At 58.3% G+C, this 792667-nt stretch carries 757 protein-coding genes, 14 tRNA genes, 2 pseudogenes and 1 riboswitch (1 of these 774 running past the window's edge); of the genes and pseudogenes, 365 read left to right on the forward strand and 408 right to left on the reverse strand.

Going from position 1 to position 792667, the window contains the following annotated elements; translation table 11 throughout:
• The 5 genes from JJQ76_RS00505 to JJQ76_RS00525 form a co-directional block, all read left to right on the forward strand.
• Positions 1-775, forward strand: partial view of a hypothetical protein gene (locus tag JJQ76_RS00505; protein WP_210394628.1) — the 3' portion only. 62 nt of this gene lie to the left of the window's left edge; 775 of the gene's 837 nt are visible here — the last part of the coding sequence; its start codon lies off the left edge, out of view; it ends in the stop codon at positions 773-775.
• 5 nt (positions 776-780) lie between these two features.
• Positions 781-1596, forward strand: coding sequence for a mechanosensitive ion channel family protein (locus tag JJQ76_RS00510; protein WP_210394629.1), 816 nt, complete (start codon positions 781-783; stop codon positions 1594-1596).
• Positions 1593-2054: a phosphate-starvation-inducible PsiE family protein gene (locus JJQ76_RS00515; RefSeq protein WP_210394630.1), complete on the forward strand. Its 462-nt coding sequence runs from the start codon at positions 1593-1595 to the stop codon at positions 2052-2054. The genes JJQ76_RS00510 and JJQ76_RS00515 overlap by 4 nt, the downstream gene beginning before the upstream one ends.
• Entirely contained in the window at positions 2054-2665 is a 612-nt protein-coding gene (locus JJQ76_RS00520; RefSeq protein WP_210395472.1) for a MarC family protein, read from the forward strand. Before JJQ76_RS00515 ends, JJQ76_RS00520 begins: the two co-directional genes overlap by 1 nt.
• 362 nt (positions 2666-3027) lie before the next feature.
• A complete protein-coding gene (locus tag JJQ76_RS00525) occupies positions 3028-4695 on the forward strand; it encodes a methyl-accepting chemotaxis protein (protein WP_210394631.1) in 1668 nt (555 codons plus the stop codon).
• Positions 4696-5526: 831 nt separating this feature from the next.
• Here JJQ76_RS00525 and folM read toward each other — a convergent pair.
• The 4 genes from folM to JJQ76_RS00545 form a co-directional block, all read right to left on the reverse strand.
• Entirely contained in the window at positions 5527-6243 is a 717-nt protein-coding gene (folM, locus tag JJQ76_RS00530) for a dihydromonapterin reductase (RefSeq protein WP_210394632.1), read from the reverse strand.
• Positions 6240-6893, reverse strand: a complete 654-nt coding sequence (gene folE, locus JJQ76_RS00535) for a GTP cyclohydrolase I FolE (RefSeq protein ID WP_210394633.1) — start codon at positions 6891-6893, stop codon at positions 6240-6242. The genes folM and folE (JJQ76_RS00535) overlap by 4 nt, the downstream gene beginning before the upstream one ends.
• A gap of 35 nt (positions 6894-6928) precedes the next feature.
• On the reverse strand, positions 6929-7294 hold the full coding sequence (gene folX, locus JJQ76_RS00540) for a dihydroneopterin triphosphate 2'-epimerase (RefSeq protein ID WP_210394634.1): 366 nt from the start codon (positions 7292-7294) through the stop codon (positions 6929-6931).
• 61 nt (positions 7295-7355) lie between these two features.
• Positions 7356-8153, reverse strand: coding sequence for a DUF2189 domain-containing protein (locus JJQ76_RS00545; RefSeq protein WP_210394635.1), 798 nt, complete (start codon positions 8151-8153; stop codon positions 7356-7358).
• Positions 8154-8334: 181 nt separating this feature from the next.
• Here JJQ76_RS00545 and JJQ76_RS00550 point away from each other — a divergent pair, with 181 nt between their 5' ends.
• Positions 8335-8601 carry a DUF6482 family protein gene (locus JJQ76_RS00550; protein WP_210394636.1) on the forward strand — a complete coding sequence of 89 codons (267 nt, stop codon included), beginning with the start codon at positions 8335-8337 and terminating at the stop codon, positions 8599-8601.
• Positions 8602-8650: 49 nt separating this feature from the next.
• On the opposite strand, the gene JJQ76_RS00555 is transcribed toward JJQ76_RS00550, so the two are convergent.
• Complete coding sequence (locus JJQ76_RS00555) at positions 8651-9571, reverse strand: manganese-dependent inorganic pyrophosphatase (RefSeq protein WP_210394637.1); 921 nt, start codon at positions 9569-9571, stop codon at positions 8651-8653.
• 165 nt (positions 9572-9736) lie between these two features.
• On the opposite strand from JJQ76_RS00555, the gene JJQ76_RS00560 reads away from it, so the two are divergent.
• The 5 genes from JJQ76_RS00560 to JJQ76_RS00580 all read left to right on the forward strand — a co-directional run bounded on the left by JJQ76_RS00560 (position 9737) and on the right by JJQ76_RS00580 (position 18467).
• Positions 9737-10876 (forward strand): exonuclease SbcCD subunit D, encoded by a 1140-nt coding sequence (locus JJQ76_RS00560; protein ID WP_210394638.1) that lies wholly within the window; start codon positions 9737-9739, stop codon positions 10874-10876.
• A complete protein-coding gene (locus JJQ76_RS00565; RefSeq protein ID WP_210394639.1) occupies positions 10876-13944 on the forward strand; it encodes an AAA family ATPase in 3069 nt (1022 codons plus the stop codon). Before JJQ76_RS00560 ends, JJQ76_RS00565 begins: the two co-directional genes overlap by 1 nt.
• A gap of 133 nt (positions 13945-14077) precedes the next feature.
• Complete coding sequence (locus tag JJQ76_RS00570; protein WP_210394640.1) at positions 14078-15448, forward strand: response regulator; 1371 nt, start codon at positions 14078-14080, stop codon at positions 15446-15448.
• Positions 15449-15546: 98 nt separating this feature from the next.
• Entirely contained in the window at positions 15547-16389 is an 843-nt protein-coding gene (locus tag JJQ76_RS00575; RefSeq protein WP_343232459.1) for a putative RNA methyltransferase, read from the forward strand.
• A gap of 71 nt (positions 16390-16460) precedes the next feature.
• Positions 16461-18467: an alkaline phosphatase D family protein gene (locus JJQ76_RS00580; protein ID WP_210394642.1), complete on the forward strand. Its 2007-nt coding sequence runs from the start codon at positions 16461-16463 to the stop codon at positions 18465-18467.
• A gap of 206 nt (positions 18468-18673) precedes the next feature.
• Here JJQ76_RS00580 and JJQ76_RS00585 read toward each other — a convergent pair whose 3' ends face one another.
• Entirely contained in the window at positions 18674-19171 is a 498-nt protein-coding gene (locus tag JJQ76_RS00585; protein ID WP_210394643.1) for a BLUF domain-containing protein, read from the reverse strand.
• Positions 19172-19345: 174 nt separating this feature from the next.
• Entirely contained in the window at positions 19346-19705 is a 360-nt protein-coding gene (locus JJQ76_RS00590; RefSeq protein ID WP_210394644.1) for a group I truncated hemoglobin, read from the reverse strand.
• 227 nt (positions 19706-19932) lie between these two features.
• Here JJQ76_RS00590 and JJQ76_RS00595 point away from each other — a divergent pair, with 227 nt between their 5' ends.
• On the forward strand, positions 19933-20202 hold the full coding sequence (locus JJQ76_RS00595; RefSeq protein WP_210394645.1) for a hypothetical protein: 270 nt from the start codon (positions 19933-19935) through the stop codon (positions 20200-20202).
• A gap of 44 nt (positions 20203-20246) precedes the next feature.
• On the opposite strand, the gene JJQ76_RS00600 is transcribed toward JJQ76_RS00595, so the two are convergent.
• Complete coding sequence (locus tag JJQ76_RS00600) at positions 20247-21434, reverse strand: hypothetical protein (RefSeq protein ID WP_210394646.1); 1188 nt, start codon at positions 21432-21434, stop codon at positions 20247-20249.
• 651 nt (positions 21435-22085) lie between these two features.
• Here JJQ76_RS00600 and JJQ76_RS00605 point away from each other — a divergent pair.
• The 3 genes from JJQ76_RS00605 to JJQ76_RS00615 all read left to right on the forward strand — a co-directional run bounded on the left by JJQ76_RS00605 (position 22086) and on the right by JJQ76_RS00615 (position 24558).
• On the forward strand, positions 22086-22766 hold the full coding sequence (locus tag JJQ76_RS00605) for a HEPN domain-containing protein (protein ID WP_210394647.1): 681 nt from the start codon (positions 22086-22088) through the stop codon (positions 22764-22766).
• 357 nt (positions 22767-23123) lie between these two features.
• On the forward strand, positions 23124-23432 hold the full coding sequence (locus tag JJQ76_RS00610; RefSeq protein WP_210394648.1) for a DUF1272 domain-containing protein: 309 nt from the start codon (positions 23124-23126) through the stop codon (positions 23430-23432).
• A gap of 295 nt (positions 23433-23727) precedes the next feature.
• Positions 23728-24558 (forward strand): OmpA/MotB family protein, encoded by an 831-nt coding sequence (locus tag JJQ76_RS00615; protein ID WP_210394649.1) that lies wholly within the window; start codon positions 23728-23730, stop codon positions 24556-24558.
• Positions 24559-24692: 134 nt separating this feature from the next.
• On the opposite strand, the gene JJQ76_RS00620 is transcribed toward JJQ76_RS00615, so the two are convergent.
• The 4 genes from JJQ76_RS00620 to JJQ76_RS00635 form a co-directional block, all read right to left on the reverse strand.
• A complete protein-coding gene (locus JJQ76_RS00620; RefSeq protein WP_210394650.1) occupies positions 24693-25001 on the reverse strand; it encodes a hypothetical protein in 309 nt (102 codons plus the stop codon).
• Positions 25002-25308: 307 nt separating this feature from the next.
• Positions 25309-25782, reverse strand: a complete 474-nt coding sequence (locus JJQ76_RS00625; RefSeq protein WP_210394651.1) for a LabA-like NYN domain-containing protein — start codon at positions 25780-25782, stop codon at positions 25309-25311.
• A 94-nt stretch (positions 25783-25876) separates the two neighbouring features.
• Positions 25877-26542 carry a 2-hydroxychromene-2-carboxylate isomerase gene (locus tag JJQ76_RS00630; RefSeq protein ID WP_210394652.1) on the reverse strand — a complete coding sequence of 222 codons (666 nt, stop codon included), beginning with the start codon at positions 26540-26542 and terminating at the stop codon, positions 25877-25879.
• An 834-nt stretch (positions 26543-27376) separates the two neighbouring features.
• On the reverse strand, positions 27377-28969 hold the full coding sequence (locus JJQ76_RS00635) for an ABC-F family ATPase (RefSeq protein ID WP_210394653.1): 1593 nt from the start codon (positions 28967-28969) through the stop codon (positions 27377-27379).
• Positions 28970-29159: 190 nt separating this feature from the next.
• On the opposite strand from JJQ76_RS00635, the gene JJQ76_RS00640 reads away from it, so the two are divergent.
• The 7 genes from JJQ76_RS00640 (at position 29160) to recD (ending at position 41242) form a co-directional block, all read left to right on the forward strand.
• Positions 29160-30062 (forward strand): dienelactone hydrolase family protein, encoded by a 903-nt coding sequence (locus tag JJQ76_RS00640; RefSeq protein WP_210394654.1) that lies wholly within the window; start codon positions 29160-29162, stop codon positions 30060-30062.
• Positions 30063-30163: 101 nt separating this feature from the next.
• Positions 30164-30493 (forward strand): hypothetical protein, encoded by a 330-nt coding sequence (locus tag JJQ76_RS00645; protein ID WP_210394655.1) that lies wholly within the window; start codon positions 30164-30166, stop codon positions 30491-30493.
• A 112-nt stretch (positions 30494-30605) separates the two neighbouring features.
• The gene (locus JJQ76_RS00650; RefSeq protein ID WP_210394656.1) at positions 30606-31361 is read left to right on the forward strand and encodes a TSUP family transporter; all 756 of its coding nucleotides are present in this window, start codon (positions 30606-30608) and stop codon (positions 31359-31361) included.
• A 127-nt stretch (positions 31362-31488) separates the two neighbouring features.
• Positions 31489-31761, forward strand: a complete 273-nt coding sequence (locus JJQ76_RS00655; protein ID WP_210394657.1) for an acyl-CoA-binding protein — start codon at positions 31489-31491, stop codon at positions 31759-31761.
• Between the two features lie 528 nt (positions 31762-32289).
• Positions 32290-35763 (forward strand): exodeoxyribonuclease V subunit gamma, encoded by a 3474-nt coding sequence (recC, locus tag JJQ76_RS00660; RefSeq protein ID WP_210394658.1) that lies wholly within the window; start codon positions 32290-32292, stop codon positions 35761-35763.
• Positions 35760-39335 (forward strand): exodeoxyribonuclease V subunit beta, encoded by a 3576-nt coding sequence (gene recB, locus JJQ76_RS00665; RefSeq protein WP_210394659.1) that lies wholly within the window; start codon positions 35760-35762, stop codon positions 39333-39335. The genes recC and recB overlap by 4 nt, the downstream gene beginning before the upstream one ends.
• Positions 39335-41242, forward strand: coding sequence for an exodeoxyribonuclease V subunit alpha (recD, locus tag JJQ76_RS00670; protein ID WP_210394660.1), 1908 nt, complete (start codon positions 39335-39337; stop codon positions 41240-41242). Before recB ends, recD begins: the two co-directional genes overlap by 1 nt.
• A gap of 223 nt (positions 41243-41465) precedes the next feature.
• Here recD and JJQ76_RS18055 read toward each other — a convergent pair whose 3' ends face one another.
• The 4 genes from JJQ76_RS18055 to JJQ76_RS00685 all read right to left on the reverse strand — a co-directional run bounded on the left by JJQ76_RS18055 (position 41466) and on the right by JJQ76_RS00685 (position 43782).
• Positions 41466-41591: a hypothetical protein gene (locus JJQ76_RS18055; protein WP_281411925.1), complete on the reverse strand. Its 126-nt coding sequence runs from the start codon at positions 41589-41591 to the stop codon at positions 41466-41468.
• A 347-nt stretch (positions 41592-41938) separates the two neighbouring features.
• Positions 41939-42130, reverse strand: a complete 192-nt coding sequence (locus tag JJQ76_RS00675) for a DUF3185 family protein (RefSeq protein ID WP_210394661.1) — start codon at positions 42128-42130, stop codon at positions 41939-41941.
• A gap of 208 nt (positions 42131-42338) precedes the next feature.
• The gene (locus JJQ76_RS00680) at positions 42339-43343 is read right to left on the reverse strand and encodes a YeiH family protein (RefSeq protein ID WP_210394662.1); all 1005 of its coding nucleotides are present in this window, start codon (positions 43341-43343) and stop codon (positions 42339-42341) included.
• 73 nt (positions 43344-43416) lie between these two features.
• A complete protein-coding gene (locus JJQ76_RS00685) occupies positions 43417-43782 on the reverse strand; it encodes a hypothetical protein (RefSeq protein WP_210394663.1) in 366 nt (121 codons plus the stop codon).
• Between the two features lie 141 nt (positions 43783-43923).
• Here JJQ76_RS00685 and JJQ76_RS00690 point away from each other — a divergent pair, with 141 nt between their 5' ends.
• From JJQ76_RS00690 to JJQ76_RS00725, 8 genes are all read left to right on the forward strand, one after another.
• Complete coding sequence (locus tag JJQ76_RS00690; protein WP_210394664.1) at positions 43924-44406, forward strand: transcription elongation factor GreAB; 483 nt, start codon at positions 43924-43926, stop codon at positions 44404-44406.
• Between the two features lie 94 nt (positions 44407-44500).
• Positions 44501-45079, forward strand: a complete 579-nt coding sequence (locus JJQ76_RS00695; protein WP_210394665.1) for a nitroreductase family protein — start codon at positions 44501-44503, stop codon at positions 45077-45079.
• A 262-nt stretch (positions 45080-45341) separates the two neighbouring features.
• Positions 45342-46943 carry a PAS domain-containing sensor histidine kinase gene (locus JJQ76_RS00700; RefSeq protein ID WP_210394666.1) on the forward strand — a complete coding sequence of 534 codons (1602 nt, stop codon included), beginning with the start codon at positions 45342-45344 and terminating at the stop codon, positions 46941-46943.
• On the forward strand, positions 46940-47314 hold the full coding sequence (locus tag JJQ76_RS00705) for a response regulator (RefSeq protein WP_210394667.1): 375 nt from the start codon (positions 46940-46942) through the stop codon (positions 47312-47314). The genes JJQ76_RS00700 and JJQ76_RS00705 overlap by 4 nt, the downstream gene beginning before the upstream one ends.
• Positions 47307-48521: a PP2C family protein-serine/threonine phosphatase gene (locus tag JJQ76_RS00710; RefSeq protein ID WP_210394668.1), complete on the forward strand. Its 1215-nt coding sequence runs from the start codon at positions 47307-47309 to the stop codon at positions 48519-48521. The genes JJQ76_RS00705 and JJQ76_RS00710 overlap by 8 nt, the downstream gene beginning before the upstream one ends.
• The gene (locus JJQ76_RS00715) at positions 48518-49015 is read left to right on the forward strand and encodes an STAS domain-containing protein (RefSeq protein ID WP_210394669.1); all 498 of its coding nucleotides are present in this window, start codon (positions 48518-48520) and stop codon (positions 49013-49015) included. Before JJQ76_RS00710 ends, JJQ76_RS00715 begins: the two co-directional genes overlap by 4 nt.
• Before the next feature lie 53 nt (positions 49016-49068).
• Positions 49069-49983: a pirin family protein gene (locus JJQ76_RS00720; protein WP_210394670.1), complete on the forward strand. Its 915-nt coding sequence runs from the start codon at positions 49069-49071 to the stop codon at positions 49981-49983.
• 141 nt (positions 49984-50124) lie between these two features.
• On the forward strand, positions 50125-50538 hold the full coding sequence (locus JJQ76_RS00725; protein WP_210394671.1) for a hypothetical protein: 414 nt from the start codon (positions 50125-50127) through the stop codon (positions 50536-50538).
• Positions 50539-50608: 70 nt separating this feature from the next.
• On the opposite strand, the gene JJQ76_RS00730 is transcribed toward JJQ76_RS00725, so the two are convergent.
• Positions 50609-53803, reverse strand: a complete 3195-nt coding sequence (locus JJQ76_RS00730; protein WP_210394672.1) for an efflux RND transporter permease subunit — start codon at positions 53801-53803, stop codon at positions 50609-50611.
• Positions 53804-53826: 23 nt separating this feature from the next.
• The gene (locus tag JJQ76_RS00735; RefSeq protein WP_210394673.1) at positions 53827-54831 is read right to left on the reverse strand and encodes an efflux RND transporter periplasmic adaptor subunit; all 1005 of its coding nucleotides are present in this window, start codon (positions 54829-54831) and stop codon (positions 53827-53829) included.
• Positions 54832-54941: 110 nt separating this feature from the next.
• On the opposite strand from JJQ76_RS00735, the gene JJQ76_RS00740 reads away from it, so the two are divergent.
• Complete coding sequence (locus tag JJQ76_RS00740; RefSeq protein ID WP_210394674.1) at positions 54942-55553, forward strand: TetR/AcrR family transcriptional regulator; 612 nt, start codon at positions 54942-54944, stop codon at positions 55551-55553.
• Positions 55554-55565: 12 nt separating this feature from the next.
• On the opposite strand, the gene JJQ76_RS00745 is transcribed toward JJQ76_RS00740, so the two are convergent.
• Positions 55566-56690, reverse strand: coding sequence for a hypothetical protein (locus tag JJQ76_RS00745; RefSeq protein WP_210394675.1), 1125 nt, complete (start codon positions 56688-56690; stop codon positions 55566-55568).
• Positions 56691-56852: 162 nt separating this feature from the next.
• On the opposite strand from JJQ76_RS00745, the gene JJQ76_RS00750 reads away from it, so the two are divergent.
• Positions 56853-57818, forward strand: coding sequence for a zinc transporter ZntB (locus JJQ76_RS00750; protein ID WP_210394676.1), 966 nt, complete (start codon positions 56853-56855; stop codon positions 57816-57818).
• 45 nt (positions 57819-57863) lie between these two features.
• Here JJQ76_RS00750 and JJQ76_RS00755 read toward each other — a convergent pair whose 3' ends face one another.
• The 3 genes from JJQ76_RS00755 to JJQ76_RS00765 form a co-directional block, all read right to left on the reverse strand.
• Positions 57864-59750, reverse strand: coding sequence for a methyl-accepting chemotaxis protein (locus JJQ76_RS00755; protein WP_210394677.1), 1887 nt, complete (start codon positions 59748-59750; stop codon positions 57864-57866).
• Positions 59751-60012: 262 nt separating this feature from the next.
• Positions 60013-60969, reverse strand: a complete 957-nt coding sequence (locus JJQ76_RS00760) for a porin (protein ID WP_210394678.1) — start codon at positions 60967-60969, stop codon at positions 60013-60015.
• Between the two features lie 156 nt (positions 60970-61125).
• Entirely contained in the window at positions 61126-61923 is a 798-nt protein-coding gene (locus JJQ76_RS00765; protein ID WP_210394679.1) for a YccT family protein, read from the reverse strand.
• Positions 61924-62122: 199 nt separating this feature from the next.
• On the opposite strand from JJQ76_RS00765, the gene JJQ76_RS00770 reads away from it, so the two are divergent.
• The 3 genes from JJQ76_RS00770 to JJQ76_RS00780 all read left to right on the forward strand — a co-directional run bounded on the left by JJQ76_RS00770 (position 62123) and on the right by JJQ76_RS00780 (position 63617).
• Entirely contained in the window at positions 62123-62482 is a 360-nt protein-coding gene (locus JJQ76_RS00770) for a putative quinol monooxygenase (RefSeq protein WP_210394680.1), read from the forward strand.
• A complete protein-coding gene (locus tag JJQ76_RS00775; protein WP_343232460.1) occupies positions 62479-63138 on the forward strand; it encodes an alpha/beta family hydrolase in 660 nt (219 codons plus the stop codon). Before JJQ76_RS00770 ends, JJQ76_RS00775 begins: the two co-directional genes overlap by 4 nt.
• A 62-nt stretch (positions 63139-63200) precedes the next feature.
• Positions 63201-63617 (forward strand): VOC family protein, encoded by a 417-nt coding sequence (locus JJQ76_RS00780; RefSeq protein ID WP_210394681.1) that lies wholly within the window; start codon positions 63201-63203, stop codon positions 63615-63617.
• Here the strand turns inward: JJQ76_RS00780 and JJQ76_RS00785 are convergent.
• The 5 genes from JJQ76_RS00785 to JJQ76_RS00805 all read right to left on the reverse strand — a co-directional run bounded on the left by JJQ76_RS00785 (position 63608) and on the right by JJQ76_RS00805 (position 67868).
• Positions 63608-63745, reverse strand: coding sequence for a TIGR02808 family protein (locus JJQ76_RS00785; protein WP_210394682.1), 138 nt, complete (start codon positions 63743-63745; stop codon positions 63608-63610). The genes JJQ76_RS00780 and JJQ76_RS00785 overlap by 10 nt on opposite strands.
• A 127-nt stretch (positions 63746-63872) precedes the next feature.
• On the reverse strand, positions 63873-65399 hold the full coding sequence (locus JJQ76_RS00790) for a choice-of-anchor I family protein (protein ID WP_210394683.1): 1527 nt from the start codon (positions 65397-65399) through the stop codon (positions 63873-63875).
• A gap of 131 nt (positions 65400-65530) precedes the next feature.
• Complete coding sequence (locus JJQ76_RS00795) at positions 65531-66397, reverse strand: methylated-DNA--[protein]-cysteine S-methyltransferase (RefSeq protein ID WP_210394684.1); 867 nt, start codon at positions 66395-66397, stop codon at positions 65531-65533.
• A complete protein-coding gene (locus JJQ76_RS00800; RefSeq protein WP_210394685.1) occupies positions 66390-67283 on the reverse strand; it encodes a DMT family transporter in 894 nt (297 codons plus the stop codon). Before JJQ76_RS00800 ends, JJQ76_RS00795 begins: the two co-directional genes overlap by 8 nt.
• Before the next feature lie 126 nt (positions 67284-67409).
• Positions 67410-67868, reverse strand: a complete 459-nt coding sequence (locus JJQ76_RS00805; protein WP_210394686.1) for a DUF805 domain-containing protein — start codon at positions 67866-67868, stop codon at positions 67410-67412.
• Between the two features lie 133 nt (positions 67869-68001).
• On the opposite strand from JJQ76_RS00805, the gene JJQ76_RS00810 reads away from it, so the two are divergent.
• Positions 68002-68463, forward strand: coding sequence for a methyltransferase family protein (locus JJQ76_RS00810; RefSeq protein ID WP_210394687.1), 462 nt, complete (start codon positions 68002-68004; stop codon positions 68461-68463).
• 16 nt (positions 68464-68479) lie between these two features.
• Here the strand turns inward: JJQ76_RS00810 and JJQ76_RS00815 are convergent, their stop codons facing one another.
• Together JJQ76_RS00815 and JJQ76_RS00820 are read right to left on the reverse strand one after the other, a co-directional pair.
• A complete protein-coding gene (locus tag JJQ76_RS00815; protein ID WP_210394688.1) occupies positions 68480-69184 on the reverse strand; it encodes an NAD-dependent epimerase/dehydratase family protein in 705 nt (234 codons plus the stop codon).
• Positions 69184-70095, reverse strand: coding sequence for a MerR family transcriptional regulator (locus JJQ76_RS00820; protein ID WP_210394689.1), 912 nt, complete (start codon positions 70093-70095; stop codon positions 69184-69186). The genes JJQ76_RS00815 and JJQ76_RS00820 overlap by 1 nt, the downstream gene beginning before the upstream one ends.
• 124 nt (positions 70096-70219) lie before the next feature.
• Between JJQ76_RS00820 and JJQ76_RS00825 the strand changes: the two genes are divergently transcribed.
• Both JJQ76_RS00825 and JJQ76_RS00830 read left to right on the forward strand, forming a co-directional pair.
• On the forward strand, positions 70220-71056 hold the full coding sequence (locus JJQ76_RS00825; RefSeq protein WP_210394690.1) for a hypothetical protein: 837 nt from the start codon (positions 70220-70222) through the stop codon (positions 71054-71056).
• Between the two features lie 101 nt (positions 71057-71157).
• The gene (locus JJQ76_RS00830; RefSeq protein ID WP_210394691.1) at positions 71158-71526 is read left to right on the forward strand and encodes a VanZ family protein; all 369 of its coding nucleotides are present in this window, start codon (positions 71158-71160) and stop codon (positions 71524-71526) included.
• 23 nt (positions 71527-71549) lie between these two features.
• On the opposite strand, the gene JJQ76_RS00835 is transcribed toward JJQ76_RS00830, so the two are convergent.
• The 17 genes from JJQ76_RS00835 to nifH form a co-directional block, all read right to left on the reverse strand.
• On the reverse strand, positions 71550-74510 hold the full coding sequence (locus JJQ76_RS00835) for a chemotaxis protein CheB (protein ID WP_210394692.1): 2961 nt from the start codon (positions 74508-74510) through the stop codon (positions 71550-71552).
• A gap of 36 nt (positions 74511-74546) precedes the next feature.
• The gene (locus JJQ76_RS00840) at positions 74547-75935 is read right to left on the reverse strand and encodes a sensor histidine kinase (protein ID WP_210394693.1); all 1389 of its coding nucleotides are present in this window, start codon (positions 75933-75935) and stop codon (positions 74547-74549) included.
• A 201-nt stretch (positions 75936-76136) separates the two neighbouring features.
• A complete protein-coding gene (fdxB, locus tag JJQ76_RS00845) occupies positions 76137-76439 on the reverse strand; it encodes a ferredoxin III, nif-specific (protein WP_210394694.1) in 303 nt (100 codons plus the stop codon).
• Positions 76440-76466: 27 nt separating this feature from the next.
• On the reverse strand, positions 76467-76937 hold the full coding sequence (locus tag JJQ76_RS00850) for a NifX-associated nitrogen fixation protein (RefSeq protein ID WP_210394695.1): 471 nt from the start codon (positions 76935-76937) through the stop codon (positions 76467-76469).
• A 31-nt stretch (positions 76938-76968) separates the two neighbouring features.
• Positions 76969-77436 carry a NifB/NifX family molybdenum-iron cluster-binding protein gene (locus JJQ76_RS00855; protein WP_210394696.1) on the reverse strand — a complete coding sequence of 156 codons (468 nt, stop codon included), beginning with the start codon at positions 77434-77436 and terminating at the stop codon, positions 76969-76971.
• Positions 77433-78815 (reverse strand): nitrogenase iron-molybdenum cofactor biosynthesis protein NifN, encoded by a 1383-nt coding sequence (gene nifN / locus JJQ76_RS00860; protein WP_210394697.1) that lies wholly within the window; start codon positions 78813-78815, stop codon positions 77433-77435. The genes JJQ76_RS00855 and nifN overlap by 4 nt, the downstream gene beginning before the upstream one ends.
• 10 nt (positions 78816-78825) lie before the next feature.
• Positions 78826-78996, reverse strand: a complete 171-nt coding sequence (locus tag JJQ76_RS00865; protein WP_210394698.1) for a hypothetical protein — start codon at positions 78994-78996, stop codon at positions 78826-78828.
• On the reverse strand, positions 78993-80393 hold the full coding sequence (nifE, locus tag JJQ76_RS00870; protein ID WP_210394699.1) for a nitrogenase iron-molybdenum cofactor biosynthesis protein NifE: 1401 nt from the start codon (positions 80391-80393) through the stop codon (positions 78993-78995). Before nifE ends, JJQ76_RS00865 begins: the two co-directional genes overlap by 4 nt.
• Positions 80394-80551: 158 nt before the next feature.
• Positions 80552-81535: a TIGR00341 family protein gene (locus JJQ76_RS00875; RefSeq protein WP_210394700.1), complete on the reverse strand. Its 984-nt coding sequence runs from the start codon at positions 81533-81535 to the stop codon at positions 80552-80554.
• 203 nt (positions 81536-81738) lie between these two features.
• Positions 81739-82557 (reverse strand): PEP-CTERM sorting domain-containing protein, encoded by an 819-nt coding sequence (locus tag JJQ76_RS00880; protein WP_210394701.1) that lies wholly within the window; start codon positions 82555-82557, stop codon positions 81739-81741.
• Positions 82558-82908: 351 nt separating this feature from the next.
• Positions 82909-84261 (reverse strand): nitrogenase component 1, encoded by a 1353-nt coding sequence (locus JJQ76_RS00885; protein ID WP_210394702.1) that lies wholly within the window; start codon positions 84259-84261, stop codon positions 82909-82911.
• A gap of 2 nt (positions 84262-84263) precedes the next feature.
• Positions 84264-84677: a NifB/NifX family molybdenum-iron cluster-binding protein gene (locus JJQ76_RS00890; protein WP_210394703.1), complete on the reverse strand. Its 414-nt coding sequence runs from the start codon at positions 84675-84677 to the stop codon at positions 84264-84266.
• A 111-nt stretch (positions 84678-84788) separates the two neighbouring features.
• A complete protein-coding gene (locus JJQ76_RS00895) occupies positions 84789-84983 on the reverse strand; it encodes a 4Fe-4S binding protein (RefSeq protein ID WP_210394704.1) in 195 nt (64 codons plus the stop codon).
• 53 nt (positions 84984-85036) lie between these two features.
• Positions 85037-85246, reverse strand: coding sequence for a putative nitrogen fixation protein NifT (gene nifT, locus JJQ76_RS00900; protein ID WP_210394705.1), 210 nt, complete (start codon positions 85244-85246; stop codon positions 85037-85039).
• 82 nt (positions 85247-85328) lie between these two features.
• On the reverse strand, positions 85329-86900 hold the full coding sequence (gene nifK / locus JJQ76_RS00905) for a nitrogenase molybdenum-iron protein subunit beta (RefSeq protein WP_210394706.1): 1572 nt from the start codon (positions 86898-86900) through the stop codon (positions 85329-85331).
• Between the two features lie 119 nt (positions 86901-87019).
• Positions 87020-88459: a nitrogenase molybdenum-iron protein alpha chain gene (gene nifD / locus JJQ76_RS00910; RefSeq protein WP_210394707.1), complete on the reverse strand. Its 1440-nt coding sequence runs from the start codon at positions 88457-88459 to the stop codon at positions 87020-87022.
• Between the two features lie 98 nt (positions 88460-88557).
• Positions 88558-89448, reverse strand: coding sequence for a nitrogenase iron protein (gene nifH / locus JJQ76_RS00915; protein ID WP_210394708.1), 891 nt, complete (start codon positions 89446-89448; stop codon positions 88558-88560).
• Between the two features lie 269 nt (positions 89449-89717).
• Here nifH and JJQ76_RS00920 point away from each other — a divergent pair, with 269 nt between their 5' ends.
• From JJQ76_RS00920 to JJQ76_RS00950, 7 genes are all read left to right on the forward strand, one after another.
• Positions 89718-90560 (forward strand): NAD(+)--dinitrogen-reductase ADP-D-ribosyltransferase, encoded by an 843-nt coding sequence (locus JJQ76_RS00920; protein ID WP_210394709.1) that lies wholly within the window; start codon positions 89718-89720, stop codon positions 90558-90560.
• Positions 90561-90573: 13 nt separating this feature from the next.
• Positions 90574-90987, forward strand: coding sequence for a hypothetical protein (locus JJQ76_RS00925; protein ID WP_210394711.1), 414 nt, complete (start codon positions 90574-90576; stop codon positions 90985-90987).
• Between the two features lie 77 nt (positions 90988-91064).
• Positions 91065-91688 carry a cation efflux transmembrane domain-containing protein gene (locus JJQ76_RS00930; protein WP_210394713.1) on the forward strand — a complete coding sequence of 208 codons (624 nt, stop codon included), beginning with the start codon at positions 91065-91067 and terminating at the stop codon, positions 91686-91688.
• Between the two features lie 120 nt (positions 91689-91808).
• Positions 91809-92927: an ABC transporter substrate-binding protein gene (locus JJQ76_RS00935; protein WP_210394715.1), complete on the forward strand. Its 1119-nt coding sequence runs from the start codon at positions 91809-91811 to the stop codon at positions 92925-92927.
• A gap of 2 nt (positions 92928-92929) precedes the next feature.
• Positions 92930-95938 (forward strand): ATP-binding protein, encoded by a 3009-nt coding sequence (locus JJQ76_RS00940; protein ID WP_210394717.1) that lies wholly within the window; start codon positions 92930-92932, stop codon positions 95936-95938.
• Positions 95916-96287 carry a response regulator gene (locus tag JJQ76_RS00945; protein WP_210394719.1) on the forward strand — a complete coding sequence of 124 codons (372 nt, stop codon included), beginning with the start codon at positions 95916-95918 and terminating at the stop codon, positions 96285-96287. Before JJQ76_RS00940 ends, JJQ76_RS00945 begins: the two co-directional genes overlap by 23 nt.
• Positions 96284-98899: an EAL domain-containing protein gene (locus JJQ76_RS00950; RefSeq protein WP_210394721.1), complete on the forward strand. Its 2616-nt coding sequence runs from the start codon at positions 96284-96286 to the stop codon at positions 98897-98899. Before JJQ76_RS00945 ends, JJQ76_RS00950 begins: the two co-directional genes overlap by 4 nt.
• Here the strand turns inward: JJQ76_RS00950 and JJQ76_RS00955 are convergent.
• From JJQ76_RS00955 to JJQ76_RS00985, 7 genes are all read right to left on the reverse strand, one after another.
• Positions 98896-102192, reverse strand: coding sequence for a PAS domain S-box protein (locus JJQ76_RS00955; RefSeq protein ID WP_210394723.1), 3297 nt, complete (start codon positions 102190-102192; stop codon positions 98896-98898). The genes JJQ76_RS00950 and JJQ76_RS00955 overlap by 4 nt on opposite strands.
• Before the next feature lie 2 nt (positions 102193-102194).
• Positions 102195-103289, reverse strand: coding sequence for an HD-GYP domain-containing protein (locus tag JJQ76_RS00960; RefSeq protein WP_210394725.1), 1095 nt, complete (start codon positions 103287-103289; stop codon positions 102195-102197).
• 11 nt (positions 103290-103300) lie between these two features.
• A complete protein-coding gene (locus tag JJQ76_RS00965; RefSeq protein WP_210394727.1) occupies positions 103301-105160 on the reverse strand; it encodes a methyl-accepting chemotaxis protein in 1860 nt (619 codons plus the stop codon).
• Positions 105150-105593 (reverse strand): hypothetical protein, encoded by a 444-nt coding sequence (locus JJQ76_RS00970; protein ID WP_210394729.1) that lies wholly within the window; start codon positions 105591-105593, stop codon positions 105150-105152. Before JJQ76_RS00970 ends, JJQ76_RS00965 begins: the two co-directional genes overlap by 11 nt.
• Before the next feature lie 157 nt (positions 105594-105750).
• Positions 105751-106395: a response regulator gene (locus JJQ76_RS00975; RefSeq protein ID WP_210394731.1), complete on the reverse strand. Its 645-nt coding sequence runs from the start codon at positions 106393-106395 to the stop codon at positions 105751-105753.
• A complete protein-coding gene (locus tag JJQ76_RS00980; RefSeq protein WP_210394732.1) occupies positions 106392-107486 on the reverse strand; it encodes an ATP-binding response regulator in 1095 nt (364 codons plus the stop codon). Before JJQ76_RS00980 ends, JJQ76_RS00975 begins: the two co-directional genes overlap by 4 nt.
• 20 nt (positions 107487-107506) lie before the next feature.
• Positions 107507-107938, reverse strand: a complete 432-nt coding sequence (locus JJQ76_RS00985; protein ID WP_210394734.1) for a hypothetical protein — start codon at positions 107936-107938, stop codon at positions 107507-107509.
• 267 nt (positions 107939-108205) lie between these two features.
• Here JJQ76_RS00985 and modA point away from each other — a divergent pair, with 267 nt between their 5' ends.
• Positions 108206-108973 carry a molybdate ABC transporter substrate-binding protein gene (gene modA, locus JJQ76_RS00990; protein ID WP_210394736.1) on the forward strand — a complete coding sequence of 256 codons (768 nt, stop codon included), beginning with the start codon at positions 108206-108208 and terminating at the stop codon, positions 108971-108973.
• 54 nt (positions 108974-109027) lie between these two features.
• Here modA and JJQ76_RS00995 read toward each other — a convergent pair whose 3' ends face one another.
• From JJQ76_RS00995 to JJQ76_RS01020, 6 genes are read right to left on the reverse strand one after another with little or no spacing between them, the layout of a single operon-like run.
• Positions 109028-109762 (reverse strand): hypothetical protein, encoded by a 735-nt coding sequence (locus tag JJQ76_RS00995; protein WP_210394738.1) that lies wholly within the window; start codon positions 109760-109762, stop codon positions 109028-109030.
• A complete protein-coding gene (locus tag JJQ76_RS01000; RefSeq protein WP_210394740.1) occupies positions 109755-110315 on the reverse strand; it encodes a sigma-70 family RNA polymerase sigma factor in 561 nt (186 codons plus the stop codon). Before JJQ76_RS01000 ends, JJQ76_RS00995 begins: the two co-directional genes overlap by 8 nt.
• Positions 110316-110324: 9 nt before the next feature.
• Complete coding sequence (locus JJQ76_RS01005) at positions 110325-112007, reverse strand: GspE/PulE family protein (RefSeq protein WP_210394742.1); 1683 nt, start codon at positions 112005-112007, stop codon at positions 110325-110327.
• Positions 112004-112450 (reverse strand): hypothetical protein, encoded by a 447-nt coding sequence (locus JJQ76_RS01010; RefSeq protein ID WP_210394744.1) that lies wholly within the window; start codon positions 112448-112450, stop codon positions 112004-112006. The genes JJQ76_RS01005 and JJQ76_RS01010 overlap by 4 nt, the downstream gene beginning before the upstream one ends.
• 20 nt (positions 112451-112470) lie before the next feature.
• Complete coding sequence (locus JJQ76_RS18060) at positions 112471-113352, reverse strand: type IV pilin protein (protein WP_210394745.1); 882 nt, start codon at positions 113350-113352, stop codon at positions 112471-112473.
• 59 nt (positions 113353-113411) lie between these two features.
• The gene (locus tag JJQ76_RS01020) at positions 113412-115196 is read right to left on the reverse strand and encodes a vWA domain-containing protein (protein ID WP_210394747.1); all 1785 of its coding nucleotides are present in this window, start codon (positions 115194-115196) and stop codon (positions 113412-113414) included.
• Positions 115197-115331: 135 nt separating this feature from the next.
• Between JJQ76_RS01020 and JJQ76_RS01025 the strand changes: the two genes are divergently transcribed.
• From JJQ76_RS01025 to JJQ76_RS01055, 7 genes are all read left to right on the forward strand, one after another.
• Positions 115332-115532 (forward strand): CCE_0567 family metalloprotein, encoded by a 201-nt coding sequence (locus JJQ76_RS01025; protein WP_210394749.1) that lies wholly within the window; start codon positions 115332-115334, stop codon positions 115530-115532.
• A complete protein-coding gene (locus tag JJQ76_RS01030) occupies positions 115532-115948 on the forward strand; it encodes an ArsC/Spx/MgsR family protein (RefSeq protein ID WP_210394751.1) in 417 nt (138 codons plus the stop codon). The genes JJQ76_RS01025 and JJQ76_RS01030 overlap by 1 nt, the downstream gene beginning before the upstream one ends.
• 310 nt (positions 115949-116258) lie before the next feature.
• The gene (locus tag JJQ76_RS01035; protein WP_210394752.1) at positions 116259-116654 is read left to right on the forward strand and encodes a NifB/NifX family molybdenum-iron cluster-binding protein; all 396 of its coding nucleotides are present in this window, start codon (positions 116259-116261) and stop codon (positions 116652-116654) included.
• Positions 116647-116979 (forward strand): hypothetical protein, encoded by a 333-nt coding sequence (locus JJQ76_RS01040; RefSeq protein WP_210394754.1) that lies wholly within the window; start codon positions 116647-116649, stop codon positions 116977-116979. The genes JJQ76_RS01035 and JJQ76_RS01040 overlap by 8 nt, the downstream gene beginning before the upstream one ends.
• A 251-nt stretch (positions 116980-117230) precedes the next feature.
• The gene (locus JJQ76_RS01045; protein ID WP_210395474.1) at positions 117231-118838 is read left to right on the forward strand and encodes a BCCT family transporter; all 1608 of its coding nucleotides are present in this window, start codon (positions 117231-117233) and stop codon (positions 118836-118838) included.
• 116 nt (positions 118839-118954) lie between these two features.
• The gene (locus tag JJQ76_RS01050; protein ID WP_210394756.1) at positions 118955-120817 is read left to right on the forward strand and encodes a DUF294 nucleotidyltransferase-like domain-containing protein; all 1863 of its coding nucleotides are present in this window, start codon (positions 118955-118957) and stop codon (positions 120815-120817) included.
• A 3-nt stretch (positions 120818-120820) separates the two neighbouring features.
• Positions 120821-121558: a 3'-5' exonuclease gene (locus JJQ76_RS01055; RefSeq protein WP_210394758.1), complete on the forward strand. Its 738-nt coding sequence runs from the start codon at positions 120821-120823 to the stop codon at positions 121556-121558.
• Positions 121559-121581: 23 nt separating this feature from the next.
• Here the strand turns inward: JJQ76_RS01055 and JJQ76_RS01060 are convergent, their stop codons facing one another.
• A complete protein-coding gene (locus JJQ76_RS01060; protein ID WP_210394759.1) occupies positions 121582-122025 on the reverse strand; it encodes a DUF3429 domain-containing protein in 444 nt (147 codons plus the stop codon).
• A 171-nt stretch (positions 122026-122196) separates the two neighbouring features.
• Here JJQ76_RS01060 and JJQ76_RS01065 point away from each other — a divergent pair, with 171 nt between their 5' ends.
• Positions 122197-122598 carry a hypothetical protein gene (locus tag JJQ76_RS01065; RefSeq protein WP_210394761.1) on the forward strand — a complete coding sequence of 134 codons (402 nt, stop codon included), beginning with the start codon at positions 122197-122199 and terminating at the stop codon, positions 122596-122598.
• Between the two features lie 135 nt (positions 122599-122733).
• Here JJQ76_RS01065 and JJQ76_RS01070 read toward each other — a convergent pair whose 3' ends face one another.
• From JJQ76_RS01070 to JJQ76_RS01080, 3 genes are all read right to left on the reverse strand, one after another.
• Positions 122734-123117 (reverse strand): thiol-disulfide oxidoreductase DCC family protein, encoded by a 384-nt coding sequence (locus JJQ76_RS01070; RefSeq protein WP_210394763.1) that lies wholly within the window; start codon positions 123115-123117, stop codon positions 122734-122736.
• On the reverse strand, positions 123110-123595 hold the full coding sequence (locus JJQ76_RS01075; protein ID WP_210394765.1) for a pyrimidine dimer DNA glycosylase/endonuclease V: 486 nt from the start codon (positions 123593-123595) through the stop codon (positions 123110-123112). The genes JJQ76_RS01070 and JJQ76_RS01075 overlap by 8 nt, the downstream gene beginning before the upstream one ends.
• Before the next feature lie 146 nt (positions 123596-123741).
• Positions 123742-124098 carry a 2Fe-2S iron-sulfur cluster-binding protein gene (locus JJQ76_RS01080; RefSeq protein ID WP_210394766.1) on the reverse strand — a complete coding sequence of 119 codons (357 nt, stop codon included), beginning with the start codon at positions 124096-124098 and terminating at the stop codon, positions 123742-123744.
• A gap of 227 nt (positions 124099-124325) precedes the next feature.
• Between JJQ76_RS01080 and JJQ76_RS01085 the strand changes: the two genes are divergently transcribed.
• The 14 genes from JJQ76_RS01085 to JJQ76_RS01150 all read left to right on the forward strand — a co-directional run bounded on the left by JJQ76_RS01085 (position 124326) and on the right by JJQ76_RS01150 (position 140377).
• Positions 124326-125192: an SIR2 family protein gene (locus JJQ76_RS01085; RefSeq protein WP_210394768.1), complete on the forward strand. Its 867-nt coding sequence runs from the start codon at positions 124326-124328 to the stop codon at positions 125190-125192.
• 191 nt (positions 125193-125383) lie between these two features.
• Positions 125384-125725, forward strand: coding sequence for a HesB/IscA family protein (locus JJQ76_RS01090; RefSeq protein ID WP_210394771.1), 342 nt, complete (start codon positions 125384-125386; stop codon positions 125723-125725).
• A 48-nt stretch (positions 125726-125773) separates the two neighbouring features.
• A complete protein-coding gene (nifU, locus tag JJQ76_RS01095; protein WP_210394773.1) occupies positions 125774-126673 on the forward strand; it encodes a Fe-S cluster assembly protein NifU in 900 nt (299 codons plus the stop codon).
• Between the two features lie 12 nt (positions 126674-126685).
• On the forward strand, positions 126686-127915 hold the full coding sequence (gene nifS / locus JJQ76_RS01100; protein ID WP_210394775.1) for a cysteine desulfurase NifS: 1230 nt from the start codon (positions 126686-126688) through the stop codon (positions 127913-127915).
• A gap of 30 nt (positions 127916-127945) precedes the next feature.
• Positions 127946-129085, forward strand: a complete 1140-nt coding sequence (gene nifV, locus JJQ76_RS01105) for a homocitrate synthase (protein ID WP_210394777.1) — start codon at positions 127946-127948, stop codon at positions 129083-129085.
• Positions 129086-129095: 10 nt separating this feature from the next.
• Complete coding sequence (nifW, locus tag JJQ76_RS01110) at positions 129096-129410, forward strand: nitrogenase-stabilizing/protective protein NifW (RefSeq protein WP_210394779.1); 315 nt, start codon at positions 129096-129098, stop codon at positions 129408-129410.
• Positions 129411-129447: 37 nt separating this feature from the next.
• Positions 129448-129888, forward strand: coding sequence for a nitrogen fixation protein NifZ (locus JJQ76_RS01115; protein ID WP_210394781.1), 441 nt, complete (start codon positions 129448-129450; stop codon positions 129886-129888).
• Positions 129885-130718: a nitrogen fixation protein NifM gene (gene nifM, locus JJQ76_RS01120; RefSeq protein WP_210394783.1), complete on the forward strand. Its 834-nt coding sequence runs from the start codon at positions 129885-129887 to the stop codon at positions 130716-130718. Before JJQ76_RS01115 ends, nifM begins: the two co-directional genes overlap by 4 nt.
• On the forward strand, positions 130715-130975 hold the full coding sequence (locus JJQ76_RS01125) for a DUF6129 family protein (protein ID WP_210394785.1): 261 nt from the start codon (positions 130715-130717) through the stop codon (positions 130973-130975). Before nifM ends, JJQ76_RS01125 begins: the two co-directional genes overlap by 4 nt.
• A gap of 184 nt (positions 130976-131159) precedes the next feature.
• Positions 131160-132611, forward strand: coding sequence for a circularly permuted type 2 ATP-grasp protein (locus JJQ76_RS01130; RefSeq protein WP_210394786.1), 1452 nt, complete (start codon positions 131160-131162; stop codon positions 132609-132611).
• A 2-nt stretch (positions 132612-132613) separates the two neighbouring features.
• On the forward strand, positions 132614-133558 hold the full coding sequence (locus tag JJQ76_RS01135) for an alpha-E domain-containing protein (RefSeq protein WP_210394788.1): 945 nt from the start codon (positions 132614-132616) through the stop codon (positions 133556-133558).
• Entirely contained in the window at positions 133555-136881 is a 3327-nt protein-coding gene (locus JJQ76_RS01140; protein ID WP_210394790.1) for a transglutaminase family protein, read from the forward strand. The genes JJQ76_RS01135 and JJQ76_RS01140 overlap by 4 nt, the downstream gene beginning before the upstream one ends.
• 74 nt (positions 136882-136955) lie before the next feature.
• Positions 136956-139490 (forward strand): circularly permuted type 2 ATP-grasp protein, encoded by a 2535-nt coding sequence (locus tag JJQ76_RS01145; RefSeq protein ID WP_246480010.1) that lies wholly within the window; start codon positions 136956-136958, stop codon positions 139488-139490.
• Entirely contained in the window at positions 139487-140377 is an 891-nt protein-coding gene (locus tag JJQ76_RS01150; RefSeq protein WP_210394795.1) for a transglutaminase family protein, read from the forward strand. The genes JJQ76_RS01145 and JJQ76_RS01150 overlap by 4 nt, the downstream gene beginning before the upstream one ends.
• An 11-nt stretch (positions 140378-140388) precedes the next feature.
• On the opposite strand, the gene JJQ76_RS01155 is transcribed toward JJQ76_RS01150, so the two are convergent.
• Complete coding sequence (locus JJQ76_RS01155) at positions 140389-140820, reverse strand: chemotaxis protein CheW (protein WP_210394796.1); 432 nt, start codon at positions 140818-140820, stop codon at positions 140389-140391.
• Positions 140821-141043: 223 nt separating this feature from the next.
• Between JJQ76_RS01155 and ectA the strand changes: the two genes are divergently transcribed.
• The 6 genes from ectA (at position 141044) to JJQ76_RS01185 (ending at position 146338) form a co-directional block, all read left to right on the forward strand.
• Positions 141044-141532, forward strand: coding sequence for a diaminobutyrate acetyltransferase (ectA, locus tag JJQ76_RS01160; protein ID WP_210394797.1), 489 nt, complete (start codon positions 141044-141046; stop codon positions 141530-141532).
• A 56-nt stretch (positions 141533-141588) separates the two neighbouring features.
• Positions 141589-142893, forward strand: coding sequence for a diaminobutyrate--2-oxoglutarate transaminase (gene ectB, locus JJQ76_RS01165; RefSeq protein WP_210394798.1), 1305 nt, complete (start codon positions 141589-141591; stop codon positions 142891-142893).
• 106 nt (positions 142894-142999) lie between these two features.
• On the forward strand, positions 143000-143404 hold the full coding sequence (locus JJQ76_RS01170; protein ID WP_210394799.1) for an ectoine synthase: 405 nt from the start codon (positions 143000-143002) through the stop codon (positions 143402-143404).
• Positions 143405-143416: 12 nt separating this feature from the next.
• Positions 143417-143755 (forward strand): TraR/DksA family transcriptional regulator, encoded by a 339-nt coding sequence (locus JJQ76_RS18180; RefSeq protein WP_210394800.1) that lies wholly within the window; start codon positions 143417-143419, stop codon positions 143753-143755.
• 14 nt (positions 143756-143769) lie between these two features.
• Complete coding sequence (locus JJQ76_RS01180; RefSeq protein WP_343232461.1) at positions 143770-145257, forward strand: aspartate kinase; 1488 nt, start codon at positions 143770-143772, stop codon at positions 145255-145257.
• A 109-nt stretch (positions 145258-145366) separates the two neighbouring features.
• On the forward strand, positions 145367-146338 hold the full coding sequence (locus JJQ76_RS01185) for a GGDEF domain-containing protein (RefSeq protein ID WP_210394801.1): 972 nt from the start codon (positions 145367-145369) through the stop codon (positions 146336-146338).
• Between the two features lie 64 nt (positions 146339-146402).
• On the opposite strand, the gene JJQ76_RS01190 is transcribed toward JJQ76_RS01185, so the two are convergent.
• The 9 genes from JJQ76_RS01190 to JJQ76_RS01230 form a co-directional block, all read right to left on the reverse strand.
• A complete protein-coding gene (locus JJQ76_RS01190; protein WP_210394802.1) occupies positions 146403-146975 on the reverse strand; it encodes a Spy/CpxP family protein refolding chaperone in 573 nt (190 codons plus the stop codon).
• A gap of 33 nt (positions 146976-147008) precedes the next feature.
• Positions 147009-147770 (reverse strand): ABC transporter permease, encoded by a 762-nt coding sequence (locus JJQ76_RS01195; protein ID WP_210394803.1) that lies wholly within the window; start codon positions 147768-147770, stop codon positions 147009-147011.
• Positions 147767-148690 carry an ABC transporter ATP-binding protein gene (locus tag JJQ76_RS01200; RefSeq protein ID WP_210394804.1) on the reverse strand — a complete coding sequence of 308 codons (924 nt, stop codon included), beginning with the start codon at positions 148688-148690 and terminating at the stop codon, positions 147767-147769. The genes JJQ76_RS01195 and JJQ76_RS01200 overlap by 4 nt, the downstream gene beginning before the upstream one ends.
• Before the next feature lie 222 nt (positions 148691-148912).
• Entirely contained in the window at positions 148913-150229 is a 1317-nt protein-coding gene (locus JJQ76_RS01205) for a sensor histidine kinase (protein WP_210394805.1), read from the reverse strand.
• Positions 150226-150894 (reverse strand): response regulator transcription factor, encoded by a 669-nt coding sequence (locus JJQ76_RS01210; protein ID WP_210394806.1) that lies wholly within the window; start codon positions 150892-150894, stop codon positions 150226-150228. Before JJQ76_RS01210 ends, JJQ76_RS01205 begins: the two co-directional genes overlap by 4 nt.
• A gap of 31 nt (positions 150895-150925) precedes the next feature.
• Entirely contained in the window at positions 150926-151243 is a 318-nt protein-coding gene (locus tag JJQ76_RS01215) for a PepSY domain-containing protein (protein WP_210394807.1), read from the reverse strand.
• A complete protein-coding gene (locus tag JJQ76_RS01220; RefSeq protein ID WP_210394808.1) occupies positions 151197-151781 on the reverse strand; it encodes a diheme cytochrome c in 585 nt (194 codons plus the stop codon). The genes JJQ76_RS01215 and JJQ76_RS01220 overlap by 47 nt, the downstream gene beginning before the upstream one ends.
• A 29-nt stretch (positions 151782-151810) precedes the next feature.
• Positions 151811-152203, reverse strand: a complete 393-nt coding sequence (locus JJQ76_RS01225) for a DUF1924 domain-containing protein (protein ID WP_210394809.1) — start codon at positions 152201-152203, stop codon at positions 151811-151813.
• Positions 152200-152796, reverse strand: a complete 597-nt coding sequence (locus JJQ76_RS01230) for a cytochrome b/b6 domain-containing protein (RefSeq protein ID WP_210394810.1) — start codon at positions 152794-152796, stop codon at positions 152200-152202. The genes JJQ76_RS01225 and JJQ76_RS01230 overlap by 4 nt, the downstream gene beginning before the upstream one ends.
• Before the next feature lie 103 nt (positions 152797-152899).
• On the opposite strand from JJQ76_RS01230, the gene JJQ76_RS01235 reads away from it, so the two are divergent.
• Positions 152900-153373, forward strand: a complete 474-nt coding sequence (locus JJQ76_RS01235; protein WP_210394811.1) for a GNAT family N-acetyltransferase — start codon at positions 152900-152902, stop codon at positions 153371-153373.
• Positions 153374-153383: 10 nt separating this feature from the next.
• Here JJQ76_RS01235 and JJQ76_RS01240 read toward each other — a convergent pair whose 3' ends face one another.
• From JJQ76_RS01240 to nifB, 5 genes are all read right to left on the reverse strand, one after another.
• Positions 153384-153635, reverse strand: coding sequence for a GrxA family glutaredoxin (locus tag JJQ76_RS01240; RefSeq protein ID WP_210394812.1), 252 nt, complete (start codon positions 153633-153635; stop codon positions 153384-153386).
• Positions 153636-153727: 92 nt separating this feature from the next.
• On the reverse strand, positions 153728-154660 hold the full coding sequence (draG, locus tag JJQ76_RS01245) for an ADP-ribosyl-[dinitrogen reductase] hydrolase (RefSeq protein ID WP_210394813.1): 933 nt from the start codon (positions 154658-154660) through the stop codon (positions 153728-153730).
• The gene (locus JJQ76_RS01250; RefSeq protein WP_210394814.1) at positions 154638-155210 is read right to left on the reverse strand and encodes a nitrogen fixation protein NifQ; all 573 of its coding nucleotides are present in this window, start codon (positions 155208-155210) and stop codon (positions 154638-154640) included. Before JJQ76_RS01250 ends, draG begins: the two co-directional genes overlap by 23 nt.
• Positions 155207-155497, reverse strand: a complete 291-nt coding sequence (locus JJQ76_RS01255) for a 4Fe-4S binding protein (protein WP_210394815.1) — start codon at positions 155495-155497, stop codon at positions 155207-155209. Before JJQ76_RS01255 ends, JJQ76_RS01250 begins: the two co-directional genes overlap by 4 nt.
• A 16-nt stretch (positions 155498-155513) precedes the next feature.
• Positions 155514-156998, reverse strand: a complete 1485-nt coding sequence (gene nifB, locus JJQ76_RS01260) for a nitrogenase cofactor biosynthesis protein NifB (RefSeq protein ID WP_210394816.1) — start codon at positions 156996-156998, stop codon at positions 155514-155516.
• A 274-nt stretch (positions 156999-157272) separates the two neighbouring features.
• Between nifB and JJQ76_RS01265 the strand changes: the two genes are divergently transcribed.
• Both JJQ76_RS01265 and JJQ76_RS01270 read left to right on the forward strand, forming a co-directional pair.
• Positions 157273-157749, forward strand: coding sequence for a cupredoxin domain-containing protein (locus JJQ76_RS01265; protein ID WP_210394817.1), 477 nt, complete (start codon positions 157273-157275; stop codon positions 157747-157749).
• 107 nt (positions 157750-157856) lie between these two features.
• Positions 157857-158768, forward strand: coding sequence for an HDOD domain-containing protein (locus JJQ76_RS01270; RefSeq protein WP_210394818.1), 912 nt, complete (start codon positions 157857-157859; stop codon positions 158766-158768).
• Between the two features lie 315 nt (positions 158769-159083).
• On the opposite strand, the gene groL is transcribed toward JJQ76_RS01270, so the two are convergent.
• Both groL and groES read right to left on the reverse strand, forming a co-directional pair.
• The gene (gene groL, locus JJQ76_RS01275) at positions 159084-160712 is read right to left on the reverse strand and encodes a chaperonin GroEL (protein ID WP_210394819.1); all 1629 of its coding nucleotides are present in this window, start codon (positions 160710-160712) and stop codon (positions 159084-159086) included.
• Positions 160709-161023: a co-chaperone GroES gene (gene groES / locus JJQ76_RS01280; RefSeq protein WP_210394820.1), complete on the reverse strand. Its 315-nt coding sequence runs from the start codon at positions 161021-161023 to the stop codon at positions 160709-160711. The genes groL and groES overlap by 4 nt, the downstream gene beginning before the upstream one ends.
• A gap of 209 nt (positions 161024-161232) precedes the next feature.
• On the opposite strand from groES, the gene JJQ76_RS01285 reads away from it, so the two are divergent.
• The gene (locus JJQ76_RS01285; RefSeq protein WP_210394821.1) at positions 161233-161820 is read left to right on the forward strand and encodes a hypothetical protein; all 588 of its coding nucleotides are present in this window, start codon (positions 161233-161235) and stop codon (positions 161818-161820) included.
• Positions 161821-162219: 399 nt separating this feature from the next.
• Here JJQ76_RS01285 and nifA read toward each other — a convergent pair whose 3' ends face one another.
• Both nifA and nifL read right to left on the reverse strand, forming a co-directional pair.
• The gene (gene nifA / locus JJQ76_RS01290) at positions 162220-163785 is read right to left on the reverse strand and encodes a nif-specific transcriptional activator NifA (RefSeq protein WP_210394822.1); all 1566 of its coding nucleotides are present in this window, start codon (positions 163783-163785) and stop codon (positions 162220-162222) included.
• Between the two features lie 10 nt (positions 163786-163795).
• Positions 163796-165307 (reverse strand): nitrogen fixation negative regulator NifL, encoded by a 1512-nt coding sequence (nifL, locus tag JJQ76_RS01295; protein ID WP_210394823.1) that lies wholly within the window; start codon positions 165305-165307, stop codon positions 163796-163798.
• A gap of 327 nt (positions 165308-165634) precedes the next feature.
• Here nifL and rsxA point away from each other — a divergent pair, with 327 nt between their 5' ends.
• From rsxA to JJQ76_RS01330, 7 genes are read left to right on the forward strand one after another with little or no spacing between them, the layout of a single operon-like run.
• Positions 165635-166216 (forward strand): electron transport complex subunit RsxA, encoded by a 582-nt coding sequence (gene rsxA / locus JJQ76_RS01300; RefSeq protein WP_210394824.1) that lies wholly within the window; start codon positions 165635-165637, stop codon positions 166214-166216.
• A gap of 12 nt (positions 166217-166228) precedes the next feature.
• Positions 166229-166816 (forward strand): RnfABCDGE type electron transport complex subunit B, encoded by a 588-nt coding sequence (locus JJQ76_RS01305; protein ID WP_210394825.1) that lies wholly within the window; start codon positions 166229-166231, stop codon positions 166814-166816.
• Positions 166816-168300, forward strand: coding sequence for an electron transport complex subunit RsxC (rsxC, locus tag JJQ76_RS01310; RefSeq protein WP_210394826.1), 1485 nt, complete (start codon positions 166816-166818; stop codon positions 168298-168300). Before JJQ76_RS01305 ends, rsxC begins: the two co-directional genes overlap by 1 nt.
• A 9-nt stretch (positions 168301-168309) precedes the next feature.
• Entirely contained in the window at positions 168310-169410 is a 1101-nt protein-coding gene (locus tag JJQ76_RS01315) for an RnfABCDGE type electron transport complex subunit D (RefSeq protein ID WP_210394827.1), read from the forward strand.
• Positions 169407-170078: an electron transport complex subunit RsxG gene (rsxG, locus tag JJQ76_RS01320; protein ID WP_210394828.1), complete on the forward strand. Its 672-nt coding sequence runs from the start codon at positions 169407-169409 to the stop codon at positions 170076-170078. The genes JJQ76_RS01315 and rsxG overlap by 4 nt, the downstream gene beginning before the upstream one ends.
• Positions 170075-170767 (forward strand): electron transport complex subunit E, encoded by a 693-nt coding sequence (locus tag JJQ76_RS01325; RefSeq protein WP_210394829.1) that lies wholly within the window; start codon positions 170075-170077, stop codon positions 170765-170767. The genes rsxG and JJQ76_RS01325 overlap by 4 nt, the downstream gene beginning before the upstream one ends.
• 15 nt (positions 170768-170782) lie before the next feature.
• A complete protein-coding gene (locus tag JJQ76_RS01330) occupies positions 170783-171061 on the forward strand; it encodes an RnfH family protein (RefSeq protein WP_210394830.1) in 279 nt (92 codons plus the stop codon).
• A gap of 30 nt (positions 171062-171091) precedes the next feature.
• Here JJQ76_RS01330 and JJQ76_RS01335 read toward each other — a convergent pair whose 3' ends face one another.
• Both JJQ76_RS01335 and JJQ76_RS01340 read right to left on the reverse strand, forming a co-directional pair.
• Entirely contained in the window at positions 171092-171781 is a 690-nt protein-coding gene (locus JJQ76_RS01335) for a response regulator (RefSeq protein ID WP_210394831.1), read from the reverse strand.
• Complete coding sequence (locus JJQ76_RS01340; protein ID WP_210394832.1) at positions 171778-173424, reverse strand: ATP-binding protein; 1647 nt, start codon at positions 173422-173424, stop codon at positions 171778-171780. Before JJQ76_RS01340 ends, JJQ76_RS01335 begins: the two co-directional genes overlap by 4 nt.
• Before the next feature lie 199 nt (positions 173425-173623).
• On the opposite strand from JJQ76_RS01340, the gene JJQ76_RS01345 reads away from it, so the two are divergent.
• From JJQ76_RS01345 to JJQ76_RS01355, 3 genes are all read left to right on the forward strand, one after another.
• Entirely contained in the window at positions 173624-174607 is a 984-nt protein-coding gene (locus tag JJQ76_RS01345) for a tripartite tricarboxylate transporter substrate binding protein (RefSeq protein ID WP_210394833.1), read from the forward strand.
• Between the two features lie 90 nt (positions 174608-174697).
• A complete protein-coding gene (locus tag JJQ76_RS01350) occupies positions 174698-175171 on the forward strand; it encodes a tripartite tricarboxylate transporter TctB family protein (protein WP_210394834.1) in 474 nt (157 codons plus the stop codon).
• Positions 175172-175175: 4 nt separating this feature from the next.
• Positions 175176-176714: a tripartite tricarboxylate transporter permease gene (locus JJQ76_RS01355; RefSeq protein ID WP_210394835.1), complete on the forward strand. Its 1539-nt coding sequence runs from the start codon at positions 175176-175178 to the stop codon at positions 176712-176714.
• 227 nt (positions 176715-176941) lie between these two features.
• Here JJQ76_RS01355 and JJQ76_RS01360 read toward each other — a convergent pair whose 3' ends face one another.
• On the reverse strand, positions 176942-177865 hold the full coding sequence (locus JJQ76_RS01360) for a CHAD domain-containing protein (RefSeq protein WP_210394836.1): 924 nt from the start codon (positions 177863-177865) through the stop codon (positions 176942-176944).
• Between the two features lie 351 nt (positions 177866-178216).
• On the opposite strand from JJQ76_RS01360, the gene JJQ76_RS01365 reads away from it, so the two are divergent.
• Complete coding sequence (locus JJQ76_RS01365; protein WP_210394837.1) at positions 178217-178480, forward strand: DUF1127 domain-containing protein; 264 nt, start codon at positions 178217-178219, stop codon at positions 178478-178480.
• Between the two features lie 156 nt (positions 178481-178636).
• Here the strand turns inward: JJQ76_RS01365 and JJQ76_RS01370 are convergent, their stop codons facing one another.
• A complete protein-coding gene (locus JJQ76_RS01370) occupies positions 178637-179059 on the reverse strand; it encodes a hypothetical protein (RefSeq protein WP_210394838.1) in 423 nt (140 codons plus the stop codon).
• A gap of 432 nt (positions 179060-179491) precedes the next feature.
• Between JJQ76_RS01370 and JJQ76_RS18185 the strand changes: the two genes are divergently transcribed.
• Entirely contained in the window at positions 179492-180160 is a 669-nt protein-coding gene (locus JJQ76_RS18185; RefSeq protein ID WP_210394839.1) for a glutathione S-transferase family protein, read from the forward strand.
• An 83-nt stretch (positions 180161-180243) separates the two neighbouring features.
• On the opposite strand, the gene JJQ76_RS01380 is transcribed toward JJQ76_RS18185, so the two are convergent.
• Entirely contained in the window at positions 180244-181983 is a 1740-nt protein-coding gene (locus tag JJQ76_RS01380) for an NADP-dependent isocitrate dehydrogenase (RefSeq protein WP_210394840.1), read from the reverse strand.
• A gap of 311 nt (positions 181984-182294) precedes the next feature.
• Here JJQ76_RS01380 and JJQ76_RS01385 point away from each other — a divergent pair, with 311 nt between their 5' ends.
• On the forward strand, positions 182295-182843 hold the full coding sequence (locus tag JJQ76_RS01385; RefSeq protein WP_210394841.1) for a tetratricopeptide repeat protein: 549 nt from the start codon (positions 182295-182297) through the stop codon (positions 182841-182843).
• 19 nt (positions 182844-182862) lie between these two features.
• Here JJQ76_RS01385 and JJQ76_RS01390 read toward each other — a convergent pair whose 3' ends face one another.
• The 7 genes from JJQ76_RS01390 to JJQ76_RS01420 form a co-directional block, all read right to left on the reverse strand.
• A complete protein-coding gene (locus tag JJQ76_RS01390; RefSeq protein ID WP_210394842.1) occupies positions 182863-183381 on the reverse strand; it encodes a copper chaperone PCu(A)C in 519 nt (172 codons plus the stop codon).
• Positions 183382-183480: 99 nt separating this feature from the next.
• Positions 183481-183873 (reverse strand): hypothetical protein, encoded by a 393-nt coding sequence (locus JJQ76_RS01395; protein WP_210394843.1) that lies wholly within the window; start codon positions 183871-183873, stop codon positions 183481-183483.
• Between the two features lie 71 nt (positions 183874-183944).
• On the reverse strand, positions 183945-184292 hold the full coding sequence (locus tag JJQ76_RS01400) for a hypothetical protein (protein ID WP_210394844.1): 348 nt from the start codon (positions 184290-184292) through the stop codon (positions 183945-183947).
• A gap of 71 nt (positions 184293-184363) precedes the next feature.
• The gene (locus JJQ76_RS01405) at positions 184364-185185 is read right to left on the reverse strand and encodes an ATP-grasp domain-containing protein (RefSeq protein WP_210394845.1); all 822 of its coding nucleotides are present in this window, start codon (positions 185183-185185) and stop codon (positions 184364-184366) included.
• A gap of 123 nt (positions 185186-185308) precedes the next feature.
• Positions 185309-186124, reverse strand: a complete 816-nt coding sequence (locus JJQ76_RS01410) for an SDR family NAD(P)-dependent oxidoreductase (RefSeq protein ID WP_343232462.1) — start codon at positions 186122-186124, stop codon at positions 185309-185311.
• Positions 186125-186205: 81 nt separating this feature from the next.
• On the reverse strand, positions 186206-187579 hold the full coding sequence (locus JJQ76_RS01415; protein ID WP_246480018.1) for a pyridoxal phosphate-dependent decarboxylase family protein: 1374 nt from the start codon (positions 187577-187579) through the stop codon (positions 186206-186208).
• Positions 187576-188508 (reverse strand): DMT family transporter, encoded by a 933-nt coding sequence (locus JJQ76_RS01420; RefSeq protein WP_210394846.1) that lies wholly within the window; start codon positions 188506-188508, stop codon positions 187576-187578. Before JJQ76_RS01420 ends, JJQ76_RS01415 begins: the two co-directional genes overlap by 4 nt.
• A gap of 157 nt (positions 188509-188665) precedes the next feature.
• On the opposite strand from JJQ76_RS01420, the gene JJQ76_RS01425 reads away from it, so the two are divergent.
• Positions 188666-190075 (forward strand): aminotransferase-like domain-containing protein, encoded by a 1410-nt coding sequence (locus tag JJQ76_RS01425; RefSeq protein WP_210394847.1) that lies wholly within the window; start codon positions 188666-188668, stop codon positions 190073-190075.
• Positions 190076-190097: 22 nt separating this feature from the next.
• Here the strand turns inward: JJQ76_RS01425 and JJQ76_RS01430 are convergent, their stop codons facing one another.
• Positions 190098-190403, reverse strand: a complete 306-nt coding sequence (locus JJQ76_RS01430) for a hypothetical protein (RefSeq protein WP_210394848.1) — start codon at positions 190401-190403, stop codon at positions 190098-190100.
• A gap of 125 nt (positions 190404-190528) precedes the next feature.
• On the opposite strand from JJQ76_RS01430, the gene JJQ76_RS01435 reads away from it, so the two are divergent.
• Positions 190529-191134, forward strand: a complete 606-nt coding sequence (locus JJQ76_RS01435; protein ID WP_210394849.1) for a DUF502 domain-containing protein — start codon at positions 190529-190531, stop codon at positions 191132-191134.
• Here JJQ76_RS01435 and JJQ76_RS01440 read toward each other — a convergent pair.
• Positions 191119-191697, reverse strand: coding sequence for a hypothetical protein (locus JJQ76_RS01440; RefSeq protein ID WP_210394850.1), 579 nt, complete (start codon positions 191695-191697; stop codon positions 191119-191121). The two genes, JJQ76_RS01435 and JJQ76_RS01440, sit on opposite strands and share 16 nt — an antisense overlap.
• A 147-nt stretch (positions 191698-191844) precedes the next feature.
• Between JJQ76_RS01440 and modB the strand changes: the two genes are divergently transcribed.
• Positions 191845-192513, forward strand: a complete 669-nt coding sequence (modB, locus tag JJQ76_RS01445) for a molybdate ABC transporter permease subunit (RefSeq protein ID WP_246480019.1) — start codon at positions 191845-191847, stop codon at positions 192511-192513.
• Positions 192510-193580, forward strand: coding sequence for a molybdenum ABC transporter ATP-binding protein (gene modC / locus JJQ76_RS01450; protein ID WP_210394851.1), 1071 nt, complete (start codon positions 192510-192512; stop codon positions 193578-193580). Before modB ends, modC begins: the two co-directional genes overlap by 4 nt.
• Here modC and JJQ76_RS01455 read toward each other — a convergent pair whose 3' ends face one another.
• The 4 genes from JJQ76_RS01455 to imuA form a co-directional block, all read right to left on the reverse strand.
• Complete coding sequence (locus JJQ76_RS01455; protein WP_210394852.1) at positions 193581-194603, reverse strand: diguanylate cyclase; 1023 nt, start codon at positions 194601-194603, stop codon at positions 193581-193583.
• A gap of 152 nt (positions 194604-194755) precedes the next feature.
• Positions 194756-197845: an error-prone DNA polymerase gene (locus tag JJQ76_RS01460; RefSeq protein WP_210394853.1), complete on the reverse strand. Its 3090-nt coding sequence runs from the start codon at positions 197843-197845 to the stop codon at positions 194756-194758.
• Positions 197845-199251 carry a Y-family DNA polymerase gene (locus JJQ76_RS01465; protein WP_210394854.1) on the reverse strand — a complete coding sequence of 469 codons (1407 nt, stop codon included), beginning with the start codon at positions 199249-199251 and terminating at the stop codon, positions 197845-197847. Before JJQ76_RS01465 ends, JJQ76_RS01460 begins: the two co-directional genes overlap by 1 nt.
• A gap of 10 nt (positions 199252-199261) precedes the next feature.
• The gene (gene imuA, locus JJQ76_RS01470) at positions 199262-199927 is read right to left on the reverse strand and encodes a translesion DNA synthesis-associated protein ImuA (RefSeq protein WP_210394855.1); all 666 of its coding nucleotides are present in this window, start codon (positions 199925-199927) and stop codon (positions 199262-199264) included.
• 90 nt (positions 199928-200017) lie between these two features.
• Between imuA and JJQ76_RS01475 the strand changes: the two genes are divergently transcribed.
• The 3 genes from JJQ76_RS01475 (at position 200018) to JJQ76_RS01485 (ending at position 204086) form a co-directional block, all read left to right on the forward strand.
• Positions 200018-201067 carry a PA0069 family radical SAM protein gene (locus tag JJQ76_RS01475; protein ID WP_210394856.1) on the forward strand — a complete coding sequence of 350 codons (1050 nt, stop codon included), beginning with the start codon at positions 200018-200020 and terminating at the stop codon, positions 201065-201067.
• 232 nt (positions 201068-201299) lie between these two features.
• Entirely contained in the window at positions 201300-202850 is a 1551-nt protein-coding gene (locus tag JJQ76_RS01480) for a methyl-accepting chemotaxis protein (RefSeq protein ID WP_210394857.1), read from the forward strand.
• Between the two features lie 294 nt (positions 202851-203144).
• The gene (locus tag JJQ76_RS01485; protein ID WP_210394858.1) at positions 203145-204086 is read left to right on the forward strand and encodes a formylglycine-generating enzyme family protein; all 942 of its coding nucleotides are present in this window, start codon (positions 203145-203147) and stop codon (positions 204084-204086) included.
• A gap of 30 nt (positions 204087-204116) precedes the next feature.
• Here the strand turns inward: JJQ76_RS01485 and nhaD are convergent, their stop codons facing one another.
• The gene (gene nhaD, locus JJQ76_RS01490; RefSeq protein WP_210394859.1) at positions 204117-205472 is read right to left on the reverse strand and encodes a sodium:proton antiporter NhaD; all 1356 of its coding nucleotides are present in this window, start codon (positions 205470-205472) and stop codon (positions 204117-204119) included.
• 50 nt (positions 205473-205522) lie between these two features.
• Positions 205523-205831, reverse strand: coding sequence for a hypothetical protein (locus tag JJQ76_RS01495; protein WP_210394860.1), 309 nt, complete (start codon positions 205829-205831; stop codon positions 205523-205525).
• 142 nt (positions 205832-205973) lie between these two features.
• Here JJQ76_RS01495 and JJQ76_RS01500 point away from each other — a divergent pair, with 142 nt between their 5' ends.
• Positions 205974-206333, forward strand: coding sequence for a hypothetical protein (locus JJQ76_RS01500; RefSeq protein ID WP_210394861.1), 360 nt, complete (start codon positions 205974-205976; stop codon positions 206331-206333).
• Between the two features lie 131 nt (positions 206334-206464).
• Positions 206465-207355 carry a cytochrome c gene (locus tag JJQ76_RS01505; protein WP_210394862.1) on the forward strand — a complete coding sequence of 297 codons (891 nt, stop codon included), beginning with the start codon at positions 206465-206467 and terminating at the stop codon, positions 207353-207355.
• Between the two features lie 6 nt (positions 207356-207361).
• Here the strand turns inward: JJQ76_RS01505 and JJQ76_RS01510 are convergent, their stop codons facing one another.
• Entirely contained in the window at positions 207362-209314 is a 1953-nt protein-coding gene (locus JJQ76_RS01510) for a transglycosylase SLT domain-containing protein (RefSeq protein ID WP_210394863.1), read from the reverse strand.
• A 240-nt stretch (positions 209315-209554) separates the two neighbouring features.
• Between JJQ76_RS01510 and JJQ76_RS01515 the strand changes: the two genes are divergently transcribed.
• Entirely contained in the window at positions 209555-211462 is a 1908-nt protein-coding gene (locus tag JJQ76_RS01515; RefSeq protein WP_210394864.1) for an ATP-binding cassette domain-containing protein, read from the forward strand.
• A gap of 7 nt (positions 211463-211469) precedes the next feature.
• On the opposite strand, the gene JJQ76_RS01520 is transcribed toward JJQ76_RS01515, so the two are convergent.
• Positions 211470-211916 (reverse strand): universal stress protein, encoded by a 447-nt coding sequence (locus tag JJQ76_RS01520; RefSeq protein WP_210394865.1) that lies wholly within the window; start codon positions 211914-211916, stop codon positions 211470-211472.
• A gap of 89 nt (positions 211917-212005) precedes the next feature.
• Here JJQ76_RS01520 and JJQ76_RS01525 point away from each other — a divergent pair, with 89 nt between their 5' ends.
• Both JJQ76_RS01525 and JJQ76_RS01530 read left to right on the forward strand, forming a co-directional pair.
• Positions 212006-212506, forward strand: coding sequence for a hypothetical protein (locus JJQ76_RS01525; protein ID WP_210394866.1), 501 nt, complete (start codon positions 212006-212008; stop codon positions 212504-212506).
• Between the two features lie 3 nt (positions 212507-212509).
• Positions 212510-212731: a DUF1653 domain-containing protein gene (locus JJQ76_RS01530; protein WP_210394867.1), complete on the forward strand. Its 222-nt coding sequence runs from the start codon at positions 212510-212512 to the stop codon at positions 212729-212731.
• Here the strand turns inward: JJQ76_RS01530 and JJQ76_RS01535 are convergent.
• Positions 212728-213354 (reverse strand): hypothetical protein, encoded by a 627-nt coding sequence (locus JJQ76_RS01535; RefSeq protein ID WP_210394868.1) that lies wholly within the window; start codon positions 213352-213354, stop codon positions 212728-212730. The genes JJQ76_RS01530 and JJQ76_RS01535 overlap by 4 nt on opposite strands.
• Positions 213355-213615: 261 nt before the next feature.
• Between JJQ76_RS01535 and topA the strand changes: the two genes are divergently transcribed.
• Positions 213616-216267, forward strand: a complete 2652-nt coding sequence (gene topA / locus JJQ76_RS01540) for a type I DNA topoisomerase (protein ID WP_210394869.1) — start codon at positions 213616-213618, stop codon at positions 216265-216267.
• Positions 216268-216296: 29 nt separating this feature from the next.
• A complete protein-coding gene (locus JJQ76_RS01545; protein ID WP_210394870.1) occupies positions 216297-216818 on the forward strand; it encodes a DUF6586 family protein in 522 nt (173 codons plus the stop codon).
• Positions 216819-217041: 223 nt separating this feature from the next.
• On the opposite strand, the gene JJQ76_RS01550 is transcribed toward JJQ76_RS01545, so the two are convergent.
• The 3 genes from JJQ76_RS01550 to JJQ76_RS01560 form a co-directional block, all read right to left on the reverse strand.
• The gene (locus tag JJQ76_RS01550) at positions 217042-217908 is read right to left on the reverse strand and encodes an HDOD domain-containing protein (protein WP_210394871.1); all 867 of its coding nucleotides are present in this window, start codon (positions 217906-217908) and stop codon (positions 217042-217044) included.
• 105 nt (positions 217909-218013) lie between these two features.
• Positions 218014-218751: a UDP-2,3-diacylglucosamine diphosphatase gene (locus JJQ76_RS01555; RefSeq protein ID WP_210394872.1), complete on the reverse strand. Its 738-nt coding sequence runs from the start codon at positions 218749-218751 to the stop codon at positions 218014-218016.
• Positions 218752-218754: 3 nt separating this feature from the next.
• On the reverse strand, positions 218755-219249 hold the full coding sequence (locus JJQ76_RS01560; protein ID WP_210394873.1) for a peptidylprolyl isomerase: 495 nt from the start codon (positions 219247-219249) through the stop codon (positions 218755-218757).
• A gap of 311 nt (positions 219250-219560) precedes the next feature.
• Here JJQ76_RS01560 and JJQ76_RS01565 point away from each other — a divergent pair, with 311 nt between their 5' ends.
• Complete coding sequence (locus JJQ76_RS01565) at positions 219561-221243, forward strand: glutamine--tRNA ligase/YqeY domain fusion protein (protein WP_210394874.1); 1683 nt, start codon at positions 219561-219563, stop codon at positions 221241-221243.
• A gap of 79 nt (positions 221244-221322) precedes the next feature.
• Entirely contained in the window at positions 221323-222714 is a 1392-nt protein-coding gene (cysS, locus tag JJQ76_RS01570; protein ID WP_210395479.1) for a cysteine--tRNA ligase, read from the forward strand.
• A gap of 83 nt (positions 222715-222797) precedes the next feature.
• On the opposite strand, the gene folD is transcribed toward cysS, so the two are convergent.
• Entirely contained in the window at positions 222798-223652 is an 855-nt protein-coding gene (gene folD, locus JJQ76_RS01575) for a bifunctional methylenetetrahydrofolate dehydrogenase/methenyltetrahydrofolate cyclohydrolase FolD (protein WP_210394875.1), read from the reverse strand.
• A gap of 215 nt (positions 223653-223867) precedes the next feature.
• Between folD and JJQ76_RS01580 the strand changes: the two genes are divergently transcribed.
• The 26 genes from JJQ76_RS01580 (at position 223868) to nadA (ending at position 242741) form a co-directional block, all read left to right on the forward strand.
• Positions 223868-223944: transfer RNA gene (locus JJQ76_RS01580), tRNA-Pro, on the forward strand.
• A 32-nt stretch (positions 223945-223976) separates the two neighbouring features.
• A tRNA-Arg gene (locus JJQ76_RS01585) sits at positions 223977-224053 on the forward strand.
• Positions 224054-224084: 31 nt separating this feature from the next.
• Positions 224085-224160, forward strand: a tRNA-His gene (locus JJQ76_RS01590).
• Between the two features lie 14 nt (positions 224161-224174).
• A tRNA-Leu gene (locus tag JJQ76_RS01595) sits at positions 224175-224259 on the forward strand.
• A 22-nt stretch (positions 224260-224281) separates the two neighbouring features.
• Positions 224282-224357: transfer RNA gene (locus JJQ76_RS01600), tRNA-His, on the forward strand.
• Between the two features lie 249 nt (positions 224358-224606).
• Positions 224607-225947, forward strand: coding sequence for a trigger factor (gene tig / locus JJQ76_RS01605; protein WP_210394876.1), 1341 nt, complete (start codon positions 224607-224609; stop codon positions 225945-225947).
• A gap of 122 nt (positions 225948-226069) precedes the next feature.
• A complete protein-coding gene (gene clpP / locus JJQ76_RS01610; protein ID WP_281411926.1) occupies positions 226070-226702 on the forward strand; it encodes an ATP-dependent Clp endopeptidase proteolytic subunit ClpP in 633 nt (210 codons plus the stop codon).
• A 100-nt stretch (positions 226703-226802) separates the two neighbouring features.
• Positions 226803-228083: an ATP-dependent Clp protease ATP-binding subunit ClpX gene (gene clpX / locus JJQ76_RS01615; protein ID WP_210394877.1), complete on the forward strand. Its 1281-nt coding sequence runs from the start codon at positions 226803-226805 to the stop codon at positions 228081-228083.
• Positions 228084-228275: 192 nt separating this feature from the next.
• Positions 228276-230702 (forward strand): endopeptidase La, encoded by a 2427-nt coding sequence (lon, locus tag JJQ76_RS01620; protein ID WP_210394878.1) that lies wholly within the window; start codon positions 228276-228278, stop codon positions 230700-230702.
• Between the two features lie 137 nt (positions 230703-230839).
• Positions 230840-231112 (forward strand): HU family DNA-binding protein, encoded by a 273-nt coding sequence (locus tag JJQ76_RS01625; protein WP_210394879.1) that lies wholly within the window; start codon positions 230840-230842, stop codon positions 231110-231112.
• A gap of 44 nt (positions 231113-231156) precedes the next feature.
• A tRNA-Asp gene (locus tag JJQ76_RS01630) sits at positions 231157-231233 on the forward strand.
• 66 nt (positions 231234-231299) lie between these two features.
• Entirely contained in the window at positions 231300-233171 is a 1872-nt protein-coding gene (locus JJQ76_RS01635) for a SurA N-terminal domain-containing protein (protein ID WP_210394880.1), read from the forward strand.
• Positions 233172-233231: 60 nt separating this feature from the next.
• Positions 233232-233750: a crossover junction endodeoxyribonuclease RuvC gene (gene ruvC / locus JJQ76_RS01640; protein WP_210394881.1), complete on the forward strand. Its 519-nt coding sequence runs from the start codon at positions 233232-233234 to the stop codon at positions 233748-233750.
• Between the two features lie 23 nt (positions 233751-233773).
• Positions 233774-234391 (forward strand): Holliday junction branch migration protein RuvA, encoded by a 618-nt coding sequence (gene ruvA / locus JJQ76_RS01645; RefSeq protein WP_210394882.1) that lies wholly within the window; start codon positions 233774-233776, stop codon positions 234389-234391.
• Positions 234392-234443: 52 nt separating this feature from the next.
• Positions 234444-235460: a Holliday junction branch migration DNA helicase RuvB gene (gene ruvB / locus JJQ76_RS01650; protein WP_210394883.1), complete on the forward strand. Its 1017-nt coding sequence runs from the start codon at positions 234444-234446 to the stop codon at positions 235458-235460.
• A complete protein-coding gene (gene ybgC / locus JJQ76_RS01655) occupies positions 235457-235900 on the forward strand; it encodes a tol-pal system-associated acyl-CoA thioesterase (RefSeq protein WP_210394884.1) in 444 nt (147 codons plus the stop codon). Before ruvB ends, ybgC begins: the two co-directional genes overlap by 4 nt.
• Positions 235890-236573: a protein TolQ gene (tolQ, locus tag JJQ76_RS01660; protein ID WP_246480020.1), complete on the forward strand. Its 684-nt coding sequence runs from the start codon at positions 235890-235892 to the stop codon at positions 236571-236573. Before ybgC ends, tolQ begins: the two co-directional genes overlap by 11 nt.
• An 8-nt stretch (positions 236574-236581) precedes the next feature.
• Positions 236582-236998: a protein TolR gene (gene tolR, locus JJQ76_RS01665; protein ID WP_210394885.1), complete on the forward strand. Its 417-nt coding sequence runs from the start codon at positions 236582-236584 to the stop codon at positions 236996-236998.
• A 1-nt stretch (position 236999) separates the two neighbouring features.
• Positions 237000-237911 carry a cell envelope integrity protein TolA gene (gene tolA / locus JJQ76_RS01670; protein ID WP_210394886.1) on the forward strand — a complete coding sequence of 304 codons (912 nt, stop codon included), beginning with the start codon at positions 237000-237002 and terminating at the stop codon, positions 237909-237911.
• Complete coding sequence (gene tolB, locus JJQ76_RS01675; protein WP_425515216.1) at positions 237908-239203, forward strand: Tol-Pal system beta propeller repeat protein TolB; 1296 nt, start codon at positions 237908-237910, stop codon at positions 239201-239203. The genes tolA and tolB overlap by 4 nt, the downstream gene beginning before the upstream one ends.
• Before the next feature lie 65 nt (positions 239204-239268).
• Positions 239269-239826, forward strand: coding sequence for a peptidoglycan-associated lipoprotein Pal (pal, locus tag JJQ76_RS01680; protein WP_210394887.1), 558 nt, complete (start codon positions 239269-239271; stop codon positions 239824-239826).
• 3 nt (positions 239827-239829) lie between these two features.
• The gene (gene ybgF / locus JJQ76_RS01685) at positions 239830-240663 is read left to right on the forward strand and encodes a tol-pal system protein YbgF (protein WP_210394888.1); all 834 of its coding nucleotides are present in this window, start codon (positions 239830-239832) and stop codon (positions 240661-240663) included.
• Between the two features lie 35 nt (positions 240664-240698).
• Positions 240699-241379, forward strand: coding sequence for a 7-cyano-7-deazaguanine synthase QueC (gene queC, locus JJQ76_RS01690; RefSeq protein WP_210394889.1), 681 nt, complete (start codon positions 240699-240701; stop codon positions 241377-241379).
• Positions 241380-241423: 44 nt separating this feature from the next.
• Positions 241424-241499, forward strand: a tRNA-Lys gene (locus JJQ76_RS01695).
• Between the two features lie 16 nt (positions 241500-241515).
• Positions 241516-241591, forward strand: a tRNA-Lys gene (locus JJQ76_RS01700).
• 79 nt (positions 241592-241670) lie between these two features.
• A complete protein-coding gene (gene nadA, locus JJQ76_RS01705) occupies positions 241671-242741 on the forward strand; it encodes a quinolinate synthase NadA (RefSeq protein WP_210394890.1) in 1071 nt (356 codons plus the stop codon).
• Between the two features lie 28 nt (positions 242742-242769).
• Here the strand turns inward: nadA and JJQ76_RS01710 are convergent, their stop codons facing one another.
• Positions 242770-244197: a M48 family metalloprotease gene (locus JJQ76_RS01710; protein ID WP_210394891.1), complete on the reverse strand. Its 1428-nt coding sequence runs from the start codon at positions 244195-244197 to the stop codon at positions 242770-242772.
• Positions 244198-244341: 144 nt separating this feature from the next.
• Here JJQ76_RS01710 and JJQ76_RS01715 point away from each other — a divergent pair, with 144 nt between their 5' ends.
• Together JJQ76_RS01715 and JJQ76_RS01720 are read left to right on the forward strand one after the other, a co-directional pair.
• Complete coding sequence (locus JJQ76_RS01715; protein WP_210394892.1) at positions 244342-244572, forward strand: sulfurtransferase TusA family protein; 231 nt, start codon at positions 244342-244344, stop codon at positions 244570-244572.
• Between the two features lie 35 nt (positions 244573-244607).
• Complete coding sequence (locus JJQ76_RS01720) at positions 244608-245681, forward strand: AI-2E family transporter (RefSeq protein WP_210394893.1); 1074 nt, start codon at positions 244608-244610, stop codon at positions 245679-245681.
• A 15-nt stretch (positions 245682-245696) separates the two neighbouring features.
• Here JJQ76_RS01720 and bcp read toward each other — a convergent pair whose 3' ends face one another.
• Positions 245697-246146 (reverse strand): thioredoxin-dependent thiol peroxidase, encoded by a 450-nt coding sequence (bcp, locus tag JJQ76_RS01725; protein WP_210394894.1) that lies wholly within the window; start codon positions 246144-246146, stop codon positions 245697-245699.
• A 203-nt stretch (positions 246147-246349) separates the two neighbouring features.
• Between bcp and dapA the strand changes: the two genes are divergently transcribed.
• The 3 genes from dapA (at position 246350) to JJQ76_RS01740 (ending at position 249553) form a co-directional block, all read left to right on the forward strand.
• Positions 246350-247225, forward strand: coding sequence for a 4-hydroxy-tetrahydrodipicolinate synthase (gene dapA / locus JJQ76_RS01730; RefSeq protein ID WP_210394895.1), 876 nt, complete (start codon positions 246350-246352; stop codon positions 247223-247225).
• Between the two features lie 84 nt (positions 247226-247309).
• Positions 247310-248539 carry an outer membrane protein assembly factor BamC gene (gene bamC / locus JJQ76_RS01735; protein WP_210394896.1) on the forward strand — a complete coding sequence of 410 codons (1230 nt, stop codon included), beginning with the start codon at positions 247310-247312 and terminating at the stop codon, positions 248537-248539.
• Positions 248540-248602: 63 nt separating this feature from the next.
• Positions 248603-249553, forward strand: coding sequence for a 2-hydroxyacid dehydrogenase (locus tag JJQ76_RS01740; RefSeq protein ID WP_210394897.1), 951 nt, complete (start codon positions 248603-248605; stop codon positions 249551-249553).
• A gap of 28 nt (positions 249554-249581) precedes the next feature.
• On the opposite strand, the gene JJQ76_RS01745 is transcribed toward JJQ76_RS01740, so the two are convergent.
• Positions 249582-250202, reverse strand: a complete 621-nt coding sequence (locus JJQ76_RS01745; protein WP_210394898.1) for an RluA family pseudouridine synthase — start codon at positions 250200-250202, stop codon at positions 249582-249584.
• Positions 250203-250346: 144 nt separating this feature from the next.
• Here JJQ76_RS01745 and JJQ76_RS01750 point away from each other — a divergent pair, with 144 nt between their 5' ends.
• On the forward strand, positions 250347-251990 hold the full coding sequence (locus JJQ76_RS01750; protein ID WP_210394899.1) for a SulP family inorganic anion transporter: 1644 nt from the start codon (positions 250347-250349) through the stop codon (positions 251988-251990).
• On the opposite strand, the gene JJQ76_RS01755 is transcribed toward JJQ76_RS01750, so the two are convergent.
• The 5 genes from JJQ76_RS01755 to rdgC all read right to left on the reverse strand — a co-directional run bounded on the left by JJQ76_RS01755 (position 251987) and on the right by rdgC (position 256589).
• The gene (locus JJQ76_RS01755; RefSeq protein WP_246480021.1) at positions 251987-253138 is read right to left on the reverse strand and encodes a cation diffusion facilitator family transporter; all 1152 of its coding nucleotides are present in this window, start codon (positions 253136-253138) and stop codon (positions 251987-251989) included. The genes JJQ76_RS01750 and JJQ76_RS01755 overlap by 4 nt on opposite strands.
• A 232-nt stretch (positions 253139-253370) precedes the next feature.
• The gene (gene queD / locus JJQ76_RS01760) at positions 253371-253727 is read right to left on the reverse strand and encodes a 6-carboxytetrahydropterin synthase QueD (protein ID WP_210394900.1); all 357 of its coding nucleotides are present in this window, start codon (positions 253725-253727) and stop codon (positions 253371-253373) included.
• Between the two features lie 62 nt (positions 253728-253789).
• Positions 253790-254893: a phosphoribosylaminoimidazolesuccinocarboxamide synthase gene (locus tag JJQ76_RS01765; protein WP_210394901.1), complete on the reverse strand. Its 1104-nt coding sequence runs from the start codon at positions 254891-254893 to the stop codon at positions 253790-253792.
• Positions 254894-254998: 105 nt separating this feature from the next.
• Positions 254999-255628 carry a 7-carboxy-7-deazaguanine synthase gene (gene queE, locus JJQ76_RS01770; protein ID WP_210394902.1) on the reverse strand — a complete coding sequence of 210 codons (630 nt, stop codon included), beginning with the start codon at positions 255626-255628 and terminating at the stop codon, positions 254999-255001.
• A gap of 28 nt (positions 255629-255656) precedes the next feature.
• Positions 255657-256589, reverse strand: a complete 933-nt coding sequence (gene rdgC, locus JJQ76_RS01775) for a recombination-associated protein RdgC (protein ID WP_210394903.1) — start codon at positions 256587-256589, stop codon at positions 255657-255659.
• Positions 256590-256782: 193 nt separating this feature from the next.
• Here rdgC and JJQ76_RS01780 point away from each other — a divergent pair, with 193 nt between their 5' ends.
• A complete protein-coding gene (locus tag JJQ76_RS01780) occupies positions 256783-257184 on the forward strand; it encodes a bacteriohemerythrin (protein WP_210394904.1) in 402 nt (133 codons plus the stop codon).
• Between the two features lie 72 nt (positions 257185-257256).
• On the opposite strand, the gene JJQ76_RS01785 is transcribed toward JJQ76_RS01780, so the two are convergent.
• From JJQ76_RS01785 to hemN, 3 genes are all read right to left on the reverse strand, one after another.
• Positions 257257-257790, reverse strand: coding sequence for an adenine phosphoribosyltransferase (locus tag JJQ76_RS01785; protein ID WP_210394905.1), 534 nt, complete (start codon positions 257788-257790; stop codon positions 257257-257259).
• Positions 257791-257820: 30 nt separating this feature from the next.
• Complete coding sequence (gene fnr, locus JJQ76_RS01790; protein WP_210394906.1) at positions 257821-258600, reverse strand: fumarate/nitrate reduction transcriptional regulator Fnr; 780 nt, start codon at positions 258598-258600, stop codon at positions 257821-257823.
• Between the two features lie 90 nt (positions 258601-258690).
• The gene (hemN, locus tag JJQ76_RS01795; protein WP_210394907.1) at positions 258691-260082 is read right to left on the reverse strand and encodes an oxygen-independent coproporphyrinogen III oxidase; all 1392 of its coding nucleotides are present in this window, start codon (positions 260080-260082) and stop codon (positions 258691-258693) included.
• A gap of 574 nt (positions 260083-260656) precedes the next feature.
• Here hemN and ccoN point away from each other — a divergent pair.
• The 9 genes from ccoN to ccoS all read left to right on the forward strand — a co-directional run bounded on the left by ccoN (position 260657) and on the right by ccoS (position 268977).
• Positions 260657-262090: a cytochrome-c oxidase, cbb3-type subunit I gene (gene ccoN, locus JJQ76_RS01800; protein ID WP_210394908.1), complete on the forward strand. Its 1434-nt coding sequence runs from the start codon at positions 260657-260659 to the stop codon at positions 262088-262090.
• A 14-nt stretch (positions 262091-262104) separates the two neighbouring features.
• Entirely contained in the window at positions 262105-262821 is a 717-nt protein-coding gene (gene ccoO, locus JJQ76_RS01805) for a cytochrome-c oxidase, cbb3-type subunit II (protein WP_210394909.1), read from the forward strand.
• On the forward strand, positions 262814-263026 hold the full coding sequence (locus JJQ76_RS01810; protein ID WP_210394910.1) for a cbb3-type cytochrome c oxidase subunit 3: 213 nt from the start codon (positions 262814-262816) through the stop codon (positions 263024-263026). Before ccoO ends, JJQ76_RS01810 begins: the two co-directional genes overlap by 8 nt.
• Positions 263016-263876: a cytochrome-c oxidase, cbb3-type subunit III gene (gene ccoP / locus JJQ76_RS01815; protein ID WP_210394911.1), complete on the forward strand. Its 861-nt coding sequence runs from the start codon at positions 263016-263018 to the stop codon at positions 263874-263876. The genes JJQ76_RS01810 and ccoP overlap by 11 nt, the downstream gene beginning before the upstream one ends.
• 60 nt (positions 263877-263936) lie before the next feature.
• Positions 263937-264059 (forward strand): hypothetical protein, encoded by a 123-nt coding sequence (locus JJQ76_RS18075; protein ID WP_281411928.1) that lies wholly within the window; start codon positions 263937-263939, stop codon positions 264057-264059.
• 218 nt (positions 264060-264277) lie between these two features.
• Positions 264278-265708: a cytochrome c oxidase accessory protein CcoG gene (gene ccoG / locus JJQ76_RS01820; RefSeq protein ID WP_210394912.1), complete on the forward strand. Its 1431-nt coding sequence runs from the start codon at positions 264278-264280 to the stop codon at positions 265706-265708.
• Between the two features lie 30 nt (positions 265709-265738).
• Positions 265739-266230, forward strand: coding sequence for a FixH family protein (locus tag JJQ76_RS01825; RefSeq protein WP_210394913.1), 492 nt, complete (start codon positions 265739-265741; stop codon positions 266228-266230).
• 5 nt (positions 266231-266235) lie between these two features.
• On the forward strand, positions 266236-268752 hold the full coding sequence (locus JJQ76_RS01830) for a heavy metal translocating P-type ATPase (protein WP_210394914.1): 2517 nt from the start codon (positions 266236-266238) through the stop codon (positions 268750-268752).
• A 9-nt stretch (positions 268753-268761) separates the two neighbouring features.
• The gene (gene ccoS / locus JJQ76_RS01835; protein ID WP_210394915.1) at positions 268762-268977 is read left to right on the forward strand and encodes a cbb3-type cytochrome oxidase assembly protein CcoS; all 216 of its coding nucleotides are present in this window, start codon (positions 268762-268764) and stop codon (positions 268975-268977) included.
• 4 nt (positions 268978-268981) lie between these two features.
• Here ccoS and JJQ76_RS01840 read toward each other — a convergent pair whose 3' ends face one another.
• Positions 268982-269650 (reverse strand): hypothetical protein, encoded by a 669-nt coding sequence (locus tag JJQ76_RS01840; protein ID WP_210394916.1) that lies wholly within the window; start codon positions 269648-269650, stop codon positions 268982-268984.
• A gap of 147 nt (positions 269651-269797) precedes the next feature.
• Here JJQ76_RS01840 and JJQ76_RS01845 point away from each other — a divergent pair, with 147 nt between their 5' ends.
• On the forward strand, positions 269798-270358 hold the full coding sequence (locus tag JJQ76_RS01845) for a hypothetical protein (protein ID WP_210394917.1): 561 nt from the start codon (positions 269798-269800) through the stop codon (positions 270356-270358).
• On the opposite strand, the gene JJQ76_RS01850 is transcribed toward JJQ76_RS01845, so the two are convergent.
• Together JJQ76_RS01850 and JJQ76_RS01855 are read right to left on the reverse strand one after the other, a co-directional pair.
• Positions 270305-270988, reverse strand: a complete 684-nt coding sequence (locus tag JJQ76_RS01850) for a sulfite exporter TauE/SafE family protein (RefSeq protein WP_210394918.1) — start codon at positions 270986-270988, stop codon at positions 270305-270307. The two genes, JJQ76_RS01845 and JJQ76_RS01850, sit on opposite strands and share 54 nt — an antisense overlap.
• A 45-nt stretch (positions 270989-271033) precedes the next feature.
• Positions 271034-271789 (reverse strand): cyclic nucleotide-binding domain-containing protein, encoded by a 756-nt coding sequence (locus JJQ76_RS01855; RefSeq protein ID WP_210394919.1) that lies wholly within the window; start codon positions 271787-271789, stop codon positions 271034-271036.
• A gap of 422 nt (positions 271790-272211) precedes the next feature.
• Here JJQ76_RS01855 and rlmM point away from each other — a divergent pair, with 422 nt between their 5' ends.
• On the forward strand, positions 272212-273276 hold the full coding sequence (gene rlmM, locus JJQ76_RS01860) for a 23S rRNA (cytidine(2498)-2'-O)-methyltransferase RlmM (protein WP_210394920.1): 1065 nt from the start codon (positions 272212-272214) through the stop codon (positions 273274-273276).
• Positions 273277-273280: 4 nt separating this feature from the next.
• Here rlmM and JJQ76_RS01865 read toward each other — a convergent pair whose 3' ends face one another.
• Positions 273281-273565 carry an antibiotic biosynthesis monooxygenase family protein gene (locus JJQ76_RS01865; protein WP_210394921.1) on the reverse strand — a complete coding sequence of 95 codons (285 nt, stop codon included), beginning with the start codon at positions 273563-273565 and terminating at the stop codon, positions 273281-273283.
• A gap of 144 nt (positions 273566-273709) precedes the next feature.
• On the opposite strand from JJQ76_RS01865, the gene tusA reads away from it, so the two are divergent.
• Genes tusA through JJQ76_RS01880 form a run of 3 tightly spaced genes read left to right on the forward strand, consistent with a single transcriptional unit; the run spans position 273710 to position 275000 of the window.
• Positions 273710-273946, forward strand: coding sequence for a sulfurtransferase TusA (tusA, locus tag JJQ76_RS01870; RefSeq protein WP_210394922.1), 237 nt, complete (start codon positions 273710-273712; stop codon positions 273944-273946).
• 42 nt (positions 273947-273988) lie between these two features.
• Positions 273989-274417, forward strand: a complete 429-nt coding sequence (locus JJQ76_RS01875) for a ProQ/FINO family protein (protein WP_210394923.1) — start codon at positions 273989-273991, stop codon at positions 274415-274417.
• 1 nt (position 274418) lies between these two features.
• A complete protein-coding gene (locus tag JJQ76_RS01880; protein WP_210394924.1) occupies positions 274419-275000 on the forward strand; it encodes an LOG family protein in 582 nt (193 codons plus the stop codon).
• Positions 275001-275038: 38 nt separating this feature from the next.
• Here JJQ76_RS01880 and JJQ76_RS01885 read toward each other — a convergent pair whose 3' ends face one another.
• From JJQ76_RS01885 to JJQ76_RS01905, 5 genes are all read right to left on the reverse strand, one after another.
• Positions 275039-276034, reverse strand: a complete 996-nt coding sequence (locus tag JJQ76_RS01885) for a glutathione S-transferase family protein (protein ID WP_210394925.1) — start codon at positions 276032-276034, stop codon at positions 275039-275041.
• 35 nt (positions 276035-276069) lie between these two features.
• Entirely contained in the window at positions 276070-277143 is a 1074-nt protein-coding gene (locus JJQ76_RS01890) for a DUF3080 family protein (protein ID WP_210394926.1), read from the reverse strand.
• Between the two features lie 39 nt (positions 277144-277182).
• Complete coding sequence (locus tag JJQ76_RS01895) at positions 277183-278562, reverse strand: MATE family efflux transporter (RefSeq protein WP_210394927.1); 1380 nt, start codon at positions 278560-278562, stop codon at positions 277183-277185.
• Positions 278563-278565: 3 nt separating this feature from the next.
• A complete protein-coding gene (locus JJQ76_RS01900) occupies positions 278566-279333 on the reverse strand; it encodes an ATP-binding protein (RefSeq protein WP_210394928.1) in 768 nt (255 codons plus the stop codon).
• Between the two features lie 124 nt (positions 279334-279457).
• The gene (locus JJQ76_RS01905; RefSeq protein WP_210394929.1) at positions 279458-281182 is read right to left on the reverse strand and encodes a PHA/PHB synthase family protein; all 1725 of its coding nucleotides are present in this window, start codon (positions 281180-281182) and stop codon (positions 279458-279460) included.
• Positions 281183-281345: 163 nt separating this feature from the next.
• Here JJQ76_RS01905 and JJQ76_RS01910 point away from each other — a divergent pair, with 163 nt between their 5' ends.
• Positions 281346-281600: a glutaredoxin family protein gene (locus tag JJQ76_RS01910; RefSeq protein WP_210394930.1), complete on the forward strand. Its 255-nt coding sequence runs from the start codon at positions 281346-281348 to the stop codon at positions 281598-281600.
• Here JJQ76_RS01910 and JJQ76_RS01915 read toward each other — a convergent pair.
• Positions 281584-282390, reverse strand: a complete 807-nt coding sequence (locus tag JJQ76_RS01915) for a TatD family hydrolase (protein WP_210394931.1) — start codon at positions 282388-282390, stop codon at positions 281584-281586. The genes JJQ76_RS01910 and JJQ76_RS01915 overlap by 17 nt on opposite strands.
• A gap of 129 nt (positions 282391-282519) precedes the next feature.
• Between JJQ76_RS01915 and JJQ76_RS01920 the strand changes: the two genes are divergently transcribed.
• A complete protein-coding gene (locus tag JJQ76_RS01920) occupies positions 282520-283458 on the forward strand; it encodes a chemotaxis protein CheV (RefSeq protein WP_210394932.1) in 939 nt (312 codons plus the stop codon).
• Positions 283459-283549: 91 nt separating this feature from the next.
• Here the strand turns inward: JJQ76_RS01920 and JJQ76_RS01925 are convergent, their stop codons facing one another.
• A complete protein-coding gene (locus tag JJQ76_RS01925) occupies positions 283550-283714 on the reverse strand; it encodes a hypothetical protein (protein ID WP_210394933.1) in 165 nt (54 codons plus the stop codon).
• A 662-nt stretch (positions 283715-284376) separates the two neighbouring features.
• The gene (locus JJQ76_RS01930) at positions 284377-284919 is read right to left on the reverse strand and encodes a DUF2058 domain-containing protein (RefSeq protein WP_210394934.1); all 543 of its coding nucleotides are present in this window, start codon (positions 284917-284919) and stop codon (positions 284377-284379) included.
• Between the two features lie 296 nt (positions 284920-285215).
• Here JJQ76_RS01930 and JJQ76_RS01935 point away from each other — a divergent pair, with 296 nt between their 5' ends.
• The 22 genes from JJQ76_RS01935 (at position 285216) to JJQ76_RS02040 (ending at position 307770) form a co-directional block, all read left to right on the forward strand.
• Complete coding sequence (locus JJQ76_RS01935; protein ID WP_210394935.1) at positions 285216-285584, forward strand: hypothetical protein; 369 nt, start codon at positions 285216-285218, stop codon at positions 285582-285584.
• 557 nt (positions 285585-286141) lie between these two features.
• Positions 286142-287272, forward strand: coding sequence for a hydrogenase small subunit (locus JJQ76_RS01940; protein WP_210394936.1), 1131 nt, complete (start codon positions 286142-286144; stop codon positions 287270-287272).
• Positions 287273-287285: 13 nt separating this feature from the next.
• Positions 287286-288263: a hydrogenase 2 operon protein HybA gene (gene hybA, locus JJQ76_RS01945; RefSeq protein WP_210394937.1), complete on the forward strand. Its 978-nt coding sequence runs from the start codon at positions 287286-287288 to the stop codon at positions 288261-288263.
• Entirely contained in the window at positions 288260-289411 is a 1152-nt protein-coding gene (gene hybB, locus JJQ76_RS01950) for a Ni/Fe-hydrogenase cytochrome b subunit (RefSeq protein ID WP_210394938.1), read from the forward strand. The genes hybA and hybB overlap by 4 nt, the downstream gene beginning before the upstream one ends.
• An 84-nt stretch (positions 289412-289495) precedes the next feature.
• A complete protein-coding gene (locus JJQ76_RS01955) occupies positions 289496-291211 on the forward strand; it encodes a nickel-dependent hydrogenase large subunit (protein WP_210394939.1) in 1716 nt (571 codons plus the stop codon).
• Between the two features lie 107 nt (positions 291212-291318).
• Positions 291319-291810: a HyaD/HybD family hydrogenase maturation endopeptidase gene (locus JJQ76_RS01960; protein ID WP_210394940.1), complete on the forward strand. Its 492-nt coding sequence runs from the start codon at positions 291319-291321 to the stop codon at positions 291808-291810.
• On the forward strand, positions 291810-292058 hold the full coding sequence (locus JJQ76_RS01965) for a HypC/HybG/HupF family hydrogenase formation chaperone (RefSeq protein ID WP_210394941.1): 249 nt from the start codon (positions 291810-291812) through the stop codon (positions 292056-292058). The genes JJQ76_RS01960 and JJQ76_RS01965 overlap by 1 nt, the downstream gene beginning before the upstream one ends.
• Before the next feature lie 55 nt (positions 292059-292113).
• On the forward strand, positions 292114-292617 hold the full coding sequence (hybE, locus tag JJQ76_RS01970) for a [NiFe]-hydrogenase assembly chaperone HybE (protein ID WP_210394942.1): 504 nt from the start codon (positions 292114-292116) through the stop codon (positions 292615-292617).
• Positions 292618-292664: 47 nt separating this feature from the next.
• Complete coding sequence (locus JJQ76_RS01975) at positions 292665-293756, forward strand: nickel-dependent hydrogenase large subunit (RefSeq protein ID WP_210394943.1); 1092 nt, start codon at positions 292665-292667, stop codon at positions 293754-293756.
• Positions 293749-294090: a hydrogenase maturation nickel metallochaperone HypA gene (gene hypA / locus JJQ76_RS01980; RefSeq protein ID WP_210394944.1), complete on the forward strand. Its 342-nt coding sequence runs from the start codon at positions 293749-293751 to the stop codon at positions 294088-294090. The genes JJQ76_RS01975 and hypA overlap by 8 nt, the downstream gene beginning before the upstream one ends.
• Positions 294091-294125: 35 nt before the next feature.
• Entirely contained in the window at positions 294126-295082 is a 957-nt protein-coding gene (gene hypB / locus JJQ76_RS01985; protein ID WP_210394945.1) for a hydrogenase nickel incorporation protein HypB, read from the forward strand.
• A 13-nt stretch (positions 295083-295095) separates the two neighbouring features.
• A complete protein-coding gene (locus tag JJQ76_RS01990; protein WP_246480022.1) occupies positions 295096-296565 on the forward strand; it encodes a sigma-54-dependent transcriptional regulator in 1470 nt (489 codons plus the stop codon).
• Positions 296565-298940, forward strand: a complete 2376-nt coding sequence (gene hypF / locus JJQ76_RS01995; RefSeq protein ID WP_210394946.1) for a carbamoyltransferase HypF — start codon at positions 296565-296567, stop codon at positions 298938-298940. Before JJQ76_RS01990 ends, hypF begins: the two co-directional genes overlap by 1 nt.
• 4 nt (positions 298941-298944) lie before the next feature.
• Entirely contained in the window at positions 298945-299193 is a 249-nt protein-coding gene (locus JJQ76_RS02000) for a HypC/HybG/HupF family hydrogenase formation chaperone (protein WP_210394947.1), read from the forward strand.
• Positions 299190-300359: a hydrogenase formation protein HypD gene (gene hypD / locus JJQ76_RS02005; RefSeq protein ID WP_210394948.1), complete on the forward strand. Its 1170-nt coding sequence runs from the start codon at positions 299190-299192 to the stop codon at positions 300357-300359. The genes JJQ76_RS02000 and hypD overlap by 4 nt, the downstream gene beginning before the upstream one ends.
• Positions 300360-300377: 18 nt before the next feature.
• Positions 300378-301433, forward strand: coding sequence for a hydrogenase expression/formation protein HypE (hypE, locus tag JJQ76_RS02010; RefSeq protein ID WP_210394949.1), 1056 nt, complete (start codon positions 300378-300380; stop codon positions 301431-301433).
• A 160-nt stretch (positions 301434-301593) separates the two neighbouring features.
• A complete protein-coding gene (locus JJQ76_RS02015) occupies positions 301594-303321 on the forward strand; it encodes a hydrogenase maturation protein (RefSeq protein WP_210394950.1) in 1728 nt (575 codons plus the stop codon).
• A 58-nt stretch (positions 303322-303379) separates the two neighbouring features.
• Positions 303380-305122 carry an oxygen-binding di-iron domain-containing protein gene (locus JJQ76_RS18080; RefSeq protein ID WP_210394951.1) on the forward strand — a complete coding sequence of 581 codons (1743 nt, stop codon included), beginning with the start codon at positions 303380-303382 and terminating at the stop codon, positions 305120-305122.
• Between the two features lie 77 nt (positions 305123-305199).
• A complete protein-coding gene (locus JJQ76_RS02025; protein WP_210394952.1) occupies positions 305200-305964 on the forward strand; it encodes a hypothetical protein in 765 nt (254 codons plus the stop codon).
• Between the two features lie 197 nt (positions 305965-306161).
• Positions 306162-306644, forward strand: a complete 483-nt coding sequence (locus JJQ76_RS02030) for an NlpC/P60 family protein (protein ID WP_210394953.1) — start codon at positions 306162-306164, stop codon at positions 306642-306644.
• Positions 306641-307081, forward strand: a complete 441-nt coding sequence (locus JJQ76_RS02035) for a PliI family lysozyme inhibitor of I-type lysozyme (RefSeq protein WP_210394954.1) — start codon at positions 306641-306643, stop codon at positions 307079-307081. The genes JJQ76_RS02030 and JJQ76_RS02035 overlap by 4 nt, the downstream gene beginning before the upstream one ends.
• 35 nt (positions 307082-307116) lie before the next feature.
• Positions 307117-307770, forward strand: a complete 654-nt coding sequence (locus JJQ76_RS02040) for a thiopurine S-methyltransferase (RefSeq protein ID WP_210394955.1) — start codon at positions 307117-307119, stop codon at positions 307768-307770.
• Here the strand turns inward: JJQ76_RS02040 and ppk1 are convergent.
• Positions 307767-309872, reverse strand: a complete 2106-nt coding sequence (gene ppk1, locus JJQ76_RS02045) for a polyphosphate kinase 1 (protein WP_210394956.1) — start codon at positions 309870-309872, stop codon at positions 307767-307769. The genes JJQ76_RS02040 and ppk1 overlap by 4 nt on opposite strands.
• A gap of 93 nt (positions 309873-309965) precedes the next feature.
• Between ppk1 and JJQ76_RS02050 the strand changes: the two genes are divergently transcribed.
• From JJQ76_RS02050 to JJQ76_RS02065, 4 genes are all read left to right on the forward strand, one after another.
• Complete coding sequence (locus tag JJQ76_RS02050; RefSeq protein WP_210394957.1) at positions 309966-311429, forward strand: hypothetical protein; 1464 nt, start codon at positions 309966-309968, stop codon at positions 311427-311429.
• A gap of 77 nt (positions 311430-311506) precedes the next feature.
• A complete protein-coding gene (locus JJQ76_RS02055; protein WP_210394958.1) occupies positions 311507-312274 on the forward strand; it encodes an NAD kinase in 768 nt (255 codons plus the stop codon).
• Positions 312275-312326: 52 nt separating this feature from the next.
• Positions 312327-312776 carry a paraquat-inducible protein A gene (locus JJQ76_RS02060; protein ID WP_210394959.1) on the forward strand — a complete coding sequence of 150 codons (450 nt, stop codon included), beginning with the start codon at positions 312327-312329 and terminating at the stop codon, positions 312774-312776.
• Positions 312773-313426: a hypothetical protein gene (locus JJQ76_RS02065; RefSeq protein WP_210394960.1), complete on the forward strand. Its 654-nt coding sequence runs from the start codon at positions 312773-312775 to the stop codon at positions 313424-313426. Before JJQ76_RS02060 ends, JJQ76_RS02065 begins: the two co-directional genes overlap by 4 nt.
• Here the strand turns inward: JJQ76_RS02065 and JJQ76_RS02070 are convergent.
• Positions 313412-314644 (reverse strand): Bcr/CflA family multidrug efflux MFS transporter, encoded by a 1233-nt coding sequence (locus tag JJQ76_RS02070; protein ID WP_210394961.1) that lies wholly within the window; start codon positions 314642-314644, stop codon positions 313412-313414. The two genes, JJQ76_RS02065 and JJQ76_RS02070, sit on opposite strands and share 15 nt — an antisense overlap.
• Before the next feature lie 149 nt (positions 314645-314793).
• Here JJQ76_RS02070 and JJQ76_RS02075 point away from each other — a divergent pair, with 149 nt between their 5' ends.
• The 3 genes from JJQ76_RS02075 (at position 314794) to JJQ76_RS02085 (ending at position 318099) form a co-directional block, all read left to right on the forward strand.
• On the forward strand, positions 314794-316179 hold the full coding sequence (locus tag JJQ76_RS02075) for an SLC5/6 family protein (protein WP_210394962.1): 1386 nt from the start codon (positions 314794-314796) through the stop codon (positions 316177-316179).
• The gene (locus tag JJQ76_RS02080; protein ID WP_343232464.1) at positions 316176-317021 is read left to right on the forward strand and encodes a metallophosphoesterase family protein; all 846 of its coding nucleotides are present in this window, start codon (positions 316176-316178) and stop codon (positions 317019-317021) included. Before JJQ76_RS02075 ends, JJQ76_RS02080 begins: the two co-directional genes overlap by 4 nt.
• An 88-nt stretch (positions 317022-317109) precedes the next feature.
• Positions 317110-318099, forward strand: coding sequence for a glycosyl transferase family protein (locus JJQ76_RS02085; RefSeq protein WP_210394963.1), 990 nt, complete (start codon positions 317110-317112; stop codon positions 318097-318099).
• On the opposite strand, the gene JJQ76_RS02090 is transcribed toward JJQ76_RS02085, so the two are convergent.
• Entirely contained in the window at positions 318093-318803 is a 711-nt protein-coding gene (locus JJQ76_RS02090) for a substrate-binding periplasmic protein (protein WP_210394964.1), read from the reverse strand. The genes JJQ76_RS02085 and JJQ76_RS02090 overlap by 7 nt on opposite strands.
• A gap of 186 nt (positions 318804-318989) precedes the next feature.
• Between JJQ76_RS02090 and smrA the strand changes: the two genes are divergently transcribed.
• The 4 genes from smrA to JJQ76_RS02110 all read left to right on the forward strand — a co-directional run bounded on the left by smrA (position 318990) and on the right by JJQ76_RS02110 (position 321604).
• Positions 318990-319562 (forward strand): DNA endonuclease SmrA, encoded by a 573-nt coding sequence (gene smrA / locus JJQ76_RS02095; RefSeq protein ID WP_210394965.1) that lies wholly within the window; start codon positions 318990-318992, stop codon positions 319560-319562.
• Entirely contained in the window at positions 319562-319834 is a 273-nt protein-coding gene (locus JJQ76_RS02100) for a hypothetical protein (RefSeq protein ID WP_210394966.1), read from the forward strand. The genes smrA and JJQ76_RS02100 overlap by 1 nt, the downstream gene beginning before the upstream one ends.
• Positions 319835-319961: 127 nt before the next feature.
• Positions 319962-320894, forward strand: a complete 933-nt coding sequence (locus JJQ76_RS02105) for a nucleoside recognition domain-containing protein (protein WP_210394967.1) — start codon at positions 319962-319964, stop codon at positions 320892-320894.
• A 5-nt stretch (positions 320895-320899) separates the two neighbouring features.
• A complete protein-coding gene (locus JJQ76_RS02110; protein ID WP_246480023.1) occupies positions 320900-321604 on the forward strand; it encodes a TIGR01621 family pseudouridine synthase in 705 nt (234 codons plus the stop codon).
• Here the strand turns inward: JJQ76_RS02110 and JJQ76_RS02115 are convergent.
• From JJQ76_RS02115 to JJQ76_RS02140, 6 genes are all read right to left on the reverse strand, one after another.
• The gene (locus JJQ76_RS02115) at positions 321579-321827 is read right to left on the reverse strand and encodes a hypothetical protein (protein WP_210394968.1); all 249 of its coding nucleotides are present in this window, start codon (positions 321825-321827) and stop codon (positions 321579-321581) included. The two genes, JJQ76_RS02110 and JJQ76_RS02115, sit on opposite strands and share 26 nt — an antisense overlap.
• A gap of 57 nt (positions 321828-321884) precedes the next feature.
• On the reverse strand, positions 321885-323288 hold the full coding sequence (locus JJQ76_RS02120) for a TIGR03013 family XrtA/PEP-CTERM system glycosyltransferase (RefSeq protein WP_210394969.1): 1404 nt from the start codon (positions 323286-323288) through the stop codon (positions 321885-321887).
• Between the two features lie 159 nt (positions 323289-323447).
• Entirely contained in the window at positions 323448-324674 is a 1227-nt protein-coding gene (locus tag JJQ76_RS02125) for a pyridoxal-dependent decarboxylase, exosortase A system-associated (protein WP_210394970.1), read from the reverse strand.
• 23 nt (positions 324675-324697) lie between these two features.
• A complete protein-coding gene (locus JJQ76_RS02130) occupies positions 324698-326275 on the reverse strand; it encodes an acyl-CoA ligase (AMP-forming), exosortase A system-associated (RefSeq protein ID WP_210394971.1) in 1578 nt (525 codons plus the stop codon).
• Positions 326276-326292: 17 nt separating this feature from the next.
• On the reverse strand, positions 326293-327792 hold the full coding sequence (xrtA, locus tag JJQ76_RS02135) for an exosortase A (RefSeq protein ID WP_210394972.1): 1500 nt from the start codon (positions 327790-327792) through the stop codon (positions 326293-326295).
• A 9-nt stretch (positions 327793-327801) separates the two neighbouring features.
• A complete protein-coding gene (locus JJQ76_RS02140) occupies positions 327802-328824 on the reverse strand; it encodes a FemAB family XrtA/PEP-CTERM system-associated protein (protein WP_210394973.1) in 1023 nt (340 codons plus the stop codon).
• Between the two features lie 214 nt (positions 328825-329038).
• Between JJQ76_RS02140 and JJQ76_RS02145 the strand changes: the two genes are divergently transcribed.
• From JJQ76_RS02145 to JJQ76_RS02160, 4 genes are read left to right on the forward strand one after another with little or no spacing between them, the layout of a single operon-like run.
• The gene (locus JJQ76_RS02145) at positions 329039-330769 is read left to right on the forward strand and encodes an asparagine synthetase B family protein (RefSeq protein WP_210394974.1); all 1731 of its coding nucleotides are present in this window, start codon (positions 329039-329041) and stop codon (positions 330767-330769) included.
• A 15-nt stretch (positions 330770-330784) separates the two neighbouring features.
• On the forward strand, positions 330785-331033 hold the full coding sequence (locus tag JJQ76_RS02150) for an acyl carrier protein (protein ID WP_210394975.1): 249 nt from the start codon (positions 330785-330787) through the stop codon (positions 331031-331033).
• On the forward strand, positions 331033-331845 hold the full coding sequence (locus tag JJQ76_RS02155) for a serine aminopeptidase domain-containing protein (RefSeq protein ID WP_210394976.1): 813 nt from the start codon (positions 331033-331035) through the stop codon (positions 331843-331845). The genes JJQ76_RS02150 and JJQ76_RS02155 overlap by 1 nt, the downstream gene beginning before the upstream one ends.
• Positions 331838-332671: a hydrolase 1, exosortase A system-associated gene (locus JJQ76_RS02160; RefSeq protein ID WP_210394977.1), complete on the forward strand. Its 834-nt coding sequence runs from the start codon at positions 331838-331840 to the stop codon at positions 332669-332671. The genes JJQ76_RS02155 and JJQ76_RS02160 overlap by 8 nt, the downstream gene beginning before the upstream one ends.
• Positions 332672-332693: 22 nt before the next feature.
• Here JJQ76_RS02160 and JJQ76_RS02165 read toward each other — a convergent pair whose 3' ends face one another.
• Entirely contained in the window at positions 332694-333890 is a 1197-nt protein-coding gene (locus JJQ76_RS02165; RefSeq protein ID WP_210394978.1) for a DegT/DnrJ/EryC1/StrS family aminotransferase, read from the reverse strand.
• A complete protein-coding gene (locus tag JJQ76_RS02170) occupies positions 333880-334827 on the reverse strand; it encodes a polysaccharide deacetylase family protein (protein ID WP_210394979.1) in 948 nt (315 codons plus the stop codon). The genes JJQ76_RS02165 and JJQ76_RS02170 overlap by 11 nt, the downstream gene beginning before the upstream one ends.
• 213 nt (positions 334828-335040) lie before the next feature.
• Between JJQ76_RS02170 and JJQ76_RS02175 the strand changes: the two genes are divergently transcribed.
• The 5 genes from JJQ76_RS02175 (at position 335041) to JJQ76_RS02195 (ending at position 340520) form a co-directional block, all read left to right on the forward strand.
• A complete protein-coding gene (locus JJQ76_RS02175) occupies positions 335041-336273 on the forward strand; it encodes a glycosyltransferase (RefSeq protein ID WP_246480074.1) in 1233 nt (410 codons plus the stop codon).
• Positions 336270-337310 carry a GNAT family N-acetyltransferase gene (locus tag JJQ76_RS02180; RefSeq protein WP_210394981.1) on the forward strand — a complete coding sequence of 347 codons (1041 nt, stop codon included), beginning with the start codon at positions 336270-336272 and terminating at the stop codon, positions 337308-337310. The genes JJQ76_RS02175 and JJQ76_RS02180 overlap by 4 nt, the downstream gene beginning before the upstream one ends.
• A gap of 38 nt (positions 337311-337348) precedes the next feature.
• Positions 337349-337951 carry a glycosyltransferase family 2 protein gene (locus JJQ76_RS02185; protein ID WP_210394982.1) on the forward strand — a complete coding sequence of 201 codons (603 nt, stop codon included), beginning with the start codon at positions 337349-337351 and terminating at the stop codon, positions 337949-337951.
• A gap of 307 nt (positions 337952-338258) precedes the next feature.
• Positions 338259-338891: a tetratricopeptide repeat protein gene (locus JJQ76_RS02190; protein ID WP_210394983.1), complete on the forward strand. Its 633-nt coding sequence runs from the start codon at positions 338259-338261 to the stop codon at positions 338889-338891.
• A gap of 126 nt (positions 338892-339017) precedes the next feature.
• Positions 339018-340520 carry a lipopolysaccharide biosynthesis protein gene (locus JJQ76_RS02195; RefSeq protein WP_210394984.1) on the forward strand — a complete coding sequence of 501 codons (1503 nt, stop codon included), beginning with the start codon at positions 339018-339020 and terminating at the stop codon, positions 340518-340520.
• A 17-nt stretch (positions 340521-340537) separates the two neighbouring features.
• Here the strand turns inward: JJQ76_RS02195 and JJQ76_RS18315 are convergent, their stop codons facing one another.
• From JJQ76_RS18315 to JJQ76_RS02265, 14 genes are read right to left on the reverse strand one after another with little or no spacing between them, the layout of a single operon-like run.
• On the reverse strand, positions 340538-341431 hold the full coding sequence (locus JJQ76_RS18315) for a glycosyltransferase family A protein (protein WP_210394985.1): 894 nt from the start codon (positions 341429-341431) through the stop codon (positions 340538-340540).
• A 47-nt stretch (positions 341432-341478) separates the two neighbouring features.
• The gene (locus JJQ76_RS02205) at positions 341479-342975 is read right to left on the reverse strand and encodes a polysaccharide lyase (RefSeq protein ID WP_210394986.1); all 1497 of its coding nucleotides are present in this window, start codon (positions 342973-342975) and stop codon (positions 341479-341481) included.
• On the reverse strand, positions 342956-344320 hold the full coding sequence (locus JJQ76_RS02210; protein ID WP_210394987.1) for a phenylacetate--CoA ligase family protein: 1365 nt from the start codon (positions 344318-344320) through the stop codon (positions 342956-342958). The genes JJQ76_RS02205 and JJQ76_RS02210 overlap by 20 nt, the downstream gene beginning before the upstream one ends.
• A gap of 3 nt (positions 344321-344323) precedes the next feature.
• A complete protein-coding gene (locus JJQ76_RS02215) occupies positions 344324-345634 on the reverse strand; it encodes a putative O-glycosylation ligase, exosortase A system-associated (RefSeq protein WP_210394988.1) in 1311 nt (436 codons plus the stop codon).
• Entirely contained in the window at positions 345627-346706 is a 1080-nt protein-coding gene (locus tag JJQ76_RS02220) for a glycosyltransferase family 4 protein (RefSeq protein ID WP_210394989.1), read from the reverse strand. Before JJQ76_RS02220 ends, JJQ76_RS02215 begins: the two co-directional genes overlap by 8 nt.
• Positions 346703-347902, reverse strand: coding sequence for a TIGR04063 family PEP-CTERM/XrtA system glycosyltransferase (locus JJQ76_RS02225; protein WP_210394990.1), 1200 nt, complete (start codon positions 347900-347902; stop codon positions 346703-346705). The genes JJQ76_RS02220 and JJQ76_RS02225 overlap by 4 nt, the downstream gene beginning before the upstream one ends.
• A gap of 2 nt (positions 347903-347904) precedes the next feature.
• On the reverse strand, positions 347905-348894 hold the full coding sequence (locus JJQ76_RS02230; RefSeq protein WP_210394991.1) for a transglutaminase-like domain-containing protein: 990 nt from the start codon (positions 348892-348894) through the stop codon (positions 347905-347907).
• A gap of 10 nt (positions 348895-348904) precedes the next feature.
• Positions 348905-350233 (reverse strand): nucleotide sugar dehydrogenase, encoded by a 1329-nt coding sequence (locus JJQ76_RS02235; protein WP_210394992.1) that lies wholly within the window; start codon positions 350231-350233, stop codon positions 348905-348907.
• On the reverse strand, positions 350230-351453 hold the full coding sequence (locus JJQ76_RS02240; RefSeq protein WP_210394993.1) for a TIGR03087 family PEP-CTERM/XrtA system glycosyltransferase: 1224 nt from the start codon (positions 351451-351453) through the stop codon (positions 350230-350232). The genes JJQ76_RS02235 and JJQ76_RS02240 overlap by 4 nt, the downstream gene beginning before the upstream one ends.
• Positions 351453-353375 (reverse strand): asparagine synthase (glutamine-hydrolyzing), encoded by a 1923-nt coding sequence (asnB, locus tag JJQ76_RS02245; RefSeq protein ID WP_210394994.1) that lies wholly within the window; start codon positions 353373-353375, stop codon positions 351453-351455. Before asnB ends, JJQ76_RS02240 begins: the two co-directional genes overlap by 1 nt.
• Position 353376: 1 nt before the next feature.
• Positions 353377-355329: an XrtA/PEP-CTERM system amidotransferase gene (locus tag JJQ76_RS02250; protein ID WP_246480024.1), complete on the reverse strand. Its 1953-nt coding sequence runs from the start codon at positions 355327-355329 to the stop codon at positions 353377-353379.
• The gene (locus tag JJQ76_RS02255) at positions 355280-356467 is read right to left on the reverse strand and encodes a TIGR03088 family PEP-CTERM/XrtA system glycosyltransferase (RefSeq protein ID WP_210394995.1); all 1188 of its coding nucleotides are present in this window, start codon (positions 356465-356467) and stop codon (positions 355280-355282) included. Before JJQ76_RS02255 ends, JJQ76_RS02250 begins: the two co-directional genes overlap by 50 nt.
• 23 nt (positions 356468-356490) lie before the next feature.
• Positions 356491-357420: an XrtA system polysaccharide deacetylase gene (locus JJQ76_RS02260; RefSeq protein ID WP_210394996.1), complete on the reverse strand. Its 930-nt coding sequence runs from the start codon at positions 357418-357420 to the stop codon at positions 356491-356493.
• Positions 357421-357475: 55 nt separating this feature from the next.
• Positions 357476-358267 carry a GAF domain-containing protein gene (locus JJQ76_RS02265; RefSeq protein WP_210394997.1) on the reverse strand — a complete coding sequence of 264 codons (792 nt, stop codon included), beginning with the start codon at positions 358265-358267 and terminating at the stop codon, positions 357476-357478.
• 122 nt (positions 358268-358389) lie between these two features.
• Between JJQ76_RS02265 and JJQ76_RS02270 the strand changes: the two genes are divergently transcribed.
• Together JJQ76_RS02270 and JJQ76_RS02275 are read left to right on the forward strand one after the other, a co-directional pair.
• On the forward strand, positions 358390-359133 hold the full coding sequence (locus JJQ76_RS02270; RefSeq protein ID WP_210394998.1) for a PEP-CTERM/exosortase system-associated acyltransferase: 744 nt from the start codon (positions 358390-358392) through the stop codon (positions 359131-359133).
• 70 nt (positions 359134-359203) lie between these two features.
• Positions 359204-361171 (forward strand): ThiF family adenylyltransferase, encoded by a 1968-nt coding sequence (locus JJQ76_RS02275; RefSeq protein WP_210394999.1) that lies wholly within the window; start codon positions 359204-359206, stop codon positions 361169-361171.
• A 284-nt stretch (positions 361172-361455) separates the two neighbouring features.
• Here the strand turns inward: JJQ76_RS02275 and JJQ76_RS02280 are convergent, their stop codons facing one another.
• A complete protein-coding gene (locus JJQ76_RS02280) occupies positions 361456-362298 on the reverse strand; it encodes a PEP-CTERM sorting domain-containing protein (protein WP_210395000.1) in 843 nt (280 codons plus the stop codon).
• A gap of 397 nt (positions 362299-362695) precedes the next feature.
• Here JJQ76_RS02280 and prsT point away from each other — a divergent pair, with 397 nt between their 5' ends.
• The 8 genes from prsT (at position 362696) to JJQ76_RS02320 (ending at position 373013) form a co-directional block, all read left to right on the forward strand.
• The gene (prsT, locus tag JJQ76_RS02285) at positions 362696-365515 is read left to right on the forward strand and encodes an XrtA/PEP-CTERM system TPR-repeat protein PrsT (RefSeq protein ID WP_210395001.1); all 2820 of its coding nucleotides are present in this window, start codon (positions 362696-362698) and stop codon (positions 365513-365515) included.
• Positions 365516-365599: 84 nt separating this feature from the next.
• Complete coding sequence (locus JJQ76_RS02290; protein ID WP_246480025.1) at positions 365600-366334, forward strand: S1 family peptidase; 735 nt, start codon at positions 365600-365602, stop codon at positions 366332-366334.
• A 29-nt stretch (positions 366335-366363) separates the two neighbouring features.
• Positions 366364-368439, forward strand: coding sequence for an XrtA/PEP-CTERM system histidine kinase PrsK (prsK, locus tag JJQ76_RS02295; protein WP_210395002.1), 2076 nt, complete (start codon positions 366364-366366; stop codon positions 368437-368439).
• Positions 368426-369793: a PEP-CTERM-box response regulator transcription factor gene (gene prsR / locus JJQ76_RS02300; protein ID WP_343232465.1), complete on the forward strand. Its 1368-nt coding sequence runs from the start codon at positions 368426-368428 to the stop codon at positions 369791-369793. The genes prsK and prsR overlap by 14 nt, the downstream gene beginning before the upstream one ends.
• Before the next feature lie 154 nt (positions 369794-369947).
• Complete coding sequence (locus JJQ76_RS02305) at positions 369948-370703, forward strand: twin-arginine translocation signal domain-containing protein (protein ID WP_210395004.1); 756 nt, start codon at positions 369948-369950, stop codon at positions 370701-370703.
• Between the two features lie 9 nt (positions 370704-370712).
• Complete coding sequence (locus JJQ76_RS02310) at positions 370713-371006, forward strand: hypothetical protein (protein WP_210395005.1); 294 nt, start codon at positions 370713-370715, stop codon at positions 371004-371006.
• The gene (locus JJQ76_RS02315) at positions 370996-371913 is read left to right on the forward strand and encodes an HprK-related kinase A (protein WP_210395006.1); all 918 of its coding nucleotides are present in this window, start codon (positions 370996-370998) and stop codon (positions 371911-371913) included. The genes JJQ76_RS02310 and JJQ76_RS02315 overlap by 11 nt, the downstream gene beginning before the upstream one ends.
• Positions 371910-373013, forward strand: coding sequence for a nucleotidyltransferase domain-containing protein (locus tag JJQ76_RS02320; protein WP_210395007.1), 1104 nt, complete (start codon positions 371910-371912; stop codon positions 373011-373013). Before JJQ76_RS02315 ends, JJQ76_RS02320 begins: the two co-directional genes overlap by 4 nt.
• A gap of 7 nt (positions 373014-373020) precedes the next feature.
• On the opposite strand, the gene JJQ76_RS02325 is transcribed toward JJQ76_RS02320, so the two are convergent.
• Genes JJQ76_RS02325 through JJQ76_RS02345 form a run of 5 tightly spaced genes read right to left on the reverse strand, consistent with a single transcriptional unit; the run spans position 373021 to position 378839 of the window.
• Positions 373021-374070 (reverse strand): XrtA/PEP-CTERM system-associated ATPase, encoded by a 1050-nt coding sequence (locus tag JJQ76_RS02325; RefSeq protein WP_210395008.1) that lies wholly within the window; start codon positions 374068-374070, stop codon positions 373021-373023.
• Positions 374071-374084: 14 nt separating this feature from the next.
• Complete coding sequence (locus JJQ76_RS02330; RefSeq protein WP_210395009.1) at positions 374085-375584, reverse strand: TIGR03016 family PEP-CTERM system-associated outer membrane protein; 1500 nt, start codon at positions 375582-375584, stop codon at positions 374085-374087.
• Positions 375559-376491, reverse strand: a complete 933-nt coding sequence (locus JJQ76_RS02335) for an XrtA-associated tyrosine autokinase (protein WP_210395010.1) — start codon at positions 376489-376491, stop codon at positions 375559-375561. Before JJQ76_RS02335 ends, JJQ76_RS02330 begins: the two co-directional genes overlap by 26 nt.
• Positions 376492-376497: 6 nt before the next feature.
• Positions 376498-378159: an XrtA system polysaccharide chain length determinant gene (locus JJQ76_RS02340; RefSeq protein ID WP_210395011.1), complete on the reverse strand. Its 1662-nt coding sequence runs from the start codon at positions 378157-378159 to the stop codon at positions 376498-376500.
• Positions 378160-378185: 26 nt separating this feature from the next.
• Positions 378186-378839, reverse strand: coding sequence for an XrtA/PEP-CTERM system exopolysaccharide export protein (locus tag JJQ76_RS02345; protein WP_210395012.1), 654 nt, complete (start codon positions 378837-378839; stop codon positions 378186-378188).
• A gap of 294 nt (positions 378840-379133) precedes the next feature.
• On the opposite strand from JJQ76_RS02345, the gene JJQ76_RS02350 reads away from it, so the two are divergent.
• Positions 379134-379451, forward strand: a complete 318-nt coding sequence (locus JJQ76_RS02350; RefSeq protein ID WP_210395013.1) for a hypothetical protein — start codon at positions 379134-379136, stop codon at positions 379449-379451.
• On the opposite strand, the gene JJQ76_RS02355 is transcribed toward JJQ76_RS02350, so the two are convergent.
• From JJQ76_RS02355 to metG, 3 genes are all read right to left on the reverse strand, one after another.
• Positions 379413-380195: a CbtA family protein gene (locus tag JJQ76_RS02355; RefSeq protein ID WP_210395014.1), complete on the reverse strand. Its 783-nt coding sequence runs from the start codon at positions 380193-380195 to the stop codon at positions 379413-379415. The two genes, JJQ76_RS02350 and JJQ76_RS02355, sit on opposite strands and share 39 nt — an antisense overlap.
• A complete protein-coding gene (locus JJQ76_RS02360) occupies positions 380186-380365 on the reverse strand; it encodes a CbtB domain-containing protein (protein WP_210395015.1) in 180 nt (59 codons plus the stop codon). The genes JJQ76_RS02355 and JJQ76_RS02360 overlap by 10 nt, the downstream gene beginning before the upstream one ends.
• 80 nt (positions 380366-380445) lie before the next feature.
• On the reverse strand, positions 380446-382476 hold the full coding sequence (gene metG, locus JJQ76_RS02365; RefSeq protein WP_210395016.1) for a methionine--tRNA ligase: 2031 nt from the start codon (positions 382474-382476) through the stop codon (positions 380446-380448).
• Between the two features lie 170 nt (positions 382477-382646).
• Between metG and trmA the strand changes: the two genes are divergently transcribed.
• The 4 genes from trmA (at position 382647) to JJQ76_RS02385 (ending at position 386232) form a co-directional block, all read left to right on the forward strand.
• On the forward strand, positions 382647-383735 hold the full coding sequence (gene trmA / locus JJQ76_RS02370) for a tRNA (uridine(54)-C5)-methyltransferase TrmA (RefSeq protein WP_210395017.1): 1089 nt from the start codon (positions 382647-382649) through the stop codon (positions 383733-383735).
• Between the two features lie 78 nt (positions 383736-383813).
• Positions 383814-384908, forward strand: a complete 1095-nt coding sequence (gene apbC, locus JJQ76_RS02375; protein WP_210395018.1) for an iron-sulfur cluster carrier protein ApbC — start codon at positions 383814-383816, stop codon at positions 384906-384908.
• Positions 384909-385024: 116 nt separating this feature from the next.
• The gene (gene dcd / locus JJQ76_RS02380) at positions 385025-385591 is read left to right on the forward strand and encodes a dCTP deaminase (protein ID WP_210395019.1); all 567 of its coding nucleotides are present in this window, start codon (positions 385025-385027) and stop codon (positions 385589-385591) included.
• Between the two features lie 8 nt (positions 385592-385599).
• Positions 385600-386232 (forward strand): hypothetical protein, encoded by a 633-nt coding sequence (locus tag JJQ76_RS02385; protein WP_210395020.1) that lies wholly within the window; start codon positions 385600-385602, stop codon positions 386230-386232.
• 246 nt (positions 386233-386478) lie between these two features.
• Here JJQ76_RS02385 and JJQ76_RS02390 read toward each other — a convergent pair whose 3' ends face one another.
• From JJQ76_RS02390 to JJQ76_RS02405, 4 genes are all read right to left on the reverse strand, one after another.
• Positions 386479-389550: an efflux RND transporter permease subunit gene (locus tag JJQ76_RS02390; protein ID WP_210395021.1), complete on the reverse strand. Its 3072-nt coding sequence runs from the start codon at positions 389548-389550 to the stop codon at positions 386479-386481.
• Positions 389547-390599 (reverse strand): efflux RND transporter periplasmic adaptor subunit, encoded by a 1053-nt coding sequence (locus JJQ76_RS02395; protein ID WP_210395022.1) that lies wholly within the window; start codon positions 390597-390599, stop codon positions 389547-389549. Before JJQ76_RS02395 ends, JJQ76_RS02390 begins: the two co-directional genes overlap by 4 nt.
• 13 nt (positions 390600-390612) lie before the next feature.
• Positions 390613-391233, reverse strand: coding sequence for a TetR/AcrR family transcriptional regulator (locus JJQ76_RS02400; protein ID WP_210395023.1), 621 nt, complete (start codon positions 391231-391233; stop codon positions 390613-390615).
• Positions 391234-391369: 136 nt separating this feature from the next.
• Positions 391370-392557 carry a pyridoxal phosphate-dependent aminotransferase gene (locus JJQ76_RS02405; protein ID WP_210395024.1) on the reverse strand — a complete coding sequence of 396 codons (1188 nt, stop codon included), beginning with the start codon at positions 392555-392557 and terminating at the stop codon, positions 391370-391372.
• A gap of 121 nt (positions 392558-392678) precedes the next feature.
• Between JJQ76_RS02405 and uvrB the strand changes: the two genes are divergently transcribed.
• The 6 genes from uvrB to JJQ76_RS02435 all read left to right on the forward strand — a co-directional run bounded on the left by uvrB (position 392679) and on the right by JJQ76_RS02435 (position 400340).
• A complete protein-coding gene (uvrB, locus tag JJQ76_RS02410) occupies positions 392679-394697 on the forward strand; it encodes an excinuclease ABC subunit UvrB (RefSeq protein WP_210395025.1) in 2019 nt (672 codons plus the stop codon).
• A 542-nt stretch (positions 394698-395239) separates the two neighbouring features.
• Complete coding sequence (locus JJQ76_RS02415; protein ID WP_210395026.1) at positions 395240-396319, forward strand: TRAP transporter substrate-binding protein; 1080 nt, start codon at positions 395240-395242, stop codon at positions 396317-396319.
• A gap of 69 nt (positions 396320-396388) precedes the next feature.
• Positions 396389-396925, forward strand: coding sequence for a TRAP transporter small permease subunit (locus JJQ76_RS02420; protein ID WP_210395027.1), 537 nt, complete (start codon positions 396389-396391; stop codon positions 396923-396925).
• A 2-nt stretch (positions 396926-396927) separates the two neighbouring features.
• Entirely contained in the window at positions 396928-398217 is a 1290-nt protein-coding gene (locus tag JJQ76_RS02425) for a TRAP transporter large permease (protein ID WP_210395029.1), read from the forward strand.
• Positions 398218-398310: 93 nt separating this feature from the next.
• Positions 398311-399669, forward strand: coding sequence for a cache domain-containing protein (locus JJQ76_RS02430; RefSeq protein WP_343232466.1), 1359 nt, complete (start codon positions 398311-398313; stop codon positions 399667-399669).
• Positions 399666-400340 (forward strand): response regulator, encoded by a 675-nt coding sequence (locus JJQ76_RS02435; protein WP_210395031.1) that lies wholly within the window; start codon positions 399666-399668, stop codon positions 400338-400340. The genes JJQ76_RS02430 and JJQ76_RS02435 overlap by 4 nt, the downstream gene beginning before the upstream one ends.
• 11 nt (positions 400341-400351) lie before the next feature.
• Here the strand turns inward: JJQ76_RS02435 and fghA are convergent, their stop codons facing one another.
• Together fghA and JJQ76_RS02445 are read right to left on the reverse strand one after the other, a co-directional pair.
• Positions 400352-401218, reverse strand: a complete 867-nt coding sequence (gene fghA, locus JJQ76_RS02440) for an S-formylglutathione hydrolase (RefSeq protein ID WP_281411930.1) — start codon at positions 401216-401218, stop codon at positions 400352-400354.
• The gene (locus tag JJQ76_RS02445) at positions 401218-402327 is read right to left on the reverse strand and encodes an S-(hydroxymethyl)glutathione dehydrogenase/class III alcohol dehydrogenase (protein WP_210395033.1); all 1110 of its coding nucleotides are present in this window, start codon (positions 402325-402327) and stop codon (positions 401218-401220) included. Before JJQ76_RS02445 ends, fghA begins: the two co-directional genes overlap by 1 nt.
• 309 nt (positions 402328-402636) lie before the next feature.
• Here JJQ76_RS02445 and JJQ76_RS02450 point away from each other — a divergent pair, with 309 nt between their 5' ends.
• Complete coding sequence (locus JJQ76_RS02450; protein ID WP_210395035.1) at positions 402637-402846, forward strand: hypothetical protein; 210 nt, start codon at positions 402637-402639, stop codon at positions 402844-402846.
• Between the two features lie 73 nt (positions 402847-402919).
• On the opposite strand, the gene JJQ76_RS02455 is transcribed toward JJQ76_RS02450, so the two are convergent.
• From JJQ76_RS02455 to JJQ76_RS02490, 8 genes are all read right to left on the reverse strand, one after another.
• Positions 402920-403732: a class I SAM-dependent methyltransferase gene (locus JJQ76_RS02455; RefSeq protein WP_210395037.1), complete on the reverse strand. Its 813-nt coding sequence runs from the start codon at positions 403730-403732 to the stop codon at positions 402920-402922.
• Positions 403733-403800: 68 nt separating this feature from the next.
• Positions 403801-405486 (reverse strand): AMP-binding protein, encoded by a 1686-nt coding sequence (locus JJQ76_RS02460; protein ID WP_210395039.1) that lies wholly within the window; start codon positions 405484-405486, stop codon positions 403801-403803.
• 46 nt (positions 405487-405532) lie between these two features.
• The gene (locus tag JJQ76_RS02465) at positions 405533-406111 is read right to left on the reverse strand and encodes a peroxidase-related enzyme (RefSeq protein ID WP_210395040.1); all 579 of its coding nucleotides are present in this window, start codon (positions 406109-406111) and stop codon (positions 405533-405535) included.
• 12 nt (positions 406112-406123) lie between these two features.
• Positions 406124-407044, reverse strand: coding sequence for a branched-chain amino acid ABC transporter permease (locus JJQ76_RS02470; protein WP_210395041.1), 921 nt, complete (start codon positions 407042-407044; stop codon positions 406124-406126).
• Positions 407045-407081: 37 nt separating this feature from the next.
• On the reverse strand, positions 407082-407969 hold the full coding sequence (locus JJQ76_RS02475; RefSeq protein WP_210395042.1) for a branched-chain amino acid ABC transporter permease: 888 nt from the start codon (positions 407967-407969) through the stop codon (positions 407082-407084).
• A gap of 94 nt (positions 407970-408063) precedes the next feature.
• On the reverse strand, positions 408064-409290 hold the full coding sequence (locus JJQ76_RS02480) for an ABC transporter substrate-binding protein (RefSeq protein WP_210395043.1): 1227 nt from the start codon (positions 409288-409290) through the stop codon (positions 408064-408066).
• 73 nt (positions 409291-409363) lie between these two features.
• Positions 409364-410101, reverse strand: coding sequence for an ABC transporter ATP-binding protein (locus JJQ76_RS02485; protein WP_425515220.1), 738 nt, complete (start codon positions 410099-410101; stop codon positions 409364-409366).
• 8 nt (positions 410102-410109) lie between these two features.
• Positions 410110-410904 (reverse strand): ABC transporter ATP-binding protein, encoded by a 795-nt coding sequence (locus JJQ76_RS02490; RefSeq protein WP_210395045.1) that lies wholly within the window; start codon positions 410902-410904, stop codon positions 410110-410112.
• A gap of 268 nt (positions 410905-411172) precedes the next feature.
• Between JJQ76_RS02490 and JJQ76_RS02495 the strand changes: the two genes are divergently transcribed.
• The 3 genes from JJQ76_RS02495 to JJQ76_RS02505 all read left to right on the forward strand — a co-directional run bounded on the left by JJQ76_RS02495 (position 411173) and on the right by JJQ76_RS02505 (position 414853).
• Entirely contained in the window at positions 411173-413983 is a 2811-nt protein-coding gene (locus tag JJQ76_RS02495) for a cache domain-containing protein (RefSeq protein ID WP_210395047.1), read from the forward strand.
• On the forward strand, positions 413980-414702 hold the full coding sequence (locus JJQ76_RS02500; protein ID WP_343232467.1) for a response regulator transcription factor: 723 nt from the start codon (positions 413980-413982) through the stop codon (positions 414700-414702). Before JJQ76_RS02495 ends, JJQ76_RS02500 begins: the two co-directional genes overlap by 4 nt.
• Positions 414703-414776: 74 nt before the next feature.
• Positions 414777-414853 (forward strand) — tRNA-Val (locus tag JJQ76_RS02505).
• A gap of 337 nt (positions 414854-415190) precedes the next feature.
• On the opposite strand, the gene JJQ76_RS02510 is transcribed toward JJQ76_RS02505, so the two are convergent.
• The 6 genes from JJQ76_RS02510 to JJQ76_RS02535 all read right to left on the reverse strand — a co-directional run bounded on the left by JJQ76_RS02510 (position 415191) and on the right by JJQ76_RS02535 (position 421463).
• A complete protein-coding gene (locus JJQ76_RS02510; RefSeq protein WP_210395049.1) occupies positions 415191-415772 on the reverse strand; it encodes a PqiC family protein in 582 nt (193 codons plus the stop codon).
• A complete protein-coding gene (gene pqiB, locus JJQ76_RS02515; RefSeq protein ID WP_210395051.1) occupies positions 415769-417442 on the reverse strand; it encodes an intermembrane transport protein PqiB in 1674 nt (557 codons plus the stop codon). Before pqiB ends, JJQ76_RS02510 begins: the two co-directional genes overlap by 4 nt.
• Positions 417435-418718, reverse strand: a complete 1284-nt coding sequence (locus tag JJQ76_RS02520; RefSeq protein ID WP_343232468.1) for a PqiA/YebS family transporter subunit — start codon at positions 418716-418718, stop codon at positions 417435-417437. Before JJQ76_RS02520 ends, pqiB begins: the two co-directional genes overlap by 8 nt.
• A gap of 134 nt (positions 418719-418852) precedes the next feature.
• On the reverse strand, positions 418853-419866 hold the full coding sequence (locus JJQ76_RS02525) for a DUF2860 family protein (RefSeq protein ID WP_210395054.1): 1014 nt from the start codon (positions 419864-419866) through the stop codon (positions 418853-418855).
• 153 nt (positions 419867-420019) lie between these two features.
• On the reverse strand, positions 420020-420346 hold the full coding sequence (locus JJQ76_RS02530) for an MBL fold metallo-hydrolase (protein WP_343232479.1): 327 nt from the start codon (positions 420344-420346) through the stop codon (positions 420020-420022).
• Between the two features lie 871 nt (positions 420347-421217).
• Complete coding sequence (locus JJQ76_RS02535; RefSeq protein ID WP_210395058.1) at positions 421218-421463, reverse strand: hypothetical protein; 246 nt, start codon at positions 421461-421463, stop codon at positions 421218-421220.
• A gap of 202 nt (positions 421464-421665) precedes the next feature.
• Here JJQ76_RS02535 and JJQ76_RS02540 point away from each other — a divergent pair, with 202 nt between their 5' ends.
• Positions 421666-421869, forward strand: coding sequence for a hypothetical protein (locus JJQ76_RS02540; protein ID WP_210395060.1), 204 nt, complete (start codon positions 421666-421668; stop codon positions 421867-421869).
• Positions 421870-421927: 58 nt separating this feature from the next.
• Positions 421928-422623, forward strand: coding sequence for a glutathione S-transferase family protein (locus JJQ76_RS02545; protein ID WP_210395061.1), 696 nt, complete (start codon positions 421928-421930; stop codon positions 422621-422623).
• Here the strand turns inward: JJQ76_RS02545 and JJQ76_RS02550 are convergent.
• The 5 genes from JJQ76_RS02550 to JJQ76_RS02570 all read right to left on the reverse strand — a co-directional run bounded on the left by JJQ76_RS02550 (position 422519) and on the right by JJQ76_RS02570 (position 427609).
• The gene (locus JJQ76_RS02550; protein WP_210395062.1) at positions 422519-422890 is read right to left on the reverse strand and encodes a hypothetical protein; all 372 of its coding nucleotides are present in this window, start codon (positions 422888-422890) and stop codon (positions 422519-422521) included. The genes JJQ76_RS02545 and JJQ76_RS02550 overlap by 105 nt on opposite strands.
• Before the next feature lie 249 nt (positions 422891-423139).
• The gene (locus JJQ76_RS02555; RefSeq protein ID WP_210395063.1) at positions 423140-424762 is read right to left on the reverse strand and encodes an NAD(P)-binding protein; all 1623 of its coding nucleotides are present in this window, start codon (positions 424760-424762) and stop codon (positions 423140-423142) included.
• Positions 424759-425760, reverse strand: a complete 1002-nt coding sequence (locus tag JJQ76_RS02560) for a thiamine pyrophosphate-dependent enzyme (RefSeq protein WP_210395064.1) — start codon at positions 425758-425760, stop codon at positions 424759-424761. Before JJQ76_RS02560 ends, JJQ76_RS02555 begins: the two co-directional genes overlap by 4 nt.
• 13 nt (positions 425761-425773) lie before the next feature.
• Positions 425774-427027 carry a transketolase C-terminal domain-containing protein gene (locus JJQ76_RS02565; RefSeq protein ID WP_210395065.1) on the reverse strand — a complete coding sequence of 418 codons (1254 nt, stop codon included), beginning with the start codon at positions 427025-427027 and terminating at the stop codon, positions 425774-425776.
• A 12-nt stretch (positions 427028-427039) separates the two neighbouring features.
• Complete coding sequence (locus JJQ76_RS02570) at positions 427040-427609, reverse strand: 2-oxoacid:acceptor oxidoreductase family protein (RefSeq protein WP_210395066.1); 570 nt, start codon at positions 427607-427609, stop codon at positions 427040-427042.
• A gap of 503 nt (positions 427610-428112) precedes the next feature.
• On the opposite strand from JJQ76_RS02570, the gene JJQ76_RS02575 reads away from it, so the two are divergent.
• Positions 428113-428676 carry a DUF1285 domain-containing protein gene (locus JJQ76_RS02575; protein WP_210395068.1) on the forward strand — a complete coding sequence of 188 codons (564 nt, stop codon included), beginning with the start codon at positions 428113-428115 and terminating at the stop codon, positions 428674-428676.
• Positions 428666-429073: a secondary thiamine-phosphate synthase enzyme YjbQ gene (locus JJQ76_RS02580; protein ID WP_210395070.1), complete on the forward strand. Its 408-nt coding sequence runs from the start codon at positions 428666-428668 to the stop codon at positions 429071-429073. The genes JJQ76_RS02575 and JJQ76_RS02580 overlap by 11 nt, the downstream gene beginning before the upstream one ends.
• A gap of 3 nt (positions 429074-429076) precedes the next feature.
• Here the strand turns inward: JJQ76_RS02580 and JJQ76_RS02585 are convergent, their stop codons facing one another.
• From JJQ76_RS02585 to JJQ76_RS02620, 9 genes are all read right to left on the reverse strand, one after another.
• Positions 429077-429556: a chemotaxis protein CheW gene (locus JJQ76_RS02585; RefSeq protein WP_210395072.1), complete on the reverse strand. Its 480-nt coding sequence runs from the start codon at positions 429554-429556 to the stop codon at positions 429077-429079.
• Positions 429553-430347, reverse strand: coding sequence for a hydroxypyruvate isomerase (gene hyi / locus JJQ76_RS02590; RefSeq protein WP_246480114.1), 795 nt, complete (start codon positions 430345-430347; stop codon positions 429553-429555). The genes JJQ76_RS02585 and hyi overlap by 4 nt, the downstream gene beginning before the upstream one ends.
• A gap of 4 nt (positions 430348-430351) precedes the next feature.
• Positions 430352-430681 (reverse strand): NAD-binding protein, encoded by a 330-nt coding sequence (locus JJQ76_RS17835; RefSeq protein WP_343232469.1) that lies wholly within the window; start codon positions 430679-430681, stop codon positions 430352-430354.
• Positions 430564-431250 (reverse strand): NAD(P)-dependent oxidoreductase, encoded by a 687-nt coding sequence (locus JJQ76_RS18190; RefSeq protein ID WP_343232470.1) that lies wholly within the window; start codon positions 431248-431250, stop codon positions 430564-430566. The genes JJQ76_RS17835 and JJQ76_RS18190 overlap by 118 nt, the downstream gene beginning before the upstream one ends.
• A gap of 6 nt (positions 431251-431256) precedes the next feature.
• The gene (locus JJQ76_RS02600; protein WP_210395076.1) at positions 431257-431592 is read right to left on the reverse strand and encodes a TusE/DsrC/DsvC family sulfur relay protein; all 336 of its coding nucleotides are present in this window, start codon (positions 431590-431592) and stop codon (positions 431257-431259) included.
• Positions 431592-431888 (reverse strand): sulfurtransferase complex subunit TusB, encoded by a 297-nt coding sequence (tusB, locus tag JJQ76_RS02605; protein ID WP_210395077.1) that lies wholly within the window; start codon positions 431886-431888, stop codon positions 431592-431594. The genes JJQ76_RS02600 and tusB overlap by 1 nt, the downstream gene beginning before the upstream one ends.
• Position 431889: 1 nt before the next feature.
• Positions 431890-432258 carry a sulfurtransferase complex subunit TusC gene (tusC, locus tag JJQ76_RS02610; protein ID WP_210395078.1) on the reverse strand — a complete coding sequence of 123 codons (369 nt, stop codon included), beginning with the start codon at positions 432256-432258 and terminating at the stop codon, positions 431890-431892.
• 3 nt (positions 432259-432261) lie between these two features.
• Positions 432262-432654 (reverse strand): sulfurtransferase complex subunit TusD, encoded by a 393-nt coding sequence (gene tusD / locus JJQ76_RS02615; RefSeq protein WP_210395080.1) that lies wholly within the window; start codon positions 432652-432654, stop codon positions 432262-432264.
• Between the two features lie 74 nt (positions 432655-432728).
• Entirely contained in the window at positions 432729-433409 is a 681-nt protein-coding gene (locus tag JJQ76_RS02620; protein WP_210395082.1) for a Bax inhibitor-1/YccA family protein, read from the reverse strand.
• A gap of 231 nt (positions 433410-433640) precedes the next feature.
• On the opposite strand from JJQ76_RS02620, the gene JJQ76_RS02625 reads away from it, so the two are divergent.
• Genes JJQ76_RS02625 through JJQ76_RS02640 form a run of 4 tightly spaced genes read left to right on the forward strand, consistent with a single transcriptional unit; the run spans position 433641 to position 437290 of the window.
• The gene (locus JJQ76_RS02625; protein ID WP_210395084.1) at positions 433641-434411 is read left to right on the forward strand and encodes a pseudouridine synthase; all 771 of its coding nucleotides are present in this window, start codon (positions 433641-433643) and stop codon (positions 434409-434411) included.
• Positions 434398-435168, forward strand: coding sequence for a 5'-methylthioadenosine/S-adenosylhomocysteine nucleosidase (mtnN, locus tag JJQ76_RS02630; protein ID WP_210395085.1), 771 nt, complete (start codon positions 434398-434400; stop codon positions 435166-435168). Before JJQ76_RS02625 ends, mtnN begins: the two co-directional genes overlap by 14 nt.
• A 53-nt stretch (positions 435169-435221) precedes the next feature.
• Positions 435222-436397: a pyridoxal-phosphate-dependent aminotransferase family protein gene (locus JJQ76_RS02635; protein ID WP_246480027.1), complete on the forward strand. Its 1176-nt coding sequence runs from the start codon at positions 435222-435224 to the stop codon at positions 436395-436397.
• Positions 436398-436417: 20 nt separating this feature from the next.
• Positions 436418-437290, forward strand: a complete 873-nt coding sequence (locus JJQ76_RS02640; protein ID WP_210395086.1) for an NAD(P)-dependent oxidoreductase — start codon at positions 436418-436420, stop codon at positions 437288-437290.
• A 4-nt stretch (positions 437291-437294) separates the two neighbouring features.
• Here JJQ76_RS02640 and JJQ76_RS02645 read toward each other — a convergent pair whose 3' ends face one another.
• Positions 437295-438164 (reverse strand): DUF1853 family protein, encoded by an 870-nt coding sequence (locus JJQ76_RS02645; protein WP_210395087.1) that lies wholly within the window; start codon positions 438162-438164, stop codon positions 437295-437297.
• A 3-nt stretch (positions 438165-438167) separates the two neighbouring features.
• On the reverse strand, positions 438168-438965 hold the full coding sequence (locus JJQ76_RS02650; RefSeq protein ID WP_210395088.1) for a response regulator: 798 nt from the start codon (positions 438963-438965) through the stop codon (positions 438168-438170).
• 108 nt (positions 438966-439073) lie between these two features.
• On the opposite strand from JJQ76_RS02650, the gene JJQ76_RS02655 reads away from it, so the two are divergent.
• The 10 genes from JJQ76_RS02655 to JJQ76_RS02700 all read left to right on the forward strand — a co-directional run bounded on the left by JJQ76_RS02655 (position 439074) and on the right by JJQ76_RS02700 (position 443687).
• Complete coding sequence (locus tag JJQ76_RS02655; protein WP_210395089.1) at positions 439074-439376, forward strand: excinuclease ABC subunit C; 303 nt, start codon at positions 439074-439076, stop codon at positions 439374-439376.
• Between the two features lie 9 nt (positions 439377-439385).
• Positions 439386-441221: an excinuclease ABC subunit UvrC gene (uvrC, locus tag JJQ76_RS02660; protein ID WP_210395090.1), complete on the forward strand. Its 1836-nt coding sequence runs from the start codon at positions 439386-439388 to the stop codon at positions 441219-441221.
• Positions 441222-441254: 33 nt separating this feature from the next.
• Positions 441255-441806, forward strand: coding sequence for a CDP-diacylglycerol--glycerol-3-phosphate 3-phosphatidyltransferase (pgsA, locus tag JJQ76_RS02665; RefSeq protein WP_210395092.1), 552 nt, complete (start codon positions 441255-441257; stop codon positions 441804-441806).
• 87 nt (positions 441807-441893) lie between these two features.
• A tRNA-Gly gene (locus JJQ76_RS02670) sits at positions 441894-441969 on the forward strand.
• A 33-nt stretch (positions 441970-442002) separates the two neighbouring features.
• Positions 442003-442076: transfer RNA gene (locus JJQ76_RS02675), tRNA-Cys, on the forward strand.
• An 11-nt stretch (positions 442077-442087) separates the two neighbouring features.
• Positions 442088-442173, forward strand: a tRNA-Leu gene (locus tag JJQ76_RS02680).
• 79 nt (positions 442174-442252) lie between these two features.
• Positions 442253-442328, forward strand: a tRNA-Gly gene (locus tag JJQ76_RS02685).
• A 31-nt stretch (positions 442329-442359) separates the two neighbouring features.
• Positions 442360-442433 (forward strand) — tRNA-Cys (locus JJQ76_RS02690).
• 110 nt (positions 442434-442543) lie between these two features.
• On the forward strand, positions 442544-443155 hold the full coding sequence (locus JJQ76_RS02695) for a DNA-binding protein (protein WP_210395094.1): 612 nt from the start codon (positions 442544-442546) through the stop codon (positions 443153-443155).
• 88 nt (positions 443156-443243) lie between these two features.
• Positions 443244-443687: a hypothetical protein gene (locus tag JJQ76_RS02700; protein WP_210395095.1), complete on the forward strand. Its 444-nt coding sequence runs from the start codon at positions 443244-443246 to the stop codon at positions 443685-443687.
• A 3-nt stretch (positions 443688-443690) separates the two neighbouring features.
• Here the strand turns inward: JJQ76_RS02700 and JJQ76_RS02705 are convergent, their stop codons facing one another.
• Positions 443691-444458 (reverse strand): hypothetical protein, encoded by a 768-nt coding sequence (locus tag JJQ76_RS02705; protein ID WP_210395097.1) that lies wholly within the window; start codon positions 444456-444458, stop codon positions 443691-443693.
• Between the two features lie 212 nt (positions 444459-444670).
• Here JJQ76_RS02705 and JJQ76_RS02710 point away from each other — a divergent pair, with 212 nt between their 5' ends.
• Positions 444671-445303 carry a response regulator gene (locus JJQ76_RS02710; RefSeq protein WP_210395098.1) on the forward strand — a complete coding sequence of 211 codons (633 nt, stop codon included), beginning with the start codon at positions 444671-444673 and terminating at the stop codon, positions 445301-445303.
• Between the two features lie 21 nt (positions 445304-445324).
• On the opposite strand, the gene JJQ76_RS02715 is transcribed toward JJQ76_RS02710, so the two are convergent.
• From JJQ76_RS02715 to JJQ76_RS02735, 5 genes are all read right to left on the reverse strand, one after another.
• A complete protein-coding gene (locus tag JJQ76_RS02715; RefSeq protein ID WP_343232472.1) occupies positions 445325-446977 on the reverse strand; it encodes a SulP family inorganic anion transporter in 1653 nt (550 codons plus the stop codon).
• Positions 446978-447930: 953 nt separating this feature from the next.
• Entirely contained in the window at positions 447931-448425 is a 495-nt protein-coding gene (locus JJQ76_RS02720; RefSeq protein WP_210395102.1) for a P-loop nucleotide/nucleoside kinase family protein, read from the reverse strand.
• An 8-nt stretch (positions 448426-448433) separates the two neighbouring features.
• A complete protein-coding gene (locus JJQ76_RS02725) occupies positions 448434-449309 on the reverse strand; it encodes an alpha/beta hydrolase (RefSeq protein ID WP_343232473.1) in 876 nt (291 codons plus the stop codon).
• Entirely contained in the window at positions 449290-449772 is a 483-nt protein-coding gene (locus JJQ76_RS02730) for an anthrone oxygenase family protein (protein ID WP_210395105.1), read from the reverse strand. Before JJQ76_RS02730 ends, JJQ76_RS02725 begins: the two co-directional genes overlap by 20 nt.
• Complete coding sequence (locus tag JJQ76_RS02735; RefSeq protein WP_210395107.1) at positions 449769-450623, reverse strand: NmrA family NAD(P)-binding protein; 855 nt, start codon at positions 450621-450623, stop codon at positions 449769-449771. Before JJQ76_RS02735 ends, JJQ76_RS02730 begins: the two co-directional genes overlap by 4 nt.
• A gap of 84 nt (positions 450624-450707) precedes the next feature.
• Between JJQ76_RS02735 and JJQ76_RS02740 the strand changes: the two genes are divergently transcribed.
• Positions 450708-451298, forward strand: a complete 591-nt coding sequence (locus tag JJQ76_RS02740; protein ID WP_210395109.1) for a TetR/AcrR family transcriptional regulator — start codon at positions 450708-450710, stop codon at positions 451296-451298.
• A gap of 38 nt (positions 451299-451336) precedes the next feature.
• On the opposite strand, the gene JJQ76_RS02745 is transcribed toward JJQ76_RS02740, so the two are convergent.
• Both JJQ76_RS02745 and JJQ76_RS02750 read right to left on the reverse strand, forming a co-directional pair.
• A complete protein-coding gene (locus JJQ76_RS02745; RefSeq protein WP_210395111.1) occupies positions 451337-452917 on the reverse strand; it encodes a 2Fe-2S iron-sulfur cluster-binding protein in 1581 nt (526 codons plus the stop codon).
• A gap of 59 nt (positions 452918-452976) precedes the next feature.
• Positions 452977-453522: a carboxymuconolactone decarboxylase family protein gene (locus JJQ76_RS02750; RefSeq protein WP_210395113.1), complete on the reverse strand. Its 546-nt coding sequence runs from the start codon at positions 453520-453522 to the stop codon at positions 452977-452979.
• 260 nt (positions 453523-453782) lie between these two features.
• Here JJQ76_RS02750 and JJQ76_RS02755 point away from each other — a divergent pair, with 260 nt between their 5' ends.
• A complete protein-coding gene (locus JJQ76_RS02755; protein ID WP_210395115.1) occupies positions 453783-454577 on the forward strand; it encodes an SDR family oxidoreductase in 795 nt (264 codons plus the stop codon).
• On the opposite strand, the gene JJQ76_RS02760 is transcribed toward JJQ76_RS02755, so the two are convergent.
• The gene (locus JJQ76_RS02760; protein ID WP_210395117.1) at positions 454574-455455 is read right to left on the reverse strand and encodes a PhzF family phenazine biosynthesis protein; all 882 of its coding nucleotides are present in this window, start codon (positions 455453-455455) and stop codon (positions 454574-454576) included. The genes JJQ76_RS02755 and JJQ76_RS02760 overlap by 4 nt on opposite strands.
• Before the next feature lie 29 nt (positions 455456-455484).
• Positions 455485-455631 (reverse strand): DUF1127 domain-containing protein, encoded by a 147-nt coding sequence (locus JJQ76_RS17845; RefSeq protein ID WP_343232474.1) that lies wholly within the window; start codon positions 455629-455631, stop codon positions 455485-455487.
• Positions 455632-455823: 192 nt separating this feature from the next.
• Here JJQ76_RS17845 and JJQ76_RS02770 point away from each other — a divergent pair, with 192 nt between their 5' ends.
• Entirely contained in the window at positions 455824-456744 is a 921-nt protein-coding gene (locus JJQ76_RS02770) for a LysR substrate-binding domain-containing protein (RefSeq protein WP_210395119.1), read from the forward strand.
• Here the strand turns inward: JJQ76_RS02770 and JJQ76_RS02775 are convergent.
• Positions 456741-457697: a LysR family transcriptional regulator gene (locus tag JJQ76_RS02775; RefSeq protein WP_343232475.1), complete on the reverse strand. Its 957-nt coding sequence runs from the start codon at positions 457695-457697 to the stop codon at positions 456741-456743. The genes JJQ76_RS02770 and JJQ76_RS02775 overlap by 4 nt on opposite strands.
• A gap of 72 nt (positions 457698-457769) precedes the next feature.
• Between JJQ76_RS02775 and JJQ76_RS02780 the strand changes: the two genes are divergently transcribed.
• On the forward strand, positions 457770-458408 hold the full coding sequence (locus JJQ76_RS02780; protein WP_210395122.1) for a class I SAM-dependent methyltransferase: 639 nt from the start codon (positions 457770-457772) through the stop codon (positions 458406-458408).
• A gap of 23 nt (positions 458409-458431) precedes the next feature.
• Here the strand turns inward: JJQ76_RS02780 and JJQ76_RS02785 are convergent, their stop codons facing one another.
• Positions 458432-459334, reverse strand: a complete 903-nt coding sequence (locus JJQ76_RS02785; protein WP_210395124.1) for a LysR family transcriptional regulator — start codon at positions 459332-459334, stop codon at positions 458432-458434.
• Between the two features lie 113 nt (positions 459335-459447).
• Here JJQ76_RS02785 and JJQ76_RS02790 point away from each other — a divergent pair, with 113 nt between their 5' ends.
• The 4 genes from JJQ76_RS02790 (at position 459448) to JJQ76_RS02805 (ending at position 462867) form a co-directional block, all read left to right on the forward strand.
• The gene (locus JJQ76_RS02790) at positions 459448-460431 is read left to right on the forward strand and encodes a cyclase family protein (RefSeq protein ID WP_210395126.1); all 984 of its coding nucleotides are present in this window, start codon (positions 459448-459450) and stop codon (positions 460429-460431) included.
• A 62-nt stretch (positions 460432-460493) separates the two neighbouring features.
• On the forward strand, positions 460494-461117 hold the full coding sequence (locus JJQ76_RS02795) for an O-methyltransferase (RefSeq protein WP_210395128.1): 624 nt from the start codon (positions 460494-460496) through the stop codon (positions 461115-461117).
• 141 nt (positions 461118-461258) lie between these two features.
• Positions 461259-461894 carry a nitroreductase family protein gene (locus tag JJQ76_RS02800; RefSeq protein ID WP_210395129.1) on the forward strand — a complete coding sequence of 212 codons (636 nt, stop codon included), beginning with the start codon at positions 461259-461261 and terminating at the stop codon, positions 461892-461894.
• 34 nt (positions 461895-461928) lie between these two features.
• The gene (locus JJQ76_RS02805) at positions 461929-462867 is read left to right on the forward strand and encodes a DMT family transporter (RefSeq protein WP_210395131.1); all 939 of its coding nucleotides are present in this window, start codon (positions 461929-461931) and stop codon (positions 462865-462867) included.
• A 54-nt stretch (positions 462868-462921) separates the two neighbouring features.
• Here the strand turns inward: JJQ76_RS02805 and JJQ76_RS02810 are convergent, their stop codons facing one another.
• A complete protein-coding gene (locus tag JJQ76_RS02810; protein WP_210395133.1) occupies positions 462922-463821 on the reverse strand; it encodes a LysR family transcriptional regulator in 900 nt (299 codons plus the stop codon).
• A 167-nt stretch (positions 463822-463988) separates the two neighbouring features.
• Between JJQ76_RS02810 and yghU the strand changes: the two genes are divergently transcribed.
• Together yghU and JJQ76_RS02820 are read left to right on the forward strand one after the other, a co-directional pair.
• Positions 463989-464855, forward strand: a complete 867-nt coding sequence (gene yghU, locus JJQ76_RS02815) for a glutathione-dependent disulfide-bond oxidoreductase (protein ID WP_210395135.1) — start codon at positions 463989-463991, stop codon at positions 464853-464855.
• Between the two features lie 47 nt (positions 464856-464902).
• Positions 464903-465598: a glutathione S-transferase family protein gene (locus JJQ76_RS02820; RefSeq protein ID WP_210395136.1), complete on the forward strand. Its 696-nt coding sequence runs from the start codon at positions 464903-464905 to the stop codon at positions 465596-465598.
• Positions 465599-465730: 132 nt separating this feature from the next.
• Here the strand turns inward: JJQ76_RS02820 and JJQ76_RS18085 are convergent, their stop codons facing one another.
• Positions 465731-466177 (reverse strand): Lrp/AsnC family transcriptional regulator, encoded by a 447-nt coding sequence (locus JJQ76_RS18085; protein WP_210395137.1) that lies wholly within the window; start codon positions 466175-466177, stop codon positions 465731-465733.
• A 103-nt stretch (positions 466178-466280) separates the two neighbouring features.
• Between JJQ76_RS18085 and JJQ76_RS02830 the strand changes: the two genes are divergently transcribed.
• Complete coding sequence (locus JJQ76_RS02830) at positions 466281-466874, forward strand: LysE family translocator (RefSeq protein WP_210395138.1); 594 nt, start codon at positions 466281-466283, stop codon at positions 466872-466874.
• A 50-nt stretch (positions 466875-466924) separates the two neighbouring features.
• Here the strand turns inward: JJQ76_RS02830 and JJQ76_RS02835 are convergent, their stop codons facing one another.
• The 4 genes from JJQ76_RS02835 to JJQ76_RS02850 all read right to left on the reverse strand — a co-directional run bounded on the left by JJQ76_RS02835 (position 466925) and on the right by JJQ76_RS02850 (position 470559).
• Positions 466925-467506 carry a hypothetical protein gene (locus JJQ76_RS02835; protein ID WP_210395139.1) on the reverse strand — a complete coding sequence of 194 codons (582 nt, stop codon included), beginning with the start codon at positions 467504-467506 and terminating at the stop codon, positions 466925-466927.
• A gap of 510 nt (positions 467507-468016) precedes the next feature.
• The gene (locus JJQ76_RS02840; RefSeq protein WP_210395140.1) at positions 468017-468664 is read right to left on the reverse strand and encodes a hypothetical protein; all 648 of its coding nucleotides are present in this window, start codon (positions 468662-468664) and stop codon (positions 468017-468019) included.
• Positions 468665-468903: 239 nt separating this feature from the next.
• Entirely contained in the window at positions 468904-469668 is a 765-nt protein-coding gene (locus JJQ76_RS02845; protein ID WP_210395142.1) for an HvfC/BufC family peptide modification chaperone, read from the reverse strand.
• A gap of 12 nt (positions 469669-469680) precedes the next feature.
• A complete protein-coding gene (locus JJQ76_RS02850; protein ID WP_210395144.1) occupies positions 469681-470559 on the reverse strand; it encodes an MbnB/TglH/ChrH family RiPP precursor modification enzyme in 879 nt (292 codons plus the stop codon).
• 141 nt (positions 470560-470700) lie between these two features.
• Between JJQ76_RS02850 and JJQ76_RS02855 the strand changes: the two genes are divergently transcribed.
• The gene (locus JJQ76_RS02855) at positions 470701-471591 is read left to right on the forward strand and encodes an AraC family transcriptional regulator (RefSeq protein ID WP_210395145.1); all 891 of its coding nucleotides are present in this window, start codon (positions 470701-470703) and stop codon (positions 471589-471591) included.
• 91 nt (positions 471592-471682) lie between these two features.
• Here the strand turns inward: JJQ76_RS02855 and JJQ76_RS02860 are convergent, their stop codons facing one another.
• Positions 471683-472231: an HPP family protein gene (locus tag JJQ76_RS02860; protein WP_210395146.1), complete on the reverse strand. Its 549-nt coding sequence runs from the start codon at positions 472229-472231 to the stop codon at positions 471683-471685.
• 121 nt (positions 472232-472352) lie between these two features.
• On the opposite strand from JJQ76_RS02860, the gene JJQ76_RS02865 reads away from it, so the two are divergent.
• Together JJQ76_RS02865 and JJQ76_RS02870 are read left to right on the forward strand one after the other, a co-directional pair.
• Positions 472353-472928: a TetR/AcrR family transcriptional regulator gene (locus JJQ76_RS02865; RefSeq protein ID WP_210395147.1), complete on the forward strand. Its 576-nt coding sequence runs from the start codon at positions 472353-472355 to the stop codon at positions 472926-472928.
• A 58-nt stretch (positions 472929-472986) separates the two neighbouring features.
• Positions 472987-473256: a DUF2798 domain-containing protein gene (locus JJQ76_RS02870; RefSeq protein ID WP_210395148.1), complete on the forward strand. Its 270-nt coding sequence runs from the start codon at positions 472987-472989 to the stop codon at positions 473254-473256.
• 192 nt (positions 473257-473448) lie between these two features.
• On the opposite strand, the gene ccoG (JJQ76_RS02875) is transcribed toward JJQ76_RS02870, so the two are convergent.
• Genes ccoG (JJQ76_RS02875) through JJQ76_RS02890 form a run of 4 tightly spaced genes read right to left on the reverse strand, consistent with a single transcriptional unit; the run spans position 473449 to position 477189 of the window.
• Positions 473449-474882: a cytochrome c oxidase accessory protein CcoG gene (gene ccoG / locus JJQ76_RS02875; RefSeq protein WP_210395149.1), complete on the reverse strand. Its 1434-nt coding sequence runs from the start codon at positions 474880-474882 to the stop codon at positions 473449-473451.
• A complete protein-coding gene (locus JJQ76_RS02880) occupies positions 474869-475024 on the reverse strand; it encodes a hypothetical protein (RefSeq protein ID WP_210395150.1) in 156 nt (51 codons plus the stop codon). The genes ccoG (JJQ76_RS02875) and JJQ76_RS02880 overlap by 14 nt, the downstream gene beginning before the upstream one ends.
• Complete coding sequence (locus JJQ76_RS02885; RefSeq protein WP_210395151.1) at positions 475017-475538, reverse strand: DUF934 domain-containing protein; 522 nt, start codon at positions 475536-475538, stop codon at positions 475017-475019. The genes JJQ76_RS02880 and JJQ76_RS02885 overlap by 8 nt, the downstream gene beginning before the upstream one ends.
• Complete coding sequence (locus tag JJQ76_RS02890; protein ID WP_210395152.1) at positions 475522-477189, reverse strand: nitrite/sulfite reductase; 1668 nt, start codon at positions 477187-477189, stop codon at positions 475522-475524. Before JJQ76_RS02890 ends, JJQ76_RS02885 begins: the two co-directional genes overlap by 17 nt.
• 158 nt (positions 477190-477347) lie before the next feature.
• Here JJQ76_RS02890 and JJQ76_RS02895 point away from each other — a divergent pair, with 158 nt between their 5' ends.
• Complete coding sequence (locus JJQ76_RS02895) at positions 477348-478766, forward strand: aminotransferase-like domain-containing protein (protein ID WP_210395153.1); 1419 nt, start codon at positions 477348-477350, stop codon at positions 478764-478766.
• 69 nt (positions 478767-478835) lie between these two features.
• Here the strand turns inward: JJQ76_RS02895 and JJQ76_RS02900 are convergent, their stop codons facing one another.
• The 5 genes from JJQ76_RS02900 to JJQ76_RS02920 all read right to left on the reverse strand — a co-directional run bounded on the left by JJQ76_RS02900 (position 478836) and on the right by JJQ76_RS02920 (position 481800).
• Positions 478836-479327 carry a DoxX family protein gene (locus tag JJQ76_RS02900; RefSeq protein ID WP_210395154.1) on the reverse strand — a complete coding sequence of 164 codons (492 nt, stop codon included), beginning with the start codon at positions 479325-479327 and terminating at the stop codon, positions 478836-478838.
• A 146-nt stretch (positions 479328-479473) separates the two neighbouring features.
• Positions 479474-479752 carry a BufA1 family periplasmic bufferin-type metallophore gene (locus JJQ76_RS02905; protein ID WP_210395155.1) on the reverse strand — a complete coding sequence of 93 codons (279 nt, stop codon included), beginning with the start codon at positions 479750-479752 and terminating at the stop codon, positions 479474-479476.
• A complete protein-coding gene (trxA, locus tag JJQ76_RS02910; protein ID WP_210395156.1) occupies positions 479745-480074 on the reverse strand; it encodes a thioredoxin in 330 nt (109 codons plus the stop codon). Before trxA ends, JJQ76_RS02905 begins: the two co-directional genes overlap by 8 nt.
• Before the next feature lie 18 nt (positions 480075-480092).
• Positions 480093-480572, reverse strand: a complete 480-nt coding sequence (locus JJQ76_RS02915) for a YHS domain-containing (seleno)protein (RefSeq protein WP_210395157.1) — start codon at positions 480570-480572, stop codon at positions 480093-480095.
• A 319-nt stretch (positions 480573-480891) separates the two neighbouring features.
• Positions 480892-481800, reverse strand: coding sequence for a LysR substrate-binding domain-containing protein (locus JJQ76_RS02920; protein ID WP_210395158.1), 909 nt, complete (start codon positions 481798-481800; stop codon positions 480892-480894).
• A gap of 105 nt (positions 481801-481905) precedes the next feature.
• On the opposite strand from JJQ76_RS02920, the gene JJQ76_RS02925 reads away from it, so the two are divergent.
• Together JJQ76_RS02925 and JJQ76_RS02930 are read left to right on the forward strand one after the other, a co-directional pair.
• Complete coding sequence (locus tag JJQ76_RS02925) at positions 481906-482778, forward strand: pirin family protein (RefSeq protein ID WP_210395159.1); 873 nt, start codon at positions 481906-481908, stop codon at positions 482776-482778.
• Positions 482779-482837: 59 nt separating this feature from the next.
• Positions 482838-483440: an NADPH-dependent FMN reductase gene (locus tag JJQ76_RS02930; RefSeq protein ID WP_210395160.1), complete on the forward strand. Its 603-nt coding sequence runs from the start codon at positions 482838-482840 to the stop codon at positions 483438-483440.
• Positions 483441-483576: 136 nt separating this feature from the next.
• Here JJQ76_RS02930 and JJQ76_RS02935 read toward each other — a convergent pair whose 3' ends face one another.
• A complete protein-coding gene (locus JJQ76_RS02935; protein WP_210395161.1) occupies positions 483577-485220 on the reverse strand; it encodes a fatty acid--CoA ligase in 1644 nt (547 codons plus the stop codon).
• A gap of 251 nt (positions 485221-485471) precedes the next feature.
• Positions 485472-487361, reverse strand: a complete 1890-nt coding sequence (locus JJQ76_RS02940) for a propionyl-CoA synthetase (RefSeq protein ID WP_210395162.1) — start codon at positions 487359-487361, stop codon at positions 485472-485474.
• A 347-nt stretch (positions 487362-487708) separates the two neighbouring features.
• Here JJQ76_RS02940 and JJQ76_RS02945 point away from each other — a divergent pair, with 347 nt between their 5' ends.
• Positions 487709-488326, forward strand: coding sequence for a pseudouridine synthase (locus tag JJQ76_RS02945; RefSeq protein ID WP_210395163.1), 618 nt, complete (start codon positions 487709-487711; stop codon positions 488324-488326).
• 96 nt (positions 488327-488422) lie between these two features.
• The gene (locus JJQ76_RS02950; RefSeq protein WP_210395164.1) at positions 488423-489328 is read left to right on the forward strand and encodes a hypothetical protein; all 906 of its coding nucleotides are present in this window, start codon (positions 488423-488425) and stop codon (positions 489326-489328) included.
• Here JJQ76_RS02950 and JJQ76_RS02955 read toward each other — a convergent pair.
• Entirely contained in the window at positions 489309-489512 is a 204-nt protein-coding gene (locus tag JJQ76_RS02955; protein ID WP_210395165.1) for a hypothetical protein, read from the reverse strand. The two genes, JJQ76_RS02950 and JJQ76_RS02955, sit on opposite strands and share 20 nt — an antisense overlap.
• A gap of 377 nt (positions 489513-489889) precedes the next feature.
• Here JJQ76_RS02955 and JJQ76_RS02960 point away from each other — a divergent pair, with 377 nt between their 5' ends.
• The 4 genes from JJQ76_RS02960 (at position 489890) to JJQ76_RS02975 (ending at position 494163) form a co-directional block, all read left to right on the forward strand.
• Positions 489890-491356: an FAD-linked oxidase C-terminal domain-containing protein gene (locus tag JJQ76_RS02960; RefSeq protein WP_210395166.1), complete on the forward strand. Its 1467-nt coding sequence runs from the start codon at positions 489890-489892 to the stop codon at positions 491354-491356.
• Positions 491353-492435 (forward strand): glycolate oxidase subunit GlcE, encoded by a 1083-nt coding sequence (glcE, locus tag JJQ76_RS02965; RefSeq protein ID WP_210395167.1) that lies wholly within the window; start codon positions 491353-491355, stop codon positions 492433-492435. The genes JJQ76_RS02960 and glcE overlap by 4 nt, the downstream gene beginning before the upstream one ends.
• A complete protein-coding gene (glcF, locus tag JJQ76_RS02970; protein ID WP_210395168.1) occupies positions 492425-493675 on the forward strand; it encodes a glycolate oxidase subunit GlcF in 1251 nt (416 codons plus the stop codon). Before glcE ends, glcF begins: the two co-directional genes overlap by 11 nt.
• Before the next feature lie 65 nt (positions 493676-493740).
• Entirely contained in the window at positions 493741-494163 is a 423-nt protein-coding gene (locus JJQ76_RS02975) for a hypothetical protein (RefSeq protein ID WP_210395169.1), read from the forward strand.
• 30 nt (positions 494164-494193) lie between these two features.
• On the opposite strand, the gene JJQ76_RS02980 is transcribed toward JJQ76_RS02975, so the two are convergent.
• The 3 genes from JJQ76_RS02980 to JJQ76_RS02990 all read right to left on the reverse strand — a co-directional run bounded on the left by JJQ76_RS02980 (position 494194) and on the right by JJQ76_RS02990 (position 496269).
• Positions 494194-494754: a hypothetical protein gene (locus JJQ76_RS02980; protein WP_210395170.1), complete on the reverse strand. Its 561-nt coding sequence runs from the start codon at positions 494752-494754 to the stop codon at positions 494194-494196.
• Between the two features lie 120 nt (positions 494755-494874).
• Complete coding sequence (locus tag JJQ76_RS02985) at positions 494875-495501, reverse strand: LysE family translocator (protein WP_210395171.1); 627 nt, start codon at positions 495499-495501, stop codon at positions 494875-494877.
• Between the two features lie 102 nt (positions 495502-495603).
• Positions 495604-496269, reverse strand: coding sequence for a hypothetical protein (locus JJQ76_RS02990; RefSeq protein WP_210395172.1), 666 nt, complete (start codon positions 496267-496269; stop codon positions 495604-495606).
• 343 nt (positions 496270-496612) lie between these two features.
• Here JJQ76_RS02990 and JJQ76_RS02995 point away from each other — a divergent pair, with 343 nt between their 5' ends.
• Positions 496613-496822 carry a cold-shock protein gene (locus tag JJQ76_RS02995; RefSeq protein WP_210395173.1) on the forward strand — a complete coding sequence of 70 codons (210 nt, stop codon included), beginning with the start codon at positions 496613-496615 and terminating at the stop codon, positions 496820-496822.
• Positions 496823-496891: 69 nt separating this feature from the next.
• Here JJQ76_RS02995 and JJQ76_RS03000 read toward each other — a convergent pair whose 3' ends face one another.
• The 7 genes from JJQ76_RS03000 to moaE form a co-directional block, all read right to left on the reverse strand.
• Positions 496892-497182, reverse strand: a complete 291-nt coding sequence (locus JJQ76_RS03000) for an antibiotic biosynthesis monooxygenase family protein (RefSeq protein WP_210395174.1) — start codon at positions 497180-497182, stop codon at positions 496892-496894.
• Positions 497183-497184: 2 nt separating this feature from the next.
• Entirely contained in the window at positions 497185-497637 is a 453-nt protein-coding gene (locus JJQ76_RS03005) for a YaiI/YqxD family protein (RefSeq protein WP_210395175.1), read from the reverse strand.
• Between the two features lie 92 nt (positions 497638-497729).
• Complete coding sequence (locus JJQ76_RS03010; RefSeq protein WP_210395176.1) at positions 497730-499085, reverse strand: sensor domain-containing diguanylate cyclase; 1356 nt, start codon at positions 499083-499085, stop codon at positions 497730-497732.
• Positions 498997-500496, reverse strand: a complete 1500-nt coding sequence (locus JJQ76_RS03015; RefSeq protein WP_210395177.1) for a CHASE domain-containing protein — start codon at positions 500494-500496, stop codon at positions 498997-498999. The genes JJQ76_RS03010 and JJQ76_RS03015 overlap by 89 nt, the downstream gene beginning before the upstream one ends.
• A gap of 33 nt (positions 500497-500529) precedes the next feature.
• Positions 500530-501582, reverse strand: coding sequence for an AbrB family transcriptional regulator (locus JJQ76_RS03020; protein WP_210395178.1), 1053 nt, complete (start codon positions 501580-501582; stop codon positions 500530-500532).
• Positions 501583-501607: 25 nt separating this feature from the next.
• Complete coding sequence (rapA, locus tag JJQ76_RS03025) at positions 501608-504451, reverse strand: RNA polymerase-associated protein RapA (RefSeq protein ID WP_210395179.1); 2844 nt, start codon at positions 504449-504451, stop codon at positions 501608-501610.
• Between the two features lie 100 nt (positions 504452-504551).
• Positions 504552-505013: a molybdopterin synthase catalytic subunit MoaE gene (gene moaE / locus JJQ76_RS03030; RefSeq protein WP_210395180.1), complete on the reverse strand. Its 462-nt coding sequence runs from the start codon at positions 505011-505013 to the stop codon at positions 504552-504554.
• A 118-nt stretch (positions 505014-505131) separates the two neighbouring features.
• Here moaE and JJQ76_RS03035 point away from each other — a divergent pair, with 118 nt between their 5' ends.
• Entirely contained in the window at positions 505132-505587 is a 456-nt protein-coding gene (locus tag JJQ76_RS03035) for an NUDIX hydrolase (protein WP_210395181.1), read from the forward strand.
• A gap of 39 nt (positions 505588-505626) precedes the next feature.
• Positions 505627-506730 carry a tRNA 2-thiouridine(34) synthase MnmA gene (gene mnmA, locus JJQ76_RS03040; RefSeq protein ID WP_210395182.1) on the forward strand — a complete coding sequence of 368 codons (1104 nt, stop codon included), beginning with the start codon at positions 505627-505629 and terminating at the stop codon, positions 506728-506730.
• 79 nt (positions 506731-506809) lie between these two features.
• Here mnmA and JJQ76_RS03045 read toward each other — a convergent pair whose 3' ends face one another.
• Both JJQ76_RS03045 and JJQ76_RS18195 read right to left on the reverse strand, forming a co-directional pair.
• A complete protein-coding gene (locus JJQ76_RS03045; RefSeq protein ID WP_210395183.1) occupies positions 506810-506974 on the reverse strand; it encodes a hypothetical protein in 165 nt (54 codons plus the stop codon).
• Positions 506975-507081: 107 nt separating this feature from the next.
• On the reverse strand, positions 507082-507999 hold the full coding sequence (locus JJQ76_RS18195) for a universal stress protein (protein ID WP_210395184.1): 918 nt from the start codon (positions 507997-507999) through the stop codon (positions 507082-507084).
• 199 nt (positions 508000-508198) lie between these two features.
• On the opposite strand from JJQ76_RS18195, the gene JJQ76_RS03055 reads away from it, so the two are divergent.
• Complete coding sequence (locus JJQ76_RS03055) at positions 508199-508483, forward strand: ArsR/SmtB family transcription factor (RefSeq protein ID WP_210395494.1); 285 nt, start codon at positions 508199-508201, stop codon at positions 508481-508483.
• A gap of 20 nt (positions 508484-508503) precedes the next feature.
• On the opposite strand, the gene JJQ76_RS03060 is transcribed toward JJQ76_RS03055, so the two are convergent.
• From JJQ76_RS03060 to JJQ76_RS03070, 3 genes are all read right to left on the reverse strand, one after another.
• Complete coding sequence (locus tag JJQ76_RS03060; protein WP_210395185.1) at positions 508504-511248, reverse strand: bifunctional acetate--CoA ligase family protein/GNAT family N-acetyltransferase; 2745 nt, start codon at positions 511246-511248, stop codon at positions 508504-508506.
• A 181-nt stretch (positions 511249-511429) separates the two neighbouring features.
• On the reverse strand, positions 511430-513331 hold the full coding sequence (gene htpG / locus JJQ76_RS03065) for a molecular chaperone HtpG (RefSeq protein WP_210395186.1): 1902 nt from the start codon (positions 513329-513331) through the stop codon (positions 511430-511432).
• Positions 513332-513423: 92 nt separating this feature from the next.
• Positions 513424-514164, reverse strand: a complete 741-nt coding sequence (locus JJQ76_RS03070; RefSeq protein ID WP_210395187.1) for a DUF599 domain-containing protein — start codon at positions 514162-514164, stop codon at positions 513424-513426.
• A 106-nt stretch (positions 514165-514270) separates the two neighbouring features.
• On the opposite strand from JJQ76_RS03070, the gene JJQ76_RS03075 reads away from it, so the two are divergent.
• Complete coding sequence (locus tag JJQ76_RS03075) at positions 514271-515191, forward strand: hypothetical protein (RefSeq protein ID WP_210395188.1); 921 nt, start codon at positions 514271-514273, stop codon at positions 515189-515191.
• Positions 515192-515196: 5 nt separating this feature from the next.
• Here the strand turns inward: JJQ76_RS03075 and JJQ76_RS03080 are convergent, their stop codons facing one another.
• The 11 genes from JJQ76_RS03080 to sdhC form a co-directional block, all read right to left on the reverse strand.
• Positions 515197-516159, reverse strand: a complete 963-nt coding sequence (locus JJQ76_RS03080; RefSeq protein WP_210395189.1) for a GGDEF domain-containing protein — start codon at positions 516157-516159, stop codon at positions 515197-515199.
• Between the two features lie 2 nt (positions 516160-516161).
• Positions 516162-517157, reverse strand: a complete 996-nt coding sequence (locus tag JJQ76_RS03085; RefSeq protein ID WP_210395190.1) for a response regulator — start codon at positions 517155-517157, stop codon at positions 516162-516164.
• Between the two features lie 146 nt (positions 517158-517303).
• A complete protein-coding gene (gene sucD / locus JJQ76_RS03090) occupies positions 517304-518176 on the reverse strand; it encodes a succinate--CoA ligase subunit alpha (RefSeq protein WP_210395191.1) in 873 nt (290 codons plus the stop codon).
• Positions 518177-518179: 3 nt separating this feature from the next.
• A complete protein-coding gene (sucC, locus tag JJQ76_RS03095; protein WP_210395192.1) occupies positions 518180-519346 on the reverse strand; it encodes an ADP-forming succinate--CoA ligase subunit beta in 1167 nt (388 codons plus the stop codon).
• A gap of 114 nt (positions 519347-519460) precedes the next feature.
• On the reverse strand, positions 519461-520897 hold the full coding sequence (gene lpdA / locus JJQ76_RS03100; protein ID WP_210395193.1) for a dihydrolipoyl dehydrogenase: 1437 nt from the start codon (positions 520895-520897) through the stop codon (positions 519461-519463).
• A gap of 38 nt (positions 520898-520935) precedes the next feature.
• Complete coding sequence (gene odhB, locus JJQ76_RS03105; RefSeq protein ID WP_210395194.1) at positions 520936-522144, reverse strand: 2-oxoglutarate dehydrogenase complex dihydrolipoyllysine-residue succinyltransferase; 1209 nt, start codon at positions 522142-522144, stop codon at positions 520936-520938.
• Between the two features lie 48 nt (positions 522145-522192).
• On the reverse strand, positions 522193-525024 hold the full coding sequence (locus JJQ76_RS03110) for a 2-oxoglutarate dehydrogenase E1 component (RefSeq protein ID WP_210395195.1): 2832 nt from the start codon (positions 525022-525024) through the stop codon (positions 522193-522195).
• Positions 525025-525336: 312 nt separating this feature from the next.
• Entirely contained in the window at positions 525337-526041 is a 705-nt protein-coding gene (locus JJQ76_RS03115; RefSeq protein WP_210395196.1) for a succinate dehydrogenase iron-sulfur subunit, read from the reverse strand.
• Between the two features lie 12 nt (positions 526042-526053).
• Positions 526054-527826 (reverse strand): succinate dehydrogenase flavoprotein subunit, encoded by a 1773-nt coding sequence (gene sdhA / locus JJQ76_RS03120; protein WP_210395197.1) that lies wholly within the window; start codon positions 527824-527826, stop codon positions 526054-526056.
• A gap of 3 nt (positions 527827-527829) precedes the next feature.
• The gene (sdhD, locus tag JJQ76_RS03125) at positions 527830-528177 is read right to left on the reverse strand and encodes a succinate dehydrogenase, hydrophobic membrane anchor protein (RefSeq protein WP_210395198.1); all 348 of its coding nucleotides are present in this window, start codon (positions 528175-528177) and stop codon (positions 527830-527832) included.
• Entirely contained in the window at positions 528171-528548 is a 378-nt protein-coding gene (gene sdhC, locus JJQ76_RS03130; RefSeq protein WP_210395199.1) for a succinate dehydrogenase, cytochrome b556 subunit, read from the reverse strand. The genes sdhD and sdhC overlap by 7 nt, the downstream gene beginning before the upstream one ends.
• A 426-nt stretch (positions 528549-528974) precedes the next feature.
• Between sdhC and gltA the strand changes: the two genes are divergently transcribed.
• Positions 528975-530252, forward strand: coding sequence for a citrate synthase (gene gltA / locus JJQ76_RS03135; protein ID WP_210395200.1), 1278 nt, complete (start codon positions 528975-528977; stop codon positions 530250-530252).
• Between the two features lie 61 nt (positions 530253-530313).
• Here the strand turns inward: gltA and JJQ76_RS03140 are convergent, their stop codons facing one another.
• The gene (locus JJQ76_RS03140; RefSeq protein ID WP_210395201.1) at positions 530314-530505 is read right to left on the reverse strand and encodes a hypothetical protein; all 192 of its coding nucleotides are present in this window, start codon (positions 530503-530505) and stop codon (positions 530314-530316) included.
• Positions 530506-530534: 29 nt separating this feature from the next.
• The gene (gene rlmKL, locus JJQ76_RS03145) at positions 530535-532703 is read right to left on the reverse strand and encodes a bifunctional 23S rRNA (guanine(2069)-N(7))-methyltransferase RlmK/23S rRNA (guanine(2445)-N(2))-methyltransferase RlmL (RefSeq protein WP_210395202.1); all 2169 of its coding nucleotides are present in this window, start codon (positions 532701-532703) and stop codon (positions 530535-530537) included.
• 379 nt (positions 532704-533082) lie between these two features.
• Here rlmKL and rmf point away from each other — a divergent pair, with 379 nt between their 5' ends.
• Positions 533083-533289: a ribosome modulation factor gene (gene rmf, locus JJQ76_RS03150; protein WP_210395203.1), complete on the forward strand. Its 207-nt coding sequence runs from the start codon at positions 533083-533085 to the stop codon at positions 533287-533289.
• A gap of 61 nt (positions 533290-533350) precedes the next feature.
• On the opposite strand, the gene JJQ76_RS03155 is transcribed toward rmf, so the two are convergent.
• The 3 genes from JJQ76_RS03155 to JJQ76_RS03165 form a co-directional block, all read right to left on the reverse strand.
• Positions 533351-534370, reverse strand: coding sequence for a quinone-dependent dihydroorotate dehydrogenase (locus JJQ76_RS03155; protein WP_210395204.1), 1020 nt, complete (start codon positions 534368-534370; stop codon positions 533351-533353).
• A 62-nt stretch (positions 534371-534432) separates the two neighbouring features.
• Positions 534433-534654, reverse strand: a complete 222-nt coding sequence (locus JJQ76_RS18095) for a DUF2835 domain-containing protein (RefSeq protein ID WP_210395205.1) — start codon at positions 534652-534654, stop codon at positions 534433-534435.
• A gap of 31 nt (positions 534655-534685) precedes the next feature.
• Positions 534686-539512 (reverse strand): NAD-glutamate dehydrogenase, encoded by a 4827-nt coding sequence (locus JJQ76_RS03165; RefSeq protein WP_210395206.1) that lies wholly within the window; start codon positions 539510-539512, stop codon positions 534686-534688.
• Between the two features lie 140 nt (positions 539513-539652).
• Here JJQ76_RS03165 and JJQ76_RS03170 point away from each other — a divergent pair, with 140 nt between their 5' ends.
• Positions 539653-541005, forward strand: a complete 1353-nt coding sequence (locus JJQ76_RS03170) for a sensor domain-containing diguanylate cyclase (protein ID WP_210395207.1) — start codon at positions 539653-539655, stop codon at positions 541003-541005.
• Positions 541006-541056: 51 nt separating this feature from the next.
• Here the strand turns inward: JJQ76_RS03170 and JJQ76_RS03175 are convergent, their stop codons facing one another.
• Both JJQ76_RS03175 and ylqF read right to left on the reverse strand, forming a co-directional pair.
• On the reverse strand, positions 541057-541377 hold the full coding sequence (locus tag JJQ76_RS03175) for a hypothetical protein (RefSeq protein ID WP_210395208.1): 321 nt from the start codon (positions 541375-541377) through the stop codon (positions 541057-541059).
• Positions 541367-542311, reverse strand: a complete 945-nt coding sequence (ylqF, locus tag JJQ76_RS03180; protein ID WP_210395209.1) for a ribosome biogenesis GTPase YlqF — start codon at positions 542309-542311, stop codon at positions 541367-541369. Before ylqF ends, JJQ76_RS03175 begins: the two co-directional genes overlap by 11 nt.
• 181 nt (positions 542312-542492) lie before the next feature.
• On the opposite strand from ylqF, the gene JJQ76_RS03185 reads away from it, so the two are divergent.
• Together JJQ76_RS03185 and JJQ76_RS03190 are read left to right on the forward strand one after the other, a co-directional pair.
• Entirely contained in the window at positions 542493-543686 is a 1194-nt protein-coding gene (locus JJQ76_RS03185) for an EAL and HDOD domain-containing protein (protein WP_246480030.1), read from the forward strand.
• 71 nt (positions 543687-543757) lie between these two features.
• Entirely contained in the window at positions 543758-545404 is a 1647-nt protein-coding gene (locus JJQ76_RS03190) for a SufS family cysteine desulfurase (protein ID WP_210395211.1), read from the forward strand.
• Positions 545405-545412: 8 nt separating this feature from the next.
• Here JJQ76_RS03190 and tcdA read toward each other — a convergent pair whose 3' ends face one another.
• On the reverse strand, positions 545413-546207 hold the full coding sequence (tcdA, locus tag JJQ76_RS03195) for a tRNA cyclic N6-threonylcarbamoyladenosine(37) synthase TcdA (RefSeq protein WP_210395212.1): 795 nt from the start codon (positions 546205-546207) through the stop codon (positions 545413-545415).
• A gap of 160 nt (positions 546208-546367) precedes the next feature.
• Between tcdA and JJQ76_RS03200 the strand changes: the two genes are divergently transcribed.
• Complete coding sequence (locus tag JJQ76_RS03200) at positions 546368-546940, forward strand: DUF2889 domain-containing protein (RefSeq protein WP_210395213.1); 573 nt, start codon at positions 546368-546370, stop codon at positions 546938-546940.
• Here JJQ76_RS03200 and mnmH read toward each other — a convergent pair.
• Entirely contained in the window at positions 546907-548025 is a 1119-nt protein-coding gene (mnmH, locus tag JJQ76_RS03205; protein ID WP_210395214.1) for a tRNA 2-selenouridine(34) synthase MnmH, read from the reverse strand. The two genes, JJQ76_RS03200 and mnmH, sit on opposite strands and share 34 nt — an antisense overlap.
• Positions 548025-549071 (reverse strand): selenide, water dikinase SelD, encoded by a 1047-nt coding sequence (gene selD, locus JJQ76_RS03210; protein WP_210395215.1) that lies wholly within the window; start codon positions 549069-549071, stop codon positions 548025-548027. Before selD ends, mnmH begins: the two co-directional genes overlap by 1 nt.
• A 125-nt stretch (positions 549072-549196) precedes the next feature.
• Between selD and JJQ76_RS03215 the strand changes: the two genes are divergently transcribed.
• The 3 genes from JJQ76_RS03215 (at position 549197) to JJQ76_RS03225 (ending at position 552625) form a co-directional block, all read left to right on the forward strand.
• The gene (locus JJQ76_RS03215; RefSeq protein ID WP_246480031.1) at positions 549197-550579 is read left to right on the forward strand and encodes a sigma-54 interaction domain-containing protein; all 1383 of its coding nucleotides are present in this window, start codon (positions 549197-549199) and stop codon (positions 550577-550579) included.
• A gap of 197 nt (positions 550580-550776) precedes the next feature.
• Entirely contained in the window at positions 550777-550956 is a 180-nt protein-coding gene (locus JJQ76_RS03220; RefSeq protein WP_210395217.1) for a hypothetical protein, read from the forward strand.
• Between the two features lie 55 nt (positions 550957-551011).
• Positions 551012-552625: an acyl CoA:acetate/3-ketoacid CoA transferase gene (locus JJQ76_RS03225; protein ID WP_210395218.1), complete on the forward strand. Its 1614-nt coding sequence runs from the start codon at positions 551012-551014 to the stop codon at positions 552623-552625.
• A 131-nt stretch (positions 552626-552756) separates the two neighbouring features.
• On the opposite strand, the gene JJQ76_RS03230 is transcribed toward JJQ76_RS03225, so the two are convergent.
• Entirely contained in the window at positions 552757-553389 is a 633-nt protein-coding gene (locus tag JJQ76_RS03230; protein ID WP_210395219.1) for a hypothetical protein, read from the reverse strand.
• A 147-nt stretch (positions 553390-553536) separates the two neighbouring features.
• Between JJQ76_RS03230 and JJQ76_RS03235 the strand changes: the two genes are divergently transcribed.
• Positions 553537-554043, forward strand: coding sequence for a sigma-70 family RNA polymerase sigma factor (locus JJQ76_RS03235; protein ID WP_210395220.1), 507 nt, complete (start codon positions 553537-553539; stop codon positions 554041-554043).
• On the forward strand, positions 554043-554798 hold the full coding sequence (locus tag JJQ76_RS03240; protein ID WP_210395221.1) for an anti-sigma factor family protein: 756 nt from the start codon (positions 554043-554045) through the stop codon (positions 554796-554798). Before JJQ76_RS03235 ends, JJQ76_RS03240 begins: the two co-directional genes overlap by 1 nt.
• 35 nt (positions 554799-554833) lie before the next feature.
• Here the strand turns inward: JJQ76_RS03240 and rraA are convergent, their stop codons facing one another.
• Complete coding sequence (gene rraA / locus JJQ76_RS03245) at positions 554834-555322, reverse strand: ribonuclease E activity regulator RraA (protein WP_210395222.1); 489 nt, start codon at positions 555320-555322, stop codon at positions 554834-554836.
• A gap of 229 nt (positions 555323-555551) precedes the next feature.
• Between rraA and JJQ76_RS03250 the strand changes: the two genes are divergently transcribed.
• The 4 genes from JJQ76_RS03250 (at position 555552) to JJQ76_RS03265 (ending at position 559673) form a co-directional block, all read left to right on the forward strand.
• Positions 555552-556994, forward strand: coding sequence for an aspartate kinase (locus JJQ76_RS03250; RefSeq protein ID WP_210395223.1), 1443 nt, complete (start codon positions 555552-555554; stop codon positions 556992-556994).
• Positions 556995-557263: 269 nt separating this feature from the next.
• Positions 557264-557941, forward strand: coding sequence for a DUF2589 domain-containing protein (locus JJQ76_RS03255; RefSeq protein ID WP_210395224.1), 678 nt, complete (start codon positions 557264-557266; stop codon positions 557939-557941).
• Between the two features lie 26 nt (positions 557942-557967).
• On the forward strand, positions 557968-558522 hold the full coding sequence (locus JJQ76_RS03260) for a hypothetical protein (RefSeq protein ID WP_210395225.1): 555 nt from the start codon (positions 557968-557970) through the stop codon (positions 558520-558522).
• 275 nt (positions 558523-558797) lie between these two features.
• A complete protein-coding gene (locus JJQ76_RS03265; protein ID WP_210395226.1) occupies positions 558798-559673 on the forward strand; it encodes a TraB/GumN family protein in 876 nt (291 codons plus the stop codon).
• Here the strand turns inward: JJQ76_RS03265 and JJQ76_RS03270 are convergent.
• The 12 genes from JJQ76_RS03270 to JJQ76_RS03325 all read right to left on the reverse strand — a co-directional run bounded on the left by JJQ76_RS03270 (position 559660) and on the right by JJQ76_RS03325 (position 571535).
• On the reverse strand, positions 559660-560286 hold the full coding sequence (locus JJQ76_RS03270; protein ID WP_210395227.1) for an HAD family hydrolase: 627 nt from the start codon (positions 560284-560286) through the stop codon (positions 559660-559662). The genes JJQ76_RS03265 and JJQ76_RS03270 overlap by 14 nt on opposite strands.
• The gene (locus tag JJQ76_RS03275; RefSeq protein WP_210395228.1) at positions 560286-560681 is read right to left on the reverse strand and encodes a phnA protein; all 396 of its coding nucleotides are present in this window, start codon (positions 560679-560681) and stop codon (positions 560286-560288) included. The genes JJQ76_RS03270 and JJQ76_RS03275 overlap by 1 nt, the downstream gene beginning before the upstream one ends.
• Positions 560682-560711: 30 nt before the next feature.
• Entirely contained in the window at positions 560712-561446 is a 735-nt protein-coding gene (locus JJQ76_RS03280; protein ID WP_210395229.1) for an ABC transporter permease, read from the reverse strand.
• A 3-nt stretch (positions 561447-561449) separates the two neighbouring features.
• Positions 561450-561806, reverse strand: coding sequence for a GFA family protein (locus JJQ76_RS03285; RefSeq protein WP_210395230.1), 357 nt, complete (start codon positions 561804-561806; stop codon positions 561450-561452).
• A 144-nt stretch (positions 561807-561950) separates the two neighbouring features.
• Positions 561951-562523: a hypothetical protein gene (locus JJQ76_RS03290; RefSeq protein WP_210395231.1), complete on the reverse strand. Its 573-nt coding sequence runs from the start codon at positions 562521-562523 to the stop codon at positions 561951-561953.
• An 85-nt stretch (positions 562524-562608) separates the two neighbouring features.
• Entirely contained in the window at positions 562609-563238 is a 630-nt protein-coding gene (can, locus tag JJQ76_RS03295; protein WP_210395232.1) for a carbonate dehydratase, read from the reverse strand.
• 454 nt (positions 563239-563692) lie between these two features.
• Positions 563693-564871: a 2-methylaconitate cis-trans isomerase PrpF gene (gene prpF, locus JJQ76_RS03300; protein ID WP_210395233.1), complete on the reverse strand. Its 1179-nt coding sequence runs from the start codon at positions 564869-564871 to the stop codon at positions 563693-563695.
• Between the two features lie 168 nt (positions 564872-565039).
• Positions 565040-567649, reverse strand: coding sequence for a Fe/S-dependent 2-methylisocitrate dehydratase AcnD (gene acnD, locus JJQ76_RS03305; protein ID WP_210395234.1), 2610 nt, complete (start codon positions 567647-567649; stop codon positions 565040-565042).
• Between the two features lie 59 nt (positions 567650-567708).
• The gene (prpC, locus tag JJQ76_RS03310) at positions 567709-568839 is read right to left on the reverse strand and encodes a bifunctional 2-methylcitrate synthase/citrate synthase (RefSeq protein WP_210395235.1); all 1131 of its coding nucleotides are present in this window, start codon (positions 568837-568839) and stop codon (positions 567709-567711) included.
• Positions 568840-568925: 86 nt separating this feature from the next.
• Entirely contained in the window at positions 568926-569813 is an 888-nt protein-coding gene (prpB, locus tag JJQ76_RS03315) for a methylisocitrate lyase (RefSeq protein WP_210395236.1), read from the reverse strand.
• Between the two features lie 11 nt (positions 569814-569824).
• Positions 569825-570520 carry a GntR family transcriptional regulator gene (locus JJQ76_RS03320; RefSeq protein WP_210395237.1) on the reverse strand — a complete coding sequence of 232 codons (696 nt, stop codon included), beginning with the start codon at positions 570518-570520 and terminating at the stop codon, positions 569825-569827.
• Between the two features lie 154 nt (positions 570521-570674).
• Positions 570675-571535 (reverse strand): alpha/beta fold hydrolase, encoded by an 861-nt coding sequence (locus tag JJQ76_RS03325; protein ID WP_210395238.1) that lies wholly within the window; start codon positions 571533-571535, stop codon positions 570675-570677.
• A 113-nt stretch (positions 571536-571648) separates the two neighbouring features.
• On the opposite strand from JJQ76_RS03325, the gene pabB reads away from it, so the two are divergent.
• Positions 571649-573013 (forward strand): aminodeoxychorismate synthase component I, encoded by a 1365-nt coding sequence (pabB, locus tag JJQ76_RS03330; RefSeq protein ID WP_210395239.1) that lies wholly within the window; start codon positions 571649-571651, stop codon positions 573011-573013.
• 65 nt (positions 573014-573078) lie between these two features.
• On the opposite strand, the gene thrH is transcribed toward pabB, so the two are convergent.
• From thrH to rluC, 4 genes are all read right to left on the reverse strand, one after another.
• Positions 573079-573696 (reverse strand): bifunctional phosphoserine phosphatase/homoserine phosphotransferase ThrH, encoded by a 618-nt coding sequence (thrH, locus tag JJQ76_RS03335; protein ID WP_210395240.1) that lies wholly within the window; start codon positions 573694-573696, stop codon positions 573079-573081.
• 101 nt (positions 573697-573797) lie between these two features.
• On the reverse strand, positions 573798-574772 hold the full coding sequence (gene cysB, locus JJQ76_RS03340; RefSeq protein WP_210395241.1) for an HTH-type transcriptional regulator CysB: 975 nt from the start codon (positions 574770-574772) through the stop codon (positions 573798-573800).
• Positions 574773-574985: 213 nt separating this feature from the next.
• Positions 574986-576086: a DNA-binding protein gene (locus tag JJQ76_RS03345; protein WP_210395242.1), complete on the reverse strand. Its 1101-nt coding sequence runs from the start codon at positions 576084-576086 to the stop codon at positions 574986-574988.
• A 20-nt stretch (positions 576087-576106) separates the two neighbouring features.
• Positions 576107-577093 (reverse strand): 23S rRNA pseudouridine(955/2504/2580) synthase RluC, encoded by a 987-nt coding sequence (rluC, locus tag JJQ76_RS03350; protein WP_210395243.1) that lies wholly within the window; start codon positions 577091-577093, stop codon positions 576107-576109.
• 548 nt (positions 577094-577641) lie between these two features.
• Between rluC and rne the strand changes: the two genes are divergently transcribed.
• The 4 genes from rne (at position 577642) to JJQ76_RS03370 (ending at position 587195) form a co-directional block, all read left to right on the forward strand.
• Positions 577642-580566, forward strand: coding sequence for a ribonuclease E (gene rne / locus JJQ76_RS03355; RefSeq protein WP_210395244.1), 2925 nt, complete (start codon positions 577642-577644; stop codon positions 580564-580566).
• Positions 580567-580707: 141 nt separating this feature from the next.
• Positions 580708-583176, forward strand: a complete 2469-nt coding sequence (locus JJQ76_RS03360) for an acyl-CoA dehydrogenase (protein ID WP_246480032.1) — start codon at positions 580708-580710, stop codon at positions 583174-583176.
• Positions 583177-583226: 50 nt separating this feature from the next.
• Complete coding sequence (locus JJQ76_RS03365) at positions 583227-583832, forward strand: CBS domain-containing protein (protein ID WP_210395245.1); 606 nt, start codon at positions 583227-583229, stop codon at positions 583830-583832.
• 63 nt (positions 583833-583895) lie between these two features.
• Entirely contained in the window at positions 583896-587195 is a 3300-nt protein-coding gene (locus JJQ76_RS03370) for a mechanosensitive ion channel domain-containing protein (RefSeq protein WP_210395246.1), read from the forward strand.
• Here JJQ76_RS03370 and JJQ76_RS03375 read toward each other — a convergent pair.
• The 7 genes from JJQ76_RS03375 to JJQ76_RS03405 form a co-directional block, all read right to left on the reverse strand.
• A complete protein-coding gene (locus JJQ76_RS03375) occupies positions 587192-588871 on the reverse strand; it encodes an ATP-binding protein (RefSeq protein WP_210395247.1) in 1680 nt (559 codons plus the stop codon). The genes JJQ76_RS03370 and JJQ76_RS03375 overlap by 4 nt on opposite strands.
• Positions 588872-588895: 24 nt before the next feature.
• Positions 588896-590137: a GGDEF domain-containing protein gene (locus JJQ76_RS03380; protein WP_210395248.1), complete on the reverse strand. Its 1242-nt coding sequence runs from the start codon at positions 590135-590137 to the stop codon at positions 588896-588898.
• Positions 590138-590259: 122 nt separating this feature from the next.
• Entirely contained in the window at positions 590260-590436 is a 177-nt protein-coding gene (locus tag JJQ76_RS03385; protein ID WP_210395249.1) for a hypothetical protein, read from the reverse strand.
• A gap of 68 nt (positions 590437-590504) precedes the next feature.
• Positions 590505-590966 (reverse strand): LEA/WHy family protein, encoded by a 462-nt coding sequence (locus tag JJQ76_RS18100; RefSeq protein WP_210395250.1) that lies wholly within the window; start codon positions 590964-590966, stop codon positions 590505-590507.
• Entirely contained in the window at positions 590963-591553 is a 591-nt protein-coding gene (locus JJQ76_RS03395) for a PqiC family protein (RefSeq protein ID WP_210395251.1), read from the reverse strand. Before JJQ76_RS03395 ends, JJQ76_RS18100 begins: the two co-directional genes overlap by 4 nt.
• Positions 591553-593184 (reverse strand): PqiB family protein, encoded by a 1632-nt coding sequence (locus tag JJQ76_RS03400; RefSeq protein WP_210395252.1) that lies wholly within the window; start codon positions 593182-593184, stop codon positions 591553-591555. The genes JJQ76_RS03395 and JJQ76_RS03400 overlap by 1 nt, the downstream gene beginning before the upstream one ends.
• Positions 593165-594421, reverse strand: a complete 1257-nt coding sequence (locus JJQ76_RS03405; RefSeq protein WP_210395253.1) for a paraquat-inducible protein A — start codon at positions 594419-594421, stop codon at positions 593165-593167. The genes JJQ76_RS03400 and JJQ76_RS03405 overlap by 20 nt, the downstream gene beginning before the upstream one ends.
• Positions 594422-594560: 139 nt before the next feature.
• Between JJQ76_RS03405 and JJQ76_RS03410 the strand changes: the two genes are divergently transcribed.
• Genes JJQ76_RS03410 through JJQ76_RS03420 form a run of 3 tightly spaced genes read left to right on the forward strand, consistent with a single transcriptional unit; the run spans position 594561 to position 601250 of the window.
• Positions 594561-595739, forward strand: coding sequence for a patatin-like phospholipase family protein (locus JJQ76_RS03410; RefSeq protein ID WP_210395254.1), 1179 nt, complete (start codon positions 594561-594563; stop codon positions 595737-595739).
• Between the two features lie 46 nt (positions 595740-595785).
• A complete protein-coding gene (locus JJQ76_RS03415) occupies positions 595786-597492 on the forward strand; it encodes an autotransporter assembly complex protein TamA (RefSeq protein WP_210395255.1) in 1707 nt (568 codons plus the stop codon).
• Positions 597489-601250: a translocation/assembly module TamB domain-containing protein gene (locus tag JJQ76_RS03420; protein ID WP_210395256.1), complete on the forward strand. Its 3762-nt coding sequence runs from the start codon at positions 597489-597491 to the stop codon at positions 601248-601250. The genes JJQ76_RS03415 and JJQ76_RS03420 overlap by 4 nt, the downstream gene beginning before the upstream one ends.
• Before the next feature lie 61 nt (positions 601251-601311).
• On the opposite strand, the gene JJQ76_RS03425 is transcribed toward JJQ76_RS03420, so the two are convergent.
• Positions 601312-601890: a hypothetical protein gene (locus tag JJQ76_RS03425; RefSeq protein WP_210395257.1), complete on the reverse strand. Its 579-nt coding sequence runs from the start codon at positions 601888-601890 to the stop codon at positions 601312-601314.
• Positions 601891-602092: 202 nt separating this feature from the next.
• On the opposite strand from JJQ76_RS03425, the gene JJQ76_RS03430 reads away from it, so the two are divergent.
• Complete coding sequence (locus JJQ76_RS03430) at positions 602093-602572, forward strand: c-type cytochrome (RefSeq protein WP_210395258.1); 480 nt, start codon at positions 602093-602095, stop codon at positions 602570-602572.
• A gap of 45 nt (positions 602573-602617) precedes the next feature.
• Here JJQ76_RS03430 and JJQ76_RS03435 read toward each other — a convergent pair whose 3' ends face one another.
• A complete protein-coding gene (locus tag JJQ76_RS03435) occupies positions 602618-602800 on the reverse strand; it encodes a hypothetical protein (protein WP_210395259.1) in 183 nt (60 codons plus the stop codon).
• Between the two features lie 307 nt (positions 602801-603107).
• Between JJQ76_RS03435 and argS the strand changes: the two genes are divergently transcribed.
• The gene (gene argS / locus JJQ76_RS03440) at positions 603108-604847 is read left to right on the forward strand and encodes an arginine--tRNA ligase (RefSeq protein WP_210395260.1); all 1740 of its coding nucleotides are present in this window, start codon (positions 603108-603110) and stop codon (positions 604845-604847) included.
• A gap of 29 nt (positions 604848-604876) precedes the next feature.
• Here argS and JJQ76_RS03445 read toward each other — a convergent pair whose 3' ends face one another.
• On the reverse strand, positions 604877-605914 hold the full coding sequence (locus JJQ76_RS03445; RefSeq protein WP_210395261.1) for an ABC transporter substrate-binding protein: 1038 nt from the start codon (positions 605912-605914) through the stop codon (positions 604877-604879).
• 52 nt (positions 605915-605966) lie between these two features.
• Between JJQ76_RS03445 and JJQ76_RS03450 the strand changes: the two genes are divergently transcribed.
• Complete coding sequence (locus tag JJQ76_RS03450) at positions 605967-606983, forward strand: metal-dependent hydrolase (protein ID WP_210395262.1); 1017 nt, start codon at positions 605967-605969, stop codon at positions 606981-606983.
• Between the two features lie 4 nt (positions 606984-606987).
• On the opposite strand, the gene JJQ76_RS03455 is transcribed toward JJQ76_RS03450, so the two are convergent.
• The 3 genes from JJQ76_RS03455 to JJQ76_RS03465 all read right to left on the reverse strand — a co-directional run bounded on the left by JJQ76_RS03455 (position 606988) and on the right by JJQ76_RS03465 (position 609730).
• Complete coding sequence (locus JJQ76_RS03455) at positions 606988-607461, reverse strand: nucleoside 2-deoxyribosyltransferase (protein WP_210395263.1); 474 nt, start codon at positions 607459-607461, stop codon at positions 606988-606990.
• A gap of 45 nt (positions 607462-607506) precedes the next feature.
• Positions 607507-608262: a spermidine synthase gene (locus JJQ76_RS03460; RefSeq protein ID WP_210395264.1), complete on the reverse strand. Its 756-nt coding sequence runs from the start codon at positions 608260-608262 to the stop codon at positions 607507-607509.
• A 73-nt stretch (positions 608263-608335) separates the two neighbouring features.
• Positions 608336-609730 carry a class II fumarate hydratase gene (locus JJQ76_RS03465; RefSeq protein WP_210395265.1) on the reverse strand — a complete coding sequence of 465 codons (1395 nt, stop codon included), beginning with the start codon at positions 609728-609730 and terminating at the stop codon, positions 608336-608338.
• 145 nt (positions 609731-609875) lie between these two features.
• On the opposite strand from JJQ76_RS03465, the gene JJQ76_RS03470 reads away from it, so the two are divergent.
• Positions 609876-610610, forward strand: a complete 735-nt coding sequence (locus tag JJQ76_RS03470; RefSeq protein ID WP_210395266.1) for a glutathione binding-like protein — start codon at positions 609876-609878, stop codon at positions 610608-610610.
• A 6-nt stretch (positions 610611-610616) separates the two neighbouring features.
• Positions 610617-611264 (forward strand): hypothetical protein, encoded by a 648-nt coding sequence (locus JJQ76_RS03475; protein WP_210395267.1) that lies wholly within the window; start codon positions 610617-610619, stop codon positions 611262-611264.
• 18 nt (positions 611265-611282) lie between these two features.
• Here JJQ76_RS03475 and JJQ76_RS03480 read toward each other — a convergent pair whose 3' ends face one another.
• From JJQ76_RS03480 to JJQ76_RS03540, 13 genes are all read right to left on the reverse strand, one after another.
• On the reverse strand, positions 611283-612059 hold the full coding sequence (locus JJQ76_RS03480; RefSeq protein ID WP_210395268.1) for a TatD family hydrolase: 777 nt from the start codon (positions 612057-612059) through the stop codon (positions 611283-611285).
• 5 nt (positions 612060-612064) lie between these two features.
• A complete protein-coding gene (locus JJQ76_RS03485) occupies positions 612065-612415 on the reverse strand; it encodes a PilZ domain-containing protein (RefSeq protein WP_210395269.1) in 351 nt (116 codons plus the stop codon).
• A gap of 4 nt (positions 612416-612419) precedes the next feature.
• Positions 612420-613457 carry a DNA polymerase III subunit delta' gene (locus JJQ76_RS03490; protein ID WP_210395270.1) on the reverse strand — a complete coding sequence of 346 codons (1038 nt, stop codon included), beginning with the start codon at positions 613455-613457 and terminating at the stop codon, positions 612420-612422.
• The gene (gene tmk / locus JJQ76_RS03495; RefSeq protein ID WP_210395271.1) at positions 613450-614079 is read right to left on the reverse strand and encodes a dTMP kinase; all 630 of its coding nucleotides are present in this window, start codon (positions 614077-614079) and stop codon (positions 613450-613452) included. The genes JJQ76_RS03490 and tmk overlap by 8 nt, the downstream gene beginning before the upstream one ends.
• Positions 614076-615128: an endolytic transglycosylase MltG gene (mltG, locus tag JJQ76_RS03500; protein ID WP_210395272.1), complete on the reverse strand. Its 1053-nt coding sequence runs from the start codon at positions 615126-615128 to the stop codon at positions 614076-614078. Before mltG ends, tmk begins: the two co-directional genes overlap by 4 nt.
• The gene (gene pabC, locus JJQ76_RS03505) at positions 615128-615964 is read right to left on the reverse strand and encodes an aminodeoxychorismate lyase (protein ID WP_210395273.1); all 837 of its coding nucleotides are present in this window, start codon (positions 615962-615964) and stop codon (positions 615128-615130) included. Before pabC ends, mltG begins: the two co-directional genes overlap by 1 nt.
• 38 nt (positions 615965-616002) lie before the next feature.
• The gene (fabF, locus tag JJQ76_RS03510; RefSeq protein WP_210395274.1) at positions 616003-617244 is read right to left on the reverse strand and encodes a beta-ketoacyl-ACP synthase II; all 1242 of its coding nucleotides are present in this window, start codon (positions 617242-617244) and stop codon (positions 616003-616005) included.
• Between the two features lie 88 nt (positions 617245-617332).
• A complete protein-coding gene (acpP, locus tag JJQ76_RS03515; RefSeq protein WP_210395275.1) occupies positions 617333-617566 on the reverse strand; it encodes an acyl carrier protein in 234 nt (77 codons plus the stop codon).
• A 162-nt stretch (positions 617567-617728) separates the two neighbouring features.
• Positions 617729-618472 carry a 3-oxoacyl-ACP reductase FabG gene (gene fabG / locus JJQ76_RS03520; RefSeq protein ID WP_210395276.1) on the reverse strand — a complete coding sequence of 248 codons (744 nt, stop codon included), beginning with the start codon at positions 618470-618472 and terminating at the stop codon, positions 617729-617731.
• A gap of 26 nt (positions 618473-618498) precedes the next feature.
• Entirely contained in the window at positions 618499-619431 is a 933-nt protein-coding gene (fabD, locus tag JJQ76_RS03525; protein WP_210395277.1) for an ACP S-malonyltransferase, read from the reverse strand.
• A 95-nt stretch (positions 619432-619526) separates the two neighbouring features.
• Positions 619527-620531 (reverse strand): phosphate acyltransferase PlsX, encoded by a 1005-nt coding sequence (gene plsX, locus JJQ76_RS03530; protein ID WP_281411933.1) that lies wholly within the window; start codon positions 620529-620531, stop codon positions 619527-619529.
• 5 nt (positions 620532-620536) lie between these two features.
• Positions 620537-620713, reverse strand: a complete 177-nt coding sequence (rpmF, locus tag JJQ76_RS03535; RefSeq protein WP_210395279.1) for a 50S ribosomal protein L32 — start codon at positions 620711-620713, stop codon at positions 620537-620539.
• A gap of 21 nt (positions 620714-620734) precedes the next feature.
• Positions 620735-621256, reverse strand: a complete 522-nt coding sequence (locus JJQ76_RS03540) for a YceD family protein (protein WP_210395280.1) — start codon at positions 621254-621256, stop codon at positions 620735-620737.
• A gap of 110 nt (positions 621257-621366) precedes the next feature.
• Here JJQ76_RS03540 and JJQ76_RS03545 point away from each other — a divergent pair, with 110 nt between their 5' ends.
• Entirely contained in the window at positions 621367-621945 is a 579-nt protein-coding gene (locus tag JJQ76_RS03545) for a Maf family protein (RefSeq protein WP_210395281.1), read from the forward strand.
• Positions 621946-621948: 3 nt separating this feature from the next.
• Here JJQ76_RS03545 and JJQ76_RS03550 read toward each other — a convergent pair whose 3' ends face one another.
• Together JJQ76_RS03550 and JJQ76_RS03555 are read right to left on the reverse strand one after the other, a co-directional pair.
• Positions 621949-622962, reverse strand: coding sequence for a S49 family peptidase (locus tag JJQ76_RS03550; RefSeq protein ID WP_210395282.1), 1014 nt, complete (start codon positions 622960-622962; stop codon positions 621949-621951).
• Entirely contained in the window at positions 622959-623642 is a 684-nt protein-coding gene (locus JJQ76_RS03555) for an HAD-IA family hydrolase (protein WP_246480034.1), read from the reverse strand. Before JJQ76_RS03555 ends, JJQ76_RS03550 begins: the two co-directional genes overlap by 4 nt.
• 171 nt (positions 623643-623813) lie before the next feature.
• Here JJQ76_RS03555 and JJQ76_RS03560 point away from each other — a divergent pair, with 171 nt between their 5' ends.
• Both JJQ76_RS03560 and JJQ76_RS03565 read left to right on the forward strand, forming a co-directional pair.
• A complete protein-coding gene (locus JJQ76_RS03560) occupies positions 623814-624242 on the forward strand; it encodes a MaoC family dehydratase (protein ID WP_210395284.1) in 429 nt (142 codons plus the stop codon).
• 13 nt (positions 624243-624255) lie between these two features.
• Positions 624256-624801: a hydrolase gene (locus tag JJQ76_RS03565; RefSeq protein WP_210395285.1), complete on the forward strand. Its 546-nt coding sequence runs from the start codon at positions 624256-624258 to the stop codon at positions 624799-624801.
• A gap of 33 nt (positions 624802-624834) precedes the next feature.
• Here JJQ76_RS03565 and dsbD read toward each other — a convergent pair whose 3' ends face one another.
• Both dsbD and JJQ76_RS03575 read right to left on the reverse strand, forming a co-directional pair.
• On the reverse strand, positions 624835-626658 hold the full coding sequence (gene dsbD / locus JJQ76_RS03570; RefSeq protein WP_210395286.1) for a protein-disulfide reductase DsbD: 1824 nt from the start codon (positions 626656-626658) through the stop codon (positions 624835-624837).
• A 64-nt stretch (positions 626659-626722) separates the two neighbouring features.
• A complete protein-coding gene (locus JJQ76_RS03575) occupies positions 626723-627298 on the reverse strand; it encodes a TIGR04211 family SH3 domain-containing protein (RefSeq protein ID WP_210395287.1) in 576 nt (191 codons plus the stop codon).
• 283 nt (positions 627299-627581) lie between these two features.
• On the opposite strand from JJQ76_RS03575, the gene JJQ76_RS03580 reads away from it, so the two are divergent.
• Positions 627582-628655 carry a 3-deoxy-7-phosphoheptulonate synthase gene (locus JJQ76_RS03580; protein WP_210395288.1) on the forward strand — a complete coding sequence of 358 codons (1074 nt, stop codon included), beginning with the start codon at positions 627582-627584 and terminating at the stop codon, positions 628653-628655.
• A gap of 50 nt (positions 628656-628705) precedes the next feature.
• Here JJQ76_RS03580 and nfuA read toward each other — a convergent pair whose 3' ends face one another.
• Positions 628706-629308 carry a Fe-S biogenesis protein NfuA gene (gene nfuA, locus JJQ76_RS03585; protein WP_210395289.1) on the reverse strand — a complete coding sequence of 201 codons (603 nt, stop codon included), beginning with the start codon at positions 629306-629308 and terminating at the stop codon, positions 628706-628708.
• Between the two features lie 163 nt (positions 629309-629471).
• Between nfuA and JJQ76_RS03590 the strand changes: the two genes are divergently transcribed.
• Both JJQ76_RS03590 and JJQ76_RS03595 read left to right on the forward strand, forming a co-directional pair.
• The gene (locus tag JJQ76_RS03590) at positions 629472-630806 is read left to right on the forward strand and encodes an MATE family efflux transporter (protein ID WP_246480035.1); all 1335 of its coding nucleotides are present in this window, start codon (positions 629472-629474) and stop codon (positions 630804-630806) included.
• Between the two features lie 92 nt (positions 630807-630898).
• Positions 630899-632065, forward strand: a complete 1167-nt coding sequence (locus JJQ76_RS03595) for a cation:proton antiporter domain-containing protein (RefSeq protein WP_210395290.1) — start codon at positions 630899-630901, stop codon at positions 632063-632065.
• Here JJQ76_RS03595 and JJQ76_RS03600 read toward each other — a convergent pair.
• The 11 genes and pseudogenes from JJQ76_RS03600 to JJQ76_RS18325 all read right to left on the reverse strand — a co-directional run.
• Positions 632062-632478, reverse strand: coding sequence for a PilZ domain-containing protein (locus tag JJQ76_RS03600; protein WP_210395291.1), 417 nt, complete (start codon positions 632476-632478; stop codon positions 632062-632064). The genes JJQ76_RS03595 and JJQ76_RS03600 overlap by 4 nt on opposite strands.
• 67 nt (positions 632479-632545) lie before the next feature.
• Entirely contained in the window at positions 632546-633409 is an 864-nt protein-coding gene (locus tag JJQ76_RS03605; protein WP_210395292.1) for an ATP adenylyltransferase family protein, read from the reverse strand.
• Positions 633369-634049 carry a cache domain-containing protein gene (locus JJQ76_RS03610; protein ID WP_210395293.1) on the reverse strand — a complete coding sequence of 227 codons (681 nt, stop codon included), beginning with the start codon at positions 634047-634049 and terminating at the stop codon, positions 633369-633371. The genes JJQ76_RS03605 and JJQ76_RS03610 overlap by 41 nt, the downstream gene beginning before the upstream one ends.
• A 28-nt stretch (positions 634050-634077) precedes the next feature.
• Entirely contained in the window at positions 634078-634830 is a 753-nt protein-coding gene (locus JJQ76_RS03615; RefSeq protein WP_210395294.1) for a DUF4350 domain-containing protein, read from the reverse strand.
• A gap of 146 nt (positions 634831-634976) precedes the next feature.
• The gene (locus JJQ76_RS03620) at positions 634977-635804 is read right to left on the reverse strand and encodes a tetratricopeptide repeat protein (RefSeq protein ID WP_210395295.1); all 828 of its coding nucleotides are present in this window, start codon (positions 635802-635804) and stop codon (positions 634977-634979) included.
• 147 nt (positions 635805-635951) lie between these two features.
• Positions 635952-637229: a serine--tRNA ligase gene (gene serS / locus JJQ76_RS03625; protein WP_210395296.1), complete on the reverse strand. Its 1278-nt coding sequence runs from the start codon at positions 637227-637229 to the stop codon at positions 635952-635954.
• 32 nt (positions 637230-637261) lie between these two features.
• The gene (gene crcB, locus JJQ76_RS03630; RefSeq protein WP_210395297.1) at positions 637262-637639 is read right to left on the reverse strand and encodes a fluoride efflux transporter CrcB; all 378 of its coding nucleotides are present in this window, start codon (positions 637637-637639) and stop codon (positions 637262-637264) included.
• A gap of 1 nt (position 637640) precedes the next feature.
• Positions 637641-638993 (reverse strand): replication-associated recombination protein A, encoded by a 1353-nt coding sequence (locus tag JJQ76_RS03635; protein ID WP_281411934.1) that lies wholly within the window; start codon positions 638991-638993, stop codon positions 637641-637643.
• Entirely contained in the window at positions 638990-639610 is a 621-nt protein-coding gene (gene lolA / locus JJQ76_RS03640; protein ID WP_210395298.1) for an outer membrane lipoprotein periplasmic chaperone LolA, read from the reverse strand. The genes JJQ76_RS03635 and lolA overlap by 4 nt, the downstream gene beginning before the upstream one ends.
• A gap of 14 nt (positions 639611-639624) precedes the next feature.
• Positions 639625-641118: pseudogene (locus JJQ76_RS18320) on the reverse strand (DNA translocase FtsK); the annotation flags it as partial.
• Positions 641119-641595: 477 nt separating this feature from the next.
• Positions 641596-642144 (reverse strand): annotated as a pseudogene (locus tag JJQ76_RS18325) (DNA translocase FtsK 4TM domain-containing protein); the annotation flags it as partial.
• Between the two features lie 211 nt (positions 642145-642355).
• Between JJQ76_RS18325 and trxB the strand changes: the two are divergent.
• The 4 genes from trxB to infA all read left to right on the forward strand — a co-directional run bounded on the left by trxB (position 642356) and on the right by infA (position 645073).
• Positions 642356-643312 carry a thioredoxin-disulfide reductase gene (gene trxB / locus JJQ76_RS03650; RefSeq protein WP_210395300.1) on the forward strand — a complete coding sequence of 319 codons (957 nt, stop codon included), beginning with the start codon at positions 642356-642358 and terminating at the stop codon, positions 643310-643312.
• Between the two features lie 9 nt (positions 643313-643321).
• On the forward strand, positions 643322-644017 hold the full coding sequence (gene aat, locus JJQ76_RS03655) for a leucyl/phenylalanyl-tRNA--protein transferase (RefSeq protein ID WP_210395301.1): 696 nt from the start codon (positions 643322-643324) through the stop codon (positions 644015-644017).
• Between the two features lie 12 nt (positions 644018-644029).
• Complete coding sequence (locus tag JJQ76_RS03660) at positions 644030-644767, forward strand: arginyltransferase (RefSeq protein ID WP_210395302.1); 738 nt, start codon at positions 644030-644032, stop codon at positions 644765-644767.
• A gap of 87 nt (positions 644768-644854) precedes the next feature.
• On the forward strand, positions 644855-645073 hold the full coding sequence (gene infA, locus JJQ76_RS03665; RefSeq protein ID WP_210395304.1) for a translation initiation factor IF-1: 219 nt from the start codon (positions 644855-644857) through the stop codon (positions 645071-645073).
• Between the two features lie 17 nt (positions 645074-645090).
• Here the strand turns inward: infA and clpA are convergent, their stop codons facing one another.
• Together clpA and clpS are read right to left on the reverse strand one after the other, a co-directional pair.
• Positions 645091-647346 (reverse strand): ATP-dependent Clp protease ATP-binding subunit ClpA, encoded by a 2256-nt coding sequence (gene clpA / locus JJQ76_RS03670; RefSeq protein WP_210395306.1) that lies wholly within the window; start codon positions 647344-647346, stop codon positions 645091-645093.
• Between the two features lie 21 nt (positions 647347-647367).
• On the reverse strand, positions 647368-647712 hold the full coding sequence (gene clpS, locus JJQ76_RS03675; protein WP_210395308.1) for an ATP-dependent Clp protease adapter ClpS: 345 nt from the start codon (positions 647710-647712) through the stop codon (positions 647368-647370).
• A gap of 266 nt (positions 647713-647978) precedes the next feature.
• Here clpS and cspD point away from each other — a divergent pair, with 266 nt between their 5' ends.
• Complete coding sequence (gene cspD / locus JJQ76_RS03680) at positions 647979-648227, forward strand: cold shock domain-containing protein CspD (protein WP_210395310.1); 249 nt, start codon at positions 647979-647981, stop codon at positions 648225-648227.
• Positions 648228-648296: 69 nt separating this feature from the next.
• On the opposite strand, the gene icd is transcribed toward cspD, so the two are convergent.
• From icd to upp, 4 genes are all read right to left on the reverse strand, one after another.
• The gene (gene icd, locus JJQ76_RS03685; RefSeq protein ID WP_210395312.1) at positions 648297-649553 is read right to left on the reverse strand and encodes an NADP-dependent isocitrate dehydrogenase; all 1257 of its coding nucleotides are present in this window, start codon (positions 649551-649553) and stop codon (positions 648297-648299) included.
• A 156-nt stretch (positions 649554-649709) separates the two neighbouring features.
• Positions 649710-651947 (reverse strand): NADP-dependent isocitrate dehydrogenase, encoded by a 2238-nt coding sequence (locus tag JJQ76_RS03690; protein ID WP_210395314.1) that lies wholly within the window; start codon positions 651945-651947, stop codon positions 649710-649712.
• A 476-nt stretch (positions 651948-652423) separates the two neighbouring features.
• A complete protein-coding gene (locus JJQ76_RS03695) occupies positions 652424-653683 on the reverse strand; it encodes a uracil-xanthine permease family protein (protein ID WP_210395316.1) in 1260 nt (419 codons plus the stop codon).
• A gap of 37 nt (positions 653684-653720) precedes the next feature.
• Positions 653721-654350 (reverse strand): uracil phosphoribosyltransferase, encoded by a 630-nt coding sequence (gene upp, locus JJQ76_RS03700; RefSeq protein ID WP_210395317.1) that lies wholly within the window; start codon positions 654348-654350, stop codon positions 653721-653723.
• A 118-nt stretch (positions 654351-654468) separates the two neighbouring features.
• On the opposite strand from upp, the gene JJQ76_RS03705 reads away from it, so the two are divergent.
• Both JJQ76_RS03705 and JJQ76_RS03710 read left to right on the forward strand, forming a co-directional pair.
• Positions 654469-655020: a hypoxanthine-guanine phosphoribosyltransferase gene (locus tag JJQ76_RS03705; RefSeq protein ID WP_210395319.1), complete on the forward strand. Its 552-nt coding sequence runs from the start codon at positions 654469-654471 to the stop codon at positions 655018-655020.
• Positions 655017-655247, forward strand: a complete 231-nt coding sequence (locus JJQ76_RS03710) for a hypothetical protein (RefSeq protein ID WP_210395321.1) — start codon at positions 655017-655019, stop codon at positions 655245-655247. Before JJQ76_RS03705 ends, JJQ76_RS03710 begins: the two co-directional genes overlap by 4 nt.
• Before the next feature lie 4 nt (positions 655248-655251).
• Here JJQ76_RS03710 and panP read toward each other — a convergent pair whose 3' ends face one another.
• Positions 655252-656892, reverse strand: a complete 1641-nt coding sequence (gene panP / locus JJQ76_RS03715; RefSeq protein ID WP_210395323.1) for a pyridoxal-dependent aspartate 1-decarboxylase PanP — start codon at positions 656890-656892, stop codon at positions 655252-655254.
• Positions 656893-657189: 297 nt separating this feature from the next.
• Here panP and metH point away from each other — a divergent pair, with 297 nt between their 5' ends.
• On the forward strand, positions 657190-660900 hold the full coding sequence (gene metH / locus JJQ76_RS03720) for a methionine synthase (protein ID WP_425515221.1): 3711 nt from the start codon (positions 657190-657192) through the stop codon (positions 660898-660900).
• Positions 660901-661332: 432 nt separating this feature from the next.
• On the opposite strand, the gene nhaA is transcribed toward metH, so the two are convergent.
• The 5 genes from nhaA to JJQ76_RS03745 form a co-directional block, all read right to left on the reverse strand.
• On the reverse strand, positions 661333-662667 hold the full coding sequence (gene nhaA / locus JJQ76_RS03725) for a Na+/H+ antiporter NhaA (RefSeq protein ID WP_246480036.1): 1335 nt from the start codon (positions 662665-662667) through the stop codon (positions 661333-661335).
• A gap of 207 nt (positions 662668-662874) precedes the next feature.
• Positions 662875-665622 carry an aconitate hydratase AcnA gene (gene acnA / locus JJQ76_RS03730; protein WP_210395327.1) on the reverse strand — a complete coding sequence of 916 codons (2748 nt, stop codon included), beginning with the start codon at positions 665620-665622 and terminating at the stop codon, positions 662875-662877.
• Positions 665623-665717: 95 nt separating this feature from the next.
• On the reverse strand, positions 665718-666698 hold the full coding sequence (gene hflC, locus JJQ76_RS03735; protein ID WP_210395329.1) for a protease modulator HflC: 981 nt from the start codon (positions 666696-666698) through the stop codon (positions 665718-665720).
• Positions 666695-667603 (reverse strand): FtsH protease activity modulator HflK, encoded by a 909-nt coding sequence (hflK, locus tag JJQ76_RS03740; protein ID WP_210395331.1) that lies wholly within the window; start codon positions 667601-667603, stop codon positions 666695-666697. Before hflK ends, hflC begins: the two co-directional genes overlap by 4 nt.
• 953 nt (positions 667604-668556) lie before the next feature.
• The gene (locus JJQ76_RS03745; RefSeq protein WP_210395333.1) at positions 668557-669072 is read right to left on the reverse strand and encodes a PAS domain S-box protein; all 516 of its coding nucleotides are present in this window, start codon (positions 669070-669072) and stop codon (positions 668557-668559) included.
• Between the two features lie 339 nt (positions 669073-669411).
• On the opposite strand from JJQ76_RS03745, the gene JJQ76_RS03750 reads away from it, so the two are divergent.
• A complete protein-coding gene (locus JJQ76_RS03750) occupies positions 669412-672114 on the forward strand; it encodes a chemotaxis protein CheB (RefSeq protein WP_210395335.1) in 2703 nt (900 codons plus the stop codon).
• A gap of 119 nt (positions 672115-672233) precedes the next feature.
• Here the strand turns inward: JJQ76_RS03750 and JJQ76_RS03755 are convergent, their stop codons facing one another.
• Both JJQ76_RS03755 and trhA read right to left on the reverse strand, forming a co-directional pair.
• The gene (locus JJQ76_RS03755) at positions 672234-673682 is read right to left on the reverse strand and encodes an OmpA family protein (protein ID WP_210395337.1); all 1449 of its coding nucleotides are present in this window, start codon (positions 673680-673682) and stop codon (positions 672234-672236) included.
• A gap of 801 nt (positions 673683-674483) precedes the next feature.
• Complete coding sequence (gene trhA, locus JJQ76_RS03760) at positions 674484-675110, reverse strand: PAQR family membrane homeostasis protein TrhA (RefSeq protein WP_210395339.1); 627 nt, start codon at positions 675108-675110, stop codon at positions 674484-674486.
• A 237-nt stretch (positions 675111-675347) separates the two neighbouring features.
• Here trhA and JJQ76_RS03765 point away from each other — a divergent pair, with 237 nt between their 5' ends.
• The 4 genes from JJQ76_RS03765 to JJQ76_RS03780 all read left to right on the forward strand — a co-directional run bounded on the left by JJQ76_RS03765 (position 675348) and on the right by JJQ76_RS03780 (position 678071).
• Positions 675348-675524, forward strand: coding sequence for a DUF1328 domain-containing protein (locus tag JJQ76_RS03765; protein ID WP_210395341.1), 177 nt, complete (start codon positions 675348-675350; stop codon positions 675522-675524).
• 1 nt (position 675525) lies between these two features.
• Complete coding sequence (locus JJQ76_RS03770) at positions 675526-676314, forward strand: transglutaminase domain-containing protein (RefSeq protein ID WP_210395343.1); 789 nt, start codon at positions 675526-675528, stop codon at positions 676312-676314.
• 51 nt (positions 676315-676365) lie between these two features.
• A complete protein-coding gene (locus tag JJQ76_RS03775; protein WP_210395345.1) occupies positions 676366-677211 on the forward strand; it encodes a transglutaminase family protein in 846 nt (281 codons plus the stop codon).
• A 125-nt stretch (positions 677212-677336) separates the two neighbouring features.
• The gene (locus tag JJQ76_RS03780) at positions 677337-678071 is read left to right on the forward strand and encodes a Crp/Fnr family transcriptional regulator (RefSeq protein ID WP_210395346.1); all 735 of its coding nucleotides are present in this window, start codon (positions 677337-677339) and stop codon (positions 678069-678071) included.
• Between the two features lie 262 nt (positions 678072-678333).
• Here the strand turns inward: JJQ76_RS03780 and JJQ76_RS03785 are convergent, their stop codons facing one another.
• Positions 678334-678810: a hypothetical protein gene (locus JJQ76_RS03785; protein WP_210395348.1), complete on the reverse strand. Its 477-nt coding sequence runs from the start codon at positions 678808-678810 to the stop codon at positions 678334-678336.
• A 206-nt stretch (positions 678811-679016) separates the two neighbouring features.
• Positions 679017-681959 (reverse strand): insulinase family protein, encoded by a 2943-nt coding sequence (locus tag JJQ76_RS03790; RefSeq protein ID WP_210395350.1) that lies wholly within the window; start codon positions 681957-681959, stop codon positions 679017-679019.
• A 257-nt stretch (positions 681960-682216) separates the two neighbouring features.
• Between JJQ76_RS03790 and JJQ76_RS03795 the strand changes: the two genes are divergently transcribed.
• The gene (locus tag JJQ76_RS03795) at positions 682217-682960 is read left to right on the forward strand and encodes a phasin family protein (protein WP_210395352.1); all 744 of its coding nucleotides are present in this window, start codon (positions 682217-682219) and stop codon (positions 682958-682960) included.
• 75 nt (positions 682961-683035) lie between these two features.
• Here the strand turns inward: JJQ76_RS03795 and JJQ76_RS03800 are convergent, their stop codons facing one another.
• From JJQ76_RS03800 to JJQ76_RS03810, 3 genes are read right to left on the reverse strand one after another with little or no spacing between them, the layout of a single operon-like run.
• Positions 683036-684250: a UbiH/UbiF/VisC/COQ6 family ubiquinone biosynthesis hydroxylase gene (locus tag JJQ76_RS03800; RefSeq protein ID WP_210395355.1), complete on the reverse strand. Its 1215-nt coding sequence runs from the start codon at positions 684248-684250 to the stop codon at positions 683036-683038.
• 59 nt (positions 684251-684309) lie between these two features.
• Positions 684310-684993 (reverse strand): deoxyribonuclease V, encoded by a 684-nt coding sequence (nfi, locus tag JJQ76_RS03805; RefSeq protein WP_210395499.1) that lies wholly within the window; start codon positions 684991-684993, stop codon positions 684310-684312.
• Positions 684957-685274: a hypothetical protein gene (locus JJQ76_RS03810; protein ID WP_210395356.1), complete on the reverse strand. Its 318-nt coding sequence runs from the start codon at positions 685272-685274 to the stop codon at positions 684957-684959. The genes nfi and JJQ76_RS03810 overlap by 37 nt, the downstream gene beginning before the upstream one ends.
• Positions 685275-685399: 125 nt before the next feature.
• On the opposite strand from JJQ76_RS03810, the gene JJQ76_RS03815 reads away from it, so the two are divergent.
• The 4 genes from JJQ76_RS03815 (at position 685400) to JJQ76_RS03830 (ending at position 688103) form a co-directional block, all read left to right on the forward strand.
• Entirely contained in the window at positions 685400-685888 is a 489-nt protein-coding gene (locus JJQ76_RS03815) for an aminoacyl-tRNA deacylase (protein WP_210395357.1), read from the forward strand.
• Between the two features lie 243 nt (positions 685889-686131).
• Positions 686132-686563 (forward strand): hemerythrin domain-containing protein, encoded by a 432-nt coding sequence (locus JJQ76_RS03820; protein ID WP_210395358.1) that lies wholly within the window; start codon positions 686132-686134, stop codon positions 686561-686563.
• 3 nt (positions 686564-686566) lie between these two features.
• Complete coding sequence (locus tag JJQ76_RS03825) at positions 686567-686839, forward strand: DUF2249 domain-containing protein (protein WP_210395359.1); 273 nt, start codon at positions 686567-686569, stop codon at positions 686837-686839.
• Positions 686829-688103, forward strand: a complete 1275-nt coding sequence (locus JJQ76_RS03830; protein WP_210395360.1) for a hypothetical protein — start codon at positions 686829-686831, stop codon at positions 688101-688103. Before JJQ76_RS03825 ends, JJQ76_RS03830 begins: the two co-directional genes overlap by 11 nt.
• Here JJQ76_RS03830 and JJQ76_RS03835 read toward each other — a convergent pair whose 3' ends face one another.
• On the reverse strand, positions 688104-689735 hold the full coding sequence (locus JJQ76_RS03835; RefSeq protein WP_210395361.1) for a methyl-accepting chemotaxis protein: 1632 nt from the start codon (positions 689733-689735) through the stop codon (positions 688104-688106).
• A 375-nt stretch (positions 689736-690110) separates the two neighbouring features.
• Between JJQ76_RS03835 and JJQ76_RS03840 the strand changes: the two genes are divergently transcribed.
• Both JJQ76_RS03840 and JJQ76_RS03845 read left to right on the forward strand, forming a co-directional pair.
• Positions 690111-692270: an FAD-dependent oxidoreductase gene (locus tag JJQ76_RS03840; RefSeq protein WP_210395362.1), complete on the forward strand. Its 2160-nt coding sequence runs from the start codon at positions 690111-690113 to the stop codon at positions 692268-692270.
• A gap of 66 nt (positions 692271-692336) precedes the next feature.
• A complete protein-coding gene (locus JJQ76_RS03845; RefSeq protein WP_210395363.1) occupies positions 692337-693569 on the forward strand; it encodes an EAL and HDOD domain-containing protein in 1233 nt (410 codons plus the stop codon).
• On the opposite strand, the gene JJQ76_RS03850 is transcribed toward JJQ76_RS03845, so the two are convergent.
• The 6 genes from JJQ76_RS03850 to JJQ76_RS03875 all read right to left on the reverse strand — a co-directional run bounded on the left by JJQ76_RS03850 (position 693553) and on the right by JJQ76_RS03875 (position 698205).
• On the reverse strand, positions 693553-694263 hold the full coding sequence (locus JJQ76_RS03850; protein WP_210395364.1) for a hypothetical protein: 711 nt from the start codon (positions 694261-694263) through the stop codon (positions 693553-693555). The two genes, JJQ76_RS03845 and JJQ76_RS03850, sit on opposite strands and share 17 nt — an antisense overlap.
• A 2-nt stretch (positions 694264-694265) precedes the next feature.
• On the reverse strand, positions 694266-695117 hold the full coding sequence (locus JJQ76_RS03855) for an MTAP family purine nucleoside phosphorylase (RefSeq protein WP_210395365.1): 852 nt from the start codon (positions 695115-695117) through the stop codon (positions 694266-694268).
• A 58-nt stretch (positions 695118-695175) separates the two neighbouring features.
• On the reverse strand, positions 695176-696093 hold the full coding sequence (locus tag JJQ76_RS03860; RefSeq protein ID WP_210395366.1) for a radical SAM protein: 918 nt from the start codon (positions 696091-696093) through the stop codon (positions 695176-695178).
• A gap of 9 nt (positions 696094-696102) precedes the next feature.
• Positions 696103-696810, reverse strand: a complete 708-nt coding sequence (locus JJQ76_RS03865) for a TIGR04282 family arsenosugar biosynthesis glycosyltransferase (protein WP_210395367.1) — start codon at positions 696808-696810, stop codon at positions 696103-696105.
• A gap of 196 nt (positions 696811-697006) precedes the next feature.
• Positions 697007-697645 carry a ChrR family anti-sigma-E factor gene (locus JJQ76_RS03870; protein ID WP_210395368.1) on the reverse strand — a complete coding sequence of 213 codons (639 nt, stop codon included), beginning with the start codon at positions 697643-697645 and terminating at the stop codon, positions 697007-697009.
• Positions 697642-698205, reverse strand: coding sequence for a sigma-70 family RNA polymerase sigma factor (locus JJQ76_RS03875; protein WP_210395369.1), 564 nt, complete (start codon positions 698203-698205; stop codon positions 697642-697644). The genes JJQ76_RS03870 and JJQ76_RS03875 overlap by 4 nt, the downstream gene beginning before the upstream one ends.
• Positions 698206-698402: 197 nt before the next feature.
• Here JJQ76_RS03875 and JJQ76_RS03880 point away from each other — a divergent pair, with 197 nt between their 5' ends.
• The 14 genes from JJQ76_RS03880 (at position 698403) to JJQ76_RS03945 (ending at position 711233) form a co-directional block, all read left to right on the forward strand.
• Entirely contained in the window at positions 698403-699755 is a 1353-nt protein-coding gene (locus JJQ76_RS03880) for an NAD(P)/FAD-dependent oxidoreductase (RefSeq protein ID WP_210395370.1), read from the forward strand.
• A complete protein-coding gene (locus JJQ76_RS03885) occupies positions 699755-700525 on the forward strand; it encodes a DUF1365 domain-containing protein (RefSeq protein ID WP_210395371.1) in 771 nt (256 codons plus the stop codon). Before JJQ76_RS03880 ends, JJQ76_RS03885 begins: the two co-directional genes overlap by 1 nt.
• Positions 700522-701748: an SAM-dependent methyltransferase gene (locus tag JJQ76_RS03890; RefSeq protein ID WP_210395372.1), complete on the forward strand. Its 1227-nt coding sequence runs from the start codon at positions 700522-700524 to the stop codon at positions 701746-701748. Before JJQ76_RS03885 ends, JJQ76_RS03890 begins: the two co-directional genes overlap by 4 nt.
• Entirely contained in the window at positions 701714-702997 is a 1284-nt protein-coding gene (locus JJQ76_RS03895) for an MFS transporter (protein ID WP_210395373.1), read from the forward strand. Before JJQ76_RS03890 ends, JJQ76_RS03895 begins: the two co-directional genes overlap by 35 nt.
• Positions 702994-703542 carry a DUF3833 domain-containing protein gene (locus tag JJQ76_RS03900; protein WP_246480037.1) on the forward strand — a complete coding sequence of 183 codons (549 nt, stop codon included), beginning with the start codon at positions 702994-702996 and terminating at the stop codon, positions 703540-703542. The genes JJQ76_RS03895 and JJQ76_RS03900 overlap by 4 nt, the downstream gene beginning before the upstream one ends.
• Complete coding sequence (locus tag JJQ76_RS03905; protein WP_210395374.1) at positions 703532-704191, forward strand: DUF6134 family protein; 660 nt, start codon at positions 703532-703534, stop codon at positions 704189-704191. Before JJQ76_RS03900 ends, JJQ76_RS03905 begins: the two co-directional genes overlap by 11 nt.
• Positions 704184-704945 (forward strand): SDR family NAD(P)-dependent oxidoreductase, encoded by a 762-nt coding sequence (locus JJQ76_RS03910; RefSeq protein ID WP_210395375.1) that lies wholly within the window; start codon positions 704184-704186, stop codon positions 704943-704945. The genes JJQ76_RS03905 and JJQ76_RS03910 overlap by 8 nt, the downstream gene beginning before the upstream one ends.
• Positions 704942-705391 carry a nuclear transport factor 2 family protein gene (locus JJQ76_RS03915; RefSeq protein WP_210395376.1) on the forward strand — a complete coding sequence of 150 codons (450 nt, stop codon included), beginning with the start codon at positions 704942-704944 and terminating at the stop codon, positions 705389-705391. Before JJQ76_RS03910 ends, JJQ76_RS03915 begins: the two co-directional genes overlap by 4 nt.
• A gap of 161 nt (positions 705392-705552) precedes the next feature.
• Complete coding sequence (locus JJQ76_RS03920) at positions 705553-706494, forward strand: methylenetetrahydrofolate reductase (RefSeq protein ID WP_210395377.1); 942 nt, start codon at positions 705553-705555, stop codon at positions 706492-706494.
• A 129-nt stretch (positions 706495-706623) separates the two neighbouring features.
• Complete coding sequence (locus tag JJQ76_RS03925; RefSeq protein ID WP_246480038.1) at positions 706624-707334, forward strand: vWA domain-containing protein; 711 nt, start codon at positions 706624-706626, stop codon at positions 707332-707334.
• Positions 707331-708071, forward strand: a complete 741-nt coding sequence (locus JJQ76_RS03930) for a J domain-containing protein (RefSeq protein ID WP_210395379.1) — start codon at positions 707331-707333, stop codon at positions 708069-708071. Before JJQ76_RS03925 ends, JJQ76_RS03930 begins: the two co-directional genes overlap by 4 nt.
• A 13-nt stretch (positions 708072-708084) precedes the next feature.
• Complete coding sequence (locus JJQ76_RS03935) at positions 708085-708390, forward strand: MTH1187 family thiamine-binding protein (protein WP_210395380.1); 306 nt, start codon at positions 708085-708087, stop codon at positions 708388-708390.
• 149 nt (positions 708391-708539) lie between these two features.
• Positions 708540-710684 (forward strand): phosphate acetyltransferase, encoded by a 2145-nt coding sequence (gene pta, locus JJQ76_RS03940; RefSeq protein ID WP_343232477.1) that lies wholly within the window; start codon positions 708540-708542, stop codon positions 710682-710684.
• Between the two features lie 6 nt (positions 710685-710690).
• Complete coding sequence (locus JJQ76_RS03945) at positions 710691-711233, forward strand: bacteriohemerythrin (RefSeq protein WP_210395381.1); 543 nt, start codon at positions 710691-710693, stop codon at positions 711231-711233.
• 8 nt (positions 711234-711241) lie between these two features.
• Here JJQ76_RS03945 and JJQ76_RS03950 read toward each other — a convergent pair whose 3' ends face one another.
• The gene (locus JJQ76_RS03950) at positions 711242-711442 is read right to left on the reverse strand and encodes a zinc ribbon domain-containing protein (protein WP_210395382.1); all 201 of its coding nucleotides are present in this window, start codon (positions 711440-711442) and stop codon (positions 711242-711244) included.
• Between the two features lie 54 nt (positions 711443-711496).
• Here JJQ76_RS03950 and JJQ76_RS03955 point away from each other — a divergent pair, with 54 nt between their 5' ends.
• The 6 genes from JJQ76_RS03955 (at position 711497) to JJQ76_RS03980 (ending at position 716249) form a co-directional block, all read left to right on the forward strand.
• Positions 711497-712024, forward strand: a complete 528-nt coding sequence (locus tag JJQ76_RS03955; RefSeq protein ID WP_210395383.1) for a retropepsin-like aspartic protease family protein — start codon at positions 711497-711499, stop codon at positions 712022-712024.
• A 108-nt stretch (positions 712025-712132) separates the two neighbouring features.
• Positions 712133-712336, forward strand: a complete 204-nt coding sequence (locus JJQ76_RS03960) for a hypothetical protein (RefSeq protein WP_210395384.1) — start codon at positions 712133-712135, stop codon at positions 712334-712336.
• 159 nt (positions 712337-712495) lie between these two features.
• Complete coding sequence (locus JJQ76_RS03965; RefSeq protein ID WP_210395385.1) at positions 712496-712774, forward strand: hypothetical protein; 279 nt, start codon at positions 712496-712498, stop codon at positions 712772-712774.
• A 540-nt stretch (positions 712775-713314) separates the two neighbouring features.
• On the forward strand, positions 713315-713539 hold the full coding sequence (locus JJQ76_RS03970) for an acetyltransferase (RefSeq protein ID WP_210395386.1): 225 nt from the start codon (positions 713315-713317) through the stop codon (positions 713537-713539).
• 109 nt (positions 713540-713648) lie between these two features.
• Positions 713649-714401 carry a fructosamine kinase family protein gene (locus JJQ76_RS03975; RefSeq protein WP_210395387.1) on the forward strand — a complete coding sequence of 251 codons (753 nt, stop codon included), beginning with the start codon at positions 713649-713651 and terminating at the stop codon, positions 714399-714401.
• Positions 714402-714530: 129 nt separating this feature from the next.
• A complete protein-coding gene (locus JJQ76_RS03980) occupies positions 714531-716249 on the forward strand; it encodes a diguanylate cyclase (RefSeq protein WP_210395388.1) in 1719 nt (572 codons plus the stop codon).
• A gap of 9 nt (positions 716250-716258) precedes the next feature.
• Here the strand turns inward: JJQ76_RS03980 and gorA are convergent, their stop codons facing one another.
• A complete protein-coding gene (gene gorA, locus JJQ76_RS03985; RefSeq protein ID WP_425515217.1) occupies positions 716259-717644 on the reverse strand; it encodes a glutathione-disulfide reductase in 1386 nt (461 codons plus the stop codon).
• Positions 717645-717815: 171 nt separating this feature from the next.
• On the opposite strand from gorA, the gene xthA reads away from it, so the two are divergent.
• Positions 717816-718631 carry an exodeoxyribonuclease III gene (gene xthA, locus JJQ76_RS03990; protein WP_210395390.1) on the forward strand — a complete coding sequence of 272 codons (816 nt, stop codon included), beginning with the start codon at positions 717816-717818 and terminating at the stop codon, positions 718629-718631.
• Positions 718632-718670: 39 nt separating this feature from the next.
• Here the strand turns inward: xthA and JJQ76_RS03995 are convergent, their stop codons facing one another.
• The 6 genes from JJQ76_RS03995 to JJQ76_RS04020 form a co-directional block, all read right to left on the reverse strand.
• Entirely contained in the window at positions 718671-719453 is a 783-nt protein-coding gene (locus JJQ76_RS03995) for an energy transducer TonB (RefSeq protein WP_210395391.1), read from the reverse strand.
• 8 nt (positions 719454-719461) lie between these two features.
• On the reverse strand, positions 719462-721231 hold the full coding sequence (locus JJQ76_RS04000; protein ID WP_210395392.1) for a TonB-dependent receptor domain-containing protein: 1770 nt from the start codon (positions 721229-721231) through the stop codon (positions 719462-719464).
• A 264-nt stretch (positions 721232-721495) separates the two neighbouring features.
• Positions 721496-721712: riboswitch (cobalamin riboswitch) on the reverse strand.
• A gap of 91 nt (positions 721713-721803) precedes the next feature.
• Positions 721804-722571: an ABC transporter ATP-binding protein gene (locus tag JJQ76_RS04005; RefSeq protein ID WP_210395393.1), complete on the reverse strand. Its 768-nt coding sequence runs from the start codon at positions 722569-722571 to the stop codon at positions 721804-721806.
• Entirely contained in the window at positions 722568-723551 is a 984-nt protein-coding gene (locus JJQ76_RS04010) for a FecCD family ABC transporter permease (RefSeq protein WP_210395394.1), read from the reverse strand. The genes JJQ76_RS04005 and JJQ76_RS04010 overlap by 4 nt, the downstream gene beginning before the upstream one ends.
• Positions 723548-724426, reverse strand: coding sequence for a cobalamin-binding protein (locus JJQ76_RS04015; protein WP_210395395.1), 879 nt, complete (start codon positions 724424-724426; stop codon positions 723548-723550). The genes JJQ76_RS04010 and JJQ76_RS04015 overlap by 4 nt, the downstream gene beginning before the upstream one ends.
• Before the next feature lie 169 nt (positions 724427-724595).
• Complete coding sequence (locus JJQ76_RS04020) at positions 724596-726248, reverse strand: methyl-accepting chemotaxis protein (RefSeq protein ID WP_210395396.1); 1653 nt, start codon at positions 726246-726248, stop codon at positions 724596-724598.
• A 187-nt stretch (positions 726249-726435) separates the two neighbouring features.
• On the opposite strand from JJQ76_RS04020, the gene hflD reads away from it, so the two are divergent.
• The 6 genes from hflD (at position 726436) to JJQ76_RS04050 (ending at position 732903) form a co-directional block, all read left to right on the forward strand.
• Positions 726436-727122: a high frequency lysogenization protein HflD gene (gene hflD, locus JJQ76_RS04025; protein ID WP_210395397.1), complete on the forward strand. Its 687-nt coding sequence runs from the start codon at positions 726436-726438 to the stop codon at positions 727120-727122.
• A 114-nt stretch (positions 727123-727236) separates the two neighbouring features.
• The gene (purB, locus tag JJQ76_RS04030; RefSeq protein WP_210395398.1) at positions 727237-728604 is read left to right on the forward strand and encodes an adenylosuccinate lyase; all 1368 of its coding nucleotides are present in this window, start codon (positions 727237-727239) and stop codon (positions 728602-728604) included.
• Positions 728605-728671: 67 nt separating this feature from the next.
• On the forward strand, positions 728672-729526 hold the full coding sequence (locus tag JJQ76_RS04035) for an alpha/beta fold hydrolase (protein WP_210395399.1): 855 nt from the start codon (positions 728672-728674) through the stop codon (positions 729524-729526).
• Positions 729527-729529: 3 nt separating this feature from the next.
• The gene (trmJ, locus tag JJQ76_RS04040; protein ID WP_210395400.1) at positions 729530-730267 is read left to right on the forward strand and encodes a tRNA (cytosine(32)/uridine(32)-2'-O)-methyltransferase TrmJ; all 738 of its coding nucleotides are present in this window, start codon (positions 729530-729532) and stop codon (positions 730265-730267) included.
• A 112-nt stretch (positions 730268-730379) separates the two neighbouring features.
• On the forward strand, positions 730380-732059 hold the full coding sequence (locus JJQ76_RS04045) for a BatD family protein (RefSeq protein WP_210395401.1): 1680 nt from the start codon (positions 730380-730382) through the stop codon (positions 732057-732059).
• Positions 732046-732903, forward strand: a complete 858-nt coding sequence (locus tag JJQ76_RS04050; RefSeq protein WP_210395402.1) for a potassium channel family protein — start codon at positions 732046-732048, stop codon at positions 732901-732903. The genes JJQ76_RS04045 and JJQ76_RS04050 overlap by 14 nt, the downstream gene beginning before the upstream one ends.
• On the opposite strand, the gene JJQ76_RS04055 is transcribed toward JJQ76_RS04050, so the two are convergent.
• Complete coding sequence (locus JJQ76_RS04055) at positions 732900-733811, reverse strand: TIGR01777 family oxidoreductase (protein WP_210395403.1); 912 nt, start codon at positions 733809-733811, stop codon at positions 732900-732902. The two genes, JJQ76_RS04050 and JJQ76_RS04055, sit on opposite strands and share 4 nt — an antisense overlap.
• Positions 733812-733879: 68 nt before the next feature.
• Here JJQ76_RS04055 and JJQ76_RS04060 point away from each other — a divergent pair, with 68 nt between their 5' ends.
• The gene (locus JJQ76_RS04060) at positions 733880-734488 is read left to right on the forward strand and encodes a riboflavin synthase subunit alpha (RefSeq protein WP_210395404.1); all 609 of its coding nucleotides are present in this window, start codon (positions 733880-733882) and stop codon (positions 734486-734488) included.
• A 74-nt stretch (positions 734489-734562) separates the two neighbouring features.
• Positions 734563-735696: a sensor domain-containing diguanylate cyclase gene (locus tag JJQ76_RS04065; protein WP_210395405.1), complete on the forward strand. Its 1134-nt coding sequence runs from the start codon at positions 734563-734565 to the stop codon at positions 735694-735696.
• On the opposite strand, the gene JJQ76_RS04070 is transcribed toward JJQ76_RS04065, so the two are convergent.
• The 5 genes from JJQ76_RS04070 to JJQ76_RS04090 form a co-directional block, all read right to left on the reverse strand.
• Positions 735693-736112, reverse strand: coding sequence for a PilZ domain-containing protein (locus tag JJQ76_RS04070; RefSeq protein ID WP_210395406.1), 420 nt, complete (start codon positions 736110-736112; stop codon positions 735693-735695). The genes JJQ76_RS04065 and JJQ76_RS04070 overlap by 4 nt on opposite strands.
• On the reverse strand, positions 736112-736660 hold the full coding sequence (locus JJQ76_RS04075) for a hemerythrin domain-containing protein (RefSeq protein WP_210395407.1): 549 nt from the start codon (positions 736658-736660) through the stop codon (positions 736112-736114). The genes JJQ76_RS04070 and JJQ76_RS04075 overlap by 1 nt, the downstream gene beginning before the upstream one ends.
• Before the next feature lie 115 nt (positions 736661-736775).
• Complete coding sequence (locus JJQ76_RS04080; RefSeq protein WP_210395408.1) at positions 736776-737009, reverse strand: zf-HC2 domain-containing protein; 234 nt, start codon at positions 737007-737009, stop codon at positions 736776-736778.
• Complete coding sequence (locus JJQ76_RS04085; protein ID WP_210395409.1) at positions 737003-737620, reverse strand: RNA polymerase sigma factor; 618 nt, start codon at positions 737618-737620, stop codon at positions 737003-737005. Before JJQ76_RS04085 ends, JJQ76_RS04080 begins: the two co-directional genes overlap by 7 nt.
• A 90-nt stretch (positions 737621-737710) precedes the next feature.
• The gene (locus JJQ76_RS04090; protein WP_210395410.1) at positions 737711-738448 is read right to left on the reverse strand and encodes a DUF547 domain-containing protein; all 738 of its coding nucleotides are present in this window, start codon (positions 738446-738448) and stop codon (positions 737711-737713) included.
• A gap of 130 nt (positions 738449-738578) precedes the next feature.
• Between JJQ76_RS04090 and JJQ76_RS04095 the strand changes: the two genes are divergently transcribed.
• Positions 738579-739076 carry a pentapeptide repeat-containing protein gene (locus JJQ76_RS04095; protein ID WP_210395411.1) on the forward strand — a complete coding sequence of 166 codons (498 nt, stop codon included), beginning with the start codon at positions 738579-738581 and terminating at the stop codon, positions 739074-739076.
• Here JJQ76_RS04095 and JJQ76_RS04100 read toward each other — a convergent pair.
• The 19 genes from JJQ76_RS04100 to leuC all read right to left on the reverse strand — a co-directional run bounded on the left by JJQ76_RS04100 (position 739012) and on the right by leuC (position 759276).
• Complete coding sequence (locus JJQ76_RS04100; RefSeq protein WP_210395412.1) at positions 739012-739647, reverse strand: carboxymuconolactone decarboxylase family protein; 636 nt, start codon at positions 739645-739647, stop codon at positions 739012-739014. The genes JJQ76_RS04095 and JJQ76_RS04100 overlap by 65 nt on opposite strands.
• Before the next feature lie 120 nt (positions 739648-739767).
• On the reverse strand, positions 739768-741396 hold the full coding sequence (locus JJQ76_RS04105; RefSeq protein ID WP_210395413.1) for a methyl-accepting chemotaxis protein: 1629 nt from the start codon (positions 741394-741396) through the stop codon (positions 739768-739770).
• A 122-nt stretch (positions 741397-741518) separates the two neighbouring features.
• Complete coding sequence (locus tag JJQ76_RS04110; RefSeq protein WP_210395414.1) at positions 741519-741932, reverse strand: hypothetical protein; 414 nt, start codon at positions 741930-741932, stop codon at positions 741519-741521.
• 58 nt (positions 741933-741990) lie between these two features.
• Complete coding sequence (locus tag JJQ76_RS04115; RefSeq protein ID WP_210395415.1) at positions 741991-743208, reverse strand: O-succinylhomoserine sulfhydrylase; 1218 nt, start codon at positions 743206-743208, stop codon at positions 741991-741993.
• Between the two features lie 8 nt (positions 743209-743216).
• Positions 743217-744722 carry an amidophosphoribosyltransferase gene (gene purF / locus JJQ76_RS04120; RefSeq protein ID WP_210395416.1) on the reverse strand — a complete coding sequence of 502 codons (1506 nt, stop codon included), beginning with the start codon at positions 744720-744722 and terminating at the stop codon, positions 743217-743219.
• A gap of 84 nt (positions 744723-744806) precedes the next feature.
• Complete coding sequence (locus tag JJQ76_RS04125) at positions 744807-745301, reverse strand: CvpA family protein (RefSeq protein WP_210395417.1); 495 nt, start codon at positions 745299-745301, stop codon at positions 744807-744809.
• 72 nt (positions 745302-745373) lie between these two features.
• Positions 745374-746006 (reverse strand): SPOR domain-containing protein, encoded by a 633-nt coding sequence (locus tag JJQ76_RS04130; RefSeq protein WP_210395418.1) that lies wholly within the window; start codon positions 746004-746006, stop codon positions 745374-745376.
• Between the two features lie 4 nt (positions 746007-746010).
• A complete protein-coding gene (folC, locus tag JJQ76_RS04135; protein ID WP_210395419.1) occupies positions 746011-747267 on the reverse strand; it encodes a bifunctional tetrahydrofolate synthase/dihydrofolate synthase in 1257 nt (418 codons plus the stop codon).
• Positions 747248-748150 carry an acetyl-CoA carboxylase, carboxyltransferase subunit beta gene (gene accD / locus JJQ76_RS04140; protein WP_210395420.1) on the reverse strand — a complete coding sequence of 301 codons (903 nt, stop codon included), beginning with the start codon at positions 748148-748150 and terminating at the stop codon, positions 747248-747250. The genes folC and accD overlap by 20 nt, the downstream gene beginning before the upstream one ends.
• A gap of 37 nt (positions 748151-748187) precedes the next feature.
• The gene (gene trpA, locus JJQ76_RS04145; protein ID WP_210395421.1) at positions 748188-748994 is read right to left on the reverse strand and encodes a tryptophan synthase subunit alpha; all 807 of its coding nucleotides are present in this window, start codon (positions 748992-748994) and stop codon (positions 748188-748190) included.
• 32 nt (positions 748995-749026) lie between these two features.
• Positions 749027-750217: a tryptophan synthase subunit beta gene (trpB, locus tag JJQ76_RS04150; protein ID WP_246480040.1), complete on the reverse strand. Its 1191-nt coding sequence runs from the start codon at positions 750215-750217 to the stop codon at positions 749027-749029.
• Between the two features lie 4 nt (positions 750218-750221).
• Complete coding sequence (locus JJQ76_RS04155) at positions 750222-750845, reverse strand: phosphoribosylanthranilate isomerase (RefSeq protein WP_425515218.1); 624 nt, start codon at positions 750843-750845, stop codon at positions 750222-750224.
• Positions 750846-750910: 65 nt separating this feature from the next.
• Positions 750911-751747, reverse strand: coding sequence for a tRNA pseudouridine(38-40) synthase TruA (truA, locus tag JJQ76_RS04160; protein WP_210395424.1), 837 nt, complete (start codon positions 751745-751747; stop codon positions 750911-750913).
• Complete coding sequence (locus JJQ76_RS04165; RefSeq protein WP_210395425.1) at positions 751747-754251, reverse strand: FimV/HubP family polar landmark protein; 2505 nt, start codon at positions 754249-754251, stop codon at positions 751747-751749. The genes truA and JJQ76_RS04165 overlap by 1 nt, the downstream gene beginning before the upstream one ends.
• Positions 754200-754637, reverse strand: a complete 438-nt coding sequence (locus JJQ76_RS04170) for a type IV pilus assembly protein FimV (protein ID WP_210395426.1) — start codon at positions 754635-754637, stop codon at positions 754200-754202. The genes JJQ76_RS04165 and JJQ76_RS04170 overlap by 52 nt, the downstream gene beginning before the upstream one ends.
• Positions 754638-754906: 269 nt before the next feature.
• The gene (asd, locus tag JJQ76_RS04175) at positions 754907-756016 is read right to left on the reverse strand and encodes an aspartate-semialdehyde dehydrogenase (RefSeq protein ID WP_210395427.1); all 1110 of its coding nucleotides are present in this window, start codon (positions 756014-756016) and stop codon (positions 754907-754909) included.
• Between the two features lie 75 nt (positions 756017-756091).
• A complete protein-coding gene (leuB, locus tag JJQ76_RS04180) occupies positions 756092-757171 on the reverse strand; it encodes a 3-isopropylmalate dehydrogenase (RefSeq protein WP_210395428.1) in 1080 nt (359 codons plus the stop codon).
• Positions 757172-757189: 18 nt separating this feature from the next.
• Positions 757190-757837: a 3-isopropylmalate dehydratase small subunit gene (leuD, locus tag JJQ76_RS04185; protein WP_210395429.1), complete on the reverse strand. Its 648-nt coding sequence runs from the start codon at positions 757835-757837 to the stop codon at positions 757190-757192.
• An 11-nt stretch (positions 757838-757848) separates the two neighbouring features.
• On the reverse strand, positions 757849-759276 hold the full coding sequence (gene leuC, locus JJQ76_RS04190; RefSeq protein ID WP_210395430.1) for a 3-isopropylmalate dehydratase large subunit: 1428 nt from the start codon (positions 759274-759276) through the stop codon (positions 757849-757851).
• 127 nt (positions 759277-759403) lie between these two features.
• On the opposite strand from leuC, the gene JJQ76_RS04195 reads away from it, so the two are divergent.
• The 3 genes from JJQ76_RS04195 to phaC all read left to right on the forward strand — a co-directional run bounded on the left by JJQ76_RS04195 (position 759404) and on the right by phaC (position 762370).
• Positions 759404-760279 carry a LysR family transcriptional regulator gene (locus tag JJQ76_RS04195; protein WP_210395431.1) on the forward strand — a complete coding sequence of 292 codons (876 nt, stop codon included), beginning with the start codon at positions 759404-759406 and terminating at the stop codon, positions 760277-760279.
• A gap of 79 nt (positions 760280-760358) precedes the next feature.
• A complete protein-coding gene (locus JJQ76_RS04200) occupies positions 760359-761315 on the forward strand; it encodes a poly(R)-hydroxyalkanoic acid synthase subunit PhaE (protein WP_210395432.1) in 957 nt (318 codons plus the stop codon).
• Complete coding sequence (phaC, locus tag JJQ76_RS04205) at positions 761312-762370, forward strand: class III poly(R)-hydroxyalkanoic acid synthase subunit PhaC (protein WP_210395433.1); 1059 nt, start codon at positions 761312-761314, stop codon at positions 762368-762370. Before JJQ76_RS04200 ends, phaC begins: the two co-directional genes overlap by 4 nt.
• Here phaC and phaR read toward each other — a convergent pair.
• From phaR to prmB, 4 genes are all read right to left on the reverse strand, one after another.
• The gene (gene phaR / locus JJQ76_RS04210) at positions 762367-762846 is read right to left on the reverse strand and encodes a polyhydroxyalkanoate synthesis repressor PhaR (RefSeq protein ID WP_210395434.1); all 480 of its coding nucleotides are present in this window, start codon (positions 762844-762846) and stop codon (positions 762367-762369) included. The two genes, phaC and phaR, sit on opposite strands and share 4 nt — an antisense overlap.
• Before the next feature lie 173 nt (positions 762847-763019).
• Positions 763020-764165: an MFS transporter gene (locus JJQ76_RS04215; protein WP_210395435.1), complete on the reverse strand. Its 1146-nt coding sequence runs from the start codon at positions 764163-764165 to the stop codon at positions 763020-763022.
• 4 nt (positions 764166-764169) lie between these two features.
• Complete coding sequence (aroC, locus tag JJQ76_RS04220; RefSeq protein WP_210395436.1) at positions 764170-765264, reverse strand: chorismate synthase; 1095 nt, start codon at positions 765262-765264, stop codon at positions 764170-764172.
• 31 nt (positions 765265-765295) lie between these two features.
• Positions 765296-766210 (reverse strand): 50S ribosomal protein L3 N(5)-glutamine methyltransferase, encoded by a 915-nt coding sequence (prmB, locus tag JJQ76_RS04225; protein WP_210395437.1) that lies wholly within the window; start codon positions 766208-766210, stop codon positions 765296-765298.
• 82 nt (positions 766211-766292) lie between these two features.
• On the opposite strand from prmB, the gene JJQ76_RS04230 reads away from it, so the two are divergent.
• Both JJQ76_RS04230 and folE (JJQ76_RS04235) read left to right on the forward strand, forming a co-directional pair.
• Positions 766293-766847, forward strand: coding sequence for a Smr/MutS family protein (locus JJQ76_RS04230; protein WP_210395438.1), 555 nt, complete (start codon positions 766293-766295; stop codon positions 766845-766847).
• A 69-nt stretch (positions 766848-766916) separates the two neighbouring features.
• Positions 766917-767456, forward strand: a complete 540-nt coding sequence (folE, locus tag JJQ76_RS04235) for a GTP cyclohydrolase I FolE (RefSeq protein WP_210395439.1) — start codon at positions 766917-766919, stop codon at positions 767454-767456.
• Between the two features lie 52 nt (positions 767457-767508).
• On the opposite strand, the gene JJQ76_RS04240 is transcribed toward folE (JJQ76_RS04235), so the two are convergent.
• A complete protein-coding gene (locus JJQ76_RS04240; protein ID WP_210395440.1) occupies positions 767509-768171 on the reverse strand; it encodes a cupin domain-containing protein in 663 nt (220 codons plus the stop codon).
• A gap of 592 nt (positions 768172-768763) precedes the next feature.
• On the opposite strand from JJQ76_RS04240, the gene JJQ76_RS04245 reads away from it, so the two are divergent.
• Both JJQ76_RS04245 and JJQ76_RS04250 read left to right on the forward strand, forming a co-directional pair.
• Positions 768764-771109: a fatty acid cis/trans isomerase gene (locus JJQ76_RS04245; RefSeq protein ID WP_210395441.1), complete on the forward strand. Its 2346-nt coding sequence runs from the start codon at positions 768764-768766 to the stop codon at positions 771107-771109.
• On the forward strand, positions 771106-772170 hold the full coding sequence (locus JJQ76_RS04250) for a hypothetical protein (RefSeq protein WP_210395442.1): 1065 nt from the start codon (positions 771106-771108) through the stop codon (positions 772168-772170). Before JJQ76_RS04245 ends, JJQ76_RS04250 begins: the two co-directional genes overlap by 4 nt.
• Here JJQ76_RS04250 and JJQ76_RS04255 read toward each other — a convergent pair.
• On the reverse strand, positions 772153-773118 hold the full coding sequence (locus JJQ76_RS04255) for a patatin-like phospholipase family protein (protein ID WP_210395443.1): 966 nt from the start codon (positions 773116-773118) through the stop codon (positions 772153-772155). The two genes, JJQ76_RS04250 and JJQ76_RS04255, sit on opposite strands and share 18 nt — an antisense overlap.
• On the reverse strand, positions 773115-774032 hold the full coding sequence (locus JJQ76_RS04260; RefSeq protein ID WP_210395444.1) for a DUF4892 domain-containing protein: 918 nt from the start codon (positions 774030-774032) through the stop codon (positions 773115-773117). The genes JJQ76_RS04255 and JJQ76_RS04260 overlap by 4 nt, the downstream gene beginning before the upstream one ends.
• Positions 774033-774108: 76 nt before the next feature.
• Here JJQ76_RS04260 and JJQ76_RS04265 point away from each other — a divergent pair, with 76 nt between their 5' ends.
• Complete coding sequence (locus JJQ76_RS04265; RefSeq protein WP_210395445.1) at positions 774109-775911, forward strand: PglL family O-oligosaccharyltransferase; 1803 nt, start codon at positions 774109-774111, stop codon at positions 775909-775911.
• 2 nt (positions 775912-775913) lie between these two features.
• On the opposite strand, the gene JJQ76_RS04270 is transcribed toward JJQ76_RS04265, so the two are convergent.
• The 5 genes from JJQ76_RS04270 to JJQ76_RS04290 all read right to left on the reverse strand — a co-directional run bounded on the left by JJQ76_RS04270 (position 775914) and on the right by JJQ76_RS04290 (position 781273).
• Positions 775914-776372 (reverse strand): SixA phosphatase family protein, encoded by a 459-nt coding sequence (locus tag JJQ76_RS04270; protein ID WP_210395446.1) that lies wholly within the window; start codon positions 776370-776372, stop codon positions 775914-775916.
• 3 nt (positions 776373-776375) lie between these two features.
• The gene (locus JJQ76_RS04275; RefSeq protein WP_210395447.1) at positions 776376-777410 is read right to left on the reverse strand and encodes an NAD(P)H-dependent glycerol-3-phosphate dehydrogenase; all 1035 of its coding nucleotides are present in this window, start codon (positions 777408-777410) and stop codon (positions 776376-776378) included.
• 7 nt (positions 777411-777417) lie between these two features.
• Positions 777418-778680, reverse strand: coding sequence for an ATP-dependent RNA helicase RhlB (gene rhlB, locus JJQ76_RS04280; RefSeq protein ID WP_210395448.1), 1263 nt, complete (start codon positions 778678-778680; stop codon positions 777418-777420).
• Between the two features lie 150 nt (positions 778681-778830).
• Positions 778831-780945: an ATP-dependent DNA helicase DinG gene (gene dinG, locus JJQ76_RS04285; protein WP_210395449.1), complete on the reverse strand. Its 2115-nt coding sequence runs from the start codon at positions 780943-780945 to the stop codon at positions 778831-778833.
• Complete coding sequence (locus tag JJQ76_RS04290; protein WP_210395450.1) at positions 780935-781273, reverse strand: glutaredoxin family protein; 339 nt, start codon at positions 781271-781273, stop codon at positions 780935-780937. The genes dinG and JJQ76_RS04290 overlap by 11 nt, the downstream gene beginning before the upstream one ends.
• 74 nt (positions 781274-781347) lie before the next feature.
• Here JJQ76_RS04290 and lexA point away from each other — a divergent pair, with 74 nt between their 5' ends.
• Both lexA and JJQ76_RS04300 read left to right on the forward strand, forming a co-directional pair.
• Complete coding sequence (lexA, locus tag JJQ76_RS04295; RefSeq protein ID WP_210395451.1) at positions 781348-781956, forward strand: transcriptional repressor LexA; 609 nt, start codon at positions 781348-781350, stop codon at positions 781954-781956.
• 2 nt (positions 781957-781958) lie between these two features.
• Positions 781959-782399 (forward strand): cell division inhibitor SulA, encoded by a 441-nt coding sequence (locus JJQ76_RS04300; RefSeq protein ID WP_210395452.1) that lies wholly within the window; start codon positions 781959-781961, stop codon positions 782397-782399.
• 142 nt (positions 782400-782541) lie between these two features.
• Here JJQ76_RS04300 and JJQ76_RS04305 read toward each other — a convergent pair whose 3' ends face one another.
• From JJQ76_RS04305 to JJQ76_RS18200, 5 genes are all read right to left on the reverse strand, one after another.
• Positions 782542-783282: a YebC/PmpR family DNA-binding transcriptional regulator gene (locus JJQ76_RS04305; protein ID WP_210395453.1), complete on the reverse strand. Its 741-nt coding sequence runs from the start codon at positions 783280-783282 to the stop codon at positions 782542-782544.
• A gap of 98 nt (positions 783283-783380) precedes the next feature.
• The gene (aspS, locus tag JJQ76_RS04310; protein WP_210395454.1) at positions 783381-785153 is read right to left on the reverse strand and encodes an aspartate--tRNA ligase; all 1773 of its coding nucleotides are present in this window, start codon (positions 785151-785153) and stop codon (positions 783381-783383) included.
• A gap of 61 nt (positions 785154-785214) precedes the next feature.
• The gene (locus JJQ76_RS04315) at positions 785215-785454 is read right to left on the reverse strand and encodes an FmdB family zinc ribbon protein (protein ID WP_210395455.1); all 240 of its coding nucleotides are present in this window, start codon (positions 785452-785454) and stop codon (positions 785215-785217) included.
• 438 nt (positions 785455-785892) lie between these two features.
• A complete protein-coding gene (locus JJQ76_RS04320; RefSeq protein WP_210395456.1) occupies positions 785893-786372 on the reverse strand; it encodes an HIT domain-containing protein in 480 nt (159 codons plus the stop codon).
• A gap of 57 nt (positions 786373-786429) precedes the next feature.
• Positions 786430-787839 (reverse strand): cryptochrome/photolyase family protein, encoded by a 1410-nt coding sequence (locus JJQ76_RS18200; RefSeq protein ID WP_210395457.1) that lies wholly within the window; start codon positions 787837-787839, stop codon positions 786430-786432.
• A gap of 107 nt (positions 787840-787946) precedes the next feature.
• On the opposite strand from JJQ76_RS18200, the gene JJQ76_RS04330 reads away from it, so the two are divergent.
• Positions 787947-789089, forward strand: a complete 1143-nt coding sequence (locus JJQ76_RS04330; RefSeq protein WP_210395458.1) for a GNAT family N-acetyltransferase — start codon at positions 787947-787949, stop codon at positions 789087-789089.
• 78 nt (positions 789090-789167) lie between these two features.
• Here the strand turns inward: JJQ76_RS04330 and JJQ76_RS04335 are convergent, their stop codons facing one another.
• The 3 genes from JJQ76_RS04335 to JJQ76_RS04345 all read right to left on the reverse strand — a co-directional run.
• A complete protein-coding gene (locus JJQ76_RS04335; protein WP_210395459.1) occupies positions 789168-791354 on the reverse strand; it encodes a putative bifunctional diguanylate cyclase/phosphodiesterase in 2187 nt (728 codons plus the stop codon).
• An 8-nt stretch (positions 791355-791362) separates the two neighbouring features.
• Positions 791363-792220: an ethylbenzene dehydrogenase-related protein gene (locus JJQ76_RS04340; RefSeq protein ID WP_210395460.1), complete on the reverse strand. Its 858-nt coding sequence runs from the start codon at positions 792218-792220 to the stop codon at positions 791363-791365.
• Positions 792221-792463: 243 nt separating this feature from the next.
• The coding region (locus JJQ76_RS04345; RefSeq protein ID WP_210395461.1) for a hypothetical protein at positions 792464-792667 on the reverse strand (204 nt) is incomplete at its 5' end.

Genomic DNA, 792667 nt, shown 5'->3' on the forward strand with positions numbered 1-792667 from the left:
GACGCCACGGCTACTGGACGACGGTGCCGCGTGCCGCTGGCAGGTGGGGCCGATGGTGCTGCTGGTCAGTCGCCACGAGCGGGAGTATCGACTCTACAGCCATAGTGACGCTCTCAGCGATGACGAGACCGCCACCGTCAGCGAGATCGCTGACCCGGCGGCGCTGGAGGGGATTGCCGGCTTCGAGCTAGTGCGTCACCTCACCGATCCGTCGGCTACCCACATCGACGTGCGCCCAGCGCTGGCCGACCGTGCAGTGGTCAGCAAGCCGGTAGCGCGCTTCATGCTGCATCCCCGTCAGCAGATCAAAGTGTTTGTGGGCTCGCCACTGTGGCTGCAGGCGCGCCTGCAGGGGGCCTCGGACCTGATGCTCGATCTGCCGATTATCCGCCCTTCCGATACTTGGTTTGGTGCCAATACCCGTGAGGGCGAGCTCTGTTATGCCTCGCGGACCAACGCGCGGCTGACTCTGGACGAAGTGTCGGTTTCTGCGATTCGTGCAGTGACCCCGGTGCTGCTTCGTAACCAGTCATCCAAGCCGCTGGTGGTTGACAAGATCTGCCTGCCGGTCAGTTTTCTGTCGCTGTTCAGCGATAGCGACGGGCGCCTTTGGACCGAGCCGGTGACCATCTCCTGCGAGCAGCAGAACGAGCCTTCGGCATTGACCATCGAGCGTCAGCCAGTCGGCGCCGCGGCGCAGTTGGAGCCGGTAAGTGCGCCGCGGCAGACCGTCCGTTCGGGGCTGGTGCACTCCCTTAACGTATTGTTTGGTTGAGTCTTATGGCAGAGAGTGATTATCTTCAGTTAGGTTGGACCATTGCCCGGGCGGCTTTTTTCGTGCTTGCGGGATATACCGTCGCCCGGTTGGCAGCCTCTGCGGTACAGCGGTTGCTGGAAAAGCGTTTCAGCAGCCACCGCACCATGGTGTTTCGGCGCATTGTCTATTACCTGGTGCTGGCGATTTTTCTGGTATCCGCGCTAAATCAGCTCGGACTGGAACTCAGTGTGGTGCTTGGGGCTGCCGGTATCCTGTCGGTCGCGGTCGGTTTCGCCTCGCAGACGTCGATGTCGAACCTGATCAGTGGTCTGTTTCTGATTTGGGAAAACCCTTTCTCCATGGGTGATACGGTCAAGGTCGAAGACGTTACCGGCGAAGTGGTGGGGATAGACCTGCTGTCGGTCAAGTTGCGAACCCCCGATAACCTGTATGTGCGAATTCCGAACGAGAAACTGATCCGCTCCAACGTCACTACGTTGACCCGATTTCCCATACGCCGGGCGGATCTGAAAATTGGGATTGCCTATAAAGAGGATATCGAACGGGTCAGGGGAGTGCTCAATCGGGTAGCTGAGGTTAACCCGATATGTCTGATCGATCCGGCGCCGGTATTTATTGTACTGGGTTTTGGCGAATCTTCCGTTGATCTGCAATTTTCTGTGTGGGGTAAGCGCGAAAGTTTTCTGGAACTGAAAAACAGCATGCATCAACAGATTAAGCGGGCCTTTGATGAGGAGAATATCGAAATTCCGTTTCCTCATCGCAAACTGGTGACCGCCATTACGAGTCTGTCGACTGAGGGGAGTTTGCCTTTATGAGCCACTTTCTCAAGCCGTTGCAGCGCTGGTTTGATCGTTTTGTTGATGCCGTTTTTGGGCTCATCCTGCTGTTTATCACATTGGGCATCGCGATCGGTGCCTTCATGCTGTTGCGGGATCTGTGGGACCTGATGAGCCTGAAAGGAATCACCGGACACTATATCGATCTGATTTCTGACGTGCTGACGCTGTATGTGTTGGTAGAGCTGTCTCGGTCACTGGTTGAGTACTTCCATACTCGAAAGTTGCGTCTGACTTTCATTATCGATGCTGCGCTTGTGTTTGTGGTGCGCGAGGTGCTGATTGGATTATTCAAACATGACCTCAAGCCAGAGATGATCTTAGCCTTGTCGGCACTGATCCTGGTGCTGGGTGTTGTGCGGATCGGCTCGGCGTTGGTGTATCAGAAAGGTGAGCCCAAGGCCGCACATCGGTTTAGCAGGAAAGAGGTCGAGTGATGGTGGCTGAAATCGTCCAAATTTTTGTACTGCTTTGGGCGGTTATCGATCCGATTGGAACGGTGCCGGTGTTTTTGGCGGTTACCCGTCGCCATGAGAACAAGGATCTTGCGCGCATTGCGGTTCAGGCGGTGGCCATCGCTGCAGGTGTGCTGCTGTTCTTCATTATTGCCGGCCAATTCTTGCTGGAAGCGATGAGCGTGCCCTTAGCCGCGTTTCAGGTATCGGGTGGATTGGTGCTATTCGCTTTCGCATTCAACATGGTCTTTGGCGAGAGTAAGCCAGAAGAGGAACTACGAATTCTGCAAAGCGCTAACGACACGGCGATTTTTCCGCTAGCTGTACCGGCTATTGCTGGCCCTGGAGCGATGATGGCGGTCGTGCTTCTGACCGATAAACACCGGTTTGAAATCGAGCATCAACTGCTAACTACCAGCGTGCTGCTGGCGGTACTGGCCTGCCAGTTGGTGCTGTTACTGCTGGCGCCGCGGCTGGGTAAGGTGATCGGGGCATCCGGGGCCAGCGTGGTAAGCCGGGTTATGGGTCTGATCTTGGCCGCGGTGGCGATGAACAGCGTGTTGGTTGGTATTAAGGTGTTTTTTAATCTGTAGTGCTATCTCGGCGTTAGGCCATGCTCCGGATGTGGTCACAGCCGCGGGGATCATGGCTGATTAAGACCAATTATTACTGCCCCGAATCGATCCGTTTGTCCGACAAAGGATCAATTTTTGATGTTCGTCACGCTTCGATGATATTCCGCTAAAATTACCTTCGCGAGCAGTTAAAGATCCGTTAGAGTGCCGCGACGTGATGTTGCCCGCGTTACGGTCTTGGCTCAGGTCAGGAGGCAATGGATAAGTAATGACCACGGAAGGCGCTAAGGGTAAAGAAAAAGCGCGTGGTCGTGCGCGTCCTTGTCAAACAATGCTGTAAAGAGGCCGTCAGGAGCCTTACGCAGATACAGGGTAAACCTATGAATATTTCCATCCGAGCCAGACTGACGGTGCTGGCTGTGGTTCCCGTCACGTTACTGGCGATCATGCTTCTGATCGTCACCCAGTTTGAAACCGAATCTCTCTCCCGACAGCAATCGATGCAGGCCCGTGAAAGCCTGGTTGCGGTGAAACGCACCGAGGCCAAAGCCTACATGGAGATGGCCTACAGTGCGGTCAAGGATATCTATGAAAGCGGTGGCGAGCTGGAACAGGCGTTGCCGATTCTGCGTAACCTCAAGTACGGCGACAGCGGCTACATCTTTGGCTACACCAGCAAGGGCACCCGGGTATTTCTGGGCCAAAGTGACAAAGGCCTGGGAGATAACTTCTGGGATCTGACCGACACTCAGGGCAATAAGCTGGTTCAGCAGTTGATCGCCGCCGGTCGCCAGGGCGGGGGTTACGTGACCTACTACTTTCCCAAGCCCGGTGCCACCGAGGCCGAGCCCAAACTCTCCTATGCCCTGTATCTGGATCGCTGGGATCTGATGATCGGAACCGGCTTTTACATGGACGACGTCAATGCGGTGGTGGAATCGATCGAAACCAGCGCCAGCAAGACGCAAGGTGACATGGCCGCTTACCTGATCGGTATCAGCGTTGTGTTGCTGCTCGGTGCAATCGTGTTCGGGGTGCTGATCAGCCGCAGCATCATGAAGCCGCTGCGTAGCATCACCGAGTCGATGGAAACCCTGGCTACCGGGGACGGCGATCTGACCGCCCGCCTTGACGAAGAGGGGCCGCAGGAGTTGGGGCGTCTGGCACGCGGCTTCAACGCTTTTGTCGGCAGCTTGCAGCAGATGATCGGCCAGGTGCGTGACGTGGCCCACGAGGTGACGGAACGGACGTCGGTCATGGCAGCCCAGATCGACGAGATCAATGGTCTGCTGCGGAGCCAGCACGATGAAACCGACCAGGTGGCCACGGCCATGAGCGAGATGTCGGCGTCGGCGCACGAAGTCTCCCAAAGTGCCTCGCATACTGCTAGCTCGGCCGGTGAGGCGGACCAGAACTCCCGCCATGCGGCGGCGACAGTACAGAGCTCGCGTCAGGTGGTGCACAGCCTGGCCGGATATATCGACTCCTCTAACGAGGCGATCAAGGCACTGGAGGGTAACGTTCATGAGATCGCCTCTATCGTCGACGTGATTCAGGGGATCGCCGAGCAGACCAACCTGCTGGCTCTCAACGCCGCCATTGAGGCTGCCCGTGCCGGTGAGCAGGGGCGTGGTTTTGCCGTGGTTGCCGACGAAGTGCGCTCGCTTGCCACCAAGACCCACGAAAGCACTGATGAAATTCACAAGATGATCGAGAAGCTGAAGGCGGGTTCGACTGCCGCGGTGCAGGCGATGGAGTCGAGCCATGTCAGCAGTCAGGAAGCGGTGGAACGCTCCCGTGCGGCGTCGGAAGAGCTGGATGCCATCACCGCTCATATCCACTCGGTGCAGGAGCAGAGTGCCGTGATTGCAACGGCGGCAGAAGAGCAGAATCAGGTCAGCGACGAGATCGCCCAGCGGATTGTGCATATCTCCGATCAGTCGCAGCAGTCATCCGAGATCGCCGAGCAGAACCGAGCCTCCGGTGCCGAACTGGCCCGACAGGCCAACACCCTGCGGGAGTTGGTGGGGCGCTTTAAGATCTCATGATCCGGAGTTGATCAACGAAAAGGGCTGTCACTGACAGCCCTTTTTTGTGCTGCATGGGTTGGTGCGGGACTGCTGGTTTCGGCGCGGAGCGGACATACTTAGCTGCGGCAAGTCGGTGCTTCAAAGCTCGTTTTCATAGTGGTTTGATATTCCCTGTTTCGCCTCCCGGCGACCTACTTCTTTATCAGTCGTGATAAAGAAGTAGGCAAGAAAGCACTCGCCCGCAAAAGCCGCCCTGCGGGACCTGCGCGCTGAACACCCTTGAGGGGCACAACAGAATGGCCGTCCCTGGCCATACTGTTGCGGCGGCGGCCATCCGGGCCTTGCCCCTGACGGGCTGAAACCCTCAAGGGCATCCAGTGCTCGTCGGCTTTCGGAGGGGCGGGGGTACCAGTCGCATTCAGGGTGCCGCTATCTGCTTTTCTGGCTTGAGTAGGAATGCGGTAACCCGGCTGCGACTTAACCCCTTTGGAGCCGACGAGCACGGCGACGGGGATTCGATCAGGCCCGCGCAAAGCGCGGGGCGAGGCATGGACGCCGAGCCGGATTGCGGCACAGGCATGTGCCGTCCGATCCGCCAGAATCACCGTTGCCGCGCGCAGTGGACCCGTAGGGCGGCGGAACCAGGGGAACATAAGGCACAAGTAGTTCTTTCTTCCCCTGTTCTTTGGAACGTTTGCCAAAGAATAGGGCCGCCCGGGTGGGCGGAAGAGAGGCTTTCAATCAGCGCAGATAAATAGCTTAAAATCCATACTGGCCGGCCCTGAACTAAAGACCGCTTCGCGCCGAACACCGCCATCTCCGCTCCCACTGAAGCCGATCCGGCACAGACTAGACTCCGCGCAGATGGCGACCGCCATCGAGTGGTAGCACTCTGCCGGTGATGTAATCGCTAGCCATCAGATACTCCACCGCCGCCAGCAACTCGTCGAATCCACCCTCGCGGGGAATCAGCGCTTTGCTTAGTGCGCGATGGCGGTAGGCATCGCTGTCGCGGTCATTAAATCTCAACAGCGCCGGGGCGATGGCGTTGACCTTGATCGCCGGTGCCAGCGCGGCGGCGAATGACTGGGTCAGATTGGTCAGTGCCGCTTTGCTCGCTGCGTAGGCCATATGCTTGCGGCTGCCGGTTGCGGCAACGTAGTCGGTAATATGAATGATGTCCGCCCGTTCCGGCGCCATCGCCTGCAACAGCGGCGTTAGCGCTTTGTTAAGGCGCAGTGGCGTTTCAACGTGGATCGCCATCATCCGGCTCAATACTTCGGCGAGTCCGCTGTCATGATTATCGGGTAGCCAGTCGGAGGCGTTGTGCACTATTGCCCGCAGGCGCGAACAGCGCTGGAGCAGGGCGTCTATCAGCGCGTCGGTCTGTTGCGGCTGGTAGAAGTCTACCGGGTACAACACCGCGCCGAGATCACGCAGGCGCGATAGCTCCGGGTAGTCGCTGCGATAAGTGCCGATTACCGCCACGTCGTTGTGCAACAGCCGTTCCGCCAATGCGTAGCCGGCCCGCTTACCCACGCCGGTAATCAGTACCGGAGCACTCATCGGGCCTGTGCTCCGCTGAGGAACTCGGCGCGGGTATGGATGTTGGTCTTGAAGTTGCCACCCAGGGCGGTAGTGGAGGTGGTCGAGTTAACGTCCATTACTCCGCGTGACTTGACGCAGTAGTGGGTAGCGTCGATGGAAACGGCAACGTTATCGGTCTCCAGCAGCGTTTGCAGCGCCACCAGTATCTGTTGGGTCAGACGTTCCTGCACCTGCGGTCGCTGGGCAAAGAAACGCACAATACGGTTGATCTTCGACAGCCCGATGATCTTCTCCCGGGGAATGTAGGCCACGGTGGCGGAGCCGTCGATAGTGACGAAGTGGTGCTCGCAGGTACTGGTCAGGGAGATGTCGCGCACCTTGACCATCTCGTCCACCCGCATCTTGTTGTCAATGACCGCAATCGACGGAAAGTTGCTGTAGTCGAGCCCGGCAAACACCTCGTCGACGTACATTTTGGCGATGCGGTGTGGAGTCTCGCGCAAGCTGTCATCTTCCAGATCCAAACCCAGTGCTGCCACCACCTCGGTCATCAGACCGCGAATGCGCTGGTATTTCTCCTCGGCGTTCATGGGGGATGGCACCAGCGGTGTTTCCAAACCCTGCTCTATCAGGGAATCGCGTACCAGACGTGCGTGTTCAGTTAGCATTATGGAGTTCCTCCAGGGGCGGTGTGACCACAGCGTTACTGCGGCCGGTATTCCAGCGTCAGCGATACGGAATCGGCGAAGCGCAGCGCGTGCGGCTTGTCGATCCGTACACGGGCGTAGTTGATCCAGGGGTGATCCGAGCAGATCCCCAGGCAGTCGGCCACCAGTCGCTCCAGCAGCAGAAAGCGCCCCTCTTCCACGTGTTGAATCACCTTCTTGGTGATGTGGCGGTAGTTGAGAGCGTCATCGACGTTGTCGTTTAGACAGAGTTGCGATGCGGGGTAGTGAATTTCGGCGTTGATCACCACGTCTTGCTGTTTCGTCTGTTCCTCCGGATTGAAGCCGATGTAGGTTCTGAGACGCAGATTGGTGATGTTAATGATGGCGTTGCTATCAGGCATGGCGCTGGATTCCCGGTTGAGCGGCAGGGGAGGTGGCCACGGAGGCCACCCGGTTATGGGTTTACTCGTAATGGCGTTCGCGCCGGGTAGCGATCACGGCGATGTAGGCGTGCCAACTGGCGAAGCTCAACAGTGGCATCACCACGATGAAACCGATGGCTGAGGTGGCAAAGCCAAACATCACACACGCCAGAATCAGACCGGCCCAGACCGTCATCGCCGCCAGATTCTCCCGCACCGCGTGAATCGAGCTGGTCACAGCTGTCATCAGGTCTACGCGGCGCTCCAGGCAGATCTGCGGGGTGAAGGCGGAGAGAGCGAACACGGTGATCATCAGCACGCCGCCGACCACTGATCCAAGCAGCAGAAACGGCATCATTTGTGCCAGCGAGGGCTCACCGATGGAGGGATAGAGGGCGTGGATCAGCGCGGCGAGTCGCATCCAGGCGATCATCAGGATCGTGAGTAGCAGTGCAAAGCCCCACTCTCCGACCGGATTGCGGATCACCGAACGCAGACTGTGACCGAGGGAGGGGCGCTCTCCTTTTTCAAGCTGCCAGGCAACATCATAGAGTCCGACGGCGAAGATCGGCCCGATGAGGGAGAATGCTACCACCGCTGGCAGCAGCGTCAGGTGGGTCTGGTTGGCAATCGCTACATACATAATTGCCGCGGGAATCAGACTGAATGCCAAGCCGTACAGCAGGCTAAGTAGCGGGGTTTTGCGCAGATCCTTGACCGCCAGCGCCAGCCAGTGAAACGGCGCGGTTGCGTCGACCTTGTGGCAGGGCAGGCGGCGGGCGAAAGGGGTAGTGTCGGACGCTTGGGTACTGTCCGGAGTTGCATGGTGGGTGTTCATCGTTAGGCCTCCCGGGGTTTAACGCTGGTTTAACCGGTATACGCCGGGCCGGAGAGGGTGGATCACTCGCAAGGTGAAAAATGCGATAACGCAATTTGTGCGGAACAAACGGGATTTGCCGGCGGTCGTATGCATCACCCCTGGAGGGTCATCAATCCGTAAAGCACTTAGGAGGCTTTCGATGGACGTTAAAACCTTTGGTCAGGAAGTTCAGAACGGACGGGTAGAGGCGGTTAACATTCTTTCCAATGAAGGCGATATCTACACCGCCAGTGCCTTGATTCGTGGTAAGGAGCATACGCTGGAAAATGACGACTCACGCCAGCCGCTGGTGTTCCACAGTTACATCGAAGCCAAGCGCCGTTTCGAGGATTACCGGGTGCCGCTGACACTCAAGCAGAGTGAGGTTTACGACGAAATGGTAAGCGGGGTGACTCGCCAGCACTGACGAGGCCCGCAATCAACCCGGCGCCACTGCAGGCGCCGGGTAACAGGGATCAGGCGAACGCCTTTTCCAGCGGTGGTACGACCTGCTTCTTGCGGCTGAGCACGCCTTCGAGCCAGGCTTTGTTGTCGCTCAATTTGCTCGCGAACGCCGCCTCGATGAGGGCCGGATCGTCGCTGGCCACCAACAGCTCAGAGCCTTCCTTCATGATGTCGGTCAGCAGCAGGCAGACGCTGTGGCGATTGCCTTCGGCTTTCAGCTTGGCGATGTCCGCCTCCAGCTCGGCCTTGATACTGTCGAATACCGACAGGTCGACGGTTTCCAGCTGGCCGATGCCAACCAGCTTGCCGCTCATGTCGAAGTCCTTGAAGTCGCGCATTACCAGTTCGCGCGCCGGCGTGCCTTCGACTTGTGACTTGACCTTGAACATCTCGACGCCGAACGCCTTGTAGTCATCGATGCCGGCGATCTTGGCCAGGGCTTCTACCGCCTTGATGTCGATCTCGGTGCAGGTGGGTGACTTGAAGATTACGGTGTCGCTCAGAATAGCGCACATCATGATGCCGGCGATGTGAGCCGGAATCTCGACGTTGTAGTAGTCGTACATCTCTTTGATGATGGTGTTGGAGCAGCCCACCGGACGGATCCAGCACTCCAGCGGTGCGCTGGTGGTCATGTCGCCCAGCTTGTGGTGATCGACGATGCCGAGGATCGTGGCTTGGCGCAGATCGTCCGGGCCCTGGGCCAGGTCGGAATAGTCGACGATGTAGACCTCTTCGCCGGCGAAGGCGGTTTTCAGTTCCGGCGCTTCGATACCGAACTTATCCAGGATGAAAGCGCTTTCTGGATTCAGCTCGCCCTGGCGAACCGGAACTGCCTGTTCGCCAATGGCGTTTTTCAGATACGCCAGAGAGATCGCCCCGCAGATCGAGTCGCTGTCGGGAATTTTGTGGCCAAGTACGTAAGCAGTCATGTCTACCCCCATAAAATTTAGCGCGTCACTATAGCAAAAAAACGCGCCGAAACCTGCCCATACCTTGGTCGATCTGTGCCATTGTCCGCTACTGCCGCGGGGGAGTTAATCGCTGCCCACTCGTGGCATAATCCGCGTTCATTTCCAATTCGTTAGCGGGTTAACATGCGCTTTATTCACACCTCCGACTGGCACATAGGCCGCCAGTTTCATGGTCAGTCTCTGCTGGAAGACCAACGCCACGTGCTTGAACAACTGGTAGCGATGGTGGCGGAGCAGGGGGTGGACGCGGTGGTGATCGCCGGCGATATCTATGACCGCTCGGTGCCACCGGCCGCCGCAGTTGCGTTGCTGGATCAGGTGCTGGAGCGCATCTGCGTCGAGCTGGCGGTGCCGGTGGTGCTGATCCCCGGGAACCACGACAGCGCCGAACGGTTGCGATTTGGTGCCTCCCAACTGAAACAGGCCGGGCTGCATATTCTCGGCGACCTCAACCAGATCGCCGAGCCGGTGGAGATCAAGGGAGTGCGCTTTTACGGTATCCCCTATAACGACCCGGAGCTGGTGCGGGCGACTTTTGATTGCGGGGTGAAAACCCACGACGAGGCGCACCGCTGGTTGTTGGCACAGATCGATGATGCCGGCGATAGCCTCCCCCGGGTACTGGTAAGCCACTGCTTTATCGATGGTGCCGAGGAGTCTGAATCGGAGCGCCCGCTCTCCATCGGTGGGGCTGACCGGGTCAGTTATCAGCCGTTTGAACGCTTTGACTATGTCGCTCTCGGCCACTTGCACAGCCCGCAGTACCGGGGCGCCGAGCATATCCGCTACAGCGGTTCGCTACTCAAATACAGCTTTTCCGAGCAGCACCAGCGCAAGGGCGTGACGCTGGTGGAGATCACGGCCTCCGGCAACGGCGCTGAGGTGGTGACCAGCCCGCTGGCGCTGACCCCGTTGCGCGATATGCGGGTACTGGAGGGCGAACTGGCCATGCTGCTGGAGCAGGGCCGTACCGATCCCAACGCCGAGGACTACCTGCTGGTGCGACTGACCGACCGCCACGCGTTGCTCGACCCCATGGGCAAGCTACGCGAGGTTTACCCCAACGTGCTGCATCTGGAAAAACCGGGGCTGATGGCGGCGGGCGAGGGAGACAGCGCCCGACGGGATCAGCTCAAACGAGGCGAACTGGCGCTGTTCCATGACTTTTTCGAGCAGGTTGCCGGTCAGCCCCTCAGCGATGCCCAGGAGGCGGCGTTCAAGCAGACGCTGGCCCGATTGCAGCGCAGTGACGAGGGGCATTGATGAAACCGTTGACCCTTACCCTCAGCGCCTTCGGTCCGTTTGCCGGCGACGAATCGATCGATTTTGGCGTGCTCGGCCATAATCCCCTGTTTCTGATTAAAGGGCCCACCGGCGCCGGCAAGAGTTCATTGCTGGACGCCATCTGTTTTGCCCTCTACGGTGCCACCACGGGTGCCGAGCGCGAAGCGGCGCAGATGCGCTGTGACCATGCGGTTCCCGAGCGGCTGACCGAAATAGCCCTGCGATTCAGCCTGGACGGCAAGGTTTACCGGGTGCGCCGGTTGCCGACCCAGGAGCGCCCCAAGGCCCGTGGCGATGGTGTTACCACCCAGCAGGCAGAGGCTCAGCTGTGGCGCGAGCATGAGGCTGCGGCCAGCGCTGAGGGGGAGTTGCTGGCGCGCGGGGTAAAGGAGGTCAACGAACAGATCCGCGAACTGATCGGGCTGGATGTCGAGCAGTTCCGGCAAGTGATGGTGCTTCCACAGGGCAAGTTTCGCGAGCTGCTGATGGCCGATTCCAAGGAGCGGGAACGGATCTTTGGGCAGCTGTTCCAGACCCGTATCTATCGCCGGATAGAGGAGTCACTAAAGGAGCAGGCCGCCGGTATCCGCAAGGCGGTGGACCAGCATCACGAGCGAATTCGTGGGCTGCTGGCCGGCGCCGATCTGGCCAGCGAGGAGGCGATTGCTCTGGAGCAGGCCGAACTGACGCCGCAGTTGGCCGAGGCCGAGCAGCAACGCCGGCAGCGTGAAGGCGAGCGGCAGGCGGCGGCCAAGGCGCGCGAACAGGGCGCGGCGCTGACGGAGCGCTTCCAGCAACTGGCCCGCAGTCGCGAGCAGCAACAGCAGCTGGCGGCGCGCTCCAGCGAGGCGGAGGGTTGGCAGCAACGGTTGCAACAGGGTGAACGGGCGACCCGTTTGCTGCCGGCCTACCAGCGCTGCCAGCAGTTACAGCAGGCGCTGGCCCAGCATCAGCAGCAGCGTCAGCAGGCAGCGGCCGAGTTGCACGGCGCCCGAATCGCCTTCGCCGATGCCGAGCAGGCACTTCAGCAGGCCCAGCAGGCCTATGCCGGGCTGGATGCGCTGAAGCAGCAACACCACCAGCTGAGCGGTTACCGGCAGTTGCAACAGCAGCTGCAACCGTTGTTGCAGGCGGTCGATGCCGCTCAACGTCGGGCCGTCGTCAGTCAGCAGGCACTGGATCAGCAGCAGGAGAAGATCGCCGCGCAGGCGCACGAACAGCGGCAGCTGGAGCTGCAACTGGCCGAACTGGAGCAGGCCTTGGAGCCGTTGGCAGAGCAGCAATTGCAGCTGCATACCCTCGGCCAGCAATGCGAGCAACGCCGCCAGCTGGAGAGCCTGCGCCAGAGCTACAAAACCCAGCATCAGGGACTGAAACAGGCGCAGGCGCAACGCGATGCCGCGCAACGTGCCGTGGCCGATGCCGAGCGCCAACGCCGCGAGCTTGAATTGGCCTGGCACCGCGGGCAGGCGGCGCTGCTGGCGCGCGAACTGCAACCCGAGCAGCCCTGTCCGGTGTGCGGCAGTGCCGAGCACCCGCATCCGGCGCAGCCACTACCGGGGCAGGGGTTGGTCAATGTCGAACAGGTGGACGTGGCCCGCGCCAGCGAACAGCAGGCGCGCCAGCAATTGCAGCAGGCCGAGACCGAGCTGGAGCGGGCGCAGCGCGCGCTTGATGATAACCGCCAGCAGGGACGAACCCTGGTTGATGCTATCGGCGCGCTGGCCGAGCAAAGCCTGGCCGAGGTCGAAGGCGAGCTCAAGGCGTTGCAGGCCTGCTTGGCAGTGCAGCAGCAGCGCCAGCAGCAGCGCCAGCACCAGAGCACGCGGCTGCAACAGCTCCGCGACCAGCTGCAGCAACTGAACGACGCTGTACCGGCGCTGCAGGCAGCGGCGCGCGATGATCAGGAAGCCCGCATCGCCGCTGAGGCGGACCAGCGCCAGCTCGAACAACAGTTACCGGAGGCTTACCGCCGCCCAGAAGCGCTGGAGCCTGCGCTGGCGGGGCTTGCAAACCAGATTTCCGCTCTGGAGCAGCAACTGGCGCATTCCCAAGCGGCGCTTGGCACTGCGCGCTCGGCTCTCGACAAGGCTGAGGCCAACGCCGAGGCCCTCGATCGTCAGCGGGCGCAACTGGAGGCTGATAGCCGAAACGCAGAGGGAGCGTGGCAGCAGCAGCTCGACGGCAGCCGTTTTGCCGACCGGGCCGCTTTTGAGGCGGCGCGGCTCGAACCCGCCGAGCAACAGCAGCTGGAGCAGCAGCTTACGCGTTTTCGCAGCGAGCTGGATCGTGTCAGCGGCGTGGTCGATGCCTTGGAGCGGGAACTGGCCTCTGCCGATGTGCCGGATCTGGTCGCGCTAGATGCCGCGTTGGCGACTGCAGAGCAGGGCTACCGGCAGGCAGATGACAGCTGGCGGCGACTGCAACAACGCGGTCAGCAGTTGCAGGATGTCAGCGCCAAACTGCAGCTGGCCCATGAGCAGCACCGCCAGCTGGAAGCCGAGTATGCCATCTACGGTACCTTGAGCGAGGTGGCCAACGGCCAGACCGGCGACAAGGTCAGTCTGCAACGCTTCGTGTTGAGCGTGTTGCTGGATGATGTGCTGATTCAGGCCTCGCAGCGGCTCTACCGAATGAGCAAGGGGCGTTACCAGCTGGTGCGCAAGGTCGAACGTGCCAAGGGCAATAAGGCCTCGGGTCTGGAGCTGGAGGTGGAGGACAGCTACACCGGTAAGAGCCGACCGGTGGCGACTCTGTCCGGCGGCGAATCGTTCATGGCGGCGCTGTCGCTGGCACTGGGGCTGTCGGATGTGGTGCAGGCCTACGCCGGGGGCATCAAGCTCGATACTCTGTTTATCGATGAGGGCTTTGGTAGCCTCGATCCGGAGTCGTTGGAGCTGGCCATCGATACCCTGATCGATCTGCAGGCCAGCGGAAGGATGATCGGTATCATCTCCCATGTGGCCGAGCTGAAAGAGATGGGTTGGAACCGTATCGATGTGGAGAGCCGCCGCGGCGTCAGCCGGTTGCGACTGCACGCGCTCTGATTACTGCGGTCATTCCATTAGCGAGTACGCATCTAGCGGAATTTTCACTACAGTATGGGTAGGGGCGATCGCTATCCTGTGAGCTGTCGATGAGGGATCGAGTCGCGCCGGAAAAATTGCAAAAGGATGTGCTGTGAAACACCCCCGTGTTTTGATCGTTGACGACAGTACCGCGGCGCTGCTGCTCTATCGGGAGCTGTTGCACGACATCGGCGCCGTGGTGACCGAGGCCCATGACGGCGCCGAGGGTTTGGCTCTGGCCCGTGCTGATGCGTTCGATCTGGTCATTACCGATGTTGATATGCCGCGGATGGATGGCATAGCGCTCTGTCGGGCGCTCCGTGCCGACTCCCGAACGGCGGATCTGCCGGTGGTGATTGCCAGTACCTTTGATACCGACCGGGATATCATCAAGGGCTTCGAGTCCGGCGCCACGGCTTATCTCAGCAAACTGGAACTGCGCGAATTTCTCGGTCGCACCGTGCGTGATGTGCTTTGGCGCCACCACCAACTGCGCCGTCGCACGGTGCTGGTGGTGGACGATTCCGCCACCATCGCCTTGTTGATCAAGCAAACGCTGGAACAGAACGGCTTTCGGGTGGTGACCGCCTGCGATGGTATCGCTGCGCTGGATCTGCTGACCCGCGTGCGCCCAGACCTGATTTTATGCGACATTCTGATGCCGGGGATGGATGGGTTTGAGCTTTGCCGGGTGCTTAAAGCGGACCCCGAGTACGCCACCATCCCTCTGGTAGTGATGAGCAGCAGTGCCGAGAAGGCGCATATGCATCGCATGCTGCAGTATGGGGCGGCAGCCTACCTGACCAAACCGTTCAATCTTGACCAGCTAGAGGTCACCATCGAGAAGATTCTCTCTGACCACTTCACCCAGTTGTTGCGGGAACGCGAGCGGCTGGAGCAGGAGCGTAGCGGTTTGTTCAGCGCAATAGAAAGTCTGGTCAAAGCTTTGGAAGCGCGCGATGAATATACCCGGGGGCACTCCGAAGCGGTGGCACGGATGCTGGCCGACATGGTTTCCATGACCGGCGCCAGCGATGACGAGGTGGCGTTGGCCCGGCAGGCTGGCCGCCTGCACGATATCGGCAAGATCGGCATTGCCGACGCGATTCTGTTCAAGCCGGGTGGCCTGACCGACGACGAGTACGGTGAGATCAAAAAGCATCCGGAGCTGGGGCAGCGTATTGTTGAATCGGTGCCGAGTCTTGAGGCAGTGATGCCGGTGATCGTTTCCCACCACGAACGTTGGGATGGTGGTGGTTACCCGGAGGGATTACGGGGTGAGCAGATTCACCCTTGGGCGCGCCTGACCGCAGTGGCGGATACCTTTCATGCGCTGGCGAGTGACCGCCCCTACCGGCAGGGTGCCTCCTATGACAAAGCGTTCGAGATTATCAAGGCGGTCAGGGGTAGCCAGCTCTGTCCCGACAGTGTGGAGCTGTTTTTCCGCTGGGTTGACTCCAAAGGTGACCAGCCGCTGTTCTGACGTCTGTGGGGGAGGCCCGGGGTTGACCCCGACGCATGGGCTGGTATGGTCAGCCAGCGGCATCAGGCCGCTGTACTCTTCCCCTCGCGAGATCTGCCGTGTCCGTACTTGATCATCTGCTTTGCCCGCTCGACCAGCATCCCCTCAGTTGGGTCGGAAACAGTCTGCTTTGTCCTCAGGGTCATAGCTTTGATCGGGCCCGGAGCGGCTATGTCAACCTGCTGCCGGTGCAGCACAAGCATTCCCGCGACCCCGGTGACAGCAAAGAGATGGTGGCGGCGCGGCGTGAGTTTCTTAACGGCGGCAGTTACCGCCCCATTGCTGACGCGCTGTGGACCGGAGTGCACGCGCATTTCAGTAGTTCTCAGCCAATGACCGTTTTCGATGCCGGCTGCGGCGAGGGCTACTACCTTGATCATCTGGTCAGTGGGCTCCGGGAGGCGGGCTATACGGTTGCTGCACAGGGGCTGGATATCTCCAAGTGGGCGGTCACCGCAGCCAGTAAACGCAATAGTGAGATCGGTTGGATCGTGGGCAGCAATGCGGCGCTGCCAACCCCCGCAGCGCGTTTCGATCTGCTTCTCTGTCTGTTCGGTTATCCGGTCTTCAGCGAATTTGCGCGGGTGCTCAAGCCCGATGGACTGTTGCTGATGGCAGACGCAGGCCCGGACCACCTCATTGAACTGCGCAGAGTGCTCTACCCTGAAATTCATCCCTACCGCGATCATCACGCCGGTGTCATCGACGGTTTTGAACCGCTGGAGGAGCAGGTGGTCCGTTTTGAATTCGAGCTGACATCTGGCGCCGCAATCGGTCAGTTACTGGCGATGACCCCCCATTTACATAAAGCGCCGTTCGCAGGGCGTGAAGCGGCGCAGGCCCTGGAACGGATCCGGCTGACCGCGGATGTCAGGCTGCGCAGTTACCGTTTATGCGGTTGAACCGGAGGCGGTAGGGATAAATTGCCGCCCGGTGTGGTCAGGAGTAAGAGCTTTTGCTGTAAGGAGATTCCATGGCCGGCGGCCCGCAACAGACTCTTTCCCAATCCGTTGAACAGGCGGGCGTCCCGCTGCCGGATCTGTTGGCCGGCCCGATGCTGCGGCGGGTGTCGAGCGACCGGGTTGCGCTCTGGCTGGCGGTGCGGGCCGAAGCCGAGGTGCGAGTGGAGCTGACCGCGGCTGATGGTGCGCGCCAATGCTATCAGTTGCAGCCGGGCGATCCGGGGCTGACCTGTCTCGTCGCCGGTGACCATCTCTGCTATCTGCTGATCGATCTCTGTCTGTCGCAGCCGTTGCCGCCGGGCTGGACCGATTACCGCGTGCAGCTGCGTTTCGCCTCTGACGACGGCGATAACGACTGGCGCGAACTGACAGACTGTGCCGAAGCGCTCTGTTTTGAGGGGCGTAAGCTGCCGGGGTTCATGTTGAACACACGGGTCGGCAGTCTGTTGCATGGTTCCTGCCGCAAACCCCATCATCCCGGCGGTGACGGCCTGGCTGAAGCCGAACGGGTGCTGGCGAAGCAGCTGGCAGCAGGAGGCGCGACAGCACCGGATCAACAGGAGTGGCCGACGCTGCTGGTCCTTTCCGGTGACCAGATCTATGCCGACGACGTGGCGGGCCCCTTACTACGTGCGATCCATCTGCTTAAGTCGCGTCTGGGGCTCTACAGCGAGAATCTGGAGGGGCTGGAGGTGGTGGGAGTGGCTGACAGCGACCAGCTGGCGAGCGACCCCAACAGCTACTACCGGCGGGTCAACCTGCTGCCCCATAACCTCCGCACCGAAGGGCTGATTGAGCGCCTGTTCGGGGGCGTGCGGAAGCCCGTGTTTACCTCCGATAATGCCGACAACCATCTGGTGTCGTTAGCCGAATATCTGTTGATGTACCTGCTGGTGTGGTCGCCGGCCCCCTGGCGGCTGTTTGATCTTGACGAACCACCGGGGTTGAGCCCTGACGAAGTGCGCCTTTACCGCGACGAACGGCGGGTTATTGATGAGTTCGTTGCGCAGTTGCCGGCGGTCCGGCGGGTACTGGCGCACCTGCCCACCGCGATGGTCTTTGACGATCACGATATCTCCGATGACTGGAACCTCAACCGTGAATGGGAAGAGGTGGTGTACCAGCATCCGTTTTCCTGCCGTATGATCGGCAATGGCCTGATCGCCTATCTGATTAATCAGGGCTGGGGTAACGCCCCGGAGCAGTTTGCCCCGCCGTTGTTGGCATCCCTGGGCTCAGCCCTGCGCTCCCCGGGCGGGCCTGGCTACGATGAACTGGTCGAGACAATGCTGGGTCTGCATAGCTGGGATTTTCAATGGCGTACAGAACCGCCACTGGTGGTGCTGGATACCCGCACGCGGCGCTGGCGTTCGGAGTCGTCGGCGCGCAAACCGTCGGGCTTGCTGGACTGGGAGGCGCTTACCGATCTGCAACATCACCTGCGTGGTCAGCAAGCGGTCATTTTGGTCTCTGCCGCACCCATATTCGGGGTCAAGCTGATTGAGGTGGTACAGCGTCTGTTCACGCTGGCCGGCTATCCGTTGGTGGTAGATGCAGAGAACTGGATGGCTCACCCCGGCACCGCCAACGGCATCCTCAACGTGTTTCGCCACCGCAATACGCCGCAGCATTTCGTGGTGTTGTCGGGCGATGTACATTACTCCTTCGTCTATGACGTGGAGTTGCGCGGGCGTCATCGCGGGCCAGACATCTGGCAGATCTGTTCCAGCGGAATTCGCAACGCCTTTCCCGAGCGGTTGCTGGATCTCCTTGATCGCCTTAATCGGGTGCTCTACTCACCGCGCTCGCCGTTGAACTGGTTTACCCGGCGGCGGCGGATGCGCGTGGTGCCGCGCAAGCCCACCGGGGTGCCTCACGGACGACGATTATTGAATCAGCCCGGCATCGGCCGGGTGGTGCTTGATCCGGAGGGCTGTCCGCTGCGGATCGAACAGTTGACCGCCAACGGTGACGTGGTGAATTTCGAACGGCGGGAGCAGGAATCACGCTGGGACTAGCGCCGAAGTTGGTGGCCGCGCTGAGCTGGCGCGCAGGGGGTGTTGGGCGGCGAAGCACCCGCGCAGAATGCGTTCTTCTCTGTTCATGGTAATACCGCCGGAAACGGCTGTATCCCGCCTTCAGCAGTCTAAATTTACCTTCTCTATTTTGCGAGAAACAAAAAAAAGCGCCGGTAGGCGGCGCAAAGTGGGGGTTGGTGAGCGCTTCAGTGGTGCTGCGCCTGTTCGGTACAGTCGTTGGTCGCCCGCAGGGCGTTGACGTCGGGCACCACGCTGCTGCAATTGCTGAATGAAAGCAACATCCGGTAGGCCAGGCTTGGTCGTGCCGACATCTTTTCCGCCAAGGTGGAGTTGGGTTGCAACAGGTCCGCGAAGCCGGCCTGATGGCTGAGCTCCTCCAGATCCAGCAAGCGAAAGCCCATGCTCCAGTCAGGAAACTGTCTTTTGCTCACTTCTGCCTCGTGTAGTACGAATATCTGGCTGTGGCGGCTGTCGCGGCAGATATGTTCATACAGGGCGCGGACCCTGTACTCATCTCCTTCAAGAATCTGCAGGAACGACCCATCGGCGTAGAGCAGCATGCCGGTGATATCGAGGTCGCGGTTATTGCGGCGGGCTTTGGTCAGCAGCATATCCAGTTCGGCGATACCCATGCTGTACCGCGCGCTGCTGATATAGCACAGCTGAAACAGCTTGCGGGCCATACTGATATCCTCTCCTGTTCACGGGTTGTCTTTCCCCGTTTACGGATCTGTGACCGGATTGGATCAGTGCCACCCTGTTTTTTTTGCCACTCTGTGTGGCTGATAAGCGCAATTTTATTCTGTGTAATCTGGACCAGGGCGATCGGTTGCAGTGGGTGTCCCGGGAGTAATGGCCTAAATCCGCAGCACCTCTTCTTTCATGCCATAGAGGATAAACAGCACCTCACGGATTTCAGGCAGGGCGATCTGGTTGCGTTTCAGCGCTGCCACCACGTTGTCCAAAACTGCCAATAGTTCATCGGCTTCGATATTCATGCGGGCATGCACGGTGTGCATGTCGGCGCCGGTGTAGATATCAGGCCCGCCGCTGCCGCTGCTCAGAAAGGCCGCCACCGAACGCTTAAGCGCGTCCGCATCGGCGTTAACAAAGCGTTTGCCGATCAGCGGATTGGCGACGTGCAGATCAACGATGTCGCAGGCGATCTGGTTGATGGCGTCCATGCCACCCAGACGGTCGTAGAGGGATGAAGACATGGCGGGCTCCCGATACTGTGAATACTTGGGTAAACCCCTGCACCAGAGGCACTCCCAAGCCTAGTTCACAGCCGGCGGTTCGCCAATTAGCAGCGTTGTTGATCTATGGCGGCAGCGGCAAGGATTCGGAGGGCAATGGTTGTTTAAAAATCAGGCAGATCTCTTACATATTTAGTCTCAAATAGGTCGTATATTATTTTGCCGGAGAAAATAGTGGGGTGATATCGATGAATGCTACTGCAGCCCGTGATCAAGGTGCCGAGCCGTCACCACGTTTTAATCTGGTTTTTGGCTTATTAAGTCGTTGCCCCTGTGTCGAACAGGCCGACTGCGTTTTGGCGCACCAGCGCAAGCTGCCGCTGCGGATGCGCTATGAGTGGGCTCGCTCCCTGAGCGAGGAGCAGCTGGAACGCATCTACCAGCATCATCACCGCTGCCTGGCGCGCCAGCGAGCGGTGCAACGCCGTCCGGTGCAGTTGATCAGGCCACTCGGGTAGATGCCGGGACAGATCGTCCCGGCAACCCTTATCGCCCCCCGCCATCAAACAGCCAGATCGACCTGCTGCAGCGTACCGACATCGCCGTTCTCAGTCAGATAGATCCCGCTCTGGCGCACTTGCCCCAGCGTTTGGTTGTTGTTGTCTTTGAGCGTAAAAGGGGTTTCGGTAGCCCCCAGATAGATGGCGCCGATATTGCGCTCACTCAGGGACTCAAGCTGATCCTCCCCCGCCTCTTTGCGCCACAAAAGCAGTTGCTCGAAGATCGGATCGGCTTCGTCGATAAAGCCGTTGCCGTCATCGTCGTAGGCAGCCAGATCTGCGAATCCGTTGCCGCTGAGGGCGCCAAACAGTTCGCTACCGTCGTTGATCTGGCCGTCACCGTTCTGATCAAGCGCCAGCAGTGCGCTGTGGCTGCCGGCAAAATTGATCCATTCGGCGGTGCCGTCGGCATCAAGGTCGAAGGCGTACTTATCGTCGCTCAATTCGGCCGCATGACCGTCAAAGTTCACCATCAGCGGATCGGTAAACACCACAGTCTCGCGCACGCGGGTCTCGGTGATCGCTTCGTAGGAGCGTGACATCTCCAGACTGAGCGAGAAATCCAGCGTTTCACCATCACGGGTGGTGACCGAACCGCCGGCGCAGAAACGGGTGCACTCCTCTTCGCGGATGTAGTCGCGCAGGTTTACCTCGACCTCAATCAGGCGCTGGCGGCCGCTGCGGGGCAGTTGCCAGCCCTGGTTGCCGTCGTTGAGTTCGGCGGTTTGGGCGGTTTCCGCGGCGCTTGCGGCCGACACCGTCTGGGTACCGGCATCGGCTATGGCCGGCCAGCGCGATGCCATCTCTCCGGTTCTGCGGGTGATGGCGTCAAGCAGGGCCTGAAACAGGCGGTCGCGCCCGCTTTCGGTGGCGTTATTATCCGTCAAGCTAACGCCACCGGGCTGCCATGGTGAACCGATCAGGTGACTGTTGCCGGGGCTAAAGCCGTCCAACCCGATTAGCCGACTGAGCCCCGGCGGCAGTCTGTTATCGGTCTGATCTGAGCGGGCATCGGCCCGTGCGTGCATGGGGCCGTCTGCCCGAAGCTGCACCCGAGCCTGAGCATCGGTGAGGCGCAGTCGTGCTGCATCCAGCTGCAGCAGAAACCCCTGCTGGTGACGGCTCTGCTGGTGGATCTCCAACTTGTGGTGTTCAGCACTCAGCTGAATCTGGCTGCTATCGATAATCATGTGGTTACCTCGCAGAATCAAGGGATGAAACGGTGGATCACCAAGCGCACTGTTCGCCTTGTGCTCCGGCCGCTTACTTTGTGAAAACACGCAACAACCCCTGCCGGGCTGATCTCAGAATCAGCGGCAAAGTCGTGCCTGTAATTGCCGTTTGTTATTCGCGTCCCGTTGCCGCTGGCGGCCGCTGTTTGGGCCGGCCAAAGCTATCCCCGGCCTGAACCGCAACGGAGCAGTTCACCGTGGACGACTATCGACTCATCAAGCGCCAATGGTGCGCTACCTCTGGTGTGAGGATCGATCAGTCAGCTAGGGGAGGGGCGATATTCGTGCCGAAGGGCGTGATGGGGTCAGGTCATGGGGTGTACCTCCATTTGTGAATCTGGGTCGGCGAGCTGTTGCCGCTGGCGCGGTTTAAACAAGGCTCCCGGGGAAATAGGAGCAAATCCCGGGCCTTCTTCGCACCTGGCTGGCGTTCCGACTCAGAACTGCAGCGACAAAGGGGGGAGATGCCTGCTTAAGCCGTTTGCCGGAGTCAGGGGGGCGGGGCTGCCGGGCGCTGCAAAAGCGGTTACACTGGATCGCACATAACAGTGCCGGTGCAACTCATCCACGCAGGCACTGCTAGCAGAGCCGACGACGAAAGGATTCGTTATGCAATTCAGTACGCTCAAACAGCGTCATCGAGAGGAGCGCCAACGCTACCATCCCAATCTCAGTTTGCGGGTTCACCGTGCTCTGAGCTGGCTCGGCAAAGCGGAGCGTGATGTGGAGCAGGGCGATTACGACAGCGCCTTTGTGTTCTACTGGATCGCTTTCAACGCTGCCTACGCCTCCGATCTCAGCAGCGTACAGGCTAGTGCGGATAAACTGTGCGAAGCGGAGCGGTTTGGTGATTTTGTTCGCAAGCTTTGCGGGCTCGATCGGGACAATCGTCTCTACGAATGGGTCTGGCACGAGTTTTCCGACAACATCCGCCTGCTGCTGAATAACCCCTATGTGTTCCAGCCCTTCTGGGATGTGCACTCCGGACGCTCGCCAGCGCGGGACTGGCAGCAGGAGTTTCAAGCTGCAAACCGCGCGGCCAGTCGCGCTCTGGGGCAGAAGGATACGCCGGCGGTGGTAAGCATCACCCTCAGCCGAATCTATACCTTGCGCAACCAGATGATCCACGGTGGAGCTACCTATGCCAGCGGTGTGAACCGCGAACAGGTGCGAACAGCCAAGCGCTTCTTGCAGGGCTTTGTGCCGATCATCATCACCCTGATGATGGACAACCCCGATACCCTTTGGGGCGATGCCTGCTATCCGGTAGTTGAGGTGGGCGACCGCTGAGTGCCGTCGCCGGCGAGAGCCACTTGCGCTTCGCTATACTCGCTGGGTGCGCACAGCGAGGTACGCACAGCGAGGTACGCACAGCGAGGTACGCATAGCGGTGATGGATGAAGTTCGATGAGCGGTTTTGCCTTGCGATAACGTTGACCTGCTGAAGCTAGCCGCGATCAATCTGCCAGCGGCCTGTTGAGATTGGGCTATCGGGTACGGTTAGAAACCCGCAACGGTGCCCATCCCGGCTTCCGGTTGCCGGCCATAGGGTTACCCAGTGTTTCGGGGAGTCCTGACTAGCGGCGATCGCCGGGATTGGAACGCTTGCGGTCATCCGCTTTCAGATGAACAGGGGAGAGATGCCCGATGCTTGAACTGCGTCCCAATTGCGAATGCTGCGACAGGGATCTGCCGCCTGATTCGACCGAGGCGATGATCTGCAGCTACGAATGTACCTTCTGCGTCGATTGTGTCGAGCAGGTGCTGCATAACGTCTGTCCAAACTGTGGGGGTGGGCTGGTAGCGCGTCCGATCCGCCCGCAACGGTGTTACCGCGAGGAGGTTGGTTTGGTTCACCACCCGGCATCCGGGCTGCGGGTGCATACCCCCTACAGCCGGGAACAGATCGCCGCGTTTGTCGCCGCAATCAGTCCGTTGAACCCGTCAGAACGCTAGTTGTCGGTGCATGGCGACAGCTGTTTTTTATTTCTATAGTTTTGTTTTTATAATACTTTTTTGTGTATTCGGGGTGATTGTTGGCGATGAAGTCATGTGATTGTCGCCCGTTACCGACAGCTTTAAGTCCGGAACGATAAATGTAGTCCCACCTATTCCGGATCATTAATCCTAACTCTTTGTTTATATTTGTTAATGTGTTTTGTGGCACGCGCCTTGTAATAACTCTCCTGTTACCCGCCAACGGCCCCTTCTCCCGCGGCGGTGTCCGATTCACTGGTTCAACGAGGTAGTTATGACTAGCAAGGCGACAACGGCGGCTCGCATTCGACGCATCAACAAAGTGCGCTCCGCACTGGGTCAAGGTTCCATCAGCGCGCAGCAGGGGTATTTTACCGAGCGACCGGTGATGGTGATCGGTCTGGTTTGCGTGACCCTGCTGATGCTCAGCGGCTGCGTGTCATCGGCCAAGTACGAGCAGATGGTTTCCGAGCGCGATGCACTGCTTGAGCAGCAGGCGCAGTTGAATTCGCAAGTGGCGCAAACCGAAGAGGAGAAGGCAGCTGCGGCCAAGCGCGCCAAAGAGGCGTTTGCCGAGGCTGAGCGGCAGAAGCAGCTGGCGGCAGAAAAAGAAGCCCAGATCCAAGCCGAGCTGGTGCGTCAGCAAGAGGTGTACGACAACCTGCAGAGCACGTTCGCCAAAGAGCAGGAGGCCAATCAGGTCAAGATCGAGATGATCAAGTCTGGTATCAAGGTGAATCTGGCTAACGAGATTCTGTTTGCATCCGGCTCTGCCCAGCTTAACGAGCAGGGCGTCGAAGTGCTGACCCGCGCTGCGGCGGAGTTGAAGAAGAGTCCCTATCAGACGGTGGTGGCCGGCTTTACCGACAACGTGGCTATCAGCGGCGGTCTGGCTTCCAAATACCCCACTAACTGGGAACTGGCCGCGGCTCGGGCGTCCAGCGTGGTACGCCTGTTGGAACAGGAAGGGGTGAGTCCGGATCAGCTGCTGGCGATCTCCTTTGGCGAGCACAACCCGGTGGCCGACAACGATAGTGATGAGGGGCGTGCCAAGAACCGCCGCATCGAAATTATTCAACGCCCGGTACCGGTATCTACCAACTAGTAGGGTCGGCTACCCGGTATCCACCTGAACCCTTCACCCTCCGCGCTCCCGCGGCCATGGACTGGCACCGGGAGCGCACCTTTTTCCGTGCGGCTGCATCCGTAGATACCTGCGACAACTTAACCGCTGCAGTATCAGGCGCTACGGCACAGGCAGCCGGGGTGCTGCAGATTGGTGACATGGTCGGCCAGGCTTTTCACCGCTTCATCGGCCAACGACTGGACCTTGGCCACGTCCAGCATATCGCTGCGGTTGTGATAATGACCCCGATCCAGCAGCCAGTCCTGCTGCATCCTCAGGAACTGGGTCATGCACAGTATCACGCGGTTGACGTCTTCGATGCTGTCCAGCGCGCGTTCTAACTCGGCGCGCGCTGGTGTCGCATCGGTTGCCTGGACTGAAACGGTAGCGTAGTCACTAGCCGTGGAAAAATCGTGTTGCATCGCCGATCTCCAGATGAGTGTTGGGCGGCCCGATTGCCGCGTTCCTCCGGCAAGGGCAGCCACGAGAGCCCATTGAGCGATCCCGGCTCAGGAAAAGTGACGTTTGGTGTTGGTATCCCGCGGCAGCGACTGGCTAACGGCCAATCCGGTCACAAAGACCGCAGGTTTCGATGGGCATTTAACCTTCGGTTTGTGACAGTCGTTAGTGCGTTTGCTGACGGTTTTGTGTCGCTAGGTTTAGCACCGGATAGCCGTGGGTCGCGGTGACGGAGATCGCGGTTAACTATGCCAGCGGGGCGCGCTGCGGTTACAGCAGCAGGGCGTTGTCGATGGGATTAAAGCGCCCGGCGGCGCGCATCAGTGAATCAGCCGTCAACTTGGGCACACCGTACACCTCGGTGGCGATGCCGTAGCGCTCGCTGATTCGCTGCAGCAACAGGTCGAAGTCGCCGTCCCCAGACAGCAGCACAATGCGGTCAACCTTGGCGGCGGCCTCCATCACGTCCAGGGTGATGCCTACATCCCAGTCGCCCTTGGCGGAGCCGTCGGCCCGCTGGATATAGGGTTTCAGTTTGACCTCGAAGCCGATCTGCCGGAGCGCATTCTGGAACTTGTGCTGGCCGTCGTTACCGCTGTCGATGGCGTAGGCGTTGGCGGTGACGATCTCGCCCAGTGCGCTGACCCGGTTCCACAAGGCGCGGTAGTTGAACTGGCGCCCGTAAGCCTGCCGCGTGGTGTAGTAGATATTCTGGACATCGGCAAACAGGGCGGTGGTGGACATAACAGCAGGCTCTAAAGGGAGGGGGGGGGGGGGGCTCCGGGCGCAAGGCAGGGTAAAGGCTGGGCCGTTGAAGGTAAAGCGGTTCGCGGCGCGTTTAACCGCTGATCGCCTTACGGTCGATACCACGCGGCCGGGCCAGCATTTCGTCGATGGCGGCGCGGTCGAGGGGGTCGTCTCCGCGCAGGCAGAGTTCGATGTGATCCAACTGGTCGTTACCCCAGAACAGTTCGTCGTCAAGCACAAAAGCGGGAACACCGAATACCCCTCTGGCAATCGCTTGCTCGGTTTCACGCCGCAGCGCTGCCTTGGCGTTGTCGCTACAGGCGGCACCGAGCAGGGCGCTGCCGTCGAGCCCGGCGTGGTCGAGAATGGCCTTGAGAGAGTCGCTACAGCTGAGGTCCGCCCCCTGTGACCAACCGGCTTCAAACAGGCTATCGATCACCGCAAACTGCTGCGTGCCGCTGACTTCGGCCAACGCCAGGCGCAGAGTTGGCAGCGGGTTGAAGGGATGGCAGCTGGGGGGGTTGAAGGCGAACCCCTGGCGCGCGGCGTAGCGGTAACAGTAGCGGTAGAGCAGGGCTTTCTTGGGCGGCACTTCAGCGGGGCCGCGCTGGCCCCAGTGGTCCAGTAGCTTGCCAAACACCACCGGATGAGCGCGCAGCTCGGCACCATAGCGGTCGCACAGAGGCTGCAGCCGCCGCCAGCTGAAGTAGGCGTAGGGTGACAGGAAATCGAAATAGAAATGGAGGCAGGCGGACATGAACACTCTCCCGGTTGATGCTCCGGAGTGTGCCATGGTCGCGGCATGAGTGTCTATACGGGTGCGTATTGTTGCGCGTGGGGGGCGACAGTCGGCGCGGAGCGGTCTTTAGTTCAGGGCCGGTCAGTATGGATTTTAAGCTATTTATCTGCGCTGATTGAAATCCTCTCTTCCGCCCACCCGGGCGGCCCTATTCTTTGGCAAACGTTCCAAAGAACAGGGGAAGAAAGAACTACTTGTGCCTTATGTTCCCCTGGTTCCGCCGCCCTACGGGTCCACTGCGCGCGGCAACGGTGATTCTGGCGGATCGGACGGCACCTGCCTGTGCCGCAATCCGGCTCGGCATCCATGCCTCGCCCCGCGCTTTGCGCGGGCCTGATCGAATCCCCGTCGCCGTGCTCGTCGGCTCCAAAGGGGTTAAGTCGCAGCCGGGTTACCGCATTCTTACTCAAGCCAGAAAAGCAGATAACGGCACCCTGAGAGCGGCTGGCACCCCCGGCCCCTCGAAAGACGACGAGCACTGAATGCCCTTGAGGGTTTCAGCCCGCAGGGGCAAGGCCCGGATGGCCGCCGCCGCAACAGCATGGCCAGGGACGGCCATTCTGTTGTGCCCCTCAAGGGCGTTCAGCGCGCAGGTCCCGTAGGGCGGCTTTGTGGGCGAGTGTTTTTTGGTTACTTTTTGTCACGACGGACAAAAAGTGACCCGCCCGGGTGGGCGGAACAAAGACCATCTGATTGCAGTGGAAGGAGATTGAAACACCGTTTATAGAAGCAATCTCAGATATCCGCTCCGCGCCGCTTTCGGACATATGCTAAAGAGTGGAAGGGTCTAAATTACCCCTCCACTCCCTGGCTCTTCAGGTAGTCGTCGTAGCTGCCGTGGAAATCGTTGATTCCGGTCGGGGTCAGCTCAATGATGCGGGTCGCCAGCGAGGACACGAACTCGCGGTCGTGACTGACGAATATCAGCGTGCCCGGGTAGTTTTCCAGCGCCAGGTTGAGCGACTCGATCGACTCCATGTCCAGGTGGTTGGTGGGTTCGTCCAGCAATAGTACGTTGGGGCGCTGCAGCATCATTTTGCCGAACAGCATCCGTCCCTGCTCCCCCCCGGAGATCACCTTTACTGACTTATCGATCTCTTTTTGTGAGAACAGCAGCCGTCCGAGGGTGCCGCGGATGACCTGCTCGTCGTCACCCTCTTTACCCCACTGGCCCATCCACTCCAGCAGCGTTTTGTCCATCTCAAAGTCAGCGGCGTGATCCTGGGCGTAGTAGCCCATGGTGACGTTTTCGGACCACTTGATGCTGCCGGCGCTGGGTTCCAGATCGCCCACCAGGCAGCGCAGCAGGGTGGATTTGCCGATACCGTTGGGACCGATAACGGCGATCTTTTCGCCCACTTCGACCATCAGGTTGAGGCCGCTGAACAGTGCCTCGTCGTAGGACTTGCCCAGCCCTTCCACTTCCAGTGCCAGCCGGTGCAGTTTTTTCTCCTGCTCGAAGCGGATAAAGGGGTTCTGGCGGCTGGAGGGTTTGACCTCCTCCAACTGAATCTTGTCGATCTGCTTGGCGCGCGAGGTGGCCTGCTTGGACTTGGAGGCGTTGGCGGAGAAGCGGCTGACGAAGGTTCGCAGCTCGGCGATCTGGGCTTTTTTCTTGGCGTTATCCGCCAGCAGTCGTTCGCGCGCCTGAGTGGCAGCGGTCATGTATTCGTCGTAGGAACCGGTAAACACCCGCAGTTCGCCGTAGTCCAGATCCGCCATATGGGTGCACACGGCGTTCAGGAAGTGGCGGTCGTGGGAGATGATGATCATGGTGCAGTTACGCGCGTTGAGCACCCCCTCCAGCCAGTGGATGGTATGGATATCCAGGTTGTTGGTGGGCTCGTCCAGTAGCATGATATCGGGCTCGGAAAACAGCACCTGTGCCAGCAGCACCCGTAGCTTCCAGCCGGGGGCTACTTCGCTCATGGGCCCAAAATGCTGCTCCAGCGGGATGCCCACCCCCAGCAGCAGTTCACCGGCACGGGACTCGGCGGTGTAGCCGTCCATCTCGGCAAATTCGGCTTCCAGCTCGCCAGCGCGGATACCGTCGGCCTCGGTCATCTCCGCTTTGGCATAGATGGCATCACGCTCGGCCTTGACCGCCCACAACTCGTCGTGGCCCATGATCACGGTATCGACCACGCTGTACTGCTCGTAGGCGAACTGGTCCTGCTTCAGCTTGCCGATCCGTTCGTTCGGCCCCTTGGAGACATTGCCCGCGCTGGGTTCCAGGTCGCCTCCGAGAATTTTCATCAGGGTCGACTTGCCGCAGCCGTTGGCGCCGATCAGGCCGTAGCGGTTGCCATCGCCGAACTTGACGGAGACATTTTCGAACAGGGGTTTGGCGCCAAACTGGATGGCGAGATTAGCGGTTGTGAGCACAGTACATATCCGGAATGGGAGGGTTAACGCGGTACGCCCGGCGGGGCGATAGATCAAGAAGGCGAGCAGTATACACTTTATTGCTCGCTGGCTCATGGGATTCCGCCAGTGCGACAACGAAAGGCTGAGTGATTTGGTTGGTGTTAACTAGACTTTACCCATCACAACCAACAACCGTGACGAGGTGGTTATGCAGCCCCAACCTGTTCAGCCCGACAGTGTTATCCCGCAGGAGGCCTTTGACTGGTACGACGAATACGCCCATGGAGTGATCACCCGGCGCGAGTTCATGACCCGACTAACGGCGCTTACCGCGCTGGGATACAGCCTCGCCACGCTAACCGCTGCGCTGTTGCCCAACTATGCGCTGGCCGAGCAGGTGTCGTTCAACGATCCCGCTATCAAGGCCAGCTACGCCACCTTTGCCTCGCCGGAGGGGCACGGTGAGGGGCGCGGCTACTTGGTCGAGCCGGCGGGTTTGAGCGGCCCGGTGGGGGTGGTACTGGTGGTTCACGAGAACCGCGGCCTCAACCCCTATATCAAGGACGTGGCGCGGCGAGTGGCCAAGGCGGGGTTTATCGCCTTTGCCCCCGATGCGCTGCATACCCTCGGTGGTTATCCCGGTAACGACGATGAGGGTAGGGCACTGCAGAAATCGATGGACCGGGCCAAAATCGAAGCGGACTTTATCGCCGCGGCGCATTTTATTCATCAACACCGGCAGAGTAATGGCCGGCTGGGAGTCGTGGGCTTCTGCTTTGGCGGCTACATCACCAACATGCTGGTGGCTCGCGCTGCTGATCTGGTGGATGCCGGCGTACCCTTTTACGGCACTCCGGCGGCGAGGCCTTTGCGGCAGCAGATCAAGGCGCCGCTGCTGATCCATCTGGCCGAACTGGATCAGCGGGTGAACGCCACCTGGCCGGAGTATGAACAGGATCTCAAGGCGGGTAACAAAAACTACCAGATGCATATGTACCCCGGTGTCAATCACGGCTTTCATAACGACTCTACCGGACGCTATAACGAGGCAGCGGCGGAGCTGGCGTGGCAGCGTACGATGGCGTTTTTCAGTCAGCACCTGCAAGGCTGACAGCGGATCGTAAATGGTTGCCAGCGGGCGCGTCTCTTGACGCGCTCAGCGAACCGGCAGAGGATGCCTGCTCTGTTGGTAACGCTTAAGGATGAACCCGAATGGATCAGCCGCTTGAAACCCTCGCCGAGTATGCCAGTGAGGCCCATGCCCGTATCCAGCGTGATTTCGCCGCTTGCGACCCGGTTGTCGGCGTCAGCCGGCAGATGCGCGCACAGGGGTTTCCAGCCGATGTGATCACCCTCGATTGCATCAAAAGTGGCAAACGGATCATCCTGATTCTGCACGATCAGCAGCCTGATATCGTCAGCTATCAGTTCGCCCGTCGCGATGCCGAGGCCGGCGATGGATTTGATACCCTGCCGTTTGCACAGCTGGACGCTGACACTCTCTATCGCTGGATGCGTGATTATCTGGCCGGAGCGGGTTGAACAGGGTGCTGCGCGCCGCTGGCCTGGTGCCCGCCGGTGGCTGTCCTGCTGATGCCCCGGTTGGTCCTCAATCCTTTGACGACGCCCTCTTCACCAGCGTGATGGAAAACGGATGTTTGCCGAACTGACCCCTGAGCTGCTGCTGATGCTGTTTCTGGCCGGGTTGCTGGCCGGCAGCATCGACGCCATCGCCGGCGGTGGCGGCATGATAGCGCTGCCGGCGCTGCTGTTCGCCGGGCTGTCGCCGGCTGAAGCGCTGGCGACCAACAAGTTGCAGGGCAGTTTCGGCACCTTTTCGGCCAGCCTCTATTTTATTCGCCGTGGCTGGGTGGATCTGCGCCGTGTGCGCTGGATGATCGGCTCCACCTTTGTCGGTGCCGCGCTGGGCACCCTGCTGGTACAGCAGCTCGATCCCGGCATTCTGACGTCGGTGATCCCGCTGCTGTTGATCCTGATCGCACTCTACTTTCTGTTCTCACCGCAGGTGGGTGAAGAGGATGTACAGCGACGCATCGGCGAACTGGCTTTTGCCCTCACGGTCGGTTTCGGCGTGGGCTTTTATGACGGTTTTTTTGGTCCCGGCACCGGTTCCTTTTTTGCCATCGCCTTTGTCAGCCTACTAGGGTTCGGCCTCACCAAGGCCACGGCGCACACCAAAGTGCTGAACCTCACCAGTAATCTCGCCTCGCTGCTGTTCTTTATCGCTGGCGGGCAGGTGGTCTGGAGTCTGGGGCTGGTGATGGCGTTGGGGCAACTGCTTGGCGGACGGCTGGGGGCCTCGTTGGTGGTGCTGAAAGGTTCGCGGCTGATTCGCCCGCTGGTTGTCACTATCTGTGTGTTGATGAGCCTGAAACTGCTGCTGGGTTAGGCTGGTTGCATTGCTATCGGCGCAAGCAGTTTGGCCAGCGTTTGGTGGCGCTATTGTCACTGTGCCGGGTCTCGGCTCGCGCTAGCATCCGCTGATCCTGTTAACCCAACCATCCGGAGCCAACGCGATGACCGACCTGCAACAACGATTTCACGACTGTCTTGAATACGTCCGCACCGCTGATACCTCGGTGCCGCTAACCACGACGATGAAGCTGGAGATGTACGCGCTGTTCAAGCAGGCCACGGAGGGCGATATCAGTGGCAACAAACCGGGCATGACCGATCTGGTTAACCGCGCCAAGTACAACGCCTGGGAAGCCTGCAAGGGGCTTACCAGCAACGAGGCAATGAATCGTTACATTGAGCGGGTCGAGGGGATAAGGTTGGTTGTCGGCTGAGCCATGTGCGGTCGCGCCGCTGCGTTGTCTCAAGTGACGCCTGCTGGATGAGTGGGACGGCGTAAAAGTGACAAAACCATTCGCGTGACATAAGTCAATGTTATTGCTGTGGGCATCGCTAGAATGGCTCCATCGTTGTTTGAGCAGTTTTTAAACAGCAGGGACACACTAGCTTGAGGGTCATAGACAATGACAAAGCAACGACTGATGGTAATGACGTTTGTGGTTGGGTTTTTGCCAGCGCTGGTAACCGCGGGTATCGCGGTAGCGACAGGAACTGTCGGCTAGCGGCATCGCATCGCTTTTTCTCGATTCTGTTTATGGCGCGCCCTGGTGGCGCGCTTTTTTTTTGCCCGTTTTCTCCCCGCGTCGGTATGATCCGGCCGCAACCGGCGCCATTCTCCATCGGCACGGTCCCCAAGCTGTCCTTAAGCCCTTATACTGGCCAGTCATTTGTTCGTTGAGGCGATCGTCTTTCAAGACCATTGCCCATTAACACTATTGCCCTGTAAGACAAGGAAGTGCGGCATGCCCTCAGCCTCTGGCCAGATCACCCTTTATCCCGCCAACCGGTTGGAGGATCTGGCGCTGCTGCTGGAGCATGTACTGAGTCTCAACCCGGGCTCGGTGCTGGCGCCGAGCACGGTGATCGTCGAAAGTCAGGGGATGCAGCACTGGGTCAGCATGGCGCTGGCGGAATCCCGTGGCCTGTGCATGAATCTCGACTTTCCCATGCCCGGGGTGTTTCTGTGGCAGCTGGTGCGGCGGCTGCTGGGGCCGGAGCGGGTACCGCTGGAATCTCCCTACCAGCGTGAGGCGCTGGCATGGCGGATCGACCGGCTGCTGGCCAGTGAGCTCTGCATCGACGATGCCCGTTTTGACGAGGTTACCCGCTACTGGCGCAGCGAGACTGACGCTGATGTCCGTTGTGATGACCTCCTCAAGCGCTTCCAACTGGCCTCCAAGCAGGCCGACCTGTACGAGCAGTACCTGATGTTTCGTCCCGACTGGATCGAGGCCTGGGAGCAGGGGCAGAGCCCTGCCGGGTTGGACGACAACTGGCAGGCGGCGCTGTGGCGGTTGTTGGTGACCGAGAATCCTGATCATCCGGTGCGGCTGCAGCGCGAGGCGATCAGCGCGTTGGCCGCCCATGCCGACAAACTGCCGGCACAGATCTGCCTGTTTGCCATCAACACCCTGCCACCGGGTACGCTGCAGTTTTTCGATCAGTTAGCGCGCTATACCCAGGTGCACCTGTTTCATCTCAACCCCTGTGTTGCTTATTGGGGCGATCTGCAGGCCGAGAAACAGCAGGCCGCACAGCGGGCAGAGCAGGTGCGGCGTTGGCTGGCCTGTGTTGATCCGGAGTGCACCGATTCAGAACTGAGCGCTCAGCCGGAGCCGGCGGCCCTGCCCGGAGAACCCGGTAATCCGCTACTGGCCAATCTGGGCGGGCAGGGCAAAGAGTTCTTTGCCGCGCTGCAAGGGCTCGACAGCTGCGAGATCAGCGCCTTCGATCTGCCACCCAGCGAGCCGCAGCCCGATACCGGCGGCGAGCCGCCGAGCGTGCTGCAGCAGATCCAGCGCGACATTCTCACCCTCCATGATGCCCGTCCAGCGGACCCGACCGCCGTGGTGGAGCGGCAGGTGGACGACAGCATTACCCTCAGTGCCAGCCATAGTGCGCTGCGCGAACTGCAGGCGCTGCACGACTGGCTGCTGCACCGCTTCAACCAGGATCAGACCCTGACCCCGCGCGATGTGCTGGTGATGTGTCCGCAGGTGGAGCATTACGCCCCCTATATCAGCGCCGTATTCGACAGCGGCTTTTTCGCCAGCCGTGTAGAGGGCAGCGACCAGCCGCCCAAACTGCCGGTATCGATCACCGACCGCGCCCCGCGGGATGCTGAACCGCTGATCAGCAGCTTTCTCGAGCTGCTGACTCTGCCTGACAGCCGTTTTCAGGTGTCGCGCATTCTTGACCTGCTACGACTGCCTTCGTTGCAGGCACGCTTCGGTTTTAGCGCCGATGAACTCTCCACGCTGCAATGGTGGCTGAGTGAAGCGGGTATCCACTGGGGGCTGGATGCCGGGCATAAGGCGAACATGAGCGGAGCGGCCGAAAGCTCGGCCCTGTTCAGTTGGGACTGGGGGCTGCGCCGGCTATTGCTGGGCTTTGCCCGCAGCGACGAGGCCGAGCTGGTGGATCACCAATGGCTGCTGCCGCTGGTAGAGGGGGCCGATGCCATACTGCTGGGGCGGCTGATGCAGCTGTTGGAGCGACTGCAGCGCCACGCCCGCACCCTGGTCCAGCCGCGCACGCCGCAGGAGTGGGGACACTACCTGCGCGAGCTGCGTGATGCCTTCTTCAGCCCGGCTGATCCCGGCGGCGATGAGCGCGACGCCAGCGACGAGCTGGACAAGGCGATCAACCAACTGGTGAGCTGGACCGCGCTGGTGGCGTATGACCAGCCGCTGACGCTGGATGTAGTGCGCCACTACCTGAATCACCATCTTGGTATGCCCGATGGCAGCAATCGCTTTATGACCGGCCAGATCACTTTCTGCTCGCTGGAACCGATGCGTAGCGCACCCTTCCGGGTGATCGCCATCCTCGGCCTCAACGACGGCGAATACCCGCGCCAGCAGGTACCGTTCGGCTTTGACCTGATGGCGCAGACGCCCCGTCGTGCCGGTGATCGCTCGCGTCGCGGCGACGATCGTTACCTGTTCCTCGAAGCGCTGATCTGCACCCGCGAGAAGCTCTATCTCAGCTATCAAGGGGCCGACATCAAGAACAATAGCGAGCGCCAGCCCAGTCTGATACTGACCGAGCTGATGGATTACCTGCAGCGCGGATACGGCTGGCGCTTTGAGCCGGGAGCCGAACTGCAGCGTCAGCCTCTGCACCCCTTCAGTGCCGACAACTTCAGTGGCGATGAGCCCGGTTTCGATCATCGCTGGCAGCAGCTGAGCCAGCCGCGCGCCGCCCGTGACAACCGCATCCGGCTCGATCCGCCCGAGCAGCTGCTGGACGACGACGGGCTGCAGCCGCTGGAGCTGGAAGCACTGGTGCGCTTTTTCGACAACCCCTCGCGCGCCTTTGCCGAACAGCGACTGGGGCTGCGTCTGCAAAGCGACAATCCACGACTGGACGATGCCGAACCCTTTGACGCCGACGGTTTGACCGCTTTTCAGGCGCGTGAGCTGTTGCTCGGCGCGGCGCTCGGCGACGAACCGGAGCCGGCCAGCGCCGCGGTGCGCGAGATGCTCGCGGTATCGGGGCGTCTGCCCGACAGTCTGCGCGCGGCGCAGTTTGTTGACAGCTGGCAACAGCAGGCATCGACGTTGGCGGCGGAGCTGGAGTGTGCGGGGGTGGAAACTTTGCAGGTTCGGACGGCCGAACTGGTGCTTGACGGCGTGCGCTTGCGCGGGCAGCTACCGCTGGTCAGCGACGGGCCGGAGGAGCGGCAGCTGCTGCTGTGGCGGCCGGCGCGGACCAAAGCCAAGGATCAATGGCGGTTGTGGCTTTATCACCTGATGGCTCAGGCCGCGGGCCTGACCAGTTGCAGTCGCGGTATTTTCCTCGGCCCGGTGGATAAAAAAACCGGTGACGCGCAAGTGGAGACGCTGGCTCTCGGGCCGGTGGCCGACGCCCGGCTGTTACTGGAACAGTTGCTGGTGGTGTGGCGTGAAGGTCAGTGCGCGCCGCTGCTGCTGAACGCCAAACTGGGGCTGACGGTCTGCGCCAAACAGTACAAGACCAGCAACGGGGTGAGCAGGCCGCTGCCGGGGGATGAGCAGGCAACGGCGCGGCTCAAAGCCTGGAACGGCGAGTGGGCGGTGGGCTACTACGCCAGTCCCTACCAGGTGGGCAGTGATCCCTACGTGAGCTGGTTCTGGCCCGAGGGCGACAGCCTTGATAATTGGTGGGAGCAGCTTAAACCGGTCTATGACCCGGCCGTGGCCGCACTACTGGACGTTGCGGAGGGCGAGGTATGAACGGCGAGATTCAGGCCCGACTTGAGCCCGCAGAACTCACCCTGACAGGCCGTCAGCTGATTGAGGCCAGTGCCGGTACCGGCAAAACCTATAACATCACCCGGCTCTACATCCGCCTGCTGCTGGAGCGGCGATTGACGGTTCAGCAGCTGTTGGTGATGACCTTTACCAAGGCCGCCACCGAAGAGCTGCGTGGGCGGATCGACCGCGAGCTGCGTAACGCCGCTGCCCACTGGGGCCGGCTGGGAGAGAGTGACCCCTTCTTTGCGGCGATGGAACAGCGCCTGAGTGCGGCACAGGCGGTGCCGTTGCTGCAGAGTGCGCTGCTGCATCTGGATGAGGCGGCGATCTTCACCATCCACAGTTTCAGTGCCCGGGTGCTCAAGCAACATGCCCTGGCCAGTGCCATGCCGATGGAGCTGGAGATGGAGGCCGACACCAGCGCGCAGTTGTTGGAAGCGGTGCGCGACTGGCTGCGCGGCATCGCTCACGGTGGGCTGTATCAGCAGCTCAGCGAACGGGGCTGGCACACCCCGGAGGCCTTTATCCGCCTGTTTGGCAATGCCATCCGCTCCAGCGCCGAACTGCTGGCGGCGGAACCGGCGCAGCTTGTTCAGGCAGCGCTCACCATCAAACGGGATTATCGGACACAGCTGCTTGACCACGAGAGCGAGCTCTTCGCCGCCCTGATAGAGGGTCGCAATGATGCTGATGAGCGACAAGCAGAGTGGGTGGAGACTCTGGAATGGCTGGCTAACGATGATCTGAATAGCATTGCATCGGCTGCGAAGCGCTTCCTCCATGGCGGCCGATTCAATAGCCAGAAAGCACAACACCTAAAGCCGCTGCTTGAGCCCTTTAAAGAGTTGAAGAAAACGCTGCCTAAGCTCGCCGAGGCTGCCGAGCAGGCGACGATTTACCCCTATCTGCGCGAGGGTATCGCGGCGATTCGCAGCCGCTTTGCTGCCAGCAAGACCCAGCTGGGGCTGATGGATTTTGATGACCTGATCACCCTGTTGTCGCAGCGGGTGGTAAGCGACGCGGGGGCGCCACTGGTGGCGGCCATGCGCCAACAGTACCCGGTGGCGCTGGTGGACGAGTTTCAGGACACTGACCCGCACCAGTACGCCATTCTGGAGCGGGTCTACCGACCGCGCAGTGAAACGGTTGGCGACCACGCCAGCGCGGAAATCCAAAACAGCGCCACCGCCCTGTTTATGATCGGTGATCCCAAACAGGCGATCTACTCCTTCCGCGGCGGCGATATCTTTACCTACCTCAGCGCCCGCAACGGTGCCGACGACCAGTGGCAGATGGACACCAACTGGCGTTCGGTCCCGGCGATGGTGGCTGGGTATAACCGCCTGTTTCGTGGAGCGCCGGACGCGCAGCCGGCTGCACCGGTATTTGGATTCGGCATCGATTACCAACCGGTCAAGGCGGCCAGAGCCGCGCAGTCGTCGTTTGCGCACCTGATCGACCCGCTGCCGCCGGGAGAGCCGCCGCGTGCCGCACTCAACTATGTCTGGCTGACGCCGGCAGAGGGCGCCGATGGTGACAGCGTTACCGGGGAGTTTCGTCACTCGATCGCATCCTGGTGCTGCAGCGAAATCGACCGCTTGCTCAATAGTCCGGCGCGGCTGGGGACAGCGCCAACCGACTCCCGCGTGCTGCAGGAAAGCGACATCGCCATTCTGGTGCGCACCGGCACCGAGGCCGATGTCATGCAGCAGGCGTTGTTGCAGGCGGGTTATTCGTCAGTCTATCTGAGCGCGCGGGATAACATCTTTGACAGCCCCGAGGCGAGTGAGCTGGCGCTGGTGCTGCAGGGTATCCTGGCGCCGGAGCAAAGCGGCGCGCTGCTGGCCGCCTGTGCCACCAGCCTGCTGGGCGGTGATGCTAAGCGTCTGGCTTGCCTCAACGGCGACGCCGACGCGCTGGTGGCGATGCGCTATCGACTGATCGCTCTGCGCGAGCAGTGGCAGCGTGAAGGCTTTATCGCCATGATGATGGCGCTGATCCATGACCACCTCAACCCGCCGCCGACGCGCCACGAACGCTGCCTCACTAACCATATCCATCTGGCCGAACTGCTGCAGCAGGCGTCCGGCAACCTGCGTCACCCGCAGCAGCTGCTGGAGTGGTTGCACGACCAGGTTCAGGCCGCTGTCAGCGACACCCAGGCGGAGCTGCGGCTGGAGAGCGATGCCAACCTGATCCGCATCGTCACCCAGCATGGCTCCAAGGGGTTGGAATACCCGGTAGTGTTTGTCCCCTTTGCCAACTATCCCAAGGAACCGCTCAAGTTCGGCAACCGCAAACAGGAGTTTTTGAGTTATCACCACCCGGATAGCGGCGCTGCTCTGCAGATGATCGGGCGTACTCCCGAGGCCGAACAGCGCGCCACCGACGAAGCCTACGCGGAAGCGATCCGGCTGTTGTACGTCGCCGTTACCCGGGCTGAGCAGCGCTGCTATCTCTGTTGCGCGCCCTTCAACAACAGTGCCGCATCGCCGCTGGCGCGCGCGCTGGGGTGTGGCAGTCGCGTTGCGGGCGAGCCGAACTGGCCGCAGCTGCTGGCCGAACAGCTGGCTGGTGATTCCGAAGCCTGCGCTCTGATCAGCCTCCGCGCGGAGGGGTGGCCATCACCTCAAGGGCCGCAACGCGGCGATGGCTCACCACCGACCAACGTGGCACAGTTCAGCCGGCATATTGACCGCGACTGGCGCCTGAGTTCGTTCTCGGCCCTGACCCGTAACCTCGGTCACGCCCGCCGCGACCGCAAGGACCATGACGATGATCAGACCGGCGCGGCTGTGGTGGAGGTGGAGCTGCCACTGCGATTCCGGCTGCCCAAGGGCGCCCACGCCGGCAACCTGCTCCATGACGTGCTGGAGCACACCGACTTCAGCGCCCCGCGCTGGGCCGAGGTGTTGCGCGATCCGCTGCTCCGTTTTGGGCAGCTGGCCGAGACCGAACAGCCGTTGCTGCAACAGTGGCTGCAGGCCTGTGTCGAAACCGAACTGCCCGCCATCGGTGCGGGGACAGCGCTGAGGCTGGCGGAGCTGAACTGGCCGGCGACCCTGCGCGAAGCCGAGTTTTACTTTCCCCTCGGGGGGCTGAATCTGGATCAGCTGGCGCTGCTGCTGGCACGCCATCGCGGCACCGAATCAGCGCTGCAACTGCCGGGCAGCGCGCGCCTGCGCGGCATGATGCACGGTTTTATCGATCTGATCTTCGAACACCGGGGGCGCTATTACCTGGCGGATTACAAATCCACTCACTTGGGCAACAGCCTGACCGATTACGGTTATGCCGCCCTCAAAGCCAATAATGAAGCGCATTTCTACGACCTGCAGTACCTGATCTACGCGGTAGCACTGCATCGCTACCTGCGCGACCGGGTTGCCGATTACGACCCCGGCTGTCACTTTGGCGGGGTCTATTACCTCTACTTGCGGGGGATGCAGCCCGGTAGCGACAGCGGGGTGTTTCACTGCGCACTGGAACCGCCGTTGCTGAACGATCTGGATGCGCTCTTTGCCACCGGTTCATGGGAGGGGAACGGCTGATGTCGTCACTGGAAAATCTCGCCAGCCTCGATAGTGATCAATGTCTGGCCCGCTACGCGGAGCTGGAAGCGATCGACTTTTTTCTCGCCCGTGAACTGCAGACGCAATTGGGCGGTGAGCGCCCCGAGCGTTTTATGCTCTGGCTGGCGTTGCACTGGGCGTTGCGTCAGGGCCATAGCTGCCTCGACCTGGCCGCCGTAGCCGGCCAGACCCTGTGGGCGGGGGAGGGGCGCGACAGCGTGCCCAGACCCGGGTACCGCTTTGCCGAGCTGACCGCCCTGCAGGCTCAGCTGTCTGACCTTGAGCTGGGGCCTGAAGCTAACCAGCTGGTGGTACGTCAGCAGAACCGACTCTACCTGCGCCGTTACTGGTTGTTCGAGCAGGAGCTGGCACAGGCGCTCAACCAGCGCCTGGCACCGCTGGCGCTGAGCGCCGACCAGCAAGCGGCGGCCGCGCAGACGATCCGCCAGCTGTTCCCCCACTGTCCGGCGGCGAGCGGGCAGGCGGTGAGCCAGCCTCAGGCCTCTGCAGCGATAGACTGGCAGGCGGTGGCGGTGGCGAACGCGGTGGAGCGCCGTTTCTGCGTGCTTTCCGGCGGCCCCGGTACCGGTAAGACCTATACCGTTGCTCGCATGCTGGCGACGCTGCAGGCGGTGGCCGCTGGTGGACTGCGGATCATGATGGCGGCACCCACCGGTAAGGCCAAACAGCGGTTGCAGGAATCGATCGCTGCGGCCAAGGCGCAACTGGCGCACACCGGTATCGACGCCGCCCTGCTGGCCGCGATTCCCGAACAGGCGCACACCCTGCATGGCCTGCTGGGGGTGCGGCCCAACAGCACCGCGCTACGCCACGATGCCGCCAACCCGCTGGCGGTGGATCTGTTGCTGATCGACGAAGCCTCGATGGTGGATCTGCCGATGATGACCCGGCTGTTGCGCGCGCTGCCGGGCGAAGCACGGCTGGTGCTGGTGGGTGATGCCAACCAACTGCCCTCCATCGCCGTCGGCTCGGTATTGTCCGATCTGGCGCCGCTGCCGCACCAGGGCTACAGCGCCACAGCGGCGGAGGCGATTGCCCGCTACTGTGGTTACCGGGTGCCGCCGGCTGCGGCAACACCGCCGCAGGACCACGTCTGTCTGCTGCGCCACAGCCACCGCTTCGACGGCAGCGGCGGTATCGGCCAACTGGCAGAGGCGACCATCGCCCTCGACGCAGACAGCAGTTGGCCTCTGCTGCAGAGTGCAGTCAGCAGTGCCCCCGCCACTGACAGCGGCCAGCTCGGCTATCTGCCCCCAGCGTCGCTGGAGCGCTGGCTGGACGCAGCGGTGGAGCACTACTACCGCCCCATCGCCAGCGCGCCCGATCTGGCCAACGCCTTCCGGCGATTGGCGGCTTTTCGGGTGTTGGTGCCCACCCGGGTGGGCGACTGGGGGGTGGAAGCACTGAATTTGCGGATTGAAGCGCAGCTGGCGCACAGCGGGGCAGCGATCCGCTCCGGCCATCACTACCATGGCCGGCCGATCATGATCACCCGCAATCATCCGGGGCTGGGGGTGTTCAATGGTGACGTGGGGTTGGTGTGGCGCAACGACCGGGGCGAGCTGGACGCTTGTTTCGAGCAGGCCGACGGCATCCGGCGCCTGAATCTGGGGCTGCTGCCGGAGGTGGAGCCGGTGTACGCCATGACTATCCACAAAACCCAGGGTTCCGAGTTTGGCCATGTGGCCCTGCTGCTGTCGGATCATGCGGCGCGGCTGCTGAGCCCTGAGCTGATCTACACCGGCATCACCCGCGCCAAAACCCGCTGCGTGGTGGCCACCAGCGAACGCCTCTGGCGCGATGCTTTGGCCCAACGGGCGGAGCGCTGGTCGGGCCTGGCTGAGGCGCTCAGGGAACCGCGCTAGACTGTCCTGGTTTCTGTCTTCGACCAGGCGGGGCGGCTAGCCGCCCGTTATGCCGGTTGCAGTAACAGCAGCGCCAACACGAACAGCGCGTAACCTGAGGCCACGCAGATGATGGTTCGGGTTGATAGTGCATAGGGATGATGGTCATGCATGGGTTTGATCATCCTTCTCCATTGCTACAGCCTGATGACAGCAGCAGGCCGCTGGCCGCGCGCTGGTCGTCTCAGACCGTTGTTGCCAGCATCCAGCCAATGTCAGAGCTGAACATGCCGGCCGCGGTGATGACCAAGGCAATGACGGAAATAACGGTGTCGCGCAGCTGAACAGGCGTGTCGTTGATCGGTTTCATCGCACTCTCTCCTCATTAACTTCAGGTGGCTCGGGCTGATCTCATTCAGGCCCGATAAGGCTCAGTCTGCGCTGACGAAGCTGAAATCAACCTTAAACGAGGCGACCGCACGCTATTGGAGGCTGGAATAGATCTTGGTGAGGCAGGAGAGGGCCGATTCCGGAACGCTGTACAGCGACAGCAACCCGGCGAACGACATCTCTTTGTCACTGCATTGGTCGGACGCGGTTATGCGACAGGCTCGCGAACCTTCAGAGGGGAGGCTTATCGCCTATGAAACGCATAAAGCACCGGAGGTTACGTCGCCCGGTGCACTGACGTGGTCTGTGCTGATTTTTACCTAAAGCTCATTTGATCTTTAATATGCCTAAAACGATGCATATACCCCCACCAATCATGCCAAGCCAAGCTTCGATTGGGGTATCCCCACTGAGCGCTCTGGTAACGTGAGAGCTTGCAGAGTCATAAACGTCATAACCCCAAACGGCCAAAGCAACACCTATCACGCTAAGAATGATCCCAATAGTTCTATTTTTCATCGCAGTAAGTCCCTTATAAACGTATGCACTCTGGATTATTTCATACCATCTCGATCACGGGCCGAGTGCTGCCGTGTCTGACAAACTGGTCTGTTTTTAAGATAGGTGCAGATAAGCTGAACTTGTAACCCGCTGAGCAGTGGTGTGCAGGCCGATGGCTCTGTGTGAGTGGCTCCCGGGGCCCAGCAGCAGCCCTCAATCAATAGCTTTACAACAACTTAATCAACAGCAGCACAAACAGAAACAAAAACAGCGTTTCACTCACCATCAATGCCAGCGGGCGCAGTCCCACTGCGGCCAGCTCCTTGAGTTGGGTTTTCAGCCCCAGCGCGGCGATGGCGGTGACCAGGCACCAGTTGGAGAGTTCGATCAGCAGGCCGCGCAGGGCCGGGGTAAGCAGGCCGAGGCTGTTGAGCGCCACCATGGCGGTAAAGCCGAGGATAAACCAGGGAATATTGCTGCCGGCTTGCTCGGCGGTATCATCGCTGCGGCCAACCCAAACCGCCAGCAGGAGCATCACCGGCACCAGCATCGCCACCCGCAGCAGTTTGATCACTGAGGAGAGGTCGCCGACCTCGTCGGAGATCAGATAACCTGCGCCAATCACCTGGGCCACATCGTGGATGGTGCCGCCGAGCAGCACCGAGGTTTCGCGGGTGTCCAGCGCCAGCCAGTTGGCCAGGATTGGGTAGACAATCATGGCGAGAGTGCTGAGGGCGGTGACGCTCACCACAGTAAAGATGGTGTCGCGGTCGCTGACCTTGCCCTTTTTCAGTACCGCGCTGATCGCCAGCGCCGCCGAGGCACCGCAGATCGCCACCGCACCGCCGGTGAGAATGCCGAACCCACGGCTCTGGCCGAACCAGCGGCTTACCAGCCAGCCGAACAGCAGGGTGGCGGCCACGCCGCTGACCACAATCAACACCGGGGTGGGGCCGAACGCCTGGATCTGCTCCAGCGTCAGCCGCGCGCCGAGCAGGGCCACGCCAAACCGGAGTATGGCGCGGCCGCTGTACTCGATCCCCTCATGGCAGCGGCTTTCCAGATAGAGGAAGTGCAGCGCCATGCCGATCAGCAGCGCAAACAGCATCACCGGACCGCCGTAGTGCTCCGACAGGAACCGTGCTGCCATCGCCACCACCAGACAGGCGGCGATGCCGGGGCCGATCTGGCGCGACTGCTGCCGGTAGCGATGGAGGGTGCGGCTGAGCATTACCAAACCTCGGCGGGCGGACGTTGAGGGCGAAACACGATGTGGCTCGTTGGCGGGCCTGTGTCAGTAGGGATTACTGTGCGGGCTTGACGCTCGCCTGCTCCACCAAGGTGGGGTAGAAGTAGCCCATGCCGAAATCGGTATCCAGCTTGACGGTGCCGGTGGCGGTCACGGTGTCGCCTACCTCGGTACTGTCCTGGGAGGTAAAGATCACCCGGTCGTAGGTGGCGTTGGCGCTGTCGTCCTGCACGTGAACAAAGTTGCGGCGCATCACGCCGTTGTTCACTTTGATCACCTTGCCGGTAACGCTGATCTGCTGGCCCGCCAGTTCGGTGCGTTTGGCGTGCAGTTCGGCCACGGTGACCGATTCGGCGGCCAGGGCAAGGGTGCTGAGAGAGCTAATGGCCAAAGTGGCGAGGGTGGTTTTAACGAGGTTCATAACGGCTTCCTTGTGAGTGATGCGTTGTTCTACCACATCAGGCCCGATAAGGCATGTGCGGCGGCATAATTGCGCCCTTGATCGCTTGTCAGCCGGCGGCTGTTTGAATTAGCCTGCCGCTTTCAAACCGGCGGTTACCTCATGGATAAACCTTTTTTGATCGACGGCCTGCGCCGCCACCTGCAGGCGGAGCTGACCACGCTGCTGCAGGCCAGCGATCAGGCCCACCAATCCGCTACCCATAGCGAAAGCAAGGCAGAGAACAAGTACGACACCCGTGGTCTGGAAGCAGCCTATCTGGCTCACGGCCTGTCGGTACGGGTGGCGCAGCTGCACGAGGCGGTGGCCGCGGTGGCCCAGTGGACGCCGCCGGCATTCGGCGATGGTGACAGGGTGGCGTTGGGCGCGCTGGTGACGCTGGAAGATGAGCAGGGGAACACCCGCCGCATCCTGCTGGCCGAACACGGTGGCGGCGCGCGGCTGGAGAGTCCGGCCGGTATGGTGGCGGTGGTAACGCTCGCTGCCCCCCTGGGGCGGGCGCTGAAAGGGCGGGAGCTGGACGACGAGATTCAGCTGGAGATCGCGGGCAAGCCGGTTCGCTATACCCTGGTCGCGCTGGCCTGATTGGCTGGCAGCGGCGTGGTTGCCTATGCTGGAACAGGTTGCCGGGTGCTCGCTGCAAACGGCAGCGCTCGTCTGACTACTTGAGGGACTGCCCGTGACCTTGCCCAATCCTTACGATTATCGCGATCCTTTTGCCGGGGTCAGCCCGTTGTTTGTGGAGCGCTGGTCACCGCGCGCGTTTGACTCTACGCCGATCGATCCGGACACCCTGCAGCGGGTGATGGACGCGGCGCGCTGGTCTCCCTCCTGCTTCAATGAACAGCCCTGGCGTTTTCATACCGCCACGGATGCAACCTTTGATCAGTTTGTGGAGCTGTTGCAGGAGGGCAATCGTGGCTGGGCGCAGCATGCCGGGGTGATTGGCTTTCTCAGTGTACTTACCCGCTTTCGCCATAACGGCAAAGCCAACGCCAGCGCAGAGCTGGATTGCGGCGCGGCGTGGATGGCAATGAGTCTGCAGGCGCGCATGGAGGGGCTTTATACCCACGCCATGGCCGGTATCGATCATGCTGCCGCCGATCGTTACTTTGGCCTCGATGGCGAGCAGCAGCGGGTGCTGATTGGCTTTGTGATCGGCTACCCGGCCGATCGCGGCCAGCTGCCCGACAATCTGCGCCAGCGGGAACAGCCCTCAGCGCGCAAGCCGCTGGCAGAGATCTGGCAACGTTACTGAGCCTGCCGTCGTGCGGGCTCGTTCGCATCACGTCACATCAGGTTTCCGGGGCGGTTTTGTCCGCTCTCTCATGATGCGGTGCACATCATTTTTTATCCGCTTATCTGGCTGATAGTAAATCATTTATTTGCCTGTTCCTGGCGGTCTTCTCGCACAAATCATTGACCATGGTTAAAATAACCTAGTCAAACACTCGGATTTGTATTTTAATGGTTTCACTGCCGCAGCGAGCGGCTTTGCCGTTATAGGAGGTAGGTCCAGCTTGAAGGATTTCTCCAGCCCCGCAGCACGTGTTCGTTTCTGGAACGACGATCCGCGCGTCAAAGCCATTGTTGGTAGCGCTGCCGACGGCATTATCGGCATCGATACCCGCGGCATGATCGAGATGTTCAATCCCGCGGCCGAGAAACTATTTGGCTATAACGCCGACGATGTCATCGGCCGCAACGTCAAATATCTGGCCGCTCCGGAATACCAGCGCGACCACGACCAGTATCTGCGTAACTATCTTGAAAGTGCCACGGCCAAGGTGATCGGCATCGGCCGCGAGGTCAAGGGTCAGCGAAAAGACGGGTCTCTGTTCCCCATGTACCTCTCAGTGGGGGAGATCAAGATCGACGGTTTTCATGGTTTCGTGGGCATTGCGCACGACCTCAGTGCCCTGCATGCTGCTCGGCAGCAGCTGGCGGTCACTGGAGAGCTGCTGCAAAACATTATCGATTCCATGCCCTCCATCATCATCGGCGTCGACGCTGAAGGACATATCACCCACTGGAATCAACTGGCAGCAGCCGAGCCTCGCCTGGCGCAACCGCTAGAGGTGGGGCAGCGTATCGACCAGTGCTATCCCCACCTGACCAACCAGCTGTCTCGTATCGAGACCGCCATTCTGGAGCAGCGAACCCTGGTCAGCCAGCGGATTTCGGTACCGCGTGATGGCGAAGTAGGCTACGTGGATGTGATGGTGTATCCGCTGGCTCAAGGGGCGAGCGCCGGTGCGGTGATCCGTATTGACGACATCACCGAGCGGGTGCGGATTGAAGAGATGATGATCCAGACCGAAAAGATGATGTCCGTAGGTGGGCTGGCGGCGGGTATGGCCCATGAGATCAACAACCCGCTCGGTATTATTGCTCAGGGCTGCCAGAACCTGACCCGGCGTTTGTCGGCCGAGTTACCGCAGAACCGCCAGTTGGCCGATGAGCTGGGGCTCGACCTGGCTCTGGTTGAACGCTACATGGAGCAACGCGGTATTCATCGCTTTATCGACGGTATCAGCGAGGGGGTGGCTCGGGCGTCGCAGATCATCGCCGACATGCTCACCTACAGCCGCCGCAGCGCTTCTTCGTTCGAACCTACCAGTCTGGTGGGGTTGGTGGAAACCACCCTGCGCCTGGCCAGCCACGACTACGACCTCAAACGCAACTATGACTTCCGTAAAATCCGGGTTCTGCGAGAGGTGGCGCTGAGTGACGACGAGATCTGGTGTGACCGCACTGCCATTGAACAGGTGCTACTCAATCTGATTCGCAACGCAGCGCAGGCGATGAGCCGCGGCGAGCAGCAGCGCACGCCGCAGCTGACGATCCGGCTGTCCGACGATGGCCCCTATATCCGGGTGGAACTGGCTGACAATGGCCCTGGCATGGATGGAGAGACCCGCAAGCGGATTTTTGAACCCTTTTTCACCACCAAACCGGTGGGCGAGGGCACTGGGCTGGGACTGTCGGTCGCCTATTTTATCGTTCATGAACAGCATCGCGGTTCGCTGCGGGTGGAGAGCGCACCGGGTCGCGGCAGCTGCTTTGTGATGCGGCTGCCGCGCGCGCCCCATACCAGTAGCTCCCAGGAGGCATCTTCGTGAGCCCTCGGGTGCTGATCATCGATGATGAGCCGGCCCTCTGCGCCGGACTCAGCAGCTTTTTGGAGGACGAAGGCATCGGCGTGCAGATTGCCGCCAGTGGTGCCGAGGCTTTAGCGCTGGCGGAGCAGAACAACGGCTTACAGCTGTGCATTTTGGACATGCGCTTGCCCGATATCGACGGTAATCAATTGGCGCTGCGTCTGCATCAACTGGATCCCTCGCTACGATTTCTGATCCATACCGGGTCCGCAGCCTACAGCCCGCCAGATTCCCTGCAGCGGCTCGGTATCAGTGAGCGGGATGTCTTCAGTAAACCGCTGCTGGATATGGGGCTGCTGGTTGACGCCATTAAAAGGTTGCTCCATGACTGAGCACTGCAGCGGTGCGCGCATCATGGTGATTGAGGATGAAGCCGCGGTTCGCTTTAATCTGGTCAGCTACCTGGAAGACTGCGGTTTCCGGGTCGCCGAGTATGACGATGGCGATACCGCACTAGCGGCGGTGGCCGTATCGCCCCCTGATCTGGTGCTGACCGATCTGTGGATGCCGGGCCTTAATGGTCAGGCGGTGGTCTCTGCGTTACAGCAGCGCTTTCCCGACCTGCCGGTGATCGTGGTGTCGGGCACCGGCGTGCTGAGTGATGCAGTGGAGGCGTTGCGCCGTGGGGCGTGGGATTTCGTCGCTAAGCCGATTGTTGATATGGCAGTGCTGGAACATGCCATCACCGCCGCGCTGGAGAAAGCCGGCCTGCGGCGCCAGAATCGGCGTTACCAGGCGCAGCTGGAGCAGGCTAATGCTGAACTGAGCGACTACCTGCAGCAGCTGGAACTGGATGCTGACGCTGGTCGGCAGATGCAGCAACAGCTGATGCCTGCGCCCCGCAGCCAACTGGGCGCATACAGTTTTGAACGCTGCCTGCTGCCGTCACTGCATTTGAGCGGAGATTTTGTTGATTATTTCGTAATTGATCCGCGTTACTGCGGCTTCTATCTGGCTGACGTTTCCGGCCACGGCGTGTCCTCGGCGCTGGTCACCGTGTTACTGCACAGTTATCTTCACCGCCTGCGAGACGCCTATCGGCTGGAGCGCGATGACACCCTGTTGGAACCAACTCGGGTGTTGGGTTCTCTTAATCACTATCTGCGTCAACAGGGTCTGGATAAGTACCTCACCATTTTTTACGGCGTTATCGATGGTGACAGCGGCGAGTTGCGCGGCTGCAACGGTGGCCAGTTGCCGGAACCGGTGTTCGCTGATGTCGAGGGAGACGCGGCGTTTCTGGCGGGAAGCAATCTGCCGGTGGGGTTGATGGATGAGGTCAGTTACGAGCCGGTGTCGCTCTGCTTTAATCGCGGTTCGTTGCTGCTCTGCTCTGATGGCGTGCTGGAACTGCTGCCGGAGGCGACCCTGTCTGCCAAACGACAGCGGTTGCTGGCGGTGGCGGCGTCGGCACCGCAAAGCGTGGAACAGGTACTGCAGCAGCTGGAGATCGAACCCGGCGAGCGTTACCCGGATGACGTGACCCTGCTGCTGATTCGCAACGAGGGTGGCCCCACGGCGACCAGGAGTCCGACATGAGCGATGGAAGAATCGAGGTGGCCGAGCGCGATGGCGTGCATGTGGTGCGTTTGGTGGGGGATATCCGCTTTACGATCAGTCATGCCCTCAACCAGTGGCTCGATCAGGTGCTGGCCGACCCTGATACCGGGCAGATTCTGATCGATATGACGCCTACCACGGCGATCGACAGTACCAATCTGGGTGTGTTGGCGCGCATCGCCCGCCATGCCCGCGAACAGGGCCAGCCGGCGCCGGTGATCGTGGTGCCCGACCCAAGTCTGATCGAACTGCTACGCTGTATCTGTTTTGATCAACTGTTCACCCTGCTGGATTCGGCCGACTACAGCGCCGGCCGTCTGACCGAACTGCTCCCCGTTGAAGCTGACGAAGCGTCCACCCTGGCGCTGGTGCTGGAGGCTCACCAGCGTCTGAGCGCTATCGATCAGCGTAACCGGGACAGCTTTGAAGAGCTGATCTCGCTGTTGACGCAGCAGGCGCAGAACACCGATTAGGTCGCCGTTGTCGTTGCATCTGTTGCGAGGCGTCGTTGCCGAGGAGGCCGGCCATGAGTAATTTGATTGAGGATTCCACCCCCGATTGCTGTACCGAGCAACCCTGCGCCGCCGTCGAACGCATCATCAAACCACGGACCAAGGATCTGGATGGCTTCTCGGTACGGCGGGTGTTACCGACCCAGCAGCAACGGATGGTGGGTCCCTGGGTGTTTTTTGATCATCTGGGGCCGGTCGAGTTCAAGGCTGGCAGCGGCATCGATGTACGTCCCCATCCGCATATCAATCTGGCCACGGTGACTTATCTGTTTGAGGGTGAAATTCTGCATCGTGACAGCCTCGGCTCTGAGGTGGCGATTCGACCTGGTGATATCAACCTGATGGTAGCGGGGCGCGGAATTACCCATTCGGAGCGCGAATCGATTAGCGTCCGTAACCACCGTCATCGCCTGCACGCGCTGCAGCTCTGGCTCGCACTGCCGGAAGCGGACGAAGAGTGCGAGCCCGCGTTTCACCATTACCCCAAAGCGGATATCCCGGTGCTGGATCAGGGCGGGGTGCCGGTGCGGGTGATGATGGGGAGTGCGTACGGGGTGACCTCGCCGGTGCGCACCTTTGCCGACACCCTGTATCTGGAAGCGCGCCTTACCGCGGGGCAGGGGCTGCAGCTGCCCCCGGCCGAAGCGCGGGCGTTGTATCTGGTCAGCGGTTCGGTGAGGGTGGATGGCCAACGGATCGATCGCCACGACATGGCGGTGCTGGCCGTCGGTGCGGAGGTCCGGTTACAAGCAGAAGCAGATAGCCGGGTGGTGTTGATCGGCGGGGACCAGCTGCCACCACGGCAGATGTTCTGGAATTTTGTCTCCAGCCGGGCCGAGCGAATTGAAGCGGCCAAGGCCGACTGGCAAGAGGGCCGCTTTGCCGCAGTGGTGGGGGATGAGCAGGAGTATATCCCGCTGCCGGAATAACCGCCGGCGACGGCTGTTGGTATCACGATGCGCGTTACCCAATTCATACGGGTGTAAGAAACCTGTGACATAACGAACCGAGAGCTCCTGCGTTGCACACTGCGGTGCATGCTGGGGCAGAGTTTAAGTAAGGAGCGAATTATGTCGATCGATATCTGTGTCTTTACACGTCCGGACCGCGTACCCGCCCGCAATGACTGGCAGCGCTGCATTGATGAAGCCGGCTTTCCCCAGCAGCTTGATGCGGAGTTCGACGTTGCCCGGCACGAGGGCTACGTGCCCTGTCGGGTCGAGGAGAGCGAGATCGGCTTTGAGTATGAGGTGCAGCCGCTGGATGAAACCCTGTTCCCCGCCGATTTACGTCAGTTGTTTGAGCCGGAAACCGTCTGTGTACGGCTGTCGGTGCCGGTGGGCAGCCCCAAAGAGCGGGTCGCCTCGGCGATGATGGCGGCCTCGGCGCTGGCTCGCAGCAGCGGCGGACGGATGTGGCGCGACAGCGGCTTTATCGATGTGCCTGACCCAGTGGAGTGGGTGCGCGGCTGGATCAGCTCCTAGCAGCCTGTCGGACTTAACACTGATCTACTGCGGGAAAGCCGATTCTGGCCATTTTTTGTTCTCTTCTTCGTTAAATAGAACCACTATTCGCCTCAGAAGAGTCCAAAAACTGCCTCAGAACGCTCTTTCCCTCGCTACGATCGGTCAAGCCCGACAGCCTGCTAGCGCCAGCGCTAGACCCACAACACAGTTCCGGCTGTTCAGCCCCGCTCGGTTCGAGTGACTGGTCGGCATCGTCGCGGCTGGTTGCAGGTGTAAGCAACCGGTACAACACCGGAATCAAGAACAGGCTCACCAGAGTCGACAGTAACAAGCCGGCGATGATCACGATCCCCATCGGTGTCCACAGGGTCGAACCGCTCAGGGTCAGGGGCAGCAGCCCGGCCATGGTGGTGACGCTGGTGAGCAGAATCGGTGTCATTCGCGCCGTCGCGCTGGTGCGGATAGCTGTGTCCAGGCTGGCACCGCCAAATCGCTGGTGGTTGGCGCTGTCGACCAGGATGATGGCATTGTTGACCACGATCCCCACCAGCGAGGTGAGGCCGATAAAGGCGGTGAACGAAAAGGTGTAGCCGCTGAGGTAGAGGCCGAAGAACGCGCCGGTGGCGGCGAAGGGGATGCTCATCAGCACGATCAGTGGCTGGCGGAAAGAGCGGAACTGCACCACCAGCACCGTAAAGATGCCCAGCAGCGCCACGATCAGCGACTGGGCCATGCCGCCGAACGACTCTTTGCGACTTTCCTGCTCACCGCCTAAGGCAAAGCGAACCCCGGCCGGGAGCGGCATCTCGGCCAGTTGGGTAGCGATTCGGTTGGTCAGTTGTTCGGTGTTGAAGCCGGAGCGAACGTCGGCGGTTACCCGCGCCATCCGTTCCATGTTGTGGTGCTGCAGCCGGGGCAGGTTGCTTTCCAGAGTGACCTGCGCGATCTGATTGAAGGGAACCATGGCGCCGGCGGCACTTTTCAGCTTCAGGCTTTGCAGATGCTCCAGGGTTGGCTGTTGACCATAGGCCGACCGCAGGGTGATGGCGTAGTCATCTCCCTGGGCGTCGCGATAGCGGCCCAGCGGCAATCCCACCAGGACAGCCCTTGCGTTGCGATCGATCTTGTCCAGGGGGATGCCCAGTAGCGCTGCCTTGTCGCGGTTGATAGCCACCCGCAGGTCGATCTGGTCCTTGCCGATCGGATTGTTGATGTTGACCGTGCCCGTCGTCTCGGCCACCAGACGCTCTACCTGCAGCGACGCCGCGCGCAGGGTTTCCCAGTTCTCGCCCAGTAGACGCACCGAGATCGGGGCCTCTGTCGGTGGCCCCTGTTGCAGTTCCTTGATGCGGATCTCGACGCCGGGGTAGTGGTTGAGCTGTTCGCGCAGCTGCTCTACCAGCGGCTCTACTCGTGCCAGATCAGCGTCGGTGAGGGTGACGAACAGCTGGGCAAAATTGGCCTTCTGTCTGCCGGGGCGGACGTTGTAGTAGATGCGCGGATTGCCACGGCCAACGTTCACCGCCACGTGGCTCACCAGCGGTTGCTGTTGTAGTTCGGCTGCCACCTCATCGGCGATCTTCTGCGTACGGTAGAAGCTGGCGCCGTCGGCGAGCTCAAGATTGACCAGCAGCATCGGCTTTTCCGCCTTGGGAAACAGGCTGACCCCGATCTTGGGAAACAGCGACACGGCAGCGACGAACAACAGCAGTGCGGCAACGATCACCAGCCAGGGGTGGCGTAGACTCCAACCCAAGCTGCGCAGGTAGGGACCGTCAGCAAAGTGGTTCAAACCACGCTGGATAGCGGTTGGCGAATGAGATCGGCGGGCCATTCGGCGGGCCATCAGCGGGGTCAGGGTCAGCGCCACCAATAACGAAGCCAGCAGGGTGAGGATCACCGATACCGGCATTGAACGGATAAAGGTGCCGGAGCCGTTCTGCATCATCAGCATCGGGATGAACGCCAGCACCGTGGTCAGGGTGCCACTGACGATGGCGGTGGCGACCTGGCGGCTGCCGCGCCGCGCTGCTTGTTCGGCATCGAGGCCGCCGTTGCGCAGCCGGAGGATGTTTTCTGTCACCACAATAGCGTTATCTACCAGCAATCCCAGCGCGATCACCAGGCCGACGATGGACATCTGCTGCAGCCCGAAACCGCTGAGGTCAAGCCAGCCGATGGCGATGAAGATCGATACCGGGATGGCCGCGATCACCACCACGCTGGGGCGTCGCCCCAGCACCAGCAGCGAGGTGAGTGCCACCAGTAGCAGACCCTGCAGCAGGTTGGTGAAGAAACCGTTGACCCGTTCGGCCACGCTGTCGCGCTGTTCCGTGATCCGGTGAAGGGTGATTTCCGGCGGCAGGCGATAATCGGCCAGCACCCGGTCGATGGCGTCGGTGAGCTCGAAAATGTTGCTGCCGGCGCGTTGGATCACGTTGAGAAAGACGGCGTCCTGACCAGCGAAGCGGGCGCGATAACCGGGCAGACCCTCGCCGTAGGTAACGGTGGCCAAGTCGCGCAGGAACAGCGGGTGGCCGTTGCGTGTGCCGATGACGCTGTCTTCGATCTGGCTGAGATTGGCGAAGTCGCCGCTGGTCCGCACCGTAAGGCGCTGGTCGCCCACGGTGGTGTGGCCACCGGGAATATTATGCCCGGCGCTTTGGATCACCGACAGCACCTCGTCCAACTCCAGCTCCAGCGCAAACAGCTTGGCCGGATCAAGGGTGATCTGAACCTCCAGCTCGGGCATCGCTTCCAGGTCGACGCGTTTGACGCCGGCCACCCTCTCCAGCCGTTGTTCCAGTTGTTCGGCCACCGGGCGCAGCTGGCGATAGTCGCCGTAACGGTGGCTGAGTGCCAGCTGCAGGATGCCGACATCACTGGGGGAGACGTTACGCACTTCAAGCTTGCTGATGTTGGCGGGCAAGCGGTCACGAATGCGATTGATGGCACTGGCGACGTCGTCCTCCTTGTCGTCAGGGTCGCTGCCGTAGAGAAACTCGACCTCCATCAGCATCATGCCGTCTTCAATGTCGGTCTTGATGGTCTTGAGATCGTCGAGTTCGTTGAGCTCTGCTTCGATCGGGTCAACTACCAGGTCTTCCAGGTCGGCCGGATTGGTGCCGGGGCTGACCAGCGTGACCATGACGTTGGGAAAGTCGAACATCGGGTCTTCCGACCGCGGCATGGTCAGAAACGCGACCAGTCCCAGCAATACCAGAATCAAGCTGAGCAGCAGGGTCAGGTGGTGGTGGCGAAGGGCGTAGCCGGGTAGTCGCATGACAGTCTCCGAGGATTGGCGTGTCAGGGCAGGGTGCGCACCTCGGCGCCCTGGAACAGCAGTGAGCCACCGCGTGTCACCACGCGACTGCTGGCTTCAGGACCCGGATAGATCAAGACGTCGTTACCGGCAATCCAGGCGATCCGCACATCAGCCTTGCGGGCGCGGTCATGCTGGTCCAACAGAAAAATTTCGGCGTCCTGGCCGCGGGCGCGTACCAGAGCAGTCAGCGGCAGTTGCGCCAGCCGAGTGGTGGCGCGGGGGCGCAACGTGGCGTGGGCGATCAGGCCGCTGTGGAGCCGGGGCGGTTGCACCAGCTCAACCTCGACTTCGAAGGTGAGAGAGGCTGGATCCGCTTTTCCTGCGATGGTGCGCACCCGCCCGTCGAACAGCTGGTCGGGGTAAGCGTCCATACGAATCGTGGCCGGGTCGCCAACACTGAGACGAACCACGTCAACATCGGCCACCCGCAGCTTGACGACCCAACCCTGGTTCGCATCGGCGAAGCGCACCACCGGCTGCCCGGCGGGTACCACTTGTTGCGCCTCAGCCAGCCGCTCCAGTATGCGACCGTTGGCCGGCGCCCTCAGCTCCGCGTGCCGGCGATTGAAACTTGCCACCCGCAGGTCCGCGCGAGCGACGTCGAACGCTGTCTGTGCCAGTTGCAGTTGTTCGTCGGAGGCCAGTTGCTTGTGACGCAGTTGCTGTATTCGCTGCACCTGACGACGCGCGTCGGCTTCCAGAGTTCGGGCGCGGGCGAGCATGGCGTCCAGCCGTTCCAGATCGAGACGCGCGATCAGTTGCCCCTTGGCAACTACCTCTCCAGCCTCAACCGCCACCCGGTCGATCAGTCCGGCGGAGTTGAATGCCAGCGGCAGCTCCGCCACCGGCTCGACACGACCACTGCTGCGTACCTCTTTGGAAAGGGCCTCATAGCGGATCTCGGTGACCTCTACCGGGGTGGGCCCGGCGGCGAAGGCCTGCATGGTTGATAGCAGTAAGCCGATGCCTGACAGGATGCGGGTCATGGGGTGCTCCTATGTTTGCACTGTAAACATGCTAGGCTTCCATGTTAGCATTGTCAACATATGTTTCAGCCTTGCTAGGAGGCTTGACCAAGTTGTGTGAAAATCACCCCATGAGCGACGACAAGAACAGTTACCACCACGGCGACCTGCGTAACGCGCTGCTGCAGGCAGCCGCGCAACAGATTCGTGAGCAGGGGGTTGATAAGCTCAGCCTGCGAGCGGTGGCTCGCGCGGCTGGCGTTTCCGCCACGGCGCCTTACCGCCACTTTGAGGACAAGAATCGGTTGCTGGTGGCGTTGGCGGTGGAGGGATATCAGCAGTTGCGCGAGGAAACCGCGGCGGCGGTGGATCCGACCCAAAGCGCGGCGGAGGGGTTGATCGCGGTAGGGCTGGCTTATATCGAGTTTGCCCTGCGACGGCCGGAACGTTACAAGCTGATTTTCGGGCCGGTGATTCATGAGCGCCAGGCCTACCCGGAGCTACAGGAGAGCGGCTTTGCCGCGTTGCAAGTGGTGGTCGCGCTGGCGGAACGGGGAATCGCCAGCGATGAATTTGTCGATACCGATCCGTTCCTGATTGCTAACAGCTGTTGGGCCAAGGTGCATGGTATTGCGTCGCTGGCGATTGACGGCTTTTACGACTGCGCGCCGATCCCGTCGCAGCAGCAGTTCTTTCGCGAGTTGTTGCTGCTGCAACTCACCGGCGTGGTGCGGAGCAAATAGGGCGACGGCGGATCAGGTCACCAGATCGATCTGCTGCAGGGTGCCGCCGCTGCCATCTTCATTCAGGTATACCCCGGTGCTACGGATGACGCCCTCCAGCTGATTCTGCTCATCGGTGAGGGAGAAGGGACTGTCGGTGTAGCCCAGATAGAGCGCGCCGATGCCCTGGTCGGCGAGGGCCAGCAGACGGTTTTCGCCATCGCTGCGCAGCCACAGACGCAGGTCGCTGAACACCGCGTCGCCCTCATCGATAAAGCCATTGCCGTCATCATCATAAGTCGCCAGATCGGCGAATCCGTTACCACTCAGGGCACCAAACAACTCGCTGCCGTCGTTAATGACCCCGTCGCCATTGCGGTCCAGCGCCAGCAAGGCGCTGTCAGGTGCCACAAAGGCGATACTGTCCTGCTTGCCATCGGCATCGAGATCAAAATCGATGCGCTCATCACTGAGTCGTGTTCCGCCGCCGCCCAGATTGACCACCAGTGGGTCCTTCAGCTTGGCTCCGGCTTCGATCAGTACGCGACTTTCGCTGGCAAACTGGCGCGACATGCTCAGATTGAGGTTGAGGTTAATGGTACGACCGTCTTCGGTGGTTACCTGTACGCCGGCCTGTACCGCCAACGATTCTGATTCCTGGACGCGTTCAACCCGTTCGTATCGCATTCCGAACGCCTCTCCCTGCGCAGCTGACGGACTCGTAGCCGGCTGTTCGACCGCGACGTCGGGTGCGCTCGCCGAGGCCTCCATTGAGCGCGCGTCGATAAGCTCCATACGGCGCCCGAGAAACTGCTCGACGATCGATTTGATCAACAAGGTTTTGCTGTCGGCGGAAAATTGCGCCAGCGGATTGCCTGCGTCGACCGGTGGCTCGATCTTTTTGGCCAGACCCGGCGGCAGGCCGCCGCGGGCCGGGTTGTCAAAGCGCTGGTTGAGAGCGGGGTCCTGCTGTTGCACCTGACGTGACAACGCAAGCGCCTGACTCGACAGGCTGACACCGCTGTGTTGCTCGATGCTTAGTCGCTGTTGGCCACCATCGGCGGACGCCCTGACCAGGTCCAGCCGCTCGGACTCTGTGCGCGTGTACTGGTGCTGATGTTCTGCCGCCAGGGTGACGTCTGATTGGGTGATCTTCATAACCGCTACCTCTTCGCGGTTAAGTTATCGGCTGTGTTGGTTAAAAAGTAAGCGCTTTGGCGCTGAAAATAATTCACGCCCTGGCGGGACAGGTCGATGGCGGCGGCCTATAGTCGAGCTAAACAGATTCAGCCACTAAGCGCTGCTTGGGGTGGGGAGAACATGAACGGATTGATACATGCGTTGCAGTTGGATGGCCAGGGTGGCGCGTCTGAATTGAGCTGGGACCAGGCGATGGCCGCCGATTCCGCCAACGGAGTAGTGTGGATTCATCTGGACTATACGGTATCGGGGGCTGCCGAGTGGATTGCCAACCACGCGGGGGTTGGAACCCATGTTGCTCAGGCCCTGCTTGACAGCAATACACGCCCGCGTGCGCATGAGTATCCGGGCGGGTTGCTGGTGGCCCTGCGGGGCGTCAATCTCAATCCGGGGCAGGACCCGGAGGATATGGTGGCGATCCGGCTGTGGATTGAGCCGGGGCGGATTATCAGTACCCGCCAGCGTCCGCTGCTGTCGATTCGTGAAATCGCGACAGCGTTGCTGGAAGGCAAGGGGCCGAAAAGCGCCGGTGGCGTGGTGGTGCAACTGACCCGACGCCTGATCGCACGGATGAGTGGCGTGATCGATATGATTGAAGAGGAGACCACCGACCTTGAAGAACAGATGCTGGCAACCACAACCCTGCAGGCGCGGGACCAGTTGTCGCAGCTAAGACGGCAGATTATCGGGCTCAAGCGTTACCTGTCACCGCAGCGCGAGGCGATGGAGGTGCTGCAGCAACTGGATTCAGATCTGTTGAGCGATGAGCACCGGATGGGATTGCGGGAGAGCAACGAGCGCCTGATCCGCTACATTGAAGACCTGAACGAATCGCGCGAACGTGCGGCGGTGCTGCACGAGGAGACTATCAACCGGGCCACCGACCTGATGAACCAGCGCATGTACGTACTGTCTTTGGTGGCGGCGATCTTTCTGCCGCTGGGTTTTCTGACCGGTTTGTTTGGCATCAATGTGGGGGGGATGCCGGGGGTGGATAGTCCCTGGGCCTTTGGGCTGTTCAGCGTTGCGCTGGTGGTCACCACCGGTTTGATGCTGTGGTACTTCAAAACCAAACACTGGTTATAAAGATTGAGCCCCGTGCCCCGCTCGGTGGGGCATGGGGCTGCGGGGTCAAATGCGGAAACGGTGTGCCATTTCATGGAGGTGGTTGGATACCTCCGTCAGTCGCTCGCCGGTGAGCGCGGTCTCTTCTGCTGACGCAGAGGTTTGCTGGGTGGCGTCGGCGATGTTGGTGATGGAGCGGCTGATGTCGGCCGTCACTGCGGTTTGCTCTTCGGTGGCACTGGCGATCTGGATGTTCATGTCGCAGATAACCGCTACCGCCTGCGCGATCTGCTCCAGCGATACGGCTGCTTCGTTACTGTGCTCCACTGTCTGAATACTGAGATTCTTGCTGCTTTCCATTACCTCTACGGCACTGTGTGAGCCAGCCTGCAACTTGCTGATCATCTCCTGAATCTCTTGGGTCGAGGCCTGTGTCTTGCTTGCCAGGCTGCGCACTTCGTCGGCTACAACGGCGAATCCGCGCCCCTGCTCACCGGCTCGGGCGGCTTCAATAGCCGCATTGAGGGCGAGCAAATTGGTTTGATCGGCAATACCGCGGATCACGTCAAGAATGGCGACGATGTTGGTCACTTCGCCTTCGAGTGAGTTGATGACGCCTGCGGCGTTATCGATTTCATGCGCCAGATGGTCCATGGAACTGATGGCTTTGGTTACCACCGTCTGCGCTTTGGATCCCTCTGCTTTGGCTTCATTGGCGGCATCCGCCGCACTTTGGGCGTTGCCGGCGATCTCCTGCGCCGAGCCCGACATCTCCTGCACTGCCGTGGCCACCATGTCGGTTTCGGCAATCTGGCCAGAGACTGCGGAACTGGTTCGGCTGGAGAGCATCTTGGTGCTCTCGGCCACGGCATTGAGGTCGCGGGTTGCGGTTACGATGTCCGCCACCAGCGACTGTATCTTGCTCACGAACTGGTTGAACGCTTCGGCGGTGACGCCAATCTCATCCCGGGTTTCGGCGGTCAACCGTTTGGTCAGATCACCTTCGCCGGAGGCGATATCCTGTAGCGCGTCACGCAGTCGTTCCAGCGGACGGGTGATATATCCCAGCACCAGTTTTAGCAGCAGGATGATCGCCGCGGTGGCGATGAGTAGAAACAGGATAGAGGCATTGCGTTGGGCGTTGATTGGCGCATAAGACAGCTGTTTGTCGATCACCACGCCGATACGCCAGTCCACATTCGGGATCCCCTCGATGGATGCAAACTTGATCAGGCGGGGACTCCCTTCACTGCTAGCCAGGCGCAGCTCGCTGGTTAACGCCGGGGTTTCGCCATCCAGCAGTTCACCGACCTGCTTGTCGTTAAAGCGGCTGTTCGGGTGGGCCAGAATCTTGCCGTCGGCACTGACCAGATAGGCGTAGCCCAGTCCCAGAAAGTCGATACCGTTAATGATGGCGGCGATGGATTGCAGCCCGATATCGCCACCAGCGACGCCCCGGTCACCTCCCGTTACCGGAGCCACCACCGAAATCAGCAGATCGCCGGAAGTGGCGTCCCGGTAGGGTTCAGTGAAGGCTCCGCTCTGGGTTTTTTTCGCCAACTGGTACCACGGCCGCTTTCGTGGATCAAAGCCGTCGGGGAGATTAACGTCGGGATCGTCCTGGATAAAACGACCGTCATCAAAGCCGATATAGGCCGCTACCAAGTCGCCGGCGTTTTTTGCCTGCAGGGAAAGTTCTGCCACCCGCTGATCCGAGGCTCCCCGGCTGGCCGCTGTTGCCATGGCCTGGGTTATGAGCAGCTTGTTGTTCAACCAGTTGGCAATGTTGTCGGCGGTGGCGTGGGAAATCTCTTCCAGCCCCTGCTCCAGTTGCGCCAACATCTGTTGCTCGGCCTGAAAGCGGTTATAGGTAGCGAATGAGCCAAAAGCTATCACCAGTACCGCCGAGGCGACCAGTATGATTTTGTTGGAAAAAGAGAGCTGGGTGAGCATGGGTTTGAACCTCCGCAGAGAGATGATCGCCCTGTGAGCTGCTGATGAGGCGTCGGTTGATGCCGGACTAGAAAGTTTATTCTAGTAGCGGTGGCTAATGTTTGCTGCGTTGGGTATGAGAGTTGCGCCGTCAAGGCGTGCAGGGGTTGCGGCTAGGCTTAGGTGAGAACCATAAAAAAGGCCGGCATTGTGCCGGCCTTTAGATCCCTGCAAACCGGGCAACCCCTGAAGGGACGGGCACCCGGTGGTTGGGATTCTGTCCTTAGAACTTGATGCGCATACCGGCGAGAACGTCCAGTTCGTAATCAGTGTTGGCATCATCATCGCGGTTGGTGATTTCAGCGAACATCGATACGTTTTTCTGCTCCGGAAATTTGTAGGTCAGGTTGGCGTAGATGGCCTCTTCACTGTTTGCCGCGGCATCGTCATAGTCATGCTCGACATAACCGACCGCGATCTTGATCTGCTTGGTGGCTTTGAAGGTGGCAACGATGTCCAGCATCGCCACATCGCTGGTACCGGCCTGATCGGAAACACCGTAGTCGGCGCCAAAGGTGGCAAAACCCGCATCAAAGACGGCGCTGACACCCCAGATGTCGGTTGATTTGGCGGTCGGAGTGGATTTGAATGTCTGGTAGGCCGCACCCAGCGTCAGGGCGTCGAAGCCAGCTTCGACGTAGATGTCGCTGGACTCGTTACCTTCGCTGTCTTCGCCTTCGGCTTCCAGTTCGTGGGAGGCTGCCACGCGAACGGCGCCAAAGCTGGCGTCGGCGCGAATGACGTCATCACCGCTGCCGGTTCCGAACTCGTCAAAAATGTCTTCACCCAGCGGGCTTTCGTAAGCCTGCTCGACGCCAAAGTCATCGGCGGCCTTGTCCATCTTACCGACCTGCACGGAAGCGCTGCCGAAATCCAGGCCCAGGTAGGCTTCTTCAAGAGAGTCGCCATCTTGCTTGCTTTCTGCGGCATCCTTAAAGCCAAAATCCAGTTGACCAAAGGCAGTCAGACCGTTGCCCAGATCGTACTGGACGCGGTTCTTCAGTTCGAGATCGTCAAACTCGACCTCAAGGTCTTTGGTCTTGCTGGCGTTATCACGCAGCTGAACCTGCCAGTCACCCTTGATGTCGTACTTCAGGCCTTTGCCTTCGTAAACGGTCGCGGCCTGGGCGGTACCGGCAGTGATGCCGGCGATAGCGGCAGCCAAGATCAGTTTTTTCATGGTTTGCATTCTCCGATAATTGGATGATTTGAGTTTATTTAGGCAAAGCTTCCCCGACATCGCCTTTAAATAAAGGGATGCTTGTTTTTATTGTTCGATAATATTTCTACAGCACGTTTGTTTAATTAATGCTGCGATGCAAAAATAATTAAGATGCTATTTTTCATGCGTCCATTCTATAAATTTCTGCCGCGTGTTCTGATCGGCCACTTGATACCAGTACTGCAGCATCTGCAGGGGCAGGGGAGTTGCTGCATCAGGCGGGCGCTGGCCGCCGATGGTCAGCGCCGAGTTGGCTGGCGGGTAGGCCTGCGCCGGGCCTGCCAGGATTGCCAGTGCCGCCGGGTTGTGGCCTTGATTGAACAGCGCCAACTCATGGGTGTAGTTGCGACTGAGTTGGAAGCCCTCTTTTCGCAGCGGAGCAACCGCCAGCGGCCAGGATAGGCCGCTGGATGCTCGCAGTTGCCACTCCGGTGACTGATTAAAGGCCTCCATTGCTGCGGGCGTTTTAATCTTTGGTGTACTGAGACTTAACTGCTGATTCGTGGCTTCAAACAGCACTACAAAGGTGTCACTGTGGGCGAATTCGGTATCGTTGCCACGGGTCTCAACTTCCACACCAAGACGGAGCAGGAGCTGGTGGCGGCCGTCGGCAAGGCGGAGACTGCGGTTGACATAGGCACGCGGTTTTTCCGTTTCCTGACCATCGATGGCGAGTACGTCAATGGCGGGATCGACGCGGATAGTAATATCGGCCAGCGCTTCAGAACTCAGGGTGCCGGCACATATCAGCGGAATAAATAGCGATGTCAGATACTTCAATGATAACCACTCGCTGGTTGGTGTATTACGTTCAAATAACAATGACGAGCAAGTTCCTAAAGACGCAGGAATACTAACCCTGTTTTGTGACTTATTTGTTGCACCGCGATTAAACTTTGTTTTCTTTTTCATGGGCTGACTTATAAATCGTATGGCGTTGTTTGGACAGTTCCGGGGAGATTAACAAAAAATATCGATAATGCAAACAAGAATTATTCGCATTGCGATTGGACGGGTGTCGTGGCTGGGTAGGGAGCGATGCTGCGTGACCTTAGCTGGGGGCTGTGGCATGGTCCGCAGTTATTCAACCACCGGATTAACCGAGGCTCATATGTCAAAGAAAGTCTATTGTCTGGCGCAGTTTATGCCCAAGGCCGGGTGCGATGAGGCGCTATTTCGGGTGCTGCAGGCGCTGGAACCCGACACCTTGCGAGAAGATGGCTGTATTCAGTATGTGGTGACGCGTCATATTCCCAGTCCGTTCGCTGAAGGTGACAGTTACCCGATCGTGTTCAACGAGATCTGGAGCGATCTTGCAGCGTTCGAGTCTCACTGCCAGCGGAGCGCTATTCAGCAGTTCTTTGAAACCCAGTGCGTCGCCGATAGCGGCCTGGTCGACAAGTGGAATGTGTGTATCTACAGCGATGAGCCGCATCAGTACGATGCTCCCAGGCTGGCAGAGTTGGTGTGAACGCACCGGAACGGATCTGCAATCTGCCGGTACTTATCGACGGCGCCGCGGACGCTGCAGTGACGCTGCTGCTGGCCCATGGTGCCGGTGCCGGCATGGAGCATGAGTTCATCACTGCGGTGACGACGGGACTCGCCCGGCAGGGCGTGAGGGTGGTGCGGTTCGAGTTTCCTTACATGGCGGCGCGGCGCGAGGATGGTAAGCGGCGTCCTCCGGACCGGATGCCCAAACTGCTGGCGGCTTACCAGAGCCTGTACCACCATTATGCCGACCAGGGGCCGCTGGTTATGGCGGGCAAATCCATGGGCGGCCGGGTGGCCACGTTATTGGCGCAGGAGCTGGAGTCAGGTGCCGCGCCACTCGGAGTGATCTGTCTTGGTTTTCCGTTTCACCCCCCGGGCAAACCGGAGCGTTATCGTGGTGAGCATCTGGCGACGACCACAGTGCCCACCTTGATCCTGCAGGGCGAGCGTGATCCTTTTGGCACCCGCGAGGAGCTGCGGAGCTTCGCTCTGTCTGCTCAGGTGGAGTGCTGCTTCCTGACTGATGGCGAGCACAGCTTTAAACCGCGCAAGTCCAGCGGTACCACGCTGGAAGAGAACCTCAACCGGGCGGTCAGCCATATGGTGGATTTTATTGGACGTCAGCTGACCTGATCGTTGCCTGGGGCCTGCATCTTCTATGCTTGAAGCAGTAAGCGGATCGAGGAGCGCGAAGCATGGACCCGCGAATCAGCATGATTACTCTGGGTGTAGATGACCTTGAACGGTCGGTGGCGTTTTATCAGCGCCTGGGCTGGCCGCGGATGGATTCACCCCCGAACGTCGCCTTCTTTACCCTCAATGGCAGCTGGTTGGGGTTGTATGGTCGGCAGGCGTTGGCCGAGGATGCCGGTGTATCCTCGGCGGGCGAGGGTTTTGCCGGCTTCGCGCTGGCACATAATGTCGGCTCCGAGCAGGAGGTGGACGCGGTGATGGCGGTGGCCGTTGCTGCCGGTGCGCGTCAGGTCAAAGTGCCGCAGCCGGTTTTTTGGGGAGGCTACAGCGGCTACTTTGCTGATCCGGATGGATATCTCTGGGAGGTGGCCTACAACCCCTTTTGCTGGATTGGTCCGGCAACGGGGGATCAGTCGTAGTCCGCCATCGGTTCGATGCCCGCCAGATCCAGCACCATACAGGCGAACAGCGCGGTTGCCGCAAATCCGGCCACGAAAATCATCGGCATCGCCAGATAGCCCAGCAGGTTCCAGATTAGCTGCTCCATGTTGTCACCCTCTGATCGATTAGTGATGTCACTACTGTAGTTAGGGCGACCGGCAAAAGCGAGCAGCGGATTGGCCTGAATTGATCCCGGACAAGAGGCGCCGCCGCGGGACGGCGCCTGATCTGGATTACTCCGCCTTCAATTCGTACAGGGATACGGTGTTGCTGACTTCGTTGGTGGTCACCAGCCAGCCACTGTTGTTATCGCGCGGGATGAACAGCAGCCCTTCGGGGCTGATATCTCCCTGCGGGCGCAGGTCGAAGTAATCGACCACGGCGGGCGTCTGCGGATCGCTGATATTGTAGGCGAACAGGCCGCTGCTGCGTTCCAGACCGATCAGTGCGTAGCGCTCGCCGCCCAGTTCGGCCACCGCGATCGATTCCGGCTCGGGGCCTTTGTCGTCGCTGCGGCCATCATTCCAGACATCGAAGCCATTGTTGGCATGGCCGGCGAGCTGAAATTCGAACTCGTTGCCGGAGTCGTAGACCAGCTCGACCTTGGCGTTCCAGATCGAGAAGGAGCGCGCGCCATAGCTGTAGATCTGGTCGATATCTCCGTCCCCATCGCTATCGCCGCGGCTGGTGGTGGTTTTCAGGCGGCCGAGCTGGTCGTCCTGCTGCAGCGTGGCGGCGTCGGGATAGGCGCTGCTGTCGAGGTTAAGGTCCTTGACCCGGGCCTCTTCGCTGTAACCGTCATAATCGCGCGCGTCGCCCTCGTTGGCCGACAGGATGTAGCTCTTGCCGTCATGTTCGAAACTGGCGATGGCGTCGGGCTGGTACATACCCAGAACCGGCCAGCTTTGCAGGTTGATGGCATTATCCCGGTCGCTGGCGTCGAAGCTGTTGCGCGCCAGGCTGTGATCCTTGAAGCCCAGGCTGACCACCGCGTCTACCTCGGCTTTGGCGATGTCGATAATCGCCATGGCGTTGTTCTCTTGCAGCGAAACCCAGGCGGTAGTCGAGTCGGTGGAGACGGCAATGTACTCCGGTTCGAAGTCCTGGGCAGGCGTGGCATTGGGGCCGAACACGCGTACGTCGCCATCCAGTTTCCCGGACCCTTTGCCTTTACCGCGATGGTTAAAGCGGCTGAAATCAACGGTGCGAGGGGACCAGCCATACTGGCTGTCGATAATAGTCACCGAGCCCTTGGGATCGTGACTATAGGCATCACTGGGTTCGCCCTCGTTGGCGACCAGCAGGTAGCGGCCGTCGGGGGTGAAGGTAACCATGTCCGGTAGCGCGCCGGCCTTGATCGTTGTGACTTGGCTTCCATCCAGATCAAAAATCACCACCTGACCGCGCTGCTGCTTGTTGTCGGCCTCTACCGCCACCGCGACGTATTCGCCGGAAACGGCCACGCTGTTGGGGCCTCCGCCATATGGGCTGAGGTCGATAGCACTGGGTATGCCGTCAGCTTCGCCCAATGCACCGGTGGCGGGGTCAATCGCCAGAATGCGAAGTTGATTTTCGGCACCGTTGGTGACGTACAGGCGCTGTTTGGTTGGGGCGTAAGCGGAAATTTCCGCACAGCTCTCTTCGCCGCCGCACTGTTCCTGATATTGACCTTTCAGGGTCAGGCTAAGGCCTGCGTGGGCCAAGCTGGTACAGGCTGTCAGCGCTATGGTCAGCGCGATTCGGGGTGTTTGCAAAGGCATCGTCAGTCTCTCCTTGGGACGGGGTCGCAGCAGCGATTGTGGCGACGGGAGATGACGGTACGTGGATGTTTATGTGACAAATCGCAGTTCTATTAACCGGGAGGCCAATGTTGCTGCATTTCTACGTTAGCCTATCGACCGGCTGGATAATGGTCTGCCTGCTGTGCGGCCTCCCAAGCCTGCAGTGCACGTTTACGGGTATTGCCCCAGCGGTACTGGCCGATATCGCCGCTTTCACGGATCACCCGGTGGCAGGGGATCAAAAAGCCGACATGGTTGCGCGCCAGCGCACTGCCCACTGCCCGTTGCGCTTTGGGGGAACCTGCCAAGGCGGCAAGTTGGCTGTAGGACACCAGTTCGCCCGCCGGGATTGCCAGCAGTGCTTCCCAAACCTTGAGCTGGAAGTTGGTGCCCCGCAGTACCAGATGCAGCCTGCCCGGTTGGGGCGAGCGGCAGAAAATACGGGTTGCCAGTGTGACGGCCCCGGTCGAATCTTGCTGCAGAGTGGCGTTGGGCCACAGTTGTTGCAGCTCCTGCTGACGCTGGGGCAGGTCGTCATCGATAAACGCCAGATAACACAGTCCGCGTGTGGTCCAGGCCAGCAAGGCGTCGCCGAAGCAGCTCGGCGCGATGCCATAGCCAATGATTAATCCGGTACCGCCGGTACGGATCTCGCCTGGCGTCATCGCCTCGCAGCTGATCATCAGGTCATGCAACCGGCCGGTGCTGCTGAGACCGGTGGAGAGCGCGGTGGTGACGACGTCCTCGGAGCGTTGGAGCGCCTGTTTGGCGTGCTCTTTGTTCAGAAACTGCAGAAAGCGCTTGGGGCTGATACCGGCCCACTGGCTGAATAGCCGCTGCAGATGGTGTTCGCTCAGGTGCACCGCTTCCGCGACCTGGCTGAGACTGGGTTGCTGGCGGGCGTTAGTGGCCAGATAGTCGATCGCCGCTGCGACCTGATGATAGTGGCGTTGCTGCTCCAACAGGGGGTCAGGCATGGCGGGCGCTCCTTACAGGCCACAGAGTGCGAGGGTTGAATCCGGTGACCAGGGCGGTACCGGTCAGTATCGTCAGGGTTCCGGCCAGGGTATGCCAGCCAGGTTGCTCGTCAAGCAGGCTCCAGCCCCAGAGCACGCCAAAAAGGGGGATCAGAAAGGTGACGGTGAGCGCCGAGGTGGGTCCCACCTCGGCGACCAGCCGAAAATAGAGCAGATAGGCCATGCCGGTGCAAAGAATGCCGAGCAGCAGCACGGCGATGGCTACCGGGGGGGCGGGCATGGCTGGCAGGGGCAGCCACAGCGTCGCTGGCAGCAACCACAGCGTCGCCGCCCACATGCTGCCGTGGGCGTTATTGAAGGGTTCCACCGCGCTGGCGTGGCGGGCGTAATTGCTGGCGATGCCGTAACAGAGCGCTGCTCCCAGAGCAGCGGCGACGGCAACAGCGGCCCCCGGTTCGCTGGTGATTCGGTCAAGACCCACCAGCAGGGCCACTCCCATCGCGCCCAATAACAGGCCGAGCAGCGCCCTTCGAGGCGGCATTTCACGTTGCCAGAGTGCCCCCACCAATGCCCCCCAGAGGGGTGAGGTGGCGTTGACGATGGATAGCAGCGACACGGTCAGGGTTTGCGCGGCGAAGGCGAGCAACAGAAACGGCAGCGCTGAGTTAAGACCGCCGAGCAGCAGGTAGTGGCGCCAGTGCTGGCGCAGTGCCAACCGCCGGCGCAGCAGAAGCGCGACCGCAAGCAGAAACAGTGCCGCCAGGCTAACCCGGCTTTCGATCAGCCACAGCGGCCCCAGCACCGGGGCCCCCATGCGCAGAAACAGAAAGGACCCGCCCCAGATGGCGGATAGAAGCAGCAGGTTAAACGCGCTGGTGAGCGGCATGGATCAGCGGGCCCCCGGGGCAATGTGGTCACAACAAGCGAGGCCGGGTTTGGCCATGCTGTTCTGGCGCAGTGTCGCCGATTCGTGGAGTGAGGGCTACCCGATTCTTGCGCGATCAGAGTGCTGTTAAAAGTGGCGGTCGCCGTAGCCAGCGTAGCGGCGTCGCAGAACCAGATTGCTTGGTGCGACTAACAGCGCCAGCAGCGCCAGCCCATGCACGGCGAGGCCCGCGTTGGCGGATGCCGCAAATGACAACATCAGCTCCAGAGCATAGAGAATCGCAACGCTGATCCAGCCGGGCAAGCCGATATCGCGGGCCCGCTTGGCCATCAGGTTGAGGCCGGCAAAGGTCGCCGCCGCGCCGGTCAGGGTGATAACCAACAGCGCTGGCAAGCCGAACAGGTCTGCTAGGCGTTGCTGGGTCGTGACGATGTCACCGCCAACTAGTTGCTCCACCGCGCCTAGCACCAGCCCCAGCAGTAGCGTCAGTAGCAAGATGATGATCAACAGCAGCAGGCTGTAGCCCAGATAGCGCAAGCGAGTGAGGCGGCCGGTCTTAATCTCGCCGAAATACAGGGTTAACATGTACGCTGCCCCTCCGGGCGAAATCAGGTGACTGTTGGGCACCGGAGAGCGTATGAAGGTTCCACAGTGGTGTTGCGCAAGCATGCGCTTCCAGGCCCCTAATAACAAGCTAAGCGGTTATCAGTAAAAGAAAATGGATAGAACTCTGGAGTTAAAAGTGCCGCCGCTGATGGTGACGGCACTGTTGGCTGGCAGTGTCTGGTGGTTTACCCCAGAGGCGGATCTGGGCTCGCCCTCGCCGGTTTGGGCGGTGATGGCAATCGCGCTGACGGTGACCGGCCTGATTAGCGTATTGTTGGGGGTGCTGGCGGTTAAACTTTCCGGCACGACGGTTGATCCCACCCGCCCGCAACGGGCGTCGGTACTGGTCACCACCGGCATCTACCGGTTTAGCCGCAATCCAATGTACCTGGGTTTTCTGCTCTGGCTGTTGGGCTGGTCGGCGTGGCTGCAGCAACCCTTAGGGGTAGTAGTGGGCGGCGTGCTGTTGGCCTATCTCAACCGGTTTCAGATCGCTCCGGAGGAGCGGGCGCTGAGGGTGCGATTCGGTCAGGCGTTCAGTGACTACTGCGCGCGGACTCGCCGCTGGCTCTGAATGACAGCCCCCGGTATTACCATGGTAGCCGGGTCCCGTCCCAGTTGAGAAACTGTCCCGATTGCGCCGGTGATAGCGAGGTTATCAGGTCCAGCAGACGGTTGGCCGTCGTTTCCGGGGTATACAGCTTGGCCGCTTCGATATGGCGCTGAAACGGACGAGAGAGTGGTGTATCGGTGGTTCCCGGATGCTGGGCTACGATGCAGGCGGCGGGGTGACTGCGCTGCCACTCGATAGCGGTGGTTTTAACCAGCATGTTCAGCGCAGCCTTGCTCATGCGATAGCTGTACCACCCCCCCAATCGGTTATCGCTGATGGACCCTACCCGCGCAGACAGAAGAGCAACGGTGAGTGGATCGCGGCGCCCGTAGCAGGCTGTGAGGGTCTGCAGCAGGTGCACGCTGTCGATGCAGTTACGCTCCAGGTTGTGATGCAGAAAACCCGGCTCAAGGTCGGCCAGCCGTTTCTCCGGCCGTTGCTCGGCTTGATGAAGCATCCCGCCGCAATGGATCACCAGGCGAGGTTTGCGCGGCAGGGGGTGCAGCAGGTCGGTGAGCCGCCAGGGGTAGTCACTGGCGGGACATGCTGTCAGCGAGTCCGTTGCCCCCGGCACCGGGGCCTCGCTGCGGGTGACGGCAAGTACCGGAATGCCTTGCCGCCGCGCTTGTTCGACCAACGCACGTCCGATGCCGCCGCTGGCACCGGTCACCATCAATTCCATCAGTGACGTACTCGGTCATGAAGCGCTGCGACCACCGGGGCAATAGCGTCGAGCTGGCGAACCACGGTTACCCGGCCCGGCAGCATACGCAGTCGGCTGACCCCCTCGCCGCCAACCAGGATCTGCACCGAAGCAGGAAGCTTGCTACTGATCTCGCGCAGGGCCGCCATCAGCAACGAACGCTTCTGTAGCGCACTGAACGACAGCGCGACAACCTCGGGCTGAAGTGATTTACAGGCCAGAATGAGTTCATCCACCGGCATCTCAACTCCGAGATTAACGGTTCGGGCGCCACCTTCGCGCAGCATCAGTTCGACCATCAGCAGTCCCATACCATGGCGTTCGCCCGGCATGGTCGTCAGCAGAACCCGCGGGCCATCCTCCGGGGGCTGAATCTGGTGGCAGGCGTCATGTAGTACGCGGCTGAGATGGTCGGTAACCAGATGCTCGACAAAGATTGACAGTTGGCCCGCCGCCCAGGCTCTCCCGGTCATATCGAGCAGCGGTGCCGCCACTTCGGTGACAAAGCGCTGTGGACCCAGCTCTCGATAGAGGCTGCGCAGTTGCGGCTCCACCTGCGCGTTTTCCCCCGCTTGGGCGGAGAGCAACAGTTGACCTACCCGGGGGTGGTCGAAGTTAACTTGCCCGAGCTGTTGCTGCAACGCTAGCTCCTGCAGCTGCTCATCGGACAGGCTGACCACCTTGCCGGGGCGGTAGCCGCGATCGAGCAGACGGCTGATGATTCGCAGCCGCTTCACTTGATCGCGCGAGTATACGCGTTCTCCCTGGGGACCGCGCCCCGGAACGGGGAAGCCGTAACGGCGCTCCCACACCCGCAACGTGTCTTTGCCGATGCCGATGTCGCGGGAAACTTCGTCGATGGTGTATTGGGTGACCGGTGGCATGTTCATTGTCTCAGCCCTGAAAGTTGCGGTGATTATACCAGTTTGTCCTAGACAAATGTAATTATCCGAGTATATTTATCAGGTATAAGTTCAATCCAATCGACTTCCACTCAGTGACGGGGTGCGTAATATGAAAGCGGCAACAGTTATCAAGTCCACGGGGATCTGTCTGCTATTGGCGGGTGCCGGCATTCTGCATGCCAATATGGTGCAACCCGACCAGGCGGCAGTCGCTAAACAGGTTCAGGTGATGGAACACGCGATCACTGCCAGTTCGGTCAGTGACCGTTACGCACCTGAAGAGCGACAGCAGAAGTTGAGCCTGGTCGCCGGTGCGCGTGAGAGTCTGCGTGAGGGGCACGTGAAGACGGCCGCTGATCAGCTGGAGCAGGCGGCTCGGATGCTGTATCCCATGAAGGAGTACAACGGAATTCCGCTCGCCGGAGACAAGCAGCAGCGCTGGGTATTCCAGATGGAGCGAGTGATTGATGCGCTGCTGCCGGTTGCGCGCGATATAGCGGCCGAGAAAAGCGCCACCATCGATATGCTTGCGGTGACCGACACCCTCTATGAGCAGGGGCGGCTGGCGGCAGCCGGTGGCGACCTCAATCAGGCCGAGCGGTTGTTGACCAATGCCTACCTCGAGCTGCAGCGGGCGCTGGTGGAGCTTCGTTCAGGCGACCTGCTGGTTATCGAACAGCCGGATGCCGGTACTCAGGCAGCCTGGAAGGAAGCGGTGCGCCGTTACGAGGATTGGCGTTTTTTCGCCGATTGGATGGAGCGATCTTCTGAAGAACTGGGTATCGACCCCGGCATCATCGCTCAGGGCAGCAAGGAAGCTGACCGTATCTTTCAGCAAGCGCGAGATGAGGCGCAGCAGGGGGATTGGAGAGTTGCCACGGACCGTATCGATCAGGCCTACCTGACACTGGAAGACTACTGGCGTGAGGCCGGTGTCGATATCTGATGAGGAGGAGGGCAGTGCAGGAAAGAGCCTGCGCTGCCTGTTTGCTACCCCGAGGATCTTGTGTCAGGGTGCGATCGGTTTGAGCGTATCGGAGAGGCAGGGTGAACAGGGGATTGGTGTTGCTTGGCAGGCACTGGATGCTGCTCTCAGCAGGATTGTTGACGGCGATCAGTCTGCTCTCCTTATGGCCGCTGACGCAGCTACCAGAGGTACCCGGTAGTGATAAAACCCACCACCTTGTTGCTTATGCTGCGCTGATGTTACCGGCCGCCTATGCTCGCCCTCGTGGCTGGTTGTGGCTGGGACTTTTTTTTCTCGGCTGGAGTGGTGCTATCGAGTTGTTGCAACCACTGGTCAACCGCTACGGCGAATGGCTCGACTTGGCCGCCAACGCTGCAGGGTTGGTGACAGGCATTACTCTGGCAGCTCTGCTGCGACTGCTTCGGCCAACGCCGGCCGGCAGTTGCTGAACGTGCGGCCGCGCTGGCAGACCTCAGGTGTCTATTGGACCCGGTTTTGTAGCCGTCTGGCGGAGAATGGCGGTAAACAGCCGGTGCTCCTGAAATACGCCTTCGGTCACCTCCAACCAGATGTCACGCAGGCTGCCATCTTTGTGCTGGGCGGACAGCCGGCGCCCCTGACCGATGATTCTCGCCTCTCCGCTTTCGCGGTAGTGCTGCAGGTAACCATCGTGGCGGTCGCGGTCCGGTTGGGGCATCAGGTCACGCACGTTTCGGCCGACTAGCTCTTCGGGGCAGTAACCCAATAAGGTTTCAGTGGCCTGATTGGCGAACTGGATGGTGCCGATCTCGTCGGCGGTAATTGCGGCGTCCTTGAGACTGTTAAGAATACTTTTGTGAAAGTTCTGGACGTCGTCCAGTTGTTGCGCGGTATTCAGCTGTTTCTGCTGCAGCTCTTTCAGTTCGGTAATGTCGGTAAACGACAGTACCACCCCGGATACGGCGCCTCGGGAGAGGTGATAAGGGTAGACGCGCACAAGAAAAATCCGGCCGTCGTAACGGGCCTCCGTGTAGCGATCCTGATTATTTGATACCACCTCGTCGATCAGTCTGTTGAGGTCGATATCGAGGTTGTGGGTCAGATCTCTGAACGGGCGACCGATATCTTTTGTCTGCAAGGCGACCAGATCTGCCGCGTCGGTGGTGAAGCGCCGGATATCCAGATTCTCGTCGAGAAATATGGTGCTGATTCTGGAGATCCTCAGCAGGTTATCCATATCATTGTGGGCTTCGGTCAGCTCGGTGATTTTGCTTTCGTACTCGGCGTTGACGGTAAACAGCTCCTCGTTGACCGATTGCAGCTCTTCGTTGGTGCTTTGCAGCTCTTCGTTGCTGGCCAGCAGCTCTTCGTTACTGGCCTGAAGCTCTTCGTTACTGGTTTCCAGCTCCTCGACCGTTGCCTGCAGGTTTTCGCGGGTCAGCTGCAGCTCCTGTTCAAGGTCGTTGATCCGTTCCTTGGCCTCGTGATCGGCATCGTACTCCAGGGCTTCGGTGGCGCCGAGGCGCTCCTCCTGAACAGGGTCGATCAGGATGGCAACCAGCGGCTCCTGTCCGCGTTTCTGAGCCAACGGCACGAACAGGATGTTTATCTGCCGGTGCTTGCCGCTGGCAACCTCAAAGCGGATGTTGCTGAAGCGGACCTCTTTGCCGGATTTGAAGCATTTTTGCAGCCCGGTGTTGAAGGGAATCGACAAAGAGGGGTCTGCCAGCTTGGTCAACTGATTGGTCAGGCGTCCCTGCGGCAACTTGATATAGTCGGACGATTCGCCCACCAGGTGGATCAGTTCCTTCTCTTCGTTGACCACCATCAGCAGGTGAATCCGGCCGGGCGCCAGTGACTCCAGTAACCGCTGTAACATCCGTTCGTCGTCCCGGACCACCGAGCGGTTGCTGTAATTGAGCGGCGCTGAGCTGGGCTGGCTGCTGGACCCGGCTACGAACATCTGCGAATGGCGGGACAGACGACCGGGTTGCACCGCTCGGCCCTTGCTGCGGAACACTTTCCACTTGGCTGAGATCGCTTCAAACAGCGATGCGGCATCGCCCAGGCTTTCGCTGGGGCCGAGAAACAGTACGCCGCGCTCCTGCAGTGCGTAATTAAACAGTTCGATGATGGTTCGCTGCAGTACCGGCTCAAGGTAGATCAGCAGATTTCGGCAGCTGATCAGATCAACGTTGGTAAACGGCGGATCCTTGAAGATGTTGTGGCGGGCGAACACCACCGCCTCGCGGACATAACGGCTGATCTGGTAGCCGCCCTCGATCTGCATAAAATACTTTTCCAGCAGATGCAGTGGCACGTCGGCCGCGATGCTCTCGGAAAATCGGCCCTGGCCGGCCTGGTGAATCGCTTCCTGATCGATGTCGGTAGCGAATATCTTCAGGCGCAACCGGTGTTGTTGCTGCTCCATGATGTCAAAGCAGAGAATCGCCAGCGAGTATGCTTCCTCGCCGGAGGAGCAGCCGGCGGACCAGAGCCTTAATTCGCTGCCAGGTGACTTTTCCAGAATCAGCTCCTGCAGGTGCGAGGTCAGCTCTTCATAACCCATCGGATCGCGAAAGAAACTGGTGACGCCGATCAGCAGCTCACGATAGAGCTTGCCGATCTCCTGGCGGTTGGTTTCCAGCAAGTGAATGTATTCGCTCAGCCGGTGCAACTGGTTAAAGGCCATCCGCCGTTCGAGCCGCCGGACCACTGTTGAGGATTTGTAGTGGGAAAAATCGACCTTACTGTAATCGCGCAACAGCGAGAAAATCCGCTCCAGGCCGCTGCCTTGCTTAAGCTTGGCGTCAAGCGCCACCGAGCGGGCTCCGTAGGGGTGCTGCGAGTAGGAGAGCAGCTGTTCCGGCATCTCGTCCGGTGCCAGGTCGTAATCCGCCAGGCCTGTGGCTAAGGCGTTGCGCGGCATACCGTCAAAGGCTGCGGTTTCCGGAGATTGTACGATCACCATACCGAGGGCTTCCTTGATCGACCGTATACCCCGACAGCCGTCGCTACCGGTTCCAGAGAGGATGATTCCGATCGCTTTATCGCTCTGGTCAGTGGCCAATGAACTCATGAAAAGGTCAATCGGCAGATTAAGGTCCCCGCGGCTGCGGTCCTGTTCGGTAACGATCAGCTGGCCATGGTAGATCTGCAGGTTCTTTTTGGGCGGAATCAGGTAAACGTGGTTGGCTTCGACTTTATCGCCATCCTCGGCGACATGAACGGGCATGCTGGTGAACTTGCCCAGCAGCTCCTTCATGAGGCTTTTGTGGTCCGGCGACAGGTGCTGAATCACGATGAAGGCGAGGCCGCTATCACCGATCATGTTGCGAAAGAACGACTGGATGGCGTCAAGACCGCCGGCCGAAGCACCGATCGCAACATAGTGGGTGGGAGTGGTGAGGCCCTGCTCCGGCTTGGCCGGCGTGTTAGCTGATGATTCAGACATCCAGTGTTCCTGTTGCGCCGGCTTTAAAGGCCGAGCCTAGCTGTATGGGTCGCCCATTATAAAGAGCTTGCCGCTTCTCTGGAGTGGAACAGTCAGAGTGAAGCGAGTCATCAGCCCCGGGCTGCTGTCCAGTCGAACGCTACCGCCCAGCTTCTGTTCGGTGATCGTCTTGACGATGTAAAGGCCTAATCCCGAGTGGCTCTGGTCGGGATTGCCGGAATAGTAGCGCTCGAACGCACGCTGCTGCTGCTCGGCGGAAAAGCCGCAACCGTCATCTTCGTAAATCAGTTGCAGCCTTTGATTATCGAGCGCCGCGGTCAGACGGATGGTACCGCCGCTACCGTTAAAGCCGTGGGTGAGGCTGTTGCCGATCAGATTAAACAGCAGCTGGTCGAGGTAGCCCGGCGAGCCTTCGAGCGGGAGTTCCTGGTCGCAGGTGATAGATAACTGCACCTGTTGTTGGGCCAGTTGGGTTTTAAATGTGCGGCAGACATCCTCCAGCAGCTGTTGCAGGGTGAATCTGCGTGGGCGCTCGCTGGTCTGGTCGATAGAGGTGCGCTTGAAGCTGTAAGCCATGTCCGACACTTTGCGCTGGGCGTTCAGCGTCGCTGCTATATCCTCGCGGATCAGTGCCAGTTTTTGGTCGATAGCAGGCGATTGCCTATCCTCGCGCGCCAGCAGGTCCTGTAGCGATATCAGCTCTTGCTGCAGTGTGCCCAGAGAGAGAATGCCACCGCTCATAACCGAACAGACATCGTGGGTGAACTGATCGACCAACTGGCCGATGGTGGCCATCTTTTTGTTTTCGAACATGGCGGTTTCGGCGCGCCGGGCAATCTCGTTTTCGAGTTGGCGCTGCTTGCTCATATCCACGATTGAGAGCAATAGCTGCTGTTCGTGGTCGAGTTTCGGATAACCTGATGAGCTACTGAAGCGGCAGGCGTTCATTCGAACCGGGATTGGGCTGCCGTCTGCTGATTGCAAAGCGATATCCAGATGTTTGCCTTCCGGTTGCTTGAAAAGAGCACGAAATCTGGCCCGAAAAACATCGCGCTCGTCAGGGTGCAGCAGCTCGACAAAAAACTGAACCGCGGGGTGTCCGCCGGTCCATTGCAACAGTCGGCGCAGGGTGTCGTTGACTTCGTTGACCTCGCCGCGCTGATTGATCAATGCATAGCCGATGGGGGTTTGGTTGAATAGCTGAACGTAATGGTTGCGCGACGCCATCAGCTCTTGCTGAGCTCGCTGCAACTCGTCGTTCTGCATCATGAGCTCAATCTGATGTACCTGCAGTTCATGCAGCAGATCGGTCTGTTCATGCGGAGGCGAAAACTCCAGATGCCACTCTTCAATCCGGTTCTCCGCCTTGCGTCGAAGCAGACTCAAGTCGACAGGTTTTTTATTGTTATTGTCGGATTCAGGCATTCTCTTACTTCTGATGAATTGTTGCCTATAACAGCTGCTTATAGCCTTCTGCTGCTGTTCGTCTCGGTGCTATCTTGGTTTGGGTTGGTGACGATTGTCAATAGTTGAGCAGCTCAGCTCTTTGCGTCATGCTCATTGCGTTCACTGAATGGCGACAACAGGCCCGCGACGGGAGGCTGGCGCGGGCCTGCTTGGGGCACGTCAGGCTGCTTTGGGGCTGTGGCCAATGCAGTTTTTGGAGCAGACCTTGGCGCAGGCCTCGCAGCCGATGCAGTCGCCGGCGTTGGCGACTTCCATCACCATGCGCTGCTCATCATCGTCGAAATCATCGTAGTCGTCATCGTAGTCGTCATCATTGGCTTCGTACTCGGTCAGATTGAGCACGTCGCGCGAGCACACCTTGTAGCAGCGGCCGCAGCCGATGCATTTTGCCTGGTCGATTTCGGTAATGAACTGGGGTTCCCAGGCACTGCCGTCCTGGGTTTGTCCTGCATAGTTAGCCACGGTGTTACTCCTCTGAGATCATCATGATTAAATGGCGGCGACTGCGGGATAAGTGCTAACCATGGCTTGTGCCTGGGCCAGTATCCGGTCGCTTTCGGTTTTCAGTTTTTCGAGACTTTTGAAGCCGAACAGGTGCGCGTCCCGCAGCACTTTGTCCATCACCACCAGCTTGCCAACGGTGATCAGTACCCGGCCGAAACCCTCGTGACTGATGCTGATCAGCGTGGTGGCCATATGGCCGCATTCACGTTCTATCAATACCGCCAGAGCGTTGTAATAAGCGCGAATGTTGGAGAGGGTGATATCGTCCGGGTCGGCGGTCAGCGGCATCTCGCGCTTGCGTTCTTTGGTCATGATCAACGGGTCAAGTACGCGGGCGTCGTGCCAACCCTCGTAACTACCGTAGGTGTCCAGGGCGCGCAGTTGGCGCAGGATTTCGATCACGAACTCGCTCTGCAGCAGTGGGTCGTTTTCGTCGATGATCAGTTGGTCATACATGGGTAGATCCTCGTCTAAGGGGCCGGGGGCATTACTCTGCCCAGCCTTCCTCTTCCATGGCGTCAAAGCGATCTGCCTTCGCCTCGGGTTTGATATGTTTTTGCAGCCAGGTGGGTGGGTTGTTTTCCCACATCTCCTGCAGCAGGCCGATCTCGCGGCTGATGGGAGTACCGGGAATCGAACGCAAGGGTTGAATCCCCAGAGTCAGCAGCTGCTTCACCGCGGCGGCACCGATGGCGTTGCTGAACACCGCTTGACAGCCTTCCAGCAGCTCCAGCTTGGTCAGTAGCTTGCTGTGGTTCTTGTCCTGCTCGGTCTCGGTAAACTCGGCCACTTCGATCAGTTCGTAGGTCAGCGGGGTAACGCTGTAGATCATGAAGTTGCAGGCAGAACCGAAGTGTTGGTCCACGCTCTTGCGATCCCGCGTGGCGAACGCCACCCGGATACGGTTGCGTTGCTTGTCGTCCTGAGACAGTTTCAGGTGTCGTTCCAGTTTCATGCCCGCACCTCCCTCGCTGCTTGCTCCTCGTGGTCATGTTTCTGCGACAGATAGGAGTGGTAGACCGGGATATGATGCTGGTCTGCGTGCAGCCGCAGATTGGCGATATCGAACAGGGTCTGGGCGCTGCCGCCATAACCGATCCAGCAGCGCCGATGGGCACCGAAATGGTCGAACTGGGGGAAGCCGGCGCGCAGCAGGGGCACCTCAAGGCGCTCTGCTGCGGCGACCAGGTGGGTGTTGCCGATCAGCAGTTCAGCGCCCCGCTCCGCGGCCAGATTTTCAAGATCAGCCAGATCGCCGACCTTGATCTGGTCACAGGGAAGCTCGGCCAGTCTGCGGGTGGCGACCGGGGTGACGCCTGCCACTACGCGCGCCCCCATCTGACTGAGCCATTCGCATAATCCACCGAGTAGTTCCGGATCCGCAGCCACCGCAACCGGCGCCAATCCCAGCTGGAAATGGGTATCGACCATGGCGTCCTGCAGTTGTGCGCGCTGGCGCTCAATGGTGGCCGGTACCGGTCGGCCGCTGAGTTCGGCCAGGGTGTTCACCAGGCGGTCACAGGCGTTCATGCCCATCAGATGGTCAAAACGATGACTGGGAACGCCGGTACGATCCTGCAGCGCCTTGCCGGCTTTCGCCAGCGAGCGCCCGATCACCAGTGTGGCTGCGCTTTGGCCCAACTGGTCAAAGGCGGAAACCGGCGTGCCGCCCAGCGTCAGCGGGCTGAAGTCGAGATCCACCAGATGCCCGAGCGAGTCGCTGATATCGGGCAGCACGATCGGTGTCAGGCCGAACGACTCCACCCAGGTTTTCAGAAGTTCGATGTCGGCGGGGGTGTGACTGGCGCTGACCAGCAGGTTGAGTTGTTCCGGCTTGCTGCCGGCGCTGTCGCTGCTCTCTACCAGGGTATCGATCATCGCCTCGACCGCCAGTGCGAAGCCGCTTTCAAGGCAGCCTTTGAAGTCCGGCGCGTTGAGCGGCACGATACGGGTCGCAGCGTACTCCGGGTGATCACTCTGGAACTGCTTGATGACTCGGCGAACATCCGTTCCCTGGGTCTCGGTCAGACCGGTGGTGGTGACCAGAATCAGCGCCGGGCTGCTTTTCCCGCATAGGGTTTCCAGCGCTTCGGTCAGGTTTTCGTCGCCGCCCATCACCGTGCTGACCTGATCCATGGCGGTGGTCTGGAGAGGGATCGGTTCACGGAAGTGCTGCACCAGAAAAACCTTGGCGAAGGCGGAACAGCCCTGTGAGCCATGCAGCAGGGGGATCGCTTGACGGATGCCGAGGCAGGCCAGTGTAGCCCCCAGTGGTTGGCTGGCTTTGAGCGGGTTGATCGCCAAAGGCGCGTTACGGGGTGTTATCTCTGTCATGACGGCCTCCTCAGCGTGTCGCGGTTGTATGGTGCGATGCCGATTGTGCATCGCGCTGTTGCAACGCAGCGGCATAGTGGGGTGGCAAACATTGCGCCAGACTCAGTTGGCGCAGACGTTTGCGTTCACTGCCACGACGGAGGAAGCGGCTGACAGCGTTGAGGTAGTGATGCGAGTTCATAGCGCACCTCCGGCGGTCGACGCAGTGGCGCGCGCCCAGGGGGCGGGCGTACGCACCTGCTGCCAGACCGGGTTGGTGAGGCTGAGGGTAAGTTGGCGCGCAAGCTCCTTCATACCGCTATAGCCGGCGTAGCCGAACTCGCGTTCCTGGTTGATATCGAGAAAGGGTAGCCGGGCCTTGAGGGCGGTATAGAGGTTGCGACCGCCGGCGATCAGCATATCGGCTTTAAGTTCGGCGACTTTGTCCAGCAGCTGACGGGCGTTGCCGCCGTCGAGCATGACGGCGTCCTCACCCATCAGCTCTTTGATCCGAGCTTTGTCCTCTTCGGTAGACTTCTTGGTGCCGGATGCGACTACGTCCATGCCTAGATCCTGCAGCGCCGAGACCACTGACCAGGATTTCACCCCGCCGGTATAGAGCAGCACGCGTTTGCCGCGCAGTTGCTCGCGCCAGGGTTCCAGTTCTACATCCAGACGTGCCTCTTCGCGGGCGATAACCACTTCGGTACGCTGGATCAGGTCCGGGTCGCCGATATGACGGGCAAAGTCACGCAGCGCCTGGGACACGTCACGAACGCCGTAAAAGCTGCCTTCAAACCAGGGCGTGCCAAACTCGGTTTTCAGTTTGCGAGCGACGTTTACCATCGCTTTGGAGCAGACCATCATGTTGACGTCTGCCTGGTGCATGCTCTGCACCTCGTGGAAACGGGCATCACCGGATAGGGTGCAGAGCACGCGCAGGCCCAGTTCGTCCAGCAGCGGCATCACGTTCCACAGCTCGCCGGCGATGTTGTATTCGCCGATCAGGTTGATGTCGTACACCGGAATACCCGCGGGGTGCACCGGCTTGGGGGCCTTGTCCGCAGTGCCGATCACGTACTTCAGCATCGACTCGCCGGCGATCCGGTTACCCAGATTCTTGGAACCATAGAAACCGGCGCCATCTACCGGCACCACCGGTGTTCCCCAGCGCTCGCTGGCAGCGTTGCAGACCGCTTCGATATCGTCGCCGATCATCGCCGGTACGCAGGTGTTGTAGACGAATACTGCGGCCGGATTGTAACTGTCGATCGCTTGCTTGATGGAGTGGAACAGGCGCTTCTCGCCGCGCCCCATGATCACATCCTGTTCGGTCAGATCGGTGGTCATGCCCAGGCGATAGAGAGTCGGGCCGCTGGAGCGAGTGCCGCGGTTATCCCAGGAGTTGCCGGCACAGGCGATGGGGCCGTGGACAATATGAGCGACATCGGCAATCGGCAGCAACGCGATCTGCGCGCCGTCAAAGGCGCAGCCGCCGGCTGAGGCGCCGGGTTTGGGCCGGGCACAGCCTGACTTGGACTTGTCGTTGTGGTCGCAGCCCGGCTCGTCGAGCAGCTCCGCTATCTGTTTCTGTTTCATGATTGCTCCTGTCGCTAGTCACCTGAAAGGTGCAGCAGCAAGAGCTGTGCCATTAAGCAACTAATTGATTTGTATAGGTCTGCTCAGTGGTTTGTGGCAAAGGCAACAGAGCAAATGCAACGATGGATCCGATTGTTACAAGCGGACGCGCCATTGGTTTACGCGGGAATCTGTTGGTAGCCGTAGCTTGCCGCGACCAGTATGGCCAGGGTCACGCACCAGGCGACGATGTAGACCAGCATGCTGCGTTCAGCTGCCCGCTTGTCTTCACCGGCCCGGGGATGGACGCCTTTGAGCAGGAATACCAGCTTACAGGCGAGATTGATACAGACCACGTCGATGGTGAGGAGCAGGAACGCGCCTAATGCCTGTGGCCACTCCTGCTGTCCCAGCATGATGCCCAGGGCGGTAGCCGGCGGCAGCAGCGCCACTGCGACCATCACGCCAACCAGCGCGCTGGATAAGCCGCTAGTCAGCGACAGCGCTGCCGCTGCGCCTGATGCCAGCGCCAAAATGGCGGCAATCAAGCCGGCGTTGGTGCGTGCTTGCAGGGCCGAACTTTGCAGCGGCTCCGGCCAAACAATGGCAATCAGCAGGCCGATCACCACGGAAAACAGTAGTCCCACGGTCAATGCCAGTGCTGACTGTCGGATTAAGGTGCTGCTCCCAAGCGCGGTGCCCAGGCTCAGGGCGAGGTTGGGGCCCAGTAGCGGGGCGATCACCATGCCGCCGATGATGACCGCAACGTTGTCTTCAATCATGCCGATGGCAGCGACCAGGGTTGAGAGAGTGACCAGTACCAGGAAATTGGGGTTGAGATGGGTGTTGCGTTGGACCTGGTCAAACAGCGCTTCGCGGGCGGTGGAGGCGGCATCTTCGCGGGCCCGATCCTGTTCCGGCGCTTCCGGTAACGCCAGTTCCACCGGTAGCACCGTGATCCGTGCGGCCTGTTGCGCGCCGAGAACGTATTGAAGTTCATCCACCAGTTTTTGCAGCCGGTGTTCCGGAATCAAAAACCGCAGCGTACGCATGCCGTCATCATGCTCGACCCCCAGGCGGGTATCGACTGAGTTGGCGCGATCGCCAATCTTCAGCAGCGTAGCGGTGCTGGCGCTGCGGGCGACAACTTCGACATATTTCATCCTGACCTCGGTAACTGACAGCAATAGCCGCGTGTTTACCCACGATAGTATGGCTTAGGTGGGCAATAGTGGTTGGGTGTCGATTGTGGGCGCGTAGCGCGGGGGGATTACGAGATAGGGGGGTAGTGCAAAAAAGAGGGCATTGCGAGAAAGATGGAACGGAGGGAGAAAAACGCGGGCCGACAGACGGCCCGCGCAGCTATTCAGTGCTTGCGAAAGCGGCTCGCAGCCAGCAGGGCCAGTCCGACGAGTGCCAGAGAGGCGGGTTCGGGTACCGGTGCCGGCAGGTTAAGCGAGAATGCGTCGACCGCCAGGCCACCTTCAACGGATATATCGGTGAACCAGCCATAGCGGTTGCCGCCGACGTCCCCGGGAATCGTGTCTGCTGCGCTGGTGCGGGTTTCGGTAAAGAGTAGATCACCCACGGAGGAGTATAGGTTCAGATCGACCGCCAGCAGGCCGCCATCGTTGCGGAACAGGTGCTCGAACAGGTACCAGCCGCTGTTTTCAACCACAAAATGGTTACCTGCTTCCAGATTCTCGATTGGCGCAAAGTTACTGTTGTTGTTTCCGCCTACCAGTAGTTGGCCACTGGAGCTGTCCTGGGTGACGTGGAAAATAAAGTCGCGCTGGTGATTACCATCCGTTCCATTCGATGCCACGGAGTAGTCGAAGCCGCTACCCGCTGCCCAACTGGTGTCCAGGAAAATGGCCACGCTGGCGCTGTAATCACCGGGGAAGCTATCACGATAGCCGTCAAAGCGCGTGTAGGCATACTGGTAGTCGTTGTTGTCATCGTAGCCACCTGTCGCCACGGCGTGAAAACCACCTTCGAAGGAGGTTAACCCGTCGGTGCCGGAGGCGGTTCGGTTGAAATTACCGATCATGCCGGCAGTATCTGTTTCAAACCCCTGGTCAAAGACAGCGACCGCATGCGATGGCGCTGCGGTGATCATGAGTGGGAGCGCGGTGGTACATGCAATCAACGATGCACAGCGCTTTAGTCTGGCTAGGGTATTCATGAATGGTTCCTCTTTTCATGCAAGGGCTAGGGTCCGCTGTTGCGGCATTTTCCTGAAAAAGCAAAAAATAAGCCATTAAATACAAGTTTTTATATTTAAACGAACAATCGTTTAAAATGACATAGCGCAATCTCAAGCCGGGTGTTAAGTGTAAAAAAAACTGACATCTATCCGGTTGCGTACGGTTCGCTGGCGTCACTGCAAACGTGTTTGGTCGGCCGGAAAACAGCGGGATCGGGGAGGTGCGCCAAGGCCGGTAAAACCCGAAAAAAGAGGGCCACTCCCTGGCCCAAAGGTCACGTGCGCAAACAGGTTGGAGAGCACACTGTCGGGGAAGCTGAACGCCGCATTTCAGGGGCTGCGAACGGTCCGCAGAATGGCGTTGAGGATATGGCGGGCACCGGCGTAACCCAGGGTTGCAGGGTGCTCACCCGGCTCCGGTGCCTGTTCGAGCGCTACCCGCCGAAGGGTGGCAGGGAGCCCTTCGGGCGCAAGATCGGCGGCGCTGAGGGCAGGGGGCGCCAGCAGCAGGTCGGCAGGGGTTTCATGTAGCAGCCGGGCAAGGTGTTCGCACAGACTGCCAACCTTAACCACCACGTCGCCTTGATAGCCGCAATCGTTGAGCAGGCCGAGCATCGCCTCGCGCCAGCGCTGGTTGCCGTTCTGACACAGGATCAGCGCGGGACCGGCACCCAGCTCGATCAGATAGCGGCTGATACCCATGACAAAATCCGGTTCGCCAACCACCGCAAAGCGTTGCCGGCAGATCAGCGGCAGTGCGTCATGAATCGCTTCGCACAGACGAAAACGTTCCAGTTGGGTGAGCGCGGGAACCTCCTGTCCGCTCATCCGCGACAGATGGGTAAGCCAGGCATCGGTCCAGGCCAACCCCATCGGTACCGGCAGCGGCGTGACGGCATGGCCCCAGCGTTGGCGTATCAGGTCGCGTGAGCGGGGCAGCTGCCAGGGGCGAACCAGCAGAGTGTCGTCTGCGCCGGCCGCGGCCTGCAGTTGAGCCATGGATGTAGCTCGCTGATTAGCGTACTGCTCCGGTTCCAGTCGGGCGCGAGGGTCCGAGAGCAGTTGCACCCGAATACCGAAAGGGGACAGCAGCTGCTGCATAATGCGGTAGTTGGCAGCGAAATGTTCAAAGCCCAGCACCAGATTCAGGCTTTCTCCGCTGGCGATGGGTTGGTCACCGGAGCGCACCTGCTGAACCAGGGTGGCGAACATCGCGTCCCAACCCTGGCTCTGGTTACCGACAAAGCTCGGGGCTTCAGCCACGATGAGGTTATCCTGGCTTGACCCTTGGTGTTCTCGTTCCAGGCAGGTGTCGATCATGACCCGGACTCCGGCGACCGGGGCCGCGGCCTCAGCTGCCGGACTGGCGGGCTTAAGCAGGTAGCCTTGTTGCTCCAGATAACGATTGAAATGGCGGACGCAGGCGTCACCGCCCACTACCTGGGCAGCACAGTCGGCGAAACCGCTGGCACAGTGCCAGGCTCCCAACGGCTGGCAGGTGCTGGACTGAATCGGACTCAGTTGCCGCGCCCGAGCGGTGCAGCGGGCGGCTTCGCTGGCCAGCTGCGCGAGCGCCAGAGCACGGCTGTCAGCCTGACTCAGCACACAGCGGCTGATGGCCTCGCTGGTGAGCAGTTTGGGGGCATAGCCAGCGGGCGATGCAGGCAGCTCGCAGCCGGGCATGATCAGTCGTTGGCCGCTTCGAGTTTGGTCGCCAGCGGGTTAGCTGCGCCCATCATTTTCGCCATCCAGGGCGGCGGCGTACCTTTGAGTACCTGCTGTAACTTGATCAGGGCTTCGCTGATGGCCGTGCTGTTGGGATCTCGCAGCGGGTGAACCCCGGTTTTAATCACTTTAGCGGCGGCAGGGCCACCGATCGATGCCACGTAGAGCAGGTGGCAGTCGGCCAGTTGCGCGGCGCGATAGTCGTTTTTGTCGATGCCGCCCTCGGTACTGGCCGGGCGCTGTTCCAGCGGCACTACCGTATCAGCGTCGAATTCGTAGATCAGAAACTGCTCGCAACTGCCGAAGTGGCCGTCGATGGTTTTACCGTCGTTACTGGCGATGGCGATGCGAAAACGAAAATCAGAGTCACTCATGGGACCTCCTGACAGCGTCAAAGCTGATGCTGGGTAATGAGAGGGCGGTCGGCCCTGATCGGGAGCCGGCCGCCGCCCGGAACGGGGGAATCGTCCGGGAAAATGCGCCGGTCAGGCCGGCACGATGCAGTTGTCGATCGGGCAGATGGTGACGCACTTGGGCTCGTCAGCTTCGCCTTCACATTCGGTGCAGGTGTCCGCTTTGATCTTGAACGCCACCAGCGACTCAGTAATGGAATCGGTAGGGCACTCCGGAACACAGTCACCGCAAGAGATGCATTCGTCTTCGACAATAGTCAGGGCCATGGGCTTTCTCCTGTTAGTACGAAAAATCGAGAGTAGTGCGAAAGATCCTGAGGTCAGGCGCGCCGAACGCGGACGGTCTTTGGCAGCTTGGGTTTGGTATCCATGGGATCCAGATACCAGGCGCTGCCGTCATCCAGCTCAATCTTGCCGCCCCAGCGGTCTGCCTGGTCGTGTTCCAGGGAAACCACGTTCGCCTCCAGGTCTTTCTTGGCGATGTAGAGCGTTAGCTGACCTTCATTCTCTCTGAGCATCACGCTGGGCATAATCGTTCTCCGTTGCGTAGATTCGCCCGTTAAGGGCGGAAAATCCCCGGCCGGCAGAGCCGGCCGGGGTCGGGAACGCGCCTTAGCGCACCAGGTCGAAGTTGTAGTCGGTGACTGCAATCTCCATGGTTTCGTCATCCAGCTTGGCCAGTACTTCGTTGACCAGCGTGGTGAGGATCTGCATGGCGCCTTCGTACCCGAGGGTGGTCTGACGGTGCATGTGGTGACGATCGAAGATCGGGAATCCAAGACGGATCAACGGTACTTCGAACTCTTTGCCCTTGGCCAGAGTGTCACGCTGCAGGAACTTGCCGTAGCTGTTACCGATAACAAAGTCAGGCTTGTTGGTGAACAGCAGTGAGCGCAAGTGCCACAGGTCCTTACCGATGTGGATTTCGCAATCCTTACCGAACGGAGAGGCATCCAGAACTTTCTGCATCGCTTTGCCCCAGCGCTTGTTGGCGTTGTTGCACAGGATGATGGAGGGCTCCGCGCCCAGTTCCAGCAGGAAGCTGGCCAGACCCATAACAAAGTCCGGATCGCCGTAGAGAGCAAACTTCTTGCCGTGCAGCCAGGTGTGGCTGTCCTGCATCATGTCGACCAGACGACCACGCTCCAGTGCCAGCGAGTCCGGGATATCCTTGCCGGTCAGCTCGCTGACCTTCATCAGGAAATCATCGGTGGCAGCTAGACCCATGGGCATGGCGATCTCGGTGCAGGGCTGATTCCAGGTGCCCTTGACGAACTTCTTGGTCTTGGGCAAGCCCCAGGGCTGAAGCAGCAGGGTATCGATGGCGTTAGGCGCATCTTTGATCTCGTCCTGCGTGGTGCCGCCTTCGTACATGCGGTACTCACCGTCGGCGGGAGTGTCCAGCACTTCGCTGGGATCAGACAGCAGGGTAGCGTCTACACCCATCTCGGCCATCATCCGCTTCATCACGCGGTAGTTGCCCAGATAGGTTTCGAAACCGGGGACCAGGTTGATCTTACCGTTACTGCCTACTTCCTTGTCGTCCATGGAATTGAGGGTAAAGCAGCGTGCAAAGCCCTCAAACATGCCGTCCCAGCCGTTAACGTGGCTACCCACGAAGCTCGGTGTATGGGCATAAGGCGCGGGCATATCCTGAGGGATTGCGCCGTCCTTCTTGGAGTTGCCGATAAAGGCGTTCAGATCGTCACCGATAACCTCGGCCATACAGGTGGTAGAAACCGCAACGATTTCAGGCTTGTACAGCGCGACAGCGTTTTCCAGACCATCTTTCATGTTCTGCTGACCGCCGAATACGGCTGCGTCTTCAGTCATGGAGTCGGAAACCGTCATGATCGGCTCTTTGAAGTGACGATTGAAGTAGGTACGGAAGTACGCAACACAACCTTGAGAACCGTGCACGTAGGGCAGGGTCTTCTCAAAACCCAGGGCGCAGAGAACGGCACCCAGCGGCTGACAGGCTTTGGCCGGATCTACGGTCAGTGCCTTACGGTTGAAGTTAAGCTCTTTGTACTCTTCGGTAGTGGTCCATTCGAAGATCTCGGCCACCTTGGCGGCATCAGTCGGATCTTCTTTTGTGGCCTTTTTGTCGGCCAGCAATTCCTTGTACTCCGGCTGACCGAACAGCGGGTAACAAGGTTTGACGTTATCTGCAGTCTGACTCATTTTAACCTCCCAACCGCGCCACTCTAATGTGAACTAACGGCGGTAAGTGAATCTTTTGACAGGCGAACCTGCCCACAACTTCTGATCTTGGTTAAGCGGCTTTCAGCTCTGGTGAGCGGTTAGGCGCTTTTCTTCCAGGGAGCAGTCATCTCTTTCCAGCACGGATTATTCAGGGTCATATCCATGTCACGGGCGAAGATGGCGAAGCCGTCGTAGCCGTGGTAAGGACCGGAGTAATCCCAGGAGTGCATCTGACGGAAGGGGATACCCATCTTCTGGAAGATGTACTTCTCTTTGATGCCGCCGCCGATCAGATCAGGCTTCATCGCTTTAACAAACTCTTCGAACTCGTAGCCGGTTACGTCATCGTAAAGCAGGGTGGAGTTCTGCAGGTCTTCCATGGTGCGCTCGTAGTCATCGTTGTGACCGAACTCGTAACCGGTACCGATGACTTCCATGCCCAGATCTTGATAGGCACCGATGGTGTGACGGGGGCGCAGGCCGCCGACATACAGCATCACGCGCTTACCTTCCAAGCGGGGACGGTACTTCTCGATGATCGCGTCGGTCTGTGCCTTGTACTTGGCGATAACCTTCTCGGCATTGGCCTGGATGGTTTCGTCAAAGAAAGAGGCGATCTTGCGCAGGCTTTCTTCAGTCTTGGTCGGGCCGAAGAAGTTGAACTCTACCCACGGAATGTCGTACTTCTCTTCCATGTGACGCGCCAGGTAGTTCATGGAGCGGTAGCAGTGCAGCAGGTTCAGCTTAACGTTAACGTTGTTCTTGACTTCGTTCAGGGTGCCGTCACCGGACCACTGAGTGACAACGTTCAGGCCCATCTCTTCCAGCAGGATGCGTGAAGACCAGGCGTCACCACCGATGTTGTAGTCGGCGATCAGAGCGACGTCGTAGGGGCCAACCTCTTTCTTGTTGTCTTCAGACAACACCCAGTCACGGACCGCGTCGTTGGCGATGTGGTGACCCAGAGATTGGGATACGCCGCGGAAACCTTCACAGCGAACCGGAACAACCGGCTTGCCGATTTCTGCTGCCTTGGCCTTGGAAACCGCTTCGATGTCGTCACCGATAAGACCGATGGGACATTCTGACTGAACGGAGATGCCCTTGTTCAGCGGAAACAGGGTTTCGATCTCGTCGATCAGGGTTTCCAGCTTCTTGTCACCGCCGAAAACGATATCTTTTTCCTGGAAATCGGAGGTGAAGTTCATGGTGCCGTAGCTGTCTACACCGGTGGTGCCCACGTAGTAGTTACGACGACCGGCGCGGGAGTACTGGCCACAGCCAACCGGACCGTGAGAGATGTGGATCATGTCCTTGATCGGACCCCAGACCACACCCTTGGAACCTGCATACGCGCAACCACGGTTGGTCAGCACGCCCGGCAGGGCTTTACGGTTGGAGGTGATGCAGCCCTTGGTTTCCTGACCTGGCTCAGCCACGGTCAGGTGCTTGGCACGGTCTGCCTTCGCCTTCTCCGGATAGACCTCAAGCACCTCTTCGATGAGGGCTTTGGTCTCTTCAACATTCAAACTCGTCATGATTGAGTACCTTTATCTAAACCGTTGATCGGTATGCTTGCGCTGCCTGCGAGGGCCGGCGGCTAACCGCCGGCAATCTCGTTGCAGTGCGGGTCTGCTTACGCAGTCGCTTCAGCGGCCAGCTCTTCGGCGGTCTTGCCGACGATGGTCTCGTCTTCAACTTCCATGATGCCGAACTCCATCAGCAGCTCTTCGAGCTCGTCCATGGAGCAGGGCTCAGGAATAACGAACATCTTGTTGTCGATAACCTTCTGAGCCAGGGCGCGGTACTCGTCCGCTTGCTTGGCCTTGGGGTCAAATTCGATCACGGTCATACGACGGATTTCAGCGTGCTGAACCACGTTGTCACGCGGTACGAAGTGAACCATCTGAGTACCGATCTTGGCAGCCAGCGCTTCGATCAGCTCATCTTCACGGTCAGTGTTACGTGAGTTACAGATCAGACCAGCCAGACGAACAGAACCGGAAGAGGCGTACTTCACGATCCCCTTGGCGATGTTGTTGGCGGCGTACATCGCCATCATCTCACCGGAACATACGATGTAGATTTCTTGAGCCTTGTTCTCACGGATCGGCATGGCGAAACCACCACACACAACGTCACCCAGTACGTCGTAGAATACGAAGTCGAGATCTTCGTCGTAGGCGCCTTCCTCTTCGAGGAAGTTGATGGCAGTGATTACACCGCGACCGGCGCAACCAACACCCGGCTCAGGACCACCGGACTCGACGCACTTAACGTCGCCGTAACCGACGGACATTACATCTTCCAGCTCGAGATCTTCGACCGTACCGGCTTCCGCAGCCAGGTGCATGACTGTGGTTTGAGCTTTGGAGTGAAGGATCAGACGGGTGGAGTCCGCTTTGGGGTCACAACCAACGATCATTACTTTTTTACCGGCTTCGGCCAGAGCCGCTACCAGGTTCTGAGTGGTGGTGGATTTACCGATACCACCCTTGCCGTAGATTGCACATTGACGCAATGCCATGGTTACTCTCCTTAAATGCAACGAGGTTTTCAAAACGTTCGTGAGTCATAGGGCAATGCTTGTGCCAAAAACGTAAAATGATTAATAAGAATTTGAAAAATAAGTATTTATCGTGTCTTTATTGGGTGCTTTCTTAGTCCGGATTAGCTGACAGCTATACGACAAAGCGGCGAATACTGTAGGGTTAATGACGACAATTTGTAGGCGGTTGCGACAACCCCAACTTCGCGTCATCCTTACTCCAAACCAGCCCGGACAAGCGTTCACGGATGATGGCATCGACACCTGTAACCCAGCCCCTGCGGCAGCTGCCCAAGGGCACCTACCTACCGATAAACCGCTGCAACCTTCCGGCAACTATTCTTGGGGGGCTGACCTTTCAGCAGCAACCGGTGCCGTTGCAGATCGATGGCGTTGCCCACCTGCACGCCGATCTGTTTCGGCGTCTGGATGAGTTGGACAGCGCTGACGCGCGAGTCCGTCAGTTCGAAGACTATCTGGATGTGCACTTCCGCCTCGACGATCCTTCAGCCGCCGGCTTTAAGCCGGGTGGGCGTGGACGTCCCAAGGCCACCTGGCGACGAACCCTTCGTGGTTGGTTCTTCGACACCGACAGTCGCGAGGCTGCGGTGCTGAAATCCTGGGTTGAGTCACGCTTCGGTCTGTTGCCCCGCTTTCATCAGGCGCCGATTCGCGATTTTAGTGGCGAGGCTTATCTGGCGTACCTAGAAGCCCGGGCCCGTGGCTTGTACAACACCAACTCGCTTGAGGCGCAGCTCGATCTGGTTTACAGCTTTTGTCAGTATCAATTGTCGCAGCAGCAACAATCCCATCTGTTGCTGTACCGGGGGGTTAATCGTCCGGAGCAACTGGAACAGCTGCCCGGGTGCTCACCAGCGGGTGATGCCCTGCCGGCGCTGTTGCTCAACAACCTCAATTCATTTTCGTGCAGCGTCGAACGGGCGTCGGAATTCGGGGATAGGGTGCTGGCAATCAGGGTGCCGTGCGAAAAAGTGTTCTGTTATGACGCGTTGTTTCCCGGGCAGTTGAACGGCGAAGGGGAATATGTCGTTATTGGCGGGCTTTACCAGCCCGAGTGCTGGGTTTACTGAGAGGACCGCCCGGGTGTCAACAGCCAGCTATCAGGGGCTGACCCTGAAACGCTTCGCTCTCGGTTGGTTGCTGCTGTTGCTGGCCGCGTTCAGCAGTGGCACCTTGCGTGAGCTGGGCTACGCCCGTTGGCTCGGCGAGCAACAGGCACAGCAGCTATCGACCCTGCTCACAGCACTACTGTTTGGCGTGCTCATCGCGCAGTTGGGGCGCCGTTGGCGAATCAGCTCAACCACCGAGGCCTGGTTCGCCGGCGGCGGCTGGTTACTGCTCACCCTGCTGTTTGAAACCCTGTTTTTTCATTATGTCACCGGTCACAGCTGGTCAACTCTGGGTGCCAACTACGACCTCTTCGCCGGGCGGCTGTGGCCGCTGCTGCTCGTGTGGGTGCTGGTTGCTCCCCGCTGGTTTTGGCGCCGTTGTCATTGAGGCGTAGATGCGACACCCGTTCCGGACCAAGCTGTGTCATTATGTAAGCAGGTTCTTATGTTTTTGGTCGGTGGGCCATGAGTGCTTGTGAATGTCATAACGACGCGGAGGAGCTGTCGCAACAGCGTGGCCTGTTGTTGACGTTGCTTGGCCTCAATTTCACCATGTTTTTGTTTGAATCCGGCAGCGGTTGGTGGGTTGATTCGGCCGGCTTGCTGGCTGACGGGCTGGATATGCTGGCTGATGCCGCTGTCTACGCGCTGGCGCTGTATGCGGTGGGTCGCGGGGCACGCAGTAAAGCGGGAGCCGCGTTGGCCAGCGGGTTTGCCCAGCTGTGCCTGGCGCTGCTACTGATCTGGCACATCTACCAGCGCTGGCGCTATGGCACTGAGCCGCTCGGGGAATGGATGATCGCTATAGCAGCGTTGGCGTTGGCCGTTAACCTGGTATGCCTTTGGTTGCTGCGCCGCCATCGTCGAGGTGAAGTGCATATGCGCGCCAGTTGGTTGTTTTCGGCCAACGATGTTCTGGTCAATCTTGGCGTCATGGTCGCCGGCGGTATGGTTTCCTGGTCTGCATCGCCCTGGCCTGACCTGCTTATCGGCAGCGTGATTGTGCTGCTGGTGATGCGAACCGGTGCGCGCATTGTTGTCGATGCGCAGCGAGAGTTGCGGGGAGAGACCAAGCGGGGTCTGGCTTGAGCGGGTTCCGGTGCTCGGGCGGGGCGGGTGCGGCTAAAGCTATGAATTATTAACACAGTTTTAATGGGGTTTCTGCTACTCTTCTGGGGTACTAAATAGTCCGTTTAGGGAAATGACTGAATGCGTGTTGTGACCTTGTATCTCCGCCGGTTGCTGGCGTTATTGGCCGCGGTTGCGGTGGTAGGATGCAGCGAAGCCGAGCCCTATAAGCTCGGCTACATTGCCGGGTTGTCGGGCCGGGTGGCCGATCTTGGTATCGCCGGGCGCAATGGTGCCATGCTGGCCATTGAACAGCGTAATGCGGCCGGTGGTGTTGACGGGCGCAAGGTGGTGTTGGAAGTTCGCGATGATGCTCAGCGAGCCGAGACCGCGGTTCAGGGCGCTACCGAGCTGGTGGAAGCGGGGGTTGAAGCAATTATCGGCCCCATGACCAGTGTTATGGCAATGGAACTGGTGCCGGTCATTAACCAGCACGGGGTGGTGATGGTGAGCCCAACGGTAACCACCTCACAGTTGACCGGTATCGATGATAATTTTTTGCGGGTGATCCGGGATACCGACGAGTACGGTCGCCGCAACGCCGAGTATCGCTTCCAGCAATTGGGACATCGGCGCATTGCAGTGGTTTACGATGTGCGCAATGCCTCTTATACCGAGAGCTGGTTGGCCAGCTTTCGCAAGTACTTCGAGCGGCAGGGCGGTGAAGTGATAAAAGAGGTGACTTTCCGCTCCGGTGAAGAGGTGCACTTTTCCGAACTGGCACAACAACTGGTCGACGCCCAGCCGGATTCGGTACAGATTGTCAGCGCGGCCATGGATGCCGCGCTGCTGATTCATCAACTGCGCAAATTAGCCCCCGCGATGCCGATCGCGACCTCCGAGTGGGCGGCGACCGAAAAGTTGCTTGAGCTGGGGGGGACTGCCGTTGAGGGGGTGGTCATGGCGCAGTTTTTTGATCGCAGCAGCTCCACACCGTCCTACCTGCAGTTCAGGCAGGCTTACGAAGAGCGGTTCTCGCAGCCACCGGGGTTTGCAGAAATCGCCGGTTACGACGCGGCGCAGGTCATCATGACGGCGCTGGCAGAAAAACGTGATGGTGAAAGCCTGAAGGAGGCTATTGTCCGCATTGGCGCATTCAAGGGAGCGCAAGGAACGGTGGTGATAGATCGCTACGGTGATGCCCAGCGCGATACCTATATCACTGAAGTCAAGAATGGCCAATTCCGGTTAGTCGAATAAGCATGACATCCAGGCGCTCGCTGGCACAGTCAATATTTATCAAGCAACTGCTGTTGGTGCTCTTGCCTATGGCTGCGGTGGCTGTGTTGATCTATGCGGTTCTCAGTGCGGATCTGGAGCAGCGTGCGCGGCAGAGTAATGCGGTACTGGCCAAAGCGATCGCCGATCAAGTGGGCGAGTTTTTGCAAAAGCCTTTACTGCTGCTCACCAGTCTTGACCTGCAACAGACTTCCTTTGACCACAGCCAGCTCGACGAGAAGCGTCGCTTGATGGACGAGCTGATCGATAGAACCGGGGTCTTTGACGTCATCTACCTGCTCTCGGCGGAGCGGCTGGTGGAAGCTGTGGGTTTGCCGGCATCGCGGCGGGCTTACCGCGAAGATCTGGAAAACATCTCCGCAGGCGGGCGTCAGTTTATACGCGTGGCGCAGGCTACCGACGAAGTGCAGTGGTCGGATACCTTTCTGTCGTTAATCTCCAGCACCACTTCATTGGGGCTGGCCTACCCGATGGCCGGCAACGAACTGCTGGTGGGGCATCTGAACATTGCCAACCTGTCGCGCTATGTGGCTAACCTGGCTGACAGCCGCGATACCCTGGCGCTGATTCTGGACAAACGCGGTCACATTATCGCCCATCCGGATCTGGAGGTCGCCAATCAGCAACTCAATATCAGTAACCAGGCGCTGGTACGCCTGGCCATCTCCGGGCGAGACCAGACCGGTGCGTTACGCCTCAACGGGGTCAGTTATCTGGCCAGTACCCGCACCATTGCTGATGTCGGCTGGGTGGTGGTAACCGCTCAGCCTGTGGCGCTTATTCGCCATGATATTGCCAACACCTTATGGGTGCTGGCATTCGGTACCCTGTTGGCGGCGCTGCTGGCGCTGGTGCTCAGTCGCTGGATGGCGGTGTTGCTGGCCCGTCCCATCGTGCAGTTCAGCGAGGCGACCAGCAAACTCAAGCGGGGCGAGTTTCACCTGCAGTTTCCAGACAGCGATATCAAGGAGGTTGAGCTGCTGGCGGATAACTTTGAACAGATGGCCGCGGAGCTGCGCCAGCAGCAGCATTCGTTGCGAACCAGTGAACGCAAATATCGCGATCTGGTCGATCAGGTTCCCTGTGTGATCTGCCGCCAGCTGCCGGGGCAGCATGGGCAGGTATCGTTTATCGGTAATCCGATTGAGAAGATCAGCGGCTACGCGGCGTCACAGTTTCTCAATCCGGGTGGTCTGGTCGTGGCGCAGCTGGTGCACCCGGAAGATAGAGACCGCCGGGAAGCTTTGATAGGTGAGCGACTCAAACAGCGCCAAGGTTGGGGGGTAGACTACCGGCTGCTCCATCGTGACGGCTCCGTGCGCTGGGTCTATGAAGAGGGGCGCGGTAGCTTTGATGACCAGGGTGAACTGCGCCACTGTGATCTGATGTTGATTGACAATACCCAGCGCAAGTTGGCGGAACGCAACCTGCAAGAGCAGGCTGAGCTCTTGCTGACGCTGCTGGATACCATCCCCAGCCCAATCTACTACCAGAACTGTGCTGGTGAGCTGCAAGGCTGCAACAGTGCCTTTGAGCGCTTCTTTACCCTGGATCAGGGACGTCTTCTAGGCCGACCGATGAGTCATTTGGTGACCGAGTTTCCCGAGCTGACGCCGCTGACCGAAGGAACACAGCGGCTGTTTGTCAGTGCTGCCGCGGATACCGCGGAGATGACCCTGAGTATCGCCGGGGAGCCGCGTCATATTACGCTCAAACGAGCGTCCTTCGTGAATGCCGAAGAACAGGTCTCAGGACTGGTGGGAGTCATCTACGACCTTACCGACCGATTTAAGGCGGAGGCCCAGAACAAGCAGCTCCGGCGTTACTACGGCAACGTAATCGATGCCATGCCGTCAGCATTGATCGGCCTGTCAGCCGCGCGCCAGATTGTTCAGCTCAATCGTGAGGCACGCAACCGGCTGCGCCGCGCAGGAATATCCGACAGCGCCGGCTACGCCATCGTGCTGCAACAGTTCGGTTTGGAGCAGGACTGGATTGAGCATGCGATCAAGGTACAGCAGGTGGATGTCATTCGGCGGCAACCACGTCTGGGCGGGCGTTATCTGGATGACATTACCATCTATCCCCTCGACCAGTCGGTCGGTGGTGGGGCGGTGATTCGGATCGACGACGTGACCGAGCAGAGTCGGATGGAAGAGGTGGTTGTGCAGTCCGAGAAAATGCTCAGTGTCGGCGGATTGGCGGCTGGCATGGCCCACGAGATCAACAATCCATTGGCCGGTATTCTGCAGAATGTGCAGGTGCTTCATAACCGGATCAAACCGGACCTGCCCGCCAATCAGCGGGCTGCCGCTGATTGTGAGGTGTCGCTGGAAGCCGTGCGCTGTTATCTGGATGAACGCCGTATTCCCGAAATGCTGGCCGCGATTGAGGATTCCGGCCACCGCGCCGCGCGTATCGTAGAGAATATGCTGAGCTTTGCGCGTAAAAGTGATTCTGACTTCATCGCAACTGACCTTACCGAGTTGTTGGAGCAGACGGTTGAGCTGACTCTTAACGACTACGACCTCAAAAAGAACTACGATTTCCGTGATGTAAGCATCACGCGGGAATATCAGCCGATACCTCGGGTGCGTTGCGCCCCTAGCAAGCTACAGCAGGTGTTTTTTAACCTGTTGAAAAACAGCGCTCAGGCGATGGCGAGTAACGGTCATCGCGGTCAACCGGCGCAGATTACGTTGCGGGTTCAGTACCGTGCGCCCATGGTGCGGGTTGAGATCGAAGACAATGGCCCCGGCATCGAGCATGATCAGGCCAAGCGCGTGTTTGAGCCCTTCTATACCACCAAGGAGGTGGGGGTTGGGACCGGTTTGGGATTGTCCGTGTCTTACTTTATCGTTACCGAGAATCACCGCGGTAATATGTGGGTAGAACCGCGCAGCAGCGGCGCCTGTTTCGTTGTTGAGTTACCGGCAGAGGAGGGCAGTCATGGCACGGATACTGATCGTTGATGATGATGCGACGGTAAACGCCAGTCTGGCGGCCTATCTGGAGGACTTTGACCACCTTCCGGTGGTTGCGGAAAATGGCGAAGACGCACTGGAGATGTTAACTGACTCGGCGGTTGAACTGGCGTTGATCGATTTGCGCCTGCCGGGCATGAATGGAGAACAGTTGATTGTGCAACTTTACGAGCGCTGCGGGGTGAGGCATTTTCTGATCCACACCGGCGCTGTGCACTACTCGCTGCCGGACTCGTTACTTGCGCTGGGGATTACTCCGGCTCAGGTGCTGTACAAACCGTTGGCGGATTTAAGCCTGTTGCTGGATGCCATCAACCGGGAGCTGAGTCGCCAATGATGCAGGATGACAGCCCACTGATCATTACCATTGATGATGAGGAGTCGATTCGCCGCAGCTTCTGCAATTATCTGGAAGATTACGATTACCGGGTGATCAGCGCGGCTGAGGGCCACAGTGGCATCGAGATGATCGCGCAGCAACGCCCGGATCTGGTGTTGGTCGACCTGCGAATGCCCCGCTGTGACGGACTTGAGGTGTTGGCATGGATTCGTCAACACCGGCCGGAGATGCCGGTCATTGTGGTATCCGGCACTGGCGTCGTCGGTGATGTGATTGAGGCACTCAAGCTGGGAGCCTGGGATTACCTGCTCAAACCAGTCAAAGATCTGGAGATGTTACGGCTGTCGGTGGAGCGGGCGCTGGAGAAAGCCGTGCTGCAACGGCAGGCGCGTGATCATCAGGCCGAACTTGAGCGCGAAGTTGCGCGCCGGACCGAGGCCTTACGGCGGGCCAATCAACAGCTCGATATCGCCTCCAAAGCGTTTGAAACCCATGATGCGATTCTTATCACCGACCCCAACGGGCGCATTATGCGCGCCAATCCGGCGATGGAACAGCTAACCGGTTATTCGCAGGCGGAGATGCAGGGGCAGACCCCGCGGCTGTGGCATTCAGGGCTGCAGTCGGAGGCCTTTTATCAACGCATGTGGCAGCGTCTCCACGCCACCGGAGCCTGGCAAGGCGAACTGTGGAACCGGTCGCGTGATAATCGTCTGGTGCCGGTCTGGCAAAGCATTTCGGCAGTGACTGATGATGACGGCAAGGTGCGTTACTACGTTGGTATCGCCACGGACCTGTCGGAGCTCAAGGCCAAGGAGCGGATGTTGCAGCGGCGCGCACGTGAAGAGCAGGTGCTGGGGGGCTTGGCGCGGATGTCGCTGGAACAGCTGCACACCGACTCGTTCTTGCGTTCGGCGTCGGCGTTGATGCGCGAGCAGCTCGACGAACTTAGCCTGCTTGATGAGATGCTGGTCTGTCAGCCGGAGGGCAGCGAGCCGATTTGTCAGGAACTCAGCGGTACTGAATGCCCGCATCCGCTGCCTGATAACCGCTTGATTCAGACGGTACTGGAGGAGGGGGACGCACGTCAGGTGACGTTGGACGAGGGGGATGCCAAGGCGCAGTTGCTGATCCCGTTGAGCTCACCACGCCATCGACTGGGGGTGCTGGTGCTGTATGCGGCCTCTTCGTTGGATTGGCCCAGCGCGCACGGCTTTTTCAACCGCTTGGGTGAAGTGCTGACGCTGGCTATTTTGCAGCAGGAAGCGGAGCGTGAATTGCAGCATCAGGCCACCCATGACAGCCTGACGGAACTGCCCAACCGGCAGCTACTGATCCAGCTGCTGGAGCAACAGCTGAAATCCGCCATTCGACGCGATGAGCGCGGGGCGCTGCTGTTCTTTGATCTGGATAACTTCAAAACTCTGAATGACTCTCTTGGCCACAGCAAGGGGGATGAGCTGCTGCACAACCTCGGCGGGCGCATCCGTTCGATCCTGCGTGATGAAGATATTCTGGCTCGGTTGGGCGGTGATGAGTTCGTTATCGTGTTGCCGCCGGGTGAGATGAGCGCCGAGGCGGCAGCAAACATGGCCAAGCGCGTAGCCGAAAAGGTCCAGGAGGTGATCAGCCAGCCGTTTCAGCTGGGTGATAATGAGTACCTGATCGGCGCGTCCATTGGTGCGGCGATCTACCCCGACGGTGGCCGCAGCAGTGATGATCTGTTGAAGCGGGCCGACAGTGCCATGTATTTGGCCAAGTCTCAAGGGCGCAACAGCCTGCGTTTCTATGCTCCGGAGCTACAGCAGGCGGCGGATCGCCGACTCTATATCGAGCACAAGCTGCGCCGAGCCATTGAACGAGACGAGTTGGCGCCATTTTTCCAGCCACAGCTTGACGGTGATGCCCAGGTGGTCAGCGCTGAGGTGTTGATGCGCTGGTACAACGATGAGGACGGCTGGATTTCGCCCGCGGAGTTTATCCCGGTCGCGGAAGATACCGGGCTGATTATTCCCATCAGTAACTGGTTGCTCGAGCGGGTGTGTCAGCGGTTGCAGGCCTGGACCGACGCGGGACTGAACGGCACTTTGCGGGGGCTGTCGATCAATGTCAGCCCCAACCAGTTTTATCAGCCGGGGTTTGCCGCCAACATGTTGGCGATGTTGGCGCGCTATCAGGTGCCGGCTGAGCGGATCATTCTGGAAATTACCGAAGGCGTGGTGTTGCGCAATCTTGAAGAGGCGATCGCCATTATGTCTGAGCTGCAAAACGCTGGCCTGGCGTTCTCGCTGGATGACTTTGGAACCGGCTATTCGTCACTGGCCTATCTGAAGAAACTGCCGGTGGACGAGCTTAAGATTGACCAGTCCTTTATCTTCGAGGTGGATAAAGACCCTGACGATGCCAAAATCGTTGATGCGATTTTATCGCTGGCCGGCCATTTCGGACTTAACGTGGTGGCCGAAGGTGTAGAGACGGTTGATGCCTTCAAACTGCTGCGAAGTCGTGACTGCGACATCTACCAGGGTTTCTTCTTCAGCCGACCGCTGCCGGAGGCGGAGTTTCTCGAGTTTCTTAAGGCCGACCGCAGCGGTTTTGCACCCGACTAATCCGCGCTCGTGGTTTCCAGCAGTTGCATGACCCGAGCCAGTGTTGGAACGTCGAACGGCTTGCTGACCACCTCCAGTACCCGTAGCTCGTCCCATTCCCGTTTTGCGGACTCGGAACTGAATCCGGTCATTACCAGGGCGGGTAGGTCCGGCCGCCGTATCCGCAGCTGACGAATCAGTTCGGTACCGCTCATGTCGGGCATGGTCTGGTCGGTGAGAACCGCATCATACTGTGACGGCGTTTCCAGAAAGGCGGCCAGCGCACTCTGTGCCGAGGTGAAACCGACACAGCCGTAGCCCAACTTATGCAGCATCCGGCTGGTGACGTCGACGTTGTGTTGTTCGTCATCGACCACCAGAATCCGCAGCTCGGCATGGGGCAGCGCATCACTATCTTGCTGCGAGGTCGATACCGGAGTTTCGTTTGATCCCATGACCGGCAGCAGCAGGGTGAAACAGGTGCCGCGACCCGGTTCGCTGTAGACGTCGATGGTGCCGCCGTGGGTGCGTATGATTCCCAGCGTGGTCGACAGACCAAGGCCGGTGCCCTCGCCCGGTTGCTTGGTGGTGAAAAAGGGATCGAATATCCGACTGATGGTCTGGCTGTCGATGCCACTGCCATCATCCATGACGTTGATTTTGACGTAGGAGCCGGGGGTCAGGGTCGGGTTGTGACGGGTGTAGTCGTCGGTCACCTCAAACGGTTCCGCCCGCAGGGTGATTTCACCGCAGCTGCCGATGGCGTGGTAGGCATTGGTGATCAGGTTCATCAGGGCCTGATCAAGCTGGGTGCGGTTGGCCTGCAAGAGCGGAAGTTGGGGCGCACACTCGGCCGTCAGGGTGATCGAGTTGGGAATAGAACCCCGGGCAAAGCGTATGGTGTCGTCGATGAGTTTTCGAGGATCGACCACGCCCATTTCGGTATCGACCTGGCGGCTGAAAGCCATCATCTGCTTGATCAGGCTTTTGGCCCTGTCCGCGCCCTGTTTGATCTGCAGCAGGTCTTCGTGGGCATCGCAACCGACGGGGAAATCTTCAAGCAACAGCTCGGCGTAGCCGCTGATAGGCTGCAGCACATTGTTGAAGTCATGGGCGATGCCGCCGGCAAGTACGCCGAGCGTCTCCATCCTTTGGCTGTGCTGTAGCTGCTTCTCCAGCTTCATCTGTTTTCGGCGTTCCTGGATCCGTTCCAGCTCGGCGCCTGCGCGGGAGGCGAACACCCGCATGATAGACTCCACCAGACGTGCATCTTCCAGCGGCCTGTCGTGCATCAGCACCACCACTCCGATCACCTGTTGCTCCTGATTACGCAGGGCCACGCCCACGTAGCTCTCGGCGCCCAAGTCATGAAGCATTCGATCGGAGGGGTAGCGTTGCTGAACGCCGCGCTCAAAAATACAGATTCCTGTCTCGGTGACATCCTGGCAGGGGGTGCCCGCCAGGCTGTACTGCATCTCGGGCTGGCTGCCGTCACGCTGATAGCTGGCGACCGAGCGCATGGTGGGGTTTTCTTCAGCTTGCAGTTCGGCAATGAATCCCATCTTGACCTGCAGGGTCTGACACATGACCCGCACCAGACTTTGCAGAAAGCCGGGACCAAGGGCGTGGGTCGTGCCTTCGAATATCGCGTTGAAGGCGCGTTCGAACACTACCCGATCGGTTATATCGAGGCCGAAACTGACCACCGATTCGAGCTGGCCGTCAATCTTCTGGATCGGTATTTCGTACCAGTCAACGATAATGCGCTGACCATCCTTGCGAATATTGTCCTGCACACAGTGCAACCGCGGCCGGTTGCTGCGGAGGTCGTTCATCAACTGTTCTAACCGGTCGCGCTCCGTTACCGGGATCAGGTTGGCGATGGTACGACCCGAGAGCTCGTCGCGGCGGTAGCCAAACATCTGCTCGGCAGCGGGGTTAACGTCGATGAAGTTGCCGTGCGTGTCCCAATAGATGATTGCCATCGGGGAGTGGTTGAACTGCAGCTGCAACTGCTCGCTCGAACGGCGTAACTCCTCCATCGCCTGGCGCAGCTGTTCGCGCTGTTCAACCTGCTCGGAAATGTCGCGAATACTGGTGCGCACTCCCAGGCTCTCGCCCTCTTCATCGAAGATCGGCTGCCATGACATGCTCACCCACAGGGCGGTGCCGTCTTTGCGAATCAGCTCAAACTCCAGGCCATTGCCGCTGTTGCCGGCGAGAGCGGCGCTCATCGCCTGGCGAACTGTTGACTGGTGCTTGCTGCTGAGCAGTGCCAGCGGGTTAGGCATCGCATAGATCTCGCTCAGGCTGTAACCGCTGAGCCGCTCTGCTGCCGGGTTGGTCCAGATCAGATTGCCATCGGGGCCGATCCAGCTCTCCCAGTCATAGGTGTAGTCGGCAATGGCGCGAAACCGCTTTTCATTCTCATTGAGGGCAATTTTATTGCGCCGGCTGGTACTGAAAGCTGCCGCCGCCGAGAGCAGTCCGGCAGCGTTATGAATGAAGGTTATATCATTGCTTTCCCACCTGCGCGACTGGCCTTGCTGCTCGATACAGAGCACCCCGCTGAGGGTGCTGCCGTTGTATATGCCTACGTCGAGCATGGCGTGGATATCCAGCGGGGTCAGGTAGGAATCGCGGAACTCCTGCGTACGGGGGTCGTTCCGGGCATCACAGGCATCGATGACTAACTCCTCCTCCAGCGCTTCAAAGTAGCGTGGGTACTGGTTGCGTTGCAGTACCATACCCTCCAGTTGCTCATCGCCTCGGCTGGAGTAGAGGGTCAGGCAACGCATCTGGCCGGGATTGCGCTGGTATTGCCACAAACTGACGCGGCTGACATCAAGGGCTTCGGCCAGAAATTTCAGTATCTCCCAGCGATGCTGGCCGTTGTCCAGGTCGCTGCCGTTGAGCAGGTGGGCGAACTCACGGGTTTTCAGGTGGCTGTGCTGGGCCTGCCCCTGGTGCTGCTCTGTTTGCTCGCGGATTGAATCGAACTGGCGTCTGGCGGCCGCAATCTCGTGGCCGGTGAGGTAGAGTGCCCAGGCTATCAGGGCGAGCCCAGCGGTAATTGTGGCCGACTCCAGTATCTCCACCCACAGCAGCAGCGGACCGGAACGCCGCCCCAGCAACTCATCCAGCGGCGCGAGCAAAAAGCTGATCAGTATCAGCAGCCAGCCCAGAAACAGCAGCCTAACCGCTTTATTGCCAATACTGTTGCGCACGGCTCCTGCCTGGTTGAACATCACCACCCCCAGCGCCAGCGCCATCAGCAGTGGGGGGAATTCGCTCAGTAGATCAACCGTTGCCATGCTCAGATTTCCTTATCAGGCAGTTCTCTGTAAAGGTTTTCAAAATCCCGATGATGATTCCTGAACAGCGCCAGCAGCTCGGGTTCAAAGTGGCTTGGCGCAGTGCGACCATCGCCCTCGGTGATGATAGACACCGCGCGCTCGTGGCTGAAAGCCTCTTTGTAGCGGCGCTTGCTACGCAGTGCATCATACACGTCGATGATACTGACTATGCGCGCAGCAAGGGGGATGGCTTCACCTTCGAGTCCTAGAGTATAGCCACTGCCATCCCAGCGCTCATGATGATAACGGGCTATATCGGCTGCCAGTTGAATCACCGGGTTGGCGCTGCCGGACAGCATCCGGTAGCCGATCTCGGTGTGGGTTTCCATCACCTGAAATTCAGTCTCGCTCAGACGACCCTCTTTGAACAGAATTGCATCGGGGATGCCGATTTTGCCAATGTCGTGCAGAATTGCGCCCAGTTCGAGCTGATGTTGGAACGCCGTGTCATAGCCTGCCAGATGCGCCAGATGGGCGGCTCCGCGACCGACGCGAATGCAGTGCTCAGCGGTTTCGACATCGCGGTATTGGGCCACGGTGGCCAGCCGGCTGACCAGCTGCTCGTCGCTGTCGTCCAGTTGCGACGCTTGCTGTAAACGGGTCATTTCGCTGCTGCGCAGGCGCTCTATTTCCCGGTCGCGCTGCTGCAGGCGCTGATGGGCGCTGCTGACCGCGCAGGTCAGTTCCTGACGGGTCACCGGTTTGTCCAGAAACTCCCGTGCGCCCAGTCGCATCGCCTGGATGGCATCGTGCTTGTCGCCATCGCCGGTCAGCACAATAAACTCGAACTGGCGCTGAAAGCGTTCGGTAGCATTGGCGATAAACTCGATGCCGCCACAAACCGGCATCCGGAGGTCGGTAAGGATGATCCGCAGTGACGGTTCGGTCTGCAGTACGTCCAGAGCTTCGGTGCCGTTGGCCGCCTCAATGACCTGATAGCCCTGGCGGGTCAGGATGCGGCTCAACAGGGTGCGGATAGCCGATTCGTCATCGACGACCAGCAGTCGGGTTTCCATCGACAGATCTTCATTGTTTTTGATGTTAAGCATCTGCATGGTCGGGGGCCTCAAGCTACGAACAGGCGCACGCTGTCGTGCAGGCGATGGGCCTGCTCTGCGACCTGGCAACCGGCGGTGGCGCTCTGCTGCGCAGCGGCGGTTGATTCATCGGTAACGGTTTTAATATTAACCACGTTCTGGTTGATGTCGTTGGCGACCGTGGCTTGCTCTTCCGTTGCCGCCGCAATCTGGGTGCTCATAGACAGGATTTGAGAGATCGCCGCGGTAATTTCAGTCAGTGACTGGGATGCATCGCGGGCATGGGCCACGCTTTCATCGGCAATGCTGCTGCTTTCCTGAATCACGCTGACGACCCGTTGGGTGCCCTGGTGGAGAGATTCGATCATCTCTTCGATCTCTACTGCGGAATCCTGAGTGCGCTTGGCCAGCACCCGGACTTCGTCGGCAACAACCGCGAATCCGCGGCCCTGTTCACCGGCGCGTGCAGCCTCAATGGCAGCGTTCAGGGCCAGCAGATTGGTCTGTTCGGCAATGGTTTTGATCACCCCCAGTACGCTGCTGATGTTCTCACTTTTCTCTTCCAGTTCGTTGACCACGGAGGTAGCGCGCTTGGCGTGCTCCGCCATGCTATAGACGCGCTGAATGCTTTTGTCGACCACCTCGATACCATGATTGGCGCGGCGGTCCGCTTCTTGAGCGGAGTTGGCGGCCAGCTCGGTGTTGCTGGCGACCTCTTCCAGGGTGGCGCCCATCTGCATCAGGGCCGCTGCAACCTGCTCGATATCCTGACGCTGCTGTTCAACACCAGTACTGGTCTGCAGGGTAATGGCGGAGAGCTCTTCAGCGGCCGCGCTCATCTGATCAGACGCTGAGAGCACCTCTTTCACGGTGCTCTGGAACGAGCCCAGCATGGCATTGAAATGGCCTGCCATATCAGCCAGCTCGTCTTTGCCGCTGTCGTCGGCACGGATGCTGAGGTCGCGGCTATCGGTGATCTGTTGCATCCGCTGCCCCAACGCTTGAACCGGCTGGAGAATGCCGCGACCGAGCCAGACAGTCAGCGCCAGCAGCAAGGAAGCAGTGGCGGCAACCAGACTCCAGATGATCGCTTCGAGGCGCTGGCCGCGCTCATGCAGAGTAGTGATGAGTTGTTGCTCGGTTGATTCCACCAGCGCTTCCGCGTTGGCGATGGCGTTGCCCATCTCGCCGCGCAGGCCTTCGGTCGGCGCCAGGCCAATGCGCTGCTCGGCAGCCACCAGTGCGCGGAAATCCTCGGCATAGAGGTTCAGAGTTTCGCTGACTCGGCTGCGGACAAAGTTGGACAGGCGTGACATCTCCATGCCGGCAAGGGTGGTGGAGAGGCTGGCTTCGAACTTGTCCAGATACTTGCCGTCCCGGCGCAGCATGAAGTCTTTTTCAGCACGACGGAGCATCAGGATTCCGGCCAGCAGGGTGCTGTCCCGCTGCTCACGAACCACCTCTTCGGCGTCGTGCACGGCGCTGCGAAGGGTGCCGTAAAGGCCCTCTTTGGAATTGAGACCGATCTCCGTCTGCAACGCGGTCAGTGCGGTAAAGGTGGTGTTCATGCTGTCAAAGGCGGCGTGTAACGGCTGGATGTCGATCTCCAACCCCAGGTCTTGGGTCAGTTGACTGATTTCCGCCAGGTCTTGCTGGGTTTCCGCCACCTGCTGGGTGAATTGTTGCTGTAGTGCGATATCTTTGCTTACAAAGAAAGTCTGTTCCAGGCGGCGCAGTGCCAGCAGGTCGGTTTCCACCTCCATTGCCAGCGCCTCTGCATCACGTAGTTTGGTAATGGTGTTGCTCTTGAACTGCATCAAAGCCAGCAGCGCCAGCAGTGAAACGAGGGTGATGGCGGTCAGGCCGATCAATTTCTGTTTAATGGTCATGGTTATTGCCTTTCGTGGGTGCGGTGACAAAGTAGGTGGCATTGGTGGATGCCCTGCTGGCCAGTTGCAGCAGGCTGGCACCAATTTTGACTCCCCGGTACTCCACATCGCCGGTGTTGAAGCGCAGTGAATCCCCTTGCTCCAATTTGCCCAGCAGAAAGTACTGACAGTTCATCAGGGTTTGAACGAACTCCGCGTTCAGGTGGCGACGATCTTGCCGGGCGCTATCGACTGCACGTTCCATCATCTCGACGAAACGGCAAGCCTCCAGTTGACCCTCTTCGTAGAAGCGGGTTGCCAGCTCCCGTAACGTCGACATCATGGTGTAGAGCGAACTATGCGGCTGGATGGTTAACAGCTCCTGTTCAAACTGCTGCAGCAACTCCTGGTTACTGAGTTGATGAATGGCGGAGGGGTGATCAAACAGCGGCATGTGGTTAACTCTTTCTACGTCGTTTTGCGAGAGGCGTGTAGCGCCTTTTCCATGACGCTCATAGTGACGTCAGCGGGCAAGTAGAACTATCGGAAGGTACGGATTGTTGCGGTAGGAAAGGGCTGAAAGCGGCTGTAGGAAATATCCTACAACCGGTTCAAAGCATGGCGTTGCGGTTGGCGTAGAGGGTTAGCTCAGCATTGGTACGCAGCCCCATCTTCTGCAGAATGCGGCTGCGATAGGAGGCGATGGTCTTGACGCTGAGATTCATCTGCTGACCGATCTCGGTGGGCCCGAGGCCGCGGGCAAGCTGAAGGAAAACCTGAAACTCGCGGTCGGTCAGTTGGGTATGACGGTTGCTGTCGTCGTCGGCGTCGGCCTGGCGTTGATTGAGAGAATCGGCCAGCAGTTCGGCTACTTCCGGGCTGATGTAGCGCTTACCCTGAACCACCATACGTACCGCGGTGGCCAACTGATCCGGGGCGCTTTCCTTGGTGAGGTAACCGGCAGCACCGGCGCGGATCAGCCGCAGAGCGTACTGTTCCTCAGCATACATGCTGAGCACCAGTACCGGAGTGTGGTCGTCCTGAGCGCGCAGTTGTTTGAGGACATCGATACCACTCTTGCCGGGCATGGATATATCCAGCAGCAGGGCGTCGAAGCGCTGTTCGCGCACCGCCTGCAGTGCCTGGTGGCCATCGCTGGCTTCGGTGATCTCTGCATCCACGCCGGCGTCACGAAGAATCTGAATCATGCCTTTGCGGACCACGGCGTGGTCGTCGGCGATCAGCAGATGGGTCATGCGCGTTGCTCCTCGGGTTGCAGGGCCAGTGACACGGTTATCCCGGTGCCGGCCCCTGGTGATGATTCGATCTCAAACTCGCCTCGGCGCTGGCGTACCCGCTCCCGGATGCCACGCAATCCGTGGGAGGTCAGGGCGACATTGTTCGGATCGAAGCCGCAGCCGTTATCGTGAATTGACAAAATGGCGCGTTCCGGCTGCAGTAGCAGCACCGCGCGGATCTCGTCGGCATCGGCGTGCTTGGCGGTGTTGGTCAGCGCTTCCTGAAAAATTCGAAACAGGGTGATGCGGCTGTCCTCGCTGAGTGCCTCGTCATCGCCGTCACTGCGAACCTGGCAGTCGATAGCATAGCGGTCGCTGAAACTCTTGGCTTGCCACTCCAGCGCCGCGATCAGCCCCAGGTTGTCAAGGACACTGGGGCGCAGGTCGCTGATGATGCGGCGGGATGTTTGCACCGCCTCGGCCAGCAGTGCTTTCATGTCGGCCACTTTATGCATCAAGCTATCGTTGTTTGCGGGCAGGTTTTGTTGCAGCCAACTGACGTCCATGCTGAGTGCGGTGAGTGTCACTCCTAGCTCGTCATGCACCTCTTTGGCAATGTGCCGTTTTTCCTCTTCACGAACCCGTTCCAGATGCTGCGAGAGCGCGTGAAGCTCCGCGGTGCGCTCCGCCACATCGGCTTCAAGCTGCTGTTGATAGTGGCGGCTTTGCTGGGTCAGGGTACGCCAGTTGAGCGCTCGTTCGATGGTATGGCGAAGAATATTGAGGTCGTCGAGAGGTTTAAGTAGAAAATCGTAAGCGCCACTGCGCAGGGCTTCAAGGGCGTCTTTGATTTCGGCGTTGCCGGAGATCACTATCACCGGCAGCTCCCGCAACAGCGGATCCAGTCGCTGTAGCACCTCAAAACCATCAGTATGGGGCATGCGCAAGTCGAGCAGCAGCAGGTCCGGATCTTCTGCGCGCACCAGCCCCAGCGCCTGGTCGCCGTTTTCCGCTTCCAGCACGCGATAGCCCCAGCGCTGCAGCGCGCGGCCGAACATGCGGCGGATGGACGCTTCGTCGTCGGCAATCAGAATCAGCGGTGTGCGCATCGGTGGCAAGCCTGTATCGGTTAGCGGGTGTTGGGTAACGATGATGAGCCGATCATCTGGCACACCCGATTGTAATCGATTCCGACTCTGGTCAGCTCGTCGCGCACGGTGGTCAGGCTTGAGGTGATCAGGGCGGGAGTCTTGGCGTAGATCTCCATGTGCGACTGATACATTCGGCCGATGCCGTAGTTCAGTGTGTTGTCGACCAGAATGATACGGCAGCGGTGAGGTTCGATATCTACCGCGTTTTGTGCCAGCGCGTCGATACCATCGACATCCAGGTCCAGGGGGCGAATGCCGCGATAATCGCTGAACAGGGAGCAGTCGGGGGTGAAGTCCGTATCCCCGCGAATGGCGTCAAACAGCGCGAGTAACTCGGCAACAGTGACCGTACCGGTCGCGCTGATGCACACCAGCCGCTGGTGGGTATCAATCTGATACGCTACGGGCATCGGTCGTCCTTGTCGCTGAGTTTGAGAGCAGGGGGATTATGATTGTCTTAGTGTAGTGAATCATGCTGTCGCTATCTTCGCAGTCCGCGGTAATTAATCAAGATCAATGTGCGTTACCCCACAATGGCTGCATCATGTTGCCAACCGGACAGCGCGGACCTGCATCGGAGCCCCGTGGTAGCGCTGCTGGCGCTGTTGGTAGACGCTGGCACAGCGATTGCTGCGTGGCAGGTAGACCCGGTCAAGGATTCAGAGAGGTAGCTTGCCATGTTGAAAAGAGGAGTACGCGGGCGGTTGTGGCTGCTGCTCAGCCTGTGCTGTCTGAGTTTGAGTACCTCGGCGGCTAACTTGAACGTAGCCGTAGCGGCTAATTTTATTGCGCCGATGAAGGCGTTGGTCGAGCGCTTCCAGCAGCAAGGTGGCCAGCCTGTGCGGGTGGCCTATGGCTCGTCGGGCAAACTGTATGCCCAGATCGTTAATGGAGCTCCGTTTGATCTGCTGCTGTCGGCGGATCAGGACAAGCCGGTGCGCTTGGAGGCGGCGGGAGTTGCGGTTGCCGGCAGCCGTTTCACCTATGCCGAGGGGCAACTGGTGTTGTGGTCGCTGCGTTTTAATCTGCCTGAGGAACCGCAATCCCTGCTGGCAGGCGACAGCTACCGTTATCTGGCGCTGGCCAACCCGCGCCTGGCACCCTATGGCATGGCCGCTGAACAGGTGCTGCAACGGCTGCAACTCGATCAGCTGACGCTCTCTCGCCGGGTGCAGGGTGAGAACATTGCCCAGACCTACCAGTTCGTTGCCAGCGGCAATGCCGAGTACGGTTTTGTCGCCTTGTCACAAGTGCTGGAGCAGGGGGAGATCCGGCGGGGAAGCGGCTGGATAGTTCCGCTTTCGTTGTATGACCCGATCCGCCAGGATGCCGTGCTGCTGAATCGTGGCGCCGACAATCCGCAGGCGCGGGAGTTTCTCCGCTTTCTGCGTTCCGATGAGGCTCGCGCCATTATCCGCGCGCACGGCTACCGGCTGGACCCGTGACCGGGTGGACCCATACCTCCCTGGCTGGTTGTTCATCGCCCGTTTCGGCTGACCTCAGCGCGACTCTTCGGACCCCAGACTGTCGGTGATTGCCGCCGGCAGCGGATAGCCCGGGTACTGCCGATGAAAGGCCGCCAGGGCGGTGCTGGCCGCTTGCCGCTGACCCGATAGCAGCAGCTCGGTGATCTGTTGCAGCCAAACCTGCGGTGGCATTGGATCGCCAGCGCTAGCGGGGTTGGGGGCAGCGTCGACCAGGGATTGAACCGTTGCCGACTCCGTGGGGGTATTGAGGCGCCGCGGCAGCTGTGCCTCCGAGGTCGGCAGACCGGACGCTGAATCTTGCTCGGCGACTGCGCTTTTTGCGGCCGTGGGTGATGCTGATTTCAGGGAGCCGGGGACGGCCGCTTTTTCTGCCATGACCGAGCGGGACTTGGCTTCCCTTGCTGCGTCTTTTGCCTCGAACCGGGCCGCATCCGCGGCAGGCTGAGATGAACGCGGCAGGCGCAGTGCATCGTCCCGGGGAGGCAGTTCGGCAGGCGAATATAACGCCGAATCCGGTTGCAGCAGGTACAGGCTGGTGGCCAGCACCATGGAGGCGGCAGCCGATACCGGCAGCCACCAGCGCCGCGCCTGAGGCCGCGGAGACTGAACAGGTGCGGTCTCGCGCGCCGCTCGCAGCAGTCGGGCTTCGGTCAGTGCCGAAGGGCGGGCGTCGGTCCGGCTTTGGTTATACAGGCTGGACAGCTCCGAGTCGCCGGCCAGATAACGATCCAGGTCGTCGTCACTCACGGGTGAACTCCTCCATGCCTTGGCGCAGTTTGCCAACGGCGTAGCGCAGACGGCTTTTTACGGTTTCGCGGCTGCTGTCGGTCAGTTGGGCGATCTCTTCCAGCCCCATTCCGGTTTCCTCTCGCAATAGAAACGCCTCGCGCTGGGCGGTGGGCAGTTCGCTGATCAGTTGCAGCAGTCGATTCACCTGTTGGCCGCAGCAAGCTTCACGGTCGGGTTGTACCCGCTCGTCGGCAGCCACCTGCTCGGGATGAAAATCGCCGTAGGAGGCTGGCAGGCTGCGATGCTGGCGACGATAATGGTCGATCAGCAGGTTGCGCGCCAGGCGCCAGAAGTAAAGGCGGAAGGGAGTGTCATGAGGAAAGCTGTCGCGCGTCCTTATCAGGCGCATAAAGGCTTCCTGCAGTAATTCTTCAGCAGTTTCCGCAGATCCGGTCTGGCGGCGGTAGAACCTCAGTAGCGGCGCTCGGTAACGGTCATAGAGCCTGTCGAACGCGTCCGTCTGCCCGCGGGCGAAAGCGTGCATCAATGCGTTATCGTCGGTTATGCTCACCAGAGGTTGCTAGCGGGTCGGCAGGTGCGACCAGAACGCTTCGCCCATCACCCGGTGCACCTCTTCAGCACTGGTGCGGCCGGCCTGGATCGCGTCAGCGGCGATGACTGCCATCGGCCGATTTCCTTGTTGGTCCGCGATCGCTCGTAATGTAACGGTATCGTCGCCACGACGGATGGCATCTGCTATTTCCGCACTGACCTCAACCACTTCAAGCAGCGGGAAGCGGCCGATATAGCCGGTTTTTTGGCATGCGTCGCAGCCTCTGGCTACGCGCAGTGGTGCGTCGGGCGCGTAGGCCTTGAAACGGAGGCTTTGCGTATCACGATTTGTCGGGGTGTCGCTGGCGCAGTGCGGGCAGAGCGAGCGCACCAGTCGCTGCGACGCCAAGCCGCGGATCGAGTCAGCCAGAATTGCTGGGTGGATCTGCAGGTCCAGCAGCCGGGGTACGGTGGCGATAGCATCGTTGGTATGCAGGGTGGACATTACCAAGTGTCCGGTCAGGGCTGCCTGAAAGGCAATTTCAGCTGTTTCATGGTCGCGGGTTTCGCCAACCAGCACCACATCCGGGTCTTGCCGCAAAATCGCGCGCAGGGCGGTGGCGAAAGTGACGTTTTGTGGCCGATTGACCGCGATTTGGGCGATGCCGTCGATCTGGTACTCGACCGGATCTTCAACGGTGACCAAGCAGCGCTCAAAGGTATTGAGTTCCTTGAGAATGCTGTAGAGCGTGGTGGTTTTTCCTGACCCGGTGGGCCCGGTGATCAGCAGTATGCCGTTGGGGTGACTGACGATGCGGCGCAATGCCGCTTCCTCGGTGGTCGGCAAACCGATGGCGTCGATCGTACCGGATGCACTTTTGCTAAGTAAGCGGATCACCGCTTTTTCGCCGCCGCTGACCGGGATCGTTGAAACCCTGAGATCAACGTCTGCTCCGTTGAGGTTAACGGAAGCGCCGCCGTCCTGAGGAACCAGCCGGGTAGCGACATTCATGCCACAGGTGGCCTTCACGCGCTGCAGCATATGCACGAACACCGGCGCAGGTAGTGTAGTGACTTTGCGCAGCATCCCGTCAATACGATAGCGAATTGCACCGCCGTCGAGAAAGGGCTCCAGGTGGATGTCGCTGGCCCCCTGGGAGTGCGCTTCCAGCAACATGTCTGACACCATCGCAACGATGGCTGAATCAGCCTCGGCGTTATAGCCGCTATTGCCCGCCGCCAGAGGGTCCGGTCTGTTTTTTAAGCTGACGCTGCTGGCATGCTCGACGGTATCGTAGCGTTGATCGATCCAGAGCCGAATCTGTTCCGGCGGCGCAATTGCGATGTCGTAGCTGGCAGCGGTGAGAAATCCGATGACCGAACGCGCCTCATCGTTGAAGGGATCGGCGCAGGCAACGGTTAAATGATGGTTAGTCTCGCTCAAGGGAAACAGCAACAACCGTTCTGCAATGGCTCGAGGAACCAGCCGAAAAAGCTCAGAGCGACTGTTCTCCGGAAGTTCGGCGGTGGCGAAACCGTAGTCGGTCGCGATCATTGCCGCTAGTTGCTCAGGGGTGCAGGCTAGATGCTGGGCGGCTTGCGCCCAGGCATCCTCGATCGTACCGCTGAGCGTCAATTCTGTTGTTGCTGGCTGGTGCTTGTTACAGAGCTGCGAGAGCCAGCGGTATTGCGGCGTGGAGGGTTTTGTCATCTTACCGTATCCAGCCCAAACTGGCGCAGCCGACCATCGAACTCGACCGCACCGCTACCGTCGTTGTAGGTGAGAACGTAGTGGCCGTCGTCCCGTTTCTCATAGCTGACATTCAGTGCCAGACCCAGCCCTCCGGGGATCGTATCCGGCAGCTGCCCGGTGAGGTCTCGTTGCCGCTCAATGTCTTCAGCCACCATCAACATCGCTACCCGCGCGCCGGTATAGTAATCGTGGTCGTCGGCGACCGGGTGGGTTGTTTCACCGGCAACCAGAAAATGGGACACCTGCATCCCCAGAATCAGGAAGACGGCGTAGTTTGCCCAGTTAGGCAGTGTTATCGACAGCCTGCGACTGTTGTTGGCGACGGCGGGGCGGTCGATCTGCTGCATGGCGCGGTCGATATTGTCGTTCCAGCTAGCGCTGTGTTTCTTCTCGGATGACATGATGATCTCGCGATAGGTGGTCAGTTGTTGTGGCCGTGGTTTTGATTTTGATGTTGCCAGGGGTGCTTGACCCATCCCGGCGGCCAGTTCAGGTTGGCCTGAGGCTGGCTGGTGCCACTACCGGCGCTGTTGCCGGTACCCGTGCCCGTGCCCGTGCCAGTAACCGTGCCAGTAACCGTGCCAGTAACCGTGCCAGTAACCGTGCCAGTACCCGTGCCCGTGCCCGTGCCAGTACCCGTGCCCGTGCCCGTGCCCGTGCCCGTGCCAGTAACCGTGCCAGTACCCGTACCCGTACCCGTGCCCGTGCCAGTAATCGTGCCAGTACCCGTACCAGTGCCAGTACCAACGGATGTAGTGGGAACTACCGGTTGCTTATGCTGTGACAGGCTGGCCAGCACCGGCGAGCGGTTGGGTTCTGCCAAGGCTACGAGCATGATCTCTGGGGTGACAAAGGTGTGCTTACTTTCCAGCACATGATCCAGCGCATGCAGCAGGGCAAAGGCTTGGGGGTTGGGTGCCTTGACGTAGAGCACCGGAATAAGAGCGTCGTCGGCAAACTGGAAAAAGCCGGTGTGGTTGGCGAACTGAGAGCCTAGCTGCATCCCTTCGATATTCTGATACAGCGGCTGCAGATCTCCAAAGTGGGCGGGAGCCTGACCAAGCTTGCTGCTTGCAAACAGCGGGTCCTTGGCGGCGCGGTCCGGATACTCGTAGCGGGCGTCGTGGTACGCCAGAGCGATGCGGTGAATATCCACCAGCAGTTGGGCTGCCTTCGCTTCGTTAACGTAGCGTTGATAGCTGGGCATCGCCAGCATGCCAAGGATACCGATGATGGCGACCACCATCATCAGCTCTATCAGCGTGAACCCGGTGACCCTGCGAGGGCTGTATCCTGCTTTCATGGACCGCTCCTTGGTGATGTTGAGAAGAATATAGATCATTGATCCGGTCTGTTACAGGCTTAATTAGTGCTCTCGAATTCGTGCTGGAGTGCAAAGCTTGGTGGCAGCGCCGCCGCGGTTCGCATCAGATGTATGAACTGCCGACGGTAGCCCTCGCTATCGTTGCCAGCGGCACCGGTGGCGAGGCGGATGCTGTCGTCGTAACTCCAGTCATCGCGGGTGAACAGTCCGCGAGCCAATTGAGCCGCACCTGCCACCGCAGCAGCCCAGCGCAGGTTGGCACTGGCGTGCTCCAGACCTTCATGGTGCAACTCCCGAGTGACTGGCTGGCTGATCAGTTGGCTCTGGTTGCCTCCCGGTTGTTTGTAGCGCAGTTTCAGAAAGGCAATTTCGTGCTCGGTAGTTGCTGCTGGTTGGGTCGGTTGCGGTTGATAGCGTAGTTCAGGCAGGCGCAGTGCGGGCGAATCTGTCAGGGTCAGTTCGTACAGGGCGGTGACGCTGTGCCCGGCGCCGATTTCTCCGGCGTCTTTGCGGTCGTTGTCAAAATCCTGATCGGCCAGGTGGCGGGTCTCGTAGCCAAGCAGCCGGTAACTGGCCACAGCAGCGGGGTTGAACTCGAGCTGGACTTTCACGTCCTTGGCGATGGTCATCATTGAGCCGCTCATTCGATCCACCAGGTACCGGCGTGCTTCGTGCGCGTTGTCGATAAAGGCCGCGTTGCCGTTGCCGGTTTCCGCCAGTGCGTTCATCAGTTCGTCTCGGATGTTGCCGCGCCCGAAGGTCAATACCGACAGTGACACCCCGGACTGGCGCTCTTTGGCCACCAGTCGCTTCAGTGCCGCCGTGTCGGTGGTGCCGACGTTGAAGTCACCGTCGGAGAGCAGGATTACCCGCGAGATACCGTCGGGGCGATGATGTTGGCGCGCGGTGGCATAGGCCAGCTGAATACCGGCGCCGCCGGCGGTGGAACCGCCCGCATGCAGGTGTTCCAATGCATTGAGGATAGTCTGCCGCTGATCACCGGGGGTTGATGGCAGCACCTGACCCGCGGCACCGGCATAGACCACGATAGCCACCCGGTCCTCGGGACGCAGCTGGGCGGTAAGCAGTTTCAGCGCCTGTTTGGCCAGAGGCAGCTTATTGGCCGCGCTCATGGAGCCTGAGACGTCGATCAGAAAGGTCAGGTTCAAGGGTGGCAGCTCGGTATTGGGTACTTCGTAACCCTGGAGTCCTATCAATAGCAGCTGTTTGTCGCTGTCCCAGGGCGCCGGCGCCAGTTCGGTGGTGACGCTGAACGGCATCGTCCGGTCGCTGGGGCGGGGATAGTCGTAGCGGAAAAAGTTGACCCACTCTTCAGTGCGCACGCTTTCTGGCGCGGGCAGCTGTCCGCGGCCGAGGGATTGCCGCGCCAGCGTGTAGGAGGCGGTATCCACGTCGATGGCAAAGGTGCTGAGCGGATCGTCGCTGACCCGGTAGCTGGGATTGTCGTTAAAACCGGCGTAGCGCTCGCGCGTTAGTTCGTGAGGCACCATCGGCTGCCAAGGGGAGGGAGGAGCGTAGCTTTGTCCCGCGAATTCATGCCCCCTGTCGGCGCGCTCCTGATAACGCTTGGCCGTCGGTTGCGGGGGGCGTACTTGCGACCGGTGCGTTTTAGCTTCGCCGCTGTCACCTTCTACCACTGGTTCTGCGTCAACCGCAGAGAGCCGCGTCGTATCATGATCCGGGGCCTTGCCCAGTTGTCTTGAGTCGATCCGGTCGCCGCTGCAGGCGCTTAGTAGCGCGCTGCTGATGAGCAGGATGGTGAGCAGCCGTGTGCTGGGGTGAGCATGAAAGGGCAGGTTCATCGGTGTTTCCTCGCTGTTTTTCCCTACAGACGTCGATCCGGCAAGAACGGGGTTAAGCCGCGACAAAAAAAATCCGGGCACAAGCTTTGCAGCGAAAACTGTGTAGATTGAACGAGCTGAAGCGAGGACGAACCGATGACTGAACTACTGCAGTTGGAAAAAGAGGTGAAGAAGCGTAAGCGGATGGCCAGCGAATGGGCGATGCAGTTGCACGACCTGGCGGAAGAGCGTTTGCCGGCAGGTTTTGAGGAGCTGCCGCAGCTGGCTGAAGCCACCTACAAGGCCTGCCAGGAGTGGCAGCGCGCGGTCAAGGCGCTGAAAGCGGCGCAGCGCTGATGTCCAGAATCCTGTTTTACGCTAAGCCTGGCTGCATCGGTAACCGGCGTCAGCGACGGGAGTTGGAGCGCGCAGGACACCAGGTCGATGAGATCGATCTGCTCGCCTATCCCTGGAGCCGTGATCGGCTGACCCCATTTCTGCGCGACCTTACTGTCGCGGACTGGTTTAACCGCAGCGCGCCGGCGATCAAAAATGGCGTCCTCAACCCGGACCAGCTCGATGCCGAGGTCGCGCTGGGGCTGCTGCTGCAAGAGCCCCTGTTGATTCGGCGGCCCCTGATGCAGATCGGGGAGCACTATCTGGCCGGCTTCGATCCGCAGTTGTTGCAGGCTTTGCTGGGGACGCCGCTGGCTGGACAGGAGGCTTGCCCGCGTCCTGTGGTTGAGGATGAGAGGGGCGACTGTGCTAAGTGATTGGCCCTGCGGATGCTCCCATAGCCCAGGCGGCCAACGTTGCCGCACCCCCGTGTCAATCTATAAACCCGCGGGTTAATAATCCAACAAAAGTGTGCGGCTTGTGGCGGTTTTGTACTGAACCTCACAGCAACCCGGGTGGCTAAGCCCCGTTTAACAGCTTCTCCGGCTGGCCCGTCCTTTGCAAAGGCTATATCGATGGATCGGCCCTGCGCTCCATGTCGCCTAAACCTGTTGCAGGGCCGGTCTGTCACCTTGTTCTGCGTTTGCTGCGCGCCTCACCAGTTCGCGTGGCTGAAAGGAGCTGCTTATGATTGCCATTCCCGTCGATTTGTCTTATTTATCGCAGGCCCGTGTGTCGCAGTTTTTTGGCGATGTTGCCTACTTTGCCCTCTACGATGATCGCGGCGAGTGGCATTGCACGCTGCCCAACACAGCACGTGGCAGCGGCAAGGGACTGAGCCGTTTTCTGGCCGATGCGGGGGTTGATACGGTGGTATTTCGTCATCTCGGTGATAAGCTCTATGGGTGGCTGCGTCATCAGGGTATCAGCGCCTTTGCACTGGGCGACCCGGATACAGCCATTGGCGACGCGGTTCGCGCAGTACGCGAGCGCCGCCTGGAGCGGGCAGACGATGCTACTATCGGTCGCTTGCTGCACCCGGCGGGACCGGGCAACGGCTATCACTGTGAGTTGCATGACTAAAAGACCCCTGGCACTTGATGACGCCACGCTGCCTTTCTGGCACTACTGTTCCGGTCACCAGCAGGTGATTGAGTTTGACAGCACCGGATGTGACTGCCCGGTGCCGATGATCAACGCCATGGCGGGGCTGCAGCGCATTGCGCAAACCGGCGAAACGCTGGTTATGATCAACGGCTTCGAGCCGCTGGGGCTCTATGACCGGGTGCGCGGCTGCTTTGACTGGAAGGTACAACCCCTCGACGACAAACGGGTGATGGTGGTCTTTACGCCCAAACCGGGCTGCGACACCGTCGACTTCTCCGATCGCTACTGCAAAGGTGGCTGATCGCTCCACCGTATTCTGAATGCCGTCCATCCATACCTGTCTGATGTTGCTTCCGGCTTGAGCAGCGATGCGCCATCGTGCCGAAGCAACCCGATTTTAGTTTGACAACCAATGGTTATGCGAGTGAAAAGCCGACCGTCTGGTTAGTTTTTCCACAGCGAATTGTTCCCTCATGGCTTACAATAGATGGGTTGAACATTACAGGTCTAACCGAATTAAGGAGTCATCTAGTGACGGACACCAAAGATCCAATGGTCCCGGACGGCGAAGTGAACCCGATCGACACCGACTATCAGGTGGGGCAGGATAACGTGGTGGTGAATGTCGGCCCGTTCGGGCTCGATATCCATAACCGCGTATTCGCCATCTCGGCCCTCGGCATCATCGCCTTCGTGGTGTTGACCCTGGCATTCCACAATCAGGTCGAACCCATGTTTCAGGGGTTACGCGGCTGGTTAACCTCCAATCTTGACTGGTTCTTTCTGGGGGCCGGTAACATCTTCGTGCTGGTCTGTCTCGGGGTTGCATTTTCGCCGCTGGGACGGGTTCGTCTCGGAGGCACCGAAGCTACCCCGGATTACTCCTATCTGGGCTGGTTCTCAATGCTGTTCGCTGCCGGGATGGGAATCGGGTTGATGTTTTTCGGCGTGTCCGAGCCGCTGTCGCACTTCAGCAGCTCACTGGGAGGTACCAGCGTTGAAAACGGCGTGCGTACCGACTGGGCGCCGCTGGCAGCGGCCGCGGGTGATACCCAAGCCGCCGCGAGTCTGGGGATGGCGGCCACCATCTTCCACTGGGGGCTGCACCCTTGGGCAATCTACGCGGTGCTGGCGCTGGGGTTAGCGCTTTTTTCCTTTAACAAGGGGTTGCCCCTGACCATGCGCTCGGTGTTTTACCCGCTGCTGGGTGAGCGTGTGTGGGGCTGGCCCGGCCACGTGATCGATATTCTGGCGGTGCTGGCGACCCTGTTCGGGCTAGCCACCTCCCTCGGTTTTGGTGCCTCGCAGGCTTCGGCAGGGCTGAATTACCTGTTTGGCATACCGGAAGGAAACACCACCCAAATCGTGCTGGTGGTGCTGATTACCGCCATCGCGCTGTTGTCGGTGTTGGCGGGTCTCGACGCCGGGGTCAAGCGGCTGTCCGAAATCAATATGGTGTTGGCGGCGTTGCTGCTGGTGTTTGTGGTGGTCGTGGGGCCGACGTTGGCGATCATGACCGGTTTCTTCAGTAATCTGGGTAGCTACCTCACCCATCTGCCGGCGTTGTCAAATCCGTTCGGCCGTGAAGACGTTAACTTCTCCCAGGGGTGGACCGCGTTCTACTGGGCCTGGTGGATCTCCTGGTCACCCTTTGTCGGGATGTTTATCGCCCGGGTATCCCGGGGACGTTCAGTACGCGAGTTTATCGTGTCGGTGCTGCTGGTGCCCTCGCTGGCCTGTGTGCTGTGGATGAGCGTATTTGGTGGCACCGCCATCAGTCAGGTAGTCAATGAGGGCTATACCGCAGTGACCGAAGCCGCACTGCCGTTGCAGCTGTTCACCATGCTGGATGTGTTACCGCTGGCGCAGATCACTTCGTTTATCGCCATTATCCTGGTAGTGGTGTTCTTTATTACCTCGTCGGACTCGGGTTCGCTGGTGATCGACGTAATCGCCGCCGGTGGTAAAGTGGATGCACCCACGCCGCAGCGCGTGTTCTGGTGCACCTTTGAAGGATTGGTAGCGATCGCGCTGATTCTTGGTGGTGGACTGGTGGCGCTGCAGGCGATGGCCGTATCCACCGGTTTCCCCTTCACCCTGGTGCTGTTGATGTCCTGTGTGGCGCTGATCAAGGGGTTGGCGTCGGAACCGCGCAGCTGAGCGCCGGGCCGGTGGCGGCTTCTGTTGCCGCCACCGGCTGAGTTACCATAAACAGGGTAGCCTGACGCCCGGCAATGCGCCGGGCGTTATTGACTCTGCTTCGAGATCGGATCCTTATGCAGCCAGAGCATCACGAGTTTCTCGACTTCTTGCGCCGTCACCCGCCGTTTGACCAACTGCCGGATGACAGTCTTGAGCAGGCGGTGTCGACCCTCGACGTGGCCTATTTCAAAGCGGGTACCCCGATTCTCGACTTTGGCGCCCCGGTTGATGCGCTGTACATCATTCGCAGTGGTGCGGTGGAGGTGTTGCGCCGTAGCGGCGAACTCTATAACCGCCTGAGTGAGGGGGGGATCTTTGGTGAATTTGGTCTGCTGCGTGCGGGCAAGGTGCGCTTTCCCGTGCGTGCGCTGGAAGACACCCTGGTTTACCTGTTACCGGCGGCGGAGTTTCTGCGCCTGTTCGAACAGCACGATTACTTCGCGGATTTTGTTGAGGTCGAGGACCGTACCCGACTGCGCCAGGCGGTAGCCCGGCGTGAAGACGCCAACGACCTGCTCAGCGCGCCGGTGCAGTCGCTGCTACACCGGGCGCCGCTGCTGGTGGCTCCTGATACGGCCGCTCAGGCCGTAGCACTGCAGATGTCGGCGGAGGTGGTATCGGCGGCACTGGTGGTGGATGGCGCTAGCGGGCGGATGCAGGGGATTGTTACCGATCGTGATATTCGTGACCGCCTGGTGTGTGAGGGGCTGGCGTACGACTCACCGGTGACCGCCATCATGACCCCGGATCCGATCTGTGCCGACAGCGATCAGCTGGTGTTTGAAGCGATGCTGACTATGCTCAAGGCCAATGTCCATCATCTGCCAGTGATGCGTAAGAACCAGCCGCAAGGGGTCGTGGAGCTGGCCGATATCATCCGCCACGAATCGCAGAACAGTCTGTTTCTGGTTAACAGTATTCATCGCCAGCAGAGTGCCGAGGAGCTTGCGGCGTTACTGCCTGATGTACAGGCCTGCTTTCAACGGATGGTTAATGAGGATGCCAATTCCCACATGATCGGTACCGCGTTGGCGGTGATCGGCAGGAGTTTCAAGCAGCGCCTGCTGGAACTGGCCGAAGAGCGTCTGGGGCCGCCTCCGGTACCTTACTGCTTTGTCGCTCTGGGCTCCATGGCAAGGGATGATCAGACGCTGGTCACGGACCAGGATAATGCCATGATTCTTGACGATAGCTTTGAGCCGGCGCTGCACGATGGCTACTTCAGTCGTCTGGCGGCCTTTGTCAGCGACGGCCTGAACCAGTGTGGCTACCCCTACTGCAGCGGCGGCATCATGGCGACCAATCCAGAGTGGCGCAAGAGGCTCAGTGACTGGCGCCTTACTTTTACCCAGTGGATCGAGCAGCCGACGCCCCAGTTTCTGCTCAACAGTTCGGTCTTCTTTGACCTGAACGGGGTCTGGGGAGAACTGCGTTGGGCTGAAGACCTCTACGACATGATCGTCAGCAAAGCGGGCCAGCACCCGCGTTTTCTGGCCTGTATGGCACGTAATGCGGTGCTGCGGACGCCTCCGCTGGGCTTTTTCAAGGACTTCGTGATGGAGACCGACGGCCGCCACAGCAACTCCATCAATATCAAACGGCGCGGCACCGCACCGCTGAATGACCTGATCCGGGTCCATGCGCTGGCGGTCGGCTCCACGTCGCTGAACGCGTTTTCGCGTCTCCATGATGTGATTGACGCGGGCATTCTGCCCCCCGGGCGCGGCCAGGATCTGCGCGACGCGCTGGAGTTTATCGCCATGGTGCGCATTCGCCACCAGGCGCTGGATCTTGATACCGGACAGGAACCGGATAATAACGTCGAACCCGAAAACCTGTCGGAGTTCGAGCGTAAACATCTCAAGGATGCCTTCCAGATTCTGAGTAACGCGCAAAAGTTTCTGACCTACCGCTACACACCGAACCGCGCGGGCTGACCGATGTTGTTCCTGCCGCCCGAGCCTCAACCTAACTCCCGTGAGCCTGAGCGGGTCGACTGGCCCGCTCGCTTCCGGGATCTGGCCGTGCAGGCAAGGGATCCACGTCTGCGTGCGTTCTATGGCGCCGGCGTGGTGGCGCTGGATACGCCGATCGCCGAGGTACCGCTCGTGGCGCTGGATTTTGAGACGACCGGGCTTGATCCCGCGCGGGACGGCATCGTCAGTATCGGCCTGGTGCCCTTCAGCCTCGAACGTATTTGCAGTTCGGCGGCCCGGCACTGGGTGGTCAAACCGCGCAGCGTGCTGCGCGAGGAGTCAGTGGTGGTGCATGGCATCACCCACGCTGATCTGGCACGGGCTCCTGACCTCAACGCGCTGTTACAGCCGCTGCTGGAAGCGCTGGCAGGGCGTGTGGTGGTGGTACACCACCGGGAGATTGAACGTCGCTTCCTCGACGCGGCCCTGCGGGTAAGGCTGGGCGAGGGGATCGAACTGCCGGTGATTGACACCATGGAGCTGGAATCACGCTGGCACCGGCGCAACACCAGCCTGCTGAATCGCCTGCTGGGCCGGCGGCCGCCGTCGATTCGCCTGGCCGACAGCCGCCAGCGTTACCGGTTGCCGCACTATCACCAGCACTGTGCGTTAACCGATGCCCAGGCCACCGCCGAGCTGTTGCTGGCACAGCTTGGGCATCACTTCAGTCCGGACACGCCGCTGGTGGAGTTGTGCTGTTGAGTATGCGGAACCCTGATGGTGTCTCAGTTTGACAGCCAGATGGCCGCCAACAGATGGCAGACCAGCACCATTCCGGTGAGTCCGATACGCATGGTCCAGTACCAACTGGGGTAGAGCAACATCCACAGTTGCACCGACTCCGAGATCAACAACAGTGCGAATCCGGCCGCAAGAACCAGCAAGGACCAGGGCTCGGGCAGCAGTGAGCCCATGAACGCCAGCAGCGATAGCAGAATGGCGGTGGCCAGGCCCTGCCTGGAGTGCCTCTGCTGGCCCAGCACTGAGGGCAGCCAGAGCGCACCGGCCATGAACGCCAGAATAACGCTGCCGTAGCGAGTAAAACCCTCCACGACGGCCGGTTGCTGAGCTACCGGCCACAGCGGCAGCAGGGCTCCCAGCAGTACGAAGGGGAGCACCCCAAGCCCGCCATAGAAGCGAGCACGCAGCTCTACCGTGCGCTTTTCCATAAAGTTTCTCCGCTTAGAAGCCGATGTTGATTACTACGGGCTGCGCGGTTGGTTGGATCAGTTGACCCGGAACCGGCTCGGCACACTGAAGTCTCTGTTTTAAGTGTTGGTAAAACTCGTCAAGTGGACGCAGGTGTTGGGCGCTGAAGATTGCAGAACAGGGATTGGATGATGTCGAAGCAGCAGATATTGCGCGGCTGGTTAGCGGTACTGGTGCTGCTGTTGGCCGGTTGTTCCGCATCGCCCAGAATGCCGAAGGGTGAGCTGGTGGGGCCTTTTATCCTCAGTGCCGCCGAGGTCGAGCAGGTGATCGTGGCGGCGGTTCGACAGGGCTGGCCGGAGGCGGAACTGAAGCGTGTTAACGGCGAGCCTCTCAGCTATCAATTTACCGTTTGGCGCCTCGCGGATGCCGATACCCTGCGGGTAGAAGCCGCGCCGGATCAGCAGGGGCGCTACGCCATTCGCGTGGCCAACCTACGCTATAGCTCTGAATTAAGCGACCCCACCCGCGAAAAACTGGTGGGCCTGATCGTAAAAGAAGCACGCCGGAGGAGCGATCAACCCGGCGGGTAAGGGATTGCAAAGGTTTAGCAAACATTGGTTTTCAGGCCAATGCGAGAGCCGAAATAACAGTCATATCCCAGAGTTGTGCCAACGCTGAGGGGATTAAGGACAGGTATGGATAGCGCTCTTTCCGCCCCGTCGCCGTTATTGTTCGGCAATGCTGCAGCTCCCGTCACACTGGCCATAAAGGCGTCGGTAGCGGCGCCGGGCCCAGTAGCCATAGCAACGCGTCGCCACGGGGTATACGCCGGGCCATAGCAGTGGCCGCCATAACCAGCCCCAGCGGGTATGTTGCCAGGCGGCGACATTGGCAGCGAGTCCCACCAGCCACTGGCCGTTACTGCGTCGCAGATGCAGGTTACGCAGCAGTTGGTCTCGTTGCAGCCCTGGGGCGGGGTCGTCGCTGCTGACTAGCTGATGGATGTCCACCAGTTGCAGCTGCGGATCGCAAAGGCGAGCCAACTGGCTGATTTCCCGGCGGCACAAGGGGCAACGGCCATCGTAGTAAAGATGCTCAAGCTCAGTCACAGGTCAGCTCCGCAGCATGCCACCACGCGGGAGCCGGTGAGTGGTTCCAGATGGCGAACCGGGCCTTGTCGGCCAGGTAAAAACGACGGTATGCGGCAACGGCGTCACCTGCAACGCGATACTGTTCCGGCATCGCCTGGGCAAAGGGGGTCAGCCCCCGCTCTGGCAAACTGCAGCGCTCGATCTGGCGCAGCGGCGCCATTGAAGCGTGATCTCGCGGGCGTGCGTAGCGGCGGCAGAATTCCCGGTTAAGCGCCGTGGCCAGTTCCGCCAGCCAGAGATAGTTCGACAACGACTCTCCGGCCCAGCGGACACAGGGGTGATGGACATGAGTCGGCTTGTAGGGGGCGGACTCGCCGTTGAGATAGCGAACGGTGGACAGGATCTGCACGCTTTCGAGGATCATCTTGCTGACGTGCTGATCGCAGTGGTCGGCGGCGCAGCGTTCGATATCCGCGTCGAGTACAAAAATGTTCATCGCTCCAACCCCGGTTTCGTGATCTTCCCAGCCATATGGTCTGGCTACATCTTCATATACGGAACGCAGTCGGATTTGGAGCAGTGCGGGGCGATTGTGGGCGGGCAGCGAAAAGTTCGCCCGTGCAGGCACGGGCGATGCGCGGCTTAGTACTCGATGGTGACGTCTTCGTCGCGCAGGATCAGCTGGCACGCCAGCCGATGGGGTGGAGGCAGGTCATCTGTGTAGGTCTTTTCTATCTCGGCACGCTTGAGCTTACCGATCTCCACCAGCGTCTGGCGTTCCTTGTCTGTCAGGTGGCCCCCTTTGGGGGCTTTGTCACCCTGAACGGTTACATCGACACAGCAGGTGCCGCAGTTACCGTCTTCACAGTCAAAGGCGATCGGCACATCGTTCTTTTGTGCCAGTTTCAGTACGGTCTCCGTGTGGCTTCCTGCGACCGCGTAGGTCACTTTCTGTTCACCCTTCTTACCGCTTTTTGCGCGAAAAGTTACGACAGGCATAACGTTCTCCTTGGTTGCTCTAACCACGACGGCAAAGTGCCGCCGGAGCTTCTGATTGCAAGGGTTGCGCCACGTATAAGTCGTTGTTTTTATTAAATGGTTACAGGTTGTCTTTGTCGTGCTAATGCCAATCACCACAACCTTTGTCGGTATTACGACCTGGTTTACCCCCGAGTTGGATAAGTTTTTGCAGTGCAATACCCAGTGCCAATCGAGGAGAGCAGCTAATGGTTAGATTCGATCAATTGAAAGAGGGACTTGTCAGTGGTGAGCTGGTGCCGGTACTTGGCGCCGGTGCCCTGCAGGGGGCCGTTGACCCGTCCACTCAGGAACCAATGCCTGCCGACAGCCGCAGCTTGATCTTGGCGATGAACGGCGGTCGTGAAATGATGCCGCGGTTGATGTATGAGTTTTCCCGTGCCGCCCAGCATCTGGAGCAGCGGCGAGGGCAGGCGGCGGTTACCCGATTCCTGACCCAGCTGTACGGGCGCCGCTGGACGCGCAGCCCTTTACATCAGGCGCTGGCCGACCTGGCGCCGCACTGGGTGGTCGACCTCAACCGTGACAGCCAACTGCTGGAGAGCTATGCCGGTCAGCCCCATCTTTTGATCAAGGGGGTGTCGCGGATTATGGAGAAAGCTAAACGATTTCAGCTGTTTAAATATGACGGCCAGACCTACGCTGCGATCGATGAGGCGGCGGCGGATGCCTCGCTGCCTATCCTGTTCAAGCCCCTGGGTTGCTGCCAGCCGGAGCCCGGTTTTATCGCTTCCGACGCCGACTTCGTCGATTACCTGACCGAACTGATGGGGGGATTTGCCATTCCCTCGTTTCTCAAGCAGTACCGCCCCGGTCGGCAATATCTGCTGCTGGGGGTTCCTTTGAGTCGCGATACCGAACGCATGCTAGTGACCGAAATCAGCTACGGCGCATCGGAGCCGCGCGGCTGGGTATTCCTGCCGGAAGCGACCGCCAAGGAGCAGCGTTTCTGCGCGCGCATGGGGCTGCAGATCATTGATCGGCCGCTGGCGGAGTTTACCGCTTACCTGCTGGGTGGTGGTGAGAACGGTTCTCAGTCCATGTCGGCAATGTAACAAAGCGCGGTCCGGGGGACAGCGGTTGATTGTCGCCAATGGTACAAAAAACACCTGTGCAGCTGTGCTGCTGCGGTAACAAGCCTTTTATTAACAACGTGTTGTGTAGATTGATCCGCGTGGCATAGCCCTTGCTCCTGTACTGGAAACAGAAAGGTTATCCGTTAACGAACAGGTACAGCGAGGGCGACATGCTGCAATTTTCCGAACAGGCGCTGGCAACGATCAACCATGCCATGCAGAGCAAACAGCCGACTCCCCGGGGATTGCGCTTGGGCGTCGTCGGCAGTCCATGCTCTGGTCTCAAGTACATTATCCGGCTCGAAGAGGGCCCGACCAGTGACGACCAGGTGATCGAGTGCCAGGGGTTGTCGCTGTTTGTCGATCTGGACAGTGTCACCAAGCTGCAAGGCGTTCGCGTTGACTACGTGGAACAGGAGGGGCGTCGGGGGTTTACCTTTGACAATCCGCAGATGGCTTCAGGGTGCTCGGGCTGTAACAAGGCCGCGCCGGCGCAGCCGCACTCAAATTAGACGATACAAACGCTTGGCCGAAGAGCCGAACAGCAGAGGGTTGGGTTTATGTGGGAATACTCGGAAAAGGTTCAGGAACTGTTTTTTGATCCCAAGAATGCCAAGGCAGTTGAAGATGCCAATGCCGTGGGCGATGTCGGCTCCATCAGTTGTGGCGATGCGTTGCGCCTTACGCTGAAGGTGAATCCGCAAACGGAAGTGATTGAAGATGCCGGTTTTCAGACCTTTGGTTGTGGCTCTGCTATCGCGTCATCGTCGGCGCTGACCGAGATCATCAAAGGCAAAACGCTGGATGAGGCACTGAAGGTTACCAACCAGGATATCGCCGACTACCTCGATGGCTTGCCGCCTGAAAAAATGCACTGTTCGGTGATGGGGCAGGAGGCGTTGCAGGCGGCGGTGGCCAACTACCGTGGTGAAGAGTGGAAAGACGACCACGAGGAGGGCGCGCTGGTATGCAAGTGCTTCGCCGTTGATGCGGTGCTGATTGAGAACACGGTACGCGCCAATAACCTGACCAGTGTGGAGCAGGTTACCCACTACACCAAGGCCGGTGGCAGTTGCGCTGCTTGTCATGAGGGGATCGAGGACATTATCGCCAAGGTCCAGGCCGAGGCACCGACCGCGGCAGATGCGCCCGAGGTGACTCCGGCGGCTCCGGTTGCTGCGGCTGCACCACGGGGTATGACCCTGGTCCAGCGAGTGCAGACCATCCTCACCGTGTTCGACGAGGTACGGCCCCAGCTCAAGAATGACGGCGGCGACATCGAGCTGATCGAGGTTCAGGACGAGAAGATTTTCGTCAAGCTGGATGGTGCCTGCGGAGGCTGCCAAATGGCAGGCGCTACCCTGGGCTGGATTCAGCAGCGACTGGTAGAAAAACTGGGCGAGTTCGTGCGCCTGATTCCGGTCAATAGCCCGGAACAAGCCGTCAGCCGGCGCGTGTAGGAGGGTATGAGCATGAGCGTAGCGACCATCAAACCACAGTCGATCTATCTTGATAACAACGCCACCACCCGGGTTGACCCCGAGGTGCTGAATACCATGTTGCCTTACTTTACCGAGCTGTTTGGCAATCCCTCCTCGATGCACAGCTTTGCCAGTGGTGTTGGGCGGGCCGTCGCACAGGCGCGTGAACAGTTGCGGCTGTTGCTGGGTGCTGCCTACGACACGGAGGTGATTTTTACTTCCTGCGGCACCGAGTCGGACAGCACCGCGATCCTGTCGGCGATAAAGGCCAACCCCGATCGTAACGAGATTATCACCACGGTGGTGGAGCATCCGGCGGTACTGGCGCTGTGCGACCAACTGGAAAAGGATGGCTACACCGTTCACAAGCTGGGTGTAGACAGCAAGGGCCGACTCGATCTGGAGCAGTATGCGTCCCTGCTCAGCCCCCGTGTGGCGGTGGTGTCGGTGATGTGGGCCAACAACGAAACCGGCACCCTGTTCCCGGTCGAGACGATGGCCAAGATGGCGCGCGACGCTGGTGTGCTGTTTCACACCGACGCGGTGCAGGCGGTGGGCAAGGTGCCGATCGATCTGAAACACTCCTGCATCGATATGTTGTCGCTATCGGGGCATAAGCTGCACGCACCCAAGGGCATCGGGGTGCTCTACCTGCGTCGAGGTACCCGCTTCCGTCCGCTGCTGCGCGGTGGGCATCAGGAACGCGGTCGTCGCGCCGGCACCGAAAACTGCGCTGCCATCGTCGGGCTGGGCAAAGCTGCCGAGCTGGCCATGGCGCACCTGACTGAGGAGAACACCCGGGTCAAGGCGCTGCGGGACCACCTTGAAGCCGGTCTGCTGGCGGCGATCCCCCACGCCTTTGTTACCGGCGACCCGGACAACCGCCTGCCCAATACCGCCAACATCGCGTTTGAGTACGTTGAAGGTGAGGCGATTCTGATGCTGCTCAACCGTGCCGGCATCGCCGCCTCCAGTGGGTCTGCCTGTACCTCCGGCTCACTGGAGCCCTCCCATGTGATGCGAGCAATGGATATTCCCTATACCGCCGCCCACGGCAGCATCCGTTTCTCGCTGTCGCGGGACAATACCAAAGCGGATATCGAACGGGTGATTGAGGTGATGCCGGGCATCATCGCCAAGTTGCGCGAGATGTCGCCCTATTGGAAAGACGGGGCGCCGGTAGAAGATCCTGAACAGGCGTTTGCACCGGTTTACGCCTGAGGCGACCGGTGATCGACGGGAGGTAAGGTGATGAGTAGTCAGGTAAAGCAAGCACAGAGTGTGATCATCGACGACACCACATTGCGTGACGGCGAGCAGTCAGCCGGGGTTGCGTTCACGCTGGAAGAGAAGCTGGAGATCGCCTGCCGTCTCGACGCCCTGGGCGTTCATGAGCTGGAGGTGGGTATTCCGGCCATGGGCGACAAGGAACGCGATGCGATTCGGGCCCTCAGCGCGTTGCGTCTGGACGCCAGTCTGGTGGTATGGAGCCGCATGCGAGAGGACGATATCGATCTGTGTGCCAACCTGGGCGTCGATATGGTGGACCTGTCGATTCCGGTGTCGGACCAACAGATTGCCAGCAAGCTCAAAACCGATCGTAACGCGGTACTGGCGATGATTCCGCGCCATGTGGCCAAGGCGCGTTCGCTGGGGCTGGATGTCTGTATCGGCGCCGAGGACGCTTCGCGCGCCGATCCCGGATTTTTGATGGCGGTGGCCGAAATGGCCCAGCGCGCCGGTGCGCGCCGGTTTCGGTTCGCCGACACCCTCGGCATCATGGAGCCGTTCGCCGTGCACACGGTGTTCAAGAACCTCAGCAGCCGCTTCGACCTCGATCTGGAGATGCATGCTCACGATGATCTGGGTCTGGCCACGGCCAACTCGCTGGCGGCTGCCAAAGGCGGGGCCACCCATATCAACACCACCGTCAACGGCCTTGGCGAGCGCGCCGGCAACGCACCACTTGAAGAGGTGGTGATGGGACTGGAAAAGCTGCATGGCTATGACCTCGGGATCAACCTCAAGGGATTTCAGTCACTGAGCGACCTGGTGGTGCTGGCGTCAGGCCGGCCGCTGTCGTGGCAGAAAAGCGTGGTCGGCGAAGGGGTTTTCACCCATGAGGCGGGCATCCATGTCGATGGTCTGCTCAAGGATCCGCGCAATTACCAGGCGATCGATCCGGCGGAGGTGGGGCGACAGCACCAGTTGGTGCTGGGCAAGCACTCTGGTGTGAGCGGGCTGATGCTGGCCTACAACGAGCTGGGTCTGGCGCTCAAGCGCGAACAGGCGGAACGTATTCTGCCCTGGGTGCGCCGTTTCAGTGAGCGCCGCAAGCGGGCGCCGGGGCGGCCGGAGCTGCTGAGCTATTACCGTCAACTGAGTGCCTGAGGAGATTGTCATGAGCATGACCGAAACCGAACTGCGGGATGATCTGGAAGAGCTGCCAGGCGCCGAGGAGTTCCTCGAACACTTCGGTATCAGCTATGACAAGCGGGTGGTGCAGGTTAACCGGCTGCATATTCTGCAGCGGTTTCATGACTACCTTGCCGGCAATCCGCTGACAGATGGCAGTGATGCCTTTGCCCACTATGGCGGCTGGCTGGAGCAGGCCTACCTCGATTTTGTGGGCTCCAGCGCGCAGGAGCAGAAAGCATTACGGGTGTTCAAGCAGCCGCAACCGGCGTTCGTCAGTATCGACGAACTGGATTTATGAACCCTGTGTATCAGTTGCGAGCGGCCAGGAGAACACCATGATTCATAAGTACGACTACGGTGAGCAGGTGCGGGTGATTCGCACGGTCCGAGACGACGGCACCTACCCCGGCAAGCAGCGGGGCGAGCGCCTGGTAACCCGGGGCAGTGTCGGCTACGTGGTTGATGTGGGCACCTTTCTGCAAGACCAGATTATCTATCGCGTTCACTTTCTGGATGAGGGTATGCAAGTCGGCTGTCGTGAAGAGGAGCTGATCCCGGTGGATGCGCCTTGGGTAGAAAGCCGGTTCGAGTTTCGTCAGTGGGTACAGGCGGCCCGGGATCTGGCGATCAAGGGCCAGGTGCTGGTTCGCTCGGGTGATCAGGGTCAGGTGCTGCGGGTGTTGCGTGATCTGGGTGATGAGGTGATCTATCAAGTGCGCTTTCCCGGCCGCACCCTGCAGGTGCGTGAGGGTGCGCTGGAGGATTGGAGCGAATGAGTGATCAGGGTATGAATGCGTATTACGCCCTGCGGGCGTCGCAACATTACTTTAATAAGCCGCCGGAGCAACTGGATAGCACCCAGCGCCAGTGGCTGAGCGACACAGTCAGACGCCAACAGCAGATGGAAGCGAGCGTACTGGCAACTGCTGAGGCGGCGCAAGTGGTGGTGCCGGACGACCAGCTTCGCCGCGCCATGGATGAGTTGCAGTCGCAGTACGAAGATACCGATTCGTTCCTTGATGATCTCGGCAGTTATGACCTCTCGGTATCCCAGTTGAGCGATCTGCTGGAGCGGCAATTACGGGTAGAATTGGTACTGGAGCGCCAGTCCGCAGCGGTTACGCCGGCGGGGCTGCCGGAAGCCCGCAGCTACTACGATGCTCACCCGGACAAGTTCCTCAAGCCAGAGCGTCGTCGTACTTGGCACCTGATGATTACGGTCAACGATGACTATGCAGAGAATGCCCGTGAAGACGTGGTACAGCGGTTGGAGAAGATCCGTACCGATAGCATCGGTGATCTGGCACTGTTCAAACAACATGCACGGAGATACTCGGAATGCCCTTCTGCACTGAGTGAGGGTGAGCTGGGGTGGATCCCGCGTGGTCATCTGTTCCCTGCGATTGACGACGCGCTGTTCAGACTGGAGGAGGGCGAGATCAGCCCGATAGTGGAAACAGAGGTAGGGCTGCATCTGGTGTTCTGTGAGGAGATTGAAACGGAGCAGACCGTCGCCTTTGAGACGGTGGCGGAAACCATCACCACCAAGCTGACCGAGGCCCGCCAGCAGCAGGCGCAGCGGGCTTGGCTGAGGAGTTTGCCATGATTGACACCGTTCTTCTGGATCAACTGGCCCGGCGGGCAACAGAGCTGGGTTTTACCGACGCAGCCCAGCGAAGTCTGCGCGATGCCTTTCCCCAGCTGCGGCTGACGTTCTGCCTCGAGGACGAACTGGGTTGTGTCGAGCCTTACCGTGAATATGCCGGATTCAGTTTGTATCTGGTGGGTGGTGGCGATCACTGCCTGTCTCTGACCGACGACCCGCAGCGGGCCGCCGGTGTGTTGCTGGCTGAAGTCGACTAGCGCCGGTTCCGGTTTTACCACTCCGCAGTATATTTTTTCATCTGTCTCGTGCTGGTCTGGATCTTGCCTAGACTCAGTAGGTGCGCGCTTTTCGCGCTGTACGTGCACCCTGACAAGGCCTTGTCCCCTCGGACGCACTGTTCCGGGGCAGGGCCGGACACTTTCGTAGAGACAGGCGGCATCTATGTCCATAGATTGGAAACAGTACGACCCCAATGGTTTTTTCGACGAGTTGATCGCGTCGCCGGGCGAGGCCCGGCATCCCGCGGGGCCGTTGATCGACTATCTGTCTGAACTGGACGCCAAGGAGTTGGAGGCGCGCCGGCAGATGGCGGAGGCCACCATTCAGGAGATGGGGGTCAGTTTCACCGTGTACACCGAGGGCGGCAATATCGACCGAGCCTGGCCGTTCGATATCGTTCCTCGGGTGATCGGCGCCAAACAGTGGAAGCGGGCGGAACAGGGGCTGCGTCAACGGCTGAAAGCGCTGAACATGTTTATCGATGATCTATATAACGATCAGCAGATCATCAAGGATGGCGTTGTTCCCGCCCATATCATCGAAAAATCCAAGAATTTCCGTCGTGAGTGTATCGGCATGAAGCCGGCTTACGGCGTCTGGGCCCATATCTGTGGCACCGACCTGGTACGCGACGGTGACGGCGAATTCTACGTGCTGGAAGACAACCTGCGGGTGCCGTCCGGGGTTTCCTACATGTTGGAGAACCGGGCCATCACCAAGCGGGTACTGCCGGAGTTGTTTGAACGCAAGGATATCAAGCCGGTTCACAACTACCCGGCGCGGCTGTTTGATACGCTGGTGGCGATCTCGCCACGGCGGGTCAAACGACCGGAGATCGTGGTGCTCACCCCCGGCATCTATAACTCTGCCTACTTCGAGCATGCGTTTCTGGCGCAGCAGATGGGGGTCGAGCTGGTGGAGGGCAGTGATCTGGTGGTCGGCGATGACGATTGCGTTTACATGCGTACCATCGCCGGCCGCGAGCGGGTCGACGTGATCTACCGCCGCATCGACGATATGTTTCTCGACCCGGACGTTTTCCACAAAGACTCGGTACTCGGTGTGCCGGGCCTGATGCGTGCCTGGCGGGCGGGTAATGTGGCGCTGGCCAACGCTCCCGGCGCCGGGGTTGCTGACGATAAAGTGGTATACGCCTACGTGCCGGAGATTATCCGTTACTACCTTAATGAAAAGCCGCGTATTGCCAACGTCAAAACCTATCTCTGTGATGATCCGGAGCAGCAGGCCTACGTGCTCGATCATCTGGATGAACTGGTGGTCAAGCCGGCCAACGAGTCCGGCGGCTACGGCATGCTGATCGGGCCCCATTCGACTAAGAAAGAGCAGGCCCAGTTTGCCAGATTGATCAAGGAGAACCCGCGCAACTATATAGCCCAGCCGACTTTGAGCCTCTCGACCGCGCCGACACTGGTCAGCAAGGGCAAGGTGGAACCGCGCCACCTGGATCTGCGGCCTTTTATCCTGCAGGCCAAGGATACTTACGTCACCAACGGTGGCCTGACGCGGGTGGCGCTGCGCAAGGGGTCTCTGGTGGTCAACTCGTCCCAGGGCGGGGGCAGTAAAGACACCTGGATCGTCAACGGAGAGGAGTGAGCATGCTATCCAAAGTCGCTGAACGACTGTACTGGACCTCACGTTATCTGGAGCGGGTAGAAAATACCGCCCGGCTGGTGAGCGTCTACGATAACCTGCTGTTCGACCTGCCGCGCGAGATCGATATCAGCTGGTACAACCTGGTGGAACTCAACGGTGCACAGGCGTTGTTTGAAGAGCGTTACCGGGTGCGTGACGAACGCAACGTGGTCAAGTTCACCCTGGCCGATGATACCAACCCCTCGTCGATGCTGAGCTCGTTGATGTTAGCGCGTGAGAACGTGCGCACGACCCGTGATGTGCTGCCGCCGGACAGCTGGGAACTGATCAACGAACTACGTATCTTTGCCGCTGCCAACATCCATAACGGCATCAATCGCAGTGCCCGTTACGAGTTTCTCGACCATGTGATCAAGTCGTGTCAGCAGATCAACGGGCTGATGAACGGCACCATGAGCCGCGACGCGTCCTGGCAGTTTCTGCGCATTGGTCGCAATCTGGAACGGGTCGATATGGTGACCCGGTTACTGGATGCCGGCGCCGTGGCCCAGATTCAGGGTGAGGCGGAAACCAATATGGCCATCAGTCAGGTAATCTGGGGCAACGTGCTGCGCTCCAGCAGTGCCGATCTGAGCTACCGGCGCACCATGCGCAGTGCGATTACCGCCAGCGATGTGGCGGATTTTCTGTTGCGTGACCCGGAGTTTCCCCGCAGCGTCCGCTTTGGCCTGGGCGATATGCGTCACGCCGTTACCCGCCTGCCCCATGGCAAGGCGGTCACCGGGCAGATAGATCGACTGCTCAAGGCGGTGGAGAATGCCGATGTAAGCGACCTGGCTGCGGTAGGTTTCCGCGACCTGCTGAACGAGGTCCAGCTGGATCTGATCGATCTGCACCAGAGTTTCGGTGAAACCTGGTTTTCCTATGACGAGCCGGAGGTCGCATGACCATTCGCACCGCGATCCACCATGTAACCGAGTACCGTTTCGACCGCCGGGTCTCGTTGTCTCCCCATACCATCCGCTTGCGTCCGGCGCCGCATAGTCGTACGCCGATCAAGGGCTACAGTCTCAAGGTCAGCCCCAGCGATCATTTTATCAACTGGCAGCAGGACCCCTTTGGCAACTTCCTGGCGCGGTTGGTATTCCCCGAGAAAACCGACCATCTCAAGGTCGAGGTCGAGGTGATTACCGATATGACGGTGATCAATCCGTTCGACTTCTTTCTTGAGGAGAGCGCCGAAAAAGCGCCGTTCAGTTATGACGAGGCGGTGCGCAAAGAGCTGCAACCTTACCTGGAGATCCGCGACGACGGCCCGCTGTTGCGCGAGTGGGTCAAGTCGGTACCGCGTAAAAAGATCCCCACCAATGATTTTCTGGTGATGCTCAATCAGCGTCTGGAGCAGGAGATCGCTTATAACATCCGCATGGAACCGGGGGTACAGAGTTGCGAAGAAACCCTGACCATCAAGCGCGGATCCTGTCGCGACACGGCCTGGCTGCTGGTCCAGATTCTGCGTCACCTCGGACTGGCTGCCCGCTTTGCGTCCGGTTACTTGGTGCAGTTGACGGCGGATCAGAAATCGCTTGATGGACCGTCGGGCCCGGAAGCCGATTTCACCGATCTGCACGCCTGGTGCGAAGTTTACCTGCCCGGTGCCGGCTGGGTCGGACTTGATCCCACCTCTGGGCTGTTTGCCGGTGAGGGACATATTCCGCTCGCCTGCACCCCGTCGCCTTCGTCAGCGGCCCCGATTGAGGGCTTTACCGACGAATGTGAAGTGACCTTTGCGCACAGTAATGAGGTGATTCGGATTCATGAAGACCCCCGGGTAACCAAGCCCTATAGCGACGACCAATGGCAGTGCATCAACGCTCTTGGGGCGGCGGTGGACGCCCGGCTTGAGCAGCAGGATGTGCGGCTCACCCAGGGTGGCGAGCCCACCTTCGTATCCATTGACGACATGGACTCAGCCCAATGGAATACGGAGGCGCTGGGCGCCGACAAGCTTAAACTGGCCAAAGCGCTGCTGCTGCGTCTGCGCGATCGTTTTGCCCCGCAAGGCCTGCTCCACTACGGCCAGGGGAAGTGGTATCCGGGTGAAGAGGTGCCACGTTGGGCGCTGGGTTGTTTCTGGCGCACGGATGGCGAACCGCTGTGGCGTGACAACCGCTGGGTGGCGCGGGTGGATCGTGACTATGGTGCTGGCGTGGAACAGGCTGAAACCTTCGCCCGTGCGCTGGCAACCAGCGCAGGTCTCAGCGAGCAATTTCTGATTCCGGCCTACGAAGATGCCCTCTACTACATCTGGAAGGAACAGACCCTGCCGCAGGATATCGACCCGCTCAAAGCGGATCTGAAGGATTCGCTGGAACGGCGCAAACTGGCGCAATTGCTGGATCATGGTCTTCACCGGCCGGTGGGGTTTTGTCTGCCGCTGGGTTGGAACCACCGAAGCCAGCACTGGTGCAGCAGCCCCTGGCCATTGCGACGGGATACCCTGACGCTGATACCCGGTGACTCACCCCTTGGGCTGCGATTGCCGCTTGATTCTCTGCCGGCAGAAACCGAGGGCTTGAAAGACACGCCACAGCCACGGGACCCCCTGGCTCCAGTGGAACCGTTACCACAAGCTGGCGACAGTGCCGCCGCGGCCGCGGCAGCAGCGGGGGAAACCGCGTCGCGGGTCAGCGTGGTGCGTACCGCGCTCTGTATCGAACCACGCGATGGGCGCCTGTATCTGTTCCTGCCGCCGATGGAGCAGCTGGAACACTATGTGGCGCTGATCGAGTTGATCGAAAATGTTGCGGTAAAACTGCAGCTGCCGGTGGTGATCGAGGGCTACGAGCCGCCCAAAGATGAACGCCTGCGCTGCTTCAAGGTAACCCCCGATCCGGGTGTTATCGAGGTAAATATTCACCCCTCAACTAACTGGCAGGATCTGGTTGCGACCACGGAGATCCTCTACGAGGAAGCGCGCCAGGCACGCCTGGGTACCGAGAAATTTATGCTTGATGGTCGCCACACCGGTACTGGTGGTGGCAACCATATCACGCTGGGGGCGTCCACCCCGGCCGACAGTCCTTTTCTGCGTCGTCCGGACCTGCTGCGCAGTTTGGTCACCTACTGGCAACACCATCCGGGATTGTCCTATCTGTTTTCCGGTATGTTTATCGGCCCTACCAGCCAGGCGCCGCGCGTTGACGAAGGGCGCGACGAGATGCTCTACGAGCTGGAAGTGGCGTTTGCCGAGATGCCGGACGGACTGGTTGACAAGCCCTGGCTGGTGGACCGACTGATGCGCAACCTGCTGGTGGATATCACCGGTAATACCCACCGATCGGAGTTTTGCATCGATAAGCTCTACTCACCGGGCAGCGCCGCCGGGCGTCAGGGACTGCTGGAGTTTCGCGGCTTCGAGATGCCTCCCCATTCGCGCATGGCGTTGGTTCAAGCACTGTTGATACGAAGCCTGATCGCCCTGTTCTGGACCCAGCCTTATCATAAGCCGCTGGTGCGCTGGGGCACTGAGCTGCACGACCGCTTCATGTTGCCCCATTTCGTCTGGAACGATCTGCGTGAAGTCGTCGCGGATCTGCAGCGGGCCGGACTGCCGTTCCAACTGGAGTGGTTGGCTCCCTTTGAAGAGTTCCGCTTTCCCCATTACGGCACTACCCAGATCGACGACATGCGGATCGAGTTGCGTTGGGCAATCGAACCCTGGCATGTGCTGGGTGAAGAGGTAAGCAGCTTTGGTACCGCCCGTTACGTGGACTCCTCAGTGGAGCGGCTGCAGGTCAAATTGGAAGGGCTCACCGCTGACCGCTATATCCTCGCCTGCAACGGCCGTCGGGTGCCGCTGAAGCCGACCGGGCGTCACGGTGAATACGTTGCCGGAATCCGTTATCGAGCCTGGCATCCGCCCTCGGCACTGCACCCTACCATCGGGGTGCATACGCCGCTGGTGTTCGATCTGGTCGATAGCTGGAACGGTACCTCCGTGGGCGGCTGCACCTATCACGTGAGCCATCCGGGCGGACGTAGTTACGACACCCAGCCGGTGAATGCGTTTGAAGCTGAATCGCGCCGTATCAACCGCTTCTGGGACTTCAACCACACCCCCGAGGTCACCACCGTCACGCCGGGGTTCGACGCGTTGCGGGAGTTTTTCCCTAACCAGCATCCGCCAACACCTATGGCACCGCCGCCGGAGCAGCCCACCATGGAGTTTCCGCATACTCTCGACCTGCGGAGAAAAATGGAATGCTGAGAGGGGCGTGTCATACTAACGCCTGATCTCTGCTGGAATGGGTAAACGCAGAAATGGAAAACGTGGCACCGCAGATGGCTGACCCGCTTGAGTACTCCCCCGGTAGCGGTGGCTACGACGAGGTCTATGGTGACCAGCAGAACCCGCGCGAGCACTGGCGTTACCTGCTTGAAGGCTTTCGCTCGCTAGGTCCCCAGGGGATCCGCGAACGGCAGATGAAAGCCGAGCGGATTTTGCGTGATGATGGCGCGAGCTATAACAGTGGTGCCCTGGGTATCAGCAGTACCTGGCCTCTCGATCCCGTGCCGCTGGTACTGGAAAGCGAGGAGTGGGGCGCGATCGAGGCGGGATTGCTGGAGCGGGCCGAGCTGCTCGACCTGCTGCTCAAGGATCTCTACGGTGAGCGCACCCTGATTCGTCACGGGGTGATCCCGCCAGAGCTGCTGTTCAGTCACGGCGGTTTCTTGCGTGCCTGTCAGGGGATCAGTGTACCCGGTGAGCACCAGTTGCTGCTTTATGCCGCGGATATGATTCGTGGTCTGGATGGCCGCATGCGGGTGGTGGGTGATCGCACCCAGGCTCCCAGTGGTGCCGGCTATGCTCTGGAAAACCGCACCGTCATGTCGCGGGTGCTGCCCTCGCTGTTCCGCGACAGTCATGTCCATCGGCTGTCACTGTTCTTTCAGTCGCTGCGGGTCCAGCTCAACCAAGTGGCCGGACATATCACCAGCGACATGCCCCGGATCGTGATCCTGACCCCGGGATCGCTCAACGAAACCTACTTTGAACACGGCTATCTGGCCAATTATCTGGGTTTTCCGCTAGTGCAGGGCAGTGATCTGCTGGTCAGCAACGGCTACCTGTGGATGAAGTCGCTCGGCGGGCTGGAGCGGGTCGATGTGGTGCTGCGGCGGGTGGATGATTATTACTGCGATCCGGTGGAGCTAAAAGCGGACTCCCACCTCGGGGTGCCCGGGTTGCTGGAAGTGGTGCGTTCCGGTCGGGTGGTGGTGGCCAATCCCCTTGGCTCGGGGGTGCTGGAGAATCCGGCACTGATGCGTTTTATGCCCCAGATCGCCCAGCACCTGCTGGGGCGCGAACTGCGCCTTGACTCGGTGGAAACCTACTGGTGTGGCATTCCACAGGATATGGCCTACGTGGTTGAGAATATCGACCGACTGGTGATCAAGCCAACCTTTCGCAAGAAGGGGGTGCAGAGCCTGTTCGGCCATCGCCTGAGCGCCGCGCAACGGGCCCAGGTGCTTGACCAGATTCGCCGTTACCCGATGCATGTGGTAGCGCAGGAGTATATGCAGCCATCGGTCACTCCCAGCTGGCGGCAGGGGGAACTCTGCGCGCGGCCGACGCTGCTGCGGAGTTTTGCCGTCGCCAGCCAGGGCTCCTACAGCGTGATGCCGGGCGGACTGACCCGGGTTGGCGAAGCGGCCGATGCGCTGAATCTCAGCAATAGCGATGGCGCGATCAGCAAAGACACCTGGATTTTGGCCTCGGAACCGGAGAAAAAAATCTCCCTGCGCGACGTGGACCAGCAGCCTCGCCCGCAAGGCGGCGGGCGCAGTGCGGTATTCCCCTGTCGCGTGGTCGAAAACCTGTTCTGGATGGGGCGTTACGCCGAGCGTACCGAGGCCGCCTCTCGCCTCCTGCGCACTGTCTTTGTGCAGCTCAACAGCACCTACGAAATGCCGGAAGATAGCCGCAATCTGCTGCTGCGTTCGGTCACCGAGCTGACCACCACCTATCCCGGCTTCACCCTGGTTGACGCCGAGCTGCTGGCCGAGCCGGAAAGCGAGTTGATGGCGGTGGTGCTGGATGCCGAACGCAACGGCAGTGTGACCGCCAACCTTAATGCGTTTGTGCGCTGTGCCGATCAGGTACGGGAGATGTTGTCGGCCGATACCCAGCGGTTGATCAATGATCTGCGCGATGAGGTCGGTGATCTCAAGGAACTGTTGCAGCATGGTCTCGCTTCGGCACCGGAGGAAGCACTTGATCCGCTGGTTACCTCGCTGCTGGCACTGTCGGGTCTGTGGCATGAGAGCATGGTGCGCGGACTGGGCTGGCGCTTTATGGATATGGGGCGCCGGGTCGAGAAGGCGTTGCAGACCGTGCGCCTGTTGCGCGCGGCGCTGGTGCAGGAGCTGCCGGAGCAGGAACAGGGGCGGGTATTGGAAGCGGTGCTGGTCAGTCTGGAAACCCTGATGACTTATCGCCGCCGTTCACGCAGCGGCAACGATATGGTGCGAGGACTGGAACTGCTGCTGTGCGATGCCGGCAACCCCCGTTCGGTTTTCTATCAGCTGCGTCAGTTACAGCAGCATCTGGCAGAACTGCCGGCGGCGGCCCACGGGGTCGGACTGGCGGCTGAGGACCGCTATGTGCTGGAAGCGGCCACCGCGATCCAGCTGGTTGATCTGGAACAGCTGACGACGGCCGATGAAGAGAGTGGCCAGCGCGTGGCACTGGACCAGCTGCTGGCGCGCTTGCAGCATCTGCTGGAGGAAACCTCAGGCCAGGTCAGTGGCAAGTACTTCGACCAAATCAAGGTTCACCAGCAGCTGGTGAATACCGCCTGGGACGACGAGTTATGATCTACCGTATTCGCCATCTGACTCGTTATGAGTACGAGAAGCCGGTCAGCCTCTGCTACAACATGGCTTACCTGCTGCCACGGGACACCCATTACCAGAGTTGTCGTTCCAGTCAGGTGAGGATCTCACCGGTGCAGACGACGGGGCAGCGGCGGACCGATTACTTCGGTAATACCGTGTACTACTTTTCGCTGGAGCAGCCCCATCACCACCTGGAGGTGGACGTAACCAGCGAGATACAGATTCTGGATAGCAAGTACGCTCGCAATATGGAGCTGGACCTGGACTTCGGCGCTACCTGCGGCCAGGCCTTGGTACAGCTGCAGGACAGTCGTGAACTGAGCCTGCTGGAAGCGCGTGAATTTGTGCTCGACTCGCCGATGGTGAGAGCGTCGCAAGCGCTCAGGGATTACGCCAAGCCCTCTTTCAACCGCAACCGACCGTTACTGTCGGCGGTTCGGGAGCTGACCCACCGTATCTATACCGATTTTACCTACGACCCGGATTCTACCCACGTGGCTACGCCGCTGAGCGAGGTACTGAAAAAACGCGCCGGGGTGTGTCAGGACTTTGCCCATCTGGCTGTCGGTTGTTTGCGTTCACTGGGGTTTCCGGCCCGCTATGTCAGTGGTTATCTGGAAACCCTGCCGCCGCCCGGGCAGGAGAAACTGGTCGGCAGTGATGCGTCTCATGCCTGGTTTGCGGTGTTCTCTCCCGGTGAAGGTTGGCTGGAGTTTGACCCTACCAATGACAACATGCCGGCGGAGAATCATATCACCACCTCCTGGGGGCGCGACTACGGTGACGTGTCGCCACTGAAAGGAGTCTTTTTCGACGGCGGTGACAAGCAGAAACTGACGGTATCGGTTGATGTTGCCCGGATCTGAATCCCGCCGCTTCAATTAACGGCAGCCGCCCCTTTGAGCAGGTCAACCAGAATCAGCAGTCCATCAGCGTGGCGGGCCGTTCCCACCATCAGGGTGTGATCCTGACTGTGTTCGACCGGCTCGATCACCTCGGCCGGTAGGCTGACAATCTCCTCCACGCTGTCCACCACCACGCCGAAGCGCTCATCGTCGCCATCGACTATCACAATTCGCTGATCCGCTTTGTCGGCGGGGGCGGGTGTGTCTAGCAGGCGATGGCCATCGACCACGGTTATAACCTCCCCGCGGACATTGAGCACCCCTTCAACACTGCTTGGCGCGCCGGGTACCGGCGCAGGCGGGTGGTACTCGATCACCTCTTTCACCGACGCGATGGGTTGAGCGTAGAGCTCCTGGTGCAAGCGAAAACTGATCCATTGATGTGTGGTCGCCGATCTATCCATAAGTGTCGTCTAGGGTTCCGGTCAGAGGTCTGGGTGGACAAAAAGAAAGATTAGTGTACAATTCATTCGACCTCTAAGTAAACGGACTCTGATGTCCGTTTTTTTATAGCGTGTTGGTGTCTTCGAGCGATATGGCGGTTACGGCTGTCATTATTGGTTCATCCGGCACCGGTAGGCTAGAGGTGTAACAATTAGATCAGCAACTAAACAAAAGAGGTTTGTGTTGAGTCTTCCTGACATAGAATTGCGCGTCCCGACCGCTGAGGATGGGCGCGCTGTTCACCGGTTGGTGGCCGAATGTGCGCCGCTTGACCCCAATTCCCTTTACTGCAATCTGCTGCAGGCCAGCCACTTTTCCTCCACCTCTGTCGCCGCCGTTGCCGGCGAGCAGCTGGTGGGGTTTATCTCCGGTTACCTGATTCCCGAGCGCCCCGACACCCTGTTTATCTGGCAGGTGGCGGTTTCCGACGCGGCGCGGGGTCAGAGGCTGGCAACGCGGATGCTGCGCCACATTCTTGAGCGGAACAGCTGCGCACAGGTGGCTTTTCTGGAAACCACCATCACTCCCGACAACCAGGCCTCCTGGGCGCTGTTTCGCGGCCTTGCGGAGCGCCTCGGGGCCGAACTTTCCGAGTCGGTGATGTTTGATCGCCAGCGCCACTTTGGCGCTGAACACGACAGCGAGATGCTGGCCCGAATCGGCCCGTTCTGAGCCTTTTTATTACCTGTTTATTTTTATCCCCCGCACCCGGGGCAGGAGAGTTACAAATGAAGATTTTTGACGAGATTGAATCGGAAGTGCAGAGTTATGCGCGTTCCTTCCCGCGTATCTTTAACAAGGCGCAGGGCGAGATGCTGTACGACGAGGAAGGGACCCAGTATCTGGATTTCCTGGCCGGTGCAGGCACCCTGAACTACGGTCACAACAACCCGATTTTCAAAGAAAAACTGCTGGAGTACATCCACAGTGATGGTATTACCCACGGCCTCGATCTGCATACCAAGGCCAAAGGCGAGTTCCTCGAGGCGTTCAACGACAAGATCCTCAAGCCGCGCGGTCTCGATTACGTGATGCAGTTCACCGGTCCTACCGGCACCAACGCGGTGGAGGCTGCGATGAAGCTGGCCCGTAACATCAAGGGACGTGAAAACATCATCTCCTTCACCAACGGTTTCCACGGTGTCAGCTTGGGCTCCCTGGCTGCAACGGGTAACTCCCACCACCGCGGCGCCGCCGGTGTGGCTTTGGGGGGGACCAGTCGTGTGCCGTACGACGGCTATTTGGGTGACGATATCGACACCACCGCCTACCTCGACAAGCTGCTGTCCGACTCCAGCAGTGGCGTCGACAAACCCGCGGCTGTGATCGTAGAAACGGTTCAGGGCGAGGGTGGTATCAACGCGGCCAGCTTTGACTGGTTGCGTAATCTTGATGCGGTGTGTAAGAAGCACGATGTGCTGCTGATCGTTGATGATATTCAGGCCGGCTGTGGCCGTACCGGTACCTACTTCAGCTTTGAGGAAGCCGGTATCTACCCGGATATCGTCACTCTGTCCAAGTCCCTGGGTGGCTATGGCCTGCCATTCGCCGTCGTGCTGTTCCGCCCCGAACTGGACAACTGGAAGCCGGGCGAGCATAACGGTACCTTCCGGGGTAATAACTTTGCCTTTGTTACCGCCAAGGCGGCGATCGACCACTACTGGAGCGATGACCGTTTTTCCAACGAGATCAAGCGTAAGGGTGCTTACGTTTCCGAACGCCTGAATGCCATCGTCGAGCAGTACGGAGAAGGTAATTTCACCACCCGTGGTCGCGGCATGTTTCAGGGCATCAACTGCGTCAACGGCGACCTAGCCGGCAAAATCACCCGCAAGTGCTTCCAGCACAACCTGATTATCGAGACCAGTGGTGCCGATGATCAGGTGGTGAAGTTTCTCTGCCCGCTGATCATCAGCGATGAGAATCTCAAAAAAGGTCTTGATATCGTCGAGCAGGCGATTAAAGAGGTCTGCGCGCGGGAGGACTCCATCCCCGAAGAACACGATTATTTCGACCAGCAGATCGCCGTTTAACGGTCAGCCGTCGCGTTTTGGTCATCCCGCCAACCCATTCTGTCGCCCCGGGGCGGCGGGATGACCAGCCTAACCCTGTACCCGGAACTTTAACCAAGGTAACTACATGATCGTCCGCAACCTGAACGAAGCCGAGCAAAGCAACCGCCGTATTGTGGATCCCAATAACAACTGGGAAAGCACCCGGATGCTGCTGAAAGACGACAATATGGGCTTCTCGTTCCATATCACCACCATCTACGCCGGTGCTGATTTCCGTATGCACTACCAGAATCATCTGGAGTCGGTGTACTGCATCTCCGGTGAGGGTGAAGTGGAATCGCTGGAAGATGGCAAGGTCCACCCCATCAAGGCCGGTACTCTATACATCCTTGACCAACATGATCGTCATATTCTGCGTGCCTTCAAAGAGATGAAGATGGCGTGCGTGTTTAACCCGCCGCTGAACGGTACCGAAGTGCATAACGCCGACGGGGCGTATGAACTCGATGCCGACGCCGTGAGCGCATAAGGGTGGCACAGGGTGATTGATTCGCGCGACCTGGAGCGATTGAAAGTACGGGTCCGCAACCGGATTGAGCAGCTAAGCGCCAAGAGCGCAGAGAGCCCGGCTGATGAGGATGAGCAACCGCGTGATGACGATGATGCCACGTTGGACATCACCATCAACGCCATCGTCGGCGAGCAGGTTCGTGAAGGGGCCCAGCAGGAGCTGCGGGCCCTCAGCAAACAGCTGCAGTGGCTTGACGGTGACGACGCCGGTTTTTGCGACGACTGTGGTGATGCCATACCGCTGGCCCGGCTTGAGGCGGTACCGGTAACCCGACACTGTATTCGCTGCGCCGAGAAGCGCAGCCGCTAAAAAGGAGAATTAACGTGAGCGTAACGGAGGTCGCAACGACCCAAACCGTAACCCCGCAACAGACTCAACCCAGTATTGAAAAGATCGGCGGCACCTCAATGAGCGACTATGCCGCCGTGCGCGACAATATCGTGCTTAAACCGGCCCGCAACGGTGAACTCTACCAGCGTGTCTTTGTTGTATCCGCCTACGGCGGCGTGACCGACAAACTGCTGGAGCACAAGAAAAGTGGTCAGCCCGGTATTTATGCGCTGTTCGCCGGCAGTGTTGAAGATCAAAGCTGGCGCCTGGCGTTGGAAAACCTGCGTGATGAGCTGTTTATCATCAACGCCGGACTGTTCCCGGAGCCGGCGCTGCTGGCCGAAGCCAACAACTTTATTGCCGAACGTCTGGACAGCGCCAGCAAGTGCCTGGATGACCTGCAAAGCCTGTGTCTGCACGGCCACTTTGCCCTGGAGGGGCACCTGGCGACCGTTCGCGAGATGCTGGCCAGCATCGGTGAAGCCCACAGTGCCTGGAACACCGCCCGGCTGCTGCAGCGGGATGGCGTCAACGCCCGCTTTGTCGACCTGACCGGCTGGCAGTGTGAAGAGCATGTATCCCTGGACGAACGTATTCAACGGGCGTTCGAAGGGCTCGATCTCAGCCGTGAACTGCCGATCGTCACCGGCTATGCCCACAGCGAGCAGGGCCTGATGACCACCTTCGACCGCGGTTACAGCGAGATGACCTTCAGTCGGGTGGCGGTGCTGACCGAAGCGCGCGAAGCGGTTATTCACAAAGAGTTTCACCTTTCCAGCGCCGACCCGCGCCTGGTGGGCGAGGACAACGCCGTGCCGATCGGACGCACCAACTATGATGTGGCCGACCAGTTGGCCAATCTGGGGATGGAAGCGATCCATCCGCGTGCCGCCAAAGGGCTGCGTCAGCAGAATATTGCCCTGCGGGTGAAGAACACCTTTGAGCCGGAGCATGCGGGCACCCTGATTACCGGCGATTATGTCAGTCAGTCGCCCTGCGTCGAGATCATCGCCGGTTGCAAGGGTGTTTATGCCATTGAGGTGTTTGATCAGGATATGGCAGGGGCAATTGGTCGTTACGATAGCGAGATTTTGGCCATCATTCGCCGCTTTCGCGGCCACGTGGTCTCCAAGGATATCAACGCCAACACCATCACCCACTATGTCGCCACCAACCTGAAAACAGTCAAGCGGATCCGGCGGGAACTGGAGCAACAGTTTGCCGATGCTGAAATCGATCAGCAGAAAGTAGCCGTGGTATCGGCTATCGGCAGCGATATGAAGGTCGCCGGAATGTTGGCACGGACCGTGGCTGCGCTGGCTGAGCAAGAGGTCAGTGTGCTGGCGATGCACCAGTCGATGCGTCAGGTCGATATGCAGTTCGTGATTCGCGAAGAGGATTACGACCGTGCGGTGCAGGCGCTGCACGGCTGTTTGGTGGAGGTGCACGACCACGGTGAGGCAATCTGTCTCGCGTCCTAGGGCCAAAAACCCACACAGGTCAAAAAAGAAGCGTATCAGCGGGCGGTGAAGGTTCCCATAGCCGCCCGCTGTGGCTAGACTTGGCGCATCCACTGTTGTTGCCAGTACTATGAGCCAAAGACCTGAATCAAGCGGCCGCCCGCGCCTGTCGGTGGAACCCACCACGCCGGAGCTGCAGCATCTAATCCATGAAGCGATTCAACATACGCCGGACGGGATCGGTATCTTTGATCCCGACGATCGCCTGGTGTACAGCAACGAAGCACACTCAGGGCTGTTTGGCCTGCGGGTTGAAGATGCGCTGGGGTTAAGCTTCGAACAACTGGTCCGCCATGCCTATGCTCAGGGCAATGGCATCCACATCGAAACCGATAACATCGACGACTGGCTTGAGTACGCCTCAAGCAAGCGGCGAACCCAGGACTACCGCTCGTTTCAGACCGATACCCTGGACGGGCGCTGGGTACACCTGACCGAGCAGCTGCTGGAAAGCGATCACCTGTTTGTATTTTTTACCGATATCACCCAGCAGAAACGGGTCGAGAGCAAGCTCCACCAACTGACCTGCAAGCTCAAGATTCACGCGGAAACCGATGACCTGACCGGGACTCACAACCGCCGCCACTTCTTTGAACTGGCTGACAAGGAGCTGCGCCGCTGTCGCCGCAACCAGCAGCCGGCAGCGCTGCTGTTGATGGATGTGGATCACTTCAAAAAGGTCAACGACACCTACGGCCATCAGCAGGGCGACCGGGTGCTTTGCCTGATCTGCCGCACCCTGACCCGTGACCTGCGCGACTACGACGTGCTCGGCCGTATTGGTGGTGAAGAGTTTGCGCTGTTGGTGCCCCAGGCTGACAAGCAGCGTGCGCTCAACGTGGCGGAACGGCTGCGGCAGGAGGTTGAAGCGATTCGGTTTGCACCGCCGATGGAAGCGTTGCGTACCTCGTTGTCCATCGGCATTGCCGTCACCTGTGACAACAGCGAGGAGGTTAACGGTTTGATCAGCCGTGCCGACAAGGCGCTCTATGCTGCCAAGCATCAGGGCCGCAACCGGTCGGTGCTGGCTGACGACGCCTGAGCCTCATGGCGGTGCCTTTGTCGAGCTGCTTTCAGGCATCATGTGCAGTGCTGGTCCAAAACCACTAATGGCGGTGGTGTTCGGCTGCATGCCGGTTACCTTGATGGTGCGGGGAGCTGTCAATGGCGGCGGTGTAGCCGCGCAGTTCGTCATACCGCGCTATCTGCTGTTCGCTCAGCAGCGGTTTTAACGCCAGATGGGCTTTAAGGTGGGTGCCACGCAGCTGCGCGCTCAGCCGCCCGATTCCTGTGAGTAGCTGGTCGACCTGTTGGTCGCTGGCTTCTCCGTTGGCAAACAGCTGGTCCAGCGCGGCTTCCGCCTCAATCAGCTTTGTTCCCTGTTCAATCGCTTCGGCTTTCATCTGCTGATAAATCGCACGGATCTGCCGGCTCTGCAGTTCGCTTAACTGCAGCGCCTGGGCAAGTTCCAACACGTGCCGCGGCCCGGGGTAGTGATTGAGTTCGGCCGCTAGTGCCAGCCCCAGCCCCGCGCCGTTCTGCAGGCCCTCTATCTCGCTGTTGCTGAGTGCCTTGATGGTGCGCTGTTGCTGGCCGCGGTACGGTGCTGAGGGTTCAGGCAGCGCAAAGCTCGGAATCAGCAGCAAGGGTATCAGCAGTATCGCGATGATGGGTCGCATGAACAGTGCCTCCGGCATAGTGTTGAACTGATATCAGGATCGAATCCGGTAACCGCGTTTGAATATCCAGCTCACCGTGGCCAGGCAGGCGATCAGAAAAAACGCCGTCATGCCGAGACTGAGGGCCAGATTGACATCGGCGAATCCGTAGAAAGCCCAGCGTAGGCCGCTGATCAGGTAGACCACGGGATTAAACAGGGTCAGGGTCTGCCAGGGTTCCGGCAGCATACTGATGGAATAGAAAGCGCCACCGAGAAAGGTCAGCGGAGTGACGACCATCAGCGGGATCAGCTGCAGCTGTTGGAAGTCTTCGGCCCAGATGCCGATGATAAAGCCGAACAGGCTGAAGGTGACCGCAGTCAGCAGCAGAAACAGCAACGTCCACAGTGGGTGCACAATGCTGTAATCGACGAAGATGCGCGCAGTGGCGAGGATCAACAGCCCGAGAAGAACCGATTTGGTGGCAGCCGCGCCGACGTAACCGGCAACAATCTCAAACGGTGACACCGGCGCGGACAGCACTTCATAGATGGTGCCGGAGAACTTGGGAAAGAAGATGCCGAACGAGGCGTTGGAGATGCTTTCGCTCAACAGCGACAGCATTAACAGGCCGGGGATAATAAAGGCGCCGTAACTGATGCCGTCGATCGACCCCATGCGACTGCCGATGGCGGTGCCGAAAACGATGAAATAGAGCGAGGTGGACAGCACCGGCGAGGCGATACTCTGCATCAGAGTGCGCCAGGTACGGGCCATCTCGAAACGGTAGATAGCGGTTATACCATGCCAGTTCATCGAGGCTTCCTCACCAGATTGACGAAGATCTCCTCCAGCGAGCTCTCCCGGGTGTGCAGATCGCGAATCTCGATATCGTGCCGGGCCATCTGCTTCAGTAGCTCAGCAATGGCGCTCTGTTGCTGCGCATCGAAGTGGTATACCAGCACCTGATTGTCCTCTTCCTGCTGCAGCCGGTAGGGGTGCAGGGGCTCGGGGATGGAAGCCAGCGGCTGCTGCAGGTGCAGGCGCAGTTCCTTGCGGCCGAGTTTGGTCATCAGCGCGGCTTTGTCGTCCACCAGTATCAGTTCGCCGTGATTGATAACCCCGATACGGTCGGCCATCTCTTCGGCTTCCTCGATATAGTGCGTGGTCAGAATGATGGTGACCCCGCGTTCGCGCAGCTCTCGCACCATCGCCCACATATCCTGGCGTAGCTCCACATCCACGCCGGCGGTGGGTTCGTCAAGAAACAGAATCTCCGGCTCGTGGGACAGGGCTTTGGCGATCATCACCCGCCGCTTCATGCCGCCGGAAAGCGCCATGATGCGCGCGTCACGCTTGTCCCACAGCGACAGCTGCTGCAGCAGCCGTTGCAGGTAGGCGGGGTCGGGGGGCTTGCCAAACAGGCCGCGGCTGAAGGCCACCGTAGCCCAGACACTTTCGAAGGAGTCGGTCGCCAGTTCCTGCGGCACCAGGCCGATCTTGCTGCGCGCGGCGCGGTAGTCCCGGTTTATATCGAAACCGTCGACACGGATCTGCCCCCCGGAGGGGTTCACAATGCCGCAAACAATACTGATCAGGGTTGTTTTGCCGGCGCCGTTGGGTCCGAGCAGGGCCAGAATCTCGCCGCGGCGAATGCTCAGCGAGATCCCCTTGAGTGCTCGAAAGTCATTGGCGTAGGTTTTGGACAGCTGTTGGATCTCGATGATGGTACCCAAGTAACCTCCGGCATTGGCACAGGTGGGATGTGGGCCAGATAGAGTAATAGACCCTAAGTGGCCGGGCGGCAATCAGAACCCGTTACTAAACCGACGGCTTAAGCCTGCTTCCGGAGTGCGCCCCGGTTTGCGGCGATGCCCGCGTCAGGGGGCACGCGTCCCACCAATGGGTGAAGCATAGCCGGCGACGCCGTGGCCTGAAGGCCCGTGTGGATCCGCGGGTTAATCCTGAACCGGCAGGCTCACTTCAACGCGGAGACCGGATGCCGTGGTGGCTGGCAGTAGTCTCAGTTCACCTGCGTAGCTTGTCACGATCATCTGGCAGATCGACAGGCCAAGGCCGTGCCCCTCGACGTGTTCATCGATGCGGCTGCCGCGCAGGCAGAGCTCGTCGCAGCGCTCAGGGGGGATGCCGGGGCCGTTGTCGGACACCGTCAACACCCACTGCTGCGGTTGTCGGAGGAGGCTGACGCCCACCTGGTCGGCGCCAAACTTGGCGGCGTTGTCGAGCAGGTTGCCGGTCAGCTCCAGCAAGTCATCGCGGTCGAACGGAAGTTCGCCGGCAGGTGGTGGCGATAACTGAAAACGAACTGCTGGATGGATCCGCTCCAACACCCGAATCAGGTCAGGCAGATCTGTTTCTGGGCGCAAGCGGCGTCCCGGATGGGGACTGCCGGCGATGCGGGCTCGCTGTAACTCCCGCTCGACCAGCCGCTGGATGTCGGCCAGTGCCAGGCGCACCTCGCTGCGCTGTTCCACGGGCAGTTGCTCCGCGCTACTTTGCAAACGCTGTAGCGAGCGCTTGAGTTCGTGCGCCAGATTGCCCATCGCGGAGCGTGAGCGGGCGATCCGCTGCTCGAGCCGGCCCACCAGATGGTTGATCTCTTCAGTCAGGGGGCGGATTTCGGTCGGTACCGCCTGGGAGAGTTGCTCTATTTCGCCCTGCTGCAACTGGCGCACGGCGTTGCGCACCGCGTTGATCTCGCTGAAACTGCGGCGCAGCAGGTGGCGTTGCAGCAACCACAGCCCCAGCAGGGTGGTCCCCATCACCAGCCATAACCAACGGCTGAAGCGGTGCCACTGCTGTTCGACCGGCAATAGGTCCTCTGCCAGCCACAGCGTCACCGCGGTATTGTCATAGTCGATGCCCTGCTGCCACACCAGCCAATGCTCTTGCGGAGTGCGGACCACATCAAGCTGGCTGGCGCCGGCGGCCAGCGACGTCATAGGTGGGGTGTTGTCCCACAGGGAGCGCGAGCGCAGGCGAGTCTGTTGCGCCGGTATCGCCAACTGGTAGTAATGGCCGGATCTAACCCGCCGGTACACGGTGGGCAGCTGGTCAGCGTTGAGGGACAGCGAACCATCGGGTAGCGTTTGCAGGGCGTTGATCAGGGTGTCAGCGTCGTGCTGGAGCCGGGTGGCGACAAAGCTGTGGCTGAGGCGTTTGACCCCATATTCCGCCAGAGTGGCCAGCAGGATGAATGCGGCGGCCAGGGTAATGATCAGGCTGCTGCTGACCCGCCGTTCGATGGAACTCATGACTCGGGGCGACCCAGGCGGTACCCCTGGCCTCGCTGGGTTTGAATGATCCCCTTGCCGAAGCGGCTGCGCAGGCGGTTGACGTAAACCTCGATCACGTTGCTGTCACGCAACGACTCCTCTTCGTAGATATGCTCGCTGATGCTGTTCTTGGACAGCAGCTTGTCAGGATTCATCAGCAGCAGTCGCAGCAGCCGGTACTCGATCCCGGTCAGTGATTCCGGTGGCCGGCCGGGGAGAGTGAACTGCTGAGTGTCGGTATCCAGCTGCATCCCTTGATATTCGAGCAGGTTGTGCGCATGACCATGATGGCGACGAACTACTGCTTCGAGGCGTGCCAGCAACTCTTCAGTGTGGAAGGGCTTACCCAGGTAGTCGTCGGCACCGGCCTTGAGCCCGTCAACCCGTTCGTGCCACTGGTCACGCGCGGTCAGGATCAGCACCGGCGTGCTGTTGCCCTGTTCGCGCCAGTGGCGGAGCACCTCAAGGCCGTTACGTAGCGGTAAACCGAGGTCGAGGATAATCGCATCGAACGGCTCCTCGTCGCCGAGAAACTGGGCATCGACGCCGTCGTGGCTGAGTTCGGTGGCGTAGCCGGCGGCTACCAGCGCCGCCTTGACATCGCTGGCCAGCGCGCGATCATCTTCCACCAGTAGTACTCTCATCGTCCCTGTTCTCCCGCTCGCCAGTGAGGTTTCAGTCGTCCTCGCCCAGCCAGTCGCCGCTTTTGGCGTCGACCAGGTACTCGCGCACCCGTCCGCGTTCGTCGACCACCTTCAGTTCGTACACCAGCCGCCCATGTTCAACTTCGAGTTCCAGATCGATCAGGCGGCCGGCGAGACGTGCGCGGTGGCGTTCAAGTAGTTGCTCCAGCGGCTGCACTTCGCCGGCATCGAGCAGCCGCAGCACCTGCTCCTGGTCGAGCCGGTCAGCCTGGGCCGGCGGCAGCCACAGCAGCGCCAGCAGGCTAATCGTCCCAGCGGCCGTGACCCGGTATAACCACCCCGTGCTCATCGAAGTCTCCCTTGGCGGCATTCTGGTGGCAGGCGTCGCAACGGCTGAAGGAACCGATCTCCGGGTTGTCGACCACCCAGTTGGTGGGGATCTCATCATGCTTGCGCAGGAAGAACGATTGCTGGCTGATGCGTAGTTGATCCAGGTTGTTCGAAGCGTAACGGCGGTTGTTGTAGCGACCGTTGTCGGCGGCGTTGCCAACCAGGTAGGCGGACAGGGCCTCGGTTGTGGCTGCGTCCAGCTCGGCGTTTTCACCAAAATGGTCCTCCAGACCGTTCATCATCTGCTGCCACTGCTCGCCGCCCAGCAGGTGGGGCGGGTAGGCCAGGTGACAGCTGCCACACTCCTCCTGATACTGGGCGTTGGCGGGTGCCCGCCCGCGGCGGTTGCCACCGCTGCTGTCATCGTCACCCCGAGTATAGCTGCCGCGATCGGCCATCACGTCGCTACTGCCCAGCCCCCACAGGCCGGTGGCCAGCGCGCTGCTCAGTAACAGGCTGCCCAGTGCCCAGCGCCAGGCGGAAAGTTTCTCTTTCATGGTCGTTATCCTCGTCGTTGCTGATCGCATCATTGCTGACGCAGCCAGGTTAGAAAGTCGCCTTTTTCCTGGGCGCTGCATTCGCGCCCCAGGGTCCATTTACAGTTGCGCAGTAGCCATTTCTTGATCTGCTTGGCGTCGGTCAGCCGCTGCGGATTGGCTGAGGGTGCCAGCGGTTCGATCGGCTTGCCGGTCTTTTGGTGTTCACCGTTGTTACGCGGATCCGGGGTATGGCAGCTGCCGCAGAAACGGTCGCCGTTGCGGCTGCTCCACAACGCCTCACCGCGACCGGCATCAAAGGGTTGGGAGGCCTCGCTGGCGTACTGCTGTAGCAGTTGCTCGAGGTCGCTGCTCTGCGCCCAAAGTGCAGGGCTCAGACTCAGCAAGGCGCAAACCGCGCCGGTGGCTAGGGGGTGATTCATGATTGCGGTTCCTTTGGTTGGCGCTTGCGGCCATCGATCATGGCTCGAATCAGGTTTTCGTGGTGCAGTAGACTGCTGACCACCACGCCGGCGACATGGACCACCACCATCAGCAGCATCAGGTTAGCCAGGGCCTCGTGGATCTCCTCAAGCCAGTCCTCCGACCAGCCGGCTACAAAGGTGCCTGCCAGTGGCCCCAGGCCTTCGGTCGCCAGCGTTGCCATGCCACTGAAGCTCACGGCCAGCAGCAACAGCATCATCAACAGGATCATGGCGCCGCCGGCGGGGTTGTGGCCGATATGGTGCTCGGGGTGACGGCTGAACAGTGACTTGAGATAGCGCTTCACACCGGTGGGCCCGGCGACAAAGCTGCTGAAGCGGGCATAGCGGGTACCGATCAGGCCCCAGCAGATGCGAAACAGCAGCAGGCCGACGATGGTGTATCCGGCGAAGCTGTGCAGATAGAGCCAGTCATCTTCGGTGGCGAAGGCGATGACGAAACAGATCACCAGTGACCAGTGAAAGATCCGCACCAGCGGATCCCAGACGGTCAGGGTACGGTTGTTTGCGGGTTGGGCAGAGTGGGTGTTCATGGTAGACCTCCAGTGCTTATGGGGCCTACTTTAACCATCGCAACTTAAACCAAACTTAAAATGCGTGTGAACGTGAACCGCGGCTGAAAAAGAGTGATTCGGAATGAGGCGTGAACTGACTCTACGTCACCTGCAAGCGGCTGACGCCGCTGCGTTATGGCAACTGCTCTACCTGAGCGTGCACCGGGTAGGGCGAAAACGTTATCGCCAGCGTCAATGTGAGGCCTGGGCGCCCTCGACCGCCATGCCCGACGGCTGGCCAGAACGACTGGCGGCAACCACTACCTGGGTGGCTGAAGCCGCCGGCGAACCCCTGGGCTTTGCATCGCTGGAGCGGGGTGGGGTTGTCGATCTGTTTTACATCCACCCCGGATGGCAGCGCCGAGGCGTTGGGAGTGCCTTGATGAGACAGCTTGAAGCCGAGGCTCGCCAACGGGACATTGGCAGTCTGCAACTGCAGGCCAGTCTGAGCGGGTTGGCGTTCTTTGAGCGGGTGGGGTTTATGCGCCGGGGGATGCAGCTGCGCCGGTTGCGCGGGCGCAGCTTTATTCAGTTCCTGCTCTACAAGGGATTGTAGAGAGCGGGGCTCAGGCGTCGATCACCCCTTGCTCGTTCAAAAAGGTCATCAGCTCGGTGTAACCGCCGATGTGGGCTTTACCACAAAAAATCTGCGGCACCGTCTCCACCGGCTTGCCGACGGTTTTTTCCAGGTCCGCTTTGCTGATCCCCTCCTTGTGGATATCGAAATAGCGGAAGTCGAGCTGATAGCGCTCGCAGACCTCTTTGGCGCGACTACAGAAGCCGCAGCCTTCGCGACCAAAAATAGTGATTCGTTCCATCATGGACTCCGTCATACAGTACAGTGATTGAGCCCACTTTATCGCCGCGACGCCGCGAACTCAAACATCAGTGATCGCTTATGTGGTCGTGGTCACCTCAGTGCTACCGGTGCCATCGCTACCAACGACTCCGCTTGCTGCACTACCTCTCGGCGGATCTCGCCATCGAGCGCTTTCAGCCAGCGCGCCGGAATTGCCCGTTCTCCGTAGCAAGCACCGGCCAGCATGCCGGCGATGGCGCCGGTGGTGTCGGCATCGCCGCCGCGGTTGACCACCTCGACCAGGCAGTCTTCGAAGCTGCCGGTGTCGAACAGTCCCTCGAACACCACGCGCAGGGTATCGCCGATGAAGCCGCTGGGGTTGCGGCAGGCGCGGCGACGAAAGTTAAAAACATGGTGTGATGTCGCCAACGGCTGAGCAAAGCGGTGTAGTTGCTGGCCCAGGGGGTGGCCACCGAGCAGCGCTTGCAGCATCAGAATCACGGTCTCGGTACCCGCATCCGACAGTGGGTTGTTATGGGTGATGTGGGCCTGACAGCGTGAGGCCGCGCGCACCTCTGCTTCGCTGCAGCCAAAAGTGGCCAGCGCGATGGGCAGGCAGCGCATGCAGGCGCCGTTACCCGCGCTCATCTCATCGTCCGGCATTACCGTGGTGCCCTGCAGGCGGAACTGGCGAATGCCGGCGCGCACCGTGTGGCCGATATCCACCGGTTTGGCGCGCATCCAGGCATCGAAACTGTGGGCGATGGCAGAGGCTTCAATAGCATGGCGATCGATAATCGCCCGCCCCAACGCCAGCGCCATGGTGGTGTCGTCGGTAACCTGCCCCGGTTTGAGCTTCAGCCAGCCAGCGCCGATGATGTCACGGTGGACCCCGTATTGATGGGCGATTTCGGTGGGCGTCATGAACTCCACCGTGGCACCCAGCGCATCGCCTATGGCCAGACCGAGATAGCTGCCCCTCACCCGTTCCAGCAAGGTTGCGTCACGCTCCGGCGGCGGGTTATTCAGGACCAAAGCACTCATCAAAGTCGGCGCATTCGTCACAGGTGGGAGCGCGGCAGATGTACAGGCCTTCGGTTTCGCACAGTTGCTTGAACAGAAACTTCTTCCATTTCATATCACGGCTGTTGCGCGCGGCCAGCTCGGGGAAGTTGTGATCGAGCAACTGGCTGAGGGAGGCGCGGTTCCAGACGCCCAGATCTTCCCACAGATGGTTGCTGCCCTGGCAGGCGGTGGCGATCAGTTCCGCCACCCAACGCACTTCATCGCTGTGGTCGCGGGCGTTGATCAGCAGTAGCTTGAGCAGATCCTGACGCAGATCGTCGAGGCGGTGATCCAGATTGCGCGACCAGGGGCAGGCACGAATGCTGGTTTCGCCGCCAAAGTAGAACTGATGCAGTTGATCGAACTGCTCCTCGCCAAGGCCCAGCCATTCGGGTAGCACGCCGATGCCGCACTGCCAGCTTGATATGATCTCCGCCAGCAGTTCGCTGTTGGGGTGGCTGATGGCATGGGCGCGCAGGCGGTCCCGCTGCAACTCGCGGCTCCGCTCCATGGATAGCGCGCAGTTCATGGGGTTGCCCGCCACTCGTCAGCGGAACCCCCGTCCTGCAGCCGCAGGGTAGGCGGGATCCCGGTCAGCGAGCCCGGTGGATGGATGACATGGCCCAAGCCGTCCAGCAGCGCTTCTTCCACCGGACAGATACTGGCGCACTGCGGATCGGCGAAGTGGCCGGCGCATTCAGTACATTTCAGCGCGTCGATCTCGAACTGGCTTGCCCCTTGGGTAATAGCATCGCTGGGGCAGACGTCCATGCAGGCGTAGCAGTTCACGCAGCGATCGGTAATGGATAGCGCCATGGTGATCTCCTCTGCTTCAGGCGCTGGCTTCAGTAGCCAGTTCGCCGGTGGGTTGCAACTTTCCCTGCGCCAGCAGGTCGTTGTAAAACAGCCTCAGGCCGGTCTCGATAGCCTCGTAGGCGTATTCGCCTGAGGGCGCAATGCCAGCCTGCTCCAGCTGCTGCCAGGGACCGATACCGATCTTGGCCGACAGCACCGCCTGGCAGTCGGACAACGCGTTGAGGTGGCCCTGCAGACGGTTTTCCTCTTCGGGGCAGTCACCGGGACCGCCGCAATAGAGCTCCACCTTGCGCTGGCCCACATGCTCGACCTTGGTGTCGTCAACGCGATAGATCAGAAACTCGGTGGCATGGCCAAAGTGCTGGTTGATCACTCCCTGGCCTGAGCTGGAGACTGCCATCAAAATGGCCGGGCCTCTGGCCGCCGTGGTGGTGTCGCTGTTCGCCGCTGCCTGATGCTCGGCATCCAGTTGCTCCAGAATGGCGTCGTGAACCTGTTTACGCTTGACCATGGCGGCGGCGTAGTCGATCTCTTTGCCCTCGATCTGGTCCAGAGTGAACTCCTGACCCCGGTCCTCGCCCAGCATACCCACCGCGTCGGCGCGGCACTGGCGGCAGTGGCGCATCATGCTCATGGAGTCGGCGCAGCTGTCCTGCAGCTCGCGCAGCTCGGCACCGGAGGGACTGCGCTGGCCGGTGAGGCCGTAAAAGGTGCCATGTTCGGCTTCGGCAATCAGCGGCATCACGTTGTGCAAAAAGGCGCCTTTCTCCTTCACCAGCTTGCTCACCTCCTTGAGGTGCTGATCGTTAACGCCGGGAATCATCACCGAGTTAACCTTCACCAGAATGCCGCGTTCCACCAGCATCTCCAGCCCCTTGAGCTGATTCCGGATCAGGATCTTGGCTGCCTTGACGCCGCGGATGCGGCGGTTGTTCCAGTAGATCCAGGGATAGATTTTGGCACCGATCTCCGGGTCCAGGCAGTTCATGGTGATGGTGACATGTTCGATGTTGTACTTGGCCATCTCGTCGGCAAATTCCGGCAGACGCAGGCCGTTGGTGGACACGCACAGCTTGATGTCCGGCGCTTCTTCAGCCAGCCGGCGGAAGGTGGCGAAGGTGCGGTCGGGGTTGGCCAGCGGATCGCCGGGGCCGGCAATACCCAGTACTGTCATCTGCGGAATGGCGGCTGCCACGGTTTTGACCTTGTGCACCGCTTCATCCGGAGAGAGTACTTCCGATACCACCCCGGGGCGGGATTCGTTACTGCAGTCGTACTTGCGGTTGCAGTAGTTGCACTGAATATTGCACGCCGGGGCGACCGCCACGTGCATGCGGGCAAAATGGTGGTGCGCCTTCTCGGAAAAGCAGGGGTGATTCTGCACCCGTTTGCGTAACGCTTCCGGCAGGTGGGCCAGGCTGTCGTCGCTGCTGCCGCAGCCTTTGGCGCTACAGCCGCTGGCCTTGGGCTCGTTGGCGGCGCTGGTGGCGATCAGTTCCATCAGTTGACTCCTTGCTGGGTAACTCCCCAGAACGTTGTTACCGGGAGTAACGCAAGGAGCGTGCCGCTGCCGTTGTCTATATCTAAGCTATTGTTTTTATGTGATGCCGAGGTTCATTGCAGGGTGTGTGTGTTGCAAATGTGACAGCCATCAGCCGAGCCAGTGTCGTGAAGGGCACCAGTCAATGGGAGGTGCGATTTGTTGATCTGCCTCCTTGCGTCGATAGCGCGGATGACGATAATCGAGCGCAAACAAACTCAGGAAGAGTATGGCCATGCGTTTACATCGCCTTATCTGTGTGCTGTTGACCGCCCTGGGTGTCGCACCTGTGCTGGCCGACAGCAGTCGCAACAACCCGACCATGGACTGGTTACCGCCGGCGGTTGACTGGCAGGACGCACAAACCCTGATCCTCACCCTTGACGACTACTGGTATCAACCTAACGATATCGAGCTGACGGGCGACCAGCCGTACCGGGTAGTACTCAACAACGTCAGTGATGTCAGCACCCATGATCTGGTGGACCTGGCGTTTTTTCATGCCGTGGTGTTGTACAAGGTTAACGTCGACGGGATCGAACTGGTGACCCCGCATATCCATAACATCAGCCTGCGCCCCAACAGCAAGGCGACGCTCTACCTGGTGCCCAAGGTAGCGGGGGAGTATGAGGTGTTCTGCAGTGTGCCGGGACACCGGGAAGAGGGGATGGATGGATTGGTGACCATTATCGAGCCCGGTAGTCCGCGTTAATGGGCGCTTTGTTGCGCTGGTTTAGCCGGTTATGGTGGCAGCGTGCGCCGCAGCCAAAGCCAAAGCGATCGTCGGCGATTACGGCCTTGGTGGCTGCTCCGGCTTCAGTGGCCACTCAGACCGATGCTGAAGGCTTATCGCTGCGCTTTGTGACCTCTTTGCTGGTCGAGAACGAGGTTAGGCTAGACCCTAATCAATTCGAGCAAGCGCTGGGAAGCCGTTTACAGCGGGCGCTGGAGACGTTCAGCGATGACAACCTGCCCAAAATAGCCCAGGCATCAGCCAGTATCCTGCATGAGATCAGCCAGCCTGATTATGATCGTGCCAAGGTGTTGTCTATTTTTCGCCAGGATCCGGCGCTGGCCGGCAAAGTGGTGAAAACGGCCAACTCCGCCGCCTATGCTAAAAGCCGGGTGCCGTTGTCCAGTCTTGATCACGCGCTCAGCATGTTGGGCGCTGACGGGCTGCGGCGATTGTTGCTGACCACGTTGGTGGCGGAAAACTTCGATATCAAACCGATCTATTTCAAACTGTTTGGCGCTGCGCTGTGGAACCACTCCTATCAAGTGGCGGTGGCGACCGAGTATCTGTTACGTGGCGACAAGGAGCAGCAGTTCGTCGGTTACGTGTGTGGTCTTATTCATGATATCGGCAAGCTGGTGGTGTTTCGGCAGATGCTGACCCTGTTCGCCGAACTACCACCTGATCATACGCCGGCACCGGAAGGACTAGCTCGGTTGGTGGATCAATACGGGTTCCGGCTGACGCTGCGGGCGTGTGAGTACTGGGAATTGCCCGCTAGCTGGATTGCGCCCATGGTGGAGCTGCGGCAGCATCGCCAAGGTCAACCCTTGTCTGCGCTGGCTCAGGCGTTGTCGGAGGCCAATCATGCGGCGGAGATCTTCCGTCTGGAACAGTTGCAGCTGCTCGATGCGGCCGAACTCGACAGTTACCTGGCCGCATGCGGGTTAACGCCCAGCCGCTATCAGGAGCTCAAGCAGTGCTTCGAAACCCGTTGAGCTAACCGGTACGGGTTACCCCTCTGATACCGGGCTATCCAAGGTGCGGACCCGGTAAGTCGGCTGCCCGAGGGGGCGGCAGCCATGCCCAACATTGGATGGAGCCTCATCTCGGAAAGGATCAATAGCAGCTGTTTCAGCTAGTGATGGCTCAGCCGCTCGCCTAGAACCTTTCAGCAGCGGCACAAAGCATCCTCTTCGGTTCACAGCGGCCCCAGTGCAGATATCCGTGACAGGCGTGTGACAGCGGGCGACCGCGTGCTGCGCAGCGATCGCCCGTTGACCGGGTGTCACACCCGGTTGAGATTGGGGTGATTAGCCCCAGTTATCCGCCCCTGTGGGGGCTGTGGTCTTGGGATCGTCGGGCAGTTCAGCGACCATCGCCTCGGTGGTCAGCATCAGGCCGGCGATCGAAGCGGCATTCTGCAACGCCGAACGAGTCACCTTGGCCGGATCGATAATGCCCATCTCAAGCATGTCGCCGTACTCATCGGTCTGAGCGTTGTAGCCGTAGTTGCCCTCGCCGGAACGCACCTGATTGAGCACGACACTGGCTTCTTCGCCGGCGTTGCTGACGATCTGGCGCAGAGGCTCTTCCATCGCCCGTAACGCTATCCTTACGCCGACCTCCTGGTCGCTATTGGCTGTCGTTACTTTATCGGCCGCCAGCTTGGCAGCGGTACGCACCAGCGCCACGCCACCACCGGCTACGATGCCCTCTTCAACCGCCGCACGGGTCGCATGCAGGGCGTCGTCCACCAGGTCCTTCTTCTCTTTCATCTCCACTTCAGTGGCGGCACCGACCTTGATCACGGCCACCCCCCCGGCGAGCTTGGCGACCCGCTCCTGGAGTTTTTCGCGATCGTAATCGGAGCTGGTGTTCTCGATCTGCTGGCGAATCTGCTCGACCCGGCCCTCGATCGCCGCCTTGGCGCCCGCTCCATCTACGATGGTGGTGTTGTCCTTGCTGATCACCACTCGCTGGGCCGAGCCAAGCTGTTCCAGCTCGACCTTCTCCAGCGACAGTCCGACTTCTTCGGAGATTACCGTGGCACCGGTCAGAATGGCGATATCTTCCAGCATCGCTTTGCGACGATCACCAAAGCCCGGTGCCTTGACGGCAGCGGCCTTGAGGATACCGCGCAGATTATTGACCACCAGCGTTGCCAGAGCTTCGCCTTCGATATCTTCGGCGATGATCAGCAGTGGTTTGCCCGCCTTCGCTACCGCCTCAAGCGTCGGTAGCAGATCGCGAATATTGCTGATTTTCTTGTCAAACAGCAGCAGGTAGGGGGTTTCCAGCTCGACCTGCATCTTCTCCTGATTGGTCACGAAGTAGGGGGATAGATAGCCGCGGTCGAACTGCATCCCCTCAACGACCTCCAGTTCGTTCTCCAGCGACTTACCTTCCTCGACGGTGATTACCCCGTCGCGACCAACCTTATCCATTGCCTTGGCCAGAAGATCGCCGATATCCGCATTCCAGTTGGCTGACACGGTTGCCACCTGGCCGATCGACTTGCTGTCGGCGCAGGGCGTAGCCAGCGCTTTCAGCTCTTCGACTGCCGCTTTGAAGGTGGCGTCGATACCGCGCTTGAGATCCATCGGGTTCATCCCCGACGCAATCGCCTTGTGACCTTCGCGAATCATTGCCTGGGCCAGCACGGTCGCTGTGGTTGTGCCGTCACCGGCCAGGTCTGCGGTTTTGGACGCTACCTCTTTAACCATCTGCGCGCCCATGTTTTCAAACTTATCCTTGAGGGTGATCTCTTTGGCGACAGAAACGCCATCTTTGGTTACCCGCGGCGCGCCGAAGCTTTTCTCAAGAATCACGTTGCGTCCTTTGGGCCCCAGCGTCACCTTGACGGCATCTGCCAGAGTGTTTACTCCAACCAGCATCTTCTCGCGGGCACTGGTGGAGAACGTTACGGATTTGGCACTCATGCGGCTTTCTCCTCTGCTTCGGTAGCTTCAACAACGGCGAGAATGTCGGATTCACGCATCACCAACAGTGTTTCACCGTTCAGTTTTACTTCGGTGCCGCCGTATTTGCTGAACAGCACACGATCACCCACCTTGAGATCGAGCGGGCGACGCTCACCTGACTCCAAAAGGGCCCCATCCCCCACAGCGATCACTTCGCCCTGGCTGGGTTTCTCCGCTGAGTTATCTGGTATCACAATGCCCCCTTTGGTCGTGGTCTCCGCTTCAAGACGGCGAACCACCAGACGATCATGTAGAGGTCGAATGTTCATACCAACAATTCCTCCTTCTTAACCTACTGATAAACAGGCAACAAAAAAGAAATAACAAGCACACTGCGGCGCTCGGCTTGATCAAATATGAGCGGCCGTGCCTGCTTTCAAGAGGCCAAGGGAAAAATTTTTCATCCCCCCGACGCATCGCCGGGTGAGCGGCCCATTTGCTATTTTGTAGAGGTGTTTAGCCACTGGAGAGTTCGTCGATGTCCCATCTGCACGACCTCGGCCGGAAGGATCTGGCTGAGTACTTTCGGCACCAGCTTGAGCATGAACTGAATGGGGAGCAGCAACAGGAGACCCGCTGGTATCTTGGTGACCTGCTGGCGCGGTTCAGTCGTAGCGATCAGCTATTCAGCCACTGTCACGGGGATTTCAGCCTCCGCCCTCTGGCGATGCTCTATGACGATGCCCAACAATGCAGCCATGAACGCGAACGTTGCCTGGTGCTGCGTCAACTGGGTGATCAGGCCCTCTTTATGGGGGCGCTGTTTCCCGAGCACTACGCCGGCAAAGGCATACAACGCGATTATTTTATCGGTATGGGTGGCGGTGCCTATGAGTACCTGTCTCACCATGCGCATACGCTAAAACAGGTATTCGCTGAGCTGGCGGAGCGGTTTGCCCACCTGCTGGAGCTACTCGCCCACATCTGTCAACGTCACAGACGATACAGTGCTAGTGAGGTAATGGCGCTCTATCAACGCTGGCATCACAGTCGCAACCCCGTGCTGGCAGAGCAGTTGCGTTCCATCGGGATCAATCTGGATGAGGGCCCGCAACGCCCGCATTAGATGCACTCAGCAGGATCCTTGGCAGTAACAGCGCGACCGGGGCCGTCACCTGGGCTGGTTAGCGGTATCCGCAACAGCCAACTGCAATTGGAGTAGAGTCTATGCAGCAATGGGTTGGGATCATGGGTTATTGCTCGGTCGCCTCTATGGTAGGGGTGATCGGCTGCCGGTCTGTCGGCGGAGGTAATCCCCCGGAGTCTTGGGGAGTCAAGCCTGATGGTTTGATGCTGCCCGCATAGCGACCGCTCTGGTGGTACGGCGGCGTCCTTGGATGCCACCTCTTGAAAAATATGGAAACAGCCCCGCAGGGGGGGCTTCGGAGGTATCGGCAGAGCCCCGCGTTAGCAGGACGATCTGCTGCCAGACCGCCCTGCATTGCGTTAGCCCGGCCTGCACTGGTCAGATCTTGCGGACCGGAATATCCAGCGTCTGGATTCGATAGGCAACTTGTCTGGGGGTCATTCCCAGTAGCCGCGCCGCTTTGGCCTGCACCCAGCCGGCTTGCTCCAGTGCGGCGATGACCCGTTCCCGTTCGTCCAGTTCCGGGTCATCCAGATCCACCGCCTGCGGTGCCGGGGCAGCGACCGCGCCGGTGCCGCCATTGACCACGCCGGTCATGCGGATGGCGTCCTGATCGATGCGTCCTTCCTGACTCATGATCGCAGCGCGTTCGAGGCAGTTCTCCAGCTCCCGCACGTTGCCGGGCCAGTGGTGCTGCATCAGCAATCGAATGGCGCTGTCCTTGATCTCAAGGGTGCGTCCCTGACGTTTGGATAGCTTGGTTACCAGGGCCTTGGCCAGCGCCGGGATGTCCTCGATCCGTCCCGCCAGCGGTGCCACCTGGATCGGCATGACATTGAGGCGGTAGTAGAGATCCTCACGGAAGTCGCCTTCGGCCACTTCGGCTTCCAGGTCCCGATTGGTGGCGGCGATGATCCGCACATCCACTTTGAGGGTCTTGGTGCCGCCTACGCGCTGCAGTTCCCCCTCCTGTAATACCCGCAGCAGTTTGGCCTGGAAGGTGGGGCTGATCTCGCCGATCTCATCCAGAAACAGGGTGCCGCCGTCAGCCTGTTCAAAGCGCCCTTTGTGTTGGTGAGTGGCGCCGGTGAAAGCGCCTTTTTCATGCCCGAACAGCTCCGATTCCAGCAGGTTGTCGGGCAGGGCCGCGCAGTTGAGTTTGACGAAGGTGGCGTTGGCGCGTGGCGAGTTGTAGTGAATGGCGCTGGCGATCAACTCTTTACCGGTACCCGACTGGCCGCGAATCAGCACGGTGGTATCCCATTTGGCCACCTGGCGCACCTGATCGAACACCTGCCGCATCGGTGCCGAGGCACCGACTATGTTGTCAAAACCATGCTCCGCCTTGATCGCCCGGCGCAGGCTGTCGCGTTCGTTGGTCAGGGATTTGCGTTCGCGCTCGACCTCCCACGCCAGCCGCACGCTGTTGCCCATCAGGTTGGCGATCATCTCCATCAGCTGCAAGCGGTCGTCGAGCAGCGGGCGCGGTTCTTTCGGCGGTTGGGCCGACAGCACCCCAACCGGTTCGTCGCTACCGGCAAAGATCGGCACGCAGATAAAGGGCAGCAGGTTGTCGTACAGGCCGAGGCGGTCGAGAAACTCCGGCTCGTCGATCAGGCGTTCGACCATTTTGGGCACGCCGCTGCTGAGCACCTGTCCGGTGATGCCCTCACCGGCGCGATAGCTGACGCTGGGCAAGTTGGGTTGATCAGGTGCGTGCAGGGCGCTCAGCAGCAGGTTGCCACTTTGCGGGTCCAGCAAGGTCACCATGCCGTGACTCATTTTGGCGCGCGCGTGCAGGATTTTGAGTACTTCACGCAGGGTGGACTCAAGATCGAGGGAGCGGTTCAGTACCTCGCTGACCCGATAGAGAGTATTGAGCTGGGTGCGCAGCAGTTCTCCGCGGTGGCGTTCACTGCTGACCGAAATCAGTACGTCATCCACGTCAGGCTCCTTATCGCTCGGCCAGAGCGGGGAAAGTCAGATTGAAACGACAGCCCGGCTGGCTGTGCGGCGCGATCTCGACAGTGGCTCCATGATCGTTAGCGACATCCTGTACCAGCGCCAGACCCATGCCGCCACGCTTGGCGTGCCGGCGTTGTACGCTGAAGAAGGGCTGGAATACCTTGTGCCGAATCTCTTCGGCGATTCCGGGACCATTATCAGCAATCACCACCCGCACGCCGTCATCAAGGCGTTCGGTGGCGATATACAGTTCGCGCTCGCGGACACCGCCGTCAGCCATGGCGTTGAGAGCGTTGTCGAGCAGCTGTTTGAACAGGTTGCAGAGCGATACGTCCTCGCCCAGAACGCTGGGCAAGGTGTTGCAGGGCTTCCAGTCAACGATCACCCCGTCGGCCAGCAGGCGTTCGGTGTACAGCGACAGCACTTCGCGTAGCAGTTCGTTCATGTTGAGCGGCATCTTGCGTTTGCGCGGTTCTTCCGGCAACGCTTGCTTGAGGGTGTCGATCGCCAGGTTGCAGGAATCGCTGACTTCGGTCAGGGCCTTGTGCAGCGGGTCATCGTCGCCACTGCGTTTGTGCTGAATCGCTGCGGCGGCGCCGATGATATTGAGCGGGCGCTGCAGCTGATACATGGCGCCGAACAGCGCTTCGCGCATGCTGTAGACCAGTTCGTTCTCCGCCAGACGAGCCATCAGGGCGTTGATGCGCACCTCCTCCTGTTGAATCTTGAGGTCGGTGATGTCGTTGACGGTCAGCAGCAGGCAGTCGTGTGCCAGCTCCTGATTGAAGCTGTCATCGCTCTGCCACAGCTTGAGTGCACTGCCGGAACAGCTCAGCCAGCGCGGGGTGCCGATGCCAGGAATATCGTACCGCAGCTCCAGATCGGCAAAATCCCGGCAACTGCTGAAATCGAGCCTCAGACGCTTGGCCAGCACGTTGAGCAGTTGGTCGAGATCGCAGCTCAGGGCCAGACATAGGCGCTCGGCAGCCGGGTTCTGGAAGCGCAGCTTGCCCCGGCTATCGATCAGCAGCGTGGCGACGGGGCTGGTTTTGACGATGGAGTCGGTCAGGGTGCGTTGGTTGTCGAGGTCCTGGTTGAGCTTTTGGATCCGGGTGATATCGCGGTGCATCGCCAGATAGTGCGTGGTGTTGCTCTGGTCATCGATCACCGGAGTGATGGTTAACTCGGCCAGGTAAAGCGCTTTGTCTTTACGCTGGTTGACCAGCCGGCCGCTCCAGACCTCCTGCTTCAGCAGCGTGTCCCACAACTCGCCATAGATGCACGCGGGGGTTCTGCCGGCGGACAGCATGCGCGTCGGTTGTCCCTGGATCTCGTCAAGGGTATAGCCGGTCACCTGGGTGAAGGTCCGGTTGGCATAGAGGATCACGCCCTTGGGGTCGGTGATGCTGATCGCAATGGGGGCCTGATCAACGGTCTCGAAGTAGATCTCGTAGGGCAGGGCGTACTGCCCCGATGTCTTCAGCAACTGCTGTTTCGCCATGGTTGCACCTGTTTGTCATAGTCGCTCCAGTAATTGACATTGATGCAATACGTGAGCCAGAACCCAGTTTTTGCCCTGCAGCCCACGGGGCACCTGCTATCAGGCTGTTGTTGGTTTTGCGACAAATGGGTCTGCGGTGGGTTTGGGTCTGTGGCATACAGCACAGAAACGGACTGGGGGCAGGCACCGGCGGATAGAAAAGAAACCCCGTAGATACAGCGGTTAAGACGATTTTTGCGCTGCGGCGAAAGCTGGCATGAGCCCTGCAACGGTGATTTCCAGTAAACGAGCACGCCGCACCAAGGCGGTGCGTCGAGGGAGGTAAACGTGAGCGAATACCTGTTGCTGATCATTGGTACCGCGCTGGTCAATAACGTAGTGCTGGTGAAGTTTTTGGGCCTGTGCCCCTTTATGGGCGTATCGGGCAAGCTCGACACCGCGCTGGGGATGGGCATGGCGACCACCTTTGTGCTGACGTTGGCGGCCGCCGCCAGTTGGGCCATTGAGGAGCTGATACTGGCGCCTCTGGGGATCAGCTTTTTGCGAATTCTGTCGTTCATTCTGGTGATCGCGGCGGTGGTGCAGTTCACCGAAATGCTGGTCAAGAAAACCAGCCCGGTACTGTACCAGTTGCTCGGTATCTTTCTGCCGCTGATTACCACCAACTGTGCGGTGCTGGGGGTGGCGCTGCTCAACGTGCAGGAGGGCAACGGCTTTGTCGACAGCTTGCTGTACGGCATGGGCTCAGCGCTGGGATTCAGTCTGGTGATGGTTATCTTTGCCGGATTGCGGGAACGGCTGGAGTATGCCGAGGTGCCTGAAACCTTCGCCGGAACGCCGGTTGCGTTCATCGTTGCCGGCTTGTTGTCCATGGCCTTCATGGGCTTTGCCGGCTTACCGAGCCATTAAGGAGGATCGCCTATGTTAGCCGCCATCGTTGCGTTAGCACTGCTGGGCCTGGGGCTCGGTTATCTCCTGGGGGTCGCGGCGATTCACCTGCGGGTGGAGGAGCCTGAGATCGTGCAGGAGATCGAGGCATTGCTGCCCGGCACCAACTGCGGCCAGTGTGGCTTTCCCGGCTGTCCGGCGGGCGCCAAAGCGTTGGCCGAAGGTAGTGCGCCGGTAACCCTGTGCCCGCCGGGGGGCAAGCCACTGGCTGAAGCGCTGGCGGCAAAGCTGGGGGTGGAACTGGATCTGGCTGCCATGGGCGATGACAGCCCCAAGGTGGCTCAGGTGATAGAGGAACAGTGCATCGGATGCACCCGTTGCTTCAAGGTCTGTCCGACCGACGCCATCGTGGGCGCGCCCAAGCAACTGCATAACGTTATCAGCGATGCCTGTACCGGGTGTAATAAATGTACCGATATCTGCCCCACCATGGGGATCAAACTCTGTCGCCCCAAGGCCACGCTGGCCAACTGGCAGTGGCCCAAGCCGGCGATAACACCGGCGCAAGCGTTAAACGACATCAAGTCCGTGGATGACGATGATCGACAGGAGGCCGTGTAATGAAGTTGTTCAGCTTCCGGGGTGGCATTCATCCGCTGGAGCGCAAAGAGCGCACCCGCGATCTGCCGATAGAAGTGATGCCGATGCCCAAACGGCTGTATGTGCCGTTGCAGCAGCATATTGGCGAACCGGCAGTAGCGATTGTCAGTGCCGGTGAGAAAGTCCGCCGCGGCCAGCTGTTGGGCGGCAGTGCGGGTAAGGTGTCGGCGCCGGTTCACTCGCCCGCCGATGGCGTGGTGGTAGAGGTGACGGAGTTTGCTTCACCCCATCCGGCGGCGCTGCCTGTTACCACCGCGGTGATTGACGTCGATGATGAACAGACTCCCTGGCAGGCACCCGGTGAGGATCCCTTTACCCTGTCCGGTGAGGAGTTGGCGCGGCGGATCCGCGAGGCGGGTATTGTCGGCATGGGGGGCGCGACTTTCCCCAGCGCGGTCAAACTCGATCAGGCTCGCCGTCACAACGTCGATACGCTGATTATCAACGGCGGCGAGTGTGAACCTTACCTCACCTGCGATGATCGCCTGATGCAGGAGCGCGGCCAGCAGATGCTGATCGGCATCGAGCTGATGCTGCGCTGCCTGGAAGCCAGTCGCGCGGTAATCGTGGTCGAAGACAACAAAGAGGCGGCGCTGGCCAACCTGCGCCGTCTCTGCACCAATCCCGAGCGGATTCGCACCGTGAGTGTACCCACCCGCTACCCGCAAGGATCGCAGAAACAGATGATGCAGTCGGTGCTGGGGCGTGAGGTACCGGCGGGCGCTCACGGTGTCGAACTCGGGGCGATCATGCACAACGTGGCGACCGCGTTTGCCGTGTATGAAGCCCTGGTGCTGGGTAAGCCGCTGGTGTCGCGGATCGTGACCGTTGGTGGCGGCGCAGTGGCGCGCCCGGCCAATCTCGAAGTCCCCTTCGGCACGCTGGTAAGCGAACTGCTGGCGCACTGTGATGCCGCCGCCGACGGTGACGGCTTTGGGTACGAACGGCTGCTGATGGGCGGGCCGATGATGGGGCAGTGGTTGCCGCATCCGGAGGTGCCAATTATCAAGGGCAGCAGCGGTATCATCGCGCTGTCTGAAGAGGAAACCCGGGTCACGCTGCCCCAGCCCTGCATCCGCTGTACCCGCTGCGTCAGCGTCTGTCCCTCCGGCCTGCTGCCGCTGGAGCTGGCCAAGCGGATACGCAAGGACGACTTTGAAGCTGCCGCTGAGCTCGGCCTGTCCGACTGTATCGCCTGCGGTTCTTGCGCCTATGTATGCCCCTCCAAGATCCCGCTGGTGCAGTTTTTCCACTACGGCAAAGGCCAGCTTCAGGCCCGCAGGGTGCAGAGCCGCAAGCTGGAGCGCACCGCCGAACTGGCTTCGGCCAAAGAAACCCGGATGGAAGCGATCGAACGTGAGAAAGCGGAGGCTGCGGCCAAACGCAAAGCCGAGCAGGCTGCCAAGAAGGCGGCTGAAGCGGCAGCCGCAGCGACTGAGGAGTAGGAGAGAGCGATGAGTCAGACCCTGATAAGCGGCCCTCACACCCTGGCCAGCAGTACCGTCAGCCGCACCATGCTGTGGGTGATGGTAGCGCTGCTGCCGGCAACGCTGTGGGGCCTGTACCTGTTCGGTTGGCCAGCGATCAACCTGTTTGCCATCACCCTCGCCTCGGCGCTGCTGTTTGAAGCTGCTTGCCTCTATCTGGCCGGACGGCCGGTGCAACTGACCCTGTTCGATGGTTCCGCGTTGCTGACCGCATGGCTGCTGGCCATGAGCCTGCCTCCCTGGGCACCTTGGTGGGTGGGGGTGCTCGGCAGTTTTATTGCCATCGTGATCGGCAAGCAGGTGTTTGGTGGCCTGGGCCACAACCTGTTTAACCCGGCCATGGTGGCGCGGGTGGCTCTACTGGTATCGTTCCCGCTGCAGCTGACCAGCTGGACCGCGCCTGCACCGCTATTTGCCGATGGCTCCCCCGGCTTTATCGACGGTCTGGCGATCACCTTCGGCGGGCTGCAAATTGACGGTTTCAGCGGCGCGTCGCTGCTGGGAGAGGTTAAAACCGAATTCACCACCGGCAAGGTGCTGTCCGAGATTATGCCCGGCGGGATGGAGTACAGCGGTCCGCTATGGGGCCACACCTATGGCAGTCTGGGGGAAACCTCGGCGTTGCTGATTCTTGCCGGCGGTCTGCTGCTGGTCACCATCGGTCTGATCAACTGGACGATCCCGGCGTCGATGCTGGGCAGTGTTGCGCTGCTAGCAACGCTGATGAACCTGGTTGATCCCGAGCACTACCCGGACGCCGGTTTTCACCTGTTTTCCGGGGCGTTGATGCTGGGCGCCTTTTTCATCGCTACCGATATGGTGACTTCGCCCAATACCTGGAGCGGCCAACTGCTGTTCGGCGCCGGCTGCGGCGCGCTGGTATACGTCATCCGTACCTGGGGCGGCTACCCCGAAGGGGTGGCGTTCGCGGTATTGCTGATGAACGCGCTGACCCCGTTGATCGACTACTACATCAAACCGCGCATCTACGGACGGGACCGCCGTGGTAATCCGCTGACGCTGGATAAGGTTGAGGGCGACCACCGCGCCAAGGAGGGGCAGGCATGATCGGGCAGGGCGTACTTAAACCCAGTTATACCCAGCGCCCCGGCTTCTTTGCCGGCATTCTGGGGATGATGGCAGCGCTGGCGGGTACCTTGCTGGTGATGGGCTTTGTGGCGACCAAGGAGGATATCGAACTACGGGCGCGGGAAGATCTGCAGCGTTCGCTGGCGGAGGTGCTCCCTGCCGGTGGCTACGACAACGATCCCAGTGCCGACTTTGTCGATCTTCCCCGTGGCGATCAGCCGCCACTGCGGATCTATCAGGCGCGGCTGGGTGAGCAACCGGTTGCGCTGGCGTTCGAGCAGGCGGAGCCGGGTTATTCCGGTGACATACGGCTGGTGATGGGGGTGTCCATGAGCGGCGATATTATCGGCGTGCGGGTACTCTCACACACCGAAACGCCGGGGCTTGGCGACAAGATCGAGCTGGCCAAGGATGATTGGGTATTGGGCTTCAACGGACTCTCCCTGACCAAACTGGCCGAAGCGCGCTGGGCGGTGAAGAAAGACGGTGGCGAGTTCGACCAGTTCAGCGGTGCCACCATCACTCCGCGGGCGGTGGTGAAGGGGGTCAAACGCGGCCTGCTGCTGCAGCGTGAGGCCCTGGGCGCGGCACAGCTTGAAGCGCTGCAGATTCAATCATCGACCGAGCGGATGGAGGACAAGCCATGAGTTGTGCTGACAACAAACCCCGTTACCGTGAACTCTGGGGCGAAGGGCTGTGGAATAACAACGTGGTGTTCTCGCAGATGCTGGCGCTCTGCCCGCTGCTGGCGGTTACCGGCACCGCCACCAACGGCCTGGGTATGGGCTTGGTGTCACTGGCGGTGTTCGTGATCGCCAATCTGCTGGTATCGATGCTGCGCGGGGTCATTCCCAGCGAAGTGCGTATTCCCGCGTTCGTGTTGCTGATCGCCACCGTGGTGACCCTGGTCGACCTGATGATGAACGCTTGGCTGCACGAGCTGCACAAAGTGCTGGGGCTGTTTATTCCGCTGATCGTGACCAACTGCGCCATCCTTGGCCGCGCCGAGGCTTATGCCTACAAGAATCCGGTGCTGCCATCGGTGGTGGACGGGCTGGCCATGGGGCTGGGTTTTACCCTGGCGTTGGTGGTGCTGGGCGCGAGCCGGGAGATTGTCGGCAGCGGCACGCTGTTTGCCAACGCGCACCTGCTGCTGGGCAGCTCGTTCGCCTTTCTGGAGACCACGCTGATTCCCAACTACGGGGGCTTTCTGCTGATGATCCTGCCGCCTGGCGCGTTCATCATGCTGGGCTTTATTGTTGCCGGCAAGCGGGTGCTGGACCGGCGGCTGAAAGCGGATCACAGTACTCAAACGCCTCAGCCGATGAGCTGTTGAAAGGAGAGCTGAATCATGATGCAGGTATCCGTGGTCTACGCCGAAACCGATCGTCAGCACTGGCTGCCGGTGCAGGTGCATGAGGGGTGCTCGGTGGCGGAGGCGATCCGCCGCTCGGGGATTCTGGAGCGCTATCCGCAGATCGATCTGGAAACCCAGAAGGTCGGCGTGTTCGGCAAGTTCACCAAGCTGGATGCGGCGCTGAACAACGGTGACCGGGTGGAGATCTACCGACCGATTGTGGCCGATCCCAAGACCGTCAAACGGCGTCCGCCGGCAGCCGCAGACGAATAGTGATCGGCGCTACGGTCGGGGCAGGCGTGCTCAGGCCCGTTGATAGCGGCGTTCCGGCCGGCCCACACTGCCGTAGCTGACCTCTGCGGTCAGCTCCCGGGTGCTCACCAGATATTCCAGATAGCGGCGGGCGGTGGTGCGGCTGGCGCCGATCTGCTGACCCACCTCTTCCGCGTTGCAGGGGGTTTGCCACTCGCGAAATACGGTGCGGACTTTATCCAGCGTCAATCCGTCGATCCCCTTAGGCAGGCGGTCCGGTTGCCCCGCAGGTGCCGTCGGGGTGCCCCGGGGGAGCAGGTGGTCAACGTCGTGCTGGGCCAGTGATTCCATGCTGCGCAGCTTGGCCAGATGGGTGGCGTAATGTTGCAGCGCTTCCTGCAGGCGTTCAAATACCAGCGGTTTGAGGATGTAATCAAACACCCCGCCGCGCAGCGCAGCGCGCAGGGTCTCCACTTCGCGGGCGGCGGTGATCAGAATGACATCGGTGGCGCTGTTGGCGGCGCGCAGATCGCGCAGCAGGTCCAGCCCGGTCCCGGTGGGAAACTGGATATCCAACAGCAGCAGTTCCGGGGTTAACACCTCCACCAGATCCCGGGCTTCCGCCAGACCGTGGGCGATACCAACCAGTTCGAAACCCTCAATGCGTTCCAGAAATCGCTGCTGTATCTGGGCGATCTGCACATCATCTTCGGCGATCACGACCCGGATCGGGCTACTCATGAGGTTTCTCCCTGTGTGGCGGGGAAGTCCGAGCGCTCCCCTTTGGGCAGATAGATGGTAAAACGGCTGCCGTTACCATCAGCCGGTTCAATGGTAACGGTGCCTTCAAGGCGGTTGAGCAGGGTGCGCACCAGATGCAGGCCGATACCGTGGCCCTGGCCCGCTTTGCTGCTGACCCCCTTGTCAAAGATCCGCTGCTGCTCGGCGTCGTCGATGCCGGCGCCCTGATCCTCGATTTCGAAGATCAGATCGTCACCGAGGTCGGTCATGGTCAGGCGGATCTCGCCACCGGCGCCGCGGTGGTTGAGGGTGGCCTCGAAGGCGTTGTCGAGCAAATTGCCGACAATGGTCACCAGAGCATCCCGCGGCAGCCGTTCGGGCAGTTCGATCATGCGGCTGTCCGGGTCGATCAGCAGGTGCAGGCCCAGTTCGCGCGCGCGGTTGTATTTGCCCAGCAGGCAGCCGGCCAACAGCGGGTCCGGTACCGCATCAACCAGTAGATGGATCAGTGCCTGGTGGTCGCGGGTTTCCTGGCCGATCAGCGCCAGCGCTTCGTCATTGGCGCCGATCTGGATCAGCCCGGCGATGGTGTGCAGCTTGTTGGAGTACTCATGGGACTGACTGCGCAGACTGTCGGCGTACTGCTGAATCCGGGTCAGCTTGCGGCTGACCAGATCGAGCTCGTCCTTGCGCCGGAAACTGGAGACCACCCCGGTGATGTTGTCCCCTTGGCGCAGTGGCAGGCGGTTGACGATCAGGTTCATATCCCCCAGCCAGACCTCCTGGTCATATTGCGGTTCGCCGCTGGCCAGCACTTCCGGCATGCGGCTGTCGGGCAGCACCTGCTGGATCGGCCGGCCCACCAGTGACTGCTCGGCCGGCAGTGCCAAGGTGGTGATCGCGGCCTGGTTGATGGTGGTGATCAGACCGTCGGCGTTGATGGCGATGATCCCTTCGCGCACCGACTCCAGGGTGGCGTTACGCTCGCCAAACAGGCGCCCGATCTGCTCCGGTTCGAGACCGAAGATCGCCTTTTTGAAGTGGTTGGCAAACCACACCGCGGTGAGGGCGCTGAATGCCAGCGCGGCGGCGATAACCGCCAGCATCGTCAGGCGATAGCGGGCGATCAGGTTTTCGATTCGGTCGAGCAGATAGCCGACCGATACCACTCCGACCACCTGTTCGCCGGCACGGTCATAAATCGGCGCTCGGGCCCGCATCGACGGGCCGAGGCTGCCCTGCGCGCGGGTTACCTGCGCACGCCCCTGCGAGAGCGTGGGGGAGATGTCATCGTCGTCGTCACTGCTCATGTCGCCGCCCAGCATGGCCGGATTGGGGTGCGCCAGACGGCTTCCGCTGCGATCGCCGATCACCACGAACAGGGCCTGGGTTGTGCTGGCCAGATGTTTGGCGATGGGCTGTAACTTGTCGCTGTCTTTGTGCTCCACCGCAGCAACGATTTCCGGCATGGCGGCGATGGTTTTGGCCACATGCAGGGCCCGTTCGCCCATCTGCTCATCCAGTGACAGATTGAGGTAATGCAGCGCGAACAAGCCCAGCAGGCCGGTTTGCAGCAGCGCCATCAGGCCAAGGATCAGTACCATCCGGGTTTTAAGTTGTAATCGCCTAATCGATAGCGCCATGGTGGAGAAGCGTCTTGTTGGGGCTTTGAGCGGTGGATAAAGCTTACGCCATTTATCCGTGAACAGTATGAACAAAATGTACTTTATGCACTAAAAACTCTTTAGTTTCATAAGCTTTCTGTTGTCTACAGGGCGGCATAGGCTATCGGCATAGCAAACCTGCAATAACCACTCTTATAACAACGATGAGGATAACGCTATGCTCTCCAAACTATTAGCTCGCCGCCGTTCCACCCTGATGGCGACGGCCCTGGTTTCCTGCCTCGGCGCCGGTATGGCGCAGGCGGCGGTTGACAGCGTCCACTTTCTGATTCCCGGTGGCGCCGGTGGTGGCTGGGACGGCACCGCCCGGGGTACCGGCGAGGCACTGAGCAAATCCGGTCTGGTATCGACCATCTCGTATGAGAATATGTCCGGGGGTGGGGGCGGCAAGGCGATTGCTCACCTGATCGAAGTAGCCGAGCAGGCGCAGGACACCCTGATGGTGAACTCGACGCCGATCGTGATTCGTTCGCTCTCCAAAGTGTTTCCGCAGTCGTTCCGCGATCTGACCCCTGTTGCTGCCACTATCGGCGATTTTGGAGCATTCGTGGTGGCTAAAGACTCCAAATACACCAGCTTTAAGCAGATGGCCGACGACTATCTGGCCAACCCGCGCTCGGTGACCGTCGCCGGTGGCTCTGCTCGCGGCAGCATGGACCATCTGGTGGCTGCAATGGCGTTCAAGGCGGCTGGTGGTGATCCTCGCCGGGTGAAGTACCTGGCCTATGATGCCGGCGGCAAGGCGATGGCCGGGCTGCTCTCCGGCGAAGCCCATGTGCTGTCGACCGGCTTCAGTGAGGCGCTGGCGCTGGCAGAAGCCGGTGAAGTACGGATTCTGGCGATGACTGGCGAGGAGCGTTCTGCGGCGGCACCTGAGGTACCCACCCTGCAGGAACTGGGCTACGACGCCAGCTTTGTGAACTGGCGCGGTTTCTTCGGCGCCCCGGGGCTGCCGCAGGCGAAGGTCGATCAGTATGTCAGCATGCTGGACCAGATGTACCAGACCCAGGAGTGGGCAACGGTACGTGATCGTAACGGCTGGGCAGAAGCCTTCAAGCCGGGTCCGCAGTTTGTCGCCTTTCTGGAGCAACAGGAAAAGGTGATCGGCGATCTGATGCGTGAGCTGGGCTTCCTGCAGTAATCGCTCAAGGCGCACGCTGTTACGGCGTGCGTCCCTCCTTTGGGCACTGTTCCTCAGTCCCCCCCTGTGTTGAAAAATCTGGAGCGCGTCATGACTCTGACCAAGGACCATATCGGTGGCCTGGTGTTTCTGTGCCTGTCGGTAGCCTACGGCTACTATGCCGGCCAGATCCCGTTGCTGCCGGGAGACGAATTCGAACCCTTCCATGCCCGCACGGTGCCCAACACCCTGGCACTGCTCGGGGGGGCGCTCTCGCTGGCGCTGTTAGTCACTGCCAGCCGCGCGCGTGAAGACCGGCTGAGCCTGCGCGGTTATGACTTCGGACTGGTGGGCTGGTTGCTGGCGCTAACGGTGCTGTTTGCGCTGGCGCTGACCTGGCTCGGCTTTCTGCTGTCGACCATTCTGTTTCTGCTTGGCGGTTACTGGTTGCTCGGTGTACGGCGGGTCAAAACCCTGCTGTTGGCGTCGGTGCCTTTTGCCGTTGGGCTGTGGCTGATCCTGTCGCAACTGCTTGAAATCTACCTGGCGCCGGGCCGGCTGTTCAGCGCCTGGTGGGGAGGATAAGACCATGTGGGATGGAATCTTTACCGGGCTTTCCACCGCGGTAATGCCCTTTAACCTGATGATGGTGGTGGTGGGCTGCTTTGCCGGTACCTTCATCGGCATGTTGCCGGGGCTTGGCCCGATCTCTGCGGTGGCGCTGATGATCCCCATCACCTACGGGCTGGATCCGGCTTCTGGCATCATTCTGATGGCCGGAGTGTACTACGGAGCCGTGTTTGGTGGCTCTACCTCGTCGATTCTGGTCAATGCGCCCGGTTGTGCCAGTACCGTGGTGACCGCGTTTGACGGTTATCCGCTGGCGCAGCAGAAGCAGGCCGGCAAAGCGCTGGCACTGGCCGCCTACTCCTCTTTTACCGGCGGCACGGTGGGGGCGATTATTCTGCTGTTTGCGGCACCGGCGCTGGCGTCGGTATCGCTGAGCTTCCAGTCCAGCGATTATTTCGCCCTGATGATTCTGGGGCTGACCGCGGTGGCGGCGTTTTCCGGCAAGGGACAGGTGCTCAAGGCGCTGTTGATGACCGTGTTCGGACTGATGATCGCCACGGTTGGTACCGATCTGACCTCGGGCACCACCCGGTTCACTTTCGGTAGCGTCGACCTGATCGATGGGGTGAGCTTTCTGCTGCTGGCGATGGCCACCTTTGCCCTGACCGAAGTGGTGATGACGGTACTCAAGGGGCAGCATCGTGAAGAGGAACCGGATATGGATATGGCCTCGCTGGGCAGCATGAAGTTGTCCCGTGAAGAGGTTGAAGAGGTGGCGCCAACCATCGCCCGTTCATCGGTGTTCGGTTTTATCATCGGCGTGCTGCCGGGGGCGGGTGCGACCATCGCCTCGTTTCTGGCCTATGGCCTGGAGCGCAATCTGGCTTCCGCCAAAGAGAAGCTGAAGTTTGGCAAAGGCGCGCTGCGCGGTTTGGCGGCACCGGAATCGGCCAATAACGCAGCGTCTACCGGCTCCTTTGTGCCGCTGCTGACGCTGGGCATTCCGGGTTCCGGTACCACCGCCATTATGCTGGGAGCACTGATCGCGTACGGTATTCAGCCGGGCCCGCGGTTGTTTATGGATAATCCCGATGTGTTCTGGTCGGTGATCATCTCCATGTACTTTGGCAATCTGGTGCTGCTGATCCTCAACCTGCCGTTGATCCCCTATATTTCGCGTTTGCTGGTTATACCGCGGCCGATACTGATTCCGCTGATCCTGTTCTTCTCCATCACTGGTGTTTACCTGGTCAGTTTTAACAGCTTCGATATTCACATGATGGTGCTGATCACCGTGGTGGCGATCTTTCTCAAGCTGCTGGAGTTTCCGATGGCGCCGATGCTGCTGGGGTTCATTCTTGGCGGCATTATGGAGAAAAACCTCAGTCGTGCGTTGACCATGACCGATGGTAGTTTCTCCTTCCTGTGGGATCGGCCGCTGACCCTGTGCATCACCTTGATCGCGGTGTTGGTGTTGCTGTTGCCGCTGGCGAGTGCCTGGTATCGGCGTTCCCTCACACCCGGTGCCGAGGCCGCCGTTAAAGAGGGTGAGGGGTAACGCCTTGGCCCGCTGAACTCTCTGACACCTTCCTCGGTCGTGAATTCACGATGCTTGGCCGCCCGCGGTACTCCGCCGGCGGTCTTTTTTGTGTTCATCGGGTTAAGGGGCGCAACGCGAGGTTTGGCAGAGCACAATAAGGAGAGTGAAACACCCGGTCACAGCCGGCCAAACATGACCGTTAAGCCGTTACTGCTCGTACCGCGACAAACCCCGGAGCACGCTGTTCATAGACGGGGCTCATCAGCGGTGTTCAGCCACGCCACGATACGACGATGGAATTTGGGCTGCAGAAACCGGGACACCGGTTTGCCGAGCTGCTGTCGACAACGCTGGCCTGCCTCGTAACTCAGCTGGCAGCAGGCGCCGGCCAGGGCTACTGTTGCGGGGTCTTCGCGATCGATTCGCGCGATCAGGCCGATCAGTAACTGCTGCTGGACGCAGTGATCGTTGTAGTCACCCAGCAGGCTCTGCAGGGCCCGGCAGAGTTTTTCCAACCGGCGCAGGGGTTTAGCCGGATCCAACTCGGTACTGAACTCCGTCAGATAACGCAGCTTCTTGATCGCGATGCGCAGGTCATGCAGGGTGTTATCGTCCGGCTTATCCGGCAGTTTTCGCAGTTTGCGGCGTACGTGCCGGTACTGCGCTGCAACGGTCGGCTTCAGCCGCGTCACGTCGATTATGTTGGCATCCCGCTTCAGTTCATCGTCGATAGCTCCTTGCAGCTGCTCGATCAGTTGCTCGTAGTCGTCGCTCTGCAACCACTGGCAGACTGCTTTGAAACGCTTCCGGCGTTGCGCGTGGAGCTGCCGTATCAGCTGCGGGCAATGGGGCGATAACGCTGCGGGTAGTGACCGGCGCTGTGAGTGGAGCCAGAGCAGCAACAGATCCCAATCACGCAGATTCAGGGTGGCGTTCATCAGTCGCTTGAGCGAGCGCCGCTGGATACCTCTGGGTGCGGCTGTCTCTGCACTGCCAAGGGGGAGCAGGCGAGCCAAGGCTCGGCCACGGCGGAGCGCCACCCGGTATTGGTGGAGTGGCTCTATGTCGAGGTCTTTGACCAGGTCCGCCACCTGCTGTTGTGCAAGCAGCAACTGATCGCGAATCGCGGCGGCGGCAGTACGCGAGCGCAGAGTAAAATCGGAAGACATCTCTAGGGCCCCTGAGGACAGCCTTTGTAGTTTAGGCGATGGTGGTGCTCTGTTCGGGGTTGACCGGCCGCGGCGAAGGCCCTTTAATGAGGCCTCGCTTCAGGGCGAACTCAATATCCACTGACAGGCGTTTGATGGTGATCTTGCTCACGACCGTTACCCGTGTCCGCACAACCAAACCCGCAGCCAACATTCGTTGGGTGCGCGCTCGCGCCTGTCCGTGTGCTGATTGAGTAAACCTACCGGCCGCGGAATCTATCGCGGCCTCTGGCAAACCGTTCAGATCTCCCGCTAGCTTCCCGGTCTTTCAATAGATCCGGGGCCGTCAGGCCCCGCACAAAGGAGATCATCATGATCATTCTGGTACTGGGTAAGCGCCTGTGGGCTGCTATTGAACAGCGTGCCACGCGCGATCTTTGCGCGCGGCAACTGCGTCATCTGGATGACCATCTTTTGCGTGATGTCGGTTTGCGCCGCGAAGGTTCACGCATTGTCGAACTTAATCCGACTCAGAGCGTTGAGCTGTGGACACCGCTGGTGACCGATGTGTGTCGGGAGCAGGCGACTGCCACCGTGCTACCTCCCGGGTTTGCCGTGAAGGGCGGTGGCGGTTAGCTGGGCCGCCGCCTCGGGATGGGGCGGCGGCACGTCAGCGGGCCGGGGCCGGGATTGGCCCCGCTAAGGGATGACTTTCGGTCCGGTCATTAAGCAAAAACGCGCTTCGAGCGCGTTTTTTTGTGGGGTAATTTAATCCTGACCTTGTGCCGGCGGCTACTTGCGATACATGTAGAGCGTTGACCCCCGGCCATCGGCGAAACTGATGGTGGCGCGATCATGGCGCAGCATCTTGATCTCAACGGGTGTGGCGGCGTTGCCTTCAACCCAGAGCCGGATATGATTGCCGTCCAGTTCGTAACGCACCCGGTCGATGCGGATCGGCGTATGCACTACGTCGTTGCTGATCTGGTAGTAATCGCCTCCGAACTCGATCTGGCCAGTATACGCGCCGTTGCTATTATCCTCTGCCAAGGTGCGGGTGCTCCAGCGCCCCAGCAGGGTGTCGGCTGATTGCGGCCGGTAGCCAGCATCAACTCCGGTCTGGTAGCGCACCGTCATCAGGAAGGCGGCAATCAGGATCATCAGGGTGCCAAACCCCAATACGGCCAGTAACGCGGTGTTGGTTTTATTTTGCATGCGTCTCTACTCGAAGCGGTTGAGTACGGCGGGCCAGGGGCCCATCTCGAAGGGTAGTCAGCTTAGCGTGAGTTGGGTAACCGGTTCATTGATGCGTAACAAAAAATGATCGCGGGAAACATCAACACGGCGACCAGCAAAGGTGTTGGACTCACGCATGGGTTGTTACTTGTTACTTGTTACGTGTTGCCTGTTACCGGTCAGCGCTTGCGGGCGTTAGCCTGACGCTGCGCTTTGGGGCTATTCGGCGTGCTAGCAAGGTTTGAGTCGGGTTTTCATTCGCAGTCGCTTCTACATCCTGGGCTAGCTGGTGAGAGCAGCGGACCATCGTGGTGGCAATAACGCGCGTGTCAGTCTCAGGTCGGCGGATATCGTCATTGAGACAGGTCGCCGGCCAGTCTAGGGTGGCGGTTCAAGCAGGGGGGGATAGCAGTGATTGTTCTACACCATCTTAACAACTCCCGGTCACAACGGATTTTGTGGCTTTTGGAAGAGCTGGGTATTGAGTACGCGTTAGAAAAACATCTCAGGGATCCCCGCGGCGGGTTGGCCCCCGCGTCATTAAAAGCCGCGCATGGTCTGGGGCGGGCCCCTGTGATTACCGATGGCGAGTTCAGCCTGGCAGAATCCGGTGCAATTATTACCTATCTGATTGAGCAGTACTCAGACGGTACCTTGGTTCCCTCTCCCGGAGCGGATGCTTACTGGCACTATCACTACTGGCTCCATTTTGCGGAGGGGTCCCTGATGCCTCCTGTGTTGCTGCGTGCCATCTTCGACAAGATGGTCGATAACGCGCCTGCGGTTCTGATCAGGCCGATCCTGAAGCGGGCCACGGCCAGGGTGATGACAAGCTATCTGGCCCCCGGTCTGGAGCGTAACCTGACGTATATCGAAAGCCATCTGCGCAATAACCTATGGTTCGCGGGAGAGCAGCTAAGCGGTGCCGATTTCCAGATGATCTTTCCACTCGAAACCATCGTTTGGCGCGGGATCGATCGTGCAGCGTACCCGGGGATAGTGGACTTCGTGGCGCGAGTGCACGCCAGGCCTGCCTATCAACGGGCCCTGACAAAGGGTGGAGAGTACGCGTACCTTTAACTCTTGATGGCTGCTGTCGGTATCACCCCGAAGACACAACAGCCGCGACTGGTCGCGGCTGTTGTGTTTAACGACCTATCCGCTCAGCGATCCAGGTTGGCCTCGATGGCATCGAGGAAACCGGCCATGTCGACGATGGTTTCGTTGTCGGGATTGGTGGTTTTGCCCTTGAGGTCACCGGTGACGATGCCCTGATCGACGGTGTCGATCAGCGCCTGTTTGAGCTTATCGGCGTAGGCAACCAGCGGAGCGTTGTTCTCTCTCTCCCCCAGGGTTTCCAGTGCGTTGGCCACCGCGTAGAGCAGGGCCGAAGAGTTGAACAGCGCCTCTTTGCCGTCGGTCTCCAGGTAGCGCAGGTATAGATCGTGAGCGGTTCCGTGGGGCGCTTCGAACAGCATAGTGCCGTCTTTGCTTTCGATAATGGAGCTGGCAGTGGCCAGGCTGCCGCCGAGCGCGGCGGAGATGTCAGAGAAGATATCGCCATCCAGATTCAGTGCCGGGTAGAGGGCGCTGCGGGCCGGGTCGCAGATCATCTTCTTCAGCTGGCTGGAAGGGCGCATGATCATGAATGACGGCGGGGCGGTGTGGCTGGCGGCCAGTTCTTTGCGCACCTGGGCGATAACAGTGCTGAACACGTCATCGTATTCCATGTATTCACGCTTGAGGCCAAAATAGACCTCTTTGTTGTTGCGTGAGGCATCGCGGAATACCTGCGCTACCCAGTCCTTGATTGCGGCGCGGTCATTGGACATTAACAGGATCGGATCGCCGGCTTTGACTTCGCGGGCGTGCTTTTCATCACCGTCAACGATCACCTTGATGATGCCGTCTTCCGGGACCGGCATGTTGAAACTGCCGTACTGGTCACCACCGCCGGCGCTCATGCGCGAGATGGAGGTGTTGGATTCGCGACTGGGAATGCCGTACTTTTTCAGCTCTTTAACCAGCTTGTAGAGCTTGCGCCCGGTGGTGTTGTCCGGCACGCCCCAGAGTGCTCGTTCGGGCGGGTTGGCAATGATGCGCGCGGCCTGGGCGTCAATCAGCTCGTAGTGGTAGTTGATGCCGGCGTCGGCGAACTGGCTTTGATACTGGTTAAAGAAGATCTCTTCAATTGCCTGGCGCATAACGCCGTCGTAACCGGGGATGACGGTGTCCTTGAGGCCCAGATAAGCGTCGCGCTTTTCGGCCAGTGCGCGCTGGAAGAAACGATGCGCCCAGGCACGTACGTCATCGAGGTCGTTGGTGGCCAGCAGCCAGGGGTCGCCTTTGTTGATCTTACGGCGATGCAGTTCGACCGGGTCGCCGCTCTTGCCCACGAACATCAGCTTGACGATGCCGGTGGACTTGGACAGGGCGTTGGCGCTGTGCTTGTTGCCGCCACGCTCCATGGTGTCGACGTCGATATCACGGCCGATCCAGTTGGGCGGGTTTTTCTTCAGGTTGCGGAACTGGATATCTTCGCGGGTAATGTTGCCGCCAATGCCCTTGCGAATGGCACCGTTGGGGGATTTGGTGGCCAGCTTGTCGAGGCTGTTTTCGTTGAGGTCAGGATGCTTGGCCAAAAGCTCATCGAGCTGGGCGCGATTGACGGTCATGCCGGCATTTTTGATCCCAACACCGTGGATTTTCAGCGCGTCGATGGCGTCGCGCACCGCCTGTCCGTTGGTGACCAAGCGGTTTTCGGCGGTCAGGTCGACTTCGACCAGTTTGATATCCAGCCGCTTTTTGACGAACTGGTCGAGGATACGCTCGAAAGCCACTTGGGCCATTTCATCCCCGTGCAGAATTACCAGCGGTTTTTCCACCGCGATCTTGGTTGTCATAGCTCACCCCTATTTGTGTCCGACGTGGTGGGAAAATCCTGCCAGTAGCGCTGTTGACGAACGGCGGTTCTCCTCGTTCTCGTTGTGCGGCGCAAGTGTGCGTCAAGTGGGGTGAAAAACCCATGCGACCATAGTAAATGTTGGGTTATTTCGTAGTTCAGGAGAGAAGGATAATGCTGCGATGGGTCAAAAAACGAACAGAAAACGGGAAGAAAGTCAGCGAAATTGACAAATCTAAATAACAACCATTCTCGTTTAGCGTATAGTGCGCCCAATCTTAATGTTGAAGCGCATCACTCGGGGATGAGCCCATGTCGATCAAACGTACCTTGACTGCCTTTACGCTGGTTGCCGCCGCGGCGTCTGCCACCTTTGTTGCTGAAGCGACTACCGGACAACCCGCCGTGCCGTCGGCTCCACAACCTGAAAAAGTCCGTCTGCCGGCGTCTCCTTCACAGCTGCCGCCGGTACTGCCATTTTGCGATGCGCTCTGTCGTGACCAGGGCCGGCAACTTGCTGAAACCTCGTGCTACAGCGCCCGCCATGGCTTGGCAGGTGACGGGGTGAACTATCCTCAGGCGCTGGAAAGTTGTGCCGCCGCCGCTGCCGCGGGGGATAGTCACGCGCAGACACTGATGGGCGAACTGAATTTTCTTGGTCTTGGGGCTGCGCAGAACTTTGCCGCCGCCGCTGATTGGTACAGCCGGGCCGCTGCGCAGGGGCACCCCCATGCGCAGCTGATGATGTATGAGATGACCCGCCTTCAGCTGGCGCCGGGAGTCACGCAAGCCTCAGAATGGCTGTCCAAAGCCGTGGCGGCGGGGCACCCGCAGGCCGTCGCGCTGCAAACCCGGATCTGACGCTAGCTTGGCTGACGGCTCAGTGGTGGTGGCCCGCTGAGCTATCCGATTGATGACCTGTGCCGTGCGGTGGTTGATGCCCATGATCGTGCTGATGATCCGGGTGGTGTTGCCGGGTCGGCGCGCCACGTACCACCGGTAACTCCAGCTGCTGCGTGCTGCCGTCATTAAAGCCCAGAGTTACCGCTACCCTCTGCCCTTCGGTCAACTGACCTTTCAGGCCCATCAACATCAGGTGATAGCCACCGGGTTGCAGTTCCACGTGCGCGCCGGCGGGTAGCTGGACATGCGCCACCTGGCGCATCCGCATGACGCCATTATCCTCTACGTGATTATGCAGTTCAGTTACTTGGGCTGCTTCGGTCGCTGCGCTAGTTAGCGCAACCTCTTTATCGCCCCGGTTGTATAGCACCATAAAGCCGGCGCTGTTGGGCGCCCCCGGTGCGCTGGCGCGCAGATAACCATGATGTACGACGACATCGGCATGAGTGATTGTGGTGAGCGCCAAAAGCAGCGTGGCGAGCATAGACTTTTTCATGGTGTGATCCTTGGGTAGATTGCGAGCGTAGCCCTGTGTCGTAGCACGGAGATGGCCAGACGTGGACCCGGCGGTGTCGAGTTGATGGGGTCGGGAGTGCTACACGGGCGGGGCGCGAATCGGATGGGCTGCACCGGGAGTCGCGGTCTTCAGGGCAGTGAGGGGGGAGTGCCCCGGGGTCGCAGTCGCGGCAGTTTGCAGCTCGTAGATGTTTGTTGATAGTAACGGGGCGGAGAGCAGCTGGGCCAGTTGGGTCAGCGCACAATCGACCATAGCCTGGCTAGTGGGGGACTGTTCGACCGGCTGTCCCCGGTCATCGATCAGCAGCGACTGCAGACCTTGCAGGGTGCAGATCCAGATTCGTTGTTCCCCGGCCTGCAGCGAGCTGCTGGCGCCGGCCAGTAGCGGCGAGGCCAGTTGCACACAGAGCAACATCAGCGCGGGAGCTTTGAGGTAGCGCCGTGTTTGCTGGAGGAGGGCGAATGGCTGCATATATTAGGTGTGTCTAATCGCTTGGCTTTAGCTTATACCGCGCGCTCGTGACTGGCAACGAGGTAGCCTGATCATGGGGTTGGCGGCGTGTCGTCATGCGCACGTGCGGGAGTCAGTTCCTCGTTGATGTAGCGCTGCAGGTAGAGTTGCCCCTTGCGGGTCGCGTTGATGATCCAGAGCACCAGCAGCGCCCCCAGCGCGATAAACACCACCCGTGCCTCGGGGATCAGCAGCATCAGGATCAGGGTCAGCGGGATGGTGACGCAGACGCCGATGATGCCGCGCTTGCGAATCTTGTCCAGTTGCGCTGCGGCCTGTCGTGGGTCGCTCAAGCCTGCTTGCTGCAGGGCGTGTCGCAGGGATTGGTAATCACGTTCTTGCCGGGCATCCATGCGCCCAAACGGGTCGTTGATATTCATGTGGAACAACACTACCGAACTACGGGGCCACGAGTTTGCCCGAGCTCGGCGCAGATTTCCACTTTACCGCATCAGGCAGCCGTTGGCGGGCGGCGGCCACCTTCAGGATGCAAGGGTTGATCCTCTTCGCCCCAATGACGGTGAAGGTAGTCGATAATGCGTTGCTCCAGATCGACGTTGCTGATGGCAAGCCCCTGATTGCCGAACAAGCGGTTGAACTCCAGCACGTATGGGTGCGATCCGACCATGGCGATATCGAACCCTCCGTGGTTAATGCCAAGGCTGGTGGCTAGATGCTCCACCAACTGGCGTGCTTCCAACGGGATTAGCCCCTGCTCTATCTGGCCACCGCGGGCAACGTTGTTGTAAAAGCCCTGCGGGGATTGGGTGCGCCAATAGCCGCCCACGATGGCATCGCCCACCCAGACAATGCGCAGGTCGCGGTCAATCGGCAGATACTCCTGCACATAGATCACTGGCGAACGATCGAGATAATGCCCCCAGTCGGCCCTGCTTTCGATCAGAAACACCCCTTCGCCCATACTGCTGCGGGGTATTTTGGCCACAAAGGGCAGGCCCATGCTGTCCCACGCCCGTTCGGCGTGCGAGGGGGTGTGGGACAGGATCAGGGTATAGGGTGTGTGCTGGGGTGCAATGGCCTGAAAACAACGGGTCATTTCGACTTTGTCGTGACCGATGCGGTAACTCGCTTCGCTGGGGAAAACCGGTTTTCTTAGTGCGTAAAGCAGGCTGTTCAGTTGCCAGTAGGCGGGGAAAATCACGCCGCGAGCTGCGCGGATGCTATCCAGATGAGCGTACATCGTCTCCGGCTTGAGATAGCGGACGCCGCCCATGTGGCAGCTGCGAAGCGCATCAAAGGTGATCAGATCCATAAGGCCGGGTGGTGGCTGCAGTCGTGCGCATTGTAGATGGGGCGACGGTGATCACCAATCGAACTATCTGATCGATAGGACAAGCAAAACTGGACGCAGCGCCGGGCTGCGTCCAGTAACCCATCAGGGGCTGGGGTGCCAGCCGGCGTCGGCCCAGAGTGAGCCGCTGATGGCGGAGTTGGATACCATAAAGCAGATGGCGTCGGCGATCTCTTCAGGACGGATCAGGCGCCCTAACTGGGTGTCGGGCAGTACATACTTGTTGATGTACTCTTCACCGAGCGCGCGCACCATCGGAGTGTCGGTGAAGCCCGGGTGTATCACCCCGCACCGCACGCCGTAGAAAATCGCCTCTTTCATCATCGTGGCTGCCGCACCTTCAAGGCCTGATTTCGTGGCGGCATACGACAGCTGCCCCTTGTTGCCCTGTGACGATACCGAGCCGATAAAGATCACCGCACCTTGCACGCCTTCGCTGGCATTCCACTTTTTGAGGCCCTTGCTGAAGCGCTGTTCGGCGATGCGAGCGACCATCTCCAGTGCCCAATAGATCGGTGCAATCAGATTGACGTTGACCACCAGCTGGAATTTCTCCGGCTCGTAAATATGCGCCTGGCCGGTTTCCTTATCCATCCGCACTGACAGCGCATCGCGGGTGATGCCAGCCGCCGGAATGCAGATCGATACGGGACCGAAACAGGACTCCGCCTGATCGAACACCGAGCGGCGAAAGTCGTTGTCGGTAACATCGCCCTGATAGCCGTAGGCTACTTCCCGGCCAATCTGGCCGTTGACCTGATCCGCATTGACGTGCACCTGTTCCGACATATCAACCATGATTACGGCCTTTACACCCCGGTTGGCCAGTTCGATGGCTACAGCATTACCGATGCCGCTACCGGCACCGGTAATTAACGCGACTTTGTCTTTGATCTCCACGGGCAGGACTCCTCAGCAGTTTCTGACAGTCTCATCAGTGTAGATCAAAAATTGTGCAGCGCAGAAAGATGGCGTGAGCAGCTACTGATCGCGCGCAAGTGCCGCCAGCTCCTGCAGCAGAATGTCGACATCGGCGTTGCGGGTGCGCCAGTTGCTGAAGGCCGCTCGAACAGCGGGTTTGCCTTTCCATACGCCGGGGGTAAGGAATACCCGCCCGCGCAGGTTTAGCTTGTGCAGAAAGGCGCTGCTTTCCCCTGTTGCAGGCGCAAAAACCACCACGTTAAGCCGGCAGGGGGCAAGCAGGTGATAAGCGGCTGACTGGTCGATCCAACTGGCCAGTTTGGCGGCTTGGGCGCAGTTCCTGGCTACCAGGTCAGCGAAACCCTCGCGACCGTAGGCGAGTAGGCTCATCCATACCGGCAGCGCACGGAAACGACGGGAGTTTTCGATTCCCCTGTCCATGGGTGCCGGGTTCGAGTCGCCGGTATCCAGGTAGGGGGCCGCCACAGCACAGGTCTGTTGCAGCAGCTGAGGATGACGGGTCAGAAACAGGCCGCAGTCGTAGGGTACATTGAGCCATTTATGGCAGTCGGTGGTGATAGAGTCGACCCGTTCGATACCCTGGGTCCACGCGCGCTTATGCTCGAGCAAACGGGCAAACAGACCGAAGGCGCCGTCGGCGTGCAGCCAGGCTCCGTGCCGTTGGCAAAGATCGGCGATGGTCTCAAGGTCGTCGAAATAGGTGCCGGTCACCGTACCCACGCTGGCGATAACAATCTTGGCGCAGTCCGGTGCCGCCTCCAGTTGACGTGCCAGATCCGCAGTATCCATCGCTTCGCTGTTGGGCAGAGTAGCGACAGCGGCCACGTTGTTGCGGCCGAATCCGGCCAGCGCGGCACTTTTCAGAGTGCTGGCATGGGGCGTGGCGGCGTACAGGCGGATGCGGCTGTTACCAAAGCCGTTGGCGGCAATATCGATACCCTGGGCGAGACCCGCGAACTGGCGCCCGCAAAGCAATCCCAGCAAGTTGGCGCTGGTGGCGCCGGTGGTCAATATGCCTTCGAAGTTGTCCGGCAGTAGCAAGAGTTCACGCAGCCAGGCGATCGTCTGCTGTTCCAACAGCGGAGCGATGGAATCGCCACATGTGGAGACATTCTGGTCAATACAGCCTACCAATCGGTCGGCTAACAGCGCCGCCGGAGTAACCCCGCCGGTGACAAAACCGAAGTAGCGCGGGCCCGCGGACGCGCTCAGCCCCGGCGCTATCGACGCCATGAACTGCTGCAGTGCCACGCCACTGCCATCTCCGCGGGCGGGTAGGGCCAGCGCCTTCAGATCCGGCCGCCCCTGCCAGGCTACGGTGCGTTGTGGCAGCGCTTGCAGAAACTCCAGACACCACCGATCCAGTTGTGGGCCAAGTTGGTCGAGTTGGGACAGATCCTGATGCATGGTCATAGCGTTGTCTCTCCCGTTACCCCGCGCGCGCGCACTGAGCGCGACAGCAGCTGCCGGAATCGCGTCGGCGGCGTGAGCATCAACAGATTGCCCAGCAGCACCATGCCCAGCCCCGTGAGGCTAAGGGGTGTCCACTGATAGCTCTCGAACCAGGCCGACAGCTGTAGCGCCACCACCGGAAACAGCAGGCCGGCATAGGCCGCGCGGTCGGCGCCGATGCGGCCGATCAGGGTCAGGTAACAACCGAAGGCAACGATGGAGCCGAACAGCGACAGGTACAGCAATGAGAGCAGATAGGTGAGTTCGACGCTGAAGGTTAATGGTGTGCCGCCGGCCACGGCCATCAGCAGCATCAAGCCGCCACCGTAGGCCATGCCATAGGCATTGGTTTGCATCACTGGCAAGCCGCATTGTTGATTACGGGCGGACAGTATGTTGCCGAGCGAAGCCAGATAGGTTGCCAGCAGGCCCAGCAGCAGCGCGCCCAGCGTGGTCGCACTGTCAGCCTGAGCGAGCTCCGGCCAGAAAACCAGAACGATTCCGGTCAGACCTATGGTGGCGGCGATCACCACATGCGGTTGAATCGAGCGGCCCAGCCACAAGCGGCCGTTAACCATATTCATAAACACTACGGTAGAAAAAATCACTGCTACCAGTCCGGAAGTGAGTGCGGCCGTGGTGAGGTAGAACAGCCAGTAATTGAGCCCGAACAGCAGCCCCCCCTGCAGCGCCATGAACAGGTGTTCGCGCCGGGTGAAGCGAAGCTTCTTGCCTGCCACATGGCTATATCCCAGCAATAGCAACGCGGCGAGCAGAAAGCGGTAACCCACTGACAGCAGCGGATCGACCGGGCCGAGCTGGAAGGTGATGGCGATCCAGGTAGAGCCCCAGATCAGGACGGTCGTGATATAGAGGGTCAGGTTGTTCATGGCGCATCTCCGCTGCGGTCGTGATGCGGGGCTGCATCCGGGCCGGCTTTATGTCACTATGCCGTCAGCTGTTCTGACAATACATGTACAGTTGGCGATAAAGATAACGCACTGTACTGGTCGAACGACCTAGCCAATTCATCGGGCAGGAGGCGTCATGGCTCTGGTAGAGATTAATCACCGCGATTCGCTGCCGCTGATCGAGCAGATCGTGCAGGGGGTAAAGCAGCAGGTGGATAACCGCGCGCTGCGCATCGGCTCACGGGTGCCCTCCATTCGCAGCTTTGCCAGCGATCACGGGGTCAGCCGGTTTACCGTGGTACAGGCCTATGATCGCCTGGTGGCAGCGGGCTACCTGGCGTCACGACAGGGATCCGGGTTCTATGTCAGTAAGCCCACGCCGGAAGCGGTTATCGACGCCGACCCCGCCTGCGATCTGGACCGGGCGGTGGATGTGCTGTGGTTGCTCCGCCGGGCGATGCAGGATGACAGTCACCGCTACCAGCCGGGGTGTGGTTGGCTGCCGGCCTCGTGGAAGGATGCCGGCAGTTTGCAGCGAGGCCTGCGCCAGCTGTCTCGTGGCAGCACCGGGCAACTGGTGGGCTATGGCCGTGCCGCCGGCTATGCGCCCCTGCGTCAAGACCTGCAGCGGCGGTTGGGGGAGGCGGGGATTCAGGCGGATACCCGGCAGATCGTCACTACCCACGGAATCTCCCACGCGCTGGATCTGATCTGTCGCTATCTGGTGCGGCGGGACGACGTAGTGCTGGTGGATGATCCCAGTTACTTCAACCTGTTTGGCATGTTGCGATTGCTGGGCGCGCGGGTGATCGGAGTGCCGCGTCTGGCCGATGGCCCCGATACCGAGGCGCTGGCGACGCTGATGGCGGCTGATCGGCCGCGACTGATGATCACCAGCAGTATTCTGCATAATCCCACCGGCAGTTCGATCTCGCCGGCAACCGCGTACCGCATGCTGCAATTGGCGGACCAGCACGACATGCTGATTATCGACGATGACATTTATGGTGATTTCCACCCCAACCCCCCGGCCCGGCTGGCGGCACTGGATCAGCTCAAGCGGGTGATCTACGTCAGCAGCTTTTCCAAGACGATCTCGGCCAGTTTGCGGGTTGGCTACATTGCTTGTGATCCGGACCTGGCGCAAGAGCTGCTTGACCTCAAGCTGCTGACTCACCTCACCAGCTGTGAAGTGAGCGAACGGCTGGTACACCAGGTGTTGGTCGAAGGCGCTTACCGCAAGCATATGAGTCGCGTGCAGGTGCGTTTGGATCGGGCGCGTGAGCAGGCGCTATCGGAGTTGGAACGGAGCGGTTTTCGCCCGTTTCTGGAGCCGGAACAGGGGATGTTTGTCTGGGCCGAAATGCCGGCGGGGGATATGAATGCAGCTGAACTGGCGCACGCGGCACTGCAGTACGACATGGTGCTGGCGCCGGGTAACATCTTTCGCCCGCAGCCGGCGGCATCGCGCTGGTTGCGGTTTAACGTGGCCTATTGTGATGCGCCGGAGCAGTTTGCATTGATCCGGCGTTTACTGGGGCGTTGAACCCGGAGACCGTGCGGGCGTCTTAGCCCTGGCCGGCAAAACTACTGGCGCGCCGGTGGGCTTCAGCCAGCATGAACCCCTGGTCGCGGTCCGGGTTAAACTTTGGCCAGCTGTGGTGCACGGTGTGGCGAATGCCGCAGCGTTCGCAGGTGACCGTGTGCCGGCTCTGATAGAAGCCGGCGTTGGCGTCCTTGAACTGGATCAGGGCCCAGCGCTCGCTGTCACGGTGAAATAGCCGGTGCCAGGCAGCGCGGGGATCTTTCCATTGCAGCAGCTGCTTGAACAGCTGGTTAATGCGGGACTCGGAGCGGGGCAAAGCGGTGTACATGATCAAACCTCGGGCCCGGTGGGCGGTAAAGCGTAACAGCAAGGGTAAGGTCGGCGGTGGCGGGCAAAACTTTAACCCATCGCTGATTCTATTGTAGTGATACTGGGCTGGAGAGCCGGAATAAAATGCGAACTGTAACCAAATATTTTTTTCAGGGCTTGTTGGTGCTGCTGCCCCTGTTGTTGACCTTCTACCTGGTCAATTGGGTCTTTCAGGGCGTTAACGAAACCCTGTTTCTGGCTGTCGGTGACGCCCTGCAAAGCTGGCTGCCCCGGCAAACCGAACATTGGAGCGCCAACCTGCTGGGGCTGGGGGTAACCCTGGGGTTGATCGTCATGGTCGGCTGGCTGGCGTCACACTGGCTGGGGCAGCGGCTGCTGCGTATTCTGGAACGGCTGCTGGAGCGGATTCCGGTAGTCAAAATGCTGCACGGCGCGTTGCGGGATCTGATTACCGCCTTTATCGGTGAACGTAAAAGTTTTGATCGCCCGGTTTATGTGGAGCTGCCGCAGACCGGCGGCAAGCTGCTGGGGTTTATCACCAGTGACGCACCGGGGTTTGAGGAGTTACCCGGGCACGTGGCTGTTTATCTGCCTCAATCCTACAACATTGCCGGTAATCTGGTGCTATTCCCACGCGACCGGGTGCATTGCCTCGATATCACCAGCAGCGAGTTGACCGCATTCCTGCTCTCGGGCGGGGTGTCGCGCCGGACTCAGGATTCCGGTTGAGAGGGGGCGCGCTCCAGTCGCGGTGCTTCGGTCAGCATGCGGGCTTTGCCTTCGACCAGCAGGCGGGTTAGCAGAGAGCGCTTCAGCTCCTCTTGCCGGGCGGCGGTCAGATAGGTGCGCACTTCATCTCGAATCTGCTCCAGCGGCGGAGAGGAGAGCGACTGGTTTTCGGCATAGAACGCGGCGATCTCCTCTTCGCTGGGGGCTGCGCCGGGCATCAGCTGGTTCTGGATGCTCATCCGATCCCGGTTCTGTGCCGCCATTTGCTGCTGAATATAGGCTTCGACGACTGCCTCCTCAATCAGCAACATCTGTTGCTCAAAGGAGAGCTTGCGAATCTGGTACAGCGGGCGACGATACTCGATCGGCAGATCGTGATAGCTGTACTGGCGCTCGCCGACCTGGAACAAGGGCGGCTCGGCAGGCGACGGGCTGGCCGCAGGTGCCGGCTCGGCAGGGGGCTGCGTCGGTGCCAGCAGCTGGGCGCCAGCGAAGGCGGCGACACAGGCCACCAGCAGGTGACTGAACAGCAGGGCCAGGGGGGAGCTCGAACGCGCTTTCATAACAACAGGTACCTTATTTGATCAACAACGGGCGCTGCCGCATTATAGCGGCGTCGTTCGGTTTTTGTCGCACCTTCAACGGCATGCGCTTGATTGGTGCGATATTTGCTGCCTTTTCGACAGGTATGATGCTCTGAGGAGTCGATTTTGGATTGGACCACGGTCTGGATCACTATCCGTCTGGCAGCGGTGACCACGCTGGTACTGCTGCTGGTGGGAACACCGTTGGCGTGGTGGCTGGCGCGCTCTCGCCGCTGGTGGAAGGAGCTGGTCGGTACCGTCGTAGCGCTACCGCTGGTGCTGCCGCCAACGGTGCTGGGATTCTATCTGCTGGTGCTGATGAGCCCTGAAGGCTGGATCGGCATTATGACCCAGTGGGCCGGCGCCGGTACGCTGGCGTTTACCTTCAGTGGTCTGGTGCTGGGTTCGGTACTCTACAGCCTGCCGTTCATGGTGCAGCCGCTGCGGGGCGCGTTTGAACAGCTGGGCGACCGGCCGCTGGAGGTGGCCGCCACGCTGGGTGCCTCGCCTGCGGATACTTTTTTCAGCGTGGTGGTTCCGCTGTGCCGCAGTGGCTTTCTCAGCGGTGCGGTGCTGAGCTTCGCCCATACCGTGGGGGAGTTCGGTGTGGTGCTGATGATCGGCGGCAACATTCCCGGAGAAACCAAGGTGCTGAGCGTGGCGATCTACGACCACGTGGAAGCGCTGGACTGGGCGCAGGCCCACTGGATGGCCGGCGGAATGGTGGCGTTTGCCTTTGTGGTACTGGCTGCGATGTATCTGCTCGAAGGGCGTAGCCGGCGGGAGGCGCTATGAGTGGTATTTCGGTCCAGCTGGCGCACCGTCTGGGTGCGTTTTCGCTCGATCTGGGATTTGAGGCACCGGGAGTAGGGGTTACTGCGCTGTTCGGGCCTTCGGGTTCGGGTAAAACCTCGGTGCTGCGTGCCGTGGCGGGTCTGGAGCGTTGCCATGACGCGCGCGTGGTCGTCAATGGTGAGGTCTGGCAGCAGCCGGGCCTGTTTGTGCCTGTGCACCGGCGCCGTCTGGGATATGTGTTTCAGGAGGCAAGTCTGTTTCCGCACCTTAGCGTGGCCGACAACCTGACTTTTGGCTGGCGGCGCCTGCCGCAGGCAGAGCGGCTGTTGCAGCCGGCTCGCGCCGCCGAGTTGCTGGGGCTGGAGGCGTTGCTGCAACGCCGGCCCAACCGGCTCTCCGGCGGTGAGCGTCAGCGGGTGGCGATTGCCCGGGCACTGCTGAATTCACCGCGCTTGCTGCTGCTGGACGAGCCGCTCTCGGCCCTCGACCAGCAGGCCAAGCGCAGTATTCTCGGTTATCTGCAGCGCCTGCAGGATGAGTTGGCGATTCCGATGCTGTTTGTCAGTCATGATCCGGGTGAAGTGGCGCAGTTGGCTGATTATCTGGTGTTGCTCAAGGGCGGTGGGGTAACGGCGGCAGGTAGTGCTGCCGACCTGATGACCCGTTTGGATCTTAGTCTGGCCCGTGGCGCGGATGCCGAGTCGGTGCTGGATGGCTTTGTATCATCCCATGACGACACCTTTGACCTGACCTGGATCGGTATGTCTGGCGGCCGTATCGCCTTACCAAGAGAGGCGATACCTGTCGGACGTCATGCGCGGGTGCATGTTAAGGCACGGGATGTGAGTCTGACCCTGCGGGCTCACCATGATTCCAGCATTACCAATGTGCTGCCGGCGCGAGTGGTTGAAGCGCAGGATATCTCCGCCTCGCAAACCATGCTGCGGCTGACTCTGGATGATGGCCAGATCCTGCTGGCGCTACTGACCCGCCGCTCCGCGTTGGCGCTGGGGCTGGCGCCGAGGATGCGGGTGTTTGCGCAGATCAAAGGGGTAGCTCTGGGTTGATCAGGAGCCGATAGCTGCGTCCTTGCCTGCGTTTTTAGCCCGGTAGAGCGCTTTGTCGGCGCGTTCGATCAGGCCCTCGGCGGTGTCGTCCGCCGCGCACATGGCAATGCCGATGGAGGCGGTGATCTTGCCCAGCAGTTCGCCGGTGGAGCGGCGCTTGAGCTGGCTCTTGCGCAGCGCATTGAGAATGTTACTGGCGACTTTGAAAGCCCCGTCCTTGGTGGTCTGTGGCAGTAGCACGGCAAACTCGTCGCCGCCGTAACGGCCCACAGCATCGGCACCACGCACCGAGTTGGTCAGGACCTTGGCGATATAGCAGAGCACCTGATCACCGACCACGTGGCCGTACTGATCGTTAAGAGGTTTGAAATTGTCGAGATCGATCATCAGCAGGGCACTGGATTGCGGTTCGTCACCGCTGCGTAGCATCTGGCTGATGCGTGAATCCAGCCCCCGGCGATTGAGCACACCGGTTAGCGGATCGGCAAAAATCTCCTGACGAATCTGGTTGTACTGCTCTTTCAGTTCGGTGATTTCGGTGGTGGCGCAGTTAAGGTCTGACTCCAGATGTTCCACTTTGCCGTGCATGCTCTGGGTTTCGCTGATTAATTCGTCCACCACGCTCTTCACCAGCTCCAGGTCGTCAGCCTGACGCCCCAGAGTCTCGCTGGATTTCAACAGGTGTTCGGCGTACTGACCGAGGTCGCCGCGAGCGGTGCCCGTTGCCGACAGTGCTTTGACCATGATCTCGTTGAGTGCTTCACGGAACGCCGCCAGGCGTTCGTTATCATGCTGGCCAAAGTGCTCCTGGTAGAGTGACTGGAGCTGCTCTTCCAGAGTGTCAGGTACCTGCTCCAACCGTTCTACCTGATGACTGATATGGGGGTTGGCACCACTGATATGCTCGTAACCAACGGTGTAGTTCACCGGTGTCGCGGCAATCTGGTTACGGCGAATCCAGCTCAGGGTCTCTTCCGCCTGGGCATGGGTACGGGCGCACTCGCTGAGGTCTTTGTCGGTCATTGGAGTGCGCATCCTGCTGGGTGAAATCGTGGCAATGGTCGAGCTCCGCTTTTCAAGTATCACTAACTATATAGCCCTGTATGCGGATTGCGAGTGACAAAATCGCTCAAAGGGATGCTTTATTGGCATATGTCAAAACATTCCCTTTGCGTTCACTGAAAATCGCGGGAACGCACCGCCAGTTCCGACCAGAGCGGGCTGATATCGGTGAGCCGGCCGGCCAGGATATGGATCAGTTGTCCCTCTTTCTCCAGAGTGCCGTCAACTTTCAATAGATGGCTGTTTAGCAATGGCTGACGCTGTGCCTGCGCTGTGGCTTTCCAGACCACCAGATTGATCTGTCCGGTTTCGTCCTCCAGGGTGACAAAAGTGACGTCGGCAGCGCTGCTCGGGCGCTGGCGATTGGTGACCAGTCCGGCGACCTGAACTAACTGGCCGCGGCGTTGGCGGGGCAAACCGGCGGCGGTGATGGCACCGGGCAGCAGTCCTCTCTCTCGCAGTAGCGCCAGCGGGTGTCGACCCAAACTAAGGCCCAAGTGGCGATAGTCCTCGCTCAGGCACTGGTACTCGCTGGGGGGCGGCAGCCGGGTTTGGCTCGGCACTGGTGGTGCGCTGACATCCAGCGCCATGGGTGTGTCGCTTGTCAGCAGCTCCCAGCGTGCCTGAAAGCGGTGTTGGCCCAGGATGTCCAGCGCACCGCCAGCGGCCAGAGCGTCCCAGTGATTGGCGGCCAGAGAGAGGGCTCGCCTGGCCGTGGCAATGGTGGCAAAGCCCCCGGGTGGGCGTTGCTGGCACAGCTGTTCGGCTGCCTGGCGCGAGAATCCGCGGATCAGCCGTAACCCCAGGCGCAGTATCGGCTGCGAAGGGTGGTCGGTTTCCAGCGTGCAGTCCCAGTGACTGTGGTTGATGCAGACCGGGCGCACGTTGACCCCGTGGCGTTGCGCATCCTGAACCAGCTGGGATGGGCTATAAAACCCCATCGGCTGGCTGTTGAGCAAACCACAACAGAACGCCGCCGGATGGTGGCGTTTCAGCCAGGCAGACAGGTAAACCAGCAGGGCAAAACTGGCGGCATGGGACTCAGGAAAGCCGTACTCGCCGAAGCCTTCAATCTGGCGGCAGAGGCGTTGGGCGAATGGTAACGGGTAACCTCGTTGCAGCATCCCGTCGGTCAATTGCTGCTGGTAGCGGGCGATACTGCCGCTGCGGCGCCAGGCTGCCATGGCACGGCGTAGCTGGTCCGCCTCACCGCCGCTGAAACCGGCCGCGACCATCGCCAGCCGGATCACCTGCTCCTGAAAGATCGGCACACCGAGGGTGCGCTCCAGCACGGCGCGTACTTCGGTCGTGGGGTAGTCGATCGCTTCGAGCCCCTGGCGCCGCTTGAGGTAGGGGTGAACCATGTCGCCCTGGATCGGCCCCGGACGGACGATAGCGACCTGTATAACCAGATCGTAGTAGTTGCGCGGTTGCAGGCGTGGCAGCATGTTCATCTGCGCCCGGGATTCCACCTGGAAAACCCCCATGCTGTCGGCCTGGCAGAGCATCTCATAGGTGGCGGGGTCTTCTCGGGGAATTGACTGTATGCTGAGTGCTTGACCATTCTGCTCCGACAGCAGTGCCAGACTCTTGCGGATGGCGGTGAGCATTCCCAGGGCCAGTATATCTACCTTCAGCAGACCCAGCGCTTCCAGGTCGTCCTTGTTCCACTGGATCAGGGTGCGCTCCGGCATCGCCGCGTTCTCGATCGGCACCAGCTCGCTAAGGGCGGTGGCCGCGATGACAAAACCACCCACATGCTGGGACAGGTGGCGGGGAAATCCGAGGATATCGCTGACGCCCCGGCACAGCCAGCCAAAACGTGGATCCGGCGAACTCCCGCCGAGCTTTGCCAGCTGTTGCTGCCAGGGGTGATCGGAATCGCGCCGGTCGAGCTGGGCAATTAGCCAGGCCAGGTAGCTCTGGTCGTACCCAAGCGCCTTGCCAACATCGCGAATGGCACTTTTGGCGCGATAACTGATTACCGTGGCTGCCAGTCCTGCCCGTTCACGGCCGTAGCGGCGATAGATGTATTGGATCACCTCCTCACGCCGTTCATGCTCGAAGTCCACGTCGATGTCCGGAGGCTCGTTGCGCTCGCGGGAGATAAAGCGTTCCACCAGCAGACTGACCTCGCGGGGGTCCACTTCAGTGATGTGCAGGCAGTAACAGACGATGGAGTTAGCCGCCGAGCCGCGCCCCTGGCAGAGAATGCCGCGGCCGCGGGCATAACGGACGATATCTTCAATAGTGAGGAAATAGTGCTCGTAACGGAGCTCGCTGATCAGCGCCAGCTCATGTTCGATCTGGTTGCGCAGGCGGGCGGAAACACCATCGGCAAAGCGCAGGCGGGCCCCCTGTTCAACCCGCTGGCGCAGATGGTCGGCGGCGCTGCTGCCCGCAGGGACCAGTTCGGCCGGATACTCATACCGCAACTCGCTCAGGTCGAACTGGCAACGCGCGGCGATAGCGATACTCTCGGTCAGCTCATCCGCGGTGAACAGACGTCGTAGTTTGGCTGCCGAGCGCAGGTGGCGTTCGCCGTTGGCGGCCAGCTCAAAGCCGGCCTGTTGCACGCTGGTACCGAGACGGATAGCGGTCAGTATATCCTGCAACGGCTGGCGCCCGGGGTGGTGCATGTGGACATTGCCGGCGGCTACCGTTGGTATCCGCAGACGAATGGCCAACCGCTGCCGGCGGGCATAGTGGCGGGCGTCGTCGGGATGGGCCAGATCGCGTTCGAGCAGCAGCCACAGCCGGCCGTCATGATGGTCGCGCAACCGGCGCAGGTGTGGTTCAAGCAGGTCGGGATCCGTCGCCGGACCGATCAGCCACAGGCAGTGGTCGAGCAGCTGTGGCTGGTGCAGGTCGTGCCAATCGATCTGGTAGTGGCCCTTGTCGGCACGCCGGCGGCAGCGGCTGATCAGGGTGCAGAGCTGGGCATAGCCGCGCCGATCCGGCGCCAGCAGCACTACGCACTGGTCCTGTAACCGGAACTCGCTGCCGACAATCAGCTTGATGCTGTGTGTGCGGGCTTCTTCCCAGGCTCGAACAACACCGGCCACAGAGCATTCGTCGGTGAGCGCGATAGCACGATAGCCCAGCTCGGCGGCGCGCCGGACCAGTTCGTGTGGGTGAGAGGCGCCGCGCAAAAAGGTGAAGTTGCTGATGGCGTGAAGCTCAGCGTAGGCAACGGCCTTCATCAGCCAAACCAGCCGTGCAGGTACCAGCGCTGGTGATCATCCCGAAACAGCCAGCCGAGGCGGCCATCGGGCCAGCGTCCCAGAAAATAGTCGCGCCGGACCCATTGTTGCCACCAGCCGCTGCTGATCCGTTCCGGTCCGCTCAGGAGCTCGATTGCCAGCTTGGATGGCGGCTCTGCCAGGGGGGGCGGCTGTGCCAGTAACCAGCTTGGTCGGCGCTTGGCGAGCGGCTGCTGCGCGGGGCGGTTGAGCTTGGGTGGTCTCTGGCAGCAGGCATATTCGGGGCGGTGGTCTTCAGTCAGTGCCAGGCCCTGTACTGCCGCGTGACCGAGGCGGGTCTGCAAGCGGCTGATCAGCAGTTGCGGATCTTCCTGCCGAGGGCTGACAAACAGGTCAGCAGTGCCGGTTTGGTCGGTGCTGAGGCGGGTTGCCTCCAGCGTCAGCTCGATAACCGGCTGGGTTAGCGTTTCCCGTTCCAATCGCAGTCGCCACAACTCCAGCCACACACCAGCGGACTGTTCGCCGCAGCGGTGGGCCAACAGCAAGCGGCGGTGGTGTTGATCGCGGTGATGCAGGGTCAGTCCAAGCTCGGCGGCCCGCAGTTGGGTCTGGCGCAGATAGCCTTCCAGCTCTGCCAGCAGGCGGCGCAGGGGGAACAGCAGTGCCTGTATCTGCGTAACTTCGTGATTGAGAATCTGGTGGCGGCGAAAGCGGGCCGGGGGCTGCAGATACGTCGGTGGATCGGGCTGGTGGCCGCACAGGCGATCGAGGTAACCGGTTAGCCCGGGGCCAAAGCGTTGTGCCAGCTCGTTCCGCGGAAGGTCGAGCAGTTGACCGACCCGCCGCAGCCCCATCCCGGCCAATTGTTGTAGCTGCCGTTGCGGCAGCGGCAGTTGGTGCAGCGCCAACGCCTCAAGACGTTGGCGCAGTTGTCGCGGATCGAGACACAGTCCCTGATCGGTAATGGCCAGCAGGCGGGCACCTTCGGGAGTGGGGCCGGTCGCGCTGTTGACGCTGAACTGCAGTGGTTGCAGCGCCGTCATCAGGCGCTGGTAAAGTTGCTCCAGTGAGCCGAAGTAGCGAGCCATGGAGGCGATCTCAAGCAGCAGGCCGCAGGGGGGAACAAGCGCTACGCGAGCACTGAAATGGCCGGCCCAGAGCCCCAGTGCCCGCCATTGGCTATCAGCGGCAGACGGGCAGGGGGTGCATAACTGCAGTTCGGGGCAGCGTGCCAGCGCGCTGGCGACCGACTGGTGAGGCTCGACCCCCTGAGCGCGGGCGAGCTGATTGCACAGTTGTATCCGGGGGGGATTAGGTTCGCACAGGGCCGCCGGCCCCGGTGTGTCACTGGAGTAGCAGACCTCCAGGGGGAGTAGCGGAAACTGCAGCGCCAGATAAAGCGACATCCTGGCACACCTAGGGAAGAGGCCGCAGGCAGGCGTCGGCACCGGTTAGCAGGCGGTGCTGTCCCAGATCAAAGCGTCGTTCCGGCAGGGGCCAGTTGTGGCGTCGTTTAGCCAGCGCCAGAACGCTGCCGTGGCGGGCGGGTTGGAGTTGCAGTCGGTAGGCGGCGGCGCTGGTGTGGGGTGAGGGCTGCTGGTGCAGCAACACCCCCAGTGTTTGCTGCTGCGAGGCTGCCAGTTGCAGTCGGCGAACATGGCGGCCATCACTCGGCTCCAGCCAACCCAGCACCGCGCTGCAACTGCCGCATTGCAGTGCTTGTTCCATGACCCAGAGCGGATCCTGCCGGTTGCGGGTGCGCACCAGCAGGATCCGGCTGAGATCGATTCCGGCAGCGGCCAGTGCCGGTGCATAGGGGGTATGGGGTGGATCGACCCACAGAATCCAGCGCGGCTGCTGCGACAAGCGAGCCAGCAGTGGCAGCAACAGGCGTAGTTCGCCACAGCCTTCCCCCGGGTACTGCAGCGCGATCAGGTTGCCGGCCTGCCAGCCGCCACCGAGTTCATGATCAAGATCCGCATAGCCACTGACCAGCAGTTCCCGGGTTGGCAGGGGATGAGGCTGGTTGCCACGCCAGATCTGGCCTTGGCGTAATAGCTGTTCGAGAGAAGGAGAAGGCATAGTGATCCGCTCTTGCCAATACTGTATGTTTGTACAGTATAATAATTCTGCTGGATCACCCACAACTCTTTTTGCGCCCAGGAGGTCCTGATGACAGCGCCCCGTTTTATTACCGGCCGCGGAGTGGCGAGCAACCCGGCAAACCGCTACGCGTCTGCTCACAGCGAGTTTGAGCCTGATCATCCGCCATCGGTTGTCACCGAAGTGCGCGCCGAACAGGCCAAGAGCATCATCGCCCGTAACCGTTCCCCCGACCTGCCCTTTGCCCAGTCGATCAATCCCTATCAGGGGTGTGAACACGGTTGTGTCTACTGTTTTGCCCGGCCAACTCACGCTTACTGGGATCTGTCACCAGGGCTCGATTTTGAAACCCGGTTGAGCTACAAGGCAAACGCAGCCGCACTGCTGGAGCGCGAACTCAGTCGTCCCGGATATCGTTGTCGTCCGATTGCTCTGGGGAGCAACACTGACCCTTACCAGCCGCTGGAGCGGGAGCAGCAGATTACCCGGCAGTTGCTGGAGGTTCTGCAACGATTCCGACATCCCTTTACCCTGACGACCAAAAGCCAGTTGGTATTGCGTGATCTTGATATTCTGGCACCGATGGCCGCGCAGCGACTGTGCCGGGTTCATATCAGCGTTACCACGCTGGACAACACGCTCAAGCGGCGACTGGAACCACGTACCGCATCACCTAAGGCGCGTTTGCAAACGATTCGTGATCTCAATGCGGCGGGAGTCCCGGTAGGCGTGTTGGCGGCCCCGGTCATTCCCTCGATCAATGACGCCGAGCTGGAAGCGATTCTCGCTGCCAGTCACGATGCCGGAGCCTGTTCCGCGGCGTATATTCTGATTCGCCTGCCGCATGAGGTGAAAGGCCTGTTCCGCGACTGGCTGCAGGCGCATTACCCGGGCCGTGCGCGCCATGTTATCAGCCTGATCGAACAGTGCCGGGGCGGGCAGCTCTATGATCCGCGGTTTGGTCAGCGTATGACGGGCTCCGGCGTGGTGGCGACACTGCTGGCCAAGCGCTTTGAGGTGGCGTGCCGGCGGTTGGGGCTAACCGTCGGTGAAGGTGGGGGGCTGGATTGTAACTTGTTTGGTGACGAGCAAAGGTGTCAGCAGCTATCCTTTTTTTGATTTATGTCATATAAATGCTTTTTGTGACTATTGTGACATTTGTTTTCTAGGTATCATGGCTTTGGTTGAAATTTATGCTTAGTCAAAGACTGCCAAAAATCAGATATCAAACAGCTTAGGTAAATGCTTAAATCATTGGCGGTTTTGCACCGTCAAAACCAGACCTTATCGACCCGTATACAGAGTAGAGCCGATGAAAATAAATATGCCAGTCACTCAGCGGGAAGTGGTGATGGGACCTAAGCAGTCCATCATCTCCATGACCGATCTGAAAGGGCAGATCACCTATGTCAACAAGGACTTTCTTGACATTAGCGGCTTCACGGAAGATGAACTGATCGGCCAGAGCCACAATATTGTTCGTCACCCCGACATGCCTCCGGCAGCGTATAAAGATTTGTGGGGCACGGTAAAAGCGGGTAAGCCCTGGCGGGGGATGGTGAAGAACCGTTGCAAGAATGGTGACCACTACTGGGTGGATGCATTCGTAACCCCGGTAGTTAAACAAGGTACGGTAGTGGGTTACCAATCGGTACGCTCCAAACCCAGCCAGAACCAGATCCGTCAGGCTGAAGCCCTGTACAAGCGCGTTAAGCAGAGCAAGCTGGACGACCTGCCCAAAAAGCGGGATCTGCGCCTGCGCACCAGCGTTGAATTCAAGCTGCTTCAGGCTGTCTGGCTGGGATTGCTGGCGGCTGCTTTGGCAACCGGTAACTTCAGCGACGGTATGTTGTACGGGATGATTGCCGCTGGATTGGTTCTGATGGGCGGTTGCTTCTGGTGGATTGACCAACGATTGATTAAACCGCTACACCAGCTGGTCGCGCATACCAAGGCGATCGCCAACGGTGATCTCAGCCAGGTTATCGAGCTGGACCGGATTGGTGCCATGGGCGAGATACAGACCGGCATGAAAATGATCCAGGGGCGGCTGAAAGCGGTGATCGGGCGGATTCAGGAATCCTCTTTAGCGCTATCCTCTTCCGCTGATCAACTGGCCGCGATGAGCGTGCAGGCAGACCGCAGCATGCAAACCCAGATGTCGGAGACCGAGCAGATCGCCACTGCGATGCAGGAGATGACCGCCACGGTGCAGGAGGTGGCCAACAACTGCAGCATGGCCGCTGATTCAGCCGCCGAGGCGGACCGGTGCGTCAGCACCGGAGATCAGGTGGTGCAGCAGACCCAGAACAGCATTCGTACTCTGGCTACCGAGGTGGAACAGGCTGAAGAGGTGATTCAGAGCCTGCACGCTGATGCCAACAATATCGGTTCTATTCTTGATGTGATTCGCGGGGTGGCCGAGCAAACCAATCTGTTGGCACTGAACGCAGCGATCGAAGCGGCCCGCGCCGGTGAGCAGGGGCGCGGCTTTGCCGTTGTTGCCGACGAGGTTCGTTCCCTGGCCCAGCGCACCCAAAGCTCGACTGAAGAGATTCAGCAGATGATTGAGGGATTGCAGCGTAAAGCCGATTCGGCGGTAAAAGTGATGCAGCAGGGTCGCAGCTCCGCCGATCACTCGGTGGCTGAAGCGCAGCAGGCGGCGCAATCGTTGATCCAGATTCGGGAGGCAGTGGCGCGCATCAGCGATATGAGCACTCAGATCGCCACTGCAGCCGAAGAGCAATCGGCCGTATCGGAGGAGATGAACCGCAATATCGTCAAGATTCGCTCCCTGTCAGACGAGACCTCTACCGCGACGGCCGAGGGGGCCCGCTCAGCGGCGGCTCTGAGCGAAACTACCCATCGCCTCAATACGGTTACCGGCGACTACGAGGTTTAGCCTTACCCTTTGCGGCACTGCGATTGAGTTGTGAAACGCCCCTGACGGGGCGTTTTTTTTTGGTGTTGTGTGTTTATTGTGGAGCGGCTGAGAACGGTGCCGAGCGGACCCTGTTGGCTGCAGTAAGTCGGTGCTACAAAGCTCGTTTTCATAGTGGTTTGATAACCCCGGTTTTGCTTCCCGGCGACCGACTTCTTTATCACCCACTGGCCAACTCATTTTTCGGCCCGTATCCCTGAAAGAACTTTCTGCTACCCCCAGCTATGCTGGTTATGAGCGCTAGCGGAGGTGTTTATGAGTTTGCGAGCCCTGTTGTTGGTGACTGTACTGTCGGCGTCCCCGGCATGGGCGCAGCTGCAACCGGTGGCGGTTGATGAAAAGCTGCGCCCCGAAACCGCTCCCGCCCAGTTTCGTGATCATCTGTTAAGCGGTAGCCCTTGCGGTTATTGCCCGGAGTTGGTGCGCTTGCCGTCTGGCCGCTTTTTGATGGGGGCCTTCCCATGGGAGGGCCACAGTGACGAACATGGCCCCGGCGATAGCCCGTTTTCGGTAGCCTTGACCGCTCCCCTCGCCATGTCTACCCATGAGATTTCACGGCGCGAGTATCAGGCTTTTTTGACCGCAGTTCCCGACTACCAGCCGCATCAGGGATGCGCCGGGATGGTTGACGGGCATTTTGAGACTGATGCGGGACAAGGGTGGCAGAGCCCCGGCTTTAGCCAGGCCGATGACGAGCCGGTAGTGTGTGTCAGCTGGCACGATGCGACGGCATACGCTGATTGGCTCAGTAAGCAAACTGGAGCTCAGTACCGCTTGCCGAGTGAGGCTGAATGGGAATATGCCGCCCGTGCCGGTACCCTGACGCGCTATTGGTGGGGCGACCGAATTGATCAGGGTCGCGCCAATTGCCGTGACCGCCGCTGCGACCAAACTTACCCCTATACCGCGCCGCCGCTGGCGATGCCGCCCAATCGTTTCGGCTTGTATCATATGCTCGGTAACGTATGGGAGTGGGTGGCCGACTGTTACGACGCTGACGCCTATCGCCGCCAGTCATCGAGTTATCCTGAGCCCTTAAGGGGTAGCCACGACTGCAAACGGGTGATTCGGGGCGGATCCTGGGCGGAGGGAGTGTGGAGTTTGCGTGCCACCAACCGCGAGGGCTGGGTGGCGCGAAAGCCGCTGAATGATATCGGCTTTCGCGTGGTGCGAGAGGGGCAGGATACCGCGCTGTAACGCGCCAGTAGCCTGCCTGTTTTGTCGTGGTCAGGCGAACTGGTAGAACAGCGCTCCGGCAATGTAGCCCATCAGCGCCAGCGGGGTCATCACCTTCATGTACCAGAAGAAGTTGATCCGCTCCATGCCCATGGCTGCAACACCAGCGGCAGAGCCGATGATCAGGCAGCTGCCCCCGGTGCCCGCGGCGTAAGCCAGGAACTCCCACATGGCATGGTCGGTCGGGTAGACCGACATCTCATACATACCCATGGCTGCGGCTACCAGCGGTACGTTGTCCACGATCGCCGACAGCAGGCCGATCAGGAAGATGATCAGATCGATATTGCCCACCGCTGCGTCAAGACCCGCAGCCAGCGATGCCAGCAGTCCAGTGGCCTGTAGCGCTGCAACGGCGAGCAGAATGCCGAGAAAGAACAGCACGCTGGCGGAGTCGATCTTCTTCAGCACGGTAACGATGTGCAGACCGGCATCGATTACTTCATCGCGCTGGTGCTTGTGCATCAGTTCACTGATGACCCACAGCACTGAAAGGCTGAGCAGCATGCCCATAAAGGGTGGCAGGTGGGTCAGGGTCTTGAAGATGGGGACGAACAGCAATCCACCCATGCCGACGCAGAAAATCAGGTTGCGTTGCGCTGTGGAGACCACGAAGCTGTTCTCGGCTTCTTCCGCTTCCGGTGTGGTGACATGCTTGCCGCGCAGGGTGAACGACAAGAACGCCAACGGTACCAGCAGGCAGATCAGGCTGGGAATGATCAGGCTGTGCATGATGTTGAGCGTGGTGATCTGGCCACCGATCCAGAGCATGGTAGTGGTAACGTCGCCGATGGGGGACCAGGCGCCGCCAGCATTGGCCGCGATCACGATAATGCCGGCGAAAAACAGCCGGTCTTTCTGCTCGGCAATCAGTTTGCGGATCAGCGAGATCATCACGATGGTGGTGGTCAGGTTGTCCAGCGCGGCCGACATGAAAAAGGCGATCAGGCCGATAGTCCACAGCAGCTTGACGGTGTTGGTACTGTTGATCCGGTCGGTGATAATGGCAAAACCGCCGTAGGCGTCCACCAGCTCCACGATAGTCATGGCACCGAGCAGGAAGAACAGAATGCTGGAAATTTCGCCCAGAAACTCCAGCAGCTGATGATGCCCAACCCAGGTGATGGCTATTTCGCTAGCTTCTTTGCCCAGGTGTTGTTGGGTGAACCAGGCTGGCAGGGTTGACAGGTCAACCAGTGAGCCGGAGGCCAGAATATAGATAGTCCAGCAGAGAACGCCGGTCATGATCGCCGAGGCGGTCTTGTCTACGTGGATGTTGTGTTCGGTGACGATGGCGAGATAGCCGACAACGAACACCAGTGTGATCGCGATAAGTGCAAAGGACACGGATTATTCCTCAATATAACGACTGACAAAGCGGGTGAACCCGCACGGTGTTACAGCCGCAGGTGAGGGGGCGCGCGAATAAATAGGCAGGTGTCGGAGCAGTCCGAATAGGGTTCAGGTTGCGCTGCCGCTGACCGGTTTGTCGATCGTGCCACCGGAAGGAGGGGCGACGCAGCCAATAGTGGGGATTTTTCCTCGCCGTCGGCATCATTGCCGGCCGGTTTGGCGTCGCCGTCCAGCTGCTGCTGGTAGAGGTTGGCATCGATGCCGGCTACCGCACCGCTGACCGGCAGCATCAGACTCAGCAACAGTACCAGCAGCGTGGTCAGCAAAGAGCGGGTGAGTCGCGGTGTGGTCATCGTCGTACCTCGGCGGGTGCATACCGGCGGCAAGTATGCCAAGTGCCGGCAGTTGGCCGCTATACTATGCTTCCCTTTGGTAAATTGCAGCAGTTCTTTGGTCTGAAACGGGTTACCAAAAACATCGCCTATGAGCTTATCCTTGAGGTTAATCGCGACCCTGGTTGCCGTGCTGTGGGCCAGCTCACTGTCAGCCACGCCGCCGCCGGGCCACCCCTCCGTCGACCAGGCGGCCAAAGTGCTGCGACTGCCGCAATCGGGCGATCCCCATGCTGTTGGTGTTGTCCGTGAGGCGCACGACAGCAACAGTTATACCTATCTTGCGGTGGAGCTTCCTGGCGGGGAGATAGCCTGGTTGGCTGCCCCGCGGACTGAGGTGCCTGTCGGTAGCCGCATCGCTTTTGGTGACGGCGCCTACCTCACCAATTTCTATAGTAAAAAACTGAAACGAACCTTCGCCGGAATCCTGTTTGTGCCGGGCATCAAGGTAGTGCCCGAATAAGCGGCAGCAGAAGAGCGCGGCGGCGTGCGAGACCGCAAGTCGGAATGGCAGTCGGTGCGTCCTGATAGCAAATAAGAGTCAGATGTGCTTTTCTTTCAATTAGATATGCATAGATAGAGTAAGGGCTCCCCATGATCCAATTGTTCACTCGCCGATGCTGGCTGATTTCTGTTTCTATGCTGTTCGGGCTGCTGCCCCTCTCGGTTGAAGCTAAAACGGCGGTAGAGCGTGGGCGTTATATCTTCGATCTGGCTGGCTGTCAGGGCTGTCACACCCGTGAAGAGGGTGAGCTGCTGGCCGGAGGGCGCGAGCTGGATACTCCCTTTGGGCGTTTTTATACCCCGAACATCACTCCGGACACGCAGACCGGTATTGGTAGCTGGAGCCGCACGCAGTTTGAGCAGGCGGTACGCAAGGGGCTGTCTCCCGAGGGCGAGCACTACTATCCGGTGTTTCCGTACACCTCCTATACCGCTATCAATGACCGTGATATTGACGATCTCTGGGCCTACCTGCAAACCGTGCCTGCAGTCAGTCGGGCCAATCAGGAGCATGAGCTACCCTGGCCGTTCCGTTGGCGTTTTCTGATGCTGTTCTGGAAGTGGTTGTTTTTCGATGAAGGTCCGCGGCCGGTCGAGAGCGGCAAAAGTGAAGAATATCAGCGCGGGGCCTATATCGCCCGTGCCCTGGGGCATTGCGGTGAATGCCATACGCCGCGTGATTTTCTTGGGGCGATGCAGCTGGAGCTGGAGTTTGCCGGCACCTCCAGTGGTCCGGAGGGCGGCGTGATTCCCAATATCACCCCGGACCAGGAGACCGGTATTGGAAGGTGGTCTGAAGGTGATGTGGACTCTTTGCTGGTGATGGGGATGTTGCCCGATGCCGATTTTGTCGGTGCCGGTATGGGGGAGGTGGTCGACAACAGCACCGCCGCGCTGACCGACAGCGACCGCCAGGCCTTGATCCGGTTCCTGCGCGAAATACCGCCGGTGCGCCGCCGGGTGGGCGGCGAGCCCGACTGACGCGGTCTAGGTATCGCTTCCCGGTTGCAATGGCCGGGTCTCGTGGGGAAACATAAAGGTTTTCGGCAGCCCCAGCAGATCGCTGTAGATCAATGCGTAGCTGAGCACGTTCTGTACGTAATGGCGCGTTTCATCGAAGGGGATGGTTTCGATCCAGGCGTCAACGGACAGGTGCCCGCGATGCTCCAGCCACTGTTTCACCCGGTAGGGCCCTGCATTGTAAGCGGCTGATGCCAGGGCTCGTTGTTGGTCGAAGCGGCGGTGCATGGCCGCCAGATACGCACTACCGAGAGCCATGTTGAACTCGGGGTCGTGCAACTGGCTGCTGTTGCGATAGCGAAGTTTTTGTTGGCGAGCGGTCTGTTTGGCGGTAGCTGGCATCAGCTGCATCAGCCCCATGGCACCCGCGGGTGAGCGGGCGTCGGCCATGAATGCGCTCTCCTGGCGGATAATGGCCAGAATCCAGGGTGTATCGATGCGGTGTTTCTTGGCCTGTTGCGCGGCTTGCTGGTTGTGCGCCAACGGGAAACGGAGCACCAGATCGTTCCAGCGCTTGGCTTCGATGGCCGCGCGAATACCCTGCGCGTACCAGCCCCAGGAACGTGCCAGCTGCGCCAGCTGGTAGTGTTGCTCCTCATTCAGGTTACGGGTGGCATGAAACCACTCCCGCCGGGCCTCGATCAGCTGCTGGTGGTGGAACAGCTCTCGCGCGCGCTGGATACCGGGAAGGGCGGCTAGCTGACTGAGCTGCTCTGCGCTGGCGGGTTCGCTGTCGTTGTTGAGGCTGTAACTGGCTCCCACCCGATCGGCGGCCAGAAAGCCGTAAAAGCTCCGACTGCGAGACAACTCTGTGAAAATCTGCTGCGCGCGTGTGCGCTGCTCTGGACTACCTTGGTCGAGCTGCCTGGCTTGCCAGTAGCGCCAGCGGTCGTTAAAGCGTGACGATGCCGGCAGGGCTTCGAGCAACGTGCCAACCTGCCCCCAGTCCTGTCGGAACAGGGCTTCGCGGATACGCCATTCCAGTAGTTCCAGCGAACGGTATTCCGGGTCGATTGCCGATGCCCAGTGGTGGGAACGGTCGTTATAGCTGCGCAGTAAACGCATGACTGCGCGCTCCTGAGTGCGTTTATAAGCGGGCTCATCCTGCAGCTGATGCTTTTCCAGCAGGCCCAGGTAAGCATCAGGGTCAACCCGGCTGAGTCGCTCCAGGGCGATCTTGCGTGTACGTGAAGGCAGCGACTGCAGGGTAGCCTTGTTCATGCGCAACAGTTTTTCCGGGCGGTGCTGAAGATCAAGCGCCTGTTCCATCATCTGCTTGCGTGCCGCGTCGGTGACGAAACGCTGGGTGTAGCGGGCCAGGGTGCGGTTGTTGTTGGCCAGCGCTAACCAGAACCGTTGCCAAGCAAAGTTGCTGTTGAACTGCTCAGACTTGAGCCAGGGTTCGAACACGGCGTCACAGGCGCTATGCTGGGAGCGCCCGACCACCCAGAGTTCTTCCAGCCCGTGATAGGCGGCGTTTTTGTCGCCGATGTTATAAAGCGCACGGCGATAAAGGCACTCCAGAGCCAGGTTGGCGATGTCGGCGTCGTAGCCGTCAACCAGTGTCTGCCACTGTTTGCGCTTGCCCAGATAAGCGAGCCAGTGGCGTTGAAGCAGGCGTGGGAGGGGGGTATCGGCGTAGCGTTGTTGGAAGTCAGTCAGCGCCGGGCTGTCAAGTTGTGACAGCTCTCTCCGCCACTGGTTGTAGTCGAGATAAGGGTAGAGGACGTAATCAGTCAGCTGCGCTTTAAGCGCCTCATAGCGCTCTGTATCCCGTTGTTCGAACGCCTCCCGGGCCTGCTGATAAAGTTGGCGCTGGGCATCGATTGACGGCGCGGGCCCGGCATGGAGGCTAAGCGGGAGCCAAGCGCTGGCGACAATTACACCGGCGAGGGCGCGGGTCAGTAAAAAATGACGCATGAAATCGACAACTGTTCCTGGGCTAAATCTGTCCCGACGAGGGTTTGTGATTCAACCCTCGGACGGTTTGCGGGTAAAATGGTTCCTTGCCTTGCGAAGGATGGTGACAGGTTTGAGGCTTTATTTCGATTGCCAATCACAAGTTTTTGTCCCTGTGTAGAGTAGGGCCTATCGCCGAGCGATGTGGCCAGCCCCTGAGCATCTTCTTGGAAATATTCTTTTTTTACGGTTGATCTTTTAATGGCGTTATTGCGACTGGAACAGGCGGCGTTGGCATTTGGCGAACATCCGCTACTCGATCATGTGGACTGGGTGGTGCAGCCGGGCGAGCGGATCGCTCTGATTGGCCGTAATGGCGCCGGCAAGTCGTCACTGATGCGTGTGGTGTCGGGTGAAATCCATCTTGATGGCGGCACTTTGTGGCGTAAAGAGGGTTTGCGCGTTGGTGTGCTGGAGCAGGAGCTGCCCGCTGCCGATGATCGCCGGGTGGAAGAGGTGGTGGCGAGTGGACTAGCCGATGTCCAGCAACTGCTGCAGCGTTACCATGAACTGGCTGCCAATGCGCACCAGCCGCAGGAGCTCAAGCGGTTGGAGCAGCTGCAGCACGAGATCGAAGCTGTAGACGGCTGGCATCTGGGCCAGCGGGTTGAGCGGGTTTTGAGCCGCCTGGGTCTGCGCGGAGAGGTGGCGATGAGCACCCTCTCCGGCGGTTGGCGCCGACGGGTGGCTCTGGCTCGCGCGCTGGTTTCCGATCCGGATATCCTGCTGTTGGACGAACCGACCAACCACCTCGATATTCCCACGATTCAATGGCTGGAACAGCAACTGCTGGAGTTCGCCGGTACGCTGCTGTTTGTGACTCACGACCGCTCGTTTCTGCAGCGTTTGGCCAACCGGATTCTGGAACTTGAGCGGGGCAAACTGTACAGCTGGAAGGGTGATTACCGCAGCTTTCTCGCCTACCGTGAACAGCGGATAGCAGACGAAGAGAAGCACAACGCGCTGTTCGACAAGCGACTGGCCGAGGAAGAGGTCTGGATCCGTCAGGGGATCAAAGCGCGTCGTACGCGTAATGAAGGCCGGGTGCGGGCATTGAAGGCTATGCGGGCTGAGCGTGCGGCCCGGCGGGAACAGCAGGGCAAGGCGAGCTTCGGTCTGGAGCAGGCCGGCCTGTCGGGCAAGTTGGTGACGGAAGTGGAGAACGCCAGCTACAGCTACGACGGCAAACCCCTGATCCGAGATTTCAGTACCCGGATTATCCGCGGCGACCGGATCGCGTTGCTCGGTCCCAACGGCGCTGGCAAGAGTACGCTGTTGAAACTGCTGCTGGGTCAACTTGAGCCTGCTCGCGGGAGCGTCAAAGTCGGCACCAATCTGGAGATCGCTTACTTTGACCAGCTGCGCGAACAGCTTGACCCCGGCAAAACTGTCATCGATATGGTGTCCGAAGGGCGGGAGTACATCGATCTCAACGGCCGCAAGCGACACGTTATCAGCTATCTGGGCGACTTTCTGTTCCCGCCGGAGCGTACCCGGGTGAAGGTCGGTGTGCTTTCCGGAGGTGAACGGAACCGGCTGATGTTGGCGCGCCTGTTCAGCAAGCCGGCCAACCTGCTGGTGCTGGACGAACCGACCAACGATCTGGACCTGGAAACCCTGGAACTGCTGGAAGAGATTCTATCCGAGTTCGACGGAACCTTGCTGCTGGTGAGCCATGACCGGGAGTTTGTCGACAATGTGGTGACCGCAACCTACGTGTTTGAAGGCGATGGCTGCGTCAGTGAGTTTGTCGGTGGTTTTGAGGACTGGGTGCGCCAGGGGGGCGGATTCGAGGCGCTTAAACCGGCGGCTCAGAAGAGCGAAGTCAGCAAGCCGGTTAGTGCCGTGTCGACACCGGGTACAGCCGCTGTGTCCAAAAAGGCCAAACTCAGTTACAAGCTGCAGCGTGAGCTGGACCTGTTACCGCAAACCATAGAGTCGCTGGAGGCTGAACTCGAGGCCTTGCATGAGGAAACCGGCGATTCCGGCTTTTATCAGCGCCCCCATGAGCAGGTAGCTGAGCGGCTGGCGGCACTGCAGCGCTTGGAAGGCGAGCTCGAACAGGCGATGGAACGCTGGGTCGAGCTCGAGGGGATGCAGGAGGGCTAAGGCCGGGTTAGTCTTCAGACTCCGGTTTATGCACTCTGACCGCCAGCACATCGCAGCTGGCGCCATGCAGCACGCCGTTGGCGGTGGAACCGAGTAACAGGCTGAGGCCGTGGCGGCCGTGACTACCGACCACAATCAGGTCAATGCCATCTTGCTTGGCGATACGATGGATCTCGGTTTCGGTGTGTCCCGAGACCACGTAGAGTTTTTCAACGCTGGCGTCGAGTTTGTCGGCGAAGCTGTTGAGGCGGTTCTGGGCGTGCTCGTCAAGCTGGTCTTGGATTGCCGACAGGTCCATCGGCACGTCACCACCATAGGCAAAACTGAGCGGTTCGATCACGTGGACCAGGGTCAGCTGCGCACCGTTACTGCGTGCCAGCTCCACCGCGCGGGTGGCAACCTGATCCGATTCTTCGGTCAGATCTACCGCAAGCAGAATATGACTGTAGCTCATCGCTTTTTCCTCGTAAGATGCGTCTCTCCCCTTAACATAGCCGCTCTAACGCTAGGGTCAACTGAATTCTCGGAGGCACCGATCAGACCATGAATTGGGCAATTATTGCATTGGTTATCCTGGCTATTGTCGGTTCGATGATGTGGATGATGCCATCGCCACGGCAGCGGGCGCAGGCGATCTTCCGCCAGCAGGCGATGCGCGCCGGATTACAAGTGCAGATGACCAAACTGCTGTTTCCCCGTGCAATAGGCGAGCACGCGCCGGAGGAGTTTCACTGTATCGCCTACCGGCAGGGGCGTAACGGACACCAGGTTGATAAGCACTACCGCCCCTGGCATATCTTCCGTCTTAACGCCCATGCCAATCGCGGCCTGCCGGAGGGCTGGTGCTGGGGCAAGGGCGAAGAGGTATTAACCGAAACGCAGCTGGCACGCATTGCGTCACTTATCGACCGTTTGCCTGCGGATGTTTATTCGATCGAGTCAACACCGGTGGCGGTGTCGGTGTACTGGAACGAAAACGGCACCCCGGATACGGTAGCGCTGATTATCCGCGAACTGCAGGCTCTGGCAGAGGAGCGAATCTGAGCGATGACTATCCAGCCAGGGCTGTATCGCCACTACAAGGGCAATGATTATGAAGTGCTTGGCGTTGCCCGCCACTCTGAAACCGAAGAGCCGCTGGTCGTTTACCGTGCGCTTTATGGTGAACGCGGATTATGGGTACGGCCGCTGGCGATGTTTGCCGAGACGTTGATCCTGGATGGTAAATTGGTCCGGCGATTTGCACCCGCGGACGCCGGCAGTGATTAACTGCCGTCTTCGGTAGCGATCGGCGGGGGCGGCTTGAACGGATTGGCGTCGTCGAGTAACTGATTAATCTCCACCAGTTTGGGCTGGCGCCGCTGTTCTTTGGAGGATACCTTGGAGATCAGCGTTTTAGCGTGTTTGAAGTGGCTGATGGCCAGCGCGCGCTTGTCGTTTTCCAGCAACCGTCGTCCTTCATTTATATAGATATTCGCTTCCGATGCGCTGTGCAGCCAGGCGAGCTCCTTGGAGTGTTCCGCCAGTTGTAAGGGCGTTAGCCGGCCGTGCTGCTGTTGCCGGCGCATAATGGTCAGCGCCACGCGGATAGCACTCTGGACCAGCTTGACCGAATGTAATCCCACCGCAGGGGGTTGCTGGGTGGCTGGTGCATTGTTCTGGCTGCGCAGTTGGTCGATCACTCCGGAGGCGGGGTTGAGCTTGGCCAGTTGGCCGATCAACTGAGCGCTGTGATCACTGAGCAGGGACAGTATCTCGGCAGGGGTCTCGACCGTGCGTAGCGCGGTTAACGCATCCACGGTCTGCTGAATCTCTTTTTTTAGTTGTCGTGAGCGCTGTTGGCGCAGGCGCTCCTGTTGTTCACGCTGGTGGTAGTAATAATTAATGCTCACCGCGCCGATCAGGATGGCGAGGAGTATGGCTAATAATATCAGAGGGTTAGTCGATGTCATTGAGGCTGCCGGCGGGCCTGCTAAGGTCTACTTCGGCTATGTTAACCAAATCCTCGTTTAGCGGCTATGGTTACCGCCTAAAGAGGCGCTATTGACTTGCGGGCGCGAGCAACGCGGCTTGACCCTCACCGGTTGAGGCCTTATATATGACGCTCTCGCGGCCTGTCGCCACTCAATTTTCCGCTTGGACCTTATTTTTCTATGGGTAAATCATTAGTTATCGTCGAATCACCAGCCAAAGCGAAGACCATCAACAAATATCTGGGCAACAGTTTTGTGGTTAAGTCCAGCGTTGGTCATATCCGCGATCTGCCTACGGCAGGCGGTGCGCGCAAGCCGGTGGACGCCAAGGCCCGCGCTAAGGCCGCCGCGGAGACGCGTAAACTGACCCCCGAGCAGAAAGCGGAGCAGAAAAAGCGCAAGGCGCGACAGCAGCTGGTCGAACGGATGGGAGTCGACCCCGACAATGACTGGGCGGCCCGTTATGAAATCCTGCCCGGTAAGGAGAAGGTGGTCGACGAGCTGCGCCGACTTGCCCGTGATGCTGACCAGATCTATCTCGCGACCGATTTGGACCGCGAGGGGGAGGCGATCGCCTGGCACCTGCGTGAAGCGATTGGCGGCTCCGATGAGCGCTACAAGCGGGTGGTGTTCAACGAGATTACCAAGCGGGCGATCACGGAAGCCTTTGAACAGCCGGGAGAGCTTGACCTCAACCGGGTCAACGCCCAGCAGGGGCGCCGCTTCCTCGATCGCGTGGTTGGTTACATGGTCTCGCCGCTGCTGTGGGCCAAGATCGCGCGGGGCCTGTCTGCCGGTCGGGTGCAGTCGGTCGCCGTGCGGCTGATCGTCGAGCGTGAGCGTGAAATTCGGGCTTTTGTACCGGAAGAGTACTGGGAAATCGAAGCGGATCTGTTGAGCGCCAAGGGTGACCAGGTTAGCTTCCAGGTGACGCGGCAGGGCGACAAGGCGTTCCGTCCCGGCAGTGAAACTGAAACCGCCGCCGCGGTCGAGCGTTTGCTACAGGGTAGCTACCGCGTCACCCAGCGCGAGGATAAACCCACCAAGAGTCAGCCCAGCGCGCCCTATATCACCTCAACCCTGCAGCAGGCAGCGAGTACGCGCCTCGGCTTTGGGGTCAAGAAAACCATGATGCTGGCGCAGCGGCTGTATGAAGCGGGCCACATCACCTACATGCGAACCGACTCCACCAATCTGAGTGCGGAAGCGGTAGAAGCCTGTCGTGACTATATTCAGCGCCATTTCGGCGACAACTATCTGCCGGATACCCCGCGCAGCTACAGCAGTAAAGAGGGTGCTCAGGAAGCTCACGAAGCGATTCGCCCCTCCAGCGTCGCGGTGCAGTCAACCTCGCTGACCGAAATGGAGCGCGATGCGCAACGGCTGTATGAGCTGATCTGGCGGCAGTTTGTGGCTTGCCAGATGCCCGCCGCGGAGTTCACCAGTACCCGTATTCAGGTTACCAGTGGCGACTTCGAGCTGCGCACCCGGGGCCGAATCCTGCGTTTCGACGGTTTCCTCAAGGTGCAGCCGAGCAGCGGTAAGAAGGACGAGGATGTTATTCTGCCAGACCTGCAGACTGGTGACGCACTGGAGCTGAAAGAGCTGCACCCCTCCCAGCACTTTACCAAACCGGCACCGCGTTACAGTGAGGCCGCGTTGGTCAAAGAGTTGGAGAAACGTGGTATCGGCCGTCCATCGACCTATGCCTCGATCATCTCGACCATTCAGGACCGCGGTTATGTGAAGCTGGAGAACCGTCGCTTCTACGCTGAAAAGATGGGCGATATTGTGACCGATCGCCTGAGCAGCAGTTTCAGTGATCTGATGGACTACGGCTTCACCGCAAAGATGGAAGACGCGCTGGACCAGGTGGCCAACGGCAAGCGCGGCTGGAAAGAACTGCTGAACGAGTTTTACCGCGACTTCAGCAGCAAGCTGGAAAAAGCGGAGGACCCCGACGACGGGATGGAGCCCAACCGGCCCACTGAAACCGATATCCCCTGCCCGCAGTGCGGTCGACCGATGATGATCCGGACCGCAAGTACCGGCGTGTTCCTGGGTTGCTCCGGCTACAGCTTGCCGCCGAAGGAGCGCTGCAAGGCAACGCTGAATCTGGTTCACGGCGATGAAGTGGTTTCGGCCGACGCCGATGACGAAGCGGAATCGCGTTTGTTGCGCAAGAAGCACCGCTGCGCTAAGTGCGGCACGGCGATGGACAGCTATCTGCTCGATGAAACCCGCAAACTGCATATCTGCGGAAACAACCCCGCCTGTTCCGGCTTTGAAGTGGAGCAGGGGCAGTACAAGATCAAGGGTTATGAAGGTCCGGTGATCGAGTGCGACAAATGTGGCGCCGATATGCAACTTAAGACCGGTCGCTTCGGCAAGTACTTTGGCTGTACCAGCGAGAGCTGCAAGAACACCCGCAAGTTGCTGCGCAGTGGCGAGGCGGCGCCGCCGAAAATGGACCCGGTACCGATGCCGGAGCTTAGCTGTGAAAAAGTGGACGACACTTACATACTGCGTGATGGCGCCAGCGGCCTGTTTTTGGCGGCCAGTCAGTTTCCGAAAAACCGCGAGACCCGAGCGCCACTGGTGAGCGAACTGTTGCTCCATCGCAATGAAATCGATGCCAAGTATCACTTTTTACTTGATGCGCCGGTCAAAGACGGCGATGGTAACCCCACGGTTATCCGCTACAGCCGCAAGACCAAAGAGCAGTATGTGATGACCGAAGTGAAAGGCAAGGCGACCGGCTGGCGGGCCTTCTTCCGTGATGGTAAGTGGGCGATTGAAGAGAAGAAAAAGCCCGCAGCGGCCAAGAAATAACGTCACGGGTGACAGGGAGACGACCCCGAATGAGTGTGTACATTACACGAACGAATCAGAAGCTTTATTTTGCCCGATTGCACCTTGACCAGCTGAAGGCTGCCGAGAGCGGATCGGGCTGGAGTAAGCATGCGCTGATCGAGTCCTTTAACGAGTCGGTGCTGTTTCATCTGACCTCGGCCTACCAGAGCTTTCTTTGCGAGATCGCCGAGGTGTACCGCGTGGCGCCGGAGAAGGTAGACGGTCTAGCCTCGCTGGGAGAGCTGCTTGACGCACAGGGGCTCGAAGCTCCGGAAGTTAAGGAGCTGCAGCAGCTCCGAGAGAGCGACAGCTGGCTGGCTAAATTGTTGGCGGCTTATAAGGCCTGCTGGATCGCTGAAGACCGCACGCATGCCGAGCAGGGGGGGCACCGTAGTCTTTCAGAGATCCATGTGGTTCAGGTGAATCCGGATCATGCTGAGGACAAAGAGGTTATCGCTCAGCTGGAAGAGTGGCTGGATTCGTTTCGCGGTCTTATCGATCGCCAGCGGGAGTCAATGAAAGAGTGGTGAGCAGATTCCGCGCTCTTTGGAAACGCCAGGCTAGTCCTGGCGTTTTTTGTGGTTAGGTCGGCAAGCGGCGGCTTAATCGGCCTGAATGATGTGGTGGTCGACCTCAGCTTGCAACCGAAGCCGGGCCGGTTTCATGGCGGCGGGCAGATGTCTGTTGTTGATGGGCCTCTGGAGCACTAGCCCGCTGCTTCTTTCGAACAAGTGCGGGCCATCCCTATCCGGGCTAGTACACCGAGGTTGCAGCCGGGTTGATGATGCTTAAGACCTCCAGCGCTTCCATGTTGGCATCAATGGCGATCATGTTGAGGTCGTCGCGGCTGAGTTCGAAGTCGTCCATCGCCACTGAATCGAGCTGCTCAATTTTATCGCGTGGTGATCCGGCTTTGAGTTCAGGCTCGATGCAGTTGGTGACCCGCATCGCCAGATTCAGGGTATGGGTTTCATTGACGAACTCGTCACATGCTTCCGGGTGATACTGATGGCGGACCGGTTGCCACAGGTTTTCCGGCAGGCGCCAGTGATTGAGCAGTTGGGCACCGAGCTCGGCGCTGCTGAAGCCTAGCCACTCCTCCTCAAGATCTGCCATGGCGGTTCCCTGCTCGCAGGATACGCGCATCAGTTGCTCGTACTCCGCCGGAGCACGGATGATCAGAATCAGCTTGCCAAGATCGTGCAGCAGACCGGTCAGAAACTGTGACTCGCCGCGTGTCCGGCGGGTAGCCGAGGCGATTTTTTTGCCTACCAGGCCGCAATATACGCTGCGATGCCAGAAACTGTTCATGTCGATCAGGTCGCTGGAAACATCACGGAACACGGCCGTGGCGGAGGATGCCAGTACAATGGAGCGAACCTCGTTGGTGCCGATCAGGGTAATGGCGCGGGAGATGGTGTCCACCTGCGATGGAAAGCCGTAGAAGGCGCTGTTAACCAGCTTGAGCAGACGCGCCGAGAGCGCGGGGTCGTGGCCGATGACGTCACCGATGTCGGTGATGGTCGCATGCTCGGATTCGAGCAGCTCGTTTACCCGAAGCACAACGTCCGGTAACGAGAACAGTTGATCGATATCCTGAATGATCTCTTCTGGGGTCATTGCCTTGCTCCCTGGTTCGGCCTATCAAGCGGTTATAGCACAGAGGTAAGCATAGCGTGAACGTGGCGGTGAGCTTCGTTTGATGCGGGGCAAGAAAAAGTGGATTCAGGGCGACCCTTCGATATCGAACGGAGCCAGCTCGCGGGAGCCATCGGCATGCCAGCGCAGACACCAGCCGCGGGTGTCCCAGTCGCCGAGCACGATCCGTTCTCCCTGGCCCATGCGGGTGCCGATAGGATCGACTCCCGGGCGATGGGTGTGTCCGTGAATCAGCACAGTAGCCTGTGACCGCTCCATCGCCTCGCGGGCGGCATCGCGGTTGATGTCCTGCAGGGCGCGAGACTTATACTGGTTGGTCTCAGCGCTCTTGCCGCGAATCAAGCGGCCGATTTTCTGCCGGCTGGTCAGCGAGACGTAATCCTGTAACCAGCGGATAAAGCTGCTGCGAATAAACCGTCGGTAGCGCTGGTAGCCCTTGTCGTCGGTGCAGAGGCTGTCGCCATGCATCAGCAGTGCGCGTTGACCGTACAGGTCGATGGTGCTGGGGTCTGGTAGCAAGGTGAGTCCGGCGCGTTGGCAGTAATCGTCGCCAATCATAAAGTCACGGTTGCCGTGGATCAGATATACCGGGGTGCCGTGCTTTACCAGCGCGGCAATCTCTGCGGCAACTTCGTTCTGCAGTGGCGTTCGCTCGTCGTCACCTATCCAGACGTCGAACAGGTCGCCCAGAATGTAAAGGGCGTCGGCGTCGCGGGCTTGATGGTGGAGCAGATTGAAAAACGCCCGCGTGATATGCGGGCGTTGCGACTGCAGATGCAGATCCGATATGAACAGGGTGGTCATTAATTACTCTTCGATCACCGCTGATTCGATGATTACGTCTTCGACGGGAACATCTTGGTGACCGGCGCGGCTGGTCGTGGAAACGCTCTTGATCTTGTCGACCACGTCCATGCCTTCAACCACCTTACCGAAAACCGCATAGCCCCAGCCTTCAGTGGTTTTGGCGCTGTGGTTCAGGAACGTATTGTCGCCGACGTTGATGAAGAACTGGGCGCTGGCGCTGTGCGGATCCATGGTGCGCGCCATGGCGACAGTGCCGACACTATTGCTCAGGCCGTTGTCCGCTTCGTTCTCGATTGGTGCCTCAGTTTCTTTCTGGACCATGCCGGGCTCGAAACCGCCGCCCTGAATCATGAATCCGTTGATGACACGATGGAAGATAACGCCATCGTAAAAGCCGTTCCGGACGTAGTTCTCAAAGTTGGCGGCGGTCTTGGGTGCTTTCTCTGCGTCCAGCTCCAGCTTGATGTCGCCCATGTTGGTGTGCAGTGTAATCATCGGGTTTCTTCCTGTCTGATCGGCAAAGCTTGCAGATGTCGTCAAAAAAAGCGTGGTCGCGAGTGCGAAAAGAAAGCTTCTCATACTGTGACGGATTCCGTATGCCGGTTAATTGAAAGCAGCCGCGCGGGCCGTGGCGACCGATTATAGCAGCAGGGTCCGGCGTAAAAACAGCGCTTCTCCCGTTGCCGGCATTAGATCCGCTTCAGCCATTTATCCCGACTCTTTATCGGCGCTATAATGCGTGGTTTTCGCGGGGCTTGTGTATGCCGCAGCCCTCTGCATGATTGATTCAGCATAAAAGAGACGTTATGAGCTCCAAAGAGACCGCTCCCGCCCGAGTATCCAATTTTATCCGCGACATTATCGAAGCCGATCTCCAGAGTAATGCCTGCGCGGCTGTGGTTACCCGCTTTCCGCCGGAACCCAACGGTTATCTGCATGTAGGACATGCCAAATCGATCTGTCTTAATTTTGGTCTGGCAGAGCAGTTTGGGGGGCAATGCAATCTGCGTTTCGACGATACCAACCCCTCCAAAGAGGAACAGGAGTACGTCGACGCCATCAAGGCCGATGTGGAGTGGCTCGGGTTTGACTGGGCGGGCGAGGTCAAATATGCCTCCGACTACTTCGACCAGTTTTACGCCTGGGCGCAGCACCTGATTCGCGAAGGCAAAGCGTACGTCTGTGACCTTAGTGCCGAAGAGGCCAGCGAATACCGGGGCTGGGCGACCACGCCAGGCAAGAACAGCCCGTACCGCGAGCGCGCGCCGGAGGAGAGTCTCGATCTGCTGGAGCGGATGAAGAACGGTGAGTTTGCTGAGGGCGCTCGGGTGTTGCGTGCCAAGATCGATATGAGCTCGCCAAACATGAACCTGCGTGACCCGATCCTTTACCGGATCCGCAAGCAGAGCCACCACCAGACCGGCGATAAATGGTGTATCTATCCCAGTTACGATTTTGCCCACGGTCAGGAAGATGCCATCGAGGGCGTCACTCACTCGATCTGTACGCTGGAGTTTGCCGATCATCGTCCGCTGTATGAGTGGTTTCTGGATAACCTGCCAGTGCCGTCCAAGCCGCGCCAGTATGAATTTGGCCGTCTGAATCTGAACTTTACCGTCACCAGCAAGCGCAAGCTGAAGCAGCTGGTGGATGATAGCGTGGTGTCCGGTTGGGACGACCCGCGGATGCCGACCATCTCCGGTATGCGTCGCCGCGGCTTCAGTGCCCGTGCGATACGTAGCTTCTGCAATGGTCTGCCGGTTTCAAAGTCCGACGGTGTGGTCGACATCGCCCAATTGGAATCAGCTATTCGGGATGATCTGGACAAGCATTCTACGCGCGCCATGTGCGTGCTGGATCCGGTTAAACTGGTGATCAGTAATCTGGACGAGGCTGTGGTTGAAACCATGACCGCGCCGGCCCACCCTAAGTTGGAGCTGGGGCTGCGCGAGCTGCCGTTTACCCGTGAGCTGTATATTGATCGGGCCGATTTCAGCGAAGACACCACCCTGTCACGCAAGAAGTTCAAGCGTTTGGTGTTGGGCGAATATGTGCGTCTGCGCAGCGCCTATGTGATCAAGGCGGACGAAGTAGTCAAAGGTGACGACGGCCAGATCGTCGAGATCCATGCGTCGCTGGTTCCCGGCACTGTGGGTGAAAACCCACCGGAGGGGATCAAGCCGCGCGGGGTGATCCACTGGGTTTCTGCGACTGAAGGTAAGCGCGCTACGGTGCGCGTCTATGACCGCTTGTTTAACCACCCGGCACCTGACCGCGGCGAGGCGGACTTTATGCAGCACCTGAACCCTGAATCTTATCGGGTGCTGGAAAACTGCTGGGTTGAACCGGGGCTGCTCGATGCTGCGCCGGAGACTGTGTTCCAATTTGAGCGTGAAGGCTATTTTGTTGCTGACCGCTACGATTTCAGCGCCGAAACGCCGGTGTTTAACAAGACCATTGGTTTGGTGGATAACTGGGCGGGCAGGTAACCAGACTGCCAGCCTAACCGGTCATAACCCTGTTGAATGAATAAGGAGTGTGGGTCGCGTTTTGGCCCGCCTAGATAGCATGACTTTACAGATCTACAACACGCTGACGCGTAAGAAAGAACCGTTCGCGCCGATTGAGCCGGGCAAGGTGCGGATGTACGTGTGTGGCATGACCGTTTATGACTACTGTCATCTCGGCCACGCGCGGGTGTTGGTAGCGTTCGACGTGATCACCCGTTATCTGCGTGCCTGCGGTTACGATGTTCACTATGTGCGTAACATCACCGACGTGGACGACAAGATTATCAAACGGGCGGCTGAGAACGGCGAAAACTGTGATGCGCTGACCGAGCGCTTTATCGCCGCCATGCATGAAGATGAGGCGCGTCTGGGTGTGATCTCGCCAACCGAGGAGCCGCGTGCGACTGCGCATATGGCCAACATTATTGCCATGGTCGAAACCCTGATCGCCAAGGGTTATGCCTATGCGGCGGATAATGGTGATGTGTACTATCGGGTGGCCAAGTTCGATGGCTATGGCAAGCTGACCAACCGTTCGCTGGATGAGATGCAGGCCGGTGCCCGGATTGAGGTTAATGATGCCAAAGAAAATCCGTTTGACTTTGTGCTCTGGAAGGCCGCTAAGCCCGGCGAGGTGAGCTGGCCCTCGCCCTGGGGTGAGGGGCGTCCCGGCTGGCATATCGAGTGCTCAGCCATGTCCAAGTGTTGTCTGGGGGATACCTTTGATATTCACGGTGGCGGGCCGGATCTGCCGTTTCCTCACCATGAAAACGAAATCGCCCAGTCGGAAGCCGCCAACGGTGCCACCTTCGTCAATACCTGGATGCATGCTGGTGCGGTGCGGGTGAATAAAGAGAAGATGTCCAAATCGCTGGGTAACTTCTTCACCATCCGCGAGATTCTCGATAAGTATGACCCCGAGGTGGTGCGTTACTTCCTGACCATGGGGCATTACCGTAGCCAGATCGACTATTCCGAAGAGAGTCTGCGTGAGGCGCGTGGTGCTTTGGATCGTTTCTATCACGCGTTGCGTGGTATCGAGCCGGTCGATGAGGTTGGGCTCGATAACGATGCGGAACAGCGTTTCCATGCGGCTATGGATGATGACTTCAACACCGCAGGTGCGGTGGCGGTGTTGTTTGATCTGGCGCGTGAAATTAACCGGGTTAAAGATCAGGATCTTCTGCAGGCGGGACGTCTGGCATCGCGACTAAAGCGGCTGGCCGGGGTGTTGGGGCTGTTGGAGCAGGATCCTGAGGTTTATCTGCAGGGTGGTGAATCGGCGGAAGGGCCGGCGGCCGAAGAGATCGAAACGCTAATCGCCGAGCGTGCCGCCGCCAAGAAAAATCGCGATTTCGCCCGGGCTGACGGTATTCGTGATCAGCTCAAGGCCCAGGGCGTTATCCTTGATGATACCCGAGAAGGGACCACCTGGCGCCGCGAGGCCTGAATGATGGGAGTGGTGCTGGATATCAGTGCTGAATAAAAAAGGCTGCCGGTGGCAGCCTTTTTTTTGTTCGCCGAGGGTCGTGGTTAGTCGTGCAGCTCGTCGGCGGCGTAGAGGGTGTTTTCCATCAGCGTGGCGACGGTCATCGGGCCCACGCCGCCGGGTACGGGGGTGATCCAGCTGGCGCGCTTGGCAGCTTCTTCGTATTCAACGTCGCCGACCAGTTTGCCGTTGTCGAGGCGGTTGATCCCCACGTCGATGACGATGGCCCCCTCTTTAATCCATTCACCTTTGACCAGCCCCGGCTTGCCCACACCGACAACCACCAGGTCCGCGCGGCGTACTTTGTCTTCAAGATTGCGGGTGAATCGGTGTGTGGTGGTGGTGGTGCAGCCTGCCAGCAACAGCTCCAGACTCATGGGGCGGCCGACAATGTTAGAGGCGCCAACCACGGTGGCGTCAAGGCCGCGAATAGGTACCCCCGTAGATTCCAGCAGGGTGATGACGCCCTTGGGGGTGCAGGGACGCAGTACCGGCATCCGCTGTGCCAGGCGGCCGAGATTGAAAGGGTGAAAGCCGTCCACGTCTTTGTCGGGGCGGATGCGCTCAAGGATCAGGTTGGCGTCCAGGTGGGCGGGCAGGGGGAGCTGCACCAGAATGCCGTCAATCTCAGGTGCATGGTTGAGTTGGTCGATCAGTGTCAGTAGTTGTTCCTGGGTGGTGTCGGCGGGCAGGTCGTGGGCGACAGATTCGATTCCGACCTCTTTGCAGGCGCGTCGTTTGTGGTTGACGTAGACCTCTGACGCCGGGTCGCTGCCGATCAGTACCACCGCGAGCCCGGGGGCTCGCTTGCCTGCGGCGAGGCGACGGGCTATGCCTTCGCGGACTCTGTCTTTAACTTGTTGGGAAACCGCTTTGCCATCAATAATCCGCGCGCTCATGGGGTGACTGCCGAAGCCTCTTGGTTGGTCATGGTTCTGTAAGGGGTGCAATTTTCGCACGGATGCCGGCTGACGCAAAGTGGACGGCGACAATGCGGGGGATTCTAGGCTAACTTATTTATCTATTGGAGGTTTTCAAAAAGGTATTGACCTCCATTTTGGGCGGCTGTAATATGCGCACCTCTTTCGATGACGTGCCGTCACGAGAGGGTGTTCGGGGTATAGCGCAGTCTGGTAGCGCGCCTGCTTTGGGAGCAGGATGTCGGGAGTTCGAATCTCTCTACCCCGACCAAGTTCCGGTTTGGATCGTACAGGATCGTCTGAGCGCCCTTAGCTCAGCTGGATAGAGCAACGGCCTTCTAAGCCGTAGGTCACAGGTTCGAATCCTGTAGGGCGTGCCATAGCGGCGGGTCGGAGCAGATTTAGGTAGTGGTGGGCGTAGCTCAGTTGGTAGAGCCCCGGATTGTGATTCCGGTGGTCGTGGGTTCGAGCCCCATCGCCCACCCCATTGCCTGATGTGTCGCGGACGTGGTGAAATTGGTAGACACGCCAGATTTAGGTTCTGGTGCCGCAAGGTGTGAGAGTTCGAGTCTCTCCGTCCGCACCATTTCCGCTTGTTCGTTATAGTGGTGGGCGTAGCTCAGTTGGTAGAGCCCCGGATTGTGATTCCGGTGGTCGTGGGTTCGAGCCCCATCGCCCACCCCACTTCTTCCTTATATATCCTCCTGTTCTGTTTTGGTGTCGGCGCACTGCTGGAGCGGCTTTTCTTTGCTGTTTTGCGGGTACTTGCTTGACTCGCTTCCGGCGATACCGGAAAATTCCGGCTTTTGTAATCGCGCCCGCTGGGGCGGTTATCAGTGATGCGACTGGATAGGGTGCGCGCTAGCGGCCTGCAGTGCCGTTAGGCTTAGCCTGTTTGCATATCGTAACTTTATAATTTTGTGAGGAATTTTCATGCAAGTTTCTGTTGAGGCGACTTCTTCTATTGAGCGCCAGATGACTGTCACCGTTCCTGCGGCTCGCATCGAGGATGATGTCAACAGTCGGTTGAAGCAGACTGCACGTTCCGCTCGCATCGATGGTTTCCGCCCCGGTAAGGTACCATTGAATGTCATTAAGCGTCGTTACGGTAAAGGGATTCGCCAGGAGGTCCTGGGCGATGTGATCCAGCACACGTTTTACGAGGCGGTTACTCAGGAAAAACTGAAGCCGGCGGGTGGTCCCAGCATCGAGCCCAAGAGTGACGCGGAAGGCCAGGATTTCGAATATGTGGCGACCTTCGAAGTTTATCCCGAGATCGCTTTGGCTGATTTCTCCGCTGTTGAAGTAGAAAAGCAGGTTTCTGCGATTGCCGATACTGACGTCGACAAGATGGTCGAGTCGCTGCAGAAGCAGCATGCTGACTGGACTGAGGTTGAACGCGCCGCTGAAGATGGCGATCGCGTTAATATCGACTTCGAAGGCTTTAAAGATGGAGAGGCCTTCCAGGGTGGTAAATCCGAAGGGCATGATCTGGTGCTGGGTTCCGGTACTATGATCCCCGGTTTTGAAGATGGCTTGGTGGGTATGAAAGCCGGCGACGAAAAAGAGCTGGAGCTGACCTTCCCGGAAGCTTATCACGCCGAGGAGTTGGCAGGTGCTGCCGTTGTTTTCAAAACCAAGGTCAACAGTGTTTCCGCACCGGAGTTGCCTGAGCTGAACGCTGAGTTCTTCAGCAAGTTCGGCATTGAAGAGACCGAGTTGGACGGGTTCAAGGCTGAGATCCGCAAGAATATGGAGCGCGAGCTCAAGCAGGCGTTGAATGCCAAGATCAAGAATCGTGTGCTGAATAAGTTGGTAGAAGCCAACTCTGTTGAAGTGCCCAAGGCGCTGGTAGACGGCGAAATCGATCGCTTGCGGCAGCAAGCGGTGCAGCAGTTCGGTGGGGGCGCCAATCTGGATCCGAGCGCGCTGCCGGCAGAGCTGTTTGAAGGTCAGGCGCGCCAGCGTGTGTCCATCGGTTTGCTGGTGGGTGAGGTTATTCAGTCCAATGAACTGAAGGCCGATGAGGCGCGGGTCAAGGAAACTGTTGAAGAGATCGCGGAAACCTATCAGCAGCCTGAAGAGGTTCGTGACTACTACCTGAACAACAAAGAGCAGCTGGCTCAGGTAGAGGCGCTGGTGCTGGAAGATCAGGTGGTTGATCTGCTGCTGTCTCAAGCCAAGGTGACTGAGGTTGAAGTCAGCTATGAAGAGGCTTTGAAGCAGGACCAGGCACCGGCAATGGAAGACGAGAGCGAGGCGGACGCCGAGTAAGGGGTTCATTTTTCGCGTTTCCAAGGCTACACTCGGTAGCAATGGGTCAGGGCGGCAGTCGGCGTGAAAGCGCCGCCTGCCGTTTTTTGTCCTAACAAGCAGCGAAAGATTAAGGAATAGTTATGCTCAAAGAACAGTTGGGTGGCCAGGGTATTATCGACACCAGTGCAGCGCTGGTTCCGATGGTGGTGGAGCAGACTTCGCGGGGTGAGCGCTCCTACGATATCTACTCGCGCTTGCTCAAGGAGCGAGTGATCTTCCTGGTGGGGCAGGTCGAAGACCATATGGCTAATCTGGTCGTGGCGCAGCTGCTTTTCCTCGAATCCGAGAATCCGGACAAGGATATTCATCTGTACATTAACTCGCCTGGTGGTTCGGTAACGGCTGGTTTGTCAATTTATGACACCATGCAGTTCATCAAGCCCAATGTCAGCACCATGTGCTTGGGGCAAGCGGCCAGTATGGGTGCGCTGCTTTTGGCGGGTGGCGCGGAAGGCAAGCGTTTCTGTCTGCCTCATTCGCGCATGATGATCCATCAGCCGCTGGGGGGGTATCAGGGTCAGGCGACGGATATTGAAATCCATACCCGCGAGATTCTTACCATTCGTGAAAAACTGAATCGCATTTTGTCAAAACATACGGGGCAGGAGCTGGAAAAAATCGCGGCTGACACCGAGCGTGACAACTTTATGGATGCGGCTACAGCGGTTGAGTACGGCCTGGTCGATCAGGTAATTGAACGACGAGAAGGCTGAGTCGAAAGGGTCTAAAATGACCCATGACACTTGAAAAGCAGGGTGGGTATCTGCATTAATCGTGTTATGTGCCCCTGCAAAGCAGTGAAGAGGTAGTCGAATGACCGACGAAACATCAGGAAAGGGTGGTGACGGCAAGCTGCTGTACTGTTCGTTCTGTGGCAAGAGCCAGGACGAAGTACGCAAGCTGATTGCGGGCCCTTCGGTCTTTATTTGCGATGAGTGCGTTGATCTTTGTAACGACATCATCAGCGAAGAGGTTCAGGAATCCAGTGTCGAAGAGAGCAGTGATCGTCTGCCTGCGCCGGAAGAGATAAAAAACACTCTCGACGAGTACGTGATTGGCCAGGAGCGGGCTAAAAAGGTGCTGTCGGTGGCGGTTTACAATCATTATAAGCGGCTGCGCTATCAGGCCAAGCAGGACGATGTCGAGCTGGGCAAAAGCAACATTCTGCTGATTGGTCCCACCGGTAGTGGTAAGACGCTGCTGGCGCAAACGCTGGCCCGTCTGCTCAATGTGCCCTTCACCATCGCTGATGCGACCACGCTAACCGAAGCAGGTTATGTGGGTGAGGATGTTGAGAATATCATCCAGAAATTGCTGCAAAAGTGTGATTACGACGTCGAAAAGGCGCAGATGGGGATCGTGTATATCGACGAGATCGACAAGATTTCGCGTAAGTCGGATAACCCGTCTATTACGCGTGATGTGTCGGGCGAGGGTGTGCAGCAGGCCTTGCTGAAGCTGATTGAGGGTACCGTTGCGTCTGTTCCTCCCCAGGGTGGGCGCAAGCATCCGCAGCAGGAGTTTCTGCAGGTTGATACCTCCAATATTCTGTTTGTCTGTGGCGGTGCGTTCGCGGGTCTTGAAAAGATCATTCAAGATCGTTCCGAGCGCAGCAGTATCGGTTTTTCTGCCAAGGTGGCGTCCAAGGAAAACGCGCGTAGTGTTGGCGAGACTCTGCTTGATATCGAAGCGGAAGACCTGGTCAAGTACGGGCTGATCCCCGAATTTGTCGGCCGGCTGCCGATGGTCGCGACGCTGGCGGAGCTGGATAAGGATGCGTTGGTGCGTATTTTGACCGAGCCCAAGAACTCCCTTACGCGGCAATACGAGAAGCTGTTCGAGATGGAGTCGGTAGATGTCGACTTCCGCGAGGATGCGCTTGAAGCGGTTGCTGAGCGTGCCATGGAGCGGAAAACCGGTGCGCGAGGGCTGCGCTCCATACTTGAAGCGGCGCTGCTGGATATCATGTTCCGTCTGCCGTCGATGGAGAATGTCAGCAAAGTGGTGGTTGATGCCGGCGTGATTCGCGAAGAATCAGAGCCGCTGATGATCTACCACAACACGGAGTCTCAGAAGGCAGCGCCGGATCAATAGCGCTAACTGTTCAAACGCTGAACAAAAGGGGGCTTGGCCCCCTTTTTTCTTGCTAAAAATTGATGTTTGCACCTTGTTTTAAGGGTGACGGGCCCCAATCATTTGCCGTAAGCTGGATGCTAATCCAGAGCAGTATTTTCGGACGCCAGTCATCCGCGTTCATCAGTGCCACCCGTTGCAGAGACCTTTCTGATGCCTGATTCTTCGACCCAGCACGCCCACCTGACCCAGGAACTTCCACTGTTGCCTCTTCGCGACGTGGTTGTGTATCCGCACATGGTTATCCCGCTATTTGTTGGTCGTGAAAACTCGATCAAGGCGCTGGAGTCTGCCATGGAGCGCAACAAGGAGATTCTGCTGGTAGCGCAAAAGAATGCATCGGTGGATGAGCCTGGTGCCGAGGATGTTTTCGATGTGGGGACCTTGGCAAACATTTTACAGCTGCTGAAGCTCCCTGACGGCACTGTCAAGGTGCTGGTTGAAGGCAGCAGCCGTGCCCGTATCCATGCCATTGAAGATACCGACGAAGGCTGGATCGCGCGCTGTGAAGAACTCAGTGTTACCGATCTGGGTAGTGAGGCTGGTGTATTTACTCGTACAGTGATGACCCAGTTTGAGCAGTATGTGCAGCTCAACAAGAAGATCCCCTCTGAGGTGCTGACGTCGCTGTCCTCTATCGAGGACCCCTTGCGGCTTGGTGATACGATTGCTGCCCATATCACGATTAAGCTGGAAGACAAGCAGCGCATTCTCGAGATGGTCGATACGCAGGAGCGGCTTGAGTTTATTCTGGCGCTGATGGAATCCGAAATCGATCTGGTTAATGTCGAAAAGCGAATCCGCGGCCGGGTCAAAAAGCAGATGGAAAAGAGCCAGCGTGAGTACTATCTGAATGAGCAGATGAAGGCTATTCAGAAAGAGCTTGGTGATCTGGATGATGCCAACCCCAACGAAATGGAGCAGCTCAAAGAGAAAATTGAGCAGGTGGGGATGAGCAAAGAAGCGCGTGAAAAAGCGCTTAACGAATACAACAAGCTCAAAATGATGTCGCCCATGTCGGCTGAGGCGACCGTTGTGCGCAGCTATATCGACTGGATGGTCAACCTGCCCTGGAATAAGCGCAGCAAGGTTCGCCATGACCTCAAGCGGGCTGAGTTGGTGCTGGAAGAGGATCACTACGGGCTTGAAGAGGTGAAGGAGCGGATCCTCGAATATCTTGCGGTACAACAGCGGGTGCGTAAGCTGAAGGGGCCTGTGTTGTGTCTGGTGGGGCCTCCCGGCGTTGGTAAGACCTCGTTAGGGCAATCCATTGCCCGCGCGACCAACCGCAAGTATGTGCGGATGGCGTTGGGTGGTGTACGTGATGAGGCTGAGATCCGCGGCCATCGCCGCACCTATATCGGTTCCATGCCCGGCAAGCTGTTACAGAAGATCTCCAAGGTGGGGGTGAAAAATCCACTGTTCCTGCTCGATGAGATCGACAAGATGGGTATGGATCATCGCGGTGACCCGGCGTCTGCGCTGCTGGAAGTTCTCGATCCGGAGCAGAACCATACCTTTAATGACCACTATCTGGAGGTCGACTACGACCTTTCCGATGTGATGTTCGTATGTACTTCCAACTCTATGAATATACCGGGGCCGCTGCTCGACCGAATGGAGATCATTCGCATTCCCGGTTACACCGAAGACGAGAAGGTAAAGATCGCAGAGCGCTACCTGATTCCCAAGCAGCTTAAAACTAACGGTCTCAAGGCGGATGAGGCGGGTGTTAGTGAGGCGGCGGTGCGTGACCTGATTCGTTACTACACCCGTGAAGCGGGCGTGCGGGGGCTGGAGCGTGAAATCGCCAAGGTGCTACGCAAGGTCGTTAAGGAGCAGGCGCTGAGCAAGAAAGGTGGCAAGGCTATTCAGATTGCTGCCGAGGATCTGGAAAAGTACAGCGGCGTGCGCAAGTTCAACTTTGGCATGGCTGAAGAGAACGATGTGGTTGGTCAGGTCACGGGCCTGGCGTGGACGCAGGTCGGTGGCGATATTCTTACCATTGAGTCGGCAGTGGTGCCGGGTAAGGGGCGTCAGATTCAGACCGGGTCATTGGGTGATGTAATGAAAGAGTCGATTCAGGCCGCGCTGACCGTGGTGCGCAGTCGCGCTGACGCGCTGGGAATTCGACCTGATTTTCATGAAAAGCAGGACCTGCACATCCATGTTCCGGAAGGGGCGACTCCCAAGGATGGTCCTAGTGCCGGTATCGGTATGTGCACCGCACTGGTCTCGGCACTGACCGAAATACCGGTCCGGGCTGATGTCGCGATGACCGGTGAAATTACCCTTCGTGGGCAGGTTTTGCCGATTGGTGGGCTGAAGGAAAAGTTGTTGGCGGCCCATCGGGGAGGGATAAAAACCGTCGTGATTCCTGATGAGAATAAGCGGGATTTAAAAGAGATTCCCGACAATATCAAAGCGGAACTCGACATTAAGCCGGTAAAATGGATCGATGAGGTGCTTGAAATAGCACTGCAATATTTGCCGAAACCTCTGCCTGAAGAGGGTGAAAAAACACCGGCTGAAAAGAAAAAAGGCCGTAAGTCTGTCCGAAGTCAAATCAGTACTCATTAGGCCTGAAGCCCCCGTATTTTGTTGGTTTGAGCGCTTGACAGTGGTTTTCGCTAGTTGGTATAAAGTGCCTCGAGCTGGTTCTACCGGGTACGGGTTTTTAGAAGAAAAACAGTATTTTTCGAAGAAGGGGAAAGTAAGTGAACAAATCTGAACTGATTGATGCGATTGCAGCCTCCGCCGACCTATCTAAGGCGTCTGCGGGTCGTGCATTGGACGCCGCGCTGGAAGCGATCACCGGTGCTCTGAAAGAAGGCGATAGCGTAGCGCTGGTTGGCTTCGGTACCTTTGGTGTTAAGGCGCGTGCGGCTCGCACTGGCCGTAACCCTCAAACCGGCAAGCCGATCGAAATCTCTGCAGCCAATGTGCCCAGCTTCAAGGCGGGTAAAGCGCTGAAGGATGCGGTCAACTAAGACCGATGGAGTTTGTGTCTGTCTAGCCTTCCGGCGACAGACGAGGAGCGGTAGTTCAGCTGGTTAGAATACCGGCCTGTCACGCCGGGGGTCGCGGGTTCGAGTCCCGTCCGTTCCGCCAATTTCAAAGGCGCATTCGTCAGGGATGCGCTTTTTTTTTAATTATAGTTTCCACACCGGGGGCACAATGCTGCAAAACCTACGGGAAAACTCACAAGGGATCATCGCGAAGGTCATTGTGGGCTTTATTATCATCACCTTTGCCCTGTGGGGCGTTGACTCATTGGTGGGTCTGGCGACAGATAGTGGTGCGCCGGTGACGGTAAACGGCGTGGAAGTTTCCGAACAGCAGATTCAGCAAGGGATTGAATTGCAGCGCCGCCAGATCTTGGCGCAAATGGGTGAAAACGCCGATCCCTCGCTGCTGGATGACAAGCTTCTCCGGGAGGCGGTGGTTGAGCGCCTGGTGGAGGAAACTCTGTTAATCGAGTCCGCCCGTGATCAGGGCATGACGGTCGGTACCGAGTACCTCGACAAAATTATTCTGGCGACACGCGAATTCCAGGTAGATGGGCAGTTTGACCGCAACCAATTCGATGCGATGCTGCGTAATGCCGGCCTGTCACCAATGATGTACCGTGACCTGCTGCGTCGCGAGATGCTGATCAATCAGCGTCAAAGTGGAGTGGTTGCCACTGCGTTCGCGGTACCCAGTGAGCTGCAGGCGCTTCGAGCACTGGATCGTCAGGTTCGCAGTATGGCTTACACCGAACTCTCGGTTGATAACGTGCTGGCTACGATAGCCGTTGACGACGCCGAAGTGGAAGATTACTACCGCCAGCAGCAGAGCCGCTTTGTCACCGACGAGGAGGTGGTGGTTGACTACCTTTCTCTAGATCTGGACTCTCTGGCGGCGCAAGTGGAGGTGACTGACACTGAGCTGAAGGCCGCTTTCGATCAGTTGATTCAAGACTTCCAGGGGGATGAGGCGCGTGATGCCTCTCACATCCTGATCGCAGTTGGTACGGAGCGTGATGCCGAAGCGGCGAAAGCATTGGCCGAGGAGGTCAAAGCGAAGCTGGATGCGGGTGAGTCATTTGCTGCGCTGGCCGAGACATACTCGGACGATACCGGCTCTGCTGAAACTGGCGGTGAGCTGGGATTGGTTGAGAAGGAGGTGATGGTGCCCGAGTTTGAGCAGGCGCTGTTTGAGCTGGCAGAAGGCGAGGTGTCGTCGCCGGTAGAAACCGATTTTGGTTTCCACCTGATCAAGTTAAATAGCATTGTGCGGTCAGAAGCGCCCACCTTTGAGCAGGCGCGCAGCGGCTTGGAAGCGGAGCTGCGCAACCGCAAGGCGGATGATCTTTTCGTCGCCAAAATTGAGGAGCTGGCGGATGTGAGCTTCTCTGCCGCGGATCTTCAGGAACCTGCTGAAGCGCTTGGGCTGCCGGTGCAGACGGCGGAACCCATCGGGCGTGACGGTGGGAGCTCGTTGCTAGCGTCACATCCGCGTGTTATCGATGCGGCGTTTTCTGATGACGTGCTCAAGCACGGCCATAATAGTCCGGTGATCGAGCTCAGCCCGCAGCGCAGCGTGGTGATTCGGCTTAATGAGTATCGTCCCAGCCGTCAGCGACCATTGGACGAGGTGCGTGATCAGGTCGTGGCCGAGCTGAAGCAGCAGAAAGCCTCTGCGGAGGTTCGCGAGCGAGCCGAAGCTATCGCCAAGCAGGTGAGCGACGGCAATGAAAGCGGTCTGGCGTGGACCACCCAGGAGCGTGTTCAGCGCGGTGATCAGACACTGCCTGCGGGTGTGGTCCGTGAGCTGTTCCGAATGCCGAAGCCTGAAGGTGATGAACCCTCGGTCACCATCGTGGAGTTGGCTGATGGCAGTGCTGCTGTGATCAAGCTGACAGCCGTGAGTGATGGCGACCTGGCATCGCTGTCCGAGCAGGAAGCTCGGATGCTGGGTGGCTTCCTTGCCAACCGGCACGGCCAGTACGACTACCGTGGCGTGGTGAGGCATCTTCGTGATAGTGCCGAGGTGGAGCGCCTCTGAGGCGGCATCTCAAGCGAAAAAGGGGGCGTTGTCCCCCTTTTTTTGTAGTCGAGGTTTGTTATGACTCTCATTCTTGGTATTGATCCGGGTTCGCGAATCACCGGCTATGGCGTGATCAATCAGGTGGGTAGCAAGAGTGAGTACGTTGCCAGCGGCTGTATCCGCATCAAAGGCGACCATCTGCCTGATCGTTTGTTACAGGTGTTCGAAGGTGTTCAGGAACTGATTCGGCTGTACGTGCCGCAGCAGATGGCTATCGAGCAGGTATTTATGGCGCGCAATGCGGATTCCGCGCTCAAACTTGGTCAGGCCCGCGGGGCTGCCATTGTGGCGGGCGTCAGTCAGGGGTTGCCGGTGGCTGAATATGCGGCAAGGGCGGTCAAGCAAGCGCTGGTGGGCAAGGGGTCTGCGGACAAGGTTCAGGTGCAGCACATGGTGCGCTCTATCCTAGGATTGCCAGGCACGCCACAGGCGGACGCGGCGGATGCGCTGGCCATTGCGTTGTGTCATGCCCATACCCAGCAGGGACTTATTGGAATGGCGGGTGTCACTGCGATGCGTGGTGGTCGCCTGCGTTAACCTCACCGTTGTAGAGCGAATCGATGATCGGTCGGATTAAAGGTGTTTTAGAAGAGAAGCAACCGCCGCAACTGTTGGTGGATGTGCAGGGGGTCGGTTACGAGGTTGAGGCGCCGATGAGTACGTTCTATCGGTTGCCGCCGTTGGGCCAGGTAGTCAGTCTGCACACGCATTTTGTGGTTCGCGAGGACGCGCAGTTGTTGTACGGCTTTGCTACCCGCGAAGAGCGAACCCTCTTTCGCAGCTTGATAAAGGTAAACGGCGTGGGTCCGAAGCTGGCGTTGACGATTCTTTCCGGGATTGAGGCCAACGACTTTGCCCGCTGTGTGGCGCAGGACGATAGTGCCGCGCTGGTTCGATTGCCCGGTGTCGGCAAAAAAACCGCGGATCGCTTGATCGTTGAGATGCGGGACAAGATGAAGGACTGGTTGCCTTCCGATGCGCCGTTCGAACTGAGTGGTGAGGCAGGCACGACACAGGCTCGAAGCGGCGATGCGCAGCAGGAAGCTGAAAGTGCACTGATCGCGTTGGGCTACAAGCCTGCCCAGGCGGCCAGAGCAATAGCGCAGGCCGCCAAGCAGTCGTCGGACGCGTGTTCGGCTGAAGCACTGATCCGGCACGCGCTCAAGAGTATGGTCTGATGAGTGAATCCATTATCATGTTCAACTGCTGTGCTGACCGAGTGTGCCATCGATGATAGAAGCCGACCGTTTTATCTCGCCCGCCCCCCAGTCACGTCAAGAGGAGGCGATCGACCGCGCGATTCGCCCCAAGAAACTGCAGGACTATGTTGGTCAGCCGGCGGTGCGCGAGCAGATGGAGATCTTTATCGAAGCCGCGCGCAAACGTTCCGAGGCACTCGACCATACGTTGATATTTGGCCCCCCCGGACTTGGCAAGACCACTCTGGCTCATATCATCGCCAACGAGATGGAGGTGTCGTTAAAGACCACCTCGGGGCCGGTGCTGGAAAAGGCCGGTGATCTGGCGGCGATGTTGACCAACCTTGAGCCGGGCGACGTTCTGTTTATCGATGAGATTCATCGCCTCAGTCCCGCCGTTGAGGAGGTGCTCTATCCCGCAATGGAGGATTATCAGCTCGATATCATGATCGGCGAGGGACCCGCAGCGCGTTCTATTAAACTCGACCTGCCGCCTTTCACTCTGGTTGGTGCCACAACCCGGGCTGGTTTGCTGACATCGCCGTTAAGGGATCGCTTCGGCATCGTACAGCGACTGGAGTTCTACAATGTCGCGGATCTGACCCATATTGTGCAGCGTTCGGCGCAGATGCTCGAGGTTGGCATCGAGCCTGAGGGCGCGCGCGAAGTTGCGCGGCGTTCGCGCGGTACGCCGCGCATTGCCAATCGACTGCTGCGGCGCGCACGTGACTTTGCCGAAGTCAAAGGCGACGGCTCCATCACGGGTGTTATCGCTGACGGCGCGCTCAATATGCTGAATGTGGACAGTGAAGGGTTTGATCATATGGACCGGCGCCTGCTGCTGGCCATGATTGAAAAATTCGACGGTGGTCCCGTTGGTGTTGACAGCCTGGCAGCCGCGATCAGCGAAGAGCGCGACACCATTGAAGACGTGCTGGAACCTTATCTGATTCAGCAGGGATACATCATGCGCACCCCGCGAGGTCGCGTGGTCACTCAGGCCGCTTATCATCACTTTGGGCTGGATCTGCCGGGATCGGCACCATGATCCATCAGCATCCGCTCAGGGTCTATATCGAAGATACCGACGTTGGCGGTATCGTGTATTACGTCAACTACCTCAAGTTTATGGAGCGTGCCCGCACCGAGCTGTTACGGGTACTGGGCTATCAGCAGCAGCGCTTGAAAGAGGAGGGGCTGTTGTTTGTCGTTCACAGCCTGCAGAGCCGTTATCGCCAACCCGCGCGATTGGATGATGAACTTACCGTGGAAACCACCATCCAAGCTCTGGCGTCCGCCAGCCTGGTGTTTGTCCAGCGCGTTATCCGGATCTGTGATCAAACTGTGCTTTGCACTGCCGAGGTGCGGGTAGCCGCGGTTGACAGCGAAAAGATGCGGCCGACGCCGTTGCCGAAGGCGATGGTGGCGGCGCTTAAAGCCTATGAACAAAAGCCTGAAAGTTTAATGAGGAACGGGAATGGTGGCTGAGAAGATGTCGCTCTGGAGCCTGGTGATGAACGCCAGCTTCGTGGTGCAGTTGGTGATGTTGATGCTGGTTGCTGCATCGGTGGTGTCCTGGGTCATGATTCTGCAACGGCGTGCCGTATTGCGCCAGGCTCATCGCAGCCTCAAAGCGTTCGAAGAGAAATTTTGGTCCGGCGTAGATCTGGGTGAGCTTTTCCGACAGGTCAACTCCGAGCCTAATCCCAACAGTGCGCTGGAGAATATATTTCGCGCCGGTATCAAGGAGTTTACCCGCCTGCGCCAGCAAACCGGGGTCGACCCGGACGCGGTGATGGACGGTGTGCAGCGCTCCATGCGGGTGGCGTTGGCGCGGGAAGAGGAGAAGCTGGAAACCCATCTGCCGTTTCTGGCCACGGTTGGCTCGACCAGCCCCTATGTGGGGCTGTTTGGAACCGTCTGGGGGATTATGAACTCTTTTCGGGGGCTGGCAAACGTCCATCAGGCCACCCTGGCGAGCGTGGCACCCGGTATCTCTGAGGCCCTGATCGCTACGGCTATCGGTCTGTTTGCCGCCATTCCCGCGGTTATTGCCTACAACCGCTATTCGTCGCGAGTTGAATCGCTGATGTCCAGTTACGAAACCTTTGCCGAAGAGTTCTCCAGTATTCTTCACCGCCGTATTCACGCCAGCTTTTAGGGGGCGTCATGATCCGGATTCAGAAGAAACGGCGCAAGCTGAATGCTGAAATCAACGTAGTGCCTTATATCGACGTGATGATGGTGCTGCTGGTTATTTTTATGATCACCGCGCCGATGCTTACCCAGGGGGTTGACGTGGAACTGCCCAAGGTAGGCGCAGAGCCGGTGGATGATAAGGATCAGGAGCCACTCATTGTCAGCGTCAACAGTGACGGACTCTACTTTGTGGATGTCGGCGGCGACCCCATGACGCCGACCGAGCTGTCGGTGGTTGCTGACAGAGTAGGAAAAATCGTGGCGTCGAACCCGGGCAAAATGGTGCTTGTGCGAGGTGATCGCCGGGTGGCTTATCAGAAAGTCGTCGAGCTGATGGCGGCTCTGCAAGGCGTCGGTGTGCCCAATGTTGGCCTGGTAACCGAGTAGCGTGAGTAAGCTAGATCGAAGCTACCTGTTGCCGTCGATCTTGGCGGTCGGGTTCCACTTGGTGCTCGGGGTGCTGGTCGCTGGTACTTGGTTCGAAGCCGGCGCTCAGCATCGCGTGCAGCCGTTTCGGCATGTCAAGGCGGAGCTCGTTGATCTGAAGAGTCAAACCCGGGCCGCGGAAGAGGCGGACAGAGCGCGCCAGCAGGAGCAAGCGCGTCAAGCCGCGGAGAAAAAGCGCGCCGAGGCGGAGCGCAAAAAGCAGGCTGACGCGCGGCGTAAGAAAGAGGCGGCGGAAAAAAAGCAGCGTGCCGAGGCGGAGCGCAAAAAGAAGGCTGAAGCCGATCAACGGCAAAAGAAGGCTGCCGCGGAGAAAAAGCGCAAAGCGGAACTTGAGCGCAAACAGCAAGCCGAAGCAAAGGCAAAAGCAGAACGAGAAGCGAAGCTGAAAGCGGCTAGGGCGCAAGCAGAAGCTGAAGCAGAGGCCGAGCGTGCGCGCGAGGCTGCAGAACGCCGGCAGGCCGAAGCTGCGCGGATGGAGCGTGAAGCGGAGGCTGAGTTACAGCGCATCGAAGCGGCGCGTCAGCAAGAAGCGGTACGTCGGGCGGCGGAGGCGCAGGTCGTGGCCTCGGCGGTTGCCGTGATTCGTGATGGTATTCAGCGCAACTGGCGTCGGCCGCCGTCTGCGCGCAACGGTATGCTGGTCGGTGTCAAGATTCACCTGTTACCTACGGGGGAGGTCGACGACGCCTACGTTGTGCGCAGCAGTGGCGACCAGGCCTTTGATCGCAGCGCGGTAAGCGCGGTGAAGAAAGCGGAACGTTTTCCCGAGCTGCAGGGGGTTGATCCGGTGCTGTTTGATCGTAATCTGCGTCGAATAAACTTGGAATTTAGACCGGAGGATTTACGTCTGTGATCTATCGAGTAGTTGTTGCGTTATTGGTGATGTTTCTGGCCAGCGCCACCGCGCGGGCGGAGTTGACCATCGAAATTACGCAGGGGGTAGATCAACCGGTGCCACTGGCTGTGGTTCCGTTCGGCTGGAGCGGCACCAGTGCGTTGCCGGAAAATGTCAGCGAGGTGGTCGCCGCCGACCTGTACCGTAGTGGATTGTTTGCGCTTATGTCGCGCCAGAATATGCTGAGCTTTCCTACCAGCGCGCAGCAGGTCTATTTCCGTGACTGGCGGCTGTCGGGTATGGAGTATCTGCTGGTCGGCAAGGTGCTGCCCCAGCCGGGCGGGAACTATCGCGTGGAGTACGAGCTGTTTGATGTTATCAATGAGCAGCGCCTTTTAGGCGCTCATATCAATGGCTCGGGTGCCCAGTTACGCCGCATGGCTCATCGTATCGCGGATGCCGTTTACGAGAAGCTAACCGGGATTCCCGGGGCTTTCGATACCCAGATTGTCTACGTTACCGCTCAACGCTTCTCGGCAGACGACTATAAATATCAGCTGCAACTGTCCGATGCCGATGGTGCGCGCCCGCGGGTGATCCTGGAATCGCGTGAACCGATTCTCTCTCCCACCTGGTCGCAGGATGGCAAACGTTTGGCGTATGTGTCGTTCGAAAGTCGGCGTCCGGCGATCTACATCCAGGATGTCTCCACCGGGAAGCGCGAGCGTATGGCGTCATTCCGCGGCTTGAACGGCGCGCCTGCGTTTTCGCCGGATGGGCGCAAACTGGCGCTGACGCTTTCCAAAGACGGCAATCCTGAAATCTACGTTATGGATATCGCGACCAAAGCGTTAACCCGTGTTACCAAGCACTATGGTATCGATACGGAACCAAACTGGACCGCTGATGGTCGGTCTATCATCTTTACCTCAAACAGGGGAGGGATGCCGCAGATCTATTCGGTTGAACTGGAAAATGGCTGGGTGGAGCGGCTAACGTTCGAGGGCGACTATAATGCTAGGGGGCGCCTGACGCAGGATGGTCGGCACCTGGTGCTGGTTCACCGAAATAACGGCGTGTTTCATATTGCGGTGCAGGATCTTAAGACGGGGCGGTTCGATATCTTGACCGAAACCTACCTGGATGAGTCACCAAGTATCGCACCCAACGGCAGTATGGTGATCTACGCGACCCAGGAGGGTACCCGCGAAGTACTGGCGGCGGTTTCAATTGATGGGCGGGTAAAGTTTAAATTACCTGCCCGATCGGGTAATGTGCGCGAGCCGGCATGGTCGCCCTATTTGCAATAAGTCAAACTTGGCAGTACTTTATGTCACAAATCACAATAATTCGGATGATTAGTTAGGAGCATATAATGCGTCTTGGAAATTTCAGCAAGGTCGTCGCGGTTGCCGCCACAGTTATCTGGGCCACCGGTTGTAGCACTACCAGTACTACCAGTGACAGCAGCGATGCAATGGATCAAACCGCTCAGGATACGCAGGACAGCGCATCTTCCATGGGCGCAGGCTCTGACAGCTCCATGTCCGGTGGTGATATGGCTGGTCAGTCTCAGGGGATGAGTGAGGCGGATGTTGCCCAGCTCTCAACAGTTTTCTACTTCGACTTCGACAAGGCGGTTATTCAGTCTTCAGATCTGGACGATCTGAATGCGCATGCCAAGTACCTGAGTGAAAATGGTATGGCGCGCGTGGTTCTGGAAGGTCATGCCGATGAGCGTGGTACCCGTGAGTACAACATGGCTCTGGGTGAGCGCCGTGCCAAGGCGGTAGCCCGTTACCTGGGCGTTCAGGGTGTCGCGGCTGGCCAGATTGAAACCGTCAGCTACGGCGAAGAGCGCCCGGCGATGGTCGGTCACGACGAAAGCTCCTGGAGCAAGAATCGTCGCGTGGAACTGCGTTACGAACGCTAATCGATGAAGAAAAGCGTTGTAATGCTTTCATTGGCCGCCTTAACCGGCGGCCAATTTGTTCTCGCCGCTGGTGTCCCGGTGGTTGAGCGTACTGCGTCCAGCTCCGCAAGTACCGTCGGCGCACCGCCTTCAACCCAGGTTGTCGAGCAAAGGCGTGCCCCGGTTGCAGCGGTCCCTGCGAGCCGTAACCCGGCGGCAGAACTGCTGCTGATGGTTGATCAGCTGCAGGAAGAGTTGCGTTTTTTACGCGGCCGCGTTGAAGAGCAGGACAACCTGATCAGGCGAATGCGCGAGGATCAACGTGATCGCTACAGGGATCTGGATCGCCGTCTCAGTTTGTTGACCGAGCAGGCGCGGAGTGGCACGCCAGGGCTTGATGTCAGCAAACTATCACCGCCATCGGGGGGCGCGTCCGCGGCCACACCAATGGTGGTCACTCCGATTTCCAGTGCTCCCTCGGTCAGTGATACCGATGCCTATAAAGCGGCTTTTTCGCTGGTTCGCCAGCGCGATTTTGCTCAAGCGCTACAGGCTTTCGAACAGTTTTTACAGACCTACCCCGACAGCCCGCTAACCCCTAACGTACTCTACTGGAGTGGTGAGGTGCATCGGGCCAAGCCGCAGCCGGATATGGCGGCAGCTGAGACTGCTTATGCGACCTTGGTGCAGCGCTATCCGCAGCATGCAAAAACCGCCGATGCCTATTACAAGCTGGGCCTGACCTATGCTGCGCTGGGCGATAAGGCGAAAGCCAAGCAGATGATGGAAACCGTGGTTGGGCGCTACCCGGATCAATCATCAGCACAGCTTGCGCGTGACTATTTGGCGCGTAATTAATACCCATCGACCCAACTTTTTACCAAGACAAAATCATGCCTGAAACCACTAAAAAAGCGGTCGTTCTGCTGTCCGGCGGCCTCGACTCTTCCACCGTGTTGGCCATGGCTCGCGCGCAGGGGTATGCCTGCTATGCGCTGAGTTTCGACTACGGCCAGCGTTCCGATACCGAGCTGCAAGCGGCGGCAACGGTTGCCCGCGAGCTTGATGTTATAGATCACAAAGTAGTGAGGCTGGGGTTGGAGTCGATCGGCGGATCGGCTCTCACTGACGCCAGCATCGATGTTCCCGAGTCTCTGCAGGAAGGCATTCCGGTTACCTACGTTCCGGCGCGCAATACGGTGTTTCTGTCGTTGGCGTTGGGGTGGGCTGAAGTGCTCGGCGCCGACGCTATTTTTATCGGTGTTAACGCGGTCGACTATTCCGGCTACCCGGATTGCCGTCCCGAATTTATTGCTGCCTTCCAGCAGTTGGCGCGGGTGGCTACCAAGGCTGGTAGCGATGGGCGAGACATTCGCATTGAGACGCCGCTGCTGCGCCTGACCAAGGCGGAGATTATTCAGCAAGGATTAAAGCTGGGGCTTGATTACAGCTTGACTGTCTCTTGTTACCAGGCAGATGAACAGGGGCGTGCCTGTGGCGTCTGTGACAGTTGCCGTTTGCGAGCTCAGGGGTTTGTTGATGCGGGAAGCGAAGACGTAACCCGTTACCGATAAGGTTGCAATTCAGCGCTAACTCAGTAGAATGCGCAACCCGTTGTGGGTCGTTAGCTCAGCTGGTAGAGCAGTTGGCTTTTAACCAATTGGTCACAGGTTCGAATCCTGTACGACCCACCACTTTTCCTATCTGCATGGGTCGTTAGCTCAGCTGGTAGAGCAGTTGGCTTTTAACCAATTGGTCACAGGTTCGAATCCTGTACGACCCACCACGCTCCTCGGGAGACGGCATTATCGGCTGTGATATAATCCCGCCTCGCCAAGTAGTGAATTCCGATTAGCGGTTGTTTTATGCTCACAGAAAAACAGATTGCCGAGCGTGTGCTGGTGCAGGAGCACCTGGCGCACAGTTTTCGTCATGCCGACCTCAACGCGGATCAGGTTATTGCTTACAAGCAGCGTATTAAGGCGCTGCTGAAAGAGCAGGACGCTTGTCTGGTCGCGCACTATTACACCGACTCGCTGCTGCAGGAACTGGCTGAAGAAACCGGTGGCTGCGTATCTGATTCGCTGGAGATGGCACGCTTCGGGCGCGACCATCCCGCCTCTACCTTGGTGGTGGCAGGGGTTCGCTTCATGGGCGAGACGGCGAAGATTCTGAGCCCCGAAAAGCGGGTGTTGATGCCGACGCTGGAAGCAACCTGCTCGCTGGATATTGGTTGCCCTGAGGCTGAATTCACGGCGTTTTGTGATGCCCATCCTGATCATCAGGTGGTGGTGTATGCCAATACCTCTGCCGCCGTCAAAGCGCGAGCGGACTGGGTGGTTACCTCCAGCTGCGCGTTGGAGATTGTCGAGCATCTGGTGGATCAGGGGCAGAAAATCATCTGGGCGCCTGATAAACACTTGGGCAGCTATATCGAGCGTGAAACCGGCGCCGAGATGCTGATGTGGGATGGCTCCTGTATCGTGCACGAGGAGTTTCGCGCTCAGGGTCTGCGTGATCTGAAGCAGGTATATCCCAACGCGGCGTTACTGGTGCATCCCGAATCACCGGCTTCAATGGTGGCGCTGGCGGATCACGTCGGTTCCACCAGCCAGCTGATCAAGGCGGCGACGAGCTTACCCAACAAAGAGATTATCGTTGCCACCGATCGTGGCATCTTCTACAAGATGCAGCAGGCGGCGCCGGATAAGGTACTGATCGAAGCTCCCACCGGCGGTAACGGCGCGACCTGCCGCAGCTGTGCACACTGCCCCTGGATGGCGATGAACGGGCTGGACAACCTGACTGAAGTACTTGAGAACGGTGGCAACGAGATCCAGGTTGATGCCGGCCTGCGTGAGCGGGCGTTGCGGCCATTGGATCGCATGCTTGATTTTACCGCGGCCAACCGTCTGGCAGTTAAAGGTAACGCCTGATGGCCCTGTTCTGATTCGGAGTCCCGGATCAGAACTCCATATCCTTCCTGATCTGTTGGGCTTCAGCTAACCGACGCTCGATGCGGGCGCGGTCGCCGGGGTTCAGGTCCTCGATTTTCAATGCCTGGTTGAGTTGAAGCTCCGCTTGTGGCACCGCACCGCGCAGCAAAAAGTACTCGGCGCGTGCCTGATGTAAGCCCAGTCGGTTGCCTGCTAAACCGTACGCTTCTGCCAATTCATACCAGAGCTGGAGATCATCGGGATAGGAGCGGGTGTGCTCACGCATAACGCGCGTGGCTTCGTCGTATTGTTGTGCTTTTACCAGGGCTTGCGCCAGCAGGCGTACCGCCGAATGGTTGTCGGGATAGAGCGCCAGGATGTCGCGTAGCAGCGCGCTTGCGTGCTGGGCATCCCCGCTGGACAGACTGATCTCAGCTGCAAGCAGCTGATAGCTGAGCCGATTGGGGTCCTCCTGCTGCAGCTTATCCAGTGCGTTTTGGGCATCATCGTAGTGGCCGCTTTTGAGGGCGCTGAATGCAAGGCCGTAATAGTTGCTGGGTGATGGTGAGTTGAGGACTGCGTCGCGGAACTGCTTAAACGCCTCGTTGGCGTTGCGTGCCATCTGTACCTTAACGCGGGTCTGGATAAGCTGATACTCCATACTGTTGCGCAGACCGTCGGTCGGTAGTTGGGCTGAGCGGTTGAGCGCGTCGGCGATACGGGACTCGGTGACCGGGTGGGTGAGCAGGAACTCCGGTGCCCGTTGACCCAGATAAGCGGTTGAGCGCTGCATTTGGGCAAACATCTCCGGCATCGCACGGGGATCGTAGCCAGCGTCGACCAATACCTGCATGCCGATGCGATCCGCTTCCTGTTCGTTGGCGCGGCTGAAGGCCAGTCCTTTCTGTGCGAATGCGGCCTGGCTCGACATCATCGCGGCGGCGCCTGCCTGACCATCGGCGGCAGCCATCACCAGAATGCTGGCCAGCATGCTGGCTAATTGCCAGGGCGCGTTGCGCTGCTGCTCCTGCAAACCCATGGCGTAGTGGCGTTGGCTCAAGTGCGACAGTTCGTGGGCCACCACTGAGGCGAATTCGGCTTCGCTGGCAGCATAAAGAAACAGACCTGCATTGATGCCGACCACGCCGCCGGGGGCGGCGAAGGCATTCAGCGAACTGTTATCCATCAGTACCAGGCTGAGGCGTCTATCGGGAAGTTGGCTGTGGCCGGCAAGGCGATAGAGCAATGCTTCGATATAGCTGTAGATCTGGGGGTCGTCGAGTAGCGGGGCCTGGGCGCGCAATATGCGCACCCAGGCCCGGCCGATGCGGTACTCTTCATCGAGAGAGACAACGCTGGAGGCGCTGTCTCCCAGTATCGGCAGCGAGGTATCTGTCTGCGCCGGTGTGGCGGAACCGATCAGCATAGCCACGACTAAGGGCTTGAATTTAGTCAAAATGAACTCTATCTGAGTAGATTGGGTGTTACGTTTAGGAGCCTTCGGCGATTTGTTATATAGTCGCTGCAGTGCGTGATAAGTTTCATCAATGCCGAGAGTACTATAGACACTCTCCCGGCTCCAAAGTCATTGTGGGCGGATATGCAGCAAGAAGACCTGTTAATCGATGCCAGTGGACTCTGTTGTCCGCTACCGTTATTGAAGGCCAAGCAGGGGCTGAACCGTCTCTCCAGTGGTCAGGTGGTTAAAGTGATCGCCACCGATGCCGGTTCAGTACGCGACTTCAAGGCCTTTACCGACCAGTCTGGCGATCAGTTGTTGCAGTCGCTGGAGCAGGACGGTCAGTACATCTACCTGATTCAAAAATCCTGACGCGCGTCATTCACCGGTAAGGGCAGAGTTCCGCAATGTTTAAGGTCTTCAATAGCTGGATAGAGCGATACTTTTCGGACGAAGAAGCGCTGCTGCTGTTCGTCTTTCTTATCGCTGCGCTGGTGATCGTGCTGACGTTGGGGGCGATGTTGGCACCGGTGTTTGCCGGCATAGTGATCGCTTTTCTGATGCAGGGGTTGGTAACTAAGTGCAAACGCTGGGGGCTGGGACACAATCTGGCGGTTACGCTGGTCTTCCTGGCCTTCGTCGGGGTGCTGGCAGCCTTGATGTTGTTTGTAATACCTCAAATCTGGCGTCAGGCGGCCAATCTGTTGAACGAACTGCCGGGCATGTTTCATCAGGGGCAGGAGCTGTTGTTGCTGTTACCGCAGCAGTATCCGGACTTGATCAGCGAAGGCCAGGTCCGGTCATGGATAGGGCAAGCGACCAATGAAGCGGGCAAGTTGGGTCAGACAGTGCTGTCCTATTCGCTCAGTTCGATCACCAACCTGATCGCTGTGCTCATCTATCTGATCCTGGTGCCGATTCTGGTGTTCTTTTTTTTGAAGGATGGTGGGCTTATCGTTCGCTGGTGGACCTCCTTTCTGCCTGAGCGCCGCCGGATGTTGTCGCAGGTGGGCAGCGAAATGGATACCCAGATCGCCAACTACGTGCGTGGCAAGGTGGTTGAAATTCTGGTGGTCGGGGTGGCCACCTATATCTGCTTTTTGCTGCTGGGACTCAACTATGCGGCGTTGCTGGCGCTGCTGGTGGGGCTGTCGGTGGTGATTCCCTATATCGGTGCGGCTGTGGTGACCATCCCTGTGGCGATGATCGCGTTCTTTCAATGGGGATGGACCAACGAGTTCTTTATTCTGATGCTGGCCTACGGGATTATCCAGGCGCTCGACGGTAATGTTCTGGTGCCGCTGCTGTTCTCCGAAGCGGTGAACTTGCACCCCATAGCCATCATCGTCGCGGTGCTGGTTTTTGGCGGTGTCTGGGGGTTCTGGGGGGTGTTTTTCGCCATCCCTCTGGCGACGCTGATCAAGGCGGTGATGAACGCCTGGCCGCGCAAGGATCGTGGCGGGGAAGAGGTGGCGCAATAACGCCACCTGTAACGGCTAGCCGAGTATCTGTGCGCTGTGGTCTTTGGTTTTGACCTTGCTGATGATGTCGGTCAGCACGCCGTTCTCGTCGATCAGAAAGGTGGTGCGAACGGTTCCCATATACTCCTTGCCCATGAACTTCTTAAGTTGCCAGGTCCCGTAGCTGTCGTGGACCTGGCGGTCTTCATCAGCGATGAGGCGAAAAGGCAGGTCGTTTTTGGCAATAAAGTTCTGGTGGCGTTTTTGGCTGTCGGTGCTGACACCGACCACTTCATAACCGGCATCGCGAAGGGTGTCGTAATTGTCACGCAGGTTGCATGCCTGTGCCGTGCAGCCAGGGGTTGAGTCCTTGGGGTAGAAGTAAAGTGCCAGTTTTCGGCCGGCAAAGTCGGCCAGGGCGATGGGAGAACCGTTCTGATCAAGGGCATTAAAATCCGGCGCTTTTTGGCCAATCTTCAGTTCCATGTAAAACCTCTCTTCGAGTGTCGGGTTCAGGCAGCGGGCGGGGTTGACTAAATAGCCGTGGTCGCTACGCTTGTCGCTTCGCATTGGTTAAAATAGCAAGCTTAAACTGAGCGGCAGCGGATTTCATCGGTACGAAATCAAGGGGTATGTCGCTTCATTAGTATGTGCGTCGCAGCGCGCGGTCGCAGAGATGGAGAAAGTTGATGATTACAGGCAGTCTGGTAGCTCTGGTTACGCCCATGTTCGAATCTGGCGAGTTAGACTGGAGCAGCCTGGATAAACTGGTGGACTTCCATGTGGCGGAAGGTACCAGTTCCATCGTTGCCGTGGGGACCACGGGTGAATCCGCGACCTTGGATTGCGACGAGCACTGTAAAGTCATCAAACGGGTGGTTGATCGTGTGGCCGGGCGGATACCGGTCATTGCCGGCACCGGTGCAAACTCCACCACGGAGGCGATTGAGCTGACTCAGGCTGCCCGGGATATGGGCGCTGACGCCTGTTTATTGGTCACGCCGTATTACAACAAGCCGACTCAGGAAGGCCTTTATCAGCACTATAAGAAGGTGGCTGAGCTGGTTGATATCCCACAGATTCTTTACAACGTACCGGGACGTACCGCGTGTGATATGTTGCCTGAAACCGCTCTGCGCCTGGCTGCTGTCGATAATATCGTTGGCATCAAAGAAGCCACCGGCGATCTTGACCGGGCGCGCGAGCTGATTGCCAAGGCCCCCGCAGACTTCGCAATCTACTCCGGTGATGACGCCACCGCGATCGAGCTGATACTGCTCGGTGGTCATGGCAATATCTCTGTCACCGCCAACGTGGCGCCGGGGGTGATGGCTAAAGCCTGTGCGGCAGCGCTGGCCAAACGTGTCGAGGAGGCACGAGCCCTTAATGGGACGGTTGAGCATCTGCATGCAGGGCTGTTTGTTGAAGCGAATCCGATTCCGGTTAAGTGGGCGATGCACCAGATGGGCATGATGGACGTGGGTATCCGGTTACCCCTGACGCCGTTGTCAGAGCCCCTGCGTGAACCCCTGCGGCTGCAGTTGCAACAGGCGGGGTTGCTGTAAATGCGGCGCCTTGTTTGCTTTATAGCGATAGCAGCTTTGGTGTCGGGCTGCGGCGTCATCCGCGACCGCTCCCAGGATTACGAGGTGTCGCAGACGGTTGAGCGCCTAGAGGTACCCGCGGATCTGAACAGTGACCCCATGCGTGAGATGCTGGTGGTGCCGGATATCGGTACCGCTGCCATTCGCACGGACCGCGAGTTCGAGGTGCCTCGGCCCGACTTCTTCTACGCCGAAGCCGGGAATGACGTGGTCAATCTCAATCGCACTGATAGCGGCAAGCTGATCGTGGTGGATGAGCCGGTCGAGCAGGTCTGGAAAGAGGTTGAGGCGTTCTGGGCCTACAACGGTATCGGAGTCGAGGTCAGTGATACCCATCGCGGCTATATCGAAACGGAATGGATTACCGACGAAAACACCCGTCCGGGATTTTTCTCGCGGATGCTCAGTTCGATCACCTTCAGCGAGGTAGCAGGCCCTTACCGCGATAAGCTGCGGGCGGTGGTTCGCCCGGTTGAAGAGGGCTCCCCCGGCCAGACCTCGATAACTCTGCAGCATCTGCGCGCGCCGGAATCCCGGGCAGATGCTGACTGGCAGGCCGATGGTGAAGACGTCAGTTATAAGTCTGAGATGATGTACGACCTGCTGCACTACTTGAGCAAGAGTACGGAAAAAAGTACCGCCAAGGCGTTACAAGCGCGTAACCGAGGCAGTTCGCGCGCCTTTCTGGGGCGTGACTCGGCAGGGCATCCGGTGCTAAAGCTGACCTCCGATATTGACCGTTCCTGGGAGATGCTCAGCCAGGCTCTGACCGCGGCCGAGGTTGATGTCGGTTCCGCCGACCGGGAACTGGGTAAGTACTACATCACCTACGAAACCACGGTGCCGGTGGAGGCGCCGAAGGACGGGACCATCAGCGATTTCTTTGCCTGGCTGCATGGTGATAGGGAAGAGCTCACCTTCGATACCTCCGGCATTGCGGCGGCTATGGGAATTGAGAGCGAGGACGAGAACGCAATAAAGTATTCGTCCAAGAAGGTACAACCCAAAACCGAGCAGGAAGTGCTGCAGGAGGCTGATGGATATAAGATCTGGTTGGCCGGTCGAGTGATCTATGTGTTTGGCGACGTTAATCCTGCCGTCAAGCAGACGGAACAGGATGGTATCATCACTTACGCTGGGCGTTTTCAGATACAGTTGACGCGGCGTAGCAGCGGGGTTTACGTGTCGGTGTTAGATGAGTTGGCACAGCATGCGCCGGCGCCTCTGGCCGAAGACCTGCTGTGGAGCATAAAAGAGAACCTGCCAGCAGGGTAGGCAGGTAGCTAAGATACAGAACAGGGGGCTCAAGCCCCCTGTTCTGTATCTGAAGGAGGCGTTATGCGCGCGGTGTTTCTGGATCTGAACAGCCTGGATTTTGGTGATCTCGACCTCAGTCCTCTGAAGGCAGTGGCGGCCGTTGAGGGGCATGCCAAAACATCGCCGGAGCAGGTGGTGGCTCGTCTCGATGGCGCTGCGGTGGCTATCGTCAATAAAGTCGTACTGACGCGTGACACTCTGGCGCGACTGCCTGAACTGCGCCATATCTGTATCGCGGCGACCGGCACCAATAACGTTGATCTGGCGGCCGCTACGGAGTTGGGCATCAGTGTGTCCAATTGTCAGGGTTACGGAACCGCATCGGTGGCTCAGCACGTGATGGGGTTGATGCTGGCATTGGCCACCCGGCTGGTCGATTATCATGCCGCCATCGGACGTGGCGAGTGGCAGCGGAGCGATCAGTTCTGCCTGTTGAACTACCCGATTCTTGAGTTGCGCGGTAAAACCCTGGGGGTGATTGGCTACGGTGAGCTTGGGCGCGAGGTAGGGCGTCTTGCGGAGGCTTTTGGAATGCAGCTGGTGATAGCGGCACGCCCGGGTACTGCGCCGCGTAACGGACGGGAGTCCCTGGATCGGCTGTTACCGCACGTGGATGTGTTGACGCTTCATTGTCCGCTTACTGCTGCTACCCGCAACCTGATCGGAGCCGAGCAACTGGCGGCGATGAAGCCGGGAGCGCTACTGGTTAACGCTGCTCGCGGCGGCATTGTTGATGAGTTTGCGCTGGCAGATGCGTTACGCAGTGGTCATCTGGGAGGGGCGGCAACCGATGTGTTGAGTGTTGAACCACCCCGGGAGGGTAATCCGCTACTGGATGAGTCTCTGCCCAACCTGATCGTAACTCCCCATTGTGCGTGGGGGAGCCGTGAGGCGCGTCAGGCGATTGTGGCGCAATTGGCGGAGAACATTACCAGCTTCGCACAGGGGCGCCCCTGCCGGGTGGTTGGCTGACTAATAGCTGTGGCGCGATGTTGAGGGGCTAAAACGGGCAGGGCGCTGCTACTCTGAGGCGCCTGCCGGTCTGTGGGTGGGTGATCTCCAGTGATTCGGCATGCAGATGGAGTCGCGAGGATTTGGCCAAAGCGCTCCCGCGGGCGTAGAAACGGTCGCCCAGAATGGGGTGTCCCAGTGCCAGCATATGTACTCTTAGCTGGTGTGATCGGCCGGTATGCGGAATGAGTTCGACGCGCGCGTGGTCGCTATGTTGTTCCAGCACTTGCCAGTGCGTCAGCGCGGTTTTTCCCTGCTTCCAGCACACCATTTGTCGCGGGCGGTTAGGCCAGTCGCAGCGCAGAGGGTGAGTGCATTCACCCTGGCTGGCTGGCGGGTGACCATCGATGTCAGCCAGATAGCGTTTGCAGGTTTCGCGATCATGAAACTGACGGCTGAGCTCGCGATGGCTGTCGGCATCCTGCGCCAACACCATTACACCGGAGGTGGCACAATCCAGTCGGTGCACAATACGTGCGGTCGGGAACTGTTGTCGGGTGCGGCTTAGTACGCAGTCGGCGTTGTCCGGCCCTTTGCCTGGCACGGATAGCAAGTCGTGGGGCTTGTTGACGAACACCAGGTGGTCGTCGTGGTAGAGAATGGTGATCATAGCGGCTCCTTGGGAGCGCTAGCATACCGGCTTTGAGAGCTGCCGCAAGCCGGGTTATAGACCAAGGTCGGTTTCATTCTTGATCCGCTCCCGGTGTATAAGGAATAACCAAATAATAACAAACCCTTAATAGGGCGACGAGCAATGCTTCTGATACACGGATTGCATTTTAACAATCTGCGCGGTGATCTATTCGGTGGGCTGACGGCGGCAATCGTCGCGCTGCCCTTGGCGCTGGCGTTTGGTGTGTCCTCAGGTATCGGCCCCGTAGCTGGCCTCTTTGGGGCGATCTGCGTGGGCCTCTTTGCGGCGCTATTCGGCGGCACGCCAGCGCAGGTGTCGGGCCCCACCGGACCCATGACCGTGGTGATGGCGGCGGTCTTTACCGATTTTGTTAGCCGAGACCCTCAGGCTGGTCCGCTGCTGGCCTTCACCGTGGTGTTGCTGGCTGGCGGCTTCCAGATTCTGTTTGGCCTGATGAAGCTGGGTAAGTATGTGACCCTGGTGCCGTTCCCGGTTATTTCGGGTTTTATGACCGGGATCGGAGTGATCATTATTCTGCTGCAGTTGGGGCCGCTGCTCGGGCAGCCTGCCATTGGCGGCGTGGTGGCCTCGATTGAGGCGATTCCGGCTGAGGTATCGCACCTGAATCCCATAGCTCTGCTGCTGGGGGCGTTGACCCTTGCTACTGTTGTTTTCTGGCCCAAGCGACTATCGTCCTTTGTGCCGCCGTCGCTGGCGGCGCTGGTGATCGCTACCCTGATGGCGCTGGTGATTCCCGGTCATGAGTCCCTACCCGTCATCGGTACCATACCTTCCGGTTTGCCGCAGCTGCATCTGCCGTTGGTGGATACCGAACTGCTGCAGGAGATGCTCACCGCGGCGCTGATGCTGGCGGCGCTGGGGGCGATCGACTCGTTGCTCACTTCGCTGGTAGCGGACAACCTCAGCAAAACCCAACACGACTCCGATCGTGAACTGATCGGGCAAGGTGTCGGTAATGTGGTGGCGGGCTTGGCTGGTGGTCTGCCCGGTGCCGGCGCGACCATGCGCACGGTGGTTAACATTCGGGCTGGCGGGAAAACTCCGCTATCCGGTGCCGTTCACGCGTTGGTGCTGTTGCTGATAGTGTTGGGCGCAGGGACGCTGGCCGAGTCGATTCCCCACTGTGTGCTGGCGGGGATCCTGATTAAGGTGGGCCTGGATATCATCGATTGGGGGTTTCTGCGACGCGTTCATCGCGCTCCACCTTTTGTCGCCCTGCTGATGTTTCTGGTATTGGGACTCACGGTTTTCGTCGATCTGATTACTGCGGTAGGGGTCGGGGTCTTTCTGGCCAATATGTACACGGTTAAACGCCTGTCTGACGTTCAGGTCGATGCGGTCGAGGCGCTCGCTGACGACGACCAGACCTTGAGTGAGGCTGAGCGGGAGCAACTGGCTGCCGCAGGTGGGCGGGTGGTGTTGTATCACTTCAATGGGCCGGTAAGTTTCGGCGCGGCCAAGGGCATTCAAAAGAAGCTGGCATCAGCCCGCAGCCACGACAAGCTGTTGCTCGATTTCAGCGCGGTACCCTATGTTGACGTCTCGACTGCGTTGGCGCTGGAGGAGCTCATAATTGACTCCAGGCGCTCCGGAGCTGACGTTTACCTTGTCGGCTTGCAGGCAACGGTCGAAGGAGTGTTGCGACGAATGCGAGTACTAAGGCGTCTGCCGGAGCATCATATTCTGGCTGACCGCCCGACAGCGATCGCTCATGCTTGCCGGGCGATCGTTCAGGTGGCCTAGGCGCGCTGGTAGAGGGTCAGGCTGCTGAACCAGGTTTGCTGTTGCAGATGGGGCAGCATTGCCTGATAGACGGCACTCAGGGCGCTATGGTCAACGGTGCCGCCGTCAGCGGATTTCACCCGTAACTCCAGCTCAATCCGTCCCTTGAGGTAGTGCAGAGTCAGACGCTCTCGCCTGATCAATTGGGTGTGTTCTTCCAGTTGCTGGTCGATCAGCGCGGTGATCTCCGAGCGCATGGGCAGCAACAGGCAAACCCGTTGCTCGTCATCGTCCTCAGAGTCGATGTGAAAAATGATGTGACCAATGTCGGTAAACTCCTTCAACAGCCGCATCACCACGGTATCACCGATGTAATGACCCTCGGAGACACTCAGATAGGGATGCACCTGCAGGTGCATCTCAAGCAAGATCTTGGGGCCCATCTGGCGAGACTTGAAGCTGTGAACATCTTGAACTCCCTCTACATCCATGGCCACCTGCTTGATCCGATCAAGCTCTTCCTGAGGAATGGCGGTATCTACCAGTTCACGCAAGCTCTTCCAGCTCAGATCCCAGCCAATCTTAGCCACGAACAGTGCCACCGCCAAGGCGGCCAGACTATCGAGCCAGGGGAAGCCGGCCATAGCGCCTCCGATGCCTATAAAAACGACGATGGATGAATAGGCATCGGTGCGGCTATGCCAGGCGTTTGCGATCAGCAGATCCGATTTCAGCCGCTTACCCACGGCCATGGTGTAGCGGAAGATCCACTCTTTAGACAGGATCGATATCCCCGCGATCACCAGCGCGGGCCAGCCCGGTAGCGACACCTGGTCTGCATTAATCAGATTCAGGGTGCTTTCATACGCCATGGCGCCGGCAACAGCGACAAGCAGGAAGCCCAGCACGACCGTGCCCAGAGTTTCAAAGCGTTCGTGGCCGTAGGGATGCTCTTCATCGGGTTCTTCATGGGATACGCCGACGATAAAGACCACCATGAAGTCGGTGACCAGGTCGGAGAGGGAGTGGATGCCGTCGGCGACCAGCGCGTGGGAGTTGTAGATTAAACCGGCGATGATCTTGGCAACCCCGAGAAGCGTATCTACGATGGCGCCGATCCAGGTGACGCGCACGGCCTCCTTGCGCTTGTCGTCTACGTGCATGTGCATGGAGAAAATCACCATAGCGTCAAAAATTTGGTGACATGGTAAGACGTTACGACAGTGAGGGCCAGTATTCCCGGGGTGTTTTCAGGCAAACGGTAGCAGCGGGCACTGATTGATATTAGGACGCTCTCGGCGGGTGAAGCGGCTGCGACAGCAACCGCTGCAGCAGAAAATTGGCCCCAGAGCTTTATAATACTGCAGTGGTTTAGCCAATAAAGCATTGCGAAACAGCCGGTTATTTGCCCTTGTAAACGCATCCGCTAGTGCAGGTTTCCTGGATCACGATCTTGCTCAGTGCCGGGAGTTGTGGCTTCAGCTCACGCCAGATCCAGCGGCTCAGATTTTCACTAGTGGGGTTTTCCAGCCCGGCTATGTCATTCAGGTAGTAATGGTCCAGCCGGTCATAAATGGGGCGAAAAGCGCTTTTGATGTCGGCAAAGTCCATGATCCAGCCACTGTGGGGATCTACCTCTCCGGCCACGTGGATCTGTACCCGGAACGAATGCCCATGCAGGCGCCCGCATTTGTGCCCCTTCGGCACATTGGGCAGCAGATGAGCGGCCTCAAAAGTGAACTCTTTGTAAATTTCCATGAACAGATCCGGACAGTTAGCAGCGAAAACAGGGGCGCGGCCACAGCGGCCGCGCAAGTTGCTTAGTCAACCAGACCGTACTGGTCCCGCAGAATGGCGATAATCTCCGCTTTGGGATTATCGGAGAGGGTCAGGGTCTCGCCGGTGATCTTTTCGGCGATACCTACGTAGGTTTTGGATACTTCCATCAGCACCGATTCCGGCAGCGCGTTGTCGCGGGCCAGGGCCTGTCGCTCTGGCATGCGGTCTTTGTTGAGCAGGATGTCCGGATCCGGAAAGTGCCCCAGCAGCAGTTGGCGGAACCCCTCTTTGGAGTTCTCAATCACCTTGCCTTCGCGGTATGCGGGTCCATCCCAGATGCGAGAGGAGTCCGGCGTGCCGACCTCGTCCATGTAGATCAGCTTTTCGTTGCCGGCTGCGTCGGTGACGTAGCCAAACTCAAACTTGGTATCGACGAATACCTGATCCAGCTCAGCTAGCGCGTTGCTGATTACGTCGAACCCTTCACGCAACAGCTTTTCATACAGGTCGATGTCATCGATGCTGCGGAAATTAAAGGCTTCAAAGTTGTTACGGATGTCATCGCGGGTGATGTTGACGTCGTCGGCCTCCGGAACACCGGGAATACCTTTGAGAATTCCTTTGGTGGACGGAGTCATTAGTAGCTCGGGCAGCTTCTGGTCTTTCTGCAGCCCTTCCGGTAGTTGAATGCCGCAAAAGTCGCGCTCACCCTTGCTGTAAGCACGCCACATGGACCCGGTAATGTATTGCCGGCAGATCGCTTCGATCATTACCGGTTTGGCTTTTTGCACGATCCACACGAAGGGGTGGGGGATGTCCAGTATGTGGCTGTCTGCCAGCCCCTGCTCCCGAAACAACTTGAACCAGTGGTTGGAGATGGCGTTAAGGGCCGCACCTTTGCCGGGGACACCGTTCATGCCGCCTTCGCCATGCCAAATGCAATCGAATGCAGAGATGCGATCACTGATGACCATGATCGCCAGCGGCGCGTCGGCGGCCACGTCGTAGCCCTTTTCGGCGATAAGTCGACGGCTGTCCGCTTCCGTCAGCCAGTATACGGAGCGTACTTTTCCGCTGTGAACGGCACTCTCTGTACGGATCGGCAGGTCGTCATTGACGGCCAGAACTTTATCGGCAAGGCTCATTGCAAAATCCTGTTGTTCGCTTGGTTGTTGATCGCTACCCGCTGGGCCAGCGCAGCAAAGGCGGGATATTACCAGAACTGTCGGCGGCTGCCACTTGAACTCTATTCAGTCGATGCCGAGTAGTTTGTGAGTTTGCAGGCTGAGGCGCCAGCGGGGGTGTTGCAGGCAGTAATCGATACACTGCTGGCGATAGTCCTGGCCGCTTTCCTCCTTCGGTTGCAGATAAAAATGGCGAAATGCCAGCGACTCGAAGTCGCACGGTTGGTTGGCTGCTTGCGGGTACACCAGTTTGAGCTCGTCGCCCTGGCGCAGCACCAGCTTGTCAAGGCTCTCCTTCGGGCTGACGCAGACCCAGTCGATGCCCTGGGGCGCGGGAAGGGTGCCATTGGTTTCAATGGCAATCTCAAACCCCGCGTCGTGGCAGGCGATGATGAGCGCTTCGTCGAGCTGCAGCAGCGGCTCGCCGCCGGTAAACACCACATAGCGACCAGATTGGTTGTCTGGCCAAAAGGCGGAGAGGTGAGAGGCTAGTTTGTCCGCATCGGAGAACTTGCCGCCCCCTGCACCGTCAGTGCCGACGAAGTCGGTATCGCAAAAACGGCAAGCCGCACGGGCACGGTCTTGTTCCCGCCCGGACCAGAGATTACAACCGGTAAACCGGCAGAAAATCGATGGTCTGCCGGTATGGGCCCCTTCGCCCTGCAGGCTGTAGAAGGTTTCTTTGACGCTATACATGGAGTTGGCGTTTAAGGTTGGTAGTCACTCAGACCGTCACGGCATTGTATGATTCGCTGTTTTCTCCGCCGAGGGCATCAAACAGTTCGGGGATCAGGCTGCAAACCTCTTGCGACATCAGGTAGAAATCAGCGTCGAATGCGGCCGCTGCATCGGCCTGGCCCATATCTGACGCCTGATCGAGCAGCGTGTCTGAAAACTTAACCCGGCGCATTATCAGGTCTTCGCCTAGCAGAAAGCCGAGTTTGTCTCGCCAGTGCAGAGCCAGCTTGGCAACCTGTTTACCGGCGTCCAAGTGGGCGCGAATCTCATCGCTGAATAGCGCTTGGTTCTTGCAGCGAATGATACTGCCATCATCGGTGGGTTCCTTTAGTTCCGCTTCGTCACCTGCGATAAAGCCGTCGGGCAGCGCTGCTTCACTCTCAAGCCAGCCGGTCATGACGCTGTTGGGGGCCTGCTTCAGCGCTGGAATGGTGACCGGTAGCGATCCCAGTGTTTTACGCAGGTGACTGCAGAGATCTTCCGCCCGCTTGGCACTGCTGGCATCAACGACCAGTACGCCGCTACGAGGGTCGATAAATGCCAGCGTATGCTGGAAGCGGCTAAAGGCTTTGGGCAGCAGGTCGATCAGGATCTCCTCTTTGAGGCTGTCGCGCTCTTTCTTGCGTACCTTGCGATCCTGCTCCTGCTCGATCGCCTCAACCTTTTCGGTCAGATGATCGCTGACCACGGAGGCGGGAATGATTTTTTCTTCCTTGCGCAGGTTGATTAGCAGGTAGCCGTTGCTGGCGTAGACCAACTGCTCACCCAGTTTCCCCATTGGCGAGCTCCAGCCCTGACGGGTTATCTCTTGTGCACGGCAGGGGTGGAAGGCAGCTTCCGCCAGCTTGGCTTGCAGCGATTCGGCTGATAACTCAAAGGGGCGGGTAAAGCGGTAGACAACCAGATTCTTAAACCACATGGGGGTACCTGTAACGATGGACGCAGTGAAGAGGCGGCAAGTGTACTGGTACCTTTGGCAGGGTTCCAGTGTTGCACCGGGGAGTGGGGGCTGATTTATTGATGTTGGTCATTCTCTCGACGGGGTGGGATAGAGGACGCTCAGGAGCTATGGCATTATGAGCCCGCTTCCGGGTAAGACAGGTAATCAGAGAATGGAACGATTTCAGTGGTGTGAGGCGTTCAAAGTCGGAGATGGCACGGTTGATGATCAACATAAGCGGATCTTCGCTTTGCTGGCAGATCTGCATCAGGATATTCACGGCAAGCATGCGCAGTTGGCAGTACGAGAGACGCTCAAGCAGTTGCTGGCCTACACGCAACGCCACTTTGCCGATGAGGAAGCGTTGATGCGTTCGGTTGAGTACCCGCAGTTTGAAGAGCACAAAGCGCTTCATGATGAGCTGATGGATAAGGTCTGGGGTATGTATTCACGTTGCCAGAAGGGGGATGAGGACCTGAGCATCGAGCTGCTGGTGTTCCTTAACGACTGGCTGACAGAACATATTCTGGAAAAGGACCGCGCTATCGGGCGTTACATCCGTGAGCTGGGGTGATCGATAGCTTCAGCTGAAACAAAAAAGCGGGCCTGATAGCCCGCTTTTTTGTTTCCATCCGGATGGTGCCGATCAGTACGCGATTAGCGTATGTACCGGGATGTCCGCATCCTGCAGTCGTGCTGAGCCCTGCAGGTCAGGCAGATCGATAATGGCTGCAGCTTCGGCGACTTGGGCGCCGAGCTGGCGAACCAAGGTAGCTGCTGCCAGAATGCTGCCGCCGGTGGCAATCAGGTCGTCAACTATCAGCACGCGATCATCCGCTTTGCAGGCGTCTTGCTGAATTTCCACGGTAGCGCTGCCGTACTCCAGCTGGTATTCCTGGCGCACTGTAGGTCCGGGCAGTTTGTCTTTTTTGCGCACCAGAATCAGCGGCAGGTTCAGTTTGTATGCCAAGGCACCACCCAGAAGAAAACCGCGGGCGTCGAGGGCGGCGATGTGGGTAATATCGCTGTCGATATAACGTTGGCACAGCGCATCGATCACAATATGGAGCGCTTTAGGGTCCTGGAACAGCGGGGCGATATCGCGAAAGGTGACACCGGGGGAGGGCCAGTCGGCCACATCGCGGATAACGGACTGGATGTAACAGTCGTCGTAACTCATTGGTAACCCTTAATTAAAATCGAATATTAATCAGGAGGTGGCGCGAGCGCTGTTCTGATCCAGGCTCGGCATCCGCAGCTCGCCGGAAACGGCATGCAGGTCTTCCAGGCTGAGAACTTCGATCTCTTTGCCTTCAACGTTGATCAGTTGCTGCTTCTGGAAGCGGCTGAAGATCCGACTGACGGTTTCCACGGCCAGGCCGAGGTAGTTGCCGATCTCGTTGCGGGACATTGAAAGACGAAAGATGGAGGCAGAGTAGCCGCGCTTGCGATAGCGTTCGGACAACTTGAGCAGGAAAGTGGCGACGCGCTCTTCGGCGGTCTTTTTGCTCAGCAGCAGCATCATCTGCTGCTCTTCACGGATTTCGCGCCCCATGGTTCGAATCAATTGGCGACGCAGCTCCGGCATCTGGCCGGCGAGATCGTCCAGCTTTTCGTAGGGGATTTCACATACCGTGGTTGTTTCCAGAATCTTTGCCGAAATAGGATAGGCTTCGGTATCGATGGCGTTTAGACCGATCAGCTCTCCGGGGAAGTAAAAGCCGGTGATCTGTTCTTCACCGTCCTTGGTGACGGTGTAGGTCTTGATGGTGCCGGCACGCACCGCAAAAATAGAGGTGAATGGGTCTCCCTGATGGAACAGGTGACTACCTTTTTTCAGCGGCGGGCTTTTCTCGATGATGCCATCCAGCCTCTCCATGTCAGTGAGGCTAAGGGATAACGGCAAGCAGAGAGACGCTAAGCCACAGTTATTGCAATGAAAGTCATTCAATGATCGGAGCTTCTCAACCTGATTTGGCTTTTCAGCCATAACGACATCCCTGCTGTTTATTTTGGTCCAAGTTCAAAAACCACATTCAATCCATTATGGCCCATTTATCGGCAGGGTTGAAGGATTCCTTTAGATGATTCGCGAGAAGGTTCGACCAGCCTGGTGCTGCGGTATATAGGCATCAAACGCCATGCAAATACGGCGGATGAGCAGGCGCCCGGCCGGGGTTACCTCGATCGAGTCATCGCTTCGGGTTACCAGCCCATCGTTGGCGAACTGGTCAATGACGGCGAGAGCATCGGCAAAGTAGCTGTTGAAGTCGATGCCAAACTCGGCCTCTATGAGGTTGGGGCGCAGGTCAAAGTGGCAGATCAGCTGGGTGATGACGCGGCGGCGAATACGGTCGTCCTCGGTGAGCATGACGCCGCGCTTGATCGCTTCGCTGCGCTCGGCCACAGCGTTCTGGTAGAGCTTCAGGTCGTGTTCGTTCTGGTAGTAGACGTCCCCGATCTGGCTGATAGAGGAGACACCCATGGCTACGAGGTCGCAGTCGCTGTGGGTGGTGTAGCCCTGAAAGTTGCGGTGCAGCTGGCCGTTCTTCTGCGCCAGTGCCAGTTCGTCGTCGGGTTTGGCGAAGTGGTCCATGCCGATATAGACGTAGCCGGCGGCCATCAGTTGATTGATGGTGTTTTCCAGAATGGTTAACTTGGCCTCGGGTGCTGGCAGGTCGTCGCCGATGATATGGCTTTGTGAGCGGAAGCGGTCAGGCATATGGGCGTAGTTGAACACCGACAGTCTGTCTGGACTCAGTTTGATAATGGTGTCGACGGTGTCGGCGAAAGAATCGATGGTCTGGTGGGGGAGGCCATAAATGAGATCGACGTTGACCGAGCGAAAGCCGAGTTCTCGTGCGCTGGTAATTATCTCTTCGGACAGCTCGGTCGGCTGTACCCGGTTAACCGCTTCCTGCACCTTGGGGTTGATATCCTGCACGCCTAGGCTGACGCGGTTGAAGCCAAGCTCGCGAATTACTTTCATTCGTGATGCGTCCGCTTCGCGCGGATCGATCTCGATGGAATAGTCGCCCTGGTCGTCGTCGCGTAGCTTGAAATTGGCATGCAGTTGCTCGAACAGTTGATACATCTGTTCGTCGCTGATGAAGGTCGGTGTGCCGCCCCCCCAGTGGAGTTGGTTGACGATGCGGTCGTTGGAGTACCAGCCGGAGAGAGTCTTCATCTCCTTATAGAGCTCATCCAGATAGGGCTGGGCGCGCTTCTTGTTGCGAGTAATAACCTTGTTGCAGGCGCAGTAGTAGCAAACATGGGTGCAAAACGGAATGTGCAAGTACAGCGACAGTGGTGCGTTAATGTCGGCGGTTTGTTGTCCGCGCTTGACCAGGTCGGCAGCACTCAGGTTGGGGTCGAACTGAATCGCGGTCGGATAGGAGGTGTAACGCGGTCCGGACAGGTCGTAACGCTTGATCAGATCCAGATCCCATTTGATTTCGCTGAGGTTGCTCACAGTTGTTAGGTACCGTTTTGTTGCGTGGTGTCAATATGGCCGCTTGCCGGGTCGGGCGCTATTAAAGCATACCTCGTAATGAGGTGCAGTAACGCGGTGCTGCTTTGCTGCTTTGCCAAAGGTTCGGACCAAGATCCGCTTGATTCCGACTAAAGTCGGACGTAGTATTTTAACCAACACAGCAGGGATGGTTAAGGTCATAGGTTCAATGACTGATCAGCGTCGCCAAGGATTTGGGCGTGTCTACCCGGCATATCTTCAGTTCTTGTCTTCGTTATCTGTCCGTTCCCTATTGCGGCAGGTGTGTGTTCGCACCTTGTCCATCCATTTTCTGTGTGTTTGATGTGGATCAATAAATTAATTTTAATCAATTGTTAGATTGCCATTGTGCATAGCCGCATTTCTGTCTCTCTGGAAAAACAGGGGGTTTGGGATCGGGGTGTTGGATCCGGTTTGGTCCGGTTTGACATTTGTCACAGAAAGGGGTTTCATATCGCGCGCTCAAAACCGGATGTTTTTGATGGTTTTGAGACGGGAGAATGTGTAACTGTCTGACCCATAGAAGGGGGGGTTCATGGACGCCAGAGCTGAACAGAAGTACAACTTGTCGGTTGTGCGCTGGTTCGCCGTGATGGCCATTGTCTACCTTGTGGTAGGCGCATCCGTGGGGGTATATATCGCCTCGGAGCTGGCCTGGCCGGTACTTAACTTTGATATTCCGCAGTTGACGTTCGGGCGTTTGCGTCCGTTACACACCAACGCGGTCATTTTTGCCTTTGGCGGTTGTACGCTGATGGCAACGGCTTTTTATTCTGTACAGCGCACTTGCGGCGTTCGTCTTTGGAGCGACAAGCTGGCCTGGTTTGTTTTCTGGGGTTGGAACGCGATCATTGTTTCTGCGGTTATCACGCTGCCTCTGGGCCTGACTCAGGGTAAGGAATACGCTGAGCTAGAGTGGCCGATCGACATCGCTATTGCGGTGGTTTGGCTGGCTTACACCTTCAACTTCATCATGACGATCTTTAACCGTAAGAGTTCGCACATCTATGTGTCGAACTGGTTCTTCCTCTCCATGATGGTCATGATTACCTACCTCCACGTCGTCAACAGCTTGTCGATTCCGGTCGGTTTGTTTAAGTCCTACTCTATTTTTTCCGGGGTTCAGGACGCGATGATTCAGTGGTGGTGGGGGCACAACGCGGTTGGTTTTTATCTGACGGCTGGCTTCCTCGGCATCATGTACTATTTCGTGCCCAAGCAGGCTAATCGTCCTGTTTACTCCTACCGCTTGTCGGTTATTCACTTCTGGGCGCTGACCTTCGGTTATGTGTGGCTGGGTGCGCACCACCTGCAGTATACCGCGCTGCCAGACTGGACCGGCTCTCTGGGGGCCGCCGTATCACTGGCGATGATCATTCCCTCCTGGGGTGGTGCCATTAACGGCATGATGACCCTTTCCGGGGCCTGGGATAAGCTTCGCACCGACTACACTCTGCGCTTTTTGATCATGTCGCTTGCCTTCTACGCCATGTCCACGTTCGAAGGTCCGGTCATGTCGATCAAGACAGTTAACGCATTGTCGCACTACACCGATTGGACCATCGGTCACGTTCACTCCGGCGCGTTGGGCTGGGTGGCGATGGTTGGTGCGGGTGCGCTGTATCACTTGATTACTCGCTGCTTCCATACCGAAATGTACTCCACCAAGCTGGTTAACGTGCACTTCTGGTTCTTTACCATCGGTACCGTGATCTACATCGTCGCCATGTGGGTGTCCGGCATCATGCAGGGCTTGATGTGGCGTGCATACGACGAGTACGGCACCTTGGTTTACACCTTTGCCGAATCTGTTGAGGCCATGCATCCCTACTACGCCATGCGTGCCGTGGGCGGGGCTGTGTTCCTGACCGGTGCAGTGATCATGCTCTACAACGTGCTGATGACTGTTAAAAAGTCCGCTGCCGAAGGTAGTGTGCGCCAAGCACAGACTGCCGCCGTTGGCGCATAAGGAGGGATACGGAAATGGCTACAAACAGCAAACCGAAGAACCTCCAGGAGTGGATGGAGGTCAATATATGGGCTCTGGTGCTTGGTATCGCCATTGCAGTGTCGGTGGGCGGTATCGTTGAGATCGTCCCCTTGTTCACCATTGACAAAACGATGGAGCACAAGAGCACTGCGCCGGAGATTCTCTGGCAGCGTCAGGCTGGCCAAACGCTTGAGGATTGGAAGTCCGGTGACGGCATCCGTCCTTATACGGCTCTTGAGCTGGCTGGACGAGATATCTATATCCGTGAAGGCTGCTACCTCTGTCATTCGCAGATGATTCGCCCGTTCCGTGATGAGAAAGAGCGCTACGGTCACTACTCACTGGCATCGGAATCGATGTATGACCATCCGTTCCAGTGGGGTTCCAAGCGTACCGGTCCTGACCTGGCCCGAGTCGGTGGCAAGTATTCTGATGATTGGCAGCGCAAGCACCTGCGTGCACCGCGTTCGCTGGTACCAGAGTCTGTCATGCCGAACTACCCCTGGTTGCAACACGCTAAGGTGGACGGGGCCAAGATTCAGAAGCATATGAAAGGTATGCAAACTCTGGGGGTTCCCTATACCGATGCAGACATCGAGGCCGGTGCCGCAGCGGTAGAGGGCAAGACCGAAGAGGACGCCATGGTTGCGTACCTTCAGGTCCTGGGAACCATGGCCGTACTGGACGATAACAAGGTTTACCGTGAGTAGTCTGAAGGAATACTTCAGTACTGACTGGGCGGCGATGACCGCCACGGACTGGGTCGGCACGATCCTGACGGTGGTCATCTTCATCCTGATGGTAATTGCATACGTCTACGCTTATCGCCCCGGCAACAAGGCAAAGCTTGAAGAGCGCAAGTACTTGGTTGACGACGATGAGCGGCTGGATAGCGGAGATAAAAATGGCGGATGATAAAAATCCATTCCCGGGGGAAAACAATACCGGGCACGTCTGGGACGACAATATCCGGGAATTGAACAATCCGATTCCTCGTTGGTGGATGATTGGCTTCTGGGCATCAATTATTTGGTGGGTTGCGTACGGCCTGCTTTACCCGATGATTCCTCTGGCCAATGACTGGACCAAAGGGATGCTCGGCTGGACCATGACGGGCGAGTATCAGGAAGCGGTGGAAGAGATCACCGCGGTACGGGCGCAATTCGAGGATCAAATCAGCGCCCTGAGTGCCAAAGAGATCCTGGCTGACGAAGGGTTGACCAGCTACACCATCGCCTCGGCGCGGGTGTTGTTTGGCGATAACTGTGCTGCGTGCCACGGCTCTGCCGGTCAGGGCAACCCGGGTTTCCCGGTCCTGGCAGATGATGATTGGCTGTATGGCGGTTCGATTGAAGCGATCGAACAGACCCTGATTAACGGCCGTCGAGGCATGATGATCGCCCATGGCAAGATGCTGTCCGATCAGGAGATCAGCACGCTGGCGAACTTCGTTGTTGGCTGGTCTCAAGGTCAGGAAGATCCTGCCGGCGCCCAGCTCTACAAAGACAAGGGGTGCTTCGGTTGTCACGGCCAGGATGGCAAGGGGTTGCAGATGCTCGGTTCGGCCAACCTGACCGATGCTATCTGGCGCTTCAACGAGGCGGACAAGGTGGCCGGTGCAGCCTATACCATTCGTCACGGTGTCAACGATCCATCAGATCCGCAAACGCGTGAAGCAGTTATGCCTGCGTTCAAGGACCGTCTGAGCGAGAACGACATCAAGAAACTGGCTGTTTATGTCTACAGCCTGGGCGGAGGGCAGTAAGCTTTTCTCACTAGATCCACGCTGCCGCTCGCGGCAGCGTTAACCCACAGGAGGGGGGCTATGAATGCTGATGCAGTCGTAATCGGATCGGTACTTTGTGTGGTCGGTGCTGTGGTTATCTTGGCGTATATCGGTGTAAAAGTCGGGCGCGAGATCAACAAGAAAAGCCACGCCGATCAGTGATAAAGTGGTGGTAAAGGCAGGGGGCTGATGGCCCCCTTTTTTCTGAATAACGTTTACGCTGATGCGCGGCGGCGGCGCTCGTTATATTGATATTAGATAATTCTAATGTTGTGTGCCCGCGGTGTGTGAGTTAAGTTACAGAGATCAGGGATCGATAGTGGCAAACTGGTTGTTCATTGAGCAGAATTGCCATGCAGTTGATGATTAAGGAGAGGGTTTTGAACGCATCCGAAAAGCAGATTCCCACCACCACGGTCGATGATCTGTATGCCGAAGCGGGCCATTGGCACGTTAATACTGGCGAAGAAAAAATCCATGCCAAACGGATGGGCGGACGCTGGCGTACCCTCAAGTGGTGGAGCAATGCGTTCTGGCTGGTATTCTTTCTAGGCCCTTATCTGCGCTGGGATGATCGCCAAGCCGTTTTGTTCGATATTCCCAATCGTCAGTTTCATATCTTCGGTGCGACAGTGCTGCCGCAAGACTTCTGGATGTTGTCGCTGTTGTTGCTGTTTTTCGCCATCCTGTTGGCGGTTGCGACCGCTGTCGCCGGTCGCGTTTGGTGTGGGTTCTTTTGTTTTCAAACCGTATGGACCGATGTCTACACCTGGATTGAAGACAAGCTCGAAGGTGCGCCGCAGAAGCGGCGCAAGCTGGACGAGGCGCCGATGGATGCCCGCAAGTTGCGGATCAAAGTCACCAAGCACGCCTTGTGGCTGGTTATAGCGTTCTTCACCGGGATCAGTTTCGTTGCCTGGTTCAACGACGCTTACCAGCTTTGGGCCGACCTGTTCGCGTTCGAAATCGGCACGGTGGCCTTGGTTTTCATGCTGATGTTCATTGCCGGTACCTATGTGTTGGCTGGCTTTATGCGCGAGCAGGCCTGCTTTTGGCTGTGTCCCTACGCCCGCATTCAGGGTGTGATGATCGATCGAACGACAGTACTGCCCACCTATGATTTTCAGCGGGGCGAGCCTCGTGGGCGGGTCAAGAAAGGGCAAAGTGAGGAAGATCGTACCACCGGCGACTGTATCGACTGTAATCAGTGTGTCGCCGTCTGTCCCACCGGGGTGGATATCCGCAATGGCCAGCAGGAGGGGTGCATCACCTGTGCGCTCTGCATTGATGCCTGTGACGCGGTTATGGAGAAGGTGGGGCGTCCAAAGGGGCTGATTCGGTATGAATCTCTGGATGTGCTTGAAGGTGGCGTGTCCACACCCATGCTGAAGCGCCCGCGGGTGTGGATTTACGCTGCAATCTTGACCGCCGCCCTGTCCGGAATTATCTATGGGCTGAGTTCGCTGGATGCAATTGATTTGAAGGTGATTCATGCTCGTCAACCGCTCTTTGTGCAGCAGAGCGATGGCTCGATTCAAAACAAGTACACTCTCAAGGTGCTCAATAAAATGAGTGCCGATGCGGATGTCGACATTACCGTGTCAGGGCCGCAGGGGTTGGTGCTGGTCGGCGCTGACGAACCGATAAGTGCCCGTCATGGTCAGGTTTCATCGCGAACGGTGTTTGTGCGCGTGCCGCCAGAGCAGTTGGTGTCAGAATCCACACCGCTCAGTTTTTCGGTGACGACCGTATACAAGGGCGAGCGCTTTACCAGCCAGCGCGATAGCGTCTTTATCGGCCCCAAGCCGTAAGATCGTGTTGTAACTATTCGAGAGGTCCACATGTCCAAGTCTACCGCCTTACTTAAGAACCCGACCCTGTTGGTGTGGGGGGGGCTGTTAGCTGCATTCTTTGTCGCCAATGGTGTGTTTATCTACCTTGCGCAACAGAGCAATCCGGGGTTGGTGGTGGATAACTACTACGAGCGCGGTCAGGACTACGAGAAGAATATGCTCAAGCGCATGGCCAGTCAGCCCGATTGGCAGCTAAGCATTGATCGGCCTGAGAAGTTGCAACGTGGGGTTGAGGCGATGTTCGAGCTGACCGCGTTGTCGGGCAGTGGTGAGGTTCTCAATCCGGACCTGGTTACGGTATTTGGCTATCGGCCCACCGATGCCAAGTTTGATTTTTCGACGCCGATGGTCGAGCTGCAAAGCGGCATTTTCCGTGGTGCTGTGGTGTTTCCCATGGCAGGGAACTGGGATCTTCTGGTAACCGTCGAGAAGGATGGGGTTGAACACAGTGTGGCTGAACGCGTTCGGGTTGCTGACTGACCCCAATGAGCGTTCAGCCCATCTCTGCTGCATCTGTTGCAACGCAAGACTCGTCCCTGCACTGCTACCATTGCCAGCTGCCTATTGATGGCCAGCCCATCCGGCAGGCGGTGGGTGGTGAAGGTCGTGATTTTTGCTGTAGTGGCTGTCAGGCGGTTTGCGAAGCTATCTATGATGCTGGCCTTGAAAGTTTCTATCAGCGCATTCTTGAGGGGGATGCGCTGGCACCTCCTCCCGAGCTGCCCACCGAACTGGGGTTGTACGACATGGACGCTGTGCAGGAGGAGTTTGTTCCAGCATTAGCGCGTGAACGTGAAATCCAGCTGCTGGTCGAGGGCGTTCATTGCGCTGCCTGCGTGTGGCTGATTGAGAATAGTCTGCGCGCGGTTAGTGGTGTTGTTGAAGCGCGTGTAAACCTCAGCGGGCGTAAGCTCAAGTTGCGCTGGAACAACGACCGCGTCGCACTTTCCTCTCTGCTCCATAAAATGGCCCAGTTGGGGTACAAGGCGGTTCCCTTTGACCCGGACACAGCCGAAGACAGTCTGAAGAAGCAGAATCGTCACTTGCTGTACCGCATGGGGTTTGCGGCGTTCGGCATGATGAACCTCATGTGGATCTCCATCGCCCTGTATAGCGGCGCCGATGAGGGTGAGTTCCGTGGGATGTTCCACTGGATCGGGATGGCTCTGGCTACTCCAGTGTTACTTTATTCCGGTTGGCCCTTTTACCAGGGGGCTCTGAACGGGCTGCGGAATCTGCGACCCAGCATGGATCTGCCGATCGCCATCGGTGTGTCTATTACCTACGCGTACTCCAGTTACATCACCATCAGCGGATCCAGTGCGGGCGAGGTGTACTTCGATACCGTGGTGAACTTTCTATTTGTAATCCTGGTCGGGCGCTATCTGGAGGCGATGTCGAAACGACAGGCCATGGAGGCGACCCAGCGGTTGCTGGATTTGCAGCCCAAAGTGGCGATGCGGAGGAACCTAGACGGCAGCGACGAGCGCGTGCCGGTGCGTTCACTGGCAATTGGTGATCTTGTGGCGGTGCGCCCCGGTGAGCGGCTACCGGTAGATGGCTGGGTTCGCACCGGTGAGAGCCGGATCGATGAGGCGATGCTGACCGGAGAGTCGGAACCTGCCCTGAAACGCCCGGGTGACCGCGCTTGTGCCGGCACCATTAACGGTACCGGCCATCTGCTCGTCGAAGTCACGGCGCTGCTGCAGGACACGGCTCTGGGGCGGATAATCCAGTTGGTTGAAGATGCTCAGGCCAGCCGTGCACCGATCCAGCGCTTTGCCGATCGCATCGTTCCCTGGTTCGTTACGCTGACACTGTCACTGGCGTCGTTGACCTTCCTCTACTGGATGAATCATGACGTCGAGTTTGCGCTGATGGCGGCGACCGCTGTTTTGATTATTACCTGTCCCTGTGCGCTGGGGATGGCGACACCCATGTCGATTGCGGTGGCTTCAGGTGTTGGGGCCCGCTATGGGGTGCTGGTCAAGAATGGCGAGGTGCTGGAAACCCTGTCGGGGATCACCGATTTTGTATTCGACAAAACCGGTACGCTGACGGAAGGGCAGATGAGTGTTACCCGGATTCATACGGAAGTAGAGCGTTGGAGTGCGGGAACGCCGCTAACTGCGGAGCTTGAGCAGTTGCTGCAACCCTTGGTCGCCGTAGAGCGGTGCTCCGAGCATGCCACGGCGCGCGCTATCGTGGCCTTGCTGCCGGATGGTCCGTTGGAGGCGGTCGGGTGTTTTCAGGCGGAGCCGGGGCTGGGTGTCCGTGGTGTTTATCACGAGGCCGAAGTGGTGATCGGCAGCCGCACCTGGATGAACGCCAGCGCTGTTGAAACCTCACAGACTCTAAGCCAGCAACTGGCTGAACTGGATCAGCGGGGGCAGGGTTATGTGTGCGCTGCGATCAGTGGCCGATTAGTCGCGATAATTGAGCTCTCAGATCGGTTGCGAGATGAGGCGGCTGCACTGGTTGCAGCGCTGAGGGCTGAGGGAATGGGGCTGACGCTATTGAGCGGTGACCGCCGTGCAACCGCAGAAGCGGTTGCCGCGGAGCTCGGAGGGATGGATGTGATTGCGGAAGTGCTGCCGCAAGACAAGGATCGGGTGATCGCCGAACTGCAGGCCGCGGGCCGGCGGGTGGCCATGGTGGGCGATGGCGTTAATGATGCGCCGGCGTTGGTGCGTGCTGATGTGGGGATCGCGCTCGGATCCGGTACTGATGTGTCGATCGCCAGCGCGGATATCGTCTTGCTTAGCAGTGAACTGGATAAAGTCCATCTCGCTTCCGGCCTGTCTCGTCTGACACTGCGGACCATTCGACAGAATATCGGGATCTCGGTGGCGTACAATATGATCATGGTGCCGTTGGCAATGATGGGCGAAGTTACGCCGCTGGTGGCGGCTGTCACCATGCCGGTCAGCTCGCTGTTAGTCATTGGCAACGCCGGCCGTATCCGCCACCGAATAGCGGCGATGCAGTGCCGTTTTGGGTAGGGAGTAGTAATGGACGTAATCTATGGGTTGATACCCGGTATGATCCTTATGGGTCTTATCGCCGTGGCGGTGTTTTTTTGGGCCGCGCGCAGCGGACAGTTTGACGACCTTGAAGGTGAAGCGCACCGTATCCTGATGGATGAAGACCTTGACGAGCGGGTGAGCGATCAGTCAGAGCCTGAGGGTTCCACAGACGTTGAGGATGAAGGCCCGCGCGTCAGCTAGACAACTAGTGCTGGGTATCGGGTTGCAGTGGTGCCAGCAGGCGCTCGAACTGGCCTGGTGGAAGATATTGGAACACCTCCTTGCCATCCGGGTTCACGGCGATATCAAGGCCTTTTTGCGGATAAAGCCAGTGAGTAATGCCGTTGCTTTCAGAGATCTGGCGGGTGGGTTCGCCGAAATGGCGCTTGATCAGGTCGGGCTCTAGATCGGTACCTGGGATATAGGTGATGTGGTCAATCGGAGTACTGCCAAGCTCTGCCAGATCGCTTTGACTCAGTTCCACCTTCTGTACCCCGCTTCCCAGTTTGCTGAGACGCAGCCCGCGGTCGAACATTCTGGCTGCAGCCTCTTGCGACAGGGTCATGGTGAGTACGAAGTCAGCGCGTAAGCCGCTAAGTGCTGCGCGCTGAAAATAGGCCTCGGCAGAGTAGATCCCTTCGGGTGAAAGAAATAGCGTCGCCTTGGCTTGTTGCTGCAGCAGTTGTTGCGCATCGGAAAGCGTACTGGCCCCCAGGGTTAACCCGAATACCTGGGTACGCCCCTGCTCGTCCAGTTGGATTTGCCAGGGGAGTTTCGGTTGGCTGTCTGCCTGGCGTCCTCCGGGCATCAGAATGGCAACGGCGAGAACGAGCAGAATGACGGCCAGTAGTGACAGGATTATCTTGCGATCCATCGGTTTACCTGAACTCCATGAGGCACTAAAGTGCGCGTGAATCGGGTGAGCGTCGCAACGAGGCGGCTGTGGCCATTCTATCCAAGCAGCGTGACTCATGAAACGTCGCAGGGACGAAAGTATCTTTAATTCGGAAAGGAAAAAGGCATGCAGTTTGATATTCCGGCTGATCAGATTCATCGGGCGAAGTTTCCTCATGAACTGTTTCTGACCAACTTGATCGGGAATCACATTTTGTGGTTTGTTGCAGCGTTGGGTATGGCGGGCTCGTTCTGGCAGCCGTTGCTGGTTGTGCCGGTGGTATCTGTGTCCTGCTTGCTCTACACCCTGTGGCGCGCACGTCGTGCGCGGTTGCGCTACCAGTGGTTCGAAATGTGTCACTGGCAGTTGGCTGCACGGCGCAGCCGAGTGTTTATTCTGGTTCTAAGCACCTGTGGCTTCGTCGCCGGGGCTGGCTGGGTCGGTTACACCTTTTGGGGGTGGGAGCGAGTGCCGGTGATGGCCTTCTCTGGCGGTGTGGGACTGTTGCCAACGATGGTGACCGTGTTGGTGTTGATCGTGATGGAGTCGGATGCGCTCCATCAGGCGAGTCACGGAAAAATGTCGCCTTCACTGTACGCGCGATTTCCCAATCCGGAAGCGGTGCGTCTCGACTCAGAGGTTGAAAGCGCGCCACAGGGCGTGGAAGCCGAAACCGACCACCAGTAAACCGGCAGCTGACTTGATCCAGCGTGTTTGCAGTAGGCGTGCAGCTGCACCGGCCAGCATGCCCAGGAGCAGCAGGTTGGGGAGGGTTCCCAGTGCGAAAGCCAACATCAGCGATGCGCCCTCTAGCGCGCCCCCACTGCTGACAGCCTGGATCAGCATGCTATAGACAAGGCCGCATGGTAGCCATCCCCACGCGGCGCCGAGAATATATGCCTGAGCAAGATTGCGAGGCGGCAGCAGCCCCCGTACGTGAGGCTCGATCCGGCGCCATAAAACTCCGCCTGCTTGTTCTACCCGTCGCAATACGGTCCACCAGCCGCTAAGGTAAAGGCCCAGCAGGAGCATGGTGATGCCGGCGGTAATCAGCAACACCTGCTGTGCAGTGCGGACTGGCAGCCAGCCTACCAGCAGTACGCCAAGCCCGCCCATCAACGCCCCGGCAGCGGTATAGCTGCTAATTCGGCCGAGATTGTAAGCCAGTTGGTAGCGAAACAGGCGGCCGGGTCTGTGGGAGCCCGGCAGGCGAAAACTCAGCGCGCCGATGATTCCGCCACACATACCGAGGCAGTGAACACCGCCGACCAGGCCAACGGTGAACGCCGTAAGATAAGGTAACCAGTACTCAGGCATCGACGGGCACAAGCCAGGCGCTGACGGGGTCAGCGCCGGTGCCGATCAAGCGATGTGACGGGGCAAGCCCGAGGCGTCGCGAAGTGTCTCCATATCGAGCATGCGAATGTGCTTGCCACGTACCGCAATAGCGCCGGTCTGATGAAGTTTGGTAAACAGGCGACTGAGGGTTTCCTTGCGCAAGCCGAGGAAGTTCGCGATATCGTCCCTGGACATTGGGAGTGAAAACTCCTCGCCGGAGTAGCCGCGTTCGTCGAGGCGCATGGAAAGGTTCAGCAGAAAAGCCGACAGTCGTTGCTCGGCATTTTTGCGCGCCATCAGCATGGCAAACTGGCGGTGCAGATCGAAGTTCTCTTTCTGCATCATGGATTGGAAGTTTTGCGAAAGCGCCGGCACCTGGCTGGAGGTTTCTTTCAGGCTGCCGTAGGGCAGCTCGCAGACGTGGCTGTCTTCGAGTGCGATGGCGCTGCAGGGGTAACGCTGTGGATAGATACCGGTTTGCCCCAGCGTCTCACCGGCAAGGACAAATCCTACGACCAGTTCCTGGCCGTCTTCGGTGAGGTTGATCAGTTTCAGTGCCCCCGAGGTGACGGCGTATAGCGCGCTGAAGGGTTCGCCTTCGCGAAATAAGTGCTCTCCGGCGGCAAGGGGTTGGCGACGCTCTACGAACTCATCCGCCATGCTGAACTCGCGCCCGCCGAGGTCAATGGGGTTGCACAACGGAAACAGACCGCAATCGTCGCAGGCTACGTGTTGGGTACCACGGCGCTTTTTGCGATCAGTAGAGATTGAATTATCCATCGAGAGTCCTGTTTCTATATTCGTGAAATTCTGGCTATCAGAGGCTGTGGGTAAACCGTGACTGCCCCAGCCGGAAAATTGACTAATGGTAACATTCGCCGCCGAATAGACAAATTGCTTTATATCAAAGATATTGCAGGAGGGTGGAAATGTTTTCCTATGTTGGCGGTGAAAAATTAATCCTGCTCGATTGCGCACAGAAAACCTTCTTTGGGTCGCTCCTGCATCCTGGCGAGTCACTCCGGATAATCGCTCAACGAAACCGCAGGGTTGCTTTCGGTAATGCTGCATCTCGGCAGGCTCCGCTGTCGGAAAGCGAAAGAGTGGTGGCAGCGATTCAATGCGCTATGTGAGCTGAATTAGTCACAAAAACGGGAGGCATCGCGGGTATAATCGGCAGTTTTTGTGGACGGAAGAATGGTATGGATCATCTGATTCTCAGCTGCAGACCCGGTTTTGAAAGTGAATGCGCAGCGGAGATGACCGAGCGGGCAGGGGCGCTGGGTATATACGGATATGCCAAAACCGCCGCGGGCAGTGGTTGGGTGCTATTTGTCACCCAGCACTCTCAAGGGGCGTCCACCCTGATCGAACAGCTGCCTTTTCGCGAACTTGTCTTTACCCGGCAATGGTTGGCGTCTGCCGGTCGGGTCGACGACCTGCCGGCACATGACCGCGTGGGTCCCTTGCTTCACGCCGCACGCGAACTGCCGGAATGCGGCGAACTGCATGTGGATTGCCCCGATAGCGCAGCGACGGAGTCGCTGGCCGTGCTGTGTCGCAAATTGACCTCGCCCGCCGCGCAAGCACTGCGCAAGGCGGGGGTTCTCAGTGCAAAAAGGACCCGCCGTCTGCCGCGTTTGCACTGTTACTTCGTCAGTGGGGATGCGGCATACGTGGGGATCAGCCACCCGCGCAACAGCTCTCGTCACGAGGGCGGGATCCCGCGGCTGCGGTTCCCTGCAAAGGCCCCTAGCCGTTCGACCTTAAAGCTGGAGGAGGCGTTACTGTTTTTTCTCTCGGTGAAAGAGAGGGAGCATCGCCTGCAGCCGGGCATGAGCGCGGTAGACCTGGGAGCTGCACCGGGTGGCTGGACATGGCAGTTGGTTCAGCGTCATCTGCGGGTTACCGCGGTCGACAACGGCCCGATGCAGCCGGCGTTGATGGAAAGCGGGCTGGTAGTTCACGAGCGGGAAGACGGCTTCCGTTACGTGCCAACGCGTCCGGTGGACTGGATGGTTTGTGATATGGCAGCAATACCGATGCAGGTGGCGGAACGGATGGCGCTGTGGTTTGCAGAAGGGTGGTGCAAGCAGGCGATTTTCAACCTTAAGTTACCCATGAAAAAACGTTATCAGGCTGTTTGCGATTGTCGCGAACGGATTGAAACCCGGCTGAATGCAGCGGGCGTGCCCTTTGTCCTCGACTTTAAGCAGCTTTATCACGATCGCGAAGAGGTGACGGCGTACCTGCGCCAGCCCGACTAGCCCGTTACAGGTGTTCCAGGATGGTGATCCTTTCGTCTTCTTGCAGCATCGGGCGTAGTTCGTCCAGCTGAGCGCGTCGTTCCGGACTGTTGTACCAGCGCTGCCAGTCCAGCAACGAACGGTAGGTAGCGAAGACGTAACGATGGTGAGGGTCGCGGGCATCCTTGAGTGATTCCCCCGAGATAAAACCATCACTCTGCATCGCCAGCTGCAAGGCTTTTCCGGCAGCCTTGCGATAGGGTTCGGCGAGATCGGCGGCGATGCGGCGTTCGATCATTACTTTGATCATGATGCTCCTCCAGTGTTTTCGCCAGTATAGGGTAGCTTTCTGTTGCCACAAAAGCCTCGGAGTTGATTCAAAAGGCCGAAATCCGGCTTTTTTCACGGGGCCGCATCTGCGAGAATAAGCGCGGTTTAAGGGGAACAGGATCCCATGAGTAACTACGAAATCGACCACCAGTTGGATGCCACCGGACTGTATTGCCCCGAACCGGTGATGATGTTGCACAACAAGGTGCGTGATATCGCCGTGGGCGAAGTGCTTGAGGTAGTTGCCAGTGATCCCTCTACTCAGCGGGACATCCCCAAATTCTGTAATTTCCTCGGCCATGAACTGATTGCCCAACGTCAGGAAGCCGAGTGTTATTACTACGTCATACGCAAGGGGTAAGCTCGGGCTTACCTTTTTCACACCAACGTTAATTGACCCATTATGACCGAAGACGTGAAGGCTCCTGCGCCTAAAAGCAAAAACCGTTCAGCCAACCAGGCCGCCATCGCACTGATCGCGGAAACCTATCCCCAGGCGTTCAGCCGCGACAACGTGCGACCATTGAAGATCGGCATTCAGGAAGATCTTGTAGCCGACGGCAAATTACCTGCTGGCAAGATCAAGCGTGCCTTGGCCTCTTACGTCCGTGCGCCGCAGTACTATAAAAGCATGCAAGCGGGTGCGGAGCGCGTCGATCTGGGGGGCAATGCAGCAGGTCTGGTGTCCGAACAGGAAGCAGCGCACGCCAAAGAGATGCTGAAGAAGATTCGCCAGCAGCGCCGTGAGCGCGAGCAACAGCAGCGAGTCAAGGAGCGCGAAGAACGCATCAGCGATAAGTTGGCTCAACTGGTCAACAAGCCCTTCAACTGATATGCGCGCCGTCTGTGTCTACTGCGGCTCAAACGACGGCACCAATCCTGGCTACCGTGCGGCGGCCAGGGCATTGGGCGCCGAGATCGCGAATCGAGGGCTGCGGTTGGTTTACGGCGGCGCCCGCAATGGTTTGATGGGGGCGGTGGCCGACGGTGCCCTGGCCGCCGGTGGTCAGGTTACTGGTATCATTCCCCATGCCTTGGTGGCCTGGGAGCAGGCGCATCCTGATCTCAGCGAGCAGCTGGTGGTCGACAGTATGCGTGCGCGTAAGCAGGCTATGGCAGATCGTGCCGATGGTTTTATTGCGCTGCCTGGCGGTATTGGTACTCTGGAGGAGATCTTCGAGATGATCTCTTGGGCCCAGCTGGGCGTTCACCATAAGCCTTGTGCGTTTCTCGACGTGGAGGGCTACTGGGATCCACTGATACGCTTTCTTGACTACAGCGTGGAGGTTGGCCTGACTCGCTCGGGAACCCGGAAGATGCTTCTCACGGATAGCGACCACAAGCGCTTGCTGACGCGGATGGACAATTACCGTTCGCCGGTGACCCACCGCTGGCTGGATGCAGCCCAAACCTGATCTTTCCCAGACCTGACCTTTCGTTACTCTGCTCTTTTTTACAGCGCTTCCCTGCCGTGCGGTTCGTCCAGCTCCAGCAGCGGCCCGGCGGGCACAATGCCGGTTGGATTGATGGAACGATGGCTGGCGTAATAATGTGCCTTGATATGTGCAAAGTTAACCGTCGCAGTGATCCCCGGCTGTTGATAGAGATCACGCAGGTACCCCTGTAACGCCTGATAGTCGCGAATAGGGCGCAGGTTGCACTTGAAGTGTCCGTGATAAACCGCGTCGAAGCGGATCAGCGTGGTGAAGAGCCGCCAGTCGGCCTCGGTGATCTGCCGACCGGTGAGAAAGCGCTGTTCGGTCAGACGTGACTCGAGCCAGTCCAGCGCGCGAAACAGGCGCCGATAGGCTTTTTCATAGGCCTTTTGACGGGTGGCAAAACCGCAGCGGTAGACGCCGTTGTTGATCCACGGATAGATAAAGGCGTTGAGACGGTCGATCGCCGGCAACAGCTGCGCCGGGATCATGTTGACGCGGTTGCCGGTCAGATGATCGAACGCATGGTTAAACATGCGGATGATGTCGGCAGATTCGTTGCTAACGATAGTCTGTTGGTGCCGGTCCCAGAGCACGGGCACCGTGACCCGGCCACTGTAGTCCGGGGCGGCGCGAGTATAGAGTTGATGGAGAAAGTCACTCTGGTAGAGCGGATCGCCTAGTGTGATCTGCGGATCACTGAAGCGTTCATCCGGGCTGAACTCCCATCCCTGGTTCAGCATATGCGGATGCACGGTGGATGCGCTGACCAAAGCTGTCAGACCTTTCAGTTGGCGAAAGATGAGGGTGCGATGGGCCCAGGGGCAGGCGAGCGATACGAACAGGTGGTAACGTTCGGGACTTGCCTCAAAACCGTCTTTTCCTGTGGGGCCGGCACTGCCGTCGGGGGTGATCCAGTTGCGGAAGCGGGCTTGCTCGCGTTCGAACTCGCCGTCGGAGGCGTCGGTATCATACCACTGGTCGTGCCAGGTTCCATTCCGCAGTAGTCCCATCAGCTGTTTCCCCGGTATTCAGTAGGCCTATTACATCAGTCAGGGCCCGTCGGCATCAACCCGCATTGGCGTAATACCGTCTGCCAGCGGTCAGTGTGTCGCTTGATTGCCCGTTGATAGCGCTGCCAGAGGCTGTCGGGGTGGGTTGGCGAGAGCATCTGCCGGCGATACTCTTCCAGCGGCGACGGACTCCAGGGCGGGTGCCCGACCGCCAGCTGATCCATGTGAGTGAGCCACGGCAACCCCTGGCGCTGGATGAGTGCCATGTAGGGCTGTACTTCCGCGGCATAGAATTGATCAAGCACGTTGCGGAGGTGGTTCGCCTTGGGGATCGGGCGACCGCTCAGGCAGAGTCGCCGCGGCGAAATCGCCGTATCGAGCAGCGCAGATACCCGGTTCAGGTGGTTGATCAACAGTCGCAGGGAGCTGTTTAACTGGCCGCCGTATTCGCTTCCGTACAGGGCGAAATAGTGGCGTTCCAGATCGGTTTCGTGGGGTGTTGAGAATGGTTGGCCAGCGGCTGCGCTAGCGGCCGTTTGACGGTACTGGAGCAAGGTTTGCAGTGCTCTGAGGCTATCCCCGTAACCGGGATTGCCAGCCAGCGCAATGGGGGGCTTTGACAACGACAGGTTGTGCTCAAGTTCGCTGCTGGTGAAGACCGCATTCCACCAGGTTGGATACAGATTGCGTTGCTTGCCGAGATAAACCTCCTCGAGAAAACGGGAAAATTCGGCATCGTGGAGTGGGTGTTGGCGATCGCGCAGATAGCAGCGCTCGAGCACAGCGTAAAAGCGGAACTCATAGTCCAGAAGGACGGAGGGTTGCTTGACCTTGCCGAGGATGCTGTTGCGCTCTGATATCAACGGCAGCAAACCACAGTCGGCAAGATCGAGCGCATCAAGCAGTCCCGCGCGCAGCTCGACCAGCGGCAGGCGGCGAGTGCGTCGAGTGGGCAAAACGGTGAGATCAGCCTCGGCGGCATCAGGATATGGCTGCTCCAGTACGCTGGCGACCCGGTCAACATAATTGGCTAACACCGCTTCGGGTGTGTCACGGCTGCATCCGCCCAGCAGGACAACCAGCATGGTTAACGCGGCTTTGTACGCCAAGTTTATGCTCCCTGTTCTGTGCTTCTTTGCAGTGTAGCGTTAGCCGGCCCGGGCGGCGCGCCGGCTGATTAGATGGAGACGTACCAGCAGCGAGGATGCAGCGATACTGAGCCCGCAGGTGATGCCGATCCAGAAACCTTTGGCACCAAGTGCTGCGCCCCATAGGTCCGTGAGCGACAGGGAATAACCGAGCGGCAGGCCTACCAGCCAGTAGGCGACAAATGCGGCCCCCAGAGCGAAGCGGGTGTCCTTGTAACCTCTGAGAGCGCCTGCACCGCAAACTTGAATGACGTCGGGTAATTGAAATAACGCGGCGAATCCCAGCAGCAGTGAGGCTAAGGCGATAACGTCAGGCTCAACACTGTAGAGCGATGCAATCGGTGTTGCCAGCAACCAGATGGTGCTGCTGGTGGCCAGTGCGATCAGCCCGCCCATGGCGATACCGGTGGTCGCTACGCGGCGTGCTCCACGAGGATCGCCGCGACCGAGCGTGAAACCGACGCGGATAGAGAGCGCCATGGAGAGGCTGAGGGGGATCATAAAGGTGACGCTGATAACGGAGAAGGCGATCTGGTGACCTGAGACCACCGTGCTGCCGAGCGGCGCCAGTAGCAGCGCGATAATCAGGAACATACTGGCTTCAAAGAAGATGGTGACGCCGATGGGAACGCCGATACGCAGCAGTTCCTGCTGTTTGCGAAGCTGTGGTTGCCGCCAGTTGAGCCACAAGCGTACTGGTTCAAAATGACGGCTGCGCAGGGTAAACCAGACTGCCAGCAGGAACTGGACCCATAGGGCCGCCACTGTGGCCCAGCCGCACCCCACACCCCCCAGCTCTGGAAAACCGGCGTAGCCGTATATGAGTACGGCATTGAGGGGGATGTTTACCAGTAGACCGGCGAGGCTGATCAGCATGATGGTGCGGGTCTGGTGCAGGGCTTCCTGGCCGCAGCGTAGCAGGGTAAACAGCATCGCCGCCGGAGCACCCCAGGCCAGAGCTTCAACGTAGCCACCGCCGACGCTGCGCATAGTGCCAGACACCTCCATGAGGGAATATAGCGGTGCGGCGAGATGGAGTAGCAGGGCTGCTACTCCGCCGAGCAGCAGCGCCAGCCAGCAGCCCTGTTGCAGGGTATGGCGGATGGAGTCGTAGTCTCGTGCCCCGAACGCCTGTGCCACCAACGGAATGGTCGCCATCAGTATGCCGGTGAACAGCAGTAGCATCGGGATCCATACGCTGGTACCGATCGCGACCCCAGCGAGATCATCGGCGCTGTAGCGACCCGCCATCAGGGTATCCGTCAGCCCCATGGCTGCCTGTGCCATCTGGGTGGCAACGATGGGGAGCCCCAGACGAACCAGCGCGCCGGCTTCAGCCAGCGTTCGCTGGCGCCGTTGTCGTGTAGTAGGTGAGGGCATAAGTCAGCCGGAATGCGAGCCCCGGTGGTTAAAGAACTGCCGGGCCGTACGCCCGCTGCGTGCGCCTTTGCCGGTGGCGAAACGAATGGCTTCGAGGTGAAGTGCGGCGCGGTATTCGCAGTCGGGGAACAGGGCGTCTACCATCATCAGGTAGTCGCTTTGGCTGACGGCGTAGAAGGATAGCCACAGGCCGAAGCGATCGGACAGGGAAATCTTTTCCTCCACTGCGTCGGCATAGTGCAGCTCCGTGCTGGTGACCCGGCTGTCGAGATTGTCCTGCATCGACTCCGGCAACAGGTGGCGGCGATTGGAGGTGGCGTAGATCAGGACGTTCTCGGGTGGCAGCTCCAGTGAGCCGTCCAGCACGGTTTTGAGCGCTCGGTAGCTGTTGTCACCCTGTTCGAATGACAGGTCATCGGTGTAAACGATAAAGCGATAGGGCTGCTCGCGTAATTCATCGACAATCTCAGGTAGTTCAATCAGCTGATCACGGTCGATCTGGACAACTCGCAGTCCTTGATCTCCGTAGTGGTTGATCAGCGCTTTGATTAGCGATGACTTGCCGGTACCGCGCGCGCCCCAGAGCAGAGCGTTGTTGGCGGGTAGTCGCTGCAGAAACCGTTCGGTGTTGGCGCAAAGAGCGTGCTTCTGTCGCTCGATTCCCAGTAGTTGCTCAAGCCTCGTGGGGTCCAGTTGGCTGACGGCGCGCAGTTGGCCGGTGCGAGGGCGCCAGAGAGCAGCGAAGGTGGTTTGCCAGTTGATGGTGCTCATGGATGGTGCTCTGGTTACCGTTAAGCTGCCATTTTAGGATAGCGGCGTGGCGCTGCCTAGCGAAGAACGGGCGCAATAAAAAGGGCGGCCTGAAGGCCGCCCTTTCTGGCTGCTGGAGCAATGATTAGTCCAGACGCTTGGCAACGTAGCGGCCGGGTGCCGGCTCGATCACAGGATGGGTTTCGTTGCCCAGCGCGCTGGGTGCCTCAACCTGCTTGCCGCCGCGCTTCTTCAACCAGCCGGACCAGTGAGGCCACCAGCTGCCTTCCTGGCGTTCTGCGGTTTCCAGCCAATGATCAGCCCCTTTTCCGGAGTCTCCGCCAGTCCAGTAGTTGCGACGGTTTTTGGAGGCCGGATTGATCACACCGGCGATATGTCCGCTGGCGCCAAGCACAAATTCGCAGTTGCTGAAGTTTTCGCTACCGGTGAAGGTGCTTTTCCAGGGCGCGATGTGATCTTCGATGCACGACAGGAAGTAGCAAGGCACCTTGATCTTGGTGAGGTCAACAGATTCGCCGCAGACCGTCAGCTTGCCGGGTTGCGCCAATGCGTTATCCAGGTACATGTTGCGAATATAAAAGTCGTACATGGACGCGGGCAGGTTAGTTGGGTCGCTGTTCCAGTAGAGGATGTCGAAAGGTGCCGGAGCTTGGCCTTTAAGGTAGTTATTCACCACGTAAGACCAGATCAGATCATTGGAGCGCAACATATTGAACGTGGTAGATAGGTTGCGACCGTTGAGCACGCCCTCAGAATGCACTTTCTTCAGCAGTTGCTCGATCTGCTCTTTGTCGATGAACACTCCCAGATCACCTGGCTCGGCAAAATCGGTAAGTGTGGTCAGGAAAGTCGCAGACGCCACACTGGTGTCTTTGCGCGCAGACAGAACCGCCAGCGCGCTAGCCAGAATCGTACCGCCGACACACCAGGCAACCGTGTTGACCTTGTTGGAGCCGGAAATGGACTTGACCGCCTCCAGCGCTTCAAGAACGCCGTTACCTACATAATCGTCCCAAGAGAGGTTGCTCTGTTCGGGGCTGGCATTAACCCAGGAGACGAGGAATACGGTCTGACCCTGTTCCACTGCATACTTGACGAACGAATTGCCCGGTTGCAGGTCAAGAATGTAGAACTTGTTGATACAGGGCGGCACGATCAGTGTCGGCCGCTCGTTTACTTTTTCTGTCAGCGGCTTGTACTGGATCAACTGCAGCAGTTCGTTCTCGAACACGACCGCACCTTCGGTGGTGGCGATGTTTTCACCCAGCACGAACGCCTCTTCGTCGGTCATGCTGATGCGGCCTTTTTCCATATCGCCGAGCAGGTTTTGCAGGCCGTCGATCAGACTCTGGCCCTTGGTTTCAACCGCTTGCTGGATAACTTCCGGGTTGGTGGCAGCGAAATTGGTTGGCGACATCGCATCGATATACTGCTGGGTGTAGAACTCCAGCTTCTGCTGCGACTTTTCGTCCAGATTAACGCTGGAAACCATCTTGTTCAGCATGTTGGATGCGATCAGATAGGATTCCTTGATGTAATTGAAAACCGGACTTTCGCTCCATTCTTCAGCGGCAAAACGGCGGTCGCCGGGCTGCGGCGCGGCTTCGACCGCCTTGCCTCCCGTCAGGATACCGGCCCAAAACTGCATCTGGCTACGCTGGTATTCAGTCACCGCATCGAGCCAACCCTGCGGGTCGGTAGGGCGGCTGAGAAGCTGTCCCCAAGCGCTGTTGAGGTTGTCGAGGTACTCCTCACCGACCTTGCCGGCAAATAGTTCCATCACCTTGTGGGCTTCCGCATTCATCGCAGTGAAAAACTCCTGCGCGGTATTGGTATCCTTGCTATCCATAAACTCAAGCTCTCATTTCGGCTGGGCCAGTGGTCTTTGTACCGCAGATGCGAAAAAGACGCAAAACGTTGGCAATTATACCCCAAGTTGGCGGGCTATCCCTGATTCTTTGGTATCCGCACGCTCTTTGTTAGTATTCGGACTTTTGGCTCAGGAGACGCCCATGACTCAGTTGCGGCTTTACGGCACTTCGGGCTGCCACCTCTGTGAGGTGGCCGAGCAGCTATTGGCACACTGCATTGATTTTGAACGCGTCCAAGTCGAACTGATCGACATCGCCGATGATGACCGGATGGTGGAGCGCCTGGGTGTGCGGATACCGGTGCTGGAAGACAGTGTTTCCGGTGAAACGCTGGACTGGCCGTTTGATGCTGAGCAGGTTGCGAGGTTTTTGACTGCTGTCAGCGCAAGAGGTTGAAAAAACGCTCTGCGTTACGGCTTGTCCGGGCGGCTAGCTCTTCACTGGTTATGCCCAAAATGGCGGCGACTTCAGCGCAGATGTGACTAAGATAAGCGGGCTCGTTACGGCGTGACTTGGGTTTCGGCTTGAGAGTGCGCGGCAGCAGGTAGGGGGAGTCTGTTTCCAGTAGCAGTCGATCAGCGGGTATCTCCTTAATCAGCTCCCGCAGGTGCAGTCCGCGACGTTCGTCACAAATCCAGCCGGTGATTCCAATGTACAGGTCCAGCTCGCGGTAACGCGTCAGCTCCTCTTTGCTGCCGGTAAAGCAGTGCAGCAGGGCGGCGGGAAGCTCGCGACGGTAGCGTGCTAGTAGGGTGACAAAGTCCTCATGGGCGTCACGTTCGTGCAATAGTATGGGATAGCCGCTGTCTGCAGCCAGTTGCAGTTGTTGCTCAAATACCTCGCGCTGCCTGGGCCGCGGTGAAAAGTCCCGGTTGTAATCCAGGCCCGTCTCGCCGACAGCGTGGACGGCAGGGTGAGACAGAAGTTTGCGCAGTCGTTGCTGGTCGTCGGGCTGCCAGTCCTTGGCGTGATGAGGGTGAACACCGGCAGTGCAAGCGAGTTGCTGTGGGTAGAGCTGGCACAGTTCGAGTGCCTGGAGGCATTCGTTGATATTACTGGCAGTGACAACTATTTTTTCGATTCCTGAGGCGCGAGCGCGCAGGAGCACCTCGTCGAGGTCATCTTGAAAAGCCGAATCGGTCAAATTGACCGCAATATCGATGAGATATGCTGTTTTTGCGCCCATTGTTGATCTATGTCCTGTGCTGGCTCTCAAGCAGTGGCTGATTTTACGTTATTCTTCCTTCTTATGTGCTGCCGGGGCAGGTTGGCAGCAGACAACAAGTACTAGCACGAGCAGGCAGGCCTTCTTTATATGTCAGGAATACTCGATTCCGTTGACCAGCGAACGCAGCTGGTAGGGCAGAACCGTTTCGAATTGTTGTTGTTCCGCCTTGGGCGTAATCAGCTGTTCGCGATCAATGTGTTTAAGGTGAAGGAGGTGTTGAAGCTCCCGCATCTTAACGCCTTGCCCAATTCTCACTCGGTGATTCGTGGTGTCACTAATATGCGTGGTCACACGCTGCCGGTTATCGACCTCAGTGCTGCAATTGGTATGGCTCCGATTCCCGATACCGCGGATGCCCATCTGATCGTGGCTGAGTACAACGGTACCGTGCAGGGTTTTCTGGTCAGCGATGTCGATAGAATTCTTAACCTGGATTGGTCTGATGTCATGCCGCCGCCCAAGACCGCCGGACGCGCGCATTATCTGACCGCAATAACGCGGCTGGAGGACAACCGGCTGGTCGAGATTGTCGATGTGGAGAAAGTGTTGGCTGAAATCGTACCCGCCACAACCGATATCTCTCCGGAGCTGGTGGATCAGCGAGCCCGCGAACTGGCGGAAGGGCGGGAGATCATGATAGTCGATGATTCGCACACGGCGCGGGATCAGGTTCGCCACACTTTGGCTCACCTCGGTGTCAGGCTGGTAGAGGCGGTTAACGGCGCCGACGCACTGGAGCAGTTACGCGCATTCGCATCGCAAGGCGAGGATGTGGGGCAGCGTTTTCTGATGCTGATTACTGACGCCGAGATGCCGGAGATGGACGGTTATCGGTTGACAACGGAAATTCGGCGTGACGATCAGTTACGCAGTCTTTACATCATGCTGCATACCTCCATGTCGGGCTCATTCAATAAGGCAATGGTGGAGAAGGTTGGCTGCAATGACTTCTTGCCCAAGTTTCAGTCGGATCAGTTGGCAGTCAAAGTGCTTGAGCGGATAAAGCAGTTGCATGATCTTGCTTGATACTTGGTAACTTGCTCGGACTCTATAAAAAAGCCAGCGCAACGCGCTGGCTTTTTTTGTCTGACCGACGGGCTGTGGTCGTCGAGCAGGGTTAGTGTTCGCGATTCAGGCGAAAGTGTTGACGGCCATACCAGCGAGGCTCTTCGTTGTCATTCTCGATCAAGTAAGAGTTTTCGCCCATCTCTTTGACCTGATATGCGCTATCGGTGGTCAGTTGATCTTCAAAGCCATCGTTACGGATACACTCAATAATCATAGCTTGTACCTTCGCTGGTGGTGTGGCTGTGGCCGCACTTTGTTGTTGTTTGGTTGCCCTTGGAGGGTTGGTTTACGTGCGCGTCAACAAAGCTTAACGTGCGCGTCACAGAAAATTAATCGATTTATGTTGCGTCTGCAAAGTGTTTTTGTCTTTGACTTTAGTATTGCATCGTTATTTCTGTAGTTATCTATATGTATACAAAGAAAGTTTTTGGCGTTTTGGTGGCTGCTTCTAGCTAACGCGCTTGCGTTAGTTGCGGTGCGAAAAGTCACTTTTCACTATTGCTGCTGTCGTTAGGAAGTCGCTATTGCGAGAGTCGATGGCCGAGCGGCTTGTTGCTGAGCTGTGTGCGGCGGGTGGATGCGACAATGTTGCTCCTTGGTGATGGTGATGCCGTGTCTTTCGTCGTCGGTCATCGTAAGGAGCGGGGTGGCTGATGTCTTGGATGATCAGCATCGTTGCAGCAGCAAGGGGGGGGGGTGCCATTATGCGAGCGGCCCCGTCGCGATGGCGTCAAGTCAATGGTCCGGTGTTGCCTCGTGCAATCCGGTTAGCGCTTAATGCGATGTGTCTGGAGGATCTTTAGGCGCCTAGTAGAGAAAGCCGAGGAAGGTGGGCGCGTCTGTTTGTTTTCGCTGTTGAGATCGCGCCCCGGATACTTACCACATCAGGTCGTCAGGGATGGGGTAATCCTTGTACGGATCGTCGTCACTGAGCTCCTCTTGTTCGATGCGAATTACCCGGTCGGCATCGCGCTGTTCGATGCGCGCGGCGATGGCGTCGGGCACCAGAAAGTAACGCCCTTCTTCAAGAAAGGCTATAGCAAGCCAGCCTTTGAGTAGCTGATTCTGGAGCTGCTCGTTGATATAAAGCTTTTTTATCTTGCGCTGGTGGGCAAACTGGTATGGCAGTTCCGCATCCTTGGGTATGGTTTGCGCGTGTTGCTCAATCAACTGGCGGATCTGCGCTTCGATGGCGCGGCGCTGCTTCTCTGCTTCGCGCTGTCGGTTAAGTTCGCGGTCGCGTGCAACCTTGTCCTCTCTGGCCTGGTCAATCTGGCTCTTCAGGTTGTCGTTCTGATGGTCAGGCAGGTTGGTTTTGCTCTTTTTCTGTTGCTTCTTTTTGGCCGTCCGTGCTTGTTGTACTTTTTGTTTGTTGGTCAGGCCCAGATTGAGTAATTGATCAGAAAGGGAGTTTTTCATTGTGCTGGTGTGCTGTGTAAAAATGTTGCGCCACTATAACATACCGCCGGCCCAGGGTAGTGGGGGGGCAATGCCCTAAATGGTCTTCATCTTGTTGTCATGGGGCGTAGCATCCCGGTGTGGTTCGGCTACACTTATAAGGAAACCGCCCCGGTGTCTGTTCCGGGGTATGGCTGGTTTCGGGTAGAGTTCGTTCGGTTGCCCTGGCTGAAGGGTTCGTGTATATCCGATCGTAATCCATCTGTGTGTGCTAATATAACAGGGCGATTTTCATCAACCAACTGAGGTGGCGTGTGATGACTCAGAGCATAAAGCCGTTAGCGGACATCTGGCTCGAGTTGCAGATCGTGACCATGGATGCGGAGCTCTCTACCAAGGACCGGGAACGACTTGAGCTGTTGCTCGATTCGCTTAAAGAGCATGTAAGTACCAATCAGGAGCGCGAACGTCGCGTGTTGCTGAAATGGTTCAGTGCCCGCTTGGGGCCGCGTTTGTTTAGTAATCATTATCGTCAGTTGGTGCTGGAGTTCGGCAACCTGATGTCCACCCTGTGGACGGGCAAGCCGGCGTTCCATACTTCCGATGAGGTGCTGGCCTGGATGAATGATGAGCTCTCGGGTATGGGTGAAGATGACGGAGTGATCTCCATGCAGGAGCGTGCATAGCACGGGCTGCTGCTGGGTGGTAATTTTGTTTCCGCTTGTGCGTCAGAATGACCAGTTTGCCACCTACGGGTTGTTTGTTTAAATACTATTTTTTTTGTAACCGAATGAAAAGAGTGCGAAATATTTTCTTGGCATAGGCTGTGCTTTGTTTTGGGTGTGCTAAAGAGCTTCGCGTAGTTGTTTAGCCGATTTCACGACTGACAACCTCATGCCTCACCCTGTAATGAGGTTTTTTCAGCGCTCCCGCGTCCGCGGGGGCGCTTTTTTTTTGCTCGAAATAGCAAGATTGGTGCGGCTCCTGGTGGATACTTTGTTTTCACTTGGTGAAAGCAAGTGGGCTTCATGTGTCGCTTCTGTGGCTTGTTAGACCTTCGTATAACGCCTGTAACTCATTGTTAAGTAATTGTAAATCTTCTTGCTGGTGCGATATGTCAAGTGGCATGTTTCTTGTCTCTGTTGCTGGTCAGGCTGGGGCCAGCCATGGGGCTGCGAAGTCTTGCGCCGTGTAGCCGGCGGATGAATAAAACAGACAGGGCATTAGGTAGGAAGGACGAACGATGAATAATAACGAGCTACAGCAAGTAGCAGAGCGGTTGGGTGTCAGTCGCCGAACCTTCATGAAATTTTGTACCGGTGTGGCGGCGACACTTGGCTTGTCTGCCGGCGCCGGGGTGCAGATGGCGCACGCGATCGCCAATCCGCGCCGCCCCGCGGTGATCTGGTTGTCAGCCCAGGAGTGTACCGGTTGTACCGAGTCGTTGCTGCGGGCCAATCATCCGTCTCTTGAGCATCTTATTCTTGATCTGGTTTCGCTCGACTACCACGAGACCTTGTCTGTGCCTGCAGGGCATGCGGCGGAAGAAGCCAAACAGCACTCCATGAAAGAGAACTGGGGAAAGTACGTGCTGGTAGTTGATGGCTCCATCCCGATGAAGGATGGCGGCATCTACTGTAAGGTGGCGGGCAAGCCCATCGTTGATCATGTCCGCGAGGCGGCAGAGGGTGCTGCCGCGATCATTTCCATCGGATCATGTGCGGCTTGGGGAGGGGTGCCTTCGGCGGGTCCCAACCCCACCGAAGCAACGCCAGTTGATAAGGTGCTTACCGACAAGACGGTCGTTAATATCCCCGGTTGCCCGCCGAATCCCTATAACTTCCTTTCCACGGTTCTGCATCTGGTGACCTTTGGTACGCTGCCGGAGCTGGACCATCTGAACCGCCCCAAGTTTGCTTACGGCCGCCTGATTCACGAGAACTGCGAGCGCCGTCCGCACTTCGACGCGGGACGGTTTGCGCTGGAGTTCGGTGACGAGGGGCATAAACAGGGGTTCTGTCTTTACAAGCTTGGCTGCAAAGGGCCGGAAACCTATGCCAATTGCCCGGCGGTGGAGTTTGGAGATGTGGGCGGTGGCGCCTGGCCGGTCGGCGTCGGTCATCCCTGTTTCGGTTGTACCGAGCAGGGGGTTGGTTTTGAAAAAGGGATTCACCAGCTGGCTGACGTGATTACCGTCACGCCGCCTACGACTTTCCCCGGCATTGCCGAACCGGTCGGACAGGGTGTGACGCCGGGTGCCGCAGCGCTGCTGGGTGCGGTTGGTGGCGCCGTTCTTGGGGCCACGGCGGTGGCAGTCAAGCAGCTGGGTAAGGCCGAAGCGTCCGAACAGTCTGATAACGACTCTCAATCCTGAACCGGAGGCGATCATGAATCGACGTGATTTTCTCAAGGTGGCAGGAAGCGGAGCGCTGATAGCCACCACCAGCGGCGCGGCAGAGGCGCGGGGAAACCTGCCCGTGCCGGACAATGCCGTTGGTATGTTGTACGACTCAACCCTCTGTATCGGTTGCCGGGCATGCGTATACAAGTGCAAGGAAGTGAACGATATGCCCAACGTCGTCCGCGACGGCGAGGTGCAGTGGGATCAGGCGGAGGAGCTCTCCGGCGATACTCTGAATATTATCAAGGCTTACAAGCAGGGCACTGGCGAAACCAAGAACAGCGCCGTTGACGGGTTCGCCTTTATCAAGCGCAACTGCATGCACTGCGTGGATGCGGGCTGTGTTTCCGTGTGCCCGGTCAGTGCGATGCAGAAAGATCCGGAAACCGGGATTGTCAGTCACAATCCTGACGCTTGTATCGGATGCCGCTATTGCGTTGCCGCATGCCCCTACAACGTACCCAAGTACGAGTACGACGAGGCGTTCGGCCAGATCCAGAAATGCCAGCTGTGTAACCAGAAGGGCGTAGAGAGGATCAATAAAGGTCTGAATCCGGGCTGCGTCGAAGTCTGCCCGACCGGTGCCAATATCTTCGGTACCCGCGAGGAGCTGTTGCAGGAAGCCAAGCGTCGTCTGGCGCTGAAGCCGGGTGAGGATTACACCTACCCGCTGGAGCGGGTTGGCTCGACCTACGGACACGTTAAAGCGGCGCCGGACTATACCCAGCATATCTTCGGTGAGCATGAAGGTGGTGGTACACAGGTGATGGTGATTGCCGGTATGGAACACACCAAGCTGGGACTGCCCGACCTGCCGGAACGCTCCTATGCGTCGGTGTCGGAAACGGTTCAACACACCATTTATGGTGGCATGCTGGCCCCTGCCGGTCTGCTGGCGGGGCTGCTCTACTTCGCCCGGCGCAGCTGCAAGGAAACCGATAAAGAAGGGGAGGACGAGGTATGAGTCATCACCACGAACACGCTCCCATCGGTGGGCGCCTGATTACCCTGCCGTTTCTGTTTCTCAGTGCATTGGCGCTGATTGCGGTGGTACTGCTGGTCGAGCGCTTTATGTACGGCCTTGGTGCGGTTACCAATCTGAATGACGGCTTCCCCTGGGGAATCTGGGTGGTCTACGACATCGTCGTCGGTACCGGATTCGCCTGTGGGGGGTATGTGCTGGCGTTGACGGTCTATATCGCCAACAAAGGCAAGTATCACCCGCTGGTTCGCCCGGCACTGCTGGCCAGCCTGTTTGGCTACAGCCTGGGTGGTCTTGGCGCCATTGTCGATATGGGGCGTTACTGGAACTTCTATCAGATGTTCAATCCGGCCCAGCAGAACTTCAACTCGGTGATGCTGGAAGTGGGGCTCTGTGTGGCCGCCTACAGTATCGTGCTGTTTATCGAGTTCCTGCCGGTTATTTTCGAGAAGTTCCGCGCTGACGAGTGGAAGAAAAAGCTCGAGAAAATTCTGTTTATCTTTATTGCCATCGGCGTGCTGCTGCCAACCATGCACCAGTCCTCGCTGGGGTCATTGCTGATTGCGATGGGCGGCAAGGTTCACCCGTTGTGGCAGTCTGCGTACCTGATGCCGGTGCTGGCGATTACCACCGCGATGATGCTGGGCTTCTCCATCGTCATCTTCGAGGGATCGATGGCCACCGTTGGGCTGCGTCAGCCCTCGGAAACCCATCTGCATCGAGGCCTGATCAAGGTGATCCGCGCGTTGCTGGTGCTGTTCTTTATCGTGCGCCTGGGTGATCTGCTGTATCGCGGCGTGCTGGGAGCAGCGTTCAGCGGCACCCTGCAGGGCAACATGTTCCTGCTGGAGATGGTGCTGTTCCTGATCCCGCTGGTGGTGCTCAGTAGTGCCAACCTGGTGCGACAGGGGCGCTTTTTGCTGATCGCCGCCGTCAGCCTGCTGCTGGCCGGCGCGTTGTACCGTTTCAACGCCTTTCTGATTGGGTTTGATCCCGGCGCCGGGTACATCTACTTCCCCTCGGTGAAGGAGTTGTTGGTGTCGATCGGTATCGTCGCTATCGAAATTTTGGGCTACCTGTTCTTCGTCAAGATGTTCCCGGTACTGCCCAAGGCTCACGCACACGCATAACAGCTCGCCGGCGACAGCCGGCGACATAAGAACACCATCGCGCGAGCCCGAGGCTCTGCCGGATGAAAAGTTAGGAGAATTACAGTGGCACAACGTATTGTCGTCGACCCCGTAACACGCATTGAAGGTCACCTCCGTATCGACGTTGAGGTGGAAAATGGCAAGGTGTCCAAGGCCTGGTCCTCCGGGCAGATGTGGCGCGGCATCGAGCAGATTCTGCAGGGCCGTGATCCGCTGGATGCCTGGGTGTTTACCCAACGCATCTGTGGTGTCTGCACCACCGTCCACGCTTTGGCGTCGGTACGTTCGGTTGAAAACGCGTTGAATCTGGAAGTACCCGTCAACGCCCAGCTGATCCGTAACCTGATCATCACCGCCCACGGCGTGCATGATCACATTGTTCATTTCTATCACCTGTCGGCGCTGGACTGGGTAGATATCGTTTCCGCGCTGGATGCCGACCCGGCCAAGGCGGCGGCACTGGCTGAGAGCCTCTCCAGCTGGGAGATGAACAGCGTTCACGAGATGCGCAAAGTGCAGGAGAAGCTTAAGGGCTTCGTCAACTCCGGCCAGCTGGGTGTATTCGCCAACGGCTACTGGGGTCACAGCGCAATGAAACTGCCGCCGGAGGTCAACCTGATCGCCGCCGCGCACTACCTGCAGGCGCTGGAGATCCAGCGTGAAGCCAACAAGATCGTTACCATCTTGGGTGGTAAGACCCCGCATATCCAGAACCTGGCCGTGGGTGGAGTCACCAACTCCATCAACATGAACAGCCAGTCGGTGCTGAATATGGAGCGTCTGGTCTACATCAAGAGCCTGATCGACAAGCTGGAAAGCTTCGTAAAGAATGCCTATCTGGTGGATCTGGCTGCCGTCGGCGCGTTCTACACCGACTGGGCAGGTTACGGCAAGGGTGTTACCGACTATCTTTGTGTGCCGGATCTGCCGACCGACGCCAAGGGCACGAAGTTCGCCATGCCCGGTGGTTACATCCGTAATGGTGATCTGTCCACCTTCAAGCCGATTACCAGCTTCCAGGACGAGTTCTTCAAGCAGGGCGTGGCCGAGAGTTCCAAGCACTCTTGGTACACCGGCGAAACCCCGCTGCACCCCTGGGATGGTGAAACCATTCCTAATTACGATGACTTCAACGACGAAGGCCAGTATTCCTGGATCAAGTCGCCCACCTTCCAGGGACGCCCGGCACAGGTCGGTCCGCTGGCCAACGTCCTGTGTATGGCCGCTGCCGGTCACGAATCCACCAAGACCCACCTGAACTTCCTGGTTGATACCCTGAATACGGTCAACAAGATGGTGGGTGGCAAGGGTGGTGTGGGTATCGAACACCTGCATTCGACCTTGGGTCGTCACGCCGCGCGGGCGGTGCGTTGCGCAGTGATGCTGGATGAGCTGAACGCGCAGTGGCAGATGCTGGTGAACAATATCGCCTCCGGCGATACCGATACCTACAACCGTCCGTCGTTCCCGAAGGGCGAAATTCGTGGCGTTGGTTTCCACGAAGCGCCGCGCGGGGTACTGTCACACTGGTGCGTAATCGAAGACGGCAAGATCAAGAACTACCAGGCGGTGGTGCCGAGTACCTGGAATGCCGGGCCGCGTAATGCCAAGGATGAGCCCGGCCCTTACGAGGCATCGCTGCTGGGTAATCCGGTTTCCAACCCGGAAAGCCCGCTGGAAGTGCTGCGTACGGTACACTCCTTCGACCCCTGTATCGCCTGTGCGATCCACATGGTCGATACCGAGAACAACGAAATCGTCAAAGTTCGCGCGCTGTAAGCCGAGCCCATGCCAGCAAGGAAGCCGGTGAGGGAGGCCGCAATGCCTCCCGGACAAACCGGCTTTTGCGTTTCTGGTTGCTGGCGAAAGCGAACGAGGAGAGAGTAATGAGTATTCTGGTTTTGGGCGTGGGCAACATCCTGCTCACGGACGAAGGTATCGGTGTGCGTGTGGTTGAAGCACTGGAGCAGCGCTACCAGATTCCGGAAGGTGTTGAGGTGATGGATGGTGGCACTGCCGGGATGGAGTTGTTGTCCTCCATCGCCAGTCGCGAGCATCTGATTCTGATCGATGCGGTCAATACCGGCGCTGCCCCTGGCACACTGGTGAAGCTGCAGGACGATGAAGTGCCCGCACTGTTCAAGAATAAGATTTCACCGCACCAGTTGGGTATCTCCGACCTGTTGGGGGTGCTGACTGTAACCGGTGAGATGCCCAAGAAAATGACCCTGTTCGGAGTCGTGCCATTTTCCCTGGACACTAGCACCGAGCTCAGCGAGTCGATGCGGCAGCTGCTTGACGCGTTGCTTGAGGCAACCGTAACCGAGCTGGCCGCGCAGGGCGTTGTACTCGAAGCCCGCGTGGCGGAGGCCAGCTGATGTGCATCGGCGTACCGTCGCAGGTGATTGCACTGGACGGCATGACCGCCACGGTCGAAAGCTTGGGCCAGCAGCGGGTGGTGAGCCTGCTGCTGATGGCCGAAGAGGTGGCGCTGGGCGATTATCTACTGATTCAGGTGGGTGATTTCGCGGTAGAAAAGATCGAGCCTCAGCGTGCATTGGATGCACTGGAATACCTGAAAGAGGTTAGTGGACTACTGCCGGAGAATGCTGCAGCCGCACCCTGAAGAGGACACAATTGTGAGTCGTGATGTTTCAATTCAAGCTGTGAATGAGAGCCGCATGCTCGCCGGTTTTGTCGACAACCCGGCGTCCCGGCTAGAGCAGGTGTTCAACGATATCTATCGGCAGCGGATGCAGGATGTGCCGGTGGTCAACCCCGCAATTCGGGTAGAAGCGGTGGGGTTCGACGAGTGGGAGGGCCACTGGTTGGGTGTGCTGATCACTCCCTGGTTCATGAACCTGCTGGTGGTACCCAAACAGGGGGCGCCCTGGCCCGAGTTTGATACCGCGAAACGCAAAGGTGAGGAGATTGCCCTGAGTTTTCCTCAAGGCGCCTACAACTTCTCTGCCCGGGAAGAAGAGGGCATAGGCAGTTATCTGAGCTGTTCGTTGGCATCGCCGGTGCATGAATGGAACAACCACCTTGAACTGCGCAAAACCGCCCAGGACGTGCTGCGGCTGCTGCGCACGCTGCCGGTGGTGCAGGTGGACGAAGAGCCAGCCAAAGGCTGCAACCTGTCGCGCCGCAACTTTCTTCGTGGTGGCGATGCGGTTAGCGCCTGAGCCGATGTGGGCGAGCGGCGGCACGCCAGCCTGCTGAGACATTTCGCATGAGTATTGCCGGAAAGATCTCCGTTGTGTTGCAGCACAACGCCGAGGTTGAGATCCGCTCCTCCCGACCTTTACAGTTGACCGCATCGCTGCGGGGATTCGCTGCCGCTGAAATTATCCAGCGGGTGCCTGCGCTGTATGCGCTCTGTGGGCGCGCACAGGCCCTGGCGGCCCACAGGGCACTGCAGGCCGCGGGTGCATTGGCGCCCTCCGATCGACAGAGCGGCGAACGCGCTGCCGCCGTAGAAGCTGTTCTGGAGGGAATATGGCGGTTCGCTATCGATCTGCCGCAGTGGGCCGGGGTTTCGTTGTCAATGGCTCCCTTTGCCCGGCTGCGCCATGCCCTGTTGCAGGATGAGAGCGAGGCTTCCGGAGAGCTGCTGAATCAGTATCTGACCACCCAGTTGCTGGGTGAGGCGCCGGCGCAGTGGGCAAGCGCTGATGGCGAAGCGATGCTGCACTGGCTTTATCACAGCGATGCGCCCGCTGCCGGTTTGTTGCGTGAAGTCGAAGCGGTATTGCTCGGAGTCGGTGGTGCTGCCGCCGCGGTAACAACGCCCTTACTGGCCTGCCCGAGCGATGAGCAGTTGTGCGAGATCGCCCATGCCATGAAAACAGACAGTTATCTGGCAGCGCCGCAATGGCGCGGGGCTTGTGTAGAAACCGGTGCCCGCGCGTATCAGCAGGATCACTCCTGGTTTGCCAACGACTCCGTGATGGCGCTGCCGCAAGCGTTGCAACGTCTATTGGCGCGCCTGCTGGAGCTGGTTTCACTGGTGCGCCATTTAACCGGCAACGGGGTGGCGTTGCCGGTATCGGGGGGGCTGCCACTGTCGGATGGTGATGGTGTCGGTTGGGTTCGAACGGCACGTGGTGTGTTGCTGCATTATGCCGCCGCTGAGCGCGATCGGGTCAGCGACTACCGTATACTGGCGCCTACGGAATGGAACTTTCACCCCAAGGGCGTTCTCGCGCGCGCGGTGTCGCCCTGGAACACAGTACCCCCATCGATGCGTCAGCGCTGGCTGGCGTTGCAGGTGATGTCGCTGGACCCCTGTGTGGCCTATGAACTGGAGGTGTATGATGCATGAGATGTCCCTGGCCGAGGGGGTTATTCAGGTGCTGGAGCAAAGTGCGGCCAGCGAGGGGTTTACGCGGGTCAAAACCGTTTGGCTGGAGATCGGTCAACTGTCCCATGTGGAACCTGAAGCGATGCGTTTCTGCTTCGACGCGGTGTGCCGCAATACCTTGGCCGAAGGCGCCCTGCTCGAGATAATCGAGCTGCCGGGTACCGGTTGGTGCCATGAATGCAGCAAAGAGTTTGCCTACCAGGCACGTTACGAGCCTTGTCCCCACTGCGGTGGTTATCAGGTCCAGATGACCGGCGGGGACGAGATGCGGATCAAAGAACTGGAAGTGGAATAGCCGCGCTATTCCCCCGGAAGTAAGAGGATATCAGCATGTGTACAACCTGCGGCTGCGCCAGCGGTAACGCCCGCGTTGAAGGGGATGCGTTGCATTCCGGTCACGATCACCACGAACACGAACACCACCACGATCATGGTCACCACCATCACTCGCATACCCTGGATAACCACCACCATGATCACCATCACAGCCACCAGCATGGAGACCATGGTGACCTGCACTACGGTAAGGGAGCCGCCGGGGCCCATGCGCCCGGTTTGAGTCAGGCACGGATGGTGCAGATTGAGCAGGATATCCTGGGCAAAAATGATCGCTACGCGGCGGAAAACCGTGCCCGGTTTGCCGCCGCTAACATGCTGGCGCTCAATCTCGTCTCCAGCCCCGGTTCCGGCAAGACCACCCTGCTGACACGCACGCTGGAGGAGAACAGCGGGCGTTATCAGGCTGGTGTGATCGAGGGCGACCAGCAGACCGCCAATGACGCTGACCGTATCCGGGCTACCGGGGTGAAGGCGGTGCAGATCAATACCGGCAAAGGCTGTCATCTGGATGCTCATATGGTAGGGCATGCACTGGAGCAGTTTGAGCTGGGTGAGCGTGGAGTGCTGTTTATCGAAAACGTCGGCAACCTGGTATGTCCGGCGGCGTTCGATCTGGGCGAGGCGCACAAGGTGGCGATCCTGTCGGTCACCGAGGGGGAGGACAAACCGCTCAAGTATCCGGACATGTTCCATGCCGCCGATCTGATGATCCTTAACAAGACCGATCTATTGCCCTACTTGGATTTCGATGTCGATCAATGTATCGAGTACGCTCGCCGGGTTAACCCCGATATCGAAGTGATCCAGTTGTCGGCGCGTAGCGGTGAGGGTATGAATTTGTGGTACCAGTGGATTGAAGATCGTCACGACGCTCTGCTGCAGCAAAAGCTGGATCAGCTGGAAGCCCAGGCTGCCGCGCTGCGCGCCTCTCTGGAAAAACAACCCTAAGGACCGCTGACCGATGATGACTTTCGCCGAACGCCCCCCGGTGCTGTTGGTAGACGACGAAGTCCGCTCGCTGGAAACCCTGAGCCGCACCCTCGATGATGAGTTCGAGGTTTTCACTGCCCAGTCGGTGATTGAGGCGGAGCGTATTCTGGAGGAACAGCGGATCCAGGTGATCCTCTGTGATCAGCGCATGCCGGACTGCACCGGGGTGGAGTTTCTGGCGGGTGTACGCGACCGTTGGCCACGGATCTGGCGCATTATTATCTCCGGTTATACCGACGCGGAGGATATTATCCGCGGCATCAACGAGGGCGGTATCTACCAGTATCTGACCAAGCCTTGGCACCCTGACAACCTGTTGATGACCGTGCGTAATGCCGCCAAGCTGTTTCGGCTGCAGAACGAAGGAGACCTGCTCAGCACCGAGATGAAGCTGACCGCGCCCGGGGTTCGCAAACAGATCAAGCGTCAGCGCGACAGTCTCAAGCAGAGTTTTCAGCTGGAGCGGATCAAACGCCAGCCCGACAGCCCGATCAACGCGGCGTGCGAGCAACTGGCGCAGATTGCCCGTTACGACATCTCGTTGCTGATCGCCGGCGAATCCGGTACCGGCAAGGAGCTGTTCGCACGCGCGCTGCACTACAGCAGTGAACGTGCCGACAAACCCTTTGTATCGGAAAACTGCGGTGCCATGCACGATGAACTGCTCTCGAGCGAGTTGTTCGGCCACAAAAAGGGCGCCTTTACCGGTGCCATCAGTGATCACGTGGGGCTGTTCGAACAAGCCCATGGCGGCACCATCTTTCTGGATGAGATCGGCGAAATCTCGCCCGCGTTTCAGGTCAAGCTGCTGCGTGTTCTGCAGGAGGGTGAAGTGCGCCCGCTGGGGGCCGATCAACCACGGCGTGTGGACGTGCGCATCGTGGCTGCCACCAATCGGGATCTGCAGGAGGAGGTCAGAGCTGGTCGTTTCCGCCAGGATCTCTACTACCGTCTGGCCCAGGTGACTCTGGAACTGCCGCCATTGCGGGAGCGATCGATGGACGTGCCGCTACTGGCAGAAACCATGCTGGAACAAGCGGCGGAAACCTTCGGTAAGCAGGTGGTGGGATTCAGCACCGAAGCGCTGGAGGTGCTTAAGGGCTACGAATGGCCGGGCAACGTGCGTGAGCTGCAGAACGAGGTCCAGCGGATGCTGGTGTTCTGTCGGGAGGACCATCTGGGCGCCGAGCTGGTGTCGCCCCATATCATTCGGGCCGGGACCCATCACGATGTGGCAGGCCCCGCTTCAGAGCTGGAAGGGATCGCGGCGCTCAAGGGAACGCTGAAAGAGCGGGTAGAACTGCTGGAAGCCTCCATTCTGCGGGAAACCCTGATCCGATGCCGGTGGAACAAAAGCCACGCTGCGGACGAGCTGGGGCTGTCTCGGGTCGGTTTGCGCAATAAACTCGAGCGCTACGGACTGGAGAAGAATACGCACTGATGAGGCCGGCAACGCAACACAGCGGCAGGGTTGCCGGGGAGTCTTTACAGGGGTGTCTGCTAAGGCTGGGCGGCCAGGTCCAGGGGGTCGGTTTTCGGCCTTTCGTGCACAACCTGGCCGAGCGCCTTGGCGTGATCGGCCAGGTCAGCAACGATGCCGCCGGCGTGCTGATCGAAGCCTGGGCAGATGGTCGTACTCTGGATCATTTTGCGGCCGCGCTGATCAAGGAAGCGCCGCCAATGGCGTTGGTCGATGCCCTGTCCCGAGAGCCCCTTGATCGAAATCAGCCGGCTCAGCCGACTTTTACCATTGCTGCCAGTGGCGGCGGTGAGGTCAGCGTGGGGGTAACGCCCGATGCCAACGTCTGCCCCGAATGTCTGCAGGAGCTTTTTGACCCTACTGATCGCCGCTATCGCTATCCCTTTATCAACTGTACCCATTGCGGCCCGCGCTATAGCCTGATTCGCGCCCTCCCTTACGATCGTCCCAATACCACCATGAGCGCCTTTGCGTTGTGTGGCCGCTGTGACAGCGAGTACCGGGATCCGACCGATCGCCGTTTTCACGCCCAGCCGACCTGCTGCGCGGACTGTGGACCGCAACTTGAACTCCGTGACGCTCGCGGGCGGATAACGGACGCCAAAGACCCGATCGCCGCTACTGTCCGGCGGCTGCTGGATGGCGAGATCGTGGCGATCAAGGGGCTGGGCGGGTATCACCTGGTGTGCGATGCGCGTAATCCCGCTGCGGTCGCGCGTCTGCGCGAGCGCAAGCAGCGGGAGGAAAAGCCCTTTGCAGTGATGGGTGCCAACCTGGCGTCGCTCCGTCAGGTGGCCCGGGTGAACGCTGCCAACAGCGCCAGTTTATGCAGCAGTGTGGCGCCTATCGTGCTCTGTCCGCGTCAGCCCAACGATACGCTGATCGGGATTGCCCCGGGATTGAGCTGGCTGGGTCTGATGCTGCCGCATACACCGTTGCATTATCTGCTATTCCACCAGGCTGCCGGTCAGCCGGCCGGCATGGAATGGTTGCAACAACCGCAGAAGCTGTTGCTGGTGATGACCAGCGGTAACCGCAGTGGCGAGCCGCTGGTGACCGATAACCCGCAGGCGCTGGACAAGCTGGCCGGCATCGCTGATGCCTGGCTGCTGCATGATCGTGATATTCACACCCGTTGCGATGATTCGGTGCTGCATGGTGGCAGCGAACCACCGACGGTGATCCGTCGTGGACGAGGGCTGGCTCCGCGGGTAGTGGCGCTCAATGTCGACGGCCCTCCGGTGTTGGCGCTGGGGCCGTATTTTAAGAACACCCTTTGCGTCACCAAGAGTAACCGTGCTTACGTGTCGCAATACGTAGGAGACCTGGATAACGCTGACAACTGCCGCACGCTGGAACAGACGGCCTCCCAGTTAGCGCAACTGATGGCGGTGGAGCCGGCGCTTATCGCCATTGACCGCCACCCTGATTTTTACAGCAGTCGTCTGGGTCAGCAGTTGGCCAGAGAGCGCGGTTTGCCGCTGGTCAGGGTTCAGCATCATCATGCCCATATTGCGGCGGTGATGGCGGAGCATCAGCTGGATGGCGCGGTGCTGGGGCTGGCGCTGGATGGCACCGGACTGGGCGACGACAACCAGCTCTGGGGCGGCGAGTTGTTGCAGGTGGAGGGCGCTTCATATCAGCGTTTGAGCGGATTGGCGCCGCTGCCCTTGGTGGGCGGTGACCGGGCGGCAAAGGAGCCCTGGCGGCTGGGGGCAGCGGTGCTGCACCAGCTGGGGCTTGGTGATCAGATTGAACGTCGGTTCGCCAGCCAGCCGGGCGCGGATCTGATACGTCAGATGCTGGAGCGGGGCAGTCACTGTCCGTACACCAGCAGTATGGGGCGCTGGTTTGACGCGGCCGCGGGGCTGCTTGGGATCAAGCCGGTCGTGTGCTACGAAGCGCAGGCGGCGATGATGCTCGAAGGGCTGGCTGAAAGTTACGGTCCGGCCACAGAGGAATCGCTCAGGGCTTGCGTTAACGCCAACGGTGAACTCGACCTGCTACCACTGATGGCACGGCTCCTCGATGTGGCGGATCCGGCGGAAGGCGCGGCACTGTTCCAACAACAGCTGGTAGGCGGTTTGAGTCGCTGGACATTATCCCGGGCACAACAGGCTGGCCTGAACCGGGTGGTGCTGGCGGGCGGCTGCTTTCTCAATCAGGCCCTGCGGCGCCAGCTCAGCGAGGCGTTACGTCAGCAGGGGTTACAGGTGTTTACCGCCGAGCGGCTGCCCTGTAATGATGGCGGCATCAGTCTTGGGCAGGCCTGGGTGGCGCTGCAGCAATGGCAGCAGCCACCCAAAACAACCAACCCGGAGCGGGTAACGGAGTAGACGTATGTGTTTGGCAATTCCAGTTCGGGTCGAATCCCTGATCGATGAAGAGACCGCGCTGGCCGATATCGGTGGGGTCAAAAAAGAGATCAACGTCGCGCTGATCGAAGATCTGGCAGTGGGGGATTACGTGATTCTGCACGTCGGCTTTGCACTCAACAAAATCGACCCTGAGGAAGCTGCCAAAACCCTGGCACTGTTTGCCGAACTGGACGAAGCAGCCCAACGCGAGGCGATTGAGGCCAGCCTATGAAATACGTTGACGAGTTCCGCGACGGTCAGTTGGCGCGAGATATTGCGGCCAAAATCAGTATCGAGGCTGATCCGGAGCGCCAGTATAACCTGATGGAATTTTGTGGCGGCCACACCCACGCCATCTTTCGCTACGGTATTCCCGACCTGCTGCCGGACAATGTGCGCATGATCCACGGACCGGGCTGTCCGGTGTGCGTTTTGCCGATCAATCGTCTGGACACGGCCATTGAACTGGCGGTCACCCATGGGGTGATTCTCTGCTCCTATGGCGACATGATGCGGGTGCCGGGCTCACGCAAGCGCAGCCTGCTCAAGGCCCGCGCTGAAGGCGCAGACGTGCGTATGGTGTACTCCTGCGCCGATGCGCTGAAGATCGCTCAGCAGAATCCGGAGCGCGAGGTGGTGTTCTTCGCTATCGGATTCGAAACCACCACTCCACCCACGGCGCTGGTGTTGCATCAGGCCGAGAAGCTGGGTCTGACCAATTTCAGCGTGTTCTGTAACCATGTGCTGACCCCGGCGGCGATCAGCAACATTTTGGAATCTCCGGAAGTGCGTGAGCTGGGCATTCTGCCGCTGGACGGTTTTATCGGACCCGCCCATGTCAGTACTGTAATCGGCAGTCAGCCCTACGACTATTTCGCCGAGGAGTACCAGAAGCCGGTGGTGATCGCCGGCTTTGAACCGCTCGATGTGCTGCAGGCTATCCGGATGCTGGTGCGCCAGCTGAACGAGGGCCGGGCAGAGGTGGAGAACGAGTTTTCCCGCGCAGTGACGCCGGCCGGAAACGAGCGGGCAAAATCGCTGGTGGCCGATACCTTTGAGCTGCGTCGGGTGTTTGAGTGGCGGGGCTTGGGGCTGGTGCCCTACAGCGCGCTGAAGATCAAGCAGCGTTTTGCCGCGTTTGATGCCGAACGCCGTTTTACCCTTGATTACAAGAGCGCGCAGGAGAACAAAGCCTGCGAATGTGGTGCCATCTTGCGCGGAGTGAAAAACCCGCGTGACTGCAAACTGTTCGGCAACCAATGCACACCGGAGAACCCGCTTGGCTCCTGCATGGTGTCGTCGGAGGGGGCCTGCGCCGCCTATTACAGCTATGGCCGCTACCAAGAGCGTGAGCGGACTATCGCCACCGACTCGCCGCAGAGCCCACAATCCAACTGATTTTCAACGAGCATTAGCATGAGCAGAGAACAATCCCATCGCCGGTTTAATCACGATCTGGATCTCGATAACGGCCGGGTGGAGATGATTCACGGCAGCGGTGGCAAGGCGATGGCCCAACTGATCGATCAGCTGTTTATCCGCGCCTTCAGCAACGAGTGGCTGGATGCCCAGAACGACCAGGCCTGTTTCGAACTGCCGCCGGGGCGGGTGGTAATGGCGACCGACAGTCACGTTATCTCGCCACTGTTTTTTCCCGGCGGTGATATCGGTTGCCTGTCGGTACATGGCACCATCAACGACGTCGCCATGTCGGGCGCCACGCCTTGTTATCTGGCGGCTGGTTTCATTCTCGAAGAGGGGTTTCCGCTCGCGGATTTGGCCCGGATCGTCGAGTCGATGGCCGCCGCGGCGAAAAGCGCCGGGGTGCCTATTGTTACCGGTGACACCAAGGTGGTCGAGAAGGGCAAGGGTGATGGCTGCTTTATTACCACCACCGGAGTTGGGGTGGTCGCGCCGGAACTTGAACTCGGTGGTGACCGGGTTAAGCCGGGCGACAAAGTGCTGGTGTCGGGCACCCTTGGCGACCACGGCGTGGCGATCATGTCGCTGCGCGAAAACCTGACCTTTGCAACCACCATCGAATCCGACAGCCAGGCCCTGCACGGTCTGGTGGCGGAGATGGTCGAGGCGGTGCCTGAACTGCACTGCCTGCGGGACCCGACCCGGGGTGGCCTGGCCACCACTCTGAACGAGATTGCCCAGCAGTCCGCGGTCGGGGTCCAGATCTACGAAGCCGCTATCCCGCTGAAGCCGCAAGTCAGTGCGGCCTGCGAGTTTCTGGGGCTGGACCCCCTTTATGTGGCCAACGAAGGCAAACTGGTAGCGTTTTGTCCCGCCGAGCGGGCCGAGCAGTTGTTGGCGGTGATGCGTGCTCACCCACAGGGAGCGGATGCTGCCATTATCGGTGAGGTGGTGGCGGATGATCACTGCTTTGTGCAGATGGAAACCGCCTTTGGCGGTAATCGGATGGTCGACTATATCAACGGCGAGCAGCTCCCCCGCATCTGTTGAGAACGGTCTTTTTATTCCATGCCGGTGTTAGCCGGTCGGACGAAAATGCTCACGTACCTATGTACGCTCCGCTTCTTCGTCCTCGCGGCTGCCTTGGCCTGAAATAAAGATCCCGCTCTCAATGGGTCTTGAGCGTTGTAGAAAAAAGAAACTGGAAACGATGCGGATACTATTTTTGACCCACAGCTTTAACTCCCTCAGCCAGCGCCTGTTCGTGGAGCTGACCGCGCGCGGCCACGAGGTGTCGATCGAGTTTGACATCAACGATGCGGTGGCTGAGGAGGCGGTGGCGCTGTTCCAGCCAGCGTTGATCGTTGCGCCGTTTCTAAAGCGCGCTATCCCCGAATCGATCTGGCGTAACCATCTGTGTCTGATTGTGCACCCCGGTATCAAGGGCGATCGAGGACCGTCGTCGCTGGACTGGGCGATTCTGCGCGGAGAGACGCGCTGGGGCGTGACCTGTCTGCAGGCCGACGCCGAGATGGATGCCGGTGATATCTGGTCAGCGGTCGAGTTTGAAATGCGTGACGCCAGCAAGGGCAGTCTTTACCGTAATGAGGTCGCCGATGCGGCGGTCACCGCGGTTTTGGAGGCGATTGAAAAACTACAGCAGGGTAACTGTCAGCCCGAGCCTTTGGACTACAGCCGCGACGATGTGCGTGGTCAGTGGCACTGCCTGATGAGCCAGGCTGAGCGCTGCATCGACTGGCGCCGGGATGATACCGCAACCGTGCTGCGTAAGGTGCGGTCGGCTGACGGGGTGCCAGGGGTGCGGGACCGGATCGGCGAGCGCGATTACTTTCTCTATAACGCCCATCCTGAAGGTGACCTGAGCGGCGTGCCCGGCGCATTGCTGGCCCGGCGAGACGGAGCGATCTGCCGCGCAACTATCGATGGCGCGGTATGGATCACCCACCTGCGGCCGGCGGTACCCGAGTCTGGTGAATTCGGATTCAAGCTGCCAGCGGTGCAGGTGCTGGGGGAGTTGGCGGCAGAGTTACCGCTGTCAGAACTGGCGATCGATGCGCTGCCGCAACACCCCACCTGGCAGGAGATTCGCTACCGCGAGGCCAACGGTGTCGGCTATCTGCACTTTGACTGCTACAACGGGGCCATGGACAGCAGCCAGTGTATGCGTCTGCGCGACGCGGTGCTGTACGCCGCTCAGCGGCCGGTAAAGGTGCTGGTGTTGATGGGCGGTTGTGATTTCTGGAGCAATGGTATCCATCTGAATCAGATTGAAGCGGCGGACAGTGCGTCTGATGAGTCATGGCGTAATATCAATGCGATGGATGATCTTTGTCAGGCGTTGGTTGAGAATTGTCAGCAGCTGGTGATCGCGGCTATGCAGGGCAATGCCGGGGCTGGCGGGGTGTTTTTGGCGCTGGCGGCGGATGAGGTCTGGGCACGCAACGGGGTGGTACTGAATCCTCACTACAAGGGCATGGGTAATCTGTACGGCTCCGAATACTGGACCTACCTGTTGCCCAAGCGCGTCGGAGAGCAACAGGCGGCGGCGTTGACCCACAACCGTTTGCCGCTATCGGCCCGGCAGGCCGCTGACGCGGGACTGTTGGATCTGGTGATTGAGGGTGATTCGTTCTCTTTTGTCGCAGCGGTACAGGCCCGCGCCGAGGCGCTGAGCCTGAGTGAGCAGATTGACGAACGGCTGGATAGAAAACGCACCACCCGGCTGCATGACGAACAGCAAAAACCCTTGTCGGCCTACCGTGCCGAGGAGCTGGAAAAGATGAAACTCAACTTCTTTGGCTTCGATCCCAGTTACCATGTGGCGCGCTATCACTTTGTCGAAAAACTTCCCAAAGCGAGGACACCGGCATATCTTGCCAGACACCGGCGCGTGGTCGGCGCCAAGCAGCGCCCCTGAGTTGCGAATTGTCACATAACCACGTAAAACAGATGGACCTGTTCAAGGAAGGTTTGCCATGGAAGATTTTTCTGGCCCCGTTCAGATCGCCGATCGTGTCTGGTGGGTAGGGCAGAAGCAGAAAGATGATGTATTCCAGAGTCATGTGTACCTGCTGGAGCAAGGGGACCAGTCGGTTCTGTTTGATCCCGGCTCGCTGCTGACCTTTGACGATACCCTCGCCAAGATCGAGCAGGTGATACCCTTTGATCAGATACGCTACTTCGTCTGCCACCATCAGGACCCCGATATCACCGCCGCGCTACCGCGGATCGATGGCATGATCACCCGTGATGACGCGGTGGTGGTGTCGCACTGGCGCGCCAAGGCGTTGATCCAGCACTACGATCTCAAACGTCTGCCGTTCTGGCTGATCGAAGAACATGATTGGGAGCTGCAACTTCCCGATCGCAAGTTGTTGTTCCGCTTTACCCCTTATGCCCATTTCCCCGGCGCCTTTGTCAGCTTTGATGATGCCAGCGGAGTGCTTTTTTCCAGTGATCTGTTCGGCGGCTTTACCCATAGTTTCTCGTTGTACGCCAAAGACGAGTCTTATTTCGAAGAGATTCGCTATTTTCACGAGCACTATATGCCGTCACGCGATGTGCTTGAGTTTGCACTGTCCCAGTTCGAGTCACTGCCGCTGAAACTTGTCGCCCCGCAGCACGGATCCATCATTCCGGAGCATCTGATCGGGTTTATCTTTGATCAGGTGCGTACCCTTGACTGCGGCATCTATCTGCTGGCCAAGAAAGACACTGATCTACGTCGGCTGATGGCGCTCAACCAGACCTTGCGTGATCTGACTCGGTCGATGGTGATGCACCGGGATTTTCGCGAAATCGCCACCAGTTTGACTGAAATCCTGCGACGCCACTTGCCGGTCAAGGCGGTGGAGTTTTACTCCCGCCTGGACAGTGGCGTGATCATTCACCTCACGCCGGAGCGGATGTATCACGGTGTATTGGCCGACCCTCCGGTGAGCGTGCGTGAGCGTCTGGGGGTGGTTAAGCCAGAGGCTCCCTTGCCACTGCAACTCAAGCGCAGTGAAGACGGTGAGGGGACCCCGGACTGGTGCTGGATGCTGCCGCTCTATCCCGGCCAACGGCGCGAAGCCAGTGCAGTGGCGCTGCTCCGCTTTGCGGATAACTTTGAGCAAACCGAGGGGATAGAACGGATTATTGCCACGGCGATCAGCTATCTGGAGGTGGCGGTAGAGCGCGAAAACATCTACTGGGAGCTGGATCTGGAGCGCAAACGGCTGTTCGAACGTTCTATTCGTGATCCGCTGACCGGGCTCTACAACCGGCTACACATGCTTAATGCGCTGCAGCCGCTACTCAATATTCATGACCGGGATCCCAACTCCGGTCTCAGCGTGGCGATTATCGACATCGATCACTTCAAGCAGATAAACGACACCTACGGCCACGCCCAGGGTGACGAGGTGTTGCGCCGGCTCGCGCGTCTGTTGCTGGACGACACCCGTGAAGCCGACTTGGCGGTGCGTCTGGGCGGTGAGGAGTTCGCGGTGTTTTTCGTTGGTAATACCGCTAATGGCGTTGCCACCTATGCCGAACGGATACGCGAACATATCGGTGAGATGCGCTTCCAACGCCTGACGCAACAGGTAACGGTCAGTATCGGTACCGCCATCCGGCGCCAGCAGGAGCCGTTGGAAAGTTTGCTCTATCGGGCCGACATGGCGTTGTACAAAGCCAAACGCGAGGGGCGTGACCGGGTCGAGCAGTCCCAGGTGTGAGATTGGAGTCCGGCGCGGATGAAAAGCCGTTCTGAGGTGTTAGCAGCAGTAACCCCGACGCAAATTGAGGAGCCGTAATGACGGTCGATACTGCTGCGATGACGCGCCGCCTGTTCTGGGGGCTGCTGGCTGCCGAAGTGCTGCTGGTGCTGCTGGATGCGGTGATTACCTACGGCCAGTTGGTGGAGGATCGTTATATCCGCCGGCTGTTTAATATTACCCGCGAAGACAGTATTCCCAACTGGTTCTCCAGCATGCAGTTTTTGTTGATTTCGCTGGCCGCCTGGTGGGCCTTTTTTGTCCATCGTTGCCGTTTCTCCCCGCGCTGGCAGTTGTTGGGCTGGTGGCTGGTGGCGGCGGGTTTTTTGTTTCTGTCGCTGGATGACGGTTCTCGCCTGCACGAGCGCGTCGGCGCCTGGGTGGCGGAATCCTATAGCCAGACCGATACCGTTGCTGGCAGTCTGGTTGATGCCAACCCGAGTTATACCTGGCATCTGGTAATGGGCCCGTTTTTCGCTTTGGGCGGGCTGTTTGTGCTGGGATTTGTCATGACACAACTGAATTCGGTCCGCCAGAGGCTGCTGTTTGTGGCGGGAGTAGGATGCTTTATCGTCTCCCAAGGAATGGATTTTCTCGAGGGTATCGATGCCGTGGTGGAGCAGGTGCGTGCCGCCCTTGATGTGGATACCTACGATGTGACGCACTTTGCCAAATCGGCAGAGGAGTTTATTGAGATGTTGGGGCAAAGCCTGATACTGGTGGTCTTTGTCCGCCATCTGGGATGTATCGGCGCGGAGATGTTTCTGCGTCAGTCCGCTGATGAGCGACCCGTTACGCCCTGAGAGCAGTAAGCGTCGGTTTTGGCAGGATGAGTGTCGGGCGCTCTGGTTATTTTGCCATTTCATCCCCCGGACACCGCGCGCCCAGCTGCTGTGGCAAGGCTGAATCCGCTACACTATGGTTCACGCCAGGTGACGCACCTTTGGCTGCAGCGCCGCCTTGAGTGCGGCCAGTCAGGTCAATGGAGATCAAGCCACAGATGAGAGTCGGAATCATTTTCATCGGTGTAGCGCTGGCAGCTCTGCTGACCGCAGGCTGCAGCACCCAGCCGCGGGCGACTGCAACCACACCTCCGGTGGTATCCGGCAACCATGCACGCGTCGCGGCCCTTTATCGCCAGCATCAGCTCTGGCAGGGGACCCCCTATCTTTTAGGGGGGAGTTCGCGCGATGGTATTGATTGCTCCGCCTTTGTACAGCGCACCTATAGCACCCTGTTCGATTACTCCGTGCCACGCACCACTGAAGCGCAGCAGCGCCTCGGGACCGCGGTGCCACGCCGGCAACTGCTACCGGGCGATCTGGTGTTTTTCCGTACGGGTGACAAGGTCCGTCATGTGGGGATCTACGTTGAGCGGGGGCGTTTTCTGCATGCCTCTACCAGCCGCGGCGTGATGCTCTCCGAACTGAACAATCCCTACTGGCAGCGTCACTACATTCAGGCCCGGCGGGTGCTGAAGTGAAAGCGCTGGTGCTGGGTATGCTGCTGGGGGCCGCCCAGAGCGTTGCCGGCGACGAGTTGACGTTGCAGTATCCCGCTGCGGAACCTCTGTTAGTGGTTGCTGCCGAAGGGAAGGGAGAGTCGCAGAGTATCGGCAGCTACGTGCTCCGGCTTTACCGGGTGGATAACCCGGACTTTCCGCGCGACCACTATCTTCACGGTATTGTCAGACCTCGCGACGGCGTTCTTGAGCGTCTCGAGTTTATTGGCGTCGATCCGCACGGGGCGTTGGGGCTGATGGTGGTTATGCGTAGCGTGGGAACGGGCAGTTACCTGCGTGCTGAGGCTTTTGAGGTTGTTTCGGGTCGCTTGAGCTGGCGTGCCTCCACCGATTCGCTGCCGGCTGAGGCTGACCCAGCGGGCTTGCTGCGCCAGCAACTGGGCTGGTCGGGCCGTTAAGCCGTTGGACCGTTGTCGACAGGATTGGGTTGTTTATGGATCAGGATTTTTGGCACACACGCTGGAAGAACAACGAAATTGGCTTTCACTGCAGTGATGTTAACCCCCATCTGCGTCGTTTTTGGGGGGAGCTGGGGCTGACAGCGGGGCAGCGGGTGCTGGTGCCGCTGTGCGGTAAAAGTGAAGATCTGCTGTGGTTGCGAGCGCAGGGCTATGGGGTGGTCGGAGCCGAACTCAGCCCGTTGGCGGTAGAGCAGTTTTTTCTCTCGTCGGAGTTGGCGGTTAACGTTCGTCAGCAGGGCGTATTGCAGCACTGGATCAGTGACGGAATCGAGATCTTCTGTGGTGATTTCTTCGCTCTGGAGCCGCACCTGCTCGGGGAGATTCACGGTCTCTACGATCGTGCGGCGCTGGTGGCACTGCCGCCAGCCATGCGGCGTGACTATGTGGGCAAGTTGACGCGCATGGCGCCTTGCGCAGAAGGACTGCTGATCACGCTTGAATATCCGCAGGAGCGGGCCAACGGCCCGCCGTTCAGCGTCGAGGGCGATGAAGTGACAACCCTGTACCGGCCCCACTTTGCGGTTACCGAACGCCATCATCAGCTCAGTGATGATGTGCCGCCAAAATTTCGTGACGCGGGAATCGATTCGCTAACGGAGCGGGTTTACCGGCTGCGCAGCGACTAAGGCTTCTCTGCGGCCCTGAGGTAATCGTAGATCGCCATCTGTGAGCGCAGCTTCTTGCGGTTGCCTCGGGGTACATAGCGGTTTTGCTGCTGGGCATCGATGATTCGGGCCTTGGTGCGGTCCTTGAACTGTAACTCCAGTATGTCAATCACCTGCTGTTTCAGGCGTTCGTCGATGATTGGGGTGTGCACCTCCACCCGGTGATCCAGATTACGCTTCATCAGGTCGCCAGAGCCGATAAAAACCTGATCTTTGCCATTGTCATGGAACCACAGTACCCGCGGGTGTTCGAGGAAGCGGTCAACGATGCTGATCGCCTGGATGTTGTCGCTGACCCCCTTGATGCCCGGCACCAGTGAACACATACCACGCACGATCATGCGGACCTTCACCCCGGCTTGGCTGGCGTCGTAGAGCTTTTGAATCACCTCAACGTCGTCAATATTGTTCACCTTGATTACGATCTCGGCACGACGCTTCTTGGCCGCATGCTGGATCTCCCGATCGATCATTTCGAGCAGGCGTTGACGGGCGTTAACCGGGGATACCAGCAGTTTGTTGAAGGCGAACTGGCGATAGCTGTGCTGTATAAACTCGAACACATGCTCTACTTCGGCGGTCAACTTGGGGTTGCTGGTCAGCAGTACAAAGTCGGTGTAGACCCGCGCGGTGCCTTCGTGGAAGTTGCCGGTGCCGATATGGGCATAGCGATTCAGTCCGCTGGCTTCGCGGCGGGTGATCAGACACAGCTTGGAATGTACCTTGAGCGAGGGTATGCCGACGATCACGCGAATGCCCGCCTCGGTCATGGTGCGGGCCCACTCCATGTTGGCCTCTTCATCAAAGCGGGCGCGCAGCTCCACCATCACGCTGACTTTTTTGCCATTGCGGACCGCATCAAGCAGATAGCCGATAATGCGGGAGTTTTTGGCGACCCGGTAGATATTAAGTTGAATCCGCTCCACCTTGGGATCGAAGGCCGCCTGGCGCAACAGCTCGGTAAAATTGTTGAAACGGTGATAGGGGTAGTACAGCAGCACATCGCCCTGGCGAATCGCCTCAAAAGCGTTGCCGCTGACGCTCAGCCCCTTGCTAACCAGCGCATTTATCGGGCGGTTTTCCAGATAGGCCCGGCCAACGTTGGGAAAGTTGATGAAGTCACGGAAGTTGCGGTAGCGGCTGCCCGGCAGCAGTGATTTGTAGGAGGTCAGCTTAAGTTGCTTCTTCAGAAACTTGAGCATGGTTTCCGGCATCTCCTGATCGTAGACGATCCGCACCGGCTCGGCGTGAAAGCGCTGTTTCATTACCTCTGACATCTTTTCGATCAGGCTTTGATCGATCTCGTCGTTAAGATCGTACTCTGCGTCGCGGGTCAGCTTGATCGAGTAAGCGCTGAGCTGCTGATATTCGAAGAACGGCCCCATCAGCAGGTCAAGGCAGTAGCGGATCAGGTCGTCGAGCAGAATCAGGGTTTTGCGTTTTTTGCTTTTTTCCGGCAACTGGATAAAGCGCGGGGTGTCGGTGGTAGGGATCTCCACTACGGCGTAAATCGAACCGTCCGTGGACTCAATGTTGAGCACCAGGTAGGTGGCATAGTCTTGCAGGACCGCTTCCAGATCCACCTCGTCGGTAACGATGATCGGGGTGATGTGGGGCAGCACCTTGTGACGGAAGTAGGTGTGCGCCCAATCATGCTGGTGCGGGGCGATTCCGGTTTCGTCAATCAGGTGAATATTATGCCGCCGCAGGCCCTTGAGAATCGACTTGTGGGTCTGATCGAACATGTCGTTGAGGGCAACGACTTTGTTTTCGATCTCTGCCAGCAGGGCGTTGGCGCCGGGATCGCCGCCATGGCGGCGGTGAAACAGCACCCGCCGTTTGACGTCCGCGACCCGTACACGGAAGTACTCGTCCAGGTTATTGGAGTAGATGCCGAGAAAGCGCATCCGTTCGACCAGCGGCACTTCCGGATCAGCGGCTTCCTGCAGCACCCGTTCGTTGAAGGAGAGCCAGCTCAGCTCTTTGTCGATGTAGTAATCACAACGAATCTGTTTGTCATCCTGTACGAACTCTGCACTGCGTATACTGCTGGCTGCGACCATTGCACGCCCGCTCCTTATGGGTCCCGGTTAACATCCTTATCTGACTACACTTTCATTGCATTAACGTGACAGTCTATCGCTAGGTTCTTATGGATGAATAGTTTAGACCTCCGCCTGGATTATGTGCCGACCATGGCATTGCTGCTCCTGCTGGCCGGTTGCAGTTCGTCACCTTCGCCGAGGTGGATAGTGGGTGAGGGTCAGGAGCAGCGGTGCCAGACTTTGTTGACAGAGATGGAGCGCCGCGTTGACCGGGCCGGGGTGCGAGATCCTTTTGGCCACTATTTATACCGTTATCCATATCTGCGCAGCAGTCGCTGGTTGCACCACTGGGGCAGCGAGGTGATCAGTAGTGAGCAGGGGCGAACGCAGTGGCTGCAGGCGATGCGTGTCATGGCCGACCAGGCCCGGGGCATAGAACTCGACAACCTGCCGCCGGAGCTGCGCTTTCAGCCTGCCGAGCGTCAGCAGCTGGAGGACTGCGTCGACAGTCTGGCGTTACCGGCGCTGGCGACAACGCAACATCAGGCTGCGATGCTGGAGCAGGCAGCGATCGATGATAGTTACAGCTCCTTGTCGCGCACTCTGGGGCTTTTTGCGCTCACCAGACAGGTGGTACTGCATCAGATCAGCATCTGGCAGGCTGAGTGGGGAGCGCGGTTTAATGACCCGTCGCTGCTGAAGGGCGGGTCGCGGGTTTATCCGCCGGCCTCATCGACCTTGCCGGCAGTTGGTGGCTATCAATCAGCGGTGCAGCATCTGCCGGGCGCGCCCGCGTTGACGGATCAACAGTGGCAGGATCTGGTCGCCAGACACGCGCCGGTGTGGCAGCTGTTTTACCACAGTGGTGATGACCGGTTGGGGCGTCCCTACTGGCAGGGCGGGCAGGTCAGGGTCGAGACCAGTGACCCGGTCAGCTACGTACTGCCTTCGTTGACCCGTTTTGAGGGGGAAAACTTGCTGCAGCTGAACTACTGGATCTGGCTACCAGCACGGACGCCGGTACGTGTCGGCGACATCTATGCGGGCCGATTGGATGGCCTGATCTGGCGCGTCACTTTGAATAGTGATGGCAAGGTTTTGTTATATGACAGTATTCATGCTTGTGGTTGTTATCATCTGATGTTTCCCGTTGATCCCGAACTGCGCCAGCGGCCGCAGGATAGTCAAACTGAAGTGCCGCTGATCCTGCCGTTCAGGGCTCCGGAGCGAGCACTGGGGAGGCCCCTGCTGCAGCTGCTTCCCGGCTCTCACTACCTGATGGGGGTGCGTCTGTGGTCTCCGTCAGCGGGCCTCGGCTCGCCCTATCGATTCGACCACTATCATCGTCTGCGGAGGCTTCCCTCATCCACTGGGCGGCGCAATCTCTTTTCTGCCAACGGGCTGGTGGAGGGAACCGAACGGCCGGAACGCTGGCTGCTGTGGCCCATGGGCGTGGCCTCAGCCGGTGCTATGCGTAGCTGGGGCCATCACGCCATCAGTTTTGCCAACCGGCGCCATTTTGACGATCCAACCCTGTTGGAGGCGCTGTTTACCCGCAAGGGCGCGCCCGAGTAACTTGGAGCTACGCGCGGAGTTGGTTAAAGTAGCCAACCATAAACCGCAGTTCCGCGGTGATCACCATGAGACAGCCGATGCCTGAAATGAAAATCGCGTTCGTCGCCGGTCGCTCCCCCAAGGCTCAGGGCGCGCTGGAGATTCTCAGTCACATCTACCCGCATGTTTCTCCGGAAGAAGCAGACGTGCTGGTGGCCCTCGGAGGTGACGGTTTCATGCTCCGGGCCTTGCACCGCTATCTCAAATTGAAAAAGCCGGTTTACGGCATGAATCGTGGCTCTGTCGGTTTTCTCATGAACGAATTCCGGCCGGACAACCTGCTTGAACGTATTCGCAACGCCGCTTCGATCAATCTCCATCCGTTGAGACTGGAGGCCTTCTGCGTCAACGGCGAACGCCATCACGCGCTGGCGTTTAACGAGGTTTCGCTGTTCCGCGAAACCGGGCAGGCCGCTCATGTTCGGGTCAGTATCGACAGCGTGGTGCGGTTGGAGGAGATGGTCTGCGACGGAGTACTGGTAGCGACCACGGCCGGCAGCACCGCGTATAACATGTCGGCCTACGGCCCCATTCTGCCATTGGGTACCGGTGTGTTGGCGTTGACCGCCATCAGCGCCTATCGCCCTCGCCGCTGGCGCGGCGCTATCCTGCCTCATCAGGCATCGGTGGAGATCGAAGTTCTCAATCCGCAGAAACGCCCGGTTGGCGCCACTGCCGACTCTACCGAAATCCGTAACGTGCTGCGCGTTAAAGTGCATGAGGATCGCAGCCTTTGGAGCACGCTGCTCTACGATCCTGAACACAACCTTGAAGAGCGCATTCTGCGTGAGCAGTTTGCCCACTGAACCGCAGACGGGTGACCCTTTGCTGCAACTATCCCGAGGCCAAAGGCGGCTGATGCTGGCACTGGTATGGCTGGCGCTGGGGTTGCTGCTGGCCGGTATCAGCCTGCCATTGATGACAGTGGAGCAGCTGTGGCTGTTCGAAAACCGTTTTTCACTCTGGTCCGGCTTGATCCAGATGATCGGCGAAGGCCGCTGGCTGTTGGCGCTGCTGGTGGGGTGCTTCAGTGTTGCGCTGCCGCTGCTTAAACTGTCGATGCTGCTCCGGGCGCTTGGCGGCAGCGGCTCGCGGGTGCGGCGTTGGTTGGAGTGGATGCATCATTACGGCAAGTGGTCGATGCTCGATGTGTTTGTTGTGGCTGTGTTGCTGGTATCGGTGAAGCTGGGCGCTTTGGCCAAGGTGCATATCCACCTGGGGCTCTATGCCTTTGCCGCTTCGGTGCTGCTGACCATGATGGTCACCGGATGGCTGATGCGGCAGAGCAGTGGAGCGCCGCACACTTGAAACGGCTGCTGCGGTGGTTCTTCTGGCTGCCCCTGGTACTGATGGTGCCCCCGCTGCTGTTGGTGTCGGCGGGATTTTATGGTTACCAGCGCCTGACGGCTGAGTCGGCGCTGGCCGAACTTCAGTTCAGCCCGGCAGGGCCACGACGATATCTGGCGGCGGTGACCTGGGCAGATGGCTGTAGAACGGATGAGTACCTGCTGTTGGGGGATCAGTGGCGGGTCGATGCTCGTTTTATCAAATGGAAGTACTGGGTATCGTTGCTGGGGCTTGATCCGGTTTACCGTTTGGAACGGCTGGAAGGGCGCTACGCTTCGGTCAGCGACCAGAACAGCCAACCGTTGCTGGCCCATGATCTCGGTGAACGCGCGGCCGTGGATCTGCTGGCATCGCTGTCCGACTGGAGCTCGTTCAACCCCCTGCTGGACGCCAGTTACGGCAGCTCGGCCTATGTCGACATCGATCCGCAGCGGCGTTATCGCCTCTACCGCACCCAGACCGGTTTGTTGATTCGTAGCCAGTCAGCGGAGATGGTGGCTACCGGGCAGGGCGGGCTCACCATCACCATCGCCCACCCCTGCGGAGACCTCAACGAGGGTTGGCAGGCATTGGCCACCGGTTTCAACCGCTGGTGGTTAGGCGTTCGCTGATGGAGCGCGCGCCAGGATAGCGTAACACCCGGCAGCGGCCAGTGCGCAGCCACCCATGACCGTCACCATCGGCATCGCGGTGCCATCGTCCAATAGGGCGACCAGCATGGCGGCCAGCGCACCACAAAAGAAGCGCGCACTGCCCATCAGTGCAGAGGCCGCGCCGGCATGATGCTCAAAGGGCGCGACTACGGCAGCGCTGGTGTTGGGGGCCAGCAAACCGATGGCACCGATAAAGAGCGCGCAGCAGAGCACCGTCAGAGTCAATGTCAGCAGCCCGGATAGCGCAGCCAACATCAGCACCAGCCCGCAGCCGCTCTGGATCGCCAAACCGGCGACGATCATCGGATGCAGGCCGGTTTTCATGACGTAGCGGCTGTTGAACCCATTAGCAGCCATCAACAACAATACGTTGCAGCCGAACAGTACTCCGTAGAGCTGCTCAGACACCTGGAACAGCCCGATATACACGAAGGGTGAACCGGTTATAAATGCGAACATGGCCGCGAAAGCCAGCGCTGAGCAGAGCAGGTGGCCCATCGCCTGGCGATGCCTGAGCACCGACAGGTAGCCGGCAAACAGTTGTCTCCAGGGTTGTTGGCGCCGTCGGGCAGGCGGCAGGGTTTCCGGCAGATAGCAGGCCACCCACAGGGTGAGAGTCAGCCCCTGCAGGGTCAGCAGCAGAAAGATGGCGCGCCAGCCGGAGACCTGCAGCAACAGACTGCCGATGCTGGGGGCCAGCAGCGGTGCCAGGGTCATGGTCATGATAACCAGTGAAAATACCCGCGCAGCGGCCGGGCCCTGATAGCGATCGCGCACCACGGCGTTGATCACCACCGCCGAGGCACCGCCGCCAAGGGCTTGCAGCAGGCGAGTCAGTAGCAGCTGTTCTGCACTGTTCACCAGGGTGCAGGCGGCGCTGGCCGCCGTAAACAGCAGCAATCCAAACAACAATACGGGGCGCCGGCCAATGCGGTCAGACAGGGGGCCATAGACCAGTTGGCAGAGGGCGAAGCCGAACAGAAACACCGCGACACTCTGTTGCAACCGGGCGCTACTGGCAGCAAGGTCGCTGGCGATAAGCGGCAGCGCCGGCAGATACATGTCGATCGACAACGGCGCCACTGCAGCGATGGCACCAAGCAGCAGCATCAACGGCAGTGCGGGTGAAGGGGGCGTAGACAACAGCGGCAAATTCTCGAGTGGGTGGACAGCCATCCTAAAGGCTGCTTGAGGCCAGGTACAGTTAGCGGCGGTGACTGCGGAATTAACTGAGGATCATGGGCGTAACAATCGGTTCGCAGTTGCGTCAGAGAGCACAGGGTGTTGCTGAGCACTTCTGTATCGGATTAAAAGGAGCACTATCCATGGCTTACGCGTTACCACTGCTGGTTGTCGCGGTTTCAATTATCTCTATCGCCCTCAGTGTTCGCGGCAACGCCGAGGCAGGCTTTTTTCGTGGCCAGTCGCCTGAAGGCAGGGCCCCGGGACTGATCACCCTGACGCTATCTCAGGTCACCACCTGGGTGTTTGCGCGTTCACTGCTGAATGCCGCCATTCTGGGTTACTACTACGGTATTTGGGGGACGTTGGCGTACGCTGGGTACTATCTGTCGTTTCTGACCGGTGGTCGAATCATCGATCATCTGCGCTTTGAGCAGGGGTTTGACAGTGTGCAGGCCTTTCTGCGCGCCCGCTTCGGAGCCTGGGGTACCGGCTGTTACAACCTGGTTATCGGCTTGCGGTTGGTCAGTGAAGTGTTCGCCAATCTGCTGGTGATCGGTATTCTGTTTGGCACCGCGGGTTCTGGTGCCTATACCCTGGCCATCGTTGCCTTCGCCGGTGTGACTCTGTTCTATTCAATGTTGGGTGGGTTGCATGCGTCGTTGCGCACTGACCTGTTCCAGATGGCGCTGTTTTCGGTGGTGCTGGTGCTGCTGCTGGTGCTGACCCTGAGCAGTGGCCATTTCTCGTTACAGGATCTGGCATTCAAACCCTTTGTCATCAGTGACCCGGGACCGGTGCTGCTGGCGGTAGCGCTGTTGCAGGTGTGGAGCTACCCAATGCATGATCCGGTAATGATGGACCGGGGCTTCCTCGCTGACCGGGACACCACTCGACGCAGTTTTCTGCATGCGGCCTGGTTGAGCAGCGGGTCGATTATCGGGTTTGGCGTTCTCGGCGTGCTGGCCGGTGCACATGCTCTGGCGGGTGAGTCCATGAACGCCGCGTTGATGCGACTGTTGGGTGATGGTCCGATGTTGGTGTTCAACGCTGCGCTGGTGATCTCCGCGATGTCGACGCTGGATAGTACGCTGTCCAGCTCCGCCAAACTGGTAGCCGTGGATATGGGTTGGGTCAAAGGCTCGTTGCGGAACGGTCGCGCGGTGATGGCGGTGTTTATGTTATTGGGGCTGGGTCTGGTCTTTCTTGACAACAAGGACCTGTTCAGCGCTGTAGCGGTCAGTGGTACCGCCTCCATGTACCTGGCACCAGTCATCTTTTTCTCGCTTTGGGGTGGAGTACGCCACATTCCGCTCTGGAGTTATCTGACTGCCTTTGCATTGGCGATGGCCGCAGCGGTTCTCTACTTCCTGGAGTCTTCCGGCCACACCTCGCTGCTGGGTGAGCTGCACAAGTACACCAAACTACTCTATCTGTCGGGGGCGGTGATGACGGGCGGTTGCTTGGCTTTCTGGCTGGGTGCCCGTCTTAACCGGCCGTTGCCGGTCAACCCCGAGCTGGCGTTGTGAGTTTGCCGCAGGCAAGAGGGCTGGGGGTGATCGACGGTCCGCTGCTGTTTTTCGGCGGTCCCTACAGCAACCTGCAGGCGACCCTGGCGATCAAGGCGGTCGCGGAGCGGTTGGCGATTCCACCACAACAGGTGATCTGTACCGGCGATGTAGTCGCCTATTGCGCCGATCCAGAGGCGACCGTGGCGCTGATCCGGGAGTGGGGGATCGAGGTAGTGATGGGTAACTGCGAACAGTCACTGGCCAGCGATGCTGACGATTGCGGTTGCGGCTTTGAGCAGGGCAGCACCTGCGACCTGCTGTCAGGGCAGTGGTACCCCTTTGCCCGGCGTCGGCTGAGCGCAGATGCCCGCGCTTGGATGGCAGGGCTCCCCGCCGCCTTAACTCTGGAGTTTGCCGGTCGCTCGCTGCGGGTGGTTCATGGCGGCGTCGAGCAGATCAATCGCTTTCTGTTTCAATCAACGGCGATTGATGTGCTGGCGGCTGAATGGGATCGCAGCGGAGCGGATTGGGTCGTCTCCGGTCATGCCGGTATACCCTTCGGACGTGCGATAGCGACCGGCGGCTGGCTCAATGCGGGGGTGATCGGTATGCCGGCCAACGACGGCAGCTCAGATGGTTGGTATATGCTGTTGCAACACGGTGCGACGGGGCCACAAGCAAGTTGGCACCGGATGCGCTACGACGCCACCGCTGCCGCCGAGCGAATGGCGGCCTGCTCGTTGGCGCCGGCCTACGCCTCTGCGCTGGTCAGCGGTTGTTGGCCTAGTCAGGATGTGTTGCCGGCAGAGGAAGCGGCCCTGTGCGGGAAACCGCTGTCGGTGCCGGTTATGTCGCTCTGATGGGGGCTGTCGTGATCTGTGGCTCGGTAGGCAACCTGCGAGCTACGGCGTATGATCGGGAGCTTGGATAACCAGTTTGAGACTCCGGATGAATACCCAAGAACACCCCTTTGCGCCTTTTGTCCGTGTGCTGGGCAAGGGCAAGAAAGGTTCCCGCTCCCTGACCCAGCCGGAAGCGCGGGAGGCTATGGGCATGATCCTCGATGATCAGGTGCGCCCGGAGCAACTGGGCGCTTTTCTGATGCTGTTGCGGGTCAAGGAGGAGAGCCCTGACGAGCTGGCCGGGTTTGTGCAGGCTGTACGCGAGAGGATGGGACGGCCGCTGGATTTGCGAGCCGATGTTGACTGGTCCACTTACGCGGGTAAAAAAAACCACCTGCCGTGGTTTCTGCTCAGTGCGCTGACGCTGTCCGCTAGTGGTCGGCGCGTGGTGATGCATGGTGCTCCCGGTCATACCGCCGGGCGCATCTACGTTGAAGACCTTCTCGGGTTGTTCGGACTACACGCGGTTAGTGACTGGGCTCAGACTGGAACAGAACTGGATCAGCGCCGGTTTGCCTATGTACCCCTGCGAGTCCTGAGTCCCAAGCTGGATGAGTTGATTCAGCTGCGCCCCATCCTGGGGCTGCGCTCCCCGGTTCATACCCTCTGCCGGGTGTTGAATCCGCTGGATGCCGAGTACCGTATTGATGGAGTTTTTCATCCCGCTTACGGGCCGATGCACCAGCGTACGGCGATGTTGTTGCATCATCCCTGCGCGGTGACGGTACGCGGTGATGGCGGCGAAGCCGAGATCAAACCGGACAGCGATTGCAGCTTGCAGTGGGTTGCCGGGGGGGAGTATCGCGAATCCACCTGGCCACGGTTATTGTCCAGGCGGTTGACCAAAGATGAGCGGTTGGAGCCAGAGCAGTTGCTGGCTGTATGGCGAGGAGAGGCTGAGCACCCCTACGGCGAGGCAGCGGTGCAGGAAACTCTGGCGGTGATGATGGTGTTGATGGGCGAAGCTCGTGCTGTTGACCTTGCCCGCGTTCGCGCTCGGGAGCTATGGCAGGGGCGTGATCGAAGCGCTTACTGAGGTTGCTCGAGCAAGCGAGCCAGAATGCGATCGAGCTCGGCGACGACCTCGTCGCCGCGGTTGACCCGATTGGACAGCACCAGATAGATCGGCCAGTAGGCCAGTACTTCACCGTCGAGGTGGTAGTAGCCCTTGCTGTTGAGGTAAGTTTGGGTCGGCCCCTGATAGTTCAGCAGGTAGTCCCCTTGACGTTGACTAAGCAGTTCGACCGCATCCTCGTGGGTATCGGCAAATACCAGAACCACGCCTGACTCCGGGCGGAGCAGGGTATCGATATGGCCGTTGTAGCCGTAGCCCCGGCGCACGATAACGCGGGAGCCTTTTGGAATCAGTTCCAGCGACTGCACCGCCAGTGTGTCGGGTTGATGGAACAGCTTGAGTACCAGTTGGCCGACTGCCGTTTCACCATAGAAGGCGCGCCCCTCCAACATGGGGTGGCGGATGATCATAGCGGCGTCGTTGCTGCCGTTGGTCAGGTTGGCGAGCATTCGGTTGGCGGGGTAAAACTCCGATGACCATTGGCAATCCAGCTCATCAAGTGCTTTACCCAGCAGCTCTACCAGTTCGCCTCTGGCCTTCCCATCCGGCCCGGGGTAGTAAAACGGTGGAAAATCATGCAAGCCGACGCGCATGTCGGGCAGCGGGCAGGCCGCAACGGGGAGGGCAAACAGGGCCCAAAGGGTGGCAGTGGCGAATATACGCATCGGGGTATAAAACCTCGCTTCTTTGGATCAACAGAGTTTGCTTGCATTCAAACGCCTGTTTTGTGATGAGTCTAACAAATGGTCTAAGGGAATGTCCTATGATTTGTCACTTGTTGTGACCGGTGTCATAGGATTGTGGTTAGGGTAGGCTAGATCACAACTGACGAGGGCGGCAGGATCATACAGATGACATCTGACCAACAGCTGTTTCAACAGGCGATGGCCGGCGTTCAGCCGATCCGGCGCTCCGCGCGGGAGGCCGTCGATAAGCCGGTAGCCAAACCGACCTTGGCGCAGCTGGCGCGGCGTAAGGCGGCGTTGCATGGCGCGGGTGAGCTTTGTCTTGAACTTTCCGACTATTACCCTGCACATGATCCGCTGGATTGGGCGCGTGACGGCGTGCAGCAGGGCGTGTTGAAGAAGTTACGCCTTGGCCAATACAGCATCGATGCACGGCTGGAGATTGTTGGCCTGCATGAAGCCGCGGCGCTGGACGAGTTGCTCCGGTTTGTTGAGGAGAGTCGTCGGCTGGAGGTTCGAACCGCGCTGATCAATCATGGGCGTGGCCCGAGTGATCGTTCGGCCGGCAATCGTTTGCGCAGTTTTCTGGCGCTATGGTTGCCACAGTTGAAAGGGGTGCAGGCGTTTCACTCTGCCCAGCCTCAACATGGGGGGCTGGCAGCGACCTATCTACTACTCGCCAAGAGTGAGCGGGCGCGTGAAAGTAACCGTGAGCGGCAGCAGCGGAGGCGCGGCTGATGTTGGCTGCGGTGGGGCTGGCCGCCGCGTTGTCGTTGCCATTATCTTGCAAGCTGCAAGATAGCGACGACCGTTTTATTCTTTACCCCGAGCAACTTGTTGCACAGACAGCAACCCATGCGGTGTATTCGTTGATGGGAGGGCTGACGCTGGCCGTGGTGCAACGGCAAACCTTGCGATTTAACCGGATAACCAGCCTTAATCTCCAGCCCCGTCCGGACAGGATGCAGCTGTTCAGCGGTCAATGCCAGCCTTTGAAGCCGGCGGGCTAATGATGCAGCGGATTGATCGCCCGTCCATCCGGTCAGTCACGCTCTGCTGCCAACGTCGCTTCTGATAAACTGGCGATCATTTTACTGTTCCCGTGTTAATCACTCCTCTGTACAGGGCCGTACCCTTATGGGCGAATTTGCCGAACTGATCATAGCCGCAGGCCGCTCGGCCATTGAACTCTCGCTGTTTGTGCTGCTGCCGGTAATGATCGTGATGTTGACGCTGATGCGGTTGCTGGAGAGCTGGGGCGTCCTCAATCTGTTGGTGCGGGGAGTGTCACCGGTACTGCGGCCGTTCGGCATACCGGGGCTGGGCGTGTTCGCGATGTTGCAGATATTGCTGGTCAGCTTTGCGGCTCCTGTGGCTACCTTGGCGATGATGGACAGAAGCGGCGTTTCCAGCCGCCACATAGCGGCTACTCTGGCGATGGTGCTGGTGCTGGCACAGGCCAACGTGGTGTTCCCGATGGCTGCGGTGGGCCTGAACGCCGCGGTGTGCCTGGTTGTGTCGCTGGCGGCCGGGATCCTGGCGGCGGCCCTGTGTTACCACGTTTTTGGGCGCCAGCTACCCAATGCGGAGCCTGCCCGCAGTGGTGAGCTGGAAGAGGAACAGGCACCGACTGGTCTGCTGGGGGTAATCTCCCGTGCGGGCAAAGACGCACTCGATATCGCCCTTGGCGCCTTGCCGATGCTGGTGCTGGCGCTGGTGGTTGTCTACTTGCTGCGGGAGTTGGCGCTGGTGGAGCTGCTGGAGGTGATGCTTGAGCCGCTGTTTGCCGCTTTGGCACTACCGGGTACCGCGGTAACACCGATATTAACTAAGTTTATCGCCGGTGGTACCGCGATGATGGGGGTTACGGTTGATGCGATTCAGACCGGCGCCCTGAGCACCGTGGAACTTAACCGGCTGGCAGGATTGTTGATTCATCCGCTGGATCTTGCCGGCGTGGCGGTGCTGATCTCCTCCGGACGACGGGTCGCGAGTGTGCTCAGGCCGGCGCTGTTGGCCGCACTGGTGGCGTTGCTGCTGCGCGCCGCGTTTCATCTGCTGCTGTTTTGACTATCATGCTGACAAGTGAGCCGTTCCGGCTTATCGAAATGACGCCCGGCTGGCTGGTGGTGGACAAGTCCGCTGGAGTTGGATTCCATCGCGAGGGCGCGACTCCCGGACTTCTCGAATACGTAGCCGCCGCAACGGGTGACACGCAACTATACCCGGTGCATCGAATTGACCGGATGACCTCCGGCCTGTTGTTGATTGCCCGCAACCCCGTCGCTGCCGCACATTTAAGTCGCCTGTTCGCTGAACGCCGAGTCGACAAGTTTTATCTGGCCCTCGGTGCGCGCAAGCCGCGTAAGAAGCAGGGCCGAATCGTCGGCGATATGACCAAGGGGCGAGGGGGAAGTTGGCGGCTTTTGCGGAGTCGCGAGAACCCCAGTATCACCGATTTTGAATCTCAGTCGGTTGGTCCGGGTGAACGGTTGTACCTGCTGGCACCCCGAACCGGGCGAACTCATCAGCTGCGGGTCGCGATGAAAAGTCTTGGCGCTGCGATTATCGGGGATCCGCGCTACGGCAGCGATGCCAACTCGGAGCAACGTGGTTACCTGCACGCTTACGCCCTTTGTTTTGAACTGGACGGAGAAATTTATCGTTATCTCTGCCCACCAACCCAAGGCGAACGCTTCACCACCGCAGCCATTGCCGCCCAGCTTGCCAATTGGGGGGAGCCTTGGTCGCGTTTTAAAGAGTCTCGTCGAGAATGGTAAATGACAGAAAGGTGGTAAACAGCCCCAGAGTAACCACGAACTGGGTGATAGGGAAAGCCAGCATCATCAGGCCGGAGGCAAACCATAGTCCTCGTACGACGCGCTTCTTGCGGTCGTAGCGCCGAGCATGAACGCCTGCGTGAGGGGCGGTTTCGTTATCCACCGGGCGTTTGATAATCACCAATAACGCCCAGTTAAGTAGTAGGTGTATGCCCGTTAGCACAGCGGCCTCCTCAGTTGACTCTGCGAGTAACTATAGCCTAGACCCTGCTGCGAGGATTCAGCGCGCTCCTTTGCCGAACAGCACCACCTCGGCGGTCTGAATTAAAATCACGGTATCGAGCAAAATGCTGAGATGCTTGATGTAGTACAGATCGTACTGCAGCTTCTCCAGCGCGTCGTTTTCACTGGCACCGTAGGCGTAACAGATCTGGGCCCAGCCGGTCAGGCCGGGCTTCACCTGATGCCGATCACCGTAGTAGGGGATCGTTTCGGTCAGTTCATCAACGAACTGTGGCCGCTCCGGGCGGGGGCCGACAAAGCTCATGTCGCCCTTGAGTACATTGAGTATCTGCGGCAGTTCGTCGATGCGGTACTTGCGGATAAAGGCGCCCACTGCGGTGATACGCTGGTCATTGGTCATGGCCCAGACTGCGCCGTTCTTTTCGGCATCGACGCGCATGCTGCGAAACTTGTAGATCCAGAACGGTACCCCCCCGCGTCCCACTCGCTCCTGGGAGTAGAATATCGGTGCCCGAGGGCCGCTTTCCAGCATGATGAGCAGCGCGGTAATCAGCATTACCGGCCATATGATCGCCAACAGGGTCAGGCTGATTGCCAGGTCAAACGTACGCTTGGCGATACGCAGCATCAGGTTGCTGCCATGATAACCGTCGCTATAGATCATCCAGCTCGGATTGAGCATCTTCAGCGGGACTTTGGTGCTCTCCCTCTCTACAAAAGTGGTGATATCGGTGACGCGTACACCGTTCAGCCGACAGCGGTAGAGGTGCTGCATCGGCAAGGTTCCGCGGCGCTGATCGGGAGCGATCACCAGCTCTTCGACCTGATTCCGGTACACGTAGGCTTCGAGCGCTTCGCCCTCCAGAGGCAGTTGCACGTCTGCTGCGACTCCCTCGCTGTCGCCGGTGACCGGCACGTAGCCCAGTATCTGAAAGCCCATGCGGTCGCTTTGGCGGCGCATTCGTTGCTCGATGTAGTTAGCTTTTTCGCCGCTCCCCAACACCACGATGCGGCGCTTCATCAGGTCGCTGGCGTGCAGTTTCTGGAAACCGAAACGGATCAGACAAACGATGACAAAGGACGAACCGAGTGCCAGAGCAACAGCTTTGGGCTCAATGTCGAAATAGGGTATGAAAAAGATCACCGCCGCCTGTGCCACCGAAGCGAGGGCGAAACTGAGAAAGATACGGGCGATAAGCTCGCTGGATTCACCCCGCAGGCGGGCGTGATAGAGCCCCATTGCGGCCATTGCCAGCGACACGACCAGGACGAATGCGATGCACTCGGCGCAGACCAGATGGTTGAACCAGGCTCCGCTGATATGACCGCCCGTGTAACTCATGCTGACCAGCAGGCAGGTGAGCATCCCCAAGGATTCCAGACAGGCGAGCAGCAGGTAAGAGCTGCGGACAGATGGTCTGTTGATTCGATTAGACGCCATGCTTCCCTTGTCCAATGCGCATTGAGGCGGTGTCCTGGTCACCAGCGACGGGCGTGGTGCGGTTTCCTGTTGTTGCTGAAGTGTAGCCTCCGTTTCGGCTTCTTTCCGAAGGCTGGCAGGTTGCTGGGACATAGACTCCATCCTTTGATCTAAACCCGGTTAAAGCAGAAGCTCGCACGGGTGCGGGTGGCCAAGAAAATCACGTGGACTGGCGGTGAATCCGTAGGCACCGGACTGGCGCACGACCACCAGGTCGCCCACGCAGGCTTTGGGGAGCGTCACCTTATCGGCCACAATATCCAGCGGGGTGCACAATGGCCCAACCACCGTCACCTGCGTCGGTTGTTGCGGGCTGCCGCCAACCAGCTCCACCGGGTAGTTTTTGCGGATGACTTGGCCAAAGTTGCCGGAGTTAGCCAGATGCTGATGCAGGCCGCCGTCGACCACCAGATAGGTGGTGCCGCGCGATTGTTTGATTTCACGCACACGGCACAGGTATAGCCCGGCCTCACCCACGAGATAGCGCCCCATTTCCAGCACCAGACTGGCGTCACAGCGAGCGGCTACCTGCTGCTGAAGCCTGTCCAGATTGACACCAATGGGGGCCAGTTGTAACGGTTGCTCGCCGGGGAAGTAGGGGATGCCCAAGCCGCCGCCGATGTTGATGAACTGCAGTTGTAACTGCTCGGCATCAATCAGCTCGAGTGCTAGCGCGGTCACGGCGCTGTGAGCTTCGCAGATTGCCTCTGGATTGAGGTTTTGCGAACCGGTAAACAGATGCAGACCGCAAGGCTCAACTCCGCGTTGGCGGCAATGATCGATCACCTGCGGCAACTGTTCACTGTCAATACCGAACGGCTTGGCACCACCGGTCATTTTCATGCCCGACGCCTTGAGCTCAAACGCTGGATTGACCCGCAGTGCGATCCGTGGTGCGATCCCCAGACATTCGGCGGCGTCGATCGCTGCGTCGACTTGTGCCAGAGACTCAGCCATCAGCGTGATTCCGGCGGCGACCGCCGCGGTGATGTCAGCATCACTTTTGCCGGGGCCGGCAAAGCTGATGTCGCCGGGTGCGACGCCGGTCGCCAGCGCGATCTGGAGCTCCCGCTGGGAGGCGACGTCTAAGCCATCCACCAAGGTTGCCAGATGCTGAACCACCGCAGCCATGGGGTTGGCTTTGATCGCGTAGTGAAGCTCCAGTGCGGGAGGCAGGGCGGCGCGCAGTTGTTCTACTCGCGCACTGATGGCAGCGCGATCGTATACGTAGCAGGGTGTACCGCCAGCGATAGCGCACACCTGTTCCGGGCTGTAACCGCCTATGCGCAGCTTTCCCTGTTCCCGTGCGTGCCAGTCGCTGTGGTGAATGGCTGCTGTTTTTTCCATGCTGTCGATGCTCCCGGCAGGTCTCAGTTGAAATAGCCGGCGTACCGGTCGGCCAGTTCTTTGCGGTCAAACTTGCCGTTGGGGTTGCGCGGTAGCGGTTGTGAGCTGACCTCGCAGGCCAGGGGTACCATGAAACCGGGCAACGCCTGACGGCAGGCAGCCAGAAGCTGCTTGCCGAGGTCCTCGCCATCCCCACCGTCGGCAACCAGCAGCAGAACCGCCTGCCCCAGGGTTGGGTGGCTGATACCGAGCGCCACCGCTTCGCCCACTAGGCCGCTCTGGTAGGCGACCTCTTCAATCTCGGCCGGGCTGACCCGATAGCCTGATGTTTTGATCATCTCATCCTGGCGGCCGACAAAATAGAGGAATCCGTCCTGATCTTTGCGCACGCTGTCACCGGACCAGACCGCCAGCTCCTGCTGCACCAATCCCGGCAGCGCCTTGGGAATCGGGCGAAAGCGGGCGGCGGTGCGCGCCGGGTCATTCCAGTAGCCCTGGCTGACCAGTGGCCCGCGATGAACCAGTTCGCCTACCTCGTTGGGTTCGCACTCGGAGCCATCCTCCCGTAGCACCAGAATCTCGGCATTGGGGATCGCCTTGCCGATGGAGTCGGGGCGCGTGGCTGCTTCCTCCGGATCCAGATAGGTTGAGCGAAATGCTTCAGTCAGGCCATACATCAGGTAGGGGCGCGCAGCGGGGAAAGATTGTCGCAGCCTTGCCAGCAGTGGCGCGGGCATGTGTCCGCCGGTGTTGGCGAAATAACGCAATGACTGGCCGGCGTCACCCCAGTCAAGCGCTGCTATCTGATGCCAGAGCGGAGGGACCGCCGTCAACCCGGTGATCTGTTGGTCGCGGACCAGTTTCAGCACGTCTCCTGGCAGCAGGTAGTCGTGCAGATAGCAGCACGCCCCCGAGGCCATGGCAGTGGTTACCTGGCTTAGACCGGCGTCAAAACTGAGCGGCAGCGCTGCCATAATACGGTCATCAGCGTGGTTGCCGATGTAGCTGGCAACGCTGTCGGCTCCGCAAAGCAGATTTCGGTGGGACAGCATCACCCCTTTGGGTTTGCCGGTACTACCGGAGGTGTAAAGGATGGCCGCCAGATCGTTGTCGGTGGCGATCTCGGCCGGTAAGGCCGAGTCCGCTGCCAACAGCGTGTCCCAATGGAGTACTTGAAGCCCTGCCGGGGCATCCTTCAGCGTGGTCGCATCGGTCAGCACCAGCACGCGGAGATCGGCACAGCGGCTCAGCAACGGCAGCAGCTGAGTGGCGCGGGCGGCGTTGGTGATCAATAGATGGACGTTGCAGTCCTGAGCGATATGTTCAACCTGGGCGGCTTTGAGGACCGGATTGATCGGCACGAAGATGCCGCCGGCCCTGGAGGTCGCAAACAGACTCACCACGGTTTCCGGCTGTTTAGGCAGGTAGACAGCAACGCGTTGGTGCCGGCAAAGACCGATTTTGGTTAGCCCGGCAGCGGCGGCGCGGACGTCAGCCGCGACCTGCGCGTAACTCAAGCGCCGCTGTTTGTGGACCAAGGCAGTCCGATCGGGTTGGCGTGAGGCGGTGTCGGTAAGCAGGTGGTGAAACAGATAGCGCATGCCGTAATGTTGTCCGTTTAACGTAAAGTAGCCAGAGCCGGCCAGGCGGCATCAATCAACTGCTGCAGCCGCTGCGATGCTTGCTGGTCATTGACTTCGTCGACCTTGGTGGATACTGCGACGACGCGGCTGAAGGGCGAGCGGCCTCCTATTCGGGCCAGTGCCTGATACAGCTTTACCAGGGTACCCCGGCGCGCCGTGCGGTCGTCAACTTGATACCAATACCACACTAAACGGCGCTCTCCTCCACTATGGCGGATGTCTAGCTGATTGACCTGCGTTGGCGGTGAGTCATTGCCAAGATCGATAACCCTGTGCTGTGCCAGAGTCCAGTCGTCATCATAAAAACGGTTGAGCTGATTGATCAGCTCCTTGTCTTGGGTCTCCTGGTGGTAATCGGCGATATAAATCGATACCGCAGCTGGCCCGCTGTAGTGGCGCAGCAGGCTAAAGTCGGGATTGGCGAACTGGGGGCTCCAGTCTCCCTCAACCTGAACCCTGGTCCATCCGGGCAACTCAAGCTCATAGGTACCACCCGCCGGTGCCGCGGCTTCCAGCGTGCGGCTGTCCAGCGCCATCGTGGTGATGAGCAACAGAATAGTGAGTAATACGGCGGGCGACGCCGGCAGGCCAGCTGCCTCCGGGGCCGGACTATTAGGCGCGGTCTGAGCGTTGGTGGAATCGGCCCAGAAACTGCCAATCCAGAACAGTGCCAGCATGACCAGTCCGAAGAACAGCCATCCATAGATCAGGTGATCAACCCCGGTGGCGTACTTCATTGAGCTTAAATGGGCGATGATGATAATCAGATAGGCGCGGATGCCGTTCGCGATAATGGGAGTGACGAACGCGGCGAAAACAAATAACAGACGTTTGCCGAGGCTCTGGTAGGTGAGATAGGCGTAGAGCGTGCCTACGGCCAGAGAAGCGATCAGATAGCGAATGCCGCTACAGGCCTCAGCCACCTCGAAGCGACCGCTGGGGATCTCGATAAACAGGCCGTTGACATACACCGGAATGCCCGTCAGTTGTAGCGCTCGAACGGAGATGTCTGCGGTGACTTGTTGCAGCCAGGGCGTTAGCTCTTCGCCAAGGGGAACGGCAAAAAACAGGTAAAAAAGCGGGAACATCACGACACAGAAAAACCGCCATCCTCCGAGTAGCAGAACCAGAGAGATCGCCATCGCCACGCTGGCCAGCTGTTCCGCCGCCTGGACGTCGGCCGCTCTGGCGATCATCCATAGTAGTAGCGCGCCACCAAGGGGCAGCAGTCCCCACCAGCAGGTGTGAACGGGGGTATTCGCCAGTCGGCCGCGTTGGCGATAGATCAGCCAGCCACTGATCAACGGAACCAGCATGCCGTGGGCATAGGTGTCAGAGCGCCACCAGATTGCGGCCATGCCAGTCAGGCTTTCCAGATTGAGCCACAGGTACAAGCCAGCAACAACGGCGAGCAACAGCAGTGAGAACGAACGGGACTCCAGTGAGGGGGCGAGTTGGCGAATGGCATGCTCCACGATGATGGTTTATCCCAAGTGCTGCGACAGGTAGGGGCCCAAGCGTTGGGATACCGCCAGGGGCAGCTTTTTCCATGCATTTATAAAATAGCGGTACTTGGGATTGTTCGGGCTCAGGTTGGGCACGCTGTCTGCCTTGACCAAATAGTACTCATAACACAGAGGTTGCGGCTCAAACCCCCAATGGCGCTTGTAGTGGTAGGGACCACTGTCGTTCTTGCTGCGGCCAAAATCGTACAGGCGGTGGCCGTTTGCAACGGCGCGACACATCTGTTCCCAATACATGAAGTCCATCGATTTGAGTCCTCGTGATTCCGGTAGACCGCCGCCGTAATAGGGCAGCACTTCGTCGCGGAAATAGAAACTCATCAATGAGCTGACTGGCGTATCCTCGTGGGTAATTGTGACAATCTCGCTGCTGTCACCAAATTCGCTATGTAGAGCGGCAAAAAACTTACGTGAAAACACCGGGGTGCCGAGGTTGCGCACGCTGGTGGAGTAAATACGGTAGAAATCGTCTAACTGCTCATCAAAGCGCGCGTGATGGCCGTTTTTTATCGCTTGTCGCACGACGGCACGCTGTTTTCGCTTCATCGCCAGCATATTGGCGTCGTCGTCGGCATCGAGTGCTCGTCGAAAGGTGGAGTGTACGCTCTTGCTGGGCCAGTCCGCCGTTTGGGGCTGCCGGTGGCGGAGCTCTAGATAACTGACCTGAAGCGACTCGGCCAGCGTGCAGGCCTCTTGCAGCAACGCCTGTTTAGCCTCTTCGTCATCAGCAACCACGCCTCCATAGACGCAAAAAGGAGTCGAGATCAACGCCGAGCCAAAAAGCAGGCTGCGGGTGTGAACCAGCGGTAGAATACCGCAGATCTGGCCACCCCGTTCCGCTATCAGCGAATGATTACGATGGGGGGTGGAGGTCTCGATGGCGCGAAGCCAACCGGATAGATGAAAAAAAGTCGCGTCAGGCGCGTGCTTCACGTACGCATCCCAGCGGGGATGGTCTTCAACTTTTAACGAAGTAACGATCATAGCCCGGAAAATCCCTTTGCCGACTGGCGGCGAGTGACCGTGAGGTTCTCTTTTGCACACGTTAGCAGAGTGGTGATCAATCTCAACCTGTGAGACAAGTTATTTTTCGCTTTTGAGTCATGCATAATAAGTCTAACTGCGCTAGCCTTGGGGCAAAACTGCACGCCGTATCGGCCCCACCATCAAGGAATGCTGTCATGAGGAATGGATATCCGTGTTGAGCGCCGCATTTGACCAGATCAATCAGCCATCATCTCCTGTATGTCTATGCCCCCCCACCGTTATGATGCCCTCGCTGGGGCAGCATGGGGTGCTACACGCGGCAGTGTGGGGGCAGATCACCGATGCAGAAGGCAAGACTGTAACTGCGGATCAGCTTTGTAAGCGCGCCGAGACCGAGGGAGACAAGCTGCTGGCGCAACTGCGCGGCCACTACGCGCTACTGTTGTGGGACGCACATAACCGTTGGAGCTGGCTCTGCGCGGATCGTTTTGCAACCCGTCGCCTCTACTACTGTGTCGTCGATGGGCGCCTGTGGGTTGCCGATAATTTGCAAACCTTGCGTCGCGCACTACCAACCCCCGTGAGTATTCGGCCTCAGGCACTGGTGGACTACCTGTTCTTCCATATGATTCCCAGCCCTGAAACCCTCTATGAGGGGGTGTTTACGTTGGCGCCGGCTGAATATCTGGTATGCACGTCCAATGGTCAGGAGCGCCGCCGCCATTGGCATCCGCGTTTAGGTCAGGTTAGCAACGCCGGCGAACGTGAGTTGGGCCAACAGTTATTCAGCACGCTTGATACTGCGGTGGGGAATCTCGGAGCTGGTGAAAACGTGGGATGTTTTCTCAGTGGCGGGTTGGATAGCTCCAGTATTGCCGGATTGTTAGCACGTCATCGGCAAAAGACACCCGCTTTCTCCATCGGCTTTCCGCTGGAGCAGTACAACGAGCTGGACTACGCGCGCTGCGCGGTCGATCGTTTTAGTCTTGATGGCCATGAATACATCATGCAGCCGCAAGACGTAGTCGATGCGTTGCCTACCATCGTGGCCAGTATGGGCCAACCCTTTGGCAACAGCTCCGTACTACCCACCTATTTCTGCGCGCGATTGGCTAAAGATCAGGGTATTGAAAAACTGGTGGCGGGCGACGGTGGTGACGAGTTGTTCGCGGGCAATGAACGTTATGCGCATCAGTTAAAACTGGAACGCTGGCGTCAGCGGCTTGGGCCCCTGGTAGGGCTGCTCGACGTGGCGTTGCTTAAAATGCCCTGGCCTGACCGACCGTCGCTGCTGGCGAAAGGTAAAAGTTTCGCCCGGCAATTGAAGATGACCATTCCTGAGAACCTGGAATACTACAACTTCTTCAATCTTATTGACCGTCAGTCGCTGTTTTCCGCCGAAATAGCAGCCCAGGCCGATCTCAAGGGGCCTGATCGTCGTTGCCAGGCGTTGTTTGACCAACTGGATGGTGGCGATGCGCTGGATCGAATGCTGTTTATGGATTGGAAGCATACGCTCGCGGACAATGACCTGGTGAAAGTGACCTCTATGTGCCAACTGGCTGGAGTCGATGTCGTTTATCCAATGCTTGATGACAGACTGGTTGATTTTTCGCTTCAGGTTCCCGCGTCGTTGAAACTGACACCCACCAATCTGCGGCATTTATATAAACAGGCGATGACCGGGTTTCTTCCTGATAAGATCATTCACAAAAGCAAACACGGTTTCGGCTTGCCTTTCGGCCTGTGGACCCAGGAGCACCCGGGGCTGCGCAGTTTGGCGTATGACGCCCTTGATACCTTGCCGCGCTTTGGTTTTTTCAACCGCGCTTTTATCGATGAGGTGAAACGGTTGCACCAACAGGAGCATGCCAAACATTATGGCGAGCTGGTGTGGGTGCTGATGGTGTTGGCTATTTGGCTTAATGAATATGCGGACTAGGAGTAAACGTAGTTAATGGATAGCGAAATCATTGTCAGGAATCTGTTGCAGGCAGCTACTGCCCGTGACGATATTGCTGAAATGCCTCTTTCCGCCCCGTTGCTGGGGCATGTGGCTGAACTTGACTCGATGGCGATTGTGACTTTTTTTACCGTGCTCGAAGAGGATTACGGCGTTGCTATTGACGATGATGAGGTCAGCGCCGAGCTGTTCGAATCGCTGCAGACCCTGACCGATTTTGTGGCCGCCAAAGTCGGGTGCTGATGGCTTATCAAGGGCGCTTCTTGGCCGCAACCAGCGGTAACCTCTATCTTGGCTGCTACGGCACGTTAAGTGGGCGTCATGCGTGGCTTTTCCTTCCCCCCTTTGCTGAGGAGATGAACCTGAGTCGAGCGGTGGTATCGCGCCAGGCGCGCGCGCTTGCAGAGCGCGGTGAGCCGGTGGTAACCCTTGACTACTTCGGAACCGGCGACAGTGAAGGAGAGTTTGAGCAAGCTGGTTTGGCGCTCTGGCAGCAAGACGTTAACGATGCACTGGCGTGGCTGCATGCCGAGGGCGTAGCATCCATCAGTTTATGGGGAGTGCGGTTCGGCGGGCTGCTGGCGTTAAGTATGTTGGCGCGTGCGCCATCGCCGGTCGCGCGGCTGCTGTTATGGAAGCCGGTACTGGATGGCAAGTTGATGATGAATCAGTTTGTTCGCCTCAAGCAGATCAATGAATCCCTGCGCGGTGGCGAGAAAGTCAACTGGCTGCAGCGCATCCAAGCGGGCGAAACCCATGAAATTGCCGGCTACCCGCTAACCAGCGATTTCTTGAATGAGTTACAAAGCCTGCGATTGGAGCAGGCAATGATGATCAATGTGCCTGATACTCTGTGGCTTGAAACCGGCCCCGCACTGCCTCCGGTTGCTGCTAACCACGCTACGCTATGGCCGGATGCACGCTTGTCGCAGTTGGCGGTGAAGGATACGCCATTCTGGCAGAATCCTGATAGTTATGACGCTCCGGCATTGATTGAAGCAACACTGGCGCATACCTGGACCCAACCCAGCAACAACGAAGCCGCTCATGTTTAATGAATCAGCACTGACTTTTGAGTGCGACCAGCGCCGCCTGGCCGCCATTCTTCATGCGGGCGATTCCGAGGCGTCGGTCGGTGTGGTGGTGGTAGTCGGAGGGCCGCAGTATCGAGTCGGCAGCCATCGCCAGTTTGTTCATCTCGCGCGTCATCTGGCTGATAAGGGTATCCCCACGCTGCGTTTCGATGTCACCGGCATGGGTGATAGCGCGGGAGAAAAGAGACCCTTTGATCAACTGGATGCGGACCTTCGTGCCGCCGTGGACGCGTTGCTTCAACAACAGCCCCAACTACAAGGGGTGGTGTTGTGGGGGCTTTGCGATGGCGCTTCTGCCGCCTTGCTTTACGCGCCCCGGGATCGCCGGATAAAAGGTCTGGTGTTGGTCAATCCCTGGTTGGAAGACGCGCAGGCCCAAGCGCAGGCTCGGCTATGGGATTATTACCTCAAACGCCTTTTATCAGTCGACTTCTGGCGCAAGTTTCTGCGTGGAAAGGTGGCAGTGGGAGGAGCGCTGGGTGAGCTTGGGCATACCGTTGCCCAGTCTCAGCAGCACACCAAGGCGGAACAGTGCGTGAGTTACCAGCAGCGGATGCTGAGCGCTTTTTCTGCGATTCAGATACCGGTGCAATTGCTGCTGTGTGGCGAAGACCTTACGGCGAGAGAGTTCGAATACCAATTCAATCACCGGGCAGACTGGCGACGCCCACGAAAAGATAAGCAGATCAATGTTGTATCGTTACCCGATGCGGACCATACCTGCTCGACGCGTCAGTGGAAGCAGCAGCTGGCTGAGCACACGCTCGGGTTTGTTAGCGCGCTATAACCACCCCGAATTTTAGCGACCTTCAGCCCACCGCTTTAAGCAACCGGTCGATCACCCAGTCTAGTTGTTGCCGGCTCATGGACTGATGGCAGGGCAGTTGTATCAACGACAGCCTCATCTGTTTGCTGATGTCACAGTCCGACAGCATCAGCTCTTCCCATCGCCACATCGGTACCCCCTGCAGTTTGAGTGTAGGAAACGTACGTTCAGAATCCGGCAGGAATAGTGGAAAAACGTAGGGCACCACCGCGTCTGGTAGCCTGTCGAACAGCAGTCGAAGGTCGGGCTGTTTGCTCAGACGGTCGAGGTAATAGTGGAAGTTATCCCGGCGCCTGCCCGCATTGGCCGTACAATCGCTGTGTTGGATCAAGGCGCGGGCAAACCATGTCGGCGCAGCGTAGAGCTGGTTCGGGTCAAACCAGTGGAACTCGTCCCGGTTCAGGGGGCGCAGCGGGTAATGAATAGGTCCCGGCAAAGTAACCGCTTTGATATCCCGGTCGCTTGGCAGCGGCTGGTTGTAGTTTCTGGCCATCTGCAACGTATGCAGCACGCTTTTAAGCTGTGCGCTCAGCGGTGCGGCGTTCAATGACGGTGGGCAGAACTGCTCCGCCGTGCGATTAATCACCAGCGCTCCGCCCTCTATTCCCGGGAAAAACTTCACCGTACTGGCGATAGCAACATCGCCAAAGCTGCCCAGCATCTGACCGTCGAGTGAACCAAAGAAAGCGTGCGCGCAATCTTCTATCAAGGCCAGTTGGTGTTGTCTGCAAAATGCCTGCAGCGAGGGCATCGGCTGAGGAAAGCCAAAAAAGTGAGGCGCTAACAGGGCTTTGGTGCGGGAGTTAACATGGGGTATCAGGTGCTGATCGAGAATCTGCAGCTTTTCAGTAAGCTGAAACAGCCGAATCTTGCCGCCCAGGAATATGATCGGCTCGAGCATCGAGCCGCAGTGATAGGCAGGGACCAACACTTCGTCGCCCGGGCCAATATTCAACGCCTTAAGGGCGTGAAACAGGGCAGTGCGGCCACTGCGAAAAAACTGCGTGTCCGCCGCCAGAAAGCGGCTGTGGTGGCCGTTTGCTCGGGAGGTACGCAGTAACCGGGGCTGAAGTTGCGGCAACATCGGGACCTTGGGTAAGGGGTAGCTCGCTGCGCAACTGGGCAGGTCATAGATGAGCGGGTGGGCTGCAGTGCTGTTCTCTTGCTGTTCAGGTGACATAGGGCATCTCGAAGAACCGGTTGCGTGCCAGCAGGCCCATAAATCCCAGCCGACTGTGGCGCCAAGGCGTGAAACGACGCAACTGAAACGGATCGGTGCTGGCCGTGTTGACTCCCCAGGCGGTACTGACAGCCTGACAATAGCCGGCGCCCTTGACTGCATCGATGACGTCACGAGTGTAGTCCTGCTCGGGCTTACCGTTGGGGTAGGCAAAGGAGCGGATCGGCATGCCGATAATCGTTTCCAGCAGTTGTTTGTTGGTGGTGATCTCGCGGCGACAGCTCTCTGTTTCAAGCGCTGCCAGAATCGGATGGCTATGGCTGTGTCCACCGATCTCCATCCCGGCCGCATGAATGCGTGCTATCTGCTCGGCTCCCATCATCAAGGTCGGAACCGGGGCTGTTTGGCAGAGCCGTTCGACTGTTTGCTGGCGCTTATCTGCTGGCTGGTGTTTGACCTGTTGCAATAAGCGTTCGACTGCCTGTGATAGCGGTTGATCGAGAATTGTCGTGGGCTCCAGGTCGACAGCGCGCAGCGCGGCGTCGTTGATAGCACCTATGCGTAGCGCCTCAATCAGACGGTCGTTCCACATGGCGCCACCATCTACGAAAGCGCTGGTCAGAAAGAAGGTGGCGGGGATGTTGTAACGCTGTAACAGGGGTAGGGCAACATCGTGGTTATTGGCGTAGCCATCATCAAAAGTAATCACCAGCGCCCGGGGCGGAAGCGTGCCTGCTTGCAGGTGGAGCATGGCGTCGTTCAGGGTAAATACGGCGAAATAGCGTTTGATGGTCCGCAAATGCTGCTCAAAAATAGCCGCCGTCGGTTCCGTGGGGCGCAGAGGGTCGAACTCGGCGACCACTTGATGGTAATTCAGGATGGTCAACAGATTACGACCGAGAAATTGGCCGAGCGTGAAACCAAGGGGCGAGATCATAACGACGGGGTCCGTTCTATCGCGTGTTGCTCTATGGTAGATCAACCGCGGAGCCGCGCAAACCTTTGCTGTTGCACCGCGGCTCACTGGGTAATACTGTATGAAGCTTCTATACTGTTTTCTCGTGCGTTGTATCTATGGTCGGCGCACTCACAGAGTGCTGGTCGAAAATAAGGAGATTTCTTGGCCTCGGACAACACCCGGTCGGCACTGATGGTGGCTTACCATTTTCCGCCGGCAGCCTTCAGTAGCGGTGTCCATCGCTTGGTTGCTTTAGCCAACGCACTGTCAGCACAGTGCTGGGATGTGTCGGTGCTAACGGTGCGCGAACAGCTCTATGAACGCACCGATGCGGCTGCTTTGGAGGCGGTTGATCCCCGTGTTCGTATTCTCCGCAGCCGAGCATACGATACCCGCAAGCACTTGAGTATCAAAGGTCGTTATCTACAGACGATGGCGCTGCCGGATACGCTGCAATCGTGGGTGCTTTTCGGATTGATAGCCGGATTGCGTCAGATTCGGCGTCAACGTCCAGCGGTTATCTTGTCATCCTATCCCATCGCCTCGTCTCACCTTCTCGCGTACTGCCTCCATCGTTTGACGGGCATACCCTGGATTGCGGATTTTCGCGATCCCATGGCGCAGGATGGCTATCCGAGCAATCGCGCGCAGTGGAAAAGCTTTAAATGGATTGAAGAGCGAGCGGCGAAACACGCACGTTTACTGGTGTTCGCGACCGATGGTGCGATGAACGAATACAGGCGGCGTTACCCTCAGGTTAGCGAAGAACGATGGGCAGTGATGAGTAACGGCTTTGATGGCGAACGGTACGCAGATATTGTTGCCGCTCCCAGAGCGGCCGATCGTCCAACTACTTTGCTCCATTCCGGCTTGATCTACCCGATGGAACGCAACCCTGAGGCACTGTTCAAAGCCCTGGGCCGACTGCAGCAGGAGGGATTCTTTAATAGCCATCCGTTACGGCTGACTCTCCGCGCTACCGGCCATGATACGGCCTACGCGCCGATGATTGCGGCGGCCGGTATCGACCAGATTGTCAGCCTGGAACCGCCGGTGCCGTACACGCAGGCACTGCAAGAGATGTTTGATGCTGATGCTCTGCTGTTATTGCAAGGTGCGGATTGTAATCAGCAGATACCGGCCAAAGCCTACGAGTACCTGCGGGCTCGCAAGCCGGTACTGGCGTTGACTGACCCTGAGGGCGATACGGCCCGTCTGCTTGCAGACAATGGAGTAGCGGCGATCGCGTCGCTTTACGACGAAGATGCAATCGCCGATGCGCTGAAGAACTTCTGCCTTAAGCTGCAGCAAGAACGCTTTGTACTGCCGGACCTTGAAGCCATTAACCGCTATGACCGGCGCACCATATCGGCTGAGTTTGTTGGTCATCTGGAATCGGTGTTAGCAAAGGAGTCTGCAGCATGAGGACCCCGTTGGCGGCTCAAGTAGCGTCGAATACCTGCTGGCGCTGCGTATCGGCTGCCTCGTTTGGGCAGTGGCACGCCGTCTGGGATGACCTCAATCAACGCTGTGCCAACAGCCCGGTATTGACAGCTGCCATGGTGGCTACCTCGCTCGAGGTTTTCGGCTCCGGAGATGAGGTGCTGATGATTGCCGGGCCAGAACAGCAACCGGTGGCCATGGGGGTGTTTGAGCGCAGTCGTTTCGGCGTTTGGAACAGTTTTCAGCCATCGCAAGCGCCCCTGGGGTTATGGCTGAACGACGGATCGGAATCACTACCTCAGTTGCTCACACTACTGATGAAAGCCTTGCCGGGGTTTACACTGCGGTTGGGGCTGACCCAGCTTGATCCCATGCATTATCCACGGCCAGAGGATGACGCTGGTTTGCATAGCTTCGATTATATCGATACTGCCCGAATCGATATGAGCGAGGGCGACTTTGACAGCTATTGGGCTGCTCGCGGCAAGAACCTGCGCCAGAACATGTCAAAGCAAAGCAATCGCTTGCAGCGAGAAGGCGTGGCGGAACAGCTGCAGTGTGTCACCGCGGTTGATGATATCGCCGCGGCGGTAGCTGACTACGGCATGCTGGAATCACGTAGTTGGAAAGCTGACAAAGGAACGGCTGTAGCCCCTGACAACGCACAGGGTCGTTTTTACACCCGTCTTCTGCAAACCTACGCGGCTACTGGCCAGGCCCGAATCTATCGCTACTGGTACGACCAGTCTCTGGTGGCGTGCGATCTCTGCATTGAGCAAGGTGGGGTGTTGGTAATTTTGAAAACCACCTTCGACGAGCAGCACAAGAAAACATCGCCTGCTTTTTTGATGCGCCGGGCTTACTTCCCCTCGCTGTTCGCTGATCCTCGAATTCGCTCTGTCGAGTTTTATGGTCGGGTTATGGAGTGGCATACTAAGTGGAGTGAGGATGTCAGAGGTATTTATCATCTGAATAAAGACAGTTCAGTATTACGAATTATTAAGCTGATGCGGAATTGAAATTAGTGCTAAATATTAACTAGGGTGATGGGGTCGTTATGATTACAGTGGTTATACCCTACTACCAGAAAGAGGGCGGCGTTTTAAAGCGAGCTTTACTGTCCGTTTATAATCAAAATCGCTTCGATTTGGTTAAAGAAATAATTGTGGTAGACGATGGTTCACCTGCTCCTGCGGCCAATGAGTTAGCTACCTTGCCTGTGGAGCTCGAGCGCAAAATTAGACTGATAGAACAGACGAATGGTGGTGTATCGGCAGCCAGAAACTCGGCATTAGATAATGTCGACGAAAGCTGCGAATATGTTGCTTTCCTCGACTCTGATGATGAGTGGAATCAATATCATTTAGAGTCATTCTATATTGCTTATAAAAATGGTTCCGATTTTTATTTATCCAATCATACGCAGTTAGGTGTGTCCATAGGTGCGTTCGAAAGAGCTTCAGCCATAAAATATGATGATCACATAGAAATTGATAATAATGTTTATATTTATCAAGGGAACATGATGGAGCAGGTTGTGGCAGCCAATGTGGTAGGAACATCAACTGCTATTTACTCTTTTCGTAAGTATTCTTCTCTAAGGTTTAGAGAAAAATATAAACGAGCGGGGGAGGATTATCTTTTTTGGCTAGATATTTAAAAGTCTATGCCCGTTATATGCTTTTGCTCTAAAGTAAATGTTAAATGTGGTAGTGGAGTTAATATATATGCGGGTGCTCGGTGGGGTAGTATTGCTTTGCAGGAACGGTTGCATGGCGAAATATTGTATAGAAGAGAAATTATTAATAAATATGATTTACCCCTTCGTGTTGAAGATATCGTAAAGTCAAAAATATTCAATGACAATAAATCTTTGCTAATTAATACCTTAGCCTGTTTAAGGCGAGGTTGTTTTCGAAGTGTTGGCGTTTTTTTTAAGGCTATTATTTATTAATTAAGAGGCTGGTATGAGAAGTGGGTTATTGTTTTTTACTATTTTTATATCTTCTCTGTCATTTGGGAGGCCCGATCCAAGTGTTTGTGAAATTATTATAGGAGAGCCTCTGTCCAACGCCTATGGGCCTTACGACTATACAAATATGGCACAACGAGATAAATTGCCGATAGTTTTAGGTGCTCATTTCACTTCAGAAGTTGAAAGGCTTGTAGCAGGTAATACCAGTACGGATCCATATGGAGATTTAAATTATACTTTGCGAGCCATACCAAACTATCATCGCGCGCTTTATGCTATTTCAAGATATGATTTACGTTATCCAGATAGAAATAAACAGTTGCAAAGAATGGGCGCAGAGTGCTTTTTCGAGAGAGCAGTCTATTTTAGTCCCCAAGATTATGTCGCCTATATGCTTTATGGGCTTCACCTTCATCGACTAAAACGATATCGAGAGGCTCTTGAATTTTATAAAACTGCACTAAGTTTAAATGACGTGTCTGCAGAGCTACATAATAATATCGGATTACTGTACTTCAATATGGGTGATATTGATAACGCGGATGTTCACGCACGCAGGTCGAAAGAACTAGGTTATCCATTAAACGGACTATCTGAAAAAATAAAAGCTAGCAGGGAGAAGTGATTATATCTGACTTTTATCTGCAGCTAAGTGCTCTGCTATGATCAGTCGTTCCCGCTTCTTGTCCTCTTAGATCTTGTTTAGTGTCGTATAAACTGATTTCACTCACACCATGAAGAGACCCCAGCATTGAGCATTAACCGGATGATGGCGCGTGGCGCCGCTTGGATGATTGCGTTAAGGCTTTTCCACCGCGGCATTGGCTTTATCAGCACATTGATCCTTGCTCGCTTGCTGCTCCCCGAGGATTTTGGCCTGGTGGCGATGGCTACGGTGTTCATGCACCTCCTTATGGCTGTTAGTGACTTCAGTGTTCATGTGCGGCTGATCCAGAAAACCGATATTGATACCGAGGATATGAACAGCGCTTGGTCGTTGCAACTGCTGGTAGGCGTTTGTCAAGGAACCATCCTGTTAATACTTTCTCAACCTATAGCGACTTTTTATAACGAGCCACGTTTGATCCCGGTCTTGCTAATACTTGCGTTGATTGCATGTATTAAAGGGTTAAAGAACATCGGAGTGGTGATGTTTCAAAGAGAGATGACGTTCAATAAAGACTTCACCCTTATGGCCATTCAGCGCGTGGCGATGTTTATAATTACCGTAGCTACTGCTGTTATCTGGCGTTCATACTGGGCTTTACTGGCGGGCATGCTGACCGGCGTGTTGACGGAATGCGGGTTGAGTTATCTGATGCATGCTCATAGACCTCGTTGGTGTCGCAGTCGTTGGGGAGAGATATTTCATTTTTCAAAATGGCTGATGTTAAATAATTTATTGGCCTTTCTTTCTAACAGAGCTCCTGATCTAGTTGTAGGTAGGCTTATTGGTCCGAAGGCAGTTGGTCTTTTCTCTGTGGGTTACGAGCTTTCAATGCTCCCGTCAACAGAGTTGGTAGCTCCCATTAATCGTGCGCTGTTGCCTGGTTTTTCTCGCAAGCGGGAAGAATCGGGAGGAGTGGAAAAAGTCTATCTAGATGTTTTAGGGCTGGTTGCACTGTTGGTATTACCTGCAGGAATAGGCATAGCTGCGACAGCGAGCGTAGTTATTCCTTTTTTATTGGGAAATAAATGGATTGAAGTGGTCCCTATAGTGCAGTATTTGGCAGTTTCTGGCGCGATAACAGCATCCTTCGCTAATAATTGGTCTGTTTATCTTGCGATAGGTAAACCTCATCTTACTACTATTATTTTATTAAGTACCGCCTTTCTTTTAGTTGCTTCTACAATATATGGATCGATAAGTGGTAGCGTAATAACGATAGCGCAGCTTTACCTTTTTTCTAACGTTTTTATGGCAATTGTTGGTGTGGTAATAATATTAAATACTATAAATGTTTCTTTTCGTGATTATGTTAAAGTTACTTGGCGCCCTATTGTTTCTTGTCTGATTATGTACTTTGTTGTTGAGGCATTTTTGGATTTGTTTTTTGATTATGAGTCGTTGGCTTTTGCATCCATCTGTTCAATTTCTGTTGGCTTCTTCTCCTATGTTCTAGCTATCTTGCTCATTTGGTATTTTTCAAGACGGCCTGACGGGGCAGAAGTGTGCGCAATAAATTTTTGTCTTGATTTTATTCGTAAGAAGAGCCCGGATATTGCGAATATATTGTCTCGTGCGATTAAATAATTTGTTTTCTTGGTGAGTTATACAATAGATTTAATAATGTGGCGCGTATAAGAAAGATATCTCAATCCATGAATGCTGTTAAGGCTTTTTATATGATGATGCCATGATTTCATATAGTCTCTCGTCTCTTTTTGTAGATATCTATTTGATAGGTGATGATGAATGTCTGATAATCGGTTAACTAGTTTTTTTCTATGCTTCATTGGCAGAGGTAGCTTAATTATCTTTTTTACAGCATCTATGGATCCTGAGAAATATGATTCACTAGTAGATAGCGACCCCGTTGATCCTATTATTCGATATGTAGGCTGATCGATAAAGTAGATAGAGCACTTCAGAGCTATTTTGAAAGCGAGATAAGTCCACTCATAGTGCTTAGCGTAATCGTCGAAGTAGGACTGATCTATTGAACTAGTGCGATATAATCCGCTACAGCTCGCTAGCCAGTTTCCGCTTTCCCTTGTTAAGTATGCTAGAGGGTCTTGTGATACTAGATTAAAGTCAGAAAAAACTTTACTTTCATCACCATTTGTTGTCATTCGATAACCATTTCCTACAACAACGTCTGTTGTGTTACTAGCTAGCATACAATCGAGCCGTTCTTTTACTGAATTATTTAATAGTTCGTCGTCGTCATCCAGAAAACAAAAAAATGGCGTCTTGACTTTACTCCGGCCTATTCTCAGTGCTTCTGGGAAGCTAGCAACTTCCGAGTAATAGTAATCAATAGCGGAGTCAGATTTTATCTTTTCAATTAAATCTTCGTCATATCTTGTTCCGTTTACTACAACACATATGTCACAAGAGATATCTCGCTGATTTCTTATGCTGTTTAATGCTCTTTCGAGAGAAAACCGCCTACTCCTCTCGGCCATGGTTGCTATGATAACTGTCACTTTATGATTCGACATAAGGCTATTTGAATCTCTTAAAAATTTCGGGATGAACAGATTTTAGATTAATTATGAGTTTTTTTTGTTGGGCCAATGTATTCGCTCGATATGACAAGGTTATCGATGTAGATGCTTTGCGCTGTGGCCGGCTTGGCTGTTCCACCGTGATAAAAATCGACCCAGATCGATTCAATCTTCAGCGCATCGGTGGAGCGGAAGCTTAGCCCCTGATAGTCCGCTACCAAACGGCCATCGATCCACGCTTTCAGTTCACCATCTGCGCTGCCCAGCGTATTTAGGCGTAAATACTGCTCAATGGCATACCAGCGGTTATTTGTTAACGCGCTCTCGGTGCTACCCCAGGAACGTTGATCGCCGTATGCCGAACCGCTATCAAGATGGTACAGGTAGCTGCCGATGGGGGTCAGCAAGCTGCCGAAAAGCTGGGTGCTATCCATAAAGGCGCCCCGCGCCGACCAGCCGTTATGGCCGTCAACTTCACGCCCGCCCCAGCCTGCGCGGCCGTATGTCCCCCCAAAACCGGGGAGCTTGCCGCCGCCCCGGTTAGAGTTCCAGTTGTCACCCAAGCGTAGATAGTATCGGAAGTAGAGCTCGGTCGGTTCGTAGCCAAGCAGTTGCTTTAGATAGATCTGTGCGGAGACTGCTGTATTTTGTGCGGGAGTGAAGTTGATTTTGAGCGCTCTACCAGACAGTGGGCTAAAGCGATTTTCTGCGTCTGACTCTACCGTTGGTACGCCATTCGGCGCGCGTAAGTTTCGCCAAGCTTTTTGCCAACCCGCGTTTTCGAATTTCTCAGCGTAGATGACTGCGGGGTGTTTCTCTATACCCAGGTCATACGGATAGCTTTTGGCAATGCCCTCTTCGACCTGGCTATGCGGTTGAGTTGCTATCCGGTAGATGCCTAGTTCGCTGCTGCCGAACTGCCGTTCGGTGGTGTTGAGTGTCAGGATGGCGTTTTCCACATGCTCGGGTTTGATGTCCGGCAGTGGGAAATGTAGAAGCGCATGATTGCCGCCACCCGCTTTGATGTAGGCCCGCGTGCCCAGCGATTTTCGCGTGCTGCTGGTTATGTAGGTATCTGCACTTGGTTCAGCGTAAAACACCTTACCCTCAGTTGTTGTCAGGCTTAACACCGGCAGGAGGCTGACGGAGCCCTCGCGAGAGATAAAATCTACGACTCCCGGCGAGCCTGGAGTACCTTTGAGCAGTATTCCCTGGTTGGAATCAGGCTCTGACAGCCACTGCCGAGCCAGATCGGTGATATCTGCTTCGAGAAACTGGCGGCGATCTTTATCCGGTACTTTGATTAACCCATACGGGACTTTTCCTTGGGCCTGGTCCAGGCGGTCGAACCAATCCCCCATGTGGTGCTGCCAACGGATCAGTCGGGCTAAATCGGAATAGGTGTGGTTTGTTCCACCCTCGGTTGCGTCGTTCCAGATCAAATGTTGGCCCGTTGCGTGACAGGTTGACGCGAACCACAGGCTGACAAGCGCCGTAACAAGCTTACCAGCGACAGGACTAGAGCGAGCTTTCGACATAGCGAAACTTTCCATTGGCAGTCGTCGGGAAGCCACATACTTCTTCGATGACAATGATCATGTCGGCTCCGAGGCGCGCTTTCATCCCTGACTCAATCCGGTCTACGCTAAGCGGGTCAAACACTGAGTTGACTTTCAGTTGCACGGTGACCTGATTCGGTTGAAACTGGGATATCTTGAACTGGTCGACCCCCTCGATCTCGCGTATCACATAGATTAACGCGAGGGCATGCACTTTGGCGCCATCGGTGGCGGTGATGAAATCTGTGGTACGCCCCTGTACCTCCTGCAGCAGAGGCAATCCGCGACCGCAGGCACAGACTTGATCAGATAGTCTTCCTGTATCTCCGGTGCGGTAGCGGACGAAAGGAAAGGCGGAGGTGGCAGTGTGGGTAATCACGATCTCGCCGGCGGTGCCCGGAGGGCAGAGGGTGCCATCGGCATCGACAATCTCAACCACGATATCCTCTGCGCTGATATGCAGTCCGCCTGCCGGGCACTGATGAGCAATAAAGCCTGCGTCCCGGGCGCCATAGCCGTTGGCCACAGGAGCGTCGAAGGCCGTTTCTATGGCTTCACGCTGGTGCGGGTAGAGCATCTCTGAAGTCGTAAAGACGACCAAGGTTCCCAGATTTCGCAGATTGACGTTCTGATCGGCGGCGGCGAGGGTGAGCTGATGAATCACCGAGGGATAGCCAAACACCATCCGCGGGCGCAGCCGCTGCAGCTCGCTTAGATAGTGGCGAATGGAGTCCGGCCTTAAGTCGAACGCAGGGATCAGGTGCGAGCGAAACAGGCGGTCACGCAACGCCTTTAATTGATCCTGTTTGCCTAGTTCCACCGGTGATCCCCAAATCACTGCCTCGACATCACCAATATCGACATTCCACCAGCGGGTCGCCCGCCATTTTGCTGCGACATCATGACTGATCCGGTCCATGCCCATATAGAAAATGAGCGGTTCACCACTGGAGCCACCGGTATTGTATTGCTGCAGTCGTCCGCTATTTTGGCTGATCATTTCTGCTTGCGCTTTTCTGATTTCGTCTTTGCTAAGCAGTGGCAGGCGTGCAAGGTCATCGACAGATTCGATAGCGTCCGGATCGACATTCAGGTTGGCGAATAGATCGCGATAGTACGGATTCGTGGTTGCAATTGTCCGTAGAAAAGCGCGCAGGTTGGCCAGTTGAAGTGAGGTTATCTCAGCCGGCGACAGCCATTGGGAGCGTTCAAGGGCGTGCAGCCGTGATCGGCTGTCGTGTCGTTTTAAGCGCTCGTGCAGGGGGAACAGAAGGTTGGAGACTAGCCGAGTATAGAACGGCGATGTGGCTTCTTTGCTAATCATCGGTCAGCTCTTTTCTTCGCTGGGTATGTCAGAGGGATGGGAGTGCGCGAATGGTTGGCCGGGCCGGGTGGCCCGAACACGATCACGCACCAGGTTCTCGACTGCGACCAGGGTAATAATGATGTGATAGGGCAGGTCAAAATACGCCAACCCCAGAAACGCGCCGCCGGTTCCAAAGGCCACTAAACTGCACTGTAACATGCGGGCCAGCGTACCTGCCCATTCATACTCGGGATCGTTCTTAACTAGCCGAATAGTGTTATTAGCGCTACGCCAGGTTAACCAACCGAGGATCAAGAATATCGTCAGACCGATAAAACCATGCTGCCCCATCATCTGAAAATAGATGCTATGGGAGTCGTGAACGTCGGTTGGATCGGGGGCGTACAATGCGAAGTTTTCATGGCTGGTCGCGGCGAATCCCCCGCCAAAGAGCTTGTCTTTGGCCAAATTGAACGCCATTTCCCACGCATTAAAGCGGCCTTGAACGGAACTGTCGTAATCTTCGCGGTCATCGGCGACGATGGTTGACATCCGTTCATGCCAGCTCTCCGGCATAGAAACAAATGCCACCGGTAACGCTAGGACAAAAATTAACGTGAACAGCATTTTACGCGGGCTTTTCAACCACAAGAATAATGCTACAGAAATCCCTGCTACCAAGGCGCCGCGGGAGTGAGTGCCCAGAATGGAGAAAACGCTGGTTAGGATGACGGCGAGCAGTCCCAACTTAATCCAGCGGTTTTTACTCTGCAGAATCAGATAAGTGAGTATGGGAATATTCATCAACAAGGTGAGCCCCAGCTCATTATTCCCCTCAAAGAATCCGCCGGGAGGCCCCCATACACGGGATTCACCACCGCGGGATATAGTGAATAACCCGCCTTTAAAACCATAGAAACCTATACTGGCCGCAATCACCCAAAGAGTCTGTTCAATTCGTGCGCGGCTCGTTAACAAAATGTAAATCACGAACGTGATCAGTTGTATTTTAAGTACCTTGATAAACTGGTCCACCTTGAACGCATCCGGTGGCGCCACGAGTGTGGTGATGGACATCCACACCAGCAACACGATTATCATCGTGATGGGGGGACGTAGCGGTGCTGTTTTTGGTTCTTTGCTAAGGGCGAACGCCGCCAGGAAACAGAGGGCAATCACCATAGCAACCGGCAATTGATTGACAAAGCCCCAGCCCAGCCGATGGGGCACCATGTAACTGATCCAGCACCACATCAACGCGCCGATAAAGGGGCGGCGGAAAATAAACGGGATTGAGCCAAAGATAATAAGCGCAACAAGGAGGTCACGCATGGGCGTTTCCTCCGCTTACCTGATGGTAAAGTTGCTCCCACTGCGGTACAACCGTGTCGGCGGTAAAACGCTGTACTTCGGCATATCCTGCCTGGCTAAGACGGTGGCTGAGTTCAGGGTCGTCCAGCAGGCGTTGCACGGCGGTGGCCATGGCATCCACATCCTCCACCGCAACCATTAAAGCGGTGCGCCCGTCCTCCACCAGATGAGGAATACCGCCGGCATCGGTGGTGACAACGGGCACGCCGCAAGCCATTGCTTCGAGGAGCGAGTTCGGCATGTTGTCGGCGGTGGTCGGGTTTAGCAGGATGTCAGCACTGGCATAGAGCTCTGCCATCTGTTCGCGATCCAGGCGTCCGCAAAAATGTACCCGCTCGCTTATGCCAAGGTCTGAGGCGAGGACTTCGAGCTCTGCTCGTTGCGGGCCGTCGCCGGCCAGACTGAGTCGGGCATCCGCATGACGCTCAAGCAGTCTTGCCAGCACATGGAGGGCGTGGTGGTTGCCGTATAGCGGTTCCAGATTGCGCGCCACTATGATGTGCGGTCCCGGAGCTTGCAGCGGGCGTGGCCGAAACTGAAAGCGTTGCACGTCGATAATATTGGGAACGACCTTGCTGCTGATCTGATAGCGGGCAAACACCTGTTGCAGGAAAGTGCTGGGCACGACCAGCGCTGCGCAGTACTGCAGGTTGCGTTTGAAACGCCCGACTGCTTTACGCAAGAACTGGTCTGCCAATCCGCCTCGATAGTTAACCACTGCCGGTACACCGCAGCGCGCCGCGATCCGCAGCGCCGGGGCGGCAAACAGGTGCCAGGCCCAGCCCGAGTTGGCCATAATGTGGACCACGTCATGACCGGCAAGTGCTTTACTCAGATGCTGGCGATAGGGGATGAGCCTGAATAGCGCGCGAAGCACAGGTAGATGGCCGATCCAGGTTGGCCAGTAGGGTGGGTTGACGGCGATCAGGGTGACTTGGTGCCCTCGTTGTTCCAGCAGATCCCGCAGCTGCAGCGTCTGCATCGCCATGCCCCCATTGGGCGGCGGTATCGGGCCGACCAACGCGATTTTCATCGTGTCATCAGCCTTTCGTAGACCTGTTGAATCGGTGCCACACAGCGGCTCCAGCAGCGCTCGGACTCGACATAGCGGCGACCATTATTGCGTAGTTCTTGCCAGCGCTGAGGTTGTAGTAACAGTTCTATGGCGGCTTCAGCCAAGGCGGATGGATCGTTAGGGCGGAACAGCAGTCCGGTTTGCCCCGGTTCTATCATTTCCCGGTGGCCGCCGATATCTGATGCGATCACGAGACCGCCGTTGGCCATCGCCTCCAGCGGCTTCAGCGGGGTGACGATTTCGGTTAGCAGGATCGACTCGCGGGGGTACACAAACAGATCGACCAGGTTGTAAAAATCATTGATCTGGCGGTGTGGGACACGGCCGGTGAAGGTGACACGGTCGGCTAGCCCAAGGTCAATGACCTGTTGTTTGAGCGTAGCTTCCTCTTGGCCGCCTCCCACCAGCAGCAGGTGAACAGCCGGCAAGCGGGCGGCGATGGCGGGCAATGCGTCGATCAGCAGGTGAAGACCTTCGTAGCGATAGAACGAACCGAGAAAGCCCAGTACGGTTTTGTCTTGTAGCCTGTACTCCTGCTTCAGAGGCTCGGCTGCCTGACGTTGATTACTGAAGGCAGAAAGGTCTACTCCGTTGGGCACCACGGTGATGCGGCTGTCATCGACACCCCACTGTTTCACTCGACCAGCGAGGCCATTGCAGATGGTGACCACATGGTCTGCGCGGGCTAGGGCGCGCTTTTCCAAGGCTTGGCTGAGACGGTAGCGCAGACTCCCCTGGCGACAAGTGCCATGACTGACTGCGGCGTCCTCCCATGAGGCACGCATCTCATAGACCAAGGGCAAACCGAGGCGTCGCGCCACCGTCGCTGCGGCCAGCGCATTAAGCGAGGGCGAGTGGGCATGGAGTATATCCGGGCGAATCTCTTCTACCAGTGTCTGCAGCCGGTGCTTCAGTCCACGGATGACATCATACTGGTTGAGAATAGGCATGCGAGCCATCGTGCCGGGACGGGTTCGATAGAACTGCCAGCCATCGATCTCTTCAACCGACTCATCGCTATCATAGTGTTTGCTACTGGTGACCTGCCAGGTATCAATACCCAGGCGGCGTTGTTCGCGCAAAATCGCCAGGCTGCGAAAAGAGTAGCCGCTGTGCAGTGGAATCGAGTGGTCAAAGATGTGCAGTACGCGCATGGCTATCCTTGTTGTCTACTCAGCTGTCGGTGGCGCACCAGCAGGGCGATGAGTAACAGCCCCAGTATCACCTCTGCCGCCAGTGCAGCCAGCAGGCCGTTTTTCAGCGTGTTCATCGTCTGTCGTTGAGCAGTATTGCTGGCAGTTTCAATGGGGCGAATAGTGGGGTGCAGGCCCAGTGTGATCGCGGCCAGTTGTTCCAATGAACGCGAAATGGGCACCACAAGCTTGATCAGCGGGTGGGCGTCGTAGCTCAAGCTGTCGTTACCCCACCACAGGTAGAATTCGTTCTTGCCCCTGCGGTAATAGGCGAGTGCATCGGCGTTGCTGGGGAACAGAAAACGCCCCTGCTGCAGACGATGAACGGTGATATCGAGATTGTTGTCCAGAGCATCGTGGAATTGGGCGACCGACAATGGCTGGTCGTTACGACTGACGTAGAAACCATGGAAAATATCGATGAACACCCACTGTTGCCACTCTGGCACATAAAACTCACTGAAGGCATGTCCCCAGCCGCCGTAACCGTCGAACGACAGCCCCCACTCCCGGCTGTCGATCCCAGCAGCATACGTCAGCGCGTTGAATACCTGAGTGTAGTCGGAGCAGTAGCCCTGGCCGGTAGACTGTATCTGCTGCAGAGTCGTGACGGTGTCTTTTTGGATTGGCCTGCCACGAGGTCCTTGTTGACGCAATGCGTTGGCGAGTGCGAGCCCGCGTTCCCAGGTGTTGTCAATTGTTTGCATGGGGGCGACAAAGCGCTGAACAGCCTGTGGCACGAGACCTTGATCAACCGAAAAGGAGGCCGGACGTTCCGCCGGCGTCCAGGAGAAATCTTGGGGGTGGCTAGGCTCGATCAGCAACGCGTTACGCAGACGGGCTACCTCTTCGGTGGTGCCGAGCTGCCCCGGCATCGCCTGTACGATGACCCAACCCGCGGGGATCATCATCGCCAGTAGCACGGCGGCAGTGAGGAGTCTGACTCGGACCATCAACTATCGGTTACCACGCCAGACCGTGATAGTTGCAATTTAGCTGACCGCGATCAGGCATGTTGACCAGGTCCAGCAGGATCTGGTCAGGTCGAATCTGTTGACGCACGATATCCAGCAACTCCTTGTCTCCCAAGCCAACAATAACAATATCGGCGTTTGCCAACATGGCGCCCAGATCGTTGCGCATCAGGCGGCCGATATGGGGGATCGACTCTTCGATAAAGCGTTTGTTGGCACCAATAAGGTTGGAGAGGTTGACCTCAGGATCGAAAATCTCCAGCTCCATGCCTTTACCGATCAGCTGTTCGGCCAGCTCGACCAGGGGGCTTTCGCGCAGGTCGTCGGTACCGGATTTAAAGCTCAGGCCCACTTGGGCCACTCTGCGCAGGCCGTGGTCGTTGCGCCAGTCGCGAATCTTGTCAAGGGCTCGGTTGAGGTGCACCTCATTGGAATGCAGGACATGGGACAGCATCGGTATGATGACATCACGCTGCTTGGCTTGAAACTGCATCGCGCGCAGGTCCTTGGGCAGGCAGGAGCCACCGAACGCATAGCCGGGTTTCATGTATGCGGGTGAGATGTTGAGCTGTCGGTCTTGGCACAGCAACGCCATGACCTGGTGGGGATCCACACTGAGCGCTTCACAGAGTCGTGCCACTTCGTTGGCGAAGGTGATTTTTACTGCGTGGAAGATGTTGCAGAAGTACTTGAGGGTTTCCGCGGTGGCTATGTCGGTGCGGTGAAACTCGCAGGGGAGGTGGTCAAACAGCGCCTGAAGCTGGCTGAAAGCGCGCTCGCTGGAGCCGCCGATAATGGTAAACGGCGGTTGGTCATAGTCCTTGATCGAGCTGCCCTCGCGCAGGAATTCCGGTTGAAAACAAACGTCAAAATGCTCGCCCTGGGTGCTGTCTGTGATCTGCTCCAACATCGGTATCAGGGTTTTTTCGACTGTACCGGGGATCAGGGTTGAGCGAAACACAATGGTGTGGGGTGTGCCTTTTGAGGCGATGGCTTTGCCCAATTGCTCGGTCAGCCGTAACACCGCGCGCTGGTCCTGGTCACCATTGGTTTGTGATGGGGTGCCAACGCAGACAAAGCTGATGTCGGTCTGGTTGATGGCCTCGGCGACGTCGTCGGTGACAATTATCCTTCCGGATGCCACTACGTTAGCCATCAACTCTGGCATACCCGCTTCAATGATGGGGGAGCGGCCGCTGCGGATCAGCTCCAGCTTGGTCGGATCGATGTCGACACCGATCACCTCATGACCGTCACGGCCCAGACACGCCAGAGAGACTGCGCCGACGTAACCCAGTCCGAAAATACTGATCCTCATAACCCGGCTTCCTTTGCTGTGGTTTCCATGGGGGGGTAGCTCACACACTTGGCGATGATAGCATCCAGACGTCGCATCGAGGCAGCCCAATTGTGATGCTCAAGCACTCGTTCACGGCCCGCCTCTGCTAGACGCTGGCGTTCGCATGCATTTTGCATTAGCTGCAGCAGCGCTGCGGCCGTAGCTTGCGGACTGTCAGCCTGCAGAAAGTGATCGCCGGGCACGGCGTCGATGCCGCCGGCTGCGGCGGTGCTGGTGACCACCGGCACTCCCATCGCCATCGCTTCCAGAATTTTGTTTTGAGTACCGCGTGCAATGGTCAGTGGCGCGACCATTGCCGCGGTGCGGCGGACGTAAGGACGCACGTCGTCAACCGATCCGGTAACGGTGACCCCGGGAAGCTCGCCCAAGGCCTGTATCTCTTTGCTGGGATCGGCGCCAACGATAAACAGTTTGGCCTCGGGGTCCTGTTGCTGAATCAGTGGCAGGGTGTCGCGGCAAAAGCTCAGCATGCATTGCTGATTGGGGTAGTAGTCCATGCGGCCGATAAACGAAATGGCATGGGGGTCGTAGTCACCCCCATCGGGGGCGAAAAAGCTGCTGTCGACGCCGTTGGGGAACCAGTCAGTGTCTACGCCGGTGGCATAGTCTTTAAGGGTTTGCCACTCAGCGCGGGTGGTACAGGTGCAAAGGTCGAACTGCCGGGCCAGGCGTTTTTCCTCCGCCTCGAGCTTGGTGCCTTCGAGCCAGTAGCCCAGATTCAGAGGAAACGGTTTATGGCTGACGTAGCTGAGCCATTTTTGTGAATCCATGTCACCAAAATCCAGAATTTTGGGAATGCCCGTCACATCGGTGACGTACTGGGCTACTGACGAGCAGTGAACAAAGATCAGGTCGAACGCCTCCTGTTTGAGCAAGGTGTTGATATGACGCTGAAGCTTGGCTGAGTAAAAGTAACCCATCGATGATGGTGTAGTGAGGGGCAAGCGCGCGACCATACGGGCGGTTTGCACTTTGTTGTCCACCGCGGCCATAAACGCTGCTTCGCAAAACTGTTCGATACCAACGGTTTCTTCTGCTTCCTGTTCGTTGCGAACCAACGAACAGACCCATACCCGGTGACCCTGCTCAGTGAGGTGGCGGATCATGTTGAACGGGCGGATCTTGCCGCCTCGCTTGGGGGGGTAGGGGAACCGGTGGCAGACATAAAGGATATTCACTAAATCGCCTCCTTGAGCTCGGCGCTGATATCTTCGCTGCTGCTGCCATCGAGGTACAGGCGGCACCAGATTTCCAGATTCATCAACGCCAGCAGATGGTCGGTATGGTCAGCGCGGTTACTGTCGTGCTGCTGCATGGTGCGTTCAACCGCACTCCAGTTGAACAGTCCACGGCTCTCGATCCGTTGCCGATTGAGCAGACAGGCACGCAAGCCGGCAAGTTCTGATTTCAACCACGCCCCCATGGGGGCGCCGAAGCCCCGCTTGGCGCGGAACAGAATATCGTCCGGCAACACGCCTTTGAATGCCTGCTTGAGGACACTCTTGAGCTCGCCGCCCTGCAACAGCACGGATTCCGGGATGCCGGTGGCCAGTTCTACCAGCTCTCTGTCCAGCAACGGCACGCGGCATTCAAGCGACGTCGCCATCGACATCTTATCGGTAAGCATGAGCAGATCGTCGGGTAGCTGGGTTTGGCGATCCAGATCAAACATCCGCCACAGCGGATCAACATCGCTGTTATCCCGCATCAGGGTGGCGCACCGGTTGGGGTAGTGGGCGGGTTCAGCCAACAGCTGTTCTTGAACCTCTGGACTGAACACCTCCAGATAACTCTGGTAACGGGTGGCAAAATCACATTCGGCGCTGGCAACGAAAGAACGTGCCAGGCGCATATAGTTGAGCCACTTGGAGTGACGGTCAGAGGGTAGGTTTCGTGCCAGCGGAGCGATTACGCCACGGCGTATCCAGCGCGGCAAACGCTGGTAACGTTGTGCGTACCGTTCGCCGAGATAGCGTCGGTAGCCGGCGAACAGTTCGTCGCCGCCGACACCGGAAAGAATCACGGTGACATCTTTGCGGGCAAACTGCGACACCAGATAGGTGGTGATGTAGGCGCTGTCAGCGATAGGCTCATCCATATGCCATAGCAGGCGTGGCATAAGGGTAACGATATCGGGGCGCACCATGATCTCTTGATGAGCCGTGCCGAAAAGCTCAGCTACGCGACGTGCATAGGGCAGTTCGTTGTAAAAGCGTCCAGCTTTGCCGGTATCAAAGCCGATGGCGTAGGTACGTACCGGCTGCTCGCTGTATCGGCTCATCATCGCCACTACCGCGCTGGAATCTATGCCGCCTGACAGGAATGCGCCGATCGGAACGTCACTGATCATCTGCCGCTTCACTGCCCGTTCGGCGGTGTCCCGCACCCGCTCGGCCCACTCCGCGGGGCTGCCGGCTTGCGGTCGGTAATCCGGCCGCCAATAGCAGCGTGTGTGCATGCGGCCGTTTTCAATGACCAACTGGTGCGCGACCTCAAGCTTGTGCACTCCCTCGAACAGGCTGTACGGGGCTGGCACGTAGCCAAGCTGCAGGTAAGGAGAGAGAGCCTTTAAATCAATGGCGGCGGTGAAGGGTTCCAGCGCCATGATCGCTTTGATTTCGGTGGAGAAGGCAAGCCAATCGCCCTGCTGGGCGTAATAAAGCGGTTTGATACCGAGCTGATCACGCGCAATCAGTACCCGTTGCCGCTGCCGATCGTGCAGGGCGAACGCGAACATGCCGTTAAGGTGATTAACGCAATCATCACCGTACTCCTCGTAGAGGTGAACAATCACCTCGACATCGGAACCGGTAGCGAACTGATGGCCGCGTTCGGCAAGCTGGGTACGGAGTTCGCGAAAATTATAGATCTCACCGTTGCATACCAACGCCAAGGTGCCGTCTTCATTGAAAATCGGTTGATGGCCGCCGGCAAGGTCAATGATCGATAAGCGCCGCATGCCGATGCCGACCGCTCCATCACAACTGGCGCCGCTGTCGTCCGGCCCCCGGTGTTGGGTGACATCTCCCATCCGCTGAAGCCAGCTGGGGTCAACAGATTGCTGACCGCTAACGCTAATGACGCCGTGGATACCGCACATTTCAGCCGGCCTCGCGCTGCAGGAAACGCTGGAACATCAGCAGCGTCCACAATGATGCGCTGTTGTCTCGTTGGCCGGACAGGTGGCTATCGACCAGCCAGCGTAAGGTGGTGGGATCAAAGAGCCCGCAGTCGAGCATAGTGGTGCCGAGCAGGTCTCGATGAAGTCGATCCTTTAAAGGCCCTCTGAACCATTGAGCCAATGGAATCGCAAAACCCATTTTCTGACGGTACAACACATCGTCCGAGAGACGCCCCGTGAGTGCTTTTTTGAAGACGGCTTTACCTTCGGTTCCCTGTAAACGGGACTCCGGAGCGATCCCGGCTGCCCACTCGACAAACTTGTGGTCAAGAATTGGCACCCGGACTTCAAGACCATGGGCCATGGAGGCGCGGTCGACCTTGGTCAGGATGTCGCCTACCAGATAGGTTTTCATGTCCAGGTACTGAACCTGCGACAGCGGGTGATCCGTGGGGCAGTTGTTGGCATGATGGCGGAACACCTCTTTGCTGGTATATCCCGCAAGCTCGCGCCGGAATGCGCTGCTGTAGAGCCGTTGGCGTTCGTCCTGACGCAGGATGGACATGCTGTTGAGGTAACCCTCTACCCAGTCATAGGACATCGATTGAAAGGTGGTTTTGCCGCGCAGCACCCGTGGCGCCCAATCCAGTTTTGGGTAGGCTCTGCCCAGCGCACCGAACAGCGGCCGTCGTAACGATAACGGCAGCATCTGCCGGATCCGTTCCTCTTTCAGGTGCCAGCGGTAGCGCCGGTATCCGGCCATCAGTTCGTCGCCGCCATCGCCCGATAGCGCCACTGTTACCCGTTCGCGCGCTAATTGGCAGACACGATAGGTGGGCATCGCCGAGCTGTCGGCGTAGGGCTCATCGTAAAGATCAGCGAGCTTGTCGATCAGATCAAAGTCGTCGGCGCTAACGGTTTTGACATGGTGGTTGGTGTGGTAGCGATCGGCGACTTCCTGGGCATAACGGGTTTCATCAAAGCTGGCGATATCGAAGCCGATGGAGCAGGTGTTGACCGGTTCTTGCTGCAGCTCGGCCATCAGCGCTACCACGCCGGAGGAATCAACGCCGCCCGACAAAAATGCGCCCAGAGGCACTTCAGAGATCAATCGGATTTTAATCGCTTCGCGCAGGCGTTCGATCAACTGTGACTCGAGTTCTTCACCGCTGACAAGCTGCTGGTCCATGGGGACGTCCCAATACTGCTGCGGCAGGAGCGGTGCTTGCCCCTCCTCGATCAGCAGGGTGTGCCCGGGTTCCAGCTTATGTACACCCCGATAGATGGTTTTGGGCTCGGGGATGTAGCCCAGGGTAAAGTAGTCTTCAACGGCGTAGGGGTCGAATTCGCGCGGGCACTCAGGATGTTGCACCAGTACCTTGAGTTCTGAGCCGAAGATCAACTGGCCCGAGGGAAGCAGGCTGTAGAAAAGCGGTTTGATACCCAGACGGTCGCGGGCCAGAAACAGCTGGCGGTGGTCTTTATCCCAGATGGCAAAGGCGAACATGCCACGAAAGCGCTTGACGCAGTCTGCGCCCCACTGTTCCCAAGCATGCACGATGGTTTCGGTATCGCTACGCGTTTTGAACTGGTGCCCCAGTGCGGTTAACTCTTCTGCCAGCTCGGCATAGTTGTAGATCTCTCCGTTAAATACCACACAAACCGATCCGGTTTCGTTATAGATCGGCTGGTGCCCGCCAGAGAGATCGATAATCGACAGTCGGCGGTGGGCGAGGCCGATACCCGCGTCGAAGTGATAGCCGTCATCATCGGGACCGCGGTGGGCTTGCACGGTGTTCATTCGTGCCAGTAGTGACTGATCAATCGGTGACTGACTGGCTCGGTTGAATATTCCGGCGATACCGCACATGGTGTCGTTATCCTTAACGGTTGGACCGTAACAGTTGCTGATAAAGGGTGTGGTAACGTGCAACCATACCCTCGATGCTAAATTCCCTGAGAGCCCGTTGACGAGCCTGGCTGCCATGCTGCGCTATTTGTGCCGGTGCGTCCAGATAGCAGCACAGCGCAGTGACAAGTTCATCGATGTTGTCGTTGGCTATGATCTGCCCACACAGGTTGTGCTCAACCAGCTCTCGAGCACCGCCAACATCAGTGGTGACTACCGCCAACCCGCAGGCTAAGGCTTCCAGGATGGTGTTGGAAATGCCCTCGGCGAGTGATGGCTGAACATACAAATCGAAGCGCTGCATCTGTCGCGGAATATCATCACAGGCTCCTAGCATGTCACAGTATTGCGACAGTTCGTGTTGCGCGATTAATGCTTGCAGTTGGGCTTTGAGGGGGCCGTCGCCAACGATGACCAGGCGCATGCGATTCTGCCAGTCTGGGCGGCAGGCACGCAGTTTGGCAAAAGCGCGGATCAGTAATGCGTGATTCTTGACGCTGGCCAGGCGCCCTACAGTACCGATCAACAGAGGGCGCTGCGGCGAAAAAACGTTCAAATCCTGCTCTGCGGGCAGAAAACGTTGGGTATCAACACCATTGCAGATGCGCTCAATACGGTCAGACCGGATACCTATTTTTTGTTGAAGATAATCCACCCCCTCATTGGACAGGGCTATGTAGCGATGAATCAGGGGGCTGAAAACCTTTCTGAGCAGTGCTGGCTTGAAACGCTGGCTGTCTGTTAGGGAGTCCCAACCATGCTCGCCATGAATACGAGCCGCAACACCGGCCCAGCGCGCAGCCAGTTGGCATTCCAGCGTGGCCAGGTTGCGGCTATGCACTATGTGCGGCTGAAGCGCGTCCAGTAGCCGCTTTAATCGATAGAGGTAACCAAGCCCCTTGCCCGGCGGTTTATGCAACGCGTGAATCCGGGTGTTCGGATGGTGCACACGAGTGAAAAAATCGGGGTTGAAGTCGTCCAGACAGATAATGTGGTGACGATAACGGTGATGTGGCAGGTTGTTGATAATGTTAACTATACCGTTCTCCAACCCCCCAACATCGAAGCGATAGACCAGATGGGCCACCGTTGCCACGGGGCCCTCTGTCTCCTGATCAGGGAGGGCGGTAGAAAAGTCCTGCTGGTTTGAAATCCGTGTCAAGATGTCTGTCCGTCTTCTCTTCGCTAAACAACTGTATCAGATTGACGTTGAACGTGGGCGGTGTCTTGTCGGGCCGCAAACCGGGGAATGCCGGGATTGGCCTTGGGGTCAGCTAAATGGTTTTGTATGACGGGCAGGGCATTCATGGGCGCCCAGTTAAAGTCGTGGAGAAGGCGCTGCAGGCGGGCTTCTGTTTTAGCAAGATTCAAATAGTGGCGGAACCGTGATTTGGCCGAGGCGCCTATAATTCTGGGCTGTCCCGGGTCCAGCTCCCATGGGTGAAGATAGAAAATAGCCGGCGAGTTCAGTTCGGTGGCGCCTTTCTGCATTAAGTGACGAAATAATCGATACGGAAACAGGCGAAAGTAACCGCCGCCAGCACAGGGGATGCGCTTGCCGGCGATAGAGCAGGTGGTTACCGGGACCTCTAGCAGGCCGTTATCCCACACGAAGGGCGTCCGGGGAGCATCAGGGTAGCCGTAGAGGTCGTGGTTGACTGGGTTGATGCTCGAGCTGTAACGATAGCCGGCTTCGCGCAACGCATCTTGCGCCCATGGGGTGTGTTGGCTGAGAGAGAAGCTGGGCGCTCGGTAACCTTCTACGGCAGCGCCGGAAAGGTCTTGCAGTAGCTTGCGTGACTGGGATACATCCTGATGATACTGCTGGCGCTCTAGCGCATTGATTCGCTGGTGCCCGAAGCCGTGGCTGGCCACTTCATGCCCTTCGCTGGCAATTAACTTGATTAGCTCCGGGTAGCGCTCCGCGACCCAGCCCAGAACAAAAAAAGTAGCGTTGATATCGCGCTCAGACAGCAGTGCCAAGAGGCGGTTGACGTTATGCTCTACTCGAACCTCGTGCCTGTGCCAGCTGTCCGCCGGGCACTGGCGTTCAAACGCCGCGACCTGAAAATAATCCTCCACGTCGATGGATAACGCGTAGGGTGAAGACTTCATGGTTGATATGGGGCTGCTTTCCGTGCGGTTTGACCCGGGGTACATCCAGTTATCCTTAGGAATTGCGGCGTTTGTTAGACAGGTCCGAATTCAGTAATCCTATCACCTCAGTAGCGGCGGTGATGATATGGTCGTCGCCAAATCCCGCTTGCTGCATTTCATTAAAAAAGCTCTTTGCCAGCACTTTGGCCATCTTGTGGCCGTTGGTGGCAATCTGGTTAACCGCATGTTGAGGCGAGGTGTTGCTTTCACGCGCCAGCGCCAGCTGGATGAAGTTAGACCGTAACAGGTGCTGCAGCTGAAAGACCTGAATCGATTTGCTGACCAGGAGGGCGATCATGTTAACCATGGTGAGATCTTCCTGACCCAGAATACGCCCATCTGAGGGCGTGCTCACGTTCATTACGCCGATTACCTGATCGGCGATGATTAGCGGGCAGGAGATAAACCCGTTGTCCTGGTCTTTGACCGGGCGCCGCGCTGCAATGGCAAAAGGTGATTGCCGTATTTCAGTAATGAGCAGGGGTTCACCGGTGCTGGCTACCGTGCCGGCAATTCCTTCTCCCGCTGGCACCGCGGTGTCATACGCTTCGTTAGGCAGGAAGCCATGATGCGCCAAGACCCGAAGGTTGGCAGGCTGGTCGGCCTGAGGCTGCTTCAACAGCATGATCGAACAGTTTTGTATCTTCAGCAGATGAGCGACCATGCCGGCTACTTCTCGTAGGCTGGCATCCAGGCTGTCTTGGGTTTCGACAAAGCTGGACAGGTCGATAAGCTCTGCGATGAAGTTGTCTTCGTTTGCGGAGGAGCAGGAGGGTTGGGCAAGAGAGCTGAGCACGTCCGACATCGGTTAACCGCATCTCAAGTTGATATATAACAAACATAGCTCAGAATGCGTTTAAGCGTAAGTACTTGCTGGCAACGCTGCTATAATTTGCGAACACGTGCTCAGTAAAGGACTTCGATCACATGTCCAGCCCTCGCCAGAGCTCCATTTGCGATACTTTTAACCAGTATTTTTCCGTATCTGTCGCAACCGGGGAGCAGGTAAAAGAAGCTTATCGAATTCGTTATGAAGTGTATGCCAGAGAGTTGGGGTGGGAGCCCCCTAATTCGGAAGGTTTAGAGCAGGATGAGTACGATGATCACGCGATTCATTGCCTGTTGCAGCATAAGCGGACCGAAGCGTACGCCGGCTGTGTTCGCCTGATCAGCACCTCGCTGGCTGATCGGGTACCTTTCGAGGATCATTGTCTCGAGAGTGTTGACACCACCATCATTGATCCACCCAAGCTGCAGCGGGGGACGTTTGGCGAAATTTCCCGACTGGCGGTTCCCGAAAGTTTTCGTCGGCGGCGAGATGAGCGTCAGCAGCCGTTTGTGATCAACTCTTCAGAGGGACAAGGGAGCGAACCCTACTCTGAAGAGGAGCGGCGTAACTTTCCCAATATCGCGATGGGCCTTTACCTCGCTTCCATCGCTTGCGTGGACGTGCTGGGGTTGGATTATGTGTTTGTGATGATGGAGCCGCGCTTGCGCCGCCATCTGGTGCGGTTCGGATTGCCTTTCAAGCAGGCGGGAGTCACCATGGATTATCACGGTATTCGTGCACTTTTTTATCTCCCCAAGGGTGAGTTGTCCTCGCACTTTTCTGAAGAGATGGAGCAGCTCTACGCATCGATTAAAGCCCAGGTCAGGCCGGGCTTGGTCTAGTTTTGATCAATCTCGTCGTTGATCTCTTGCTGTTTCTGTATTCCTCCCCACCGATCTAGAGACCCTGTGAATGGCCATTGAATTCGACTATACCCGTGCTTTCTCCCGCAATATTGGTTGGTTTACCGAGGTTGAGCAGCGTGTCTTACGTACCAAGCGCGTAGCGATTGCCGGCATGGGTGGGGTCGGAGGCAGTCATACCCTGACGCTGACACGATTGGGTATAGGCGCCTTTAATCTGTCTGACTTTGATAGCTTTGAAGTGGAGAACTTCAACCGCCAGGCCGGTGCCCGCATGTCCACGGTGGGTGAAAGCAAGCTGGCCTCAATCGCCGCAATGGCGACCGATATCAATCCAGAGCTGGATTTGAAACTGTTCGAACAGGGCGTCGATGCAGACAATATCGACGCCTTCTTGGACGGGGTTGACCTCTACGTTGACGGCCTGGACTTCTTTGCATTGCCTATCCGGCGACGCATGTTTGCGGCTTGTCGCGCCAAGGGGATACCTGCGGTTACCGTCGCCCCGCTGGGAATGGGGGCTGCGTTACTGAATTTCACCCCCGACGGGATGTCATTTGACGATTATTTTCAGTTCAACGGCGCATCCGAGGATGAGCAGTATTTGCGTTTTTTTCTCGGTCTTGCACCGGCAGGTCTGCATGCGCAGTACCTGGTTGATCCAACGAAGATAGACCTGGAAGCGCGCAAAGGCCCCTCTACCGCCATTGGCTGTGAGCTTTGTGCGGGGGTTGCCGGCGCGCAGGCGGTAAAGCTGTTGCTAAAGCGGGGTAAGGTCGTTGCCGCACCGCGAGGGCTACACTTCGACGCGTATCGTAATCGTCTGGCTCACTCCTGGTTACCCTGGGGTAATGCCGGGCCTTTGCGGCGGCTGATCATTCGTTTGGCGGCAAAGAAGATGCTTGGGCGTAGGCGAAGTGATATCGAGGCCTCTGCAACGCCCTATGAGCCGGCGACCTTGGCTGAACGGGTGATTGATCTGGCGCGTTGGGCGCCGAGTGGTGACAACACCCAGCCCTGGCGTTTTCAGCTCCAGAATCCAACCGAATTTACCCTGCTGTGTTCGGATACTCGCGATTGGGTTGTGTATGACCTTGATGGTCGTGCAAGCCAGTTGGCCGTTGGAGCGCTGGTGGAATCGATCCATCTGGCGGCGAGTGCCTACGGGGCTGTTGCCACAGTCACGTTCAGGAGTGATCAGCCTGAAGAATCCCCGGTGGCTGATGTTGTGCTGGTGCCAACCGATGATGTGGTGAAAGATCCGCTGGCGGACTTTTTGCCCGTGCGGACGGTCCAGCGCCGTGCGATGAGGCGCAGGCCGTTAACGGCGGATGAGAAACATGCCTTGCAGGGTGTTCTGCTACCCGGTTACCGGTTGCGCTTTTTCACCGGCGATGAGCGTACATCCGCCGCTAAGTTGATGTATATGAATGCCAAAGTGCGTTTGACGATGCCGGAAGCCTATCAGGTCCACAAGCATATTATCGAGTGGGGAACCCAGTTCAGTGACGACCGCATCCCGGAGCAGGCTGTAGGCGTTGATCCGGTGACGGCTAAACTGATGAAGTGGGCCATGTCCAGTTGGGAGCGGGTGCGTTTCTTTAATCGCTATATGCTCGGAACCATCCCGCCGCGGGTGCAACTGGATCTAATTCCGGGACTGATGTGTGCAGCCCACTACGCTATTGTCGCAGACAACGAGCCCGAAACCCTCGAAGACTATCTGAATGCGGGTCGTGTTACCCAGCGTGTATGGCTTAAAGCGACGCAGCTGGGACTATCGGTCCAGCCTGAAATGACTCCCCTGATCTTTGCCCGCTATCTGCGCCAAGGGGTTGAGTTCACCGCTGACTCCCAGGTCGCGAGCCTGGCTCGCAGCTGTTCCCAGCGTTATCAGGCACTGCTGGGCGCCGATGCTGCCCGCGCGGTATTCATGGGGCGTATTGGTGATGGTCCTGCACCTTATTCGCGTTCGTTGCGAAAGCGTGAGGCGCTATTTGTAGAAGAGACTGAGTAAGGCTTCATCGCTCAGTTCAGTGATCGATATCGCGGGTCATACAGGGCGGGCTGCAATATTTGCGGCTAGGCTTGGCGGCCGTAACACTTCGGCAACGTCTGTCATTGCAGCAATTCGGTTATCAACTCAGTATTCAGCCACTAACCATGTGGCTGATAGGCGACCAGCAGCGAGTCTGAGGCGCTGGCTACTTCTGATATCTGCGTTGGCGGCATTGTTGTTGGATAAAAGAAAGCCCACCAGAAGGTGGGCTTTTTAAATATTTCGGAACTCTGTCGCCTTAGTTAGGCTTTCTTACGGCGTGCCGCTCCCGCTACACCGAGGAGTGCAATACCGATAAGGGCCAGACTACCAGGCTCAGGAACATTGATGCGAGCGGTGCCGTCATGGGAGACGCCAGTAACCTGTGAGGTGCCCGGACCGCCCGGATAGATGAACTCGAAGCCAGGATCCAGTTCGTCAACGTTGATGTCGAAGTTACCCTGAACTGAGACGTTGGGCGGCAGCAAGTCAAGGCTGGTGCCGTTGTATGACATCAGTCCGGTAGTCAGCAGTGTGAATTCGAAGTTGATATCACAGCCGCCGGTTTCATCGCCGGTAGCGACCGTTACGGTTACCGAGCAGAGACCGGACCCGAGGGTCATTTCGCCGATCTTGGTAGCGCCACCTTGCAAACCAGTGGTCAGGTCGGTGTCGTAATAGACGTCAATGGCGCTGGTGTTGTTGAAGGTTGCTGTCAGCAGCAGGAAGTCAGGAATGGTGTCCGCGTCAACATCAACAGCGGTAGCATCGGCGTCACCTGCGAGATTGACATCAAAAAGGATCTCGTACTCCGTTACCAAGCCTGTGGTGGCATCAGTCAGCGGTGCGCCATTCAGATTAAACCGGATGGCTGAGGTCAAGCCCAGTTCGATGAAGGTATCGCCGTCAAGGGTACCATCACCGTCGGTGTCAGTTTGGGTAATTGTCGATGTGCCGCCAACGTCACTAATTGACATCTCATCGAACTCGAAAATATTGTCTCCGCCCAGACTTGTGTCGTCGAAGGTAAGCAGAGAGGCGTTAGCCGTGGATGCTCCTCCTGCCAGAATAGCAGCGGCGATGAGGCTTTTGCTGAGTGCTTTCATGTTAATGTTCCTTCCGTTTATGCGCTTGGTAAGAACCGAGAGTTCCGAAATGTTCAGGGTCCTCGTCACGCCTAAACAAATACAACTATCAGGCCAAGTTTTTAAAATTCATTAAAAACATATAGATAGTTGCTAGTGGTGGTTTGGGGTCGTGCTTTGTTGTAAAAAAAACCGACACTTATCTGGTGCGTCTCGAGTAGCGGTTTTGTTGTTGATTGAGGCGGGAGGCTAGCTGTGTCTGAAACACGCCGCTTATGCGCTCGATGGAGGACCGACCTACGGCCGCAGCGGGGCCAACGGAAATCTGGCAAGATTATTAAGAGCCCGGTGGTAATGCCGGCTAGACTATGCCTACGATGACTTTGTGCCGGCAACTTGTAATCAAAGGGAATTTTACATGCAAGCCTATACGTTCCATCCAACCCCATGTGTATTTGGCCTTCGAATGAATAAAAGCAGTTTGTCGGTTTTGGTGTTGCTTCTCGTGTCTGTTCTCTTGAGCGGCTGCGGCGCAGAGAAGAGTGCTGAGGATCATCTGCGCAGCGCGACTGAACGCTTAGCGCAGGGCGATAAAGAGGGCTACGTCATAGAGATCAAAAATGCTTTGCAGAAAGATGCGCAAAACGGTGGAGCGCGATTGATGCTAGGGCGTTTTTACCTCGAAAGTGGCGAATGGGTGGCGGCAGAAAAAGAGCTGCGTAAAGCGGTCGATTTGATAGGTGACACGCTTGATCCTCATTTGTATCTTTCCCGGTCGTTGATTCAGCAAAAGAAATACCCCGAGCTAATTGAACTCGTCACAGCGTTTGATGATTCTGCTTTGGAGCTTCCCGCCGAGATGCGTTACTACCGGGGCGTTGCATTGTTGTTTGAAAAACGAGTTGATGAATCACGTCAGCAATTCATGCGCACGGCGGCTTCAGGCGAGGGCGGATATCATGAGCTCGCTGCCGCTTATCTGGCATTGCTGGACAGGCAGGCCGATAACGCACTTGCACAGGTGCAGTCTGTTTTGGCCGCGACGCCGGATGATTTCGAGGCGCTGCTGTTAAAAAGCCGCATTTTGACCATTCAGAGCGACTATGAACCTGCGGTTGCAGCCATAGACGCTGCCAGTGCTTTGCAGCCACGCCGGCTCGATATTGCGTTAGATAAGGCCCAACTGCAGATCTTGAACGCTGACTACGCAGCAGCAGAAAAAGGCGTAGACGAGCTACTGCGGGTGCTCCCTAAGCACCCAGCAGTCAATATGCTGAAAGCCAGGATCAGCTTGCATGGTGGTGATTGGGAATCAGCTCGTGCCCATTCAGCCGCTGTTCTGGCCGTCACTGAAGCGTATACCGAAGCCAAGCTGGTCAACGGTATTGCCAGTTTTTATCTTGAGCAATGGGAGCAGGCATATCGTAACTTCGAAGGCATAAAGAACGAGTTGGAAGAGGATCATCCTGCCCTTAAAATGCTTGAGTTCACGCGGGTTAAGTTAGGAGCGGCGAACAGCACTGAGCTTATTCTGAAAAATATCAGTGGTGAGACTGAGTTCGATCAAGATGTAATCTCGGGAGTCGGGGCTGAATACGTTAAGCAGGGCAAGTTTAGCGACGCGGTCAAGGTCTTTGAACAGGAGTCCGCCCTGTTCTCTGATGATGAGTCGGCGTTGGTGAAGCTTGGCATACTCAAACTCAACAAGTTGAACGATGGCTCCGGGGTGGCAGACCTGCAGGCGGCCCTTGAGAGTAATCCATCGTCGGTTTGGGCCAGAGCGGCGCTTGCTCGAGAATACCTGGACCAGAAGCAAACAGCGCTTGCCATAACAACTATCTCTGAGTTGCTGCAATTGGCGCCTGACCAGCTGGATTCCTACCTGCTGACCGCTGATATACAGCTGCGCGCAGGCCACTTCGATGCCGCGGCTTCAACTTTGCAGCAGGCGGAGCAGAGATTTCCTGCCAACGTTGACCCAGTGTTAATGCAGGCAACGGTTCATCTGCGTGCCGGGAACGACGGTCAAGCGCAGGAAGCACTGCAGCGGTCGTTGGTTTTGGACCCGCTGAATCTGCAGGCGAATATCGCGCTCTACAGGTTGTATCGCCAACAGGGGGCTGTAGATAAAGCCGACAAATTGATAGCCGATGCAAAAAAAGCCAACGACGATGCCTCTCCGTACATCTATTTGCAGGCTACGGAAGAGTTAAAGCTTGGGCGTAACCGGGCCGCGCTGGAACTGCTTGCTCAGATTGGCAGTGGTGATCGACTCTATCCCCGGAACAAGCGACTGGCCGGCTTTGTGTATCTGGCGCACAGACAGCTGGAAAAAGCGTTGGTTGAGTACCGTGAGTGGTTGTATCGCTCTCCGGACGATGTTGAGGCTTATCTCGCCGTAGCGAAAGTGCTGGATGAAACCGGCAAGCGTAACGAGGCTCAGGAGGTGTTGAAGTCAGGTATTGCTAACCGCGTGGAGGTGCGCAAGCTCTCGCTGGCGCTGATCAAGTTGCTTTATGGAAATAATCAGACGGAAGAGGCTCAGCGTCAGGTCGGCGCATATACCCAGAAATATGGAGCTGATGCGGCGATCGAACGACTGCAGGGGCAGTATCTGATTCAGTTGGGTAAACCGCGAGAGGGGATTGCCCATATTCGACGGAGCTTTGAACTGTCGCCTAGCCAGAATACGCTGATGCGACTGGTGCGGTTAGAAGAGAAGTATGGTGAGCGAGAAGCCGTCGTTCAACTACTTCAAGACTGGCTTGAAAAACACCCTGATGATCACAGCGTGCGGGTTTATCTCGAGAGTATTGTGGTAGCCGACAAAGGTAGTGCGGATGTTGGGTTTGTAATCTCGCAGTACAAAGAGTTGATTAAAGAACGGCCCGATAACTTTATCGCCCTGAACAATCTCGCCTGGACGCTCAATGATCAAGGGAAATCATCTGAAGCACTAACCTACGCTCAACGGGCTTATGAACTGAGGCCGAATACCCCGGAAATAGCCGATACCTACGGCCAGATTCTGTTGGCTGTTGATAGGTTTGAAGAGGCGCTGCAAGTGCTCAAGCCGGCATTTGAGGCGCAGTCGGAAAACCCGGTAATCGGTTATCACTACGCGCAGGCATTGCTGCGCACGAATGCCCGCGACGAGGCGAAGAGGGTGCTACAGCGGATTGGCGATAAGCCGTTTCCTCAGCGAGATGCCGCATTAAAACTGTTGGAGTCGCTGTAACAAGTGGTTGCAACAGCATTGAGTATGGCTAGGGGAGTGGCTTTGACGCTGCGGACAATACGGATTGTCGCGCCGGGACGGCTGTTGTCGCTGCTGTTGCTGTTAACCTCGAATGCGGTGGGCGCCGCTCTGCCTGACACGCTACTTGCCATCAAGCCCTCTATTGTCGCTGTTGCAACCTATCAAGCCACTCGGCGCCCCCCGGTCAAACTTCTCGGTACCGGATTTGTGGTTAGTACCGGACGCCTGGCCGCAACAAATGCCCACGTCATTCCCAAGGCCGTTAATTTGGAGGATCGCGAGCGTCTGGTTGTGGTGGCAAAGGTCGATGGGGTCGATAAAATGATTGCGTCAAAAGTTGTTGCCGTGGATGGGGAGCACGACTTGGCGCTGGTTGCTTTTGATCACCAATTACCAGCGGTCAAGTTGGACCAGCGCGAGTATGTTCGGGAAGGGGAGCTGTTTGCGTTCACTGGCTTCCCTATAGGCGGGGTGCTTGGGCTTTATCCGGTGACTCATCGCGGACTGCTTTCAAGTATCACGCCGATGGCGATTCCGGTGGATCAGGCCAAGCAGCTTAGTCCTAAAAAAATCAAACGGCTGCAAGACCCGGTCAGGGTGTATCAGCTCGATGCCACGGCATATCCGGGTAACAGCGGCAGTCCTTTGTATCGAATTGAAACCGGTGAAGTAGTCGGTGTGCTTAATCAGGTCTATGTCAAAGCGACCAAAGAGGATGTTTTGAGTCAACCCAGCGGCATCAGTTTCGCGATTCCGGTTAGACATCTCAAGGAACTGCTGGAGTCGCTGGAGCGCTAGCCCAGCCATTCCGGTTTAGGAGTCATATTGTGCAGATCGGTTATCTGGCTACGCTGTTTTGTTTCGGTTTGGTGACGCTGCTCACCCTGTTCTTGTGGCGAGGGCGATTACAGGGCGCCTGGCTAATAGCTGCACTGCTGTTAACGGCCGCTTGGGGCGGCTACCTTGGGTTTGTAGGCGGCAGTAGTCACTTCAACCCGACGAATCAGACCTTTCTGGATGTGCTGCGAGGTGCCAGCTGGTCGTTGCTACTTGGTCGTTTGATCGTGGTTGCGGGGCCCGAATCCAGTAACGCTTCTTTCTGGAGAAACCATTGGTTATGGGGCTTTGCTGGCTGGGTGGTTTTGCTGTTGTTAGCAAATACGCTTTCCAGCCTTGGCGTACTGACGCCGACGGCGGCGGCGATGACGGCCTTCGGCGCGCCCTTTAGTTTGTCGCTGATTACGCTTGTTCTGCTGGAGCAATGGTACCGTCGGCTTGGGGTCGAACATCGTTGGGGGGTCAAATTCCTCTGCGTGGCGATTGCGGTGATGTTTGTCAGCGATTTTTTGCTTTACTCCGAGGCGCTGCTGTTCAAGGGACTTGATGCCGATCTATGGGAAGCCCGCGGCTGGATATATGCGGCGATGGCGCCCCTGGTTGCGATTAGTGTTGCCCGCTGCCGTGATTGGAGTCGAGAAAATCGTCTGTCTCACCGGGCGGTTTTTTTCACCAGTAGCTTGTTGCTCGCCGGGGTTTACCTGGTGGTTATGGCCCTGGTCGGCTATTACCTGCGCTGGTTTGGGAGCGGGCTTGGCAATGCCGTTCAAGTGGTCTTTGTCGTGTTGTCGTTGTCGCTGCTGACCATAGTGTTGATGTCCGGGCGGTACCGCTCGCTGCTCGCAGTCTGGATCAGCAAGCATTTCCTGTCTTACAAGTACGACTACAGAGAGCAGTGGATGCGTGCAAATGCGCGCTTTGCCGCGCTCAAAATTGACGATGACAGCTATGTCCAGTTGGTACTGGGTATTGCTGAGCCCATAGACAGTACCGGAGGGGCTATCTGGATTGAGGATGAGGGCGCGCTGATGCCGAAAGCTCACTGGAGTCTGGCGTTGGATATGCCTTTGCTGGACGATGGCGATGGTGGCCTGTTGCAGTATTGCCTCGAGCAGGAGTGGGTTATTAATGTGCCGGAATACCGCCGGCATCCCGAGCGTTACGAAGGGCTAGAGCTGCCAAAGGAATTGCTGGATGAGCCACGTTTATGGCTGCTGGTGCCCCTCATTCATCAGCAACACCTCTACGGGATGGTGGCGTTGGCGGAGCCGCGAACAGAGCGTTCAGTGACCTGGGAAGATCACGATCTGCTTAAGGCCTTGGCAGGCCAGGTGGCGTCTTTGTTGGCCCAGCGAAAATTGACGGAATCGCTAGCCAATGCCCGGCAGTTTGAAGCGTACAATCAGTTGTCCACCTTCGTGGTACATGACATCAAGAATGTGGTGGCCCAACTGTCGCTGGTGGTGCGCAATGCCGAGCGGCACCGGCGCAATCCGGAATTTGTAGATGATGCCTTGGATACGCTGTCCAACGCGGTCGGGCGGATGAATCGAATGCTGTCTCAGTTGAAGCAGGGGGCTGAGCCCGGCCCCGAGGTTCAGGTTGATGCCGGTGAGATCGCTCGTGAGGTTCTGGCAGCACAGGCAGGGGGGGCTCCGGTGCCCCAGTTGGACGCTGTTGCTGAGAGCTGCTTTGTTGAGGTGGACCGGGATCGTTTGTTGGCCGCGCTTTGCCATCTGGTGCAGAACGCTCAAGATGCCACGCCGAGTGACGGCAGTGTGGTACTCTCGGTGGTGTGTGAGGGATCCATGGTTGGTTTTGTGGTTGCTGATAGCGGGGCGGGTATGAGCGCTGAGTTCATGCGCAGTGGCTTGTTTAAACCGTTTGTGTCCACTAAAGGGCGTGCGGGAATGGGGATTGGGGTATTCGAAGCTCGCCAGTTCGCCCGTCTTTACCAGGGAGAACTGCAGGTTGAGAGTAAGCTAGGAAAAGGGTCTACATTTACCTTACTGTTGCCCAATGCGAGGTTGCAGTCTGAGCTAGGAGTTGTCGGTGGCCAAGGATAAGGAACGCAAAACACTGTTAATTGTTGAAGACGATCTCGGCCTGCAAAAGCAGATGAAATGGTGCTTGGAGGGTTATGAGCTGGTTTTTGCTGATAACCGTGAAGATGCCATCAAAGAGGTTCGCCGGCATGAACCGGATGTTATTACGCTTGACTTGGGGTTGCCTCCTGATCTGGCCAATGCGACAGAAGGCCTGGCAGCCTTAGAGCAGATTCTGGCCCTCCACCCGAATGCCAAAGTGATCGTCATCACTGGTAATGACGATCACAGTAATGCGGTAACGGCCATTGGGATGGGCGCTTACGATTTCTACCACAAACCCATTGAGCCCGAAACGCTCGGTTTTATTGTTCAACGTGCGTTCCGGTTGCGACAGCTGGAAGAAGATAACCGGCGTTTGGCGCAGGCCGGAGGCTCGGTTTTACAAGGGGTTATAGGTACATCGGATGCCATGGCGCAGGTGTGCAAAATGGTAGAGCGGATCGCTCCAACCAATATTGGTGCCATGCTGCTCGGTGAAAGTGGGACCGGGAAGGAGGTTTTGGCACGGGCTCTTCACCAAATGAGTGATCGTAGCGAAGGTCGATTCGTAGCTATTAATTGCGCCTCCATCCCCGAAAATTTGCTGGAGAGCGAGCTGTTCGGGTACGAAAAAGGTGCCTTTACCGGCGCGGTCAAGCAGACCTTGGGCAAGATCGAGCTGGCTCATAACGGTACCCTGTTTCTTGACGAGATCGGTGATATGCCGATCGGTCTGCAGGCCAAACTGTTACGCTTTCTTCAAGAAAAGACCATTGAGCGTATTGGCGGGCGGGAAGAGATAGAGGTGGATGTGCGGATTATCAGTGCCACCCATCAGAACCTTGAAGAACACATCGCTCAAGGTAGTTTTCGCGAGGACCTGTTCTACCGATTAAGTGAGTTTGTGATCAATATCCCGCCGTTGCGGCAGCGTGACGGGGACGCGGTACTGATCGCACGGGCGTTTCTTAGCCGCATTGCTGGAGATCTTGGTGGTGCCGCCAAAGGTTTTACTGACGGGGCATGCCGCGCGATAAGCAGCTACGCCTGGCCTGGCAATATTCGCGAGTTGGAAAATAAGGTCAAGCGCGCTGCTATCATGTGCGATACCGGCCTTATATCAGAGCAGGACATGGGCTTGGTTGATGGTGGCGATGATAACGGTTTGCCGCTCAACCTGAAACAAGCCCGTGAAGAGGTTGAACGGCGCTTGGTGCTGAAGGCTCTTAGCCTGAGTAGTTCTAATGTTTCCAAGACGGCAGAGCTGCTCGGTATTACCCGCCCAACGTTGTATGGTTTGATGGAAAAACATGGTCTCACTACGGAGGCTTAGTCTGAAAATAGTGTCAGATATTTTTACACCACACAGCCGTTGCATTTGTTAGGTGGCTGTTTGAAAATAGTTTTTTAGTTGGGCTTGGTTTTTGCATTAAGTGCTAGTAGCGTGAGCTGAACTGCAGTTTGCAAGCGCGAAGCAACATAAACAGATGGTGGATGGTGTCAATATGACGGCCGAAAACAAGGATCAGATTTCTGGTGGCAAGAAGCAACAGCCTGAATCCTCGTCCCGGCGGAGGCTGATCAAGGGTGCGGCAGCCGCGCCGATAGTCTTGGGAGTGGCAAGTCGACCGGTGCTGGGTAACGGAATGCAATGTACGGCCTCTGGATTGGGTTCTGCGACGCACCTGTCCCACCACCCTGATCTCTTCCAAACCTGCATTTTTGGATGCTCTCCCGGGTTTTGGGGGGCTAATCTAGCCAATCGTGGCGGAGATGCCTGGCCCACGGATACCTACACGCCTAACACTTTGTTCAAGTCCGTTTTTTACGCTGGAATAGGTCCAGAGTGGGTTGATGATTCACTATCTGGATTGACCCTTGGGCAGGTCGCCCAGGGGCAGTGGATTCCTGGCCAGTGGGATGGCATCTACGAGGATGCCAAGCAGCAACTGGCGTGGCATGCGGTCTCGGCACTGCTGAATTCCCACGTTGCCCTGTGGGGCTATCGCACCCGCAGTGGCGTGGTGACTGAAGGCTTTGGTGTGACCTCCTTGCAGGTGATAGAAGCCTTCCGCACGGCGTATAACGGTGGTACACCGCCGGGCGGTAATAGCCGTTCTGCCCGTAGGGCTTACAAAAGCGCAATGAATGCAGTCAAAAACGAGTTTGATATCTACGGTATGGAAGGGGTTGTTTGCCCCCTCGACAACAGCCAAGCGCCCGGAACCCAGTGGCCGTATTAACTCTGACCTATGCAGGAGTCTGACTGTCGCTGGCAAGCTGTTGGCTCTGTCGCTGAATACAGCCATGCGGTGCTTGACGATGAGGTGCTGCTTTACCACCGTTTGTCTCGTGACACGTGGCTGATCGATCTCACCGCTTTTTCCCTGATTACACATCTTTGGCAACAGGCCTCTAGCTTGGCCGACTGTCTCTCCGCGCTAAATCAGCATCGGGGCGAGGAACGTCTGGAGTCGCAGCAACTTATCGCTTATCTTGAGCACTTGCAGAAATCAGGATTGGTTAGCCGCTACGTTGCAGATTAAAGAACTCTCTAACGCGCAAGTAGAAAGAGCGCTTCGACACCAGGGACTTGCTTTTGAAGTCGGCAACTTCAGTTTTTCGGTGCGTAGTCCGCTTGCTCGCGTTGCGGTAGCCCTCGCAGACCTCTATCGGGATTACCCGCTAATAACGCGGCCGCACTGTGCCGACTTCCCTGTTTATCTAGGCCCACGAGGCTTGTTTCGTCGTTGGATCCGGCCGATCAGTTGGTTCAGTTTTGACGGTGACTACCCGCTAAAGCCGTTGCCGCAAGCGCAGGCGGTTGCGTTGCTGGAGTGGGGGATGAACTACTGTTTTTCCACCTCTGCTCATCATTTATTGGTCATCCATGGTGCGGCTTTGGAGCGCGATGGGGTTGGCCTGGTGATGCCGGCAACATCGGGTAGCGGAAAAAGTACCCTGTGCGCGGGTCTTGTGTTGAGAGGCTGGCGGCTGCTCTCAGATGAGATGATTGTTATTGACCCGAAAGACGGCAGTATGCGCCCGTTGCCTCGCCCGATCAGTTTGAAGAATGAGTCAATTGCCATTATCCGTTCCCGCTGTGCGTCAGACCAGTTGTCTGCGCCGATCCCTAACACGATTAAAGGGACGGTAGCCCAGCTGCGACCGCCCTCAGTATCCATTCAGCAGATGAAAAACCGGGCCGTATTGAGACGCGTGATTCTCCCTCGCTATGTCCCGGCGGTGAAGACCGAACTGACCTCGATAACGCAAGGTCAGGCAGCATTGGCGCTGATTAAAAACGCCTTCAACTACGGTGTGCTGGCAGAGCAGGGGTTTGACACGGTGGGGTCTGTGGTCAGCCAAGCTCGTTGTTTTGGGCTCGAGTTTTCAGATTTGGATACTGCTCTGGCACTGATAGAAGAGTCTGCCGCCGAGGGCGCGGTGTGAACAAGCCATTATTGATCCGATTTCTTGCCCATCCTGATGTGGTCGCTGATTTCAGTGCTGAACAATGGAGCCTGTTTGTGCGCCAAGCGGATGGCTCCGCATTATGGCCCTACGCAATAGCGGTGCTAAAGCAGTACCAATTGATTGATCAGGTTCCTGAACATCTCCGGTGGCGGGTAGAGGCGGCGGCTAACGTAGCCGCAAGCCATCATCTTTCAATGGAGTGGGAGATTGGCTGCCTGAGTGCGGCGTTGCGGGAAGTGCACGCTTCGTTGGTGTTGTTAAAAGGTGCGGCCTACCTCGCTGCACGGTTGCCGTATAGCGACGCTCGCCTCTATGGCGATGTCGATATACTGGTGCCGGAAGACAAACTAGCGGTGATAACTGCTGCGCTGCAGCGCCACGGTTGGCTATTCGAACAGAAGGATGAATACGATCAGCGTTTCTATCGTGAGTGGTCGCATGAGCTCCCGCCCATGAGGAACGCTTATCGATTTACCAATCTCGATATGCATTTCACCATCTTCCCGCGTAAGGGGCGCTATCAGCCTAACCCTGAACTGTTGTTGCGGGAAAAGCGTGCTTCCGGGCTCGCCTCCGAGGTGTATACCCTATGCTCGGAGGATATGGTGCTCCATTGTGCCACCCACCAATTCGGTGATGGCGAGTTTGATCGCGGGTTGCGGAATCTGGTTGATCTACGCGGGTTGTTGCAGACGTATGCGGGCAAACAGGATTTCTGGGAGCGGTTGCTTGAGAGAGCCCAGCTGCTGGGTTTACAGGAGCCGCTTTATCTTGCTTTGAGTGCGCTGCAAAGCATCTTAAACCATGAGCTGCCGGAAGTTATCCAAGATCACGTCCGACGCTGGTTGCAGCAAAGCTGGCGGCATCAGGTCGTCGCTAAATGTTTTAAGCTGGCAACTACGCCTCAGCACCCCTCCTGTTTGGGAGTAACAACACGCCTTGCGCGTTTTGTTCTTTATCTGCGCGGGCATCATTTACGGTTGCCTTTACACCTGCTGGTGCCTCATCTTGTCCGCAAAAGCTATTTGCAGTGGACTAACGGCAAGCAACGCGAAGAGCAAGAGTTTCAGGGCTAGAGAGCGGTCAGTCGTTACGATTTACGACCAGATTGATTCGTTGTTTCAGTTTTTTGTCGAGCAACTTCAGTAGCTCGATCCGTTCCTCCAGGCTCTCATTAAGGTACGCGTTAACGTAAACAAGCTTCTTGCGTACTGCTTCTACCTCGTCCAGTGTCGGTCCATTGTCTCCTCCGCTTTGCAGGGCGGAATTAGCCGGCTTTACTGCGCTAGCCGCGTCGCTTTTTTCGATGATTGGGTCCGCGGAGAGCTCTTCCGCCAGCTCTTCCGCCACGGTGCGGATGGTGTCGGGGGTTATTTGCAGAATGTCCTCAAGAAAACACAGCAGTAGCAAACGATCGCAGAAGACGTTGATTCTGCGCGGTACCCCGCCCGTGTGACTGTAGATCGCCGCGAAGCATGATTCAGTGAAGCGTGGGTTCTGCGCCCAGCCCGCCACCGTAAGGCGCCACACAATGTAATCTTTCACCTCTTCAGGCTTGAGTGGTTGCAGGTGGCAAGAGGCGATGACCCGTTGCCGAAACTGCTCCATGCTCGGGTCCTGGATAATGTTGCGTAGCTCTGGCTGACCCAGCAGGAAGCTTTGCAGCAACGGAGCGTCAGTAAGCTGAAAGTTGGATAGCATGCGCAACTCTTCCAGCGCACTGGCGGGCAGGTTCTGAGCTTCGTCAACAATCAGCAGTACCCGCTTGCCGGTGTCGTGGACCTGGCGCAGGAAGGTTTCAAACTGCTGCAACAACACAGCTTTGGGCTTGTTCTCGGCCGGCAGGTTGAAGGCACTGCAGATCATGCGCAGCAGATCATCCGCTTCGAGTTTGGTGGTAACCAACTGAGCGGCGATGATGTTGTCGTGGGTGATGCTTTCAAGCAGGCTGCGCATCAGCGTGGTTTTACCGGTGCCGATGTCTCCGGTAACGACGATAAAGCCTTCTCCCTGAGTCAGCCCGTACTGTAGATAGGAGAGTGCGCGTTTATGGCCACTGCTGGAAAAAAAGAAATCGGGATCAGGCCGCAACTGAAAGGGTTTGGTCAGCAGACCAAAATGAGATTCGTACATCGTCAATTACCTGATCAAAAGGTCTTTCTGAAGCTTACTACAGCCGTCCAGTCTTCAAACTCTCGGGTGGCGTCCCCAGAATGGCGTTCACTATATCGTACTGAGCCGGTGAGTGACGACTTCGGGGTTAGTCTACGATCATAGGAAACGCTTATGCGGCTAAAATAATCGTTTGGCACACCGTCTGACTCAAGCTTTGACCAGTTCCAGTTGGCAGACGCTGTTCCTCGGCGGCTTAGCCGTAACGACCAGCCCATATCGATACCTTGTTCCTGCTCTGTTTCAGCAGTGGCCTGGAATTCGCGTTCGCTGTAGAAAATACCTGTGGTAATGCGGCTTTTCCCTTTCCCTGCAACAATGTTGGCGCGGGTCGTCTGTTGAATAAAGCGGTCGTTAACCAAAGACGCCACCGGTACATTGACATCAAAGACTTGATCACCGGGCTGAGGTACGACGGTAGTCTGACTGTCTACAAAGGTACACTGGTCGAAATCAACGCTTCCCGGCGGGCAGATCAGGGAGCCGATGCTGACACCATCAAGGAGTTGTTGTCGAATACTACTGATGCTTTCTTGATAAACCAACGACCAGGTACTGTGCTTGCGTCGGTGTTGATAAGTTAGGCCGTAGCTGTTGTTGGTTTGCAGGCGGCTATTGTAGGAAAGGTCAACGGTATTTCGTGGATTAGGTCTCCACTGCAGACCTGCACCCCAGAATGAGCCTGAATCGGCCCGGTCATCGGTTGTCGACTCGAGATGATTGTCCACCCAGCCAGCAGTAATGTTGGGAACAAACTGGGGGCTGAAGCGATAACGAAGCGTCAGCCTGGCACTGTCCTCTTTAATGCTGTCAGATTGGTCCGGATTGGAATTCGACTGGCCGGCCGATAGAGCCCATACCAGTTTACTGGGGCTGTTTTCGGTATCAACGAAAAAGCTGTAGGACGTGCCCTCGCTATCGTCGTTGGCATCCTGGAACAGCACAGCGTCGTAACTGGCCTCGACGCCAATTTCAGTGTACTTGCCGATGCGCTGCCGCCAGCTCGGAGTGATTACTATAGTGGCGGTATCTGAGAAGCTATCAGAGGCGTTAATGTTGTCGCCATTCGATGCATCGCGGCGGTCAATCAGTTGTTGAGAGTAGCTGGCTCGGGCATCGAGAAACAGGTGCTCTTCAACCAGTTCGGTGCTCAGTGCTGTATTGAGCCGGTGGTCAATGCGGTCGTCTCCTTCACTGGCGCTATATCCAATGATATGGGCGCTGTAGTCAAAACTTACCGTTGCTCGCGCGCCTTGGCGATTGAACGAAATCCCGGGAGTGATATCGAGCACCATGCTGTCAATTTCGTTGTCCGCGGTAAGTTCGAGATTGGATGTATAGCTTGTTGTGATGCCTAGCGAGGGGGATATGTTCCAGTCCTTGGCGGCTAGTGCAGGAGCGCTACTAATAAGCAACAAACTGCCAAAGAGCGCGGCAGCGCCGGCCGGCTTAGTTGTTGGCGTAGTAGTAGCCATAGTATTCGCTTCTCCCTGCGTTGGACTTGTTCAGGATAAGATTGGTGGCGATCTCCGGATTTAACAGGCGGAGTGCTTGTTCCAATTGTTGGTGGGTCGTGCGCCCCTGTTCGACGACAACCACTGCTTGTCCTGCGTTCTGTGACAGTACGTTGGTTTCACTGGCACCCAGCAAGGGCGAGGTGTCAAAAATCACCACCCGATCACTGTAGCGGGTAGACAGCTCCGTCATCAGTCGCTTCATCTTTTCACTGGCCAGCATCTCGCTGGCATGATGGTGCCGGGTGCCTGCGGTCACTAGTTTTAGTTTGGGAATGCTGGTGTCGTAAATGATGTCGGTAACTTCCAGGTTACCACGCAGAAAATCGAGCAATCCCGGTCTTTCCTCGATCCCGAGACGCTCGCATACATGGGGGTGAACAACGTCGGCGTCGATTAGCAGGACGTTCCGGTCCTGCTCCAGCGCCATGCTGATCGCGAGATTGACTGCGGTGAAGGTTTTGCCCTCGCCGGAGAAACTGCTCGACACCATGATGAGGTTGGGGTTTCGCAATGTGGAGGCCGTTGCTCCGAATGCATTGTTGAGCAGAGGGCGTTTTATGTATCGGTATTCCTCTTTGATTTTACTGAAACGCTCCGTAGGGGTAACAAACCCCAGTTCGTCCAATCGCTCGACGTCAATCTCAATGACCGGTTTGTCTAACCCACTAGACGGTTGTTCGTTCGCCTCTGTTTTAATCGGCTCGGCAGGATGCGGAGCGACCTCGACAGTTGGTGGTGAAGGCGGAGCGGGGGGCTCCAAAGGGTGCATTTGCGTGCTAGCTCGGGCGGCGGCATCCGCTTCCTTCTGGCGCAGTTTTTCAGCAAGTTGACGCTGTTTTTCCAAGGCTTTCTCAATTGTGCTCATGCGGACCTATCCCTGGATTACGCTAGTGAGTTTATGGGCAACAGCTTTCAGTTTTGGCAGCAGTTGATCGATCATCTGAGGAATATCAGGCAGTCTCTCTATCAAACTATTGTTCAGCGCAGGGAACAGTTGCAGCACCATCAAAGCGGCATAGATCATCAACAACAACAGGGTCAGGGCGAAATACCAGTGGGTGCGTTTGCGCACATTTCTGTCGCGCAGTTCCTGAACCACGCTGACAGCTCCGAGTACGGGGAATCCGGTGACGCTACTGAGCTGGCGCGAGCTGAAAAACACCGGTCTTACCTGAGAGGCGACAAATGCAAGCGCGACCCCTGCGCCGAGCCCAAGCACCAGTACCGCTGTCAAAAACAGAGGGCGCTTCGGGCCGACCGGCGTTGTTGGTACGCGCGGCGGGTCGATCACCCGGAACTGAAAGCTATCGGCGCTGACCTCTGCCTGCTGGGATAAGTGCGCAGATTCGCGTCGGGAAAGCAGCTCATTATATTTTTGCTGGGTGACGTTGTAGCCACGCTGCAGTGCTTGGTATTCCGCTTCTATTTCGGGAATGGTATTAACCTTGAGTTGCAGGGACTCAAAACGCTGTTGCTGGTCGTCTAGCCTGACGCGCAACGACTGCACCGTGCTCTCTTCGCGGCTCAGGGACAGCTTAAGTTCCTGGTATACGGGATTTTCATCGACGCTGCGGCGGCGCGCTTCAACCGTTTCCATCGCTTTGCGTCGGTCGCGTATCTCTTGCTGCTGCTTGTTTTGCAGGTCCGCTAAAACGCGTTGAGTTTCCTTGATATCTGGATGGATGTCGGTATAGCGAAGGCGAAGCTCATCTAGTTTGTTCTCCAGCGTGGCGATGCGATTATCGTAGCTAGTTCCTATGTCGAACTGTTGCCCTGAGTAGCTTTCTTCAACGAGTCCAAAGGTGGGAACCTCGCCTTCTAGTTGCCGTTGCAGGGAGTCGCGTCGGGCTTCTGCCTCTTTGAGCTCAAGGGTTATGCCCCGGATACTACCCTTGAGTTGTTCCAGACGACTGTAAAAATCACCGCTGCTGCCCATGACATCGTAGTTGCGCTGTTTGAACTCTTTAAGGGCGTTGTCTGTTTCGTTAAGGCGCTGCTCATACTCGGCGATCTGACGATCAATAAAGCTGGACGCGATATTGGTATCTTCACGCTTGTCTCCCAAGGTGTTTTCTACCAGAGAGGTGAGTGTTGCCTGGACGACATCACGTGCTTTCTCCGCAGACTTGTGGCTGTACTGAATCGCATAGATGTTGCTGCGCCCTGCGGTGCTGAGTTTGAGGTCAGATTTCAGGCTATCTATGACCGCGTTGAACTCATCGGGCGTCTTTGCCTGGAGGTCGAGGTCTGCCAGGCGGGCAATCTTTTCAAGATTGGGGCGCGTAAACAGAGTTTTGACCATCAGTTGTACTTGCTGCTGCGGATTGGTCTGAATGGTGAGACCGCGCAGCAGTGGTGCGAGTAGTGAGTCTGTATCGACGTACACCTTGGCTTCAGACTGGTACTGATCCGGCATTTTAAGCACAAAAGGCCAGCCTGCCAGGCAGACCAGCCATGCCATAACCACCAGTATCCAGCGCTTAACCCAAATACCCTTGAGATAATTGACGACTAGATCAATTGCTTCCTGCATGCTCTATACGACCCCTGTACTACGACTTAAAACCAGGCTTCAGGAATGATCAGGATGTCTCCCGGGAGGATGTCGGCGTTAGCGGAGATGTCGCCATCGGTGATCAAATCGTCCAGGCGAACAGAATACGGCTGCTGGACGCCATCAACGATGCGAATCAGTGTGGCGTTGTTGCCGTCAGCAAACTCGGTCAAGCCGCCTACGGCGATCAGCACGTCAAGCAGGCTCATATCCTCTTGGTAGGGCAGCGCTTGGGGTTCGCTGGCTTCGCCAATGATCCTCACCTGCTCCGAGTAGGGGCCGCTAAAACCATCGGTAATCACGGTGACGATCGGCTCTTTGATGTAAACGCTAAGCTTCTCTTCGATCTTTCTCGCTACCTGGGTGGGTGTCAGGCCACTGACGGTGACGTCTTCAACCAGTGGGGTAGTGACCTTGCCATCTGGGCGCACGGTAACTGTTTCTGATACCTCTGGATTGCCCCAGACAAAAATATTCAGCTCATCACCGGGGCCTACCAAGTAGTTATATTTGGCCGGGTCGGTGGTAACCGGCTCTTTTAATGTCGAGGAAGGAAGAGGGGGGTGATTATTTGATCCAAGGCCCGAACAGCCAATCAATCCGGCACTGGTGCCGATGATGATGCCCTTTACGAGCCACTCCTTGATCGTTCCTTTCATTTTGACCTTCTCCCAATGGCGCCTGTAGGCTCTGTTGATGCGATCATGGTTTAGCATAGCAACAAAATTATTGCGCGGGTTCAAGCGCTTTGGCTTAGTTTGGCTAATTATTAAGTACAATTGCGATCTGGGGTCGCGGTAATGGAGCGAGCGGATAAACGCACGGGAGGGGTAATGGTCTCTGACAGTCAGATTCGCGAGGGCTCGAGCGCAGTTCGCGTTGCGCTGGTCCTTCTTCTTGTCGGTTCGGTTGGGCTGTTTTTTGTGCTTCAGGGAGTGATACAGCAGATCATTGTGGAAATTAACACCGTGGCTGACCGTTATCCTGACGTGGCTATTCGGATGGGCAATCGGCTGCTTCTGTGGCTGGTGGTGCTAAGCGGTGCCGTTTCTGCGGTGATTGGCAGCTATTTATATCTGGTTTCCTTACGGATAGCGCACGAGCGTCAGAGTCCTCCTGCAGCACTGCCCGTGGCGTTCAGGACCCGGATGGTCGCTGGTGAGGCAGCGCTGCGAGTTGCTCGCAACTATCGCTGGGTTGCGCTGCTGCTCTGGTTGCAGCCGGTGGCGGGGCTAGGGTTCTGGTTCTGGCTCAGTGGTGGGGTGATCTGAAACGGCGCGCCCGGTGGTATAAGCGGATAGAACGCCCAGCGCCAGCCAAAACAGCAGGTTGCTGAGGTGGGCCGAGTAGCGATAGTGCTGTTCGGTTACCTCGATCAGGCGGGTGACACGGTGCTGGTCCAGCATGGTGTGCAAAGGGTCGCTGTTGAAAGAAACCAGAACGGGCAGCGCCAACAGCAGCAGGCCCCCCGTCAGCTTTTTCGTTTTATCCCCGTAGGCAATTAGTGCCAGCCCCACTCCGGTGGATAGGGCTGCGCACAGCCAGGTCAGTTGATGTTTCCAAACCGATATATCGTGATGGCTGGTGAGCAGGTCGGTAGCCGGTGTGCGTGGCGGGTAAATCAGGGCGGGGGCGAGATAGAACGTCAGATAGCCGGCCAGACCCCAGATAATGCCCATGGGCGCGCTCGCGGTGGGATGGTGCGTATGATGGTTATGGAGGAAGATAGCCGCGCACAAAATCATGGCAAAGCCGATGCCGATAACTGCGTCACTCACAAACCGGAACAGGGTTCTGAGCATCAGATCTGCGGGTGGGTGCGCGGCCGAATCATGCAGGTGCCCGCGAGGACTCAATGTCGCTCCCGAGTGGTTGTGGGCGTAGAGGTCGAAGTGTTCCGCGCTCATCAGCAAGGGTAACGAGTCAATACTCTGCACGCCACTAAAAAAGAGGCCAGCGGCGCTGCCGGCAGCAGTGGCGGCCAGGGCCAGCCGCAAGGGCAGGCTCAGTGACACGGGAAGCCTGTCAGGTGGCGAACGTCATGGGCAATGCTGTGGATGCTATCTGCCGGTAGAAAGCCAACCATGAACACGATAACGGAGCCGAAAACGATCAGCGCAGCCGCGGTCATCAGCGCTGATCTATCCGGGTTCTGCGGGTTCTGGCGGGGTGTCGTGAACTGCATATCACTCGTCCTTGGGTGAATGCGCGATTATCGCAAATTAAAGGGGGAGTGCCTATCCCCCTTGTTACTGTGTGGCTTTGTCACATGACGCGCATGCCGGGCTGGGCGCCAGCGTGGGGTTCCAGTATCCAAAGCTCATCGCCCCCGGGGCCGGCAGCGAGAACCATCCCCTCCGAGAGCCCGAACTTCATCTTGCGCGGTGCCAGGTTAGCGACCATTACGGTCAGCTTACCTTCCAGTTGTTCCGGCGCGTAGGCGCTTTTGATGCCGGCGAACACAGTGCGGGGTTGCCCGGTGCCGATATCCAGGGTGAGTTGCAACAACTTGTCCGCCCCTTTGACGTGGTCGGCTTTGACGATGCGCGCGATGCGCAGGTCAACCTTGGCGAACTCGTCATAGTTGATGGTGTCAGCGATGGGATCGGCTGGAGCCGGCTCGGCCGGTTTCGTCGATTCGGCCGCCAGGACCTCTTTTGAGGCTTCGATCATTGCCGTCACCTTGTCTTGCTCAACCCGGGTCAGTAGTGGCTTGAACTTGGCAATCTGGTTACCGCAGCGGTAGTTCGCCAGTGAGGCCCAATCGAGCGTTTCCTGAAGAAAGGCTTCGGCACGCTCGGTCATGGCCGGCAGAACCGGCTTCAGATAGATCATCAAAATACGGAACAGGTTGATACCGGTGGAGCAGATCGCTTGAACCTCGCGCTCTTTGCCTTCTTGCTTGGCCAGCACCCAGGGCTCTTTTGCGTGAATGTACTCATTAGCCTCGTCGGCGAGGCGCATCACCAGCTTGATGGCGCGGCCAAATTCGCGCTGCTCGAAGCAGGCGGCAATTTCCGTTGAGGCTGTCGTGAAGCGCCCGATCAGCTCGGGCTCGCTGATTTCAGCGGCCAGCACTCCATCAAACTTTTTGGTGATAAAACCGGCGCTGCGACTGGCGATATTGACCACCTTGCCGACCAGATCCGCGTTTACCCGCTGGACAAAGTCGTCAAGATTTAGGTCGAGGTCTTCGACGCGGCTGTTGAGTTTGGCAGCAAAGTAATAGCGCAGGTAGTCGGGGTCGAGATGCTCGAGATAAGTGCTTGCCTTGATAAAAGTGCCGCGGGACTTGGACATCTTGGTGCCGTTGACGGTCAGGAAACCGTGGGCGTGAACCGCAGTGGGTGTGCGAAAACCTGCGCAGCTCAGCATGGCTGGCCAGAACAGGGCATGGAAATTGATAATGTCCTTGCCGATAAAGTGATACAGCTCAGCATCGGAGCCCTGTTGCCAGTATTGGTCGAAGTCGAGCTCCGCGTTGCGGGCACAGAGGTTTTTAAAACTGGCCATGTAGCCTATGGGAGCGTCGAGCCAGACGTAAAAATATTTGCCGGGTTCGCCGGGGATCTCAAATCCGAAATAGGGCGCATCACGACTGATATCCCATTCGTGAAGGCCACCGTCGAGCCATTCGGACAGTTTGTTGGCGATCTCGTCCTGCAGGGTGCCGCTGCGGGTCCACTCTTTCAGCATCGCGGTGAAATCTGGCAGCTTAAAGAAAAAGTGGGTGGAGTCCCGGTTGACCGGTGTAGCGCCGGAGATGGCCGAGCGCGGATTGATCAGATCGGCAGGCGAATAGGTGGCGCCGCAGGCTTCGCAGTTGTCGCCGTACTGGTCGTCGGCTTTGCACTTGGGGCAGGTTCCCTTGATAAAACGGTCGGCCAGAAACAGCTCTTTTTCAGGGTCGTAGGCCTGAGTGATGGTCCGTTGGGCGATGTGGCCGGCTTCTTTGCAGCGGGTGTAGATCAGCTCCGCCAGCTCGCGGTTTTCCGGTGAATGAGTGGAGTAGTAGTTGTCAAAGCCGATGCTGAAACGACCGAAATCGGTTTGATGCTCCTCGCTCACCGCGGCAATCAATGCTTCCGGTGTGATTTCCTGCTGTTCTGCCTTGAGCATGATTGCGGTGCCGTGGGCGTCGTCCGCGCAGACATAGGTGCACTGGTGTCCGCGCAGCTTCTGGAAACGCACCCAGATGTCGGTCTGGATATATTCCAGCATGTGACCCAGATGAATAGAGCCGTTGGCGTAAGGGAGTGCGCTGGTAACGAGAATCTTGCGAGGCGTTGACGACATGTTCAGGTATTCCGCTTTAGCGTGGCTTGATGCATGAACGCACCGGGCAGGTGCGCGTAACCGGGCGCTGATTGTAGCGTTTTTGCTGCGGCGAACAAAGCCGGTGGGCGTCGCGCCCTGCTCCCGGCGCTGTTAAACTGGCCGCTTTTTTCAGGGGTGGCGGTTCAGGTATGAGTTTAGGTCAGGTCTTTCCCGAGCAGTATCAACAGCAGCTGGATGCCAAGGCGGCAGAGTTGCGAACCCTTATGGCACCCTTTAATGCCCCAGAGCCCGAAGTTTTTGCCTCGCCAGCCGAGCACTATCGGATGCGCGCAGAGTTCCGCATCTGGCATGAAGGCGATGATCTGTTTTATGCCATGTTTGAGCCGGGCGACAAGCGGGCGCCGGTCCGTATCGACCAGTGCCGGATGGTCTCGTCAACGATTGAAGATTGCATGTTTCCTTTGCTCGATGCGATTCGTGCCGATGAGCTGTTGCGGCGGCGACTGTTCCAGATCGATTTCCTCAGTACTACCACTGGAGAGCTTCTGGTCACCTTGATCTACCATCGCCCACTCGATGCGGCGTGGGAGCAGGCCGCCCGGGATCTGCAGCGTTCGCTGGGCCTGGAAATCATCGGTCGCAGCCGCAAGAGCAAGATTGTGCTGGCGCGGGACTGGGTCGAGGAGCGGCTGCCGATTGCCGGACGGGAGCTGCGCTACCAGCAAGTGGAAAACAGCTTCACCCAGCCCAATGCCAGTATCAGCATGGCGATGCTGTCGTGGGCGCGCGCGGCGGTGGCGGGAGTCGGCCGTGATCTGTTGGAGCTTTATTGTGGCAACGGCAACTTCACCGTTGCCCTCAGTGACCTGTTTGACCGTGTCCTGGCGACCGAAATCAGCAAAAGTTCGGTTAACTCGGCGCTGTTTAATCTTGAACTCAATCAAGTGACCAATGTGGCCATCGCGCGGCTGTCGAGCGAGGAGTTTACTCAGGCGATGAACCGCGAGCGTGAGTTTCGCCGGCTACGCCATATCGATCTGGACGACTATGACTTTGGGACCGTGCTGGTGGATCCGCCGCGTGCCGGGCTTGATCCCGGAACCGAGGCGCTGGTGCAGCGATTTGAGCGCATTCTGTACATCTCATGCAATCCTGAGACTCTGGCCGGCAATCTGGGCACTTTGTGCCAAACCCACCGGGTTGAGCGTCTGGCGCTGTTCGACCAGTTTCCCTATACCGCGCATAAAGAGTGCGGCGTATGGTTGGTGCGCAAATAAACCCAGCGAAAGGGTTGGTTTTTGCGTGGCAAGCACTTATAACAGCAGCTATCACTCGTTGAATACAGGAACCGATCAATGACAGATACACAACGCGTTGCCGTCGAAGCCCTGCTGGGCGACACCCCTTTACCCTATATCGATCAGACTCTGGTTGAGGCCAAGGCGGTAAAGGGTATCGAGATGCAGGGGGGGACGCTGGTGTTGACGGTTCAGCTGGCGCTGCCGTCACTCACGCTGGGGGCGTGGCTGCGCGAAAATCTGGAGCCCAAACTGCTGGAGCTGGACGGCGTCAGCGCGGTGCAGTGGCAGCTCAGCAGCAAGATTATTGCCCACAAAACCCAGAACAACATGAAAAGCATGGAGAACGTGCGCAACATTGTGGCTGTGGCCTCGGGCAAGGGTGGGGTGGGTAAATCTACCACCACCGTTAATCTGGCGTTGGCGTTGGCGGCGGAAGGTGCCCGTGTGGGGGTGCTGGATGCGGATATCTATGGGCCCAGCCAGGGTTTGATGCTGGGTATTGGCCAGGGCCAGCGCCCGGTTACCGAAGGCAGCATGATGCGGCCGATCAGTGCCTACGGCGTGCAGGCGATGTCGATGAGCTTTCTTATCGACGACAACCAGCCGATGGTGTGGCGTGGGCCGATGGTCAGTGGCGCGCTGCAGCAATTGCTAACCCAGACCGGCTGGGATGATCTGGACTATCTGTTTGTCGACATGCCTCCGGGAACCGGCGATATTCAACTGACCTTGTCGCAGAAAGTGCCGGTGACCGGGGCGGTAATCGTCACCACGCCACAGGACATTGCGTTGCTCGATGCGCGCAAGGGTATCGAGATGTTCCGCAAGGTCGAGATCCCTGTGTTGGGTGTCGTGGAAAACATGAGCCTGCATGTTTGTAGTCAGTGTGGCCACGCCGAGCCCATCTTTGGCGAGGGTGGCGGTCAGAAAATCGCCGAGGCTTACGACGCCGAGCTGTTGGGGCAGTTGCCGCTGGCGCTGGCCATCCGTCAGCAGTCGGATTCAGGCGCCCCCATCGTAGCCGCGGACCCTGCCAGCGAGGCGGCCTGTCACTATCGCGATATCGCACTGCGAATCGCCGCGTTGTTAGCGGCGCGGGGTAAAAACTACGCCAATGTGTTCCCGGAAATTGTGGTGCAGAACGACTAACTGCCCCGTTTGTGCCGGGCGTGCTGCGGCTGCGCAAAAAGGCAGATTTCTGGCCGCAAAACCGGTATGATGGCGCAATTTTGATTTGACCAGACAGGGGTCGTTTAGAGCGGACTATGGGCATTAAATCGGATACTTGGATCCGCCGTATGGCGGAGCAGCATGGGATGATATCTCCCTTCGAACCGGGTCAGGTGCGGCGTAAAGGTGACGAGAAGATCGTCTCCTATGGCACCTCGAGCTACGGTTACGACGTGTGTTGCGCTAACGAATTCAAGATTTTCACCAACATCAACTCGTCGATGGTCGATCCCAAGGATTTCGACCATCAGAGTTTTGTCGATGTGCAATCTGATGTCTGTATTATCCCGCCCAACTCCTTCGCCCTGGCGCGCACGGTGGAGTACTTCAAGATCCCGCGTGATGTGCTGGTGATCTGTCTGGGCAAGAGCACGTATGCCCGCTGCGGCATCATCGTCAACGTGACCCCGCTGGAGCCGGAGTGGGAAGGCCACGTGACACTGGAATTCTCCAATACGACGCCGCTGCCCGCCAAGATTTATGCCAATGAAGGCGTGGCGCAGATGCTGTTTATCGGCGCCGACGAGGTGTGCGAAACCTCCTACGCCGACCGGGCCGGCAAGTACATGGGGCAGACCGGAGTCGTGGTACCGCGCACCTGATGGGTTTCATGATTCCGAATTTCGAAAAGATCACGCTGTTCTGGTGCGAGGTTGTCGACACCATCGATACCTTGATGGAAGAAACCGACGAGGGTCAGGCGCGGATGCTGTTGCAGCATTACGAGGAGAGCCTCAAGGTGATCGACCAGAACCTGACCTTTCACTTTGAGCGCGACGAGCATTCACAGCGGATAGAGATGATTTTTGGCTGTGATGGTTACGCCCAGTCCATCGCGTCGGTGTTGAGCCTGGTTGACGCGGCGCCAATGATTGATGGGGTGCAGGTCGTCGCGTTCAACGGTCGCCAGGATCCGCTGCCGGAAAGCGTGCGCCTGGGTGACGACGAATATGGCCTTGATGATTTCTGGTTCAGTTATCGGATTACTCAGGGTGAATTCCACCTCAATATTTACGTCGAGCGGGTTGTCGACGTGGAAGAGGATCCTGCGGTTGAGGCCGTCATGATTTTGCTGGATGCCTTGCTGGGGGAGTTTGATCTGATGACCCGCGTGTCTACCCTCAGTTGGTACGACAAGCCCGCTGATCCGGTTGATTTTGGCCTGATGCCGCTAAGGCAGCTGCGGGCAACCTTCGACAACGAGCGTGGCAAGGTGCGTCTTATTGGTGTGACGCTGCATTGATCGACCGCTGAATACCAAGGCACAAAAAAGGCGCTCCAGGCGCCTTTTTTATTAGTTGTTGGAGAGCACGTAAATGGTGTCCTCGTCAGTCTCTTCCTGATTGTAACCCTGCATAAAGCCCCCTTGATGCACGTCGTTATCATTGTCATAAGATTAAGCGACCGCAGCGCCTAATACTTTAGTTATAGTTTGCATCGGGCTAACTGCCAAGGGCGCCCACCGGGTGAGGCCCTCGAGGGCGGTGATTTATAAAACAGCCGTTTGCGGCTGGCGGTCTTCATCGACCGGCTCTGGCGCGACTTTGGCACCCAGCAGGCTATAGACCACTGGGACTACCAACAGCGTTAGCAGGGTGCCGAACGTCATCCCGCCGACGATGACCCAGCCTATCTGTTGACGGCTTTCAGCGCCGGCACCGCTGGCGATGGCGAGTGGTAACACTCCCAGCACGGTGGCACCGGTAGTCATCAAAATCGGGCGCAGGCGCAGCGTCGCGGCTTCAACCAGAGCGTCTAGGCGGTTCTTGCCCCGTTGTTGCAGCTGATTGGCGAATTCGACGATCAGAATGCCGTGTTTGCTGATCAGCCCCATCAATGTGATCAGGCCGATCTGGCTATAGACGCTGAGAGATGCCCCGGTCAGATGCAGCGCCGCCAGCGCTCCCAGCAGCGCCGGCGGTACCGACAGCAAGATGATGATAGGGGCCCGAAAGCTTTCGAACTGGGCTGCCAGCACCAGATAGATAAAGGCGAGCGCCATCAGGAAGGTGGTCTCAAGGCTACTGCTGGATTCTTTGAACTCCCTCGACTCACCGGCATAGTCTATCTGCAGTGAGGCGTCGGCTTCCGCCACCGCTTGCTCAAGGAACGCCAATGCCTGGTCCAGACTGTAGCCGGGCGCAAGAGAGGCTTGAATGGTGACCGATTTCAATTTGTTAAAGTGATTTAGCTCGCGCGGTGCGACGCTCTCTTCGATCTGAATCAGGTTATCGAGCTGGATGGCGCTGCCATCGCTGCCACGTATATAAAGATTACTGAGGTCGCTCGGCGTGCTGCGATCGGTGGGTTCAACCTGCACAATCACATCGTACTGCTCACCCTCGCGCTTGAAACGGGTGACTTCGCGACCGGCCATCAGCGTTTCGAAGGTGCGACCGATGGTGTCGACCGAGCTGCCTACATCGGCGATTTTGTCACGACTCATCGTTATCCGCAGCTCGGGTTTATTGAGCTTGAGATCGTTGTCGGGTTGCACAAAACCCGGATTTTGATAGATCTTGCCCATCACCTGCTGGGTCACACCTTCCAGATCAGCATGGGTGCCGCTGGTCTGGATAACGAACTGCACCTGGCGTGAGGCGATACTCTGGCCGAGGGAGGGCGGGTTGAGGGGGAAGCTCATAGTGCCGATGATGCCGCCAAACATCTGTGGCATCAGACTTTGGGTGATCTGCTGCTGGGTCCGCTCGCGTTGCTCCCAGGGTTTAAGGCCAAGAAACCCGATCGACTGGGTGGCCGTCGGGAAGCCGACGATCATGAAATAACGGTCGCCCTCGGGGACCTTGGCGAGAATCCTTTCAACCTGGCGGGCATAACGATCCAGATAACCCACCGAGGCGCCGTCAGGAGCCATCGAGAACGCGATGATGGTGCCTCGGTCCTCGGTTGGTGCCAGCTCTCGCGGCAGGGTTTGGTAGAGTTGCCAGCTGCCGTAAAAGGTGAGGGCGGCCATCACCCCCACCAGCCAACGGCCGCGTAATGCGAGTTTGAGCAGCGCTTGGTAGCCGCGAGTAATGGCGTTGAGGCCATTCTCAAACAGGTTGTAGATCCGGCTGTGGCGGGTTTCGTGATGGAGTAGCCGGGAGCACATCATCGGCGACAGCGATAGTGCAATGAAGCCGGACACGACGACCGCGGCTGCCAACGTCAGTGCGAACTCGGTAAACAGCTTGCCGGTTCGTCCCGGGGTAAAGGCAACCGGAGCGAACACCGCAACCAGGGTCAGGGTCGAGGCGATGACGGCAAACGCGATCTCTTTACTCCCGCGGAAAGCGGCCTGGATCGGCTTGACGCCGTTTTCGACGTGGCGAAAGATGTTTTCCAGCATCACGATCGCGTCGTCCACTACCAGGCCTATAGCCAGCACCATCGCCAGCAGGGTCAGTGTATTGATACTGAAGCCCCAGAGCTCCATCAGCGCAAACGCGCCGATCAGCGACACCGGAATGGTCACCAGGGGGATCAGGGTGGCGCGCAAGTTGCGCAGAAAAAGAAAGATAACCAGCACCACCAGCGCGGTTGCCTCGATCAGGGTCTTGTAGACGGCGTTGATCGACTCCTGAATGAAGATTGAGGAATCGTAGGCGACCTGCACCTCCATGCCCTCTGGCAGCAGTTCCTGAATGCGGGGTAGCTCGGCACGGATGCCCGCGGAGACGTCCAGCGGATTGGCGGTGGACTGCTTGACTACCCCCAGTGCCACGGCGTTACGTCCCTTGAAACGGGAGATGCGGCGGGTGTCTTCCGGTCCGAGCTCAATCCGGGCGACGTCGCCAAGGCGGATCGAGTAGTTGTTTTCGTTCCGCAGGATGATGTCGGCGAACTGCTCCGGTGTGCGCAGGTCGGTTTCCGACAGAATGCCGAACTCGCGTTCCACGCTTTCAATACGGCCGGCGGGCACTTCAAGGTTTTGCGCCCGCAGAGCCGCTTCCACCTCCTGTACGGTGATGTCGTGCGCTGCCATTTTTATCCGGTCCAGCCATACCCGCATGGAGTAGCGGCGCTCACCAAATATCCGCACATTGGCCACCCCGGGGATCACCTGCAGCGGATCTTTTACCCGCCGATCGGCGATGTCGGTCACCTCCAGTGCGTCGTGGCGGTCGCTGGAAAACGCCAACCAGATAATCGGCTGGGCATCGGCCTCGACTTTGGCGACCACTGGTTCGTCTGTGTCGTCAGGTAGCTGCCCGCGAACCCTTCCAACGCGGTCGCGCACGTCGCTGGCGGCGGCGTCCGCGTCCCGCTCAAGCTTAAAAGTCACAGTGATCTGACTGAGTTCCGAGCGACTTGAGGAGGTCATGAAATCGACACCTTCAATCCCCGCCAGGGACTCTTCAAGGATGTCGGTTACCTGGGTTTCGATAATGGTTGCATTGGCACCGGGATAGCGGGTTTCCACCGTCACCACCGGTACGTCAATATTGGGGTATTCGCGGATGGTCAGGCGGTCGTACGCCACCACGCCTACCAGCACCACCAGTAGGTTGATGACGGTGGCGAACACCGGTCGCTTGATGCTGATATCAGACAGGATCATTCGGCTTTCTCCGCGCCGTCTTCAGCCGGGAACACCGGCGTTACCGGACCGCCGGGCTGAAGTTTCATCTGCCCAGCGGTAATGATGACGTCGCCTGGATTGATTCCCTCGACCACCTCGACCAATCCCTGTCGTCGCACCCCGAGTGAAACCTTCAGGTTCTCAACCTTGTTGTCCGTCACACGATAAACGAAGAAATCGCGACCACGCGGAATGATCGCTTGTTCCGGAATCATCAGGGTTGCATCCCGTGTTTCGAGCAACAGGTTGACCCGGGCAAACAGGCCCGGTAGCAAGCGTTTGTTACCGTTATCGATCAGTGCGCGCAGGGATACGCTGCGGCTTCTGGGGTCGATCTGAGGCGCGATGGCGTAGATTTTACCTTCAAACTGCTCCTCCGGCAGGGCTTCGGTGGTCAGTGATACACGCATGCCGGGGCTGAGCAGCGGCAGATGTTTTTCCGGTAGCTGAAAATCCAGCTTGAGCTGTTCGATATCCACCAGGTCCACCAGCGGCTGACCATCGCTGACGTAATCGCCGACGCTAACCCGACGAAGGCCGGCGTAGCCGTCGAAGGGGGCGTAAAGGGTCATCTTTTCCAGTGCGGTACGCGCTAGATTGACCCGGGCTTCGTCGATATTGAGTTGGGCCAGTGCTTTGTCGCGTTCGTGCCGGGAACCGAGTTTGCGCTGCAAAAGCTGTTCGGCTTGGTTGTATTCCACCTGGCTGAGGTCTCGGCCGGCTTCGACCTGACGCAGCGCTGCCACTTCGGTGGAGGATTCCAGCGTAAACAGTTTCTGACCGCGCTTGATCGGCCGACCTTCGGAAAAATGGATTCCGAGCACCCGTCCGGTACGTTCCGGACGCAGGGTGACGGCTTCGTTAGCCAGCAAGGTGCCGACCGCATCCAGCGAGATGTCTAACCTCTGTGGCTCAACCCGGACCACTTCAGCGGGTAATCCGCTGGGTTTATCCGTCTCCGCGGCGATGATCGCAGCGCTAAACAGGAGGGTGAAAAGTGCTGCGACGGTGTGTTTGGCTAGCTGCATGAAGAGTTCCGTTTTAGTGAGCCTGAGATGGGAGGGGGCGATAAAGGTGGTCCAGCAGCAGTGCGCCGACCTCTTGCAGCGGAGCTGTACTGCGGGTGATCTTCATCCGCAGGGTGGCTCCTTGCCAGCTGCACCAGAACAGCTGAGCCAGGGTCGAGGCGGCGATGTCGTCACGCACCTGGCCCTGCCGTTGCGCGTGGCTTAGATCCTGCTCAATCTGGTCGCAGATGCCGGCAATGGCATTCTGTACCGCCCCCCGAAGAAAGGGGCTGGCAAATGCAAGCTCGCCGCTGAGGCTGGCCAGCAGGCAACCGAGTTGCTCGTTGGGGCGTTCGTTGTAGTCGGTAACGATACTTTGCAGGCCTCGTTTGAGCTGCGCCAGACAATCCGGGCCGTTGAGATCAACCATCGCCCTCCAGCGCTCTAGCAGCAGGTTTTGATAATGCTGGATCAGCTCAATTGCCAGCTGCTCCTTGGAGTCGAAGTAGTGATAAAAGGAGCCTTTGGGGACCTGAGCATCGGCAAGAATCTGGCTGAGCCCGGTGGCGTGATAGCCCTGCTTATTGAGCAGGCGCAGACTAGCCTGCATGATCCGGGTGCGCGTATCGCAACTGGGTTGGTTGCCTTGAGCCATGGCGACCTCCGCGAACAAAAGCGCAGATTAGACCGGTCGTCTAGTCTCCGTCAAGGGTAATGTTGACCAAACGGGTGGGAAAAATAGAGCGCCCAAAAAAAAGCCCGCCGAAGCGGGCTTTTAGCGGTATCGTTGATCAGCCTTCGATGGCGCGCTTGATGCGCCCAATCGCGTCTTCCAGTACCTTGAGGCTGGTCGCGAACGAGAGCCGCATCTGGCCGGGAGCGCCAAAAGCGGAACCTGGAACCAGTGCAACACCGGCTTCGTTGAGGAGGAACTCGGCCAGGGCGATGTCGTCTTCAAACGCATCGTTGGCGTCGATCACTTTCTGAAAGCTGGGGAAGGCGTAGAAGGTGCCATCTGCGGGAATGCATTCAACCCCTTCGATATCGTTCAGGGCGTTGATGACGAAGTCGTGGCGCTGTTTGAACGCTTCCAGCATCTCCGCAACGCAGTCCTGCGACCCTTCCAGCGCCACCTGTGCCGCCACCTGGGAGATAGAGGTGGGGTTGGAGGTGCTCTGGGACTGGACCTTCTTCATTGCGCCGATCAGTTTTTGCGGGCCTGCCGCGTAGCCGATGCGCCAGCCGGTCATGGAATAGGCCTTGGATACGCCGTTCAGAACCACGGTGCGGTCGTACAGGTCCGGGCAGGCCATAACGATGTTAACGAACGGCTCCTCGCTCCACAGGATGTGCTCGTACATGTCATCGGTGGCGATCAGGATGTTGGGGTGCTTTTTCAGCACCTCGCCCAGGGCTTCCAGCTCGGCTCGGGTGTAAGCCACGCCGGAGGGGTTTGACGGGCTGTTCAGCACCACCAGTTTGGTCTTGGGCGTGATCGCCATCTCCAGTTGTTCCGGTGTGATCTTGAAACGCTGCTCCTGGGTGGTGCGGATGATGACCGGAACGCCGTCGGCTACCAGCACCATGTCCGGGTAGGATACCCAGTAGGGTGCGGGAATGATGACCTCGTCACCAGCATTGATCAGCGCCAATGACATGTTGAAGAAGCTCTGCTTGCCGCCGCAGGAAACCAGAATCTGGTTGGGCGCGTAGCTGAGGCCGTTATCGCGTTCCAGTTTGTTGATGATGGCGTGCTTGAGCGCCGGCGTGCCGTCCACTGCCGTGTACTTGGTGAAGCCTTCATTCAAAGCTTGAATGGCGGCCGCTTTGATGTGCTCAGGGGTGTCGAAGTCCGGCTCGCCGGCGCCGAGTCCAATAATGTCTTTTCCTGCCGCGCGCAGCTCGGCGGCACGGTTGGTGACGGCGAGAGTGGGTGAGGGTTTGATGTTATTTACGCGGTCTGAAAGTTGAACGTCCAACCTGTTGTCCTCTTAGTCGATAGGTGGTCTGATCTGTCGCCCCCTGGCGGGGTATCCTATGTACCCAGCGGCCAGATAAACTCTATAATCATACCGGATTCTGGTAGTTGCAGGAATGTCGATGCCCAACAATTTTAAGGTGAATTCGCGCTTTGAGCCCGCCGGCGACCAGCCTGAAGCGATACGGCAGTTAAGCGCGGGCATTGACGCCGGCCTTGCCGCCCAGACCTTGCTCGGGGTGACCGGTTCCGGCAAAACCTTCACCATTGCCAACGTGGTTGAGCGGCTACAACGCCCGACCATCGTGTTGGCACCGAACAAAACCCTGGCCGCGCAGCTGTACGGTGAGTTCAAGGATTTTTTCCCGGACAACAGCGTCGAGTATTTTGTCTCCTACTACGACTATTACCAGCCAGAGGCTTACGTACCGTCCTCGGATACCTATATCGAGAAAGACGCCTCCATCAACGACCATATTGAACAGATGCGACTGTCAGCGACCAAAGCACTGTTGGAGCGGAAGGACGCCATCATCGTCGCTACCGTCTCCTCCATTTACGGCCTTGGGGACCCGCGTGCCTATCTGCGCATGGTGATGCATCTGGATCGCGGTGACCGCATTGATCAACGCCAGATACTGCGCCGGTTGGCGGAGTTGCAGTACACCCGAAATGACGTCGAGTTGCATCGGGGGACCTACCGGGCACGGGGTGACGTGATCGACATTTATCCGGCTGAATCAGATAAGGACGCGATCCGGGTTGAGCTTTTTGACGACGAAATCGAGGAGATCAGCTGGTTTGACCCGCTTACTGGCGAAACCTTGCGCAAAGTGCCACGAGTGACGGTATACCCCAAGTCCCACTACGTCACCCCGCGGGAAACCCTGCTTGAGGCGGTGGACCATATCCGTGAGGAGTTGCGCGAACGGCTGGCGTATCTGCGTGAGCATGATCGGCTGCTGGAGGCGCAGCGGTTGGAGCAGCGCACCAATTTTGACATGGAGATGATTCTGGAGCTGGGTTACTGCACCGGCATCGAGAACTACTCCCGCTATCTCTCCGGTCGCAACCCGGGCGAAGCGCCGCCGACCCTGTTCGACTACCTGCCTGCTAATGCGTTGATGGTGATTGATGAATCCCATGTCACCATCCCGCAGCTGGGCGCGATGTACAAGGGCGATCGTTCACGCAAAGAAACTCTGGTGGAGTATGGTTTTCGGCTGCCGTCGGCGCTGGATAATCGCCCGTTGCGGTTTGAAGAGTGGGAGCGGCTGGCTCCTCAGGCTATTTTTGTCTCGGCCACACCCGGCCCTTACGAGGGCGAGCACGCGGGGCAGGTGGTTGAGCAGGTTGTGCGTCCGACGGGGCTGGTCGATCCGGCGATCGAAGTGCGGCCAGCCACCACCCAGGTGGATGATCTGTTATCCGAAATCACCCAGCGGGTGGCGCTGAAAGAGCGGGTGCTGGTGACAACGCTGACCAAGCGGATGGCCGAGGACCTGACCGAGTACCTGCACGAGCACGGTATTCGGGTACGCTATCTGCACTCGGATATCGACACCGTGGAGCGGGTCGAGATTATCCGGGATCTGCGTATCGGAGAGTTTGACGTACTGGTGGGCATCAACCTGCTGCGCGAAGGGCTCGATATGCCCGAGGTGTCGCTGGTGGCGATTCTGGACGCCGATAAGGAGGGCTTTTTGCGCTCCGAACGCTCACTGATCCAGACCATTGGGCGGGCGGCACGCAACCTGAACGGCAAGGCGATACTTTACGGTGACCGGGTCACCGGGTCGATGCAACGGGCGATCGATGAAACCGACCGGCGCCGGGATAAGCAATTGGCATTTAACCAGGCCAACGGGATTACCCCCAAAGGGGTGACAAAATCGGTCGCTGACATCATGGAGGGTGCACGGGTGCCGGGTAAAAAGGCTGGCCGGGGTGCACGCAAGGTGGCCGAATCCAGCCCCGTGTATCAAACCGACCCAGCTGCACTGTCGGCAAAAGAACTGAGTCGGGAGATCAATCGCCTGGAGGATCAGATGTATCAGGCGGCCAAGAATCTCGAGTTCGAGAAAGCCGCTCAGTATCGCGATCAACTGCAGGCATTGAAAACCAGTGCGTTGGTCAGTTAAGGGTTCCAGAGCGGCGACCAACGCTTTTTTATCGTCCTAATCAAGGCCAAGGTCGCCCGGTTCGTCGCGATTAACACGCGCCGCTACTTCCGCTTCCCCCAAACTACCTCCTGCCGTCTTGTCGGTTGTGGCAGGCAATGGCTTCATCCAGCGACTTGCCCCCGTAGCCCATGCAAGGCTCGGTAGCGATACCGACTAGGTGCGGAGCGTGGGGTTCGGCAGCTTGCATCAAGTCGGCCGTACGCCGGGGCCGATTCCTCGTCGCTCCCTTTGTCGCTCCCGAGTTGGACGCCGTTTGAGCAACCGGGGCGATCACAACTCGCAAGTGCAGAGCGGCCGCTGCATGAGAGCAGTCGTCAATGCTGGCTCAAATATCCGTAAAACTACGTAGCGGGCTACGTAGTCCTGCGTAGCGGGCAGGCGCGGAGTGCGCAGTTGTACGAATTACCTCCGTTGTGTCCGGGTGGGATGATAAAAAGCGTTGGCGCTGTGCCCAGCGTACGGTGTCACCAATAAGAACAACGATGAGGATGATTCCGACAATGCTTAAGCTAAAACTGCCCAAGAAGCTGATGGCCGCGGCGACCTGCCTGGCTGTGCTTGCTTCACCCGCGATGGCGGCCGAAAAGGTCTACCGTCTGAAGCTGGCCGAAACCTGGGGACCCAACTTCCCCATCTTTGGTGACGCTACCAAAAATATGGCTGCCATGGCCGAAAAGATGTCCAATGGTCGTTTGCAGATCACCATCGACTCCTCCAACAAGCACAAGTCTCCTTTTGGCGTGTTTGACATGGTGCGCGCGGGTCAATACGACCTGGGCCACTCCGCGTCGTACTACTGGAAAGGCAAGGTTCCCAACACCCTCTACTTCACCACCATGCCTTTTGGCATGATCGCACCGGAGCAGTACGCTTGGTTCTACCACGGCGGTGGTATGGAGCTGATGCAGAAAGTGTATGAGCCCTTTGGTCTGATGTCTTTCCCCGGGGGCAATACCGGCAATCAGATGGGTGGCTGGTTCCAGAAAGAGATCAACTCGCTGGATGATCTGCAGGGTCTGAAAATGCGGATTCCTGGCTTTGCCGGCGAAGTGCTGGCCAAACTGGGTGCTAGTCCGACCAATATTCCACCGGCGGAGTTGTACACCGCACTGGAGCGTCGCACCATCGATGCGCTGGAGTGGGTCGGCCCGTCACTGGATCTGCGGATGGGGTTCCACAAGATCGCACCGTACTACTACACCGGCTGGCATGAGCCGGCGACCGAGCTGCAGTTCCTGGTGAACAAGAAGAAGTTTGAGCGTCTGCCGGAAGATCTGCAGGAGATCCTCAAGGTTGCGATGAAGACCGCGGCTTACGATATGTACGTGCACTCCACCCATGCCAGCGCCGAAAACTGGGCCTCCATGACCGCGGAGTTCCCCAATATCGAAGTTAAAACCTTCCCGCCGGAAGTGATGAACGCCATGCGCAAGGCCAACGACGAGTTGCTGGCAGAGCATGCGGCCAATGACGCACAAGCCAAGGAGATCCTCGACTCCCAGCGTGCTTACTTGGAGAAAGCGCGCAAGTGGATCAATATCTCCGACAAAGCCTATCTGGATAGCCTCTCGGCCTATTAAGGCGGGTGGTTGATCGCTCTGATTCCCGGTGCCCTCGGGCGCCGGGTGTTTTACTCTGGAGAGGCTGTTATGGACTTTCTTATATCGCTTGAAAATGGCGTCAACAAGGTCTCCGACTGGCTCGGTAAGTTGACCGCTTTCTTGTTTGTTCTCATGTTGTTGAACGTCTTTTATGACGTTGTTTCACGCTATCTTTTTAATCAGGTTTCCATCGGCATGCAGGAGCTGGAATGGCACCTGCACGCGACGATATTTCTGCTCGGCGTGCCCTATGCATTGCGCGTGGGCGGTCATGTGCGGGTGGACCTGATCTATGAGCGCCTGAGTTCCAAGAAGAAAGCCTGGGTCGATCTGATCGGTACGCTGGTCCTGCTGCTGCCGTTTTGTCTGCTGGTGGTGTGGTACGGCTACGATTTTGCCCACGAAGCCTACACTCTGGGCGAAACCAGCGGCGACCCCGGCGGGTTGCCCTACCGCTGGATTATCAAGTCGATGATTCCGGTTTCGTTCGGCTTTATGGCACTCAGCGGCATCGGTCTGTTGCTGACCTCGGTTAATACGCTGCGCGGAGCTCACGAGCAGCCTTATCAGCATACGGAGTTGTAACCATGGTCGGTATCGTAATGTTTGTGGTGGCTCTGGGCATGTTGCTGTTCGGCTTTCCGGTAGCCTTTACCTTCGGCGGTGTGGCGTTGGCGTTTGGCGTCTGGGCCGAAGGCGCCGAAATCTTCGCGTTCATGCCGTTTCGTATCCAGAGCATCATGGAAAACACCGTGTTGATGGCGGTGCCACTGTTCGTGTTTATGGGTATCGTGCTACAGAAAACCCAGTTGGCCGAGCAGTTGCTCGAAGCGATGGGGCGCCTGTTCGGTGGCGTGCGCGGTGGCTTGGCTATCTCCACCATTCTGGTGGGCGCGTTACTGGCGGCGTCCACCGGTGTGGTGGGTGCGAGCGTGGTCGCCATGGGGTTGATCTCGTTACCGGTGATGCTTAAGTACAAATACGACAAAGCTCTGGCATGTGGCACTATTTGCGCCTCGGGTACCCTGGGGCAGATTATCCCGCCCTCAATCATCCTGATTATTCTCGGCGATGTGCTGGGGATCCCGGTGGGTGATCTGTTCAAAGCCGCGGTCGGCCCCGGCCTGATGTTGATCGGCGCCTATATAGTGTTTGTGCTGGCGATCGCCTTCCTCAAGCCTGAAAAAGCCCCTTCCATTCCGCTCGATGAGGATGCGGGCGGCAAGGTGCAACAGGTGTTCACCGCTCTGAAAGCTATCGTGCCGCCGCTGGCGTTGATTGTGGTGGTTTTGGGGTCGATCTTTACCGGGATTGCTACGCCGACGGAATCCTCCGCACTGGGGGGAGTCGGGGCGTTGCTGTTGGCCGCGATCTACGGCCAGTTGAACTGGAAAGTGGTGATGGACAGCGCGGAGGAAACGGTCAAAGTGACCGCGATGGTGTTCGCCATCCTGCTCGGTGCCACCGCGTTTTCGATGGCCTTTACCTACACCGGTGGTGATTATCTGGTTGAAGAGTGGCTGCTGGACCTGCCGGGTGAAAAGTGGGGCTTCCTGATTCTGTCGATGCTGGTGATCATGATTCTCGGCTTTTTCATCGACTTCGTCGAAATCAGCTTCATCATTGTGCCGATCCTCGCTCCCGTTGCGGAGGCTCTGGGTATCAGCATGCTGTGGTTTGCCATTCTGATCGCCATGAATCTGCAGAGTTCGTTCCTGACGCCGCCCTTCGGATTCAGCCTGTTTTACCTCAAGGGGGTATCGCCGCCGGAAGTTCGCACCATGGATATCTACCGCGGCGTGGTTCCCTATATCGTGATTCAGGCCGTTGTGCTGATCTCAGTGCTGCTGCTACCGGCGTTTTACGGACTGGCCTGATTTAGCCACCACTGAGCCCCCGGTTTGCGGGGGCTTTTTTTTGTGCCGTTGCCCCCCTAAGATGAAGTGCTGCTGAGTCATGGAATCGTTGGTGTGATACCGCTCTCCCTTAAAACAAAAATGATCCTGCTGGCGATCATTCCACTGCTGCTGGTAGTTGCATTGATCACCCTGATCAGCCTGAATCAGGCACGGGATCTGGGTGAACATGAGATTGCCACCTTTGAGCGCAACCTCATTTCGTCCAAGCAGCAGGAGCTTCGTCACTATGTTGAGTTGGCGCTGACCGCCATTGATCATGTTTACAGCGCACCGGGGTTACCCAGCGACGCGGCGAAAGCGCAGGTAAAAGCGATCCTGCAGAACCTTACCTACGGCGATGACGGCTATTTCTTTGTCTACGATGCTGAGGGCGTCAATCTGGTGCACCCTATTCAGCCGGAACTGGTGGGGCGCAACCTGATCGACTTGGCCGACCCTAACGGCGACCTGATCATCCAGAATTTGCTCCGCCTGGCGTCTGATGGTGGCGGTTATCACCGTTACCAGTGGAATAAACCGTCGCTGGGAGAGCTCGAAGACAAGCTCAGTTACGTGGTACAGCTTCCCAAGTGGGGGTGGATGCTGGGTACCGGCCTTTATCTTGATGACATCGGCCGGGAGGTCGCCAAGATCCGTGACCAGGTCAGTGACAACATCCGCAATACTTTCCTTACCGTATTGGCGATCACCTCGATCACTGTGGTGGTGATCGTTGTTATCGCTATCGCCTTTAACCTGCATGAACACCGGCTGGCTGATACCCGGCTGCGGGAGCTGGCAAGCCGCTCGCTGCAGTTTCAGCTGTCGGAGCGGAGGCGTTTTTCCCGCGAACTGCATGACGGTATTAACCAGTTAATGGTCTCGATCAAGTTTCGTCTGGAACTGGCCCAGCAACGGCTGCATGACCACCCGGACAAAGCGGCTGAAGATCTGAGCAAGGGGCAGAAGGTGCTTAACGAAACGATTCAGGAGGTGCGCCGTATCTCCCACGATATGCGCCCGACGGTGCTGGATGACCTCGGTTTTGAAGCCGGCCTTAACAGCCTGCTGGAGGAGTTTTCGTTGCGCACCGGTATTCAGGTGGATCTGGATGTGGAGCTGCAAGGACGGCCGCTTAGCGAAGAGGTTGATATTACCCTTTACCGCGTGGTGCAGGAGGCGCTGACCAATATCGAACGTCACGCGGACGCCAGCCGTCTCAGTCTGCGAGCATACTGGCGTAAAGCTTACTTTCACCTCGAACTGACTGACAACGGTTGCGGTTTCGATGACCCCCGTGCGACCGATGGTATCGGCATCAGCAACATGCGTGAACGGGTTGAGCTGCTGGGAGGGCGTTTCGTGATCGATAGCCAGCGGGGCAACGGCACCTACATACAGGCAGAGTTGCCTATGGAGCTATACGGATGACAGAACGCAGCGCCCAGCAGGGCCACGAGCCAATCGCAGTGTTACTGGTCGATGACCATCCGTTGGTACTGGACGGCATCGAAGCCCGGCTGGAAGGGGTATCGTCGATCCGTGTGGTGGGGCAGGCCCACAATGGCGAGCAGGCGCTGGATCTGGCGACGCAGGTTGCACCTGACGTGGTGTTGATGGATGTCAGCATGCCGGTAATGAACGGACTTGAGGCGGCGCGCCATTTCCACAGCCGCTTTCCCGATATCAAAGTGCTGATCCTGAGCATGCACGATAACCGTGAATATATCCTCAAGGTGATGCAGTCGGGCGCACGTGGTTACATTCTCAAAGATGTCTCATCCGATGAGCTGGTTACCGCGATCGAAACCGTGGCCATCGGCAATACCTATTTCTGCCAAAGCGCTTCCAACAGCCTGTTCAGCAGCCCCATTGGCCAGGCGCCGGCGGGTGAACCGGTGCAGCCGCTGACCAAACGCGAAGTGATGGTGTTAACGCTGTTGGCTGAGGGTAAAAGCAACAAGATCATTGCCCGTAGCCTTGATATCAGCGTGCGCACGGTAGAAACCCACCGCCAGAACATCAAGAATAAGCTGGATATTCATACCGCAGCAGGATTAGCCCGGTACGCCATCGAACAGGGGCTGGTGGACACACCCTGAGGCGACTCGCCTCAGACTGTCTGGACCAGACCGAGATGGATGGCGTGGAAGCGCAGATGATCGCTGATGAACGAGGCGATGAAGTAGTAGCTGTGATCATAGCCGGCCTGATAGCGCAAGGTAAGCGGGTAGCCGCTGGCCCTGCACGCAGCTTCCAGCTGTTGTGGCTGCAACTGCTCGGTCAGAAACGGGTCGGCTTCGCCCTGGTCCACCAGCAGCGGCAGCACCGGCGCGCTGAACTGGCGAAGCAGCTCGCAGGCATCCCAAGCCCGCCATTGTTCCCTATCAGGGCCCAGATAATGACCAAAGGCTTTCTGCCCCCAGGGGCAGTTTGACGGATTGCTGATCGGCGCAAACGCCGATAGCGAACTGTAGCGCTCAGGGTTACGCAGTCCGCACACCAGCGCGCCGTGTCCCCCCATGCTATGACCGGCCAACGAACGCCGGGGTGAGAGCGGTAGTTGGTGCTCCAGCAGTTCCGGCAGTTCATCGACTACGTAGTCATACATCCGGTAGTGCCGACTCCACGGTGGTTGGGTGGCGTTGAGGTAGAATCCGGCGCCGCTGCCGAAGTCCCAGTCATCCTCTTCACCGGGCAGATTGCAGCCGCGAGGGCTGGTGTCGGGGCAGATGAGCGCCAGTCCGAGCTCTGCTGCCACGCCAAATGCCCCCGCTTTCTGGCAAAAGTTCTGGTCGGTGCAGGTCAGCCCCGACAGCCAGTACAGTGCCGGCACCGGCCTTTGGTGAGCCTGAGGCGGCAGAAATACCGCCAGTTCCATGTCGCCGTTGACCGCGTGCGAGTGGTGCCGGTAGCGGGTTAGCTGGCCGGCAAATACTTTGACCTGTTCGATCACCTCCAGCGGGGCGGACGCTACCATCAGAACAGCACCACCGAGCGGATACTCTTGCCGGCATGCATCAACTCGAACGCATCGTTGATCTGGTCCAGGGTCAAGGTGTGGGTCACGAAAGGATCGATCTTGATCACGCCAGCCATGTAACGCTCAACGTAATCAGGCAGTTGCGAGCGGCCCTTGACACCACCAAAGGCGGTGCCACGCCAGACCCTGCCGGTTACCAGTTGAAAGGGGCGGGTACTGATCTCCTGGCCGGCGCCGGCCACGCCGATGATCACTGACTCGCCCCAGCCCTTGTGACAGCACTCCAACGCCTGACGCATGACATTGACGTTGCCGATACACTCAAAGGAGTAGTCCACGCCCCCATCGGTAAGATCGACGATCAGTTCCTGAATCGGCACGCTGTGCTGACTGGGATTGACGCAGTCAGTTGCCCCCAGCTGCCGCGCCATCTCAAATTTGTCCTCGTTGATATCAATCACTACGATGCGTGACGCCTTGGCCATCACCGCGCCCTGAACCACGCTCAAGCCGATGCCGCCGAGGCCGAACACGGCGACTGTGGACCCCGGCTCCACCTTGGCGGTGTTGAGCACCGCGCCGATCCCCGTCGTGATGCCGCAGCCTAGCAGGCAGACTTTGTCCAGCGGCGCTGCGGGATTGATTCTGGCTACCGCAATTTCCGGCATCACACTGTATTCGGAGAACGTTGACGTGCCCATGTAGTGGTGCAGTTTGGTGCCATTGCAACTGAAGCGGGAACTGCCGTCGGGCATCAGCCCTTTGCCCTGGGTCTCCCGAATCGCCTGGCAGAGATTGGTTTTGCCGCTTTTGCAGAATTTGCAGTGGCCACATTCAGGGGTGTAGAGCGGAATAACGTGATCACCGGGCTTGACGCTGGTAACCCCGTGGCCGATCTCTTCAATGATGGCGCCGCCTTCGTGCCCCAGGATGACCGGGAACAGACCCTCCGGATCATCGCCGGACAGGGTGTAGGCATCGGTGTGGCACACTCCGGTGGCGACCATTCTCACCAGTACTTCGCCGGCGCGAGGGCCCTCGACATCAACCTCCTCGATGACCAGAGGTTTACCTGCCTCCCAGGCCACCGCTGCACGTGATTTCATCGCAATTCTCCCGATCAAGTGGATACCCGGCGTGCCCGGGTGCTGACGTAAGGATAGCCGTTCAATTGCTGCTTGCAGCCCGGGACCTGTGCTGCTGTGGCGGGCTTGGGGCGGGCGCATCACCCTGTTCCCGTTCGGTCTCCAGAGGGCGCGGGAACCTCTCCGGTCAGCGCCGTGTTTAGGTGATATGGGGGCAGGCGATCAGGCGGGCCCCTCATCAGCGGTTAAAGCATGCTAGGGTGAGAGAGCGTATGGCATTCGCCCGAGTGGGGTTCGCCGCGGCGAATTGTGCGCCAGAGGAGGTACACCATGTCCAGAACTATCACGGTTTCGAACGACGTCTATGCAGCGATTGTGGCCCGGCGAAAACATGCGAATGAATCGGAAAACGAGATTCTGCAGCATATTCTCGCCGCTGCCGGGGACGCCGAGGCAGTGCACGCCCGCGCTCATACCGATGCAGATGATGCCCACCTGATTCTCGATAGCGAGATTGATCACGTGGTTGAAACCGAATGACCCGCGCGGTTACCCGGACTCAGGATGTCGCTCGGCCGGCGGTGCCGCTGTTTTAGAGCGGGCCGGTTCAGGTTCAGTCCCGGACTGGTGCAAGCTCGGCATGAATTACCCGTACCCGCGAGTCGCGCAAGCTGCGCTGCAGATTGGTTGCCAGTGTGGTGAAACGATCCCCGTAGACCAGTTGCGGCGATAGTCCGCTCACCCCGTCAGCTTCGCGGCGGGCGTGGCGGCTCCGCCATGCCAGCGCGTCCGCTGACAGATCGCGCCAGACTTTAACCTCCAGCCCCGCATCGCTGATCAATCCCCGGAACTGCTGTTCATCAAGCAAGTGGCTTTGGTCGGCCCGGCTCGCCCAAGGCGTGGGGAAGTAGGGCTCGCCGCCGGGGCCGGCCAATAGTTCATGCAGCACGATTGCCCCTTGGGGATGGAGAACGCGCCGCAGTTCGGCCAGTGCGCGGGGCAGGTCCGGCAGGTTCATCAAACAGTGCTGGCTTACGGCTAGTCCGAAACTGGCGTTGACAAAGGGAAGATTGAGCGCGTCCCCCTGCACAAAATTTACCGGCAGCAGATTGGCCAGGCGCTCGCCCAGACGCGCGGCCAACTGGCAGAACTGCGCGGTAAGATCGATGCCAACGACGGGGCAGCTGCACTGCTGTGCCAACAGGCGGGCGGTACCGCCAAGGCCGCTGCCGAGATCAAGCACTGGCAGGTCAAGCTGCAGGCTGAGACCCTCAAGCAGGGCCAGGCTGGCGCGGCGGCCGCCCAGATGAAGTTGGTCTACAGGTGCCAGTTGTTCGGGTCTAAGGGCGCTCCCCAGTTGCCGGTCAACCGCGGCCAGCAGTCTGTCAGGGTCAAGCTGGTGTTGGTAGTGGCTGGCGACATCCATGCCAGGCTCCTTGTTTCAGCGGACAAAAAAAGGGCCGCACGAGGCGGCCCAAGGCATCCATCGGACGGCTACTTCAGCCCTTTCAGGCCAAACTCTTCGATCGTGATTTCGCGCATCTTAAACTTCTGGATCTTGCCCGTCACTGTCATTGGAAAGCTTTCAGTGAACTTGATGTAGCGGGGCACCTTGAAGTGGGTGATCTTGCCTTTACAGTACTCCTTGAGTTGCTCTTCGCTCAGATCCTCACCCTCTTTCAGGATGACCCAGGCGACCAGCTCTTCGCCGTATTTTTCGTCGGGTACCCCGGTCACCTGTACGTCGGAGATCGCCGGATGAGTGTAGAGAAACTCCTCGATTTCGCGCGGGTAGATGTTCTCGCCGCCGCGAATCACCATATCCTTGCTGCGACCAACGATGGAGATGTAGCCGTCATCGTCCATGGTGGCCAGATCGCCGGTATGCATCCAGCCCTGCTTGATGCTGCCGCGGGTGGCCTCGTCGTTGTTCCAGTAACCGAGCATCACGCTGTAGCCGCGGGTACAGAGCTCGCCGATGGTGCCCCGGGGGACGATGCGCCCCTCTGAGTCGATGATCTTTGACTCAATGTGCGGCTGGGTGCGCCCTACGGTTGATACCCGTTTCTCCAGTGGTGAATCGGCCCCGGTCTGGGTGCTGACCGGACTGGTTTCGGTCATGCCGTAAGCGATCTGCACTTCGGACATGTGCATCTTCTCAATCACCTGTTTCATAACTTCAACCGGACAGGTAGCGCCGGCCATTACCCCGGTGCGCAGTGAGCTGAGATCGAATTCGGCAAAGTTGGGTTGCGACAGCACCGCGATAAACATGGTCGGCACCCCGTAGAGAGCGGTGGCGCGCTCTTCGGCGACCGCCTTCAGTACCGCATCCGGTTCGAACGCTTCGCTGGGGTAGATCATGGTGGCACCGTGGGTAACGCAACCAAGATTACCCATCACCATGCCGAAGCAGTGGTAGAGCGGCACCGGAATCACCAGCCGATCCCGGTCGGTAAAGCCCTGGCTCTCGGTAACAAAGAAGCCGTTGTTGAGGATATTGTGGTGACTCAGGGTGGCCCCTTTGGGAAAACCGGTGGTACCACTGGTGTACTGGATATTGATCGGGTCGTCGAACTGCAGCTGGCTCTGGCGTTCGGCCAGAGATTCGCTGCTCACTTCATCAGCGCGTTGCAACAGCTGATCCCAGCTCATCATGCCGGCCGCAGGAGAGTCCGTCAGGCTGATTACACCTTGTAGATGAGGCAGGGCGACAGACTTGATCTGGTTGGCGGCGCAACTGGCGATCTCCGGCGCCAGCTCATTGAGCATGGCGGTGTAATCGGAACTCTTGAAGGTGTCGGCGGCGATCAGGAACTTGCACTCGGACTGGTTGAGTGCGTATTCCAGCTCGTGCAGCCGGTACGCGGGATTGATGTTGACCAGAATGGCACCGATCTTGGCGGTGGCGAACTGGGCCACGCACCACTGAGCATTGTTGGGTGACCAGACTCCTACCCGGTCGCCACGCTCGACGCCGATGGCCATCAGTGCACGAGCGCAGTTATTGACCTGTTGCTGGAGCTGCGTATAGGTCCAACGGATACCCTGGTGGCATACCACCAGCGCTTCGTTATCAGGGTGGCGGGCGGCAATCTGGTCGAACAGGTCGCCGATGGTGTCGCCCAGCAGCGGGGTCGTGCTGGTGGCGCTGGTGTAGCTTTTCTGTAGGCTGCTCATTGTCGGTCTCTCTTGTTATCTCTACGTCCTGGGCCAGTGGCGGCGACTAGCGGCACTGGCTGTGATACTCGGGGTTGGGTTGCATCTCGGTGGCAGCGGCAACCCGGTTGGTCATGTTGTAGAAACCGGTGACGTTGGCGATATCCCAGATGTCGCGATCGCTGAAACCGGCATCGCGCAGCGCCTGACGGTCTGCCTCGTCGATACGGTCCGGGGCTTCGGTCAGCAGGGCGGCAAAATCGAGCATGGCACGCTGGCGTTGATCGAGCGGCGCAGCGCGGAAATTCATGACCAGCATCTCGCCCAATTGCGGGTTTTCACTGTACTGGCGCACGGCGGCGCCGTGGGCGGTCAGGCAGTAGAAACAGTGGTTGATCGAGGACACCACCACCGCAATCATCTCCCGTTCCAGCGACGACAGCCCCGATTCGCCGAACATCAGCTCGTTGTAATACCGGGAAAACGCGTCCAGCTGGGCAGGACGATGGCTGTATGCCTGCAGTACGTTGGGGACCATTCCCAGTTTTTCGTCGCACTTGGCGAAGTAGCGCTGGGTCTCGTCCGGCAGCGCATCGCGTGCCGGAATGCCGAGGTCGAGGGCGGTCACATCCGTTGACTGGGTCATCAATCGATCCTCTTAGAAATTCTTCTTAACCAGTTTCTGTAGTTCGCCGACGATTCCGTTCCGGAACGCCAGCACGCAGATCACAAAAACCACGCCCATCACCACGTGGATGTAGTTGGCCAGCGGGCCAGAGGCGAGCATGTTCTGCATGCCAACGACGGTAGTGGCGCCGATAACAGGGCCCCAGATGGTGCCCATGCCGCCGAGCAGGGTCATCAGGACCACCTCACCGGACATGAACCAGTGCACGTCGGTCAGCGATGCCAGCTGGAACACCAGCGCCTTGGTGGAGCCGGCGAGACCGGCCAGCGACGCGGACAAAACAAAGGCCAGCAACTTGTACTGTTCAACCTTGTAACCTAGAGAGATAGCGCGCGGCTCGTTTTCACGGATCGCCTTCAGAATCTGGCCGAAGGGCGAGTGGACGCAGCGGTGAATCAGCCAGAATCCGGCGCTGAAGATGGCCAGTACGAAGTAGTACATGGTCATGTTGTCTTCCAGATCGATAACGCCGAACAGGTTGCCGCGCGGAACGCCCTGCAGACCATCCTCACCGCCGGTGAAGGGAGCTTGCAGGTAGAAGAAAAACGCCAGCTGGGCCAGCGCCAGGGTGATCATGGCAAAGTAGATCCCCTCGCGGCGCACCGCCAGTTTGCCGTAGACAAAGCCGATCAGACCGGCACAGATCACCCCGGCGATGATGCCGATCTCGGGAGTGACGCTGTAGTTCAACATCAGATGGCCGGTAATGTAACCGCCGGTACCCAGAAACACGGCGTGGCCGAAGGAGAGCAGGCCGGCAAAACCGAGCAGCAGGTTAAAAGCGCAGGCAAACAGCGCAAAGCAGAGGATCTTCATCAGGAAGACCGGGTAGATAGCCAGGGGCGCTACCAGCGCCACACCCAGCAAAGCGATCGTCAGTTTCTTGTTCATTATGTTCACCCTATAAATCTGTTGGTGTAGGCGGTTATCAGGCTGGTTTGCCGAACAGGCCAGCGGGGCGGGTCAGAATGACCAGAACCATTACCAGGAAGATCACGGTGTTGGAGGCTTCGGGGTAGAAGTACTTGGTCAGGCCCTCGACCACGCCCATGGCCAGGCCGGTGAGAATGGCGCCGCCAATGGAACCCATGCCGCCAATAACCACGATGGCGAACACCACGATCAGGATGTTGGAGCCCATCTCCGGCGAAACGGAGTAGACCGGTGCAGCCAGCACGCCAGCAACGCCAGCCAGGCCAACGCCAAAGCCGTAGGTAAGAGTGACAATCAGGGGAACGTTGATACCGAACGCCTGCATCAGCTGCGGGTTTTCGGTGCCGGCGCGCAGATAGGCGCCCAGCTTGGTTTTTTCAATCAGATACCAGGTGCCGGCACAGACCACCAGCGAGAATACGATGATCCAGGCGCGGTAGTTGGGCAGGTACATGAACGGCAATTTGGTGCCGCCCTTGAGCTCTTCCGGAATCGCGTAGGGCAGGCCGGAGGAACCGAACCAGTGGGTAAACAGCCCCTGCAGAATCAGCGCGATGCCAAAGGTCAGCAGCAGGCTGTAGAGGTGATCCTCGTTGGCGATCGGCCGGATCAGGGTACGCTCCATCAGAATGCCGATGGCGGCGATAGCGAGCGGAACCAGCAGCAGCGCCCACCAGTAGCTTAGACCCAGATGGTTGAGTCCGAGGTAAGCACCGAAGGCTCCCAGCATGTAGAGGGCGCCTTGAGAGAAATTGATGATTTTCAGCAGCCCGAAGATGATCGCCAGACCCAGCGCCAGCAGCGCGTAAAAAGAGCCGTTGATCAGACCGATCAGTAACTGACCGGACAGGGCAAAGAGGTTGATTCCGAGAAAGGTCGCCATAATCGCACCCTGAGGATTCTCAATAATTGTTGTTGTTATGGGGCCACCCCCGGAGGGGTGGCCGGTACTGCGGATTGGCTACTAAGTGAAGAACTTAGTTTTTAGCCATGGCGAACTCACAGCCACCCTTGCTCAGCGGCAAGAAGGCATCGTCGCCCTTGATCACCTGCTCAATCGCGAAGATGTCGTCGCCATTGGCACGCTCGTCGGCCTTCTTGATCCGGACCTGGAGCATATCGTGAACCATGCGGCCGTCGGCGCGCAGGTAACCGTTACGGGAGAAGAAGTCTTCAACCGGGGTTTCCTTCATCTTCGCCATGACTGCATCGGAGTCGTCGGTACCTGCTGCCTGAACGGCTTTCAGGTAGTGCATGGTGGAGGAGTAGGCACCTGCGTGCGGCATCGCCGGGATTTTGTTATCCATGCGGGCCATGTAACGCTTGGACCAGGCGCGGGTTTCGTCATCCATATCCCAGTAGAAACCGGTGGTCAGTTTCATGCCGCCGGCCACGTTGGGATCCAGCGCCTGCGCGTTAGGGGTAAATACCAGCAGACCGGCAACGTCGGCGGTTTCGGTAACCCCGAACTCGGCCGCGGTCTTGAGGCTGTTAACCATGTCGGTACCGGCGTTGGCCAGTGCGATGACGTCAGCGCCTGATGCTTGTGCCTGCAGCATGTAGGAGGAGAAGTCAGTGGTGCCAAGCGGAGCTTTTACGCCGCCAACCACTTCACCGCCGTTCTCCTTGATTACGCCGGTTGCGACGCTTTCCAGAGCATGGCCGAAGGCGTAGTCAGCAGTGACGAAGAACCACTTCTTCTTGCCACTCTGAACGATCGGCTTCACCGTGCCGTTGGCAAGGGAGACCACATCATATGTCCAGTGCGCGTTGTAGGGTGTACAGGCCTTGGTGGTAAACGCGTGGCTGGCAGATGCCGCGATCAGGGTGATCTTCTTGGCATCGGATGCAACCTTGGTGACGGCCCCGGTTACGGAGCTCGCAACCGCACCGTTGATGACGTCAACCTGTTCCTGCTCGATCCACTGGCGAGCGATGGCGGAGCCGATGTCGGGCTTGAGCTGGGTGTCGGCGCTGACCACTTCGATCGGCTTGCCCAGTACGCTGCCGCCGAAGTCTTCAACCGCCATCTTGACCGCTTCAACGCAGCCCTGACCACAGATGTCGGCATATACACCGCCCATATCAACCAGTACGCCAATCTTGACCTTGTCGTCAGACAAACCCGCAGCATTGGCGCTGCCGGTAATGGCCATAGTGGCTGCCATTGCAGTGGCTAACAGGGTTTTTTGCATCACTTTCATGGGATTCTCCCGTTTTTTGTTTTTATAGCTATGCGTTATGCATGGATTGATGGTGCCAGTAACCATCCGGTCGTCAGACGCCCAGATAGGTATTCAGTAGTTCGGTTTTCTCTTCCAGCTCTTCGCGCGGAATCTCTTCGACGATATGGCCGTGCTCCATCACGTAGTGACGGTCAGCAATCGGAGCGGCGAAGCGGAAGTTCTGTTCCACCAGTACGATGGTGAGACCGCGCTGCTTGAGCTTGGTCAGCACTTCACCAAGCTTCTGCACGATCACCGGAGCCAGACCCTCGGTGATCTCGTCCAGCAGCAGGATGTTGGCGCCGGTACGCAGAATACGGGCCATGGCGAGCATCTGCTGTTCCCCCCCGGAGAGACGGGTGCCCTGGCTTTTGCGGCGTTCAGCCAGATTGGGAAACATCTCGTAGATCTCTTCCACCGACATGCCGTCGGAGCGGACGGCCGGTGGCAGCATCAGGTTCTCTTCCACGTTGAGGCTGGAGAAGATGCCACGCTCTTCCGGGCAGTAGCCGAGGCCGAGGTGAGCAATACGGTGGCTCGGCATGTTGATGGTTTCGTTGCCGTTAATGAAGATCGAGCCGGTACGCTTGCCCACCATGTTCATGATCGCGCGCAGGGTAGTGGAGCGGCCTGATCCATTGCGTCCCAGCAGGGTCACCAGCTCGCCCTGGTTCACGCTGAGATCGATGCCGTGGAGAATGTGTGACTCGCCGTAAAAGGCATGCAGATCGCTGATACGGATTTTTTCGCGGTGGCTCTTGGTGGTCATAGGCTCTTTGGCCGCGGTCATCGGTGCGTTCATGCGGCGTTCTCCTCGTCATTGCTGGCGCTGGGGTCGCCGTCGGCAGCGACGCCCATGTAGGCTTCGCGGACACGCGGGTCATCGGAAACGGTGGCGTAGTCGCCTTCGGTCAATACCGCGCCACGCTGTAGTACGGTAATGCGGTCGGACAGGTCGGCCACCACGTGGAGGTTGTGCTCCACCATCAGGATGGTGCGATCCTGGCCCACTTTTTTGATCAGTTCCGCGACCACGCTGACGTCTTCGTGCCCCATGCCCTGGGTCGGTTCGTCCAGTAGCAGCAACTCCGGATCAAGGGCGAGGGTGGTGGCGATCTCCAGCGAACGCTTGCGACCGTAGGGCAGGTCGACGGCACGGGCGTTGGCGAAGGGTTCCAGGCCAACCGACTCCAGCAGTTCCATGGCGCGGTCGTTCAGGCTGTCGAGGGTTTTTTCCGAACGCCAGAAGTAGAGGCTGTCACCGCGGGTGCGCTGTAGCGCTACGCGCACGTTTTCCAGTACGCTCAGGTGTGGAAATACCGCCGAAATCTGGAACGACCGGACGATGCCCAGACGCGCTATGGAGTCCGGCGTCTGCCGGGTGATGTCTTTGCCGTTGAAAAGTATCTCACCGCGCGTAGGGGTCAGGAACTTGGTCAGCAGGTTGAAAACGGTGGTTTTGCCGGCGCCGTTAGGGCCGATCAGGGCGTGGATGGTGCCGCGTTCAACGTTAAGATTGACGTCATCGACGGCGGTAAAGCCCTTGAATTCTTTGACCAGATTGCGCGTCTGTAGGATGAAATCCTGGCTCATAGTCGACTTCCCTTGGCGTTACCCGGTGGGTATGCCTTGTTATTTTTGTAAGGGCGCGGCGCCTGGAAACAGGTTGTTGCCGCTAACAGAAGTCGATTAAACGCCCAGAGTGTTGCTGGATTTCGTCTCAAATCTAACCAAATGTAACAAGCTTGTGCACACTGTTACCGGCTGGTTAGATGGGTTCTGCGTCTAAAGGCGGGGTATCCGCGGATACGGGAGATCCCGTATACTGGGCGCTGGCTCAATTCAGAGAAGAACGATAACAATGCTTCTGGGCTCACAACTGGTTCGCCGTTTTTTCTTTACTCTGGTTACGATCATCGTGCTGTTCGCGTTGGCGATCTATTTCTATTCGGTGCCGTTGATCAAGAACACCGTGTACGACATCGAACGCAACGCCAGCCGCATTGCACTGAACAACGTGTTCGAGCTGGCCAACAAGATTCAGTTCAACCTCGAAGGCTACCGCCAGCAGGCGGTGGAATCCCATAAAAAGCAGCTGCGTACGGTCGTTGGTTTTGCCGAGTCCTACGCCAAGGATTACTTTGAGCGCGCGGCGCGCGGCGAGATGGCTGAGGCCGAGGCTCGCCGGCGAGTATTCGAAGGGCTGCGAAAATTCACATATGGCAACAACGATTACATCTGGATTGCCGGCTATGACACTGTACTGGTATCACACCCCGATACCCGCTTTCACGGTGCCGATACCACCGAAGTTCTGAGCCACGATGGCGAGCAGATCATTGCCAATATCGTTGATTTCGCCCGCTCCAACGGTGACGGCTATTACCAGTACCCCTGGCAGCGCCTGGACCAGACCGAAGTCGTCGACAAAATGTCCTATGTGAAGGACTTTCCCCAGTGGGGTTTTGTTATCGGTTCCGGCGTCTATCTGGATGATATCGACGCGGAAGTGCGCCAGCGCAAGCAGCAGGCGATGACCGAGCTTCGCCAGGCGCTGGAAGAGATCCGCATTGCCAAAACCGGCTACATGTATATCTTCGATGCCGGTGGCAACATGCTGATTCACCCCAACGCCAACCTCGACGGCATCAATTTTCTCGATCAGCTGAATCCGGTTACCGGCAAGTCTATCGCGCGTGAATTGATCGCCGTAGCCGACACTGGGCGCGAACACTTCTACAAGTGGGATAAACCCTCCGATCCGGGTAACTACGTCTACGAGAAGTTGTCGCTGGTGCGCTACCTCGACGGTTTTAACTGGTATATCGGATCTTCGGTGTACGTTGACGAGCTGCAGCGCAGTTCCGAGGTGTTGAGCGAGCGCATCATGACCATTACTGCCGTGGTGCTGGTGATGGCCATATTCATGGCATTGGTGTTCGTGTCGCGGATTGCCGCGCCTATTCGCAAGCTGGCGGACACCGCCGAACGGGTTAGCGGCGGCGACCTCAGTGCCCAAAGCGGCATTCGTGGCGACGACGAGATCGGCGTACTGGCCCATACCTTTGACGAAATGGTGCGGCGCCTCAGCACCAGCATCCAGACCCTGGACCACAAGGTGCAGGTCCGCACCCGGGAACTGGCCACCATTGAAGAGCAGCAGCGGATGATCCTTGATGCGCTGCCGGCCCAGATCGCCTATGTGGGACGGGATTTCCGCTATCGCTTCGTCAACCAGCGCTACGCCGAGATGTTTGGATTCAGCAAGGATGAAGTGGTGGGTAAAACGCTGGAAGAGGTGATGGGCCGAGAGATGCTGGATCATATCTCTCCCCAGATTGACCAGACCCTCTGTGGTGAGGAAACCACCTTTGAATACAGTTTCAGACGTGGCGACCGCGAGCTGATCACCAAGCGCAATCTGATTCCGCAAGTCTCATCCGACGGTTTTGTTACCGGCATCCTTAACCTGTCGCTGGATATCACCACAGAAAAGGAAACCGAGCGCAAACTGACCGAAGCACAGAGAATGGGCGCGGTGGGTCAGTTGGCAGGTGGTCTGGCACACGATTTCAATAACTTGCTGACCGTTATTATCGGAAACCTGATCTCTTTGTGCGAGCGTCATCAGGGTAACGCCGAGCTGGAACGCTATCTGGAACCGGCGATTCGCGCCAGCCGCCGCGGCGCCGACATCACCAGTCGTTTGCTCGCATTCTCCCGGAAGCAACCGTTGCAGCCGACCGCCGTTGATGTGGTGGCGCTGGTTCAAGAGGGGATCGAACTGCTCAAGGGCGGCCTGCCCAGCAATATCGATATCGAATTTGACCCGGATGATGTGGAGTGCCGCGCGTATGTCGACGCCAGTCAGCTGGAAAACGTGCTGTTCAACCTGTCACTGAACGCGAGAGACGCCATGCCCAAAGGCGGAACGCTGCAGGTCACCTTACGCGAGCGTTGGGTGCAGGTGCCGCTGGATTATGATGAAGCAGTGGTGCCCGGCGATTACCTGGAGATCCGGGTCAAGGATACCGGCGTTGGTTTCAGCGAAGAGGGGCTGTCACGGGCCTTCGAGCCCTTCTTTACCACCAAGGGTGGTGCCGGCAGCGGGCTGGGGCTCAGTATGGTGTACGGTTTCGTCAAGCAGTCGCAGGGTTATATTCGCCTGGACAGTGCACCGGGCAAGGGTGCCGAGGTACGTATGCTGTTACCAGCGGTGCCTGCCAACTACGTTGCTGACGATGGCATGAACGGCACAATGCTGGGTAGCGGGTCCGGCGACGGCCGGTTGGTACTGCTGGTTGAAGACGATGCAGACGTGCGCAATATTATTCGCGAGCAGCTTTCGGATATGGGGTACGCGGTGGTTGAGGCCTGCGACGGCGATGAAGCAAGCACCCTTTTGGAGAGCTTGCCGGGGCTGTACGCCGTTGTTTCCGATGTGATCATGCCGGGCCAAACAGATGGTTTTGAACTGGCCGCGCAAGTGAATCGCGAACATCCCGAGGTTCACGTGGTATTGATTACCGGCTACTCCTTCGAGCAGCAAAGCCGTGGCAGTAGCGGCGCACGTTATGAACTACTGCGCAAACCCTTTGCTCCGGAAGCGTTGAAATCCGCACTGGATCAATCTGGAAAACGTAAGAAAGAACAAGGAAATCCATCAGCGTGACCACCACCAATAAGAAGCTGATTTACGTCATCGAAGACGAACCCGATATCGCCAGCATGGTTTGCAACGAGCTGGAGAACTTCGGCTTTGCTACCGCATCGTTCCGTACCGGGGCGTTGGCGTCACAAGCGATTCGTCGCCGCCAGCCGGATCTGTGCATCGTCGATCTGGGACTGCCCGATATGGACGGGCTGGGGTTGGTGCGTGAACTCTGTGACAGCCATCGCATCGGCGTGGTGATACTGACGGGGCGCGGCAGCCTGCCGGACCGGGTGTTAGGGCTGGAGATCGGCGCGGACGATTACATCACCAAACCGTTCGATCCACGTGAGCTGGTTGCCCGTATCAACAGCCTCATCCGCCGGCTGGAACAGATCGACAGCACTGCGCAGGCACCATCCAGAGCCGCACGGTTCGGCGACTGGCGCTTCGATCCTGCCACCCTGACCCTGACCAATGACGATGGACGCGCAGAAACTCTTAGCTCGGCCGAGTCCGACCTGTTGCTGGTGTTGCTGCGTGCACCCAAGCAGGTGTTGAGCCGCGACCGTCTGATGGGTGACCTGATGGGCCGCGAATCGATGCCGTTTGATCGCAGCATTGATGTACGTATGTCGCGCATTCGCAAGAAGCTGGAGGAAGACCCCAAAAACCCGCGCCTGATCAAGACTGTTTATGGCGTTGGCTATCTTTTGAGCGTTTCGGTGGAGTGGTTGTAACCGCGTGAAAAAAATTGTGGGAGGGGGTTGTCAAAGCGGCACAGCCACCTATAATACGCCCCACATTGCACGACAGGACTATAGCTCAGTTGGTTAGAGCGCTACCTTGACATGGTAGAGGTCGGCAGTTCGAATCTGCCTAGTCCTACCAAATTCAGACTGTTAAATCAGTCGCTTAAAACCCGAGGCGAAAGTCTCGGGTTTTTTGTTTTTAGGTCGTGTCACCTATATATCACCAAGTGGTTGGTGCTGTTCTTGTCCTCTAGAGCATTAGTAACCGTCGCTTAGGAAGCGTTGCTCTCTGCTCCTGCGTTGTCCTTAAAAAAACTAGGTTCCCTTTTTCCGGTCGGACCGAAATCCGTAAAGCTAAGCCCTCCTTGTCGGTGATTTCAGAGAATAGGGGAACAAGAGCTGATAGAGAAACGTGCTCTTGTCGGCCTTGGGCACATAGCTGACGCATCCAAGCTTAGATTCTATCGGATTGGCTATTATTGGAGATCGGCTGCTATCGCTGTCGTCAATTGGTCAACAGCCAGGGATAGCGCCTCAACCAGGGCAGGGTAGCCGTCCTCCGTCAGCGCTACCTTGATGTCAAAACCGGAGCTGTGTGTGGCGCTGCTCCCTGACGCGGTTATTGCCCATTCACCGCGTAGCTCGGCATGTCCGGTATGGACCCCGTTAAGCTTCGTGAGCCTGAGGTGGAGGGTGGCCGCTGCGATGTTTCCTGTGCGTTCGCTTGTTGGCTCTATCCGATACAGGTCTTGCTTGTGCCTCAGGTCCGTCAACAGCCGTTGTGACAGTTGTCCAGCGATTGGGCTCGCCCATTGATGCAGGCGGGCGTTGACGACCTCGGTTGTCGAGGTGGCATAGACGATACCGGGCTGGCGCAGATGATCGGCAAGTTCGATCCGCGCGACCAGTAGCAAGGGGGCACTGTCAGGGAGGGCTTTATCCACAAGTGCCTGTTCCGGCAGTGGCAACAGATAGTAGACCGGCAACGTTGCGTTATTCCCGGTTCCGGCACAGCCGTTCAGAAGAATAATAAATAGAACAATCGTCCATGTTCTCATTGCGGCTGCCCTTTGGTCGGAATTGGATCGGGTCGGCTGTTGCCAAAGATCAACGCATTGGGCTTCTCATGTAATTGGCGGGCGATAGGGCGCAACTGTTGGATCAGCGCGGTAACTTCGGCCAGCGCGTCGGTCAGTTGCTGGTAGGACGCTGATTCCGGATCAAAGCCGCTCAGAGTCGTGGTTAGCTGCTGCAGACTTTGCCTGAGTTCGGCGGGCAGTGCGGTGATATCCTGCTGCTGCAGCAGGATCCGAGCCTCCTGCGCCAGCTGCTCGGCCGCTGTCACCGCGCGTTCGGATGAGGCTAGCGTTCGGTTAAGTGAACTGATGGTCTGTTCCAGCGGCAGACTGTTGAGCTTTCGGGCCAGATCCATGATCTGTTTTTGCACTTCGGCAAAGCTGCCCTGTTTGGTGGGAAACACCGGATAGCCGGCGAAGGTCTGTGGGGTATGAGCGGCCTCGTCCGGGTGAAAATCGGTATCGATGAAGAGCGCCCCGGTTACCAGGTTTCCTATCTTCAGTGTGCCTCTGAGGCCGCGACCAAACTCTTGATCTATGAGGGCTTCAAACGCGGTCAAATCATCAGAGTCTGACTGATTATAGAGCCGCTCCACCTCGATACTGACCAAAACCGGGATTTTTTTGGAGTCCAAGCCGCCATTGGAGGTATCGATGTCCGGCAGGTCACGCGACATGCGGCTGCGCAGGGGCAGCTGCTTTACGGTGCCAATACGTAAACCGCGATACTCGACCGGCGCCAGCGGCTGCAAGCCCCTGACCGACTCGTCGAACAGCATGACGTACTCAAGGTAGTGATCAAACAGTCCTTCGCGGACCTGGTCGAGGTCGTCGTACAGGCGGAACCGGGTCAGTTGCTGGGTGATGGGTTCGCCTTGCTCGGTCGGGTCCATGTCACCGAAAGTGACGCCGCCCCTGAGCAAGCTCTCCAGCGATGCCAGTTTGACTTCAAACCCCTCGGCGTTGAACCGCAGGTCGACTCCGGAACTTAACCAGAAGCGCGACCCAGTGTTAACCAGGCGGTCGTAGGGGGCAAATATAAACAGTTGGTAGATGGCTTGCTTCTCATTCACGTCGTAGTGGCTTTCCTCCACCCTGCCCACAGTAAAGCCCTCATAGATGACCGGAGCGCCAACGCCCAACTTTTCCGCTTCTCTGTGGGTCAACGACAGCCGCAGCCCCTTGGTGTCCGGCGCCGCCACCGGGGGCAGATCAAGAACGGTGAAGCTATCTTCGGCGACGCTGGATACTCCCGGTTGTAACTGGATATAAGCGCCGGAGAGCAGTGTTTCCAATCCAGATACGCCCTCGCGCCCAATGCGGGGCTTGACGGTCCAAAACAGGCTGTCTTTGCGCAGCATGCGACTGGCGTCCTTATTCATCTGGGCGGTGGCCAGGATGTAGTCGTAGTTCTCGCTCAGGGTAACAGCGGTGATCACACCGACTTTGACGTTCAGCGCTTTTATCGGTGTCTTGCCTGCCTCGATGCCGTCGGCGGACCTCAATTTAAGTGTCACTTCTGGCCCGCTGCTGTTGATGTACTGGTAGAGCATCCATGCGCCCATGGCCAACGCGAGCAGAGGAATGATCCACACCGCAGAAAGCTGGTTGCGCTCGGTTACCTGTGCTGTCAGGTGGTTATCATCAGCCATGAATTGGATGCTCTGCAGGATAGGGGATGGGTGCGGTTGGCCAGAGAGTCCGGGAATCGAATACTTTGGCTGACAGCATCGTCAGGATCACGACCGCGGCGAAATAGAGCGCAGCGGGACCGGGATATATCGCCATCAGGTTCTGGAGCTGCACCAAGGCGACCAGAATCGCGACGACAAAAATGTCGATCATGGACCAGCGGCCAATGAACTCGGTTATGCGGTAGATCCGCAAGCGCCAGAGAGTCTGTTGAGGAGGGAGCCGCCTGGCGCTTTGCGCTTGCAGATAAAGCCAGCCAAGCGCCAGCATCTTAGCGATGGGGATAAACACGCTGGCAATGAATATCACCAGCGCAATGGGGTAGGAGCCCAGCTCCCAAAGCAGAATAACGCCCTCCATGATGGTGGAACCCTCCTGCTGGCCAAGGCTGACGGTAAACATCATCGGATAGAAATTGGCTGGGAGGTAAAAGATGATCGCTGCGATAAGAAGCGCCCAGGCGTGCTGCAGATTGATCGTCGGATTAAACGGGTGCAGAGCACTGCCACAACGCCGACACTTAGCGGGGGCATTGCCAGCAAGCGGGTTGACATGATGACAGAGCTGACAACTTGCATGATTGCCAGTGTCGTGGGTATCTCCCACCTTGATTCCGTGGGGGACAGTGGACGGTACAAAATGCTGCCAGAGCCAGTGACGATCCGCCAGTGCTACGCACTTCACCACCAGTACAGTAAATAGGCAGAAGGCCCAGAACGCATGCCCCATGCCGACATCTGCCAGCGAGGCGATTTTGATCAGGCTCACCAGCACACCGATAAGAAACACATCCACCATCAGCCAGGGCTCAATTCGGAAAACCAACCGGCACAGTGCTATGGCCAAACGGCTCTCAGCTGTGCCGAGTTTGCGTTTTCTGGACTGTAATGCTTTGAGGTGGAGATAAAAAATCATGCCGATATAGAGTGTCGGCAGCACAATAACCGTGCTGAAAAGCAGCAGGCCCAGCAAAATGTTCTCGTATTCGCTCATCATCTCAGCAGCTTGCAGCAAGGTTATCTGCTGGGATAAACCTTGTACGCTGAACGACATGAAAGGTAACGACAGGCTGAACACCAGGGCAATCAGCGCCCCGGTAGATACCGCCAAGGCCGTTTGGTAAGGGGCGGACGCGATCTTGGTCAGCGTGTGACTGCAGCGCGGGCACTGGGCTTTACCGCCATCCCCCAGTGGGGGTAGCCGGACTACGAGGCCGCATTCCACACATGCAATCACGGTTCTTGCCCCGCTGGTTCAGCAGCTTGGTGGCGGGTATGAATATGCCATCCGGACGCGGGGGTGGCTACGTTCGTGACGCGCCACCGCCCGCGAATGGTCTTGATTGCTTCGCAGTGCACCGGTAATGCCGGTTAATTGAAACGCCAGATAACCCCGACGCTGGCTGTGTTGGCATCTTGATCGTAGAAATCGATATCTGAATCAGAATCAAAATAGGCCACGGAAGCATAGCCCGTCAGCGATTCGATGTCGGCCAGTCTGTGCAGGAAGAACGTGGCCGAAATCCCCAGTTCATCGGAATCTCCCTTTTGACCGCCAAAGACGGGGTTGCCCGCATCATAATCATACTGTCCCACCAACAGGTTGGTGAGGAATGAATAGTTCTGCGTCCTGTAGGCATAGGTGAGTTGCAGCAGGGTTCCATCGCGCGAAACGGAGTCGCCATCGAGGTCATAGCTACGGTGAATGATGGCCGGGGTCAGTAGTTGCCCCTTGGCGATTACCCAGTTATAGGAAAGTTCGATCGTTGTCAGGTCGCCGTTGCGATCCAGACTGCGTCGTTCTGCGGCGGTCAGGCCGCCCACGGACTGGCCGCTTAGTTCGCTATCAAGGTCCTGATCCCGTGCGCTAATGCTGGCAGCGAAGCCAGAACCCATGATGTCTTCCCAGCTTAGCCTGACTCCCGACGAATCAAGTTCGCTTTTCTGGCGTGGCGAGCCGGTCAGAAAGGGGTCGGCATAGACCTCTGCGGGGAAAGTCGAGAACAGATAGCTAGCGGCAACGATTCCTTTATCGCCGAACTCCCGCCGGACACCCAGCTGGGTTGAAAAGTCGAATCGGAGCGCGTCCTGAATCAACGTCCCCAGAAAGAACTGGGTGCGATGCTCAGCAAGGGTATAGCGGAGGTCGAAGTTGAACGACACGCCACCGGTATCTTTGCTATCCGGAGCGTCCAGTGATGTGATGACGTCGCGGCTCAGTTTGTCCGACTTGTTGCCGGCGACGGTGTTCGACGCAAGCTCGGCATATTTTACGCCGGCGGACAAAAAGCCGGAAAAGCCGCTTTGGTCTGGGATTTTGATCACTTCCGCCTGTGCAGGCAGGGTAAGTGTGGCAAGGATAATGCCGACCGTTAATATCCGCATAAACAATAGCTCCTAGGAATGGTGAGCGTGCAAAAACTGAATCTAGTTTAGATCATGTCCATTGATCTTTTTTCGGCAGCCGGACTTTTGAGACGGCACATGTAACACCATGGCACCGCATCATTAGTTGGCACTATTACCTAGTGCTGATGCTCAACTCAGGATCAGGGAGAGGTCGTCTGTCGCAGCGATGACATTAGCGGGCAAAGAGTTTGGATTTGCTTGCATCCATGCATCCATCCGGTGACTGATATGGGTTAATAACGTCGTCGAGGGTCTTAGAGCGTCAACCAACTTTATCGCGCGGGTTAGATCATTATGGTTGGTTGGTGAGCCGCCCGGAGGATGCGTGCAATCAACAATAAGAAAATCGATAGTTACGCGCCCAAGCGCGGCGGCAGTCTGCTCTGGCAAGCCAAAGGTGTCGGTCAGATAAGCCACCCTGTTGTTGCCGGTGCTTATCTTCCATGCCCACCAGATCGGTCACCGCCAATCGGATCGTTTCAGCCTGAGCAACCATTGCACCTAACCCGAAGAACGTACCCGCCACTGCAGAAGATAACCACCGCCTCATGTCTATCACCTTGAGAAAAGCCTGAGATTGAGGTTCAAGACTTTAACGGAACCCCGTTGCACCAGCTTTTTAACAATGCGTCGAATGTGTGAAGCTATTATAGAAAAACCGAGTCATCGTGAAACCCTGCGAGATCCACCCGGGGGAAGGTCGTACGGGTGCCGGCGTCGTGAAGCTTGCGAATGATTCTACGGTGAAGGCTGGTAATGGAACTTAGGCGCGGTCTGCGTCTGGGCGACGGCAATCTACTCTTCAGTATAATGGGATCGCTTCATGGCATGATCTCCAGTTCAAGCCTCTATCATGTCGAACGTTCCAGATTCAAATGAGCCTGAGTTCTGGAGTAGGGTGATGAGTAAGGGCTGCAATCGACGGATGCGAACGCTATCGCCCGTTAGGTGGGGGGATGGGAGTCGAACTAAGGGGGAGCCCGTATGACGGCGCTGAACGAACCCTCTACAAGGCACTGCCGCAGTGGCGGCACTTTGATGCTTCAGGGTCCACATGGGCTCTGCAGGCTGGGCATTGGGGTCGGTTGTTGCCGAAGATCAGCAGGAGAATAGCGGCAACAACCGGAGAAAGTAGTAGCGCAATCAGACACCAGACGATAACGGACCGATTCCAACGAGACGCCCAGTAGCCGATCAGGAACAAAAACAGAATATAAGGGATGAGTGCAAATTCCACAGGGACTCCTAGTCAGGTAATCGCCATCACTATAGCTCAGACAATATGGGGAGGAGGCTGGCCAGACCGTTGCTGGCGATCTGCTGCAGGTTAAGAGGGTAGCCGTGCCTGCTCTTCGGCATCGTAGCCGATGTTGAGATAGGTTCCCACGCCCAGTTCGATGGCCAGCACGCACAACAGGCCGGTCGCAAAGATCAGGTTGAAGCTGGCAGGCTGGCCATTGATCAGGGTGTTGAACAACATCACCGCGGCAGTTACGAAGGCCACCAGCGTGGTGGCGCCCATGGTAGCGATAACCACGGTGAACGGGGTCAGATCCCTGTCGTAAACTCTCATGACGCGCTCGCCTTATTGATCCTAACTGCTACTTTAGATGATGCTTATTAAATGTCCATTGTAATGCAGTAAACGCAGCTTTTACCGCTATTGCTGGCGGTTTGGTCAACAACGGTTGGTTTTTCAGAAATAGCCCTAGATACAAAACCGCCCTATAGCCCTACCATTTCAGTGTGACATAGCATGCAGCAAGGGAGGGCTTATGGTTTTCGGACTGATCGAGGTATGGGCTATTTCGCTGCTTGTCTGTGCGTTTTTGGGGGCTTGGCACGACCTTCCTGCAAGAGGCTTTGCCTGGGGGATGCTTGGCCCTGTGGGGCTGGTCGGTTTGTGGTTGTCGATGCGCAAGAAACGGCGTGCAGTGACGGTGACCCGAGCGACCAGCGAGCAGCGGGATGGCGGCTGAAACTGGGTTCAAATTGGCGCATCATTGACGCCAATATTGGTCGCACCGGAAGCTGTCTATGCCTCGCCCTGTTGTTACCCTGATCGGTACCCCCATCAGTCATTTCGTCCAGACAGTGATCTTGACCTGCGAAGAGAAGGGGATCGGCTACCAGTTGCGGGTTGAGGGGCATGATACCCCGGCAGCGCTGCAATCCCTGACCCATCGCAAGATCCACCCCTTTGGAAAAATCCCCGCGCTCGAGTGCGACGGGGGAGTGCTGTTTGAAACCTCAGCGATCTGTCGCTATCTGGATCGGCTGCAGCCGGATCCGGTCTTGGTTCCGCAAACCCCCTTCAGTGCTGCGCGTATGGAGCAGTGGATCAGCATCGTCGGCAGCTATCTGCATCGTACCTGTATCTCCAATCTGGTGAGCCACTATGTCTTTCCGCGCGGCCCGGACGGTGGCGTTAACCGGGCTGCGGTGACGGCTTCAACACCGGAGGTCGAGGTTTCGCTGGTGCATCTGTCCGCACTGTTAGAGCAGCAACCTCACGACTGGCTGACCGGTGAGCACTTGTCACTGGCGGAACTGTTTCTGGCCCCGCTGATTTGGCAACTGCGGCAAACGCCCGAGGGGGCCGCGCTGTTGCAGCCGCATCACTCCCTTTTATCTGTCTGTGAGCGTGTCACTGCGCGCAGAAGCTTTGCTACGGTCGCTGCCCTGCATTGCCGTTATCTTCCCTCTGGCCATTGTCTTGTTCTGGAGTGTTAGGCTGTTAGCGGTGGCCTGATCCACGATCGCTTTGTACAGCGCGCTTACCTTGGCGTAGAACCCCTGATATTCGGGGTGTTTGTCGGCCAGTGGATGAATGGAACGTGCGTCTTTAATCATTCGATCGAGGGTGGCCAGGTCTTCATCGCTCAACCGCTCGCCGCTATCAACTCGCTCTTTGATTGCCAGCAGACGCGGCAGGCGCCAGGTGTTAAAGCGGTCCAGCAGGGTGGTGATTGTGCCGAGGTCGTCGATAGGCAGGGTCATCTTGTGCGCTCCATCTAGGGCTGAGGCTGGCGCTGGCTAGCACCGTTTGAGGCTAAGTGTAGTCAGTGGATCAGCGACCGCCGCAATCGCCCCCTGGACGGCGATCATGAAATAAAAGGTGGGCGTAGTTTTCTGCCGGCAGAGCGAGTCCGTAGACGCTGTCGCGCATTCTCGCGATCGCGGCATCCGGCACGTAAAAAAACGCCCTCCGGAGAGGGCGTTTAATGCGTTGCTCGCTGTCGCGATCGATCAGATATCTTCCGGTATCATCTCGATGGAACCACAGGGGCATTCGGATACGCAGATGCCGCAGCCCTTGCAGTAGTCGTACTTGAACTCAAACCCTTTGCCCGGACCGAGTTTGGTGATGGCATTGTCGGGGCAGACACCGTAGCAGTTGTCGCACTCGAAACAGTTACCACAGCTCATGCAACGACGGGCTTCATACTGGGCCGTTTGTTCATCCAGGTTGCCAACCACTTCGGCAAAGCCGGACTGCCGACGGGCCACGTCCAGTACCGGGCGGACCGAGCGCGGTGCGTCGGAGTAGTACCAGGTATTGAGGTTGCCATAGGACGCATCGTCATGCTTCTCAGGAGCCACGAAGATCTGGCCGTTGAGGAACGCGTCGATATTCTTGGCGGCCTTCTTGCCGTGGCCAATGGCGACGGTGACGGTGCGCTCGGAGGGCACCATGTCGCCGCCGGCGAACACCCCCTTGGCGCCGGTCTGCATATCCTTGCCGACCAGTACCACGCCGCCCTTGACGTCGATGTCGTCGAGCCCGTCCAGCGGATTCAGGTCGACGGACTGACCGACAGCCTGTACCAACACACTGGCCGGTATGGTTTCGGTCTGGCCGGTAGCCACGGGACGGTTGTCTTCGCCGGTGACCATCACTTCAAGCTCCAACTCGCCGTTGGCGATGCTGGTGATGGTGCGCAGGCAAGCGATCTGTACGCCTTCTTCCAGCGCTTCATGAATTTCCAGCTCGTGAGCCGGCATCATGTTGCGGTCACGGCGGTAAACCACGGTGACGCTGAGCGCGCCCATGCGGGTGGCAGAACGGGCAACGTCCATAGCAGTGTTACCACCACCGTAAACCACTACGTGACCGTTCAGCGCCGGCTGCTGCTCGTTTTCCAGATCCTTGAGCACGGTGGCGGCGTCGAACATCGGCACGCTGCCGTCGGTGGGCAGGTCCACGGAGCCGCCAACGTGGGCGCCGAAGCTCAGAAAGCAGGCATCGAAACCGCCGTCTTTCATGGTTTCGGCTACGTTGGCGACCGGGGTGTTGGTCTTGATCTCAACGCCCAGGTCCTCGATCCGCTTGATCTCACCGGCCAGCTTTTCGCGGGGCAGGCGGTACTTGGGAATGCCGTAACGCAGCATACCGCCGGCCTTGGGCGCGGCTTCGAACACGGTGACGCTGTGGCCCAGGCGACGCAGGTGGTAGGCCGCGGACAGACCGCTAGGGCCAGCACCGATCACCATAACCTTTTTGCCGCTATCGGGGGCGCATTCCACGGTCCAGCCGTGACGCAGCGCTTCGTCGCCAATAAATCGCTCGACGGCGTTGATGCCAACGGACTCATCGACGTCCTTGCGGTTACAGGCACTCTCACAGGTGTGGTAACAAACCCTGCCCATGATGGTGGGGAAAGGATTGTCCTGCATGATGGTTTTGAACGCCTGTTCGTAGTTGCCTTCCTCAGCGTGGAACAGCCACTGCTGGATGTTCTCTCCGGCCGGACAGGTTTTGTTGCACGGCGGAATGCGATTGACATACTGGGGGCGCTCGGTACGCCAGCTGCCGGTGTGGTTGACCAGACTGGTGCCGACGTCGAGAGTTATTGCAAATGGCTTGTTCATTCTTCGTCTCCCTTCTCTTCCAGCAGCTCGAATTTGGCGATGTTCTTGTCGGCCAGGGCCTGCATGCCTTCCAGCTGGGCTTCGTTGCCGGGCTTGAACATGTGGGCAAAGCGGCGCTGCAGCTTCAGGTATCCGTTAACCGGGGCAGGCTTGCGCAGCTTGGTTGAGGCGGTGATCTCACCATCCTCCGCTTCAAACAGCGGCCACAGGCCACATTCGGCGGCCATGCGGGCCAGCTTGATGGAGTCGCAGGGCTTGGAACCCCAGCCCAGCGGGCAGGGGACAAAGATCTGGATGTAGCGGGCACCGCGCATGCTCATCGCCTTGGTGACCTTACGTTCCAGATCGTGCAGATCGTGCACGGAAGCCGTCGCTACGTAGGGAATGCCATGGGCCATGGCGACCAGCGGTACGTTCTTGCCCTGGCCGAATTCGTTACCCGGGTTGGGGCCGACCGGCATGGTGGTGGCGGTGCGGGCCGCCGGCGGGGTAGCGGAAGAACGCTGTACACCGGTGTTCATGTAAGCCTGGTTGTCGTAACAGATGTAAAGCACATCGTCGTTACGGTCGAACATGCCGGACAGACAGCCAAAGCCGATATCGGTGGTGCCGCCGTCGCCGCCCTGGGCGATGACGCGGACTTCTTTCTTGCCTTTGACCCGTTGTGCGGCGGCGACACCGGTGGCCACGGCTGCGGCGTTGCCGAACAGCGAGTGGATCCAGGGCATCTGCCAGGCGGTTTCGGGGTAGGGGGTGGTGAACACCTCCAGGCAGCCAGTGGCGTTACAGGCGATCAACTGGTTGTCGGTGGCGCGCATGGCGGCATCGATGGCGAAACGGGCGCCCAGTGCCTCGCCGCAGCCCTGACAGGCGCGGTGACCGGAGTCCAGAGCGTTGGAGCGGTCCAGGCTGGACTGCACGGTACGCTGATCCTGGTCCAGCAGACGGTTGCCGACGGTATAGGTGCCGGTCTGGTAGAACTTAACTTGTTGAGTCATGTGTAATCCCTCCTCACACCTTGCTGGCGGCGACAGCGCCGATATCGCGCAGGATGTTTTCAGCCACGGAGCCGGAACATTCGTCCAGGCGCTCGCGCTCCAGTTCACGCTCGACAATCTCCTTATTGAGATCGAGGAAGTGCAGGCCTTCCAGGGTGTCGGCGGCGGCTTCGTTGAAGAGGTTATGCAGGGACTTCTGGGTGATCGGGCGACCACCGAGGCCGGCGATGACGTTGTAAACCGGCACCGGCTGGGTGGACAGCGCCATACGCACATTGGAGGCGACCATACCGCCCATGCCCACGGCAAAGCATTTCTCCAGCACCACGATACGTTTGGCGTTAGCGCAGGCTTTGCGGATCTCGGCGATCGGGAACGGACGGAAGGAGCGAATGGCCACACAGCCGATCTTCTCGCCCTCCTCACGACGCTGGTCGATCACGTCTTTGATGGTACCGATTACGGAGCCGAGCGAGATTACCAGGGTTTCGGCGTCGTCGGCCTTGTAGGTGCTGATCAGGCCGCCGGAGTCACGACCGACAATCTCGGCGTACTCCTTGGCTACCTGCGGAATCAGCTCCAGCGCGTCCATCTGACGACGGTGGGCCAGGTAGCGTACTTCGGTGAACGCCTCTGGGCCAACCATGGCGCCCATGGAGACCGGGTTGGCCGGGTCCAGCACCTGACGGGGAGTGAACGGAGGCAGGAACTGATCGATCTGCGCCTGTTCGGGCATGTCGATACGCTCGTAGGCGTGGGTCAGGATAAAGCCGTCCATACAGACCATGACCGGCACCGACAGCTTTTCAGCGATCTTGAACGCCTGGATATGGACATCCACCGCTTCCTGGTTGGTTTCGCAGAATAGCTGAATCCAGCCAGCGTCACGCATGGACATGGAGTCGCTCTGGTCGTTCCAGATGTTGATCGGTGCACCGATGGCGCGGTTGCCGACGGTCATTACAATCGGCAGGCCGAGACCGGAGGCGTTGTAGACCGCTTCAGCCATGAACAGGATCCCCTGGCTGGCGGTGGCGGTGTAGGTGCGGGCACCGGCGGCAGATGAGCCAATGCCGACGGACAGCGCCGCAAACTCGGACTCAACGTTGATGTATTCGCAGTTCTCCAACTGGCCCGATTTAACCATCTCCCCCAGACCTTCCACGATGTGGGTTTGCGGGGTGATGGGATAGGCGCAGATCACTTCTGGGCGCGCCAGGGCGACGGCTTCGGCAACCGCCATGGAACCTTCCATCTGTTTCAACATGGTCGATTCTCCTTATTTGAATGCTTTGGCGTTGTCGAAAGCAGCCTGAGCCGCAACCACGTTGGCTTCACCCACCGTGCCAGGAAACTTCTTACGAATGGCAGAGGTGACTGATTCCAGTTTGATAGCCCCGCTGGCGCGGGCCAGAGCAGCGATCATGCAGGCGTTGGGCGAGGGACGGCCAACGTGCTGGACCGCCAGCTCGGTGGCCGCTACTGTCCAGACATGCCCTTCAGGCAGTTGGCGAGCCGCATCACCGATGCCCAGGTCATCAAGCGACTTGGCGGTGTTGATGATGAGGTAACCGTCAGCCTTGAGACCGGCAAAAACATCGACGGAGTTGAACAATGAGGGATCTTGAACGAGTAGTGCGTCGGGCTCCAGAACCGGCTCGCGCAGACGAATCTCTTTGTTGTCTACCCGGCAGAACGCCACAACGGGAGCACCCATGCGTTCCGAACCAAAACTCGGGAATGCCTGAGCGTGTTTATCTTCCAGAAAAGCTGCGACCGAAAGCATTTCTGCTCCCGATACGGCACCCTGTCCGCCGCGACCATGAATTCGTACCTGAAACATGGGCATCTGTCCTCCTGTGTAGGAACCTGCGTTTTTATTGGTTTGCGAGGCAGGAACATTCCGGGCCTCGCGCCCCCGGTTGTTATCTGTGCCGGGTGGCATGCGCAGTCACGATAAGCATTCCTCGGTCATCTGTGGCTGCGATTCGGTCTTTACCGACCGATGGTGGCTTAATCCTTAAATTAAGTAGGGCGAAGTGTACGTATTTTGAACAGGGTTATGTAGTAAAACTACATTAAAGTTATTAATGGTTACGATAATCTACGACTTAAGGCTTGATAATCTTGGTTTTTTAGCGCTATCGAACGCGAAGTATGAAGTTTTACTACATGGTGTTTGACGGCCTCAATGGTGAGATAATTTAATCATTCAGGTTACTTTAATTCGTCATGTCGCGTTCTTGGTGCGTGAATCGTTGAATAAAGTGTGTCGATTAGCCCCTGTGAACGGGCTGCAGAGAGTTGCTATAGTGGCTGATTATCGTTTTATGTTGATGGGGTGTTGTCGTTGTGACTACAGACAGTCCGCTTGACCGATTTCTCAGCCAGCTGCCGGCGCAGAAAAGCCATCCGGTAGCTCGTTGGCAGCCGTCGCGTTCGGGCGTTATTGATATCCGGATAGCGGCCAACGGCGACTGGTTTCATGAAGGTGAGCTTATAAGGCGTGAAGCGCTGGTGACTCTGTTTGCGTCGATCCTGCGCCGAGATCCTGATGGCTACTATCTGGTAACTCCGGCGGAGAAGCAGCGGATCACGGTGGAGGATGCGCCGTTGCTGGTCAGTCAACTGCAGCACGAAGGTGAGGGCAGAACGCAGCGTCTGTTGTTTCTCACCCGCACCGGCGATGCGGTCGAGGCTGGTCCGGCGCACCGGCTGTGGGTAGAGGATAGCGATGGCGAGCCGCGTCCTTACCTGATGATCCGCGATGGTTTGCACGCGCGTATCGGCCGCAACGTGTTTTATCAGTTGGTGGAGCTGGCGCAACCCGCCACCGTTGCCGGCGTTGAGCGCCTTGGTGTGTGGAGCAACGGTCTGTTTCTGCCGCTGGACGGAGAGGATGTTAATGGTAGATGAGCTGGAAGTGGTGACCCGGGGTCAGGGGTTATACGAGTTCACCGATGCGCTGCAGGCCATGGTGCGCAGAAGTGGTGTTACTGATGGGCTTTGCAGTCTGCTGATTCAGCATACCAGCGCCAGTCTGACCATTCAGGAAAACGCTGACCCTAGTGCACGGCAGGATCTGGAGCGCTGGTTGTGCCGGTTGGTACCGGAGCGGGACGCGCTCTATACCCATACTCTGGAGGGCGACGACGATATGCCGGCGCATATCAAGTCGGCGCTGACCAGCAGCTGTCTGTCGATTCCGGTGCAAGGCGGGGCGCTGATGCTTGGCACTTGGCAAGGGGTGTATTGCTGGGAGCACCGGCACGGCAATCATCGTCGCCGTATCGCGGTGCATCTGGGCAGCTAACGGTCAGAAGTCGCTATTGCCGTCGTCGATCATACGGTTGAGGTCGAGCAGGATAATCAGTTCGTCGTTGTGGTAGCTGACACCCTGAATAAACTTGGTGCTCTCTTCGGTGCCGACATTGGGTGCGCGCTCTATTTCAGACTGCCGCAGGTAGATTACTTCCGCCACGGCATCGACCAGCATGCCAATGACCTGGTCTTCCAGCTCAATGACGATAATGCGACTGTCGTCGCTGTTGTCCCTGCGCTCCAGGCCAAACAGGGTGCGGGTATCGACAACGGTGATGACGTTGCCGCGCAGATTGATGATGCCAAGGATATAGGGCGCGGCACCGGGGACCGGGGCTATCTCGGTCAGGCGTAACACCTCTTTCACCTGCATCACATTGATGCCGTAAAATTCGTCGGCTAATTTGAAGGTCGCCCACTGCATCTGCTGGTCGTTGGCGTCGTGCTGTTGTTCCGCGGTTGCTTTATCGGTCATCGCCTGTTCCTAAGCTGTTCCGGTAAGGTTTCCATCCAGCCAAAGCTGGCTGCGCTTGCTTGCAAGGGTAGATACTCCAAGCCGATCCAGCCAGTATACCCCAAGCGATCCAAATGGTTGAGCAGATTGGGGAAGTTGATCTCGCCGGTGCCCGGCTGGTGACGGCCGGGGGCATCTGCCAGCTGAATATGGCCAATAATCGGCAGTAGCTCGGCCAGTCGGTTGCTGAGATTACCCTCCATGATCTGCATATGGTAGATGTCGTACTGAAGGCGCAGATTGGCTCTGCCGACCCGTTCCAGCAGCGCCGCGGTCTGGTCGGAGCGGTTGAGTAGAAAGCCCGGAATATCGCGACTGTTGATCGGCTCGACGCACAGCTGCAGGCCGTCAGCGGCCAGATTGTCGGCAGCATAGGCAAGGTTGGCGATCAATGTCTGTTCGGCGTCGGCGGTGGTAACAGCCGCCGGCGGAATACCGGCCAGGCAGTTGATCCGTAAACAGCCGGTAGCTCGGGCGTAGCGCCGTGCAAGCTCGACCCCGCGTTTGAACTCATCGACTCGGTCCGGGTGGCAGGCGATACCGCGTTCGCCACTATCCCAGTCTCCCGCAGGCAGATTAAACAGCACCAGTTGCTGGCTGTTCTGATTCAGCAGCTCGGCGAGGGCATCCGGTTGCAGCGGATAGGGAAACTGGATCTCAACGCCTTCAAAACCACAGTCGGCCGCGGCGGCGAAGCGCTTTGCCAAGGGTAGTTCTGTAAACAACAAACTCAGGTTGGCGCAGAATCGCATCACTTCAGGCCCTCGCCCCGGCGCAGCGACTGCAGCTGCAGGAAAGTGCACTGTGATCGAGGTCGGCCATGCCGTTGTCAACCATCGCCCGGTAGAGCTGCTGAGTCTGGCGAGAAAGGGGTAGTTCAACCCCCAGTGCCTCGGCGTTGGCGACGATGGTGTCCATATCCTTGAGTTGCACTGTCGCCCGGGCCCCGGGAGTGAAATCGCGCTCAATCATGCGCTCACCATGCAGTTCCAGAATGCGGCTGCCAGCAACCCCGCCGCTGAGCGCTTTGCGTACTGCTTTAGGATCGGCGCCTCCGGCTTCAGCCAGTAGCAGCGCTTCAGACACCGCACCGATTGTGATGCCGACAATGGCCTGGTTGGCAAGCTTGGCCAGTTGGCCAGTTGGCCGCTGCCACTGGGGCCGATGTAGTGCGGTGTGCCCATGGCGTCGAACAGCGGCTGTGCTTGCGTGAACGCCTCGCGACTGCCGCCAGCCATGATGGAGAGCGTAGCCTCGGCGGCTCCCACGGTGCCGCCCGAGACGGGGGCATCCAGGTGGTGGCAGCCATGTTTATTGAGAAGCTGGCTGTGCCGTTGTGCCATGGCAGGCGGTATGGAACTCATGTCGATGAACAGCGTGCCGGCGCGTGCATGGGTGTAGGCCTCGCTCTGGTACAGCAGCGCATCGACAACGGGCCCGCTTTCCAACATGGTGATCACCACGTCGGCCTCGGTCAGTGCTTGGGATAACTCTGCTACTACCCGGGCGTTATTGCTGGCGAGCGCGGCGGCCTTGGCTAAGGTTCGGTTCCACAGGCAAACGGAGAAGCCATGTTTGATCAGGTTGGTGGCCATCGGCTGGCCCATCAGGCCGATGCCTACGAAGGTGATAACCGGAGCGGATGGGGCGGTCATGACAGCTCACAAACAGTTGCTGGGTTTGGGTAGTCCGGCCAGCTTGCTGGCCAGCTTGGCCGGGCTGCCGGGAAACAGGCGCAGCAGGTGCATGCTGTTGCCTTTCTCTTTGCCGTAGCGGATCCCAGTCTGCTTGACCAGAATTCGCATCGCTGGCGAGAGCTGATATTCGGCGTAAAAATCACGCAGTAACTCAATGATTTCCCAGTGCTCATCCTGTAGCTCTATCCCTTCTGCATGAGCCAGTTGGCGGGCGACCTCGGGGCTCCAGTCCGCCAGATTCTGCAGGTAACCTTCAGGGTCGAGCGCGATCTGCTGGCCGTTGATATGCAGTGGTTCCATCAGTACCAGGCCACCATCTTGTCGCAGTCGAGACTCAGCTGCACAAAGGCTGCGTCATCGATGACCTGAAAACGCCCATCGACGAGAGCATCGATGCCCCGGGCTTGCAGGTCGGCGGCCAGCACATAGCAGTGGACTGTGCCGTCCAGTCGATGGAACAGGCGGGTAAACGCCGGGGTGGCGCCGTAGACACCATCTTCGATCAGCAGCAGGGCAGCCGGGCCACTCAGTGCCTGAATACACTGTTGCAAGGCGGCGTGCGAGCCCGGAGCCCGATTTACGGTATGCAAAATCATGTTAGAAACTCAGAATCTGTCCATAGCTGTGTAGTAGCGCCGCGGTGGCATTGTCGTCCAGCAGCTGCACCGGAAGCAGCAAATTATCAGGGTCGAGGCCCCTCGCTTCCAGTGCGCTGCGCGGGGCGTACAGCTGTTCAACATCGTACAGCGGCAGGGCCTGCAGGTTTGCCGCCAGGCTCTTGGCGTCGATGGCGTCGGCTTGTTGTTGCGGTAATAGTTGGTACACGGCGTCATCGCGAAACAGGATCCCCACGCCGATCTCGAACGCCGCGGAGGTCAGCACCAGGTCCAGCGCGTCGCGCGCACGAGTGGCGTTATGGGGTCCTGCGCCGACCACCACCAGTAGTTGCTTGTCAGGGGTGCTCATGACTCAGCCTCCGAAGGTGATCAGTCGATCGCTGTTAAGCGCAGCATCTGCCAACTGCCCCAATCCTGAAAGTTCGAACCCTGCGGCCAGATTGGCAGCGGATTTACCATGGCGCTGGGCTTCCTGTTGGTTAAGTACGCCGCGGCGCAGGGCGGCGGCAATGCAGACGATCATCTCAATCTCATGCTCCTGTGCCAGCTGCTGCCAGCGTTGGCCCCAGTTGACCTCATCCTGCGGCGGCGCAGCCAGGGCAGAGGCGCCATGTACCCCTTCGCCGTAAAAGAACACACGGGTGATCTGATGGCCAAGCCCAATGGCTGCGCGTGCATAGCGATACGCGGTGGCGGCAGCTGAGCTGGCGGTCGGTGAGCCGTACACCAAAACGGCAATCTTCATATTGTTGGCATCCGCATAAAAAAAGCCCCCGCTATCTTACGACAGCGGGGGCCGGCTTTTACAGTCAGCTGTGGTTAATCGTCGTTCATTACACCGACCAGATGCAGCAGGTGGACCAGCAGGTTGTAGATATTGAGGTACAAGCTGACGGTCGCCATGACGTAATTGGTGTAAGTGCCATTCACGATATTGCTGGTGTCATACAGGATAAAACCGGAGAACAGCAGTACCGCCGCCGCAGAGATCGCCAGCTGCAGGCCGGAGATATGGACGCCAAACATGCTCAGCACCAGATTGGCGAGAACGGCCACCACAACCACGATCAGACCCGCGGTCAGGAATCCACCCATGAAGCTGAAATCCTTACGGCTGGTCAGCACATAAGCGCTAAGGCCGAGGAAGGTCAGGGCGGTCATGCTCATGGCGGTCATGATCACTTCACCACCGTTAGGCATCGCCAGGTAGTGGTTGAGCAACGGCCCCAGGCCAAAGCCCATCAGGCCGGTAAACAAAAAGGTCAGCGGCAGAGCCCAGATGGAGTTCTGCATCCGGTTAATCACGAAAATCATCACGAAACTGGCGATTACGCTGCCGAAGTACACCAGCGGACCCGGCTGGAGCGCCATGGAAACGCCCGCCGTGACGGCGCTGAATACCAGCGTCATCGCCAGCAACAGGTAGGTGTTTCGAATGACTTTGTTGGTGCTGTACGCCGCACTCTGTGTGCGGGATACGGCCACTTCGGGTGTGTTCATCGTCGTTCCTCATCTTGGTTGAGTCAGATACCGCATGGCAACATGCTAGGCCTATAGACTATGTTCGGCGGTATAAGTTGCCAACTTATAACAACTATTGATCGCCAGAACCAGAGTGGTGGCGGTGTTGCAGCGAGTGTCGTCGTGGTTGACTTGTCCGTTGGCGCCCCTAAGATAGCCCAGATGTTTGCTCCCGTGCCGGGAATTCAGCCGCCTTTTATCGAGCCCTCGATGCGTCTACTTCGGGTCCTTTACCAGGACGACCACTATATCGCTATCAACAAGCCCGCGGGATTGCTGGTTCATCGCAGCGAGATTGATCGCTCGGAGCGCCGTTTTGCGTTGCAGCTGCTGCGCAACCAGATTGGCCAGCATGTGTATCCTATTCACCGTTTGGACAAGCCCACGGCAGGTGTGTTGCTGTTTGGCCTCAGTTCTGAGGCGGCGAGTCGTGCGCAGCTGGCGTTTCGCCAGCGGCAGGTGCAAAAGGAGTACCTGGCGGTGTGTCGCGGCTACCTGCCGGACTCCGGCGTGATCGACCACCCGTTGTCGGACAACCGCGAGAAAATGGAACGGGGCGAACAGGAACGCCCGCCGCAAGCGGCGCGCACCCGCTACGAGTGTCTGGGCACGACCGAGATGCCTTACCCGGTAGGTCGTTATCCGGGCGCCCGTTATTCGCTGCTCAAACTGATCCCGGAAACCGGCCGCAAGCATCAGCTGCGCCGTCACCTGAAGCACCTTTCGCACCCGATAGTTGGCGACACCCGTTATGGCGACGGCAAGCACAACCGGTTGTTCCGGGACCAGTTCAATAGTCGTCGGCTGCTGCTGTTTGCCGTTCGGCTGCAGCTAGTGCACCCCTTCACCGGCGAGCCGCTGTGTATAGAATCGCCATTACCCAAGGCGATGCGCCCGCTATTTGGTACCCTGAATCTGCCCCAGCAACTTCCGCCGGCGGCCCCCCTGATAAACAATGGAGAACCCGATGACCTCGACTGATTCCGCCCATGCTTTTCGTTCTCGCCTTAACGACCCGCGCTCACTGGTTATCGGTGTTATTGGCGCCATGGAGGAGGAGGTGCAGTACCTTCGCGAACAGCTGCAACAGCGCGAGGATCTGACTCTGGCGGGTTACGAGTTCCACAGCGGTGAGTTGAATGGTCAGCGAGTGGTGCTGCTGAAGTCGGGGATTGGCAAAGTGAATGCCGCTATCGGTACCACCATCATGCTGGAGCGGTTTGCGCCCGACTGCATTATCAATACCGGATCGGCCGGCGGTTTTGCCGCCGAGCTGGAGATCGGCGATGTGGTGATCTCGTCCGAAGTGCGTCAGCACGACTTTGATCTGACTGTGTTTGGCTACGAACACGGCCAGGTGCCGCAGATGCCCCCGGCGTTTACTCCGGACCCGGTGCTGGTCGACATTGCTGAAACCAGCATCCGCACGGTCCATGACGTTAAGACCGTCAAGGGGTTGATCGCCACCGGCGACGCTTTCATGAACTGCCCTGACAAGGTTGCAGAAACCCGGGCCAAGTTTCCCCAGATGCTGGCCGTGGAGATGGAGGCGGGAGCGATCGCGCAAACCTGCTTCCGCTTTGATGTGCCCTTTATTATTTTCCGCGCGCTGTCAGATATTGCCGGTAAAGAATCCTCCATCTCGTTCAAGGAGTTCCTCGAGCAGGCCGGCATTCACTCGGCCAACATGGTGATCGAGATGGTCCGGGAACTTGGCGAGCGTCACGCTGCGGCCTGAACGGCAGTACAGAATAAAACTATAACGAACAGAACGTTACGATGAGGTCTTGCATGATTCAACCTTTCTACCCGCCCCAGCGCACTCTTATGGGTCCCGGTCCGTCCGATGTCAGTCCGCGTGTTCTTGCCGCCATGGCGCGGCCGACTATTGGCCACCTGGACCCCGAATTTGTGCGGATGATGGATGAGGTCAAAGAGCTGCTGCAGTTCGCGTTCCAAACCCGCAATCCGCTGACCATGCCGGTTTCGGCACCCGGCTCGGCGGGTATGGAAGCCTGCTTCGTCAATCTGGTGGAGCCCGGCGATAAAGTCATTGTCTGTGTCAACGGCGTGTTTGGCGGCCGGATGAAAGAGAATGTCGAGCGTTTCGGGGGACAGGTCATTCTGGTAGAGGATGACTGGGGTGCGCCCGTTGATGTCGCCAAGGTCGAGCAAGCCTTCGCCGATCATAGCAACGTCAAGGCGCTGGCTTTTGTGCACGCGGAAACCTCTACCGGGGTACGTTCAGATGCCGAGACACTGTGCGCCTTGGCTACCCGGCATGGTGCCTTGAGTATTGTCGATGCGGTCACCAGCCTGGGGGGGATAGAGCTTGATGTCGATGGCTGGGGAATCGATGCGGTCTACTCCGGTACGCAGAAGTGCCTCTCTTGTCCTCCCGGTATTTCGCCTGTTTCATTCAGTGAACGCGCCGTGGCAGCGGTCAAGTCCCGTAAGGCGTCGGTACCGAGTTGGTTTCTGGATAAGAATCTGGTGATGGGCTATTGGGGTGGCGGGGTTAAACGCGCTTACCATCACACTGCGCCGGTCAATGCACTCTATGCGCTGCATGAGGCGCTGGTCGTGCTGCAGGAAGAGGGGTTGGAGCAGGCATGGGCGCGACATCTGCGCAATCACGAGGGCTTGCGCGCCGGCCTGGAAGCGATGGGACTCAGTCTACTGGTTGAACCCGAGTACCGTCTGCCTCAGCTCAACACCGTGGTCGTGCCTGATGGGGTCGATGAAGCCGCCGTACGCTCCCAGTTGCTGAACCGCAACAGCATCGAGATTGGTGCCGGCCTGGGGTCTTTGGCCGGCAAAGTATGGCGAATCGGTCAGATGGGGCATGCCAGCAATCCGCGCAACATTCTCCATTGCCTCGGGGCGTTGGAGAGCGCGCTGGCCGCTCAGGGCTTTGCAATGGACAGGGGAGTGGCAGTCGCTGCCGCCTCGGCTATTATCGAGTAACCCCTAACAGGAGAAGAGTGATGAGTGGACAACGTGTAGCCTTTATTGGCCTCGGCGTCATGGGTTATCCCATGGCGGGGCACCTGCAGAAAGCCGGCTATCAGGTTTGCGTTTACAACCGCACCACCGCTAAAGCTGAGCAGTGGGCCGCAGAGCATGGTGGCTCCTTTGCACCGACTCCGCGGGCTGCCGCTATAGGGGCGGAACTGGTGTTTTGCTGCGTTGGCAACGACGACGATCTGCGTTCGGTAACCCTGGGTGAGGAGGGCGCGTTTGCCGGAATGGCGTCCGATACCGTGTTTGTCGACCATACCACTGCCTCCGCGGATGTTGCCCGTGAGCTTTACGTGGAGGCAGCGGGAAAGAAGGTGGCGTTTCTGGACGCCCCGGTATCTGGAGGGCAGGCCGGGGCCGAGAACGGCGTGCTTACGGTGATGGTCGGCGGGGATCAGTCAGCGTTTGATCGCGCACAGAAGGCGATCGACAGCTTTGCCAAATCGGTCCGCTTGATGGGCGATTCCGGCGCTGGCCAACTGACCAAGATGGTCAACCAGATCTGTATCGGCGGCTTGGTGCAGGCGCTGGCTGAAGGGCTTCACTTTGCCCGGCAGGCTGGGTTGGATCAGCACGCCGTCATAGAGGTGATCTCCAAGGGAGCGGCGCAATCCTGGCAGATGGAAAACCGCTATAAAACCATGATCGATGATCAGTTCGATTTTGGTTTTGCGGTGGACTGGATGCGCAAGGATCTGGGGATCGTGCTTGATGAGGCGCGCAATAACGGCGCCAAACTACCGGTGACGGCGCTGGTGGATCAGTTTTACGGCGACGTTCAGGCGATGGGCGGTGGCCGTTGGGATACTTCCAGTTTGCTGAAACGATTGCAAAAGTAGCGCGCTACGCGGTTCCGGGCCAGTGGTCCGGAACCAGAACAGCACGCTCGCTGGCGCCGTTTTCAGTGTGGGCGGCGATGGGCCGGCAACGTAGCATCCGCGGCTTTTCCGCGGCGTATGTTCTGATCTTATCCACGCTTGTCTCGTCCTCAATGCAAGCGCCTGCCAGCCACTGGTGCCGGTGACTGAGGTGGTTAATCGTTACTTCCTGCTGCGGCACCCAGCTAGAGGCTTTGGCCCACCAACCCCTTTGATGTCCTGCGTGCACCGCTGGTGGCGGTGTTGGCATGGCGTCATCAGCTAGCGTCGGATAAAACAGTATGCCCGCAATCCAGCCGGAGCGCGCGACGATGCGGACTCCTCGCTGCTGCAGTTGTTCGCGACTGGCGGGGTGGTCTGGCAGCAACAACTGGTGCCGGGCCATACGCTCCAGCTTCTGCTCCAGGCTGTCACGGGGGTTTAACCCCAGCCAGCGGGGAGCTGGAGCGTGCACTCCGGCACGGGCGGGCAGGCCCAGATAAAACTTGACCGCAAACTCCAGCAAGTGGAAGTCGCGGCAGCCCTTGGGGCGGATCAGAAAGTCAAATTCACCTACTGTTTGCCGACCGTCACGAACGACCCGATTGGTAAGGCATTCGGCAATCCCGGGGTGAGCGTCAAGCGCGTCCCCCAGCAACAGTTCGGCATAGCGCCCCAGCGGCAACATGGTCGCGCCGTTCTGTGCGGCGTGCAGTCGGCGGTAACTCGGCGTGATTTCCGCCAGACTGGTGATCCACGGCGGCAGAGGATCACCGAGCAGAGCCAGAGGTGGCGTGGTAACGAGCCAGTTGAGGTCCGCGTCGGCCTGGCGAAAAAGATCAGGCCGGCGAACCATGACTCAGGCGCTGAGAATGGAGTGGATAAGCCCTTTGAGCTGGCTGGGGCTGAACGGCTTGCTGCAGATGGCATTCACCCCGGCTTGCATCACCCCTTCGAGGCGCGATTCGTTCTGCTCGGATGTGACCAGCAGGATAGGAACGTACGGCTGGTTGGAGTGGGTGCGGATCTGCTGGGTAAGCTGACCGCCATCCATCCCCGGCATGTTGAAGTCGGTAAATACCAGATCGAAGGTATCTGCTTGCATGGCGGTCAATGCGTCAGTGCCATTGCGGGCGGTGACGATCTTCTGGATGCCGATCGCCTCAAGTGCAACGCCGATATGTTTCAACGCGAACTCGCTGTCATCCACCAGTAGTACCTTGATCTCCTGGGTGTCGTAATCGTCGAGTTCCAGCTCCTCGGGATCGATAAATTCCAGCGTTGCTTTCAACGCCCGCTCGAGGTCGTCATGGCGAAACGGTTTCGGCAGGATGGCAACCGATCCGGCCTGGCGGATCGGCTCCAGCGAGGCCAAGCGGGTCTCGCTGGAAATAAGCATGAAGGGGATGCGCTCAAGCTTGGGATCGGTGCGCATGGCCGTCACCAGCTCTACCCCGTCGCCATCCGGCAAATACATGGCGCTAACCACCAGATCCGGAGAGTAGCGGCGCATGAAGTCGAGAGCCTCGGCCTTGCTCGCTACGCAGTCGATGGTCTGACAGCCGGAATCGGCCAGCTCCTGTGAGATCACCTTCTGTTGAAACACCGAAGGTTCTACGATGAGGATCGCCAGTTCATTCACGCTGATCAGAGGCACCGAGAGAACTCCTTGTTGTGGTTTTGTTTTTTAACGCTGCGAATCCGTATGATGGTGTTTAATGTTAAGATGTGTCAATCCAGACATAACCAATAAGAACGGCCTCCGATGAGAGATAACTATCCGTCACAATTGCCTTTGTCAGAGCAAGATCGCCATCCGGCGGTGTCCGATACCGATATCAACAAGATTCTGGTAAATGGCGCCAGCATCGCTGTCGCCAAGCTTCGCCGCGCCAAAACCTTTGATGCCCGTCTTTACTACTACGCCGAAATTGGGGTTTATCTCGAGGTGTCGCTGTCACAGGGCGCGGGTATCACCGATGAAACCCGCGAGCAGCTTGAGCGGTTGCACAAAGAGGCGACTCATTTCCATATGCAGAAGAGTAAGAACTTCAAGCTGGAGCGCTGAGCGCCGCCTATGAGCGCCGTGGAATCAAACGTCCCCTTCGATGCCAAGGCTTTTCTCGCCCGGGTTACCCAGCGCCCCGGCGTCTACCAGATGTATGACGCCAAGGGCGACATTCTTTATGTTGGTAAAGCGAAGAACCTCAAAGCGCGGCTGGCGAGCTATTTCCGCGCCAGCGGACTGGCGGTCAAGACCGAGGCGCTGGTCAAGCGAATAGCCCGCGTAGAGGTGACGATAACCGGCAGCGAAACCGAAGCGCTGTTGCTGGAACAGAACCTGATCAAGAAGCAGCGTCCTCCCTACAACATTCTGCTGCGCGATGACAAATCCTATCCCTACATCTTCGTTTCAACGCAGCATCCATACCCGGCGCTGCTGTATCACCGTGGTTCGCGGCGCAAGAAGGGGCGTTATTTCGGCCCGTTTCCTAGCGGTGGAGCGGTACGAGAAAGTCTCAATATACTGCAGAAGGTGTTCCGCATCCGTCAGTGCGAGGATTCGTTTTTCAGTAATCGTAGCCGCCCCTGCCTGCAGCACCAGATCGAGCGCTGCAGTGCTCCCTGTGTCGGTCTGGTCAGCCCCGAGCGCTACGCCGAAGACACCCGCCACGCAATGATGTTTCTGGAAGGCAAGAACCAGTCGATTGCCGACGAACTGGCCAAGCAGATGGAGAAGGCGGCTAGCGCGCTTGATTTTGAAACCGCTGCACTGTTGCGTGATCAGATCATCAGTCTGCAAAAGGTGCAGGAGGAGCAGCGTATAAGCGGCGAAGGCGGTGATGCCGACATTCTTGCCGTACGTATCAAGGCTGGTAGTGCCTGTATCCACCAGTTGTTTGTCAAAGGTGGTCGGGTGGTCGGAAGCAAGGCGCACTATCCCAAGCTAAGTCTTGAAACCGATGATCGTGCGTTATTGGCGCTGTTTGTGGGGCAGTATTATCTGGGCGATGAGAGCCATCCGCTGCCGCCGGAACTGATTCTGAGCGATGAACCCGAAGATGCCGACTTACTGGCCGATGCATTGTCACGCCAACGGGGGAGAAGCGTCAGCCTGCGTACCCGAGTGCGAGGGCAGCGCAAAGCCTGGCTGGACCTGGCGATAAGCAATGCCGACCACCAGATTAACGCCTCGATTGCCAGCCGCAAAAGTATCGAGCGCCGCTATGTGGAGCTGCAGCAATTTTTGCAACTGGAGAACCTGCCCACCCGGCTGGAATGTTTCGACATCAGTCACTCCAGCGGTGAGGCGACAGTAGCGTCCTGCGTGGTCTTCGACGCCCAGGGGCCCAAAAAGTCGGACTACCGCCGCTTTAACATCGAAGAGATCACCGCGGGCGATGATTATGCCGCCATGCATGCGGCCCTGAGCCGACGTTATACCCGCCTGAAGAAAGGCGGTGCGCCGCTGCCGGACCTGCTGGTGATCGACGGCGGTAAAGGGCAGGTCAAGCAAGCAGAGCAGGTCCTGGCGGCGCTGCAGATCGATTCGGTGCGTGTGCTCGGCGTGGCGAAAGGACCTACGCGAAAGGCGGGCATGGAGTTGCTGATACTTGACGGAGCGGAACTGGCCTTGCCGCCGGAAAGTGGCGCGCTGCACCTGCTGCAACATATTCGTGATGAAGCTCACCGCTTTGCCATCACCGGGCACCGGGCAAGGCGCGGCAAGGCACGGGGGCGCTCCCGGCTTGAGGAGATCCCGGGGGTGGGTGCCAAGCGTCGCCAGGCGTTGCTGAAGCACTTTGGCGGGCTGCAGGAGATTGAGCGGGCCGGTGTTGAAGAAATCGCAAAAGTCTCTACCATAAGCCGCTCTATGGCAGAGGAGATCTACGCTTTTCTGCATCAGGATTAAGCTGATTTGACGAGGTCGCGCATTTCGCACCCTATGAGTATTCCCAATATACTGACGTTACTGCGTATTGCGCTTATTCCCTGTATTGTGGCGGTCTATTACCTGCCCTACACGTGGAGCTACGTGGCAGCGGGCGCCATTTTCGCGCTGGCGGGGATCACCGACTGGGTGGATGGCTACCTGGCGCGCAAGCTTAACCAGTCAACACCCTTCGGTGCGTTTCTGGACCCCGTGGCCGACAAGTTGATGGTGGCTGTGGCTCTGGTGATGCTGGTAGAGACCTATTCCACGCCCTATATGACCCTGCCCGCAGCCATCATCATCTGCCGCGAAATCGTGATTTCTGCACTTCGAGAATGGATGGCAGAGCTGGGTAAACGTGCCAGCGTGGCGGTTTCCATGGTCGGTAAAATAAAGACTACCTTGCAGATGCTGGCGATCTTCTTATTGCTGATCGCACCACCGCAAACACAACTGGCAATGGTTGGTGAAATCACCCTCTATGGCGCTGCGTTGCTCACTTTGTGGTCGATGTGGGTCTACCTTCGGGCGGCCTGGATCGAGCTCCGGGACCCCGCTAACTGATTCAGAAATAAACTCTTTGAACGTTGGTTGACATGGTAGGGCAGCTCTCTATAATACGCACCACCTGACCGCAAGGTCAGATCTTTTGCGGGAATAGCTCAGTTGGTAGAGCGCAACCTTGCCAAGGTTGAGGTCGCCGGTTCGAACCCGGTTTCCCGCTCCAAGTTACTTCTGGCGGCGACGTTTCAGTAGTAAAGGCTCGGTGGCAGAGTGGTCATGCAGCGGACTGCAACTCCGTGTACGCCGGTTCGATTCCGACCCGAGCCTCCATTTCCCCGTTCGCCTGGGTGGTGAAATTGGTAGACACAAGGGATTTAAAATCCCTCGCTCTTTGAGCGTGCCGGTTCGAGTCCGGCTCCAGGCACCAATACCAATGAAATAACAAATAGTTACCGTGTTAATAGGAAGATTAACAACAATCTGCCCAACAAACGGTTTCTAGGTTTGCGGGAATAGCTCAGTTGGTAGAGCGCAACCTTGCCAAGGTTGAGGTCGCCGGTTCGAACCCGGTTTCCCGCTCCACGCACTATCCGTCTGAAAGAAAGCCCACCACGGCTCGGTGGCAGAGTGGTCATGCAGCGGACTGCAACTCCGTGTACGCCGGTTCGATTCCGACCCGAGCCTCCATCTCCCCATTACCCTAACCGGAGCTCCGGCCGCGAGCGTGTTTGTCTGCGCCGTTTGCGGACAAAGTCTGTATAATTCATACGTATTTTTTATACATCCGAGGAGGCCCTATGGCGAGCGACACTTACGTTCGGGCGCAACAGATTGCCGACGAGTTGCTCTCTAAAGGCGTAAAGCCGACCCAGCAACTGATCCGAGATGCGCTTGGCAAGGGCAGCGTGTCGACAATTCATCGGGCGCTTAGCGACTGGTGGTCCAGTCTTGGAAATAGGATCAATAAAGCCGAGCAAATTCCTGATATTCCAGATAATGTGTCGGTGACAATGCTGTCGCTCTGGGAACAGGCAGTAGCGGAAGCGCAACGACGAAACGATGAGGCTTTGCTGGCGGCGCGAGAGCGCGCCAAGCAGGCACGGGCCGCAATGGAGCAGGGGCAGCGCAGGGCGGATGCGGAGAAGTCGGAGTTGTTGCAACGCCTGGACGAGGCGTCTCGCGTTGTCAGCGAAATGCAGGCTCGGGTGGCTGAGCTGATGAAGGAAAGTGCTGATCTAGAGCGTCGTCTGCTTGATGCTGAGCGCGAATCGCAGTCGACGGATCGCGAGCTGCGCACTCTGGCAGCGACGGTCGAATCGCTGGAGCAGCGCCTCCGTGGCGAGCACGAGCTTCAACAGGAGAACGCTAATCTGCGCAGAGCGCTAGAGCGGATGGACCGGCAACGATAGCGCGCATCACCCGGGGGGTGGGGTGGCTAACAAGGGGTAATCGCAGGTACGATTGCCCAGGGCAACATTCAGGATTCAGTGCATCTCGATGATCATAGATATACCAAGAGACCACAAAGCCGCCGATCTGATGGCGGCGGCAGAGCAGGCGGCTCCCGGCGCGGATCTTCAGTGCCATCTGGAGCGTCAGTACGCCATTTTGAAAATCGCCTTGTTAAAACTCCAGCGCGATGATCTGAGTCTGTCATTAATGGATGGGCGCGGGGCCATATCACGCCAGGTCACCGCCCGCAAGCGTGCCGATACGGTCGACGAGAGCGGCATGACACAGACTCAGCGACTGGCATTGCAAGCGCTGGAAAAAGCGTTTCAGCGTTGCCGAGCCCAGGGTTTGCTGGTGGTCGGCTTTAGCGACAGTCTGGTGGCAGTGCCTGAAGCGCTGGGTTGTGGCGCCGAGGTGTTGAGCACGCCGAGCGCTGTGGAGCTCGACACACACGACGCCTACCATGGTTTTGAAGACGGGATGGAGTAGGGGTCAGCCCAGAAAGCTGCGGGTATCCTCAATCACGCTGCTGTGAGGTAGCTCGACCAGCCGCAGCAGTTCCATCTCATCGCTGGATAGGTCGAACAGCCCGAGCGCAAAATCGAGGCTGTTGATCTGGTACTTGAGCATCAGGCGCTCCGCCAGAAAAGTAACCTGTAACGAGCCGCCTTCGTCGCCATTATCGTTAGGCTGCGCTTCAACGGCGATCTTTTGGTAATTCAGCTTCTTGAAGCTAGTTCCAAGTAGTTGATTTAAAATGTAATCATGCTTGAGCATTTTCTGCACTCGGCGACCATTGCTGAGATCCTTGATCTGGTAGCCGAACCCTTTATTGATCACCTTGTAGCTCAGTTCTGCACCGGTTATCCGATTCTTGAGGCTAAGGCGAATGCGATCCTTGCTGATGCTTTCGCTGATGGCATCCCATGCCCCCCAGGATGAGCGGGGCGAGAAGGGCTCCTGAATCTCAATAATCTGCATGCAGTATTCACGAAAAACATCGGGGTCCGATTCGTGGGCATAGCGCCAATAGGTGCCGGTTCGCGCCTCAAACCCTGCAAAACCGGGGGTTTCGTCGTCATCTATGATAAGGCCTGCCTCGCTCAGATCATTTGCGGATGCGATGGGCAGCAACCGGCCGCTCTGAATCTCGTCCCACTCGATCGCATTTTCAAAGCATTCGCCCAAGCGATACAGCACCTGTATTCCTTCAGGTGGTAGATCCTGGGGGCACACGTGAACCATCACATGAGCGGTCATTAAGCATCCTCCGTTACAGCAACCAAAAGGCATCTATTGGTATAAGGTAGCAGCGCTGACAAGCTGTCGCATTCGGATAATAAATCTTTCTTTTTTAGTGCGTTGCAGCAACAAATTATAGCTGTAGTACTGCGTGAAACGTTTTTGTGGGGGTGAAATCTAGCCAGCCTTCACCTAATATAGACGGCGCTTTGCTATCCGACGGAGGAACCATGGGCGCAGCAACACGAATCATGCTGGTTGATGATCACGAGATTGTGAGAGCTGGCTTTAAGCGCCTGCTGGACAGTTCCGAAGATTTCACCGTAATAGCAGAAGCCTCTACCGGCGAAGAGGCCTATCAGCAGTATCAGCGCTGCCAGCCTGATGTTGTAGTCATGGATCTGTCAATGCCGCCCGGAGCTGGGGGGCTGGATGCCATTCAGCGCATCAGGGCGATAGACCCTGACGCGCGGGTTCTGGTGCTTACAGTGCAGGAGTGCGAACCCTATCCGTCGCGCGTCATGCAGGCGGGAGCCTTGGGTTATTTGACCAAGCGCTGCGCGCCGGAAGAGTTGCTTGAAGCGGTCCGGCAGGTCAGCCAGGGAAGCGAGTTCGTTGCCGCCTCTATTCGCGAAGGCATGAACAGCAAAGAGCCCACCAAGCTGAGCCAGTTGACCAAACGAGAGCTGCAGATCTTTACCCAGCTGGCTTCAGGCCAGAGTGCTGCCCAGATTGCGGAAACCATGTTTATCAGCCAGAAGACAGTGCATGCGCATCGAGCCAACATTCTGGCAAAGCTGGGTCTAACCAAAACAACCGACCTTATCCATCTGGCGATTCGGCACGGCATTATCGAAGCCTGACCGCGCGCCGGAAGATTGCTGTCAGAACACGATGCGCATCACATAAACAAGCGCCGCTTGTAACGCGTCATACCTGGAGTTATAGCGGCTCTCCTCGCGGATCAAGTTCAAAATTTCGAACTTCTCCAGCTGCTGATAGGTTTCCTTGTTAGGGCACACCAGAATGACTTCGCAGTTGGCATCTTGCGCGTCCTTGATCGCATTTTCCAGCGCCAGACCGACGGTGACGTCAAACATCGGCACATCCGTGAGATCCAAAATCATGACTTCGTAATCCGAAATCCGCGAATGCTGCCGTGATATGGCCTTGGAAACGCTGAAAATCATCGGCCCGGACAGGTGAAAAAACAACACCTTGTTATCGGCCTTCTCCAGCAGGGCGAGTTCGGCCTTGGTGAGGGGAAGGTCGTTGTCGGCATCACTAATGGCTTTCACCTGGCGCGCCTGCTGTCTGCTCAGTCTTTCGATAATAATGATGTTCGAGATGAATACTCCCAGCCCCACTGCCACGATCAGATCGACAAAGATCGTGAGAAGCATGACGCCGTACATGATGCCCATGCCAGGCAGACTGATCTTATGGGCGCGCTGAATGAAGCTCCAGTCCAGAATATTTAGCCCAACGTAAACGGCGATACCGGCCAGAACGGCCATGGGTATTGGCTCGGTAAGGCCTCCTGCAAGCAGGACCACCAGCGCAAGCGCGAGCGCACGCAGAATCCCGGATGCCGGGGAGCGCGCCCCCACTTGTATATTGGTGACGGTGCCCATAGTCGCTCCGGCACCGGGCAAGCCCCCGAACAAACCGGAAATCATATTGGCAATGCCCTGGCCGCGAAGCTCCTTGTCCGAATCATGCTCTTGCCGTGTAAGAGAGTCACCGATAACGGCTGTCAGCAGAGTGTCGATGCAGCCTAATGTCCCCAGCACGAGCGCATCAATCACCATGGTGGTAAAGATCTCGGCATTAAACTGGGGAAGGATAAGCGAGGGCAGTCCGGTTGGGATTTCACCGATGCGGCGAATGCTGTCCGTATCAAACAGCACCATTGATACCAGCGTTACCGCGACCAGGGCAACCAGCTGGGCGGGGACATACTTGCGGTACGCTTTGGGGAAGTAGATAACCACCGCCAGAGTAAGCAAACCTAAAACCAATTCGCTGTAGCGAATTTCCGTTAGCATATTCGGAAGGGCTGAAAGGGTGCCCAGAACGCCACCTGCAGGCGCTGAGTGCCCGAGAAGGGGAGCCAGCTGCAGTATGATCAGAATGACGCCAATACCCGACATAAAGCCCGAGATCACGCTGTAAGGCATCAGGGTGACGTATTTGCCCAGCTTAAGCGTCCCCAAAAGCACCTGAAAGGCGCCTGCCATCATCACAACCGTGAACGTCATCGCCAGACCGTTTTCCGGGTATTTCGCCATCATACTGGTCAAGACCGCGGTCATGATGACGGTCATGGGGCCGGTAGGTTCTGAGATCAAGGTGTTTGAGCCGCCAAACAAAGCAGCAAACAGGCCGACCATAATGGCGCCCCAGAGACCGGCTTCGGCCCCGGCCCCAGAGGCGACACCAAAAGCTAGCGCCAATGGTAGCGAGATGATGGCGGTGGTGACGCCGCCAAAAAGATCGCCTTTGAAATTAAAGTGTGCGAAGCGTTTTTCAAACACGCCAATACCTGTGTCTGGCTCTATGGTTTGCCTCGATAGCATGGCCCATAAGCCAATACTGTCCAGTGGTTAATGATGATGTCGCCAAAACAAAATAGATAAAAATAGAAATGCGTAATGCTTTGTATAGATTTTATCGATGCAGGGCGGTTGTAACTTGGGCCATGGGCTTAGTTGCACGCCGATATTGGTCTCGAGGCTGCAGCGGGTCACAAACTAAGGCTGCCGCAACTGTCAGCGGCCCTGGGAAGATAAATAAAATACATAGTACGTATAGTGTATTAAATGTACCTATCCTTAAGGTGCTCTTGTCAAGCAGTCGCCAATTTCGCGCCTCGGTGAATTCAGCCCCTGTGTCGCCCCGATATCTCTGTTGCGTGGCTTGCAGGCCGAGAAAGAGATCTCGGTGCCGGTGAAGTGTTTTCCGAGGTGAGCCGTTCTTGTTGGAGTTGCATGTTTTCGATCTGGGCTGCGTATCGCGCATGCGCGCAGATCTCGAACAGTTGCGCCTGAACCTCTGATGCATCAGTGAGAAATCTACCGCCGTTTACCCTGATAACCGGCCCAGATTTCACGTAGGAGCGCGTGCGCGATAGCTCGGAGCGACGGAGAGCGACGAGCGAAAGCGCAGCGCCAGCAAAGACCCACCAGAACCACCCATCCATAACTGCGCATAATATATATTATGTTAAATATGAAAGATAAGAACGCAGTATGCGGTACTTTGAGGATCGGTGTATGCACACTTACCTATCTGGACCGCCGCGTAAAACAGCTAAGGTGCGAACAAGATTTGATGCCGGAATACCGCCCTTTCCTGTTTAAGGGAGGCGATAATGGCTGCTGCGAGTGAGCCTTAGGGGGTAACTAATAAGGTGGCTGATACGCTGCGCTTACGCGCCGACCATCAAACTGGACGGAAAGCATGGGCCGGATCAGAACAAGGTTGTCGCCTACTTCTGATTGCCAAGCTTGGTAACCCTGAAGCCTTCCTCTGGCTCTGGCGGCACAAAGTGTTTTGTGACCGCTTCAAACATCTCGTTGGTATCGGTCGCAGAGCGTTCAGGCTGCTCGATGCGTCTTTTGGCAATCTGCCTAAGGCACACCTCATCGGGTAGATCGAGGTATACCAATGTGTGAGCGGCGTTAACCTCTGAATAGACTTCGCGAAACCACGTCCTTTGCTTTGTGGTGTTAGCGGGAAAGTCCAAAACCACACTGGTACCAGCCGCCAATATGGACTGCACCAGTTTTTTGATCATCGGTTTGAGTAGGCCTGAGTATTTTAAATAATCCTCTAATGAGCTGATTTTGTTTGGATAAAGCGACGCCAGCCACTCATCTTCAGAAATCAGCACGGCCCTCTGCTTTTGAGCCAGTTCGCCGGCCTTGGTGGATTTCCCGGCTCCCATCTTGCCGCAGAAAAAAGTAAGTTCTCCGGTTTTCATCGTGGCCTCTATCGATGAGATAACGGCTTTTGGCCTTTAGCTAACAAATGGTTAATCGCCATTTTTACCACGTCTTCGGACTTCAGAATACGCCGATGTCCCAGACCTGTTGTCGACCTGAGAGTACTGTTGGCCAACGCTTGGGCTACCCGCTGCCCTTCTTCAAATGCCACTTCTTTATCGCCATGATCGTGCACGACAAGCACCCTGCCCGGCACGTGCTGAGCCAGCTCCAGGTGATTCAGCTCCAGAAAACGGGTACCAAATCGCTGTTCGATCCGTCGCTGCGCCAAAGAAACGGCCTTTGGGGTCACGTTCATCCGATCGCCGACCATTGCCAGATAGCGCCCGGGCTCTTGGGGCGGAGCGATATACACCGAGGGGATCTCCGTACCCAAGTGCCCGAGAACATAAGATGCGGCGACGGTTCCCAATGAGTGCGCGACAACTCCTGCTATTGATTGGTGCGCTGCAATCACCTGTTCCAGCGCGTCGATCATCTCTGGCAACCCCGTCAATCGGGCAGCGCTGCACCCATGCCCTGGTGCATCAAAAGTGATTACGCTAAACCCCTGGTCGCGTGCCGGGCCTATAAAACGGCCAAGCTGTGTTCCGCGACTAGACCAGCCATGCACCAACAATATCGCGGGGCCTTCACCCCATCGATAGACAGGGATCGCTTCACCGCTGCGCGTAGACAGCCAGGTTATTGTCGCTGAAGCTGCCAACGCAGACTCCCACGCAGGCACTGAATGTCTCGCTGGCGAGAGAAACCTCTTTTCCAGCGCTCTCGATGCGATAACCGGCGCAGCCCGCGAGGTGATGCGAAGACCCATGCGATATAGCGTTAACCTGATACCCGTGCTAAGCATGCCCCCCTCCATCAATCAGGATGAGTGTTGCACACAGCAGCGCCGCCACTGTCCGGATGTGGTTCCAGCGTGTCCAGTGTTTAAGGTAGTGGTGCCAATAGTCATGACTGGACGTAGCGTCCGCCGGCAGCGAGGCCAAACGGTTGTTGAGCGGCACATTGGCAAAGATCGTAACCATGAAAGTCCCGACTATGTAGCAAAGCACGCTGGCTATGAGCCCGACGCTTGCCCCTTCGCTATCCAGCATCGTTACCATGATCAGCACCAGCGACAACGCCGCGGTTCCCATAAATACCCCGAGGAACCAGGGATTTATCACGACCCGGTTGATCGACTGCATGGTGGTGATGGCTACCTCGTCCTTGAGTTGCGACAGCGCACCCATGACGAAGGTCGAGAACGCAAAGAATATTCCGCCAACAAGCGCGCTGCCGATCAGCACCGCTCCAGCAATCCAGTCCGCCCAGGCAATCATGAGCTGATACTCGGGTTGCGCTGGGCGAACGCAGCGTTTGCGAATTCGCTGAAGCTCTTAGGCGGACGCCCCAAAGCTCTTTGCACACCGTTACCTACGCTGGAGTTACGGCCATCCAAAACCGTTTCCATCAGATAGTTGAGTAGCCAGCGCATCTCTTCGGGTGCGCCACTCTCAGCCAATGAGGTGTTGAATTGGTTAAGCGAAATGGGCTGGTAGCTTATCTGCTTTCCGGTAGCGGCAGACAATTCAGTAGCGATCTGGTTAAAGGTCAGCAGCTGAGGCCCCGTCACTTCGTACACTTCGCCTTCATGTCCCGGATTTAGCAGCGCGGTCACAACCACATCGGCGATATCATCGATATCGATGAACGGTTCGGCGATGTTGCCGGCGGGAAGTGCTATCGTCCCCTGCTCTACCATCGCTACGAACTCACCCTCGGAGAAGTTCTGGTTAAACCAACTGGCACGCACGACGGTCGAGGGGATTCCCGATTCCAACACCAACTGTTCACAGCGCTGCGCCTCCTCTTCACCTCTGCCTGATAACAGCACTAATCGTTGCACCTGCTGTTCCCGGGCCATGGCAACAAATGCCGCGATGGCCTGGGTGCTGCCAGGAACGGCCAGATCGGGTGCAAAGGTCAGGTAGATCGCACTGGCACCTTTGATTACGTCGCGCCAGCTGGTTTGGTCATTCCAGTCAAATGATGGCGTGCTCGTTCGCGACACGCCGTGAACCGCCACGCCCTGCTGGCTAAGCTTGTCGACGACGCGGCGCCCGGTTTTGCCGGTTGCACCGATCACGACAATGCTTTTTTTCTCGTGGGTAGTCTGCAAATGCTGGTTCATGATGACCTCCTCGTTACTTCATACGGCGTTGCTTTACACTGTGTCAATTGACACCATGTAAACACTAGCGCTATGCTTTACACCATGTCAAGAGAAAAGCTAACTACTTCCGAACGCATTCTTGAAACGACCGTTCTGTTGCTGGAGCAACATCAGGGACGAGGCGTCAGGATGAGCGATATTGCCCGCCAATCCAGGGTTTCCCGGCAGGCAATCTATCTCCACTTTGCCTCTCGAACCGAGCTCCTGTGCGCGGCTACGCGATTTCTCGATTCGCGCTTAGAGCTCGACAAGCGGTTGGAGCCTTCCCGTCTTGCGACCTCAGGCGTCAGCCGCCTCGAGAATTACATTGCGTTTTGGGGGCATTACATTCCCGAAATTTACGGCGTCGCAAAAGCGCTTATGCTGGCTGAAGCCACGGACGAAGCGGCGGCGACCGCTTGGGAGGATCGCTGTAACGCCATGCGTGAGGGATGCCAGGCGGCGATCTGTGCACTCGCCAAGGACAACCATCTGGCAGAGGAATGGACGGTAGACACGGCCACCGATGCGCTCTGGACCCAGTTGCTCATTCCGAACTGGGAAAGTCTTACCCAGCAGTGTGGCTGGTCAACTGAGCGCTATATCGAGCGCATGACAGCCATCGCCAAAGCAAGTTTTGTTCGCCAGAATTAGTGTCAACAACGACCCTTCTGCCACATGCCGGTGATTGACTAGAGGTTTAAGCGGAGCTTTTTCCCGACAGCCCGAGAGACGCAGGGACACATCAATCTTTGGGATTTACGCTCATCCATAGACAGTGCCGAGTCGCGATGGTCAACGGTTCCCGATACAACCTCGGTGGCGCAGCTCCGGCACTGCCCTACCATGCAGCTATGGGGAACAGGCACGTTGTTACGCAGCAGTGCATCGAGGATGGTTTCATTCGCCGCTACCTCAATGGCTGATCCGGTTCGTGCCAGCTCTACCCGCACAGGCTGATCCTCTAATCGATGAGGGGGCGCAAAACGCTCGTAGCGCAGGCGCTCTTTGGTGATGCCGAAAGCGTCGGCAGCGGCCAGAACTGCGTCCAACAGGCGAGCAGGGCCGCAGATGTAGAAAAGGGCGTTCGCCGGCGCAGTAGTGAGCACCTCCGCCACCACCATGCGCTTGCCTTCATCGCTCGGATACAGCTTTAGGTTCTCACCCAAGGACAACTCCAAACGCCCGGCAAAGGCCATCTCCGAGCGGCTTCGACCGGCATAATGCAGCTGGTAGGGCGTACCTCGTCGATCAAGAGTCTGTGCCATCGCTTTGATCGGCGTAATGCCAATGCCACCTGCGATCAATACTGCCGGGCGATGATCACGGTGCAGCTTGAACTGGTTGTGCGGCGAGTCGAGATTAAGTCGAGTGCCCAGTTTGAACTGCTGGTGGACGGCGATTGAGCCGCCGTTCCCATCGGGCTCCATCAGCACTGCGATTTCGTAGATATCCCGGCGTGCGGGATTTGATGCCACTGAGTAATACCGAGTCACTTCCTGGCCATTCGGTAAGACTATCGGGATCGCCAAGTGTGACCCGGCCTCGACAGGCGGAAGTTGCTGATTACTACTCGCCCTTAGCTCGTAAGCGCGAACCCGGGGTGTGAGTTGACGAATACCGCTAATGGTTAATTCCAGCTCGCCGTGGCCGATCACATTCGGGCTAGAGGTTGAAGACTCCACAAGCTCTGCCTGCAGGGCGCGGATATCATTCAGCAGTGGCTGGGTGATATGGTCGACCTCGGCTTCGCTGTAGCGGGGAGTAATGTGCTGCGGGCAGTTCCAGTCAAAGGCTTCGATTCGAATGATCATGCCGCGTTCGATTCGAGCGCGGTAGTCATCGTCTTCCAGCGTTGTGATAAGCGCCGTCTGAGCCGGATAGACCACCTCTACCCGTCCCAATAGCTTTAACCGGGTACGGTTGGGGTAGTCCATGAAAAACAGCGATACACGGTTGTCCCTGCGGAGGTTGCCGGTCGTAATGTACTGGCGGTTGCCGGAGTAGTCCGCAAACCCCAGCGTAGTTTTATCGATCACTTTGACGAACCCAGCGGGTCCGCCGCGATGCTGCAGGTATGGCCAGCCGGTCTCGCTAACGCTGGCGATGTAAAAGCTGTCACGAGCAGCGATAAATGAGGTCTCAGCTTCGCCCAAGTGCTGGTTGTAATCATCACCCTGCTCCATTGCTGCGTAGCCATTTCGACTTCCGAGCTCCCGCTGGATTTCACGGACCGAGGGGGTAAAGGCGATCTCAGCAAATTTATGTCCCATGTTTCACCTCCCGGCGGATTGGCAAAGAGTGCGCCGCCAAAGAGGCGGCGCAGGATCTGTTACGAAGCCAGCGCCAGATCGACCTTGGGAAAGTCGATTTCAACCCGGCTCGCTTTGCCCAGGATGTTGGTCAGGATGTTCATGCCGACATGGGTGATGATTTCGACGATAGCCGCGTCGCTATAACCCGCGTTGCGCACCTCCAGCAGTTCAGCCGTGGTCACTTCGCCGTTGTGCTCGACCACGGCGCGGGCGAATTTCACCGCAGCCGCGGCTTTGGCATCATGGCTGGAACCGGCCCGATTTGCCTCGATCTCGGCGCCGTTCAAACCCGCTTTGCGGGCGATTGCGGTGTGGGCCGATACGCAGTACTGACAGCTGTTCTGCTGCGCCACGGCAAGAGCAATGCGCTCACGAGTCTGGGGATCCAGTTCACCTTCACCAGCGATCGCATGCAAACCCAAAAAGGCTTTCAGTGCTGCTGGCGAGTTGGCAAATACCTTGAGGAAGTTCGGCACCATGCCCAACTTACCTTCGATGGCGTCCAGAAGTTCGCGCTGCTCAATTGTTGCCGCCGCTTTTTCAATTACGTTAATTCTGCTCATTGCTCTGTCCTCGTTAGTCAGGTTGCGCGAATGTAGTGTGTGTTTCGCGTGTATTCAGCATGTTTGTTTCTTGATTTATTTTGAATACGCAGGCAAAGCAACAAACAATTCCAATTTATGGAATGGTGTTCGGGTTATGGGCACTGTATTCAACATCCATGCTCTGCTGGGCCTGACGCTCTGCGCCCGTTGCGGTCATGGTCGCTATAGCCGGCTAATATTTCTGGCAAAACAGGGACACCCTAGGAGAGACAAGCCCCATGGGACGACTTGAACAAAAGGTCACTTTGGTTACCGGTGCTGCGCGTGGTATCGGTGCGGCGATAGCAGAAGCTTTTGTGTGGGAAGGTGCCAGGGTGTATCTCTCTGACATCGACGACGAGGGCGGCGCGCAATCGGCTCTGGCTGCCGGCAAGCGGGCTAAATACCAGCGGCTGGATGTCCGCTCGGAACAAGACTGGTCCCGGGTGACGGAGTATCTGCTCGCCATCCACGGGCGCATCGATGTGGTCGTCAATAACGCTGGCATTACTGGCTTCGAAGAGGGCCTCATTCAACACGACCCGGAACATGCCACTCTGGAAAGCTGGCATGCGGTGCACGCTACTAATCTTGATGGTGTGTTTCTGGGTTGCAAGTACGCCATTGCGGCGATGCGAAAGCACGGTCAAGGCAGCATCATAAATATCTCGTCTCGCTCTGGCCTTGTCGGCATTCCTGCTGCTGCGGCCTATGCGTCCTCAAAGGCGGCCGTTCGCAACCACACCAAAACCGTTGCGCTGTATTGCGCCGAACAGGGGCTGAATATCCGCTGCAACTTCATTCATCCTGCCGCTATCCTGACACCCATGTGGGAACCCATGCTCGGCACCGGAGCCGAACGCGAGGCCAAGATGAAACTCTTTGTCAAAGACACACCGATGCAGCGCTTCGGGCAGCCAGAGGAGGTTGCGGCGGTCGCGGTGTTGCTCGCCAGCGATGAGGCAGCTTACATGACCGGGGCAGAGCTCAACCTGGATGGTGGCTTGCTGGCCGGTTCCGCCGCCACGCCTTAGATAGCAACGCTAATCTGCCTGACTTCACGAACGTCTGCCCGGCCGCCGGCCATCAGGCCTTTAACGCGCCCCTTGCTATCCTGCTGCAAGCGTACGTCGATGAGGCTGGGAGATGGCGTTGGCATCAAGTGCCCCTGCTCGATCTCAATCTGTAACCGCTTTTGTCCGAGCAGGTCGTGGAGATAGCAGGCCAACGGGCCAGCCGCCATTCCGGTCGCGGCCTCTTCGTTAATGCCATAGCGTGGGGCAAACATTCGCGTGCCTGCCTGACGTCCAGCCGCTTGGGTCTCCGGGCTGAACAGATAGAAGCCGATAAGGTCCAGTTGCTCGCTCAATGTGTTGACCGCCTCCAGATCAGCACGTAACGCGATCAGGGTCTGCGCGTCTTTGACACCCACTATCATGAACCCGTTACCGGTATTCACCACCCGAGGTTCTGCACCGGATAGCAGATCTTTTTCGTCCAGGCGCAGGCTCGCAAGCAGAGCGGTCCTCTGAACGCTGGTTAAGCGCTGGTAGCTCGGAGCTAGCTGCTCCATGTAGGCGTTATCGCCGTCCAGATGGATAGACCGGCAGCCGTCTATCGTCTCCTTGGATGACTCGGAGCGGTCCAGTACGCCGATCTGGCGCAGATAGCTGAAGGTCGCGACGGTCGCGTGACCGCAGTGCGCTATCTGTCTGTGAGGAGTGAAAAACTCCAGCTTGAAATCCGCCTCCCTTGATGGAGAAACGAAAGCCGTTTCCGACAGGCCAACCGCTGCTGCAATCTGCTGTTTCTGGGCAGTGGTGTACCGCTCAGCATCGAGTACCACCCCGGCCGGATAGCCACCCCGCTGACCGTCGACGAATGCGTTAATGATGGGGACTTCAATGTTCATGATTCAGCACCTCAAGTAGATTTAGTGGGTTACGAGCGCCAGAAGGGTTTGCTGGCTTCTTCCAGGGCTTCGCTGCGACTTAGCCCGATATCCTGCAACTCATGTGCGCCCAGCGCTGACAGCTGCCTGCGGGTTCGCCAGTTCTGGTGCCAGCGCCGCAGCTGCTGCCGAATCACAACGGCCGGGGTCCAGTGCTGATGCTTTTCGTCCTGGGATTGATAAGCCCTACTTGTGCAAGTGGTTGATGATGACATAGCTGCTTACCTCTCGTTTGATGTCAGAGCCTATGATTAATGGCTCAAGCTACGGTGACAAACGAGAAATCAGGCCCAATAATTAAGCCTGTCTTAACTATCAGGTGTCGCAGCATGGATCGGTTACCCAATCTGAAAGCGTTGCTTGCCTTTCGTTTTGCCGGCGAAGCGCAGAGTTTTAAGGCTGCGGCTGGGCGATTGCATGTGAGCCCGGCAGCCATCAGCCAGCAGATCAGGACTCTCGAAGAGCAACTGGGTATCAAGCTGTTTCATCGCCTCACGCGGGAGGTGATACTGACTGCCGAAGGCCAGCTACTGTTAGCAACGGTATCGCGGGGGTTTGCGCTGCTGGAGCAGGGGGTCGCTCAACTAACCGAGGACCCGCACCCCTCCCAACTCAACATCAGCACCCTGCCCTCGTTTGCCAGTCGTTGGCTGGTCCCACGGCTGGGTCGCTTCCAGGCTTCCGCCCCGGAGCTGGGCGTCAATCTGTCGCCATCATTGGGGTTGGTGTCATTTGAGGGCCAGAGTCTGGATGTGGCCGTGCGCTTTGGCGAGGGGAAGTATTCAGGATTGAAAGCGGTCAAGCTGTTTGAGGAATACCTGATTCCGGTTTGTCACCCCAGTCTGATCGATAACCAGCACCCCGTCCGGGCTCAGTTGCTGCACTTGCCGCTGTTGGCAGATGACGCCCCGGATATGAAGGCGGTCTGGCAGGAGCTTGCCACCAAGTCGGACATACCGCTATGCCACGAAAGCGCAAAACTGCATGTCTCGGACTCCAATATGCTGGTTGAGGCGGTGCTGGCCGGGCAAGGACTGAGCTTGTTACGGTTTAGTTTGGTCTACGAACTGCTGGCTAGAAAGCAATTGATCTGCCCGCTACCGGTGTGGCTGAAGTCTCGTTATGACTACTACCTGGTCGCGCCTCCCGCACACTTCAAAAGGCCCAAAGTCAGGCAGTTTGAGCAGTGGCTGCGCACTGAATTTGCCGCTACCCAGTCCGAGTGGCAGAAGTTTCAGCGTGGGTTTTAACTAGGCTTCGATAGCTCTTCGGCGAGAAAATCAAACACCGCGCGGACGCGCCGACTGGTTCGGAGTTCACGGTGTGCCACTAGCCATAGCGTTCCCGTATAAGGCTCCAGCTCTGGAAGCACTCGTTCCACGGATGTTTCCGCGTCCCCGACCTCCTCAACCATCACGCCGATTCCCAGCCCGGCCTTAACCAGCTGCCAGTGGACGATATGGCTTTCACTGCAAACGGGGAAATTAGCCGGCGTCAGACTGAAGCCGCGCTCGTTCAGCAGGGTCATGAACTGATGGTTCTGATCAAAGCCGATAAAGCAGGCATCAGCCAGATCCGCCGGGGTTGCGATTGAACCTAAGGTTTCCAGGTAGGCCGGCGTTGCATAGAGATGTGCAGGAGAAGCCCCCAGCTTTTTCGCAATCAGGTCTGGCTGGGTGGGCCTGAATGCGCGGATGGCGATATCGGCCTCCCGTCGTTTCAGGTCGCTGGTACTATTGGTGGCAATCAATTCGATGGTGATGCCAGGTTCCAGCATCCTTAGTTTCTTGATCAGCGGCGGCAGCGTGTAGGTCGCCATCGCTTCCGTAGCGCTGATGCTGACGTTCCCTGCCACGGTTTCGGAACGGCCGGTCGCTACCAGTGAAAGGTTGCTCGCCGCGTCTCCCATCGCACGAACATACTGAATCAGCTCCAGTCCACTGGGGGTTAGTTCCAGTCCACGCCCGCCGCGTTCAAACAGTGCCACCCCCAGCTCCGCTTCCAGCGCGGTAACCTGTCTGCCCAGTGTGGGTTGTGTCATCCCTAACGCCCGCGCAGCCGCTGACAGTGACCCCTCTTCTGCAGTCACTAAAAACGCGCGGGCTCGATTCCAATCAAAACGCACAGAACGCCAATCCATACAAAAATGCCTATCTGAGATACAAAAAGCGGCAGTTCCCATTAAATATTGCACAGCTATCATGTAGCACAGGTTGTTGTATTGCACAGCTTCCGAATCATTCAGGCCAGTCGGTCGTACTTTTCGAGGATGCTCATGGACTACTCCGCAAAGTTCTGGGATCGCATAGCCAAGCGCTATGCCCGCAAACCGATCGCCGACGAGGCGACGTACCAGAAGAAGATAGCGTTGACCCAGGCACGCCTGAACCCCGGCATGAAAGTACTGGAGTTTGGTTGTGGCACCGGCTCCACCGCGTTACTGCTGGCACCTCATGTAGCGGAGTATGAGGCCATAGACGTATCGGCCAATATGATCGCCATTGCCGAAGGGAAGCTGCGCCAGAACCCGGTCGCGCAACTGAGGTTCAAACAGCAGGCGCTGGAGGAACACCAGGCGGAACCGCAATCACTGGATGCGATCTTGGGTCACAGTATTTTGCACCTGCTGGACAACCCCCAAGCCGCCATCGAAAAAGTTCACCGGCTGCTGAAACCGGGAGGCTTTTTTATCAGCAGCACCGCCTGCCTCAGCGATGGTATGCGCTTTTTTCGTTACATCGGCCCCATCGGCAAGTGGCTGGGACTGATACCCGCTGTGCGCGTGTTTTCACAGGCTGAACTCACCACCTGGTTGCAAACGGCCGGATTCGAGATCGATTACCGCCTGATACCAGAGAACAATCGAATGAGCTGTTTTATTGTCGCAAGCAAAGCAGACTCATCTGTGAGCTGATACTTGCGTTTGATGTTCTGCCCTTAACCCAGCTCCCAGTTCGGGTTGTCAGTGATTTTGCTGGCCATAAAGTCGACGAAAACCCGTGCTTTGGGTGAAAGATGGCGTCGTTCGGGATAGATAGCGTAGATCGATAACTCCAGCGTGTTGTACCCAGGAAGCAGTTGAATCAGACGACCGTCGCGGATATCGCTTGCGATGGCAAAACTTGGCATCCTCGCCACGCCCAACCCGCCCAATACCGCTGCGCGCAGAGCGAGGCTGTTATTGACCTGCAATCGACCACCCACTGAAACTGATGACACATCGCCCTGAAGCGATTGAAAATGCCACTCAGCCCTCGATGCCTGGTGCTGGTAGGTCAATACATTGTGCTTTGCCAAGTCTTTCGGCACTGAAGGCCGCCCCTCGCGGTCGATATAGTCAGCCGAGGCAACAATATGGTGGCGGCACGGCCCGAGCCTTCTGGCGACAAATGACGCATCCGGCAGGTCAGCAATTCTGATCGAGACATCAAAACCGGGTTCAATAATATCGACCTTGCGATCATCAAGGTTCATTTCAACCGTAATCTCGGGATAACGCTGCATAAACTCCGGCAGGTGCGGCGCTACATGCAAGATGCCAAACGACATCGGCGTGTTCAGCTTTAGCAGCCCGGCAGGATTGCCAGACATGCGCGACACGTCCTGAACGGCGTCATCTATCTCGCGTAACGATTGGGCGCTGCGCTCGTAAAACGCCCGCCCCACTTCGGTCAGACTCAGGCGTCGTGTCGTGCGGTTGAGCAAGCGCGCGTTGAGTACGCTCTCCAGTCGGGTCACGTATTTACTGACCACCGATTTGGAAACAGCCAAGCGCTCAGCGGCGTCGGTAAAGCTGCCGCACTCCACCACCTTGACGAAAACCTCAATATCGTTCAGCAAAGGGCCACCATTGGTGTTGATTTGAGAACAGTGTTGTCTCAATAGGCTGGATTATAGTCTTTATAAAAACCCTTAGCCTGCTACCTCACGGTCTTAACCTTGGAGGTACACATATGAACCGCGAGCATGTTTTGGGCTACCTGGCCCTCGCATTAGTTACCCTGACCACTGACGCTGCTGCAGAACGACGCGTTGGCGTCAGTCCCTGGGGGCCGGAAGATGAGATCGGCAGACTGAACCTGATGACCGACGAATCCCGCAGTCAGGTTCTCTCCCGAATCAACCCCGGCGTGCTCTATGACCTCGCGGTGGAGTATTACATCGGCATGCCCAGTTGGCAGGCCGCCGGTGATCCTCACTATCGGATCTGGATGACCCATACGCCCCACGGCAATGTGATTGATGACCCGCTCAATCTGGGCAAATCGATGAACGAGCACGTCAGCTATAGCGGCGCCGCCATATCGATGTATACCCACATGGGCACCCATATCGACGCACTCAACCATTTTGGACTGGATGGCAAGATATGGAATGGGTTTTCGGCCACAGAGCATGTGGGCGACCGGGGCTGGACGGTTGCCGGTGCCGAAAATATTCCGCCGATTATCGCTCGCGGAGTACTAATCGATATTCCGGCGGTGAAAAATGTCCCGCTACTTGGCGATGGATATCGCATCACGCGCGCCGATGTCGAAGCGGCTCTGCGATTACAATCCGTTGAGGTCCAGACCGGAGACGTGGTTCTAATCCGGACCGGTCGAATGAAAAACTACGAAGACGCCCAAGCCTATATGACCAACCCGCCGGGGCTGGGGCTTGACGCCGCGCGCTATCTGGTCCAAGAACGAGGGGCCATGATCATAGGCGCGGACAATCTCAGCCTGGAGGCGTTTCCGTCGGAGCTGGAGTCTGATTACGTTCCCCTGCATACCTACCTGCTGGCGGAACAAGGCGCGCCCATTCTCGAATTGGTTTACCTCGAAGAACTCGCACGTGACGGTGTCTATGAGTTCGCGTTCATTGGCGGCTCGTTGAAGTTACGGGGCGCTGACGCAGCCCCGCTTCGTCCAATAGCGCTGCCGTTAGTTCCTTAAGCATTCGCTTGAGCGCCTTCGCTTTCAACGTCACCCCAAACTGCTATTTCAAGGAGACCACGATGAGTGTTGCCACCATCTTGGCGGAGCTGGAAAAGCTCGGCTGCGACAATGATCGCATTCAGAACGATAAGTCCAAACGCTATCTAAACATTACCCACGACACCGGCGTGTTTCTGGCGTGGCTGGTAAACGCCGTACAGGCTAAAACCGTGCTCGAAGTCGGCACATCCAATGGTTATTCGACGCTGTGGCTAGCCTCGTCGGTGACTCAAACCGCGGGGCATGTTTACACCATTGAGCGCGATCGTACCAAGGCCAAAGAAGCGGCTGCCAACTTTGATCGAGCGGGCCTGCAGTCCCGCATAACGTTGCTGGTCGATGAGGCCTTTTCCGCCCTATCCCGCGTCCCGGCGCCGGTTGACCTGATCTTTCTGGATGCCGATCGCAGCGCCTATCTGGACATGGCACCGCGTCTGTATGAGTTGCTCAAGGCGGGGGGCGTGCTGGTGTGTGACAATGCGCTGTCCCACGCTGACGAGCTCGCCGACTTCGTAAATTGGGTGCAGTCACAAGCGCAACTCTCCTCCTGCCTGATCCCCGTCGGCAAGGGAGAATTGCTGATCTACAAAGCGCCCGCTGATCCCGACCGGCACGACTACGCCGCCTCTGCCTCGAAGAGCTGACGAAGGCTCATCCCCGTTCGCAGCTGCCACCCCATTTGATCAATTTCGAGAACAATATGATTCCGATTGGGTGGATTATCTATCACGAAAGGTTGAGTACGCTGAATACCGTCTTTAACCTTTTGCAAACAGGAGCATCCCATGAACGATCTATCACAGCCTGTCGTGAGCCGCACGGCTACTGATGTCCGCCGTGTTGGTTATCCCATCGAAGCGCTCTTTACCCAGCGCTGGTCACCCCGCTCGTTTGACCGTGCACCCATGCCAGTGGACGATCTGATGACAATCTTCGAGGCCGCCCGTTGGGCCCCCTCCGCCTACAATGTTCAACCCTGGCGTTTTGTGTACGCCATGCGTGATGACGCCTATTGGCAGGCGTTCATCGGCCTGCTCGACCCGTTCAACGCAAGCTGGGCCGCAAACGCGTCGGCGCTGGTCTTCATTCTTTCCGACCGTTTCAGTGGTGACGAGACTAAGGAATCTCTGAGGCCCTTTCCCAGCCACAGCTTTGATGCCGGCGCGGCGTGGGCACAACTCGCTTTGCAAGCGACAGCCATGGGTTACCAGGCCCATGCCATGGGCGGAATTCACCACGACAGAGTCAGAGAGGCACTTGGCGTGCCTGAGCGTTTCAAGGTTGAAATCGGAGTCGCGGTTGGTACCCAAGCCTGTGTAGAGAAACTTCCTGCGGAACTTCAACAGCGAGAGGTGCCCAGTGAACGCAAGGCTCTATCAGAGATCGTGAGTGCAGGACGCCTGGTACTGCCAAACGACTGATCTCAGCTACCTGCTTAGCAACAAGGAGAACCGTATGTTGTCGTTATCGATCGCAAATCCAAGACAAAAGGAAAGGCCGACCTTGCTACCCGCCGGAGTGCTTCTGCTCGTTGCCGGCACTCTGATTGGACTTAGCTTCCCCTTGGCTAAACTGGCCGCTGCAGCGGGTGTTCATCCGGTTGTTTGGGTTGGACTCATCTCTTTCAGTTCGGCGTTGGCGCTACTACCCGTCGCCTTTCGAGACGCAAGTTTTCGCCAGTTGGGTCCGCGGAAGCTGCGCTATGCGCTGATTGCCGGCCCCTTAACCTTTGCTGGCCCAAACTTACTGGTCTTTGCCGTGATCCCGCATACGGGCGCCGGATACAGCGGTTTAATGTTTGCACTTTCCCCTGTTTTTACCCTGATGGTCAGTGCGCTGTTTCGATTGCAACTTCCGACCAAATGGGGATTAGTTGGCATCATTTTTGGCTTGGCAGGCGCTGCCACCGTTAGCCTGAGTCGGGTCACGGCTGAGTCGTCGCCGAGCTACGCCATGCTGGGGTTGTCGGCTGCTATCCCGCTGGCACTGGCTCTAGGTAATGTGTATCGCTCGGTTGACTGGCCGCGAGATGCGGCCCCTGACGAGTTGGCCTTTCTGAGCCACCTGTTCGCCGGTGTTTTGTATGCGCTGCTCATCCCCTTTGTGACAGATTGGGCCGGGCTCGCCCTGCTACTGACGGTCCTGCCACTGGTATTGGCACAAGTTGCTGTAGCCGCGGCGACCGCGCCGGTTGTTTTTCGTCTCCAGCAGCGTGGCGGGCCGGTGATGCTGAGCCAGATGGGCTATGTCGCAGCGGGTGTTAGCCTGGCTGTCGGAAGCCTTTGGATGGGCGAGCAGTACCCGCTCGGGACCTGGCTGGGCGCTACGGTGATCGCTGGAGGCATCGGATTAACGCTGTTTGCGTCAAGACTGCCAAGAACTGAAACGGCCTGATAACTCACATAATAAACAATGCATTGCGATACTTTATCAATCTAAATGCTAGTCTTAGTTCAACGTATTGTCGCTGCGAAGCCGACTCGCCAGCAGGTCAATAAAGGTGCGTACTTTTGCCGGCGCCGTCCGATCTTCCCGGTGCACAATGTGGACCGGCAACGGGGGCGGCTCATACTCCGCTAACAGGGTTTTAAGCTGTCCCGTTTGCAGTTCGGCAGCCACCTGATAAGACAATACCCGAGCAATACCGACGCCCTGCGTCGCCGCCGCAATCGCTGCATCATTGGTAGTGACGGACAACTTGGCATCGACCTTGAGATCGAAGTCGCCAACTGTTGCGCTGAAGCGCCAGTTCCTGGTGAAGCTGATCGATTTGGAAACGATCAGCGCGTGCTGCGTTAGGTCTGCCGGCGTATGGGGTAAGCCGGCTTGCGCCAGGTAGTCGGGCGACGCAACCAGGACAATGCGTACCGATCCGACCCGTAACGCACGCATGCCGGAATCGGGCAGCTCGCCGATGCGTACGCCCACATCCAGCCCTTCGTCGAGCAGGTTCACAACCCGGTCAAGGAATACCGTATCCACGCTGACATCCGGGTATTGCTGCAGGTAGTCGGTGATGGCGGGCAGCACGAACATGCGGCCGAACAGCATCGGCGCCGTTATAGCCAGCCGCCCCTGCGGTTTCGCGTGAATCCCGGCGGCAGCTTCGTCTGCTGCGGTCACCTCAGCGAGAATGCGTTTGGCGTCTTGCAGATAACGATAACCCGCTTCGGTGACCTTAACTTGCCGTGTTGTGCGCTTCAGCAGTTTGACGCCGATGTCGCCTTCAAGGGCTGCCACAGCGCGGGTCACAGCGGGTGGCGACATCTCCAGTCGCCTTGCCGCTGCCGCAAAGCCGGCGTCCTCTGCAACGCAGACAAAGACCTGCATCTGGTGAAACCGATCCATCTGACTATTCCACTCATCGAAATTATAAGTTGCAGATAATGATCGTTCACATTCTTGCAAACAACAACCATAGTCACGACTATCATCAGCATGGTGACCGATTCTCAGCACAACCGGGCCCGTGGCGCACTGATTTAACCAGCAACCGACCGTTAAGGAGAGATAGCATGAATGATTCTTCAGCCTACCAGCCACCCCGTGTCTGGACGTGGGACAAGGAAAACGGCGGCAACTGGGCTTCAACCAACCGCCCGACTGCGGGTGCGACTCACCCTGCCGAGTTACCGCGAGGCAATCACCCCCTGCAGCTGTATTCCATGGCGACACCCAATGGTCAGAAAGTCACCATCATGCTTGAAGAGCTGCTGGCCTTGGGCGAGACCGAAGCTGAGTATGACGCTCATCTTATTCGTATCGGTGACGGGGATCAGTTTTCCACCGGGTTTGTTGCGGCCAACCCCAACTCCAAGATCCCGGCGCTCATCGATTACAGCGGTGATACGCCGATCCGAGTTTTCGAATCTGGCGCAATCCTGCTTTATCTAGCCGATCAATTCGGCCAGCTACTGCCTCAATCCCGGAGCGAACGCACCGAGGTACTGAACTGGCTGTTCTGGCTGCAGGGTGCAGCCCCCTACCTCGGCGGCGGGTTTGGTCACTTCTACAACTACGCTCCCGAACCGCTGGAATATCCTATCAACCGCTTTGCCATGGAGGTGAAGCGCCAACTTGATCTGCTGGATCAGCAGCTCGCCCAGCATCGATTCATTGCCGGTGAGGCCTACTCCATCGCGGATATCGCTATCTGGCCCTGGTTCGGTGGTCTGGTGCGCGGAGCCCTCTATAACGCGGCGGAATTCCTCGATGTTGACGCCTACAAGCATGTCCAGCGCTGGGCCGAGGAGATCGCTCTAAGGCCGGCTGTTCAGCGTGGGCGCATCGTCAACCGCACCTGGGGGGCGCCAGCAGAGCAGCTGCACGAGCGGCACCAGGCCGATGACTTCAAAGGCCTGAGCGTGCCACAGCCTCGCTAGCCGCTACGGCTAGCCCAACATCGACAATCGCCTATTGGAGCCACAATATGCTGAAGTTCTATTTTCACCCGACCCCCAACCCCATGAAGGTCGCCCTGTTCCTGGCCGAAGCCGGCCTGGAGTACCAGTTGATTCCAATCGACACCCTCAAAGGCGAACAGCACCAGCTTAGCTTCCGACAGGTGAATCCAAACGGAAAACTGCCGGCGATCGATGACGATGGTACGGTGGTGTTTGATTCCAACGCGATCCTGCTCTATCTCGCTGACAAAACAGGCCAGTTTAACGGAGCGCCGGACAACCGCGGCGAGCTGCTCTCCTGGCTGATGTTTATCGCCTCTGGACTCGGCCCCTTCTCCGGGCAATCGGTGCATTTCCAACGGATGGCGCCCGAAAGCGTGCCCTACGCCATTAACCGCTACCGGCGCGAGGCCGCCCGCCATTACGAGGTGCTTAACGAACGATTGCGGGAGCGGGACTTTATTGTGGGCGACAGCTACACCATCGTTGATATGGCCGCCTGGGGTTGGATAGACCGCGCGTCACTGGTGCTGGGTGAAGATGAACTGGATAACTATCCGGAGTTATCGCGTTGGTTCAACGCGATCAACGAGCGGCCGGCGGTCAAGGTCGCGCGTCAGACCGGTAAAGAGATTGCGTTTAAGTCCGAACGGGACGAACTGGCTCAGCGTGCGCTGTTTCCCCAGAACTATCCGGAACCGATAGCGACGCATGCCCAATAGCGGCCTGCTACCGGCCATGGTTGCCTGTTGAGATCCCGAGCAGCGTGCATTCACCAGACGCCAATTCACGCTGCTCTTGATAAGTGGCATACGTGGCCAAGTCGCTGAACGACGGATGCAGGCACCACTCGTTCAGCGACTGTCCTTAGGCGAATCCATCACCACCAGCGTCACAATCGAACTGACTTGCGGGATCTCCCCCAGCACGTCGGTATGAAAACGTTTGTACGCCGCCAGGTCTTCCGTCTCGACACGCAGTAAAAACTCGCAGGAGCCGGTTACGTTATGACACTCGCTCACCTCATTGGCCCGATCGATTCGCTGTTCAAACTGCTGCTGGGACCCTTTGCTGTGGTCGGACAGCCCGACCATCACATAAGCGACAAACGCAATGCCCTGCTTGCCCGGATCCAGAATCGCGCGATAGCCCTTGATGACCCCGCTTCGTTCCAACTCCTGAACTCGCCTCAGTGTCGCCGAGGGTGACAAACCGATCTTGTGAGCCAGCTCCACATTAGAGAGCCGACCGTCGCTTTTGAGCTCGCGCAGTATTGTTTCGCTATACCTATCTATCTTCACAACTTTGTTGTCCAGAAAGCGCCTACCGACAGCATAAAGGTGAAATATTCGAACAGCAAAGCAATAAAATTACCGGGTACTGGCTATCGAACGAGGAACGATTATGGAGTACCAGCAACTGGCGGCCCTGGCCAGCTTCGCTTTTGCGTCAACCGCTTCACCCGGGCCAAATAACATCATGCTGATGACATCGGGTGCCAACGTGGGTTTCTTGCGCACCATTCCCCATATGCTCGGTATTGTGCTGGGCTTTAGCCTGATGGTCACGCTGATTGGCCTCGGTATCGCGGAGCTGTTCGCAAGCTATCCGTTGCTACTGCAGGGCCTGCAGGTCGGCTGCGTGATCTACTTGATTTACCTGGCGATCAACATCGCCCTGAGCCGGCCCTCTGACGGTCCAGCATTAAGCTTCAAACCGATGAGTTTCTGGGCCGCTGCCAGCTTCCAGTGGATCAACCCCAAGGCCTGGTCCATGGCGCTCGCGGCCGTGAATATCCACAACAGTGCCGCGTCATGGCAAGGCGTGGTGATGATCGCCCTGGTCTTCGCGGCGGTCAATGTTCCATCGGTAACTTTATGGACGCTGGCAGGCCAGCAATCTAAAGCACTACTCTCGGATCACAGTCGTAAGGTTGGTTTCAACCTGATCATGGCCGCGTTGCTGCTGGCGTCTATATTGCCAACGATCCTTCCCTAAAAAGGCTTACAAGTGCTCCCAGCGTCGCTGGTGTAAACGGGGAAAATTAACTATGCCTCTACAAAGCTTCCGCTCAGTGACGATTTGCTGCCTGAGACAAGAGGGCCTTCGGCAGCCGAATGGTAAGCAGCAAGTGGCTGAGCCGTTGCTTCAGGTAATGTTACATAAAACAACGCCCCACCTTTAAAGGCGTTTTGATGCTCAGGATTATCAACCATCGCTAAAGCAGCATCATATTCCTGAGAAAACCACTCAGGAACCTGCTGGTTGTTCATGACGACCTGATGTTTGTTAATCGAAACTCTGGCACCTCCAGTCTGGCTCCCCTTCTGCTCCACAGCCTGTTTAAACGCATCCTGAAAGGCCTTAGCTGCGGCAATCAAACTTTCCTCTGATATCTCTATGCCCTTACTTGACCACTCACTGATGCTACTCTTTCCCAACGCCATAGCGCCGAGCCCCATCATCCCTTCCCTGGTAGAGGTCGCTATGATCTTGCCAACGGCGCTGATATTGTGAAGGCTGTCAGTCACTGCTCCTATTGCCCGTGTGCCCGATATGCCTAGTTTGTCAGAATGACTTAACACTGGATTCTGGCGAGCGATTGAGGATTGTAATGTCGGGATCTTCATCTTATCTCTCCATTTTCACTCTACTCCTCGATGGACAGTGCTTTAATTTTTTCCAATAAATTGACGGTTTTCTGCATCAATAGAGTTTGCTCCTGTGATGCGCCATGGGCTTTTCCAAAACTTAGGCTTTGCCGGCTGGCATCAAGAAAATCGATTTTGTTATTTGGGTCATGATTCATTCCAATAGGGCTACTAACGCTATACCGACGCCTGGAGGCATAAGGCCGGCGTTCATGAGATCCGCTGCCATCTGACCGCGTCCATGTGTTGAGATATTGGTTACATCGTACTTTGCGGCTATCGCTTGCCAGTTCTTCTCAGCATATTTACCCGCGTAGCTTAAAGCGATTGAGTCGGTATTTGTCTTGTCACTACTGGCGTTAGAAGGAGTAGGGTTTCCAGCGACATTGAGGCTGTGTTTTGGTAGAGCTGGGCACCGGATAGGGCTGGGCTTAATTGCATTTTTACTTCCTTTAAGAGGACTGTATTGGTAACGAAAGACAAACAGGCTCAACCGATCCTCTGGGTCAGCTCATTTTCAAACTTGTTAAAGAAGTCCTGCCTAAGCAAGTTGGTTCGAGTCCAGCCATCCATGGAAACGGCAAAATCCAGTCCAGCCCGGACACTCTCCAACAGTTTCTGCCACCCGGCGGAAGACCACTGCTCTTCAGGAGGCAACGCTTGTTTGGTGGCTACACCATCGATACGGATCCCATAGGTCGCTGAATGCATGTGCAGCTGCATGGTCATCTTGTCCCCTTCAGACAGTTGAGCAGTGGCCTTCTCCCAAGCCTGGTGTACGGAAGCTGGGGCGTTGACCGGAGGAAAAGTGATCATCTTACCGATGCCCACCTCGACAATACCGTCGTTATTCAGATCGACCATGCCGGTCTTGTCCGGCTGCGCAAGCAGGTTGATAGCACCTTCGTCACTCAGGGTGCTCGGGCGAATGGGATCAACCAACCCGGTCGCCTTCTGCACCAGGTTTATCTCGTCCGGTGACATATTGCTCAGTACCTGCCTGGCGGACTGCTCGCCGTTGAGTTGCTCAGCGGCTTTGTTGAGCAAGGTGCCGAACGCCTGCACCTGCTGGTCTGACAGGCCGCGTTGCTGCAAAAGGTCAATCGAACTGGCGGATAAAGAGATGGATGAGAGCATAGGGGCGTCCTGGCAAGTGATACGCTGGTACCAATGCAGAAAGCAGACCAACCGGTCCGATTGTAGTGATCAGAGGTTGTCGCCGCAGGGCTAACGCGGTTTTAGCGGCAATCACGCTGTTCAGCAACAGGGGGTTGTCGCCAGGTATTCCCTTTCCAGCCGTTGGCGGCGGCAAGCTGGTGCCTGAGACGGCTATTCCTGGCCGGGTTTTCGTTGCCGGGTTTTTCCTTGCCAGGTCGTCAGTACCGCTCAACGTTGCGAATCAGGTTGTCAGCAACCGCTTGCGGTAGCCATTGCTCAAACTCAAAGCCGGTTTGGCTCGCCCTTTCCAGCGCGTCCGCTAACGAGACGCCCTCTTGCAGCGATTGCAGCCAATTCCGCTCGGCTGAACCTATCGCCCGAGCCTGGCTATGGTAGTGCCGTCGGTAGACCAATGCAGTTTGTCCCACACCCTGCGTCATTTTCTCTTGAGCCGCATCAATCCAGCGTCTAGCTGACCCACGCTGGTCGTGATGGGCCATCCAGATATCAACGATGGGATAGTCCGATGCCAGCAATCCCACTCCATCGTTTAGTGTCAATCGGAGTCGGTCGGTCGGCACCGTGCCAAGTAGCTGCAAACTCGAAGCATCCACTGAAGCATCAGCCGCGCGGTTGGCCTGATGGACCCTGAAGTCCAGACGGGCACCGTCAGCCACATAAGGGTAGTCCTCCAGTTCGATCAGGTGGTCCAGCAGGTCGCCGAAATCAGCGCCCCACGTGCCCCAGTCCCCGGCAGTTGGTGGCGACAGCACGAGCAGCCGGTTGGCGGCATACCGGAACAGGTCCTTGCCGATAAGCTGCTCGACGGTGGGAAAACTGATCTCCAAGGCCCTTAGGGCAGTGGCTTGCAGATTACGCTGGTAAATCGCCAGCCCTTTGGGGTCGAAGCCGCTGATCCCCTCCCCCGCAAAAATGGCCGCGATCAAACGCTGTTGCTCACTCTTCATCGGCTTGCTCTTCATCTGTGTGCTCGCTCAGGCCCTGTCGTTTAATACCTTGTGGGCTATCTGGCGGGCTTTGTCCGCTTCGGACAGCAGCACCTGCCAATCCGGCAGGTCGTTATCCCACTCAATCAGGGTCGGGACAGCTCCGAATCGCCGCAGGGCGTGAGCATAGAGCGACCAGACAACGTCAGAGACCGGGCGGGCGTGGTCGTCAATTGCGATCTCCCCCTCGCTCACCTCTGAATACCCAGCCAGATGCAGCTCCCCGACATGATGAGGAGCAATCTGATCCAGCCACGCCCTGGCGTCGCCTTCAACGTCGGAGCTGCCGGCATTACGAGCGTTGACCACGATGTTGTTCAGATCGACCAGCAGCCCACAGCCGCTTTCATCGGCCACGGCGGTGAGGAAGGCGGTCTCACTCAGAGAGGAGTTTGCCGGTGTCAGGTAGGCAGATACATTTTCCAGCAGCAGTCGGCGATCGAGGGTGTGTTGGCAACGGGCAATATTTCGACTGATCCGCTCGAGGGTTTCCTCGTTATAGGCCAGCGGTAGCAGGTCGCCGGCATGGACCGGGAGGCCATTGAGTTGGCTCCAGGTAAAAGCAGCATGGTCCGAGACCAGTATGGGGGAAACCATCTCCACCAGCCCCTGCAGCGCCATCAGGTAAGCCTCGGGAATTGCACTGTCTGAGCCCAACCCCATCGCCGTCGAGTGCAGACTGATGGGGTATTGCTCAGCCACCTCCGACAGAATCGCACGCGCGGCGCCGCCCCTGCCGAAGAAGTTTTCCGAGTGCACCTCGATGAAGTCGATAGCGGCGCGGTCCGCCAGCACATCACCATAGTGAGCATGGCGTAAGCCCACGCCTATCATCACTTCCTGCATCCTAGGGGTATCAGTCCGCATCATTTTTCCTCACAACGATTCAACCGCACACCGGCAACCAGAGAATGGCTTCATGGTAAAATTGCCGGCACCGTAGCGGCGGTGCTGACTGGTTATACCGCCCGGCTACTGACTAGCAATCTAGGGAATTTCACGGTCTGGATGGACACCGATCATCCGGACCTTTATGCAGATCGTCCGGGAAGGATGGATAACACGATGGATAGGCTTTCAGAGATACTGAACCGCTTTTCAATGAATGCAGAGGTGTTCTTCAGCGGTAATTTGTGCGGTATTCAGGCGTTCGGCGGTGACCAGAGCGACGGCGGAAGCTTGCACCTGCTAAAGTCCGGCACGCTGGCGTTCATCAACGATGAAGGGCACAAGATAGTCCTGGACCGCCCTGCGGTGATCTTCATACCCAAGATGTTCAAGCACCGCATTATTGCCAACGAGTCCGAAGGGGCCGAGTTGGTTTGCGCCAATATCCACTATGGGGATGGACTGAGTAACCCGCTGGCTAACGCGTTACCTAAGTTTCTCTATTTCGAGCTGGAAAATTCGAACTTGATGGGGCAGTCAGCGGAATGGCTCTTCCGCGAAGCATTCGAAGATCGCTACGGTCGTCAGCCGATGATTGATCGCTTGACAGATATCTTTCTCATTCAAGTGCTGCGCCAGGTTCTCGACGAAGGCACCGTTAGCCATGGCCTGATGGCGGGGCTGTCTCATCCCCAGCTTTCCAGAGCATTGGCGGCCATGCATCGCGAACCTCAGGCCCAGTGGACGCTAGAGACTATGGCGGCCGAGGCCTCCATGTCGCGCTCCAAATTTGCGGAACTGTTTCGCGAGATCATTGGCCAACCCCCCGGAGATTACATTACCGAGTGGCGAATAGCGGTAGCGCAGGGGTTGTTAAAAAAGAACAAACCCGTCGGCTTGGTCGCCAACGAGGTAGGGTATGAAAACGGATCGGCATTGGCGCGGGTGTTCAGAAAGAAAACCGGGTTGTCGCCCAGAGAGTGGCTCGACAAGGTCAGGAGCAAGTCCTGAGCGGCAACTCGTTTACCGGCGACTATTCCCTCACAAGCCCCCGATAAGCCAAACAGCTCCGGCCCGTGCCGGCTGCCAGGCTAGACCTGGCCTACCAGTACTGAGGGTAGCTACCTTCGCGGGACAGGTTGTTATACAGCAGCGCCACCAGCACGATCCCCAACGCTCCAACAACCGTCGGGAATAACAGGAAATCCCACGCTGGTTGCGCTAGAAACACGATAACGGGGTTGGAACCTGCCGGAGGGTGCACCGTTCGCGTCGCCATCATCAACATGACTGCAAGGCTGACAGCGAGCGCCATCGACCACCACGCCGGACCCAGATAGGTCAAACAGAGCAATCCGACCAAAGAGCTTAAGGTATGGCCGGCGAGGATATTTCTGGGCTGAGAAAATGGCGCGTCAGGGAATCCGAATACCAGCACACAAGACGCTCCAAACGAACCCAGCACTAATGTGGCCTCAAAGCTTGAGGCCAATCCCGCAAGACTGGCGATCAGGATAAAAGACCCCAGCCCCGCAATCATCACCGGCAGTAGTGACGACTTTGGAGGCAGCTCAGCCCCCTCCCCTTTAATCTTTTGCAGCCAGCCTGCGAGCCCGGCATTGCGCTGCAGTTCATTGTTGAGACGTTGCATGACAGCCCTCTCATTTGTGGGTTGAGAAACAGGTAGACCGATCTGTCTACATGCAGATAGTAGACAGATCGGTCTACCTGTGTCAATCTGTTTCAATCACAAACAACATGAGCGATCAGACATGTCTGACAAACGTCATCAGCTGGTGATGACAGCGCTTGAACTCTTTTATCAAAAAGGTGTTCACGCGGTGGGAATCAACGAAGTACTGGCCGCCTCGGGAGTAGCCAAGAAAACGCTGTATCATCACTTTGATAGTAAGGAAGCACTGGTTTTGGCGGCGCTGCGATATCGTGACGACTCGTTCCTCCACTGGCTAACCCGGCGTTTGCAAACAGCTCCGGCGGGTAGTGAGCGCATTGGCGCGCTATTTGATGCGCTGGATGACTGGTTTAACAGCAGGGTCGATGAACTGTTACCTTTTAACGGCTGTTTCTTCATCAATGTCAGTGGCGAGTTTGGGGAGGTCGACCACCCGTTGCATCAACAGTGTTCACAGCACAAGCGCAACGTGGCTGCGCTGATACATGCAGAGGTGCAGGCACTAGGAATCACTCCGTCACGGGTCGCGCCTCTCACCGACGCGCTCTGCCTGCTTAAGGAAGGTGCTATCTCCATGGCTCACGTACAGGGTGACCTTACCGCAGCGGTCAAAGCCAAACATGCCGCCAAGCAGCTGATTACGGCTCATGGCTAGTGTTTTCCAACCGAGTGCTCGAATGAATGGTTATCAACGGCAATGGATGAGGTAATCGATGAACGGGGCCGAATCTAAATCAACCTCCCTGAAGCTGCCCGCCAAATGGGCTCCCATTGTCACGCCGTTTATTCTGTCGTGCTTTATGACCTGCATCGTATCGCTGATCAGCACCGTGAGAACTATCGGTTGGCGTGACGACCTACTGACGCTATGGATGGGAGCCTGGGGCGTCTCATGGCTGGTTGCCTTCCCGGCACTACTGCTGGTGTTGCCGCTGACACGTAAAGTTACCAGCTGGATCGTGGAGCCCCACCCTAGGCGCTGAGCCCCTGCCCCGACCGCCCCCGTTCAAAGCCGGCTGTCGGAGCCGGCTTCACCCAGCAGCGAGTTATGGCAAAGTTGATCTGATTCCTCCTTTGCCGCTGCATAACTCATCGGATACTTACGGCGGTACTGCGGGATTGTAGATCCCCTATCCAGATCAACGTCGTTAGCGAGACACCAGAGCGCTCTGCTATCAAAACCCCTTGGCGGGTTCGCTGGCCGGGCCTACAAAAACAGCGCTGCGCGACGCGACCAACTCGCCACCTGCCGACACGCTGAAGGTAAAATGCGTCATATCCATACGGATCTCTTTCGCTGGGATGCGCACAAATAGCTCCTGCGTGGTGATTCCCAAGGGAGCCAACACTACATCCTGCGCTGCGCCGACGACCTTGAGCCCGGTTAGACCGGATGCTGAGATGCTGGCCTCAAGTTGCTGGTTTGTTTTGTTGAGGATCTTTAACCGATAGCGGTTCTGGATGCTGCCATCGCTCTGCAACACGTACATCGGTTGGCGATGGTGAATAACCTTGAGTTCGATAGCGTCGAGGGTAGCCAGCCCCCACGCGATGCCCGACACCGAAAACAGCAGAATTGCCAGATAGGTCCAAACGCGGGGCCGCCTGAACCAGGCTGGCTGGGCGATGCCCTGCAGCCCCGTCAGCGAATCGTAGCGAACCAACCCCTTGGGACGCCCGATCTTTTCCATGACCGAATCGCAGGCGTCGATGCACAGCGCGCAGGTGATACACCCTTGTTGCTGGCCATCGCGTATATCAATACCGGTCGGACAGACCGCCACACATAGATTGCAGTCGATACAGTCACCGAGACGGTCACCGATGGCAGCTTTGTTACGGTGCCCTCGCGGTTCACCACGGCTCGCGTCATAGGTTGGAAGGACGGTATTCTGATCCACCATGACGCCCTGGATACGGGCATAAGGACAGAGCCAAAAGCAGGTTTGTTCCCGCATGAAACCGGCCAGCGTGTAGGTGCCAACCGTGAAAGCCGCTACCGTGATCCAGGCCTCCAGCGGCAGGGTAAGCTGCAACAGGCCTCGCCAAAGCTGACCGGCATCCATGAACCAGGCCACAAAGCTGATACCGGTAAGTAGTCCGATCAACAGCCAAAGCAGGTGTTTGGCGACTTTGATCCTGAGTTTGGCCAACGACCAATGGGCACGATCTAAAGACTGGCGCTGCCGGGCTGGCCCCTCAAGCCGCTCTTCAATCCAGACGAACAGATCGGTCCAAACCGTCTGAAAACAGAAAAACCCGCAGAACACCCGGCCAGCCAGCGCGGTCACTACCGCCAGTAGAATGGCAAAGAACAGCAGGATCAGGGTCAAAATCCACAGATCCTGAGGCAGAACGGTCAGCCCGAACAAGTGAAACTGCTGCGCTGGCAGGTCAAATAGCACCGCCTGACGCTCATCCCAACGCAGATAGGGACCGAAGAAAAACAGCAGCCATACACTCGCGGTCCAGTTTTTCAGGCGCCGCCACCGCCCGGACATGCGTTTGGGGTGTATCTTTTCTTCACCAACGTTCACATGCCACTGGCCCACCTCTGCATAAATATCGTCGATGGTGGATGTCGGGATAAGCGTTTTAGTGTTCTCCATCATGGCCTCCAGAGGCTGTGCGATCTTGCCCGCTGTTAGCGAATATCTTCTTGTAAGCACCGCGTCCTAACACCACCAAAACAGCCACGGAGCCGATGATGGTGAACACCGACAACAGCAGCACGGCATCAACATTAGTCATTTAAACCAGCCTCTTGGAATCGAAACTTAAATGGTGTTCTAGGGTTGTAGATGGATCCCTGATAGCTCAGACCCGCAGTCAACAGCAGCGATAGCGCCGTATCCAGAGACTCACCCTCAGGCAGCGCCATGGCGTTAAAACCACAGCGCCTTAACGCAATGGCCTGGTCAGCCAGAATGTGACCGAAGGCTCTCAGCTCACCTTTGTACCCACAGACCTCGCGCAAATGCGCCGCCGTGGAGAAACCGGTTCCATCCGAGAAACGCTCGAAGTAAACAGCGATTGCAGCGATCTTGGAAAGATGAGGCGTCAGAGATTCAGTGGGGTCGTGCGATCCGACCCAGACATGCGGATATTCCGACCCATCGTTGCGGTCTGCATATCGATCGAGCCAGTACGACAGCGGCAAGAAACAGCGACGGTCAGCGTCATCCGCCAACGCGTCTACATCTTCAATACCCAGAATCAGCGCGGCATCCTCGACAATGCCGCCATCTTTAATGATTCGCGGCATACACCACCTCCTTGAACCGAGACACGCCGAGCCGCTCAACCACCGCGGCAAAGGTTTCCTGGGCGGCCTGCCGCGTCTGCAGGTAAAGCTCAAGCATGCGCTCCACTGCGTCGGCCACCGCCTCCAGCGGCAATGCCGGACCGATCACCTTGCCCAAACGGGTATGATCGCCAGACTCGCCCCCAAGGGTGATCTGGTAGTACTCCTGCCCGGACTTTTCCACGCCGAGAATGCCGATGTTGGCAATGTGATGGTGGGTGCAGGCATTGATGCAGCCTGCGATGCGGATGGAGATGGGTCCGAGGTTGTGTAATCGATCCAGATCGGCAAAGCGCGCCTGAATGCGGTCATTAACCGGCAAGGATCGCGCGTTGGCCAGGTTGCAGAAATCCGCCCCCGGACAACAGACGATATCAGCAGCCGTACCCTGAGTTGGCGATGCCAGATCCAGATAGGTGAGTTGCTGCCAGAGTTCCAGCAGGTCCGATTGAGCAACGTCCGGGAGCACTATATTTTGCTGCTGCGCGGTGCGTACTTCGCCAAAGCAGAACCGCTCGGCCAGTTCGGCGATACCGTCCAGCTGGCTATGGTGAATATCACCAGGGGCCTGCCCCTTGGCTTTCAGGGACAGAGTTACTGCCGCGTATCCGGGTACTCGATGGGGGTGCACATTGGCCTTCACCCAGCGATCAAACAGCGGTTGCACCCGTCGCTGCATCCAGAGGTCTGCTTCAACCTGCTGAACATTGATGCGCTCGTAGGCTGACGGCGAGAAAAACGACTCCGCGTACTGCAATTCCGCCGGGGTAAGCCGCAGCTCTTGCTGCTGTGTTGCGGCAAACTCGGTTTCGACCTGCTCTTTGAACCGCTCATGCCCGAGCGACTTGACCAGGATTTTTATGCGCGCTTTGTATTTGTTATCACGGCGTCCGTAACGGTTATACACCCGCAAGACGGCCTTCAGGTACGCCAGCAGATCGGACCGAGGAAGAAACGAACGAATTTTACTGCCCAGCATGGGCGTTCGGCCCAAGCCGCCGCCGACCCAGACTTCAAAGCCGATGTGGTCACGGTCGTCGCGCACCGCCCGTAACCCAATATCATGGACCCGGATAGCGGCGCGATCGGTTGAAGCCCCGGTCACCGCGACCTTGAACTTGCGCGGCAGGAAAGCAAACTCGGGATGCACCGTCGACCACTGTCTAATGATTTCGCAGTATGGGCGCGGGTCGACAACCTCATCCGCCGCCACGCCTGCAAAGGGGTCGGTGGTGGTATTGCGAATGCAGTTGCCGCTGGTCTGAATCGCATGCATCTCCACCTCAAGCAGCGACTCCAGAATCGCGGGCACCTGTTCCATGGTGATCCAATTAAACTGGAGGTTCTGCCGGGTCGTCACATGACAGTAGCCACGGTCATAGCGACGAGCGATCTCAGCCAGCCTGCGCAGCTGTGGCGCCGAGAGAATGCCATAGGGGACCGCTACGCGTAGCATGGGGGCGTGCTTTTGCAGGTAAAGCCCGTTTTGTAAGCGAAGCGGCAAAAACAGCTCCTCTGCCATCTCGCCGCTCAGGTAGCGCGCCATCTGACCCTTGAACTGCCCTACCCGGTCCCGCACCACTTGGCGGTCATAGTCGTCGTATTGGTACATCTGTCGTTCCCTGTTAGCCGCAAGGTGAAAGATTCAGTAGCAGGTATTCAGCGTACGGCAGAGGCAAAAACAGTTACAGATTCAGTTTTTTCTATTTGTCTGTGCACAGACTGCTAAGATGAAGGACTGTGCCCATTAAATTTTTAGAATCTGTACCCATGACGGACTTTCTTTACCGCCAACTATTGCGCGAACTCACGGAGGAGATCTATTCCGGACGCCGCCCTGCTGGCACCCGAATGCCCTCCATACGAGAGCTGAGCGATGAGCGGGGTATCTCGAAATCGACCGTGCTTAACGCCTATGATCGACTAGAGGCAGAAGGCTTAATCACTGCCCGCCCACGATCGGGATATTATGTTGAAGGCCGCCAAGCGCAGGATCCTCTGGCGATAAAAACACCGTTGGTCAGTCGCCCTGAGTCGATGCCTCTGCCTGTCAGCAGCGCCCAGATCTTGGTTGACATCATGCAGCGAGGGGCCGCTTTCGACCTCGTCGGAGAAAGCGCCAGAGAGCTTGGAAATGACTCATTACGCCGCAGTTTGGCGCGCGCCCAGCGGCGCCAGACCACCGGCGAACAGGATAACTACGACACGCCCGAAGGGATGCTTGGCCTTCGCTCATTGATTACCGGCCGCCTGCATCTGGGCGGCAGTAACATTGACCCCGACGGCTTGGTTATTACCTCTGGATGCCAGCACGCCTTGTTGCTGGCGTTGATGGCGACGACCAGACGGGGCGATGTGGTCGCGGTAGAGTCACCGGGATTTTATGGCGTTTTCCAACTCTTTGAAGTGCTGGGCCTGAAAGCGCTGGAGCTCCCCAGCTCACCGGAGTCAGGCTTGAGCCCCGAGGGGTTCGAACTTGCACTGCAACACTGGGATATCAAGGCGCTGGTGGTATCCCCCAGTTACTCGACTCCTACGGGGGCCAGCATGCCCGAAGCCAACAAGCAGCGAATTCTATCCCTTGCCTATAGTCGCGACCTGCCGATCATAGAAGACGACATCTACGGCGAACTATCTTTCAACGAGCAGCGACCGCGGACGCTTCATTCCTATGATCACCGGGGGTTGGTGCTGCTCTGCTCTTCCATGTCCAAGAGTTTATCCCGGGATCTGCGCATCGGCTGGATCGCACCGGGTCTGTTTAAGGAGCAGGTTACGCAGCTGAAAGTGGCAACCAGCCTGGCCAGTAGCCGCGCTCAGCAACAGGGATTGACCGACTTCTTGACCGAGGGTGGGTTTGATCGTCATCTGAGGGTTAGGCGCGGTACGCTGCGGCAACAGTACCAACAACTACTCGAACTGCTCGGTCGTTATTTGCCGATGATGGAATCCTGTAGCCGGCCCCAGGGAGGACTTACCGTGTGGGTGGAACTGCCCGAGGCGGTGGACAGCTTAAAGCTCTACAAGGCGGGGCTGCAACGGGGGATCATCCTGACGCCGGGCCGGCTGTTTACCGCTCAAGAACGACACCGCAACGCACTGCGGATCAGCTTTGCTTTCCCATGGACGAAGCCACGCGTGGAGGCGCTGGAAGCACTGGGAAAACTGGTGACGAACTGCCCGGATTAACTTCATCTTCTTTGCCGTTGGTTTGAACGGAAAGGAGCCATCTCGAGCTGACTCTTTTCCATCCCCTGCTCAATGGTTCCAGGCTAACCCCCACGGCCGAGTCCCGGCGGGCTGCTGCCACCGAGTCTTAAACCACCCATCGACAGAAAGACGACCTGCTCCCCAAATAACGAGCTGTGCCAGCAGTACGCCCCAGAGCAGATGAAGGGTCAATGCTGCAGGTGCAATCTCTTCCAGACTGATAACCGCCACCACATTGACGACGCTAAGGCCCAGTGCACCAAAGCGCGTAGTTAAGCCGAGAACCAGCAAAACAGGCAGTAGTATCTCACCGGCTGTTCCCAGCCAGGCCGCCAGTTCGAACGGCAACAGCGGGACGCTGTACTCCTCCTCGAACAGAAACAGCGTGGTATCCCAATCCTGCAGTTTGGTAAGTCCGGCGAAGAAGAACACCTTGGCGATATACAACCGGGCAGCAAGAAGGCCCAACGGTTGCAGGTAGTTTAAAAGCTGCGATACCCGCCAGTAGTATCCAGCGAACAAAGCGAAGCGACTTTTCATGACAATCTCCTCTGTATTGGTCAGATCAGTTAAAAACTGAGTGCCGCCCGCCACCTCCCGGCGGACAGGTCGGCACTCTATCGCGGTTCACCTAGGTGCCCTCCGCTGTGAGATGCAGCGCTGACACCCTGTTGAGAGCCGCGATGTCAGCCTCGGGCCTGCTGATACTTCTGCTTGGCTTCAGCCTTCAGCATGCCGCCGAGGTCGTTACAGGTTCCTTTTGCCACCAGTTTCCACTCACCGGGATCGTTATCGACGGTGGATTGTCCGGCGCAGGAGTGCGTACCGGCGAGGTTGGCACAGTCGTTCTGACCGGCTTCGGCAATCCCATAACACTTTTCTTTGCCGCCAGCATGGGCCGGGGCCATCACCCCGGAGGCCATGACTGCGGCTAAAGCGGCACTGGCTACCAGTTGCTTATTCATGCTCTTTCTCCTTTTTCTCTCGAATCCAGGCAGTTACCGCCTCTTTAGGCATGGAGCCTACCTGGCCATCAACAACTTGACCGTCTTTGAACAGCAGTAGCGTTGGCACGCTGCGCAGTCCAAAGCGTCCCGCCAGCTCAGGGGCTTCGTCTACATCCACTTTGATGGAGGTGACCGACCCCTGATGGTCGCTGGCTACCCGTTCCATAATTGGCCCCATCGTCTTGCAGGGGCCGCACCAGGTGGCGCTGAAGTAAACCAGCGCCCAATCTTTTTCCCTGATAACCGACTGGAAGTCGTTATCGGGCGAAAACCGTCTCATAGCGGTACCTCGTGGTGATCAGTCCGCGTTGACTTCTGCAACGGTTTTGTTGCGGATCTCCGGCCAATTCACTTCAGCAGTGTGAATATTGCCGGGCACGTCGGTCAGCCATTTCTTTTGCACCGCATGGTTCAGGTTGAGGTACAGCTTGTTGTCGACGATCCGCCAGGCAGTGGGGTCGGTATCAAGCTTTTTCTCCAGCGCCACACCCATCGCGCAGTAACCACCGTATTGCGGTGCATACTTGGCAGGGTTCGCGCGGAACAGATCACGATTACTGGCGCTGCTGAAGTGGTAGATCGCGTTCTTGTAGGTTGCGGTGTATTCAGCCTTACCCTGCGTCGGCTGGCCGGCGGTGAAATAGGAAACGGTATCGTAGCCTTGGATCGCCAGATCGTTGACGTCCGCATTCATGTCGATGTCTGCGGCAAAACTCAGGCTGGCACTGCTCAGAGCTACAACTGCTGCGAGTGATTTGATGGTGGTTTTCAGTTTCATGGTTAAATCTCCAGTTCATAGTGAAAGTTTTTTGGGGCAGGCTCCGATGCCTATCGTGCTGCCTTGAAAACACTGTAAGGATTTAACCGAGACGAAAGGGATCAGATAATCCGCAGTTTGAGTCATATCGTCCCCAAGCATGACTTTGTGCTCTTGAACGACGAGGTGGAAAATGGGCGCTGCGGGTTCTGGACTGGTATTGAGACTATTCGGGCGGCCGCTGCCGGATAAGTACCTGTCCGAGGCTCGGTTCCCCATCGCTGTTCTTGCGTCCGCTGATGAAATTGCCCCGGGATTACAGCCAGCAGGATCGCTGGTTTTAGACGCTGATGGCCAGTGGGAGCTGGGCACGAATGTACTCAGAGAGGGCTTTGGTGTGCGCTGGAACACCCAGTCTGGACGGCATCAGCAGACTGAGGTTTGCCGCCTGTGATATCCAATCAGGCAGAACTCGAACCAGCTGTCCTGCTCGAACCGCAGATTTACCAACATAGTTTGGTAGTGCGGTAACGCCTAACCCATCAATGGCTGCCTGCCTGATGGTCGCCATATCCTCAGAGCAAAGTGCGATTCGGCTATTTTGATGGGTGCGCAGGCCATCTGTGTGATGGAGCGGGATAGCCTCTTTCGCGCTGGCTCGCCCTACCTTCAAAAATCGGCACTGGGCCAGATCGTAGGGCGCTTCAATCTTGTTTACGCGCCGAAGGTAATCCGGTGAGCAATAGAAATGCCACTCCACTGTAGCGATAAATCGCTGGATAAGGCTTGAGTCTGGCAGTTCACCACTATGGCCACGGATCGCGATGTCGACACCCTCTGCGACCAAATCCACTAGGGTATTGGCGACTCGCTGTTCAATGAGTACGTCAGGGTGTTGCCTGGCAAATTCGGTAACGATATCCAGCAGCGCAAATTGCGCCATGCCGGTTGAGCAACTGACCACCACTTTGCCCGCGAGGCTTCCGGTTCGGTTGTCCATCGCTGCTTCAGCCAGTTCCAGATGATCAACCACTTTGCGGGCGTGCTGATAGAAACTTTGTCCCTCCTCGGTCACCGCCACATTGCGGGATGTCCGTTGCAGCAGCCTGACACCGAGGCGCTCTTCCAACTGGGCCACATGACGGCTCAACCGCGACTTCGGCATATTCAGTGCCTTTGCCGCAGCGGTGTAACCCTTCTTCTCGACGACATGCACGAAGTAGAAGTAGTCGTTCAGATCGATGCCCATACCAACGTCCTATTTGTGGAACGAATAGTTCAAATATTAGCTATTTTTCTGCGAATACCGAGTTGTTACCTTCTATCTAGTCCATAGACAGAACGGAGAAAAACAATGACTCGTCAACTTACTCAACAATATGCATCGGAGATGGCTTTTTCCCCGGTTGTGGGTAATCCACTGAATGTGGGCTCTGGATTCACCGGATTGGGGTTTCGTCACAGCCAGTTTGGCGGCGCGATGGATCCGCTCATTATGGTTGATCACTACACCATGACCGAGCCGACTTTTGGCGCCCACCCCCACGCAGGTATCTCAGCGGTTACAGTGTTGTTTGAGGACACCCAAGGCCGTTTCAACAACCGCGACTCGCTGGGCAATGACTTTGATATTCATGCCGGTGACCTCTACTGGCTGAATGCGGGTAGTGGCGCCATTCACGATGAATCGCCGCGGCACGGAGCCACGATTCACGGTCTGCAAATTTTCGTAAACCTGCCGGCACGCCTGAAGCACAACGCCCCCAGCTCATTGCACGTGAAACGTGAAGAGATGCCGACGCTGGAGGGGCAAGGATACCGAGTGCGGCTGGTACTGGGTAACAGCAATGGCTTGGCAACGAGTGCCACCCCCGTATGGCCGGTCACCATTCTCGATGGGTTCGCGGATAGCACGTCGGCTTTCACGCATCATATCCAGCCCGGTTTCAATGCCTGGATCTATGCGGTCAACGGCGACATCGAGTACCAATTGCAAGGCCAGTGGTTGAGTCTGAAACAAGGTCAGTCAAGCACCCTCTCGGCGGCTGATGGCGAGGTGCTCAAGGTGCGCGGATCATCGCAGTCCCAGAGCCATTTTGCGGTAATTTCCGGTGAGGCAATCAATGAACCCTTTGTTCAGCAAGGACCGTTTGCCATGAGCTCCCAAGCAGAGATTGACGATGTGGTGGCGCGCTACCACGCCGGTGACCTGGGCAAGCTTGATTAAGCGGACACTTCGGCCGCTGATCAGCCATTCAATATCACTGACATCTGCAGGAGCGAAGCATGAAGGTACTGACTTTTGCTGCCACCAACAGTCGGCAGTCAATTAACAAGCAACTGGTGAAGTACGCGGCAAGTAAGCTGCCGAATGCGGACATTGACTATGTAGAGATCAACGACTTCGACCTGCCGATTTACAGTATCGATTTGGAAGCGCTCTACGGCATTCCCCACTGCGCCCATGCGTTCCAACGCCGGATCGAACAGGCGGACGCGATATTGATCTCGTTTGCCGAACACAACGGCAACTACACCGCCGCGTATAAAAACCTCTTTGACTGGCTGAGCCGCATTGACCGTAACGTCTTTCGCGGCAAACCGATTGTGATGCTCGCGACATCGCCAGGGCCCGGTGGCGCAAAAAACGTGTTGAAGCTGGCAGAAGCTTCCGCTCCGCATTTTGACGGCAAGGTTGTCGGCACACTGAGTATTCCAAGCTTCAATGACACCTTCGATGCTGAACGGGGCCAGTTGATTGACCGTGTTTGGATTGAAAAGCTTGAGCGAACGTTAGCTGTCCTGGAGGGGAAACCGACCTTAATATCAGGCAAGCTATCCAGCCTCTTCCGGTGCTACAGCCAAGGGCGCTGCGGCGCCTGCGAATGAGGCCTTGCGAGCTTTTGACTTTCAGCTTGGCTTACACGCGAGGCATGACTTTGACGCCCTGTCGAAGCGGTCAAAGCCCCGCCACCGAGTGCGGACCAAGCTGAAAGCCCTGGGGCATGGCCTGCCCCCTGATTTCTTAGCGGTGGTGGTCCTCACGAATCAGTTTCTTGTTTATCTTGCCGACACTGGTTTTGGGGATGTCGTCCACCAGGCTTATTTCACCCGGCACGGCCCACTTGGTGAGCGCACCACTGTCAACATAGCGTTGCAGATGCTCGTTGATGTCAGCCGGTCGCAGCAGGCTTCCTTCGGCAGGCACCACCAGAGCAAGCGGTCGCTCTCCCCACTGTGGATCCGGCACACCAACGACCGCCACGGCGTTTACACCTGGATGCTGGCTGATCAGGTTCTCCAGCTCCAGCGAGCTGATCCACTCCCCCCCGGTTTTGATCACATCCTTCATCCGATCCTTAATCTCTACCACGCTACGGCCATCAATGGAGGCGACATCGCCAGTATGCAGCCACCCACCCCGCCATAGTTCGGCACCTTTCTCCGGCTCCCGGAAATACCCCTGAGTCAGCCACGGAGCCCTGACCACCAGTTCCCCGACCGTCTCTCCGTCATGGGGCAGCGGTTGTCCGGCATCATCGGTTAGCTGTAGGTCGACCATGGGGATTGCGGTGCCGGTTTTGACCCGCTCCGTAAGCTGCTGGTCGGGGCTCAAGCCGCGCTCCTGGTCACGCAGATAGGTGAGCGCCAGTATCGGGCAGGTCTCCGACATGCCATAGGCGGAATAGAGGTCCATCCCCCGCTCCGCGGCGGCCGCAGCCAGTCCAGTGGGCAGCGCGCTACCGCCGATCACCAGCTTCCAGCCGCTGAGATCAGTACTGCCGGCCGCCTCGCTATTGATGACCATCTGTAAAATGGTGGGCACGCAATGAGAGAAGGTCACCTTCTCATCACGATAGAGCTTGACCAGCGCATTGGGCTCGTAACGCCCGGGATAGACCTGCTTTACCCCCAGCAGCGTGGCAACATAGGGTACACCCCAGGCATGAACGTGAAACATCGGGGTGATCGGCATGTAGACGTCATCGGAGCGCAGCAGCGGCTGCCCATCAAATGCGCTCAAGCTGGTGGCAGTCGCCAGCGTGTGTAGCACCAGTTGGCGGTGGGTGAAATAGACACCCTTAGGGTTACCGGTAGTCCCGGTGGTGTAAAAGGTGGTTGCAACGGAGTTTTCGTCGAAGTCAGGGAAGTCATAATGGCCGGGGGCCGCAGCTAGCAGGGCTTCATACTCGCCCACCGTGGGAAGCTCGGTCGCCGGCGGGGTATCGTCGCTCAGCTGCAGGTAATGTTTTACCGTTTCCAGTCGCGGGTGGACCTGCTCCATCAGCAGTAAAAAATCGTCATGTACAAGGACAAAGTCATCCTCGGCATGGTTCATGGTGTAGATGATCTGTTCAGGCGACAGCCGAATGTTGACGGTATGCAGCACCGCACCAATCATCGGGATGGCAAAAAAGCACTCCAGATAACGATGGCTGTCCCAGTCCAGTACCGCCACCGTATCCCCTGCTTTCACACCGGCACTGCCGAGTGCATGAGCCAGACGGCATACGCGCTCATTGAAGGTTCGGTAGTCGTAACGCCGTTTATCGGCGTAGACGATTTCACGGTTGGGCTCGTAACGCTGCCCGGACAGTAGCAGACTTTTTATCAGCAGAGGATAGTGATAGGCACCCGCTGCCGGTTCGATGATTTTGGTAGTCACCATGGTGAGCGTCCCTGTTGTTATTGTCGTTGGGGTACTGCATCTGCCTGAACCTTACCGTTAACGCCAAGCGCTACTCAAGTCGATTCATCCGGCCCGGATCAGAAAAGTGCCGTGGGCCGGGTTGCAGGCGGGCAAAAAAAATCCGATACCCCTGAAGGTATCGGATTTGAACAGCGCCAGGCTATCACCCGAACACTGATGCAGTCAGCATCCGGTTTGATCTGCCCTGCTTTGTCTTGGCTGAGCAGCTATCAGGCTTTAATGCCGTGACTGCTCATGATGTCCGCAATCTCAGGCAAGCTACCGGGATCATCGATGGTGGACGGAATGCTGTATTCCTCGCCGTCGGCGATCTGGCGCAGCAGTTTACGCAGGATCTTGCCGGAACGGGTCTTGGGCAGCCGTTGAACCACGATCGCTTTCTTGAAACAGGCAACCGCACCGATATCTTTACGCACCATGGCGATCAGTTCCGCTTCCAGCTCGGCTTCATCCATCTCGGCGCCGTCTTTCAGCAGTACCAACCCAACCGGTTGCTGGCCCTTCAGGGTGTCGTTGATCCCGATGACCGCGCACTCTGCTACGGCCGGGTGCTTGGCAACGATCTCCTCCATCTCACCCGTGGACAGGCGATGACCCGCCACGTTAATGACGTCATCGGTACGGCCCATGATGAAAACGTAACCGTCATCATCTTTGTAGCCGCCATCGCCGGTCACGTAGTAGCCCTCAAAGATGTTCAGATAGCCGGTACGGAAGCGCTCAAAGTCACCCCATACGGTCGGCAGACAGCTGGGGGGGAGCGGCAGTTTAATCGCCACATTGCCCTGCTCGTTGGCCGCAACAGGATTGCCCTTGCCATCCAGAATCTGCACATCAAAGCCGGGGCTTGGCAGCGTTGCGGAGCCAGGCTTGGGCTCTTTGGGCTCAACGCCCATCAGATTGCCACAGATTGCCCAGCCAGTTTCCGTTTGCCACCAGTGGTCAACAACCGGCAGACCCAAGGTGTCTTTTACCCAGTGATAGGTCGGCGGATCAAGGCGCTCGCCGGCCATAAAGATGTACTTCAGCTTGGACAGGTCATACGCCTTGAGGCATTCGGAGTTGGGATCTTCTTTACGAATAGCACGGAAGGCGGTCGGTGCAGAGAACAGCGCCTTGACGCCGTACTCGGCGCACACCCTCCAGAACGCACCGGCATCCGGAGTTTTAACCGGCTTGCCTTCATAAAACACGGTGGAGAGGCCCGACAACAGCGGCGCATACACGATGTATGAGTGGCCCACGACCCAGCCCACGTCTGACGCAGCCCAGAACACGTCACCCGGATCCATGTCGTAAATCGCTTTCATGCTGTAGCGCAGTGCCACCGCATGGCCGCCATTATCACGAACCACACCTTTGGGTTTGCCGGTGGTGCCAGAGGTATAAAGAATGTAGAGTGGATCCGTACCTGCAACCGGCGTACATCCGGCCGGAGCCGCCTCTGCCATGGCCTCATTCCAGTCCAGATCACGACCAGTGGTCATCTCCGCTGCCACCTGGGGGCGCTGGAAGATGACGCATTTTTCCGGCTTATGGGCAGACAATTCAATCGCCTGATCCAACATCGGCTTGTACGGGATGACCTTCTGAATCTCGATACCGCAGGAGGCGGAAACAATGACCTTGGGCTCCGCATCATCGATGCGCACCGCCAGTTCGTTGGGAGCGAAGCCGCCAAACACCACAGAATGAATGGCGCCCAGACGCGCTGTCGCCAACATGGCGATCGCAGCTTCGGGAATCATCGGCATGTAGATAACGACCCGGTCGCCCTTCTCCACACCCTGGGCTTTTAGTACACCGGCAAATTGGGCCACCTGCTCGAGCAGCTCGGCATAGGTGTAGCTCTTTTTGGTATCGGTAACAGGCGAATCATAATAAAGCGCCACCTGGTCGCCGCGCCCCGCCTGCACATGGTAGTCAAGCGCCATGTGGCAGGTGTTCATTTCGCCATCGGCGAACCAACGGTCGATGCCGTTCTCGTCCTTGGAGAGGATGGTCTGGGGTTGTTTGAACCAGTCCAGCGCCTGCGCTTTTTCAGCCCAGAACAGCTCCGGGGTTTCGATGGATTTCGTGTATTCGTCCAGATAGGCCATGGCACCCGTCCTTTAGTTATTGATTTCTAATGAATTAGCACGGACAACACGATTGACGCACCTCCTGAGCTGCCATCAATCGCTGAAATTCAGTGGGGACACTCTAAAGGATTGGTGACAATTATTAACTAAGACAAAAGGCGAAGGCTATTGTAGCTTGTGCGTTGAAAAACGATTTATATTCTTATCTATCATTATCTTATGTTCATTTATTTAGTTTGAAACACTGATAAAGGCGATGACAGCCAACGGGTCAATTGTCGACAATATGTTTATTTGTGCTCTCAACCTTTGAATGATCCCGCGCCGGGCACTAGAGTAGCGCCATCCATTACCTAGCGAACGCCATGACGACCCTGCTCCTGTTCAACAAGCCTTTCCATGTTCTGCCCCAGTTTACCGATAGCGAGGGACGCGCCACGCTGGCCCAGTTTATCCGGCGCAAGGGGGTCTACGCGGCCGGTCGACTCGATTACGACTCGGAAGGCCTGCTGCTGCTAACCGACGATGGCCGCCTGCAGCAGCGTATTGCCGACCCGGCTTTCAAGCTGGAAAAAACCTACTGGGTCCAGGTAGACGGTGAAGTGACCGATGAAGCGCTGACAGCACTGTGCCGAGGTGTCCAGCTGAAGGACGGCCGCACCCGGCCGGCAAAAGCCAGACGCCTTGCAGAGCCGCAACTGTGGCCACGCACACCTCCGGTGCGATTCCGTAAGCAGCAGCCAACGTCATGGCTGGAGCTCAAGATCCGCGAAGGTAAAAACCGCCAGGTACGACGCATGACCGCCGCCGTTGGTTTTCCCACCCTGCGCCTGGTGCGGGTAGCCATCGGTGAATGGACCCTGGAGGGGCTGCAGCCGGGCGAGAGCCGCGAACTAACGCTGAACTTGCCGACGGCACAGCCAGATCGCGCGCGTAACGCACGGCGTAAACCGCATGGCGGCCCGCGCAAGAGACGTCATTAGCCCCAACAGCCAAACGGGATATTGCCCGACCTGTGCCACCGGGGTTAGCCCCATAGCCTAAACTACAGGACAAGCCCCTAACCCGCAGGAGGGCTTATGCGTGCTTTATCCTGCATGTTGTCGCCCCTACTTCTCATCTGCATCGCTACCGCCGCGGTCGCGGCCCCGGTCCAGTACCGGGTTGCCGTTATCGACCGGTTCTATCCCTCGCTCGAAACCTATCAGACGGAGCGAGACATCAGCCTCGACGTAGCCCTTTACGGTTTGGCTGATCTCAACGGTGACCGACGCAGAGAACCCCTGTATCACGGTGACTTGGTTACCCTGATCGCCAGGCACCCGCAGATCTCTTTTCTTCATTACCCCCTGACAGCCAGCTCCCGACCAACCCATGAAATTCTCACCAACCTAAGGGAACTCAGGCTCCGCCATCAACGCACCCCGGTCGATGCACTGCTGCTGTGCTGGGAGTCCTCCACCCTGATCAGCGCCTTCGACCCGCCCTTTAACCGTGACCGCGCGGGGGCCTTCAAACGTCTGATCGATTATTGGGGAATTGAAGATGCGGTCTGGCGCGATACCCGGGAGATTATCGATGAACTTGAAGCGCTGGCAGACTTGGGGATCAGGGTGGTCACTATTGCCGGTAACGGCGGCAAACGGATGGTGAATGCCTTCTCCTTTGCCGAGGGGGTAACAACTGTCGGCGCAGAGGAAGCAGAGTTGCGTGACTTTGTTGCCGACAACCCCTTTGTCGATACCTACGCGCCGGCGGCGCGGGTGGTGCGCCCGCTGAGTGGGGTAGATGGCTCTCCGGCGGGGTTTGATATTAACGGTGACGAATGCGCCGATATCACCGCCACCTCGCTGAGCGGCACGAATACGGGCCAGCCGCGCCGACGAATGATTAAAGGCTCCTCATTCGCCGCCCCCGCGGCGCTGAAGACGTTACTGCCGGGGCTAGCGGTTGAGACCGACTGCCTTACTCCGGCCGCGCACTAACCTCTTGCGGCAGTACCTGTAACGACTCGGGACTGACATATTCGCTGTGGCCGCTGCGATCGCGAATCAACACTCGCTCGCCGGCATAGCCGATCACCGTCGCCAGTTCGCCTTCAACCCTGCACTGGCAATCCATATAGCCGTCGCGAACCAATACGCGCGTGTTTACTTTGAAACGCTCCATGCTCCACCTCCGTGGTGACCATTCGCCTCTGTCATTCAGTATCGACGAATTCGTTGGTTTATCCACACAAACACAGAGGAATTGCAGCGCAAGGCGGAGCAAATCGTCAGTTACGTTGCTTCAAATAGGTAGTCTTTGATTAGATATTTAAAAACAACGCATTGGAGTGACAATGGGAACTGCTTTAGAGGGTTGAGCGGCGGCGGTACGCGGTGCGCTTATCGGAAGTGAGCCGACGGGTTAACGATGGCGCCCTGCTCTCACGTTCGCAGCTTCCCCTTTTGGGTCCACAGCTTACCCGGAGTCAGATCTGCACAATCATCGCCGAAGCCCCGCTACGCGGTCTATGGTTAAGCAAAAACAGTTACAGGATCCCCATGCACCAATCCCGTTCGCCTGACACCCAGCGCGCCGCCAAGCTGGCTCCAGGGTTCCGCACCCTGATCGGTTCCGATGCGGTGTTGCTGGAGTCTGAGGATCAACGACCATTCGAATGTGACGGATTGCCGGTATATCGTCAGCTGCCGTTGCTCACTCTGCTTCCTGCCGACGAGCAAGAGGTACGCGATATCATGCGCTACTGCCACGAACAGGGTATCGCGGTGGTCCCTCGCGGAGCGGCTACCGGGTTATCCGGTGGTGCGCTGCCCCACCCCGACGCAGTGCTATTGAGCTTGACGCGCCTCAACCGGATTATCGCTATCGATCCGGTTGCAGGCAGTGCCCGGGTGCAGCCGGGCGTGCGCAATCTGGCCATCAGTGAAGCCGCCGCAGCGTATGGTCTCTACTACGCCCCGGACCCCTCCTCCCAGATCGCCTGCACCATCGGCGGTAATGTAGCGGAAAATTCCGGTGGGGTTCACTGCCTCAAGTACGGTTTAACCGTCCACAATCTACTCAAACTGACGCTAGTTACGCCTGAGGGTGAGCGCCTTGAACTGGGGAGCGATGCGCCGGATACGCCCGGCTATGATCTGATGGCGCTACTCACCGGTTCCGAAGGGATGTTCGGCGTTGTGGTGGAGATCACGGTCAAACTGCTCCCGCTGCCGCCGTGTACCCGTGTTGCACTGGCAGATTTTACCGATATCAAACGAGCCGGTGACGCGGTGGGGGCGATTATCGCCGCGGGCATCATCCCCGCCGGTCTGGAGATGATGGACCAACTGGCGATAGCAGCGGTTGAAGACTTCGTACACGCCGGTTACCCCCGCGATGCCGCTGCCATTCTGCTTTGTGAACTGGACGGTAGCCAAGCGGAGGTGGACGCCCAGATGAAGCAGGTTTGCCGGGTACTGAAACAGCAGGGCGCGCGCCAGGTGCGACTGGCCCGCGATGAGGCCGAGCGTCTACTGTTCTGGAAAGGAAGAAAAACCGCCTTTCCTGCGTTGGGGCGGATCGCCGCAGATTACTATTGCATGGATGGTACTATTCCTCGCAGCCATCTGGCGGCGGTGCTGACCCGCATCGCTGAACTGTCTGCCGAGTACGGCTTACCGGTCGCCAACGTGTTTCACGCGGGAGACGGCAATCTGCATCCGTTGATCCTTTACGACGCCAATCAACCGGGCGAACTGGAGCGTACCGAAGAGTTAGGCGGACGAATCCTTGAGCTCTGCATTGAGGTCGGCGGCTCTATCACCGGTGAGCATGGTGTGGGAATGGAAAAGCTCAAACAGATGTGTGCGCAGTTTACCGATGCGGAACTGGCCCAGTTTCGCCAGCTGCGGGACGCGTTCGACCCTGACCAACGGATGAATCCGGGCAAGGCGGTACCGGACCTCAAGCGCTGCGCGGAGTACCGCGCGCTAGCCCCCTTGGCGGGCGCGCAGGGCAAGCCATGAACAGCCGGGATCTCAGCGCAGTACTGGCGGAACAGGTACAAGCCGCAGCAGCCAGCGGATCGCGCTTGTCGTTGCAAGGCGGTAATAGCAAGTCCTTTATGCGAACCAATGCAGCCGCAGACACGCTACTGTCACTGCAGGAGCACCGAGGCGTGGTGCGCTACCAGCCGGTCGAACTGGTAATTACCGCGCGGGCTGGTACTCCGCTCACCGAGCTGAATGAGGTTCTGGCGTCCCGGGGCCAGATGCTTCCTTTCGAACCTCCTCACTTTGGCCCGACAGCAACCCTTGGGGGAACCGTGGCCACAGCGCAGTCCGGCCCGGGTCGCGCATACTATGGTGCCGCACGCGATTTCCTGTTGGGCTGCCGCTTCATCAACGGCCGCGGTGAAACACTGCGCGTCGGCGGCGAAGTGATGAAAAACGTTGCCGGATTCGATCTGGCACGCCTGATGTGTGGCGCGTATGGAAGCCTCGGGGTGCTATTGGAACTGAGCTTCAAGGTCTTACCCCGACCCGAGTGCAACCGTACGCTGTTACTGGAACACACCGAGGCGGACGCGCTCGCGCTTTGCCAGCAATTGCGGCGCCGCGCTGCGCCGGCAACAGCGAGCTTCTACCATCAGGGCTGCCTCTACTTGCGCCTGTCCGGGACCGAAGCTGCGGTGAGTGCGGCGGCCAGCACCCTGGGAGGCCAGATGCTGGCCGCCGATGGCGATATCTGGCGCCTGGTACGGGAGCAGCAGCTGGCGTGTTTCAACGCCGCGCAAAGCCTCTGGCGGCTGTCGCTGCCAGTCACCTGTGCGCCCTACCCCGAGCCCACGCTATGGGAGTGGAACGGCAGCCAGCGCTGGCTGTTTGCCCCTTCGGACAGCTCCGGGCCGGAACGCTGGGCGCGGGAGCATGGCGGTAGCGCCACCCTGTTCAGAAACCGATCAGAGAGGGATCTTCCGCGCTTCCCAGCGCTTGAGCCCAAACTGGCGGATCTACATCAACGCATTAAGCGGGCTCTTGATCCGTTCGGGGTTTTACCGCCCTGTCCCTACCTGCCTGCGGAGCCTGTCGTCCATGCAGACTAAACTCCCCCGCGAGTTGCTGGCCACCGACGCGGGGCAACGTGCAGATGCTATCCTGCGTAGCTGTGTTCATTGCGGTTTTTGTACCGCGACCTGTCCGACCTATCTGCTGACCGGTGATGAGCGCGACGGCCCGCGCGGGCGCATCTATCTGATCAAATCGATGCTGGAAGGCAACCCGGTAAGTGAACATACCCAGCGCCATCTGGATCGCTGCCTGACCTGCCGAAGCTGCGAAACCACCTGCCCCTCCGGGGTTCAGTACCACCAGCTGCTCGATATCGGACGTGCCGAGGTCGATCGTCGCGTACCACGGCCCATAGTCTCGCGATGGCTACGCCGGCTGATGCTTTTCTGGCTGCCCCATCGTGGCCGTTTCCGCTGGCTACTGCGAACAGGTTGGCTTGTCCGCGGTGTACTGCCCAGGTCGGTACAACGGAAGTTGCCCGTCCGCCAGCGTCCACAATTTACACTGCCACAACCGGCGTTACAGAGCGAACACCACCGCAGCGTACTACTGCTTCAGGGGTGTGTGCAGGATGCCGCTACCCCTAACACTAATCGTGCGCTGACCCGGCTACTGGCCGAACAGAATATCGCCACGATTACGGTCGCATCAGCCGGCTGCTGTGGCGCATTAAGCCATCACCTGGGCGCAGTCGAACGCGCCCGAGTACAGATGCGCCACAACATCGATGCCTGGTGGCCCTATATCGAAGCCGGTGCAGAGGCACTGCTGGTCAGCGCCAGCGGCTGTGGCGCGGAGTTGAAACAGTACGGCCGGTTACTGCAGGATGATCCCGCATACGCTGACAAGGCGTCCAGACTGGCGGCGCTGGTTCGCGATCCAAGCGAATGGATCGAGCCGACCTGGCTGAGCACTCTCTCGCCTTCTGGGGGGCGTGGTCACCGTGTGGCATACCATCCCCCCTGCACGCTGCAACACGGACAGCGCATTACTGGCGCGCCGGAGACCTTGCTAGAAGCGGCCGGTTATCAGCTGGTACCGGTCCGGGATAGCCATTTGTGTTGTGGCTCTGCCGGCACCTATTCACTGTTGCAGCCTTCGTTCTCGGAGGCTCTGCTGGAGCGCAAAACAGCCGCTTTATGCGCAGAGAAACCGGACTGCATCGCCACCGCCAACATCGGCTGCCAACTGCACATTGCCAGTGCCACATCGCTGCCGGTGTATCACTGGCTTGAACTGCTGGCTGACGCCCTGCCCGCAGAGAAGCGCGCCTGACCATGCGACCAGGGCTGAAATTGGGTAAGATGGTGACCTTATCGTGGTAAGGGAATGTCATGGTTTTGCGTAAACTGTTACTGCTGGCCGTCACACTGTTCGGCAGCAGCGCGGCTCTGACCGCACCGACTATTCACCAGTGTGTCATTAACGGGGTTCGCACCTTTCAGGACACCCCCTGCCCCAAGCAGGCTCCGATTGAGGCAACGCCTCTGTCGGCGGTGGACCTGGCGACACGTCAGAAGATCGAGATCATTACCCAGCGGCGCGATGCGCTGGTCCGTGAACTACGCAACCTAACCCTGCAACGACAACAGGCACTGGTCCGGATGGAGCAGCGCCATCTGCTCAACGATGACACTTCGTCCCAACAGCGGGCCCAGGCGGAAGCGGCCCTTGAAGCAGACTACCTGCAGCGCTTTAACAAACTGCGTCAGCGGGTTGCCGATCTGGACATCCGCCTGGAAAGACTACAGAGCCGTCCCTGACGTCGACAAAAGGGTAAGCGTGGAGTTGTACTAGAGCCAGAAGCCCAGTTTGATCAGCAGCCGGGTGTTATCGGCATCCACCTCGCTGCCGTTCACGCTGGCACTGCCGGTGAATTGGTGGCGCAACTCCGCTCCCAGAAAAAAGTCCTGATAGCGGTAATGCAAGCTGGCCCCCAGCTGCAACCCCAGCACTCGCTCTTTGTTACGACTGCCGACATCCACTAAGGCAACACCGGGGCCGAAGCCAAGCTCGAGGTTGGGCTGAATCATGACCAAATAGTGGGGATTGGCTTCAAAGGTGGAGATGCGCGCACCGTTGGCGTTATAGGTCAGGTGACTGATCTGCTGGCGAATACGATGCCGTTTGCGCGGCTGCAGTAACAGACTGTTAAATGCGATCTCAACGCCGGTGACCGTATCGGCCTGGCTGCCGTAGTCGGCGTCCATCTGACCGCCCATCATCGCCAGCGAAAAGCCGGGCCGCCAACTGGGGTCCTGGTAAGCCATAAATACCCAGTCTTCAGCGCTATGCGCCGCCATTGATGCCAGCAGCGCCCCCAGACATGCCGCTGTTCTAACAACTCGCTTCAACCTGCTGTCCCTTCTGCCGGTGATTATGATGAGCCCGATTCTATCGAAACCCGCGAATAAAACCACCGTTAAAACGGGTGGTTACGGCCAAGTTTCCAACCCGGCTAAGAACCTGAGCCCTTAGCTGGTGCCAAGCCGGACTCCAATAGCGATCAGCAACAGACCGGTGACCCCGTCAATCCCACCACTAACCGCGGGACGTGCCAGCCACTGCTTCGCCCGCTGTACGCCCGCAGCCAGGAGCGCCAGCCAAAGCATGCCGATCAGAAAATGGACTGCTGCCATCGCCAGCGACTGCAGCAGCGCCGAATAGGCAGGGTCAACAAACTGCGGCAGGAATGCCATATAAAACACGATCGGTTTGGGGTTCAGCAGATTGGATAGCAACCCTTCCCGCAGCGAACGGCTGACGCATAATGACTGACCGGTAACACGCGGTATCTCTACACGGCGACTGCGCCAGGCTGCACGCAGCCCCTGCACTCCCAGCCAGACCAGATAGGCGGCACCTGCCAGTTTGAGCGCCAAAAAAAGCTCTGCCGAACTCAGCAAAATCACCGACAACCCAGCCGCGGAGATCGCGGCATGAAAAAACAGCCCCGTGCAAACCCCTACGCTGGTCAACACCCCGTCCCGCCATCCACCCCGCGAGGAGTTGCGAATCACCAGCAACGAATCAACTCCGGGCGACAGGGTCAGTACCGTGATCGTCAGTAAAAACGGCCACCACTGAAACTGTTCAAACACAGCTCTACCTCCGCAGCCTTTAAGGCATCACCACGGTAACAACAGAAAGCGCGAATGTAGCAGAACGGTGGCGCCTGCGCAGCTGTTATCAGAATCAGGGGCCTAGTGCTCGCCCCCGTCCAGACTGCCAACCACTCTCTCCTTCAACACCTGTGGCAAAGGGTTTCGGCAGCTGACTGCTACTTCCCCAGCCTCGGGATCAAAAAAGCTGCGGGCAAAAGCGATCAACACCGGGGGTAGCTCTCCCTGCCCTTGGGGATACGCCTGTTGCAGCGACAGTGACATCTTCTCCAGTTGCTGCATCAAGCGACGACTGCCATCCTCTGCTACGAACAACCCCCGCGCGTTATGCATCTGCCGTGTGGCATTCTTGAATAGCGCAAGATCGAAACGAAGCTCCCGTGCTAACGCAGCGGCTTGCTTTTGGGCCTGACGTTGCATCGAGTGGAAGTCATCCCCCCACAAGCTGGCCAGAGTATCAAATCTGGCACCATAACGAGCGTCCAACGGCTCGATAATGCCCAGCAGGAAAGCCAGATAATGATTGAGAGCGTCGTAGGTGAGAAACCGTTCTAGCTCCTCGTTGGCAGGGCGCTTGCCGGACCGCAGATTCGACTCCACCTCGGAAATACTCTGTATCGACGGGCGGCTATGGGCGTACACAGCCAGCCGCTCAAAATCGGGTGGCGAGGCTTGTGATGAGGCCTGCCCGGGTCGAGGCAGGACCACTGTGGAGACCATTATCAGCAGGTAGAGTAAACGACGCATCGCTCCAGAATACCTGAATATCCATGGTCCTCTGTGACCGAAGTTACAAAAGCGCTGGATTTATTGGTTCGGCCTCATCTGGCGAAATGTGCACCGGGTAGACACGACCGGTTTACCAAAGAGTTGGGCGCTTCGACAGCCCGCTGGCGGCGGCACAAGAATGGTAACAAAATAACCGTTGCCATCGGTCAGGTAACGCTGTAGAGTGCCAAAAGCTGTGAAAATCAGGCTATTGTTATGACCGGCACTACGAATACCCCGCCTTGGTGGGTCGTCCTGTACTTCATAAGTAATAACCCGTTTTTCCGCTTTATTAATATTTTGAAGAAACAGGAAAAGATCCATGTCTCAGACAGTTACTGGCAAAGTTAAGTTTTTCAACGAAACTAAAGGCTTCGGCTTCATCGAGCAGGAAAACGGCCCGGACGTATTCGTTCACTTCAGCGCCATCCAGAGCGACGGTTTCAAGACTCTGGCTGACGGCCAGGCAGTAGAGTTCACTATCGGTCAAGGCCAGAAAGGCCCGCAGGCTGAGAACGTACGTCCTCTGTAAGCTGACGTATTGAATAAAAAGGTCGCCCAGAGGCGGCCTTTTTTTGTCCCACATGCGCGTTAAGCGACTTCACTCCATCCTGTAACGGCGCAGGATCTCCACCACCTCCACCTCGTAGTCCCGATACCACTCGGCTTTGCCGCGCTGTTGCGCGCTGCGATGGACGGCATCCTGCTTCCAGTGGTTGATCGCCTCAAGGGACTCCCAGTAAGAAATGGCGATCTCGCGGCCATTCTCGCACACCGACTCAAACCCAACGCAGCCGTAATGATCCATGGCGCTCTGGCGCAACTGTGCCGCCGTTGCATAGTAAGCATTATCAAGCTGCCGCGAACGAGCTTTAAAGATGACCGCGAACATGGCTAACTCCTCGCCTGCTGAGCCAGATAACGATCCAGCGCGTTGGCGAACTCTCGCCGGTCAGTATCGGACAGGGCCGACGGGCCACTGGTCTGGATGCCGCTGGAGCGCAGCGTTTCAAAGAAATCACGCATATTGAGGCGCGCGCGGACATTGTCAGCGGTGAGCTCCTCCCCCCGTGGGGAGAGCACTCGCGCGCCCTTTTCAATCACTTCTGCCGACAGCGGAATATCAGAAGTAATCACCAGATCACCCTCTTCGACCCGTCGCACAATCTCGTTATCAGCCACGTCGAACCCACTGGCAACTCGAATCGCACGGATAAACGCTGAAGGCGGTACTCTTAGTGACTGGTTCGCAACCAGCGTAAGCTCGGTTTGCGTTCGCTCGGCGGCACGAAACAGCATCTCTTTGATCGCGTTCGGACAGGCATCGGCATCTACCCAGATCGACATAACCAGTACTCAAGCTTTGGAACAAGCGGTGATTCTGACGCAGAACAGGATCCAAATAAACGCCAGCAGCAATAATTCAGCCATGCTGCAATTCAACCAAGCAGCGGTTGGCAGTGATGCTCCGCTTTGATTCGGTACATATCGCTGTCAGCCGCGGCCATCAGGCTGTCCAGGGTTTCTCCATCTTGCGGATAGTGGGCCAGTCCGATACTGGTACCGATGACGACATCGACCGGTTTACAGTCCCCGCTCAATCCGCTGACGATGGCGTAAGGCTCACACAAGGTGCGTTCCAGCTTCTCCTGCAGAAACTCCCGCGTGATCGGTTCATCCAGCCCCTCGATAACGACAGCAAACTCGTCACCACCCAATCGACCCAGAATATCGCTCTCACGTAGCAGTGCACCCAGACGCTGCGCAAAGCGTTGTAGTAACTGATCTCCCGCTTCATGGCCGTAGGTATCGTTGATTGGTTTGAACAGGTCCAGGTCGATAAACAGCACCGCCAGCAATCTGCCGTTGCGGCGGGCACGGTGAAGGGCATCATCCAGACTCTGCAGAAAGTAGCCGCGGTTAGCCAACCCGGTGAGCGCGTCAAAGTTCGCCTGCTTCCATATCTGGCGCTCCTGATGTCTGCGCTGGGTGATGTCCTCTTTGGTGGCGATGTAGTTAACGATAGCGCCGTGGACATCCTTGACCGGGGCGATCGTGACCTGCTCCAGACGCAGGGCGCCGTCTTTACGCCGGTTCCAGAACTCTCCTGCCCAGATCTCCCCCTGTGTAATGGTTTGCCACAACCGCTGATACTCCTCTTTATTGGTTCGTCCCGACTGCAAAATCCGCGGATTCATCCCCACCACATCTTCGAAACGGTATCCAGAAAGCTCCGTAAATGCCGGGTTCACATAGACTATTCTGGGCTCGGGCGTTGTTACAACCATGGCAACCGGGCTCTGATCAAGCGCCGTATAGAGCGTGCGCATCTCACTGTCGCGCCTCATCCGCGCACTGATATCCAGGTTAATACCGGTAACGCGCAGCGGCCTGCCAGCCTTGCTGCGACTTGTCACCTTGCCCGATGAGTGGACCCAGACCCAACCCCCTGTTCGATCAGCAAGCCTGTACTCGGCCTGAAAGGCATCCGACTTAGCGGCAAGATGGGCCTCAAAGGCTTCCATCACGGCGTCACGATCCAGCGGGTGAATGCGCTGCATCCAGCTGTCCAGATGGGGATCAAGCTCCCCGGTGCTATAGCCGAGCATCCCGGCCCACCCCTGATCAACCGTCAGCACTTTATGCACGGGATCGTAATCCCAAAGCCCCAGACTCGCAGCAGACAGGGCGAGCTGCAGTCTCTCCTCATTGCGGACAAGTTGGTCCTGTGCCGCTTTCAGCAGCGTAACATCCCTGACCGCCCCGATTGCGCGACGCGGCTGCCCCCCCGTCATCGTGCTGAAACTCCGCTATCTCCCGAACCCAACGGATGTCGCCGCCGATACAGATTCGATGCTCGACTTCGTAGTGTCCGGACTCAAGCCCACGCTCCCATGCCTCATCGACTCGTGCGACATCATCGGGATGGATTGCCGATTTGAACACACTATAAAGATCGGCACATTCCGGTGAAGCGGCGAATATACGGTAGGTTTCGTCCGACCAGATCAAATCGTTGGTTAGCAGATCGAGCTGCCAGCTGCCGGTGTGAGCAAGACGCTGGCTCTGATCCAACAGCCAGTTGGTCTTTTCCTGAGCAGACCGTACAGCGGTCAAATCCCGCGTTCGGCGGCTCACTTCATGCTGCAACAACGTTGATTGCATCACCAGCTGCAACACAACGAGCACGAAAACAGCCAGAAGCAACCCGCCCAGATAGGCATCAGAAAGGAAGTGTCGGGGCGAGAACCAGCCAGCGCCAGGCGCAAGCTCCAACCGCCACACGCCACCGGAGTACGACACCATACTGGCGACGGGGAACGCCCGCTGAAACATTGAAGCCCCAGCTAATTGGCGGCCGCTACTGTCGTAAATAACCCAGCTATATTGATTCTCCAGCTGATCAAGCCCGCTCAGACGAATCAGCGACTCCATCCGCAACAACCCTATCGCGAACCCCCAAAACTCGCGGTTATCGCTACCATTGAATACGGGATTGCGAATGAGCACTCCCTGGCCGCCTTGGCGAAGCGGGAACGGGCCGCTCAGTTGTGGAATCCGGCTATCGCGGGTTTTAATCGCATCATCACGCCGCTCAGGATCGTCGAAGAGATCGTGGCCCAACGCACTCTCATGACCCGCCAGCGGCACGATCTGGCGGACAACTCCGACGGGGGCGAGCTGCAACACCTCGAGCAATGGATAGCGGGTCAGGAGTTTAAGCGCCTGAGATTCAAACTGCGCCGGCTCACCGCCACCTTCCAGCCAACTACCAAGGTTATTCGTCGCGGCGGTGGCCTGACTCAACTGATGCTCTATAGCGCTGGCATAGCCATGGGCTATCGACTGCGCATCGGAACGTTTCAGCCCCAGTTCCTGATTGTTTTCATTGATAACGATCCAAGCACAGACCAGCGCTCCGACTAAAAAGGCAGCGCCACCGCTCAACGAAACCCGGTAAGATCCCCAGCCCGGAGTATCTCCCTTTGCCCGCAGTGGCAGTAGCAGGCGCAAGCCAACGCCGAGCAACGCGGCGATCACCAGCGCGAAGGGAACAAGGAAAACAGCAGAAGCGCCCGGATCACACACCAGCTGCTGCTTGCTGCAGTGCATGAAGGCCAGGAACACCCCCCCCTGCCAAAAGGCCGATGCGGCGCCTGACAACAGCGCACAGACAATGATGCTTGCGGACCGGCTGGCCAACACGACTGATCATCCGTAGACAAGGTATTGCTAATACTATAGTGGGGAACGCCGCTTGGAACGATGGGAATAAATCGTAAATAGTCGAAAGCCGGGCCGCGCAACCAGCATCACCGCGACCAGTCTGACCACCTGCAGCGCGGTTACAAACGCCACTCCCTGCCCCACCATTTCAGCGGTCAAGGTCAATTCAGCGATTCCGCCAGGCATGATTCCCAGCATCCAGGGAATCCACGGCGCACCCAACTGAGAGGCAAGCAACCACGCCAACACGGCTGCCGCCGCCATTGCCAGAACCGATGCAAGCATCGACAATCCGGCGAAGCGCGGCGCATAGCGCAGCTGAGTTCGATTAAAGCGGCATCCCAATGCGCAACCGATCAACAACTGGGCGGGATTACGTAACCAGTCGGGCATTCCGGAGTGAAGATCGAAGGTCGCGGTAATCGCAGCCACCACCACCAGGGGCGCCAACATCCAGGGACTGGGCAGTCTCCAGCGCTGGCCCAACCATACGGCCAACATCGCCGGGGGCAGCACCAAGGCCAACACCAAGGTATCAACCCCGGCAGCAAAGGGTTGATATCCCGGGGGCAACAGCGAGAAGCAGAATGCCGGTACAGCAAGAACGATCAGCGTAATGCGCAGGCTATGAGCCAAGGCTACCAGATCTTCACGGCCGCCATGCTGACCGGCGAGATCGACCATTTCACTGGCACCACCCGGCATACTGGCAAAGAATACCGTCGCCGGATCGTACCCCCCGCGGGTCAGTACCAGCATGCCGATAAACGCCATGGCCAAGGTCAGGCAGACACCCAGCAGCACCAGTAAAAAATCGGCAGATATGGCCGCGACCACTGCCGCGTTGAAGTGCAGCGCAATGCCGGTAGAGATCAGCAGCAGACCCAGTTTGCGCCCGCCCGGGAGCTCCGCCCCAACCAGCCCTGAAAACCGGGTTAGCATTACCGCGACCAACGCCCCGTTCAGCCAGGGCAACGGGGCATCGACCCATTGTGCTAACAGCGCGCCACCAGTTCCCGTGATCAGGGTAAGGAGCACACCACCGACGCCGGTTAAGGGTGCCATCGTTACAGCCCTCCAGGTTCTGCGCTCAGCCGGGGATATCCGTGACCACAATCACGCGAACAGCATCCAATTGCAACTGGGCCTTACGCAACGCCGCCAGACTCAGTGCCTCGTCCTCATCCAGACGATCCACCTCCGACATCGATACGTTGGGATTGACCGCTGCCAATGCGCGGAGCCGTTGGCGCGAACTGGAAAACTCTTCCGCCGCAGCCATCACCGCCTGCTCGATCCACTGCTCTTGTTGCAACGCTGCCTTCGACTCAAGAGTGGCGATCAGGGTGCTGATCTGATCGCGGGCATGGCGCACCAGTTTTACCGCCACCTCGGGAGGCACTACTGCCAGGCGCGGGTTCAACTTGGCGGCCGGTAACACCGCCCCCAACTCCTGCTGGTCGCTACTGAGTATCTGGCGCCAGGATGCTGCTGGCAGATGGCGTTGTAACTGCAGCCCCCTGGGGGCGGACAAGCGCAAACGGAATAACGCCTCTACCAACAGGGTGCCCGGCTTCAACGGGGGTAAAGCCAGCGTACACACCGCGCTGTTGCCTCCCTCGCCGTCTGCGATCAACTCCATCGCCGAGCTCAGCAGCGGATGCTCCCAGGTCAGATAGGCCAGATCCTCGCGCTGCAGGGCGGTGTCTCGATCAAAGGTGGCAGTCAGCCCCTCTTCAGTCAGATCGGGCAGCGCATCGGTTAGCATCTGTTCGCTTGGCCTGATGATAAGACTGTTATCACTCTGCGGCTGATAGTCGATGCCAAAGTGATCAAAAAGCGCGGTGGCGTAGCTGGCTAGTGTCTGGGCATCGGAGTCCTGCCGGGTTTGCTCGACCAACGCGCCGGCTTTGTCCGGATCACAAGCACTCATCTCCAGAAGGCGATTGCGCCCTGCTGCCAGCTGGCAGCGAAGTGACTCGGCTTGAACGCGCGTACGTTCAAGCAACTCCTCGAACCGCACCTCATCACCATCAGAGAGCAACAGCGTTTTCAGGTTGTCACCTTCGCTGGCATACAGCGCTGCACCGATGTCGCAGGGCGTGGTAAAAGCGTCTAGCCCCTGATGCAACCACCGTAACAACCGTTCCTGGGCACCCCCTTCGAAATAGGGCACGTGGATATCAACGTCGCTACTCTGGCCGATCCGGTCCAACCGGCCGATGCGCTGCTCTAACAGATCAGGATTGAGGGGAAGATCAAACAGCACCAATTGGTGGGCAAACTGAAAGTTCCGCCCTTCACTACCGATCTCGCTGCACACCAGAATATCAGCGCCGTAATCAGGCTCACTAAAGTAGGCCGCAGCACGATCACGCTGTATCAGGCTCATGCCCTCATGAAATACTGCGCTGCGGACTCCACGGTTGATCCGCAAGTGATGCTCCAGCTGACGCGCCGTAGCTGCTTGTGCACAGATCAGCAACACCTTTTGCGGTTGGTTACCGAGCCAGGTTTCGAGCCACTCAACCCGCGCATCCTGAAGCGGCCACTCCTCTCCCCGCTGTCGTTCCGGGTGCAGGCACTGCTCCAGCGTAGCCTCCGCATCGCCAGGGGTTGCGAGTGCCGGAAGGGGATGAGGGATCAAGTGCCGCCGCGGAAAGCCACTCACCGTATGGCGGCTGTTACGAAACAGGACCCGACCGGTACCATGGCGGTCGATCAGACTCCCCAGCGTCTGGCGCCGGGCTGCTTCGAACGCAGCGGAGTCGGCAGCGCCGGCCAACATCCGCAGTTGGTCCTGCTCCAGCTGCGAGCCCAACGGTTCGGGCAGCAGATCACCGGGCGACAAGGCAAGCAATTGATCGACAGCGCTGGCAACCGCCGTATACCCCTCCTCCTCTTTCAGGTAGCGCGCCAAAGTGGAATAACGGTCAGGATCAAGCAAACGCAAACGCGCAAAGTGGCCGGCACGCCCCAACTGCTCGGGGGTTGCGGTTAGGAGCAGCAGCCCTGGCGTGAGCGCCGCAAGCTGCTCGATACAGCGGTACTCGTCACTAGACTGGTGTTCGCTCCAGCCTAGATGATGCGCTTCGTCGACGACCAGCAGATCCCAGCCTGCTGCAACAGCTTGCTGCCGAAACTCGGTATCGGCACTCAACAGATCAAGGGTTGTCAGCACCAGCTGAGTACTGAGGAAGGGATTACACTCCGCCTTTTGTGCATCAAAGCGCTCTCTGTCCATCACGCTAAAGCGGAGATTAAACCGACGCAGCAACTCCACCAGCCACTGATGGATCAACGTGGCAGGAGCGACCACCAGAATACGTTGCGCGCGCTGGCGCACCAGCAACTGGTGAACCACCAGTCCCGCTTCGATGGTTTTACCAAGGCCCACCTCGTCGGCCAGCAGTACCCGGGGCGCACTGCGGGAGGCTACCTCGCTGGCTATATACAATTGGTGGGGCAGCAGCTGTACTCGCGGCCCCAGCAGCCCACGGCTGTCGCTCCCTTGCAGACGATGCAGGTGCTCCAGAGTTGCCGCACGCAACTCGAAACTGGCGTTGCGATCGATCTGACCGCTGAACAGCCGTTCCTGGGGACGCCGCACCACCACGTGACTGTCGAGCAGCATCTCGGGAAGCGTAGCCAACTCGCCGTCAGCCGCGCGAACCCGGTAGGTATAACGCCCCTGCGACAGATTGGCCTCAACCACGGTAAAACTATCGCCGAGACTGTCACAAACCTCGTCACCCGGCTCATAAACCAGGCGATTGAGTGGTGCCCCGGCTATGGCATAGAGGCGTTCTTCCTCGCAGGCAGGAAAAACGATTCGCACATGTCGCGCGCTAACATCGGTCACGAGGCCAAGACCCAGTTCAAGCTCGGTAGTTGAGATCCAGCGCTGGCCGGCAACAAATAGTGGTTGTTTCAAGGCGGGTATATCCAACAGCTCGGTAAACGAAGCGAAAAATAGCGTAAGTGGAGCAGGCGCGTGGAGACCCCTGCTCAGCGGTTAGTCTTCGGAGGGCACTTTAGTGATCCCAGCTTTTTGCCTTCAGGCGATCACTCTCTTTCTGCTCGACCCAGCGATCACCGGAGCTGGATCGCTCCTTTTTCCAGAAGGGTGCGTCGCGCTTGAGGTAATCCATAATGAACTGACAGGCGGCAAAGGCTGCCTCGCGGTGAGCACTGGAAACACCGACGAAAACGATGGGATCCAGAGGCTGCAGCGTACCGACCCGATGGATCACGGTAATCCGCCCCAGCGGCCAGCGCTCACCAGCTTGCAGAGCGATCTGCTGCAGGGCTTTCTCGGTCATGCCGGGGTAGTGTTCAAGCGTCATGCTATGCAGAGGGTCACCCGGCATATCTCGGACCAAACCCATAAAGGTGGCTACAGCTCCCGTCTCCCGGGCGCCACGGTGTAGTGCCAGAGTTTCAGCACCCGGATCAAACTCGCCGGTCTGAACGGAAATTCGCAGATCTGCAGCCATGTTTCCTCCGGTAATGACTAGCGCGATTGTAACAATACCCAACGGAGGCGGAAACCACGGTTTGGGTCGAACCGCAAGCTGCGTTAAACTGCCGCCTCCAATTACTCAGGAGAAAGGAATGCGCTGGGCACCGCGTTCAACCGTCGCTTGCGTGATCGAGCAAAACCAACGTTACCTCTGTGTGGAGGAAATCGCGTCCGGCCTGCAGGTAATCAACCAGCCTGCAGGACATCTGGAACAGCACGAAACGCTGATCGAGGCCGCTCGCCGCGAGGTGCTGGAGGAAACCGGCTGGGAAGTAGAAGTGACCGACCTGCTGGGGCTCTATGTCTATCAGGCCCCTAATGGTGCAACCTATCACCGCCACTGCTTCATCGCTCGCCCGCTGGAGCACCACCCTGAGCATCCTCTTGATGAGGGGATTTTGCGGCCGCTCTGGTTGTCATATGAGGAGCTGTGCCTACGGTCCGACCTGCGCTCCGACATGGTATTAACCTGCATCGAAGACTACCGTGCTGGTCGTCGTTTTCCGCTTGATTATATCCGCGAAGAAAGCACTCGTCCGTCGCGCTGAACCGGACCGCTTCAACTACTTCCCACTACCGAGAACTGCATGAAAGCCAACCCCCAAACCAAAGTAATTGTCGGCATGTCCGGCGGTGTCGACTCCTCCGTATCCGCGTTGCTGCTGCTTGAGCAGGGGTATCAGGTCGAAGGCCTGTTCATGAAGAACTGGGACGAGGATGACGGCACGGAGTACTGCACCGCCAAAGAGGACCTGGCGGATGCGCAAGCGGTGTGCGACAAAATCGGCATTAAGCTGCATAGCGCCAATTTTGCCGCGGAATACTGGGACAACGTGTTTGAGCACTTTCTGGCCGAGTACCGTGCGGGCCGTACGCCCAACCCTGACATCCTGTGCAACAAAGAGATCAAGTTCAAAGCCTTTCTTGATTATGCCAAGCACCTGGGCGCCGACCTGATCGCGACCGGCCACTACGTTCGGCGCGGGAACGATAACGGACGCGCCTGCCTGCTGAGGGGGCTCGACCGCAACAAAGATCAAAGCTACTTTCTGCATGCCGTCGGCGAGGCAGAGATTGCGCAGACGCTGTTCCCGATAGGCGAACTGGAAAAGCCCCAGGTGCGTCAGATCGCCGAGCAGCATGGGCTGGTCACTCACGATAAAAAAGACAGCACCGGTATCTGCTTCATTGGCGAGCGTCGATTCCGCGATTTTCTCAAGCAGTACCTGCCTGCCCAGCCCGGGGTGATAGAGACTCCGGATGGAGACGTAATCGGCAAGCACAACGGCCTGATGTACCACACCATCGGCCAACGCCAGGGATTGGGCATCGGCGGGCTCAGCAACTACCCTGACGAGCCCTGGTATGTTGCCGGCAAGGATCTGGAGCGCAATGTCCTGATTGCGGTGCAGGGTAAACAACACCCCCTGCTGTTCAGTGGCAGCCTTGTTACCAATCAGGTGGATTGGGTAGATGGCCAGGGTCCCGCTTTACCGCATCGCTGCAGTGCCAAGACCCGATATCGCCAAGACGACCAGATGTGCGTAATTGAAGCGCATGGTGGAGGCTATAAAATCACCTTTGATCGTCCTCAGCGTGCGGTAACCCCGGGGCAATCGGTGGTGTTCTACGATGACGAACGCTGCCTGGGTGGTGGCGTAATCGAGCAAACCACCGGTATCGCCCTATAACAGGACTAATGCTCATTCCGCAGCAACCAAAAAGCCGCTATGTTAAGCGGCTTTTTAGTTGCTGTTACAGTAGCGACAGTTAACGGCGCCGACGGTTACCGGCGGTATCATCGATACGGATAGGAATGGGCTCCAGCTCGTCACCGGCGCCCCATCGGGCAATATCCTGGCGCAGCTTTTCGATCGTATCGCGCAGACCTTTGGCTTTGTTACCGAACCATCGGGAGACTGATTTCGTCGACATCACAAACCTCTTTCCACCGTTGTCACTGACGCTGAGCTTGATCTTACCTTTACGGACTGCATTATTGCGAGCTTAGTTCAAAAAAACGGTCAAATCACCCGCGCGCATCAAGTTACAGACCGACCATCCCTCGGCAGCGGCACAATGAGTAGATCGCAATGCACCAGGTCCAACAGCGCTTCTGCGGTAGAACCAAGGATCAGATCCTCGATCCCGCTGCGGTCAACAATGCCAAGCGCGGCAACATCTACCGACTGCGCATTAGCAAACCGGGCTATCTCTTTGGCTGGCTCCCCCTCGAGCAGATGCACAGTCGTTTCGGCAGCGAGTGAGTGACGATCCACAAATGCCCGCATCGCCTCACGATGCTCGCCGGCCATGCGTCGCTGCAACCGACGAAAGTCCATCATCAGCGCATCATCAAGAATGACTGCGGCGGGCAGTGGCTGATAGCTATGCAACAGCTCAAGATTACCGCCCAGCGTCAAAGCCAACCCTTTGGATGCGGACAATACCGCGTCGTCCAGCCCGCTGGGCTGGCCATGCGCCCGCAGTGGATCAACCGCCACCAGCAATCGCGGTGCCTCAGTCCATTTTCCGGGCCGCGCCAGCAACAGCGGCACTGGTACCAACCGCATCAGCGCCCAATCCACATGGCCGATCAGGTGCTGATCCAGCCGGTGATGCTGACGACACGCCTTAAGCACGATCCCCGGGTCAAACCGGTCGGCGGCTGCCGCAATCGCAGCAGATGACAACGGCAGGGAATTGATCTCAATGGAAATATCCAGTGTGGGGAACTGGCGTTGGCACGTTTGTCGCTGCTGTTCCATCACCGCCAACAGCTGGAATTGCACCGCGTCAGCCAGCGCATCCGGCGGCTGGGAACAGCAATCCAACAGATGACTGGAGGGAAATAGCTCGACCCTGACGGCAGCGCCTGACGCCCCCAGACGCTGCGCTTTGTCGAGCAACCAGTCGGGCGGCATTTCTCCAACAGCCACGATGAGAATGCGTTTATGCACTGCTCTTACCCCTCCTCTGTCATGCTGCCGTCAGCCTAGCTTTTAACTCGACGAAACGCACAATTCACATGATCATTCATTGACCATTTGTAAAAAAAAAGGGAATGAGTTACATTTTTTATCGAATTACATCAATCATTTTACACATGGAGAAAGATGCTTGGACGTAGTAGCCAGAACCTCGCTGCCGATTGATGACATGCGCGCCAATGCTGGTCAGGCTGCGCAATTGCTGAAAGCGCTAGCCAACGAAAACAGACTGATGATCCTCTGTTTTCTGGATGGGAAGGAACTGTCAGTTTCTGAACTGAACGAAAACCTCGACCTGAGCCAATCCGCCCTGTCACAACACTTGGCAGTACTTCGCCGCGACGGTCTGGTTAACACCCGCCGCTGCTCCCAGACCATCTATTATTCTCTGGCGGGAGATACCGCCAGCCGTGTGATCAGAACCCTGCATGATATGTTCTGCCCGGACGCTTGAGTTCGGGCAGCAATTCCGTGTTAGTGATGCTGTAAACGGGTACGTTGCCAATCTTCGGTGGGTTCATTCAGCATCTGCTCCATTTCCACCACCTCCTCTTCGGCATTAAAACGGTTTTCAAAGCCGACCTTGCGCGCCAGTTTCTGCATTCCGTGATTGGCCGGTAGTGTAGTACCCATAATCCTTAGCGTACCGCGCGCACGACAGTAGTCGATCATCTTTTGCATCAGCATCACGCCCAGCCCTTCGCCCTGCAAGTCGTCACGAATCACCACCGCAAACTCTGCACTAACGTTGTCCGGATCGGTCGTGGTGCGCACTACGCCGAGCGTTTCGGTGCCCGCCTGACCGTCGCTACGCTCCGCTGTCGCAATAAACGCCATCTCACGGTCGTAATCTATCTGGGTCCAGTTGGCCAACTCCATATGTGTCGGCTCGCCGCGACTGTAGAAATAGCGCAGCCGAATAGACTCGGGACTCAGTTGCTTGAAGAACTCCAGGTGGTTGTGTTCATCCTCACCTCGGATCGGCCGCAATAGCACCTCGCGCTTGCTCCGCTTGAGCTGCCGAGTCTCTGCCAGATGATCAGGATACGGAGCGATCGCCGGCGCGCAAGGCTCGCCCAGGGAGATACAGGCATCAACCGCTAGCAACCCTCGTTTATTGACCAGCAGAGGGTTGATCTCAAGGGTTTTGATCTCCGGCTGATCGACCACGATCTGCGAAAGTCGAACCAGCAGCTCGCACAGGTGGGTGACATCCTCGCTGAAACGGTAACTGTTTTCTTTGAGAAAGTTGTACACCCGCGAACGTTTCAGCAATCCCCGCGCCAGACTCTCGTTGAGTGGCGGCAAACGGACCTGACGATCGGCCAGAACATCGGTGTTGTAACCGCCGGCGCCAAAGAAGATAAGCGGCCCAAACACCGGATCCCGGGTTATCCCCACGCTGATCTGCAGCGACTGGAATCCACGTTTCATCTGCTGAATGCAGTAGCCACGGGCGTCGTCTTCGCCGTAGCGCTCACTAACGCGATAAGCCAGCTTGGTCACCGAATGACGAACTTCGGCAATGGAGTAAAGATCCAGCGCCAGGTCACGCCAGCGCTGTCCAGGCTGGTGATCATAGCTGAAGGGGTAGCGATTATCCCGGTGCAGCGCCTTGACCGCCACCGCCCCACCCAGGTGCCGGGCGACCTCAACGACACCCTCGATGTCATCGGCATAGTAGGTGCTGGCCACCGGCAGATCGTAGCAATCCAGCAGTGTGCATACCTCTTCATGACGCAGATAATCGCGCTTCATCTCCCGCGCTTTGGCGATAATCTGCCGCGCCTGACGTTGATTCTCACGATTGTCCTGCAACTGCATGGCGGCAGGCGTTTCCCGCATCTGCTCCTGGTTGCGGCGGTACTCGACCATGTGCATAAAGGCCTCAACGGCCTTTTCAGGGGTGATAAAGGTCGGCACTTTGGCATCGTTGCAGAGATTACGTGCGGCGATCGCCGTACTGCGCCCCATCCACACGGTGAGGAGGTTGCGACGGGTTCCTTTGGCAACCTCACAGACCGCCTCTGCCGTTTCCAGGCTGGGCGCCAGACGGGTGGGCGCATGGACCACTAACACGGCGTCTACGTTGTCATCCTTGAGCAGGATGCTGCTCACTGAGGCAAACAGCTCAGGGGTGGCGTCAGCATTGAGATCGACCGGATTGTCGCGGTTCCAGAAATCGGGTAACAAGCTGGCCAGCTGTTCGATAGTCGCATCGGTCAGGCGCGCCAACTTGCCCTCGTGCTTCAGCAAGCGCTCCGCAGCGATCAGGTTTGGCCCCATGCCGTTGCCCATGATCGCCAGACGTTGACCGCGCAGTGGCTTGACCGTCGTAAGCGTCTCAAGCGCATCAAACAGCTCATCGGTGCTGTTTACGCGCACCACACCAACCCGATTAAAGACGGTATCGTAAACATGATCAACACTATCAATACCGGGGGGAAGAAGCGCCGCGGCATCCTGGGTTAACATGGTGCCGTTGTTTTTCAGCACCAGGACCAACTTGTTGCGGGACGCAGCCCGCAACGCGGAAATGAAGTGGCTCGAGGCCTGAACGGTATCCACCTGAATCAGAATTGCCTGGGTGTAAGGGTCCCCTGCCAGATAATCGATCACGCTGGGAAGGTCAACATCCACGCTGCCACCAAGCGTAAGGAAGTTGGAAAAGCCGATCCCCTGCCCGTTTGCCCAGTCGATCATGGCCGTGCCGAGAATTCCGGACTGGCCAACATAAGCCACCTTGCCCTTTTTGATGTTCAGGTGGGAATAGCTGGCGTTCATATTGTGGCCGGGAACCAGCAACCCCATGCAGTCGGGTCCCAGAATACGGATGCCATAGGGACGGGCCGCCTCTTGCACCGCGTCTTTTAGCGGCTGCATGTTTTCGTTCTGTGCTTTGGAAAGCCCGCCGGTGAGAATCATTGCGGCGCGCACCTGGTTGGCCCCAAGTTTGCGGATTATGTGCGGCACGGCGTCTGGCGGCGAACAGATTATGGCCAGATCCGGCATCTCTGGCAGATCCGCCACTCCCTGATAACAAGGCACACCAAATACCTGCTCGTACCCCTGCTTGTTAACCGCCATCAGTTTGCCGCCAAAGCCGCCCTCCAGCAGGTTCTTCAACACCACGCCACCCATGCTGTTGTCGCGTTCGGAGGCGCCAAAAACGGCGATGGATTGGGGTTTAAAAAAGCGTTTAAGATACTTGGTGGCCACGTAGCATGTTCTCGCAAAATTCCAACATCAAGACCAAAGTTTAGCGGTTATTGCGCTGCAGCAAAACAAAACTGTTCACTTAGTTCCGCTACTGCATGATTGGGATCAATAGGAACACCAGCCTGACAGATAGAAAAAGCCGCGCTCTATGGCGCGGCTTTTTAGGACCCTGCTTCAACATCTAGTTGGACAGTCGCACCAACAGGCTGTTGAGACGCCGCACGTAGTCCGCCGGGTCGTCGATCTGTTCGCCACCCGCCAGACAGGCCTGATCAAACAGCACCAGCGTCAGGTCACGGAAACGATCTTCGTCCGTCTCATCGTTGAGCTTCACGACCAACGGATGCTCGGGATTCAGCTCAAAGGTGGGTTTGGCGTCAGGCACTTTCTGCCCCGCCGCTTCCATGATTCGGCGCATCTGCGCACCCATATCATGCTCTCCCACCACCAGACAGGCGGGAGAGTCGACCAGACGGTGGGTCAGGCGTACGTCGGTAACCCGATCGCCCAGCGCACTCTTGCTGCGTTCAACCAGAGAGGCGAAGGTTTCGCTGGCTTTCTCCTGCTCAGCTTTTTCCTGCTCGTCTTCGACCTTGCCCAGGTCCAGATCACCCTTGGCGACATCTTTGAACGCTTTGCCGTCAAATTCATGCAGGTTGCTCATCAGCCATTCATCAACCCGGTCAGACAGCAACAACACCTCGATCCCCTTCTTCTTGAAGATCTCCAGATAGGGGCTGCTGGCCGCGGCCTTATGGCTGTCGGCAACCACATAGTAGATCGCTTCCTGCCCCTCTTTCATCCGCTCGACATAATCAGCCAGCGACTGGTCCTGAATGTCCTGGCCGGTATGAGTTGTGGCAAAACGCAATAGCTTGGCAATCTTGTCGCGATTGGCGTAGTCCTCGGCCGGCCCCTCCTTGATCACCGCACCAAACTCTTTCCAGAATGTTGCGTATTGCTCAGGCTCGTTTTTGGCCAGCTTGGCCAACATATCCAGCACACGCTTGGTTAACGCTGTGCGCATGGAGTCGATGGCCGGATCCTTTTGCAGAATCTCGCGTGACACATTCAGAGAAAGGTCATTTGAATCAACGACCCCTTTGATAAACCGCAGGTAAAGAGGAAGGAATTGTTCGGCATCGTCCATGATAAATACGCGCTGCACGTACAGCTTCAGGCCGCGAGCTCCATCACGATTCCACAGGTCGAAGGGAGCGCGACCCGGGACGTAAAGCAAGCTGGTGTACTCCAGTTTCCCTTCGACCCGGTTATGGCTCCAGGTCAGCGGATTCTCAAAATCATGGGAAACATGCTTGTAAAACTCCTGGTATTCCTCGTCCTTCAGCTCGGAGCGTGAACGGGTCCACAAGGCTGTGGCAGCATTAACGCTTTCCCATTCTGGCTCAGATTTCTGCTCTTCCTCGCCGTGCTGTTCCTTAAGCATCTCCACCGGCAGCGAGATATGATCCGAGTACTTGCGCACCAGACTGCGCAGTCGCCAACCATCAGCATACTCTTTGGCGTCTTCTTTCAGGTGCAGCACAATGCGCGTACCACGCTCGGGCTTATCGATAGTGCCAACTTCAAATTCACCCTCGCCCGCTGACTGCCAGTGAACGCCGTTAGCCGCGTCATCACCAGCCTTGCGCGTAAAGACCTCAACCTTATCGGCAACGATAAACGAAGAGTAGAAGCCCACGCCAAACTGGCCAATCAGTTGCGAGTCTTTACGCTGGTCGCCGCTAAGTTGAGAGAGAAATTCAGAGGTGCCAGACTTGGCAATCGTTCCCAGATGAGCCACCACATCCTCGCGATTCATGCCAACACCGTTATCATCGATAGTCAGCGTACCAGCTTCACTATCGAAACTGATGCGGATGCGCAAATCGCCGTCGTTCTCATACAGGGCATCGTTGGAAAGCGCCTGGAAGCGCAACTTGTCCGCCGCATCTGAAGCGTTGGAAATAAGCTCCCGCAGAAAAATCTCGCGGTTGCTGTAAAGGGAGTGGATCATCAAGTGAAGCAGTTGCTTCACTTCTGTCTGGAAGCCAAGCGTCTCTTTTTGTGTCTCAGTGGTCATGCCTTTAAAACCCAGTCTGATTTCAAGTAAATACCTAACAGCCACCTAAGATGGGGTCGCTCCCAAGCATTTCAACCACCGGACGGTCGGGTTTATTCGTTGAGAAAGCCGACGGTGTAATCTTCCCGGCTGGCCATGCTGAGAGTCAGGGTCTGCAACGCCGACGATTTGAATTCGCGGCGATACAGAACCACCACAACCCAGGCGGATAACGCCATAAACACCCAGGCATTCACAAACCACCCCAGCATCGCCAGACTGAAGTAGTAGGAGCGCAAACCGATATTAAAGTTATTAGCCGCCATAGAGATCATCTTGGACGCCTTGGCCACAAACGCATTCAGCTCCGCCTCGCCCGGGTTCTCTGCAGGCATCGGGGCCGCCCCCACCAGCACGGAACAGAATCCGTACTGGCGCAGACTCCAGGTAAATTTAAAGAAGGCGTAGATAAACAACACTACGACCACACCGAGTTTGAGGTCCCACTCCTGCTTGGTGTGGGTTGCCACTAGCGGAATTTCAGCCACGATATCAATCGCCTCCTGGGATGAACCCATCACGGTCAACAGACCAGCGAGCACTATCATGGTACTGGAGGCGAAAAACGCTACGCTGCGTTCAAGGTTGGCTATGGCTGAAGTGTCAGCAATGCGCGCCTCGCGCGCCAGCATGCGCCGCATCCAGTCAACCCGGTAAAGGTGCAAGACATTCGCCAGGCAGGGCGTATGACGCGACCGGTGGATGGCAAAATAGGCATAGCCGTTAAAGCAGAGCAGAAACCAGACCACCGCAATAATGTTCAGCCAGTCGAGCGATTGAAGCAGATTAGACATACACTTAGCAGCGTTTACAGGAACGGTATGCGAACCCTAGCACGGCCAACCCGATGACTCCAGCAGGCCCGCCAAACGCCAAGACAGCAGCATTCAGGACCCACCAATGAGCACTTTACTGCGCACGACCTCCTCTTACGCGATCGCACTCAGCATCGCCTATCTCGCCACTGTGTTGCTGTTCTGGCGCTCAGAGTTACAACGACTGGACCGCTTGGACCAGCAGGTCGGGCAGGTAACGGGCGAGATGGCCAAGTGGCGCGAACTGCTTCCCTCGATTATCAACGAGATTGAGTTGAGCCGCGCCGAGATCCCCCCGATTCTTGAGGAAAGCGCCGCTCTAAGGGAAACCCTGCCCGGACTGCTTGCCGAGGTCGCCGCTGTTCGCGCGCTGGCACAAAGCGCCATCGCCGAGGCGACTGAAATCCGAGCAGCGCTACCCGAGGTACTGGCTGAGGTTTCAGCCGTGCGCGAGACGCTACCAACAATCACTCGCGAGAGCGAGAGCTGGCGTCAAACTGTCCCGCTGATTACCACTGAGGTGGCAGCGGTGCGCGAATTGACGCCGCAAATCCTGGAGGAAATTGATGCCACCCGGGAAGCACTGCCCGACCTGATGGATCGCGCCGAGGATCTCATTGCCGAGGCCAAAGTGGCTGGCAGAAAGGCATCAGAGGGTGCTGTAACGGGTGTATTCACCGGCTTGGTAACCGCGCCCTTCTCCATCATGAGAGGCCTCAGTAGTAGTCTTTTCGGCACCTCCGAACTCAGCGCAGACGATATGGAACTGCTGCGGCAATCAGGCCACAAGGTAGTTAACGCGCCCGCAGTTGGAGCCCAGGACAGCTGGCGCAATCGCAAGACCGACGTGCGGGGCAAGAGTGAGCTCCTGAGCATAGAGATGACAGACGATACCGAGTGCCGCATTGTGCGCTTTGAGGCCAGTAAAAAGGGGCGATCGCTATTCGACAAACGTTTGCCGATCTGCCGCTCCGGTGATGGCGACTGGCATTTGGAAGCCGACTAGCGATGCTAGCCCATGGTGTCAAATCTAACCACCCGGTTACGGCCGCTCTCTTTGGCCGCATATAGCGCCTGATCTGCATGCGACAGCCAGATATCAGGATTGCCATAGGTTGGTTCTATGCGCGCAACACCGAGGCTGATGGTAAAGGGAATCGGCCTGCTGTCGTGCTCTACGGCCAGTTGTTCCACCGCCACCCTCAACCGCTCACAAAATGCCACGGCACCATCGACACTGGTGTCGGACAGAATGATCGCGAACTCCTCGCCGCCATAGCGACCGGCAACATCAGTGTCACGTACGGCTTCGAGGATGGTCCGTCCCAGGGTGCGAATCACCTCGTCGCCAGCCTGATGACCAAAGCCATCGTTGATGCGTTTGAAATGGTCGATGTCGAGCATCACTAGCGAGGCATCCGCACCATAACGTTGGAAGCGTTTGAATTCACGCTGCAACTGCTGCTCCCAGTGGCCTCGATTAAACAGTCCGGTGAGGCGGTCAGTGCTGCTGAGAATCGCCAGTTCGCGGTTCGCCCGTTCCATGCCAATTTTACCCAGAGCCTCGTCGGTCACATCGTAAACGGTCAAACACACGTGATCGCAGCCGCCGTCGACCGACCCGAGCGGCGATAAGGTGACGTTTTGGTACATGATTTTGGAGTCACCGGTGATGGGGCGAACCGGCTCAAACCGGAACAGCTGGCTGCGCTGCTCCCAAGTCGAATAGATGGAGGTATTCAGGGTGAGCACTGTGTCCAGTTTGGGTTGCAACCAGTCCCGGGGAAGGTCAGGTAGCAGCTCGAACAGAACCCGGCCGTGGGCGCGACTGGGACTGATACCCGAGTGGTGTTCCATAAACCCGTTCCAGACCTTGATACGGTAACTTCGGTCGATGATGACCAGCCCCACCTCGATGCGCTGGATCGCATCAAGCATCCAGTGCAACTCCGAGACATCCAGCACGTTGTTCATGATTACTGCTCCACCAGAAAACCGATCCGCTCTTCCAAAGAGACCAGCGACTCGGCGGTAAACATCAGCAACAGATGAAAGTTCATGCCGTACTCCTTGATGCCGTAATGGATCTCAATCACCAACAGTTCCACCTCGCTGTCCGTCTGCAGCAACGGCTGATCAGTTAAATTGCTTCCGCGGGCCAACACCGCAGGGTGACCAACACTGAAACTCAGATCCAACTGTTCCCTGAATCCAGCCAAACAGGCGCCGATCAAGACATTGCTCACATCCATCAACAGATCGACTTCGAGCGCAGGCGAAAGCTCGGCTTCGACCGCCATCATCTGCGCCATGTCGGCGAACTGCGCATCGGAACACAGCAGCAGCGCCTCACCGGAAACGCTGCAGCCAACAAATCCCTGACTAACCACCGAGCATGGCTGCGACTTTGCGATGGTGCCCACACGGGCAGGCAGATCCCGTTTCCTGATCCGGTCAACCCTGGGGATAGGCAGATCCACAAACACGCCCAGCACTTTGGCCAACAGTGCAGCGGCCTGCCCCATCGCCACGTTGGCGACCTCCTGGTAGCCCTCGTTGAGATCAAACTCCAGGTCGACAACCTGGCGAGTCGAACCTCGCAGCTCCTCCAGCACGCCATACTGGGCAAGAATCTCTTCAACCACCGCCGGATTGACAGGCTTGATGATAAAATCGAGCGCACCAAGCTCCTGCACCCGTGCCCGGGCCTGTTCCTGCACATCCCCGGAAACTACGATAACCATGGTAGGCAGATCGCGCGCACGGACAATTTCAAGCACCTGATAGCCGTCCATCACCGGCATATTCAGATCAAGAAACAGAATATCGGCCTTGCCTGCTTCGATGGCGGCCACCGCCTCGATCCCGTTTGCGGCAAAACTGATATCCACGTCCCAGTCGGTAGGTAAAGAGCGTGCAAGCTGCTTGCGTGCAAATCCGGAATCATCACAGATCAGAACTGGTAACGACATTACAACTATCCAGTAAGAGAGACGGAACTAACGGGCGTGAAGAAGGTAGCGCCAGACGCGAGTTCAAGCATAGATCTAAATCAATACCCGAACCATAAACAAAAAAAGAGCGGCCGGAGCCGCTCTTTTTATCTGCACCGGGGGTGTTACCAGCCGGTAACTTCTTTCAGTGCATCACCAATTTGGGCCAGAGAACGTACGGTTTTAACACCGGCGTCGGCCAGAGCGGCAAACTTCTCGTCAGCGGTGCCTTTACCGCCGGAGATGATCGCGCCGGCGTGGCCCATCCGCTTACCAGCCGGTGCGGTGACACCCGCGATGTAGGACACAACCGGCTTGGTGACGTTGGCTTTGATGTAAGCGGCCGCTTCTTCTTCAGCAGTACCGCCGATTTCACCGATCATGACGATCGCTTCAGTCTGCGGATCTTCCTGGAACAGCTTCAGGATATCGATGAAGTTGGAGCCCGGGATCGGGTCGCCGCCGATACCGACACAGGTGGACTGACCGAAGCCAGCGTCCGTAGTCTGCTTAACCGCTTCATAGGTCAGGGTACCGGAGCGCGAAACGATACCGACTTTACCCGGCAGGTGGATGTGCCCGGGCATGATGCCGATCTTACACTCGCCGGGAGTGATGACACCCGGGCAGTTCGGACCGATCAGGCGAACGCCCAACTCGTCACACTTGACCTTGCACTCCAGCATATCCAGAGTCGGAATGCCTTCGGTGATGCACACGATCAGCTTGATGCCGCCATTAGCCGCTTCCAGGATAGAATCCTTACAGAATGCAGCCGGTACGTAGATAACGGACGCATCGGCGCCAGTCGCTTCAACGGCTTCCGCAACGGTGTTGAATACCGGCAGGCCCAGATGAGTCTGACCGCCCTTTCCAGGAGTTACACCACCCACCATCTGGGTGCCGTAAGCGATCGCCTGCTCGGAGTGGAATGTACCCTGACCACCGGTGAAACCTTGACAGATCACCTTGGTGTCTTTGTTGATCAGTACGCTCATTGCTTATTTCCCCTCCGCTGCTTTAACCGCTTGCTGAGCCGCGTCAGTCAGGCTGGTTGCGGCGATGATGTCGAGACCGGAATCGGCCAGTACCTGCGCACCCAGTTCAGCGTTGTTGCCTTCCAGACGCACCACGACGGGCACTTCCACGCCCACTTCCTTAACAGCAGCGATGATACCTTCTGCAATCAGGTCGCAACGTACGATACCGCCAAAGATGTTAACCAGAACCGCTTTAACCGCATCGTCGGACAGAATAATTTTGAATGCTTCCGCCACGCGCTCTTTGGTCGCGCCGCCGCCCACATCCAGGAAGTTGGCCGGGAAGCCACCGTGCAGCGCAACGATGTCCATGGTACCCATGGCCAGACCCGCACCGTTTACCATGCAGCCGATGGTGCCGTCGAGAGCCACGTAGTTGAGCTCCCACTTGGCGGCGTTGGCTTCACGCTCGTCGTCCTGAGACGGATCGTGCATCTCCTGCAGATCCTTGTGACGGTAGACGGCATTGGAGTCGATCACGACCTTGGCATCCAGGCAGTGCAGGTTGCCAGCGTCGGTGATAACCAGCGGGTTGATCTCCAGCAGCGCCAGGTCCTTATCTTTGAACATGGTCGCCAGACCCATGAAGATCTTGACGAACTGCTTGATCTGGTCGCCCTGCAGCCCCAGTTTGAAGGCCAGTTCACGGCCCTGGTAAGGCTGAGGACCTGCCAGCGGATCGATGGTCGCCTTGAGGATTTTCTCCGGGGTCTCTTCCGCTACTTTCTCGATCTCAACACCACCTTCAGTGGAGGCCATGAATACGATACGGCGTGAGGAACGGTCGACAACCGCACCCAGATAGAGTTCTTGAGCGATATCGGTGCAGGTTTCGACCAGAATTTTGGTGACCGGCTGACCGTTGGCGTCTGTCTGGTAGGTTACCAGACGCTCGCCCAGCCACTTTTCCGCAAACGCTTTGGCTTCGTCAGGGGAGTCAACCAGCTTAACGCCGCCCGCTTTGCCGCGGCCACCAGCGTGAACCTGTGCCTTAACGACCCACTTGTCGCCGCCGATGCGCTTACAGGCTTCAGCCGCTTCCTTGGGAGTTTCAACCGCCTCTCCCTTGGACACCGGCAAGCCGTACTGGGCAAACAGTTGTTTTCCCTGATACTCGTGAAGATTCATGTCTAGATCCGTTGTGTTTACAGTGTATTAAATTCCGTGATCGCAATAGCGACCACCGTGGTGAGTGCCGCTAAACACTCGTCGGCCGCCCTGAGGCGGCCGAAATCTAAAGCTTTAGCGCTTCTTGCGGTTAGCGACGTGAATCGCATGACCATCGCACGCCAGTGCCGCTTCATGAACCGCTTCTGATACGGTCGGGTGAGCAAACACAGTCAGCTGCAGGTCTTCAGCGCTGGAGCCGAACTCCATCGCGATGACCGCCTGAGCGATCAATTCACCCGCAAGACCGCCGACAATGTGGCAGCCGAGGATACGATCAGTCTCTTCGCACGCGATCAGCTTCACGAAACCTTCGGTATCGTGAGATGCCATCGCGCGACCAGACGCAGCAAACGGGAACTTGCCCACTTTATACTTGACGCCTTCAGCCTTCAGCTGCTGTTCCGACTTGCCAACCCACGCCAGTTCCGGATGGGTGTAGATAATGCCGGGGATGCAGTCGTAGTTCATCTGCGCCTTGTGGCCATGAATGATATCGGCAACCATGATGCCCTCTTCCGACGCTTTGTGCGCCAGCATCGGACCGCGAACCACGTCGCCGATAGCGTATACGCCCGGTACGCTGGTACGGCATTGGCCGTCCACAGAGATAAAGCCGCGTTCATCCAGTTCAACACCGCAATCACCGGCCAGCAGGCCTTCGGTGTATGGACGACGGCCGACAGCAACGATCAGCGTATCAACGGTGATCTCCTGCTCGCCATTGGCATCGGTGTACTGAACTTTGACCGCCTTGCCTTTGACTTCAGTGCCGGTAACGCGTGCACCCAACTTGATATCCAGGCCTTGCTTACCAAGAATCTTCTGTGACTCTTTGGCAACGTCCTTGTCGGCGAAGGGAAGAAACTCCTCCATCGCTTCCAGCACGGTTACTTCAGAACCCAGACGCGCCCAGATGGAGCCCATTTCAAGGCCGATGACACCGGCGCCGATCACGCCCAAACGCTTCGGCGTTTTGGTGATCTGCAGGGCACCTTCGTTATCGACGATCAAACCGTCAGTCAGCGGTGCCGGCGGGATATTTACCGGCACGGAGCCAGCCGCAATAATAATATTTTCGGCATCAACGACTTCTGTGCTGCCATCGGCTTTGGTGACTTCAACCTGCTTGCCAGCAAGGACTTTACCCTTGCCGCTGAGCAGGGTGACACCGTTGGCCTTGAACAATCCCGTGATCCCGCCGGTCAGATTCTTAACGATCTGATCCTTGCGCGCGATCATCGCCGGAACATCCATTGTCACCTTACCGGTTTTGATGCCGTGAGCTTCAAACTCGCCATGGGTCATGTGGTATTTGTGGGTTGAATCCAGCAGCGCCTTGGACGGGATACAGCCCACATTGAGGCAGGTACCACCCAGTATCGTGGCACCTTTATCATCAACCCACTTTTCCACGCACGCGGTCTTCAGGCCCAGTTGCGCGGCGCGAATCGCTGCCACGTAACCACCGGGACCCGCACCAATCACAACTACGTCAAACTTTTGAGACATGTCCAGAGTTTCCTATCAGTAACCTTTTGGGTTTCTAGTTATACATCCAGCAACATACGTGCCGGATCTTCGAGCAGATCCTTGATGGTAACGAGGAACTGCACCGCGTCCTTACCGTCGATCATGCGGTGATCATACGACAGCGCGAGATACATCATCGGCAGGATAACCACCTGACCGTTCACCGCCATCGGGCGCTCCTGGATTTTGTGCATGCCCAGAATGGCCGTCTGCGGCGGGTTCAGGATAGGCGTAGACATCAGCGAACCAAACACCCCACCGTTGGTGATAGTGAACGTACCGCCCTGCATATCCTCGATACCCAACTTGCCATCGCGACCGCGCTTGCCGAAGTCAGCAATAGTAGCCTCAACGTCAGCCAGATTCATGGAATCCGTATCACGCAATACCGGCACCATCAAACCACGTTCAGTGGATACCGCGACGCCGATATCCTGATAGCCGTGGTAAACAATATCGTTGCCATCAATGGATGCATTAACCGCCGGGAAGCGCTTTAGCGCCTCGGTTGCCGCTTTCACAAAGAAGGACATGAAGCCCAGACGGGTGCCGTTATGGGTCTTTTCAAACAGATCTTTGTACTGTTTACGCAGATCCATGACCGGCTTCATGTTAACTTCGTTGTAGGTGGTCAGCATCGCCGCATTCTGCTGCGCTTCCACCAGCCGCTTGGCGATAGTGGCACGCAGGCGAGTCATCGGAACCCGCTTCTCCATCCGTGCGCCGGCGTCAACGCTGACTGCAGGAGCAGTCGCCGCAGGGGCTGGAGCGGATGCAGCCGGCGCTGCCGGCTTGTTTTTCAGGTAGTTAACAACGTCTTCTTTAGTAACACGTCCACCTTTGCCGGTGCCAGGCACCTGTGAAGCGTCGAGACCGTTTTCGTCCAGCAGCTTACGTGCGGCGGGGCCGGCCAAGGCGTCACCGTCGGCGTCATCAGCGGCTGCAGCCTCAGCGGCGGGAGCAGCAGCCGGAGCAGCTGCAGCACCTTCCCCTTCAACGAACATAGCGATCACTTCGTCACTCAGTACAGTGTCGCCTTCACCTTTGATGATCTCGGCGATGGAACCATCCGCGGGTGCGACCACCTCCAGAACGACCTTGTCGGTTTCGATATCGACGATCAACTCGTCACGGGAAACGGCTTCACCCGGCTGCTTGTGCCAGGTTGCAACGGTGCCGTCTGCAACGGATTCAGGAAAAGTAGGCGCTTTGATTTCGATTGACATGTTTATTCCTTTATCTAATTCGATCTAACGGGGCTCTGCCGCGGCCCGTTAGCCGTTGAGGGCATCGTTAACCAGCTTCTCTTGTTCCTCGACGTGCTGCGACATATAGCCGGAAGCCGGAGCTGCCGATGCCGGACGTGCAGAAACATCGAGATAGAGTTTCGGGTTCAGTTCATGCAGCACGCTGCGCATGTGGTGCTGACTACAGTACCAAGCACCCTGGTTGAGGGGCTCTTCCTGACACCAGACCACCGACTTGACATTGCTATAGGGCTTGAGCGCCGTCATCAGGTCCGCTTCAGGGAACGGATAGAGCTGCTCCAGGCGCACAATAGCGACGTCTTCAATACCCAGCTCTTCGCGCTTGTTGTAGAGGTCGTAGTAAACCTTGCCACTACAGAGCACAACGCGCTTGACCTTCTTCGGTGCCAGATCGTCCACCTCGGGAATCACGGTCTGGAACGAACCATCACACAGCTCTTCCAGAGTAGAGATCGCTTGCTTGTGGCGCAGCAGGCTCTTCGGTGACATCACCACCAGCGGCTTACGTAGCGGACGGATCACCTGACGGCGCAGCATATGGAACACCTGCGCAGGAGTCGTCGGCACACACACCTGGATGTTGTGCTCGGCACACAGCTGCAGGTAACGCTCCAACCGCGCCGATGAGTGCTCCGGCCCCTGCCCTTCATAACCATGCGGTAGCAGCATGGTGAGACCGCACAGGCGCGCCCACTTGTGCTCACCGGAGGTGATGAACTGGTCGATCACCACCTGGGCACCGTTAGCGAAGTCGCCAAACTGCGCCTCCCAGATCACCAGCGCGTTGGGCATGGTAGTCGCGTAGCCGTATTCGAACGCCAGCACCGCCTCTTCCGACAGGAAGGAGTCATGGATGGTCATGCGTGGCTGGTCGTCGGACAGATTCTGCAGCGGCACAAAGGTGGACGCGTCCTTCTGGCTATGCAGCACCGCGTGGCGGTGAGAGAAGGTGCCACGCCCAACGTCCTGACCCGTGAGACGAACCGGATGGCCTTGTGCCAGCAAGGTAGCGTACGCCATGGTCTCGGCGAAGCCCCAGTTGATCGGCATGGCGCCCTGACCCATCTTGACGCGATCTTCGTAGATCTTCTGCACCTGACGCTGAACCACGAAACCTTCCGGAATCTGGGTCAACTTATGGGACAGATCCTTGATCAGCTCGGCATCTACCCGGGTATCACAATCGTGGGTCCACTCATGGCCCAGATACGGAGTCCAGTCTACGAACAGCTCTTTATTCGGCTCGCTGACCAAACTGTTGACCACATGCTGGCCATCTTCGAGCGACTGGCGGTAGCTGGCCTCCATCGCCTTGTTTTCTTCATCGCTGACCACGCCCTCGGCGATCAGCTTGGCGGCGTAGAGCTCACGCGTAGTCTTCTGTTTCTTGATCTGCTGATACATCAGCGGCTGGGTGCCGGACGGCTCGTCCGCTTCGTTATGGCCGCGGCGACGGTAACACACCAGATCGACCACCACGTCTTTATGGAACTCGTTACGGTAATCCAGCGCCAACTGGGTCACAAAGCGCACGGCTTCCGGGTCGTCACCGTTAACGTGGAAGATAGGTGCCTGAACCATCTTGGCAACGTCGGTACAGTATTCGGTCGAGCGGGAGTCTTCACGCTTGTTGGTGGTAAAGCCAACCTGGTTGTTAACCACGATATGAATGGTACCGCCGGTCTTGTACGCCCGGGTCTGCGACATCTGCAGGGTTTCCATCACCACGCCCTGGCCTGCGAAGGCCTGGTCACCGTGGATATTGACCGGTACTACAGTACTGCCAACAGTGTCTTCGCGACGATCTTGGCGAGCGCGTACCGAGCCCTCGACCACCGGCGCAGAGATCTCCAGGTGGGATGGGTTAAACGCCAATGCAATGTGCACTTCGCCACCTTCAGTCATCACGTTGGACGAGAAGCCCTGGTGGTACTTCACGTCACCGGATGTTTCCAGCGTGCGCTTGCCTTCAAACTCTTCGAACAGTTCGCGCGGATTCTTGCCAAAGATATTAACCAGCGTATTCAGCCGGCCACGGTGGGCCATGCCGATAACAACTTCTTTGGCGCCCTGCTTGCCTGCGCGCTGTACCAGGGTATTCAGTGAGACTATCAGCGATTCGCCCCCTTCCAGCCCGAATCTTTTGGCACCGGCGTAGCGCGAGGCCAGATACTTCTCCAGACCCTCGGCAGCCACCAAGCGTTCAAGAATCATGCGCTTCTTCTCTGGCTCGTCCTCCGGGTGCGAGCGAACCGGCTCCAGGCGCGACTGTATCCAGCGCTTCTCCTGGGTATCAACGATGTGCATATACTCGGCGCCGATAGTAGCGCAGTAGGTCAGCTTCAGGTCGTCGATAATAGTTTTAAGCGGCGCTTCTTCCGGGCCAAAAAACAGTGAACCCAGTTGGAAGGTGGTATCCAGGTCTGCTTCAGACAGCTCGTGGAAGCGCAGATCCAGATCGGGCACCTGCTCACGCTCGGCCAGTCCCAACGGATCAAGATTAGCGACCTGATGACCACGAACCCGGAAGGCGTTAATCATGCGCAGCACACGAACCTGTTTCTTCTCGTGCTCAGAGCTTACGCTGGAGACGGGAACAGGGTGCGACTTGCGCTGATTTTTGGACAGATACAGAAAGTGTTCGCGGATGGCAGAGTGAGGAACGTCTTGAGTGACGGTTTCCTGCACCCGGGGGAGTTTTTGAAATTCTTCACGCCACTCTGGTGGGACAGCGTTCGGATCTCGGAGGAAGATCTCGTAAAGCTCTTCGACGTAGGCCAGATTCCCACCGGAAAAGTGGGAGCTTTTCCACATCAGCTCCATTATGCCTTCTTGCATTTAGACGACCCTGTACATAGGGAGCAGGCGCCCAAAGGGCAACCCATATTTCAACGACTGACGAAGCGCAATCCGGCCGTGCCGGGCCCGCTCGGGGAACGCCGCCCCCTGATTCATAGTTGCTTTTGTCTAGTTATGGCGAATACCGCAAACCCGCGGGGGCCAACACGATATTCGGCGCCAAGTCTACAGGACTTGAGGGCCTGTAAATATAATGCTTTCTACTAACAAACTAAAGGCGATTCCGCCCCGCAAGCCTATATTTCAGGCAAAAAAAATGGTGCGCAATGCGCACCATTTTTTCGGTCCGGTTCAGGTTGCCTGTTGAAGCAACATATTCCGGATTTTTCCGATCGCCTTGGTGGGGTTGAGCCCCTTGGGACAGACATTGACACAGTTCATGATGCCGTGACAGCGGAACACGCTGAACGGGTCATCAAGCTCAGCCAGACGCTCACGCGTAGCGGTATCACGACTGTCGGCCAGGAAGCGGTAAGCCTGCAGCAGACCTGACGGCCCGATAAACTTATCCGGATTCCACCAGAACGACGGGCAGGAGGTGGAGCAGCATGCACAGAGAATACACTCGTACAGACCATCCAGCTCTTCACGCTCTTCGGGCGACTGCAGACGCTCGATCGCCGGTGCCGGCGTATCGTTGATCAAGTACGGCTTGATCTTCTCGTACTGCTTGTAGAACTGGCTCATATCCACGACCAGATCGCGAATTACCGGCAGTCCCGGCAACGGACGCAAAACCAGCTTGTCGTCCTTCACTACCGCCGACAGCGGTGTGATACAGGCCAGGCCGTTAACGCCGTTGAGGTTCATACCATCGGAACCACACACCCCCTCACGACAGGAGCGACGGTAAGCAAGACTGGGATCCTTATCCTTCAGCAGCTGAAGCAGATCCAGCACCATGATGTCTTTCCCACCCGGGATATCGATATGGATATCCTGCATGTAAGGCGCATCATCGACCTCGGGATTGTAGCGATAAACACTTACCAGCATGTCATAACCCCCTTAGTAGGTACGCGCTTTGGGCGCGAAGGCTTCAACGGTCTTCGGCGCGAAGTTAACATCACGCTTGCCAACGCGCTTCTCACCCGGGAAGAACAGGGAGTGCTTCAGCCAGTTCTCGTCATCACGCTCGGTAAAGTCGTTACGCGCGTGTGCGCCCCGACTCTCTTTACGCTCTTCAGCGGCAATCGCAGTCGCTTCAGCCACCTCCATCAGGTTGTCGAGCTCAAGAGCCTCGATCCGCGCAGTGTTGAAAGCCAAACTCTTATCTTCCAGATAAGTATTTGCAACCCGCTCGCGCAGCTCTTTCAGCATACCCAGACCTTTCTGCATGCTTTCGCCGTCGCGGAATACACCAAAATACAGCTGCATGGTCTTCTGCAGATCAGCACGAACCTCAGCCACTTTTTCACCAGAGGTGCTGTTATTCAGGCGATCCAGACGAGACATGGCAGCCTCAAGGTCTGATTCGCTGGCATCCATTGCCGAGTAACCCTCTTTGAGAGTCTTCTCGATCTGGATACCGGCAGAGCGGCCGAATACGACCAGATCCAGCAGCGAGTTTCCGCCCAGACGGTTAGCGCCATGAACAGAGACACAAGCCACTTCACCACAAGCGTAAAGACCGTCGATCTCGACATCGTTGCCGTTGGCATCGACGCTCAGCGCCTGACCGCCCACATTAGTGGGAATACCACCCATCATGTAGTGACAGGTCGGCACAACCGGGATCGGCTCTTTAACCGGATCGACATGAGCAAAGGTCTTGGATAGCTCACAGATACCAGGCAGACGGCTATGCAGCACCTCTTCGCCCAGGTGATCCAGCTTCAGGAACACGTGATCCCCCTCGGGACCGCAGCCGCGACCATCGAGAATCTCGAGCACCATGGAGCGCGCAACAACGTCACGGCCGGCCAGATCTTTGGCGTTCGGTGCGTAACGCTCCATAAAGCGCTCGCCATCCTTGTTGATCAGGTAACCACCTTCACCACGACAACCCTCGGTCACCAGCACACCTGCACCAGCGATACCGGTCGGGTGGAACTGCCACATCTCCATGTCCTGCGCCGGGAAACCGGAGCGCAGCGCCATACCCACACCATCGCCGGTGTTGATCAATGCGTTGGTGGTTGACTGGTAGATACGGCCAGAACCACCAGTAGCCAACACGGTCGCAGCCGCCTTGATATAGACGGTTTCACCAGTTTCGATACAGATAGCAATACAGCCAACCACAGACCCCTTGGCGTTTTTAACCAGGTCTACGGCGTACCATTCATTAAAGAAGGTGGTCCCTGCTTTCAGGTTGGCCTGATACAGGGTGTGCAACAGCGCGTGACCGGTACGGTCGGCAGCTGCACAGGTGCGGGCAGCCTGACCGCCCTCACCGAAATTCTTGGACTGACCACCAAACGGGCGCTGGTAGATGCGACCGGACTCGGTACGGGAGAACGGCAGCCCCATGTGATCCAGTTCAAATACCGCCTGCGGACCCACGCTACACATGTACTCGATAGCGTCCTGGTCACCGATATAGTCGGAACCTTTAACGGTATCGTACATGTGCCAGCGCCAGTCATCATTGGGATCAGCACTGGCGATTGCGCAGGTAATACCACCCTGGGCAGATACTGTGTGAGAGCGCGTCGGGAAAACCTTGGTCACACAGGCGGTTTTCAGACCTGACTGAGCCAGCTGCAGTGCCGCGCGCATACCCGCGCCGCCGCCGCCAACCACGATAGCATCAAAGCTAAGCGTACGAAGTTTAGACATTACTTATAATCCCCAAAGAACCTGAACACCCCAGACCAGATAGGTAAACATCGCGGTACCGCAGATTACCTGAAACAGGAAGCGAGGGCCGGTGGGCTTGATGTAGTCGGTAGAGACACTCCACAGACCGATCCAGGCATGCGCACCCAGGGAGAGCAGCGCCAGCAAGGTAAACACCCGCATCCAGGTCTGATCAAAGAGTGCGCGCCACTGTTCGAAATCCAGGCCCGGATTAAACAGCAGGTAACACAGAACAAAGAGACTGTAGACGCCCAGCAACACCGCGGTGGCGCGCTGAATCATCCAGTCATACAGGCCGCTACGACCAAAGCTTGTGATTGTAGTTACCATATCCACACTCCTGACAGAACAACAGCGGCAACACCGGCACCCAAGGTAACCTTGGCAGCCAGACGGCCGGACTCAAGCTCTTCACAGTAGCCACAGTCCATCACCAGGTGCTTAACGCCAGCGAACAAATGGTAGAGCAACGCGGATACCAGGCCCCAGGCAATCAGCTTCGCAAAGAAGCTGTTCTGGAACATATCGGCAACGGCGTCAAAGCCCTGCTGAGACTCCAGCGACAGGTCGAACGCAAACAGCATAAAGGCAACTCCCACGAAGAGAATCACACCTGTGATGCGGTGCAGAATCGACGAAATCGCCGGCAAAGGTTGTTTGATCGTACGAAGATCGAGATTTACAGGTCTAGTTTTATTCACGGCTCTAATTCACACTCTCTTGGCTCCCTCTCAGGGAGCTGATTAGAAGGACGTGCTAAAGAGTTTCGAAGGGCTGCTTTCGACTTGCGAAATCCTTTCCACCCCCCAGAACTTCGCCGCGGAAGTATATCGATTCCGCCCCGCAAAAACAACGAACCCAGTTGTAGACCAATGGTCTAACCCGTGTTTATCCGACCACCCCACTCCGATTTACTTTCAACTAATTGGGAATACCTGTACCGGCAAATTGGCCCGAAAATTCGCTCATGCTGCGCTGCGGTAGTACGGCTTTTGGTGTAATTGACTTTGGGTTTTTTGACTCTATAGTGGTTGGGTCATTTAATCCGAGCCTCACCAAACAAGTGAGTAACTACCCAGCTCGCAACGAGGTTGTCAATAAAATAACGCGACTGATAGGAGCCATTTATGGCTGATAAAAAAGCATATCTGAAGGTAGACGGCATCGACGAAACCATTGAGCTGCCAGTGCTACACGGCACTGAAGGCCCGGACGTTGTTGACGTACGCGCCCTGGTCAGCAAAGGACTGTTCACCTACGATCCTGGTTTCATGTCTACAGCGGCTTGCGATTCTGCCATCACCTACATCGACGGCGGAAAAGGAATCCTGCTGCACGGCGGTTACCCCATCGACCAACTGGCTGAAAAGTCAGACTACATGGAAGTCTGCTACCTGCTGCTGAATGGTGAACTGCCAAACGCCGAGCAGAAAGAGAAGTTCGTAAGCACGGTTAAAAACCACACCATGGTGCACGAACAGCTGAGCCATTTCTTTAACGGTTTCCGTCGTGACGCTCACCCCATGGCCATCATGTGCGGTGTGGTTGGCGCCCTGTCTGCGTTCTATCATGACTCTCTCGACATCGATAACGAGCATCATCGCGAAGTCTGCGCCTACCGTCTGGTTGCCAAAATCCCGACCATTGCGGCCATGTGTTACAAGTACTCTCTGGGCCAGCCGTTCATGTTCCCGCGCAACGACCTGTCGTACGCTGAGAACTTCCTTTACATGATGTTCGGCACTCCGTGCGAGGAGTACAAACCCAACCCTGTTCTGGCCAAGGCGATGGATAAAATCTTCATCCTGCACGCCGACCACGAGCAGAACGCTTCCACTTCTACCGTACGCTTGGCTGGCTCCTCTGGCGCCAACCCGTTTGCCTGTATCGCCTCCGGCATCGCGGCCCTGTGGGGTCCGGCTCACGGTGGTGCCAACGAAGCGGTACTGAACATGCTGGAAGAGATCGGCGATGCCGACAACATTCCAGAGTTCATCGCCAAAGCTAAGGATCCCAACGACCCCTTCCGCCTGATGGGCTTCGGTCACCGGGTTTACCGCAACTTCGACCCCCGCGCCAAGGTGATGAAAGTCTCCTGCGACGAAGTACTGAAGGAGCTGGGACTGGAGAACGACCCGCTGCTGAAGATCGCCAAGCAACTGGAACAGATCGCACTGGAAGACGAATACTTCGTCGAGCGCAAACTGTACCCGAATGTCGACTTCTACTCCGGCATCATTCTGAAGGCGATCGGTATCCCTACCAATATGTTTACCGTCATCTTCGCGCTGTCACGTACCATCGGCTGGATCTCTCATTGGAACGAGTTCCACTCCAGCCCCAACAAGATCGGCCGTCCGCGCCAGCTGTACACCGGTCCGACCATGCGCGACTATCCGGGCTAACCCGCCCCTCGCGTAAAAAAGGCCGCTATGAAGCGGCCTTTTTTTGTTTGCTCCGGACGGATCAGTCCTCGGTGCCCGGATGCAGATGGTGCTGGTACTCCTCCACCTGGGTGGTAAGCTCCAGCCACTCATGCAACGATTTCACTCCCAGTGCCTTTGCGGCAATCTGGACGCCTTCCATCAACTCTTCGCCATCCCAGTCCTGCAGGATTTCCGCTAGCGATTCGCCAGCATTCGATTGTTGATCAGCCATACCTAACCTCATTGAGTATTGCTTACAGTCTAGTCAGGGTGGCGAATTTCCCAACATTGATGAATGCGGCTGTTGCGCGCAAAGTCCTTGTCCAGTGTACGCGGAGTAACGTCAGTGATATCGAACGCAGCCAAGGCATCATAATCGAGCTTAAACCGCCGCAGGTTGTTGGAAAACACCAGCAACCCGCCAGAGGCCAACAGAGCCATAGCTCCCTCGATCAGCGCGACATGATCGCGCTGAACATCAAGCACCCCCTGCATCCGCTTGGAATTGGAAAAACTGGGCGGGTCCATGAAAATCAGATCGAACTGGCCACTCTCCGTTTGCAGCCAGCGCAACACATCCGCCTGCACCGTTTGATGCAGCTTGTCGCCCAAGCCGTTCAGTGCAAAATTTTTACGCGCCCACTCGAGATAGGTATGAGACAGGTCGACACTTACTGAACTGCGTGCCCCACCAAGCGCTGCATGAACCGTCGCCGCCGCTGTGTAGCTGAACAGGTTGAGGAAGCGCTTGCCGCCGGAGTTCTGACCCAGCCACAATCGGATCGGACGATGGTCGAGAAACAGTCCGGTATCCAAATAGTCATGCAGATTCACCAGCAACCGCGCTGCGCCCTCCTCAACGTCAAAGAACTGTTCGCGCGCATCCTGGCGCTGATACTGCGACTTACCGCTCTGGCGGCGCCGTTCTTTGAGCACCACATGGTCTGCCGGCACTGCCAACACGGAGGGAACAACCGCCATTACTTCCTGCAGCCGCTCCATAGCCTTGACCGGATCGACCGATGCCGGTGCGGCATACTCCTGCACATGCACCCAGTCGCCGTAACGATCGATGGCCACCGCGTATTCCGGCATATCGGCATCATAAACCCGATAACAGCTGATACCCTCTTTGCGTGCCCACTTGTCTAAATTACGCAGGTTTTTACGAAGGCGGTTGGCGAACATGCTGTCCACTGCCGCGCCCTCACCCGGCTTAGCATCAGAGCGAGCGGACCGAATAACCCGTTCCTCTTCAACGCGAAACAGCAGCAGCTTGCTTGGAATCGCGCCGTTAAACAGCTTGTACTGTTTGACGGCCCGCAAGCCGACAGCCTTACCCAGCTCGGGGTTACCGGTAAAGACACCGACCTGCCAGCCCGTAAAATGGCATTTCAGCGCCTCACCCAGATGCTGATAGAGGTAGGTAATGACCGGAACGTCAGAAAGTCGCTCACCATAGGGAGGGTTGGTCAGTAGCAGCCCTGTGGGTAGCTCAGCTTTATGGGTCAGCGGCTTGAGCTCAGCCAACTCCCGCTGACTAACCCGAATAAAACGCTCAAGCCCTGATCGCTTGATATTGCCGCGTGCCGCGTTGACCGCATCCGGGTTGGCATCATAGCCGTGAATCTCCAACGCTCCTGCGACCAGCGCCTGGTCACGCTGTGCGGCGGCCTCTGCCCTCAGCGCCTGCCAGGCCTGGTTGTCATGACCCAGCCACCGCTCAAAGCCAAAGCGGCGACGTTGCAACCCGGGAGCGATATCAAGCGCGATCTGTGCCGCTTCAACCAGCAGGGTTCCCGAACCACACATGGGGTCGATAAAGGGCCGCCCCTCTGCGGCCAACTGCGGCCAATCACAGCGATAAAGCAATGCGGCAGCCAGATTCTCTTTTAACGGCGCGGCAGCACCCGCGGTGCGATATCCGCGCCGGTGCAAACTGTCACCTGACAGGTCGAGGCTCACCTGGGCCTTACCCTTATGCAGATGCACCTGTATCCGCAGATCGGGCATATTTTTATCAACCGACGGCCTCTGGCCGGTTTCGTCACGGATCTGGTCAACAATCGCGTCCTTGACCTTCAATGCACCGAAATGGGTGTTGCGAATACCCCGTCCCATCCCCTTGAAATCAACCGTGAGCGAGCCGCTGGGGCGCAAGTGGTCAAGCCATCGGACCTGCTGAACGCCAGCATAAAGGCCATCAGCATCGTTGAGCTCAAACCGAACCAGCGGCATCAAAACCCGGTTTGCCAGACGTGACCACAGGCAGACGCGATATGCCACTGACAAGTCTCCGTCAAAATAGACGCCGGCAACGGTCTGTTTGCTGCTGTGGCAGCCCAGTCTGCCCAGCTCCTGCTGCAGCAGATCCTCCAACCCTTTGGGACAGGTGGCAAAATAGGCGTGTTCGGGTGTAGGCGTGGTCAAGGTGAGCTTCCTGAGCGGGTATGTATCAAGCCGCGGATGATAGCATCAAGAACGAATAAAACCGATTGCTGCGCGGCAGCGTGAAGATCTCGCGAGTAGTCCCAAGCTTTGTATTAATTATTTTCACGCGTTTGCAATTATTGACAAGCGAGGCTCAACGTACTGTTTTCATGACTTTTTTATTACTGAATTAAACAAGGAATGGCCCAACGGCAAACAAACGGTCGTTCGATTGGGTCGACAGCGCTCGGCTAATTAGATACAAGAAAAGAGCTGAGACCTGATCAGCCATGCGTTAGGCGGTGCGCCGCCAGCAGTTCTCGCCGCATGTATAGACCGAGTTAATAAAGATCACTAGAACAAACGAGGCTATAACTGAATGAAGAGACAAAAACGCGATTTAACATCACGTGCCTATGTACGGGGATACCGTGCCGGGCGAGCAGGAAAATCCAGAGATCTGTGCCCCACCGAAGTCAACCAAACCCGCGAACAGTGGATGAGTGGCTGGCGTCAGGGTCGATCGGACTATTGGGATGGCTATCAAGGCGTATCAGGTTTGCATTGCGCACCGACCATTCCCTGACACCGTCATTTTTCAGGAGTAGAAAACAAAGCCCGCTTGATGCGGGCTTTGTTTTTGGCCGTCAGGCACGGCCGGCAATCGCACCGGCTGCTTCGGCGATCAGCGGCGGTCCGCGATAAATGAAGCCGCTGTACAGCTGGATCAGTGACGCCCCTGCGGCGATCTTTTCGCGCGCCGAATCGCCATCGGCTATACCTCCCACCCCGATGATGGGCAGCGCCCCCTGCAAGGCATCTGCCAGCCGGGCAATCACATGAGTGGACTTGCCACGTACCGGATCACCGCTCAAACCGCCCGCTTCCCCCGCGACGCTGGAATGCTCAACGCCTTCACGCGACAGAGTGGTGTTGGTTGCGATGACTGCATCCAGCTCATGCTGGCGCAAAGCCTGAGCGACCAGGTCGATCTCTTCATCGCTCATGTCCGGCGCAATTTTCACCGCGATAGGCACGTAGCGACCATAAAACCGGGCCAGGCGCTGCTGCTCCGTTTTCAGTGCAGCCAATAATTCGTTCAGCGACTCGCCAAACTGCAGGTTCCGTAATCCGGGGGTATTGGGCGAGGACACATTGACAGTCACGTAACTGGCGCGACTGTAGACTTTGCGCAGACAGAGCAGGTAATCCTCGGTGGCGCGCTCCACCGGGGTATCGAAGTTCTTGCCGATATTGATACCCAGCACGCCGTCGAAACGACTTTTATCGACCTGTTGCAGCAGGTAGTCCACACCCTTGTTATTAAAGCCCATGCGGTTAATGATCGCGCGCCGCTCGGGGATCCGGAACAGGCGCGGCTGAGGGTTGCCCGGCTGCGGACGGGGCGTCACCGTGCCGACCTCAATAAAGCCAAAACCAAGGGCAGCCAGCCCGTCTATGTGCTCGCCGTTTTTATCCAGACCGGCAGCCAGACCGACTGCGTTGGGGAAGGTGATACCCATGACGCTCACCGGCGCATCCACGCGCTTGCAAAGCAGCTGGCTGAGACCGGTCAACTCCAGCGCATCCAGACCGCGCAACGAGAGGCTATGTGCTGTTTCCGGTTGAAGACGAAACAACAGGGACTGCAGGGTGGAATAGTTCATCGACAAGGCTCCGGCAAATTCAGCTGCGGATTATACGCAAAGCCTTTAGCGATGCTAACCGGTCACGCGATTTTATCGATCCGTTGAAACTTTCCGGCCGAGTCATAGCTGATCGAGAAACTACCGTAAATCCCATCACGCCCGACGTAGGGCCGCAGTAACGCAGCGGGAAAGCGCACCCGGCGGCCATCCCTGGCGCGACAGGAAACAGCGCCGGCCTCGCCCCGGTAGTAACGCAGGTACTCGTCAGGCGAAATACGGATATCAACGATAATCTGCTGCACGACTCGAACTACTGTATTGGACCGGAGATACTCAGGAGGCGCTGCAAGGGAGTTCGCAGCGTTCAGCCAGTTCAGCAAGTTCCCGGGTAGCTACGGTAAAGATCGCGTAGTCGGGTTCTTCCTGCTGTTTAAGGTCCGCCAGCATAGCCAGCCAGCGTTCGACCGGCAAGCGGTTACACTCGCTCCATTGGCGAAAACACCCGGCGACGCCCTGTTCGCGGGCGCAGCCGATAATGGTTGTGGCCAGCGAACGAACATGCACATCGATCTCATCCCGATAGGATTCTCGCGCTTTAGCTTGCCAGCTACTGGTGACCCGCAGGCCATCCACCTGTCGTGAAAACCAGAACACATCCAGCTGCTCGCCAATCATGCAGTAAACCTCCACCACATCACTCAATTCAGCGCCGGTTTCCTTTGCTACTTCAATAATGGCAAGCCCTACATAGAGCCCGTCCACGCTGGCCAACTGCCGCGCCAGGGGATCCGGCACGCCAGCCTGATTGAAAAAATAAAACCGGTCACGCCACTTCTGCGCCAGCCCTCCCTGCAACCACTCGCCCAGATTCTCGGCCAGTTCCCGCATCGGCGCTGCAAAACGCTCCAGCTCCGCCGGTGTATCCAGTGGCTCACCGCGGCTACGTAGCAGCCAGCGCCCTGCACGCCTGACCAGCCGTTGTAGTTCACTCATCATCCGCAGCTGCACTTCGGCATCGATAAGATTATCCAGCGCCTCGATCTCCGCCCACCAGTGCGGCATGCGATAGATGGTGCGGGCAACCATATACGCCTGCGCAGCGCCGATCAACGAGGCACCGGCCGAGCCCCGCATGCGCGACACGAAAGTCACTCCCATATGGTTGACCAGTTGATTGGCCAACTGCGATGCAATCAGCTGTTCGCGCAACCGATGGCTGGTCAATGCGTGCGGATAGTCGCGCGCCAGACCTGCAGGGAACGCCGCTGCCAGCGCGTCATTCATCAACGGATCATCACTGACCGCCGCAGTCGCCAGCGCCTCTTTCAGCTCCGCTTTGGCGTATGCCACCAGTACTGCCAGTTCGTTACGCGTCAGGCTTTGGCCCTGTTGCTGCCGCACCTCCAGCTCATCATCGGCGGGGATCGCTTCCAACTCTCGTTCCAGCAATCCACGCTGCTCCATCTGCGAAATCAGATGACGATATTCGATCATCCGCTGCCTGCACTGCTGATCGGCAATACTGATCGCCTGGGTTTGCCGATAGTTGCTCTCCAGCACCAGCTCGGCAATCTCGTCGGTCATGGCGCGCAACCGCTGGTTGCGTTGTTTGACGGTGAGATCACCACGCTCCACCAGTGCATCCAGCATGATTTTGATATTTACCTCGTGGTCGGAACAATCAACGCCACCGGCATTGTCAACAAAGTCACTGTTACAAGCCCCACCAGCAAGGCTGAATTCGGTCCGAGCCCGCTGGGTCATACCCAGGTTGCCGCCCTCGCCCACCACCTTGCATCGCAGTTGGCTAGCATCAACACGCAACGCGTCGTTGGCCTTGTCGCCAACATCTACGTGGGTTTCAGCACCACTTTTTACATAGGTACCGATACCCCCGTTCCAGAGCAGGTCCACCGGCGCCTGAAGCAGCGCGTGAATCAACTCGGTCGGTGCCATCTGCTTTGCCTGCAACCCGAACCGTCGCTGCATCTCTGCGGAGATCGGGATCGATTTGGCTGTACGATCAAACACCCCGCCGCCGCTGGATATCAGCCCGCGGTCGTACTCATCCCAACCGGCCACCGCCTTGAACAGTCGCTGACGCTCGGCGAACGCTGCAGCGATATCCGGTTCAGGGTCAACAAACAGGTGGCGGTGATTGAAAGCCGCTACCAGCTGGATACAGGGCGACAGCAACATGCCGTTGCCGAACACGTCCCCGCCCATATCGCCAATACCGATTACAGTGAAGGGCGTACGCTGGATATCGACGCCACGTTCACGAAAATGGCGCTGAACCGATACCCAGGCGCCACGAGCCGTGATCCCCATTGCCTTGTGGTCATAGCCTTCACTGCCACCGGAGGCGAACGCATCCCCAAGCCAAAAGCCATACTGTTGCGCCAGTTCGTTGGCAATATCAGAGAAGGTTGCCGTGCCTTTGTCGGCCGCCACCACCAGATAGGGATCATCACCATCATGACGCACAACATCAGCAGGGGGGACCACTTCGCCAGCTACCAGATTATCGGCAAGGTCCAGCAGGCCACCGACAAACTCCCGATAACTGGCTATCCCCTCATGCTGCCGTTGGGACGGCGTCAGTCCGTCCAGCGACCGCTTACAGACGAAACCACCCTTGGCTCCGACCGGCACAATGACCGCATTCTTGACCTGCTGTGCCTTGACCAGCCCCAGCACTTCGGTGCGATAGTCTTCGTTGCGATCAGACCAGCGCAGCCCGCCACGGGCCACTGGGCCATTGCGCAGATGGACCCCCTCGGTCTGCGGCGAGAACACAAAAATCTCGGAATAAGGTACTGGACGCGGCAGCTCGGCGATTGAGCGGGGGCTGAATTTGAACGCCAGACAGCGCTTGAAATTGCGGTCGGCATCACGCTGATAGTAGTTGGTGCGTTCGATGGCACAGAGCTGTTGCAGATAGCGCCGCAGGATTCGGTCCTGGGTCAGGCTTTCCACGCCGTCGATCGCTTTCTCAAGCGCCGCCACCAGTTTGTCAGCAGCCTCTTGGCTGGCAGATTCAGGCTCAAACCGCGCATGGAACAACCTGACCAACCGCCGGGTGATCGATTGCTGCTGTCGCAGGGCGGCGGCAATCGCCGCTTCACTAAAGGCAAACCCTGTTTGCTTCATGTAAGCGGCCATGGCACGCAGTAGCACCACTTCGCGCCAGCCCAACTGAGCGCCCAGCACCAAACGGTTAAAAGAGTCGCTGTCCGCCAACCCCTGCCAGATACACTGAAACGCTTCTTCGAAATCCTGCCGCAGCAACTCCAGCTCCACTACCACTTGCTCGTGTGGCTCCATACGGAAATCGTGGATCCACACGGATACTCCGGCCTGCTGAATCTGGTAGGGGTGCTCATCGATAACCCGCAACCCCAGATTCTCCATGATCGGAATAATGTCCGACAAGGGCAACGGCGAGCCACAGTGAAACACCTTGAAGTTCAGCTGCTGGTCACCCTGGTCGAGCGGGCGGTAAAAACTCAGCGCCAACGGATGCTGCTCGGTCAGCGCGAGCAGGGTTTGCATATCTGCAACCGCACTACGGGGCGAAAAATCCTCGCGATATGCGACCGGAATCCCACCCTCCAGGCGTTGCAACGCACTAACCCCGGCCTCCTCTCCCATCGCCTCGATCAGCAACTGAGCGAACTGCTCATGCCAGCTGCGGGTCACCTGAACAATGCGCTGGCGAATAGGCTCGATATCCGGCTCATTAATCCTGGCTTTAGGATCCAAGTGGAGGATGAACTGGGTGCGAGCCAGGATCGACTCGGAGATAAAGGTATTGAACTCCACCTCCGAGGCATCCAGTTCTTCACACAACACCTGCTGAATCCGTTTGCGCAGATCGGTGTTGAAGATATCCCTGGGGGTAAAAACCAGCACGGAATAGTAGCGCCCCAGCGGATCGCGACGAAAGAAGCTCCGCACCTGGCGGCGTTCATGGATATGCAGAATCGCCACTACGGTGTGATAAAGTTCATCCTCGCTGCTTTGAAACAGATCATCACGGGGGTGCACCTCCAGAATCTGCCATAGTGCCTTGTGATCATGACTGCCGGGGTGCAAACCAGCGCGCTCGATCACCTGCCGCACCTTGTGCCGAATCACCGGGATCTGACGCGAGCTCTGGAAATAAACCGCCGAGGTGTAGAGGCCGACAAAGCGATGCTCGCGAACCAGGTCACCGTCATCGCCATACTCGCGCACGGCGATAAAATCGGCGTAGGCCGGGCGATGCACGCGCGCCCGTTTGGGCGACTTGGCAAAGCAGATCAGCTCGCTTAACCCTCGCTGTTCCGACTCGTCCAGCGCCTGTCCCAGCGTTGGAGTCCGCCCCGAGCGGCGGCGTAACAGCCCCAAACCCGAACCGCGAACCGGGGTCACCCCGGCCTCCTGCCCGTGGCTGGGTTCATAGGCACGATAACCCAGAAAGGTGAAATGGTTATCCAGTAACCAGTCGAGAAACGCAACCGCCTCACCTCGGGCAAACGGATCGATCCCCTGCTTGCCGGCAGCAATACGTTGGCGCAGCGAGCGGGTCGCTTCGACCATGGGCGCAAAGTCATCGGTCACCAGCGCAACTTCAGCCAGCACGTCGCGTAAAGACTGCTCCAATGCAGCCAGCTCGTTGAGATCGGTACGCCGGTTAATCTCCAGTACAATGAGCGACTCGATATGTGGCGAGGGCTTGTCGCCTGCCGGTTCCATATCCAGCAGCATGCCCTGATCGTCGCGCCGCACCGCCATGATGCCGTTGGCAATACTGTGAATGGTCATCTCACGCCGGTTGATTTCCATTCTGATCGAGTCGATCAGGAACGGCATATCGGCAGACAACACCATGATGACGGTGTGTGCCGATTGCCAGCCATGTTGATCAAAGTGGGGGTTGAACACACGAATCCTGGGGTCGCCTCCCCGATACTGTTCGAACAACCGCCAGGCTTCCACCGTACTGCCGTACAGATCATCAAGGCTGCGCTCGGCCAACTCCTGTGCCGAAACCGATCGACAGAGATAGAGCGCAAACCGACACAACGGATCATCCTCGGTGATCCCGAAACCGTTGCAAAGCCGCTGCAATAAACGGTCGATACTGGACTGTCGCGTGGTTTCCTGTCCGTGCATGGCGCCCCCCGCCGAAGAAACGTGATTTGGCTCAAGCTGATGGGGAAAACAATTGACTGAAGAATAGCAGCACAGGTTTACTTGGGTATTGTCCTCGGGACAAGCGCTCGAACAGCCAACAATAACAACGGATATCTGTCGTGAGCACACCCGTCCAGCCGCCCTGTTCAGGCTCCGAACCGAACGATCCAGCCCTGTCTTATCAGACACTGTTTCAAGTCTGCCCTGTTCCCATGCTCGTCCATCGGACCGACGGTACAACGATAGCCTGCAATGAACGCTGCGCCGATCTGCTGCAGCGTTCAGTGACCGAACTGACCGGCATTCAGATGGATGAACTGGTTGCAACCATCGATGGCCAGCCATTGCTGCCTGAATGGCAGCAGGTCTGTGATGGCAAACGCCTGGTGCGGGAGGTTTCGCTGCGTAAGCACACCAGTGGAATGCAGATAGAAGCCGAATTACAGTCCCAGGCCATCGGCAGCGAGGCATCTCCGCTGATCGTCACCACGCTGCAACCCCTTGGCCGTAGCCAGCACGCGGAGCAGCGCCTGGAAGACAACCTGCGCTTTGTACATGACTTTTTTGACACCATCCCCTGCCCGGCTTTCTACAAAAACCAAGAGGGCATCTACCTTGGCTGCAACAACGCGTTCGCCCAACAGATACTGGGGATCAGCGCCGCCGAACTGATCGGCCATTCGCTGTTCGACCTGCCCGAGTATATCCCGCCGGAACTGGCGCAGATCTATTACGACCATGATCAGAAGTTGTTCGCGCAGGGCGGCCACCAGATCTACGAAACCAAAGTCCAGTGCGCCGATGGAGTGAAGAGGGACTTTCTGTTTTCCAAGTCGACCTTCGCCGATCGTCACGGTGCGGTAGCAGGCCTGTGCGGCGTGATGATTGACCTGACCCAGAAAGCCGAAGCCGAGGCCGCGCTGATCACAGCCAACCGCGAGCTGCAGCGCCTCAGCCAGATCGACCCATTGACCGAAATAGCCAACCGTCGCAACTTTGATCTCGCGCTGGACGAGCATTGGCAGCGTCAGCAACAGCAGGCCCAGCCGCTGACACTGATGATGATCGATATCGATTTTTTCAAGAACTACAACGACCATTACGGCCACCAGGCCGGGGACCGCTGCATTCGCCAGGTCGCGCGCGCTCTGGCGTCACAGCTGGTGCGTCAGGACGACCTGGTGGCGCGCTACGGCGGAGAGGAGTTCGCCTTGCTGCTGCCCGGGGCAGACCGGGAGAAGGCCTTGGCCATTGCCGAGCGGATTCGCACCGCCGTGGAAGGCCTGCGAATAGAACACCGCCGTTCGGGCAACGGCGCATCGCTGACCGTCAGCATCGGTTTTGCCAGTCTGATACCCCGCCGGGGGCAGCAGGCGACAGCATTGCTGGGGTTGGCAGACAAAGCACTGTACGAAAGCAAACGTCAGGGACGAAACTGCGTCACCGAAGGCTCCGACCTGTTCCCGATCTAGGGCGCCCGGTACAAATGCCGGAACCCGGCAGGCAGGTTACGCGCCTGCGCCCTACGACGGATCGCCACTCTTCGACTCCTGCTGGCGTTTACTCTCGCTCGCTTCGATCAGTTTACGGCTCGCCTCGGCAACCGCCGCCGGGTCCTGCTTTAGCCGTGACGACCGGCGCTTACTCCCGGCGGTGCCGTTGGTATCCGCGTCTGCACCACCGTCTTTTTTCAGGCTACGCTGCTGACGACGCTTCTGCTCCAGCGCTTTCTTACGCCGCGATTCTCGGCTGGCGGGGTCGGCCAACAGCTCTGTCTTACTCGGCCCGGTGGGCAGAAAGACGGTCAATTTGCCCTGCTTGCGGGTTTTCTTACTACGACTCATGATGCTCTCCCGGTGCAGAAGGGGTGTTTTCTGCTGCCGCTGAATAATTATCCTGTTCGGCCTCGGCCGCCATACGCTCACGCTCGGCGCGAGCGCGTTTCTGCTGCCACTCACCAACCGTTTCAAAACTGATCCGACCAAGCTGCCCGGAACGCAACTCGCCAATCAACAGCTCGGCCGCTTTATTGCGATCAACCACTCCGCCGCTACGCAGGCAGCCCCGCTTGCGCCCGACCAGTTCCAGTGCGTCGCTGGCGTTCGCTGGCAGTTCGTCGGCCTTATACCGCTGAGCGATCAGCTGGGGGTAATCCCGCAGTAAAAAGTCGAGCGCGTACAGCGCCACCAGCTCATACTCGACTACCGTATCGCGAATCGCACCGCTGGCCGCCAGTCGATACGAGGCATCCTCATCTTCGATTTTGGGCCAAAGGATACCGGGGGTATCAAAAATGGCGATTCCGTCCTGGGTCACAAAACGCTGCTGTTGCTTGGTAACCGCCGGTTCGTTGCCGACTTTAGCCACGCGACGTCCGAGAAAACTGTTGATCAGAGTCGATTTGCCCACATTGGGTATTCCCATGATCATAACCCGGACCGGACGCTCGGCACTGATCCGGTGAGGCGCCAGCTGTCTGATCAACGCCACCAGTTGACGCAACTCACCCTTGTCCGCCAGCCGCATGCTCATGGTATGTACGTCATCGGCGGCCAGAAACTTGAGCCATTTGCGGGTGCGGCCGGCATCGGCCAAATCCGCCTTGTTCAGGACCTTGATCACCGGCGTATCACCGCGCAATTGATCAACCAGCGGGTTGGAGCTGGAACAGGGTAGCCGGGCATCCAGCATCTCGACCACCACATCGATCTTGGCGATCACCTGGGCGATCTCCTTGCGGGTCTTATGCATGTGGCCGGGAAACCACTGAAAAGCCATGTCTGGCTCCTGTCGCTAAAAGGCGGCGATTATAGCCTATTCCGGCACAAAAACAGGCATCATTCAGGGTTTAATGATTGACCTATGCCAATGGGCGATTACGATCAGTTCGGCTAGAATAGCCGAAACCTCTGCAAGGTAGCTCGCACCCATGTCCACGGAACAACAAGGTCAAACATTGATGGCGCGCCAGCCCATCTTCGACCGGGATCTCAAGGTAATCGCCTACGAACTGCTCTACCGCTCCGAAGGTGGCCAGGAAGCTGATTTTCTCGATGGCGACCAGGCCTCCTCGGAGATCTTGCTCAGCTCCTATACCAGCATCTGCGACGAAGGCAACATGAAGAAGGTGCCGGCATTTATCAACCTGACGCGAGACCTGCTGGTCAAACAGGGGGTTCCTACCCTGCTGCGCAAACGCATCGTCATCGAGGTGCTCGAAGATATCGTGGTTGACGCGGAGGTGATCGACGCGGTGCGCAAGCTGAAGGCAGACGGGTTCCGGATCGCTCTCGACGACTTTGTCTGGAGCGAGAGTTATGTCCCGCTGCTGGAGCTGGTCGATATCGTCAAAGTCGACATCCTGGCGCTGACCAAGGAAGAGCTTAAGGATCATATCCGCCTGCTAGCCCCCTATCATGTCACCCTGCTGGCAGAAAAGATCGAAACCCTGGATCAGCTGTACGAGTGCGTTGATCTCGGTTTCAAATTGTTTCAGGGGCACTTCCTGAGCAAACCGCAGGTGGTTAAGGGTAAAAAAATCAGCGCCAACAGCGTCGCCTTGATGCAACTGGTTCAGGAGCTGCAAAAACCAACCACAACCGCTGCCCAGATCGAGGAGCTGATCATCAAAGATCCGATGCTCACCTACAAGCTGCTACGCATCGTCAACTCGGCGGCGTACTCGCTGGTGCGCAAGGTCGAATCACTGAATCAGGCGATCGTCCTGCTGGGAATGGAGCAGATTCGCAAGTGGGCCACGCTGATCGCCCTGAGCGCCAACCAGGAGAAGCCCGAAGAGCTGTCCCGCTCGCTGCTGGCGCGCGGGCGGATGTGCGAACTGCTGGCGGAGGCGATGAGTTACGGTAATGCCAGCAGTTTCTTCATGGTCGGCATGATGTCGGATATTAACGCCCTGCTCGACATGGAGATGGATACCCTGCTGGAGCAGATTCCGCTCAACGACGAGATCAAAGCGGCTCTGGCCAGGCATGAAGGGCGCATGGGCATGGTGCTGGAGGCGACGCTCGCCTACGAACGTGGCGAATGGGACCGTTTGGGTGAGTTCGAGATCAACGACGCACTCTATGAGGGCGCTTATCGCCACAGTATCACTTGGGCGCAAGAAGCGCTGCAGGCGATGCACGAAGACTAACACCCGCTGCACGGCCCGCCGAGGCCGTGCTATCCTTGGCCGCCCGATGCCGCCACCCACGATATGCCGTCATGCCTCCCCAGCCCGTTTTTGACCCTGTCGCTCTTCGACGCCAGTTTCCGCTGCTCAACCGCCACGCCCTTGGCTATTTCGATTCCGCCGCGACCACCCAGAAACCCCAGGTGGTGCTGGACGCTCTGACGCAGTTTTACGGTAATGACAACGCCAACGTCCATCGCGCAGCGCACCGCCTGAGCGAACAGGCCACGGTAGCGTTTGAGCGCGCCCGCAGCGTTGTAGCCCGCTTTATCAATGCGCCGCGCAGCGACGAAATAGTCTGGACACGAGGCACCACCGAGGGGATCAACCTGATTGCCAATACGCTCGGCAACCAGTTGCAAGCAGGTGATCAGGTGCTGCTCACCGAACTTGAACACCATGCCAACATCGTGCCCTGGCAGCTGCTCGCCGAGCGCCGCAACATCGAGATCAAGGTAGCCCCGATCACTGCCGACGGTGATCTCGACCTGGAGTGTTTACAGCAACTCCTGACACCAAAGGTAAAGCTGGTCGCGATCACTCATGTTTCCAATGCGCTGGGGACGCTCAATCCGGTCGCCGATATCTGCCGATGGGCCCACGCTGTCGGTGCCAGGGTTCTGGTCGATGGGGCCCAGGCGGTTGCCCATCTCCCCGTCGATGTACAGCAGCTGGGATGTGATTTTTATGCGTTCTCCGGGCACAAGGTGTACGGGCCAACCGGCATCGGCGTACTTTGGGGACGGTACCAGTTACTGGACAGTCTGCCACCCTGGCAAGGCGGCGGCGAGATGATTGAACAGGTCAGTTTTGCCGGCAACCGCTATCAACCGCCGCCGCTCCGGTTCGAGGCTGGCACCCCTGCCACCGCCGATGCGATTGCCCTGGCCTGCGCGCTGGAGTTTGTCGCCAGCCTGGACCGTACTGCAGTTGCCCGGCATGAAGCCGGCCTTATGCGCCGCGCGACCGACGCCATCAACGCCATGCCTCGGCTACGGGTTATCGGCAACCCCCGCCAGCGCATAGGCGCCTTGTCATTCATCGCCGAAGACGAGCATGCATTGGATCTGGGCAGTTTTCTGGACCAGAACGGCTTCGCCCTGCGCACCGGGCATCACTGCTGCATGCCGTTGATGAATGCGCTGGGGCTGTCCGGCACCGCTAGACTATCGTTCGCCTGTTACAGCACCACAGACGAACTGGATCGCCTGCTGGCGGCGCTGGCAAGCTATGTCGACCCAAGAGCCGCTGTGCCGACGCAACCGACGGTCTCAGCCACACCATTGACCGACGCTCTGCGCACCGCCTCAGGACGGGATCAACGCCATAGCTTGTTAATGAAGGCCGGAGCCGAGCCTCTCAATCAGGATGGTGACCTTCGCCACGAAGCCAACCGGCTGCACGGCTGCACCAGTCAGGTGTGGCTGCGGAGTTATGGTCCCGATGGTCAGGGCCGTCTCCATTTTGCCATCGATAGCGATGCCCGCATCATTCGCGGCCTTATTCGCTTACTGCTGGAAACACTGCAAGACTGCACCCCGGCGCAGTTGCTGCAGTTCGACTTCGAACGCCATTTGAACCAACTTGGTTTAGCGGCCCAACTCAGCAGCTCACGTACCTCTGGCGCCAAAGCGATCGTGACCGCCATGCAGGCCGCTGCGAAGCAGCACCAGACTTAGCGCTGCCGCTACCCGGCGACGCTTTCCGCCAGTTTGCTCAGCACCCGGCCAACGGCAACGAAACCAAAGGTCGCGGTGACGCAGGTCGATGCCCCAAAACCACTATTGCAATCAAGTCGCATCGCACCGTCATCGGCTGCTGCGATCTTCTGGCCACACACACTACCGTCGGGCTGGGGGTAGCGCAGCTGCTCGCTGGAGTAGACACAGGCGACATCGAAACGCCGCTTGGGGTTCTTGCTGAAACCGTGAAAACGGCGCAGATGAGAGCGCAACTTTGCGGCCAGCGGGTCTTGCTGGGTCCGACTCAGGTCCGCGATGGTGACCTGGGTCGGATCGATCTGACCGCCAGCCCCGCCGACGGTAACGATAGGTATCTTGTGCCGCCGACAAAACGCGATCATCGCCGCTTTGGCACGCACACTGTCAATGGCATCGATAACGTAGTCGTAATCGCGCAGCAGCAACGGCTCAAGGTTCTCTTCACCGATGAACTCTTCCACCGGGTCGCAGCGGATATCCGGGTTGATCTGCCGCAGACGCGCCGCCATTTCCGCGACCTTTGAGGCGCCTATCGCCCCGTCCAGCGCATGGATCTGACGGTTGGTATTGGTGATACAAAGATCATCCAGATCGATCAGCGTCACTCGCCCCACACCACTGCGCGCCAACGCCTCCGCGGCCCAGGAACCCACACCACCAATGCCGACCACCGCCACATGCGCATCGTGAAACCGCTGCAAGGCAGACAGACCGTAGAGTCGGCTAATACCGCCGAAGCGTTGCAGATAAAGCTCGTTCATCAATTACCACTCTTGTTCAAACCGCGCGCATTGTAGCGCGACCCGGGCAACGCGACACGCCTTCACCGGAATGAGCATGGTTAACGTTTGCCAATCCCCCAATGCCGCTTTATGCTGGCCACTTGCAAATACAGGTTTACCCGTACAAAGGTTGCTAGTTATGCCCCTCTCGACACCCGCCCCCCGGGCACTGATTCACAAGCGCCGAGTCTCATGCGACGGTTTTGAACGCAACGACGGTTTGTGGGATATCGAGGGCCACATGACCGATGTCAAAACCTACGACATGGAGAATCGTGATCGCGGCGGTATCATCCCGACCGGCGAGCCACTGCATGGAATGTCGATCCGATTAACCATTGATCTGGACTTTCTGGTCCATGACGTTGAAGCCGTGATCGACTACTCACCGTTCAACTACTGCCCCGGAATTGTTGATCAGTTCAAGCAGTTGATCGGCCACCGGATCGAGCCCGGCTGGACCCAGCTGACCCGGCGTCTGTTTGGCGGTGTCAAAGGTTGCACCCACCTGCAGGAGCTATTGGGGCCAATGGCGACAACCGCGTTTCAGGCAACCCACCTGGCGCGCAAGCAGCGCCAGGTCGAGACCGCTTCGGGCGAACGCCCGGCGCTAATCAATACCTGCCACGCCCTGGGCGAGAGCAGCCCGGTTGTGCGGGATTTCTGGCCGGACTTTTATCAGCCACCGGGCAACGACGGCGACGAGCGGTAATTCTCAAACCAGTCGCAGATCGCATCGCGATCACCGCGAAACACCACCCGGTCGAGCTTTTTACCCAGCTGATAGTCGTACATGGGATCGTAGTACTGGGCCAGCAATCGTTCGATCCATACCCGGTGCAGCGACAAGTCACCGTGACTCATCTGAGCTTCCAGAGCCGCGGCCATCAGCGCCGCAATCTCACCGTGGCGCTCGCCCCCCAGACGCTTGCGGATTCGATCCAGACTGGCCAGCATGTAGTCGGCGTAGCGCCGCCGGCCCTCCTCCTCACCAAATGCGCCGACGTACTCCGCACAGAGATCAACCACATAATCCTCAAGCACGGTGTCAACACGGGTTTCGAACGGAACTTCAAGCAGCACCAGTGGCGACCTCAGCATCGCCTGGTGCAGCTCAAGCGGCAGGCTGAGGCGCCCTATCAGGCGACTCTCATCCTCGAGCATTAACGCACCGTGAACCGCTTGTCGTTGTTTCAACAGTGCCACCGCCAGTGCATTTTCAAATCCGATCTGGGTGGGTTGCTCTCTCACCCGTCGTCCGAAGCTGGAACCACGGTGATGCGCCAGACCTTCCAGATCGATGCAAGCATCAACACGATCGATAACCTTGGTTTTACCGGTGCCCGTGCGGCCGCCAAGGATCAATAGCGGGCGTTCGGCCGCCTGCTGCTCGATCACCCCGATCAGGTAACGCCGCATCGCCTTGTAGCCGCCTTCAACCAGCGGGTAGTCGATCCCTTCGTCGGCAAGCCAGCGCTGAACCGTGTGTGAGCGCAGCCCCCCGCGAAAGCAGTATAGATATCCCTCCGGGTGGGCGGCCACAAAGGCTTTCCAGGCGGCCAAGCGCGCCGCTTTAGTCTCGCCCTGGACCAACTGGTGACCCAGCCGAATAGCCGCCTCCTGACCGTGACGCTTGTAACAGGTACCAACCTGAGCACGCTCATCATCGCTCATCAGCGGCAGACTGTGAGCGGACGGGAACGCCCCCTGAGCGAACTCGACCGGTGCACGGGTATCCATTAACGGTAGATCGTGGAGAAATAGTTGCTCGTAGTCGCGGGTGTTGGGACGGGGCATCAGCACGCCGCCCCCAGAGTAACCAGCGCGCTGCCCTCCGGCTCAACCAGTTGACCGATCGGCTGCAGGTCAAGTCCCGCGCTGGAGACCACCGCAAGAAATTCGGCTTCTGCCGCTTTGGTAACGGCAACCAGCAAGCCCCCACTGGTCTGCGGATCACACAGCAACGCCCGCTGCTGATCACTAAGCGGCGCAGCGTTGTGTCCGTAGCTGGCAAAGTTACGGTCCGTTCCTCCCGGCGTGCAGCCGAGGGCCAGATAGTGATCGACCGCCTCCAGTCGGGGCAGCGCATCAAAATCGATCTGTGCGTGAACGCCGCTGCCCTCACACATCTCCAGCAGATGCCCCAACAAACCGAACCCGGTCACGTCGGTGAGCGCAGTCACCCCGGCGATGGCCGCGATATCGGCACCAACCTTGTTCAGTTGGCACATGGCGTCACGGGCGATATGGGCATGTTGCGGCATCAGCTTCTTCTGTTTCTGGGCGGTGGTCAGAATGCCCACTCCCAATGGTTTGGTCAGATAAAGCGTACAGCCGGCGGTGGCGGTGTCGTTACGTTTCAGCCGCGCCAGCTCTACCTGCCCGGTAACGGCGAGGCCGAAGATCGGCTCCGGAGCATCGATACTGTGGCCGCCAGCCAGTTGGATCCCGGCGTCAGCGCAGGCCTGCCGGCCCCCATCGACCACCTTGGCCGCTACGTCAATCGGTAGCGTATTGACCGGCCAGCCCAGAATCGCGATCGCCATCAATGGCCGCCCGCCCATGGCGTAGATATCGGAAATCGCATTCGTTGCGGCGATACGGCCGAAATCAAACGGATCGTCGACGATGGGCATAAAAAAGTCGGTGGTGCTGATAACCCCAGTACCATTACCTAAATCGTAAACCGCGGCGTCATCCTTGCTGCTGTTGCCGACCAGCAGATTGGGATCAGGCGCGATGCGCAGCGAACTCTTGAGGATGGTTTCCAAGACGTTGGGGGCTATCTTGCAACCGCAACCAGCGCCATGGCTGTACTCGGTCAGACGAATGGTATCGGACATATTCAGCACACTGCGTATCGGTGATTCAAAGGCGCCTGTTATACCGCAAACCTCAGTGCAAGTCGAAACCCCTTGCCTGATGCAGCTTGCGCCGGATAATGGGGCAAAACCTGAAAGACATTGCCATGACCGACAAACGCTATCACCCGCTCGACCTGGTTCAACTACTCGACAACAGCTGTGCCGGGTCGATCATGGTCGACCGCGACTGTCGTATCACTTGGCTCAGTGCCAATTATCGCCAGCTGCTTGAACTGCCTGACGACCTGGATCCACGAGGGCAGCAAGTGGAAGCCTTGATCCCCCACAGCCTGATGCGCCAGGTGGTCACCTCCGGCCAACCGCAACTACTGGACCTGATGCGCTTCAAGGAGCGCTGGTTCGTGGTGACCCGATTACCGCTGATCGATGCCGCTGGCGAGCTTCAGGGCGCGCTGGGAATGGTTTTTTTCGACGAGCTGGCCTACCTGCGGCCGGTGGTGGACAAGTTTACCCGCCTGCACGCCACTCCCGCAGGCGACAGCGACCGCGCGGTGCGTTACGGCTTCGACGACCTGCTCGGAAACAGTGAGCCAATGCTGACTCTACGCCAGCAAGCGCTACGCGCTGCCGCTACCGACTCGACCCTGCTGCTTCTGGGTGAAACGGGTACCGGTAAAGAGATTCTGGCGCAGGCGGTACACGCCGCCTCCCATCGCGCCAACGGCCCTTTCGTTGGCGTTAATACCGCCGCCCTGCCGGAAGCGCTGGTTGAAGCCGAGCTTTTCGGGGCCGCCCCCGGTGCCTACACCGGCGCAGACCGCAAGGGGCGCCGGGGCAAGTTTGAACTGGCCCAAGGCGGAACGCTGTTTCTCGACGAAATCGGCGAGATGACGGCCCCAGTGCAAAGCAAACTGCTGCGCGCTCTGCAGGAGCGCAAAGTCGAACCCCTTGGCGCTTCACACGAGATTGAGATCGACGTCAGAGTTGTCGCAGCGACCAGCCGTGACCTTGAGCAGCAGGTCGCAGACGGGCGCTTCCGCGCCGACCTCTACTACCGCCTGAACGTACTGCCACTAACACTGCCACCGCTGCGCGAGCGTGGCGAAGACATCACCCTGCTGGCGCAAAATTTCAATCGCGAGCTGGCTGAACAACTGGGAGTCGCACCACTGACTCTGGACCCACGCCTGTTGCGCGCGCTTAGCAACTACCGCTGGCCGGGCAATATCCGCGAGCTGCGCAACGTGATGGAACGCGCGTTGCTGTTTGCCGAGCAAGGCAGGGTGCCCACATCGCTGCTGACAACCTTTCTGCCCGGCTCGATCACCCCCGATAGTGAGCCAGCGGCGCCGGTGTCCGACACTCAGCCACCCGCACCGCTGGCCGAGCAACTGGCGGCAACCGAACGTCAGGCGCTTCTTCACGCACTGGCGCACACCGGCGGCAACCGCCGCGCCGCAGCGGCTCTGCTGGGGATCTCGCGCGCGGCTTTCTATGACAAGCTGAACAAGCACCAGCTGCAGTGACGGCTTGCCGGACATGTCTTGATTACAAGACACAACCCAGACTCAATGCTGTCTTTATATCCAGACACCAATAACAGATATAACTTTAGATGATAACGGCAACCACTTGTTATATATCTATATCAATGGTTATGGCACGGCCCTCGCAGTACTCGTGTGATTACAGCAATTACTCATCACTCGAGGAGATAGAGACCATGATTGCACTATGCAAAACCAACGAGGCTTTTGAAGATATCCTGACCTCAGGCAAGAGCTACAGCGTCATCGAGCTGCGCAACGGTTCGGTATTGCTGGCTGACGATCGCGGCAACAAACGCTGGTTCGGTCTATCCCGCTTCGCACTCAAACGGGTCGAAGAAGCGGTTACCTGCTGATCCACACCCGCCCCAGGCGGGTTATCGGGCATCATAATAATAACGGGAGGACTCCATGCCCCTTACCAAGATCGTCTCCGCCGAGGAGGCGGCCCAACTGATTCAGTCGGGTGATACCGTGGCCACCGCCGGCTTTGTCGGCGTCGGCTTCGCTGAACATATTGCCCGCGCCATAGAGCGGCGTTTTCAACAGACCCAGTCCCCTGCCGACCTGAGCCTGGTTTATGCCGCTGGCCAGGGGGATGGAAACAGCCGCGGACTCAACCATTTTGCCCATCACGGTATGGTCCGCCGGGTCATTGGTGGCCACTGGGGGCTGGTACCGGGGCTCGGCCGCATGGCCCAAAATAACGAAATCGAGGCCTACAACCTGCCCCAGGGGGTCATCTGCCACCTGTTTCGTGATATTGCCGCTGGCAAGCCCGGCACCCTGACCCATGTTGGCCTGCATACTTTTGTCGATCCACGCCAGGATGGCGGTCGCCTGAACCAACGTACCCCTGAAGGTCTGGTGCGCCTGATGGAGATCGACGGACAAGAGTATCTGTTCTATAAAGCTTTTCCGATTCAGGTCGCGCTGCTGCGCGGCACTACCGCCGACCCCAGTGGCAACATCTCGATGGAACGAGAGGCACTGCCGCTGGAAAGCCTCGCCATCGCCCAGGCGGTCAAGAATAGCGGCGGCATCGTCATCGTTCAGGTAGAACGGGTCACCCAACAGCACCGCCTGCACCCGAGCATGGTCCGCTTACCGGGAATTCTGGTCGACAAAGTGGTCGTCGCCCCGGCTGAGGACCACTGGCAAACCTTCGGTGAGCAATACAACCCCAGCTATACCGGCGAGGTGGTAGCCGACTCCCAGCTGGCTTGCGCGGAGCTGACCGAACGCAAGCTGATCGCACGACGGGCGCTGATGGAGCTGACCTCGGGGGCCACCATCAACCTTGGCATCGGCATGCCGGAGACCATGGCGCCGGTAGCGTCGGAAGAGGAGCTACTGGACAGGGTTACCATGACCATCGAACCCGGCGGAATCGGCGGCCTGCCGGCTGGTGGACTCAGCTTTGGTGCGGTGATCAACCCCGAATCGGTGATTGATCAGCCATCGCAGTTCGACTTTTACGACGGCGGCGGGCTCGACCAGGCATTTCTGGGTATGGCCCAGATCAGCCCCGAGGGGCACGTCAACGTCAGTCGTTTCGGCCCCAAGATCGCCGGCGCCGGCGGCTTCATCAACATCAGCCAGAACGCCCGAGAAATCTACTTTATGGGCACGTTTCTCAGCGGCAGACCGGACCTCAGCATTAGCGACGACGGTCTCCACATCGGTACCAACAGCGGCGCGCGCAAGTTCGTCAACGACGTTGAGCAGATCACGTTCAATGGTCGCTATGCGGCCGAACGGGGCCAACGGGTACTCTATATCACCGAACGCTGCGTGTTCGCGCTGACGCCCGAAGGAATCAAGCTGGTCGAGATTGCACCGGGAGTTGATCTCGATCGCGACATTCTCGCACTGATGGAGTTCCGCCCGCTGATTGCCGACAAGCTCAAGATTTCAGACCGCCGAATCTACCGCCAGGGGCCGATGAATCTGCGCCATGTGGGCAGTGCCGGCATCGGTGAGTTGCGCAAGGCGATCGCCTGTGCGCCCCACGTGATCTATTGAGGCGCTAACCACACACGCTGTTCAACGGTGTCAGGAACCGGCCGCGGTAATTAAGGCCACTACCGGCGAACAGGGCAGCTTTTAGTCCGACTTGCCGGCACCACCAAGGTGCCGGCCTTTTTACGGCGCAGCTAGATCCCCTCCGCTGCTGCCATAAAGCCCATATGCTTCTGACTCTCGGATAAACCGCCCTCACCTGCCTGCCAGGTAATCTTGCCGTCACCGTTACCATCAGCGCCATCTATCAACTGATGGGACAACTGCTGAATCTTTTCCACCCGGGCGGCAGCCTGGGCCGTATCGCGGGTATCCAGCACCTGCTGCGCCAGCGTAAGCATCTGCTCAGCACGAGCCACAGTGTTGGCGGCGCTGGTCGCCACATGCTCGGCATGCAGTTTCACTGCCTCGCTGGCCCCTTCGCTGTCGGCTGCGAAGCCAATATGTTTGACGACGCCCTTGGCAGCTGCCAGCACACCATAGCCCTGACCCGGTCCCTTATCGGTTCGGCTCGGATCAATTGCGTGGATAACGTGCAGGGTATGGGTCTTCATCCACGCCAGATCGCCCGGTCGTTTGGCAGCAAAGTCGGCGTGCTGGCTGGCTATCTTCGCTTCGGCAATAGCGGTCGGGAGCAAGCCGGCCTGCGACGGGGTATCTTTCCAGCCACTGGTAACATGCCCCATGTGGGCATGGGACATATTGTCGGCAGCTACAGCACCAGCCGTCAGCCCGGCCGTTAATAAGAAAATCAGTGGTTTGATCATTGCGCACCTCACTTTATGTGGAACAACAGCTAACTCACCAACACCGGCGCAGCAGGGTTATTCCGATTTATTGACTCGGTCTTAAACAGACTATGCTCGGAATAATCCCATTGCCGGCGTGTTCATCAGGGAGAGGTGACTAACGCAATGAACTCTTTCGACCAACAGCTCAACGAACAGATACCAGCCCTGCGCCGCTACGCACGCAGCCTGTTGCATCACGCAGCACAAGCCGACGATTTGGTGCAGGACTGCCTCACCCGTGCACTGGAGCGGCGTCACCTGTGGCAACCGGGCAGCGATCTGCGGGCCTGGCTGTTTACCCTGATGCATAACCTTTTCGTCAATCAACTGCGCAAGAACAGCCGCCAGCCGCTTGCCGTCACCCTGATCGATGAAATGATCGGCACTCAGGCAGCGGAGCCGGAACAGGTGGCGCGTAATCATCAACTGCAGCGCCAGATGGCACGCTTACCCTTTTCCCAACGTGAAGTACTGGCCCTGGTGGCGCTGGAGGGCTTCAGCTATCAGCAGGTTGCCGTGATCATGGATATACCCATAGGCACCGTCATGTCGCGTCTCAATCGTGCGCGCGAATCTATGCGCCAGTGGCTCTATCACGAGCCCGGCCCTGCACTCAGGAGGGTCAAGTAGTGAATCAGCCCGTAACCGAGCAGGATCTGCACGCCTTGGTAGACGGCTTGTTACCGCCGGACCGTATTGACACGGTTAACGCCTGGCTCGCCAGCCACCCGGAAGACGCAGCCAAGGTGGCGGACTACCGTCAAATCAACCGCGAGCTACAGAACGCTTACCCGACCCCAACGGGCGACTGGACGCCTGCGCGACGCAAGATACCCTCGCGCGGCTGGTCGGCCGCCGCAGCGATGGCCGCATTAACGCTGCTAGGCGGCGTCGCGGGGTGGCAACTCAACAGCTATTTTCAGCCGCCGGCCGCGGTAACGGCAGCGGACCTCTCTCAACGACTGGTGCAGCCGGCCCGGGTATCCCACCGGGTTTATACGCCGGAGATTCTGCATCCGGTAGAAGTACGCCGGGAGCAACAGCAACACTTGGTGGGCTGGCTCTCAAAGCGTCTTGGAAAGCCGGTAAAAGCCCCTGAACTGGCTGCCCAGGGATTCGCACTGATCGGCGGTCGCCTGCTGCCGTCAACCGACGGCCCGGCAGCTCAGTTCATGTATGAAAACAGCGTAGGGCAGCGCCTGACTCTTTATGTGCGCCAAGCTGATGACAACAAGGAACAGACCGCCTTCAGGCGATACAGCGCTGACGGCCTCAGCAGCTTCTACTGGGTCGATAATGGCCTGGGCTATGCGCTAACGGGTGATATCGGTCCCGATGCGTTGATGGAGAGCGCCAATCAGGTCTATCGCCAGCTGACCTTCTAGACGGGCGCAGGTTGCACAGCCGCGCCCGACTCTGATTACTCCGGCAACTGCAATGGCTCAGGGGATACCAGCACACCGTTATTATCCGCATAGACATAGTCGCCCGGACGGAAAGTCACCCCGCCAAAAGTTACCGGCACGTTCAGATCCCCCAACCCACGCTTGTCGGTTTTCATCGGATGGGTAGCCAGCGCCTGCACCCCCAGGTCGGTTTCACCAATGGCATTCACATCGCGTATACAACCGTAGATGATGATCCCTTCCCAGCCGTTGCCTGCTGCTTTTTCCGCCAGCATGTCGCCCAGCATCGCACGCCGAAGCGAACCGCCGCCATCCACCACCAGCACCTTACCCCTGCCGGGCTCCGCCACCTGCGTCCGCACCAGCGAGTTATCTTCAAACGCTTTGATGGTGACGATCTCGCCACCGAAGGTCTCACGGCCACCGAAATTAGCAAACATAGGTTCAACCACCTGGACCAGCTCGGGAAACTGGTCACACAAATCAGGTAACAGATCTTGCACGGCTTCACTCCTGTCGATAACTGAATCTGCCCGCTAGTGTGACCCAATCCTGTGCAATTGCAGTAACACTTTGGATCAAGATCGGTCCATTTCACCGCTTTTGCCCCCCTCCATCTATTGCGACCGCCCGCTAACAGCGGTAATCTGCGCCTCCGGCGTACGCCTGAAACGGCACAGCCCTGCAGCACGAACCACCCTGTCAGCCAGCATCATTCTGGAAGTGAGTACCATGCATCAACACACCGTGGAGAAAATCGGCGGCACCTCGATGAGCAACTATGCCGCGGTCCGAGACAACGTCGTCCTGCACAAGGGCAACCTCGACAACCTGTACCAGCGAGTTTTTGTGGTCTCGGCCTACGGTGGCATTACCGACATGCTGCTGGAGCACAAGAAAACCGGCGAGCCCGGCATCTACGCACTGTTTGCCGCCGCCAAGAGTGATGACCGCGGCTGGCGGGCAGCCTTCAACGCGCTGCGCGAACGGATGCACAACATCAACGCGGAGCTGTTCGGCGAGGGTGATGCCTTGACTGATGCCAACGCCTTCATCAATGAACGCCTCGACGAAGCGGAAGGCTGCCTTGCCGACCTCGAACGCCTGTGTCAGCACGGTCACTTTGCCCTCGGCACCCACCTGCACACCGTCCGTGAAATGCTGGCCTCCATAGGTGAGGCTCACAGCGCGCGTAATATGGCGGAGCTGCTCAAGCGTGACGGTGTCAACGCCCGTTTTGTCGATCTGTCCGGCTGGAAGAGCCCCAACCACCTATCACTCGATGATCGTGTACTGGAGGGTTTTGAGGGTGTTGACCTTGCAACCGAACTACCCATTGTCACCGGCTACACTCACGCAGAAAACGGCTTGATGGCCACATTTGACCGTGGCTACAGCGAAATGACCTTCAGCCGGGTAGCGGTGCTGACCGAAGCACGTGAAGCGGTTATTCATAAAGAGTTCCACCTTTCCAGTGCCGATCCGCGCCTGGCTGGCGAGGAGAACGTAGTTCCTATCGGTCGTACCAACTATGACGTTGCCGATCAGCTGGCCAATCTGGGCATGGAAGCGATACACCCCCGTGCGGCCAAGGGACTGCGCCAAAGCAAGATCGCCCTGCGGGTTAAGAACACCTTCGAGCCAGAGCATGACGGCACCCTGATCACCTCCGATTATGTCAGCAAATCGCCACGGGTTGAGATCATCGCCGGTCGCAAGAACGTGTTCGCCATTGAGGTATTTGATCAGGACATGATGGGCAGCCTGTGCGAATACGATACCGGCATCCTGGAGATCATCGGCCGTTTCAAGGCGGAAATCATCACCAAGGACAGCAACGCCAACAGCATCACCCACTTTCTGGCCGCGAACCTGAAAACGGTCAAGCGGATCCGCTCGGTACTGGAAGAGGCCTACCCGGAAAGTGAAGTGGAAGTGCGCAAGGTTGCCCTGGTATCGGCCATCGGCAGCGACATGAAAGTACCCGGAATTCTGGCCCAGGCCGTTACCGCACTGGCCGAGGCCAATATCTCGGTGGAAGCGATGCACCAGTCCATGCGTCAGGTAGACATGCAGTTTATCGTCGATGAAGCCGACTACGAGCTGGCGGTTAAGAGCTTGCATAAAGGGCTGGTGGAAGTGCATAAGCACGGCAGTGCCATCTGCGCCGCGTAACCATACACGCTGTTTGAAAAGGCCCCAGCGGGGCCTTTTTTTTGCGCCCAAAAACCGAACAACACGCAAAAACAAACGCTCATTTTATTTTTATATTTGCGCCATAAAACCCTGTTTTAAAAATATTTTGCTGGCATATATCAAAAAAACAATAGCAGTATAGGCAGGTATCGCACAGCCGTTTGAACTAAGGTACTGAAGCGACGTAACGCCGCGCCCCGATTCACCCAGACTGCCGCCGTGGTTGCGCGGCACCGAAGGAGACGGTTATGGCACAGGCTGACATTCGAGAACTCCGCAACCTCCCCCTGTCCGATCTGATCACATCACCCCTGAACGCGGTGATCAGTGCACAGTCCAACGCGGCCCTGTCGACCGCCCAGTTTATCGAGCAGATCGGTTTTACCTCCGACAGTGACAAGTCTCTGTTCGATGATAAGGACCCCAGCGACAAACATGACATTCGCATGGCCGAGCTGAAGGTTAAAAAGAAACTGCTGGAAGATGACGGCAACGGCGGCCAGACCGTCAAGGAGGTGGATGAATATGTTGCCATCCCTTTTATCACCCTGTTCAACATTCCGGCGATCGAAATCAGCGAAATGAACTGGGACTTCAACGTCAAGCTGAAGAGCGTGCAGTCGCTGGAAACCAGCTTTACCAAAACCTTCAGTGCCGGTTACCGGCGCAAGACCGAAGCCAAGGCTGGCCTTGCATTCAAAGCGATTGAAGTGGGCGTAAACAGCAGTATGACCGTAGAAGCCTCGATAAAAACAGACTTCGAAATGCGTCACAAGGCCAGCCGCGAGCAGGAGTACAACCTGCATATCGGCATTAAGGCCAACTCAGCGCCATTACCCAAGGGTATCGAGCGCCTGCTGGGGATCGCTGAGCGGATCGCCACCGAGAGTGAAGAGGCCAACGCGCACGAAGCGGCTAACAGCTAACAACGCGCCACGCCAAGGAACCGCCCATGTCGCTCCCGCTGAAGGACCTACTGGCAGCCATCGCCGACGAGATACACCGCGCCGGCGTGGCTGCCGATATCAACCGCTCTCACTGGCAAGCAATCTACGACGATCACGAACTGCTGCGTGAATTCACCCCCAGCCGGGTACGGATCAGCGAAGCCAAACTGTCGATCCCTCTGGCGTTGGACGATATCGACGAGCCTGAAGTCGTCAAGCCCGCCCTCACCGCCCGCCAGCTGGCGGGGTTACTACCGGAGGAGTTTGAACCGCAAGAGCGGCTCGCCGTCGCCGAGGGTATAAAACAGCAGCTCGGTAAAGAGAAGCGCCATCTGCTCAATCGCCATATAGAACGCTACGTCGCGGAAGCCGCCGCTCGCGTCAAACCCGATCTTAAAGCAGAGCAGTTGGACACCGGCCAGCTGGAACGGCTGCAACGGGAATACCTCACCAGCCCTCACGCGGAACAAAGCGCACGCGTACAGTTTCGCACCAGCGAGCTGGAGAAGATCGATCCGGAGCGGATTATCAGGCTGGAACTCACACTGAACATCGATTGACGCCCCCCTATTAGCAACAAAGAGCAACCGTTGGCATGTATGATGGCGCTGACTGGTTGCTGCCAACGGGCATGGGTTTATCCCGCTTGCCGGGCCGGCAGTTAGCGTGATAACCGCCCAATTATCGCAGTCGATGCCCGTCAGCCTGCTGGTTGCCGGCATTAGTTGGTTGCCCCCAGCCGTTTGCCGCCGGAACAGCGCCACTCGGCCCCCCGGAACTGAACAATGAGAAAGCCATGCTGCCATTGAACCTTGTTACGCGCTGGATAACACTGATGCTCCTGCTCAGCTGGGCCAGCCTTTCAGGCGGAACCACTCCCCCCGCCCCCCTGCTTTGGGAGATATCAGGCCCCACCCCCAGCTACCTGTTCGGCACCATTCACAGCGCCCATCCGCAGCTGAACCGGCTCCCGGCAGCGGTGGAATCGGCTTTCATGCAGTCCCACCGCTTCTATGCCGAACTGGATCTGACCGACCAGGAACAAAGCCGGATCGCGGCGCTGTTCCTGTTGCCCGCGAGCGACCGACTCAGCAATCACCTCACGGCACCGCAACGTCAGCGTGCCCGCACCGAGCTGAGTACTATCAGCCCCGGATTGACGCTGGAGGCGTTCGAACGCCTTAAGCCCTGGGCTTTTACCGTTACATTGTCGTTGCTCGAGGATCAATTGGCCTACGCCGGTAAATCTCCTATGGATCTGGCGCTCTATCAGCGGGCACGCGCCGAGGGCAAGACTACGGGCGGACTGGAAACGGCTGAAGAACAAATGGGGCTATTCGAACAGCTAAGCAAGAGTGAACAATCCCAGCTTCTGGATGCAACCCTCGACTACCTGGAGCAGGCGCGCCGAGACGGCAAAAACAGCATGAACGACACTTATGAGATCTACCGGCAGGGCGATCCGGAAGCCTTTCTGGCACTATTCGGAGCGCAGATGGACGTTCCGCTGCTACTGAAACTGAAACTGCAGCGCCTGCTGCTGCACGAGCGCAACCAACGAATGAGCGAGCGGATTGAACGGCTACTGGAGAGCCACCCCGGCGACAGCTTTTTCTTTGCCGTCGGCGCGGCTCATATGGCATCCGATCAGGGCTTACCGGAGCTGCTGCGCAAGCGGGGCTATCGTGTCACTCGCGTCAGGGCGAAATAGCGTCTAGCCAGCAACAGTGCAGCTGGTCGAGGCTGACGACTTGCAGGTCGGTCAACGCCGGCCAGCGCCTTTCAGCGGAGGAGTCAAGCAGCACCGTGGCGATGCCGGCCGCACGCCCGGCTTCCAGGTCATAACGAAAATCACCGACGATCAGAGCATCCTCGGGGGCGCTGCTCCACCCCGCCAGTAAACGTGCAACGCCTTGGGGATGGGGCTTGGGTTCACCATCTTCACAGGCAACGATAGTTGTCGCTGGGAATAACGCACAAACCCCCAACCGCTTGAGAGTGATCTCCACGCACTCGCGCCGGTTGCGGGTAAAGATACCGAGCCGCATTTGGCGCTGGGCCAGAGCATGTAGCAACTCAACAGCGCCGGGATTGGGTTCAGCCCGCTCAGCCACGTCCCGTTCGATCTCGGTCAGGCGCTGATTGAGGCTATCTCGCTCAGGGGCAGACTGGGCATCTATAAATTCGAGAATACCCCGATTAGCCGGCACTCCCAGTTTGCCGCGGATGGCGGCAAAGTCGTGCAGTGGTTGCGTGAGCGTACCATCCAGATCGAAGATCCAATGGCGGCGGGTCAGAATGGCACTTTCACCGGCCAAGGGCACTACAGCTCCATCTGGTCGACCCAGGCTTCCACCTCAGGCTCAAGGTACAAGGTCTCCAGCAGTTCAGCCGACCAGTCGGTTTGCAGCTGGCTCAACAGTTTAACCGAAATCGCCTGCACCGCCGGGACGCTGCTCCAGATACTCTTGCCCAGGCAACGCCAATGATCGCCAACACGCCGTTTGGGGTGATCGATCTGATCACGACAGGTGTCACAGATGAAGATACAGTGTTCGAAGTCGGGATCCGCCGGAATCGGCGGGACTTCATAGACTGACAAACCGACACCGGACGCTTCGCACAATTCACAGCAAGCGCCTGAGCGGCGGGTCAGGTCCTTGCCGAACATGCTCAGCCCTTGATGACGCAACTGGTGTTGATGATGGCCTTTAGACACGCGTTTTCTCCGTCATGGCGGCACCCGATATCAATCGGTTGCAGCGGGCGCCGCAATTCTTGCCTGATAGTAGCGCCGCGCCAGGCTGAGGAAAAGCACTACCGACAGCCCAGACGCACTCAGCAGCATACACATGATCAGAATCTGGTAACGGGCAGCGATCAACGGTGATACGCCGGACAGGATCTGCCCGGTCATCATCCCCGGCAGCGACACCAGCCCCACCGCCAGCAGCATATTAACCGAGGGAATCATCGCCGCTTTGAACGCCGCTTGCCGGGCCCGCTCGAACGCCTGCCCGGCCGCGACTTCAGAGGTGATGCGATCTGCCGCCAGGCTGACACTATTCATGGCGTTGGAGAACACCATCCCTGCCAGCGGAATCAGGTAACGGGGTTGATACCAGGGGTCAATCTGCAACACCCCGAGCAGCGCCACCGCCAAATTAATCCCGCCACCGACCCCAATGGCGATCAGCGCTGGCAGCAGCAGCCTGCGCCGTTCCGCTTCAACCGACCCCAGCGCGATCCAACTGGACGCGCTAAGCATCACCAGTACAATGCCCACCAGCCACAAGGGCTGGGTCAAATCAAAGATAAAGGTGAGCAGATAGCCAATCAGCAGCAACTGCCCCAGCATGCGAACCAGGGCATAGCCAATGCGCCCTGCCCCCAGCTGCCAGCGCCAATAGATCCAGGCGACCGGGATCACCGGCAGCAGCGCGATCAGCAATTGCCACAGCGTTATCTCGGGAACGGTAGCCATGGATCAGATCAGGTGCTTGCCATCGAACACCTGGAAGGGCAGCGTGGTTGCGTCGAGCTGGTCGATACACCCCAGATTGACCCGATAATGGCCGGGCTGGCGCAGGGTCTCATGGAAGGGATAGATACCACATCTGCCGCAAAAAAAATGCTTGGCAACGCCGGATCCGAACTGGTAGCAGACCAGGGCATCAGCCTCAGCCTCATAGCGTAACTGCTGGACGTCATATACTTCCGGCGACATCAACGCACCCTTGCGCACGCAGATTGAGCAATTACAGCGCAGACCGCGATCGATAGTTTCCGTTTGCAGGCTGAAGCGCACGGCTCCGCAATGACAACTGCCGCTGTAGTTAGCCATACGATCCTCCCGTTGTGCTGGCAACGGCTTAACTCTAGCATGCCACCGCAATCCCGGACGGGCCATAGAGTGGACAAAAAAAACGGCCGACGGAGAGTCCGTCAGCCGATTAAATTAGGCTAGCTGTAGCGAGAACCGGAGGTCTTACATCAGGCCGTTGCGTTGTTTGAACGCTGCCTGCAGCGCAACCGGTTTCTGCTTCTTGTTGTCGTTGCGTAAAACGTACACTACGGTTTCACCCTTGGGGCCGGTGCCGATCTCGGTGTACCGCAGAGGCGCTTCACCGGTGGTCCGGACGGTTTCCATATCCTCGTAGCGGTCGAACACGTAAATACGGCCCTCTGAACGCATTTCGCCGTAAAAATCGGCGGCAGCATCCAGGTTGCCATGGAAGAGGTTATAGCTGGCGATCTTTTCAGCGGTCTTCTTCTTGTCTTTGCCGGTCAGGCCAAAGACCAGCGTTTCACCTTTAGGGCCATCGCCGATGAACGTGTGGCGAAACGAGGTCTCGCCGACTTCCAGAAAACTCTGGTAGGTGGCGTAGTCGTCAAACAGATAGAGTCGGCCTTCATGATGCACTTCGTAGAAGTCGTTGTTATTCAGCTCCGCCGTAGCCATCGGCTTAGCGTCCTCAGCGGGCTTGCTGTCCATCGTGGCGCTACAAGCACCGAGCGCCAAGGACAGACCTGCAACCAACAGATAGGAAGTGCGTTTCATTCGGTTAAGCTCCTCAGAAATAAGTTCAGTTGAGGAGCACCTTACAGATCAAAAATGACAGCCCGCTGACAGAACTGCGACAGTTTCATTGCATGCGATGAATCTCTTCGATCGCTTCGTTGCCATTCACCCGTACTGCCAGATCTTTGAGAATGCCATCCTCGATACTGTAGATCCAGCCATGGACCGACAGCTGCTGCCCGCCCTTCCAGGCTTTCTGGACAATGGTGGTATGACAGACGTTCGCCACCTGCTCGATCACGTTAAGCTCACACATCCGGTTCAATTTTTGCCGCGGGGTCTGGCACTCGTCGACCTTGGCCTTATGAAAACGATACACATCCTTGATATGACGCAGCCAGTTGTCGATCAGGCCAAACTCCTGATTGCCAAGCGCCGCCTCTACGCCACCGCAACCATAGTGACCACAAACGATAATATGGCGAACTTTGAGCACCTCGACCGCGTACTGTATGACAGACAGACAATTGAGGTCAGTATGAACAACTACGTTGGCAATGTTGCGATGAACGAAAACCTCCCCCGGCGCGAGCTTAAGCAACTGATTCGCCGGAACACGGCTATCAGAGCAGCCAATCCAGAGGATCTCGGGGCTTTGCTGCTCGGACAGGCGCTGAAAGAAAGCGGGATCTTCCCGCTTTATTCTCTCGGCCCAGGCCCGGTTCTGTTCAAATAATTTCTCGTCGATTTCCATGGTTTTTCCCAGGTCCTCCAATACGCGCGCCTGTTATACGTTAGCTGGGTAACGGACACAACCGCTGGAGGGCGATAGTTACATTTGATCACAGCCCTGATTGTCTCGATAAGCATAGCCGGCCCATGCGAGCCCACAGGCCTTGCCGCCATGGCGGCACTGTTGGACGAAAAAAAGCCGCAATACCGAAGTATTGCGGCCAAGGGAGTAACCGGTACACCCTGATAGGAAAGCGCACCGGCTTCTTCCGCTACCAAAAGGCAACTACATCACGGATCATCCGTCATCTGACGTACACTCCATGAACTTTTTACCGGACCGAGATCCGGCCCCGGAGAAGGCTTCAGCCTTCTCGTAGCGGAAGCAGGGGAACGTTCCCTCCAGCTCCACACGCCAGGACTACCCGGCGGCATCTCTGCTGGTGACGCCCAGCCCGGGATCAGCCCGCATCGATTCAGAAGGTATCGCCGGGGACGCGGACAAAACCCTCCATAATGACCCGCGCGCTGCGGCTCATTACTGCCTTGTCGGCCTTCCAGTCGCCGTTTACTTCCGAAGCGGCGGCGCCAACGCGCAAGGTACCGGAGGGGTGACCAAAGGTGACGGCATCACGCTCACCGCCGCCGGCGGCCAGATTGACCAGCGTGCCTGGGACAGCGGCCGCGGTCGCGATTGCCACGGAGGCGGTCCCCATCATGGCGTGGTGCAGCTTACCCATGGACAGCGCACGCACGCAGACATCGATATCGCTGGCCGCGATCTGTTTGCCACTGGACGCCTGGTAGTCGGTTGCTGGCGCTACGAAAGCGATCTTGGGAGTATGCTGGCGAGCGGCCGCCTCGCTGATATCGGCGATCAATCCCATTTTAACCGCGCCATAGGCGCGCATGGTTTCAAAACGTTCCAGCGCCGCCGCATCCCCGTTGATATCCTTCTGCAGCTCGGTGCCGGTATAGCCAATATCGGCCGCGTTAACGAAGATGGTTGGAATGCCGGCGTTGATCATGGTGGCCTTGAAGGTGCCGATCCCCGGTACCTCCAGGTCGTCAACCAGGTTCCCGGTGGGGAACATGGAGCCCTCGCCATCGGCCGGATCCATAAATTCGATCACCACTTCGGCTGCCGGGAAGGTAACGCCATCCAGTTCGAAATCACCTGTTTCCTGCACTTCACCGTTGGTGATCGGGACGTGGGCGATAATGGTTTTGCTGATGTTCTTCTGCCAGATGCGCACAGTGCAGATGCCGTTCTCGGGAATCCGCTCGGGATCTACCAGGCCGCCGCTGATGGCACAAGCACCGACCGCTGCGGTCAGGTTGCCGCAGTTGCCGGACCAGTCAACAAACGCTTTGTTGATCGCCACCTGGCCAAACAGGTAGTCAACGTCGTGATCCGGCTGGCTGCTCTTGTCCAGAATCACGGTTTTGGAGGTGCTGGAGGTCGCTCCGCCCATGCCGTCAATCTGCTGACCATAGGGATCGGGCGAACCGATCACGCGCAGCAAAATCTTGTCACGCGCCTCGCCCGGCTCCTGGGCCGGGGCGGGCAGGTCCTGACGACGGAAAAAAACACCTTTACTGGTACCACCACGGTAATAAGTCGCGGGGATTTTAATCTGAGCTGGGTGTGCCATAGACGCTTAATCCTGTAGGGAGTGTGTTGCTATGAAACGGGTCGTTATAGGGCTGTTGCCGGATTGGGTCGGCATCAGGCCTATAAGGGCCTGTCATTCTCTCTGAACCGAAAAATAAAGCGCGGACGGACTGTGCCGTCCGCGCTTTCTGTTTTAACCAGCAAAGGCTTAAGCGTTGCCTTCCAGGAAGTCCTGCGCAAAGCGTTGCAGAACCCCACCGGCTGCGTGAACCACCACCTCTTCAGCGGTATCCAGGCGGCAGGTGACCGGAATTTCAACCTTCTCACCGTTCTTGCGCGTCATGACCACGGTCATGTCGCAACGGGGGCTGATCTCGCCCACCACATCGAAGGTTTCGGTACCATCAATAGCGTAGGTATGACGGGTATCGCCAGCCTTGAACTGCAGCGGCAGCACACCCATACCCACCAGGTTGGTGCGGTGAATCCGCTCGAAGCCTTCGGCGACGATGGTCTCAACCCCCGCCAGACGCACACCCTTGGCCGCCCAGTCACGGGAGGACCCCTGACCGTAGTCGGCACCCGCGATGATGATCAGCGGCTGCTTGCGTTCCATGTAGGTTTCGATCGCTTCCCACATGCGGCTCTCTTTGCCTTCCGGCTCGATCCGCGCCAGTGAACCCTGCTTCACCTCGCCGTTGTCGTCACGGCACATTTCGTTCAGCAGTTTCGGGTTGGCGAAGGTTGCACGCTGGGCAGTCAGGTGGTCACCCCGGTGGGTGGCGTAGGAGTTGTAGTCCTCCGGAGCCAGGCCCATTTTGCCGCAGTACTCACCCGCGGCACTGTCGGGCAGGATAGCGTTAGAGGGCGACAGGTGATCGGTGGTGATGTTGTCACCCAGTACCGCCAGCGGACGCATCCCCTTCATGGTGCGCTCACCGGCCAGGGCGCCTTCCCAGTATGGGGGACGACGGATGTAGGTGGTCTGCGGGCGCCAGTCATACAGCGGGCTCGGCGCTTTCTCGATCGCACCCAGATCAAACATGGGGATGTAGATCTGGTTGAACATCTCCGGCTTGACACTCTTCTCTACCAGCGCATCGATCTCTTCATCGCTCGGCCACAGATCCTTCAGGGTAATGGAGTTGCCGTTGCTGTCCGTGCCCAGCACGTCCTGTTCGATATCGAAACGCACGGTACCTGCCAGCGCATAGGCCACCACCAGCGGCGGTGATGCCAGAAACGCCTGCTTGGCGTAGGGGTGGATACGTCCGTCGAAGTTACGGTTACCGGACAGTACCGCGGTAGCATACAGATCACGGTCGATGATCTCCTGCTGGATCTTGGGATCCAACGCGCCGGACATGCCGTTACAGGTGGTACAGGCATAACCGACGATACCGAAGCCCAGCTTCTCCAGTTCCGGCAGCAGACCCGCTTCTTCGAGATAGAGCTTGGCGACCTTGGAGCCGGGCGCAAAAGAGGTCTTTACCCAGGGCTTGCGCACCAGACCCAGCTCGTTGGCTTTCTTGGCCACCAGACCTGCCGCGACCACGTTGCGCGGGTTGGAGGTATTGGTACAGCTGGTAATCGCGGCAATGATGACCGCGCCATCAGGGATCAGGCCTTCAGCCTCTTCCGCCTTGGCCGCCGCCAGCTTGGCTTCATCAGCAATGCCCCGCTCCTTCAGTGCGGTGGTCGGCAGGCGACGGTGCGGATTGGAGGGTCCCGCCATGTTACGGCAAACCGTGGACAGGTCGAATTCCAGCACCCGCGGGTACTGCGCTTCTACCAGATCGTCCGCCCACAGGCCGGTTTCCTTGGCATACTGTTCAACCAGCGCTACCTGCTCCGGCTCACGACCCGTCAGCTTGAGATAATCAATGGTCTGCTGATCGATGTAGAACATACCGGCAGAGGCGCCGTATTCCGGGGTCATGTTGGAGATGGTGGCGCGGTCACCGATGGACAGCGACGCCGCACCCGGACCAAAGAACTCCAGATAGGCGGAAACCACTTTCTCGTTCCGCAGAAACTCGGTCATCGCCAGAGCGATATCGGTGGCGGTAATGCCCGGCTGACGCTCGCCCACCAGCTTTACACCGATGATATCGGGCAGACGCATCATGGAGGGACGACCCAGCATCACGGTTTCCGCTTCCAGACCACCAACACCGATAGCGATTACGCCCAAGGCATCAACGTGCGGGGTATGGCTGTCAGTACCGACGCAGGTATCGGGGAAGGCCACGCCGTCACGCGCCTGGATCACCGGAGACATCTTCTCCAGGTTGATCTGGTGCATGATGCCGTTACCGGCCGGGATCACGTCGACGTTATCGAAGGCGGTCTTACACCAGTTGATAAAGTGGAAGCGATCATCGTTACGACGGTCTTCGATGTCACGGTTCTTCTGGAACGCGTCAGGGTCAAAACCGGGTGCTTCAACGGCCAGCGAGTGGTCAACGATCAGCTGGGTCGGCACCACCGGATTAACCTTGGCGGGATCACCGCCCTGATCGGCGATGGCGTCGCGCAGACCGGCCAAGTCAACCAAAGCGGTCTGGCCAAGGATGTCGTGACAAACCACGCGTGCGGGGTACCAGGGGAAGTCCAGCTCCTGCTTGCATTCGATCAGCTGCTTGAGAGAATCGGTCAACGCGGCGGGATCGCAGCGTCGGACCAGCTGCTCGGCCAGCACCCGGGAGGTGTAGTTCAGTTTGGCGTAGGCGCCAGGCTGGATCGCGTCGACCGCGGCACGCGTGTCGTAGTAATCCAGGTCGGTGCCTGCCAGTTTTTTACGGTATTCAGTGTTCATGGCTTACTCCTAGGAGCAAAGTGAAGAGCGGCGCAAAGGCAACCTTCGCGCCGGAACGATTAATCGCGGTCTTCGATGGCCGGAACCGGACGGTTCTCCGGGCCGGTGTAATCAGCGCTCGGACGGATGATGCGGTTGTCGGCACGCTGTTCGAACACGTGCGCAGCCCAACCGGTCAAACGTGAGCAAACGAAGATCGGGGTAAACAGCTTGGTCGGAATACCCATGAAGTGATAAGCCGAAGCGTGGAAGAAGTCGGCGTTACAGAACAGCTTCTTCTCGCGCCACATCACCTCTTCGCAGCGGACGGAAACTGGATAAAGCACTTCGTCGCCCACATCTTGGGCCAACTTCTCGGACCAGCCCTTGATTACGGCGTTACGCGGGTCGGATTCACGGTAGATGGCATGACCGAAGCCCATGATCTTCTCTTTGCGCTCCAGCATACCCAGCATTTCGCGCTCAGCTTCATCAGGCGACTTCCAGTTCTCGATCATATCCATCGCTGCCTCGTTGGCACCGCCGTGCAACGGACCACGCAGGGTGCCGATAGCACCGGTGACGCAGGAGTGAATATCGGACAGCGTGGAGGCACAGACGCGGGCGGTAAAGGTAGAGGCGTTGAACTCGTGCTCGGCGTAAAGGATCAGCGAAACGTTCATCACCTTCGCGTGCAGCTCGTTCGGTTTCTCGCCCTTCAGCAGGTGCAGGAAGTGGCCGCCAATAGAGTCGTCATCGGTTTCGGTCTCAATGCGAACGCCATCGTGGCTGAAGCGGTACCAGTAGTTAATGATGGAGGGGAACGCCGCCAGCATGCGGTCAACCTTATCGCTCTGCTCGCTGAAGTCCTGTTCGGTTTCCAGGTTACCCAACATGGAGCAACCGGTACGCATAACGTCCATCGGGTGGGCAGAAGCAGGAATCTGCTCCAGCACGGTTTTCAGCGCCTGCGGCAGACCGCGCAGGGTCTTCAGCTTGGCTACATAGGCGTCCAGCTCAGACTGGTTCGGCAGCTTACCCTTCAACAGCAGGTAGGCCACTTCTTCGAAGGTCGCTTTTTCAGCCAGCTCAACCATATCGTAGCCACGGTAAGTCAGGCCAGCACCGGTCTTACCCACGGTGCACAGTGCGGTGCTACCGGCGGACTGACCACGCAGACCTGCACCACCCAGTTTCTTCGCTTCAGACATAGGAAACTCCTATCAGGTTTTCGAGTTATAGCGTTCCGGAGCCCGCAGGCTCCGGCCTGTTGATACATTCAGAAACGACAACGTCCTTACTTGTTCTTGCCTTCGGCAAAGAGCGCGTCCAGTTTCTGTTCGAAATCGTGGTAGTTGAGGAAATCGTACAGCTCCATCCGGGTCTGCATTAGATCCACAACGTCTTTCTGATCACCCTTGTTGAGGATGTTCTCGTACACCGCCAGTGCAGCTTTGTTGGCGGCACGGAAGGCACTCAGCGGGTACAGCACCATGGAGCAGCCGGCTTCAGCCAGTTCCGCCTTGTTGAACAGCGGCGTGGCACCAAACTCGGTAATATTGGCCAGCAGTGGCGCGTCGATCGCGGAGCTGAACGCCTTGTAGTCTTCCAGGGTGTGAACCGCTTCGGCGAAGATGCCGTCGGCACCCGCTTCGATACAGGCTTGTGCGCGCTCAACGGCGGCATCCAGACCTTCCATCTGGAAGGCATCGGTGCGGGCGATGATAAAGAAGTCATCATCGGTACGGCCGTCTACCGCCGCTTTGACGCGATCAACCATCTCTTCCAGAGAGACGATCTCTTTATTAGGGCGGTGACCACAACGCTTCTGCGCCACCTGATCTTCCATGTGGATCGCGCCGGCACCGGCCTTAATCATCTCTTTCACGGTACGTGAGATGTTGAAAGCGCCACCCCAGCCGGTGTCGATATCGACCAGCAGCGGGGTTTCAACTGCGCTGCTGATACGACGCACATCTTCCAGTACATCGTTCATGGTGGTCATGCCCAGGTCCGGCAGACCGTAGGAGTGATTGGCAACACCGCCGCCAGAGAGGTAGATCGCCTTGTGGCCAACGCGCTCGGCCATCAGTGCATGGTAGGCGTTGGTGGTACCAACAATCTGCAGCGGCTGAGTTTCAGCCAGGGCCTTACGAAAACGCGCGCCCGCAGTCATATTAGCCATGTGTATCCCCTTTATTCCTCGTTGATTTTCAACTTGTTCTCGATATTGCGTCGTGCGGCGCTGATATGGCGTCGCATCAGCATCTCAGCCAACTCTCCGTCACGGGCAGCGATCGCCTCGACGATGTGTCGGTGTTCACCCAACGCCCGAACCGGGCGCGAGCTGGAGACGCTGAACTGGTAGCGGTACATCCGCACCAGATGGTAAAGCTCGCCACCGAGCAACTCCTGCAGCTTGGTGTTCTTGCTGCCCTGCACGATGCGGTAGTGAAAGTCGAGGTCGCCCTCTTTCTGGAAGTAGGAGCGCCCATCGGTTTGCTCCAGACTCTGTTCGTGCTCGTCAAGCAACGCGCGAAGACTGTTGATCTCGGCGTCGGTCATGTTCTGTGCTGCCAGACGACAGGCCATGCCTTCCATCGCTTCACGAACGTGGTAGATTTCGATCAACTCTCCGGCTGAAAGAGAAACAACTCGGGCGCCAACGTGCGGTATCCGCACCACCAGACGCAAGCCCTCAAGGCGGCGAATCGCTTCACGTAGCGGACCACGGCTGATACCGTAAGTACGCGCCAGCTCCGGCTCGCTGATCTTCTGTCCGGGCGGGATATCACCCTTGATAATCGCCGTCACAATCTCGCGGCAAACCCGATCGGCCAGGGTGCGTGATTCCGGTTCAGCCAGCTGGAGCGAAGTCATTTGAGAGGTCATAACCTTCACCAGATTGTCGACAATGTTTGAAGTGGTGTAGACAATACGCGCCCAAAAACCGACAGTCAACCGCCCAAAGGGCCCAAACTGTCTACACTAGACAAAAGTATACGGGCAAACCCTAGTAAGCGACTCGCGCCGAAAGAAACACTACTTAGGCAAGGTAGCGGCGCAGCTCTTCGGAGATCAACCGCCCGATCTGGCGCGGCTTCTGATAGGGCAAACTGTGATCACAGCCGCTGACGGGGTGATAGAACCAGGCCGACTGATGGGCAGCTAACTGGCGCTGGAAATCGTGCATCAACTCGACACTGCGACCGCCAACAAAGCTGCTGACATCGCCCTGAGCATCGATTAGAGCAGCGCGATCAAGACGCTGGGAGGCGTCGGTCACCGCGTCCAGCGCATAGGAGAACCCCTGCGGGCGCAGACCCAGGCGCTCAATGGTGATCGCCTCGGAACGCGGGGATTTAATCCGATTAGGGGCGATAGCATCGAGAAACATCCGAATCCCCTCCTCCGCCGCTGACTCGCGCAGCAGCGCGGCCGCCTCGGAGTATCGTTCCCGCAAGCGCACAACCTCGGCCTGAGAAGCGCGATCCAGCAACGCCGACTCCAGCAGGTATTGTTTTTCGAATCGATACGGCTGGGCCTGCTTCATCAATAGAGAAACCAAACCGCCGAAGCTGTACCCCCCAAGATCGAGTCGCGACCAGCCCAGCGCGTCCAGCAGCTCGAGCATATCTTCGGCCACCTCTTCGACACTAAAGCGACGCTCGTTGCCATCAAGCTCAACCGTGTCGCCCATACCGCGCAAGTCTGGCAACAGCACCCAACGCCAGCCCTGCAGAAACGGCAGCATCCCTTCCCAGGTATCCACCGCAGCCACGCCAGCCCCGTGTAGCAGCATCAGGCAGCGCTCACCGGACTCATAGTGATTTTCATACAGCCGGTATGCCACCCGTTGGCCGCTGGTTTCAATACGTCCGGCATGACAGTAATAGTGGGAGCGCATGAGGGTCCTTATGACAATCGCAGAAACCGCCACAGTTTAGCGATAGCCGGGGCTGGAGACCAATGCGACCAGCCAGTACAATGCAGCCTTTTCTGCCAGCGGCAACCTGACGCGTGAACAGCCTCCCTCTTGCATACCATCCGGACAGCAGCCGGCTATTCAGCCTGCTGCGCCAACAGCCCTATCCGGTACTGCTGGATAGCGGACACCCTGGCAGCCCTTGGGGACGATTCGACATCATGGTCGCCGACCCGTTCGAGCGGGTCGAATACCAGCATGGCAGCTGCTTTTTATATAGCGATGAGAGCGTAACACCCAGCGCGCTTGATCCGATCAAACTGCTGCAACAACGCCTCGCGCAATACCCCGCCTGCGCTAGCGATGACGACACTCCGTTTTGCGGCGGCGCGGTGGGTTACTTTGGCTATGATCTCGGCCGCGCATTCGAGCAGCTGCCAGAGCAGGCGAGCACGGATCTCTCCCTACCGGACATGCAGGTCGGCCTTTATGGCTGGGCGATCATCGTTGACCATAGACAACAGCGCAGCTGCCTGGTGAGCAACCTCCTCTCGCTGCAGGAGCTTGAACAGATCGCCGCCGAGCTCACCTTGCCGGCAACGGAAGCGAACGCGTTTACCCTTACCAGCGCATTCCAGTCCAATTTGAAACAACAGGATTACGCCCGTCAATTTGACCGCATCAAGGATTACATTCAGGCTGGAGACTGCTACCAGGTCAATCTGGCCCAGCGTTTTAGCGCCGGCTATCAAGGCGATCCCTGGCAGGCCTACTGCCACCTTCGCCAACACGCACCAACGCCGTTTTCCGCCTATATGGAGCGCCCCGATGCCGCAATCCTGAGCCTGTCGCCCGAGCGCTTTATTGCGGTAAAAGATGGCGCCGTCGAAACCCGCCCCATCAAAGGCACACGCCCACGATCACCAGACAAAAACGCGGATCTGGCCCTCAAGCAAGCACTGCAGCGCAGCCCCAAGGATCGCGCCGAAAACCTGATGATTGTTGACCTGCTCCGCAACGATCTCGGCCGCATCTGCCTGACCGGCAGCGTGAAGGTACCGGAACTGTTCAAAGTGGAGAGTTACGCCAACGTTCACCATCTGGTGTCGACCATTACCGGTCGCCTCAAGGCCCCCCTGGACAGCCTGCCGCTGCTGGCAAGCAGCTTCCCCGGAGGGTCAATTACCGGCGCGCCCAAAATACGCGCAATGGAAATCATCGAGGAACTGGAGCCACACCGGCGCGGCCCCTACTGCGGATCGATCGGTTACATCGGCTTTGATGGACGCATGGATACCAGCATCTGTATTCGCACCCTGGTCGCAAACCAGGGACAGATCCACTGCTGGGCCGGCGGCGGCATCGTCGCTGATTCGGACTGCGATGCCGAATATCAGGAAACCTTCGACAAGGTCAGCAACCTGCTAGGTCCTCTCGAAACGCGCTTTCTAAACCCCTGACAGGCGCAGAGTGCGACCCACAAAAAAGCCGGCATCGAGCCGGCTTGCGCAACCGCGATCAACCGTTAAAGCACCAGGTCGCGATTGCTGGCTGCGATAAAGGCTTTTTTAAGATCTTCAAAGTTCTGTACCGCGGGAAACTGCGGAAACTCATCAATCACGTTCTGCGGCGCATGGAACAAAATTCCGGCGTCAGCTTCTGACAGCATGGTGGTATCGTTGTATGAATCGCCGGCGGCGATAATACGGTAGTAGAGACTCTTGAACGCCAGCACGGACTGTCGCTTCGGATTGGCCTGACGCAACTTATAGTCAACGATACGTCCGCTATCGTCGGCGATCAGGCGGTGGCAAAACAGGGTCGGGAATCCCAGCTGACGCATTAGCGGCTGGGAGAACTCGTAGAAGGTGTCTGACAGAATCACGACCTGGAACCGCTCCCGCAGCCAGTCGATGAAGTCAACGGCACCGTCCAGCGGCTTGAGTTTCGCAATCACCGCCTGAATCTGCGGCAAGGTCAGACCGTGTTCGTCGAGAATGCGCAGCCGCTGCTGCATCAGAACATCGTAATCGGGAATGTCACGCGTAGTGGCTTTGAGTTCTTCAATGCCGGTTTCTTCGGCAAACGCGATCCAGATTTCAGGAACCAGAACCCCTTCCAGATCAAGACAGGCGACTTCCACAATTTACTCCTTAAATCAGTACACGCACGAGAATGCGGGACTCTACCCTGCTTTCTGCAGCAAGGCAACGGCAACCAAAGGCGGGGTGTCAAGGGTCGCCGTCAAAGATCAGGCAGCTCAATATCCGCGAACAACTCATCCAGTTCGGACTTGTTGGCGCACGTTACCGCCTGGTCGACCAGGGCGCGATCGAGATGGGGAGCAAAGGTACGAATAAACTCGTACATATAGCCGCGCAGAAATGTGCCGCGCCGGAATCCGATCTTGGTGGTACTGGGCTCGAACAGATGACTGGCATCCAGACAGACCAGATCACCGTCAGCATCCGGCTCATAAGCCATGGTGGCGATGATACCCACCCCTAAACCAAGTCGCACGTAGGTTTTGATCACGTCGGAGTCCACCGCCGTGAACACCACTTTGGGCTCCAGCCCCTGGCGCTGAAAGGCGTCATCTAATTTGGAGCGCCCGGTGAAGCCAAACACGTAGGTAACGATCGGGTATTTCGCCACCTGCTCCAACGTCAACTTGCCGCTTTGCGCCAAAGGGTGCCCTTTGGGAACCACAATGGAACGATTCCAGCGATAACAGGGCATCATGATCAGGTTACTGAAATGGGACAACGCTTCGGTGGCGATGGCGAAATCAACCGTACCGCTGGACGCCATCTCCGAGATCTGTACCGGAGTCCCCTGATGCATGTGCAGCGACACATCCGGATAGTCACTGATAAAGTCGCGAATCACCCGTGGCAGGGCATAGCGCGCCTGGGTGTGGGTAGTCGCGACGGCAAGACTGCCTTTCTTTTCATCGCTGTACTCCTGCGCCACCTGCTTTATCGCCTCAACCTGGCGCAGAATGTCGCTGGCGATCTCCAGCACGGCTTCACCGGCCTGGGTGACGCGAGTGAGGTGTTTGCCGCTGCGGGCAAAGACCTCAACCCCCAGCTCATCTTCCAGCAACCGAATCTGCTTACTGATGCCGGGCTGCGAGGTAAACAGACTCTGGGCCGTGGCGGATACGTTCAGATCGTGTTTAGCGACTTCGCAGATATAACGCAGTTGCTGAAGCTTCATGCCGGCAATCGTCCTAGCCAAGTAGAATAAAAAGGAACACCTCTATAGTTATTTAGAATAAACGATAATCGCGGCGCTGCAACCGCAGCTACCGGAAGGGTAGAACCGGGCCAAACTTCGCGCCTACAGCAAGCCGAGACTGCCAGCGCACGCCGTACCGGCGCTACCAACACGCACAGAGATGGAAAGCGGGTCAGCTAATCGACGCGACGCTCATGCGCCAGCCTGCTGACTCAGACGCCTGATCACCTCTTCTTGAGTGACCTGCTTCTTCTGCGCGCTGTTTAGCGCAGCACGAGTGCGCAGCAACTCATCATCCCGTGCTTTGACCTGATTCCGCAGTTCCAGCTCCTTGCGGTTGGCATCCGCCGCGGTCTGGCTCAGGCGCTGCTGCTCCCGCTTCAGGTCCTCCTGCAACTGACGTACGGTTTCATCGTTACGCTTGTTCTTGTTACTTTCACTTAACAGGCTGGCGTTGAGCTTGGTAATCTCGCGCCGCTGGGACGCATGCTCGCTTCGCAGCAGCTTTAACTCCCCCTCAAGACTCTTGATCTGTCCTTGCAGGGTTTCAAGCTTGACATCACGCTTCACAATCTCGGTTTGCAAGTCATGCAGGTTGCGTGTCAGGGCCGCATCTTTCTTGCCGGACTGATCCCTCGCCTGCTCAAGCATGCGGCGCACGTGGGATAGCTCCGCTTCGGTTTTAGCCAGCTGATCCTGACAGTGGGTCTGCTCCTCTTTCAGCCGCTGGTCGAACGTGCGACGAGCCTCTTCCGCCAGTTTTTCGCTGCGTCTGACCTCTGCCTTGTAATCCGCAACCTTCTCCTCATATTGCTTGCGCTGCACCACCTCGCCCGACAGATTCGCCTTGAGGACCGTAATCTCTGCCTCCAGCATCTTGACCTGGGCAGCGGCTTCATCAGCACGCGCGGTTTCCACCTGGAACCGATGCTCCAGAGTTTCATAGTCAGCACGAGAACCTGAAATGGCACTTTCCGACTCACGCCGAATGCTGTCCAGGCTCTGGTCCAGACTGCGCCGTTCATTATTGACATGCCGGGTCGCCTCACGCACCGCATCCTGCCATAGCAGTTTCAATGCGCGCTGAAAGGAGTCCGGAATCGATTCGGCCGGCGTTTCCAGCACCTGGACACGCCCTTCAATGCTGCCCCACCAGCGCTCAAGCGCCTCGATAAGTTCCGGTTCCGTGGGCTCCAGACCCACTTGTTCTGCGATCACCTCAACGTCGGGACGCCGACCTTCATTAAGAAGCCGGTCAGCCAGACGATGAACCAAAGCGATGTCGACACTCATGCTGACTATTCCTGTCACAGTTACTGTTGCTGCTGATACTGTTGCTCGACCCGATGGGCCAAATGTTCGACCGCCCGCACAAGCTTATCTTCCAGCGGGGCGCAGACCACCACTCGCTCACCGCTACCCGGCAGCCTCAGCCGTAATTCCGCAGCATGCAAAAACAAACGATCAACTCCTTGGGCCTTCAGCTGGCGATTGATCGCATCATCCCCATACTTGGGGTCACCGACAATGGGGTGTCCGGCAAACTGCGTATGCACCCGGATCTGGTGCGTACGCCCGGTAACCGGCCTGGCTTCGACCAACGTGACCTCGCCCAGGTTCCGTAACACCCGAAACTGGGTCAACGACTCCTTACCCTCGGCGTCTGCACGCACCACCCGCTCCCCGGATTTAAGCTCATTCTTTTTCAGTGGCGCATTAACCTGCACCTTCCGCTTGGGCCATTTACCGGCAACCAGCGCATGGTAGATCTTGCTGATCTTTCCGCGCCGCAGGTCTTCATGCAACGCCTTGAGCGCACTCCGCTTCTTGGCCACCATCACGCACCCGGACGTATCCCGATCCAGGCGGTGCACCAATTCAAGAAAGCGCGCTTCCGGCCGCATCTGTCGCAGGGCTTCGATCAACCCCAGGCTGACGCCACTACCACCGTGCACCGCCAGCCCCGAGGGTTTGTTGACGATCAGCAACTGATCATTCTCGAACAACACCGCTGACTCCAGCAACTGGGCCAGCCCCCGCCCGGGCGCCGGCAGCGCCTTCGGTTCTGGCAGTCGCACCGGCGGCACCCGGACCAGATCTCCGGCTCGGAGGCGGTAGCTCGCCTGCACCCGCCCTTTGTTGACCCGCACTTCGCCTTTGCGAAGGATCCGGTAAATCAGTGTCTTGGGGGCACCTTTTAAGAAGGTGATAAGGAAATTATCGATCCGCTGATCGGCCATCTCCGAATCAATTTCGACCCACCGCACAGCCCCGCGAGGGACGTCGTTTTTCTCTGCCATATGAATAGATTGCCGGCCTGGTTCAGGTTTGCTGGGTTATGGGAATGCTGCTATAGTGTCGCGTCGCCATTAAATCCGCGGTCGCCCTCAAACGGCGCCTGCCATGATGGCAACAAAGGTCGGCATTGTACCCGATTCCTGCGCACGGCGCAGATGTAGTGGGGCTCGACCAGCGAGTTATTTCAGCATCATCAGGCGATATCTGATGATGCTTTTGTCGCGCTTCCTGAAGCAACGCGATGACGAATTGATTTATGCCTGGTGTTCAGGTGGAGACGCACGACAACCCAAGGATTACACGCCAGCCCGACAGGGGTTGAGCAGTATGAAAGACTAGTCCGCAAACGCCGAGACTTATCCGAGATGGTTGACGTTTCCTTCACCGAGAGGTTACCCGAAGAGACACCAACACGGTGCAAACCGTAGTGATTGACTAAACGCTGACAAAGCCGGGAAAGACTGACTGCACGCATAAAGATATCGATTCTTTACCACCCCGTTGATTCATGGAGGTGCGTTTATTCAAAGAAAGAGTTGAATAACCACCCATGAAAAGAATGCTTATTAACGCAACTCAGCCCGAAGAGTTGCGGGTTGCTCTGGTCGATGGCCAGCGACTTTATGATCTGGATATCGAATCCGGAGCCCGGGAGCAGAAAAAAGCCAACATCTACGTGGGCAAGATCACCCGCGTGGAGCCCAGCCTTGAGGCGGCCTTCGTTGACTTCGGCGCCGACCGGCACGGCTTCCTGCCGCTGAAAGAGATCTCACGTGAATACTTCGCCGCCGGCGAAACCCGTGGCCGTCCCAGCATCCGCGATGCGATCAAGGAAGGTCAGGAGATCATCGTACAGGTCGATAAAGAGGAGCGCGGCAACAAAGGCGCGGCGCTGACTACCTTTATCAGCCTGGCCGGTCGTTATCTGGTACTGATGCCCAATAACCCCCGTGCGGGCGGCATCTCCCGTCGCATCGAAGGCGACGAGCGCAACCAGCTACGTGACGCCCTTAATCAGGTCACCATTCCTGACGGCACCGGTGTTATCGTCCGTACGGCCGGCATCGGTCGCAGCCCGGAAGAGCTGCAATGGGACCTCGACTACCTGCTGCAGATCTGGACCAGCATCAAAGAAGCCTCGGCCAAGAAAAAAGCCCCCTTCCTGGTTTATCAGGAAAGCAACGTCATCATTCGTGCAATCCGTGACTACCTGCGTCAGGATATCGGCGAGGTGCTGATCGACAACCCCAGCGTGCATCAGGAAGCGCTGAGTTTCATCCAGCATGTGATGCCGAGCTACGAGAGCAAGATCAAGCTCTACACCGATGACACCCCGCTGTTTAACCGTTTCCAGATAGAATCTCAGATCGAAACTGCCTTCCAGCGTGAAGTCCGCCTGCCCTCCGGCGGTTCCATCGTAATTGATCCGACCGAGGCGCTGGTCTCTATCGACATCAACTCGGCCCGCGCCACCAAGGGTGGCGACATCGAGGAAACCGCGCTGCAGACCAATCTGGAAGCGGCCGATGAGATCGCCCGTCAACTGCGCCTGCGCGACATCGGCGGTTTGATCGTGATCGACTTTATCGACATGACCCCGGTGCGCAACCAGCGAGAAGTTGAAAACCGCATGCGCGACGCGCTCAAGGTCGACCGGGCCCGGGTCCAGCTGGGCCGTATTTCGCGGTTTGGACTGCTGGAGATGTCTCGCCAGCGCCTGCGCCCGTCACTGGGTGAAACCAGCGGCATCGTCTGCCCACGCTGTAACGGCCAGGGCACCATTCGCGACGTCGGCTCCTCAGCCCTGTCGATCCTGCGTTTGATGGAGGAAGAGGCCGCCAAAGATCGTACCGCGCAGATCCGCGCCCTGGTCCCGGTCAATGTTGCCACCTTCCTACTCAACGAAAAACGCCGCAACATTGCCGAAATCGAGCATCGTCACGGGGTTCATGTCATCGTGGTTCCCAACCCCCACATGGAGACCCCGCAGTACGAAGTAACTCGCCTGCGTGACGACCACGAAGACCTGAAGTCTATCGACGTCAGCTACGATCTGGCGCCGGAAGCACCGCTGGAAGAAGCAGTCGAGCAATTGACCCCCGCTGCCCCGATCCGCCGGCAGGAAGCTGCCGTCAAAAGCATCACCCCGACCAAACCGGCTCCGGCATCCAGCGAACTGAAGCCGACCGAAAGTGCAACTCCGGCCCCGACAGCGGTACAAAACAGCGCCCAGGTGGGGCTGAGCCGCCGCCTGTTCTCTGCCATCGCGGCGATGTTCGGTGGTGCCGAAAGCGCGCAGGAAAAGACGGAAGAAAAACCGGCTCCCAAGAGCGAAGAGAAGCCAAAGCGCCAGCCTCGTCGCAATGACAGCGACCGGGGCGAGCGCGGTGAGCGTCGCAATCGCCGCCGCCGCGGTGAAGGTGGGCGTAACCGTAACCGCTCGGATAAAGCTGACGACGACAACACGGACCAGGCGGTCAGCGAACGTCCTGCCCGTACCGAAGAAAGCAACAAGAGCGACGAAGGAGATAACCGCGAACGCCGCCGTCGCTCTCGCCGCAGCCGCGGTGGGCGTAATCGCAACGAAGGCCGCGATGAAACAGCGACCAACGAGCCAACCACCGAAACGGTAACCGCTGACGCTGTCGAGCCCGACAACACGGAGCAATTTAGCGCCGAGGAACGCAAACAGAGTCGTTCACGCGGCGGCAAACGGCGTCGTGACCGCGCCGGCCGACGTACCGGTGAACGCGGTGACCGTGCTGAGGTTCGGGCCAAGCTGACCGCGGAGCAGGAGGCTGAAGAAGCAGCCAAAGCCGCTCAACAGGAACAGTCCAGCCCGGAAAGCGACAGCCCGGAGAGTTCGCTGGCGGCCGATGTCACTGCGATCGCGGCGGTAGCTGGGACAGTCGCCGAAACCGTGGCGCATGAGAACGCCTCATCCTCTGCCGAGCAACCGGAAGTAACCGGGTCCGAGCAGGCGGCACCAACGGCTGAAGTGCAAACGACTCCGGCCGAGAATGCCGAGGATGTGTCAATCGAGGAGGCTTCGACCGGTCAAGCAGAGGCCAATGCAGAGCAGGACCAGGTGCCTAGCGATGACACCACAGCGCCGGCAAAGCGGACTCGCCGCCGTGCTCCCAACGACCCGCGTGAGCGTCGTCGGCAACAGCGGGCCGCAAAGGCCTCGGCCAAAGAGCAGCGCCCTGAAACCGAAACCGCAAATAGCGATTCGGCGAAACAGTCTGACGTAGCAGCCACCGAGGCAGAAGCGACTGTGCAACAGATCGAGGCGCCGACTGAGCAGCAGGCGGATCCCACAGCCCCCGACAGCGGGACTGAAAGCAAACCTGAAGCAACGGCAGCGGCGCAAGCGACCGAGAAAGGCGAAGCGGCAGCAGACCCAACCGAAGCTACCCCTGCTGAGCCAGTGGCAGCTGAAGCGACCTCTGAGGAGACATCCAAGACCTCCTAAGTCGCGTTGAACGTAAGCGGTAAAGGGCACCTCTGGGTGCCCTTTTTTGTTGGCCACGTTTTTTATAAGCCCTGATATATCAACGGACTGGTCTACACTCAGATCAACGATAAATCGCCGCCATCTTTCACTGGGGGGCTCATGATCTTAACTCTGGCCATGTTACTGATTGCTTTGGTTCTGGCTTATCGAGGCGCCGGGCGCAACAGCTGGTCGCTATTGATCGTGCTGGGGTTGCTGATAGCGAGTCAACTGCTCCAAACTACCCGCTTTGACCTCGCGCTGATGGGTATACCCGCGCTAACGCTGTTGCTAGCGCTCAATCATGACCGCTGGCGACAACGCTTGATCGTCAAGCCGTTACTTGCCCCCTTTCGCCACGCCATACCCGAGATCTCTGCGACGGAGCAGGCCGCCATCGATGCCGGCACTGTCAGCTGGGATGGTGAACTGTTCCAACCGAAGCCGGACTGGAAACAGCTCTTTGCCTACCCCGCGCCGACCCTTTCCGAACATGAACGCGCCTTTATTGACGGCCCCGTAGAAACGCTGTGCCAGATGGTCGACGACTGGAAAATAACCGAGCAGCAGGATCTGCCGCCCAAGGTATGGCGTTTTCTCAAGCGTGAGCGCTTTTTCGGGATGGTGATACCGCAGGCCTATGGCGGGCTCGGTTTCTCGACACTGGCCCACTCTCAAGTGGTGATGAAGCTGTCCACTCGGAGCGTCTCCACCGCGGTTACCGTCATGGTGCCTAACTCTCTCGGACCAGCCGAGCTGCTGCATCGCTACGGCACCGAAGAACAACGGCGCTATTACCTGCCGCGGTTGGCCAAAGGCACCGAAATACCCTGCTTCGCACTTACCTCACCGGTAGCAGGTTCGGACGCCGGCGCCATCGTTGATCACGGTGTCGTCTGCTACGGCCAATGGAAAGGTAAAAAGACCCTCGGCTTCAGGCTCAACTGGGACAAACGCTATATCACTCTGGCGCCGGTCGCGACGCTGATCGGTCTCGCGTTCAAGGCTTATGATCCCGACCAGTTGCTTGGAGAAACACAGGATTTGGGTATCACCTGCGCCATGGTGCCTGCCGCAACCAAAGGCGTTACCAGCGGCGATCGCCACCGCCCTATGAATGCCGCGTTTATGAACGGCCCTACGCAGGGCAAAGATGTGTTCATCCCGATGAGTCAGGTGATTGGCGGTCAGGCTTACATCGGCCAGGGCTGGTCCATGCTGATGAACTGCCTGTCCATAGGGCGCTCGGTATCACTCCCGGCATTAAGCACCGGTGCCGGTAAACTCGCTTGCATTACCTGTGGCAGCTACGCCCAGCTGCGAGAACAGTTCAACACCCCTATCGGCAAGTTTGAGGGCGTTGCCGACGCCCTGGCACCGATCGCCGGGCTTACCTATCTGATGGAGGCTGCGCGCACCTTCACCGTCACGCTGGTCGATCAGGGGGAACAACCGTCGGTGCCCTCGGCAATTCTCAAGTACCACAACACTGAGTCCATGCGACGCGTGGTCAACCACGCCATGGATGTTCATGGTGGCCGCGCCATCATGGAAGGTCCACGCAATTATCTGGCCCGCATCTACAACACCATCCCCATCAGCATCACAGTCGAAGGCGCCAACATCCTTACCCGGAGCATGATGATATTCGGCCAGGGCGCTATTCGCTGCCACCCCTACCTGCTTAAAGAGATGGAAGCGGTGCACATGGAGTGCCCCAATCAAGCGGCGGAAGCTCTGGACCGGGCTCTGTGCGGTCACATCCGGCGCAACCTTCAGGCGGCCGCGCGGGCCCTTCTGCTTGGCATCACTCCGCGCCTGGCCAGCCCGTGCACGGACAACCGCACAGTGGTTCGTTACCAGCAGCAGCTGGAACACGCCAGCGCTTCGTTCGTGCTGGTTGCCGATTGTGCGCTGCTAATGCTGGGCGGGCAGCTGAAAACTCGTGAATCGATCTCCGCGCGTCTAGGCGACTGCCTAAGCACCCTTTATCTGGGTTCCTGTCTGCTGAAGCAGTTCCGTGACCAAGGCTTCCCGCCGGCACAACAAGCGATCTTTTGCTGGGCAATGGATCACTGCCTTTTTCAGTTTCAACTGGCGTTGACAGGCGCTCTGGACAACTTTCCCCACCCCCTTGCCGGACGACTCCTCAAGCATTGGATCTACCCCCTCGGATGCCGCCTTAAACCGCCATCCGACGCATTAAGCCACCGGCTAGCAGCACAACTTCTGGACGACCCTCAGCTCAGGCAACATCTCGCTGAAGGTGCATATATGAATAACGATCCGTCTGATCCGCTGGGCAGAGTTCTATCCGCAGCCAGAGCCAAAACGGACGCCTCCGACGCGCTGGAACGGCTACGGCAAGCCCAGCGCGATAGCCGCCTGCCCAAAGGGCCGGTAATCGACGCGTTGGTGGAACAAGCGCGTCGCCAGGGTGTTATTGGTGACAACGAAGCCAAGGCGCTGCAGACGATGCTGATGCTGGTGCACCAAGCGATCTCTGTCGATCACTACCCTCCGGGCGACAAGCCTGCAGGCATCGCCCGGCAAAACGCTCGTTACAAGGAAACCGCCCGCAACAGGTAACAGATCACCAGGCTGACGGTCCAAGGGTAAAATGGCACAGGAGAGTGTGGATGTTCAGTGTCTATCAACCAGAGGGGAAAACCTTCAACGGCACCTTGGAGCAGCTGCTTGCCAGCCGCCCGGACAGCAACCGCAACGCGTTTCAGCCCTATCGCATGCAATCCGTCAACCAGTTTGCCAGCGGCGGATTCGGCCATCTGCGCACCTACCAGCAAGTACAGGCTCACACGCCCGGAGAAACCCGGCTACCCGCCGCCGACCTGATGAAATCGCCCGTTGCGACGATCCGCCATAGCGCCAGCATTCGACAGGCGTGGCAGGAGATGGCGGCACGCAACGTGGCACAGATGCCGGTACTCAATGACGACCTGACCCCCATAGGCATGCTCACTTGGGCATCACTGCTGAAATTTGTGGTGTTCTCCGGCGACCAGATTCGCTTCGTCAAGGGAGTGGTTGTGCGCAACATCATGTGGCCGGAACTGATTACTGCACAGGAGCGGACCGACTGCCGCCGTATTGTGTCGATGATGGTCGCCTTCAACGTTAACGCCGTGCCCATAAGTAACAGTCGGGACCGCCTGATCGGGATCATCAGTCGCTCGGACATTCTTAACCTGCTGGCACAGTCTCCCGCGCTCCACCTTTGGGTTTGACCCGCAGTCCTCCTAGCCACTCCTATACTGCAACCAATCTCTTCGTTTAAGGAAACCTGCACCATGACGGGTCGTCGAAACCTCGCCTGTTCGGTTGTCATAACTGCCGTCGTTATGCTGCTGGGCATCCTCAGTGGGCATGCTACCGGTGCCGAGAACGTTGCCCCCCTGCCGCAGACTGAGCGTATTGAGGAGCGGCTGCAGCAGCTTGAAGCACGCCAGGATGCCGACGCATCGTTGTTGAAAGAAACCTACAACGATATCTTGCGGCGTTTGAACAACATCCGTTCCAATCGCGAACAGTCAGCGCTCTACAGCCAGGTAATAGAGCGATATCCTCAACGACTGCAGCAGCTTCAACGACAACTGATCAAAGGATCGGAGCGCGATCAGACGCAGCCAAAGGAGAACTCGACGCTAGCCGATCTGCAACAGCAGCAAGCACTCAACAGCACCCGCCTGGTTGAGCTTGAAAGCGACCTGGACGCGCTCGCACGCGAAGTAGCAGCCATAGACACGCGCCAACAACTACTCCCGGAACAGCTGACCCAGGCAAGGAACCGCTTATCCTCGCTCACCACGGCCAATCTGAGCCAGAACGGCGGCGGAGAACAGGCGGATGCCCAGCGTATGCTCGCTAACACCCATCAGGAGGAGCTCAGCACTCGGATCAAGATGTTGGAACTTGAGCAGCTGAGCAGTGCCAACCGCCGAGAGTTGGCGCAAGCGGAACAGCAACTGGTCAAACACCGTATCAGCGCCGTTCAGCAACGAACAGAACAGTTGCAGCAGGCGATTGCAGAACGTCGGCAACAACAAACTGAACAGCTGATTGAACAGAGCCGCCAGCGCGACCCCGCACCTACGACTACCCCTCTGATTCGATATGCGCTCAACCAAACCGAGGAGTATTCAAGCGAACTTAAGCGCCTTTCCGCCGCCATTACCGCCACCAGCGCACAACAGGTCGATCTGCTCGGCCGTCAACGTGCCGTTGACGCCTTGCAAAAAGAGGTCAGCGACCAACTCAATGCCACCCATTCGACCACCACAGCGGGGGCAAGCTTACGGGCGAAGCTCTCCAGGCTACCGGCGCGGTTCAATCAGCGTGCGATTAAGAAGCAGCTGGATCAGGCACAACTGGGCGCTTACCGGATAGAACAGCAGGCCTCGTTACTGAGCATCCCCGACGACTATGTACTGCAATATGAAAACCAAACTGGTCACAGCGCGACGAAGAATGGGACCAGAGAACTGCTGCCGATTCTGGAATCACAACAGGACCTGACCAGCCGACTGATTCAGAACTACAACAGCTATATCAGTGAGTTAGCGCGACTAGATCAAGCCGCCGGCCAACTCAATCAATCCATCGACAAGCTGCGTGGTCAGATCACCGAACACCTGCTGTGGCTGCCCAACACCTTGCCGGTGGGCAGCCACTGGATCATGCAGGTGTCAGGCAACCTGAAGTGGCTGTTGAACCGGATTGAGCCCGGGCTGCTGTTGGATGCTCTGGGAACGCACAGTGATCGGGTGTTGTCGGCCCTGCTCCTGCTTGCATTAACCGCAGGACTTCACCGAATCGGACAGCAGCGGCTCCCGGCTCTGGCGCAACGGCATCTCGCCACTCTGGGGAATGTTACAACCGACCATTTCGGTACCACCCTTCATCTGGCGGCAGCCATAACCCTTTATGCCTTGCCGCTCCCCCTGTTTCTGTATGGCAGCGGACGACTGATTGATAGCGTTGAACCGCTATCTCTCGCCAACGGCATTGGTCAGGGGCTCGGGTGGACGGCGTTGTTACTCTACATCTATCGCTGGTGGTACCTGGCAGCGGCCCCACAGGGCCTGTTACGTCAGCACTTCGGCTGGAATCAGATCGACTTTGACACCTTGCGCCGCCATATCCGCGCCCCCTTCTGGGTTGCGGTTCCCCTGCTCATATTGATCGCTATCGGTGAAGATCACGACAACACTCACCTCAATAACGGCATTGGGCGCGCGGCTTTCATTCTATTGTGTATCGCTACCGCCTATCTCTACGGGGTAATTATTAACAGGCTCCACTTGGCGCCATCGGCTCATGACCAGAGCCACTCCACCGCGCTGGAACAGGTACTGAAGGTACTGCTTCCTGCCCTTCCTCTGGGGTGTGCACTGCTGGCGGCATACGGTTACTTTTTCACCGGCATAAAGCTGTTGCTTACGCTGCAACAGACACTGCTCCTCATCGCTGGCGGTTTGATCGTTTACGCGCTGGGGATTCGCTGGTTACTGATCGCCGAGCGTCGGATGGCCTTCAACAGAGCCAAGGTCCGGCGTGCTGAACAACAAGCCCAACGCGCCAAAGCGCAGCCGGGTGAGGACGAACGACCTGCAGAAATTCTGGAGGAAAACCTGATTGACCTACGCACCGTCAGCGAACACTCAAAGGTGCTGCTGCGTACCGTGGTTATTATCGGCGCCGCCACTCTGGTTGGCGTGCTCTGGGCGGAAGTATTCAGGGCCCTGAATTTCCTCGACCAGATCACCATCTGGGAGTCCGGCGTACTCGGAGAGAACGGCGAAGCAACGCAACCTGTCACACTCAAGGAGATCCTGTTCTCCATCGCCATGATCGGCCTGACCCTGATTGCCGTGCGCAACTTGCCAGGGGTGATGGAGATACTGATTCTTCAGCATCTGCAACTGGCTCCCGGCACCGGGTACGCCCTGACTACTCTACTGAAATATCTGCTGGTAACGACAGGCACCCTCTTTAGCTTCGACCTACTCGGATTCGAGTGGTCCAAACTGCAATGGCTGGTCGCGGCACTGGGGGTTGGTCTCGGTTTTGGCCTCCAGGAGATCTTCGCCAATTTTGTCTCCGGCTTGATTCTCCTATTTGAAAAACCGATTCGTATCGGTGATACCGTCACTATCAACGAGCTTTCCGGCACCGTCACCAAGATCAAGATTCGCGCCACCACCATTGTTGACTGGGATCGCAAAGAGATCATCGTGCCCAACAAGGCGTTCATCACCGAGCAACTGGTAAACTGGTCGCTGTCCGACGCCATCACCCGGCAGATCATAAGCGTTGGGGTAGCCTACGGCAGTGATAACAAACTGGTCACTCGGCTACTGTTGGAGGCGGCCGAAACCGTTCCCCAAGTCCTGAGTTCACCCAAACCGGAAGCGTATTTTGTCGCCTTTGGCGCCAGTTCGCTCGACTTCGAACTGCGTGTGTTCGTCAACGATCTCAGCTACCGGTTCCCGGTTCGCCATGCGCTGAATGAACGCATCAACAGTCTGTTCCGCGAGCATCAGATTGAGATCGCCTTCCCGCAGTTGGATGTGCACCTCAAACGCAACTAATCCGTGCCGTCGCCGGTGTGGACCACCGGCAGCTTGATGCGAAAACAGGTGCCGCAACCCGGCTCGCTCTCCACGTCAATCACCCCGTGATGAGCATCGATTATCGACTTGGCGATAGACAACCCCAAGCCGGTCCCCTTGCCGACCGGCTTGGTGGTATAGAACGGGTCGAACACCCGCTCCACCCGGTCCCGACTGATCCCTTCTCCGCTGTCGCACACGGCCACCTCCACCCAACCAGGCGCCAGTATGCGAGTGCTGACCGTGATCACCCCCTTTTCAGTGATCGCCTGACCAGCATTAACCAGCAAGTTCATAAACACCTGATTTAGTTTACCCATATCACATTCGACCCTGGGCAACTCTGTGTAATCCCGAACCACTTCAGCCTTGTACTTGAGTTCGTTAGCCACCAGATTGAGCGTGCTGTCTAACCCGCTGTGCAGATCTTCATACTGCCATTGCGCTTGCTCAGGATTGGAGCGGGAAAAATCCTTCAGATCAGCCACAATTTTTTTAATCCGACCCATGCCCTCCTGGCTTTCGCTGATAAGGGCGTCACAGTCCTGGCGTAGAAACTGAAGATCCAGATGCTGCTTCAGCGCGATAACCTGATCACGCACCGATTCCGGCAAACCCTTCTCAGCATGGGCGTAGCACTCCAGCATCTGCTCCAGTTGGGCAAAGTAGCGGCTCAGACTTTTCAGGTTTGACAGTACATAGCCAGTAGGGTTGTTAATCTCGTGGGCAATACCCGCGGCGAGCTGACCAATAACGGCTAGTTTCTCTGACTGTACCAACTGCGACTGGGCCGATTTCAGCCGCTCCGCCAGCGCCTGCTGATCGTCACGCTCTCGAGTAAGCAGAGTTTCCGCATTAATTCGGCGAGCTACTTCCGCCCGCAATGTATCATTGGCACCGAGCAGATCGCGTTCCTGCCGCACCAGCTGGCGTCGCCCCCAGCCAATGAATCCAATGCCCAACAACCAGATAGCCAGATGAGCCGAACTGATCTTGTTCAGCGTCGCGGTCGTAATCTCTTCAATATCAGCCAAGGGAAAGGTGACCGACAAACCGCCGCGCACATCCCCCAACTGGTAGCCCTGATGTTCATGGCAGCGCAGGCAGGCCTTGGTAACCTCAAGCGCTTGCATATAGCGGTAAAACGGCTGGCGCTCCATCATTACCACCTCACCAAACTCCCGCTCTCCGTGCGCAAAGCGTTGCAATGCCAGCGCCTCCCAGGGGTCGGGGCCGTTTTCGGGGCGGATCGGGCGCAAGCTGGTTAAATGCCCTTTGAGCGGACTGCTGTCGCGCCCCAGCTCATGCACCTGGCGTGTCATGTAAGCCGGATTAACCAACGCCAGCTCGACGCCCCTATCAGTGGTAATCTGTGCATCGGCTATGCCAAGCAGCTCCAGATAGGGGTTGGGGCGCAGCTGTTCGCTGACACGGGCGTAGACGCCGCCAAGACCGGCCACCCAACGGCGATACAGAATATCCTTTTCCACCGCGGTGCGCGCGTTGGTGCGCGCCAGCGCTTCTGCTTGTTCGAGGGAGAGTGAGTAGTTCCAGAGGAACGAGGCCAATATTGCTATCGACCAGTAAAACATCAGCTGCCAGGTAAACCGACTCAGCCGCCGAGGCACAGCGGCATACTCCTCATCCTTTTCCATTATTGCCTTCCCTGGTAAATCTGATCAGTCGCCAGAAAGCTCGGTATCGACGGTTTCGACCCGGTTACGCCCGCGCTCCTTGGCGGCATAGAGGCTTTGATCGGCGCGGCGGACTACCTGTTCCAGCTCTTCATCGCCTATCACTGTCGCCACACCGAGGCTCAACGTTACGATAAAGCGCTCCCTCTGGTGCTCAAAGCGGTAGTCAGCCACTTGTTGACGAATCCGCTCGGCCACTTTAAGTGCCTGACCGGGACCGGTTCCTGGCATCAGCACCAAAAACTCCTCGCCACCGTAACGCCCAACCTCATTGTACTCCCTCAGCTGGTTGCGAATCAGTTGGGCCACCTTAATCAACACCGAGTCCCCGGCCTGATGGCCGTGGAGGTCATTGATCCGCTTGAAGTGATCGACGTCGATCATGAGCAGGCTAACGAAGGAATGGCCATGATCTTGCAGCCTTTCTCGACGGTAGCGTGCGATCTCCTCCTGCGCACGGCGCATCACTTCACGTCGATTCAGCATCCCCGTGAGCCCGTCACGAGTTGCCAAGCGGTGCAGCTCCTGCTGGCTTTCGGACAAGCGATTAAGTGCCACCCGCAACACCAGATAGGCGCTGGAGAACACTGCCACCAGAATCAGCACCAGCACCGTCAAGGAGGTCACCACGCCTTTAAACACCTCTGCCCGGTACTGGGTTACATCCTGGTAGACCTCAAAAGCGCCCAGTACTTCGTGACGCGCGTTTCTGACCGGGACGTAGCTTTCAACCACATCGACATCAAAACGTTGCTCGGAATTTAGATCAAACACCGCATCTTTATTTTGCAGTGCCGATACACTGTAACCCCGCAGGGCTCGCTGCAAATCTGCATTATCGCCATCACGCTGCCCGATAAGGGCATGCTCGGTGCTGTATACGATCAAGCCGTCGGCGGCGAAGATCTTGACCTTGACGATATTGAATGGGCGGACCAAGAGCGCCAGGCTGGTATCGAGGTGGTCAACCTCGGCGGAAGATACCGATAACTGTTCAACACCGTCATGGCGAGGATGAACAATATGCTGCTGTTCCAGCGCCATAAAGGCCTGGGAAACCCGCTCGGCATCGGTTTCGGCTGCACGAACAACAAACTTGCTGAAGGTTGCGTAGATCCCAAGACCAGCCACAATGATCACAACGCATACCGCCGTCAACGCCGTGCGGTGGAGCACGCTGATAAGACGACTGGAACTCTGGTGATCAAACTGCCTGTCTAACGCCATCCACAACCCTTAAATCACCGACTACTGATAAACCTGTCGGGTAAGAATAGCCGAAGCCTCCCTTCGTTCTATCAACAGATAGAACCGGAGCATGATCCAGATCAATCAAACCACGGCAGACGCTAGGGGGCTAACCAGATGACGGTTCCTGCCGCACTGAGCAACAGCGTATTGAGCGCCACAACCAGCAGCAACAGCCAGGTCAGTTGGGCGACATCTGACAGCGCCAAAAACCGGCTGAGCCAGCGCAACCTGCCAAAGGGGTGCATCAAATGACGCACTCGGACACCACGAAACATGAGCATTTCCTTATGCAACGAGATGCCACTGTACCACGGGATAAAAATGCGCCCTATGCGAAAATCCCTTATTCCTTGGCCGGATTAGACAAAAGGGGCAAGTCCCCTGATTCCACCACCGTCTGAGCCGGTAACCAACCGGCCGGATCGATCCGCGCTTCAAGCCGGTAAGGAACAGATTGACGCTGCGCCATGGCGAGACGCCCAAGCAAGCGCAACCCGTTGATAAGGTTGGGACTGGCGCTCAGGGTTATGACCTCACTGCTGTAAGCTGCAATAACCGGCAGTTGGCTAGTTGCTCCCTGCAGCAGTTCTACATCGTCAATGAACAAGGTATAAACCACGCCATCCAATGCGAGCTCACGCCCATTGGGGTTAAGCACTTCGAGAGCAAATTCGAACCTCGGTGAGCCCTCAAGCGGCGCCCAGCGGACCTGCTGGATCGACACACGGGGTGGTTCCGGTGGCTGGAGCGCCGCACAGCCGCTCAACAGCAGCCAAAAAGGCAGCAACCTGATCCAAGCCTTCACGGTAATTGCATCTCGGCAGCAAGCGTTTCCGCAAGCTGATCGACCAGCCGGGAAAGTGCCCCTACATAGCCTTCGTGGCTTGCCGGAGCTTCAGCCACTGGTTGGGTCAGGTTGATCTCGCCGGCACGCGGGTCAACGGTAGAATCGCGTGAAGCCAGCACCCACTGCGCACGCAGTCGTACCGGACCACCCAGAGCACCGCCAAAGTACAGGATCCGAATGCGCAGTTGGCGCTGCGGGCGCGCGCCCTCATCCCAGGGATATCGCCACACCACTTCGCCGGTGCGGCGCTGCAGGCCGAGGGCCAACTGGCGTCCGATGTTATCGCTTAAGCTACCGGCCCACTGGTGGCGGCCCGAAATCAGCGCGGTAGTACCGGAAAAGCTCACAACATCCGGGCGGTCCAGCGCGTCGGGTAAGGTAACCGGCCATAGCCCGACGGCAGCACGAGGATCGAGCCGTAGACTTTGCGGCGCAGCATCCATGCTGCCCTCCACCAGCAACTGGTAATAGCTCGCAGGGGGCGCCGCAGCACAACCGGTAAGCCACCAGACTGCCAGTGCCAGTACCACATAGTGCCGCGACATCAGCGCTCCTCCTTTCCGAAGATCAGTGCATTGGGTCTTCTATTGAGCTGATCGGTCAACTGGCGAATAGAGCGTGAAGCCTGAGTGACCTCCCGAATCATCTGCTGAACGTCGTAGATGATCGGCGCATCGCGCGCGACCGTCTCATCAAGGTTCCCGAGTGTTTGTTGCAACTGGGCAAAGGTCCGCTCGGCCTGCTCAAGAGTTACATCCAGTTGGCCACTGCTGCGGTTGAGATTGGTCACTACTGCACTCAATTCACCGGCAAATTCCTGTTGCTCCAGTTCCTGCAACAAGACTCTCAAACTGGAGAGACTGCTGCCCAAATCACTTCCGATCTGCTCCAGCGGGATCTGGTTTAACTTGGACAGCAGTTGGGTGAACTGGCGGGACACCTGATCCAACGGTGCTTCTGCCGTTGGCAATAGCGGGTAGTCGCCCTGCTGGACCACGACAAGTCCGGGATCCTCGGGCTCAAAGACGAGATCGACAAACAACGCGCCGGTCAGCAAGTTGCCGGCTTTGAGTTGGGCTTTCAAACCGCGCTCGACAAGCCGCTGTAATCTATCCGAAAAATCCTGATAGTTCATTAAACTATCGCCATGCAGACGCTGTGGTTCAAAAGCGACAACGACCTGAATATCGATCCTCTCACCTTCACTTTCTGCAAACCGGATCGATACAACCTCGCCCACCGGTATGCCGCGAAACTCCACCGGCGACCCAACGTTGAGACCGCGTACCGAACCGTTGAAATTTAGCTTGTAAAAGTACTTGAGCGTATACACCCCGTCGTTTACCGCCTGGCGATCCGGATAGAGAATAAAGCTCTGACCCTCAGTCGCAGCCACCGGATCGCGTTCATCCTCGGGCGTATCAAAGGCGATACCACCAGCCACCAGTGAAGTGAGCGAGCTCATGTGCGCCCGCACCCCGCGATCAGATATATCAACCCCGAAGCCACTGACGTTCCAGAACCGACTTTCTCGATGCACATGGCGGTTAAATGGCTCGCGCACAAAGAGATCAATAACCACACTGCTCCCATCCGCCTGCAGTTCGTAATCAAGCACCTCGCCAACCGGCACTTCGCGATAATACACAGGCGACCCTATATTCAGCGAACCGAGACTGTTAGCCCGAAGTTGATAGCGACTGCCGGCACTGTCGGAGTCGATGCGAACCGGCGTCAGGCTGCCGGAGAACTGATCCAGCGTTTCCCCCGGCTCACCGGGATCCACTCCAATATACACCCCGGAAATCAGTGTATTAAGACCGGTGATACCACTGGCCGATATCTTGGGAGATACCACCCAGAACGCTGAATTGGCCGACAATCTATCGGCAATTTCAGGAACCACCTCTGCGGTCACCTGCACCTTACTGAGATCACTGCTCAACTGTACCCGACGCACGACACCCACACGCACATCCTTGAACCGCAGTTCGGTTTTGTTGACTTCGATACCGGCCGCGCTTTCAAAGTTGATGACCACCTCAACACCGCGTTCCCGCCAGGATTGTAATCCCAGCCACGCTGCCACCAGCACGGCGACCAGCGGTACCAGCCACACCGGCGATATCCCCCGCTCCCGATGCACAGTCGCGTCGTTAACCGCTTGCTGTTTCATCCACCCCTTCCCATAGCAATCGCGGATCAAAGGATTCCGCCGCCAGCATGGTCAACACCACCACGCAACCAAAAGACAGCGCCGCTCCACCAGGCTCAATGTTTGCGATCACACCAAACTGCACCAACGCCATCATCAGAATAACGACGTATACATCCACCATAGACCAACGACCAACGAATTCGGTGACCCGGTAAAGCCGCAATCTGTGCATCAGTCTCACCGGTGTGGGCCGATGAGCACGTACCAGCAGATAGAGCAGCACCACGATTTTGCCAATCGGAACCAGAATGCTGGCCACGAATACGATAAGCGCAATCGGCCACTGGCCGGTGACCAGCAGATGATGTGCACCTGACAATATGGTATCGGACCGGGTGGCGCCAAACGAGGTGGTGTACATCATCGGCAAGGTATTGGCCGGGATGTAGAGCACAATGGCTGCCGCCAAAAAGCCCCAGGTACGCTGCAAGCTGTGTAGTTGACGGCGAGCGATCCGGCTGTGGCAACGGGGACAATAGCGCAGGCGTTGATCAACAAGCGCGTTGCAAACGCTGCAACCGGAAAGTTCGACATTGCCGGCGAGGACAAAGTAGTCATTACCGTCGATCTGCTGCCAAAGCTGGCGTCGATTGATCAGAACCCCGGCCGCATTGAGTAGCAGCACCACCGCCAAGAAACTGTAAAGCCCCGCTCCGGGCACCACCTGTGCCACATCGGAAAGCTTGACGATGGTGACCAGCACACCGAGCAGGAACACCTCTAGCATGTTCCAGCGCTCAAAACGGAGCAGCAGTGCCAGCCCGTAGCGGCTGGCGGGCATCGCCCGCGCCTGCAGCCGCGATAACAGCAGGTACAGCAGGGTAAGCAGTTGCATCAATGGCAACAGGAAGATAGAGAGCAACAGCAGGCCGGCCAGGAACACCTCTTCGCGACTTAACAACGCCTGCACGCCCGACAGCAAAGTGGTGGACAGAACCTGATCCGCCATCTCCAGAGAGATGAAGGGCTGGGTATTACTGAGCAGGAACAGGATCAGACCGGTGACGACGCAAACAAGTGCGTGCTGCGACCATTGCGGGCGATGCCGATGCAAACGATGATCACAACGATAGCAAAACAGCCTCCCGGGGCGGTCACCCGGGGGCAGCCGGTTGAATGCACCGCAATGGGCACACTCGACCAGATTGCGTTTGGCGGCGATCACCCCCGGAGTTGCTGTTGTTCTGATTCGCACGAGTTGCTATTGCCCTATTGAAGCTTGCCGTCCATGCTTAGACTGTAATCAACTAACTGTTAACAAAGGCGTCTTTTAGCTTAGCTCGTTTGAACAGAGTGCGCGCTTCCACAGTGGTCTAAGCACGAGGTAACGGCGAATGTCGAATGGCAACAAGAACGCGCTGATTCTGTCCGGTGGGGGTGCCCGCGCGGCCTATCAGGTCGGCGTGCTCAAAGCCCTTACCGAAATATTGCCTGGCTCCGCCCATAATCCGTTTCCGATAATCTGTGGTACCTCTGCCGGCGCCATCAACGCCCTGTATATCGCTTCGCATCCCGGCACACTGCGCGAGTCGGTACTGCAACTGGAGAATCTCTGGCGCTCACTGATGCCAGACCTGATCTACAAAACCTCGGCCGCCGCGTTGATCAAAAGCCTGTCGCGGCTCGGTTTTTCGCTGCTCAATGAGGGGGTCGGCCGCAACCGTCCGCTATCACTGCTGGACAACAGTCCCCTGCGCCAACTGCTGCATGACTGCATCAGGTTTGAAGGGATAGATGATTGTATCGCCGCCGGTGACCTCGAAGCAGTGTCAATCACCGCCACGGGCTACACTACCGGCCAGTCGGTCAGCTTCTTTCAAGCAGCACCCGGGATTCGCGGCTGGCAACGCCATCGTCGCATAGGTACCCCGGTAGCACTGACGCTGGAACATCTGATGGCATCCTCTGCGATACCCACCATCTTCCCGGCAGTAAAACTTAACCGCGAGTATTTTGGCGACGGCGCGCTTCGCCAGACAGCCCCTATCAGCCCGGCGCTTCATCTGGGCGCCAACCGCTTGTTTATCATTGGTGTCAGCAGTAACCGCAACCCGGAGCAATGGGTCCGCCGGCAACCGTTGCGCCACTCTCCGTCAATGGCGCAAATTATGGGGCAGCTTTTCAGCAGCGCCTTTATCGACGCCCTGGAAGGTGATATCGAACATATGGAACGAATCAACGAGCTTCTGGCACTAATACCGGACAAGCTTCGTGATGCCAGCGGATTGCAGTTGCGCCCGGTAGAGAGCATGATCATCTCGCCCTCCGAGGCGGTTGACAAAATCGCCGGCCGCAAAATCAGGTATCTGTCCAGCAGCCTGCGTCTGGCTCTGCGAACCGTAGGTGCCACCGCCAAGGGCGGCGGTGCGACCGCCGCGAGTTATCTGCTTTTTGCACCCGCTTTTTGCGGCGCCCTGATCGACCTCGGCTACAAGGACACCATGTGGGAACGATCCACCATTGAGCATTTTTTCCAACTGCACAACTGCCAGCGAGACGACGCTTACGCCTGACGATCGCCCCGCCTGGTACATAGCAACCAGGTTGTGTTTGCGCGTTGTGCTAGTAGCAACACTGCTGTTAGCACGGACCGCGTTTGCCACACCACTAGAGGTGGTGATCACGGGAGTTGACGGCGAACTGTCGCGTAATGTCAGCGCCTACCTGACCATCAGTCAAATGAGCGGTACCGACCTGAGCGATGCCCGGGTACAGTACCTCCATCGTCGTTCAGAACGGGAAGTCCGTCAGGCCCTGGAGCCCTACGGCTACTATCAGGTTGAGATCGATTCCTCGCTGCAGCAATCTGCAGAGGGCTGGCGGGCCCGCTATCACATCACCCCGGGGCCGCAAGTGAAGATCGCCCACATTGATCTCAGGGTTACAGGTGATGGCGCAGAGGACGCAGCCTTTCGTGCGCTGGAGTTAGCGCCGGGAATTTCTGTCGCTGAACCGCTGATTCACGAACAGTACCAGGCCCTCAAAAGTCGGCTGCAGAATCTGGCTGCCGAACGCGGGTACTATGATGCCCAGTGGGTTCAGCAAAAAATTCTGGTTGACAGGGAAAACCTCGCAGCGACCGTGGTCCTCCACTACAACACCGGCATCCGCTACCGCTATGGTGATGTTCGCTTCTCCGAAACCCCGTTGGAACCGGAGTTCATACAACGCTTTGTCCGGATCAAAGCACGCCAGCCGGTACTGACCCGAGAACTGCTCCAACTGCAGGCTCGCCTGAACAATACGGATTATTTTCAGCGCGTTGAAGTCCGTCCTTTGTGGCAGCAGCGCCGCGACGGCGTAGTTCCGATCCAGGTTGAACTGGAGATGCGCAAACGCACACGCTACCGCACCGGTATCGGCTACGATACCGATACGCGCACTCGCCTCACCGCCGGTGTAACCCGACGTTGGGTCAATGCCTCGGGCCACTCTTTTGACACCCAGGCCCAACTATCCCCCGTACGTTCCGATATCGTGGCCCAATACCGCATTCCCGGCAAACGTCCCGAATCCGAACAGTACAGCCTGCGTACCGCCTATCAGAACGAACACTCGGACCCGGTGGATTCGGAAACCTGGGCCACGGGGATCTCATGGCAACGCCTTCAGGGCGACTGGATACAGATTCTGGGCCTGGATCTGGAGCGGGAAAGCTTTACCATCGATGAACAACCGCAAAAGAGCCGCTTTATTTTTCCGCGTGCAAGTTGGTCCAGAACCCACGCTGACAACCGTTTAAATGTCCGGCGAGGATACCGCCTGACCATCGAAACACTGGGCTCAAGCGACCTGTGGTACTCGGACACATCTTTTGTTCAAGGGCGCATAGAGGCCAAAGGGATCTATGCGCTTGGAGATAACTGGCGTCTGCTGGGGCGCACCGAACTGGGCGGCACAGTAATCGATGATCGCGATGCGCTGCCGGCCTCCAAACGCTTCTTTGCCGGCGGTGACAACAGCGTCCGCGGATACCGCTATAAAACCCTTGCCCCTCTGAGCGAAGAGGGCAACATCGAAGGCGGTCAGGGATTAATCGTGGTCAGCGCAGAGATTGACTACCGTCTGCTGGAGGAGTGGCGTCTGGCCATATTTGCCGATCACGGAAGCGCCATCAATTCTCTTGAAGACAGCCTCAGCACCGGTGTCGGCGGCGGTATCCGATGGCTGTCACCCATCGGCCCGGTGCGCATCGATATCGGCTGGGCGCTGGACTTGCCGAACACCCCCTGGCGTCTCCACTTCTCTATTGGTCCTGACCTATGATCTGGCTGCGCCGCACACTGCTGGTTATCGCCACCCTGCTGCTGACGCTGGCGATCACACTGGGTTGGCTCAGCAGCGCCCAGGGTAGTCGCTGGCTGCTGATGCAGCTGCCGGGAATCATCACCCTGGGTAACAGTCAGGGATCACTGCTGAATACGCTGACACTCGACCGGGTGCAGATCCAGCACGCCGACTTCACTTTCACTGCAGACCGGTTGATGTTGCGCTGGAATCCCTGGGCCCTGCTGCACGGCAGCCTGGATCTGGAGCGGATAGCCGCCTCCCGACCGCACTTGCGGCTCACCCCTCCACCTGACACGTCACGGTCCCCACCGGGGGTCGTGGTGCTACCGCGGATAAACCTGCCACTCGCGCTCAACATCGACCAATTGCAATTAGATGAGCCGTCGCTGGAACATGCCAGCGGAAGGTTTGAAGCGAATCAGATTGTCGCCAGTGGCTCACTGCTACTGAGCCGGCTGACTCTGCAGTCTCTAGCCATCGATCACCCATGGGGGCAGCTCAGCGCGCAGGGTTCCGCGCGACTCAGTGGCGACTACCCGCTGCGGCTGGAGACCAATTGGCGTCTGACCCTTCCGGAGCAGCCTTCGCTGGAGGGTCAGGGCCGCCTTCAAGGGTCTGCGACCGAACTGCAGATCACCCAGCAGCTCACGCTACCGACCACAGTGGAGCTGAACGCAACCCTGCGACCGCTCGCCCCCTCCCTGCCGTGGCAACTCGCGCTGAAGCTGCCGCAGCTGCGCCTGGATAGCCCCGAGCTCGGGCAGGTACTCAGCCAAAGAGTCGACCTGACGGCGCTGCCTGCCCCGCTGCAGCCATTGCTAGCAGAACCAATCAATCTGCAGTTCAACGCCTCGGGCAGCGCTAAGACTGCCGATGCCACAATCAATCTGCTCACTCAACATCCTGAATTAGGGCGACTGGCTCTGGCGGTTGAACTCGGTGTTGACGCCGAACACCTGAGGCTTAAACAGAGCACGCTGACGCTGTCCGAGCACAAGATACAGCTGGCAGCCAAAGGTCAGCTGCAGCTTAGCGATCCCGTCGCATTCGACCTCACCGGCAACTGGCAACGGCTTCGTTATCCGCTCACCATGCCTCTGGTCAGCTCTAGCGATGGTCACTTTACCCTGGACGGAACCGTTAACCACTACAGCCTGACCCTGAACGCCAACCTCGACCCGGGTGAGTACTGGCCCGCCACAACCATTCGCACATCTGCCACCGGCAACCAAAGCGAATTGAACGCTTTGGCGCTGCAACTGAACACACCGGAGGGTGCCATCAGCTATCAAGGCACGCTGGCATGGATGAATGGGATAAGCTGGCACGGTCAGATCACGGCAGCAGGTGTCAATCCGGAATTCTGGGTTAGCGGATGGCCGGGAGAGCTGAGCGCAGACAGCCTTGCCAGCGGCAAACTTCGCGATGAGTCGCTACAAATACAGCTATCGACTGCCAGATTGAGCGGTATCTTGCGGGGCCAACCGGTTGAGCTTGTCGGCGAACTGGGCTGGCGGGACGGGTCATTGCACAGTGACGGCTTGTCCCTGACTATCGCCGATAGTGCAAGATTCGACCTCTCCGGCAGCCTGAATGAGCGGTGGGAGCTGGGCTGGCAACTCACTGCCAACCCCATTCCGCCGCTGCCCTTTGATCTCAGTGGCACTCTCAGGGCGGCCGGACGATTGGGCGGCCCGTTAGCCCAGCCGGAGGTTACCGCCGAGCTCAACGCCACATCGCTCCGTTATGGACAATATGCCACCGAACAGGTCAACGCCGAACTGCAGCTAAACCTCACACCCGGCGCCCACAACCAAGCATCCTTGACGCTAACGGCGCCGAGTACAGGCGACTATCAATGGTTGCAACTCTCGCTCAACCTGGACGGCAGCCTTGACCGCCACCGCATCACTCTCGCTCTGGACGGCGCACCGCTGAACCTCGCATTGCACTTGGATGGTAACTGGAGCTCCGCCGACTGGAACGCCCAGCCACGGGCACTGACCATAGCCACTGCAGAACTCGGTAACTGGCAGCTTGAATCCAAGCACCGCGGTTCACTGATGCTCTCGACCGAGCGATTCAAACTCGATGAGCTCTGCCTTAGCCAGCAGCCTGCCCAGTTATGCGTGGCTGGCGGCGGTGATTACACTGGCAACCTCAACGGGAACTTCAGCTTGCTGCACCTTCCGCTGGCAACTCTGCTGGGCGAGCAGCTCCCCCTCGGCGTCCGCGGCGAGCTTGAACTGCGCGCCAGCGGAGAGCTTGAACAGGGTCGGTTAACCGGTCTGAATACGCAGGCGGAAGTAACCTCGGGTGAAGTAGAGATAACTCCCGAGCTATGGTTGCCGATCGAGCACTTAGCCGCACAGGCAACCGGGGACGAGCGCCGCATCCGCTGGCAAATCGACGCCAAGGCTTCGGAACTTGGTGGCGAGATCGCGATGCAAGGTACGCTGGACAACCCTATGGATCAACCCCTGTTGGATGCCACCGCCACCGCAGCGATCAGTGACTTCCAACTGCTGCCGCTGCTGTTACCCGAGATTCGCTCCCCCAGGGGGCAGTTGCACGCGCGGCTGAAGCTCCGGGGTGACCCGCTCCGCCCCGGTATCAACGGCAAGGTAATCCTCGACGACGCAGCGTTTACCCTCCCCGCTACCGGCATTCAGGTAGAGCGGATGCGGCTCGCCCTCAATGATGACCCCAGCACCAGTGACCAACTGCTGATATCCGGCGAAGCCTATTCAGGGGACGGCCACCTGCGTCTTGGCGGTGCGCTGTCAGCGCAGACCGGAGACCTTTCTCTCCGAATCGAGGGCAATGATTTTCTGGCCGTGGCCATTCCAGAAGCCGAGGTTTATGTCACTCCGCAGCTGGACCTCACCCTTTCACCGCAGGCGCTGGGTATCGAGGGTGAAGTACTCGTTCCCAAGGCACGACTGACACCACCGGATCTGAGCGGTAAGATCCAACCCAGCAGCGACGTGGTGTTCGTTGGTGAAAGCGAGGATGACCTGCTGGCAAGGGATTACCACAGCCGCATACGGCTGCAACTCGGCGACGACGTGCAGTTCAAGGGGGCAGGATTCGAGACTCTGCTGCAAGGAGGGCTACTGCTCGAAGACGACAATCTTCGCGGTGCCCGGGCATCCGGTTCGGTGCAGGTACGTGGCGGCCAGTACCGACTTTACGGTCAGGAACTCAACATTGACCGCGGCCGTTTTATCTATAGCGGCGGCCCAGTGGACAATCCGGGATTGGATATCAGAATCTCGCGAAAGGTTGAGGACGTCATTGTTGGCGCCGAAATAAGCGGCTCCTTGCAAGAAAGCCAATTCAACCTGTTTTCCAATCCAGCCATGCCCGACCCGGAGCTACTTTCTTACCTTCTTCTGGGGCGCGCACCCGGCAACAGCGAAGTGGACGAACAGGCTCTTGCCCTCCGTGCGGCCATGGCCATGGGTGTATCCGGTGGCAACAAACTCGGGGAACGGATAACCAAAGTACTGCCGGTGGACGAGATGGGACTGTCCAGCGACGACGCGGACAACGCCTCATTCTATGTCGGCAAATATCTGTCACCAAAGATGTACGTTCGCTATGGGGTTGGGCTGATAGAACCGACCACCACCTTTTTCATGCGCTACAAGTTGAGCGACAAGTGGAACTTCGAAAGCGAGACCGGCACTTATAACAGCGCCGCGGACCTGATCTATACCATTGAGCGCTAGCTGGTCTGAAAACGCCCGGCAGATATCGTATCGGCCGGGCGCTCAGTTACGCAGGCATGTATCAGGCAGTGTTGTATTGCAGCAACACCCTCAGTGCGCTCATCAAGGTCTTGTTATCCACCCCATCGACGTTGAGCGATACCGACGCCAGCGGCGAAGGTGACTGGTTTTCAGTGATTTGCAGTTTCACCTGCACCGTACCTTTCTTGAGGGTAAAGCGATCGCTGGTGGCCTCAACCTCTTTATCACCGTTGGTGTGGCAAAGCCGCGCCAGTTGCTCACCAAGATCGCGGTTGTTGAGTACCTTCAGGGTCTGGCGCTCACGGGTCAGATACTCCTTACCCAGCTCGCCGATAAGGTCAAATAGCGCCTTGAGGCTTTCACCGCCATTAGCAATCTCATCCGGGGTGCTTTGCCACTGGTGCTTGGGGGGGTGAGATATCACCACGCCGGTGGCAACCCCGGTCGTCGGTGCCATAGCAACCTCTACGAACAGGGTCAGGGTATAACTGAGCCCGGACTTATCCTTGAACGGCACTTGCAATACGCGGCTACAGATACCCGAAGGACTAAAGGTGATCCCCGGAAATTGTGGACGGATCGCTGCATCTAACTTCTGAAACGCTTCTTCAGGGGTCATAGGTTTCCCTTCACATTGGTCTGAGGCACTCGCAACAACACGGGGAGCACCGATAAAAGCCGGAATCGTTCCTTGCTTCAGGCTAGGAGATGGATGGCATTATGGCAACGCTTTACCTACGATACTCTGACGGAAATCAATACACTGTAGCCGGCGACAGGCTACCGTGACAGTTCGCTTGGTACACCAGACCGAAGGACCTATGCCACGCTCCTATATCCAACATGCTCTGATCGTCACGCTGTCAACGCTGGCCGTTAACGTAATGGCCACCTCGGAGACGCCTCAACCGGCGTTGGTCGAACAACGGATCGAGGCGATGAAAGAGCTAAAGACACAGATGAAGCTGATCGCGGATATGGTGCGAGGACGAACAGAGTTCACCGCCCTGGCAATACAGCAGGCAGCAACGGAAATCGCTGCCCACGCACCGGAGATTTCCGGGCTTTTTCCAGAAGGTTCACTGCACTCCCCGAGCAATGCGCTGCCGGCGATTTGGGAGCAGAAAGCGAAATTTGACCGTCTGGCGACCGACCTGGAGACAAATGCCGTGCGCTTGGCGAACAACGCAGCCAGGCAGAGCCAGAACGACTCAAAGAAAGACTTTCGCCAGATCGGCAGAGTATGTGCTGCCTGCCATAAGCATTTCCGGCAGAAGCAGAAAGATGACGGCGAAGACTGACCGGCGACAGCCAGCCTCGGCCCAATATGTCAGCCCAATACGAGCCTAAACGCTCACCTCTTGCTCCCAAAGAGCACGCAGAAAACGCTCCATCTCGTATTTATCGTCAAAGGTATGTTGCTCACCCTTCAAGGTGACAGCAAGGTGGACTGAATCGATCCCCAGCATGACCTCCTCCGAGAGGTAGGGCTTGTGGGATTCACTGGTGAGTGGTGTTGCTTGCATCATCGTTAGAACCTCTGCGTTTTGGCAATCGCTACACCGATAATGGCGGTCGATTGTTGCATTATTATTGTCGAGGTAATTGCTCTTGGGCCGTACGTCGGGCGACAGCCGAATTCGCAGACTAGCAGCGCGGCCCGCGCCTCGCAAGCGCGGCACCGCCGTTTTTCATCGGGAGTCAGGGAGACGCTGCAGGTAGCGGCGCGCAAACTACTCATTTGTCCCCCGAACCGGTACTATATGCGGCCTCAGAATCACGCCGCCCCGCTGCGGCGCGTATCGCAGACAACCCACCGGGTAGCAATACTACACCATGAAATTACGCGACCTTCTCTCTTCCCGTGTTCGCCAGGCCATGAGCGTGGCGGCTATTCCATCCGACTGCCAACCGATGGTTGCCCCCAGCAAAGGACCACAGTTTGGTGACTACCAGGCTAACGGTGCCATGGCTGCCGCCAAACGCATGAAGACCAACCCGCGGGAATTGGCGACCAAGATCGTCGATGCACTGCAGCTGGACGACATCGCAGCCAAGGTTGAAATTGCCGGTCCCGGTTTCATCAACATCCACCTCAAGCCGGCCTGGCTGGCGCGCGAGCTGCATACAACTTTGGATGACGAGCGTCTGGGTATTGATCCTGTGGAGAAACCGCAGACCGTTGTGGTGGATTACTCCGCACCCAACCTCGCCAAAGAGATGCACGTGGGCCACCTGCGCTCCACCATCATTGGTGACGCTCTGGCCCGGCTGCTGGAATTCCAGGGTCACCGGGTGATTCGCCAAAACCATGTCGGCGACTGGGGTACACAGTTCGGCATGCTGATTACCCACCTGCAAGACAAAATGGACGCGGAGGGCGGCAAGGTTCCCAAGCTCTCCGATCTAGAAACCTTCTACCGCGAAGCCAAAGTCCGTTTCGATCAGGAGCCGGAGTTTGCCCAACGCGCCCGTGACAATGTGGTTAAGCTGCAAGCGGGCGACACAACATGCCTGGGCTATTGGCGTACCTTTATCGAAATCTCCGTAGCTCACAGCGAAGAGATCTACCGTAAACTCAACGTCACCCTGACCCACGACGACATCAAGCCGGAAAGCGCCTACAACGACGCGTTGCCGGGGGTGATCAAAACCCTGCAGCAACAGGGCCTTGCTGTTGAAGATCAGGGCGCCCAGGTAGTGTTTCTTGACGAACTCGCCGACAAAGAGGGCAACCCGCTGCCGGTTATCGTACAAAAATCCGGCGGCGGCTATCTCTACGCTACCACCGATCTTGCCGCGGTGGATTACCGCTGCCATCAGCTGAATGCTGACCGGGTGTTGTATTTCATCGATGCCCGTCAGTCGCTGCATATGAAGCAGGTCTTCGCGGTTAGCCGTAAGGCTGGCTTTGCCACCGACCAGGTCAGTCTCGAACATCACCCGTTCGGCACCATGATGGGCGAAGACGGCAAACCCTTTAAGACCCGCAGCGGTGGCACGGTCAAGCTGGCAGAACTGCTGGATGAAGCGATCGTCCGCGCCGAAGCACTGCTGGCCGACAAAGCGTCGGATCTGACCGCCGAAGAGCAGAAAGACGCTGCCCGCAAAATCGGTATCGGCGCGGTAAAGTATGCCGATCTGGCAAAAACCCGCACCAATGATTACATCTTCAGCTGGGACTCGATGCTTAGCTTCGAAGGCAACACCGCGCCCTACCTGCAGTATGCCTACACCCGTATCCAGAGCATCTTCCGCAAAGCCCGCATCGACGGCGATAGTCTGACCGGCGCCATCGCTCTCGACGAGACGGCGGAACAGGCACTGGCGCTTAAACTATTGCAGTTTGAAGAGCAGCTGGATCAGGTGGCCCGCGACGCATTACCGCATTTGCTCTGCACCTACCTGTACGAACTGTCCAGCCTGTTCATGAAGTTTTACGAGCAGTGCCCGATCCTGCGTAGTGACATCGCCACCCAGGTACGCGACAGTCGCCTGCGCCTGTGCCAGGCCACGGCGCGCACGCTCGCCCAGGGACTTGAGCTGCTCGGTATAGAAGTGATGGATCGGATGTAACGCGACTGGAAACGGGGCCTCGCCCCGTTTTATGGCACGAACTCGGCTTCTTCCTGCAGGCGGGACGGCAGCCCAATCCCCCACCGCTGCAGCTGCGACCGACTGAAGATCAGCTTCCCGCTTCCCGGGGTGACCGGCAGTCGCGGTGGTGGTTCACCCTTGAGAATATTCACCGCCATCTGGCCCGCCGCACGCCCCTGTTCGTAACCATCCAGCACCAGTCCGCCGGCGGTCATTCCCGCACCTACGGAGAACGACCAAAACCCGAACAGCGGCAGCGGCGAATGCAGCGCACTCCACTCGATCACCCGCTGTTCGTTGACATGGTTCCCCTCATCATCGACAAGGGTGTGGTAAAGCCCTACCACAATCAGATCAAACCCTTCCGCCTGTGCGTTGCGGATCGTGCGTTGCCACTGTGATTGTCGCGCTATCAACCGGATATCTACCAGTGTGGAGCCGATCCGTTGCAACGAGCGCCCGGAGAAACTCTCTTCCAACACCGTCTTTGAAGTCGTACCGCCATCAAACAACACCAGCACTTTGTCCAACGGACGCCCCATGACCAGGTTGAGATAAGCAATCGAACGTTTTAACAGCGGACGCTCAAGTACGCCGGATACATTGCTTCGCGGTTCGCCGAGATAGCGCCGGGGATTCTGATTAATGCCGAGATAAACCAGTGGTTTGCCGGTGTCAGCCAAGCGGGGACCCAGAAACCGCAGAGCGTTGTCGTCGCCAAGAATGAACAGGTCGGCATCTACGGTCAGCGCATACTGCCACGCGGCCTCTGCACGCTCTTGATGACGACTGGGTGGCAGACGTTTAGTGTCCATTTGAAAATAGCTAAGTTCCGCGTACGGCATAAGAAACTGCTCCAGCCCGCGGCGGTAGGACTGATCCCAGGCATACTCGGCGTGATAGCTCTCGATCACCAGCACCTGGGGCTTTGCGGCACGCAGCTGCGCTGAGGCCACTAGCATCATCGCGCCTATCAGGACCAACCATCGCACCCGGTTCTCCTCCGCCAGCGCTGCCGCGTTACTATCGGCTCGGTGGCGTTGCACTTTTCGCTCCTCAAGGGCTCAATATGAACTCAGTCTAATTGTAGAAGCGCACATGGACAGTATTACCCAAATAGCCCTCGGGGCCTCGGTTGCAACCGCCGTCATGGGCCGCAAAGCTGGTTTTCGAGCGCCCCTTTGGGGGGCGGCACTGGGCACCCTGCCCGACCTGGATGTGCTGATACCCATGGGGGGAGCCGTAGCCGACTTTACCTACCATCGCAGCTTCAGCCATTCACTGCTGGTGCTCGCCGCGCTTTCGCCGGCCCTGAGCTGGCTGATCCGCCGCTGCCACCCCTCACTTGCCCACCATCGGCGCAGTTGGCTCTGGATGGTGCTGCTGGTGTTGCTGACGCACCCGCTGCTGGATGCATTTACCATCTACGGGACCCAGCTGCTCTGGCCGCTGGACCCCACCCCGGTGGGGCTGGGCAGCATTTTTATCATCGACCCGCTGTATACCCTGCCGCTGCTGCTCGGGTGTGGCCTGTTTCTGGCGCTGCGCAACAACCAGCGCGGCTTGCGAGCCAATGCCGTCGGGCTGGTGTTGAGCAGTCTTTACCTGCTATGGAGCGCCGTGGTTCAGCAACACGTCGAACAGCGGGCGCACCAGCAGCTAGGCAACAGCCTTCAGCCCCACAGCCGGGTGTTGGTGCAACCAGCCCCGTTTACCACCCTGTTATGGCGGGTACTGATTGTCGACGCCAACCGTTACTCCATCGGGTTCTATGCGCTGAGTGACGGCGATCAGCCGATCCAGCTGCGACACTACGCCAACCACGAGTCCCTACTACGCACCTTGGATAACCACTGGCCGGTAGAGCGGTTACGCTGGTTCACCAAGGGTTTCTACAGCGTCCGGTCCTCGGCCGAAGGAGTGATCATGCAGGATCTTCGCATGGGGCTTGAACCGGACTACGTGTTTCAGTTCAAGGTGGCCCACTGGCAAGATGAGCAGCTTATTCCAATCACCGACGAGCGCATTCCCAGTCAGCGCTCATTGCACCGCCTTGCGCCGATGTGGGCCCGGATCTGGCGTCGCCCCGCCGATGATCAAGCACCGGGGTTCTGAGCTTTTATTCGCTAAGCACGTGCATCAGGTCACTCCAGCGGCGGTAGATAGTGCCACCGCTGGAGCGGATGAAGTACTCCACCTGGAGGTTGACCACACTCCCCAGATTGTCGCAGGAAAATCGAAAATCGCCGCGGTAGCCGATAACGCGTTTATTGCGCGCAAAAGCATAGCCAATCTCTGCTGCCGTGCCCGAGTCAACGTCAACGCCGTCAAGGTTTGCGAGCACCCAGTCGCAGCGGTCAATCGCCTCCACGTTGACCGCGCCGATCTGCACATTAAGCGCTGCTAACCTTTGCCGCTGACGGTTGAGGTCCGGTTCGGCCAATGCCGCCGCCAACTCATCGCTTTCGTTCAGCGCCCAGGGGTCCAACAACTCAAATCCTAGCCGGCTCAGATCGCTCAGCACACGCTGATGAAACAGCTGCCCAGCCTCAGAAAATCCCAACGGGCCAGCCAAATAGACTTTCTCTCTCATCGGTTCACTCGCATAAATGCCACCGCTGCTGTTGGGGGCCTGCGTTCAAGCCAGAGGTTTCAATCCGAACACCAGCTTGTTAAGGGGGTAGCCAAGTGTCTTGGCGCGCAGTTTGGCCGCCGCCAGCAGACGCCTCGGTGCCAACTCAGGGGTTCTGCCCTTGAACGCGAACAGAATGATATTGCCTTCCTCCACCGGGCAGAGCCACAGGCCGCCATCAAAAAGTTCCCCGACGGTGCATTGCAAACCCCGGTCTAGCGAGCGCTCATCGCCCCAGAGGTTAAGCACCAATACACCATCGTCGTTGAGGCTATGGTAACAGTCCGCCAAAAACTCCGGTGCTTGCAAGCAGGCATCCATACCTTCATCGGTATAAAGATCAGCCATCAGCAAATCGTAACCAGCCTCGTTGAGGCCGAGATAATCGCGAGCGTCACTGATGACCAGTTGCAGCCTCTGATCCGGCATAAAGCTGAACCATTCAGTCGCCACATTGACCACAGCGCGGCGCAACTCAACCACGGTAACAGCACGAACATCAGCCTGGGTGAGTAGAGCGTTTACCAGGCTACCCGCCCCCAAACCCAGCACCAGAACATCCCCCGGTGCCGGCACCACCAGCAGCGCCAGCATCATCGCCTGAGCGTATTGATGCACCAGCGTATGAGGAGCCCCCATCAGCATACAGCTTTGCTCGCCGCCCTCACCAAAGGCGAGATAACGATACGGGGGCAACTCGTACACGCTCACCGGCCCCCACTCGTCATAGCAGCGGAAAACTTCTTTGCCCGGTATCGACATATCCGACCTGTGATTGGAAAAAACGCAGTATAACGGCTACCGAGGGTTAACAAGGGTAAAAATCAACACCCGGTTAATTTTCACGCTCGGGCCGGCACAACCGCAGCGGGTCCAGCAGCTGCTCCAGGGTTTCCCGGTCAAGGTCGGTCAGCTCGGCAGCCACATCGATAACGGCACGCCCCTCGGCATAGGCTTGTTTCGCTATCCGAGCACCGAGGTCATAACCGATCTGGTTGTTTAATGCGGTTACCAGAATCGGATTGCGCGCCACCTTGGCTGCAGCCGCATCAACGTTCACCGTCAGTCCGACCAGTACCTTATCTGCCAGCAGTACCGCGGCATTGGTGGTCAACTCTATGCTTTGCACCAGATTATGGATGATCAGCGGCAGCGCGACGTTGAGTTGAAAGCTGCCACTCTGCCCTCCCAACGTTACCGCCGTGTCATTACCAATGACCTGATATCCGGCCATCACCACGGCCTCGGGAATGACCGGATTGACTTTGCCCGGCATGATGCTGCTACCGGGTTGCAGCTCGGGCAACACCCACTCACCCAAACCCGCGAGCGGGCCGCTTCCGCCCCAGCGCAGGTCATTGGCGATCTTGATCAGCGCAACAGCCAAAACCCGCAACTGGCCACTCAGCTCTACGGCTGTATCCTGTGCACTCATGGCGGCAAAGTGATTATCAGCCACGCGAAATCGCACTCCGGTTCGCTGGGTTAGCCACTCACATACGGCGGCTGCACTTCCGGGCAAGGCGTTTACGCCGCTACCCACCGCGGTTCCCCCCAACGCCAACTGCTGCAACCGGGGTAGCGTTCCCTCAAGGCGCTGCTGACACAGCGCCAGCTGCGCCCGCCAGCCACTCATCTCCTGCGCGAAAGTGATCGGCAGCGCGTCCATCAGATGGGTTCGGCCAGTTTTTACCACCTGATCCAGCTCCGTTTCACGATTCTCAAGGGTACGCTGCAGATGCTCCAACGCCGGTATCAACCGCTCAACCACCAGCAGTGCCGAGGCCAGATGCAGGCAGGATGGAATCACGTCATTCGAACTCTGCCCATGGTTTACGTCGTCATTGGGATGAACATCGGCTCCCGTTGCGCGAGCCGCCAGGGTTGCAATCACCTCGTTGGCGTTCATGTTACTGCTGGTCGCTGACCCGGTCTGAAACACTTCGACCGGAAAGTGGTTGTCATAGCTGCCATCAGCAACCGACTCCGCCGCTGCAACGATGGCGGCGGCGGTGCGCTCCGACAGGGCTCCCGCCTGGGCGTTGGCGGTGGCATAACCTGCCTTGATCAACCCCAAGGCGCGCAAAAAGGCGCGCGGCATAAGAATACCGCTCAAGGTGAAGTTGTTCACCGCGCGCTGGGTTTGAGCGCCATAGAGTGCGTGAGCGGGAACCTTAACCGTCCCCAGGCTGTCTGTTTCGGTTCGAAAGCTATCCGATTCGCTAGACATGGTGGCATCCTCCGTCGCTGACTCGTTGTGCAGGATAGTTGGCTACCGGCCGACATGCCTTCAGAGGGCGCCGCAACGGCGGCCGGAACTGGCTACAATCAAATTACACCCCGGCATCCCACCGGTATCAGACTTTGAGAACGAGATGATCACACTCTATTTCTGGACCACACCAAACGGCTACAAGCCGCTGATATTACTGAATGAGCTGGGAATCGATTACCGGATAGAACCAGTCAATATCTCTACCGGCGCGCAGTTCGAGAAAGGTTTTCTCGCCATCGCGCCCAACAACCGCATACCAGCCATCATCGACGATGCGCCGGTCGATGGTGAGGGGCCCCTGTCACTGTTCGAATCCGGGGCGATTCTGGAGTATCTTGCCGACAAGCGGGGGCAGCTGTTACCGTCGCCTGCGCAGCCGCGCCAGCGTTTCGAGGTATTGCAATGGCTTTACTGGCAGATGGGAGGGCTCGGCCCCATGGCCGGTCAGAACCATCATTTTGTGCAATATGCACCGCAACAGATTGCGTACGCCATCCAGCGTTATGTCAACGAAACCTCAAGGTTGTATGCGGTTATGAACAAACAGCTCGCGGCGCAGGAGTTTCTCGCAGGGAATTACTCGATCGCCGACATCGCCTGCTACCCCTGGATAGTCCCACATGCCAAGCAGCGCCAGAATCTGGCCGATTACCCGCACCTTCAGGCCTGGTTCGAGCGCATCGGAGAGCGACCGGCGGTGAAAGCGGCCTACACCGAAGGAGCAGCGATAAATACCAACGCAACGGTGACCGAGGAGTCGCGCACGCTGCTGTTCGGGCAGAGTGCCGATACCGTAGCGCGCAACCCCAGCGTTCAGCCGCCCTACAGGAGTTGATGCCAAATGCGTTATAACTTCCTGCCTATCGCCCTCATCTTGATGGTCGTGGCAACCAGAGCCACCGCAGGAACCGATGCCTATGGCGATGTCGGACTGCAGGCGTTCGCCGGCCACCCCTTGCATGAGAAACTAACCGAAAACGAACGCCAACTGCTGCACCGCCGTCTTCCGCAACTGTTGGATCGTCGGGAGAGTCTGTCGCTTGAACCACTTGAGAGGGTTCACCCCGAGCGTGCACTCTATGTATCCACTGGAGCGCCCTATCAGCTCGATGACATCACCTGCCGTATGCTCAGGATTGATCTGAGTGACAACGCCGGAGGCCACAGCCAGCATCCCTTTGAACTATGCCGACACCGCGGGGGATGGCGAATAGATAACCGCTTGGACCAGTTGATTAGACCCACTGACATCAGCCTGCTCAAACAGCAGCTGCAGCAGCTGGTTGATAGTGAGGATCCCGAGCAACGGCGCTGGACCAACGTCGATAGCGGTAATACAACCGAGTTAACGCTGCATGCCCCGCAGATGCATGAAGGCCAGCGCTGTCGATTCGCTTCCATCAAACTCACGCACGCGGAGGGAGCCAGCGCTCGAGGGCACTACCGTTTTTGCCGCAACAGTGAAGGGGACTGGGTTCGGCACAACTAAGGGTGCCCGGCTACCGGCTCAGGCTGCGCCGGGAAAGAGTCGCTGAAAATTACTGCCACTTGCGTCGATGACCGCGTCCACCGAAAGTTGTTTCACCTCGGCAATACACTCGGCGACTCGACGCACATACTGTGGCTCATTACTTCGACCTCGGTAAGGAGCCGGTGTGAGATAAGGGGCGTCGGTTTCAACCAGTAAGCGATCAAGGGGCGTTTGGCGCACGACATCACGCAGCGGTGCGGCGTTACGGAAAGTAATAATGCCGGAAAAGGAGATATGCAGTCCCAGCGCCAAAGCTTGCTCGGCCATCTCCCAACTTTCGGTGAAACAGTGAAGCACGCCCCCTGCCTTCAGCGACGCATGCTCGCGCAATAATGCCAAGGTATCCTGTTGCGCTTCACGGGTATGGACTATCACCGGCTTGCCGACTTCGTTCGCTACTCGCAAGTGCAGGCGAAACGCCTCCAGCTGTGCGGCCCGGGTATCAGCACCATAGTGGTAATCCAGTCCGGTCTCGCCGACCGCCACCACGCGCGGATGACCCACCTGTTCTAACAGGGAATCTGCCGTTAACAGCGCGATTTCGTCGCTCAGCGGATGCACCCCGGCACTGGCAAACACCTCGGGATAGGGGGCGACGACGTCCATCATCGACGGCCAGCAAGCCAGATCGGTGGCTACACAGAGGATGCGCTCAACACCGGCGTCGCGTGAACGCGCGATGATCGCATCCATAGCATCGGGCTGGTCCGCCAACTGGAGCCGGTCCAGGTGACAGTGGGAATCTACAAGCATGGGGACTACATGGTGTGGGTTAAGCGGCCGGTGCCCAAGGCGCCGGCAAGATAGGTCTCGATTTTGGTTACCACGGTGGTGTCATCAGCGCTGAGCTGAATACCAATGCCGGCCTTTTTGCCCCCCTGAGCCCCCCGGGGCGTCACCCAGATCACTTTGCCGCTGATCGGGATCTTATCCGGCTCTTCCATCAGATCCAGCAACATGAACACCTCTTCGCCGAGGTGATAATCGCGTTGGGTAGGTACGAACAGCCCGCCGTTTTTAACGTAAGGCATGAAGCTGCGGTACAGTTCGTCTTTAGACTTGATAGTCAAAGACAAGATACCATGGCTGGCGCGAGGGCTTACTGACATCCACTTATTCCGGTCGCTGACGTTGGCCGCTGAATAAAGCGCGCCAACCGATTAACAGGTCTTCCCACAGCAGTTGCTGGTTAGGGTTATTCCTGCGCATCAGATGAACACGATAGTCCTGTATTTTATCCTTAAATTCAAACAACTTCTCGTTAGCCGTCAAATTGGCCAGTTTTTCGAGCAGACCAAGCGCATCCTGATTACGGATCATGGTGGGGGCCAAAGCTCCAATCCGCAACCGAATCAGGTCACTGGTAACCGAGGCAAGCCAGTCCAGCCCCTCAAGGGCGTCCTCCTTGGCCCAGCGCGCCGCAATCACCGGCGCAGAGACCTGCCGGCGCAGCAACTGCTCCAACAACTGAAAGCGCTCTTCTCGCCGCGCCAACTCTCCGTGTCGCGCCATCGACAGCGCACGCAACGGCGCCCCGCCACTGAGTCGCAACAGGCGCTCGGCACTGTCACCACAGTCAGGCTGCTGCTGCAGCCAGTCTAATGCGGCATCAAACGGCGGCAACCCCAGCGTGTACTGCTGGCAGCGGCTGCGAATCGTCGGCATGACGCGGCCGGGGCGGTCACTCTGCAGAATAAAAAGCGTGTCGCGGCCCGGCTCTTCCAACCCCTTAAGCAAGGCATTTGCCGCATTAACGTTCATTTCGTCGGCCGGCGTGATCACCACCACGCGATACCCACCCTGCTGGGCCGCGGAGCCGATGAAATCGCTCAGTCCGCGTATCTGATCAACCCGGATCGCCTTGCCACGCTCAACCGGCGTCACCATAACCAGATCCGGGTGCGTTCCCTGACTCATCAACAGGCAGGATTTACACTCGCCACAGGGATATGTTTCATCGCGCTGACACAGCATCAACTGCGCCAGCGCCTCGGCGAACCGGGCTTTGCCACAGCCGGCAGGGCCAGTGAGCAGCAGCGCGTGAGGCAGACGCTGATCGGCACGCAAGCGTAACAGCTGCTGCCATAGAGTTGACTGCCATGAAAACGGTCGCGCCGGAGGCTGTGATTGAGGACGATCAGCCTCACTCATCGAAGTAAGCCTCCAGCGCCCCGGCCAACTGCTGCTGCACCTCGGGTAACGACACGCTGGCATCAATCACACGAAAACGCTGCGGCTCTTCCGCGGCTCGTCGCAGGTAGGCAGCACGGACTCGCTCGAAAAAACTCAGCTGTTCCTGTTCAAACCGGTCCAGCGCCCCCCGCCCCCTCGCCCGCGCCATGCCGATCTCGACCGGCACATCGAGCAACAGGGTGAGGTCTGGTCGCAGCTCGCGCTGGACCAGCGCTTCCAGCGCAACGATATGTTCGCCGTTCAAGCCTCGCCCACCACCCTGATAGGCATACGTGGCATCAGTAAAGCGGTCGCACAGCACCCAGCGACCAGCAGCGAGCGCTGGCTGAATGCGGGTGCGCAGGTGCTGTGCGCGGGCCGCGAAAACCAGCAACAGCTCACAGTCAGGATCGACCGTTTCGTCACGCGGGGCCAGCAATAACTCACGAATAGATTCCGCCAGCGGCGTGCCACCCGGCTCCCGGGTCAACTCGTAGGCGATGCCACGCTGTTGCAACAGCTGCTCTACAAAGGCGATATTGGTACTTTTACCAACCCCCTCGGTACCCTCAACAGTGATAAAGCGTCCTTTAGCGGTCATGATCCGGTGTTCTCGGCAGGTGGTGGCGCTGAACGGTAGTCGCTGCGGCGACCACTGCGCTGATAACGCTCAACGGCCCGGTTGTGTGCCCGCAAGGTTGCGGAAAACTGGTGGCTGCCGTCACCCTTGGCGACGAAATACAACGCGTCCCCCTCAGCCGGATTGAGCGCGGCGTGTATCGCGGCGCGCGCAGGACTGGCGATCGGTGTGGGTGGCAATCCGCGGATAACGTAGGTGTTGTAGGGGGTAGGCCGGCGCAAGTCGGCGCGACCGATCCGCCCTTGATACGCCTCACCCATACCGTAAATAACTGTGGGATCGGTCTGCAGGCGCATCCCTTTCAGCAGCCTGCGCACGAACACACCGGCAATAGCGGGTCGCTCTTCCGCCACGCCGGTCTCTTTCTCGACGATGGAGGCGAGAATCAAGGCGTCATAGGGTGTATCCAACGGCAGTCCTTGCTGGCGCGTGGCCCACTCATCCCCCAACACCGCCTTCATCCGCTCATAGGCACCGCGCAGCAGTTGCGTTGCGGCGGTGCCGCGAGAAAACTGGTAAGTATCCGGGTAGATCCACCCCTCGGGATTACTGCCATCAAGCCCTAGTAGCCGAGCCACGCCTTCCGGGCTCGCGTCCGCAAGATCAAAATCAACCGCCTCATGTGACTGCAGAGCAGCAAGATAATCCTGCACCCGTAAACCTTCGACAAAGGTCAGTTGGTGGTAAATCACTTTGCCAGTAGTCATCGCATCCAGTAGCTCGCCGTGGGTCATTCCGGGCCGAATCTGATACTCGCCGGCATGGATGCGACTGGCAGCATCGCGATTACGGGCGTAAAGACGAAACAACAGCGTCTCCTTGACCGCTCCCTGACCAGCAAGCCCCTCTACCACAGAACGGAAGCTGCTGCCTCGGGGAACCTCAAACACCAGTGGTTCGGTCAATGGGAGTGCGCGATCACCAAACCCCTTCACTGTCGTAACCGCGATAACCGCTACAACAGTTATTGCGGCAAGCAGCAACGTGCTTATCAGCAACAGTTTTCTCATTATCCGGCCTCCGCGCCAGTGATCCAGTCGCGCAAGGTATGGGCCGCTGCAATACTGTCATACCGGTGTCCATGAAACTGCGCTACGGGCCAGGCGCCGATGAGCGAGTTGGTCAGCACCAGCGCATCGGCCTCAACCAACTGCGCAACGGTCAGATCGTCAATTTCCACCGTCACACCACATCTACGAGCGCGCTCGATCACCACCTCTCGGGCGATGCCGGCAACCCCCGAACGGGACAGTGACGGTGTCACCAGGCATGCACCAAAGTGGGCGAACAGGTTACTGCAAGTACCCTCAACTACCCGCCCAGCGTAATCACACAACAGACCTTCCTGCTCGTTGGCGGCCAATTCCATCCGCGCTAACACCTGCTCTAAGCGATTAAGATGCTTTATACCGGCCAACTGCGGCTGCTCGGCGAGGCGGGTCTGACACAACCGCACTGCCACGCCCTCGGTAAGGTAAGAACCCGGATAATCTGGTGCAGGGCTCAGCCGTACAATCCGGCGCGGCGCGGCAGAGCGGTCAACGGCGTAGCCGCGTCCAGAGCTGCCCCGGGTAACAATCAGCTTAACGACCCCGACGGGGGGCATGAGTGGCGATTGTGATAACAAGCACATGATATCGGCGTGCAGCCTGTCGGCTAAGCCGTCATGGGGGATCAACAGCCGCTCGCATCCGCGCAACAGACGCTCCAGATGGCGATGCAACCAGCGCGGCTTACCGTCGATAATGGCGATCGTTTCAAACACACCATCACCGTACGCCAGCCCCCGGTCATCGACCGGAAGAGCGTCTACCCACGCGCCATCAACGAGAACTGACAAGGTCATCGCGAAGAGGCGGGCCTAACGGTCCGCCATCCCCCGGATCAAGAGACTTTGCGGAAGACGAGCGAACCGTTGGTTCCGCCAAAGCCGAAAGAGTTCGAGATAACACCCTCAATCGCGATCTGCTGCGCCTGATGCGCCACATAATCGAGATCGCATCCCTCGGAAGGGTTGTCGAGATTGATCGTGGGTGGGGCCACCTGGTCGCGAATAGCCAAGACCGAGAAGATCGCTTCCACTGCACCGGCCGCACCCAGCAAGTGACCAATCATCGATTTGGTCGAACTCATCCGCACCTTTTTGGCGGCCTCACCCAACACGCGCTTGGCAGCGTTGGATTCAGCGATGTCGCCCGCTGGCGTGGAGGTGCCATGAGCATTAATGTAGTGAATCTGGTCAAGATTCATTCCTGAGTCTTTGATCGCTGCTGCCATCGCAGCCGCTGCACCGGAACCGTCTTCTGGCGGAGCGGTCATGTGGTAGGCGTCACCGCTCATACCAAAACCGGCCACTTCAGCGTAGATCTTGGCACCACGCGCCTTGGCAAATTCATACTCTTCCAGCACCAGCACCCCGGCACCATCGCTGAGCACAAAGCCATCACGATCACGATCCCAAGGACGGCTGGCCGCCTGCGGGTCGTCATTGCGGGTAGATAGCGCACGGGCGGCGGAGAAGCCGCCCAAACCCAACGGCGTGGTGGCCATTTCGGCGCCACCGGCGACCATCGCATCCGCATCGCCGTAGGCGATCATCCGCGCTGCCGCGCCGATATTATGGGTACCGGTGGTACAAGCGGTGGTAATAGCGATGTTAGGGCCGCGCATGCCGTAACGGATAGACAGATTACCGGCAATCATATTGATAATACTGCCGGGCACGAAAAAGGGAGAGATTTTGCGCGGTCCGCTAGCTTCAAGCAGCGAATGATTGCGCTCAATCATCGGCAGACCGCCGATGCCGGAGCCGATAGCCATACCGATGCGACCGGCGTTGTCTTCGGTAACTTCAAGACCGGAATCTTCAATCGCCTGCACGCCCGCTGCCATGCCGTACTGGATGAACAGATCCATCTTGCGGGCATCTTTGGGGTTCATATACAGGCTGGCATCGAAGTTCTTCACCGAGCCGCCAAAACGGGTGTTATAGGCAGAAACATCAAAGTGTTCGAGCGGCGCAATACCGCTCTTACCCGCCAATATGTTATCCCACGTCTCTTTGACCGTGTTACCGACCGGGCTCAACATGCCCAGTCCGGTAACGACAACCCTTCTCCGAGACATCGCTATCCTCCAAAAACTCTAACTCAAAAGAAAAGCCGCACTATGTCCATAGAGCGGCTTTCCGATAACGAATGTTCAGTACGTAAGATTACTGGTTAGCTTCGATGTACGCGATCGCCAGCTTAACAGTAGTAATCTTCTCTGCTTCTTCGTCAGGAATCTCAGTTTCGAACTCTTCTTCCAGAGCCATAACCAGCTCAACGGTGTCCAGAGAGTCAGCGCCCAGATCTTCAACGAAAGAGGCATCGCTTGTTACTTCTTCTTCTTTGACGCCCAGCTGCTCAGCAACAATCTTTTTTACGCGCTCTTCGATAGTACTCATAATTCTTCCTACTTGTTATGAACGAAGTTCCCAGCAATGCGATTGGATCATCCCCAGATTACAACATCGCCGGCTATAAATCGGTTCCCCTTCCGCCGCAGTGGCCGGATGAAGGGGACATTATCAACAAAATGACGAAAAATACAATTATTCTGTGGCCGATTAGCCCATGTACATGCCGCCATTGACCTGAATGGTTTCGCCGGTAACGTAACCACCCGCTTCGCTGGCCAGGAATCCGACCACCGCAGCAATCTCTTCAGGCTTACCCAAACGATTCAACGGGATTTGAGCTTTCAGCTTATCTTTGTGCTCATCCGCCAAACCGCTGGTCATATCAGTGTCGATAAAACCGGGCGCCACAGAGTTGACAGTAATATTACGCGACGCAACCTCGCGAGCCAGCGCACGACTGAAGCCTTCAATACCCGCCTTGGCAGCAGCATAGTTGCTTTGCCCGGCATTACCCATCGACGCAACCACCGAACTGACGTTGATGATGCGACCCCAACGCGCCTTGGTCATGCCGCGCAAGCAACCTTTTGCGACACGATAGATAGAGGTCAAGTTAGTATTGAGCACCGAGTCCCACTCATCATCTTTCATTCGCATCAGGATATTGTCGCGGGTAATTCCTGCGTTGTTTACCAGAATAGTCACCGCGCCAAACTCTGCCTGGACCTGCTCCAGAACAGCCTCTACTGACTCTGCAGACGCCACATCAAGAACCATCCCCTTGCCCGGAACACCCGCCTCAGCCAAGTTTGCGGTGATCGTTTCCGCACCGCCGGCACTGGTGGCAGTACCCACCACCACAACCCCCTGACGACCCAACTCCAGGGCAATCGCCTTTCCGATACCGCGCGTAGCGCCGGTAACCAGCGCCACCTTACCTTCAATACTCATCAATACGCTCCATCAATGTTCGGCACTTATAGCTCAAGCGCCTTGGCAAAACCCGCTGCATCGCTAATAGAAGCGACGCTGAGGCTCCGCTGAATACGCTTATTCAATCCCGACAATACTTTTCCGGGACCACACTCAATCATGGTTTCGGCACCTGCGGCGACCATGGTATTGACACAATCGGTCCACAACACAGGACTGTATAACTGCGCCACCAGATTCTGCTTGATCTCTTCAACACTGGTAGAGGCCGCCGCTGACACATTCTGGACCACAGCGCATTGCGGCATGATGACCTCGATCGCCTCCAGCGCCTCCGCCAGCTTATCAGCCGCGGGCTGCATCAGCGCACAATGAGACGGAACGCTGACCGGCAATTCCAACGCGCGCTTGGCACCTGCCTCCTTGCACAACTCGACAGCACGACCGACGGCGGCAGCAGAACCGGCGATAACCACCTGCCCCGGGGAGTTATAGTTCACCGCGGCAACAACATCACCCTGAGCCGCAGCCGCACAGGCAGCTTCCACTTTGTCATCATCGAGACCGAGCACAGCAGCCATAGCACCTTCCCCGGCGGGAACAGCTTGCTGCATCGCCTCGCCACGCAGCTTAACCAGCCGCACCCCATCCGCCAACGACAACGCCCCCGCGCAGACAAGCGCGGTGTACTCTCCGAGACTGTGACCGGACATCTGCGCCGGCCTTGCCCCACCCTCAGCACACCAGAGGCGCCATAACGCAACCCCGGCTGTCAACAGCGCAGGCTGAGTTTTGTCGGTGCTATTGAGTTCAGCCTCCGGGCCACTCTGGGTTAGATCCCAAAGGTCGTAACCAAGCGCATCGGAAGCCTGCTTGAATGTTTCCTGGATAACGCCATGTTGCGCCGCCAACTCCCCCAGCATACCGACCTGTTGGGAGCCCTGCCCCGGGAACACAAAAGCGAGATTCTGTTTCATGAGATCCTCTTTATTCCTCATTACAACCGCATGACAACCCACGCAGCCATGAGCGCATATGTTAACCGATTTAAACTATCAAATGAGCGTATTTGTCAGAGCAGCTGCGACAATTTTTGGTTGGTTAGCGCAGGCACATTGCGCACCACCTCCTGGCGCGCCTGACGCAAGGCATGAGCAAAACACTCTCGGTTAGCAGAACCGTGACTTTTAACCACAATTCCCTGGAGCCCAAGCAGACTTGCACCGTTGTGCCGCGACGGATCCATCACTTCCTGCAACTCTTCGACAATTGGCCGTGCCAGCAGCCCCACCAAGCGCCGGTACCAGCTGCCGCGAAACGCCTCGGCAAACGCATGCCCGAGCAGACGCGCCAATCCCTCGCTACTCTTCAACGCAACGTTACCCACAAAACCGTCGCACACAACCACGTCCGCCTTGCCGGCATAAACGTCATCACCCTCGACGTAGCCCACGTAGTTGAGCGAGCTATGCTCACGAATCAATCGCGAAGCCAGCTTCACCTGCTCGTTGCCCTTGATCTCTTCTTCACCGACATTAAGCAGCGCCACCCGAGGCGACTCACAACCACTGACGGCCTCCGCAAGCGACGCACCCAGCAACGCAAACTGATACAGATGCTCCGCACTGCAATCCACGTTAGCCCCCAGATCCAGCATATAACAGAAGCCATTGCGGGTAGGAATCATGGTCGCGATAGCAGGTCGGTCGATACCCGGATGGGTACGCAACAGATAGCGCCCCATCGCCATCAGCGCACCGGTATTACCCGCACTAACGGCGGCATCAGCATGCTGCTCGGCAACCAACTCGATGGAACGATAGAGTGATGAGTCTCTTCGATGACGAAGGGCGAAGGAGGGCTTATCCCCCATCCCGACGACCGAAGTGGAGGCTACCAAGCGGATCCGATCATCGACCCGACCACCCAGCAGCGGCCTGATCACATCAGGATCACCTACCAACCGGAGAGAGGTATCGGGAAATTCGGAGAGAAAATCGAGCGATGCGGGAATAATGACGTGGGGACCGAAGTCCCCACTCATCGCATCAATCGCCAGGGTGCAGGATGCAACCAAGCTGATTAGGCGTCTTTATTTACCACCTGACGACCACGGTAGAAACCGTCCGCAGTCACGTGGTGACGACGGTGAACTTCACCAGTGGTGGCGTCCTGAGACAGGGTTGCAGAGGTCAGGGCATCGTGTGAACGACGCTGACCACGGCGGGAACGAGTTACTTTATTCTGTTGAACAGCCATGACTGAGCAGCTCCTGAAAAACTAGTCTTTGTTTGCCTTTAACTGGGCCAGCACCGCAAAAGGGTTGGATTTCTCGCCCTCGTCGGAACCCGCCCGGGGATCCTCAAATTTAGTCGTGATAACGCAATCATCATGATAGGCAATCAACGGTAGACCGAGGATCAACTCCTCCTCTATCGCTTCATGCACATTCTGCTTGCCGTCTTCATCCACAATATAGGGATCGTAACGACCCGGCAGATTCTGCGCAGATTCCTCACTTCCCGCAAAAGCCAAATTCAGCTCTGCGTTAAGCGTAATCACAACCGGCTCTAGACACCGTTGACAAAGCATCCGAACCTCCGTCTTCGCCTCACCATTCACATGACGAATTCGCTCTTCATCAACGGAATAGTGCAGCTGAGCCTCAATCTCACCTTCAGCATCAACCAGATAGCTGGCCAATCGTTGCAACTGCTGAACCTGAATCACTCCCTCATAAGAGAGCCCCTGGTCTGCACAGCGGCGCGGATCTACTTTAACGGGTAACTGGGCCTTCGACATAAGCGCGCCATAATAGGGATCTAGGCGATCCCTGTAAAGGAAAAAACCACAAAATCAGCGCCAATCACGCTACTATCGGCCACCGGATTACCTGAACGAGAAATTGTATCATGCTCCCACTGGTTCTGGCGTCGTCATCGCCTTTTCGCAGCACCCTGCTAAAGAAGCTGAATCTGAGTTTCAGCTGTCGCTCGCCCGAGGTAGATGAAACCCCGCTGAAGAACGAGCTGGCGCACAAACTGGTGACAAGATTGGCGGCCGCCAAAGCGCGAGCGGTGGTCGTGCCCGGCACCGACGAGCTGATCATCGGTTCAGACCAGGTCGCCGTTTTTGCAGACCAGATTATCGGCAAGCCGCTCACTCACGCTCGGGCTCAGGCCCAACTGCGCCGTTTCAGCGGCAACAGCGTCACCTTTCTGACCGGCCTCTGCCTGCTCAACACCCGCTCAGGCACGACCCACACCCTGGTCGAACCATTCGAAGTAAAATTCCGCCGTCTGAGTGACGCACAAATCGAACGCTATCTGACTCTCGACCAACCGTACCAGTGCGCAGGCAGCTTCAAGTGCGAGGGCTACGGCATCACGCTGTTCGAACAACTCAAAGGCGACGACCCTAACTCCCTGGTAGGACTGCCGCTGATCCGGCTGGTTGAACTGCTACAGCGGGAAAGCATCAACCTGCCGTAACCATTAACGCAGAGGCGACACCCCGGCTCCCATTTCCGTTGCCAGCGTCTTGGCAAAAGTCGCTCCGAAGCGCTCCGCCAGCCGCTCAATCGGTGTCGCTTTGTGGGTGAAGTTAACAATATTCTCTTCACCGACCAGCTCGCGCGCGACGTAGCTGGCACTCCCCAGGCCATCAATCAAACCAAGCTCAAGCGCTTGTTCACCGGTCCAAATCAAACCGCTAAACAATGCCTCGTCATCTACGAGGCGATCTCCACGCCCCTTGCGAACCTGATCAATAAACTGCTCGTGGGTAGTTTTCAACACCCCCTTCCAGAACGCCACTTCGCTCTCCTTCAAGGGCGAGAACGGGTCAAGAAAGGCTTTGTTCTCGCCCGAGGTCACCACACGTCGCTCAACCCCAAGCTTTTCCAGCGTCTCAACGAAACCGAAGCTCGACGAAATCACGCCGATTGAACCCACCAGACTCGCCTTATCTGCGTAGATTTCGTCCGCAGCCGCAGCAATGTAGTAACCGCCGGAGGCACCGATATCGACGATAACACTGTAAACCGGGGTATCCGGATGCAACGCCCGTAACCGCCGGATTTCATCGTAGACGTATCCCGCCTGAACCGGGCTGCCTCCCGGGCTGTTGATGCGTACAATAACGGCTCGAGTATTATCATCTTCAAAGGCATCGCGCAGCCCCGTCACGATTGCATCGGCGTTGGCGGCATCGTCCTGAGATATAGTCCCCAGCACCTCAACCAAAGCCACATGAGCCTCACCTTCGTCACTGGCATCAAACAGCTCATCAGGCATCAGCAGCACCAGCAGAGCGGTCAGGTAAGCAAAGGTCAGCACCTTGAAAAAGATCCCCCAGCGCCGTGAGCGACGCTGTTCGGCAGTCAGACTCAGCACGAGCTTTTGAATCAGCTTCCACTCTTTGCGCTGTTCGTCAGCGTCGGGCGCTGGAGCCTTCTCTTCGGACAAACGCTGCCCACCCTCTTTATTACCCCACAGATCTTCACTCACATCATCTCTCCCTGCGAGGCCCAAACCCCGTTGTCGGACGCCCGCAACCAAGCCTCCAGTTGCTCAAAGCGATCAACGACCATAACCGGCTTATGACGCTGCAGCCGGTCGACGCTGTGTGCCCCGTAACTGACCCCCACCGAGGGCATACCGGCATTTGCCGCCATCTCCAGATCATATTCGGTATCCCCGACCATTACCGCATCCACGGGATCCACCGCAAACACATCGACCAACTCTTTCAGCATGTGCGGATCAGGCTTGGAGCGGGTCTCGTCGGCACAGCGACTATCGCTGAATAACTCTCCCAATCCAGTTTCCTGAAACGCACGATCAAGACCACGCCGACTCTTTCCCGTCGCCACGGCGAGGCGAAAGCCATGCTCAGCAAGACGCCTCAATCCCGTCTCAACTCCGGGAAACAGGGGACTTGGAAGCTGATCTTCAGCCAGAAAAAAGCTGGAGTAGCGTAACCGCATGCGCTCAACATCTCGCTCCTTGATGCCGGGATACAGCACCTGCAACGCCTCGGGCAGACCCAGACCGATGATGTTGCGCACCGCCTCGGCCTCTAGCGCCGGCATCGCCTCGGCTTCGGCGGCCCGCTGCATACACTCGATGATACGCGCAGCAGAATCGATCAAAGTCCCATCCCAGTCAAAAATCACCAAACGTCCCAACGAACCACTCCTCATGCAAACAATGCTGTGATAGTAAAGGCGGCGTCTGTTTTTTCAACCCACGCCCAACTATACGCAACCGTATAGAAAAACTCTCCGCAGCTTGGTAGTGTTAGGGCTGTGGGTTATGCTGCGCCCACCAATGTTTCAACCTGACTAGGAGTCATCCCCATGAGCGACCTGCACGGTTACTACCTCGAAGACCTGGAAGTCGGCATGTCTGCATCGATCGCCAAGACTGTATCGGAAGCCGACGTCTATGGCTTTGCCGGCATTACCGGCGATAATAACCCGGTCCACGTCAACGCCGAATACGCCGCAACCACCATGTTCAAGGAGCGCATCGCTCACGGCATGCTCAGCGCCGGCTTCATCTCCGCGGTACTTGGCACCCGACTGCCCGGTCCCGGCGCCATCTACGTCGATCAGCAGATCAAATTCAAGGCACCGGTCAAGATCGGCGACACACTGACCGCAACCGCCACCATCGACAGCATCGACGAACGTCGTCGTCGCGTGGTACTGAACACAGTGTGCACCGTCGCCGACAAAGTTGTTGCCGACGGCCAGGCTACCCTGATGGTGGACTCACGCAACTAAAGGAGATCCTCCCATGCTGATCGATCCTTCTCGCTCCTGCCTGCTGGTCGTCGACATTCAGGAAAAGCTGGTTCCGGCCATCCACCAGCAGGCGCAACTGGTGGACGGCGCACGCTGGCTACTGGGTGTCGCCAGTATTATCGACATTCCGATACTGGTGTCGGAACAGTACCCGCAGGGTCTGGGGCACACCGTTGAGGCGTTACAGTCCTGGTGCTCGCCCGACAACACCTTCAGCAAACAGCATTTCTCGTGCGCGGCCGACGACAGCTGCCTTGCCACCATCAACGCCGCCGAGCGGCAACAGATCGTGATCGCCGGCATGGAAGCGCACGTGTGCGTATTGCAGACAGCTCTCGGGCTGCTGCAGCAGGGCAAAGAGGTGTTCGTGGTCGCTGACGCGGTGGGCTCCCGCAACCCTGAAGACAAGCAACGGGCGCTTGAACGCATGGCACGCCTGGGCGTTCAGATTGTCAGCCGTGAGATGGTTGCGTTCGAGTGGATGCAACGCTCAGGAACCGCCATCTTCAAGCAGATCAGCCAGGAGTATCTGCGCTAACTGGCTCCATATCCGGACCGGCCCATGGCCGGTTCAGATCTCCGCCAGATGCCCGGCAAACTGCCGCGTTCCCGGCACCCCGATGACCATCTTCGACAGCAGCTCTTCTCCCGCACTATCAAAAAAGATCAGCGCAGGCGGACCGATGATATTAAACCGCTTGTAGAGCGCCTTGGCAGCGTCATCGTGGGCGGTGACATCCACACGCACCAGTTCGAACCGCTGCAACTGCTTCTGCACGTCCGCATCGGCAAAGGTGAACGCTTCCAACTCTTTACAGGAAACGCACCAATCGGCATAGAAGTCGAGCATTACCGGCCGACTATCAGTTCGCGCCTGCTCTAGCAACGGCTGCAACCCCTCCATTGAGGTCACCGTTGCGAACTCCAGTTCAGGCGAAGCTCGCTCACCATTGACCGCGACACCAACGCCCTGCAGCGGATACAACATGCTGCGATTGCCGGCAGCCACACCCACCAGCAGCGCGCCGCCATAGATCAACATCAGCAGCCCCACCCCCTTGCCGAGGCGATACCAACCCGAAGCATCAGCGGGCAGACCGTCCAGCGCATGGAGGTAGCAAGCCGTTACCACCAGAATCACACCGGTCAGCAGCATGGTGATCTCGGTGGCGACGATACGATCCAGCATCCAGACCGCCATCAACAGCAAGACCACACCAAAGCCATTTTTCACCTGATTCATCCAGCCACCGGCCCGAGGAAGCAGACTCCCTGCCGACGCGCCCACCAGCAGCAGCGGCACCCCCATCCCCAGACTGAGAGCAAAGAGCGCAGCTCCACCGAGCAAAGGATCGCCACTCTGACCGATATAGATCAGCGCGCCCGCCAGCGGCGCGGCGACGCAGGGCCCCACAATCAACGCAGACAGAAACCCCATCACCGCGACACCGGAAAGCTGACCACCCTGCTGCGAACGACTGAGTCGATTCAACCGATTCTGGACAGACTGCGGCACCTGCAGCTGGTAGAAACCGAACATCGCGCCCGACAGCAGCACAAACACCAGCGCGAACAGCACGATCACCCAGGGCGTTTGCAGCGCAGCCTGCAGATTCTCACCAAAGACCCCGGCAAACACCCCCGCCAGCGTATAGGTCAGACTCATCGCCAACACGTAGACCAGCGCCAGCACAAAAGAGCGCCGAGGGGTGACCTGCGCGCCCTGCCCGGCAATAACACTGGCCAGAATGGGAATCATGGGCAGCACACAAGGGGTAAAAGCAAGCGCCAAACCGGCAACAAAAAACAGCCCGAGCGTGACCCAAAGGCCTCCGCCTGCCAATGCATCGCTGAAGCGCGCCTGATCGGTGAGCGAGAACCCCTGATTGCCAACCGAAGCAGCCTCCGCGACAGAGTTCTGGAACTGCGCCGCCTCCACGGGAACAGCACCCAACTCGAGCGTTTTGCGCACCGGCGGGTAGCAGATCCCACCTTCCCAACAACCTTGATACTCAACCACCAGCGCCGCACCGTCGGGCACGCCCCCTGCGGCCTCAAACCGTGCTTCAACCACCGCTTCGTGGTAGTACACCCAGACCTGACCAAACAACGGATCGTCTTTCTGCTCGGCAGGTGCCGCCCGCATCTCTGCCAGCGCGACGCCTTCAGGGGTGAGCAGTTTGACTTTGTCCCGATAGAGGTAATAACCGTCTTCAATAGCCCAGTGCAGACGATAACGCCCCGGTGCCTCTTCGACCCCGCTAAAGATGTAGGCCTGGTCAACATCGAGCGGGCCATCCTGACTGCCGGACAAACGATCCAGCAACGAGGCGCCAGCAAGCGACGACGCAGCCAGGGTACAAAGCAACGTCAGCAGTAGGTATAGTCGTTTCAAAGTGAATCCTTGGTCAGAAGAGCGTCCTTTCAATGGACGCCCCGAGCCGACAAAAGTTGCAGCATTAGAACCAGTCGTCCGAGCGCCGGCGACGCTTGGGCAGGTGAGGTACGATCAGGCCGACGATCAAGCCACCCAGCGCCACGGCACCTCCACGAACGAACCACCCCATCAGGTTGGTCTCGTCCATGGCGGCTATTTCCGCCTTCAGGCGGTCTATCTCGTTCTGCAGCTGTGTCATTTCGGTCACCGCCTGGGCACGACTCTCGTTACTGTTGCCCAGACGCTCGCTCAGTTCGGCAAGCTGAGCGCTCTGCTCCTCAACCTGCTGGCGACTGGTTGCCAGCTCCTGCTCCAACAGTGGCAGGCGTTTTTTAACGCTGACCCCTTGCTCCACATGATCGCCTTTGATCCAGCCATCGCGGCCGCCCTCGTCGCGCACATGGAGGTAGCCGGTTTCAGCATTGCGCTCGATCAACTGGAGCATGGTTCCGCTGACCACCCACCCTTTAATGCGATACTGATTGCTTGGTCCGGTGTGCATGGCAACCGCGACCTCATCGCTGACATGATAAGGTGTTGCTGCCCACAACACCCCGGAAAACAAAAAAGCACTAATAAATATCAATACGTTACGCATACAAACAACCAAATAAATAATAAAACCGCCAAACTCGCGATTATAACAGCCTGATTCACAGCGATTAAAGCCTGCCATCAATGCGAACCGGTAATTAAGTCCCACCATCCCCCTTTGGGTCTATTTAGCCCTCTGGCGGGCTGACCCGGGCAGCCCTTCTGTGGTAGAAAGATCATTCGTTTTATCGAGGCACCGCAGTGCAACAACAGCGCCCCCACAAGCAGGCTGCGCCGGTGCCGCTAATGGGTAATGTGATAACACCCGCACTGGAGTAGGAAACAGCATGACCGACATTCGCGTCGACGATCTTAACGTCGAATCCCAACAGATCCTCATTACCCCCGAGGAATTGAAGCAAAAAGTACCTTTAACCGATGCCGCACGCGAATCAGTTCTCGAAGGCCGCCGTGTTATTCGCGACATTCTGGATGGCAAAGACTCTCGCATATTCGCGGTTGTAGGCCCCTGCTCCATTCACGATATCGATGCCGCCATGGACTATGGCCGCAAGCTGAAACAGCTGGCCGACGAGCTCAAGGACACGGTCTACATTGTCATGCGCGTGTACTTCGAAAAGCCGCGCACCACCGTTGGCTGGAAGGGTTTGATCAACGACCCGCACATGAACGACTCATTTGAGATCGAGAAAGGACTGGAGATTGGACGTCGCCTGTTGATCGATCTGGCCGATCTGGGGCTGCCGCTGTCTACCGAGGCTCTGGATCCGATCTCCCCCCAGTACATGCAGGACCTGATCTCCTGGTCCGCCATCGGCGCGCGCACCACCGAATCCCAGACTCACCGCGAAATGGCCAGCGGACTGTCGTGCGCCGTGGGCTTCAAAAACGGTACCGATGGTGGTCTCACTGTCGCCATCAACGCGTTGCAGTCGGTAGCCCATTCCCACAACTTCCTCGGCATCAATGGCAACGGCCAGGTTTCAGTCATTCGCACCGCAGGGAACCAGTACGGTCACATTGTACTGCGTGGGGGTGGCGGCAAGCCCAACTACGACTCCGTCAGCGTGTCTGTCGCCGAGCAGGCCCTGAGCAAGGCCGGTGTCAGCACCAACATCATGATCGACTGCAGCCACGCCAACTCCAACAAGGATCCGGCCCTGCAGCCACTGGTAATGGAGAACGTCACCAACCAGATCCTGGAGGGCAACCGCTCCATTGTCGGGGTGATGATCGAGAGCAACCTCAACTGGGGCAATCAATCGATCCCCGATGACCTGAGTGCACTGCAGTACGGTGTTTCCGTAACCGATGCCTGTATCGACTGGGAAACCACCGAAACCAGCTTGCGCCAAATGGCTGATAAGCTTAAAGCGGCGTTACCGCTGCGACAGGGGTAACAGCCATAAAAAAGGCTCCCGCGGGAGCCTTTTTACTGCGCTAAACTCTGCTACTGATAATAGGCGTTATCGGTCACACTGTGGTCGGTCACGTCTTTGACCGCGTGCAAGCCCGGTATCCGTTCGATCAGCGTCTTCTCAACCCCATCCTTGAGGGTGATATCCACCGCACTGCAGCCCTGGCAGCCACCACCAAAACGCAACACGGCCACCTCACCCTGCTCATCGCTGTAGACCTCCACCAAAGAGACTTCCCCCCCATGAGAGGCCAGCCCCGGGTTGATGTCGTTATAGAGGATATAGTTGATCTGCTCCTCAATTGGACTGTCGGCACTGACTTTGGGCACCTTGGAGTTGGGCGCTTTGATGGTCAGCTGCCCCCCCATCCGGTCGGCAGCATAATCCACCACCGCCTCTTCCAGATAGGGCAGGCTGTTAGGCTCGAGGTAAACCTTGAACTTGGACAACTCCATCACCGCATCAGCCTCCTGAATCTCCTCAGGTCGGCAATACGCCAGACAGGTTTCCGCGTAAGGGGTTCCAGGCTGGGTGACAAACATTCGTACGCCGATGCCTTCTGCGTCCTGCTTGGCCAGCAACTCAGCGAGGTAATCTTCAGCCCCTTCGGTGACGGTAATAGAAAATGTATCCATCAGATCGAATTCCCAGACGGTTAGAGTGCCTCCATTCTATGCGAAAGGCGCGCGTTAATGAACCCTACTAATTTGATCAATTATTATCCGCCCGTGCTGCCGGTGACAATTCTGTTAAAATGGCCGGCCAGCTGCAAAAATCACCGACCGAGACCGAGCTAGCTTGTTTTTTCACCTGCCGACACAACGCGTTAAGGCTATCCTCTCGCTGGCGCTGCCGATCATCGGGGGCATGCTGTCGCAAAGCCTGCTCAATCTGGTCGACACCGCGATGGTGGGCCGGCTAGGCGAAGAATCGCTCGCAGGCGTCGGCGTGGGTGGCTATGCCAACTTCATGGTCGTAGCGCTCATTCTTGGTCTGTCGTCGGGTGTGCAGGCGATGGTAGCGCGCCGCCATGGTGAGCAGCGCCTGAGCGAAAAGGCGATCCCGTTGAACGGGGGCCTGGTTATTGCTCTGTTGATCGCCCTTCCCCTGACCCTGTTTGGACTGCTGTTTTCTCATCACATCGTCGCTCTGATCAGCACCGACCAGAAGGTTCTGTCGGTCGCCGACCCCTATTTTGACTATCGCATGTATGCGGTACTCGCTGTGGGTCTTAATGTCTGCTTTCGCGGATACTGGAATGGCATCAACCAATCACTGGTCTACCTGCGTGTACTGGTAATGATGCACCTGTTTAACATAGCGATCAGTTACGGACTGATTTTTGGCGCCTTCGGGCTCCCGGAACTGGGCGCGCCCGGCGCCGGGCTTGGCACCTCAATTGCCCTGTATGCCGGTAGCGCCCTCTATGCGCTGTTAACGCTACGCCAGGCGCGCAGCCGCGGCTTTCTGCGGTCCATGCCCAGCCGTGACACCCTGCACGGTATGCTGCGCCTGTCGATACCCAACTCACTGCAGCAGTTCATGTTTGCCGCCAGCGTTACCGTATTGCTGTGGATCATCGCCCGCATCGGCACCCAGGAACTGGCGGTGGCCCATGTGCTGATTCATCTGGCTCTACTGCTGATCCTACCCGCAGTGGGACTGGGTATGGCCGCAACCACTCTGGTCAGTCACGCGCTGGGAGAAAACCGCCCCGACAAAGCCTCCAGGCTCGGTTGGGATGTCGTCAAAGTGGCGCTTGCCATACTGGTCACCCTGAGTTTGCCACTGTGGTTTTTCCCGGAGGCGATTTTGGGGCTGTTTCTGCATGACCCGGCACTGGTCGCCCTTGCCGTCGTACCGCTGCAGATCACCTGCATCGCCATCTGTGCAGACACCGCCGCTATCGTCTTCACCCAGGCGTTGCTGGGCGCCGGGGCCAACCGCACCGTCATGCTGGTCACCACTATCGGCCAGTGGTGTTTCTATCTACCCCTGGCCTGGCTCGCCGGCCCCTATCTGGGTGGCGGCTTGCTCGGTATATGGATGGTACAGCTACTCCACCGCGCAGCGTCCTCGGTGGTGTTTTCATTGCTCTGGTCGCGACAGCGCTGGACCCGCATCACCCTGTAAACCGAGGCGGCGCTGGCCAAATGCGCCGTGAGCTTATACCGCGAGTGCGTTAGACTTAGGCTACTTTGCTGTTTTCTCTGGACTGAACAGATATGGACCAATCACTGGTTTTCTCCTTCTTCCTGATTTTCACCGGTGCCGCCATAGTGGCCTCCGCGGCGCTGTACACCCGCCAACCGTTGCTGGTGGCGTACATCGTGCTTGGAGCATTGCTCGGCCCTTACGGGATGACCATGATTACGGACACCCGGCTGCTGTCCGACATCTCTGAGATCGGCATCATCTTCCTGCTGTTTCTGCTGGGCTTGGATATGCAACCCAGTCATCTTGTCCATATGCTCAAGAAGGCCACCCTGGTTGCTATTCTCAGCTCCATAGCCTTCGCCGCATTGGGGTACGGAACCGGCCTGGCGTTCGGCTTCACCCAGACCGAATGTATCATCATCGGCTTAGCGGTGATGTTCTCCAGCACGATCATCGGCATCAAGTTGCTACCGACTACGGTCCTGCACCACAAGCATACCGGAGAACTGGTGGTCGGCCTCCTTCTGCTTCAAGACGTTATCGCAATCCTGGTACTGATCGCCCTGTACAGCAGCGGCGATGCCGATAGCAGTTACCTTACCTATATCAAAACCCTGGCCGCTCTGCCGCTGCTGGTGGCGGCATCGTTCCTGTTCGTCCGTTTTGTACTCCTTAAGCTGATCCAGAAGTTCGACCGTTTTCACGAGTATATATTTCTCGTCGCCATCGGCTGGTGCCTTGGTTTGGCCGAAGCGGCCGCCGCCGTCGGCTTATCGGCCGAAATTGGCGCGTTCACCGCCGGAGTCGCGTTGGCTACCAGCCCCATTTCGCAATACATTGCTGAAAGCCTAAAACCCTTACGGGACTTTTTCCTGATCCTGTTCTTCTTCTCCATCGGTGCCAGCTTCAATCTGGGCCTGCTGGACGAAATCATCCTGCCCTCGGTCATTCTGGCGCTGCTGGTGCTGGCGATCAAACCGCTGGTATTCCGCGTGCTGCTAATGCGCATCAGCGAAACGCGAGAACTGGCATGGGAAGTGGGGTTCCGTCTCGGACAGATCAGTGAATTTTCGCTACTGATTGCTTATCTGGCGGCAGCTAACATGATGATCGGTGAAGAGGCATCGCACGTAATTCAGGCAACGGCGATCCTGACGTTTCTGATCTCATCCTATATCGTGGTGTTCAACTACCCCTCACCCATCGCAGTAACGGACCGCCTGAGACGCGACTAATCCGAGCGACGGGAGAAAGATTCGGCAAACCGCTCTATCCACTCGCGAGCAGCGGTATCGTCGTTGATCTGCTGCATTAACTCCTGGGCCCGCTGACGCTTGTAGTGTTCGATGTGGCAAAGCTGCTCAGCCATGCGCAGATCAAACGCCTTATCAGGATCAAGCAACCGCACTCGAACCTCAAAACGGTCTCCGTCAGGATGGCAGCCGATCACCCAGGCTTCGCCATGGAACGGCGGGTCAAACAGGTCAATACTGAGCGTCACTCGAGCACAAAGATCGAAGGGGGTGGGCGACTGAAAGCAGAGCTCTTCATCACTGATATTCTGCAGTGCAGCCGGAGTCACCGTACTGGTGGCACTACAACGGCAGTTAATAGGAATTCCTGCCGGATGACTGATCTGATGACTCATTGTTCCAGTTCCTTTGAATCAACACCGGATCTCAAGGTTAGCTTAGTAGAACTTTGCCTACGGATGCTTAGCGAGTCACGCCGCAAGCTGTGAGCACACTGGTAATACTCCGCTGCTGCAAGCGCTCGGCATCCGTCTCATCCTTGACCAACATCATTCCGGCATACCCCAGCGCGTTGACTGAAAAGCCGTCGACCCTGCCCACGCTGCGCGGAATGACCGCCATAAATCGCCTACAGATCAGCAGATTGTAGGGCTGCAGCGGATCTTGGTCAGACCGGCCGAGCCCCAACAGGGTCAGCGCCTCCCGATAGAACCGGTGCCAGCCCCTACCTCGCGCCCTCGCATCCGGGAGGGCATCGAAACGGCGGCAGAGACTCAACCAGGGGAGGTCGCCCGCCAACAGCCCCGGTGCCAGCGGAAAGCCGTCATCAACATCCGGCGCAGGCGAAGGTATCAGCTGCATATGACGGTGGGGCTGACTAGCGCCGGCGGCGATCCCAGCATTGAAAAACAGCAGCCCGTCCGCCGACGCCAGCAGTTCGCTGGCCGCAACGAAATCAGCTTCCGTTAGCGCGGCAGTCTGGGATTGAAACTGCCGCGTGAGCAACAGCAAATGGTCAGGCACGACCGGGAATTTGTTCAATAGCAGCAGATGGGCAGTACCAACCTCACCCACCAGCAGCTGCCGATCATAAGGAAGAAAAGGGTTGTTGCCTGAAGCCTGAGATACTGGTTTGGCCGGTTGCGCAGACAACGAGCGCAGCTGAAAGCTGACTCCTTTTTCGCGCCATCGCGATAACCGCGTGGCTACCGGCAGCAGCGCACCGGCCTCAAGAGCCTGACGGCTGACGGCCGCTGCGCGAGACCAAAGATCGACGGATGATGGGTTAGCGCCCATCCGCCAGATCGCGAGAACGCCGATAGTCATTCATATCCATAAACAGCGACTTTTCGAACCCGAACCAGAAAATAATCAGCACCGCCAATAATATCGCTCCGATCAGGATCAAATTATTGGCTTCATCCCAAAACGCCTGATTGATGTCATCAGTGTAAACACTGCTGGCGATACCCCATCCCCAAGGATCAAAATGTATCAAGAATCCGATTTTATCAACCTCCAGCGTATCACCCACCCGTGGCCACTGGTATTCGAAGAAACCGCGCCCCATGCCGCTCATCACCGGTTGCACCGCCGCGTCAAGATTAGCCGAAATACCGGCCAGAGCCGCACCTTCAAGATCAGGCAACACCGCGTGCATCAACACCGTTCCCCGATCATCAAGCACCCAGAAATACTCATCATCGGCGTAGCGAAGCTGCCGTAAGGTCGACAACGCCGCTATCTGGGCCTGCTGTCGGGTTATATCACCATTGAGTGCCAATAGATGGAAATTATCGACCTGCTGATAAGCCGCGCGGACCCGATCCTCCAGCACCCGGGTGCGCTCCTCCAGCAAACTGCGGTGCAACTGCTGCAGACTTGCAACCAAGATCACTGCGCCAATGCCCGCCAGCGCCAACCAGAGCACTAGCAACCGCCGACTACTGGAGCTCTTCATGAACATACAGGGTTATTCTCCTTGCCAATCATGATCATTGCGCCGCTGCCAGGCGCAGCTTTACCCAGGCAACCAGATTGCGAGCCAGTTGCTGGTTCTCATCACGCAAGTAACGGTTTTGAAACACCGCATCATCGCCCAGCACCAGCACCGCGCCATGGCCTAACGGGCGTACCGCAGCCATCGCATAAGGATACTCAGGCTCGCCCTGATCGAAGCGACGATTACGGTTAAGGTCCATCCAGGCAAGGTCACTGGTGGCGAATAGCACCGTCGCCTCCCTCCCCGGATTCAAGGCCCATGCCCCATACACCGCGATGCGATCCAACTGCTCAGTGAGCGGGTGCCGGGCAACCGCAGCGACGGTGAAATCGCTGCCGTTTTGGTTCAGCCGCTGACGCCGCTCAAGCACCACGCCATTGGAAACCCCAATACCGAAGTGGCTAAGCAGCGCTCCGTTAAGCGGCCCCACATGCAAGCTAATCACCAGCGTGCCGCCGGCTTCGACAAAGTCGTACAAGGTAGATAGTTCACTGGCCGAATAGTCGCTGAAGGCACCGGAGATAACCAGCGCATCAACGCTGCCAAGTACTGTCGGGGTCAAACGTCCGCTTGCGCTGCGCACATCGAAGCCCTCGCTGCGCCAAAGGGCCGCGAACTGGGACAGATCAAGCGCTTGTTCGCGCTCGATCACAAAGCGCTGACCGTGGCCCTGATCGAACAGCACAGCGGCCGCGCTAGCCCAGGGGGACAGAACTACCAAGAACAGCAAGGCAACCCGACACATCGTTAACTCAACTCCGTCATGAGACTCAATGGGGGATCATAACAACGGCGCAAGACTGAGGCACAGCAGCGGTGAGGGAAATGTTGATCCGGCGCACAAAACTGCCGGAAATGATGCCTGACGGACAGCCCGAGCTATCGCGGAGCCTAGCTGTTGGGCTTACCGTCGGAGCTGTCGCCGGGTTGCAGGAAGATACGGGTGAGCTTGGCGTCAGCCATCCGCTTGGCGTTCTCCAGCTGGGCAGCGGACAGCATTGCCGCCACCGCATCGCGCGCCTTAGCGGACTGTTCATCACCCGCAGATACCGCAGCGCTCCACCAGCTGTAGGCCTCTTCGTAGTTCTTGTCGACCCCTTCGCCTTTGAAGTACATCAAACCCAGAGTAATAATCGCGTTGAGATTGCCCTGCTCGGCCGCTTTGGTATGCCACTTCAACGCTTCACGAAAGCGCCGCGGAACCCCAATGCCGTTGTAATACATCACACCAAGCTGATGCTGCGCTGGTGCCAGGCCACGCTCAGCAGCATGACGTAACCACAGCACTGCCTGTGACGCGTCCCTAGACACGCCTTTGCCATCTTTATAGAGAATGCCCAGGCGATACTGGCCCAGCGGGTCGCCCTCTTGCGCCGCCTGATGATAGAGAGACGCCGCGGTCAGGTAGTTTTGCGCCACCCCCAGTCCTTGCTCATGCAGAGTGCCCAGCATCGCCTGGGCCCGGGGTAGTTTTTGTGCCGCGGATTTACGCAGCCAGTAAGCCGCTTTGACCGGATCGATCTCGAGCCCCTGCCCGGAGAGATACACCAGAGCCAGATCGTACTGGGCGCTGGCGTTACCCTGGATCGCCAGTGACCGCCATGCTTTGAGTGCGGTCAAATGGTCGCCCCGCTGGTACGCCTCCAGCCCTTCATAAAAGTCGGCCCGAACGCCCCCACTTAGCAGCATGAGCATAATTAACGGGGCGATCTTTTTCATCCAGCATTCCCTTTGCGTCGTGAGGGGGACAGTAGCAGTCTAGCCCACATGCCCCCGGCGGTGAAGACACCCGAAGATGGTCGTTGCCTTTAAACTACGTCAGCAGCTGATACTTTACCACCTGATATATCAAGCCTTTGATTTCAATCAGAGTGTAAGAGTTTCAACGCCGCCCATGTAGGGAATCAGGGCCTCCGGAATACGTACGCTGCCATCAGCCTGCTGGTAATTTTCGAGAATAGCCACCAGGGTTCGGCCGACGGCCAACCCGGAACCATTGAGGGTATGTAGCAGTTCCGGCTTACCGGTTGCTGGGTTACGCCAGCGCGCCTGCAGCCGCCTTGCCTGAAAGTCCCCCATGTTACTGCACGACGAGATTTCACGATATTTCGCCTGCCCCGGCAACCACACTTCAAGGTCGTAGGTCTTGACGGCAGAGAAGCCCAGATCACCACCACACAGGGTCACCACCCGGTACGGCAGCCCCAGGCGCTGCAAAATATTTTCTGCATGTCCCGTCAACTGCTCCAACGCCTCAAAAGAGTTGGCAGGCTCCACCAGCTGAACCATCTCTACTTTTTCGAACTGGTGCTGGCGAATCATACCGCGGGTATCACGCCCGTAGCTCCCCGCCTCGCTGCGAAAGCAGGGCGTATGGGCGGTAAACTTGAGCGGCAGAACCGCACTGTCAAAGATCATGTCACGCCCGATATTGGTTACCGGCACTTCCGCAGTGGGAATCAGATAAAAATCTTTCTCCCCGGGCACCTTGAACAGGTCTTCTTCGAACTTGGGTAACTGGCCGGTACCCTTCAGGCTATCGGCGTTGACCAGATAAGGTACGTAAACCTCCTCGTAACCATGCTCTTGGGTTTGCATATCCAGCATCAACTGGATCAAGGCCCGGTGCAGCCGGGCCATCGGCCCGCGCATGACGGCAAAACGCGAACCGGTGATCTTGGCGGCTGTCTCGAAGTCCAGGCCCCCCAGGGCGGCGCCCAGATCGACGTGGTCTTTAGGTTCAAAATCGAAGGCAGCAGGTTCACCCCAGCGGCGGATCTCTTCATTGTCGTCTTCGCTGGTTCCCTCCGGGACAGAGCGGTCGGGCAGATTCGGCACCTCCAGCAACAACTGGTCCAAAGCTGACTGTACTTGGGCGTATTCGCCGCTCAGCGCATCCAGCTCCTCCTTGATGCGTTCGCCTTCGGCTTTCAGCGGCGCAATATCCTCTCCCGCCTTGGCCGCCATTCCGATCTTGGCGGCTTGCTTTTTGCGCCGCCCCTGTAATTCCTCGGTGCGAGACTGCAGCGTGCGGCGTGACTCCTCCAGTTCGTTAAAACGGGATATATCCAACTCATAACCTTTTTTGCGCAACTGCTGGGCAACGGCTTGAATATCGGTACGGAGAAGTTTGGGATCTAACATCGTGGAGGCTTAACCTTTTTCGAAGTATCAGTTCAGAAAACAGCGCGAGTCAGCGCACAGCCCGCAGCAGCTGCCGCAACGCAACAAATGACGCTCAATGATATATAAATAACAGCTGCGAGCATATGCCCTTGCTGGATCATCGTCAGGGTTTCGAGCGAGAAGGTCGAGAAGGTTGTAAAGGCACCAAGAAAACCGACCATCAACAGCGGCCTCATCTCCGGGGGCAGCTGCGCCTTTTCCAGAATGAGCACATAGCACACCCCCATCAGCGCGGACCCTAGCACGTTAACCGTAAGGGTTCCGAGGGGGATCACGTGATCCGGATTACGAATCAGCACACTGCCGACCCAAAAGCGCCCCAGCGCCCCAACCGCACCACCCAGGGCAATAAACAGCAGCTGTAACATATCAGTCCCCGTTGTCGTAACGCTTGTATGCACTTTCACTATCAGCAGCTCTAAGCCGCGCCAGCTTGTCGGCAATGCGAATTTCCAACCCGCGCTCAACCGGCTGGTAATAGCGCCGCTCAGCAATCGCCGGGGGCAGATAAACCTCGCCGGCCGCATACGCATCCGGCTCGTCATGGGCATACCGATACTCCGCGCCGTAGCCCAGTTCTTTCATCAGCGCCGTCGGCGCGTTGCGAAGATGTGCCGGCACCTCATAGCTGGGGTCGGCGGCAACGTCCTGGCGAACCTGGTTGAAAGCGCGATAGAGGGCGTTGCTCTTGGGCGCGCAAGCGCAGTATACGGCAGCCTGGGCGATGGCACGCTCGCCTTCGGCGGGGCCCAGCCGTTCGAAGGCGTCCCAGGCATTAAGTGCCACCTGCATCGCCCGCGGGTCTGCATTGCCGATATCTTCAGAAGCGATCGCCAACAGCCGCCGGGCCACATAGAGAGGATCGCCTCCTGCATCCAGCATGCGCGCAAACCAGTACAACGCACCATCCGGCGACGACCCCCGTACCGACTTGTGGAACGCCGAGATCTGGTCGTAAAAAATATCACCCTGCTTATCGAACTGCCGTGCCGACGCTTGCAGCACTTCAGCCAGCACCTCCTGGTCGATCACCTCGCTATCAGCCTCGCGCCGGGCAAGATCAGCCGCCACTTCCAGCAGATTTAGCGCGCGTCGCCCGTCGCCATCAGCAGCACGGGCCAGCGCCAGCAGGCTCTCTTCGCTGATCCGTAACGCCCGCTCTCCCAACCCGCGCGAGCGATCGCTCAGCGCGCGTCGAACCAGATCCAACAGCACGGGCTCCTCCAGCGGACGCAGCAGATACACCCGCGCCCGACTCAGCAGGGCCCGATTGAGTTCGAACGAGGGGTTTTCGGTAGTTGCGCCGATAAAGATGAGGGTGCCATCTTCGACAAACGGCAGGAAGGCATCTTGCTGGGATTTGTTAAACCGGTGAACCTCGTCCACGAACAGTACGGTTTTTCGCCCCGCCCCCTGGTGCATGCGCGCGCGATCAACCGCCGCACGAATATCCTTGACCCCGGACAATACCGCGGACACGCTCTCAAAGTGGGCATCGGTAAGGTCGGCTATCAATCGCGCCAGCGTGGTTTTACCCACCCCCGGCGGGCCCCACAGCACCATGGAATGGGGCATCCCTTGCTCAATGGCTCCACGCAGCGCCTTGCCATGGCCAAGAATGTGATCCTGACCGGCGTACTCATCCAGCGTCCGCGGGCGCATGCGCGCCGCTAGTGGCTGGTAGGGTTGCGGCGCCTCGCCAAACAGGTCCTGCCCCATCATTCGATGATCAGGTCAGCGCCTTGCGGCGGTATGAAGCGGAACCGCCCGGCCTCCAGCTCGGGATTCACGTCGAGCTGGGTAAACGCCACGCTGGTGCGCTGGCCAAGGTTGTCTTCAAGCTGAATCTCTTGGGGCACGCCGGCCGTAAAGGCGATACGCATCACGCTAAACATGGCGTTAGGATCGATCGGCTTAAGCCGGTAGACACCATCGCCCCCCTGCTCCGGTCCGACTATCGCAAAGGTATGCTCCAGTTGGCTTAGATCACCACTCAAGAGTAGAGCCGGCGTGCTGTCGAGGCGCTTATCCAGATCCTGCCGGGTGACCTGCTCCAGATCTTCGTCATAAAGCCATAAATACTGACCATCAGCGACCAGCAGCTGCGGAAAGGGCTCGTCGGTGCGCCAGCGAAACAAACCCGGGCGCTGCAGCGCCATATCACCGCTGCTTTGTTGCAAGCGAGTACCGCTATTGTCCAGCACCATCTGATCAAAATGCCCCTGCAGCGATTCAATACCCCCGAGAAGGCGCTTGAGGTTGTCCGCCGGCGTCGCACTGACTGTAGCGCTCATTACCAGTGCCACCATCAGTCCCAGCGCGGTTATTACCTGTTTCATTGCTCGTCCTGTCGTCACGCTTCCACCGAGGGCGGAACCAATACTTCGCGGGAGCCGTTGTGGGCAGCTTCACTAACCACCCCCGCAGCCTCCATGGTTTCAATCATCCGTGCGGCACGGTTATAGCCAATCTTCAATTTGCGCTGAACCGCCGATATGGATGCCCGACGGCTCTGGATTACGAAAGCTACCGCTTCATCGTAGAGCGCATCCTGATCCTCCTCAAAGCCGCCACTGATGGCGCTGCCACTGCTGGTATAGTCAGCATCGACATTTTCCATCAGGATCTCTTCGACAAACTCCGCCGGCCCCCATTTCTTCCATTCACTAACGACCCGATGCACCTCGTCATCGGCGACGAATGCCCCGTGCACACGGACCGGCATGCTGGAGCCTGCAGGTAGATAGAGCATATCGCCATAGCCAAGCAGGTTTTCCGCTCCCGACTGATCCAGAATGGTGCGCGAGTCAATCTTGGACGACACCTGGAAGGCAATCCGGGTAGGCACGTTAGCCTTGATCAAACCGGTAATCACATCGACCGACGGGCGCTGGGTCGCGAGTATCAGATGGATTCCCGCCGCACGTGCCTTTTGGGCGATACGCGCGATCAGCTCTTCGACCTTTTTGCCAACGATCATCATCATGTCAGCAAACTCGTCGATCACCACCACGATGTAGGGCAAGGTCTGCAATGGCGGTGCCGCAGTCCCCTCTTCAAAGCCTTCCTCTGCAGGATTCCACAGTGGATCAAGTATCGGCTCGCCGGCAGCCTCAGCGGCTTTGACCTTGTCATTGAATCCGGCCAGATTACGCACCCCAAGTTTCGCCATCAGGCGATAGCGCCGCTCCATTTCCGCGACGCACCAACGCAGCCCGGTGGCGGCTTCCTTCATATCGGTGATGACCGGTGTCAGCAGATGGGGAATGCCGTCATAGATCGACAACTCCAGCATCTTGGGATCGACCATCATCAAACGCACCTCGTCTGGCGTCGCCTTGAACAGCAGACTGAGGAGCATGGCGTTAACGCCGACCGACTTACCCGAACCGGTCGTGCCCGCCACCAGCAAGTGGGGCATTTTGGCCAGATTCACCACCACCGGATTACCGGCAATATCATTACCCAACCCCAAACTCAGCCTGGAGTTGGCCTTGTCATAGGCGCTGGAGCCCAGCACTTCGCTCAAACGCACCGTTTCACGGTTCTCGTTGGGAATCTCGATTCCCACTACCGACTTACCGGCGATCACTTCGACCACACGAACGCTGAGTACCGCCATTGATCGAGCCAAATCCTTGGCCAGATTAGAGATTTTGCTGACCTTGGTGCCGGGCGCCGGCTGGATCTCGAAGCGGGTAATTACCGGACCGGGATTAACCTCAACCACTTCCGCCACAACACCAAAGTCACGTAGCTTCTCTTCCAGCAACCGCGACATATCTTCCAGCTGTTCGGAGCTGTACCCTTGCGATTTGATCGCTTCAGGAGGATCAAGCAGTGCCAGCCTCGGCATCTGCTTATCACTCCGATAGGGCTTAGGTGCCGCTTTGGCATCGCCCTCATCCGCATCAAACTCATTATCGAGGCGCGTCTGATGGGTTTCGGACAGGGGCACAATTTTAAGATGACGATGGACGTCTTTGCCCCCGGCGAATTCACCGGGCGACACCGACTCGCCGGGCGGGGCGGATTGCGCGGGCTCTGGCGACACAGATGCCGCATCGCCATCGAGTACGAAGGGCGGTTCATCATCGAACTCTGCCACGGCATCCAACTGCTCGAGACCCGGCTCTGCACGGGCCTCCGACACTTTCAATCCGGGCAAAGCGAGGCGCTTCAGTTCCGCGGCCTCACGCGGCTGCGATGCTTCGCTCCGCGAGGGCTTGGATTTCGGCTCACGCTCGGCCAGCGCCTGCCGTCGCCGTGCCATCCAATTCGAGGCTCTGCCAAGGCTGCGCAGTATCAGCCCGCCCACCCCTTCGGCAAGCGCAAACCATGAGAGGTTAGTAAACAGCGTCACCCCCAGCAGCAGCATCGGCAACAACACCAGGGTGGCGCCGACCAGACCGAACAGCGTGAGTGTTTTTTGGGCGAGATTGAGCCCCAGCACACCACCGGTGGCAAAGGGCAGATTCAACCACTGATTACTCAGATGCAGACTGGCCAGCGCTGCCGCGGCAGCCAGACACAAACCGGCTCCCACAAAACGCAGAAACAGGTAAGGCAAGGTTGAGACAAGCCCCTGGTCCGGCTGGCGAAGCAGCAACAGTGCACGGTAGATCACCATGGCGGGGACCAGATAGGCCACGTAACCCAACATGGAAAAACTGAAATCGGCCAGCCAGGCTCCGGTCACCCCGGCGGCGTTACTAACCGAGCCGCTGTATCCCAGATGAGACCACCCCGGATCACGGGGATCGTAACTGAACAGCGACAACAACATGAAAGCGCAGGCGGTGATTAACACAATCAATCCACCCTCTTTCGTCACCCGCGCCAGAAAACCGAAAAACGCTTGACGTTCCGTCATATGAAACCAAAAAACCCTTCACCAAAGCAGCCAAAATACCATACTTTCAAATTGCTTATTACCGTCTATGGGAGTCCTTCAAAGGCGTTCGGTTCAGACCGATCAGATCGCAGTGGCCATGCGGCGGCCATGGCTAGTCTCGCAACCGAGTTGAAGTTAGGATACCGTACCCCCATATGAGCAACACGAACACAACTGACGAGAACTTTCGATGAGCGACGCCAAGCACTCCCGCCTGATCATTCTGGGCTCCGGCCCCGCCGGCTACACTGCTGCCGTATATGCGGCCCGTGCCAACCTCCAACCCACTCTGATTACCGGCATTCAGGCCGGGGGCCAACTGACCACAACTACCGATGTCGATAACTGGCCTGGCGACTGCGACGGCGTACAAGGGCCCGAGCTGATGGCCCGCATGCAGAAACACGCCGAACGTTTCGATACCGAAATCCTGTTCGATCACATCAACGCCGTGGACCTGTCCCAGCGCCCTTTCCGCCTGACCGGAGATAGCGGTGAGTACAGCTGCGATGCACTGATTGTCGCCACCGGCGCCTCAGCACAATACCTGGGCCTGGACTCGGAAGAAGCTTTCAAGGGCAAGGGAGTCAGCGCCTGCGCCACATGCGATGGCTTTTTCTACCGCAAGCAGAAAGTCGCCGTGATTGGCGGCGGCAATACCGCCGTTGAAGAAGCGCTGTATCTGAGCAACATCGCTGACGAAGTGGTACTGGTTCACCGTCGCGACAGCCTGCGCGCCGAGAAGATTCTGCAGGACCAACTATTGGAAAAGGCCAACAACGGCAATATCCGACTGGCGTGGAACAACACCCTGGATGAAGTATTGGGCGACGAAATGGGCGTCACCGGCATCCGCATTCGCGACGTCAACACTGGAGCCACCGAAGAGCTTGAGCTACAAGGCGTTTTCATCGCGATTGGACACAAGCCCAACACCGATATTTTCGAAGGCCAGCTGGAGATGCACAACGGCTACCTCAAAATCCAGAGCGGCCTTGAAGGGAACGCCACCCAGACCAGCGTGCCCGGCGTGTTCGCCGCCGGCGATGTTGCCGATCACATCTACCGCCAAGCGGTAACCTCGGCGGGCTTCGGCTGTATGGCGGCACTGGACGCGGAACGCTTTCTCGACGCTCTCGACAAGTAACACCGGCCGATGGTGGCAATTCCCTGGCTACCCGAGGACGAGATCTGGTTCCCGCCACCCGAGCAGGCGTTACGGGAACCGGATGGTCTGCTGGCAGCAGGCGGCGACCTCTCCCCTGCCAGGCTGCTGCAGGCATACCGACAAGGGATATTTCCCTGGTTCAGCGATGGCGAACCCATCCTGTGGTGGTCGCCTGAACCGCGTTGTGTCATTTACCCTGCGCAGCAGCACATCTCCCGCAGCCTGAAACGCCGGCTGCGCAAACAGGACTATCAGGTTCGCTACGACACGGCATTTGCTGCTGTCATGTCGGCCTGCGCAGAACCTCGTGGTGACGGTGCAGGCACCTGGATCACAGCGGAGATGCGGGCAGCCTATCAACGGCTGCACCAGCTTGGTCATGCGCACTCGGTAGAGATCTGGCGTCAGGGGCGGCTCATCGGCGGGCTTTACGGCATTGCCATCGGTCGCATATTTTTCGGTGAGTCGATGTTCAGCGCCGAACCCAATGGCTCCAAACTCGCCATCACCCACCTGTGCCAACGGCTGCATCAGCAGGGCTATTATCTATTAGACTGTCAGGTATACAGTGATCACCTCGCATCCTTGGGCGCGGTATGCATATCGCGCCCGGTGTTTTTGGATGCATTGAACCGAGGTGCCGCACCGACAATCCAAGACTACTGGTACCGCCAGCAAAACTGATACGACGCCGCTGTGACAGATCTACATCAACTACAGTTTTATGCCACGCCAGAACACCCCTGCAGCTACCTCCCAGGTCGGCAGGCCAAGACCCTTTTTGTCGACCCCAAAGCGGACCTGAACCAGGAGGATTACAGCACCCTGTCGGATCTCGGCTTTCGACGCAGCGGCCCCCACATCTATCGCCCCCACTGCCACGGCTGCAAAGCCTGCATATCCGCCCGCCTTGCAGTTGACCGATTTCGCCCCAGCAAAACGCAAAAACGGATCCAACGAATCAATCACGACCTCAGCGTCGAAGTCGTCAATCCAACCGATAGCGAGGAGGTGTACCAGCTTTACCAACGCTACATCAGCGAACGCCACCGGGACGGCGACATGTACCCACCATCCCCGGAACAGTTTCATTCATTTTTGGTTGAAAGCGACCAGCAGACCCGGTTTATGCTGTTTCGCCAGCAACGCCGACTACTGGCAGTCGCCGTAGTCGATCAACTTGAACAGGGATTGTCCGCCATTTACACCTTCTTTGATCCCAACGAACAACGCCGTAGCCTCGGTACCTTTGCCGTTCTCAAACAGATCGCCTATACCGCTGAACAGGGCCAACCTTATCTCTATCTGGGGTACTGGATTCAGAATTGCCGCAAGATGGAGTACAAGATCCGCTACCAGCCGGTTGAGTTACTGGTTGAAGGTTGCTGGCTGGAAGTGGATCCGCGCGGTTCGGGCATCAGCCCTTATCGCTAAAATACTTTGATCTAAGACGACAAATACGGCAAAATACCGCGCCTTAGTGATCCACACTCAGGAAATCCCCCAGAGGTTAGCCCAGTAATGGCAAAAGAAGATTGTATCGAAATGGAAGGCACCATTGTCGACACGCTGCCGAACACCACGTTCCGTGTCGAGCTCGAGAATGGTCATGTTGTCACCGCCCACATCTCGGGCAAGATGCGCAAGCACTACATCCGGATTCTGACCGGTGACAAGGTCAAGGTCGAGCTGACTCCCTATGACCTGTCCAAGGGCCGCATCGTTTACCGCGCCCGCTAAGGATTGATCGAGGCAGCCTAGGCTGCCTCGTACTCCAGACTTAACTGCCCTTCCTGGACGGTAATTCTTACCGTACCGCCCTTTTTAGACAGCTCACCAAAGAGAATCTGCTCTGCCAGCGGCTTTTTAATCCGCTCCTGGATCAGACGCGCCATTGGGCGAGCCCCCATCTCCTGATCATATCCGTGCTCAGCCAGCCACAAACGAGCATCGTCGGCCAGATCCAGCTGCACGCGCTTGTCATCCAACTGCGCCTGCAACTGGGTAACAAATTTATCGACGACCCCTTTGATGATTTCTGTATCCAGCGACTTGAACTGTATGATCGCATCCAGCCGGTTGCGAAACTCCGGCGTAAACAACTTGCGAATCGCTTCCATACCGTCACTGCTGTGATCCTGATGGGTAAAGCCCATGGACCGGCGACTGATCTGCTCCGCCCCGGCATTGGTCGTCATCACCAGAATGACATTACGGAAGTCAGCCTTGCGGCCGTTGTTATCGGTCAGCGTACCGTTGTCCATCACCTGCAACAGCAGATTGAACACCTCGGGGTGGGCCTTTTCGATCTCATCGAGCAGCAAAACGCAATGGGGCGTCTTGGTGACGGCCTCAGTCAATAATCCGCCCTGGTCGTATCCCACGTACCCGGGCGGCGCACCGATCAGGCGTGAAACCGTATGGCGCTCCATATATTCCGACATGTCGAAGCGCACCAGCTCGATACCCATAATCCGTGCCAGTTGGCTGGTGACCTCGGTCTTACCAACCCCCGTTGGCCCGGCAAACAGGAACGAGCCCACCGGCTTCTGCGGCTCGTTCAGACCGGCGCGCGACAACTTGATCGCCGCCGACAGGGTTTTGATCGCTTCATCCTGACCAAACACCACCATTTTCAGATTATCTTCCAGCTTCTCCAGCGCCTTCTTGTCCGAGGCGGATACACTCTTCGGCGGAATCCGGGCAATCTTAGCCACGATCGCTTCAACATCAACCACTTCGATCAGCGCCTTGCGCTCCTCAGCGGGCAGTAACTGCTGGTAAGCCCCCGCTTCATCCACCACATCAATCGCCTTGTCAGGCATATGCTTGTCATTGATATAACGATCTGCGAGTTCGGATGCCGCACGCAGGGCGTCATCGGCATACTCCAGCTTATGGTGCTCTTCGAAACGGGACTTCAATCCCTTCAGAATCTCGTAGGTTTCAGCGACAGAAGGCTCCAGCACATCCACTTTCTGAAAACGCCGCGCCAACGCACGATCTTTCTCGAAAATGCCGCGAAACTCCTGAAAAGTGGTAGAGCCGATGCAGCGCAACTGGCCCGAACTCAACAGAGGCTTCAACAGATTGGATGCATCCATCGCTCCCCCGGAGGCGGCACCGGCACCGATAATGGTATGAATCTCATCGATAAACAGAACGCTACCTTCCTTGTTGCTGACTTCTGCCAGCAGCCCTTTGAGGCGTTTTTCGAAATCCCCGCGGTATTTTGTGCCCGCCAGCAATGCCCCCATGTCCAACGAATAGACCACACTGTTGGCAATCACCTCTGGCACCTGATCCTCAACTATCAGTTTGGCCAGACCCTCAGCAATAGCTGTTTTACCAACGCCGGCCTCGCCCACCAGCAGCGGATTATTCTTCCGCCGCCGCGACAGAATCTGGATAACGCGCTCCACCTCTTGCGCACGCCCTACCAGTGGATCAATCCGGCCGCTCGCGGCCAGTTGATTAAGGTTGACGGCGTACTGACTCAGAGGGCTGGCATCACGCGTGTCTTCGGATTCCTCTTCGAGCTGGGGGTTGGCGTCATGATCCTGATGCCCGTCATCCAGCACCTTGGAGATGCCGTGGGAGATATAGTTGATCACATCTATACGCTCTATCCCCTGCTGATTAAGGGCATAAACCGCCTGACTTTCCTGCTCGCTGAAAATCGCCACCAGCACATTGGCACCGGTTACCTCATTCTTGCCCGATGACTGCACGTGGAACACGGCACGCTGTAAAACCCGCTGAAACCCGAGCGTAGGCTGGGTTTCGCGCTCATCATCGTCGGCAGGTATCAACGGCGTGGTGGAATCTACAAAGGCATTGAGGTTGTCACGGAGGCGGTCGATATCGACACCACAAGCACGCAACACCTCGACGGCCGAGTGGTTACCCAACAGGGCCAGCAACAAATGCTCAACCGTCATGAACTCATGACGCTTGTCACGAGCCTCCTGAAAGGCGAGGCTCAAGGTCAGTTCAAGTTCTTTATTCAGCACAGGTAACAGCCTCTCGATGGTTCACGCTTTATCAACTTCGCACAGCAACGGGTGCTGGTTCTCTCTTGAATATTGATTGACCAATACCGCTTTTGTTTCGGCTATGTCTTTAGGATAGACACCACAGACCGCTTTTCCCTGGGTGTGCACCGCCAGCATGATTCGCGTGGCTTTCTCCTGATCCATACCGAAAAACACCCTCAACACCTCGACCACAAAATCCATCGGCGTGTAGTCATCGTTAAGCAGCAACACTTTATACATCGACGGGGGCTTAAGCTTAGGCTTTGCCTCCTGCGTCAGCAGCCCTCCATCGCGCTGCGAATCATCTTCCGGCCCCAGACGGGTGACCTCTGTTTTAACCATTGTAGCAACCTGTCAGCTCACTCGTTGCCCTATGATAACGCTCCGTCGAAACGATAGCACCAACACCACTGGCGACTCTCCATAGCGGCGAATAGTTGCATCTCCGTTAAATTAGGAAAAACTCTGCTTACACAACCCCAGCGTTTGATTTATAACCTTGTTTAAGTTTGGTCATTTGCACCACACGCGTTGCAAATGGCTGAACCCGCACCAGAATTGAGTAGTCCTCCATGGAACGGCTGCTGCAGCAACAAGGGAGAGTTAGCATGTATTCAGGGAAAGTTAAGTGGTTTAACAACGCCAAAGGCTATGGTTTCATCCTCTCAGACACCTGTAACGAAGATCTGTTCGCACACTACTCTGCGATCCAGATGGACGGTTACAAAACACTGAAGGCTGGCCAACCGGTGGAGTTTGAAACCACCCCGGGTCCCAAGGGAACCCACGCCATCAACATCCGGCCCATGGCTGATCAGCAAGAACTCGCTGAACCGGCTTACAGCGAAGAAGCCTAACCCCGCGCAGCCCTGGAAGCCGCACTCAGGAGTGCGGCTTCCAACCGCTCGTATGTTGATCCCGACCCGTCACATATGCGCTACCACGGCCTCGCCGAAGCCTGAGCTGGAAACCAACGTAGCCCCCTCCATCAACCGCTCGAAGTCATAAGTGACGGTTTTGGCGGCTATTGCTCCTGACATACCCCGCAGTATCAGATCCGCCGCTTCTTTCCAGCCCATATGCCGCAACATCATCTCGGCAGAAAGTATCACCGAGCCCGGATTCACCTGGTCCAACCCCGCATATTTGGGTGCAGTACCGTGGGTCGCTTCGAAAATCGCCACCTCATCGCTCAAATTCGCGCCTGGCGCAATACCGATTCCGCCAACCTCCGCTGCCAGCGCATCGGAAATGTAATCGCCATTGAGATTGAGCGTTGCGATTACCGAATACTCCGCTGGCCGCAATAAAATCTGCTGCAGCATGGCATCCGCGATCACATCTTTAATCACGATCTGACGGCCGGTATCAGGGTTGGCAAACGCGCACCAAGGGCCACCATCCAGAGGCGCTGCACCGAACTCATCACGCGCCAACTCATACCCCCAGTCCTTAAACGCCCCCTCGGTAAACTTCATGATATTGCCCTTGTGAACCAGGGTAACCGACGGCTTATCGTTATCGATGGCGTAGCGAATAGCCTTGCGCACCAGACGTTTGGTTCCAGCTTCAGACACCGGTTTGATGCCGATCCCGCACTGCTGATCAAAACGTATCTTGGTAACCCCCATCTCCTCCTTGAGAAACCGAATCACCCTATCCGCCTCTGCCGATCCGGCTTTCCATTCGACGCCGGCGTAGATATCCTCCGAGTTCTCCCGAAAAATGCACATATCGACATCCTGAGGACGCCGCACCGGGCTCGGCACCCCGGTGAACCACTGCACCGGGCGCTGACAGACATACAGATCCAACTCCTGGCGCAAGGCAACATTGAGCGAGCGGATACCGCCTCCTACAGGCGTAGTCAGCGGTCCTTTGATACCCACCGCAAAGTCGCGAAAGGCTGCCAGCGTCTCATCCGGCATCCAGGTATCAGGCGCGTACACCTGTGTCGCCTTCTCGCCGGCGAACACCTCCATCCAAGCGATACGCCGACGCCCCTCATAAGCGCGCTCAACCGCAGCATCGACCACACGAATCATCACCGGTGTTACATCGACACCGATACCGTCACCTTCGATATAAGGAATGATCGGGGTATCGGGAACCTGCAGCGACTTATCGCCGTTCACGGTAATTCTGCTGCCTTGGGACGGGATCTTTATATGCTGATAACCCATGACGCCCTCCTTGAGTCCAGTTGCGGGGAAGACTAATACTGGGGTTTTAGTATAGAGCGCTTCGCCCCACACCCATGGCCAGGCCACAAAAAAACCCCGCTGCGGGTTACCGCAACGGGGTTTTAGCGCAGCCGAAAGGCCGCGAAGACTGGCTGCTTAAGCGTTAAAGTCAGCCAGTGCTTTGTTCAAAGTCGCACTCGGACGCATGATCCCCTTCACCACTTCGCGATCGGCGTGGTAGTAACCCCACTCCATCGCCTGCACCGGGTGACCCTGGTCCTGCTCGAACTCACTGATGATCTGCTGCTCAGAATCAGTCAGCGTCTTAGCCAGCGACGCAAACTGCGCGGCGAGCTCGGGATCCTCAGTTTGAGCGGCTACTTCCTGTGCCCAGTACATACCCAGATAGAAGTGGCTACCACGGTTGTCCAACTCACCCACCTTGCGAGACGGTGACTTGTTGTTCTCCAGCAGCTTGCCGGTAGCGGCATCCAGGCACTTGGCCAGCACTTTCGCCTTCGGGTTGTTCTGCTTGATCCCCATCTCTTCAAGAGAAACCGCCAGCGCCAGGAATTCACCCAGAGAATCCCAACGCAGGTGGTTCTCCTCGATCACCTGCTGCACGTGCTTGGGCGCAGAACCACCCGCACCAGTCTCGTACATACCGCCACCTTTCAGCATCGGCACAATGGAAAGCATCTTGGCGGAAGTGCCCAGCTCCATGATCGGGAACAGGTCAGTCAGGTAATCACGCAACACGTTACCGGTCACGGAGATGGTGTCGCGGCCGCGGATCATACGCTCCATGGAGCGGCGAATCGCTTCTTCGTAGGTGTTGATGCGAATATCCAGACCGGAGAGATCATGCTCCTGCAGGTAGCAGTTGACCTTCTTGATCAGCTCAATATCGTGGGCACGGTTGCGGTCCAGCCAGAAGATCGCCGGCGTGTCGGACTGACGGGCACGAGTTACCGCCAGCTTGACCCAGTCGCGTACCGCGATGTCCTTGGTCTGACAGGCGCGCCAGATGTCGCCCTTCTCGACCTCGTGACTCATCAGCACGTTACCCTTGGCATCAACCACGCGCATGGTACCGTCTTGGTCCACTTCGTAGGTCTTGTCGTGAGAACCATACTCTTCGGCTTTCTTGGCCATCAGACCGACATTGGGCACGGTACCCATGGTGGTGGGATCAAAGGCACCATTGGTCTTACAGAAGTTGATCATCTCCTGATAGATCTTGGAGTAGGTTGACTCAGGCATCACCGCCTTACAGTCAGCGGGCTTGCCGTCACCACCCCACATTTTGCCACCATTGCGAATCATCGCCGGCATGGAGGCATCGACGATCACGTCGCTGGGCACGTGCAGGTTGGTGATCCCTTTGTAGGAATCCACCATCGCCATCGCCGGACGGGTCTCGTACACCGCCAGGATGTCACGGTGGATTTCGTCACGCTTGGAACGCGGCAGCCCCTCGATCTTGGCGTAGACATCGCTCAGACCGTTGTTGGGATTCACACCGAGCTCTTCGAACAGTTCGGCGTACTTCTCGAACACATCTTTGTAGAACACGGTAACCGCGTGGCCGAACACAATCGGGTGAGACACCTTCATCATGGTGGCCTTGACGTGCAGCGACCACAGCACACCGGACTCTTTGGCGTCTTCCATGGTCTGCTCGAAGAACGCGCGCAGCGCCTTAACGCTCATCCGCATGCTGTCGATGATCTCGCCGGTTTCCAGACCCAGCTTCTTCTTGACGGTGACGTTGCCAGCCTTGTCGACAAACTCGATCCGCACATCGCCAGCCTGGGGCATGGTGTAGGACTGTTCCGCAGAGTAGAAATCGCCGTCGCGCATGTAATCGGCATGAGTACGTGAAGCCATGCTCCACTTGCCCATGGAGTGCGGGAACTTACGGGCGTAGTTCTTAACCGCCTTGGGGGCACGACGGTCAGAGTTACCCTCACGCAGCACGGGGTTTACCGCGCTGCCGAGAATCTTGGAGTAGCGGGTTTTGAGCTCTTCTTCTTCCGGCGTTTTGGCGTCCTGAGGAAAATCGGGCAGTTTGTAGCCCTGAGTCTGCAACTCGGCGATACAGGCCTTTAGCTGGGGAACCGATGCGGAGATGTTCGGCAGCTTGATGATGTTGGCATCCGGATCCTGTGTCAGCTCACCCAAAAACGCCAGACCATCCTCAACCTTCTGCTCGTCGGTCAGATAGTCGGGGAACGCGGCCAGGATACGACCAGCCAGGGAGATATCGCTGATCTTAACGTTGATGCCGGCAGCGCTGGTGAAGGTGCGCACGATCGGCAGCAGCGAACAGGTCGCCAATGAAGGTGCTTCATCGGTGAGGGTGTAATAGATGGTGTGCTTATTGGTAGTCATGATATCCCCTGTAGTTTCCGGCTGGCAGCCATTCACCTGCATCACGCAACTTGTGATCGCGAAGCCGGCAGGTCCGAGCCTAAGGTTTAGAAACGCCGCGGCGAATTGTATGGCACCTTGGTCGTAAGACCCAAGTAAAAACGCGCAAAAAGCCTCACCCTGCTACTAAAAGCTAATGAGTTTAACCCCACTACAAGAAAGCGCACCAAAACGGCGCAAACTCGCCACAAAGAGATCAGATTAAAATTAAGTGCATTTAAAACAAAGAGATACAAAACAACACTCAAACATCAGTTTGTGCGCCGCAGCGAAGCCCGATCGACATAGCCGCATCCCGTGCCGCCTCCTGTGTAGTAACACTACAACTACCCAGCTCGCCACTAAGGATCACCCAGACACGTGGCAAAACGGCTCCCCGCTCGCCCAGAAAACAAAAAAAAGGGCGCGATGCGCCCCTTCTCATTCGAAAGTACTGTTCAGCCTTGCCGATGGCGCGGTAACAGCTGGTTCAGCACAATGGCAAGAATCGCAGACAACGCGATGCCCTGCAGGGTGAACTCGCCAAAGCCGAACTGCATACCTCCGATGCCGAACACCAGCGTTAACGAGACGATCACCATATTGCGCGCCTCGGACAGATCCTCCCCACTTCGAACCACCGTATTAAGCCCCACGGCAGCGATTGCACCGAACAGAAGCGTCATGATTCCGCCCATAACCGGCGTTGGTATGGTGGCCAACAAGGCGCCAGTCTTACCGGAAAACGACAGCAAAATAGCGAAGATCGCCGTCCAGGTCATAATCCGCGGGTTATACGCACGGGTAAGCGCCACCGCACCGGTCACCTCGGAATAGGTGGTATTCGGCGGGCCGCCAAAGAAGCCTGCCAGACTGGTCGCCAGACCGTCACCAAGCAGCGTACGCTTGAGCCCGGGCTTTTTAAGGAAATCCTTACCGGCAACGTTACTGATCGCCACCATATCGCCAATATGCTCCACCGCCGGCGCAATGGCGATTGGCAGTATGAACAGGATCGCCTCAAGGCTGAACTGCGGGGCGACAAACGCAGGCACACCAAACCAGGGCGCCGCTGATACCGCCTCAAAACTGACCACGCCCATCAATGCCGCCACGGTGTAGCCAACAATCAAACCCACCAGAATCGGCACCAGACGCAACATACCGCGCGCCATGGCGGCAACCAGCACTGTTGCCAGCAGCGACACCATGGAGATCAGCAGCGCGGTGTCAGCTTCAACCAGCACCACGGCTCCGTCACCGGACTTGCCCAACGCCAGATTGACCGCCACCGGTGCCAGACTCAGACCGATCACCATAATTACCGGGCCCACGACCACCGGCGGCAGTAGCCGGTGAATGAAACCGGTACCGCGCCAGGCCACCAGCGCACTGAGCAGCACATAGAACAGGCCGGCTGCGATCAATCCCGACATGGTGCCAGCAATACCCCAGGTACTGACGCCATGCATGATCGCCGGAATAAAGGCAAAGGACGACGCCAGAAAGATCGGTACCGAGCCACCGGTCACGAGCTGGAACAACAGCGTTCCGGCGCCGGCGGTAAACAGTGCCACATTAGGGTCCAATCCAGTCAGGATAGGCACCAGCACCAGGGCACCAAAGGCCACAAACAACATCTGCGCCCCAAGAATACTGGGATGCAGCCGCGATCCCCCGTTCGCCGCCAGGGCGTCGCCTGCAACAGGCTGAGTCATGTTCTATTCCTCTCGAAAATGCAGTTAGACGGTAGCGTTATTTGGTACCGAAGATCTTGTCGCCGGCATCACCCAGACCCGGCAGAATGTAGCCCTGCTCATTGAGACCCTGGTCGATCGATGCGGTGTAGATGTCAACATCCGGATGGGCCGCGGTGACTTTGGCAATCCCCTCCGGTGAACAGACCAGAAACAGCCCCATAATGCGGGTACAGCCGGCTTGTTTGAGCATATCGATGGTTGCGATCAGGGTGCCCCCCGTCGCCAGCATCGGGTCAATGATCAGCGCGGTACGGTTGTCGATATCACCCACCAGCTTCTCGAAATAGGGCACCGGTTCCAGTGTTTCTTCGTTGCGGTACAGCCCCACCACGCTGACTTTGGCACTGGGAATCAGCTGCATCACGCCATCCAGCATCCCCAACCCCGCACGTAGAATCGGCACCACGGTGATCTTTTTACCCTTGATCACATCCACTTCCAGCGGTTCACCGGTCCAGCTCTCGATCTCCTGCGGTTCGGTTTCCAGCGCACGCGTGGCCTCGTAGGTCAGCAGGTTACCCACCTCCCCGGCCAACTCACGAAAATGTTTGGTACTGATCCCACTCTTGCGCATCAATCCCAACTTGTGCCGCACCAAAGGATGTTTAATCTCGAAAACCGCCATACTGCCCCCTACACTTCGACAAACCGGCCCGTCAGGCCAAAAAAATTATCCGATTGTATTGTATTTTTGACGACCTGTATAATGCGCCGCTTTAACCGCTAACCGGAGTCAGAAACCGATGGAAATCACCGCTGCCGACGCCCTGAAAATCCACCGTGAAGCCGATTGCCTGGTCAGCGGCGACCAGTTGGCCGCAGCCCTGGATCAAATGGCGACGCAGATCACCAAGCGCCTTGAAGATAGCGCACCACTGGTGCTGACGGTGATGAACGGCGGTCTGATTCCGGCAGCAGAGCTGCTGATCCGGCTCGAATTCCCGCTGCAGATGGACTACCTGCACGCCACCCGTTACGGCAACGCTACGGTGGGCAGCGAATTGGAGTGGCGCATCTACCCCACTACGCCGGTAGAGGGGCGCACGGTACTGATCATCGACGACATCTTCGATCAGGGACACACCCTGGCCGCCATCTGCGAGTACCTGAAACAAAATGGCGCACGTGAAGTACTCACCGCAGTAGTGGTCAACAAACTGCACGACCGCAAGGTGGACTTCAGCCCCGACTTCGTCGGCGTAGACGTGGAGGACCGCTTTCTGTACGGTTTCGGCATGGATTACCAAGGCTTTTACCGCAACGCCAACGGCATCTACGCCGTCAAAGGGCTATGAATCTGATACCGGAATCACCGCAACAGTGGCTGATGCTGCTGTTTGCGGCTGCCTCCTTTATAACGCTGGGCTGGCAATACCTGCGCAGCAGGCGCCTGCAGATGCCGCCTTCGGCCCGCAACGACATCAAAGCCAGACGCCTGTGGCGCGGAGACCGCCGCGCCTACCAGCGCAAATACGGCGATATCGACAAACAACTGGAAGAGCGCAGCCGCAACGGCGATTAAGACACTAGGCCGCAGGGCGACCCAATAGTTGACGCAGCTCCTCCAGACGACCGGCCAATGCATCGCTGCTGGCTATTTCGGCTTGTTCGTCAAGCACATCAACCAGGGTCTGCTCGTCTGTCAGCGGATTCGCCAGTACCACCCGAAACACCACGATCGGCTGCTGGCCGTAGCGCTCAGGAGTCAGCCGGGTACGCGACACGAACGCCTTGCCGTGCTCACGCTGGGTCTTCTGAATATGGCGGGTAATACTGTTGAGAATATCGTTAGCCTTGCGCGCCACAGAGGGTGACGCGTCGGCAAGTGCACCGGCAAAGCCGGCCGGCAGCCAGCGATAGGTCAGAATATTAAGCTCGGGATCAGTGATCAGCTCAAAGTCCTGACGTTCGTCGATCAGCTCGGCAAAGCGGGCCGCTTTCTCGATTCCCAGGTCGATCAGCAACTGATAACCCCGGCGTCCGATGATGCGCAACGCCGAATGCACCAGCATCGCCATCCCCGGGCGGGAGCCCTCCAGCGTCGTACTGCCGAGATCCTTCGAACCCTGACGAATGATGTACTGCGCATGGTGCTCGATACTGCCGAGCTTGGCAGGATCCTTGAATACCACCAGCCCCACACCCATGGGCACATAAAGCTGTTTATGGGCATCAATGGTGACCGAATCGGCACGTTCGATCCCTTTGAGCTTGCCACGGTAACGATCGGAAAACAGGGTTGGACCACCCCAGGCCGCATCAACGTGAAAATGCAGCCCCTCGGCCGCAGCAACATCAGCCACAGCGTCCAGCGGATCGATATTGCCGGTCTCGGTAGTGCCGGCGATCCCGACCACCGCAAAGGGTCGGATATTACGCTCCCTCAACTGCCGGATCTGGACCTGCAGCGCATCAACACAAATGCGGTTGGAACCGTCCGTCGGCACCGCGACGATCTGTTCACGGCCAATCCCCAGCACATCGGCGGCCTTGGACAGCGAGTAGTGCCCCCGCTCGGAAACCAGTATCGCAGCGCCCTCGCAATCATAGTGACGCATGGCGGCGAACAGGCCTTCCTTGTTGATACCGCGAAAATTGCCCTGCGGCCCAAAAGCGCTGTTACGGGCAGCCCACAGCGCAGTGATATTAGCCACCGTACCACCGGAACAGAACGCGCCCAGATGCTGATGAGAATCGTGCAGCCAGCGGCCGTAGAACGCCTCATCCTGCTGAAAAACCAAACGGTGCAGCATGCCCAGCACTTGCCGCTCCAGCGGGGTAAACGCCTTGGAGGTCTCGGTTTTGACCAGGTTTTGGTTCAACGCGATCATGATCTTCGACAACGGGATCATGAAATAGGGCAATGCCGAGGTCATATGACCGATGAAACTGGGGGATGCGGTGTGTACCGATTGCGCCACGACCTTATCGAGCAAGAACTGGGTCTGCTCGGATACAAACACCGGGCGGTCGGGAATATCGGTATCGGTAAAATCACGCTCGAGCACCGACAGGTCGGTCTCTTCGGCGACAATATGCTGCTGCAGAAAGCCAGCCAGATTCTGGGAGATCGCCTGGTCCAGTTTGCCCAGCGTCGAATCGGGCGCTTCCGGCACCGTGAAAATGCGGAACAGGTTATTCATGCTGGCGTTAGCATTCGTACCCATATCAAGAATACCTGTACGCTGTTCTGACTCTGATCGTCCGGTACTGCGAGCCCCGAACCCTGCGAGACCGGGGGGATTACACCATTCAACACCGATCGAAAAAGTCGGGCAAGTATTTCAGAGCAAGTGCAACATTGCAATTCTCCCACGACCAAAGGCCGAGCCTACCATCCTTGCAGCAGCAGTATGGCTCAACTCAAGATGAGCGCATTTCAGAGGAATCAACGCTAAAAACCGTTACAATGCCCTCCCTATCAATGGTTTGCGCCAATCCAGCCCACCGAAGTAGAGACCACCATCGTGACGCAACAGACACAGTCCCCCTTATCCGCCGCCCTCAAGCAACGCATTCTGCTACTCGACGGGGCCATGGGGACCATGATCCAGCGCCACAAACTCGAGGAGGCCGACTACCGGGGTGAGCGTTTTAGCGACTGGCCCTCTGACCTCAAAGGCAACAACGACCTGCTGGTACTGACCCGACCGGACGTCATCGCCGCCGTTCATGAGGAGTACCTCGCCGCCGGCTGCGACATCATCGAAACCAACACCTTTAACGCCACCCGCATCGCCATGGCGGACTACGGCATGGAATCGCTGACCGCCGAGATCAACCTGGAAGCTGCGCGTATCGCCCGTGCAGCGGCGGACAAATACAGCACCCCGGACAAACCGCGTTTTGTCGCCGGCGTCCTGGGCCCGACCAACCGCACCGCATCCATCTCCCCCGACGTCAACGACCCGGCCGCACGCAACGTCACCTTTGACGAACTGGTCGAGGCCTACCTCGAGGCGATCGATCCGCTGGTCAAGGGTGGCGCCGACATCCTGCTGGTGGAGACCATCTTCGACACCCTCAACGCCAAAGCCGCCATCTTCGCGTTGGAAACCTATTTTGACGACCACGGCCGCCGCCTGCCGGTGATGATCTCCGGCACCATCACCGATGCCTCCGGCCGCACCCTGTCGGGTCAGACCACCGAAGCGTTCTGGAACTCCGTGCGCCACGCCCAGCCCATCGCCATCGGCCTGAACTGCGCTTTAGGCCCGGAAGAGCTGCGCCAGTACGTGCAGGAGCTATCACGCATCGCCGACACCCACGTCTCCGCCCACCCCAACGCCGGCCTGCCCAACGCCTTTGGCGAATACGACGAAACCCCGGCGCAGATGGCCGAACAGATCGGCGAATGGGCCAGTAGCGGCTTTCTCAATATCGTCGGTGGCTGCTGCGGCACGACGCCCGAACATATTCGCGTTATCGGCGAAGCGGTCAGCCGCCATCAACCGCGCGCCCTGCCGGAACTGCCGGTGCAGTGCCGACTGGCGGGATTGGAGCCATTCAACATCGGCGCCGGCACCCTCTTTGTTAACGTTGGCGAGCGCGCCAACGTTACCGGTTCGGCCAAGTTCAAACGGCTGATCAAAGAGCAGGATTACGAAACCGCGTTGGATATCTGCCGCGAACAAGTAGAAAACGGCGCCCAGGTAATCGACATCAACATGGACGAGGGGATGCTCGATTCTGAAGCGGCGATGATCCGCTTCCTTAACCTGATCGCCGGTGAACCCGATATCGCCCGGGTACCGATCATGGTCGACTCCTCCAAGTGGGAGATTCTGGAGCAAGGCCTCAAGCGGATTCAGGGCAAAGGGATCGTCAACTCCATCAGTCTTAAAGAAGGCGAAGAGAAGTTCATCCAGCAGGCCAAGCTGATCAAGCGCTACGGCGCCGCCGTGGTCGTCATGGCGTTTGACGAAACCGGTCAGGCAGACACCCTGGCGCGCAAGATAGAGATCTGCACCCGTTCCTACGAGGTGCTGGTCAATCAGGCCGACTTTCCGCCGCAGGATATTATCTTCGACCCCAACATCTTTGCCGTCGCCACCGGCATTGAGGAGCACAACAATTACGCGGTGGATTTCATTGAAGCCACCCGTACCATCAAGCAGACCCTGCCCCACGCCATGATCTCCGGCGGGGTATCCAACGTGTCATTCTCCTTCCGCGGCAACAACCCCGTGCGGGAGGCGATCCATGCGGTATTTCTCTACCACGCCATCAAGGCCGGCATGGACATGGGCATCGTCAACGCCGGCCAACTGGCGATCTATGAAGATATCCCCAAGGACCTGCGCGACCGGGTTGAGGATGTGATTCTCAACCGCCCAGTTGCGGGCGACACCGATGCCACCGAAGCACTGCTGGCGGTGGCCGGCGACTACGCCGGCAGCGGCGGTCCGGCAGAATCCAAGCAGGATCTGGCCTGGCGCGACTGGAGCGTCGAGAAACGCCTGTCCCACGCGCTGGTCAAGGGGATCACCGAATTCATCGATCAAGATACTGAAGAAGCGCGTCAGCAGGCGGAACGCCCGCTGCAGGTGATCGAAGGCCCGCTGATGGCCGGCATGTCGGTGGTCGGCGACCTGTTCGGTGCCGGCAAGATGTTCCTGCCTCAGGTAGTCAAGTCCGCCCGGGTAATGAAAAAGGCAGTCGCCTACCTGATGCCCTTCATTGAAGAGGAGAAGGACGGCGCCTCCAGCAGCAACGGCAAAGTACTGATGGCCACCGTCAAGGGCGACGTCCACGACATCGGCAAAAACATCGTTGGTGTGGTGCTGCAGTGCAACAACTTCGAGATCATCGATCTCGGCGTGATGGTACCCGCCGACAAGATTCTCAAAACTGCGCGCGATGAAAAGGTCGACCTGATCGGCCTCTCCGGCCTGATCACCCCGTCACTGGACGAGATGGTCCATATCGCCAAGGAGATGGAGCGCCTTGGCATGAACATTCCGCTGATGATCGGCGGCGCCACCACCTCCAAAGCGCATACTGCGGTCAAGATCGAGCCCAACTACTCCTCACCGGCCGTGTACGTCCACAACGCCTCGCGCAGCGTCGGTGTGGCCAGCGCCCTGCTGAGTAAAACCCAGCGTGAGCCCTTTATGGCCGAACTCAAGGCCGAGTATGACGAGGTGCGCGAACGCCACTACAGCAAGCACCGCGACGCCCGCCGGGTCAGCCTAGCCAAGGCGCGCGCCAACAAGCAACCGACCGACTGGAGCAGTTATCAGCCGCCGGTACCGGCCCAGCCTGGCATCACCGTATTTGACGACTACGACCTTAACGAGCTGACCGCATACATCGACTGGACCTTCTTCTTCCACACCTGGGAGCTGAAGGGGCGCTTCCCGCAGATTCTGGATCACCCGGAGATGGGCAGTGAAGCACGCAAGTTGTACACCGACGCCCAGGCGATGCTCACCCAACTGATCGAAGGCAAACGCCTCAAGGCACGCGCGGTGGTGGGACTGTTCCCGGCCAATCAGGTCAACGATGATGATATTGAAATCTATGCCGATGAGTCGCGCACCGAGCTGCTGACCCGTATCCACCAGTTGCGCCAGCAGACCGAAAAAGCGGAAGGCCGCTACAACCACTGCCTGGCCGACTACGTGGCTCCCAAAAGCAGCGGCGTGGCCGATTACGTGGGTGGCTTCGCGGTCACTGCCGGCATCGGCCTGGATGAGCTGGTGGCAGAGTTTGAAGCCCAGCACGACGACTACAACAGCATCATGGCCAAGGCGCTCGCCGACCGGCTGGCGGAAGCCTTTGCCGAGCGGATGCACGAACGGGTGCGCAAAGAGCTATGGGGCTATGCGGCCGATGAATCACTCAGCAATGAGGAGTTGATCAAGGAATCCTACCGCGGCATCCGCCCCGCCCCCGGCTACCCGGCCTGCCCCGACCACACCGAGAAAGCGCTGATGTGGCAGCTGCTGGACGCCGAAGCCCACACCGGCATCGGACTCACCGACAGTTTCGCCATGACCCCGGCGGCCTCCGTCAGCGGCTGGTACTTCAGCCACCCCGAATCCAGCTACTTCGGCATCGCCAAGCTGGGTGAAGATCAGGTGGAAGACTACGCCCAGCGCAAGCAGATGCCACTCGCAGAGATGGAACGCTGGCTGGCGCCCAACCTGGGTTACGAGCCGGAAGACCGCTAAGAGCCACACCACGGCTGCTGTATTAACAGAAAAGCCGCCGAATGGTTAGCTGTTCGGCGGCTTTTCTGTGCACGGCAAAGCGGCCTGTTCTGGCCGTGTTCTACTAATCGCCCCACCTCTTCGCCAAGGTCCGCTTCTGGCCCCATTTCGGACTGTTAGAACTTTACGGGTAGGGATATAAGCGGAAACTACAAAAGCAGGCTCTACAGCTATCCCGCCTTGGTGACTCCTGATGCGACTAAGCGGTCTTCGCAGAGCACTCAATACCGCTGCAAGGTGGCTTCAGCAATATCGACAATGTGCCCCTTAGCCAAGCGGTAAGGCTAGACATCCCTTATGGATGCCATCCTTATCTGTGAGCACTCTGATAAAACCAACTATGGCGTAGTCACCGCACACTGCAGGTCAGAACAGCTGTCATCTGCTACGCCGTCATGAGGTTTTCCCGCGAGCTGGCAACCACGTCAACACTGCTAAACCTACCGCTGCGGAAACAACGGATGCGACAAAGATTCCCAGCTTCGCGCCGTCAATCAGGTTCTCGCTGAACGCGATATTCGCAATAAACAACGCCATGGTAAAACCGATTCCGGCGAGGAAGCTGCCACCGACCAGCAGCTGCCAATTGAGTCCCGTTGGGAATACGGCGATGTGTGCGCGCACTGCCAGCCAGGTGAAAAACAGAATGCCGATGGGCTTACCCAGCACGAAGCCAAAAAAGATCGCCAGGGTAACCGAGTAGTCGATGCCAGTGAAACTGAGCGGCAAGCCTGCGTTGGCAAACGCGAACAGCGGCATGATGGCAAAAGCCACCCAGGGGTGCAGCGTGATCACCAAACGTTCCACCGGAGACAGCGACTCACGCGCAGCCACTTCGGCCATCTGCAAGGTGTGCCGGTCTTTCGTTTCGCCACTGCTTTCGTCGCGGGCAGGATGCGAGATAACCTGCCCCAATATCGAATAAAGCCGCTCATCATCCACCCAGCGGCGCGCAGGCGTCATCAAACCGAGTATGACGCCGGTGATGGTGGAGTGGATTCCGGACGCATCCACGGCAAGCCAGATGCACACACCAACCAATAGGTAGAGCGGGAAACCACGCAAACCGAGCGCGGATAGGGTGCGCGTCATCACCAAACCCAGCCCTGCCAGCACCAGCGGCCACCAGGAGATATGGCTGCTGTAGCCCACCGCGACAACCAGTATGGCGCCAATATCGTCAACTATCGCCAACGACAGCATAAACACCCGCAAGCTTTGAGGGATGCGCGAACCGAGCAGCGCCAGACAACCGATCACAAACGCGGTATCTGTGGCCATGACGGTACCCCACCCTGGCTGGCCGGCCTGTCCTGATTGCAGGGCCAGATAGATAGTGGCGGGAACGATCATACCGCCAAGGGCGGCAGCTATGGACAATGCTGCTTTGCGCGGCTCGCTAAGCTCGCCGAGAACCAACTCCCGCTTGAGTTCCAAGGCGACGAGGAAGAAAAACAGCGTCATCAGTCCATCGTTGAGCCACTCACGCAGCGAACGGCCAAATTCTAACGTTCCGAGCTGGAGCCCTACATGCGTCTCCCAGGCGTGTTCGAACAGATCAGCCCAGGGCGAATTCGAAAGAACCAGTGCCGCTACGGTAAACACTAATAGGATCGCCCCACTAGCGGACTCGATGCGCAAAAACCTCCCAAAGGGATTGGTCAGCCGATCGATAAACGCCTTCGGCAACCCGGTGGTTTCTAGTTCTTGTTGCTGATCAGTCATCATAAAAGTCGTTCCGGCGGCCAAACGTCTTGCGTTATCTGCCCTATCGAGTCTGGTGACACGCTTGAGTCAGGACCAGCGGCCAGGTCATTGAGCTGCCATCAACCCGGTTGGCTAGTTATGATTATGGTCTTCCGCCCAGCAAATCTTGACCCTGTCGCAATGCTCAGTCGGGGTGACATGAGCAGTGGCGATTGGGCTCTTAAATCCTCACCCATCGATTACCGGTTTAGCGATAGAAGCTGCGATCAGTTCACGTAACCGGCAGTGCAGAATGCCGCCGTGGCGGAAGAAGCGCAGTTCCTCCTGAGTATCGATCCGGCAGCGGGCGGTGGCCGTCCGGGGGGAGGTGCGTTCCGACAAAATCTGTACGCTGACGTCGCTTCCCGGTGCCAGCCCCGCCAGTCCGGCGATGCCGATGCGTTCATCGCCGCTCAGCTGCAGCGAGGCGAGCTGGGTACCTACTGGCAGCTGCAGGGGCAGAATACCCATACCGATCAGATTGGAGCGGTGGATCCGCTCAAAGCTCTCGGCGATCACCGCGCGCACACCGAGCAGGTGGGGCCCCTTGGCGGCCCAGTCACGGGAGGAGCCGGTGCCGTATTCCGCCCCTGCGAATACCACCAGCGGGATGCCCAGCTGCTGAAAATGCCGGGCGGCGGCGAAGATGCTGACCACCTCCTGAGAGGGCACCAGCCGCGTTACCCCACCGCGGTGCTGCGGCGTCATCCGGTTCTGCAGCCGCGGATTGGCGAAAGTACCGCGCATCATTACTTCGTGATTTCCTCGGCGACTGCCGTAGGAGTTGAATGCCGCCGGTTCGATCCCGCGACTCTGCAGGTAAGCGCCGGCTGGGCTGTCCTCGGCGATACTGCCGGCCGGGGAGATATGGTCGGTGGTGACGCTGTCACCGAGCAGTGCCAGGATCCGCGCCTCGACGACATCCTCGACGGCAGACGGCGTCGGTTGCAGGCCGTCAAAATAGCTGGGATGGCGCACGTAGGTGCTGGTGCTGTCCCAAGGATAGCGCTGGCTGTCGCTGACCGTCAGTTGCTGCCAGTGGCGGGTGCCGGTGAATACATCGGCGTAGCGTTGCTGAAACTGCGCCTGGTGGACATGGGCGGCGACGGTGGCGGTGATCTCCTTGGCGTCGGGCCAGAGTTCGCGCAGGTACACCGGCTGGCCGTTGGAATCCTGGCCCAGTGGATCGGTGGAGAGGTCCAGATCGACCCGTCCGGCCAGCGCGTAAGCTACCACCAGCGGCGGTGAGCAGAGAAAACTGGCGGTAACCTGCGGGTGGATCCGCCCTTCGAAGTTACGGTTGCCGGACAGCACCGCACACACACTGAGCCGTTGCTGGCTAATGGTGCCGGCGATGGCGGGGTCGAGGGGGCCTGAGTTGCCGATACAGGTGGTGCAGCCGTAGCCCACCAAATTGAAGCCGAGCTGGTCCAGCTCCGTCTGCAGGCCGGCCGCCTGCAGGTAGTCAGTCACCACCTTGGACCCCGGGGCGAGGGAGGTCTTGACCCAGGGCGCGACCTGCAGGCCGCGCCGGCGGGCGTTGCGCGCTAGCAACCCGGCGGCCACCATCACCGAGGGGTTGGAGGTATTGGTGCAGCTAGTGATCGCGGCAATCACCACCGCCCCCTCCTGTAAGCTAAAGGGTTTACCGAGCACGGGATAGGACCGCGGAGAATCAGGCCGCGAATCGTCAACAGCCTGACCCTGTGCCTTACCTTGCGCCAAGACAAACTGCCGGAAGGCTTCGGCCACATTCGGCAGCGCGACCCGATCCTGGGGGCGGCGCGGTCCGGCGACGCAGGGGGTGATAGCGGCGAGATCCAGCGGCAGCGTCACGCTGTAGGTGGCGGGCGGCGACGTATCATCGTGCCAAAGCCCCTGGGCGCGGGCGTAGGCTTCCACCAGGGCGACCTGCTGCGAGTCACGCCCGGTCAGAGTCAGGTAGTGCAGGGTCTCGGCGTCGACGGGGAAGAGACCGCAGGTGGCGCCATATTCCGGCGCCATGTTGGCGATGGTGGCGCGATCAGGCAGGCTCAGACTGGCTAGGCCGCTGCCGAAAAATTCGACGAAGCAGCCGACCACGCCCTGCTGCCGCAGCAGCTCGGTGACCCGCAGCACCAGGTCGGTGGCGGTGCTGCCCGGCGGCAGCCGACCGCTCAGTTCGACCCCGACCACCCGCGGCAGTTGCAGGCTGAGCGGTTGGCCGAGCATGGCCGCCTCGGCCTCGATGCCGCCCACGCCCCAGCCTAGGATGCCGAGCCCGTTGATCATGGTGGTGTGGCTGTCCATTCCCACTAGGGTGTCGGGGTAGGCCAGTTGCGTGCCACTTTCCAACGCCTGCGTCCACACCACCCGCCCGAGATACTCCAGGTTGACCTGGTGGCAGATGCCGGTGCCGGGAGGCACCACACGGACGTTATCAAATGCCGCCTGCCCCCAGCGCAGAAAGGTGTAGCGTTCGTGGTTGCGCTCCATCTCATGGCTTACGTTCTCGTCGAAGGCACCCGTGTCACCAGCGCGATCCACGGTGACCGAGTGGTCGATCACCAGGTCCACCGGAATCTGCGGGCTGATTCGCCCCGGATCGCCGCCGGCCTCGGCCATGGCGTCACGCATCGCCGCCAGGTCCACCAGCGCCGGCACCCCGGTAAAATCCTGCATCAAGATGCGCGCCGGCATAAAGCCGATCTCTGCGTCCGATTCGCCTTGTATCAACCATCCCCCCAGCGCCTCGATCGAGGCCCGGCTGGCCGGCCCAGACTCACCATGGCGCAACAGGTTTTCCAGTACGATCTTCAAGGCAAAGGGCAAACGCGACAGGTCGCCGCATTCGGCATAGGCGGCGTAGGCGGTTGGTAACGAATAGTAGTGGTAGCTCTCGCTCCCCACCTGCAGAGTGCGTTGGAACGGACTGGTTAGATGTGGTGTTGCGCTCATGGTAACCCCCGCGGAGTGATCCGGATGCTGGCGTGATGGTTCGGTTGCCGGCTAGACTGCGGCGTCCCTGTCCGTGCCTGTGCGTTTAGGGTAGCTCATGGATGGGCGCTCTCCGCCGGCGCGATGCCCTTCAGGTACTTGAACAGCTCGCTGTCAGTGGACAGCACCAGAGTGGTATTTTGTCCGATCACAGCCTGGTAGGCCTGCAGGCTGCGGGTGAACTCGTAGAAGGCCACGGATTCGGGGCTCTGGTTGTAGGCGCGGGCGTAGATTTCGGTGGCCTTGGCGTCAGCCAGGCCGCGTATCTCCTCCACCTGGCGGTAGGCTTCGGACTGGATCTTGTTCAGATCCCGCACCCGGTCGCCGCGGATGCGCGCCGCCTCGCCGTTGCCCTCGGAGAGAAAACGCTCGGCGATCTGGCGCCGCTCGCTGATCATCCTATCGTAAATCTTGGGACGCACACTTTCGTTGTAATTGATCCGCTTGAAGCGAATATCAAGCAGCTCGATACCGAACACCCGCACCTTGTCGGCAGCTGCCATGAATATTTCGCTTTCCACCTGTTTACGACCCTTCTGTATCGCCACCCAGGCACTCGTATCCTGCGCGCGCTCCCCTGCGCTCAGCAACGCATCACGCAGCGGCACCCGATTCTTGGTGGTGCGGATGATCTCGATCAGCTCGTGTTTAGCCACCGCGTTGCGGGTCTCGCTGCCGAGGATGTCATCCAGTCGAGACTGGGCGCTGCGCTCGTCGCGCAGGCGCAGGAAATACTGCAGCGGATCGGTGATGCGCCAACGGGCAAAGAGATCCACGGAGATATAGAGCTTGTCTTTGGTGGGCATGTCCGAGGGATTGCCGTCCCATTCCAGCACCCGCTTGTCGATGGCGTTGACCTCCTGAATAAACGGCAGCTTTAGCTTCAGGCCGGCCTCGGTGACGGGCTCCCCCACCGGCTTGCCGAACTGGGTAATGATCACCTGCTCGACTTCGCTGACGGTATAGACCGAGCTGTACAGCAGGTATCCGGCCAGTGCCGTCAGCAGCAGGATCGTGGTTGATGTTATCCGCGTCATGGCCGACCTCCCCCGATTGCTCCCGGCTTGGCAGTTCCCAGGTTGAGCAGCGGCAAAATACTGCCTGCCTGCTGGTCGACAATGACCTTAGCCTGGATGTCGGGCAGCACCGCCTGCAAGGTCTCGATATAGATGCGTCTGCGGGTCACTTCCGGCGCCTTACGGTATTCGGCCAGCAGCGCGCTGAAGCGCGCAGCATCGCCTTCAGCCTCGTTGATCCGCTTGAGACGGTAGCCGTCGGCCTCGCGGATTCGTTGATCCTTCTCGCCCTGGGCCAGGGGAATCACCTTGTTATAGTCACGCCGCGCCTCGTTGATCAGTTTCTCCTTCTCCTGCTGAGCCTGATTGACCTCGTTAAATGAATCCTGCACCGGCTGCGGCGGGTTGATGTTTTTCAGTTGCACCTGGTCGATGCTGATCCCCATCACATATTTGCTCGAGAGCCGCTGCATCTTGTCCAGGGCTTCGATCTCGATCTCCTGGCGCCCCACGGTAATCACCTCGTCGACGGTTCGATCGCCCACCACTTCACGCATCACTGATTCGGCCACGTAACGCAGGGTTTCGGCGGGCTCGCGCACCTCGAACAGAAACTTAACCGGATCGGCGATGCGGTACTGCACCACCCACTCCACCAGCGCGGCGTTGAGATCACCGGTGACCATCTGGGTTTCACGTTTTTGATCGCGTACTCGGGGAGTCTGGTAGGGATCGGTGGCGCCGGGCGTGGCAAAGCCAAACTCCTGCTTCAACTGCCGTTTGACCGGGACGATGGTGGCGACATCCATTCCCAGCGGCAGTTTGAAATGCAGCCCCGGTGGCACCTCGTAGAGATATTTGCCGAAGCGCTGCACCACCGCCACCGAGTCGCTCGGCACCGTATAGTAGGCGGTCCATAGACCCAAGCCGGCACCCGCTAACACTGCAAATAAAACGATGCCGGTTCGACTACTACCTGGGCGGACACATTGGCAGCGAACCAACCAATCACCGAGCAGGCGATCCAGGTCAAACGTGGGGCGCTTGCCCCCATTCCAAGGATCCTGCTGATCGCTATTGTTGTTTTGAGCTGACATCCTGGGTCCCTCGCCCTACCCCCGCATGGCAGGCGTTGCGACCGCCTCATCATGGAACGGCGCTGCGTCATAACCTGAAGGGGTTTACGTCGTTATAGAACGATGATACTCAGCGTCCAGAGGCGGGTCGGTGCGTTAGCAAACAAACGGTGAAAGTGCGACGACCGGTATTGGAGCGTCATCGGCGAAGCGACGGCGTCTCGTCCACACGCTGCTTCGGCTGACATTCGGCGCCCGTTGCGCTTAGCGCTAGCAACAAGCCGTCATGTCACATTCTGGCCGGCCGTCGATAGTTCCTAGCGGAGCCGGCAGTCCAATCGCTTACTGTGCGAGGCCGACCCAAACAGGGCTAATGATGCGACTTATCTTTGGGCGCCTCTTTCTTGCTCGGCGGCCGCGGGGTTTGCTCCTGGCGGGCGGCCTCCTGCTCGGGGCCCAGATTGCCTTTTCTGGTCCGTCGGCCTTTGTGAGAGAAAACCGGAGCGTGTTCGGTTGCTCTGGAAACGGGTTGCGGTTGGCGTGGTTTGTTCATAAAAACCTCTGAGAAAACCTGCCATGGGCCAAATTGCTCACCGCAGGAGTAATCACCATGGCAGCAATCCACGACGGTATCGGTACGCTACCGCACCCTTATTTTTATTAACCATCAAATCAATGCGTTTTTTTTCGAGCGACGCAGCGATGCTCGGTAGTAACGAGCCCATCAGCCGCTGGCGTGCCGGCAAACGCAGCGCTATGTCTTGTCTGTGGGTAGGGATGAATCGTGGTGCGTATCCAATCGATTACTCGATTGGAACAACGGAATGCGGCGTCAGGTCCACCAGGGCGAATAATTTCATGTGTTCCTCACGGTCGACGGCGGGTAGATCACGGATCTCGACCAGAACCTCCCGCGACAAGCCGTCAGCAGCGGTTAGCGTCAGCTGACCTTGACGTATGGCTGACCGCGCGCCTTTGCCGCTACGCTCAATAACATGCAACCGGTCGGCCATAGCGGAACTCAGGAACGCCCCCAGTCTTCGGCCCCGCATCGCGTCCAGGGTTCTGCCCACTAGCTGTTCGGCGCGATCATTACAGTCGACAATCTGACCCGACTGATCGCACTGAAGATAGGCAACCGGCGCGCCATAAAACAGGCTACGGTAGTGGGTCTGCAGGCGTTTGAGCTCTTCACAGCTTTCGTGCAGGGCGTGATTCTGCAGCTCCAGTTCGATCTGGTAGATCTGCAGTTCGTGCAACAGCTCCAACCCCTGGCCAAGGGTATACTCGCTAAATTGGCTGTCCGATGTGGCGGCCAAGCGTTCCGCCTCACGCCGCAATTGAGCGCGGCTCCTCGGTTGTCTGTGGGTCGATCGATCCGTAACCATTGGCTGACGCTCCTAGCGTGATACTTTTCAACACATGATCGCGACAACCTCACATGAAGTAGTTCAGTATACGCCCCCATCCTAGACAACGCACAGGCAAGCTGGAGCCGTTATCGAACACTCGTTACGACATTCGGCCGATCCGGGATCGCCATCGACAGCCGGGATAGGCCCCATCCATTGCGGGCGAACTTTTCAAACCAGGCGAGCCAAAGGCGGATATACTCGTCGGCAGCGCTCCCGTTGCAGCGCATGAGCTGGGGGCTCAAGATGCCATCAAAATCGTCCAGAAAAAGCCACCGTCGCGCCAGCAATCCGCCAGCGGCCCCCGTTACGGTTGTTGGTATCGGTGCGTCTGCTGGCGGGCTGGAAGCGCTGGCGCTGTTTCTAGCCGCCATTCCGGTCGATTCTGGCCTGGCGTTTGTGGTGGTGCAGCACCAGGACCCCGACCATCAGGGGGCACTACCAGGATTACTGCAGCGCGCGACAACACTGGCGGTCGTTCAGATCGAGGACGGCGCCCGGGTCGAATCGAATCGGGTGTACCTGATCCCTCCCGACCGCGATCTGGCACTGGTGAACGGCACCCTACGGTTGCAGGAACCCACCTCACCACGGGGGCTACGTCTGCCGATCGATGGCTTTTTCCGTACCTTGGCCGATGACCAGCAGAACCGTAGCGTCGGTGTGGTGCTGTCCGGCATGGGCTCAGACGGCACCCAGGGGCTGGGAGCGATCAGAGAGCGCGCAGGAACAGGTTTTGTGCAGGAGCCGGCAACCGCCAAATTTGACAGCATGCCACGTAGCGCCATCGCTGCCGGTTTTGCCGATGTGGTAGCCCCCCCTGACGCGCTGCCGGGCAAGATCATCGCTTACTTGAAGCATCGGCCCAATCCCATGCCACAGCCCTCCCCCCAGCTTTCGGACCCGGAGCGCAACGGCATTGACCAGATTGTCCGGCTCCTGTGCGCCCAGACGGGTCACGACTTCGCCAGCTATAAGAAAAGTACCCTCTATCGGCGTATTGAGCGCCGTATGGGCCTGCATCGTCTACCGGATATCGGCGCCTACCAGCATTACCTGCAGTCCAACCACCAGGAAGTGATGTTGCTTTTCAACGAGCTGCTCATCGGCGTCACTCATTTCTTTCGTGACCCGGAGGCATGGCAACAGCTCCAAAGCGAGGTTATGCCCGCCCTGTTGGCGCAGTACCCCATGGGGGCCGCACTGCGCGCTTGGACGCCGGCCTGCTCCACCGGTGAAGAGGCCTATACCCTCGCCATCGTGTTTTGCGAGGCGTTGGCACAATGCTGCCCGAGCGTTGACTATTCGCTGCAGATTTTTGCCACGGATCTGGACGCTGACGCCATCGCGCAGGCACGTCGCGGGGTCTACCCAGCCAGTATCGCGGTTGCCATGCCGGAGTCGCTGCTCCAACGCTACTTCACCCAAGAAGAGAGCGGTTACCGGGTCTGCGAATCGATCCGCGAGATGGTGGTGTTTGCCACCCAAAATCTGGTCATGGACCCACCCTTTACCAAATTAGATATAATCACCTGCCGTAACCTGCTGATCTACCTAGAAACGGATCTGCAAAAGAAAGTGCTGTCGCTGCTGCATTACAGTCTCAAACCCGACGGCTTCCTGTTGCTTGGCTGCTCGGAAACGGTCGGGGCGGCTAGCAGTCTGTTCAATACGTTAACGGGGAAAAACCGCATCTACCGGCGCAAGGAGATCTATACCCAGCCCCTCTTGGTCGATTTTCCTGCCACTATTAATCCCAGTTTGAGAGGCCTTGTGGATACTACCGACGTTATGCCGACATCTCCCACCCCCGCCAACCTGCAGCCCCTCACTGAGCAACTGCTGCTCCAGCGGTTTTCACCGGCCGCGGTACTGACCACCGAGCAGGGGGATATCGTCTACATCAGCGGCAAAACCGGCAAATACCTCGAGCCGGCCGCCGGCAAAGCCAACCTCAACATATTCGCCATGGCGCGCGAGGGGCTGGCAGGCTCGCTGAACGCGGCTTTCTTGCGCGCCGTTCGCGAGCGCAAAGAGGTCGTACTGGCCAATCAGAAGGTGGGGCCCGAGAGAGAGGCGCTCAGGGTCAAGGTTAGCGTATCTCCGTTATCAGAGCCCGCGCCCCTGGCCTCCATGGTATTGATTACCTTCGTTGATCTTCCCCTGTTACCTTTCAGCCCAACACCGAACAAGACCCGGGGCGGTACAGACCAGGAGCAGGCACTGGCCACGCTGACCGAGGAGCTGAACCTGGCCCACCTGGAACTGCAAACCACCCGCGAAGAGATGCAACGCTCCCAGGAACAGCTCAAGTCAGCCAACGAGGAACTGCAGTCCACCAACGAAGAGTTGCAGTCCACCAACGAAGAGCTGACCACATCGCGGGAAGAGATGCAGTCGATGAATGAGGAGCTGCAAACCGTTAATCAGGAACTGCAGGCCAAAGTGGAAGAGCTGTCTCTGGCCAGTGACGACATGAAGAACCTGCTCAACAGCACCAATATCGCCACGCTGTTCTTGGACGACGAGCTACGGGTGCGGCGCTTCACCCCCCAGATCACGGAGCTGTTCAAGCTGAGACCGGGCGATGCCGGTCGGCCGATTACCGACTTGGCGTCAGAGTTGGAATACGATCAACTGACCAGCGACGCCAGTAGCGTGTTGGATACCCTGATCTTCAAGGAACGTGAAGTGATGAGTCGTGACGGCCGCTGGTTCCGCATGCGGATCATGCCGTACCGCGCTCATAGTAACCGGATCGACGGGGTGGTCATCACCTTTATCGATATCAGTGCCATCAAGGCGCTGGAGCTGTCACTCCATGATGCCCTTCAGGTGCTGCAAGACAAAGTCGCCGAGCAAGCCTCCGATCTGGATCGAGCCAACGTGCTCGAAACCAGACTGCGCGATGCCAAGGCGCTGTTGGAACAACGCCTGCGACAAGAATGAGAGCCGCACGGGGGTGGACCGGCAGCAGTTGAGAAGCGGCTATACCGCCACACCTCGACGCAGCCCCGTTCTGGTCAGGTTTAACCAGCGCTTGCTAGCCGCCACTAGGGTGCCTGATATCACTGGTTGACAATAACGATCTCTACGCGACGATTTTCGGCACGGCCTTCGCGGGTGTCGTTGCTCGCTACCGGCCGGGTTTCGCCAAATCCGCGCGCCATCATCTTGGCTTGGTCGACCCCACCGACCTCCATCAAAAATTGCGAAACCTTCTCCGCACGCGCCTGGGAGAGCGCCTGGTTGTTGGCGTCATTGCCGGTCGCATCGGTGTGTCCGCTGACCTCGATAGTGGCATCGGGGAAGGTGTTAACGGCCCGCACGAGTTTGTTCATCAGTGGAAAATTAGCCGCCTGAATCTCACTGTGGCCCGAGGGGTAGTCAAAGCCATGCACGGAGATCAAAATATTCTTCCGCTGGCGATATACTTTGGCCTCCTGATCGTCAAACATCGCCTGCACCCTTTCGAAGCGCTCCCGCTCGGCTTGCTCCAGTTGGCTAATCTGCTGCCGCTGCTGCGCGGTGGTCTTCATCTGGGTCTGGTATGCCGCCATCTGAGCCACGGTTTGCTGCTCGGCTTTCTGCACTTGATTGCGCACCGCATCGCGCTCGCTGACCAGATCGCCGACCGCTTTTCGCAAACCGCCGACCACTTTATCGCTGGGTTGATTGAACGGTAGGGGGGTGCCCAGGGGCGTATTGATCATCGCGAGTTGCTGCTGATGCCAGAGCACCACCTCCTCAAGGTCATAATCACGGCGGTTGAAGTCTTTGATGGTTTCAGTGATCGCTGCGCTCTGCTGTGCCTGCCAGCGGGCGTTGGATGCGTGCATTTCCGCTTTGTCGGTCTGGGTCCGGTCGGCATCCAGGATCGACAGGGCTAATCGCATCTCCTCCTCAGCCTGAGCCAGAGTTTGGGGGGCATACTTTTCCGCCCCGTGCTGCTTGGCCGAGCTGATGGCTGACCTGGCCTGGTCAATGGTGCTCTGCTTCAGGGCTAGCAGCTCAAGCTGCGAATACCCGGCAAGCAGCTTGGGACGGCTCCGCTTGACCTGTTCCAGCCGGCCTTGCTCCACCAGCGCAGTGGTCGCTTTCAAATCGTTGTCCAGCTCAGCCCATTGCTTGCTGGGCAGCGTGTTGGCGCCGGCGTTATAGGCACGATCACGCTTGCTCAACACATCGGCGAGAAGCTCACGACTGAGCTGGGAGTCCCGCTCCAGCACGGCGATCGTTTGCAGTCCGGCCGCAGCGGCAGCCGTTGCCGCAGTGCGGTCCTGGGTACGTGCCGCTTTGGTCGCCCGCTTCAGCAACCCTCCCGCTTTGGCGTAGCTTTGCGGTGCCAGCAGTTCGGCATCGTCTATGCCCACCTGCTGGTAGGCAGTGTCCAGACGACTGACGGAAGGATATTGATCGAGCATCTGCTCGTGGGTCAGCTGTGGCTGCGAGGCGCAGCCTCCCAGTCCCGTGACCAGGGCCAAAACCAACCCGGATCGATGAATGATGGTCTTCATGTAAATGCTCCTTAGCGAGAGTATGTAATGCCCAGCTCCATTGAGAGCGCAGCCGAAGGCCAACTCAGGGCGGGGTTACGAGGAGGCTCACCGGGCGAACCGCCGAGTATCTCAACGCAAACTCAAAAGCCTATTCGGTTTGGTTATCTAAGCTTGCCGGCCGCTGTCGATCCGGTTTGGGAGCAAGCGCGCCGTCTTGGCAGGCGACCGACGCCGAAGGGTCGGCCTTGGTGTAGATTCCAGCCCCCTGGGGTTCTCCCTGGGAGGACGTTTCGCTGGCCGTACCTGGCCCGGTGGGCGCGTCTTGTTGGCTTGGCTTATTCATAACAACCTCTGCGACGTCCGGCACCGACGTAGTTGCAGGTAACCGGTCTGGTGAGGGTAAGTCCATACGCCCTGTGGGTCGGTGCGCTGGCGCACACTGGGTCTTGGCTACAGCCGGTAACGCATTATTGTCCACCACCGATGGGGCGCCCCCCGGTTTGGCGTTGCCGGTAATCGGCGGCGTGAGCAAATAAACCCTGCCCCCAATGCAAGTGAATAGCACTTTCTTGGCCACCGCTCGGCGCCGTGGTCAGCAATTGGTGTCTTTGGTGTTTAACTCTTTTTTTGCCTTCACAGGCATCCTCAATCTTATTCCCCAGGTCAGTTGCTGCTTTATCAACACTCTGACCCGCCTTTTCTCATTCTTGGGCAGGCGGCGGGCGGCATCGACCACATACCCGGCTCAACATTTCATCCGTTCATTTGCCCAAGCACACAGCCGGTACAAGATCCTTGGCCGGCGAATTGATCAGGCCTTCAGTGAACATACCCGATAACGGAAATAAAATGGCTAATGGAACCCAGCATCACAAAGAGATGCCAGATTCCGTGGGCGTAGCGCAGCTTTGCTTGATGGTCCAGTACATAGAACAGAATGCCGACCGTATAGCTGAGCCCGCCAATGTTGAGCCAGATAAAACCCGGTGTAGCAATCTGCGCCTTGAGCTGCTCATATTCCAATACGCAGGCCCACCCCATGCTCAGGTAGAGGATCACCTGCAACAGCTCGATCCGACGGGGAATCAGCAAGTCAACCAACAGGCCGACAAAACCCAGCCCCCAGATAAAAGCCAGCATCTGTAGGCCGTTGCCGGGGCGCAGCGACACCAGCATATAGGGAGTGTAGGTACCCGCGATCAGCAGGTAGATCGCGCAGTGATCGAGCTTCTGCAACACCCGCTTGATTCGGGGGGAGCTAACGCTGTGATACAGAGTCGACAGGGTGTAAAGAAGAACCAGCGCCATGCCGAAAACCGTAAAACTGATGATCATCCACGGGTCCCGATGCTGAATGCTGACGGTCAGCAGCGCACCGAAGCCCATCACTGCCAACACGGCTCCCACCAAGTGAGTGATGCTGTTGAATTTTTCTCCGTAGTACATGGTGCAGATGGTCCCAAATTGGCGCCGTTAGCGTCGTCGACACGGTAAGAATAGAACGAGACGGATTGCTTTCGATCAGCGCGGTTCACGTGCCCGTCCTGCGGATGGACCCGACCGTGGCTGTCCATGAACACCATGTGCGCTTGCGCACAGACTCAACCCCCGGACTGAACCAACATAGAGCCAATAGTCGGTGGCCCCGCAGAGCCAGATTAAAACCCATCGAGAGGTAGAACCATGCTGTATTTAACCTTCGTATTTTTCATTATTGCGCTGGTCGCAGGGGTCCTGGGCTTTACCGGAATCGCTGCCGGTGCCGTCGAGGTCGCCAAGATCTTGTTCCTGGTGTTTTTGGTGCTGTTTATCGCCTCCTTGATCCTCGGGAGAAGGCGCCGCCGCACAGTGAATAGATGATATGTGGTTACGTACCCGTTGCGATCTGACCTTCGAGCTTGAGATCGAGACCCCGTTCATACTTATGCTGCGGCCGCGTAGTGGCGCCAATCAATGGGTCTCGCGCGAGGAATACCAGGTGGAACCGCAGGTGCCGGTATTCGAATTCACCGATCGCTACGGCAACCTGTGCCAGCGCTTGGTCGCACCACCAGGTCCCTTTGCAGTCCGCACCGTGGCTGACCTGAAGGTCGCCGATGAGATCGACCGCGCCCTTCGCGCGCCCTTTGTCAAGGTGCAGCACCTGCCTGATGGGGTGCTGTGCTACCTGCTGCCGAGTCGCTACTGCGAGTCCGACCACTTCAACGAAATGGCCACCGAAATCAGCGCCGGAGAACGCTTGGGCTACGACCAGGTGGCGGCGATCGAAACCTGGTTACGCACCACCTACCGCTACGCGCCGGGCAGCACCAGCTCCACCCTGTCGGCGGTGGAGGTGAATGCCAGGCAGGTTGCCATCTGCCGTGATCTGGCCCATCTAGGCATCGCCCTGTGCCGCGCCCTCAGTATTCCAGCGCGGATGGTAGTGGGCTATCTGCACCGTCTGGAGCCGATGGATCTGCACGCATGGTTTGAGGCCTACGTGGGTAATCGCTGGTATACCTTCGACGCCACCCAAACTGAATTACATGGAGGCTATGTGGCCCTTGGCTACGGACGGGATGCCGCCGATGTCGCGGTGTTCAACCAATTCGGGGCCATCCCTATTGCCACGCTGCAGCGGGTGCAGGTCGAGCTCCTGCGCGACTGATCAGCCGGTGAGGGGCTGACGCAATCCATCCATTTCACGAGGATCGACAGTTTGCTATTTAATATTCAACATCACACTCGCTACGACTACTCACAGCCGGTGCGGTTGAGTCCGCAGCAGTTGCGCTTTCACCCGCGTGGCGATGGGTCGCAGCGGGTGATCGCACATCACCTCTGTATCAGCCCCACCCCGAGCGGGCAGAACGAATACCTCGATCTGGAAGGCAACCGCGTCACCCAGGTGTGGTTTGAAGGTGAGACCCAGCACCTGGAGGTCAGGCTTGAGATGCAGGTGGAGACCCTGCGCAAGAATGCGTTCGATTTCATGTTGGCGCCGCAATCAATGAGCCTGCCGATCAACCACGAGCAGGATTCGATTTGCGCCCGGGCTTATCTGGATCGCAGCCAAGCAGACGACGCGGTGACGGCTTTTGCGGCGGAACTAAGCGTGGCAGTCGAGCGAGATACCCTGCGTTTTCTCGATCGCCTCAGTCGGCAGTTGTACGAGCAATTCACCCAGATCCATCGACACTCCGGCGCGCCGCAGACTCCGGCGATCACCCTGCAAAGTCGCAGTGGTGCCTGTCGTGATCTTGCGGTGTTATTTGTCGACTGCTGTCGGGCCGAAGGTATCGCGGCACGTTTTGCCAGCGGATATCAGCAAGGCAATCTGCAAAGCGACCGTCGGGACCTGCACGCATGGCCTGAAGTGTATCTGCCCGGCGCGGGCTGGCGCGGTTACGACCCGACCCAAGGGCACGCAGTCGCCGATACCCATGTGACCATCGCGGCGGCGGCGCAGGCGCGCGATACCCTGCCGGTGATCGGGGTGTTCGTCGGCGATGGGGCGAGCAGCGCGCTCGATTTTACCGTGCGCATCGATGTATCCGCCCCCTGAATGGTATGACTTAGCAGGCCGTAGCGACATATTTAACTTGCCGGCTAACCAATCCGGAACTGTACTTACCCTAAAACCCGCCTCGTTTTGCCGTGGCGCTGTTTATCGCGACACAGGGATGAATCATGTCTATCTCGCCGCAACAGAACCGTTTGCTGATGTCTCTGCCCGCCGCGGTTCAGCAGCGCCTGTTTCCCCATCTCGAGCCAGTCGCACTGCCACTCGGCAAAGTGCTATACGAATCGGGGCAGGTTCAGCATCAAGTTATTTTCCCCACCGACGCCATAATTTCATTACTTAACGTGATGGAAAACGGCGCCTCGGCCGAGATTGCCGTGGTGGGCAACGAAGGGGTCGTTGGCGTGAGCTTATTTATGGGGGGTGCCAGCACCCCCAGCCGAGCCCTGGTGCAGAGCGCGGGATCCGCACTGCAGCTCTCGGCGTCACGCCTCAAGGATGAGTTTGATCGCCACGGGGAACTGTTGCTATTGCTACTGCGCTACACCCAGTCGCTGATCACTCAGATGGCCCAGACCGCCGTGTGTAATCGCCATCACAGCATCGACCAGCAACTATGCCGCTGGTTGTTGCTGTCACTGGACCGTTTGCCGGGTGACCAGTTGGTCATGACCCAGGAACTGATTGCCAACATGCTAGGAGTGCGCCGAGAAGGCGTCACTGAGGCGGCGGGTAAGTTACAGAAACTCGGCGTGATCGAGTACCATCGAGGGCATATCAGTGTGCTTGACCGTGCTCGGCTGGAAACGCTGAGTTGTGAGTGTTACGCCGTGGTAAAAAAGGAGACCGATCGATTGTTACCTTGGCATCCTGACACCCCGGCAACCGACCAGCCTACTTGAGGCCTCTACCGCACGGGGCTCATTGGTGTGCTTTCTGACGAACAATTACTCCACGACGACTATGTGCCCGTAGGAGCCACCAGTTCAGCATGAAACGGTGTCCGCTTTCAGGAATTCACGTTTTCTGAATCAGCGATGCGTTAGCGAAGGCTAACAGTCCGATAAGTTCGCATAGCGGACTCCTGAAACAAAAGAACCCCGCTTTGGCGGGGTTCTTCATGCTAGGTCAGCCTTTCTTGAAGGGAGGCCAGAAGCCGACGACTCAGGCGGCATCCTCTTCGATCTGCTTCAGCAGCGCCACCTTGATCTGCTCTTTGCTGGGCAGGTCGTGAAACTCCACCCCGCCCTCACTGCCCTGCGGATGTACCGCTTTTAACTCTTCACCACGCAAGCCGCGAATCCCTTTGGGTCCGATCGCCGCACCGCGCAGGTAGTCCAGCTCCAGCTTGCCACCGCCCAGGGCCTGCGGCAGTTCAACGCTGCCCACGCCCAACTGGCGAATGATCAGTGAACCACCCTCAAGCAGCGCTTCCAGAAAAGTCATGCGGTAGGCTTCAAAGGCTTTATCGTTGGCTCTGGTTGCCTCACCGTCCTGCCATTGGCTGACCTCACCATCAACGCTGACATGAAATCGGTGCTGGCGCTCGCCATAGGTGATGGTGACCAGCTTATCGCCATCGAGGCAAAGCAGCAGTCCATCGAGGTAAGCGGTACTCTTTTGAAAATGTTCAGTGTTCACGGCGTCTCCTGGGTTCGAATCTATGGATCGGGTAACGCGTCCGTGTTTCGATTAGCGGCCGCTAAGGTACAACCTTTACGGCTTTTTTGAATTGCGGTTCACCCCCTTGATCTGGCGCAACCCAGCGTCAGTTGAACACTGCGGCGGGAGCCAATGAAAAAGCCCGGCGAATGCCGGGCTCGGGTTTGGATTGGTTGCCGCCGGGATCAGGCTTTCAGCAGTTCGTAGCCCTCACCCTGCAACCGTTTGGCGTTGTCGGGATCGGTAATCACCGCGATACTGGCCGGCTGATCGATCAGGTAGGTCCGGGCAACGCGCTTGAGGTCATCGAGGGTGACCTTCAGCACGCGGGCGCGGAACGCTCGGCGCTGCATAGGCGTGCGCCCAAACAGGCTGCTGTGATAGGCCTGCTTGGCTTCACCGGCCGGCGAGCCCGGTTTATCGATCGAGCTGACCACACCCAGAATCGCCTCCTCCAGTTTGTTGTCGCTGTGATCCCCATCAACCAGCCACCTTAGCGCAGCGTCAAAGTCATCCAGGGTGCCTTCAATCCGCGGATCGCGGTAAGAGAAGAACCGGAACGCGGCGCAGGATGAATCCTGCCCGGCACCGCCGCCATAAGCGCCGCCCTTCTCACGTACAGCGCGATGCAGGTAACCGTTGCGGAGAAAGTCGCCCAGTACCACCAGCGGAGCCGAGTCCGAATGCTCTACCGGCACCGTGGCGTAGGCTTTGGCACAAAAGTTTACCTGGGTGCTGGTACTCCATGCCTGTTTGACCTGCTGGCTGATCGGGTCAAGACGAAATCCGCTGAACTCTGTCGCCGGTGCCAAGCCGGACCAGGCTGTTGCCAGCGCCTGATCGACCGGCGCTTGCATCTCCGGCTCTGCCACGCATAGAAAGTGGCGCGGTGCCGTGGTCAGTTTGGCATGCAAAGTCTTGAGCTGATCGGCGAAACGCTGCTGCCCCTCCTCACTCTTCAGCGATTCATCCAGCTGCTTGAGGAAGCCGATAGCCGCCAACCCGCGCTGGCGGTGTGACAACTGCGCCGAGGGGCACAGTTCCGATGCGGCGGCCATCATCGCCAGCGCGTGACCACTGCCGGTGATGCTCTGCTGCTTGCGCGCCCGCTGCTGGGACACCAGCTCACGCATCCGTGACAGTTCATCGAAGCGGATGGTGAAAAAGGTTTCTTTCAGCAGGCCGACCATCTGCTCCACATTACGATTGAGGGATTTGGCGCACAAGGTAAAGTAGCCACGCACCGACTGCGGATCATCGATGTCACCGCGCACCGTGGCAAAGGCACTGACCCCGCCGGTAATCGCTGACTGCCAGGCCTGGGTCTGCTGGTAATCACGCTCGCCCACACCCAACTCGGTCAGACAGAGGGAGTACAGCGGCAGCAGCTGTTGCTCTTCCGGGGTCAGTTCAGGCATCTCTACCAAGACCTCCTGGTAGACAATACCGTTGGTACCCTGACCGTAGAACGCCCGCTTGCCGTAACCGAGTTCGGCGACCTCACCCTCGGGTATGCGGGTCTCCTCCGGCACGTCACCAAGCCCGACCTTGGGAAGGATCGATTCATCATCCAGTTGCTGCTGACGTGCCTCCAGCGCCGCGGCCTGTGCCACGATCGCCGCCGCTTGCTGCTCGTCCAGTTTTGCCTTGATCGCCGCCAGACGGGCTCTCTCGGCCGCATCGCGCCGTTTGGCCAGCTCCCGGTCAGGGCGCAGGGTCACCCGCACCCGGTGGGGGTTGTCGAGCAGCAGGCGCTGTACCAGTGAGGGGATGTAGTCGCGATCCTTGATCCGCTCCTGCAGCTGCTCCAGCACCGGATCGAGGTTCAGCAACGAGATCGGATCACCGCGATGAACTGCGGTCGACAGCCCCGCCAGTATGAGCTGCAGGCCGTAGGGATAGCCGTCACCACCGATCTCCCGCTGAGACAACTCCAGTTGATGCAGCACCGCTTCCACATGCTCCTGCGGCACACCCTCGCTGGCGACCCGCTGCAGTACCTCCAGCACCAGCGCCTCGATCGCTTCGGCGTATTCCGGCTCGCTGCCTTCCATTCCGCACATGAAGCTCATCTCACGGTTGGAGTCCTCCAGTCCGCACAGCGGCGAGGGCGATGCCCCGAGGTCGCTGCTTTCCAACGCGTACCGCAGCGGCGAGGCGCTGTTATCCAACAGCACGCGGCTTAGCAGGTGCGCTTCGAGCTGATCCTCCAAATCCGTACTCAGGCCTAACAACCAGCCCACCACCACGTGGGTTTTGGCCGAAGTGTCCTCTTCGTCGAGTGCGTAGGCTTCCTCAACTTTCAGCGGTGCGTGATAGCGCTTCTCGTCACTGACGCTGATCTCGGCGTCCAGTTTGTCGAAACGGGCCAGGGCCAGGGTTTCAAAGCGCTCCTGCTGTTCTGCCGCCGGAATATCACCAAAGGTCATGAACACCGCATTGCTGGGGTGGTAGTGGGTGCGGTAGAAACGGATCAAGTCATCGTAACTGAGATCGGGGATGCATTCCGGCTCACCGCCACTGTTGAAGTGGTAGGTCGTGGTCGGAAACAGATATTTGCTGAGCGTCTGCCAGAGCACACTGACCGGCGAGCTCATCGCTCCCTTCATTTCGTTGAACACCACGCCCTTGTAGGTCAGCTCTGACGAAGGATCCGCAGCCTCGCTGAACTCTACCCGATGCCCCTCCTGGGCAAAGTCCAGCGGATCCAGACGGGAAAAGAACACCGCATCCAGATACACCTCAAGCAGGTTGAAAAAATCCTTGCGGTTCTGGCTGGCAAACGGGTAGGCGGTCCAGTCGCTGCTGGTAAAGGCGTTCATGAAGGTATTGAGCGACCGCCGCGTCATCATGAAAAACGGATCGCGCACCGGAAAACGTTCGCTACCACAGAGCGCGGTATGCTCAAGAATATGGGCAACCCCGGTGGAGTCTCCGGGTATGGTCCGTAACGCCACCAGAAAAACGTTCTCCTGATGCTCGGCATCGATATGAAAGTGCACCGCGCCGGTTTTTCGATGTCGATACTCGGCCACTTCGATACCCAGAGAATCGACAGGCTGGAGGCGAACAAAATCAAATGACGGGTGTGCAGTGCGGGCGGATGGTGCGGATCTTTTATCAGTCAAGCGAGGGTTATCCTTTTCAGTCGTGGACCAGACTCATCGACAGTCGCTGAACGAGTCCTGTTACTACTGTTGATGGGGACGAGTCGGCATGGTTCAACACTGGCACCCATCATAGCGCCTTTTTTCCTCCGGCACCGCACGAGGAGGGCTTTTACCGCAGCAAATATAGACACGGATAGCCGCATCAGGGCGTTGACTTGACTCGTTGGTCATTTTATATTCGACACATCATTGTGCATTGCAACAAGGCAGTGCCAATGCACAGTATTCGCATCACGACTATGGAGCTTGACCGCATGTACGAGAAGACGATCGAAGAGCTGAAATCCAGCCTTCAGCCGATGATGGACCTGGCTGAAATGAACCGCAAAGCACTGGAGAAACTGGCGTCAGTGCAATCTGAATACCTCGCCGATTGCCTCAGTACCAGCATCAAGCAGGTACGCGATCTGGCTGAAGTAAAAGATGCCAGCCAGGCAGCAGAGCTGCAGTTCAAATACCTGAAAGAGTTTGAACAGAAGCTCAACCTGACCGCCGAGCGTAACGTTGAAGCGTTCAGCGAACTGCGTAACGCCGTCACCAAGATGCTGACCGAAGGTTACGCCGAGGGCATGACCAAGTACGCTGAAGGCATCGCCGCGATGGAAGAGATGAGCCCGTTCGCCGAGGCCGCCAAGCCTGCTGCCGCCAAGCCCGCTGCCAAGAAAGCAGCCCCTGCACGCGCCGCCGCTAAACCGGCTGCCAAGAAAGCAGCGCCGGCTCCGCAGAAGCCCGCCGCTAAACCGGCTGCCAAGAAGGCCGCGCCGGCACCGAAGAAGCCCGCCGCCAAAGCAGCGCCTAAACCCGCTGCCAAACCGGCTGCCAAAAAAGCCGCTCCGGCTGCTAAAGCTGCTCCGGCTGCTAAAACCGCCGCACCCAAGGCGCCGCTGGCTCCTATCGCTCCGGCGCCGAAGCCGGCTGCCGCAGTGGCCAAAGAAGCTGCAAAACCGTCCGATAACTAATCGGCTCGCAGGAGCCGCCAAAGCGCGGCTCCTGCTTTCCCGGGCATGACTCGCCCGCCATCACTCCTACCGCTATCAACCCGCTTTGGCGGCGTCCGGCAGATCTCCGGCCAACCCCATCGCGAACCGAACCGCATGCTGCTTGAGCGGCCCGCTGTGCTGCGCCAGTGCCAGACCCAGATTACGCACTCCTTTAAGTAGCGGCTGTTCGCTGCCAAAACCCCGGTAGAACAGCTCCATGGCGCTCATCATCAGCAGATTATGAGGCCGTCGTCTGGCTTCATACCCGGCCAACACCGCCTGCCCGGCGATATCCCTGCCGTCACGTTGAGCACAGCACAACAGCTCGGCCAGCACCGCGGCATCCAGCAAACCGATATTTACCCCCTGGCCGGCCAAGGGATGGATAGTGTGCGCTGCATCTCCGATTACTACGCCGCCCGCCTGGGCGTAACGCAGCGCATGCTGCCTGCGCAGCGGAAAACTGGCACGCCCCAACAGCGCTTTCACCTCACCCAGCTCTGGCGGGAAACGCTGCTGCAACTCATCAATAAAGGCATCGCCGTCCAGCGCCAGCAGCCGTTTTACCTCCTGCGGGCGCTCATACCACACCAACGACGCGTGCGGACCGGTCAGCGGCAACAGCGCCTGCGGCCCCTGTGGCAGAAACCGCTGCCAGGTCATATCCTGCTGCGCGGCAGTGGTTGCCACATACGCGATCAGCGCCTGCTGCCGATACTCCCGAGCATTGACGCCGATCCCCATCGCCTCTCGTACCCGGGAGCGCGCACCATCAGCGCCCACCAACAGACTACAGTGAATCTGGTCGCCATTATCCAGGTGCAGCGTGGAGCCATCGCCGGCGTAGTGTATCTGCTTGATGGCGACGGGCGCGCACAGTGATATCCGTTCTTCCCGCTCCAGGACTTGCCACAGCGCCAGCTGGGTAACAGGGTTTTCAACGATCCATCCCAGCGCGTCGCTACCGGCATCGGCGGCATCGAAAAGCGCGTCGCCAAACGCACGCTGTTCCCACACCCGCATCCGGCGGTAAGGACAACTGCGCATGGCGGCAATACCGGCCCAGGCACCGGCCGACTCCAGAATACGCCGGGACGCCGGACTGATGGCAGAGACCCGAAGATCATGCGGTTGCCCGGGCGCAAAGGACTGCGGTGGCTGTTGTTCCAACAAGGTTACCGCCAGACCGCTGTCTCGCAGCAGGCATGCCAGGGTGGCGCCCACCATACCACCGCCGACAATAGCCACATCCGTTTGGAATCGATTCACGCGCAACTCCTTAGCCTGATTAAACTGGAGGCCGATTATAGCAGCCGGCCGATCTGCCACTAGCCCGATGCCAGACGATGGGCGCAGCGGGTGGTCTCCGGCAGTTTGAACTGGCGGCAGCAGCGCATTACCCACTCCGCCGCGCTCTCCTGACTGATGCGATGCCCGGCGGAAACATACAGGGGGTTGCAGCCTTGTCGCGAACGCAGGGCGTATCCCACCTGCTCGTCGGCAACCATCAACGGCGCCCTTGCACCGCGCTGCTCGCCCAGCTGTTGGTAACGCCCGCTCAGGCGTGTTTTGCCAACGCCGATGGCAGCGCAGTCCAGTAACACACCCAGATGACACGCAATACCAAACCGCCGCGGATGGGCGGTCCCCTGTCCGTCGCACAGAAACAGATTTGGCTGCGTGCTTAACCGGGCGACCGCAGCCAGCACAGCGGGCAGTTCCCGATACGCCAGCAGGCCGGTGCGATAGGGAAAGTCAACCTGCTGCTCGATCACGACCTGCTCACAAAGGGTCAGGTCGGGGTAGCGAAGTACCACCACGGCGGCGCGGGCGCAATCAGGGCGGGGGAAACCGACATCTACCCCCGCCACGAAATTGACCGGGCCTAACCGGTCACTCAGAAGCAATTGCTGCCGCAGGCGCCGTTGCTCCGCCAGCGCCGTGTCGACATCACGCGGCCATGCGCCAGATGGGGTTACCCCTCGCGGATCTTTTCCAGTCGGCGCAGAAATACCTGCATCTCCTTTTCCGCCTGCTTGTCCCCACCCTGCTGCGCGGCAGCGATCCCCTGGCGCCAGGCGTCCGCGGCGGCCACCGCATCCCCTTGTGCCTGATAGGCCTTACCCAGCAGTTTCCACGCCGCGGAGTAACCCTGCTTGTGTGTCACGCAGGCCCGCAGGTGCGCAACCGCCCGCTCCGCCTCTTGCCGCTCGAGATAAGCTTTGCCGAGGCCGAAACGCAGTTCCGGCGAGTCGGTCCCCTTCGCGAGCAAACGTTCCAGACCTTCAATCATCTACATCCACACTCCCGTCAAGCTGAAGGAATTTCAGGCTTAGAGAAAAACAGCGCTCACTATACTGTAGCTGAATCAGCGGCTCCCCTGACTTACCGTCCGGGCAGAACTTACGGAGGTGCACTATGGCGATCGCAGAGGCACTCAGCCACTATCTCAACCAGCATCAGGTTGACTATCACCTGCTCAAACACCGCCCTGCGGCCACCCTGCTGGATGCCGCCCGCGCCGCTACTCTGCCGCCCTCCGCCGTGGCTCATTCGTTGCTGCTGCATGACCATCTGGACCGCTACTGGATCGCGGTCATCGGTAGCGATCGCCACCTCGATCTGCACGCGGTCGAGGAGCTGATCGACTGTGATGTGCGCGTCTGCAGCGCCCTTCCCTGTGGCGATCAAAGTTGGTTTCGCGACTGCGCCCCCGGTGTCGTGCCCCCTTTTGGCAGCCCGTACCAGATCAACACTCTGATCGATGCGGAGCTGTTGCGACAACCGGCGGTCTACTTCGAAGATGGCGATCCCACCGAACTGATCCGCATCGAGCGCCATGCCCTGCACTCACTGATTCGCGACTGCATCGTCGCCGAGATCAGCGCCCGGGCGGCCCGTCACTAGCCTGCCCAATTCGACCGCTCCGGCAAACATCCGCTTCGGAACGATGGTGCGGCCCCTTGCAGGCAAAATGGTCCCTTTGAACGCAACAGCGGGCGAACAATGACCGCAGCCGACTGTTGCGCCCTCGACAGGGATTAAATCCGGCCGGCGGGCAGCATCCGCTGACCATCTGCCTGAACTGACCTGCATCAAGGCCGGCACATCACTTGCTAGAGATACTGCACCTTTGACAAGGAGTACCCCATGGGCAGTATCCAAACCTATATGACCGCTGGCCACCGCCAGTGTGACGACAGCTACACCAGCGCAGAAAACGCTGTTTCCGCACAAAATTGGAGCGAAGCTGACAGTGCCTGGCAGCAGTTCGCCACTGAACTTGAGCATCACCTAGGCCAGGAAGAGCAACTGCTTTTTCCCGCATTCGAACAGCAGACCGGTAACACCCAGGGCCCGACAGCGGTGATGCGGATGGAACATGAGCAGATGCGCGCCCTGGTGGCTGATCTCAGCGGAGCCCTGCAAGCCCGTGACAGCGACCGGTTTCTCGGTCTGGGAGAAACCCTGATGGTGCTGATGCAGCAACACAACATGAAAGAGGAACAGATCCTCTACCCGATGACGGACCAGGTGATCGGCAATAGCAGCGAGCTGGTTACCCGGCTGGACGCGTTCTGATTGATGTCAGAACTGATCGAGTTTGATGTCAGCGAGCTGGAACCACCAGAGCCGCTGATACAGATTATCGCCGCCGCCCGAACCCTTAGCGCCCACCAGCTGTTACGGGTTGTTCACCGCCGCGATCCGCTGCCCCTATACCCGTTACTGGATGAGCTGGGGGTGGGTCATGAGCGCCGTCTTCATCCGTCAGGGGCGGTGGTACTGCTGATCTGGGCCCCCAGCGCGGCGCCTAGCCGCACGCGCATTGAGGACTTGCTCGCCGATGCGCACTGACGGACTGTCGTTTGATCGTATCCCGCCCCTGGCCACGCCGTTAGGCTACTTTTTGCTGGCGCCGCTGTTTGGCCTGCTTGCCGCGTTGATACTGGTTGCACAGCCCGCCATGCTGGAGCAGCGTTGGCTTGGCGCTTCCCTGGCTGCCACTCATCTGCTGGCGTTAGGGTTCGGCGCCCAGATCATGCTCGGCGCCCTCTATCAGGTAATGCCGGTTGTTACCGGACAACCTCTCAGCCAGCACGCCCGCTTGCCGCGCCTGATTCAGCTGCTGCTGGCCACCGGCACCCTGGCGCTGGCTACCGGATTTATGACTGCGGCACCGGTGGCCTTCAGCCTTGCCGCGATCGCCTTACCGCTGGCGCTGCTGCTATTCGTCGGCTGCTGGGGTACCGCCCTGTGGCGAGTTCATCCGCTGGGCGAATCCGCCCGGGTGTTGCGCCTGGCCGCCGTGGGACTGATTGGAGCCGGCGGACTGGGACTGCACCAGGCGCTCTACCACGCCTATCCATCCCTGATCGGCTACGCCGGGGAACTCACCGACGCACACCTGCTGTGGGCGTCGCTGGGATGGGTGGTAATGCTGGTGATGGGCGTCAGCCTGCAGGTGATCCCGATGTTTCACGTCACCCCGGCACTGCCACGCTGGATCGCTCAGTTTGCCGCCCCGGCACTGCTGGCGATGCTGTTTATCGCAACCCTGTGGCCGCCCTCACGTGCCGTGGCCCTGCTGCTTTCCGCGCTGCTGACAGGCGCTTATGCCATCGCCGCCCTCAACGCCCTTGCGGCCCGCAAACGCAAACGGATCGACTACACCGTGCGCCTGTGGCAACTGGCGTTATGCCACCTGCTGATGACGGCACTGGCCCTCGGAGCCTCGGCGGCAGGTATACAGCTGACGAGTCTGGCGGGACCCGTCGGCGTGGTTTTCGGTATCGGTTTTATGCTCAGCGTGATGCTGGGAATGCTGCAGAAGATCGTTCCCTTTCTGATCTATCTGCACCTGCAACGGGCTTGTCTGGGAGACCCGATGGCGATGATGGCACTGCCCAATATGCAAGACCTGTTGCCGACCCAGACCCAGCGCCGCCAATGGCAGCTGCAGCTACTAACGCTGCTACTGCTGTATCTGAGTTATGTGCCGGGCATGATCGAGCTGACCGGGCGTCTGGCAGGAGTGGCTGCCGCGGCCAACTTTATCTACCTGGGCCGGGCGTTGTGGCGGGCAAGGCAACGTTTTTACGCGGCCCTGCCCACAGCCTGATCAGATGCGGAACTGCCGCACAGCATCGCGCAGCTGCTCAGCCTGGTGCGCCAGTTCGTGACTGGCACCATTGATCTGCGAGGTCGCCGCGCTGGAGCGATGCGCCAACGCCCGCATGGTGGTGACGTTCTGGTTGAGAGCGTCAGCCACCTGTGACTCCTCCTCAGCCGCCATCGCGACCTCGTTACACATCTCCTTGATGCTGGTGATGGAGTCGTTGATGGTCTGCAGACTGGTCATGGTTTCGCCGGCGCTCTCGGAGGTGCGCTGGGTCTCCTCCCGGCTGTCGTTCATCACCAAAGCTGCTTGCCCGGAGCCCGCCTGCAGCTGCTCGATCATCAGCTGAATCTCATGAGTGCTTTCCTGCGTACGCTGAGCCAGGTGGCGCACCTCGTCCGCGACCACGGCAAAGCCCCGGCCCTGCTCCCCAGCCCGTGCCGCTTCGATCGCCGCGTTCAAGGCCAAGAGGTTGGTCTGCTCGGCAATTCCCCGAATCACATCGAGAATAGAGCCGATGTTCTCGCTGTCGCTTTCGAGTTTATGGGTGACCGACGCCGCGCTTTCCAGCTTGTCGGCAACGCCCTGAATCGAGCTGACGGTCTCGCGTAGAATCGACTGGGAATGGTCTGCTTCTTCATCGGCGCGCTGGGCCGACTGGGCTACCTCATTAGCGTTGGAGGCCACGTCCTGGACCGAACGCGCCAGGCGGGCAACCGCTTCTGCGACCTCATCCGTTTCATCGCTCTGCTCTTTGATGGTGCCGGCGCTTTCCTCGGTCACGGATGCCAACTGCTCCGCCGCCGTAGCCACCTCTTCACTGGCGCGGGAAACCTGCTCCATCACCCCATGCAGCTTACCCACGAAGCGGTTGAAACTGGCCCGCAGTCGCGAAATCTCATCGTTACCGTCGATGTTCAACTGCACGGTCAGATCACCGTCCCCGGCGCTGATGTTTTCCAGTGCGTGCAGGGTTTCTTCCAGCGGCTGGGTGATGCTGCGCGCGATCATGGTGCTGACCCCGAGAATCAGCACGACCACGCCCCCGAGGATCATGCTGAGATAACCGGCGTTGTTCCAGTACGCGGCTTCGACGTCGTCGATATAAACTCCTGAGCCAATGATCCAGCCCCAGGGAGAAAAGCCTTTTACATAAGACAGCTTCTCTACCGGTTTTTCAGAACCGGGCTTGGGCCAGAAGTAGCCGACAAAGCCCGACCCCTCTTTCTTCACCTGATCAACGAACGCCAGAAACAGCGCCTTGCCGTTCGGGTCCTTCACTCCGGACAGGTCCTTCCCGTCCAGTGCCGGCTTGATCGGGTGCATCACCATCACCGGCTTCATATCGTTGATCCAGAAATATTCCTTATCGTCGTAGCGCAGCTGCTTGACCGCACTGATGGCGGCGCTCCGGGCTTCGTCATTGCTCATGGCGCCGGTTTCCGCAGCGGCATGATAGTGCGCGATCAGACTGTGGGCCGACTCGACCAGATGGCGGGTCTTGATCTGCTTCTCACGCAGCTGGGAATCTTTGAGAGTAGTCAGCGATACCGCCGACAACACCACGAAGCCCGCGGTAGCCAGAATAAGAATGAACCATAGCCGGGGTGTGATATTGAACCGTCTGAATAACATGGGATGCTCCAACCGCTGCGGCCCCGCTGGGACCGCTGAATTATTGTTGTTGTCGGCATCCTGCCGCAGAGCCGTAAACGACTCGCCTCCGTAAGCGCCCATCATTAATACCCCTGCTTTATGCATGGATCAACCGCATGTCGTACGACCAAGGTGGCATAAATGTCAGTTTATTGATCAGGCGCAAATATACTTTTCAGTTACAACGCCCTGATCGCCCCGCCCCCGCGGCAGCGCTCGTTTCTAATCCGGGGCCCCGGTGCTATCTTTATGTTTTTTAGATTATTCCTTGGTTGCCCTGTAACAATCGGGCAGTTTTTCAGTCGTTTGCTACACCGCCAGCATAAATTGCCACCACAAAGGACTCTCAGCCTCATGCGTTCACCCAAGCTCTGGTTATTGGCTACTCTGGTACTCGCAATCGGACTGTTCTTCGGCTTTGGCCTTGATCGCTATTTCAGCCTCGCTGCAGTTCAACAACATCATGCCGAACTGCTGGCGTACACCGACACCTATCCCTGGCGTGCAGCCGGCAGCTTCTTTTTTCTTTACGTGGTCGTAACCGGCCTGTCGCTGCCGGGCGCGGCGGTAATGACCCTGCTTGCAGGGGCGCTGTTTGGGCTTGGCTGGGGCCTGCTGCTGGTTTCTTTTGCCAGCAGTATCGGTGCGACCCTGGCCTTTCTGGTTTCGCGTTTTCTGCTGCGCGACCTGGTAAGGCAGCGTTTTCGCAGCCAGTTGCAAGCCATAGACCGGGGTATCGCGCGTGACGGTGCCTTTTATCTGTTTACCCTGCGTCTGGTTCCGCTGTTCCCCTTCTTTGTGATCAACCTGGTGATGGGAGTAACCGGACTGCGCGTGCTTACCTTTTACTGGGTCAGCCAGGTGGGGATGCTCGCCGGAACCATTGTGTTCGTAAACGCCGGCACCCAGCTGGCACAACTGGATTCGCTGCAGGGAATTCTGTCGCCGGCGCTGCTGATCTCCTTTGCCCTGCTGGGGATATTCCCATTGCTGGCCAAACTGTTGGTGGGCGTCCTCCAGCGGCGGCGACTCTATGACGGCGTGATCCGGCCGCAACGGTTCGACACCGATCTGGTGGTGATTGGTGCCGGTTCGGCCGGGCTGGTCAGCTCCTACATCGCGGCGATGGTGCGGGCCAAAGTCAGCCTGGTGGAGAAGCACCGTATGGGCGGCGACTGTCTCAACACCGGCTGCGTACCGTCGAAAGCACTGATCCGCAGCAGCCGCTTCGTCGCCGAAGCGCGCCGCTGCCAGTCACTGGGGATAGACCGCGCCGAGTTGCAGTTCGATTTCGCTACCATCATGGAGCGGGTGCAGCGGGTCGTTCGCACCGTGGAGCCCCATGACTCCATCGAACGCTACACCGGCCTTGGCGTCGATTGCATTCAGGGGCAGGCACGGATTCTCTCTCCCTATCAGGTGAGGGTTAACGGCGATACCATCTCAACCCGCAACATCGTCGTGGCGACCGGCGCCCGCCCGGCGATACCAGCGATAACCGGGATTGAAGATATGCAGCCGCTGACCTCAGATACACTCTGGGATCTGCGGGTACTGCCTCCGCGCCTGCTGGTGCTGGGCGGAGGGCCGATCGGCTGCGAGTTGGCGCAGGCGTTTGCGCGTCTGGGTAGCCAGGTCACCATGGTGCTGCGCGGGGAGCGCCTGCTGCCCAAAGAGGATGCCGACGTCAGCGACGCCGTGCGCGCCCGCTTCGTTGCTGAAGGCATTGACCTGCGCTTTAACCACCCCATGCGCGAATTTCGCCTGATGGGCGATGCCAAACAGCTGCATTGCGACCATCACGGCCAGCCGGTGGTGCTGGAATTCGACCAGCTGCTGGTCGCCACTGGCCGCCAGGCCAACGTCAGCGGTTTTGGTCTCGAAGAGCTGGATATTGCGCTGACCCCACAGGGCACCATCGAGGTCAATGACTACCTGCAGACCCGTTATCCCAACATCTACGCCTGCGGTGACGTCGCCGGACCATACCAGTTCACCCACACCGCCGCCCACCAGGCCTGGTACGCGGTAGTTAACGCCCTGTTCGGGCGTTTCTGGCGCTTCAAAGTGGACTATTCCGTGATTCCCGCCGCGACCTTTACGGATCCCGAAATTGCCCGTGTGGGGCTCAACGAGCGCGAAGCCGATGCCGCAGGCATCGGCTATGAACTAACCCGGTTCGGACTCGACGAACTCGACCGCGCCATCGCCGATGAAGACACCGAAGGCTTCATTAAGATTCTCACCGTTCCCGGCAAGGACCGAATTCTGGGCGTAACCATTGTCGGCTCCCACGCCGGCGACCTGATTGCCGAGTATGTATTGGCGATGCGTCATAACCTGGGCCTCAATCATGTGCTGAAAACCATCCATATCTACCCGACCCTGGCCGAAGCCAACAAATACGCTGCAGGAGCCTGGAAGCGCAATCACCTGCCGTTGCGTTTGCTTGGCTGGCTGGAACGCTGGCATACTCGCCAGCGAGGCAGCAGCGACCAATCGCCCAAGGCTTGATCCGCATCAGCAGACTTCGGGCGCGCAAGTTCCTATAATTCGGGCAATCAGGATGAGAGACAGCCCATGGAAGCATTGACGACAAGCGCCAGTCAGGTACTGATGGTACGTCAACCGGTGTTCAGCAAAGAGCTGAAAATCGTCGCTTATGAACTGCTGTACGAGCAGACGCCGAAAGCCGAAGATGAGCTGTTCAACGCCGATCGCGCCAGCTCTGAAATCTTGCTGAACACCTACACCAGCTTGTGCCAGGATGGCGCCATTCGCCGTGTTCCCCTGATCCTGTCGCTGTCGCAGGAGCTGCTCGCCAAGGGCTGCATGCCCGACCTGCCGCGCAACCAGATCGTTCTGCAGATCCCCGCCGCCATTCGCGTCGGCCCCAACGTGCTGGCCAACGTGCGTGCGCTGGCAGAACAGGACTTCACCCTCGCCCTCGACGGCTTTGCGCTGCAGCAACCGCTGATCCCGTTGCTGCGTTACATGAACATCATCAAAGTCGATCTCAGCGCCGTACCCGAAGCTCGCCTGGGGCGTCTGGTGTCGGTGCTCAAGCGCAGCTCGGCGACCCTGCTGGCCCAGAACGTGGCCAGTTTCGACCAGCTGAAACGCTGTGGCGGCATGGGCTTCAAGCTGTTTCAGGGCCCTTTTATCAGCCGCCCGGTACGCGTCATGGGCAAACAACTGCCCTCCTCCAGCGTCGCGCTGCTGCAGCTGCTGCAGGAGCTGCAAAAACCGGATATCACCCCGGCGCAGATCGAGGGGCTGATTCTGCTCGACCCGATCCTCACCTTCCGCATCCTGCGGGTGGTCAACTCCGCGGCCTACCATCTCACCACCTCGGTCGAATCCATTACCCAGGCGGTCGTGATGCTGGGTATGGACCAGGTACGCAAATGGGCCACGCTGATCGCACTCAGCAGTCAGGAAGGTAAACCGGAGGAGGTCTCACGTAACCTGCTGGTGCGGGGGCGCATGTGCCAGTTGCTGGCGGAACAACAGGGTGGCATCAATCCCGAAACCGCGTTCATGGTGGGCATCATGTCGCAACTCGACGTGCTGCTGGAGATGCCGCTGGAGGAGCTGTTGCTGCAGATCCCCCTCGACAACGCCATCAAGGCGGCGATTACCGAGCAGCAGGGACCGCTGGGCAAGCTTCTGGGGCATGTGATGCTCTACGAAGAGGGTCACTGGGAAACGCTGAAGGCACAGAATGTGGAAGCTGGTTTCTTTGAAGCGGCCTATCGCCACAGCCTCAGCTGGGCGCAGAGCGCGATGGAATCGCTCAGCGACGATAACTGAGGCGCGACCGCACTAGCTGCCACGCATAGGGCCAGGCCTGACGCATCCACATCCACTGATAGCGCAAGGTCAATCGTGACCAGCCGTGACGGCGATACTTGCGGGCACTGGTAAGTAGCGGAGCATCCAGCATTATCAGCGGCACGCCCGCCAGACGCAGCTGCCACACCAGCAGATGATCCTCACCAAAGGCGGCGGCCTCATCAAACCCCCCGACCCGGACGAAGAGCTCCTTGGGTAGCACAAAGCCCTGATCGCCAAAGGGCACCCCCAACCAGCGTGAGCGCCAGTTAGCCAGGCGGGCATTCAGCCGGGTTATCGCCGGCCCGTCATCCATAAACTGCAACCGGGCATAACTCATCGCCAACAGCGGCTGTCGCACTGCCTGCTGAATCCGGCTGACCAGAGCCGGGCCAAACCCGGAATCCCAGTGCAGAAACCACAACCAGTCGCCGCTCGCTGCGACGGCTGCGGCATTCATCTGCCGTGCCCGCCCCTCTGGCGCCTCAATCCAGCGCAACCTACGCCCGCTCAGAACCCGCTCCAGCGCCGCGCGCCAAGGGTACGCCTCCACCGGGCGGCAGGCGACAAACACCAGCTCACTATCACCGGGAAGCAGGAGCAGGTCAGCAGCCAGGCGACCAAAGGCGTTCTCGTTTGGCCCTAGCGGCACAATCACCGACAGCGATCCCATAGTCAGCGTTGCAGCAGCTCCAGCAGCGAGTGCTGTTCACTGGAAAGGCGCTCCGGCGGGGTCAATATGGCGCTGGCCAACGACTTACGGCAACCGCAGGTAGCGTTCGGCAACGTCCCCTGCTCGGCCAGCCGAACAATAACCCGACGCGCCTTTTCCAGGCTGGCGCCGTAACGGGCGATCACCTGTTCCACGGTGACATGCTGGGCAGGATCATCCATCCAGCAGTCGTAGTCGGTGGCAATAGTCAGGGTGCAGTAGCAGAGTTGCGCTTCACGGGCCAGAAACACCTCCGGCACGTTGGTCATGCCGACCAGGTCACAGCCAGCCGCGTCACGCAAGAAGAAGCTTTCCGCGCGGGTGCCCAGGCGTGGTCCGTCGACGCAGCCATAGGTTTTGTCACGATGAACAGCGATATCGAGACTGGCGGCAGCCTTCGCCACCGCATCACCGAGGCAACCGCAGGTAGGTTCTGCAGTAGACACGTGACCGGCCAGGCCGTGGCCAAAGAAGGTTTTCTCACGGGCGCCTTTGACAAAATCAAAATACTGCGACGGCAGCGACAGGTCGCCCGGCGCGATCTCCTGACGCAGGCTGCCAACCGCGGAGATGCCCACCACCTGAGTAGCACCGGCTCGCTTGAGCGCCCAGATATTAGCGCGATAGTTCACTTCATGGGGCAGGTATTGATGATGCTGGCCATGACGGGCCAGAAACAGCAACTCGCGCCCCGCCAGCACGCCCTTCACCAGAGGCGCTGACGGAGGGCCATAAGGGGTATCAATGCGGATCTCTTCCAGATCGTTCATCTGTTCGATGGCGTAAACGCCGGTACCACCAATAATTGCCAGCACAGTATGTTCCTTGTGTTAGTGCGGATAGATGCGTCAGGGCCTGCCAGGCCAGCATATCTCAGGTTTCGCTGCAGGAGGAACCATAGGCAAAACAGCTGTAGCAGCGGTGGTGGCGCATGCTGACACGCCGCTCCATCGCTTCGCGCAGAGTTGCACCCAGGTCATACTCTTCATCGTCATCAACCAGCGTGCAGGCGTAAACCCGCATCACGCCATCACGCTTGACAACCATCTTGCTGAACGCACACATGAATTGACGCCGACTCTCCTCGGTCTGGTAGGTGGTCATGCAGTGCGTGGTCACCTGGGGCACCTCCGGGTGACTACCGGGCTGGGCAAAATCGGGGAACGCCACTAAGGTCAGGTCCGCTGGCAGCCCCCATTGGGCGAACAGTTGACGGTAGGCTGCCTCCACGGCGGTGCGGTTTTCGTCGGCATCCATATGGCGGGCCACCGAAATGCCATAACCGGCATCATGGAGCATTTTCAGCCCCTTGAGTGCATCGACAAAAGTGCCTTCGCCGCGGCCCCGATCATGCCGCTCGGCATCGGGGTAGTCGAGACTGATCCGAAACCGGATCGGGTGCGCCGCCGTGGCCAGCGCCCGCAACTGTTCGAAACGACGTTGCAACGGAGCGGTGCCGTTGGTCAGCACCAGACAAGGCGCAAACTGTGAGGCGTAGGCCAGTATCTTAACCATATCCTTGGCCAGAAACGGCTCTCCCCCGGTAAATGAAAACTGGCTCACCCCGAGCGCCAACGCCTCATCGACGAGCGGTTGCACATCCTTGAGTTTCACCAGCTGCAAACGTTTGTCCGCCGGGCCGGAGCCCTCCAGACAAAAAGGGCAAGCCAGATTGCAGGCGGTGCCGGTATGAAACCAGAGTTCACGCAGTTCATGGGGGTCGATATAGCCACGGGGATCCCCGTCGGGGGTGTAAAACCAATCGTGACTCAGGGCGGCAATGCGATCCATACAGATATCCTAGCTAGCGTCAGTCATCCGCGGCGACGGTTCCGCGACCACCGGCAGCAGGCGCCCCAGCAACAGATACAGGTCTGCTCGTGCCGGGCGCGAATCTTGTTGCAGGTCCCGCACCAGGCGATAAAGATCCCGCTCGACATCGATATCGTAACCGGGCGCGATATAGCCGCAGCTCAAACCTGCGCTTACACAGCGCTGGCGCAGGCTATCACCGAGGTTGTCGCAACTCCAGGGGAGATCGGCGAGTGGCGGCCAGGGCCGAGAGGCCCCCATCAGAACCACGCCGCCGTCTTCCGCGGCACTCAATACCACCTCTGTCCGGGCCAATTGCTGCTGTGCCGCCTTGAAGTGCAGCGGCGACAATATCGGCGCATCGGAGCCGATATAAAGTATGCGTTCATGCTGCTGCCGGCGAAGGTGCTGATCCAACTGCTGCAAGCGCTGCCCCAGATTGCCGGACGACTGGGGGATAATCTGGCAATCACGGGCCAGCAGGCCCGCTGCCCAGGCGGCATCCTCAGGTGTGGACGGCGCAACAACTACATCGCCAGGCCACACTTCGGCATCCTCCAGCGCACAGGCCAGCAGCGCCTCTGCAATCCGCTGGGCTACCGCGGTACCTAACGTTGCCGCCAGTCGTTGTTTACCCTGCCCCTGAAGCGGTCGTTTGCACACCAGCACCAGGGTCGAATTTTGATCTGTTTTCAAGGAGTTTCCTCACACGGTTTTGCAACTGACGACAACCACTGTCGTTTGTTACACGCTAGCATAACAGGATGCCATTGAGCGTTGGTGTTGGGCGGGGAGTATGGAGAGCTGCGGGCCGCTATGAGGATATGTGCCTTGCAGCAGAACACCGCAAAGGCGGCCCGGTCTGTCACCAAGTGACGAACCGGGCCGGGTATCAGAAGTTAAGCAGCCGCTGAAACAGTCGCGGGGCCCAATCCTTGAATCTCAGCGGGGCGTCAGTGGCCACCAGGCAGATGCAGTCGCGATTGCGGTCAGCGATGGGCTGATGCTCAATGCTATCGTCAAGATCCGCCACATTGCCGGGGGTGAAACGACCGATCTCGTCACTGTAGGAGCCGGACAACACCAGGGTCATCTCACCGCCGCCGTGACCGTGTTCCGGCAGGCAAGTACCCGGAGCGATGCGCAGCAGGTAAAGATCACCACTCACCTCTGGAAAACGGACCTGTTTGATCCCCGGTGCAATCCGCCGCCAGGGCAGTTGGTCCACCTGCTGGTCGCTCCAGTCACGCAACAGCTCGGGCACCGGGGTACCGCGAGGCCGTGCGGATGGGGATTCGTCAGCGGGCTGGTCCAGCATCGCCATAAGTCGGCTTTTGCTGGCAGCACTGAACCTATCGGCGGGTTGCTGACCGAAAAACAGACCAGCCAGGGTTTCTGCCTGCCCAACCCGCTGCCGACAACGATCACATTGGTCCAGATGCAGCTGCATCACGCAGGCGAAATTCTGAGGCGAACCACCGGCGGCAAAGCTTGCCAGCGATGCGTCATCGGGGTGATGGCTAAGTGTCATAAGGCAACCTCCATACTGCTGCGGAGTTTGGCAAAGGCTAAACGGAGCGACGATTTGACGCTGCCGAGCGGGATCTCAAGTTCGGTCGCGATCTCAGCGTGCGTTTTACCCTGGTAAAACGCCATGTACACCACCTGAGCCTGGCGCTCCGGCAGCCGCGACAGCTCCTGCCTGACCTGTTCCTGCAGGCGCTGATCAGTCACCAGACCGTCCGGTGTCTCACCTGATGCACACTCATCGGGCTCGCCACGCACTTCATGGCGATGGCGGCGCAGCTGATCGATGTGCAAATTACGGGCGATGCGGAACAGCCAGGCGGTAAACGCACCCTGTCCGGCATTGAACTGGGCAGCACGCTGCCATACGCGTAGCAGACAGAGCTGCACCAGCTCTTCGGCCTCGTCATGACTGGCGCCACGCTGCAGCAGAAAGCGCAATAGCCGGCCGCCAAACTCATCAACGACCTGCTCGAACGCCTCCCGGTCCCGCTGCTCAGCGATTCGCTGCATCAACTGCAGCCAGCGCGCCTGCTGATTCTTTTCTATAGTCGTTGACAACATCTCTGGCTTCAGTCGGTTACTTATTTTGAATCAAGCCTTTTGCGCTGGCCTGACAGCTCAGTCTCTGTCCGGTATACGCACCGGATGGCGGTTCGGATCACCGCAATCAGCATTTTGCCGCATGGCACTGTGAACTTGATCCGGGGGTGATCCGAACGCCTTGCTCAAGCGTAGACCGGAAAAATGGAGAGACAGGCATGCACATGAAATCCAACATCGCCGTGATCGGCTCGGGAATCAGCGGACTGAGCTGCGCCTGGCTATTGTCGCGACGCCATTCAGTGACCTTGTTTGAGAAAGATGATCGTTTCGGCGGCCACTCCAACACCTGCAACGTCGAGCTCAACAATCAGACTCTGGCGGTGGATACCGGATTCATGGTGTTTAATCCGGTAAATTACCCCAATCTCACTGCACTGTTTAAACATCTTGGCGTAGCCACGCGCCCGACTGACATGAGCTTCTCGGTATCGGTCGATAACGGTGCGTTGGAGTATGCCGGCAGCGACCTCAATGGCCTCTTCGCCCAGCGCAGCAATCTGTTTAGCCCCGCCTTTTGGAGCATGCTGGCGGATCTGCTGCGCTTTTACCGTGAGGCGCCGCAACTCATGGCCGAGATTCCAGCCACATTAACCCTCGGCGAATTGCTCGAACAGCAAGGCTACAGCCAACGCTTTCAACAACAGCACCTGTTGCCGATGGGCGCGGCGATCTGGTCCACCCCCATGGACAAAATGCTCAACTACCCTGCCCTGACTTTTCTGCGCTTCTGCGCCAACCACGGTCTGCTTCAACTGCGTGACCGCCCCCAGTGGTACACCATCGATGGCGGCAGTCGCGTCTATGTCGACCGCCTGCTGGCGCAGTTAGGTTCCGCGGCACGCAATCACGCCGGCATTCGCACCGTCAGGCGCCAGACCCTGAACGGCAAGACCCAGGTCACCCTGATCGACTGGCAGGGTAACGAGCAGCACTTTGATCACGTGGTGTTTGCCTGTCACGCCGACCAGGCGTTGGCGATGCTGCGCGATCCCAGTGACGCGGAACAAAGCGTCCTCGGGGCCTTCCGCTTTGAGCGCAATCGCGCCCTGTTGCACAGTGACCCTGCGCTGATGCCTCGCCGCAAAGCGGCCTGGTCAAGCTGGAACTATCTCAGCCAGAGCCGGGGGGACCAGGCGGTGGCGGTTACCTACTGGATGAATAAGCTGCAGCATCTGCCGGAAAAAACGCCGCTGCTGGTGACGCTCAATCCGATCACCGATCCCAAGCCGGAGTCGATTCACGCCGCATTTCTCTACGATCACCCACTGTTTGATCTCAATGCCCTGGCGGCCCAGCGCAAGTTATGGGATTTGCAAGGCAATCGCCACACCTGGTTCTGCGGCGCATGGTGCGGCTACGGTTTCCACGAAGACGGCCTGCAGGCAGGTCTGGCGGTCGCCGAAGCTCTGGGCGGTGAGGACCGCCCTTGGCAGGTGCCGGGCATGTATGACCGGGTAGTGCTGCCACCGGGATGGAGAGACGTAATGCGCCGTGAGGAGGCCGCCTGATGGCCCACGCGCTCTATCGTGGCCTGGTGATGCACCGGCGGCTGCGCCCCAAACTGCATCACTTTCGCTACCGGGTAAGCAGCTGGCTGATCGACCTCGACCAACTCGAGACGCTCGCCGGCTACTACCCCTTGCTTGGGGTCAATCGCGCGGCACCGTTGAGTTTCATGGAAGCAGACTTCGGCCCCCCCGGCACCGGGTCCCTCAAACAACGCATTCAGGACTTGGTAAGCTCCCAGGAGCTGCCTCGGCCGGAGCGGCTTGAACTGCTGTGCAATCTGCGCTGTTTCGGATTTCGCTTTAACTCGCTGGCGATCTATTTTGGCTACGATCACGCTGGCACCCTCACATCGGTCTCCTACGAAGTCAGCAACACCCGGGGCGAACGTCATCTCTATGCTGCGCCGGCCAGCCCTGATGGAGCGCAACAGCAGAGCGCCGACAAGCAGATGTACGTGTCGCCCTTCATGCCCATGGGGTGCCGCTACCGCTTCCACACCACGCCACCGCAGCAACGATTCCGGGTTGTGATTCACCAGAGCGACCGCCAGGGCGTCCTGTTCAGTGCCCTCTGGCGCGGCGAGCAGCGCCCCCTGGCCTATCCTGCGCTGCTCAAAGAGGTGCTGTTTCCGACCGCGCTTAAGACCTTCGCAGCCATTCACTGGCAAGCACTCAAACTCTGGATCAAGCGGATTCCGCGGGTTGACTTCACCCCGACCGGCGCCTACCGCACAAGTTCGGCCATTATCGACAAGGACCAGGTTTCATGACCACAAGCAACCGTCAATACTCTGTCTCGCGCCGGCGGCGCCAGCCGTCGCCATCCCTTACACTGCGCTGGCTACAGCAACGCCTGGACGAGGTCGGTATCAGCAGCATCCGTTTGCTGGATCCCGACGGTTCCGCCGTGCATGCGGGTGAGAAACGGCAGGATATCGTGGTGCCGACCCTGAGCGTGCGACGCCTTAACGCTCTTTGGCGAGCCTGGCGCGGAGGCCTCATAGGCTGGGCAGAGGGCTACATGGCTGGCGATTGGGACACCCCGGACCTGGCCGATCTGTGCCACTGGGCCGCCGCCAACGAGCAGGCGCTGGAGCGTGCATATGGCGGCTCCCGTTTGCAACAGCTATTCAACCGGCTCCTCCATCGACTCAACGCCAACTCCCGCCGTGGCAGCCGTCGCAACATCGCGTTTCACTATGACCTGGGGAACGACTTCTACCGCCAGTGGCTCGACCCCAGCATGACCTACTCGTCGGCGTTATTTGAGCATCCGGGCCAAACACTGGAGCAAGCCCAGTACGCCAAGAACCGCAAGATCATGGCCCTTTTGCAGCCGCAGCAGGGTGATCAGGTATTGGAGATCGGCTGCGGTTGGGGTGGATTTGGCGAACAGTTGCTGCGCCAGCACCCGGTCGACTGGCACGGCGTGACGCTTTCCCGTGAACAGCTGCACTGGACCCAACAACGCCTGCACTGTTTTGGTCGCCAGGCCAACGCCAGCCTCACCGATTACCGTGATATTCGCGGGCAGTACCAGCGCATCGTCTCCATTGAAATGCTTGAAGCCGTTGGAGAGGAACACTGGCCGCACTACTTCAACCAGCTGCACCGCCTCCTCAGCGAAGATGGCAGTGCGGTGATTCAGGTAATCACTATCGACGAACAGCGCTTCGACAGCTATCGCCGTGGCGCCGACTTTATTCAGCGCTACATTTTCCCCGGAGGAGTGTTGCCCACATCCGCAGCTGTTCACCAGCACGCTGCTCGCGCCGGACTGGTCGTTGACCAACAGTTTGCGTTTGGTCAGGACTACGCCCTGACGCTGCGCCACTGGCGCGAGGCGTTCAACCGTCGCTGGCCGGAGATTGCGGCGCTCGGCTTCGACCAGCGGTTCCGGAGATTATGGAATTTCTACCTCTGTTACTGTGAGGCCGGCTTTGCCAGCGGAGCCATCGATGTCCAGCTGTTCCGCTTCCGTCCTCACGCCTGAGCAGCGCTGGTGCTATGCGCTGCCGGCGGCAGCGCTGGCGCTCCCAACCCTTCCCTTCTACATCCTGCTGCCGGTTTACTACGCCGAGCAGACCGGACTGAGTCTGGTGAGTGTGGGCGGATTGCTGCTGCTGGCACGACTGATTGACGTCGCCAGCGACGTGATGGCCGCTCGCCTGTGTGACCGACCGCTGGGGCGTTACGGGCGCAAGGGCTGGCTGGCGCTGGGCGCGCTGCTAAGTGCCGTTGGGCTGATCGCCCTGGCCCACCCAGACCAGGATCGTCCGGGGTTGTGGCTGGCCCTGTTCGCCGCGATTCTGTATCTGGGCTGGACCCTGATTCAGATCCCGTATACCGCCTGGCTTGCCGGTCTTGAGGGGTCCGATCAGCAGCGCCGTGAACTGGCGGCCCGGCGTGAGCGCTGCGGCCTGATCGGGCTGCTGCTGTCGGCGCTGTTTCCCAGTCTCAGTGCATTGTTCGGCTGGCAGGGCGGCGACCTGTTTCAGTCGCTGGTGTGGCTCACTCTTTTGGCCGGCAGCATAACCCTCACTCTCCTGCTGTGGCGGGTTCCCGAACCTGCCCGCCTGGCACTGACGGCCGACTGGCGCGCGCTGTTCCGGCTCCCGTTGCAGCGCCGCCTGCTGCTCGCGTGGTTTATCAACGGCTTGGCCAACGCCATACCCGCGGTTCTCTTTCCCCTGCTGGTTACAGTGGTACTGTCACGTCCGGAAACTGACCGCGGCATGCTGCTGCTGATCTACTTTGTCAGTGCCGCCGTCGCGCTGCCGCTCTGGATCGCCCTCGCTCGCCGCTGGTCCGATGCGCGCAGTTGGTGTGTGGCGATGATGGCCGCCATCCTGGTCTTCGCCAGCGTCCCACTGCTGCCGCTGGCACTGTTGCCCTTCGTGCTGATGGTAGTCTTCACCGGTTTATGTCTGGGCGCTGATCTGGCGCTGCCCCACAGTCTGCAGGCACGGCTGGTGCGCTGGGAGGCGCGCAGATACCAGCGTTTTCAGCCTGCACTGCATTTTGCCGGCGCCAGCCTGGTCAACAAGCTGGCGCTGGGGATCGGCGTAGCCCTGGCACCCGCTCTACTGGCTCTGGGCAGCTGGGAAGACAGTGCTCCACAGCAGAGTTCCGCGGCTATCTGGCAGCTATTGGTGATCTATGCGTGGCTGCCATGCGTATTAAAGGCAGTGGCTATAGCGCTGATCTGGCGTTTCCCCGACCTGGAGGAAAGCAATGAATGAGACCTTCCCGTTACCGGCCCCTGTGGCTCTTGCTTTGCGGCTTACTGATGTCAGCCTGTAGTTCGGTCGAGCGGCCGTTCCAACAACCGCAACCGGAGTTGGTGCTGGAACAGTTCTTCGATGGCAAGACCCGAGCATGGGGGCTGTTCGAAGACCGTTTTGGAAACCTGAGACGCCAGTTCAGCGTTGATATCGACGGCAGTTGGGACGGCCATACCCTGACCCTCGACGAATCTTTTCAGTTTTACGATGGCGAACAAAGCCGCCGTGTGTGGCGCATCACGCCCGTCGCGGCTGGGGTTTACGAAGGGCGCGCCGATGATGTGATCGGTACCGCCACCGGCGTTGTCGAAGGCAACCTGCTGCGCTGGCAGTATCAGCTTGATCTCAAAGTCGGAGACAGCAGCTGGCGAGTCAACTTCGATGATCTGATGTGGCAACAGGATGGACGGGTGATGATCAATCGCGCCACCGTCAGCCGCTGGGGATTCCGCATCGGCACCCTGACCCTGTTCTTCCTGCGGGAGGGGCCCGATGCATCCTAGGCAGCCGATAAACATCGCGGTACTCGCGGCCCTGCTAAGCAGCACCGCAGCTAATGCGGCAACACCCTGGTACCCCCGCTATGGTGACGAGATCCTGTTTCAGGTCTATCGCCAAAACGAGCCGGTGGGCTTCTACCACCAGCGTTTCTCTGGCGACGGCGAGCGGTGGCAAACCCGCATCGCCATGGAGCTGGAGATCGACTGGTGGCTGTGGCAATACAACTACCGCTACGAGGCCACCGAACAATGGCAGGGCGACCAGCTCACCCAACTTGAAGTACTGATCGATCGGAACGGCGACCAGACCCGCTATCAACTGGGTCCGGGCGACCCCAGTCTGGGTTCTGGCAGTGAACAGATACTGCCCACGCACCACTATAACCCGGCCGTGCTAACTGCCAGCCGGGTGTTCAACACGATCGACTGGGAGGTCAACCGGGTCACCATCGAACCGCTAGAAACCGCAACCGTTAGCACGGGGGTGAGCAGTTTGAGCGCTACCCGCTTCCGCTACGACGGCGAACTCGATCAGGTAGAGTCCTGGTACGACGAGCAGGGGCGCTGGGTCGGTTTGCGCTTTCGCGACCAGTCCGGCGCACAGGTTGAGTTTCGCTGCGTTGTCTGCGCTAACGAGGGCTCCCATGAGTAGCGCCCTACCGCTGGCCTGGATCACCGGCGCGAGTCAGGGGATCGGTCGATCGCTGGCGGTAGAGCTGCTGCAGCGCGGCTGGCGGGTGGCAGCTACCGCCCGCTCAGAATCGCCCTTGCTCCGCCTGCAACAAGCCCACCCCGGACAGCTGTTCAGCTTCCCCGCCGACGTCTGTGACCCGGCGCAGATGGCTCGCACTATCGACGCGATCGAAGATCAACAGGGCCCAATACAGCTCGCCATTTTTAACGCCGGCTCCCATCAGCCGGAACATGCCAGCCAGTTTCAGGCCCGCACGGTGCGCCAGTTGATCGAGTTGAATCTGCTGGGCGTATGCAACGGTCTGGAGCCGTTGCTACCGCGGATGCTGGAACGCGGGCAAGGCCAGATCGCCGCGGTGGCGTCACTGGCGGGCTACCGTGGCCTGCCCACCGCCGCGGCCTACGGTGCCAGCAAAGCGGCGCTGATCAACCTGATGGAATCGATCGCTCTCGACCTGCGCGGCAGCGGGGTAAAGATTCAGGTGATTAACCCCGGCTTTGTCAAAACGCCGCTGACCGATCGTAATAGCTTTGCCATGCCCGGCTTGATCAGCAGCGACCAGGCTGCCAGGTCGATCGCCGAGGGGCTCATGGGCAATCGATTTGAAATCCGCTTTCCTGCCGGCTTTGCTACCCTAATGGCAGTACTGCGCCATCTACCCTATCGCCTTTATTTTCCGTTGGTCGCCCGTCTGACCCGAGGAGATTCATGAGCCCCCCCCGCGATCAGCAACTGCAACACTACCTGACGCTATTCAACAGCCCCACAGCCGACTGGTCTGCAGCGGAGCAGCTGATAGCTCCCGACTATCTTTTTTCCGACCCTTTTCATCAACTGCAGGGACTCACGGAGCTACGTCGCTATCTTGCCTACATGCACCGCCAGTTCGATCAGGTTCGGTTCACCCCGGAGGTCGTTGCCTGGCAGGAGCACCACTGCTTGCTGCGCTGGCGTTGCGAAGCGAGCTGGCAGCGGAAACAGCTGGACTTCCGCGGCGTCAGTGAACTGGAGTGTGACCCGCACGGCCGATTCCGGCGGCACACCGATTACTGGGACGCCGCCGAACACTTTTACGCCGAGTTGCCGATTCTGGGACGGGTGTTGCGCTGGACCAAGGGCCGGGTGCAACGGGATTTTGTTCACGCCGAAGGGCGCTGACAGCGCTCACCGCCAGCGCGACTGCCACTGGTTGCTGCATTAATTTACTTCATGATGGACTGAGAACATTTCGTCTTATAACTAATACCCCAAGTCCAGCCTCATCTATATAATCTTTTTCAACTTAACGACACTCGAATTTTTTGCTGGCGATCCCGACCATGAGCGACAACCTGCTTGAACGATTCTCCGACCCACGCCGCGGGGTGTATTTTGTTGGCACCACGCCACCCAAGGCGAGCACTGATGACGCGAGCATGGCCGAAATCGCCGACAAGCTGCTCGCTCGGCTGGCGCACCTGGAGTACGACGGCCTGATCGTCTACGACATTCAGGATGAAAGCAGCCGCATCGACAAGCCACGGCCCTTCCCGTTTATCGGCACCCGCGATCCGCGTGCCTACTCGGCCCTCCTCAACGAGCGCAGCGGTCGCCCGATTATCACCTACAAAAGCGTCTCCCAGCGCGATCGTGCCGAGTTCGACCGGTGGCTGGATCAGGCCTGGAACGACTATGGCGTTCGCAATCTGGTCCTGGTGGGAAGCCCCTCCGCCAGCGCCGATATCAAGTTATCACTGCGCGAGGCTTACGCCGCCGTTGCTGAGTCGCACCCCTTCGCCCTTGGTGGTGTCACCATCGCCGAGCGTCATGCGATCAAAGGCACCGAGCACCAGCGTCTGGACGCCAAGGGCGCTAATGGCTGCCGCTATTTCGTCTCCCAGGCAGTGTACGATGCCGACGCCACCCTATCGCTACTGCAGGATTACGGTCGCCTGTGTGCCGAGCAGGGCAAGAGCCCGGACCGAATTGTGCTCACCTTCACTCCCTGTGGCAGCGCCAAGACTCTGGAGTTCATGCAGTGGCTCGGCATCTCGGTGCCCACCGCGACCGCCTCGCGGATTCTTGAATCCCCCAACCCGCTCAGCGAATCGATCCGTATCTGCCGCGCCAATCTGGAACAGATTCTTGATGCCTGTCTGCCACTGGGTATTCCGGTAGGCCTTAATATCGAGAGTTTGACCAACCGCAAGGAGGAGATCGAGGCGTCAATTCGCCTGTTCAAACTGCTTAAAGCTACTCTGGAAGAGTGTCTGGCACGCTGAGGTTTCGCGCACCTTGATCGAACCCTTTGGGCGCCTGCGACTCAAAAGCTGCAGCGGATTCCGGTGGCGTGTTTGACGAGTCACGCCAGAGGTTCCATTCTTTCAGTTCTGCAGCCAAGACTCAGCATGATGAGCGACAAACCTTCACCGCCCCAATTACGTCACCAGATAGACCAGTTTCTGCAAGCGGTCGATAACCTGCCAGCCCCTCGCAAGGAGCGCGGGCGTATCATGTTTGCCATGGATGCGACTGCCAGTCGCCAGCCCACCTGGGATCATGCCTGCCAACTGCAATCTGACATGTTCGCTCACACCAGGGGGCTGGGCGGCCTCAGCATGCAGCTGTGCTTTTACCGCGGCTACTACGAATTCCGCGTCTCGCCCTGGTATGACGACCCGGACGAACTGCTTCGCGCCGGCCAGACCGTGCGCTGCCGCGGCGGGCATACCCAGATCGGTCGCGTGTTGCGCCATGCACTGGAGGAACACCAGCGGCAGCCGCTGCAGGCGGTGATCTTTATCGGTGACTGCATCGAGGAGTCGCTTGATGATCTCTGTCACCAGGCCGGTAAACTGGGGCTGCTTGATCTGCCACTGTTTCTATTTCAGGAGGGTAACGACGCGACTGCCAGCCAAGGCTTTGCCGACATGGCGCGCTTGTCCGGTGGTGCCCATTGCGCCTTTGACGATCACAGCGCCAGCCAGTTGAGCGAACTGCTCAACGCCGTGGCCGTCTACGCCAGCGGTGGTCGCGAGGCGCTGCGAGAACTGCTCCAGCAAGGCTCGCCCAGCCTGAAGACACTCGCCCGGCAACTCCGGCTGGAGGTGCACAAACCGTGAATCTTGTCCTGTTGCTGGCGGTATTTGCGTTTCTGTTCCTGCTGGTACGCACGATACTGGTTCGCGCACCCCGCTATGGTAAATCCTTTCTGATCCGCATCGGGTTGGTGGCCCTGGCGCTGGTCATCCTGTGGCTGGCGCTGACCGGTCGGCTGCACTGGCTGTTCGCCCTGGTCAGTGGTCTGTTGCCGTTTATCGGGCGTATCGCCCGTTGGGCGGCTCCGCTGCTGCTCCGGTTATTTCCACTACTGCAGCAACAGCGAAAACAGCGCCGCGCCCGACAACGCAAGTCGGGGCAACAATCAACCGTGAGCAGCGTGCTGCTGCGGATGACCCTCGATCACGATAGCGGCAACATCGAGGGCGAAGTGCTACAAGGCCCGCTGAACGGGCGGGCGCTGGACAGCCTTTCCCTGTACGAACTCAAACAGCTGCACCAGCAGTGTAGCGAACAGGATGGCGAGGGCCTGCGCCTGCTGGAAGCTTACCTGCAGCGCCATCGTCAGCAGGAGTGGGAGCAAGCAGCGGCAGGTGACTCAGGCCAGAGGTTTACAGAAGGCACCATGTCCGATGCCGAAGCGCTGGCGATTCTGGGGCTGGAAGCCGGCGCAAGCCGTGACGAGGTAATCAACGCCCACAAACGGATGATGGCACGGATGCACCCCGACAAAGGCGGCAGCAACTACCTGGCCAGCAAGATCAACCAAGCCAAGGAGCAGTTGCTCCGGTCAACATAATGAGGTTAACAGCATGAAGGTGATGATCGATCTGTGTGTCGTGCCGCTTGGCGTCGGTCTGTCGGTTTCCGAGTACGTAGCCGCCTGCCAGCGGATTCTCGACGAGGCAGGCTTGAGCCACCAGATGCACGCCTACGGCACCAACGTCGAAGGCGAGTGGGACGCGGTGTTCGCCGCGGTAAAGCGTTGTCACCAAGAGGTTCACGCCATGGGTGCACCACGGATCACCACCTCGATGCGGATCGGTACCCGCACCGATCGTGACCAATCCATGGCCGACAAGATCGACAGCGTTAACCAACGGCTGCAAAACCCCTGACCGGGATCACTGTTTGCGTCACTCAACGTACCGCACCGCAGCATTTTTTTGCTACTCTAGGCCCTCGAACGGGAGGCGCGGTGCGCCAATAATCACTACAACAGCCCAACCCCCGCAGTCGTAATTCATTCTTATCGTTGAGGCTCCACGTGACGCACGCGTTAATGGTCGTACCCACCGGTCTGGGTACCGGACTTACCACTACTGTACTTGGGCTGTTTCATGCACTCCGGCGCCAGGGCGTTCGGGTACACTTTTTCAAGCCGCTCACCCAGCCAACCGAGGGCGATATGCACAGCGACCGGTCGGTGGCGATGCTCAGTAACGCCTGTCCGCTGCCGGTTGCTGAACCACTCCCGATCCGCGATGCCGAGCACCTGCTCAGTCAGGACCGTGGCGACGAGCTACTGGAAGAGGTGGTTGCCCGCTACGAGTCCAGCCTCCAGGATGATATCGAAATCGTCATTATCGAAGGCATGGTGCCCACCCGCAGCCAGCCTTATGCCACCCGCATCAACAAAGAGATCGCCCGCGCACTGGACGCCGAGGTCATTCTGGTAGCCGCCCCCGGCAACGACAGCATCGAGGCGTTTCAGGATCACATCGATATCACCGCCCGCGCCTTCGGCGGCACCCAAAGCGGCAAGGTGATCGGCTGTGTACTCAACAAGCTGGGAGCCCCGGTGGATCGCAGCGGACGCATCCCCCTGGACGACCAGTCCGACGACACCCGAGTACTGAGCCTGTCCGAAGCGGTGGTGCGCGAGCACGCACAGATCTTCGGTGACCATTTCCGGCTGCTCGGCTGTATTCCCTGGCGGGAGCGTATCGCCGCGCCACGGGTCAGCGATCTGGCCCAGTTTCTTAACGCCACCATCATCAACCGCGGTGATCTCAACAGCCGCCGTGTCGGCCAGATCTCTCTCTGTGCCCGCACGGTGGCCAATATTGTCGATGATCTCAAAGCCGGCAGCCTGATCTTCACCCCCGGCGATCGCGACGACGTGGTGATGGCCGTCTGTCTGGCCGCGCTCAACGGTATTGATGTCGCCGGCCTGGTGCTCACCGGTGGGTACCAGCCGGGCGAGAAGGTGATGAAACTCTGCCAGGGAGCAATCGCTACCGGACTACCCATTCTCAGCGTCAAACAGAACAGCTGGCAGGTCACCCAGTGGCTGGGACGCTTTGAGCAGGAGATGCCGGTCGATGATCTGGACCGCATCGAGCTGACCATGGAAGTCTGCGCCTCCTTTATCGATTCCGAGTGGTTGCAGTCGTTTTCCGCCACCGTCAGCGAACGGCGCCTGTCGCCACCGGCGTTTCGTTACCAGTTGGTCGAGCGCGCCCGGGAAGCAAACAAACGCGTGGTGCTGCCGGAGGGTAATGAACCGCGCACTATTAAAGCGGCCGCAATCTGTGCTGCGCGTGGCATCGCCCGCTGCACCCTGCTAGGCAATCCGGAAGAGATCTACCGTCTCGCCGAAGGTAACGGCATTGAGCTCGGTTCCGGCGTTGATGTCTACGACCCGGACAGCATTCGCGGGGATTATATCGATCGCCTGGTTGAACTGCGCCAACACAAGGGGATGACCCCGGTAATCGCCGAGGAGCAGCTGAAAGACAACGTGGTGCTCGGCACACTGATGCTGGAGATGGGTCACGTCGATGGCCTGGTGAGCGGTGCTGTTCACACCACCGCCAACACCATCCGCCCGCCACTGCAGCTGATCAAAACCGCACCCGGTTGCGATCTGGTTTCGTCGATCTTCTTCATGTGCCTGCCCGAGCAGGTGCTGGTTTACGGAGACTGCGCGATCAACCCCGACCCCAGCGCTGAAGAGCTGGCTGACATCGCCATCCAGAGCGCCGATTCGGCACGGGCCTTCGGAATTCCGCCACGAGTGGCGATGATCAGTTACAGCACCGGCAGTTCCGGCCAGGGTGACGATGTCGAGAAGGTTCGCGTGGCTACCGAACTGGCGCGAGCCAAACGACCGGATCTGTTGATTGACGGTCCGCTGCAATATGACGCCGCGGTCATGGAAAGCGTTGCCCGCAGTAAGGCACCGGACAGCAGTGTCGCCGGGCGCGCCACGGTGTTCGTGTTCCCGGATCTTAATACCGGAAACACCACCTACAAGGCGGTCCAGCGCAGTGCCGACGTGATCAGCATCGGCCCCATGCTGCAGGGGATGCGCAAACCGGTAAACGATCTGTCACGCGGTGCGTTGGTGGAAGATATCGTCTTCACCATCGCCCTGACCGCGATTCAAGCCAACAGTACGGAGGCGTAGCCCACCATGCCGATTCTCTGGCGCGATTCGATGGCCATAGGCCACCCCACCATCGACAGTGAACACAAATACCTGTTTTGCCTTATAAACGCGGTGGAATTGGCGTTACAGATCGACAACGCACCGGAAGTTGTTCGCTTCTACCTCGAACAACTGATCGATTACACCCGCGCCCATTTCGAACATGAAGAGAAGATTCAACTGCAGATCCAGTTCGCCAAGTACGCCGAGCACAAGATGGAGCACCAGAAGATTCTCAACGAACTGGAGCTCCTGCGCAGCCGCCTGAACGACCTACCGAAGATCAAACCGGACCCGTCGCCGGTAACAGCAGAGCGCGCTGTGCCGGACGACGAGATCGAAGACTACGATCCCAGCCAGAGTTACGAGGCGCCGGCAGAGCCTGCTACCGACGAACCGCATACCGACGCAGCAACCGCAAAAACCCTGGCGCAGGTGGTCAGTTTTCTTCGTCACTGGATTCTCGATCACGTACTGCAGAGTGACATTCATATGAAAAGCCCCTTGCAGTCGCTGCGAAAACGCTAAGCGTTCGCTTAATCGTCCTCGGAGTAGACCTCAACCCGGCACGCGCGCTCCTCATCCAGTGCGCCAAGTTCGAGTACCATCGGACGACAACAAACCGCGCAGTCATGATACAGAGCCTGGGACTCGCTGATAAACTCCAGTTCCAGCGCGTTCTCCTCACCGCAATAGGGGCAGATAACAGCGCAGGGATACAGCAGTGTGGCGACCATTGAACTCACCTCCTGAGTTCAGTCTAATTCAAAAATCCTCCTGGAAACGCTGTGGTGACTGCACCTACTCCAACCGAGACTCAAACCCGACGCATCGGAACCGGCTTCTGGGTGCTGTTCTGGCTGCTCGCCCTCGGTTTCGCAAGCTGGTTTTTCGGCAGTTGGGAGCAGCAGCGCGCCTTTCCCAACCAAGATCCTGCAACGTCAATATCCGCACAACAGACGGAACTGGTGCTGCAAGCGGATCACAAGGGGCACTACCAAGCCAATGGTACGATCAATGGCACCCCAGTACGTTTTCTGGTGGACACCGGCGCGACCCAGGTTGCGATTCCGGCATCTCTCGCCAGAACACTCCAGCTTCCGGCTCTGGCCCGGGGGGCGGCACGCACTGCCAACGGCAATGTGGCCGTTATCCAAACCCGCATTGACCGGCTTACCATCGGGCCAATCCGATTAAGCGCGGTTCCGGCGACCATCATGCCCGACATGCAGTCTCCCATCCTGCTGGGGATGTCCGCTCTGGGCGAGCTGCAACTGCTCCACCGCGATGGCACCCTGACACTCACACAGCACCACTGATCTGCCATTACACCTGCATTTAGTAAGGCTTTGTGTTAGGCTGGAGAGGTTTCATACATCGAGCTCAGGATGAGCCGCCGAATAACGACAACGAGCGGAGGACGCGGTATGAACCTCGAACACCTCTCCAGTAAGCTACGCTTGGATATCGATCACCTGCTGTGGCAGCAGCGCACCCAGCACCTGACGCCGGACCAGTTCCGCGAACGCTTTAACACCATCGCCCGTGGCTACTGCAGCCTGGTTCCGCAGCAGGACCGCGCCGAGGTCCAGCAACTGGTCGAACGATACAAGGCCTCGTTGCTGCACTGATCGAACTATCCCGCAAGGGCAAATCCCCCTTCGTTTCGTGCCCTTGTTATTTTTTCAGCGATAAGGCAGTACGCTGAAATTTTTTTCAATCGCGGCACGTCAGCCTCTTCTAATCTTAGTGACACCGATAGTTCGCTCATCACAGAGGCTTTACCGACCATGCTCACCTACGAAGACTGCTTAGAACTTTGCGAGCTTAACCAAAACGAGATCGACGCTATTGCCGAGCATGAACATATTGACCGCCTGCAGGCGCTGGCGGTGGGGGATCATCTGGTTCATTGCCGTGGCGGAGAAACCAAGATTCGCAAAATGATCATTGACGATATTCGTCACGCCCAGCGCCACGGTGACCGCAGCCACGAGGTTCGTCTTCGTCAGGCGCTAGGCCACTTTATCAAGACTCATCCGCATCAGCGGAGCCCTGGGCGCCTCTAACGCCCGAGAAGCCCCGGCCCTGAGCCGGGGCTTTTTTGATTAACGGATCAGTGCCGCCTGCGTCCGCCGGAATGGTGGTCCCCACGGCCGTGGCGTCCGCCGCGGTAATGCTCCACACGGCCACGATAGGGTCGTTTCCAGCCCCTGTGGCCATGTTTTCTATGCCATCGATACGGACGATATTCACGCGCCCAATGGCGGTAAGGCCTGAGGTGGCCGCGCCATGGTGCAGCGTACTCAAAGCGATAGAAGTCAGGCGCGTAGCTGTAGCCGCCAATCTCGACCTTGAAATAATCACCGGCGTTGGCAGGTCCGGCGAGCAATAACCCACAAAGCACTACCCCTGCCGCGACCCCTTTTACTACTGTACTCATAATCACCTCCGGCTGTTCGGGGATCATTCGAGAAATCGCTGCGGCGACACCCGATGTTCAGCATCAGTATCGAACGGTGCGGCTGAACCGCTGCTTAACACCGAATGGCAATCCCGCAGATTTTTCCCATACTCAGATAACCCTCACCCACTTGCGGAGGTCTGCCATGCTGCTTAAAGACTCCTCCAGCGGCCATCTCGTCGAGGTCATGAACCTTGTTGAGCTGCTCAACCCTTTCGAAGCCCGCACCCAGGTTCAGTTTCAATACGGAGAAGAAGCGCACCAGCCGGAATACGTTCGCAAAGACCATCTCTGCTTTCCCTCCGGCGAAGCGCTGCCCCGCTGCTGGCTGGACAGCCACTACCGGGATCCGGAGTTGCGCCGTCACTAACTCGGACAGCCCGCTACCCAGCGCCGTGAAAATGGCGCTTTCGGGGGCGGGTATTATCGCGAAAGGACTGATAAACAGCCGACCTACCGGCCTGGGCGGGCTTAGCTTCGTGCTCGATTCAGACGTCGGTGAGCTGTTCATAAAGTATCGGCGCCATCCTCCGACCGGATTGTTTCAGGCGGAGGCAGCGGGCTTGGCGGCGCTGGCAGAGAGCAAAGCCATACCGGTAGTTCAGGTGCGTGCGGTCAACGAGCAATGCATCTGCCTGAACCACCTTCCACCCCGGCCAGCAACAGCCAAAGACTGGGCACGAGCCGGAGAAAACCTGGCACGGTTGCACCAGATCACGGCACCGCAGTTTGGATTTGATGGCGACAATTACTGCGGCGACACCCGCCAGATCAATCGCCGAGAAAGGGATGGATACCAGTTCTTCAGTCAGCACCGGCTGCTTTACCAAGCGGGAATGGCGCATCGGAGAGGGTTGCTGAGCAGTCAGCAGGTAAAACAGCTTGAACGACTCTGTCAACACCTGCCGGAGCTGATTCCCCCGCAACCCGCAGCCTTGATCCATGGCGACCTGTGGCGTGGCAATCTGCACTCGAGCGGCGGCGAGCTGGTGCTGATCGACCCCGCCTGCCATTTCGGCTGGCCTGAAGCAGAACTGGCGATGACCACTTTATTTGGCAACCTCCACGCCAATTTTTATGAGGGCTATCAGCATGTTAGCGGTATCGATTCGGACTGGCGCCAGCGCGCAGATCTATACAACCTGTACCACCTGCTCAACCATTTGAACCTCTTCGGCAACAGTTATCTCCCTGATATCGATGCCATAATCCGCCGCTTCGGAGCCGCCTGACGGGAAGGAAAAGTTATCCTTGGTGTCATCGATAAGCTATAGTAACTGTCCAAAATACAGGGACTTGTATGTATTACTCCCTCTTAAGTCATAGTTTTGCCGCAGCACCGGAACCAGAGCATCCCGGCGATGATGTTTAGCGGCGTCAAGCAACGCCTGTATGCCGGTTTTGTTTTGGTGACCCTGATCACCGCCCTATCCTGCGCCGTCGGCGTTTACCTTTTCCAAAGCCTGCATACCCAAGCAAACGAGATAGCCCAGGACAAGGTCCCGGCCATGCGTCTGGTGCTGAGAATCGCCAAGGAGAGCCAGCGCATCGGTACTCTGGTATCGCAACTGCAAAACAGCAGCAAGGCCACCCGCCACCAGACCCTGATCGTCGAACTCCGCCAGCAATGGTTGCAACTCCAGGAGTTATCACGCCAGTTTTCAGCCCTGCGGGGTTATCAGAACGATAGCAACCACCTGCTCCTTCGGCGAGAGCTGATCGACAACGTGGTTTCCCGCTTTGACGAAATTGAGCAGAGCGTGCAACAATGCATCGTCACGACAAACCGTCGCCAGGCTATTAGCAACCACATTGACCAGTTTGGACGCCGCTTCCTGCAACAGCTGCATAACCACCAACTGCAGTTCGATCAGGCCATGTACAGCGTAACCGAAGGTAAACCCAACCTGACGCGGCTCAAGCGCATTCACCAGCAACACCAAGCACTGGTGGCGTTCACCGACAGCGCACAACAGCTGCAACAGCGCGTGAATCAGGTGCCCCAACTAGCTTCAGCGGAGCTGGCAGCGGAACAGCAGCGGGCACGGGAGCAACTTGAAGCGCTGCAACGGTTGCAGGTTCAGGTAACCGGTGACGCAGGCATTGAGGCACAGCTGTGGGTTCAGGCGCTGGCCGACGCGATCAACGGTGAAGATGCTATCTATCAAGCCCGTCGGCACGAGCTAGCGCAACTGGATGCTACTAGCGAAGCGTTGGAGCGACATGGTGAAATCGCCTCGGGCATGATGCTCGAGGCCGACAAATGGGTGCAGAACCTGCACAACGGCATCAATCGCTCAGCCTCATCGCTCAGTCGCCAGATCAACAGCTACACCCTGCTGCTGATCTTTGCCACCCTGGTGTTCCTGCTACTGGTATTCGCGGTGGTCTGGCTTTACGTCGGGCGGGGTATCATCCTGCCGCTGATAGCCACCAGCCAGGCGATGAATGCTATCGCCGACGGCCGTACCGAAACCAGCATGCCCCAGTTCGGCGAAGGTGAGATAGGCTTGATGTTGAAATCCCTCGCCCGCCTCAAGGCCTATGTCGTTCAGGTCAAGAATCAGGCCCAGCGCGACGGTCTGACCGGACTCTACAATCGGCGTCAATTTGACGAAACCCTGGAGCGTGAGTTGCGCCGGGCAGCGCGGGAACAGACCCCACTCAGCCTGATCCTGGCCGATATCGACCACTTCAAGGCCTACAACGACAACTATGGCCATATTGCCGGTGACAGTTGCCTCAAGGCGATTGCCCAACTACTCCAACGCCAATTTAATCGGGCGGCAGATCATTGCGCCCGCTACGGGGGAGAGGAGTTTGCCATCGTTCTGCCGGCAACGCCGCACGATGCAGCAGAGCTGCTGGCAGAGGGGCTGGTCGCTCAGGTTGAAGCGCTGAAACTGCCCCATCAATTCAGTGATACAACCGACTGCGTTACCGTCAGCGCCGGTGTTATTACGCTGGTGCCGAATCAATCACACAGCCCCCAACTGATCATCGACATGGCCGACAAAGCCCTCTATCAGGCCAAGGAGCAGGGGCGTAACCGGATGATCCAGAACACCCTCACCGTCTGACCTGTGCCGTCAGGGCTGTCGCTGACCGTCGCGATAACAGTGACTCGGCTCGCGCATGGTCACAAACTCTTCGGCCGCCGTTGGATGGATACCGATGGTGGTATCGAATACCGCTTTGGTAGCACCTGCACGCAGCGCCACCGCAATGCCCTGCATGATTTCGCCGGCATCGGCTCCCACCATATGGACGCCAACTACGCGCTCACTATCGGCGTCCACCAGCAGCTTCATCAGTGTCCGCTCGTCACTACCACTGAGGGTATGCTTGAGTGCGCGAAACTCTGAACGGTAGACATCCAGGTTGGGGTAACGGGTCAGCGCCTGCTCTTCGCTCAAACCCACCGTGCCGATATTGGGTTGGCAGAAGACCGCAGTCGGTATCAACTCATAATCAACCGGCTTCGCGTTCTCGTCGTAAAGGTGAGCCACCAGTTGCATCCCTTCGGCCAGGGCGACCGGGGTCAGTTGGACCCGGTTGATCACGTCACCAATGGCGTACACCGAAGGTGCCGAGGTCTGGAAGTTATCATCGACCTTAATGGCACCGCCCTGAGCCTGCTCCACGCCGGCACTCTCCAATCCCAGACCGACGACATTGGGCGCCCGCCCGGTGGCATAAAGAACCGCATCCACCTCCAGCGTCGAGCCATCGGTCAACGCGGCGAGCAGCGACCCGGTGGCCGTCTTTTCTAGCGACTCGACGTTCAGGTTAAAGCGCAGGTCTACCCCCTTCTTGCGCATTTCTGCGGCCACAAACTCACGCACCTCCTGATCAAAGCCGCGCAGAAACAGGTCACCCCGGTATAGTTGCGTGGTACGCGCACCCAAACCGGCAAAAATACCGGCAAACTCCACCGCAATATAACCACCGCCCACGATCAACACCCGTCGGGGAAACTCGTCCAGATCAAAAATCTCGTTGGATGTGACTGCCAGCTCGCTCCCGGGAAACTCGGGTACGGTCGGCCAACCTCCCGTAGCGATAAGAATCCGCTCAGCGCGATACCGGCTTCCGTTAACCTCAACCGTATGGGCATCGACAAGCTTGCCGCGCCCGTTGATCACCTGGGCGCCGGAGTTGTCCAGCAGACGCTGGTAGATTCCGTTCAAGCGGCTAATCTCGGCACTCTTGTTATCGCGTAAACGCTGCCACTGGAAAGGCACCTGCTCGCTGTCCCAGCCAAAACCTCGCGCCTCCTCGAACATCTCAGCGTAATGCGCGGCGTAAACGTAAAGCTTTTTCGGTACGCAACCCACGTTAACGCAGGTTCCACCCATATAACGATCTTCGGCGACTGCTACACGTACACCCTTGGCTGCCGCCATACGCGCCGCCCGCACGCCCCCCGAACCGGCCCCGATTACAAACAGGTCAAAATCATAATCCTTGCTCACCATGCATCTCCTTCACGCGTGTGAATGCCTCGTACTCTACCCACTCCAGCCCCCGGCCGCCAATTTAAACTAGCAGGGCAAAACGATAGACAAAAACAATCGATTACCAGATTACATTAGCTCTGGGTTTGGTTACCTTTAGCGCCATGCTTTGTTATCGGATCTTTGCCCATGAAAATTGTTTCATTCAACACCAACGGCATCCGCGCCCGCCAACACCAACTGCAGGCGCTGGTCGAGCAACACCAACCCGATGTGATCGGCATTCAGGAAACCAAAGTCAGTGACGAGGAGTTCCCGCGTCAGGCAATTGAATCGCTAGGCTACCATGTCGATTTTCATGGCCAGAAGGGACACTACGGGGTCTGCCTGATCTCCAGACAGCCGGCCATCGAGATACGCAAGGGGTTTCCCTGGGATAGTGATGACGCACAAAAGCGCCTGATTGTTGGTCGTTACGCACTGGCAAACGGCCAGTCGCTTACGGTTATCAATGGCTATTTTCCCCAGGGGGAAAATATTACTCACCCAACCAAATTCCCCGCCAAGGAGCGCTTCTACGCCGATCTGCAGCGTTATCTGGAATCGGAGTTCAGCCCGGACGATCTCCTGCTCGTAATGGGCGACATGAACATATCACCCGAAGACAACGACATCGGTATCGGCGAGGTAAACCGCAAACGCTGGCTTAAAACCGGCAAAGCCAGCTTTCAGCCCGTTGAACGGGAGTGGCTGCAACGCCTCGGACGATGGGGGCTGACCGATACCTTCCGCCACGGCCACCCGCAGGTATCTGATCGGTTCAGCTGGTTCGACTACCGTAGCCGCGGGTTTGAGGCCGAACCCAAGCGCGGGCTGCGCATCGACCTGATCATGGCGACCCCGTCTATGCTCAGGCGCTGCACTGGCACCGGCATCAGCTATGAGATCAGAAGCATGGAAAAGCCCTCGGACCACGCGCCGATCTGGGCCGAGTTCGAGCTATAGCGGCGCAAAGCGCGCTGCGACAGCAGCGACCGGCGCGCTTCAGTTGATCAGCCGGTAGCGGACCGGCACTTCAACGGTGAGGCGAGCTGCCAGGGATCGTTCCAGTGCACCCACGGCGCGCATACTGGCCATTGCAGCCCGATCCAGCGCCCCGTAACCGGAACTGGCCAGCAGCCTCACCTCAGCGATCATTCCGCCCTCGTCCAGATCCACACCGAGTAACACATCGCCCTCCCAGCCTTTACGACGCGCGCGCAGGGGATAGGAGAAATGGTCTTGCAGTGCAGCCAGCAGCTGGCGTCCTGCTAGCGTGCGGTGATCCTCCGAACCGTGGGTCGCCGGCTCGGCGGCACCTCCGGCGTCCGCTAGCCGCGCCGCCGGTGATACCGGTGACGAGTCCTCCAACACCGCTGACGTTGCGACGGCCTCTACCCGGGCAGCAGCCTTACCAACCTTGGCCACCGTAACTCGGTCAGTGGCATCCGGCTTTGGATCAAACGGCGTTAAAGCCTTGACCGGAGTCGCGACAACGGCGACCGGTTGGGGGCTGGCGACCTGCTTCTGGGCATGGACGGCGCGGGTCACCAGCTTTTCAGGCAGCGCCTTCGCCACAGCCGGTTTCCGGTGCGCGAGAGCTGAAACCGGCGCGGGCGGCATCGCTGCCGGCACTGCCAGCGCTGCCGATGGACCGCTGAGGGTCACCCGCAGCGGCCCACCGTCGCCGGACGGTGCCGGCGTATTCCAGCCGAGACCGAACAACGCGGCAGCATGCGCTCCCGCGGAGACCAGTAACAAACCGAAAAAGCGCGCCCTGCCCGTCATACCACCACCTAACGCTGATAGACCAGGCTGAGGAGATAGCTGCGATCCAGGCCGCTGTAGCTCCGCCCCAGAAAATCGGCATTGGTGGTGTAGTCCTTGCCCGTGAGGTTGTTTACCTTGGCCTCAAGTCCCCAATGCGCGTCGATGGCGTAGCGTGCCTTCAGGTTGAGCAATCCGTAACCAGCCAGCGTACCACTGGACGTGTCGCGATCGCCCTGCGCCAGCAGGGTCAGCAACCAGTCGATCTCACTGTAACGTCGCCCCAGCTCGACCTTGAGGCTGCGCTCAGCACGATTTTTCAGGCGCGAGCCGTCATCGCGGTCGATGGCATCAAGCAGCGTCGCATTGGCAGCGGCCTGCCAACCGGCGAACTCCCCCGTCAGCTCCACCTCCAGGCCGCGAATACGAGCCTGCTGGTTGTCGGGCTGGGAGCTGATCAGGTTATCCACTTGGGTATGAAAGGCCCGCAACGCGTAGGTGGTTTGTTTGGCGCGGCCCTCATAGCCCAATTCATAGGAGGTCGACTCTTCAGGCTTGAGATTGGGATTGCCGAAGCCAGGCCAGTACAGCTGGTTGAAGGTGGGCGCCTTGAACCCGGTACCGACCGACGCCAGCAAACGATGGTCGGGAGCCACACGATAGCCCAGATTGAGATTGCCGGTACTGTGGTGGCCGTAGGCTTCGTTGTCGTCGTGACGTACACCGGCCAACAGATTCAGCTTGCCGTATTGGCCCTGCCATTGGGCAAACAGGGCACGGTTGTCGCGTTCCGTTCGGTCATAGTTGCCGCCGGTTTTACTTACCTCGTCGCGATAGAAATCAACCCCCAGGCTAAGCAGGTGATCGTCATTGAGGTAGTAGTCGCCTTTGAGATCGGCACCCCGACGCTGGGTTTTAATGGTACTGGGAAAAGCGTCGAAGTTCTCGGATTCGTCGCGGTGTTCGTTAATGCCGCCATTAAGGCTTAACTGGTCACTGAGCTCACTGGTGACGCGCAGACCAAGGGTCTGCTGCAGATTGTCGGAGTAATCATCCGCCGGTGCCGCCTGTGAATCATAATGATTTTCCGACTCGGCCCGCAGCAGGCTCATGTCAGCATAGGTAGTTCGGCCCAGTTGCTGGCGCAGATTGAGCCCCAACGAGCTATTGCTGTAGCCGTCATCGTCCGGGTTGACGCCGTCGAGTGCGTCAACACCATCGGTATCGAAATAGCCAAGATTCACACTCGCCTGGGTTGTCTCATCCCCCCAACTGGCGCCGGTCTGAAGATCACGGGTGCCATGACTACCGGCGCCGATCCGTGCACTGGCATGGGTGCCCTGCCCTCCTTTTCGGGTAAATATCTGGATGACGCCGCCAATCGCTTCGGCACCATAGAGACTCGAGCGCGGCCCGCGCACTAGTTCAATGCGCTCAATCTGCGCCAGAGGGATCTGTTCAAACGGAAAGGAGCCCAGCGTTGCCGAACCGACACGGACCCCATCGATCAGAACCAGCGTATGGTTGGAGTTGGTGCCGCGCAGAAACAGGCTGGCTGTTTTGCCATGCCCGCCACTGACAGAAAAGTCCACCCCGGGCAGTTGGCCCAGCAGTTCTGGCAGGGTCGTGGCGGGGCTGCGTTCGATCTGGTCTCGGGTCAGTACGCTGACCGGAACCAACGTCTGATCGGTGGTTTGCGCAATACGTGTGGCGGTTACGACTAGGGTATCCGCAGAGTCAGCCGCAACGGCGGAGCCGGCGGCCAGCGCTGCAAGCGGCAGCAGTATTCGGGTTTTCATGGGTAAAAGCGTTCCTGTGCATGTGCTCACCCGCACATGGGATTATCCATTGGCTCTGAAGCCATCCGCAGTTACCGCAAAGAAGAAACGAGCGCTACCGGCCTCCTGCCGTTGACACTCCCGATCGGTGTTCCCCTTGCGACAACACCATAACGCCGCTCACAGGCAGTAATCCTGAACAGGTCACAAGGGGGGGACTGAGGGGAGAAGTGGCGGAGACACCGCGCACAAATAACCCATCAACACGCCGCCCGCGTGCTATGCGCTCAAAGATTACTTCAGGCCGGTCTCCGGACTTACGAGCTGATTCTATGATCCATCCCTTTCGCCTTCCCATACCGAGGTACAGTGGCTCAATGAAAGGGCTGTGAAGGCGCTACCTTCGCTCGCTTACCGTTGCGGGGGCAGTGACGGACTAGATCTGTGATCGCACCGTCTTCCCGTTTAATCCAAAATGGACACCTGAGGCGTTCGCTATGGCGCCGCCACTCTACCCAAAGGGGCCGCGCCGGGTCAATACGACGTTGGCAGATAAGCGTTTCCTAATGGGACTTCCAGTCGGCAGAAAGCCGCTAGCCCGGCACCATCCAGCACTGTCCACCGTCATGCAGTGCGCGAATCGGATGGCCGTAAAGCCGACTGAGCCGATCTGATTCAAACAGTTCCGCCAGCGGTCCCGCTTCCACTCGGCCGTCACCATAGAGCAGCACCAGATGATCGCAGAGACGCGCCGCCAGATTGAGGTCGTGAAGGCTCATCAGCAGCAGCTGGTTTTGCCGGCGCACCTCGCCGGTCAGATCCTCAAGCAGCTGCACCTGATGATGCAGGTCGAGGTGATTGGTGGGCTCATCCAACAGCCAGATACCGGGCGCCTGAACCATCAGCGTGGCGAGCTTCAGCCGCTGGCGCTCACCGCCGGAAAGCAGCCTCTGATCACGCCCGGCAATGTGGCTCAACCCTACCCGCTCCAGCGCCTCATCGACCCGCGCCCAGTCCTCCGCCGACTCCCATTGCCATGGCTCCAGATGGGGGTGCCTTCCCAGCATCGCGCACTCGCGCACCGGCGCCGGAAAAGAGGAGTCGTCGCTTTGCAGCAGGATACCGAGTTGCTGTGCCCGCTCACGCACCGGCCATTGAGCCAACTCACGCTCGGCCAGCCACACCCGGCCATCCTGTGGCGAATGTAGCCCCGCCAGGGTATGCAGCAGGGTGGTTTTACCGCTGCCGTTAGGACCCAGCACGCCCCATATCTGTCCCGGCTCAAAATCCAGACACAGCTTGTCGCAGAACTGACGGCTACCCAACCGTAGCGTCAACCCTTCTATCGCCATCCGGGTCATCGCTGTGCCTCGTTGCGATTCAGCAACCACAGGAAAAGCGGTACGCCGAGGAAAGCGGTGATCACGCCCACCGGCAACTGCTGTGGCGCGATCACCGTGCGCGCCAGGGTATCAGCCGCTAACAAAAGGGTTGCCCCACCTAACGCCGCTCCGGGCACCAGCCAGCGGTGATCCGATCCGATCAGCAGCCGCAGCATATGGGGCACCACCAAGCCGAGAAAGCCGACACTGCCAGCCTGGGTGACCGCCGACGCGGTCAACAGCGAGGTTACCAGAAACAATCCCAACCGCAGCGGGCGCGGATCAACCCCCAGCGCTTGTGCTTGCAACGCCCCCCGTACCACCAGATTGAGCGGACGCGCAACCGCCCACGCGAACAGCAACCCCACCAGCAGGACTAACAGATGCCAGCCCGGCGCAGGCACATGGCTGAAATCCCCCATCAGCCAGAACAACATGCTCTTCAGCGCCTGACCTTCGCTGACCGCCAGCAGAAAGCTGACCACCGCGCCCCAACCCGAGGCGATGACAACACCGGTGAGCAACAGGCGTCCCGGCGACCAATCGCCGGCGCGGCTCACCAGCCCAAACACCAGCACTACGTTGATCATCGCGCCGGCGAAAGCCGCGGCAGCCACCCAGAAACCGCTGAAGCCCAGAATGAGGGTTATCAAAGCAGCGACCGACGCTCCACCTGAAACTCCGAGCACGTATGGGTCTGCCAAGGGGTTACGTAGCAGTGCCTGCATCATCACCCCGGCCAGTGACAATTGAGCGCCAACCACCATCGCACTGAGAGCCCTTGGAAGGCGCAACTCCAGCATTACCGCGCGTTCCAGAGAGTCGGCAGATCCAAACAGCAAAGCTGGCAGATCGGCAAACCCACGGGCATAACTGCCGACACCAAGGCTCACCACCAGGCTGACAACCAGCAGTAACGCCAGCAACAGCAACACCAGTAGCGGGTTGATCCGGCTCATTCGGCCTCGCCCTGCAGCTTGCGACACACCTCTTCGGCGCCATCGGCTACCCGCAGCGTCGGCCGGGACAGGTGGTCGGGATTGATCACCAGCAACCGATCATCGCTGACCGCACGGAGCTGCGGCCAGCGCCGCCACAGCTCGCGCCACTGCGGATTCGACGACGGCATAATGATCGCCTCGGGATCTGCCGCCAAAACCGCCTCCAGCCCGATACTGGATGCCAAACGAGGCAGGTTAGGAAACAGATTGTGCCCGCCGCACAGGGCCAGTACCTTGCTGATGATATGCTCACCGCTAATGGTCATCAGCGGCTCCTGCCAGACCTGATAAAACACCCGGACCGGCGTCGCGTTACGGTACCGCTGCCCAAGCGATGCCATCCGCTGCTCGAATCCCGCGGCGGCCAGCTCCGCTTTCTCATCGTTGCCGGTCAGATGCCCCAGCTTGCGGATGTTATCGGCGATGTCATCAAAGGAGAGCGGCTCACTGAGAAAGAGCGGTATCGAATGACGCTGGAGAAAATCCAGCGCGCCGCCGGGATTACCTGAAGGCCAACCCACAATCAGGTCCGGTTGCAACGCCAACACCCGCTCCAGATCGATACGATCGTAACTGCCAACCCGAGGCAACGACTTGGCGGTGGCTGGGTAGTCACTATAACTGACAGCCGCGATCACCCGGTCGCCGGCCCCCGCGCTGAAGAGCAGTTCGGTGGTATGGGGCGCCAGACTGATAATCCGTTCAGCGGGCACGGTCAGGCGCACCAGGCGCTGCTTGTTATCGACCACCTCGATACCATCCGCTACGGCGTGATGGACGCTGAACAGCGCCAGCAACAGCGCATGCAATCCAACTCTGATGGCGGCGTTCATCGGCAATCCGGTAGCGGGTATGAGAGGCGGCCAAGGATAATACGTCAACGCAGCGGGAGCAAAACATCCCGACCTTGTCGCCCGGTGGAGTCAGCAGCTGCAACCTGAACAGCCGCCGCACGCATAAAAAAAGCGCTCCGGGGAGCGCTCCTGGCCGCTAAAACAACGGTCAGGAAACCTTGAACTTGCCAACCTCGGCACGTAGCTGCGCCACCAGCGAATCCAGATTCTGGCTGGCACCACTGGACTGCTGCGCATCGTCCAGAGTTCGCTGCGCTTCCTGGCTGATGTTGACGATATTGCGGTTAATCTCCTCGGTCACCTGCGCCTGTTGACGCGCGGCCTCATCGATCTGCTGGCTCATTCTGTTGATGGTCGCCACGGCTTCGGTTATCCGGTGCAACGCTGTGCCCGCTTCCGAAGCGGTCGAAACTGCACTTTGTGCCATTTCACGACCACTGTTCATAACCCCGACCGCATCCCGAGTACCTCCCTGCAGCAGGGTAATCATCGACTGGATCTCTTCGGTAGATTCCTGTGTCCGCTGCGCGAGACTGCGCACCTCGTCCGCGACCACGGCAAAGCCGCGCCCCTGCTCGCCGGCACGTGCAGCCTCAATGGCCGCGTTGAGCGCCAGCAGGTTGGTTTGTTCGGCAATACCGCGAATGACGTCAAGAATCGAGCCGATGTTATCGCTGTGCCCTTCCAGGGTCTGCAGCACGCCGGACGCCTGTTCAACCCGCTCCGCCAGGTCATTGATCGACTGCACTGCACGACCCACGATCGCTTCGCCATCAACCGCCTGAGCATTGGCTTCACTGGCCGATGTCGCGGCCTGGTGAGCACTGTGAGCCACCTCCTCGACCGACGCCTGAACTTCGTTCATGGCGGTAGAAACCTGCTCAGCCTCAGCCTGCAGCTGCTGCATCCCTTGCAGGGTCCGAACCGCCGACTGCTGCATGGCGTTACCCGCATCACGCAACTGTTCGGTGTCCTGATGACTCTGCCCCATGAACGTCTGGATATAGGCGATAAAACCGTTAAATCCTGCTGCCACCTTGGACAACTCGTCGCTGCCGCGCTCATCCAGTCTCAACGTCAAATCGTGGGAGCCGTTGGCGACCTCCTCTAACGACAGCGCCAGATGCTTCAACGAGGGGATAATGCGGCGATACAGGAAAGTCATTACCAGCGCCACCAGAACCGCTACCAGCAACCCGCCAACCAACATCACCACCATGTTATGGTGCGCCGCAACCACTGCGGCTTCAGCCGAGTCTTGCAGCTGCTGATCAAGCTCTGCGGCCAACAGGTCGAGCTGGTCAGCCAATGCTGCGGAGGCATCGTCAAACCCGCCACTACCTTTCATTAACTGATTGCCGGCGTCGAGGCCCTGATCGATATACGCCAACGCCATTCTGGCCCCTGCGGCATGCAGCGCCTGGACCCGGTTTTTAAGTTCGTTTACCTGCGGCTGCAGCGCTGGGATGGACTGAGTCAAGCGATCCAGACTCTGCAGCGCCCCGTCGCGGCTGGCGTCAGCTTCAGCCATCGCCTCGTCGCTGCGCGTGGCACCGACATCGGTCATGAATTGCTGCACCTGAACCACGTAGTAGCGCGTGTCTTTCAAAGCACCCACCGCCGCTGCCTGAACGCTCTGCTGCTTGATACGCTGCTGCGTTCCAGTAAGCTCAACATAGTTGAACCCACACAGCGCCACAATCGCGGCCACGATCACTGCCGGCGCGATAGACATCAGCTGCCGGATCGTAACGTTCCCCATATACTCCCCCTTCGACTGACGCCAGGATGCAGGCTGCATCACGCCAATCCATTAGTTTATTCTAATATTTTTGATTTATCTCACATTGTTGCATCGTACCCTTAACGGTTTCTTAAGAAAATGTTAAGGATCACCGATCCCAGCTCACGCTGTCGTGCATCCGGCCAAATAAGCTATGATGTTCTCCCCTTACTTATCGGCCACGAATTACGGGACCTTACACCCTATGTCACGACAGCAAGACGAACAGGCGATTGCACTTGCAGGCATCTTCCAGGCCGCCGCGCTGGTGGACCAGGTCGCTCGCCGCGGCCTGATCCCGCAGAACGAATTCGAAGCCAGTGTGAACAGCATTTTCATTACCAATCCCAGCGCCACCGAAGATGTCTACGGTGGGGTCAGTGAACTGCCTTATAATCTGCAGCTCGGGCTCAAGCAAGTGCGTGATCTGGCCAGCAAAAAAAGTCCGGAAAACAAAGAGATCACCCGCTACGCCTTGAGCATGCTGCACTTGGAGTCGCGCTTGCGCAAACACCCGCAGATGCTCGACAGCATCGCCTCAAAGCTCGAAACCGTACGCCAGCAGAGCCGCTTTTACGACCGCGACAATGCCGACGACGGCGCCGCTGCCGAGGTGGGTTCTGCCCGCTTCTCGCACCCGGCAGTAATCGCCAACATTGCCAATCTCTATCAGGAAACCATCAGCACTTTCAGCTTTCGAATTCAGGTTACCGGCGAACCCCGCCATCTCCAGAATCAGGATAACGCCAACAAGGTACGCGCGTTACTGCTTGCCGGTATTCGCGCCGCGATCCTCTGGCATCAGGTGGGCGGTCGCCGCTGGCATCTGCTGTTTTTCCGCTCCCGCGCAGGCCGCAGCGCCGAACGCATCCTGAATCAAGGTCGCTCCTGAGCCTCGCCCTCGTCGCGCCCCCTGGGAGGCGTTAACCGGCACCCCTGCTAAATCGGCAGGGGTTGGTGTATAATCGCGCGCTCAATTTACAACCCCCCAGAATGCGAGTGTGTAATGGAGCTTTCCGCCTTAACCGCCCTGTCTCCCGTCGATGGCCGCTACGGTAGCAAAACTGCCGAGCTGCGCCCTCTTGTCAGCGAATTCGGCCTGATCCGCTTCCGCGTCGAAGTCGAAGTGCGCTGGTTGCAACAGTTAGCCAACCACCCCCAGATCACCGAAGTACCGGCGTTCAGTACCGAAACCAACGCCCTGTTGAACAGCATCGTCGAGAATTTCTCCGAGGCTGACGCGCTGCGGGTCAAGGAGATCGAGCGCACCACCAACCACGATGTAAAAGCCGTGGAATACATGATCAAGGAGCGCTTCAAGGGCAACGCCGAACTGGAAGCAGTCAGCGAATTCGTCCACTTCGCCTGCACCTCCGAAGATATTAACAACCTGTCCCACGCCCTGATGCTGCGCTCCAGCCGTGATCAGGTTCTGGTTCCGACCATGGAGCAGGTGGTTAACGCCATCACCGAGCTGGCCAAAGCCCACGCCGCCCAGCCGATGCTGTCGCGCACCCACGGCCAAACCGCCTCGCCCACCACCCTGGGTAAAGAGATGGCCAACGTAGTCGCGCGCCTGCGTCGCCAGCTGGATCAGGTCAAGAAGATCGAACTGCTTGGCAAGATCAACGGTGCGGTAGGCAACTACAACGCTCACTTGTCCGCGTACTCAGAGATCGACTGGCAGAGCAACGCCCAACAGTTCGTTGAAAGCCTGGGTCTGACCTGGAACCCCTACACCACCCAGATCGAGCCGCATGACTACATCGCCGAGCTGTTTGACGCGGTCTGCCGCTTCAACACCATTCTGATCGACTTCGATCGAGACGTCTGGGGATACATCTCTCTGGGTTACTTCAAGCAGCGCGCAATCGCCGGTGAAGTGGGTTCCTCCACCATGCCGCACAAGGTCAATCCGATCGACTTCGAAAACTCCGAAGGCAACCTCGGCATCGCCAACGCCATCATGGCGCACCTGGCCGCCAAACTACCGATATCCCGCTGGCAGCGCGACCTGACTGACTCCACCGTACTGCGCAATCTGGGCGTTGGTTTTGGCCAGAGCCTGATCGCCTACCAGGCCACCCTCAAAGGGATCAGCAAGCTAGAGATCAACGCCCAGCGGCTGGACAGCGATCTGGACAACAGCTGGGAAGTGCTGGCCGAGCCGATCCAGACCGTGATGCGCCGTTACGGCATTGAAGAGCCCTATGAAAAACTGAAGGCGCTAACCCGCGGCAAGACCATCACCAAGGAGACGCTGGCCGAGTTCGTCGAAACGCTGGAGATGCCGGCCGCCGCCAAAGAAGAGCTCAAGCAGCTGACGCCGCACAACTATATCGGCAACGCCATCGATCAGGCCAACGCCATCTGATCATCGGCACCGCTGGTCGATTGAAGGGGGCCATGGCCCCCTTTGTTACCTCAGGACGCCACTGACCATGACCACGCTGATCACCAGTGACCAATGCCCCCTTAACTACCAGATACGCGGCAGCGGGCCCTGCGTGATTTTCCTGCACGGATGGAGCTCCAGCGCCCTGGAATGGCTGCCGTTCGCTGAAGCCCTGAGCCATGAGTTTCGGGTTATCTGCTGGAACGCCCGCGGCCACGGGCTGCAGCAACACCCGGAGAACACCGATGTCAGCCTGGATCGCATGGCCGATGATCTGGACCAGCTACTGACCCGGGAAGCGCCCGAAGGCGCTCTGGTAGTGGGCCACTCCATGGGGGCCCTTACGGCCTGGAACTATGTCCGCAGACACGGCTGCCAGCGCCTGCGAGGGCTCTGCATCGTTGACCAAAGCCCCCGCTTGCTAACCGGAGACGACTGGCAGATGGGCGTTTACGGACGGTTCTGCGCACAGCGTAACGATGGTTTTATCCGCCTGCTCCAGCAGACCTTCCCGGACGCGGTGTGTCGGCTGATCTTCAGTCAACTGGATGACCCTGACCAACCGCTGCCACAGTCACGCTTTGTCGAACGGTTACAGCAGTATCTGGCTAGCCTGCCCGCGGACCTGTTAATCCGCTGCTGGAAGAGCCTGACCGAGGCGGACCTGCGGGATACCCTGCCGCTGATAACGGTTCCAACGCTACTGATTTACGGGGAGCGCAGCCAGTTCTACTCGCGGGAGCTCGCCCAGTGGGTGCATCGCCAGATCACCGATAGCGAGCTGCACATCTACCCTGACGCCGACCACTCGCCTCACGTGGCGCAGCGCGAGCGCTTTATAGCTGACCTGCGGCAGTTTGCCGCCGGACTGCCACAACCTGTCGCCGTCGAGGCTGGATAACCCATGCTGAGCAATGTTCGTATCGTGCTGATCAACACCTTTCACCCGGGCAACATCGGCGCTGCCGCCCGGGCGATGAAGAATATGGGCCTCAATCAACTCTTTCTGGTCAACCCGGTCGAGTTCCCGCACCCCGAAGCCAGCTCGCGAGCAGCGGGTGCGCTCGAACTACTGGAGCAAGCCACCGTGGTTGATACGCTGTCAGAGGCGATCGCCGATTGTCCGCTAGTGATCGGCACCAGCGCGCGCAGCCGCAGTTTCCCCTGGCCGATGCTGAACGCCCGCGAGTGCGGCCTCCAGGTCGTGCGCGAAGCGCAACAGGCCCCGGTTGCGATCGTCTTTGGGCGGGAACGAATGGGGCTGCACAACGACGAACTGCGGCAATGTAACTACCACGTGGCAATCGATGCCGACCCTGAATACCCGGTCCTCAACGTGAGCGCCGCGCTACAAGTGATCTGTTACGAGATCTGGATGGCACACCAAGCCCTCGCCCCGCACGCGGGCGCTGATAGCCAGCAACTGCCGAGCTATCCCGATCAGGCCGCCATGCAGCACTTTTACCAGCACCTGGAAGCCACCCTCAAAGCGATCGGCTTCATTTTGCCCCAACACGAGGGCAAAACCATGACCAAGCTGCAGCGTTTCTTCAATCGCGGCCGGCCGGAGCAGATCGAACTCAATATGCTGCGCGGCATCCTGTCAGCCATAACGCGCCATGCAGGCGATCAAGACAACTAGCTGACAGCGCGGCTCGAATCGCAAAAAATGCGCCGCCTCAAACAGTTGCCGAGCGCCCCGCGGCTGATAGAATAGCAACCCAACCCCGCCGCATGTTGATTCAGGAGCCCGCGTGCCATCGCTGCTTAGATCTTTTCTCGCGCTCATACTGATCGCAGCCGGCATTTCCGTACAGGCCAGCGTCAACGCCACTCTGGACCGCAAGCAAGGTGCCGTTGGCGCACCGTTGCTGCTGACCCTCGAAGCGCAACAACCCGCGCCTTCAGAGCCCGATCTGTCAGTCCTCGAAACCGACTTCACCATCCTCGGGAGGCGCCACAACACCCTCTCCAGTTTCAGCAACGGGCGCACGCTGTACACCCAACGCTGGTTGATCACTCTCAGTCCGCGACGGGCGGGCCAGCTGACGCTGCCGGCGATCACGCTGGGCAACGAGTCCAGCGAGGCGATCATTTTCAAAGCCCTGGAGCAAGCGTCTAGCCCGAGCGGGCCGGCACTGCTTGAAAGCAGCATCGAACAACCGATCATCTACAGCCGAACCGCCACTGTTCTCAGCGTGCGTCTGTATTACCAGGCCGGCCTGACCCATGCAGAGATCACCGAACCGTTGATCGACGGGGTTCAGATCTACCCCCTGGGTGATCAGCGATACTTCCGCGAGCAACGCGACGGGCAGCGCTACAGCGTGATCGAGCAGCGCTACAGCCTGCTGCCGGAGCAGCCTGGACGCTACCGCATTCCCACACTGCAGTTCAACGGCCTGGGTGGCAGTGGCAATCCGCTCAGTGCCGAATCTTCACCGCTGGAGTTTGAAGCGCTACCCTGGCCTGAGGCAGCAGCCCCCGCCGAAGTAGCGGCCACCGAACTGCGCCTTGATGCGCGCTGGTCTAATCCACCCGGTGCGGTTCGGGCCGGCGATACCCTCACCCGCACCCTGATCGTCGAGGCCCACAACGTGCCCGCTGCCTGGCTGCCGCGCCCAGCGCTGCAGCCGCCGCCCAACGTGCGCGCCTACCCGCAACCGGAGAAACGCCAGGAATCGATCAATAACGGAGTATTGGTATCACGGCTGGAACTGCCTTACCAACTGCTCTTTACCGCCGCAGGCCCGGCACAGTTTCCGGTTGTGACCATCAACTGGTGGGACTCCGTACGCGAGCGCCGAGAACAGGCACGTCTGGCGGCGGAGCGCATTGAAGTCGGCCAGTTCCTGGCACCCGCCGCGGCCGAGACCGCAGTGGCTGCCCAACCTCAGGCAGCCTCCAGAAGCGAACAACAACCCGCGCCGCCCTCGGCGGATAGCGTTGCCGGCTGGAGTGGCTGGTTATGGGCGCTGGTGGCACTGGTATGCGCCGCCGGCTGGACCCTCAGCCGCGCACAGGTCCGACAACTGGAGGCGGCGCTCTCCAAGGCGCAAGCCGGGCTGCAGAGCGAGACGCAGAACCGCGATCAGGCTGACCAGCAGCAACGGCATGAACTACAGGCACTGGATCAACTGCAGCGCAGTTGCCTGAGCGGCGATGCCGCCGCTGCCTATGAAGATCTGCTGCAATGGGCGGGCGAGTACTGGCCCGATGAGCCTGTCACCAGCCTGGCCGATATCGAACGACTGGCATCGGCGCCGACACTAAACTATCTGCTGCGAAATCTGGAGCACAGTCTCAGGCGCCGCCATGACGACGAGCCCTGGCACGGAGATCTGCTCTATGAACAGATCGTTCGACTCCGAGAACGCCGACAACGCAGCTCTGCCTCCCCTCAGCAACGGACCGCCAGCCATGTTGAAGTTTGACCCCCGCACTCTTCTCAACGCCGCCGGCCTGGGCGGCGTCGCCGCCGATGAGAACGCCGAAGCGCAGCGCTGGGGCCATCTGTTAGAGATCCCGATGCTGTTCGTGGCGATATGGATCCTGATCAGTTGGTATCTTGAGCATAAAGGCATGATCACCCCCGAAATGGGCCTGATGACCGACGTGGTGATCTGGCTGATGTTCGTGGTGGAAACCATCGTGCTCGCCCGGCTGGTGGATAACCCCACGCGTTACCTGAAACACAACTGGCTTAACCTGTTTATCATCGCCGCAGGGGTCCCCATTCTCTGGGGGCACAGCAATATGGCACCGATGTTGCGGACCCTGCGGATGCTGATTCTGCTGCGGCTGCTGCTGCGTATATCGGGTGACGCCCGGGCCCTGCTGGCACGCCATAATCTGGGTACGACCCTGATGGTCAGCTTTGTGGTACTGCTGATGTCCGGGTTTATCATCGCCGGTATCGACCCGGCAATAAAAACCCCCTGGCAGGGGATCTGGTGGGCCTGGGTCACAGTCACAACGGTTGGTTACGGCGACGTCGTTCCGTCCAGCTGGACCGGCAAAGCGTTCGCCGCACTGCTGATTCTGATGGGTATCGGCCTGTTTTCGATGCTAACCGCGAGCTTTTCGGCCTTCTTTATCGCTCAGGATGAAAAGGAGGTGCTCGATGCCGAACACGAAAACATCGAACGTCTGCGCCAACTGGAGGAGCGGCTGGAACGCATTGAGGGACAACTGGAACACGCGGTAGAGCTGCTTGAAGTTCATAGCAAGCATCCACCGCCCACACGCGCGCCCGATGACAGCCGCGAGCAGAACTAAGTCAGAATACTTTGCAACGCTGGCTTTAGCTCCGGATACCTGAACTCAAACCCCGCTTCCAGTAGACGCGCCGGCACCACGCGCTGGCCTTCGGTCAATAGCGTTGCGCCTTCGCCCAGGATGAGTTTAAGCATCAGCGGCGGAACCGGAAGTACAGCCGGCCGGTTGAGAACCGCGCCAAGCGTTTGGCTAAAGGTTTTGTTGGTCACCGGTTCCGGCGCAGTAGCATTGAATACGCCACTTAACACCTGATGATCGAGCAGAAAGCGGATCAGGGCGACCATATCCTCCAGGTGCACCCACGACATCCACTGCCGCCCCTGACCGATGGGGCCGCCCAGACCCAACCGGAACGGAGGCAGCATCCGTTTCAACGCGCCCCCCTGCCCCAACACCACTCCGGTTCTGAGCAGGCAAACCCGCAAACCGAGGCCTTCTGCCTGTTGCGCGGCAGCCTCCCAGTCACGGCATAACTCATGGGCAAAGCAGGCGCGACCGTCATCTTGTTCCAACAGCACGCGGTCACTGTCGTGGCTGCCATAAAAACCGATGGCAGATCCGCTGACCAGCGTCGCGGGACGGGTGTCCAGCCTCTCGATCAGCGCCACCAGCTGGCGCGTAGTATCGAGGCGACTGTCATACAAGACCCGTTTGCGCGTTTCACTCCAGCGCGCATCCAGTATCGGCTCACCAGCCAGATTGACCACTGCGTCAATGGTGCAATCCGCTGTAATCTCATTCAGATCGGCCACCACGCGTATGCCGGGAAACCGGCGCTGCAATTTTTCCGGCCGGCGAGACAGACCAATAACCCCAATGCCGTCAGCCAACAGGCTGTCGATCAAAGCGCCACCAATAAAGCCGCTGGCACCGGTAATAAGAACCTCTGTGTCGGAGTCGCTTTTCATCCTGGTACGGTATCCCTAAAATGCGATGCACTGAGCATAGCAATCGATACGGACAGGAGCGAACCGGCATGTTTACAGGAATTGTCCAAGGCACCGCTGAGGTCGTCGAGATCGAGCAGAAAGCTGACTTTCGCAGTCACACCCTGCGCCTGCCTCTGCCCCTGCTCAGCGGGCTACAGCCCGGCGCGTCGGTGGCCCACAACGGCTGCTGCCTGACGGTAACCGCCATTGATGGCGATCTGGTCCGATTTGACCTGATGAAGGAAACCCTCGCGGTTACCAACCTTGGCGAATGCACCCCGGGCTCCCGCGTCAATGTTGAACGCGCCGCTCGCTTCGGCGACGACATCGGCGGACATGCCATGTCCGGTCACGTACACTGTACCGCGCCACTGGTCCAGCGTATCGACAGCCCCAACAATCGCGAACTCTGGTTCGAGCTACCGCAAGCGTATAGCCGCTTTCTTTTTGCCAAGGGCTATATCGGCATTGACGGCGCCAGCCTCACCATTGGCCGGGTCGACGGCTGCCGCTTCAACGTCAACCTGATCCCGGAAACACTTGAACGCACCAACCTCGGTTGGCGGCAGGAGGGCGACCGGGTCAATATTGAAATAGACCCCCAGACCCAGGCGATTGTTGAAACTGTCGAGCGAATCCTGACCCAGCGCAGCTAAGCGCCAACTGACGCTGTGTTTTACTCAGGGACGGTGATAAGGTTGGATCACTTCGTGATCGGCGACGGACCAGGATGAACCCGCTCGAACAAGAAAACCGCAGTCTCAAGCGGACGCTGCACCTACTTATCAGCAAAGCTGAGCGCAACCGTGACATACTGCAGACCTTTCAGGAGATAGAGCTACGGCTGCTCTCCTGCGACTCGCTTGCCGACCTGCTGGATATGCTGCTGATCACGGTAAAGGAGTACTTCCGTCTGGATGCGGTTAACCTGACCCTGTTCGACCCTGAGCATACCGCCCGCGACCTGATCCCCCAGTATGAGGCACCCGCAGCCGACAGTCTCTACTTTGCTGACCGCTACGGCGAGCTGAAACAGCTCTATCGAAAGTCCCCTAAACCCTGGCTGGGGGCGCCCGACAAGGAGCTGCGCACTCGCCTGTTTCCGCGCAACAACCGCATTAGCAGCTGCGCCCTGCTGCCACTGGTTCGTCAGGAAGTGATCATCGGCAGCCTGCATCTGGGCAGTAACGACATCAGCCGCTATACCCCTAACGTAGCCACCGATTACATCAGCCATCTGGCATCGGTGGTCAGCGTCTGCGTGGAAAACTGCATCAGCCAGGAAACCCTGCGCCGGCTGAGCATCATCGACATGCTCACCAAGGTCAACAACCGGCGCTCCTTCGACCAGGAGCTGCAGCGCGAACTGTCACGCGCCAGTCGCAATCACTACCCGCTGAGCTGCCTGTTTATCGACCTCGACCACTTCAAGCAGATCAACGACACCCATGGCCACCAGACCGGCGATCAGGTGCTGCGGCAAACGGCACAGACCATCGCCGAACAACTCCGTAAAACTGACCTGATAGCTCGCTACGGGGGTGAAGAGTTTGCGGTGTTGTTGCCTGGCTGCGTAGGACAACAGGCACTGGAGGTGGCGGAATCGATCCGGCAACGCGTTAGCGCCGTGACCTTGCACTCGGAAGCCGGCACGCCACTGCAGGTCACCCTTTCTATCGGCGTTTCGACCTGCCCGCCGCAGCCGCACGAGCCCGGAATCGGAGAGACGATGGCCAAACGGTTGGTGGCTTGTGCTGACAAAGGCGTTTATCAAGCCAAGCGCGACGGGCGCAACCGGGTCGCCTTTATTCCCATCGGAGAAAGCGGCGGCATGACTGAACTGGCGGCTAACGCCTCTGCCTAGGTCAAATCTGCGGGAGTGCCGAACTCCTCCATCCAGAGCATCAGTTGCTCCAGCAGCGCCAGAGACGCTTCGCCGATCTCGACGAACTGCAAGCCGATCTGGTATCGATCCGCGCCGACCCTCCGCACATACACGGTCTGGCAACTGAACGACACCGAGCCGGCCGGCTGACCGATCTCCTGTCCGGTTTCAAACAACACATCAACCGGTGGCCGCCGAGTCCCCTTGGGCGGATTGAAATTGGGAAAAACATTCTCGACCAGTTGACGAGCACCCTCCACCCGAAGTCCGTGGCGTGACAGATCCGTGACCTGCGCCGGGGTTGAATCCTGCCAGTCAGTGCGCACTTGAGCGGCGAAGTCCACCCGGTATCGGGCTTCGGTCCGCTCTTCCGGCATACCTTTAAATCCGCTCATCAGGCCAGATCTTCGATCAGCGCTTGGGCCAAATGGCGATAACGGGCTTCAAACCCGGCCGATGCCAGCGGGTCGTCCCGCTGCGGCAACTGTTGACTCACGGCGTGCCACTCATCCCGGCTCAATGTCCTCTGGATCAGCGGAAAGACCTTGTTTTCCTCCTGACTAAGGTGATGGCTCTGCTTGTCGATGAAACGACTGAGCTGACGGCTGAAATCGGATAACGATACCGGTGCGTCCATCAACGCAGCGTCAATGGTGCGCGCCAATGCGTGAGTCAACTGAGCCAGCTCTCGGTGCTCGTCAAACTGCTGGGAAATTACAGTTGCCGTGTCGGGATAGTGTGCGCGCAGGTAATGGTAGAGGTGGTCTTCCTTCTCATGATGGAAACTACCGGCGTAGTCTTGCAGATAATCAACCACCTCCGCCATCAGGGCAAAGTTGGGCTTACCGCCCTGCTGGAGGGTAACCAGTTTATTCTTGAGAATCGTCAGCAGGACGGTAATCTGCTGGTGATCCTGGTGCAACGCGTTCATCAACTGCTTCATCTGATGACAACCTCCCGGCAATACGCGATGGTCGGCAGCCGGGCCCTACACCTCCCCGGCAAAGGATCCACTATAACGACTGACGACTCCGAACCCCTTGACGGATATCAACAAATTAATCGCGCGGTAGAGAACTGATATGCTGGCAAAGCCGTTTGACCTCGACGTCATGGGACTTTGCCTTGTGGGCTCGCCGGAGCATCACGGCAACGGCGTTGAAGTTATTTATAAAGGTGCGGCAATGATGACACATCATCAGATGCAGGCGGTACTGCAGACGCTGACCGAGCGACAACTCGCCATCGACATAGGCGCTGGATTTCTCCGTGATCTGTTTGCAACTTAGCATTCGCCGCTGTCCTGAAAATGTTCGATTTTGCCAAACAGGCTGATGCGGGCGCGATGAAGCAGTACCCGGGCATTGGATGCGCTGATCTGCAGAATGTTACAGATCTCTTCGAAGCCGTAGTCTTCCAGATCCTTGAGCACGAATACCGCCTGCTGCAGCTCCGGCAGCCGTCCCATGGTCAGTTCGATGCAGTCTCGCATTTCGGTGCTGGTGAGCAGCGTATCAGGGCTATCCTCATGCCAGGTGCTCGGCGGTATGGTCCAGTGCCCATCATCCGCGAAACGCCCGGTCAAAACCCCATCTCCTCCGGGCGACAGCCCTTCAACCGCTATCGTACGCGACTCTTTGCGCAGGCGCGTGCGCGCTTCGTTGGCGGTAATCCTGAGGATCCAGGTTTTAAGCGATGAGCGGCCTTCAAAGCGCGGCAGAGCACGATATACGGAAACCCAGGCCTCCTGCACCACCTCATCGGCGATGGCATCACCGACCATACTGCGAGCCAAACCGATCATGGCACCGTAATACATACCAACCAACTGGTTGAAGCTCTGCTCATCCTGCTGTTTGAGCGCCGGCAACAGTGCCGCTTCCTTCGCCGTATCAATGCTCATTGATGGTGTGTATACCCTGTAGAGTCTGCCGCTACACCACGTCGCGTCAATCGCTCACACCATAGCAAATTGCTGCGAACATACAACCGGCTAGCTGCCGTTCACCCGCCAGTCATAGGGTAGATAACGAAGCGTATCCGCTTCACTCATCACCCCGTAACGGCGCAACCATGCACGCACGCCGCCGCCACTCTCAAAGTCGGCGGCAAACCAATCGAAAATCTTGGAGATCGCCAGGGCTTCGCCGCGTTCAGCAGCGCCCTTTTTGGGGTTAGATAGAAATAGTCGGGTCTGGTGGTCAAGTTGCTGCTCCAGAGCAGATCCACGATAGGGCCTGGCCGCCAGATCCGGGCAACTCAACGACGCGCAGACTATCGCCATATGGATGCGGGGGTCACCCATGGGCCGCAATATCTCGTGCTCCACCTGATGCAGCGTTACCGGTTCACCAGCGATCTTACCCGCCTCGCGCCGCCAAACCGGCCTGATCCAACTGCCGATATCGCGAATGCTCTCTACCGGCCAGTGCTTCAGTACCAGATCAATAGCAAGGATATTATACGCATTGATATAAAAGGCCTTCTTGGCATTCGCCCCGGACAGCGTGGAGGGATCGGTCCGCTCCAGCATCGCGATGACCGCTCGCCACCTTGGATCGCTACCCAAGCCAGTGTAATCGACCCAGCGTAAATTCAGCCCCTCAATCTCACGCATCTCGCTGTACTCGTCGAGCAACGAGGCATACAGCTGCCAATCAAGATCGTCTGCACGTGCGGGCGATACCAGCAACATCACAACCAGCAACCATAGCGACGGGAACTTAGCCACTGAAAAACTTCCTAATCAAGTTAGAGTCTGACCCTGCAATGAAGGCAAAAGCCGTTATACTTCAACAGATTTAACCAAGGGCCGTTTGTTACAAGCGGATCGGATACCGTTGACTACCAAGGATATCGCCATGCGTTTCACTCCCTTAGCTGTCCTGTTCGCCAGCGCCATGATCGCGCTACCCGCGGCAGCCTTTGACAATACAGATCTCAACCAGCTCAGATCGCAAAAACGCTGCATCGGCTGTGACCTGTCCAATGCCAACCTGCGTGATGAAAGCCTATCGGGTGCCGACCTGCGCTGGTCCAACTTGCGTGGCGCTAATCTCGAGCGAGCCGAACTTTCCGGCGCTAACCTCACCGGAGCCAATCTCACGAATGCGGCCCTACTGCGAACCAATATGGAGCGGGCAACACTTCAGGGGGTTATCTTCCACGGGGTCGATCTTACCGCCACACGCCTGAGCAACAGCGACCTGCGCTGGAGTGATATGACCCATCTGGATATCAATCGCGACTTGTCACGAATGGATGTCAGCGGCGCTCAGCTGGAAGGCGCGCGCTTCAAGGATCGCTACCGTTGCAGTGATCGCTCCCAACCGGGACGCTGCGCACCTGAGCGTCGCTAGCCCCGGTCCCGCTCTGTTTGACCGGCATGACCGGCACAGTACAAAAACCCTGTGCCGGCACATCCAGCGCGCTGTTGAACTTGCTCGACAGGTTCTGAAATGCGATCAGTCCGGTCAGCTCCACCAGCGCATCGTCGTCAAACCACTGCTTGAGTTTTTGTATCAGCTCGGCGTTTACCCGACGCCCCGTGATGGTCATCGCTTCCACATACTCCAGTACCGTTTGCTCGCGCAGGTCAAACAGATCACTGGCCCGCCAGTTGTCAAGGGCTTCAGCCTTGGCACTTGAGCCGCTGCGGCGCGCGAGTGTCGCTGCGTTGATATCGACACAAAATTCACACCAGTTAAGCTGGGATACACGCACCGTTACCAGCGAGCGCAGCACCGGGTCGACCGGCGATCTTTTGCGGTCAAGAACACCGTAAAGCAGTGCTACAGCGGCAAATAGCTTGGGCACCCGCGCCCATAACAGCCCTGGCTTCAACACTTCGCCATAACGACGCTGCTGACTCCAGAAAAACGGGCGCAGCCATAACGGATAGCGGGACAGCGGTTTATCTTTCACAAACACGAACACACTCCCATGCAACAAACGACACTACCTGATCAGGCCTACTACTGGTGTCGGGCAAGAACAATCCTCCAATACTCCACCAACGCCCCCGCTTTCATGACAGCCAGGCGTCAAGGATTAGACTTTGAACTGTCCAAGCGTCTGGTGCATGTCGCCTGCCAGTGCACTGAGCCCAACCGACACGTCCGCCATGGCCTGCGCGCTGCTGGCTGCCTCGTTGGAAGCCTGATTGATGGCCCCTACACTGGCGTTGATCATCTCTACAGTCGAGCTCTGCTCTTCAGTCGCTGAGGCGATCTGCAGCACTCGATCGGAAACCGATTGTATTTCAGCACTGATCGCCGTCAACGCCTCACCAGCGCGAGCCGCACGGCTCACGCTGGCTTCAGCGTCATCGCGCCCCTGACGAATCAGGGCGGCAGAGCTGCGCGCACCGTGCTGCAACTGTTCGATCATCGCCTGAATCTCATCCGTGGACTCCTGGGTTCGCTGGGCAAGACTGCGCACTTCGTCCGCGACCACGGCAAACCCCCGTCCCTGTTCACCCGCGCGGGCGGCCTCGATGGCTGCATTCAGCGCCAACAGGTTGGTCTGGTCGGCAATGCCGCGAATAACATCGAGAATGCTGCCGATATTCTCACTCTCGCGCTCCAGTGACTGTACCGACTCCGCGGCCGTTTCAATCCGCTCGGCCAGCGCGCGAATGCTCCCGGCACTCTCGTTGGCGACTGCCAGCCCTTCCTGGGCTTGATCCCTCGCCGCCTGAGCAGAGCGGGAAACGTCCGCAGCGTTCTGCGCCACCTCCTGCACCGTGGCGCTCATTTCATGCACCGCAGCGGCCACTTGCTCGGTTTCCTCCTGGTGGGCGCGAAGGGTATCCCGTGTAATACGGGTGGTCGACGACATATGCTCTGCTTCCGACACTAACTGCTGGCCGTAGCCGCTCAGCGTGATTACCGTCGCCTGCACCTTGCCAGTATATTGATTAAAACAGTCCGCCAGGAGCGCCAGTTCATCCCGGCCATCAGCCACCAGACGCACGGTCAGGTCACCATCTCCCTCGGCAATTTCACGCATCGCTGCGGTGGTCTGCCCCATCGGGCGGGTAATCGAGCGAATGATTCCAAACACAGCCAGCAACAACAACAGCAGTAATGTTGACAGGGTGATCAGGTGATTGACCAGCTCGGTGGAAAACTCCTTGTCCACATCATCGATATACACCCCGGTACCCACAACCCAACCCCAGGGCTGAAAACCCGCGACGTAGGAAAGCTTAGGAACCGGGTCCTCGGATCCCGGCTTCGGCCAATAATAATCGACGAAGCCGGACTGCTCCGCCCTTACCACCCGAACAAACTCACTGAACAGTTTTTTACCCTTGGGATCCTCTAACTGCCCCAAAGCTTTGCCGTCGAGTGCGGGCTTGATCGGGTGCATCACCATGGTCGGCCCCATATCGTTAATCCAAAGGTACTCGCCCCCTTCATAACGGATATGGCGAATCACTTCGGAAGCCAGGGATTGTGCTTCCTGCCGCGATAGCTCGCCCGCTTGTTCCTGGCTGTGGTAACGATTCAGGGTAGCCAGCGCAGTATCGACAACAGCAACCAGCTTCTGCTGTTTTGATGCGATCAGATCACCCCGTTTCTGAAAGGTCTCAAACAGATAAATGGCGGTGAACACCCCAAGGGTGACCAACGCCAGCAACCAGATACGGTGAGCAATCGAGATTCGAGCAAGCATGAGCCACCCCTTAAGAGACGTGCAGTAAAGGCCGCTAACAGCAGCGGCCTCACTAATTTAGTAACTAAGGGAGTATAGATGGCCGCCACGTCTCCATGGCGAAGAGAGTCATTGAATTGAGGTTACGAGGCGAAAAACCTGGCCAGTTGGTCGTTGGATAAAAGCTCGCTCTTGCCACCACGCATGACCCGCAGCAACTCATCCTTGGCAATGGCATGAGGCATTCCGCTTTCTGTCAGCAAGGTCAGCAAGCGATCAAAAATCTGGCGCCGCTTCAATCCCAATGCGTCGGTTGCACGGCGTTCATCACAGTCTTCAACCAGAGTTGAACCGCAGCCACAACGGCGCGCCAGCGTCAGGGAGTCATCGGTCTGGCTTAACCCGGTTGCGCTATTCACCGCATCGGTTTCACGTACCAGCTGCGCCAGATCCGCAAACACTTTGGCACAACCTGGGCACTGCTTGGGAAAGGCGGTATCCCCAAGCAACTTGAGTCCATCGAAGAGCTCGTTCATCCGTGACTGAGAGTCTTGCATTCCCACCTCCTTCTCTTATCTGCTGTTACGATTCCAGCATAGACGACGCAGTCGCCTGTCACACCCGACCGGCCACTGCGTCCAGTCCTCGTTGCATATCCCGTTGCAAGTCCGCTAACGACTCCAACCCCACAGACAGTCGAATCAGGTTTTGCCCGATACCGGCCTGACGCCTCTCTTCGTCGCTCAGGCGGCCATGGGTGGTGGTCGCCGGATGGGTGATGGTTGACTTTACATCACCGAGATTGCCGGTAATTGACACCACCTGGGTGGCATCAATGAAGCTCCACGCCTCGTCACGACCGCCATGGAGCTCAAACCCGAGCACTGCGCCAAATCCGCGCTGCTGTTTTTTTGCCAGCTGGTGCTGGGGATGGCTCTCCAGACCGGTGTAATAGACCCGCGCAACCTGAGACTGCTGCTCCAGCCACTGCGCCAAAGCCAACGCACTGCTGCTCTGGGCGAGCATTCGCAGTTCCAGCGTTTCCAGCCCTTTGGCAAACACCCAGGCGTTAAACGGGCTCATGCAGGCGCCACCAGTGCGAATGAAGCCGAACACCTCTTCCATCAGCGAATCGGGACCCACAACAACGCCACCAACACAGCGTCCCTGGCCATCAAGAAACTTGGTTGCGGAGTGCATCACAATGTCGGCGCCCAGGGTCAGCGGACGCTGAAGTGCGGGGGTGCAGAAACAGTTATCGACCACCAACAGTGCATCGGCCTGGTGGGCAATATCCGCCACCGCAGCGATATCGGCTAGCTCTGCCAGCGGATTGGAGGGGGTCTCCAGAAACAGCATTCGGGTTGAAGGTTCGATCGCCGCCTTCCAGGCATCAAGCCGGGTAGGATCAACGAAAGTGGTGCGAATCCCGGCCCGAGTGAAATACTTGGTGAACAGTGAAACAGTCGAACCAAACACACTGTAGGAGCACACGATGTGATCGCCCTGCTGCAGCAGGCTCATCCCGAGACTGAGAATGGCAGCCATGCCCGACGCCGTCGCTACAGCGCGCTCACCGCCTTCGAGTGCAGCCATGCGTTCTTCAAACAAGCGAACGGACGGATTGGTAAAGCGGGAATAGATGTTGCCTTCTTCATCGCCACCGAAACGGGCTGCCGCCTGAGCAGCACTGTCGAATACAAAGCTTGAAGTAGTGAAGATCGCGTCGCTATGCTCGCCTTCGGCCGTGCGCCGATGCCCTGTGCGGATAGCGAGGGTACTCGGATCGGCCGACTCCAGCGCGGCTTTCAGTTGTTCGTTACGGTCACTCATCTGCGCACTCACAGCTTGGGGTAAAGGTCGCCCGTTTCAGTACTCTCGCTGCCACCCTTGGCGGCGTCATTGCGTTGCGCATCGATCTGCATCAGGTACCCCTGATCGACATCACCGGTGACGTACTCACCATTGAAGACCGAGCAGTCGAACCGATCGACCTGCGCATCCCCACCCTGGGTACTGCGTATCAGGTCGTCCAGATCCTGATACACCATCCAGTCGGCTCCAATCAGCTCACCCACCTCTTCATCGGTACGATCATGAGCAATCAGCTCGCTGGCGCTGGGCATATCGATACCGTAAACGTTCGGGTAGCGCACCGCCGGTGCGGCAGAGGCAAAATAAACCTTCTTTGCTCCCATTTCGCGCGCCATCTCGACAATCTGGCGAGAGGTGGTGCCACGAACAATGGAGTCATCCACCAGCATCACATTCTTGCCTTTGAACTCAAGCTCAATCGGGTTGAGCTTGCGCCGCACAGTGCGTTCCCGCAGCTGCTGCCCGGGCATGATGAAGGTACGACCGATATAACGGTTCTTGATAAAGCCTTCACGGAACTTGACCCCCAGCATGTTGGCCATCTCCATCGCCGCAGTGCGGCTGGTGTCCGGAATTGGAATAACCACATCAATATCGTGATCGGGACGCTCACGCAGCACTTTTTCAGCCAGCAGTTCACCCTGCCGCAGGCGCGCTTTGTAAACGGAAATACCATCCATAATCGAGTCTGGACGGGCCAGATACACATATTCGAACAGACAGGGAGACAGTTTGCTTTGCGCAGCGCACTGGCGGGTAAACACGCCGCCGTCATTGCTCAGGTAGATCGCTTCTCCCGGGGCCAGGTCGCGCACCAGCTCAAAACCGCAGCTGTCGAGGGCCACACTCTCGGACGCGACCATATAATCGTACCCCTCTTCGGTCCGGCGACGGCCATACACCACCGGACGAATGCCGTGGGGGTCACGAAAGGCGACTATGCCGTAGCCTGTAATCATGGCCACCACCGCATATCCTCCGCGGCAGCGTTTGTGCACCTGTTCAACGGCGGTGAAAATGTCGTTCGCTCCCGGTTGCAGTTTTCCCAACTGCTGCAGCTCGTGCGCAAAGACGTTGAGCAACACTTCCGAGTCCGAGTTAGTGTTGATGTGGCGCAGGTCGGTACGAAAGATATCCTCAGCCAACTCCGCCGCGTTGGTCAAATTGCCGTTATGGGCCAATGCGATGCCATACGGCGAGTTGACATAAAAGGGCTGGGCTTCGGCGGCGCTTGAACTGCCGGCGGTGGGGTAACGGACATGACCGATCCCCATAGTGCCGAGCAGATTGCGCATATGGCGGGTACGAAACACCTCGTTAACAAGGCCATTGTCCTTGCGCAGGTTAAAGCGACTTCCCTGACAGGTCACCATGCCGGCGGCATCCTGGCCGCGGTGCTGAAGCACCGTTAAGGCATCAAAGATGCTCTGGTTTACATTGGATTTGGCAACGATGCCAACTATGCCGCACATTGAATGTACCTCATCAAGGTTGAGCCAATCAGTAAAAACAAAAGCCCGCCGGACGCTTGTTTTTAATGACGAGCGACACCTGCGCTACTGACTTGCGTCCATTATCAGGCGAGAGGTTTCGCCCGCCAAGCTTCGCGTCCACTCCTCCATCAGGGTGAAGTGCGGAATCAATGTAGACTGGCGCCACCACTGGTCCTGATTCACCGGCGTCATATCCAGCAGTGCCACCAGCACTACCACTAACAGCGCCCCACGAGCCAAGCCGAACCCCATCCCCAGTACCCGGTCAGTGCCTCCCAGTCCGGTGGCCTTGATGAGCACGCCAATCAAGTTGTTGATCAGGGCACCGGTAAACAGAGTGGCGATAAACAGCAGCAGAAACGCGGCGACGACCCTGGCCGAAGGGGTTTCGATATAACTGGCAAGCAGCGCACTCAGATGGTCGGTAAACAGACGCGCGATAATAAACGCGGCCACCCAGGTAAGCAGCGAGATCGCTTCGCGCACAAATCCTCGCTTGAGACTAATCAAGCTCGATATGGCAATAATGGCAACGATGACCCAGTCGGCCCAATTCATAATGAAACTCGCAGCAACGAGGCGCGCATTCTAGCAAAGCCCTTGGTGATACCCAACAATGACGCCTCGCATTCAACTGGTGGAGAAGCGCAGGATCAAGCCATCAAGCTTCAGCTCGCGGCTCAACTTGCGCTTCAATGCCTCTAGCTCGCTACGCTGCACCTCCGGTCCAACGTAGACTCTGGACAGGGCGTTCTTTTCGCGTATGTAGGCGCTGTAGCCCGCCTTGTTCAGCCGGTCACGCAAGCGTTCGGCATTTGCACGCTCTTTGAAAGCCGCCAACTGCAGGGTCCACGCCACAGGCACGCCCTGCTTATCCAGTACCGGAACCTCTTTTTCCAGCGTAGCCGGACGTGGCTGCTTGGGCGTCAACTCCGGCGCCACTTCTGCCGGAGCGGATACTTCGCCGTCATCGGGCTGCTCGGGCGTATCCGAAAGCGGGGTGGCCACCTCAGCCGTCACCTTCATCCGCGGCTGGCGCAGCTCCACTCGCTCCGGCATCGGCTCGGCCGGCTTTCGGGTATCGTCGAGGATTCTGGCTTCGGGCACGGGAACAGACATAACAGGGAACCGCGGTGCGTCGGGAATAGACACCTGCAGCTGACTCTCACGAACCCCCTGGCCATCAAACAACATCGGTAGCACAATCACTGCCAACAACCCCAGGGCAACGAATCCGATCAGGCGTTCCTTCTGATGTTCCATGTCGTTACTCCTGCAGTGCGTCCAGCGCGGCGGCCACGGTATAGAACGACCCCATCACCAGGATACGATCACCAACTGCGCTTTCGGCCAGAGCCGAATCCAGCGCAGCAGCAACAGACTCCAATGATTCGGCGTCGGCCCCCTCAAGCGCGGCCAGCAGACGCCCTGCCTTTTCGCCGCGCGGGCAGCCAAGGGAGGCGACTCGCCAGCGATCGATTCGCGGTCGCAACGCCGCCAGGGTTGACTCAACGTCCTTATCGCCCAGCATCGCTGCCACACACCAGGTGGTACCGTCACAGGGAGGCAGTTGCGCGGCAAGATACCCCGCTGCATGAGGGTTGTGGGCCACATCAAGCACCAGCTCCCGACCATCGCGCCACATACATTGCATTCGACCGGTCAGCGAAACGCCCTGCAACCCCTCGCGCACCTCAGCCGGCAGCAACTGGACTCCGGCACTAGCAAGCGCCTGCAGCGCGGTAGAGGCATTGGCGAACGGCAGTTGCGGCACGGGCAGATCACTGAGCGTCAGCGACGTTCCGTCAGCGCTCAGCCCACGCCAACACCAGCTCTCCTGCGGCTCAGCAGCCGGACCAAACTCGATTCCCCAGCGCAACAGGGGCGCCCCCAGATCAGCAGCGTAGCTGGAAACCGATGCCGGCAGATCGGCATCACCAAAGATCAGCGGACGCGCGGGCCTGGCAATTCCCGCCTTTTCATAGCCAATTTTGTCACGGTCACTGCCCAGCCAATCCTGATGATCGAGCGCAACGGTGGTGACTACCGCAACGTCAGCATCAACCAGGTTGACGGCATCCAAACGACCGCCCAGACCAACCTCCAGCAACCAGAGATCCAATGACTGCTGACTAAAAAGCCACAACGCGGCCAGAGTCCCGTACTCGAAGTAGGTCAGCGATACCTTTGCCTGCTGACGAGCCTGTTCCACCACCACAAACGCGTCGCAGAGGGAATCGTCGTCGACCAGGCTACCGTCGATGCTTACGCGCTCGTTGTAGCGAATAAAGTGGGGGGAGGAGTAACAACCGACCCTGAGGCCATGGGCTACGGCGACGGCACGCATCAGCGCCACGGTGGAACCCTTGCCATTGGTGCCAGCTACCGTTACCACCCGAGGTGGCGTCAGCTGGAGTAGGGCCGCAACTGCAGCTACGCGCTCAAGGCCCAGATCAATCTCAGAGGGATGGCTGGCCTCGATAAAGGCCAGCCACTGGTGCAGATTATTCGGCAGTGACGTCATCGGAACTATCTGCGTCCACGCCAATTGGCTTTTGATGCGTCAGCTTCCGAAGAATCGAACCCAGCTTCTCACGTAACTGGGTACGTTTGATGATTATGTCGATGGCGCCGTGCTCCAGCAGAAACTCGCTGCGCTGGAACCCTTCCGGCAGCTTTTCCCGCACCGTCTGCTCGATAACCCGCGGGCCGGCAAAGCCAATCAGAGCGTTAGGTTCGGCAACGTTCAGGTCACCCAGCATCGCCAACGATGCGGAAACGCCCCCGTAAACCGGATCGGTCAACACGGAGATATAGGGAATACCTTCTGACTTCATTTTTTCCAGCGCGGCGCTGGTCTTGGCCATCTGCATCAGCGAGAACAGCGCCTCTTGCATCCGTGCTCCACCACTGGCCGAGAAACAGACCAGGGGGATACGCTGCTCCAGACAGACGTTAACGGCACGGACGAAACGCTCGCCGACGACCGCCCCCATGGAACCACCCATGAAGGAGAATTCGAACGCGACCGCGACCAGGGGAAGGCCGTCAACGCTGCCTTTCATGGCAACCAGCGCGTCCTTCTCACCGGTCTGCTTCTGAGCCGCAGACAGACGGTCCTTGTATTTTTTGGAATCGCGGAATTTAAGCCGGTCCACCGGCTCCACATCGCTACCGATCTCAATGCGATTTTCAGCATCAAGGAACAGATCCAGACGCTTACGCGCCTCAAGGCGCATGTGATGGTCACACTTCATGCAGACATTGAGGTTGCGGTCCAGCTCCGGCCGGTAAAGCACGGCTTCGCACTTGGGGCACTTCTTCCACAAACCTTCCGGAATATCCGCTTTCTTTTTGGAGTCGGCCCGAATCAGCGAGGGCACAATCTTGTCAAACCAGGTACTCATGGTGATCCCTTATCCTTTGTTGGGAGAACGTTGCCTGTCAGGCGTCGTCCATCCCGGCACGCAAATCCGCAACGATGGCGGCAACCTCTGGCGCAATGCGCTCAGGGTGATCCGCCAGCTCCGCAATTTTATTAACCAACACGCTGCCAACAATTACGCCGTCTGACACGCGGCTTACCGCTGCTGCCGACGCGCGATCTTTGATGCCAAATCCGACACCAACCGGCAGATTGGTCATTGAACGAATGGCAGTGACACGCGACTCGACTTCATCAACATTGAGTGCCGCCGAACCGGTGACCCCTTTTACCGACACATAGTACACGTAGCCGCTTCCGCGCTCGCAGATCTGTTTCATGCGGGCATCGCTAGTGGTCGGTGCCAGCAGAAAGATCGCGTCCAGACCATTGTCTCGCAACGCGGCACAAAACTCGTCTGCTTCCTCGGGCGGCAGGTCAACCGTCAGCACCCCATCGACGCCGGCTTCGCGCGCTTTTTCCATAAAAGTGCGATAGCCGATGGCCTCCACGGGGTTAAGGTAGCCCATCAACACCACCGGTGTATCGGTGTTGCGCTGGCGGAATTCCGCCACCATCGCTAACACATCCAGCAGTCGAGTGCCGGCGCGCAGCGCTCGCTCGCACGCCAGCTGGATTACCGGGCCATCAGCCATGGGGTCAGAAAACGGGACCCCCAGTTCGATGATATCGGCACCGCTATCCGCCAATGCATGCATCAGATCAACGGTCACCTCCTGCACCGGATCGCCAGCGGTTACATAAGGTATCAGCGCCTTACGGCCGGAGACTTTCAGCTTTTCAAAACAACTTTGTATACGACTCATTGAAACCCCTTAGGTCCGACTGCCGGCACCGCTTAGACGGTAATTCCGTCGATGTCGGCCACGGTATGAATATCCTTGTCACCCCGGCCAGAGAGATTAACCAGCAGCACCTGATCGGGTGACATCTGCGGCGCCATCTTGATCGCGTGGGCGATGGCGTGCGCGGACTCCAGCGCCGGCATGATACCCTCGACGCGAGTCAGTCGCCGGAAGGCATCCAGCGCCTCGTCGTCATTGATGGCGACATATTCGGCACGGCCCGTATCCTTCAGCCACGCGTGCTCAGGGCCGACGCCGGGATAATCCAATCCAGCAGAGACCGAGTGCGTGCCGATGATCTGTCCGGCATCATCTTCCATCAGGTAAGTCCGGTTGCCGTGCAGCACGCCCGGGCGACCCTTGCACAGCGGCGCCGCGTGTTGACCGGTCTCGAGACCGTAGCCGCCGGCTTCAACGCCTACCATGCGAACATCTGCATCACCGATAAAGGGGTGGAACAGACCAATGGCATTGGACCCACCACCGACACAGGCCACCAGAGCATCCGGCAACTTACCCGTTTGCGCCAAGCACTGCTGGCGCGCCTCACGTCCGATGACGCACTGGAAGTCGCGCACCATTTTCGGGTACGGGTGCGGACCGGCGACGGTACCGATAATGTAAAAAGTATTGTCCACGTTGGTGACCCAGTCCCGCATCGCCTCATTCAAGGCATCCTTGAGGGTGCGCGTACCCGACTGGACCGGCACCACCGTGGCGCCCAACAGCTTCATGCGATAGACATTCAAGGCCTGACGACGCACGTCTTCAGCCCCCATGTACACGACACATTCCAAACCCAGACGGGCAGCGACGGTCGCACTTGCCACCCCATGCTGGCCGGCTCCGGTTTCCGCAATCACACGCGGCTTACCCATAAACTTGGCCAACAGCGCCTGGCCGATGGTGTTGTTAACTTTGTGTGCGCCGGTATGATTGAGATCTTCCCGCTTCAGGTAGATCTGCGCACCGCCTAGTTCGCGGCTCAGGCGCTCGGCATGATAAAGCGGAGACGGGCGGCCAACGTAGTGCGCCAGGTCTCGATCGAACTCCGCCTGAAACTCAGGATCCCGCCACATCTTTTCATACAGCGCCGCCAATTCATCCAGGGCGCCCATCAATGTTTCAGATGCGAACCGGCCACCGTAAGGGCCAAAGTGGCCGGTGGCGTCGGGGAGAGCCATAAGTTCATTCAGATCGACTGTTGTCGGCACAACACACCTCATCGAAAAATTGTTGAAGTAACGCGTGATCTTTAACACCTTTGTGCGCTTCCACCCCGCCGCTCACGTCAACGGCATAGGGGCGCACCTGCGCGATGGCCTGACCCACATTAGCGGGCGACAAGCCGCCGGCCAGAATGATATCAGGAGCCATAGACGGCGATATCAGGCTCCAATCGAACGCCTCACCGGTTCCTCCCGGCACGCCCGGGCGATAGGCATCCAGCAGCACTCCCTTTGCCGATTCGAAGCGGCGCAGTTCAGTCGCAAGATCGGTCTCGGGGCGCACCCGTATCGCCTTGATGTAGGGTCGACCAAACTGTTGACAAAACTCCTCTGTTTCATCGCCATGAAACTGCAACAGGTCCGGTTTCACCTTGGCCAACACCTCCTCAACCAGAGAGGGGTCGGGATTGACAAACAGCGCGGTGACAGTGACAAAGGGCGACACATCCGCAAGCGCAGATACCGCCTGCTCAGGCGTCACCGCACGAGGGCTGGGAGCATAAAAAACCAATCCCAACGCGTCGGCACCGGCGGCCACCGCTGCACGAGCATCTTCGGCGCGGGTAATCCCGCATATTTTCACTCGGGTTCTCACCGTGAGAGGACTCGGAACAAAAAGCGAATCTTATCAGATGGACGCACGCATGGTTAGTCGAACTGGGGCAAAAATACCGGCCCCAGTTGCGATGGCGGCAAGCCATAGCGCTCCGGATAGCGGGCATCGATGAAGTAAAGACCAAAAGGGGGAGCCGTCACTCCGCCGAGACGCCGGTCGCGCCCCTCAAGCACCTCTCTGGCCCAGCAAGGCTCCGCTTCGCCGGCGCCTATTTTCATCAACACCCCAGCTATATTGCGGATCATATGATGGAGGAACGCATTGGCTGTCACGTCGATAACCACCAGCGCACCATGACGACTGACTGTCAGCCGACGCAAATCCCGCACCGGGCTATGGGCCTGACAGGCTACCGCCCGATAAGCACTAAAGTCATGCTCGCCAACCAGGTAGTTCCCAGCTTCCTGCATGCGCGCCTCATCAAGCGGCTTGAAGGTCCAGGTAAGCTGCCGCGCCAGCAACGCCGGCATTACATCCGCGTTATAAATAACATAACGATAGCGCCGCTCCAGGGCCCCAAATCGGGCATGAAAAGCCTGATCTACCGGACGCGCCCAACGGATACTGATATCACGAGGCAACTGCGTATTGCCGCCGCGCACCCAGGCACGCTCCGGGCGTTCAGCATGAGTATCGATATGCACCACCTGATACGTTGCATGCACACCGGTGTCAGTACGCCCAGCACAGACCACCTTGACCGTCTCATTGGCAATCTGCCCCAGAGCTCGCTCTACTTCAGCCTGAACACTGGGAACACCATCAGCCTGACACTGCCAACCGTGATAGCGACTGCCATCATACTCAACCCCGAAGGCATAACGAAAAAGAGGCCGGGAACCGGCCTCTTGATTAACTTCCTCGACCATTAACTTTTCAGACTATCCAACAACTGTTGCGCTTCCTTAACCTGATCATCGTTACCTTCCTTGATAACCTCGGCGAGGATATCTGCCGCCCCTTCACTGTCATCCATATCGACATAGGCCCGCGCCAGATCCAACTTGGTACCAACCTCATCAGCATCCTCAAGATAATCCAACGCCTCATCGGCACCACTTTCCTCCAGCGCCAGGTCATTACCTTCTTGCTCCAGCATCAGATTGAGCTCAGCCTCCAGATCCTCGTCATCGGCGGCATCGAGATTATCTTCCAGCACCAGACCACTGACACCAGAGGCCTCGGACTTGGCGGAAGCTTCCGTCGGAACAGCCTCATCGTCTTCCAGAGATAGTCCGCCGTCTATTTCAGCGGCCAATGCATCCAGATCAGCTTCGGCGTCATCACTCTCGGGGAGACCATCGAGCAGCGAGTCCAGCACCTCGTTGCTCTCTTCCACCTGGGGCTCTTCAACTTCAGGCTCCGGTTTCGCTTCCGGCTCTGCCACCTCTTCTTCCAGCAACAACTCACCGACCGTCAGATCCTCATCCTCGTCGGAGGGCACAGGCTCTTCAGGCTCTTCAGGCACCTCATCCGCCAGTTCCGATGCTTCGCCGTCGTCATCCATCTCAAGATCAATCGCGGACACAGCCCCCAGATCGATCTCGTCAGCGCCGGTAGGCTCATCGTCGCCATCCCCTTCAGCCAACAGCGCATCCAGCGCATCGTCAGTTTCGACCTCTTCCTCATCGGTCAGCGGCTCAACGGTCTCGATGTTCAGCGACTCAAGATCATCCTCACCATCGACCGTCATCGCCTCATTGGCTCCGGACTGTTCAGACTCTTCCTGCCCATCTTCTGCCAGCAAGGCATCCAGATCACTATCATCGAAAGCATCGTCCGCCGAGGCCTCTTCAGCAGCGTCCTCAACCGGCAGATCCAGATCATTACCCGCCAAAAGTGCATCAAGATCATCTTCCAGCTCATCCGCCGAGCTCGCCTCAGACGTTTCAGCAGCGGAGGAATCATCACCCGCCAGAATCGCTTCCAGCTCATCGTCTAGGTCATCAGCCGCAGAGGCTTCTGACGGGGCCTCATCCGTCGCACTATCACCGAGCACAAAATCGAGATCATCCAAGGCATCAGCTTCAGCCGCTTCGGCATCACCCTGCTCTTCGTCGGTCGCCGCGTCATCAACCGCCAGGTCATAATCCTCATCACTCAGGAGCGACTCGGAAAACTCGTCCAGATCCAGATCATCAACCACCGGCTCGTCGATCTTGAGATCCATATCCAGATCATCACTATCATCCAGGCCTGCGAACTCGTTGACATCCTCATCACTGACCGCATTGAAAGGATCGTTGGGATCCTCTTCCACCGGCAGCGCCTCTTCGTCAACCTCGGCTAGCTCATTGACTGCCGCGGCTGCAGCCACAGCGGCAACACCAGCCTCCGCGACCTTGGGAGAGGTCGCCTCTTCAGCATCCAGCGCAGCCATGGCTTCCTGCACAGCCGCTTCCTCGGCCGCCTCATCACTCTTGCGCTTGCGCAGGAACCAGAACAAACCACCCAGCAATGCAAGCAAACCAGCGCCTATGCCTCCAAGCGCAGCGGGAGACTGCATCAGGCTATCGACCAAGCTGCGCTCGGGCGCGGCAGGTGCCGGCGCGGGTGCAGCTTGCGCCGGCGTCTGGGCTGCACGATTCTGCAGCTCAGCCAACTGCTGGTCTTTCAGCTCAATCAGCCGTTGCATCGCAGCCATCTGCTCACTGATCTGCTCCAGACGCTGGAACATTTCCGCGTTATCACGCTCGACCTTATCCAGGCCTTCGAGGGTAACTACCAACTGCTCTTCAAGTTCACGATTCTTGGCCACGAGCTCCTGCTCGACAGCACTGGACTGCTCAGCGTCGGAGGTATCGGAGCTGACCTTCGCTGGCACCTCAGCAGCTTCTTCTTCAACCGGCGCTTTGCTGACTATTCGCAGCTGAGAGTCACCGGAACTGGCTGCCGCGCCATCACTGGCTGCGTTTCCGGCATCCAGCTGCTCGGTTTTAGGCGCGGCATCAGGCTTTCCCGTATCACTACCACCTCGCCAAGCGCTGTTCTGGCGCTGTACTTCGGTGACCGGATTCTGCAGCGCCATGGCGTCGATATCGCCTTGGGTCGGAATATCCAGCACCACGCCAGATCGCAGCTTGTTGATGTTGTTATCGATAAATGCACCGGGGTTGGCGCGCTGTATAGCCAGCATCATCTGCTGTGGAGAGACTGAGCGGCTAGGACGGGTTTTGAGCGCTATCTGCCACAGGGTGTCATCATTGCCCACAGCGTACTGCCCTTCGGCGGCGGGCATCATGCGCGGTGCTGGCGTGACCGGCGCGGGCTGCATCAACTGCGGCGCCACGGTCATCACTTTCTGCGGCTGACGCGCTGTGGTCATCGGTACTGAGGGTGTTGCGCGGGGTGCCAGATCTTCTGCGCTGAACACAGGAGGATCCAACAACAAGGGTACTCTTTAACCAAACGACCGGTAGGCCAATTCACCTCCACCAGAAAATTCAGAAAAGGCTCACGTATCGGTTCGCGGGTTTTCAGGATCAGACGCCCGTTACCGGAACTCAGATCCAGTTCAAAACGCAAATCAGAGAGGATCGCGGTCGGCTTAACTCCCGCTAGATAAAACTCATCCGCTTCCGCCAAACCGGCAACAATCTGTGAAGAGGTCAGATCCCGAATCTGCAGCAGATCGATTTCCGCGTTCAGAGGCTGGTTCAACGCCGAATGAACCGTCACCTCCCCCAGACCCAACGCCTTTACCTGTGCCGCACTTAACGCACTCAATGCAGCCAGGCCGACCGCGACTTTACGCAACATACACTCTTCCTTTTGATCGTTTCCGATACACGGATCCAAGTTCCTGTTCGGATATCGGGGCAAACACAGAAAACTTGAACGTCCCCGAATTAAATACAACGAGCCAATATGGGGTCAAAGTATTATTTAATCATAGGTTTTAATCAACAATACCGCTCATCAAGCCCCAATTCTTCGAAATGAATGACGACTCAGGTCAATATTCGAATGATGACGATAAAAAAATGGCCGACTATGAAGCCGGCCATTTTTACTAATTCCCCCTGAACTTAACCTTCCAGCAGGATCCGCAGCATGCGCCGTAGTGGCTCAGCCGCACCCCACAATAGCTGGTCGCCCACCGAGAAGGCGTTGAGGTACTCAGGACCCATATTCAGCTTGCGCAGACGCCCTACCGGCACCGTCAAAGTTCCGGTGGTAGCCGCCGGAGTCAGCTCACGCATGGTGATATCACGTTCGTTGGGAACCACTTTAACCCAATCATTATGCTCCGCCAGCATAGCCTCGATATCAGACAGCGGCACATCGCGCTTCAGCTTGATGGTGAACGCTTGGCTGTGGCAACGCATGGCACCGATACGGACACAAGTACCATCAACCGGGATCAGATTACCGCTTCGCGCCAGAATCTTGTTGGTTTCAGCCTGCCCTTTCCACTCTTCACGGCTCTGGCCGTTCTCAAGTTGGGTATCGATCCAGGGGATCAAACTGCCCGCCAACGGCACGCCAAAATTATCGGTACTCAGCGCATCGCTACGGATAGCCGCAGCCACATCGCGGTCGATGTCCAGGATAGCCGCCGCCGGATCTGCCAGTTGATCGGCAACGGACGCATGGATCTGCCCCATCTGGCTGACCAGTTCACGCATATGCTTGGCACCGCCACCGGAAGCCGCCTGATAGGTCTGTGAAGACAGCCACTCGATCAGATCGGCTTTGAACAGACCACCCAGCGCCATCAGCATCAGGCTCACGGTGCAGTTACCGCCAACAAAGGTCTTCACGCCCTTGTCGAGACCCTGGCGAATCACCTCGCCGTTGACCGGATCCAGCACGATGATGCTGTCATCAGCCATCCGTAGCGACGACGCCGCGTCGATCCAGTAACCCTGCCAGCCACTTTTGCGCAGACCCGGGTATACCGCCTTGGTGTAATCCCCCCCCTGACAGGAGATGACCACATCCATCGCCGCCAGCTCGTCAATATTGTGCGCGTCTTTCAAGGTTGTGGTTTCTTTACCAATCGCCGGCCCCTGTTGGCCAACCTGTGAAGTGGTAAAGAACACGGGCTCGATCTGATCAAAATCCCGCTCGTCCATCATTCGCTGCATCAGCACGGAACCCACCATGCCTCTCCAGCCTACAAAACCTACGCGCATCTCGAATTCACCTTTAAATTGAAAGTGCAAAAAACGGGCTATCAGAACCGCCCGTGCATTGACGTCTACAGCTTATCAAGCCTGCAGCGCCGCGACTACCGCATCACCCATCTCTTTGGTCGATACCTTACACATCCCCTCGGAATAGATATCCGCAGTCCGTAGCCCTTGATCCAGCACCCTGCTGACTGCCTGCTCAATCTTGTCCGCCGCTGCAGTATGACCGAGTGAGTAGCGCAACATCATCGCCGCCGACAGAATGGTTGCCAGCGGATTGGCGACCCCCTGGCCGGCGATATCCGGTGCTGAACCATGACAGGGCTCGTACATTCCCTTGCCGTTGGCATCCAACGAGGCTGACGGCAGCATGCCGATGGAGCCGGTCAGCATCGCGGCCGCATCGGAGAGGATGTCACCGAACATATTGCCGGTGACGATCACGTCGAACTGTTTGGGCGCGCGCACCAGCTGCATCGCCGCGTTGTCGACATACATATGGCTGAGCTCCACATCCGGATACTCCTTGGCCACCTCTTCGACCACCTCGCGCCACAGCACGGTTACTTCCAGCACGTTAGCCTTGTCCACCGAGCAGACCTTCTTGCCCCGCTTGCGCGCTGACTCGAACGCCACCCGAGCGATCCGCTTGATCTCGGACTCGGAATAAACGTAGGTGTTGTAACCCTGACGCTCACCGTTTTCTAGAGTGCGCACACCGCGCGGCTGACCGAAGTAGATACCACCGGTCAGTTCGCGCACGATCAGAATATCGAGACCCGCCACCACCTCGGGTTTGAGGGTCGACGCTTCCGCCAACTGCGGGTAGAGGATCGCCGGGCGCAGGTTACCGAACAGATCCAGCTGCGAACGAATACCCAACAGACCTTTTTCCGGGCGGATCGAGCTATCCAGTGCATCCCATTTGGGGCCACCCACGGCGCCGAGCAGAATCGCATCAGCGGCTTTGGCCTGCGCCAGCGTTTCGTCCGGTAAGGGCACGCCGGTGGCATCGATGGCGGAACCACCCAGCAGCGCTTCGTTGAGGCTGTAATCGAGACCGTCCTGCTCACGCACCACCTCCAGCACACGCACCGCCTCGGCGACAATTTCAGGACCGATACCGTCACCCGGCAACACGAGAATTGATTGAGTCATCTGTTTTTTCCTTTGCAATCAGTGAGCGGCCGGGAACAGCCAGGGAGTCACGGCGGCACGACGCTGCTCATAGGTTTTGATATCGTCAGCGTGCTGCAGTGTCAGGCCGATATCATCCAGCCCGTTGAGCAGACAGTGGCGACGAAAATCGTCGACACTGAACTCGAAGCGATCCCCCGCGGGAGTCACCACCACCCGCTTCTCCAGATCGATAGCCAGCTGATAGCCTTCGGATGCTGCCACCTCGCGGAAGAGCTGATCGACGACGGTCTCGTCCAGCACAATTGGTAGCAGACCGTTCTTAAAGCAGTTATTAAAGAAAATTTCGGCAAAACTGGGCGCAATCACCACTCGGATACCAAAATCATCCAGCGCCCAGGGAGCGTGCTCACGACTGGACCCACAACCAAAGTTTTCCCGCGCCAACAGTACGGACGCGCCCTCATAACGCGCTTGGTTAAGCACAAAATCGGGATTCTTGGGCCGCTGACTGCAATCCTGATCCGGTTGCCCTTCATCCAGATAGCGCAGTTCATCGAACAGGTTGGGGCCGAATCCCGTCCGTTTGATCGACTTCAGAAACTGCTTCGGAATGATCATGTCTGTATCGACGTTAGCGCGGTCCAGCGGAGCGACGATGCCTTGGTGTTGTTCAAATTTACGCATGCGGTTTCTCCTCAGGACGCCATCAGTTCGCGCACATCAACAAAGTGGCCGGCAATTGCTGCTGCCGCGGCCATACCCGGACTCACTAGGTGGGTTCGGCCGCCAAACCCTTGCCGGCCTTCGAAGTTGCGATTAGAGGTCGATGCACAGTGCTCACCGCTACCCAGCTTGTCGGCATTCATCGCCAGACACATGGAGCAGCCGGGCTCGCGCCATTCCAGGCCGGCTTCAATAAACACCTTATCAAGACCTTCCGCTTCCGCCTGCTGTTTGACCAAACCCGACCCCGGCACCACCAAGGCCTGCTTGAGGCTCGCAGCCACTTTGCGGCCTTTGACCACCGCAGCTGCTTCGCGCAGATCCTCAATACGCGAGTTAGTACAGGAACCGATAAAAACCCGATCCAGCTGAATCGAGGTGATCGGCTGATTGGCACTCAATCCCATATACTGCAACGCACGCTCTATCCCCTGACGCCTGACCGGGTCGGCCTCTTGAGCCGGGTCTGGAACAGAGGCATCCACCGGCAGCACCATCTCCGGCGACGTACCCCAGGTCACCTGCGGCTTGATCGCAGCGCCGTCAACCACCACCACCCGCTCAAACTCGGCATCATCGTCGCTATGCAGGGTTTTCCAGTACGCTACCGCCTGCTCCCACTGTTCGCCCTGAGGGGCAAAGGGGCGCCCCTTGACGTAGTCGATAGTGATCTGGTCCACCGCCACCATGCCCGCGCGCGCGCCGGCCTCAATCGCCATGTTACAGATGGTCATGCGACCCTCCATCGACAGCGAACGGATCGCTTCGCCACCAAACTCCACGGCGTAGCCAGTGCCACCGGCGGTGCCGATCTCGCCAATCACCGCCAGCACCACATCCTTGCCGGTCACGCCAGGCGCCAGTTGGCCATCCACGCGCACCAGCATATTTTTCATTTTCTTGGTCACCAGGCACTGCGTCGCCAGCACGTGCTCAACTTCGGAGGTGCCGATACCGTGCGCCAACGCGCCAAAAGCGCCGTGAGTCGAGGTGTGAGAATCGCCGCACACCAGCGTCATACCGGGGAGCGTGGCTCCCTGTTCCGGCCCGACCACGTGAACAATTCCCTGACGGATATCTTTCATCTTGAATTCGGTAATCCCGAACTCATCACAGTTGTCGTCCAGGGTTTGCACCTGGATTTTTGAGATCGGATCTTCGATCCCCTCAACCCCGATTTCCCGTTCGGTCCTGGTGGTCGGCACGTTATGATCCGGAGTAGCCAGATTGGCATCCAGTCGCCAGGGCTTGCGCCCGGCCAGGCGCAAGCCTTCAAACGCCTGCGGCGAAGTCACTTCGTGCAGCAACTGACGGTCGATATAGATCAGCGAACTACCATCATCCTGCTGACGCACCAGATGGGCGTCCCAGAGCTTGTCATACAGAGTTTTGCCTGACATGCGCCTTACTCTCCTCTCTGTTTTAGGGGCTGCGCCCCGGCCTTGATGTTGACGATGCTACTGTCGCCCATAAAATAAAACAAATTCATTTTTTTTATGTTTTTGATTCCAGATAGGAATACAAAATATGGACAGTCACAATCTCAGTGCGTTCGTCAGCGTCGCTGAACTGGCCTCTTTTTCGCTGGCGGCAGAACAACTCCACCTCACCCAACCGGCGGTCAGCAAACGGATCGCCAATCTGGAGGAGCAACTCAACTGCCGCCTGTTTGACCGCATCGGCCGCAAAGTAGCGCTGACCGAGGCCGGTCAGACGTTGCTGCCACGCGCCCGGCGCATCCTGCAGGAGATTGACGACAGCTGCCGGCTGCTGGGCAATCTCGGAGGGAGCGTCAGCGGGCGCCTGACGTTGGCCACCAGTCACCATATCAGTCTGCACCGACTACCACCGATGCTGCGCCGCTACCGCAATCAGTACCCCGAGGTGGAACTGGAGATCGATTTCACCGAATCAGAACTGGCCTACGAGGCCGTCCTCCAGGGACATGCCGAACTTGCGATTATCACTATGGCCCCAGCCCCGCATCCCCAGATTGAATCCTGTACCCTGTGGTTGGATCGATTACGCTACGTGGTGGCGACGGACCACCCGCTGGCGCAGCAACAGATCAGTGGACTGGCGGACCTGACCCGTTATCGCGCGATCCTGCCCGGGCCTGCGACCTTCACCCGCCAACTGGTAGAGCAGCGCTTCAGCGAAGCCGGACTGAATCTGGATGTGGCGATGTCCACCAACTACCTCGACACCATTCGCATGATGGTCAGCATCGGCTTCGGCTGGAGCCTGCTACCAGAAACCCTGATCGACAGCTCCCTGACCGAAATACCGCTTGAAGCCGCTCCAATAACCCGGCCTCTGGGCTGTATCCACCATCGTGAGCGCACCCTATCCAACGCCGCCAAAGCACTGATTTACGAGTTGCAACAGCAATGTGATACATAAGCTTATTGGTGTTCCTTGCGCTGACCGGTAACATGGTGACTGGTAGAATGCGCAATCCGCATCAGGACGGGTGAACCAAGTGGAATTCAACGAGCTACAGAACTGGCTGCACCGGCAGACCGAACTGTGGCAAAACTTTGCAACCGAACAGGGCCAGATCGACGCTAACAGCATCGACTGGACACCCCTGCAGGAGGCTTGCCGGCAGTTGGCGAGCCAGCAAGGCATTGGGCTGCAAAGTGAACTCGCTGAAGCCATGGCCGCCCAGCTGCAGGGCTTTTGCCGCTTCGGACTGCGTGTTTTGGCGCAGCTGCGCGATCCGCAACCACACGGCGGACTGGAAACACTGGTGTTCGATTTCAGCCAGCATCTGCAGCAGCAGGCGATCGGGGTGCTGCTGCGCCAGTGGAAACTGCCCGACAACATCGCCCGCCTGGCCGACTGTATACCGCCCCAACAGGACGCCCTGAACCCCTTCGCCTTTAGCAATCGGCTACTCGAGCAGCTCGCCCAACAGCTAAAAGAGCCGCGACTGCAAGCGATCGCCACCGAACTGGAGCACTTCAACCGGGCCTTGGCGCGCTACCAGAGCCAGCTACAACAGGTTCACGTCCAGGCCAGCAGCGCCCTGCTTCAACAACTTCAACAGCAGCCCGCTCCGGATAGTCTCAGCCAACTGCACGCCCAGTGGGTCGAGTGCTACGAGCAAGCCTACGGCACCATGCTGCAGCAACGCGATTATCAGCAGCTCTACGCCGAGCTCACCAACAGCAGCTTACGCCTCATCCAGTTGGGACGTAGTTACTGGCAGCATGAATACCGCCAACTCGGCCTGGTTCCGCAGCGGGATTACGACGACCTGCTGCGCAACCACCATAGTCTGCGCAAACAACTGCGGCGCTCCGAAGAGCAACAGCAGGCGATCAGCGAGCGTCTGGCGCAGCTTGAGCGACAAGTCAGCCAGCAACAAAACTCTGCTCAGCCGCTGCCGGCAACCAAACCACCGGTGGCCACGCTACGGAAACGCAAGGCATGAAGCAGCTGTTTCAGCCTGAAAAACTGATTACGGAAATGCTTAACCTTAGCCGCGAAGCGGTAGAGGGGATGCAGACATTAGGCAAGATGGACGGGGTCGAGGTTGACACCACGCCGTGGGAGTCGATCTATCAACAGGACAAACTCCGGTTACGTTATTACGCACCATCGCAGCCGCGCCTCAAAACCCCCTTGCTGATCGTCTACGCACTGGTCAATCGCCCCTACATCCTCGACCTGCAACCTGATCGAAGCCTGATCGCCGCGCTGCTCCAGCGCGGCATTCCGGTGTATCTGATCGACTGGGGATATCCTGATCATGCCGACCGTTTCATCGACCTGGACGACTACCTCAACGACTATCTGCACCAGTGCGTCCGTCAGGTGTGTCAGCACGCCGGCACACCACAAACCAATCTGCTCGGCGTTTGTCAGGGGGGCACTTTCAGCCTCTGCTACAGCGCCATACACCCGCAACAGATACGCAACCTGATCACGTTAGTCACCCCGGTCGATTTTCACACCGCCGACAACACCTTGTCGGGGCTGGCGCGAGACGTCGATGCCCAGTTGGCGCTGGACACCTACGGCAACTTCCCAGGATCGCTCATGACCCGGGCTTACAACTCGTTGATGCCGATGCGTTTGGGGCTGCACAAAGAGCTCAACCTGCCGCGGCAGCTGAACCAGCACCAGACCGCGGCCAACTACCTCCGCATGGAGCGCTGGATCAACGACTCTCCGGATCTGGCAGGCTCCGCATTCAAGGAGTTTTTGCAGCAGTTTTTCCAACAGAACAGACTGGTAACAGGAGGCTTAACGATTGGCAGCCATTCCGTCGACCTACAGCAGCAGCAGCAGCCATTGCTGAACCTGTTTGCTGCCGGCGATCATCTGGTGCCACCATCTGCTTCCCAAGCCTTGGCCAAACTGACCGGCTCGAAAGACTATACAGAGAAGGAGTACCCGGGCGGGCACATCGGCGTGTTCGTCGGCCGGCAAGCACAAAAAGTGCTGCCGGACGACATCAGTAACTGGCTCAAGCAGCGCGATTAGGAGTCGCTCTTATCCTTGCTGCTATTGCTGCCATCGTCTGACACCGGCTGCTCGTCACCCGGGGCAGAAAACATATTCCACATCGCCATGTTCTGGCCGGCGATTTTATTCATCATGTTGAGCGGATTGGCGGCGTCGATCATCGATTCCATCTGCTCGCGAATACGATCCTGCTGTGACAGGAACGCTCCGATGCTCTGCTCCAGATACTGCCGCATCATCCCCTGCATACTGTCGCCGTAGAAACGGATCAGCTGCTGCAACACCTGGTTGGTGAGCATACCTGCGCTTTCTCCCTCCTGCTCGCTGATAATCTGGAGCAGAATATTGCGCGTCAGGTCCTTGCCGGTTTTCGAGTCCTGCACCTCGAACTGAACGTTATCCAGCACCAACTGTTTAACGTCTTCCAACGTGATGTAACAGCTCTTGGACGTATCATAGAGCCGGCGATTGGTATATTTACGAAGTACACGCAAGGCTAAGCTATCCTCTTCCGCCAGAACGGGTTGCTCCGTTCCTGTTATTTTGATTTGCGCTGCAGTATAGGTGTTACTCCGCGGTTGCAGCAAACCCTGACCACCAGTGCAACATTACTCCCTTTGGTCATCTTAACTCAATTTGTGCACCAGCGAAGTGCTACACCTTGATCTCAGTCAACCCGAAGCATGCGCCAGGCCAGTATCGCTCCAGCAGCACTGACAATAGCGGCGGCCATAAACACCTGTGGCCCGCCCATCATGCTCCAGGCAACGCCACTGAGATAGGCCCCCAACGCACCACCCAAGCCAAATCCGACACTGCTGTAGAGCGCCTGCCCCTGCCCCTGAGAGGCGGAAGGAAAGTATTGATGCACAAAAGCGATACTGGCCGCGTGCAGACAACCAAAGGTAACCGCATGCAACAACTGCGCGCCCACGACCACCACCGCCAGATCCGGCCATTGACTGATCAGCAGCCATCGCAAGGCGCAGATCCACAACCCGCCGATAAAAATCCGCCGCAGCCCCCAGCCCTGCAACAGGCGATGCATCACCAGAAATACCGCCACCTCGGCAATAACACCCAGCGCCCACAATGAACCGATGGCAGTTTTACCGTAGCCGTGCTCCTGCATGAAGACCGAATAAAACGTGTAATAGGGGCCATGGCCCAGCTGCACCAGCATACAGATCAGTAGAAAGACCTGGATCTCCCGACGCTTCAGCACCGCCCAAAGCGCCGGTGAGTTGCTCGACTCAACGGCACGGTCGACATTCACCTTCACCCATAGCGACGCCAACCAGATACTCGCCAGCAACAGCCATAACGTCGGCACCAGCGCCGCCATGCCCACCCGATCGAGCAGCGCGCCAATACCAACGACCGCAAGAATAAAGCCGATCGAGCCCCACAACCGGACGTGACTGTAGCGATTGCGGGCCGTCCCCATGGCACGCAAAGTCACCACCTCGAACTGAGGCAAAACCGCGTTCCAGAAAAAGGTGAAGCCAAACATCAGCAGCGCCATGGAGGCAAAGCCATCAACCCAGAAAGCGGCGGAGAAAACCAGTAACGCCACTAGGCTGCCACCACGGATGATCGCCAGACGCTGACCGCTGTGGTCAGCCAGCCAACCCCAGAGATTAGGGGCAATGATGCGGGTCCCCATCAGAATGGCCATCAACAGGCCGATCTGCTCAGGGTTAAAATTTAACGACTCAAGATAGAGCGCCCAGTAAGGGACCAGCCCGCCCAGCAGGGCGAAGTAGAAAAGATAGAACAGCGACAGCCGCCAGTAGGGATAACTGCCGCTCATGGGATCAGGCTTGTGCAGGCAGCACCGGTACGCTGGAAACCACATCGCCGCACTGGGCACGATGGCGTAGCAGGTGATCCAGCAGAGTAATCGCCATCATCGCCTCGGCAATCGGCGTAGCACGAATGCCGACACAAGGATCATGACGCCCTTTGGTCACCACCTCGATCGGCTCGCCAGCCAGATTGACGCTGCGGCCGGGAATGCGAAGACTGGAGGTCGGCTTCAAGGCGATATGAGCGACGATCTCCTGACCGGTAGAGATACCACCGAGAATGCCGCCGGCATGATTGGACAAAAAGCCCTCCGGCGTCATCTCGTCACGGTGCTCGGTGCCGAGTTGCTCCGCCACGGCAAAGCCGTCACCGATCTCCACACCCTTGACCGCGTTGATGCTCATCAGGCCGTGGGCCAGTTCGGCATCCAAGCGATCGAATATAGGCTCACCCAGCCCCACGGGGACGCCGCTAGCCACTACGGTGAGGCGCGCACCCACGGAATCACCGGATTTTCGCAGCGCATCCATGTAGTTTTCCATCTCCGCCACTTTGTCCGCGTCGGGGCAGAAAAAGGGATTGTCGTTGACGATACTCCAGTCAACTTTTTCAACTTTGACCGGCCCCAGCTGGGACAGATAGCCACGCACCTCAACCCCCTGAGCGGCTAACAGCTTCTTGGCGATAGCGCCCGCTGCAACGCGCATCGCGGTCTCCCGTGCTGACGAACGACCGCCACCACGGTAATCTCGCAAACCATATTTCTGCTGGTAGCTGTAATCGGCGTGCCCCGGACGGAAGCTGCTGGCGATGTCGCCATAGTCCTTGGAGCGCTGATCGGTGTTCTCAATCAATAGCCCAATCGGGGTACCAGTGGTTTTGCCTTCAAACACCCCCGAAAGAATCCGCACCTGATCCGGCTCGCGGCGCTGGGTGGTATGACGAGAGGTCCCCGGCTTGCGACGGTCAAGGTCACGCTGCAGATCCGCTTCACACAGGTCTAGCCCAGGAGGGCAGCCATCAACGATGCAGCCGAGGGCCGGGCCGTGACTCTCACCGAAAGAGGTAACGGTGAACAACTTACCAATGGTATTTCCTGACATAACGCTCTCCGGCCGCAGCCGCTCTCAGGGATCAGAACCGATCCCGATATTCATTCAATTCCTGCGCGCTCAACACAAACACACCGTTGCCGCCGCTCGGCAACTCTACCCAGATGAAGGGCACATCGGGATAAGCTGCCTGCAATGCCACTTCAGAATTACCCACTTCCACCACCAGCAACCCGTCCGCTGTCAGATAGTCGGACGCCTCGCGAAGAATCCGCCGGGTAATATCTAATCCGTCTTCGCCTGAGGTCAATCCCAGCACCGGCTCATGATGATATTCCGGCGGCATACTATTGTAATCGTTGGCATCGACGTAAGGCGGGTTACTGACTATCAGCTGGTAACGCCGCCCGTCAGCACCGGCAAACAGGTCCGACTCGATCGCCTGAACCCGATCATCCAACCGATGACGGGTAATATTGCGCCGGCACACCTCCAGCGCGCCCGCGGAAAGATCCACCAGATCCACCTCGGCGTCGTCAAACAGCAGCGCGCAGGCGATACCGATGCAGCCGCTGCCGGTGCAGAGATCCAGCACCCGCGCCACCGGCGTCTCGTTGAGCCAGGGCTCGAATCCCTCACGAATCAGATCAGCGATGGGAGACCGCGGCACCAAGGTGCGCTCATCGACGTAGAACGGCAGTTCGCAGAACCAAGCCTCGCCGATCAGGTAAGGAGCGGGTATACGCTCCTCGATGCGGCGGCGGAACAGTTCCAGCACCTGCGCTTTCTCGCTCTCCAGCAGGCGCGCATCCTGAATGGCGGGATCCACGTTCCAGGGCAGTCCGGCTACATGCAACACCAGTTGCACCGCTTCGTCCCAGGCGTTATCGGTGCCGTGGCCATAGTAAAGATCAGCGGCACGCAAACGGCTCACCCCCAGGCGGATGAAATCTTTTATACTGTGAAGCTGGTCCAAGGCGGGATCCCGCTGACTCATACGGCCATCTGCTCCGATTAGTCTCTATCGACGCCCGAGGGCGAAAGGGGCCTTATAGTAAAGAATTATGGTTAGGTACGCCATGGCGCCCAAACAACAAAACACAACGGATGACGCGGATTTCGCCAGCCTGGTTGGCGAAGTCAAACGGCACCATCATGACCGTGCGGATCTGCGCACTGAGCCAAAAGCGGTCGGTGACAGTATCGATTACCGCCGCGAAGCGGCAACCCGCGAGCAGGAAGGCTTCAGTGACGGACTGAGCGACCGTTTAAGCACCCTGGTGGACTCGGAAGAGGAACTGATCTTCGCCGTCCCCGGTGTCCAGCAACGCTTGCTACAGCGGATGAAACAGGGTCACCTGCCTTGGGAGGCAGGATTGGACCTGCACGGCTACAGCGTGGACGAAGCGCGCGACCAGCTCAGCAGCTTTATTCGCGATGCCCTGCGACAGGGGCTCCGCTGTGTCATTGTCGTGCACGGTAAGGCCGCCAATACCGAAGGGCGTCAACCCCTGCTAAAATCCTACGTTAACGACTGGCTCAGGCAGATCCCCCAAGTGTTGGCGTTTGTCTCGTCACAACCTCAGGATGGCGGCACCGGCGCCCTCTATGTATTGCTGAAGCGACATCGATAGCACCAGCGCTTTACCCCTGCGGCGGATTCGCGTACCGTAGCCGCTTTTTTTCTACCATCGAGCGATAGCATGAAAGACGCATTCACCACCATCATTCGAGCCGTTGGCGAAGATCCCGATCGCGAAGGGCTGGTTGATACGCCCAAGCGTGCGGCCAAAGCGTTCGAATACCTGACCTGTGGTTATCGCCAGACGCTTGATGAAGTAGTCAATGGTGCCCTGTTCGACTCCGACAACAGCGAAATGGTGCTGGTCAAGGATATCGAGCTGTACTCCATGTGCGAACACCACCTGCTGCCCTTTATCGGCAAGTGCCACGTGGCGTACATCCCTTCCGGCAAGGTAATCGGCCTGTCCAAGATCGCCCGCATCGTCGACATGTATGCCCGCCGCCTGCAGATTCAGGAAAACCTGACCAAGCAGATCGCTGACAGCATCATGGAGATCACCGGCGCGGCCGGCGTCGGCGTTGTTGTTGAAGCCAAGCATATGTGCATGATGATGCGCGGCGTTGAGAAACAGAACGGGGTGATGAAAACCTCGATGATGCTGGGCCAGTTCCGCAGCAATCTGGCTACCCGCTCCGAATTCCTGTCGCTGATCAATTAACACCCACCGGATAACGAGAAAGGCCCGCGTTGCGGGCCTTTCTCGTTATCGTTTACTCAGACAGATGGCCAACCTTCACGTAGATCAGCGCCCCCTCCGCACGGGTAAAAGGGGTATGCCGGCTCATATGCGGATTACGAATCCAACTGCCGGCCGGATACTCCCCGTGCTCGTCACAGAACCGCCCCTCCAGCACCAGAATCTCCTCGCCACCATAGTGAGCATGGGGCTGAAAGCGGGTAAAGGGCGCCCAGCGAACCAACGCTACCTGCTCGGCCTGATATTGATGCAGCGGTAGCACCGACAGCCCCTCAACCAGCCCCGCCGACCAACCGGCACTTGCCGTATCCAGCACCACTTGGCGCTCGTCCGCCGGATCAAACTGATGCAGCTTGACGAAGATAGTGGCACCTTCCGCCCCCACTACGGGGGAGTGCTCGCTGCCGACAGGATTACGCAGGTAGGTGCCCGCCGGGTAACGCCCTTGTTCATCTCCGAATACCCCCTCCAGCACCAGGATCTCCTCACCACCTCCGTGCCGGTGCGAGGGAAACTCGCTATTGGGTGCGTAGCGGACCAGTGAAGAGGCCCGCCCCACCTCGTCACCGATGCGGTCCAGCATCATCCTCTCGACACCCGCGACCGGTGAATCTACCCAGCAGTAATCCGCCGGAGTAACCACCACCCGCCGGGACAGATCAGCATGGAGCATCATGGTTAATCCTCACGCCTGTAGATTGTTGTTGAACGCATACTCTGCGCTTCCTGCCCGGATAGTATGTGTCACCACTGCCTACCACCCCGGCCACAGACGTGCAGCGACCAAGAACCGATGAGCACAAAAACCGGATCGAGCAACGCCAAACGATCCCAGCCCCTCCATCTGCCAGCTCTAATGGTGATGCCGGCAGTGCTGCAGGGATCACAACCCCGGCTTACCGGCACTTCCGCCGCCAGCCCCCGCCAAGTTTTAATAATAGTCACCCCACCCATAAAGGGTTACGGCGCACTCAAACCAGCGGCCGAGGGACGCCGGCGAACGGCAATCCGTGATCCATAATGCCCCCTTACTTACATCGCTGAACGACGTAAGACGCAGTTGCCAAACCCCAAACAGCCTCGCGTTACGCTGGCGAACCACCGGACAGCAAAACTACAGTTAAAGACTGCGGGCCAGCCAGTCCCCACTGAGCGGGGCCCTGATGTTAAGATGCCCTCTGAGCTCACAGCAATGCCAGACCCAACTCCCGCACGCCGCAAGCTGCGGCCATACACTACGGATACCACGGACTAGACGGACCTACATCATGCTGCGCCACGCCCTCAACGCTTTTATCTGCACCGGAATGTTATTAGCGGCAAACGCCAACGCTGGCGAAAATGATGAGATCGCCCCCCAGAGTGAGCCTACTCGTTACGTGACGCCCGAGAGTCAGGAAGGGTCTTTTTACCAGCAGCAGGTCAAACCGATTATGGAACGGCGCTGCGTGGTATGCCACGCCTGCTACGATGCCCCCTGTCAGCTGAAACTGGGCTCTCCCGATGGTATTGACCGTGGGCTTCATCCCAGCAAGGTGTACAACGGGACCCGTATACTGGCCGCCGAGCCCACCCGCCTGTTTGAGGATGCACAAACCGCGCGCGAATGGCGGAGCAAAGGCTTTCACCCGATCCTGCCGCCAGCTGACGCCGGTCAAGACGAGATCGAACAGAGTCTGCTTTTTCGTGTGCTGGCATTAAAACAGCGCCACCCCAATCCGGATAGCCCGATTCTGCCCGCAAGTTTTGACTTCAAGCTCGATCGTAACCAACAATGCGTCAGCGCCGACAACTACCACCGCGTCGAACAAAAACGCCCCCTTTGGGGGATGCCCTATGGCCTGCCGGGCCTAACCGCACGCGAGTTCGACACTCTCGGTCGCTGGCTGAACCAGGGCGCGCCGCTGCCAGACGTCCCTCTGCTCTCGGCCAATACCCGGGCACTACGCCATCACTGGGAGCGTTTTCTGAATCAGGACAGCTTCCGCCACCGCCTGGTCAGCCGCTATATTTATGAACACCTATACCTGTTCAATCTGTACTTTGAGCAACAGCCGCAAGCCGGCTATTTCAAACTGGTGCGTTCAAGCACGCCTCCCGGTGAGCCGGTAAAGCGCATTGCGACCCGTCGTCCTTTCGATGACCCCGGGGTAGAACGCGTCTTCTACCGGCTGGTCGCAGAACGCTCGGCAGTAGTCGCCAAGAACCACATCCCCTACCCGCTGGGACCCGCACGCCAGCGCCGCTGGCAGGAGTTGTTTTTCAGCAGCGACTACAGGGTTGAACAATTGCCTGGCTATGAACCGGAGCTGGCCGCGAACCCTTTTCTCACCTTCCGCGCTCTGCCTCCCCGCGCTCGCTACCGCTTTATGCTCGACGACGCGCAGGACACAATTATGGCGTTCATTAAAGGGCCGGTATGCCGCGGCCAAATGGCCGTTAACGTGATCAACGAACACTTTTGGGTCTACTTCTTTGACCCCGAGTTCCGCATCTCTGACGACACCCGAGAACTAGTACAAAAATCGCTGCACCAGCTTACCCTGCCAGCCGCGGCAAGCAGCAATGCACTGCCCATATCGACCTGGCTGAAATACGCATCGTTGCAAGATGAATACCTGCAGACCAAGGCCACAATACTCAATCGTGAACTGGGCAAAAAGACGCCCATCGACGAAAACCTGATCTGGGATGGGGACGGTCACAACAGCAACGCGGCACTGACCATCTTCCGCCATTTCGACAACGCAGCGGTGGTCAAGGGGCTGGTGGGAGCCCCTCCCAAAACCGCCTGGGTGATCGACTACCCGTTGCTGGAACGGATTCACTATCTGCTGGTGGCAGGCTTCGATGTCTACGGCAATTTAGGTCATCAACTGGTTACCCGCCTGTACATGGACTTTCTGCGCATGGAAGGCGAGCTGAACTTTCTGATGCTTCTCCCCAAAGACGCACGCAACCGGGAGCGGGATTACTGGTATCGCGATAGCGGCGCCGGAATCCAGAGCTATATCTTTGGACGCCACAGTAACATCCACCCGCAGCCGGCCATCAACTATCAGACGGCAGAGCCAAAGCAGGAGTTGTATCAGCGTCTTAGGCGGCGCTTACAACCGATACTTGAAACTCGCTACGAGCTCTCCAGCAGCACGCTCAGCGCAGAGAGCCAACAGCTGCTGCAGCGGGTTGAACAACTGCAGGGCAACGGTTTGAGATTCTTGCCGGAGTACAGCCTGATACTGGTGCGCACCCATAGCGGCGATGAGCAGCTGGTCAGCATGGTGCATCACCGCGCGCACGCCAACATCTCCAGCTTGTTCGATGAAGCCAACGCCCTGCGCCCGGATGAGGACAGCCTCACCTTCACTACCGGAGTGGTTGGCGACCATCCCAACCTGCTGCTATGGATCGCTGAAGGGCAACTGCCGCAGATGGTGAACCGGATGACCGGATTGCAAACTGAAGAAGACTACGCCAAATTCGTCGGCCGTTACGGCATCCGGCGCTCGGACGTGCGCTTCTGGCAGGTAAGCGACCGCATTATCGATCGTTACCAGGCCAACAGTCCGATCGAGGCTGGCCTGCTTGATTACAACCGCTTGGAAAACCGATGACTCACGCACTCATCATTTCAGCCGCAAAAACCATTGACCAACAAGGATCAATGAGCCACTGCCTGGAACTCGAACATGAACTGAGGCGGCTCCATATCCCGCTACACCATCTCACCATTGAGCCCCTGCGCGCCGATTGGAATGCTCCCGAATCGGTCGATCACTTTCGCAGTGGTTGTGCGCCCATCGAAGCGCTAGAACGTGCCCACCAGTTGATCGCATCAGGCACTCCGGCCGTTCTGATCAGCGGCGATGACGATATCCGCAGCGGTTACGAGCGAGGCGAGCGCCTGCAGCGAATGGCTGTATACGGCCCCCATTATCCTCTCACCCAAGCCTACACCGATCTGGCTCAACGGTTTGTCGAGTTGCAGCAGGGGAACCAGACGCTATTCAAGCAGGTAGCCGCCGCACTGTTCGACAACCACCAGCTCAGCTTTCGCAACGCTCTGGCAGACCGGTTCGAATCGGAGCTGATGCCGGGTGAGCGCTGGTTCCGCCCGATAACCAGCCTGTTTCGTGGTGTCGATTGCGCCAACCCGCTGGTCGACTTTAGCGGACGCCTGCTACTGGCCAACCGCGCAACCGCCGACCGTTTGCAGATCCCCCTTTCTGAGCGTATCGAGTTGCGCGCCGTTGCCACTCGCAGGCTGCCGGGTGACGGTCCGGAGTACCTGCAACAGATTGCCGAGTACGAGCACCTGCGCGAAGCCTACAATAGCTGCTGCGATCAGGGCGGCGTAGCTTTCGCCGAGGAGTTCAGGCGAGGCAACGCCCTGCTGGAGGTATACACCTGCTATCCGGTGGTACCGATGGCCTTCCTGTTAGCCAGCGGCCTGGTAGACCTGCTCGAACAGATTCCGGCATTTCTTGAACAACACTCCATTACCGTCACCGGCGGCATGAATCTCGCCCGGGCGCCCTGGAACAACCCCGCCCTCAACGCGCTCATCACCATGCACCATCGCCTGCTGGAAGGTAGTGAGCAGTACGGCATGGTCCAGGGAAACGGCGGGTTGGGCTATCGTCAGGGTGTGGCGCTGCTAGCCCGCCCGGACTGAGTGTTTCAGGTAATCATCGAGCGCCCGGCACGCGGCCTCACGACCAATTTCGATTAACTCTTCAGCACGGTAGAACTCGTAAAAACGGCAGCTGTCTTTGGGGATTCGAACCAACACATCGGGTGGATAACCGGCAATCTTGTACTGGGTCAGGGTGGCCTGCATCGCCTCCACCGACTGATAGATCACCTCAAGCCGCCCCAGTCGACTCTGGCGACGGCGCCGGGGCTGCGGCTCGGTGGCCGAACGTTCCATCTTGCGTTTGATATTGGCGCCGAGCGAGCTCAGGCTCCAGCTCTCCAGCAGCCCTGCGTCCTCATGGCTGCCCTCAGAGCTGTCGTCATGCCCACTGCTGGTTGCCAGTTCCTGCTGGGGCATCTCCACCGTCGCAAACTCAGTCTGTGCGGCGGCATTAAGATTGACCGCAACAATCAGGTCTGCATGGGCCGACACCGTCGGCGCGATAGGTATGGGATTGAGCAAACCACCGTCAACCAGCACCCGCCCGTTACGCACCACCGGCGTAAACAGACTGGGGATCGATATGGACGCCCGGATCGCTTCCAGAAGATCACCCTCCTGAAACCAGATCTCCTTCAGTCGCGTCAGGTCAGTGGCTACTGCGGTAAAGGGTAGCTCCAGCGACTCGATCGTCCGTCGCCCGACCATCTCATTGAGCATCGCAAAAACCTTGTCGCCCCGTATGAGCCCCACCGAATCAAAGGACAGGTCCAGCATCCTCAGCACATCTACCGAACGCTGGTCGATAGCCCAGTGGCGAAACTCGTCCAGACGACCGGCAGCGTAAAGGCCGCCGACCAAGGCCCCCATAGAACTGCCGGCCACGCTGACAACGCGCAACCCACGGCGCTCCAATTCATCGATCACGCCGATGTGGGCATAGCCGCGTGCACCACCACTGCCGAGGACCAACGATACGGTGGTCACAGCCCCCCCTTGAGGAGCTCTACCCGCACCGCGGGAATCGAGGGATCATAGGCCGGTACCAGATCGCCAACGCCATGGGCTTCCAGCGCCACCGCCGGAACCCCGAGCACAATCAGGCGGTCACGTACGCGCTCTGCATCGACGCGTGACGACGCGATCCGCGCGGCCAGATCCCCGCCACGGTTGGAGTGACCGACCAGCCGAAGCACGGCTCCCGGCTGCTGATTCAGCAACTGGTTGATACTTGCCGCCAAACTATCCAGCGGGTCGCCCAATTCAACATAGAGGCGCTCGCCGCGATTAAGCTGACTGGTAACAACACTCGAAGACGCCGCGTTACTACCCTGTTTCACCAGATCCAGATGCAGATAGACCCGCTTATTGCCGCGCTGAACCGCATACAGGGCGATCACCCGTTGACTGGCAACATCTTCAAACGCACCGTACCACTGCTGCCGATCCAGACCGTAGAGCTGGGCGATACCAAACTGGGTATTGGCCCACTGGTTACTGCTACCGCAGCGCCGGCCCTCACACAGGTACAGAGAGCGGTAGCCGGCGTTATCCAGCTGTTGACGCATGAAGCCAAAAGCTTCTTCACTGCCGTGACCGTCGGGAATGCGGTAGGTCACCCGCACCAAAGCCCCGGCCAGGGCGCGCGAGCGCTCCGCACTGATCACGCCGTTAACTTTCTTCATCGGCCCCAGGGCCAAACGGTACTCCGGAGAAACTTGTTGTTGATATTCAACAATATAGGATAGAGGGTAACGCTCCAGCCCTTCCGGGTCTGCGCTCCCCGGAATATCGCCGCGCGCCGTAGCCGCCATCGACACCAACAGCGCGGCAACGATGCTAAAAACCACAGACCGGTGGCGAAACGGCAGGTGTGGGATCAAAAAACCACTAAACAACATCGCTGGGGGGCGCTCCTCGCTATACGTCATACCCTAGGTTCGCTATCATCGGGCGCTCACCGATAGCGAGCGCAGGATGATGTTCAGATTAGCAGATCCCATTACGGACAAACGGTTCAATCGAGTTTTCCTTTTTCTTTTCATCTGCTTGTTCCTTGTCGCACCGACCTACTACCAGGACAACCCCGGTGGAGAAGGGTTGTTCCTGCCGTTCAATAGCACGGTCTGGATCGCCGCCAGCTTTCTGATCGGGCTGGGGCTATTACGGGTCGTGCATACCGGCAAGCTGGTTATTCCATCGCTGGCGCTACCCATGCTCACCTTCCCCGTCATCATCACTCTGATGGGAGCACTGATGTCGGTGGCTCTACCGGTAAGCTGGATGTTCCGTTTGCTGGCGATCTGGGGCGGCTTTCTGGTTTATTTCTCCATCAATCAGTTCCGCCTGGAGCGCCGCTGGCAGGATAACCTGATGCTGGTACTGGTCGCCTCATCAATGGTCCAGTCGCTGATCAGCCTCGCCCACCTGTATCTCGACCATAACCTCTGGGGCTTCATACCTCACTCCCCCGGTATCCCTCGGGGAATCTTCCAGCAGGTCAATCTCAACGCTTCCTACGTTGCGACCGGTCTGCTGGCGGCAATTTACTGCCTGAGCCTTCCCTCCTTCCGACAGCGGCACCGGGCCCTTCGACTAATGATCATCGCCGCGGTGGGACTGAATACCCTGGTGGTTGCCACCACCGGCTCGCGCCTCGGCATGATCGCGGCAATAGCGGGGGTACTCCTGATGCTGGCGGCCCGCTACCGCCAGCTGTGGGCGGGGCGCAAAGCACTGTTTGCCGCCTTGGGGGTGGTAGCGTTAGCTGCAATCGCCAGTCTGCAGATCGAAACCAAGACCGGGGGACTTCTGGGCGGTGTAGAGAAGTTCGAGAAAATGACCCAATCCTCCAGCGACCCCACACGCAACGACGTTCGCTGGATGATGTACGATTCCAGCCTGGAGCTGATGCTGGAACGCCCAATCACTGGCCACGGCATCGGTCGCTTCCAACCGGCCTGGCACGATAAAAAGGCGGAGTACCACCAGCAGCATCCCGAAGCCGCCATTCTGGAGCCACGCCTCAGCCACCCGCACAACGAACTACTCTACTGGGGGATTGAAGGTGGTCTGCTGGCACTGGCAGCCATATTCTTTGTCGCCGGGGCAGTACTATGGCGCCTGTGGCAGCTGGGCTGGCAGCGCGGCGGGGCCTACTTGGCGTTACTGCTGCCGATAACCCTGCATACCCAGGTGGAGCTGCCATTTTACATCTCGCAGCTCCATTGGCTGCTGTTTATCTGCCTGATCGCCTTGATTGCCAGCCATCGTCGTCGGGTCGCCAGCTTTGGCCTCAGCAGCTTCGGTCGTGCTACCGGACTCGCCATCGCGCTGGTATTTCCGGTTCTGGCGACGGTTTTTTTCACCCACTCTTTGCTGGCAAACAAAGCCAACATGGATTTTCAACTGGCGAAGGTGAAGGACGTCAGCAAGCTGGAGTTTCCGTCAACCAACATCTACTTTGCCGAAAACACCGCCTTTCTGCACATGCAGACCTTACTGCGCTATGGCTTGCAGACCGGCAACACCAACGCTCTCAATGCTTATATCCCCTGGGCACAGGAGCACCTGCAGTATATTCCCGACGCAGCAGTGTATATTGGGCTGCCACTGGCGCTGCACAAACTGGGGCGCTTCGAGGAAGCCTATCGGGTAATGGACCGTGCCATTGCCGTTTACCCCAAAGGGCGGCTGACAGAAACCGGCAAGAATGCCTTAAACGACATGGATGCGCGGCGGGGGCGCCCGCCACGTTATCAATTGGATAACAGCCATTAAGCCTAAAAGCCGGGGTCAAACCACAGCAGCTCGCCACAGCCGGCGGCTACCAACGGCAGCTCTACGGCTGCCATCGCGCTGGTTCCTAGGTGGTAGCGACCGGGCTCCGCACCCAGCAGCCGGTTCAGTAACCGGGTTAGCAGCGGATTGTGCGCCACCAGCATCGCGGTATCGGCTGACAGGCTTGCGGCAAGCTCGGCAATTACCCGTTCAGGATCGCTGTCGGGCGTGAGCCAATTTGCCCTGCTGTGCTCAACACTGGTGTTTAATGGCAGCATTTCTGCCGTCTGCCGGGCGCGCAGGTAAGGGCTGACCCATAGTCTACCCACTCCCTCAAGCTGCTGGCTTCGCGCAGAGATCTGTCGCTGGCACTGCTGAATGCCCGTTGCACTGAGAGGCCGCTCTTCATCGGGGGTCACCCAGTCAGCCGCACCGTGGCGCATCAGAATCAGCGTGGTCATAGGTTATCGCCGCGGCGGCAGCTGGAACGCAACATCTTCGCTATGCGCCGCCATCATCAGCTCACCAATCACCTTCCTTACCGGCTCATGCCCGTACACAACCCGATACAGCCCCTGAACCAGAGGCATATAGACGTTCAGTTCATCAGCACGCGCCTTGACGTACTTGAGCGTGTTTACCCCTTCGGCGACTTCGCCCAGGTCAGTAACAATAGTCTCGAGATCCTTGCCCTCGCCGAGCGCAAAGCCAACCCGGTAGTTGCGACTGAGCGGCGACATGCAGGTCACAATCAGGTCACCAACACCCGCCAGCCCCAGAAACGTGAGAGGATCTGCACCCAACTCAACTGCGAAGCGACTCATCTCGGCCAGACTGCGCGTCATCAGCATGCTGCGCGTATTTTCGCCCATGCCCATGGCGGCACTCAGCCCGGCTGCGATGGCATAGATATTTTTCAACGCCCCACCCAGCTCCACACCGTAGGTATCGGTGCCGGCATACACCCTGAAATAATCACCATGCAACGCCCTTTGCACCTGCTCGCACAGTTTCGGATCATCGCTGGCGATAACCGTCGCGGCCAACTGCCTGGTGCCGATCTCTTTGGCCAGATTAGGACCACTGAGCACCCCCACGCTAGCGTCAGGCACTTCGTCACGAAGAATATCGCTCATCAACTTGAACGAGGCGCCTTCGATCCCCTTGGTGGTACTGATCAGCATCTGCCCCGGCTGGAGATGGGTACGCACCGAGTGAACCACTTTGCGAAAGTTCTTGCTGGGAATCGCCACAAACACCAGATCACTGCATCCCAGGTGCGAAAAATCCACCACCGGGTGCAACCCTGGATGCAGTTGGCAACCGGGCAGGTAGCGACTGTTTTCGCGCGTTCTGCGCATCGATTCAGCCTGCTCCGCTGAGCGCATCCACTGATACACCTGATGGCCGTTCTCGGCCGCGATGTTCGCCAACGCGGTGCCGAAGCTACCACCTCCCAGCACCGAAATAGTCAGGGCTTGTGTCTCTGTTTTACTCATTGCGGTATCACGCGGGCCGTTTTAGCAGCTCTTCATCCGGATGCAGACACTGCAGCCGGTTGCCGATCAGAGCCTCGATATCAGGCAACATGAACGCATCTGTTTCGCAGGCGAAACTGAACGAGATCCCCTCCGCACCGGCACGGCCTGTGCGACCAATGCGATGAACATAATCTTCTGGATCCTCGGGCAGATTGTAGTTGATCACATGACTGACACCTTCGACGTGGATACCACGGCCAGCTACATCGGTAGCGACCAACACTTTGATTGCGCCGCTGCGAAAAGCCTCCAGCGTCTTGATGCGCTGCTTTTGCCCCACTTCTCCTGACAACAGGGCGGCGGAAATCCCACTCTTGGTCAGGCGTTCGGTGAGACGACGCGTCTGGTCACGTCGATTGGCGAACACCATTACTCGCTCCAGCTCCTGTTGGCGGACCACGTTATAGAGCAGGTTAAACTTATCCTTCTCGCTCACCATGTAGACGATCTGTTCCACCGTGTCAGCGGTCAAGCGCTCCGGCTCAATCTCCACCTGGATAGCATCTAGAGTCCACATATTGGCAAGATGCAAAATCTCGTCCGAGAAGGTGGCGCTGAACAGCAGCGTCTGCCGATCACGTTTGTGCGGGGTGCTGCGAATAATCGCCCGCACGTCGGGAATGAACCCCATGCTGAGCATTCGGTCAGCTTCGTCAAGCACCAGAATCTCAACCTCGCTGAGATCGACATCGTTCTTGCGATTAAAATCGAGCAACCGCCCTGGGGTCGCCACCAGAATATCGACCACCTGTTCGCGCAGCTGACGCTGCTGCTTGTCGTAGTCGATCCCACCCACCACGGTTTGCACCTTAAGTCCGCTGTGCTTTACCAGTTCCGCGGCATCGTTAGCAATCTGCATAACCAGTTCGCGGGTGGGAGCCACCACCAGCGCCCGCGGCTTACCGGGACGGCGCCGGCCAAGATACGGGTAATCGATAAGATCCGTAATGATACTGATGAGAAACGCCGCCGTTTTACCGGTACCGGTCTGCGCCTTGCCGACCAGATCGCGCCCGTCCAGGGTATGCACCAACGACTTGGCCTGAATCGGTGAGCAATATTCGAACCCCAGATCCGCAACAGCGCGCATGACGACGTCAGGCAGATCGAGGTCGTGGAAACGGACTTTGCCCTCGCAGGGCTCGACTTTAAACTGGTCTGGGGACCACTCAGAAGCAGAAGGTGTTGATGCGGTGGAATCAGCAGCAGAAGACGGTGCGTTACTCACGAAGTCGTTATCCTTTTCTGGTCGTTGGCTGAGCGAAGTGGCTGCCAACCCTACATACTAGACATCGGCGCATCAGCATAGACGGTGCCGGTATCGGGCCTGAATTCTAACGGAAAACGCCGCTATCTCCCATCTTTTTAGCCCTGATGGTCACTCGGCGACAACCCTGAACGGCGGCAAAGCAGCGAGCAAATCGCGCCCGTATCGGCGGGTTTTGAGACGGTTATCCAGAATCATCACCTCACCGGAATCGCTCTCCGAGCGGATCAGGCGGCCGCAGGCCTGAATCAGCCGTACCGACGCCAAGGGCACCGATATGGCACTGAACGGATCCTGCCCCTGCTCCCGCACCCACTCATGCAGCGCCGATTCGACCGGATCCCCAGGCACAGCAAAGGGGATTTTGGCGATCACCACTTGGGTCAGGTAATCACCGGGCAGATCGATACCCTCGGCAAAGGACGCCAGCCCGAAGATAACGCTGCCCTGACCACTGTCGATACGCTGCCGGTGGGATTTTAGTATCTCCTGCTTGCCCAGATCACCCTGAGCCAGAATACGGCTGCGCCAGACATCACCTAAACGGTCACGCACCCGGTTCAGCTGTCGCCAGGAGGTAAACAAAACCAAGGCGCCCTTTTTAGGATCGAGAAATGCATCGAGCGCCTCGGCTACCACCCGGTCATGCTCCTCAGGGTGGCCCGGATCGGCCTCAAGCCGAGGCAGTCGCAGCACCCCGTTACTGGCATAATCAAACGGACTGGGAACGCTCGCAAAACGCGTACCGGCAGGCACCCCACTGCACAGCTGAAAATGATCGAAGCGCCCCAGTGCGGTTAGCGTTGCTGAGGTAACGACCGCCCCATGGCAACGATTCCACAGCGATTCCTGCAGGGTTTCTGCCGCCAGAATAGGACTGCTACAGAGTTCGACATCATCGCCCTGCTGGAAGGGATAACGACTGAGCCAGCGAGCTTGGGGAACAGTACCCCGATGTGCCGGTTCAGCGTAGTCCTGCAGCAAACCATAAGCGGCCTCTGCCCGGCTCAGAGCCCGACCAAGCACCGGGTACCAACGCTCGGCCAACTCGCGCGAAATGCCGTGCAGCGGCTCCGACAGTGCTTCTTTCAGCACCTCCACCATGGAATCCAGCTGTACGGCCACCCGGCGTAGCGGCTGCCTCAAGCGGGCACACTGGGCTGAAATCGGCTCCGGCACGACACCATTGGCAAAACGGCTGTGCTGCACCACCGGCTCCCGGTCGTCCTCCTCCAGCGGCAACAACGGCTCGAGCAGGACCAGCAGTTCGGGCAGCAGCTCTTCCGCGCTAGCGATCGACTCGGTGACCGGCGGGTAGTAACGCAGTAATGCTTCAGCTTGAGGCAGATCCTTAGCCAATCGCGCCAAGGTCTTACTCAATTGCTTCAACCAGCTTCGGCTCGAACGGAGCCGCAAGCGATGGCTGAAATGCTGCACCGCCTTATCAGCCAGATGATGTCCCTCGTCGAACACATAGAAGGTATCCTCGGGATCGGGCAATACCGCACCGCCACCCAACGCAAGATCCGCCAGAACCAAGTCATGATTGGCGACGATGCAGTCAGCCTGATCGAGGCTTTCGCGAGCCTTGAAAAAACAGCAGCCGGAAAAATGAGCGCAGCGGCGATTGCTGCACTGGCGATGATCAGTGGTGAGCAACTGCCAGTTCTCCTGCGCAATCTCATCACGCCAGCTGTCCCGGTCGCCGTCCCAGCGCCCGCCGACATAGGCGTCGGCGAGTTCCTCAAGCAAACGGGTCTGCTCGCCATCTAGCCTCAGCGCCAGCTCATCGTCATACAGAGCCAGTCCTTCCTGCTGTTGATCTTGGCTCAGCAGCTGATCCAGCTTGCTCAAACAGAGATACCGGCTGCGCCCTTTTGCCAACGCATAGGTAAACTCCAGTCCACTGTGCGCCGCCAAATCGGGAAGATCCTTACCGATAATCTGATCCTGCAACGCAACCGTGGCAGTAGACAGCACCAATCGTTTCTTGAAGTGTTTGGCGGTCGGCAAAGCAGCAAGCAGGTAGGCCACCGTCTTGCCGGTGCCAGTTCCGGCCTCTACCACCACCACCGACTCGTCACCGCCAACCAACCCCTTGACGATTTCAGCGATCATCAACCGCTGCCCGTAGCGGGGCCGGTAGCCTTTGGCCTCCAGGTAGTGACGATAGGCCGCCTGTACCTGATCCTTGAGCTGGGCAGGAAGCTCCGCACTAGCTGCCATGAGCGACGCGCTCCCGCAAGAAACCAATAATATCAGCCGACTCGTACAACCAGCGGTCATTGTCCGGGCCGGCAATACGCAAACAGGGAACCTGAACCTTCCCGCCCTCACACAGCAGTCGCTGCCTGGCTAGAGCATCCCGGTCGATATCAACCAGAGCGACCTTCACCCCCAACCGGTTCAACTCTCTGCGAACCCCGATGCAATAGGGGCAAACAACGAATTGGTATAGCTCCAGCCCCTCAAGCTCCGGTACCCGCCCTCCATCGCGCCGAGTCGGCGCCAGCAGAGCAACTATCCAACCAAGAGCCACACGAAAATAACGCATCAAAAAATTCACCCCTTGACTGGACAGCTGTATAAAAACACATATACTGTATAAAAAAACAGCATGGCAACACAATGATCAAATTAACCCAACGACAGACCGAAGTGCTCGATTGCATCCGGCACTATATAGAAACCACCGGTTACCCGCCAACTCGCGCCGACATCGCCCGCGAACTGGGGTTTCGCTCTGCTAACGCTGCCGAAGAGCACCTCAAGGCACTGGCGCGAAAAGGCGCAATCGAGATGATACCAGGCACCTCACGCGGTATCCGTATACCCGACCTTGAGGAGCACGAGGCGGGCATTCCGATCATTGGTCGAGTCGCTGCGGGTTCACCATTACTGGCGCAAGAACATATCGATTCGCATTGCGAGATTGCGCCGGATTTCTTCACCCCCAAAGCGGATTACTTTCTGCGCGTCCAAGGCCTGAGCATGATCAACGCAGGCATTCTCGAAGGCGACCTGCTAGCGGTACACACCACCCGGGAAGCACGCAACGGCCAGATAGTTGTTGCCCGTATCGACGAGGAGGTCACCGTCAAACGATTCCAAAAACAGGGTAGCAAAGTGTTACTCATCGCTGAAAACGACGATTTTTCGCCGATAGAGGTTGACCTGAAGAGCCAGGAACTGGTGATCGAAGGTCTGGCTGTCGGCGTACTCAGAAGAGGTCACTAACTATGTTGTATTACGATCAGCAAGCGGTTGCACCATTGGATCAACCCCAACAGGACCGGAGATCAACCCACCGTCTGAATAACGGCATGGCCGGCAAGATCACCCAAGTCATTCTTCCTGATGACGACGAGTACAATTTTCAGCTATTGATGCCGCTACTAGCCCAACTCAGCCTCGACGACCGCTGGTTCGCCTGGATCGCACCACCACTAAAAATGCCCAAACAGTGGATGCTGCATGCCGGTATCGACCCTCAAAAAATCATGCTGCTTCAGCCGCGCGGCAACCTCAGCACCCTCGACCTGGCTTGCAAGGCGCTGGCATCCGGCAACAGCCATGCCGTCATCAGCTGGCCCGGAGGGTTGAGCCAGCAAGAGCTCAATACGCTGGAACAGGCAGCACGCTCCGGTGGCAGCCACGCCATTCTGCTACGCCCTCGCTAATCCATTCCCCTTACGCCGGGCTTGCCTGCTTGCAGCTCGGCGGCTTTCAGCCCGCCGTCCTGCCTTAACGCAACAAAAAGGGGCGACCAGCTTGTTCAGCTGCTGCCGCCCCTTGCCATACAAAGGATAGTTGGCGAAAGGATCACTCCTCCATCGACTCTTCCGGGATATCGGCGTTGTGATAGACATTCTGCACATCATCAAGATCTTCCAGAACATCAATCAGCCGCAGTAACTTGCGTCCAGCCTCGACATCGAGCTCGTTAGTGGTCGCCGGAATCATTGATACTTCAGCCATTACCGGCTCCAGACCAGCCTCTTCCAACGCAGACTTGACCGCCATATAGTCCTGCCGCGAGGTAAAAACATCAATGGAGCCGTCATCATTGGCCACCACATCGTCTGCTCCGGTCTCCAGCGCGACCTCCATAATCTGGTCTTCGTCGGCGCCCTCTGCAAAGGTAATCTGGCCCTTATTCTCGAACAGATAGGCGACTGAGCCGGACGTCCCCAAGTTGCCGCCAGCCTTGCTGAAGGCAGCCCGCACTTCAGACACGGTCCTATTGACGTTGTCAGTCATGGTTTCAACCAAGATCGCGACACCACCAGGCGCATAACCCTCATAGGTGAGCTCGTCGTAGTTATCGCCTTCACCGCCGCCGGCACCGCGCGCGATTGCCTTCTCGATGGTGTCCTTCTTCATATTGGCACCCAGCGCCTTATCGACCGCCAGACGCAGGCGCGGATTATCGGCAATAACACCGCCACCCTCTTTGGCCGCAACGACCAATTCACGTATCAGCTTGGTAAAGATTTTGCCCCGCTTGGCATCCTGTGCCGCTTTACGGTGCTTAATGTTGGCCCATTTACTGTGCCCTGCCATAGTGTCTTCCTCGATCTGTTGCGTTGGACAGAGTCTGCCCCAGATGCTCACCGGGGCGGTAAACCGCCCCGGAAATCATTCCTGCCCGCCAGCCGACGTTATTCCACGGGCTGCGGTTTACGCACACGAATACTCAGTTCACGCAGCTGCTCCGCGCTCACTTCACCCGGTGCTGCTGTCATTACACACGCCGCACTTTGGGTCTTCGGGAAGGCGATCACCTCGCGGATAGAGCTGGCCCCCGTCATAAGCATCACCAGACGGTCCAGACCAAAAGCCAGACCACCATGGGGAGGCGCACCAAACTTCAGCGCGTCAAGCAAGAAGCCGAACTTCTCCCGCTGCTCCTCGGCACTGATACTGAGCACCTCGAATACACACTGTTGCATTGTCTGGTCGTGAATACGGATCGAACCGCCACCGAGCTCGCAACCGTTAAGCACCATGTCATAGGCTCGCGACAGCGCACTTTCCGGATCGCTCTTCAACGCTTCAGGAGAACAGGAAGGCGCAGTGAACGGATGGTGAAGCGGCGTCAGACTGCCATCACCGGCCTCTTCGAACATCGGGAAGTCAACCACCCACAGCGGAGCCCACTCGCAGGTATAAAGATCAAGATCTTCGCCCAGTTTGCAACGCAGCGCACCCAACGCCTCGGTAACGATCTTGGCCTTGTCTGCGCCAAAGAAAACGATATCGCCATCTTTCGCATCAACCGCCTCCATCAGCGACAAGGACACCTCATCACCCAGGAACTTGACGATCGGCGACTGCAAGCCTTCGACACCCTTGGCCAGTTCATTGACCTTGATCCAGGCCAGACCTTTAGCACCGTAAATACCCACGTACTTGGTGTAATCGTCGATCTGCTTGCGGGTCAGCTCGGCACCACCCGGAACCTTCAGCGCAGTAACGCGCCCCTTGGGGTCATTGGCCGGACCTGCAAACACCTTGAAGTCCACCGATTTCATCAGCTCCTTCACCTCGACCAGTTCCAGCGGAATACGCAGGTCTGGCTTGTCCGAACCGTACCGCTCCATCGCCTCCGCAAACGGCATCCGAGGGAACTCGCCAAGATCCACCCCTTTAATATCGAGGAACAGCTTGCGAATCATCTTTTCGGTGATCGCCATAATCTGCTCTTCGTCCAGGAACGAAGTTTCGATATCGATCTGGGTGAACTCGGGCTGGCGATCAGCGCGGAGGTCCTCATCGCGGAAACACTTGGCGATCTGGTAGTAACGATCCATACCCGCCACCATCAACAGCTGCTTGAACAACTGCGGTGACTGCGGCAGTGCAAAAAACTGACCTTCGTGGGTACGGCTGGGCACCAGGTAATCACGCGCACCTTCCGGCGTGGCCCGGGTCAGAATCGGGGTTTCAATATCAAGGAAACCATTGTCATCAAGGAAGTTGCGAATGGCGCTGGTGATTTTTGAGCGCAGACGCAGCTTGTTGAGCATCTCCGGGCGACGCAGGTCGACATAACGATACTTAAGGCGCACATCCTCGCCAACCTGCTGGTGATCATCCAACTGGAATGGCGGGGTCTCTGCCTTGTTAAGAATAACCAGCTCTTTGCCCAGGACCTCGATCTGCCCGGTAGCCATATCCGCATTTTCAGTTCCGGCCGGGCGAGCACGCACCAGACCCGTTACCTGGATCACGTATTCACTGCGCACGCTGTCCGCCAAGGCGAAGCTTTCCTCGGTATCCGGGTCGAACACGACCTGAGCAATACCGTCACGATCACGCATATCGAGAAAGATTACGCCGCCGTGATCACGACGACGGTGCACCCAACCACACAGGGTTACGGTTTCACCGATGAGAGAGGAGTTGAGAACGCCACAGTAATGGCTACGCATAATTGATTCCTGTTAACTCTTTTAATAGTTCGAAGGCGAAGAAGTGCCGACAGACGAGGATTTAATTGGTGCTGGCAGAGCTGGAGCCGCCACCATCACCGGCAAGATTTTTCTTGCCGCCGGTTTTGAAATCGGTTTCGTACCACCCGGAGCCAGCGAGACGAAATCCCGCTGCAGAGATCTGCTTCTTCAGGGAGGCTTTTGAACAGGAGGGACAATCCAACAACGGCGCATCGCTGATCTTCTGCAGAGCCTCCAGCTGATGACCGCAATCAGCGCATTGGTATTCATAGATGGGCATAGTTAATCCACCGGTTGAAGCTAGACGACACAAACCGGCGATTATAACCCGATAGCCTGAAGCGAGGCATCCCCTGTCCAGGCCATTTAGCGCTATTTTTGAGGAGCGGATTGAGGGATTGCAGAAACGAGGCAGGCTCTCAGCCTGCCTCGTTGATCAGCTACGACTGACTGCCATGGGAGTTGCGCCTAACGGCCGATAAACCAGTCATCGGCCCAGAACACAATTGAAATAACACGCGCAGCGAGACGTAAGTCGCCATAACCGTGAGCGACACCAGCACCAGCGTCAGCAAGACACTTCCGTTGGCCAAATAGAGTGTAAACATGATGCGTCCCTTTTGATCAGTTCACAGGGGTCCTTTCGTGCAGGGGAACTTTAGCCCACTCCAAGCATTTAGCAAATATCAATTTCAGCTCTAGTTAGAACAATATTGCCTTAGCAGGGCCGGTATAACTCCCCCTGCTGCAGTAGTTCAATACGCTGACGGATAGTCTCGATTTCGACATCCGTGTAGGGCTGCGGCGTCACCGCCCCCCATACCGGCGCAGGCCAGGTCGGGTCATCGCTATAGCGAACCACGTGATGAAGGTGCAATTGCGGTACAACATTACCAAGCGCGGCTATGTTCATTTTCAGCGCGTTGAAGGCGTCTCGCAGATTCTCTGCCAAGTAACTAGATTCTTTCAGCAGTTGTCCCTGATCCTCGGCGGAGAGGTGGAAGATTTCGGTTACGCTCACTCGCCGCGGTACCAAAATAAACCAAGGGTAGTTGGCATCGTTCATCAACAGCAGGTCGGAGAGCGGAAACTCACCCAGTTTGACTGTATCGGCCGCCAGTTGCGGGTGCAGTTCAAAGGGATGGGTATCCGGATCCAGCTCATGGCTCTGCTCATACTCCAGCTCCAGTTCGTTCATAGCTCCTCCTGAATCGGTTCCACCCGAGTATAACCAGCACCAGCAACAACTGCCTGCTTACGCCTGATCATTCCCTGCCGCCAGGGCCTGACGATAGCTTTCCTTGCTCCAGAGCGCAGCCGACTTGTGATCCACAATCGGCTCAGGGTAACCAGCGGGGGCTCCGCCACACTCCAACTGCAATAGCGCCTTAGCGCCAAGCCCCGCCAGCTCCGGCACCCAAGATCTTATATATTCACCTTCCGGGTCGAAGCGCTGCTGCTGCCGCCAGGGGTTGAAGATACGGAACCAGGGCTGGGCATCACAGCCGGTACTTGCAGCCCACTGCCAGCTACCATTATTGACGCAGGGATCATAGTCGATCAGACGCTGGGCAAAATAGCGCTCACCCCAGCGCCAATCGACATGCAGATCCTTTACCAGAAAAGAGGCAACAATCATGCGCAGACGATTATGCATGTAGCCGCTGTGATTGAGTTCGCGCATTCCCGCATCCACAATCGGGAACCCGGTACGCCCCTGACACCAAGCCTCAAACTTCGCCTTTTCATTAGGCCAGCGCATCGCCGTCAGTCGGCGATCAAAAGGCTGCCCAAAGACCTGTGGATAGTGCCAGGCAATCTGGGTAAAGAAATCACGCCAGTGAAGCTGTCGCAACAGAGGGTGATCCTCTCCCCAACAGTGTAAAACGCGATAGTACACCTCCCGAACCGAGCAGGTGCCAAACTTCAGGTGGGCCGACAGGCGCGAGGTCCCGCGTTCTGCAGGCAGGTCGCGGCGTTCGGCATAGCCACTCAAGGTGTCAATTGCGTCCAGTAAAGACAGCGCTTCGCTGCGCCCTCCCCGCCACGCCGGTTCGCCGTCGGTGCGCCCAGCGTCAGCCGCAACAAGGGACTTCAATGCGGATGTTGCCGGTTTCTCTGTCTTGTCCCGATACCAGCCGCCGCGACTAAGGGGCTCAGGAACCGCAACCGGGATTCTCGCCGCCGAACGATAGTACGGTGTAAACACCCTGTAGGGCGTGCGATCCGCTTTGAGTGTCTGCTCCGGCGGATGCAGCAACAGGTCATCTACGGCATAAAACCCGCAACCCAGGCGTTGACAGAGCGCGGCTATTTCCGCATCCCGCTGACGACTGAAGGGGGTGAAATCACGGTTCACAAACACCGCCTCGATGCCTTCGGAACGAATCAAAGCCTCCAGTTCCCGTGCCGGCGAGCCTCGTCGAATCCACAGATCACCGCTTTCGGCGCGCAGCTCCGTGATCAGGTCGCTCAGTGAGCACTGCATGAACGACAGCGCAGGCGCGCTGCGATAGGGATGCGGCTCGACCTGCTCTGGGTCGAGAACAAACAACGGCAGCACGCTCTCGGAGCGCTCACGCGCCATGTTCAAGCCACTGTTATCAACCAGCCGCAAATCACGCCGAAAAAGAAAAACAGCCACACGATATTGACGCCCAGCCACTCACACCCTCCCCTGTAACAGCGCGTCAATCATCCGCGCCTGTGGTTCGACAAACCAGAGACCGACTATAGTACTGGGTCTTGATATAACACAACGCCCCGGCACCCATGCTTGATGTTCATCATTGCGACCGTATCAGCCAAGTCCCCGCAGATCACTGGGCCGCGCTCATGCCAGACCGCTATCCGTTTTTACAGTACGCGTATCTGCGAGCTTTGGAGCACAGCGGTGCGGTCTCGACAGCAACAGGTTGGGAACCGCACCACCTCGTACTGAGTCGAAGCAACCAAGTGATGGCGATTGTGCCCTGCTATCTCAAGCACCACTCTCGTGGCGAGTACGTGTTCGATTGGAGCTGGGCTCAAGCAGCGGAGTCTTTGGCCTTACCCTATTACCCCAAGCTACTGGCCGCCATTCCCTTCACCCCATGCCCCGGCCCCCGTTGGCTGGCAGCAGAATCGGTAAAACCTGAAGAGATCATCGCAGCCCTGGACCGGGAGACAGAGCGCCTGCAACTGAGTTCCTGGCACCTCTTGTTCAGCAACGCTGATGGCCTCTGCCTCGACCCTGACGGACGGGCGCTGCCATTGCTGGCTCGGGAAGATTGCCAGTTTCACTGGCATAACCGCAACTTCGCCGATTTTGACGCTTTCCTGCAGCAGCTCCGCTCAGACAAGCGCAAAAACCTGCGTAAGGAGCGGCGCAGAATCGAGGCACAAGGAGTTCGAATCAGTCGCATCCGGGGCGACAACCTCTGCCAGGCAGACCTTGACGTTTTCTATCGGTTCTACCGTCAAACCTACCTCTGTCGCGGCCAGACACCCTACCTGAACAAGTCATTTTTCGATGACTTGGCGGCTCACATGGCAGACCAACTGCTAATGGTCTGTGCGTATCAGGATCAACGGCCCTGTGGCGCCGCACTGTTTCTGTTTGACGACACCACCCTTTATGGGCGCTGGTGGGGCGGAGACCCGCAGATTAACGGACTTCACTTTGAAGTGTGTTATTACCAGGGAATCGAGTTCGCGATCGAGCAACGACTAGCCCGTTTTGATCCGGGCACCCAAGGGGAGCACAAGCTGATCCGAGGATTCGAGCCGATGATTACCCGCTCACTGCACCGGGTTTACGACACCCGACTAGCACAACCGCTGCAGCGCTGGACCGCCGAAGAACGCCGCCATGTCGCTGCCTACCGTGACGCGGCAATTGCCGCTCTGCCTTTTGCCGCACAACAGAAGCCATAGTTATGAAGAGGTCGGGCGCCCGCCCCCCCCTCCTGAGAACTATCGCACTCCCGTCCCCAGCATTCATTGCTAGCGGCATCAGGTAGCCGCCAGGGCGGTGGCGTGGGATATCCCGAGCTCAAGCTCATCGATCGGTTGCGCCAGCCCAAACAGCGCGCCCTGGCCGATGTCACAGTGCAGACGCGCCAGATAGCGCCCCTGCTCCGCGGTCTCGATACCCTCTGCGACCACAGCCAGACCCAGCCTTCGCCCCAGAGACACAACCGCCTCGACAATGGCCACATCTTTGCAATCACCGGGCAGTCCGGCCACAAAGCTGCGGTCAAGCTTGAGCACATCGACAGGCAGTATCTTCAGATACTCCAGCGAAGAAAAACCGGTGCCAAAATCATCGATGGACACGGTGATACCCATCGCCTTCAACTCGCTCAGCACACTGATGCTGCGTTCGATATTGTCTAGCAGCAGGGTTTCGGTAATTTCCAGTTCCAGTAACGCAGGCGGTAGTTGAGTCTGGCGCAAAATAGCCGCCACCCGAGCAACAAAACCTTCATCGATAAACTGCCGCGCCGACAGATTTACCGCGATGGGTAGCGCGTATCCATCGCGCTGCAATCGACTGCCCTCTTCACAGGCTCGTCGCAACACCCATTCGCCGATGGGCAGGATCAAACCGGTTTCCTCGGCCAGCGGAATAAACTCGTCCGGTCGAATATAACTGCCATCCTGTAACGGCCAACGGATCAGCGCTTCAAGACCACAGGTATGACCGCGGCGCAGATCGACCTTGGGCTGAAAGTGAACATCGAACGCTTCGCTCTCGATCGCGTCGCGCATCGCCGCGATCATCCGAATCTTGTGCTGCGCTTCTTCGTTCAACTGTTCGGAGAAGTAGTGGAAACAGTCGCGCCCCAGCGCCTTGGCCTTGTAAAGCGCCATGTCGGCATTGCGCAACAACTCGACCATAGACTCGCCATCTTCACCGATACGGGCGATACCGATACTGGTACTGATCTGCAGACGGTGGCGCTCCAGCATGATCGGCTCTCGAAGCGCTTTCAGTATCCGCTGGGGCAACTGGGGTAACGAGGTGCCGTCGCGCCGGGTCAACAACGCGAATTCATCGCCACCCATGCGCGCCAGATGATCCCCATCACGCACCGTGTCACGCAACCGCTGGGCAACAATTTTCAGCAGTTGATCGCCGGCATCATGTCCAATGGTGTCGTTGACCGCCTTGAAGCCATCCAGGTCCAGCATCAGTAACGAGGCGCTACTGCCACCCCGGCGCACATCGGCAAACGCCGCAGCCAGATTACGACCGAACAAACGTCGATTCTCCAACCCGGTGAGCGGATCATAGTAAGCCAGCGTCTCCGCGGTTTCGGTCGCGGCACGCGCTTCGCGAAACAGGCGGCGGATGCGCCGCGCCATGCGTGACATTTGTGACGCAAGTCGGCCGGTAGGGTCACGGCTTTTAAAGGGAGGTAACACCAACTGCTCCACCGCAATCTCCTCGGCATAGCGGGCTAAGGCCCGCAACCGCTGTTGAAAGAGCAGGAAGAGATGGGATGTCGAGCCGGCCAGAACCAAAAACACCGCAATCAGGGTAACCAGCAACACCTCGCCGATGCTGTCAAATAGCTGCCCCATGCGCTCACTATTGCGTTCCACCCGATCAATGGTGTGACCGACCCGTGAGGCCAACAGCTCCGTTTCCGCCTCCACCGAGGCTTCGATACGGCCGATTTCAAAATTGATAGCAGAGAGCGCCTGGTCACTGTCGCGGTAGATCTGGAGGCGAGAATTGCCACCTTCGGTGAGCAGCAGGTCATAACCGATACCCAGCATCATGTCGAGATAATCACGCAGTGGCAGCAGGCGATCACCAAAACTTTGCGCTTTGTCGGTTTCCAGCTCAGCGCGCAACCCCGTCAGTCGCTGGTGGACCTGGCGCACGATTTCGTCACTGCGCTCAGGGTCCAGCACCAACAGTTCAAACTCCAGCTGGAAGCGGCTCGCTTCAAGAGACAGCTGATGCAACAGGGACAATAGCCAGGCGTGCCGCTGCTGAAGCGTGCGCGCGTTGATCAGCGTTTGGCTCAGCTGCTGCTGACTATTGGTCGACAAGCTTGCTACTTCATGCTGATGACGCATCACGTAGGAACCGGCACCCAGCAGAATGAGCGCGGTTAATGCCAGATAAAGCACCTGCAGATGGGTCAGGGAGATCCGGGCACGACGGCGTGAAGAACGGCGGCTCATACCGGCTCCTAAAACTGTATCCGGAGGGTTTGGGTCAGCATATGATCGGGGTTCTCGGAACGATCAAACACTGCGATCCCCGCTCTGACCATCTTGCCCCGAGCGAAGCGCACATCATCATCATGACCGGTATCCAGCTTGCGAAGCAGCTCCACGCGCCAGAATCCGTCGCGCCATTCGCCATACGCACGCACATCGGCTACCGATCCAGAGGGGGCCTGAGCTAGCACATATTTAGGCATGACGGGCTGGTCCTTGCGACCATACAACAGGGTTCGGTAGAGGGGGTCGCCGGCATCAGATTCGCGCAGGATGTAGAGCGGGCGCCCCTGCTTGTCCTGTGTACGATAACTGCGTAACAGCTTAGTGGCGCTAATCCGGGTCAGTTTATCGTGCGCCAACCCCAGCGGATTACTCCGTGATGCTTTCCAATGCCACATGTCGGCAACAAACTGGTTTCCGGACAACCAGTCAGTACTATAGTCGCCGCTTATTTCAAATTGTAGCGCCAGGCGATCTTCGCGCTCGACACCACGCACATAGCGGCCCGACATATCATCCCAGACATAGGGTTTATGCAGCAGATCGGGCTGATCATCGCGCCACTCCACGTAAACCAACACCTGATCGTCAAAGCGCCCAACCTTCAGCAACAGTTCGCGCGCATCGATAACCGATGCCGCCTCTGTAGTGCTGGGGTGAAGGGGGAGAACGGTGCCGGCATCACCGCGCCACTCGTCAGCCCGTGCATCCAGCACGGGCGAGGAGCCAAGGATAGCAACGGGTATTAACGGCTCTGGTGCTGGCTCATCTGCGGCAGCAATAACGGGCAAGCACAGGACCAGCAGCGCTGCGAACAACTTCATCGATAGTACCTGAATCGCGTGAACGGCCAGTCCATGGCTTGCTCCGTGGCTCAAACCATCAGGCTATCAACGGGGCAACACACTTTGATAATTAATCAATAAACAAACTGTGCGCAATATTAACCTAAATGACGACAAATCGTCATCCCGTGACGGTAGATCGATACCAAAAAGGACACCTGGCGCCATTAGCATCACCAGGTGCCCCGCGTTTGCATCCGCCTTGAGAAAGCCGGCGCGCGACTAGCGATAATCCTCCACCGCCGGACAGCTGCAGAACAGGTTGCGGTCACCGTAGACGTTGTCGATCCGGTTCAGTGTCGGCCAGAACTTGGCGTGCTTCAGCCCGGCCACCGGGAACACCGCCTGCTCGCGCGAATAGGGGCGGGTCCACTCGCCCTCGATTACATCCGCCTGGGTATGTGGCGCATTCTTCAGCGGGTTGTT

Source organism: Motiliproteus sediminis, assembly GCF_017912535.1.
GTDB lineage: Bacteria > Pseudomonadota > Gammaproteobacteria > Pseudomonadales > Balneatricaceae > Motiliproteus > Motiliproteus sediminis.

Coding starts and splice junctions, on each gene's coding strand:
- JJQ76_RS00510 (WP_210394629.1), top strand. CDS start 781: ATGGCAGAGAGTGATTATCTTCAGTTAGGTTGGACCATTGCCCGGGCG.
- JJQ76_RS00515 (WP_210394630.1), top strand. CDS start 1,593: ATGAGCCACTTTCTCAAGCCGTTGCAGCGCTGGTTTGATCGTTTTGTT.
- JJQ76_RS00520 (WP_210395472.1), top strand. CDS start 2,054: ATGGTGGCTGAAATCGTCCAAATTTTTGTACTGCTTTGGGCGGTTATC.
- JJQ76_RS00525 (WP_210394631.1), top strand. CDS start 3,028: ATGAATATTTCCATCCGAGCCAGACTGACGGTGCTGGCTGTGGTTCCC.
- folM (WP_210394632.1), bottom strand. CDS start 6,243: ATGAGTGCTCCGGTACTGATTACCGGCGTGGGTAAGCGGGCCGGCTAC.
- folE (WP_210394633.1), bottom strand. CDS start 6,893: ATGCTAACTGAACACGCACGTCTGGTACGCGATTCCCTGATAGAGCAG.
- folX (WP_210394634.1), bottom strand. CDS start 7,294: ATGCCTGATAGCAACGCCATCATTAACATCACCAATCTGCGTCTCAGA.
- JJQ76_RS00545 (WP_210394635.1), bottom strand. CDS start 8,153: ATGAACACCCACCATGCAACTCCGGACAGTACCCAAGCGTCCGACACT.
- JJQ76_RS00550 (WP_210394636.1), top strand. CDS start 8,335: ATGGACGTTAAAACCTTTGGTCAGGAAGTTCAGAACGGACGGGTAGAG.
- JJQ76_RS00555 (WP_210394637.1), bottom strand. CDS start 9,571: ATGACTGCTTACGTACTTGGCCACAAAATTCCCGACAGCGACTCGATC.
- JJQ76_RS00560 (WP_210394638.1), top strand. CDS start 9,737: ATGCGCTTTATTCACACCTCCGACTGGCACATAGGCCGCCAGTTTCAT.
- JJQ76_RS00565 (WP_210394639.1), top strand. CDS start 10,876: ATGAAACCGTTGACCCTTACCCTCAGCGCCTTCGGTCCGTTTGCCGGC.
- JJQ76_RS00580 (WP_210394642.1), top strand. CDS start 16,461: ATGGCCGGCGGCCCGCAACAGACTCTTTCCCAATCCGTTGAACAGGCG.
- JJQ76_RS00585 (WP_210394643.1), bottom strand. CDS start 19,171: ATGGCCCGCAAGCTGTTTCAGCTGTGCTATATCAGCAGCGCGCGGTAC.
- JJQ76_RS00590 (WP_210394644.1), bottom strand. CDS start 19,705: ATGTCTTCATCCCTCTACGACCGTCTGGGTGGCATGGACGCCATCAAC.
- JJQ76_RS00595 (WP_210394645.1), top strand. CDS start 19,933: ATGAATGCTACTGCAGCCCGTGATCAAGGTGCCGAGCCGTCACCACGT.
- JJQ76_RS00600 (WP_210394646.1), bottom strand. CDS start 21,434: ATGATTATCGATAGCAGCCAGATTCAGCTGAGTGCTGAACACCACAAG.
- JJQ76_RS00605 (WP_210394647.1), top strand. CDS start 22,086: ATGCAATTCAGTACGCTCAAACAGCGTCATCGAGAGGAGCGCCAACGC.
- JJQ76_RS00610 (WP_210394648.1), top strand. CDS start 23,124: ATGCTTGAACTGCGTCCCAATTGCGAATGCTGCGACAGGGATCTGCCG.
- JJQ76_RS00615 (WP_210394649.1), top strand. CDS start 23,728: ATGACTAGCAAGGCGACAACGGCGGCTCGCATTCGACGCATCAACAAA.
- JJQ76_RS00620 (WP_210394650.1), bottom strand. CDS start 25,001: ATGCAACACGATTTTTCCACGGCTAGTGACTACGCTACCGTTTCAGTC.
- JJQ76_RS00625 (WP_210394651.1), bottom strand. CDS start 25,782: ATGTCCACCACCGCCCTGTTTGCCGATGTCCAGAATATCTACTACACC.
- JJQ76_RS00630 (WP_210394652.1), bottom strand. CDS start 26,542: ATGTCCGCCTGCCTCCATTTCTATTTCGATTTCCTGTCACCCTACGCC.
- JJQ76_RS00640 (WP_210394654.1), top strand. CDS start 29,160: ATGCAGCCCCAACCTGTTCAGCCCGACAGTGTTATCCCGCAGGAGGCC.
- JJQ76_RS00645 (WP_210394655.1), top strand. CDS start 30,164: ATGGATCAGCCGCTTGAAACCCTCGCCGAGTATGCCAGTGAGGCCCAT.
- JJQ76_RS00650 (WP_210394656.1), top strand. CDS start 30,606: ATGTTTGCCGAACTGACCCCTGAGCTGCTGCTGATGCTGTTTCTGGCC.
- JJQ76_RS00655 (WP_210394657.1), top strand. CDS start 31,489: ATGACCGACCTGCAACAACGATTTCACGACTGTCTTGAATACGTCCGC.
- recC (WP_210394658.1), top strand. CDS start 32,290: ATGCCCTCAGCCTCTGGCCAGATCACCCTTTATCCCGCCAACCGGTTG.
- recB (WP_210394659.1), top strand. CDS start 35,760: ATGAACGGCGAGATTCAGGCCCGACTTGAGCCCGCAGAACTCACCCTG.
- recD (WP_210394660.1), top strand. CDS start 39,335: ATGTCGTCACTGGAAAATCTCGCCAGCCTCGATAGTGATCAATGTCTG.
- JJQ76_RS18055 (WP_281411925.1), bottom strand. CDS start 41,591: ATGAAACCGATCAACGACACGCCTGTTCAGCTGCGCGACACCGTTATT.
- JJQ76_RS00675 (WP_210394661.1), bottom strand. CDS start 42,130: ATGAAAAATAGAACTATTGGGATCATTCTTAGCGTGATAGGTGTTGCT.
- JJQ76_RS00680 (WP_210394662.1), bottom strand. CDS start 43,343: ATGCTCAGCCGCACCCTCCATCGCTACCGGCAGCAGTCGCGCCAGATC.
- JJQ76_RS00685 (WP_210394663.1), bottom strand. CDS start 43,782: ATGAACCTCGTTAAAACCACCCTCGCCACTTTGGCCATTAGCTCTCTC.
- JJQ76_RS00690 (WP_210394664.1), top strand. CDS start 43,924: ATGGATAAACCTTTTTTGATCGACGGCCTGCGCCGCCACCTGCAGGCG.
- JJQ76_RS00710 (WP_210394668.1), top strand. CDS start 47,307: ATGACTGAGCACTGCAGCGGTGCGCGCATCATGGTGATTGAGGATGAA.
- JJQ76_RS00715 (WP_210394669.1), top strand. CDS start 48,518: ATGAGCGATGGAAGAATCGAGGTGGCCGAGCGCGATGGCGTGCATGTG.
- JJQ76_RS00720 (WP_210394670.1), top strand. CDS start 49,069: ATGAGTAATTTGATTGAGGATTCCACCCCCGATTGCTGTACCGAGCAA.
- JJQ76_RS00725 (WP_210394671.1), top strand. CDS start 50,125: ATGTCGATCGATATCTGTGTCTTTACACGTCCGGACCGCGTACCCGCC.
- JJQ76_RS00730 (WP_210394672.1), bottom strand. CDS start 53,803: ATGCGACTACCCGGCTACGCCCTTCGCCACCACCACCTGACCCTGCTG.
- JJQ76_RS00735 (WP_210394673.1), bottom strand. CDS start 54,831: ATGACCCGCATCCTGTCAGGCATCGGCTTACTGCTATCAACCATGCAG.
- JJQ76_RS00740 (WP_210394674.1), top strand. CDS start 54,942: ATGAGCGACGACAAGAACAGTTACCACCACGGCGACCTGCGTAACGCG.
- JJQ76_RS00745 (WP_210394675.1), bottom strand. CDS start 56,690: ATGAAGATCACCCAATCAGACGTCACCCTGGCGGCAGAACATCAGCAC.
- JJQ76_RS00750 (WP_210394676.1), top strand. CDS start 56,853: ATGAACGGATTGATACATGCGTTGCAGTTGGATGGCCAGGGTGGCGCG.
- JJQ76_RS00755 (WP_210394677.1), bottom strand. CDS start 59,750: ATGCTCACCCAGCTCTCTTTTTCCAACAAAATCATACTGGTCGCCTCG.
- JJQ76_RS00760 (WP_210394678.1), bottom strand. CDS start 60,969: ATGAAAAAACTGATCTTGGCTGCCGCTATCGCCGGCATCACTGCCGGT.
- JJQ76_RS00765 (WP_210394679.1), bottom strand. CDS start 61,923: ATGAAAAAGAAAACAAAGTTTAATCGCGGTGCAACAAATAAGTCACAA.
- JJQ76_RS00770 (WP_210394680.1), top strand. CDS start 62,123: ATGTCAAAGAAAGTCTATTGTCTGGCGCAGTTTATGCCCAAGGCCGGG.
- JJQ76_RS00780 (WP_210394681.1), top strand. CDS start 63,201: ATGGACCCGCGAATCAGCATGATTACTCTGGGTGTAGATGACCTTGAA.
- JJQ76_RS00785 (WP_210394682.1), bottom strand. CDS start 63,745: ATGGAGCAGCTAATCTGGAACCTGCTGGGCTATCTGGCGATGCCGATG.
- JJQ76_RS00790 (WP_210394683.1), bottom strand. CDS start 65,399: ATGCCTTTGCAAACACCCCGAATCGCGCTGACCATAGCGCTGACAGCC.
- JJQ76_RS00795 (WP_210394684.1), bottom strand. CDS start 66,397: ATGCCTGACCCCCTGTTGGAGCAGCAACGCCACTATCATCAGGTCGCA.
- JJQ76_RS00800 (WP_210394685.1), bottom strand. CDS start 67,283: ATGCCGCTCACCAGCGCGTTTAACCTGCTGCTTCTATCCGCCATCTGG.
- JJQ76_RS00805 (WP_210394686.1), bottom strand. CDS start 67,868: ATGTTAACCCTGTATTTCGGCGAGATTAAGACCGGCCGCCTCACTCGC.
- JJQ76_RS00810 (WP_210394687.1), top strand. CDS start 68,002: ATGGATAGAACTCTGGAGTTAAAAGTGCCGCCGCTGATGGTGACGGCA.
- JJQ76_RS00815 (WP_210394688.1), bottom strand. CDS start 69,184: ATGGAATTGATGGTGACCGGTGCCAGCGGCGGCATCGGACGTGCGTTG.
- JJQ76_RS00820 (WP_210394689.1), bottom strand. CDS start 70,095: ATGAACATGCCACCGGTCACCCAATACACCATCGACGAAGTTTCCCGC.
- JJQ76_RS00825 (WP_210394690.1), top strand. CDS start 70,220: ATGAAAGCGGCAACAGTTATCAAGTCCACGGGGATCTGTCTGCTATTG.
- JJQ76_RS00835 (WP_210394692.1), bottom strand. CDS start 74,510: ATGTCTGAATCATCAGCTAACACGCCGGCCAAGCCGGAGCAGGGCCTC.
- JJQ76_RS00840 (WP_210394693.1), bottom strand. CDS start 75,935: ATGCCTGAATCCGACAATAACAATAAAAAACCTGTCGACTTGAGTCTG.
- JJQ76_RS00850 (WP_210394695.1), bottom strand. CDS start 76,937: ATGTATGACCAACTGATCATCGACGAAAACGACCCACTGCTGCAGAGC.
- JJQ76_RS00855 (WP_210394696.1), bottom strand. CDS start 77,436: ATGAAACTGGAACGACACCTGAAACTGTCTCAGGACGACAAGCAACGC.
- nifN (WP_210394697.1), bottom strand. CDS start 78,815: ATGACAGAGATAACACCCCGTAACGCGCCTTTGGCGATCAACCCGCTC.
- JJQ76_RS00865 (WP_210394698.1), bottom strand. CDS start 78,996: ATGAACTCGCATCACTACCTCAACGCTGTCAGCCGCTTCCTCCGTCGT.
- nifE (WP_210394699.1), bottom strand. CDS start 80,393: ATGAAACAGAAACAGATAGCGGAGCTGCTCGACGAGCCGGGCTGCGAC.
- JJQ76_RS00875 (WP_210394700.1), bottom strand. CDS start 81,535: ATGAAATATGTCGAAGTTGTCGCCCGCAGCGCCAGCACCGCTACGCTG.
- JJQ76_RS00880 (WP_210394701.1), bottom strand. CDS start 82,557: ATGAATACCCTAGCCAGACTAAAGCGCTGTGCATCGTTGATTGCATGT.
- JJQ76_RS00885 (WP_210394702.1), bottom strand. CDS start 84,261: ATGCCCGGCTGCGAGCTGCCTGCATCGCCCGCTGGCTATGCCCCCAAA.
- JJQ76_RS00890 (WP_210394703.1), bottom strand. CDS start 84,677: ATGAGTGACTCTGATTTTCGTTTTCGCATCGCCATCGCCAGTAACGAC.
- JJQ76_RS00895 (WP_210394704.1), bottom strand. CDS start 84,983: ATGGCCCTGACTATTGTCGAAGACGAATGCATCTCTTGCGGTGACTGT.
- nifT (WP_210394705.1), bottom strand. CDS start 85,246: ATGCCCAGCGTGATGCTCAGAGAGAATGAAGGTCAGCTAACGCTCTAC.
- nifK (WP_210394706.1), bottom strand. CDS start 86,900: ATGAGTCAGACTGCAGATAACGTCAAACCTTGTTACCCGCTGTTCGGT.
- nifD (WP_210394707.1), bottom strand. CDS start 88,459: ATGACGAGTTTGAATGTTGAAGAGACCAAAGCCCTCATCGAAGAGGTG.
- nifH (WP_210394708.1), bottom strand. CDS start 89,448: ATGGCATTGCGTCAATGTGCAATCTACGGCAAGGGTGGTATCGGTAAA.
- JJQ76_RS00920 (WP_210394709.1), top strand. CDS start 89,718: ATGATGGCATCGACACCTGTAACCCAGCCCCTGCGGCAGCTGCCCAAG.
- JJQ76_RS00930 (WP_210394713.1), top strand. CDS start 91,065: ATGAGTGCTTGTGAATGTCATAACGACGCGGAGGAGCTGTCGCAACAG.
- JJQ76_RS00935 (WP_210394715.1), top strand. CDS start 91,809: ATGCGTGTTGTGACCTTGTATCTCCGCCGGTTGCTGGCGTTATTGGCC.
- JJQ76_RS00940 (WP_210394717.1), top strand. CDS start 92,930: ATGACATCCAGGCGCTCGCTGGCACAGTCAATATTTATCAAGCAACTG.
- JJQ76_RS00945 (WP_210394719.1), top strand. CDS start 95,916: ATGGCACGGATACTGATCGTTGATGATGATGCGACGGTAAACGCCAGT.
- JJQ76_RS00950 (WP_210394721.1), top strand. CDS start 96,284: ATGATGCAGGATGACAGCCCACTGATCATTACCATTGATGATGAGGAG.
- JJQ76_RS00955 (WP_210394723.1), bottom strand. CDS start 102,192: ATGGCAACGGTTGATCTACTGAGCGAATTCCCCCCACTGCTGATGGCG.
- JJQ76_RS00960 (WP_210394725.1), bottom strand. CDS start 103,289: ATGCAGATGCTTAACATCAAAAACAATGAAGATCTGTCGATGGAAACC.
- JJQ76_RS00965 (WP_210394727.1), bottom strand. CDS start 105,160: ATGACCATTAAACAGAAATTGATCGGCCTGACCGCCATCACCCTCGTT.
- JJQ76_RS00970 (WP_210394729.1), bottom strand. CDS start 105,593: ATGCCGCTGTTTGATCACCCCTCCGCCATTCATCAACTCAGTAACCAG.
- JJQ76_RS00975 (WP_210394731.1), bottom strand. CDS start 106,395: ATGACCCATCTGCTGATCGCCGACGACCACGCCGTGGTCCGCAAAGGC.
- JJQ76_RS00980 (WP_210394732.1), bottom strand. CDS start 107,486: ATGCGCACACCGCTGATTCTGATTGCCGACGACGAAGCGTCCATCCGC.
- JJQ76_RS00985 (WP_210394734.1), bottom strand. CDS start 107,938: ATGCCCGTAGCGTATCAGATTGATACCCACCAGCGGCTGGTGTGCATC.
- modA (WP_210394736.1), top strand. CDS start 108,206: ATGTTGAAAAGAGGAGTACGCGGGCGGTTGTGGCTGCTGCTCAGCCTG.
- JJQ76_RS01005 (WP_210394742.1), bottom strand. CDS start 112,007: ATGACAAAACCCTCCACGCCGCAATACCGCTGGCTCTCGCAGCTCTGT.
- JJQ76_RS01010 (WP_210394744.1), bottom strand. CDS start 112,450: ATGTCATCCGAGAAGAAACACAGCGCTAGCTGGAACGACAATATCGAC.
- JJQ76_RS18060 (WP_210394745.1), bottom strand. CDS start 113,352: ATGAAAGCAGGATACAGCCCTCGCAGGGTCACCGGGTTCACGCTGATA.
- JJQ76_RS01020 (WP_210394747.1), bottom strand. CDS start 115,196: ATGAACCTGCCCTTTCATGCTCACCCCAGCACACGGCTGCTCACCATC.
- JJQ76_RS01025 (WP_210394749.1), top strand. CDS start 115,332: ATGACTGAACTACTGCAGTTGGAAAAAGAGGTGAAGAAGCGTAAGCGG.
- JJQ76_RS01030 (WP_210394751.1), top strand. CDS start 115,532: ATGTCCAGAATCCTGTTTTACGCTAAGCCTGGCTGCATCGGTAACCGG.
- JJQ76_RS01035 (WP_210394752.1), top strand. CDS start 116,259: ATGATTGCCATTCCCGTCGATTTGTCTTATTTATCGCAGGCCCGTGTG.
- JJQ76_RS01040 (WP_210394754.1), top strand. CDS start 116,647: ATGACTAAAAGACCCCTGGCACTTGATGACGCCACGCTGCCTTTCTGG.
- JJQ76_RS01045 (WP_210395474.1), top strand. CDS start 117,231: ATGGTCCCGGACGGCGAAGTGAACCCGATCGACACCGACTATCAGGTG.
- JJQ76_RS01050 (WP_210394756.1), top strand. CDS start 118,955: ATGCAGCCAGAGCATCACGAGTTTCTCGACTTCTTGCGCCGTCACCCG.
- JJQ76_RS01055 (WP_210394758.1), top strand. CDS start 120,821: ATGTTGTTCCTGCCGCCCGAGCCTCAACCTAACTCCCGTGAGCCTGAG.
- JJQ76_RS01060 (WP_210394759.1), bottom strand. CDS start 122,025: ATGGAAAAGCGCACGGTAGAGCTGCGTGCTCGCTTCTATGGCGGGCTT.
- JJQ76_RS01065 (WP_210394761.1), top strand. CDS start 122,197: ATGTCGAAGCAGCAGATATTGCGCGGCTGGTTAGCGGTACTGGTGCTG.
- JJQ76_RS01075 (WP_210394765.1), bottom strand. CDS start 123,595: ATGAACATTTTTGTACTCGACGCGGATATCGAACGCTGCGCCGCCGAC.
- JJQ76_RS01080 (WP_210394766.1), bottom strand. CDS start 124,098: ATGCCTGTCGTAACTTTTCGCGCAAAAAGCGGTAAGAAGGGTGAACAG.
- JJQ76_RS01085 (WP_210394768.1), top strand. CDS start 124,326: ATGGTTAGATTCGATCAATTGAAAGAGGGACTTGTCAGTGGTGAGCTG.
- JJQ76_RS01090 (WP_210394771.1), top strand. CDS start 125,384: ATGCTGCAATTTTCCGAACAGGCGCTGGCAACGATCAACCATGCCATG.
- nifU (WP_210394773.1), top strand. CDS start 125,774: ATGTGGGAATACTCGGAAAAGGTTCAGGAACTGTTTTTTGATCCCAAG.
- nifS (WP_210394775.1), top strand. CDS start 126,686: ATGAGCGTAGCGACCATCAAACCACAGTCGATCTATCTTGATAACAAC.
- nifV (WP_210394777.1), top strand. CDS start 127,946: ATGAGTAGTCAGGTAAAGCAAGCACAGAGTGTGATCATCGACGACACC.
- nifW (WP_210394779.1), top strand. CDS start 129,096: ATGAGCATGACCGAAACCGAACTGCGGGATGATCTGGAAGAGCTGCCA.
- JJQ76_RS01115 (WP_210394781.1), top strand. CDS start 129,448: ATGATTCATAAGTACGACTACGGTGAGCAGGTGCGGGTGATTCGCACG.
- nifM (WP_210394783.1), top strand. CDS start 129,885: ATGAGTGATCAGGGTATGAATGCGTATTACGCCCTGCGGGCGTCGCAA.
- JJQ76_RS01125 (WP_210394785.1), top strand. CDS start 130,715: ATGATTGACACCGTTCTTCTGGATCAACTGGCCCGGCGGGCAACAGAG.
- JJQ76_RS01130 (WP_210394786.1), top strand. CDS start 131,160: ATGTCCATAGATTGGAAACAGTACGACCCCAATGGTTTTTTCGACGAG.
- JJQ76_RS01135 (WP_210394788.1), top strand. CDS start 132,614: ATGCTATCCAAAGTCGCTGAACGACTGTACTGGACCTCACGTTATCTG.
- JJQ76_RS01140 (WP_210394790.1), top strand. CDS start 133,555: ATGACCATTCGCACCGCGATCCACCATGTAACCGAGTACCGTTTCGAC.
- JJQ76_RS01145 (WP_246480010.1), top strand. CDS start 136,956: ATGGCTGACCCGCTTGAGTACTCCCCCGGTAGCGGTGGCTACGACGAG.
- JJQ76_RS01150 (WP_210394795.1), top strand. CDS start 139,487: ATGATCTACCGTATTCGCCATCTGACTCGTTATGAGTACGAGAAGCCG.
- JJQ76_RS01155 (WP_210394796.1), bottom strand. CDS start 140,820: ATGGATAGATCGGCGACCACACATCAATGGATCAGTTTTCGCTTGCAC.
- ectB (WP_210394798.1), top strand. CDS start 141,589: ATGAAGATTTTTGACGAGATTGAATCGGAAGTGCAGAGTTATGCGCGT.
- JJQ76_RS01170 (WP_210394799.1), top strand. CDS start 143,000: ATGATCGTCCGCAACCTGAACGAAGCCGAGCAAAGCAACCGCCGTATT.
- JJQ76_RS01185 (WP_210394801.1), top strand. CDS start 145,367: ATGAGCCAAAGACCTGAATCAAGCGGCCGCCCGCGCCTGTCGGTGGAA.
- JJQ76_RS01190 (WP_210394802.1), bottom strand. CDS start 146,975: ATGCGACCCATCATCGCGATACTGCTGATACCCTTGCTGCTGATTCCG.
- JJQ76_RS01195 (WP_210394803.1), bottom strand. CDS start 147,770: ATGAACTGGCATGGTATAACCGCTATCTACCGTTTCGAGATGGCCCGT.
- JJQ76_RS01205 (WP_210394805.1), bottom strand. CDS start 150,229: ATGAGTTCCATCGAACGGCGGGTCAGCAGCAGCCTGATCATTACCCTG.
- JJQ76_RS01210 (WP_210394806.1), bottom strand. CDS start 150,894: ATGAGAGTACTACTGGTGGAAGATGATCGCGCGCTGGCCAGCGATGTC.
- JJQ76_RS01215 (WP_210394807.1), bottom strand. CDS start 151,243: ATGAGCACGGGGTGGTTATACCGGGTCACGGCCGCTGGGACGATTAGC.
- JJQ76_RS01220 (WP_210394808.1), bottom strand. CDS start 151,781: ATGAAAGAGAAACTTTCCGCCTGGCGCTGGGCACTGGGCAGCCTGTTA.
- JJQ76_RS01225 (WP_210394809.1), bottom strand. CDS start 152,203: ATGAATCACCCCCTAGCCACCGGCGCGGTTTGCGCCTTGCTGAGTCTG.
- JJQ76_RS01230 (WP_210394810.1), bottom strand. CDS start 152,796: ATGAACACCCACTCTGCCCAACCCGCAAACAACCGTACCCTGACCGTC.
- JJQ76_RS01235 (WP_210394811.1), top strand. CDS start 152,900: ATGAGGCGTGAACTGACTCTACGTCACCTGCAAGCGGCTGACGCCGCT.
- JJQ76_RS01240 (WP_210394812.1), bottom strand. CDS start 153,635: ATGGAACGAATCACTATTTTTGGTCGCGAAGGCTGCGGCTTCTGTAGT.
- draG (WP_210394813.1), bottom strand. CDS start 154,660: ATGAGTGCTTTGGTCCTGAATAACCCGCCGCCGGAGCGTGACGCAACC.
- JJQ76_RS01250 (WP_210394814.1), bottom strand. CDS start 155,210: ATGAACTGCGCGCTATCCATGGAGCGGAGCCGCGAGTTGCAGCGGGAC.
- JJQ76_RS01255 (WP_210394815.1), bottom strand. CDS start 155,497: ATGGCGCTATCCATTACCGATCGCTGCGTGAACTGCTACGCCTGCATG.
- nifB (WP_210394816.1), bottom strand. CDS start 156,998: ATGGAACTGATCGCCACCAGCGCCGCCAACGAGCCCAAGGCCAGCGGC.
- JJQ76_RS01265 (WP_210394817.1), top strand. CDS start 157,273: ATGCGTTTACATCGCCTTATCTGTGTGCTGTTGACCGCCCTGGGTGTC.
- groL (WP_210394819.1), bottom strand. CDS start 160,712: ATGAGTGCCAAATCCGTAACGTTCTCCACCAGTGCCCGCGAGAAGATG.
- groES (WP_210394820.1), bottom strand. CDS start 161,023: ATGAACATTCGACCTCTACATGATCGTCTGGTGGTTCGCCGTCTTGAA.
- JJQ76_RS01285 (WP_210394821.1), top strand. CDS start 161,233: ATGTCCCATCTGCACGACCTCGGCCGGAAGGATCTGGCTGAGTACTTT.
- nifL (WP_210394823.1), bottom strand. CDS start 165,307: ATGGCGAAACAGCAGTTGCTGAAGACATCGGGGCAGTACGCCCTGCCC.
- JJQ76_RS01305 (WP_210394825.1), top strand. CDS start 166,229: ATGTTAGCCGCCATCGTTGCGTTAGCACTGCTGGGCCTGGGGCTCGGT.
- rsxC (WP_210394826.1), top strand. CDS start 166,816: ATGAAGTTGTTCAGCTTCCGGGGTGGCATTCATCCGCTGGAGCGCAAA.
- JJQ76_RS01315 (WP_210394827.1), top strand. CDS start 168,310: ATGAGTCAGACCCTGATAAGCGGCCCTCACACCCTGGCCAGCAGTACC.
- rsxG (WP_210394828.1), top strand. CDS start 169,407: ATGATCGGGCAGGGCGTACTTAAACCCAGTTATACCCAGCGCCCCGGC.
- JJQ76_RS01325 (WP_210394829.1), top strand. CDS start 170,075: ATGAGTTGTGCTGACAACAAACCCCGTTACCGTGAACTCTGGGGCGAA.
- JJQ76_RS01330 (WP_210394830.1), top strand. CDS start 170,783: ATGATGCAGGTATCCGTGGTCTACGCCGAAACCGATCGTCAGCACTGG.
- JJQ76_RS01335 (WP_210394831.1), bottom strand. CDS start 171,781: ATGAGTAGCCCGATCCGGGTCGTGATCGCCGAAGATGATGTGCAGATC.
- JJQ76_RS01340 (WP_210394832.1), bottom strand. CDS start 173,424: ATGGCGCTATCGATTAGGCGATTACAACTTAAAACCCGGATGGTACTG.
- JJQ76_RS01345 (WP_210394833.1), top strand. CDS start 173,624: ATGCTCTCCAAACTATTAGCTCGCCGCCGTTCCACCCTGATGGCGACG.
- JJQ76_RS01350 (WP_210394834.1), top strand. CDS start 174,698: ATGACTCTGACCAAGGACCATATCGGTGGCCTGGTGTTTCTGTGCCTG.
- JJQ76_RS01355 (WP_210394835.1), top strand. CDS start 175,176: ATGTGGGATGGAATCTTTACCGGGCTTTCCACCGCGGTAATGCCCTTT.
- JJQ76_RS01360 (WP_210394836.1), bottom strand. CDS start 177,865: ATGTCTTCCGATTTTACTCTGCGCTCGCGTACTGCCGCCGCCGCGATT.
- JJQ76_RS01365 (WP_210394837.1), top strand. CDS start 178,217: ATGATCATTCTGGTACTGGGTAAGCGCCTGTGGGCTGCTATTGAACAG.
- JJQ76_RS01370 (WP_210394838.1), bottom strand. CDS start 179,059: ATGCAAAATAAAACCAACACCGCGTTACTGGCCGTATTGGGGTTTGGC.
- JJQ76_RS01380 (WP_210394840.1), bottom strand. CDS start 181,983: ATGACAACCAAGATCGCGGTGGAAAAACCGCTGGTAATTCTGCACGGG.
- JJQ76_RS01385 (WP_210394841.1), top strand. CDS start 182,295: ATGTCGATCAAACGTACCTTGACTGCCTTTACGCTGGTTGCCGCCGCG.
- JJQ76_RS01390 (WP_210394842.1), bottom strand. CDS start 183,381: ATGAAAAAGTCTATGCTCGCCACGCTGCTTTTGGCGCTCACCACAATC.
- JJQ76_RS01395 (WP_210394843.1), bottom strand. CDS start 183,873: ATGCAGCCATTCGCCCTCCTCCAGCAAACACGGCGCTACCTCAAAGCT.
- JJQ76_RS01400 (WP_210394844.1), bottom strand. CDS start 184,292: ATGAATATCAACGACCCGTTTGGGCGCATGGATGCCCGGCAAGAACGT.
- JJQ76_RS01405 (WP_210394845.1), bottom strand. CDS start 185,185: ATGGATCTGATCACCTTTGATGCGCTTCGCAGCTGCCACATGGGCGGC.
- JJQ76_RS01415 (WP_246480018.1), bottom strand. CDS start 187,579: ATGACCATGCATCAGGATCTGTCCCAACTCGACCAACTTGGCCCACAA.
- JJQ76_RS01420 (WP_210394846.1), bottom strand. CDS start 188,508: ATGAACAACCTGACCCTCTATATCACGACCGTCCTGATCTGGGGCTCT.
- JJQ76_RS01425 (WP_210394847.1), top strand. CDS start 188,666: ATGGCTCTGGTAGAGATTAATCACCGCGATTCGCTGCCGCTGATCGAG.
- JJQ76_RS01430 (WP_210394848.1), bottom strand. CDS start 190,403: ATGTACACCGCTTTGCCCCGCTCCGAGTCCCGCATTAACCAGCTGTTC.
- JJQ76_RS01435 (WP_210394849.1), top strand. CDS start 190,529: ATGCGAACTGTAACCAAATATTTTTTTCAGGGCTTGTTGGTGCTGCTG.
- JJQ76_RS01440 (WP_210394850.1), bottom strand. CDS start 191,697: ATGAAAGCGCGTTCGAGCTCCCCCCTGGCCCTGCTGTTCAGTCACCTG.
- modC (WP_210394851.1), top strand. CDS start 192,510: ATGAGTGGTATTTCGGTCCAGCTGGCGCACCGTCTGGGTGCGTTTTCG.
- JJQ76_RS01455 (WP_210394852.1), bottom strand. CDS start 194,603: ATGACCGACAAAGACCTCAGCGAGTGCGCCCGTACCCATGCCCAGGCG.
- JJQ76_RS01460 (WP_210394853.1), bottom strand. CDS start 197,845: ATGAAGGCCGTTGCCTACGCTGAGCTTCACGCCATCAGCAACTTCACC.
- JJQ76_RS01465 (WP_210394854.1), bottom strand. CDS start 199,251: ATGTCGCTTTATCTGGCGCTGCAGTTTCCGCTACTCCCCCTGGAGGTC.
- imuA (WP_210394855.1), bottom strand. CDS start 199,927: ATGCCTTCTCCTTCTCTCGAACAGCTATTACGCCAAGGCCAGATCTGG.
- JJQ76_RS01475 (WP_210394856.1), top strand. CDS start 200,018: ATGACAGCGCCCCGTTTTATTACCGGCCGCGGAGTGGCGAGCAACCCG.
- JJQ76_RS01480 (WP_210394857.1), top strand. CDS start 201,300: ATGGGACCTAAGCAGTCCATCATCTCCATGACCGATCTGAAAGGGCAG.
- JJQ76_RS01485 (WP_210394858.1), top strand. CDS start 203,145: ATGAGTTTGCGAGCCCTGTTGTTGGTGACTGTACTGTCGGCGTCCCCG.
- JJQ76_RS01495 (WP_210394860.1), bottom strand. CDS start 205,831: ATGACCACACCGCGACTCACCCGCTCTTTGCTGACCACGCTGCTGGTA.
- JJQ76_RS01505 (WP_210394862.1), top strand. CDS start 206,465: ATGATCCAATTGTTCACTCGCCGATGCTGGCTGATTTCTGTTTCTATG.
- JJQ76_RS01510 (WP_210394863.1), bottom strand. CDS start 209,314: ATGCGTCATTTTTTACTGACCCGCGCCCTCGCCGGTGTAATTGTCGCC.
- JJQ76_RS01515 (WP_210394864.1), top strand. CDS start 209,555: ATGGCGTTATTGCGACTGGAACAGGCGGCGTTGGCATTTGGCGAACAT.
- JJQ76_RS01520 (WP_210394865.1), bottom strand. CDS start 211,916: ATGAGCTACAGTCATATTCTGCTTGCGGTAGATCTGACCGAAGAATCG.
- JJQ76_RS01525 (WP_210394866.1), top strand. CDS start 212,006: ATGAATTGGGCAATTATTGCATTGGTTATCCTGGCTATTGTCGGTTCG.
- JJQ76_RS01530 (WP_210394867.1), top strand. CDS start 212,510: ATGACTATCCAGCCAGGGCTGTATCGCCACTACAAGGGCAATGATTAT.
- topA (WP_210394869.1), top strand. CDS start 213,616: ATGGGTAAATCATTAGTTATCGTCGAATCACCAGCCAAAGCGAAGACC.
- JJQ76_RS01545 (WP_210394870.1), top strand. CDS start 216,297: ATGAGTGTGTACATTACACGAACGAATCAGAAGCTTTATTTTGCCCGA.
- JJQ76_RS01550 (WP_210394871.1), bottom strand. CDS start 217,908: ATGACCCCAGAAGAGATCATTCAGGATATCGATCAACTGTTCTCGTTA.
- JJQ76_RS01555 (WP_210394872.1), bottom strand. CDS start 218,751: ATGACCACCCTGTTCATATCGGATCTGCATCTGCAGTCGCAACGCCCG.
- JJQ76_RS01560 (WP_210394873.1), bottom strand. CDS start 219,249: ATGATTACACTGCACACCAACATGGGCGACATCAAGCTGGAGCTGGAC.
- JJQ76_RS01565 (WP_210394874.1), top strand. CDS start 219,561: ATGAGCTCCAAAGAGACCGCTCCCGCCCGAGTATCCAATTTTATCCGC.
- cysS (WP_210395479.1), top strand. CDS start 221,323: ATGACTTTACAGATCTACAACACGCTGACGCGTAAGAAAGAACCGTTC.
- folD (WP_210394875.1), bottom strand. CDS start 223,652: ATGAGCGCGCGGATTATTGATGGCAAAGCGGTTTCCCAACAAGTTAAA.
- tig (WP_210394876.1), top strand. CDS start 224,607: ATGCAAGTTTCTGTTGAGGCGACTTCTTCTATTGAGCGCCAGATGACT.
- clpP (WP_281411926.1), top strand. CDS start 226,070: ATGCTCAAAGAACAGTTGGGTGGCCAGGGTATTATCGACACCAGTGCA.
- clpX (WP_210394877.1), top strand. CDS start 226,803: ATGACCGACGAAACATCAGGAAAGGGTGGTGACGGCAAGCTGCTGTAC.
- lon (WP_210394878.1), top strand. CDS start 228,276: ATGCCTGATTCTTCGACCCAGCACGCCCACCTGACCCAGGAACTTCCA.
- JJQ76_RS01635 (WP_210394880.1), top strand. CDS start 231,300: ATGCTGCAAAACCTACGGGAAAACTCACAAGGGATCATCGCGAAGGTC.
- ruvC (WP_210394881.1), top strand. CDS start 233,232: ATGACTCTCATTCTTGGTATTGATCCGGGTTCGCGAATCACCGGCTAT.
- ruvA (WP_210394882.1), top strand. CDS start 233,774: ATGATCGGTCGGATTAAAGGTGTTTTAGAAGAGAAGCAACCGCCGCAA.
- ruvB (WP_210394883.1), top strand. CDS start 234,444: ATGATAGAAGCCGACCGTTTTATCTCGCCCGCCCCCCAGTCACGTCAA.
- ybgC (WP_210394884.1), top strand. CDS start 235,457: ATGATCCATCAGCATCCGCTCAGGGTCTATATCGAAGATACCGACGTT.
- tolQ (WP_246480020.1), top strand. CDS start 235,890: ATGGTGGCTGAGAAGATGTCGCTCTGGAGCCTGGTGATGAACGCCAGC.
- tolR (WP_210394885.1), top strand. CDS start 236,582: ATGATCCGGATTCAGAAGAAACGGCGCAAGCTGAATGCTGAAATCAAC.
- pal (WP_210394887.1), top strand. CDS start 239,269: ATGCGTCTTGGAAATTTCAGCAAGGTCGTCGCGGTTGCCGCCACAGTT.
- ybgF (WP_210394888.1), top strand. CDS start 239,830: ATGAAGAAAAGCGTTGTAATGCTTTCATTGGCCGCCTTAACCGGCGGC.
- queC (WP_210394889.1), top strand. CDS start 240,699: ATGCCTGAAACCACTAAAAAAGCGGTCGTTCTGCTGTCCGGCGGCCTC.
- nadA (WP_210394890.1), top strand. CDS start 241,671: ATGCTCACAGAAAAACAGATTGCCGAGCGTGTGCTGGTGCAGGAGCAC.
- JJQ76_RS01715 (WP_210394892.1), top strand. CDS start 244,342: ATGCAGCAAGAAGACCTGTTAATCGATGCCAGTGGACTCTGTTGTCCG.
- JJQ76_RS01720 (WP_210394893.1), top strand. CDS start 244,608: ATGTTTAAGGTCTTCAATAGCTGGATAGAGCGATACTTTTCGGACGAA.
- bcp (WP_210394894.1), bottom strand. CDS start 246,146: ATGGAACTGAAGATTGGCCAAAAAGCGCCGGATTTTAATGCCCTTGAT.
- dapA (WP_210394895.1), top strand. CDS start 246,350: ATGATTACAGGCAGTCTGGTAGCTCTGGTTACGCCCATGTTCGAATCT.
- JJQ76_RS01740 (WP_210394897.1), top strand. CDS start 248,603: ATGCGCGCGGTGTTTCTGGATCTGAACAGCCTGGATTTTGGTGATCTC.
- JJQ76_RS01745 (WP_210394898.1), bottom strand. CDS start 250,202: ATGATCACCATTCTCTACCACGACGACCACCTGGTGTTCGTCAACAAG.
- JJQ76_RS01750 (WP_210394899.1), top strand. CDS start 250,347: ATGCTTCTGATACACGGATTGCATTTTAACAATCTGCGCGGTGATCTA.
- JJQ76_RS01755 (WP_246480021.1), bottom strand. CDS start 253,138: ATGCACATGCACGTAGACGACAAGCGCAAGGAGGCCGTGCGCGTCACC.
- queD (WP_210394900.1), bottom strand. CDS start 253,727: ATGGAAATTTACAAAGAGTTCACTTTTGAGGCCGCTCATCTGCTGCCC.
- JJQ76_RS01765 (WP_210394901.1), bottom strand. CDS start 254,893: ATGAGCCTTGCCGATAAAGTTCTGGCCGTCAATGACGACCTGCCGATC.
- queE (WP_210394902.1), bottom strand. CDS start 255,628: ATGTATAGCGTCAAAGAAACCTTCTACAGCCTGCAGGGCGAAGGGGCC.
- rdgC (WP_210394903.1), bottom strand. CDS start 256,589: ATGTGGTTTAAGAATCTGGTTGTCTACCGCTTTACCCGCCCCTTTGAG.
- JJQ76_RS01780 (WP_210394904.1), top strand. CDS start 256,783: ATGGAACGATTTCAGTGGTGTGAGGCGTTCAAAGTCGGAGATGGCACG.
- JJQ76_RS01785 (WP_210394905.1), bottom strand. CDS start 257,790: ATGAGTTACGACGACTGTTACATCCAGTCCGTTATCCGCGATGTGGCC.
- fnr (WP_210394906.1), bottom strand. CDS start 258,600: ATGGCTGAAAAGCCAAATCAGGTTGAGAAGCTCCGATCATTGAATGAC.
- ccoN (WP_210394908.1), top strand. CDS start 260,657: ATGGACGCCAGAGCTGAACAGAAGTACAACTTGTCGGTTGTGCGCTGG.
- ccoO (WP_210394909.1), top strand. CDS start 262,105: ATGGCTACAAACAGCAAACCGAAGAACCTCCAGGAGTGGATGGAGGTC.
- ccoP (WP_210394911.1), top strand. CDS start 263,016: ATGGCGGATGATAAAAATCCATTCCCGGGGGAAAACAATACCGGGCAC.
- JJQ76_RS18075 (WP_281411928.1), top strand. CDS start 263,937: ATGAATGCTGATGCAGTCGTAATCGGATCGGTACTTTGTGTGGTCGGT.
- JJQ76_RS01825 (WP_210394913.1), top strand. CDS start 265,739: ATGTCCAAGTCTACCGCCTTACTTAAGAACCCGACCCTGTTGGTGTGG.
- JJQ76_RS01830 (WP_210394914.1), top strand. CDS start 266,236: ATGAGCGTTCAGCCCATCTCTGCTGCATCTGTTGCAACGCAAGACTCG.
- ccoS (WP_210394915.1), top strand. CDS start 268,762: ATGGACGTAATCTATGGGTTGATACCCGGTATGATCCTTATGGGTCTT.
- JJQ76_RS01840 (WP_210394916.1), bottom strand. CDS start 269,650: ATGGATCGCAAGATAATCCTGTCACTACTGGCCGTCATTCTGCTCGTT.
- JJQ76_RS01845 (WP_210394917.1), top strand. CDS start 269,798: ATGCAGTTTGATATTCCGGCTGATCAGATTCATCGGGCGAAGTTTCCT.
- JJQ76_RS01850 (WP_210394918.1), bottom strand. CDS start 270,988: ATGCCTGAGTACTGGTTACCTTATCTTACGGCGTTCACCGTTGGCCTG.
- JJQ76_RS01855 (WP_210394919.1), bottom strand. CDS start 271,789: ATGGATAATTCAATCTCTACTGATCGCAAAAAGCGCCGTGGTACCCAA.
- rlmM (WP_210394920.1), top strand. CDS start 272,212: ATGGATCATCTGATTCTCAGCTGCAGACCCGGTTTTGAAAGTGAATGC.
- JJQ76_RS01865 (WP_210394921.1), bottom strand. CDS start 273,565: ATGATCAAAGTAATGATCGAACGCCGCATCGCCGCCGATCTCGCCGAA.
- tusA (WP_210394922.1), top strand. CDS start 273,710: ATGAGTAACTACGAAATCGACCACCAGTTGGATGCCACCGGACTGTAT.
- JJQ76_RS01875 (WP_210394923.1), top strand. CDS start 273,989: ATGACCGAAGACGTGAAGGCTCCTGCGCCTAAAAGCAAAAACCGTTCA.
- JJQ76_RS01880 (WP_210394924.1), top strand. CDS start 274,419: ATGCGCGCCGTCTGTGTCTACTGCGGCTCAAACGACGGCACCAATCCT.
- JJQ76_RS01885 (WP_210394925.1), bottom strand. CDS start 276,034: ATGGGACTACTGCGGAATGGAACCTGGCACGACCAGTGGTATGATACC.
- JJQ76_RS01895 (WP_210394927.1), bottom strand. CDS start 278,562: ATGCCCTCACCTACTACACGACAACGGCGCCAGCGAACGCTGGCTGAA.
- JJQ76_RS01900 (WP_210394928.1), bottom strand. CDS start 279,333: ATGAGCACCATCAACTGGCAAACCACCTTCGCTGCTCTCTGGCGCCCT.
- JJQ76_RS01905 (WP_210394929.1), bottom strand. CDS start 281,182: ATGGATAGCAAGGATACCAATACCGCGCAGGAGTTTTTCACTGCGATG.
- JJQ76_RS01910 (WP_210394930.1), top strand. CDS start 281,346: ATGACTCAGTTGCGGCTTTACGGCACTTCGGGCTGCCACCTCTGTGAG.
- JJQ76_RS01915 (WP_210394931.1), bottom strand. CDS start 282,390: ATGGGCGCAAAAACAGCATATCTCATCGATATTGCGGTCAATTTGACC.
- JJQ76_RS01920 (WP_210394932.1), top strand. CDS start 282,520: ATGTCAGGAATACTCGATTCCGTTGACCAGCGAACGCAGCTGGTAGGG.
- JJQ76_RS01925 (WP_210394933.1), bottom strand. CDS start 283,714: ATGATTATTGAGTGTATCCGTAACGATGGCTTTGAAGATCAACTGACC.
- JJQ76_RS01930 (WP_210394934.1), bottom strand. CDS start 284,919: ATGAAAAACTCCCTTTCTGATCAATTACTCAATCTGGGCCTGACCAAC.
- JJQ76_RS01935 (WP_210394935.1), top strand. CDS start 285,216: ATGACTCAGAGCATAAAGCCGTTAGCGGACATCTGGCTCGAGTTGCAG.
- JJQ76_RS01940 (WP_210394936.1), top strand. CDS start 286,142: ATGAATAATAACGAGCTACAGCAAGTAGCAGAGCGGTTGGGTGTCAGT.
- hybA (WP_210394937.1), top strand. CDS start 287,286: ATGAATCGACGTGATTTTCTCAAGGTGGCAGGAAGCGGAGCGCTGATA.
- hybB (WP_210394938.1), top strand. CDS start 288,260: ATGAGTCATCACCACGAACACGCTCCCATCGGTGGGCGCCTGATTACC.
- JJQ76_RS01960 (WP_210394940.1), top strand. CDS start 291,319: ATGAGTATTCTGGTTTTGGGCGTGGGCAACATCCTGCTCACGGACGAA.
- JJQ76_RS01965 (WP_210394941.1), top strand. CDS start 291,810: ATGTGCATCGGCGTACCGTCGCAGGTGATTGCACTGGACGGCATGACC.
- hybE (WP_210394942.1), top strand. CDS start 292,114: ATGCTCGCCGGTTTTGTCGACAACCCGGCGTCCCGGCTAGAGCAGGTG.
- JJQ76_RS01975 (WP_210394943.1), top strand. CDS start 292,665: ATGAGTATTGCCGGAAAGATCTCCGTTGTGTTGCAGCACAACGCCGAG.
- hypA (WP_210394944.1), top strand. CDS start 293,749: ATGCATGAGATGTCCCTGGCCGAGGGGGTTATTCAGGTGCTGGAGCAA.
- hypB (WP_210394945.1), top strand. CDS start 294,126: ATGTGTACAACCTGCGGCTGCGCCAGCGGTAACGCCCGCGTTGAAGGG.
- JJQ76_RS01990 (WP_246480022.1), top strand. CDS start 295,096: ATGATGACTTTCGCCGAACGCCCCCCGGTGCTGTTGGTAGACGACGAA.
- hypF (WP_210394946.1), top strand. CDS start 296,565: ATGAGGCCGGCAACGCAACACAGCGGCAGGGTTGCCGGGGAGTCTTTA.
- JJQ76_RS02000 (WP_210394947.1), top strand. CDS start 298,945: ATGTGTTTGGCAATTCCAGTTCGGGTCGAATCCCTGATCGATGAAGAG.
- hypD (WP_210394948.1), top strand. CDS start 299,190: ATGAAATACGTTGACGAGTTCCGCGACGGTCAGTTGGCGCGAGATATT.
- hypE (WP_210394949.1), top strand. CDS start 300,378: ATGAGCAGAGAACAATCCCATCGCCGGTTTAATCACGATCTGGATCTC.
- JJQ76_RS02015 (WP_210394950.1), top strand. CDS start 301,594: ATGCGGATACTATTTTTGACCCACAGCTTTAACTCCCTCAGCCAGCGC.
- JJQ76_RS18080 (WP_210394951.1), top strand. CDS start 303,380: ATGGAAGATTTTTCTGGCCCCGTTCAGATCGCCGATCGTGTCTGGTGG.
- JJQ76_RS02025 (WP_210394952.1), top strand. CDS start 305,200: ATGACGGTCGATACTGCTGCGATGACGCGCCGCCTGTTCTGGGGGCTG.
- JJQ76_RS02030 (WP_210394953.1), top strand. CDS start 306,162: ATGAGAGTCGGAATCATTTTCATCGGTGTAGCGCTGGCAGCTCTGCTG.
- JJQ76_RS02040 (WP_210394955.1), top strand. CDS start 307,117: ATGGATCAGGATTTTTGGCACACACGCTGGAAGAACAACGAAATTGGC.
- ppk1 (WP_210394956.1), bottom strand. CDS start 309,872: ATGGTCGCAGCCAGCAGTATACGCAGTGCAGAGTTCGTACAGGATGAC.
- JJQ76_RS02050 (WP_210394957.1), top strand. CDS start 309,966: ATGAATAGTTTAGACCTCCGCCTGGATTATGTGCCGACCATGGCATTG.
- JJQ76_RS02055 (WP_210394958.1), top strand. CDS start 311,507: ATGCCTGAAATGAAAATCGCGTTCGTCGCCGGTCGCTCCCCCAAGGCT.
- JJQ76_RS02060 (WP_210394959.1), top strand. CDS start 312,327: ATGCTGGCACTGGTATGGCTGGCGCTGGGGTTGCTGCTGGCCGGTATC.
- JJQ76_RS02070 (WP_210394961.1), bottom strand. CDS start 314,644: ATGGCTGTCCACCCACTCGAGAATTTGCCGCTGTTGTCTACGCCCCCT.
- JJQ76_RS02075 (WP_210394962.1), top strand. CDS start 314,794: ATGGCTTACGCGTTACCACTGCTGGTTGTCGCGGTTTCAATTATCTCT.
- JJQ76_RS02085 (WP_210394963.1), top strand. CDS start 317,110: ATGAATACCCAAGAACACCCCTTTGCGCCTTTTGTCCGTGTGCTGGGC.
- JJQ76_RS02090 (WP_210394964.1), bottom strand. CDS start 318,803: ATGCGTATATTCGCCACTGCCACCCTTTGGGCCCTGTTTGCCCTCCCC.
- smrA (WP_210394965.1), top strand. CDS start 318,990: ATGACATCTGACCAACAGCTGTTTCAACAGGCGATGGCCGGCGTTCAG.
- JJQ76_RS02100 (WP_210394966.1), top strand. CDS start 319,562: ATGTTGGCTGCGGTGGGGCTGGCCGCCGCGTTGTCGTTGCCATTATCT.
- JJQ76_RS02105 (WP_210394967.1), top strand. CDS start 319,962: ATGGGCGAATTTGCCGAACTGATCATAGCCGCAGGCCGCTCGGCCATT.
- JJQ76_RS02110 (WP_246480023.1), top strand. CDS start 320,900: ATGCTGACAAGTGAGCCGTTCCGGCTTATCGAAATGACGCCCGGCTGG.
- JJQ76_RS02120 (WP_210394969.1), bottom strand. CDS start 323,288: ATGGCGTCTAATCGAATCAACAGACCATCTGTCCGCAGCTCTTACCTG.
- JJQ76_RS02125 (WP_210394970.1), bottom strand. CDS start 324,674: ATGGAAAAAACAGCAGCCATTCACCACAGCGACTGGCACGCACGGGAA.
- JJQ76_RS02130 (WP_210394971.1), bottom strand. CDS start 326,275: ATGCGCTATCTGTTTCACCACCTGCTTACCGACACCGCCTCACGCCAA.
- JJQ76_RS02140 (WP_210394973.1), bottom strand. CDS start 328,824: ATGATCGTTACTTCGTTAAAAGTTGAAGACCATCCCCGCTGGGATGCG.
- JJQ76_RS02150 (WP_210394975.1), top strand. CDS start 330,785: ATGGATAGCGAAATCATTGTCAGGAATCTGTTGCAGGCAGCTACTGCC.
- JJQ76_RS02155 (WP_210394976.1), top strand. CDS start 331,033: ATGGCTTATCAAGGGCGCTTCTTGGCCGCAACCAGCGGTAACCTCTAT.
- JJQ76_RS02160 (WP_210394977.1), top strand. CDS start 331,838: ATGTTTAATGAATCAGCACTGACTTTTGAGTGCGACCAGCGCCGCCTG.
- JJQ76_RS02165 (WP_210394978.1), bottom strand. CDS start 333,890: ATGTCACCTGAACAGCAAGAGAACAGCACTGCAGCCCACCCGCTCATC.
- JJQ76_RS02170 (WP_210394979.1), bottom strand. CDS start 334,827: ATGATCTCGCCCCTTGGTTTCACGCTCGGCCAATTTCTCGGTCGTAAT.
- JJQ76_RS02175 (WP_246480074.1), top strand. CDS start 335,041: ATGGTGGCTTACCATTTTCCGCCGGCAGCCTTCAGTAGCGGTGTCCAT.
- JJQ76_RS02180 (WP_210394981.1), top strand. CDS start 336,270: ATGAGGACCCCGTTGGCGGCTCAAGTAGCGTCGAATACCTGCTGGCGC.
- JJQ76_RS02185 (WP_210394982.1), top strand. CDS start 337,349: ATGATTACAGTGGTTATACCCTACTACCAGAAAGAGGGCGGCGTTTTA.
- JJQ76_RS02190 (WP_210394983.1), top strand. CDS start 338,259: ATGAGAAGTGGGTTATTGTTTTTTACTATTTTTATATCTTCTCTGTCA.
- JJQ76_RS18315 (WP_210394985.1), bottom strand. CDS start 341,431: ATGTCGAATCATAAAGTGACAGTTATCATAGCAACCATGGCCGAGAGG.
- JJQ76_RS02205 (WP_210394986.1), bottom strand. CDS start 342,975: ATGTCGAAAGCTCGCTCTAGTCCTGTCGCTGGTAAGCTTGTTACGGCG.
- JJQ76_RS02210 (WP_210394987.1), bottom strand. CDS start 344,320: ATGATTAGCAAAGAAGCCACATCGCCGTTCTATACTCGGCTAGTCTCC.
- JJQ76_RS02215 (WP_210394988.1), bottom strand. CDS start 345,634: ATGCGTGACCTCCTTGTTGCGCTTATTATCTTTGGCTCAATCCCGTTT.
- JJQ76_RS02220 (WP_210394989.1), bottom strand. CDS start 346,706: ATGAAAATCGCGTTGGTCGGCCCGATACCGCCGCCCAATGGGGGCATG.
- JJQ76_RS02225 (WP_210394990.1), bottom strand. CDS start 347,902: ATGCGCGTACTGCACATCTTTGACCACTCGATTCCACTGCACAGCGGC.
- JJQ76_RS02230 (WP_210394991.1), bottom strand. CDS start 348,894: ATGGTCCGAGTCAGACTCCTCACTGCCGCCGTGCTACTGGCGATGATG.
- JJQ76_RS02235 (WP_210394992.1), bottom strand. CDS start 350,233: ATGAGGATCAGTATTTTCGGACTGGGTTACGTCGGCGCAGTCTCTCTG.
- asnB (WP_210394994.1), bottom strand. CDS start 353,375: ATGTGCGGTATCCACGGCGTCATTAGCGTTAGCGGTCAGCAATCTGTT.
- JJQ76_RS02260 (WP_210394996.1), bottom strand. CDS start 357,420: ATGAAGTCTTCACCCTACGCGTTATCCATCGACGTGGAGGATTATTTT.
- JJQ76_RS02265 (WP_210394997.1), bottom strand. CDS start 358,267: ATGTCGGACGTGCTCAGCTCTCTTGCCCAACCCTCCTGCTCCTCCGCA.
- JJQ76_RS02270 (WP_210394998.1), top strand. CDS start 358,390: ATGTCCAGCCCTCGCCAGAGCTCCATTTGCGATACTTTTAACCAGTAT.
- JJQ76_RS02275 (WP_210394999.1), top strand. CDS start 359,204: ATGGCCATTGAATTCGACTATACCCGTGCTTTCTCCCGCAATATTGGT.
- JJQ76_RS02280 (WP_210395000.1), bottom strand. CDS start 362,298: ATGAAAGCACTCAGCAAAAGCCTCATCGCCGCTGCTATTCTGGCAGGA.
- prsT (WP_210395001.1), top strand. CDS start 362,696: ATGCAAGCCTATACGTTCCATCCAACCCCATGTGTATTTGGCCTTCGA.
- JJQ76_RS02305 (WP_210395004.1), top strand. CDS start 369,948: ATGGTGGATGGTGTCAATATGACGGCCGAAAACAAGGATCAGATTTCT.
- JJQ76_RS02310 (WP_210395005.1), top strand. CDS start 370,713: ATGCAGGAGTCTGACTGTCGCTGGCAAGCTGTTGGCTCTGTCGCTGAA.
- JJQ76_RS02325 (WP_210395008.1), bottom strand. CDS start 374,070: ATGTACGAATCTCATTTTGGTCTGCTGACCAAACCCTTTCAGTTGCGG.
- JJQ76_RS02330 (WP_210395009.1), bottom strand. CDS start 375,584: ATGGCTACTACTACGCCAACAACTAAGCCGGCCGGCGCTGCCGCGCTC.
- JJQ76_RS02335 (WP_210395010.1), bottom strand. CDS start 376,491: ATGAGCACAATTGAGAAAGCCTTGGAAAAACAGCGTCAACTTGCTGAA.
- JJQ76_RS02340 (WP_210395011.1), bottom strand. CDS start 378,159: ATGCAGGAAGCAATTGATCTAGTCGTCAATTATCTCAAGGGTATTTGG.
- JJQ76_RS02345 (WP_210395012.1), bottom strand. CDS start 378,839: ATGAAAGGAACGATCAAGGAGTGGCTCGTAAAGGGCATCATCATCGGC.
- JJQ76_RS02360 (WP_210395015.1), bottom strand. CDS start 380,365: ATGCAGTTCACGACACCCCGCCAGAACCCGCAGAACCCGGATAGATCA.
- metG (WP_210395016.1), bottom strand. CDS start 382,476: ATGTCGTCAACGCCTCGCAAGATTCTCGTTACCAGCGCACTCCCTTAC.
- trmA (WP_210395017.1), top strand. CDS start 382,647: ATGAGTTTAGGTCAGGTCTTTCCCGAGCAGTATCAACAGCAGCTGGAT.
- apbC (WP_210395018.1), top strand. CDS start 383,814: ATGACAGATACACAACGCGTTGCCGTCGAAGCCCTGCTGGGCGACACC.
- dcd (WP_210395019.1), top strand. CDS start 385,025: ATGGGCATTAAATCGGATACTTGGATCCGCCGTATGGCGGAGCAGCAT.
- JJQ76_RS02385 (WP_210395020.1), top strand. CDS start 385,600: ATGATTCCGAATTTCGAAAAGATCACGCTGTTCTGGTGCGAGGTTGTC.
- JJQ76_RS02390 (WP_210395021.1), bottom strand. CDS start 389,550: ATGATCCTGTCTGATATCAGCATCAAGCGACCGGTGTTCGCCACCGTC.
- JJQ76_RS02395 (WP_210395022.1), bottom strand. CDS start 390,599: ATGCAGCTAGCCAAACACACCGTCGCAGCACTTTTCACCCTCCTGTTT.
- JJQ76_RS02400 (WP_210395023.1), bottom strand. CDS start 391,233: ATGGCTCAAGGCAACCAACCCAGTTGCGATACGCGCACCCGGATCATG.
- uvrB (WP_210395025.1), top strand. CDS start 392,679: ATGCCCAACAATTTTAAGGTGAATTCGCGCTTTGAGCCCGCCGGCGAC.
- JJQ76_RS02415 (WP_210395026.1), top strand. CDS start 395,240: ATGCTTAAGCTAAAACTGCCCAAGAAGCTGATGGCCGCGGCGACCTGC.
- JJQ76_RS02420 (WP_210395027.1), top strand. CDS start 396,389: ATGGACTTTCTTATATCGCTTGAAAATGGCGTCAACAAGGTCTCCGAC.
- JJQ76_RS02425 (WP_210395029.1), top strand. CDS start 396,928: ATGGTCGGTATCGTAATGTTTGTGGTGGCTCTGGGCATGTTGCTGTTC.
- JJQ76_RS02435 (WP_210395031.1), top strand. CDS start 399,666: ATGACAGAACGCAGCGCCCAGCAGGGCCACGAGCCAATCGCAGTGTTA.
- fghA (WP_281411930.1), bottom strand. CDS start 401,218: ATGGTAGCGTCCGCCCCGCTGGAGGTGATCGAACAGGTCAAAGTATTT.
- JJQ76_RS02445 (WP_210395033.1), bottom strand. CDS start 402,327: ATGAAATCACGTGCAGCGGTGGCCTGGGAGGCAGGTAAACCTCTGGTC.
- JJQ76_RS02450 (WP_210395035.1), top strand. CDS start 402,637: ATGTCCAGAACTATCACGGTTTCGAACGACGTCTATGCAGCGATTGTG.
- JJQ76_RS02455 (WP_210395037.1), bottom strand. CDS start 403,732: ATGGATGTCGCCAGCCACTACCAACACCAGCTTGACCCTGACAGACTG.
- JJQ76_RS02460 (WP_210395039.1), bottom strand. CDS start 405,486: ATGAGCAGCCTACAGAAAAGCTACACCAGCGCCACCAGCACGACCCCG.
- JJQ76_RS02465 (WP_210395040.1), bottom strand. CDS start 406,111: ATGACCCAGTCAACGGATGTGACCGCCCTCGACCTCGGCATTCCGGCA.
- JJQ76_RS02470 (WP_210395041.1), bottom strand. CDS start 407,044: ATGAACAAGAAACTGACGATCGCTTTGCTGGGTGTGGCGCTGGTAGCG.
- JJQ76_RS02475 (WP_210395042.1), bottom strand. CDS start 407,969: ATGGCGACCTTTCTCGGAATCAACCTCTTTGCCCTGTCCGGTCAGTTA.
- JJQ76_RS02480 (WP_210395043.1), bottom strand. CDS start 409,290: ATGAAAGTGATGCAAAAAACCCTGTTAGCCACTGCAATGGCAGCCACT.
- JJQ76_RS02485 (WP_425515220.1), bottom strand. CDS start 410,101: ATGACCGCGGCCAAAGAGCCTATGACCACCAAGAGCCACCGCGAAAAA.
- JJQ76_RS02490 (WP_210395045.1), bottom strand. CDS start 410,904: ATGAGCCAGGATTTCATCCTACAGACGCGCAATCTGGTCAAAGAATTC.
- JJQ76_RS02495 (WP_210395047.1), top strand. CDS start 411,173: ATGCTTCTGGGCTCACAACTGGTTCGCCGTTTTTTCTTTACTCTGGTT.
- JJQ76_RS02510 (WP_210395049.1), bottom strand. CDS start 415,772: ATGAGAACATGGACGATTGTTCTATTTATTATTCTTCTGAACGGCTGT.
- pqiB (WP_210395051.1), bottom strand. CDS start 417,442: ATGGCTGATGATAACCACCTGACAGCACAGGTAACCGAGCGCAACCAG.
- JJQ76_RS02525 (WP_210395054.1), bottom strand. CDS start 419,866: ATGCGGATATTAACGGTCGGCATTATCCTTGCCACACTTACCCTGCCT.
- JJQ76_RS02535 (WP_210395058.1), bottom strand. CDS start 421,463: ATGAGAGTTTACGACAGGGATCTGACCCCGTTCACCGTGGTTATCGCT.
- JJQ76_RS02540 (WP_210395060.1), top strand. CDS start 421,666: ATGGTTTTCGGACTGATCGAGGTATGGGCTATTTCGCTGCTTGTCTGT.
- JJQ76_RS02545 (WP_210395061.1), top strand. CDS start 421,928: ATGCCTCGCCCTGTTGTTACCCTGATCGGTACCCCCATCAGTCATTTC.
- JJQ76_RS02550 (WP_210395062.1), bottom strand. CDS start 422,890: ATGACCCTGCCTATCGACGACCTCGGCACAATCACCACCCTGCTGGAC.
- JJQ76_RS02555 (WP_210395063.1), bottom strand. CDS start 424,762: ATGAACAAGCCATTTGCAATAACTCTCGACGTCGGCACCAGTCTGGTC.
- JJQ76_RS02560 (WP_210395064.1), bottom strand. CDS start 425,760: ATGACTCAACAAGTTAAGTTCTACCAGACCGGCACCTATACCGTCGGC.
- JJQ76_RS02565 (WP_210395065.1), bottom strand. CDS start 427,027: ATGTTGAAACAGATGGAAGGTTCCATGGCGGTTGCCGAAGCCGTCGCC.
- JJQ76_RS02570 (WP_210395066.1), bottom strand. CDS start 427,609: ATGCCCATGTTTCAGGTACGAATTCATGGTCGCGGCGGACAGGGTGCC.
- JJQ76_RS02580 (WP_210395070.1), top strand. CDS start 428,666: ATGGTAGATGAGCTGGAAGTGGTGACCCGGGGTCAGGGGTTATACGAG.
- JJQ76_RS02585 (WP_210395072.1), bottom strand. CDS start 429,556: ATGACCGATAAAGCAACCGCGGAACAACAGCACGACGCCAACGACCAG.
- hyi (WP_246480114.1), bottom strand. CDS start 430,347: ATGCGATTCTGCGCCAACCTGAGTTTGTTGTTTACAGAACTACCCTTG.
- JJQ76_RS18190 (WP_343232470.1), bottom strand. CDS start 431,250: ATGACCGCCCCATCCGCTCCGGTTATCACCTTCGTAGGCATCGGCCTG.
- JJQ76_RS02600 (WP_210395076.1), bottom strand. CDS start 431,592: ATGGAACCACTGCATATCAACGGCCAGCAGATCGCGCTCGACCCTGAA.
- tusB (WP_210395077.1), bottom strand. CDS start 431,888: ATGATTTTGCATACCGTAAATCGGGCTCCGGGCTCGCACGCCGCCTTG.
- tusC (WP_210395078.1), bottom strand. CDS start 432,258: ATGAGCACCCCTGACAAGCAACTACTGGTGGTGGTCGGCGCAGGACCC.
- tusD (WP_210395080.1), bottom strand. CDS start 432,654: ATGAAGATTGCCGTTTTGGTGTACGGCTCACCGACCGCCAGCTCAGCT.
- JJQ76_RS02620 (WP_210395082.1), bottom strand. CDS start 433,409: ATGAACACACCCGAAGTGGCCGTATCCCGCACACAGAGTGCGGCGTAC.
- JJQ76_RS02625 (WP_210395084.1), top strand. CDS start 433,641: ATGCGTCTACTTCGGGTCCTTTACCAGGACGACCACTATATCGCTATC.
- mtnN (WP_210395085.1), top strand. CDS start 434,398: ATGACCTCGACTGATTCCGCCCATGCTTTTCGTTCTCGCCTTAACGAC.
- JJQ76_RS02635 (WP_246480027.1), top strand. CDS start 435,222: ATGATTCAACCTTTCTACCCGCCCCAGCGCACTCTTATGGGTCCCGGT.
- JJQ76_RS02640 (WP_210395086.1), top strand. CDS start 436,418: ATGAGTGGACAACGTGTAGCCTTTATTGGCCTCGGCGTCATGGGTTAT.
- JJQ76_RS02645 (WP_210395087.1), bottom strand. CDS start 438,164: ATGGTTCGCCGGCCTGATCTTTTTCGCCAGGCCGACGCGGACCTCAAC.
- JJQ76_RS02655 (WP_210395089.1), top strand. CDS start 439,074: ATGAGAGATAACTATCCGTCACAATTGCCTTTGTCAGAGCAAGATCGC.
- uvrC (WP_210395090.1), top strand. CDS start 439,386: ATGAGCGCCGTGGAATCAAACGTCCCCTTCGATGCCAAGGCTTTTCTC.
- pgsA (WP_210395092.1), top strand. CDS start 441,255: ATGAGTATTCCCAATATACTGACGTTACTGCGTATTGCGCTTATTCCC.
- JJQ76_RS02695 (WP_210395094.1), top strand. CDS start 442,544: ATGGCGAGCGACACTTACGTTCGGGCGCAACAGATTGCCGACGAGTTG.
- JJQ76_RS02700 (WP_210395095.1), top strand. CDS start 443,244: ATGATCATAGATATACCAAGAGACCACAAAGCCGCCGATCTGATGGCG.
- JJQ76_RS02705 (WP_210395097.1), bottom strand. CDS start 444,458: ATGACCGCTCATGTGATGGTTCACGTGTGCCCCCAGGATCTACCACCT.
- JJQ76_RS02710 (WP_210395098.1), top strand. CDS start 444,671: ATGGGCGCAGCAACACGAATCATGCTGGTTGATGATCACGAGATTGTG.
- JJQ76_RS02720 (WP_210395102.1), bottom strand. CDS start 448,425: ATGAAAACCGGAGAACTTACTTTTTTCTGCGGCAAGATGGGAGCCGGG.
- JJQ76_RS02725 (WP_343232473.1), bottom strand. CDS start 449,309: ATGGAGGGGGGCATGCTTAGCACGGGTATCAGGTTAACGCTATATCGC.
- JJQ76_RS02730 (WP_210395105.1), bottom strand. CDS start 449,772: ATGATTGCCTGGGCGGACTGGATTGCTGGAGCGGTGCTGATCGGCAGC.
- JJQ76_RS02735 (WP_210395107.1), bottom strand. CDS start 450,623: ATGAACCAGCATTTGCAGACTACCCACGAGAAAAAAAGCATTGTCGTG.
- JJQ76_RS02740 (WP_210395109.1), top strand. CDS start 450,708: ATGTCAAGAGAAAAGCTAACTACTTCCGAACGCATTCTTGAAACGACC.
- JJQ76_RS02745 (WP_210395111.1), bottom strand. CDS start 452,917: ATGGGACATAAATTTGCTGAGATCGCCTTTACCCCCTCGGTCCGTGAA.
- JJQ76_RS02750 (WP_210395113.1), bottom strand. CDS start 453,522: ATGAGCAGAATTAACGTAATTGAAAAAGCGGCGGCAACAATTGAGCAG.
- JJQ76_RS02755 (WP_210395115.1), top strand. CDS start 453,783: ATGGGACGACTTGAACAAAAGGTCACTTTGGTTACCGGTGCTGCGCGT.
- JJQ76_RS02760 (WP_210395117.1), bottom strand. CDS start 455,455: ATGAACATTGAAGTCCCCATCATTAACGCATTCGTCGACGGTCAGCGG.
- JJQ76_RS02770 (WP_210395119.1), top strand. CDS start 455,824: ATGGATCGGTTACCCAATCTGAAAGCGTTGCTTGCCTTTCGTTTTGCC.
- JJQ76_RS02775 (WP_343232475.1), bottom strand. CDS start 457,697: ATGATAGCTGTGCAATATTTAATGGGAACTGCCGCTTTTTGTATCTCA.
- JJQ76_RS02780 (WP_210395122.1), top strand. CDS start 457,770: ATGGACTACTCCGCAAAGTTCTGGGATCGCATAGCCAAGCGCTATGCC.
- JJQ76_RS02790 (WP_210395126.1), top strand. CDS start 459,448: ATGAACCGCGAGCATGTTTTGGGCTACCTGGCCCTCGCATTAGTTACC.
- JJQ76_RS02795 (WP_210395128.1), top strand. CDS start 460,494: ATGAGTGTTGCCACCATCTTGGCGGAGCTGGAAAAGCTCGGCTGCGAC.
- JJQ76_RS02800 (WP_210395129.1), top strand. CDS start 461,259: ATGAACGATCTATCACAGCCTGTCGTGAGCCGCACGGCTACTGATGTC.
- JJQ76_RS02805 (WP_210395131.1), top strand. CDS start 461,929: ATGTTGTCGTTATCGATCGCAAATCCAAGACAAAAGGAAAGGCCGACC.
- JJQ76_RS02810 (WP_210395133.1), bottom strand. CDS start 463,821: ATGGATCGGTTTCACCAGATGCAGGTCTTTGTCTGCGTTGCAGAGGAC.
- yghU (WP_210395135.1), top strand. CDS start 463,989: ATGAATGATTCTTCAGCCTACCAGCCACCCCGTGTCTGGACGTGGGAC.
- JJQ76_RS02820 (WP_210395136.1), top strand. CDS start 464,903: ATGCTGAAGTTCTATTTTCACCCGACCCCCAACCCCATGAAGGTCGCC.
- JJQ76_RS02830 (WP_210395138.1), top strand. CDS start 466,281: ATGGAGTACCAGCAACTGGCGGCCCTGGCCAGCTTCGCTTTTGCGTCA.
- JJQ76_RS02835 (WP_210395139.1), bottom strand. CDS start 467,506: ATGAAGATCCCGACATTACAATCCTCAATCGCTCGCCAGAATCCAGTG.
- JJQ76_RS02840 (WP_210395140.1), bottom strand. CDS start 468,664: ATGCTCTCATCCATCTCTTTATCCGCCAGTTCGATTGACCTTTTGCAG.
- JJQ76_RS02845 (WP_210395142.1), bottom strand. CDS start 469,668: ATGAAGAGCAAGCCGATGAAGAGTGAGCAACAGCGTTTGATCGCGGCC.
- JJQ76_RS02850 (WP_210395144.1), bottom strand. CDS start 470,559: ATGCGGACTGATACCCCTAGGATGCAGGAAGTGATGATAGGCGTGGGC.
- JJQ76_RS02855 (WP_210395145.1), top strand. CDS start 470,701: ATGGACACCGATCATCCGGACCTTTATGCAGATCGTCCGGGAAGGATG.
- JJQ76_RS02860 (WP_210395146.1), bottom strand. CDS start 472,231: ATGCAACGTCTCAACAATGAACTGCAGCGCAATGCCGGGCTCGCAGGC.
- JJQ76_RS02865 (WP_210395147.1), top strand. CDS start 472,353: ATGTCTGACAAACGTCATCAGCTGGTGATGACAGCGCTTGAACTCTTT.
- JJQ76_RS02870 (WP_210395148.1), top strand. CDS start 472,987: ATGAACGGGGCCGAATCTAAATCAACCTCCCTGAAGCTGCCCGCCAAA.
- ccoG (WP_210395149.1), bottom strand. CDS start 474,882: ATGGAGAACACTAAAACGCTTATCCCGACATCCACCATCGACGATATT.
- JJQ76_RS02880 (WP_210395150.1), bottom strand. CDS start 475,024: ATGACTAATGTTGATGCCGTGCTGCTGTTGTCGGTGTTCACCATCATC.
- JJQ76_RS02885 (WP_210395151.1), bottom strand. CDS start 475,538: ATGCCGCGAATCATTAAAGATGGCGGCATTGTCGAGGATGCCGCGCTG.
- JJQ76_RS02890 (WP_210395152.1), bottom strand. CDS start 477,189: ATGTACCAATACGACGACTATGACCGCCAAGTGGTGCGGGACCGGGTA.
- JJQ76_RS02895 (WP_210395153.1), top strand. CDS start 477,348: ATGACGGACTTTCTTTACCGCCAACTATTGCGCGAACTCACGGAGGAG.
- JJQ76_RS02900 (WP_210395154.1), bottom strand. CDS start 479,327: ATGAAAAGTCGCTTCGCTTTGTTCGCTGGATACTACTGGCGGGTATCG.
- JJQ76_RS02905 (WP_210395155.1), bottom strand. CDS start 479,752: ATGAATAAGCAACTGGTAGCCAGTGCCGCTTTAGCCGCAGTCATGGCC.
- trxA (WP_210395156.1), bottom strand. CDS start 480,074: ATGAGACGGTTTTCGCCCGATAACGACTTCCAGTCGGTTATCAGGGAA.
- JJQ76_RS02915 (WP_210395157.1), bottom strand. CDS start 480,572: ATGAAACTGAAAACCACCATCAAATCACTCGCAGCAGTTGTAGCTCTG.
- JJQ76_RS02920 (WP_210395158.1), bottom strand. CDS start 481,800: ATGGGCATCGATCTGAACGACTACTTCTACTTCGTGCATGTCGTCGAG.
- JJQ76_RS02925 (WP_210395159.1), top strand. CDS start 481,906: ATGACTCGTCAACTTACTCAACAATATGCATCGGAGATGGCTTTTTCC.
- JJQ76_RS02930 (WP_210395160.1), top strand. CDS start 482,838: ATGAAGGTACTGACTTTTGCTGCCACCAACAGTCGGCAGTCAATTAAC.
- JJQ76_RS02935 (WP_210395161.1), bottom strand. CDS start 485,220: ATGGTGACTACCAAAATCATCGAACCGGCAGCGGGTGCCTATCACTAT.
- JJQ76_RS02940 (WP_210395162.1), bottom strand. CDS start 487,361: ATGGCCTATCTGGACGAATACACGAAATCCATCGAAACCCCGGAGCTG.
- JJQ76_RS02945 (WP_210395163.1), top strand. CDS start 487,709: ATGACGACCCTGCTCCTGTTCAACAAGCCTTTCCATGTTCTGCCCCAG.
- JJQ76_RS02950 (WP_210395164.1), top strand. CDS start 488,423: ATGCGTGCTTTATCCTGCATGTTGTCGCCCCTACTTCTCATCTGCATC.
- JJQ76_RS02955 (WP_210395165.1), bottom strand. CDS start 489,512: ATGGAGCGTTTCAAAGTAAACACGCGCGTATTGGTTCGCGACGGCTAT.
- JJQ76_RS02960 (WP_210395166.1), top strand. CDS start 489,890: ATGCACCAATCCCGTTCGCCTGACACCCAGCGCGCCGCCAAGCTGGCT.
- glcE (WP_210395167.1), top strand. CDS start 491,353: ATGAACAGCCGGGATCTCAGCGCAGTACTGGCGGAACAGGTACAAGCC.
- glcF (WP_210395168.1), top strand. CDS start 492,425: ATGCAGACTAAACTCCCCCGCGAGTTGCTGGCCACCGACGCGGGGCAA.
- JJQ76_RS02990 (WP_210395172.1), bottom strand. CDS start 496,269: ATGCGTCGTTTACTCTACCTGCTGATAATGGTCTCCACAGTGGTCCTG.
- JJQ76_RS02995 (WP_210395173.1), top strand. CDS start 496,613: ATGTCTCAGACAGTTACTGGCAAAGTTAAGTTTTTCAACGAAACTAAA.
- JJQ76_RS03000 (WP_210395174.1), bottom strand. CDS start 497,182: ATGTTCGCGGTCATCTTTAAAGCTCGTTCGCGGCAGCTTGATAATGCT.
- JJQ76_RS03005 (WP_210395175.1), bottom strand. CDS start 497,637: ATGTCGATCTGGGTAGATGCCGATGCCTGTCCGAACGCGATCAAAGAG.
- JJQ76_RS03010 (WP_210395176.1), bottom strand. CDS start 499,085: ATGACGGGGGGGCAGCCGCGTCGCGCAATCGGGGCGGTCAGGGATGTT.
- JJQ76_RS03020 (WP_210395178.1), bottom strand. CDS start 501,582: ATGGCACCCTTAACCGGCGTCGGTGGTGTGCTCCTTACCCTGATCACG.
- moaE (WP_210395180.1), bottom strand. CDS start 505,013: ATGGCTGCAGATCTGCGAATTTCCGTTCAGACCGGCGAGTTTGATCCG.
- JJQ76_RS03035 (WP_210395181.1), top strand. CDS start 505,132: ATGCGCTGGGCACCGCGTTCAACCGTCGCTTGCGTGATCGAGCAAAAC.
- mnmA (WP_210395182.1), top strand. CDS start 505,627: ATGAAAGCCAACCCCCAAACCAAAGTAATTGTCGGCATGTCCGGCGGT.
- JJQ76_RS03045 (WP_210395183.1), bottom strand. CDS start 506,974: ATGTCGACGAAATCAGTCTCCCGATGGTTCGGTAACAAAGCCAAAGGT.
- JJQ76_RS03055 (WP_210395494.1), top strand. CDS start 508,199: ATGCGCGCCAATGCTGGTCAGGCTGCGCAATTGCTGAAAGCGCTAGCC.
- htpG (WP_210395186.1), bottom strand. CDS start 513,331: ATGACCACTGAGACACAAAAAGAGACGCTTGGCTTCCAGACAGAAGTG.
- JJQ76_RS03070 (WP_210395187.1), bottom strand. CDS start 514,164: ATGTCTAATCTGCTTCAATCGCTCGACTGGCTGAACATTATTGCGGTG.
- JJQ76_RS03075 (WP_210395188.1), top strand. CDS start 514,271: ATGAGCACTTTACTGCGCACGACCTCCTCTTACGCGATCGCACTCAGC.
- JJQ76_RS03080 (WP_210395189.1), bottom strand. CDS start 516,159: ATGAACAACGTGCTGGATGTCTCGGAGTTGCACTGGATGCTTGATGCG.
- JJQ76_RS03085 (WP_210395190.1), bottom strand. CDS start 517,157: ATGTCGTTACCAGTTCTGATCTGTGATGATTCCGGATTTGCACGCAAG.
- sucD (WP_210395191.1), bottom strand. CDS start 518,176: ATGAGCGTACTGATCAACAAAGACACCAAGGTGATCTGTCAAGGTTTC.
- sucC (WP_210395192.1), bottom strand. CDS start 519,346: ATGAATCTTCACGAGTATCAGGGAAAACAACTGTTTGCCCAGTACGGC.
- lpdA (WP_210395193.1), bottom strand. CDS start 520,897: ATGTCTCAAAAGTTTGACGTAGTTGTGATTGGTGCGGGTCCCGGTGGT.
- odhB (WP_210395194.1), bottom strand. CDS start 522,144: ATGTCAATCGAAATCAAAGCGCCTACTTTTCCTGAATCCGTTGCAGAC.
- JJQ76_RS03110 (WP_210395195.1), bottom strand. CDS start 525,024: ATGCAAGAAGGCATAATGGAGCTGATGTGGAAAAGCTCCCACTTTTCC.
- JJQ76_RS03115 (WP_210395196.1), bottom strand. CDS start 526,041: ATGCTGGTAAGTGTTTATCGCTACAATCCCGAGGTCGATGATGCGCCT.
- sdhA (WP_210395197.1), bottom strand. CDS start 527,826: ATGTCTAAACTTCGTACGCTTAGCTTTGATGCTATCGTGGTTGGCGGC.
- sdhD (WP_210395198.1), bottom strand. CDS start 528,177: ATGGTAACTACAATCACAAGCTTTGGTCGTAGCGGCCTGTATGACTGG.
- gltA (WP_210395200.1), top strand. CDS start 528,975: ATGGCTGATAAAAAAGCATATCTGAAGGTAGACGGCATCGACGAAACC.
- JJQ76_RS03140 (WP_210395201.1), bottom strand. CDS start 530,505: ATGGCTGATCAACAATCGAATGCTGGCGAATCGCTAGCGGAAATCCTG.
- rmf (WP_210395203.1), top strand. CDS start 533,083: ATGAAGAGACAAAAACGCGATTTAACATCACGTGCCTATGTACGGGGA.
- JJQ76_RS03155 (WP_210395204.1), bottom strand. CDS start 534,370: ATGAACTATTCCACCCTGCAGTCCCTGTTGTTTCGTCTTCAACCGGAA.
- JJQ76_RS03165 (WP_210395206.1), bottom strand. CDS start 539,512: ATGCACGGACAGGAAACCACGCGACAGTCCAGTATCGACCGTTTATTG.
- JJQ76_RS03175 (WP_210395208.1), bottom strand. CDS start 541,377: ATGAGTCGTAGTAAGAAAACCCGCAAGCAGGGCAAATTGACCGTCTTT.
- ylqF (WP_210395209.1), bottom strand. CDS start 542,311: ATGGCTTTTCAGTGGTTTCCCGGCCACATGCATAAGACCCGCAAGGAG.
- JJQ76_RS03185 (WP_246480030.1), top strand. CDS start 542,493: ATGGCGCGCCAGCCCATCTTCGACCGGGATCTCAAGGTAATCGCCTAC.
- JJQ76_RS03190 (WP_210395211.1), top strand. CDS start 543,758: ATGCCTCCCCAGCCCGTTTTTGACCCTGTCGCTCTTCGACGCCAGTTT.
- tcdA (WP_210395212.1), bottom strand. CDS start 546,207: ATGAACGAGCTTTATCTGCAACGCTTCGGCGGTATTAGCCGACTCTAC.
- JJQ76_RS03200 (WP_210395213.1), top strand. CDS start 546,368: ATGCCCCTCTCGACACCCGCCCCCCGGGCACTGATTCACAAGCGCCGA.
- mnmH (WP_210395214.1), bottom strand. CDS start 548,025: ATGCCCCGTCCCAACACCCGCGACTACGAGCAACTATTTCTCCACGAT.
- selD (WP_210395215.1), bottom strand. CDS start 549,071: ATGTCCGATACCATTCGTCTGACCGAGTACAGCCATGGCGCTGGTTGC.
- JJQ76_RS03215 (WP_246480031.1), top strand. CDS start 549,197: ATGACCGACAAACGCTATCACCCGCTCGACCTGGTTCAACTACTCGAC.
- JJQ76_RS03220 (WP_210395217.1), top strand. CDS start 550,777: ATGATTGCACTATGCAAAACCAACGAGGCTTTTGAAGATATCCTGACC.
- JJQ76_RS03225 (WP_210395218.1), top strand. CDS start 551,012: ATGCCCCTTACCAAGATCGTCTCCGCCGAGGAGGCGGCCCAACTGATT.
- JJQ76_RS03230 (WP_210395219.1), bottom strand. CDS start 553,389: ATGATCAAACCACTGATTTTCTTATTAACGGCCGGGCTGACGGCTGGT.
- JJQ76_RS03235 (WP_210395220.1), top strand. CDS start 553,537: ATGAACTCTTTCGACCAACAGCTCAACGAACAGATACCAGCCCTGCGC.
- JJQ76_RS03250 (WP_210395223.1), top strand. CDS start 555,552: ATGCATCAACACACCGTGGAGAAAATCGGCGGCACCTCGATGAGCAAC.
- JJQ76_RS03255 (WP_210395224.1), top strand. CDS start 557,264: ATGGCACAGGCTGACATTCGAGAACTCCGCAACCTCCCCCTGTCCGAT.
- JJQ76_RS03260 (WP_210395225.1), top strand. CDS start 557,968: ATGTCGCTCCCGCTGAAGGACCTACTGGCAGCCATCGCCGACGAGATA.
- JJQ76_RS03265 (WP_210395226.1), top strand. CDS start 558,798: ATGCTCCTGCTCAGCTGGGCCAGCCTTTCAGGCGGAACCACTCCCCCC.
- JJQ76_RS03280 (WP_210395229.1), bottom strand. CDS start 561,446: ATGGCTACCGTTCCCGAGATAACGCTGTGGCAATTGCTGATCGCGCTG.
- JJQ76_RS03285 (WP_210395230.1), bottom strand. CDS start 561,806: ATGGCTAACTACAGCGGCAGTTGTCATTGCGGAGCCGTGCGCTTCAGC.
- JJQ76_RS03290 (WP_210395231.1), bottom strand. CDS start 562,523: ATGAAACGCACTTCCTATCTGTTGGTTGCAGGTCTGTCCTTGGCGCTC.
- can (WP_210395232.1), bottom strand. CDS start 563,238: ATGGAAATCGACGAGAAATTATTTGAACAGAACCGGGCCTGGGCCGAG.
- prpF (WP_210395233.1), bottom strand. CDS start 564,871: ATGGCACACCCAGCTCAGATTAAAATCCCCGCGACTTATTACCGTGGT.
- acnD (WP_210395234.1), bottom strand. CDS start 567,649: ATGAACACTGAATACCGTAAAAAACTGGCAGGCACCGACCTGGATTAC.
- prpC (WP_210395235.1), bottom strand. CDS start 568,839: ATGTCTGAAGCGAAGAAACTGGGTGGTGCAGGTCTGCGTGGTCAGTCC.
- prpB (WP_210395236.1), bottom strand. CDS start 569,813: ATGGCTAATATGACTGCGGGCGCGCGTTTTCGTAAGGCCCTGGCTGAA.
- JJQ76_RS03320 (WP_210395237.1), bottom strand. CDS start 570,520: ATGACCTCTCAAATGACTTCGCTCCAGCTGGCTGAACCGGAATCACGC.
- JJQ76_RS03325 (WP_210395238.1), bottom strand. CDS start 571,535: ATGCGCTCCCACTATTACTGTCATGCCGGACGTATTGAAACCAGCGGC.
- cysB (WP_210395241.1), bottom strand. CDS start 574,772: ATGAAGCTTCAGCAACTGCGTTATATCTGCGAAGTCGCTAAACACGAT.
- JJQ76_RS03345 (WP_210395242.1), bottom strand. CDS start 576,086: ATGAGTGTCGACATCGCTTTGGTTCATCGTCTGGCTGACCGGCTTCTT.
- rluC (WP_210395243.1), bottom strand. CDS start 577,093: ATGGCAGAGAAAAACGACGTCCCTCGCGGGGCTGTGCGGTGGGTCGAA.
- rne (WP_210395244.1), top strand. CDS start 577,642: ATGAAAAGAATGCTTATTAACGCAACTCAGCCCGAAGAGTTGCGGGTT.
- JJQ76_RS03360 (WP_246480032.1), top strand. CDS start 580,708: ATGATCTTAACTCTGGCCATGTTACTGATTGCTTTGGTTCTGGCTTAT.
- JJQ76_RS03365 (WP_210395245.1), top strand. CDS start 583,227: ATGTTCAGTGTCTATCAACCAGAGGGGAAAACCTTCAACGGCACCTTG.
- JJQ76_RS03370 (WP_210395246.1), top strand. CDS start 583,896: ATGACGGGTCGTCGAAACCTCGCCTGTTCGGTTGTCATAACTGCCGTC.
- JJQ76_RS03375 (WP_210395247.1), bottom strand. CDS start 588,871: ATGGAAAAGGATGAGGAGTATGCCGCTGTGCCTCGGCGGCTGAGTCGG.
- JJQ76_RS03380 (WP_210395248.1), bottom strand. CDS start 590,137: ATGGCGTTAGACAGGCAGTTTGATCACCAGAGTTCCAGTCGTCTTATC.
- JJQ76_RS03385 (WP_210395249.1), bottom strand. CDS start 590,436: ATGTTTCGTGGTGTCCGAGTGCGTCATTTGATGCACCCCTTTGGCAGG.
- JJQ76_RS03395 (WP_210395251.1), bottom strand. CDS start 591,553: ATGTCGCGGCACTATGTGGTACTGGCACTGGCAGTCTGGTGGCTTACC.
- JJQ76_RS03400 (WP_210395252.1), bottom strand. CDS start 593,184: ATGAAACAGCAAGCGGTTAACGACGCGACTGTGCATCGGGAGCGGGGG.
- JJQ76_RS03410 (WP_210395254.1), top strand. CDS start 594,561: ATGTCGAATGGCAACAAGAACGCGCTGATTCTGTCCGGTGGGGGTGCC.
- JJQ76_RS03420 (WP_210395256.1), top strand. CDS start 597,489: ATGATCTGGCTGCGCCGCACACTGCTGGTTATCGCCACCCTGCTGCTG.
- JJQ76_RS03425 (WP_210395257.1), bottom strand. CDS start 601,890: ATGACCCCTGAAGAAGCGTTTCAGAAGTTAGATGCAGCGATCCGTCCA.
- JJQ76_RS03430 (WP_210395258.1), top strand. CDS start 602,093: ATGCCACGCTCCTATATCCAACATGCTCTGATCGTCACGCTGTCAACG.
- JJQ76_RS03435 (WP_210395259.1), bottom strand. CDS start 602,800: ATGATGCAAGCAACACCACTCACCAGTGAATCCCACAAGCCCTACCTC.
- argS (WP_210395260.1), top strand. CDS start 603,108: ATGAAATTACGCGACCTTCTCTCTTCCCGTGTTCGCCAGGCCATGAGC.
- JJQ76_RS03450 (WP_210395262.1), top strand. CDS start 605,967: ATGGACAGTATTACCCAAATAGCCCTCGGGGCCTCGGTTGCAACCGCC.
- JJQ76_RS03455 (WP_210395263.1), bottom strand. CDS start 607,461: ATGAGAGAGAAAGTCTATTTGGCTGGCCCGTTGGGATTTTCTGAGGCT.
- JJQ76_RS03460 (WP_210395264.1), bottom strand. CDS start 608,262: ATGTCGATACCGGGCAAAGAAGTTTTCCGCTGCTATGACGAGTGGGGG.
- JJQ76_RS03465 (WP_210395265.1), bottom strand. CDS start 609,730: ATGTCTAGCGAATCGGATAGCTTTCGAACCGAAACAGACAGCCTGGGG.
- JJQ76_RS03470 (WP_210395266.1), top strand. CDS start 609,876: ATGATCACACTCTATTTCTGGACCACACCAAACGGCTACAAGCCGCTG.
- JJQ76_RS03475 (WP_210395267.1), top strand. CDS start 610,617: ATGCGTTATAACTTCCTGCCTATCGCCCTCATCTTGATGGTCGTGGCA.
- JJQ76_RS03480 (WP_210395268.1), bottom strand. CDS start 612,059: ATGCTTGTAGATTCCCACTGTCACCTGGACCGGCTCCAGTTGGCGGAC.
- JJQ76_RS03485 (WP_210395269.1), bottom strand. CDS start 612,415: ATGTCAGTAAGCCCTCGCGCCAGCCATGGTATCTTGTCTTTGACTATC.
- JJQ76_RS03490 (WP_210395270.1), bottom strand. CDS start 613,457: ATGAGTGAGGCTGATCGTCCTCAATCACAGCCTCCGGCGCGACCGTTT.
- tmk (WP_210395271.1), bottom strand. CDS start 614,079: ATGACCGCTAAAGGACGCTTTATCACTGTTGAGGGTACCGAGGGGGTT.
- mltG (WP_210395272.1), bottom strand. CDS start 615,128: ATGAGAAAACTGTTGCTGATAAGCACGTTGCTGCTTGCCGCAATAACT.
- pabC (WP_210395273.1), bottom strand. CDS start 615,964: ATGACCTTGTCAGTTCTCGTTGATGGCGCGTGGGTAGACGCTCTTCCG.
- fabF (WP_210395274.1), bottom strand. CDS start 617,244: ATGTCTCGGAGAAGGGTTGTCGTTACCGGACTGGGCATGTTGAGCCCG.
- acpP (WP_210395275.1), bottom strand. CDS start 617,566: ATGAGTACTATCGAAGAGCGCGTAAAAAAGATTGTTGCTGAGCAGCTG.
- fabG (WP_210395276.1), bottom strand. CDS start 618,472: ATGAGTATTGAAGGTAAGGTGGCGCTGGTTACCGGCGCTACGCGCGGT.
- fabD (WP_210395277.1), bottom strand. CDS start 619,431: ATGAAACAGAATCTCGCTTTTGTGTTCCCGGGGCAGGGCTCCCAACAG.
- rpmF (WP_210395279.1), bottom strand. CDS start 620,713: ATGGCTGTTCAACAGAATAAAGTAACTCGTTCCCGCCGTGGTCAGCGT.
- JJQ76_RS03540 (WP_210395280.1), bottom strand. CDS start 621,256: ATGTCGAAGGCCCAGTTACCCGTTAAAGTAGATCCGCGCCGCTGTGCA.
- JJQ76_RS03545 (WP_210395281.1), top strand. CDS start 621,367: ATGCTCCCACTGGTTCTGGCGTCGTCATCGCCTTTTCGCAGCACCCTG.
- JJQ76_RS03560 (WP_210395284.1), top strand. CDS start 623,814: ATGAGCGACCTGCACGGTTACTACCTCGAAGACCTGGAAGTCGGCATG.
- JJQ76_RS03565 (WP_210395285.1), top strand. CDS start 624,256: ATGCTGATCGATCCTTCTCGCTCCTGCCTGCTGGTCGTCGACATTCAG.
- JJQ76_RS03575 (WP_210395287.1), bottom strand. CDS start 627,298: ATGCGTAACGTATTGATATTTATTAGTGCTTTTTTGTTTTCCGGGGTG.
- JJQ76_RS03580 (WP_210395288.1), top strand. CDS start 627,582: ATGACCGACATTCGCGTCGACGATCTTAACGTCGAATCCCAACAGATC.
- nfuA (WP_210395289.1), bottom strand. CDS start 629,308: ATGGATACATTTTCTATTACCGTCACCGAAGGGGCTGAAGATTACCTC.
- JJQ76_RS03595 (WP_210395290.1), top strand. CDS start 630,899: ATGGACCAATCACTGGTTTTCTCCTTCTTCCTGATTTTCACCGGTGCC.
- JJQ76_RS03600 (WP_210395291.1), bottom strand. CDS start 632,478: ATGAGTCATCAGATCAGTCATCCGGCAGGAATTCCTATTAACTGCCGT.
- JJQ76_RS03605 (WP_210395292.1), bottom strand. CDS start 633,409: ATGACTATCGGCGTTCTCGCGATCTGGCGGATGGGCGCTAACCCATCA.
- JJQ76_RS03610 (WP_210395293.1), bottom strand. CDS start 634,049: ATGTTCATGAAGAGCTCCAGTAGTCGGCGGTTGCTAGTGCTCTGGTTG.
- JJQ76_RS03615 (WP_210395294.1), bottom strand. CDS start 634,830: ATGTGTCGGGTTGCCTTGCTGTTCTTGGTAGTTCTGTCCCCCTGGGCT.
- JJQ76_RS03620 (WP_210395295.1), bottom strand. CDS start 635,804: ATGAAAAAGATCGCCCCGTTAATTATGCTCATGCTGCTAAGTGGGGGC.
- serS (WP_210395296.1), bottom strand. CDS start 637,229: ATGTTAGATCCCAAACTTCTCCGTACCGATATTCAAGCCGTTGCCCAG.
- crcB (WP_210395297.1), bottom strand. CDS start 637,639: ATGTTACAGCTGCTGTTTATTGCCCTGGGTGGTGCGGTTGGGGCGCTG.
- JJQ76_RS03635 (WP_281411934.1), bottom strand. CDS start 638,993: ATGATGGGGCAGGACCTGTTTGGCGAGGCGCCGCAACCCTACCAGCCA.
- lolA (WP_210395298.1), bottom strand. CDS start 639,610: ATGAAACAGGTAATAACCGCGCTGGGACTGATGGTGGCACTGGTAATG.
- trxB (WP_210395300.1), top strand. CDS start 642,356: ATGAGCGACGCCAAGCACTCCCGCCTGATCATTCTGGGCTCCGGCCCC.
- aat (WP_210395301.1), top strand. CDS start 643,322: ATGGTGGCAATTCCCTGGCTACCCGAGGACGAGATCTGGTTCCCGCCA.
- infA (WP_210395304.1), top strand. CDS start 644,855: ATGGCAAAAGAAGATTGTATCGAAATGGAAGGCACCATTGTCGACACG.
- clpS (WP_210395308.1), bottom strand. CDS start 647,712: ATGGTTAAAACAGAGGTCACCCGTCTGGGGCCGGAAGATGATTCGCAG.
- cspD (WP_210395310.1), top strand. CDS start 647,979: ATGTATTCAGGGAAAGTTAAGTGGTTTAACAACGCCAAAGGCTATGGT.
- icd (WP_210395312.1), bottom strand. CDS start 649,553: ATGGGTTATCAGCATATAAAGATCCCGTCCCAAGGCAGCAGAATTACC.
- JJQ76_RS03690 (WP_210395314.1), bottom strand. CDS start 651,947: ATGACTACCAATAAGCACACCATCTATTACACCCTCACCGATGAAGCA.
- JJQ76_RS03695 (WP_210395316.1), bottom strand. CDS start 653,683: ATGACTCAGCCTGTTGCAGGCGACGCCCTGGCGGCGAACGGGGGATCG.
- upp (WP_210395317.1), bottom strand. CDS start 654,350: ATGGCGGTTTTCGAGATTAAACATCCTTTGGTGCGGCACAAGTTGGGA.
- JJQ76_RS03705 (WP_210395319.1), top strand. CDS start 654,469: ATGGAAATCACCGCTGCCGACGCCCTGAAAATCCACCGTGAAGCCGAT.
- JJQ76_RS03710 (WP_210395321.1), top strand. CDS start 655,017: ATGAATCTGATACCGGAATCACCGCAACAGTGGCTGATGCTGCTGTTT.
- panP (WP_210395323.1), bottom strand. CDS start 656,892: ATGGGTACGAATGCTAACGCCAGCATGAATAACCTGTTCCGCATTTTC.
- nhaA (WP_246480036.1), bottom strand. CDS start 662,667: ATGATGACTGATCAGCAACAAGAACTAGAAACCACCGGGTTGCCGAAG.
- acnA (WP_210395327.1), bottom strand. CDS start 665,622: ATGAGCGCAACACCACATCTAACCAGTCCGTTCCAACGCACTCTGCAG.
- hflC (WP_210395329.1), bottom strand. CDS start 666,698: ATGACGCGGATAACATCAACCACGATCCTGCTGCTGACGGCACTGGCC.
- JJQ76_RS03750 (WP_210395335.1), top strand. CDS start 669,412: ATGCCATCAAAATCGTCCAGAAAAAGCCACCGTCGCGCCAGCAATCCG.
- JJQ76_RS03755 (WP_210395337.1), bottom strand. CDS start 673,682: ATGAAGACCATCATTCATCGATCCGGGTTGGTTTTGGCCCTGGTCACG.
- trhA (WP_210395339.1), bottom strand. CDS start 675,110: ATGTACTACGGAGAAAAATTCAACAGCATCACTCACTTGGTGGGAGCC.
- JJQ76_RS03765 (WP_210395341.1), top strand. CDS start 675,348: ATGCTGTATTTAACCTTCGTATTTTTCATTATTGCGCTGGTCGCAGGG.
- JJQ76_RS03770 (WP_210395343.1), top strand. CDS start 675,526: ATGTGGTTACGTACCCGTTGCGATCTGACCTTCGAGCTTGAGATCGAG.
- JJQ76_RS03780 (WP_210395346.1), top strand. CDS start 677,337: ATGTCTATCTCGCCGCAACAGAACCGTTTGCTGATGTCTCTGCCCGCC.
- JJQ76_RS03795 (WP_210395352.1), top strand. CDS start 682,217: ATGCACAGTATTCGCATCACGACTATGGAGCTTGACCGCATGTACGAG.
- JJQ76_RS03810 (WP_210395356.1), bottom strand. CDS start 685,274: ATGATTGAAGGTCTGGAACGTTTGCTCGCGAAGGGGACCGACTCGCCG.
- JJQ76_RS03815 (WP_210395357.1), top strand. CDS start 685,400: ATGGCGATCGCAGAGGCACTCAGCCACTATCTCAACCAGCATCAGGTT.
- JJQ76_RS03820 (WP_210395358.1), top strand. CDS start 686,132: ATGGGCAGTATCCAAACCTATATGACCGCTGGCCACCGCCAGTGTGAC.
- JJQ76_RS03825 (WP_210395359.1), top strand. CDS start 686,567: ATGTCAGAACTGATCGAGTTTGATGTCAGCGAGCTGGAACCACCAGAG.
- JJQ76_RS03830 (WP_210395360.1), top strand. CDS start 686,829: ATGCGCACTGACGGACTGTCGTTTGATCGTATCCCGCCCCTGGCCACG.
- JJQ76_RS03835 (WP_210395361.1), bottom strand. CDS start 689,735: ATGTTATTCAGACGGTTCAATATCACACCCCGGCTATGGTTCATTCTT.
- JJQ76_RS03840 (WP_210395362.1), top strand. CDS start 690,111: ATGCGTTCACCCAAGCTCTGGTTATTGGCTACTCTGGTACTCGCAATC.
- JJQ76_RS03845 (WP_210395363.1), top strand. CDS start 692,337: ATGGAAGCATTGACGACAAGCGCCAGTCAGGTACTGATGGTACGTCAA.
- JJQ76_RS03850 (WP_210395364.1), bottom strand. CDS start 694,263: ATGGGATCGCTGTCGGTGATTGTGCCGCTAGGGCCAAACGAGAACGCC.
- JJQ76_RS03860 (WP_210395366.1), bottom strand. CDS start 696,093: ATGGATCGCATTGCCGCCCTGAGTCACGATTGGTTTTACACCCCCGAC.
- JJQ76_RS03870 (WP_210395368.1), bottom strand. CDS start 697,645: ATGACACTTAGCCATCACCCCGATGACGCATCGCTGGCAAGCTTTGCC.
- JJQ76_RS03875 (WP_210395369.1), bottom strand. CDS start 698,205: ATGTTGTCAACGACTATAGAAAAGAATCAGCAGGCGCGCTGGCTGCAG.
- JJQ76_RS03880 (WP_210395370.1), top strand. CDS start 698,403: ATGCACATGAAATCCAACATCGCCGTGATCGGCTCGGGAATCAGCGGA.
- JJQ76_RS03885 (WP_210395371.1), top strand. CDS start 699,755: ATGGCCCACGCGCTCTATCGTGGCCTGGTGATGCACCGGCGGCTGCGC.
- JJQ76_RS03890 (WP_210395372.1), top strand. CDS start 700,522: ATGACCACAAGCAACCGTCAATACTCTGTCTCGCGCCGGCGGCGCCAG.
- JJQ76_RS03895 (WP_210395373.1), top strand. CDS start 701,714: ATGTCCAGCTGTTCCGCTTCCGTCCTCACGCCTGAGCAGCGCTGGTGC.
- JJQ76_RS03900 (WP_246480037.1), top strand. CDS start 702,994: ATGAGACCTTCCCGTTACCGGCCCCTGTGGCTCTTGCTTTGCGGCTTA.
- JJQ76_RS03905 (WP_210395374.1), top strand. CDS start 703,532: ATGCATCCTAGGCAGCCGATAAACATCGCGGTACTCGCGGCCCTGCTA.
- JJQ76_RS03910 (WP_210395375.1), top strand. CDS start 704,184: ATGAGTAGCGCCCTACCGCTGGCCTGGATCACCGGCGCGAGTCAGGGG.
- JJQ76_RS03915 (WP_210395376.1), top strand. CDS start 704,942: ATGAGCCCCCCCCGCGATCAGCAACTGCAACACTACCTGACGCTATTC.
- JJQ76_RS03920 (WP_210395377.1), top strand. CDS start 705,553: ATGAGCGACAACCTGCTTGAACGATTCTCCGACCCACGCCGCGGGGTG.
- JJQ76_RS03925 (WP_246480038.1), top strand. CDS start 706,624: ATGAGCGACAAACCTTCACCGCCCCAATTACGTCACCAGATAGACCAG.
- JJQ76_RS03935 (WP_210395380.1), top strand. CDS start 708,085: ATGAAGGTGATGATCGATCTGTGTGTCGTGCCGCTTGGCGTCGGTCTG.
- JJQ76_RS03945 (WP_210395381.1), top strand. CDS start 710,691: ATGCCGATTCTCTGGCGCGATTCGATGGCCATAGGCCACCCCACCATC.
- JJQ76_RS03950 (WP_210395382.1), bottom strand. CDS start 711,442: ATGGTCGCCACACTGCTGTATCCCTGCGCTGTTATCTGCCCCTATTGC.
- JJQ76_RS03960 (WP_210395384.1), top strand. CDS start 712,133: ATGAACCTCGAACACCTCTCCAGTAAGCTACGCTTGGATATCGATCAC.
- JJQ76_RS03965 (WP_210395385.1), top strand. CDS start 712,496: ATGCTCACCTACGAAGACTGCTTAGAACTTTGCGAGCTTAACCAAAAC.
- JJQ76_RS03970 (WP_210395386.1), top strand. CDS start 713,315: ATGCTGCTTAAAGACTCCTCCAGCGGCCATCTCGTCGAGGTCATGAAC.
- JJQ76_RS03980 (WP_210395388.1), top strand. CDS start 714,531: ATGATGTTTAGCGGCGTCAAGCAACGCCTGTATGCCGGTTTTGTTTTG.
- xthA (WP_210395390.1), top strand. CDS start 717,816: ATGAAAATTGTTTCATTCAACACCAACGGCATCCGCGCCCGCCAACAC.
- JJQ76_RS03995 (WP_210395391.1), bottom strand. CDS start 719,453: ATGACGGGCAGGGCGCGCTTTTTCGGTTTGTTACTGGTCTCCGCGGGA.
- JJQ76_RS04000 (WP_210395392.1), bottom strand. CDS start 721,231: ATGAAAACCCGAATACTGCTGCCGCTTGCAGCGCTGGCCGCCGGCTCC.
- JJQ76_RS04005 (WP_210395393.1), bottom strand. CDS start 722,571: ATGACCCGGATGGCGATAGAAGGGTTGACGCTACGGTTGGGTAGCCGT.
- JJQ76_RS04010 (WP_210395394.1), bottom strand. CDS start 723,551: ATGAGCCGGATCAACCCGCTACTGGTGTTGCTGTTGCTGGCGTTACTG.
- JJQ76_RS04015 (WP_210395395.1), bottom strand. CDS start 724,426: ATGAACGCCGCCATCAGAGTTGGATTGCATGCGCTGTTGCTGGCGCTG.
- JJQ76_RS04020 (WP_210395396.1), bottom strand. CDS start 726,248: ATGCAGCCTGCATCCTGGCGTCAGTCGAAGGGGGAGTATATGGGGAAC.
- hflD (WP_210395397.1), top strand. CDS start 726,436: ATGTCACGACAGCAAGACGAACAGGCGATTGCACTTGCAGGCATCTTC.
- purB (WP_210395398.1), top strand. CDS start 727,237: ATGGAGCTTTCCGCCTTAACCGCCCTGTCTCCCGTCGATGGCCGCTAC.
- JJQ76_RS04035 (WP_210395399.1), top strand. CDS start 728,672: ATGACCACGCTGATCACCAGTGACCAATGCCCCCTTAACTACCAGATA.
- trmJ (WP_210395400.1), top strand. CDS start 729,530: ATGCTGAGCAATGTTCGTATCGTGCTGATCAACACCTTTCACCCGGGC.
- JJQ76_RS04050 (WP_210395402.1), top strand. CDS start 732,046: ATGTTGAAGTTTGACCCCCGCACTCTTCTCAACGCCGCCGGCCTGGGC.
- JJQ76_RS04055 (WP_210395403.1), bottom strand. CDS start 733,811: ATGAAAAGCGACTCCGACACAGAGGTTCTTATTACCGGTGCCAGCGGC.
- JJQ76_RS04060 (WP_210395404.1), top strand. CDS start 733,880: ATGTTTACAGGAATTGTCCAAGGCACCGCTGAGGTCGTCGAGATCGAG.
- JJQ76_RS04065 (WP_210395405.1), top strand. CDS start 734,563: ATGAACCCGCTCGAACAAGAAAACCGCAGTCTCAAGCGGACGCTGCAC.
- JJQ76_RS04070 (WP_210395406.1), bottom strand. CDS start 736,112: ATGAGCGGATTTAAAGGTATGCCGGAAGAGCGGACCGAAGCCCGATAC.
- JJQ76_RS04075 (WP_210395407.1), bottom strand. CDS start 736,660: ATGAAGCAGTTGATGAACGCGTTGCACCAGGATCACCAGCAGATTACC.
- JJQ76_RS04080 (WP_210395408.1), bottom strand. CDS start 737,009: ATGCTAAGTTGCAAACAGATCACGGAGAAATCCAGCGCCTATGTCGAT.
- JJQ76_RS04085 (WP_210395409.1), bottom strand. CDS start 737,620: ATGAGCATTGATACGGCGAAGGAAGCGGCACTGTTGCCGGCGCTCAAA.
- JJQ76_RS04095 (WP_210395411.1), top strand. CDS start 738,579: ATGCGTTTCACTCCCTTAGCTGTCCTGTTCGCCAGCGCCATGATCGCG.
- JJQ76_RS04105 (WP_210395413.1), bottom strand. CDS start 741,396: ATGCTTGCTCGAATCTCGATTGCTCACCGTATCTGGTTGCTGGCGTTG.
- JJQ76_RS04110 (WP_210395414.1), bottom strand. CDS start 741,932: ATGCAAGACTCTCAGTCACGGATGAACGAGCTCTTCGATGGACTCAAG.
- JJQ76_RS04115 (WP_210395415.1), bottom strand. CDS start 743,208: ATGAGTGACCGTAACGAACAACTGAAAGCCGCGCTGGAGTCGGCCGAT.
- purF (WP_210395416.1), bottom strand. CDS start 744,722: ATGTGCGGCATAGTTGGCATCGTTGCCAAATCCAATGTAAACCAGAGC.
- JJQ76_RS04125 (WP_210395417.1), bottom strand. CDS start 745,301: ATGAATTGGGCCGACTGGGTCATCGTTGCCATTATTGCCATATCGAGC.
- JJQ76_RS04130 (WP_210395418.1), bottom strand. CDS start 746,006: ATGGAACATCAGAAGGAACGCCTGATCGGATTCGTTGCCCTGGGGTTG.
- folC (WP_210395419.1), bottom strand. CDS start 747,267: ATGACGTCACTGCCGAATAATCTGCACCAGTGGCTGGCCTTTATCGAG.
- accD (WP_210395420.1), bottom strand. CDS start 748,150: ATGAGTACCTGGTTTGACAAGATTGTGCCCTCGCTGATTCGGGCCGAC.
- trpA (WP_210395421.1), bottom strand. CDS start 748,994: ATGAGTCGTATACAAAGTTGTTTTGAAAAGCTGAAAGTCTCCGGCCGT.
- trpB (WP_246480040.1), bottom strand. CDS start 750,217: ATGGCTCTCCCCGACGCCACCGGCCACTTTGGCCCTTACGGTGGCCGG.
- truA (WP_210395424.1), bottom strand. CDS start 751,747: ATGGTCGAGGAAGTTAATCAAGAGGCCGGTTCCCGGCCTCTTTTTCGT.
- JJQ76_RS04170 (WP_210395426.1), bottom strand. CDS start 754,637: ATGTTGCGTAAAGTCGCGGTCGGCCTGGCTGCATTGAGTGCGTTAAGT.
- asd (WP_210395427.1), bottom strand. CDS start 756,016: ATGCGCGTAGGTTTTGTAGGCTGGAGAGGCATGGTGGGTTCCGTGCTG.
- leuB (WP_210395428.1), bottom strand. CDS start 757,171: ATGACTCAATCAATTCTCGTGTTGCCGGGTGACGGTATCGGTCCTGAA.
- leuD (WP_210395429.1), bottom strand. CDS start 757,837: ATGCGTAAATTTGAACAACACCAAGGCATCGTCGCTCCGCTGGACCGC.
- leuC (WP_210395430.1), bottom strand. CDS start 759,276: ATGTCAGGCAAAACTCTGTATGACAAGCTCTGGGACGCCCATCTGGTG.
- JJQ76_RS04195 (WP_210395431.1), top strand. CDS start 759,404: ATGGACAGTCACAATCTCAGTGCGTTCGTCAGCGTCGCTGAACTGGCC.
- phaC (WP_210395433.1), top strand. CDS start 761,312: ATGAAGCAGCTGTTTCAGCCTGAAAAACTGATTACGGAAATGCTTAAC.
- JJQ76_RS04215 (WP_210395435.1), bottom strand. CDS start 764,165: ATGAGCGGCAGTTATCCCTACTGGCGGCTGTCGCTGTTCTATCTTTTC.
- aroC (WP_210395436.1), bottom strand. CDS start 765,264: ATGTCAGGAAATACCATTGGTAAGTTGTTCACCGTTACCTCTTTCGGT.
- prmB (WP_210395437.1), bottom strand. CDS start 766,210: ATGAGTCAGCGGGATCCCGCCTTGGACCAGCTTCACAGTATAAAAGAT.
- JJQ76_RS04230 (WP_210395438.1), top strand. CDS start 766,293: ATGGCGCCCAAACAACAAAACACAACGGATGACGCGGATTTCGCCAGC.
- folE (WP_210395439.1), top strand. CDS start 766,917: ATGAAAGACGCATTCACCACCATCATTCGAGCCGTTGGCGAAGATCCC.
- JJQ76_RS04240 (WP_210395440.1), bottom strand. CDS start 768,171: ATGATGCTCCATGCTGATCTGTCCCGGCGGGTGGTGGTTACTCCGGCG.
- JJQ76_RS04245 (WP_210395441.1), top strand. CDS start 768,764: ATGCTGCGCCACGCCCTCAACGCTTTTATCTGCACCGGAATGTTATTA.
- JJQ76_RS04250 (WP_210395442.1), top strand. CDS start 771,106: ATGACTCACGCACTCATCATTTCAGCCGCAAAAACCATTGACCAACAA.
- JJQ76_RS04260 (WP_210395444.1), bottom strand. CDS start 774,032: ATGTTGTTTAGTGGTTTTTTGATCCCACACCTGCCGTTTCGCCACCGG.
- JJQ76_RS04265 (WP_210395445.1), top strand. CDS start 774,109: ATGATGTTCAGATTAGCAGATCCCATTACGGACAAACGGTTCAATCGA.
- JJQ76_RS04270 (WP_210395446.1), bottom strand. CDS start 776,372: ATGACCACGCTGATTCTGATGCGCCACGGTGCGGCTGACTGGGTGACC.
- JJQ76_RS04275 (WP_210395447.1), bottom strand. CDS start 777,410: ATGAGTAAAACAGAGACACAAGCCCTGACTATTTCGGTGCTGGGAGGT.
- dinG (WP_210395449.1), bottom strand. CDS start 780,945: ATGGCAGCTAGTGCGGAGCTTCCTGCCCAGCTCAAGGATCAGGTACAG.
- JJQ76_RS04290 (WP_210395450.1), bottom strand. CDS start 781,273: ATGCGTTATTTTCGTGTGGCTCTTGGTTGGATAGTTGCTCTGCTGGCG.
- lexA (WP_210395451.1), top strand. CDS start 781,348: ATGATCAAATTAACCCAACGACAGACCGAAGTGCTCGATTGCATCCGG.
- JJQ76_RS04300 (WP_210395452.1), top strand. CDS start 781,959: ATGTTGTATTACGATCAGCAAGCGGTTGCACCATTGGATCAACCCCAA.
- JJQ76_RS04305 (WP_210395453.1), bottom strand. CDS start 783,282: ATGGCAGGGCACAGTAAATGGGCCAACATTAAGCACCGTAAAGCGGCA.
- aspS (WP_210395454.1), bottom strand. CDS start 785,153: ATGCGTAGCCATTACTGTGGCGTTCTCAACTCCTCTCTCATCGGTGAA.
- JJQ76_RS04315 (WP_210395455.1), bottom strand. CDS start 785,454: ATGCCCATCTATGAATACCAATGCGCTGATTGCGGTCATCAGCTGGAG.
- JJQ76_RS04320 (WP_210395456.1), bottom strand. CDS start 786,372: ATGAACGAACTGGAGCTGGAGTATGAGCAGAGCCATGAGCTGGATCCG.
- JJQ76_RS04330 (WP_210395458.1), top strand. CDS start 787,947: ATGCTTGATGTTCATCATTGCGACCGTATCAGCCAAGTCCCCGCAGAT.
- JJQ76_RS04335 (WP_210395459.1), bottom strand. CDS start 791,354: ATGAGCCGCCGTTCTTCACGCCGTCGTGCCCGGATCTCCCTGACCCAT.
- JJQ76_RS04340 (WP_210395460.1), bottom strand. CDS start 792,220: ATGAAGTTGTTCGCAGCGCTGCTGGTCCTGTGCTTGCCCGTTATTGCT.